General features: G+C 62.1%; 834 protein-coding genes, 9 tRNA genes, 3 rRNA genes, 1 other RNA gene, 3 pseudogenes and 5 riboswitches (2 of these 855 running past the window's edge). Of the genes and pseudogenes, 407 read left to right on the top strand and 443 right to left on the bottom strand.

Annotated elements, in window-relative coordinates; translation table 11 throughout:
- From ACNAOT_RS06560 to ACNAOT_RS06525, 8 genes are all read right to left on the bottom strand, one after another.
- Positions 1 to 190: the beginning of an ABC transporter permease gene (locus tag ACNAOT_RS06560; protein ID WP_420180477.1), read on the bottom strand. Its footprint begins 1157 nt before the window's first position; the window shows 190 of its 1347 coding nt (coding positions 1-190); the start codon lies at positions 188 to 190; its stop codon lies off the left edge, out of view.
- The gene (locus ACNAOT_RS06555; protein ID WP_420180476.1) at positions 180 to 1700 is read right to left on the bottom strand and encodes an ABC transporter ATP-binding protein; all 1521 of its coding nucleotides are present in this window, start codon (positions 1698 to 1700) and stop codon (positions 180 to 182) included. Before ACNAOT_RS06555 ends, ACNAOT_RS06560 begins: the two co-directional genes overlap by 11 nt.
- Positions 1701 to 1835: 135 nt before the next feature.
- The gene (locus ACNAOT_RS06550) at positions 1836 to 2942 is read right to left on the bottom strand and encodes a BMP family lipoprotein (RefSeq protein ID WP_414698783.1); all 1107 of its coding nucleotides are present in this window, start codon (positions 2940 to 2942) and stop codon (positions 1836 to 1838) included.
- Between the two features lie 245 nt (positions 2943 to 3187).
- A complete protein-coding gene (locus ACNAOT_RS06545) occupies positions 3188 to 4201 on the bottom strand; it encodes an NADP-dependent oxidoreductase (protein ID WP_420180474.1) in 1014 nt (337 codons plus the stop codon).
- Positions 4198 to 4629, bottom strand: coding sequence for an organic hydroperoxide resistance protein (locus tag ACNAOT_RS06540; protein WP_091466059.1), 432 nt, complete (start codon positions 4627 to 4629; stop codon positions 4198 to 4200). Before ACNAOT_RS06540 ends, ACNAOT_RS06545 begins: the two co-directional genes overlap by 4 nt.
- A 52-nt stretch (positions 4630 to 4681) precedes the next feature.
- Positions 4682 to 5116, bottom strand: a complete 435-nt coding sequence (locus ACNAOT_RS06535) for a MarR family winged helix-turn-helix transcriptional regulator (protein WP_420180473.1) — start codon at positions 5114 to 5116, stop codon at positions 4682 to 4684.
- A gap of 122 nt (positions 5117 to 5238) precedes the next feature.
- The gene (locus ACNAOT_RS06530) at positions 5239 to 6444 is read right to left on the bottom strand and encodes an amidohydrolase (protein WP_091466055.1); all 1206 of its coding nucleotides are present in this window, start codon (positions 6442 to 6444) and stop codon (positions 5239 to 5241) included.
- 110 nt (positions 6445 to 6554) lie between these two features.
- Complete coding sequence (locus ACNAOT_RS06525; protein ID WP_091466053.1) at positions 6555 to 7688, bottom strand: mannose-1-phosphate guanylyltransferase; 1134 nt, start codon at positions 7686 to 7688, stop codon at positions 6555 to 6557.
- A 300-nt stretch (positions 7689 to 7988) separates the two neighbouring features.
- On the opposite strand from ACNAOT_RS06525, the gene sdhC reads away from it, so the two are divergent.
- From sdhC to ACNAOT_RS06500, 5 genes are all read left to right on the top strand, one after another.
- The gene (gene sdhC, locus ACNAOT_RS06520) at positions 7989 to 8324 is read left to right on the top strand and encodes a succinate dehydrogenase, cytochrome b556 subunit (RefSeq protein ID WP_014921082.1); all 336 of its coding nucleotides are present in this window, start codon (positions 7989 to 7991) and stop codon (positions 8322 to 8324) included.
- A gap of 3 nt (positions 8325 to 8327) precedes the next feature.
- A complete protein-coding gene (locus tag ACNAOT_RS06515) occupies positions 8328 to 8804 on the top strand; it encodes a succinate dehydrogenase hydrophobic membrane anchor subunit (protein ID WP_420180472.1) in 477 nt (158 codons plus the stop codon).
- 99 nt (positions 8805 to 8903) lie between these two features.
- The gene (gene sdhA, locus ACNAOT_RS06510) at positions 8904 to 10703 is read left to right on the top strand and encodes a succinate dehydrogenase flavoprotein subunit (protein WP_089594136.1); all 1800 of its coding nucleotides are present in this window, start codon (positions 8904 to 8906) and stop codon (positions 10701 to 10703) included.
- The gene (locus ACNAOT_RS06505; protein WP_011773975.1) at positions 10703 to 11485 is read left to right on the top strand and encodes a succinate dehydrogenase iron-sulfur subunit; all 783 of its coding nucleotides are present in this window, start codon (positions 10703 to 10705) and stop codon (positions 11483 to 11485) included. Before sdhA ends, ACNAOT_RS06505 begins: the two co-directional genes overlap by 1 nt.
- Before the next feature lie 132 nt (positions 11486 to 11617).
- The gene (locus ACNAOT_RS06500) at positions 11618 to 12394 is read left to right on the top strand and encodes an alpha/beta hydrolase family protein (protein ID WP_420180470.1); all 777 of its coding nucleotides are present in this window, start codon (positions 11618 to 11620) and stop codon (positions 12392 to 12394) included.
- A gap of 81 nt (positions 12395 to 12475) precedes the next feature.
- On the opposite strand, the gene ACNAOT_RS06495 is transcribed toward ACNAOT_RS06500, so the two are convergent.
- Positions 12476 to 13777, bottom strand: a complete 1302-nt coding sequence (locus ACNAOT_RS06495) for an ABC transporter substrate-binding protein (protein ID WP_420180469.1) — start codon at positions 13775 to 13777, stop codon at positions 12476 to 12478.
- A gap of 112 nt (positions 13778 to 13889) precedes the next feature.
- Between ACNAOT_RS06495 and ACNAOT_RS06490 the strand changes: the two genes are divergently transcribed.
- Entirely contained in the window at positions 13890 to 16994 is a 3105-nt protein-coding gene (locus ACNAOT_RS06490; RefSeq protein WP_420180468.1) for a glycoside hydrolase family 43 protein, read from the top strand.
- A gap of 57 nt (positions 16995 to 17051) precedes the next feature.
- Here the strand turns inward: ACNAOT_RS06490 and ACNAOT_RS06485 are convergent, their stop codons facing one another.
- From ACNAOT_RS06485 to ACNAOT_RS06455, 7 genes are all read right to left on the bottom strand, one after another.
- A complete protein-coding gene (locus tag ACNAOT_RS06485) occupies positions 17052 to 17204 on the bottom strand; it encodes a hypothetical protein (protein ID WP_420180467.1) in 153 nt (50 codons plus the stop codon).
- Between the two features lie 21 nt (positions 17205 to 17225).
- Positions 17226 to 18311 carry a YihY/virulence factor BrkB family protein gene (locus ACNAOT_RS06480; RefSeq protein WP_420181132.1) on the bottom strand — a complete coding sequence of 362 codons (1086 nt, stop codon included), beginning with the start codon at positions 18309 to 18311 and terminating at the stop codon, positions 17226 to 17228.
- Positions 18238 to 18915 carry a 2'-5' RNA ligase family protein gene (locus tag ACNAOT_RS06475; protein WP_420180466.1) on the bottom strand — a complete coding sequence of 226 codons (678 nt, stop codon included), beginning with the start codon at positions 18913 to 18915 and terminating at the stop codon, positions 18238 to 18240. The genes ACNAOT_RS06480 and ACNAOT_RS06475 overlap by 74 nt, the downstream gene beginning before the upstream one ends.
- A 4-nt stretch (positions 18916 to 18919) precedes the next feature.
- A complete protein-coding gene (gene trpS / locus ACNAOT_RS06470; protein WP_420180464.1) occupies positions 18920 to 20044 on the bottom strand; it encodes a tryptophan--tRNA ligase in 1125 nt (374 codons plus the stop codon).
- Positions 20045 to 20064: 20 nt separating this feature from the next.
- Entirely contained in the window at positions 20065 to 20898 is an 834-nt protein-coding gene (locus tag ACNAOT_RS06465) for an exodeoxyribonuclease III (protein ID WP_178997816.1), read from the bottom strand.
- 10 nt (positions 20899 to 20908) lie between these two features.
- Entirely contained in the window at positions 20909 to 21475 is a 567-nt protein-coding gene (locus ACNAOT_RS06460) for a hypothetical protein (protein ID WP_091466044.1), read from the bottom strand.
- A 64-nt stretch (positions 21476 to 21539) separates the two neighbouring features.
- Complete coding sequence (locus tag ACNAOT_RS06455; RefSeq protein ID WP_420180463.1) at positions 21540 to 22592, bottom strand: LacI family DNA-binding transcriptional regulator; 1053 nt, start codon at positions 22590 to 22592, stop codon at positions 21540 to 21542.
- A 181-nt stretch (positions 22593 to 22773) separates the two neighbouring features.
- On the opposite strand from ACNAOT_RS06455, the gene ACNAOT_RS06450 reads away from it, so the two are divergent.
- Positions 22774 to 23865, top strand: coding sequence for a C45 family autoproteolytic acyltransferase/hydolase (locus ACNAOT_RS06450; protein ID WP_420180462.1), 1092 nt, complete (start codon positions 22774 to 22776; stop codon positions 23863 to 23865).
- 50 nt (positions 23866 to 23915) lie between these two features.
- A complete protein-coding gene (locus tag ACNAOT_RS06445; protein WP_420180461.1) occupies positions 23916 to 25241 on the top strand; it encodes an MFS transporter in 1326 nt (441 codons plus the stop codon).
- A 27-nt stretch (positions 25242 to 25268) separates the two neighbouring features.
- Here ACNAOT_RS06445 and ACNAOT_RS06440 read toward each other — a convergent pair whose 3' ends face one another.
- From ACNAOT_RS06440 to glyA, 5 genes and pseudogenes are all read right to left on the bottom strand, one after another.
- Positions 25269 to 26102, bottom strand: a complete 834-nt coding sequence (locus ACNAOT_RS06440) for an ABC transporter permease (RefSeq protein WP_420180460.1) — start codon at positions 26100 to 26102, stop codon at positions 25269 to 25271.
- Positions 26099 to 26995 carry an ABC transporter permease gene (locus tag ACNAOT_RS06435; RefSeq protein ID WP_420180459.1) on the bottom strand — a complete coding sequence of 299 codons (897 nt, stop codon included), beginning with the start codon at positions 26993 to 26995 and terminating at the stop codon, positions 26099 to 26101. The genes ACNAOT_RS06440 and ACNAOT_RS06435 overlap by 4 nt, the downstream gene beginning before the upstream one ends.
- Positions 26955 to 27885: pseudogene (locus ACNAOT_RS06430) on the bottom strand (ABC transporter ATP-binding protein). The gene ACNAOT_RS06435 and the pseudogene ACNAOT_RS06430 overlap by 41 nt, the downstream one beginning before the upstream one ends.
- Before the next feature lie 200 nt (positions 27886 to 28085).
- A complete protein-coding gene (locus tag ACNAOT_RS06425) occupies positions 28086 to 28979 on the bottom strand; it encodes a bifunctional methylenetetrahydrofolate dehydrogenase/methenyltetrahydrofolate cyclohydrolase (RefSeq protein WP_420180458.1) in 894 nt (297 codons plus the stop codon).
- A gap of 133 nt (positions 28980 to 29112) precedes the next feature.
- Positions 29113 to 30408: a serine hydroxymethyltransferase gene (gene glyA / locus ACNAOT_RS06420; protein WP_364308261.1), complete on the bottom strand. Its 1296-nt coding sequence runs from the start codon at positions 30406 to 30408 to the stop codon at positions 29113 to 29115.
- A gap of 236 nt (positions 30409 to 30644) precedes the next feature.
- On the opposite strand from glyA, the gene purU (ACNAOT_RS06415) reads away from it, so the two are divergent.
- The 3 genes from purU (ACNAOT_RS06415) (at position 30645) to ACNAOT_RS06405 (ending at position 32774) form a co-directional block, all read left to right on the top strand.
- Positions 30645 to 31496, top strand: a complete 852-nt coding sequence (gene purU / locus ACNAOT_RS06415; RefSeq protein WP_091466029.1) for a formyltetrahydrofolate deformylase — start codon at positions 30645 to 30647, stop codon at positions 31494 to 31496.
- 21 nt (positions 31497 to 31517) lie between these two features.
- A complete protein-coding gene (locus ACNAOT_RS06410; RefSeq protein ID WP_420180457.1) occupies positions 31518 to 32183 on the top strand; it encodes a class I SAM-dependent methyltransferase in 666 nt (221 codons plus the stop codon).
- Between the two features lie 72 nt (positions 32184 to 32255).
- On the top strand, positions 32256 to 32774 hold the full coding sequence (locus tag ACNAOT_RS06405) for a gamma carbonic anhydrase family protein (RefSeq protein ID WP_091466026.1): 519 nt from the start codon (positions 32256 to 32258) through the stop codon (positions 32772 to 32774).
- Between the two features lie 76 nt (positions 32775 to 32850).
- On the opposite strand, the gene ACNAOT_RS06400 is transcribed toward ACNAOT_RS06405, so the two are convergent.
- A complete protein-coding gene (locus ACNAOT_RS06400; RefSeq protein WP_208295752.1) occupies positions 32851 to 34557 on the bottom strand; it encodes a flavin monoamine oxidase family protein in 1707 nt (568 codons plus the stop codon).
- The gene (locus ACNAOT_RS06395) at positions 34554 to 35984 is read right to left on the bottom strand and encodes an amino acid permease (RefSeq protein WP_420181131.1); all 1431 of its coding nucleotides are present in this window, start codon (positions 35982 to 35984) and stop codon (positions 34554 to 34556) included. The genes ACNAOT_RS06400 and ACNAOT_RS06395 overlap by 4 nt, the downstream gene beginning before the upstream one ends.
- Positions 35985 to 36178: 194 nt before the next feature.
- Here ACNAOT_RS06395 and alr point away from each other — a divergent pair, with 194 nt between their 5' ends.
- On the top strand, positions 36179 to 37426 hold the full coding sequence (gene alr / locus ACNAOT_RS06390; RefSeq protein ID WP_420180456.1) for an alanine racemase: 1248 nt from the start codon (positions 36179 to 36181) through the stop codon (positions 37424 to 37426).
- Positions 37416 to 39029, top strand: coding sequence for a PucR family transcriptional regulator ligand-binding domain-containing protein (locus ACNAOT_RS06385; protein ID WP_420180455.1), 1614 nt, complete (start codon positions 37416 to 37418; stop codon positions 39027 to 39029). Before alr ends, ACNAOT_RS06385 begins: the two co-directional genes overlap by 11 nt.
- Here ACNAOT_RS06385 and ACNAOT_RS06380 read toward each other — a convergent pair.
- Entirely contained in the window at positions 39026 to 39829 is an 804-nt protein-coding gene (locus tag ACNAOT_RS06380) for a carbon-nitrogen hydrolase family protein (protein ID WP_420180454.1), read from the bottom strand. The two genes, ACNAOT_RS06385 and ACNAOT_RS06380, sit on opposite strands and share 4 nt — an antisense overlap.
- Before the next feature lie 310 nt (positions 39830 to 40139).
- Between ACNAOT_RS06380 and ACNAOT_RS06375 the strand changes: the two genes are divergently transcribed.
- The 6 genes from ACNAOT_RS06375 (at position 40140) to ACNAOT_RS06350 (ending at position 47872) form a co-directional block, all read left to right on the top strand.
- A complete protein-coding gene (locus ACNAOT_RS06375; protein ID WP_420180453.1) occupies positions 40140 to 41330 on the top strand; it encodes an ROK family transcriptional regulator in 1191 nt (396 codons plus the stop codon).
- A 129-nt stretch (positions 41331 to 41459) separates the two neighbouring features.
- Positions 41460 to 43016, top strand: coding sequence for a multiple monosaccharide ABC transporter ATP-binding protein (gene mmsA / locus ACNAOT_RS06370; RefSeq protein ID WP_091466016.1), 1557 nt, complete (start codon positions 41460 to 41462; stop codon positions 43014 to 43016).
- Positions 43017 to 43061: 45 nt separating this feature from the next.
- Entirely contained in the window at positions 43062 to 44330 is a 1269-nt protein-coding gene (gene mmsB / locus ACNAOT_RS06365) for a multiple monosaccharide ABC transporter permease (RefSeq protein ID WP_091466014.1), read from the top strand.
- 54 nt (positions 44331 to 44384) lie between these two features.
- Complete coding sequence (locus ACNAOT_RS06360) at positions 44385 to 45482, top strand: sugar-binding protein (RefSeq protein ID WP_091466013.1); 1098 nt, start codon at positions 44385 to 44387, stop codon at positions 45480 to 45482.
- A 225-nt stretch (positions 45483 to 45707) separates the two neighbouring features.
- Positions 45708 to 47177: an ABC transporter permease gene (locus ACNAOT_RS06355; protein WP_420180452.1), complete on the top strand. Its 1470-nt coding sequence runs from the start codon at positions 45708 to 45710 to the stop codon at positions 47175 to 47177.
- 2 nt (positions 47178 to 47179) lie between these two features.
- On the top strand, positions 47180 to 47872 hold the full coding sequence (locus ACNAOT_RS06350; RefSeq protein ID WP_179019288.1) for an ABC transporter ATP-binding protein: 693 nt from the start codon (positions 47180 to 47182) through the stop codon (positions 47870 to 47872).
- Here the strand turns inward: ACNAOT_RS06350 and ACNAOT_RS06345 are convergent.
- From ACNAOT_RS06345 to ACNAOT_RS06335, 3 genes are read right to left on the bottom strand one after another with little or no spacing between them, the layout of a single operon-like run.
- Complete coding sequence (locus ACNAOT_RS06345; protein WP_179019290.1) at positions 47850 to 49031, bottom strand: ABC transporter permease; 1182 nt, start codon at positions 49029 to 49031, stop codon at positions 47850 to 47852. The genes ACNAOT_RS06350 and ACNAOT_RS06345 overlap by 23 nt on opposite strands.
- Entirely contained in the window at positions 49028 to 49756 is a 729-nt protein-coding gene (locus tag ACNAOT_RS06340; RefSeq protein ID WP_420180451.1) for an ABC transporter ATP-binding protein, read from the bottom strand. The genes ACNAOT_RS06345 and ACNAOT_RS06340 overlap by 4 nt, the downstream gene beginning before the upstream one ends.
- A gap of 12 nt (positions 49757 to 49768) precedes the next feature.
- The gene (locus ACNAOT_RS06335) at positions 49769 to 50863 is read right to left on the bottom strand and encodes a biotin/lipoyl-binding protein (RefSeq protein WP_420180450.1); all 1095 of its coding nucleotides are present in this window, start codon (positions 50861 to 50863) and stop codon (positions 49769 to 49771) included.
- Positions 50864 to 51307: 444 nt separating this feature from the next.
- On the opposite strand from ACNAOT_RS06335, the gene ACNAOT_RS06330 reads away from it, so the two are divergent.
- Entirely contained in the window at positions 51308 to 52378 is a 1071-nt protein-coding gene (locus ACNAOT_RS06330; protein ID WP_420180449.1) for a Gfo/Idh/MocA family protein, read from the top strand.
- Between the two features lie 74 nt (positions 52379 to 52452).
- Here the strand turns inward: ACNAOT_RS06330 and ACNAOT_RS06325 are convergent, their stop codons facing one another.
- The 3 genes from ACNAOT_RS06325 to ACNAOT_RS06315 all read right to left on the bottom strand — a co-directional run bounded on the left by ACNAOT_RS06325 (position 52453) and on the right by ACNAOT_RS06315 (position 54408).
- A complete protein-coding gene (locus tag ACNAOT_RS06325; RefSeq protein ID WP_420180448.1) occupies positions 52453 to 52893 on the bottom strand; it encodes a DoxX family protein in 441 nt (146 codons plus the stop codon).
- 79 nt (positions 52894 to 52972) lie between these two features.
- Positions 52973 to 53644 (bottom strand): phosphonatase-like hydrolase, encoded by a 672-nt coding sequence (locus tag ACNAOT_RS06320; protein ID WP_420180447.1) that lies wholly within the window; start codon positions 53642 to 53644, stop codon positions 52973 to 52975.
- Positions 53641 to 54408, bottom strand: a complete 768-nt coding sequence (locus ACNAOT_RS06315; RefSeq protein WP_091466000.1) for a GntR family transcriptional regulator — start codon at positions 54406 to 54408, stop codon at positions 53641 to 53643. The genes ACNAOT_RS06320 and ACNAOT_RS06315 overlap by 4 nt, the downstream gene beginning before the upstream one ends.
- A gap of 163 nt (positions 54409 to 54571) precedes the next feature.
- On the opposite strand from ACNAOT_RS06315, the gene ACNAOT_RS06310 reads away from it, so the two are divergent.
- The 5 genes from ACNAOT_RS06310 (at position 54572) to ACNAOT_RS06290 (ending at position 59658) form a co-directional block, all read left to right on the top strand.
- A complete protein-coding gene (locus ACNAOT_RS06310) occupies positions 54572 to 55789 on the top strand; it encodes a TIGR03364 family FAD-dependent oxidoreductase (RefSeq protein ID WP_420180446.1) in 1218 nt (405 codons plus the stop codon).
- A gap of 53 nt (positions 55790 to 55842) precedes the next feature.
- Positions 55843 to 56757: a phosphate/phosphite/phosphonate ABC transporter substrate-binding protein gene (locus ACNAOT_RS06305; RefSeq protein ID WP_091465998.1), complete on the top strand. Its 915-nt coding sequence runs from the start codon at positions 55843 to 55845 to the stop codon at positions 56755 to 56757.
- On the top strand, positions 56757 to 57542 hold the full coding sequence (locus ACNAOT_RS06300; protein ID WP_091465997.1) for a phosphonate ABC transporter ATP-binding protein: 786 nt from the start codon (positions 56757 to 56759) through the stop codon (positions 57540 to 57542). The genes ACNAOT_RS06305 and ACNAOT_RS06300 overlap by 1 nt, the downstream gene beginning before the upstream one ends.
- Positions 57539 to 58393 (top strand): phosphonate ABC transporter, permease protein PhnE, encoded by an 855-nt coding sequence (gene phnE, locus ACNAOT_RS06295; protein ID WP_420180445.1) that lies wholly within the window; start codon positions 57539 to 57541, stop codon positions 58391 to 58393. Before ACNAOT_RS06300 ends, phnE begins: the two co-directional genes overlap by 4 nt.
- 155 nt (positions 58394 to 58548) lie before the next feature.
- The gene (locus ACNAOT_RS06290) at positions 58549 to 59658 is read left to right on the top strand and encodes an FAD-dependent oxidoreductase (protein WP_420180444.1); all 1110 of its coding nucleotides are present in this window, start codon (positions 58549 to 58551) and stop codon (positions 59656 to 59658) included.
- A gap of 63 nt (positions 59659 to 59721) precedes the next feature.
- Here the strand turns inward: ACNAOT_RS06290 and ACNAOT_RS06285 are convergent, their stop codons facing one another.
- Entirely contained in the window at positions 59722 to 61941 is a 2220-nt protein-coding gene (locus tag ACNAOT_RS06285; RefSeq protein WP_420180443.1) for an NADP-dependent isocitrate dehydrogenase, read from the bottom strand.
- Positions 61942 to 62190: 249 nt separating this feature from the next.
- Between ACNAOT_RS06285 and ACNAOT_RS06280 the strand changes: the two genes are divergently transcribed.
- Entirely contained in the window at positions 62191 to 63300 is a 1110-nt protein-coding gene (locus ACNAOT_RS06280; protein ID WP_420180442.1) for a trypsin-like serine peptidase, read from the top strand.
- 131 nt (positions 63301 to 63431) lie between these two features.
- Here ACNAOT_RS06280 and purH read toward each other — a convergent pair whose 3' ends face one another.
- Positions 63432 to 65102, bottom strand: a complete 1671-nt coding sequence (gene purH / locus ACNAOT_RS06275) for a bifunctional phosphoribosylaminoimidazolecarboxamide formyltransferase/IMP cyclohydrolase (RefSeq protein WP_420180441.1) — start codon at positions 65100 to 65102, stop codon at positions 63432 to 63434.
- A gap of 329 nt (positions 65103 to 65431) precedes the next feature.
- Positions 65432 to 66361 (bottom strand): endonuclease domain-containing protein, encoded by a 930-nt coding sequence (locus tag ACNAOT_RS06270; RefSeq protein ID WP_420180440.1) that lies wholly within the window; start codon positions 66359 to 66361, stop codon positions 65432 to 65434.
- A 236-nt stretch (positions 66362 to 66597) separates the two neighbouring features.
- Here ACNAOT_RS06270 and ACNAOT_RS06265 point away from each other — a divergent pair, with 236 nt between their 5' ends.
- The 3 genes from ACNAOT_RS06265 to ACNAOT_RS06255 are packed head-to-tail and all read left to right on the top strand — an operon-like array spanning position 66598 to position 69874.
- Positions 66598 to 67545, top strand: a complete 948-nt coding sequence (locus ACNAOT_RS06265) for an N-acetylglucosamine kinase (RefSeq protein ID WP_420180439.1) — start codon at positions 66598 to 66600, stop codon at positions 67543 to 67545.
- Entirely contained in the window at positions 67520 to 68470 is a 951-nt protein-coding gene (gene murQ / locus ACNAOT_RS06260) for an N-acetylmuramic acid 6-phosphate etherase (RefSeq protein ID WP_420180438.1), read from the top strand. Before ACNAOT_RS06265 ends, murQ begins: the two co-directional genes overlap by 26 nt.
- A gap of 51 nt (positions 68471 to 68521) precedes the next feature.
- The gene (locus tag ACNAOT_RS06255) at positions 68522 to 69874 is read left to right on the top strand and encodes an MFS transporter (RefSeq protein ID WP_364308242.1); all 1353 of its coding nucleotides are present in this window, start codon (positions 68522 to 68524) and stop codon (positions 69872 to 69874) included.
- A 74-nt stretch (positions 69875 to 69948) separates the two neighbouring features.
- On the opposite strand, the gene ACNAOT_RS06250 is transcribed toward ACNAOT_RS06255, so the two are convergent.
- Both ACNAOT_RS06250 and purN read right to left on the bottom strand, forming a co-directional pair.
- On the bottom strand, positions 69949 to 70584 hold the full coding sequence (locus ACNAOT_RS06250) for a hypothetical protein (RefSeq protein WP_420180437.1): 636 nt from the start codon (positions 70582 to 70584) through the stop codon (positions 69949 to 69951).
- Positions 70585 to 71013: 429 nt separating this feature from the next.
- A complete protein-coding gene (gene purN, locus ACNAOT_RS06245) occupies positions 71014 to 71586 on the bottom strand; it encodes a phosphoribosylglycinamide formyltransferase (RefSeq protein ID WP_017197778.1) in 573 nt (190 codons plus the stop codon).
- Positions 71587 to 71597: 11 nt separating this feature from the next.
- Between purN and ACNAOT_RS06240 the strand changes: the two genes are divergently transcribed.
- Positions 71598 to 72047, top strand: a complete 450-nt coding sequence (locus ACNAOT_RS06240; RefSeq protein WP_420180436.1) for a hypothetical protein — start codon at positions 71598 to 71600, stop codon at positions 72045 to 72047.
- A 25-nt stretch (positions 72048 to 72072) separates the two neighbouring features.
- On the opposite strand, the gene ACNAOT_RS06235 is transcribed toward ACNAOT_RS06240, so the two are convergent.
- From ACNAOT_RS06235 to ACNAOT_RS06220, 4 genes are all read right to left on the bottom strand, one after another.
- Positions 72073 to 73404 carry a DUF6350 family protein gene (locus ACNAOT_RS06235; protein ID WP_178997746.1) on the bottom strand — a complete coding sequence of 444 codons (1332 nt, stop codon included), beginning with the start codon at positions 73402 to 73404 and terminating at the stop codon, positions 72073 to 72075.
- Between the two features lie 462 nt (positions 73405 to 73866).
- Entirely contained in the window at positions 73867 to 74244 is a 378-nt protein-coding gene (locus tag ACNAOT_RS06230; protein WP_179019331.1) for a hypothetical protein, read from the bottom strand.
- Positions 74241 to 74657 carry a J domain-containing protein gene (locus tag ACNAOT_RS06225; protein ID WP_420180435.1) on the bottom strand — a complete coding sequence of 139 codons (417 nt, stop codon included), beginning with the start codon at positions 74655 to 74657 and terminating at the stop codon, positions 74241 to 74243. Before ACNAOT_RS06225 ends, ACNAOT_RS06230 begins: the two co-directional genes overlap by 4 nt.
- A gap of 225 nt (positions 74658 to 74882) precedes the next feature.
- On the bottom strand, positions 74883 to 75305 hold the full coding sequence (locus ACNAOT_RS06220) for an Hsp20/alpha crystallin family protein (protein ID WP_420180434.1): 423 nt from the start codon (positions 75303 to 75305) through the stop codon (positions 74883 to 74885).
- Between the two features lie 154 nt (positions 75306 to 75459).
- Here ACNAOT_RS06220 and ACNAOT_RS06215 point away from each other — a divergent pair, with 154 nt between their 5' ends.
- A complete protein-coding gene (locus tag ACNAOT_RS06215; protein WP_420180433.1) occupies positions 75460 to 75894 on the top strand; it encodes a MerR family transcriptional regulator in 435 nt (144 codons plus the stop codon).
- Between the two features lie 77 nt (positions 75895 to 75971).
- Here ACNAOT_RS06215 and ACNAOT_RS06210 read toward each other — a convergent pair whose 3' ends face one another.
- Positions 75972 to 77006 (bottom strand): Abi family protein, encoded by a 1035-nt coding sequence (locus tag ACNAOT_RS06210; RefSeq protein ID WP_420180432.1) that lies wholly within the window; start codon positions 77004 to 77006, stop codon positions 75972 to 75974.
- 220 nt (positions 77007 to 77226) lie between these two features.
- On the opposite strand from ACNAOT_RS06210, the gene ACNAOT_RS06205 reads away from it, so the two are divergent.
- From ACNAOT_RS06205 to ACNAOT_RS06190, 4 genes are all read left to right on the top strand, one after another.
- The gene (locus ACNAOT_RS06205) at positions 77227 to 78396 is read left to right on the top strand and encodes a glycosyltransferase family 4 protein (protein WP_420180431.1); all 1170 of its coding nucleotides are present in this window, start codon (positions 77227 to 77229) and stop codon (positions 78394 to 78396) included.
- Complete coding sequence (locus tag ACNAOT_RS06200; protein WP_420180430.1) at positions 78393 to 79778, top strand: UDP-glucose dehydrogenase family protein; 1386 nt, start codon at positions 78393 to 78395, stop codon at positions 79776 to 79778. The genes ACNAOT_RS06205 and ACNAOT_RS06200 overlap by 4 nt, the downstream gene beginning before the upstream one ends.
- A 391-nt stretch (positions 79779 to 80169) precedes the next feature.
- Positions 80170 to 80622, top strand: coding sequence for a hypothetical protein (locus ACNAOT_RS06195; RefSeq protein ID WP_420180429.1), 453 nt, complete (start codon positions 80170 to 80172; stop codon positions 80620 to 80622).
- A 202-nt stretch (positions 80623 to 80824) separates the two neighbouring features.
- Positions 80825 to 81361 carry an RBBP9/YdeN family alpha/beta hydrolase gene (locus tag ACNAOT_RS06190; protein WP_420180428.1) on the top strand — a complete coding sequence of 179 codons (537 nt, stop codon included), beginning with the start codon at positions 80825 to 80827 and terminating at the stop codon, positions 81359 to 81361.
- A gap of 10 nt (positions 81362 to 81371) precedes the next feature.
- Here the strand turns inward: ACNAOT_RS06190 and ACNAOT_RS06185 are convergent, their stop codons facing one another.
- On the bottom strand, positions 81372 to 82634 hold the full coding sequence (locus tag ACNAOT_RS06185) for a plasmid pRiA4b ORF-3 family protein (RefSeq protein WP_420180427.1): 1263 nt from the start codon (positions 82632 to 82634) through the stop codon (positions 81372 to 81374).
- Between the two features lie 106 nt (positions 82635 to 82740).
- Here ACNAOT_RS06185 and ACNAOT_RS06180 point away from each other — a divergent pair, with 106 nt between their 5' ends.
- Complete coding sequence (locus tag ACNAOT_RS06180; RefSeq protein ID WP_364308232.1) at positions 82741 to 83154, top strand: hypothetical protein; 414 nt, start codon at positions 82741 to 82743, stop codon at positions 83152 to 83154.
- 236 nt (positions 83155 to 83390) lie between these two features.
- On the opposite strand, the gene ACNAOT_RS06175 is transcribed toward ACNAOT_RS06180, so the two are convergent.
- The 3 genes from ACNAOT_RS06175 to cspE all read right to left on the bottom strand — a co-directional run bounded on the left by ACNAOT_RS06175 (position 83391) and on the right by cspE (position 87828).
- Positions 83391 to 84653: an APC family permease gene (locus tag ACNAOT_RS06175; RefSeq protein ID WP_420180426.1), complete on the bottom strand. Its 1263-nt coding sequence runs from the start codon at positions 84651 to 84653 to the stop codon at positions 83391 to 83393.
- Positions 84654 to 84674: 21 nt separating this feature from the next.
- On the bottom strand, positions 84675 to 87233 hold the full coding sequence (locus ACNAOT_RS06170; protein WP_420180425.1) for a LuxR C-terminal-related transcriptional regulator: 2559 nt from the start codon (positions 87231 to 87233) through the stop codon (positions 84675 to 84677).
- 391 nt (positions 87234 to 87624) lie between these two features.
- On the bottom strand, positions 87625 to 87828 hold the full coding sequence (gene cspE / locus ACNAOT_RS06165; protein WP_024819996.1) for a cold-shock protein: 204 nt from the start codon (positions 87826 to 87828) through the stop codon (positions 87625 to 87627).
- Between the two features lie 303 nt (positions 87829 to 88131).
- On the opposite strand from cspE, the gene ACNAOT_RS06160 reads away from it, so the two are divergent.
- The 6 genes from ACNAOT_RS06160 (at position 88132) to ACNAOT_RS06135 (ending at position 96486) form a co-directional block, all read left to right on the top strand.
- Positions 88132 to 89574: a DUF3375 domain-containing protein gene (locus tag ACNAOT_RS06160; protein ID WP_420180424.1), complete on the top strand. Its 1443-nt coding sequence runs from the start codon at positions 88132 to 88134 to the stop codon at positions 89572 to 89574.
- The gene (locus ACNAOT_RS06155) at positions 89571 to 90158 is read left to right on the top strand and encodes a DUF4194 domain-containing protein (protein ID WP_420180423.1); all 588 of its coding nucleotides are present in this window, start codon (positions 89571 to 89573) and stop codon (positions 90156 to 90158) included. Before ACNAOT_RS06160 ends, ACNAOT_RS06155 begins: the two co-directional genes overlap by 4 nt.
- A 2-nt stretch (positions 90159 to 90160) precedes the next feature.
- Positions 90161 to 93577, top strand: a complete 3417-nt coding sequence (locus ACNAOT_RS06150; protein WP_420180422.1) for an ATP-binding protein — start codon at positions 90161 to 90163, stop codon at positions 93575 to 93577.
- On the top strand, positions 93567 to 94847 hold the full coding sequence (locus tag ACNAOT_RS06145) for a Wadjet anti-phage system protein JetD domain-containing protein (RefSeq protein WP_420180421.1): 1281 nt from the start codon (positions 93567 to 93569) through the stop codon (positions 94845 to 94847). Before ACNAOT_RS06150 ends, ACNAOT_RS06145 begins: the two co-directional genes overlap by 11 nt.
- A gap of 333 nt (positions 94848 to 95180) precedes the next feature.
- Positions 95181 to 95546, top strand: coding sequence for a TfoX/Sxy family protein (locus ACNAOT_RS06140; protein ID WP_420180420.1), 366 nt, complete (start codon positions 95181 to 95183; stop codon positions 95544 to 95546).
- Between the two features lie 67 nt (positions 95547 to 95613).
- Positions 95614 to 96486: an SDR family NAD(P)-dependent oxidoreductase gene (locus tag ACNAOT_RS06135; protein ID WP_420180419.1), complete on the top strand. Its 873-nt coding sequence runs from the start codon at positions 95614 to 95616 to the stop codon at positions 96484 to 96486.
- Positions 96487 to 96531: 45 nt separating this feature from the next.
- Here the strand turns inward: ACNAOT_RS06135 and ACNAOT_RS06130 are convergent, their stop codons facing one another.
- Positions 96532 to 97923, bottom strand: a complete 1392-nt coding sequence (locus ACNAOT_RS06130; protein ID WP_420180418.1) for an APC family permease — start codon at positions 97921 to 97923, stop codon at positions 96532 to 96534.
- A 276-nt stretch (positions 97924 to 98199) separates the two neighbouring features.
- Positions 98200 to 98382 (bottom strand): hypothetical protein, encoded by a 183-nt coding sequence (locus tag ACNAOT_RS06125; RefSeq protein WP_420180417.1) that lies wholly within the window; start codon positions 98380 to 98382, stop codon positions 98200 to 98202.
- A gap of 1223 nt (positions 98383 to 99605) precedes the next feature.
- Between ACNAOT_RS06125 and dcm the strand changes: the two genes are divergently transcribed.
- The 9 genes and pseudogenes from dcm (at position 99606) to ACNAOT_RS06080 (ending at position 108365) form a co-directional block, all read left to right on the top strand.
- The gene (dcm, locus tag ACNAOT_RS06120) at positions 99606 to 100847 is read left to right on the top strand and encodes a DNA (cytosine-5-)-methyltransferase (RefSeq protein WP_420180416.1); all 1242 of its coding nucleotides are present in this window, start codon (positions 99606 to 99608) and stop codon (positions 100845 to 100847) included.
- Positions 100847 to 102730, top strand: a complete 1884-nt coding sequence (locus ACNAOT_RS06115; protein WP_420180415.1) for a DEAD/DEAH box helicase — start codon at positions 100847 to 100849, stop codon at positions 102728 to 102730. Before dcm ends, ACNAOT_RS06115 begins: the two co-directional genes overlap by 1 nt.
- Complete coding sequence (locus ACNAOT_RS06110; protein ID WP_420180414.1) at positions 102730 to 103227, top strand: EcoRII N-terminal effector-binding domain-containing protein; 498 nt, start codon at positions 102730 to 102732, stop codon at positions 103225 to 103227. The genes ACNAOT_RS06115 and ACNAOT_RS06110 overlap by 1 nt, the downstream gene beginning before the upstream one ends.
- A complete protein-coding gene (locus ACNAOT_RS06105) occupies positions 103217 to 104800 on the top strand; it encodes an ATP-binding protein (RefSeq protein WP_420180413.1) in 1584 nt (527 codons plus the stop codon). Before ACNAOT_RS06110 ends, ACNAOT_RS06105 begins: the two co-directional genes overlap by 11 nt.
- A 10-nt stretch (positions 104801 to 104810) precedes the next feature.
- Positions 104811 to 105641, top strand: a complete 831-nt coding sequence (locus tag ACNAOT_RS06100) for an HNH endonuclease (protein WP_420180412.1) — start codon at positions 104811 to 104813, stop codon at positions 105639 to 105641.
- Between the two features lie 81 nt (positions 105642 to 105722).
- Positions 105723 to 105998: pseudogene (locus ACNAOT_RS06095) on the top strand (hypothetical protein); the annotation flags it as partial.
- Between the two features lie 18 nt (positions 105999 to 106016).
- Positions 106017 to 106856 carry a sigma-70 family RNA polymerase sigma factor gene (locus ACNAOT_RS06090; protein WP_420181130.1) on the top strand — a complete coding sequence of 280 codons (840 nt, stop codon included), beginning with the start codon at positions 106017 to 106019 and terminating at the stop codon, positions 106854 to 106856.
- An 801-nt stretch (positions 106857 to 107657) separates the two neighbouring features.
- Entirely contained in the window at positions 107658 to 107906 is a 249-nt protein-coding gene (locus tag ACNAOT_RS06085; RefSeq protein ID WP_420180411.1) for a hypothetical protein, read from the top strand.
- 87 nt (positions 107907 to 107993) lie between these two features.
- Entirely contained in the window at positions 107994 to 108365 is a 372-nt protein-coding gene (locus ACNAOT_RS06080) for an ABC transporter permease (RefSeq protein ID WP_420180410.1), read from the top strand.
- Between the two features lie 107 nt (positions 108366 to 108472).
- Here ACNAOT_RS06080 and ACNAOT_RS06075 read toward each other — a convergent pair whose 3' ends face one another.
- Positions 108473 to 109372 (bottom strand): EamA family transporter, encoded by a 900-nt coding sequence (locus tag ACNAOT_RS06075; RefSeq protein ID WP_420180409.1) that lies wholly within the window; start codon positions 109370 to 109372, stop codon positions 108473 to 108475.
- Between the two features lie 84 nt (positions 109373 to 109456).
- Between ACNAOT_RS06075 and ACNAOT_RS06070 the strand changes: the two genes are divergently transcribed.
- The 5 genes from ACNAOT_RS06070 to ACNAOT_RS06050 all read left to right on the top strand — a co-directional run bounded on the left by ACNAOT_RS06070 (position 109457) and on the right by ACNAOT_RS06050 (position 115030).
- Complete coding sequence (locus tag ACNAOT_RS06070) at positions 109457 to 109963, top strand: MarR family winged helix-turn-helix transcriptional regulator (protein ID WP_420180408.1); 507 nt, start codon at positions 109457 to 109459, stop codon at positions 109961 to 109963.
- Between the two features lie 690 nt (positions 109964 to 110653).
- Entirely contained in the window at positions 110654 to 111049 is a 396-nt protein-coding gene (locus ACNAOT_RS06065; RefSeq protein ID WP_420180407.1) for a peptidase inhibitor family I36 protein, read from the top strand.
- 195 nt (positions 111050 to 111244) lie between these two features.
- Positions 111245 to 111916 carry a hypothetical protein gene (locus ACNAOT_RS06060; protein WP_420180406.1) on the top strand — a complete coding sequence of 224 codons (672 nt, stop codon included), beginning with the start codon at positions 111245 to 111247 and terminating at the stop codon, positions 111914 to 111916.
- Between the two features lie 10 nt (positions 111917 to 111926).
- Positions 111927 to 113069: a hypothetical protein gene (locus tag ACNAOT_RS06055; protein ID WP_420180405.1), complete on the top strand. Its 1143-nt coding sequence runs from the start codon at positions 111927 to 111929 to the stop codon at positions 113067 to 113069.
- 41 nt (positions 113070 to 113110) lie between these two features.
- Positions 113111 to 115030: an ATP-binding cassette domain-containing protein gene (locus ACNAOT_RS06050; RefSeq protein WP_420180404.1), complete on the top strand. Its 1920-nt coding sequence runs from the start codon at positions 113111 to 113113 to the stop codon at positions 115028 to 115030.
- 393 nt (positions 115031 to 115423) lie between these two features.
- On the opposite strand, the gene ACNAOT_RS06045 is transcribed toward ACNAOT_RS06050, so the two are convergent.
- Both ACNAOT_RS06045 and ACNAOT_RS06040 read right to left on the bottom strand, forming a co-directional pair.
- On the bottom strand, positions 115424 to 115729 hold the full coding sequence (locus tag ACNAOT_RS06045; protein ID WP_420180403.1) for a winged helix-turn-helix domain-containing protein: 306 nt from the start codon (positions 115727 to 115729) through the stop codon (positions 115424 to 115426).
- Positions 115726 to 116169 (bottom strand): hypothetical protein, encoded by a 444-nt coding sequence (locus ACNAOT_RS06040; RefSeq protein WP_364308181.1) that lies wholly within the window; start codon positions 116167 to 116169, stop codon positions 115726 to 115728. Before ACNAOT_RS06040 ends, ACNAOT_RS06045 begins: the two co-directional genes overlap by 4 nt.
- Positions 116170 to 116354: 185 nt before the next feature.
- On the opposite strand from ACNAOT_RS06040, the gene ACNAOT_RS06035 reads away from it, so the two are divergent.
- The gene (locus ACNAOT_RS06035) at positions 116355 to 117542 is read left to right on the top strand and encodes a TerC/Alx family metal homeostasis membrane protein (RefSeq protein ID WP_420180402.1); all 1188 of its coding nucleotides are present in this window, start codon (positions 116355 to 116357) and stop codon (positions 117540 to 117542) included.
- Positions 117543 to 117574: 32 nt separating this feature from the next.
- Here the strand turns inward: ACNAOT_RS06035 and ACNAOT_RS06030 are convergent, their stop codons facing one another.
- From ACNAOT_RS06030 to ACNAOT_RS06020, 3 genes are read right to left on the bottom strand one after another with little or no spacing between them, the layout of a single operon-like run.
- A complete protein-coding gene (locus ACNAOT_RS06030; protein ID WP_420180401.1) occupies positions 117575 to 118177 on the bottom strand; it encodes a TetR/AcrR family transcriptional regulator in 603 nt (200 codons plus the stop codon).
- 28 nt (positions 118178 to 118205) lie between these two features.
- Complete coding sequence (locus tag ACNAOT_RS06025; protein WP_420180400.1) at positions 118206 to 119060, bottom strand: alpha/beta fold hydrolase; 855 nt, start codon at positions 119058 to 119060, stop codon at positions 118206 to 118208.
- A gap of 32 nt (positions 119061 to 119092) precedes the next feature.
- Positions 119093 to 120088 carry an NADP-dependent oxidoreductase gene (locus ACNAOT_RS06020; RefSeq protein ID WP_420180399.1) on the bottom strand — a complete coding sequence of 332 codons (996 nt, stop codon included), beginning with the start codon at positions 120086 to 120088 and terminating at the stop codon, positions 119093 to 119095.
- Between the two features lie 180 nt (positions 120089 to 120268).
- Here ACNAOT_RS06020 and ACNAOT_RS06015 point away from each other — a divergent pair, with 180 nt between their 5' ends.
- Positions 120269 to 120481, top strand: a complete 213-nt coding sequence (locus tag ACNAOT_RS06015; RefSeq protein WP_309073779.1) for a hypothetical protein — start codon at positions 120269 to 120271, stop codon at positions 120479 to 120481.
- A gap of 79 nt (positions 120482 to 120560) precedes the next feature.
- Here ACNAOT_RS06015 and ACNAOT_RS06010 read toward each other — a convergent pair whose 3' ends face one another.
- On the bottom strand, positions 120561 to 121925 hold the full coding sequence (locus tag ACNAOT_RS06010) for an MFS transporter (protein ID WP_420180398.1): 1365 nt from the start codon (positions 121923 to 121925) through the stop codon (positions 120561 to 120563).
- A 57-nt stretch (positions 121926 to 121982) separates the two neighbouring features.
- Positions 121983 to 122720, bottom strand: coding sequence for a GAF and ANTAR domain-containing protein (locus ACNAOT_RS06005; protein ID WP_420180397.1), 738 nt, complete (start codon positions 122718 to 122720; stop codon positions 121983 to 121985).
- Between the two features lie 268 nt (positions 122721 to 122988).
- On the opposite strand from ACNAOT_RS06005, the gene ACNAOT_RS06000 reads away from it, so the two are divergent.
- Complete coding sequence (locus tag ACNAOT_RS06000) at positions 122989 to 123408, top strand: hypothetical protein (protein WP_420180396.1); 420 nt, start codon at positions 122989 to 122991, stop codon at positions 123406 to 123408.
- 149 nt (positions 123409 to 123557) lie between these two features.
- Complete coding sequence (locus tag ACNAOT_RS05995) at positions 123558 to 124058, top strand: GNAT family N-acetyltransferase (RefSeq protein ID WP_420180395.1); 501 nt, start codon at positions 123558 to 123560, stop codon at positions 124056 to 124058.
- Positions 124059 to 124173: 115 nt separating this feature from the next.
- Here the strand turns inward: ACNAOT_RS05995 and ACNAOT_RS05990 are convergent, their stop codons facing one another.
- Together ACNAOT_RS05990 and ACNAOT_RS05985 are read right to left on the bottom strand one after the other, a co-directional pair.
- Entirely contained in the window at positions 124174 to 124863 is a 690-nt protein-coding gene (locus ACNAOT_RS05990) for a hypothetical protein (RefSeq protein ID WP_091465892.1), read from the bottom strand.
- A gap of 55 nt (positions 124864 to 124918) precedes the next feature.
- Positions 124919 to 125410 (bottom strand): hypothetical protein, encoded by a 492-nt coding sequence (locus ACNAOT_RS05985; RefSeq protein ID WP_420180394.1) that lies wholly within the window; start codon positions 125408 to 125410, stop codon positions 124919 to 124921.
- A gap of 143 nt (positions 125411 to 125553) precedes the next feature.
- Here ACNAOT_RS05985 and ACNAOT_RS05980 point away from each other — a divergent pair, with 143 nt between their 5' ends.
- Genes ACNAOT_RS05980 through ACNAOT_RS05965 form a run of 4 tightly spaced genes read left to right on the top strand, consistent with a single transcriptional unit; the run spans position 125554 to position 129276 of the window.
- Positions 125554 to 125985, top strand: a complete 432-nt coding sequence (locus ACNAOT_RS05980; RefSeq protein ID WP_420180393.1) for a VOC family protein — start codon at positions 125554 to 125556, stop codon at positions 125983 to 125985.
- A complete protein-coding gene (locus ACNAOT_RS05975; protein WP_420180392.1) occupies positions 125982 to 126476 on the top strand; it encodes a DinB family protein in 495 nt (164 codons plus the stop codon). The genes ACNAOT_RS05980 and ACNAOT_RS05975 overlap by 4 nt, the downstream gene beginning before the upstream one ends.
- Before the next feature lie 44 nt (positions 126477 to 126520).
- On the top strand, positions 126521 to 128467 hold the full coding sequence (locus ACNAOT_RS05970; protein ID WP_420180391.1) for a DUF222 domain-containing protein: 1947 nt from the start codon (positions 126521 to 126523) through the stop codon (positions 128465 to 128467).
- A gap of 56 nt (positions 128468 to 128523) precedes the next feature.
- Positions 128524 to 129276 (top strand): ArsR/SmtB family transcription factor, encoded by a 753-nt coding sequence (locus tag ACNAOT_RS05965; RefSeq protein WP_420180390.1) that lies wholly within the window; start codon positions 128524 to 128526, stop codon positions 129274 to 129276.
- Between the two features lie 82 nt (positions 129277 to 129358).
- On the opposite strand, the gene ACNAOT_RS05960 is transcribed toward ACNAOT_RS05965, so the two are convergent.
- Positions 129359 to 130351 carry a nucleoside hydrolase gene (locus ACNAOT_RS05960; RefSeq protein ID WP_420180389.1) on the bottom strand — a complete coding sequence of 331 codons (993 nt, stop codon included), beginning with the start codon at positions 130349 to 130351 and terminating at the stop codon, positions 129359 to 129361.
- A gap of 97 nt (positions 130352 to 130448) precedes the next feature.
- Positions 130449 to 131921 (bottom strand): MFS transporter, encoded by a 1473-nt coding sequence (locus ACNAOT_RS05955; RefSeq protein ID WP_420180388.1) that lies wholly within the window; start codon positions 131919 to 131921, stop codon positions 130449 to 130451.
- 134 nt (positions 131922 to 132055) lie between these two features.
- On the opposite strand from ACNAOT_RS05955, the gene ACNAOT_RS05950 reads away from it, so the two are divergent.
- Genes ACNAOT_RS05950 through ACNAOT_RS05935 form a run of 4 tightly spaced genes read left to right on the top strand, consistent with a single transcriptional unit; the run spans position 132056 to position 134470 of the window.
- Positions 132056 to 132829 carry a GntR family transcriptional regulator gene (locus ACNAOT_RS05950; protein ID WP_420180387.1) on the top strand — a complete coding sequence of 258 codons (774 nt, stop codon included), beginning with the start codon at positions 132056 to 132058 and terminating at the stop codon, positions 132827 to 132829.
- Positions 132830 to 132866: 37 nt separating this feature from the next.
- Positions 132867 to 133760, top strand: a complete 894-nt coding sequence (locus tag ACNAOT_RS05945; protein WP_420180386.1) for a ribokinase — start codon at positions 132867 to 132869, stop codon at positions 133758 to 133760.
- A 54-nt stretch (positions 133761 to 133814) separates the two neighbouring features.
- Positions 133815 to 134081, top strand: coding sequence for a type II toxin-antitoxin system Phd/YefM family antitoxin (locus tag ACNAOT_RS05940; RefSeq protein WP_420180385.1), 267 nt, complete (start codon positions 133815 to 133817; stop codon positions 134079 to 134081).
- Positions 134082 to 134107: 26 nt separating this feature from the next.
- Positions 134108 to 134470, top strand: coding sequence for a type II toxin-antitoxin system VapC family toxin (locus ACNAOT_RS05935; protein WP_420180384.1), 363 nt, complete (start codon positions 134108 to 134110; stop codon positions 134468 to 134470).
- Positions 134471 to 134477: 7 nt separating this feature from the next.
- Here the strand turns inward: ACNAOT_RS05935 and ACNAOT_RS05930 are convergent, their stop codons facing one another.
- The 3 genes from ACNAOT_RS05930 to ACNAOT_RS05920 all read right to left on the bottom strand — a co-directional run bounded on the left by ACNAOT_RS05930 (position 134478) and on the right by ACNAOT_RS05920 (position 136960).
- Positions 134478 to 134762, bottom strand: a complete 285-nt coding sequence (locus tag ACNAOT_RS05930; protein ID WP_091465875.1) for an acylphosphatase — start codon at positions 134760 to 134762, stop codon at positions 134478 to 134480.
- A 94-nt stretch (positions 134763 to 134856) separates the two neighbouring features.
- Complete coding sequence (locus ACNAOT_RS05925) at positions 134857 to 135783, bottom strand: glycosidase (protein ID WP_420180383.1); 927 nt, start codon at positions 135781 to 135783, stop codon at positions 134857 to 134859.
- 145 nt (positions 135784 to 135928) lie between these two features.
- Positions 135929 to 136960 (bottom strand): adenosine deaminase, encoded by a 1032-nt coding sequence (locus ACNAOT_RS05920; RefSeq protein ID WP_091465871.1) that lies wholly within the window; start codon positions 136958 to 136960, stop codon positions 135929 to 135931.
- 83 nt (positions 136961 to 137043) lie between these two features.
- Between ACNAOT_RS05920 and ACNAOT_RS05915 the strand changes: the two genes are divergently transcribed.
- Together ACNAOT_RS05915 and ACNAOT_RS05910 are read left to right on the top strand one after the other, a co-directional pair.
- Entirely contained in the window at positions 137044 to 137958 is a 915-nt protein-coding gene (locus ACNAOT_RS05915; RefSeq protein WP_420180382.1) for an MSMEG_6728 family protein, read from the top strand.
- A gap of 351 nt (positions 137959 to 138309) precedes the next feature.
- Entirely contained in the window at positions 138310 to 139341 is a 1032-nt protein-coding gene (locus ACNAOT_RS05910) for an alpha/beta hydrolase (protein ID WP_420180381.1), read from the top strand.
- Positions 139342 to 139432: 91 nt separating this feature from the next.
- Here ACNAOT_RS05910 and ACNAOT_RS05905 read toward each other — a convergent pair whose 3' ends face one another.
- Positions 139433 to 141916, bottom strand: coding sequence for a Tex family protein (locus tag ACNAOT_RS05905; protein ID WP_420180380.1), 2484 nt, complete (start codon positions 141914 to 141916; stop codon positions 139433 to 139435).
- A gap of 88 nt (positions 141917 to 142004) precedes the next feature.
- On the opposite strand from ACNAOT_RS05905, the gene ACNAOT_RS05900 reads away from it, so the two are divergent.
- Positions 142005 to 142301 (top strand): hypothetical protein, encoded by a 297-nt coding sequence (locus ACNAOT_RS05900; protein WP_420180379.1) that lies wholly within the window; start codon positions 142005 to 142007, stop codon positions 142299 to 142301.
- Positions 142302 to 142348: 47 nt separating this feature from the next.
- On the opposite strand, the gene ACNAOT_RS05895 is transcribed toward ACNAOT_RS05900, so the two are convergent.
- Positions 142349 to 142783, bottom strand: coding sequence for a CBS domain-containing protein (locus tag ACNAOT_RS05895; protein ID WP_091465862.1), 435 nt, complete (start codon positions 142781 to 142783; stop codon positions 142349 to 142351).
- A 567-nt stretch (positions 142784 to 143350) separates the two neighbouring features.
- Here ACNAOT_RS05895 and ACNAOT_RS05890 point away from each other — a divergent pair.
- Positions 143351 to 145393: a hypothetical protein gene (locus tag ACNAOT_RS05890; protein ID WP_420180378.1), complete on the top strand. Its 2043-nt coding sequence runs from the start codon at positions 143351 to 143353 to the stop codon at positions 145391 to 145393.
- Between the two features lie 81 nt (positions 145394 to 145474).
- Here the strand turns inward: ACNAOT_RS05890 and ACNAOT_RS05885 are convergent, their stop codons facing one another.
- Positions 145475 to 145927 carry a nucleoside deaminase gene (locus tag ACNAOT_RS05885; protein WP_420180377.1) on the bottom strand — a complete coding sequence of 151 codons (453 nt, stop codon included), beginning with the start codon at positions 145925 to 145927 and terminating at the stop codon, positions 145475 to 145477.
- Positions 145928 to 146181: 254 nt separating this feature from the next.
- Here ACNAOT_RS05885 and ACNAOT_RS05880 point away from each other — a divergent pair, with 254 nt between their 5' ends.
- Complete coding sequence (locus tag ACNAOT_RS05880) at positions 146182 to 149610, top strand: TM0106 family RecB-like putative nuclease (RefSeq protein ID WP_420180376.1); 3429 nt, start codon at positions 146182 to 146184, stop codon at positions 149608 to 149610.
- 32 nt (positions 149611 to 149642) lie between these two features.
- Here ACNAOT_RS05880 and ACNAOT_RS05875 read toward each other — a convergent pair whose 3' ends face one another.
- The 13 genes from ACNAOT_RS05875 to ACNAOT_RS05815 form a co-directional block, all read right to left on the bottom strand.
- Positions 149643 to 150410: a triose-phosphate isomerase family protein gene (locus ACNAOT_RS05875; RefSeq protein ID WP_420180375.1), complete on the bottom strand. Its 768-nt coding sequence runs from the start codon at positions 150408 to 150410 to the stop codon at positions 149643 to 149645.
- Positions 150411 to 150416: 6 nt separating this feature from the next.
- Positions 150417 to 151766 (bottom strand): MFS transporter, encoded by a 1350-nt coding sequence (locus tag ACNAOT_RS05870; RefSeq protein WP_091465855.1) that lies wholly within the window; start codon positions 151764 to 151766, stop codon positions 150417 to 150419.
- A gap of 147 nt (positions 151767 to 151913) precedes the next feature.
- Entirely contained in the window at positions 151914 to 152678 is a 765-nt protein-coding gene (locus ACNAOT_RS05865) for an SDR family NAD(P)-dependent oxidoreductase (RefSeq protein ID WP_420180374.1), read from the bottom strand.
- A gap of 20 nt (positions 152679 to 152698) precedes the next feature.
- Positions 152699 to 153685, bottom strand: a complete 987-nt coding sequence (locus ACNAOT_RS05860; RefSeq protein WP_420180373.1) for a 3-hydroxyacyl-CoA dehydrogenase family protein — start codon at positions 153683 to 153685, stop codon at positions 152699 to 152701.
- 2 nt (positions 153686 to 153687) lie between these two features.
- Complete coding sequence (locus ACNAOT_RS05855; protein WP_420180372.1) at positions 153688 to 154170, bottom strand: ribose-5-phosphate isomerase; 483 nt, start codon at positions 154168 to 154170, stop codon at positions 153688 to 153690.
- Complete coding sequence (locus ACNAOT_RS05850; protein ID WP_420180371.1) at positions 154167 to 155915, bottom strand: dihydroxyacetone kinase family protein; 1749 nt, start codon at positions 155913 to 155915, stop codon at positions 154167 to 154169. The genes ACNAOT_RS05855 and ACNAOT_RS05850 overlap by 4 nt, the downstream gene beginning before the upstream one ends.
- 3 nt (positions 155916 to 155918) lie before the next feature.
- On the bottom strand, positions 155919 to 156920 hold the full coding sequence (locus ACNAOT_RS05845) for a sugar phosphate isomerase/epimerase family protein (RefSeq protein WP_420180370.1): 1002 nt from the start codon (positions 156918 to 156920) through the stop codon (positions 155919 to 155921).
- 276 nt (positions 156921 to 157196) lie between these two features.
- Positions 157197 to 157895, bottom strand: coding sequence for a GntR family transcriptional regulator (locus ACNAOT_RS05840; RefSeq protein ID WP_364308147.1), 699 nt, complete (start codon positions 157893 to 157895; stop codon positions 157197 to 157199).
- A gap of 69 nt (positions 157896 to 157964) precedes the next feature.
- The gene (locus tag ACNAOT_RS05835; protein WP_420180369.1) at positions 157965 to 159035 is read right to left on the bottom strand and encodes an alkene reductase; all 1071 of its coding nucleotides are present in this window, start codon (positions 159033 to 159035) and stop codon (positions 157965 to 157967) included.
- 121 nt (positions 159036 to 159156) lie between these two features.
- Positions 159157 to 159780 (bottom strand): SIS domain-containing protein, encoded by a 624-nt coding sequence (locus ACNAOT_RS05830; protein WP_420180368.1) that lies wholly within the window; start codon positions 159778 to 159780, stop codon positions 159157 to 159159.
- Positions 159781 to 159807: 27 nt separating this feature from the next.
- On the bottom strand, positions 159808 to 160338 hold the full coding sequence (locus ACNAOT_RS05825; RefSeq protein ID WP_420180367.1) for a hypothetical protein: 531 nt from the start codon (positions 160336 to 160338) through the stop codon (positions 159808 to 159810).
- Between the two features lie 110 nt (positions 160339 to 160448).
- Positions 160449 to 160871 (bottom strand): hypothetical protein, encoded by a 423-nt coding sequence (locus ACNAOT_RS05820; RefSeq protein ID WP_420181129.1) that lies wholly within the window; start codon positions 160869 to 160871, stop codon positions 160449 to 160451.
- A 91-nt stretch (positions 160872 to 160962) separates the two neighbouring features.
- The gene (locus ACNAOT_RS05815; protein ID WP_420180366.1) at positions 160963 to 161166 is read right to left on the bottom strand and encodes a hypothetical protein; all 204 of its coding nucleotides are present in this window, start codon (positions 161164 to 161166) and stop codon (positions 160963 to 160965) included.
- 127 nt (positions 161167 to 161293) lie between these two features.
- Between ACNAOT_RS05815 and ACNAOT_RS05810 the strand changes: the two genes are divergently transcribed.
- Positions 161294 to 162469, top strand: coding sequence for a zinc-dependent alcohol dehydrogenase (locus ACNAOT_RS05810; protein ID WP_420180365.1), 1176 nt, complete (start codon positions 161294 to 161296; stop codon positions 162467 to 162469).
- Between the two features lie 26 nt (positions 162470 to 162495).
- Here the strand turns inward: ACNAOT_RS05810 and ACNAOT_RS05805 are convergent, their stop codons facing one another.
- Positions 162496 to 163476 carry an SDR family oxidoreductase gene (locus ACNAOT_RS05805; RefSeq protein WP_420180364.1) on the bottom strand — a complete coding sequence of 327 codons (981 nt, stop codon included), beginning with the start codon at positions 163474 to 163476 and terminating at the stop codon, positions 162496 to 162498.
- A 110-nt stretch (positions 163477 to 163586) separates the two neighbouring features.
- Between ACNAOT_RS05805 and ACNAOT_RS05800 the strand changes: the two genes are divergently transcribed.
- Positions 163587 to 163772, top strand: a complete 186-nt coding sequence (locus ACNAOT_RS05800; RefSeq protein WP_026005342.1) for a CsbD family protein — start codon at positions 163587 to 163589, stop codon at positions 163770 to 163772.
- Positions 163773 to 163916: 144 nt separating this feature from the next.
- On the opposite strand, the gene ACNAOT_RS05795 is transcribed toward ACNAOT_RS05800, so the two are convergent.
- Positions 163917 to 165644: a purine-cytosine permease family protein gene (locus tag ACNAOT_RS05795; protein WP_420180363.1), complete on the bottom strand. Its 1728-nt coding sequence runs from the start codon at positions 165642 to 165644 to the stop codon at positions 163917 to 163919.
- Between the two features lie 193 nt (positions 165645 to 165837).
- Between ACNAOT_RS05795 and bioB the strand changes: the two genes are divergently transcribed.
- The 6 genes from bioB to ACNAOT_RS05765 all read left to right on the top strand — a co-directional run bounded on the left by bioB (position 165838) and on the right by ACNAOT_RS05765 (position 171886).
- Positions 165838 to 166872 (top strand): biotin synthase BioB, encoded by a 1035-nt coding sequence (gene bioB / locus ACNAOT_RS05790; protein ID WP_420180362.1) that lies wholly within the window; start codon positions 165838 to 165840, stop codon positions 166870 to 166872.
- A 217-nt stretch (positions 166873 to 167089) separates the two neighbouring features.
- Positions 167090 to 168415, top strand: a complete 1326-nt coding sequence (gene bioA, locus ACNAOT_RS05785) for an adenosylmethionine--8-amino-7-oxononanoate transaminase (RefSeq protein ID WP_420180361.1) — start codon at positions 167090 to 167092, stop codon at positions 168413 to 168415.
- An 8-nt stretch (positions 168416 to 168423) separates the two neighbouring features.
- Positions 168424 to 169581 carry an 8-amino-7-oxononanoate synthase gene (locus ACNAOT_RS05780; protein ID WP_420181128.1) on the top strand — a complete coding sequence of 386 codons (1158 nt, stop codon included), beginning with the start codon at positions 168424 to 168426 and terminating at the stop codon, positions 169579 to 169581.
- Positions 169578 to 170261, top strand: a complete 684-nt coding sequence (gene bioD, locus ACNAOT_RS05775) for a dethiobiotin synthase (RefSeq protein WP_420180360.1) — start codon at positions 169578 to 169580, stop codon at positions 170259 to 170261. The genes ACNAOT_RS05780 and bioD overlap by 4 nt, the downstream gene beginning before the upstream one ends.
- Positions 170258 to 171436: a cytochrome P450 gene (locus ACNAOT_RS05770; protein ID WP_420180359.1), complete on the top strand. Its 1179-nt coding sequence runs from the start codon at positions 170258 to 170260 to the stop codon at positions 171434 to 171436. The genes bioD and ACNAOT_RS05770 overlap by 4 nt, the downstream gene beginning before the upstream one ends.
- Positions 171437 to 171445: 9 nt before the next feature.
- Complete coding sequence (locus tag ACNAOT_RS05765; protein WP_091465831.1) at positions 171446 to 171886, top strand: very short patch repair endonuclease; 441 nt, start codon at positions 171446 to 171448, stop codon at positions 171884 to 171886.
- On the opposite strand, the gene ACNAOT_RS05760 is transcribed toward ACNAOT_RS05765, so the two are convergent.
- The gene (locus ACNAOT_RS05760) at positions 171883 to 172071 is read right to left on the bottom strand and encodes a hypothetical protein (protein WP_420180358.1); all 189 of its coding nucleotides are present in this window, start codon (positions 172069 to 172071) and stop codon (positions 171883 to 171885) included. The two genes, ACNAOT_RS05765 and ACNAOT_RS05760, sit on opposite strands and share 4 nt — an antisense overlap.
- A gap of 191 nt (positions 172072 to 172262) precedes the next feature.
- On the opposite strand from ACNAOT_RS05760, the gene ACNAOT_RS05755 reads away from it, so the two are divergent.
- The 10 genes from ACNAOT_RS05755 (at position 172263) to fdxA (ending at position 181871) form a co-directional block, all read left to right on the top strand.
- The gene (locus tag ACNAOT_RS05755) at positions 172263 to 172643 is read left to right on the top strand and encodes an Hpt domain-containing protein (protein ID WP_420180357.1); all 381 of its coding nucleotides are present in this window, start codon (positions 172263 to 172265) and stop codon (positions 172641 to 172643) included.
- A 90-nt stretch (positions 172644 to 172733) separates the two neighbouring features.
- Positions 172734 to 173333: a helix-turn-helix domain-containing protein gene (locus ACNAOT_RS05750; RefSeq protein ID WP_420180356.1), complete on the top strand. Its 600-nt coding sequence runs from the start codon at positions 172734 to 172736 to the stop codon at positions 173331 to 173333.
- 164 nt (positions 173334 to 173497) lie between these two features.
- Entirely contained in the window at positions 173498 to 174829 is a 1332-nt protein-coding gene (locus tag ACNAOT_RS05745) for an MFS transporter (protein WP_420180355.1), read from the top strand.
- Between the two features lie 9 nt (positions 174830 to 174838).
- The gene (locus ACNAOT_RS05740) at positions 174839 to 176203 is read left to right on the top strand and encodes an FAD-dependent oxidoreductase (RefSeq protein WP_420180354.1); all 1365 of its coding nucleotides are present in this window, start codon (positions 174839 to 174841) and stop codon (positions 176201 to 176203) included.
- Positions 176200 to 177450 (top strand): CaiB/BaiF CoA transferase family protein, encoded by a 1251-nt coding sequence (locus tag ACNAOT_RS05735; protein ID WP_420180353.1) that lies wholly within the window; start codon positions 176200 to 176202, stop codon positions 177448 to 177450. The genes ACNAOT_RS05740 and ACNAOT_RS05735 overlap by 4 nt, the downstream gene beginning before the upstream one ends.
- Entirely contained in the window at positions 177447 to 178253 is an 807-nt protein-coding gene (locus ACNAOT_RS05730; RefSeq protein WP_420180352.1) for an enoyl-CoA hydratase-related protein, read from the top strand. Before ACNAOT_RS05735 ends, ACNAOT_RS05730 begins: the two co-directional genes overlap by 4 nt.
- Positions 178254 to 178291: 38 nt before the next feature.
- Positions 178292 to 179227, top strand: a complete 936-nt coding sequence (locus tag ACNAOT_RS05725) for a dihydrodipicolinate synthase family protein (RefSeq protein ID WP_420180351.1) — start codon at positions 178292 to 178294, stop codon at positions 179225 to 179227.
- Positions 179227 to 180039 carry an SDR family oxidoreductase gene (locus ACNAOT_RS05720; protein WP_420180350.1) on the top strand — a complete coding sequence of 271 codons (813 nt, stop codon included), beginning with the start codon at positions 179227 to 179229 and terminating at the stop codon, positions 180037 to 180039. The genes ACNAOT_RS05725 and ACNAOT_RS05720 overlap by 1 nt, the downstream gene beginning before the upstream one ends.
- A 26-nt stretch (positions 180040 to 180065) precedes the next feature.
- Positions 180066 to 181544: an aldehyde dehydrogenase family protein gene (locus ACNAOT_RS05715; protein ID WP_420180349.1), complete on the top strand. Its 1479-nt coding sequence runs from the start codon at positions 180066 to 180068 to the stop codon at positions 181542 to 181544.
- Between the two features lie 6 nt (positions 181545 to 181550).
- Positions 181551 to 181871, top strand: a complete 321-nt coding sequence (gene fdxA / locus ACNAOT_RS05710) for a ferredoxin (protein WP_420180348.1) — start codon at positions 181551 to 181553, stop codon at positions 181869 to 181871.
- A 71-nt stretch (positions 181872 to 181942) separates the two neighbouring features.
- On the opposite strand, the gene ACNAOT_RS05705 is transcribed toward fdxA, so the two are convergent.
- Positions 181943 to 182683 (bottom strand): response regulator transcription factor, encoded by a 741-nt coding sequence (locus ACNAOT_RS05705; RefSeq protein ID WP_420180347.1) that lies wholly within the window; start codon positions 182681 to 182683, stop codon positions 181943 to 181945.
- Positions 182684 to 182782: 99 nt separating this feature from the next.
- Here ACNAOT_RS05705 and ACNAOT_RS05700 point away from each other — a divergent pair, with 99 nt between their 5' ends.
- Positions 182783 to 184453, top strand: a complete 1671-nt coding sequence (locus ACNAOT_RS05700) for a sensor histidine kinase (protein WP_420180346.1) — start codon at positions 182783 to 182785, stop codon at positions 184451 to 184453.
- A gap of 3 nt (positions 184454 to 184456) precedes the next feature.
- On the opposite strand, the gene ACNAOT_RS05695 is transcribed toward ACNAOT_RS05700, so the two are convergent.
- The 14 genes from ACNAOT_RS05695 to ACNAOT_RS05630 all read right to left on the bottom strand — a co-directional run bounded on the left by ACNAOT_RS05695 (position 184457) and on the right by ACNAOT_RS05630 (position 203160).
- On the bottom strand, positions 184457 to 184717 hold the full coding sequence (locus ACNAOT_RS05695) for a PLD nuclease N-terminal domain-containing protein (protein ID WP_420180345.1): 261 nt from the start codon (positions 184715 to 184717) through the stop codon (positions 184457 to 184459).
- A 33-nt stretch (positions 184718 to 184750) separates the two neighbouring features.
- Positions 184751 to 185959 carry a 5-methylcytosine restriction system specificity protein McrC gene (locus tag ACNAOT_RS05690; RefSeq protein WP_420181127.1) on the bottom strand — a complete coding sequence of 403 codons (1209 nt, stop codon included), beginning with the start codon at positions 185957 to 185959 and terminating at the stop codon, positions 184751 to 184753.
- A gap of 94 nt (positions 185960 to 186053) precedes the next feature.
- On the bottom strand, positions 186054 to 188288 hold the full coding sequence (locus ACNAOT_RS05685) for an McrB family protein (protein WP_420180344.1): 2235 nt from the start codon (positions 188286 to 188288) through the stop codon (positions 186054 to 186056).
- Between the two features lie 85 nt (positions 188289 to 188373).
- Entirely contained in the window at positions 188374 to 188976 is a 603-nt protein-coding gene (locus ACNAOT_RS05680; RefSeq protein ID WP_420180343.1) for a DUF1349 domain-containing protein, read from the bottom strand.
- Positions 188977 to 189078: 102 nt separating this feature from the next.
- Positions 189079 to 189999, bottom strand: coding sequence for a tetratricopeptide repeat protein (locus ACNAOT_RS05675; RefSeq protein ID WP_420180342.1), 921 nt, complete (start codon positions 189997 to 189999; stop codon positions 189079 to 189081).
- Positions 190000 to 190009: 10 nt separating this feature from the next.
- Positions 190010 to 191017 carry a DUF5107 domain-containing protein gene (locus tag ACNAOT_RS05670; RefSeq protein WP_420180341.1) on the bottom strand — a complete coding sequence of 336 codons (1008 nt, stop codon included), beginning with the start codon at positions 191015 to 191017 and terminating at the stop codon, positions 190010 to 190012.
- A 1-nt stretch (position 191018) separates the two neighbouring features.
- Entirely contained in the window at positions 191019 to 194090 is a 3072-nt protein-coding gene (locus ACNAOT_RS05665) for a glycoside hydrolase domain-containing protein (RefSeq protein WP_420180340.1), read from the bottom strand.
- Positions 194091 to 194233: 143 nt separating this feature from the next.
- The gene (locus tag ACNAOT_RS05660; RefSeq protein WP_420180339.1) at positions 194234 to 194998 is read right to left on the bottom strand and encodes a copper homeostasis protein CutC; all 765 of its coding nucleotides are present in this window, start codon (positions 194996 to 194998) and stop codon (positions 194234 to 194236) included.
- A gap of 25 nt (positions 194999 to 195023) precedes the next feature.
- Entirely contained in the window at positions 195024 to 195440 is a 417-nt protein-coding gene (locus ACNAOT_RS05655; RefSeq protein WP_178994430.1) for an acyl-CoA thioesterase, read from the bottom strand.
- Between the two features lie 56 nt (positions 195441 to 195496).
- Positions 195497 to 197575 carry an ABC transporter ATP-binding protein gene (locus ACNAOT_RS05650; RefSeq protein ID WP_420180338.1) on the bottom strand — a complete coding sequence of 693 codons (2079 nt, stop codon included), beginning with the start codon at positions 197573 to 197575 and terminating at the stop codon, positions 195497 to 195499.
- Entirely contained in the window at positions 197572 to 199305 is a 1734-nt protein-coding gene (locus ACNAOT_RS05645) for an ABC transporter ATP-binding protein (protein WP_091465775.1), read from the bottom strand. Before ACNAOT_RS05645 ends, ACNAOT_RS05650 begins: the two co-directional genes overlap by 4 nt.
- 308 nt (positions 199306 to 199613) lie before the next feature.
- Positions 199614 to 201683, bottom strand: a complete 2070-nt coding sequence (locus tag ACNAOT_RS05640; protein WP_420180337.1) for an MFS transporter — start codon at positions 201681 to 201683, stop codon at positions 199614 to 199616.
- 10 nt (positions 201684 to 201693) lie between these two features.
- Entirely contained in the window at positions 201694 to 202176 is a 483-nt protein-coding gene (locus ACNAOT_RS05635) for a MarR family winged helix-turn-helix transcriptional regulator (RefSeq protein WP_017197676.1), read from the bottom strand.
- 84 nt (positions 202177 to 202260) lie between these two features.
- Positions 202261 to 203160 (bottom strand): LysR family transcriptional regulator, encoded by a 900-nt coding sequence (locus tag ACNAOT_RS05630; RefSeq protein WP_420180336.1) that lies wholly within the window; start codon positions 203158 to 203160, stop codon positions 202261 to 202263.
- Positions 203161 to 203254: 94 nt separating this feature from the next.
- Between ACNAOT_RS05630 and ACNAOT_RS05625 the strand changes: the two genes are divergently transcribed.
- Together ACNAOT_RS05625 and ACNAOT_RS05620 are read left to right on the top strand one after the other, a co-directional pair.
- Positions 203255 to 204283, top strand: a complete 1029-nt coding sequence (locus tag ACNAOT_RS05625) for an MBL fold metallo-hydrolase (RefSeq protein ID WP_420180335.1) — start codon at positions 203255 to 203257, stop codon at positions 204281 to 204283.
- 34 nt (positions 204284 to 204317) lie between these two features.
- Positions 204318 to 205652 carry an MFS transporter gene (locus ACNAOT_RS05620; protein WP_420180334.1) on the top strand — a complete coding sequence of 445 codons (1335 nt, stop codon included), beginning with the start codon at positions 204318 to 204320 and terminating at the stop codon, positions 205650 to 205652.
- Positions 205653 to 205729: 77 nt separating this feature from the next.
- On the opposite strand, the gene ACNAOT_RS05615 is transcribed toward ACNAOT_RS05620, so the two are convergent.
- Positions 205730 to 207430: a thiamine pyrophosphate-binding protein gene (locus tag ACNAOT_RS05615; RefSeq protein WP_420180333.1), complete on the bottom strand. Its 1701-nt coding sequence runs from the start codon at positions 207428 to 207430 to the stop codon at positions 205730 to 205732.
- On the bottom strand, positions 207427 to 208497 hold the full coding sequence (gene speB / locus ACNAOT_RS05610) for an agmatinase (protein ID WP_091465770.1): 1071 nt from the start codon (positions 208495 to 208497) through the stop codon (positions 207427 to 207429). The genes ACNAOT_RS05615 and speB overlap by 4 nt, the downstream gene beginning before the upstream one ends.
- Positions 208498 to 208716: 219 nt before the next feature.
- On the opposite strand from speB, the gene ACNAOT_RS05605 reads away from it, so the two are divergent.
- Positions 208717 to 210690, top strand: a complete 1974-nt coding sequence (locus tag ACNAOT_RS05605; protein ID WP_420180332.1) for an APC family permease — start codon at positions 208717 to 208719, stop codon at positions 210688 to 210690.
- An 87-nt stretch (positions 210691 to 210777) separates the two neighbouring features.
- On the opposite strand, the gene ACNAOT_RS05600 is transcribed toward ACNAOT_RS05605, so the two are convergent.
- Positions 210778 to 211353 (bottom strand): helix-turn-helix domain-containing protein, encoded by a 576-nt coding sequence (locus tag ACNAOT_RS05600; RefSeq protein WP_024819844.1) that lies wholly within the window; start codon positions 211351 to 211353, stop codon positions 210778 to 210780.
- A 267-nt stretch (positions 211354 to 211620) separates the two neighbouring features.
- Here ACNAOT_RS05600 and ACNAOT_RS05595 point away from each other — a divergent pair, with 267 nt between their 5' ends.
- Entirely contained in the window at positions 211621 to 213138 is a 1518-nt protein-coding gene (locus ACNAOT_RS05595; protein ID WP_364308108.1) for a sodium:solute symporter, read from the top strand.
- A gap of 411 nt (positions 213139 to 213549) precedes the next feature.
- Positions 213550 to 213669: riboswitch (SAM riboswitch) on the top strand.
- Between the two features lie 16 nt (positions 213670 to 213685).
- A complete protein-coding gene (locus ACNAOT_RS05590; RefSeq protein ID WP_420180331.1) occupies positions 213686 to 213985 on the top strand; it encodes a hypothetical protein in 300 nt (99 codons plus the stop codon).
- Between the two features lie 24 nt (positions 213986 to 214009).
- Here the strand turns inward: ACNAOT_RS05590 and ACNAOT_RS05585 are convergent, their stop codons facing one another.
- The gene (locus ACNAOT_RS05585) at positions 214010 to 214201 is read right to left on the bottom strand and encodes a hypothetical protein (protein ID WP_420180330.1); all 192 of its coding nucleotides are present in this window, start codon (positions 214199 to 214201) and stop codon (positions 214010 to 214012) included.
- 255 nt (positions 214202 to 214456) lie between these two features.
- Between ACNAOT_RS05585 and ACNAOT_RS05580 the strand changes: the two genes are divergently transcribed.
- The 3 genes from ACNAOT_RS05580 to ACNAOT_RS05570 all read left to right on the top strand — a co-directional run bounded on the left by ACNAOT_RS05580 (position 214457) and on the right by ACNAOT_RS05570 (position 217656).
- Positions 214457 to 215623, top strand: coding sequence for a VIT1/CCC1 transporter family protein (locus tag ACNAOT_RS05580; protein ID WP_420181126.1), 1167 nt, complete (start codon positions 214457 to 214459; stop codon positions 215621 to 215623).
- A gap of 142 nt (positions 215624 to 215765) precedes the next feature.
- Positions 215766 to 216602, top strand: a complete 837-nt coding sequence (locus tag ACNAOT_RS05575) for a matrixin family metalloprotease (protein WP_091467561.1) — start codon at positions 215766 to 215768, stop codon at positions 216600 to 216602.
- A 52-nt stretch (positions 216603 to 216654) separates the two neighbouring features.
- On the top strand, positions 216655 to 217656 hold the full coding sequence (locus ACNAOT_RS05570) for a matrixin family metalloprotease (protein ID WP_420180329.1): 1002 nt from the start codon (positions 216655 to 216657) through the stop codon (positions 217654 to 217656).
- A gap of 4 nt (positions 217657 to 217660) precedes the next feature.
- Here the strand turns inward: ACNAOT_RS05570 and ACNAOT_RS05565 are convergent, their stop codons facing one another.
- Positions 217661 to 218794: an LOG family protein gene (locus tag ACNAOT_RS05565; protein ID WP_420180328.1), complete on the bottom strand. Its 1134-nt coding sequence runs from the start codon at positions 218792 to 218794 to the stop codon at positions 217661 to 217663.
- 77 nt (positions 218795 to 218871) lie between these two features.
- On the opposite strand from ACNAOT_RS05565, the gene ACNAOT_RS05560 reads away from it, so the two are divergent.
- Both ACNAOT_RS05560 and ACNAOT_RS05555 read left to right on the top strand, forming a co-directional pair.
- Positions 218872 to 219663, top strand: a complete 792-nt coding sequence (locus ACNAOT_RS05560; protein WP_420180327.1) for a gamma-glutamyl-gamma-aminobutyrate hydrolase family protein — start codon at positions 218872 to 218874, stop codon at positions 219661 to 219663.
- A 210-nt stretch (positions 219664 to 219873) separates the two neighbouring features.
- Positions 219874 to 222702 (top strand): chitobiase/beta-hexosaminidase C-terminal domain-containing protein, encoded by a 2829-nt coding sequence (locus ACNAOT_RS05555; RefSeq protein WP_420180326.1) that lies wholly within the window; start codon positions 219874 to 219876, stop codon positions 222700 to 222702.
- Positions 222703 to 222840: 138 nt separating this feature from the next.
- Here the strand turns inward: ACNAOT_RS05555 and sucD are convergent, their stop codons facing one another.
- The 5 genes from sucD to ACNAOT_RS05530 all read right to left on the bottom strand — a co-directional run bounded on the left by sucD (position 222841) and on the right by ACNAOT_RS05530 (position 229359).
- Entirely contained in the window at positions 222841 to 223743 is a 903-nt protein-coding gene (gene sucD, locus ACNAOT_RS05550; RefSeq protein ID WP_091465756.1) for a succinate--CoA ligase subunit alpha, read from the bottom strand.
- A gap of 12 nt (positions 223744 to 223755) precedes the next feature.
- Positions 223756 to 224925: an ADP-forming succinate--CoA ligase subunit beta gene (sucC, locus tag ACNAOT_RS05545; RefSeq protein ID WP_011773779.1), complete on the bottom strand. Its 1170-nt coding sequence runs from the start codon at positions 224923 to 224925 to the stop codon at positions 223756 to 223758.
- 264 nt (positions 224926 to 225189) lie between these two features.
- Positions 225190 to 225888, bottom strand: a complete 699-nt coding sequence (locus ACNAOT_RS05540; protein ID WP_420181125.1) for a hypothetical protein — start codon at positions 225886 to 225888, stop codon at positions 225190 to 225192.
- A 14-nt stretch (positions 225889 to 225902) separates the two neighbouring features.
- Positions 225903 to 228449, bottom strand: coding sequence for a DNA helicase PcrA (gene pcrA / locus ACNAOT_RS05535; protein ID WP_420180325.1), 2547 nt, complete (start codon positions 228447 to 228449; stop codon positions 225903 to 225905).
- 64 nt (positions 228450 to 228513) lie between these two features.
- Positions 228514 to 229359: an inositol monophosphatase family protein gene (locus ACNAOT_RS05530; protein ID WP_091465751.1), complete on the bottom strand. Its 846-nt coding sequence runs from the start codon at positions 229357 to 229359 to the stop codon at positions 228514 to 228516.
- A 33-nt stretch (positions 229360 to 229392) separates the two neighbouring features.
- Here ACNAOT_RS05530 and ACNAOT_RS05525 point away from each other — a divergent pair, with 33 nt between their 5' ends.
- Entirely contained in the window at positions 229393 to 230016 is a 624-nt protein-coding gene (locus ACNAOT_RS05525) for a hypothetical protein (RefSeq protein ID WP_420180324.1), read from the top strand.
- A 41-nt stretch (positions 230017 to 230057) separates the two neighbouring features.
- Positions 230058 to 230438 carry a hypothetical protein gene (locus tag ACNAOT_RS05520; protein ID WP_420180323.1) on the top strand — a complete coding sequence of 127 codons (381 nt, stop codon included), beginning with the start codon at positions 230058 to 230060 and terminating at the stop codon, positions 230436 to 230438.
- On the opposite strand, the gene ACNAOT_RS05515 is transcribed toward ACNAOT_RS05520, so the two are convergent.
- Entirely contained in the window at positions 230425 to 231210 is a 786-nt protein-coding gene (locus ACNAOT_RS05515) for a DUF998 domain-containing protein (protein WP_420180322.1), read from the bottom strand. The two genes, ACNAOT_RS05520 and ACNAOT_RS05515, sit on opposite strands and share 14 nt — an antisense overlap.
- 108 nt (positions 231211 to 231318) lie before the next feature.
- Here ACNAOT_RS05515 and ACNAOT_RS05510 point away from each other — a divergent pair.
- The 3 genes from ACNAOT_RS05510 to ACNAOT_RS05500 all read left to right on the top strand — a co-directional run bounded on the left by ACNAOT_RS05510 (position 231319) and on the right by ACNAOT_RS05500 (position 232261).
- Positions 231319 to 231391 (top strand) — tRNA-Arg (locus ACNAOT_RS05510).
- 1 nt (position 231392) lies between these two features.
- Entirely contained in the window at positions 231393 to 231851 is a 459-nt protein-coding gene (locus ACNAOT_RS05505; protein ID WP_420180321.1) for a DUF6314 family protein, read from the top strand.
- Positions 231848 to 232261 carry an NUDIX hydrolase gene (locus ACNAOT_RS05500; RefSeq protein ID WP_420180320.1) on the top strand — a complete coding sequence of 138 codons (414 nt, stop codon included), beginning with the start codon at positions 231848 to 231850 and terminating at the stop codon, positions 232259 to 232261. The genes ACNAOT_RS05505 and ACNAOT_RS05500 overlap by 4 nt, the downstream gene beginning before the upstream one ends.
- A gap of 57 nt (positions 232262 to 232318) precedes the next feature.
- Here ACNAOT_RS05500 and ACNAOT_RS05495 read toward each other — a convergent pair whose 3' ends face one another.
- Together ACNAOT_RS05495 and ACNAOT_RS05490 are read right to left on the bottom strand one after the other, a co-directional pair.
- Complete coding sequence (locus ACNAOT_RS05495) at positions 232319 to 234232, bottom strand: ABC transporter ATP-binding protein (RefSeq protein ID WP_178994290.1); 1914 nt, start codon at positions 234230 to 234232, stop codon at positions 232319 to 232321.
- A 3-nt stretch (positions 234233 to 234235) separates the two neighbouring features.
- On the bottom strand, positions 234236 to 235897 hold the full coding sequence (locus ACNAOT_RS05490; protein WP_420180319.1) for an ABC-F family ATP-binding cassette domain-containing protein: 1662 nt from the start codon (positions 235895 to 235897) through the stop codon (positions 234236 to 234238).
- Positions 235898 to 236105: 208 nt separating this feature from the next.
- Here ACNAOT_RS05490 and ACNAOT_RS05485 point away from each other — a divergent pair, with 208 nt between their 5' ends.
- The 7 genes from ACNAOT_RS05485 (at position 236106) to ACNAOT_RS05455 (ending at position 241967) form a co-directional block, all read left to right on the top strand.
- Entirely contained in the window at positions 236106 to 236828 is a 723-nt protein-coding gene (locus tag ACNAOT_RS05485) for a hypothetical protein (protein WP_091465742.1), read from the top strand.
- On the top strand, positions 236825 to 237532 hold the full coding sequence (locus ACNAOT_RS05480; protein ID WP_420180318.1) for a hypothetical protein: 708 nt from the start codon (positions 236825 to 236827) through the stop codon (positions 237530 to 237532). The genes ACNAOT_RS05485 and ACNAOT_RS05480 overlap by 4 nt, the downstream gene beginning before the upstream one ends.
- Before the next feature lie 230 nt (positions 237533 to 237762).
- Positions 237763 to 238578: an amino acid ABC transporter substrate-binding protein gene (locus ACNAOT_RS05475; protein ID WP_420180317.1), complete on the top strand. Its 816-nt coding sequence runs from the start codon at positions 237763 to 237765 to the stop codon at positions 238576 to 238578.
- Positions 238579 to 239238, top strand: a complete 660-nt coding sequence (locus tag ACNAOT_RS05470) for an amino acid ABC transporter permease (protein ID WP_011773765.1) — start codon at positions 238579 to 238581, stop codon at positions 239236 to 239238.
- Positions 239225 to 240031 (top strand): amino acid ABC transporter ATP-binding protein, encoded by an 807-nt coding sequence (locus ACNAOT_RS05465; RefSeq protein WP_420180316.1) that lies wholly within the window; start codon positions 239225 to 239227, stop codon positions 240029 to 240031. Before ACNAOT_RS05470 ends, ACNAOT_RS05465 begins: the two co-directional genes overlap by 14 nt.
- Positions 240032 to 240060: 29 nt before the next feature.
- Positions 240061 to 240957 carry a hypothetical protein gene (locus ACNAOT_RS05460; protein ID WP_420180315.1) on the top strand — a complete coding sequence of 299 codons (897 nt, stop codon included), beginning with the start codon at positions 240061 to 240063 and terminating at the stop codon, positions 240955 to 240957.
- A 2-nt stretch (positions 240958 to 240959) separates the two neighbouring features.
- Positions 240960 to 241967 (top strand): hypothetical protein, encoded by a 1008-nt coding sequence (locus ACNAOT_RS05455; RefSeq protein WP_420180314.1) that lies wholly within the window; start codon positions 240960 to 240962, stop codon positions 241965 to 241967.
- Positions 241968 to 242000: 33 nt separating this feature from the next.
- Here the strand turns inward: ACNAOT_RS05455 and ACNAOT_RS05450 are convergent, their stop codons facing one another.
- The 10 genes from ACNAOT_RS05450 to ACNAOT_RS05405 all read right to left on the bottom strand — a co-directional run bounded on the left by ACNAOT_RS05450 (position 242001) and on the right by ACNAOT_RS05405 (position 255535).
- Complete coding sequence (locus tag ACNAOT_RS05450) at positions 242001 to 245030, bottom strand: alpha-mannosidase (RefSeq protein WP_420180313.1); 3030 nt, start codon at positions 245028 to 245030, stop codon at positions 242001 to 242003.
- A gap of 127 nt (positions 245031 to 245157) precedes the next feature.
- Complete coding sequence (gene fdhD, locus ACNAOT_RS05445; RefSeq protein WP_420180312.1) at positions 245158 to 246069, bottom strand: formate dehydrogenase accessory sulfurtransferase FdhD; 912 nt, start codon at positions 246067 to 246069, stop codon at positions 245158 to 245160.
- Between the two features lies 1 nt (position 246070).
- The gene (locus tag ACNAOT_RS05440) at positions 246071 to 248377 is read right to left on the bottom strand and encodes an FdhF/YdeP family oxidoreductase (RefSeq protein ID WP_420180311.1); all 2307 of its coding nucleotides are present in this window, start codon (positions 248375 to 248377) and stop codon (positions 246071 to 246073) included.
- 51 nt (positions 248378 to 248428) lie between these two features.
- Positions 248429 to 249787 carry a molybdopterin molybdotransferase MoeA gene (locus tag ACNAOT_RS05435; protein ID WP_420180310.1) on the bottom strand — a complete coding sequence of 453 codons (1359 nt, stop codon included), beginning with the start codon at positions 249785 to 249787 and terminating at the stop codon, positions 248429 to 248431.
- Entirely contained in the window at positions 249784 to 250689 is a 906-nt protein-coding gene (locus ACNAOT_RS05430; protein ID WP_420180309.1) for an NTP transferase domain-containing protein, read from the bottom strand. Before ACNAOT_RS05430 ends, ACNAOT_RS05435 begins: the two co-directional genes overlap by 4 nt.
- 43 nt (positions 250690 to 250732) lie before the next feature.
- Positions 250733 to 251233 (bottom strand): HNH endonuclease, encoded by a 501-nt coding sequence (locus tag ACNAOT_RS05425; protein WP_091465723.1) that lies wholly within the window; start codon positions 251231 to 251233, stop codon positions 250733 to 250735.
- Positions 251234 to 251622: 389 nt separating this feature from the next.
- Positions 251623 to 252420, bottom strand: coding sequence for an NlpC/P60 family protein (locus ACNAOT_RS05420; RefSeq protein ID WP_420180308.1), 798 nt, complete (start codon positions 252418 to 252420; stop codon positions 251623 to 251625).
- Positions 252421 to 252517: 97 nt separating this feature from the next.
- A complete protein-coding gene (locus ACNAOT_RS05415) occupies positions 252518 to 253261 on the bottom strand; it encodes a C40 family peptidase (RefSeq protein WP_420180307.1) in 744 nt (247 codons plus the stop codon).
- A 4-nt stretch (positions 253262 to 253265) separates the two neighbouring features.
- Positions 253266 to 253435, bottom strand: a riboswitch (cyclic di-AMP (ydaO/yuaA leader).
- 138 nt (positions 253436 to 253573) lie between these two features.
- The gene (locus ACNAOT_RS05410) at positions 253574 to 254410 is read right to left on the bottom strand and encodes a M23 family metallopeptidase (RefSeq protein ID WP_091465718.1); all 837 of its coding nucleotides are present in this window, start codon (positions 254408 to 254410) and stop codon (positions 253574 to 253576) included.
- Between the two features lie 4 nt (positions 254411 to 254414).
- A riboswitch (cyclic di-AMP (ydaO/yuaA leader) is annotated at positions 254415 to 254656 on the bottom strand.
- A 183-nt stretch (positions 254657 to 254839) separates the two neighbouring features.
- Positions 254840 to 255535 carry a metal-dependent transcriptional regulator gene (locus tag ACNAOT_RS05405; protein WP_091465717.1) on the bottom strand — a complete coding sequence of 232 codons (696 nt, stop codon included), beginning with the start codon at positions 255533 to 255535 and terminating at the stop codon, positions 254840 to 254842.
- Positions 255536 to 255828: 293 nt separating this feature from the next.
- On the opposite strand from ACNAOT_RS05405, the gene serC reads away from it, so the two are divergent.
- Positions 255829 to 256959 (top strand): phosphoserine transaminase, encoded by a 1131-nt coding sequence (gene serC, locus ACNAOT_RS05400; RefSeq protein ID WP_091465715.1) that lies wholly within the window; start codon positions 255829 to 255831, stop codon positions 256957 to 256959.
- 66 nt (positions 256960 to 257025) lie between these two features.
- On the opposite strand, the gene ACNAOT_RS05395 is transcribed toward serC, so the two are convergent.
- The 3 genes from ACNAOT_RS05395 to ACNAOT_RS05385 are packed head-to-tail and all read right to left on the bottom strand — an operon-like array spanning position 257026 to position 259359.
- The gene (locus ACNAOT_RS05395; protein ID WP_420180306.1) at positions 257026 to 258333 is read right to left on the bottom strand and encodes an MFS transporter; all 1308 of its coding nucleotides are present in this window, start codon (positions 258331 to 258333) and stop codon (positions 257026 to 257028) included.
- Positions 258334 to 258376: 43 nt separating this feature from the next.
- Positions 258377 to 258967: a DUF3027 domain-containing protein gene (locus ACNAOT_RS05390; protein ID WP_420180305.1), complete on the bottom strand. Its 591-nt coding sequence runs from the start codon at positions 258965 to 258967 to the stop codon at positions 258377 to 258379.
- A gap of 8 nt (positions 258968 to 258975) precedes the next feature.
- A complete protein-coding gene (locus tag ACNAOT_RS05385) occupies positions 258976 to 259359 on the bottom strand; it encodes a cold-shock protein (protein WP_011773749.1) in 384 nt (127 codons plus the stop codon).
- A gap of 226 nt (positions 259360 to 259585) precedes the next feature.
- Between ACNAOT_RS05385 and ACNAOT_RS05380 the strand changes: the two genes are divergently transcribed.
- From ACNAOT_RS05380 to ACNAOT_RS05360, 5 genes are all read left to right on the top strand, one after another.
- Entirely contained in the window at positions 259586 to 259801 is a 216-nt protein-coding gene (locus tag ACNAOT_RS05380; RefSeq protein ID WP_091467555.1) for a hypothetical protein, read from the top strand.
- A gap of 53 nt (positions 259802 to 259854) precedes the next feature.
- Positions 259855 to 262320, top strand: a complete 2466-nt coding sequence (locus ACNAOT_RS05375) for a helicase-associated domain-containing protein (RefSeq protein ID WP_420180304.1) — start codon at positions 259855 to 259857, stop codon at positions 262318 to 262320.
- Positions 262321 to 262333: 13 nt separating this feature from the next.
- On the top strand, positions 262334 to 263992 hold the full coding sequence (locus tag ACNAOT_RS05370; protein WP_420180303.1) for a DNA repair helicase XPB: 1659 nt from the start codon (positions 262334 to 262336) through the stop codon (positions 263990 to 263992).
- Between the two features lie 209 nt (positions 263993 to 264201).
- On the top strand, positions 264202 to 264675 hold the full coding sequence (locus ACNAOT_RS05365) for a hypothetical protein (RefSeq protein ID WP_178994263.1): 474 nt from the start codon (positions 264202 to 264204) through the stop codon (positions 264673 to 264675).
- Positions 264676 to 264687: 12 nt separating this feature from the next.
- On the top strand, positions 264688 to 266811 hold the full coding sequence (locus ACNAOT_RS05360) for a multicopper oxidase family protein (RefSeq protein ID WP_420180302.1): 2124 nt from the start codon (positions 264688 to 264690) through the stop codon (positions 266809 to 266811).
- Between the two features lie 39 nt (positions 266812 to 266850).
- Here the strand turns inward: ACNAOT_RS05360 and ACNAOT_RS05355 are convergent, their stop codons facing one another.
- Together ACNAOT_RS05355 and ACNAOT_RS05350 are read right to left on the bottom strand one after the other, a co-directional pair.
- Entirely contained in the window at positions 266851 to 267072 is a 222-nt protein-coding gene (locus ACNAOT_RS05355) for a hypothetical protein (protein WP_091465705.1), read from the bottom strand.
- A gap of 101 nt (positions 267073 to 267173) precedes the next feature.
- A complete protein-coding gene (locus ACNAOT_RS05350; RefSeq protein WP_420180301.1) occupies positions 267174 to 268115 on the bottom strand; it encodes a LysR family transcriptional regulator ArgP in 942 nt (313 codons plus the stop codon).
- A 68-nt stretch (positions 268116 to 268183) separates the two neighbouring features.
- On the opposite strand from ACNAOT_RS05350, the gene ACNAOT_RS05345 reads away from it, so the two are divergent.
- The 4 genes from ACNAOT_RS05345 (at position 268184) to ACNAOT_RS05330 (ending at position 271544) form a co-directional block, all read left to right on the top strand.
- Positions 268184 to 268813, top strand: coding sequence for a LysE/ArgO family amino acid transporter (locus ACNAOT_RS05345; RefSeq protein WP_420180300.1), 630 nt, complete (start codon positions 268184 to 268186; stop codon positions 268811 to 268813).
- Between the two features lie 89 nt (positions 268814 to 268902).
- The gene (locus ACNAOT_RS05340) at positions 268903 to 269613 is read left to right on the top strand and encodes a response regulator transcription factor (RefSeq protein ID WP_024819794.1); all 711 of its coding nucleotides are present in this window, start codon (positions 268903 to 268905) and stop codon (positions 269611 to 269613) included.
- A 3-nt stretch (positions 269614 to 269616) separates the two neighbouring features.
- Complete coding sequence (locus ACNAOT_RS05335) at positions 269617 to 271113, top strand: sensor histidine kinase (RefSeq protein ID WP_420180299.1); 1497 nt, start codon at positions 269617 to 269619, stop codon at positions 271111 to 271113.
- A gap of 140 nt (positions 271114 to 271253) precedes the next feature.
- Entirely contained in the window at positions 271254 to 271544 is a 291-nt protein-coding gene (locus ACNAOT_RS05330; protein WP_091465698.1) for a WXG100 family type VII secretion target, read from the top strand.
- Positions 271545 to 271688: 144 nt separating this feature from the next.
- Here the strand turns inward: ACNAOT_RS05330 and ACNAOT_RS05325 are convergent, their stop codons facing one another.
- The 5 genes from ACNAOT_RS05325 to ACNAOT_RS05305 form a co-directional block, all read right to left on the bottom strand.
- Positions 271689 to 272735, bottom strand: a complete 1047-nt coding sequence (locus ACNAOT_RS05325) for a ribonuclease HI family protein (protein ID WP_091465697.1) — start codon at positions 272733 to 272735, stop codon at positions 271689 to 271691.
- Between the two features lie 237 nt (positions 272736 to 272972).
- Complete coding sequence (gene groL, locus ACNAOT_RS05320) at positions 272973 to 274598, bottom strand: chaperonin GroEL (RefSeq protein ID WP_089593895.1); 1626 nt, start codon at positions 274596 to 274598, stop codon at positions 272973 to 272975.
- A gap of 324 nt (positions 274599 to 274922) precedes the next feature.
- Complete coding sequence (locus ACNAOT_RS05315; protein ID WP_011773737.1) at positions 274923 to 275126, bottom strand: cold-shock protein; 204 nt, start codon at positions 275124 to 275126, stop codon at positions 274923 to 274925.
- A 172-nt stretch (positions 275127 to 275298) separates the two neighbouring features.
- Positions 275299 to 275919 carry a LytR C-terminal domain-containing protein gene (locus ACNAOT_RS05310; protein ID WP_420180298.1) on the bottom strand — a complete coding sequence of 207 codons (621 nt, stop codon included), beginning with the start codon at positions 275917 to 275919 and terminating at the stop codon, positions 275299 to 275301.
- A gap of 49 nt (positions 275920 to 275968) precedes the next feature.
- Positions 275969 to 276304, bottom strand: coding sequence for a DUF3263 domain-containing protein (locus ACNAOT_RS05305; RefSeq protein WP_420180297.1), 336 nt, complete (start codon positions 276302 to 276304; stop codon positions 275969 to 275971).
- A gap of 109 nt (positions 276305 to 276413) precedes the next feature.
- Between ACNAOT_RS05305 and ACNAOT_RS05300 the strand changes: the two genes are divergently transcribed.
- Together ACNAOT_RS05300 and ACNAOT_RS05295 are read left to right on the top strand one after the other, a co-directional pair.
- Positions 276414 to 277181, top strand: coding sequence for a uracil-DNA glycosylase (locus tag ACNAOT_RS05300; RefSeq protein ID WP_420180296.1), 768 nt, complete (start codon positions 276414 to 276416; stop codon positions 277179 to 277181).
- Positions 277182 to 277365: 184 nt separating this feature from the next.
- Entirely contained in the window at positions 277366 to 278205 is an 840-nt protein-coding gene (locus tag ACNAOT_RS05295) for a siderophore-interacting protein (protein ID WP_420180295.1), read from the top strand.
- A 58-nt stretch (positions 278206 to 278263) separates the two neighbouring features.
- Here the strand turns inward: ACNAOT_RS05295 and ACNAOT_RS05290 are convergent, their stop codons facing one another.
- The 10 genes from ACNAOT_RS05290 to ACNAOT_RS05245 all read right to left on the bottom strand — a co-directional run bounded on the left by ACNAOT_RS05290 (position 278264) and on the right by ACNAOT_RS05245 (position 290842).
- Complete coding sequence (locus ACNAOT_RS05290) at positions 278264 to 279751, bottom strand: threonine/serine ThrE exporter family protein (protein ID WP_091465688.1); 1488 nt, start codon at positions 279749 to 279751, stop codon at positions 278264 to 278266.
- 27 nt (positions 279752 to 279778) lie between these two features.
- Positions 279779 to 281095 (bottom strand): peptidoglycan bridge formation glycyltransferase FemA/FemB family protein, encoded by a 1317-nt coding sequence (locus ACNAOT_RS05285; protein WP_420180294.1) that lies wholly within the window; start codon positions 281093 to 281095, stop codon positions 279779 to 279781.
- Between the two features lie 111 nt (positions 281096 to 281206).
- A complete protein-coding gene (locus tag ACNAOT_RS05280) occupies positions 281207 to 282295 on the bottom strand; it encodes a lipid II:glycine glycyltransferase FemX (RefSeq protein ID WP_420180293.1) in 1089 nt (362 codons plus the stop codon).
- A gap of 109 nt (positions 282296 to 282404) precedes the next feature.
- Positions 282405 to 283226, bottom strand: a complete 822-nt coding sequence (locus ACNAOT_RS05275) for a DNA/RNA non-specific endonuclease (protein WP_420180292.1) — start codon at positions 283224 to 283226, stop codon at positions 282405 to 282407.
- 15 nt (positions 283227 to 283241) lie between these two features.
- Positions 283242 to 283493 (bottom strand): hypothetical protein, encoded by a 252-nt coding sequence (locus tag ACNAOT_RS05270; RefSeq protein ID WP_178994239.1) that lies wholly within the window; start codon positions 283491 to 283493, stop codon positions 283242 to 283244.
- Between the two features lie 41 nt (positions 283494 to 283534).
- A complete protein-coding gene (locus ACNAOT_RS05265; RefSeq protein ID WP_178996208.1) occupies positions 283535 to 284947 on the bottom strand; it encodes an L-serine ammonia-lyase in 1413 nt (470 codons plus the stop codon).
- Positions 284948 to 285262: 315 nt separating this feature from the next.
- A complete protein-coding gene (gene gcvH / locus ACNAOT_RS05260) occupies positions 285263 to 285649 on the bottom strand; it encodes a glycine cleavage system protein GcvH (protein ID WP_090820475.1) in 387 nt (128 codons plus the stop codon).
- A gap of 276 nt (positions 285650 to 285925) precedes the next feature.
- A complete protein-coding gene (gene gcvT / locus ACNAOT_RS05255) occupies positions 285926 to 287074 on the bottom strand; it encodes a glycine cleavage system aminomethyltransferase GcvT (RefSeq protein WP_420180291.1) in 1149 nt (382 codons plus the stop codon).
- Positions 287075 to 287083: 9 nt separating this feature from the next.
- The gene (gcvP, locus tag ACNAOT_RS05250) at positions 287084 to 289930 is read right to left on the bottom strand and encodes an aminomethyl-transferring glycine dehydrogenase (protein ID WP_420180290.1); all 2847 of its coding nucleotides are present in this window, start codon (positions 289928 to 289930) and stop codon (positions 287084 to 287086) included.
- A gap of 181 nt (positions 289931 to 290111) precedes the next feature.
- Positions 290112 to 290209: riboswitch (glycine riboswitch) on the bottom strand.
- Positions 290210 to 290302: 93 nt separating this feature from the next.
- A complete protein-coding gene (locus ACNAOT_RS05245; RefSeq protein ID WP_420180289.1) occupies positions 290303 to 290842 on the bottom strand; it encodes a TetR/AcrR family transcriptional regulator in 540 nt (179 codons plus the stop codon).
- A gap of 72 nt (positions 290843 to 290914) precedes the next feature.
- Between ACNAOT_RS05245 and ACNAOT_RS05240 the strand changes: the two genes are divergently transcribed.
- Positions 290915 to 292465: an MFS transporter gene (locus ACNAOT_RS05240; protein ID WP_420180288.1), complete on the top strand. Its 1551-nt coding sequence runs from the start codon at positions 290915 to 290917 to the stop codon at positions 292463 to 292465.
- Positions 292466 to 292539: 74 nt separating this feature from the next.
- On the opposite strand, the gene ACNAOT_RS05235 is transcribed toward ACNAOT_RS05240, so the two are convergent.
- The gene (locus tag ACNAOT_RS05235) at positions 292540 to 293199 is read right to left on the bottom strand and encodes a cyclodeaminase/cyclohydrolase family protein (protein ID WP_420180287.1); all 660 of its coding nucleotides are present in this window, start codon (positions 293197 to 293199) and stop codon (positions 292540 to 292542) included.
- A 90-nt stretch (positions 293200 to 293289) separates the two neighbouring features.
- Here ACNAOT_RS05235 and ACNAOT_RS05230 point away from each other — a divergent pair, with 90 nt between their 5' ends.
- Complete coding sequence (locus ACNAOT_RS05230) at positions 293290 to 294513, top strand: amidohydrolase (protein ID WP_420180286.1); 1224 nt, start codon at positions 293290 to 293292, stop codon at positions 294511 to 294513.
- A 110-nt stretch (positions 294514 to 294623) separates the two neighbouring features.
- On the opposite strand, the gene ACNAOT_RS05225 is transcribed toward ACNAOT_RS05230, so the two are convergent.
- Complete coding sequence (locus tag ACNAOT_RS05225; RefSeq protein ID WP_420180285.1) at positions 294624 to 294836, bottom strand: hypothetical protein; 213 nt, start codon at positions 294834 to 294836, stop codon at positions 294624 to 294626.
- A gap of 85 nt (positions 294837 to 294921) precedes the next feature.
- Positions 294922 to 295914 carry an NAD(P)/FAD-dependent oxidoreductase gene (locus ACNAOT_RS05220; protein WP_420180284.1) on the bottom strand — a complete coding sequence of 331 codons (993 nt, stop codon included), beginning with the start codon at positions 295912 to 295914 and terminating at the stop codon, positions 294922 to 294924.
- Positions 295915 to 296032: 118 nt separating this feature from the next.
- Here ACNAOT_RS05220 and ACNAOT_RS05215 point away from each other — a divergent pair, with 118 nt between their 5' ends.
- Entirely contained in the window at positions 296033 to 296614 is a 582-nt protein-coding gene (locus ACNAOT_RS05215; RefSeq protein WP_420180283.1) for a helix-turn-helix domain-containing protein, read from the top strand.
- A 2-nt stretch (positions 296615 to 296616) separates the two neighbouring features.
- On the opposite strand, the gene ACNAOT_RS05210 is transcribed toward ACNAOT_RS05215, so the two are convergent.
- On the bottom strand, positions 296617 to 296919 hold the full coding sequence (locus tag ACNAOT_RS05210) for a helix-turn-helix domain-containing protein (RefSeq protein WP_091465668.1): 303 nt from the start codon (positions 296917 to 296919) through the stop codon (positions 296617 to 296619).
- A gap of 67 nt (positions 296920 to 296986) precedes the next feature.
- Here ACNAOT_RS05210 and map point away from each other — a divergent pair, with 67 nt between their 5' ends.
- Positions 296987 to 297766, top strand: a complete 780-nt coding sequence (gene map, locus ACNAOT_RS05205; protein WP_420180282.1) for a type I methionyl aminopeptidase — start codon at positions 296987 to 296989, stop codon at positions 297764 to 297766.
- Here map and ACNAOT_RS05200 read toward each other — a convergent pair.
- The gene (locus ACNAOT_RS05200; protein ID WP_420180281.1) at positions 297759 to 299249 is read right to left on the bottom strand and encodes an HNH endonuclease; all 1491 of its coding nucleotides are present in this window, start codon (positions 299247 to 299249) and stop codon (positions 297759 to 297761) included. The two genes, map and ACNAOT_RS05200, sit on opposite strands and share 8 nt — an antisense overlap.
- 311 nt (positions 299250 to 299560) lie before the next feature.
- Here ACNAOT_RS05200 and ACNAOT_RS05195 point away from each other — a divergent pair, with 311 nt between their 5' ends.
- Genes ACNAOT_RS05195 through ACNAOT_RS05185 form a run of 3 tightly spaced genes read left to right on the top strand, consistent with a single transcriptional unit; the run spans position 299561 to position 302265 of the window.
- Positions 299561 to 299692, top strand: a complete 132-nt coding sequence (locus ACNAOT_RS05195) for a hypothetical protein (RefSeq protein WP_420180280.1) — start codon at positions 299561 to 299563, stop codon at positions 299690 to 299692.
- On the top strand, positions 299689 to 300714 hold the full coding sequence (locus ACNAOT_RS05190) for an agmatine deiminase family protein (RefSeq protein ID WP_420180279.1): 1026 nt from the start codon (positions 299689 to 299691) through the stop codon (positions 300712 to 300714). The genes ACNAOT_RS05195 and ACNAOT_RS05190 overlap by 4 nt, the downstream gene beginning before the upstream one ends.
- Positions 300715 to 300726: 12 nt before the next feature.
- A complete protein-coding gene (locus ACNAOT_RS05185) occupies positions 300727 to 302265 on the top strand; it encodes an APC family permease (RefSeq protein ID WP_178996186.1) in 1539 nt (512 codons plus the stop codon).
- A gap of 112 nt (positions 302266 to 302377) precedes the next feature.
- Here ACNAOT_RS05185 and ACNAOT_RS05180 read toward each other — a convergent pair whose 3' ends face one another.
- The 12 genes from ACNAOT_RS05180 to ACNAOT_RS05125 form a co-directional block, all read right to left on the bottom strand.
- On the bottom strand, positions 302378 to 302923 hold the full coding sequence (locus ACNAOT_RS05180) for an AMIN-like domain-containing (lipo)protein (RefSeq protein WP_091465661.1): 546 nt from the start codon (positions 302921 to 302923) through the stop codon (positions 302378 to 302380).
- 216 nt (positions 302924 to 303139) lie between these two features.
- Positions 303140 to 303442, bottom strand: a complete 303-nt coding sequence (locus ACNAOT_RS05175) for a DUF4193 domain-containing protein (RefSeq protein ID WP_420180278.1) — start codon at positions 303440 to 303442, stop codon at positions 303140 to 303142.
- 126 nt (positions 303443 to 303568) lie between these two features.
- Positions 303569 to 303784, bottom strand: coding sequence for a hypothetical protein (locus ACNAOT_RS05170; protein WP_420180277.1), 216 nt, complete (start codon positions 303782 to 303784; stop codon positions 303569 to 303571).
- A 77-nt stretch (positions 303785 to 303861) separates the two neighbouring features.
- Positions 303862 to 305082, bottom strand: a complete 1221-nt coding sequence (gene lhgO / locus ACNAOT_RS05165; protein ID WP_420180276.1) for an L-2-hydroxyglutarate oxidase — start codon at positions 305080 to 305082, stop codon at positions 303862 to 303864.
- A 128-nt stretch (positions 305083 to 305210) separates the two neighbouring features.
- A complete protein-coding gene (locus ACNAOT_RS05160) occupies positions 305211 to 305708 on the bottom strand; it encodes a DUF805 domain-containing protein (RefSeq protein ID WP_420180275.1) in 498 nt (165 codons plus the stop codon).
- Positions 305709 to 305877: 169 nt separating this feature from the next.
- Positions 305878 to 306348: a DUF3237 domain-containing protein gene (locus ACNAOT_RS05155; protein WP_420180274.1), complete on the bottom strand. Its 471-nt coding sequence runs from the start codon at positions 306346 to 306348 to the stop codon at positions 305878 to 305880.
- Positions 306345 to 307895, bottom strand: a complete 1551-nt coding sequence (gene menE / locus ACNAOT_RS05150) for an o-succinylbenzoate--CoA ligase (RefSeq protein ID WP_420180273.1) — start codon at positions 307893 to 307895, stop codon at positions 306345 to 306347. Before menE ends, ACNAOT_RS05155 begins: the two co-directional genes overlap by 4 nt.
- A 12-nt stretch (positions 307896 to 307907) precedes the next feature.
- Positions 307908 to 309233 (bottom strand): MFS transporter, encoded by a 1326-nt coding sequence (locus ACNAOT_RS05145; protein WP_420180272.1) that lies wholly within the window; start codon positions 309231 to 309233, stop codon positions 307908 to 307910.
- 55 nt (positions 309234 to 309288) lie between these two features.
- Positions 309289 to 309744, bottom strand: a complete 456-nt coding sequence (locus ACNAOT_RS05140; protein ID WP_420180271.1) for a MaoC family dehydratase — start codon at positions 309742 to 309744, stop codon at positions 309289 to 309291.
- A gap of 31 nt (positions 309745 to 309775) precedes the next feature.
- Complete coding sequence (locus ACNAOT_RS05135; protein ID WP_420181124.1) at positions 309776 to 310918, bottom strand: acyl-CoA dehydrogenase family protein; 1143 nt, start codon at positions 310916 to 310918, stop codon at positions 309776 to 309778.
- 82 nt (positions 310919 to 311000) lie between these two features.
- Entirely contained in the window at positions 311001 to 311891 is an 891-nt protein-coding gene (locus tag ACNAOT_RS05130; RefSeq protein WP_091465648.1) for an amidohydrolase family protein, read from the bottom strand.
- A 2-nt stretch (positions 311892 to 311893) separates the two neighbouring features.
- Positions 311894 to 312862 (bottom strand): SDR family NAD(P)-dependent oxidoreductase, encoded by a 969-nt coding sequence (locus ACNAOT_RS05125; RefSeq protein WP_420180270.1) that lies wholly within the window; start codon positions 312860 to 312862, stop codon positions 311894 to 311896.
- 139 nt (positions 312863 to 313001) lie between these two features.
- On the opposite strand from ACNAOT_RS05125, the gene ACNAOT_RS05120 reads away from it, so the two are divergent.
- The 3 genes from ACNAOT_RS05120 (at position 313002) to ACNAOT_RS05110 (ending at position 314588) form a co-directional block, all read left to right on the top strand.
- Entirely contained in the window at positions 313002 to 313460 is a 459-nt protein-coding gene (locus tag ACNAOT_RS05120; protein ID WP_178996166.1) for a MarR family winged helix-turn-helix transcriptional regulator, read from the top strand.
- Positions 313461 to 313577: 117 nt separating this feature from the next.
- Positions 313578 to 313796, top strand: a complete 219-nt coding sequence (locus ACNAOT_RS05115; RefSeq protein ID WP_420180269.1) for a hypothetical protein — start codon at positions 313578 to 313580, stop codon at positions 313794 to 313796.
- A gap of 60 nt (positions 313797 to 313856) precedes the next feature.
- Positions 313857 to 314588 (top strand): DUF72 domain-containing protein, encoded by a 732-nt coding sequence (locus ACNAOT_RS05110; protein WP_420180268.1) that lies wholly within the window; start codon positions 313857 to 313859, stop codon positions 314586 to 314588.
- Between the two features lie 5 nt (positions 314589 to 314593).
- On the opposite strand, the gene ACNAOT_RS05105 is transcribed toward ACNAOT_RS05110, so the two are convergent.
- On the bottom strand, positions 314594 to 315055 hold the full coding sequence (locus tag ACNAOT_RS05105) for a GatB/YqeY domain-containing protein (RefSeq protein ID WP_402941240.1): 462 nt from the start codon (positions 315053 to 315055) through the stop codon (positions 314594 to 314596).
- A 208-nt stretch (positions 315056 to 315263) separates the two neighbouring features.
- Between ACNAOT_RS05105 and ACNAOT_RS05100 the strand changes: the two genes are divergently transcribed.
- Entirely contained in the window at positions 315264 to 315548 is a 285-nt protein-coding gene (locus ACNAOT_RS05100) for a DUF3040 domain-containing protein (RefSeq protein WP_420180267.1), read from the top strand.
- Here ACNAOT_RS05100 and ACNAOT_RS05095 read toward each other — a convergent pair.
- Entirely contained in the window at positions 315534 to 316829 is a 1296-nt protein-coding gene (locus ACNAOT_RS05095) for an NAD(P)/FAD-dependent oxidoreductase (RefSeq protein WP_420180266.1), read from the bottom strand. The genes ACNAOT_RS05100 and ACNAOT_RS05095 overlap by 15 nt on opposite strands.
- A gap of 124 nt (positions 316830 to 316953) precedes the next feature.
- On the opposite strand from ACNAOT_RS05095, the gene ACNAOT_RS05090 reads away from it, so the two are divergent.
- The 3 genes from ACNAOT_RS05090 to ACNAOT_RS05080 are packed head-to-tail and all read left to right on the top strand — an operon-like array spanning position 316954 to position 319165.
- Complete coding sequence (locus ACNAOT_RS05090; protein ID WP_420180265.1) at positions 316954 to 317739, top strand: histidine phosphatase family protein; 786 nt, start codon at positions 316954 to 316956, stop codon at positions 317737 to 317739.
- Entirely contained in the window at positions 317717 to 318640 is a 924-nt protein-coding gene (locus ACNAOT_RS05085) for an NAD(P)H-hydrate dehydratase (protein WP_420180264.1), read from the top strand. The genes ACNAOT_RS05090 and ACNAOT_RS05085 overlap by 23 nt, the downstream gene beginning before the upstream one ends.
- An 18-nt stretch (positions 318641 to 318658) precedes the next feature.
- On the top strand, positions 318659 to 319165 hold the full coding sequence (locus ACNAOT_RS05080; RefSeq protein WP_420180263.1) for a hypothetical protein: 507 nt from the start codon (positions 318659 to 318661) through the stop codon (positions 319163 to 319165).
- On the opposite strand, the gene ACNAOT_RS05075 is transcribed toward ACNAOT_RS05080, so the two are convergent.
- Both ACNAOT_RS05075 and ACNAOT_RS05070 read right to left on the bottom strand, forming a co-directional pair.
- Complete coding sequence (locus ACNAOT_RS05075; RefSeq protein ID WP_420180262.1) at positions 319162 to 320826, bottom strand: RecQ family ATP-dependent DNA helicase; 1665 nt, start codon at positions 320824 to 320826, stop codon at positions 319162 to 319164. The genes ACNAOT_RS05080 and ACNAOT_RS05075 overlap by 4 nt on opposite strands.
- Positions 320827 to 320953: 127 nt before the next feature.
- A complete protein-coding gene (locus ACNAOT_RS05070; protein WP_420180261.1) occupies positions 320954 to 321574 on the bottom strand; it encodes a dihydrofolate reductase family protein in 621 nt (206 codons plus the stop codon).
- A 104-nt stretch (positions 321575 to 321678) separates the two neighbouring features.
- On the opposite strand from ACNAOT_RS05070, the gene ACNAOT_RS05065 reads away from it, so the two are divergent.
- Complete coding sequence (locus ACNAOT_RS05065; RefSeq protein WP_139025136.1) at positions 321679 to 321912, top strand: hypothetical protein; 234 nt, start codon at positions 321679 to 321681, stop codon at positions 321910 to 321912.
- Between the two features lie 26 nt (positions 321913 to 321938).
- Here ACNAOT_RS05065 and ACNAOT_RS05060 read toward each other — a convergent pair whose 3' ends face one another.
- Positions 321939 to 323498 (bottom strand): glycoside hydrolase family 32 protein, encoded by a 1560-nt coding sequence (locus ACNAOT_RS05060; protein ID WP_420180260.1) that lies wholly within the window; start codon positions 323496 to 323498, stop codon positions 321939 to 321941.
- A gap of 227 nt (positions 323499 to 323725) precedes the next feature.
- On the opposite strand from ACNAOT_RS05060, the gene ACNAOT_RS05055 reads away from it, so the two are divergent.
- From ACNAOT_RS05055 to ACNAOT_RS05010, 10 genes are all read left to right on the top strand, one after another.
- Positions 323726 to 325162, top strand: coding sequence for a family 43 glycosylhydrolase (locus ACNAOT_RS05055; protein WP_420180259.1), 1437 nt, complete (start codon positions 323726 to 323728; stop codon positions 325160 to 325162).
- A 47-nt stretch (positions 325163 to 325209) separates the two neighbouring features.
- A complete protein-coding gene (locus ACNAOT_RS05050) occupies positions 325210 to 326547 on the top strand; it encodes an ABC transporter substrate-binding protein (protein WP_420180258.1) in 1338 nt (445 codons plus the stop codon).
- Positions 326548 to 326593: 46 nt separating this feature from the next.
- Positions 326594 to 327472 carry a carbohydrate ABC transporter permease gene (locus ACNAOT_RS05045; RefSeq protein WP_091465608.1) on the top strand — a complete coding sequence of 293 codons (879 nt, stop codon included), beginning with the start codon at positions 326594 to 326596 and terminating at the stop codon, positions 327470 to 327472.
- Complete coding sequence (locus ACNAOT_RS05040) at positions 327472 to 328374, top strand: carbohydrate ABC transporter permease (RefSeq protein WP_179019932.1); 903 nt, start codon at positions 327472 to 327474, stop codon at positions 328372 to 328374. Before ACNAOT_RS05045 ends, ACNAOT_RS05040 begins: the two co-directional genes overlap by 1 nt.
- Positions 328375 to 328412: 38 nt before the next feature.
- Positions 328413 to 329492 carry a LacI family DNA-binding transcriptional regulator gene (locus tag ACNAOT_RS05035; RefSeq protein WP_420180257.1) on the top strand — a complete coding sequence of 360 codons (1080 nt, stop codon included), beginning with the start codon at positions 328413 to 328415 and terminating at the stop codon, positions 329490 to 329492.
- A gap of 53 nt (positions 329493 to 329545) precedes the next feature.
- Entirely contained in the window at positions 329546 to 330301 is a 756-nt protein-coding gene (locus ACNAOT_RS05030) for a DedA family protein (RefSeq protein ID WP_420180256.1), read from the top strand.
- A 53-nt stretch (positions 330302 to 330354) separates the two neighbouring features.
- The gene (locus tag ACNAOT_RS05025) at positions 330355 to 330849 is read left to right on the top strand and encodes a DUF2306 domain-containing protein (RefSeq protein ID WP_420180255.1); all 495 of its coding nucleotides are present in this window, start codon (positions 330355 to 330357) and stop codon (positions 330847 to 330849) included.
- Positions 330850 to 330989: 140 nt separating this feature from the next.
- Positions 330990 to 332036 carry a homoserine dehydrogenase gene (locus ACNAOT_RS05020; RefSeq protein ID WP_420180254.1) on the top strand — a complete coding sequence of 349 codons (1047 nt, stop codon included), beginning with the start codon at positions 330990 to 330992 and terminating at the stop codon, positions 332034 to 332036.
- A complete protein-coding gene (locus ACNAOT_RS05015; RefSeq protein WP_420180253.1) occupies positions 332029 to 333444 on the top strand; it encodes an aldehyde dehydrogenase family protein in 1416 nt (471 codons plus the stop codon). The genes ACNAOT_RS05020 and ACNAOT_RS05015 overlap by 8 nt, the downstream gene beginning before the upstream one ends.
- Before the next feature lie 8 nt (positions 333445 to 333452).
- Positions 333453 to 334817, top strand: coding sequence for an aspartate ammonia-lyase (locus ACNAOT_RS05010; RefSeq protein WP_420180252.1), 1365 nt, complete (start codon positions 333453 to 333455; stop codon positions 334815 to 334817).
- Positions 334818 to 334848: 31 nt separating this feature from the next.
- Here ACNAOT_RS05010 and ACNAOT_RS05005 read toward each other — a convergent pair whose 3' ends face one another.
- Entirely contained in the window at positions 334849 to 335304 is a 456-nt protein-coding gene (locus ACNAOT_RS05005) for an Lrp/AsnC family transcriptional regulator (RefSeq protein ID WP_091465588.1), read from the bottom strand.
- Entirely contained in the window at positions 335282 to 336229 is a 948-nt protein-coding gene (locus ACNAOT_RS05000; protein ID WP_420180251.1) for a LysR family transcriptional regulator, read from the bottom strand. The genes ACNAOT_RS05005 and ACNAOT_RS05000 overlap by 23 nt, the downstream gene beginning before the upstream one ends.
- Positions 336230 to 336380: 151 nt before the next feature.
- Here ACNAOT_RS05000 and ACNAOT_RS04995 point away from each other — a divergent pair, with 151 nt between their 5' ends.
- Genes ACNAOT_RS04995 through ACNAOT_RS04985 form a run of 3 tightly spaced genes read left to right on the top strand, consistent with a single transcriptional unit; the run spans position 336381 to position 338809 of the window.
- The gene (locus tag ACNAOT_RS04995; protein WP_091467530.1) at positions 336381 to 336983 is read left to right on the top strand and encodes a helix-turn-helix domain-containing protein; all 603 of its coding nucleotides are present in this window, start codon (positions 336381 to 336383) and stop codon (positions 336981 to 336983) included.
- Entirely contained in the window at positions 336976 to 337719 is a 744-nt protein-coding gene (locus ACNAOT_RS04990; protein WP_178996112.1) for a B3/4 domain-containing protein, read from the top strand. The genes ACNAOT_RS04995 and ACNAOT_RS04990 overlap by 8 nt, the downstream gene beginning before the upstream one ends.
- Positions 337703 to 338809 (top strand): trans-sulfuration enzyme family protein, encoded by a 1107-nt coding sequence (locus ACNAOT_RS04985; RefSeq protein ID WP_420181123.1) that lies wholly within the window; start codon positions 337703 to 337705, stop codon positions 338807 to 338809. Before ACNAOT_RS04990 ends, ACNAOT_RS04985 begins: the two co-directional genes overlap by 17 nt.
- A 107-nt stretch (positions 338810 to 338916) precedes the next feature.
- On the opposite strand, the gene ACNAOT_RS04980 is transcribed toward ACNAOT_RS04985, so the two are convergent.
- Entirely contained in the window at positions 338917 to 340140 is a 1224-nt protein-coding gene (locus ACNAOT_RS04980; RefSeq protein ID WP_420180250.1) for an MFS transporter, read from the bottom strand.
- Positions 340141 to 341028 (bottom strand): dihydrodipicolinate synthase family protein, encoded by an 888-nt coding sequence (locus ACNAOT_RS04975; protein ID WP_420180249.1) that lies wholly within the window; start codon positions 341026 to 341028, stop codon positions 340141 to 340143.
- A gap of 115 nt (positions 341029 to 341143) precedes the next feature.
- Here ACNAOT_RS04975 and ACNAOT_RS04970 point away from each other — a divergent pair, with 115 nt between their 5' ends.
- Positions 341144 to 342568 (top strand): PLP-dependent aminotransferase family protein, encoded by a 1425-nt coding sequence (locus ACNAOT_RS04970; RefSeq protein WP_420180248.1) that lies wholly within the window; start codon positions 341144 to 341146, stop codon positions 342566 to 342568.
- Positions 342569 to 343015: 447 nt separating this feature from the next.
- Here ACNAOT_RS04970 and ACNAOT_RS04965 read toward each other — a convergent pair whose 3' ends face one another.
- Positions 343016 to 343327 carry a pyrimidine/purine nucleoside phosphorylase gene (locus ACNAOT_RS04965; RefSeq protein WP_091465575.1) on the bottom strand — a complete coding sequence of 104 codons (312 nt, stop codon included), beginning with the start codon at positions 343325 to 343327 and terminating at the stop codon, positions 343016 to 343018.
- A gap of 168 nt (positions 343328 to 343495) precedes the next feature.
- Between ACNAOT_RS04965 and ACNAOT_RS04960 the strand changes: the two genes are divergently transcribed.
- The 11 genes from ACNAOT_RS04960 to ACNAOT_RS04910 all read left to right on the top strand — a co-directional run bounded on the left by ACNAOT_RS04960 (position 343496) and on the right by ACNAOT_RS04910 (position 357732).
- On the top strand, positions 343496 to 345058 hold the full coding sequence (locus ACNAOT_RS04960; RefSeq protein ID WP_420180247.1) for a helix-turn-helix domain-containing protein: 1563 nt from the start codon (positions 343496 to 343498) through the stop codon (positions 345056 to 345058).
- 117 nt (positions 345059 to 345175) lie between these two features.
- Entirely contained in the window at positions 345176 to 346543 is a 1368-nt protein-coding gene (locus tag ACNAOT_RS04955; protein WP_420180246.1) for an MFS transporter, read from the top strand.
- 1523 nt (positions 346544 to 348066) lie between these two features.
- Positions 348067 to 348906 (top strand): ATP-binding cassette domain-containing protein, encoded by an 840-nt coding sequence (locus ACNAOT_RS04950; protein ID WP_420180245.1) that lies wholly within the window; start codon positions 348067 to 348069, stop codon positions 348904 to 348906.
- Positions 348903 to 349781 carry an ABC transporter permease gene (locus ACNAOT_RS04945; RefSeq protein ID WP_178996093.1) on the top strand — a complete coding sequence of 293 codons (879 nt, stop codon included), beginning with the start codon at positions 348903 to 348905 and terminating at the stop codon, positions 349779 to 349781. The genes ACNAOT_RS04950 and ACNAOT_RS04945 overlap by 4 nt, the downstream gene beginning before the upstream one ends.
- On the top strand, positions 349778 to 350695 hold the full coding sequence (locus ACNAOT_RS04940; RefSeq protein WP_420180244.1) for an ACP S-malonyltransferase: 918 nt from the start codon (positions 349778 to 349780) through the stop codon (positions 350693 to 350695). Before ACNAOT_RS04945 ends, ACNAOT_RS04940 begins: the two co-directional genes overlap by 4 nt.
- Positions 350676 to 351422 (top strand): 3-oxoacyl-ACP reductase FabG, encoded by a 747-nt coding sequence (gene fabG / locus ACNAOT_RS04935; RefSeq protein WP_420180243.1) that lies wholly within the window; start codon positions 350676 to 350678, stop codon positions 351420 to 351422. Before ACNAOT_RS04940 ends, fabG begins: the two co-directional genes overlap by 20 nt.
- A gap of 13 nt (positions 351423 to 351435) precedes the next feature.
- Positions 351436 to 351729, top strand: a complete 294-nt coding sequence (locus ACNAOT_RS04930) for an acyl carrier protein (protein ID WP_420180242.1) — start codon at positions 351436 to 351438, stop codon at positions 351727 to 351729.
- Between the two features lie 11 nt (positions 351730 to 351740).
- A complete protein-coding gene (gene fabZ / locus ACNAOT_RS04925; RefSeq protein ID WP_420180241.1) occupies positions 351741 to 352193 on the top strand; it encodes a 3-hydroxyacyl-ACP dehydratase FabZ in 453 nt (150 codons plus the stop codon).
- Positions 352190 to 354349 (top strand): GNAT family N-acetyltransferase, encoded by a 2160-nt coding sequence (locus tag ACNAOT_RS04920; protein ID WP_420180240.1) that lies wholly within the window; start codon positions 352190 to 352192, stop codon positions 354347 to 354349. The genes fabZ and ACNAOT_RS04920 overlap by 4 nt, the downstream gene beginning before the upstream one ends.
- On the top strand, positions 354346 to 355341 hold the full coding sequence (locus tag ACNAOT_RS04915) for an aminomethyl transferase family protein (RefSeq protein ID WP_420180239.1): 996 nt from the start codon (positions 354346 to 354348) through the stop codon (positions 355339 to 355341). The genes ACNAOT_RS04920 and ACNAOT_RS04915 overlap by 4 nt, the downstream gene beginning before the upstream one ends.
- Positions 355342 to 355344: 3 nt before the next feature.
- A complete protein-coding gene (locus ACNAOT_RS04910) occupies positions 355345 to 357732 on the top strand; it encodes a beta-ketoacyl synthase N-terminal-like domain-containing protein (RefSeq protein ID WP_420180238.1) in 2388 nt (795 codons plus the stop codon).
- A gap of 544 nt (positions 357733 to 358276) precedes the next feature.
- Here the strand turns inward: ACNAOT_RS04910 and ACNAOT_RS04905 are convergent.
- A tRNA-OTHER gene (locus tag ACNAOT_RS04905) sits at positions 358277 to 358347 on the bottom strand.
- A 462-nt stretch (positions 358348 to 358809) separates the two neighbouring features.
- Entirely contained in the window at positions 358810 to 359247 is a 438-nt protein-coding gene (locus tag ACNAOT_RS04900) for a hypothetical protein (RefSeq protein WP_420180237.1), read from the bottom strand.
- A 504-nt stretch (positions 359248 to 359751) separates the two neighbouring features.
- Between ACNAOT_RS04900 and ACNAOT_RS04895 the strand changes: the two genes are divergently transcribed.
- Together ACNAOT_RS04895 and ACNAOT_RS04890 are read left to right on the top strand one after the other, a co-directional pair.
- Positions 359752 to 360384, top strand: a complete 633-nt coding sequence (locus ACNAOT_RS04895) for a hypothetical protein (RefSeq protein ID WP_420180236.1) — start codon at positions 359752 to 359754, stop codon at positions 360382 to 360384.
- Positions 360385 to 360975: 591 nt separating this feature from the next.
- Entirely contained in the window at positions 360976 to 361329 is a 354-nt protein-coding gene (locus ACNAOT_RS04890; RefSeq protein WP_420180235.1) for a hypothetical protein, read from the top strand.
- Positions 361330 to 361518: 189 nt separating this feature from the next.
- On the opposite strand, the gene ACNAOT_RS04885 is transcribed toward ACNAOT_RS04890, so the two are convergent.
- Together ACNAOT_RS04885 and ACNAOT_RS04880 are read right to left on the bottom strand one after the other, a co-directional pair.
- Positions 361519 to 361595: transfer RNA gene (locus ACNAOT_RS04885), tRNA-Thr, on the bottom strand.
- A 158-nt stretch (positions 361596 to 361753) separates the two neighbouring features.
- Positions 361754 to 362632: a DsbA family protein gene (locus tag ACNAOT_RS04880; RefSeq protein WP_091465549.1), complete on the bottom strand. Its 879-nt coding sequence runs from the start codon at positions 362630 to 362632 to the stop codon at positions 361754 to 361756.
- 174 nt (positions 362633 to 362806) lie between these two features.
- On the opposite strand from ACNAOT_RS04880, the gene ACNAOT_RS04875 reads away from it, so the two are divergent.
- The 5 genes from ACNAOT_RS04875 to ACNAOT_RS04855 all read left to right on the top strand — a co-directional run bounded on the left by ACNAOT_RS04875 (position 362807) and on the right by ACNAOT_RS04855 (position 369547).
- Positions 362807 to 364309, top strand: a complete 1503-nt coding sequence (locus tag ACNAOT_RS04875; RefSeq protein ID WP_091465547.1) for an alpha,alpha-trehalose-phosphate synthase (UDP-forming) — start codon at positions 362807 to 362809, stop codon at positions 364307 to 364309.
- Entirely contained in the window at positions 364299 to 365096 is a 798-nt protein-coding gene (gene otsB, locus ACNAOT_RS04870; RefSeq protein WP_420180234.1) for a trehalose-phosphatase, read from the top strand. The genes ACNAOT_RS04875 and otsB overlap by 11 nt, the downstream gene beginning before the upstream one ends.
- 206 nt (positions 365097 to 365302) lie before the next feature.
- Entirely contained in the window at positions 365303 to 366385 is a 1083-nt protein-coding gene (locus tag ACNAOT_RS04865; RefSeq protein WP_089593814.1) for an ABC transporter ATP-binding protein, read from the top strand.
- Positions 366386 to 366545: 160 nt separating this feature from the next.
- Positions 366546 to 368135, top strand: a complete 1590-nt coding sequence (locus ACNAOT_RS04860) for a beta-N-acetylhexosaminidase (protein ID WP_420180233.1) — start codon at positions 366546 to 366548, stop codon at positions 368133 to 368135.
- Entirely contained in the window at positions 368132 to 369547 is a 1416-nt protein-coding gene (locus ACNAOT_RS04855; protein ID WP_159708694.1) for a DUF4032 domain-containing protein, read from the top strand. The genes ACNAOT_RS04860 and ACNAOT_RS04855 overlap by 4 nt, the downstream gene beginning before the upstream one ends.
- Here the strand turns inward: ACNAOT_RS04855 and ACNAOT_RS04850 are convergent, their stop codons facing one another.
- Both ACNAOT_RS04850 and ACNAOT_RS04845 read right to left on the bottom strand, forming a co-directional pair.
- On the bottom strand, positions 369548 to 370249 hold the full coding sequence (locus ACNAOT_RS04850; RefSeq protein ID WP_243836685.1) for a GntR family transcriptional regulator: 702 nt from the start codon (positions 370247 to 370249) through the stop codon (positions 369548 to 369550).
- Between the two features lie 34 nt (positions 370250 to 370283).
- Positions 370284 to 371750 carry a chlorohydrolase family protein gene (locus tag ACNAOT_RS04845; RefSeq protein WP_420180232.1) on the bottom strand — a complete coding sequence of 489 codons (1467 nt, stop codon included), beginning with the start codon at positions 371748 to 371750 and terminating at the stop codon, positions 370284 to 370286.
- 160 nt (positions 371751 to 371910) lie between these two features.
- On the opposite strand from ACNAOT_RS04845, the gene ACNAOT_RS04840 reads away from it, so the two are divergent.
- The 6 genes from ACNAOT_RS04840 (at position 371911) to ACNAOT_RS04815 (ending at position 379146) form a co-directional block, all read left to right on the top strand.
- Positions 371911 to 372942: an ABC transporter permease gene (locus tag ACNAOT_RS04840; RefSeq protein ID WP_420180231.1), complete on the top strand. Its 1032-nt coding sequence runs from the start codon at positions 371911 to 371913 to the stop codon at positions 372940 to 372942.
- A gap of 44 nt (positions 372943 to 372986) precedes the next feature.
- Complete coding sequence (locus ACNAOT_RS04835; protein ID WP_178996081.1) at positions 372987 to 374711, top strand: ABC transporter substrate-binding protein; 1725 nt, start codon at positions 372987 to 372989, stop codon at positions 374709 to 374711.
- An 81-nt stretch (positions 374712 to 374792) separates the two neighbouring features.
- A complete protein-coding gene (locus ACNAOT_RS04830; protein ID WP_420180230.1) occupies positions 374793 to 375794 on the top strand; it encodes an ABC transporter permease in 1002 nt (333 codons plus the stop codon).
- Positions 375791 to 376849: an ABC transporter ATP-binding protein gene (locus ACNAOT_RS04825; protein ID WP_420180229.1), complete on the top strand. Its 1059-nt coding sequence runs from the start codon at positions 375791 to 375793 to the stop codon at positions 376847 to 376849. Before ACNAOT_RS04830 ends, ACNAOT_RS04825 begins: the two co-directional genes overlap by 4 nt.
- A gap of 8 nt (positions 376850 to 376857) precedes the next feature.
- Positions 376858 to 377880, top strand: a complete 1023-nt coding sequence (locus ACNAOT_RS04820; protein ID WP_420180228.1) for an ABC transporter ATP-binding protein — start codon at positions 376858 to 376860, stop codon at positions 377878 to 377880.
- A gap of 36 nt (positions 377881 to 377916) precedes the next feature.
- Positions 377917 to 379146 carry an amidohydrolase family protein gene (locus ACNAOT_RS04815; RefSeq protein WP_420180227.1) on the top strand — a complete coding sequence of 410 codons (1230 nt, stop codon included), beginning with the start codon at positions 377917 to 377919 and terminating at the stop codon, positions 379144 to 379146.
- Between the two features lie 83 nt (positions 379147 to 379229).
- Here ACNAOT_RS04815 and ACNAOT_RS04810 read toward each other — a convergent pair whose 3' ends face one another.
- The 7 genes from ACNAOT_RS04810 to ACNAOT_RS04780 form a co-directional block, all read right to left on the bottom strand.
- A complete protein-coding gene (locus ACNAOT_RS04810) occupies positions 379230 to 379718 on the bottom strand; it encodes a pyridoxamine 5'-phosphate oxidase family protein (protein WP_091465530.1) in 489 nt (162 codons plus the stop codon).
- 104 nt (positions 379719 to 379822) lie between these two features.
- Positions 379823 to 381040 (bottom strand): MFS transporter, encoded by a 1218-nt coding sequence (locus ACNAOT_RS04805; RefSeq protein ID WP_420180226.1) that lies wholly within the window; start codon positions 381038 to 381040, stop codon positions 379823 to 379825.
- Between the two features lie 481 nt (positions 381041 to 381521).
- On the bottom strand, positions 381522 to 382985 hold the full coding sequence (locus ACNAOT_RS04800; RefSeq protein ID WP_420180225.1) for an FAD-binding oxidoreductase: 1464 nt from the start codon (positions 382983 to 382985) through the stop codon (positions 381522 to 381524).
- A 101-nt stretch (positions 382986 to 383086) separates the two neighbouring features.
- A complete protein-coding gene (locus tag ACNAOT_RS04795) occupies positions 383087 to 385069 on the bottom strand; it encodes a glycoside hydrolase family 13 protein (RefSeq protein ID WP_420180224.1) in 1983 nt (660 codons plus the stop codon).
- Between the two features lie 2 nt (positions 385070 to 385071).
- Positions 385072 to 386007 carry a sugar ABC transporter permease gene (locus ACNAOT_RS04790; RefSeq protein WP_091465525.1) on the bottom strand — a complete coding sequence of 312 codons (936 nt, stop codon included), beginning with the start codon at positions 386005 to 386007 and terminating at the stop codon, positions 385072 to 385074.
- Positions 386007 to 387665, bottom strand: a complete 1659-nt coding sequence (locus tag ACNAOT_RS04785) for an ABC transporter permease subunit (protein WP_420180223.1) — start codon at positions 387663 to 387665, stop codon at positions 386007 to 386009. Before ACNAOT_RS04785 ends, ACNAOT_RS04790 begins: the two co-directional genes overlap by 1 nt.
- A gap of 96 nt (positions 387666 to 387761) precedes the next feature.
- Positions 387762 to 389060: a sugar ABC transporter substrate-binding protein gene (locus ACNAOT_RS04780; RefSeq protein WP_420180222.1), complete on the bottom strand. Its 1299-nt coding sequence runs from the start codon at positions 389058 to 389060 to the stop codon at positions 387762 to 387764.
- A 207-nt stretch (positions 389061 to 389267) separates the two neighbouring features.
- Here ACNAOT_RS04780 and ACNAOT_RS04775 point away from each other — a divergent pair, with 207 nt between their 5' ends.
- Together ACNAOT_RS04775 and ACNAOT_RS04770 are read left to right on the top strand one after the other, a co-directional pair.
- Complete coding sequence (locus ACNAOT_RS04775; RefSeq protein ID WP_420180221.1) at positions 389268 to 391046, top strand: glycoside hydrolase family 13 protein; 1779 nt, start codon at positions 389268 to 389270, stop codon at positions 391044 to 391046.
- A 20-nt stretch (positions 391047 to 391066) separates the two neighbouring features.
- Entirely contained in the window at positions 391067 to 392089 is a 1023-nt protein-coding gene (locus ACNAOT_RS04770; protein WP_091465519.1) for a LacI family DNA-binding transcriptional regulator, read from the top strand.
- A 7-nt stretch (positions 392090 to 392096) separates the two neighbouring features.
- Here ACNAOT_RS04770 and ACNAOT_RS04765 read toward each other — a convergent pair whose 3' ends face one another.
- The 8 genes from ACNAOT_RS04765 to ACNAOT_RS04730 all read right to left on the bottom strand — a co-directional run bounded on the left by ACNAOT_RS04765 (position 392097) and on the right by ACNAOT_RS04730 (position 406782).
- Positions 392097 to 392555 carry a GNAT family N-acetyltransferase gene (locus ACNAOT_RS04765; protein WP_420180220.1) on the bottom strand — a complete coding sequence of 153 codons (459 nt, stop codon included), beginning with the start codon at positions 392553 to 392555 and terminating at the stop codon, positions 392097 to 392099.
- 55 nt (positions 392556 to 392610) lie between these two features.
- Positions 392611 to 393105, bottom strand: a complete 495-nt coding sequence (locus ACNAOT_RS04760) for an SRPBCC domain-containing protein (RefSeq protein ID WP_420180219.1) — start codon at positions 393103 to 393105, stop codon at positions 392611 to 392613.
- Between the two features lie 121 nt (positions 393106 to 393226).
- Positions 393227 to 393343: ribosomal RNA gene (gene rrf, locus ACNAOT_RS04755) — 5S ribosomal RNA — on the bottom strand.
- 164 nt (positions 393344 to 393507) lie between these two features.
- A 23S ribosomal RNA gene (locus ACNAOT_RS04750) occupies positions 393508 to 396650 on the bottom strand.
- 549 nt (positions 396651 to 397199) lie between these two features.
- Positions 397200 to 398720, bottom strand: a 16S ribosomal RNA gene (locus tag ACNAOT_RS04745).
- The 16S, 23S and 5S rRNA genes sit together here, the layout of an rRNA operon.
- A 517-nt stretch (positions 398721 to 399237) precedes the next feature.
- Positions 399238 to 402900: a 1,4-alpha-glucan branching enzyme gene (locus tag ACNAOT_RS04740; protein WP_420180218.1), complete on the bottom strand. Its 3663-nt coding sequence runs from the start codon at positions 402898 to 402900 to the stop codon at positions 399238 to 399240.
- A gap of 1 nt (position 402901) precedes the next feature.
- The gene (gene treS / locus ACNAOT_RS04735) at positions 402902 to 404698 is read right to left on the bottom strand and encodes a maltose alpha-D-glucosyltransferase (RefSeq protein WP_420180217.1); all 1797 of its coding nucleotides are present in this window, start codon (positions 404696 to 404698) and stop codon (positions 402902 to 402904) included.
- Complete coding sequence (locus ACNAOT_RS04730) at positions 404698 to 406782, bottom strand: alpha-1,4-glucan--maltose-1-phosphate maltosyltransferase (RefSeq protein ID WP_420181122.1); 2085 nt, start codon at positions 406780 to 406782, stop codon at positions 404698 to 404700. The genes treS and ACNAOT_RS04730 overlap by 1 nt, the downstream gene beginning before the upstream one ends.
- 125 nt (positions 406783 to 406907) lie before the next feature.
- Between ACNAOT_RS04730 and glgP the strand changes: the two genes are divergently transcribed.
- The gene (gene glgP, locus ACNAOT_RS04725; protein WP_420180216.1) at positions 406908 to 409532 is read left to right on the top strand and encodes an alpha-glucan family phosphorylase; all 2625 of its coding nucleotides are present in this window, start codon (positions 406908 to 406910) and stop codon (positions 409530 to 409532) included.
- 119 nt (positions 409533 to 409651) lie between these two features.
- On the opposite strand, the gene ACNAOT_RS04720 is transcribed toward glgP, so the two are convergent.
- The 7 genes from ACNAOT_RS04720 to glgX all read right to left on the bottom strand — a co-directional run bounded on the left by ACNAOT_RS04720 (position 409652) and on the right by glgX (position 417574).
- Positions 409652 to 411607, bottom strand: a complete 1956-nt coding sequence (locus ACNAOT_RS04720; protein ID WP_420180215.1) for an ATP-binding cassette domain-containing protein — start codon at positions 411605 to 411607, stop codon at positions 409652 to 409654.
- Between the two features lie 59 nt (positions 411608 to 411666).
- Complete coding sequence (locus tag ACNAOT_RS04715) at positions 411667 to 412707, bottom strand: hypothetical protein (RefSeq protein ID WP_420180214.1); 1041 nt, start codon at positions 412705 to 412707, stop codon at positions 411667 to 411669.
- Between the two features lie 164 nt (positions 412708 to 412871).
- Complete coding sequence (locus ACNAOT_RS04710; protein ID WP_420180213.1) at positions 412872 to 413768, bottom strand: hypothetical protein; 897 nt, start codon at positions 413766 to 413768, stop codon at positions 412872 to 412874.
- Positions 413769 to 413905: 137 nt separating this feature from the next.
- Positions 413906 to 414088: a hypothetical protein gene (locus ACNAOT_RS04705; protein ID WP_420180212.1), complete on the bottom strand. Its 183-nt coding sequence runs from the start codon at positions 414086 to 414088 to the stop codon at positions 413906 to 413908.
- A gap of 494 nt (positions 414089 to 414582) precedes the next feature.
- Positions 414583 to 414942, bottom strand: coding sequence for a barstar family protein (locus ACNAOT_RS04700; protein ID WP_402936300.1), 360 nt, complete (start codon positions 414940 to 414942; stop codon positions 414583 to 414585).
- An 8-nt stretch (positions 414943 to 414950) separates the two neighbouring features.
- Positions 414951 to 415430: a ribonuclease domain-containing protein gene (locus ACNAOT_RS04695; protein WP_420180211.1), complete on the bottom strand. Its 480-nt coding sequence runs from the start codon at positions 415428 to 415430 to the stop codon at positions 414951 to 414953.
- Positions 415431 to 415459: 29 nt separating this feature from the next.
- Positions 415460 to 417574 carry a glycogen debranching protein GlgX gene (gene glgX / locus ACNAOT_RS04690; RefSeq protein ID WP_420180210.1) on the bottom strand — a complete coding sequence of 705 codons (2115 nt, stop codon included), beginning with the start codon at positions 417572 to 417574 and terminating at the stop codon, positions 415460 to 415462.
- A gap of 239 nt (positions 417575 to 417813) precedes the next feature.
- On the opposite strand from glgX, the gene ACNAOT_RS04685 reads away from it, so the two are divergent.
- Positions 417814 to 418623, top strand: coding sequence for a carbon-nitrogen hydrolase family protein (locus tag ACNAOT_RS04685; protein ID WP_420180209.1), 810 nt, complete (start codon positions 417814 to 417816; stop codon positions 418621 to 418623).
- Between the two features lie 223 nt (positions 418624 to 418846).
- On the opposite strand, the gene rlmB is transcribed toward ACNAOT_RS04685, so the two are convergent.
- From rlmB to ACNAOT_RS04655, 6 genes are all read right to left on the bottom strand, one after another.
- A complete protein-coding gene (rlmB, locus tag ACNAOT_RS04680) occupies positions 418847 to 419836 on the bottom strand; it encodes a 23S rRNA (guanosine(2251)-2'-O)-methyltransferase RlmB (protein WP_091465492.1) in 990 nt (329 codons plus the stop codon).
- A gap of 80 nt (positions 419837 to 419916) precedes the next feature.
- Positions 419917 to 421371 (bottom strand): cysteine--tRNA ligase, encoded by a 1455-nt coding sequence (gene cysS / locus ACNAOT_RS04675; protein WP_420180208.1) that lies wholly within the window; start codon positions 421369 to 421371, stop codon positions 419917 to 419919.
- A gap of 35 nt (positions 421372 to 421406) precedes the next feature.
- Positions 421407 to 421760, bottom strand: coding sequence for a hypothetical protein (locus ACNAOT_RS04670; protein WP_420180207.1), 354 nt, complete (start codon positions 421758 to 421760; stop codon positions 421407 to 421409).
- A complete protein-coding gene (ispF, locus tag ACNAOT_RS04665) occupies positions 421753 to 422310 on the bottom strand; it encodes a 2-C-methyl-D-erythritol 2,4-cyclodiphosphate synthase (protein ID WP_420180206.1) in 558 nt (185 codons plus the stop codon). Before ispF ends, ACNAOT_RS04670 begins: the two co-directional genes overlap by 8 nt.
- Positions 422310 to 423092: a 2-C-methyl-D-erythritol 4-phosphate cytidylyltransferase gene (ispD, locus tag ACNAOT_RS04660; protein ID WP_420180205.1), complete on the bottom strand. Its 783-nt coding sequence runs from the start codon at positions 423090 to 423092 to the stop codon at positions 422310 to 422312. The genes ispF and ispD overlap by 1 nt, the downstream gene beginning before the upstream one ends.
- Positions 423093 to 423157: 65 nt before the next feature.
- Positions 423158 to 423640 (bottom strand): CarD family transcriptional regulator, encoded by a 483-nt coding sequence (locus tag ACNAOT_RS04655; protein WP_011690592.1) that lies wholly within the window; start codon positions 423638 to 423640, stop codon positions 423158 to 423160.
- Positions 423641 to 423933: 293 nt separating this feature from the next.
- Between ACNAOT_RS04655 and ACNAOT_RS04650 the strand changes: the two genes are divergently transcribed.
- The gene (locus tag ACNAOT_RS04650) at positions 423934 to 424476 is read left to right on the top strand and encodes a hypothetical protein (RefSeq protein WP_178993436.1); all 543 of its coding nucleotides are present in this window, start codon (positions 423934 to 423936) and stop codon (positions 424474 to 424476) included.
- Between the two features lie 200 nt (positions 424477 to 424676).
- On the opposite strand, the gene ACNAOT_RS04645 is transcribed toward ACNAOT_RS04650, so the two are convergent.
- Both ACNAOT_RS04645 and ACNAOT_RS04640 read right to left on the bottom strand, forming a co-directional pair.
- Complete coding sequence (locus tag ACNAOT_RS04645) at positions 424677 to 425357, bottom strand: response regulator transcription factor (RefSeq protein ID WP_091465482.1); 681 nt, start codon at positions 425355 to 425357, stop codon at positions 424677 to 424679.
- Entirely contained in the window at positions 425354 to 426631 is a 1278-nt protein-coding gene (locus ACNAOT_RS04640) for a sensor histidine kinase (protein ID WP_218649592.1), read from the bottom strand. Before ACNAOT_RS04640 ends, ACNAOT_RS04645 begins: the two co-directional genes overlap by 4 nt.
- Positions 426632 to 426830: 199 nt before the next feature.
- Between ACNAOT_RS04640 and phoU the strand changes: the two genes are divergently transcribed.
- A complete protein-coding gene (phoU, locus tag ACNAOT_RS04635; RefSeq protein ID WP_017198057.1) occupies positions 426831 to 427484 on the top strand; it encodes a phosphate signaling complex protein PhoU in 654 nt (217 codons plus the stop codon).
- A gap of 136 nt (positions 427485 to 427620) precedes the next feature.
- Here the strand turns inward: phoU and ACNAOT_RS04630 are convergent, their stop codons facing one another.
- A complete protein-coding gene (locus tag ACNAOT_RS04630; RefSeq protein ID WP_420180204.1) occupies positions 427621 to 428367 on the bottom strand; it encodes a phosphoglyceromutase in 747 nt (248 codons plus the stop codon).
- A gap of 111 nt (positions 428368 to 428478) precedes the next feature.
- Between ACNAOT_RS04630 and ACNAOT_RS04625 the strand changes: the two genes are divergently transcribed.
- Positions 428479 to 429300, top strand: coding sequence for a class I SAM-dependent methyltransferase (locus ACNAOT_RS04625; protein WP_420180203.1), 822 nt, complete (start codon positions 428479 to 428481; stop codon positions 429298 to 429300).
- 21 nt (positions 429301 to 429321) lie between these two features.
- Here the strand turns inward: ACNAOT_RS04625 and ACNAOT_RS04620 are convergent, their stop codons facing one another.
- Together ACNAOT_RS04620 and ACNAOT_RS04615 are read right to left on the bottom strand one after the other, a co-directional pair.
- Positions 429322 to 429663, bottom strand: coding sequence for a DUF2516 family protein (locus ACNAOT_RS04620; protein ID WP_017198060.1), 342 nt, complete (start codon positions 429661 to 429663; stop codon positions 429322 to 429324).
- A gap of 10 nt (positions 429664 to 429673) precedes the next feature.
- Positions 429674 to 430858: a trans-sulfuration enzyme family protein gene (locus tag ACNAOT_RS04615; protein ID WP_420180202.1), complete on the bottom strand. Its 1185-nt coding sequence runs from the start codon at positions 430856 to 430858 to the stop codon at positions 429674 to 429676.
- A 73-nt stretch (positions 430859 to 430931) separates the two neighbouring features.
- On the opposite strand from ACNAOT_RS04615, the gene tmk reads away from it, so the two are divergent.
- Genes tmk through ACNAOT_RS04600 form a run of 3 tightly spaced genes read left to right on the top strand, consistent with a single transcriptional unit; the run spans position 430932 to position 434424 of the window.
- Entirely contained in the window at positions 430932 to 431630 is a 699-nt protein-coding gene (gene tmk / locus ACNAOT_RS04610; RefSeq protein ID WP_420180201.1) for a dTMP kinase, read from the top strand.
- A complete protein-coding gene (locus ACNAOT_RS04605; protein ID WP_420180200.1) occupies positions 431627 to 432778 on the top strand; it encodes a DNA polymerase III subunit delta' in 1152 nt (383 codons plus the stop codon). The genes tmk and ACNAOT_RS04605 overlap by 4 nt, the downstream gene beginning before the upstream one ends.
- An 8-nt stretch (positions 432779 to 432786) precedes the next feature.
- Positions 432787 to 434424 carry an alpha/beta hydrolase gene (locus ACNAOT_RS04600; RefSeq protein ID WP_420180199.1) on the top strand — a complete coding sequence of 546 codons (1638 nt, stop codon included), beginning with the start codon at positions 432787 to 432789 and terminating at the stop codon, positions 434422 to 434424.
- Here ACNAOT_RS04600 and ACNAOT_RS04595 read toward each other — a convergent pair.
- Positions 434421 to 435167: an HAD family hydrolase gene (locus ACNAOT_RS04595; protein ID WP_420180198.1), complete on the bottom strand. Its 747-nt coding sequence runs from the start codon at positions 435165 to 435167 to the stop codon at positions 434421 to 434423. The two genes, ACNAOT_RS04600 and ACNAOT_RS04595, sit on opposite strands and share 4 nt — an antisense overlap.
- Before the next feature lie 233 nt (positions 435168 to 435400).
- Here ACNAOT_RS04595 and ACNAOT_RS04590 point away from each other — a divergent pair.
- A tRNA-Thr gene (locus tag ACNAOT_RS04590) sits at positions 435401 to 435473 on the top strand.
- Between the two features lie 141 nt (positions 435474 to 435614).
- Positions 435615 to 435881 (top strand): helix-turn-helix transcriptional regulator, encoded by a 267-nt coding sequence (locus tag ACNAOT_RS04585; protein ID WP_420180197.1) that lies wholly within the window; start codon positions 435615 to 435617, stop codon positions 435879 to 435881.
- A gap of 301 nt (positions 435882 to 436182) precedes the next feature.
- Here the strand turns inward: ACNAOT_RS04585 and ACNAOT_RS04580 are convergent, their stop codons facing one another.
- The 5 genes from ACNAOT_RS04580 to ACNAOT_RS04560 form a co-directional block, all read right to left on the bottom strand.
- Positions 436183 to 437682, bottom strand: a complete 1500-nt coding sequence (locus ACNAOT_RS04580; protein ID WP_420180196.1) for a carboxyl transferase domain-containing protein — start codon at positions 437680 to 437682, stop codon at positions 436183 to 436185.
- Positions 437683 to 438900: a CaiB/BaiF CoA transferase family protein gene (locus ACNAOT_RS04575; protein WP_420180195.1), complete on the bottom strand. Its 1218-nt coding sequence runs from the start codon at positions 438898 to 438900 to the stop codon at positions 437683 to 437685.
- 20 nt (positions 438901 to 438920) lie between these two features.
- Complete coding sequence (locus ACNAOT_RS04570) at positions 438921 to 440150, bottom strand: amidohydrolase (RefSeq protein ID WP_420180194.1); 1230 nt, start codon at positions 440148 to 440150, stop codon at positions 438921 to 438923.
- 87 nt (positions 440151 to 440237) lie between these two features.
- The gene (locus tag ACNAOT_RS04565) at positions 440238 to 440969 is read right to left on the bottom strand and encodes a hypothetical protein (RefSeq protein WP_420180193.1); all 732 of its coding nucleotides are present in this window, start codon (positions 440967 to 440969) and stop codon (positions 440238 to 440240) included.
- Between the two features lie 50 nt (positions 440970 to 441019).
- Positions 441020 to 441766: a DUF5058 family protein gene (locus ACNAOT_RS04560; RefSeq protein ID WP_420180192.1), complete on the bottom strand. Its 747-nt coding sequence runs from the start codon at positions 441764 to 441766 to the stop codon at positions 441020 to 441022.
- A 274-nt stretch (positions 441767 to 442040) separates the two neighbouring features.
- Between ACNAOT_RS04560 and ACNAOT_RS04555 the strand changes: the two genes are divergently transcribed.
- Positions 442041 to 443489, top strand: a complete 1449-nt coding sequence (locus ACNAOT_RS04555; protein WP_420180191.1) for an amidase — start codon at positions 442041 to 442043, stop codon at positions 443487 to 443489.
- On the opposite strand, the gene ACNAOT_RS04550 is transcribed toward ACNAOT_RS04555, so the two are convergent.
- The 8 genes from ACNAOT_RS04550 to ACNAOT_RS04515 all read right to left on the bottom strand — a co-directional run bounded on the left by ACNAOT_RS04550 (position 443470) and on the right by ACNAOT_RS04515 (position 450942).
- A complete protein-coding gene (locus ACNAOT_RS04550; RefSeq protein ID WP_420180190.1) occupies positions 443470 to 444426 on the bottom strand; it encodes an Lrp/AsnC family transcriptional regulator in 957 nt (318 codons plus the stop codon). The genes ACNAOT_RS04555 and ACNAOT_RS04550 overlap by 20 nt on opposite strands.
- A 140-nt stretch (positions 444427 to 444566) precedes the next feature.
- Positions 444567 to 445406, bottom strand: a complete 840-nt coding sequence (locus ACNAOT_RS04545) for an aldo/keto reductase (protein WP_420180189.1) — start codon at positions 445404 to 445406, stop codon at positions 444567 to 444569.
- Between the two features lie 138 nt (positions 445407 to 445544).
- Positions 445545 to 445985, bottom strand: coding sequence for a hypothetical protein (locus ACNAOT_RS04540; RefSeq protein ID WP_420180188.1), 441 nt, complete (start codon positions 445983 to 445985; stop codon positions 445545 to 445547).
- Between the two features lie 8 nt (positions 445986 to 445993).
- Complete coding sequence (locus ACNAOT_RS04535; protein WP_364307956.1) at positions 445994 to 446647, bottom strand: bacterial proteasome activator family protein; 654 nt, start codon at positions 446645 to 446647, stop codon at positions 445994 to 445996.
- Between the two features lie 91 nt (positions 446648 to 446738).
- Positions 446739 to 446930 (bottom strand): YbdD/YjiX family protein, encoded by a 192-nt coding sequence (locus tag ACNAOT_RS04530; protein WP_091465449.1) that lies wholly within the window; start codon positions 446928 to 446930, stop codon positions 446739 to 446741.
- 15 nt (positions 446931 to 446945) lie between these two features.
- Complete coding sequence (locus tag ACNAOT_RS04525; RefSeq protein ID WP_420180187.1) at positions 446946 to 449216, bottom strand: carbon starvation CstA family protein; 2271 nt, start codon at positions 449214 to 449216, stop codon at positions 446946 to 446948.
- A gap of 145 nt (positions 449217 to 449361) precedes the next feature.
- Entirely contained in the window at positions 449362 to 449910 is a 549-nt protein-coding gene (locus ACNAOT_RS04520; protein ID WP_420180186.1) for a PadR family transcriptional regulator, read from the bottom strand.
- A gap of 48 nt (positions 449911 to 449958) precedes the next feature.
- Positions 449959 to 450942, bottom strand: coding sequence for an NAD(P)H-quinone oxidoreductase (locus ACNAOT_RS04515; RefSeq protein WP_420180185.1), 984 nt, complete (start codon positions 450940 to 450942; stop codon positions 449959 to 449961).
- Between the two features lie 101 nt (positions 450943 to 451043).
- Here ACNAOT_RS04515 and ACNAOT_RS04510 point away from each other — a divergent pair.
- From ACNAOT_RS04510 to ACNAOT_RS04500, 3 genes are all read left to right on the top strand, one after another.
- Positions 451044 to 451131: transfer RNA gene (locus ACNAOT_RS04510), tRNA-Ser, on the top strand.
- 215 nt (positions 451132 to 451346) lie between these two features.
- Positions 451347 to 452132: a VOC family protein gene (locus ACNAOT_RS04505; protein WP_420180184.1), complete on the top strand. Its 786-nt coding sequence runs from the start codon at positions 451347 to 451349 to the stop codon at positions 452130 to 452132.
- Between the two features lie 190 nt (positions 452133 to 452322).
- Complete coding sequence (locus tag ACNAOT_RS04500; protein WP_420180183.1) at positions 452323 to 456852, top strand: ExeM/NucH family extracellular endonuclease; 4530 nt, start codon at positions 452323 to 452325, stop codon at positions 456850 to 456852.
- Positions 456853 to 456965: 113 nt separating this feature from the next.
- Here the strand turns inward: ACNAOT_RS04500 and ACNAOT_RS04495 are convergent, their stop codons facing one another.
- Entirely contained in the window at positions 456966 to 458915 is a 1950-nt protein-coding gene (locus ACNAOT_RS04495; RefSeq protein ID WP_420180182.1) for an FAD/NAD(P)-binding protein, read from the bottom strand.
- A gap of 59 nt (positions 458916 to 458974) precedes the next feature.
- Here ACNAOT_RS04495 and ACNAOT_RS04490 point away from each other — a divergent pair, with 59 nt between their 5' ends.
- Together ACNAOT_RS04490 and ACNAOT_RS04485 are read left to right on the top strand one after the other, a co-directional pair.
- Complete coding sequence (locus tag ACNAOT_RS04490; protein ID WP_420180181.1) at positions 458975 to 461185, top strand: prolyl oligopeptidase family serine peptidase; 2211 nt, start codon at positions 458975 to 458977, stop codon at positions 461183 to 461185.
- 64 nt (positions 461186 to 461249) lie between these two features.
- Positions 461250 to 461337: transfer RNA gene (locus ACNAOT_RS04485), tRNA-Ser, on the top strand.
- Between the two features lie 37 nt (positions 461338 to 461374).
- On the opposite strand, the gene ACNAOT_RS04480 is transcribed toward ACNAOT_RS04485, so the two are convergent.
- Together ACNAOT_RS04480 and ACNAOT_RS04475 are read right to left on the bottom strand one after the other, a co-directional pair.
- Entirely contained in the window at positions 461375 to 462805 is a 1431-nt protein-coding gene (locus tag ACNAOT_RS04480; protein ID WP_420180180.1) for an MFS transporter, read from the bottom strand.
- Between the two features lie 143 nt (positions 462806 to 462948).
- Complete coding sequence (locus ACNAOT_RS04475; protein ID WP_420180179.1) at positions 462949 to 465114, bottom strand: RecQ family ATP-dependent DNA helicase; 2166 nt, start codon at positions 465112 to 465114, stop codon at positions 462949 to 462951.
- Between the two features lie 125 nt (positions 465115 to 465239).
- Between ACNAOT_RS04475 and ACNAOT_RS04470 the strand changes: the two genes are divergently transcribed.
- The 5 genes from ACNAOT_RS04470 to ACNAOT_RS04450 all read left to right on the top strand — a co-directional run bounded on the left by ACNAOT_RS04470 (position 465240) and on the right by ACNAOT_RS04450 (position 469840).
- On the top strand, positions 465240 to 466658 hold the full coding sequence (locus ACNAOT_RS04470; protein ID WP_420180178.1) for a phosphomannomutase/phosphoglucomutase: 1419 nt from the start codon (positions 465240 to 465242) through the stop codon (positions 466656 to 466658).
- Positions 466659 to 466670: 12 nt separating this feature from the next.
- Positions 466671 to 467588, top strand: coding sequence for a hypothetical protein (locus ACNAOT_RS04465; protein WP_420180177.1), 918 nt, complete (start codon positions 466671 to 466673; stop codon positions 467586 to 467588).
- Complete coding sequence (locus tag ACNAOT_RS04460; RefSeq protein ID WP_420180176.1) at positions 467585 to 468040, top strand: hypothetical protein; 456 nt, start codon at positions 467585 to 467587, stop codon at positions 468038 to 468040. The genes ACNAOT_RS04465 and ACNAOT_RS04460 overlap by 4 nt, the downstream gene beginning before the upstream one ends.
- 22 nt (positions 468041 to 468062) lie before the next feature.
- Positions 468063 to 468533: an RrF2 family transcriptional regulator gene (locus ACNAOT_RS04455; RefSeq protein WP_420180175.1), complete on the top strand. Its 471-nt coding sequence runs from the start codon at positions 468063 to 468065 to the stop codon at positions 468531 to 468533.
- Positions 468534 to 468682: 149 nt separating this feature from the next.
- Positions 468683 to 469840 (top strand): globin domain-containing protein, encoded by a 1158-nt coding sequence (locus ACNAOT_RS04450; protein ID WP_420180174.1) that lies wholly within the window; start codon positions 468683 to 468685, stop codon positions 469838 to 469840.
- Between the two features lie 115 nt (positions 469841 to 469955).
- Here ACNAOT_RS04450 and ACNAOT_RS04445 read toward each other — a convergent pair whose 3' ends face one another.
- The gene (locus ACNAOT_RS04445) at positions 469956 to 471782 is read right to left on the bottom strand and encodes a phosphoenolpyruvate carboxykinase (GTP) (protein ID WP_017198121.1); all 1827 of its coding nucleotides are present in this window, start codon (positions 471780 to 471782) and stop codon (positions 469956 to 469958) included.
- A 284-nt stretch (positions 471783 to 472066) separates the two neighbouring features.
- Between ACNAOT_RS04445 and ACNAOT_RS04440 the strand changes: the two genes are divergently transcribed.
- Positions 472067 to 472140 (top strand) — tRNA-Arg (locus ACNAOT_RS04440).
- 223 nt (positions 472141 to 472363) lie between these two features.
- On the opposite strand, the gene ACNAOT_RS04435 is transcribed toward ACNAOT_RS04440, so the two are convergent.
- Complete coding sequence (locus tag ACNAOT_RS04435) at positions 472364 to 473092, bottom strand: FadR/GntR family transcriptional regulator (RefSeq protein WP_091465427.1); 729 nt, start codon at positions 473090 to 473092, stop codon at positions 472364 to 472366.
- A gap of 325 nt (positions 473093 to 473417) precedes the next feature.
- On the opposite strand from ACNAOT_RS04435, the gene ACNAOT_RS04430 reads away from it, so the two are divergent.
- The 12 genes from ACNAOT_RS04430 to ACNAOT_RS04375 all read left to right on the top strand — a co-directional run bounded on the left by ACNAOT_RS04430 (position 473418) and on the right by ACNAOT_RS04375 (position 487601).
- Positions 473418 to 475055, top strand: a complete 1638-nt coding sequence (locus tag ACNAOT_RS04430) for an ABC transporter substrate-binding protein (RefSeq protein ID WP_420180173.1) — start codon at positions 473418 to 473420, stop codon at positions 475053 to 475055.
- 152 nt (positions 475056 to 475207) lie between these two features.
- Complete coding sequence (locus ACNAOT_RS04425; protein ID WP_091465424.1) at positions 475208 to 476113, top strand: ABC transporter permease; 906 nt, start codon at positions 475208 to 475210, stop codon at positions 476111 to 476113.
- Positions 476114 to 476116: 3 nt separating this feature from the next.
- Positions 476117 to 478237 carry a dipeptide/oligopeptide/nickel ABC transporter permease/ATP-binding protein gene (locus ACNAOT_RS04420; protein ID WP_420180172.1) on the top strand — a complete coding sequence of 707 codons (2121 nt, stop codon included), beginning with the start codon at positions 476117 to 476119 and terminating at the stop codon, positions 478235 to 478237.
- Positions 478234 to 479040: an ATP-binding cassette domain-containing protein gene (locus ACNAOT_RS04415; protein ID WP_142936606.1), complete on the top strand. Its 807-nt coding sequence runs from the start codon at positions 478234 to 478236 to the stop codon at positions 479038 to 479040. The genes ACNAOT_RS04420 and ACNAOT_RS04415 overlap by 4 nt, the downstream gene beginning before the upstream one ends.
- 37 nt (positions 479041 to 479077) lie before the next feature.
- Positions 479078 to 479995 (top strand): dihydrodipicolinate synthase family protein, encoded by a 918-nt coding sequence (locus ACNAOT_RS04410; protein ID WP_420180171.1) that lies wholly within the window; start codon positions 479078 to 479080, stop codon positions 479993 to 479995.
- Between the two features lie 30 nt (positions 479996 to 480025).
- Positions 480026 to 481015 (top strand): ROK family protein, encoded by a 990-nt coding sequence (locus ACNAOT_RS04405; RefSeq protein ID WP_420181121.1) that lies wholly within the window; start codon positions 480026 to 480028, stop codon positions 481013 to 481015.
- A gap of 21 nt (positions 481016 to 481036) precedes the next feature.
- Positions 481037 to 481723: an N-acetylmannosamine-6-phosphate 2-epimerase gene (locus tag ACNAOT_RS04400; RefSeq protein ID WP_420180170.1), complete on the top strand. Its 687-nt coding sequence runs from the start codon at positions 481037 to 481039 to the stop codon at positions 481721 to 481723.
- Between the two features lie 96 nt (positions 481724 to 481819).
- Complete coding sequence (locus ACNAOT_RS04395) at positions 481820 to 483277, top strand: dihydrolipoyl dehydrogenase family protein (RefSeq protein ID WP_420180169.1); 1458 nt, start codon at positions 481820 to 481822, stop codon at positions 483275 to 483277.
- Positions 483278 to 483349: 72 nt separating this feature from the next.
- Complete coding sequence (locus ACNAOT_RS04390; protein WP_420180168.1) at positions 483350 to 484156, top strand: ABC transporter ATP-binding protein; 807 nt, start codon at positions 483350 to 483352, stop codon at positions 484154 to 484156.
- Positions 484153 to 486189, top strand: a complete 2037-nt coding sequence (locus ACNAOT_RS04385) for a YhgE/Pip domain-containing protein (protein ID WP_364307913.1) — start codon at positions 484153 to 484155, stop codon at positions 486187 to 486189. The genes ACNAOT_RS04390 and ACNAOT_RS04385 overlap by 4 nt, the downstream gene beginning before the upstream one ends.
- Entirely contained in the window at positions 486186 to 486839 is a 654-nt protein-coding gene (locus ACNAOT_RS04380; RefSeq protein WP_420180167.1) for a TetR/AcrR family transcriptional regulator, read from the top strand. The genes ACNAOT_RS04385 and ACNAOT_RS04380 overlap by 4 nt, the downstream gene beginning before the upstream one ends.
- Before the next feature lie 135 nt (positions 486840 to 486974).
- The gene (locus tag ACNAOT_RS04375) at positions 486975 to 487601 is read left to right on the top strand and encodes a hypothetical protein (protein ID WP_420180166.1); all 627 of its coding nucleotides are present in this window, start codon (positions 486975 to 486977) and stop codon (positions 487599 to 487601) included.
- Between the two features lie 163 nt (positions 487602 to 487764).
- On the opposite strand, the gene ACNAOT_RS04370 is transcribed toward ACNAOT_RS04375, so the two are convergent.
- The 6 genes from ACNAOT_RS04370 to ACNAOT_RS04345 are packed head-to-tail and all read right to left on the bottom strand — an operon-like array spanning position 487765 to position 496098.
- Positions 487765 to 489183, bottom strand: coding sequence for an NAD(P)/FAD-dependent oxidoreductase (locus tag ACNAOT_RS04370; protein WP_420180165.1), 1419 nt, complete (start codon positions 489181 to 489183; stop codon positions 487765 to 487767).
- 38 nt (positions 489184 to 489221) lie between these two features.
- A complete protein-coding gene (locus ACNAOT_RS04365) occupies positions 489222 to 490826 on the bottom strand; it encodes a dipeptide ABC transporter ATP-binding protein (protein ID WP_420180164.1) in 1605 nt (534 codons plus the stop codon).
- Entirely contained in the window at positions 490823 to 491680 is an 858-nt protein-coding gene (locus ACNAOT_RS04360; RefSeq protein WP_420180163.1) for an ABC transporter permease, read from the bottom strand. The genes ACNAOT_RS04365 and ACNAOT_RS04360 overlap by 4 nt, the downstream gene beginning before the upstream one ends.
- Entirely contained in the window at positions 491677 to 492705 is a 1029-nt protein-coding gene (locus tag ACNAOT_RS04355; protein WP_420180162.1) for an ABC transporter permease, read from the bottom strand. Before ACNAOT_RS04355 ends, ACNAOT_RS04360 begins: the two co-directional genes overlap by 4 nt.
- 1 nt (position 492706) lies before the next feature.
- Positions 492707 to 494404: an ABC transporter substrate-binding protein gene (locus ACNAOT_RS04350; RefSeq protein WP_420180161.1), complete on the bottom strand. Its 1698-nt coding sequence runs from the start codon at positions 494402 to 494404 to the stop codon at positions 492707 to 492709.
- Positions 494401 to 496098, bottom strand: a complete 1698-nt coding sequence (locus ACNAOT_RS04345) for an amidohydrolase (RefSeq protein WP_420180160.1) — start codon at positions 496096 to 496098, stop codon at positions 494401 to 494403. The genes ACNAOT_RS04350 and ACNAOT_RS04345 overlap by 4 nt, the downstream gene beginning before the upstream one ends.
- Before the next feature lie 179 nt (positions 496099 to 496277).
- Here ACNAOT_RS04345 and ACNAOT_RS04340 point away from each other — a divergent pair, with 179 nt between their 5' ends.
- Together ACNAOT_RS04340 and ACNAOT_RS04335 are read left to right on the top strand one after the other, a co-directional pair.
- Positions 496278 to 496964 carry a TetR/AcrR family transcriptional regulator gene (locus tag ACNAOT_RS04340; RefSeq protein WP_243836675.1) on the top strand — a complete coding sequence of 229 codons (687 nt, stop codon included), beginning with the start codon at positions 496278 to 496280 and terminating at the stop codon, positions 496962 to 496964.
- 130 nt (positions 496965 to 497094) lie between these two features.
- Positions 497095 to 498573: a gamma-aminobutyraldehyde dehydrogenase gene (locus ACNAOT_RS04335; protein WP_420180159.1), complete on the top strand. Its 1479-nt coding sequence runs from the start codon at positions 497095 to 497097 to the stop codon at positions 498571 to 498573.
- Between the two features lie 60 nt (positions 498574 to 498633).
- On the opposite strand, the gene ACNAOT_RS04330 is transcribed toward ACNAOT_RS04335, so the two are convergent.
- Positions 498634 to 499548, bottom strand: a complete 915-nt coding sequence (locus tag ACNAOT_RS04330) for an EamA family transporter (RefSeq protein WP_420180158.1) — start codon at positions 499546 to 499548, stop codon at positions 498634 to 498636.
- A gap of 72 nt (positions 499549 to 499620) precedes the next feature.
- Here ACNAOT_RS04330 and ACNAOT_RS04325 point away from each other — a divergent pair, with 72 nt between their 5' ends.
- Together ACNAOT_RS04325 and ACNAOT_RS04320 are read left to right on the top strand one after the other, a co-directional pair.
- Positions 499621 to 500538 carry a LysR family transcriptional regulator gene (locus ACNAOT_RS04325; RefSeq protein ID WP_091465391.1) on the top strand — a complete coding sequence of 306 codons (918 nt, stop codon included), beginning with the start codon at positions 499621 to 499623 and terminating at the stop codon, positions 500536 to 500538.
- A 124-nt stretch (positions 500539 to 500662) separates the two neighbouring features.
- Positions 500663 to 500965 carry a hypothetical protein gene (locus ACNAOT_RS04320; protein ID WP_243836673.1) on the top strand — a complete coding sequence of 101 codons (303 nt, stop codon included), beginning with the start codon at positions 500663 to 500665 and terminating at the stop codon, positions 500963 to 500965.
- On the opposite strand, the gene ACNAOT_RS04315 is transcribed toward ACNAOT_RS04320, so the two are convergent.
- Positions 500962 to 501486: a SixA phosphatase family protein gene (locus tag ACNAOT_RS04315; protein ID WP_091465390.1), complete on the bottom strand. Its 525-nt coding sequence runs from the start codon at positions 501484 to 501486 to the stop codon at positions 500962 to 500964. The genes ACNAOT_RS04320 and ACNAOT_RS04315 overlap by 4 nt on opposite strands.
- Positions 501487 to 501805: 319 nt before the next feature.
- Positions 501806 to 502672, bottom strand: a complete 867-nt coding sequence (locus ACNAOT_RS04310) for a winged helix-turn-helix domain-containing protein (protein WP_017198144.1) — start codon at positions 502670 to 502672, stop codon at positions 501806 to 501808.
- Between the two features lie 675 nt (positions 502673 to 503347).
- On the opposite strand from ACNAOT_RS04310, the gene ACNAOT_RS04305 reads away from it, so the two are divergent.
- The 3 genes from ACNAOT_RS04305 (at position 503348) to ACNAOT_RS04295 (ending at position 506748) form a co-directional block, all read left to right on the top strand.
- The gene (locus ACNAOT_RS04305; protein WP_420180157.1) at positions 503348 to 504088 is read left to right on the top strand and encodes a response regulator transcription factor; all 741 of its coding nucleotides are present in this window, start codon (positions 503348 to 503350) and stop codon (positions 504086 to 504088) included.
- A 21-nt stretch (positions 504089 to 504109) separates the two neighbouring features.
- Positions 504110 to 505609 (top strand): HAMP domain-containing sensor histidine kinase, encoded by a 1500-nt coding sequence (locus tag ACNAOT_RS04300; protein ID WP_420180156.1) that lies wholly within the window; start codon positions 504110 to 504112, stop codon positions 505607 to 505609.
- Positions 505610 to 505719: 110 nt separating this feature from the next.
- A riboswitch (cyclic di-AMP (ydaO/yuaA leader) is annotated at positions 505720 to 505907 on the top strand.
- Between the two features lies 1 nt (position 505908).
- Entirely contained in the window at positions 505909 to 506748 is an 840-nt protein-coding gene (locus ACNAOT_RS04295) for a hypothetical protein (RefSeq protein WP_420180155.1), read from the top strand.
- 113 nt (positions 506749 to 506861) lie between these two features.
- Here the strand turns inward: ACNAOT_RS04295 and ACNAOT_RS04290 are convergent, their stop codons facing one another.
- From ACNAOT_RS04290 to upp, 4 genes are read right to left on the bottom strand one after another with little or no spacing between them, the layout of a single operon-like run.
- Positions 506862 to 508253, bottom strand: a complete 1392-nt coding sequence (locus ACNAOT_RS04290; RefSeq protein WP_364307887.1) for a pyridoxal phosphate-dependent decarboxylase family protein — start codon at positions 508251 to 508253, stop codon at positions 506862 to 506864.
- 51 nt (positions 508254 to 508304) lie between these two features.
- A complete protein-coding gene (locus ACNAOT_RS04285) occupies positions 508305 to 509003 on the bottom strand; it encodes an HAD-IA family hydrolase (RefSeq protein ID WP_420180154.1) in 699 nt (232 codons plus the stop codon).
- A gap of 45 nt (positions 509004 to 509048) precedes the next feature.
- Positions 509049 to 509426, bottom strand: coding sequence for a VOC family protein (locus ACNAOT_RS04280; RefSeq protein ID WP_026005392.1), 378 nt, complete (start codon positions 509424 to 509426; stop codon positions 509049 to 509051).
- 45 nt (positions 509427 to 509471) lie between these two features.
- Complete coding sequence (gene upp / locus ACNAOT_RS04275; RefSeq protein ID WP_091465380.1) at positions 509472 to 510107, bottom strand: uracil phosphoribosyltransferase; 636 nt, start codon at positions 510105 to 510107, stop codon at positions 509472 to 509474.
- A gap of 22 nt (positions 510108 to 510129) precedes the next feature.
- Between upp and ACNAOT_RS04270 the strand changes: the two genes are divergently transcribed.
- The gene (locus ACNAOT_RS04270) at positions 510130 to 510642 is read left to right on the top strand and encodes a nucleoside deaminase (protein ID WP_420180153.1); all 513 of its coding nucleotides are present in this window, start codon (positions 510130 to 510132) and stop codon (positions 510640 to 510642) included.
- A gap of 57 nt (positions 510643 to 510699) precedes the next feature.
- Here ACNAOT_RS04270 and ACNAOT_RS04265 read toward each other — a convergent pair whose 3' ends face one another.
- The 3 genes from ACNAOT_RS04265 to ACNAOT_RS04255 all read right to left on the bottom strand — a co-directional run bounded on the left by ACNAOT_RS04265 (position 510700) and on the right by ACNAOT_RS04255 (position 513105).
- Complete coding sequence (locus ACNAOT_RS04265; protein ID WP_420181120.1) at positions 510700 to 511530, bottom strand: glycosyltransferase family 4 protein; 831 nt, start codon at positions 511528 to 511530, stop codon at positions 510700 to 510702.
- A gap of 171 nt (positions 511531 to 511701) precedes the next feature.
- Positions 511702 to 512100 carry a 6-pyruvoyl trahydropterin synthase family protein gene (locus ACNAOT_RS04260; RefSeq protein ID WP_309075179.1) on the bottom strand — a complete coding sequence of 133 codons (399 nt, stop codon included), beginning with the start codon at positions 512098 to 512100 and terminating at the stop codon, positions 511702 to 511704.
- Positions 512101 to 512103: 3 nt separating this feature from the next.
- Positions 512104 to 513105: a zinc-dependent alcohol dehydrogenase gene (locus ACNAOT_RS04255; protein WP_420180152.1), complete on the bottom strand. Its 1002-nt coding sequence runs from the start codon at positions 513103 to 513105 to the stop codon at positions 512104 to 512106.
- Positions 513106 to 513231: 126 nt separating this feature from the next.
- Here ACNAOT_RS04255 and ACNAOT_RS04250 point away from each other — a divergent pair.
- From ACNAOT_RS04250 to ACNAOT_RS04210, 9 genes are all read left to right on the top strand, one after another.
- Positions 513232 to 513321: transfer RNA gene (locus tag ACNAOT_RS04250), tRNA-Ser, on the top strand.
- A 506-nt stretch (positions 513322 to 513827) separates the two neighbouring features.
- Positions 513828 to 515495, top strand: coding sequence for a 4-alpha-glucanotransferase (locus ACNAOT_RS04245; RefSeq protein ID WP_420180151.1), 1668 nt, complete (start codon positions 513828 to 513830; stop codon positions 515493 to 515495).
- Positions 515492 to 516748, top strand: a complete 1257-nt coding sequence (locus ACNAOT_RS04240) for a hypothetical protein (protein WP_420180150.1) — start codon at positions 515492 to 515494, stop codon at positions 516746 to 516748. The genes ACNAOT_RS04245 and ACNAOT_RS04240 overlap by 4 nt, the downstream gene beginning before the upstream one ends.
- Positions 516745 to 517275: a dCTP deaminase gene (locus ACNAOT_RS04235; protein WP_420180149.1), complete on the top strand. Its 531-nt coding sequence runs from the start codon at positions 516745 to 516747 to the stop codon at positions 517273 to 517275. Before ACNAOT_RS04240 ends, ACNAOT_RS04235 begins: the two co-directional genes overlap by 4 nt.
- The gene (locus ACNAOT_RS04230) at positions 517272 to 517835 is read left to right on the top strand and encodes a dCTP deaminase (RefSeq protein WP_309075174.1); all 564 of its coding nucleotides are present in this window, start codon (positions 517272 to 517274) and stop codon (positions 517833 to 517835) included. Before ACNAOT_RS04235 ends, ACNAOT_RS04230 begins: the two co-directional genes overlap by 4 nt.
- A complete protein-coding gene (locus ACNAOT_RS04225; protein WP_420180148.1) occupies positions 517816 to 518721 on the top strand; it encodes a class I SAM-dependent methyltransferase in 906 nt (301 codons plus the stop codon). The genes ACNAOT_RS04230 and ACNAOT_RS04225 overlap by 20 nt, the downstream gene beginning before the upstream one ends.
- Positions 518718 to 519704: a hypothetical protein gene (locus tag ACNAOT_RS04220; protein WP_420180147.1), complete on the top strand. Its 987-nt coding sequence runs from the start codon at positions 518718 to 518720 to the stop codon at positions 519702 to 519704. Before ACNAOT_RS04225 ends, ACNAOT_RS04220 begins: the two co-directional genes overlap by 4 nt.
- Positions 519697 to 520185, top strand: a complete 489-nt coding sequence (locus ACNAOT_RS04215; protein WP_309075171.1) for an NUDIX hydrolase — start codon at positions 519697 to 519699, stop codon at positions 520183 to 520185. Before ACNAOT_RS04220 ends, ACNAOT_RS04215 begins: the two co-directional genes overlap by 8 nt.
- Positions 520182 to 521684 (top strand): hypothetical protein, encoded by a 1503-nt coding sequence (locus ACNAOT_RS04210; protein ID WP_420180146.1) that lies wholly within the window; start codon positions 520182 to 520184, stop codon positions 521682 to 521684. Before ACNAOT_RS04215 ends, ACNAOT_RS04210 begins: the two co-directional genes overlap by 4 nt.
- A 190-nt stretch (positions 521685 to 521874) precedes the next feature.
- On the opposite strand, the gene ACNAOT_RS04205 is transcribed toward ACNAOT_RS04210, so the two are convergent.
- A complete protein-coding gene (locus tag ACNAOT_RS04205) occupies positions 521875 to 522891 on the bottom strand; it encodes an NINE protein (RefSeq protein ID WP_420180145.1) in 1017 nt (338 codons plus the stop codon).
- 242 nt (positions 522892 to 523133) lie between these two features.
- On the opposite strand from ACNAOT_RS04205, the gene ACNAOT_RS04200 reads away from it, so the two are divergent.
- From ACNAOT_RS04200 to ACNAOT_RS04170, 7 genes are all read left to right on the top strand, one after another.
- Positions 523134 to 523625, top strand: a complete 492-nt coding sequence (locus ACNAOT_RS04200) for a hypothetical protein (protein WP_420180144.1) — start codon at positions 523134 to 523136, stop codon at positions 523623 to 523625.
- 17 nt (positions 523626 to 523642) lie between these two features.
- The gene (locus ACNAOT_RS04195; protein ID WP_420180143.1) at positions 523643 to 524191 is read left to right on the top strand and encodes an SRPBCC family protein; all 549 of its coding nucleotides are present in this window, start codon (positions 523643 to 523645) and stop codon (positions 524189 to 524191) included.
- Positions 524192 to 524294: 103 nt separating this feature from the next.
- Positions 524295 to 524915 carry a hypothetical protein gene (locus ACNAOT_RS04190; RefSeq protein ID WP_420180142.1) on the top strand — a complete coding sequence of 207 codons (621 nt, stop codon included), beginning with the start codon at positions 524295 to 524297 and terminating at the stop codon, positions 524913 to 524915.
- A 121-nt stretch (positions 524916 to 525036) separates the two neighbouring features.
- Positions 525037 to 525771: a YcnI family protein gene (locus ACNAOT_RS04185; protein WP_420180141.1), complete on the top strand. Its 735-nt coding sequence runs from the start codon at positions 525037 to 525039 to the stop codon at positions 525769 to 525771.
- A 104-nt stretch (positions 525772 to 525875) separates the two neighbouring features.
- Positions 525876 to 526523: a DUF4232 domain-containing protein gene (locus tag ACNAOT_RS04180; RefSeq protein WP_420181119.1), complete on the top strand. Its 648-nt coding sequence runs from the start codon at positions 525876 to 525878 to the stop codon at positions 526521 to 526523.
- Between the two features lie 55 nt (positions 526524 to 526578).
- Positions 526579 to 531522, top strand: coding sequence for an ATP-dependent helicase (locus ACNAOT_RS04175; protein WP_420180140.1), 4944 nt, complete (start codon positions 526579 to 526581; stop codon positions 531520 to 531522).
- Positions 531515 to 532345, top strand: coding sequence for a DNA-formamidopyrimidine glycosylase family protein (locus ACNAOT_RS04170; RefSeq protein ID WP_420180139.1), 831 nt, complete (start codon positions 531515 to 531517; stop codon positions 532343 to 532345). The genes ACNAOT_RS04175 and ACNAOT_RS04170 overlap by 8 nt, the downstream gene beginning before the upstream one ends.
- Before the next feature lie 171 nt (positions 532346 to 532516).
- Here ACNAOT_RS04170 and ACNAOT_RS04165 read toward each other — a convergent pair whose 3' ends face one another.
- A complete protein-coding gene (locus ACNAOT_RS04165; RefSeq protein ID WP_420180138.1) occupies positions 532517 to 533779 on the bottom strand; it encodes a ricin-type beta-trefoil lectin domain protein in 1263 nt (420 codons plus the stop codon).
- 340 nt (positions 533780 to 534119) lie between these two features.
- Here ACNAOT_RS04165 and ACNAOT_RS04160 point away from each other — a divergent pair, with 340 nt between their 5' ends.
- From ACNAOT_RS04160 to ACNAOT_RS04150, 3 genes are read left to right on the top strand one after another with little or no spacing between them, the layout of a single operon-like run.
- Positions 534120 to 536003, top strand: a complete 1884-nt coding sequence (locus tag ACNAOT_RS04160; RefSeq protein WP_420180137.1) for a glycosyltransferase — start codon at positions 534120 to 534122, stop codon at positions 536001 to 536003.
- A gap of 50 nt (positions 536004 to 536053) precedes the next feature.
- Entirely contained in the window at positions 536054 to 536491 is a 438-nt protein-coding gene (locus ACNAOT_RS04155; RefSeq protein WP_420180136.1) for an STAS domain-containing protein, read from the top strand.
- Positions 536482 to 537714, top strand: coding sequence for a glycoside hydrolase family 26 protein (locus tag ACNAOT_RS04150; protein ID WP_420180135.1), 1233 nt, complete (start codon positions 536482 to 536484; stop codon positions 537712 to 537714). The genes ACNAOT_RS04155 and ACNAOT_RS04150 overlap by 10 nt, the downstream gene beginning before the upstream one ends.
- Before the next feature lie 21 nt (positions 537715 to 537735).
- Here ACNAOT_RS04150 and ACNAOT_RS04145 read toward each other — a convergent pair whose 3' ends face one another.
- A complete protein-coding gene (locus ACNAOT_RS04145) occupies positions 537736 to 538365 on the bottom strand; it encodes a YczE/YyaS/YitT family protein (RefSeq protein WP_420180134.1) in 630 nt (209 codons plus the stop codon).
- Between the two features lie 61 nt (positions 538366 to 538426).
- Here ACNAOT_RS04145 and ACNAOT_RS04140 point away from each other — a divergent pair, with 61 nt between their 5' ends.
- Entirely contained in the window at positions 538427 to 539881 is a 1455-nt protein-coding gene (locus ACNAOT_RS04140; protein ID WP_420180133.1) for a PLP-dependent aminotransferase family protein, read from the top strand.
- A gap of 163 nt (positions 539882 to 540044) precedes the next feature.
- On the opposite strand, the gene ACNAOT_RS04135 is transcribed toward ACNAOT_RS04140, so the two are convergent.
- Together ACNAOT_RS04135 and ACNAOT_RS04130 are read right to left on the bottom strand one after the other, a co-directional pair.
- A complete protein-coding gene (locus ACNAOT_RS04135) occupies positions 540045 to 540737 on the bottom strand; it encodes an SRPBCC family protein (RefSeq protein ID WP_420180132.1) in 693 nt (230 codons plus the stop codon).
- Positions 540730 to 541380, bottom strand: a complete 651-nt coding sequence (locus ACNAOT_RS04130; RefSeq protein ID WP_179018761.1) for an ArsR/SmtB family transcription factor — start codon at positions 541378 to 541380, stop codon at positions 540730 to 540732. The genes ACNAOT_RS04135 and ACNAOT_RS04130 overlap by 8 nt, the downstream gene beginning before the upstream one ends.
- Before the next feature lie 152 nt (positions 541381 to 541532).
- On the opposite strand from ACNAOT_RS04130, the gene ACNAOT_RS04125 reads away from it, so the two are divergent.
- Both ACNAOT_RS04125 and ACNAOT_RS04120 read left to right on the top strand, forming a co-directional pair.
- The gene (locus ACNAOT_RS04125) at positions 541533 to 542462 is read left to right on the top strand and encodes a pseudouridine synthase (protein WP_420181118.1); all 930 of its coding nucleotides are present in this window, start codon (positions 541533 to 541535) and stop codon (positions 542460 to 542462) included.
- Positions 542463 to 542541: 79 nt separating this feature from the next.
- Positions 542542 to 543219, top strand: coding sequence for a hypothetical protein (locus ACNAOT_RS04120; protein WP_420180131.1), 678 nt, complete (start codon positions 542542 to 542544; stop codon positions 543217 to 543219).
- A 35-nt stretch (positions 543220 to 543254) separates the two neighbouring features.
- Here ACNAOT_RS04120 and ACNAOT_RS04115 read toward each other — a convergent pair whose 3' ends face one another.
- A complete protein-coding gene (locus ACNAOT_RS04115) occupies positions 543255 to 543812 on the bottom strand; it encodes an O-acetyl-ADP-ribose deacetylase (protein WP_420180130.1) in 558 nt (185 codons plus the stop codon).
- Positions 543813 to 543866: 54 nt separating this feature from the next.
- On the opposite strand from ACNAOT_RS04115, the gene ACNAOT_RS04110 reads away from it, so the two are divergent.
- Positions 543867 to 544511, top strand: coding sequence for a DedA family protein (locus ACNAOT_RS04110; protein ID WP_091465318.1), 645 nt, complete (start codon positions 543867 to 543869; stop codon positions 544509 to 544511).
- A gap of 15 nt (positions 544512 to 544526) precedes the next feature.
- Here ACNAOT_RS04110 and ACNAOT_RS04105 read toward each other — a convergent pair whose 3' ends face one another.
- The 3 genes from ACNAOT_RS04105 to ACNAOT_RS04095 form a co-directional block, all read right to left on the bottom strand.
- Positions 544527 to 544832, bottom strand: coding sequence for a hypothetical protein (locus ACNAOT_RS04105; protein ID WP_420180129.1), 306 nt, complete (start codon positions 544830 to 544832; stop codon positions 544527 to 544529).
- A 106-nt stretch (positions 544833 to 544938) separates the two neighbouring features.
- On the bottom strand, positions 544939 to 547737 hold the full coding sequence (gene ppc / locus ACNAOT_RS04100; protein ID WP_420180128.1) for a phosphoenolpyruvate carboxylase: 2799 nt from the start codon (positions 547735 to 547737) through the stop codon (positions 544939 to 544941).
- A 156-nt stretch (positions 547738 to 547893) separates the two neighbouring features.
- Positions 547894 to 549519, bottom strand: a complete 1626-nt coding sequence (locus ACNAOT_RS04095; RefSeq protein WP_420180127.1) for a sigma-70 family RNA polymerase sigma factor — start codon at positions 549517 to 549519, stop codon at positions 547894 to 547896.
- Positions 549520 to 549785: 266 nt separating this feature from the next.
- Here ACNAOT_RS04095 and ACNAOT_RS04090 point away from each other — a divergent pair, with 266 nt between their 5' ends.
- The 3 genes from ACNAOT_RS04090 (at position 549786) to ACNAOT_RS04080 (ending at position 552848) form a co-directional block, all read left to right on the top strand.
- Positions 549786 to 550451, top strand: coding sequence for a hypothetical protein (locus ACNAOT_RS04090; RefSeq protein WP_420180126.1), 666 nt, complete (start codon positions 549786 to 549788; stop codon positions 550449 to 550451).
- Positions 550448 to 551788: an Ig-like domain-containing protein gene (locus ACNAOT_RS04085; protein ID WP_420180125.1), complete on the top strand. Its 1341-nt coding sequence runs from the start codon at positions 550448 to 550450 to the stop codon at positions 551786 to 551788. Before ACNAOT_RS04090 ends, ACNAOT_RS04085 begins: the two co-directional genes overlap by 4 nt.
- Positions 551789 to 552020: 232 nt before the next feature.
- On the top strand, positions 552021 to 552848 hold the full coding sequence (locus ACNAOT_RS04080) for a DUF1684 domain-containing protein (RefSeq protein WP_420180124.1): 828 nt from the start codon (positions 552021 to 552023) through the stop codon (positions 552846 to 552848).
- Positions 552849 to 552867: 19 nt separating this feature from the next.
- On the opposite strand, the gene ACNAOT_RS04075 is transcribed toward ACNAOT_RS04080, so the two are convergent.
- Together ACNAOT_RS04075 and ACNAOT_RS04070 are read right to left on the bottom strand one after the other, a co-directional pair.
- A complete protein-coding gene (locus ACNAOT_RS04075) occupies positions 552868 to 554157 on the bottom strand; it encodes an acyl-CoA dehydrogenase family protein (RefSeq protein WP_420180123.1) in 1290 nt (429 codons plus the stop codon).
- Positions 554157 to 554963 (bottom strand): SDR family NAD(P)-dependent oxidoreductase, encoded by an 807-nt coding sequence (locus ACNAOT_RS04070; RefSeq protein WP_091465307.1) that lies wholly within the window; start codon positions 554961 to 554963, stop codon positions 554157 to 554159. The genes ACNAOT_RS04075 and ACNAOT_RS04070 overlap by 1 nt, the downstream gene beginning before the upstream one ends.
- Before the next feature lie 113 nt (positions 554964 to 555076).
- Between ACNAOT_RS04070 and ACNAOT_RS04065 the strand changes: the two genes are divergently transcribed.
- The gene (locus ACNAOT_RS04065; protein ID WP_420180122.1) at positions 555077 to 556240 is read left to right on the top strand and encodes a glycoside hydrolase family 76 protein; all 1164 of its coding nucleotides are present in this window, start codon (positions 555077 to 555079) and stop codon (positions 556238 to 556240) included.
- Here ACNAOT_RS04065 and ACNAOT_RS04060 read toward each other — a convergent pair.
- Positions 556237 to 556842 carry a YdeI/OmpD-associated family protein gene (locus tag ACNAOT_RS04060; protein ID WP_420180121.1) on the bottom strand — a complete coding sequence of 202 codons (606 nt, stop codon included), beginning with the start codon at positions 556840 to 556842 and terminating at the stop codon, positions 556237 to 556239. The two genes, ACNAOT_RS04065 and ACNAOT_RS04060, sit on opposite strands and share 4 nt — an antisense overlap.
- A gap of 99 nt (positions 556843 to 556941) precedes the next feature.
- On the opposite strand from ACNAOT_RS04060, the gene ACNAOT_RS04055 reads away from it, so the two are divergent.
- The 5 genes from ACNAOT_RS04055 (at position 556942) to tgt (ending at position 561542) form a co-directional block, all read left to right on the top strand.
- Entirely contained in the window at positions 556942 to 557655 is a 714-nt protein-coding gene (locus ACNAOT_RS04055) for a hypothetical protein (protein WP_420180120.1), read from the top strand.
- 77 nt (positions 557656 to 557732) lie between these two features.
- Positions 557733 to 558272 (top strand): NUDIX hydrolase family protein, encoded by a 540-nt coding sequence (locus tag ACNAOT_RS04050; protein ID WP_017199858.1) that lies wholly within the window; start codon positions 557733 to 557735, stop codon positions 558270 to 558272.
- Between the two features lie 73 nt (positions 558273 to 558345).
- Entirely contained in the window at positions 558346 to 559359 is a 1014-nt protein-coding gene (locus ACNAOT_RS04045) for a DUF6707 family protein (RefSeq protein WP_420180119.1), read from the top strand.
- A 72-nt stretch (positions 559360 to 559431) separates the two neighbouring features.
- Entirely contained in the window at positions 559432 to 560142 is a 711-nt protein-coding gene (locus ACNAOT_RS04040; RefSeq protein ID WP_420180118.1) for an SRPBCC family protein, read from the top strand.
- Between the two features lie 128 nt (positions 560143 to 560270).
- Complete coding sequence (gene tgt / locus ACNAOT_RS04035) at positions 560271 to 561542, top strand: tRNA guanosine(34) transglycosylase Tgt (protein ID WP_420181117.1); 1272 nt, start codon at positions 560271 to 560273, stop codon at positions 561540 to 561542.
- 81 nt (positions 561543 to 561623) lie between these two features.
- Here the strand turns inward: tgt and ACNAOT_RS04030 are convergent, their stop codons facing one another.
- Positions 561624 to 562334, bottom strand: a complete 711-nt coding sequence (locus ACNAOT_RS04030; RefSeq protein ID WP_420180117.1) for a queuosine precursor transporter — start codon at positions 562332 to 562334, stop codon at positions 561624 to 561626.
- A 313-nt stretch (positions 562335 to 562647) separates the two neighbouring features.
- On the opposite strand from ACNAOT_RS04030, the gene ACNAOT_RS04025 reads away from it, so the two are divergent.
- The 3 genes from ACNAOT_RS04025 to ACNAOT_RS04015 all read left to right on the top strand — a co-directional run bounded on the left by ACNAOT_RS04025 (position 562648) and on the right by ACNAOT_RS04015 (position 564752).
- Positions 562648 to 563310 (top strand): TetR/AcrR family transcriptional regulator, encoded by a 663-nt coding sequence (locus tag ACNAOT_RS04025; RefSeq protein WP_420180116.1) that lies wholly within the window; start codon positions 562648 to 562650, stop codon positions 563308 to 563310.
- On the top strand, positions 563310 to 564221 hold the full coding sequence (locus tag ACNAOT_RS04020; RefSeq protein WP_420181116.1) for a TIGR01777 family oxidoreductase: 912 nt from the start codon (positions 563310 to 563312) through the stop codon (positions 564219 to 564221). The genes ACNAOT_RS04025 and ACNAOT_RS04020 overlap by 1 nt, the downstream gene beginning before the upstream one ends.
- 78 nt (positions 564222 to 564299) lie before the next feature.
- Positions 564300 to 564752: a hypothetical protein gene (locus ACNAOT_RS04015; RefSeq protein WP_420181224.1), complete on the top strand. Its 453-nt coding sequence runs from the start codon at positions 564300 to 564302 to the stop codon at positions 564750 to 564752.
- 92 nt (positions 564753 to 564844) lie between these two features.
- On the opposite strand, the pseudogene ACNAOT_RS04010 reads toward ACNAOT_RS04015, so the two are convergent.
- Positions 564845 to 565228, bottom strand: a pseudogene (locus tag ACNAOT_RS04010) (methyltransferase family protein); the annotation flags it as partial.
- A 311-nt stretch (positions 565229 to 565539) separates the two neighbouring features.
- Here ACNAOT_RS04010 and ACNAOT_RS04005 point away from each other — a divergent pair.
- The 5 genes from ACNAOT_RS04005 to ACNAOT_RS03985 all read left to right on the top strand — a co-directional run bounded on the left by ACNAOT_RS04005 (position 565540) and on the right by ACNAOT_RS03985 (position 571063).
- Positions 565540 to 566937: an MFS transporter gene (locus tag ACNAOT_RS04005; protein ID WP_179018778.1), complete on the top strand. Its 1398-nt coding sequence runs from the start codon at positions 565540 to 565542 to the stop codon at positions 566935 to 566937.
- A 172-nt stretch (positions 566938 to 567109) separates the two neighbouring features.
- Positions 567110 to 567772: a response regulator transcription factor gene (locus ACNAOT_RS04000; RefSeq protein WP_420181115.1), complete on the top strand. Its 663-nt coding sequence runs from the start codon at positions 567110 to 567112 to the stop codon at positions 567770 to 567772.
- Positions 567769 to 569181: a sensor histidine kinase gene (locus tag ACNAOT_RS03995; protein WP_420180115.1), complete on the top strand. Its 1413-nt coding sequence runs from the start codon at positions 567769 to 567771 to the stop codon at positions 569179 to 569181. The genes ACNAOT_RS04000 and ACNAOT_RS03995 overlap by 4 nt, the downstream gene beginning before the upstream one ends.
- Positions 569174 to 570163 (top strand): TAXI family TRAP transporter solute-binding subunit, encoded by a 990-nt coding sequence (locus ACNAOT_RS03990; protein WP_420180114.1) that lies wholly within the window; start codon positions 569174 to 569176, stop codon positions 570161 to 570163. Before ACNAOT_RS03995 ends, ACNAOT_RS03990 begins: the two co-directional genes overlap by 8 nt.
- 66 nt (positions 570164 to 570229) lie before the next feature.
- Positions 570230 to 571063 (top strand): hydroxymethylpyrimidine/phosphomethylpyrimidine kinase, encoded by an 834-nt coding sequence (locus ACNAOT_RS03985; protein WP_370628852.1) that lies wholly within the window; start codon positions 570230 to 570232, stop codon positions 571061 to 571063.
- Here ACNAOT_RS03985 and ACNAOT_RS03980 read toward each other — a convergent pair.
- A complete protein-coding gene (locus tag ACNAOT_RS03980; RefSeq protein WP_091465285.1) occupies positions 571060 to 571992 on the bottom strand; it encodes a cytochrome b/b6 domain-containing protein in 933 nt (310 codons plus the stop codon). The genes ACNAOT_RS03985 and ACNAOT_RS03980 overlap by 4 nt on opposite strands.
- 302 nt (positions 571993 to 572294) lie before the next feature.
- Here ACNAOT_RS03980 and ACNAOT_RS03975 point away from each other — a divergent pair, with 302 nt between their 5' ends.
- The gene (locus ACNAOT_RS03975) at positions 572295 to 572909 is read left to right on the top strand and encodes a TetR/AcrR family transcriptional regulator (RefSeq protein ID WP_179018786.1); all 615 of its coding nucleotides are present in this window, start codon (positions 572295 to 572297) and stop codon (positions 572907 to 572909) included.
- Here the strand turns inward: ACNAOT_RS03975 and ACNAOT_RS03970 are convergent.
- Complete coding sequence (locus tag ACNAOT_RS03970) at positions 572906 to 574228, bottom strand: serpin family protein (RefSeq protein ID WP_420180113.1); 1323 nt, start codon at positions 574226 to 574228, stop codon at positions 572906 to 572908. The genes ACNAOT_RS03975 and ACNAOT_RS03970 overlap by 4 nt on opposite strands.
- A gap of 268 nt (positions 574229 to 574496) precedes the next feature.
- On the bottom strand, positions 574497 to 576011 hold the full coding sequence (locus ACNAOT_RS03965) for a helix-turn-helix domain-containing protein (protein ID WP_420180112.1): 1515 nt from the start codon (positions 576009 to 576011) through the stop codon (positions 574497 to 574499).
- A 145-nt stretch (positions 576012 to 576156) separates the two neighbouring features.
- Between ACNAOT_RS03965 and aceA the strand changes: the two genes are divergently transcribed.
- Both aceA and aceB read left to right on the top strand, forming a co-directional pair.
- Positions 576157 to 577485 (top strand): isocitrate lyase, encoded by a 1329-nt coding sequence (gene aceA / locus ACNAOT_RS03960; RefSeq protein ID WP_091465279.1) that lies wholly within the window; start codon positions 576157 to 576159, stop codon positions 577483 to 577485.
- Positions 577486 to 577690: 205 nt separating this feature from the next.
- Positions 577691 to 579343 carry a malate synthase A gene (aceB, locus tag ACNAOT_RS03955; protein WP_420180111.1) on the top strand — a complete coding sequence of 551 codons (1653 nt, stop codon included), beginning with the start codon at positions 577691 to 577693 and terminating at the stop codon, positions 579341 to 579343.
- Between the two features lie 262 nt (positions 579344 to 579605).
- Here the strand turns inward: aceB and ACNAOT_RS03950 are convergent, their stop codons facing one another.
- Both ACNAOT_RS03950 and ACNAOT_RS03945 read right to left on the bottom strand, forming a co-directional pair.
- Positions 579606 to 580799, bottom strand: coding sequence for a CynX/NimT family MFS transporter (locus tag ACNAOT_RS03950; RefSeq protein ID WP_420180110.1), 1194 nt, complete (start codon positions 580797 to 580799; stop codon positions 579606 to 579608).
- Between the two features lie 82 nt (positions 580800 to 580881).
- Positions 580882 to 582099 carry an ROK family transcriptional regulator gene (locus ACNAOT_RS03945; RefSeq protein ID WP_420180109.1) on the bottom strand — a complete coding sequence of 406 codons (1218 nt, stop codon included), beginning with the start codon at positions 582097 to 582099 and terminating at the stop codon, positions 580882 to 580884.
- Positions 582100 to 582238: 139 nt separating this feature from the next.
- On the opposite strand from ACNAOT_RS03945, the gene ACNAOT_RS03940 reads away from it, so the two are divergent.
- The 9 genes from ACNAOT_RS03940 to ACNAOT_RS03900 all read left to right on the top strand — a co-directional run bounded on the left by ACNAOT_RS03940 (position 582239) and on the right by ACNAOT_RS03900 (position 590388).
- Positions 582239 to 583006 (top strand): sugar phosphate isomerase/epimerase family protein, encoded by a 768-nt coding sequence (locus tag ACNAOT_RS03940; protein WP_420180108.1) that lies wholly within the window; start codon positions 582239 to 582241, stop codon positions 583004 to 583006.
- Entirely contained in the window at positions 583003 to 584124 is a 1122-nt protein-coding gene (locus tag ACNAOT_RS03935; RefSeq protein ID WP_420180107.1) for a Gfo/Idh/MocA family protein, read from the top strand. The genes ACNAOT_RS03940 and ACNAOT_RS03935 overlap by 4 nt, the downstream gene beginning before the upstream one ends.
- Before the next feature lie 18 nt (positions 584125 to 584142).
- Positions 584143 to 585306: a Gfo/Idh/MocA family protein gene (locus ACNAOT_RS03930; protein ID WP_420180106.1), complete on the top strand. Its 1164-nt coding sequence runs from the start codon at positions 584143 to 584145 to the stop codon at positions 585304 to 585306.
- Position 585307: 1 nt separating this feature from the next.
- Complete coding sequence (locus ACNAOT_RS03925; RefSeq protein WP_420180105.1) at positions 585308 to 586309, top strand: sugar phosphate isomerase/epimerase family protein; 1002 nt, start codon at positions 585308 to 585310, stop codon at positions 586307 to 586309.
- 231 nt (positions 586310 to 586540) lie between these two features.
- Positions 586541 to 587569: a Gfo/Idh/MocA family protein gene (locus ACNAOT_RS03920; RefSeq protein ID WP_420180104.1), complete on the top strand. Its 1029-nt coding sequence runs from the start codon at positions 586541 to 586543 to the stop codon at positions 587567 to 587569.
- On the top strand, positions 587566 to 588036 hold the full coding sequence (locus ACNAOT_RS03915; RefSeq protein WP_420180103.1) for a heme-degrading domain-containing protein: 471 nt from the start codon (positions 587566 to 587568) through the stop codon (positions 588034 to 588036). The genes ACNAOT_RS03920 and ACNAOT_RS03915 overlap by 4 nt, the downstream gene beginning before the upstream one ends.
- 86 nt (positions 588037 to 588122) lie before the next feature.
- Entirely contained in the window at positions 588123 to 588515 is a 393-nt protein-coding gene (locus tag ACNAOT_RS03910; RefSeq protein ID WP_091465264.1) for a hypothetical protein, read from the top strand.
- Between the two features lie 3 nt (positions 588516 to 588518).
- Positions 588519 to 589223, top strand: a complete 705-nt coding sequence (locus ACNAOT_RS03905; RefSeq protein WP_420180102.1) for an RES domain-containing protein — start codon at positions 588519 to 588521, stop codon at positions 589221 to 589223.
- Between the two features lie 133 nt (positions 589224 to 589356).
- Entirely contained in the window at positions 589357 to 590388 is a 1032-nt protein-coding gene (locus tag ACNAOT_RS03900) for an LLM class flavin-dependent oxidoreductase (protein WP_420180101.1), read from the top strand.
- A gap of 10 nt (positions 590389 to 590398) precedes the next feature.
- Here ACNAOT_RS03900 and ACNAOT_RS03895 read toward each other — a convergent pair whose 3' ends face one another.
- The 4 genes from ACNAOT_RS03895 to ACNAOT_RS03880 all read right to left on the bottom strand — a co-directional run bounded on the left by ACNAOT_RS03895 (position 590399) and on the right by ACNAOT_RS03880 (position 594463).
- Positions 590399 to 591775: a type II toxin-antitoxin system HipA family toxin gene (locus ACNAOT_RS03895; RefSeq protein WP_420180100.1), complete on the bottom strand. Its 1377-nt coding sequence runs from the start codon at positions 591773 to 591775 to the stop codon at positions 590399 to 590401.
- Entirely contained in the window at positions 591775 to 592059 is a 285-nt protein-coding gene (locus tag ACNAOT_RS03890) for a helix-turn-helix transcriptional regulator (protein ID WP_166660214.1), read from the bottom strand. The genes ACNAOT_RS03895 and ACNAOT_RS03890 overlap by 1 nt, the downstream gene beginning before the upstream one ends.
- 104 nt (positions 592060 to 592163) lie before the next feature.
- Positions 592164 to 592832, bottom strand: coding sequence for a response regulator (locus tag ACNAOT_RS03885; RefSeq protein ID WP_091465257.1), 669 nt, complete (start codon positions 592830 to 592832; stop codon positions 592164 to 592166).
- Positions 592829 to 594463: an ATP-binding protein gene (locus ACNAOT_RS03880; protein ID WP_420181114.1), complete on the bottom strand. Its 1635-nt coding sequence runs from the start codon at positions 594461 to 594463 to the stop codon at positions 592829 to 592831. The genes ACNAOT_RS03885 and ACNAOT_RS03880 overlap by 4 nt, the downstream gene beginning before the upstream one ends.
- Positions 594464 to 594763: 300 nt before the next feature.
- Between ACNAOT_RS03880 and ACNAOT_RS03875 the strand changes: the two genes are divergently transcribed.
- The 4 genes from ACNAOT_RS03875 to ACNAOT_RS03860 are packed head-to-tail and all read left to right on the top strand — an operon-like array spanning position 594764 to position 598243.
- Positions 594764 to 595768, top strand: a complete 1005-nt coding sequence (locus tag ACNAOT_RS03875; RefSeq protein ID WP_420180099.1) for a Bug family tripartite tricarboxylate transporter substrate binding protein — start codon at positions 594764 to 594766, stop codon at positions 595766 to 595768.
- Positions 595765 to 596268 (top strand): tripartite tricarboxylate transporter TctB family protein, encoded by a 504-nt coding sequence (locus ACNAOT_RS03870; RefSeq protein ID WP_091465253.1) that lies wholly within the window; start codon positions 595765 to 595767, stop codon positions 596266 to 596268. The genes ACNAOT_RS03875 and ACNAOT_RS03870 overlap by 4 nt, the downstream gene beginning before the upstream one ends.
- A complete protein-coding gene (locus tag ACNAOT_RS03865) occupies positions 596268 to 597854 on the top strand; it encodes a tripartite tricarboxylate transporter permease (protein WP_420180098.1) in 1587 nt (528 codons plus the stop codon). The genes ACNAOT_RS03870 and ACNAOT_RS03865 overlap by 1 nt, the downstream gene beginning before the upstream one ends.
- Entirely contained in the window at positions 597851 to 598243 is a 393-nt protein-coding gene (locus ACNAOT_RS03860) for a universal stress protein (RefSeq protein ID WP_091465250.1), read from the top strand. Before ACNAOT_RS03865 ends, ACNAOT_RS03860 begins: the two co-directional genes overlap by 4 nt.
- A 64-nt stretch (positions 598244 to 598307) precedes the next feature.
- On the opposite strand, the gene ACNAOT_RS03855 is transcribed toward ACNAOT_RS03860, so the two are convergent.
- From ACNAOT_RS03855 to ACNAOT_RS03845, 3 genes are read right to left on the bottom strand one after another with little or no spacing between them, the layout of a single operon-like run.
- Positions 598308 to 600899 carry a GH32 C-terminal domain-containing protein gene (locus ACNAOT_RS03855; RefSeq protein ID WP_420180097.1) on the bottom strand — a complete coding sequence of 864 codons (2592 nt, stop codon included), beginning with the start codon at positions 600897 to 600899 and terminating at the stop codon, positions 598308 to 598310.
- Positions 600900 to 600937: 38 nt separating this feature from the next.
- Entirely contained in the window at positions 600938 to 602143 is a 1206-nt protein-coding gene (locus ACNAOT_RS03850; RefSeq protein WP_420180096.1) for a NosD domain-containing protein, read from the bottom strand.
- Positions 602144 to 602202: 59 nt separating this feature from the next.
- Positions 602203 to 602385 carry a hypothetical protein gene (locus tag ACNAOT_RS03845; protein ID WP_420180095.1) on the bottom strand — a complete coding sequence of 61 codons (183 nt, stop codon included), beginning with the start codon at positions 602383 to 602385 and terminating at the stop codon, positions 602203 to 602205.
- A gap of 407 nt (positions 602386 to 602792) precedes the next feature.
- Here ACNAOT_RS03845 and ACNAOT_RS03840 point away from each other — a divergent pair, with 407 nt between their 5' ends.
- From ACNAOT_RS03840 to ACNAOT_RS03805, 8 genes are all read left to right on the top strand, one after another.
- Positions 602793 to 604070, top strand: coding sequence for an ABC transporter substrate-binding protein (locus tag ACNAOT_RS03840; protein ID WP_420180094.1), 1278 nt, complete (start codon positions 602793 to 602795; stop codon positions 604068 to 604070).
- A 72-nt stretch (positions 604071 to 604142) separates the two neighbouring features.
- Positions 604143 to 605030, top strand: a complete 888-nt coding sequence (locus tag ACNAOT_RS03835; protein ID WP_091465247.1) for a carbohydrate ABC transporter permease — start codon at positions 604143 to 604145, stop codon at positions 605028 to 605030.
- Entirely contained in the window at positions 605030 to 605995 is a 966-nt protein-coding gene (locus ACNAOT_RS03830) for a carbohydrate ABC transporter permease (protein ID WP_420180093.1), read from the top strand. Before ACNAOT_RS03835 ends, ACNAOT_RS03830 begins: the two co-directional genes overlap by 1 nt.
- A gap of 28 nt (positions 605996 to 606023) precedes the next feature.
- On the top strand, positions 606024 to 607418 hold the full coding sequence (locus ACNAOT_RS03825; RefSeq protein WP_420180092.1) for a NosD domain-containing protein: 1395 nt from the start codon (positions 606024 to 606026) through the stop codon (positions 607416 to 607418).
- Positions 607419 to 607488: 70 nt separating this feature from the next.
- Complete coding sequence (locus ACNAOT_RS03820; protein ID WP_420180091.1) at positions 607489 to 608577, top strand: LacI family DNA-binding transcriptional regulator; 1089 nt, start codon at positions 607489 to 607491, stop codon at positions 608575 to 608577.
- A gap of 48 nt (positions 608578 to 608625) precedes the next feature.
- The gene (locus ACNAOT_RS03815) at positions 608626 to 609573 is read left to right on the top strand and encodes a carbohydrate kinase family protein (RefSeq protein WP_420180090.1); all 948 of its coding nucleotides are present in this window, start codon (positions 608626 to 608628) and stop codon (positions 609571 to 609573) included.
- On the top strand, positions 609566 to 611092 hold the full coding sequence (locus tag ACNAOT_RS03810; protein ID WP_420180089.1) for a glycoside hydrolase family 32 protein: 1527 nt from the start codon (positions 609566 to 609568) through the stop codon (positions 611090 to 611092). The genes ACNAOT_RS03815 and ACNAOT_RS03810 overlap by 8 nt, the downstream gene beginning before the upstream one ends.
- A gap of 5 nt (positions 611093 to 611097) precedes the next feature.
- The gene (locus tag ACNAOT_RS03805) at positions 611098 to 611628 is read left to right on the top strand and encodes a GNAT family N-acetyltransferase (RefSeq protein ID WP_420180088.1); all 531 of its coding nucleotides are present in this window, start codon (positions 611098 to 611100) and stop codon (positions 611626 to 611628) included.
- Between the two features lie 5 nt (positions 611629 to 611633).
- On the opposite strand, the gene ACNAOT_RS03800 is transcribed toward ACNAOT_RS03805, so the two are convergent.
- Positions 611634 to 613769 (bottom strand): glycogen debranching N-terminal domain-containing protein, encoded by a 2136-nt coding sequence (locus ACNAOT_RS03800; protein WP_420180087.1) that lies wholly within the window; start codon positions 613767 to 613769, stop codon positions 611634 to 611636.
- Entirely contained in the window at positions 613766 to 614818 is a 1053-nt protein-coding gene (locus tag ACNAOT_RS03795) for a glycosyltransferase family 4 protein (RefSeq protein ID WP_420180086.1), read from the bottom strand. The genes ACNAOT_RS03800 and ACNAOT_RS03795 overlap by 4 nt, the downstream gene beginning before the upstream one ends.
- Before the next feature lie 158 nt (positions 614819 to 614976).
- Between ACNAOT_RS03795 and ACNAOT_RS03790 the strand changes: the two genes are divergently transcribed.
- Entirely contained in the window at positions 614977 to 615675 is a 699-nt protein-coding gene (locus ACNAOT_RS03790; protein ID WP_420180085.1) for a DsbA family oxidoreductase, read from the top strand.
- Between the two features lie 97 nt (positions 615676 to 615772).
- Here ACNAOT_RS03790 and ACNAOT_RS03785 read toward each other — a convergent pair whose 3' ends face one another.
- The 7 genes from ACNAOT_RS03785 to ACNAOT_RS03755 all read right to left on the bottom strand — a co-directional run bounded on the left by ACNAOT_RS03785 (position 615773) and on the right by ACNAOT_RS03755 (position 623787).
- Positions 615773 to 617311 carry an alpha-N-arabinofuranosidase gene (locus ACNAOT_RS03785; RefSeq protein WP_420180084.1) on the bottom strand — a complete coding sequence of 513 codons (1539 nt, stop codon included), beginning with the start codon at positions 617309 to 617311 and terminating at the stop codon, positions 615773 to 615775.
- Positions 617312 to 617361: 50 nt separating this feature from the next.
- Positions 617362 to 618264: a carbohydrate ABC transporter permease gene (locus tag ACNAOT_RS03780; RefSeq protein ID WP_179018836.1), complete on the bottom strand. Its 903-nt coding sequence runs from the start codon at positions 618262 to 618264 to the stop codon at positions 617362 to 617364.
- Positions 618265 to 618266: 2 nt separating this feature from the next.
- Positions 618267 to 619187 (bottom strand): carbohydrate ABC transporter permease, encoded by a 921-nt coding sequence (locus ACNAOT_RS03775; protein WP_420180083.1) that lies wholly within the window; start codon positions 619185 to 619187, stop codon positions 618267 to 618269.
- 36 nt (positions 619188 to 619223) lie between these two features.
- Positions 619224 to 620558 (bottom strand): extracellular solute-binding protein, encoded by a 1335-nt coding sequence (locus ACNAOT_RS03770; protein WP_420180082.1) that lies wholly within the window; start codon positions 620556 to 620558, stop codon positions 619224 to 619226.
- Positions 620559 to 620754: 196 nt separating this feature from the next.
- Positions 620755 to 621756, bottom strand: a complete 1002-nt coding sequence (locus ACNAOT_RS03765; RefSeq protein ID WP_420180081.1) for a LacI family DNA-binding transcriptional regulator — start codon at positions 621754 to 621756, stop codon at positions 620755 to 620757.
- 121 nt (positions 621757 to 621877) lie between these two features.
- Positions 621878 to 622669 (bottom strand): TIM barrel protein, encoded by a 792-nt coding sequence (locus ACNAOT_RS03760; protein WP_420180080.1) that lies wholly within the window; start codon positions 622667 to 622669, stop codon positions 621878 to 621880.
- Positions 622666 to 623787, bottom strand: a complete 1122-nt coding sequence (locus tag ACNAOT_RS03755; protein ID WP_420180079.1) for a Gfo/Idh/MocA family oxidoreductase — start codon at positions 623785 to 623787, stop codon at positions 622666 to 622668. Before ACNAOT_RS03755 ends, ACNAOT_RS03760 begins: the two co-directional genes overlap by 4 nt.
- A gap of 107 nt (positions 623788 to 623894) precedes the next feature.
- On the opposite strand from ACNAOT_RS03755, the gene ACNAOT_RS03750 reads away from it, so the two are divergent.
- Both ACNAOT_RS03750 and ACNAOT_RS03745 read left to right on the top strand, forming a co-directional pair.
- Complete coding sequence (locus tag ACNAOT_RS03750; RefSeq protein WP_420180078.1) at positions 623895 to 624893, top strand: LacI family DNA-binding transcriptional regulator; 999 nt, start codon at positions 623895 to 623897, stop codon at positions 624891 to 624893.
- A 48-nt stretch (positions 624894 to 624941) separates the two neighbouring features.
- A complete protein-coding gene (locus tag ACNAOT_RS03745) occupies positions 624942 to 625628 on the top strand; it encodes a TetR/AcrR family transcriptional regulator (RefSeq protein WP_420180077.1) in 687 nt (228 codons plus the stop codon).
- Here the strand turns inward: ACNAOT_RS03745 and ACNAOT_RS03740 are convergent, their stop codons facing one another.
- A complete protein-coding gene (locus ACNAOT_RS03740) occupies positions 625629 to 626306 on the bottom strand; it encodes a LytR C-terminal domain-containing protein (protein WP_420180076.1) in 678 nt (225 codons plus the stop codon).
- Positions 626299 to 626598, bottom strand: a complete 300-nt coding sequence (locus ACNAOT_RS03735) for a type II toxin-antitoxin system VapB family antitoxin (RefSeq protein ID WP_011773432.1) — start codon at positions 626596 to 626598, stop codon at positions 626299 to 626301. The genes ACNAOT_RS03740 and ACNAOT_RS03735 overlap by 8 nt, the downstream gene beginning before the upstream one ends.
- 136 nt (positions 626599 to 626734) lie before the next feature.
- Here ACNAOT_RS03735 and ACNAOT_RS03730 point away from each other — a divergent pair, with 136 nt between their 5' ends.
- Both ACNAOT_RS03730 and ACNAOT_RS03725 read left to right on the top strand, forming a co-directional pair.
- The gene (locus ACNAOT_RS03730) at positions 626735 to 627655 is read left to right on the top strand and encodes a hypothetical protein (RefSeq protein ID WP_420180074.1); all 921 of its coding nucleotides are present in this window, start codon (positions 626735 to 626737) and stop codon (positions 627653 to 627655) included.
- Between the two features lie 67 nt (positions 627656 to 627722).
- On the top strand, positions 627723 to 629312 hold the full coding sequence (locus ACNAOT_RS03725; RefSeq protein WP_420181113.1) for a stealth family protein: 1590 nt from the start codon (positions 627723 to 627725) through the stop codon (positions 629310 to 629312).
- Here ACNAOT_RS03725 and ACNAOT_RS03720 read toward each other — a convergent pair.
- The 4 genes from ACNAOT_RS03720 to ACNAOT_RS03705 all read right to left on the bottom strand — a co-directional run bounded on the left by ACNAOT_RS03720 (position 629290) and on the right by ACNAOT_RS03705 (position 633196).
- Complete coding sequence (locus ACNAOT_RS03720; RefSeq protein WP_091465212.1) at positions 629290 to 630273, bottom strand: phosphodiesterase; 984 nt, start codon at positions 630271 to 630273, stop codon at positions 629290 to 629292. The genes ACNAOT_RS03725 and ACNAOT_RS03720 overlap by 23 nt on opposite strands.
- A 142-nt stretch (positions 630274 to 630415) precedes the next feature.
- A complete protein-coding gene (locus ACNAOT_RS03715; protein ID WP_091465210.1) occupies positions 630416 to 630898 on the bottom strand; it encodes a glutathione peroxidase in 483 nt (160 codons plus the stop codon).
- A gap of 122 nt (positions 630899 to 631020) precedes the next feature.
- Entirely contained in the window at positions 631021 to 632661 is a 1641-nt protein-coding gene (locus tag ACNAOT_RS03710; protein ID WP_420180073.1) for a M23 family metallopeptidase, read from the bottom strand.
- A 154-nt stretch (positions 632662 to 632815) separates the two neighbouring features.
- On the bottom strand, positions 632816 to 633196 hold the full coding sequence (locus tag ACNAOT_RS03705) for a MarR family winged helix-turn-helix transcriptional regulator (RefSeq protein WP_420180072.1): 381 nt from the start codon (positions 633194 to 633196) through the stop codon (positions 632816 to 632818).
- Positions 633197 to 633293: 97 nt separating this feature from the next.
- Here ACNAOT_RS03705 and ACNAOT_RS03700 point away from each other — a divergent pair, with 97 nt between their 5' ends.
- Positions 633294 to 634736, top strand: coding sequence for an MFS transporter (locus ACNAOT_RS03700; protein ID WP_091465205.1), 1443 nt, complete (start codon positions 633294 to 633296; stop codon positions 634734 to 634736).
- 44 nt (positions 634737 to 634780) lie between these two features.
- The gene (locus tag ACNAOT_RS03695; RefSeq protein WP_420180071.1) at positions 634781 to 635701 is read left to right on the top strand and encodes an oxygenase MpaB family protein; all 921 of its coding nucleotides are present in this window, start codon (positions 634781 to 634783) and stop codon (positions 635699 to 635701) included.
- Between the two features lie 79 nt (positions 635702 to 635780).
- Here the strand turns inward: ACNAOT_RS03695 and ACNAOT_RS03690 are convergent, their stop codons facing one another.
- Positions 635781 to 639242, bottom strand: coding sequence for a proline dehydrogenase family protein (locus tag ACNAOT_RS03690; RefSeq protein WP_420180069.1), 3462 nt, complete (start codon positions 639240 to 639242; stop codon positions 635781 to 635783).
- A 123-nt stretch (positions 639243 to 639365) separates the two neighbouring features.
- Here ACNAOT_RS03690 and ACNAOT_RS03685 point away from each other — a divergent pair, with 123 nt between their 5' ends.
- Complete coding sequence (locus ACNAOT_RS03685; protein WP_091467496.1) at positions 639366 to 640295, top strand: LysR family transcriptional regulator; 930 nt, start codon at positions 639366 to 639368, stop codon at positions 640293 to 640295.
- 46 nt (positions 640296 to 640341) lie between these two features.
- Here the strand turns inward: ACNAOT_RS03685 and ACNAOT_RS03680 are convergent.
- Positions 640342 to 640426: transfer RNA gene (locus ACNAOT_RS03680), tRNA-Ser, on the bottom strand.
- Positions 640427 to 640731: 305 nt separating this feature from the next.
- Here ACNAOT_RS03680 and ACNAOT_RS03675 point away from each other — a divergent pair.
- Positions 640732 to 641055: a hypothetical protein gene (locus ACNAOT_RS03675; protein ID WP_420180068.1), complete on the top strand. Its 324-nt coding sequence runs from the start codon at positions 640732 to 640734 to the stop codon at positions 641053 to 641055.
- An 11-nt stretch (positions 641056 to 641066) separates the two neighbouring features.
- On the opposite strand, the gene ACNAOT_RS03670 is transcribed toward ACNAOT_RS03675, so the two are convergent.
- Complete coding sequence (locus ACNAOT_RS03670; protein WP_420180067.1) at positions 641067 to 641555, bottom strand: hypothetical protein; 489 nt, start codon at positions 641553 to 641555, stop codon at positions 641067 to 641069.
- Positions 641556 to 642019: 464 nt separating this feature from the next.
- Between ACNAOT_RS03670 and ffs the strand changes: the two genes are divergently transcribed.
- The 4 genes from ffs to ACNAOT_RS03650 all read left to right on the top strand — a co-directional run bounded on the left by ffs (position 642020) and on the right by ACNAOT_RS03650 (position 646512).
- An RNA gene (ffs, locus tag ACNAOT_RS03665) (signal recognition particle sRNA small type) lies at positions 642020 to 642116 on the top strand.
- A 34-nt stretch (positions 642117 to 642150) separates the two neighbouring features.
- The gene (locus ACNAOT_RS03660; protein ID WP_420180066.1) at positions 642151 to 645237 is read left to right on the top strand and encodes a DNA polymerase III subunit gamma and tau; all 3087 of its coding nucleotides are present in this window, start codon (positions 642151 to 642153) and stop codon (positions 645235 to 645237) included.
- A gap of 33 nt (positions 645238 to 645270) precedes the next feature.
- The gene (recR, locus tag ACNAOT_RS03655; RefSeq protein WP_420180065.1) at positions 645271 to 645870 is read left to right on the top strand and encodes a recombination mediator RecR; all 600 of its coding nucleotides are present in this window, start codon (positions 645271 to 645273) and stop codon (positions 645868 to 645870) included.
- Positions 645871 to 645906: 36 nt separating this feature from the next.
- Entirely contained in the window at positions 645907 to 646512 is a 606-nt protein-coding gene (locus ACNAOT_RS03650; protein ID WP_420180064.1) for a dihydrofolate reductase family protein, read from the top strand.
- Here ACNAOT_RS03650 and ACNAOT_RS03645 read toward each other — a convergent pair.
- Positions 646493 to 647578 (bottom strand): hypothetical protein, encoded by a 1086-nt coding sequence (locus tag ACNAOT_RS03645; protein WP_420180063.1) that lies wholly within the window; start codon positions 647576 to 647578, stop codon positions 646493 to 646495. The two genes, ACNAOT_RS03650 and ACNAOT_RS03645, sit on opposite strands and share 20 nt — an antisense overlap.
- Before the next feature lie 67 nt (positions 647579 to 647645).
- Positions 647646 to 648152, bottom strand: a complete 507-nt coding sequence (locus ACNAOT_RS03640; RefSeq protein ID WP_420180062.1) for a hypothetical protein — start codon at positions 648150 to 648152, stop codon at positions 647646 to 647648.
- Between the two features lie 83 nt (positions 648153 to 648235).
- On the opposite strand from ACNAOT_RS03640, the gene ACNAOT_RS03635 reads away from it, so the two are divergent.
- Positions 648236 to 648754 carry a DUF427 domain-containing protein gene (locus ACNAOT_RS03635; protein ID WP_420180061.1) on the top strand — a complete coding sequence of 173 codons (519 nt, stop codon included), beginning with the start codon at positions 648236 to 648238 and terminating at the stop codon, positions 648752 to 648754.
- 145 nt (positions 648755 to 648899) lie between these two features.
- Positions 648900 to 650246, top strand: coding sequence for an aspartate kinase (locus tag ACNAOT_RS03630; protein WP_091465188.1), 1347 nt, complete (start codon positions 648900 to 648902; stop codon positions 650244 to 650246).
- Between the two features lie 95 nt (positions 650247 to 650341).
- On the opposite strand, the gene ACNAOT_RS03625 is transcribed toward ACNAOT_RS03630, so the two are convergent.
- Both ACNAOT_RS03625 and ACNAOT_RS03620 read right to left on the bottom strand, forming a co-directional pair.
- Positions 650342 to 651421, bottom strand: a complete 1080-nt coding sequence (locus tag ACNAOT_RS03625) for an IS110 family transposase (RefSeq protein ID WP_420179916.1) — start codon at positions 651419 to 651421, stop codon at positions 650342 to 650344.
- Positions 651422 to 651637: 216 nt separating this feature from the next.
- Entirely contained in the window at positions 651638 to 652309 is a 672-nt protein-coding gene (locus tag ACNAOT_RS03620; RefSeq protein ID WP_420180060.1) for a TetR/AcrR family transcriptional regulator, read from the bottom strand.
- A gap of 136 nt (positions 652310 to 652445) precedes the next feature.
- Between ACNAOT_RS03620 and ACNAOT_RS03615 the strand changes: the two genes are divergently transcribed.
- The 3 genes from ACNAOT_RS03615 to ACNAOT_RS03605 all read left to right on the top strand — a co-directional run bounded on the left by ACNAOT_RS03615 (position 652446) and on the right by ACNAOT_RS03605 (position 655577).
- On the top strand, positions 652446 to 652607 hold the full coding sequence (locus ACNAOT_RS03615; protein ID WP_420180059.1) for a hypothetical protein: 162 nt from the start codon (positions 652446 to 652448) through the stop codon (positions 652605 to 652607).
- The gene (locus tag ACNAOT_RS03610) at positions 652608 to 655103 is read left to right on the top strand and encodes a beta-glucosidase (RefSeq protein WP_420180058.1); all 2496 of its coding nucleotides are present in this window, start codon (positions 652608 to 652610) and stop codon (positions 655101 to 655103) included.
- A 174-nt stretch (positions 655104 to 655277) separates the two neighbouring features.
- Entirely contained in the window at positions 655278 to 655577 is a 300-nt protein-coding gene (locus ACNAOT_RS03605; RefSeq protein WP_011773410.1) for a DUF4193 domain-containing protein, read from the top strand.
- 109 nt (positions 655578 to 655686) lie between these two features.
- On the opposite strand, the gene ACNAOT_RS03600 is transcribed toward ACNAOT_RS03605, so the two are convergent.
- From ACNAOT_RS03600 to ACNAOT_RS03590, 3 genes are all read right to left on the bottom strand, one after another.
- Positions 655687 to 656082 (bottom strand): LapA family protein, encoded by a 396-nt coding sequence (locus ACNAOT_RS03600; RefSeq protein WP_420180057.1) that lies wholly within the window; start codon positions 656080 to 656082, stop codon positions 655687 to 655689.
- 187 nt (positions 656083 to 656269) lie between these two features.
- A complete protein-coding gene (locus tag ACNAOT_RS03595; protein ID WP_044568518.1) occupies positions 656270 to 656500 on the bottom strand; it encodes a hypothetical protein in 231 nt (76 codons plus the stop codon).
- 168 nt (positions 656501 to 656668) lie between these two features.
- Positions 656669 to 656893: a hypothetical protein gene (locus ACNAOT_RS03590; RefSeq protein WP_420181112.1), complete on the bottom strand. Its 225-nt coding sequence runs from the start codon at positions 656891 to 656893 to the stop codon at positions 656669 to 656671.
- Between the two features lie 116 nt (positions 656894 to 657009).
- Between ACNAOT_RS03590 and ACNAOT_RS03585 the strand changes: the two genes are divergently transcribed.
- From ACNAOT_RS03585 to ACNAOT_RS03570, 4 genes are all read left to right on the top strand, one after another.
- Positions 657010 to 657486: a MarR family winged helix-turn-helix transcriptional regulator gene (locus ACNAOT_RS03585; RefSeq protein ID WP_420180056.1), complete on the top strand. Its 477-nt coding sequence runs from the start codon at positions 657010 to 657012 to the stop codon at positions 657484 to 657486.
- A gap of 79 nt (positions 657487 to 657565) precedes the next feature.
- Positions 657566 to 658093: an SSI family serine proteinase inhibitor gene (locus tag ACNAOT_RS03580; protein ID WP_420180055.1), complete on the top strand. Its 528-nt coding sequence runs from the start codon at positions 657566 to 657568 to the stop codon at positions 658091 to 658093.
- The gene (locus ACNAOT_RS03575; protein ID WP_420180054.1) at positions 658080 to 659018 is read left to right on the top strand and encodes a 3-methyladenine DNA glycosylase; all 939 of its coding nucleotides are present in this window, start codon (positions 658080 to 658082) and stop codon (positions 659016 to 659018) included. Before ACNAOT_RS03580 ends, ACNAOT_RS03575 begins: the two co-directional genes overlap by 14 nt.
- A gap of 29 nt (positions 659019 to 659047) precedes the next feature.
- A complete protein-coding gene (locus ACNAOT_RS03570) occupies positions 659048 to 659482 on the top strand; it encodes a serine protease inhibitor (protein WP_243836666.1) in 435 nt (144 codons plus the stop codon).
- A gap of 132 nt (positions 659483 to 659614) precedes the next feature.
- On the opposite strand, the gene ACNAOT_RS03565 is transcribed toward ACNAOT_RS03570, so the two are convergent.
- The gene (locus ACNAOT_RS03565) at positions 659615 to 662791 is read right to left on the bottom strand and encodes a S8 family serine peptidase (protein WP_420180053.1); all 3177 of its coding nucleotides are present in this window, start codon (positions 662789 to 662791) and stop codon (positions 659615 to 659617) included.
- Between the two features lie 297 nt (positions 662792 to 663088).
- Positions 663089 to 666031 (bottom strand): exo-alpha-sialidase, encoded by a 2943-nt coding sequence (locus tag ACNAOT_RS03560; protein ID WP_420180052.1) that lies wholly within the window; start codon positions 666029 to 666031, stop codon positions 663089 to 663091.
- A 207-nt stretch (positions 666032 to 666238) separates the two neighbouring features.
- Between ACNAOT_RS03560 and ACNAOT_RS03555 the strand changes: the two genes are divergently transcribed.
- Positions 666239 to 667141: a phosphoglycerate dehydrogenase gene (locus tag ACNAOT_RS03555; RefSeq protein ID WP_420180051.1), complete on the top strand. Its 903-nt coding sequence runs from the start codon at positions 666239 to 666241 to the stop codon at positions 667139 to 667141.
- A 164-nt stretch (positions 667142 to 667305) separates the two neighbouring features.
- Positions 667306 to 668250 (top strand): manganese catalase family protein, encoded by a 945-nt coding sequence (locus tag ACNAOT_RS03550; protein ID WP_420180050.1) that lies wholly within the window; start codon positions 667306 to 667308, stop codon positions 668248 to 668250.
- A 69-nt stretch (positions 668251 to 668319) separates the two neighbouring features.
- Here the strand turns inward: ACNAOT_RS03550 and ACNAOT_RS03545 are convergent, their stop codons facing one another.
- Together ACNAOT_RS03545 and ACNAOT_RS03540 are read right to left on the bottom strand one after the other, a co-directional pair.
- A complete protein-coding gene (locus ACNAOT_RS03545; protein WP_017198375.1) occupies positions 668320 to 668610 on the bottom strand; it encodes a DUF1540 domain-containing protein in 291 nt (96 codons plus the stop codon).
- Between the two features lie 177 nt (positions 668611 to 668787).
- Complete coding sequence (locus tag ACNAOT_RS03540; protein ID WP_017198376.1) at positions 668788 to 668973, bottom strand: hypothetical protein; 186 nt, start codon at positions 668971 to 668973, stop codon at positions 668788 to 668790.
- 278 nt (positions 668974 to 669251) lie between these two features.
- Between ACNAOT_RS03540 and purS the strand changes: the two genes are divergently transcribed.
- Genes purS through purL form a run of 3 tightly spaced genes read left to right on the top strand, consistent with a single transcriptional unit; the run spans position 669252 to position 672581 of the window.
- Positions 669252 to 669503, top strand: coding sequence for a phosphoribosylformylglycinamidine synthase subunit PurS (gene purS / locus ACNAOT_RS03535; protein WP_011773385.1), 252 nt, complete (start codon positions 669252 to 669254; stop codon positions 669501 to 669503).
- A 1-nt stretch (position 669504) separates the two neighbouring features.
- Positions 669505 to 670275 (top strand): phosphoribosylformylglycinamidine synthase subunit PurQ, encoded by a 771-nt coding sequence (gene purQ, locus ACNAOT_RS03530; protein ID WP_178993260.1) that lies wholly within the window; start codon positions 669505 to 669507, stop codon positions 670273 to 670275.
- On the top strand, positions 670272 to 672581 hold the full coding sequence (purL, locus tag ACNAOT_RS03525; RefSeq protein WP_420180049.1) for a phosphoribosylformylglycinamidine synthase subunit PurL: 2310 nt from the start codon (positions 670272 to 670274) through the stop codon (positions 672579 to 672581). The genes purQ and purL overlap by 4 nt, the downstream gene beginning before the upstream one ends.
- Before the next feature lie 49 nt (positions 672582 to 672630).
- Here purL and ACNAOT_RS03520 read toward each other — a convergent pair whose 3' ends face one another.
- The 3 genes from ACNAOT_RS03520 to ACNAOT_RS03510 are packed head-to-tail and all read right to left on the bottom strand — an operon-like array spanning position 672631 to position 675721.
- Positions 672631 to 674049, bottom strand: coding sequence for a putative bifunctional diguanylate cyclase/phosphodiesterase (locus tag ACNAOT_RS03520; RefSeq protein ID WP_420180048.1), 1419 nt, complete (start codon positions 674047 to 674049; stop codon positions 672631 to 672633).
- Positions 674046 to 674549, bottom strand: a complete 504-nt coding sequence (locus ACNAOT_RS03515) for a hypothetical protein (RefSeq protein ID WP_178993257.1) — start codon at positions 674547 to 674549, stop codon at positions 674046 to 674048. The genes ACNAOT_RS03520 and ACNAOT_RS03515 overlap by 4 nt, the downstream gene beginning before the upstream one ends.
- Positions 674546 to 675721 (bottom strand): GGDEF domain-containing protein, encoded by a 1176-nt coding sequence (locus ACNAOT_RS03510; RefSeq protein WP_420180047.1) that lies wholly within the window; start codon positions 675719 to 675721, stop codon positions 674546 to 674548. Before ACNAOT_RS03510 ends, ACNAOT_RS03515 begins: the two co-directional genes overlap by 4 nt.
- A gap of 119 nt (positions 675722 to 675840) precedes the next feature.
- Between ACNAOT_RS03510 and ACNAOT_RS03505 the strand changes: the two genes are divergently transcribed.
- Positions 675841 to 676134, top strand: a complete 294-nt coding sequence (locus ACNAOT_RS03505) for a DUF503 domain-containing protein (RefSeq protein ID WP_420180046.1) — start codon at positions 675841 to 675843, stop codon at positions 676132 to 676134.
- Between the two features lie 6 nt (positions 676135 to 676140).
- On the opposite strand, the gene ACNAOT_RS03500 is transcribed toward ACNAOT_RS03505, so the two are convergent.
- Positions 676141 to 676782, bottom strand: a complete 642-nt coding sequence (locus tag ACNAOT_RS03500; RefSeq protein ID WP_420180045.1) for a GntR family transcriptional regulator — start codon at positions 676780 to 676782, stop codon at positions 676141 to 676143.
- Positions 676783 to 676946: 164 nt separating this feature from the next.
- Between ACNAOT_RS03500 and ACNAOT_RS03495 the strand changes: the two genes are divergently transcribed.
- Genes ACNAOT_RS03495 through ACNAOT_RS03470 form a run of 6 tightly spaced genes read left to right on the top strand, consistent with a single transcriptional unit; the run spans position 676947 to position 682180 of the window.
- Complete coding sequence (locus ACNAOT_RS03495) at positions 676947 to 678314, top strand: MFS transporter (RefSeq protein ID WP_420180044.1); 1368 nt, start codon at positions 676947 to 676949, stop codon at positions 678312 to 678314.
- On the top strand, positions 678311 to 679105 hold the full coding sequence (locus ACNAOT_RS03490) for a carbon-nitrogen family hydrolase (RefSeq protein WP_420180043.1): 795 nt from the start codon (positions 678311 to 678313) through the stop codon (positions 679103 to 679105). Before ACNAOT_RS03495 ends, ACNAOT_RS03490 begins: the two co-directional genes overlap by 4 nt.
- A 10-nt stretch (positions 679106 to 679115) precedes the next feature.
- Positions 679116 to 679811 (top strand): DUF2848 family protein, encoded by a 696-nt coding sequence (locus ACNAOT_RS03485; protein WP_420180042.1) that lies wholly within the window; start codon positions 679116 to 679118, stop codon positions 679809 to 679811.
- A complete protein-coding gene (locus ACNAOT_RS03480) occupies positions 679808 to 681295 on the top strand; it encodes a 4-hydroxyphenylacetate 3-hydroxylase family protein (RefSeq protein WP_420180041.1) in 1488 nt (495 codons plus the stop codon). Before ACNAOT_RS03485 ends, ACNAOT_RS03480 begins: the two co-directional genes overlap by 4 nt.
- Before the next feature lie 2 nt (positions 681296 to 681297).
- Positions 681298 to 681654, top strand: coding sequence for a cupin domain-containing protein (locus ACNAOT_RS03475; protein WP_091465153.1), 357 nt, complete (start codon positions 681298 to 681300; stop codon positions 681652 to 681654).
- 1 nt (position 681655) lies between these two features.
- Positions 681656 to 682180 carry a flavin reductase family protein gene (locus ACNAOT_RS03470; RefSeq protein ID WP_420180040.1) on the top strand — a complete coding sequence of 175 codons (525 nt, stop codon included), beginning with the start codon at positions 681656 to 681658 and terminating at the stop codon, positions 682178 to 682180.
- Positions 682181 to 682303: 123 nt separating this feature from the next.
- On the opposite strand, the gene ACNAOT_RS03465 is transcribed toward ACNAOT_RS03470, so the two are convergent.
- The 15 genes from ACNAOT_RS03465 to ACNAOT_RS03395 all read right to left on the bottom strand — a co-directional run bounded on the left by ACNAOT_RS03465 (position 682304) and on the right by ACNAOT_RS03395 (position 696091).
- Entirely contained in the window at positions 682304 to 682624 is a 321-nt protein-coding gene (locus ACNAOT_RS03465; protein WP_364307710.1) for a putative quinol monooxygenase, read from the bottom strand.
- Between the two features lie 117 nt (positions 682625 to 682741).
- Complete coding sequence (locus ACNAOT_RS03460) at positions 682742 to 683635, bottom strand: carbohydrate ABC transporter permease (protein ID WP_091465147.1); 894 nt, start codon at positions 683633 to 683635, stop codon at positions 682742 to 682744.
- Positions 683635 to 684651: a carbohydrate ABC transporter permease gene (locus ACNAOT_RS03455; protein WP_420180039.1), complete on the bottom strand. Its 1017-nt coding sequence runs from the start codon at positions 684649 to 684651 to the stop codon at positions 683635 to 683637. Before ACNAOT_RS03455 ends, ACNAOT_RS03460 begins: the two co-directional genes overlap by 1 nt.
- Before the next feature lie 5 nt (positions 684652 to 684656).
- On the bottom strand, positions 684657 to 686066 hold the full coding sequence (ngcE, locus tag ACNAOT_RS03450; RefSeq protein WP_091465145.1) for an N-acetylglucosamine/diacetylchitobiose ABC transporter substrate-binding protein: 1410 nt from the start codon (positions 686064 to 686066) through the stop codon (positions 684657 to 684659).
- Positions 686067 to 686242: 176 nt separating this feature from the next.
- Positions 686243 to 686869: a hypothetical protein gene (locus ACNAOT_RS03445; RefSeq protein ID WP_420180038.1), complete on the bottom strand. Its 627-nt coding sequence runs from the start codon at positions 686867 to 686869 to the stop codon at positions 686243 to 686245.
- 95 nt (positions 686870 to 686964) lie between these two features.
- Positions 686965 to 687375 carry an MmcQ/YjbR family DNA-binding protein gene (locus ACNAOT_RS03440; RefSeq protein WP_054808884.1) on the bottom strand — a complete coding sequence of 137 codons (411 nt, stop codon included), beginning with the start codon at positions 687373 to 687375 and terminating at the stop codon, positions 686965 to 686967.
- Between the two features lie 48 nt (positions 687376 to 687423).
- Positions 687424 to 688230 carry a polysaccharide deacetylase family protein gene (locus ACNAOT_RS03435; RefSeq protein ID WP_420180037.1) on the bottom strand — a complete coding sequence of 269 codons (807 nt, stop codon included), beginning with the start codon at positions 688228 to 688230 and terminating at the stop codon, positions 687424 to 687426.
- Between the two features lie 136 nt (positions 688231 to 688366).
- Positions 688367 to 688792 (bottom strand): CoA-binding protein, encoded by a 426-nt coding sequence (locus ACNAOT_RS03430; RefSeq protein WP_091465140.1) that lies wholly within the window; start codon positions 688790 to 688792, stop codon positions 688367 to 688369.
- Positions 688793 to 688880: 88 nt separating this feature from the next.
- Positions 688881 to 689855 carry a hypothetical protein gene (locus ACNAOT_RS03425; RefSeq protein WP_420180036.1) on the bottom strand — a complete coding sequence of 325 codons (975 nt, stop codon included), beginning with the start codon at positions 689853 to 689855 and terminating at the stop codon, positions 688881 to 688883.
- The gene (locus tag ACNAOT_RS03420; RefSeq protein WP_420180035.1) at positions 689852 to 690406 is read right to left on the bottom strand and encodes an RNA polymerase sigma factor; all 555 of its coding nucleotides are present in this window, start codon (positions 690404 to 690406) and stop codon (positions 689852 to 689854) included. The genes ACNAOT_RS03425 and ACNAOT_RS03420 overlap by 4 nt, the downstream gene beginning before the upstream one ends.
- 364 nt (positions 690407 to 690770) lie before the next feature.
- Positions 690771 to 692141: an HNH endonuclease gene (locus ACNAOT_RS03415; RefSeq protein ID WP_420180034.1), complete on the bottom strand. Its 1371-nt coding sequence runs from the start codon at positions 692139 to 692141 to the stop codon at positions 690771 to 690773.
- Positions 692142 to 692238: 97 nt separating this feature from the next.
- On the bottom strand, positions 692239 to 693495 hold the full coding sequence (locus tag ACNAOT_RS03410) for an alpha-L-fucosidase (RefSeq protein WP_420180033.1): 1257 nt from the start codon (positions 693493 to 693495) through the stop codon (positions 692239 to 692241).
- Positions 693492 to 694106, bottom strand: a complete 615-nt coding sequence (locus tag ACNAOT_RS03405) for a TetR/AcrR family transcriptional regulator (protein WP_091465132.1) — start codon at positions 694104 to 694106, stop codon at positions 693492 to 693494. Before ACNAOT_RS03405 ends, ACNAOT_RS03410 begins: the two co-directional genes overlap by 4 nt.
- Entirely contained in the window at positions 694103 to 695170 is a 1068-nt protein-coding gene (locus ACNAOT_RS03400; protein ID WP_420180032.1) for a saccharopine dehydrogenase, read from the bottom strand. Before ACNAOT_RS03400 ends, ACNAOT_RS03405 begins: the two co-directional genes overlap by 4 nt.
- 51 nt (positions 695171 to 695221) lie before the next feature.
- Positions 695222 to 696091, bottom strand: coding sequence for an NAD(P)H-binding protein (locus tag ACNAOT_RS03395; protein WP_420180031.1), 870 nt, complete (start codon positions 696089 to 696091; stop codon positions 695222 to 695224).
- Between the two features lie 443 nt (positions 696092 to 696534).
- Between ACNAOT_RS03395 and ACNAOT_RS03390 the strand changes: the two genes are divergently transcribed.
- Positions 696535 to 697671 carry an AI-2E family transporter gene (locus tag ACNAOT_RS03390; protein ID WP_420180030.1) on the top strand — a complete coding sequence of 379 codons (1137 nt, stop codon included), beginning with the start codon at positions 696535 to 696537 and terminating at the stop codon, positions 697669 to 697671.
- A 10-nt stretch (positions 697672 to 697681) separates the two neighbouring features.
- On the opposite strand, the gene ACNAOT_RS03385 is transcribed toward ACNAOT_RS03390, so the two are convergent.
- Entirely contained in the window at positions 697682 to 698137 is a 456-nt protein-coding gene (locus tag ACNAOT_RS03385) for an iron chaperone (protein WP_420180029.1), read from the bottom strand.
- A 247-nt stretch (positions 698138 to 698384) separates the two neighbouring features.
- On the opposite strand from ACNAOT_RS03385, the gene ACNAOT_RS03380 reads away from it, so the two are divergent.
- Positions 698385 to 698993, top strand: a complete 609-nt coding sequence (locus ACNAOT_RS03380; RefSeq protein ID WP_420179388.1) for a TasA family protein — start codon at positions 698385 to 698387, stop codon at positions 698991 to 698993.
- A gap of 111 nt (positions 698994 to 699104) precedes the next feature.
- Entirely contained in the window at positions 699105 to 699539 is a 435-nt protein-coding gene (locus ACNAOT_RS03375; protein ID WP_420180028.1) for a SipW-dependent-type signal peptide-containing protein, read from the top strand.
- 17 nt (positions 699540 to 699556) lie between these two features.
- On the opposite strand, the gene ACNAOT_RS03370 is transcribed toward ACNAOT_RS03375, so the two are convergent.
- From ACNAOT_RS03370 to ACNAOT_RS03350, 5 genes are read right to left on the bottom strand one after another with little or no spacing between them, the layout of a single operon-like run.
- Positions 699557 to 700669, bottom strand: coding sequence for an NAD(P)/FAD-dependent oxidoreductase (locus tag ACNAOT_RS03370; RefSeq protein ID WP_420180027.1), 1113 nt, complete (start codon positions 700667 to 700669; stop codon positions 699557 to 699559).
- Between the two features lie 39 nt (positions 700670 to 700708).
- Complete coding sequence (locus tag ACNAOT_RS03365; protein WP_420180026.1) at positions 700709 to 701770, bottom strand: Gfo/Idh/MocA family protein; 1062 nt, start codon at positions 701768 to 701770, stop codon at positions 700709 to 700711.
- The gene (locus ACNAOT_RS03360; protein WP_364307663.1) at positions 701770 to 702558 is read right to left on the bottom strand and encodes an amino acid ABC transporter ATP-binding protein; all 789 of its coding nucleotides are present in this window, start codon (positions 702556 to 702558) and stop codon (positions 701770 to 701772) included. Before ACNAOT_RS03360 ends, ACNAOT_RS03365 begins: the two co-directional genes overlap by 1 nt.
- The gene (locus ACNAOT_RS03355) at positions 702555 to 703343 is read right to left on the bottom strand and encodes an amino acid ABC transporter permease (protein ID WP_017198419.1); all 789 of its coding nucleotides are present in this window, start codon (positions 703341 to 703343) and stop codon (positions 702555 to 702557) included. The genes ACNAOT_RS03360 and ACNAOT_RS03355 overlap by 4 nt, the downstream gene beginning before the upstream one ends.
- A gap of 32 nt (positions 703344 to 703375) precedes the next feature.
- Positions 703376 to 704242 (bottom strand): ABC transporter substrate-binding protein, encoded by an 867-nt coding sequence (locus ACNAOT_RS03350; RefSeq protein WP_420180025.1) that lies wholly within the window; start codon positions 704240 to 704242, stop codon positions 703376 to 703378.
- A 179-nt stretch (positions 704243 to 704421) separates the two neighbouring features.
- Between ACNAOT_RS03350 and ACNAOT_RS03345 the strand changes: the two genes are divergently transcribed.
- The gene (locus ACNAOT_RS03345) at positions 704422 to 705516 is read left to right on the top strand and encodes a LacI family DNA-binding transcriptional regulator (RefSeq protein WP_420180024.1); all 1095 of its coding nucleotides are present in this window, start codon (positions 704422 to 704424) and stop codon (positions 705514 to 705516) included.
- A gap of 204 nt (positions 705517 to 705720) precedes the next feature.
- Positions 705721 to 707439 carry a PHP domain-containing protein gene (locus tag ACNAOT_RS03340; RefSeq protein WP_420180023.1) on the top strand — a complete coding sequence of 573 codons (1719 nt, stop codon included), beginning with the start codon at positions 705721 to 705723 and terminating at the stop codon, positions 707437 to 707439.
- Positions 707440 to 707442: 3 nt separating this feature from the next.
- Here ACNAOT_RS03340 and ACNAOT_RS03335 read toward each other — a convergent pair whose 3' ends face one another.
- Genes ACNAOT_RS03335 through ACNAOT_RS03325 form a run of 3 tightly spaced genes read right to left on the bottom strand, consistent with a single transcriptional unit; the run spans position 707443 to position 710536 of the window.
- Positions 707443 to 708585, bottom strand: coding sequence for an App1 family protein (locus ACNAOT_RS03335; protein ID WP_179017877.1), 1143 nt, complete (start codon positions 708583 to 708585; stop codon positions 707443 to 707445).
- A 44-nt stretch (positions 708586 to 708629) separates the two neighbouring features.
- Complete coding sequence (locus tag ACNAOT_RS03330; protein WP_420180022.1) at positions 708630 to 709931, bottom strand: cation:proton antiporter; 1302 nt, start codon at positions 709929 to 709931, stop codon at positions 708630 to 708632.
- Between the two features lie 41 nt (positions 709932 to 709972).
- A complete protein-coding gene (locus ACNAOT_RS03325; protein WP_420180021.1) occupies positions 709973 to 710536 on the bottom strand; it encodes a TetR/AcrR family transcriptional regulator in 564 nt (187 codons plus the stop codon).
- Between the two features lie 96 nt (positions 710537 to 710632).
- Between ACNAOT_RS03325 and ACNAOT_RS03320 the strand changes: the two genes are divergently transcribed.
- Together ACNAOT_RS03320 and ACNAOT_RS03315 are read left to right on the top strand one after the other, a co-directional pair.
- Positions 710633 to 711466, top strand: coding sequence for an alpha/beta fold hydrolase (locus ACNAOT_RS03320; RefSeq protein ID WP_420180020.1), 834 nt, complete (start codon positions 710633 to 710635; stop codon positions 711464 to 711466).
- Between the two features lie 208 nt (positions 711467 to 711674).
- The gene (locus ACNAOT_RS03315; protein ID WP_420180019.1) at positions 711675 to 713042 is read left to right on the top strand and encodes an MFS transporter; all 1368 of its coding nucleotides are present in this window, start codon (positions 711675 to 711677) and stop codon (positions 713040 to 713042) included.
- A 12-nt stretch (positions 713043 to 713054) separates the two neighbouring features.
- Here ACNAOT_RS03315 and ACNAOT_RS03310 read toward each other — a convergent pair whose 3' ends face one another.
- The 5 genes from ACNAOT_RS03310 to ACNAOT_RS03290 all read right to left on the bottom strand — a co-directional run bounded on the left by ACNAOT_RS03310 (position 713055) and on the right by ACNAOT_RS03290 (position 719869).
- The gene (locus tag ACNAOT_RS03310) at positions 713055 to 714563 is read right to left on the bottom strand and encodes an APC family permease (RefSeq protein ID WP_420180018.1); all 1509 of its coding nucleotides are present in this window, start codon (positions 714561 to 714563) and stop codon (positions 713055 to 713057) included.
- A 29-nt stretch (positions 714564 to 714592) separates the two neighbouring features.
- Complete coding sequence (locus ACNAOT_RS03305) at positions 714593 to 716266, bottom strand: amidohydrolase (protein ID WP_420180017.1); 1674 nt, start codon at positions 716264 to 716266, stop codon at positions 714593 to 714595.
- Between the two features lie 4 nt (positions 716267 to 716270).
- Positions 716271 to 717704 carry a purine-cytosine permease family protein gene (locus ACNAOT_RS03300; protein WP_420180016.1) on the bottom strand — a complete coding sequence of 478 codons (1434 nt, stop codon included), beginning with the start codon at positions 717702 to 717704 and terminating at the stop codon, positions 716271 to 716273.
- A gap of 172 nt (positions 717705 to 717876) precedes the next feature.
- Positions 717877 to 719373 carry an aldehyde dehydrogenase family protein gene (locus tag ACNAOT_RS03295; RefSeq protein WP_420180015.1) on the bottom strand — a complete coding sequence of 499 codons (1497 nt, stop codon included), beginning with the start codon at positions 719371 to 719373 and terminating at the stop codon, positions 717877 to 717879.
- A 22-nt stretch (positions 719374 to 719395) separates the two neighbouring features.
- Complete coding sequence (locus ACNAOT_RS03290; RefSeq protein ID WP_420180014.1) at positions 719396 to 719869, bottom strand: hypothetical protein; 474 nt, start codon at positions 719867 to 719869, stop codon at positions 719396 to 719398.
- A gap of 118 nt (positions 719870 to 719987) precedes the next feature.
- On the opposite strand from ACNAOT_RS03290, the gene ACNAOT_RS03285 reads away from it, so the two are divergent.
- Together ACNAOT_RS03285 and ACNAOT_RS03280 are read left to right on the top strand one after the other, a co-directional pair.
- Complete coding sequence (locus ACNAOT_RS03285) at positions 719988 to 721958, top strand: primary-amine oxidase (protein WP_420180013.1); 1971 nt, start codon at positions 719988 to 719990, stop codon at positions 721956 to 721958.
- Between the two features lie 105 nt (positions 721959 to 722063).
- A complete protein-coding gene (locus tag ACNAOT_RS03280; protein ID WP_364307640.1) occupies positions 722064 to 722672 on the top strand; it encodes a TetR/AcrR family transcriptional regulator in 609 nt (202 codons plus the stop codon).
- Here ACNAOT_RS03280 and ACNAOT_RS03275 read toward each other — a convergent pair.
- A complete protein-coding gene (locus ACNAOT_RS03275) occupies positions 722669 to 723583 on the bottom strand; it encodes a LysR substrate-binding domain-containing protein (protein WP_091465083.1) in 915 nt (304 codons plus the stop codon). The genes ACNAOT_RS03280 and ACNAOT_RS03275 overlap by 4 nt on opposite strands.
- 131 nt (positions 723584 to 723714) lie before the next feature.
- Between ACNAOT_RS03275 and ACNAOT_RS03270 the strand changes: the two genes are divergently transcribed.
- Genes ACNAOT_RS03270 through ACNAOT_RS03255 form a run of 4 tightly spaced genes read left to right on the top strand, consistent with a single transcriptional unit; the run spans position 723715 to position 727424 of the window.
- On the top strand, positions 723715 to 724146 hold the full coding sequence (locus tag ACNAOT_RS03270) for a RidA family protein (protein WP_420180012.1): 432 nt from the start codon (positions 723715 to 723717) through the stop codon (positions 724144 to 724146).
- Entirely contained in the window at positions 724143 to 724814 is a 672-nt protein-coding gene (locus tag ACNAOT_RS03265; protein ID WP_420180011.1) for a DUF1028 domain-containing protein, read from the top strand. The genes ACNAOT_RS03270 and ACNAOT_RS03265 overlap by 4 nt, the downstream gene beginning before the upstream one ends.
- Positions 724804 to 725961, top strand: a complete 1158-nt coding sequence (locus ACNAOT_RS03260) for a M20 family metallopeptidase (RefSeq protein WP_420180010.1) — start codon at positions 724804 to 724806, stop codon at positions 725959 to 725961. The genes ACNAOT_RS03265 and ACNAOT_RS03260 overlap by 11 nt, the downstream gene beginning before the upstream one ends.
- A gap of 41 nt (positions 725962 to 726002) precedes the next feature.
- On the top strand, positions 726003 to 727424 hold the full coding sequence (locus tag ACNAOT_RS03255) for an aspartate ammonia-lyase (protein WP_420180009.1): 1422 nt from the start codon (positions 726003 to 726005) through the stop codon (positions 727422 to 727424).
- A gap of 61 nt (positions 727425 to 727485) precedes the next feature.
- On the opposite strand, the gene ACNAOT_RS03250 is transcribed toward ACNAOT_RS03255, so the two are convergent.
- The 6 genes from ACNAOT_RS03250 to ACNAOT_RS03225 all read right to left on the bottom strand — a co-directional run bounded on the left by ACNAOT_RS03250 (position 727486) and on the right by ACNAOT_RS03225 (position 733150).
- Positions 727486 to 728763, bottom strand: a complete 1278-nt coding sequence (locus ACNAOT_RS03250) for a flavin-containing monooxygenase (protein WP_420180008.1) — start codon at positions 728761 to 728763, stop codon at positions 727486 to 727488.
- Positions 728764 to 728983: 220 nt separating this feature from the next.
- Positions 728984 to 729805 (bottom strand): NADP-dependent oxidoreductase, encoded by an 822-nt coding sequence (locus ACNAOT_RS03245; RefSeq protein WP_420180007.1) that lies wholly within the window; start codon positions 729803 to 729805, stop codon positions 728984 to 728986.
- Positions 729806 to 729816: 11 nt separating this feature from the next.
- Entirely contained in the window at positions 729817 to 730050 is a 234-nt protein-coding gene (locus ACNAOT_RS03240) for a DUF6480 family protein (RefSeq protein WP_091465072.1), read from the bottom strand.
- 34 nt (positions 730051 to 730084) lie between these two features.
- Entirely contained in the window at positions 730085 to 730960 is an 876-nt protein-coding gene (locus tag ACNAOT_RS03235) for an SMP-30/gluconolactonase/LRE family protein (protein ID WP_420180006.1), read from the bottom strand.
- A 10-nt stretch (positions 730961 to 730970) separates the two neighbouring features.
- Positions 730971 to 732431, bottom strand: a complete 1461-nt coding sequence (locus ACNAOT_RS03230; protein ID WP_420180005.1) for an MFS transporter — start codon at positions 732429 to 732431, stop codon at positions 730971 to 730973.
- Positions 732428 to 733150: a TetR/AcrR family transcriptional regulator C-terminal domain-containing protein gene (locus ACNAOT_RS03225; protein WP_420180004.1), complete on the bottom strand. Its 723-nt coding sequence runs from the start codon at positions 733148 to 733150 to the stop codon at positions 732428 to 732430. Before ACNAOT_RS03225 ends, ACNAOT_RS03230 begins: the two co-directional genes overlap by 4 nt.
- A gap of 150 nt (positions 733151 to 733300) precedes the next feature.
- On the opposite strand from ACNAOT_RS03225, the gene ACNAOT_RS03220 reads away from it, so the two are divergent.
- Positions 733301 to 734029, top strand: coding sequence for a DUF2306 domain-containing protein (locus tag ACNAOT_RS03220; RefSeq protein ID WP_420180003.1), 729 nt, complete (start codon positions 733301 to 733303; stop codon positions 734027 to 734029).
- On the opposite strand, the gene ACNAOT_RS03215 is transcribed toward ACNAOT_RS03220, so the two are convergent.
- Positions 734026 to 735315, bottom strand: coding sequence for an adenylosuccinate synthase (locus tag ACNAOT_RS03215; protein WP_091465064.1), 1290 nt, complete (start codon positions 735313 to 735315; stop codon positions 734026 to 734028). The genes ACNAOT_RS03220 and ACNAOT_RS03215 overlap by 4 nt on opposite strands.
- A 389-nt stretch (positions 735316 to 735704) precedes the next feature.
- On the opposite strand from ACNAOT_RS03215, the gene ACNAOT_RS03210 reads away from it, so the two are divergent.
- Positions 735705 to 736337, top strand: coding sequence for a uracil-DNA glycosylase (locus tag ACNAOT_RS03210; RefSeq protein WP_402936752.1), 633 nt, complete (start codon positions 735705 to 735707; stop codon positions 736335 to 736337).
- A 151-nt stretch (positions 736338 to 736488) separates the two neighbouring features.
- On the opposite strand, the gene ACNAOT_RS03205 is transcribed toward ACNAOT_RS03210, so the two are convergent.
- Positions 736489 to 737496 carry an ABC transporter substrate-binding protein gene (locus ACNAOT_RS03205; RefSeq protein WP_420180002.1) on the bottom strand — a complete coding sequence of 336 codons (1008 nt, stop codon included), beginning with the start codon at positions 737494 to 737496 and terminating at the stop codon, positions 736489 to 736491.
- 133 nt (positions 737497 to 737629) lie between these two features.
- Between ACNAOT_RS03205 and ACNAOT_RS03200 the strand changes: the two genes are divergently transcribed.
- The 3 genes from ACNAOT_RS03200 to ACNAOT_RS03190 are packed head-to-tail and all read left to right on the top strand — an operon-like array spanning position 737630 to position 740591.
- Positions 737630 to 738721 carry an iron chelate uptake ABC transporter family permease subunit gene (locus ACNAOT_RS03200; protein ID WP_420181111.1) on the top strand — a complete coding sequence of 364 codons (1092 nt, stop codon included), beginning with the start codon at positions 737630 to 737632 and terminating at the stop codon, positions 738719 to 738721.
- A complete protein-coding gene (gene fepG, locus ACNAOT_RS03195; protein ID WP_420180001.1) occupies positions 738718 to 739782 on the top strand; it encodes an iron-enterobactin ABC transporter permease in 1065 nt (354 codons plus the stop codon). The genes ACNAOT_RS03200 and fepG overlap by 4 nt, the downstream gene beginning before the upstream one ends.
- On the top strand, positions 739779 to 740591 hold the full coding sequence (locus ACNAOT_RS03190; protein ID WP_420180000.1) for an ABC transporter ATP-binding protein: 813 nt from the start codon (positions 739779 to 739781) through the stop codon (positions 740589 to 740591). The genes fepG and ACNAOT_RS03190 overlap by 4 nt, the downstream gene beginning before the upstream one ends.
- A 118-nt stretch (positions 740592 to 740709) precedes the next feature.
- On the opposite strand, the gene ACNAOT_RS03185 is transcribed toward ACNAOT_RS03190, so the two are convergent.
- The 9 genes from ACNAOT_RS03185 to ACNAOT_RS03145 form a co-directional block, all read right to left on the bottom strand.
- The gene (locus ACNAOT_RS03185; protein WP_420179999.1) at positions 740710 to 741132 is read right to left on the bottom strand and encodes a DUF3151 domain-containing protein; all 423 of its coding nucleotides are present in this window, start codon (positions 741130 to 741132) and stop codon (positions 740710 to 740712) included.
- Entirely contained in the window at positions 741132 to 742151 is a 1020-nt protein-coding gene (fbaA, locus tag ACNAOT_RS03180) for a class II fructose-bisphosphate aldolase (protein WP_420179998.1), read from the bottom strand. The genes ACNAOT_RS03185 and fbaA overlap by 1 nt, the downstream gene beginning before the upstream one ends.
- Before the next feature lie 190 nt (positions 742152 to 742341).
- Complete coding sequence (locus tag ACNAOT_RS03175; RefSeq protein ID WP_420179997.1) at positions 742342 to 743268, bottom strand: endonuclease domain-containing protein; 927 nt, start codon at positions 743266 to 743268, stop codon at positions 742342 to 742344.
- Between the two features lie 137 nt (positions 743269 to 743405).
- Positions 743406 to 744632: a lipase family protein gene (locus ACNAOT_RS03170; RefSeq protein WP_420179996.1), complete on the bottom strand. Its 1227-nt coding sequence runs from the start codon at positions 744630 to 744632 to the stop codon at positions 743406 to 743408.
- Positions 744633 to 744819: 187 nt separating this feature from the next.
- Positions 744820 to 745506, bottom strand: a complete 687-nt coding sequence (locus tag ACNAOT_RS03165) for a TrmH family RNA methyltransferase (RefSeq protein ID WP_420179995.1) — start codon at positions 745504 to 745506, stop codon at positions 744820 to 744822.
- A gap of 53 nt (positions 745507 to 745559) precedes the next feature.
- Entirely contained in the window at positions 745560 to 746705 is a 1146-nt protein-coding gene (locus ACNAOT_RS03160; protein ID WP_420179994.1) for a hypothetical protein, read from the bottom strand.
- Positions 746706 to 746939: 234 nt separating this feature from the next.
- Complete coding sequence (locus tag ACNAOT_RS03155) at positions 746940 to 749159, bottom strand: FtsX-like permease family protein (RefSeq protein ID WP_420179993.1); 2220 nt, start codon at positions 749157 to 749159, stop codon at positions 746940 to 746942.
- Positions 749156 to 749869: an ABC transporter ATP-binding protein gene (locus ACNAOT_RS03150; protein WP_179017902.1), complete on the bottom strand. Its 714-nt coding sequence runs from the start codon at positions 749867 to 749869 to the stop codon at positions 749156 to 749158. Before ACNAOT_RS03150 ends, ACNAOT_RS03155 begins: the two co-directional genes overlap by 4 nt.
- Positions 749866 to 750393: a PadR family transcriptional regulator gene (locus ACNAOT_RS03145; RefSeq protein ID WP_178996665.1), complete on the bottom strand. Its 528-nt coding sequence runs from the start codon at positions 750391 to 750393 to the stop codon at positions 749866 to 749868. Before ACNAOT_RS03145 ends, ACNAOT_RS03150 begins: the two co-directional genes overlap by 4 nt.
- 118 nt (positions 750394 to 750511) lie before the next feature.
- Between ACNAOT_RS03145 and ACNAOT_RS03140 the strand changes: the two genes are divergently transcribed.
- From ACNAOT_RS03140 to ACNAOT_RS03125, 4 genes are read left to right on the top strand one after another with little or no spacing between them, the layout of a single operon-like run.
- Positions 750512 to 751333, top strand: a complete 822-nt coding sequence (locus ACNAOT_RS03140) for an HAD-IIA family hydrolase (protein WP_035761154.1) — start codon at positions 750512 to 750514, stop codon at positions 751331 to 751333.
- 10 nt (positions 751334 to 751343) lie between these two features.
- A complete protein-coding gene (locus ACNAOT_RS03135) occupies positions 751344 to 752057 on the top strand; it encodes a tyrosine-protein phosphatase (RefSeq protein ID WP_420179992.1) in 714 nt (237 codons plus the stop codon).
- Between the two features lie 11 nt (positions 752058 to 752068).
- Positions 752069 to 753307, top strand: a complete 1239-nt coding sequence (locus ACNAOT_RS03130; protein ID WP_420179991.1) for a sensor histidine kinase — start codon at positions 752069 to 752071, stop codon at positions 753305 to 753307.
- A 48-nt stretch (positions 753308 to 753355) separates the two neighbouring features.
- Entirely contained in the window at positions 753356 to 754039 is a 684-nt protein-coding gene (locus ACNAOT_RS03125) for a response regulator (RefSeq protein WP_420179990.1), read from the top strand.
- A gap of 13 nt (positions 754040 to 754052) precedes the next feature.
- On the opposite strand, the gene ACNAOT_RS03120 is transcribed toward ACNAOT_RS03125, so the two are convergent.
- From ACNAOT_RS03120 to ACNAOT_RS02975, 30 genes are all read right to left on the bottom strand, one after another.
- Positions 754053 to 754964 (bottom strand): hypothetical protein, encoded by a 912-nt coding sequence (locus ACNAOT_RS03120; RefSeq protein WP_420179989.1) that lies wholly within the window; start codon positions 754962 to 754964, stop codon positions 754053 to 754055.
- Complete coding sequence (locus ACNAOT_RS03115) at positions 754961 to 756214, bottom strand: M16 family metallopeptidase (RefSeq protein WP_420179988.1); 1254 nt, start codon at positions 756212 to 756214, stop codon at positions 754961 to 754963. Before ACNAOT_RS03115 ends, ACNAOT_RS03120 begins: the two co-directional genes overlap by 4 nt.
- Entirely contained in the window at positions 756211 to 757077 is an 867-nt protein-coding gene (locus tag ACNAOT_RS03110; protein ID WP_420179987.1) for a hypothetical protein, read from the bottom strand. The genes ACNAOT_RS03115 and ACNAOT_RS03110 overlap by 4 nt, the downstream gene beginning before the upstream one ends.
- Positions 757074 to 757712, bottom strand: a complete 639-nt coding sequence (locus ACNAOT_RS03105) for a flavoprotein (protein ID WP_420179986.1) — start codon at positions 757710 to 757712, stop codon at positions 757074 to 757076. Before ACNAOT_RS03105 ends, ACNAOT_RS03110 begins: the two co-directional genes overlap by 4 nt.
- A gap of 109 nt (positions 757713 to 757821) precedes the next feature.
- Entirely contained in the window at positions 757822 to 757995 is a 174-nt protein-coding gene (locus ACNAOT_RS03100) for a hypothetical protein (protein ID WP_420179985.1), read from the bottom strand.
- A gap of 107 nt (positions 757996 to 758102) precedes the next feature.
- Positions 758103 to 758276 carry a hypothetical protein gene (locus ACNAOT_RS03095; protein ID WP_166660211.1) on the bottom strand — a complete coding sequence of 58 codons (174 nt, stop codon included), beginning with the start codon at positions 758274 to 758276 and terminating at the stop codon, positions 758103 to 758105.
- A 112-nt stretch (positions 758277 to 758388) separates the two neighbouring features.
- Positions 758389 to 759393 carry a T3SS effector HopA1 family protein gene (locus tag ACNAOT_RS03090; RefSeq protein ID WP_420179984.1) on the bottom strand — a complete coding sequence of 335 codons (1005 nt, stop codon included), beginning with the start codon at positions 759391 to 759393 and terminating at the stop codon, positions 758389 to 758391.
- Positions 759390 to 760499 carry a class V lanthionine synthetase subunit LxmK gene (gene lxmK / locus ACNAOT_RS03085; RefSeq protein ID WP_243836659.1) on the bottom strand — a complete coding sequence of 370 codons (1110 nt, stop codon included), beginning with the start codon at positions 760497 to 760499 and terminating at the stop codon, positions 759390 to 759392. Before lxmK ends, ACNAOT_RS03090 begins: the two co-directional genes overlap by 4 nt.
- 183 nt (positions 760500 to 760682) lie before the next feature.
- Positions 760683 to 761597 carry an ABC transporter permease gene (locus tag ACNAOT_RS03080; RefSeq protein ID WP_420179983.1) on the bottom strand — a complete coding sequence of 305 codons (915 nt, stop codon included), beginning with the start codon at positions 761595 to 761597 and terminating at the stop codon, positions 760683 to 760685.
- On the bottom strand, positions 761594 to 762568 hold the full coding sequence (locus ACNAOT_RS03075) for an ABC transporter ATP-binding protein (RefSeq protein ID WP_420179982.1): 975 nt from the start codon (positions 762566 to 762568) through the stop codon (positions 761594 to 761596). The genes ACNAOT_RS03080 and ACNAOT_RS03075 overlap by 4 nt, the downstream gene beginning before the upstream one ends.
- A 109-nt stretch (positions 762569 to 762677) precedes the next feature.
- A complete protein-coding gene (locus tag ACNAOT_RS03070; protein WP_364307582.1) occupies positions 762678 to 763802 on the bottom strand; it encodes an alpha/beta hydrolase in 1125 nt (374 codons plus the stop codon).
- Between the two features lie 47 nt (positions 763803 to 763849).
- A complete protein-coding gene (gene pyrE / locus ACNAOT_RS03065) occupies positions 763850 to 764422 on the bottom strand; it encodes an orotate phosphoribosyltransferase (RefSeq protein ID WP_091465032.1) in 573 nt (190 codons plus the stop codon).
- 5 nt (positions 764423 to 764427) lie between these two features.
- Positions 764428 to 765411 carry a LacI family DNA-binding transcriptional regulator gene (locus ACNAOT_RS03060; RefSeq protein ID WP_091465031.1) on the bottom strand — a complete coding sequence of 328 codons (984 nt, stop codon included), beginning with the start codon at positions 765409 to 765411 and terminating at the stop codon, positions 764428 to 764430.
- 117 nt (positions 765412 to 765528) lie between these two features.
- Positions 765529 to 766812: a multiple monosaccharide ABC transporter permease gene (gene mmsB, locus ACNAOT_RS03055; protein ID WP_420179981.1), complete on the bottom strand. Its 1284-nt coding sequence runs from the start codon at positions 766810 to 766812 to the stop codon at positions 765529 to 765531.
- 5 nt (positions 766813 to 766817) lie between these two features.
- Positions 766818 to 768347, bottom strand: a complete 1530-nt coding sequence (gene mmsA, locus ACNAOT_RS03050; protein WP_091465029.1) for a multiple monosaccharide ABC transporter ATP-binding protein — start codon at positions 768345 to 768347, stop codon at positions 766818 to 766820.
- Positions 768348 to 768473: 126 nt separating this feature from the next.
- On the bottom strand, positions 768474 to 769622 hold the full coding sequence (chvE, locus tag ACNAOT_RS03045; protein WP_091467480.1) for a multiple monosaccharide ABC transporter substrate-binding protein: 1149 nt from the start codon (positions 769620 to 769622) through the stop codon (positions 768474 to 768476).
- Positions 769623 to 769957: 335 nt separating this feature from the next.
- On the bottom strand, positions 769958 to 772219 hold the full coding sequence (locus ACNAOT_RS03040) for a gluconokinase, GntK/IdnK-type (protein WP_420179980.1): 2262 nt from the start codon (positions 772217 to 772219) through the stop codon (positions 769958 to 769960).
- A gap of 7 nt (positions 772220 to 772226) precedes the next feature.
- Complete coding sequence (gene manD / locus ACNAOT_RS03035; protein ID WP_011773285.1) at positions 772227 to 773456, bottom strand: D-mannonate dehydratase ManD; 1230 nt, start codon at positions 773454 to 773456, stop codon at positions 772227 to 772229.
- Positions 773457 to 773555: 99 nt separating this feature from the next.
- Positions 773556 to 774968, bottom strand: a complete 1413-nt coding sequence (gene uidB / locus ACNAOT_RS03030; RefSeq protein ID WP_420179979.1) for a glucuronide transporter — start codon at positions 774966 to 774968, stop codon at positions 773556 to 773558.
- 318 nt (positions 774969 to 775286) lie between these two features.
- Complete coding sequence (locus ACNAOT_RS03025; protein WP_420179978.1) at positions 775287 to 776663, bottom strand: mannitol dehydrogenase family protein; 1377 nt, start codon at positions 776661 to 776663, stop codon at positions 775287 to 775289.
- The gene (gene uxaC, locus ACNAOT_RS03020; protein WP_420179977.1) at positions 776660 to 778066 is read right to left on the bottom strand and encodes a glucuronate isomerase; all 1407 of its coding nucleotides are present in this window, start codon (positions 778064 to 778066) and stop codon (positions 776660 to 776662) included. Before uxaC ends, ACNAOT_RS03025 begins: the two co-directional genes overlap by 4 nt.
- Before the next feature lie 92 nt (positions 778067 to 778158).
- Positions 778159 to 779205 carry a LacI family DNA-binding transcriptional regulator gene (locus tag ACNAOT_RS03015; protein WP_420179976.1) on the bottom strand — a complete coding sequence of 349 codons (1047 nt, stop codon included), beginning with the start codon at positions 779203 to 779205 and terminating at the stop codon, positions 778159 to 778161.
- Between the two features lie 75 nt (positions 779206 to 779280).
- A complete protein-coding gene (locus ACNAOT_RS03010; RefSeq protein ID WP_420179975.1) occupies positions 779281 to 780447 on the bottom strand; it encodes a Gfo/Idh/MocA family protein in 1167 nt (388 codons plus the stop codon).
- 24 nt (positions 780448 to 780471) lie between these two features.
- Entirely contained in the window at positions 780472 to 781332 is an 861-nt protein-coding gene (locus ACNAOT_RS03005; RefSeq protein ID WP_420179974.1) for a sugar phosphate isomerase/epimerase family protein, read from the bottom strand.
- Positions 781333 to 781394: 62 nt separating this feature from the next.
- Positions 781395 to 782282: an ATP-binding cassette domain-containing protein gene (locus tag ACNAOT_RS03000; protein ID WP_178996697.1), complete on the bottom strand. Its 888-nt coding sequence runs from the start codon at positions 782280 to 782282 to the stop codon at positions 781395 to 781397.
- A complete protein-coding gene (locus ACNAOT_RS02995; protein WP_420179973.1) occupies positions 782279 to 784177 on the bottom strand; it encodes a dipeptide/oligopeptide/nickel ABC transporter permease/ATP-binding protein in 1899 nt (632 codons plus the stop codon). Before ACNAOT_RS02995 ends, ACNAOT_RS03000 begins: the two co-directional genes overlap by 4 nt.
- Complete coding sequence (locus ACNAOT_RS02990) at positions 784174 to 785115, bottom strand: ABC transporter permease (RefSeq protein WP_091465018.1); 942 nt, start codon at positions 785113 to 785115, stop codon at positions 784174 to 784176. Before ACNAOT_RS02990 ends, ACNAOT_RS02995 begins: the two co-directional genes overlap by 4 nt.
- A gap of 6 nt (positions 785116 to 785121) precedes the next feature.
- Positions 785122 to 786663: an ABC transporter substrate-binding protein gene (locus tag ACNAOT_RS02985; RefSeq protein WP_420179972.1), complete on the bottom strand. Its 1542-nt coding sequence runs from the start codon at positions 786661 to 786663 to the stop codon at positions 785122 to 785124.
- A 165-nt stretch (positions 786664 to 786828) separates the two neighbouring features.
- Positions 786829 to 787836, bottom strand: coding sequence for a Gfo/Idh/MocA family protein (locus ACNAOT_RS02980; protein ID WP_420179971.1), 1008 nt, complete (start codon positions 787834 to 787836; stop codon positions 786829 to 786831).
- A 46-nt stretch (positions 787837 to 787882) separates the two neighbouring features.
- Positions 787883 to 788728, bottom strand: a complete 846-nt coding sequence (locus ACNAOT_RS02975; protein WP_420179970.1) for a sugar phosphate isomerase/epimerase family protein — start codon at positions 788726 to 788728, stop codon at positions 787883 to 787885.
- 200 nt (positions 788729 to 788928) lie between these two features.
- Between ACNAOT_RS02975 and ACNAOT_RS02970 the strand changes: the two genes are divergently transcribed.
- The 5 genes from ACNAOT_RS02970 (at position 788929) to ACNAOT_RS02950 (ending at position 793228) form a co-directional block, all read left to right on the top strand.
- Positions 788929 to 789948, top strand: coding sequence for a LacI family DNA-binding transcriptional regulator (locus ACNAOT_RS02970; RefSeq protein ID WP_420179969.1), 1020 nt, complete (start codon positions 788929 to 788931; stop codon positions 789946 to 789948).
- A 65-nt stretch (positions 789949 to 790013) separates the two neighbouring features.
- Positions 790014 to 790835 (top strand): ammonia-dependent NAD(+) synthetase, encoded by an 822-nt coding sequence (gene nadE / locus ACNAOT_RS02965; protein WP_091465013.1) that lies wholly within the window; start codon positions 790014 to 790016, stop codon positions 790833 to 790835.
- 283 nt (positions 790836 to 791118) lie between these two features.
- A complete protein-coding gene (locus ACNAOT_RS02960) occupies positions 791119 to 791757 on the top strand; it encodes a PadR family transcriptional regulator (protein WP_420179968.1) in 639 nt (212 codons plus the stop codon).
- A gap of 77 nt (positions 791758 to 791834) precedes the next feature.
- Positions 791835 to 792593, top strand: a complete 759-nt coding sequence (locus ACNAOT_RS02955; protein WP_420179967.1) for a MerR family transcriptional regulator — start codon at positions 791835 to 791837, stop codon at positions 792591 to 792593.
- 44 nt (positions 792594 to 792637) lie between these two features.
- Positions 792638 to 793228, top strand: a complete 591-nt coding sequence (locus ACNAOT_RS02950; protein WP_420179966.1) for a TetR/AcrR family transcriptional regulator — start codon at positions 792638 to 792640, stop codon at positions 793226 to 793228.
- A 32-nt stretch (positions 793229 to 793260) separates the two neighbouring features.
- Here ACNAOT_RS02950 and ACNAOT_RS02945 read toward each other — a convergent pair whose 3' ends face one another.
- The 5 genes from ACNAOT_RS02945 to ACNAOT_RS02925 all read right to left on the bottom strand — a co-directional run bounded on the left by ACNAOT_RS02945 (position 793261) and on the right by ACNAOT_RS02925 (position 800671).
- On the bottom strand, positions 793261 to 795027 hold the full coding sequence (locus ACNAOT_RS02945; protein WP_420179965.1) for a sigma-70 family RNA polymerase sigma factor: 1767 nt from the start codon (positions 795025 to 795027) through the stop codon (positions 793261 to 793263).
- Positions 795028 to 795270: 243 nt separating this feature from the next.
- Entirely contained in the window at positions 795271 to 795489 is a 219-nt protein-coding gene (locus ACNAOT_RS02940) for a hypothetical protein (protein ID WP_420179964.1), read from the bottom strand.
- Positions 795486 to 796403, bottom strand: coding sequence for a class C sortase (locus tag ACNAOT_RS02935; protein ID WP_420179963.1), 918 nt, complete (start codon positions 796401 to 796403; stop codon positions 795486 to 795488). Before ACNAOT_RS02935 ends, ACNAOT_RS02940 begins: the two co-directional genes overlap by 4 nt.
- Positions 796404 to 796517: 114 nt before the next feature.
- Positions 796518 to 797999, bottom strand: a complete 1482-nt coding sequence (locus ACNAOT_RS02930; protein ID WP_420179962.1) for a SpaH/EbpB family LPXTG-anchored major pilin — start codon at positions 797997 to 797999, stop codon at positions 796518 to 796520.
- An 89-nt stretch (positions 798000 to 798088) separates the two neighbouring features.
- Entirely contained in the window at positions 798089 to 800671 is a 2583-nt protein-coding gene (locus ACNAOT_RS02925) for a DUF7507 domain-containing protein (protein WP_420179961.1), read from the bottom strand.
- A gap of 748 nt (positions 800672 to 801419) precedes the next feature.
- Between ACNAOT_RS02925 and ACNAOT_RS02920 the strand changes: the two genes are divergently transcribed.
- From ACNAOT_RS02920 to ACNAOT_RS02900, 5 genes are all read left to right on the top strand, one after another.
- Positions 801420 to 802178, top strand: a complete 759-nt coding sequence (locus ACNAOT_RS02920; protein ID WP_420179960.1) for a hypothetical protein — start codon at positions 801420 to 801422, stop codon at positions 802176 to 802178.
- Positions 802178 to 802609, top strand: a complete 432-nt coding sequence (locus ACNAOT_RS02915) for a hypothetical protein (protein WP_364307543.1) — start codon at positions 802178 to 802180, stop codon at positions 802607 to 802609. Before ACNAOT_RS02920 ends, ACNAOT_RS02915 begins: the two co-directional genes overlap by 1 nt.
- A 56-nt stretch (positions 802610 to 802665) precedes the next feature.
- A complete protein-coding gene (locus tag ACNAOT_RS02910) occupies positions 802666 to 804177 on the top strand; it encodes an aldehyde dehydrogenase family protein (RefSeq protein WP_420179959.1) in 1512 nt (503 codons plus the stop codon).
- Complete coding sequence (locus ACNAOT_RS02905; RefSeq protein WP_420179958.1) at positions 804178 to 805833, top strand: GMC family oxidoreductase; 1656 nt, start codon at positions 804178 to 804180, stop codon at positions 805831 to 805833.
- Positions 805834 to 805977: 144 nt separating this feature from the next.
- Positions 805978 to 807555 carry an APC family permease gene (locus ACNAOT_RS02900; RefSeq protein ID WP_420179957.1) on the top strand — a complete coding sequence of 526 codons (1578 nt, stop codon included), beginning with the start codon at positions 805978 to 805980 and terminating at the stop codon, positions 807553 to 807555.
- Positions 807556 to 807620: 65 nt separating this feature from the next.
- Here ACNAOT_RS02900 and ACNAOT_RS02895 read toward each other — a convergent pair whose 3' ends face one another.
- Positions 807621 to 808838 (bottom strand): acyl-CoA dehydrogenase family protein, encoded by a 1218-nt coding sequence (locus ACNAOT_RS02895; RefSeq protein WP_420179956.1) that lies wholly within the window; start codon positions 808836 to 808838, stop codon positions 807621 to 807623.
- A 131-nt stretch (positions 808839 to 808969) separates the two neighbouring features.
- On the opposite strand from ACNAOT_RS02895, the gene ACNAOT_RS02890 reads away from it, so the two are divergent.
- The gene (locus ACNAOT_RS02890; RefSeq protein ID WP_420179955.1) at positions 808970 to 810688 is read left to right on the top strand and encodes an AMP-binding protein; all 1719 of its coding nucleotides are present in this window, start codon (positions 808970 to 808972) and stop codon (positions 810686 to 810688) included.
- A gap of 42 nt (positions 810689 to 810730) precedes the next feature.
- Entirely contained in the window at positions 810731 to 811240 is a 510-nt protein-coding gene (locus ACNAOT_RS02885) for a MarR family winged helix-turn-helix transcriptional regulator (RefSeq protein ID WP_024819327.1), read from the top strand.
- Positions 811241 to 811257: 17 nt separating this feature from the next.
- Here ACNAOT_RS02885 and ACNAOT_RS02880 read toward each other — a convergent pair whose 3' ends face one another.
- A complete protein-coding gene (locus tag ACNAOT_RS02880) occupies positions 811258 to 812742 on the bottom strand; it encodes an HNH endonuclease (RefSeq protein ID WP_420179954.1) in 1485 nt (494 codons plus the stop codon).
- Positions 812743 to 812887: 145 nt separating this feature from the next.
- On the opposite strand from ACNAOT_RS02880, the gene ACNAOT_RS02875 reads away from it, so the two are divergent.
- Both ACNAOT_RS02875 and ACNAOT_RS02870 read left to right on the top strand, forming a co-directional pair.
- Positions 812888 to 814084: an MFS transporter gene (locus tag ACNAOT_RS02875; RefSeq protein WP_420179953.1), complete on the top strand. Its 1197-nt coding sequence runs from the start codon at positions 812888 to 812890 to the stop codon at positions 814082 to 814084.
- On the top strand, positions 814081 to 814569 hold the full coding sequence (locus ACNAOT_RS02870) for a cyclophilin-like fold protein (RefSeq protein WP_420179952.1): 489 nt from the start codon (positions 814081 to 814083) through the stop codon (positions 814567 to 814569). The genes ACNAOT_RS02875 and ACNAOT_RS02870 overlap by 4 nt, the downstream gene beginning before the upstream one ends.
- 58 nt (positions 814570 to 814627) lie before the next feature.
- Here the strand turns inward: ACNAOT_RS02870 and ACNAOT_RS02865 are convergent, their stop codons facing one another.
- Positions 814628 to 815524, bottom strand: a complete 897-nt coding sequence (locus tag ACNAOT_RS02865; RefSeq protein ID WP_420179951.1) for a helix-turn-helix transcriptional regulator — start codon at positions 815522 to 815524, stop codon at positions 814628 to 814630.
- Between the two features lie 65 nt (positions 815525 to 815589).
- Complete coding sequence (locus ACNAOT_RS02860) at positions 815590 to 816465, bottom strand: universal stress protein (protein WP_420179950.1); 876 nt, start codon at positions 816463 to 816465, stop codon at positions 815590 to 815592.
- Between the two features lie 106 nt (positions 816466 to 816571).
- Here ACNAOT_RS02860 and ACNAOT_RS02855 point away from each other — a divergent pair, with 106 nt between their 5' ends.
- Together ACNAOT_RS02855 and epsC are read left to right on the top strand one after the other, a co-directional pair.
- Complete coding sequence (locus tag ACNAOT_RS02855; protein ID WP_091464993.1) at positions 816572 to 817231, top strand: TenA family protein; 660 nt, start codon at positions 816572 to 816574, stop codon at positions 817229 to 817231.
- On the top strand, positions 817228 to 817806 hold the full coding sequence (epsC, locus tag ACNAOT_RS02850; protein ID WP_420179949.1) for a serine O-acetyltransferase EpsC: 579 nt from the start codon (positions 817228 to 817230) through the stop codon (positions 817804 to 817806). The genes ACNAOT_RS02855 and epsC overlap by 4 nt, the downstream gene beginning before the upstream one ends.
- Before the next feature lie 6 nt (positions 817807 to 817812).
- Here the strand turns inward: epsC and ACNAOT_RS02845 are convergent, their stop codons facing one another.
- Complete coding sequence (locus ACNAOT_RS02845; protein ID WP_420179948.1) at positions 817813 to 818388, bottom strand: dihydrofolate reductase family protein; 576 nt, start codon at positions 818386 to 818388, stop codon at positions 817813 to 817815.
- A 257-nt stretch (positions 818389 to 818645) separates the two neighbouring features.
- On the opposite strand from ACNAOT_RS02845, the gene ACNAOT_RS02840 reads away from it, so the two are divergent.
- Positions 818646 to 821273 (top strand): GH32 C-terminal domain-containing protein, encoded by a 2628-nt coding sequence (locus ACNAOT_RS02840; protein ID WP_420179947.1) that lies wholly within the window; start codon positions 818646 to 818648, stop codon positions 821271 to 821273.
- A 63-nt stretch (positions 821274 to 821336) separates the two neighbouring features.
- Here the strand turns inward: ACNAOT_RS02840 and ACNAOT_RS02835 are convergent, their stop codons facing one another.
- Positions 821337 to 821630: a putative quinol monooxygenase gene (locus ACNAOT_RS02835; RefSeq protein WP_420179946.1), complete on the bottom strand. Its 294-nt coding sequence runs from the start codon at positions 821628 to 821630 to the stop codon at positions 821337 to 821339.
- A 37-nt stretch (positions 821631 to 821667) separates the two neighbouring features.
- On the bottom strand, positions 821668 to 822678 hold the full coding sequence (locus ACNAOT_RS02830) for a LacI family DNA-binding transcriptional regulator (RefSeq protein WP_420179945.1): 1011 nt from the start codon (positions 822676 to 822678) through the stop codon (positions 821668 to 821670).
- Positions 822679 to 822854: 176 nt separating this feature from the next.
- On the opposite strand from ACNAOT_RS02830, the gene ACNAOT_RS02825 reads away from it, so the two are divergent.
- The 4 genes from ACNAOT_RS02825 (at position 822855) to ACNAOT_RS02810 (ending at position 826967) form a co-directional block, all read left to right on the top strand.
- Positions 822855 to 823967, top strand: a complete 1113-nt coding sequence (locus ACNAOT_RS02825) for a substrate-binding domain-containing protein (RefSeq protein ID WP_420179944.1) — start codon at positions 822855 to 822857, stop codon at positions 823965 to 823967.
- A gap of 85 nt (positions 823968 to 824052) precedes the next feature.
- A complete protein-coding gene (locus tag ACNAOT_RS02820) occupies positions 824053 to 825099 on the top strand; it encodes an ABC transporter permease (RefSeq protein ID WP_420179943.1) in 1047 nt (348 codons plus the stop codon).
- Complete coding sequence (locus tag ACNAOT_RS02815) at positions 825096 to 825890, top strand: ATP-binding cassette domain-containing protein (RefSeq protein WP_091464985.1); 795 nt, start codon at positions 825096 to 825098, stop codon at positions 825888 to 825890. Before ACNAOT_RS02820 ends, ACNAOT_RS02815 begins: the two co-directional genes overlap by 4 nt.
- A 120-nt stretch (positions 825891 to 826010) precedes the next feature.
- Positions 826011 to 826967 carry a carbohydrate kinase family protein gene (locus tag ACNAOT_RS02810; protein WP_091467475.1) on the top strand — a complete coding sequence of 319 codons (957 nt, stop codon included), beginning with the start codon at positions 826011 to 826013 and terminating at the stop codon, positions 826965 to 826967.
- A 12-nt stretch (positions 826968 to 826979) separates the two neighbouring features.
- On the opposite strand, the gene ACNAOT_RS02805 is transcribed toward ACNAOT_RS02810, so the two are convergent.
- From ACNAOT_RS02805 to ACNAOT_RS02775, 7 genes are all read right to left on the bottom strand, one after another.
- Positions 826980 to 827759, bottom strand: coding sequence for an enoyl-CoA hydratase (locus tag ACNAOT_RS02805; RefSeq protein WP_420179942.1), 780 nt, complete (start codon positions 827757 to 827759; stop codon positions 826980 to 826982).
- Between the two features lie 45 nt (positions 827760 to 827804).
- The gene (mmsB, locus tag ACNAOT_RS02800; protein WP_420179941.1) at positions 827805 to 828746 is read right to left on the bottom strand and encodes a 3-hydroxyisobutyrate dehydrogenase; all 942 of its coding nucleotides are present in this window, start codon (positions 828744 to 828746) and stop codon (positions 827805 to 827807) included.
- An 11-nt stretch (positions 828747 to 828757) separates the two neighbouring features.
- Complete coding sequence (locus tag ACNAOT_RS02795; protein ID WP_420179940.1) at positions 828758 to 829819, bottom strand: enoyl-CoA hydratase/isomerase family protein; 1062 nt, start codon at positions 829817 to 829819, stop codon at positions 828758 to 828760.
- Positions 829819 to 831318: a CoA-acylating methylmalonate-semialdehyde dehydrogenase gene (locus ACNAOT_RS02790; protein ID WP_420179939.1), complete on the bottom strand. Its 1500-nt coding sequence runs from the start codon at positions 831316 to 831318 to the stop codon at positions 829819 to 829821. Before ACNAOT_RS02790 ends, ACNAOT_RS02795 begins: the two co-directional genes overlap by 1 nt.
- 121 nt (positions 831319 to 831439) lie before the next feature.
- Positions 831440 to 832012 (bottom strand): hypothetical protein, encoded by a 573-nt coding sequence (locus ACNAOT_RS02785; RefSeq protein WP_420179938.1) that lies wholly within the window; start codon positions 832010 to 832012, stop codon positions 831440 to 831442.
- A gap of 43 nt (positions 832013 to 832055) precedes the next feature.
- Positions 832056 to 833459: a cryptochrome/photolyase family protein gene (locus ACNAOT_RS02780; protein ID WP_420179937.1), complete on the bottom strand. Its 1404-nt coding sequence runs from the start codon at positions 833457 to 833459 to the stop codon at positions 832056 to 832058.
- A 91-nt stretch (positions 833460 to 833550) separates the two neighbouring features.
- Entirely contained in the window at positions 833551 to 833886 is a 336-nt protein-coding gene (locus ACNAOT_RS02775; protein ID WP_420179936.1) for a hypothetical protein, read from the bottom strand.
- Positions 833887 to 834164: 278 nt separating this feature from the next.
- Here ACNAOT_RS02775 and ACNAOT_RS02770 point away from each other — a divergent pair, with 278 nt between their 5' ends.
- On the top strand, positions 834165 to 836318 hold the full coding sequence (locus ACNAOT_RS02770) for a glycogen debranching N-terminal domain-containing protein (protein ID WP_420179935.1): 2154 nt from the start codon (positions 834165 to 834167) through the stop codon (positions 836316 to 836318).
- A gap of 3 nt (positions 836319 to 836321) precedes the next feature.
- Here ACNAOT_RS02770 and hxlA read toward each other — a convergent pair whose 3' ends face one another.
- The gene (hxlA, locus tag ACNAOT_RS02765; RefSeq protein WP_017199258.1) at positions 836322 to 836945 is read right to left on the bottom strand and encodes a 3-hexulose-6-phosphate synthase; all 624 of its coding nucleotides are present in this window, start codon (positions 836943 to 836945) and stop codon (positions 836322 to 836324) included.
- 79 nt (positions 836946 to 837024) lie between these two features.
- Entirely contained in the window at positions 837025 to 837615 is a 591-nt protein-coding gene (gene hxlB, locus ACNAOT_RS02760; protein WP_420179934.1) for a 6-phospho-3-hexuloisomerase, read from the bottom strand.
- Positions 837616 to 837765: 150 nt separating this feature from the next.
- Here hxlB and ACNAOT_RS02755 point away from each other — a divergent pair, with 150 nt between their 5' ends.
- Entirely contained in the window at positions 837766 to 839040 is a 1275-nt protein-coding gene (locus ACNAOT_RS02755) for a LuxR C-terminal-related transcriptional regulator (RefSeq protein ID WP_420179933.1), read from the top strand.
- Positions 839041 to 839045: 5 nt separating this feature from the next.
- On the opposite strand, the gene ACNAOT_RS02750 is transcribed toward ACNAOT_RS02755, so the two are convergent.
- A complete protein-coding gene (locus ACNAOT_RS02750; RefSeq protein WP_420179932.1) occupies positions 839046 to 840455 on the bottom strand; it encodes a ferredoxin reductase in 1410 nt (469 codons plus the stop codon).
- Complete coding sequence (locus ACNAOT_RS02745) at positions 840452 to 841753, bottom strand: aromatic ring-hydroxylating oxygenase subunit alpha (RefSeq protein ID WP_091464975.1); 1302 nt, start codon at positions 841751 to 841753, stop codon at positions 840452 to 840454. Before ACNAOT_RS02745 ends, ACNAOT_RS02750 begins: the two co-directional genes overlap by 4 nt.
- Positions 841754 to 841914: 161 nt before the next feature.
- On the opposite strand from ACNAOT_RS02745, the gene ACNAOT_RS02740 reads away from it, so the two are divergent.
- A complete protein-coding gene (locus ACNAOT_RS02740) occupies positions 841915 to 842847 on the top strand; it encodes a LysR family transcriptional regulator (RefSeq protein WP_091464974.1) in 933 nt (310 codons plus the stop codon).
- Positions 842848 to 843092: 245 nt separating this feature from the next.
- On the opposite strand, the gene pdxS is transcribed toward ACNAOT_RS02740, so the two are convergent.
- Together pdxS and ACNAOT_RS02730 are read right to left on the bottom strand one after the other, a co-directional pair.
- Positions 843093 to 843941: a pyridoxal 5'-phosphate synthase lyase subunit PdxS gene (pdxS, locus tag ACNAOT_RS02735; protein WP_420181110.1), complete on the bottom strand. Its 849-nt coding sequence runs from the start codon at positions 843939 to 843941 to the stop codon at positions 843093 to 843095.
- A 219-nt stretch (positions 843942 to 844160) separates the two neighbouring features.
- Positions 844161 to 844841 carry a GntR family transcriptional regulator gene (locus ACNAOT_RS02730; RefSeq protein WP_420179931.1) on the bottom strand — a complete coding sequence of 227 codons (681 nt, stop codon included), beginning with the start codon at positions 844839 to 844841 and terminating at the stop codon, positions 844161 to 844163.
- A gap of 119 nt (positions 844842 to 844960) precedes the next feature.
- Between ACNAOT_RS02730 and purU (ACNAOT_RS02725) the strand changes: the two genes are divergently transcribed.
- The 11 genes from purU (ACNAOT_RS02725) (at position 844961) to ACNAOT_RS02675 (ending at position 859653) form a co-directional block, all read left to right on the top strand.
- The gene (gene purU, locus ACNAOT_RS02725; RefSeq protein ID WP_091464930.1) at positions 844961 to 845875 is read left to right on the top strand and encodes a formyltetrahydrofolate deformylase; all 915 of its coding nucleotides are present in this window, start codon (positions 844961 to 844963) and stop codon (positions 845873 to 845875) included.
- A 56-nt stretch (positions 845876 to 845931) separates the two neighbouring features.
- On the top strand, positions 845932 to 848424 hold the full coding sequence (locus ACNAOT_RS02720) for a GcvT family protein (RefSeq protein ID WP_420179930.1): 2493 nt from the start codon (positions 845932 to 845934) through the stop codon (positions 848422 to 848424).
- 95 nt (positions 848425 to 848519) lie between these two features.
- Positions 848520 to 849146 carry a cyclodeaminase/cyclohydrolase family protein gene (locus tag ACNAOT_RS02715; protein ID WP_420179929.1) on the top strand — a complete coding sequence of 209 codons (627 nt, stop codon included), beginning with the start codon at positions 848520 to 848522 and terminating at the stop codon, positions 849144 to 849146.
- On the top strand, positions 849143 to 850045 hold the full coding sequence (locus tag ACNAOT_RS02710; protein WP_420179928.1) for a bifunctional 5,10-methylenetetrahydrofolate dehydrogenase/5,10-methenyltetrahydrofolate cyclohydrolase: 903 nt from the start codon (positions 849143 to 849145) through the stop codon (positions 850043 to 850045). The genes ACNAOT_RS02715 and ACNAOT_RS02710 overlap by 4 nt, the downstream gene beginning before the upstream one ends.
- Positions 850046 to 850056: 11 nt before the next feature.
- Positions 850057 to 852375, top strand: a complete 2319-nt coding sequence (locus ACNAOT_RS02705; protein WP_420179927.1) for an FdhF/YdeP family oxidoreductase — start codon at positions 850057 to 850059, stop codon at positions 852373 to 852375.
- Positions 852376 to 852572: 197 nt separating this feature from the next.
- Positions 852573 to 853790, top strand: a complete 1218-nt coding sequence (gene fdhA / locus ACNAOT_RS02700) for a formaldehyde dehydrogenase, glutathione-independent (RefSeq protein ID WP_179016476.1) — start codon at positions 852573 to 852575, stop codon at positions 853788 to 853790.
- 123 nt (positions 853791 to 853913) lie between these two features.
- The gene (locus ACNAOT_RS02695) at positions 853914 to 855194 is read left to right on the top strand and encodes a molybdopterin molybdotransferase MoeA (protein WP_420179926.1); all 1281 of its coding nucleotides are present in this window, start codon (positions 853914 to 853916) and stop codon (positions 855192 to 855194) included.
- The gene (gene fdhD / locus ACNAOT_RS02690; RefSeq protein WP_420179925.1) at positions 855182 to 856060 is read left to right on the top strand and encodes a formate dehydrogenase accessory sulfurtransferase FdhD; all 879 of its coding nucleotides are present in this window, start codon (positions 855182 to 855184) and stop codon (positions 856058 to 856060) included. Before ACNAOT_RS02695 ends, fdhD (ACNAOT_RS02690) begins: the two co-directional genes overlap by 13 nt.
- A 119-nt stretch (positions 856061 to 856179) precedes the next feature.
- A complete protein-coding gene (locus tag ACNAOT_RS02685) occupies positions 856180 to 856986 on the top strand; it encodes an IclR family transcriptional regulator (protein WP_420179924.1) in 807 nt (268 codons plus the stop codon).
- Between the two features lie 386 nt (positions 856987 to 857372).
- Positions 857373 to 859412 (top strand): BCCT family transporter, encoded by a 2040-nt coding sequence (locus ACNAOT_RS02680; RefSeq protein WP_420179923.1) that lies wholly within the window; start codon positions 857373 to 857375, stop codon positions 859410 to 859412.
- 46 nt (positions 859413 to 859458) lie between these two features.
- Positions 859459 to 859653 carry a hypothetical protein gene (locus tag ACNAOT_RS02675; protein ID WP_420179922.1) on the top strand — a complete coding sequence of 65 codons (195 nt, stop codon included), beginning with the start codon at positions 859459 to 859461 and terminating at the stop codon, positions 859651 to 859653.
- Between the two features lie 84 nt (positions 859654 to 859737).
- On the opposite strand, the gene ACNAOT_RS02670 is transcribed toward ACNAOT_RS02675, so the two are convergent.
- Positions 859738 to 860418 carry a fasciclin domain-containing protein gene (locus ACNAOT_RS02670; RefSeq protein ID WP_091464912.1) on the bottom strand — a complete coding sequence of 227 codons (681 nt, stop codon included), beginning with the start codon at positions 860416 to 860418 and terminating at the stop codon, positions 859738 to 859740.
- 209 nt (positions 860419 to 860627) lie between these two features.
- On the opposite strand from ACNAOT_RS02670, the gene ACNAOT_RS02665 reads away from it, so the two are divergent.
- On the top strand, positions 860628 to 861209 hold the full coding sequence (locus tag ACNAOT_RS02665; protein WP_420179921.1) for a GNAT family N-acetyltransferase: 582 nt from the start codon (positions 860628 to 860630) through the stop codon (positions 861207 to 861209).
- A 48-nt stretch (positions 861210 to 861257) separates the two neighbouring features.
- On the opposite strand, the gene ACNAOT_RS02660 is transcribed toward ACNAOT_RS02665, so the two are convergent.
- Positions 861258 to 862043 (bottom strand): IclR family transcriptional regulator, encoded by a 786-nt coding sequence (locus ACNAOT_RS02660; protein ID WP_420179920.1) that lies wholly within the window; start codon positions 862041 to 862043, stop codon positions 861258 to 861260.
- 167 nt (positions 862044 to 862210) lie between these two features.
- Here ACNAOT_RS02660 and ACNAOT_RS02655 point away from each other — a divergent pair, with 167 nt between their 5' ends.
- Genes ACNAOT_RS02655 through ACNAOT_RS02645 form a run of 3 tightly spaced genes read left to right on the top strand, consistent with a single transcriptional unit; the run spans position 862211 to position 864877 of the window.
- Positions 862211 to 862942: a CoA transferase subunit A gene (locus ACNAOT_RS02655; RefSeq protein WP_420179919.1), complete on the top strand. Its 732-nt coding sequence runs from the start codon at positions 862211 to 862213 to the stop codon at positions 862940 to 862942.
- Positions 862943 to 862961: 19 nt separating this feature from the next.
- Positions 862962 to 863666, top strand: a complete 705-nt coding sequence (locus tag ACNAOT_RS02650; RefSeq protein WP_420179918.1) for a CoA transferase subunit B — start codon at positions 862962 to 862964, stop codon at positions 863664 to 863666.
- A complete protein-coding gene (locus tag ACNAOT_RS02645; RefSeq protein WP_420179917.1) occupies positions 863663 to 864877 on the top strand; it encodes an acetyl-CoA acetyltransferase in 1215 nt (404 codons plus the stop codon). The genes ACNAOT_RS02650 and ACNAOT_RS02645 overlap by 4 nt, the downstream gene beginning before the upstream one ends.
- Before the next feature lie 76 nt (positions 864878 to 864953).
- Here ACNAOT_RS02645 and ACNAOT_RS02640 read toward each other — a convergent pair whose 3' ends face one another.
- From ACNAOT_RS02640 to ACNAOT_RS02630, 3 genes are all read right to left on the bottom strand, one after another.
- On the bottom strand, positions 864954 to 866033 hold the full coding sequence (locus ACNAOT_RS02640; RefSeq protein WP_420179916.1) for an IS110 family transposase: 1080 nt from the start codon (positions 866031 to 866033) through the stop codon (positions 864954 to 864956).
- 304 nt (positions 866034 to 866337) lie between these two features.
- Positions 866338 to 867075 (bottom strand): ankyrin repeat domain-containing protein, encoded by a 738-nt coding sequence (locus tag ACNAOT_RS02635; protein WP_420179915.1) that lies wholly within the window; start codon positions 867073 to 867075, stop codon positions 866338 to 866340.
- Between the two features lie 10 nt (positions 867076 to 867085).
- Positions 867086 to 867661, bottom strand: a complete 576-nt coding sequence (locus ACNAOT_RS02630) for a GlcG/HbpS family heme-binding protein (RefSeq protein ID WP_420179914.1) — start codon at positions 867659 to 867661, stop codon at positions 867086 to 867088.
- Positions 867662 to 867857: 196 nt separating this feature from the next.
- Here ACNAOT_RS02630 and ACNAOT_RS02625 point away from each other — a divergent pair, with 196 nt between their 5' ends.
- The 5 genes from ACNAOT_RS02625 to ACNAOT_RS02605 all read left to right on the top strand — a co-directional run bounded on the left by ACNAOT_RS02625 (position 867858) and on the right by ACNAOT_RS02605 (position 872123).
- The gene (locus ACNAOT_RS02625) at positions 867858 to 869078 is read left to right on the top strand and encodes a sensor histidine kinase (RefSeq protein WP_420179913.1); all 1221 of its coding nucleotides are present in this window, start codon (positions 867858 to 867860) and stop codon (positions 869076 to 869078) included.
- Positions 869075 to 869701, top strand: a complete 627-nt coding sequence (locus tag ACNAOT_RS02620) for a response regulator (protein ID WP_420179912.1) — start codon at positions 869075 to 869077, stop codon at positions 869699 to 869701. The genes ACNAOT_RS02625 and ACNAOT_RS02620 overlap by 4 nt, the downstream gene beginning before the upstream one ends.
- Positions 869702 to 869728: 27 nt before the next feature.
- On the top strand, positions 869729 to 870295 hold the full coding sequence (locus ACNAOT_RS02615; protein WP_178993590.1) for an HdeD family acid-resistance protein: 567 nt from the start codon (positions 869729 to 869731) through the stop codon (positions 870293 to 870295).
- 85 nt (positions 870296 to 870380) lie between these two features.
- Positions 870381 to 871187, top strand: coding sequence for an exodeoxyribonuclease III (locus ACNAOT_RS02610; protein WP_178993588.1), 807 nt, complete (start codon positions 870381 to 870383; stop codon positions 871185 to 871187).
- 48 nt (positions 871188 to 871235) lie between these two features.
- Positions 871236 to 872123 carry a hypothetical protein gene (locus tag ACNAOT_RS02605; protein WP_091464893.1) on the top strand — a complete coding sequence of 296 codons (888 nt, stop codon included), beginning with the start codon at positions 871236 to 871238 and terminating at the stop codon, positions 872121 to 872123.
- Positions 872124 to 872170: 47 nt separating this feature from the next.
- Here the strand turns inward: ACNAOT_RS02605 and ACNAOT_RS02600 are convergent, their stop codons facing one another.
- The 4 genes from ACNAOT_RS02600 to ACNAOT_RS02585 form a co-directional block, all read right to left on the bottom strand.
- Positions 872171 to 873220: a LacI family DNA-binding transcriptional regulator gene (locus tag ACNAOT_RS02600; RefSeq protein ID WP_091464892.1), complete on the bottom strand. Its 1050-nt coding sequence runs from the start codon at positions 873218 to 873220 to the stop codon at positions 872171 to 872173.
- Positions 873221 to 873333: 113 nt separating this feature from the next.
- Complete coding sequence (locus tag ACNAOT_RS02595; RefSeq protein WP_091464890.1) at positions 873334 to 874299, bottom strand: carbohydrate ABC transporter permease; 966 nt, start codon at positions 874297 to 874299, stop codon at positions 873334 to 873336.
- Entirely contained in the window at positions 874296 to 875261 is a 966-nt protein-coding gene (locus ACNAOT_RS02590) for a carbohydrate ABC transporter permease (protein ID WP_091464888.1), read from the bottom strand. The genes ACNAOT_RS02595 and ACNAOT_RS02590 overlap by 4 nt, the downstream gene beginning before the upstream one ends.
- A 96-nt stretch (positions 875262 to 875357) precedes the next feature.
- Positions 875358 to 876704: an ABC transporter substrate-binding protein gene (locus tag ACNAOT_RS02585; protein ID WP_420179911.1), complete on the bottom strand. Its 1347-nt coding sequence runs from the start codon at positions 876702 to 876704 to the stop codon at positions 875358 to 875360.
- A 218-nt stretch (positions 876705 to 876922) separates the two neighbouring features.
- Here ACNAOT_RS02585 and ACNAOT_RS02580 point away from each other — a divergent pair, with 218 nt between their 5' ends.
- Positions 876923 to 877357, top strand: a complete 435-nt coding sequence (locus tag ACNAOT_RS02580; RefSeq protein WP_243836651.1) for a helix-turn-helix domain-containing protein — start codon at positions 876923 to 876925, stop codon at positions 877355 to 877357.
- Positions 877358 to 877370: 13 nt separating this feature from the next.
- Here ACNAOT_RS02580 and ACNAOT_RS02575 read toward each other — a convergent pair whose 3' ends face one another.
- From ACNAOT_RS02575 to ACNAOT_RS02525, 11 genes are all read right to left on the bottom strand, one after another.
- Positions 877371 to 878081 (bottom strand): DNA alkylation repair protein, encoded by a 711-nt coding sequence (locus tag ACNAOT_RS02575; protein WP_420179910.1) that lies wholly within the window; start codon positions 878079 to 878081, stop codon positions 877371 to 877373.
- Between the two features lie 96 nt (positions 878082 to 878177).
- Entirely contained in the window at positions 878178 to 878975 is a 798-nt protein-coding gene (locus ACNAOT_RS02570; protein WP_420179909.1) for an anti-sigma factor domain-containing protein, read from the bottom strand.
- Entirely contained in the window at positions 878962 to 879576 is a 615-nt protein-coding gene (locus tag ACNAOT_RS02565) for an RNA polymerase sigma factor (RefSeq protein WP_420181109.1), read from the bottom strand. The genes ACNAOT_RS02570 and ACNAOT_RS02565 overlap by 14 nt, the downstream gene beginning before the upstream one ends.
- A gap of 16 nt (positions 879577 to 879592) precedes the next feature.
- Positions 879593 to 880273, bottom strand: a complete 681-nt coding sequence (locus ACNAOT_RS02560; protein ID WP_420179908.1) for a class F sortase — start codon at positions 880271 to 880273, stop codon at positions 879593 to 879595.
- A gap of 124 nt (positions 880274 to 880397) precedes the next feature.
- Entirely contained in the window at positions 880398 to 881234 is an 837-nt protein-coding gene (locus ACNAOT_RS02555) for a DUF4397 domain-containing protein (RefSeq protein ID WP_420179907.1), read from the bottom strand.
- Between the two features lie 121 nt (positions 881235 to 881355).
- Entirely contained in the window at positions 881356 to 881967 is a 612-nt protein-coding gene (locus ACNAOT_RS02550) for a hypothetical protein (RefSeq protein WP_420179906.1), read from the bottom strand.
- Entirely contained in the window at positions 881964 to 882611 is a 648-nt protein-coding gene (locus tag ACNAOT_RS02545; RefSeq protein WP_091464873.1) for a DUF6286 domain-containing protein, read from the bottom strand. Before ACNAOT_RS02545 ends, ACNAOT_RS02550 begins: the two co-directional genes overlap by 4 nt.
- The gene (locus ACNAOT_RS02540) at positions 882608 to 882988 is read right to left on the bottom strand and encodes a hypothetical protein (RefSeq protein WP_054808722.1); all 381 of its coding nucleotides are present in this window, start codon (positions 882986 to 882988) and stop codon (positions 882608 to 882610) included. Before ACNAOT_RS02540 ends, ACNAOT_RS02545 begins: the two co-directional genes overlap by 4 nt.
- Positions 882985 to 883176, bottom strand: coding sequence for a DUF2273 domain-containing protein (locus ACNAOT_RS02535; protein ID WP_026542624.1), 192 nt, complete (start codon positions 883174 to 883176; stop codon positions 882985 to 882987). The genes ACNAOT_RS02540 and ACNAOT_RS02535 overlap by 4 nt, the downstream gene beginning before the upstream one ends.
- The gene (locus ACNAOT_RS02530; protein ID WP_420179905.1) at positions 883173 to 883619 is read right to left on the bottom strand and encodes an Asp23/Gls24 family envelope stress response protein; all 447 of its coding nucleotides are present in this window, start codon (positions 883617 to 883619) and stop codon (positions 883173 to 883175) included. The genes ACNAOT_RS02535 and ACNAOT_RS02530 overlap by 4 nt, the downstream gene beginning before the upstream one ends.
- Positions 883620 to 883711: 92 nt before the next feature.
- Positions 883712 to 884248: a hypothetical protein gene (locus tag ACNAOT_RS02525; RefSeq protein WP_420179904.1), complete on the bottom strand. Its 537-nt coding sequence runs from the start codon at positions 884246 to 884248 to the stop codon at positions 883712 to 883714.
- Between the two features lie 429 nt (positions 884249 to 884677).
- On the opposite strand from ACNAOT_RS02525, the gene ACNAOT_RS02520 reads away from it, so the two are divergent.
- Together ACNAOT_RS02520 and ACNAOT_RS02515 are read left to right on the top strand one after the other, a co-directional pair.
- Positions 884678 to 885097, top strand: a complete 420-nt coding sequence (locus tag ACNAOT_RS02520) for a DUF6318 family protein (RefSeq protein ID WP_420179903.1) — start codon at positions 884678 to 884680, stop codon at positions 885095 to 885097.
- A gap of 218 nt (positions 885098 to 885315) precedes the next feature.
- Positions 885316 to 886041 (top strand): PKD domain-containing protein, encoded by a 726-nt coding sequence (locus tag ACNAOT_RS02515; protein WP_420179902.1) that lies wholly within the window; start codon positions 885316 to 885318, stop codon positions 886039 to 886041.
- 26 nt (positions 886042 to 886067) lie between these two features.
- Here the strand turns inward: ACNAOT_RS02515 and ACNAOT_RS02510 are convergent, their stop codons facing one another.
- Together ACNAOT_RS02510 and ACNAOT_RS02505 are read right to left on the bottom strand one after the other, a co-directional pair.
- Positions 886068 to 886895, bottom strand: a complete 828-nt coding sequence (locus tag ACNAOT_RS02510; protein ID WP_420179901.1) for a glycerophosphodiester phosphodiesterase — start codon at positions 886893 to 886895, stop codon at positions 886068 to 886070.
- Between the two features lie 9 nt (positions 886896 to 886904).
- Positions 886905 to 887618 carry an MgtC/SapB family protein gene (locus tag ACNAOT_RS02505; protein WP_420181108.1) on the bottom strand — a complete coding sequence of 238 codons (714 nt, stop codon included), beginning with the start codon at positions 887616 to 887618 and terminating at the stop codon, positions 886905 to 886907.
- Between the two features lie 472 nt (positions 887619 to 888090).
- Between ACNAOT_RS02505 and ACNAOT_RS02500 the strand changes: the two genes are divergently transcribed.
- The 3 genes from ACNAOT_RS02500 to ACNAOT_RS02490 are packed head-to-tail and all read left to right on the top strand — an operon-like array spanning position 888091 to position 891424.
- Entirely contained in the window at positions 888091 to 889119 is a 1029-nt protein-coding gene (locus ACNAOT_RS02500; RefSeq protein WP_420179900.1) for a carbohydrate ABC transporter permease, read from the top strand.
- A complete protein-coding gene (locus ACNAOT_RS02495) occupies positions 889116 to 889997 on the top strand; it encodes a carbohydrate ABC transporter permease (protein WP_091464863.1) in 882 nt (293 codons plus the stop codon). Before ACNAOT_RS02500 ends, ACNAOT_RS02495 begins: the two co-directional genes overlap by 4 nt.
- A 59-nt stretch (positions 889998 to 890056) precedes the next feature.
- Positions 890057 to 891424, top strand: a complete 1368-nt coding sequence (locus tag ACNAOT_RS02490; RefSeq protein ID WP_420179899.1) for an ABC transporter substrate-binding protein — start codon at positions 890057 to 890059, stop codon at positions 891422 to 891424.
- Positions 891425 to 891524: 100 nt separating this feature from the next.
- On the opposite strand, the gene ACNAOT_RS02485 is transcribed toward ACNAOT_RS02490, so the two are convergent.
- The 9 genes from ACNAOT_RS02485 to ACNAOT_RS02445 form a co-directional block, all read right to left on the bottom strand.
- Positions 891525 to 892373 carry a sugar phosphate isomerase/epimerase family protein gene (locus ACNAOT_RS02485; RefSeq protein WP_420179898.1) on the bottom strand — a complete coding sequence of 283 codons (849 nt, stop codon included), beginning with the start codon at positions 892371 to 892373 and terminating at the stop codon, positions 891525 to 891527.
- 2 nt (positions 892374 to 892375) lie between these two features.
- On the bottom strand, positions 892376 to 893212 hold the full coding sequence (locus ACNAOT_RS02480; protein WP_017199573.1) for a carbohydrate ABC transporter permease: 837 nt from the start codon (positions 893210 to 893212) through the stop codon (positions 892376 to 892378).
- On the bottom strand, positions 893206 to 894177 hold the full coding sequence (locus ACNAOT_RS02475) for a carbohydrate ABC transporter permease (RefSeq protein ID WP_420179897.1): 972 nt from the start codon (positions 894175 to 894177) through the stop codon (positions 893206 to 893208). Before ACNAOT_RS02475 ends, ACNAOT_RS02480 begins: the two co-directional genes overlap by 7 nt.
- Positions 894178 to 894188: 11 nt before the next feature.
- Entirely contained in the window at positions 894189 to 895511 is a 1323-nt protein-coding gene (locus ACNAOT_RS02470; RefSeq protein WP_091467455.1) for an ABC transporter substrate-binding protein, read from the bottom strand.
- 213 nt (positions 895512 to 895724) lie between these two features.
- Complete coding sequence (locus tag ACNAOT_RS02465) at positions 895725 to 896831, bottom strand: LacI family DNA-binding transcriptional regulator (RefSeq protein WP_420179896.1); 1107 nt, start codon at positions 896829 to 896831, stop codon at positions 895725 to 895727.
- A gap of 75 nt (positions 896832 to 896906) precedes the next feature.
- A complete protein-coding gene (locus ACNAOT_RS02460; protein ID WP_420179895.1) occupies positions 896907 to 897791 on the bottom strand; it encodes a PfkB family carbohydrate kinase in 885 nt (294 codons plus the stop codon).
- Between the two features lie 81 nt (positions 897792 to 897872).
- The gene (locus tag ACNAOT_RS02455; RefSeq protein ID WP_420179894.1) at positions 897873 to 898874 is read right to left on the bottom strand and encodes an SIS domain-containing protein; all 1002 of its coding nucleotides are present in this window, start codon (positions 898872 to 898874) and stop codon (positions 897873 to 897875) included.
- A gap of 149 nt (positions 898875 to 899023) precedes the next feature.
- Positions 899024 to 899308, bottom strand: a complete 285-nt coding sequence (locus tag ACNAOT_RS02450) for an SOS response-associated peptidase family protein (RefSeq protein WP_420179893.1) — start codon at positions 899306 to 899308, stop codon at positions 899024 to 899026.
- A 78-nt stretch (positions 899309 to 899386) separates the two neighbouring features.
- Positions 899387 to 899797, bottom strand: coding sequence for a hypothetical protein (locus tag ACNAOT_RS02445; RefSeq protein WP_420179892.1), 411 nt, complete (start codon positions 899795 to 899797; stop codon positions 899387 to 899389).
- Positions 899798 to 900205: 408 nt separating this feature from the next.
- Here ACNAOT_RS02445 and ACNAOT_RS02440 point away from each other — a divergent pair, with 408 nt between their 5' ends.
- From ACNAOT_RS02440 to ACNAOT_RS02415, 6 genes are all read left to right on the top strand, one after another.
- Positions 900206 to 900328, top strand: coding sequence for a heavy-metal-associated domain-containing protein (locus ACNAOT_RS02440; protein ID WP_420179891.1), 123 nt, complete (start codon positions 900206 to 900208; stop codon positions 900326 to 900328).
- Between the two features lie 63 nt (positions 900329 to 900391).
- Positions 900392 to 902539 carry a copper-translocating P-type ATPase gene (locus tag ACNAOT_RS02435; protein ID WP_420179890.1) on the top strand — a complete coding sequence of 716 codons (2148 nt, stop codon included), beginning with the start codon at positions 900392 to 900394 and terminating at the stop codon, positions 902537 to 902539.
- A 100-nt stretch (positions 902540 to 902639) separates the two neighbouring features.
- Positions 902640 to 903128: a hypothetical protein gene (locus ACNAOT_RS02430; RefSeq protein WP_420179889.1), complete on the top strand. Its 489-nt coding sequence runs from the start codon at positions 902640 to 902642 to the stop codon at positions 903126 to 903128.
- A gap of 151 nt (positions 903129 to 903279) precedes the next feature.
- The gene (locus ACNAOT_RS02425; RefSeq protein WP_420179888.1) at positions 903280 to 903897 is read left to right on the top strand and encodes a DUF305 domain-containing protein; all 618 of its coding nucleotides are present in this window, start codon (positions 903280 to 903282) and stop codon (positions 903895 to 903897) included.
- 84 nt (positions 903898 to 903981) lie between these two features.
- Positions 903982 to 904860 carry a F510_1955 family glycosylhydrolase gene (locus tag ACNAOT_RS02420; protein WP_420179887.1) on the top strand — a complete coding sequence of 293 codons (879 nt, stop codon included), beginning with the start codon at positions 903982 to 903984 and terminating at the stop codon, positions 904858 to 904860.
- 125 nt (positions 904861 to 904985) lie between these two features.
- On the top strand, positions 904986 to 905396 hold the full coding sequence (locus ACNAOT_RS02415) for a four-helix bundle copper-binding protein (protein ID WP_420179886.1): 411 nt from the start codon (positions 904986 to 904988) through the stop codon (positions 905394 to 905396).
- Positions 905397 to 905399: 3 nt separating this feature from the next.
- On the opposite strand, the gene ACNAOT_RS02410 is transcribed toward ACNAOT_RS02415, so the two are convergent.
- Positions 905400 to 905984, bottom strand: coding sequence for a TetR/AcrR family transcriptional regulator (locus ACNAOT_RS02410; RefSeq protein ID WP_420179885.1), 585 nt, complete (start codon positions 905982 to 905984; stop codon positions 905400 to 905402).
- Positions 905985 to 906091: 107 nt separating this feature from the next.
- Here ACNAOT_RS02410 and ACNAOT_RS02405 point away from each other — a divergent pair, with 107 nt between their 5' ends.
- Complete coding sequence (locus tag ACNAOT_RS02405) at positions 906092 to 906349, top strand: hypothetical protein (protein ID WP_420179884.1); 258 nt, start codon at positions 906092 to 906094, stop codon at positions 906347 to 906349.
- A 22-nt stretch (positions 906350 to 906371) separates the two neighbouring features.
- Positions 906372 to 906863, top strand: a complete 492-nt coding sequence (locus ACNAOT_RS02400) for a DUF2269 domain-containing protein (RefSeq protein WP_420179883.1) — start codon at positions 906372 to 906374, stop codon at positions 906861 to 906863.
- A gap of 187 nt (positions 906864 to 907050) precedes the next feature.
- On the opposite strand, the gene ACNAOT_RS02395 is transcribed toward ACNAOT_RS02400, so the two are convergent.
- Positions 907051 to 907362, bottom strand: a complete 312-nt coding sequence (locus ACNAOT_RS02395) for a thioredoxin family protein (protein WP_420179882.1) — start codon at positions 907360 to 907362, stop codon at positions 907051 to 907053.
- 208 nt (positions 907363 to 907570) lie between these two features.
- Positions 907571 to 907903 carry a metal-sensitive transcriptional regulator gene (locus ACNAOT_RS02390; RefSeq protein WP_420179881.1) on the bottom strand — a complete coding sequence of 111 codons (333 nt, stop codon included), beginning with the start codon at positions 907901 to 907903 and terminating at the stop codon, positions 907571 to 907573.
- Positions 907904 to 908637: 734 nt separating this feature from the next.
- Between ACNAOT_RS02390 and ACNAOT_RS02385 the strand changes: the two genes are divergently transcribed.
- From ACNAOT_RS02385 to ACNAOT_RS02375, 3 genes are all read left to right on the top strand, one after another.
- Positions 908638 to 909480 carry a hypothetical protein gene (locus ACNAOT_RS02385; protein ID WP_420179880.1) on the top strand — a complete coding sequence of 281 codons (843 nt, stop codon included), beginning with the start codon at positions 908638 to 908640 and terminating at the stop codon, positions 909478 to 909480.
- A 78-nt stretch (positions 909481 to 909558) separates the two neighbouring features.
- Positions 909559 to 910089, top strand: coding sequence for a carboxymuconolactone decarboxylase family protein (locus ACNAOT_RS02380; RefSeq protein WP_420179879.1), 531 nt, complete (start codon positions 909559 to 909561; stop codon positions 910087 to 910089).
- 70 nt (positions 910090 to 910159) lie between these two features.
- Positions 910160 to 911485 (top strand): MFS transporter, encoded by a 1326-nt coding sequence (locus tag ACNAOT_RS02375; RefSeq protein WP_420179878.1) that lies wholly within the window; start codon positions 910160 to 910162, stop codon positions 911483 to 911485.
- Positions 911486 to 912089: 604 nt separating this feature from the next.
- Here ACNAOT_RS02375 and ACNAOT_RS02370 read toward each other — a convergent pair.
- From ACNAOT_RS02370 to ACNAOT_RS02350, 5 genes are all read right to left on the bottom strand, one after another.
- Positions 912090 to 912422, bottom strand: a complete 333-nt coding sequence (locus ACNAOT_RS02370) for a metal-sensitive transcriptional regulator (protein ID WP_420179877.1) — start codon at positions 912420 to 912422, stop codon at positions 912090 to 912092.
- Positions 912423 to 912506: 84 nt separating this feature from the next.
- Positions 912507 to 912755 (bottom strand): YHS domain-containing protein, encoded by a 249-nt coding sequence (locus ACNAOT_RS02365; protein ID WP_420179876.1) that lies wholly within the window; start codon positions 912753 to 912755, stop codon positions 912507 to 912509.
- 24 nt (positions 912756 to 912779) lie between these two features.
- Positions 912780 to 915095, bottom strand: a complete 2316-nt coding sequence (locus ACNAOT_RS02360; RefSeq protein WP_420179875.1) for a heavy metal translocating P-type ATPase — start codon at positions 915093 to 915095, stop codon at positions 912780 to 912782.
- A gap of 71 nt (positions 915096 to 915166) precedes the next feature.
- Positions 915167 to 916159 carry a heavy-metal-associated domain-containing protein gene (locus tag ACNAOT_RS02355; protein ID WP_420179874.1) on the bottom strand — a complete coding sequence of 331 codons (993 nt, stop codon included), beginning with the start codon at positions 916157 to 916159 and terminating at the stop codon, positions 915167 to 915169.
- A complete protein-coding gene (locus ACNAOT_RS02350) occupies positions 916156 to 916368 on the bottom strand; it encodes a heavy-metal-associated domain-containing protein (RefSeq protein WP_062073676.1) in 213 nt (70 codons plus the stop codon). The genes ACNAOT_RS02355 and ACNAOT_RS02350 overlap by 4 nt, the downstream gene beginning before the upstream one ends.
- Before the next feature lie 106 nt (positions 916369 to 916474).
- Between ACNAOT_RS02350 and ACNAOT_RS02345 the strand changes: the two genes are divergently transcribed.
- From ACNAOT_RS02345 to ACNAOT_RS02335, 3 genes are all read left to right on the top strand, one after another.
- Positions 916475 to 917641, top strand: a complete 1167-nt coding sequence (locus tag ACNAOT_RS02345) for an FAD-dependent oxidoreductase (protein ID WP_420179873.1) — start codon at positions 916475 to 916477, stop codon at positions 917639 to 917641.
- A 98-nt stretch (positions 917642 to 917739) separates the two neighbouring features.
- The gene (gene trxA, locus ACNAOT_RS02340) at positions 917740 to 918096 is read left to right on the top strand and encodes a thioredoxin (RefSeq protein ID WP_062073672.1); all 357 of its coding nucleotides are present in this window, start codon (positions 917740 to 917742) and stop codon (positions 918094 to 918096) included.
- 246 nt (positions 918097 to 918342) lie between these two features.
- Complete coding sequence (locus tag ACNAOT_RS02335; protein ID WP_420179872.1) at positions 918343 to 919545, top strand: MFS transporter; 1203 nt, start codon at positions 918343 to 918345, stop codon at positions 919543 to 919545.
- A gap of 43 nt (positions 919546 to 919588) precedes the next feature.
- Here ACNAOT_RS02335 and ACNAOT_RS02330 read toward each other — a convergent pair whose 3' ends face one another.
- The 4 genes from ACNAOT_RS02330 to ACNAOT_RS02315 all read right to left on the bottom strand — a co-directional run.
- A complete protein-coding gene (locus tag ACNAOT_RS02330; RefSeq protein WP_420179871.1) occupies positions 919589 to 920086 on the bottom strand; it encodes a universal stress protein in 498 nt (165 codons plus the stop codon).
- Positions 920087 to 920195: 109 nt separating this feature from the next.
- Complete coding sequence (locus ACNAOT_RS02325) at positions 920196 to 921626, bottom strand: MFS transporter (RefSeq protein ID WP_420179870.1); 1431 nt, start codon at positions 921624 to 921626, stop codon at positions 920196 to 920198.
- A gap of 182 nt (positions 921627 to 921808) precedes the next feature.
- Positions 921809 to 922249, bottom strand: coding sequence for a DUF6262 family protein (locus tag ACNAOT_RS02320; protein ID WP_420179869.1), 441 nt, complete (start codon positions 922247 to 922249; stop codon positions 921809 to 921811).
- Positions 922250 to 922746, bottom strand: the 3' portion of a protein-coding gene (locus ACNAOT_RS02315) for a tyrosine-type recombinase/integrase (RefSeq protein WP_420179868.1). Its footprint extends 1639 nt past the window's final position; only the last 497 of its 2136 coding nucleotides appear in the window; its start codon lies off the right edge, out of view; the stop codon is at positions 922250 to 922252.

Raw genomic sequence — 922746 nt, 5'->3', positions numbered from 1 at the left:
CGCTGCCCATCACGATCCGGCGCATGAGGCTGCCTTGCTGGTGTCCCGGGTCCCCACTTTGGGAGGAAACGGGCACTATGGAAGGTTCCAGCGTCCCTCCGGCGGTGTCCAGGGCGACGTCTGCCGCCCGCACTTCAGAAGTGAATTCCCCGGGTGTTTGGTCTTTGCCTGACTCGTCTTTAGTTGTCATCGGAGCCTCCTTCAGGGCCGACGCCGGCCATCATCAAGCCAAGGGTGTCGCGGGGTGTTCCAGCAGGGACAATGCCCACGAGCTTGCCTTTGTACAGCACGGCAATCCGGTCGGCGAGCTCAATGACCTCATCAAGCTCAGTGGAAACGATCATGACCGGCGTTCCGACGTCGCGCTCGGCAACGATGCGCTTGTGCAGGAACTCGATGGAACCAACATCCACACCGCGTGTGGGCTGGCTCGCGATAAACAACCGCAAGGGCCGGGACAGTTCCCTGGCCATGACAACTTTCTGCTGGTTGCCGCCGGACAAAGTTCCGGCAGCCGATGCCGCAGAAGGAGTCCGGATATCGAATTCCTCGATCTTGGCCTTCGCGTGCTCCGCAACCTTGGCAGGCTTCATGCTGATGCCACTGGCGAACGGTGCTTGGTCGTAAAGGTCCAGGACCAGGTTCTCTGCCACGGAGAACGGCCCAACCAGCCCGTCTACCGTCCGGTCCTCCGGAACAAACCCGACGCCGGAACGCAGCACGTCCTTGACGGGGAGGCCCAGCAGTTGCTTGCCATCAAGGGTCACGGAGCCGGTTACATGCTCCTGGATACCCAAGATGGCTTCGGTCAGTTCCGTTTGGCCATTGCCTTGGACACCGGCGACGGCGAGAATCTCACCTTGGGCGATGTCGAAGCTGATTCCGTCCACCACATTGGTGCCGTTCGCCGCGCGCACTGTCAGGTTTTCCACCACGAACGTGGTTTCCGTAGGCTGCGCGGGAGCTTTGTTCAAGCTCAGGCTCACCGGGCGCCCAACCATCATGGACGCCAGTTCCGTGGCTGACGCAGTGGGAGGCGCATCTCCCACCACCTTGCCGCGGCGGATGACGGTGATGACGTCCGAGACAGCCTTCACTTCGCGCAGCTTGTGCGAGATGAAGACGATGGACGTGCCGCCGGCTTTGAGTTGCCGCATGATGTCCAGGAGTTCATCGGTTTCCTGAGGCGTCAGAACCGCGGTGGGCTCGTCCAAAATGAGGACTTTCGCTTCACGCACCAGCGCCTTGATGATCTCGACGCGCTGTTGCACGCCCACGGGGAGGTCCTCCACCAAGGCGTCGGGATCGACGTCGAAGCCGTATTGATCGGAAATCTCCCGGATTTTCTTCCGGGTTTCGTCGATGCTGAGCACACCGCCGAACGTGGTCGGTTCCGCGCCGAGGGCAACGTTTTCCGCCACGGTAAAGACGGGGACCAGCATGAAGTGCTGGTGCACCATGCCGATGCCGGCCGCCATCGCGTCACCAGGTCCACGGAAATTGACCGGCTGGTCATTTACCAGGATCTGGCCGGCTGTTGGCTCATACAGCCCGTACAGCACGTTCATGAGGGTTGATTTGCCGGCACCATTTTCGCCGAGGAGGCAATGGATCTGGCCGGATTCGACCACGAGGTCGATGTCTTGGTTGGCGTAGAAGGTCCCGAAGGCTTTCGAGATCCCCTTCAATTCGAGTTTCACAACTCCCACCGTTCTGTGAGTCCGAGGGACGGCTGTACTGCTCCAAAGCCATTGGCTTTGAAGCCCAGCGTAGTCAGGGCAAAAACGCGCCGCCAGTACCGGGACTCGGTACTGGCGGCGCGTCCAGGAATTGATTTACTTCTTGGGGCTCGCTGCCGATTCGACAACCAGCTTGCCGGAGACGATGTCAGCCTTTAGGGCATCGAGCTCGGACTTGGTTTCAGCGGTGACAGCGGAGTCGAGATCGTGGAACGGAGCGAGGGCAACGCCATCGTTCTCCAACGTTCCGACGTAGGCTTCGTTGTTGAACTTGCCTTCCGTGTCGTCCTTCACCACGGCTTCAACAGCTTCGCCCATCTGCTTGACCACGGAGGTCAGCATCAGGTCCTTGTACTCGGGAGCGGTGAGGTAGCCATCGGAGTCAACCCAGATGAGCTTGACGTCCTTGCCGGCAGCCTTGGCTTCCTTCAAAGCAGCACCTGCACCCTTACCAACCGGTCCGGCTACGGGCATGATGATGTCCGCGCCCTGGTCCAGCAGGTTGATGGTGACCTGCTTGCCGGTGTCCTGCTTCTCAAAGTCGCCCGTGAACGAACCGTCCTGGGTGTTCTTGTCCCAGCCAACAACCTGTACTGACTTGCCTTTGGCCTTGTTGTAGGCCTGTACGCCGTCGTAGAAGCCGTCCATGAAGATGGTAACCGTGGGGATCTTGATGCCGCCGAAGGTACCCACCTTGTTGGTCTTGGTGGTAGCTGCAGCCGCGTAGCCTGCAAGGTATGCAGCCTGGGCCGTGTCATAGACGATCGGCTTGACGTTGGCGATCGGAGTTTCGTACGTGTAGTCGACGATCGCGAAGTGCTTGTCGGTGTTCTTCTCTGCGGCGGCCTTAGTGGCATCGCCCAAAAGGAAGCCAACCGTGACAGTGAGGTTACAGCCTGCGGAGATCATGCCGTTGAGGTTGGTTTCAAAGTCGCTGTTGGCTTTGGATTCGGCCGACTTTACCGTGATGCCCAAATCAGACTCTGCCTTCTTGAGTCCCTCGAACGAGGACTGGTTGAAGGACTGGTCGTCGAATCCGCCGGAGTCCGACACGATGCAGCCAGTAAAGTCACTCTTGGTCGCCCCGCCGGATCCGGCGTCGGGAGCCTGGCCGCAGCTGGTCAGCAGGAGCGCTGCTGCACCGAGGGTGGCAACACCGGCCATTGAACCGCGCTTCAGGGTGGCACGCAGTGGTTTCTTCAATTTTCCTCCAGGAAGAAAGTGATTGGCGCTACGACGGATGGTCAATGAGTGTCCGTTTCCTATACCTGAGGCAGAAATTCTGTTTTCACTGATGCTCGCAGCTGCGCCGAAGCGCATTGATGAAACCAACACTAGTGGCCTGCAACACACCCAGCTACCACAAATGATCACTCCAGGTCAGATTGTTGACCTTTTGTTACCAAGCAGTAGCCGGGTGCGCAAGTCACACGCGTTTCACGCGTGAACTAGAGGCGAACCAGCATCTTTCCGGTGTTCGCACCGTCCAACAGGTCCATGAATGCCTGCGGTGCATTCTCCAGTCCGTCCACGATTGTTTCGTCGTAGCTGACGGACCCATCGGCCAGCCAGCCGGCCATCTTCTGCGCGAACTCGGGGGCGTGCTGTCGCTGCCCGCCCACCAGGAATCCGCGCAGGGTGAGCTGCTTGCCGATGGCCACAGCCAGGTTCCGCGGCGCCACCGGGGGCTCCGTGGAGTTGTACTGGGCAATCGCACCGCACATTGCTACACGGCCGCCAACCGTGAGCGTGGCAAGTGCTGCTTCGAGGTGCTCGCCACCGACGTTATCGAAGTAGACGTCAATGCCGCGCTCCCCCGCTGCTTCCTTCAGTTGGTCCAGAACGGGAGCATCGTTGTAGTTGAACGCAGCATCGAAGCCGAGCTCCAGCAAGCGGGCAACCTTCTCCGGCGATCCGGCGCTGCCGATGACCCTGGAAGCACCCATGGCCTTGGCGATCTGGCCAACCATCGAGCCGACCGCACCTGCCGCCCCGGACACGAAGACCACGTCGCCCTCTTTGAACTCAGCGACCTTCAGCAACCCGGCATAGGCGGTCAGGCCTGTCATGCCAAGCGCGCCAAGGAACGCCGAAGTGGGGGCCAACCCCGACGGAACCGGCGTAGTCGCGGCGGCGTCCACCACCACGTGCTCGCGCCAGCCAAGTTGATGCACGACGACGTCACCCACCTTGTGCGCGTCCGAACGGGACGCGATGACCTCACCTACCGCGCCGCCGTCGAGCGCTGCATCCAGGCGGAACGGCGCCGAGTACGACTTGACGTCATTCATGCGGCCGCGCATGTAGGGATCCACGGACATGAACTGGTTCTTCACCAGGAGCTGGCCCTCCGCGAGCTCGGGTAGCGTCGCTGTTGCCAGCCGGAAGTTCTCCGGAGCAGGGCGGCCGACCGGGCGGGAGGCAAGCTGAATTTCGCGGGTTTCGGTTGCCAAGGCGCTCATGCTGCGAACTCCACGAGCTTGAGGTCTACGGCCATATTGCCGCGCGTTGCGTTGGAGTAGGGGCAGATCTGGTGCGCCTTGGCCATCAACTGCTCCGCAGTACCGCGGTCCAGGGCAGGCAGCGCGATTTCCAGTTCGGCGGCCAGTCCATATCCTTCGCTGTCCGTCAGCGCACCGAAGTGGACTTTGGCGGCAACGGCCGAGTCGCTGAGGTCAACGCGTTCCTTGCGACCCACGAGTCGCAAAGCCGAGTGGAAGCACGCGGCGTAGCCGGCTGCGAACAGCTGCTCAGGGTTGGTTCCTTCGCCGTTGCCCCCGAGTTCCACGGGGCTGGCGAGGGCGACGTCCAGCTTGCCGTCGTTGGTGCGGGCGTTGCCGTCGCGGCCTTCGCCGGATGCCAGTGCCTCGGCGGTGTAAAGAGTCTTCATGGTGTTTCCGTTCTCTTTGGGAATGGATGTCCCGGGATTTTCCGGAGGTTTGTCAGAGTGAGCTGTTCAGCGCTGCCGTGAGCTTGCCGAGCGTTGCGTGTAGCTGCTCGATTTCATCGGGCGATAGGCCGGCGGCGTCTGCGAGACGCTTGGGCACAGCCTGGGCCTGGGCACTTAAGGCGGTGCCTGCCTCGGTGAGGACCACGTCCACCCGGCGCTCATCTTCGGCCGAGCGGTGGCGTTCCACCAGCCCCATGGCCTCCAGCCGTTTGAGCAGGGGCGATAGGGTGCCGGAGTCGAGGCCCAGTTCAGCACCGAGTTCGCGGACGCTGCGCGGTTCCTGCTCCCAGAGGACCAGCATCACCAGGTACTGCGGGTAGGTCAGGCCAAGGTCCTCCAGCACAGGACGGTAGACCGCCGTCGCCGCTTTGGATGCCGAGTACAGCGCAAAGCAGACCTGGTGGCGGAGGCGGGGTGCATCACTCATGACTAAAACGATAGTGCACAATTCAATTGTGCACAACCTACCCCGGCCGCCCGCACCCGACTGAGTCGCATTTAAGCGCGTTCTGACAGCTCAAAACGCGCTTAAATGCGACTCAGTTGGGTTTACTGTTCGAGGTCGCGGATGGTGCGGAGGGCAGCGGCCGTCAGCACGCGGATGGCGTAGCCGAGTGCGCGCTCGTCAACGATGAAGTCGCCACGGTGGAGGTCGTACTCTTCGCCACCGGGGGTGTGCGTGCCCAGGCGCATCATGGCCCCTGGCAAGTCGGCCAGGAACCAGGCGAAGTCCTCGCCACCCATGGACTGCGGAGTGAGGACCACAGCGTTTTCGCCGAGTTCCGCGCGGGCAGAGGCTTCGATGAGGGCCGTTTCATGCTCGGAGTTCACCACGGGCGGCACGCCGCGGGTGTGTTCAAGATGGACGTCCACGCCGTAGGGCGCGGCGACCTGCCTGACGACGTCGTCCAACAACTCCCCCGCGCTATGCCAGGCATCGCGGTCCAGGCAACGCATGGTTCCGGCCATGTAGCCGGAGCCCGGGATGGCATTCGGTGCGGAGCCGGCCGAAATTTGCCCCCACACCACCGATACGCCACTGCGGACATCCACTCGACGAGAAAGGACAGCCGGGACGTTGACCGCTATTTGCGCCAACGCGAAGACGAGGTCCTCGGTGAGGTGCGGCCGCGACGTGTGTCCGCCGCGTCCGGAGAGCTCAATCTTGATGGTGTCCGAGGCGGAGGTAATGGCACCGATGCGGGTACCGATCTGGCCCACGTTGATCCGGGGATCGCAGTGCAGCGCCAGGATACGCGGCACGCCTTCAAGCACTCCCTGCTCAATGCAGGACAGTGCGCCGCCCGGCATGGTTTCCTCGGCAGGCTGGAAGATAATCCGGACCGTGCCCCCCAGCGGATTGTTCTTGTGCATCCGTTGCAGCGTGAGGGCGATGCCGAGCATGGCAGTGGTGTGGACGTCGTGGCCGCAAGCGTGGGTGACACCATGGTTCTTCGACGCGAACGGCAGGCCGGTTTCCTCAATGATCGGCAGTGCGTCGATATCCCCGCGAAGGGCCGTGGCAATGGGGCCCTCGCCCACGTCCACCGTCAGTCCGGTCTCCTCCAGGCGCCGCGGCTTCAGCCCGGCTGCTTCAAGGCGCTCCACCAGCTTGTCGGTGGTGCGGAACTCCTTGAAGGAAAGCTCGGGGTGCGCATGGAGGTCACGCCGGAAGTCGATGAGTCCGGGAAGCAGTTCATCAACCCAAGGACTCACAACGGGAGCGGGCTCGGTTTCAGTCGTGTAATTGCGCACGTCACAACTCTAGCCATGCGCGGCACCCGAAGAACGAAAGCCACCTCTTGGTTACGCTGCGTTCAGACGCAGGACAACCAAAGAGGTGGCTCACGGTATAAGCAATTGCTTTACAGCACGTCCGTGTCTCCACTGGCTTTAAGGGCGTCAACAGTGCCCTTGACCAGTTGGGCGTGTTCCTTGGTGGTGACCAGAAGTGCGTCCGGCGTGTCCACAATGACCACGTCCTTGATACCGATCAACGCGATGACGCGCTTGGTATCGGACACCACCACGCCGCTGGCGTTCTCCGCGAAGACGCGTGCGCCCTCGCCAAGCACCGTTACTTCGTCGACGTCGCCTGCGTTGTTGAGGCGCCCGATCGCGGCGAAGTCGCCGACGTCGTCCCAACGGAAAGTGCCAGGCACGACGGCGACGTCTCCAGCTTCCGCTGCGGGCTCAGCCACGGCGTAATCGATGGCGATTTTCGGCAACGTGGGCCACACGCGCGACGTCACTTCCGAGCGCTGCGGCGTGTCCCAAGCGTCGGCGATTTCCTGAAGGCCCTTGAACAGCTCCGGCTGGTTGGCCTCAAGGTGCTTGAGCATAAGAGCCACCGGAGCAACGAACATGCCGGCATTCCAGACGTAATCCCCGGCTTCGACGTACTTGTTGGCTACTTCCTGGCTGGGCTTCTCGACGAACTCCGCGACAGCAAGCGCATTCGGGGCGCCCTCAACATTCAGTGCCGCACCGGAGCGGATGTACCCGAATCCAGTGGAGGGATGGGTCGGCTTGATGCCGATGGTGACGATCTTGCCGGTGGCCGCAGTAAAGATCGCCTCGCGCACGGTCTCCTGGAAGAGATCGTCCGGGCTGATGACCTGGTCCGCGGCAAAGGACCCCATGATGGTGTCCGGATCGCGTCGGTAAAGGATGGCTGCGGCGAGCCCGATGGCGGCACCGGAGTCCTTGGGCTCACTTTCCAACACCAACTCGTCATCCCCAACTTCGGGGAGCTGGCGGCACACGGCGGCGCGGTGCGCTTCGCCGGTAACAACAAGGACCCGTTCACCAGCCAAAGGTTCCAGGCGGTCATAGGTAGCCCTCAACAACGTGCTGCCGGAACCGGTCAGGTCGTGGAGGAACTTGGGCGCAGCGGCACGCGAGAGTGGCCATAGCCGGGTCCCCACACCGCCCGCCGGAATAACCGCATGGAAGCGGTTCAATGGCGATTCCGGGTATTTCGCGTCTTCTGTACTCACCGCAACACTTTATCCTGTGCCGGGCGGCAAGCCCCCGCAGCAGGACACACGTGTGGCGTTCGTCTCAGGCAGTGCCGAAAATCGCCTGAATATCGGCAGGAAACATGGAATTAACAAGCAGAGAAGCCCGTCCTAAATTGAATATGCTGTTAGCGAAGCCTAGATTTAGGCGTGAGCTACGAGTGCTCTCGCAGCAGGCGTTCCCCCCGCGTGGATCCCATGCCAGCGCCGCTGTGTTGCAGGAAGGTTTAATCAGTGCCGACAAAACCAGCTGGCACCTTGTACCGCGGCCGTGAAGGCATGTGGTCCTGGGTTGGACACCGCATTACAGGTGTAGTGATCTTTTTCTTCTTGTTGGTCCATGTGCTGGACACCTCATTGGTGCGCGTGTCCCCTGAGGCCTACACCGCCGTCATTGGCGCATACAAGAACCCCCTCATGGCCCTGGGTGAAACGGGCCTGGTCGCCGCGATCATTTTCCACGCCTTCAACGGCCTGCGCGTGATCGCCATCGACTTCTGGAAGAAGGGCGCGAAGTACCAGCGCCAGTTGCTGTGGGTCGTGCTTGCGCTGTGGCTTGTCACGTTCGCAGGCTTCGCCATCCGCCACCTTTCCCTCGCGCTGGGAGGCCACTAAGCCATGACAACCATCGAATCCCCACGCAGCGGAAAAATCGGCTCCGGGAAGATCGCTCCGAAGTACAACCGCACCGGCTCCAGCCGTGGCAACTTCGAAATGATCGCCTGGCTCTTCATGCGTCTCTCCGGCATCGTCCTGGTGGTGCTGATCTTCGGCCACCTGTTCGTAAACCTGCTGGTGGGCGAGGGCATCCATGCAATCGACTTCGGCTTCGTTGCCGGCAAGTGGGCCGATCCCTTCTGGCACTTCTGGGACCTTGCCATGCTGTGGCTTGCCATGCTGCACGGCACCAACGGCGTCCGCACCATCATCAACGACTACGCCGAGAAGGATTCCACGCGCTTCTGGCTCAAGATGGTCCTCTACGCGGCCACCCTGGTCATCATCATCCTCGGCACGCTGGTGATCTTCACCTTCAACCCGTGCCCCGTCGTCGACGGCGTTCAGTTGCCTGGCGGTTTCTGCCCGGCCCCGTAGCGGCGCCTTCCGGCCGCTCCCTGGAGTAAGCCGGTTCGCCTGACGTAGCGGAGCAGCCTCCGCCGACCATCTGAATTTTTGAAAGAGAGAGCATCTGGTATGCAGGTCCATAAGTACGACGTCGTCATTGTCGGTGCAGGTGGCGCCGGCATGCGCGCCGCGATCGAATCCGGTCAGCGAGCACGCACCGCGGTACTGACCAAGCTCTACCCCACCCGCTCGCACACAGGTGCAGCCCAGGGTGGAATGTGCGCAGCACTGGCCAACGTCGAAGAAGACAACTGGGAATGGCACACCTTTGACACCATCAAGGGTGGCGACTACCTGGTTGACCAGGACGCAGCCGAGGTCATGGCGAAGGAAGCCATCGACGCCGTGCTGGACCTGGAAAAGATGGGTCTGCCGTTCAACCGCACGCCCGAGGGCCGGATTGACCAGCGCCGCTTCGGTGGCCACACCCGTGACCACGGCAAGGCACCCGTCCGCCGTGCTTGCTATGCAGCGGACCGTACGGGTCACATGATCCTGCAGACGCTGTACCAAAACTGCGTCAAGCACAACGTTGAGTTCTACAACGAGTACTACGTCCTTGACCTGCTGATCGTCGAAGAAGACGCAGTACGCGAAGACGGAACCCCGTACAAGCAGAAGCGTGTTGCCGGTGTGGTTTCCTACGACCTCGCCTCCGGTGAACTGCACGTCTTCCAGGCCAAGTCCGTGGTGTTCGCCTCCGGCGGCGCCGGCAAGGTCTTCAAGACCACGTCCAACGCACACACCCTCACCGGTGATGGCATGGGCATCGCGTTCCGCCGCGGCATCCCCCTGGAAGATATGGAGTTCTTCCAGTTCCACCCGACCGGCCTCGCCGGCCTGGGCATCCTCCTTACCGAGGGTGCGCGTGGTGAAGGTGCCATCCTGCGTAACTCGGAGGGTGAGCGCTTCATGGAGCGTTACGCCCCCACCATCAAGGACCTCGCACCCCGTGACATCGTGGCACGCGCAATGGCCAACGAAGTACGCGAAGGCCGTGGCTGTGGTCCGAACAAGGACTACGTCCTCCTGGACCTGACCCACCTTGAGCCTGCGCACATTGAGGCCAAGCTTCCGGACATCACCGAGTTCGCCCGCACCTACCTTGGTGTGGAACCGTTCACCGATCCCGTTCCCGTGTTCCCCACGGCGCACTACGCCATGGGCGGCATCCCCACCAACATCACCACCGAAGTGCTGCAGGACAACGACACAATCGTGCCGGGCCTCTACGCAGCCGGTGAGGTTGCCTGCGTCTCCGTCCACGGCTCCAACCGTCTTGGCACCAACTCGCTGCTGGACATCAACGTCTTCGGTAAGCGCGCGGGCATCGCAGCTGCGGAGTACTCCAAGACAGCTGACTACGTGGAGCTTCCCGAGGACCCCGAGGCAATGACCCGCGGCATCCTGGACGGCCTGCTCACCGGCAACGGCACCGAGCGTGTGGCACAGATCCGCAAGGAACTGCAGGACACCATGGACGCCAACATGCAGGTGTTCCGCACCAAGGAATCACTGGAGCAGGTCCTCCGCGACATCGCTTCCTTCGAAGAGCGGTACAAGCACGTTACCGTTCAGGACAAGGGCAAGCGCTTCAACCTGGATCTCCTCGAAGCAGTGGAACTGGGCTTCCTGCTGGACATGGCCAAGGTCATGACCGTCGGTGCACTGCACCGTGAAGAGTCGCGCGGTGGCCACTACCGCGAGGACTTCCCGGACCGCAATGACGAGAAGTTCATGAAGCACTCCATGGCTTACCTGGACACTTCCGTCACCGTCGACTCCTCGGCGGAATCTGTTGCGGGCATCCGTCTTGAGACGAAGCCCGTCATCTTCACCCGTTACGAGCCGATGGAGCGTAAGTACTAATGACGACCGAAATGGCAGAGCCCGCTTCCAAGATCGAGCTCCCGGCAAGCGTTGCAGGCGACGGTGAAATCCCCACCTTCCACATCACGCTGCGTGTCCGCCGCTACGATCCCGAAATCTCGGACGAAGCACGCTGGGATGACTACAAACTGACCATGTACGGCACGGACCGCGTGTTGGATGCCCTCCACAAGGTCAAGTGGGAGATTGACGGCAGCGTTTCCTTCCGCCGCTCCTGCGCCCACGGCGTGTGTGGTTCGGATGCCATGCGCATCAACGGCCGCAACCGCCTCGCCTGCAAGACGCTGCTGAAGGACCTGGACACCACCAAGCCCATCACCGTCGAGCCGATCAAGGGCCTCCCCGTGGAGAAGGACCTGATTGTGGACATGGAACCCTTCTTCCAGTCCTTCCGCGAAGTCATGCCGTTCCTGATCAACAAGGGCCACGAGCCCACCAAGGAACGCCTGCAGTCCGTCGAGGACCGTGAGCGCTTTGACGACACCACCAAGTGCATCCTGTGCGCCGCCTGCACCTCGTCCTGCCCGGTCTTCTGGACCGATGGCCAGTACTTCGGCCCGGCTGCGATCGTCAACGCCCACCGCTTCATCTTCGATTCCCGTGATGACGCCGGCGACATGCGCCTTGAGATCCTGAACGACAAAGAAGGCGTGTGGCGTTGCCGCACCACCTTCAACTGCTCGGAAGCATGCCCCCGTGGCATCCAGGTGACCCAGGCAATTGCCGAGGTCAAGCAGGCCATCCTGGCCCGCAAGATCTAGTTTCGCCGGTCCCCCAAGGAACCAAACGACGACGGCGCCGCTCACCACTGATGGTGGGTGGCGCCGTCGTCGTTAATCCGCATCCGTAACCGGGTTACACCGCAACCGTCACCGCAACGCAAGGAGATCAGCGTGTCACGCTCTGAGAAGATCAGCTTCACGGGAAGTACCGGCGACACCCTGGCCGGCGTCGTAGACGTGCCTGAGGGCCCCGTCCGGGGCTGGGGCATGTACTCGCACGGCCTGACTCTCGGCAAGGACAGCCCCGCCGCATCCCGGATCTGCAAAGGACTCGCGGAGCAAGGTGTGGGGATGCTGCGCTTCGACAACCTGGGCTTGGGCAGTTCCGCAGGTGAATGGTCTGCGGGGTCTTTCAGCGTCAAGGTAGCCGATACCATCCTGGCTGCGGACTTCATGCGGGAGCAAGGCCGGGGAATCTCGCTCTTGGTGGGCCACTCGTTTGGAGGTGCAGCGGTGCTGGCCGCAGCCCGCGACATTCCCGGCCTCAACGCCGTCGTGACGGTTGGCGCACCCTACGAGCCCAAACATGTTGAGCACATGTTCGACACCGAGATCGAGTCCATCCTCCGCGATGGCAGCGCGGTGGTGGACCTTGGCGGACGGCCCATGGAGGTTCGCCGCCACTTTGTGGAGGACGTGGAACGCGCCGATCTGCGCGACTGCATCCGCACCCTCCACAAGCCGCTCATGGTGATGCACTCCCCCACCGACAACACCGTGGGAATCGACAACGCCAGCGAGATCTTCCGGACTGCCCGACACCCCCGGAGTTTCATCTCCTTGGAGGGCAGCGAGCATCTCCTCACCGGGAAGGGCCAGGCGGCACGGGTTGCGCGGATCATCAGCGCCTGGGCGGACCCTTACCTTGAGGTCCGCGACGCTGGCTGATGACCCTGCCGGCCCAACTGGGTAGCAGATAATGCCGTTATGAGCTGTCATAACGGCATTATCTGCGACCTAGATGGGTACTTACTTGCCGATGGCCGCCTTGCTTTCGCTGAGCCACTGCTCGGCAGCTTTCTCCGGGGTCAGCCTCTTGAACAGGACCTCGGTGTTGATGCGGGCCGTGATCTCGGAGACGGCGGTTGAACCGGTGGGGCCGATGAACGTTGGGGCGAAGTCCATCTTGCCGATCTGGTCGATGTAAGCGGCTTCCACCTTTCCTTGGGGTGTCAGCAGGTCTTGGATGGCCGTGCGCATGCCGGAGTTGCTGGGCACGCCACGGTCACTCTGGATAATCTTTGCGGCGGCCTCATTGTTCACCAGGAAGCTGACCAACTTGGCGGCCGCATCCGTGTGCTTGCTGCGGGCGGAGATGGTGTAGAACTGCGAAGACTGGAGCCAGATGCCGGGCGTGGGAGTCTCACCGGGCAGCTTCAGCAGCTTCAATTCGGCCCCTGATGCTTTGCTGAGCGCGGTCAAGGAGTTGGTCCAGGTCAGCATCATGCCGGCCTGCCCCATACCCATGAGTGTCTGCTCGGTGCTGACGTTGAGCTTCTCTACGGTTTCGGAGGCGCTGGGTGCCGCACCTGACTCGCTGAGTTTGACGGAGAAATCGAAGTAGTCCTGTACGGTTTCCTTGCCAAGTCCCAACTGGCCATCCTGCGTGTACAGGGATTCTCCCCGTTGACGCGCAAAGGCATCCAATGAGTCATGCGTGAGGACAGTGGCTGTCCCGTAGGTTCCCTTGGGGCTCTTGGCAGTGATGTCCTCGGCTGTCTTGGCGAAGTCATCCCAGGACCACTTGCTGTCATCCGGAAGGGCTACCCCGGCAGCTTGGAAGACGGCGGGGTTCACTACGATGGCCAATGCGTTGGCACCCGTGGAGACACCGTACTGTTTGCTTTGCACCTGCCCGTTTTCCAAGGCCCCCTGGTCCATTTTGGAGAGGTCGAGGGATCCTTCAACTTTGGAGAGGTCCAGCAGTGCGCCACGGTTGGCGTACTCAGCCGGGTAGGCACCACCCATGGTGATGACATCAGGGGCGTCGTTTGCAGCGACTTGGGTAGCCAGCTTGTCGAAGTAGCCTCCGATGTCTCCGTACTCCGGCTTCACCTTGATGTTGGGGTTAGCGGCCTCGAACTCCTTGATGGCCTTGTTGGTCAATTCGGCACGGGTGGCATTGCCCCACCACGAAAACCGGATCTCTACAAGGCCGTCTTCGGCTTGGTTGGACATCGGGCTGGAACAGCCTGTGGTAAGCCCAAGCAGGCCTACTGCCGTGAAGAATGCTATGGATTTGCGGATACTTCGGAGAGATTTACGCGCCATTGGGTAAGCTTCTTTCAGACTCAAGAAAACGGTTCCTGAAACGTATCAAGACGCTGTATATTCGTCAATAGTTTTCACCATGAACTATTTAGGTCGCCCAAAGGAGCACGCTTTGACCCACCACTTGGACCATATCCAGATCCGGGACCCCTACGTGGTTACACTTCCGGAATCCGGGCAATACCTGCTCTTCGGAAGCACCGACAAGAACATCTGGTCGGGGCCTGCCACTGGATTCGACTGCTATCGGAGCAGTGACCTGTTGCTGTGGGAGGGCCCTATTGAGGCCTTTCGCCCACCGGACGGGTTCTGGAGCCAGGAACAGTATTGGGCGCCTGAGGTGCATGAGTATCAAGGTCGCTACTTCATGTTTGCGACGTTTACCGCTCCTGGACGCTCGCGGGGAACGCAGGTACTTTCTGCCGCCAAGCCGGAAGGTCCCTACGAACCGTGGAGCGATGGTCCCGTCACTCCACGTGATTGGGAGTGCCTGGACGGTACGCTTCACGTTGACCATGAAGGCGCACCATGGATGGTTTTCTGCCACGAGTGGAAACAGGTCCAGGACGGCACCATCATGGCCCAGCGCCTCAGCCCGGATTTGCGGCACGCCGTAGGCGAGCCAATCTTCCTGTTCAGCGCGTCCCAAGCACCGTGGACCCGCGCTCTGGATGTCCCGTCAGCCCGGGACAAGGAGTTCCCCGTGTATGTCACTGACGGGCCGTTCCTCTTCAGGCTTGGTAGCGGCAAGCTCATCATGCTGTGGTCCAGCTTTGGTGACCAGGGCTATTCCATGGGTATTGCCAGGAGCGAATCCGGCACAGTGCTGGGACCCTGGACCCAGGAAACTGAGCCACTGTGGGGCATCGATGGCGGGCATGGCATGATCGGCCGGGCCTTGGACGGCAGCCTGTTCCTCACCCTTCATCAGCCCAATAACAGCCCTCACGAACGGGCGGCCATTTTCCCGCTCCGTGAGCTCAAGGACACCGTGGCCCTGGCTTCAGCTCAGCCCGCGCTCGTTGGCCCCGCCATCGATCGCAAGGCTCTGGTCCAGCGACACAACGTGCGGCAGCAGAATTTGGACCCGCGAAGCCCGGTGTCGGTGGGTAACGGAGAATTCGCCTTCACCGTGGACCTCACCGGGCTTCAGTCGTTCCCCAACCACTACCCCGTGGGAGCACGTGATGACTTGCCCCCGGGAACGCTTCTAGGGACGCAGTCACAGTGGGGCTGGCACTCGATTCCCGCACCACAGCCCTACGACCTCGCCGGCTCAACCGTCCTCTACGATTCACCCCGTGGCCCGGTCCCCTACGTGGACATGGTGGGAGACATCGTGAACGACCGTGAAACGGACACCTCCCTGGCCGAAACGTGGCTCCGGGCGAACGTGCACCGGCTGGATTTGGGGAGTATCGGTTTCCGTTGGGTGGAAGACGGCGTGGAACGTCACCTCATGCCAGCGGACATCGCTGACGCTGAACAAACGCTCGACCTCTGGACCGGCGTAGTAACCAGCCGCTTCACGCTGGCGGGTCATCCCGTCACAGTGACGACGGCGTGCCACCCCGACCGGGATGAGCTCGGCATTCGCGTGGAGTCGCCAGCACTTGCTGCCGGCTTAGTTATAGGTGTCGACTTTCCCTACGGGTCCGAGGGATGGCATGACGCCGCGGACTGGAAGCACCCGGAGTCCCACACCACCTCCCTCGAAGGCCCGAAGCTCCCCACACACGGGCATGACGGTGCCGCAGCGTGGACAGCTCAACGCGAGCTGGACGATTCCCGCTACCAGGTGGTCATCACAGGTCGCGAGTTGACAGTAGAACAGGCCGCGCAGCACCGGCTCCGGGTTTCACCCGCCTCAGCCGTCACCACCATGGACGTCACAATTGCTTTCCTGTCCGTCGGGGACGGCGACTGCATCCCCCGAGGCAACAACAGGCTCGCCGGACCCACGCCGGGAGTAAGCATGGACGCCCAAGCCGGTTCCGGCGTCGGACGTTCTCCTGCGCTCGGTGTGGCGGAAGCGTCCGCAGCCTATTGGCCTGTTTTCTGGTCGTCAGGAGGGGCGATCGAGCTTAATGCCACGGATGATCCCAGGGCCAAGGAATTGGAACGGAGGATCGTGTTGTCGCAATACCTGACCGCGATCAATTGCTCGGGTTCGTTGCCACCGCAGGAGACCGGGCTGGTCTGCAATTCGTGGCGCGGCCGCTTCCACCTGGAGATGCACTGGTGGCATGCTGCGCACTTTGCGCAGTGGAATCGTGTAGAACTGCTCCTGCCGTCATTGCGGTGGTACTCCACAGTGCTGGAGACGTCGCGGCAGACGGCGAAAGCGCAAGGATTCGACGGCGTTCGCTGGCCGAAGCAGGTAGGACCGGATGGGCGGGAAAGCCCGAGCCCCATCGGAACCTTCCTGATCTGGCAGCAGCCCCACCCCATCCACCTGGCCGAACTGGTGTACCGCGCCAATCCGAGTCGGGAAGTGTTGGAGGAATTCGCGGAGATCGTCTTCGAATCGGCCGGGTTCATGGCCAGCTTCGCGCATCCCACGTCGCGGGGGTTTGAGCTGGGCCCTCCCCTGATTCCGGCGCAGGAGAGCTACGGCTCACTACGGGCCAAGGTCACTAATCCCACGTTCGAACTGGCGTACTGGCAGTGGGGCCTACGGACTGCTACTGCCTGGCGGGAACGGCTGGGTTTGGAACCAGTACAGGCATGGGGGGACGTGGCGGATGGCCTGGTGCAACCACATGTGGTTGATGGCGTATACGCGGCCATCGACGTCGAACCGTTCACCATACGCACGGACCATCCATCCATGCTGTGTGCCCTGGGAGTCCTCCCCCAGACTGATCTCATTGATCCGGCCATCATGAGAGCAACCCTTTCAGACGTCCTGGCAGACTGGGACTGGGGCAGCACCTGGGGTTGGGACTACCCCGTGATGGCCATGACGGCCGCACGACTCGAGGACCCGGAGGCCGCTGTCGATGCGCTCCTCCTGAGCGCGGGCAAAAATACCGTCCTCCCCAACGGGCACAACCGGCAGACGGACTCCCTCCCGCTGTACCTGCCAGGCAATGGTGGCCTTCTGGCCGCTGTCGCGCTGATGGCCGCAGGCTGGGACAACGGACCGGACCGGCACGCGCCCGGATTCCCGGCCGACTGGGCCGTTGCATGGGAGGGGCTGGTCAAGGCGCCTTAGCATCGCCGCAGCTGGATAGTGTCACTACGGGATATCACCGCAAAGGGACCTCGCCTGTTAACCGCGGCGGGGTCCCACCGCGGCTCCGACCAAGGCACCAAGGCCAACTCCAATGAGGATGCCCAGAAAGGGCGAATTGAAGACCAACTGACCAACCACAAGTCCCCCTGCAGCCCCGAGCAGACAGGCGATCCACAGTTGGTTGTTCACGGCGGCCTCCGGATAAAACTGTCAGGTGCGGGGCGCCACGCGACGCGAACCGAGGACTTTCTTACGGGGGGACTCCCCCGATGCCGTGTCAGCCTCGCGAATAGCAGACCACGACGCCGAGACGAGATACACCTGGCTCACCAGATTGAACCAGATCAGCAGCCCGATAATGATGGCAAACGATGCCAGGACCGGATTGTTGCCGGACCGGGCCAGAAGTTCGGTGCTGAAGAACTGCAGGATCGTGGTCCCTATGCCCGCCAGCACCACGCCTTCCAGGAATGCGCGGCGCCCCAGCTTCAGGCCACCCGCAATGCGGAACAGCACTGCCGCCGTCGCGCAGTTCAACAGAAGGGGGACCACGATCTTGACGGTCGCCGCTATGGGCTCGACAACGCCCTCATCAAGCTTGAGCAAAGCAATAAGCCAGTCCGCTGCGGTCCCAAAGACGAGCGAGACGCCTGCGCTGATCACAAGGATGACGCCGAGGAGCAGCAGGGTGCCGGCGTCGATGAGCTTTTGAAGGATCGGGTTGCGTACCAAGGGGTCAGCGTTCATCACCCCCCGGAGGCCTTCCCTGATGCTGGCGATCCAGCCCAGGGAAACAAACACCGTGACAATCGCTGCGATGAGGGCCGTCCACCCAAGTCCCGACGGGTTGAGCAGGGATTGTGGATCCACCAGCCCTTCGCCGCCATCCACTTGAAGGAGCCCGGGGGCAGCCGCGGCCACACTGTCGATCACGGCATCCTGCAGCGCGGGGTTACCGCCCAACACGATGCCTGCGATGGCGAAGCCGGTTGTGAGCAGACCCGTCACGGAGAAGAACATGTTGAAGCCGATACCGGCGCTCAGCAACGGCCCGTGCTGCCGGGTGTAGTGCTGGAAGGAACGCATGGCCCGGTTGGTATTCAGCCTGGCGAGGATGAGTGCAAAGAATGCACCAACCTTTTTCGGCAAGCCCTCGCCGGCGCGCTTCGCATGGCCCCAATCCTGCCGCTTGCGGAGAAGCTGGAGTTTGAGTTTCGCCAGCTCAGTTGGCAGCGGAGGAACGTCCGCCTCTGCGGCTTGCATCCGCTTGCTGTGCTTCGTCAGTATCGCCGCCAAAGTCGAGCTCTTCCCGTAGCTGCCAAATTCCATTGGTGTCGTGCTCGTAAAGTCCCATGCTAACCACAGGGAAGGTCGCCCGGTAATCCCTGAGAACCGTTTCGGCCTCATCGAGGTTTTCCTGGGCGACATCGTGCGCAACGGTGACGTGCGGGTGGTACGGGAACGGCAACATCCGTTCGAGTGGGCCGGTTTGAAGTTTCTCGTGCAGTTGCACGCACTCTTCAAAGCCTTCCTCCACATTGACGAACACAACCGGCGAGACGGGACGGAAAGAACCCGTGCCGGAAATGGTGATTTCGAAAGGTTCCTGGGTCCTTGCGACTTCCCTGACGTGCTCCCGGGTGGCGGCCCAGTCCTGGGTGGGTGTGGTGGTGATCAGGGTGATGTGGGCAGGGATGACCTCGGCCATCGGATCTCCGAAGGAGGCCCTCCATTCCTGGAGTTCTCGGGCGATCTCCGGCGGGAAACCGAGGATCACTCCGACGCACATGGTGTCTCCAGCGCCGCAATCGGTGCCGGAAACAGCGGGCTGGCGGGAGTCGTCCGGACCGGCACCCTGTCGGGTGCCGGTCTTGACGTTGAGCTGGCCAGCGGAGCACATGGACTTAGCGGACTCCCTGGTTTCCGTGGGAGGCATCGCCGCGGTAGGGCAGGAAACCAACCTTGGAGTAGACGTCCGCGAGGGTTGCGGCCGCAATTTCACGTGCCTTGTCCGCGCCGAGGGCCAGGAGCCGGTCGAGTTCTGCGGGGTCGGCCAGGAGTTCGTTGGCACGTTCCCGGATGGGTGCCAGGTGGCCGGACACGAGTTCGGCCAAGTCGACCTTCAAGTGGCCGTACATCTTCCCCTCATAGTCAGCCACGATCTTATCCACCGGCGTACCGCTGATGGCCGAGTAGATGGTCAGCAGGTTGGATACGCCCGGCTTGTTCTCGCGGTCGTAGCGGATCTCGGTTTCGGTGTCCGTAACCGCAGACTTAATCCGCTTGGCCACCGTCTTTGGGTCATCCAGCAGATTGATCAGTCCGGCCGGTGATTCCGCCGACTTGGACATCTTGGCGGTCGGGTTCTGGAGATCGTAGATCTTTGCCGATTCCTTCTGAATGAAGGCCTCAGGCACTTGGAACGTCTCGCCGAACCGGCTGTTAAAACGGTTGGCGAGGTCGCGGCTCAATTCCACGTGCTGGCGCTGGTCTTCACCCACCGGCACGCCGTGCGGCTGGTACAGCAGGATGTCAGCGGCCTGCAGGATGGGGTACGTGAACAGGCCAACGCTGGCGTGGTCCGAACCCTGCTTCTGTGCCTTGTCCTTGAACTGGGTCATGCGGGCGGCTTCGCCCATTCCCGTGATGCAGTTCAGGACCCATGCCAACTGGGCGTGCTCGGGAACCTGGGACTGGACGAAAAGCGTGCACTTGTTCACGTCCACGCCGCCGGCGATGTACTGGGCGGCCGTAACCCTGGTCCGCCGGGCCAGTTCCGCCGGATCCTGCGGCACGGTGATGGCGTGCAGGTCAGGAATGAAGTACACGGCGTCGTACTCGTCCTGCATCCGGACCCAGTTGACCAGGGCGCCGAGGTAGTTGCCAAGGTGCAGGGAATCGGCGGAGGGCTGCATGCCGGACAGGACCCGGTGCTTGGCGCCAACGGCAAGCTTGGTTGACGTTACGGGCTTCGGTGCGATCGCAGCATCAGCCGCTGCGCCGGTTTCAGTCGTGGTGGAACTAGTCATGGAGCAATACCTTAGGAAGCTTAGAGCCGGTAGTCGACTACCAGCGGTGCATGGTCAGAGAAGCGGGTGTCCCACGAAGGCGCCCGGTCCACCACAGCCGAGAAAGCGGCAGCTGCGAGGTCCGGGGTGGCCAGGTGGTAGTCGATGCGCCAGCCTGTGTCAGTGTCAAAGGCCTTACCGCGCTGGGACCACCAGGTGTAGGGGCCGGCGACATTACCTGCCAGGCCCCTGTGGACATCCCTCCATCCGATTTCTTCGCCGAGGAAGCGGTCAAAGTATGCTCGCTCCTCCGGGAGGAAGCCGGCACGCTTGACGTTGCCCTTCCAGTTCTTGATGTCGAGTTCAGTGTGTCCGACGTTGAGGTCGCCAACCACCAAAGCATGGTCGCTGTGTTTCGCGAGCTCAGGCAGGCGGACGGTCATGGCATCGAGGAAGCGGAACTTGTCGTCCTGCTTGGGGGTTCCGACCTCTCCGGAGTGCACGTAAGCACTGACAACGGTGAGGGTGGTAGGGTCACCGGCTGTGTTCCTGACGGTGTAGTCCGCTTCAACCCAGCGCCCGGACTTATCGAAGTAGTCGTCGCCAACGCCAACGCGAGTGGCCGTGGGCTCCTCGCGGGATGCAATGGCCACACCGGCGCGGCCCTTGGCCTCAGCCTCAGTGTGGAGGATGTGCCAGCCTTCGCCGATCAGCTTCCTGACGATGTCGTCAGGGGCGCGCACTTCCTGCAGGCAGAGAATGTCTACCTCGCGTGGCTCCAGCCATTCCGCCATGCCGTTCTTGTAGGCAGCCCGCAGGCCATTGACGTTAACTGATGCGATGCGAAGGAAGTCCTTCTTCAATGCCGTACTCACCCGGTCCACTCTAGTCGATGATGGTGCCGGCCACGGGCTCGTCCGAGCCACCTGAAGACTTGATCATGTCCCGCGCATTCGTGGCCGTAATGGCGATGGTTTCGAGCGCCCGGTTGATGGTGTCCTGGTTGGCCGTTGCGCCCTTGGCGCGTTCCTCGTCCACCACACGGACCTGCACCTGGACAATCTTGAAGGAGTGGTCCAGCTTAAGGTCGCGCACTTCATCGGCTTTGCTGCGCTCGGCAACTATGCGCGTGCCACCGCTGTCAGCAGCGGACGACGACGGCGCGCGGCCGGCTGCGGCGTTGAACGCATTTTGCGCTTCGCTCAGTTTGGCACCGGCCCGCTGCGCGGCCTTGCGGATGCTCAGCACCACGAACGTTGCAAGGGCAAGCCACCCGAAAGCGACCACGGCAACAACCCAGCCCACAACATCGTTCTGGTTGGCCGCAAAGATGACGGCTACCAGGAAAGCGATGATGACGACTGTCATCCCCAGGCCGCCGATGCGGAAGCCCTTGAACATGCCTTTACCGGCGGGGGACGTGGACGGGTGCGGGTCACCAAGAGATTGCATGAACCCATTCTCTCAAATGCGGAAAGGTGCCCCGTCCGCTTCCACGGACGGCGAACATGCCACGCTAGGATCCGCGCCTCTGCTGATTCCGGGTCTTGCCCGGCGACGTGGATTTGCGGTGCAGGAACCGCGCCGCCAGCAGAACCGGGTCCGACTCCGGCTTACCCTCCATGACTTCGCAGAGTCGCTCAACCAGCGCGGCGGCCGCGGCAGGAATATCCACGTCAAGGGCCGAAATCGGGGGCTTGTGCTGCCGCGAGTGTTCAGAGTCCGAGCCCGTGCACACCAGCAGGTCCCCCGGGATACGGACTCCACGTTCCTGCATGGCCTGGGCTGCCCCGCTGGCGTGCCTACCCGTTAAGCAAAAAACTGCGCCGGGCAGGCCGTCGCCCAAAATCCTGGCGCCCACTTGCCGACCACCCTCCACGCCGTCCCGTTCCGGTACGTGATAAATCCGGGGCTCCTTTCCGGTTTCCAGGCACCAGGCAACGTAGGCGGCCTCGCAATCGAAGTTCCAGGCGTTCCTGTCCGTCCCGCCCACGTAAGCGATGGATCCAGCGCCCGCGGCTGCCAGGTGGTCCAGGACGACTCGTGTGGACGCTGCGTCGTCGTGAGCGACCCAGTTCCGGAAGTCGGGGCGGCCCGGATCGCGATCCCAGGTCACATACGGAATTCCACGCTTCTCCAGCAAAGCCACCACTGGGTCATCCAAATGCGGGGCGAAAACTATGTAACCGTCCAGGGACATGGAAAACGGGGGAAGCGGTCCACGGCTCAAGTCGGGGACGAGCATCAGACCCAGATTCCGATTCAGCGTCTCGGCGGCGGCTGCTCCCGCGAGTTTCATGAAGACGTCCACGCCATTGGGACCATAGTTGCCCAAGCTGTCCAAGGAGCGGAATACCAGCCCGATCGCATTCATCTTGGAACTTCGAAGCCCCCGTGCCATGGCGTCTGCAACGTAACCCATCTCCGAGGCGACGGCGCGAACCCGTTCCCGGGTGGCCTCGCTGATGTTGCCCTTGCCATTGAGGGAGTGCGACACCGTGGTGATCGACACTCCGGCTTTCCGCGCTACGTCCCAGATCGTCGCGCCGTGTTGTTGTTCGCGGGCCATGGGCCTCCTGCATTCGCCTCCGAGGGATCTCATCAGACCCGGTTTCCGAAATTAACGATAAATCTCGCGGACCAGCTACACAAAAACGTTTTTCTTCCGTACTTTGAGCGTCACAAGTGATCCACCTCATCCAAGAGCCCACCCGCACTCAGACGGGGATGGCTCTCCCTCAAGGAGACCTATGCAGCTTCACCGCCACACATCCGCCGCGCCCGATCCCCGCGAGCGCGGCCTCGACATCGGCCGCACCTGGGAGGCTCAAACACGCAATACCGCCAAGCTCTACTTTGACTTCTTCGCCACGCTTGGCATCGCACCGCAGAAAGTCCGGGACATTGCGGAGCAGAGCCATGCAGCCCTCCACGCCTGGTGCCCGGCACTGGCAGAGGAAGCCGAGGGCTGGGCCAACGGCGCCGGACTCGAGACCTGGGAGCTGGGTGTGGTCAACGCACGCACTGAGATTCTTGCGGCCGCACCCCGGAAGGTCGCCTCCCATGAATGCTCGACGGCGGTCTACGCACCAGCCCGGGCTTCGGCGCCGGAAACCATTCAGACCTGGGACTGGCATGACCACCTCGCCCCCGACGGACTCTTGCTCGAGGTAACCCCGTCCTCCGGTCGGACCACCAAGACGTTCACGGAGTTCGGGACGCTGGGCAAGATCGGTGTCAACAGTGAGGGCCTCGGCCTGCATTTCAACATCCTTGCCCACTCCAGGGATGATGACTCCGCTGGAGTTCCGGTCCACGCAATCGCCCGCCGCATCCTCGATGAGGCCTCGACCATCGACCAAGCTATCGACATCGCGTCCTCAGCAAGAGTGAGCGCCTCTACCGTTTTCACTGTTTTCACAGCTACCGCTTCCGGCACCAGTACCCCGCGCCTGGCCGCCAGCATCGAGGTCTCTCCCGCCGGCACCGCCGTCGTGGATGCCGGCAGCGACGGCTGGCTGCTCCATACGAACCACTTCCTGGACCCCGTCCTCGCGGAAGAGGACACAATCGACGACGGCGCGTTGTCGCCCCAGCGCCTGGCCCACCTTGGGCGCGTGAGGACGGAGCTCGCAGGCCTGGGCATCGCGGACCGGGCCAAGCAGTTCTGCTCGTCAGAGGGAGCTTCATCCGTGGTCTGTTTCCATCCTGACGCCTCGGCGCCGCGACACGAGCAGTGGCAGACGCTGCTGACCATCAGCGTCGATGGCGGTGACTGCTCCCTCGCTTACGCAGCTGCCAACCCCGCCGACGCCGCACGCGATGGCTTCCTGATCTTCTAAGCCCGACCAGCCTCAAGGCCCCAACAAAACAACCAACGAAAGGCACTTCCTTGCCGCAATCCCTTCAGCCCAATGTTGCGCTGGAACCACAAGGTCCGTCGTCCAAGCGCCCCATCTCAGCTGCCCGTACTTTCTTCGTCTCCTGTTTTGGAACCGCACTGGAGTTTTATGACTTCACCATCTACGGATTGGCTGCAGCCTTGGTGTTTCCGCAGCTCTTCTTCCCCAACCTTGATCCTCTGACCGGAACATTGGTGGCGTTCGCTTCCTTCGGTGCCGGATTCCTGGCCCGGCCCTTGGGCGGTATCGTCCTGGGCCACTTCGGCGACCGTCTCGGCCGGCGCAGGATCCTGATCCTCACGCTCATCCTGATGGGTGGGAGCACCTTCCTGATCGGCTGCCTGCCTAGTGCGGATTCGATCGGCGCCACGGCCCCTATGCTGCTCATCGCATTGCGTCTGGTTCAAGGATTCTCTGCCGGCGGTGAATGGGGAGGCGCTGCCTTGTTGGGAATCGAGGCGGCACCGGCGGGTCGCCGAGGACTGTGGGGAAGCTTCACCAGCATGGGCATCGGGTTGGGCGTGCTGATGGGTTCCGGCGTTTTTACGCTCACTGACGCCGTCGCGGGCGGCGAAGTGGCCAGCTTCGCTTGGCGGGTACCCTTCTGGATCGGCGGCCTGCTGGTACTGGCTGGCCTTATTGCCCGGCTGACCCTCCCCCAGGACGAACGCCCTTCCGGCACCCGGGCACCCCGGATTCCACTGTTGGCAGTCCTCAAGTCGCATCCGCGGCAGATCCTGATGTCGATCGGCGTCAGCTACGGCTACAACACCTTCACCTACATCGCCACGGTGTTCCTCATGTCGTACGTGCTCCAGCGCGGCTATTCCGACAGTGAATCACTTCAGTTCCAGCTGTGGGGTGCCCTGGCCAGCGTCATCTCCGCACCTCTCGCGGCGATACTTTCCGACAGGATCGGCCGTAAGCCGGTGATGATTGGTGGTTCGGTGATGCTCATCATCTACTTCCTGGCGTTCTTCCCGGCCATCGAGACACACACCGGCTGGCTTGCCCTCCTCATGTTCACGCTCGGCGGCGCGCTGAACACTGTTCCGCAGGGCCCGTTGCCGGCATTCCTTGGCGAACAGTTCCCGGCAGCTTCCCGCTACTCGGCCATTTCGGCCAGCTATCAAATCGGCTCAGCCCTGGGAGGCGGCACGGCAGCCACTGTGGCCACGGCATTGCTGATCGCCACGCATGGCGACCCGATCGGCGTCGTGATTTACACAGTCTCCGCGCTGGCAGTCATGGGACTGTGCTCCTGGGGCCTGCGCGACAACGCAAAGCTGACCATGGCTGAGATCGAGACGGCCTAGGACCTGTGCGGGCTGCGCCGGCTGGTCCTACTTCAGGAACAGCTGGCGCAGCCTTGCGGTGGTCAGCATGATCCCGAGCGCGATCATCACAACGTAGTAACCCACGTGGATGGCAGTGGCCGGGCTGAACGAGCCCACGCTGATCTGGCGCAGGAGTTCCACCCCGTGCCACAGGGGCATGGCCTGGATGAACCACTGGATGACCTGCGGGTAGACGCTGAGCGGGTAGAACGTGGGGCTGAACAGGAACATGGGCAGCAGGAAGAAGTTGATCCAGTCCATCTGCTGGAAGGTCTTCATGAAGCTGGTGATGCCCATCCCAAAGCTCGCAAAACCGAACGCGATCAGCACCGAAGCAGGAATGACCAGGACGGCCCACCAACTGGTGAGCAGTCCCATTACCCCCATGACAGCGGTGAATCCCGTGGCGTACAGCAGGCCCCGAAGGAGTGCCAGGAAGATCTCTCCGATCGCCACGTCCAACGGCCCCAAGGATGTGTAGAGCATCCCTTGGTACAGCTTGGCGAAATTCATCTTGAAGAAGACGTTCCACGTGGAATCATAAATTGCTCCGTTCATGGCCGAGACCGCCAGGAGTGCCGGCGCAATGTACGCCGCATAGCTGATTTCCTCGCCGCCTGGACCCTGGACAGTGCCCACTATGGAGCCCATGCCCACGCCCATGGCCAGCAGGAACAGCACAGGCTCGAAGAACCCCGACACCATCACCAGCCACGTGCTGCTCCTGGCAGCCATCAGCCCACGGCCCACCACTGCCTTGGCGTTGCGGGAGTAGAGGGAACCGAACTTGCGCTCACGGGCAAGATCCGTGGCGCTGTGGCCACCTGTCAGGACACTCAAGAGCCCATCCTTTTCACGAACTGGCGGCGGACAAGTATCCAGCCAACAGTGGCGGTCGCCAGCAGGAACACCACGTGGGTGATGGTCAGCAACGGATTTTGGTCCATCCCGTAGGTGAAGACCCGACCCAACTCAGTTCCGTGCCACACCGGTGATATCCAACCGATCCAACGAACTGCGATCGGCAGCGAATCCAGCGGGAAGAACGTCCCGGAGAACAGGAAGAGCGGCATGACGATGAATCGCTGCACCAATGCGAACTGCCCCTTGTCCTGCTTGATGCTGGCGGCATAGGCCATCAGCGGCAAGCCGAAGGAGAGCGCCGCGACCGTGGCCACGATGGCCGAGACCCAGCCCCATGGACTCGGCGAAGCGCCAAACATGGCCACCACCACGAAATAGACCAACGACTGCAACAGGAAGCGCAGGGAACTGGCCATGACGTGGCCGCTGGCGATCTGCTGCGGTGTCAGCGGCGAGGCATGCGGACCATAAAACACGCGGCGCCATTTGAAGCCGTCCATAATGGGGTACGAGAACTCCCCCGACGCCGTCATCACCGCCGCGGAGACCAGCAGCGCCGGCGCCACGAACTCGAGGTAGCTGACACCGCCAAACTCTGCTGCGCTGTTGGCGTCCACCAGGCTGGCCAAGCCGACTCCCATGGCAAACAAGTACGCCACCGGCTGCCCCACGCTGTACAGGATCACGGACCAGCCGTAGTTCCGCATGACACGGAGCACCTGCTCAGCGTAGAAGAAGGAACCCCAGCGACGCGCCCTGGCGGCCGAAACCTCAGGCGAGTGGGCCCGCAACGGCTGCTCCGCCGTCGTGCGTGGTTTGTTCACCGACTCAGTCAACGAGGCTCCTGCCGGTAAGCCGCAGGAACACATCTTCCAGCGACGAGCGACGCACCAACGAGGTCATGGGGTGCAGCCCGCGGGCAGTGACCTGCTCCAGCGCGGCCTCACCGTCGTGCGCGTAGATGAGCACACGGTCCGGCAGTGTCTCCAGCCGCTCACCAATGCCTTGAAGCTCGACGCCGATGCTCGCGTTCCGCTCGGACCCGAACCTGAGCTCCAGTACTTCGCGCGACGAGTGTTCGCGAATCAGGGCCGCGGGCGATCCTTCGGCCATGATCTTGCCCTTGTCCACCACGATCAGGCGGTCGCAGAGTTGCTCAGCCTCGTCCATGTAGTGCGTAGTGAGGATGAGGGTTACGCCGCTTTCCTTAAGCCGGAACAGGCGGTCCCAGAGAATGTGGCGCGCCTGCGGATCCAGGCCGGTGGTGGGCTCGTCGAGGAGCAGGATCCGGGGGCTCATTGATGAGCGACCGGGCTATTGTGAGCCGTCGCTTCATGCCTCCGGAGAGCGCGTCCACCTTGGAATTGGCCTTGTCCGTTAGCTGAGCGAATTCCAGCAGCTCATCAGCCTTCGGCCGGAGGCTGCTCAGGGGCAGGCCAAAATAGCGCCCGTAGACGATCAGGTTCTCGCGAACCTTGAGCTCTTCATCCAGGTTGTCCTGTTGTGGGACCACACCCAGATGCGCTCTTACTTCGGGGCCGTGGGATTCCGGGTCCAAGCCCATGATGCTGAGCGTGCCCGAGGTGCGTTGGGATACGCCGCCGATCATTTTCATGGTGGTTGACTTGCCGGCACCGTTGGGGCCCAGCAGCCCGAAAGACTCCCCCGCCGGTACGTCGAAGGAGATGTTGTCCACGGCGGTGAGGTCACCATAGGCCTTGGTGAGGTTCCGCGCGCTGATGACGGATGGTCGGTTCATGTCGAAGCCGGATTGCGACGATTCTGACTGTGTTGGTGACGGTGTCGGAGAGCGGATTGCTTCATTGTGCACCCTCAGCACACTAGTAGCGCCCCCTGACTTATGCGAGGCCATCTCGGGGGTTCCCTGCGGAAGATGCCGTGCGCACGGCATCTTCGGCAGCTTAGCCCCGTAATGGGCCTTGCAATGGTCGGAGGAACTTAGGCGATGCCTGCCTGGCGCTCCGCACTCTCCACGACGTTCGCGAGCAGCATGGCACGGGTCATCGGCCCCACGCCGCCCGGGTTCGGGGACAGCCAAGCGGCGACGTCGGCAGCTGCCGGGTCAACATCTCCGGTAACAACAGCCTTACCGTTGCCGTCGTCCACACGGCTGACGCCGACGTCGAGCACTATTGCGCCCGGCTTGAGGTCTTCAGCCTTGATCATGTGCGGCACGCCGGCAGCTGCAATCACGACGTCGGCCTGCTTGAGTTCCGCGGGCAGGTCCACCGTTCCGGTGTGGGCCAGGATGACCGTGGCGTTAACTTCCTTGCGGGTCAACAGGAGGCCGATGGGGCGGCCGATGGTGACGCCGCGGCCCACCACCAGGACGCGCTTGCCCTTGAGTTCAATGTTGTGGCGGCGGAGCAGCTCCACGCAGCCCTTGGGCGTGCAGGGCAGCGGGGACTTCATCTCGCCGTTGACGTTGGCCACCAGGCGGCCAAGGTTCATGGGGTGCAGGCCGTCGGCGTCCTTGTCAGGGTCCATGGCTTCGAGGATGACGTCCTGGTCGATGTGCTTGGGGAGCGGCAGCTGGACGATGTAGCCGGTGCATTCCGGGTTGTCGTTGAGCTCCCGGACAACCTCCAGGAGGTCTTCCTGGCTGATGTCCTCGGGGAGGTCGCGGCGGATGGACTGGATGCCAACCTCGGCGCAGTCCTTGTGCTTGCCGCCGACGTACCAGGTGCTGCCGGGGTCGGAACCCACCAGAATGGTGCCCAGGCCGGGGACGATTCCCCTCGCGGCCAGGACGGAAACGCGAGTGGTCAGTTCTGCCTTGATGGCTGCGGCGGTGGCCTTGCCGTCAAGGATCTGTGCGGTGGACTGTGTCATTCCATCTGCTCTTTCTGGTGGGTGACCTAATGGCTCATGCCAACGGGACCCGCCGCCGTAGGTGTGGCGGCGGATCCCGTCAGCTCCGGTTCAGTGCCCGGGAAATGCGTTACTTAGCCGCGGAAACGCGGATTTACCACTGCTCGTGCTGCGGGTACAGCGGGAAGTCAGCGGCCAGTTTGTCGACGCGGGCCTGGAGGCTTTCGACGTCGGCCGAGGTACCGGCCTTGAGCGCGGCGGCGATGATCTCGGCGACCTCGGTGAACTCGGCAGCACCGAATCCGCGGGTGGCCAAGGCAGGGGTACCAATGCGGAGGCCGGAGGTGACCATCGGCGGGCGGGGGTCGAACGGAACAGAGTTGCGGTTCACGGTGATGCCCACGGAGTGCAGGAGGTCCTCGGCCTGCTGGCCATCCAGCTGCGAGTTGCGCAGGTCAACCAGGACCAAGTGAACGTCGGTGCCACCGGTGAGGACGGAGACGCCGGCTTCGGCAACATCGGCCTGGTTCAGGCGGTCAGCGATGATCTTGGCACCTTCGAGGACACGCTCCTGGCGCTCCTTGAACTCTTCGCCACCGGCGATCTTGAACGCAACAGCCTTGGCCGCGATCACGTGCATGAGCGGCCCGCCCTGCTGGCCCGGGAAGACGCTGGAGTTGAGCTTCTTGGCCCACTCCTGCTTGCCAAGGATCACACCGGAACGGGGGCCGGCCAGGGTCTTGTGGACCGTGGAGGTGACGACGTCGGAGTACGGCACCGGGCTCGGGTGCAGGCCCGCTGCAACCAGGCCGGCAAAGTGCGCCATGTCCGTCCACAGGAGTGCGCCGACTTCGTCGGCGATGGAGCGGAAGGCAGCGAAATCGAGGTGCCGCGGGTAGGCGGACCAGCCGGCGATGATGACCTGCGGCTTCTCGGCGATGGCCTGCTCGCGGAGCTTGTCCATGTCGATGCGGAAGTTGTCCTCTTCAACCTGGTAAGCAGCTACGTTGTAGAGCTTGCCGGAGAAGTTGAGCTTCATGCCGTGGGTCAGGTGGCCACCGTGTGCCAGCGAGAGGCCCAGGATCTTGTCGCCCGGGGTGATCATGGCGGAGAGCGCTGCAGCGTTTGCCTGGGCACCGGAGTGCGGCTGGACGTTGGCGTACTCGGCGCCGAAGAGTTCCTTGACGCGGTCGATCGCAAGCTGCTCGGCGACGTCGACGTATTCACAACCGCCGTAGTAGCGGCGGCCCGGGTAGCCCTCGGCATACTTGTTGGTCAGGACGGAGCCCTGAGCTTCCATGACGGCGCGGGGGGCGAAGTTTTCGGACGCAATCATTTCCAGGGTGCCGCGCTGGCGGCCGAGTTCCTGGTTGAGGACTGCTGCGATCTCGGGATCGAGATCGGCGAGCGACTGGTTGCTGACAGACGCGGAAGTGGTTGTGGTAGTCACGGAAATCTCCTGGCTAGGCAACGGGTGGTGCTACAGGTCAGGCTACCGGCAGCAGCATTCCCGCGTCCCCTTTTTGACGGAGGGATCGGTCACGTGCGTGCAGCGGTAAGACATGACCCTCGGCCCAGGCGTACGATCCGTGGTCTTCATGATTGCCGCTCCCTGGTGGTAGTCCACCCAACGCCAGTTGCGACCCGTTAACAGTACAACAAGGCAGCACAGGTAGGCTTGATCGTGTGACTGAATCCACCGCTTTCGTAGTAACACTTTCCTGCCCCGACCGCCCCGGCATCGTCCACGCGGTAGCCGGAGCCCTGCTTGATGCCGGCTGCAATATCGCCGATTCCCAGCAGTACGGAAGCCCCAGCACAGGCAACTTCTTCATGCGCGTGGAGGCATCGACGTCGTCCTCCCAGGCCGAACTGGCCACGGCCTTGCGGCCGGTAGCTGAATCGTTCGGCATGACCTGGCAAATCAACCCCGTGGGCGAAAAGGTCCGCACCATCATCCTGTGTTCCAAGGATGCGCACTGCCTCAACGACCTTTTGTTCCAGCAGCGCACGGGCACTTTGCCCATTGAGATTCCGGCGATTGTGTCCAACCACCGGGATCTTGAGTCGCTGGCGGAGTTCTACGGCATCCCGTTCCACCACATCCCGGTAACGCCGGAGACCAAGCCGCAGGCCGAGGCGCAACTGCTGAAGCTGATTGCCGAGCACGATGTCGAGCTGACTGTCCTGGCACGGTACATGCAGGTCCTGTCCAACGATTTGTGCACGGAGTTGAACGGCAAGGCCATCAACATCCACCACTCGTTCCTCCCCTCCTTCAAGGGCGCCAAGCCGTACCACCAGGCACACGCACGAGGTGTAAAGATCATCGGCGCCACGGCCCACTACGTGACGGCCGACCTCGATGAGGGTCCGATCATCGAGCAGGAAGTCATCCGCGTTGATCACGCGCGCACGGCTGCCCAGTTCGTCCAGATGGGCCGCGACGTCGAAGGCCGTACGCTGGCTCAGGCGGTCCAGTGGCACGCCGAACACCGTGTGCTCCTGGACGGTACCCGGACCGTGGTGTTCAACTAACGCCACTCCTATGCTGGGGGTATGCGGGGCATCCCTGACGCCGACCACGAGGCTGACCTGGCTGTCTTCTACGACCGCCAGGCACCGGTGCGGAACACCCGCGCGCTGACGCCGCACCGGGTTGAGAGCCGGGAGTGGTTCATCCGGCTGTTGAAGTCCGAGCGCCGTCATTCGTTGTTTGAGCTGGGTTGCGGCACTGGGGTTGAGGGCGTGGAGTTCGTCCGCGCCGGCTTGCACTACACCGGCGTGGACCTGTCCTCGGAGAGCGTTCACTTGGCGCGCTCGGCCGGGCTTGAGGCTTCTGTTGCCAGCGGCCGCAGCCTGCCGTTTCCGGATGCAGTCTTTTCAGCCGCCTGGACCATGAGCACTCTCCTGCACGTCCCCAACAGCAGAATTCACGACGTCGTCCGCGAACTTGTGCGGGTCACGGCACCTGGTGCGCCAATCGCCGTCGGACTCTGGTCAGGTGAGGATTGCGAAGTCTTGAACCCTGAAGACCTTGAGGAACCGCGGCGCTTCTTCAGCCGTCGCAGCGACGAAACCGTGCAGCGTATTTTTGGCGAGCACGGTTCGGTGGAGCACTTCCGGACGTGGCCGGAGGGCGTGGGAGTGGAATCCGGGCCGGGCGCAGGAAACTGGTCCCAGCACTATCAATTCCTGGTCCTCCGCACCCCTGCACCCAACTGAGTCGCAGCAGAGCGCGTTTTGAGCGCTCAAAACGCGCTCTGCTGCGACTCAGTTGGGAACTAAGCTGACTCCATGGCTCCCTCTTACACTTTCGCCGGGGATACCCCGGCCATCCATGAAACCGCCTTCGTGGCGCCCACGGCTTCCATTATTGGCAAGGCCACGTTGGCCGAGGACTCGAGCGCTTTCTACGGCGTCTCCGTCCGCGCCGATACAGCGGCCATCAGCGTCGGCGCAGGGTCCAACCTCCAGGACAACGTAGTCCTCCACGCCGACCCCGGCTTCCCCTGCACGGTAGGCGAACGCGTCTCCGTGGGGCACAGCGCTGTGGTCCATGGATGCACTGTGGAGGACGACTGCCTCATCGGCATGAGCGCCACCATCCTCAACGGCGCGGTGATTGGCACTGGCTCGCTCATCGCTGCCGGGGCCGTGGTGTTGGAAGGCACTGTCATTCCCCCGCGCTCACTGGTTGCGGGTGTACCTGCAAAGGTCCGCCGTGAACTCACCGACGAAGAGTTCGAGGGCGTCAAGCACAACGCCGCGCATTACAAGGAACTCGCTGCGGCGCACAGGGAGATGCACGCTTAAACGCCGAATACGAGGCCCGCTCTGTGCCCTAACCTGAGGGTTTAGGGCGCAGAGCGGGCCTCGTAACGTAAGGAGACTAGTCCAGGGAGATCGGGCCGAGCTCGTCCAGCAGGTCACCTGGCCCCGGGTTTCCGGCAGCGGACGAACCGCCCAGGTGATTCACCACTCCCCACACTGCATTCAGGCCCGTGGTCACGGCACCCTCGGCCCAGCCAGCGGTGAAGGACACGTCATCGCCCGCGAGGAAGATGCCGCGCTGGTGCTCCGGCAGCTGGTCCTGCTTGAAGTGCGTGAACAGGCGCTGCTGGTACCGGTAGTGGCCGGGCAGGTTGGCCTTGAACGCACCCATGAAGTTGGGATCCGCTTCCCAGGACACCGTGATCGGTTGCCCCACGATGTGGCTCGCAATGTCTACGCCCGGGTAGATCTGTTCCAAGGAGTGCAACATCAGCTTCACGCGCTCGTCCGCTGTCAGGGCCAGCCATTTCAGGGCGTCGTCGTTCCATGTGTAGGACAGGAGCATGACGGCGGGCTTGTCAGGACCGTCGTCGAGCAAGTATGTGGCCCGGTTGAGGCGGTCGGTGAGCGTCATGGACAGGACCTCGCGCCCGGTCTCGGGATCGATGTCCTTCCAGAACGGGCGGTCCACCATCACGAAGGTCTTTGAAGACTGCATGTAATGCGAGCGTTCGATCGCGGTCCACAGCCCGGCCGGGAACAGCGCTTCCTCGGTGTGGATGCGTGTGGACAGCAGCCAGGACTGGCAGGTGGTCACCACGGCCTGGTAGGTGGCTTCGCGTCCCCAGTTCTCGCGGACCAGGAGGTCACCGTTCTCTACCCGGCGGATGTTGTCCACGGCTCCGCGGGGCGAGCCGGAGTGCAGCGACGCCAGGGACGTGCCCTCGGGCCAGTACTTAAGGTCCGACGGCGCGTGGTTCCAGAGTGCCTCAGGGAGCCTTTGCGCTCCTCCGGCAATGGAGCGGTGCTGGTCGTCGGCATCTGTGTAGACCACGCGGAGGATTTCGAGGATGGAGTTGGGGAAATCGGTGTCCCAACCGCCGGTACCGAAGCCCACCTGGCCGAAGGCCTCGCGGTGAGCAAAACCGGCCTCTTTGAAGGATTTGCTGGCGGCGATGAAACCGTAGAAGGTCTGCTCGTCCAGCTCCGGCAAGAGCGCGTTCCAGAGTTCCTTGATCCGCTTGGTGTCGCGGGCCTTGATGGCTTCCTGCATCTCAGCGAAGGCGGCGCCATCGTTGACTGCTGCTTTCCAGGCGTCGGCTACTTCCAGGAAGAACTCCGGCAGCTCGTCAGCCGTGGTGGCGTAGTGCTTCTTGCCCGCGAGTTCGATCACTGTGGAGGAGGTTGCCGGCGCCATGGGGTTCGGGAAGTCCTGGGTGTCCAGGCCAAGCAGGTCCACGTAGTGGTAGAACGCCTTGCCGGAGACCGGGAAGCGCATGCCGCCAAGGTCCGCCACGACCCCGGGAGCTGATGGGAAACTCGCAGTGCGGAGGCGTCCACCAATCTGGTCGGCCTCGTAGATGACGGGCTTGAGGCCAAGTTTCATCAATTCATAGGCGGTCACCAGTCCGGACAGGCCTGCGCCGATGATGGCTACTTCCGTGCCGTAGAGCTCTTCCGGGATTGAGCCGAGCCCATCGGGGTGCGCCAGGTAGTGGTCGTAGCTGAACGGGAAGTCCGGGTTCAGCATGGTGATAGGTGCTCCAGCGGCCGCGTCAGGCGCGCCCGGCTCCTCGATGAGAGGGAGTTCTGTGGCGATGGTCATGAGTTTGCTGCTTTCACAGGTTCCGGGCTCACGGCCCTGGTGGTTAGTTCACGGTAGTCCTGCTCGCTGAGCGCGGCTACCTTTGAGTTCCGGCGTCCATAGCCGAAGTAAATGGCGACGCCCACCAGCATCCAGATACCGAAGGTGATCCAGGTATCGGCGCCCAGGTTGAGCATCAAATATGCGCACATCAGGGTGCCCAGGATTGGCGTGATCGGGTACAGCGGGACCCGGAAGCTGCGCTTCAGGTCGGGCCGGTTGCGTCGCAGGTAGATGACGGCCACGTTGACCAGCGCGAACGCGAAGAGCGTACCGATGCTTGTTGCGTCCGCCAAGGCTCCCAGCGGGACCAAGCCTGCGGTGAGGGCGACGGCGGTACCGATGATCAGCGTGCCGGCCACCGGAGTGCCGGTGCGGCGGGAAACGCGGCCGAAGATTTTGGGAACCATGCCGTCGCGGGACATGGAGAGCATGATGCGGGTTTGTCCGTAGAGCACGGTCAGCACGATGCTTGCGATGGCCAGTACAGCACCTACCGAGAAGACCAGGGCGATCCATGGCCGGCCGGTGATCTCGTGCAGGATCTGAACCAGTGCAGCTTCTGTGCCGTCGAACCAACCCCACGGGCGGGCGCCGATGGCTGCAACGGCAACCAGGACGTAGATGGTGGTCACGATGACCATGGAGAGCATGATGGCCCGGGGCAGGTCGCGCTTGGGGTTCCTGGCTTCCTCGCCGGCGGTGGAAGCGGCGTCGAAGCCGATGTAGGAGAAGAAAACGCTGGATGCGGCGGCGGAAACACCGGCGGCGCCCATGGGCAGCAGCGGCTCGAAGTTGCCGGCATTGAAAGCGGTGAAGGCTACTGCGCAGAAGAAGATCAGGATGCCCACCTTGATCACGACGATCGCTGTGTTGATCCACGCACTCTCACGGGCACCACGGACCAGCAGGAGCATAGCCAGGATCACGATCACCATGGCGGGCACGTTCACCAGCCCGCCGTCCCCTGGCGGCTGGCTCATCGCGTCCGGCAGGAACTGGCCAAACGCGGCGAGGGTCTCGTTGACATACTGGCCGGCGCCCACGGCAACGGCTGCCACGGAGACCGCGTACTCCAGCACCAGGCACCATCCACAAATCCAGGCCATGCCCTCGCCCATGGTGGCGTAAGAGTAGGAGTAGGACGAGCCTGCCACCGGAACGAGCCCAGCCATTTCGGCATAGGAAACAGCGGAAAGCAGCGCGGCGAGTCCGGCAATGACGAACGAGATCCAGATGGCCGGACCGGCCAGCGGCACTGATTCGCCGAGGATCACCAGGATGCCGGTGCCGAGCGTAGCTCCGACGCTGATCATGGTGAGTTGGAAGACGCCAAAGCTGCGGACCAGCGGCGTTCCGCCTTCGCCGCTACCGGCTTCGCTGACCATCTGGCCAATTGGCTTGCGGCGCAGGAGTTGCGCGCCGAGGCTCGGCCTGGCGGCGCTTGCCGCGGCCGGGTTTTTGGTGTTCACAGGCACAGTCACCCTTGACGTCCCTTCAAAGTAGTTTCGATTTCCCCTCCACAAGACTGGCATGTGAGCCACCTCTCACCGCGGTGCAAAATGACCTATAGTGTTCAACCATGAGACGTAATGCACACTATCAAGAGGCTGCCGCTGCAGCCCTTTCCGGGCAGGTCAACGTGGACCTGTCTGCCATTTCAGACAACGTCAAGGCCCTGAAAAATCGCACCGAGGCGCCGTACTTCATGGCCGTAGTCAAGGGCAACGCCTACGGCCACGGCCTGGTGGAAGTTGCTCGCACCGCCGTGGAAGCTGGTGCAGACTGGCTTGGCACAGCCCAGCTCAGTGAAGCAATCGCACTCCGCCAAGCGGGCATCACCGTTCCCATACTGTCGTGGCTGTATCTGGCATCCCAGACAAGCGCCACCATTCTTGAGGCACTGGAAAACGACGTTGATGTGTCCCTTGGAAGCGTCAGCCAACTGGAGGTGCTGGCAGGCATCGCGAAACGCCTTGGCCGTCCCGCCGTCGTGCATTTGGAACTGGACAGCGGCCTCAGCCGCGGCGGTGCACGAAAGGAAGACTGGGCTGAACTTGTGGCGCACGCACGGCAAGCTGAGCTGGACGGGACCCTCCGTGTTCGAGGCCTCTGGACCCACCTGGCCTGGGCCGATGTCCCCGCGCACCCCGGTAACGCCACCGCCGTCGCGGAGTTCGAGGACGCCGTTCACCAAGCGCGCGAGGCAGGACTGAGCCCCGACCTCAGGCATGTTTCCAGTTCTGCCAACATCCTGGACCGGCCGGAGTTCCACTTCGACATGGTCCGCGCGGGACTGGCCATTTACGGGCTTGCCCCGGCCGATCACCTGAACCCGGCTGACTTTGGCCTGCGCCCGGCGCTCAGCGTTACGGCGCCGCTGGTCATGGTCAAGAAGGTCCCGGCAGGCACAGGCGTCAGCTACGAACACCAGGCCATCACCTACGAACCGCGCTACCTCGGGCTCATCCCGCTCGGTTACGCGGACGGTATCCCCAAGGGCATCAGCGGCCGCTCCGTTGTGAACGTGGCCGGACGCGCGGTGCCGGTGATCGGCAAGGTCTGCATGGACCAGTTCATGGTGGACCTCGGACCGGACGCTTCGGGAATCGACGTCGGGGACACCGCAGTGTTGTTCGGTGACCCGGCATGCGGGGCGGCGAGCGCCGACGACTGGGGTGCCGCGATCGGAAGCCACGGCGACGAGATCATCAACAGGATTGCACCGCGCCTGCCGCGCGCCTATGCAAGCAGCGCCAACCAGGACTCCGCTTACGAGTGCCCCGACTACCAGGAGCCGGCCGCCGCCGGGCAGGGCAATGTCGCCTGAGCCCGCCACCGCCCGCCTGAGTTTTGTCACGCTCGAGCAGTTCCTGGAGCAGCTGCCGCCGGAGTTGAAAATGCTTCACGACGGCGGCAGCGGGACCTCGCTGCTGCGGTGGGTGGAACCCAGTGAGCTCGAAGACCCTACGCCGTACCTGCCGGAGGGCGAGTTCCTCCTCACCGCCGGGTTGCCCTTCCTTGGGAAGGGCGGCTCGGCGGCCAAGGTGGACGCCTACGTACGGCGGCTCGTGGGTGCCAAGGTTGCGGCCCTCGGCTTCGGTATCAGGCCCTATTTCGACGCCGTCCCGGACGTCCTGCTGGACGCTTGCCGCAAGCACAACCTCACGTTGTTCGAGGTACCGGAGTCTGTGCCTTTCGCGGCGATTGGCTTGGAGTTCTCCCAGCTTCTGGAAACTGACAACGCGCGGGTCTTCCGGCAACTGGCCGACACCAACCGCCAACTCATGCGGGCGGTACTCTCCCCCCGGCCCGAACATGAACTGTTGGCCGCCCTGGTGCAGAGGGTGCCCGTGTGGGCTGTTCTGGTGGGCGCTGACGGACGGGTCCGTGCCCGGGGGCACAACGCCGGCGGCAGCAGCGGCGTCGAGCATTCCTTGTTGACACCCCTCCTGGAGCGGTTGCTGTCCGGCAGCGGTCCACGGGTGGAGATGGACGGTTTCGAACAGCCGGGTTCGGAATTGGTGTTCGGACACCCATTGCGCAGCACTAAGGATGCCAACCTTGGCGCTTTGATCCTCGGTTCGGATGCACCGCTGACGCCTGCGCAAAACAATGTGGTGCAGTCAGCCGTGGGCTTGCTGGAGTTGTTGGTGAGGCAACGGACCAGTGGCTCGTTGGCACCTAGCCAGCTGGCTACGGCTGTTTTGCTGCACCCGGATTCGGTTGCGTTGGGTGGCACTAAACATGTCAACGGGCTCAAGGACCTGCTGGCGCAGAGCCTGTCTTCCACTCGTTCGGCGCAGATGCGGGTGGTGCAGGGCATCAGGGTGGACGGAGCGGCAGACGACGGACCGGTGAGGGAACTACTGCAGTGGCGGAGGCTGTTCGATACCAAACTGGTGGAAATTACCGAGTACGGTTTCGCGGCCATTACCCGCTTGAGGGTGGACGATTCCTTGCTGGCCGACGTGGAGAAGCTGGGCTGGCGGCTGGTCATCGGGGAACCAACCGAGCTCCTTGGACTCCAAGCGGCCTACCAACGTGCAAGCTCCCTGCGAAGCCGCGTTCTTTCCACGGGCAAGAGCGCCCGCGTTGATGAGGTCACGTGGTCTGTCTCAGGTCTGCTGGGCCGCGAAGCCGGGACCATGCTGGCCGAACGACTCCTTGCACCCGTGCTGGCGCTTGAACCGGACCGTCGGGATCCGCTTCTTGCTGTCTTGCGCGGTTGGCTTAGCGAGAACGGCAGTTGGGACGGCTCGGCCAAGCTGCTGGGGCTGCACCGCAACAGCGTGCGGCGGCAGATCGGCGTGCTCGGCGAGCTGCTTGACATGGACCTCAACCAAGCCCAAGTCCGGGCCGAGCTGTGGTTTGCGTTGCAGTACGTGGAGGAGCTGGTCGCTGGCCTTTCCGGTGATTCGACGGGCGACTAGTTGTCCCACTTCTCGTAGAGTTCCGGCCGGCGTTCGCGCAGGTACGGGACTTCTTCGCGTGCCGCTTTTACTGATTCCGTGCCGACCTCCGCGAACAACAGAGTGGCGGACTCCCCCGCAGCGGCAAGCAACGATCCGTCTGGTCCGGCAACAACGCTGCCGCCCAGGAAGTTGTAGATGTCCTCGTGTCCGCTGTGGTTGGCGTAGGCCACGTTGAGTTGGCTTTCCAACGCGCGGGCACGGATAAGGACCTGCGGCACGTTGTCGAACCCGGCGGAAAGGGCAGTCGGCACCAGCAGGAGTTCAGCACCTCGTGTGGCAGCGGCACGGACGGCTTCCGGGAACTCGACGTCGTAGCAAATCAGCATCGATGTGCGGATCCCGTTGAAATCCACGACGGCGGGAGGTTCTTGGGCGCCGACGAACGCCTTATGCTCCTCCGGACCGAAGAGGTGCACTTTGGCGTAGTTGAGGACCTCGTTGCCTGCCGAGTCGAGGAGGGTGGCGGTGATGTGCCAACTCCCTTCGCTTCCCGCTGCCGGTGCCGGAAGGCTATAAACCAAGCCAATGCCGTTGGTCCGGGCGATGCCGGCCAGCCGTTCACGGATGCCGGGGAGCGTAGATGGGTCCAGTTCGGCGTGGAGCCGCAAGGGTGCGTAGCCCACGGGGAACAGCTCCGGGGTGAGGAGCAGCCCGGACCCGGCTTGGGCGGCGCGCTGCGCGGCGTCGTCGATTGTGTGCAGGTTCGCCTCAACGTCCATCACGGAAGCGTTCGCCTGCAGGACTGAGAGCAGCATCATTACCACCTTGGTTTCGCCTGATCCCGATGCCTCATACACGTGCCCGGGACGTTTCTTGCTTCCAGCGTAGGCCCGGGACTTTCTCGGCGGGTGAGGCAATTGGACCCGGGGAACTCCGGATCGGGACGCAATGCACGCCGCTCCCCTGTTGCGAGGCCCGCTCTGCAGGCAAACATGGGTTCATAGTGCGCATAACGGGCCTCACAAGGGGTACATATTTCTCGATCTTGCGTTGGAGTATGTCGGGCAGGGTTGACTCGCTGTGTTCACTTCTTGACTACAAGGTTGCTTGTGGGGCAATCTTCTTGTCATGCCCGCTACGCAGCGCTCAACGAAGAGCCATCCAAGAAAACCCGGCTCGCAGTCCGCTCTGCGACACCTGAATCAGCAACGCATTATCGAGTGCTTGCTGAGCGGGCCGTCTACGCAGGCGGAGCTTTCCCGGCAGACCGGCCTTTCCACGGCCACCATCTCCAACATCGTGAAAATCATGCAGGACGCCGGACTGGTTTCCACCGAGCCGACCACAAGCTCGGGGCGCCGGGCAACCAACGTGAGACTCAACAGCAACGGTGCAGTCGCCGTCGGAATCGACTTCGGTCGCCGGCACCTAAGGGTGGTGTTGGCATCGCTGGGTTACCACGTAATTGCCGAGGATTACATGGAACTCCCGCTAGGCCACCAAGCGGAAGAGGGCATCGCGGCGGCAGTCCCACTCCTTGACAGGCTACTGCGTGAAAATAGCATAGACCGCACCGCAGTGGTGGGAGCAGGTGCCGGCATTCCGGGGCCCATAGACCGCCGCACAGGTACGGTTGCCCAGGGCGCCATCCTTCCCGAATGGGTGGGCATCGACATCCTTCATCGCTTGGAGGAAGCGCTCAACTGCCCTGTCTTTGTTGATAACGACGCCAACCTCGGTGCGTTGTCGGAAGTGACATGGGGCCCGCATAGCGGGGTCTCCAACCTCATGTTCCTCAAGATCGGCTCGGGCATCGGCGCCGGCCTGATCCTTAACGGACTGCCCTATTACGGGAACGTGGGCATCACCGGAGAAATCGGCCATGCCACCATCCATGAACACGGATTGGTGTGCCGCTGCGGCAACCGCGGATGCTTGGAAACCATTGCCTCAACCACCACCATGATCGAACTCTTGGGTCGGGGGCAGGAGAAGCTTCTGACCCCGCAGGACATCGTCCGCAATTGTTTGGCCGGGGACTCCGCCACCCAGCGTGTGGTGGACGATGCCGGACTGGCAGTGGGCCGCGCCTTGGGCAACGTTTCTAATCTGATCAACCCTGAAGTGATCGTCGTCGGTGGACCCTTGGCGGGCCTCGGCGACCTCCTTCTGGACCCCATCCGCCGCGGCCTTGTCCGGCATGCGGTACCCGTGGTGGGAGAAACAACCCACCTCGCGATGTCGTCCCTCGGAGCACGCGCAGAGGCCCTGGGAGCCGCCGCTTTGGTGTTCCAACACGCAGGGATTACCGGTAGGTAACGAAATCGTTAGCTGGATCATGCGTTCAAGTCTTGACGACAAGATGGGTGATCCAGTTTACTTTTTGATCAGACAGCCTCGCCATTGCGGGGCCGACAACGAAGTCATGCATTGGAGGCGTAAGGGCTGATGACATCCCTCGACACGCAAGGTGAACCCATCCTTTTGGAGATGCGTTCCATCACCAAGGAATTTCCCGGAGTGAAGGCCTTGTCGAATGTGAGCCTGCGCGTGATGGCCGGCGAAATCCACGCCATCTGTGGCGAAAACGGTGCCGGCAAATCCACGCTCATGAAAGTTCTGTCCGGCGTTTACGGGTACGGAAGCTACACGGGCGACATCGTGTACCAGGCGGAAACGCAGCAATTCAAGGACATCCGCGCAAGCGAAGCGGCCGGCATCGTGATCATCCACCAGGAACTGGCGCTGATCCCGGAGCTGTCCATCATGGAGAACATCTTCCTGGGCAACGAACCCACCAAGTGGGGAGTGATCGACTGGGCAGAAGCCCGGAAGCGTTCCCTCGAGCTGCTGGCCCGTGTCGGCCTCAGGGAAGATCCCGATACCCCCATCAAGGAAATCGGCGTTGGCAAGCAGCAGCTGGTGGAGATCGCCAAGGCCTTGAACAAGTCCGTGAAGCTCCTGATCCTGGACGAGCCCACCGCCGCGCTGAACGAGTCCGACTCCCAGCACTTGTTGGACCTGATCCTTGGCCTGAAGGGCAAGGGCATCACCTCGATCATCATTTCCCACAAGCTCAACGAGATCGAACAGATCGCGGACGAGATCACCATCATCCGTGACGGTAAGTCCATCGAAACCCTCAACGTCAAGCGTGACGGCGTGGATGAGGACCGCATCATCAAGGGCATGGTGGGCAGGACGCTCGAGTCCCGCTTCCCGGATCACGAACCCAAGATTGGCGAGGTCTTCTTCGAGGTCAAGGACTGGACCGTTGGGCACCCGCAGATCCAGGACCGCTTGATCTGCAAGGGTTCCAACTTCTTTGTGCGCCGCGGCGAAATCGTTGGCTTCGCAGGGCTCATGGGGGCAGGACGCACGGAACTGGCCCGCTCCCTGTTTGGGCATTCCTACGGCCGGTTCATCAAGGGCCAGGTCTACAAGGACGGCAAGCAGGTCAACCTTCGCACCGTTCGTCAAGCGATCGACGCCGGACTCGGCTACGTCACTGAGGACCGGAAGTCCCTGGGCTTGAACCTGCTGGATGACATCAAGACCACCACGGTTTCAGCGGCGCTGAACAAGATCAGCAACTACACGGTAGTGGACACCCGCAAGGAGTTCTCCGTTGCCGAGGAGTACCGGAAATCATTGCGGACCAAGACCCCGTCGGTTGAGGAAGGCGTTGCCAAGCTTTCCGGCGGCAACCAGCAGAAGGTGGTCCTGGCCAAATGGATGTTCACAGACCCGGATCTCCTGATCCTGGACGAACCCACCCGTGGCATTGACGTCGGCGCCAAGTACGAGATCTACGGCATCATCCAGAAGCTGGCGAACCAGGGCAAGGGAGTGATTGTCATTTCCTCGGAGCTTCCTGAGCTCCTGGGCCTGTCCGACCGGATCTACACCATCTTCGAAGGCGCCATCACAGGCGTCCTGGACAAAAACGAAGCAAGCCAGGAAAGCCTGATGAAGCTTATGACGTCCGCACGCAAAGCAGCCTGACCCTTTGGCCTCGCCCCGCCCCTTCCTGACACAAGGACCAAAACAATGAACGCGCTCAAGAAGCTATTTGGTGGCAATACCCGCCAGTTCGGCATGATCTTCGCCCTGGTGGCACTTATCGTCTTCTTCCAGATCTTCACGGACGGCCGTACCCTGACGCCCGGCAACGTGATCAACCTGTTCAACGGCAACTCCTACATCCTGATCCTTGCCATCGGCATGGTCCTGGTCATCATCGCCGGCCACATCGACCTTTCCGTGGGTTCCGTTGCCGCCTTCGTGGGCGTCTTCGTGGCCTTGGCAATGCGCGACTGGGGTCTGCCTTGGTGGGCAGGCGTGCTCTTCGGCCTGCTCCTGGGAGCAGTGATCGGAGCCTGGCAAGGATTCTGGGTGGCGTATGTGGGCATACCAGCCTTCATCGTGACCCTGGCCGGCATGCTGTTGTTCCGTGGCTTCAACCAGTTCGTGGGCAAGTCCAACACCATCCCCGTTCCCCAGGACTTCCAGTTCCTTGGTTCCGGCTACCTGCCCGAGATTGGCCCTAATACAGGCTTCAACAACCTCACCCTGCTGCTGGGCATCATTGCAGCTGCGTTCGTGGTGATCATGTCCCTGCGTGCCCGCGCCACCAGCAAGGCGCTGGGCGCCGAAGTTCCTGAACTTTGGGTCGAGGTCACCAAGCTGGTCCTGATCTGCGGCGCCATCCTCTACGCTACATACCTGTTCGCCACGGGTCGGCCCGGCACGTCCTTCCCGATCCCCGGCCTGATCCTGGCCGTCCTGGTTCTTATCTACGGTTTCATCGCTGACAAGACCGTCCTCGGCCGTCACGTCTACGCAGTGGGTGGCAACCGCCACGCAGCTGAGCTGTCCGGCGTGCAGTCCAAGAAGGTCAACTTCCTGGTCATGATGAACATGTCCGTCCTGGCTGGCCTGGCAGGCATGATCTTCGTTGGACGTTCCACCGCTTCCGGTCCGTTCGACGGCGTCGGTTGGGAACTGGACGCCATTGCGGCAGTCTTCATCGGTGGCGCAGCCGTCACCGGTGGTGTTGGCACCGTGATCGGCTCGATCGTTGGTGGCCTGGTCATGGCTGTCCTCAACAACGGCCTCCAGCTGCTGGGCGTCGGCGCCGACCTCACCCAGATCATCAAGGGCCTGGTGCTCCTTGCAGCAGTCGCCTTCGATGTTTACAACAAGTCGCAGGGCAAGCGGTCCATTACCGGGCTGCTCATGAAGAACTTCCAGCGCAACAACGAGATCAAGCCCGACGAAACCACCTCCACCAAAGAGGTCATCTCCAAGGAAGCGTAAACCGCTCCCTGAAAGACTCGCTCCACCCCACCCACACAGAAAGTGAACCAAGATATGCGAATGTTTGGTAAAGCAGGAAAGGCAGCAGCAGTCGCTGCCATCGCGGCACTGGCGCTGACAGCCTGCGGCCGCAGTGACAGCGGCTCAAGCAGCAGCACAGCAGGCGGGGAAGCGTTCCCCAAGGACTCAATGATCGGCGTCGCACTTCCGCAGAAGACCAGTGAAAACTGGGTCCTCGCGGAGAAGCTGTTCAACGATGGCCTCAGCAGCGCCGGGTTCAAGCCCGACGTCCAGTTCGCCAACGGCGGCGTGTCCGAGCAGCAGAACCAGATCAGCGCCATGGTCACCAAGGGTGCCAAGGTGATCATCGTGGGAGCCATCGACGGCGCCCAGCTGGGTACGCAGCTCAAGCAGGCCAAGGACTCCGGCGCCACAGTCATCGCCTACGACCGTCTGCTTCTCAACACCGAGAACGTGGATTACTACGTGGCGTACGACAACTTCAAGGTTGGTGAACTCCAGGGCCAGGCGCTGTTGGACGGTATGAAGGCCAAGAAGCCTTCCGGCCCGTACAACATCGAGCTCTTTGCCGGTTCCCCCGACGATGCCAACGCGAAGGTCTTCTTTGACGGCGCCATGAGCGTCCTGAAGCCGAAGATCGACGACGGAACCCTCAAGGTTGTCTCCGGCCAGACCTCGTTCGAGCAGGCTGTTACTCAGGGTTGGAAGGCAGAGAACGCCCAGCGTCGCGCTGACACGCTGCTCACCGGCAGCTACGGCACCGCTTCCCTGGACGGTGTCCTCTCCCCGAACGACACCTTGGCCCGCGCAGTCCTGACGTCCGTCAAGGCCGCCGGCAAGCCGCTGCCCGTCGTGACCGGCCAGGACTCCGAAGTTGAGTCCGTGAAGTCGATCATCGCAGGCGAACAGTACTCCACCATCAACAAGGACACCCGCAAACTCGTTGAGCACGCCATCACCATGGTGAAGGACCTCCAGGCCGGCAAGGAACTGGAAATCAACGACAAGGATTCCTACAAGAACGGCGTCAAGACCGTCCCGGCATTCCTCTTGCCTCCGCAGATCGTTACGGCAGAGAACGTCAAGACGGCTTACGTTGACGATCCGGTACTCGGCCCGATCACCAAGTAAGTGGTTACCAAGTAAGTGGTCACCAAGTAACACCGCTTAAGAGCAGCAAGCCCCGGCCCGCCAATTCGGCGGGTCGGGGCTTTCTCTTGCCTTCAACCGAGGCTCGAGTACTTTCACAGCCCACGCATAGCTTGGGCAGGCTTTCCGCACAGCAGCACTCACGAGTCTTGGATCTGCAGCCCACGTCCAGTGGGCCCCCCGAACTTGCAGGTCAAGAGGAGAAACGTGAGCGTCCTTGCCCGAAGCGTAGGCAATGCCTTCCGCAACAAAATCAGAACGACGGCGGTTGTCGCCGTGCTGGCCGTAGCCATCGGCCTGGCGTTGGCCATGCTCGTGGCCAACCAGGCAGTGGGCGCCAAGGTCCAGGAGCTCAACGCCTCCGTTGGCACAACCTTGACGGTTAATCCGGCGGGCGGCCAAGGCTTCGAAGGCGGCGGCGAACCGCTCACGACGGCGGAGGCTGAGACTGCGGCGTCGGTCGCCAACGTGGCGTCAGTAGTTGGCACCAAGGCACTGCGCCTCCAGACGACCACCACAACGGGGACCACCGACGCAGCCACGGGCACCACCCAGCAGGCGGGCCCGGGCGGGGGCTTTGGTCCCGGCGGGCAGCAGGCGACGGTCAGCACCAATCTGACGGCCGCCGTCGACGCCGGCACGCTGGGAAACCGCAACAACGCGAGCGGAACCACCGGCACAACTACCCAGCCCGCGCGCACCCTGCCGATCACCGCTACGGGCATCGGCGCCGAAGTGGACAGCACCGGCAAGGCCCTGGAGATCACCAGCGGCACAGGCCTAGGCGACTACGCGGCATCCGAGGCGAAGGCTCTGGTGGGCACGTCCTTGGCTGAGAAGAACGGCCTGACCGTAGGCTCCACGTTCACCATCCAGGACAAGACCTTCACCGTAACGGGAATCTTCGACGCCGGCACTACCTTCGGGAACAACGCCGTCTACGTCACGCTTCCTGAAGCGCAGACGTTGGCGGAGACCCCGGATGAGCTGTCCACCATGATCGTCACGGTCAACAGCATGGAGAACGTGGACAGCACTAAAACTGCCGTTCAGGACGCGCTCGGCACCGACAAGGCCGACGTCACCCAGGGCCAGCGCAACCTCGAAACGGCTGTCAGCTCACTGGACAGCGTCAAGAACATCTCGATGATCGCCTTCATTGCGGCCCTAGCCACCGCCGGAATCATCATCCTGCTCATCATGGTCATGCTGGTTCGCGAGCGCCGCCGCGAGATCGGCGTCCTGAAGGCCATCGGTGCCCGGAACCGTACTATCGGCCTGCAGTTCGTCCTCGAGTCGTTGGTCCTTGTTGCCTTGGGCAGTGTTGTGGGAGCCGTGATCGCTTCATTGGCCAGCGGCGGCATCGCGTCGGCACTCATTAGTTCAAACACCACCACGACGGCGGCCACCACCACCCAGCGCGGCGGCGGACTTGCAGGGGCCATGCCCAACGGCACAGTCCCGGGTGGCGGGATGCCCGGCGGTGGGATGGGCGGCGGCCAGGGCGGCCCCTTCGGTGGAGCGTCGCAGCTGCTCACCTCCGTCACTGCGAGCGTCTCCCCCGGCGTCCTCGCTGCAGGCATCGCCGCAGTCTTCGCGGTAGCCATCATCGGTGCCCTGGTACCGGCACTGCTGACCGCCCGTATCCGTCCCATCGAAGTACTCCGAGGAGAATAGCCGTGATCGTAGTCAAGGACCTGGTCCGTCAGTTCAAGTCCGGTGATCGGACCATCAAGCCAGTAAACGGGGTCAGCTTTGAGCTCGACAAGGGCTCGCTGGCGTCCATCGTCGGTAAGAGCGGCAGCGGCAAAAGCACGCTGTTGTCCCTCCTGGGTGCGCTGGACAAGCCCACCTCGGGAGACGTCGTCGTGGACGGCGTCAGCCTGGCCGGACTGCCGGACGGCAAGCTGACCGAGTACCGTCGCCGGGACATCGGCTTCGTGTTCCAGCAGTTCAACCTGATTCCCAACCTCAGTGCCGTGGACAACGTCATGCTGCCTATGGAGTTCGCGGGTGTCCGCAAAGCGGCCAGGCTGCAGCGGGCCAAAGAGCTATTGGAGCAGGTGCAGTTGGATCCAGAGAAGCACTCGCGCCGCACCAACCGACTGTCCGGCGGCGAGCAGCAGCGTGTGGCGATTGCCCGGGCGCTGGCCAACGAGCCCAAGCTGATCCTCGCCGATGAGCCCACCGGAAATCTGGATGAGCAAACCGGCGAGCACATCATCGAGCTGTTGAGTTCCCTGAGCCGCGATCACAACACCACCATCCTGGTGGTCACGCACGACCGCAGCCTGGCGCAGAAGACCGAGCGCTGCTTCCGTCTTCAGCAGGGCAGGCTCACCGAGGAGGTCAGAACCGGATCGCGTCGATGACCTTGACGCGCACCGCCACAAGCGCAGGGATGGCTCCGGCGAGTGCGCCCACAAGGACTGCTGCGCCGAATCCCATCAGCGCGGCCTCGATGGGGAAGGCCGGGTATTCGGTCAGACCTGGCGCCACCTTCGATTCAATCCACGGGTGCTTCACCACCGCGACTGCCAGCATGACTCCCGCCAAGCCGGCAACCGCGGTGGCCACCACGGATTCCATCATGACGCCCACAAAAATCCGTCCGGACGTTGCCCCGAAGCTGCGCCGGATGCCGATTTCACGGACCCTGTAGCGCACGGTCACCATGGAGATGTTGAGCATTCCCACGGCTCCGAGCAGGAGCACCAGACCGGCCACGCCGCCCACCACCATCTGGACGGGAGCCAAAGGATCTCCCCATGCGGCATAGTCCATACGGTTGGCGTGGGCATAGTAGCCGGGGAACTGGCCTTGGAGATCGGCCGTGATTGCTGCCGTGAGGGCTCCGGCCTGTGCCTCGCCAACCCAGATTTTGAACTCCGACATCTGCGGCTTGATCCCGGTCATGGCCGCGCCCTCGGCAAGGATGAACGCGGAAGGCGGCGAGTCCGGGTAGGAATCAGGCACAACGCCGATAATCACCGCCGTTGCCGGCTGATCTCCGGGGATGCTCACCGTGGGATGGGTGGTGAGGTTGGGCCTGCCCGCTTGGTTATAGAAGGATTCAGAGACGACGACGGCGGGTGCGAGCCTTTTGCCGTCGTCGGCAGCGAACCAGCTTCCTTGCTGAAGGGGGACCCGGTGGATGACGCCGTAGCCGACATCCACAATGGTCACGTTCACGGTTGTCACTCCACGGGGAAACTGAAAACCGGCCTGGGTCTGGCTGACGTGCGTGGAGGTCGTGATGCCGTAGCGCTGTTGAATACCTTGGTAGGCCTTCTCAAGTTTCACCGGGTCCGGCATGGTTGGCCCCTGGACGTTCAAGGACAGCGTGGCCACCCGCCCGCCGTTACGTTCGGACTGAACTTTCATGCCTTCCCGGGCCAGACTGCCCACGCCCACCACTGAGGTCAACGCCGCAACGGACAAGGCAACACCCAGCAGGGCCAGGAGAATGCGAACCTTGTTGATGCGGAGTTCCTGCCACGCTTCAACGAGCGTGGAAATGAAGCCGGTCATGCGCCGACTCCTGCGGGAGCGGGTGCCGGCAGCGGGCTGAGCACCCCGGAATCCAGACGGTAGCAGGCCCTGGCCAGGGCTGCGACGTTAGTGTCGTGCGTGATGGTCACCAACGCGGCTGCCGTTTCCGTGGCCACTGTATCCAGGAGGGCTATCACGGATTGCCCTGTTTCCACATCCAGCGCACCGGTTGGTTCATCGGCCAGGATGAGCCTCGGCCTGCGGACAAGGGCACGGGCAATGGCTACGCGCTGCTGCTCGCCACCGGAAAGCATGTTGGGCATGGTCTTGGCGCGGGAGGCGAGGCCAACCCTGTCCAGCATGTCCATGGCAATCTCGCGACGCCGCCAGAACTCCTTGCCTTTGGCGTAGAACAGCGGCGTAATGACGTTGTCCAGCGCGCTGCGTCCGGGCAACAGGTTGAACTGCTGGAACACGAAGCCCACGGTAGAGCCCCTCAACCGGGCACGGGCGTTGTTACCCAGCCGGTCTGCGGGCTGGCCAAGGAACTCCAGCTCCCCCGACGTCGGGATGTCCAGGAGGCCAAGCAGGTTGAGCAATGTTGATTTGCCGCAACCCGAACGGCCCACGATTGCAGTGTGGTCCCCGCTGCGGACCTCGAGGTCGATGCCCCGGAGAATATTCAGCTGCTGGTCGTCGGGCAGCCTGACGGATCGGGTGACTGAACGCAGACTGACGAGAGTTTCTTTTGGTGATTCGTCCATGCCGTTCGCTGCCTAGCCCATCGGGCCGTAGACGGCCTGGCCTGGACCCATCATGGGATCTTGAACGGCCGGCGCCCCGGGCACGAATTCCAGTACCTGTTCGCCTTCGGTCAGGCCGGAGGTCACTTCCACCACAGAGCCGTCGTTGAGCCCCAGCTGGACAGTGCGTTGTTCGGGAGCGGCACCTGTTCCTCCCGGGCCGGCGATCCATACGATCCCGTCCTTGACGCTGCCCTTCACGGATGTCAGCGGAACAGTTACTACGTCGGATGCAACACCGGCGCTGACCGTCATGGTGGCGCCAAGTCCCGCGAAGACCTGTTGGCCTGAAGGAACCGGACAGCTCAGCGTTCCTGTAGGAGTGCCGCCCTCTTCCGGTTGGTTGCCTCCGCCGGGGCCCGCAATCGCTGCGCCGACGCCCATTCCGGCACCTCCGCCTGTGGCGGCCAGTCCGCCCGAAGCCGCACCGCCGTCGTCGGATGTGTTGTTCTTGAGCATCACGTCGGCGCACTGGAACGGCGCCGGTCCACCCACCAAAGCGATTTCCGCAGGACCGGGTTTGCCCAGCAGGCGGTACTGCTGCGCGGCCGTGACTGACCCCGACACGGTGTAGGTTCCGGGATCGATCTTGCCCACGGACTCGCCCACGGTGACCTGCTGGTCAATGAGGGTTGTGAGCTGCTGCAGGGTTCCGGCGCTTGGAGCGAGGATGTCGAAGTAGTCGTACACGGGCTTGGGAGCTGTTTGCGGCCCCTCCTGTGTGGTCTGCGTGGGGGCGACCGCGCGCTCAGCCTTGACTTGGAAAAGGACCTCGCCCTTGGTGACGGTCGCACCTGGCTCAACGAACACCTGGACTACTTTTCCGGCTGAGGTGCTGCGGACAGTCTCGGCGGCGTCGCTCTGTACGGTGCCCTTGATTTCCACGGTGTTGGTGACAGTAGCCCGGGTGGCCGGGACTACCGGGATGTCCACTTGGGCCAAAGGCGCGGGCTCGGCAGCGGCCGATTCCAGGCCATCCACAAAAGCGATCTTAACCAGGGCCACCGCAATAATCGCGAAAACCAACAACCAGGCAACCGGCAAAATGACGCGCCGAAAAGTACCCATCCCTGCTCCATTTCGGTAACTCCCCACAGAACCTCTGCGAGGGATGATTGCCTAAGCCTAAGGGAGGAAATTCTGCGCGCCGGGCATTCCTATGACTTGACAGAATGCTTACCGTGTCGGGAGGCCTTGGCGAGCCGGGCGCACCCGTTCCCGCCGCACGCACCCCTGGTTCCTGTCGGGCGCACCCGTTCCCGCCGCGCGCACCAGAGGTTACGGTAGCGATCGGCGCGAAAGGGTGCGCACCACGTGCTTACCCAAACTCCCTCACTTGTCTGGACCGGCCCTGCCCTGTCCGTGAACGGCGCACCCGTTTTCGCCGCGCGCACCCTACGTTCCCTGCGGGCGCACCCGTTCCCGCCGCGCGCACCAGAGGTTACGGTAGCGATCGGCGCGAAAGGGTGCGCACGACGTCCTTGATAACTGCGGAATGAGAGGATGAACGGCATGACACTTCCTATCGCCGTGCCGTGGCTTTCCAACCAAACCAATCAGGATCCCCGCGCAGCAACCGGGCAGCCCTTGCGGTGGGGAGTAGTGTCTACAGGCAACATCGCCAACAGTGTTTCCCGGGACTTGGCAATGCTTGAGGATGCGGAGCTGTACGCAGTGAGCTCCCGCACCCAGGCTGCCGCGGATGCATTCGCCCATACTCTCGGCTTCGCCAAGGGCTACGGGGACGACGGCGACGTACCCGGCTACCAGCGCTTGTTCGACGATCCCGCCGTGGACGTGGTCTACGTTGCTACGCCGCATGCCCAGCACTTCCAGATTGCAGCCGCCGCTTTGCGGGCCGGTAAGCATGTCCTGTGCGAGAAAGCCCTCACCATTAACGCCCGAGAAGCCAGCGAGCTGGTGAAACTGGCCCGGGAGCAGAACGTGTTCTTCATGGAAGCCGTGTGGAGCCGCTTCCTGCCAAGCATGCAGCGGGCGTTCGAGATCGCGGCCTCCGGGGAGCTCGGACAGATCCAGTGGGTCAGCGCAGACCTCGGTTTCCCGGCACCCTACGATCCCGCTGCACGAATTTGGGCCCTCAATGACGGCGGCGGGGCGCTCCTGGACATCACTGTCTACCCACTGCTCTGGGCGCTGGGAACGCTGGGCTTCCCGCAGTCGGTCACCGCAATCGGCACGCTCAACGACGACGGCGTGGACAGCCAGAACGCCCTGACCCTGGGCTACGACACTGGTGCGCAGGCGCAGTTGACGTCGTCGTTGATGGCCCACGGCCCCCGAAGCGCAACGGCGGCCGGCGGGCTCGGGTTCCTGCAGACGGTGGGCTCCGTGAACAATCCCCGTGAGCTGATGATCCGGATCGGGTGGGACGAACCCCGCCGCGAGTACTTTGACGTTGTGGGCACCGGCTACACCTACGAACTCCGGGAAGTAACCCGCTGCATCCAGCAAGGCCTCACCGAGAGCCCGGTCATGCCGCTGGAAGACTCGATTAACGTTATGCGCCTCTTCGACGGGGTGCGGTCGCAGTTGGGGATCCGGTACCCCAACGACGCCCGGTGACTGCTAGCCCGGTGGCCCGGCCAGGTTGCCCGGCCCGGTGGCGCGTGCCGCCGTCGTGAGTTAACTCAGCTGTATTAACGCCCTTGGCGGGCCGGTTGCCTTGCCAGCTTGCGGTCCAGGGACAGAGCGCCGGGCCCCAGAAACACGAACGCGATGGAGATGGCGACGTAAATGATCAAGAGTTCGGCCGTGACACCGGACTTGTCAGTGAGCAGGGGTTTGCCCGCTTCGGTCACGAACCAGATCCCGGCGAACATGATCGCCGCCAGGAATCCGGCCACCCTGGTGAGGGCGCCGATGACCAGGAGCAGGCCGAGGCCCAGTTCGCCGGCGATCACAAGCCAGGCCACGATCTCCGGCTTCTGCACGCCCATGGCCGCCACCGACGCGGCGAACGCAGCATGCCCGGCCATGAACTTCTGGAAGCCGTGCACCATCAGGAGCGCACCGAACACCACTCGCAGGATGGTGACGCCGCGGGCAGAGGACGTGGGAGACGGGTGCAGGAATTTCACGGGTTCCAATCTTCCATGCCTGCGGGCCTGCCGCCAACCGGCCTGCTTCCAACCCGCCTGCTTCCAATCCGCGGTCGCGCTACGACAGCAGCGCCGGGATGTCCTTCACGCCGTCCAGGATGTGGTGGTGCGGGTGCGCGGCCAAGGCGTCGCGGTCCAGCTTGCCGGTCAGGACACCCACGGCGGTGACGCCGGCGTTGTTGGCAGCGGCGAGGTCGTTCACGGTATCGCCGACAGCGATCACGGCGCGGACATCCTGCACGCCGGTCAGCTCCATGGCCCGGTGAATCATGTGCGGTGCCGGACGGCCGGCGGCTACTTCGTCGGAGCATACGACGGCGTCCAACAGGTTATCGTCGTCGACGCTCCAACCCAGCCGCTCCAGGAGAGGCTCGGCCACGTCGCGCGAGAAGCCGGTTGTCAGGGCCACCTTGATGCCCTGGCGGCGGAGAGCGCGGAACGCGTCTTCCACGCCTTCGAGCGCAACCGGCGGGTTGGCGTCGTAGAACTCGACGAGCAATTCCTTGAAGCGCTTGAAAGCGGCAGCCACTACTTCCGGCGTGGCCACTCCTCCCCCGGCTTCAATCAGCGCCGTGATGGCCTCAACTTTGTCGGCGCCCATCCACTCCTGCACAGCTTCGGGCGTGGTGGTCACGCCGGTTTCTTCAACGCAGCGGGCCAGCGCTACGTAGACGTCGCCGTGTTCGTCGATGGTGGTTCCGGCCATATCGCAGGCGACTAGCTTGATCATGGGTTGGCTCCTTCGGTGTGGATGCGGACCAGGGCGGCCCGGCGTTCCACGGTGTTGTCGATGGTGAAGTTTGTGAGTGCCGGCAGGTAGCGGTCCTCGGAGTATTCGAGGGGCTGTCCGTCGGAGGAACGGGTGATGCGGCGTTCGCGCAGGAGCGGAATACCTTCGGGTTGCTCCAAAAGTTCGGCGTCCTCGTCACTGGCGGCGACGGCGTCGATGGTGTGGCGGGCACTGTGCAGGTCTACGCCTTGTTCCTTGAGGAACGCAAAAATGGATCCGGAATCGGTATCGAAGTCGAAAAGTTTCCGTCCCACATCCAGGATGAACGTGGTGCGCTCGATCATGGCCGGAGCGTCATCCAGGTAGCGGACGCGCAGGACCTCCACCACGGTGGTCCCGGGCATCAAACCAAGTGCCTCCGCCGCTTCCGGGCTGGCTTCGCGCCTGGCCACCTCAAGGGTTCGTTGGCCGGGCTTTTTGCCGATCCCGCTGGCCCATTCAGTGAACGAGTTGAACGTGGAAAAGGACTGCGACGGCACAGACGAACGAACCATGGGAGGCCGGCCTCGGCCGCCGGTCACAGCTCCTTCCGAACGAAGGAATGCGAGCGCTTGGCGGATGGGTCCACGCGACGTTCCGAACTCGCGGCACAGCTCCGCCTCGCTGGGTAGCTGGAAGCCCGGCGGCCAGTCGCCGTCAGTGATCCGGCGCATGAATTCCTCGCTGAGACGGACGTGGAGGGGTGCATTCTGCTGTGTGCTCACAAGTTGATAATACAAGTCCGGCGCAATGGAAACGCCGGTTTTGAGAGGCTTTAGATGAATTTGATGTGAACTCAAGTGAACAGAAGTTAAAATCAGGTTAACTTGTATATACAAGTGCCAATTTGGCTTGATTCCCCTTCAATCAGCCGCCAGTCTCAATGGTGTGAACAACCCAAGCACCTCCCCCGCACGTTTCAACAGCAGAGCGAGCCAGGCCACCGACGTCGTCATTGTCGGTGCTGGAATTGTGGGACTGGCCCACGCCGCTCACGCTGTCGCCAACGGCCTGACCGTCACTATCATCGAGCGCGACCATCATGCGGCCGGCGCTTCTGTACGCAACTTCGGCCACTGCTGCATCACGGCCCAATCCGGCGAACTGTATGAACTTGCGCAGACCTCGCGGAAGTACTGGCTCGAGTTTGCCGAGCGCGCCGGGTTCTGGGCGGCCGAGGCCGGCGCCATGGTTCTCGCCCGCACCGAAGCTGAGATGAACGTCCTCCGCGAACTCTCCGCCGTGCGCGAGCCGGGACAGGTAGAACTGCTCTCCCCTGCGGAGACGCGGGCACGCCTGGGCTCGTCAGCTTCCGTGGCTGAAGAACCGCACGACGACGGCGGTACTTCAGGCGGCGAATGGCCCGGCCTGGTGGGCGGTGCCTTCCTCCGGGACGACCTCCGGGTAGATCCCCGTACAACAGTCGCAAAGTTGGCCGAGTGGTTAAGCCAGCAACCCGGCGTCGAACTTCACTGGAACACGGCCGCGCTGGACTTCAACCAGAATCCCGAGGGCGTGACTGTCCAGACGTCGCGCGGCGAGCTCCGCGCGAGGCAGGTCTTTGTCTGTGTTGGCCACGACGTCGACTACCTCTTCCCGGACCTTGCCGAGGAGCACCACATCCAGCGGTGCTCCTTGCAGATGTCGCTGGCAGCCAAGCCATCCGGCGTCGAGTTCGCGCCAGCGGTTCTCACTGCGACATCGATGCTCCGGTACCCGGCTTTCACGGACATGCCCGCTGCTGCAGCCCTGCACTCCGAAGTACTGGAGAAGCAGCCGGAACTGCTGGAGATCGGCGCCAACGTCATGTTCGCCCAACGCCCAGACGGCACCATCATCCTGGGCGACTCACACCACTACCACCGCACGGCCGATCCGTTCCTGGACGAATCCGTGACCGACACACTCAACTCTGAAATCACCGGCCGGATCGGCAAACCGCTGGAGATCATCCAGCGCTGGCAGGGCATCTACGCGTCCTCCGATGTGGCGCCGGTCCTGGTCCGCGAGGTCCAGCCCGGCGTCACGGTGGTGTCTGTGACCTCCGGCGTCGGCATGACGCTGTCCTTCGGCCTGGCACACCGCAACGTTTCCCGCCTGTACTGATTCATCTTTGGTATCCGTTCTCCCCTCTCAATCCCCTTCGCATAAGGATCCCCATGAAAACCACGCTCCTCACCGGTTCCGCGCTTGCCCTCGCCACCGTTCTGGCGCTCACTGCCTGCGGCGGCTCGGCACAGTCCTCCCCCGAAGCTACCAAGGCCACCTGCCCCAACGGCGAGATCAAGTTCGGCATCGAACCCTACGAGGATCCCGCCAAGTTGAAGCCGGCCTACGATGTCCTGGCGGCCGCCCTGTCCAAGAAGCTTGAATGCCCGGTGAGCGTCCAGGTGGTTGAAGACTATGCGGCCGAGGTCCTGGCCATGCGCAACGGCAAGCTGGACCTGGGCCAGTTCGGTCCCCTGGGCTACGTGTTCGCGGACGCCAAGGCCGGCGCCGAGCCGCTGGTCTCCTTCGGCACTGCCGAGAAGGAACTCAGCACCTACACCGCGGGGATCTGGGTTCCCAAGGACAGCCCCATCCAGGCCATTGGAGACCTGAAGGGCAAGTCCCTCGCCCTGGGCAGTGTCGGCTCAACCTCGGGCGACGTACTGCCCCGTTTCGGCCTCCGTGAAGCCGGAATCGCCGATGCCGACATCAAGATGGACTACACCGGCGGTCATCCTGAAGCACTGCTGGCGCTCACCAACGGCAAAGTGGACGCAGCCCAGATCAACTCCCAGACGCTGGCCACAGCCATCGCCGCAGGCACGTTCACTGCGGACAACTTCCGCCAGGTGTGGACGTCGAACCCCATCCCCAATGACCCCATCACCGTTCGCGGCGACGCCGATCCCGCGTTCAAGGCCGCCGTGAAGGACGCGTTCCTGAGCCTTGATCCCGCCGATGTAGCCAAAGTGGGCGAGTTCCTGGACGTCACCCCTCCGGGCCCCTTGCTTGAGGTCACCAAAGATAACTACACGCCATTGTTTGAGCTCGCCGAGACCATGGGCCTGACCGAGAAGGATCTGTAATGCTCCTTTCTGTCCAGGGTTTGCGTAAGTCCTTCAACGGGCGGACCGTCCTGGAGGGTGTCGACTTCTCAGTTGCAGCCGGTGAGCTGGTGGCCTTCCTGGGCGCCAACGGCTCCGGCAAGTCCACCACGCTGCGCTGCGTCATGGGCATCACTTCCCCGGATTCCGGCAGCATCAGCATTTCCGGGAATGCGCTGGATTCCCTGCAGGGCCGTGAGTTGCAGCAGGCGCGCCAGCGGATGGCCATGATTTTCCAGAAGATCCACTTGGTCCCCCGCCGTACCGCCTTGGATAACGTCTGCGCCGGCGCCCTGTCGCGGATCCCCACTGTCCGGTCACTCAGTCCGTTGCTGTTCCCGGCCGACGTTCAGCAGGAAGCCCTCGACTGCCTGGACCGGGTCGGCCTGGCCGACCGTGCTTTCGACCGTGTGGGCCGTTTGTCCGGCGGACAGCAGCAGCGCGTCGCCGTCGCCCGGGCACTTTGCCAGCGGGCCGACGTCGTACTCGCCGATGAGCCCGTGTCCGCCCTGGATCCGCACGCCGCCGAGCAGGTCATGGCGCTGCTGCGTGAACTCGCGCATTCCGAAGGGCTGGCCGTGGCCGCCGTGCTGCACCAACCCGACCTCGCACTGCGGTACGCGGACAGGTCCATCGGCCTGCTCCGGGGCTCCATGACCTTCGACCTCCCCTCCACGGAGATCACGGCGGAGCACCTCGACACCTTGTACGCCCCGGACAGGATCGTTCCAGACACGATCGTTTCAGACAGGACCCAGGCAGCATGACACCCCACACCTTGACCCCGGCAGGGGCGCGCCGGGACTCCCCAAGCAAAACCCGAGTGGCACTGGTCCGCCCGAAGAAGCCGCTGCGGTGGATCACGACGGCGGCAGTGGCGACCGCCGTCGTCGGACTTCACGCCGTGGCCATCGAGGGGACGGACTTCAAACCCGAGCTGTTGGTGGATGGCTGGAAGGGCATGGCTGCGTTCATCGGCGACGCCTTCCCGCCGGACCTCAGCTGGGAGAAGACGCTCAAGCCCGGCCTCGAAGCCACGCTGGTGACCCTGTGGATCGGGCTTTTGGGGACCACGTTGTCCGTGCCGTTCGCCCTGCTGCTTGCGGCGCTGGCCGCCGAGAACACCAGCCCGCACCGGCTTGTGTACCAGGCTGCGCGCGCCATCCTGTCCTTCTTCCGCGCCGTGCCGGACATCGTGTTCGCGCTGATCTTCGTCACCGCCGTCGGACTTGGTCCGTTCGCGGGTGTGCTCGCGCTGATCTGCCACAACACGGGTGTCATGGGGAAGCTGTGGGCGGAGTCAATGGAGGAAATCGACGCCGGCCCCCAGGAAGCGCTCCGGACCGCAGGAGCAAACCGGATCCAGCAGGTGGCCAACGCAACGCTGCCCATGGTGGTCCCGCAGTTCGTGGGCCTGCTGCTCTACCGCTTCGACGTCAACGTACGGTCCTCGCTGGTCCTTGGCCTGGTGGGCGCCGGAGGCATCGGGCTGCTGATCAACCAGTCCATCAAGTCGTTCCAGTTCGACTCCATGCTCACGCACATCCTGATTGTGCTGGCGCTGATCATCGTCGTGGACCAGTTCTCCGCGTGGATCCGCAGGCGCCTGGCCGCCTAACCCACCCGCCTGGCCCAACTGAGTCGCAGTTGAGCGCGTTTTGGCCCCTCAAAACGCGCAGTGCTGCGACTTAGTTGGGTGAGTGAGGGCAGAATGGGAGGTGGCCCTCTTTGGGGGTCGCGTTTTCAAGAGGGCCGACGGTGGATGGAGCAGGCATGCAGGTTGACGTTGTAGTCGTTGGCGGAGGAGCCATGGGATCGGCTGCCGCGTGGCAACTCGCCCGGGCGGGTCGCTCGGTGGTTCTGTTGGAGCAGTTCGAGGCCGGACACCACATCGGCGCATCCCACGGCGCCACCCGCAACTTCAACACCGCCTACGCAGAGGCCGACTACCTGGACCTCCTCGCCGAATCGAAAATCCTCTGGGACGAGCTCGCGGCAGAGCATGGCGCACCACTCCTGGACATGGTGGGGCTTGTGAACCACGGAAATGTCCCCCTACTGCAACAGGTCCGGGAGGCACACGAGGCCAGGGGCATCGAAAGCTACTTCATCTCCCCCGACGAAGCCGCTAACCGATGGCTCGGGATGAACTTCGCCACCGATGTCCTCTTCGTGCCGGGCTCGGGCCGGATCCGTGCGGCTGACGCCCTGACGGCACTACGGAAATCAGCTGAAGCCCACGGTGCCGTTTTCAAATACTCGACGCCGGTCAAGGACATCCGTGTCACGGGCGGCGAATCAGCGGTGGTGGTAACGGAGGAAACGGAGTACACGGCCAGGCGCGTGGTGGTCACCGCCGGTGCTTGGACTCCGAAACTCATCGGCAAGCTCACGGATCTTCCGCCCTTGGTGGTAACCCAGGAGCAGCCGGCCCACTTCACGCCCAGGGATAACACGCTGGTGTGGCCGAGCTTCAACCACAGCCCGGACCCCGATCCCAACAACGAAGCCTACGAGTACTGGTACAGCCCCGTCTACGGGATGCTCACCCCCGGCGAAGGCGTCAAGGCGGGCTGGCACGGAGTCGGCCCGGTCATGGATCCGGACGAGCGCACGTTCGAGCCCATCCCCCACCAGATGGAAGCTTTGGTGCGGTACGCAGAAGAGTGGCTTCCCGGCGTCGACCCTTCCACCGCGGTTCCCATCAGCTGCACCTACACCACCACGCCCAACGAGGACTTCGTGCTGGACCACTTCGGTCCGCTGGTGGTGGGCGCTGGTTTCTCGGGTCACGGTTTCAAGTTCACGCCCGCCATTGGCCGGGTGCTGAAGGACATCGTCGACGGCGGTGTGGCACCTGAGCGGTTCCACGCGGAACGCTGAATCCTCGTTTAAAAGCAACCGGCCCGCAGGCAATGCCTGCGGGCCGGTTGCGTTATGCCAGGACTACTTCAGGGTCGCGAGGACCTTGTTGAACGTAGCCGACGGGCGCATGATCTCAGCGGCCTTGGCAGCGTCCGGACGGTAGTAACCGCCAAGGTCGACGCCGGGACCCTGGACTGCGGCAAGCTCGCCGACGATTGCCTCTTCGTTGGAGGTCAGGGCTTCGGCGATTGCCGCGAAGTCCTTGGCCAACTCGGCATCCTCGGTCTGCTTGGCCAGTTCCTGGGCCCAGTACGTGGCCAGGTAGAAGTGGCTTCCGCGGTTGTCCAGCTCGCCGACGCTGCGGCGCGGGGACTTGTTCTCCAGCAGGAACGTACCTGTGGCGCGGTCCAGCGTGTCAGCCAGGACCTGTGCGCGGGCGTTACCCGTGGTGGTGGCAAGGTGCTCGAAGCTCACAGCCAGGGCGAGGAACTCGCCGAGGCTGTCCCAGCGGAGGTGGTTTTCCTTGACCAGCTGCTGGACGTGCTTGGGAGCGGAGCCACCGGCACCGGTCTCGAACAGGCCGCCACCGTTGATCAGCGGAACGATGGAGAGCATCTTGGCGCTGGTGCCGAGCTCGAGGATCGGGAACAGGTCCGTGAGGTAATCGCGGAGGACGTTACCCGTGACGGAGATGGTGTCCTCGCCCTTTCGGATGCGCTCCAGGGTGAAGGCCGTGGCCTCAACCGGGGAAAGGATCTTGATTTCCAGGCCCTCGGTGTCGTGTTCCTTGAGGTACTCGTTGACCTTGGCGATGAGGTTGGCGTCGTGTGCGCGGGTCTCGTCCAGCCAGAACACAGCCGGGGTCTGGGAAGCGCGGGCACGGGTGACGGCCAGCTTGACCCAGTCGCGGACCGGGACGTCCTTGGTCTGGCATGCGCGCCAGATGTCACCGGGGAAGACCTGGTGCTCGGTGAGGACGTTGCCCTTGCTGTCCACGAGCTGCACGGTGCCGGCTGCCTGGATCTCGAAGGTCTTGTCGTGGCTGCCGTATTCTTCGGCCGCCTGTGCCATGAGGCCCACGTTGGGAACAGTGCCCATGGTGGTGGGATCGAAAGCACCGTTCGCGCGGCAGTCGTCCAGCACAACCTGGTAGATCCCGGCGTAGGAGCTGTCCGGGATAACAGCCAGGGTGTCGGCTTCCTTGCCGTCCGGGCCCCACATGTGGCCGGAGGAACGGATCATGGCAGGCATGGATGCGTCAACGATGATGTCCGACGGGACGTGCAGGCTGGTGATGCCCTTGTCGGAATCGACCATGGCCAGCGCCGGGCCGTCTTCGAGGCCCTTGGTGATGGCTGCCTTGACGCCTTCACGGACGTCCTCGGGCAGGTCTTCCAAGCCGCTGAGGATGGCTGCGAGGCCGTTGTTGGGGCTGATGCCTGCGGCTGCGAGCTGCTTGCCATAGGTGTCGAACAGCTCGGAGAAGTAAGCCTTGACCACGTGGCCGAAGATGATGGGGTCCGAGACCTTCATCATGGTGGCCTTCAGGTGTGCGGAGAAGAGGATGCCCTCTTCCTTGGCGCGGACAACCTGTGCCTTGAGGAACTCGTCCAGGGCGTCGGCGCGGAGGACGGTAGCGTCCACAACTTCGCCGGCCAGGACAGGGAAGTCCTTCTTCAGGACCTTGGTGGTGCCGTCTTCGCGCACCAGCTGGATGGTCAGGGAATCGTCAGCCTTCAGGACAACGGACTTCTCGTTGGAGCGGAAGTCGTTCTCGCCCATGGTGGCAACGTTGGTCTTGGACTCAGCAGTCCAGGCACCCATGGAGTGCGGGTTCTGGCGGGCGTAGTTCTTCACCGACAGGGGTGCGCGGCGATCCGAGTTGCCCTCACGCAGCACCGGGTTCACAGCGGAGCCCTTGATCTTGTCGTAGCGCGAGCGGATGTCCGTCTCGGTGTCCGATGAGGGGTTGTCCGGGTAGTCCGGGAGGGCGTAGCCCTGGGCCTGGAGCTCGGCGATGGCAGCCTTGAGCTGCGGCACGGAGGCGCTGATGTTGGGCAGCTTGATGATGTTGGCTTCCGGCTGCTTTGCCAGTTCACCAAGCTCAGCAAGTGCGTTGCCCGTGCGCTGTTCTTCTGTCAGGAAATCACCGAAGACGGCGATGATGCGGCCGGCGAGCGAAATATCGCGGGTCTCCACCTCTACTCCTGCGGTCGAGGCATACGCTTCAACGATCGGCAGGAATGAGTAAGTTGCCAGCATCGGCGCTTCGTCTGTGTGGGTATAGATAATCTTGGCCATTGGCGGGGTTCTCCCTGAAAGTCTGCAGATTTCAACATCTCTAACTTACCCGAGTAGACCGTTTTGACGGCCCTTCGTGTCCGGGATCACTCTCTGCGTTACCGCTCACAACAAGGACCAACACCCGACGGCGACCCGGCCGCCGCTGCTGCCCGCCGTCGTCGAACGCTGCTTCTGCCTTCGGAATCCGGGCGCGCAAGCATGGCCCACCTAGCCTCAACTGGAAGTGACAGCAAATTATCACAAACTATGAAACATCTCTTTACAAACTTGTCATACGTTCGATACCTTCAATTCCGTCAGTCGGCGGTCGCCATCACTGACCGCCTCACTCCCTCGATAGGTAGGAACAACGTGACAAAAACCAAGACCCTGGCCACAAGCCTGCTGAGTCTGTCCGCTGCCGCAATCCTGGCGCTGGTTGGAACCACCAGCGCAAATGCGGCTCCGGTAAACACCACAGACTCCAGCGGCGCTGCGGTCAGCAGCCATGTAGTGTCGGACGCCGGCGCTGCAGACTACTGGACGCCGGAACGCATGAAGAATGCCAAGTCCGGCGAAATCCTTGCCGCCAAAGCACTGGAACGCGGCAAGCTCCTCAACCTCGGCAAAGCCCCGGTCACTGAAGCCCCGGGCGCCCCCAGCAGTATCGCAGGCCAGCAGGCAGCACCCGATTCCAAGACCATCGACCGCAAAGTGAACCAGAGCGAGACGCCGGTCAAGCACATCGGCAAGATCTTCTTCACCCTTGGCGGCTCCAACTACGTCTGCTCAGGCAACTCCGTCACCGCAACCAACAAGAGCACCGTGTCCACCGCCGGACACTGCCTCAACGAAGGCCCGGGCGCCTACGCCACCAACTTCGTCTTCGTTCCCGCCTACCTCAACGGTGCTGCACCCTACGGGAAGTGGACGGCAAAGGCGCTGTACGCCCCCACGCAGTGGGCTTCCAACGGCAACATGCAGTACGACACCGCGTTCGCCGTCATGAACACCCTCAACGGCCAGCGCCTCGCCGACGTCGTAGGTTCCTCCGGCGTCCAGTTCAACGCAGCCCGCGGCCTGAGCTACAAGGCCTTCGGCTATCCGGCAGGCTCGCCCTTCAACGGTGAATCGCTCAAGAGCTGCTCCGGCAAGGCCACCAACGATCCCTACAACCCGCAGTTCAACAGCCAGGGAATCCCCTGCAACATGACCGGTGGATCCTCGGGCGGCCCGTGGTTCATCGGCACCAGCTCCACCGGCTACCAGAACTCCGTGAACAGCTACGGATACGGCAGCAACTCCACCACCATGTACGGCCCGTACTGGGGCACCGTCATCCAGTCCACGTACAACACTGCTGCGGCGGCTTCGTAGCGCTTCTGATGTATCTGGCACGTCCCTGTTAAGTACGTGTTAAGCATGACGGCGGCCGTCCCCTTCCGGGGGCGGCCGCCGTTGCGTTGTGTTGCTTTTTTCCGTGCTGCTGGGCCTGCGGCCCAGTGCTTCTAGTGGAAGAAGTGGCGTGCGCCCGTGAAGTACATCGTGATGCCGGCAGCATTGGCTGCGGCAATGACTTCCTCGTCGCGGACGGATCCGCCCGGCTGGACGACGGCGCGGACACCGGCGTCGATCAGGATCTGCAGCCCATCAGCGAACGGGAAGAACGCGTCCGAGGATGCAACGGCCCCGCGAGCGCGCTCAGGTGCGTCGCCACCGCTGGTGTTGGACGCACCGCCGGCACCTTCGACGTCGGACTCCACCGTCACGCCCAGCGTGTTGGCTCGCTCGACGGCCAGGCGGCAGGAGTCCAGGCGGTTGACCTGGCCCATGCCGATGCCCACGGCTGCACCGTGGTTGGCGATGAGGATGGCGTTGGACTTGGCAGCGCGGCAGGCAGTCCAGGCGAAGGCGAGGTCCGCGAGCGTTGCTTCGTCGGCGGCTTCGCCGGCAGCGAGGGTCCAGTTGGCGGGGTTGTCGCCGTCGGCGTCTACCTTGTCGCTCATCTGGACCAGGACGCCACCGGAAACCTGGCGCATCTCGGAGGGGTAGCGGCCGTAGCCCTCGGGAAGGGCGAGGAGGCGGATGTTCTTCTTCTTGGAGAGGATCTCCACGGCTTCGGGCTCGAAGTCCGGGGCGATGACAACCTCGGTGAAGATGTCGGCAACCGTGCGGGCCATGCTGGCCGTGACCGTGCGGTTCGCAGCGATAACGCCACCGAAAGCGGAGACGGGATCGCAGGCGTGGGCCTTGGCGTGGGCGTCGGCGATCGGGTCCGCAGCATCGGCGGAACCAACAGCGACACCACACGGGTTGGCGTGCTTGATGATCGCCACAGCGGGCTCAGCGAAGTCGAAGGCAGCGCGGAGGGCAGCATCGGCGTCGACGAAGTTGTTGTAGCTCATGGCCTTGCCGTGCAACTGGTCAGCCTGGGCGATGCCGGCCGGAGCAGCCTTGTCCACGTAGAGCGCGGCCTGCTGGTGCGGGTTTTCGCCGTAGCGGAGGACCTCGGAGCGTTCCAAGGACAGGCCTGCGTAGGCGGGCCAGTCGATGATGCCGTCGCCGTCTTCGTCCAGGAACTGGCTGGCAGTCCACGTCGCAACAGCGGTGTCGTAGCTGGCCGTGTGCGCGAAGGCCTTGGCAGCCAGGCGGCGACGGGTGTTCAGGTCGAACCCGCCGTGTGCTGCGGCGTCGACTACTGCGCCGTAGAAGTTCGGGTCCGTGACAATGGCGACGGCGGCGTGGTTCTTCGCGGCCGAACGCACCATCGCGGGGCCTCCGATGTCGATCTGCTCCACGACATCATCCTGCGCTGCGCCGGACTTCACGGTCTCGACGAACGGGTAAAGGTTCACCACAACGAGGTCGAAGGTCTCGATCTCCATGCCCGCGAGGGTGTCCATGTGTGCCGGGACGCGACGGTCGGCCAGGATGCCGCCGTGCACGCGCGGGTGCAGGGTCTTGACGCGGCCGTCCAGCATTTCCGGGGAGCCGGTGACTTCTTCGACTTCCTTGACCGGGATGCCTGCGGCGGCGATCTTCTTGGCGGTGGAGCCGGTGGAAACAATGGCGACGCCCGCTGCATGCAGGCCCTTCGCGAGCTCCTCCAGTCCCGTCTTGTCGTAAACCGAGATCAGTGCACGGCGGATGGGAACACGGTCAAGCTGCGTCAAGCTCACAAAAGTCTCCGTCTTAGTTCGCGTAGATGTCGCGGGTGGTTTAGCGGGTGGTGGGGATACGGAGAGTTTATCGTGTTTCGTGGTTGGTCCCGTTTTGCGTCTTGGCACCCCCTGCGTTGCGAGGCCCGCTCTACACCCATAGCGAGCCCCACACCCTGCACACCAGGCCCCACAAACCCACCCCGCCCGTTGCGAGGCCCACTCTGCACCCATAGCGAGCCCCACACCCTGCACACCAGGCCCCACATACCCACCCCTGCGTTGCGAGGCCCACTCAGCACCCAAAACCAGCCCCATACCCTGCACACCAGGCCCCACAAACCCACCTCTTACGACGCCGGCCCTCGCCACCCGCGCGACACCAACGCATCGCGCACCTTACGTTCGGCGTTGGCCCATCCACCTTTCATCTGAACATCCGAGAACTTCAGCACGATCCACCCCATGGCTCGAAGCCGATCGTCGCGTTCGATGTCCTTACCCCACTGCACCGGGTCGGATCGATGATGATCCCCCTCATACTCCATGGCAATTTTGTACTCCTTGTATTGGAGGTCCGGCGTGGATACGTACCTGCCTTGTTCATCGAAGACGGGGTGCGTGACCGCTGGCTCCGGCAGCCCGGCGTCGACGATTTTCAACCGCAGCCGGGATTCCTGAGGAGAGTCCACTCCCACGCGCAGCAACGGCAGTATCTCCCGGGCCATCCTGATTCCTTTGACCTTCGGGCGCCGGTCAATGACTTCCTGGATTGCCTCGATCGAAGACAGCGGATTCTCCCGAGCCAACAGAAAGTCGCCGGCCGCCACGAGCGAAGACCGCCCCATGTGCCGGGCCAAATCCATCCAGGTCCACTCGGGCGACGTCAGTTGCACCCCGTTCACTGCACGAACGTCTCGGGCCAGCAACGGTGCTCGATGCCCGACCACGCCGCGACGTTTGACCCGCCCGATCTCGTGTCGTCGCGTCACGTGAATAACGCCGTTGTTGCCCTCCTCCTCGAGATATATCGGAAGGGGGATCGACCAGAGGAGCGCAGCGGTCACATGGCTGACCGCACAACGGGGAGTGACGGCCGTGTGCAGCCGTGCAAGTAGCGCCACGTTGGGGCTATCGCTCCGGTCAAGCCGGATTCCCCGGCTGGGTGTGATGAGGCCTGCCGCTTGCAGCCTCCCGCGTGGCACGCCGGCCGCGTAGGCGTCGCTGACAAGGAAGCCTTCCGGGTTGATCTCCGACGGCAAAGGCATAGGTTTCCGCATTGGACCATGCTCGCCGGAAACGGCCAGCAGCGTTGCGTTATCCACAGATTTGGCCCCTGAAGGACGCTGCGACTATTCCTCCACAGAACTTGCGAGGCCCGCTCTGCACGCAAAGCACACCCAATACCCTGCAGAACTGGCCTCACAACGCAGGGTCCAGGCGTTGCGAGGCCCGCTCTGCACCCCATTTCCCGGGTTTACCGCGCAGAGCAGGCCCCGCAACATAGGGTTGAGCCATGGAAGCCACCGAGGTTGTTCTCGTTGCCGATGTTGGGAAGAGCCGCTGCCGCGTGGAGTTGCGCAGCGGTAATGATCTGCTGGGCGCCGCCGACCAGCACGGCTTCCCCGGAGTACACGTGGACAACGGACCCACCCTCGCGTTCGAACTCCTGCTCGAAACGGTCAGCCAGTTGCCGCCCGGTCTCCCCGTCAGCACGTTGACGGGTATCGGCGCCGCGGTTGCCGGTGTTGAAGCCTCCGCCGAGAAATCGCAGGAGCTCGCCACCATGTTGTCCCAACGGTTCAGTGTCCCCGCAGCCGTCCTCTCCGACGCCACCGCCGCCCAGCTTGGGGCACTTCAAGGCGCCCCCGGCACCACGCTCATCGTGGGCACGGGTGCCGTGGCCTTCCGCTTCGACGAAACCGGCGTCCTGCACCGGGCCGACGGCTGGGGGCCCTATCTGGGTGATCGTGGCAGCGGAAGATGGATTGGCCAGCAGGGTCTTCAGGCAGTTCTTGAAGCGCACGACGGCGGCCCGGCTACGTCGTTGTCAGCTGCGGCCGGCGCTCTGGTGGAGTCACCGGACATGCTCCCGGGGTGGCTCGCCGCCAACGAGAACCCCTACCGGGCGATGGCCCGTTTCGCGCCGCTGGTTCTGCACGCAGCGGAGGCGGGTGACGCCGTCGCACATGGCATTATCGGTGAGGCCTGCCGCATCCTGACCCGTACCGTGGGGCTCGCATCCAGCGGCGACAACGGCAGCACAACCCGTGTGGCGTTGCTGGGCGGAGTGGTGGGTTCGGACTTCTTCGCGGCGCTCTTGCGGAAGTCCCTTGCTTCGGCTGGGATTGAGGTGGTTGCACCGCTGGGCGATGGTTTGGACGGTGCTGCCCTCGCTGCGACACGCCGCGGGCTCATCCAGGAAAGGTACATCCACCGTGACGGAACAAACTGGCCCGACTAACGCCGACAAACTAGAGGGCCTGCGCACGGAGCTGGCCGGATTGCAGACCGAGGCCACGGCAGAGGGTTTGGAGAACCTGGACATCCTGGGCACCGAAGAACTGGTTGCGGCGATGCTTGCGCACAGTGCAGGAGTACACGCTGCTGTTGAGGCTGCGAGCCCCGCCATTGTTCAAACCGTCGACGCCGTTGCGGAGCGGCTTCAGCGCGGTGGCCGTCTTTTGTATGTGGGAGCCGGAACGGCCGGACGACTGGGTGTGCTCGACGCGAGCGAATGTCCGCCGACGTTCGGCACTCCGCCGGGACTCGTCGTCGGACTTATTGCGGGCGGAGTGCAGGCGATCCAGAAACCGGTTGAGTATGCCGAGGACAACGCGACTGCCGGTGCGCGCGACTTGCACGACATCAACGTGACTGAAGCCGACGCCGTCGTGGGTATTACGGCCTCGGGCCGGACGCCCTACGTGATCGGCGCGCTGGAAGAAGCGCGGAAGCGGGGCGCGTTTACGGCGTCGCTGGCGTGCAACAAGGGCTCGGCCGTTAGCCACCTGGCGGATGCCGCGATCGAGGTTGTTGTGGGTCCGGAGTTCATCGCGGGCTCCACCAGGCTGAACTCGGGCACGGCGCAGAAACTCGTCCTCAACATGATCAGCACGTTGGTGATGGTGAAACTGGGCAAGACCTACGGGAACCTCATGGTGGATCTGCGGGCCACGAACGAGAAGCTGCTGGCCCGCTCGCAAAGGACGGTCCAGCACGCCACCGGCGTGTCCGCCCAGGAAGCCGCCGCAGCTCTGGACTCCGTTGGCGGTTCCGTGAAGGCAGCCATTTTGGTCCTCCTGACAGGCATCGAGGCTGGTCAGGCCAAGGGTGCTTTGGAAGAAGCCGGCGGTTTCCTGCGGAGGGCCATAGAGAACCAGAAGTAACGCGGTCGGCGGGGTTAGCCCAAGCGCATAAAGTTGCATGCAGGAGGGCAAATGAATACATACACAGCCGTGCCCAGCGGCGAACAAGTTGTGCAGGAACTGCCATGGCGGTGGAAGGTCCAAGGACGGATTTTCCTGATCGGCGGGCTCGGGTTCATGTTCGACGCCTGGGATGTCACGCTCAACGGCATCCTGATTCCGCTGCTGTCCAAGCACTGGTCGCTGCAACCGGCTGACGCCGCGTGGATCGGCACTGCCAACTTGATCGGCATGGCTGTGGGTGCGTTCGCGTGGGGCACCATCGCGGACACCATCGGCCGTAAAAAGGCGTTCACTGCCACCCTCCTCATTTTCAGCATCTTCACAGTTCTGGGTGCGTTCTCCCCTGACATCGTGTGGTTCTGCATCTTCCGCTTTATGGCCGGCTTCGGCTTGGGTGGTTGCATCCCTGTGGACTATGCCCTGGTGGGTGAGTTCACGCCCCGGAAGCAAAGGGGCAAGGTGCTCACGGCCATGGATGGTTGGTGGCCGATCGGCGCTGCGCTCTGCGGTTTCGTCTCGGCGGGGCTGGTTGCGGCCTTTGGCGACTGGCGGCTCACCATGCTGATCATGGTGCTGCCGGCGCTGCTCGTTTTCTGGGTTCGGCGTTCGGTTCCCGAGTCGCCGTTGTTCCTGATTCGGGCGGGCCGACGTGCTGAGGCGGCTGCGGTGATTGATGGTCTGGTCGAAGCAACCGGTGCAGAGCCGCGCGCCTACAGCCTGCCCGAACCACAGGCCGCGCCACGCCTCTCCCCCGGCAGCGCGTGGACGCAGCTCCGGCGGATTTGGCAGTTCAACTGGAAAATCACGACGGCGGCCTGGGCCCTGTTCTTTAGCGTTCTGTTGGTTTATTACTTGTCGCTGACGTGGATGCCCCGGATTCTCATCGGCGCCGGATTCGAGGAGTACAAGGCGTTCGTCACCACGGCGAGCATGGCCGCCGTCGGACTTTTGGGCGTCATTGTTGCAGCGCTGCTGGTGGAGCGCGTGGGCCGCAAGTGGATCCTCGCCATCACTGGTCCGTTGTCCGCGCTGACGCTGGTGATCGTCGCGATCGTGGTGGATGTGCCGTCGGCCGCTGTGTTCTGGCTGCTGGTGTTCGGCTTCGTGGTGCAGGTGGCCATTCCTGTGCTCTACGCGTATGTATCCGAGTTGTACCCCACCGAGCTTCGTGGCTCGGGTTTCGGCTGGGCTTCGACGTTCTCGCGCATCGGCGCAGGCTTCGGCCCCTTGGTGTTTGCCTCGTTCTTCTGGCCGGAGTTCGGCTTGGCGCAGTCGTTCGCAATGGCTGGTGGCCTGGTGCTGCTGTCCGTGCTGTGGATGGCGTTCTTCGCTCCGGAGACAAAGCAGCGAGTCCTCGAGTAACCGCCCCGCTTCCCGTACCCAACTGAGTCGCATTAGTGCGCGTTTTGGACGCTCAAAACGCGCACTAATGCGACCTACTTGGGTGCCCAACCGTGTTGTTCGAGCGCCCGCCTCACCTTGGCCACTGCGGTCGTCGCGCCGGTGGACATGTGTCGCTTGGAGATCCTCACAAGGATCCATCCTGCACGGCTGAAGTCTTCTTCGCGGGCAATGTCCCGCACGATCTGTTCCGGATCCGAATGCCCTTCACCTTCGTATTCAACGCCAACGCGCTGCTCGCGATACGTGAGATCCGGTTGACGTACGACGCCGGGACTTAGCTCCGTGCGTACGTTCACTTCCGCTGTGGGCAGGCCAGCCCACTTGAGCGCCAGCCTCAGCCTCGTTTCGGGGGCAGAGTCGGCCCCCACGCAGGCTTGCTCCAAAGCGAGGCGGGCCTTCCGAATACCCGGTGTCCCCCAGTGCCGGTCCAGCATTTCTTCGAGCTCATCCATGGTGCAGTGTGGCTCACTGCGACCCTCGAATTCCGGCCTGGGAATGCGGAGCAAGTGATCGGCCACAACCGTGATCTCGTCAATATCCATCTTCCGCGCGCAATCCAGCCACGTCCGGGCCCGGCTGGTGATAAGCAGACCATTAGACGTGGTGATTTCATCCTCGAAGAACTGTCCCCGATGCCCCACAACCCCACGCCGGCGAGGGATGGCCATGGCGTATGGCCGCGATATATGGATGTCGGGTCTATCGCTGCCAGGTAGAAACCCTGGGAACTCCCACAGCAGAAAAGCAGTGGCATGCGAGGCAGCCGAAAATGGCGTGACCAGTGTGACCGGACGAACCATGTCCGCGAACGCATGTTCTGTTTTCAGACGAGGGACTCGAATCGCCCGGCTCGGCGAGTCCAGACCGTGGTGACTCAAGCGCCGTCGAGATATCCCGGCGACAACAGCTTCCTGCCAGGTGAATGGTAGCGACGAGAGTGGTTCAGGCATCGGCCGAGGAGTCTTCATGCCCCATGCTGACAAACATCGCCATACCCGTGCGCCGTTATCCACAGGCGGAAGATGCTCTACGGAAACTAAGTAGCAGCACAGCGCGTTTTGAGGGGTCTAAACGCGCTTAAATGCGACCTACTTGGGTCAGGGGGTGGGGGCGGCGGCGAGGTCCGCCAGGGTCTGGACCAGCAGGCGGCGCTCCACTACCTTGATGCGCTCGTGCAGGGATTCTTCGGAGTCCTCGGGCAGGATGGCAACGGCTTCCTGCGCGATGATGGGGCCGGTGTCCACGCCGGCGTCGGCCCAATGGACTGTGCAGCCCGTGACTTTGACGCCGTATGCGATGGCGTCGCGCACTCCGTGGGCGCCCGGGAACGATGGCAGCAGCGCGGGGTGGGTGTTGACGTACTTGCCGCCGAAAGCGTCGATGAAGTCGGCGCTCACGATCCGCATGAAACCGGACGAAACCACCACATCCGGCTTGTAGGACAGGACTTTGTCGCGCAAGGCGGAATCCCATTCGGCGCGGGTTTCAAACGAGTTGAAGTTGACCACGAACGTCTCAATACCAGCCTCGTCGGAGCGCTCTACGCCGTACGTATCGGGCCGGTCGGCGCCCACAGCCGCGATCTCGACGTCCAGTTCACCCGACTTCACGGCGTCAATGACAGCCTGGAGATTTGAACCGGTACCGGAGACGAGGACAACAATGCGCATTGCACTAGCTTATGGGCGGCTCGCGTAGGCTGGAAAACATGAATCCCGACGTCGGTTCCAAGCCGAGCCAACAACCCCGCTCCGAGGCCGAAAAGTCCGCCCTCGGCGTGAGCCAGAACCTCTTCCGTGCTTTCCTTTTGGCGGCTTTGGGCGCGTTCTTCGTGTTCTCACTGAACGTGAACTACGTGTGGTTGAGCGCCATCCTCACGCTCGCAGCTTTGGTGTTGGGCATCGTCGTCCTGGTGCGGACGTTGAAGCACAAGCACCCAAAACTGATGCTGTTCGGAACGATTTCGGGCCTGGTTGTCACGGCCGTCATGTGCCTGCTGATCCTGACATCCGTGCTCTTCTTCAATCAGGTCAGCTCGTACCAGGACTGCTCACGCACGGCGCTGACGGAATCCGCCAAGACACAGTGCCTGACGCAGCTCGAGGACTCGATGCCGGGGCCGCTGCGCTAGCCCAGGGTTATCTGAGCGAGCCCGCTCAGGCGTGTTCGTCGTCGTACGCTACTTCGTCGAGGTTGGCCTCGCGCAGCTTCTGGCGGCGTTCCAGCCACGGCCCCACGGCATAGCCAATCACGACGCCGATGCCCACTTCGGCGGCCAGCCAGACTGCCGTCCACATCGGGTGGGGTCCGATTTCCGTGAGCCGTCCAATTCCTGCTGAACCTCGTGCGATCCATGCCAAGGCCCCGCCGAGAAGCCCTGCAACGATGCCTATGAACGCGCCCAGGAACAGGGTGGAGGCGGTAGCCGTGAACCAGCGGGCTTTGATCTTGATGGAAAGCCACTCGTCGAAATGGTTCTCGCCTTCACGCAGGAACCACCAACCCGCCAGGATGCCGGCGACGACGGGAAGCGCCAGGGCCATGGCACCGGCGTCGAGCTGTCCCGCGGGAAGTGCCCCAAGAACCGGAACCGCCGGAAGCGGTCCGACGGCGGTACCCAGCGGACCCGCTGTTGAACCGACGCCGAGTGAGAACCCGGCGCCGGTGGACCAGGACAGGGCGAAAATTACGAGGTTTGGCAGGAAGCCGAGCTGCGCGATGGTGAGCACGGCACCACCCATGGCGCCCGCCTGCAGACCTTCGTAGACGGCAATGATGTCCGTCCAATGCCACACGATGGTCACAGCCAGCAACAGCGCGGCCAAACAAACGGAGGCCATCGCCGCTACGAAGCCTGCCTTCAACGCCGAGCCCACATATGAGCCGGCCCAGCGGGAATGCTGACTGGTCTTTGCGAGCCATGCGACGGCGTCGACGCCGATCAGTCGGCTCCACGAGCCCGCTTCGCGTCGGGCGCCCACGATCATGCCCAGGCCGAAGGAGATCAGCGGTATGGTCATGGCGAACCACAGGTTAATGACGACTTCGGGGGTGCGGCACACGAATCCCGTGGCCGTCCCGAATGCTGCGTACACCACGAACGCGCCAAGGAACGCCTGCCACAGTTGGTCGGTGTACGACGCCCGGGCGAGTCGACGGCCGGCACGCCAAGCGAGCAGGAACGGAATGAGTGTCAGGCCAAGCGGGATGAGGGACAGTAGACCCGAACCGGGTTGGGCAGCAGTGCCGAGGTTGACGTGCGCCAACTCCAGCGGGACACCGTGGATCAGCAGCCATGCTTGGCCGGCCAGGCGCGCCAAGGCGTCCACGTTCCGGTTCTGGAATCCGTCGGTAGCCCACACTCCCACCAGCGGAAGAATGACAACAATGGCTGAAATGAACGCTGCCTGAGCCGCTTCCAAACCACCCTGTAGCCAAAGGGGCATCGGGAGGCCACGGTTTCCGGTCTGATCAGCGCGCAGTTTCATCGTGATCTATCGTGCCACGGTAGGCAGCACTCCCCCGGCAGGCACCCCTGAAATACAGGGAATTCCAGCGCTTTTTCCCATAGGCCGCCGTAAAATGGGAGGTGTTCTCCCGGGGACGGAGCCCTCAACGACCACCTCAGCTTCGCCCCGCCCTGCACAGGATTTGAAAGGCCCGGAAACAATCGAAGCCGGGAACTAGGAGCGGCCAATGAATAGGTGTCACAACTCATAACAGAAAGTCGTACTAGCAGCTGGTGCAGCCGCCTTGGGATTCTTTCCAGAGGCTGCACCAGCCTTCTTTTTGGGGTCCTCACCGCGCTGCCCAATCCGACCTGCGCCACGCATATCCGCTGCCGCTGCTCACATCCAGGTGGCGCGGATGGACATCGACGGCCCTCAGGAATTTGGGTGTCAGGAATGGTCGACGGCGGGGCGCCTAGTACGCGCCAACCCCGCCGCCCATCAGAGCTGGGGCCCGTAGATGAACTCCTTGGCATGGTTGACGGCCTTCTTGAAGGCGTCATTGCGGAGAGTCACCTGCTCCCCACTAGCTCCCCCGCTCGGTTCCATGAACGTCGTTGGCCCTGGGCGGAGCATCCAAATATCCCCGGCCGGCGGCAGGTAGAAGACGCCGAAGGAGCGGTGCTCGGGGTCGTCGGTCCAGATGGGGACCACGGCGACGGCAGCCCCGGTGTCCGGATTGATCCATTGAGCACGTGGCATGGGTTGTTCGTGGACTTCGGGGTCCAGGAACGGGGCCGTCCCTCTCCCCCAGCGTTTCTCGAACCGCTCGTAGAACGCTGGAATGATGTGACCGTCGTACGGACGCCAAGCACTCATGGATTACTCCTCGGTGATCTCATATTGCGGGGTGAAGGTTCCCAGCGGGGTGGCCCAAACGCGAGCGGCGACTGGTCCCTTTCGCGGCCGGCAGACTCTCGTCCCGGGGTAGGTTCGCGCCGATGGAACCGGACCTTCACAGGCGTTCCGCCCGATCCGCCCTTACCGTCAGGACTCAGCCGCGCACGATCGTATGCCACCCGCTTCCCTGGGTCCGACAAAACGACGTACGCCTGCATGATGGCGTGCAGTTCCTGGAGGTCGGCCGCGGAGGTGGTGTCGCCGCCGTCGACCCTTTGGCGTGTGTCCGGGTGGTGGGTCCGAAGCAGCGTGCGGTAGGCGCGGCTGATCTCGCGGGCGGTCGCGTCCGGCGAAACGTGAAGAGTGGCGTAGTGGTCAGGTTGGGTGCTCACTGCTGGTTCCGGTTCCTGCTGCGGATTTGGAGATGGCCCCCGGCTGAACCGGGGGCCATCAATCGGGAGACGACGGGCGGGGGCCGCTTTCATGTGCGCTAAAAAACGCTGTGACGTGGCGCGAAGCCTGCGCCCAACTATTCCGATGCGGCCGCCTCCGTTGTTCCCGGCTGGCGCCCTGCCGGTTGGCCACCCCCAGTGAGCCTTCCGGCAGGGCGGACGGGACTAGGCGTTGATTTCCTGCCTCTGCCCACTGGATTGGATCTCGATGCGGCGCGGCTTGGCCTTCTCGGCGACGGGGATGCGGAGTGTGAGCACCCCGGCGTCGTAGCTGGCCTGGACGCCGTCGGTATCCAACGTGTCACCGAGGATGAGCTGCCGGCTGAAGACGCCCTGTGGGCGCTCGGCGGCGATCATCTCGGTGTTCTCGCCCGCGGGCGACTTGCGTTCTGCCTTTACCGTAAGGACGTTCCGTTCGACGTCCAGCTCAACTGAATCAGGGCTTACACCAGGCAGATCGAAGGCAACAACAAATTGTCCGTCCTCCTGCCATGCATCCATCGGCATTCCGGCCGGGCGTGCTGTTGTGCCAAAAACCTGTTGGGCGAGCCTGTCGAATTCGCGGAACGGGTCAGTGCGCATCAGCATGTGGTTCTCACTCCTTTGGATCTTGATGCTGATTCTGTTGTAGGTACCAGCCTGCTCAGTCCTGCTCAATCTGTGTTGACTGGTATAGATTTTTTATAGCACCGGTGGGAGAGTTGATGCAAGTAATTTTCCGGAAGATTTTTGGAGGTCTTTGATGGCAGCTTCGGATGTTGAGACTGCCGCTGAAGAGTACGACGGCGGAGGGTCGGCTTCTGGCGCGGACGGCGGCTCAGGTGTGGACTCAGACTCCCGCGGGGTCTACGCGATCTCGGTGGCAGCTGAGCTCGTCGGCACAGGGCAGCAGAACATCAGGCAGTACGAGCGCAAAGGCCTGCTCACCCCGGAAAGGACCGACGGCGGCACTCGCCGATACAGCGAAAGCGACCTTGCGACGCTGCGCAGGATCGGGGTGTTGTTGGACGAGGGGCTGAACCTGGCCGGGGTGAAGCTGGTGCTCGAGTTGGAAGCGGAGAACCGGGGGCTGACGGAGGACAACCGGGGGCTGGCTGACGATAACCGGGAGCTGCGGGCGGATAACCGTGGGTTGCGGAAGGATCTGAAAAGGGCGCGGGGTGAAGGGCAAACCTAAGCTGGTCCGGACTTTGTGTAGTTCGACTGTCATCGGCAGGACTGAAGAAAAATGCCCATATTAGTTCACCATGACGATCAGACGCTGGAGCCGGTTCCTTTGTCCCACAGGGCCAACGTTTGCCAGTCGACAGGGAAGCCCATGTTTGCTTCCGGTGAGATGAGCCTGGATCCATCGGGCGCCATCAACTCGACATTGAATTTTCGTATCTGCGTCCGAAACGTCAGAGGCCAATTTGACCCGCCCACGTGGGACCGGAGCATGAAGGCCAATGTTGCCGCGTAGATATACAACCTCTGATGGGGCTTAGGGGCTTGGGTGAAGTCCGGAGCCGCGAGATGCGCCAACAAGTCACCTTCAGTTTCGTGCACTCTGAGAACCAGCGCCCGTTTGAATGCCCGATTGAATAAACGAGAGCCGTGCGCGCAGGTGTTCCGGAAGTCAACCATCATACGAAGAACGGAAGCGAACGGCCGGGGATGGACAAAGCCGAACATGCGGGCAACGTGCCGAGCATCGGCAGGTTCCATAAGGTCAAAAAGGTATGGGAGTTTTCCAAAACTCAAGACTTCGATAAGTGCCCAAATGGGCACAGGATCCTGTGGGTACTTCAAGACGTGGTGGGTAATGAAATCCTCGTCCCCTGCGGCTAAACGCACCGCTTCCTCGCAGGTGTTTAGCCACGCGTCAAACTTGGTCTTGTCTCCGATCGATTGCCTGCAGATCTGCTTGTCCAGGTGGTCCTCGGACAGGTGCGCGGCAACATTCTTTTCAGCCAAGGTGTGTGCGATTGCGGCGCGTACCCGGACTTCGAAGTCCAGCAGCCCTTCGAGGCAAACTCGCGAGAGCCTGAAGTCGAACGCCTCGAGCTTCACTACATGTTCAAAGTCGGCGCCCGGAACATACCTGTCCCGGCGATACTGTCGTAGCCGTTCGTTCACCTCGCTTGGCGGAAGCAACTCACGAAAAACGTAACGGTAGGCCCCGGATCGGAAGTAGCCTACGCGGGTCAGGAACTTCAGCGCAGCGTCGCGATCCTGAATGGAAAGACCTCGCGCCTCCAGCTGCGCGATTAGCTCACCGCGCTCCCTAAAATCCTTCGTATATTCCACGCATCACCATTTGTCCCCCAAATGAAAATCGCCCCCTTGAGCCGAGGCTCAGAGGGGGGCGATGTCTGATGCTTAGAATGTACCACAGGGCAACAAGTCGCCGGGTCAACCGGCAAATGTTGAGGTGATTCCTCACTCAACCCACCTGTTAACCAACTCTTCCTCCACAGGCCACCCGTTCGAACCCGCCAAGCCAACCGTCGCGACCACCGTTGTAGGCGTGAGGATCGCAATCGTCGCCGAATCATTCCTGCCACTGATGAATGGGGTAACCCATTCGATACTGCGGGTGCTGGAGCATCTGCAGGAGCGCGGGGATGAGGTGATGGTGATCGCGCCATCGACGTCGGACACTGATGTTTCGAGCGTCGAGAAGGGTGCGTATGTGCACCGGCTTCCTTCGGTGCCGCTGGCCGGCTACACGAATGTGCGGGTTGCGTTGGGTGGTGTGAATCGGGTCAAGCGAATCCTTGCCGATTTCTCCCCCGACGTCGTGCACCTCGCTTCGCCGTTCGTCCTCGGCTGGCGCGCCGTGCAGGCCGCCCATCAGCTCGGCAACCCGACTGTCGCGATCTACCAAACCGAGGTTCCCAGCTACGCGGCCCGCTACGGTGTGCCGTTCCTGGAGAACTGGGCCTGGAACCGCGTGGACAACATCCACCTCCTGGCCACCCGTACCCTGGTGCCGTCAACGTTCGCGCTGAACCAGTTGCGCGGACGCGGCATTCTGCGCGTGGACATGTGGCGCCGCGGCGTGGATACCGTGCGCTTCAATCCCGCTAAGCGTTCGACGGCGTGGCGCAGCTCAGTGGCGCCCGACGGTCACCGCATCATCGGCTACGTTGGCCGGCTCGCCGTCGAGAAACAGGTTGAGGATCTGGCTGTACTGGCTGATTTGCCGAACACGAAACTGGTCATCGTTGGTGACGGCCCGCAACGTGAAGCGCTCCAAGCGGCCCTGCCGAACGCCCACTTCGCCGGCTTCCTCGGTGGGGATGCGCTGGCTCAAGCTGTCGCGGGGTTCGACCTCTTCGTCCATCCCGGCGAGTTCGAGACCTTCTGCCAAACCATCCAGGAAGCCATGGCATCCGGTGTTCCTGTGGTCGCGACCGGCCGCGGCGGCCCCTTGGACCTCGTGGAGAACTCACGCACGGGCTGGCTGTATGAGCCCGGCAACCTCGCCCAGCTGCGCGGCTATGTGCAGGATCTGATCGGCGACGACGCCAAGCGCCGGGCGTTCGCAACGGCAGCTACCGCTTCAGTCCAAGGGCGGACGTGGCCTGTCCTCAGTGCAGACCTGGTGCGCCATTACAACGAAGTCATCTCCGGCGTGCCCAGCGGAACTACCGGGCCCAGCGAATTCACCTCAAGCAAAGGACCCTCCTCATGAAAATCTCCGTGATCGGCTGCGGCTACCTAGGCGCAGTCCATGCAGCAACGCTCGCTTCGATGGGCCACACCGTGGTGGGTATCGACGTCGACTCCTCCAAGGTTGAGCAGCTCAACAAGGCGATGGCGCCCTTCCACGAGCCCGGGTTGGATGAGCTCCTCAAGGACGGTCGCACCACCGGTCGGCTCGTGTTCACCACGGACTTCGCGGCTGCCGCAGATGCCCATGTCCACTTCCTCTGCGTGGGTACGCCGCAGTCCAAGACCTCAGACACCGCCGACCTCTCGTACCTGATGGGCGCTACGAAGAGCCTCCTGCCGCACCTGGCCAAGGGCGCCGCCGTCGTCGGAAAATCAACAGTGCCGGTAGGCACGGTGGAGACGCTCCGCGCAATCCTGGCTCGTCGCTCGGACGTGTTGCTCGGCTGGAATCCCGAGTTCCTGCGTCAGGGCACGGCCGTCAAGGATTCGCTGGTGCCTGACCGCCTGGTTTACGGCGTTCCTGGCGGCAAGGGCGCCGCAGCGGGTACGCCGATTACTGCAGTGCTGGATGCGGTGTACGAGCCGCTGATCAGCGCCGGTATCCCGCGGCTGGTCTGCAACTTCGCGACGGCGGAGCTCATCAAGTCGGCCTCGAATGCGTTTCTGGCCACGAAGGTCAGCTTCATCAACGCGATGGCTGAGCTGTGCGACGCATCGGGCGCCGACGTAAGCGAGCTCAGCGAAGCAATGGGCCTGGATCCGCGCATCGGCAACCGATACCTGCACGCCGGGCTCGGCTTTGGCGGCGGCTGCCTGCCCAAGGACATCAGGTCATTCCGTGCCCAGGCGCGCGAACTTTCGGTACCGTCGGTGGATGAGTGGATGGCCCTGGTTGATTCGGTGAACCTGGACCAGCGTTCCCGCGCTGTGGAGGTCGCCCGTGAGATGTGCCGCGGCTTCCTGTCCGGCCGCACGGTGACAATCCTTGGTGCCGCGTTCAAGCCCGACACCGACGATATCCGCGACTCCCCCGCCCTGGACGTCGCCCAACAGCTGGCGGCCGCTGGCGCACATGTGACCGTCACGGACCCCAAAGCCATCAACAATGCCTGGATCCGATACCCGCAAATCCGCTTCGAAGCCTCCACCAAACGCGCCCTCGAAGGCGCCGAACTGGTGCTGCTGCTCACCGAATGGAACGAATACGTGTCGCTCTCGCCCGTTGTTGCGGGAGCACTCGTACGACGCCGGATGGTGCTGGACGCTCGCAACGTCCTGGACGCTGAGGCTTGGTGGAGCGCAGGGTGGACGGTCCGCGGGTTGGGGACGGGCGCTTCGGTTGTTGGCGCTGATGGAGGCCAGGCCAAGCCCGCCGACAGGAAAAAGCACGCAGCGCGCTAAGTCATAGACAACTCCGCCTCCCTTTGCTGTTCGGCACGGTGTTATGGTCACTGCACGCGCCATCGCATCGGCGCATCTACAAGGGGGCAATTCATTGAAAAAGCGTTCTATTCGCATGACCAAAAACTGGCATTTGCTAAGCAACTCTTCGTGGTCGCAAGGGCGAAAAGCACTGGGGCTGGTGGCCATGACGTCGCTGCTGGTTGCGGCCACAGCGTGCGCTCCGGGAGCGCCTTCAAGCGCCAGCTCTGTATACAGTACAAAGGCAACTCCTTCCGCAACTCCTTCTCCGACACCCAGCAAGGTCGCTGGCACGGTCTGCACAACTGAGAAGGCGACTCAGACTTCCGCGGGTGAGACGTTTGTTTGCGCCGTCGACCAAGCTGGCAAATTGACGTGGCTGGACTCTGCGAGCGCCAAGAAGTTGTCCGATCAGCGAACAGCGGAAGCGGCGGCAAAGGCAGCTGCTGAGAAGGCTGCGGCCGACAAGGTGGCTGCAGATCAAGCCTCGGCGGACAAAGCCGCTGCAGATAAAGCGGCGGCCGACAAGGCTGCCGCCGACGCGGCAGCAGCCATTCAAGCCGCGTCTGATAAGGCGGCCGCCGACAAGGCAGCAGCAGACGCTGCAGCAGCGCAAATTCAGCCGAAAGTAATTCCGGCTGCCCCTCCTGCCCAAAGCAGCTGCGACCCCAACTACTCCGGATGCGTACCTATTGCCTCCGATGTGGACTGTGCCGGTGGCAGCGGCAACGGTCCGGCTTACGTGAGAGGGCCAGTGACAGTCACAGGGTCCGACATTTACGGACTCGATAACGACAAGGATGGGATCGGCTGCGAGAAGTAACGCGGCAGGGCGACCGAAGCCTTAGGTGCTAATGGTCGCCCACCAGCGGTCGACGCCGCTAAGCAACTATAAATGGCCAGCGCAAGAATGAGGGTCCCCAGGAACAAGCACGCACGAGCGTAGGCGATTCGACCGTCGCAGGGTCTGGCGTGGTCGCTCTCACGGGAGGACGATATTGCCGACGGCTAGTACGGAGGCTCCAATGCGCGTGGTGATAGTTCCAGGTATAAATGGCTCGGATGCTGACCATTGGCAGTCGCACTGGGAGCGATCAAGCAGCGGTTGGAAACGTATTGCTCCAGCTTCCTGGGATGAGCCCGAAGTCGACGACTGGATTGCAGCGCTGGACGCGGCGGTGGGAGATAGCAAACCCGTCTTGGTAACGCATAGCCTCGGCTGCCTAGTGGCCGCGCAATGGAGCTTTGCAAACGCGGGCCGCGTGGCAGGGATGTTTCTCGTTGCAGTCCCAGATCCGTTTGGCCCCAATTACCCTGAGGGCGGTCCCCGTTTCGGCGACGACTTGTACGGCCGGATTCCCATGCCAGTCGTCCTGCTCACCAGCAGCAATGACCCCTATTGCACCCCCGAGCGTTCACTGCAGTTTGCAGACACATGGGGCGCTGCCCGGATCGATATCGGCCCCCGTGGTCATATCAATTCTGCGAGCGGACTGGGTGAATGGCAGGAAGGTCGTAACCTGCTGACGGCGTTTGCGGCAGGTCTCTCAGCCCAGATTTAGTGCGGCCGTGTCAGGGAGAACCGTCCCAGCGGCTCTGGACGTCGAGCAAGAACTTGATGCCGGCGTCGGATAACTTCTGGTCAGACCGCCCCCAGCTGATGCCTTCCCAAAGCTCCAACCTGTGCAGGCTTCGGTTGATGTCGTAGTACAGGTCGGTAGCCCAGGACAGCGGTATTTCACCGTGGCCCGATCTGGTCCGCAACCCAGCTTGATGAAGCGCTGCCTGAAGCACCTGATCCCTCAACCCGTAGGGCGGCTCGTCTCCGGTCAGCTCCCAGTGCACCAGCAAGGGCGTTGCGATCTTCTCTGCATCGGTGTCCGGATTCGCCAACTGGTCGGCGAGGAAATCCCATAGGGCTGTGGGATCCCCCACTAGTTTCCGTCCTTTGGGTGTCAGGAGCAGTTTGTCCTTTAGTTTTCGGAGAAGCTTCCACTCCTGCAGATGCTCCCGGAGGTTCCGGATGGGCGGCGTGCTTACTTCGACCCGCCCTGCGGAGATCCACTCGTCATCCCAGCCGAGTTCAGTCATCGCCCGCTTCACAAACGCCGGCTTGAGATAGCCGGCCGACGTCAACGGCAACCCGTCAGAACGTGCCTCGTTGAGGAACCAAAGAATCGGACCAAGAACCGCTTGTTGGTCGGCGGTCGTCACTTCGCCTGGCCAGAACCTTTGCGCCAAACTGCGGAGCTGCCCGTTGATTGCCTCTAGATTGAAAGCAGCCGGATCGAAATTGGACACACGTTCCTGCGTCACGAACTCGAGCCATTCCACGGCTTCCCTGTGCTCGGGATGCTTGGGGTTGGACACAACGGCAACCATGTTGGCATACCCACCAACTCCCCCTGAATCCTCTATGGGCCCCCGCATCGCTCCGTCAAGGCAGGTGATGGTGTCCTCGTGGAGCACGGCAGGTCCAACAACTTCAATCTTGTGCGTCCAGTTGTCCCCGAAATCGTAGTCGTACTCAAGGTCCGACAACCCAGGCGAGTGCGGGTCAAAAAGCTCAGCTAGCCGGACGTCAGCCGCTAGCTCAGTACCAGCCGGACCGTCGCCGTCGTCGACTCCCATAATGATGCGTTTCTTGCCCGCGCGGTCATGGCCGGTGACGGCGTAGAGGTGAGCGTCCTTCCACCCGAATACGGTCTGGATGGCACCGTGCAGCTCAGCCACTGTGGCGGTTTCGGGGAGGACGAGTTGCCGCCAGATGAGCGGCTCGGTCTCACTGATTGCAATGCGCAACTCAACGGCCGGAACGGTGGTGGGTGACTCCATATCCGTCATTCTCTCAGCGCGAGGAGAGGTTTCGCGTCACATGTCCTTGGTTCGGACTACTACCACTACGGACGGGGGTTGAACCTACAACGACAAGGACTTACCAGTGATCACGCACTTCTACCCAGCAGCGCTTCGCATCATCACCTGCGTCATAGCTGTTTGCTCGGCGGTGTCAGCCACCTTGCTCGGAACTGCGCCCCCTCCAGAAGGCCTCGAAATCCTTGATCCTTCAGATTTGCGGACCACAGCTGTCGTTCTCACCATGGCGCTGGGTGTTGTGGCGCCAGTAGCGATGTTGATTGCCGAACCGCTCACCTGTCTGCTCCTCAAAGCAGGACTCTTCGCTGCATCCGGCTTTGGCAATGCCATGATGCTCAGCCCTCTGGTGGTGGTTCCCTTCCAGGAGGCGTCCACTGCGCTGGCTGTTGTCTGCTCGGTAGCCCTGACCATTGCGAGCATCGTTACCTACATGGAGTCCGTGGAACGCAGGAACGCTCGACGCCGGGCCAACACCTAGACGCTGCCGCTCAGCACCTATTTTTGATGAATTTGCCCCCAATTATGCGTCTCGCGACCACCTAGTTTGAGGATTTGAACACCTAGAGGCCGATTGCCGGTCATAGTCTCTTTTTGTGCCTCTCGGGGCGGGATTCCCGGTGTCCGGCGGGTTACCCCACTCGCTCCACGCGTAGGAGGCACTGCGGCACGGCTCCATCCGACTACCCCCAGGTGGGGCCGTGCCCAGCCGGAACATCAGCTGGCAGGACGACTAATCCGCAGACGCACCAGACGGTACACGATGCCCACCGCGAACATCAGCACACCCAACCCGGCTGATACAGGCGGAAGGGTGGCCACAAGGGCCACGCATGCAACAGCACCTGCCACCTGCAGGAACTTAGGGTAGCGGCGGTCTTCCGACGGCTGAGTGTAGGCGGCGATGTTGGCAACCAAGTAGTAAAGCAGCACGCCGAATGATGAGAAGCCGATAGCCCCACGAAGATCAGCAACTGCGATAATCAGGCAGATCACTACAGCTATCGTGACTTCAGCACGGTGCGGGACCTTATAGCGCGGATGCACAGCGGAGAGCCAGCGCGGAAGATCGCGTTCGCGGGCCATGGCCAGGCTCGTCCGGCCAAGCCCTGCGACAAGTGCCAACAACGCACCCAGAGACGCAACGGCTGCACCGACGCGAACCACGGGCGAAGCCCAAGCCAAAGTGCCCGCACCTACCGCATCGGCCAAGGGTGTTGGCGTGGCGGCCACTCCTTCGGGGCCCAGCGCCGCCAGCAGAGTTACCGCTATGACGGCGTAGATGACGATGGTGATCCCCAGTGCAATGCTGATGGCCCGGGGTATGGTGCGCTTGGGCTCACGCACTTCCTCACCCATCGTCGCGATCCTCGCATACCCGGCAAACGCGAAGAACAGCAGCCCCGCTGATTGCAGGATGCCGTACCAGCCCTGGGCCAGCAGCCCCTCGCCCATAAAGCTGTCAAAGTCAGGACCAGAGCCACCCCAGACCGCCGCGACAGCAATCGCCAGGGCAGCAAGTACAGCGACCACCAGCACGCGCGTCAGCCCGGCGGTGCGGGTCACTCCGTGATAATTCACAGCGGTCAAAATCACGACGGCGGCAATCGCCACCGGGCGCTCCCAACCTTGCGGTGCGGCATAGGCCCCAAAGGTCATCGCCATGGCAGCGGCACTCGCTGTTTTGCCGATGACGAATCCCCATCCTGCCAGGAAGCCGGACCAGGGGCCGAGCCGTTCCCGACCGTAGATGTAGGTACCGCCGGAAGTTGGATAGGCCGCAGCCAGTTGGGCCGACGAGGTCGCGTTGCAGAAGGCGACGAAGGCAGCCACTACCAACCCGATCAGCAGCCCTGATCCCGCGGCAGCAGCGGCTGGGGTGAACGCCGCGAACACACCGGCGCCGATCATTGATCCCAAACCGATCAGCGATGCGTCGAACGTGCCTAGTCGGCGGGCCAAAGCCGGAGAGTTGCTCACGGATATCTAGCCTATCCCGGGTCAGCGCGGCGGAAGTGAATTCCCCACCAGCATGAAAAGACTATTGCGGGATGTTGCACCAGTCTTCCGCAGCGCGTTGGAGATGTGGTTTTCGACTGTCCTCGCGCTGATGCCGAGATGTTCCGCGATTTCCACGTTGGTGCGGTGCCCGGCTAGCACGGCGACCTCGATCTCCCTTTCGGTCAACGGTGTGGTCCTGAAGGAATTAAAGGAGAGCTGCTCGTTGGCCGATGGGAAGCGGACAGCGAAGATGGACGAAGCCTGCGCCAATGCGTCAGCTGCTGCAGCATCACCGTCTATCACGTGGCGCTTGAGGGCTCCTCGGAGCAGCATTCCCACCTGGTACGTGTCGACATCAGGTTCGTAGTGCTTGAGGAGCAGCCCCAGCAGCTTATGGTCACCTTCAACCACCGCGGTAGCGATGGCAATGAGCTGGTCATGGACCGTGATGCCGCTCTCCCGCAGGATCTTCTGCAGTAGATCCAAAACTGGCCGGCCCGGGCAAAGGCACGTACAAAGCAGCGCAGTCATCATGGCTTCAAGGACGTAGCCGCTCTTCAACTGCCTCCTAATGAGTTTGGCGGCTTTTCGGTCAAACACTGAAGGTTGGGCGTTGTGGTGAGCGATGAGCTCGTAAGCACCCTTGCCGATGCCGGGTATCGGACCAACGTCCGGCACCTCCGCCCGCGCCTGTGCAGCTATGGAAAGCGTCGGCACTATGGCAGTCGTCGCGTGCCTGAGCCCAGCCAACCTGAGCATGGCGTCGTAGAGCGAGTCGACGACGAAGCCCGGCCGGCCCATCGCAAAGACACTGCTCATGAGGTACTCGGCCTCTTCAAAGTGTCCTCTGTAGAGCAGGCCGTGCGCGGCCACGTAGCTGCTGGTGACCGCGCCGAACTGGTCCAGATTCCTGAGGGCTTCTGCCCGCCAGTCCAAGGCGAAGACCAACGACTCTTCTACGCGCCCGGCGGCGAAGAGCGCGAATCCGTGTATGAACGGCCGAAGATGAGAAAAGGCATCATCGTCGCCTGCACCGTCAACGGCTTCCAACGCTGCAGCTGGCTTGAAGCGGTACAACTCAAGCAAACCATGGACCAACACCCCCATTCCCGATCCTTGGCCGCCAGAAACGCCTGGCTCGTCAGCGGGATCAGCTGGAACCCTGCCGTGGGAAGCGCTGATGAACAGAATGGCATTTTCGACTTCAGCTACCAGCTGCGGATTGTCCCCGGCGAACTTTTGGAGGATGTCGACGGCGGCACCTGGCCCGCGGCCCGTGTGGATCGCAAGCATGGCCTCAGTGATGGAGACAAACAGGCGGTCTCTGGGATCGGCGTCGAAGTCTGTTGTTTCGGCGCAGACGAGACAGGCACGCTCCACATCCACGGGGGCACCCCAGTAGATACGGAGGAGGGCTGCGGCATTGGCGGCTGACTTGTTGGCTTGCCAGCGTTCGAAGCGGATGCGTTCCCGGTCCGCGTTGTGGTCGTGGAAGTGCCTGGAAGTTATGGCGTCGTCGTCGCCCTTCTCCAGACGGAGCGATGAAAGCACACGGGAGAGGCAGTCTGCCGTGGTGTGCTTCTCCCGAGCCACCTGAGGGGCAGCTTCAAGGACGCCAGCGATCTTGCTGCGCAGCAGTTTGCGGTCCCGGAGCTTCTTGTTCCCTCGAAAGTAGTCAGCGATGACGGGCGGACTGATGGCCGCTATTGAGCCATTGTGGTGGTCCGCCAGGACGGACAGGAATCCCCTGCGCTCCAAGCCTTCCAAGGCATCCGGCTGAATGACTTTGTGGAGAACATCAACCCGTGCGGTGCCGAGAATCGCCATGATGTGCAGCGCCGTGAACTCCTCAGCACTCAGTTCAGCCAGGAGGGCCTCCAGCGTGCCGCGAAGGTGTTCGTTCCATAGGGTGTCGGCAGTCATGCACCATTGCTTGTTCTTCATGACCAAGAGGTTGCTCAGCGAGGCGGTCTCTGCGATCCGCACGATGAGCCGCGGGTTTCCGGCCGACTTGGTGAGGATGCGCGCTGTTGTGTCTGCGTCTGCGGGTGCACCAAGAACCTGCGCGATCAGTAGGTGGACCTGCTCATAGTGGAGTGGATCCAACTGCAGGTGCGCCTCCCTACCGTTGTTGAGCACGGCCAACTGACCCCTGGAGAAAGCCCATGTTTCCGGGGCCGTGGCCACCATAGGACAATCGGATCTCCGCCTCACAGCCTCCAGGACCGCCAAGGATTCGCTATCCACCAGGTGGAGATCGTCAACAACCAGCAGGTGTTTGCCGGCCTTGGCCAGTTGGCTGGAGAACACATCAGCGATATCGAAGACACCGCTGCGGCCAGGCCTCATTTCCAGTCCGAGCCCCTTGATGGCCGAGTACGGGATGGTGCGGTGTGTACGGAGTCCACTGATGAAGTGCACGGAAACGCCAGTCTTCTCCAGATTGCTCATGACGCTGCGTACTACCGATGTCTTACCGCTACCCGGTGCGCCAACAACCCTGACACCAATGCCGCGGGCAACAAAGTCGAGGATTCGCTGAACCTCTGAATCGAACACGCGACCTAGCCTTCTGTTTTTGTGGATGCCCGACATGAGGCTCACTTCGCAGGCTAGATCTTGAAAACGGGACTAGGTGGCAAAACGGCCTTGCACAGACCGATTTGGGGCCGTCTAGGTGGTGATTTGGACGAAACTAGGTGCTGGCACGATCCGTCTAGGTGGTGGGGCTGTTCGAATATTGGGCGATCCATGAGGATGCTCCTTCAGCTCTGCGGGTGGACTACGTACCACGTTACGGAGAGCCGGAAGTGAATTACATGGGTGGAATTCACTATGTGGATATATGTTCTATGACCAAAAGAAGCACTAGAAGACATCTTCTTGCTGAGGGCAGACAAAAAAGCAGGGCCGGTCAGTGACCGGCCCTGCTTTTTGAGTTATCCGAAGACTAGACAGCCTGGATGTTTACTGCCTGGGGACCCTTGGGGCCCTGCTCGACGTCGAAGGAAACCTTCTGGTTCTCTTCGAGGGAGCGGTAGCCCGAGGAGTTGATCGCAGAGTAGTGAGCGAAAACGTCCTGGCTGCCATCTTCAGGAGAGATGAAGCCGAAGCCCTTTTCGGAGTTGAACCATTTTACGGTACCTGTAGCCATTTTTTCAGTCCTTACTGAAGGTGGAGATTGTCCCGACTTTCGGGTCTCCGGGTGTGGGGTGTTCTCCACAGTTACTTCAGAAAGTCACGATCCGGAAGGATCGTGGGGACTGCCTGAACTACCAAATGCCAAACACAACAACACCAACTAGTCTACAGAGATTTGAGCAGATGGCTAGTGCTGGGAAATATTTATCCATCCGATGTTGATCAGAAGACTCAAAAAGTGTCGGTGGTCTGGCTTAGCCTGTGAATGAGGAGACCGGCACCGAGCCGGTACAGACCCGGACCGTCGAGAGATCACATGGACTTCTACGCCATAAATTCCCTGCGTGAGAACCACGCGGGGTGGTCCCTCCTTCGCGCCCAGAACGCCCCGCTGGCACTGCACTTCTTCATGGCCGCTTTCACAGACCCCAACCAACGCAACGTCGGCCGCCAGCAACTGATTGATACTTTGGACGACACCTTGTTCGGCGTCCGGGAATCCTTTGGAGAGGACAAGTTCCCCCGCAGCGCATCAGAGTATCTTGACGACTGGGCAGCACCGGAGCGTGCCTGGCTGCGCAAGTACTACGTTCCCGGTGAGGACGAGCCCCACTACGATCTCACAGCCGCGGCAGAGGACGTAGTCAGGTGGGTGGAGAGCCTTAGGGGCCGTGAGTTCGTGGCCACGCAATCCAGGCTCACCAGCATCTTCGCGGTCCTGAAAACCCTAGTGCAGCAATCGGAGACCGACCCAGAGGTACGGCTTGCCGAACTGCAGCAGCAAAGGGACCAGATAGACAAGGAGATGCAGCGGATCCGTGCCGGCGACGTCAAGGTCATGAGCGGCCCTGAGGCTCTGGATCATTTCCAGCAGCTCACGGCGCTGGCCAAGGACTTGCTCTCCGATTTCCGGGAGGTCGAACAGAACTTTCGGAAATTGGACCGCCAAGTCCGCGAGCAGATCGCCACGTGGGACGGCAGCCAGGGCGAACTGCTGGACACGATCTTCGCAAATCAGCAGGACATCGGCAGCTCCCTCCAAGGCCGCACGTTCCAGGGCTTCTGGGATTACCTCATGTCGCCCCAGCTGCGGAACGAGCTGAACGACCTTCTCCAGCGAGCCACACAGATCGAGGCGTTGTCGCAAGCGGACAACCTCCACACCATCACCAACCTCCACCAGGACTGGTTGCCGGCGGTTGAGCAGACACAGAGCACAGTGCGGCAACTCTCCCAGCAGATGCGCAGGCTTTTGGATGACAAGGTCTTCCTTGAGAACAAACGCATCATGCAACTGATCCGAAGCGTTGAGGCGAGCGCATTGGACACACGGGACAACCCGCCGTCGAATGTTTTTATGGAGATCGACGCGCCGTCTGTGGACGTAGCGCTGCCGTTCGAGCGGCCGCTTTACGAGCCCGGCAGCCGTGTGATGGTGATGGACGACGTAATCACCGCGGACGACCAGGATTTGGATGCAAGCGCGCTGTTCAGCCAATTCCATGTGGACAGGGAGCGTCTGAAGTCGAACATCGATGACGTCCTTGAACGCACGGACCAGGCAACGCTCGCAGACATCACCGCGGCACACCCTTTGACGCAGGGACTCGCGGAGCTGGTGCAGTATTACCAGCTGGCGGTCGAGTCGGACTGGGCCACTGTCAATGCGGAAACAACCCAGAACCTCCAGTGGCAACTCCCGGATGGCACGCTAAAAGAGGCAACCATTGACCAGATCATCTTCGTGAGGCCGGTATGACAACCGAAACAGCAAGCACCCCCGAGGAACTGCCCGCTGTCGTGACCAGGCTCTTCAAGGGCGTGGTGTACGCGGAGACCGATCAAAAGATCTGGCAGTCGCTGATCACGCTCACGTCCCAGGTCAGGGATTACGTGGCGGTGCTTGGGCTCAGCCTGATCATTGATGAGTCGGAGGGCTACGCCTTTCTGAAGTCGCGCGAGGATCCTGAGGGCACGCTCCCCCGGCTCATCCCCCGAAGGCAACTCACCTTCGATGTCAGCCTGCTGCTCGCCCTCCTCCGGAAGCGGATGCTGGAGTTCGATACCAATAGCAGCGAGCTCCGGCTGATCATGTCCGAGGCCGAAATCAAGGATATGGTGTCAGTTTTCCTGCCCGAGTCCAGCAATGAGGCTCGGATTCTGGACCGGCTGGGGACCAACGTCAAGAAGGTCGTGGAACTCGGGTTCCTGCGGAGGCTGAAGGGCGAAACGGAAGCGTACGAAGTGATGCGCATCTTGAAGGCTTACGTCGACGCGCAGTGGCTGGAAGAGTTCGACGCGCGGTTGGCTGACTATCGTGACTCTCTCACCGGAAGCAAGTGACCATGACCACTGACGCTCAGGACACGCTGTTCAGCATCGATGAAACAGCGGAAAAGGCGCACGACGGCGGCCTGCCGCCCGGGTTCAGACTGCAGCGTTTGGAATTGCTGAACTGGGGCACGTTCCACGGCGGGGTGCGGACCTTCCGTTTGGATGGCGCCAACAGCCTGCTGACCGGCGATATCGGTTCAGGGAAGTCAACTGTGGTGGACGCAATCACGACGCTCCTTCTGCCGGCTAACCGCATCGAGTACAACAAGGCCGCCGGCGCGCAAAAGCGGGAACGCACGCTGATGTCCTATGTAAGGGGCTTCCATAAAAGCACCAGGAGCACCGGCGGCGAGTACTCCAAGCCCGTAGCGCTGCGGGCACCGGGCACGTTGTCAGTGGTCCTCGGCGTTTTTCACAACGCGGTGCTCAACAAGACGGTCACACTGGCCATCACCTTGTGGACTATGCAAGAAGCGGGACAGCCGACACGGTTCTACTCTTTGGCTGAGAAGGAGCAGTCGATCGCTCACGACTTCTCCAACTTCGGCCAGGATCCCGCCAAGCTGAAGAAGAAGCTCCGCGCTGAAGGCGTCAGTGTTCACGACACCTTCGATCCATATGCGGCCGCCTTCAAGCGACACTTTGGCATCAGCGGCAATCAGGCCATGGAACTGTTTCACCGCACGGTCTCCATGAAGCAAGTGGAGAACATCACCCACTTCGTCCGGACCAACATGCTGGAAGATGATGACGTCGGAGCAAGGATCAGCAAGCTGATCGGCCACTTTGACGATCTCAAGAAGGCACACGAAGCCGTGGTCCGGGCAAAGGACCAAATCGAGCTGCTGAAACCAATCCGTGAAGGCGCTGGCACGCACCAGAAGTTCAGCGCAGACGAAAACCAGGCACGCAAGCAACGGGATCAGCTGCATCCGTGGTTCACCGATCAGCAGTTGACACTGAGTTTGGAACATCAGGCTGAGCTGGAGCGGACGGGACAGAAGCTCCGCGAAGACAGCACCCAGCTGACCTCGGACATTGCCCGGCTACGGCACGAACTTGCGATCGTGCAAGAGGACATTCGGACCAGCGGTGGCGGCAGGCTTGCTGCCATCGACGCTGAAGTGGCGCAGCTTGAAACGGCGTCCCAAGCGCAGCGCAATCGCTTCGAGCAATACACAAGTGCCGCCGTCGAACTTGGATTGGACACTCCCGAAGACCGGGTGCTGTTCGATGCTAACCGGCAACGTTTGAGCCAGGTTGAGCAGGACCTCGCCGCCCAGGGTGAGGAGTTGCAGGACAGGCGAACGGCTTTGCATTCCGAGCTCAGGGAGCTGGCCGCGCGCAGGGAGGACCTCGACGCCGAACTGGCCAGCCTCGGCTCCCGGCAGACTCTGTTGGCTCGTCCGCAGCTTGAGCTCCGGCGTCGTATTTGTGTGGGCACTGGCATTGCGGAGTCCGCGCTCCCCTACGCAGCCGAACTGTTGCGCGTCCGCGACGGCGAGGCCGAGTGGGAAGGCGCGGCGGAACGTACGCTGAGGAGCTTTGCACTTCAGCTGCTGGTATCCGCTGAGCACTACGCGGTGGTGAGCTCATGGGTGGACGCGAATGATCTCAAGGGCAAGCTGGTGTACCGGCGGATCGGTGACTCGTACCCGCAACGGCCTCCCGCACCCGGGACGCTCGGCGCAAAGATTGCAATCAAGCAGGGCACGCCGTTCCGCGACTTTCTGCTGGATGAACTCAGCACCAGGTTCGATTACGTCTGCTGCGACACTATGGAGGACTTCCGCAGGCATCCCAAGGCTCTGACAGTCAATGGTCAGTTGAAAGGCTCGCGGGGAAGGCATGAGAAGGACGACCGCACTGGCCTGACGGACCGGCGGACGTTTGTCCTGGGCTGGGACAATCACGAAAAGATCGTGCGGATTCGGGCTGAGCGGGACGATGTTGACGGCAAACATCGCAGTATCGGGGCGCAGCTGGCGAAGGTGGACACGTCCTTGGGTGACGCCGCCCGGCTGAACCGCTTGCTGGGCAACGTTGGGTCCGTAACCGAGTTTTCGGAGATCAGCTGGCAAGTGACCGCTCGCCGGGTCCAGGAGCTCAAGGATGAGAAACTGCAGCTCCAGCAGGCGAGCAGCGTACTGCAGCAGCTGACGATCAAGGAGTCTGAGGTCTCTGCCAGGATCGAGAAGCTTCAGGAACGCTCTGACAAGGTCCAGCAGAGGCTCGGGGCTAACGAGAAGGACTCCCGGGACATCGCAGCGGTGATCGAGGAATGTCGCCTGACCTTGCAGGAACAACCGCTAACAGACGACGGCGACGTAATGGCTGCCGTAGCACGGCTCACCGCCAACGCGCTCGGTGAAAAGTCGCTCACCTACAGGAATACCGTTTCCACGGAGAGTTCTGTCCGTTCCGGGCTGACCGGAACGATTGATGCGCTGACCAAAAAGATCGCGACGGCTGCAGCTTCCACGGTGCGGCTCATGGCGGACTTCCGCAACAAGTACCCGAACGAGACCACGGACATCGACGCGACGCTGGAGGCTGCAGAAGAGTTCAACCGGTTCCTCGAACAGCTGGAGCGCGATGACCTGCCCAGGTTCGAGGCGCGTTTCAAGGACTCACTGACGCAGAACACCATCCATGAAGTGGTGGCATTCAACGCGTTCCTGGACAGCCGCCGACAGGACATCGTGAACCGGATCAGCGAGATCAACCTGTCCCTGGCGGAGATCGAGTACAACCCGGGCAGGCACATCCAACTGGAGCATCAGAACTCGACGGACTTGGATGTGCGGCAGTTTGGGATCGACCTCAGGGCCTGCTCCGAGGGGACCATTGGTGATGATGATCAGTATTCGGAGCAGAAGTACCTGCAGGTGGAGCGGCTGATTGAGCGTTTCCGTGGCCGTGAGGGGTTTACCACCTTGGACGAGCGCTGGACGTCAAAGGTGACGGACGTGCGGAACTGGTTTACGTTCTCGGCATCGGAGAAGTGGACAGAGACCGACGAGGAGTTTGAGCACTTCACGGATTCCGGCGGCAAGTCCGGCGGACAGAAAGAGAAGCTCGCTTACACGATCCTTGCCGCTGCCTTGGCGTTCCAGTTTGGATTGGCTTCGGTTAGAGGCGCCTCACGCTCCAGCGCAGTCGGTCCTGCCAAGGGGAGGAGCTTCCGGTTTGTGGTGATCGACGAAGCGTTTGGTCGTGGCTCGGACGAGTCCGCCCGCTACGGGATGGAGCTCTTCCAGCGGATGAAACTGCAGCTGCTGATCGTCACACCACTTCAGAAGATCAACGTCATCGAGCCCTTTGTGGCACACGTGGGCTTCGTCGCCAACACCAACGGCAACGACTCCCAGCTGCGCAACATGACCATCACCGAGTATCGCGAGGAACGGGAGAAACGTGCCGGCTAAGTCTGCGCCGTCCCGTCGTTGGACGACGTTGGCAGGGCTGCGATCGTTGTCTGCAACCGCCTGGGACCGTGGACAATTGCTGCGCGAGGCTCTGGAACCGACTGACTTGTATCCGCGGCGTCGGGTGTTGAAGCGACCATCCGCCACGGAACTGCGGGACCACTACGCTGCCGCCCGCGAATGGGCTGCCGAGCTGTTCGCCGCGGCTGGGCGGTACAGCCTGGAAACGGTCGACGTCGGCCGCACCACTATCGGATCCAACCAGCTTCCCGCTGTGGCCATGTTTGCTTCGGTGGAGGACGAGGTTGCGTTTGTTGGTAAGTCGCGAGAGTTGGAGCGTTTCCGTTCTCTTGCTTCTTCGCTTGTAGCACTTGACCCCGCTCTTACGGGGTGGGCTTTGAAGCGACCACTTGCGCTGTTGGCGCTGGGCGACGCAGCATTGACTGCTGCACGAGTGGCGCTGTGGCTACGCGATCATCACTCCCCTACTATCTATGTGCGACAGTTGAGCCTGCCTGGGGTTCACACCAAGTTCATCGAGACGCACCGCCGGACAATTGATGAGATGGTGGCGGTGTTGGAGCCATCGGAAGGTTCTGATCAATTCCCTGGCGGGGCGCCTGACGACGAGCTGCTCACGATGGCCGATTCTTCCAGTGTCGATGATTCCCTGCTGGCACGACCGATTGCCCGAACAGCCGCCGCACGGTTCGCTGAGCGCCACGGCTTCCTTCACCAGCCGGAGCAGGTCCGCTTCCGTGTGTTGGACCCGGCGATCTCCGTGCTGGGCGACGCCCGCGACATCACGGTGACTGCTTCCGCGTTTGAGTCCCTCAGACTTCCGGTGAGCACAGTGATCATCACCGAGAACCTCGTGAACTTCCTGGCCCTCCCTGATCGGCCGGACACGCTGGCAATCTTTGGGGCCGGCTACGGCTTCTCATCTCTCCGGGATGCGGCGTGGCTGCAGGACTGTGAGGTGCTCTATTGGGGCGATCTGGATACCCACGGCTTCCGAATCCTGGATCAACTGCGCTCAGTCCATCCGCACGTGTCGAGCGTCCTGATGGACGAGGCAACCCTGCTTGCCCATCGAGATGCCTGGGGCGTGGAAGCCCCCACTTCAAAGGCTGTGTTGGGACGACTCACCTCTGAGGAGGCTCGCGTCTACGAGGGATTGCAGGCAGGCAGCTATGGTGAAAATGTTCGGCTGGAGCAGGAATTGATTGGCTGGGAATGGGCGCTCGATCGGCTCAGCCGCGGACGCTGAGGTCCCGTGTAGCGTTGCGGCGGAGGTGGACTCATGGCAGACCCTGAAACCAGCTGGGACGCGGCCAGTAATGACGTCACCGTTATGGCGCCCGCCGTCTTCGACGCCCTGCAAGCTTCTATCGACGTGCCTGATGCTTGTTACGAACTAGAGGTTCTCTCCGGGGTCCCTCGCCTTATAGATCATCGGCGCACGCCAGAGTAAAGTTCACCCATGGCAGCTATCCGGGGCTTCCTTCCTGCCAGCGCTCTTTCCCCGGAGCCTGCATAGGGCGCGCTGACCGGAGCCTTGGGTCCGGACATGAAGGCCGTGACAAAGGTAGGAGGACATCAAATGCAGATGCCCAAGCCCTCTGACGCCGATAAGGAACGCTTCCGTTCGGTGCTGCCCGATCATCCGGATGTCATCGTCAAGCCGATGTTCGGCAATCTGGGCGCATTCGTAAATGGCAACATGTTCGCAGGACTCTTCGGCCCCACCATCGGCGTCCGCCTTTCCGAGGGTGACAAAGCTGAGCTCGAGGCTAACCACCAAACTCAACCGTTCGGCCCTGAAGAACGTCCCATGGGCGGATACACAGGTCTTCCAGCAGCTTGGAACGATGACGCTGAGAAGGCCGAGCCCTGGGTGGCCAAAGCCTTTGACCATGTGGCCTCGTTCCCGCCGAAAGCGCCAAAGTCGCGTCCGCCCAAGAAGTAACCACTGTCCGCTCAGCAAGGATCGCAGGACCCTCGCAAAACCCGCCCTTTCGTGCTGAGATCAAGCCATGGCCTCGATGAAAGGACGAACAGCGCTCGTAACCGGCGCTACGGGTGGTCTGGCCAAGGCCATCGCCACTGCACTGGCCCGCGAAGGTGCCACCGTCGTCGTGGTTGGACGGTCTGAAGGTCGGGCAGAAGAGGCTATGAGCGACATTCGGGCCGCAGTCCCGGACGCAATCCTCGAGCCGCTTACCTGCGATCTCTCAAGCCAGGCGTCAATCCGTTTGGCGGCTGAAGAGTTCCTTTCCCTTCACGATGAAGTTCACGTACTCGTTAACGCGGCCGGCGTGTTCCGCAAGGAACGCCACATGACCGCAGATGGCCTCGAGCTCACGTTCGCTACCAACGTGATGGGCTACTTCCTTCTCACGAATCTTCTCCTGGATGCACTCAAACGCGGCGCGAGCAGGGATCAGGGGCAGCCATCGCGGGTCGTAAACATCGCCTCCAAGTATTCGGGCGGCCCGTCGGTCACCCAGATGGATTTCGAAGACCTGCAAACTGCGAAAGGCAACTACAGCTACCTGCGCTCAACGCCGCCAACAATGCTGGGCCGGGTTCTGTTGACGCAGGAGTTCGCGGAGCGCCTTCGCGGATCAGACGTGGTGGTCAACGCAGTGCACCCGGGCCTCGTCAAGAACACCGGTCTCCTGCAAGATGTTGGCGGACCGTTCCGTTGGATGACCAACACCTTTGGCAAGACCGCCGAGAAGGCAGCGGATACGGCCGTTTGGTTGGCCACCTCGCCAGAGGCTGCAGCGGTCACCGGCAAGCTCTGGGCCAAACGCAAGGAACTGTCGACGCCAGGCATGGGCTCCGATCCAGCGGCGCGGAAGCGGCTGTGGGAAGAGTGCACGCGGCTGTCGAAAATCCAGTGACTTGGGCGGTGTCCTCGTAGAGGATGTCTTCCGAAATATCGGCCTCTAAACTTGCTCAAGCTCCAACTGCGGCGCAGGCTTGCGGAATCCGCGAGTCAGGAAGGCCAGATAGACCACACCCACGCCTGCCCATGCGAGCCCGAACGTGAACGACAACCCACTCAGGCTCGTCCAGAGCCAGGCCGTCAAGGCAAAACCTATGCCTGGCAGCACAAGGTTATGAACCACGCCCCGGGCTCCGCGTGCCTTCTCGTCAACGAAGTAGTGCTTGATGACGGCCAGGTTTACCACGGAGAAAGCGACCAGCGCACCGAAGCTGATCAGCGATGAGATTGTCAGGAGATCAAGTACAAAGGCCAGCAGCGAAACGGCTGATGTCAGGAGAATTGGAAGCAAGGGTGTGCGGAATCGAGCGTGGAGCCGACCCAGTGCAGCAGGGAAGACACCACTACGAGCCATCGAGTGAATGATTCGCGAAACGGACGCCTGAGACGTCAGCGCCGATCCGAGACTTCCTGCCATGTATGCGGCGGTGAAGAAGGCAACGAGAAGGTTTCCGCCCGCCGCGCCAATGACTTCGATGGCCGCCGCGTCCACATCCTTGAATGTGCTGACCGGGAGTACAAGGTGGCTGATATACGCGAGTCCAAGGAAGATCACACCGGCCAGCACGGTGGTTAGCATGATGGCCTTGGGCAGATTGCGCTTCGGGTCCTTTGTCTCCTCAGCGAAAGTGGAAACGGCGTCGAATCCTAGGTACGACAGGCACAGAAGCGCGGAGCCAGCCAATATCGGGGAGACCCCCTCAGCTCCGTCGACGCCGGTGAACGGAGCCATCAAGTCAAGATTGCCGGTGCCGGTAATTGATGACAGTCCCAGGGCAACGAACAGCACGATGAAGAGCGCCTGGAGCCCCACCACCACGAAGTTAGCCTTGGCGATCGCCGTGATCCCCAGGATGTTCAGCACGGTCACGGCTAGGATCGAGACCACCATGAACACCCAGGCGGGGACCGCTGGGAATGCCGCTTCCATGTATATACCGATAAGCAGGTAGTTGATCATCGGTAGCAGCAGATAGTCCAGCAGCAGGGACCACCCCGCCATAAAGCCAAGCCCGGCTCCAAACGATCGCGTCGCGTAGGTGTAGGCCGATCCCCCGAACGGGAACGCCTGGGCCATCCGGCCATACGAGCGCGCAGTGAATAGCATGACCACCAACGTCACTGCGTAGGCGGCAGAAAGACGTCCGCCCGTCAACTCCACAACGATGCCGTAGGTGCTGAAGATCGTCAGCGGCACCATGTAGATCAAACCCAGCAACACCAGCGAGGGAACGCCGAGGACTCGGCGCCAACCCTGGTTGGCGGTCTGGGCGGACATTGGCCCCAGAGGCTTCTCGCCTGCCGGTGTTTCAGTATCGAACGTGGGGGTCATTGGGGATCCTAAATCTGATGCCGGGATGTCGGGAACTGCGGCAGAGCTGGGATTGCCAGCCCTTTGCGAACCGGGGAGGAGAACCCGGTATAAGTCATAAATGAATGCCGTTCGTTTATTAAAGCGGTGAGCCGGATCACAGTCAATATGTGACGGTCGGCACCGCACTTGGCCAACGGCGCCGACACATCTCGCGTTCCAGACCACCGAACATGGGCGGTGCGCAGGCTACGCTAGAGCAAAATCATCCGCGGAGATGGCGCCCAACGACCCCGTCTACTGGCCGCTGGCTGCTGGCTGCTGGAAGTCATCAAACACGGGCTGGACTACGGCAATAACGCCCTCACCCGTGAAGGACTCCCATCTGCTGCAGCCCGTTTCGCCTGCAACCCACTGCTCTCCGGCATAGACGGCGGCCACAACATCCACCTCCGCGAGCTCGGTCGCCGCGGCATGCACCTGCCCGGCCAGCTGGAAAACATCGACAACGGGGGGCTAAGCAACCCGGAACAGTACGGGGATATCTCAGATCGACTGTCCAAGGTCTTTCGGGATTATGGCGTGGAAGTGTTTGAGGATCGTCACCACTTCGATCCCCCGCACCGGATCGAACCCGTACGGCTTGCTAGTGTTCTGAAGGGAGACTGGAACCGCGGCGGAGGAGACCAACCCCACCGGAAAAATCGACTAAGGAAGGCTATGACGTAGTCATGTGCCCCACCCCCGGCGTCCCCTCACCCAAAACGTAACGCTGCATCAGAGCGCCCTTCATGACGAGGCGACCACCGGCTCGATGAGTTGTAGGTTCGTCGGAACCACGCCATAGACGAAGACCTTCTCCCCACAACCGAGGAGGATTGGATACACCCAGAGCGTGAGCCGATCGAAGAGCCGCTCGGCGAACGGGGTCCTAGACGAAGCCGCCACATCATGACCGAGCTGTGGATCCGGCCCATTCGAGGGTTCGTGTCTCGCGCGAGGCCACGTATTTCGGGATGCGGTTGAACAGCTGCGCCATACCGCCCTCTGGTGGCGGCCAGTACCCGGCAAAGGTGGCGTAGGTCCGGCGCCCAAGAAGCAGTGCGTCCGTCCCCACCATCCCGGATTCGGCCTGTTCGCCCCACCATGTCGTCGAAAAGAGGCGCCTGCCAGACGTAAAAAGCAAAAATCATGGCAGGGTCCTCTTCAGGTCCGCCCGGCGCTTGGGCGACGCCATCAAGCGTGGTGAACAGGTTGATATGGAGAGTCCCATGCCGGGCTCTTTCTCGTCTGCCCGTCGTCACCCCGCCGACCGGATCACTCCGAGGCGTCCACAGGACGCGTTGCAAAGCAACGCCCAACGGAGAACATCGACGCCGGCGCACCCCACCTGCCGCTGTGACCTCACAAACGTCCGGCGAGAGCAGCGGTCTCTGGACTTCCTCCAGGTCCAGTTGCGGCTCCTTCATTGACCCTTAACAACGGGCCGCATGAATGTGCTTCTTCCATCGGAGTTCTTAGTTTGAGAGCCTCAGTCAGTGCTGATGCACCTTGCGCCGCGGATAGTGCTTCTTGGCACATCAACGCGGCCCCAGCAAGAAGGGGTCCAGAGCCTCCCCCTTCCGGAATATGCAGCCAGCCATCGCCTCCGCCGGGACAGTCTTGCGACATAATGTCGCCGCCATGGCCCAGAATGGATAACTATGAAGAGCCACACGCCTGCCACCACACATAAGAGACTCGTCACCCTGGTCAATCTGCACGGGACGAGGGAAGTCGCCCGAGTACTTGGACAGTCTTCAAGGACCGTTGAGCGGTGGATCTCCGAGGCAACCCCCACTCCGGCACTTTTGAATCCAGCGCTCGACAGCATCTATGGCGCTTGGCCAACCGACATTGCAACGCCGACAGACAGCTATACTTTCGCAGACCTCTTCGCCGGGATCGGGGGGATTAGGCTCGGGCTGGAGCGAGCAGGCGCAGAGTGTGTTTTCACAAGCGAATGGGATAAATTTGCGGTCAAAACCTACATGGCAAATCACGAATCCCGCCATCAAGTTCTTGGCGATATAAATTCGATAGATGCCTCTAGTATTCCTGATCACGACATTTTGGCTGCCGGATTCCCATGTCAGCCTTTTTCTTTAGCCGGTGTATCAAAAAAGAATTCTTTGGGGCGCGATCACGGGTTCCTTGACAAGACCCAAGGAACCCTATTCTTTAATGTTGCGGATCTGATTGAAAAGAAGCGCCCGAAGGCATTTTTGCTGGAGAACGTAAAAAACCTTCTCAGTCACGATGGTGGACGAACCTTTCGAGTTATCAAAGAAGTGCTTGAAGAAGATCTCGGTTACTCGATTTATCACAAGGTTGTGGATGCCAAGGGCTTTGTACCCCAGCACCGCGAAAGAATCTATATCGTCGGTTTCCAACAGCCGGTCCAATGGGACTGGTCACAAATAACACCGTCAAAACCGGTAACGCACATAGGCCAGGTTCTCCATGATCGCAGAACCATTTCGGAGGCCGAACTTCCCTATTTGGACGAGTCGACAGGAGAAGTGTCAGCCCGCTACATCCTGAGTGATAAGTTGTGGTCATACCTTAAGGCGTATGCCGCGAAACATAGACTGGCAGGGAATGGTTTTGGGTATGGCTTGGTTGAGCACGAACATACGACGCGCACTCTATCTGCGCGCTACCACAAAGACGGCTCTGAAATCCTGATATCCCGCGGCGGATTGAATCCCCGCCGACTTACACCACGAGAATGCGCCCGCCTAATGGGATTCCCAGACTCCTTTAAGATTCCCGTCAGTGATACACAGGCTTATCGCCAGTTTGGTAATTCTGTCGTCGTCCCAGTCGTACATGCCATAGCAACTCAAATCGTGAATCATCTGGAGAAGAATCAAGCCAGAGACGCTTGGGCGGAGGCCTCGTAGTGCAAAGCGTTGGGGGAAAGTGGTTCATTGATGAAGAGTTCAAGTTGAGGTTTGCAAAAGGTAATGGAGCAATAGTTGAGGTTGCAGCCCTCGACATTTGGTCGATCGAGTATGAGGGTTTGCAAATCGCTAATGAAAAACAATGGAATAGACCCTCGATAGATCTACCAGAATTGGATATATCTGCAGATCTTTTGCAGTTGGAGCTGGCACTGCTCCCCGGCAGAAACGGCGGAAGGTACGTCACGCTGCGAGCTGTCAATGCCCTAAATCGGCCATTCGTTGATGAATGGCCCACGGCCGATCAAGTGATACTTGGCCATCAGTGGTTCCCAGTGGATCTCACGCGTGTTAGGACACTGGCGGATGAACTTAGAGATCACGATATAAGTCTGCTAGAAGAACTCACGGAGGAAATGGAGCTGTGGCTCCTGTGGCGTAGCGGCCATGAAGTAGCCCAATTGAACAACCATCGCGAAGTTCGAATAAAGGCTAGACGTGACTTTGCACCCCTCTTTCAGCATCCGCTCAAGGCAGCGCTGTATCCCTATCAGACAGCCGGCCTCACGAAAATGATTTCCATGGCCGAGCAAGGCTTGGGATGCCTTTTAGCTGATGAAATGGGGTTGGGCAAAACACTCCAAGCCATTGGCGTAATAGCGTGGACAGTCGGGCGGATGGAGGCTCCGTGCCTAGTCGTTACGCCCTCGTCGACCACGGCCAACTGGAAACGGGAGTTCGACCGTTTTGCCCCTTCGCTGAAGGTGCATGAACATGCCGGAACAGTACGCACAGGGGACCCCTCCGTGTTAGCGGGATACAACGTCGTCATCACTTCGTACGATCTGATGTTGCGCGATGAATATCTGCTCCGCTCAATCCCCTGGGCGTCAGTTGTGATCGATGAAGCCCAAAACATCAAGAATCCCCGAACTCAACGGTCACAGGTGATACGCCTACTCAGCACCGGCCCTATCATCACCATCACTGGCACACCAATCGAGAATTCGTTAACAGATCTTTGGTCCATAATGTCGGTCGTCGCCCCAGACTACCTTTCATCTTTGGACGAATTCTGCTCCAGATATCCAGACGAAGTTGAGGCAGCGACCGAGCTGGGAAGGCGGGTGGCCCCTCTCGTTATTCGACGAAGGGTCGCGGAGGTAGCCAATGATCTACCTTCCAGAACGGACGCGACAGTGCCTATTCACCCAAGCGATATAATTTCGCGTGAATACGAGAAAATCCGCTTGGATGACAGCATGTCTCCGCTTGCAAAATTTGGCTATCTGCGACAGGTTTGCTCAAGTCTCCGTTCCATTGATCCTAACTTGCCTCCGATTTTCACCAGTAACCCAAAATATGAGCATGCACTTCAGATTATTATTGATGCGTTCAGTGTTGAATGCAAGGTGCTTTTTTTTGCTTCATTTCGTTCTACATTGGATGAAGTAGAAGCTGACCTCAAGGAACGATTCCCTTTCGCATATGTCGCACGCCTAGATGGAACCGTAGCAATAGCTGAACGGCAACGAATCATCGATGAATTTTCTAGTTTCTCTGGTCCAGCCATTCTGGTCATGAATCCTAAGGCCGCTGGAGTTGGCCTGAATATACAGGCTGCAAACTATGTGATCCATTTTACGCCTGAATGGAATCCAGCGACGATTGACCAAGCCTCCGCTCGATCTCACCGCCGCGGGCAAGGGAAACCTGTTTTTGTATATTCGCTGTTTTACACAAACTCCATTGAAGAGTTAATGTTAGAACGTGTTGCGATGAAGCGTGAGCTATCCAAGAGTGGAATGCGGGGAGCGGAAGAGCTGCCAAGTGGTAGCGAGCTACAAAAAATGCTAGTTAGTAGTATCAATGGGGGCACTTAATGGGTGAAACATTTACTAGGTCCGTAAGTAAGATTCTATCAGCAAATGACGTTGGGCACACCGGTTCTCATCAAGCAGGTATTGCTGTCCCGAGACAACCATGCATGCTTGATTTCTTTCCGACCCTCAAGATCGAAACATTCAACCCTCGTTGCACAATCCTTTTCAGAGAACTTGAGGACAATGATGAGTGGCCGTTGAATTTCATATATTACAACGGGAAGTTGCATGGGCGATCCACTCGAAATGAATATCGGCTTACCGGACTTACACCATACTTCCGAAAGCACGAAGCTTCTAGTGGTGATATTCTTCAGCTGAATAGAAGCTCAACGGGAAGGTTCTCTATCTCCTTGCTTGGCTCTGGCCAAGCCAAGGTAGAGGTCTCGCCTCTTGGACAGTTACCACCCCTCGGCACAGCTCCCGAGGTATATGAAACAATCAAGCTTTCCGGTGCGTGGAGCGCCTTATCAAGGAGGAGAACTAGTGTCCGCTGAGCTCTTTGAAGTTACGCCAGACCCTGAACGCATCACAGAATCCCTTAGGGACACGGGATACGTTCTGAATACTGCCGTGGCCGACATCGTCGATAACTCTATTGCAGCGGGCGCCAACACAGTGTCTGTTGAGCTCAAGCTCGACCCTAGGGGCAATGTTCGGTTCAGCGTGACCGATAATGGCATTGGAATGGACAAGGCTGGACTTGTCAACGCTCTAAAGTATGGTTCGGCCCGTCGTCCAGATCCGTCCAGTTTAGGGAAATTTGGGTTGGGTCTGAAGACCGCTTCGACGTCATTTGCGCGACGGCTGAAACTAACGTCAAGGTCCGCAGTTGATGCCCCTGCCGCCACAGCCATATGGGACCTAGACCTGGTTCCTAGCCAAGGATGGCAAGTGTCGGTAGACCCTAACGCCGATCCGATCGACGTTACTCTCTTGGACAAGCACACCCAAGGCGGAACAGGAACGGTTGTGCGGTGGGAGAACGTGGATCGATTAATCCGCGATTACAAGAACCCCGTCGGGGACCGCGCTCAGTCCGCCATCCGCCGTCACGTGTCGGCCCTACGAGAGCACTTGGCTATGGTGTTCCAACGTTTTCTTGACATTAGCGACTCCCGCGCGTCCAGCGTCAGCATCTTATTGAATGGAGAAAATGTAGAAGCATGGAACCCGTTCGGCTTCGGCGCCGATAAGCTGCTGGATGTAGCCATTCCTGTGGATTTGGGTCACACGACTACCACCATGCACCTTAGAGCCCATGTCCTGCCCCGGAAGACTGAGCTGCAGGCTATGTTAGGAGATTCAGCCCCGACACAAGCACGCTTGGGTAACAAGACGCAGGGCATCTATGTCTATAGGGAAAATCGACTAATCCACGGACCAGACTGGCTGAATATGTGGGCTCAAGAGCCCCACTTTACTTTGTGCCGAGCTGAACTGTCATTCGACCACGAACTGGATTTGGCGTTTCAAGTGGACATTAAGAAGTCCACGATTATCCTCGATAACGCTCTTGCAGACGTCGTGTTCAAGGCGCTCACACCACCGCGGAGGGAGGCCGAGGCCCGCTACCGCGAAGGTCAACGATCACGTGCCACCGAAGTCATAGATCCCGAACTGCATGCACCATCAAATGCAGCCATTCAGGACAAGTCCAAGTCGATTCCGAAGGCAACCCTCCAGTCAAAGGATGAAGGTTCGGGGACGGCTGAAATCCGGAACGAACATGGCACCGTGACCGTCGATTTCGTACAATCCAGCACCGGGGTGTTTGTAGAAGCAGTTGATGAGCTTCGTGACGGCATCCTCTACCAACCCGCCTATATTGGCGACAACCCAGGCGTTCGAATCAGCAAATCGCATCCGTACTATGAGAAAGTTTACCTGCCCAATCAGACATCAGGAACTACTATCCAAGCGCTAGATTCACTTCTCTGGGCACTTGCTTCTGCGGAATTCCGTTCCGCCCAGGATTCGACGAAGGAAATCTTCGAGGACATCCGTTATGACGTTTCTAGGGCACTAAAGAAGTTGGTTGAGGACTTGCCATCCCCTGAAGAAGATTAAGTCATCAATCATGAATCTATCCTCCTTAGCCTCGGATCTTAGCGCCTCTCTAAACTTGCCAATTTCGGCAACATCTGAATTGCGAACTGCTGCCACAGAATTCCGCTTGAATGGCTTGGCGCGCCCGCATGGATTTAGTGTCGTCGTAACGACTCTTCTGAGCAAAGTCAAAGCCGAGTTCGTCTTGGACCGCTTAGCTGCAGACCTGTTGCGAGTGGTGGGTGAAGCTACACCGGAGGAATGGGGACAGACAAGTAGCATCCTCCAAGCATACACGACTCTTGGTGGGGATTTTAAATTCCGCGTAAATGGCCGAACACTCGACGACGTGCTCGATTCAGGAATAGTTCCGAAGATTGAAAACATTACTTGTACTGCGGTTATGAACCGGACCTCGCACGACGACCCTAGCTCTGACGTCATAACGGTAGCGGAAGGCATCCTCAGCGCAATCGTCTGTTTGCTTCCGTTGGATGACGATCAACTTGCTGGACAACAACTGGGGCCAGTGGACTTTTATCCGGAAGCCGAAGGGCTGCAGTATGAGGTTTTGACGACCCGATATGAACGCAGCAGGTCAAATAGAGCCGCAGCAATTGCTGTGCATGGGCGGACCTGCGCCGTCTGTGAATTTAATTTCGACTCCTCGTACGGCGCGCTTGCGGAGGGCTACGTCGAGATTCACCACCTTGTGCCTGTGAGCCGGATGGGCGAGTCTCGCACAGTAGATCCTGTCTCAGAACTGATTCCACTCTGTTCAAATTGCCACCGTATGGCTCACAGACGGTGGCCCCCATACACTCCTGATGAGCTAGTGGCAGCACGAAATGCCGCTTCATAGGCAATCCAGTGCACGCCTTCGGGCAGCAGGTATCGCTCTGTTGTCAGTACCTACTATCGACCCACACGAAGTGCAGGTGAAATGACCGGTCCGTCTTCTCCAAAAGGAACTAGTGCCGTCGGCGAAGAAGACGGCTGGCTAGGCCAGGTTGTGACGCTCAGTGGAACGCTCTCGTCAGGGAAGTCGACGGAAAGAAGGCTCTTAGCATCTCGAGTTGAGCCCGAGCACAGACAAGTTGCCGCAGCTCCGGAGAGGAGCAGCCGACCGCGCCAACTGGGCCCGGTTGCCCTCCAAGCGGCCAGTACGGATTCCCTAGCCAGCTACAGCAGCAAAATTCAGAAGACTCACCTGCTGACGGCGGAGCAGGAAGTTGAGTTGGCTTCCCTGATCGAAGTAGGCCTGATGGCCGCGTCTAAACTAACTGACCCCAGCCCTCCTATCGGCCGGAGTCTCCGACGCGAACTTGAAGGTCTCGCTAAGGAAGGTGCCCTAGCCAAGACGAAATTCATCGAGGCGAACCTAGGGCTTGTCGTATCGTTAGCTAAGCGTTACCAAGGATCCGGATTAGCCCTGATGGATCTCATTCAAGAAGGCAATATCGGGCTAATCCGCGCAGTGGAGAAATTTGACTACACTAAGGGATTCAAGTTCTCAACTTATGCCACTTGGTGGATACGGCAGGCCATCGGGCGAGCTTTGGCGGATCAAAGCAGAACGATACGAGTTCCTGTTCATGTTGTCGAAGTGATGAACAATTTATCCAATGCGCGTCGAGAGCTATCGGTTAGGCTCAACCGCGACCCCTCTATGGAAGAACTTTCCCATGAGGTCGGCCTTCCACCTGGTCGTATTCAAGAGCTCCAAAGCTACGATCGTGAGCCCGCGTCCTTGGACAGTCTTCTTCCTGGTTCAGGAGCAGAACAGGAACCCCTCGGTTGGCTCTTGGTGGATGCTGGTGAAATTAGCCCCTTCGACCGGGCGGCATACACACTCCTAAGGACTCACCTACATACTGTTCTTGATCTGCTGTCACAACGAGAAGCCGGTGTCCTCGCCATGCGCTTCGGGTTGAGTGATGGTGATTGTAAGACACTGGACGAAATTGGTCAGACATATGGTGTTACACGAGAGAGAATTCGCCAGATTGAGAAACAGACGCTAGAGAAGTTGCGTCATTTTGGCCACGCCGCTTGCCTGCGAGACTATCTGGAGTAGAGCACGTGAACGCGTTTCCTCAAGCAGCAGAGATTACCGTCCGAATTAACTCTCCATGCACATTGGGATGACGACTACTATTATCACACCACACGTCTTAGTCACGATGGCCGATATCGTGAATCTTCGCTGTGATGCATGGTTGCTCCCCACGGATTCAATGTGAGTATCCGCCAGCATGGGCTGGATCAGGACAAGGCACATAGACCTCCAGCGGCTTGCCGAGGCGTCTTGTGATTCCCATTTTCCCAGCGGTCTCCATCCTGCAAGGCCCATCATTGGTTGGGATCAGGCCTTGCCGCTCCCAGCACTGACAGCTGTCTCTAACGACAAACGCCCGGGGACCTCACATCGTTGGAGGGAGTCCGGAGGCCTTTGTTGTCGCAGCTAAAGGCGCAATCTCGAGAAAGCAGGACAGTCGGTCCCTATCCCCTGCTGGCTGAGCGCTCCCTTGATTCGAAGGTAGGGAGGAGTCGGGCAGCACCTCGGTGCAGCGCTGCGAGACATTCTGGCTTCTGCTTCGTACCTCAGCGCACGTCATCCAGTCGACATCGTCCTAGTTCTTCGCGACAGGGCAGCCTTTTCATTGGCCCAAAAGCTGAGACGGAAGCCCAGCACCAAGCGACGCTTGGACTTACCTGGGCGCCGTGCTTCAGAACAAGGCAAAATCTGTAGCCAACAAAGGGGACTGCCCCCTGATTTCGTTGACTCGGGGTCTTAGGCCGCTGTGAGGATAGCCAACTGATCCCGCAGACTGCGGAGAGCAATCTGGCAGCTTACCCGGACCTTCCCGCCGCCGTTGTGGGGAGTAAGGCGGCCGTTAAGATCGGCATCGAGAGAGCTGCGACAGGTGTTGTCATCTGGGTCGGGGGAAAGCCTGCTCCCGTCATCGCCCTCATTCAAAGCAGCACGCGGGACGCATCGGCCGAGGACAAAGTCTTCCTTAATCCGGCCGCCGCCTCCAATATCAAGAACCTGCAGCCCTCCTACATCGCAGGGACCAAGCCCGGCTTCCCAGCACCGCTAAGCGACGCAATTCCACTGGCTTAGAGTCCTAATAACCCCGGGGCCATCAACGTCCAGACGGTAGCTGATCTGCGGAACCTGAAAACAGGGGTCAGCGACCAACTTGGTCTTATGGTCGGCCTCGTTTCAATCGTTCTGTTGGTGTTGGCCTCGCTAACGGCCGCAACTGCCATGTACTTGTCAGTACAGGCGAGAGCCGGAGAAGTGGCGCTACGACGTGCATTGGGCGCAAGCAAATGGTCTATTGCACGCATGTTTCTTTTGGAGGGCATATTCGTTGGCGTTGCGGGAGGCGTCGCCGGCAGCGTCCTCGGCACCACTGCGGTCATAGCCATTTCAGCCGCCAACGTGTGGAAACCCGTGATTACGCCCAACATGCCTCTGATCGGGATCGCAATCGGAGGGCTGACAGGAGCGATCTCGGCCGCATACCCAGCAATTGTCGCAGCGCGTGCCGACCCAGCGATGATACTCAGAAGCTAGAAGCCTGAACACGAGGCCAGTGCGCAACCATTCAAATTGTGAGTGCTGCCGGGAATCGCGGAAAGATGTGCATCGGAGAAGTAACCAGCATGATGCCGTTGCACCAATCATCGAACCGATATCGCCTTGCGCCGCGCCTGCCGATCAACGACAGCCACCGGCCGCTGCACCAAAAACACAGCCGCCAGAACTAACAGGGCCCCCACAATCTGCCAGCCCGACAACGCCTCCCCCAGGAAGGCAAACCCCAGCACCGTAGCTACCAAGGGGCTCAGGAATCCCAGGAACGAGACCACCATCGTGGGCAATCGTTGAATCCCCCGGAACCAGACCGCGTAGGCAGCCAGCGCACCGATCACGCTGAGGTACGCAAACCCTGCCAGGTTGGGCAGCGAAACGGACCCCGGCAGCCCTTCAACCACCAGCGTCACCGGCAGGAGCATGACCCCGCCCATCGCCAACTGCAGGCCGGTGAACCCAAGCAGCCCCACGCCGTCGGGCCTTCCCCAGCGTTTGGTGAGCACAATCCCCGCCGCCATGCTCAGCGCGCCGGCCATCCCGGCAATCACACCGATAACCGTCAGCGTCGCGGTGGACCGCAGGACAAGCAAGCCGACTCCCGCCGCTCCCACAGCGCACGCGACGATGTGCGTCATGCGGATCCGCTCCCCCAGCAGCGGCACTCCAAGAAGCAACACGAACAGCGGCTGAATCGACCCGACCAGCGCCGCCACCCCGCCGGGCAGTTGGTAGGCGGTGAAAAACAGGAGGAAGAAGAACAGCCCGATGTTGAGTGCGCCCAGGGCGGCCGCCTTGAACCACCAGCTCCCCCGCGGCCATGTGCGGGTGACGAGCATCAGCACGATGCCAGCCGGAAGGGCGCGGACGGTTGCGGCCAGGAGCGGCCGGTCGGCGGGCAGAAACTCGGTGGTCACCAAGTAAGTCGATCCCCAGACCATGGGCGCCAGTGCAGTGATGAATAGATCCCGAGGAGACGCCTTAGCCATTGTCCACTTCCATATATTTTGATGTCGAACTATTTGATGTAAGACAATCTAGGTGGTGTACTGTTTGAGGTCAAGCTTGGAGGGATGATGGACCGCGACGCAGTAGACACGATTCTTGAGCAATGGAACAAGGAGCGCCCCGACCTGGACGTCAGTTCGATGGGCGTTCTGGGCCGGCTGAACAGGGCCAGCCGCCTGGCATCACTGGACGTGCAGAAGTTCATGAGCCAGTTCGGCCTGGAGCCGTGGGAGTTCGACGTGCTGGCAACGCTCCGGCGCTCGGCAGCAGAAGCGCCGCTGACTCCCGGACGATTGGCCAGCCTGACCATGATCGGTTCCGCAGCCATGACCAACCGCGTGGACCGACTCGTAAACCGGGGGCTGGTTCATCGTGAGACCAACCCGGACAACCGCCGGCAACTGCTAATCAGCCTCACCCCTGAGGGACTCGCCTTGGTGGATGAAGTGGTAGACCACCACGTGGAGAACCAGCACAAGATGCTCGAAGGACTGTCCAAAACCGAGCGAGTGCAACTCGCTAACCTCTTGCGCAAGTTCCTACTAACAAACAACGACGGCGAACCCTCCTAAGCGCACCCATGTAATTAGGCGTGGACACTTCCTCTGAGCAGCTGGCGATCGCAATCGGAAGGGCCTACGCAGTTATCTGCTCCTACAAGATGAGCTGCCTCATGAAAGGCTTTTAGCATGACTCAGCCATCCAAGCTCCTGGCATCGTTGTTAGCCGGTGCGAAGTCTCCCAACGATCAACCAGAGAATCGCACGTGGGGAGAACCGGCACCTCTCGAAGAGGCTTGGTCATCAACCCACAAAGTAAAATAGCCAGTGCGTACAGGTTGTTTCTCGCCGGGCCGTTGCCGACCTCTTGTAGGGAAGCTGCGTCTAAACAGGCTTCGTTATAGGCTTCTTTTCTGACATGGAGCACCGCCCCGAAACGGACTGCCCCTAGCACTCGCCGTCCCCACGTCAGGAGCGCGACACCATGATAACTTGGCGATCATAGGGCCCAACTGGTCCGATCGAACCTGCCGCAGAGACTCCCCCACAGATATAGTGTCTGACTCTCCGGGATCATGACGACGAATTCTCAAATTCTTTCTTTATGACGAGCAATTTGCCGTGATCAATCCATATCTTCCGCAAATGTTGCATCTCGATCTCTACTGAGTACGCTCCTGTTTTGGGAGACAGCATCGGCTTGATCAACCTTTACTCTTTCCCGCAATTTAGTAACCGGAATTGTTACAGAATTGGGGAATCATGCAAATAATAGGAGTAATTCGAACAACTGCAGCTGCAGCAACTGTCATTGCGGGCATAGCAGGCATAACCCTCGGCGCGGCACCGGCGATGGCAGCCTCGTGCTCCAGTTACAACGCTTGCCTTTGGCGTGAAGAGGGGTTTGGGGGTGACGTTTACGCGGATCCGGATGGAACCAGTAGTTACGTCGGTTCTTGGGTATCCAACGCCTCATCGTCCCTGGCCGTGGGCTATGGCGACTACATCACGTTTCACGCAGACGCCAACTACGGCGGCGATGCGGTGTACTGGGCCTCAGGTCAGCAGGAACCGTGGCTTTCGGACGTGTATGCCGGCAGGGCCCCCGGATGGTCATGGAATGACGAAATCGAGAGTCACCAACGCGGCATCCACTAAGTAAGCCGTTTGCCCTGTCGATATATCCGTTGGAGAACAGTGATGAAGAAGCCGATCCAAGTTTGTCTCGCAGTATCCATAGTTTTCGCGTTTACTGCCTGCTCACCCGCCGATTCCAAAGTGCCCGACGGGACCAGCACCGCCAAACTTGATCCGTCCATTGGGAGTATTTCGCTGCCTCTTGACGATTACTCAGTGACGAAAGAGCAATTCTTGCTGATCGACAGGGCAAACAACTTGCTGCTGGAAGACTGTGTGACGGCCGCCGGCCAGCCAATGGTGCCAGCCGAGACCACGGCTGCCATCGGTGACGACCGACGCTTCGGAATTTGGGTTCCGGAATTCGCAGAGAAGTATGGTTACGACCCTGTCCCCGAACTGACCAAGATCGGCTACGCCTCCGGCGTTCAGGACACGACCAAGGAATCCATCGAAACCTTCGAAGGTTGCAAGGAAAAGATGTCGCAGGAGCTGCTCCCTGTATTGCTGCCGAACCTAGCGGGAACAAGCAGCCCTGTTCAAAAGGGACTCGATGAATCCAAGTCGCAAGCCGCGGCCTCAAGCGACTGGAAGCAAGCCCGTGAAGACTGGTTCGAATGCCAGGAGGCGAACGGTCTGAAACCGAGACGGGCTGACAATCAATGGGGTCCCGAACTGCCCGACGACAGGGAAGGCCAGATTAGGATCGCTTCCCAGGACGTCGCGTGCAAGACGGAAGTACGACTTGTCCAAAGACTTGGTGATGTTCTAGCTAGGTTCCAGTCAGAATACATCGGCAAGAATCACGCTGCGCTCATCGCCGAACAGAAGAAGAGAGACGAAGTTCTGGCCAAGGCTGACCAAGTAGTCTCGTCGTACGGCTCCTAAGGCCACGAAAATGTTGTCAGAACAGACAAGAAGAGTACGAATACCGTTCTTCTCGCATCCTCTGAGGCTTTGGATATTCGTTACAGCCCTTATCGTCTCCATCCTCATTGGCTTTTTCCTGGGAACAACAATAGAGTCACCCGGGTCCAAAGCAATCGATGCTTCAAGTTTTCAGATCCCCGCGGCCGTTCCTATCGAAGACCGTGTGGTAACAGATCGGCTCACCCTCCAAGGAGCAGTCGTCCCTGGATCAAAGTTTGACGTGAAGGCAGCGGCGCCCCAGGGAACTGACCGCGCGGTCGTATCAGAACTGTTCGTGAATCCAGGCGACAACGTCACGAGCGGGCAACTCCTGGCCATGATTTCGGGTCGCCCACTCATTACCTTGCAGTCATCGGTGCCGTTGTACCGCAACATGCGTGAAAATGACCAAGGTGAAGACGTCAGGACGTTCCAGTTAGCCCTCACGGATCTCGGGTTCCCGACCACGTCGACGGGAAAAGTAGACAGACAAACCCTTGCTTCAGTTCGAGGACTATACGAGAGATTTGAAGTCATCCCTCCCGGCGGGACTGGCAAGGACGCCTACATAGATTGGCGTGAGTTCACCCAGATACCTGGGGACAGCGGGGTGTTTCTCTCAACTTCCGCTGTCGGAACCGTCTTGCTTGATCAACCCTTTGCAGTAATTCAAACCGCACCGGATGTTGTCTTAGCCCGCATCACCGTCCTGCAGTCAGACAAGTTGAAGACGGGTGAGACCGTCCGGATACAGACTGGTGACGGAACGCCGAGAACCGGGCGGATTCTATCGACCAGCGCATTCAGCCCCGGGGACGAGAAGCAGAACAAGCCGGCCGGAATGGATATAGCTATCTCCGTTCCGGATGAGGCTAGAAACGACTTCCGACCCAACGATCCGGTTCTTGTGACCTATGGAACTGATTCCCCGAGCTCCCCTGCCATACCAGTTATTGCGATTCGACAAGATGCAGAAGGTGTCTACGTCCTTCGCTACACTCCTAAAACCGTGGGAGAAACCACTCCCCAACCTGAGCACAGGGTCTACGTCAAGATACTGCGGGAAGCCGATGGATGGGCCGCTATCGAAACCAACGCTGAACTGCCCGTAGGAGCAAAGGTCCTGATTTGAGGGTGGCTTCCAATCTCAAGAAGAGTAGTAGAGGCTGAAAAATGAATGACCCTATTCTCCAACTTGTTGGTGTAGCGAGAGCCTATGGGAAAGCCAATTCCGCCAGCGTGGCCCTCTGTCGAGCTGACCTTGAAATTTCGAGGGGCGAGTTCGTCGCCATAGTGGGTCCGTCCGGCTCAGGGAAGTCGACTCTACTGAACATCATTGGGCTCCTGGATAGACCTGACGCCGGCACCTACAACGTTGATGGGGTGGCAACCCACAGACTCAAAGAAGCCGAGAGAGACCGGCTGAGGGCGGAGACGTTTGGCTTTGTGTTCCAATCTTCAAACGTCATTCTTGAAGAATCAGCAGCACGAAACGCTGCTTTTGGTATCAGAGTCCAAGGGCTCCGGCGCTCTCGTAGAGAAGTCATCGTGGCCGCCGTTCTCAACCAGTTTGGTTTGACACACACTGCGGAAAGAACAGCCAAGAATCTCTCCGGCGGTGAACGACAAAGGCTCGCACTTGCTCGCGCCGTTGCAACCTCCCCTAAAGTCCTGCTGGCCGACGAACCAACAGGAAACCTCGACTCTGCCAACAGTTCCCTCGTTATCGAGTATTTGCAGAAGCTCAACCAACGGGGGACAACCATCGTCGTGATCACTCATGACCCGGACGTTGCCGCGGCGGCGAACCGGCAGATTCTAATCACTGATGGTGAACTGACAGGTTCGACTACTGAATTTGAATCGCCTCGACCTCAGAAACCAGAACAAAGCAGTAAACCTGCAGGCAGGCCAAAGCAAGCCCTTTTGGCTTGGCGTGGATTACTTGATGACATTTCCGATGCGCTGTCTTCTCTTTCCTCGAAACCCCTGCGCTCACTGATGTTGATCATGGCCTTTGTGCTCGGCACCGGAGGGTTGGTCACGGCGGTCGGAATCAGCCAGAGTGCAGCCGTTCAGGTTTCCGACCGCCTTACCCAGGCCGCGTTGGACGAGGTCATTGTGACCACAACCCCGTCCATGGATGCTGACGCGGCAAAATCAGCAATTCTGTCGCTCGACGGAGTGCGAGGCGTCGGGTACCGCCAAAGCCTTCCGGCAGCCGAAGCACCGGTCAGCCTGTTGCCTCCATCTAGTTTCCAGAGTCAATCGGGTTTCGAAGGAACTGTCGTAGTTGCAGACGAAGCGCTCCTGAGCCTTTCCGAAGCCAAACTCGCGCCTGCACACATGAGTTATGCCCTTGACGCATCTGATGGAAGAGCCAACGCTATTGTCGGCGAGAAAGCAGGCCAAGCGCTGGGTATCTCAGTGCCTGGACCCGGTAAACGGGTCTGGGTCAACGGAACGCCGTTGAATGTCATCGCAATCTTGACTGAAGCAAACCGCGACAGCGCTTTAGTCAACAGCGTCATCATTTCAAGGCACTCAGAGTTGTCCGACGGCACTGGATCGCTCGTTGTTCGCACACAGCCTGGATATCCTGCACCCCTCTCTGAATCCATACCGAAAATACTTGCGCCTGGAAATCCCGCCAGCATCAAAGTCAACACTGTTGCGGACCTACGAGCACTGCGTTTTGGGGTAGCAAACGATTTGGGCACCTTCATTGGAATTATCTCTTGGGTCCTACTCGCGTTGGCCAGCCTATCTGCGGCCACATCCATGTACCTCTCCGTACAAGCGCGCTCGGCAGAGATTGCCCTCCGTCGCGCGCTCGGAAGCAGCCGCCACAGTATCAGGCAACTTTTCACAATCGAAGGGACACTTGTGGGGTTGGCCGGCGGTGTAACTGGTTCGGCCATTGGCATCTTCGCTGTCCTGATTATCTGTTCGATTCAGGGCTGGTCACCCGTGCTGGCCCTGAATTCTGTAGGAGTAGGCATATCCGCTGGCGGCATCACAGGGATTGTCTCGTCCATATATCCTGCGTTCGCGGCCGCGAGAGCAGATCCTGCTCAGGCAATACGAGGTTGAGCGCCCAAGGTCGATGCTGCCCAGAACCCGGCCCTGTGCCCGCCTAAAATAGAACGGTGATAGTGGCTATTGGAAGGTAGCATTCGAGAAAGTCCTCAGGGCGATCAACTGCCAGGAGCATCCATCTCATCCAGACGTCGTTGACGATGCGGTCCCCTTCAAATAGGCCCCTGTCACTTGACGGTCAGGTCACACGGCACCGCAGTCCTCATCCATCCTGACTAGGTGCAGCACCGGCTCTACCTGACGCTGGCCCGCTCTCGGACCAGAAAGATTCTGAGAAAATCTGGGTCAGTTCAGGGTCCGAAACATTGAGTAACCACCAATCGGTACCGGCATTTTTCGCAACAGCCTGCCCCGACTGCCGTGATTGGCCATCACCACCACAACGCGTCAGCCGCCAGCAATCTCCCGCAGCGTCTGCAAGTGCACCGCCCATACGTCCCGGCCGGCAGCCGTCAGGCTAGCCGACGTTCGGGGCATCTTGCCGGCGAAGCTCTTTTTGATCTTCACGAACTCGGCCTTCTCCAAAATTGAGAGCTGCTTGCTCAACACCGAGTCGCTCACCTGTATGGCGTCTCGCAGGTCCTTGAAGTCCAACGACTCAGCCCTGGAGAGGGCCGCCATGATGGAGAAACGGACTGGCGAGTGGACGAGCTCGTTGAGCTTGTGCCGCGGGTGTTCTGGGGGCGTGCTCACGCGCGCAGCTCACGGAAGGCGGCGGCAAGGCCGATGGCAGCCAGGGCGATAGCGGCCGGGATGTAGAACCAGAGGTTACCGTTCGGGAAGAAGTACGCACCGCCAACAAGCGCCACAACGTACAGAGCGAAGTAGGCGATGAGGGATGTGAGGAAGCGTTTGGTGAAGCCAGCTTTCGTTGACCTTTGGAACATGGGCCAGATGCACGCAGTGATCGCACCCCAGGCGCCCACTGAACAGGCCAGAAGGGCCGCGCCGTATCCGGTGTGGGCAACGATGTGCATACCTATCATCAGCAGAGAACCCATGATAGCGAGGCTCGTGAAAGTGACGGCGACCGGCCAAGCTGCAGCGTTGATTGATGTTGCGCCCAGCGAATCCGCCTTAGCCAGGAGTTCGCGCGCTTCAGCTGCTGACACGCTGCCTGTGTTCTCGTTCATGATTCCCCCAACTTGTCGCTTCCAATGACCTGACTTTAGGAAAGTACTTTCCAAATTGTCAAGTACTTTCCTGACCAGCGCAGTGTCATCCAGTTATCACCTGCCGCAACGAAGCCGGTAAATTTGAGCCCAGAAGTTCTGACCCTCGGTGAGTACCACGCCGCACCTCACGAAAGCAGGATCACATGACTGTCTCTCCCCTCATTTGGGGCATCACCATCGTCGTTATTTTGGCGCTGCTCGCCTTCGACTACTTCTTCCACATCCGGAAGGCCCACGTCCCCACCTTGAAGGAAGCGGCCGTGTGGTCCGGCATCTACGTGGGCTTGGCAGTGGCCTTCGGCATCCTGGTGCTGATCTTCGGCGGCGGCCAAATGGGGTCCGAGTACTTCGCCGGCTACATCACGGAGAAGGCCCTCTCGGTAGACAACCTCTTCGTGTTCCTGATCATCATGGCGAGCTTCCGGGTTCCCCGCGAGGATCAGCAGAAGGTCTTGCTCTTCGGCATCGTCTTCTCGCTGATCGCCCGGACAGGCTTTATCTTCCTGGGTGCCGCGCTGATCAACTCGTTCGCCTGGGTGTTCTACATCTTCGGCTTGATTCTGCTCCTGACGGCCGGCAACCTCCTCAAACCCGGCGACCACGGCGACAACCAGGCCAACAACTTCATCATCCGGCTCGCCAAGAAGTTCTTCCACACCACGGACAAGTACGACGGCGACAAGCTCTTCACCATGGTCAACGGTAAGAGGGCCCTGACTCCCATGCTGCTGGTAATGGTAGCCATCGGCGGAACGGACATCCTCTTTGCCCTGGACTCCATCCCGGCAATCTTCGGCCTCACACAAAACGTCTTCATCGTCTTCACGGCTACCGCGTTCTCGCTGATGGGCCTGCGCCAGCTGTACTTCCTCATCGACGGACTGCTGGACCGCCTCATCTACCTCTCCTACGGCCTGGCGGCCATCCTCGCGTTCATCGGCGTTAAGCTGATCCTGCACGCCCTGCACGAGAACAACCTGCCGTTTATCAACGACGGCGAGCACGTCAACGTCATCGAAATCACCACCGGCCTCTCCCTGAGTGTCATCGTCGGTACGCTGATCATCACCGTGGTGCTCTCGCTTCTCAGCCCTGCCGGCAAGGCCCAGACAGCTATCAACAACGCCCGCCGGCATGCCGTCAATTACCTCGACCTCGACTACACGGCCGACGCGAACGAGCGCGAGCGTATCTATCGTGCGTTGACCGCTGAGGAAGCGCAGATCGTTCAGATGCCCCTGAAGTACAGGAACAAGGCCAAGGACGTGGTAACGATCCGCGAGCAGGTGGCCGAAGCGCACCGCCAGCACGAGGCGTTCCTCAACCGCTAGGCCAACTCGGCAAGCGGCCAGCCCACTCAAAGTCAGGCGCCCAGGAGCACGCTGATCTGAACCCGGATCTCGTCGCCAACCTGGGCGTCCGTGTGTCCGATGTTGGCTGATGACGTCATGCTGATGAACATGATCGACGTGACGATCCTCGCCAGCTTCTCCGGATCACGGGCAAGCAGCCGCTCATCCCGGGAAAAAATCCCGGCAATGGCAGCTTCAGTACGGATGGTGAGAGACAACGCCTCTGCATGGTGCGGTTCGGAAGGATCGCCGAAGACGATTTCCCGCAAGTAAGTGCGGCCGTTTTCGATCTGAACGCGGTTGCACTCGATGATGGGGCGAATGATGGCCATCACGGCGTCGAGTAGCGCGACTTCGGTAGAGGCGGCTTCGATTCCCGTGTCGAGGGCCTGGGCGTACTTCACGTTGTGCACCAGGAGAAGTAGCTCCGCCTTGGTCCTGGCATACAAGAACAAGGTTCCCGCTCCGACGTCGGCCTTTTCAGCCACCTGCTGGGTGGTGACCTCGTCTACTCCGAATTGGGTGAAGAGTTCTCGTGCGGCCGCGGTGATGCGGTCAAGCTTTTCCTGCTTATTCCGCTCACGTCGGCCAAGTGTCTGGGGCGCAGGCTGCATTCAGCTACCGTATCAGCGGCCCGACAAATCAGCGGCCCAGGAATTCGATGGCTACAGGGACAAACCTGTCATGGAACTGGAAGATGCCACCGTGCCCGGAGTCAGGGTAGATGACCAGCTCGCTGCCGGGAATCCTCCGGTGCATGTCGCTCGACAGAACCGAAGGCACCATGCGGTCGTTGTCACCGTTGGCGATCAGCGTCGGCTGGGTGATGACGCCCAGATCGGCCGACGGCGACAGTCCCCACTTTCGGATGGCCTTCAGTTGCGTCTGGAACGCCTGGAGCTTGACGGGTGCCTCGCGATTGGTGGTGCGCTCTTTCAGTCGCTCGATGAAAGCCCGCGCAGCAAGTTTGCCTGCAGAGTTGCGGTTGAAGAACAGGAACTCCTTAGGATCCTGCCGGGTCAAAGTACCCCGGAGTATGTCGTAGTACGTGGTTCCGATGATCTTCTGGATTCCTTCTCCACCGGCAGGACCCGTGCCGGCGAGCACAAGTTTGCGGACCAGCCCGGGATGCTTGACCACCAGCGACTGGGCGACCATGCCACCAAGCGAGAAGCCGAAGAGATCCACTTTCGGATAACCAAGGGCTTTGATAAAGGTGGCAGCGTCGTCCGCCATGCCTTCGATGCTGCCCGGAACACTTCCCGTGGACGCCCCCACACCGCGGTTACTGAAGGTAATCACGTGATGTTTTTCGGCGATGGGATCGATGATGCGCGGGTCCCAATTGTCCATGTTCCCGGCAAGGTGAATGAGGAAAACCACCGGGACACCGCCCTTGGGCCCCAGTTCGCGGTACGCGTAGCTAACACCGTTGGCCGTCACTGTTTTCGCGGGCACCTGGAAGTAACTGCTCTGGTTTTGCTGTTCACTGCTCATGGTTTTGGTCCTGACGTTTCGGATGGTTGTGGCTAGATACGGCTGACGACGGTCTTGCCACGGACGCCGCCCTTTTCAAGTGCTGCCAGGACATCGGAGGTCTGATCGAACGGAACCACTCGTCCCACTACCGGCTTGATGTCTCCGGCATCGATGAGTGCCGCAATTTCCCTCAACTGCTTGCCGTTGGCCTGCATGAAGAGGAACTCGTAGGTGACGCCGAGGCGCTTGGCTTTGCGTCGCACACCCGAACTGAGCAGGGTCATGACACCACGCAATAGTGCGTTCGCACCCAACTGGCGAGCGAAGCCGGCGTCCGGAGGCCCGGCAATTCCGATGACTTTCCCTCCAGGCTTCAGGACTGTCAGCGAGCGCTCCTGGTTCTCGCCACCGAGGCTGTCCAGGACAAGGTCGTAGTCGTGAAGGATCTCCGCGAAGTCCTCGGTCCTGTAGTCGATCACCACATCCGCGCCGAGGTCCCGAACAAAGTCCTTGTTCCCGGCACTGACCGTAGTAGCCACCGTGGCCCCGAGGTATTTGGCTAGCTGGATAGCGATGGAACCTACTCCCCCGGCACCCGCATGGACGAGCACCTTCTGGCCGGGGCGCACCGATCCCCGCTCTACCAGCGCCTGCCAGGCGGTCAAGGCCACCAGCGGAAGCGACCCGGCCTCTTCCATGCTGATGGTTGCCGGTTTGATAGCCAGGTCTTCCTCGGCTACGGCGATGCGCTCCGCGAACGTGCCGATGCTGTCATTTCCGGGGCGGGCGAATACCTCGTCGCCGGGCTTGAAGGACCGAACCTTTGCCCCGACCCGCAGAACCACGCCTGCGACATCGTGGCCAAGAACCTGCGGCAATTTGTAAGGGAGGATCTGCTTGAACTCCCCGAGTCTGATCTTCTCGTCGAGCTGGTTCAGGCCGGCAGCTTTCACTTCGACCAACACGTCATGGTCACCGAGCACGGGCTCAGGTACGTCGATCTGCTGCAACGGCTGCTTGTACTGCGTGAGGACGAAGGCTTTCACTGAAGCTCTCCCTTGGATAATTACTGACTTAACTCAATTATGAGCAGACTCAGTTATTTCGTCAAGAGATCATTTTCGACAGCATCTTGATGAGGAATAGTAAGCATGCTTATGTTAAGAACATCCCGGCTCCCACCTCCAGCGGGAGCCGGGTCCGCCTCTTCGAAATGGAGCTCCACCATGGCAACGTGCGATACATGTGGCAACGATTACGACAAGACCTTCACCATCACCCAAGGCGAGCGAACCGGCACCTACGACAGCTTCGAATGCGCCATCCACGCCATGGCCCCCAACTGCGGACACTGCGGCTGTCGCATTCTGGGTCACGGTGTGGAAAACGAACGCGGCATGTTCTGCTGCGAGCACTGCGCGCAGCACACCGGCGCATAGGCCACACCGGAGCGTAAAGCTACACGTGCGAGTAAGGTACACGGACGGGTTTGGTACACGGGCGGGCGAGCTCGGGGCGTTATAACGCTGGCTTACGCCACATCACAGCCAGCAACAACACCACAGCACTGAGGCCAAGCATCACCAGCACCATGATCCCCCAGTTCGCCTGGTTCACGCCCGGGCCATAGAGCACGCCGATCAGTACAGTGGCGGTGATGGCCCCGAGGTAACGGCAGGTCTGGAAGATCCCGGAGGCCACTCCCCTCTCTCCGGGGCGGGCGGAAACGTAAAGGCCCTGGTTCGACGCCGTGCTGACCACCCCATACGGGACACCCATCAAGGCAGTCAGGACGAAGACCAGCGGCGCCCACAGGGTCATTGTCAGGAACCCGAGTGCGCCGGTCGCGATCGTCAGGATCAACACCCCGGTGATCAGTACGGAACGCACGCCGAAGCGCTCAATGAACCGCACGGTCAGTGGCGTCACCACAACCGACAACGCCGCAAGTGGCAGCATCAGCAGGCCCACCACGCCGGCGTCGTAATTTCCTCCCTCCTGCAGCAACTGCGGAAGTCCGAAAAACGCAAAGTAGTAGACGCCGCTGAACACCACAAACAGTAAGTAGACCAGCAGCAACGGCCGGTTCCGGCCCAGCAAACGGAGGTCCAGGAACGGCGGCTGGAAACGCAGCTCGCGCCAGGCGAACAGCACGCCGATCACCGTAGCGGCGCCCAGCAGGTACCAGCGGTAGCCGGGCATCACGTTGAGCAGCGCCATCATGGCCAGCATCAGCGAGGTGACGAACGCGAGGATGCCGGGGATATCGGAATCGCGGATCAGTTGCCCGAGCTTGCCGGTCTCGCGCCCGGAATCCACGGGTGCCACCTTGTACACCACGATCATCGCCAACAAAGCGATGGGCACGTTGATCGCGAACAGCGCCTGCCACCCCACCAAACTCACCAGCAGGCCGCCGACCACCGGGCCCACAGCCGCGGCCGACGTGTTCGCCATCTGGATCCGGCCCAATGGCCGCGTGGATGGGAGGTTCATTAGCCGGCTCAACTCGGTAACCATCACGACGGCGGACGGGTACGCCGTCGCGGTCCCTACAGCCATCAGCGCGCGGGCCACGCAGACCAGCGCGAAGTTAGGCAGGAACGGTGCGATTGCGCACGTGACCGCCACCAATGCCATGCCGAACATGAACAGGCGGCGCGGACCGAAGCGGTCGGCGAGCCGGCCCATGAGCGGCTGGCCCGCGGCCGACGCGAGATAGAACGATGTGATCACCCAAGTGACGGTGGCAACGTCGAGCTCGAAATGCTCCCGCAAGACCACCAGCGCCACAGCGATCATGGACGAGTTCAACGGATTCAGCGCCGTCCCGAGGCTCAGCGCAGCAATTGCAAGGCCGGGGCGGGGCTTATTGGCGGTCACCCGTCTAAGTCTGCTCCATGGTTGCCTCGGGTCACGAAACAGGTTCGGTAGGCGGACCTACTCCTCGAAATGCGTGGTGATCTTCCCCGACGAAACGGCCGAGATGATGGACTTCGCCAAGTGCCGCAGCTTGATGTTGCGGTTGCTGGATGCGGTGCGGAGGATGGTGAAGGCCTCGTCCTGACTGCAGTGGTTCTGCGCCATGATGGCCCCGACCGCCAGATCGATCACGGTGCGGGACTGCATGGCTGCTGCGAGATCGTTCCGGGCATCGCTGAGCTGCGCAATCTTCAGGGCGAGCCGCAACGACTTTGAGGCGTGGGACGCGAAAACTTCAGCCCGCTCAATGTCGTCATCGCTGAAGGCATCCGGCTGCTCCGAGTAAAGGTTCAACGCAGCACGTGTATCGCCTTCCACCAGGAGGGGGACACTCAGAATGGATCGCAAGCCCTGGTGCGACGCGGCCTTCACATACCCTGGCCACCGGTGTTCCCGAAGAAGGTCCGGCACCATCACCGGCGTCAGCTTATCCATGGCCGTGAGACAAGGGCCATCAAAGTCGTTCTGAAGCTCATCCATTGCTCTGGCGCGATCATCGCTGCTGGCCGCGGTGGCCGACTTCTTACGACGCAATACGGTGATGCCACAGAAGACGGGCGCTTCCGGGTGCGAGAGGCTTTCGGCGGAGAAAGCCGCGAGCTCGCCGAGAAAAGCTTCGACGTCTTCGCTGCCCAGGACTAGATCCAAAAAGTATCCATTCTGGAGAGCTTCCTGCTCAGGGCGGGGGTTGACCATGCACGTTCCTACTGACTGAAATGCGTCCCCAGCAGACAGCAAAGGAGCGATAAGGGCCGCCCTCTGCAAAACGGTCTGGCAATACCTTATCGTCCAACGATCACCGGTACAAAGTGCAGCCCCAACCGGCCTTGACCTGCGGATACATGAGTAACAGAGAGGCGTTTGTCAACCTAGGGAAGGGTTTCGTATGCTCGCGAAAGTAAGTAAGCTTACTAATGCAAACCGAGATCCGTAATACGGACTATTCGTGCAAAGGAGTCATCTCATGGGCGTTGAAGACAGCATCCGCAAGGCCACCGAAAACGCGATGGAAGACCTGGCCGGCACCTCCGATCCCGTCAACGACGGGCGCGTCCCCGAACCCGGCGAAAAAGACGACGACGTCCAGGTTCACTCCTCCATCAGCGAAGGCTCCAACGCCATGGATGAGGACCTCTCTCCGAATGACACCCAGCGGAGCCGCACCGGGACAGGTGATGCGCCAAGGCACCGCGACGCCGGCGCGCATGACGGCGGAACGCACGACGGCGGAACTCACCAGGACGCCGAAACTGACGCTGACGCTTCTGCCGGTTCAGGCGACGTGTCAGGCCCGGCCGGTCTGCCGAGCGGTGACCCTGATGACCTACGCGCCGACCCCTCAGAAGGTGGCGGCGACCCCTCGACCAGCATGGGCCGGGGCTAAGCGGAGGCTCGGGCTGAGAGACGGCGTGCCGTCACCACCCACTTTGGATTGTCAGGGACTCTAATTCAGCCGATTATGGTTGTTTTAGGGCCCTGCCGAGTTCAAAGAAGGTGGTGAAGGTACAGCCCTGCTGCAGCTAGGCTTCGAGGATGCTCCCCCACCCGACAGCCCGCCTCCGCTTTCGCGAGATGACGCTCGCCGATCTCGAGGTAATGAGCTCGATGCTCGGCGATCCCGCAGTAATGAGGTACTACCCAGCGCCCAAAACGCGGAGCGAAGCACTGGCTTGGATCGAGTGGAACCAGACGAATTACGCTCGCGACGGTTTTGGGTTGTGGATCGTCGAAACGCACGACGGCGGGTTCGTCGGCGACTGCGGGCTGACGCGGCAACAAGTCAACGGACGGTCCGAGCTCGAAGTCGGTTACCACGTTCGCCGGGACCTTCAGGGGCACGGTTACGGCACGGAGGCGGCTTTGGCCTGCCTGGAACTTGCTCGGGATGTTCTTAGGGTTGGGCGCCTGGTGGCGATTATCCACCCGGACAACGTAGCCTCGCGTCGGGTGGCCGAGCGGCTGGGAATGCAGCAGCTCGAGGACGACCTGGGCGGGGCGTTGGTGCGGACGGTGATGGGTGTCGAGTTTGGTTAGCTGCTGTGCCGTCCCGATCCACTTTGGATCCCGAGGTATTAGAAAGCACCCTATTTCGGTTGAATGGCTCCCGTTGCGGGTTCAAAGAGGGTCAGGAAGCCACACCACCGGAGCCTCAAGCGAACCGGACGTCCGTGTCGGGGTCCTTGCGGGTGTCCAACATGCTGATGATCTTGCTTTCAAGTGCGGCGACCGTTGCCTCAGGCAGGACGATCAGGCCATCGAGTTCTTTGCGGGCACGTTTGTACGCCGTTTGACGTTCGGCTGGGGTGGCTGCGGTGTCTTCAGCAATTCGGAGCAACTTCCTTGCCGTAGCCAATCGCTGCCGTTCCGGGCCGCTGAAGTTGCCGTCCTTGATGCGCCGGGCTTCCCGTTCGGCAACGTCGAAAGCGAGTTCGAAACTGTGGACAGCTGTGCGGTACTCAGCCAACCGGGCCGGCGTCGAAATGTCCTCGGGTGCAGCGGGGCGTAAGCCGTCGGCTTCCTTTTTGGCTCGTAGGAACGCGACCGTAAGGGGTTCGCGGACGTCCGTCATAAGCGGGAAATCAATAAGGTTGCCTACGTCGAGCTCGTACTCCAGCCACCGGTGGTTCACTGAATCATGTGCGGCAATCAGCGAAACAACCTCGGCTTGATTGGCTTCCTCGTGGACCGCCAGTTGGTTCCGTAACTTCAGCAACTCAACCTTGCGCCGGTGGCGCTCCTCGCTGGCCTTCGACCACGACCTTGCCCAGCCACCAGCCATCCCGCCGATAGGAAAAATGAGCCACCAGTAACTGCCAAGGAAGTCGAAGAGGGGTTCCACTGCTCCATCCTCCCACCAGCTTTGACCGGGCCTCAACAAGACCCGGCAAGTCGGCCTAATTGGTGATGTTGAGTGGCTTCGTGGGGAGGACGCAGGATGCCCTCTCGAGTGGAAGCTCGCCCTGGCTTACCCGGTTGTTCTTGCCGGTGTCGTCACACCAATCGACGCCATGGGGCATGGCATTCACAGCCATGACGCCTGGGGCGGAGTTCAAAGGGACTTCCGCGGTGAAGTTGAACCCGCCGGCGTCGGCCATGGGTGCTGTCGTGTTGAGCACCTCAACCCCAGCCGCATCAATGAAGACGATACTGATGACGGCGTCTTCGCCATATCGGGGATCGCACTTGGCATCCGGTGCAGAAACAGTGACTGAATCACCCGGCTTCGCCGAGGAAGGGCTGACGGTATGTTCCGGCGGCAAGCAAGGCGGCGCCCCGCCTACCGAGGCACCGCAACCTGCAGAAGCCAAGCTCACCAACATCGCCACTGATATCGGCAGGGCCGCGCGTTGAAGCCGAGGCCGGGCCAGGCGTGCAGAAGAACTCATGTCCTCATTGTTGCCGCGGTGAACGGCCGGGGGTTCCTGATTCCCACGAATGACCACCGGATCGTTGCAGAAGCACCTAGGCGGGTCTGCCGCCACCACGATAGTCGGCTACCGCCGTCGTACCTTCCCGCTACGATTCCCGTATGGACCAGCGACTGCATTTCCTCACGTTCGCCACAAAGGACCTCGACGCCGCCCGCGCCTTCTACAAGGACGGGCTCGGCTGGGATCCGGCTATGGATGTTCCCGGCGAGATCCTTTTCTTCCAGGTTGCGCCGGGACTGATGCTCGGCCTGTTTGACGCCGAAAAGTTCGATCAGGACCTCGGCACCACTACTCCTACTTCAGGAGTCAGTGGCGTGACGCTCTCACACAACGTCGGCAGCCCGGCTGAGGTGTCCAGCACCATCGACTCCCTCGCGTCGGCCGGGGCAACTGTGGTGAAACCCGCCCAGTCCGGTGCGTTTGGCGGCATCTTCCACGGTCACGTCAAGGACCCGAATGGGATTGTTTGGGAAATCGCGCACAACCCCGGCTGGAGCATTGACGACGACGGCACGGTGGTTTTCGGATGAGTGCCACACCGCAGACCTTGGCTGATGATGTCATCAAATCCGATGCCCGGACGCAGTTCGACGCCTTCCTCGACGAGCACCGTCGAACCCTCAACGAGTGCTTGGATGGACTCACGGAGGAGCAGGCACGCCGATCCTTGGTGTCTTCCCGAACAACACTTCTGGGCTTGGTTAAGCACGTGACGTTCGTGGAGAAAGTGTGGTTCGACGAAGCCATCACCTCTCGGCCGCGGAGCGAGATTGGCATCCCGGCCACAACTGACGAGTCGTTCATCCTGGACGACGAAGACACCATTGCCAGTATTCAGGCAGCGCATCGAGAGGCGTGCGAAGCCTCCAGACGGGCGGCCACTCCCCTTGGACTCGATGATCTGGTGCTGGGTAACCGACGCGGTCCGCTGCCACTCAGATGGGTTTACCTGCACATGCTCCGCGAGCTCGCACAGCACTGTGGTCACGCCGATATCCTGCGCGAACAGATCACCCGGTAACTGCTCGCGCTAATAATGTCAGAGCCCCATGACAGGGTTGGTTTATGGGAGCAATCGGGCAGATATTGGCACGGCGGGCGGGTTCGCCACGCGCGGATGCCCTGCTGCGTCAGCGATCCCTGGGCGTCCCTGTCCGGACGGCCACATTGAGGGGTTCGACGGCGGCCGACACTTTCGCGGGTAGCCCTCGAGGCGCTGGGCTGCTTCCCGGATTGGAGTCTTTGAGCGGCTTACCGGATTTCAGCACCGGTGACGGCGTGAACTCCTTGGACGCTGCGCCTGGTTTGCCAGTAGTCTTGGCGGCCGACATCAAGCGCAGAGCAAGTCTGATCGAAGCCAGCCGGCCTTCACCCAGTGCTGTGGGCCAGCCGCTTGAGCAGGCGAGCGAAGCCCTGGGGTTGCTTCGTGAATCCGTAGTCGATGAGGCGAGGTTGTTTGGTTTTGTTGAGGCTGCCGATTTCGCGGGCAGGGTCGAGGAGATCTCCCGGTCGTTGGAGTACTTGCAGGTCGTCGCGGCGCAGGCGGTGGAACGGACCCGGAAAGAAGCACAGCAAGCGTCGCCGGGGGCGTCCGAGTTCGGGGCCGGGCCGGGATGGCGGACGGGGTGGACTGAACCAGAGCCAGGACCCGGCCCGGCATCAGCTGCCGCTGGAGCACGCTCCATAAGCGCAGGAGCTTCCGTGGGCGGGGCAGGTTCCGTGACCGGTATGGAGTCAGCAACTCTGGCCGGTTCCGTCGTCGGCGCGGGTTCCGGCGGACGGGCCGCCGATTCAGTGAGCCCTTTGGATGACGGATACCGGACTGCGGCCGAGTTCCTTCGGGCCCGGCTGCGGATCAGCATCGGTGAAGCCCGGCGCAGGCTCGCCCTCGCGGCCGATGTCCTGCCTCAGACGGGAATGGCCGGGCAACAGATCCCGGCCCGGCGCGAAGTCCTGGCCGACGCCCTCATCTCAGCCCTGGTACCGTCCCGGTCCGCGACGATCATCAGCACCGCCCTGGACACAGTCCGGCAACTCACCGATGAGGACACCATCACCCGGATGGAACACGCCCTCACCACCACCGCGATGGAATCCGACCCGGACTTCGTCACCAAAATGACCAAACGCTGGACCGACAGGATCGACCAGGACGGTACCGAACCATCCGAAGAAGTCCTCCGCCAACTCCAAGGCGCGTTCCTCCGCCGCCGACGCCGCCACGGACTCCACCACCTCGAAATCTTCGCCACCGCCGAACAATACGAAACCCTCACCACCGCCATGAACACCGCCACCAACCCACGACTCACCACCGGCAACAATCCCATCGGCACCAATCCCACCGGACCAGAACACAGACCAGGCAAACCAGACCTGGACCGCCGCAGCCGGGCCCAGAAACTCCTCAACGGCCTCGTCGGAGCCTGCGCCCTCGCCATGACCACCGGGAAACTGCCCTCCAACGGCGGACTCCGACCCCAACTCACCGTCACCATCGACCACCGCGACCTCTTCGAACAACTCACCCACAACTCACGACCTAGCGACCACGGCAACACCGGAGCGGCCCTGAATCCGCTCAGCACCGGCACAGCGACCTTCACCGGCCCCATTCACCCGAACACCATCCGCAAAATCGCCTGCGACGCCGACATCATCCCCGTCCTGCTCGGCAGCGACTCCCGCGTCCTGGACATCGGCCGCGCCACCCGGATCTTCCCACCCCACATCCGCAAAGCCATCACCGCCCGCGACGGCGGCTGCGCCTTCCCCGACTGCACCATCCCAGCACCCTGGTGCGAAGCCCACCACACCACCTACTGGTCCCACGGCGGCACCACTTCAACCAACAACGGCACCCTGCTCTGCAGCCACCACCACCACCTCATCCACAAAGAACAATGGCGCATCGACATCACCACCGGAGTCCCCTGGTTCATCCCCCCACCCCACCTCGACCCCCAACAAACACCACGACGCAACCACCACCACACACCCCAGAGAACATAGAGGCCCAATAAGAAAATCCATTGACATGTGACCAATTGGTCACCTATTCTGAGCCCATGGACGTAGTGTTCAAGGCTTTGGCAGACTCGACCCGCAGGGAATTGCTGGATGAGCTGTTCCGCGAGGACGGTCAGTCTGCCTCCGCCTTGGGTGCCCGGTTCGAGATGACCCGCTTCGGTATCGCCAAGCACCTCAAGTTGTTGGAGGATGCGGGCTTGGTGGTCACCCGCCGTAGGGGGCGCGAAAAGCTGCACTTCCTGAATCCGGTTCCCATCCGACTCATCCACGATCGATGGGTGAGCAAATACGCAGAACCATGGGCCGCTGCCCTCAGCGACCTCAAATCCAGATTGGAAAGTCCCATGGAAAAGATCTTCGAAATTTACATCAAGACCACCCCGGAGCGGCTCTGGGAAGCCATAACCAACAGCGAGATCCGCAGCAAATACCAGTTCGGAAACACCTTCACCTCGGACTGGACTCCGGGCAGCCGCTTCGAGATGCACAACGTCAAGGCGGACGCGCCACTCGGCGAGGGCGAAAACATCGAAGTGGATCCCCCACGTCGGCTCGTCCAAACCATGCGTGCGCTCTGGGGCGAGGATGTGAAGGCCGAGGGAACGTCGCGGATCACCTGGGAAATTGAGCCCGTCGGCGACTCATGCCACCTCACTGTGACGCACAATCAGCTCCGCGAAGGCGCAAACGACCAACTGTACGGCGGCTGGCCCATGATCCTCTCGGGCCTCAAAACCTGGCTGGAAACCGGCGAAACCCTCACGACGCCCGGCTCGCTCATGTACGCGTAGTCACTAAAGGACTACAGCTTAAAGAGGGCGACGACGGCGGGCCGCTGCCGCCGTCGTCGCCGATACCTCAGTCTTCCGCCAGTCAGGCGACCGGTGCCACCGCTTGTGCCTCAGTAAGCCAGGCCGCCTGCATGGTACCCAGCAGGTGTGGCGCGAAGTCCTCGCCGATTTCCAGCACCACTCGGCAACGTGCGCCGCGCTGCGCCGGGAATCCCGCGTACTGGCCACGGAGATCGCAGACCGTCTGGCCGCGGCCGGGTCCGTCGGTGGTATCTACCTGGACCCGGACGGTCGGTGCCAGTGCGAGTTCCACACCCCTGACAGCGATGGCCGCAGCAAGGGGATCGTGCATCGCCGAGCAAGCCCGGCCGAAGATGTCGACGTAGAAGCCGAAGTAGTAACCAAGCATTTCGCCCAGTGCCTGCGAGACCGGGTGCTTGGTGGCGAGCAGTTCCTGGCGGTGGTTTTCCTCCAGGACGTTAGTCATGGTGACATCCAACGGCACCAGCGTCACGTTCCAGTCGGCGGCCAGGACTTCGGCGGCAGCCTCAGGATCGTTGGCGATGTTGGCCTCGGCAACAGGCGTGATGTTTCCCGGGGCCAACGCTGCGCCGCCCATGATGGTGACCTCGGCGATCAGCTCGGGCAGTTTCGGTTCCAGGCGCAGGGCTTCGGCGATGTTGGTCAACGGGCCAATGGCCACAAGGCGAAGCTCCCCCGCATATTTGTGCGCCAATTGAACCAGCAGCTCCGCGGCCGTGGCCTTGACGGGCTCACGGTCCGACGGGACCAGATCTACCCCGCCGATGCCGTTATCACCGTGGACGTGCGGAGCGCCGCCGTGAAAAGTGCCAACCTGCGGATCGTGGGCGCCGATAGCCACGGGAATGTCCGGGTGGCCGGCCAAGTTCAGCAGGTCCAGCGTATTCCGTGCCCCGCCTGCCGCACTGACGTTGCCGCTCACGGTGCCAATGCCCACGAGGTCCGCCCGGGGGGAGGCGAGGAGGTAGGCCAAGGCGAGGGCGTCGTCGATGCCGGTATCGCAGTCAAGGAAGAAGGGGGCGGGCTGGGTCATTTTGGTCTCTCGTTTCAGGTGAAGCGGACTGCTTGTTGTGCGGAGTGGGCTGAAGCTGCGGTGAGTTGCACGCACAGCCGCGTGCCGGCGTCGTGCGTTAGATCTTTTCGCCCTTGGGGGCCGCGATAAACAGGCTGACGATGAAGGCAAGCGCGGTGATGGACACCGAAATCCAGAGGGCCGCAGAGTATCCGGCCGCGGTGCCCTGGCCTGCGAACGGTGCAACGACTACAACGCCAAGGCTCGCCCCGATGCCGAAGGAAGCACCGTTGATGCCCGGCAGCGCGGCCGGCGCTTCCTTGGGCGAGAGCAGCACGGACAGGCCGTTGATGGCGGTGAGGAAGAAGCCGTTGTAGAAGATGCCCAGAGCGGCGATGGCGATGAGCACTGCTATCTGGTTGTGGGCGAATAGCGCCGCGACGATTGCGCAGGCCAGGCTGGTTGCCGTGCCGACGCGGACGGTCTTGATCCAGCCGCGGCGGTCGGCGATCCACCCGGCGAGCGGAGCCGCGAACACTCCAATGAGTGCTGCGGGTGTGAGGAACAGCAAGGCAGCGACCGAAGCCGACAATCCGAAGCCGTTTTCCTTGTCCTGGCTCAGCAACACCACAGTGAAGTTGATGATGGCGAAGATGCCCGCGAGCGTCAGTACGGTGGTGGCGATGACGGGCCACACCTGACGTGAACGGAGGTGGTGAACGGCCACAAGAGGGGTTTCGCGCTTCTTCTCGATGAGCCAGAAGGCCGTGAAGGACGCGATGCTGCCGGCAAGCAGGGCAAGGGCTGCCGGTGAGGTCCAACCCGCCGAAGAGCCCGTGGACACGAAATAGGTGATGAACACCAGGAACACGGACAGCGAACCTGCGCCCCACCAGTCCATCCGGCCGGGAGCAACGGCGGACCTGCCACTCGGGACCACTTTAATGACACACACGACGGCGATCGCGGCCAGTACTAGGACTGCGACGAAGATCGACTGGAAGCCAAGGGTCTCAGCCACGAGCCCTCCGAAGTAGCCATCCACGCCGCCAACCCCACCGTTGATGGCAGCGATGATGCCGATGGATGTTCCGAAGAGTCGGGCAGGCAGGTACTCGTTCAGGACGATGTAGGAGAGCGCAAAGATGGCACTGGAAACACCCTGCATGAAGCGGCCAGTGACCAGCAACGGCAGGGTGGGTGCGAAGATACACAGCACGGTTCCCGCGCCCATGATGGCCAGCACCAGGAGGAGTGCGTTACGGCGTCCGATGAAATCGCTCCAGCGGCCGATCACGGGTCCAGCGATGGCGCCGGCGAGGAAGAACATCGACTGCACTTGGGCCACGGCTTCGGGCGTTTCGCCGAAGAAGGAGCCGATGTGTGGCAGTGCCGGAGTGATCATACTGGCGTTGAGCTGGAATGCCAGCACCGCCAGGACCAGCGTAGTGATGAGCAGCGCGGCTGCCTTGCCGTGAAAGCGGCCTTCGTCTGCGGCTGCTTCAGTTGATGTCACCTGTGATGGAGACTGCCGGTCAACAGGCTGGGGATCTACAGACTGCGGGTCAACCGCGGTATTGGGGATGTTCACATCAAACTCCTTTGTCCGAGGGCGCGGGCGGCGCCACGAGATGTGAGTTGTTATACAAGCATGTATTACGAGCTTGTGCAACCTATCACAGCCATCCGGTACAGTATCCGTAACCCATCTCAAGTGAGGCACCCTTGACCGACAACGCCGTCCAGTTCCTGTCGCGACCCATCGCCGCCCAACCCGGGCAACCTTTGCGCGTCGCGGCCTACTCGCGCATCGCCGAAGCGATCCGGACCAAAATCCTGCCGCCGGGTTCCCTGCTCCCCACGGAGACGGAGCTGGGCAGCATGATGGACGTCAGCCGTACCGTGATCCGGGAAGCGCTGATGTTGCTCGAAGAAGATGGCCTTACCCGGGCACGACGCGGAGTTGGCCGGTTTGTTGCCGATTCGCTCCCCCGCATCGGCATTGAACACATTCGACCGTTCGATCAGCTTCTTGGCGGGCCGGACCAGGACATCCAGGTCAAACGGGTAGCCGCAATCAAGCAACCGGCGTCGGAATTCGTGGCGCCAGGCATTGGTGTCCAGCCTGACGAGGACGTGTGGTTCTGGGAAAGTGTGCTCATCCGGAACGGTGAGCCCCTGGCCCATCTCCAGGAGAACGTCGCCCAGGGAATCCCCGAAGCCGAGGCCCTGGCTGAAGCTGCAGAAGCTCCCACGCTTTCCGCGTCAACGCTCTTGGAAGTCCTCAGCGGGCTGCCCGGCGCGACCCTTGGCCCCGGCGAATGCCAGATCAGCCTGAGCACCGCCGGCCCTAGCCGCGCGAAGTTGCTGGGCCTCCGCCCCTCCGATCCCGTGCTGGTCCTCACCCAATACGTCCGCCGGAATGGTTCTCCGTTCTATCTCGCCAAATGCCTGGTGGCCGCCAAGGCCGGCCACCTGTCCGTCATCCAGTCCTCCTGAAATCTCCCCTCCGCTAATATCCCGAAAGGGTTCTCCCATGAGCACGTCCCTGCAGTTCCCTGCGCCCAAATTGGCCCCCACGCTCACGGTGGTGGGCAGCATTAACCTCGACATCACGGCGACAGCCAACCGTCTCCCCTCGCCCGGTGAAACCGTTGGCGGAGGCGTTCTCCGCCAACAACCCGGCGGGAAGGGCGCCAACCAGGCTGTTGCTGCGGCCCGGCTCACCGGACACTCCCGCATGGTGGGGGCCGTGGGCCAGGACGACGCCGGCGCCAGCCTTCTCAGCGCGATGGCGGCCGCCGGCGTCGACGTTCAGGACGTTTCCCGGGCGGATGCTGCCACTGGAACTGCCCTGGTGCTGGTAGACGGTGGGGGCGAGAACCAGATAGTGGTGTGCCCCGGCGCCAACGCTTCGGTGAGCCTGGAGGGTGTTGCGTTCGCTGACGACGAGGCCGTCCTCTGCCAACTCGAAGTGGACCAGGAGGTTGTGCTGGAAGCCGCACGCCAAGCCAAGGGGTTCTTTGTCTTGAACGCTGCCCCTGCTGCACCGATCATTCCCGAGCTCTTGGAACGTTGCGACCTGGTGATCGTGAACGAGACAGAGTACCAACTGATCCCGGCCCTCCGCGACGCTCCGCTGGTTGCAGTGACCTACGGGGGCGAAGGTTCGGCGATCTTCGTCGACGGCGAACGGGTGGCCGGCGCTCCGGCGGTGCGAGTCACCGACATTGCCAACACCATCGGTGCCGGGGACGCCTTCTGCGCCGCGCTGGTCCTGGCGCTCCAGTCCGGACTTGAGTACGCGCACGCCTTGTCAGTAGCCAACGCCGTTGGTGCCGACGCTGTCAGGGACAGCTCCTCGCAGCCTGCGCTGCAGCCGCTGGAGCACTACGTCGAGGCGACGCGGACTGCAGCTCAGCCTGCCTGACCAGCGGAAACGCTGTCGGCGCACAGGATGCTACGATTGCTACGGAGGCCGATCATGACAACTATTCCGCACCGGGAACTGCGTAACCAGAGCAGTAAGATTCTGGAACGCGTGAAGAATGGGGAAGTCATCGAAGTCACCAACAACGGCGAGGTGGCGGCAACCCTCATTCCTCCATCGGCTTCGCCTTTTGAGCGTCTACTCCAAGCAGGTAGCGTCCGGCCGGCAAGCGCGACACCTGTGGACTTCACCATCCTGCCTCGCATCAGCATCGACATGACTACAGCCGACATCCTGGCCGATCTGCGCGGCGACAGGTGATCGTTTACGTTGACACTTCTGCGGTCATGAAGTTGGTGGTTGACGAACAGGAATCAGCCGCCGCTGCTGCCTACTTGGTGGAGATGGCAGCCTCAGGAGCGCATCTCGTGGCTTCCATGCTCCTCTACACGGAACTGCACTGCGCAGCTCGTCGGAGGAATTTGCCGTTCGACGTCGTCAACGCCGTTTTGGCCGGAATCAACTTGGTAGACGTGGCCCGCTCAGACCTCATGTACGCAGCGGCACTCCCGAGACAGTTGCGGAGTGCGGACGCTATTCACTTGGCAGCAGCCATTCGACTGCAGACCGACAGCCTGGTCGCTTACGACCACGGGCTGCTCCTCGCCGCTACCGAATCAGGGCTCACCACGGCATCGCCCGGGGCCTAGCAACAGCTCAGCCCACAATGCGGAAGTCGTCGAACTCCCCGGTTGCTTCGGAGACCTCAAAGTCAACGTTGTCCACGCGCCCAGGTGCCCGGGTGGAGTGGAGCCATGAGGTGAGCTGACTGACCTCGGATGGTTCCCCCTCAGCGACCAACAGCACCGAGCCGTCGTGGTCGTTGCGGACTGTTCCCTTCAACATGAGCTCGTCAGCTTTACGGGCCGTCCAGTAACGGAACCCGACCCCTTGGACCACTCCGGTGATGCGGGCTGTTAGGCGAAGGGTTTCGTCAGTCATGGAACCACCTTAACGAGACCTGCCCTCATTCGTCCCACTCACCGTACAACGGGACGTGGGACAAACAAGGGCAGGTTTAGAGCCGGAAATAGACCTAGCCGACCACAATGTCCCGCGTCGCGTGGCTGTACGTGATGGTGACCGGACCGCCGTCGTGGTTCAACTCGTGGTTCGCACCATCACGGGCGCCGAACGCACCGTAGTTCTCGTCCCATGAACGGTTCAGCGCGATCTTGTAGGTGTAAAAGCCGGCGGGCAGCTCAGCCGTCAGCGTCCACACTTGGACCAGCGGGTTGAAATCCATCTGGGCTTCGTCGTACTGCGGCGCCCAATCCTCGGGTGCTCCCAGGATTTTATTGAAGTCCCCGGCGATCGCCACGGCGTCAGGCTGTGGCAGGGTCTCGACGGCGGAGGCGGCTGCTGCTTTCGCCGGCGCCTTGCGCGTGGCCTTCTTCGCGGTGGACTTCGTAGCGGTGGGGGCAGCCACGGCGGAGGAAGCCTTGGCTGTTGCAGCTTTGGCCTTCGGCGCGGAGACCTTGGCGGCAGCAACCTTCGGCTCAGCTACATCAGCGGCCGCGACTTTTGGCGCGGTGGCCTTCTTCGCAGCAGCCCGCTTGGTTGCAGCTGTCTTCTTGGCTTGCGGCTTCACAGGCGGGGCCGTCGGAACGGCGACGTCGGCCGGTACCGGAGTGCCGGCGTCGAGCGCTGCTCCAAATGCCTGCGCGTCCGGGAAGGCCACAGTCGCACGCAGTCCGTCCTCCGGAATGGTCCAACCCGAGCGGCCCTTGACCAGCCAGCCAGCCTTGACCAGCTTCGCCGAGGCAGACGTCAAGGTCTTGTGGCCGCGAGGGATGCCGCCACTGAGAAGTTCAGCCTCGTGGTCATTGAAAGGTACTCGAACGATCGCTTCGGCCAGCACCTCGCCGGCGTTCAACGTGGCCCCGGACCATACGCTCTCAGCGAGGATGTCCAGTACGGCCTTCAGACGAAGGTTGGTGTTCTCGGCGGTATTCGCGCCCATGCTTCTCCTTCAACGGTGGATACTCCCTAGAAGTTTGCCAATGAATTGTTAATTCCCGCGACTGCGGAAGGTAAACACCGTGTGTCGTGACTGAGTGTGACATCACAGACGCCGCAAGTGATCCACGGGTCTCGGCTGCCGTGCCTTAAGCGGGTGTCACGGATGCCTTGACCCACTCCGTGACCTCGTCCAACAGCACCGCTTTGCGGGCGTCACTGGCAAAGGAGGACCGGATGGAGTTGGCAGCCAAGGTGGCCTGCTCCGGAACCGAGAACTCCAGGACCTTGACCAGTTGCTCGAAGTTGTCGTCCACGTAACCGCCAAAGTAAGCGGGGTCGTCCGAATTCACGCAAACGTTCAGCCCGATCGCCAACATCTCCGGCAAAGGGTGGTCAGCCAGCTTATCCACCGCGCGGAGCCGGACATTGGAGAGCGGACAGACGGTCAAGGGAACCTGCTCAGCGACGAGTCGTTGCACTACATCCGTGTCTTCCATGCAGCGGATGCCGTGATCGATCCGTTCGACGTGAAGTACGTCCAAGGCCTCGGTGATGTAGGAGGCAGGTCCTTCCTCGCCCGCATGCGCGATCCTCCGCAAACCGGCCTCGCTGGCGCGCTGGTACAGGCGCTCGAATTTCGACGGCGGATTGCCCACCTCCGCGGAGTCCAAACCGATTCCGGCGATCGGAGCGTGCATTGCCAGGAGCTGGTCCAGCACCTCAAGAGCCGAGTCCTCCGACATGTCACGCAGGAACGCAGCGATGAGGAGGGTGGAGACACCAAAATCTTCCTCGGAGGTGGCCAGTGCGTTGGCCACACCATTGACGCAGGTTTCCAGGGCCACGCCCCGGGAGGTGTGGGCCTGGGGGTCCATCATGATTTCCGCGTGGCGCACTCCCCCGGCAGCAGCCCGCTTCAGGTAGGCGCGCGTCATGTCAGTGAAGTCCTGCTCGGTCTGCAGGACGGCCATGTTGGCGTAGTAGAGGTCCAGGAAAGACTGCAGGTCAGTGAACTCGTACTTTTCCCGGAGTTCCTCAATGTCTTCGTATGGCAGTTCGATGCCGTTTCGTTCGGCCAGGGCAAAGATCAGCTCTGGCTGGAGAGTCCCTTCGATGTGCAGGTGCAGTTCGGCAACCGGAGGCGCCGTGGTCGTAGTTTTCTCGCCAAAAGTTTCCACCCGACAACTCTAGGCCCCAACACCGGCACGTGTCCCGGAGCACTCAACTTGGTTCTTACGCCCGGCACCCTCAAACTGAAAGGATGCAGACTTTCCTCCCCTTCGCCGATTTCCGTGAGAGTGCCGCGGCGCTCGACACTTCAAGGCTCGGCAAACAGCGCGTCGAAGCCCTCCAGGTTCTCCGCGCGTTGGTGATCCCGGAGTACGGTTGGCAGTCCCACCCCGCCGTGCGCATGTGGATGGGCCACGTCCCCGCGCTCACCATGTACGGCCTGGCCATGGCCGACGAGTGGATTGCTCGCGGCCACCCGGACAACACGCGCACCAACATCACGGAGTTCGCCCCGCAGGCGGCCCACCCTGACTACGCCTCCAGGATCGTCATGCCGCCGTGGCTCGGACACGAGGACCTGCACCTCAGCCACCGCTCCAAGCTGATTTCCAAGGATCCCAAGCACTACTCCCAGGTCTTCCCCGGCACCGAGGAAAAGCTCGAGTACGTGTGGCCAGAACCCAAGCACGAGTTCCACCCGGAGGACCCGGAAGAGGACCGCCTGCTGATCCTGCGCGCCAACGTGGAGGACCTCCGTCCGGAGCAGCTCACCACCGTCGCCATGCCGCCGCACGGCAAGGCCCGTGCCGCTGCCCCGGCAGACCCCGACGAGTACCAGTTCGTGTACGCGGAGGAAAAGTCCCGCCGTCAGGTTAAGGGCCCGAAGAAGCGGCCCGTCAAGCAGCAAGAGAAGAAGCCCACGCGCAAGCGTCAGGCCCAGGAGCAGGCATTCAACACCCTGCCTGGCAAGACCGAACTTGCGGTTCCCTTCGACGGTGGCCAAACCTTCGCTGTTGGCCTGATCCAGGGCCGACCCATTACCGTTGACGGCCGGTTCGCGCGCAACTTCGAGGTCACCAAGGTGATCAAGCGCACCGACTTCGACTACCCCGCACTGCTTCAGGATCCACGGGTCTTCTTCCCGGTCCCGGCGCCGGCGCTGTAGCGGCCGGCGCTGTAGCGGCACCTTTCACCAACGCCCGACGGCGGCAGCCAGGTTCTCTTCAAGGGAACCGGGCTGCCGCCGTCGTTGTTTGCTGCGAGCACCCCCTGACACAGCCAAGTGACACCCCGCCCTCGCCCGCCCGGCGCACCCTTTCCCGCGCCGCGCACCACACGATCACCGGCACCGCACCCCATCGCGCCATTCGCACCAACGGTTACAGGGGCAATCGGCGGCAACAGGTGCGTGCTGGCGATTGCTCTGTGAGACGGTGGAGGCACGCACCTAGGCAGAGAGGGCCATGCTCGAGCTCGAAATAACGGGCCGCTGGCCGTGGCAGAAGGAAAAAAACTCATGACGCAGCCGTGGACCCCGGACATTCTTGGCGAGGGATTTGAGCAACAAACGCTAAAGCTCGACGGCGGCGCCACCGCCACCTTGGTGCGGTACCTCGGGGTCGCCCCGGAGTGGCTCGCGGTCCCCGGCGAAATTCCCGACGACGCTGGAATGGACGCCGACGTCCTGTACGTCCACGGCTGGTCCGACTACTTCTTTCAAAAGCATGTGGCCGAGTTCTGGCATCGGACAGGCGCTCGCTTCTACGCCCTGGACCTGCATAATTATGGTCGCAGCCTAAGCCCTGGAATGGTGCCGGGCTTCGTCACCAACCTCGCGGACTACGACGCCGACATCCAAGCAGCGCTTTCAGCCATGGGCCGCTCTGGTGTTTCGGGCGTGGACCGGCCGCTCATCCTGTTGGGACACTCCACCGGTGGGCTCACCCTCAGCCTGTGGGCCGCCCGCCATCCCGGCATCGCATCGGCTGTGATCCTCAACAGCCCTTGGCTGGAATTCCAGGCGACCGAACTCGGCAGGCGGGCGATCGCACCCCTCGTGGGACTCCACGCCCGTCTTCATCCCTTGACGCCGCTGCCGCCAGTGGATCCGGGCATCTACACCCGGGCCGTATCAGCCACTCTTGACGGCGAATGGGACTACAACCTCGAGTGGCGGCCTGACCGCGGATTCCCTATCACTCCGGCCTTCCTCGACGCCGTGTTTCGTGGCCAGGCAACCGTCGCAGCAGGTTTGGGCATCGAAGTTCCGGTACTCGTGTTGCTCTCGGATAAGAGCTATCTCCAACCAAAGTGGTCGGCCGACGCGCTCACCGCTGACGTGGCACTCAACGTCGACGCCGTGGCCCACCGCGCGTTGTCCCTGGCGGACACCGTCACGGTGAGCCGGCTGCCGAACGCGTTCCACGACATTTTCCTGTCGCCGGAACCGGTCAGGCGCCAGGCGTTCGAACGTATCGGGCGCTGGCTACCGATGGCTCTGCAGGCTTCGAACGCAGAGGCGTGGGAGGCCCGGACCGCGGGTTTGTAGGCATCCGCTCACGAATCCGTCCCGTGTTCGTCCGACTCACCGTAGAACGGGACGGCACACGAACAAGGGCGGGACTCGTTGGCAGCGGGGCTTACTTACCCAGTCCGGCCCTTCGCAATGCTTCAGCCATTGCTGTGTTGGCAGGAGCGGCCGGAGCCTGCTGGGGTTTGCCTTGGCGAGCGCCGCCCTGACGCCGATCACCCTGGCCCTGCCGTTGTGAACCCTGGCCAGGTTGGCCCGAACGCTGCCCGGCTTGGCCGCCGCGCTGGGCATCTTGGCTGCCGCCGCGCTGGGCAGCACCCTGACCGCCGCCGCGCTGACCACCAGCACGTTCGCCGCCTGAGGCACGTCCACTCGAGGTGCGCCCACCAGCAGTGCCGGGTTCGTCGAGCCTCAGGGTGAGGGAGATCCGCTTGCGCTCGGGATCGGCCTCCAACACCTTGACCCGTACCACTTGGCCGGACTTCACGATCTCCCGTGGATCCGAGACGAACTTGTTGGACAGTGCCGAGACGTGGACCAGCCCGTCCTGATGCACTCCGACGTCCACGAAGGCGCCGAACGCAGCCACGTTGGTGACAGTGCCCTCCAGGATCATTCCGGGCTTGAGGTCGGAGATCTTCTCGATGCCTTCAGAGAAGGAGGCCGCCTTGAACGCGGGACGGGGGTCGCGGCCGGGCTTTTCCAGCTCGGACATGATGTCCTTGACGGTCGGTAGGCCGAACGTGCCATCGACGAATGCCTGCGGATCCAACGCCGTGGCGGGACCGCCACCGGCAGCTACGAGGATCTTCCGAGCCACGGAGTACGCTTCCGGGTGCACGCTGGAGGCATCCAATGGCTCCGCTCCCCCGGTGATCCGGAGGAAGCCCGCGCATTGCTCGAACGCCTTGGCACCCAGCCGGGGCACCTTCTTGAGGTCGCTGCGCTTGGCGAACGGCCCATTCTCGTTCCGATAGGCCACGATGTTCTCGCTCAGCAGCGGCCCGACGCCGGCCACGCGGCTAAGCAGCGCGGGCGATGCTGTGTTCACGTCCACGCCCACGGCGTTCACGCAGTCTTCCACCACGGCATCCAGCGAGCGGTCGAGCTTGGCGGCGGTGACATCGTGCTGGTACTGCCCCACGCCGATGGACTTGGGTTCGATCTTGACCAACTCGGCCAAGGGGTCCTGAAGCCGGCGGGCGATGGAAACAGCACCTCGAAGCGAGACGTCCATGCCAGGGAGTTCGGAAGCCGCGAGGGCCGAGGCTGAGTACACCGAAGCCCCGGCCTCTGACACCACCAGCTTCTGGATCCCCTTGGAGCCTGAAGCTTCGAGTGACTTGATGAGTTCCGTCGCCAATTTGTCCGTTTCGCGGGAAGCCGTTCCGTTGCCGATCGCCACCAACTCCACGTTGTACTGCTTCGCGAGCCGTCCGAGCGTGGCCAACGCCTCGTCCCACTTTTTCGCCGGTGCGTGCGGGTAGATGGTGTCCGTGGTGACAACTTTGCCGGTGCCGTCCACGACAGCCACTTTCACGCCGGTCCGGAGTCCGGGGTCGAGGCCAAGCGTTGCCCGGTTGCCGGCAGGTGCGGCAAGCAGGACATCGCGCAGGTTGGCGGCGAACACGCGAACAGCTTCATCTTCCGCGTCGGCGAACATGCGTCCGCGAAGGTCCGTGGTCAGCCGGTCCAGGATGCGACCCCGCCAAGCCAGCTGCGCGGTTTGCGTCAACCAGGCATCCGCGGGCCGCCCGTTATTGGCGACCCCAAGGCACTTGGCCACAGCGTTTTCATAGCGGCCGCGGGCGGCGGCCAGGGCGTCGTCGTCGGCTGGGTCTGCTTCGGCGAGATCCAACTCAAGGACGCCGTCCTTCTCACCGCGCAACAGGGCAAGAACACGGTGCGACGGCATGCCGGAAGGCACCTGCGTGAATTCGAAGTAGTCCTTGAATTTCTGGCCTTCAGCCTCCATGCCTTTCTTGACGCGCGACACCATGCGTCCCTGCTTCCAGAGGCGTTCACGGAGGTCCTCCGCGAGGTCTGCGTCCTGCCCTACGCGCTCCACCAGGATTGCGCGGGCTCCCGCGAGCGCTGTGGCGGCGTCGTCGATGGAGTGCTCGGCGTTCAAGTACTTTGCGGCTTCGGTGGCGGGGTCCAGTTGCGGGTTGGCCAGCAGGACATCGGCCAGCGGCTCCAGCCCGGCTTCGCGCGCGATCTGGGCCTTGGTGCGGCGCTTGGATTTGAACGGGAGGTAAATGTCCTCGAGGCGCGCCTTGGTATCGGCCCCGACGACGGCGGCTTCCAGTTCCGGGGTCAGCTTGCCTTGGGCGGCGATCGCTTCCAAGACGGACTTGCGTCGTTCTTCCAGCTCACGCAGATATCTGAGGCGTTCCTCGAGGTCGCGGAGCTGGGTGTCATCGAGCGTCCCGGTGACTTCCTTACGGTAGCGGGCGATGAAAGGGACGGTGGATCCGGCGTCGAGCAGTTCCACCGCGGCTTTGACTTGCCAGGTCTTGACGCCGAGTTCTTCGGCAATCATGGCGTGGATGGCGGAGTCAGCTGACTGGTGTTGGAGATTTGAAGTCACCATGACAGTTTGCCTCACCTGGCCGACAGTTTCCGAAGGCGGGTACTAGGAAGGCCTATCCCGTGGGGGCAGTTAGTGCTGTAGTTGGACCATGCAGGAACTGCTCATCATCCTTCAGGACGGGTTTGTTTCCGATGACGTGACCGTTACCGTCAACGGCAAGGAGGCCGTGTCCGAGCGGGATGTATCCACCAAGATGCTGTTGGGGATGGCCGATGAACTAACAGTGGAGCTGCCCGCGAAGGGTGCCACCGTGGGCGTTGAGGTCAGCAGCCGAAGGCTTAGCGCCACGAAGAAGCTCGCGGGGAAACCCAAGAGCCTGCTCGTCTCGATTGAAGACGGCGAACTCGTGTTGCGTGAGGGAACGGGCCGCGAGGCGTTCCTGTAAAGGGATGCCTCGCGGCGGCTGGGTTGGGTTATCAGTTGGCTTTGGTATCAGTGCGACATGCGCTCCTTGGCTGAAATGTGCTCCACCATCTCGCCGAGGCGCTGTTCTGCATAGTGGTTGCGCGCGATATCGCCCTGGCTGATGATGCCTACCAACTTGTGGTCGCTGATGACGGGCAGGCGGCGCACCTGGTGTTCTTCCATCATGGTGACGGCCTCGTCAACGTTGGCATCGGCGTCCACCCAGAAGGGCTTGCCGGTGGCGAGTTCGCTGGCGCGTACTTCCCGGGCGTCCTTACCTTCTGCCAAACACTTGACCACGATGTCGCGGTCGGTGATGAAGCCAGTGAGTTTGCCGTCGTGGCCGCAGATGGGAAGTGAACCGCAGTCCATGTCCCGCATCAGCCTGGCGGCTTCCTGAAGAGTTTTGTCCTCTTCGATGCACTGAGCGTTGGTTGTCATGAATTCACGTACGACACTCATGGATCCTCCTTCATCGATTGGGGTTATCGACGCGGGGCCTCTCGGCACCGACGCCGATGATGCCAGCCTACGCTCGGCGTCTATTCCTGACCAGATGATTCGGGCGGCAGTGAGGAGGAAAATCACGTTCACCCCCTAGATATAATCCATTCGCTGGAGTATCCTCAGGATGGGTTTATACACGGCTTCTGGGCATTGGCCACTTTGGCTCTTTCTGAGCTTTCCCACGCGCACCCCCTCCGCCCTGAACCGTCATGTCGCACATCCGCAGCAGCGCCTGTGCGGACGCATATTGGCTGCTTGCAGAGCGAGAAAGATCCCCCCATGGACTCCCCCAACGTCCCCGGTTCCCAGTACACCCCTGTCCCTGACGGCCCTACCCCTACCCCGGTCCCGCCGTTTCCTCCGGACCCTTCGCCGTTTCCGGAACCGCCCTTCCCACAACCATTTCCCATCCCCCGGCCACCGGACGATTGGTGGAGGTGTTGGCGTTCCTCACCCATCAGTGGTCGCTATGAAGGAACCCAGGCCGGGCCAGCCCTGATTGGGAGTTCGCTGGACCTCCGTTTGGATATCGATCCCCGCCGCAGCGTGGAATCTCCAGTGCTAAACAAGGTCAGTGGTGACTTCTACAGCACGCGATTCGTGCGAATCGCCGGCCGCTTCCAACTGGTGAAAACGTATGTCGAGTCGTGGGTCGTGGATAACCCCACCGTGTCCATCACCCGCTGCAACGCCCGAATTTCCGGAACCGTCCGGTACTGGAAAGGTACCCACCCGGCCACCGCAGTGGACATCCTGGTCTCCTGGTTCCAAGGGGCTATCACCGGTGCTGTAGCTTCCTTCACTGCCGGCGGTGTTGCCGGCAGGCCATACTCCTGTGCTTATCGCTCGGATTCCTTCCGCGATATGAACCTGGAGTTGGACTACTGCTCCTCTGTGGACGTTGAACCGAAGATTCCGGCCTACAACAGCCACGCGCACAACAACCGTCCGGCCGATCTTTCCAACAGGAACATCACCATCGAGTCCTCGTATCGGGACGCCGGGATCGCCGTCACGGTTGATCCGGTGCATACTGTCATCGACGACAGTGCTCCCGGTTTCGCTTCCTGGAGTGTCGGCGAACTCCATGACGCCATGGAAACCTCGTTCGGCAAGTTCAACTCAGGCTGGCCTGCTTGGAATATGTGGGGCATCCAGGCCGGCATTTTCGACAGCGCCGGGGTAGGTGGCATCATGTTCGACGCCGCAGCAGGCTTCGGTGGCGCGGGTCGCGGACCCGATCGCCAGGGTTTTGCGGTATTCCGGAACCACTCCTGGTTCACCGACCTTGTCGCCAACCCGACCACCCAAGACGAGGCCTGGGCCATGCGCCATTTCCTCTACACCTGGGTCCACGAGGCCGGGCATGCTTTCAATTTCCTGCATGCGTGGGACAAGGCCAGACCGGACTCGTTGTCCTGGATGAACTACGACTGGAAATACGATCAGCGCAACGGCACAGACACTTTTTGGGGTAACTTCCGCTTCCGGTTCGACGACGACGAGCTGCTCCACATGCGTCACGGTGATCGTGCAGCCGTGATCATGGGCGGCGATCCGTGGGCGTCCGGCGGCCACTTGGAATCCCCTGCGGGCGCCATGACGGTGAGCGGCCCAGGCAGTGATATCGAACTGACGCTATCGGCCAAGACACATTTTGACTACATGGAGCCGGTCTTCGTGGAGTTCCGGCTGCGCAACACCAGCGATGCACCGGTGCTGGTGGATGGCAGGTTGGATCCTCGCTACGGCAACACCACGGTTTACGTCCAAAAGCCGAACGGGAGCATCGTGCTGCATGAATCGGTGGTGTGCTTTTACGGCCTCCCCGAGATGATAGAACTTGGCCCCGCACCGGGTGGCGAAAGCGATGGCGGTGACCGCTACAGCCAACTGGTCCAGCTCGCCTTTGGCGTGGAGGGCTTCGCTTTCGACGAGCCCGGGCAGTACTTGATCCGCGCTGTCTACTCCACGGACGGCATCATCCAAGCGTCCAATACGCTGCCCCTTCGCGTCGGTTTTCCTGTTACACGCGAAGAGGATCGTTTTGCGCCGGAATTTTTCACCCGCGAAGTCGGATTGACGCTGGCGTTTGAAGGTTCCATGTCACCCTATTTGGCTAAGGGACTGGATGCTCTAACCGAGGCGGCCGAGCGGTTCGGAGGCGAGCCTTTGGGCGTCAAGGCGGCAACCGCCGTCGCGCAGTCCGTGGGAGATGACTTCTACCGGCGCAGGGACGAAAAAATGGTCAAGCACCATAGCGCAGATCCGCAGCGCGCCCTCGATCTGACAGATGCAGGTCTCGCCAGTTACCAGCAGACAGGGGGCGCGGCAAGCAACCTTGCCTACCGAGGCCTGGTGGAATTGCGGACGGAGTTGCATGCCAAAGCGGACGATTCTGCGGCTGCAAAAACTGAGGTGGAGACCCTGGTCAAGGATCTGGGCACCCGCGGGGCCAACGCTGCTGTGGTAGCACAGGTCAAGGAAATGATCCCATCAACTCCGGCGGCCCGTTCCCGCCGGTCGTCTCCGGGGAAGCCCTCCAAAAGGCCGTCGGATGGCTAGGTGGTAACTGGCTCCCCAGCAGCCGGCGACGGCGGCATCCCGCCCTTGGTGCCGCCGTCGTTCCCTCTTCTGCTGCGGTGGCTATTCCGCGATGTCCTCTGCCCAGAGTTCCGGGTGATCCTCCTGGAAAGTGCGCATCATGTCCACGCACCGTGGATCATCCAGCACCACGACCTCCACGCCTCGTGAACGCAGGAGGTCGAATTCACCGGGGAAGGTTTCGGCCTCACCTACCACCACTCGGGGGATTTTGAACTGGATGATGGTTCCCGTGCACATCGCGCATGGTGCCAAGGTGGTGTAGAGGGTGGTGTCGCGGTAGCTCTTCTGACGCCCGGCCGCCCTCAGCGCGGCCATCTCTCCGTGCGCGATCGGGTCGCCGTGCTGGACGCGTTCGTTGTGGCCGCTGGCAATGACTTCCCCACCACGGGCCAACGCGGCTCCGATGGGGATGCCGCCCTCGCTGAGGCTCTTTTGTGCGGCTTGGTAGGCGGCTTCGAACGCGGGGTCCGGGGTCGGGGCTGTTTCAGTCATGCGTGCAGTCTAAAGTGGCTGCGCTCTATATTGTCAGGGCCCGCTGATAGCTTGGCTGCAAGGGTTTAATCACGGCATCGAAAGGCAGGTGGGTCGCTTTGTTCTTTCTCGATCCTCAGATCGCGGGCGCCCCGCAGGACTTGGTGTTCTCGGCCAGCGACCTCGTTATCGCCGCCACCTGCGAGTACCAGTTACTCCGGAAACTCGACGAAAAACTGGGCCGCACGCCTAAGCCGGACTTCGCAACTGACGCCATGTTGGAGCGCACAGCCAAGCTGGGCGACGTCCACGAGCACCGGGTCCTGGATGATTTCGTTGCTGAGTTCGGGCCATGGGATGCGGCCGCAGGAAAAGGCGTTTACGACGTCGTCCCCGCCACAGCGATGGACCGCGCCACCCTTTCGGCCAAGCATGCGGAATCCATCGACGCCCTGGGCTCCGGAGCGGACGTCGTCTTCCAAGCCGCCTTCTTCGATGGCCAATTCCATGGCCGCTCCGACTTCCTGGTGAGGCGCCCCGGCGGGCAGTATGCCGTCTTCGACACCAAGCTCGCACGGCACGCCAAGGTCACAGCCCTCCTGCAGCTGGCAGCCTATGGAGATCAACTCATCCAGGCTGGGATCACACCGCATCCCACTGTCACCCTGGTGCTGGGCAACCGCGTCCACAGCGACCACCCCCTTGCCCAGGTCCTTCCCGTCTTCCGGGAACGGCGGCAACGCTTCCTTGGCATGACCCAGGCGCACGTTTCGGAAAACGGGCCTGTGGAATGGGGTGACGACCGCTATTCCGCCTGTGGCCGGTGTGATTACTGCGCTGAGCAAGTACAACTTCATCGGGATCTCCTCATGGTGGCCGGCATGAGGATCAGTCGGCGCAAGAAGCTGATCGAGGCCGGCGTTACCACCATTGACGGACTGGCAGCCATGCCCGAGGCCGGCGACCCCACGTTGCTGCGGCTCCGTGAGCAGGCGCGGCTGCAGACCGGAACAGGTACGCCTGATGGCACAGTCAAGTACACGGCCAAGTCCGGTGAAGCCAAAGCCATCAGTTACAACGTCCTGCCGGACCACACATTGGGCAGGCTACCCGCGCCGGATCCGGGCGACATCTTCTTCGACTTCGAAGGCGATCCCCTGTGGCAGGACCCCGTCACCGAAAAGTGGGGATTGGAGTACCTGTTCGGGGTCATTGAGAACCCTGTAGAACCTGGTACCGAGCCGGTGTTCAGGCCCTTCTGGGCGCACTCACGGGCTGAAGAAGGCAAGGCCTTTGTGGACTTCCTTGAGTACGTGGCCAAGCGGCGGGCACAATATCCGGGCATGCACATCTACCACTACGCTGCCTACGAAAAGACGGCCCTGCGCAACCTGTCTTTGACGCACGTGGTGGGCGAATCCGCCGTCGACGACCTCCTGCGCCAAGGCGTTCTGGTGGACCTCTACGACACCGTCCGGCACAGCATCCGGATCTCAGAGAACTCTTACAGCATCAAAAAGCTCGAGCCTCTCTACATGGGCCAACACCTGCGCTCGGGTGACGTGACCGACGCCGGCGCCTCAGTTGTTGCCTACGCGGACTACTGCATGGCCAGAGATACCGGAAACCCTGAAGAAGCAGCAGTGATCCTCGAAGGCATCCGGGACTACAACGAATACGACTGCCTTTCGACTCTGGAACTGCGGAACTGGTTGCTTGCCCGTGCTGCGGAGCGTTCCATCGTGCCAGGGGGTGCGCACGAAGCGCCCCCCGAAGATACCGAACCGGATAAGACCGAACCGGATCAGTATGAGGCGGCTCCGGAAGAGAAAGCACTCTTCGACTACCTCGCCGCGTTGCCCGAGGACCTGAGAGCCACTCCCGATTCCCGAGCTATCGGCATCGTCGCCGCAGGCGTCGGGTATCACCGTCGCGAGGATAAGCAGCACTGGTGGGGACACTTCGACCGTTTGGAAAAACCAACCTCCCAGTGGCCTGACGAGCGCGACCTCTTCGTTGTCGACCACGCCGAACTGCTGCAGGACTGGGCAAAACCGACACCTCGGAGCAACCCTGCGCGGCTCGTGAAACTCTATGGCCGGTCCGGTGACGGCGCCGGGCTGGAACCCGGTAAGAAATACTTCCGCATGTACGGCTCTCCTCTGCCGGACTCGCTCCAGGCGAAGGAATCCGCCGCGCTTGGCCGTGCAGGCTGGAACGGAACTTTGGTCACAGAGGTGGGAGACGACGAGGACTTCGAAACAGTCACCATCGCCGAAGGCCTTCGCAAGGACTCCACGGAGTTCAGCCAACTGCCCATGGCGCTGACCCCCGATCCGCCCATTGCCACCAACGGGCAGCGGGCAGCACTCGCGGCTTTAGCCACAAAACTCAGTGCTGCCCTTCCGCAGTGGCCGCGCGACTGTTCCTTGGATCTTGTGCGGAGGCAGCCTCCGAAGCTTCGTACACTGCCAGCTCTGCCAGCCGTCGCGGCCGGAGCCGACGGCTACGTTGACGCGATCACAACTGCGGTCGAGGACCTGGACAATTCCTACCTGGCCGTCCAGGGACCTCCGGGCAGCGGCAAAACGTACGTCGGATCGCACGTCATCGCCCGACTCGTCGCCGCTGGCTGGAAAGTGGGCGTCGTGGCCCAGTCGCATGCCGTCGTGGAGAACATGCTCTGCGCTGCCGTGGAGAAGGCCGGTTTGGATCCCCAGCGGGTGGCGAAGGAAGTCAGACACGACGACCCCGTGCCGTGGACACAGTGCGCCAAAGGCGACGTGGAAGAACTGTTGTCCAAGCCGGGCGGGGCCTTGATTGGCGGAACAGCCTGGACCATGGTGGGCAGTTCGGTTCCGTCGGGCTCGCTGGATCTCCTGGTCATCGACGAAGCTGGACAGTTCTCCTTGGCAAACACCATGGCCGTTAGCCGGGCTGCAAAACGGCTTCTGCTTTTAGGCGACCCTCAGCAGCTTCCGCAGGTCACCCAAGGGAAGCATCCGGAACCTGTTGATGAATCAGCACTCGGCTGGCTGTCAGACGGGTACAACACGTTGCCGCCTGAACTCGGCTACTTTTTGGCGCTGTCATGGCGCATGCATCCAGAGCTTTGCGGCGCAGTATCCGAGCTTTCCTACGACAACCGACTTGAGGCAGCACCCGCGGCCAAGGAACGGCACTTGGACGGTGTTGCTCCGGTCATTTCCTGCGTCTACGTCCCGCATACCGGTAACTCAACGTCCTCACCCGAGGAAGCAGCGGAGGTGGTCCGGCAGGTCCAGGCCCACCTCGGCCTGACTTGGCTCGACCCTTCGGAATCGCCGGCGCCCCGTCCCCTCGAAGAGACCGACGTCCTGGTGGTCGCCGCGTACAACGCCCAGGTCCAGCTAATCAAACACCATCTCCGGGTCGCCGGACTAGGCAAGGTGCGGGTGGGTACCGTTGACAAGTTCCAAGGTCAGCAAGCTCCGGTAGTGATCGTTTCCATGGCCGCGTCAGCTGCCGGAGAAGTCCCGCGGGGCATGGAGTTCCTGCTGTCCCGGAACCGGATCAACGTGGCGGTGTCGCGCGGTCAGTGGCGTGCCGTCGTCGTGCGTTCACCCGAACTGACCAACTACCTGCCGACGCATCCCGAGGGTCTTGAGAATCTTGGTGGCTTCGTGGCCCTCTGCCAGCGGGCAATCGCCCCGGCGCGTCCCTGACCACCCGTCTCCCCCACCCAACTGGGTAGCACTTAGTTTGGGACGGCAAGGGCTTCGTCCAGCACCCTGCCGAAGTTGGTGGCGTCGTGGGCAAAACGGCCGAGGAAGAGCCCGGTCACCCCGATCAGCTGCGGAAAGAGACCTGGTTTAGCCGAACCCCCGTAGATGATGGGCAATCGGGCCAGGCCATGCTGGGCCAGTGAATCCCGCAGTGCGTTCACCACTTGGGAAACGTACCCTGCCGAAGCCGGCTCGGCAGCACCGATCGCCCATACAGGCTCGTAGGCAATGACCAGCCCGGAAGCAACGGACCAGTCGCCGGACACAGCTGCCTTGATCTGCCGGTAAACCGTGTCAGCTGCTGCCGCCGGGGCCAGGGTTTCCGGCTCCCCCACGCACAGCAGTGGCGTCAGTCCGGCGTCGACGGCGGCACTCACCTTAAGCGCAATCACCGACTCATCCTCAGCGAAGTACCGGCGACGCTCTGCATGGCCGATCTCTACGAGACCGACACCGAGTTCCCCCAGCATCGACGGCGAAACCTCGCCCGTCCAAGGACCATCGGACCAGCCACAGTTTTGGGCGCCCAGGACCAATGGCGTGCCTTCAAGCAACCGCGCCGCCTCGGGCAGCACCGGAAACGACGGGATCACAAACGGGACCACCCGCCCGGCCACGAGGGCCGGACGGGCGTCCACTTCAGCTACCAGCTGTTCCAGCCATTCCAGGCTCTGCGCGTAGCCCATGTACATCTTGGTGCTCACACCGATGAACAGTGCGTCAGTAACAGGCAGCTTCACGGACGACTACTTCCCCAGCAGTTCGTCGGCTTTGTTGCTGAAGCGCTTGGTGCCGAACATCAGGACAGCCGCCACGAAGGGCAGCACACCCAGCGCGTAGACACCCATGGTGCCGGTGTCCGAGGCGGTGACCTGGTTGACGGTGGTGCGCAGGATCGGGGCAACGAACCCACCCAGGTTTCCAAGGGAGTTGATCAGCCCGATACCCGCAGCCGCAGCAGTTCCGGTGAGGAACGCCGTCGGGTAGGACCAGCAGATGGGGCCCGTCGACAGGAAGCTGCACACCGCGAGGGTGATGAAGATGATGCCGACGGCCGGCATCTGGTTCGCACCCGCCCATGCGGAGCCGAAGATGCAGAGGCCTGTGGAGATGAACAATGCGGTGCCCCAACGGCGGCGGCGTTCCACAGTGTTGGCAGCTTTGCCGATGAAGTAGCAAGCGAAGATGCCGAAGAACCACGGGATCGCGGCCAGGAGTCCGACGGCGATACCCACCTTCTGACCGGTCAACTGCGCCACCTGCTGTGGCAGGTAGAACGTCACGCCGTAGACCGCAACCTGCAGGCAGAAGTAGATGACGGTGAAGTACCAGACCCGGCCGTTGCGCATGGATGCCAGAACGCCGCGTGGACCCGTTTCTTCCTTCACGGTGTCCTCCAATGCCATGACATCGGACAGTGCCCGTTTCTCTTCCTTGGTAAGGAACTTGGCGTCCTGGGGGCTGTTGATGAGGAAGAAGTAGGCGGCGATACCGGCCACGACGGCGAGCATGCCTTCTACGAAGAACATGACCTGCCAACCAGCTACCCCCGGGACCTGGTCGCCGATGTTGATGAGCCACCCCGACAGCGGTGCGCCCATCATCTGGGAGAACGGCTGGGCCAGGTAGAAGATGGCGAACATCTTCACGCGGACCTTGTTGGGGAACCATGCGGCCAGGAACATGATGACGCCCGGGAAGAGGCCGGCCTCGGTGACGCCCAACAGGAACCGAAGAATGATGAAGGACGTCTCACCCTGGACGAAAGCGAAGCACGCCGAAACGATGCCCCAGGTAATGGCGATGCGGGCGAGCCACACCTTCGCTCCGAACTTGGTGAGCAGCAGGTTGCTGGGGATCTCGAACAGTGCATAGCCGATGAAGAAGATACCGGCGCCCAGCGCGTAAGCGCCTGCGGTAATACCCTTATCCACTTCCAGCGCGGCTTCGGCGAAGCCAACGTTGGTGCGGTCCAGGAAGGCCACCACGTACAGGATGACGAGCATCGGCATGAGCCGCCGCGAGGCTTTGGAAATCGCCGACTTCAAGACCGGCGTATCCAGCAACTCCTTAGTGGAATTGGTGGCAACAGACATTGAAACTCCTCTTTGAGTGACAGGAAATGACTAGAGCAGCGCGATCAGCGCGGGAAGAAAATGAGCACCATGCCCACTGCGCAGGCGAGGACGCCCACGGCAAGGTAGATCTTGCGTTCTCGTGTCCAGGTCTTCACGGCACGGGCCCTAGTGCATGTACAGTCCGCCATCCACATTCAGCGTCTGGCCGGAGATGTATCCGGAGTCCTCGCTGATGAGGAAGGCGATGGCGGCGGCGATGTCCCGGGTGGAGCCCACACGGTTCACTACCAGGTCCTTGGTGAGCTCATCCTTGCGTTCCTGGCTCAGGGTTCCGCCCATGATGTCGGTGTCGATGGGGCCGGGAGAAATGGCGTTGACGGTGATGTCGTACTCGCCAAGTTCACGGGCCGTGGCACGCGTCAGACCAATGACGCCGGCTTTGGCCACAGAGTAAGGGGTCTTGGAGAACGTGCCGCCGCCGCGCTGGGCGGAGACCGATGAGATGTTCACGATGCGACCGATCCGGTTCTTGACCATCGACTCGGCCACGCGGCGGGTGGCGTAGTGGACGCCGTTGAGGTTGATGTTCAGGACGCGGTCCCACTCAGCGGCTTCGAGCTCAAGGTAGCCAACCGGCGAGCTGACACCGGCAACGTTGGCCAGTGCGACGATCTGCGGCAGTTCGGCCTCAAGTTCGTCAATGGCCGTACGGACCTCGGCTTCACTTGCCACATTTGCGCCAACGCCGTGTGCCCGCACACCATACTCAGCGGCGATTTCCTTGGCTGCGATCTTGCAGGCGGCGTCATCAAGATCGATGATGCCGATGTTCCAGCCTTGGGCGGCCAGATAGTTGACGGTAGCGCGGCCAATACCGCGTTCAGAGACGGCGCCGGTGACGATTGCGGTGCGTTCAGCGGGGAAAGTCATGTGTTTTCTCCTAGGAAGAGTTAGTTGATGGGGGCCGGGCCGAGCTCTTCAATGAGCTTCTGCATGGCGACGTAGGCCTTGTTGCGGTAGGCGATGAGTTCCGGAGTGCGCTCGGCGGGCACGTTGAGGAAGCCTGCGCCGGTCTTGGTGCCGAGCTTGCCCGCTTCCACAAGGTCGGAGAGGATCTTCGGCGTCGCGAAGCGTTCCGGGAAACCGGTCTGCAGCGACTTGTAGCAGAAGTTGTAGACATCCAAGCCGGCCATGTCCGCGATGGCGAACGGACCAAAGAAGGGCAAGCGGAAGCCGAACGTCGTACGCACCAGGGTGTCGACGTCGTCCGCCGTTGCGATTCCCTGCTCCACCAGCTGGGCTGCCTCGTGGAACAGCGCGTACTGCAGGCGGTTCAGCACGAAGCCCGTGACGTCCTTGACGACGGCGGTCTGCTTACCGGCCGCATGGACCAGCTCGCGCGATGCGGCCACCGTTGCGGCAGAGGTCTCAGCGTGGGGGATGATCTCGACACCGGGAATGAACGGCGACGGGTTGGAGAAGTGCACACCCAGGAAGCGCTCGGGATGGGTCACGGCTTCAGCGAGGGCAGCGATGGAAATCGTGGACGTGTTGGAACCGATCACGGCATCGGGGCGGGCTGCGGCGCTGATCCGGGCCAAGGACTGGTGCTTGATCTCCAGTACCTCGGGAACGCACTCCTCGATGAAGTCAGCGTCGGCTACAGCTTCCTCAATGTCCTTGGCTGCCCACAGGTTCTGCTTGAGGATCTCTGTGGATCCCGCCGGGAAGAGTCCGTCGACGATGAACTGGTCCGACTCCACCAGCAGGCGGTCGTAATTCTTCTGCGCGATCTCGGCAGACACATCGGCAAGGGCAACGCGCGCGCCACCGAGCGCCAGCACTTGGGCGATGCCGCCGCCCATGTAGCCGGAGCCGACGACGGCGATCTTCCGGGCGGCGTTGTTTGCGGTGGGTTCTTCTTCAGGAGTGGTCATGTTCAGACTGCCTTCGTGTAATCGGGCTCGTACGAGCAGATGGCGTCCACCTTGGCGGCGGAGGATGAGGTTCGGTCGAAGCGGTGGTCGAGCCACTCCCCTACGAGCTTTTTGGCCAGCTCCAAGCCAATCACCCGCTGTCCGAGCGTCAGGACCTGGGCGTTGTTGCTCAGCACTGACCGTTCAACGGAGTAGCTGTCGTGGGCTGTGACGGCGCGGATTCCCGGGACCTTGTTCGCCGCAATGGCCACTCCAAGTCCGGTGCCGCAGATCAAGAGTGCGCGGTCAGCTTCCCCGTCGGCCACCTTGCGGGCGGCATCGACGGCGACGTGCGGGTAGGCGGTGGAGTCATTGAATCCGACGCCGACATCCGTCACCGAGGCCACGCGCGGGTCTGCTTCCAGCAAGGCAACGAGTGCCTGCTTGTACTCGACACCGGCCTCATCGTTGCCGACGATGATGCGCCAGCCTTGGGTGTTACTCATGCTTGGGCTCCGTTTCCTGCTGCTGCCGCTGAAGAAGCGGTGGCCAGTTGTGAATCGATGAAGTGGGAAATTCTGGCGGCGATCAAGCCAAAGGACACTGCGCCTGGATCAGGGTGGCCGATGCTCTTTTCCGCGAGGGGACGCGCCCGGCCCTTGAGCGGCCGGAGTTCAGCTGTCTTCGCGGCAGCGGACTCAGCTGCCGCAGCGGCAACTGCCAAGGCCCGGTCAACCGGAGTCCCGCCGTCGAGCTCCGTGAGGAAGGTGTCCCGGAAGGGCAGGAGCGCGTCCACCATGGTTTTGTCCCCGGGATCGGCTTTGCCGAGTTCGGTAATGGCGCGGACGAAGTCCCTCACGGCGGCCGCCGCGTCCTCCGAGGTATACGTTTCACGGTTGCCCAGCGACAGCCCGGCAGCGATCACTGCGGAACCCCAGAGCGCCCCGGACGTCCCGCCGGCCCGTTCGCTCCAGGCTTCCCCGGCTGCTGTCAGAACGCGCGCAACCGAAGCACCTCCGGCGCCTTTGCTTGCGGCGGCTGCAGCATCGACGCCGCGCCGCATGCCTATACCGTGGTCACCGTCGCCGGCGATCGCGTCCAGCTTCCCGAGGTCCTCTTCATGCTCGACGACGACGTCACGCACCTGGGCGAGGATGGCCACTGCCTGCCGCCCGAGTTCAGCGGCTGCCGTGGTGGGCTGCTCGACGTCGGCGGTTTCGGCGTCGTCGACTGCTGCCTCAGCGCGAGGGGCGCGAGGCGACATGCTGCCCTTGCGGAACGCCGGAGTGTCAGCGGGTGCAGCCCAGTACTGCTCAAGTTCCAACCACAGCAACGTCAGGGAGAGTCCGGACATATCCAGGCTGGTCACCAGCTCACCGCATTCGGGCTCCACCACGGTGAGGCCCGCAGCGCTGAGAAGCTTCTCGATCTTGCCGAACAGGAGGAAGAGTTCGTCATACTTCACCGTGCCAAGGCCGTTGACGATAGCCACAACCCGGTCCCCGGCGTCCTCAGGTTTGTCCGCGAGCAGCTTGGTCACCAGCAGCTCCGCCAGCTCGGAGGCAGTGGGCATCGGGTGTTCCGAGATTCCGGGCTCGCCATGAATTCCGAGGCCCAGCGACATCTGCCCGGCAGGAACGTGGAACAGCGGATCCTTGGCGCCGGGGAGCGTGCAACCGTCAAAAGCCACGCCCAGCGACCGCGTCCGGTAGTTGGTCTTGATGGCCAACCGCTCGACGTCGTCAAGGTTCAGTCCCGCTTCTGCGGCGGCGCCGGCAATCTTGAAAACTGTCAGGTCGCCGGCGATTCCGCGGCGCTTCTCCAGTTGTTCGATTGGCGCGCTGGCAATGTCATCGGTAACGGTGACGGTGCGGGTTTCGATGCCCTCGGCGTTGAGCCGGAGCTGTGCCTGGCCGAAATGCAGGACGTCGCCGGCGTAGTTGCCGTAGCTGAGCAGGACGCCGCCACCGGCGTTGGCCGCCTTGGCTACCCGGTACACCTGACCGGCTGCCGGTGAGGCGAACATGTTGCCGCAGGCTGATCCCGTCGCCAGTCCGGGGCCTACCAGTCCAGCGAAAGCCGGGTAGTGTCCCGAACCGCCGCCGACTACCAGGGCCACCCGGCCGGAGGGAACCTCCGTGGAGCGGACTACACCGCCGTCCACTCGGGCAACATAGCCGCGGTTGGCGGCTACAAAGCCGTCCAGCGCTTCATCGGCAAAGTCTGCCGGGTTGTCGAAAATCTGTGTCATTTCCTAAACTCCTGCGAGCTGGGTTGCCGGTACCTGACGTCCCTGGGCTACCTGGCTGTTGCCGAGTTCGTAGCCTTCGGACTTCGGCAGGACATGGCGGCGGAGGTAGTCTTGGTTGCTGGCCGTGACGCTCAAGCCATCGCCGCCGTAGTGCTCTGTGCAGAGGATGCCCTGGAAGCCGACGGACAGCGCCACCTTGAATGCCTCGCGGTAGTTGATGAGCCCGCTTTCCATGGGGGCCGGCATGGTGATGTAGCTGTCGCGGGCCACATCTTCGTCGCGGATGTAGTTCTTCATGTGCCAGTAGTTGGAGTACGGCAGGGTCTTCGCCACCATCTCCCGCCAGTCCTCGATAGGACGGTGCAGGCGGATCAGGTTGCCGAGGTCCGGGTTCAGGCCAACGTTGTCCAAGCCAATGTCCTGGACCAGTTGCACGGAGGAATCAGCGGTGCCGAGGTAGGTGTCCTCGTACATTTCCAGGGAGATGAGGATCCCGGCTTCTGCTGCGTGCTTTCCGAGCTCACGGATCCGGGAAACTGCGTTGCCCCACGCTTCCTTGTCGCCCACGGGATCCTTGTAACCCTCGACGGTCCAGAACCACAGCTGCTTCTGCTGTTCGGGGGTGATGGCCTGGTGGAGTCCGAAGGAGACTACTTCGCAGCCAAGCTCTGCAGCGGCGTCGATGGTGCGGTGGCTGTAGGCGAGGTTGTCGGACCACTCCGTGGCGTGGATGACGCTGCGGCGAATGGCGGAGATGACGGGGACGCCGATTCCCACTTCGTCGGCCGTCTGTTTGAACTCGACGAGGCGTTCCTTGCTGAGGTCGCCCGGGCGGACCCAGCTGTCTGTGAGGTCTGCGTTTGCGAACCCAGCCTCTTTCACTTCGTGGAGGACGGACGCCCAGACCGAAGCGTCGGCGTCGTTGACGTGCTGTCCTGCGGCATCGGTGCCGGGGAACTGCAGGAGGGCCGCGGTGATGGGCCAATTCTCGGCGGTGTACGCCATGATGATCACTCCTTCGTGGAATCCTGTTTCCTATAGGATTTACGAACCGAGTGAAGCTGTCAACCCTTTTGCGAAACTTCCTAGATCCTATATGTCATACATATGGGTGTGAAGAGGGTCACGGAAGGGCTCACGGGGAGTGCTTCGGGGGGGCACCCCTACCCGCCTATCGCACCCGTAACCACTGGTGCACTCGGCGCGAAAGGGTGCAATACCCACGCCAAACGGGTGCGCCGGGCGGAAATGGGCGCGTAGGACGAGTAGAGCACCGCGGAATTAGTCCTCCGGAGCGTCCGCCATCGCCCGGCCGCGTACTTTCTCGACGTGATCCACCATCATGGCCGCGGCCTTCTCCGGGTCGCCGCTGGTCATGGCATCGAGCACTGCCTGGTGCTCGGCAATTGCTTGTTCGGCGTCAGTGATACCCACTCCCCCAAACAATCGGAAGCGCTGAATCTGGCCGCCCAAGGTGTTGTAGGCCGCGAGCAGGAATTGATTGTTGGCCTGCGCGGCGATGAGCTGATGGAAGCGTTCATCTGCTTCGAGATAACTGCGATACTCAGCGAAGGTCCCGCCCCGCGGAGCAGTCTTCAGGTCCTCCACGGCTTGCTTCAATGCGTCCAGGCCGTCGGGCGTCATACGCGAACAGGCCAACCGCGCGTTCACCGGCTCAATGGACAAACGCGCTTCCATGAGTTCAGCGAAGTCCTCTCGCGTGAAGACCGGAGCCACCCGATAGCCCTTCAGGGCAACACGCCGCACCATGCCTGTGTGCTCCAAACGGGCCAACGCCTCCCGTACAGGAGTCGGCGAAACGTCGAGTTCCCTCGCCATTCCGTCAATGCTGACTGCTGCTCCTGGCTCCAGCCGACCATCCATGAGCCACTCCAGGAGGGCCTCGTAAACATGGTCGGCCAGCACTTGCCGGCTGACAGGAAAGCCGGCGCGGGCAACGGTCGAGGAAGGATCAGCCATGCACAAATCCTATAGGAACGCACGACGTCGGCACTCAGGCGAGTGCCGACGTCGGAGTTTTGTAAAGCTTTAGTTCGCGTAGAACGGGTAGCCAGTGTAACCCTCGGCGCCGTCGGCGTAGAAGGTGGAAGCATCCGGCTCGTTGAGCGGCAGGCTTTCACGCCAGCGGCGGGCGAGGTCCGGGTTGGCGATGGCAGGGCGACCAACCACCACGGCGTCGGCGAGGCCGTCTTCGATGATCGCGAATGCTTCATCGCGGGTAGTGATTTCGCTGAAGCCGGTGTTCACCAGGAATGTGCCGTTGAAACGCTCGCGGAGGTCCTGCACCAAGTCACTCTTGGGATCGTGGTGAAGGATGCTCAGGTAGGCCAGGTTCAGCGGAGCGATGGTTTCCACCAACACCTCGTAGGTCGCGCGGACGTCGGCGGGATCAATTTCGGCAATGCCTTGGACGTTGTGCTCCGGGGAGATGCGGATTCCTACGCGGTTGGCGCCGAGGGCCTCGACTACTGCGTTGACGGTCTCGATGACGAAGCGGGCACGGTTTTCCGGCGAGCCGCCGTAGCTGTCGGTACGGACGTTGGAATTCGGGGCCAGGAATTCGTGAAGGAGGTAACCGTTGGCGGAGTGGAGCTCTACGCCGTCGAAACCTGCCTCAATCGCGTTCTTGGAGGCGGTGACGATCTCCTGGATGACTCCCGGGAGTTCGTCGGTGCGGAGTTCACGCGGTACCGGGTAAGGCTGCTTGCCGTTGGGGGTGCGGACCTCGCCATCAATCGCGACAGCGCTGGGGCCAACGATCTCGTGTCCCCCTGTGATGTCTGCGTGTGAAACCCGCCCACCGTGCATGATTTGCGCGAAGATGCGGCCGCCCTCAGCGTGAACAGCGTCGGTGGCCTTCTTCCAGCCAGCGATTTGCTCTTCTGTTACAAGTCCCGGCTGTCCCGGGTACGACTGGCCTGCAGGCGTCGGGTACGTTCCTTCGCTGACGATCAGGCCGAGGGAGGCCCGCTGGCGGTAATGTTCGGCGATCAATGAACCTGGCACGCCGTTCTGTCCCGCGCGGAGCCGGGTCAAAGGGGCCATCACCAGTCGGTTGGAAAGTTCAAGTTCGCCGAGGGCCAGTGGGGAAAACAGCATGCGCGGTTCCTTTCAGAATGAAACAGGTTCATCCTGCCCAACTGCACGGCGTCTGCAACTATTCCTGATGAGCCGGACATCACACTGGATGCTACTCGCGGGCCTCCTCCAGCGTCCCGTATCACTCCGGCTTGATGTGCTTGAGGGCGTCCTCGAAGCACTCGCAAAGCGCCAGCACCGCCACGAGATGTGCTTCCTCGGCATGTGGCGGATCGGTGTTGATGCAAATGGCTTCATTCACCGACTGGGCCAAGTCCTTGGACTCCTTGCCAGTCAGCGCCCACACACGCGCACCCAACGACTTAGCGGCGGCGGCAGCTTCCCGGAGTTCCTCGGTAATGCCCTTCGCGGCGAGCAGGACCACGATGTCACCCTGGCGAACCTGTTTGGATACCTGGTCGCCCATGCTTCCGGAAGAGCCGTTGGAACCGGCCGCGCCCTTGGTGATGGAGATGGCTTTGAACCCAGACCCGCTCACAGGATCGTGGGCGTTCAATTCTGAAGTGAACCTCTGCGCTTCGTGCGAGGATCCGTCGCTTCCTGCGGCGAAAACACTCCCACCGCGCAACCTGACACGGGCCAGTTCTTCGCCCCACTCTGCAAGCCTCGAAGATTCGCGGCGCAGGGCTGCGACAGCCGGCCCGATTTCACCCAAGTGCCCCAATACCACGTCAACTGCATGCCTGTGGGCATTCGTCTCAGTGGCCCGCATCGCCTGACCTGTTCGCCTCACCACGATACTCACTTCCCTGCCTCCGCTTCTCCGTTGAAACTATAGGTTCCTGTCACCATCGCGTGTTGAGCCCTCGCGCCCGCTGCGGTCCCGGGTGAGACGCTCCCCTTCGGCCACATGGGAGCGATCGCGGTCCGCGTCCTGCGAGCGGTCTACTTCGCGTGAGCGATCTGCGTCCACCGGACGATCGCGGTCCATGTCCCCACCCCTGCTCCTGTCGGCAGCATTTGACCGGTCCGGATTCGCATTCGGGTCAAGTTTGTCGGCATGGCGAAGGTGTTCCTCGACGCGCCCGTGGGCTTCGTTGGCTTTCTCGGCGTGGCGTTCCGCGTCCTTACGGAGTCGATTCGCCTCCACTTCGGCCTGCAGCGCGGCGGCCTCGGCCTGTGCTGACTCGGCTTTCGCCTGGTGTGCACCGATGGCTTCTTCAGCCGCCTTCTCACGCAGCTCCTCGGCACGGTGGCGGTTGACCTCGGCCTTTTTGCGGCGCCCAACAACAACAGCCACAATCACAGCGGCTATGACGATGACGGCCAGCACGATAATAAGTACCAGTTGTCCTGTATCCATGTGGATTACCTCCCTGGTGAGCGGCTTCTGTGGGCGCCGCTCGTGGCCCACGCTGTGGTTGGTACCTCAGGTGTACCCCAATAGGGCCACCTCGAAACGATTCCGGACTCTCAGGCGGGCAGCTCCATCCTGAAGCCGCACCGGCATTGAATAACGCGGGTCTTCAGGTAGACATCCAGCAGGCCATCATCCACATCCTCGGTTGTCATGGGGGCGTATACGCTCCGCGCCGACGATTGGGCGAAGGCCATGGGCTCGCCGCAGTGAAAGTACATCCCGCCGAATCGGAGCAAGCCTGACACGGCACCGTTCCGGTTAAGGACGGCGGCGACGTCCCGGAAGGCCGCGTTGTGAGCATAGGATGCCTCGCAGCCCAAGCAGGTGTAGGAAACCCAGACCATCAATTCGCCTGCATGCGGTTCGATGGATTCGATAGTCTCCAAGCTCAGGCGATCACTCGTCCGGCACTTGGTGCAGCTAAGCGCTTTCGCAGGCAGGTGCGATACGCCCCCGGTAACCAGCGGGTTCTTCATAGTGGACAATGCGATCACTCCTCGGTCAGCTCTGCCCGAAAACTCTCTCCCTCCACCATATTAACACTAATAATCAGGATGCTTACTAGTTTCAGCTTCCGGTGGCTTCCGGGTGCTCCCTGGCGCGCTTCTCTTCCGGCGTCTCAGCGCTTTCGTCCGGGATGAAGGTTGGGTCCAGCCCGGTGGTGAAGTCACCCGTGCCCGCAGCATCGTTGTCATTCTCGACGGCGGCAGGCACCTCGGGTTCCGAGGCTCTGGAGGGCGTCTGTTCAGATTCGCTCGGTTCTTCGCTCATAGCCTCAATCTAAGCCTGCCCCTTGGCGGTGTCGAGGCTGGCAGCCTTGTGCACCTCTACCATCTCTGCTTCGCTGGGAGGGTCTCCAGCAGCGAGGGACCCAGCCGAAACGCAGGGAGAATCAATCGTGAAAGCAGTGACATGGCAAGGCCGGCGCTCCGTCAGCGTCGAAGACGTACCCGATCCCTCCATCCAGGAACCCACAGACGCGATCGTCCGGATCACGTCCACGGCCATTTGCGGCTCAGACCTTCACCTTTACGAGGTGCTGGGCCCGTACATGCACAGGGGCGATGTGATCGGGCACGAGCCCATGGGAATCGTGGAAGAAGTAGGCTCCGAAGTCCACAGGCTCAAAAAGGGCGACCGCGTGGTGGTACCGTTCAACATCTCGTGTGGTCATTGCTACATGTGCAACCAAGGCCTTCAATCGCAGTGCGAAACCACCCAAGTGACAGCAAAAGGATCAGGGGCGGCACTTTTCGGTTATTCGGAACTGTATGGCTCCGTTCCAGGCGGACAGGCGCAATACCTGCGCGTCCCCTTCGCGGATTACGGACCCGTCAAAATCGACTCGGACGCACCGGACGAGCGCTACTTGTTTCTCTCAGACATCCTGCCCACAGCGTGGCAGGCAGTGGAGTATGCGAATGTGCCGGCCGGTGGCACGCTTGCCGTGCTCGGGCTGGGCCCGGTGGGCCAGTTCGCTGCAAGGATCGGCATCCACAAGGGCTTCCGGGTGATCGGTGTGGATCCAGTCCCCGAACGCCGCGCGATGGCGGAGACACACGGCGTAGAAACCATGGACTACAGTTCAGACGTCGCCTCCCATATCCGTGAGCAGACACTCGGCCGCGGCCCCGACTCCGTGGTGGACGCTGTCGGCATGGAAGCTCACGGATCCCCCGTGGCGTCATTCCTTCACCGGGCCGTCTCTCTGTTGCCGGACAAACCTGCACAGGTGGCCATGGAAACCATGAGCGTTGACCGGCTTGCGGCGCTCCACACAGCCGTGGACCTGGTCCGACGCGGCGGGACGGTCTCCCTTAGCGGTGTCTACGGCGGCCAAGCCGATCCCATGCCGCTCATGACCATGTTCGACAAGCAGATCCAGCTCCGCATGGGCCAGTGCAATGTGCGCAGCTGGACCGACGATCTGCTCCCCTTGGTGGAGGACGAGGCCGATCCGCTGGGGGTCATGCATCTGGTCACCCACACGGGAGGGCTGGAAGACGCCCCCGCGCTCTACGAGAAGTTCCAGAAGAAGCAGGACGGCTGCATCAAAGTAGTGCTCAAGCCCTGATCATGACCTGCCTCTCAACCCGCAGCCTAGGCCAGGTGCTTTCCGCCGGTCACACCGATGACTGATCCGGAAATGTAGCTGGATTCTTCCGTTGCCAAAAGAACGTAGGTGGCGGCCAGTTCGGCAGGCTGTCCCGCCCTACCCAGCGGGGTGTCCTGGCCGAACCTTTGGATCGTTTCCGCCGGCTGGCTGGGAGGTTGCAAGGGTGTCCACACGGGACCCGGAGCCACAGCGTTGACCCGGATCCCCTTGGGTCCGAGCGACTCTGCCAGAGAGAAGGTCATGCTGGTGATCGCTGCCTTGGTGGCTGCGTAGTCAATCAGCGACGGACTTGGGTGGTAGCCCTGAATCGAAGAAGTGTTGATGATTGCTGCGCCAGGCTTCATGTGCGGCAAGGCGGCTTTGGTGAGCCAAAATAGTGCATAGACGTTGGTCTTGAAGGTCCGATCAAACTGTTCGCTATTGAGGTCCTCGATGCCCTCACTCGTGGTCATCTGGAAGCCAGCGTTGTTCACCAGGACGTTGAGCCCATCGAATTCAGCCACGGTCTGGGCAATGACTTCCTGGCAAAATTCTTCGTCTTGCAGGTCGCCGGGCAAGGCCAAGGCCCTGCCGCCCGCATCCTCTATGAGCTGGACGGTTTGCTCGGCGTCCTGTTCTTCTTCAGGCAGGTAGGTGAAGGCGACATCCGCGCCTTCGCGGGCGTAGGCAATGGCCACCGCCCTGCCGATTCCGCTGTCACCACCGGTGATCAGCGTCCGCATGCCCATCATGCGGTGATGCCCTACGTAGCTTTGCTCGCCGTGATCCGGCCGCGGGTCCATGGCTTCGGTCCACCCCGGATAGTCCTGGGTCTGCGGCTCGAATTCTTCCCACGGATACTTCGTCCTTGGATCCGTTTCCCGGGAGTCGTCCGGGGTGCTGATGACGTGGTTCACCAATGCCATGGCGATGTCCTCGTCAAGGTCGGTCTGCTCCGTGTTTTCGTCGCGGGTCTCCTCAGCCATGCTCCCAGTGTAAGCATCCTTATGATCCTTGAGACGCGCGTTCAGGAAGTACCCAGAATCGCTCGTTAGCGTAGCAATCGTCAGTGTTGGATTACATCGAAGGAGGGCCCATGGGACTCGGAGACAAGATCAGCAACAAGGCACAGGAAGTCACCGGCAAGGCGAAGGAAGCTTTGGGTGACGCCACCAATAACGAGAAACTGCAGGCCGAAGGTGTCGCTGACCAGGCGGCTGCCAAGACCAAGCAGGCGGGCGAGAACGTGAAGGACACCGCGAAGGACGCCTTCGACAAGTAAGCCCGCAGCAAGAAACACGCAGCAGAACGCCCCGGCCACCCAAAGGAAGCCGGGGCGTTCTGCGTGCACCCAGCTAGGTCGCAGTTAATGCCGTTCTCAGCTCTCATGACGGCATTAACTGCGACCTAGTTGGGTCACGCGGGGCTACTTTTGCGCCGGCAGCACCAGCTCGCCCGACTTATCCGTGGACAAGGCGAGGGACGAGATGAACTGGGGTTCGCCGTCGGGCCCGTCCTGGGCTGAGCGGAGCATGTCCGGACGTTCGAACTCAAGCCCGGTGACATGGCAGAGCAGCTTGGCGTCGCTGGGGTTTCCGTCGGCATCGAACATCGGGAGGTCGATTCCGTCGTCGGTCCTGCGAAGGTAGTAACGGCCCTTGGTCAGCAAAGCTAGCACCGGCGGCAGCACCAAGGCCAGGCCAACCGCGAAGATGGGCGAGAACGGCTGGACAGCTGCGCCGAACGCCCCAAAGAACACTGCAATGGACACCGCCGCGGAGACAAGCATGGACACGAAACCCACGGGATTCACTGCGTAGAGCATCCCGCGGCGGAACTCCGGAACCTTGGGCGAGATCTTCAGCAGGTACTTGTTGATGGCGATATCGGAGGCCACCGTGACAACCCATGCCATGGCGCAGTTGGCGTAAAAGCCCAGGATCGTGTTGAGGAACTCGAACATATTCGACTCCATCAGGATCAGCGCGATGACCAGGTTGACCACTACGAACACCATGCGGCCCGGGTAGGTCTTGGTGATGCGCGTGAAGGAGTTGGTCCACGCCAACGAGCCGGAGTAGGCGTTGGTGACGTTGATCTTGATCTGCGAAATGACCACCAGCACCACGGCCAGGGTCATGGCGAGCCACGCCGGCATCATTTCTTCGTAGACACCAAGGAACTGGTGGACAGGCTCATTCGCGGAAGCGGCTGCCGCGGGGTCAAGCTTGGCGATGAGGTAGATCGCGATGAACAATCCAATGATCTGCTTGATGGCGCCGAAGATGACCCAACCTGGTCCGGCAAGGATCACCGCGCGCCACCAGGCGCCCCTGTTTTCGGCCGTCTTGGGCGGCATGAAGCGAAGGTAGTCGATTTGCTCAGCGATTTGCGCCATCAGGGATAGGCAGACACCAGCGGCCAGCATCACCGAAGCCAGGTTGGGGCCGCCCTCCCCGGAAGCGCCGGTGAACGCGAAGAAGGCATCAATGCTTTCGGGGTGGGACAGGAGCAGGTAGCCCACCGGAACCACCATGAGCAGCAGCCACAGGGGCGTAGTCCACACCTGCAAGGTAGCCAAGGTCTTCATACCGTAAATCACGAGCGGAATGATGATGATGGTGGACACCGCGTAGCCGATCCACTGCGGGATGCCCAGACCCAGCTGCAGGCCTTGGGCCATGATGGAGCCTTCGAGGGCGAAGAAGATGAATGTGAAGGTGGCGAAGATGATGTTGGTGACCACCGAGCCGTAATAGCCAAAGCCTGAGCCGCGGGTGATCAGGTCCAGATCGATGTTGTACCGTGCGGCATAGTAGGCCAGCGGGAATCCCGTAGCGAAGATGATGACCGCGGCCACGATGATGCCGAAGATCGCGTTCACGGTTCCGTAGGCAATGCCGATATTCGCGCCGATCGAGAAGTCGGCCAAGTACGCAATGCCACCCAGCGCACTCGTTGCCACAACCCCGGCACTCCACTTCCGGTAGGAACGCGGGGCGAACCGGAGCGTGTAGTCCTCCAGGCTCTCCTTCGCGGCACTCATCGCGTCGGCGTTGACTGCCGTCGGGACACCTGAAGTACCGGTTCCGACGGCGGTTCCGGCCGCCGTCGTCGGCTCCAGTGTTGCGGTACTCGTCTTATCGTCGCTCATGCGTGGTCGCTTTCGTCGGGGACTTTGCCTCGCCCCCGACGCTAGTCACGCAGCGCGTCAATTCAGTCACGTCCATGTTTCACAGCTGTAACTTCTGCATCAGCCGCCCCGCGCACCACCACCAAAATCAAGCACCAGGGTTTGTACGCACTCCACAAAATCGCCATCAACCAGCGCGGATACCGTCAAGGACATGACCACCCAAGCAACAGAAGAAGCCCATGAAGCCGGCACCTACGCCATCCTGGATACCGCCCGCAAGCAGGTCCTCGAACGCGGCGAAGGCCTGAACGAGTCTCAACTCAAAGAAATCCTCGAGCTGCCGGACGAGGCTATCCCCGCGGCCCTGCAACTCGCCCATGAGGTTCGCCTCAAGCACTGCGGCGAGGACGTGGAAGTGGAAGGGATCATCTCCATCAAAACCGGCGGCTGCCCCGAGGACTGCCATTTCTGCAGCCAATCCGGCTTGTTCGACTCCCCCGTCCGCGGTGTGTGGCTGGATATCCCGGAGTTGGTCAAGGCCGCGAAGGAAACCGCGGCAACGGGTGCCACCGAGTTCTGCATCGTCGCCGCAGTCCGTGGCCCCGACATCAAGCTCATGAACCAGATCAAGTTCGCGATCGACCGCATCAGGGAGGAAGTGGACATCAACATCGCTTGCTCCCTGGGCATGCTGACGCAACGACAAGTGGACCAGTTGGCCGAGTGGGGTGTCCACCGCTACAACCACAACCTTGAAACGGCCCGCAGCTTCTTCCCTGAAGTCGTGACCACTCACAGCTACGAGGAACGCCTGGAAACCTGCGCCATGGTGAAGGCTGCCGGGATGGAACTGTGCTGCGGTGCGCTGATCGGCATGGGCGAATCAGTGGCGCAGCGGGCTGAACTCGCAGCCCAACTCGCTGCCCTCGAACCCCACGAAGTCCCCCTCAATTTCCTCAACCCGCGCCCCGGCACACCGCTGGAGAACCAAGGCATCATGGACGGCAAAGACGCCCTCCGTGCCATCGCCGCATTCCGGCTCGCCATGCCGCGCACGGTACTGCGTTATGCCGGCGGGCGTGAACTGACCCTCGGCGACCTCGGCACCCGCGAGGGCCTGCTCGGTGGCATCAACGCCGTCATAGTGGGCAACTACCTCACTACTCTGGGCCGGCCGGCAAACGCCGACCTCAACCTCCTGGTGGAGCTCAACATGCCCATCAAGGAATTCCAGAAGTCGCTGTGACCACCGCAGTCTCCCAGCAGTTTTGCGGGCACTGCGGCGGTGGCGGTGACGGCAACGGCGGCGGTGACTGCCCGACGTCGGACGCCCACCGCAGCTGCCGGGAGCGCCTGGCGATGGAGCCGCCGCGCTTTTGCCCGCAGTGCCGCCGCCGCATGAAAGTGCAGGTCACGCCTTTGGGGTGGACCGCTGACTGTTCCCGGCACGGAAGGTTGGCGTCATGAGCTCGCTGATCGGGCGGGACCGGGCTACGTTGTGGCACCCGTACGCGCCGGCCTCGGCCACGTTGCCGCTGTGGGAAGTGGAAGCAGCCGACGGCGTGGCGCTGCGGCTGCGCGACGAGCAGGGGCGGACGCATGAGGTGCTGGATGCGATGTCGTCGTGGTGGTCGGTGATCCACGGCTACCGGAACCCGGTCATGGACGCCGCCATCCGACGCCAACTCAGCAGCTTCAGCCACGTGATGTTCGGCGGGCTGACGCATCAACCTGCTGTTGAGCTCGCGGAAAGCCTCCTGGCCATGGCACCGGCTGAACCGGGCCGCCGTTTGGAGCGCGTGTTCCTGGCAGATTCCGGTTCCATCTCCGTGGAGGTCGCCCTCAAGATGGCTGTGCAATTCCAAACGGCGGGCGGCCGGCCCAAACGGCAGCGATTCCTGACCATCCGGGGCGGTTACCACGGGGACACGTTCGCGGCCATGGGCGTCTGCGATCCTGTGGACGGCATGCATTCGTCCTTCCCCGGGCTGCTGGCGCGCAACGTGTTTGCACCGCGCCCGCCTGCCGCTGCAACAGCCACCACAGCAGGCATCGCAGAATGGCGGGCAGAAGTGGAAGAGCTGGCCAGGCAGCATTCCAACGAGCTCGCGGCGATCATCGTGGAGCCGATGCTGCAAGGCGCCGGCGGCATGTTCATGTACCCGGCCGAGTGCGTGCGGATCCTCCGCGATATTGCGGACCACCACGGATTGTTGCTGATCCTGGACGAGATCGCCACGGGCTTCGGGCGAACCGGTGAACTCTTCGCCGCGCAGCACTCCGGCGTTGTCCCCGACATTCTGTGTGTTGGTAAGGCGCTCACCGGCGGCTACCTCACCCTCGCTGCGACGCTATGTACGGGCGAGGTCGCCCGCACGGTTTCCTCCGGCGAGGCCGGGGCACTCCTGCACGGGCCCACCTTCATGGCCAACCCGTTGGCGTGTGCCGCGGCCAACGCAAGCCTCGGCATCCTTGCAACGGGGACGTGGCGTGCCGACGTAGCACGCGTTGGTGCCGGTCTCACAACGGGGCTGGCTCCTGCGTTGAAGCTCGACGCCATTGCTGACGTCCGCACCTTCGGTGCCGTGGGAGTCATTGAGTTAACGGACGCCGTGGACGTCGCCGCAGTGACACGTGCCGCCGTCGAACACGGCGTGTGGGTCCGCCCTTTCAGAAACCTCGTCTACGCAATGCCGCCGTACATCAGTTCCGACACCGACGTGGGCGTGATGGCCTCTGCGATGGTGGCTGCAGTGGAAGGGACCTCCAAACAAAGGGTGGCTGCGTGAGTATCGCCATGACCCAGTGGCTGGAGGAGCAGGCCCGGGTCCGCGAGCGCCGGGGCCTGGTGAGGAGTCCGTTAGTGCGCGTGGCGAACGACCGGATGATTGATCTTGCCAGCAACGACTATCTCGGCTTGGCCACGGATGCCAGGCTCGCCGAAGCTGCACGGGAAGCCATCGCGAAGTGGGGCACGGGCGCCACATCATCCCGGTTGGTGGCGGGTACAACCGAGCTGCACGTGGAGTTGGAGCACGAACTCGCACAACTGACGGGAATGGACGCAGCGCTGGTCTTTTCCTCCGGCTACCTGGCGAACCTTGGAGTCACCACGGCCCTCGGCGGTCCGGGAACGTTGATCGTGGCCGACGAACAATGCCACGCCTCGCTGATCGACGGCTTCAGGTTGAGCCGCTCCGAGGTGCGGAATTTCAGGCACAACAGTGTGCAGGATGCGGCGGACAAGCTGGCCAACCGCACGCAGCCACGGGCGCTCATCTCCGTGGAGTCCATCTATAGCGTGGGCGGAGATGCGGCACCGTTATCGGAACTCCTGGCGTTGGCGGAAGGACATGACGCCATGCTGCTGGTTGACGAAGCCCATAGCCTGGGTGTCTCGGGCTCGGGATCCAACACAGGGTGGGGGGCCATCGCAGGAACCAGGTTGGCCGGCCATCCCAGCGTCATCGTCACCGCCACTCTTTCCAAGGCACTCGGCAGCCAAGGCGGGGCTGTCCTTGGCTCACTGTTGCTCAGGGAGCACCTGGTCAACCGGGCCAGGAGCTTCGTCTTCGACACCGCGTTGGCTCCCCCTGCGGCAGCTGCCGCGCTCGCGGCCATTGGCGTCATCAAGGCCGAGCCGTGGCGTGCCGCGGCTGTCCATCACAATGCAGCCGCACTGGCTACCGGACTGCAAGCTGCGCAGGGAAGGCCCGGTACCGCCGTCGAACATTCCCTCGGAGCAGTCCAGTCCATTCCCATGGCATCCGCCGAGGCTGCCCTTGCAGCAGCCCGAGCCGCACATGAGGCGGGTGTCCGTGTGGGTTGCTTCCGTCCACCGTCCGTCCCGGATGGGGTGTCGCGCCTTCGTCTCACGGCGCGCGCCACCCTCACATCGGCGGACATCGAGCAAGCCTGCGCAACGTTGCGCAGCATCCTGGAGAGAACATCATGAAACTGCCTCCTGTCATTCTGGTCACCGGTACCGATACCGGCGTCGGCAAGACCATCACGTCGGCTGCCATCACCGCCGCACTTCATGCACGCGGCCGGACGGTTGCCGTTTACAAGCCGTGCCAGAGCGGAAATGCGCTGGGTGATTCAGACTGTGCCGAGGTAGCACGGTTGGCTGATCCTGTGACGTCGGAAGCCGGTGTGGTTCTCGAAGAACCTATGGCACCCGTCCCTGCCGCGGCACTGGACGAGGTCACTTTGCCGTCGCTCGCCGCCCATGCCAATCGGATTCGTGAGCTGACCGCCCGCCACGACCACGTGCTGGTGGAAGGCGCCGGCGGGTTGCTGGTGGAGTTGGACCACGACGGCGGCACGCTGGCTGATCTCGGCACGCACCTTGGAGGCATGGCTGGATTTGCCGTGGTGGTCAGGCCGGCGTTGGGCACGTTGAACCATACGGCGCTGACCCTGGAGGCGTTGGATTCCCGGACCCTGTCGGTGGTGGGGGTGGTCCTCGGGAGCTGGCCGGCAAGGCCAGGTGCGGTGGAGCTCAGCAACCGGGCGACTCTGCGGAGTTGGCCCGTTCCGTTCCTGGGTGCGGTTCCTGACGGTGCCTCCGGACTTGATCCGACCGTTTTCCGCTCTCATGCAGGCGAATGGCTTGAAGGGTTGCCGGTATGAGCGCGGCGATGTCTGCGGAAGCGGGACTTCCCGGAACCGGCCGCTGTCCTTACCGGGTATTGCGGAACCCCGACACTGTGAGGGAAGTGCTGCATAGACCCCAGGACTTCAGTCCGGCAAATGCCCTGCTGGCGGTAACTCCCTTGAGCGGACAGGCGCTACGCATATTGCAGAAGGCCCGGTTTGCGCTGCCGCCGATCCTTGCGAGCAACGATACCGAGACCCATGCCGGGATTCGAAAAGTGGTGGCGGGATTCTTCACCCCGGCAAGAGTGGCGGCCATGGAGCCACGTATTCGGGGCTTGGCCCGGGAATCGGCAGCCCGGGCCGCGAAGCGTCTGGCCTCTGGGGGAAGCGTGGACCTGGTGCAGGCCGTCGCCGCAAATCCCCCGGCTGTCATCATGCTGGAGATGTTGGGGCTGCCCGTGCGTGACCTCCCCGCGTTGAAGACCTGGAGCCTGGACTCCCTGGAACTGTTCTGGGGTTGGCCGGATGCTGACCGGCAACTCGAATTGGCACACAGCGCCGCGGATTTCTACCGCTGGTTGAGGGAAGTGGTTGTGGAGTTCGTGGCGTCGGCGGAACCCAACCTCTTCAACGCGCTGGCCCGCCACGGTCTGAGCACACCGGAAATCTGCTCCCTGGGCTACTTCCTCCTGATCGCGGGGCAAGAGACCACTACCCAACTCATCAGCACCACGCTGTTCCGGCTGGCCGAGGGATCCCGGGGCATCTCGTGGAGTGAGGCAGCAACGGCCCTGAAGGCACGCGACCTGGTCCGGCACGTCCTCGCAACCGAGTCATCGGTTCCCACATGGCGGCGTGTGGCAAACCAGGACACCTTCTTGGACGGACGAGCCGTCGCGGCCGGTGAAGAGATCCTGCTGGAATTGACGGGCAACCACGGATTTCCCTGGGCCGAAAATGCAGACACCGAGGCGGCAGACGCTGACCATTCCAGGACCGACCGCCCGGGACCGACACCCTACGGCTTGGCGTTCGGCTCCGGGATCCACCGCTGCCTCGGCGCCAAACTCGCAGAGCTGGAGGCCGCCGTCGTCGTTCATGAAACAGCAGCGGCCATCAAGGGGGTCCGGCTGCAGAATTCAAGCCCGGACTGGATACGGTTGCTGTCCTTCCAAGCCCCCCGAACAGTGGTGGTAGAGCCTGGGTAGGCTTGATGCATGGGCGAGAGCCGGGACCTTTTAACGCGGGAGCAGCGCAGCCGCAACATGTCCAAAATCCGTGGGAAGAACACGAAACCGGAGTTGCTGGTCCGGCGGCTCCTGCACGCGAAAGGCTACCGGTACCGCCTCCACGGAAAGGCCGGAACGGCGCAACTACCGGGCCGCCCCGACCTTGTGTTCGCGGGCCGGCGCAAGGTCATTTTCGTCAATGGCTGTTTCTGGCATGTCCATGAGTGCAAGGCAGGGCAGCACGCCCCGGCAGCGAACGCGGAATTCTGGGAAGCCAAGAGAACACGAACCCGCGCAAGGGACGCGCTGCAGCGGGAACAGCTGAAAGCTGCCGGCTGGGAGGTGCTCACGGTCTGGGAGTGTCAGCTGAGGGACAGATCCATGCTCGAGGAGCGGCTCACGGAATTTCTGGAATCAGCGGTGGACTAACGCGCAGTTGTGGTGGGCGCGGTGGTAGTGGTCGGTGCGGACTCCGCGGATCGATCTGTGACAGCCGTTTGGGAGCTCTGCTGCCACAGTGCGAAGGCGGCGGACCCCCCAATGCCCAGCAGGACAGTCATGCAGACCACGATGATGAGCAGGAGGCCCGGTGACGTGCGAGCACCACTTTCCATGTTGTTTCCCGTTCCCCTGATTCAGTCTGGAAACGCCCAGATCTGCTTTTCACTACTTTGTGGGGCGGGGATCAAGAGTGGCTCTGAGTCCGCTCAAGATTGGATCAATCTTTGGCTATATGGCGCTGCGGAAGTTCCACGCGCCCTACTGTTGAATTGTGAATCTACTGTTTGGAGGCGGGAGGGATTTGGTGTCTGAGTATGACGAGTGCACCGACGCCCTGGTGGATCCCACCGTCCTCACCGAACTCCGAGCCGAGCTTGGCGGCGACCAAGCCATCATCAGCGCCTTCGTCCGCAACTACGTGGACCTTCTTCCTTGGCGTGTGGACCGGCTTCATCACGCCGTGGAAAAGCTCGACATCGAAGACGCCATGGATGCGGTCCTTAGCCTGAAGACCTCCAGCCACATGGTGGGTGCCATTTGCATGAGTCGATTGGCCACGGAGCTGGAAATCAGCATCAGGCTCCTACCCAACGCAGCCCACTTGGACGAGCTCCGCCCGCTGATCAACGAAATCGAGCACTTCGTCCCGGCGACGATTCGGGAACTAGAAACCCCACTTCTGTAAAAATCTTCACGTTATTGAAGAAGAACCATTGACTCCGTAAAGATCTTCACTATAGTTGTGTGAGTTAGCTCACCAACGAAGGATGCGGCAATGACAACCGAGACTCCTGCTCCGCCAGCCACCAGCGAACTGCTGGCAACTGTGGGAAACAAGGTGCGCACCATGCGCAAGGCAAAGGGCATGACCCTCGCCCAACTCTCGGACATCACCGGCCTCAGCCAAGCGATCGTCAGCCAAATCGAACGCGGAATGGCCAACCCTTCCTTCACCACGTTGGCCCAGCTGGCCCACGGCCTGGACATCCCCGTAGGGAGATTCTTCATCGGCCAGGACGAATCAAAGTCCCCCGTGGTCCGCAGATCCGATCGACGCAACCTCAAGAACGTCACCCGCGAGTCCGTGGGTGAAGCAGTGCATGAGCTGCTCACCCCGAACCGCGATGGAAGCATCGAAGCCCAGTGGATCAGCACGCCCCCAGGGCATGACACAAGCGACACCCCCTTTACCCACAGCGGTGAAGAGTTCTGCTACATCATCTCCGGCCGTAAGGACGTCTACCTCGACGGCGTCTGCTACAGCCTTGAAGAGGGCGACTCCATCACCTACTCCTCAGAGATCCCGCACTGGTACAAGAACAGCTACGAAGAGGTATGCGTAGCCATCTGGGTCAACGCACCACACGCGTGGTAACCCTGCCGCCCTCATACGGCGCCAGCGTTTTCCCTTAACTGTCCGGACACGAAACCGTGGCCGCTGACAATCCTTGCCACTTTCGCATCAAACGCCTCCTTCAACAGGCGTTCCTGCGTCATACCCTCCCACGCCCTCCGGGGCGTCAGCGTAAGGACATTTCCATGCTCCACACCACCACGACGGACAACGTAGTCCCGTCACCAAACACCAGTCACCCATCCCCCCAAAAGAACACCAAATTCACCCCCGAAGTCCGTAAGGGCTTGCTCGGACTTGGCTTGGGCAACGCCTTGGAATGGTACGACTGGATGGTCTTCGGCCTCCTGTCCGCCTTCATCGGCCCCAATTTCTTCCCCAACACCGATCCGCTCTCGGCGACGCTGAACGCCTTGGCAGTGTTCGCCGTCGGATTCGCGTTCCGCCCCTTGGGTGGCATCCTTCTCGGAACCCTGGCGGACCGCATCGGCCGACGCCGCGTGATGCTGCTGTCCATCATGCTGATGGCCGGCACCACCTTGGTCATCGCCGTCACGCCTAGCTATGAAACGATCGGTCCCGCAGCGGGCATCATCCTGGTGGTATGCCGCATCCTGCAAGGTATCTCCACCGGCATCGAAGCGCCGCTGTCCACCTCGCACGCGGTGGAACTGGCACCTGTTGGCCGCGAGGGCTACGTGGCGGGCATCATGTCGTTCTACGTCAACATCGGGATCCTGCTCGCCTCGCTCATCAGCTTCCTGTGCAGCCTGGTCCTTGGCGGCGCAGCAATGGCCGAATGGGGCTGGCGCGTACCCTTCATCATCGGCGCACTGTTCGGCTTCGTGGTGCTCTACCTCCGCCGCTCACTGCCCGAAACCCTCAAGGCCGAGGAAATGGCCACCAACACTCCCCGGGCTGTGTGGTCCGGAGTACGCAAGCATTGGCTGTCCGTCCTTGCCATCATCTTCGTGGTGGGCGCGGCACAAGCCTACAACTACGCCTGGAACGTGGGACTCCCCAGCGCAGCACGCAGCGGCTTCAAGGAAGACCCCACCGCCGTCTTCGCCCTGACAACCATCCTTGGCGTCATCCTGGTGGTGGGCAGCTGGATCATCGGCAAGCTGGCGGACGGCAAGGCGATGTCCAAGTGGTTCCTGGTCACCCGTATTCTGGCCATCCCGTCAGTGTTCCTCATGCTGTTGTACGTCCAGCCGGGCATTGGCGGCTTCGCAGCCGTCCTCCTGGGCGGCTCGATCGTCCTGGTACTGAACATGACCCTCTACAACGTGGTCAGCTCGTCCCTGATGCCCAAGAACATCCGAGGCACAGGTGTGGCCCTGGGTTACGGCGTCGGTGTGGCGCTCTTCGGCGGTACAGCCTCCTACCTCCTGGTCTGGCTCCAATCGCTGAACCTCACCTGGGTTTTCCCGGTCTACGTAGCCATCCTCTCCATCCTCAGCATCGTTTTCTATCTCGCGGCCCGCCGTTCCAACGGCATCTTCGTCGGAAAGTAAGGACTCACCATGAACTCGCTTGAACTCAGCACTACGACGGCGGACCTCACCGCCCCGGTCATCTCACGTTCCGACGTCCTGGTAGTTGGCGGTGGTCCCGCAGGCGTGGCCGCCGCAGTTACCGCCGCCCGCTCCGGGGCCAAGGTCACGCTGCTGGAACGCTACTCGTCCCTGGGTGGCCTGGCCTCCGGCGGCATGGTCCTGGTGCTGGACGACATGATCAACGGCCAGGAAATCACCGTCACCGGCATCGTCTCCGAGTACGTGGAACGGCTGCAGAAGCTGGGCCTGGCCATCGTTCCGCCAGCCGATGACCGCAAGACCTCCGAGGAACTCTGGAACAAGTGGGGCCGCTACGGCACCTTCGACTTCCATTCCCACACCAACCCCAAGCCCATCTGCTACGCAGCGGCCTTCGACCCCGATGGCTGGAAGCGCGTCTCCAACGACCTCGTCCGCGAGGCCGGCGTGGACCTTCGCCTGCACTCCTGGTTCTCCCGTCCCATCGTGGACAACGGCGTGATCAAGGGTGTCATCTGCGAAACCAAGCTTGGCCCGCAAGCCTTCATGGCCGACGTCGTGATTGACACAACCGGCGACATCGACGTCGCTTCCCGTGCCGGCGCCAGCTACGCCAAGGACAACTACCTCACCACCTTGGTCTTCCGCCTCGGCAACGTGGACACCAATGCCGCAGAAGCTTTTGAACAGGCCAACCCGAAGGAAGCCCGCGCCATCAACCGCAAGATCAAGCGCCTCCTCGGCGGCGCGTGGGAACTGTGGTGGCTCAAGACTCCCATTGATGGCGTGGTCTGGTGCAACGCCCCGCACATGTCAGGCTTCGACGGCGTGGACCCTGCAGACATGACCGCGGCCGAGTTTGCAGCCCGGGACCGTATCTCCGAGGCCGTGGACTACGTCCGGGCTCACCTCCCCGGTTTTCAAAACTGCTACATGCTGGACGTCGCCTCCCAGATGGGTGTCCGCCAGACCCGGCTCCTGCAAGGCGAGTACGTCATGACCAAGGACGACGTCACGCAACGCCGCCACTTCGCTGACACCGTGGCCCGCGGCCGCGACTACTATTACCCGTACCGCTCGCTGCTGCCCAAGGAAGTGGACCAGCTCCTGGTGGCCGGCCGGCACTACTCCGCCACACCGGAAGCCCAGAAGATGTCCCGCGAGATCCCGCCCTGCATGGCCATGGGCCAGGCCGTCGGCGTCGCCGCAGCCCTCGCCGTGGAGAACAACCTCCTGGTCCGCGACGTCTCCGCGCTGGACATCCAGCAGGGCATGCGCCGCCACGGTGCAGACCCGGGCGACGTCCCGTCGTCGAACGCCACTGTAGACGCAACCACAGCGGTGCCGGCATGAGCACTGTGACTTTGGAACAGGCAGAAGGCACGACGGCGGCACTCACCGCAGCTGCCCCGGCCACTACCCCGCTCCCGCTGGACGGCATCAAGATCGTGGACTTCACCCAGGTGTTCATGGGCCCGTCCTGCACGCAACTGCTGGGCGATTACGGCGCGGACATCATCAAGGTTGAACGCCCCGGCGCCGGTGACATCTCGCGCAACTCCTTCCCGGACCAGGATGGCCAGGACAACCCGATCTTCCTGTCCATCAACCGGAACAAGCGCAGCGTCTCCGTCGACACCCGCACCGAAGAAGGCCGCGAGGTGCTGCACCGGCTGTTGGCCGATGCAGACGTCGTGGTCAGTAACTTCCGCTCCGGTGTCATGGAGCGCATGGGCTTCGGGTACGAAGAGCTCAAGGCCACGAACCCGGGGATCATCTGGGCATCGGGCACCGGCTTCGGCCCGGACGGTCCCTACTCCCATAAGGGTGGCCAGGACGCGATCGCCCAGGCGTACTCGGGTGTGATGTGGCGGCGGGAGTCCGAGGACACCAAGCCCTCCATCTACCCCACCACCCTGTGCGACTACATCACGGGCATGCACCTCATGCAGGGCATCCTGCTGGCGTTGCGCACCCGGGAAACCTCCGGCTCGGGCCAAAAAGTGGAGGTGACCATGTACGACTCCATGCTGCACCTGCAGATGCAAGAGGCGTGCATGCAGCTCAACCGCGGTTACGAGGTCAACTGGGGTGCCATGCCACTGAGCGGTGTGTTCGAAACCACGGACGGTGCCGTGTGCATGGTGGGCGGCTTCACCCCGGACCCGTTGGCCCGCATTTCGGATGCCCTGGGACTGGACGAGGACCTGACGCAGCGACCGGAGTTTTCCAGCTTGGAACAGCAATTCAAGAACAAGCCGGCGTTGCAGGCAATCTTCCGGGAGCACATCGCAACCAATTCCACCGAGTACTGGACCCACCGGCTTGAGGAGCAGGGACTACTCAACGCACCTGTTCACACGCTGGAGCAGGCGCTGGCGGACGCGCAGACGGAGGCCAACGGAATGATCGTGGAGGCGGAACACTCCGCGGTGGGCACGGTGCGTATGTTGAACGCGCCCATCCGGCTTTCTGCAACACCTCCCACCATCCGTCGTGCTGCGCCGCGCCTCGGCGAGCACAACGTGGAGGTGCTGCTGGAAAACGGCTTCGATGAGGAAACCATCGAGCGCCTGCAGCAGTTGGGGGTCCTGCGATGACGGCTTCCGTACAAGAGCGCGTTGACACCGTCACCCTCAGCATCGAGAGTCACGTGGCCACGGTAGTCATAGATCGCCAGCACGTGCTCAACGCCGTGGACGCCACCGCCCAGGCCCGGCTCAACGAGATCTGGACCCAGCTGGAGAACGATCCCACAGTACGCGTCGTGGTGATTACAGGTGCCGGTTCACGGGCGTTCTCCGTTGGCGCAGACATGTCCGCCTCAGCCGTGGATAAGACCGGACTGGAGTACTGGGCCGGTTTGGATCCCAACGGATTCGGTGGCCTAAGCCTACGCACCACCCTCGACATCCCAGTGATAGCCCGCGTCAACGGCTACGCCCTGGGCGGCGGGATGGAGATGGTGCTCGGCGCAGACATCGTGGTGGCGGCCGATACCGCGAAGTTCGGCTTGACCGAACCCCGTGTTGGGCGGTTGGCGCTCGACGGCGGCATCCATCAGCTGGTGCGGCGGATCCCCCACACGCAGGCCATGGGCATGCTGTTGACCGGCCGTAAAGCGGACGCCGCGGAAATGCAGTCCATGGGACTCGTCAACGAGGTAGTTCCCGCCGAAGGGCTCGACGCCGCCGTGCAGCGATGGGTGGACCAGATCCTTGCCTGCGCACCCACCTCGGTCCGTGCCGTCAAGCAAATGGTCACGCAGACGACCCACCTCACTGCCAAGGAAGCGCGAGGGCTTCGTCTGCCGGCCCTCATGGCGGCGTTGGACAGCGACGACTCTACTGAAGGCGTCCGGGCCTTCCAGGAGAAGCGCCCGCCGGTCTGGCCTGGCCGCTGATGCAGGACACCAACTCAAACGAACAGAAGGAGATACCGATGCAGCCAACAGTTGCGCGTGAATCCTTGCCAGCAGGTGTGTGGGGCGTTGTTGCCACACCGTTCCAGGGCAGCACGCTGGACGTGGACACGGATAGCTTGGCCGAGCTTGTGGAGCACTACGAGTCCATTGGTGCTACCGGGCTCACCGTCCTTGGCGTCTTTGGGGAAGCCGCAGCACTGACCGTCGAGGAACGCAGTCAGGTACTGGAAACCGTGGTGGAATGCACGTCGCTTCCGCTCGTTGTGGGAGTGACCGCCTTGGCCACCCGCCCCGCTATTCAGGAAGTGCTCGCTGCCCAGGACGTGGCCGGACCCCGGCTTGCGGCCGTAATGGTGCAGGCCAACTCCGCCACGCCCCAAACTGTGATCGCCCACTTGGACGCCATCCACCGCGCTACGGGAGCAAAAGTAGTCCTGCAGGACTATCCTCTGGCCAGCGGCGTCAGCATCCCCACCAAGGCACTGGTCTCCGTGGTCTCGGCTTGCGACTACGTCATTGCCGTCAAGGCCGAAGCGCCGCCCACTAGCGTGGCGATCGCGGAGCTGAGTCCCGCCGTCGACGTTTCTGTTTTTGGCGGTCTGGGCGGGCAGGGACTGCTGGACGAACTCATGGCCGGCGCGGCGGGTGCCATGACCGGTTTCTCGTACCCCGAAGCCCTCATTGCCTGTGTCCGGGCATGGCACCAGGACGGTTACGAGGCTGCCCATCGCGAGCTGCTGCCATACCTGCCGCTCATCAATTTCGAACAGCAGGCCAAGGTGGCGTTAGCCATCCGCAAGGAGTGCCTGCGAGAGCGCGGCCTCATCAAGGCTTCCGGGGTCCGTTCGCCGGCCGCGGCGTTCCCCGAAAGCCTGCGGACCGGCATGGCAACACACCTTCGCGAAGCTGCTGCGGCGCTGGAAGCCGCGAAAACAACTGTAGGGAGCTTCTAATGGACCTCGGAATCGCCGGCAAGACCGCCTTGATTGCTGCATCCACCGGTGGGCTGGGCTTGGCCGTTGCCCGGGCTCTGGCCGCAGAGGGTGTACGGGTGGCGATCATTGGCCGCCGCAGGGACCGGGCCAAGGAGATCGTCGAAGAACTGCACGCTGCGTACGGAATAGGCTCACTGGGCTCTACAGGTTTTGACGCGTTGGCCATAGAGGCCGACCTCACCACCCCGGAGGGCATCGAATCCGCCGTCCAACAAACCGTCGCCGACCTCGGACCAATCGACATTCTGGTACTCAACGGGCCGGGTCCCAAGCCGGGGGCCGCTGCGACGCTAAGTACCGACGATATCGCTGCGGCGTTCGATCTGCTGGTCAAGCCGCACCACGCCCTGGTCAAGCACATCCTTCCCGGCATGCGGGAACGGCGTTGGGGCCGCATCCTGGCCATCGGGTCCAGCGGAGTGTCGGCACCCTTACCCAATCTCGCAGTATCCAACACCGGACGCGCCGCACTTGCCGGGTACCTCAAGACACTCGCAGCTGAAGTCGCCCTGGACGAGGTGACCGTGAACTTGCTGCTGCCCGGCAGGATCGCCACGGACCGCGTGACGCAGCTTGACCAAGCCGCCGCCAAACGACGCGGCACCACGCTGGAAGACATTCAGCTCGAGTCGCGCAAGACCATCCCCGCCCGCCGCTATGGGGAACCCGCCGAGTTCGGTGCGGCTGCCGCCTTCCTGTGCAGCGCGCCGGCGTCGTACATCACCGGAGTCGCGCTCAGGTGCGACGGCGGCCTGATCCGCAGCCTCTAAACGCCACTACTTTCAAAGGAAACGCCATGACGTCCACAGCCCTGGAAACCACCATCACCAACGACGCCGAAACAAGCACCGCACAACACCTCATTAACGGCCAGTGGCTGGGCGAAGCCGACACCCAGCGGATGAACCCGGCCAGGCCGGGGGAACTCGCAGCCCTCTCCCCCAGCGGCACAGCCGAGGACGTTGATACGGCCATCACAGCAGCCGCAGCAGCCCAGTCTTCATGGGCCGGAATGCCCGCACCGTCGCGGGGCGCCATTCTCATCGCTGCCGGGAACCTGCTGATCGAGCGGCAGGCCGCCATCGCCGAGGACTTGGTCCGCGAAGAAGGCAAGACACTCGCCGAAGCCAAGGGCGAAGTGAAACGTGCCTCGGACGTCCTTCGTTTCTTCGGCTCTCTCGGTTGGGCAGCCACCGGTGAGGTACTGCCCAGCGGCCTGCCGGACACCACCATCACCACCCGCCGCGAACCGCTGGGCGTCATTGGGCTCATCACTCCGTGGAACTTCCCCATCGCCATCCCGGCATGGAAGACCGCCCCGGCGCTGATTAGCGGCAACACCGTTGTCATCAAGCCCGCTGAACTCACACCATTGTCCGCAAACCACCTGGCCCGTGCCCTGCAGGACGCGGGACTGCCCGCAGGCGTATTCAACGTGGTGCATGGCAAAGGCCGTGTAGTAGGAGATGCGCTGGCCAGGGATCCGCGCATCGCTGGCATGTCGTTCACAGGCTCCACCAATGTGGGCCTCGGGCTGCAGGAGATCCTGAACGCCCGCCGAGCCCGGGTCCAGCTGGAAATGGGCGGCAAAAACGGCGTCCTGGTGCTGGACGACGCAGATGCCCGCAAAGCCGCTCAGGTAGTAGCTGCTGGTGCGTTTGGCCTGACCGGACAGGCCTGCACCGCAACCTCACGCGTTTACGTGACACCGGGGATCCGCGCTGCGTTCACAGAGGCCTTGATCGAGGAGGCCGCTGCGTACACCACTGGTGATGGCTTGGGAAGCGGCACGCGAATGGGCGCTGTGGTGAGCAGGCAACAATTCGGGCAGGACCAAGCCGCGGTGCGCTCCGCCGTCGAACGCGGTGCCACCCTCCTTCACGGCAGCTACGACGGCGACCCGAACGGTCCACTATTCTTCCCTGCCGCGATCCTCACGGACCTACCAATGGACGACGCAGCGGTAACAGAGGAGATCTTTGGGCCGGTGGTCACGGTTCTTGAAGTGGCCGATTACGAAGCCGGATTGAATGCCATCAACGACTCCCGCTACGGCCTGACCGCCGGCATCTGCACGGACTCGTTGGCCCTCGCTACGGACTTCGCTGCCCGGGCGCAGGCGGGCGTGATCAAGGTAAACCGCCCCACCGCAGGCTTGGACCTCAACGTTCCCTTCGGTGGCGTGAAGGATTCATCCACCAACACCTTCCGCGAGCAAGGCAGGTCCGCCCTGGACTTCTACACGTGGGGCAAAACCGTTTACACGGGCGTGTAGCGGGCCATGAGCTACGTGATCGCCCAGCCTTGCGTGGATGTGAAAGACAAGGCCTGCATTGACGAGTGCCCGGTGGATTGTATCTACGAGGGCGATCGCTCGCTCTATATCCACCCGTCCGAATGTGTGGACTGCGGCGCGTGCGATCCCGTGTGTCCCGTTGAAGCTATCTACTTCGCGGACGATGTCCCGGACGAATGGGCCGATTACGTCAGGGCCAACGTTGAGTTTTTCGAGGAACTGGGCTCGCCGCAAGGTGCGGGCGGGTTGGGCAATCAGGGCCGCGATCACCCAGTGATCGCGGCCCAGCCTCTGCGCGTCGGCTAACCCAAGTAGGTCGCAGTAGTGCGCGTTATGAGGGCTCATAACGCGCTTAACTGCGACCCAGTTGGGCTTGTTTAGTTGTTGCTTGAGGGAGCCAGCCGGTAACCAACCCCGCGCACCGTCTCAAGCCAGCGTGGTGCCTGGATGCTATCGCCGAGCTTCTTGCGCAGATTTCCCATATGTACCTCAACGGCACGCTCATCTGCGTCGCTGACGTAACTGCCGACGTCGTATGGTTCGTTGCGTAGGCGACGCGCGAGGTCTGCCTTGGTCCGCACTATCCGTCCGGTCTCCAGCAATGCAAGCAGGAGGTCGAACTCCGTGCGGGTCAGCTTGAGCTCTTTGCCGTTCAGGACCGCGGTGCGGGAACCGGCAGAAACTGCCAGCCCGTTGTGGCTCACTTCGGGATCCGTTTCTTCCGGCACGCTCTTGGATTCCGACGACGCGCGGGGGCGTCGCATCATCGCTTCAACACGGGCGCGCAGTTCCCGGGGACGGAAAGGCTTGGTGAGGTAGTCGTCGCCGCCGGCTTCCAAACCCATGAGGGTGTCCAGTTCTTCGGCGCGTGCCGTCAACATAATGATGTAGGCGTCCGAGGATTTCCGGATCTGGCGAGCTACTTCAAAACCATCAATATCGGGGAGGCCGAGATCCAACGTAATAACGTCCGGATTCAGCTCGCGGGCCGATGTCACACCTGCGGATCCCGTGGACGCGACATGTACATCAAATCCCGCCTGGGATAGAACTACGCGTACCAATTCGCGGATATCCTGGTCATCTTCAATGACCAGCCCCACACGTGCTTCACTCATCGCTGCCCCTCAGCCCCTTCGATAACCTCAGAAGTATATCCATTATGGTTAGGCTGATCTCATGAACCGACTTTCTTCCGCATCTCTGGTGGATATGCCATGACCCACCCTTCAACTTGGGATATTGGTGACAAGAAGAAATTGTTGGTTTTCAGGCGCTCTTTCCATGAACATACCCTGCGTATGCGCGTTGTCCTTAGCCAACTGCCGTTGTCTGTGTGTGTCTGTATTTCAGCCATACTGGTTTGGCTGTATTTCCCCGCCACACTTGAGAATCCGCTGTTCCTCATTTTCCTGCTGAGCCAAGCACTCCTGCTGGCGCTGTGCATGATTGTGCCGTGGCACCGGCTCCCTTTCGCCAGCTTCCTCACCATCCCCATCCTGGACATGGTCTCCATCGGCTTCGCCAGGGAAGGCGCGATGGAATCCATCACCGGCCTCAGTGTCCTGGTGGTACTCCCGGTCATCTGGCTGTGCGCTTCAGGGTTGTACCCGAAGCTCGCCATTGTCATGTCCTTCCTGGGACCGTTGGGGATTGTCTGGGTGCCCCTGTTCGTGCGCGGAACCTTCAGTGAACAGGACTTCACCAAGCCGCTCCTGTTCCCTATCCTCATGCTGGGCATCGGAGTTTCCGTCAGTGTCCTGACGCTGAGCATGGTGCGCCAGCAGCGCGCCCTGGAAGAGAAGGACGAGGCACTCAAGGAAGCACTGAGCGTCAGTACCAAACAGGAACGGCTCCTCAACACCGTCATGGAAGCGCTGCCTCTTGGCGTGGTAGCTGTGGATGGCGATGGGCACGACATCCTCATGAACCGCCGCCAACGCCAAACTCATGCCCTGGCAACTCCCCCGGACAACGACGACCCCAACGAATCCCAGTTGCTGATCTTCGACACGGACAGGACAACGCCGCTGGCTGCGGACCGGCGACCGGTGCGTCGTGCTGTCTTGGGTGAAAGGTTCACGGACCAGTTGGTGTGGTTGGGCTCCGGAAAGGAACAACGAGCCTTCACCGCGAGTGCACGCCCCATGGTGGACGACGCAGGGAAATTCGCCGGTTCCGTGGTGGTGTTCAGCGACGTCACGGACCTGGTGAACGCGCTGGCCGCCAAGGACGACTTCGTTGCTAATGTCTCCCACGAATTCCGTACCCCGTTGACGTCCATCCTTGGTTACGTCGAGCTCATCCTGGATGAGCCGGACACCCTCGATGCCCGAGCCCGCAAACAACTCGACATTGTCAGGCGCAATGCAGAGCGGCTATTGACGCTCGTCTCGGACCTGCTGGCCGTGCGCTCAGGCCAGATCGTCATACAGCCGCACTCAGTGGACGTGGTGGAGTTGGTGCGTGGCAGCGTCACCTCAGCAGAACCACGCGCGGCCAAGGCCGGAATCCGACTGTCGATGGACCTCCCGGATGCGCTGGAAGCCCATGTTGACTCATCACGGATTGCGCAGGTGCTGGACAATCTGGTGTCCAACGCAATCAAGTACTCCCCCGACGGCGGGGATGTGGAAGTAGCTGCCTGGGAGGAGCAGGACTTTGTTTTCTGCCGGGTCACTGACACCGGGATGGGTATGAACGAACAGGAGCAGGCCGAGGCTTTCACCAAATTCTTCCGCGCCGGCAGGGTACGCAAGAGTGCCATCCCCGGTGTCGGACTGGGGTTGCCCATCAGCAAAGCCATTGTTGAAGCCCACGGCGGGACCATCACACTGGAGAGTGTCCCCGGCCAGGGCACCACTTTTACGGTGAAGATGCCGTCCTGACCGTCAGTGTTTTACTGCCGCTACGCCCTTCCCTGCATGCTCTGCATCCCGACGGCGGCCGAAGAGGAAGTAGCTGACGGGCCCAAAGAAGTTGATGAAGGAGACCGCCCGCCAGATGGCCTTCTTGCCGCGGATCTGATCGTCCGGGGTCTTGCCGATGCTTCGCTGCGCAGCACCTAGCAGGGCCAGATTCAGCGCTCCACTGACCAACAGCATGATCCGTTGGCCTTTGGTCATATCGCGCCACGATTTCTTGCGGGCCATGATGCCTCCATCCGTGAAGATTTACTTATCAGGCTAGTCCGACGCCGACCGGCCCGCCACAGCTTGGCGTACTACTTCGCCCCACGATTGCTCGGCCAGGTCAGCTACGGCGGCCAGGATTTCCGACGGCGGCAGGGACAGGTCCAGTGGGTACTCCACGATGTCGATGTCCGTGTTGAGAATGCGGCGGAGCTTCATTTCCCCCGCCCCCGCGTAGACGAGCCAAGCGGTGGGGACCCTGAGGGCAGTGCAGTACGCCAGCAACTGGTAGTGGTCTGCGCTCAGGGAGGCACCGGCGTCGGAGGCTGCTTGGTATTTGGAGTCGTAGACCACCACAGGGCGGCCGCCCAGGAAGTGGACGGCGTCGGGACGTACCGTCAGGCGATCGGTGTCCCTGACGGCTTCATTGAGCAAGGCACCGTACTGGAGGCGCATCTCCCCCGGGTGCGCGCTCATGGCGGACCTCAGGGCAGTACCCACGAATTCTTCAAACACCTGGCCCATGTCCACCACGAATGACGCGGTTTGCTGCTTGCCCTCGCCCGCCTCGGCGGAAGCGTTCCGAAGAATTACCTCGGACAGACGCAGCACGGCGTGATACCTGAGGTTCATCCTGCTGGCGCGCCACGGCGGCAGCGGCGCTCCGGACTGAAGCCGGGTAACGGCGTCGAGCTTTCCCTTAAGTTGCCGCAAGCGGCTCAAGACATCCGGCCGCACCCCGGGAACCTTTCCCATGCGCTCCAAGGCCGCACGGAGGATGCGGTTCTCCGCGATGTCCTCCGTGAATTCGTCGTAGGAGACCTCCAGCGGCACCATCATTCCAGGGCGTCGGGAAATCTGGTCTGAGATACGGATGCGGCCCTTGACGGTGCGCAGGGATTCTTCCACGGTCAGATAGCCCTGCAGTACGCCACGGCTCAGGGCTTTATCTGCCAGCTGAGCGAGCGATTCGGCCAGCGCGCTCCACAAATCCGGGTGCTCCACGGCCTCCACGGAATGGTCGCGGAAGCCTTGGTCCCCGGCGTAACTGAGCAGGAAAAGAAGCCGGCTGAGGCCAAGCCGATCCTTGGGACGGACTTCCAGCTGCACTGAGGCGGTCCGGACTGAACCCACCTTGCCAACGGGCTCAATCCTGTAAAGGCCCATGCCCATGGGCGACGCCTTGGCCAGGCCGCTGGTGTTGATGAACGCAGCCGAACTGGGATCGAGTTTGTCCACCACACCACGGGAGAGCTCGTCCATGACGATATGCCGCGGCCCGGAAATGACCCGCCCGGCAGAGGCAGGCGCCCTGCCGGCAGAAGCAGGCACCCGGCCCGGCCTGGGCGGGATGGCTTTAGCGGGCTGCAAGACGTCCCAGCAACTGGTCCAGGCCGAAGCGTTCCTCCAGCTGCGCCCGGTTCAGCTGCCCGTGGTAGTGCTCCTCCAGCAACGGCATGAGCTCGTACTTCCAGATACGACGGAGTCCCGTGGGGTTCTGCGCGGCATTCTTCATGAAGTATGACGGCCCGATCATCAGGTCCCGGTCCCAATCGTCGATCGCGTCATTGAGCGCGTCCAGCAGGTCCGCGTTGAGGGTCTCCAGCCCGCGGGCTTCGAGGAAGCGACGCAGGGTGCCGCGAATCGGCTCCTCCTTGGGGTGCAGCTCGATAAACGCGAAACGACGGCGGATGGCGGCATCCATCATGGCAATGGAGCGGTCCGCAGTGTTCATGGTGCCGATGATGTAGAGGTTGTCCGGCAGGCTGAAGGGCTCGTTGGGGCTGTACTGCAGGTAAATGCGATCGTCCCGGTACTCCAGGAGGAAGTAGAGCTCACCGAAGACTTTGGCCAGGTTGGCGCGGTTCATTTCATCGATGATCAGGAAGTACGGTTTGTGCGCATTCTCAGCCTTGGCAGCTTCCTCCGCCAGTCGCCTCAACGGCCCGGCGACCAGTTTGAAGGACACCTGGCCATCGTCGGTTTTGTCCGGCCGGTAGCCCTCGAAGAAGTCCTCGTAGGCATACGAGGGGTGGAACTGCACCAGCTTCACGCGTTCGTCGGTGTGGTCACCGGCCAGCTCGGCGGCGAGGTGCTTGGCCAGGTAGGTCTTACCGGTTCCCGGAGGACCGTAAAGGACCAGTTGGCGGTTCTCTTCAAGCAGTTCCGCGATCTCCTTGAGCGGTTCGAGGTCCATGTGCAGGGACGCCGCGAACTCTTCTGTCAGGGGCCGGAAACCTTGCTGGACAACCTCGACGACGGTGGTGGGCGGAGCTTCGTCCTCACCATCGGTTTCGGCCTCCACAGGGAGTAGTTCCTGCAGGGCTTGGATCACCCTGGTGACGTCCACGATGATGCCCGGCGTGGACAGCTGCCGCTGGGCATGACGTGGAAGCTCGGGGATGGCGTAGCTGTCCTCGAACCAGCGGACCTTGCGGCGGATACGGCGGTTGTCCTCGTGGTGTTCAGGTTCACCAAGAACCACACCAACGCGCACTCGGCCGGCATGCTGGTACAGCGTGAGGTCGCCCGGCTTCATGACTGTCAGGAAGGCGAAAACAGCCGTCTTGGTGTCTTCTCGTTCCACGTAGCCCAAGTGCTTGTAGTCCTCGTCCACGGCATGCTGGACCACGCCAGCCGTCACGCCCGCCGTGAGGGTACGCAGGTGCTCCACGTCCAGAGTGGCCTTTTCCTCGGCAACCCAGCTGGCCAAGAGGTCACCGTTGTCATGATGGGTGCGCAGGAGCCAGGACCGACGGCCCGGATCTCCCACCTTGCGCCACTGACTCACCAGTTGGCGGGAATACCAGTCGATGCGCTGCCCGGCCTGCTCGTCCAAGTGGAGGCGAATGCGGTGAATGTCCGCAGTGATGTCCTCGTCCGTGTCACCTTTGGCACCGCCGACGAGTGAAGCGAAGGCGTCCCGGATCTCCTGGCGTTCAACATCGGCCACCACGGGCTCAAAGTAGCTCGGCCACACCAGGTACTCGATGCTGCGGCGAAGGGCGGGCTGATCCTCGGGCGTCGCTGCGGCTAGTTCGTGGAACTTCAATGGGTCAGCAAGGGCTTGGTTGATGGTGGCCGTACTTTGGCTGTCCACGTGGGCCACGAAACGGCACAGCCACTTCAAGTGATCCCAAATGGTCCAGTTGAACTCGGCAGTACGGTCGCGGATAACACCGTGGTCCGTCATCCCCTCGTAAAGTTCTTCCGGCAGCTCGATGGGCGGCTCAACCCATGACGCCGCTTCGGCGACGCGTGCCCTCTTCACCCTGAGGGACTTGACCTCGTGCGCGAGCGGCAGGGATTGCAGGAACAGCAGTTCCACGGCCAGCAGTTTGGCCTCCCGGGACGCACCTTCCAGGTTCTGCCGCAGGTTGGTCATCATGGGGGCTTTTGAGTCCTCAACCCCGCGTTCGAGCCTTTCGAGAAGCTCGCCCGCAGCATCCGCGGTCCACGTCAACGTCCGGCCGTCCAGCGCGGAAGGTCTCCCGTGAAGCGCCGGACCGAGCACATACCAGGCTGCGTCCTCGATCTCCTTGGAGACTCCGGGGGCACGGTCAATGGCAGTTTTTACGGAGGGAATCACCATGCCAACTTACCTTGTTTGGCTTATCCAAGCATCTGGATATCCACAGGCTTACCGTTCCACCCGCGTGGCCTGCGTCGGCGCGCCGCTAGCTTCCGTCGCGGAGGTCCGCCGGAGGTTCTTCCGTCAATTCGATGGTGTCAAAACGCGCCTCGCAGCTCTCCCCCAGTGGGGCTTGCGACATGAACCCGACGTGCACAGGTTTCTCCGTATCCAACCTGAACAGCCGGACAAAGGACCACTCCCGGCCATCCGGTGACGAGTGGAAAGCCCACGCTGGACCTACTCTGCTGACGCGCAAGTAAACCCACGGAGCGGTCACCACAGGCCCGTTGGAATCGTCGGAATAGCTGTTGGTCACCACGCTGACCACCATGGCTTCCCCTTGCGGAGAATACTCGAAGCAGAGCTTGGCCCAGTGCTCACTGTCCGCCCACAGGGTCAGCACACCGGCGTCGAAGGTTGTCCGTGGTGAGGCCACCATAACCCTGGCCGACAACGAGAACGCCGCCGGAGCCCTGAACCCCAGCGCTGTGGCGCCGTGCTGCGGTTCTCCCCCGAGGGAGTCGTTGGTCCAGTCAACCCCGGGCGCGGCTGTGAGCGTCAGCGTCCCCTCGGTCTCGTCATAGCTGGCGTGACCAGCGGACGACGTCCACTCCAAGGGCGGGAGTCCAGCTATTTCGGGGATCAATTCGGTGCTCCTCTGTGTCCTGAAAAAATGGTCAAGAACACGCTTTCAGAGATTGCCGGAGATGTGCGGGAGGCCACACCCGGGCGCCACCAGAAAAGTTCTTTAGTGCATCCCGAACTGATAGCTGAACGGAACAGGCTCGCCCGGACAAACCTCTTCCCACAGTGCGGCGATGGCGTCCTCCCCCTCGCGGAGGTCCGGAATCTCAACGCCCGCGCGAAGGATGGCGGCCGCCTCTCCGGGGTTTCCCGTCCGCGCAAGCGCAAGCGCCCTCAGGAATCTCAAACGTCCGACGGCGGCGGCCTCCTTGGGTGCCGTTTCCGCAAGTTCCAGCGCCATGGCCGGGTCACCGTGGCGGTTGCTGAGCGTTACGGCTTCGGTGAGCAAAGCTAGGTTTGAAGGGTCAAGCTTTACGCCGTTCCGAAGCTCAGCCAGACCCTGCATTTCCTGTCCCTCTGCAAGCAGTGCCAAGCCCAAACCACGGTGCGCGAGCGCCTTGGTACCGAGCGTCACATCGCGGGCCGCCAGTACCTTGCGATACAGCGCCTTCGCCCCACCCAGGTCCTGTCGTGCATGCTTCATGGTGGCCAAATGAAGCTGTGCCTCCGGACTGTCCTGCCCTGCCAGCAAGTCTTCCCAATCCGCCCCCGCAACGAAACTGGGGGCGCCGTCGAACGCTTTTCCATGCAGCAGCCCAAACCACGGTTCCTGCTCGGCCGTGACGCTCTCCTCCCCGAAAGGTGTCCCGCTTTCATCAATCCAGGCCATGCCTGCCCTGTCGCGCCGGGCACGCTCCACAACGCCCCAACCGCTTCCGTGCAGCAGCATTTTCGACGGCGGGATGTCGGCATTGCTGATGGCCGCGGGAAGCATTGCCTCAAGTTCCTCATGGGGCAGGAGTTGTTCCAACCGTTCGCTGGCGTGGGCCACAGCAGCATCCCAATCGGCACCGTGCGAGGTCTGCGGCTCAAGGTGCCCGTTCCCGTACGCTTCAACCCATGCCCACTCGGCGCCGGCCGGCATCACCAGGTGCTCAAACTGCGTCTGCGCCAGACCCGCCTGGATCTCGGCGTACGGTCCTGCCCCCCGGGCTCAACCATTCCTGCCAGCGTTTGCCGCCTTGTCCTTGGCCCCACACGAAGAGCTTCTTTCCCCTCAGGAGGCCGGTGGACAGCATCGCCAGCCCGTCGCCGTCGTCGTCCGCTGCCACAACCCAGCGCCGCTCGGAAGGATCGATGTCGAAGAAAAAGTCCGCCGCGTGCGGGCTGTTGACCAGCCATGTGCCGTCATACCCTTCGTGGTCAGTGGGCCGGACCCGGGTGATGTCGGTGGCGTAGTCACTGCCGAAAGCCTCGTCCGCCGGAGCGATGACCCGAGTGCCATCCGTTTCCGGGATGGCTGCGTTGCTCCACCAATACATGGGGACATCGTGATCGTTCGGGTTCCGCAGCCTGACGGCGGCGAAGAGGACGTCCGAGTCCGCAGGCAACCAGATGTCCACCTGGAACACCACTTCCCGCAGCCGCTCGTACTCCCACAGGCGCAGGATGTGTTTGCCGTCCGGAGTGTGGACAATCGCGGTGTGCAGCGGATCGCAACTGGTGGGCGAATGACCGCGGGTACCGATATTCCATTCCAGCCCACCCGCAAACCACGCCTTGCGCAGCGCAATGTTGGCCAGTTGCGGGGCATCGTGGGTGTGCAGGAGCTGCTTGCCTGTGGCTTTGTCGAACAACTCCCAGATGCGGCCACCCAATGAAGGGACGACGGTCACCTTGAGTTTGCTGTTTTCAAGCACGACGGCGGGCAGTTCCTTGGGTGCCGCGTCGCGGCTGTAGCCGTCCTGCATGAGGTACGGGTAAACGTTGGGCACCACTCCGTAGCGGGCCGAGGTTTGGAGTTCCTCCGGCACGCCCTCGCCCACGGTGTAGGGCTGGTCCAGTTCGGCTGCCACCACCGGCAGGGGGTTCAATGGGCCGAGCTCAGCCATTGTCAGGGAAATAGTGGTGACGGTGAGGTTGGAGCTTGCGGTGATGGCCACGTCAGTATCCGATCGTGAGAAGGAGGCCGCGCTGCGGCTCAAGGGTGATGGCTTGGCCGGGCGCGTAGCTTGCGGCGGATTGGAACCCGGGGATGCCCGGGGCTACGACCTCCTGGGCGGCAGCGTCGTCGTCGAAAATCAACGTCACATCCTCAGTTTCACCGACCCATGACGCCAGCGCTACAACCATTCCGTGCTCTGTCACCCACGTGGTGGCCAGCACGTCCGGGTGGCTGGTCCGTACAGGTGCCTGAGGGTCCCAGAAGCCCTGCATCTGCCCGCTTTCCAGCCCGCTTGCGGCCCAGAACTCCCAGAGCGGGCGGTTGTCGACGGCGGGTGCCCGGCCTGTCATGCCGAACACCATGCCACGCCACGGGTTGCCACCGCCTTCCAGCATCTCGCCCATGAGTCCGAAGGGAATCCCGGACAGCTCCACCAGCCAATAGTCGGGGTCAGTGGTGTGGTAGTCGAAGTACTCCCCCAGCCAGAGCCGGTCCACATAGGGCAGGTGCTCCATGTACAGATTGGCTGAGGACGCGTATCCGTCATGGGCTGTGAACTGGTTGGCAGAATGAAGGTCAATTTCCGGCCCGTCCACACCTCTGGATTGGCAGGCCCTCTCAAGGACCTTGCGGACCCGCAGCATGGCATGCCGGTCGTAAGCAATGTCATCAAGGTAAATGCCGTCGATCCCGTCCTCGCCCTTGGCCAGTTCATGGAGGCTGCGAACGTAGAAGTTCTCCCACCGCGACTCACCCGTGGTCACCACGGCAATGTCGTCCACGTTGGGCGCGAACCACGCTGAGACGTAGCCGCTTCCCGCATGTTCCTGCAGCCAGATATGTCCCTCGCCCGGTCCATCACTGAAGATCTCCTGGTCCAGGTGCAGCAACGGCAACAACTCCGGACTGCGGAATGTGAGCTCGCGGACCGTATTGTACACCTTGGCCTTCAGACCCTGCCCATGACACTCGGCAACGTAGTTCCGAAGCGAGTCCCGGGTCAGCAGGGGATCATTGATGAACGGAGCCGGTGCCGTTGCGTGGTGGACGTTGACCACGGTGGCTCCCGCGGCCTTGATGTCGGCCGGATTTTCAGGAGCGTGAAAGTAGCGTTTCCCCAGGTGCTCAGTTGGTTCGATCGGCTTGAACGGTGTCAGCAACAGGCGGAAATCGAAGTCCACGGGTTCGCCGGCAATCAGTGTCCGCGCGCCACTGAAGGCGTTCAGCGTGACCATGCCGCCTGCCGTGTGCAGCTTAACCCCGCCTCGGACTATGGCGTCCCCGCTGCTTTGCTGTCGATTGGCCCACGACGTCGGCTCCACCAACGGCTTCTCCCGGTAGAAGTTGGTGTTGAGCGGCCGTTCATAGCTGCCATCGCGAAGGGCAAGCTGGATTCCGGCGTTCACACTTCCCAGCCACAGCGCGTCCTGGTTCTTCGCCGATACGTCCCACGCCCAGTCAAGAGATTCCGGTCGCCGCCCACCCGGGACACCCAAACCCATGGCCAGCGGAACCGCCGGCTCCCAAAACTCAAGCTGCAGCCCGACGTCGTTCACGTCCACAGTTCCCTCGGAACTGAGGTGCAACGAGTACGAAACGGCACCATCGGCGTCGAGAACGCCGTTCAGCTCCAGCGTCAGCGCTGACTTGCCCTCTTTTCGGCCCGTCCAGCTGCACCGCCACGACGTCCGCCCCGGGCCCTCCTCAGTGAAGATGAGCTGCCCATGCGTCCAATCGATTCCCTCGACGTCCAGCCGCATCGGGGCACTAAATAGCTCGACGGCGGGACCATCAGTTGCGGTGACGGCGGTGGTGAAGGTGGACGTCACCTGCGCCGGCAGTCCCGACTCCGCCAACCGCAGGGACCTGCCCAGAATCCCCAACGTCCTGCTCGATTCGTCCAACGTGATGGGCGTGAAGGGCCTAACGAGCTCAGCGTCCTGGGCCACCCGCGAATCCAGCCAAGCCAGGCGCCCCAGCAACCGCGGATCTCCGAAGCCGCCGTCGGGTTCTGTGTCCGCGTCTGCAGCCACATCAAGCGTGACCTCGACGTACTGCGCCACTTTGCCAGTGGCGCTTATACCGGTGGCGGTAATCCTCACCAACGCCTCCACGGTGGTTCCGGCAGCATTGCGCGGGACTGGCAGGATCACGTACAGCGCCTGCACCTGCCCGGCTCTCAAGGCAAGCGTCCTCTGCCATGGCCTGCCCAGACGGTCCACGCCATCAGTGTTGATGCAGTGTCCCCCGGACGGCGCTGTGACTTCGACCGTCACGGCTGCGAGGTCCTGCTGAGCGTACAACCCAAGCTGGACCACGTAGTCCTCCCCGGGCCGGGCATTGGCTGTGAATGTCGTCCCCGGCCCGTTGATCACCCAGTGTGCTGGAAGGTCGCCCTGCATGGAGATGGGGTGCAGGCGGTCCTCGGGAAACACCAGGAAGGCCTGGCCCCCGTAAGCCCGGTGGAACTTCTCCAGTTCGTCCATGCGGGCAGTGAAGTTCATCGGCGCGAAGGTGTCCCGCTCGCTGGCCGCCTCGTATCGCAGGACTGTGGCCTTTGGCAGCTCACGCTTCGCCGGAACCCACGCTGAACGCCCGACGGCGGCAGCCCAGGCGGGCTCTGCGGCCGGACGATGCGGGAGGTACTGCGCCTGGGGATAGTGGGGTTTGCCCAGCATGGCGTAGGGCAGGTAATAGACGAAATACATCCCCAAGCCATCGACCGCCTCGAAAATGATGCTTCCGGACTCCCGGCTGGCCTCTTCCACGAGCACGTTCCGGACCCTGGTGCCACTCTTTTCCGAGACGATGATGACGTCAACCGACGCCGGGTGGTGGTCCTGCCGTCGCCAAGGGATGACCACCCTGTGAGCACTGGCTGGTAAGTGGGTCTCTTGGGCCTCTTCCCCTACATGGACCACTTCCACCACGAACCGGTGGTTTCCGTAGAGCAATTTGTCCCACGCCCCAATGCCACATTCCAGCTCCGGGTGGGCTTCGGTCAGCGCACTGTTTCTGCTTGTTCTGGGAGGGGAAACGGGGGCCGGTGAAACCGGCACGGGCAGCGGCATCGCTGGGACTCCTGAAGGTAGCTTCCGGGGCTTTTCACTGAGTTGGTGAATCCTTACATCATCCCGATGTTCCACGGCGGCGTAAAGAGTCATTACGATGCGCGATCACTGCAATACTCCCGTCCGTAGCTGGACAGCAGGGGCTACTTGGGCATGGCAAGGTTCAGCGCGTTGACTTTCGCCCTGGCTGCCCTGACAACCTCGCGATCGGTGACGGTGTAGGCAGTGGGATCGCTGCCGTCCTGGCCGCCCAGGGAGATGGCACCTTCCCCAAGGGTGGAGACGGTCTTCTTCGCGGACAGGTGAACGGCGGACAGGCCCGCCGCGTGCATTGCCGGGATATCCTCCAGCGAAAGGCCGCCGCCGGCCATGACTTCCAGTGCGCTCCCCGCCCGCTCCACCATGGAGGTCAAGGTTTGCAGGCCTGCTCCGGCGGTAGCTTCATGCCCTGACGTCAGGACCCGGGTGAAGCCCAGTTCCATGAGTTGCTCAAGGGCGGCCAAAGGGTCTTTTGAATGGTCGATGGCCCGGTGGAAGGTCAGTTGCGCTTCAGGATTGGCATCCCTGGCCGAGCCCATCAGACGCTGTACTGCTTGCACGTCCACTTCGCCTGAGGGAGTGAGCGCCCCCATCACCACCCCGTGGGCACCCTGGGCGAGCAGGTGGCGGATCTCGTGGACCATGGTGTCCAGGTCGGACGCCGAGTACCGGAAATCGCCGGGCCTGGAGCGAATCAGCGGATGAATTTCCAGACGGCCATCGACGTGTTCCATGCTCGATTCCATGAGTCCTTGGCTTGGAGTGATTCCGCCAAGTTCCAGGCCGCTGCACAGCTCGACGCGGTTGGCTCCTTCGGCGGCGGCCGTACCTGCACCCGCCGCGCTCACCACTGCAATTTCAAGTTTCATGCTGAAACTCTACGGGCAGCAGGGCCTACGCGCGGTAGCGTTCGAGCTTTTCCTTTTGCTCCGGAGTGAGCCTGAGGACCCGTCCGGTGGCCTCCGCCACGAAAGCCAGGTGAGTGGTGGCTTTGACGCAGTCTTCCCGCGTGACGGGGTCCTTAATGACGTAGTGGAGATCGAAGCTCGCGCCCTTGACCGCACCGACCCAGATCTCAACGACAGCCGGGATGTTGCGGTAGTCCAACGTCCGGACGTAGCGGACCTTGTGCTCCACCACCAGGGTCATGATGCCCTCCTCAACATCGTTGAAGAGGGCAGCGGGAGGTTCGACGCCGGGGAGGCCAGCGCCGCGGGGCGGCCCGAAGGCTGCGATGCGGGCTTCCTCGAGCATGCGCACAATCTGGACGTTGTTGATATGTCCGTAGGCGTCCATGTCACCCCAGCGCATGGGTACAAGGACCTCAATGCGCCGGGGTGCCATGGGCTCCTTCACTGTTTCCGTGCTCAGCTGTGCACCGCCGTCGCGTCGTCTACGGCAGTCTCTTCCTCACCCGCGAACTGGGACATGTACAAGCGGTAGTACGCGCCTTGGAGAGCGAGCAGTTGGGTGTGGTTTCCCTGCTCCACGATCTTGCCGTTTTCCATCACCAGGATGGTGTCGGCGTCCCGAATCGTGGAGAGTCGGTGGGCGATCACGAAACTCGTACGGTCCGTTCGGAGCGCTGCCATGGCCTTCTGCAGCAGCAGCTCGGTACGGGTGTCCACGGAGCTCGTGGCTTCATCCAGGATCAACAACGAAGGATCGGAGACGAAGGCACGGGCGATGGTGATGAGCTGCTTTTCACCTGCGCTGACGTTGTTGCCTTCTTCGTCGATGATCGTCTGGTAACCGTCAGGGAGGGCCCGCACGAAGCGGTCCACGTAGGTGGCCTTCGCCGCCTCCATGATCTGCTCTTCGGTGGCGTCCAGGTTTCCGTACTTGATGTTGTCGTAGATGGTCCCGCCAAAGAGCCAGGCATCCTGCAACACCATGCCAACCTTGGACCGCAGCTCAGCACGGCTGAGGTCCTTGATGTCAACGCCGTCAAGGGTGATCCGGCCGGCATTGAGCTCGTAGAAACGCATCACGAGGTTCACCAGCGTGGTCTTGCCTGCACCGGTAGGCCCCACAATGGCCACCGTGTGACCAGGTTCCGCAGCGAAGGACAGGTCCTCGATCAGCGGCTTGTCCTCCACATAGCTGAAGGAGACGTGCTCGAATTCCACGTGGCCGTCGGTCTTGGAGGGCAGGTGGCGAGTGGCGTTCTCTTCAACTTCTTCATCGGCGTCCAGGAACTCGAAAACGCGCTCTGCGGAGGCAACGCCGGACTGCAGCATGTTGGCCATGCCGGCAATCTGGCCCAGCGGCTGGGTGAATTCACGGGAGTACTGGATGAACGCCGTGGCGTCGCCGAGGCTCATGGAGCCCGAGGCAACGCGGAGGCCGCCCACCACGGCGATGCCGACGTAGGACAGGTAGGACACGAAGTTCATGGCCGGGAAGATCACGCCGGACACGAACTGCGCACCGAAGGATGCTTTGTAGAGTTCCTCGTTCTTCTCGTCGAAACGCTCCAGCATGTCGGCATCTCGGCCGAACACTTTCACGAGGTCGTGGCCGGAGAACGATTCCTCGATCTGGCCATTGAGTGCGCCGGTGTTCTTCCACTGCGCAGCAAAGAGCTTCTGGCTGCGGGCACCAATGACGCCGGCAACAATGCCGGACAACGGCAGTGCGATCAAGGCAATCAGCGCCAGCTCCCAGGACACGATGAACATCATGACCGTGATACCCAGGACCGTGAGGACGGAGCTGACCAGTTGGGAGAACGCCTGCTGAAGACCCTGCTGGACGTTGTCGACGTCGTTGGTTACGCGGGACAGGATGTCGCCACGCTGGCGGGTGTCGAAGTAGTTCAACGGGAGCCGGTTGAGCTTGGCCTGGACGTCGTTGCGTAGCTTCTTGATGACCCGCATGACGATCCTGTTGAGCAACCAACCTTGGGCCCACAGGAAGATGTTGGCCACAAAGTACATGAGCAGCACGATCGAAATCAGGAACGTCAGCTTGGGGAAGTCAATCCCGTTGGTGAGTTCCATTTTGGATACCATGTCCGCAAAGTTGCCTTGCCCCTGCTGACGCATGAGCTCCACGAACTGCTCTTGGGAGACTCCCTCGGGGACCTGCCTGCCAATGACGCCGCCGAAAATGACGTCCATGGCAGTACCCAGGACCTTGGGCGCGATCACGTTGAGCACCACCGAGACGATGACAAGGCCGATCACGATGTACACGCCAACGCTCTCGGGCTTCAGCAGGCCCATGAGCCGCTTGGCGGACGGCCAGAACTCCTTGGCCTTCTTTGCCGGAACGTCGCCGAACATGCCGCCGTCGGCTTCGGAAGGGACGTACTCCTCTTCGACGAAGTCCTCGTCATCAAGCAGCTCGGTTGCTACCTCAGCCTCGGCCGTCGCCTTGGCATCTTTGGCGGCCTCTGCCTTGGCAGCCCAGCCACGCTTCTTCTGCTGGTTCTGCTCGCTCATGCCACTTCCTCCACGCTCAGCTGGGATTCAACGATTTCCTGGTACGTGGGTGACGTCTCCAGCAGTTCGTCGTGCGTTCCACGGTCGACGATCCGGCCGTTATCCAGCACCAGGATCTCGTCCGCGTCCGCAATGGTTGACACACGCTGGGCCACGATGATGACCGTGGAGTCCCTGGTCTTGGCTTTCAAGGCCTTCCGCAGCCTGGCATCGGTAGCGACGTCCAAAGCGGAGAACGAATCATCAAACAGGTACACATTCGGTTTGGTAACCAACGCCCTGGCAATGGACAGCCTCTGGCGCTGGCCACCGGAAACGTTGGTACCACCTTGGGCAATGCGCCTGTTCAAACCGGATGACTTTTCCTCGACGAAGCCCTTGGCCTGCGCAGTCTCCAACGCCTCCCACAGTTCTTCGTCGGTGGCATCGGGCTTGCCGAAGCGCAGGTTGTGCTCGATAGTCCCGGAGAACAGGTATGGCTTCTGCGGAACCGCGGAGACCCGGCTGGTGATTTCAGATGCGTCCATCTTGGTGACGGGCACGCCGTCGAGCAGTACGTCGCCCGAGGCGACATCGTAAAGCCGCGGCAGGAGCGAAACCAGGGTGGTCTTGCCTGCGCCCGTTGACCCGATGATGGCCAGGGTCTTACCCGGCTCGGCGGTGAAGGAGATGTTGCTCAGCACCGGCGCCTCCGCACCCGGGTACTTGAACGTGACGTCGCGGAATTCCACGCGACCCTTCTTCTCAGCCGGCACCACCGGTGAGGTGGGGTTGTGAATGGAAGGTTCGACGTCGAGCACCTCGCCGATGCGATCTGCACAGACGGACGCGCGGGGAATCATCATGGCCATGAACGTGCCCATCATGACGGCCATCAGGATCTGCAACAGGTACTGGAGGAAGGCCGTGAGCGCACCCACCTGCATGTCACCAGAGTCCACGCGCTGGCCACCGAACCACAGCACGGCAGCCGTAGACAGGTGCAGGATCATGCCGATGGCCGGGAACATGAGGACAAACAGGTTGCCGATCTTCACGGACACTGCGGTGAGGTCATCATTGGCATCGCCGAAGCGCTTTGCCTCGTGGGGTTCACGCACAAAGGCACGGACCACGCGGATGCCGATGATTTGCTCGCGCAGCACACCGTTGATCGCGTCGATCTTGGTCTGCATGGAACGGAACAGCGGCATCAACCGGACTACGAGGTAGCCCACTACGGCCACCAGGACCGGAACGGAAACCCATACGAGCCACGAGAGGTTGAGGTCCTCACGGAGGGCCATGATGATGCCGCCAACACACATGATGGGCGTGGAAACCATGAAGTTCAGGCCCATGAGCACCAGCATCTGTACCTGCTGGACATCGTTGGTGCCGCGGGTGATCAGCGTGGGAGCACCGAATCGGTTAACGTCCTGGGCGGAGAAGCTGCTGACCTGCCGGTAGACGCTTCGGCGCAGGTCGCGGCCGATTGCCATGGCAACGCGGGCGCCGAAGTAAACGGCGATGATAGCGGTAAGCACCTGTCCAAGGGCGACACCGAGCATGAGCACACCGGTTTGCCAGATGAAGTCGGTGTCTCCGCGGGAAACTCCCTCATCAATGATTTTGGCGTTGAGGCTGGGGAGGTAGAGCGTGGCGATGGTGGACGCCAACTGAAAAATCAGCACAGCCACAATCTGCGGCAAATACGGCTTGGAGTAGCGCCGTATAAGGGTGACAAGCATGCCCACGGGTCCTTAGAAAGAGTGCGTGAATGAGGTAAGAGAAGTTTGGCAGCAGGGGCTGACAGTATTAGCCTCCCCACTCTACGAAATCCGTTGCCCGGGCGAAACAACTTACGGAAAAGATCATCCCAGCGGAGTATTTCCCGTGTCGGTCGTGCCCGCTCTGGGGTATCCCCCTTGGGTAGACACCCTGCCGGCAACAAAAACGCCGGCTGGTTTCCCAGCCGGCGTTTTCAGTCCCGCCCTCGTTGGTCAAGCTCCACGTAGTACGCGAGGAGTGTCAAACAAGGGCGGGATCCGTGGAGGAGTCAGCCCGCGTGCTTGCCGTGGTCCGCGCGGGCTTCGACGCCTTGGAGGAGCAACAACGCCATCCGTTCCTGCTGCCTGCGTTCGCGTTTGAGCTCCTTACGGATCGCGGCGAGCTCCTCCGCGGTATGGGCCTGCTGCTCCGCGATGGTTTGCTGCTCCCGCAACCGGGCCTGGAGTTCCACGTTGGCTCGACTGAGCTGCAGCTGCTGTTCGGCCAGGACGTACTGGGTACGGGACAGTTGTTCCTGAACTTCCTTCACATCAGCCGTGCCCTGGGGTCGTTCCTGCGTGAGGATCCGGGCGAACTCCAGGTCAAGGTCGGACCCGGACTCCGCGTTCGAAGCCGGTCGCTCCATCACGGGAACATGACGGGGACCCCCTGAAACCGCAGGGTCGGCACCCAAGCGGCGCGCGCCGTCGTCGGACGCTTTCACCGCGTCCATGGACGCGGTGTCCAGCGACATACCAGCGTCTCCTGAAGCCGTGGCAATGAGTTCCTTTTCCGGAGCAGCATCAACGGTGCGGCGCAGTGGGCGTTCCTTGATGAACAGCACAGCCAGGAGGGCCACAACGCTGATGATCGCCGAGATCAGGAAGATCTGCGCGGTCGCGTCACCGTAGGCTGCCCGCATGATCTCGGCGATGGGAGCGGGCATATCGGCCAGATCCATGCTGGCTCCGGAGGCACCACCCTGGGCCGGAATGCCCGCGGCAGTCATGCCTTCAACGGCAAGTTCCTTCACATGGTTGGACATGATGGCGCCCAGGACGGATACGCCGATCGCACCACCCACTGAGCGGAAGAACGCCACCGAAGCACTGGCGGTTCCAATGTCCTTGGCCTGGACCGTGTTCTGAACAGCAAGCACCAGGTTTTGCATCAGCATGCCAAGGCCTAGGCCGAACACGCCGGTATAGATCGCCACAATCCACAGTTCAGTGGTGTGGTCCATGGTTCCGGCGAATGCGAGGCCGCCGATGAGGAGGACGGACCCTGCAACCAGGAACCTCTTCCACTTGCCGAAGCGGCTGATCAGAATGCCGGATGCGACGGAACCGATCAGGTTGCCGGCGATCATCGGTAGCGTCAGCAGGCCGGCCTCGGTGGGTGTGGCGCCGCGGGCAACCTGGAAGTACTGGCCCAGGAAGGTGGACGAACCGAACATGGCGATACCAACGGCAACGGAGGCAACGATAGCCAAGGCGGTGGTGCGCTCGGAGATGATCTTGAGCGGAATGATGGGCTCGGGAACCTTGGTTTCCACCAGCACCAGAAGTGCCAGCAGGGCTACGCCGCCGCCCACCATGAGCGCGGACTGCCAGGAGAACCAGTCGTAGTAGTCAGGGTTGCCGGCGAAGGAAACCCAGATGAGTAGCAGGCTCACGCCGGACGTCAGCAGGATGGAACCCAGCCAGTCGATCTTCGCCGGACGCTTGATGTGCTGGATCTTCAGCGTCACCTGGAGCAGGATGAGCGCGACGACGGCCAGCGGCACACAGACGAAGAACGTCCAGCGCCAGCCCAGCGGGCTGTCAACGATGAAGCCGCCCAGCAGCGGGCCGCCAGCGGTTCCTACGGCCATGACAGCACCCATGTAACCGGAATACTTGCCGCGGTCGCGCGGCGGAATCATGGAGCCGATGATCGCCTGAGCCAAGGCGGTGAGGCCACCCATCGCCACACCCTGGATGACACGGGCGGTCAGCAGCAGCGGAATGGTTTCAGAAAGGCCTGCCATGACCGAGCCGGCGACGAAGATGATGATGCTCAGCTGGACCAGGAGCTTCTTGTCGAAGAGGTCCGCGAGCTTGCCCCAGATGGGCGTGGTGGCAGCGTTCGCCAACAGCGCGGCCGTGATGACCCAGGCGAAGTCGGTTTGCGTGCCCTTAAGCTCTGACATGATGGTGGGCAGCGCGTTGGCGACGATCGTGCTGCTGAGGATCGCTGTAAAGAAGGCAGCGAGGAGCCCGGTCAGGGCTTCCATGATCTGCCGATGGGTCATGGGCGCGGACGCCCCTTTAACTGAGGCGTCCACCGCCTGGGAGTCGTGTACTGCTGGTGTAGCCATGCGTGGGCTCCTAAGCTGTCTGGTTTGTTGTTATGGAGCCGGCCGCCGTTGCCCGGATTGAGTCCTTGAGGGACACAGTGAGTTTGTTGATGACCTGGGAGGCCTCGAGGGCGTCCGCCTCGCTCCAATCCGCCAGGTAATCGCGCAGTCTCACGCTGCGTTGTTCTTCGAATTCGCGCAGTTTCGCCGCGCCGCTTTCCGTCAGGGCGAGAAGCTGCGCCCTGCCGTCAGCTGGATCAGGCCGCCTGACAACAAAGCCAAGCTCCTCGAGTTCGGTGATGTGCCGGCTGAGGACCGGGGCGCTGACGCCGAGTCGAGTGGCCAGTTGGGTTGCGCGGGTCTCCCCCTCGCCGATGAAGCGCATCACCCCCTGCACAGCCATTCCGACGTCGGGCACGCGGGCCATGTGGGCAGTCACCACACAGCGCAGCGTGCGCTGGAGATCGAAAATCTGATGCACAAGATCGGTTGCTGTGGCAGAACCGACGGACATGCGAAACACCCCTCTTTTTGTTTGCCTAAAGCAACTATAACGCAGATTGATTGCTTTGGGAAACTAAAGATGGGGAGAAGGGCGTTACCGGGCCAGTCGGGTCGCCGCCTCGATGACCTCATCCACCCTGCGGGGCCGCTTGATCCCCGGGGGTACAGCAGCCACGAGCCAACTCTCCGGGAGATCGTCCTCAATGGGCACCAAGGCAACTTTGGAGTCCGCGTAAACAGAAGCAACCCCCGGCCACGCGTGAGTCACGGAGATGGCCCTTCCGCTGGCCACCACGCCGCGGATGGTCTGCGCCACCACACTCTTCCAGCGAACCCTCGGCTCAATGCCTGCCGAGAGGAACATAGACGTGACGCGCTCAGCACTGGGCGGAACGTTGAAGAGGATGACATCCTCGCCGGCAAGGTCGGCGAAGCTTAGCGATGCCCTTCCTGCCAACGGGTGGCTTGCAGCCAGCATGAACTGCGGACGGGATTCCACCACCTTGACCACATCGACGCCCGGCACCACCTGAAGGGAGTAAACAAACGCGAGGTCCAACGCGCCCTCCCCCACCGCCTTCTGCAGGTCTTCGGCAGCGCCTTCCACGAAGTCGAGCTCCACCTCGGGCCAGTTCTCGGCGAAATAGCCGATGAGTTCCGGGATCACCCGGGGCGAGATGGCCACCATGCAGCCAATGGACACCCGTCCGCGCATCTCTTCGTGGGACCCCATCAGTGCCCCGGCCTGCAAATCCGCCGCTTCCCCAAGGATTCGCCGGGCACGGACGCCCAGTTCCAGCCCCGCCGGCGTGGGTTCCACTCTCTTCGCCCGGGTCCGAATGAGCAGGTCGAGGCCGAGGCTCTTTTCCAACTGGGCAATCGCCATTGAAGCGGCGGCCTGGGAGATATTGCTCTCGTTCGCAGCCTTGGTGAGGGAGCCGTGATCGAGCACCGCCACAAAATACTCAAGCTGGCGAAGGGTGAACTCGGCCATCAGCTCTCCTTATGAACTTCTTTGAATTGATTGATTATACAAGATCAGTGAGTCGGGCCACACTGGAGAAAAGCCAAAGTCGAAGGAGACACCCGTGACACTGACGTCATCCCTGAAACCGCATATCGTCACCCTGGGGACCGCTGGCGGGCCCAGATGGTGGGCGGCAGCGGATTCCGGCGAGCGCACCGGAATAGCCACCGCAGTGGTGGTCGGAGAGGCTTTCTACTTAGTGGATTTCGGCCAAGGCGCCGGACGCAGGCTCAGCCAGTCAGCCTTGGAACTCAAGGATTTGAGGGCGCTCTTCATTACCCACCTCCACTCGGATCACGTCTATGATCTCGCCGGTCTCGGCATTTTTGGCCTGTACGCCCTCGCAGACCGCGCCGACAATCCAGTGAGAATCATTGGACCCGGCAATCGTGGGGAGCTGCCCCCGGTGTCGCCACGCGCCGTCGTCGATCCTCTTCCCTTGGCACCGGAGAACCCGACGCCGGGCACCCGCCAGATGTTTGAGCAATTGATGGCCGCTCACGCCACGGATCTCAACGACCGCATTCTGGACAGCCTGCGACCCAGCCCCTTGGATATCTTCAAAGCCGAAGACATCCAGATCCCTGCACGAGCCGGCTACCACCCCAACAACAACCCGACGCCGGACATGGAACCGTTCGAGATCTACCGCGACGAGCTGGTGACAGTGACCGCCATCCTGGTGGAACATCCTCCAGTGGCGCCGGCCTTCGCCTTCCGCTTCGATACCGCAGAAGGTTCCGTGACCATCTCCGGCGACACTGCTTACACGGAAAACATGATCACCCTGGCTCAAGGCACGGACCTGTTGCTGCACGAGGCCATCGACTTCGACTGGGTGGAATCGCTCTACGCCGATAAGACCGACGACGGCAGCCGCGCCGCCCGCGACCACCACTACAAGTCCCATACCAGTGTCCGCGAGGCAGCGAAGCTGGCCGATGCCGCTGGTGCCAGGCACCTTGCCCTGCATCATCTTGTGCCCGGGCACGCATCCACATCCGTGTGGCTCGAAGCAGAAGAGCACTTCAACGGAAAGTTCACCGTCCCCAACGATCTCGACGTCATTCCGTTCGCGCGCCAGCGCTGATGCGCGAACCCCATCCCCGGAACTGAGGAACCACATGAGCTCAGCACCATCCCAGGACACCCTCCCTGAAGCACCCGGCAGCGTGCCTGAAAACTCCATGAAGTCCAAGGACATGCGCCGCATCCTGGCGTCCAGCTTCATCGGCAGTGCAATCGAGTACTACGACTTCATGCTCTACGCCACTGCCGCCAGCCTCGTATTCAACAAGGTCTTCTTTGCAAATCTTGGCCCCGGCTTTGCCCTCTTCGCATCCTTCGTAACACTCGCCGTCGGCTACGTTGCGCGCCCCCTCGGTGGTCTGATCTTCGGACACTTCGGGGACAGGCTGGGCCGCAAGAAGATGCTGGTTCTCTCCATGCTCATCATGGGCTTCGGCACCACGATGATCGGATTGCTGCCCACCACATCCCAGATTGGGATTGCCGCACCCATTGCGTTGGTGGTCCTCCGACTGGTCCAAGGCGTGGCGGTGGGCGGTGAATGGGGTGGCGCTGCCCTAATGGCCATCGAGCACGCGCCCAAGAAACACCGCGGCTTCGCGGCAGCTTTCGCCAACGCCGGCGGACCGGCCGGAGCCATCCTGGGCACCCTCGCGCTGTCCCTGTTCGCAGCACTGTCCGGCGACGACTTCCTGGCTTGGGGTTGGCGCGTACCATTCCTGCTCAGCGCCGCGCTGATCGCGGTGGGAATGGTCATCCGCCTAAAAGTGTCCGAAACACCGGCTTTCCAGAAACTTGAAGCAGAAGGAGCCAAGCGCCGGGTGCCCCTACTGGATGTCCTCAAAAACAACCGTCGCGCCGTGGTGCTCGGTTTGCTCGCCACCACGGCCTTTTACGTGTGCCAATCCATGACCACGGTGTGGGGCGTATCGGTTGCCGTGGAGAACGGCGCCGACAAGAACGGCGTGCTGAACATCAAAGCGTTCGCAGCGCTGCTGACGTTGATTATCTGCTTCTACTCGGCGCGACTCAGCGACAGGATCGGACGGCGTCGGGTCCTCGTCGGCGCATCCCTCTTGGGCGCCGTCCTTGCTTACCCCATCCTGCTGCTCATCGACAACGGTGAACTGTGGGCGTTTGCCCTGGCGATCGTGCTGGGCAACGGCTTGGTGCAAGGCTTCCTCTACGGCCCTATCGCCGCCTACGTGGCCGAACAATTTCCCACCCGTAACCGCTACACAGGCGCTTCGCTGGCGTATCAAGGTGCCTCGATGGTCGGTGCGGGCTTCACACCCATGATCGTCGCTGGCCTGAGCCTCGCAGCCGGCGGTGGGTTGTGGCTGATAGCGGCGTTCTGGATCGCCGCGATGCTTGCGGCAGTGGTTGCCGTGAGGCTAACTCCCGAGGGCACCCAACGCGAACTCGACTAGTGCCACGAAACGCAGTCAGCCCCCTCACGGTGTTCCGTGCGGGGGCTGGCTGTTTTGGTGGGGTTAGTCGCGTCTGTTTAATCCAGATGCGTGGGGCCGAACATCTTCAGCAGTGTTTCAACCACGACGACGTTGGGTCCGTCCGCTGCGAAGGACGCCTTGAGCGCGTCCCCCACTTCCTCCGGGGCAACCCTGCGGGCCGGGACGCCGAAAGACTCAGCAAGCTTCACGAAGTCCGGGCGGGCGAGTTCGGTGGCGGTGGCTTGGCCGAAGGCGCCCACCATGTATTCGCGCAGGATGCCGTAGCCGCCGTCGTCCACGATCAGCCAGGTGACCGGGACATTGTGCTGCTTGGCGGTGGCGAGCTCGGAGATGGAGTACATGGAAGATCCGTCACCGGATACGGCCAGCACACGACTCGGCTTGCCCGTGGTTTCAAGACCCACGGCACCGCCGATTGCCGCCGGGAAGCCGTAGCCGAGGCCGCCGGCCCCTTGGGCGGAGTGGAACTGACCCTGCCGGGCGTCCCAGCAGCTCCAGCCCCAGTACGCGGAGATGGTCATGTCCCAGAACGTCTGCATGTCAGCCGGGACGGCCTCGCGGATGTCGGCCATGAACTTCAGTTCCTTGGCCAGATCCTGTGATTCCAGGCGCGCTTTGACCTTGGCCAGAGAGTCCTTGACGACGTCTTCGGGGCTGGTGCCGTGCCAATCACGCTTGGTTGCGTCCGAAGCCCCTGCCGTTGTGAGGGCTTCGTCCAGCGCGGCGAGCGCTTGGCCGGCATCGGCACGGATGCCCAGGCCGGGCCGGTTGGATTCGAGGACCCGGGGTTCGGCGTCGATCTGGATGATGCGGCCGCGGGGCTCGAATGTGAAGTAATTGGAAGTCACTTCACCCAGCGAGGAACCGATGACGATCAACACGTCGGCGTCTTCCAGGACATCGGTCATGTACCGGTCCTCGATCCACGACTGCAACGACAACTCGTGGGTCCACGGGAACGCACCATTGCCGCCGGGAGTACAGATCACCGGCGCGCGCAGCTGCTCGGCAATCGAGAGCAGCGACTTCTCGGCCCGGCCACGACGCGTACCGCCGCCTGCGATGATCGCCGGACGTTCCGCCGTCGAAAGCCATTTCACGGCTTCGCGGATCAGCTCGACGCGCGGCGGGTTATCGAATGCCTCGGCCAGCGCATCCTCCACCGGCGGCACCATGATGGGATCCAGGAGGACGTTCTGCGGGATTTCGATCCAGACCGGGCCCTGTGGCGAGGAAATCGCCTCGGTCCAGGCGTCCTGGATGGCCGACGGGATACCCGAGGCGTGCTGGATCAGGCGCTGGCTCTTGGTGACGTTCGCGGCCGAGGCCTTCTGGTCATCGAGCTGGTGCAGCATGCCTTTGCGGCGTGCACCCAGGCCGTCGAGCGGGATCTGGCTGGCGACAACCACCATGGGAACACCCGTGGCGTAGGCCTCCTGAAGGCCAGCCAGGGAGGTGAGCGCGCCAGGACCGGTGGACAGGAACAGCACACCTACCTCGCCCGTGGCGCGGGAGTAACCGTCGGCCGCGAACGCGGAGTTATTCTCCACACGGGAGGAGACGAAGTGCAGGTTGCCGCGGCCCATGGCGTCAAAGAGACCCAACGCGTGCTGGCCGGGGATACCGAAGACGGTCTTAGCGCCCAGCGCTTCAAGGGTCTCGACGACGAGGTCCCCGCCGTTGCGCTGGTTGGTGCCCTTGGTGGGGGCCGCTGTGCCGGGATCGAAATCAATCATCGCTGGTCCCCGGCAGTTGCGGTTGCCTGTGCGAGTTCGGCCATGCGAGCGCCGAGCGCCTGCTGCGCGTAACCGTTCGGGGCACCTTGGCGGTCGCCTTCCACGGCGTTGTCCGCCATGAGGGTCACGAGCTCGTACGCTACGTGGCTGCCTGCAACACCGGTGATCTCGGCGTGGTCGTAGGCAGGAGCAACTTCAACGATGTCCGCTCCCACGAGGTTCATGCCACGGAAGCCACGGATGATTTCGAGGAGTTCGCGGCTGGTGATGCCGCCGGCTTCGGGGGTGCCGGTACCGGGTGCGTGTGCTGGGTCCAAAACGTCGATGTCCACGGAGATGTACAGCGGGCGGTTGCCGATGCGGTCACGGATCTTGGCTACGGTTTCCAGGACGCCTTGGTAGTAGACGTCAGCTGAAGTGACGATTCCGAAGCCGAAGCGGTGGTCGTCGTCGAGGTCCTTCTTGCCATACAGGGGGCCGCGGGTACCCACGTGGCTGATGGCTTCGGTGTCCAGGATGCCCTCTTCCACCGCGCGGCGGAACGGGGTGCCGTGAGTGTACTCGGCACCGAAGTACGTGTCCCAGGTGTCCAGGTGGGCGTCGAAGTGGAGCATCGCAATGGGCTCTCCTGCCCGCTCCGCCGCTGCCCTCAAGAGCGGGAGTGCAATGGTGTGGTCGCCACCGAGGGTTACCAGCTTGCTGCCGTTGGCCGTGAGGTCCAGGGCGTTCTGTTGGACAGTCTCGATTGCCTCGTTGATGTTGAACGGGTTTACGGCCATGTCGCCGGCATCGGCAACCTGGATGTTCTCGAAGGGGCTGACGTCCCAGGCAGGGTTGTACGGGCGCAGCAGTCGGCTGGCTTCGCGTACATGGTTGGCACCGAAGCGCGCCCCGGGGCGGTAGGAGACACCGGAGTCGAAGGGAACGCCCACTACTGTGACGTCAGCCTTGGAGACCTGGTCCAGTCGGGGCAGGCGGGCATAGGTGGCGGCACCGGCGTAACGCGGAATGCGGGATGAATCGATGGGTCCGAGGTTCCCGTTGGCCGTAATGCGAAGCTCTTCCAAAATATGCCTCTCCTTCGAGTTGGATCAGTTGCTGTGACTCCCATCATACACTCAAAGTTGCCTTATATGCATCACCTGTTTACAAAATTGATTCGGCTGCGTTCAGCATGAGATGCCGGTCACAGCGGGCGTTAAGATTCCATAAAAACCCGGGTCCCGGCGTCGAATACGGTCATACGCTCCTAGCGGACGCAGCATCCGGCTGCACGAAAGGACACCGTGACCACCCTGACGAGGCCTCCGGCCGACCCGGCCGATCAGCCCAACAATTCCTTCAAGCTCAAATCCTGGCTGCTGGAAGGAATGCCGGACACCTCAGGGAAACGGCAGGGACCTCACGGCCGGCCTGCGGACTCGCATAAGCCGCAAGCCTGGTGGAAGGTCATGTGCCTCACCGGACTCGACTACTTCTCCACGCTCGGCTACCAGCCGGCCATCGCCGCCCTTGCCGCCGGATTGCTCTCCCCGCTGGCCACGCTACTTCTGGTCCTGGCAACCCTGGCCGGCGCGCTCCCCGTCTACCGGCGCGTGGCCAAGGAAAGCCCGCGCGGCGAAGGGTCCATCGCCATGCTTGAACGCCTGCTTCCACGATGGGGAGGCAAGCTCTTCGTCCTTGCCCTCCTTGGCTTCGCCGCAACCGACTTCATGATCACCATCACGCTCTCCGCCGCCGACGCCACAGCCCACCTCATCGAGAACCCCTTCGCGCCGCACTTCCTCGAAGGCCAACAAGTGGTCATCACGCTGGCTTTGATCGCCGGCCTGGGTGTCGTCTTCCTGCGCGGATTCAAGGAAGCCATCAACGTGGCAGTAGTGCTGGTGGCGGCGTTCCTTGCACTCAACCTCGTGGTGATTGCCGTCTCCATGACCCACCTCTTCACGGAATCACGCGTCATAACCGACTGGTGGACCGCACTCACCACCTCCCACGGCGACCCCATCATGATGATCGCCCTGGCACTGCTGGTGTTCCCGCGCCTGGCACTGGGACTCTCCGGATTCGAAACCGGTGTTGCCGTCATGCCCCAGATCAAGGGCCACGCCACAGACACCGAAGCCAACCCGGCAGGCCGGATCAAGGGCGCCCACAAGCTCCTCACCACCGCCGCCATCATCATGAGCTCGTTCCTCATCACCTCCAGCTTCACCACCGTCATGCTGATCCCCGCCGCAGAATTCCAGGACGGTGGCAAGGCCGAGGGCCGCGCGCTGGCCTACCTCGCTCACAAGTTCCTTGGGGACGGCTTCGGAACTGTCTATGACGTCAGCACCATTGCCATCCTGTGGTTCGCCGGCGCGTCAGCCATGGCCGGGCTCTTGAACCTTGTCCCCCGCTACCTGCCCCGCTACGGCATGGCACCTGCGTGGGCACGGGCTCTCCGTCCACTGGTTCTGGTGTTCACGGTCATCGCCTTCATCGTCACCATCATTTTCCAGGCGGACGTCAACGCCCAGGGTGGCGCGTACGCCACGGGCGTGCTGGTCCTGATTACCTCGGCTTCAATAGCCGTGACCCTGTCCGCGCGGCGAAAGAAGCAGCGGGCGCAGGTCATTGGATTTGGACTGATCTCGCTCGTTTTCGTCTACACCACCGTGGTCAACTCGATCGAGCGCCCCGACGGCCTGAAGATTGCCGCCCTCTTCATCCTGGGCATCATGGTTGTCAGTTTTACCTCCCGCATGCGGCGCGCCTTCGAACTCCGGGCCACGCACATCAAGATGGACGAGAAAGCCCTCGAATTCACGGCCAACGCTTCCGAAGGCCCTGTCCGCATCATTGCCCACGAGCCCAAGCACCTCAGTGCAAGCCGTTATAGGGAGAAGCTTCAGCACGCCCAGCAGGCAAGCCACCTGCCCGTTGACTGCGACGCCGTCTTCATCGAGGTCATTGTGGACGACAGCTCGGACTTCGAGCAGGAACTCCAAGTTGTGGGCAAGCTCCGGCACGGGTTCAAAATCCTGGAAGTGCACAGCAACAACGTGCCCAACACAGTGGCCGCAGTACTCCTCCACATCCGGGACGTCACCGGATTCATGCCGCACATCTACTTCCGCTGGACCGAGGGCAACCCGATTTCCAACCTCAGCAAGTTCCTCTTCTTTGGCGAAGGAGAGATTGCGCCGGTAACCCGCGAAGTGCTGAGGGAAGCCGAGCCGGACATCACCCGCCGGCCGTGGGTGCACGTGGGCTAACCGCCCGGATCCGCGCGCCGATACTACAGATAATGCCCATGTTTGCTGCAAACATGGGCATTATCTGTCACCTCGCGAGGGGTGGGCCTAGCGGCTCGCTGCCGGCACCAGCACCCACAACACCTCCACGGTCTCGTCCGTGGGGTTAATCCAGGTGTGGGGTTCGCGGCCCGGGAAGGAGAGCGTGTCCCCCTCTTCGAGGTCGTACTCCTCATTGGTCAGGATGAGCTTGATCCGGCCCTTGACCACATGCAGGACGTCCACGTCGCAGTCCACGGCATAGAGCTCGTTTTCACCGCGGCCACGAGGCTCGATGGTTGCCTGCAGGATCTGGAGCCGCCGCTCGGAGCGGGCGGTCAACAAACGCTCCACGATGCCCTGGCCACCCAGGGAGATGCGGGGGCCGTCGTCGCGCTTGGTCAGGTGTGTCTCCGGAGCTGCGAACAGGTCCCCCACGGATACGGACAGCACTTGGCAAAGAGTGACCAGCGAGGCGACCGACGGCGATGTCAGGTCCCGCTCCACACGGCTGAGGAAGCCTTTGGTCAGGCCGGTAGCATCCGCCACTTGCTCGATGGTGAGCCGCTGCGCTTGCCGGGCTGCGCGGATTCTGGAACCGATGGCAACGGGAACATTGCTCGGTTCAACGGGTAGAGCCTTCATTCACGAACCTTTCAGGCCTGTCATGTGGCCCTGTCATTGGAGCAATAGTAGCCGGGAGACAGGACAAGAGCGCCAGAATACGCGAAAGCATGACCAAAGGATCTTGACTGTTACTCCCATCACAACATATCCTCATAGGCAACAAGTGTTGTCTGTGAGGCACACAACACATCCCCCAATCTCCAATCGTCAGCACAGAGACTTCGACGCTTCGCAGGAGTATCGTCGAAAACCCCAACCTCCGTGCATCAGCTCCAAGGACCGTTCATGGAATCTTCGGCTATAAACATCGCAATCGTGGTGGTGTACCTGCTCGCCATGCTGGCATTCGGCTGGTGGGGCAAGTCCCGCACCAAGAACAACAGCGACTTCCTGGTGGCCGGCCGCCGCCTGGGACCCTTCCTTTACACCGGCACCATGGCCGCAGTGGTCCTCGGTGGCGCATCCACCGTGGGCGGCGTCGGCCTCGGTTACAAGTTCGGTATCTCCGGCATGTGGCTGGTTGTGGCCATCGGTTCAGGCGTGCTACTGCTCAGCCTGCTCTTCGCCGGAACCATCCAAAAGCTCAAGATCTACACGGTCTCGCAGATGCTGACCCTCCGCTATGGCAGCACGGCAACCCAGACCTCGGGCATCGTCATGTTGGCCTACACGCTGATGCTGTGTGCCACGTCCACCGGTGCCTACGCCACCATCTTCGTGGTCCTCTTCGGCTGGGAGCGTTGGCTCGCGATCGCCATCGGCGGCGCGATCGTGCTGGTCTACTCCACCATTGGCGGCATGTGGTCCATCACCTTGGCCGACCAGGTCCAGTTCGTCATCAAGACCGTGGGAATCTTCTTCCTCATGCTCCCCTTCGCCCTGAACGCCGCGGGTGGCCTCGACGGCATCCGAGCCCGCGTCGATGAGAGCTTCTTCGACATCGGCGGCATCGGCCTCCAGACGATCATCACCTATTTCGTCGTGTACACCCTTGGCCTCCTCATCGGTCAGGACATCTGGCAGCGCGTGTTCACCGCCAAGAACCCCACAGTTGCCCGCTGGGGCGGCGCTACCGCCGGCGTCTACTGCATCCTTTACGGCTTCGCAGGTGCCCTGATCGGCATGGCTGCCAGCGTCGCCCTCTCCGGCATCGAAATCGCCGCCAAGGACGACGTCTACGCAGAGGTCGCTACCCGACTCCTGCCCATTGGCATCGGCGGCTTGGTTCTTGCTGCAGCTGTGGCCGCAATGATGTCCACGGCGTCAGGCGCACTGATTGCTGCTGCAACCGTTGCCCGCGCAGACGTAATGCCTTTCGTTGCCAGCTGGTTTGGCAAGAAGGTGGACACCTCCGACTCCGATAACCCTGAGCACGACGTCAAGGCCAACCGTTACTGGGTACTCGGCCTGGGGATCGTTGCAATCATCATCGCCATCTCCACCAAGGATGTGGTGGCCGCACTGACCATTGCCTACGACATCCTGGTTGGCGGCCTCCTCGTGGCCATCATTGGCGGCTTGGTGTGGAAGCGTGGAACGGGCATCGCCGCAGCATGGTCCATGGCGGCCGGTTCAGTGGTAACCCTCGGAACCATGATCATCCTTGAGATCAACGCCGAAGTTCCCCTCGATGGCATCTACGCCAACGAGCCCATCTACTTCGGTTTGATCGCCTCGGCTTTGGTGTACATAGTGGTCTCACTTGCCAGCAAGCCCACGGATCCGGCAGTCATGAAGGCCTGGACGGATCGCGTTGCCGGTACCCGCGTGGCCGAGGAAGAGCTCACCACCCCCGCTTCCTAGGCGGGCACAAAGAACTAAGCAACGTTCAGGTAACAAGTAAAGTTCGACGGCGGCGCCTCCCCTTTTCGGGGCGGCGCCGCCGTTGCGCTATGCCCGGGAAGCATGCGTTGGAAGGCCCGCTCTACACGCCAAAACCACCCCAAAGAGCGCAAAGCAGGCCCCACAACACACCAGGCCCCACAACACACCCCCACCCGTTGGAAGGCCCGCTCTACACGCCAAAACCACCCCAAAGAGCGCAAAGCAGGCCCCACAACACACCCGGCCACAACACACGCCCACCCGTTGGAAGGCCCGCTCTACACGCCAAAACCACCCCAAAGAGCGCAAACCAGGCCCCACAACACAAGCAGGCCCCACAACACACCCCCCAACGGGTGGCCGAACACCAATGCGGTAGGGTGGTCCCAGCTTCAAGAGATGTGGTGCCAAGCTCCGACTGGCCACACACCAACCCCATGTTCACGGGTGGTTCGGATGAGGAAGCGGCCCGTCCCGGACCAGAGACAACCGAGCGGGCAAGAGCACTCCCCCAAGGAGCAGTCCCTTGCCGTACCAAGGCGATACCACCCCGGTAAACACAACAGCACCCAGTACCCCGGCCGGAACGGCCACCCCCACGGTCGCGGTGATCCCCGCCGTCGACCTCTTCCTGGGCACGGTGACCATCACTGCCAAGGCTGGAACCGAGCAGTTCAGACATGCCCAACCGCAGCTCATCGCGCAGGCGTTGGCCCAGGCCGTCCGGCCGACGCACTGGTGTGAGTCGTCCACGACACTAACGGTGACTGTTGCGGCCGTCGGAAAACGGGCGGGCGTCCAACGTCACTTCACACTAGGGCACTAGGGCTCTAGGGCACAGGGACCAGGCCTAAGCTTCCTCGTCTTCCTCGCGGAACTCTTCGGTTTCATCTATGGGGACAACGCGTTCGTCGTCCTCGGGGGCGTCCACTTCCTCTACCCAGGGTTCGTCCACTTCCTGGTCTTCGGCGTAGTCGTAGGCCGGGTCGGACTCAATGGTTGTCCGTTCCGGGTAGTTGGCGTGTGATTCGGTGGTGTTCATGGTGCAACCTCCGTCTCGTGGGCCTGTTCTGGTGGGCGGTTCAGCCCGTTGACCCGAATGCAGGAATCCAGTGGCGGAAGGGCCCCGCCTCTGTCCTTCCATCTGAGCACCGGCACCGTCGAGGGTCAAGGAAATTACGGTGCACCGAACATTCCAGTTAAGGAATACCAGCCAAAAATCCGCGCGGATAAGCGGTAGTGTGGGGCGTGCAATGGGGCCGCAACTACCCCACCAAGCACAGGAGACAAAGTGCAGATGCACCAGGAATCCCACAGTTCGTCGAGCTCCGCTCCGGACCCCACCCCCGAACCAGCAACCGCCGAAAACTCCGGCACGCAACCCGCGCCGCCCTCGCACGCGGACATTCGCCGGTGGCGGCAGTACCTGGCCGATGAGCGTGCCGAGGCCGCCGTCTACCGCGAACTGGCCCAGCGACGTGACGGCGAAGAACGCCAAATCCTGCTCGCCCTGGCCGAAGCCGAAGGCAGGCACGAAGCCCACTGGCTCAAGCTCCTTGGCGAGCATGCCGGTATGCCCAAGGGAGCTTCCACCCGCAGCCAGTTCCTGGGCTTCCTGGCCCGCAACTTCGGTTCAGTGTTCGTCCTCGCTCTGGCACAGCGCGCCGAAGGCCGTTCCCCGTACGGCACCGAACCTGCCGCGACGCCTGCCATGGTGGCCGATGAACAAATACACGAAGAAGTAGTCCGGGGCTTGGCCACACGCGGACGCAACCGGCTCTCCGGAACCTTCCGCGCGGCCGTTTTCGGCGCCAACGACGGTTTGGTCAGCAACCTTTCCCTGGTCATGGGCATGGCCGCAACCGGCGTGCCCAGCCCCGTGGTGCTCATGAGTGGCGTCGCGGGTCTCCTTGCCGGGGCCCTCTCCATGGGTGCTGGCGAGTACGTTTCGGTTCGTTCCCAGCGGGAACTCCTTAACGCCACGTTGCCCACGCAGGCCACTCTGACCGCGGCACCGTCATTGGACATCGAGCACAACGAGTTGGTCCTGGTGTACTTGGCCCGTGGCATGACGCGTGAAGCGGCGGAGCACCGCGCTGCCGAGCGCATGGGCTTGTTCAGCTGCGACTGCGATCCCAGCCTTTCCTTGCAGCCGGAGAAGCCACCCACTGACGATCATGAATCCGTCGGTTCGGCGTGGGGTGCAGCGATGTCCAGCTTCTGCTTCTTCGCTTCGGGCGCCATTGTGCCCATCCTGCCGTTCATCTTCGGCATGACGGGCATCGCCGCCTTGCTGGTGGCCGGCGTTCTGGTGGGCATCGCGCTTCTGGCTACCGGCGCCGTCGTCGGCTTGTTGTCCGGAACCTCGCCGCTGAGCCGCGGGCTCCGGCAGCTTGCCATCGGCCTGGGAGCGGCGGCGGCCACGTACGGGCTGGGCCTGGCGTTCGGAGCAGCGATCGTCTAAGTTTGGACGGCTCGGTCCGGAGACCGTAATGTTGGTTCGTCCTCCGCGCTGCCCCGCGTGACCAGGGCATCAGGAATGGAGAACCGTGGACCCGGAGCGGGAAGCAACGCGCGTGCCGAAGCACCGACGCACTGGAACAGCCTTGCGTGTTCTCCGCGGCGTCCTCATGGCCGTCATTGCCGCCGTCGTCGCCGTTCTGGTCAGTGGATTCCTGCAGGGCGACCCTCGCATCACCGCGCTGTTCCCGGGCGTGAGCGTGCCGGGAACCACAGAGGACCAGCCGGGTGGAGCCGAACCGGCGCGCCCCCTCGACGCGCCGCCGCCCGGACTTGAGGAGGCGGACGCCCCACTGGCCTCGCCTTCAGCGCCCGGCACCACCAACGATTCGTACAAGTTCCTGGCCACGAACGACGACGGCACTCCGGTAGGTTACTCGCCTTGCCGTCCGCTCCATTACGTTGTCAACGATGCGTCCGCACCCATTGGCTCAGACGCCCTCCTGACCGCCGCCTTGGCAAATATTTCTGCGGCGTCCGGCATCCAGTTCATCGACGACGGCACCACTGACGAGTTGCCGGTGGACCGACGCGAGCCCTACCAGCCGTCCAAATACGGCGACCGGTGGGCTCCCCTGCTGATTTCCTGGACCACACCGGTGGAAGCCCCTGCGCTGGCAGACAACGTCATCGGCACGGGAGGCAGCACCATGTACTCCCTCAACAAGGGACCCAAAAGCTACATCACCGGGAGCCTGGAGCTGGACACCCCACAGGTAACGGAACTACTCGCGAGTCCCGGCGGGGCCGACTACGTCCTGGCAGTCATGCAACACGAACTGGGCCATGTCATGGGCCTTGACCACGTGGATGACCCGATCCAACTCATGTACCCGGAAATCGGCGCCCCCGACGGCCTCGCGGCGGGCGACCTGAATGGCCTTCATCTTCTCGCCTCGGCACCCTGCCGCAAGGACATCTGACTCTTTCACGCTTCAAGCATTCCCGGCATGGACTCCCGGTGGAGTGGGACTTATGCTGACGAATACGGCCGACGGCGGCGCCCCACTTCCCGTCGCAGCCGCCACGTCAGGGGGTTCCATGGAACCTTATGGGTCGCCCAAGTGGCCGGACCCCGATCCCCCTCGTCCGAATTACCTTCCGCGTGCCCCACGCTCACCGGAGCCTCCACCGGTCAGGCCGCCGATCAAGCACAGCAGCATCGCGGCCATCCTGTTCCTCTTCAGCGTGCTCGGCTTGGTGTGCGCGGGAGCCTACTTCAGCGGCGAACTCCAGCAGATCCTTTACGGATCGTCCGCCACGCAGAGCCAGGCGCCCCGCCCCGGGCTGGCACCTTTCGGCCAGCGCCAGGAGCCGGTTCCGGGACTTGAGGAAGCCGACGCACCGCTTGGAACGCCGGCACCTCTGAACCGCCCCAGTTCCTCGTACAAGTTCCTGGCCGTCAAGGAAGACGGAACTCCGCTGGCGTACTCGCCGTGCCGGCCCATCCACTATGTGATCAACTCGGACCTCGCACCGCCCTCCTGGCAGCCGCTGGTGGAAGAAGCCGTGCGACAGGCCGGCGAAGCCACAGGATTGAAGTTCATCTACGACGGCCCCAGTTCCGAGGTTCCTTCCCCCAACAGGTCCGGGTACCAGCCCGAAAGGTACGGCGACCGCTGGGCTCCCGTCCTCATTGCGTGGAGCACGCCGGAGCAGGTGCCACGCCTGAGCGGGCAGACCGTGGGCCTTGGCGGAAGCTCCTCCATTGGCCTCAGCAACGGCTATAAGGCCTACGTCACGGGCACGGTGTCCTTGGATGCCCCACAATTCGCGGACATTGTGGACGCTCCCAGCGGAGAAGAGATCGGCGTAGCAGTCATCATGCATGAGCTGGGACACCTCCTCGGCTTGGATCACGTGGATGATCCCCGGCAGCTCATGTTCGACCAAGCCTCCTGGGTACGCGGGTACGCTGCGGGCGACCGGACTGGTTTGGCCCAGCTGGGCACGGGCCCCTGCAGCAAAGACTTCTGAGGCCCTACCCGGCAACCACTGCGAGCGCGTCCTCCACCGTGTCCACCAGGAAGATCCTGTCCTCCATGGGCTTTCCGTCCGCGAGGCTGCGCAGCATGGGCCAGGCAGGAAAGGTCTGTTCCCAGTGTTCGGGGCCCACCAGCACCATGGGCGTGATGGTCTCGGGGGCTCCGTAGTAGTTCTCGCACGCGTCCTGGAAGATCTCCTGCACCGTCCCTGCCGCGCCCGGGAGGAACACGATCCCTCCATTGCAGAGCTCCAGCAAGATCGCTTCCCGGACGGCGTTGGCGAAGTATTTGGCGATGTGGGTGGCGAACAAATTCGGCGGCTCATGACCGTAGAACCATGTTGGGATACCGAGCGTCGGGGTGCCGCCGGGATAACGTTCGACGACGGCGGCTGCTTGCCGCGCCCAAGCCGTCACGGAGGGCCGGAACCCCGGCACAGCGGCGAGCGACTCAATCGCAGCCGTGGAGTCGGCGTCGGGCAGTCGGCTCAAGTAGGCGCCAAGGTTGGCTGCTTCCATGGCGCCGGGGCCTCCGCCCGTGGCTACCGTAAAGCCCGCTTGGGCCAGTAGCCGTCCCAGCCGCGCGGCGTCGGCGAATGCATTGGTGCCCCGTTGCGCGGCGTGTCCGCCCATGACGCCAACCATCTTTCTCCCGGAGAGCGCGCCATGGTCCAGCAGCTCGTCCAAGGCATCGCCGATTGCGTGATCGTGCAGGGCTGCGGCGAGGGTGGCGTCCAGGCTGCCCCGCTGCCCGGGCAGGATGCTCCACTGGTAGACGCGGGCATCGAGGGTGGATTCGTACTCCGTGGAGGCGATGTCCTCGTACAGTTCACTAGCCGTGTAAACGCTGCTTCGGTACGGGTTGAAGGGCACGTTGTGAAGCTGGGGGAAGATGAGGGCTCCCCGCCGGCGGAGGCTTTCTTCCACACCGTCGTCGAAAGTGCATCCCAGGAAGATCGCACCTTGGGGGTCCAGAGCCCTGAGGTCCTGCGAACGGCCCCGAAGGTCCAGAGACTGTGCGTGCCATCCGTTCATGGACCTGGCCCCTGCGCTTACCAGCTGGTGGAAGTGGACCACGCTTTCGACGTCGAGCGTTCGCGGACTCGGGTTCAAGGCTCCGGAGCGATTCATGGTTTCAGCGTAGTGGTCCGCCGGGCCCCGCGGCCGGGTGTTTGGGTGTGCGGCAGCAGTCCGGTGCATCATGAAGCATGAAGAGTTCAAGAGTTGCGCGTCCGCGCATCGGCGTTCCGGTCCGTCTCAGTAGTTCGGACACCCCCGACGCCCGCGTGGGTGAAGCGAACCAGCTCTTTACGTACATCGTGGACCTGCTGCGCGAGGCAGGCGCAGTTCCGGTGCTGTTGACCCCTGTTTCCGCTGACAGCGCCGGGCGGCTGGCCACCGAGATGCAAACGCTCGACGGCGTGTTGCTGCCGGGAGGCGGCGACATCAGCCCACGCCTCTATGGGCAGGATCCTGACGAGTCGCTGTACGACGTGAACCCTGAGCAGGACCACCTGGACATGGATGTTGCCCGGGCAACAATTGACGCAGGGCTGCCACTGTTAGGCGTCTGCCGTGGACACCAACTGTTGAACGTCCTCTACGGCGGAACCTTGATCCAGGACATGGCGCCGTCGGCGGTCAACCACAACGGCCTGGATCCGCATGATCCCGAGGCCAGCGAATGGGCCTGGCACGACGTGCTCCTGACAGCCGGTTCCAAGACTGCGGGCCTGTATGGATCTCCTGATGGAAGTACCATCAAGATCGCCTCCGGGCACCATCAGGCAGTGTCCCGGGTAGGCGAAGGCCTGCAGGTCACTGCCGTGGCGGACGATGGAACCGTGGAAGCTTTGGAAGACCCTTCGCGATGGGTTGTTTCGGTCCAATGGCATCCGGAGGCCTCCCAGCTGCCCGACGCTGAGCGGTTGTTGCCCTTCAGGAATTTTGTGGATGTTTGCCGGAACCCTACCCATGGCCCATCTGCCGGAGTACAGTAACGCTCACTGCATCGCTTTCGCACCAGTGATCATCGGGGCAGTGAATAACTCCATTCGAAATGACGTCCTGGGGGCGTCGTAAGTTTGCCGGCTGGGGGGCCCAACATCTGCTCAAGGAGCATGGTTGTGGACCGTCCAAAATACGCTCGTCGTCATACCCGCTTATCATTCATCAGCACACGTTCCTTCGTCCGGCGAATCCTTGGATTTGTGCTGGGCCTTTCTGTTGCCCTTTCTTCAATTGTCTTCGGCTTTGCCAAGCCCGCCGCGGCAGCCGTACCCCCTTGTCCCGGTACCGGCGGCTCCCAGATGATCGTCGCTCATACAGACGACGATCTGATCTTTGTCAGCCCGGACTTCATGCGCGATGTCCATGCCAAGCGTTGCGTCCAGACAATCTACATCACCGCCGGCGAAGCCGGAGAAGGACAGGCCTACTGGAGCAGCCTTGAGAATGGTATCCGTGCTACCTACGCCTCAATGGCCGGGGTTGCCAACGCATGGACAGCCTCCGACGCCGCCATTTCACAGCGTCCCATCACGGTGCACACCCTCAACGCCGCTCCCAACATCTCGGTGATCTTCCTGAGACTCCCGGATGGTTACCCAAACGGCGGGGGCACCTCCCGCTACAACGGTCAGAGCATCCTCAAACTGTGGGATGGCCGGATCTCCAGCATTCGCCCCGTAGACGGCTCTGCAACATATACCAAAGCCCAACTCCAAACTGTGCTGAACCAGTTGGTGTCCGCATACAAGCCCACCACTTTCCGGACCCAGGACTGGACAGGCAACTTCACAACGCCCTATGACCACAGTGATCACTGGGCTGCTGCGAAGTTCGGGCAACTGGCTACACGGGCCTACACCGGCCCACATACCTCGTCGGCCTACGATGCCTACGTTATTGATGAGTACGCCCAGAACGTGACCGGTGCTGATCTGACAAATAAGGTAAACGCCTTCACTCGCTTCGCCGACTTCGATAAATACCTGTGTGGCTCCCCTTGCCCTGCCCCGCCCTACAGCGATTGGCTCAAACGGCAGTACATTACAGCCATCGAGTGGACCGGCAACGCGGCGAAATCGGCGGGAACCACCGTCTCTGCGTCCTCTCAGAGAGCCTCGGGACAAAGTCCGGAGAAAGCCCGTGACGGCTACGCCTGGGGTACGCCCATGGACGCCAACCGCGAGTGGGTCACCAATGGCGGCCGTGCAGGCAGTTGGATCCAGTACAACTTCTCGCCCGCCAAGACCATCAATGCTGTGACACTTTTTGATCGACCGGTCACCAGCGATCATGTCACGGGTGGCAATCTCATCTTCTCGGATGGCAGCACCGTCCCGGTTTCCGTCCTCCCGAATAACGGGTCAGGACTGACAGTGAATTTTCCTGCCAGGACCGTCAGTTCAGTGCGCTTCAACATCAGCTCCGTCAGCGGTTCCACCACCAGTGTGGGCTTGGCCGAATTCGAAGCACATATCACCGCTGACGTGGTTGCCCCCGTGGTGACAGCCACCCCCGCGGGCGGCACCTACGACATCGGGCAAAAAGTCACACTGGCCGTGAATGAGCCTGCCACGATCTACTACACAGTGGACGGGTCTACGCCCACAGTGGCCAGCAGCAAATACGCCACCCCTATCACTGTGAACGGCCCGCTGACCCTGAAGTACTTCGCGGTGGACTCTGCGAACAATCCCTCCGCCGTGGTCACCCAGACATACTCCACCGGCCCGGATGTGACGAAACCGGTGGTAACAGCCAGCCCTGTGGGCGGCGCCTACGCTCCGGGCACCGCCATCACCCTCACGGTCAATGAAGCGAATTCGGTGATCAAATACACCACCGATGGTAGCGACCCGTTGACAGCCGGACAGGTGTACTCCACACCGATAGTGTTCCCCGGCACGGCTCCCATGACGCTGAAATACTCTGCCACGGATCCTGCCGGAAACGTCTCCGACGTCGTCACCCAGACGTACACGGTTCCGCCGGACACCACAGCCCCTGTGGTCACTGCCAACCCCACCGGCCGCGCCTTGGCCAATGGGGCCACCATCACCCTCTCGGCGAATGAACCCGGAGCGGCCATCTACTACACCACCGATGGCAGCACGCCCACGGCAACGGAATCAGGCACGAATATCAAGTACGCGGCTCCGATTGTCATGGGGAGTTCCAACCTCGTCCTCAAGTACATCGGGGTGGACACGGCCGGCAACACCTCGCCAGTGGGCACCCAGACGTACACCGTGCCCGCAGCCGGACCGCCGTCGGCCCATGACTACAACGGTGACGGTAAAGCCGATGTCCTGGCCTCCGACACCGCCGGCAATTTGTATCTTTACCCTGGGGACGGCGCGGGCGGCCTTTTGCCCCGGCAAGTAGCCCTACCGGCACCCGCCTGGTCCACCGTGACTGACACCATCACCCCCGGTGACTTCAACAAGGATGGCAAACCTGACTTGCTTGCCCGTGCCGGTGACGTCCTGTGGTTCTACCCCGGTAACGGTGCAGGCAGTTTCGGGGCCCGGGTACAGGTCAGTACCGGCTGGAGCACCATGAGCCAACTGTTCTCCCCTGGAGACTTCAGCGGCGACGGCATTCCGGACTTCATTGGCCGGCTCAGCTCAGGGGAGTTGCGGCTCTACGAAGGCAACGGCACCGGTGGCCAGCGGACACCCACCACCATTGGATCCGGCTGGAATGTGATGAATGCAATCTTCAGCACAGGGGACTTTAATGGAGATGGGAAGGGAGACGTGCTGGCGCGGCGCTCGGACACTGGCGCCCTCTGGCTGTATCCCGGAAACGGAACCCGCGGATGGCTCCAGTGGAAGCAAATCTCCACGGGTTGGGACAACCGAACAGCGATAGCCGGGCCCCGGGACCTGGACGGCGATGGCAGCAACGACGTCATAGGCCGCATCGGAGACACCCTGTGGCTGTATCCGGGCACGGGCAGCGGAGCGATCAGCACCGTGCCGCCCATCAGCCTCGGCACCGGCTGGCAGGCCATGAAGATCATCGCCTAGCCAGCCCCTAGGACCTGGCGCGGGTCGGAGTTTTCCCCCAGACTCTTCGGCCCGCGTCAGCTGACTTAAAGAACGACGACGGCCCGTCACCTTCCGTGCGGAAGGCGGCGGGCCGTCGTCGTGAGCTAGCTGTAAAGGCTAGAGCGTTGCGTAAACTTCGCGCAGCAGCTTGGCGGTCTCGGACGGCGTCTTGCCGACCTTTACACCAGCGGCTTCGAGAGCTTCCTTCTTGGCCTGGGCCGTACCGGCGGAACCGGACACGATGGCGCCAGCGTGACCCATGGTCTTACCCTCGGGAGCGGTGAAGCCGGCAACGTAGCCAACAACCGGCTTGGTGACGTTGGCCTTGATGAAGTCGGCTGCGCGCTCTTCGGCGTCGCCACCGATCTCACCGATCATGACGATTGCCTTGGTTTCCGGGTCAGCTTCGAAAGCTGCCAGGGCGTCGATGTGCGTGGTGCCGATGACGGGGTCGCCACCGATACCGATCGCGGTGGAGAAGCCGAGGTCGCGGAGTTCGTACATCATCTGGTAGGTCAAGGTACCGGACTTGGACACGAGGCCGATGGGGCCCTTGCCCGTGATGTTCGCCGGGGTGATGCCGACCAGGGCCTCGCCGGGGGTGATGATGCCGGGGCAGTTCGGTCCGATGATGCGGGTGATCTGCTTGCCGTCAGCGTCCACCTTGGACTGGGCGAGTGCCCAGAATTCGGCGGAGTCCTGAACCGGCACACCTTCGGTGATGACAACGACGAGGCCGATGCCGGCTTCGATGGCTTCAACCACGGCGTCCTTGGTGAATGCCGGGGGAACGAAGACGATGGAGACGTCAGCGCCGGTTTCAGCGATGGCTTCCTTGACGGTGCCGAAGACGTTGATTTCCTTGTCGCCGTGCAGGACCGTGGTGCCGGCCTTGCGGGCGTTGACGCCACCAACAATGTTGGTGCCGGCCTTGAGCATCAGGGCGGTGTGCTTGGTGCCCTCGCCGCCGGTGATGCCCTGAACGATGACCTTGGAGTCCTTGTTGAGGTAGATAGACATTGTCGCGTCCCTTTACTTAGCTGCGTTGGCGAGCTCGGCGGCCTTGTCGGCGCCCTCGTCCATGGTGGCGGCCAGGGTAACCAGCGGGTGGTTGGCCTCGGTCAGGATGCGGCGGCCTTCCTCAACGTTGTTGCCGTCGAGGCGAACGACCAGCGGCTTGTTCGCGGAGGAACCGAGCTCAGCCAGTGCACCGACGATGCCCTTGGCAACGGCGTCACAAGCAGTGATGCCACCGAAGACGTTCACGAACACGCTCTTGACCTGGGAGTCGCCAAGGATAACGTCCAGACCGTTGGCCATGACCTCGGCGGATGCTCCACCGCCGATGTCCAGGAAGTTGGCGGGCTTGACGTTGCCGTGGTTCTCGCCGGCGTAAGCAACGACGTCGAGGGTGGACATCACAAGACCGGCGCCGTTGCCGATGATGCCTACTTCGCCGTCCAGTTTGACGTAGTTGAGGTCCTGCGCCTTGGCCTTGGCTTCGAGCGGGTCAGCCGCGTCCTTGTCTTCCAGGTGTGCGTGGTGCACGTGGCGGAAGTCAGCGTTCTCGTCCAAGGAGACCTTGCCATCGAGGGCAACGATTTCGCCTGCGCCGGTACGGACCAGCGGGTTGACCTCAACCAGGGTTGCGTCTTCCTTCTTGAAAACGTCCCAGAGCTTCAGAATGACGTCGGCTACCTTGCCGCGCAGTTCCTCCGCGAAACCTGCAGCTGCGACGATCTCGTCAGCCTTGGCCTGGTCGATGCCCACAGCGGGGTCGATGGCGATCTTGGCCAGGGCCTCGGGACGCTCGACTGCAAGCTGCTCGATTTCCATGCCGCCTTCTACCGAGCACATGGCCAGGTAGTTGCGGTTGGCGCGGTCCAGGAGGACCGAGAAGTAGAATTCCTCGGCGATGTCAGCACCCTGGGCAATCATCACCTTGTTGACGGTGTGGCCCTTGATGTCCATGCCCAGGATGTTGGTGGAGTGCTCAAGCGCCTCTTCGGCGGTCTTGGCAACCTTGACGCCGCCAGCCTTGCCGCGGCCACCAACCTTAACCTGTGCCTTTACGACAGTTACGCCGCCGATCTTCTCGGCAGCTGCCTTCGCTTCTTCAGGAGTGTGCGCCACGATGCCGGCGAGCACGGGTACACCGTGCGCCTCGAACATATCGCGCGCCTGATATTCAAACAGGTCCACGGTTTAGTGTCCTTCTACGTCGAAGTAGTTTTCTGTTCAGCCGGGAACCGCGATGACCGCGATAGCCAGCTGCGGAAAGTACGCGGTAACAACCGGGATTGAAGCCGGTCACATTGCGTAAGGTCCTCTCGGAACTTTAGCCCTTTGAGGAGTCCCGCCAGCTACACACTACCTGTTAAGTGATTAACCTTACACTTCTATCGGATGTAGAAAAACCGCATAATGACGCGGTTTTTGGGCCGTCGGAGGGCGTTCGGCGACGGTTCAGGACGCTTCTTTCAGGTTCCCGCGGACCGTTTTGCCGCCGTCGGAAATCAACTGGTATCCCTCGCGGTTCACGAAGAATGCCACGCCACCTGAGACGTTTCCGCAGGCAACGCCGCCGTTATAGGCCGAACACCGGAGTCCGTTGCGCTCGATGTTCTGCCCGTCCGGAAGCTCCCGGAGTTTGGAAATGGGACCCCCGCCACTGCCCTTTGGCCCGAACTCAGACTCCATTTGTGTTACGCCGGAACGACATGAGCCGTAGACGGCCTTCTCCGGAGTCAACAGCGCCGTCCCTCCGAGGTAGCCAAGGCCTGTTCCCGCGCAGTCCTCCACGATGTCATCCAGGTCCGGTTTGGCATATTTGGCCAGCTCGCAATGCGCCACAGGAACAACTGCGAACTTGTTGTTGGCCGCGTCAGAGTAGGAGTTGGCCTCATAGGGAAGGTTGAGGTGTCCGCCCCGGGAAGATGTCAGGGCGCACACAATGTTCTTGTCAGCAGTGATGAACGCTGTGACATCCTCGCCCGCGGACAGGGTGGTCTGCTCAGTGACAGGAACCTGCTGGAGCTGTTCCAGCGGCGGCAACGGAGCCGGCGGCACATAGTTGGGATCTTCGGTGGCGAAAGAGCACCCGGTGGCCAGCACCATGATCAAGGCGGCCAGGATCCCCCAAACAGTCCGTCGCATGCCCCTCATTATGCCGTGCCGTGTCATGCATCGAGTTTGGTCAGGGGTGCATACCGCAATAGCAGCCGCTTCTCGCCGACGTCGAACTTCACCTTCGCAACCGTTTTGTCCCCCGCGCCTTCGATGCCCAGCACCACGCCGTTGCCGAAGCTCGTGTGGTTGACTTTGTCTCCCACCACAACCGAAATGACTTCCTTTTGCGGCTGGACCCTGTTGCGTACGACGGCGGCAGGGACGTCGGCGTCGAACCCAGCGGTTGGGCTTGCGGCAGCACCGCGGGACGTGCCCGCACCCCAGAATGAACCACCGTACCGGTTGGACCCGATGGGGGCGCTGCCCCAGCCGCCTGCGGCCTGGCGGCTCATTCCCTCGCGCTTCCACTCCACCAGCTCGGAAGGGATCTCTTCCAGGAACTGGCTGGCGGGGTTGTACTGGCTCTGGCCCCACATGCTGCGGACCTCCGAGCGAGTGACGTAGAGACGCTTGCGCGCCCTGGTGAGGCCCACATAGGCCAGGCGCCGTTCCTCCGCGAGTTCCTTAGGATCCGTGGCGGAGCGCTGGTGCGGGAAGATGCCGTGCTCCATACCGGTGAGGAACACCACCGGGAACTCCAGGCCCTTGGCGGTGTGCAGCGTCATGAGCGTGACAACGCCCATTCGCTTGGCCTCCGCGACGGCGGCATCGATGTCCGCCCCCGGCGCATCCGGGATCTGGTCGGCATCGGCCACCAGTGAGACCTGCTCCAGGAATTCGCCGAGCGAACCATCCGGGTTGTCGCGCTCGTATTCCCGGACCACAGCCACCAGTTCGGCGAGGTTCTCCACGCGGGATTCATCTTGGGGATCGTTGCTGGCGCGCAGCCCCGCCAAGTAGCCGGTCTGTTCGAGTACGGCTTCCAAGGCAGCGGCAGCACCAGAGCCGGAGGCTACCTCGGCAAGGTCATCGAGCAGCTTCACGAAGCCCAGGACGGCATTAACGGAGCGGGTGGCCATGCCTGGCGCTTGGTCAGCACGGCGCGCAGCGGCCATGAACGAGGTGCGTTCACGTTCGGCCAAGGCAGCCACGGCTCCCTCAGCACGATCACCGATCCCGCGTTTGGGTTCGTTCAGTACCCGGCGAAGGTTGACGTCGTCGTCCGGGTTCACCAGGACGCGAAGGTACGCCAGGGCATCCTTGATCTCCTTGCGCTCGTAGAAGCGCGTTCCACCAACAACCTTGTACGGAAGTCCCACCCGAACCAGGACGTCTTCAATGGAGCGGGACTGTGCATTGGTGCGGTAGAAAATAGCGACGTCACCAGGACGCAAGCCGTCCTCATCCTGCAGCCGGTCAATTTCCTTGGCGATGAACTGGGCTTCGTCGTGTTCGTTCTCACCCACGTAGCCAATGATTTTCTCGCCGTCACCTTCCGCGGTCCACAAACGCTTTTCCTGGCGGTTGGGATTACGGGAGATGACCGAATTGGCGGCGCTGAGGATGTTCTGCGTGGAGCGGTAATTTTGCTCCAGTTTGATGGTGCGGGCGTTGGGGTAGTCGTGTTCAAACTCCACAATGTTGCGGATGTCCGCGCCACGGAAAGCATAAATGGACTGATCGGAATCGCCCACCACAGTAAGTTCGCTCGGTGCCACGTCCGTGTCTGTTCCCAAGCCGACGATTTCCCTGACCAGCGCGTACTGCGCGTGGTTGGTGTCCTGGTACTCGTCCACCAACACGTGCCGGAAGCGGCGCCGGTAGGATTCCGCGAGCGCAGGGAAGGCCCGGAACATGTACACGGTTTCGGCGATGAGGTCATCGAAGTCCATCGCGTTGGCTTGCCGGAGACGCTGCGTGTAGCCCTTGAAAACCTCGGCTACAGCCTGTTCGAAGGGGTCGTTGTGGTTTGCCGAAGAGACGTAGGAGTCGGCATCAATGAGCTCGTTCTTGAGCGCCGAAATCTTGTGCTGGATGGCCTTCGGCGCGAACTTCTTCGGATCCAGGTCCAGGTTCTTTGCCACGAGTGTGATCAGACGCAGGGAATCAGCGGAGTCGTAGATGGAGAAGTTCGAATTCAGCCCGACGTTCGCAGCTTCCCGGCGCAGGATTCGCACGCAGGACGAGTGGAACGTGGAAATCCACATGCCCTTTGCCCGGGCGCCGACCAGGGCTTCGATGCGTTCCCGCATTTCGGCTGCTGCCTTGTTGGTGAAGGTGATGGCCAGGATTTCGCCGTGATGCGCCCGCTTAGTGGCTATGAGGTAGGCGATCCGGTTACTCAGGACGCGCGTCTTCCCCGAGCCTGCACCCGCGACGATCAGCAAGGGGCTTCCGGCGTGCTTCACGGCCTCTTCCTGCTGCGGATTCAGTCCTTGGAGGAGCGCCTCAGCGGTCGGCAACCCGTGGGCGCCCTGGTTGCCCCATCCCCCTTGGGCAGGTGCTTGGGGAGCGTTCCCTGACCCGCCCGTTCCTTCCTGGAGGCGCGGCCCGGAGGCGCCACCGCCGGAATGGGAAAGTTCCGGGGCAGCCTTGACTGCGGCTTTGGTGCCAGCTTTGAAGGGTCCGTCTGCGTAGGGGTCAAACAACATATCCATGGTGCCTACCAGTCTAGGCGGTGCCCCTGACACTATAAGGCGACGCGGTCAGCAGCGGCTGATGCTAGGCAAATTGGGGAACAGAGGTGAGGGCGGCGCTCAACTCGCGCACCGCCGTCGGGCCTCCCGCCACGAACCAATTCAATCCGTTGACCTGCACGACGGCGGTGTCCCCGCCGGCAGCGCGGACGATCGCCTTGCCGGGGAGCCAGTCCCATTCGGGGCAGCTGTGTTGGAACCAGCAGCCGAGCTCCCCGTCAGCCACCCGGCCGAGGTCGCAGGAGCCGGAACCGAACATGCGCAGCGACGCCGCGGAGACCGCGGCTGCGTGCCATGGCATGGCCGCGCGGGGGTCTGCGAGCCAAGTGGGGTGAATGTACGTGGCTGCGGAGATTTGGCCAACGGGGAGGTCGCCCGAACCGGTGATCGCCTCGCCGTTCAGGGTGGCCGGACGTTCCGCCCCTCCCAGCCAGAGCTTATCCAGTTCGGGTTGGTAGATGGCCCCCAGCAACACCTCGGGATCGGCAACCGGGTTGCCGCCATGGTCCGAATCGTCACGCTTGAGGGCGATGGCCGAGCACCAGTATGTGGACCCGTGGAGGAAGTTGTAGGTGCCGTCAACGGGGTCGATCACCCAGGTCCGGCCGCTCGTCCCCGCCACCGAGGCACCCTCCTCGCCGAGGATGCCGTCTTCCGGACGGCAGCGCCGCAACTGTTCAAGAACATAAGCCTCGGCTGCGTGATCGGCTGCAGTGACGACGTCGGATACTGACGTCTTGCGTTCGCCCTGCAGTCCCCCCATCCGCATGAGCAGCGCCAGCTGGCCCGCCTCGCGGACCAGTGCGCTGGCCAGTTGGTAGTCATCCAGTGAAGGATCGAGTTCAGTTGCTGTGTGCCTGCCGGTGGTCATGGATCCAGCTTATGTGGCGGAATAATGGATGACATGGCCAAGACACCAGCCCAGCGCGTCAAGAAGCACGGAGCAAAGGCAGTGGTTCCCGATCACTCGCTACCGCCTGTGATCAACACCACCACGCAGCGCACCCCACAAAAGGCGCAGAGCAACTCCAAACTCATTGTGATCGCGGGTGTCGTGGCCAGCCTGTTCCTGTTCTGGTACCTGCACTTGCTCACCCTGAACCAGATGACGCAGCTCTCGGGTGGCCTGGCGATGCCGGATTCCCTGACTGGCGGCTTCTCACAGGATTACATCGTTCAACTTAGAGAGGCCATGGATGACTCGGCGCGCGGCCAGCTCAACTACGTCCACAAGACTGCCGGCACCCTGTTTCCGCTGATCTTCGGCTTCAGTTGGCTCCTGCTGATCGGCACCAATGTGGCGCGAAAGTCGTGGCGTTGGGCAATGTGGGCCGCTCCCCTGCTGTTCGCCGTGGCCCACCTGTGGTCCAACGTCGCCATCGATTCCGTGCTGGCCATGGAAACGCCCGACGCCGGTTCGGTGGCGTTGGCCTCAGCTGTCACCGTCGCGTCGTGGGTGCTGTTCCTGATCAGTCTCCTGTGCGGCGTGCTGGCAGTGTTCCTGGGCAGGAAGAGCCCCAAGCAGTGAGCTTCCGAAGGTTTTTCAAACCCGCCGTTTCAGCTTTAACCATGGGCCTGCTCATCTTGGGCGCCTCCGCCTGCGGGCTCGGGGGCCCGTCCAAAGCTGAGCGCCTGGGCAAGGACCTGGAGGCAGCCGCGTTGTCGGTACCCGGGGTTGAATCCGCCAAGCTCAACGTCAACATGAACACGTCCGGAAATTTCATCACCGTCAAGTTGGTCGGAAGCAGCCACGACGCGGACGTCCTCGCTGACGTGCTCGGGAACGCGCTTCCGCCCATGCTCGAAGAAACTGAAGAGCTACAGTCAGGTACGTTCGGGATCAGTATCTTCTCACCGGACGATGCCGTGTCCGCCAGCGCGCGGGATCTGGGCTACCCGGGCGGTTCCTCCCTCAACAGCTTCCGCGAATACTTCCTCAGCGTGCCCTGAGTACTTTCCGTTCCGTGTGGACACGCTGGGCAATCACCAAACCGGCCGCTGCCAGGCCGATGGTCACCGGGTAGCCCATGAACCGCTCCAGCAAACCCGGCTGGGGCACCTCCATCCCGGTGATGGCGCCGATGACCAAGGCACCAATACAGACGAGCCCGCAGGCAGCGAGGAACCAACTGATCGGGGTTTGACGGAACCACAGGACGCCCAACAGGAGCAGTGCAAAACCTCCCCCAATGAAGAACATCAGTGCGCCCGCAAAGTGCCAGGGCGATCCGAGGTCTTCGGGAACCAGTCCCACCAGGACCGTTCCCACTCCGGCGACACCGGTGAGGATCCGGATGGCGACAGCCAGGATCCAGGGCACGGTCAGGACCCGCGTTTGGGGAGAATCGTCCGCAACAGCTCGAAATCGTCGTGCCGTTACTCCGGGCCGCGCGGCCACACACAGCAACCCTGCCGTCAGAAACAACGCACCGAGGACCAGCGCCAGGCCTTGAACCACGAACGAGGCATTCATCAGCCAGTGCAGAGGCGAGCAGACGGCTCTGTCCTCGTAGATCCCGCAGGAAATTGCTCCGAGGTCACTAATGAATCCGGTGGCCCTGCTGTAGGGCTCGGGCCCTGCCCAGGCCTCGATCACGGCGGCCTCGGCCACGAAGTATTGGACCACGCTCAGCTGCGCCCACCCTCCGATGTTCGCCCTGATGCCACGGGTATCCGGAAGGAACGATACAGCTGGCGCCGGTGCAGTCGCGTGCCCTTTCATGAACGCCAGCCTAACGGTGTTCGGGCAGCGTCCCCGCAGCTTGTATGCTTGTAGTCGTGTCCGGGCCCTCGAGCTCCAGCAGTGGGATTAAGAGCCATGGACACACAGGCCCTCGTAGCTCAGTGGATAGAGCACGGCTCTCCTAAAGCCGGTGTCGTTGGTTCGATTCCAATCGAGGGCACTTGAACCACCAGCAGCCCACCCAGGACCTGCAGGCCTACTTGGCCGGCAGCTGGGTTGTGGAGCGCACCCTCCTGGACCGGACGTCCGGCACCAACGGAACCTTTACCGGCGTCGTGCGCTATACCCGGAACCCCGACGGCGGCCTGGACTACCGCGAAGACGGAACCATGCACTGGCCTAACCATTCGGGTCCGGCATTCCGCGAGTACCTCCTGAAACCGGGTTCCGGGCCGGAGTCGATGGACGTGTTTTTCCCCGACGGCAGGCCCTTCCATGTGATGAGTTTCTCCGAACAGGGCAACCAGGATAAGCACTGGTGCGACCCCGACGACTACCGGGTCAGCTACCTCTGGGAGGGTCCTGACTCGTTCAGCTTCACGTGGGATGTCCAAGGGCCCGCCAAGAACCTGCTGCTTGAATCGCACTTGGTCCGGATCGACGCCGGGAGGCAATCATGAGTACATCCGGCACGGACCTGATCGTCGTAAGCGCCGTCTGCGTCTACAACAACGAAGGCCAGCTCCTGACCGTCCGCAAGCGTGGCACTGAGAAGTTCATGCACCCCGGTGGCAAACCAGAGTCCGGTGAAACCGCCGCGGAGGCCGCTTCCCGTGAACTCCTGGAAGAAGTCGGCATCGACGTGGCACCGAACCGCCTCGAGCCGCTCGGCGTGTGGCTGGCTGTGGCGGCCAACGAGGCAGCAACGAACATCGAAGCCACCGTTTTTACTGCGCCCGGAACGTGGGAGGCGCACCCCTCGGCGGAGATCGCCGAGATCCGCTGGCTGGACCTCGACGCGCCTCTTCCCACGGATTTGGCCCCGCTGCTCACCGACCACGTACTTCCAGCGCTCACCCCGCCCAAGTAGGTCGCAGTTAAGGCCGTTTTGACAGCTCAGAACGGCTTCAACTGCGACCTACATGGGTTACAGCTCCGGGACCGCTTCCTGGGCCACCGCCGTGGCTTCGGCGAACTGGGTTTGATACAGCTCGGCGTATCGTCCATCTGCCGCCAGCAGCTCGGTATGTGTGCCACGCTCCACGATCCTGCCGTCCTCAACCACCAGAATGGCGTCAGCAGCACGGATGGTGGACAGCCGGTGGGCAATCACGACGGCGGTGCGCCCCTCGAGTGCCTCGCCCAAGGCCGCCTGGACGGCGGCTTCGTTGGTGGAGTCCAAGGCAGCGGTTGCTTCGTCGAGGATCACAACACGAGGTTGCTTGATCAGCAAGCGGGCGATGGTGAGCCGTTGGCGTTCACCACCGGAGAGCCGGTAGCCGCGCTCCCCCACCACGGTTTCCAGGCCATCAGGCAAGGACCGGATCATCGGCTCCAAACGTGCGCGCCGGAGCACATCCCACATGTCGGCTTCCGTAGCGTCCGGCCGGGCGAGGCGCAGGTTGGACGCGATGGTTTCGTGGAAGAGATGACCGTCCTGGGTCACCATGCCCATGGTGTCCCGCAAGGAATCGAAACTGAGATCGCGGACGTCCACGCCTGTTCCGGGCTTTTGGCCGCCAAGGCGCACTGTGCCGGAGTCGACGTCGTACAAGCGCGAGAGCAGCTGGGCCACCGTGGACTTTCCGGCACCGGAGGAACCCACCAGGGCAACGGTCTGCCCCGGTTCCACCCGGAAGCTGACTCCGTGCAGAACTTCCTCGCCTCCACGGGTATCCAGGGTGGCGACGTCCTCAAGGGAAGCCAGTGACACCTTCTCGGCGGAAGGGTAGGAGAAGCGTACGTCGTCGAATTCCACAGCCACAGGTCCCGCCGGAACAGTGACGGCGTCCGGCTTCTCGGTGATCAGCGGCTTAAGGTCCAGAATTTCGAAGACCCGCTCAAAGCTGACCAAAGCACTCATGATTTCCACGCGGGCATTGGACAGCGCCGTCAGCGGAGCGTAGAGCCGGGTGAGGAGGAGAGCGAGAACCACCACGTCACCGGGTGCCAGCTGCCCGCCAATTGCCAGCCAACCGCCCAGGCCATAAACCAAGGCCAAAGCCAGTGCCGACACCAAGGTCAAGGCCGTGACAAACGTGAACTGCAGCATGGCAGTCCGGATCCCAATGTCCCGGACCCGGCCGGCCCGCTCAGCGAACTCACGGGATTCCTCGTCCGGGCGGCCGAACAACTTCACCAGCGTGGCGCCCGGCGCGGAGAACCTCTCCGTCATCTGCGTGCCCATGGCAGCGTTATGAGCGGCAGCTTCGCGGCGGAGGTCCGCCAGTTTGGAGCCCATCCGCCGCGCCGGAATCAGGAAGATCGGCAGCAACACCATGGCAAGCACGGTCACCAGCCAAGAAGTATTGAGCATGACCACAAGTGTCAGGACCAGAGCCACCACATTGCTGACCACGCCGGACAGCGTGCCGGCGAAGGCGGACTGAGCTCCGATGACGTCGTTATTCAGTCGGCTGACAAGGGCACCGGTTCGGGTTCGGGTGAAGAACGCAATGGGCATGCGCTGCACATGATCGAACACGCGCGTGCGGAGGTCCACAATGACACCCTCGCCAATGATGGAAGACAGCCAGCGGGTCACCAAGCCCACGCCCGCCTCGCCAACAGCGACTATGGCGATCAGGACAGCCAACCAGATCACCGTACCCACACCGGCGTTGGCGATGATGGCATCGACCACCTGACCGGCCAACACCGGAGTAGCGACCGCCAGGAAAGCACCCGCGATGGAGGCGATCACAAAGGCAACCAGCTTGCCCTTATGCGGCGCGGCAAAAGCCATGACCCGCTTCAGGGTTTCCTTGGAGAACGGCTTCGAGCCGCTCTTGGCGGTAGTGATGTTGTACAGCGAGCTCCAGGCCACGCGGTCCATGCTCATGGGTTACTTCTCCTGGCTTGGGGTGTGGTGGAGTTCTTGCACTTGTCCATTTTCCAGATGCCAGCGCGAATCGAGCCTGACGTTCTCCAGCAGCCGGCGATCGTGCGTGACCAGCAGGAGCGCGCCTTCATAACTTTCCAGCGCCTCCTCCAGCTGCTCGATGGCTGGAAGATCCAAATGGTTGGTGGGCTCGTCCAGCACCAGCAGGTTCACGCCACGGGCCTGCAGCAACGCAAGCGCAGCACGGGTCCGCTCCCCCGGAGACAACGAATCCACTGTGCGGGAGGTGTGATCCGCCCTGAGCCCGAACTTTGCCAAGAGAGTACGCACATCCGCGCTGTTCCAGTCCACCAGCACAGCTTCAACAGCGTCGCCAAGCTGCCGCCCGCCGTCGAGCAGTCCGCGCGCCTGGTCAATTTCGCCAATGGCCACGGACGCGCCCATGGAGGCGTCGCCGTCGTCCGGCTCCTGCGTCCCCAACAACAGGCGCAAAAGCGTTGACTTCCCGGCCCCGTTCGGTCCGGTGATGCCTATGCGCTCGCCGCCGTTGAGCTGGAGGTTCACTGGACCCAGCGTGAAGTCACCTTGGCGGGCGACGACGTTGCGCAAGGTGGCGACGACGGCACTTGAGCGGGGCGCCTGGCCGATGCTGAACTGCAGTTGCCATTCCTTGCGCGGTTCCTCCACCTCGGTGAGCCTCGCGATACGGGACTCCATTTGGCGGACTTTCTGGGCCTGTTTCTCCGACGATTCGCTGCTCGCGGCGCGACGGATCTTGTCATTATCCGGGTTTTTCTTCATGGCGTTCCGGACGCCTTGGGAGCTCCACTCACGCTGGGTGCGTGCACGGGAGACGAGGTCGGCCTTGGTGTTCGCAAACTCTTCGTAACGTTCCCGGGCATGGCGTTTGGCCACGGCGCGCTCTTCGAGGAACGCTTCGTAGCCACCGTCGTATACAGCCACGGAGTTCTGGGCGAGGTCCAGTTCCACCACGGTAGTGACGCAGCGGGCCAGGAATTCGCGGTCGTGCGACACCAGGACCACGCCACCCCGGAGGCCTTGGACGAAGGCCTCAAGCCGGGCGAGTCCGTCAAGGTCGAGGTCGTTGGTGGGTTCGTCCAGGAGGACCACGTCAAAGCGGCTGAGCAGCAAGGCTGCCAAAGCCACGCGCGCAGCCTGACCACCGGAAAGGCCCGTCATGAGGGCGTCGGCGCCAAGCTCCAAGCCGAGGTCGGCGAGGACAGCGGGAACCCGGTCCTCCAGGTCCGCGGCGCCGGAGGCCATCCACCGGTCAAAAGCCAAAGAGTAGGCGTCATCTGCGCCGGGAGCCCCCGAGCCGAGAGCTTCGGCGGTGGATTCCATGTCGCTTGTTGCCTGGGCACAGCCAGTACGTCGCGCAATATATGCCGCGATCGTTTCGTCAGCGGTACGCTCGTGTTCCTGCGGCAACCAGCCTACGAAAGCGTCCGAAGGCGCCAGGTTGACGCTCCCTGCCTGGGGCTGGTCAACGCCGGCGAGAATGCGCAGCAGCGTGGACTTACCGGCACCGTTCGCGCCCACCACACCCACTACATCGCCTGGCGCGACGGTTAGGGACAGGTCCGAAAAAAGTGTGCGATGGCCATGACCACCGGCAAGATCCTTGGCCACCAAAGTTGCAGTCATTGTCTATCCTCCAGCAAGGGAACGCAGAAATTCAGGCCGCGATTCCCGCGGGCATGGAAAAACCCGCTGGTCCGGACTTGGGGGGTGTACGGACCAGCGGGTTCAATCATCAAGCATAATTCAATGTGGCTTCGGCGTAAAATCGTTTCGTACTCCCACTTACGGCTTACGCAGCCTTGCCCTCGCGGCCCGTCCAGGAAAGTCCCACATGCCCTTACCGTCCAAGGCGTTCCAGCGCTGGCTTCATGGCATTGCGCCCGATGCCAGCACTGCTGACGTCTGCAGGATCGCCGGCATCAAGCGAACAACACTGGCCCAGCAGCTGGTACGCGGCAAGGTTGCCGAGTCCACTTTGGTGAGCATCAGCCGCGGCTTCCACATCAATCCCGTGCAAGCCCTGTCCACTTTCGATCTATACGCCGAGCTTCGAGGCGACCCCGTCCCGCCCACGCCCTGCGAACTGGTCAGCCAAGTCGCCACCATCGATCTGCTGCGTGCAGTGGTGGACCGGAATGAGCCCGGTACAGCCCCCGCTCCGCGTCTTTCTGAACCACCGCACCCCACCTCAGTGCGTAACTGGGTGGACGCGATCGACGACGGCGAGTTGCGGCACCGGGTCAGCGACGCCACCGGGATTGCGCCACAGAACTTCTCCGCCCATCTGACCGCAAACAGGCTTCCGCCGGAGTTGGCCATCGCAACATCGCGCGCGGCCGGGGTTGGGCCTGCGGGAGGTTTGGTGGCCGGCGGGCTGATCACTGAGGCTGAAGCAGGGTGGCCGGCCAATGCCCGCCAGGAAGCGCTGGACAAGTTGTCGCAGGGACGATTGGTGACGTTGGCCGGAGAACGGCTTTTGGCGCTCGGTAAGACACTGCGCCGGCAGGAACAAGACCACGAACGAACTGAACGAATTTGGGAGAACCTCGGATGACGGCTGTCCTACCTTGGGTCACGCTGGCAGTGTGCCTGGCGATTACCCTCGCCCGGGTTCCGAGCGCCTTGCGCGGGGAGAACCGTGAGGTTTTCTATATTTTCTCGCTGATCTCGTTGAGTATCCTCATCAGCATCGAGGCACCCTATTTGGTCATTGACGGCTGGCTCGGCGGGATGAATATCGGCAACCTGATCCTGCGGTTCCTGCTGTACGGCACGTTCTTCTTCATGGGCATCAAGATCGCCACCGCTTTCGGCTCAGCCTCAGCCGTGCGCGCCATCCGTGGACCCGTCGGGATCACCGCCGCGGCAATCGTTGGTGCACTGACTATCTACTTCTTCGTCATCACGGACACGCAAGGATCCTCGGCGGGGATGAGCGGACTGAAATGGGGGCCCTCCCTGGATGGATACGCGGCGATGGGCCGCTTGTATCCGGGGTTCGTGGCGGCCTGCCTGGTACCTGCCATCTGGCGCACCGTAGCGAGCACCGCCCCCATACTGTTGCGGGTGGCCTCGGGGTTCCTGCTGTTGGGACTTTCTTTACTCCTGTCGTCCCAACTCTTTCCCCTCATTCCATTTTCGGAGGCCTGGTTGCGGGTACTCATCAACTATTCGGCCGCCCTGTTCACATGCCTCGGACTCGCTGGAATTTGGTTCTCCAAGTCATTTGCGCGGCGAAAGCAACGTCTCTCGGCGTAAGACTTTCACAAAACCATTAGATCGTGGCACAATCATGAATGTGTGAACGCGGCTTGCAGCCTGACACCGGAATCAGAGAACGGGTTTCCGGTGGATGTGGCGCCCACGTGATCACAATTGGGGGGATGAGTGGTGGCGGGCTGTTGGGGACCGCCCCCACTCAGCCTTTTTAACGGCCCTTTCGCAAGCCGCCCGCCAAGCCTTGCCCAAGCGGTGACTAAGATGGCTCCATGAACAGCCTTCGCTCCCGCCGCTCTGTCCTCGCAGCCGCACTGGCCTCGGCCGCCCTTGCACTTTCTGCATGCGGTGGAGGATCGGCACCCGCCCAATCCGGTGGGGACACATCACTTTCAGACGTGAAATCCAAGGGCGAGCTCGTCATCGCCACCGAAGGTACCTACCGTCCCTTCAGCTTCCATGCTGACGGAGCCGGGGAGCTCACTGGGTTCGACGTCGAAATCGCCCAGGCCGTGGCAGGGAAACTTGGCGTGAAGGCTACCTTCCAGGAAACGCAGTTCGACGGCATCTTTGCCGGGCTCGAATCCAAGCGGTTCGACACCATCGCCAACCAGATCTCCATCAATGATGAGCGCAAGGCCAAATACGAGTTCTCCACGCCGTACACCATCTCCACCGGCGTAGTGGTCACCAAAGCGGACAACAGCAGCATCAACAGCTTCGCAGACCTCAAGGGCAAAACCACCGCCCAGTCACTGACCAGCAACTTCTACAAGATGGCAGTTGAAGCCGGCGCCAACGTCCAGGCAGTAGAAGGCTGGGCGCAGTCCGCCACCCTGGTGCAACAAGGACGCGTGGATGCCACGGTTAACGACAAACTCACGTACTTGGACTACGCCAAGAACACCCCCGACTCCGGTCTGAAGGTCGCCGCCGAAGCACCGGAGAAGACCGAGAGCGCCATGGTCTTCCGCAAAGGGTCTACGGAACTCACGGCCGCAGTGGACAAGGCTCTCGCTGATCTCCAAGCCGATGGCACCTTGGCCAAGATTTCGGAAAAGTACTTCGGCGCGGACGTCACCAAATAGATGAACTGGGACCTCATCTGGAGTTCCTTCGGTCCACTCATCACCGGCGCCGTCACGGGGACCATTCCGCTGACCCTCGCATCCTTCGCCTTCGGCTTGGTGCTCGCGCTGGTGGTTGCCCTGATGCGCCTGAGCCCAAACTGGCTGCTCTCGGGCATCGGCCGCTTCTACGTCTCGGTGATCCGCGGTACTCCGCTGCTGGTGCAGCTCTTTGTCATCTTCTTCGGCTTGCCCAGCATCGGCATCCGGCTTGATCCCTGGCCAAGCGCCATCATTGCCTTCTCCCTGAACGTGGGCGGGTACGCAGCCGAGATCATCCGTGCTGCAATCCTCTCCGTGCCGAAGGGCCAATGGGAAGCCGGCCACACTATCGGAATGTCCCGTCCGCAGGCCCTGGTGCGCATCATCCTGCCGCAGGCAGCACGGGTGTCCGTTCCTCCCTTGTCCAACACCTTCATTTCCCTGGTGAAAGACACGTCCCTCGCCTCGCTCATCCTGGTTACTGAACTGTTCCGCAACGCACAGCAGATCGCCGCATTCAGCCAGGAGTTCATGGCCCTTTACCTGCAGGCAGCCCTGGTTTATTGGGTCATTTGCCTGGTTCTTTCCACTGCGCAATCCGCCGTGGAAAAGAGATTGGACCGCTATGTCGCTCACTAACGAACCCGCCCGGCAGCCGCGCGTCACGTCGGTCCTGAAGGCACGGAGCCTTGCCAAAGCCTTCGGAAGCAACGTGGTCCTGCGCGATATCGACATCGATATCCAGCGCGGCCAGGTGGTGGCCCTGATCGGGCCTTCGGGCTCCGGCAAGACCACGGTCCTGCGTTCGCTCAACGGGCTGGAAATTCCCGACGCCGGCACGGTCACCTTTGGAAGCGGCGACTCCTCAGCTGAGCTCGCCATCGACTTCGGCGCCAAAGTGGGGAAGAAGGAAGTGGCTGCGCTCCGCGACCGGAGCGCAATGGTCTTCCAGCACTACAACCTTTTCCCCCACATGACCGTGCTGAAGAACATCATCGAAGGCCCCGTCCAGGTCCAAAAACGGCCCCGCGCCGAGGCAATTGCCGAGGCCGAACGCCTGCTGGAACGAGTTGGTCTTGCCGACAAGCGGGACGCCTACCCTTTTGAGCTCTCAGGCGGCCAGCAGCAGCGCGTGGGAATCGTCCGGGCGTTGGCACTCAAGCCTCAACTGCTCCTGTTTGACGAGCCCACGTCCGCACTGGACCCCGAACTTGTGGGGGACGTCCTGGGTGTCATCAAAGAACTCGCCGAAGAGGGCTGGACCATGGTGATCGTGACCCATGAGCTCGCCTTTGCCCAGCATGTGGCGGACGAGGTAATTTTCATGGACGGCGGCGTCGTAGTGGAACGGGGGCCGGCAGCCGAGGTATTGCGGGCACCGCGCCAAGAACGGACCAAGCTCTTCGTCAAGCGGCTGCAGCACGACGTCTAAAGCGGTTTACAGATATGGGGGATAAGAATTTGGAAGAGACAATCAGCGAGCCCGGCCGGGGTGGCTCCAAGCGTACGGCAATCATTGTGGTTGCCATAGTGATCGCCTTGGTAGCCGCAGGGCTTGGCACTTGGTTCGCCCTCTCCCGCTCGGCAGGACCAGGCCGTGCCGATGTTTTCCGCCTGGACAAGCAACGCGTCATCGTGGACAACTCGATGAACCTCTATGACCCCTTGGTCCAACAGTTTTCGGGCCGGTACTCGAACGCCATTTCCGAAAGAGCGGGACAGGCGGAAGAGGACAAAGTCCTCAGCCAGGACCGTGAACGGATCGTGCGTGAGTCACAAGCAAATCGTGACCGCTTGGAACACATGGCGGTATCGCCGGCCATGCAGGATCAGGAAGTCGCCGAATCCTTCAACCGCTTCAAGGACCAGTACGGTGCGGTGATCGCCTATAACGATCAACTGGTGGTCAACACTTCCAACATCTACCGCTCTGTGGGCGGGCCGTGCGCGGCCCTGCATTCATCGCTGAACGTTGCGAGCGAATCCTACGCACAGGACTACGTCAAGAGTGCTGATGAGTGCCTGGCAGCGCTGAACACGGCCAAGGAAGGTGCCGACGCCGAGACCACCACCTTGCTCACGGACGTTGAGGCCGTCATCAGAGGCCAGCGGGACAAGCAACAGGAAGTGCTCAATAGCAAGGACACCTTTGAGCGCCTCAGCAAGAGCACCCTTGCGGGCATTGCACTGTTGGATATCAATGATGCGTTCGCCAAGGCCCAAACAACATATGAAACTGCCACCAAGGACAAATACTCAAAGATCATCGAAAGCGCCAACAGCTCAAACTCCGAATTCGAAGGCGTACTCAAGAAGAGCTTGGAACAGTTTGATGCAGCATCCGGTGAGGGGAAATAGTGATGACCATTGAACCCGTTCGCAGTAAGCGCCGTCCGGTCCTTATCGCTCTTGCCATTGCCGTTGTGCTGGCGGTCGTTGCCTCAGTAGTGGTGATCGCCTTGACCAACTTCGCTGGTCAGCAGCGCAGGGAAAGCCTGGCCCTCGTGAAAGATGAGCGCCTAACGGCACTCGTTGAGGCTAGGGACAAGATCCAGCCCGCGGTCAACGCCTACCTGGCCGCCTACAAGAAGGCGCGCAACGCCCCCGCTTCACGTGAGGACGCTGAGAAGAACTCCGCCAAAGAGCGGGACGAGTTCCAACAGGCCGTCAATTCCGCACGGACTGCCATGAGCGATGTGCAGAATGGGTATGGCGCAGGTGAAGAAACGGATGGGATCGGTATGGCTGTAGCCCAGCTGGGCGATTCCTACCAGACCTACCTCGACTCCATGGAGGGCCTGGTGGAGTCATACCCCCGGTTCGAAGGCCTGTTCAGGGAAGATGCCGGGTGCAGCGGACTCTTTGTGGGCTCCAAAGCTGCCAACCTCCGGGAACGCCAAACGCTCTTGGCCCAAGCAGCTGTTCCTTGCCGGGAAGCCGTCAATCAACTCAAGCAGTCCAAGAACGTCTCCTACGTTGAGTTTGCCCGCACCTTGGACAACGAGATTGCACAGCTGGAATCGCACGCAGAAACGACCGCGAAGTCCGAGGAGAACTACAACGAATTCGTTCGGCTCAAGGATGAGTACGTCAAGAAGATCGATGACGCCACCGCCCGGAATGCCCCGGAAGCGGAATACCTCAAGTTTGCCGACGAACTCAAGGCTCTCAACACCCGGATAAAGAACAACAGGTCAGAGTTCGACTTCGCCGCAAAACGCTACGTTAGCGGAGTAAAGGACATGCCCACCTTGGTTGAGGATGTCTTCTCGAAGGACGTCGCAGCCCAAATCAAACACCATGACACTGTGATTCCCCTTCGGGTTCAAGTGCTGAAAGATGCTATCGACGCAGAACTGGCAGAGTGACCCCAACGGGCAGAGCCACTCCGCGGGCAAACCTCAGCGAACAAACCGCAGCGTTACCAGCTGGAAAGGCCGGAGCACCAGCTTGACCACGGGCCCCTCCTCCACAGCCACTCCGGGGGCTTCCGAGGGGCGCTCCAGCAAGTCCGTGGCAGATGCATCAGAGCACTCAAAGTTGGCCGTTAGGAGGCCCGTTGAGCGCTCCCCCAACGACTCGTAAAGCCGGACAATAACATCGCTCGAACCGTCTTCGGCCAGCTTGACAGCCTCCACCACGATTGCCGGATTGGACACGGAAAGCAGCGGTTCCACGGGCCTTTCGCCAGAGATGAACCTCGGCTTCAGGTTGGTGCGGTAGCCCTCTTCCACGGCATCGGCGATCGCAGCGCCCGGCCTGATGGATACCTCAAGTGTGTGACTTCCGCGGTCTGCTTCCGGGTCCGGGAACCGGGCGGAGCGAAGCAGCGAGGTGCGGACCGTCGTCGTGGTTCCGCCATCGGCACGGACGGCCCTGGTGACGTCGTGCCCGTAGCTTGAGGAGTTGCTTACTGCAACGCCGTAGCCGGGCTCGGCGACGTGGATCCAGCGGTGGGCGCAGATCTCAAACTTGGCCGCTTCCCAGGATGTGTTGGTATGCGTCGGCCGGAAAACGTGACCGAACTGGGTTTCCGACGCTGAACGATCCGCCCTGACATCCAGCGGGAAAGCGATCTTGAGCATCTTTTCGCGTTCCTGCCAGTCCACCGTGGTGGCGATCCCCAACGACGCCGCACCGGCGTCGAGAGTCAGGCGTTGGGTGATGGTCGAGGCACCCACCTTGCGTTTGACCACGACGACGACGCCGGCCGGCGAACGCTCAACATCGACGCCATCCGCTTGGGTCAGTGGTGTGACGTTTCGGCGATAGAATTCTTCGATGTCCCAGGCGTCCCACTCGTTTGGAGTGTCCCTGAAAAGCTCGAGCAGGTTCCCGGCCTGTCCTGGAGCGATGGCGTCGCGGCCGCTGGCGTGGTCAATCAGGGAGGTCAGCAGGCCGTCCTGGTTCAGGACCGCGCGGATGATGCCGTTGTCCAAGACGTAGCCGTCCTCCAGCTCGTCAAGCTGAACCCTGGAATCCGGCGTCGTTGCCTGGGCCGCACCCAATGCAGGCACGCCGTTGCGCTGATGCGGCGCGGCGTTCAAGAGGAACTGCTGATCCCCCTCACCTACCAAGGCCTGAGCGGCCTGGTTGATGATGTCCTCGAGATTCCTGGCTATGGCCTCGTAGTTGCGCTCCGCATCCTCGTGGACCCAGGCGATGGAGCTGCCCGGAAGGATGTCGTGGAACTGCTGGAGCAGGACCAGCCGCCAGAGACGTTTGAGTTCGTCCGCGGGATAGGAATATGCCGCACCGAGCCGGACAGCGGCAGTGGCACACCACAGCTCGGCCTCACGCAGGAGGTGTTCGCTCCGACGGTTGCCACGCTTGGTCTTGGCCTGGCTCGTGTACGTTCCACGGTGCATTTCCAGGTACATCTCACCCACCCAGACCGGGAGATTGCTGTACTCGGCCTCGGCTTTCGTGAAGAAGTCCTTGGCAGTGCCCATGCGGACCTTCGGGGAGCCTTCCAAATCCGCCGTACGATGCGCAGCGGCAACCATTTCGCGCGTCGGTCCGCCACCGCCGTCGCCGTAGCCGAACGGCACCAAGGACATGGTCCCGCGGCCGTGCTCGCGGTAATTACGCTGTGCATGCGCCAATTCACGTCCGTGCAGTTCAGCGTTGTAAGTGTCCACGGGCGGGAAGTGCGTAAACAGCCGCGTGCCGTCGATGCCCTCCCACGCAAAGGTATGGTGAGGCATCCGGTTGACCTTGTTCCAGGAGATTTTCTGCGTGAGGAACCAGCGCGAACCGGCTTCCTTGACGATCTGAGGAATGGCACCGGAATAGCCAAATGAATCGGGAAGCCAGGCTTCCTGGCACTCGATATCGAACTCGTTCAGGAAGAAACTCTTGCCTTCCACGAACTGGCGGGCCATGGCCTCGCCGCCTGGCATATTGGTGTCTGATTCCACCCACATGCCGCCCACCGGAACGAACTGGCCAGCCTTCACTTTTTCCCTGATGCGCACAAAGAGCTCAGGGAAGAACTCTTTCATCCATGCCATTTGCTGGGCCGAAGAGCAGGAGAAGACGAAGTCCGGGTCTTCATCCATCAAGGCCACCACGTTGGAGAAAGTACGGGCACATTTGCGGATGGTTTCGCGGACGGGCCACAGCCAGGCGGAGTCGATGTGTGCGTGGCCGGTAGCCAGGAGCTCATGGGCGGACGCGTAGGCGGGACGGCTGAGGACCTGCGTCAGCTCTGCACGGCCTGCGGCAGCGGTTCCGGCAATGTCGTCCGGATCCATAATGTCCAGCATGCGTTCAAGCGCGCGCAGGATCTCATGGCGCCGGGGCATGTCCATGGGAAGTTCGTGCATCAAGCCGCTGAGGGTCCAGATGTCCTGGTTGAGTTCCCACACGGTTTCGTTCAGTTCAGCGATTGCTATGCGGCCCAGGCGGTACCGGGGCTCCTCGCCGGAGGTGGCCTTATCCCCCAACGATGTGGGGGCGAAGGACCATCCCTGCGCTACATCCGGGTTGGCGGCAGCCTCCACATAGAAGTCAACGGAGTGCCCTCCGCCCAGAAGCTTGAGCGGAACGTGGAAGTTCCTGGGCGAGATCGCCTTGATGATGCTTCCATCGGAGCGCCATGCGGTGCCTTCACACTGAAACCCCGGGACATCGCTGTTGAAGCCAAGATCGACGATGATCTCCACAGTGGTGGAATCCGTCATTCCCCAGTCCTGCGGCACCTCTCCCTGGAGGCGCAGCCACTTGGTGCTCCAGGCCTTGCCCCACGCGGCACCGGGCTCCTGCGGAGTGAAAACCTGGCGCAGCGCTTCCGCGGCGGGCACGGGTTCGCCCGGCGCGTCCCAGCTGCTGAGCTGAAGCGGAATCGCCCTGCCGTAAATGGCCGGAAGAATGCGTTCCCGAACAAATCGGTCTAGACGCTGTTCAGTGATCCGGCGGTCGTCGTGCAATTAATTCCCCTTTGGGCGTTCGCTGGGTGACAGGGCTTGTTACCGCGCCCCGAGAATGCTGGGCACGGGCGGCGAATCTTGGGTCGCCGTGCTTCCAATCGATGGATAAAATCTACGTTGTTCCAGCTCAATAGCCAAGTGATTGCCGGCTATCCCCCACGGCTTGCGGGTCCGTTTGAGCATCTTCTGCGACGATTCTGTCCCGCCCGGCATACACATTGAGGCTGAGCCCGCGGCTGAAACCGGCCAAGGTAATCCCCGTTTCCTCCGCCAGTTCCGCCGCAAGGCTGGAGGGTGCGCTCACAGCCGCCAATACGGGTATTCCTGCCATGGCAGCCTTCTGGACGAGCTCAAACGAAGCCCGGCCCGAAACCTGAAGGACAGTCCCCTTGAGGGGCAACATACCCGCCCGCAAGGCCCAGCCCACCACTTTATCCACGGCGTTGTGCCTGCCCACGTCCTCCCGGAGGCAGAGCAGCTCCGTGGTGCCGTCATCGTGGATCCTGAAAAGGCCGGCAGCGTGCACGCCACCGGTCTTGTCAAAGACCGCCTGCGCCTCACGGAGGCGGTCCGGCAAGGCGGCGAGCGCCCGTACCGGAACAGTGATGCGGTCTTCCTTGGGGCTGTGGTGCGAGGACTTGCGAACGGCATCAATGGAGTCCGTGCCGCAGATTCCGCACGAGCTGGAGGTGTAGACGTTGCGGCCGGTGTCGGGTCGTTCAACGTCAGGCCGAAGCTGTGCATCCACCACGTTAAAGGTCTGCACCCCGTTCTCGTCCTCACCAGCGCAGAAACGCTCCGAGACCAGCTGACCCGGCTCCCACACGATCCCTTCCGAGACCAGGAATCCCGCAACGAGGTCGAAGTCGTCTCCGGGGGTCCGCATGGTCACGGAGAAAGACATGTCACCCAAGCGGATCTCCAGCGGTTCCTCCACGGCCAGGACGTCTTCCTTGAAGCGGATGGGATGCTCCAAAGCCTGCGGTGAGCCATCCAGGACAAACTTGTGAACCTTGCGGCGCTGGGTTACTCGTCCCATATCAGGATCCGTTCTCCTCATGCTTCACGAAGCGCACGGTCATTGCTTTGTAGCCGGGGGTGTTGGATTCCCGGGCAACCAGTTCCCGGTGCACCAGGGCGTTGGCCTCCGGGAAGTACGCTGCGGCGCATCCTTTGGCTGTGGGGTACCCGATGAGGCGGAACTTGTTGGCACGGCGCTCCGTCCCCGCGAAAGTAGAGATGACATCCACCAGGTCGCGGTCCTCGAAGCCCAGTTCCTGCAGGTCACCAGGATGGACAAGGATCACCCGGCGGCCGTCTGAGACACCGCGGTACCGGTCATCCAGGCCGTAGAACGTGGTGTTGTATTGGTCGTGGCTGCGGACAGTCTGGAGGATCAGATGGCCTGCCGGTGCCTCAAGGTACTCAAGCGGCCGAACGGAGAAACGCCCCTTACCGATGTCCGTGGCAAAGGTACGGGTATCCCTGGGAGGGTTGGGGAGGACGAAGCCGTTCTTGGTGCGGACCCGGGCGTTGAAATCCTCAAAGCCCGGAATGACGCGGGAGATATGGTCGCGTATCACGTCGTAGTCCTCGGCCATGGCACGCCAGTCCACACTGTGGCTGTCCCCCAGCGTCGCTTGGGCCATTCGTGCCACAATCACCGGTTCGCTCAGGAGGTGTTCTGAAACAGGCTCCAGCCGTCCCTGCGTTTTGTGGATGACGGACATGGAGTCCTCCACCGAGAGGAATTGCTTGCCTTTGGGGTGCTTGTCATCAGTGTCCGTCCGGCCAAGCGTGGGCAGGATCAGGGACGTCTTGCCGTGGACGATATGTGCCCGGTTGGGCTTGGTGGAGATGTGGACGGTGAGTCCCGCCTTCTTCAGGCCATCTTCCAAGGCTGCGGTGTCAGATCCAGCCGCCGCGAAGTTTCCACCCATCGAGACGAAAACATCCACTTCACCCTTTTCCAAGGCGTGCTGGGTTTCCACTGAGTCGTAGCCGTGATCCCGCGGCATGTGGAAGCCGAACTCCTTGTCCAGCGCGGCCAGGAAGGATTCCTTGGGTTTCTCCCAGATGCCCATGGTCCGGTCGCCCTGCACGTTCGAGTGGCCCCGGACGGGACAGGCGCCGGCTCCCCGCTTGCCGAAGTTGCCCTGCAGCAAAAGCAGGTTGATGATCTCGCGGAGCGTATCCACAGAGTGCGGTTGCTGGGTCAATCCGAGCGCCCAGCAGATGATGGTTCCCTTCGACTCCGCCATCATCCCGGCTGCGTTGGTGATCTCTTCCCGGCTCAGCCCTGTTGCGCGTTCCGTCTCAGCCCAGTCCAGCACCGAACGGGCTTCCTTATAGGCTTCGAAGCCTTCGGTCTGCTTCCCGATGAAGGAATGGTCGACGACGGTCCCTGGTTTGCGTTTCTCTTCCTCCAGGAGCAGGTGGCCCAGCGCCTGGAACAACGCGAGATCGCCGCCCACTTTGATCTGCAGGAACTCATCTGCGATGGTGGTGCCGCCGCCGATAACACCGTTGAGGGACTGGGGGTCCTTGAAGTTCAGGAGGCCGGCTTCGGGAAGCGGGTTGACGGCGATGATTTTTCCGCCGTTGTTCTTGCAGTCACGGAGGGCGGACAGCATGCGCGGGTGATTGGTTCCCGGGTTTTGGCCCACAACCAGAACCAGCTCCGCATGGTGGATGTCCTCCAGGGAAACAGTGCCTTTGCCGATTCCGATGGTCGGGTTGAGGGCGCTGCCGGAGGACTCGTGGCACATGTTGGAGCAATCTGGAAGGTTGTTGGTGCCGAGGCTCCGCGCGAACAACTGGTACATGAAGGCCGTCTCGTTGGCCGTCCGGCCGGAGGTGTAGAACACACACTTGTCAGGTGTGGTGGCGTTGATGTGTTCGCCGATCAAAGCGAAGGCGTCAGTCCAACTGATCGGAGAATAGTGGGTGTCGCCTGGTTTGATGACAACCGGCTCGGAAAGTCTTCCTTGGCTTCCCAGCCAGTACTCCGTCTTGTCCTCGAGGTCCGCAAGGGAATGCTTCGCCCAGAATTCGGCACCTACTGTCCGGGTGGTGCTCTCCTCGGCGATGGCCTTGGCGCCGTTCTCGCAAAACTCTGCGGGGCTGCGCCTGCCGGTGATCGATTCCGGCCATGCACACCCAGGGCAGTCAAAACCATCATGCTGGTTGACCCTGAGCATGGAACGGACCGTGCGGGTCACTCCGGCTTGGGCGTAACCTCGTTCAAGGGCAACCGTGACAGCTTTAAGGCCTGCCGCGGCTTGTTTGGGCGGGTGGATTTGCAGGTCATCTTCGTTGATGTCCTGTTCTGGAGCATGCCTGTTCATGAGTCCATCATTGCACTTTGTCCTCAGTCCAGAATCCGCTCAAGGCGTCCCTCAAGCGTCCAACGCGCTCCAGTCAACCGGTCCGGAAGGAGCCTTCCTCTGTTGCCGGGGCGCGGCTTTTCGGGCCTTGTCCTCCGGCGCCTTCGGCACGGGCAGCGGTTTCCCCCAAGGCAATGCGAACGCTGGCACCATCTCGCCCAACTGGACACCGTGGGGCGGCACCACCATTACACCGTGTGCGCCCGCCAAGCCACGCATCATTCCGGGACCTGCATGCTGCGCCGGCGACGCCAGCCCGTACACGAGCTTGAACGGCATCAAGCGGGTCCGTCCGGGGTCGGCGTCGATAGTGGTGCCACAGGGAACCTCACCCACTTCTTCCAAGCGACCGTGGCCCAAAGCAGCCAGTAGCGGGCCCCCGACGGTAAACAAGGCCATCATCGCGGCGAGCGGATTCCCCGGCAGCCCCAACACAAACCGGCCATCAGGCAGCTCCGCCAACACGGCAGGATGGCCCGGCCGCATCGCGATGCCATCGATCAGCAAACTGCCTCCCAGCTCAGCCACGGCTTTGCGGAGGTGGTCCGTTCCCGAGCGTCCCGTTCCGCCCGTAGTAACAACGACGTCGGCAGGGGCCTCCGCTTCGATGTACGGTTCGTCCGGTGTCAGTTCATCTGCTGAGGGCTCTGTGTCCCGAAGTGCGGCAATCCACTCCTCGTAGCTGTCGCCCACCTTGAGCTGCTCCCCTGCTATACCGCCCAAGAGCCCGACGACGGCACCCAGCTGCGGGCCGAAGGTGTCCCTGACCTGCCCGGGCATGGGAACACCCCGTGCCACGACTTCCGAACCCGTCAGGAGGAACCGGACCAACGGTTTTCCGAGGACTTCCAAGTGGTCCAAACCCGCCAGCGCTGCCAAGGCAATATGCGCCGGATTCAATACTGTGCCGGCTTTCAACAGGACGTCACCCTCAGCGGCCTCTTCTGCAGCTTTACGAATGTGTTGCCCGTTGCGGGGCTCGCCTGGTTTGGCGGTGCCGCCCAGCGCAAGAACCGGCAGGCCGTCGTCGTCCGTGGTAATAACGCCGCTCTCGCTGCGCAGAACAGCCTTGGCACCGGGCGGTATCAGACCGCCGGTGACAATGGGACTCGCTTGGTGCGGTGCGAGCCGCTGCCCGGGCTCGGTCAGGATCCATGGACCGCTGCCGTTGACGGCCCACCCGTCCATGGCCGACGAAGCATAGTGGGGCATGTCCTGCAGGGCCAGGGCATCGGACGCCAGGGTGCGGCCGAGTGCGGAGCTGAGCGGCACGGGCCCCGGCGGAATGGGAGCAGCAACATCGAACGCGCGCTGCCGGGCCTCCTGCCAGGTGTGTGCCGCGTGATGGCCCTCGTTGGGGGCCGTCGTCATTCCGGGTCAGTCCCGGACTCCGAGTACTCCTTGGCTACTTTGCGGGCCAGTTCCAAGGCAGCGTTCATGGACGCATCATCGCTGGCCTGACCGATCCCCCGGGCCATGCCTGCCGCGTATCCGGCAATGAACGTAGTAAGGGGCGCGGCGGGGCGCACCACTGAATGTGCTGCCACCCCAGCAACCGCGAGTACCTCGTTAACGTCCACTTCCACGCCCTCAAGCTCGAAAGCCTGCAGCAGTGTGCGGCACCATTCCTCGAGCGTCTCTTCCTGGCTCTTCACGTCCGCCTCCAACTCGTAGTTAATGCCCAAAGCCGCGGCGTCCTCCCACGTATCCACGTCATCCGTGGACCCCGCGGGGACGTCAACGTCCAGCACGTTCAGCCTAGCAAGCAGGCGGAACACTGAAGAGTTCGTTAACCCCGAGCCTCCGGAAGCTACGGCCACTTCCCTTTCCAACGCAGCTGTACTGTAGGCGCCCAGGAGTGGCTGCTTCCGTCCGTCAGGAGAGACAGCCATGGCTCCTTCCACGTTTGGACTGGATGCGAGGGCAGCCCAAAGAAGGTCTACGCCGCGGGAAGCGTGCGGCATATCGCATGCCAGCACCAGGGTCCACGGGGTGCTCGGACTATTCTTCAACGCAGCCAGGCCGGCCGCGATTGCCGCAGCGGGACCGGCGAAGACCGGTTCTTCCCGTGCCCGCAGAACGCCGACCGGTAGTTGCGTGCTTTCCGACCCGACCGGAACGTCCGGTCCCACCACCACCACAGCCGAAGCACCCCGGGCCGCCTGCAGGGCATGGGAAAGGAGGGTGCCGCCGTCGTACTTCAACGATGGCTTGGGCACGCCCCCGAGACGGGTGGCCCGGCCACCCGCCAAAATCACGGCATTGAACTCCATCCGCCCAGATTACCCGGGACGGCTGGAGACCAGCAGAAATCGATCAGGCAGCGGATTCCGGCAACAGGAACGGGTCCCAGTCCGGCGCAGGTTTCTCGAGTTCTTTGATCTGCCACATGGTTCCCTGGGGCACGCCGGGCTTGAAACGGAGATTCCAACCCATCTCTGCCAGCGTGTGGTCGCTCTTGGCGTTGTTGCATTTCAAGCACGCCGCAACCAGGTTTTCCCAGGAATCCGCGCCGCCCCTGGATTTGGGGTGGACGTGGTCTATGGTGTGGGCTGTTTTCCCGCAGTAGGCGCAGCGATGGCCGTCGCGGCGAAGTACCCCGCGGCGACTCACGGCGGTAATCCTGTTGTACCGGGGACGGATGTAGCGGTTGAGGAGGATCACGGAAGGTCTTCCGAGTATCTCCTGTGGCCCGACGACAGGCTCGTCGCCTTCGGCCACCACGCTAGCTTTCCCAGTGAGCACAAGGACCAGCGCCCGGCGGAATGTTATTACCGCCAGCGGTTCATATCCAGCATTCAGAACGAGTGTGCGCATGCACGTACCTCTTCACGGCCGCACCCGTCAGGGGCACGAGGGCCGGCTGCCCTCTGCATGTACGGGCTGTGGATCGACAACATAAGGGTAAGCACTTATATGCCGTATCAACGAATTTTTCCGTCGTTTCGCGTGCAGTGTCGGCAAAAGTTCATGCGCGGTTAAAGGATGTGGCGGAAAATCAAAGGGCCACTTGGTGTGCCGCCACCACCTACTTTGAGGGGCATAACCGCCCCGACACACGTGATTTGCGGCGAGTCGGGCGGCTTTCAGAACCAAAGTGGGTGGTGGCCGCACGCCCACTACTACTGGCATCCCACGAGCCGGCAAGGGTTAAAGCAGAACACCCCGCCGGCCAAAGCCAGCGGGGTGCTCTTACGCGATGTGGATCAGCCGTTGACGCGGATGAAGACCGGGCCGGAGCCCACGTTGGCGCTGAACAGTGCCGTGGTGGATCCGTTCCATCCACCGTGAACTGCTTGGCCGTTGCCGACGTATACAGCGATGTGGGCCTGTCCGGCCAAACCGCCGTTGGCGTAGTAGGCGAGGTCGCCGGGCTGGGCTTCAGCTGCACTCACGGTGCGGCCAAGGGAGAGGTAGCCAGCGGGCCAGTCGTGGAAGTTGATACCCACGGCGGCCAGGGAGTTGGTCACAAGCATGGTGCAGTCCTGGGTGACGCCGAGCTGGGCGTAAGCTGCAGCAGCGATAGCGGCACCGAGGCCGCTGGATGCGGCGGGAGCTGCCGGAGCGGGGGTCGCGTTGCTGACGGCAACGGTTGCGTTGGCTGCCGGAGCTGCGTTGGCGGTAACCGCGGTTGCCTCGTTGCTCTCGACCTTGGCTTCAACCTTGGCCGGAGCTTCCTCGACTACCACGGGAGCCGGGGCTTCCACCGTTGTGACCACGGGGCGCTCGTAGGAGATGGCCACAGTGGAGTCCGCGGCGATGGTGGCCTGGACTACCGACTGCACGTCAAGAGTGGACGTGGACGTCGATTCGCGATCCACGTTGGTATCGGCAGCGTTGGCTGCGATGCCACTGGTCAGGACCAGGCCTGAAGCTGCGGCAATAACTGCCGCCTGGCGGCCAACGCCACCGGCGTTGTTGCTGACGGCCTTGGCGATGACGGCAAGCGAGCTGGTCTTGGGGGCCTCAGCGCGGTGCCGTGCAACCTTGTTTGCACTGGTCATGATTTTCTCTTTTCGTATCCGCATGCAGTTGGGGTGCACGCGGGTAGTGGGTTGGCCAGCATGTGGGGAATGCCGGCCGACCCCGAACCGGATTTTTCTAGCGGAGGGTGTAGAACGAGGAGGTGCCGGTGGACGCTACGGAGTGCAGCAGCGTTCCCTGGCCGGGGTTCAAAGCGCTGATCATCATGCCGTTGCCGACGTAGATGCCTACGTGGGCTCCGCCGTTCTGCATGACGAGGTCGCCGGGAGCAGGAGTGCTGGTGGGCGTCATGGCCGTCCAGGCGTTGACGCGGGGGATGCTGATTCCGGCCTGTGCGTAGACCCACTGGGTGAAGCCGGAGCAATCCCAACCGTTGGGTGTGGTTCCGCCCCAAACGTAGGGAGAGCCGATGCCGGTGTAGGCAATGGCGGCGAGACCGGAGGCAGCTGCACTGGAGGCCGAATCCTTGGCCTCGGAAGACTTCGCTGTAACTGCTTCCGCTGTTTCTTCGCTGGTGGCCGCCGCGCGCTCGGTAACCTGCGCTGCGCGCTGTACTACCTTGGGGGCTTCCAGGGTGACCACGGTGGGGCTCTCGAAGGAGACAGTGGCTGTCGGTTCTGCGGTAATCACCGCGGTAGCAACCAGCTGTTGGGTGCTGGAGGCCTCCGACTTGGAAACGTCGGTGTCTGTTGCTTGTGCCGGCAAGCCGACGGTGAGGACGAGGCCTGAGGCTGCTGCAAGGACGGCGGCCTGGCGGCCCACGGTACCTGCGTTGGAGGAAACAGCCTTGGAAAGAGTGTTCAACGGGTTCGTGCGAACCGTTTGGGCGCGATGGCGCGCAGGGGTAGTGCGTGATGACACGTAGGTAGCCTCTCCCAATGCCTGCGAGGTGAGCTGTCGGATTCGGATGGGAGTCATCCGGCCGCGCTGCTTCCAAGGAAGCTTTTGCGACTTAACCCCAAGGCCTTCTTTCGAAGGCCAGAAGTGGTTCCCCCGCCCCTGCCAGACGATTTATGCGAACGGACCTTGAGCGGTGGCAGAGCTAGGCAATCCACTCAAGTGCACCGGCCCCCTAAAAAGCCGATGCGCTCTGTACGCTACAACACTTGAAAGCGAATGTCACATTCAGGTCACGGGGCGTCCCGCTAATGCGAGAGGCAACCATCAAATGGCTTAGAGCCAACCCATGGGGTCTACAACTTCACCGTTGACCTGGACCTCGAAGTGGAGGTGGCAGCCGGTGGAAGCGCCCGTGGTGCCGCTCAGGGCGACGGTGTCGCCGCGGTTTACGGTCTGGCCTACCTGGACGGTGAAGGACGACAGGTGGTTGTACGTGGTCTCGAGGCCATTGCCGTGGTCAACGACAACGCGGTTGCCTCCGCCGTACTCGTGCCATCCGGCGAACGTAACCTTGCCGGTGGCCGCTGCATGCACAGCCGTGCCGCACTGGGCAACGAAGTCCTGGCCACGGTGGAAGTCACCTGCGCCACCCGTGAGGGGGCTGATGCGGTAACCAAAAGGGGATGCCGTAGTGAGCGTGTCCAGGGGGCTGGCCATGCTGCCAACGGACGAGGCCCGCTGGATGCTCTCAGTCGACTGCGCGCTGAGCAGCTGCTTCAGCTTCCCATCGGGGTCGGCAGAAGTGGCGACGGCGGCGCGGCTGAAGTCGATCTTGGCTGACGCGGCGGCGGAAACCTCGGGCTGGCTGCCAGCGGGGGCGGCGACGGCGAGGGCAGACTCAGTCTGGCCTGATTCCGAAGTGGCCATGACGGGACTCGTGGCCGGCAGACCGACAGTCAGGGCAAGTCCGGTGGCGGCAAGCGCAACACCGGCCTTCTGCCCGACGCCGCTGGCAGCGGCGAAGTCGGCAACCTGGCGCAGCGGGCTCTTACGGCGGCGCACCTGACGCTCGGTGTCGCGAGGCCGGATCTCCGTTACGACGGTGGCTGGCCGCAGCTCAGCAGCGGGGCCGGACGCGCGGCGGCGACCCCTGACGTTCTGCGATGTCAAACTCTGTTCCTCTCTCAAAAGCCTGCGAAGTTAGCTGTCGGATTCGGGTCAGAGAGTACAAAGACCCGGTCCGCACGAGGCGCTCACGGCACACAGGTATCCCAAGAGGGACTTGCATACGTGGGCACTTCTGCTGCGGACTTCACCCCAAGGCTGCTTCTTTAGACAGCCGCTTGTGGTTCCCCCGCCTCTGCCAGTGGTGGGTGGCACACCTGATCCGCTGGCAGAGCTCGGCTCCGGATCAGGTAACGCTTTGGTATCAGCGCTAGTAGATAACTATAGGGGATTAAGGCTCTTGGTAATAAATTCGTTATCAACAGGAGCGGGGCAAGCGAAGGAGGCCCTTATCATCAATTTTGAAAAACCGCAGGTCACACGCGCGCCGAAGGCGCAAAAGTGAGGTTTGACACTGTGCTGGCCCGGTGCCGGTCAGCTGAGGGAGACGAAGACGTGCGCAGCAACTTCAGGAGGTAGCTCCAAGGCGCCCTCGATACCCGGGACGCGGACCGAGATGTACTCACCGACGCGCTCCAGCGACACTGTTGCGCCTGGACGGATTCCGCCCTCATCCAACTGGGTGAGAAGTTCCGGCTCGACTTGGATGGGCTCCGCAAGGCGGCTGACCACAACGCGGGAATCAGTGGCGTAGCCGTCCATGGCCTGCAGCAGATTGACATCCAGCCGGGGGAAGGGCTGGCTGGCGAGGCCACCAAGCGCCTCAAGCCCCGGGATGGGGTTGCCATAGGGAGACTCTGTGGGATGCTCCAGGAGCTCGTAAAGCCGGCGCTCCACGCGCTCACTCATGACATGCTCCCAGCGACACGCTTCATCGTGTACGTAGGCCCAGTCCAAGCCAATAACGTCGGCCAACAGGCGCTCCGCAAGGCGGTGCTTGCGCATGACCTCTGTGGCGCGTTTCCGGCCCACTTCAGTGAGCTCCAGGTGGCGGTCGTTGGACACAATCACCAGGCCGTCGCGCTCCATGCGTCCGATGGTCTGGGAAACCGTGGGTCCGGAGTGGCGCAATCGCTCGGCAATGCGGGCCCGGAGAGCCACTATGTTCTCTTCTTCAAGCTCCAAAATGGTCCGAAGATACATCTCAGTGGTATCGATCAGATCCGTCATCCAGCTCAGCTCTCCTCGAACGCAGTTCCTTGCGTAATCTCCACCGTACCGCGTCCCCAGCAAGGGCGGACGGTGTGCACCGCCGCCCCATGAACGCCAACCACCAGCCTAGCTTATTTGGAATTACTCTGGATAATTCCGGTCGCATCCGGTTCATTTGCATTCCACGTGGCGGACTATGACGGCTGCAGGTTCCTGCGCCCGGGCCGTGTCAGGCAGAATTAGGGTGTCGAAGGGGCAGTTGATGCCCCATGCCACCTCCCATCTCTAGCCGACACCCATTGGAGCCCTACGTGAGCGACAACAGCATCACCATTCCCGCCGATCTGCTGCCCAAGGATGGACGCTTCGGCGCTGGACCGTCCAAGGTTCGCCCGGAACAGATCGAAGCGTTGTCTGCCGCATCGACCACCATCCTCGGCACCTCCCACCGCCAGGCTCCGGTCAAGAACCTTGTGGGTTCGGTCCGCGAAGGACTCAGCCAGTTCTTCCGCGCACCTGAAGGCTACGAGGTTGTCCTCGGCGTTGGCGGCTCCACGGCGTTCTGGGACGTGGCTGCATTTGGCCTGGTCGAGAAGAAGGCCCAGCACCTCTCATTCGGCGAGTTCGGCTCAAAGTTCGCTGCTGCTACCAACAAGGCACCGTTCCTTGATGCTTCGTCCATCATCAAGGCTGAACCCGGCACCCGCCCCGTGGCCGCGGCCGAAGCCGGCGTGGACGTCTACGCTTGGCCCCAGAATGAAACGTCAACCGGCGTGGCCGCTCCCGTAAAGCGCGTGCAGGGTGCCGACGACGGCTCGCTGGTCCTCGTGGACGCCACCTCAGCGGCCGGCGGACTGGACGTTGACGTCGCCGAGTCGGACGTCTACTACTTCGCCCCCCAAAAGAACTTCGCCTCCGACGGTGGCCTCTGGCTGGGCCTGTTCTCCCCCGCCGCCCTGGAGCGTGCGGCACGGGTCAAGGCCAGCGGCCGCTGGATCCCGGACTTCCTGGACCTGCAGACCGCCATTGACAACTCCAAGCTGAACCAGACCTACAACACGCCTTCGCTCTCCACCTTGGTGACCTTGGACGCGCAGGTGCAGTGGCTCAACAGCAACGGTGGCTTGGACTTTGCCAGCAAGCGCACGGCAGACTCCGCCAACCGTATCTATTCCTGGGCGGAGGCCTCGGAGTACGCAACGCCCTTCGTCACCAACGCCGAAGACCGCTCCAATGTCATCGCCACCATTGACTTCGATGACTCCATTGACGCCGCAGCCATTGCCAAGGTCCTGCGCGCAAACGGCGTCGTGGACACCGAGCCGTACCGTAAGCTCGGCCGCAACCAGCTGCGCATTGCCACGTTTGTGGCCATTGAGCCGGACGACATTTCCGCGCTGCTCGCGAGCATCGATTACGTCGTGGGCGAGCTGAAGAAGTAGCACCACGGGCCTTGGTCGGCGTCGTGCGGGTAGCTCCCGGACGGCGCCGCCGCCGTTTAAGGCGCGTTATGCGCCCTGCCGGCCTGCGCCGTCGTCGTCCGCCTCCGGACGGGAAAGCAGCGACTCCACCCGAAAGTACTTCAGTCCGCGGGCCCGGCGGTCGAAGCGGAGCCGCAGCTGTTTCGCGCGGATAATCCACAGCAAACCCACGACGGCGGTGCTGACGCCGGCAACCGCTGCAACGCCGACCGCCCATCGAGGGCCACCGACGTTGGCCACCAAGCCCACCAACGGTGCACCGATGGGAGTGCCGCCCATGAAAATGGCCATATAGAGGGACATGACCCGCCCTCGCATGACAGCCTCGGTGGTGGATTGCACGTAGCCGTTGGCGCTGGTGATCAAGGTCAGGGCGAACAGGCCACAGGGAACCAAAGCGAGCCCGAAGAGCACAGCGTTGGGTGCCAGGGCGGCCAGGGCGCTGGCCACGCCGAAGCCGCCGGCCGCCCCGAAGATCAACCTGAGACGCGGCCTTCCGCGTCGGGCAGCCAACAGTGCACCGGTCACCGACCCGATGGCCATGACCGAGTTCAACGCTCCGAACGCGCCGGCGTCCATGCCGAACTGGGTCCCCACCATCGCGGCGATGAACAGGGGGAAGTTGAGTCCGAAAGTGCCCACAATAAAGATCGCCACCAGGACCACCTGAATATCCGGCCTGTTCCTGACGTAGCGCAACCCCTCCCGGATGCGCCCTTTACCCGCCGCCGCCCTGGGCTGGATGCGGAGCGACGATGCGGGAATGAGTTTGAGCGCCCAGAGCATGGCCACGAAGGACACGGTATTGATGAGGAACACCCAGCCGGGGCCCACCACCACCGTCAGCACACCGGAGACCGCGGGCCCGATCATCCGGGCCACATTGAAGGAGGCACTGTTGAGGGCCACCGCGTTGGGAAGGTAATCGTCGGTGACGAGCTCAGAGACGAAAGTTTGTCGGACCGGAGCGTCCAGGGCGGTCACGATTCCCAGGAGCAATGCAAAGAGGTAGACATGCCAAAGTTCGGCGATGCCCAGCAGTACCAGCACGCCCAACCCCGTGCTGAGGAGGGCCATGGCCACCAGGGTGAGGAGAAGCAGCTTCCGTCGGCTATATCGGTCGGCCAGTAACCCCGCCCACGGAGCAAGGAAAAGCTGGGGCCCGAGTTGGAGGGCCAAAGTAATGCCCATGGCACCGGCATCATGCGCTGTCAGGTGGTCAAAGACCAACCAGTCCTGCGCCGTGCGCTGCATCCACGTGCCGATGTTGGAGATAAGCGCACCGAAGAACCAGATGCGGTAGTTGAGGATTCCGAGTGACCTAAAGGTGGACATCAGCGTCCGCCTTCACTGTGGTCACCCCGGGTTTCCGCAACGCCTATTCAGCCCCGGCTTCGTCGTCGTCATCCTCATCCGAGTCATCGTCCTCGGCGTCAGCGTCCTCCGAGTCAGCGTCAGCCGGTTCGGTGGCTTCGTCTTCGGCCGCCTGCACGGACTCTTCCGAAACTTCCTCAACTGTCTCTTCGACCAGCGGCGTCTCATCCTCGGGGCGGACGCGCTTGGCCCACGGCACCCATTCGGGAGCCAGGATCGAGTCCTCGGAGGGCAGCAAACCGAGCTCGCTCACGGTCACGATCTTGGAGCGCGAGTTACGGGTCACCACGGCATACCACTGCCAGCCGCCGTACCCGGCGAGCCGGGATTCGAACAGGTGGGTCACCACGCGGTCGCCCTCCGACTTCGCCCCAAGGTGCGCCCCGACTTCGCCCGGGTTGGCTATGCCTTCAACTGCCTCACGTGCAGTATCGACGGCGGCAGCCAGGAACGCGTCCGGCTTACCGGTGCGCCACACGGGCAAACCGGCGCGGGACTTGGCCGCGACGGGCTTCCGCGCGGGGGCGTCCCCGTTTCCAGGAGCCTGGGCAGCGCCGGGGCCTACCTTGGTGTCCTGTGCGGATTCCGATGTCATGGCCGGTCCTAGGCTTCCAGCTCGTCGGCAACCTTGCGCAGCGCCATGCTGATTGCCTTGGCCTTGTTGCCGTCGGGGTACTTGCCTGAAGACAAGGAGCCGGAGAGGTTGTCCAGAACGGTGACCAGGTCCTGCACCATAGGTGCAAGGTCCCTGGCGTTCATGCGCTTGGCCTTGGCAATGGACGGTGTCTTCTCCAGGACACGGAGTCCCAGTGCTTGTGCTCCGCGGCGGCCGTCAGCCACACCGAACTCCACGCGGGTTCCGGCTTTGAGCTCCGTTACGCCCGCGGGCAGGGACGTCTTGGGCAGGAATACTTCCTGGCCGTCTTCAGCCGCGAGGAATCCGAACCCTTTTTCCTTGTCATACCACTTGACCTTGCCGGTAGGCACGTAATCAACCTTCTTCGTTCTTGCTTTTGGGAGACACGTCGGGCACTCACCGCATCCACAGGGATCTGCGGGATCGAGGGTGACAGCCCGGTCCGTGTTGGTCTGTTCCTTCAAGGTTATCCTGCCTGACCCCCTATTCCCGCTTTGCCGCGACCACGCAGTACGCGAACAGGACAAGAGCCGCAGCAATGAACCGCCTTCGCGTGCTGCTGCTAGCGTTGTGGGCATGACTTCCCCGGGTTACCGCCGCCCCATCATGATCATCGCTGCCGTCATTGCCGTCATCTCTTTGGCTGCCGTCGGCACGGTCATGGCTGTGGCGTTCAACGGTGGCGTGCCGCCGGTATGGGTAACGTGGACGGCCCTTTACGGACTCCCCGTGGCCTTCATGCTCGCGGTAGTCCTGGTTGTTGACTCCGTACGCCAACGCCGCCGACAGTAACCTCCTGACCCGGTGACGGGCACGAGCGGCCCGGGGGCGGTAACGTTGGATTGATGTCCCTTATACGCGCGCTCAGCAAGGAACTCGAAGCGCGCAGCGACAATTCGCTGCGGGCCTTGTTTGCCGCGCGACCGGACCTGATCTCCCCCATGGCTCCCGACTTCCCGGCTTTGGCTGCCAGGGCTAGCGCCCGAGTCAGTGTCCAGAGGGCTTTGGAGCGGTTGAACAAGCCTGAAATGCAGGTCCTGGAAACACTTCACCTGTGCACCAATGCCGATACCGGCCACAGTATTTCCGCGGCCGGGTTGAAAAAGGTCATTGCCGGTTCCACCCTTTCGGCGCTGGACCCCATCCTCGCCAAATTGCAGGAATTGGCGCTGGTACACAGGGCAGACCCACCCGCTGGCTCGCCGGCAACGTCGTCCCGTCAGCGCTTCTACCTTCCCGTGGGCAGCCTCAAGGACGTCATCGGCATCTACCCGGCAGGGCTCGGACGCAGCTACACCGAACTTGTACGGCTCCAACCGGCCTTTGCCCAGCGGGTAGTGCAGTTGGTGGCCGAGCTACATCAAAGCGGCGCGGGCATCCACCCCGCCAGCACTCCGATGGACGCAGCCTTGGCATTGCAGCGTTGGACTTCCTCTCCTGAGAACCTTCGTGCCATCCTCGCCACGGCGCCGGAGCGGACGGTGGGCTTGTTGGACAAGTTCGGCAGTTGGGCCATGGGCGCGGTACCCCAGGCACAGCGCCGGGCGTCGGTCACCCACGAAAGCCACGACGTCGGGCCTATCGATTGGCTGTTGGCGCGCGGCTTGTTGGTCCCTCTGGACGCCGGCCACGTGGAGCTGCCCCACAGTGTGGGTCTTGCCTTGCGCGGAGGCGCGATCGTGGATGATTTCACGCTGGCGCCACCTGTTCCGGAGCTCGGCCATACGAGTGCCGCCCTGAGACGCAACGCGGCCATGGGGGCCATTGCCGAAATTCTGCGACTGACTGCCGAGCTGTTGTTCGCCGTCCGGGAGCAACCCTTGGCTACCCTCCGTAGCGGCGGTGTTGGTGTGCGTGAGCTGCGGCGTTTGGCGGAGTCGATCCGGTTGGGCGTCCATGAGACGGCCGTCCTCTTGGAATTGTGCGCCATGGCCGGGCTGCTCCGCTTGGAGGTGGACAGCTCCACGTGGATTCAGCCGCCGACGCTTGAATGGCTTAATCTGCCGAGGCAAGAACAGTGGCTGTGGCTGGTCAACGCCTGGCTGGCGAGTGAGCGAGCACCCTCCCTGGTGGGACAGCCGCTCACTGGTCCGTCCGCCTCGGCCGCCCACCAAGGCGCAGCCGGTACCACCATCAACGCCTTGTCCGCGGAAGCGCAGCGGCCCGACGCCCCGGTGGTACGCCGCCGGGTCCTGGAAATCCTCAACGAGCTCACCGTGGAGGCCGCAGCACCGGATGGAAAGGCACCCGTTTTGGATGCCCGAGCCGTCCTGCAGCGTGCAGAATGGGCGCAGCCGCGGATGTCCCGACGGTTCAGTTCCCTGGTCCGCGGCATCCTGGAGGAAGCCACGCTCCTGGGGCTGATGGGATCGGGTGCGTTGACCCAGCTGGGTTCGGCCATCGCTGACGGCCAACCGGACAAGGCCATGACCATCCTCGGCGAGCATTTGCCCGCCGCCGTGAACCACATCCTCCTCCAGGCCGATCTCACGGCTGTGGCGCCCGGCTACCTCGCGCCGGAACTCAGTGAAACCCTCCTGTTGATGGCCGATGCAGAAGGTCAGGGCCCAGCATCGATCTACCGGTTCTCTGCCAGCACCATTCGCAGGGCGCTCGACGCCGGACAGGATGCGGAATCGCTGCTGGCGTTTCTCCGTGAGCATTCCGCCACGGACGTACCCCAACCATTGGAGTACCTTGTCCAGGACACGGCCTCCCGGCATGGCCGCCTTCGTGTCGGCACGAGTGCCAGCTTTATTCAGAGCGACGACGAAACAGCCATCACCGATCTCCTCCGCGAGGCCCGGACGTCAGCCTTGAGCCTGGTGCGCATCGCCCCCACTGTCCTCACTTCCTCTGCCAGCCCGCGCGAAACGGCGCGTGTCCTGCGCGAGCTGGGCCTCTCGCCTGCCGTGCAGGAGGCTGAACCCGCCGTCGTGCGCTTCAAACGGACCACGGCAGTGCCAGGCAGCGCCCGCCCGGTTTATACGGCGCCCAGAACAGCACCGCCGGACGACGACGTCGAGGCACAGCTTTCGGTCCTGCGGCAACACCGCGCGGTCCCGGCCGAAGCGACGGGCGAGGCGTCTACCCAACTCGGCTTGGAGACCCTCCAAACCGCCATTCGGCTAAAACAGGCTGTCACCATGAACGTGGTGGACAGTTTGGGGAATGCCAACACCGAAACCGTTGTTCCTGTATCCGTCTCCGGCGGGCGTGTCAGGGTTTTCGATCCCGCCAAGGACACCGAACGGGTGTTGTCCATCCACCGGATCATCGATGTGGAACCCGCAGGAGAACTGCGTTCATGAAGAGGATTAAACAGTGACCGACGGTCCGCTGATCGTACAAAGTGACAAGACCATCCTGCTGGAGGTCGACCATGAGCTGGCTACGGAGGCCCGGCACGCAATCGCCGCCTTCGCCGAGTTGGAGCGCGCTCCGGAACATATGCACAGCTACAGGCTGACGCCGCTGGGCCTCTGGAACGCCCGGGCGGCAGGGCTGGATGCGGAGCAGGTGCTGGATACGCTGCTGAAGTATTCCCGTTTTCCCGTGCCGCATGCGCTGCTGATCGACATCGAAGAGACCATGTCCCGCTACGGCCGGCTCCGGCTTGAAAAGGATGCACAGCACGGACTGGTGATGCGGACGGACGACTACCCCGTCTTGGAGGAAGTCATCCGTGCCAAGAAAATCGCTCCCCTGCTGGGGCCTCGGATCGACGGCGAAACCGTGGTGGTGCATTCGTCCCAGCGTGGACAGTTGAAGCAGCTGCTCCTCAAGTTGGGCTGGCCCGCAGAGGATCTTGCCGGCTACGTTGACGGTCAACCGCACCTCATCATGCTGGACGAAAGCGACTGGCAACTGCGCCCGTACCAAAAGCTGGCCACGGAAAACTTCTGGGCCGGCGGCAGCGGCGTCGTCGTGCTTCCCTGCGGTGCGGGAAAAACACTGGTGGGTGCGGCAGCGATGGCCACGTCCTCCACCACCACGCTGATCCTGGTCACCAACACCGTCTCTGCCCGGCAGTGGAAGGATGAACTGCTCAAGCGGACGTCCTTGACCGAAGACGAGATCGGCGAATACTCCGGCGCGGTCAAGGAAGTCCGGCCGGTCACCATCGCCACCTATCAAGTCCTCACCACAAAGCGCGGTGGCCTGTACCCGCACCTGGAACTCGTTGATGGGCACGACTGGGGCCTCATCATCTATGACGAGGTGCACCTGCTCCCTGCCCCGATCTTCCGGATGACCGCGGACCTCCAAGCCCGCCGTCGGCTCGGCCTCACGGCAACGTTGGTCCGGGAGGACGGCCGGGAAGGTGAGGTGTTCAGCCTCATCGGGCCCAAGCGCTACGACGCACCGTGGAAGGACATCGAGGCGCAGGGTTACATCGCGCCCGCTGACTGTGTTGAAGTCCGCGTGGACCTACCCCGCGACGAACGGGTGGCCTACGCCATGGCAGATGACACCGATAAATACCGGCTCTGCGCTACTTCGGAGACCAAGACAAAACTGGTTGAAGAACTTGTGGCAGTCCATAAGGGCGAGCAGTTGCTGGTGATAGGCCAGTACATCGACCAACTCGATGAGATCGCCGAACGGCTTGACGCTCCCCTGATCAAGGGCGAAACCAGCGTCAAGGCACGGCAGAAGCTCTTCGACGCGTTCCGCAAGGGCGGGATCCACACGTTGGTGGTGTCCAAGGTGGCCAACTTCTCCATCGACCTCCCCGAAGCGTCGGTCGCCATCCAGGTCTCAGGTTCCTTCGGCTCGCGGCAGGAAGAGGCCCAGCGGTTGGGACGCCTCCTTCGTCCCAAGCAGGACGGCCGGGCGGCCAGGTTCTACTCCTTGGTAGCGCGGGACACGCTGGACCAGGATTTCGCCGCGAAACGCCAAAGGTTCCTGGCCGAGCAGGGCTACGCGTACAGGATCATGGACGCCAAGGACGTTGGCAAGGACGTTGGACAGGAACAGTAGGCAGCCCCCGCCGGAACAATAATCCGCAGGCTCTTGCTATTCATCTCCAGCAACTTTACGATTCCAAGTGAAGCTCTCCGCCCTTTATGGTTGCCCCTGGTCCAGGCAACCCGGCGGCCAGCCGTCGGCAGTGGGGGAAGCCCGCAGCCAGGGAGCCGACGGTTTGAAGGCCTAGAAGAATCTGTGAATTGATTACCAGAGGATTCCCCATGCGCAAAGCCCTCCTGGTCCTCTCCGCGATCGTCCTGCTGTCAGCACTCGCACAGCTGTTCTTCGCCGGATACTTCCACTTCCAAAACACCATCGAAGCCCAGCGTGAAGCTGGCGTCTACCATGCCGTCAATGGCCAATATGTGCTGCGGTACTCAGCATTGCTGGCAGCGATCGTAGCAGCGATCGCCAAGGTGGGGTCCCGCACCATCTGGTTGGCCGCGGGCATCTTCCTGCTGACCTGGCTTCAACTTTTCATCTTCATCATCGGCGGCATGCTGACCGGTTCCTCACCGGAATTCATCACTCCGGCAGGCTCGTGGGTAGTCTCCATCCACCCGATAGTTGGCGTGTTGATGATCTTCATGTCCTATTGGTTGTTCAAGCGTGCCCGCGCGGCAGCCCTCAACCCTCAACCGCTGCCTCCCAAGGCTGCCTCCTCGGATGCTTCCACATCCTCCAGCACAGCGTGAGCACTTGCAGCTGTGAACACCTCGCAGCTGCTGGCGGTGGACCTGCTACTGTCCGTGCTTGCGGCCAGCGCGTGGATTGCCGCTGCTTGGATGACCGCGTCGTTGAGCGACAAGCCGCGCCGGAGTGACCTTGGGCTGTTGTTAGTGGGTATAGCCGTCGCAGTGACAGTGGGACGGTACGCATTGCTTCCCGCTTTGGTGGCGGGCAGTTGGTGGTTTGCCAGCGAACGCATAACCATCAATGTGCCTCTGACCGCCATCCCCGCGGCTTGGGCCGCGGCGGCCGGTGTTCCGTTCTTGCTGAGGAGGCGGAACACCGGCCCCAAACCTGCTTCACAAGATCCGCGACGATCCCGCGAGTGGGCGGTGCTGGCAATCATCGCAGCTGCCGTGTCAGCTGTGGCATCACTCGCCCTGACATTGCTCCTGGGGCCATTCCCGGCTCCTTGGAGCCTTGTGGTGCTGCTGTTCATGGTGACAGCGTCCGTGCTGATCGCCAAGCTCGCACTGTTTTCGCCACGACCTTCGTCGAGAGGCGGTACGCAGTTAAACACGGCCGTTCGGACAGGACGTCGAGGCGGCGCTTCTCCCGCCGGCATGCGTCCGACGGCGGCTACCGCGGTTGCAGGACTCATGATCTGTACGGCTTTGGGCTCCGGAGTCTTTGCCTGGCTTGGGAGCCGGTCCGCCGACGGCGCAACGATCGCTGCCGCCGTCGCGCATCACGGCGGTGCCGACGTCGTGGTGACGGATCCGACGTCGGTCACCAGCCTGGTCGGCGAAACTTCCGCCAACGCTGTGGTCCGGCGATACGAACTGACTGCCCGTGTGGAACAAGTAGTGCTGCCATCCGGGCACACCACGGAGGCGTGGACTTACGGCAGCCTTCCGGGTCCAGCCCTGGAGGCCCAACTCGGCGAAGTGATGGAGGTGCTGCTGACCAACCGTGATGTGACTGCCGGCGTGACCCTTCATTGGCACGGTTACGACGTTCCCAACGCCATGGATGGGGTGGCCGGGGCGACACAGGACGCCGTCATGCCCGGGGAATCCATGACCTATCGCTTCCTTGCCGCCCAGGCAGGCACCTACTGGTACCACACGCATCAAGATTCAGCCGAGGGGGTCCGCAAGGGCCTCTACGGCACGTTCGTTGTGCACCACCCTACTTCGCCCCGTGCCGACACGGACGTTGTGGTGGCCGGGCACGACCTCAGCGGTCTGGGGTTGCTGGGCTCCTCAGACCGTGCCACCGTGCATACTGCTACCCCTGACTCAAGCGTGCGGGTCCGGCTCATCAACACCGATTCCGTGCAGCAGCGATACCTCATCCAGGGCACGGCCTTCAAAGCCGTTGCGGTTGATGGAAGCGAGGTGAACGAGCCGCAGGAAGTGACCCACAAACTGGTGCGGCTTGGCGCCGGCGGCCGAGTGGACATCGCCTTCACCATGCCTGACTCCACCGTCACCGTTCGTTCGGACGCTGCGGCCAATGCCGTAGTCGTCATCGCCCCGTCTGGCTCCGCCGTCGCGGATCAAGCAGCCAAACCCGAGGAGATGGTTGCGGAAAAGGCACCAGCAGGCGTTTTCGTCACCATGCCCGTGCTGGACCTTTTGGAGTATGGCAAGCCCGTGGGCGGGGAACTGGATGGTGCTGGGGAACTGGATGGTGCTGGGAAGGCGGCAGAGCTCGTCCGGCCGATCACACGCGAAGAAGTGATGGTGCTTGACCGGCAGTTCCGATTTGTTGACGGGATTCCCCGGTACGCGTTCACCGTGAACGGGGCAGCATATCCGCTGGTTCCGTCCATCGAGGTTGCCGAGGGCGACACCGTAAAGGTGACGGTAGTGAACCGCACCTCCGAGCCGCATCCCATGCATCCCCACGGACATCACGTGCAAGTACTAAGCAGGAATGGCATAGCTCCAAGTGGATCACCGCTCATCCTGGACACCGTGGATGTGTTGCCGGGCGAAGTGTGGGAGTTGCTGCTTCACGCCGATAACCCAGGCATCTGGATGGACCACTGCCACAACTTGGACCACGCCGCCGAGGGGATGATGATGCTGCTGAAGTACCGCGGTGTGTCATCGCCGTTCGTGCACGGCGGACACTCCAACAACCGGCCGGAGTGAGCTGGTCGGGCCGAGTGAGCTGGATGGGAGGCTTGTGCCTCAGGCGACCATCCGGCTGGTGACCTCAATTTTGACGTGGTCCACCACGGCCCAGCCGTCCTGATCGCGGAGTTGGGCACTGGCGAACCGCTCGGCTGCGGCCAGATCCTCAAAATCCTCTCGCCGGATGCGGCCGGAATCGGTGTCCAGGTACGTCACGTGGAACTCGACGTCACTGTCACGGTGCTGGTGGATGCTTGCGGGAGCTGCTGTGTTTGCCATGTTTAAAGTGTGGAGCGGGGCACTGACATTTTTAGAAGCATCCGTGGGCGTGTTCGGATTCCGATCACCCAAGACTTCCACCACCCAAGACTCCCACCGCTTCAGGGTTTCCGTAGATACAGCGCTGAAACGTCACGGACGGTTTCGCTGAGCACATCAAGCACACGGGACGCCGTTCGCCAGCGTTGCCAGTAGAGCGGCACATCGATGGGATGATCGGGGGCGAGCTCGATCAGCCTGCCGTCGGCGATTTCCGGTCCGCATTGAACTTCCGGGATTAGCCCCCAACCGAGTCCCAAACGGATCGCGTCGCCGAAGTCCTGGGAAGCCGGGACGTAATGACGAGGTCCTTTCCGTTCCGGAAGCGGCTCCCCCTCAGCCTTGAATGCCGACTGCACAAAGGCCCACTGGTACGTGTCCTTGCGGTCGAAGTCCACGGTGGTGGCGGCGTTGAGCGCGGCCCCGGTCAAGCCGCTTCCCGAGTCCAGTCCCTCCCACAATTCCGGGAACCAACGGTCCACAAAATGCGGTGCCGCAACCGCGCGGTACCGCATCACCCCGAGGCTCTCCACCCGGCACCCTTGCACAGGCTCTGGCGTGGCGGTGACGGCAGCCATGACCGTTCCTGAGCGCAGCAACGAAGTGGAGTGTTGTTCGTCGTCCCGGTGAAGGTCGAAGGTGACATTGAGGTCTGCGGGAACCTTGGCCAACGCTTGGAGGAACCACACCGCCAGCGAATCCGCGTTGACCACGATCGGCACAGCCAACTGCGCCCCGTCGGCGCCCAAGCCCATTTCCCGCCCGGCGTCAGCTTCCAGTTGTGCCACCTGCCGCGCAAGTCGCAGCACAACCTCGCCTGCTTCAGTAGCTTTGGCAGGGTTGCTGCGTTGCAACAGCACGCTGCCAGTCGACTGCTCGAGCGCCTTCAACCGTTGGGAGACGGCCGAAGGCGTGATGTGAAGCAAGCGCGCAGCAGCGTCCAGCGTGCCCTCGGAGAGGACGGTAGCAAAGGTCAGCAGCTGCTCGGAGGGAAAGTGGGGCATAAGAGCATCTTATGTTGCGTGAGAATCTTTAGCTGGTCTAAAGATGAGGATGAACGTAATTTTCAAGGGTGAACCTTACTGACTTCTTCCACTCCGCAGGCCTGGGCATGGCCACCGGGCTCGCCCTCATCGTCGCCATCGGAGCCCAGAACGCTTTCGTACTCCGGCAGGGAATCCGCGGCGAGCACATCGTCCCTGTCGTGGCGGTATGCGCGTTAAGCGACGCCGTCCTTATCGCTGCCGGCGTCCTTGGCACCGGCGCCCTTATTACGGCAGCTCCGGACGCCGTCGTCGTTCTTCGCTACGTGGGGGCAGCCTTCCTGGTGACGTACGGCGTCATGGCCGCCCGCCGGGCGTTGCGCCCGCAATCACTGAAAAGTGAAGGGCCGGTCCACGATGGCGCAAAGCGCAGTCTCACTGCCGCCGTCACCACCGTGCTGGCACTGACATGGCTCAACCCGCACGTCTACCTGGACATAGCCCTCCTCGGCTCGATAGCCAGCGCTCAAGGAGCGCAACTGCAATGGTGGTTCGGTGCCGGGGCCATGCTGGGCAGCATCGTATGGTTCGCCTCCCTTGGATTCGGGGCACGCTACCTCCGCGGTTTCTTCGCCCGGCCACTGTCTTGGCGATTCCTGGATGGCGGCATCGCAGTGACCATGGTGGCGCTGGGAACCGGGCTAGCGTTGGGGGCCTGAGCCCGGACAAATTAACTGGACGCAGCCACGCAGTCCGCTCACATGCAGCATCCAGTGAACTCCCAGATTCTGGGAGCATCATGGATGTCATGAAAAAGAACGGTCCCGAAGCCAAGCTTCTCGTTGTCGACGACGAGCCCAACATCCGCGAGCTGCTGTCCACGTCGCTGCGTTTTGCAGGCTTCGAGGTCGTCGCGGCCGCCAATGGTCGCGAAGCCCTCGCCGCGGCCGATCTCCACTCTCCGGATCTGGCAGTCCTGGACGTCATGTTGCCGGACATGGATGGCTTCACGGTGACCCGGCGCCTCCGCGCTGCCGGGAAGCACTTCCCCGTCCTGTTCCTCACAGCGAAGGACGACACCGAAGATAAAGTCACGGGCCTTACTGTGGGCGGCGACGACTACGTCACCAAGCCCTTCAGCCTGGACGAAGTGGTGGCCCGCATTCGCGCAGTCCTCCGCCGCACGCAGCCGTTGGAGGACGACGACGCCGTTATCCGGGTTGACGATCTTGAACTCGACGACGACGCCCATGAGGTCCGCCGGGGTGGCACCGTGATCGAGCTGTCCCCCACCGAGTTCAAGCTCCTGCGCTACCTCATGCTGAACCCCAACCGTGTACTCTCCAAGGCCCAGATACTGGACCACGTCTGGGAGTACGACTTCAACGGCGACGCCTCGATCGTGGAGTCCTACATCTCCTACCTCCGACGCAAAGTGGACATCGATCCGGATGCCGCGGCCCTCATTCAGACCAAGCGCGGCGTAGGCTACGTGCTGCGAACGGCAGAGAAGCGCTGACCCTTGCTGCTTCGCTGGAAATCGGCGTCCCTGAGGTCGCAGCTCGTCGCCATCATCATGGGCCTGCTCCTGCTTGCCCTGGCGGCCACGGGCGCGGGAACGCTGACGCTCGTCAAGAGTTACCTGCAGGGCCAGGTGGACGACAAACTCAAGGCCGCCGTTGCTTTGGCCCTGGACCAGCAGTCCTTCGACAAGCTGGCCCCACCCAACCCGGCGACTGACGAGCCAGCCCAGCCGAACCCGGAGGCTCCCACCGAATCCGCCGTGCCCACAGACTACTCGCTGACGTTGTACGTGCCAGGCTTCGCACCTTATCCCTACGCGGGCAGCCAAAGTGATCGTCCCGCAATCGCCAACATCACCCCCGCTGAAGCGAAGCTCCGCGGCAACTCCCCCTTCCAGGTCAAGGGCACGGCCGGTACAAACTGGCGGGTGGTGGCCATTGGCGTCAGATCCGATGGTGGCCAGAACGGCGTCATGATCATCGGGCTGCCGCTCACTCCCGTGGACAAAGTTATGGAGCACGCTGTCCTGGTAGTTGTAGGCGTCGGCCTCTTGACGCTCGTGTTGGCGTTCTTCATCGCCACGTGGACTGTTGCCCGCTCCTTCCGTCCCCTCGCCAAGGTGGAAAAGACAGCTGCGGCCATCGCGGCCGGTGACCTGTCCCGCCGCGTGGAAGTGGACAATCCCCACACCGAGGTTGGCCGCCTGGGCGGTTCCCTTAATGCCATGCTTGCCCACATCGAGGCTTCCTTTGCTGCCCGCGCCGCTTCCGAAGGGCGCATGCGCCGCTTCGCAGCGGACGCCTCCCACGAGTTGCGAACGCCCTTGGTGACCATCCGGGGCTTCTCTGAGCTATACCGTCACGGGGCCTTGGCAACCAAAGAGGATGTGGCGATGGCGATGGGCCGGATCGAAAGCGAAGCCAAGCGCATGGGCTCCATGGTGGAAGACCTGTTGATGCTGGCCCGCCTTGATGAACAGCGTCCGCTTCAGCTCAAGCCTGTGGACCTGCAGCTCCTTGCACACGATGCCGTGGTTGACACCAAGGCCTCATCCGGAGACCGGAGTATCACGCTCACAGGGCTCGACGGCGCCGCCCCCACTGCCGCGCCGGTCCAAGGTGACGAAGCCAAACTTCGGCAAGTCATCGGGAACCTCGTGGGAAATGCGCTGCGGTACACGCCAGAGGGAAGCCCCATAGAACTGGCCGTCGGTGTTCGAACCACCCCCAGCGGTTCAGTTTCCGTCATCGAAATCCGCGATCACGGGCCAGGCATTCCGGAGTCTGAAACCAACAAGATCTTCGAACGCTTCTACCGTGCGGACACCTCGCGGACCCGCGAGACGGGCGGCAGCGGCCTCGGTCTGGCGATTGTTGCCGCGATCGTCGGTTCCCATGGCGGTACGGTCCAAGTGGCGGACACCGACGGCGGCGGTGCCACGTTGGTGGTCAGCCTTCCGTTCCACGAGGAATCGTCCGAGCTCCTGTCCACCTAACGCGCCTTATCCAACTAACGCCTTTATCCACATAGCGACGAACACCCATTTTGCGGCTGCGGGAGGCTGCCTAGGCTCGATGTTGTAGCCACGCATCCCCGCCGCAAACCGCGGAACCTCTTCGTCGAAAGGCACCACCCATGAGCGTCATCTCCGTCGATACCGAATTGCTCCAGCTCAAATCAGCCAACGTCAAAGGAACTGTTGATCGCATCAGCTCCGATGTGCAGACCATGCGGCGTGGCCTGGAGGAACTTGAGGCGACCTGGCGGGGAACAGCTGCCACGAATTTCCAGGCGCTTGTCCTGGAGTGGTCGCTGACGCAAAGCAAGGTCGAGGCTTCCTTGGCTTCCATCAACATTGCCTTGTCCTCAGCTGCCACGAGCTATCTGGAAGTGGAACAAGGAAACACCCAGCGCTTCACGTACTAGCTGCCCCGCCCCGGTCCTCCCTCACCCATGAACTCCTGCGGGGCTGGCTGACTTCCCCCCTGTGCAGCCGCCTCGCAGGTCATGAGGGATTTATCTCCGGGCTTAGGTTCCCGGGCTTAGGTTTCCGGGGTTAGTTCTCGGGGCCTATTTCTCGACAGTCCCTTGGTGGAACCGCAGCCGCCATTGACCGCGGTCGAGCATCCAGACGGAACTGCGGAGCGCCGAGCCCGTGTGCGCGAAACTACGGTAGTTCAGCAGGATGGTGTTGTCGCTGAGCCTGTCTGCGCTGAGCAATTCGAGTTCCGTCGGTTCACCGGGGTCCTCTTCCAGCGCCATCATCATGGCGTCCCGTGTCCAAAACCTGCCCGAGCTACCGATCTCCGCGAAGTCAGGGTGGAGCAGAACACCGATCCTGCCGATGTCCGCCCTCACGTCCGGCCTCAGCAGTTCCCGTTCCAACGCCAGAACTGTGTCCTCAGCTGACAGTTGCTGCGCCGACGCGTCATCTTCCAATTCGCTGAAGAGATCGGCTTGGCCAAAGATGCCGGACTCACCAAAGAGCGTGGGCTCAAAGTGCGGACGGGAGCTGCGGTCAACCTTGGCGGGTGCGGAACCAGCGCTTGCCGACGAGACGCCGGCGGCAGCGCTTGCAGGGACCGGCTCGGAGGAACGGGTTTGTGCTGCGCGGGCTTCCGTTTGCGGCTGAGATCCAAGCTGTTCCTGCGCACCCGGGAACCCGGGGCCAGCACGGTGCGCTACACCCTGCTGGTAGGCCGTCGCAACAGCGCGTGCGCGCTCATCGGCGGCTTCGTTGAGGTCGTGACCAGCGTGGCCCTTTACCCATTCGAAGGTGTATTTTCGGCCGACGATCGCTTGGTCGATGTCCTTGAGAAGGTCCACGTTCAGCACGGGCTTGCCGTCGGCCTTCCGCCAGCCCTTCCGCTTCCAGCCCGGCATCCACTTGGTGATGCAGTTGATGACGTACTGACTGTCGCAAAGGATCAGCAATTCTTCTTGTGGCACGTGGGCCGTCGACCGAAACAAGTCAAGGACGGCCATCAATTCGCCCTGGTTGTTGGTACCGTGCGGCCAACCTCCTGCTCGCCAACAGGAGTCGTCAACATACCAGGCCCAACCGGCCGGCCCAGGATTACCGAGGGCGGACCCATCGGCGGCAGCAATAATCGTCATGGGGTTAATCCTGCCAGACCCCACCGACACTAAAACCGTGATAGCACCCAACTGAGTCGCAGTACAGGGCGTTATGAGGGCTCAAAAGGGCATCATCTGCTACCTACTTGGGTCTGCAGCCCTGACGTACAGCTTTGACGAGGGAACAAAACGGCGGCCCCCACCAAAATGGTGAGGGCCGCCGTCGTGATGCTGTTCAGCGTGATGCCGGGCGCTGTATTGCTACAGCCGGGTGGCTTAGAAGCCGCCCATGCCGCCCATGTCGTCGCCACCAGCAGCCGGAGCGTTCTTCTCGGGCTTGTCGGCAACTACGGCCTCGGTGGTCAGGAACAGACCAGCGATGGAAGCAGCGTTCTGGAGAGCCGAGCGGGTGACCTTTACGGGGTCGTTGACGCCGGCCGCCAGAAGGTCTTCGTAGACACCCGTGGCAGCGTTCAGGCCGTGGCCCGAAGGCAGGCCGCGAACCTTGTCCACCACGACGCCCGGCTCGAGGCCAGCGTTGAAAGCGATCTGCTTCAGCGGTGCGTCAATGGCAACCTTGACGATGTTGGCACCGGTTGCCTCGTCACCCTGCAGGGTGAGGTTAGCGAATGCCTTGGCGCCTGCCTGGATGAGGGCAACGCCACCACCGGCAACGATGCCTTCTTCAACGGCAGCCTTTGCGTTGCGGACTGCGTCCTCAATGCGGTGCTTGCGTTCCTTGAGCTCAACTTCGGTTGCGGCACCGGCCTTGATGACTGCAACGCCGCCGGCCAGCTTGGCCAGGCGTTCCTGCAGCTTCTCACGGTCGTAGTCCGAGTCGGAGTTCTCGATCTCGGCGCGGATCTGGGCCACGCGGCCTGCGATCTGCTCGGCGTCGCCGGCACCTTCAACGATGGTGGTCTCGTCCTTGGTGACAACAACCTTGCGGGCGGTGCCGAGGAGTTCCAGGCCAGCGTTTTCGAGCTTGAGGCCAACTTCTTCGGAGATGACCTGGCCACCGGTGAGGATGGCGATGTCGGCCAGCTGGGCCTTGCGACGGTCACCGAAGCCCGGAGCCTTGACGGCAACGGACTTGAAGGTGCCACGGATCTTGTTGACGATCAGGGTGGCCAGGGCCTCGCCCTCGATGTCTTCGGCGATGATCAGCAGCGGCTTGTTGGACTGCATGACCTTCTCCAGAACCGTGACGAGTTCCTTCACGTTGGAGATCTTGGAGTTGACGATCAGGATATACGGGTCTTCGAGGACCGTTTCCTGGCGCTCTGCGTCAGTGACGAAGTAAGCGGAGATGTAACCCTTGTCGAAGCGCATGCCTTCGGTGAGTTCGAGCTCCAGGCCGAAGGTGTTGGATTCCTCGACCGTGATGACGCCTTCCTTGCCCACCTTGTCCAGGGCTTCGGCGATGAGGCTGCCGATTTCCGGGTCGCCGGCGGAGATGGAAGCCGTAGCTGCGATCTCTTCCTTGGTTTCGATTTCCTTGGCGGAGGCCAGCAGTTCGCTGATGACTGCCTCAACGGCCTTCTCGATACCGCGCTTGAGGGACAGCGGGTCGGCGCCGGCGGCAACGTTGCGCAGGCCTTCCTTCACCAGTGCCTGGGCGAGAACGGTTGCAGTGGTGGTACCGTCGCCAGCGACGTCATCCGTCTTCTTGGCAACTTCCTTGACCAGTTCTGCACCGATCTTCTCGTAAGGATCGTCCAGCTCGATCTCCTTGGCGATGGAAACACCATCGTTGGTGATCGTCGGGGCGCCCCACTTCTTTTCGAGGACGACGTTGCGTCCACGCGGGCCGAGGGTGACCTTGACGGCGTCTGCGAGGATGTTCAGGCCCCGCTCGAGGCCGCGGCGTGCCTCTTCATCAAATGCAATGATCTTGGCCATAACGGCGGTAGTCCTTTCGGGACAGTCGTTAAGAAGGTACCTATCAGATGGGGTGCCCGCGACGGACGGTCTTTCGCTTGGGGCCTCTGTATGCCCCGCGCTCCGGACCTCACCCCACCAAGGTGTTTCTTGATCCTCCGCCGGCCCGATGCCTGTCCGCCGCCGGGGTCAACCGGGCCGGACTTAGCAGTCGAACCATAGGAGTGCTAAATCAATAATTAGCACTCGACCGGGGAGAGTGCAAGCAGAGATGCCACTTTGCTCTATAAACAAAGGGCTTTCAGCCATGGGCTGACAGGAATGGGCGTAGACGCCGCCATCGAACTACGCGACGCGGACGCCTTCGGCTTGCGGACCCTTCTGGCCCTCCCCCAGTTCGAACTCAACCCGCTGGCCTTCTTCGAGGGCGCGGAAGCCATCCATCTGGATGGCGGACCAGTGCACAAAGACGTCGTCGCCGGATTCATCCACAGTGATGAATCCGTAGCCTTTTTCGGCGTTGAACCATTTGACGGTTCCCAAAGCCATGATGCCCACACTTTCGCAGTAGCCAAGACCGGTAGCCGGGATCTCCGTACCGGAATTAGTCCACTGTAACCACTGTCACTAGCGCCGCGCTGCCGTGGAGGGGCAGGGCACCACTTTTGTTATTGAGGCTTAACCGAGTTGGAGCATTTTAGCTCAGGAACGGGCTCAATGCCTACTGGTAGCCGGGCCCGGCCACAACCACCAGCGGCTGTTGAACCTCGGGCGTTTCCACGATCGTCTGGATGCCCAGCAAGGTGCCCAGCGCTTCCGCGTTGGCCTTCTGCTCCGGAGCGTTGTAGAAGATCACGGACGTCTGCTGTGGCAGTCCGCCCCAGTTTCCTACAGTGCTCAGCGCCCAACCGTCGCCCTGGACGAGGCCTGCCACCCGTCCGGCCAACCCTGCCGTCCCGGCGCCGTTGTAGACGGCCACAGGAGTGGCCTTGTCCACCGGAGGCGACGACGGAGTAGCGGAAGGAGATTCCGAGGGCGTCGGTTCGCTGCTGGGTTCGCTGGAAGCGGGCGGCGCACTGCTGGATTCGGTGGGCGCAGCGGACGGTGCCGCAGACGTCTGCAGCGGCGCCGGCGTCGTGGTGTTGGACGAAGCGCTGGGTGCTACCAGCCCAAGGTTGGGGAGGATGAGGAATGCCACGAGCCCGAGCACCAGGGCCACCGCCCCAACGGTCAGGACCGGCCACAGGGTGGGGCGTGCAGTCTCTTGGGCGTCGCGGTGAACGCCTTGGCGGGACGTGTTCTGCGGAACCTGGTCGAATTCGTCCTTGGCATATTTGGTCATGGTGAAGCGGTGTCCTTGCTGGTTGCTGCTGACAGATCAGCCTGGCGATTTACGCGTCGGACCCCAAGCGACGTGCAGTCCTCGCACGCTGGCGGGACGTACGTAGTCTACGCAGTCTCTTGACGAGCATGGGATCGTGGGCCAACGCATCCTCGGTGTCTATGAGCGCGTTCAGGATCTGGTAGTAGTGTGTGGCAGAGAGATCGAACAGCTCGCGGATAGCCTGTTCCTTGGCTCCGGCGTACTTCCACCATTGCCGCTCCAGCGCCAGCATCTGCTGGTCACGCTCACTCAGCGGCGAGTCACTGCGGGTCTCGGCCGCGAGGTCCTCAAGGGCAAAGCCTGTTGCCTCGGACGCCATCGGTTCCGGTGCGGGTTCTGCCACGGCACACTCCTTCGACGCTCGTTGGGGGAAAATGTCCTACCCCCATGTTACGGGCGAATAACAACGGTGTCATTCGCAAGTCGTACGGCGCGCGGGAGACAATGGCCCGGTGACTGGCGAGGATGCACTCTTTGATCTTGAACCTGCTGATACTACTGACCCGGGTTTCGCCGCCCTGCTCAAACAGCCGCTGGATGAGCTGGTGGCTCCCGATTGGGCCGATGCATTGCGCCCGGTTGAAGGCCAGCTCCGTGAAGCCTTGGACTACGTAGCGGCCCAATCGGCCAACGGCGCCCAAGTTCTGCCGTCTGCAAAGAACCTGTTGCGCGCCTTCAAACAGCCGCTGGCCGACGTCAAAGTGTTGATACTCGGCCAGGACCCCTACCCAACCCCGGGCCACGCCATCGGGTTGTCGTTCGCCGTTTCCCGCCCTACCCGACCCATTCCCCGGAGCCTCGCCAACATCTACCGCGAACTCCACGACGACCTCGGACTCCCGCCCCGCGTCCACGGCGACCTCAGCGCTTGGGCGGAGCAGGGCGTCCTGCTCCTGAACCGCGTCCTCAGCGTCGAAGCGGGAAACGCCGGCTCCCACCGCGGCAAAGGTTGGGAAGCAGTCACGACGGCGGCGGTCACCGCCGTCGCCAACCGCACTGACGGCGCCGGGCGGCAGAGTCCGCTGGTGGCGATCCTGTGGGGCAAAGATGCCCAGGGCGTGGTGCCCCTGCTGGGAGGGGCACCGTCCATTGTCTCGGTCCACCCAAGTCCACTCTCTGCATCCCGAGGATTCTTCGGCTCCAAGCCCTTCAGCCGGGCCAATGAGCTGCTCATTGACTTGGGGACTGAGCCCATCAATTGGGAATTACCCGTTCTGTAACTTTTTCAAGCCCAACGCTCTCTCACATCCCACCCCCTTCAAGCCCAACGCTCGTTCACATCCCACCCCAAACACGCGGGATGTGAACGAGCGTCCGGCCCGAACACGCGGGATGTGAGCGAGGGTCTGTAACCTTCGACTCATACCCAGCCGACGCGCAGGAAATTAGCTTAGGCTTACCTTCATGACTGCTCTCCCCGTCACTTCGTCCGCCTCACGCAAAACCCGTCCGCAGGTGAACCTGACCGTCCTGCGAAATGAACGCCTGTCACCGCACATGGTGCGGATTGTGGCGGGCGGACCTGGTTTCAGCGACTACGCGAACAACGAATATGTGGACCGCTATATCAAAATCGTGTTTCCGCAGCCGGGCGTCGAGTACGAACTCCCGCTGGACTTGTGGGCCATCCGCGAGACCATGCCCCGTGAGCAGTGGCCGCACACTCGCACGTACACCATCCGCTGGGTAGACCTGGAAGCACAGGAACTGGCCATCGACTTTGTGGTGCACGGTGACGAAGGACTGGCCGGTCCTTGGGCCGCCGCCGCCAAGCCCGGCGATTCGCTGATCTTCACAGGTCCAGGCGGTGGGTACAACCCCGCCCCCGGGGCCGATTGGTACTTGTTCGCCGGCGACGACGCCGCGATACCGGCCATCGCAGCCTGCGTCGAGGCACTTGCTCCTGAAGCCCGCGGAACGGTGTTCCTTGAGGTGGATAGCGAGGCCGACATTCTTCCGATTTCCGCCCCTGCCGGAGTGGAGTTGCACTGGCTCCTCCGCAAGGGCGTTCAAGCGGGTTCCAGCGAGCTGCTTCTTGACGCCCTTCGCACCACCGAATGGTTGCCCGGACGCGTGGACGTCTTCGCCCACGGCGAGCGGGGCTATATGAAAGGACTCCGCGAGATCTTCTTCGTGCAGCGCGGCTTGGAGCGTTCGCAGGTCTCACTGTCCGGCTATTGGGCGCAGGGTCGCGTAGAGGAAGTTTTCCAAGCAGAGAAGAAGCTCCCAGTGGGACAGATCTAGCCTCAGTCCTTAAAGCCGAACGGCGCCGCCTCCTGGCGGCGCCGTTCGTTTTTTGACGTTAGCGCCTGCGTACCCTGCGCCGCTCGTTGCTGGACAGACCCTTCGTCAGGGGCCTGGCCAGGTTGTCACCGAGCACGATGCCGGCCGCAACGCCCAGCACAATAGCGCCGGCGTTGAGCATGCCACCCGCACCCAGCAGTATGTTGCCGCCTTCAACGGTCAGGGCGTACATGGAACGGAAGATCGTCAGACCGGGAAGCAGGATCAGCGCGGCCGGGACGGCCACTACAAGTTGCGGAGCACCCAGCTTGAGCGCCACGACGCGGCCCAGCAAGCCGATAACCACCGCAGCGACGGCTGGCGACAAACGGTCGCCGAGGCCGGCTTCGCCAACACCCCACAAGACGAAGAAGCCCACTATGCCCACTGCCGCCGTCGGGAGTAACAGCCGCATTTGCGTCTGCTCGGTGACTCCGATGGCGACCACCGCTATAGCAATAAGGACTGCTTGAATCCACAAGGGATACGCGTCGGGGAATGTCTGGGTGACGTCCAGGACTGCGCTGCCCATCAGCGTTCCAACCACTACTGCGACGCCAATCCCCGCAACGATTGCGCCGAAAGTGAGCAACGTCGAGAGGAAACGACCCGCGGCCGTTACCGGGAAGCCGTTGATGGCGTCTTGTACCGATGAAACAAGACGGCCCGTGGGGAGAAGCAGCAGGATTCCACCCGCCACCACAATGGATGGCGCAATTTCCACACCTGCCCAACGCAGCATCAGCGCGATGAAGGTGACCAGGAACGCGCACGCCATGGTGTTGAAGAAGTCAGCCGTCCGCCATCTGGCAAGTTGCCGGGAGAGCAGGCTGATCAGGATGTTGGAACCAAAAGCCACCGCGGACGCACCGATGCCACCACCCAGGACACCCACGAAGACGGCGGCGAAGATGCCGAAGGCCATGGTGACCATCCACCGTGGGAAGGGTTTGGCACTGCGGATGATTTCATTCAACCTGCGCACGGCTTCGTCACGGCCCACTCCCCCGGCCACGATGTCCGTGACCAACTGGTGAACTTGGGCAAGGCCAGCGTAATTGTTGGTCCACGAGCGCACCACACGGAGTAGCGTGATGGGCGTCTGGTCTTTAGGCGCGTAGTTGATGGCCACCGACTGGTTGGTGATGTCCACTTCCACGTTCTTCAAGCCAAGGGCAGCCGTGACCGCAATCATGCTGGTCTCCACCTCAAGGGCGCCCGCACCGTAACGGAACATCACTTCGGCCAGATGAAGGGCGAAGTCGATGGTCTTGCGGGCCGAAGCGTCCACACCCACCACCTGGATGGTGGGGTTGGCGTAAGGACTTCCGGCCAACCGGTCCACGATGTTCATGGGCGCCGTCGGCGGGCTGTCACCTTGAACCAAGCGCATCAGCATGCGTTTGGCGTTGACGTTCTGCCGGACCTGGGACGGCCGCAACGGCTGGGTCTTGGGCAACCCGTCGGTATGGGGCCTGTTGGCGGACCCGTCGGGGCGTTCAGTCACGCGGTGATCCTCCCTTGGCTTGTGTGATTAGCGGTTCCTCCGAAATTTTCCTACTACCGGCAATTTCTCAAGTGGCAATCGTCCCAGTACTGTCTGGGCAACCCCTGCAAACTTCCTGACCGCACGGTAGCCGTGGAAGACGAGCGGGTTCACCGGCGCGACGAAATCACCCACCAACTGGACCACCTCGCCACCGAAGCCCTTCTTGAATTCGTACCCGCCGTGCCCGGTCTCATCCTGGCCCTGGATGCCGAACGTCCCGTAGAAGTTGTAGCGCGAATAACCATTGTTCAGGGCGTGCAACATCATGCCCCAGTACAAGGACGTGGCGCCGTTGAAATAGATGTAGTCCTGAACCGTGCCACCAATGACGCACACCAGCTCGTCACCGGAGCACGCAAAATGGATGGCAGCCACCGTAGCGACACCGACGGAATCGGGGAAACGTTCAATGTCCTTGAGGCTGCGCTCGTAGCTGTCCACGAGGTCCTGGACAACTTTGATGCGGTTGGCTTTCTTCTTGCTGCCGGTCTCCTCGACCTCACGCTTAAGGTCTGCCAAGGTCTTGGATTCGGCATCCAGACGCTCCGTGATGGAGGCCCGATATTCGGGAATGTTGATCTTGGCCATCATGAGCTTGGTGAACTCGTCCGAAGTATTCCGGAGGAGTTGCTCGTAGTACTCGCGTTCGCGGTACGTGAAGCCCTTCTCGTCGCCGGCTGTGCTCAGTGCGTTGTAGAACTCATCCAGCGTTTCCAGCGTGGCCTGTTCCAGGTAGACGCCGTTCTTCTCGGCTTTACGGATGGCCTTGCGGGTGCGGTAGTTCATGCCCATGATGAGCTCTTCGGAATCAGCGATTCCGTCGAGTTGCTTGATGAACATCCAGTTGATGTTGGCGAAGTTCATGTCGAAGCCTTGATGCTTGAAGCCCAGGCCTTCGAACTCCTTCAGTAGTGGACGGTTGTCCTCAACTTCAGGGTGTTCGGCGCCCTCTTCATCACGCGCAATGTACCGGATGTTGGGAGAGATACGCAGCTCTGCAGCTTTCTTCGAGGCCGCATGCTTTTTCAACTGCTCGACGACGAAGCGCACCACGGCGGGGTCGCTGTAGTCCATCAGGGGCCCCTTGGCGCAATCTGCGGTTTTGTAGCCCAGGCGGTTGGACGAGTAGACAAGTTTCCCCGCAGCAATGAGGCTGTCGCCGCGCGTCACGCCAAAAAGCTCCACTTCCTGGCCACGGGCACGCTGGAAGCGCGTGAGGTCCATGGACTGGATGAAGCTGCCCTGGGGATGTCCCTTGGCGAATGTCTCGAAATCAGCATCACTGAGAATCACGAATTCCATGTCGGTTCCAGCCTCGATCGGAGTCAAAGAAATTACCTCACCTATAAAGTAGATTGCACCCGTTGGTGGCCGGGGCGGGCCTGAAGTTGGTTTGCTGGCTGCGGGTGGCCGTCAGTAGAACTGGCCACCGGTACGCATGGTTTCGAGTCGACGGAAGATGCGTTCCGCACCCTTGAGCCACAGCTTGTGGCGGACAGGTCCCAGGACAAGGTCATAGCAACCCACAAAGTCCGTTACGGTCTTGGTGAAGCTCGTCTTGAACAATCCCATGCCGTACAGGGGGTGGGTCTTGTCCTTGATCCTTGCTGCGGGGGGCGTGCCACAGAAGTCGTACTCCACGCATCCGAGTTCCTGCATGCGCTGGATCGCCGCCCACTGGGCCAGATGGGAATCACCGTACTGTTTGCGGTTCTGGGTGGAGCCGCCGTCCTTGTACGTAGCTTTGGATCCGTAGTTGATGACGAAAGCACCGACACTTGGTGCACCGTCTTCGTGGATGAAGAAGAAGTGTCCCTGGCCGCGGCTGCAGAACTCTTCCCAGAACTTGGAATAGTACTCGTAACTCCGCAGCGGCATGGCACCCTTGGCGTTCACGGTGTTCTGCATGAGGGCGTAGAGCTTGCGGTAGCTGTCTTCGCCCGGCTCAGCCTGAACCACCTCGCAACCCTCACGTTCAGCCCTGCGAACTGCGTTGCGGGCACGTGAAGAAATGCTGCGCAAGACTTCATTAGCGGGCGCTGCAATGTTCAGCAACGCCGTGGAGTCATTGGACTGGATGTTGGGAGCTTTCACCAAACCAGCAGCTTGAAGTTCTGCCACGGCCTCAGCCGAGTCAACAATGTCAGGCTCGATCTTGATGGTGAAGACGTTCATCTTCTTCTCACGGGCCAGGGCGGCTACTGCTCTCAGGGCGGGCTGGATGTCGCTGACATCCAGGACGTCCGGTCCCTTGATGAGGTACCAAAGCCGACCCATCACAGGGAACTTCTTCTCCAGGAGCAGGTTGTAGCTGCTGTAGTCCTGGGTCTCGATGACGAGCCGGCGGACCAACCAGCCGTTACCGTCCTTGACTGCCGCATAGGCGTCCGACTGCAGCATGTTGCCGCCGTTCGGATTCGCCGTGACGTGCTTGTCCCAGTTATCGATTTCCTCGGCGGTGGCAAAGCGGGCGGTAAATTCTCGCAAGGTGGCCGTGTCCAATCTCAGGGTTTTGGTGCAGTGTTCAAAAGCGTAGTGCGCATGCGGACATGCAGCCCCAAGTCTATCGGGGTATGTGGATATCCCCCGATTCTGCTGGTTTACTAGGGGCTTAGAGCCTAATCTGCTCCGCCGTTTCCAGCTTGATGGCCCGAGGTTCCATGCCGGATTCCCGCTGCCCACTGACAAGTCGGTCTGCGCCGATGAGTCTGCTGAGGCTGAGCCCGGTAAGGTCCGCGATCTGCCCAATAGGTACTTGGAACGTCCTGAACGGTCCAAGCGGCGGTGGTTCACCTTCAAGGAGCCGTTGGCTGATGGCCTTCTTTAGCTCCACTTTGCCCAGCATCGGCGATTGGTCCAGGACAAAGCCGACGGCGGCCAGCTTGGCATCGTTGGTCCATGCCGCGATCTTCCAGAACTTTCGAGGGATCTGAACTCCCCTGTATACGGGATCGTCATCGAGGAACACCGGCCCCGTGAACACGCTCAGCTTTGCTTCATACGCATCGGCGTGGCCCAAAACGTGGTCTTCGAGCCCTACCCAGAGCTCTTTGCCTTGGTTGAAGTCATCAATCTGTGGTGCCGCGTTGGTGTAGCTAAAGGTGTCCTGGTTGGCTTTTTTGGCTGTTGCGGCGTCGCCCCACACCGGATCCAAGCGCCGGACCAAGTGCCCGCGATCAAAGGCGTTGTTCTTGTACAGATCCGGGCCAGCCTGCTGCTCCCGTGGGATCCTGTCATCCAAATGCCATGAACCCTCGCGGGCCAGGGGTATCAGTTCCTTGCCGTTGATGTTCACACCCACAATCGCTGCGAGCTTCCGGGAAGCCCGGAAGCGTACAGAAAAGTGGGTGTAGTCCAAAAGTGTCGTAGTAGCCGACGGACTGGGCAGTTCAAGCCGTGTCCGCAAAAAGTCCCTGCTGTATCCCCCGCTCATGGATACATGATGGCATCAGGGACTGACAGAATTAGGGCGTCGGGCCTTTCGCCGCTCAAGGAGTGCCAACACAATGCCCACCAGCGGCCCAGCGACGGGGGCTGCGAACGCCAGCACCACCAACGCAATCCGAACTCCGGGTGAGAAGGATTTCGTGCTGAGTACCAGAACCAGGGCAGCCATGACCAAGAGAACTGCCACTGCTCCGACTCCCAATACTGCGGCCTCCCACACCGTTGGAATTAGGGGATTTACTTCATCATTCATGCGTTCCCCCAAGACATGTTCTGAAATCTCAGCCTACAGACTCAGCATTCGACGACGTTGACGGCGAGGCCGCCCATCGCGGTTTCCTTGTACTTGGAGGACATGTCCTTGCCCGTCTCACGCATGGTCACGATCACCTCATCCAACGACACCCGGTGCGTCCCATCACCCCACAACGCCATCTTCGCCGCGTTGATCGCCTTCGCCGCCGCAATCGCGTTCCGCTCAATACACGGAATCTGCACCAACCCCCCGATCGGATCACACGTCAACCCCAGATTGTGCTCCATCGCGATCTCCGCAGCGTTCTCCACCTGACCCGGCGTACCACCCATCACCTCAGCCAACCCAGCAGCAGCCATCGACGACGCCGAACCCACCTCACCCTGACAACCAACCTCAGCCCCCGAAATGGACGCCTGCTCCTTATACAACACACCCACCGCACCCGCAGTGAGCAGGAACTTCACCACCACATCGTCCTTATCGGCCTGCGTAGCCTTGTCCATCCCCGGCGCATAATTCAACGCGTAATACAGCACCGCCGGAATGATCCCCGCAGCACCATTGGTCGGCGCCGTCACCACCCGACCACCAGAAGCGTTCTCCTCATTGACCGCCAACGCGATCAGGTTCACCCACTCCTGCCAATACTTCGGATCGTTCCGGTCCTTGTCCTCCTTCAGCAACCGCTCCAACCAATCAGGAGAACGACGACGAACCTTCAAACCACCGGGCAACACACCCTCACGCTTCAAACTCGTTTCAACACAGGCCTCCATCACGGACCAAATATGCAGCAAACCCTCCCGGATCTCCTCCTCGGACCGGGACGCACGCTCATTAATGAACATAATGTCGCTGATCCCCAACCCCTTCGAGGAGCACCGACCCAGCAACTCCGCCGCCGTCCTGAACGGCAACGGCAACTCCTTCTTCGACTCCTCGAGTTCCTCCCGGGCCGCATCTTCCTCACCCTCCCGGACAATGAACCCACCACCGACCGAAAAGAACGTCGCCTCCCGCAGCACATTCCCACCAGCATCAGAGACAGCAAACTTCATCCCATTCGTATGCCGCGGCAACACCGTCAACGGATGCAAGATCATGTCCTCAACCGCATACGGCAGCTCCACGCCTTCGCCGGAGGCGCCGGCCAGGTTCAGGACACCTGTCTCAGCGATCGTCGCGAGCCGCTCCTCCACCTCTTCGGGCAGGATCAGCTCAGGGTGATACCCCTCCAAACCCAGCAGCGTGGCCGTCATGGTGCCATGCCCACGACCGGTGGCAGCCAATGAGCCATAGAGGTCAACCCGCAGCGACGCCACCGAGCCCAGAACGCCGGCGTCCTTGAGCTCACCAGCGAACACTGCAGCAGCCCGCATGGGCCCCACAGTATGAGAACTCGACGGGCCAATACCCACAGAAAACAGATCGAAAACGCCAACAGCCATGGTCGGGATTCCTTAACAAAGCTTGAAAACGGTCCGGCAGATGGTCCTGCCGGAGGGCCGCCCCTGCTTATGGCGGAGGTCGACCGAAGCACGACGCCGGATGGCCCCCAAAGGCGGCAACCCGGCGTCGCAATTTTATTCAGTTCTACAATCCCACGCTACGCCGATGGGCTCCATTTCGGGGTTTAGCTGCCGAACATGCCGTGCGCACGGCACATTCCGCAGCTAACCCACGAAACGGACTGGCAATACTTCACGGGCGTCTTTGCGACCGAGGTCGCAGAGGATGTCGACCCAACGGGCCACCTCAGAAACCTAGGAGAGGTCTCCGCCATTCTTGGAGGCGTACTCCTCGGCCGAGAGCAGCGGGCCCTCGGACTCAGCAGCAACCTTGAACAACCAACCGGCGCCGTAGGGGTCGTTGTTGATCAGGGCGGGGTCGGAAACAACGGCGTCGTTGATCTCCGTGACCTCACCGGTAACGGGTGAGTACAGGTCCGAAACCGACTTGGTGGACTCAACCTCACCGCAGGTCTCGCCTGCAGTAACTGTCGAACCGACCTCGGGAAGGTCCACGTACACGATGTCACCCAGTGCGTCAGTGGCAACCTCGGAGATACCAACGGACACCGAGTTCCCGTCTCCGCGGGAAACCCACTCGTGTTCGTCGGAGTACTGAAGTTCGGGCGCTACTTTGGGCATTCTGTTTCCTTACTGTGGTTGATCAAAAACTGTGGCTGGTGGGCTGCGCGGACAGGCACTCATGCGGCAGGTTGCCACTCCCCCAGCACCTTAGCGGTTCGAGGGGCGCCAGAGCGGCCGCGCGTCCTGGTGAGGTGCGCAGCCCCATCGGGTCCGGTGACCGGCAGCATGCGTCTAAGGGAGCGTCGCGTCCGCCCAGCGGGCGCTTTCGCGACCGAGCATGCAGAGGTTACCGGACCCGACGGGCCAAAGGCGACCCGACGGGACAACTACCGCTTACTTTTGGCGCTTGTAGAACGGCAGTGCGACGACTTCAAAGGGCTCACTCTTACCCCGAAGGTCGATGTCCAGGGCGGTGCCCGGCTCAGCAAAAGCGACGTCGACATACGCCAACGCTACCGGGTAGCCAAGCGTCGGGCTGGGCTGGCCGGAGGTGACTTCACCGACCGCTGCGCCGTCCTTGAGGACCGGGTAGTGGCCGCGCCCGGCCCTGCGGCCCAAGCCCTTGAGGCCCACGAGCTTGCGTCCGCTGGTGGAACCGGCACCGTCTGCTTTGAGGGCGGCGAGTGCGTCTTTGCCGACGAAGTCGCCTTCCTTAGACAAGGCCACCACGGGACCGAGTCCTGCTGCGAAGGGGTTGCCTTCGCGGGAGAGCTCGTTGCCGTAGAGGGGCATGCCTGCTTCGAGGCGGAGTGAGTCGCGGGAAGCCAGCCCGGCCGGGGTGAGTTCGCCTTCTTCTGCTGCGTCGGCGATTGCCTGCCAGAGAGCTGCTGCGGACTCGTTGGCTACAAAGATTTCGAAGCCATCTTCACCGGTGTAACCGGTGCGGGCCAGCAGCAGGTCCTGCGTGCCGCCGTCGAACGTGAACGGAACTTCAACCGCCGCGTAGTACTTAAGCTCAGTGACCTGGGCGTGCTGTTTGGCCGGTACCAGGCGGAGGAGGATCGCTTCAGCAAGCGGGCCTTGGACAGCGATCAGCGAGGTCTCATCGGAAGCGTCCTCAACAACAACGTCGAAACCGGCTGCGCGCTCCAGCAGCGCAGCGGCAACAACCTTGGCGTTGCCGGCGTTCGGAACCACAAGGAATTTGTCGGTGCCTTCTTGGGTAGAGGGCCGACGGTAGGTGATGAGGTCGTCGATGATGCCGCCGTCTTCCTGGCAGATCAGCGAGTACTTGGCCTTGCCGACGGCCATAGCGGAGATCTTGCCCACCAGTGCGTAGTCCAGGAAGGCAGCTGCCTCGGGACCGGTGACCCAGACTTCGCCCATGTGGGAGAGGTCGAACAGTCCGGCGGATTTGCGGACGGCGTGGTGCTCGGCCAACTCGGACGAGTACTTGAGCGGCATTTGCCAGCCACCGAAGTCGGTGAAGGACGCGCCGAGCTTCTTGTGCTCTTCGTAAAGGGCTGTGTAGTTCTCAGTCATGACCAGTCCTTAGTTTTCGAAGTCTTCGATCGGCGGGCAGGAGCACACCAGGTTACGGTCTCCGGCCGCGCCATCAATGCGGCCCACGGGCGGGAAGTACTTGTCCTGCTTGAGGTGGTGGACCGGGAAGGCGGCCTGCTCGCGCGGGTACGCACGGTCCCAGTCAGAACTTACGACGGCGGCAGCCGTGTGGGGTGCCTTGCGCAGCGGCGAGTTCTCCACGGCGAAGTCGCCGTTGGCTACCTGGTCGATTTCCTTGCGAATGGTGATCATGGCTTCGATGAAGCGGTCGATCTCCACAAGGTCTTCGGACTCAGTGGGCTCTACCATCAGAGTTCCGGCAACCGGGAACGCGAGGGTGGGGGCGTGGAAGCCGAAGTCGATCAGGCGCTTGGCAACGTCCTCAGCCGTGACGCCGGTCTTAGCCGTCAGTTCGCGGAGGTCCAGGATGCACTCGTGAGCCACGAGTCCGCCCTCGCCGGTGTAGAGGACCGGGAAGTGCTCGTTGAGGCGGGATGCGATGTAGTTCGCGGCCAGCAGAGCAGACTTGGTTGCTTCGGTGAGACCCTGGCCACCCATGAGCTTCACGTAGGCCCAGGAGATCGGGAGGACACCGGCGGAACCGAAGCGGGACGCCGAGATCGGGACGTCGTTGCCTTCGGTCCATGATGCAGCGTCGCCTGGCATGAACGGTGCGAGGTGCGCCTTTGCAGCAACCGGACCAACGCCGGGTCCACCGCCACCGTGGGGGATGCAGAAGGTCTTGTGCAGGTTCAGGTGGGAGACGTCGCCGCCGAACTTACCCGGCTGCGCGAGACCAACGAGGGCGTTGAGGTTGGCGCCGTCGATGTAAACCTGGCCGCCGGCCTCGTGGATGGCGTCGCATACTTCGCGGACGTCGGCGTCGTACACACCATGAGTGGACGGGTAGGTGATCATGATGGCCGAGAGCGCGTCGCGGTGGGCCTCGATCTTGTTTTTGAGGTCTACGTGGTCGATGGTGCCATCGGGAGCAGTGGCCACCACAACAACCTTCATGCCCGCCAGCACTGCCGAGGCTGCGTTGGTGCCATGGGCAGAAGCGGGGATCAGGCAGACGTTGCGCTGCGCGTCGCCGCGGGACAGGTGGTAGCCGCGGATGGCAAGCAGACCGGCGAGCTCGCCCTGGGAACCGGCATTCGGCTGGATGGAGACTTGGTCGTAGCCGGTGATCTCGGTCAGCTGGGATTCGAGGTCGGTGATGAGTTCGCGCCAGCCCTCAGTCTGGGAATCCGGAGCGAACGGGTGGATCGAGGCGAACTCCGGCCAGGAAATTGCCTCCATCTCGGCCGTAGCGTTCAGCTTCATGGTGCAGGAACCCAATGGGATCATGGTGCGGTCCAGCGCGAGGTCGCGGTCCGAGAGCTTACGGATGTAGCGGAGGAGCTGGGTTTCTGAGCGGTGGGTGTTGAACACCGGGTGCTGCATAAAGTCGCTCGTACGTTCAACAGAGCCGTCGAGCGCGAAGCCCTCAGTGGTTTCGGTGACCGAAGCGCCAAAGACCGAAGCGACGTCGGCGACGACCGCCGTCGTCGTGGTTTCATCAACGCTGACGCCAACCGTGTCAGCGTCGATGCCACGGAGGTTGATGCCCCTGGCCTCGGCAGCGGCGACGATTTCAGCAGCCTTGCCGGGAACGCGGACGGTGATGGTGTCGAAGAAGGAACCGTGGAGGACCTCGACGCCGGCAGCCTTCAGGGACGCTGCAAGCGTGCGGGCGTGGCCATGGGCGGTTTCGGCGATCGCCTTGAGGCCCTCAGGGCCGTGGTAAACGGCGTACATCGAGGCCACGATGGCCAGCAGTGCTTGCGCTGTACAGATGTTGGACGTGGCCTTCTCGCGGCGAATGTGCTGCTCGCGGGTCTGCAGCGCCAAGCGGTAGGCGGGGACACCGGCGTCGTCCTTTGAAACGCCCACCAAACGGCCGGGCATGGAACGCTCCAGTCCCTTTTGGACGGCCATGTAGGCGGCGTGCGGGCCACCGAAGAAGAGCGGAACGCCCAAGCGCTGTGCCGAACCGACGGCGATGTCGGCGCCCTGCTCGCCTGGAGGGGTGATGAGGGTCAGGGACAGGAGGTCGGCAGCAACGGTAACCAGCGCACCGCGCTCCTTGGCGTCCGCAATCACGGCAGAGTGATCGAACACGCGGCCGGAAACGCCGGGCTGCTGGAGGACGACACCGTTGATGGCACCTTCCGGGAGACCCAAGGAAAGGTCAGCGACCTCAACTTTGAAGCCGAGCGCCTCGGCACGGCCCTTGACGATGGCAATGGTCTGCGGGAGGCAGTCTGCGTCGAGGACGGTCTTGCCATCCTGGACAGCCTTGTTCTTGTTGGCTCGGCGCATCATGAGGACGGCTTCGGCCACTGCGGTTGCTTCATCCAGTAGGGACGCGTTGGCGATCGGCAGCCCAACCAGGTCCTGGACCATGGTCTGGAAGTTCAGGAGCGCCTTGAGTCGGCCCTGCGAGATTTCCGGCTGGTAAGGGGTGTAAGCCGTGTACCAAGCCGGGGATTCGAGGATATTCCGACGGATCACGGGCGGCGTCACGGTGTCGTAGTAGCCCTGGCCGATCATCTGAACGGCCGTCTTGTTCTTGGACGCGAGCTTGCGCAGCTCGGCCAGGACTTCAACTTCACTCAGCGCGTTCTGCAGGGTGAGGGCAACTTCCTGGCGGATGTCGTTCGGGACGGCGGTGTCGACCAGCGAATCAACAGTGTCGTAGCCGACGGACTTGAGCATGGTCTCAATGTCGGCCTGGCGGCGGGCGCCGATATGCCGATCGACGAAGGTGGTGGAGGCAGAACTAACCGTCACGAAGGAACTCCATTACTTGGGCAGCGTTTGGGTACGCCACAGCGGCTGGGTTCCTCCCCGCTCTGTATTGGACCTGAGAGTTTCCGCGCGTTGCCTGAGCAACCATCGCTTGCACCGTCGGTGAGCACAACACTCCCTTCACCCGAAGGTGGGTTGAGTACCTGCTGCTTTCCAGAGTCGCCTAGCCGCGGCGGTGCGTGGGCCTGAGAGATTCCTGGGGAGGGTTTGCTCCTACGGCGCCTGCATCACTTGCTTGCAGGACTCTCCCGCCGCAGATCAAAGGCATGTTCAGTTGTGTGTGGTCACCGCGTACGGCACGCCACGAGGGTTAATTGTCCTACGTCCCGCGCCCCGCAGCAAATGGAAGACCCGCTACTTCCGCAACCGTTCAAGGACTCCCAACAGAATTTCGACGTCGGCCTCCCGCCCGGCGTTGCCGCCCTCCTGCCCGCCTTCAAAAATCGCGTTGAAATAGAGGCCGTCGCCCATGTAGCTGACGGCCTTGGCAACCTCCGGCCCGACGTCATCAGCCAGCACGTCCAGCCACCGTTGCTGGATCGCGGCAAATCTGCGGCGGGTTTCCTCGTGGGCAACTTCGGCCAATCTGGTGGCAGCGACGAATGCCCGGTCCATGGGCGTATCCGCCCAGAGCGAGGAGCGGATGAAGTAGGCGGCCGAACCATCGGGGGCAGCCTTCATCAGCTCGGTATCTTCATTGGCGAGCAGGTCCAGGCGCTCCAAAAGGGCCGTGATCAGCGCTTCCTTATTGGGGAAGTGGTAGAGCAGACCGCCCTTGGACACGCCTGCCCGCTTGGCAACGGCGTCGAGCGTGGCGGCACGCTCCCCTACCTCGATAAGGAGGGCTTCGAAGGCATCCAGGACGGCGTCCCGGGCAACTGGTTTTCGTGGCATGTGTCCATCATTCCCTAAAGGCTTACAGGCTTCTATTTGAAACTATACCGTCTGGACGGTACAGTGAGTTACATGTTCTCGCCGTCATCAACCCAAGCACCCCGTTCCGCTCAGCCCGTCAAGGGTCAGGCAGCACCGTGGCGCGACTGGACGGCTCTGGCACTCCTGATGTTTCCGGTGCTGCTGGTGGCCGTCGACAACACCGCGCTCACCTTTGCACTGCCCGAGATCGCCCGTTCGTTGGACGTGGGCGGCGTCCAATTGCTGTGGATTGTTGACGCCTACCCGTTGGTCCTCGCCGCCTTGCTGGTGTCCATGGGTAACTTGGGCGACAGGATCGGACGACGGCGGCTGCTCCTGCTCGGCAGCACGGGCTTCGCAGCGGTTTCGGCTGCTACAGCTTTCGCGCCTTCCGCTGAATGGCTGATCGCCGGCCGGGCCGGCCTTGGCGTCTTCGGAGCCATGCTGATGCCCTCAACCCTGTCCCTGATCCGGAACATCTTCACTGATCCCAACCGGCGTCGGCTCGCGATCGCCGTCTGGGCTGCCGGGTTCTCCGGTGGCGCCGCCCTTGGCCCAATCTTCGGTGGCTGGCTGGTGGAGCATTTCTGGTGGGGTGCCGTGTTCCTGGTGGCAGCTTTCCTGCTCCTGCCGCTACTTGCTTTCGGCAGGGTCTTGATTCCTGAATCGAAGGACGCCAATCCCGGCCGGGTGGACGTGCCCAGCATTCTCCTGTCCGTGGTCACCATGGCGCCGTTCGTTTACGGCATCAAGGAATTCGCGGTTCACGGCTTCGGGGCGTCCGCGGCTGCCTTCATGGGGTTCGGCGTGGTGATGGGCGTTATCTTCGTCCGCCGCCAGCAGCGGATCGAGAGCCCCATGCTGGACGTCTCATTGTTCAAGAACAAGGTGTTCAGTACCGCAATCGTGGCGAACGTCCTGTCCCTCTTCTCCATGACGGGCTTCATCTACTTCTTCGCCCAGCACCTGCAACTTGTTGAGGGCCAGTCCCCTATGGAGGCCGGCATCGCAATGATTCCTGCGCTCCTGGCTACGGTCATCGCCGGCCTGCTGGTAGTGCCGCTGGTCAAGCGCGTACAGCCTGGGTTCGTTGTGGCTGCGGGACTAACTCTCAGCGGAGTGGGATACCTGATTGTGGTGGTGGGTGACCACGGCAGCGGACCCGTGTTCCTGTTGTCGGCCCTGACCGTACTCGCAATAGGTGTTGGTGCTGCGGAGACCATCTCCAACGACCTCATCCTGGCCTCCGTTCCGGCCGACAAATCCGGCGCCGCCTCGGCCATATCCGAGACCGGCTATGAGTTGGGGTCGCTCTTGGGAACGGCAGTGCTGGGCTCTATCCTCACTGCTTCCTACCAGCACAACCTCGTCATTCCGGAGGGTGTATCCACGCAAGCGGCCGGTAAGTCCACTGAAACGCTTGCTGGTGCGGTTGATGCGGCGGCTGCCCTTCCGGCCCCATTGTCGGAGGCGCTGACGGTCGCCGCCCGGACAGCTTTCGAGTCCGGCGTCCACATCACTGCGGCGATTGGGCTGGTACTGATGGCTGGTGCGGCAGTGCTCGCCGCCGTCGTACTCCGGCGTGTGCCGAAGGCGCAGTAGTAGGCACAGCGCCGAAGGCGCAGTAGTAGGCACAGCGCCGAAGGCGCAGTAGTTGGGCACGGCGCCGGCTGAAGCTACATGGCTTCGGTCGGCGCCGCTTTTTTGTCGACGCCGGCAGTCAGTTCGTCGATCCTGTCGAGGGCGGCACTGAGCCGGCTGACCGTGTTCCATAGGTCCGGGTGCTGTTCCCGGACTTCCTCGAGTTTGGCGCCTGCGGAGGTCAAAGATGCGAGGTCGAAACTCACGTTGGTTCGGGCTCCGGCTATGGCTGCGCGGAGGGCTCCGAAGCCCACCACGACGTCAGCGATAAGCGCTGAATTGCCGTTTGAAGCGAGCCAGCCGAGGTCTTCAACTGCGTTAATGGCCCGCTCCCCCAGAACTGCTGATGCCTTGGCAGCATCGACGGATGCTTGATGTATTGCGTCGTCGCGCTCCGGACCGGGGTCGAGGCGGAAGGCGGCTCCGAAGGCGTTCGAGGCGGACGCGTCGTCGTCGGCCAACTGAAGGGCAGTTCGTCGGAGTTCGTGCGCCCGGGAGTGGATGCCGGCCAGCTGTTCGCGCTGGGCCTCCTCCGCCTCGGTATATCCGGCCACCATGGACGTCAACGAGGCCGCGATGGAGAGCATGACCCCGGTTCCGGCACCCCCGCCTGGCGAGCCGGTGGATTCCGCCAAGGCTTTGGTCCATTCCTCAACCGTGGATTGCTGCGTGGTGACTGATTCAGAATCGTTCATGCCATCCAGTGTGCCGGGGCTTCCCGGTCTTTGCAGATTCAGGCTGGATACACTGGCCAGACATAGGCGTCGAATAAAAAGGGCAGACTCATGACCATTGACCTCGAAGAGCTTTATAAGGACCTGCACGCCCATCCGGAGTTGTCGTTCCAGGAGACCCGAACAGCCGGAATCGCCGCGGGCTATCTCGAAGATCTTGGCTTTACCGTTCATCGCAACATCGGAAAGACCGGGGTTGTGGGCGTTCTGGACAACGGACCCGGACCGGTAGTGATGCTCAGGGCCGACATGGATGCCTTGCCGGTCAAGGAAGCAACGGGTTTGGATTATGCAAGCACCGCTATGGGTGTTGATCATGAGGGCAAGGACATGCCCGTTATGCATGCTTGCGGCCACGATGTGCACGTGAGCTGCCTCGTCGGCGCTGTGGATGTCCTGGCGGCGCAGCGTCATGAGTGGCAGGGCACCCTGATCGCGCTCTTCCAGCCGGCTGAAGAATGGGGCGGCGGGGCCGAAACCATGGTCGCCGATGGGCTGTACGACGCAGTGCCCAAACCGGACGTCGTCCTGGGCCAGCATGTGGCACCTTTTCCCGCCGGGTGGTTCGGTATCCGTCCCGGCGTCACCATGGCATCCGCAGACTCCCTCAACATCACCATGCATGGGCAGGGAGGCCACGGATCACGTCCGGAGACCACCGTTGACCCTGTGCTGATGGCTGCTGCAACCACTGTCCGGTTGCAGGGCATTGTGTCGCGTGAGCTCGCCGCCAGTGACTCCGCGGTGGTGACTGTCGGGCAGATTCACTCAGGGACCAAGAACAACATCATTCCCGAGACGGCAACCTTGGGCCTCAGTGTCCGTACATTCAGTGATGCCATCAGGGACAAAATCCTCGCCTCAATTGAGCGTATAGCCAAGGGTGAATCCACAGCTTCAGGTGCACCCAAGGACCCTGAGATTCATTTCGAAGAGCATTTCCCGCTGACCGTCAACGACCCAGCTGCGACCGAGAGGGTATCTGCAGCTTTCAGGGCAAAGTTTGGCGAAACACAGATCATCGACCCCGGCCCTGTGTCAGGAAGCGAAGACGTTGGAGCCTTGGCAAAAGCTGCCGGAGCTCCCCTGGTCTTCTGGTTCCTGGGTGGTGCCGAGCCTTCCTTGTTCAAAGAGTGGGCAACCACGGGACGCCTTCCCGAGGACATACCGTCGAATCACTCGCCGTACTTTGCGCCCGTCATCCAGCCGACGCTGGCGCGCGGAACCGAAGCGCTAGTGACGGCTGCCAGGGAATACTTGGTCACCAAGTCCTAGGCTGGTTCTCCTACAGATAGCCACAAAGGAAAGGCGCTGCGAGTGCAGCGCCTTTCCTTTGCTTACTTCTGCGAGCGTGTCCAGCTTCCAGGATCGGATCCGGGGGATGCCTAGACTTTCTCGCGGATGCGGTCGATCCTCGGTTCGGGAACCTCAGCTTCCCCGCGACGGCGGGCCAGGAAAGTCCACAGCGTTCCTTCCGTCCGCGGACGGTTCTGTGCGGGTTCCTGGTCCTTGGGTGCCTCAGTCGTGTGCGCTTCAGGCTTGCGCGCGGAGTCCTTCTTCGTGCGCCGCTCAAAGTCGTCATAGTACGCGTAGCACATTGTCCAACCTCCTCAGTGGCTGTCCCTTAATCGTCCTCGGACTGGGCCCTCACGTCGATGGTTTTGTGCGTTCTGTTCAGCTGGGTTAATGGGCCAGAGCTGCTTGGCGAGCTTCCTCCACAGCCACCCTGGTCTCTTCCATCATGAGATCGGCATTGATTGCAGCGCCTGCCATGACACCTGCGGCGGCCGAGGCCATCACCTGACCCGTCAGATCAGTGACGTTCCCGGCGGCCCATACTCCGGGCACCGAGGTTGCCCCGCCCGCGGGATTCACTTCGACATGGGTCCCGACGCCCATCGGGTGCTCTACGGTGGGGACGCCGAGGGATTCCAGCACGTCCGATCTCGCCTCCAATCGTGGGCCGGTAACCACAGCGTCCACAGGAATCACAGTTCCCGCTGCCAGGACAACACCGGTCAGTGCGTCGTCAGTTACTTCCAGCGCCTGGACTTTGCCGTCCACCACCGTGATGGAGCGGGCAGCCAATTGCTCCCACTGTTCTTCCGTCGGCTCCACAACGTCATTGAGGAACAAGGTGATGTTGGGGCTCCATTGACGGAACAGTAACGCCTGGTGCAACGCCATCGGCACTGAACCCAGGATTCCGATCGCTTTGTTCCGAACCTCCCAGCCGTGGCAATACGGGCAGTGCAGGACGTCACGGCCCCAGCGTTCGCGGATGCCCTCAACGTCGGGCAGGACGTCGATCAGGCCTGTGGTGACAAGCAGACGCCGGGCCCGCACGGTTTGGCCATCTGCCAGGTCCACCTCGAAGGCGAGCCCGGAACCGTTCGTTGGGTCAGCCGTCGAACGTGCCCCAACAGCGGCGCCGGCCATGATATTCGCCCCGTACTGGAGCGCCTCGGCTCGTCCCAGTTCCAGCAGTTCTCTGGGATTGATCCCGTCGCGGGACAGGAATCCGTGCACCCCGGCTGCGGGCGCATTCCGGGGCTCTCCGGCGTCGATAACCAGGACGGACCGCAAGGCCCTGCCCAAGGTAACAGCAGCACTTAACCCAGCTGCGCCACCTCCCACCACCACGACGTCGTACTCCTCCGTCACTCGGTTGTTCATTTTTTCCACAATCACGATGCCTCCACACGTATCCAACGGCCCCATGCCGCTCTTTCCATGGTTGGTCAGCACCCACAGAATCAGCAAGGAAGTTTGCCAATATGGCAAAATGAAAGGCATGACTACCGATTTCAGCACAATGCTCGACGCCGTCGGCCCCCGGCTGCGTGCCATGCGGACCCAACGCAACGTGACCCTCGCGGAAGCCTCGGAAGGGACGGGCATATCTGTCAGTACGCTCTCAAGGCTTGAATCAGGCCAACGCAAGCCAACACTGGAACTCCTCCTTCCCATTGCCAGGTTGCATCAGGTGCCGCTGGAAGAATTGATTGACGCACCGGAAACGGGCGATCCCCGCATTCACCTCAAACCGCACGTTCACGAGTGGGGAACCGCACTTCCCCTGACCCGCCGCCCCGGCGGCATCCAGGCCTTCAAAATGGTGCTGAAGAGCGGAACCGGAAAAGAGGTTCCACAGCCCCAATCCCATGAGGGGTACGACTGGATGTACATCCTCAACGGCAACCTGCGGTTGGTGCTGGGCGAGAATGACTTTGTCCTGAAACCCGGTGAGGTTGCGGAATTTGATACGCGCACACCGCACTGGTTTGCCAGCGCCACCGCAGAACCAGTGGAGTTGCTAACCCTCTTCGGGCAGCAGGGTGAACGCCTTCATGTGCGGGCACGGCCCAAGCGCTGAGGCTACGAAGCCAACCATTCGCGGGCACTCCGACGCGAGCTGCCTGACTCAACACCGTGCTCGGGCAAGTTAATTTCTGCCCACACCTCATCGAGGGAGAGTCCGAGGACATCGGCAATGGCAGCAACGGTAGGGAAAGCCGGCGTCGCAACCCGGCCCGACTCTATCTTTCGGAGCGTCTCGGGCGAGACGCGGGCGTCGAGTGCCGTCTCCAGCATGGAGCGCTCACCCCGGGCGCGACGCAGAAGAGCACCGAGGCGCTGTCCACGCTCGGCCTCTGCGGGTGTAAGCGGCAACCTGACCATGGCTCCAATTGTAATACCGGGATAATATGGCCGGGATAGTTATTGGTTTTCACACGAGAGGCCCCGCATGATTGAGATCCTTAGCCGCACAGAGCTAGGCCGCGCGAAGGAGGCCGGCGCCCTGGTCGCCAACATTTTGCACACGCTAAAGGGCCGCACAACTGTAGGCACAAACCTCCTGGACATAGACCGGTGGGCAAAGAGCATGATCCTGGAAGCCGGGGCCGTCTCCTGCTACGTCGATTACGCTCCTTCCTTTGGACGCGGGCCATTCGGCCACTACATCTGCACGGGCGTCAACGACGCCGTCCTCCACGGATTGCCCACGGATTACAAACTGGCCGACGGCGACCTCCTGACCCTCGACCTGGCCGTTCTCAAGGACGGAATCGCAGCAGACTCGGCCATCAGCTTCATCGTGGGCGAGTCGAAGCCGGCGGAAAGTGTCGCGATGATCGAAGCAACCGAACGGGCATTGCGCGCGGGCATAGAGGCAGCCCGGCCCGGCGCCCGCATTGGGGACCTGTCCTACGCCATCGGCTCGGTCCTCAGCGAGGCTGGCTACCCTGTCAATACCGAGTTTGGAGGCCACGGCATTGGCTCCACCATGCACCAGGAGCCTCATGTGCCGAACATGGGACGCCCCGGCCGCGGTTACAAGCTGCGCCCCGGCTTGCTGCTCGCCCTGGAACCATGGGTCATGGCCGACACCGCCCAGCTCGTCACGGACGCCGACGGATGGACGCTCCGCAGCGCGACAGGATGCCGGACCGCTCACAGTGAGCACACCATCGCCATCACCAACGACGGAGCAGAGATCCTCACTCTGCCGACGCTCGTCAGTTAATTACCGACGGGCTTGAGCGTGCAGCTGGCGACGGGCTTGAGCGTGCAGCTGGCGACGGGCTTGGTCGTGCAGCAGGTTCGGGCAGCTCCGACGACGGCGCTGAGCCACGGAAGTAGCCTGGCAGGCTCGGCGCCTTGGAGCGATAGGTGTGCCCTGTGGGCGTGCGGAGTTCCAGAGTGTGCACATCTTCGGCAAGCGGCCTACTCTTCCAGCCGGGGTTTTCCTTGGTATGGTTGCACGCTTCGCAGAGCCCGGCGCCGTTCTCCATGGTGGTGGTTCCACCTGAACGCCAGGAGACGATGTGATCGATGTGGCGGATGGGCGCGTCGCAGTAAGGGGTTCGGCAGGTGTTGTCGCGGGTTTCGATGAAGCGCCGCATCCGACCAGGGAAGAGCCTTGCCTTGGAGTCCATGGTCAGGAGTTCTCCCGTGGCCGGCGCTGTGTAGAGCCGGCGAAGCCAGACCTGAAACTCCTCGGACTCGGTGGACTGCTCTTCACCAACCAAAGTTCTTGCCCATTCTCCGGGGACGATTCCGTAGCCCTTGAGCCGGGCCGGTTCGCTGTCGCCTTGGAACAGGGTGCGGTCAGTTATGACAAGGTCCAGGTTGATTCCTGAAATCCCGCCAGGTGTGCCCGTGACGCGTTCGACCAAGGTGTCGGCCATGACCTGATTACGGGTCCTGACAACCCCGCCAGACCCGGCAACCCCGCTAGACCCCGCGCCACCACCGGATCCGGCATCACCGCCGAAACGGCCCGAATCAGCAGCCCGGCAGAGAGCCGCGTAGACAGCCACGCCTTGGGCCACGGGCAGCAGGGCGGTCAGGTAGGTCATCGCGTCCTCCGCCGGGCGCAGGCTCACAGTACGCTCGGCTGCGGCACGGCTGGCACGCCCAGCCACCGACCGGGGATCCCGCCGATACGCCGCAGCTTTCGCCGCCGCAACGATCACATTATCCCCGGCACCATCGAAGATCCCGGTATCAGGGGCGAGCTCTTCATCCACCGCGCACCGGTCCTCAGCAGAGAGGCACGCGGTCTCCTTCACCAGCAGCGTGGCCCGCCACTCATTCAACTGGCCCGACTCCAACGCAGCCAAAGTCCGCGGCATCTCCATCACGAGGGCTTTAGCCAAACCCAGCAGCCGGGACCCGCGGTTCGGTGACTCCCTCCGGGCCAACGCGACCTGGGCACCCGACGCGTTGCCACGCTCGGACGCAGGGGCACCGGCCTCGGCTTGCTCGGCGCGCTGGGCGAGATCAAAAGCCACAGCCGCCCGGGCCTGCACGGCCACAATTGCCGATTTCAGGTTTTCCAGCCCGCGGATTTGGTCGATCAGCCCGGCGCTATCCGCCCCCAAGCGGACCGTGCTCAGGAGCGAGAGGAGATCGGAAACGCGGGGCCCATCCGGAGAGCCTCCAACGTCCGGAGCGCGACGAAGCGCGACTGCATCAATCGCTTCGCCCTCCCGCATTTGCTCCATACGCCCACTCTTCCAGCGAGCAAGAAGCACCATAAGGCGGCAATACTCCTATGTGGAAAACCAACCAGCCCTGAATTCAGCACATCAGAATCCAGCACCCCCCGAACCTCACCCTTATCCGTGTGACTCACCGCTGTGCGCGTCGTGCAGCGAACGAACGCGGGACCAGCCAGCCCACCCCCGTGCCGGGGAACGCACGCCGGTCACAAAAGAGCGGCCGCCACTCGCGTCTTGCGCTGAAGGGTGACTCCCGTCATACTAAATGAACGCTATTCATTTAGTGACAGTCGTCTCACGGAGTAAAGCCCCCCATGATTGAAATCAGACACCTGGAAGCCCCAACTTCCATCGCTACCCACCCAGCAACGCACGTCCGCCCGGTCGGGCTGGTCCATCCCAACGTCAATCCCGCCGCAGAACCAACCCAGGCAGCTACCGCGTGAGCGCCTGGCGCATGCCGTCGGAAACGGCTCCGCAGGACCGCGTCTGGATGGCCTTCCCCACGGGCGGATACACCCTGGGTGATACCGAAGAAGAGGCCCATGCAGCACGTTCTACTTGGGCAGCCGTGGCTAACGCCGTCATTGAATTCGAGCCCGTAACCATGGTGGTATCGCCTGACGACGTCGACACGGCTGCGCGCTATCTGGACCCTCGCGTCGAGGTAATAACCGCAGACCTCAACGATGCTTGGATGCGGGACATCGGACCGTCGTTCGTACTGGATTCCAACAAGCAACTGGGCGCGGTGGACTGGATCTTCAACGGCTGGGGCGCTCAGGACTGGGCGGAGTGGGACAAGGACTCGCTCATTGCCGAGGACATCAGCGGCCGCGCCTACGCCCGGCACCTCCCGTCGGGGATTGTCAACGAGGGCGGTGGCATTCAAGTTGACGGCGAAGGCACCGTCCTGGTCACTGAGACTGTGCAGCTCGATCAGGGTCGAAATCCCGGCCTGACCAAGGCAGACATCGAGCAGGAACTTGCCCGCACCATCGGCGCCACCCACGTGGTGTGGCTTCCTCGCGGCCTCACCCGTGACTCCGAAAAGTTCGGCACCCGCGGCCATGTGGACATCGTGGCCGCGATTCCGGCCCCGGGCACCCTTCTGGTCCATTCCCAGCAGAACCCCGAGCACCCCGATTACAAGGTCTCCCGCGAGATCATCGACTTCCTGCGCACCACCCATGACGCAGCCGGCCGGGACTGGAACATCATTGAAGTTCCCGCCCCGGAAACCCTTCGCGACGATGAGGGGTTTGTGGACTACAGCTACATCAACCACCTCGTGGTCAACGGCGGTGTTATCGCCTGCACTTTCAACGACCCAATGGACGAGAAAGCACTCCGCATTCTCGCCGACGCCTACCCCGGACGCCGCGTGGTCGGTGTCGACGCGCGCGAACTCTTCGCACGGGGCGGCGGTATCCACTGCATTACCCAGCAGCAGCCTTCGGCCATCTAGAAAGGGCCTCACATGAGCCAGACAATCCGCCGCAGCGGCAATGAAGCTGCAGAGTCGCACGACATTAGCGGCAAGGGACTGAAGACGGGGCAGTTGGGGCTCCTCGCCGTCGTCGTTCTTGGCATTTCAACCATCGCCCCGGCGTACACGCTGACCGGCGCCCTGGGTCCAACCGTCAATGAAGTCGGGCTCCAGTTGCCCGTCATTTTCCTGATCGGGTTCATCCCGATGATCCTCGTGTCGCTGGCTTACCGGGAGCTCAACGCAGACTCCCCGGACAGCGGTACCACCTTCACGTGGGTCACCAAGGCCTTTGGTCCGTGGGTGGGCTGGATGGGTGGTTGGGGTTTGCTCGCAGCCAACATCATTGTCCTGTCCAACCTGGCCGGCGTCGCCGTGGACTTCTTCTACCTGTTCCTGGCACAGGCCACGGGCTCACCCGAGCTCGCCGACCTGGCCTCAAACAAGTTGCTCAACGTTGCCACATGCTTCGTTTTCGTGGCGCTTGCCGTCTGGGTGAGCTACCGCGGACTGCACACCACCAAGATCGTCCAGTACGGCCTGGTGGGATTCCAGTTGCTGGTACTCGGAATGTTCGTCGCCATGGCGTTCGCCAACTGGTCCACGTCCGAAACCGCTGTTCCGTTCAGCTGGGACTGGTTCGACGTCACCAAGATCGAAACCTTCGGCCAGATCGCGGCCGGCATCTCGTTGTCGATCTTTGTCTATTGGGGCTGGGACGTCTGCCTCACGGTCAACGAGGAAACCGCCAACGGCAAGAAAACCGCCGGTCTCGCCGGAACCCTGACGGCCGTGATCGTCCTGGGCATCTACCTCCTGGTCACTATCGCGACGTTGATGTTCGCAGGAGTCGGAGACACCGGAATCGGCCTGAACAACGAGGAAAACCACGCCAACGTCTTCACTGCACTCGCGTCACCGGTCATGGGTCCGTTCGCGATCCTCATGTCCCTCGCAGTACTCTCCAGCTCTGCGGCATCCCTGCAGTCCACGTTCACCTCGCCTTCGCGCAGCCTTTTGGCGATGGCGCACTACGGCGCCCTGCCGGAGCGCTTCAGCCACATGAGCAAGAAGTTCTCGACGCCGGGCTTCGCCACCATTGCGGCCGGCGTCCTGTCCGCGGGCTTCTACGCGGTGATGCACGTGATCAGCGAGAACGTCCTGAACGACACCATCCTGGCCTTGGGCCTGATGATCTGCTTCTACTACGGACTCACGGCCATCGCCTGCGTCTGGTACTTCCGAAACAGCGTGTTCTCCAGCGCCAGGAACTTCTTCCTGCGGCTTGTATGCCCGCTGATCGGTGGCGTAGGCCTGTTCGTGGTGTTCCTGCAGACCGCCGTGGACAGCTGGGCTCCTGAGTTTGGCAGTGGTTCGGAGGTCTTCGGAGTGGGGCTCGTCTTTGTCCTGGGCATCGGGATCCTGGCCTTGGGTGCCGTGGTCATGCTGATCATGTCCCGCGTTCGGCCCGGATTCTTCCGCGGCGAGACCATCCGGAAGGATACGCCGGCCCTGGTAGTTCCGGAATAACCGCGGCCCGAGTTCGCCTTCCACCGAGTTCGCAGGAAGGCGGCGAGTTCGCAGGGAAGTTTCCCGCGAACTCGCCGCTTTCCCGTGTGTTGGGGAGTAGCCGCAGCGCTTCCTACCAGCGGTGGGCGACGTCCACTACCAGGCGAGACCCGCCGTCGGGTCCGTCCAAGGTGAACACCCGGAACGGAAGCCGGGCCCGGACGCCCAGTCCGATGCTCGTGGTGCCCTCAAAACTGCCCGCAAAAACCACCTGCCGGAACGTCTGGTACCCGGAAACGTTGGACAGTTCGGCCTTGGCTGCCGGTTCGTAGGTCGGCTGGCTGTACTGGTTGTATGACGGCGCCGTCACCATCACTTGAAGATCAGCATCCCCCAGCACCGGGATGGGGTAGCCAGTGGCATCCTGGGTCACCACCGGGACGTACTGAACCACGAAACCGGCCACCTTGCCGGTCATATCAATCACCAGACGGTCGTAGCAGGGCTGCTGACCAGTGCGAACGCCAGTGACATGGGCGGAGCTCCAGTCGAGATCGGCCTTGGCCATGGAACCCCACGAGATACCGCAGTATGTTGCTGCCGAGGCTGGCCCCGGCGCCACCAGACCGAGCCCTGCAGCTGCCAGGACCGCTGCCAGACCCGCTCCAAATTTCCTCATTTTTTGTGCCCCCTTCAGGCGAAGTTGATACTTCAACAGTAGGAGTGCGCAGGGGGCTTTGGATGGGTTGTGGCCGCTTCGGCGCGCAACCGTTAAACGGGGGCCAGTGTGATCACAAGAGGGTCATTGACAGGCAGTTTTGTGGGTGTTTAGTGGGCGCTCGGGGGCTCTTCGGGCACGTGTTCGTAACCCAAGATAACGAGACCCGGGCGTTACTTAGCCTTCACAGTCCTGGCAGTACTTGAGACCGTTCTTTTCCAGCGCAATCTGGGACCTGTGGCGGACCAGGAAGCAGGAACCACACGTGAATTCGTCAGACTGCTCCGGGACCACAATGACGGTCAGCTCTTCACCGGAAAGATCGGCGCCGGGAAGGTCGATTCCTTCAGCGGTATCGTTTTCCTCGACGTCGATGACCGCAGTCTGTGCAGTGTTCCCACGTGATGCCTGAAGGGCCTCAAGGGATTCAGCGGGAGACTCTTCTTCTGTCTTGCGCGGGGCATCGTAATCAGTAGCCATTGAGGGTTCGCTTTCGTTGCTGCATAGTGCCTATCTCGGCACCTCAGTGAAGCAGTTTAGGGCATGTTACACGCGATAAACGAATGGTGTGCCCAACGCGACATTTTGCAGCTTTCCGTGCAGCTTCTAGGACCCTGTGCCCACCCTCGCGGCGTTCGCTTGGATGGCCTGCGCACTCGCCACTGTGACACCGCTGAGGGCCGGGAGCCACACCAAATTACTCATGTACTCAGGCCCCTCAGCGTCCTCCTCGACCCTGCAATCCAGGACGTAGGCTGCCTCGATCCAGGCCGCGATGGTGGTACCGACTGTGGAGGCAAACGAGGCCAGTGATCCGATCATGCGCCAACGGTAGCCACCCCGGGTTTGGGGGCAGTTTCCAGTTGGTCACGAGCTTGTTAACTGTCCGGCAGCACGGTTTATCGGTCCTGCAAAGCCTGTTCCACGATGTACTCCGCTATGGCCATGGACGAAGTAGCCCCCGGGGACGGTGCGTTGCGTACCAAAACTGTGTCCCGTCGTCGTGTAATCACAAAGTCGTCCAGCAACGAACCGTCTTCGTTCATGGCCTGCGCGCGGACGCCGCGGGTGCCGGGAAGAATGGTGGCACCCTCGAGTGAGGGTACAAAGCGCATGGCCTCCCGGATGAACTTTTTCTTGCTCACTACGGTCTGGAATTCACGAACAGCTGAGGGCACATTTTGCCGGGCAAAGTTCCAGAATCCCGGAAAGAGAGTGTAATTCAGGACGTCGCGGACATTAATTTCGCTCCACGTATAGGACTCTCGGCCAAAGGAGATAAACGCATTGGGGCCCAGCATCATTTCACCGTCGATGCGTTTTGTGAGGTGCACTCCCAGGAACGGATGCTTGGGATCGGGTACCGGGTAAATAAGGCCGCGCACTTGATCCCGCGCTTCCTTGCCCAAGAGGAAATACTGCCCGAAGAACGGTACGATCCGTGGCGTTGCCGCCTCGCCGGCCGCCTCGGCCAAGCGGTCCGACTGGAGACCTGCGCAGGCCACGACGAGGTCATAATGTTCGCCGCCGTCCTTGGTGGTGACCACCACGCCGCTGCCCTGTTGCTCGAGCGCTATCACTTCCTGCCCCAGGCGGATGGTCCCGCCCGAGCTGCGGACGTCCTCGGCGAGCGCGTTGGTGATGGCCGTGTAGTCAACGATCGCCGTTTCCGGCGAGTGCAAAGCGGAAAGCCCGACGGCGTTCGGCTCCACCTCGCGTATCTGCTCGCCATGCAGCATCCGTGCGCCGGGAACGCCGTTGGCTGTGGCGCGGGCGAAGATGTTGCCCAAGCGATCCGATTCCCCGGGTGTTTGGGCGATGACCAGCTTCCCGCATGCTTCGTAGGGCAGGTTCTTCATGGCGCAGAATTCCTGCAGCAGCTCCACTCCCCTGCGGCACAGCTTTGCTTTCAGCCCGCCGGGTTCGTAATAGAGGCCTGCGTGGACCACGCCCGAGTTGTGCCCGGTTTGGTGTGCGGCGAGCCGGTCTTCCTTTTCGTAGACGGTGACCTGGGCGTCGTCTAGTTTGTTGGCAAGTTCCCTCGCCACCGCAACACCGATGATGCCGCCACCCACCACGGCGCAACGCTTGATGGTCCTCATCTGTGGAGGGTTGGACATGGCACTCCTCGTCTTTGGGGTCGGTCCGTGTCACTCACAGCATTTCACAGCGCGTGGCGCGGGCCCGGAGATGGCACGCAAAAGGGGCGGCACTGGAAGTGCCACCCCTTTTTTTGATGCGTGAAGGACTAGGCAGCCGCGGGCTTGTCGAAACGCTGACCGGCCGGGTTGGACGGCAGGAGCGAGAGGACGAATACTGCGAGGACGCCAAGGAACGGCACCAGGACAAGCAGGGCAAGCCAGCCAGTGAAGTTGCCATCATGCAGGCGGCGAACCAGCAGCGCGAGGGAAGGGACGAGTGTTGCCAGGCCCCAGATGCCGAGGATGACGTAGAACGCAATGGCTCCGCCGCCGAGAGTGACAACGCCGGAATCGCTGACGGTTGCTCCTGCTGAGCCGACGACTGTTGCGAGGGTGTTGAGGATGGTGGTTACGATGGCGGAAACCAAGGTCCACCACCAGTATTCGCTGCGGCTCGCACGGCCGGAGAAGTCGGCGTACTTCTTGAAGAAACGCTTTACAGCGGCGCCAATCGGGGCACCGTAGTAAGGGGCCCACAGCGGCGGCTCGCCGGTCTGTGCGCCGTACTGTTGGGTCTGTTGCGGTTGTTGCGGGTAAGTGCTCATTTTTATATCCCCCGGGTTAGGTGTGAGTTGTGACGAAGCGTCTTACTCAGAGTGAGTCGTGCTTATCGTAATGCCCCAACAGCGAATTAGGCAGTTCGATGGAGGAAATTAACCCGGATTTAGCTTGGTAACGGAATATTTCGTTGGCTGAACAGTATCTTCCATTGCTCTAGCCGACTGCGAAGACGTCGATTTCCACTGCGTCCGGGCGGCGGCGCCCCGTTCCCACCGCGATCGTGTGATTCAGCCAGGCCCACTCCGGCGCGGCAGTGGAAAACCGCGGGGTGCACCGGAAGTAGATCAGTCCAGGGTCCACATCTTCTCCCCTATTAAGCCGGGCAATGTCCTCCGCGGCCCCGTGGCGGAGAGCCAGGTTGTGCACGTAAACCACGGCTCCACCATCGAGCTCCAGGGCGTACCTGGCATCCAGCTCCGTCAGTTCAGAACTTCGGAGAATTTGGTAGTCAGCGCCCGCCGGCATTACACGCCCTTGTAACTGTGGCCCGGTTACTGTGCCCCCAATAATGGGCACGATCCGCCGGTGTCCTTCCGGAGTAATACCGGCATCAATGGGTTCGCCTACGTCGACTCTCAAGGTGGTAAGGAACGTCAAGGCGGGCGGCTGCGGAATGGTCCTCACCGGGCGTATTGCTGTCGAAGGTCCGTCTTCCGGATTTTCCCGCTGGCGGTTCGCGGCATTTCCTCGACGAACACCACCGACTTGGGAATCTTGTACCGCGCCAGCCGGCCCTCAAGATGCGAGCGCAGTTGCTCCTCGGTCAGGGATTCGCCGTCCCGCAAAGTGACGATCGCCCGGGGCACTTCTCCCCATTTCTCGTCATCAACTCCGATCACGGCTACGCTCCCCACAGCGGGCAGCTCCGCAATGGCAGCCTCCACCTCGGCCGGGTAAATGTTCTCGCCACCGGAAATGATCATGTCTTTCATGCGGTCCGAGACGAACAGGAAACCTTCGTCATCCTGGTAGCCCATGTCGCCGGAGCGGAACCACGATGAACCGGAATAGCTTTCACCCGTGGCTTCTGGCCGGTTCCAGTACTCCTTGATCACGTTGGGTCCGGAGATTTGGATCTCGCCCACCTCACCGAGGCCGGCAACGCCGCCCAGTGGATCGGCTATCCGCACGTCCGTAAAGAAGTGTGGAAGCCCGGCAGACCCAGCCTTCTCCTTGGATGCGGAGACCGGCAACATGGTGGCCCCGGGTGCGGTTTCAGTCATGCCGTAGCAGCTGGTGAATCCGATGCCGCGCTGCTCGTACGCGTCCAGCACTCTCTGCGGAACCGCGGAGCCGCCGCAGGTGAGCTTGTCCAGTGATGTAAGGTCCGCCGTCGACCACCAGGGATGGTCACAGAGCATCTGGAACGTGGTTGGGACGCCGTTGAGCGTGGTGACCTTGTGCTGCCCCACCAGTTCCAGTACGCGGCCGGCGTCGAACTTGGATTCAAGCACCACCGTTGCGCCCTTGAGCAGCATCGGAAGCAGGCCCATGTCCAGGGACGCCACGTGGAACAGCGGCGAAATCATGAGCGCCACATCGTTACGGTTCAGGTCCATGTCCACCACCGTGTTGATGCAGTTCCAGGTGATGTTGCCGTGCGTAAGGAGCGCCCCCTTGGGCTTGCCGGTGGTGCCTGAGGTGTAGAGAATCATGGCGGCGTCGTCCAGCGTTACGGCTTCATCCAGCGGCGCCGCAGATGCGGCGTCAAGCACCTCGCCATAGTGCTCGACGCCGGATGGCAGCTTGAGAGCGGACGCCTCAGTAACGTCGTCGGACGCGACCACAAGACGGTGGGTTATCTCTGTGTCGAGGGAGGATGCGGCGGCGGCAACCTCCAAAGATGCTGAACTGACCATGAGCCGCGCGCCTGAGTCCTGCAGTTGAAACTGCAGCTCAGGGGCCGCCAACCGGGTGTTGAGCGGGACGAAGATGGCGCCCAGCAGTCCGCAGGCGAAGAACGTCTCCACAAAAGATGGGTGATTCTCGCCGAGGTAAGCCACTCTGTCCCCCTTGGCCACTCCCCTGTCCTTGAGGGCGTGGGCCAAACGGTCGGTCCTGTCTGCGAGGTCCGCGTAGCTCAAAGTCTTCCCACCGGAAATGACAGCCGTTTTGGTCCCGGACTTGATCCGGCGCCGGTGCAGCCAGGATCCAACTCCGTTGTTGTCCATGGTGCCGTACTCCTAACTGACCGTAGAGAGGTCGTTGTTCTTAGACTCCCGCGTCAGCAGGATGAAGACAATCGATACCAGCGACATGACGGACAGGAACACCACCACCGGGACGATGCTCTGGCCGGCGTCCTTGTAGAGTCCGGCAACGATTCCCGGGGTGAAACCAGCACCGATCAGCGTCGCCAACTGGTAACCGACGGCAGCACCGGTATAGCGGTTAGTGGTGCCGAATTGCTCGGAAACGAACGCTGCCAGCGGTCCGTAGAGGGAAGAATGCAGGATCAGCGCCACCGTGAAGGCCAGGAAGACCAAGGCGATGCTGCCGGAGCTGAGCATCCCGAACATCGGGAACAGGTAAAGGATGAACAATGCCAGGCCGGTGACCATGACGGGACGGCGTCCGAAGCGATCAGAGAGCCTGCCACCCAGCAGGACGAACAGGATGGAGATGGCCGAGGCGCCTGCAAAGGCATAGAGCACGCCTTGCTGGGGTGCGCCCTTTGATACTGCATAGGTCACTGAGAACGTGGGCAGCACTACCTGCAGGCCGAATCCGGCGGCACCGGCAAACATGATCATGATGAGCGCCTTGGGACGCTTCAGCACTTCCAGCAGCGGGATCTTGCGTTTGATACCTTGTGCGCTTTCCTTGGCGACGGCTTCGGCGAAGATGGGGCTCTCGGAAACCCGCAGCCTCACGAACATGCCCACGATCAAGAGCACGAAGGACAACAGGAACGGCACTCGCCAACCCCAGGCAAGGAACGCGTCCTGGGGAAGGGCCGAGAAGATGCCCATGACCAGGGTGCCGAGAACTGCGCCTGTCGGGGCACCGGCGTTCACGAACGACGCCGCGAAACCGCGCCGCTTGGGATCCGAATGCTCCAAAGCCATGAGTGCGGCCCCACCCCATTCACCGCCGACGGCGATTCCCTGGCAGACGCGCAGGACCACCAGAATCACGGCACCCCAAGGACCGATGACGCTGGCTCCAGGAATCAGGCCAATCAACGTGGAGGCAATACCCATCATCGCCATGGAGATGATGAGCATGCCCTTGCGGCCGATTCTGTCGCCGAAGTGCCCGAAGATGATGCCACCCAAAGGGCGGGCAACATAGCCGGCAGCGAACGTGGCATATGCGGCCACTACGCCCACCCACTCATCAGTACCGGCGAAAAACACCTTGGGGAAGGCAACCGCTGCAGCCGTTGCGTACAGCAGGAAGTCGTAGAACTCTATGGTGCTGCCCAGATAGCTGGACATGATGACCGTGCGCGCCTCTTTGCGCTTTGCGGCTGTGCTCGTCGGTGCGAGCGCAGTGTGTCCTGACATGGCTGTTCCTTGGGAGAGGAGGGAAGGAAATGATTCTTACTTGTAGAAACGGTTCCTACTTGTAGAAACGGGCGAGGAATTCGGCGACGACAGCGGGCCGCTCCTGGCCTTCGATTTCGATGGTGGCGTTGACCTTGATCTGGGCGCCGCCTTTGACTTCAGTGACTTCGGCGATGGAGCCCTGCATACGGACTTTGGAGCCGACTTTCACCGGGGAGGTGAAGCGGACTTTGTCCAGGCCGTAGTTGACCTTGGTGGTCACGCCTTCGACGTCGAACAGCTCGCCCCAGAACGGGATGATGAGGGACAGGGTGAGGAAGCCATGTGCGATAGGGGCTCCAAAGGGGCCGTCCTTGGCGCGTTCAGGATCGGTGTGGATCCACTGCTGGTCATCCGTGGCATCGGCGAACAGGTTGATCTGCTGCTGGGTGATCTCACGGTAATCGGTGGCGCCAAGGTCCTTGCCGGACATGGTGAGCAGGGTGTCGAAATCGACGACGAGATTGGGCATCTTTGCCTCCTGTGTTGTTATTTGAAGAGATTTAGCTTGTAAAAGCACTGGCCCCGGTGAGGGCGCGGCCGATGATGAGGGCGTTGATCTCGTGGGTGCCCTCGTAGGAATAGACGGCTTCCGCATCGGCATGGAAACGCGCGACGTCGGCGGCCAGGGTGATGCCGTTGCCGCCGACGACTTCGCGGGCAAGGGCGACGGTTTCGCGCATCAGCAGGGACGTCTGCATTTTGGCCAGGGCCGAGTCCTGGTCCCTGTAGATGCCCCAGCCCTGCTGCTCGGTGAGCCTAACCACCAGCGAGAGTGACGCAGTGACGTTTCCAAGCATCCGTGCCAGCTTTTCCTGCACCAGTTGGAAGGAACCCAGGGAGCGGCCGAACTGCTGGCGTTCTTTGACGTACGCCAAAGCAGACTCGAACGCGCCTGCTTGGATACCGGTGGCGATCCACGCAACGTCGGAGCGCATCGCCCGCAGCATCGCGGCGACGTCCTTGAACGAATTCACGTTCTGCAAGCGCATGGCCTCGGGAACCCGCACTGTCGTGAGGGTGATGTGGGCATTCTGCATCATTCGCAGCGAGGTCTTCCCTTGGATTTTTTCCAGAGAGACGCCCGCAGCAGTTCGGTCCACGAGGAACGCCTTCACCTGTCCGTCGGCAACGTCGCGGGCGAACACGCACAAGACGTCCGCGGAGGAAGCACCTCCGATCCACCGCTTCGCACCGTGTAGAACCCAGCTACCGCCGTCGGAATCTTTCTCAAAGCAAGCGGTGGTAGATAGTCCGCCGGCGATGTCCGAACCATGCTCCGGTTCGGTGAGGGAGAAGACGCCCTTGAGCGAGAAGTCGATGACCTGGGGCATCCACTCCTTTTGCTGTGCCTCGGAGGCGCCCACCCGGATCGCAGTCCGGAACAGGCCCGCCTGGGCGGTGTACCACGTGGCCAAGGACGCGTCCGTACGGGCCAGTTCGAAGATCCGGAAGCCGTGGTAAATCCCCCTTGCGGGTGCCTCGACGGTAAGGTCGGCCGGTTCCATCAAGTCAAGGTCGATCAAAGGTTGCGCAAGTTGTTCCGGGAACTCGCCACGCTCCCAGTACTCGGCCAGCAAAGGTTTCGCCTGGGTGTCAAGGAAGTTCCGGAGCCGGCCAAGAACTTGGCGTTCCCCGGTGGTCATCAGCGCTTCGGCGTCGTACCAGTCCGCTACGGAGTACAGTCGCTGATCCACGCTGGCCACCGCGCTCGCCGTGGTGGTCACTTCAACCACCCAGCCCGAGTAGCCGGACGGCGTTGTCCTTGAGGATCTTGGGCCGCACTTCGTCCTTCAGTGGCAGGTCAGCGAACGCACCCAGCCACTTCTGCGGCGTGATCAGCGGGAAGTCCGTTCCGAACAGCACTTTGTCCTGCAGCACCGAATTGGATAGACGAACCAGCGACTCCGGGAAGTACTTGGGCGACCATCCGGACAGGTCAATGAAGACGTTGGATTTGTGCGTCGCGATGGAGTTCGCTTCGTCCTGCCACGGTACAGAAGGGTGGGCCATGATGATCTGCAGCCCAGGGAAGTCAGCGGCCACGGCGTCCAGTAACAACGGGTTTGAGTAAGCCAGCTTGATCCCATATCCGCCCGGAAGACCGGCGCCCATACCGTTCTGGCCTGTGTGGAAGATACACGGAAGTCCCAGTTCCTGGAGGGTTTCCCACAGTGGATAGAACGTCTCGTTGGAGGGGTCGAAACCCTGCAGCGACGGGTGGAACTTGAACCCACGGGCACCGAGCTCCACGGCCTGGTGCTTCGCCCCGGCGATCGCTTCCTCGCCCGTGCGGGGATCCACACTGCCGAACGGGATCAGCACATCGTTGTTCCGGGCAGCCCCGGCAATCAGTTCCGGAATGCTGTTCGGTTCGTGCTTGAGCTGGGTCCGGGCGTCAACAGTGAAGACGACGGCGGCCATGTTCAGCTCGCGGTACACCTCGGCGATCCGGTCCAGCGACGGCGTTCGATCTTCGGCTTTGAAATACTTTGCCGAAGCCTCGGTCAGGGCCTCAGGGAGTGAGCCATGACCACAGCTGTCCACTTCGAGGTGGACGTGCATGTCGATCGCATCGAGCGCGGAAGCATCGATGCCCAGTTCGTAGCGGTCGGCCATGATCAGCGTGCCTGGGCTGCTTCCGGCTTAGCCGCTTCAGGCCTAGCCGGTTCGGGCTGCAGGTCCTCGGGAAGCGGCAGGAAGTCCTCACCGAAGCTTTGCAAAGCACTCGCACCGAACAGTGATCCGGCGCTTTCCTTCAGTGCCTCGTAGCTCCAGCCGCCCTCACGGTATTCGGTGCTCGCCGCCGTCGGGTGCGTCCAAACCTGCAGCCGGTCACCGCCGGTACCGATCGCCTGGCCGGTGATCCCGCCAGCTGCATCTGAGGCAAGGAACGCGATCAGCCCGGCGACGTCGTCGGCCGTTCCAAAACCGAGGTCGTGACGGAAGAAGGACGGCATCGCCTCACCTCGTTCCTCCGCCTCAACAGCCTTCTGGAAGTACGGAACAGTCTTGGTCATGGCCGTAGCGGCCACCGGGATCACGGAGTTGACGGTCACGCCAGCCTTTTTCATCTCCAGCGCCCATGTCCGAACCATGCCCACAATCCCGGCCTTTGCTGCAGCGTAGTTTGTCTGCCCGAAGTTGCCGCGCTGGCCGGTCGGCGAACCGATGGTGATGATCCGGCCGGCGATGTTGTTTTCCTTGAAGTACGCGAAGGCCTCACGGACGCACGTGAACGTGCCCTTCAAGTGCACGTTGATGACCAGGTCAAAGTCCTCATCGGTCATCTTCAGCAGGCTCTTGTCCCGCAGGATCCCGGCGTTCGTTACCAGAATGTCCAAGCGGCCAAACGCTGCAACAGCGCCGGCCACCAAAGCCTTCGCAGCATCCGTGCTCCCCACCGGAACCACCACGGCGGTGGCCCGGCCGCCGTCGGCCTCAATCAGTGCAACAGCCTGTGCGGCGGTCTCAGCGTTCACGTCGTTGATCACGACGGCGGCACCCTGGCGGGCGAGCTCCCTCGCGTAAGCGAGTCCAAGACCCTGTCCACTTCCAGTGACGATTGCAACCTTGCCGTTCAAGCTCATGGCGTGCTCCTTCGCATGCAGTAACCGGCTGGAGCCGGTGAGGCCGATCCCACTGCGTCGTGAGATCCTTGTCATGATCAATGAGAATACGGATCATTGAAAAAGTCAACGATTGTTTTTCATTACTATTGGAGTTGTCATGGGCCCGCAAAGCACCGAAGTGGAAACCCCGCGCCTGGCCGGAGCAAAAATCGGCAGCGATGTGGGTCTGTTGCTGGCCAAACTGCATGCCACAGGCTCACTCCTGAACAACAAGGCCCTGGCTGATTACGGCCTCCGGGAGCGGTCTTTCTCCGTGCTGACACTCGCGTGCAGCGGGTTGGAACCTACCCAACGTGAGCTCGCTGATTTCCTCAGCCTAGATCCCAGCCAAGTGGTCAGCCTTGTCGACGACCTCGAACACCGCGGACTGGTGAAGCGAGCCCAAGGCAAGCAGGACCGCCGAGCCAAGATCATCGTCTCCACAACCGAGGGCCGACGGATCCACAACAAGGCGCGGGCAGCGCTGGAAGTGTGCGAGCAAACCCAACTCGCGGCGCTTAGCGAGGATGAGAACGCGCAGCTAAGGGCGCTGCTGAAGAAAGCGCTGTGGGGCTAGGCTCGGCGCCGCCGGCCCGAACTTGGGGCGATCGATGGACATCTGCACAGGAGCCCCCGGCTACCGTATGCACCTGTCCATATCGGCATCCTGGCTCTTCTGTCAGGATCGGAGACTATGAACTTCCCTCTCTTCCACGATCCCCTGCAGGGCACCGTCACCGTTGACGCACCTGTTCGTGATCCTCAAATCCACCGCCAGACCCGTGCCACCAACCGGCCGGCCCGGCAGGCAACACATGGCTCCAAGCCTGTGCGAAGCTCACGGCAGCGTGAGGTAGCCAAAGTCGCCGAAGACCTCCAGGCCTTGATGGCGAGGACCACTGGGCGGCACTAGTCTTGTGAGCCTCCCAAGCCAGCCACCCTTTCCTGTGAATAACCCGCTACCATCCACTTCATGGGCATCCACATCGGCACCTCGGGCTGGAGCTACGACCATTGGGAGAACGTGCTGTATCCCGCGGGCCTCCCTGTTGCCAAGCGCCTGGCCCACTACACAGCCCGGTTCAACACGGTGGAACTGAATGCCAGTTTCTACCGATGGCCTCGCGACACGTCCTTCGCGAGTTGGAGGGAGCGGCTCCCGCCCGGCTTTGCCATGTCGGTGAAAGCGCCGCGGGGCCTCACGCACGGCAAAAAACTATATAGTCCAGAAGTTTGGGTGGAACGGATCGTCCGCTGCTGGCACGAACTCGGCGACAAAAGGGCTGTGCTGCTGGCGCAGCTCCCGCCAGGTTTTGAACGCGACGAAGCCCGCCTCGACTACTTCCTGGCTACCCTCCCGCAGTGGATTCGCGTCGCCGTCGAGTTTCGCCATGACAGCTGGGACCACCCGGACGTCTACGCCCTGCTGGAACGCCGAGGTGCTGCCTACTGCATCATGAGTGGCGCCCATCTGCCGTGCATCCTCCGGGCCACCGCACCGTTCGTGTACGTTCGACTGCACGGCCCGGACCATGAGCACCTCTACGGCGGCTCATACTCCCATGACGATCTCCAATGGTGGGCGGACCGGATTCGCGAGTGGGACGGCGCCGGCAAGGATGTCTACGTCTACTTCAACAACGACGGCGGTGGTAACGCCGTGCGGAATGCTGACACTTTGCGGTGGCTGCTTGGGGTCGGCTGACCTCACTACGCCAAGCGTCCGCGCACGATCTCGCTTACAGTCTTGCCGTCAAAACGTCCTGCAACCTTGGCGGTGACGGGCTTCATCACGGCTCCGATGGAACGCATGGAAAGCTCTTGACCGTCAGCCTTCAGTGCCTGGATGGCGTCGTCGACGATCGCCTCTACTTCTTCCCTGGTGAGGGCCTTCGGCAGGTAAGCCTCGATGATTTCAGCCTCAGCAACTTCGGCGGCTGCACGGTCGGTTTCGCCGGCCTCCGTGTAGATGCGGGCCGTGTCCCGGCGCTTGGCGGCTTCCTTTTGAAGCAGTGATGTGACCTGCGCGTCGTCCAGCTCCACCGGAGTCTTCCCGGACTTCTCGCGGGTAGTAATCTCGCCCAGCACGTTGCGGACAGTAGTAAGGGCGGTCTTGTTGCCAGCCTTCATGTGGTCGACGACGTCGGCTTTCAAGCGCTCTTTGAGTGTCATGATGTTGCTCCTTGTTCGGGGTTCCTCCTGCTATCTTTCCAGCTTGGGTGCTCAAGCGGGTCTCCCTCCGCACGAACACAGAATTCATGCTTGAAATCTGAATAGTAAGCATGCTTAGCTTATCGAGTCACTGGAAATCAGGTTTACCCGCGAAACCAGCTGATATGCCAACCGCACAAAGGAGCCGTAGCGCTTAGGAGGAACTCCCATGCCACTTTCAGAAAGGGAGCGCAAAGTACTGCAGCAGCTTGAGCGCGAGCTCTTCATCCAAGACCCGGATTTGGCCCGGCAATTGGAATCCGGGGTTCCCGTAGGCGGTCCTGTTCAACCCCGCATCCGCGACGTCATGGCCGCCGCCGTCGGAGTGCTGTTGATCCTGCTGTCCATCCCCCTGCACGTATTTCCGCTTGCCATGGCCGGCATACTCCTTGTTGCCCACGCACTTTTGGCTCACAGGACTTACAAAAACGGGTCCTCGTCAAGACTCCTTTGAAGGCAATGCACCCGGCGGATCCTGTTCCGTTGGTTCCTTCTCAATCGGTCCGCTGACCACTACCTGCGCAGGGCTGTGGAGGAGGTAGCCGTTGAGCCAGGAGAACAAGGCCCGGATCTTTTGTTGGACCCCGGACAACAGTGCGAGGTGCACCAAAAGCCAGGACAAGAAGGCAAGGATGCCTTGCAACTGGAGGCGCTTGCGGCCCAGCTCTGCCACTGCGGCGCCACGCCCCACCATCGCCATATAGCCTTTGTCCACATAGCGGAAGGGCGTCCGACTGCCACCACTGAGCTCCGCGAGGATGTTCTTAGCGGCCCATTTTCCGGCCTGTTGAGCGACCGAACCCAGTTGCGGCAATTTTGCACCCGTTGAATCCGTGATGTTGGCTGCATCTCCAATGACGTAGACGCCTTCCGCATCCGGGGCAGTCAAGTCGGTACGGACATCGATACGCCCGCCTCTCCCCTGAGCAAGACCCGAGCCGGCAATGAGGTCGCCCGCTTTCAGGCCCCCGGCCCACACCACGATTTGTCCGGGTACAGAACTCCCGTCCGCCAAGGTCACCCCGTCCTGCCGGACTTCAGTCACGCCCACACCCATGTGCAGTTGGACTCCCACCTTCTTCAAGTGGTCCGTGGCATAGCTCTGGGACTTCTTGGAGAACATGTTCAGGACACTGGGAACCATATCCACCAGATGCACCCGACAACGCGCTGCCAGCTCCGGCGAGAAGTACTTGCTCACAACGTATTTGACGTTTTCGGCCATTGCTCCAGCCGTTTCAACACCAGTGGGCCCGCCTCCCACCACAACGACATCCACCGACCCGTCGGAGTTTCTGTCAGCCTGGTCCAACAACCGGGTGAGGCCCGTCCCAAGCCTCGTGGCATCGGTGACCGAATACAGCGGAAAGGCATGCTCTTCCGCGCCGGGGGTATTGAAGAAGTTCGGGACCGCCCCGACCGCGATGACCAGGATATCGGCACGCATGACGCGACCATCAGACGTCCGGACCACTCGATCAGCGGCGCTAACGGATTCCACCTTCGACGTCAGAACCTTGACTGTTTTGTAGCGGCGGAAAACCGAACGAAGCGGCCGGGCGATGGCCGACACTCCGATTTGCGAGGTTGCCACTTGATAAAGAAGCGGCTGGAACTGGTGGTAGTTGTTCGAGTCGATCAGCAAGACGCGAACACCCTTGCGCCCGAGCTCCTTGGCTGCTGCTACGCCCGCGAATCCGGCACCGACAATGATGACTGGGTATGAGTCCTCCATGCGAGCAACTTACTTCACTCCACCTCCGGACAACAGGGGTTCGCGATCGCCGCCGAGCGTTTATCTTCTGGCCCTGTGGGTACGCAGTGGGTAGTGTTCTGCATTCGGCGACGCACGCGAAAGGGTGATCTTTGTGAATGAGGACGGGCTGACGAACGCAGTGCAGGAGGCCGGCGCTGTGGAGTTGCTCCTGATCCGGCATGGCGAGAGCGAAGGCAACGTGGCCGCAACCGAGGCTCGTTTGGCCGGAGCCGAAGTGATTGATGTTCCAGCCAGGGACGCTGATGTGAACCTGTCGGGTACCGGAAGGGATCAGGCCAAAGCACTGGGAACGGCACTGGCCCGGATCGCCGATGAGCTCCGTCCGGATGCAGTTGTCTCCTCCCCCTATGCACGGGCCAGGCAGACCGCGGAAATCGCTGTTGAGACTGCCGGCTGGCCCGTGAAGGTGCTCACCGATGAACGCCTCCGCGACCGGGAACTGGGCATCTTGGACCGGCTTACACGTTTGGGCGTGGAGACCCGATATCCGGACGAAGCCGAGCGGCGGCTGTGGCTGGGCAAGCTCTACTACAGGCCGCCGGGCGGGGAATCGTGGGCTGACGTCGCGCTCCGCCTTCGTTCAATCCTGGATGAGCTCAATACCCTGGGAACAGGGCACCGGGTGATGCTGGTCTGCCACGACGCCGTCATCCTGCTGGTCCGTTATGTCCTGGAGGGCATGTCCGAGCAAGAAATTCTTGACCTTGCAGCGACCACGTCAGTGCTGAATGCATCCATCACCCGGTACGTGCGGCCTTCGGGCGCGGGGCCCTGGAAGCTGGAGAGCTTCAATGTAGCCGACCACCTCACGGAACAGGGTGTCACCGTCACAGAGCACGCCGGAGATGCCAGTGTCCACCCACAGTGATTCCAGCGCCCCCACACTGGTGACACCATCGCTTCTGCGTGACTGGCCCCTGCCGGCCCCCGGAGAAGACAAATACTCACGCGGTGCAGTGTTGGTCATTGGTGGCGCCCGGGCGACCCCCGGCGCGGCTTTGCTCTCCGGGACCGCAGCCCTTCGTGCGGGTGCGGGAAAAATTACCTTGGCCGTGGCCGAATCCGTAGCGGTGCACGTGGGAGTTGCACTGCCGGAGTGCGGCTCAATCGCCCTGCCCGAGAACGCCGAGGGGTCCGTGACAGGTGAAGGAATGGAGAGGATCTCGTCGTACTTGGAACGGGCCGACGCCGTGCTGATCGGCCCGGGTTTGGACGATCCCGAACTCGCCGAATCGCTGCTGCGAGCGCTGCTTGAGCGGGAGGAACCCCGCGGAGCCACGGACGACGGCGGAGCTCCCGCCATCGTTCTCGATGCCTATGCCTTGGGCGGGTTGGTGAGGATCGAGGACGAGTTGGGACCGTGGCGTGGCCGGCTGATCCTGACTCCGAACCCCACGGAAACCGGAATTCTTCTGGGCAGGGACGTGGAGGATCTTGGGGCTGATGTTGCTGAGGTCGCCCGGCGGTTTGATGCGGTGGTGAGTTGCCAGGGATACATCGCCGCTCCGGAGCCCACGGAGGACTCGATGCTGTGGAAAATCACCACCGGCTACGGCGGCCTGGGGACGTCAGGCAGCGGCGATGTGTTGGCAGGGGCCATCGCCGGACTCCGTGCACGCGGTACCAGCGATGCCCAAGCCGCGTGCTGGGGCACCCATCTTCACGCGGCCGCCGCCGACCGTCTGGCCAGCAAGCTCGGGCCCTTGGGGTTCCTTGCCCGGGAACTCGCGGACGAACTGCCAGCCCTCATGCTGGAGCTCAATACCTGATTCCCCTAGTCTGCCTGCATGGGGATCATGGGAAGCAGCACTAAATCATCGCGGGTGATAGTCAGCATTGTTGGGCTGCTTGGGATAACGGCGTACGCTCTTTTCGCGGCGTTGCAGATCCTCGTGTGGAATCCTCTCGCCGCTGTTCCGGGTGCCACCCTGGACGAGATACATGAGGGCCTGGCCCGGCACAACGAATCAATTTCGTTGGCCGCGGTGTTGACGTGGTCAAGCATTGGAACGGTTCTTGGTGCCGTTGTGGTTCTGCTGACTGCGAGACGCGTTATTTCACGGATGAGAACCGTTGTGATTCTCCAGCTCTTGATCTTGGTGCTTGGCGCTCCTATGTATTTCTTCGCATCCTTCTCCGCAGGCATGGCCCTGGCAGACGCCTTCTTCATATCCGGCGGCGACTACTCTCCTTGGGGCAAGCTGCTGTATCTCGTGAGCGGGACGGCATTGACCGGCATGCTGATGGTGATGATCTTTCGTGGCAAGTCCGGAGTGCATCCGGCCCGCACCTAGGCAGGCTTCAGCAATTCATGCTCCACGACGGCGGTGCGCGACAGGGTTTTGTAGCCCTCCTGTTCGAACAGAACAGTCATGACATCGTCCTCGTGCCGCATCACCAGGCCCGGACCCCATTCTTTGTGGATCACAGTGGACTGCAACGGAAACAGGTTCTCTGCGTCTGAGGTGGGGTGCCCGGCGGAACCCGGCCCGGCGTCGTCGTGAATTTCAGCGCAGGCATCGCAGTTGCCGCAGGGCTCCGGCAGGTTCTCCCCAAAGTAGCCCAGCAGGAACTGACGACGGCAGGCATCCGTCTCCGCAAAGCCTCGCATCATGGTGAGCCGCGACTGGTCCACGCGTTGCCGCGCCTCAGCCAGTTCGACGGCTCGGTCCACTAATGTGCTCAGCTTGGCTTTGGAGCTGAGGCGGGTGCCGCGCTTACCGGTCCTCACGGCGCCGGCTTCCTTCAACTGGTTCACCAGTGCCGTGACACGGCGGGCAGGGAAACCGGTGAGCTCCACCAAGGCGGTCTTCGGAGCAGGCGCACCGGCATTCTTGATGACTTTCAGCACGGTCATGAGCGCCTCCGCGTCCGGGGAGTGGGTGGCGAAGAACTTGCGCAGCCCGAGGTCCTCGGCACGGTAGTGCAGTATCGCGGAAGCCTGTTCACCATCGCGGCCCGCGCGGCCGATTTCCTGGTAGTAAGAGTCCAGGGACTCCGGAATGTCGGCGTGCACCACGAACCGGACATTGGGTTTGTCGATTCCCATGCCAAAGGCAGTGGTAGCCACTACGACGTCCAGTTCATCATCCAGGAATTGCTCATGGATACTTTCCCGGTCGGAGTCCGTGCGGCCTGCGTGATACGCCTCCGCACGGAGACCGTGCTCTACCAGCTTGGCCGCGTATTTCCCCGTGTCCTTGCGGGTGGCGGCATACAACAGCCCCAGGCCCCCCGCCTTGGCAAGCGCTACGACTTGTTCCACTACGGCTTGTCGCTTGCCCTTGTCCTCCTGGTGCCGGACAACGTCGAGGCTGATGTTGGGGCGGTCGAACCCTCGAACCAGGACCAGCGGCTCTGTCATGCCGAGTCGCTTCACGATTTCGTCACGCACTGGTGGGGACGCCGTTGCGGTGAGGGCTATGACCGGCGGCTTGCCCAAGCGTTCGCGGACATTGCCCAGTTCGAGGTAGTCCGGCCGGAAGTCGTGGCCCCAGGAGGAGACGCAATGTGCCTCGTCCACCACAAACATGGTGATGTCCAGCTTAGCGATCCGCTCCACGGTCTCCTGCTTGGCCAATTGCTCGGGGGCAAGGAACAGAAAGGTTGCTTTACCGGCCTCGGCTGCCTGCCAGGCTTCCTCCACCTCTGAATCGCTTCGGGATGAATTGATGGCGACGGCGGCGCCCTCGCCCAAGTTATCCGTCAACCCGTCCAGCTGGTCTTCCTGTAGGGCAATGAGGGGAGAAACGACGACGGCGGGCCGGCCCGTTTGGTTGTAAAGGTGCAGCGCTGCGACTTGATAGGTAGCAGACTTTCCATAGCCGGTGGGCATGACAGCCAGGACATCACGCCCCTCTACCAGGGCGGTCATGCCGGCGAGTTGGCCGTCGCGCAGCTCGGGCAAAGAAAAGGAAGAGGCCGCCAGAGCGGTCAAGGCAAGGTCATCGGACATTAAGGTGTGGCTCCGCGTTGTGGTTCCTGCGGCCACTTGCATCAGCCGAGGTGACCAGCCTAGCGCGGGCGGGCACCCGCCGTCGTACGCTGTTTCTCCGGTTGTGGATAACCTCGCATTCGTGACGTCAGCGCGAGGCCGCGGAGCCTACCTGATAGACAAGATGGATGACGCGGGTCCCGGAAACGATCACGGGATCGTCGAGCATGACGTCCGTTGCCAAATCTCCGAACCAACGGATTCCGCTTCCCAGCAGTACCGGCACCAAGTCAACACGGAGTTCGTCCATGACACCACGGCGCAAGCACTGCTGCACCACGTCCGCGCCGGCAACGCCAATCTCCTTACCAGCCGCCAGGTGGGCGGCACGCTCCAGGGCCGTGTCCAGGTCCCCTACGAATTCAAACGGCACGGGCTTGCCATCCCGCCGGACAGGTGGCCAGCCCGCCGGGGGTTCGCGGTGCGTCAGGACAACGGTTGGTGACTCATTGGGCGGGTGACCGCCCCACCCCTTTGCCACGTCGAAGATCCGCCTGCCGGAGATGAACGCTCCCTCCCGCGGAAGTGACTTCCAGTAGTCGGCGTCGGCTTCACTGAGATGAAACGGCACAGGGTGGCCTGGCATCCAGGTTTCCACGGATCCGGCCTCGTACCAGTCGAATAAGGGGCCGACGCCGTCATCCTCACGGGCGATGAATCCATCAAGGGACATGGAAAACTGGGCTGATACGCGGCTGTTCCTGTACATGGAATCAGTGTCGTGGCACCGCTGGAGTTGTCAAGGACGCTGCCCGGCCGCAAGGGTCGTCAGGGTACTTATAAACGGTGGCAGTTGTGCCTATGCTTAGTCCCATGGAGCCCACTTCAGCCATCCTTCTAGTGCTTATCGGCGTGGTTGTCTGGCTCGGAGCCACCATCCTCCCCTTGGCCCTGCTTCCCTCGTCGCGCGCCGAGGAGGAGCACAAGCCCAGAGCACGCCACCCCCGCCAGCCTCGACGTGAGCCGCGCGCCGTCCACCGCTTTCGACCTTCCTCACTGAAGGTCCGCTCGGGTCACCATGCCCATGCGCGGCCCCACGGCGCTTAGCCCCGGGGCCGCACACTACAGCCTGGCTACAGCGGATTGCCAAACTCCCGGATGGTGATTCCGGTGAAGTCCGCCGGGCCACCGTCCGCATACAGTGAAAGCCCTGTGTCGCCGTCTGCGAAGTGAACCTGCTGTGAAATCACGGTGTGTCCCGAGTTCACAAATACCTCAACGCTCTGCGTGTCCACGAAGATGCGCAGATGGACTGACCGCGCATTGGCATCGATGGGCGCTGCGGCCCGAACGTAGGGCATCAGTGTGTACCCACTTTGGTCTGAAGGCGCACGGTCGACGTATAACTCGTCGCCGTACTTGCCGATATTGGTATGACGGGAACCGTCCGGGGAACGGCCAACAGATACGCCAACGTTCGTTGCCAGATTCCAGGAAACGTGGAGCTCAAGCTCATAAGCACGCCCGCTCCATGGCAGTACCACGCTGCCGTCAACCGTACGGTCGGGCAGGGCCGTGGTGGCAGTGACGTAGCCTTGCAGCGCGCCAACCGGAGCGCTGAGCAAGCTGTACCAGCCTCCCGATTGGCGTTCCAGGCGCAGTTCCCGCGTGATTGAGTTCTGCCCGTTGTAGCCGTCGGAGGCATCTGTGGGTACGTCACGGGCGGCGTACTTCCAGTTGTTCATCCAAGCGATTGCCAGGCGCTTCTTTTCGGGATCCTCGACGGAGGGCCACGTGACGGCGGCGTACCAATCCCATCCCCAATCGAGCCACTGCGGCGTGAGGTCATCAGCAACGAACGTCGTGCCGTTCCAGGCACCCGTCCAATAGGCAAAGGTCATCGGCAGATCGACGCTGTAGGCATCCATGCTCGCGCCGAACACCCAATGCCGGGTGCCGTCGTCGGCGGTCATCTCAAACAGATCCGGACATTCAATACCTCCCAGGGCGTGGTTCGGGTAGTCGAAGTTGGATTTCCAGTTCCAGTCCCGCAGGTTTGCTGAGGTGTAGAACGCTGCGTACCGCGCCCGTCCGATCACGCACACCCACTCATTGCGCACTCCGTCCCAGTGGATCTTCGGATCACGGAACCACTCTGCGTTCTCAATCTCAGCTTGGGTGGTGGCGGTTCGTCCGTCAGTGTTCACGATTACCGGGTCCGGGAGGGCGGAGAACGTGTAGCCGCCGTCGGTTGACCAGTAGAGGTATTGCTCCTGGAACTTTCGAATGCCGCCAGTCGGCTGAGTGGCCAGTGCGACTACCGCCCCGGCACCGAAACCAGCGGTGTTCGCGGTGTCCACCACCGCCGATCCCGACCACACCGGGAAATCGGGCTGCAAGGGCATCACCACACCGTGGTGTGTGAAGGCGACGCCGTCGCCCGTAGTTGCGTGGTCCCATCCGCCCGGGCCGTTGTTCTGGCCGGAGTGGAGATAGTAGAGCTGGTAGGCGCCATTGGTGTGGACGGGACGTTGCGGGTCACACAGCCAGCCCGAAGGTGGAGTCATGTGGTAGACGGCCCGAAGTGACGCCGGGGCGTCTGCGGCTGCGGGGGCGGCGTTGCTCAAGAACAAGGCTAAGGCGCCAGCGCCTGCGCCCTGCAGTGCAGTGCGACGAGAGATTTCGTACGTCATTGATTCGTTCCTCTCAAGGTTCGGCGCAACAGCGCGCCGAAGGGCCATTCATGCGGTGGGGGAAGCCGAAGCTATGCAGGACCCTAGCTGCACCGCCTGACGAAGGTCAAGCGTTTTAGCAAGAGCAAAAATATTAGGAATGAATTTTGCTAAAACGCTTGAACAGTCTGAAATTACACGCTAGCTTTCAGTGATCAAACGCTTTAGCAGAATGGACATCAGCGCAGATGAAACGCTCAGTCTTTTTCCAGCCCTCCGACGGATGGGTTGGGGACCTCATCCCCTTCGAGAAGGACGGGGAGTTCCGGCTCTTCTACCTTCACGAAGACCGCTCAGACCCGAAACCCGGCACCTCATGGAATCTGGTCACCACAAAAGACCTCACCCAGTTTGAGGACCATGGCGTTTCGTTGCACCACGGCAGCGAAACCGACCTGGACTTCAACGCCTACACGGGCAGCATCATCACGGACGGGTCCGGCGTCCACCACCTGTTCTACACCGGCCAGAACCCCCGCAATCTCGGCCCGGACGGCGTGCCCCTTCAATTGGTCATGCACGCCACGAGCTCTGACGGTATGGAAACCTGGCAAAAGCACCCCGAGCTCACCTTCGGCGCTCCGGACGGCTACGAGTCCGGTGATTGGCGTGATCCCTTTGTGTTTTGGGATGACAGCAAGAACCAGTGGCGGATGCTTCTCGCGGCAAGGCACTCAACAGGGCCGGAACGGCGCCGCGGCGTCATCGCGCAGTGTGTGTCCACGGACCTGATGACCTGGCAGCACACTGAACCGTTCTGGGATCCGCGCCGGTACATCACGCACGAATGCCCGGACGTCTTCTCTTGGGGAGACTGGTGGTACATGGTGTACTCCGAGTTCTCGGAATCGTTCACCACCCGGTACCGCATGTCCAAAAGCCCCGACGGGCCGTGGACCGTGCCCACGCTGGACAGCATCGACGGCCGCGCCTTCTATGCGTCAAAAACCGCAGAGCGGGACGGACGGCGCTTTTTCTTCGGATGGATTGCCAGTAAGGAAGGCAACGCAGATCAGGGTCCATGGCAGTGGGCCGGAACAATGTCCGTGCTGGAAGCCCTCCAAAACCCCGACGGGACACTCGGCTTTTCGTTCGCAGATGAACTCGTGGAGAGCTTCTGGGACGACGTCCCCGTGTCCCTTGCGGGTTCCTTGCCGGCTTTGCTCCACGTGCCGGACGGTTACACCGCTATGGTCTCCGACGAGGAAATGCCCCAACAGTTTTACGCCAAAGCTGTCATTGACATCGCCGCCAACACCACCGAGTGCGGGCTGCTGCTGCGATCAAGCGACGACGGTGACCGGTCCTACGTTTTGCGATTGGAACCCAAACGCGGGCGACTTGTCTTCGACCGCTGGCCGCGCACCATCACCGGGGACGCACAGTGGCATGTCTCGGGCGACGTCCCCTTCGACATCGAACTCGAGCGGCCCTGCGACCTCACCCCTGGCGAGCACACCCTTGAGGTCATCGTCGACGGCGACATTTGCGTCGCCGTCGTCGACCGTCAGGTTGCGCTCAGCACCAGGATTTACGACCTGACGGCAGGGAGAATCGGCGTCTTCGCCGGCGAAGGAACCGCCACCGTCACCGAACTTGAGATACGTCAGCGCACCGACAACTGAATACCGCCCCATCCCCAACCTCTGTTCAATCAAGGGAGATTGCCGCCATGAAGAAACTATTCCGTGCCGCTGCCGTCGCAGCCGCCGCTGCCCTGGCTTTGACCGCCTGCGGCGGCGGAGGAGCCGCCAGTGACCCCTCCAACGTCAGCCCTACCGGCGAGATCAAGCCCCGCGAAATATCCTGGCTGCTCTCCAGGCCCGCGGACGGAGCTGTCATCAACATCATGAAGAAACTCGCGGACGACTACGCCAAGGAACACCCAGGCTTCGCACTGAACCTCATCACCACCCCGGACCGGCCCTCGTACATTCAAAAGCTTGAAACCCTGGCCGCAGCCAACAAGCTACCGGAATTGTTCGATACCGATGCCACCCCCTTCGCCCAGGAACTGGCCAAGCAAGGCAAAATGGTGGACGCCGATAAGCTCCTGAAGTCACTGGACATTTACGACGATTACCGGCCCGGCGCACTGGACTACCAGCGCTTCGACGACGGCTCCCTGTACATGATTCCGTTCCAGTTCGAACTCGAATTCATCTGGTACAACAAGGCCCTGATGCAGAAGGCCGGCGTTTCCGTGCCGAAGTCCCTCGACGACATTCCCGCCATGTGCACTGCCCTGCGGAATGCCGGGATCACCCCGATCGCCATCGACGGACAGGACCAGTGGCCGCTGGAACGCTACGTCGCGTACCAGCCGTTCCGTGAAGCGGGACCCGATTTCGTCCAGAAGCTAAAGAAGGGCGAGGCGTCCTTCTCGGATGCCGCCGGCCAGAAGACCGTGAAGTGGATGGCTGACCTTGGCAAGGCCAAGTGCTTCCAGGAGGGCTTCTCCGCCCAAGGATATTCGGACGCGCAGAACCAGTTCACCTCGGGACAGGCCGCCATGTACAACATCGGCACCTGGGAACTTCCCAGCCTCGCCACGGACAAGCTCAACCCTGATGTGCGGGACGACATCGATTTCTTCACCTTGCCCACCACTGGAAGTTCGGTGACTGCTGCAAACGAGTTCGTATCACCCTCCGGTATTGGCATGGCAGTGAACTCGAAGACCTACGACCCGCTGGTGAGCGACTTCCTGAAGTTCGCCTTGGAGAAGTACCCGGCTGAATACGCTGCCACCGGGGCCCTCTCCCCCACCACCAACGTACAAACGACCATCCCGGCGAACGCGACTCCGTTGTACAAGAAGGCGCTCGAAACGGCCAACACCCTTGGGGACAAGCAAGCAATGCCGTGGGACACCCAGCTGGACCCCACCACCAACGGCCGGCTGCAACAGGAACTCGTCCTCCTGGTCCAGGGCAACATCACGCCCGAACAGTTCACCAAGACCATGGACGACGCCATCAAGCAGAACGCCCCCAAGTTCTTCAAGTAAACCCAAGCGGCGGGGGCTCCCAAGGCCCCCGCCCGAAAGGCCCACCATGCTACCCAACAGGTCAAGGACCTCGGTCCTGGTCTTCCTGCTTCCACCGCTGCTGCTCTACTGCGCAGCCGTACTCTTCCCGATTCTTCAGTCGCTGTTCCTCAGCTTCTTCTCGTGGAACGGCATCAGCGAGATGGAGTTCGTAGGCCTCGCCAACTACGTCCGGATGCTCACCGCAGACGACATTTTCTGGAGGTCCTTCTTCAACGCACTCCTGTACCTGGCCATCTGCCTGGTGCTGCAGCTCGGCGGAGCACTGGTCGTAGCCAGCCTGCTCACATCACTTCGCCGGGGCCGGGAACTCATCAAAACCCTCTACTTGCTGCCAGCTGTGATCTCCACCGTAGCGATCGCATTCCTCTTCATCCGCATCTACTCCATTGACCCCGTTGGCCTGTTGAACCAACTGCTGCATTGGCTAGGTTTGGGTTCCTTTGAGCGGGCTTGGCTCTCCGATGTAAACACCGTCCTGGCAGCCGTATCCGCCCCCGAGGGCTGGCGGTTCACCGGACTTTACATGCTCATCATTTACGCTGCCCTGATCGCCGTGCCCAAGGAACTGGAAGAAGCAGCGGTCCTGGATGGTGCCTCGAAATGGACACTCTTCACCAAGATCCGGTTTCCCTACATACGTCCCGTGTGGATTACCACCACCATCATGGCCACCACCTACGGCCTGCGCGGTTTCGATATCCCGTACCTCATGACCAACGGTGGCCCCGGGCAGTCCTCCGAGCTGCTCACCACCTATATGTACAAGACGGCCTTCACCAGCACGGACTTCGGCTACGCAAGCACAATCTCCGTCTTCATCGTGATCGAGTGCCTCGTCGCCGTCGGCCTCATCTTGTTCATGCTTAAGCGGAAGGCAGACTAATGATCACCCAAACAGCCCCTTCTACCCCGCGCGCGACAGTTCCGCCGTCGCCGGTTATTAAGCGACGGCGGCGTAAGCCGAGCCTGTACCGGACACTCTCGCGGGTCCTGATGATGCTCATCGTGATAGTTCAGGTCTACCCGCTCGCCTGGCTGTTCGTTACCAGCCTGAGGACGGAACACGACTTCGCAACCGGCGATCCCTTCGCTCTTCCCAGCTCGTTGACGTGGGAAAACTATGCGAGGGCCTTCGAAACCGGCGACCTGGGCCGAAACATCCTGAACAGTTTCATTGTCACCATGGGCGCCAACATCCTCATTGTGTTGTTCGGCATGATGGCTGCCTACGCCATCCAAGTTCTCGGCTTCCGCCTGAGCCGGTTCGTCCGCGGTTTGTTCCTGGTGGGGATCATTGTTCCCGTTCAAATCGCTTTGGTCCCACTGTTCATCGATTACTCCGCAGTGAACCTGTTGGACACCTACCAGTCGATGATCATCCCCCTGGCTGGCTTTGCCTTGCCCATGTCCATTTACCTGTTCTCATCCTTCTTCGAGTACATCCCGCGGGAAACCTACGAGGCCGCGTCCCTGGATGGTGCCGGCCCGTACAGGATTTTCGGTTTGATCACCCTGCCTCTTTCACTGAACACCGTGGTCACTGTTGTCTTGGTGAACAGCATCTTCATTTGGAATGACTTCATCTTCGCCAACACTTTTGTTCTTTCCGAGGACTTGAAGACGATTCCGCTGGGCCTGCAGAACTACATCGGGGCCATGGGCAAAGTGGATTGGACGGCTACCTTTGCGGCGGTCTGCGTGACCATCACTCCCCTGCTCTTGGTCTTCCTGGTCCTCAACAAGGCCATGATTCAAGGCTTGGAAAGCGGGGCGAATAAGGGATGAGCGCCACGGCAGACGGATATACTCCAGTCGGAGGACAGATGATTTCGCAGGAGAAAAATTCAGGCATCGCGGCCGCCCCCATCGATCATGCCAGAGCGGGCCGCGCCCATCCGGTGACCCTCCGCGAAGTCGCTGAACTAGCGGGCGTGTCCACTGCCACTGTTTCCCTGGTCATCAACAAAAAGAAGAACGCGCGCATTGCGGATGAGACGCGTCAACGGGTCACTGAGGCGATCGCCCAATTGGGCTACCGTCCGAATGCCATGGCCCAAACACTGGTCAGTGGAACCTCGAAGTTCATCGGGTTGGTGGCCGACGGCGTAGCCACTACGCCCTTCGCGGGCCAGATCATCCATGGTGCCCAGGATGAAGCCTGGAAACATGGTTACGCACTGCTGATCGCCAACACCGAAGGCAACCAGGACCTCGAAAGAGATGCCATTGCCATGATGCTGGAATACAAAGTCCGCGGCATCCTCTACTCAACGTGGTTCCACCGCCCCACCGATATCCCGGCAACCCTTCGCGAGGCGGATTTCGTCCTGGTCAACTGTTTTTCCCCCGACGCCGGGACCGCGCGGGCCGTAGTACCGGATGAGGCGCAAGGTGGACAGTCGGCCACTGAGATCCTGCTCCGCGGCGGCCACCGGCGAATCGCGTTTATCAATACCACCACCCCTGCACCCGCCAAAGATGGCCGACTCCAGGGCTACAAGGACGCACTTGAAGCCTCCGGAATTTCTTTTGATCCCGATCTGGTGCTCGAAGCGTACCCGGATCAGGAAGGCGGCTACGGTGCCACTGAGGATTTGCTCAAGCTTGGAGTCAGTGCGGTGTACTGCTACAACGACCGGATGGCCATGGGACTTTACGATGGCCTGCGGGAAAACGGCCTCTCCATCCCGGAGGACATTGCCGTGGTGGGTTTCGACAACCAGGAAGTCATCGCCGCCCACCTCCGGCCGCCACTGTCGACGGTGTCACTGCCCCACTATGAACTAGGCGCTGCGGGCGTTCGGATGCTGTTGGGCATTGATGCCGCGCCTCTCGAGTCCGCTGTGAAGATCGCTTGTCCGGCAGTTGAGCGCGACTCGGTTGCCGCTCACTCACCTGCCTGAAAACCTCTTGACATTGCGTGTTGCCCGAGGCCGTAGATAGGAATAGCGTTGAGGTGGAAGCCCAGTGGTCCCCCATCACTGGGCTTCTCTTTGGAACCGGCAGGATGCGCCGCAGGCCTCCTATAGGAGAGAGTCGCTTAAGAGAGGAGATCGACCTGATCAGTTTTCTTAAGGCGACTGCTGCAGCCGATGAACTGGGCGGGATTGTCGGTATAGCCGCGCAGGTAATCGAAGCCCTCGGTGAATGGGGCGTGGGCTTGCTGACGCTCCTGGAGACTGTCTTCCCGCCCATACCCAGCGAGGTGATCCTCCCACTGGCTGGATTCCTTACCCAACAGGGAAGCATGAACCTGATCCTGGTGTTCGTCACCAGCACCCTCGGGGCATATGCCGGCGCACTGCTCCTTTATTGGCTGGGGTACAAGGTGGGGTTGGAACGGTCCATCAAGCTACTTTCGAAACTGCCTTTGGTTGATCGGGAAGACTTCGAGAAGGCCGCTGATTGGTTCGAACGCCACGGTAAATCAGCAATATTCTTTGGCAGGTTGCTCCCCGGTGTGCGCAGCCTTATCTCCCTCCCGGCTGGTGCCGAACGCATGAACCTGATGACTTTCAGCCTCTTTACCGTGGCCGGGACCGGCCTATGGAACGCCCTGCTCATTGGGGCGGGATCACTGCTCGGCAAGCAATATCACCTTGTGGACCAGTACTCACTGTTCCTCAATTACGCCGTGTACGCAGGACTTGCCGCCTTCATAGTGTGGCTCATCATCCGAAGGGTCAAAAAGCGCAAGGAAAGCACTAAGTAGCTGAAGAAAGTATCAGTTACGGAGCCACAGTTGACGGCCACTAGGCTGGCCCTATGCCCTCGCCGTGGACCTTCCTCATCTCCCTGCACGCCATCGCAGCCGGCTACGCCTTAATCTTCGGCGCCGTGAACCTGCTCCGCCGCAACAAAGGCAGCGCAGCGCACAAGATCCTGGGCCGCATCTGGGCAGTGGCCATGTACGTCGTAGTCCTCACCTCCTTCGGGATCAGAACCATCGACGGCGGCTTCAACTGGCTCCACGCCCTCTCTGTGCTGACGTTCTGTACGCTGACCATGGGCCTATGGTCCGTCCACCGCGGCAATATCCGTGCACACCAGCGGTTTATGACAGGCAGCTACTTCGGACTCATCGGTGCGTTCATCGGCGTCGTAGCCGTACCGGACAGAAGGCTCCCACAGATGGCCATCCATGACCTCGCCGGCCTCACCCTATGGGTGGCGGCCCTCGCACTTACCGCCGGGCTGACCGTCGCGGGGCTGATGCAACTGCGCCGGAAACCCGTACTAAGCCCCGGCACCCGAAAGTAAGGGACACACCGCCGATGCGGACAAACCGCCCGCATTTTTGGGCGTTTCGGCATCCCGGACAGGCGATTCGTACATAGGTAACTGACACACCCGGGAACGAGGCTTGAAGGACAGCATCACCGCCCTACCAAGGAGATCCCGTGACTACTTACAACTTGGCCCTGATTGGTTTCGGAGGCGTTAACCGCGCCCTGGCCGAACTGATCCGCGACGAACCACAGCGCTTCGCTTCCCTCGGATTCGAGCTCCGCGTCGTAGCCATCACCGACCTGGCCTTCGGATCACTCGTCCAGGGCGACGGCATCGACCTTGCAGCCGTCCTGGCCATGCCCCGCGGGGCCTCCTTCGACGGCCTCCCCGGCGGCAGCTCCGACCCCCGAAATGAAGACGTTATCAAGAACAGCCCCGCCGATATCGTCGTCGAAGCAACCTTCACCAGCCCAATCGACGGCGAACCGGCCGTCTCGCACGTAAGGTGGGCCATCGAGTCGGGCAAGCACGTGGTGACTACCAACAAGGGTCCCGTCGCTCTCCGAGGCCCTGAACTGAGCAAACTCGCCGCAAGCAACGGCGTCCGCTTCGAATACGAAGGCGCCGTCATGAGCGGTACGCCAGTCATCCGCCTGGCACACAAGATGCTCGGAGGTCTCGAGCTGACGGCAGTCCAAGGCATCCTGAATGGAACCAGCAATCATGTGCTGGGCCGCATGGAAGCCGGTTTGCGCTTGGACGAGGCTATCGCCGAAGCCCAGGATCTCGGCTACGCGGAGGCTGACCCGACCGCGGACATCGGCGGCTCCGACGTCCGGCTCAAGGTCGCCATTCTGGCCAACGAACTGCTCGGGGCCAGCATGAAGCCCAGCGATGTAGAAACCACTGGCATTCAGGACATCAAGAGTGATGACGTGGCCAAGGCGTTGGCAAGCGGACATCGCTGGAAGCTGATCGGCGAAGCCCGCCGTGAAGCAGACGGCCGGGTCGTTGCCACCGTCAAGCCGATCGCCCTGCAGGCCGATCACCCGCTCGCCGGCATTTCCGGTGCCACCAACGCCGTGTCTTTCACCACCGATCTGCTCGGGGCAGTCACCGTATCCGGCCCGGGCGCTGGCCGTGTGGAGACCGCCTACGCCCTCGTCTCGGACATCATGGCCGTCAACGAATTCGTCAAAGGAGCCGTCCGTGCCTGAAACAGCGATTGCCGAAGCCAACTCCCCAGTGGCTACTCACGATCTGGTGGTGCACAACAAGTTTGACGGTTCCGTATTGGCAACCTTGCCCCAGTGCAGCGAGGCAGATGTACAGGTGGAGTTGATCCGTGCCGCTTCCGCCACTCCCGCAGCGGCCGCCATGCCCCGCCACGAGCGCGGCCGGATCCTGGACACCGCCGCGGACCTTCTTCAGGAGCGGTCTCAAAAGGTCGCGGAACTGATCGTTGCCGAAGCCGGCAAAACCATCAAACAGGCACGCAAGGAAGTCGCGCGGGCCGTCAACACCCTCAAGCTCTCGGCAGCGGAGACGCGCCGAAACGTCGGCGAAGTAGTCCCGTTCGACTCCTTCGCAGGCTCCGAGAACCGGCAGGGTTGGTTCACCCGTGAACCGCTGGGACTCATTGCGGCCATTACCCCTTACAACGACGCTTTGAACTTGGTGGCCCACAAGCTCGGCCCCGCGATTGCCGGCGGCAATACCGTGATCCTGAAGCCGTCGCAGCTGACTCCGTTGACAGCCATCCTCCTGGTGGACCTGCTGCGTGAGGCCGGGCTGCCGGCGGAGTTCGTTACCGTGGTCCTGGGTGATCGCACGATCGCGCAGACCATCATCTCCTCCAAGCTGGTCCGCATGGTTTCCTTCACAGGAGGTTTTGCCACCGGGCGTGCAATCGCGGCGAACGCCGGTATTAAGCGCTTGTCCATGGAACTCGGCGGCAACGCGCCTGTCATCGTGTTCGACGACGCCGACCTTGCCACCGCCGTCGAAGCCTGTGTCTCCGGCTCCTTCTGGGCTGCCGGACAGAACTGCATCGGCGCCCAGCGAATCCTTGTCCAAAGGACTGTCTTCGCTGCCTTCCTTAAGGACTTCGTCGCCCAAACGGCGGCTTTGAAAACCGGCGACCCGCGCAACGAACAAACCGACGTCGGACCCATGATCAGCAACGGCTCCGCTGTCGAAGCGAAGCGGAAGATCGATGACGCCGTCGTAGCCGGGGCACAGCTACTCACTGGCGGAACCCTGGACGGGCCGGTCCTGACGCCCGCTGTGCTCACGGGCGTCCCCCGCAACTGTGAGGCATGGAGCGAGGAACTGTTTGCCCCCGTAGTCCTGGTGGAGCCGTTCGACTCCCTTGAGGAAGCCATCGAGCTGGCCAACGACAGCGAATACGCCCTGCAGGCCGGGGTATTCACTAAGGACCTGGGCCGAGCCCTGGCAACCGCCAAGGCAATCGACGCAGGCGGCGTCATGATCAACGACTCCTCGGACTACCGGCACGACGCAATGCCGTTCGGCGGTTCAAATTACGGCAGCATGGGCCGCGAAGGTGTCCACTTCGCCTACGAGGAAATGACCCAGCCCAAAGTCATCGCGATCGCCTCATGACCGCAGGCGTGAGAATTGAACAGGACAGCCTGGGGACCTTGGCGGTCCCCAGGTCCGCCTTGTGGGGAATCCATACTGAACGGGCCATCCTCAACTTCCCCATCAGCGGCATCCAACTGGGAACCCACCGGCACCTGGTCCGGGCACTGGCGTATGTCAAAAAGGCTGCGGCGCTGACCAACACCGAGTTGTGCCTGATCCCGGCAGACATTGGCCACGCCATCGTTGCAGCCTGTGACACTGTGGCCTCAGGCGACGTCGACCACGCTTTTCCGGTGGACGTCATCCAAGGCGGCGCCGGGACTTCCACCAATATGAACGCCAACGAGGTCATCGCCAACCTCGCCCTGGAAGCATTAGGCCATCCCCGAGGCTTCTACGATGCGGTCGACCCCATCGGGCACGTCAACAAATGCCAGTCCACCAACGACGTCTACCCGACGGCAGTGCGCCTTGCCCTCGTGTTCGCCTTGGAAGATCTACTGGAGCGTCTGGCCCTGCTTTCGGCTGCGTTCGCCGAACGGGGGCGGGCGTTCTCATCCATCCCGAAGGTTGGCCGCACGCAGTTGCAGGATGCGGTGCCCATGACCCTTGGTCAGGAGTTCGCCGCGTTCTCCGTGACGTTAGAGGAAGACCGGCGCCGGCTGCGCGAGGCAGCTGCGCTGTTGCTTGAGTGCAGTCTGGGTGCCACCGCCATCGGCACCGGCATCACCGCCGATCCACTGTATGTTGAGCGTGTTATCGACAAGCTTTCAGCCGTGAGCGGCGTGACGCTGGTCCGTGCCCACGACTTCGTCGAAGCAACGTGGGACACCGGCGCCTTCATGACGTTCTCCGGAGCGCTCAAACGCACCGCCATCAAGCTCTCCAAGATCTGCAGTGACTTGCGGCTGCTCTCCAGTGGCCCGCAAACAGGACTGGCCGAGATTCGATTGCCTCCGCGCCAAGCGGGCTCCTCGATCATGCCCGGCAAGGTCAACCCCGTGGTTCCCGAAGTCGTCAACCAGATCGCCTTCTTCGTCGCCGGAGCTGACGTAACTGTAACCATGGCAGCAGAAAACGGACAGCTTCAGCTGAACGCGTTCGAACCAGCCATAGCTCACGCCCTGCTCCAATCAGTGAGCTGGCTGACCAACGGTGCCGACGTTCTGCGGGACCTTTGCGTGGAAGGCATTGAAGCGAACGAGGCTTTGCTGCGCTCCCGAGCGAGGGCGTCCACAGCGCAGGCCACTGCGCTGCTCCCGTTGCTGGGCTATGCAGTGGCGGCAGACCTCGCACACCGCGCCCTTGCTTCAGGGCACAGTGTCATGGACCTCGCCGTCACCGAAGGACAGCTCCCGCCCGAGCAGGCTGAGGCCTTAATGGGCGTCTGATTCGGGCCACAAGCTCGGTATCAGCGCCCCCTCAGCGTGGAGTCTGCCTGTCTATCACAGTCGAGAGGGACAAGGCCGTGGTTGTGTCGCGGACTCCGGGAAACTCTGAAACCTGCCGCCAGATTTCCTGGATCCTGGCTGCATCAGGTGCCTCCACCCTGGCGATCAGATCAAGCTCCCCGCTCACGACGTCGCAGGTGGTAATTTCCGGAATCGCCCGCAACCCGGCGATGACGTCACCACCCCTCATCCTGTCCTGTCGCTGAATCAGGAGCACGGCGTTGACTGTGGGCGCCCCGTTCCCAGCGGATTCCTTGATGGTGTAACCGTTGATGAAGCCGTCCCGTTCAAGCCGTTCGATTCGCTGCCGCACAGCGTTACGGGAAAGCAGCACCTTCCCGCCAAGTTGCGCCAAGCTGATGCGGGCGTTTCGACGAAGCTCGGCAAGAATCTGCGCGTCTATCTCATCGCGTGGATTCTTGGGCATGGGCGCTCCTGACTGAGGGGGTTTGAACATGTGATTGGGCGATCCCGCGCAAAGCATCGATAACGACAGCCACTGCCCGGTGAACTACCCGTTCGGGGCGGACCAGCATGTCCACGTGGCGAACTGTTTGCACGCCTTCGAGCGGACGCAGGACGACGTCCTGGGATGCAGGAATCCGAACGGTATGCCGGGGCAGCAATGCAAGGTGTCCACTTTCGGACACCATGGCCGCGGCAGTGCTGAAGTCATTGATCCTGTGCACAACGCGCATCGGATACCCGGCCGCAGCGGCTACTGCGTCGAGCATGTCGGCCGGTGAGAAACCAGCATGGGTGGAAATCCACGTCGTTCCCACCAAGTCAGAAGGTTTCAGCGTCCTCTTCATCGCCAGATCATGGGACGAGTGCATTGCCACGTCCATAGGTTCCCGCAACAACGACAACACGGCAAGCCTGTCCCTGGGCCAGAGGGGTGTGTGACTCATTCTGTGGCCGATCACAATGTCGTAGCTGGCCGTCAGAGCGGGGAACGAAACACGGTCGACGTCTTCATCGACGCATTCAACCACTGGGAATCCTTCCGTGTGTTCCAAGGCGGCCAACTCGGGGAAGAACGTCATCGCTGCGCTGTGGAAAGCACTGACGCGCACGGTCCGATCGATGCCTCCGACAAACTCATCCACCGTTGCTTCAGCGCGGGTGATCGCCTCGGAAACAGCGATTGCAGCTACCGCCAGCGCCTGACCGGCATCAGTGAGTTCAACGGATCGCCCCCGTTTCTGAGTGAGGGGTGCCTTGAACTTACGTTGAAGCGCAGCGAGTGACTGGGAGACCGCCGAGGGGCTCACGCCAAGAGCGCGTGCCGTAGCGGCCACACTGCCGTGATCGCCGAGCTCGCGCAAGACGCTGAGTTGATAGGGATCCATTAGCCTTACCTTAATTGTTGAGAACAACATATCTCATGGGCGCTATCTTTTTCCCACTCCCGGCTATGCCAGGAACAGGCAAAGGAATCTGTCAACGCTTCCGGGATCGACACCCATTGAAAGTGCACTCTAAGTGCAGTATGCTGCATTCATGGATGAAAACATCGCAACTTTGGCTTCGGCCATCGGCACGCGGGTGAAGCAGGAGCGCCTGGCCCGCCGTATGACACTGGATCAACTGGCCGAAGCGGCGGGCGTTAGCCGCCGCATGCTGGTCAACGTTGAGCAAGCAACCATGAATCCAAGCGTCGGCACTCTGCTAAGGATCAGCGATGCCTTGGGCGTCGGGCTGCCGGACCTGGTCCAGTCGCCCGAGCCCAAGGCCGTCACAGTGACCCGCAAGGGTGAAGGTGCCGTGCTGTGGAGCAGCGACTCGGGCGGACGCGGCGTGCTGGTCGGCGGAACAGCTCCACCGGAAGTAGTGGAGTTGTGGGACTGGATCCTCGGACCAGGCGACCAGCACTCAAGCGAAGCACATACTCCCGGCACCAAGGAACTCCTGCAGGTTCAACAAGGCACCGTCATGGTGGGCATTGCGGACCAAACGATCATCCTCGAAGTCGGGGACTCGGTCACTTTCCCCGGGGACGTAGCCCACTCTTACAGCAACAGCACCTCCGAACCGGCACGGTTCTCCCTCGCCGTCTTTGAACGCGGTGTCGGTTCAGGCCATCGGGAGGCAGGCAATGCCTAGTACCCAAGCCCTTCAGGAAACCCTGGACGCCGCCCAGGTTGAACCCGCTGTTTTCGAACTTCGACCCGACTACCGGGCCCTGCTGATTGCGGTCGATGGCCTCGTCCCCGGGGCCAGCGATGAAGCAAGCAACGCCTTGCTGGAGCAGGCTGAGGAAGGTGCCCGGACAGCCCTGAGCGAGCAGAAGGCCGAACACCTTCCGCACATTGCCGCATGGCGGGAGGCGTACCAAGCCTTCGGCGCCAAGCCCAACCGCACACGTAACAGCCTTGAAGCATTGGTTCGGCGGGCGGATGCGGGCCTCCCGAGGGTCAACAGGCTCACGGACCTTTACAACGCAATCTCGGTCATGCACCAGATCCCGCTCGGCGGCGAAGACCTCGCCCGATACAGCGGGGCACCACGACTGGTTCGTGCGACGGGCCAGGAACCTTTCGACACCATAGCCAGCGGAGAACCGGTCGTCGAATACCCCGACGCCGGTGAAGTTCTCTGGTGCGACGACGACGGCGTCACCTGCCGTCGATGGAATTGGCGTCAAGGCCGCCGCACGCAATTGCGTGACGAGACCACCTCAGCTTTGTTCATTTTGGACGCACTTGCACCGATGAGCACCGAATCGTTGCTTGCTGCAGGAGCTGACCTTACCAAGCACCTGTCCACGCTGGGTTCAGAGGTCGTCAGCGTCCAGCGCCTGATCAGCCACCGCCCAGCGCCGCATTCCACTGCCCGCTGATGAGGGCGTACCCTTCGAAAGGAAACCTGATTGGTCGAGCGTTGACGACGGACTGGTCTACACCCGAAATGCCGGAGCCAACCAGGTCGCCCTGGAAACAAAGCTTGCCGCTATGGAAGGCGCCGACGCGGCAGCCGCTTTCGCCACGGGCGTGGCCGCCTTGCATGGAGTGTTCTTCGCCCTCCTGAAGTCCGGCGATCACGTGGTGGTTTCCAACGTCACCTACGAAGCGGTCTACCGTCTCTTCGGGGAACTTCTTCCGGAAAAGTACGGCATTGAGGCCACCTTCGTTGATGCGGACGACCTGGAAGCAGTCCGGGCAGCCGTTCGTCCGAACACGAAGCTGATTCACGCTGAAACCATCGCCAATCCCACTACCAAGGTGGCCAACGTCGCCGCCCTGGCCAGTATCGCCAAGGACGCCGGCATCCTGCTGACCATAGATGCCACGTTCACTCCGGCACCTTTCTACCGAGCCCTCGACGACGGCGCAGACTTGGTCATCCACTCGCTGACCAAGTACATCAACGGTCACGGCGACGCAATGGGCGGTGTGGCCATTGGACGACGCGAACTCGTCCAGCACATCCGGCACGATGCCATCGTTGATGCCGGCGGAGTGATTTCGCCTTTCAACGCCTGGATGATCATGCGCGGTTCCGTGACCCTGCCGCTGCGCCTCAAGCAGCAATTCTCCAGCGCGGAGAAGGTAGCGGCAGTCCTCGAATCCGACCCGCGGATCGCCTACGTCCTCTACCCTGGCCTGGTCTCCCACCCGCAGCACGAACTGGCCGGCAAACAATTCGGAGGCCGCGGCTTCGGAGGCGTTCTCGCATTCGCTGTGGAAGGTGACTCAAATACCCAGAACACCTTCGTGAAAAACCTGCAGGTCATCACGTCGACGGTCTCGCTCGGCCACGATGAAACGCTGATCGTCCACGTCGGCCCGGATGCCCGCGGCGGATCGGAAAACTACCCGGCATCATTCCATAAGTACGGCCACTTGCGCCTGTCCATCGGGCTTGAAGACCCCGAGGACATTATTGATGACATCCTCAGCGCCCTGGACAAGACCTTCGGGGACAAGTAGACACCATAGGACAAAGCCTGGGACGGACGCTGGAGCAGCGCCCGTCCCAGGCTTTGCCTTCTTTCCAATCTGTCCGGTCCGGCACACGAACTCGTCGCCAGGAGGAATCAGCTTCGGGACCGATCGAGATGGCGGTCAACCAAGGAGACCACCACCGCCGAGACGACGAGCCCGGCTGCCAGGTATAAGGGAAGCCGGGTTGCAGGCGCGACGAGTGCCCCCGCAAGCGCTGTCCCGGCCGAACCGGCAGTGATTTTCAGGGCGCCGATCCAGACGAATACCTGACCTCGCGCCGCTGCCGGCGCGTATTCGCTACGGGCCGCCAAGGTGGAGGCGAAGAAGTAGGAGTTCAGCACGCCGGCGCAAGCAAAGGCTCCAACCGCCGTCGGGAATATCCCCGCTATGGCCGCACCGCCCAAGGCAATCCCTACCGCAGCGGCCAGCCAGGTCATTAATGGGTCTGCGTCTGTTTGCAGGGGCCGGATCATGACGCCCGCTGATCCCAGGAGTCCGCCCAGTCCATAGGCTGCTGTCAATATGCCGGCTACTGCCGGCGCTACCCCCAGTTCGCCCGTGGATGCCACAGCGGTGATCGGTAGTGCGGCCACTGACAGGGCCACGACAACGGTCATGTAGAGGGTTCGTCGCAGCGGGCCGTTGGAGATCATCATCAGCAGTGTCCGGCCAGGCCGGGGAACTTCGGCGGCAACCGAAGCCGGAGGCGTGTAGGGCAATAGCCTGATGACAGCAGCGGCCACAAACGTTGATCCTGCAAGGATCAGTGCGGCAGTGGCGGGGTTGGCCCAAGCCGAGACGGCCGCCACCAAGGACGGTCCGATCGTCCCGCTGATGCCGTACGTGGCCACGTCCCAGCCCTGAGCGCGCCTTTGGCTGGTGCGCTCAGGGCCGGCGATTGCTGCCAATCTGCTGCTGATGCCGCCCGTGAGCAGAGGACCGACCAGGCCGGAGGCGATGAGCAGGAGACCGGGAACAATGGGCGGGCTTACGGGGAAAAGAAGAACCGCAGCCGCGAGGGTTGCGCCATGGACAACACATGCCCACGCAATTACTGTCCTGCCATCCTTGGCGGTATCCAGGCTGCGCGCTATGAGGGGCCCGAAGAGATGCGGCGCCGTGATGCAAGCACCCAAAATTCCAGCCAACCAGCCGGGCGCTCCGCTCGTGGTTGCCAGCAGAACTATCGCGACAACTGCTCCGCCATCGGCACTACGCGCCAGGGTGGCAGCGAGGACATAGCGTGCAAGGCCACCCGGAGAGCCCGGCTGGTTCGTCCGACGGTGCTGGTTCTTTCTTGCCAGGCTAACTGACACCTAAGCCTCCAAACCACATTGCCGAATGGCCTCGGCCACTCTTTCCCGCCCCTCGGAGTCCAAGCCGTGGAGGGGCAGCGGCAAAGCCGAGGACGGCACGACGCCTAGGTCCTCAGCCAGGGCTGCGGTGACGCGAAGGCTTCCATAGGTACGGAACAGGGACCAGATCGGTTCCAGATCCGAGGAGGCGGCCGATGCCAGATCGTTTCGACCCGCGACAGCATGATCAACAAGGGTCCTTGCCTGTTGAGGCAACACCCCGGCAATCACCGAGTACCAGACGTTGCATCCAGCCAGCAGTGCCTCGGCGGCCGCCCAGTCTCCACTGATGCCCAGTGACGTCTCCTCCGGCAAACCGGCCTTGAGCTTGGCAACCCTGGCGGCTACTTCACCGGAGGCGGGCGGCGGAATCTTTATGGAAGCAATTCCCGGAATCCTGGCAATCCTGGCGTGCAGGTCATCGCTGAAGGTGAAGCCGGTGGTGCCTGGGTTGTCATAGACAACAATTGGAAGATCGGACTCTCCCGCGACGGTATCGAAGAGCCCGAAAACCTCGGCCTCCGATAGCTTTTGGTAGGACACCGGTGCCAGCAGCAGAGCTGAAGCACCGGCGTTTTGGGCATCAGCGGCAAATACCAGGACGTCCCGCGTGCGAACAGCTCCTATTCCGGCGAGAACAGGCACCCCGCTTGCTGCTTCCACAGCAATTTCGAGGACTGCCCTGCGTTCCTCGCGTGAGAGATAGGCGTAGTTTCCGGTCGAACCGAGAACACCCAGCGAATCTGCTCCGGCCTTCGCAACGCGGTTCACCACCCGGCCAAGTGCCTTCAGGTCGACACTTTCACCGGCCATGGGGGTGAGGGGGAATGCACTGAGGCCGTTGAACACTGGTTCCTACTTTCGTCATGCTGCAGAATCGCAGCGCTTCGTAGTGACGTGGTCCATGCTTCCAAAGGCCTTGGTCCTACACTAGGTCCAAGAACGTATAAGCCTGGAGGTCCAAGTGAGTGAAGCGGAAATACCGATTGAACTGGACAGGAACAGCCCCATGTCGCTCGCGGCACAAGTGGCCAGCAAGCTGCGCACCGCAATCCTCAATGGCATTCTCCAGCCAGAGCACACGCTGCCTGCGACCCGAAGACTCGCAACAGAACTGGGCATTTCACGGGGTGTGGTGGTGCGCGCATTCGAACAACTGGCAGGCGAAGGGTTCCTCGAGAGCAACGGCTCGGGCGGGACCAAGGTGGCCGTTCGTCCCGATATGCAACCCCGCCTCTCCAACGGGAAACAACCCAGCAGGCCCCCTCTCCCGGCTGACGTGATAGACCTGACGCCTGGCCGCCCATCCGGATCACCGTTTCAGGACAGGCAATGGCGTAGCGCCTGGAAGTCGGCCATAGGGGAACAGGGGAACATCCAACTCCCACCAGCCTTGGGGACCATGGCACTCCGGGAAGCAGTGGCTGATCACCTTGCCGTATCACGAGGGCTCGCCGTCGATGCAGAAGACGTCATCATCACCGGTGGCACCAGTGACGCGCTGCATCTCGTCGTCGCCATGCTCCGCAACCGCTCGCCACAGCCGCGCGTCCTGGTAGAGGACCCTGGCTACCCCACAGCACGCCGGGTCATGACGGCGGCCGGCGCACAGCTGGCGACAGTGCCGGTGGATCAAAACGGCCTGGACAGCTCACAGCTGGCCTTGCTGGAGGAAATACCGGATGCAGTCCTGGTGACCCCGAGCCACCAATACCCCTTGGGCGGCAGGATGGCCGTCCAGGAAAGACTGGGGCTGCTTAAATGGGCAGACCAACATGGTGTTCTTGTGCTGGAGGATGACTATGACAGCGAATTCCGCCACAGCAGAATGCCCCTTCCGGCCATGGCATCCCTCCCAAGCGCGGCCGACGTCGTCCTGCTGGGTACGTTCTCCAAGAACCTCAGCCCGTGGCTGCGATGCGGATACTTAGTGGTTCGGGGCAATGCCGGCGAAATGCTGAAAGCCACGAGGGAAGCCTTGGACACGCCCGTGGCCGGGGTGCTGCAATCAGCTATCGCACACTACATTAAAGGCGGCGGGCTTTCCCGGCATATCACGCGTGCCAGGCGCGAATACGCGCATCGACGATCCCTCCTCATCGACCGCCTGAACCCGCGGGATGACTTGGAACTCACCGCACTCGACGGCGGGCTGCATGCGGTCATTCGCTTCAAAAGCCCCGACGCGACAAGCGTGGCCACAAAGGCCTTGGAGTTAGGAGTGCGGGTGGTCCCCTTGGCTGGATACTACGCCGATCGCCCAGCCGAAAACGGTCTGGTCGTTGGCTATGGGGCCGTCTCCGACCTGCAACTTGCCAAGGCCCTGGCTGTTCTCTCGGGCCTGATAGGAGACGGCGCCCAGGGCTTGAGGTCAGACCCCTCCGACTAGCAACTAGAAGCGCATTCCAGTGGGTGGGCATCGGCGCTGTACTCACCGCGGTGCTTGCCGTCCTACGCGAGCAGGAGAAACTCTCCCTTTCGCGCGCCGCACTGCTCCGGCTTGGGATTTGCAGCCAAACGGATTCCAATCGCCTGTGTCATCGGTCTGAAACTCATAAACGCAAAACCAACAGTCCCCCGACACATCCATTCCGTGACGATCAGAAACGCCCAACCCGTGGCACACGCCCCCGACGCGGGCCTTCTATTTCAAGAATCACGACGGCGATCCCGCCTCAGCGCCGCGCTTCTGGACGCTTGAAAAGCATCCCGTACATGGCGCTGCTGAGCCTGGGCCTGATCCGCGTCTCACCCGAATCAGGCCCAGTTACTCACGGCCCCTTCGGCCGGTCCACTTCTGAAACCTCACAACGAGTGGTGTCTCATTCTTTGAGGACTACATGTCCAGGTGGCCGAGGAACTCTCCGGTATATGGGCAAAGGTAGGCGACGGTGTCATTCACACGGACCGTGAAGTCGGTACCCCCAGGGACCTCGAATCGTTCGCCTTCCTTGTAGGTGGTCCACTCCCCCTGACCGGCAGGCTGCTGGACATCCCAGGTACCGCGCACGAGATGCATCCACTCCTTGACGGGGGCTTCGAACTTCCACTCGCCAGGCTCCATCACCCCGACGGTGAAGTTGCCCTGCTCGTTCTTGAATTCGAGGCTGCGTACCTGTCCCTCGAAGTATTCGTTCTGGCCGATCATGACATGCTCCCATTCGCAGTTGTGTTCTTCGGCTCGCTGATTGCGGCCTGCTGAGAATCACACTATTGAAGCCATGCTTCCCATACCATCGCCGGAGCGTACTCTTTGCTGGGTACGTAGTGGCCGCAGTGTACAGAAATGCGACCCGATCGTTGTTAACATAGGGCCATGGCACTTGAATCAAAGTCGTTCACGGTGGCCAGGCTTGCCTCCATTCCAAACATCGGACTGACCATGGCGCACGGAGGCAGCGGAGTTGAACGAGCAGCCGGTATCCCGATCTCCGTCGAGCGGAAGGGGCGATTCCCTGAGCTCCACGGCGGTGAGATAGTGCTTACCAGCGGGCTGCACATCGGTGAGGATTGGACAGCCTGGAAGAATTTCCTGCTGGCAGCGACGGGCGCCGGCGCCTCCGGGCTCATCATTGGCCTCGGCACAGAGGCAGCCTTCGAAAGCCTCCCGGAACAGGTGCAGACCCTGGCAAGCGAACATGACCTGCCACTGCTGACCGGCGACATTGCCGACTTCGGGCGGATTGCGCACACTATCGCCGTTCTCCACTCGGAGGGTCAACGGGAATCGTTCAGGCGACCGCTCGACCTTCAGATGGAGATCACCGCGATCGTGGCCCGCGGCGGTTCGTTCGGAGACCTGCTCGCTGGCTGGCAGCAACGGACCGAGGAGCCGGTAGCCGCGTATGATCGCCTCGGGCAGGTCATGGCCAGAAGCTCGTCCTTCCCAGCGAACCTGCTCGCTCCGCTGGGCAAACGCCTCGCCGGTCAAGAAGCTCCACGACTCGGAGAACAACTTCGCCTGAACGCAACCGAGCTGGCTGCCGATCCCGATGGCACGTCTGCAAGCCCCGAAGGAACGGTCGAAATCTCCCCCTTCGCGGGCAACGACACCGTACGCGGGTTCTGTGTCCGCATTACTACAGGCCATGAGACGGCCGAACTCGCTGCACCGGCGCTGCGTTCCCTCCTTGCCCTCGAATTTGAACGTGTGTGGTTCCTTGACGAGTCAGCGCGCCGCAAACGCGCTGAACGGTTTGCCCGTCTCCTGACGCTTACGGAGCCGGGCAGTGCTCGGACATTCCTCCGCAGTATCGGCATTGATTCGGGTCCGCTGTGGGGCGTAAGCATCGAAGCGCGCAATGAGACACATGCTGAAGTTCTCGTCGACGACCTCGCCGTGGTGCTCGCCGCCCCCTTCGTCCGGCATCGCCACCGGATCGTGGAGTGCCTGGCTACTGTCGATCCCCGGCAGGCATTGGCTGACTACGGCCTTCGCGTCCCCACGGGCATCGGCACGCGGGGGGCTCCTGAGCACTCAGCCCGCAGCATCAGGCAGGCTACCCTGGCGTTGGAGACCAGCCGTCGGGCCGGCACTCCCATCGAATACGTCGACGGGGCCTCGCACGAGTTCCTGATCAACGCCGCCCCATCGGACTACCTGGAATCTTTCTCCAGCGCCGTCCTTGCCCCCATCGAGAAGTCGCGAGGAGGCGAAGCCCTCCTGAACACACTGCATACGTGGCTTCTTGAGCGCCGATCCGTCGAGCCGACGGCGGAACGGATGGGAGTCCACCGACACACTGTGCGGAACCGGATGCAGCGGATCGTCCAGATCACCGGTCACGATCTTGACGGCATCGATGCTCAAACCGAACTGTGGCTCGCCCTGAAAGTCCGAGGCTTCCGCGACACTAGAGACTCACCCATGGGGCCATAACCAACCGGCGAGATTCTCCGTCACGGCCATATTCCGTCGTGACCTTCGGTGCCATGATGGTCGTCACATCCTGCGGACCCACCGCGAAGATCCGGTACTCAAATGAGGAACGACATCATGCCCACCACCGTAGCCACCACAGATTCAGTCCCCCGATCCATACTCCGCCGAGTCGTGATTGCCAGCGGGCTTGGCACCCTGCTGGAGTACTTCGACTACGCCAGCTACAGCTACCTCGCGACCACCATCGCCGTGGTCTTCTTTCCCCCGGAGGACCGGGCAGTTGCGCTCATGAGCACCTTTGCGGTGTTTGCACTTTCGTTCCTTGTTCGCCCACTCGGGGCCTTCGTTTGGGGCAGCCTTGGCGACAAAATCGGACGCAAGAGCATCCTCGCTACGACGATCATCCTCATGTCCGGGGCAACGTTCCTCATTGGCTTCATTCCAAGCTATGCCACCATCGGCGTCGCCGCACCAATCCTTCTTCTCCTGCTTCGAGTGACGCAGAGCTTCTCCGCCTCAGGCGAATACGCCGGCGCTGGCACTTTTGTTGCCGAGTATGCTCCTGTAGCCAAACGGGGCCTGCTCACCAGCGTGGTACCCATAGCCGCTGCCTCAGGGTTCCTGGTAGCTTCCCTCATGGCCACGGTCCTCTACGCCAGCACCTCACCGGAATTCATGCAGGAGTGGGGCTGGAGGATCCCGTTCCTGATCGCCGGCCCTCTCGGTATCGTTGGCCTCTGGCTGCGCATGCGACTGGAAGACACCCCGCAATTCCGCAGGGCGCTGGAACTCGAGAAGAAGCAGCTCAAGACAGCGGCCGACCAACTTCCGGCCACAAACCGCTGGTCAGAAACCCGCAAGAGCCTTCCGTCGATGTTCAAAGCACTGCTCGTTATGTCACTCAATGCCGGCGCCTACTACCTGCTGCTCAGTTACACGCCATCATTCCTGATAGAAGAAGCCGGGATGAGCGAAGCCACAGCGACGCTGGTGGTCACGATCGGACTCGTCGCGCACATCATTTTCATCCCCCTGGCGGCCCGCCTCTCCGACCGGATCGGCCGCAAACGGACCTTGATGATCTCGAGCATCGCCTTCATCGTGTTGAGCTACCCGATCATGACGCTGCTCTCCTTCGGAGGAGTGGTCCTCGCCTCCGCGGTCCTCATCGTGTCACTGATGTTCTTCGCCATGAACGATGCCGTCTTCCCTTCCTTCTTCACCGAGCTGTTCGGCACCCGCTCCCGCTACCTCGGGTTCGCACTGCCCTTCAACGTCGGAGCCATGCTCTTCGGCGGCGTCGCACCACTCATCGGCACCTGGCTGATCGCCACCACCGGCAACCCCAGCTCACCGGCATTCTTCCTGATGGGTATCGGAGTCCTCTCACTGGTTGGACTCCTCATGAGCGCAGAAACCGCAGGCAAACCACTCGCCGACGAGCAAGCTGAAGTAAGCAAGGCGCCGGTCGCCACGGTGTAGCGCCCCAACACCAAACGACTCGACTTCAGAACCAAGCTCAGGGTCGGACAGCATTTCCGGTAATTGCTGTCCGGCCCTCAGTGCAGATGCGAGCAGTAGTTACTCGCCAGGCGAGCCTCCGCATCTAACGAGGCACGACTTCCCGGGTACAGCGGAATCGCTGGTCGTCTGCATAGCATGGGGCTCAACGACTATTGGGGGTAGCAGTGAATTTAAGTCCGGCTTTCGGAATCATCGGGATCCTATACGCGGTCTTCGTTATCGCGGTGGCCGTCTTGGCCGTGTATGCGTTGGTCTTGTCCATCATTTTCTTGCGGCTGAGGATCGCAGAGTTGAAGAGGGCTGCAGGGACCGAGGACAGCTGACTCCCCTGCGAAACGGCAAGAACGCAGCGGCGCCTGGTTAGGACCTGGTAGCGGTCGACCAAGTCGCACAGCACGGCAGAGGTTAGGGAACGGGATGCGCTGGCCTCACCGAAACTGCTCACGCTTCCGAATTCGGGGCCTTGGTCTTCCGGGGTTGGAGTCCAGAGCCTATGAACTGACCCAGACCGATTTCAACCATCGACGTAAGGCGCACGCAATGCACCCGCTGTTCATTTAGCGGTCACTTTCAAGTAGCCCATAAGTACCTAGTTGTAATGATCGGTGACGAAAACCTGGGATTGGAGTTCGTGTGATGGTGATTCCGGCCCGAAGCAATGCGGATCTGCAGCAGTACTCTGCCTTATCGGCCTGCCGCTCGGGTCGAGCGAACCGTTTATGACGTCTCACTGAACCCGATTTTGCCCTTCGACACATTCGGGCATCACACCCAGCCGTCGTTGATCCGCGAGTGTCCGGTTCAGCTAATTTCTCCGTTGACAAGAAAAGAAGATTCCGAAATATTCAGGACAAGGGAAAGTCAGCAGTGGATTTGAATTACTTGTCATGAGATTGACAGAAACGTCTTTGCGACGCCGGAAAAGCAAACTCTCAATGACAACCCGATTGCCGGAAATTATGAAATTTCGTCCACCGTCTCGTTGACCTAAGTCCCTTCGCCGTAAGTTCAGGAGGCGTATCAGCCAATCCAAGGACTAGAGGCACCGTGGATGCCGATGCCCTACGCTGCACCGGCCGCCGCAGCCAAAGAACTGCACAAACGTGTTGAGAACTTGAGAATTTATGTGACTGAAATGAGTACCACGCAGCATTTCACCACGACTGACACAGGGCCGATTGTGCATCTAATACCTCGAAGCAATTGAAGTCTCGACCAATACATCATTCCGGTCCCACGGCATACTTGCATCGACAGCAGTGAGGATCGTGGCACACTTTCCACCGGGAGCCGGTTTTGCGGCACTCATATCCATCGGGTACGTTGTGGTTACTTTGTCGAATGGGGGCGACATTTGTTGCCCCACAGAACTGTTTCAAGGCACACAGTGGGGGCTATGCGTGACCAGTAACGTCATTAAAATCAGTAACCTAAGCAAGAGATACGGCACTTTGCAGGCCGTTCAGGATTTGTCCCTGCAAGTGGAGCGCGCATCCATCTTTGCCTTTCTGGGAACCAACGGTGCCGGCAAGTCCACCACCATCGGCTGCATCACCACCACTCTCGGATTCGACAGCGGAACCATTCAAGTCGCCGGCCATATCGTGGGCAAGGAAGACGATGAGATTCGACGCAAGATTGGCGTCGTTTTCCAACAGTCGCTGCTGGACCCGACACTGTCGGTCAGGCAAAACCTCGACATACGAGCAGGTTTTTATGGGCTCACGAGGTCCGAGCGGACCCAGCGCATCAGTGAACTCGCCCAGCTCATAGGTCTCGAATCTTTCCTCGAGAAGCCCTTCTACGGGCGGCTCTCCGGTGGCCAGAAGCGCCGGGCGGACATCGCGCGGGCTCTTATCCATCGACCCGAGATTCTTTTCCTTGATGAGCCGACCGCCGGCTTGGACCCGCAGAGCCGGGAACAAGTCTGGCAAACCATTCACAAACTTCGCGACGACGACGGCCTGACCGTTTTCCTCACGACCCACTACATGGAAGAGACCGAGGTGGCTGACCAGGTCTCCATCATCGACTCCGGAAAATTGGTCGCCCAGGGAACGCCTGCGCAATTGCGTGAACAGCACAGCAACAGCATCCTCACCGTCACCACAGACGATCATGAATTCCTCGCGGAGTACTGCAGGACCGCCGACCTGAGCTGGACACTCGACAATGACGTTTATCGCGTTGAGGTAGATGACTCGAAGCAGGCCCGGCACCTGCTCATTGTGGGCGCAGAACGCGTCCACGACTTCGAGTTCCGGCACGGACGCATGGACGACGTCTTCCTTGCACTGACATCCAAGAGGAGCGAACCGTGAACAGCATCATGATTCTCAGCGGCCGTAACCTGATGATCTTCTTCCGCGACAGGGCCGGGGTATTTTTCTCCCTGCTCTCGGCGCTGATTCTCATCGCCCTTTACGCCCTGTTCCTCGGCAACCTGCAAGTGGATAACCTGCAGACAAGATTCCCTGACGCAAGCAGCTCGGAAATCAGCGCTTTCGTCAACGCCTGGGTTTTTGCTGGCATTACGATGATCACCACCCTGACCACCGGACTTGCCGCCCTCAACGTATTTGTTGACGATGCGTCGACCGGGCGTTTCCGTGACTTCCTCGTCTCCCCTATCAGGCGGACGAACATGATTCTCGGATACTTGATCGCGAGCTTCGTCATCTCCGTCATCATGACAGCGGTGGTTATCCTGGTAGGCCAGCTCTACATCCTCTTCCGCGGGGAACCCTTGATGACCTGGGCCCAGCTTGGACAATGCGCCGCCGTCGTCCTGGTTTCATCTGCGGCGTTTGCCGCGCTGTCCAGCTTCGTGGTCACTTTCATCAAGTCCAGCACCGCCTTCTCAGCTCTGAGCACCATCGTTGGAACCATCATCGGCTTCCTTGCCGGCGCTTACATCCCGGCCGGCACCCTGCCCTCCGGTGTGGTCAATGTCCTGAACGCACTTCCTTTCGCGCAATCAGCCATGTTGATCCGCCAGCCTTACACGTCACAGGCACTTGAAGCGCTGACAAATAACCAAGACCAGGCCGTCGACGCAGTGCAGACGTTCTACGGCATCACAGCATCAGTCGGCGATCTCGCGGTGACGAACACACTGGCGATCTCCGTGCTCCTTGGAATGGTTGTCGTCTTCATCGCACTGGGCTCCTGGCGAATCGGTCGGCGCATACGATGACCGGCAACGAGGACCTGTGGGGAGGCCTCGAGTCCACCGTCGCTATGTTCCCGGGCCAAGGCAGCCAGCGTCCGGGAATGGGCAAGGCCCTGACAAAGAATTTCCAGGTGGCCGACGACGTCTTTGATGAATGTTCCGATGCGCTCGGCATTGATGTCCGTGAACTTACCTGGGATTCAGCCCCGGAGCAACTGGGGAAAACCGAAAACACGCAAGTGGCGCTCGTCGCGGCCAGCATCGCTGCGTGGAGGGTGTGGACCCAGGTGGGCGGCAACCTGGCCCACGCAGTAGCCGGACACAGCATCGGGGCGCTGTCAGCGGCCATTGCAGGCGGATACATACCGTTGGCAGATGGCATCAAACTTGCCAGGCGCCGAGGTCATTTGATGGCCTCGGCCCCTGGACGAGGGTCGATGTTGGCCGTGGCTGTCCGGGGAGAGGAACAACGAGATGGACTCATCGCCTCGGCAGCAACGTTCGGTCTCGACGTAGCCGCAGTCAACGGCGAACGCCAGATCGTTCTCTCCGGGCCCATCAACGACATTGAGGACGCGCGGAAACACTTCGGCGCTAAATCAACCCAGCTCAACGTCAGCCACGGATTCCATTCCCGGCTGATGGACCCTGTGATGGGCGAATGGCAGGAGTTGCTGCTCCACGCGCCGTTCCGCGACGGGGACGTACCACTGCTGGGCTGCACCTCACCCCGGCGCCTGGAAACCGCGATGGAGGTCTCCAACGAGCTCTATTTCGGCATCCGACAACCGGTGCGATGGGACCAGGTCCTTCAAAGCGCGGACAGTTTCGGGACCTGGGTCTACTTGGGAACAGCAAAATCACTTTCCCGTCTCAGACGGAATCAAACTCAAACAGTTCAGATCGTGGAGGACACGTATGTTGGACGTCGAACCTAGCCCTATCACCTTGGTTGTGGGCGCATCCCGGGGCATCGGCAAAGCCTGCGCACTGGAACTTGCCAGGAACGGTCATGACATTGTGATCTTCTACCGGCAGGACGACGAGGGCGCTGCTGGAACAGTTGAAGCGATACGGGAACTGGGACGCAGGGCCTTGGCGGTCCGCGTCGACGTTTCCGTTGAAGCCGACGTCCGCGCAGCCTTCCGTACGGTTCTCAAAGACTTCGGACGAATCGGCTCCGTTGTTTACAGTTCCGGAATCACCGCTGACGGGCTCCTGGCAACAATGTCCCTGAACAACTGGGAGCGCGTCATCAGCACCAACCTGACCGGCGCGTTCCTGGTCTGTCGCGAAAGTGTCAAGGCGTTACGTAAAACAGGCGGCTCGATCGTGCTCATCAGCTCCACCTCGGGTATCAGCGGCCAGCCCGGCCAAGCGAACTACAGCGCGACCAAGGGCGGAATCAACGCCCTGACCCAATCCATGGCCAAGGAAATGGCGTCCTTCGGCATCAGGGTAAACGCTGTGGCACCCGGTTTTACGAACACCGACATGCTCAAACAGATGGATGCCAGAGCACGTCGCGAATATACCCAGCACATCCCGCTGCAACGAATCGGTGAACCCCACGAGATAGCTGCAGCTGTGGCATTCCTCGTAGGACACCAAAGCTCATACATCACCGGTCATGTCCTCGCCGTCGACGGCGGCCTGACTTCCTGAAGGAGAACTCCCAATGAACGACTTTTATGAAGCCTCCCTGTCCGCCGGGCGGAAGAGGACCGAACTCAACGCCCGCCTGAAAAACCTGCTGTCCGAAGGATTGGAGTTGCCCATCACCGGTGACCAGATCGAGGACGACCAGCCTCTCTTTGGGCGCGGACTCGAACTCGACAGCCTCGACACCCTTGAAATCGTGAGCTTGGTTGAAGAGGAGTTCGGCGTCTACATTACCGACGAGGACCGGACAGTTTTCGGGTCAATCAACAAGATTGCCGATTTCATCGCTGCCAACAGCGACGACGATTAGGGGCCGGCGCAATGTCCATCGCCCTCAAGGCCAGCGACATCCTGGCCCGGCTCCCACACCGTCACCCCATGGTCCTCCTGGACAGGGTTGAAGACCTCAACTACGGCAAATCCGCGACCGGAATCAAGAACATCACGATCTCGGACCCCGTCTTCCAAGGCCACTTCCCCAACAACCCCGTGTACCCTGGCGTCTACATGATTGAAGCCTCGGCACAGCTGTGCGGGCTCCTGTTGGGCTCCCCTACAGGTGAAGACGGCCCCGTCCTTGGGTACCTGGCGTCAGTGCGCAAATTCAAGTTCATCACCCCGGTCTACCCTGGCGATGTGCTGAGCATCCAAGCACGCGCGGGCGTAAGCCACGCCAATCTTGCGGACTTCAGCGTCGACATCAAAGTCAGCGGCAAGATCGTGGCCTCCGGGTCCGTGGCGCTTGCACGCATAGACCCGGACCCATCAACATGAAACCGGCAGTAAGGCTCTACGACCCGGAACTGGACGCGGCACGTGTCGCGGAGCTCTACAACCGAAACAACTACGGCACGATCCAGAGCGGCTCACCTCTTACTGGCAACGACGTTAACGCAGTGTTGAAAGAACGCGGCGCAGTACTGTTCATGGTGGGGGAAGACCGCGGGAACATTGTTGGCACCATAGGCTACCTGAAGGTCTCGGGCCGACGGGTCGCCGGCGACGGAGAACTCTTTTCCGGCATGTTCCTCATCGAGCCGGGCTACCGGATGGGCTTCCTGGCCGGTGACCTGTTCATGCAGTCCTTCATCAAGCTGGTCGAACAGGGTGTCCGGGCTCTGCGCCTTGAAGTTGATCCAGCCAACCAAAAGGCTTTCCCGCTCTACGGACGGGTTGGCTTCAGGACGGCAGGCATCATCAGGCCTGATGAGGACGGCTACATCGAACTCATCAGCTTCCTCCCCGGCGTCGTATCGGATCTGCTTCAAACGCCCTTTGCCGGCGCCTCCCCAGAGGACATGTTTTCGAAGTACTCCTGGCGAAGCATGGGCTCAGCCCGCGGCAAAGACCTCATGGACGGCGTCTCCGTCCAGGACGGCACCCCGCTGCTGACCTACACCTTCCCCGTGAAGAATGACGTCGTTGAAGTCCAGGTCAACATGTCAACAGGTGCAGTCATCCAGGCCCGCCACAACGGCCAACTCTTCGACTGGCCGGAATCCCCTCAACGTGCTGCTCCGAACGGCAACCACGGGCCTTCAATCGGCTCCCGCCGGCTTGGCGCTTTCACTATCTCCCTGGACGCGGCAGGGACGTTGACGATTGAGCATCCTCGGCACCCGGGTCCGGTATTGACCGATCATTTCCCCGTAGGAGCCGACGGTGCACCTTTCTGGCGCCGTCCCGCCGCGCTGAACGTCACGTGCCAGGATCTTCCCGACGGATGGACGACCCGGCGGGGACCGATTACCCGCGAAATCCGTGTTCATAGCAGCAAAGTCAGCATCGCAGTGAGCCACCAAAGAAATCAAAAGGTGACGGCGTTCCCCTGGGTGAATCTACGTTCAGGGGAATTCCACCTCAACACGAAAAACCGCCAGCGCCCCTTAGGCGGTCCAATCGTCCGCGGTATCTGGCCGCCGGACAGGACCGACTTTGAAGCCGCCGAAAGTGCCTTCGATGATCAAAGCAACGGCGCTTCCGCCCTTTGGACCGATACTGCGCTGGGGCTCGCATTGGCTGCTACCTGGAACTCGGATGGGAAGCTCCGGGTCGAAGGCTCCCATCTTCCGGCGGCGTCCTCCGAGAACGGCTCCATCCTGTATGACGTGGGCCTCTTCGACGGCGCAGATGCTTTGCCCGTTCCCGAAAACCCGGAAATCCTTCCTTCATTAACACCGGTGTTTCACCCCTTATCCTCCGGAACCCAGGGGGATTGGAAGCCCATCCAGTGGGTGGCGGCGGAAAGGTCGCGTGTCGATGTGCTTGAGGCCGTAGGGAGCAACGGGTTTTTGCTCGTCGCTCCCGACCGGGGCATCGTTTCGTGGAAGTCAGGCCAAACTCAGGTCCTCGCGTCGCCGTTCCCGAAAACACGGACACTTGGGCCCCTGACGGCATGGCAATCCGGTCTTTGGGTCTCGGACCAGGGAGGGCGAGAAGACCCGGAGCAAGGCATCGAGTGGGGCAGCGATGGTTGCACATCCCACCTCGCTGACAGCCCATCAGATCGACCCCGCTGGGAAATCCAGCAGCGCGACAGCGATCTGACAGCGCTCCGCATCGTCGTTGACGGCGCCAACGGGTCTGAACAGGTCACGCACCTCACGCCGAACGCCCAAATGCAGGCCCGAAACCGGGCGCCGATCCTTTTTCAGACGGATACCAATACCGACCTGTGGTGGGCAGCAGCCCGGGACCGGACTCCGTGGCGGGCCTCAGTGCGGAGAGCGGCCATAGGTCTGGGCGGGACCACCTGGTTGGTCATCGAAAACGACGAAGGCAGCCATCCCGAAATTTTGATCAGGTCCTCCGGTGAGTACCTCCTGCTGTCCCTCCTCGCCAGAGCCGGGGACACCAACACGACATCATGGCTCCTTTCCGCTCAGGAACTAGGGAGCCCCAGCACAACCATCAAGGAGAATCCGTCATGACAGCTACGACTGACTACGAGGCAATTCGTTCCACCGCCGCCGTTTACCCCACCGGTGAACTGGTTCTCGAAATCGCCGGCGAGCAGCGGGAGGAACTCGTTTCCTTCCTGCTAGCCAAACGCACCGAATTCGCCCAACCCGGAAGCGTCGTTGAATCACTGGTGCTCAGGGAAGATGCTTCCGTTGCAGGCCACGTCGCGGCCTATATCGAAGAGGAACGCGTCCTTCTGATTGCAGAACAGCCCATCGACGTCGACATCACCACCATCGCGAAGCAACGCGGCCTGGAGTCCGTCCGCGTCACCGACCTGTCCGCGTCCACAGCCGTCGTAGCTGTGGAAGGACCCGTGGCCTGGAAAGTTGTCCAAGACTTCGCCGACGAAGAAATCGCAGGCGTCCTCTTGGGCGAAAGCTGCACTGCGACGTTGCCGGTATCAGAGCAGCCGGCGACCATTATCCGTACCGGCACCACCGCCGAGTACGGCTACCTGATTCTCGCTCCGGACACCGACCGTGACGCGCTGCTGAAGTTCATTTCAACGATCGCCACGGAATTAGGCGGCCAACGAGTCGGCCCCGAGGCACTACAGCGCGCTCAGGCCGAAGTCAGCCACCCCCTCTACCCTGAACAATTCAGTGGCCTGACCGTCCGGGAAGCTGCTGCCCTCTGGATGCTCTCAGCGGACCGTGATGACGACTTCCTCGGCAGCGACCAGCTTGAGAAGGAAAAAGCCGCGCGTTCACTAGTCGCCGTCACTGCCACCACGTCATCGATCCCGGCGGCAGGAACCAGCATTACCGCAGGGGAAACCGAAATCGGCCGGATCCACCATACGCTTCCCTCCGCTGGGCAGCCACAAGGGTTCGCCCTGGCCCTCTTGGATGCCCCCTTCAACGTGCCGGGTCTGGAACTGCAAGCAGGCGGCGTGACCTTGACGACGATTTCGCGCCCCTCAGTTGATCCGGTCTCCTGGACCGAACCGATCGGTTAAGCCATGAAAATAGTTGTCACCGGTTTCGGCCTCAGAGCAGCAGTGGGCCCGGACGCAGAACAAAGCTGGGAATCCATATCCAACGGAAAATCGGGGATCGTTCGAACGACCGTAGTTCCTACCGACGGTCTGGTTAGTTCAATGGGTGGCCAAGTCGAGTCGGAAGTGGAAACGGGGCCCCCGTCGTCCCGGACCACTTACGTTGATCGCTGCCACAGGCTGGCTTCAGCCGCCGCGACCGAAGCTTTGACCCATGCCCGGGTCGACCAGGCCCCCGTTGACCGGACCAGAATCGCGTTGTCATTGGGAACATCGTTGGGTGGGGCCCGCAGTGGAGAAGAATTCCATCGCCAGTGGATACAGGACGGATTGCGTAAAGCCAACACCGGTCTGCTGCGGCAATACCCACTCCATAGCGTCGCGGACTACCTTGCCTCTGAGTTCCAGCTGTTCGGACCCCGGAGTGTCCAATCCAACGCCTGCGCGGCCGGCGCTGTCGCCATCGCCTACGGGATCGAACTCCTCGAATCCGACGCCGCTGACATGGTCCTTGCCGGCGGCGTTGACCCGCTCGCGCTGTTGTCCTTCGGTGGTTTCTCCAGCCTGAAGGCACTGGATCCCCTGCATTGCGCACCGTACACTCGGAGTTCGGGACTCAACCTGGGTGAAGGAGCTGGTTTCCTTGTTCTGGAAAGTGAAGCTTCGGCTGTCGGCCGGGGAGCTGCGATCTACGCTGAAATCGCAGGGTACGGGCTCAGCGCCGACGCTTACCACGCTACAGCGCCGGACCCCATGGGCCGAGGAGCGTTACGGGCCATGCACGCGGCACTGCGGATGTCCGGGAACACTGTCGACGACGTCGACTACGTTAACGGCCACGGAACCGGAACGGCCGCTAATGACAGCGTCGAAGCCAAAGCCATAGACAACCTGCGAGAGGGCGCCGCTCCCCCGGCAAGTTCAACGAAGTCCATGATCGGACACACCCTTGGTGCCGCCGGAGCCATCGAAGCGGTGACATCAGTGCTTGCCATCCAAAACCAGGAGATGCCTCCAACGGTCACACCCGACGGCCTGCGCTCACCCACAGGCCTGGACATCGTTGCAGAAACAGCCAAGAAGGCGCGGCTGAAAACCGTGCTTTCAAACTCGTTTGCCTTCGGCGGCAACAACGCTTCGCTGGCCATCAGGGAATACAGCGCTGACCCTTTAGCCCAAGCACCAAAGAGCGTACGACCGGTGGTCATCACCGGCATCGGCGCACTTGCCGGTGATGCCGTCACCACTGAGGACGTAAAGGCCGCCCTTTTCGAGGGCCGGCCCGTCTACGGTGACGGGACTGTCGAGGTCGAGGGATTCGGATCCTTCCCCTTTGGCGACATTCCGGTCGACAAGCTCAAAAAAGGGATCGACCCAAAGTACCTGCGTCACATGGACACCTTGGGACGCAGGTCGGCGCTGGCTGTCAGCCAACTCCTGAAACAACGGGGCCTCTCACGAACGGAGGCAACCAGCACCGGGCTGTTGTTCGCCACCGGCACCGGACCGATCTCCACCGTTGAGGCGTTCGAACGTGAGCTCCTGACTACGGGCAGCGGCAACGCCCTGCTGTTCCCGAACACGGTCATGAACGCCGCGCCCGGGCACGTCGCGTTATTGAACAAGCTGCAAGGACCCACCGCGACCATATGTGCCGGCAACACGGGGGCCATCACTGCGCTCCATTTCGCCCAGAACCTCATCTCGAACGGGGTCGTGGACCGGATGATCGTCTTGGCGGCGGACGAAGCACCGCACGCGATGCTCGCCGCCTACGCGCCGATTCCGGGCTACTTGGCACGTTCGGTCTGCCTCCCCTACACGAACTCGGGCCGGGTCATCTCGGGTGCCGCCGTGGCCATCCTGTTGGAAAGCGAAGACAGCGTCGATCCCGGGAGGGTTCTTGGCCGCATCGAGAACTTTGGCATGACCGGTGACGGCAGTGGCCCCAGCCGTCTGCGCCAAGGGTCAGGGGCTTGGGCGCGGTCCTTCCGGCTGGCCCTCGACGGCCATTCACCGGAAACCGTTGATGCTGTCGTTGCTGCCGCTTGCGGGCGGGAAGCCGTGGATACCTTGGAGATCGAGGCATTGGCGGCAACTGGCCTGAGCGGGCGACCTATTTCGACGCCCAAGGCAATCTTCGGTGATGCGGGCGCCTCAGGTGGTCTGTTGGGTGTCGCACAAGCAGTGTGGATGAGCCAGGAAAAGTTCATCCCAGGCAACGCCGGAGTCGTCGCGTCCGGCCCTGCAGGACTCGTACCAGGCAGCGGCAAGGCCGGAGAGGTCTACCGGACCCTGGTATCCACGTGTGAGGCCGGAGGCAGTTTCCAGTCCGTCACCATCGCGACGTAACAGGATGGTGGATGTATGGATTCATTCGACAGGCCCAGCACCTACTGACGACTTTGGGCGGTATAGGTCCCGGTCCGGTGCCCGCTTTCTCGCGGAAGCGGCGAAGTCGACCCGATGCCCGGATGACCTGTCCCGACCCTGCCACGTCATCCGGGCAGAGGACGGCAGGTGGTTTTGCGGAAGCTGTTTGTCAGGCTGGTCGGTTTCACACACGCAGAATATTCTTGTCGCAGCACGGGCAAGAAGTTGGGTCGGTGTGGACATTGAGACACCAAAGAGACGGGACGCCGCCTTCAGATGGCTGGGGCGCGTCACGGGTGTGCCCAGTGTTGGCATCGAGCAATGGACCCAAGGTGAAGCCTTATGGAAAGCGATGGGCAACGCGGCACGGCGCCCAAAAACGGGTGAACTCCGACTCAGCCCACAGTGGCACTACGGCTGGCAGAGCTCTGCGGACGGGGATTGGTACGTCCACACAGCCGCCAGCCGGGATGCCGTCTGGAGCCTGGCGTCACAGAACATCGAACCACTGACACTGCACTCGTGGAGCCCCTGTCGGATTTGAACCGACGACCCCCGCTTTACACAACGGGGTATCCCGGACGTACCCGGGGCCCTGAAGTGGGTCCTGACCAGCGATATTGCAGCTTCGGAGGCTTGGGCGGCCTTCACGGAGGACTGCGAGAAGGGCTACCAAGGAAACTTCTGCAGTTGCCGTCTTCGCGGATGCTGTCGCTGAAATCGATGCCCGTTTCGCCGCCGTTCTGAACTCCGGCCCAGCAATACGAGACGAAACCGTCCCCTGGTGGCGCCGACGGCTGCCCGTCAGCGGGGGCACGAGTTTGCCGCAGATGCCCGGCGGCACTTCTCCGTGACGCTTTCTCCCGTCGAAGCCTAGAAGCGGGAGCTGTCCCGAGCACGGCAGGATTGCTCCGTGATGACCCAGACGATCGAGGCGATGCGACCCCTCCGGGCCTTGGCGGAGCCTTTCGTTGTATCTGGCCGCCTGGATCCCCAACTGCAGGCCCAACTCGATGAGGGTCTGACCTGTCGGGACGGGTGCCTGCTCTTGGTCTCTCAACTACACAACATCCGGCGCCAAAACGCGGACGCCTTCGGCGGCTGGTCGGGCGGTCTTGGTTCATGTGACCGCTGAAAACACCCTTGAAGTAGGCTCCGGCGGTCGGAAAAACTCCCTATGGTCGAAACGTCGTAGTCCTCGGCGAAGAACTTCACAAACGCCTGGTCGCCGTCACGGGCAAGGTTTCCTTGGAGTGGCTCGTAACTGCCGAACCGCTTCGGCAGCGCCTCCGGCAAGTACTGCCGGGCGAGGTCCAGATAGCGCTGCGGGAAGTCGTCCCGGACTTCGTCCATGAGGTGATACCACCGGGCTGCTCCGTTGCCGCCCTTGGCGAGGCGTCTGGCGAACCGGACAGCGTGCGGGATAGACACCGGATCGGTGCCTTCAACCAAGACCCTGTACATGACGCCGGCACCGAGGACGGCGGCGGTCACCTCATGCGGAACATCTTCCGGCTCGACCAGGTACGGGCCTTCCAGAGTGAAGCAATATGTGGCTTTCTTACCGCGGAGGATGTGCCAGTTCTGCGGGCCATCACCGCTTTCGCCGGTGCTTTCCTACGACCGCAACCCCGAAGCATCCATGAGGGCAGCCAAGGCTTCGGCGTCGAAGGCTTCGGGCAGGTACACGGCAAGGTCATACGACATGATCCACAGGCTAGAGGCCGTCACTCCCCCTGCAAGACGCCTTGAGGTGACCCCCTAGTAGTTGCTTCGTCAATCCGGTCCTGCGAGCCCAGCGATTAGTCACTTGACTTGACGAACCTGCGACCCATTGTTTGACTGCGTTCTGGGGGAACGGTTAGGCCATATCCCCCGTGCAAGTCATTCAATTCCGGGGGAAATTTGAAAAAGCTCAAACTGGTGTTTGCCACAGCGGCAGCAGCAGCGCTGTGTTTCACATCTGTACCGGTGGCCTCGGCAGCCGAATCAACGATCGTGTCTCGCGAATCTCAGGCAGATGCGACACTCAGCAACTACTGGAGCAGTACGTCGCCCGCCACAGCAGAACAAGCAGCCAACCGCAAGGCTTTGCCGCTGGATGTAAAGGAAGCACTGGCAGCCGTCGCTCGAGACGTGCCTCTGACCGCAGAGCAGTCGACTACGCTCGCGGGCGCCGGATTGGCCGAACTGGATCCTAAGAACACAACCTGGAAGTTCTCCGAAGCCAAAACAGTGCCGGTACCGGTAAGCAAGTCATCGGTAGCTGAACCTAACGCGCTCAACTTAGCGGCCGCCCAGTGCTGGATCACCACGGCAGAGGTTCAGAAGTGGAGCTTTGCCACCCAATCCTTTGGCTGGAAGCGACAGGTCGACTGGTGCGCAGATGGTTCGCGCGTAACGAGCCGCCACAGGGACTTTCCTTCCGTCGGATACACGGACTTTACGTTTCACTACCGAGGAGCGGACGACATTCAGGCCAACGACGTGGGAGGCTGGCAAGTAGCGTCATACCAGGCAGCGACTTTCGAACAGTGCCCGACACATCTTGGCTGCGTCAGCACATACAGGCCGTGGATCGAGTTCCAGCTATACGGAAACAACACAGCGACGCATACTAAAGGCGTCTGATACTGCCACTGCGCAGGACTAAGGAGAGAAAAAGATGAGCAAACGAGCGCTAGTCATAGCCTTTGCAGGCACAGCTTTTCTTGTATTCGCACCGCCCTACATTCTCGGAGCATTCGGGTCAGTTCCAAACGGCACCGAAACGCTTATATTGGTCGCCTTGCTTTGGGCAACCACGGTAGCCGTTTCCCGCGTACGTTCGGTGCGTTCCAAACAACATCCGACAGCGGGCTGACAGCTAGCCCTACTAGCGACTTTCAGGGCCGAGTACCGTCCGGCCACGTACAGACATGTCCTCCAGTGCCTAGCTTGTCGACGAAGTCTTTGCGCCATTACAGCGTGAACCACGCGTCAGCTACTCAGGGCACCAGGTTCCTCCGCCGCATTCGCGGCGGCAACAATTGAACATCAGCGGCTCATCCGTGCTTGCCAAAGGGCGACAGCAGTTCCGCATCTCGTTTGAACGGTTATAACCTAAGTTAGGTTTTTCCGGCTTTGGTTATTTGACAACGCAACCTAGGTTATGGATGAACGAAATGGAACCGGACCTGATTCGCTCTGGGCGCCTACCGCGAAGGGGACATCCAGCCGATCGTGGAGCGCTTTGCGGAATCCGCTGTCCGCGCCGTCGACAACGGCCGGCAACTGGCGGCAGACATCAAGACGGTAGAAGCAAGCTACCGCGAACGCCTGGCCAGCGGCCCCTCGTCCGTCCGCAAAGTCCTGGACCTGATACCACGGGAGCCGGCACTGACCGCTGACATGGTCGCAGAACACACCGGGGCATCCCTGGCCACCGCATACCGCGCCGTGGAACGGCTGGAGGAAGCACGCGTCCTGGCATCCGCCGGCAAAATCCGCGGCACCCGGGTGTGGGTGGCTCCAGACATCATCGCAGCCCTGGATGCCTTCGCCGACCGGGCAGGACGCCGGAACAGGCACCGCTGAGGCCGGAAACGCTCGATATTTTCAGGCTGCCCGTGGCCTTCACAGCATGCCGAAGCAAGTGTGTCCGTCCTGCCTGGCCGACGAACCGAACACTTAGGCGTCGGGCTTCTGGTTCGCCGTTACCTTGGCATGGAGCTGCAGGCACGAAAAACCCCTCCACCCCGGAAAAATCCAGGATGGAGGGGTTCGTGGAGCCCCCTGTCGGATTCGAACCGACGACCCCCGCTTTACAAGAGCGGTGCTCTGGCCAACTGAGCTAAGGAGGCGCGCTCCGGTTACCCGAAGCAAAGCGCAAAAGAGCGCTAGATAAGGTTAGCCCAGACCATCCCCGTCAACGAAATTCACCGCTCAACACCGCTACAAAGCAACAGCGGCCGGCCTCCCGCAAGGGTGACCAGCCGCCGTCGTGATTTTTCAAAAGGGGTTAGCCCTTGGCGCCAATTGCTGTCTGGATCTCGGCGTTGAGGTCGGACCTGCCGTCCCACTGCTTGCCATCGATGAACACGGTGGGCGTACCGGTGACGCCGATTGCTGCAGCTTCCTGCGTGGCAACCTTCACCCACGGACGGAACTGCTTGCTGTCGATGCAGGAGTCGATGTTTGCCGCACCAATTTCGGTGGCCATTTTTTTGAGGTCGTTGTCGGAGATGCCTGCTCCGCCTTCAGCCGGCTGGCGTTCGAAGAGCAGGTTGAAAAATTCCGCGTACTTCTCCGGGGAAGAGTTGACTACGCAGGCAGCAGCGTTGGCTGCGCGTGACGAGTAGTTGGTGGTGGACTGGCGGTCCAGGAAGCCGAGGGCGCGGTACTCGACGGAAATCTTGCCTTCGTTGCGAAGGTTCGTGAGTGACTCGCCGTAAGCGGTCTCGAACTGCTTGCAGACCGGGCAGATGAAGTCGATGTAGGCAACAACCTTGACGGGCTTGCCGGCCTCGGCCTCGCCACCCGGTACGGTCACCGTAGCCGGCTTGGTAGCAAGAGGAGCCGGCACATCTGCCACGTTGACGGACGCGGGTTCGGACTTCACAACTTCCGTGTTGGCAAGCAGCGTGATTCCGCCATGAACGTTGCCGTTGGCCGGTGTTGGCCCCTGGTCAGCCACGGGTGCGTTGTTCTGAGCGTTACCGATAACAACAAAAGCAACCAAAGCGATGATGACCACCACGGCCACCACGATGCCCCAGCCGACAAGGAGCTTGTTGCGCTTCTCCTTCTTCAGCTGTTCTTCGCGGATTGCACGCGCTTTCTCCCGCGCCTGGGCGGTCTTTTCGGCCTTGGACAGGCGTGGTTCGTTTGCGGGGCTCATCAGTTCCTCGGGGTATTCGACGTCAAGTGCATAGCTAGGGCAACGGGGTCAGTTTACGGGAGCAAACTTGAGCTTTGCCCCACACCTCGCGGCCCGGTAGTTGAACGATCAACTGCCGTGGAAGATTCCGCTAGTAGGCTGGGAGTTGAGTCACAGCAACCCCAGGGAGCGTTAATGCAGGATTTGGCAAGCGAAAAACTCGCTAACGAACAAAGCGCCAAGGCTTCTCCAACCAAGAAGCCCACGGCGAGCACGTTCGATTTCATGGTGGTTTCCAACCGGCTGCCCGTGGACCGGTGCAGCAGCGACGGTAACGACGACGGCGGAGATGGCTGGCGTCGTTCGCCCGGCGGCCTGGTCACAGCTCTCGCCCCGATGATGACAAAGTCCGACGGCGCGTGGGTGGGTTGGCATGGCGCCCCGGATGAGACTGTGCGTCCGTTCAGCCACGAAGGCATGGACCTGGTTCCGGTTCAGCTCAGCAGCCACGAAGTGGAGCTGTACTACGAAGGTTTCTCCAACGCGACCATTTGGCCGCTTTACCACGATGTCATCGCACCGCCCGAGTTCCACCGTACGTGGTGGGATTCCTACCGCCAGGTCAACAAGAAATTCGCCGACGCCATCATTCGCCACGCGGCCGATCGCGCCACCGTGTGGGTCCAGGACTACCAGCTCCAACTGGTTCCGCGAATGCTTCGCGAGGCCCGGCCGGACCTGAAGATCGGCTTCTTCAACCACATCCCCTTCCCTCCCCCGGAGATTTTCGCTCAGCTCCCGTGGCGCCGGGAAATCATCGACGGATTGCTGGGCGCTGACCTTCTGGGCTTCCAGCGCCCCAGCGACGCAGGCAATTTCATGCGCTCTGCACGCCGGTTCCTGGGTGCCAGCGTCAAGCAGCAGCAGGTTCATGTGAAGGGCCCGGATGGCGAAGTCACCCACATTGCCCGTGCGCAGGCCTTCCCCATCTCCATCGACGTTGACCAGATCCGCGAGCTCGCGGCCAGACCGGACATCATCGAGCGGGCGAAGCAGATCCGTAAGGACCTGGGCGATCCCAAGACCATTCTGTTGGGTGTTGACCGACTGGATTACACCAAGGGAATCGGCCACCGTCTGAAGGCTTTCGAGGAACTCCTCCGCGAAGGCAGCATCAAGGTGGAAGATGCAACCCTCATCCAGGTGGCGAGCCCCAGCCGTGAACGCGTGGAGCAGTACAGGCTGCTGCGCGAGGAGATCGAAGGCACGGTTGGCCACATCAACGGCACCTACGACACCATCCAGAACACGGCAGTCCGCTACCTGCACCACAGCTATCCGGTGGAGGAAATGGTGGCGCTGTACCTCGCGGCGGATGTCATGCTCGTAACCGCCCTGCGCGATGGCATGAACCTGGTGGCAAAGGAGTATGTCACCGCCCGCTCGGAAGACGACGGCGCCTTGGTACTCAGCGAGTTCGCCGGTGCCGCCGACCAACTCAAGCAAGCACTCCTGATCAACCCGCACGACATTGACGGACTCAAGTCGGCCATCCTGCGTGCCGTGAACCTCCCGCCCAAGGAGGCCCGCCGCCGCATGAAGCTGATGCGCAAGCAGATCCTGGACCACGATGTGGATCATTGGTCAGCCGAGTTCCTGGCTGCGTTGGAGGAAAAGGTGGTGCGTGATGACAGCTGAAAACCTCACCCTGTCACCGGAACTGTTGGACGCCGTCCGACGTATTTCCGGCACGGAGCACCTCCTGGTTGCCCTCGACTTCGACGGTACGTTGTCCCCTCTCGTCGACCACGCGGAGGACGCACGTCCCCTGCCCCGGTCCGCCGCTGCGCTGGAGGCCCTGGCGAAACTGCCACGCACGACGACGGCACTCATCTCGGGCCGCGCACTGGACAGTTTGCGGCTGGTCGCCTCGCCTCCGGCGGATACGCTGCTGATCGGCAGCCATGGCGCCGAGGTCTGGCTGGGTGAGGGTTCTTTGGGCCTGGAACTGGACGAAGATCAGCGGCTGAAGCTTGCCGCGGTCCGTGAGGTTCTTGCGGAAATCGTGAACATCGCTCCGGGGACGTTGCTCGAGGACAAGCCTGCCGGCGTCGTCCTCCACACGAGGATGGCCGACGACGACGTTGCCGAAGACGCCGTCGAAGCCGCCATGCGGGTACTCCGCGAGCATCCGGGGGTCTACCTGAAGACCGGCAAGCGTGTGCTGGAGACCTCGGTAGTCCACGCATCCAAGGGTGAGGCCGTGGAGTTTCTCCGTCAGGCGACGGGTGCTACAGCCATCCTGTTCGCGGGTGACGACGTCACGGATGAGGATGCTTTGGGCCGACTGATGGGTGACGACGTCGGCATCAAAGTGGGCCTGGACTTCACCCAGGCGCAGTACCGGGTGGAAGCGCCGGTGCACGTGGCAGAGTTACTGGAAGCCTTGCTGCGGGAACGCCGGCGGGTGACCGCGGAGGCTTAGCGAGTGACCAGCGCAACATGTGACGTTTGTAACATTTAGGTAGTTCGTCCAAAAGTCTGACATACTCTTGGATGTGATGTGACGCACAGTACCGTGCGACGTCACACGATCCTCCCCGGCCATCGGCCGGGGAGTTCAACTGAAGAAAATGAACCATTCACAACGGATCGTCCGGCACGTACCTGCCGGTGAAGGGATTGATAACTGTGGCTACAGTTACTTTTGATAACGCTACGCGTCTGTACCCGGGCACAGATAAGCCCGCCGTCGATAAGCTCAACATCGACATCGCCGATGGCGAATTCCTGGTCCTCGTTGGACCCTCCGGTTGCGGTAAGTCCACCTCGCTGCGCATGCTCGCAGGCCTTGAGGACGTCAACGCCGGCCGCATTCTGATCGGCGATCGCGACGTCACCGACGTACCGCCGAAGGACCGCGACATCGCAATGGTCTTCCAGAACTACGCCCTGTACCCGCACATGACCGTTGCGGACAACATGGGCTTCGCACTGAAGATTGCCGGCGTCTCCAAGGAAGAGCGCGCCGAGCGTGTCCGCGAAGCCGCCAAGCTTCTTGACCTTGAGGCTTACCTGGACCGCAAGCCGAAGGCACTCTCCGGTGGTCAGCGCCAGCGTGTTGCCATGGGCCGTGCAATTGTCCGTAACCCGCAGGTCTTCCTCATGGATGAGCCGCTTTCCAACCTTGACGCCAAGCTCCGCGTCCAGACCCGTACGCAGATCGCATCCCTGACCCGCCGCCTCGGTGTCACCACCGTTTACGTGACGCACGACCAGGTCGAAGCAATGACCATGGGTGACCGCGTTGCAGTCCTCAAGGATGGTCTTCTGCAGCAGGTTGACACCCCGCGCAACCTTTACGACCGCCCGCAGAACGTCTTCGTTGCAGGCTTCATCGGCTCCCCGGCCATGAACCTGCTTGAACTGCCTGTAGTGGACGGCGGCGTCCAGTTCGGTGGAACGGTTTACCCCGTGCCGCGCAACATCCTCGAAGAAGCTCACGGCCAGACCGTCACGGTGGGTTCCCGTCCGGAAGACCTTGAGACCGTCGGCAACGGCGAAGGCCTCCAGGTTGAGGTTGACGTCGTCGAAGAACTCGGCGCTGACGCTTACGTCTACGGCCACACCATCCTGGATGGCAAGAGCCACGACATCGTTGCCCGCGTCGACGGTCGTCGCCCCCCGATGAAGGGCGAGTCCATCTTCGTTCGTCCGCAGTCCGGCCACGTGCACCTGTTCGACACCAAGACCGGCCTCCGCCTGGGCGACTAGTCCCCACCGGCACCCTAGCCTCGCTTCGCTCGGCCAGGGAACCCTGCCGGCGTGGGCCCATCGCGGCGCTGACGCGTCTGTACGTTCCGCATTTAGATAGCGGCCCGACCCCTCCCGGTCGGGCCGCTCTCGCGTTAACCTTTCTCGTGGAAAGAACGGCATGAACACCACAGATAACCTGATCCCCCGTCCTTCGCACGTCGCTCTTGTGGACGGGTCGGCCTTCACGCTTGCCCCTGCCGCCCGGATCGCCGCTCCCCACCAAGCGGTGCCGGTCGCCGAGCAGTTGGCCTCGCTGCTGCGCGGCGCCACGGGTTTCGAATTGCCCATCGTTGAGGACACCCGCCCCGGCGACATCTCCCTCGAGTTGACGGACACGTTCGACGGCGGCCCGGAAGCTTATGCGCTAAGCGTCACCGTAGGTGGGGCCGGGCTCACGGCCTCTACTGCCGCTGGACTCTTCAACGGAGTGCAGACGCTCCGTCAGTTGTTCCCAGCCGCCATTGAGGGTTCCAACCCGCGTGTTGGCACCTGGGTGATTCCCGCCGTCGAGATTGCGGACGCCCCGCGATTCGCGTACCGCGGGCTAATGCTTGACGTCGCCCGCAGCTTCTTCACTGTGGAGGAGGTGAAAGAGCAGATCGACGTCATGACGCAGTTCAAGCTGAACGCCCTTCATTTGCACCTCACGGACGACCAAGCCTGGCGCATCGAAATTCACGATCCCGGGTCCGCGGGCAACCCGTCCGGGTTGCCTTACGCCAACCTGACCGCTATCGGCGGCCAAGGCGCTGTAGAGGTGCCCACGGCGATGCCGGCGAGGGGGCGCGAAGGGTTTTACACGCAGCAGGACTTCAAGGACATCCAGGCCTATGCCGCGAGCAAGAACGTCCTCGTGGTACCCGAGATCGACCTCCCGGGACACGTCAATGCTGCCCTCGCCGCCATTCCGCAGCTCAACCCTGACGGCCAAGCCAAGCCCATGAGCACTACGGCGGAGGTGGGCTGGTCGACTCTCAGCTCGGACTTGCCGGCAACGTATGAGTTCGTCCGGGAAGTCCTCGGCCAGCTCGCTGCCATCACGGTCGGCCCGTACCTCCACATTGGTGGCGATGAAGCCTTGGTGACCGGTCATGAGAACTACGTGACCATGGTTCAGGAGTTTGCCAGGATTGCCGCCGGGACCGGCAAAACGGTGGTCGGCTGGAACGAGTACGCCGCGGGCGCCCTTCCCCAAGGCGCTGTGATCCAGTACTGGCACGGCGACCTCGCTCCGGTTGTCCAACAGGCGGAGTCCGGCGGTTCACCCGTGATCATGTCGCCGGCCGCCAATACGTACCTGGACCAAAAGTACGCGCCGGACTCGCCAGTTGGACTCGAGTGGGTGGAAGGCGGACCGTTCACCTGGGCGGAGTACTACAACTGGGATCCTGCCCAAGGCGGGCTGAAAGATCACCGGATCCTTGGCGTCGAAGGTCCCCTGTGGACTGAAACAGTCCGTGACAACCAGCAAGCCCAGTGGCTCCTTTACCCGAGGGCGATTTCCCTGGCCGAGGTTGCCTGGTCCGGTCAGGAAGTCCGCAACGCGGGTGACTTCCGACGCCGCTTGGGCGCCTTGGGCGAGCGGCTCGCCAGCCAGGGAGTCGCCTTCCAGGAGGCGCCCGACGTCGAATGGTCCGCGACGTCGAACTGGCCGTTTCCGGACGCGACGCCGTCCTTCCCTTCCAAGTACGGAACAATTGAGGCATGAGCGAGCAAAACGAAGCCCAGTGGCACGACGAACCGACCGACTACGGGCAGATCGGCAAGCTCCCCAGGACCGAGGCCGCCAGTGCGCAGGACACCGCGCCGCCCGCGAGTGTCATCGGTTCCCTTAACATCACTGCAGCTGCTGCGGATCCGGAATTGCTGGACCTCCCGTGGCATATTGCTTTGGAAGACTGGCCCGCCGAAAACCTGGCCGCGCTCCCCCGCGGCATCTCCCGGCACATCGTCCGCTTCGCGCACTTGGGTGGCTCGGTGATCGCCATCAAGGAAACGTCGGAGCACGTTGCCCGCCACGAGTACCACATGCTGCGGAAGCTGGCCCGGCTGGACGTTCCCTGTGTTGAGCCCGTGGCCGTCATTACGGGCAGGACCACCGCGGACGGCAGGCCGCTGAACCCCGTACTGGTCACACGGCACCTGAAGTTCTCCATGCCGTACCGCGCACTGTTCTCACAGATGCTCCGCAAAGACACCTTGACTCGCCTGATTGACGCCCAGGCACTGTTGCTGGTGCGCTTGCACCTTGTGGGCTTCTACTGGGGCGACGTTTCGCTCTCCAACACATTGTTCCGCCGTGATGCCGGCGCCTTCGCCGCGTATTTGGTGGATGCCGAGACGGGCGAGCTCTACCCGGACCTCTCCATGGGCCAACGCGAATACGACCTCGAAATCGCCCGCGTGAACATCGCCGGCGAACTGATGGACCTGCTGGACGGCGGCCTCATCGAGGAAAAAGTGGATCCCGTAGCCACCAGTGAGCTGATCATGGACAGCTACCGCCGGCTCTGGACTGAGTTGACGGAGAAAGAGTCCTTCGAGCTTGGTGAACGGTGGCGCGTGGCCGCCCGCATCAGGCGTCTCAACGAGCTCGGCTTCGACGTGGAGGAGTACGCCATCAAGACCACGGCGGACGGCTCCACCATCCAGCTCCAGCCGAAAGTTGTCGACGCCGGCCACCACCAGCGGCGGCTGCTTCGCCTTACCGGACTGGACGCCCAGGAGAACCAGGCCCGCCGGCTCCTCAACGACATGGACCAGTTCCGGGCGGACAACAACCCGGACCTGGACGAGGAAATCAGCGCCCATATCTGGGTCAGCCAGATCTTCGAGCCCATTGTGCGTTCCATTCCCCGGCACTTGGCCGGGAAACTGGAGCCCGCGGAAGTGGTGCACGAGGTCCTGGAGCACCGCTGGTACATGAGCCAGAAGCAGGACAGGTACGTCCCGTTGGCTGAGACCGTCCAGTCCTACTTGGACACGGTGCTGCAACACCGCCGTGACGAAGCTGCCATCATGCTGAACCCGGACACGGAACTGCTCAAGATCCTTGAGGTAGAGGTGGAGGAATCCGGCCGGTACGACGACGAGGAAGAGTACCCGGACGCAGACGACTAGCTACGGCTCCAGCGTCTCGGCGAGGCCGGCCAGGACTGGTTCGCGGCCCAGCTCAATGTGCGAGTACGCCAGCGAGTAGGCCAGATCCGGCTTACCCTTCAGGATCGCGTTGCAAAGTTCCGTGTGCTCATCGCGTTGGAGTTCGTTGCTGCGGTTGTGGGCCAGCCCGAAGATCCAGCGCATCCTTCCGAACAGCGGCTTCACGGACTCAATCAGCAGCCTGTTCCCGGATAGGCGAACGATTTCGGCGTGGAGCTCGGCGCTGATCAGGGCGACGTCGTCGGTGCGTTCGTCGTCGATCGCTGCCTTGGAGGCCTCCATAAGTTCTTCCAACCGCCCGCCGTCGCGTCCTTCGGCTACACGCGTGGCGGCCATCCGCGCGGCGAATGTCTCCAGGCAGAGACGGACGTCGAAGAGTTCGTTGACATCGGTCAGGGTCAGTTGGCGCACCACGGCACCGCGGCGCGGGAAGGTTGCAACGAAGCCGTCCTGCTCCAGGCGTTGAATGGCTTCGCGCACGGGAATACGGGAGACGTTGTAAAGCTCCGAAAGTTCGCGTTCCCGCAACCGCATACCTTGCGCGTACGTGCCCGTGACGATGCCCTCCAACACCAGTTGGTAGACGTTCTCCGCGCGGGCCTCTTCGTCGCGGCCATTTCCGGTTTCCGGCATCGCCTCAGCCACTGTCGAACTTCCCTTCATGCCAGTGTCCGCTCCATGTGCCGGACGGCGCCGGTCAGCGTTCCAACCGAGCATACACGGGAGGAAACAGCTCATCCGCCGCACGGTTCCGGGCGTCCCTGACGGTGTAGGCGTTGCGCATCTTATCGAAGAGCTCCTGCCCTTTTGCGCGCCAGTAGTCCAGGTCCACTCCCTCGATCACACCGTTGGTCATAATGGTCCTGCCTGCCACCACTGAGAGCACGGCCTGGCGGGCAGTGCCGTTCAGGATCAGGGTCCGGAGCGGGTCGTCGTGGACGCCGTCCCGGATGTCTCCCAGTGAGAAGGCCACGAGATCTGCTTGGGCACCGGGTTCGAGGCGCCCAAGGTCAGGACGCCGCAATGCGTGCGCTCCTCCCAAGGTGGCGGCGTCGAAATATCCGGCGACGTCGCCGGCGTCGTTGGTCCCGGCCATGATCTTGGCGAGCTGGACGCCGGCATCAATGCCGCGGATCAGGTCCGGCGGGAACGAGTCCGTACCCAAGGAGATGTTGATGCCTGCCGCCTTGTAGGCGTCGAAGGAATCCAGCGTGCTGCCATAACGCATGGAAGTCAAAGGGCAGTGAATGATGCTGGCACCGCTGGCCGCCAGTCGGGTGAGGTCGCCGCGGTCCTCGCCGTGGACCGCAGGATTTCGGTCCGTGTAGGTGGCGTGCGGGATCAGCAGGCGTTCGTTGAGCATCCCTACTTGTTCCAAAAGCTCCAAGGGTGTCACTCCGTGCCAGTCAAGGATGAGCTCGCGCTCCACGAGGCCCTGGAGTGAGTGCAGACGCACCAGGATGTCCCGCTCGCTGGACGCTGCTGCGGTGGCCTTAAGCAGCTCGATGTCCAGCGTCTCGATCCTGCACGGTAGCAGGACTCCGTTGACCAACGGGTCATCGAGTTCCGTTACGTGGTCAATGAAGCGCAAGGCATCGGCCAGCCCCTCCCGCCCGCGGTCGTCGTCGAACATCACTGAACGTTCGCCGTTCTCCAACACGACGTTGACTCCCGAGCGGTACGCCGGGCCCAGGTAGCCGCGCAGGCCCAGGCGTCGGCTGGACTCAGCCATGCCCACGAGTTCTTCGAAAGGTTCAGCCCACTCGGAGTGAACTTCCGATGCGATGGGCATGTACGTGGTGATGCCGTGCAGAATCAGCTGGATCAGGGCGTACTCGCGGACCTCCTGGCGTTCTTCGGCGGTGAAGACGTCAGCGCGGCGGTAACGGAAATAGTCCTCGGACCACTGGTGACCCTTGGCCTGCTCCGGACCTGCCCAACTGTCCAGGATGAGGTGGTCAATGTCCGTGAGGGCGTCGAGGTCGATCAATCCGGGCATGAGCAAGGCTTCGCCTACGTGGACTTCTTCGTCCACCGGGCCCGTGTAGTCATTCCCCACATAGTCAATGGTGTGGCCGCTGTAGACCACGCACGCGTTTTCCAGCAGCACGTGGTGTCCGTTGTGATGGCCCAGCACGTAGCGGGCGGTGACCTTGGTAGGCACGGCGACTCCTGTTTCCTGTCCGCCAAGGACAGCTCGTATTACTCTCTGGTATTCCAAACTGTACATTATTTGTGATTTACATCGCATCAATCGTGCTCTAGTCTGTTTTGGTATACAAGAACTCCGGAGCCAGCTCCTGATCACGAAACGAGCAGAACCGTTGACCCAGATACAGTCCGTCGAACCAAGCATCGGCAGCCCGCCGCTCCCTCCTGCAACGTCGCCGGAGGCCAAGGCACCTGCCGAAGCGCGTTCCCTCCTCGCCACTGCCTGGATGAGGATCCGGCGCAGCAAGATCGCCCTCCTCAGCCTGTGCGTGGTGGTCGCCATCCTGCTGTTCGCCATCCTGGCTCCCGTCCTGAGTGCCATGTCCGGCAACGACCCCTACACGTCCAATACCAGCCCCGAAGTTCTGGACGACTTTCAAACGCCCGGCCTGCCGCTCCCCGGCTACATGTACCCGTCCGCCCAGCACTGGTTGGGTGTGGAGCCCGGGCTGGGACGCGACCTCTTCGCGAGACTCGCGTACGGCGGACAGGTCTCCCTCACCATCGCCCTACTCTCAACCGTTGTTTCGGTGGTCCTCGGAACTGTCCTGGGCGCGGCCGCCGGCTACTTCGGTGGCAAGACCGACGCCATCATCAGCCGCATCATGGACTTGTTCCTGGCCTTCCCGCACCTACTCCTGGTGCTCTCCCTGACGCCCATCCTGCAGTCACGGCTCAGGGATACGCCGCTGGGTGAAGGAAGCTTCCTGCCCATGGCCTCATTGGTCATCATCCTGGGCTTCTTCGGCTGGGCGTACCTCGCAAGAATCGTCCGCGGACAGGTGTTGAGCCTCCGCGAGCGCGAGTTCGTGGAAGCCGCCCGATCCTTTGGCGCCTCACACCTCAGCATTCTCTTCCAACAGATCATCCCCAACGTCATGGGAGTCGTCCTGGTGTACGCCACCATGCTGATCCCCACCAACATCTCAGCGGAGGCGGCACTATCCTTCCTGGGCGTCGGTGTCAAGGACCCCACACCGTCGTGGGGCCAGATGCTCAACGCCGCCCAATCCGGCAACTGGTACCTCAGTGATCCGTGGTTCCTCGCTGTTCCCGGCATCATGCTCATCGTCACCGTCCTGGCTTTCAACCTCCTGGGCGACGCCGTCCGGGACGCCCTTGACCCTAAAGCTTCGCGCCACTAACACTCATCCCCCGCATCGCCTTTCACCCCCTCACAAGGAGCATCATGAAAACCCCTGCAAGAGCTCTGGCACTTTCGGTGTTGATCGCCATGGCCGCTACCGGCTGTGGAGCCGGCCAAAGCCAGCCAAGCAGTTCCAAGCCCGCCGGGTCGGTCACGGAACTGGCGCCCAACGTGGTCAAGTCCGGCTTCACTGCCAAGGGCGGCAACATCAACGTCCTGATGTCTTCCGATTTCCAGACTCTGGACCCCGGGAACAGCAACTACGTTCAGACGGCAAATGTTGGCCAGCTGTACTACCGCACCCTGACCATGGCCAAGGAAACAGCGGGCCAGCCGCCAACAGTGGTCCCGGACCTCGCAACGGACACCGGCAAGGTCTCCGACGACGGCCTCAGCTGGACCTTCACCCTCAAGGAAGGCGTTAAGTTCGAGGACGGAACACCCATCACCTCAGCGGACATCAAGTACGGCGTGGAGCGCACCTTCGCGCAGGATGTCTTCACCCAGGCGCCGCAAGAGTTGAACGCAGCGCTCGACGCCGGCGGGTACAAGGGGCCGTACAAGGATCCTTCCGCTGTGCTCAAGGCCGTTGAAACGCCTGATGAGCGCACCGTGGTCTTCCATCTGAAGAAACCGTTCGCCGAGTTCCCGGCGTTGGCGTCCCGGTCCAATACCGCTCCTGTCCCGAAGGCCAAGGACACCAAGCTGGACTACACCAACCACCCGGTGTCCTCGGGACCGTACATGGTGGAGTCCTACAACCGTGGCAAGTCCCTGAAACTGGTTCGCAACCCGCATTGGGATCCCGCGACGGACCCCAACCGCTCAGCACTCCCGGACACGTTCAGTTTCTCGCTTTCCACCTCGCAGGCCACCATTAGCCAGCAGCTTCTGGCGGACTCTGATCCGAATGCCATCACCCTTGACTCCAATGGCGCGCTCCAAACCTCGGACTCCGCCAAGCTGGCTGATGCCCAGGTCAAAGACCGGGTGGCTTCAGGCCTGCTGGGCTGCAACGACGTCCTGAGCTTGAACACGGAGAAAATCAAGGACCCGGATGTCCGCAAGGCGATCGCTTTGGCTCTGGACCGCCAGTCCATCCTGGTTCAGTACGGTGGACGACGCTTCGGTGAAATCACCCAGAGCCCGCTGAATGCCAAGATGCGCGGCTACGTGGAGACCGAACTGGAACTGGACCCCACGGGTAAGCCCAAGCTGGAGGAAGCCAAGAAGCTCCTGGAAGGCAAGGACTTCCCCAAGACCCTGACGTACGGCTACGCCAACAATCGGGACGCCTTCAAGAACACCGGCACGGTTGTCCAGCAGAACCTCAAGGCCCTGGGCATCGAGGTTGAGCTGGTACCGATCCCGGCACCCAACTACTACTCCGTCCTGGCCAGCGAGCAACTGCCGGACATGGGCCGTTCCGGCTGGTGCGGTGGTGCCGACCCGGCGTCAGTCCGCACCTCCGCGGATCCCCTGCTGGGACCAAACAATGAAGGCACCAGCTACGGCTTCTCCAACACGTCCCGATACTTCGATCCCGTAGTTTCCAAGGCCATGTTCGATCTCCGCAATACGGACGGCACCTCCGAGGAACTGGGCAAGAAATGGTCCGAGGCGTTCGGCTCAGCTTTGAAGACCTACCCGATCGTCCCGCTCATCCGCAGCCACACCAACAGTGTGGTGGGCTCCAACGTCCGCAACGCCCAGGTGGGCTATTTCTTCGGCGGCATCGATCTATCGATCGTCGGCGTCGAGCAATAACCGGGCTTCGAAAACTATTCGGGCATAGTCCAGAAGGAGAAGCGGGCCGCCTGCCTCAGCGGGCGGCCCGCAACCACCACCATGATGACTTTCATTCTTCGCCGGACCGGTTCGTTGGTCCTGCTTCTCGCCGCGGTCAGCTTTATTACCTTCACGCTTTTCCAGCTCGGCCCCTCTGATCCCGCAGCCGCTGCGTGCGGTCAGGAGTGCACACCCGAGCGCGTGGCCGAGGCCCGTGTTGCTTTGGGCATGGACCAACCTTTCTTCGTCCAGTACGCCGATTACATCCGCGGGCTCTTTTCTTCGCGAATGATCGGCGCCCCGGGCGCGCAGACTCTTTGCGAATGGCCGTGCCTCGGAAAGTCCTTCCAAACCAATGAGAACGTAGCCGACATCATCGGCCGTTCACTCCCCTACACCTTCTCCATGGCCATCGGCGCGCTGGTGCTGTGGACCATTACCGGCGTCGGGCTTGGCCTTCTGGCCGCCCTCCGCAAGGGCTCTCCCGTGGATAAGTTCATTGTGGGCGCCGCCTCCGTGGGCGTTTCACTGCCGATCCCCGTCACGGGCCTGTTCCTGCTGCTCCTGTTCGTCAACCAACTACACCTGTTGCCCTTCACCACCAACGAGATCAACAGCCCGTTCGGCCCGCAAGGTCCGGCAGCCTGGGTTGCCAACTACCTGCTGCCCTGGATTGCGTTGGCCGTGCTTTTCAGTGCCTCCTACATCCGTGTCACCCGGACCAACATGATCGAGACGTTCGGCGAGGACTTCATCCGGACGGCCCGCGCCAAGGGCCTGGCACCACGGATGGTCACGTTCAAGCACGGTGTACGGGCCGGGATCACACCGGTTGTGACCATGCTCGGCATGGACATCGGCTTGTTGCTAGGCGGCGCGGTCCTCACCGAACAGATCTTCTCCGTCCCCGGACTGGGCTTCACGGCCGTGCATGCCGCCATTTCCGGCGACCTTCCCGTCACCATGGCCATCACCATGCTGGCCGCGTTCTTCGTCATCGTGGCCAACGTCGTGGTGGACCTCGCCTACGCCGCCATCGATCCCCGAGTGAGGCTCCAATGACCCATGTGAACACCACCACTCAACAGGCGGGCGCCCCAGCGGGCGGCCTCGCCACCGCCCCCTTCCTGGAGGTCCGTGACCTTAGCGTGAAGTTCCCTACGGACGACGGTGTTGTCTCCGCAGTGAACGGGATGGACTTCTCCCTTGAGCGCGGTCAGACCCTTGGCATTGTGGGCGAGTCCGGTTCCGGAAAATCCGTCACCAGCCAAGCGCTGATGGGCCTGCTCAAGGGCACCTCGGCGCAGGTGAGTGGCCAGGCGATGTTCCAAGGCAAAGACCTTGTCACCCTGCCCGAGTCCGCGATGCGCCCGCTCCGCGGCCGCAACATCGGCATGATCTTCCAGGATCCGCTCTCGGCGCTGCACCCCTTCTACACTGTGGGTCACCAGATCGCCGAGGCGTACCTGGTCCACAACAAGGCGAGCAAGAAGCAGGCCCGGGCGGCCGCCGTCGACATGCTGGGGAGGGTGGGTATCCCGGGCCCTGAGCAGCGCTACGACGAGTACCCCCACCATTTCTCCGGTGGCATGCGCCAGCGTGCCATGATCGCGATGGCGCTGATCTGCGAACCTGAACTCTTGATCGCGGACGAACCAACCACGGCGCTGGACGTCACAGTTCAGGCGCAGATCCTGGACCTCATGTCCGAGCTCCAAGAGGAAACAAACTCGGCGTTGATCCTCATCACGCACGACCTCGGTGTGGTTGCCGAGGTCTGCGACAACGTGTTGGTCATGTACGGCGGGCAGTGCGTCGAGTCCGGGCCGGTGGACGGGATCTTCTACGACACCCAGCACCCCTACACACTGGGCCTGCTCAACTCGATGCCCACGCTCAACAGCGCATCGAGCCAGCTGAACCCCATACCCGGCCAGCCGCCGTCGCTCCTTGACCTCCCCAAGGGCTGCATCTTCAGCGCAAGATGCCAGTACACAGAACTCGCCGGCGACGGCATCTGCGCCAACCAGCGGCCTGAACTGCTGGTGGAGGACGGGCACGGCAAACGCTGCCATCTGAGCGGCCCGCAGATCATCACCATTCGGAATTCGCGTTAGGACCGGCCATGGAACATCAGCCAATTCTTCAGGTGGAGAACCTGCAAAAGCACTTCCCGCTGAAGGGCGGCCTGCTTCCGGGCGCCGCCAAACGCTCTGTCAAAGCGGTCGACGGCGTTTCGTTCAGTCTCGCCCGAGGCCAGACTTTGGGACTCGTAGGTGAGTCCGGATGCGGCAAATCGACCACTGGCCGTATGGTGGCGCGCCTCATGGACCCGACGGGCGGCCGGATTCTGGTGGACGGCGAGGACATCAGCCAACTTCGCGGCAAGGATCTGTACAACTTCCGGCGCAAGGTCCAGATGATCTTCCAAGACCCCTTCGCGTCCCTGAATCCGCGGCAAACAGTGGGTACAGCTATCGCCGCTCCCATGGTGGCGCAGAGGATCAATCCGCCAGGTGGCCTCAAGAATCGGGTGAAGGAACTCCTGGACCAAGTGGGGCTCAAGCCGGAGCACTACAACCGTTTCCCGCATGAGTTCTCCGGGGGCCAGCGTCAGCGCGTGGGTATCGCCCGGGCGATTTCCCTGAGTCCGTCAGTGATTGTGTGCGACGAACCAGTGTCCGCTTTGGACGTCTCAGTGCAGGCACAGGTGGTGAACCTGCTGCAGCAGATCCAGCGCGACACCGGCGTTTCCTACATCTTCATCGCGCACGATCTCTCTGTGGTCCGGCACATCTCCCACGAAGTCGCTGTAATGTACCTGGGCAAGGTCGTCGAGCAGGGGCCTCGGGACGCTTTGTTCAGCGATCCCTTGCATCCGTACACCAAGGCATTGCTCTCCGCAGTACCCCTTCCGGATCCCCGGGCAGCCCGTGAACAGGTGAAGATCCGGCTTCGTGGCGACCTCCCCTCGCCGGCCAACCCACCCAGCGGCTGCGTCTTCCGGACACGGTGCCCGTTGATCGGCACGCTTCCCGAGGAGCAACGCCAGCGGTGCATTGACCAGATTCCCACACCAGCCAGCCTCGCGGCTCCGGCCTGCCACCATACCGGGGTGGCCTCGGCGGTCCTGGCAGGCGTGAAATAGACGCAGGCAAGAGATTCACTACCAAAGGAGCAACCATTGAATACCCTGATCCGCGCCGTCCGCCCCTGGGGGCAAGCGCTCAGCGACGTCACCCTTGTCGCGGGCGAAGCAGGCTGCAAGATCACCGCCGTCGAACCGCATGATCCAGCCCGCGTGGTTCCGGGTGGCGTTACGGTAGTGGAAGGCCGCGGACGTTTGCTGCTCCCGTCATTCTCGGACGTCCACGTTCACCTTGATTCCACCCGGATCGGCCTTCCGTTCCGTGAGCACACCGGAGGTCCGGGTGTGTGGACCATGATGATGAACGACCGTCAAAACTGGCGCAACGCTGAGGTCCCGTTGCAGGAACGCGTGAACGACACCCTGGGCCGGATGATCGCCCGTGGTACTACCCGGGTCCGCTCCTACGCGCAGGTTGACGTGGACTGCAGGCTGGAGCGTTTCGACGCCGTTGCTGCCGCCAAGGAAAAATTCGCCGGCCAGGCCTCCGTGGACATCATCGCTTTCCCCCAGGCCGGGTTGTTGCTGGAGGAAGGGACGGTGGAGCTCATGGAGGAGGCGCTGAAAGCCGGCGCCAACGTTATGGGTGGCATCGATCCCTGCACGCTGGACCGCGATCCAGCGAAGCACCTGGACATCGTGTTTGGGCTGGCAGAGAAGTATCAGGTTCCCATCGACATCCACCTCCACGAGCCCGGCGAATTGGGAGTCTTCAGCACGGATCTGGTCCTCGAGCGCACCCGGGCCTTAGGCATGCAGGGGAAGGTGACCATGTCCCACGCGTACCAATTGGGCAGCGTCAACGAGGCCACTACGCGTAGGCTCATTGATGCCTTCGCGGAACTGGACGTGTCCTTGGCCTCGGTTGCTCCGTCTGCTGCAGGCCAACTGCCCATTCCCTTGCTCACCGAAGCCGGCGTTCGTTTGGGGTTGGGCGAGGATGGCCAACGTGACTACTGGTCCCCTTACGGCAACACGGACATGCTGGACCGCACCTGGCAGCTCGCCTTCACGCACGGTTTCCGCAAGGACGAGCTGATCGAGCACTGCCTGGCCATCGCCACCATCGGTGGTGCGAGCATCCTTGACCCCCGCGCAACCAGGCTAAAGGACACGGCCCATCGTCCCGGCGTCGAGGTTGGCGATCCCGCGGAACTGTTGCTGGTGGACGGCGAAACGGTGGCTTCCACGGTGATGGACCGAGGAAGGGACCGCACCGTGATCCACGCCGGAAGGGTTGTGGCGGACCAGCTGGAACTGGTCTAGCTCCCTCGGAACCCGCTCTTGTCCGGGCTCCTCACCGTTGAACGGTGAGGAGCCCGGACGAGGACGGGTTTCTGCGTGCCGGGCTACTCGCCTCTGGCCGTGGGCGCTTCATCCAGCGGCGTCCACCACGTCACAGCGGGAGTCACTGTGAATCGCCGACCCGTCACCTTGCTGGGAGTGATGCGGATGAACTGGTCCTTTTGGCCTGCTTCCCATGGGAAAAGGAGGAGCCCGACGGTATCCAGCACGTCCTGCGTGAGTTTCACGGCAGATGCTTGGCCCTTGACCACAACGCTCCATGCCACCCCTGTTTCGGCATTAACGCCGTCGGCTTCGATGGCCACGGGCGCGTCACCCAGGGCTGCATGAAGTTTGGTGCCTTCGCCAGTCCGGAACACCATGGTCCCGTGATCAACCTTGTAATTCACGGGGAAGATGTCCGGGTGGTCGTCCACCACAACGGCAAGCCTGCCCACTGAGACGCCACGGAGGAGCTCCCAGCATTCGTTGGTTTCCAGGATTTCCGTGGCAGGTGTTTCCGGCTGTTGCGTCCCTGATGGTGAGTTAGTCATATCGCCGAGGATACGCCGCGGAGTTGCTGCCCGACAGGCCGTGCTTCGGGTTCCGGGCGGCCAGTCCCGGTCTTGTTCGCTGCGCCCGCCCTCGTACGGCCGGATTATCGAACAAGGCTGGCTTTCGAGACATTCTCGGCCTGTTGGCTTCCCTGATCAACAGTCACCAGTGGTCCCCGGATTGCCAGGAACCCGGCACCGGCCAGCACTACGGCTTCGGCGGCAAGCGCCCAGAACGTCAGCTCCCAGCCACCGGTCATGGTGTGCAGCAATCCGGCGCCCAGCGGACCGAGGGACGCCAACGCAAAGCCAAATCCCTGGCTCATTGCCGAAAGCTTTCCCGCAGATTGTGGTCCGTCAGATCGGATCACCACCAACGCCATGGCGAGCCCGAATCCCGCACTCTGCACAACCCCCAGAATCCCGACCATGAGGAACTGCAGCTCAACCGGCGTTGTCAGGACTCCCAACAGCGCAAACGCGACAGACACACCTAGCCCCGGCGCCATGATCCGCAGGATGGCAGGACGACCGGCCAGCACGGGTGCCAACAAACTTGCCGGTAACCCGGCCAGGCTGAACCAGGCGAGCAGGGCAGCGGCATCGGCTGCTGCAAGCCCACGGGATACCAAATACACCGCCAGCCAGGATGTGATCGCGAAGTAGAGCATGGCCTGGAGGCCGAAGAACGCTGTCACGGCCCACGCGGTGCGCTGCTTCCGGAGCGGGACGGCCCGCTTTCTCGTGACAATCGTCGACGGCGCGTCCCCGGCCAGCGACCTAGCGGCGCCATCCCCGGCGGGGCCTCCGGCACGGTGGATCAGGAAGGCTCCCAACAGCGCTGGGACAGCCCACACAGCCAGTGCTGATGGCAGGTTGCCGCTGAAGGCGTGCTCCAGTGGCTGGACCAGTCCGGCCCCAAGCGCCGCTCCGAGCCCGAACCCCATGGTGCACAGTCCCGTCCACCAGCCGGTGCCGCGGTTTGCTTTGACGATCTGGGGCACCAGGACACTCGCGGTCATGATCGCCATGCCGGCCAGGAATGTGCCCGGCAGCAGGAGTGCCGGCACGGTCGCCCGAACCACCAGCGCTACAGCGAGAACCAGCAAGGCGAGAGCCACAGCCCGCCCGGTGCCGAATCGTCTAGCCAGCCAAGGCCCGATGGGACCGGAAATACCAAACGCCAGCACGGGCAGAGTCCCCAACAAGGGCAGCAGCGCGGGGTCCAGGTTGAAAACTCCCGGGACCTGGTTCATGACCCCCGCGACGGTCGTGATGGCCGGTCGAAGGTTAACTGACACCACAACAAGTGCGAGCAGCATCAGGCCAGTCATCAACCTCGGATTCAATCCCGCCCCAGCCAACCGCTTCACACGCACGTCATTCCCCTCATAGCGACTTTGGTATACCAAATAAGACTAAGAGGTGATGTCCAGAAAGTAAATGCCGTAAACCATGGTGGCTAAGACGACTCCAAGTGCGATGCTGTCAATTTTGGAATACCAAGGAAACGCAATGTCGATCCGTGGACGGTCTTGAACGTGATAGAGCGTCACAACCAAACACGAGCGACGTGATAGAGCGTCACAACCAAACACGAGCGACGTGATAGAGCGTCACCCTCAAGCACGAGGGACGTGATAGAGCGTCAGCGAGTCGTCCCCGGATGGCCCGCAGGGCCTGAACGCGGCAGCGCGCGTCTAAGGGAGGCACGACCGAGCGCGCCGAGCGTTCCGGCCCTGCGGGCACCAGACGACCGAGCGCGCCGAGCGTTCCGGCCCTGCGTGACGCCTCAAGGCCTGATCAGATGGCCTTCCCCGGGTTCAGAATCCCCTGGGGATCGAACAGTTCTTTGATGCGCCGCTGCAGCTCCCTCACGGGCTCGGGCTGCTCCAGGCCGAGCCATCGCAGCTTGTATTGGCCAACTCCGTGCTCACCTGTGATGGTGCCGCCCATATCGAGGCCGACTCGAATCGATTCGTCCAAGGCAGCATTCAGCCTCTTCAGGGCCTCCGCGTCTGTGGCCGGGTCAACCCTGTCCATCCAGAAGGTGGGGTGCAGGTTGCCGTCGCCGGCGTGGGCCACTACTTTGAGTCGGACGTGGAATCGGGTGGCCATCGCTTCGAGTTCGGCTACGAAATCGACCAGCCGGGAGCGCGGGACGGCGATGTCTTCCCCCACCCTGAATTCGTCATCCACTTCGACGCCGCGGCTGTTGCGGCGCATTTCCACCAGCATTTCGGCTTCCGCACTGGCTTCCATGGTCACTGTTGCGCCGCTTTCAGCGAGGACCTGCCGAACGACGTCGGCTTCTGCAGCCGCACCGAAGCCATCGGTCTGGATCAGAAGTAATGACTTGCCGCGTTTTTGGAGGTCACCGCCATGGAGTTCGTCGAGCTGCACCAAGGTGCCGTTGTCCAGGAGCTCCATGATGGCGGGCTGTACCCTGGCCTTGCCCACAGCGAGGACTCCGGCGGCGGCGCTGCGGAAGTCCTGGTAGAAGGCGGCGATGGTGTGGACCTCGCGAGGCAGGTACTTCAAGCGGACGGTCACGCCCACCACGATTCCCAGCGTTCCTTCAGACCCGACAAGGAGCGCGGTCAGGTCATAACCTGCGACGCCCTTAAAGGTCTGGTGGCCGGTATGCATCAGCGAACCATCCGCCATGACGACGTCCAGGGCCAGCACGGAATCGCGCGTTACACCGTATTTGGCGCAGCGCAGTCCTCCGGCGTTGGTGGCAACGTTGCCGCCGATGGTGGATATCTTGTAGCTCGCCGGGTCGGGCGCGTACATCAGGCCGTGTTTGGCCGCGGCAGCGTTCAGTTCGGCGTTGATAACGCCGGGTTCGACGACGGCGGTCTCGTCGTCGGGGTTGAGGTCCAGGATCCGGTTCATCCGTTCAAGGCTCAGGACGATGCAGCCCTGGGTGGCATGCGCTCCCCCGGAGACACCGGTTCCAGCACCCCGGGCGACGATAGGCACCTGATGCGCCGCGCAACTGCGAACAATATGTTGCACGTCCTCCACGGACTCGGCCCACACCACAGCCAGGGGCAGATGCCTCTCCAGCATTGGACCCTGATCCGCCGAGTACACGGTGAGGGTTTCTTCGTCGTCCGCCATCTGCCCGGCCCCAAGTCCAGCGGCAAGCTCCTCCACGAAAGTCCCCTGGATGACAGGTGGCTTGGCGGCTTCCCCTCGGCCCACCGTGCGTTCCTTGATGCTTTCCGCTGATGTTCCGGCGATGGCTGTTTCGTCCGACAAGGCTTTCCCTCCACATGAGCACCGCGGACACGCCAAACCGGCAGTCTTCGCAGTCTTTTCCTTGCCAGTCTAGCCAGCACCGGCGGGGCATCGGGCAACCTTTAGTCCAAGGGAAGCGGGGTTCCGGGGATCGCCCAGATTCCTGCGGAGATACCTTCCGAGCGTAGACAAACACCTTCGACGCCGGATGGACCGGCAGTTGCCGATGCCACCGTGCCGGAGTGGTGCAGGGGCGGCAGTAGCAACGCCCTAAGCTGCGCGTCGCTGAGAACCGAATCGTCGAGGACCACTTGGGCAGCATCCCTCGAGACGAAGACCAGCACTGAAGACTCCATGGTTTCCCGGACAAAGACCATGGCGTCGCCCTCTGCGTGCAGCCATCGCACACCACCCTCAGTCAGCGCGGGCATTTCCCTGCGGAGCCGCCCGAGGCTTGCGTAGACGGATCGCAAGTCCTTAACCACGCGATGCTCGACCACAGGGGCCGGCTCCCCTTCCGATCCCGACTCAGCCCACGGCATGGGAGTCCTGGAGTCCTCGCCGTTGAACCCTTCGAATCCATATTCATCGCCGGCAAACAACACCGGAACTCCCGGCAGGCAGAAGGTGAGCACCGCGCCCACTGCCGGGCCGCCGTCGACCATTACCGTTGCTGCCCGCGCTGTGTCGTGCGTATTGAGCGCGTTCATGTTGTTTTGTCGCACAGCCCAGCTAAATCCCGCTGCGAGGTCTTGGTGCGTCACAAGGAAATCTTCAGCGGAGATCCTGTTGGGCCCCGACTGGGGTGAGCCGAAGAAGTTTACGTTCGGCGCGTCTTTCGCGAGCCAGGACCATAGCGGCCGGGTGAGGTTGGAGTACGTCATGGCACCCTGCCAGTGCTCACCAGTAACGTCGGGGGCGGCATCGGATGTGGACTCAGCGAGCAGGGCCGCGTTCGGGTTGATTTCACGCACACGGTCAGCGATGAGCCGGGCAACTTCATGGTTGAGATCCACAGATCCAAGGCGTCCCGTCATGTTGCCGACGTCGATCCTCCATCCATCCAGGTTGAACGGCGGCTTAAGCCAACGGGACACCACGGAATCATGGTCCGTCACGAAACGCCGGCGGAGGGCTTCCGAGGACCAGTTGAATTTGGGTAGCGACGGCACTCCCCACCACGACTCATAGCTGGAATGGTCCGGGCTGAAGTAGTAGTAGCCGGCTTCCTCTGATCCAGGATCGGCGAGCGCTTTGACGAACCATTCGTGGGCAGCGCCGGAGTGGTTCGCGGTGAGGTCCCCCATGACGCGGATGCCCCGCGCGTGTGCGGCTTCAACCAAATCCACCAGGGCCTGGTCACCACCCAGGAGCGGATCCACGGAATCGAAGGTGGAAGCGTCGTAGCGGTGGTTGGAACGTGCAGGGAAGAAGGGCGTCAGATAGAGGATGTCCACGCCCAGTTCCTTCAGGTGGTCCAGGTTGCCCGTGATCCCGGGGAGGTCTCCCCCGTAGAACTGTGTGGAGGCTTCCTCGCCCGTTCCCACCACCAGGGCATCCCAGGAGCAAGCGATGGCCCACTCTGGCGTGGGGTGTCCGTCCGCTTGGGTGGATCGGGCGAACCGGTCCGGGAATACCTGATACATGGTGCCCTTGCCCAGCCACTCCGGCGCCGGGGCGAACGCCGTCAGCCTAAAGTCTGCTGAATCCGAAACGTCCCGGGCGAACAGGCCTTGGGCGTTGAGGTTCCAGTAGCGCCGCCCGACGGTAGTGCCAACCAGTGCGCCACCAGTCGGCGTGCCGGCGGCAGCACCGTCGTCGTGCGTGTCAGTGACTTCCAGCAGGAAGCGGTACTTGGCCACCGGGTTCGCCACCAGCATCGCCGCTTCCCACCAGTCCCAGCCATCGGCGGAGCCGAGCCGGAATGCGGCATCGTAGCGGGGCTCACCGTCCTGGACAGAACGGACCCAGACTTTCGACGCCGGTCCCCAGCCCTGCGGTACGCGGACCCGGAGGCGAACGGTGTCGCCGAGGGACACAGGCCCGGGTGCGGTGTTGGATACGAAGAGGCTCGAGCCGTCGTGGTGCGGAAGGGCGATTGGCATGGTCAGCCTTTCACTGATCCGGCGGTAAGTCCGCTGACGATGTATTTCTGCAGGAAGAGGAACAGTGCCATGACCGGGATCGCTGCGATCACAGCCCCGGCCGCGAATACGCCCCAGTTCTCGGAGCGCTGCTGGGCCACGTAGGAGTAAAGCCCGACGGCGAGCGTCTGGCTGTCCGGATCGGTCAGCACCACGCTGGCGATGACGAACTCGCTGGAAATGCCGATGAAGGCCAAGAGACCCACAACCGCCAGAATGGGCGTGACCAGTCGCAGGATGATTCCGAAGAAGATCTGCACGTGGCTGGCGCCGTCGATCTTGGCGGCCTCATCCAGTGACTGCGGGACTGTGTTGAAGAACCCGTACATAAGGTAGGTGTTCACACCCAGCGCTCCGCCCAGGTACACCATGATGAGGCCCAGTTGGCTGCCCAGCCCCAAGGCCGGAATTACCTGCGAGATCCCGCTGAGGAGCAGGAAGATCGCGACGACGGCCAACAGTTGCGGGAACATCTGCAGCAGGAGGAGGGTCAGGAGTCCCATCCGGCGGCCCTTGAAGCGCATGCGGGAGAAAGCGTACGCGGCCATGGCACCGAGGAAAACGGTAGCGGCGGACGTTACCGTACCTACCACCAACGTGTTCACGAACCAGCGGCCGAAGGGGCGGGTGGGGTCGCTGAAGAGTGCCACGAAGTTACCGGTGTCGAACCTGGAGAACAGCCCGTTGGAACCCACAAGGGTGCCGTTGGAATCCAGGGCAGCGGAGAGCACGTAGAGCAGCGGGAACACGGCGAAGATGGTGGTGACGATGCCCACCACATGCCGCCAGCCTTTGTCTTTGAACCAGACCCCAAAGGGACGGCGCTTTTGCGTCAGCGGCGACGGGCCGCCGTCGACCGTTGTTGTTTCCTTGCTGGAGGCCAGGGTGCGTACGCTCATCAGTTCACGTCCTCGAGTGCTTTGGTCTGCTTGAAACTGATGGCCGAAATGGTGGCCACGATGATGAAAATGATGATCGCGAGCGCGCTGGCCAGGCCGTAGTCGCGGCCCGTGCCTTGGCCGAACGCGACTTTGTACACCAGCGTGATGAGGATGTCGGTGGAACCGATATCGCGATCAGTGTCCGCGAAGCGCGGCCCACCGCCGGTGAGCATGTAGATGACGTTGAAGTTGTTGAAGTTGAAGGCGAAGGAAGAGATCAACAGCGGCGCCACGGACACGAGCAGCAGCGGTAGCTTGATGGAACGGAACACCCGCCAAGCGGAGGCTCCATCCATGCGGGCTGCCTCGTCGATTTCGGACGGCAGCGACTGCAGGGCGCCGGTGCAGACCAGGAACATGTAAGGGAAACCAAGCCACACGTTGACCACCAGCACGCTGATCTTGGCCAGGACGGGGTCCGTCAGCCAGCCAATGTTCGCGCCGCCGAGCAAGGTTTGGTTCAGCCAGCCGAACTCGGGGTTGAGGATGCCGGACCATACCAGGCCGGACAGGAAGGCAGGAAAAGCGTAGGGAAGGATCATCAGGATCCGGTACACCTTCTTTCCCCTGAGGTCCTCGCGGTTGAAGGTCATTGCCAGGAAGAGGCCCATCACAAAGGTGAGCGCGACGGACGCGATGGAGAAGGTGAACGTCCAGAGGATCACGCCCACCAGCGGACCGCGAAGGCTGGGATCCGTGAAGGCCCGGACGAAGTTGTCCATACCGACATCGATCTTCCAGCCGGTGGCCAATGTTTCTCCGTTGGCATTGGCGAAGGCGCCCTTGCCGTTGTCGCGGTATTCCGCGCCGGTTTCGGTGTCCACGAAGGTGTCCGTAGCGGCGTCGTAGTTGAGCGCCGGCTTGAACTGGTACGCCGTGCTGCCGTCTGCTGTGCGCAACGTTCCATCGGCGGGGTCGTCCGAAACCGGGACCGTGATCTTCAGGATCTCCTGCTGGTTGGCCACGATCTCCTGGAACTTCATCGCCTGGTAGCCCGGCAAGGAGTTGGCCTTGCCCGTTGAGTCTTTGCCGGCGTCCGGGGCTTCGGCGAGCGGATCTTCGCTACTACCGAGTTGCGCCTTCCCTGCCGGATCGGTGAACAGCAGATAGAACTCGTTGTCCTTGGTCAGCACGGAAGCCTTGTAAGCAGGCGAATCCGGGACGCGTTTCTGCGCTGTCAGCTGGATGGCCGAAATGGCATCGTCCTTAGTGCTGTTGTGCCCATCGCCGTAGTTGGTGAAGGCGATGTAACCGCTGAATACCACCACCAGGACCTGGAACACCAGCAGGAACAGGACCCCGGGGGCCAGGTATTTGGCCGGCAGCCCGCCTTTCCGCAGGTAGATCCAGTTAATAGCCAGGACCACCAACGACGACACTGCCAGCGCAGCCCACGACTGGCTGAGGAAAAGCATCATCAGGACATACACCGCGAAGGCGTCCACAAGTCCCAGCAGGACAACTTTGAGGATGGTGCCCTTGAGGGAATCCGGATGGCGTGTGGGCTTGGCTGGACGTGCGGGCTTCGCTGGACGGCCGGTCCTGCTGCTGGAATGCTCGGCCGGGGCCGCATGGCCTTGGCTGGAGGGCAGTTCGCGGAGATCTGGTTTTGGCATTGTGGATCCTTGGGTGAAGCGGTTGGCGGCAGGCAGGGCCGGGCGGTGGAGTGCCGCCCGGCCCGGGCAGACCGGTGGAGTTATCCGGTTGCGGTGCTAGCCGCCGATCTTGGACTTGATGCTGTCGGCCATCTTGGTCCAGGCCTCAGCCGGATCGCCTTGGCCCTTGATGATGGCCAGTTCGGTAGCACCCCAGTCAGCCCACACCGCGCTCATTTCCGGGATGGCCGGCATGGGAACGCCGGTGGCACCGATCTTGCCGAATGCCTCCACCACGGGATCGCTGGCGGCCTTGTCGAATGACGCCTTGAGGGCCGGAGGCCGTCCTCCTGCTGCATACATGGAGTCCTGAGCCGACTCGGAGGTGAGGTAGTTGGTGACGAACTCGTTGGTGGCCAAGGCGTTGGCGCTCTTGGCGCTGATGAAGAAGCCGTTGACGCCGATGAACGGCTGGGCAGGCTCGTTGCCGGCGGTGGGCAGCTCGTCTACGGAGAACTTGATGCCCTTCTTCTGGACATCCGGAACGTTCCACGGGCCCGTCACGAAGTACGGGGATTCGCCGGCCAGGAACTTCTCCTTGGCAATGTCACCCGTGATGTTGGAGTTGATGATCTTCTCGCCGGCATCGCCCCAGGCGGCCAGCTTCTTGGCGAATTCGACGCCGGCAGCGTCACCGATGAGGAGCTGCTTGGCGTCATATTCGCCGTCGGCGTTCTTACCGAAGACCTGTGAGCCCATGGAGGACTGCAGCGGGTACAGGTGGTACGGATCGCCCTGCTTCGGGTCCATGCCCACCAGGAAGGGGAAAGTGGCTTTGCCATCTGCCACGGCCTTCTTGCCGTTCGCCACTACTTCGTCCAAGGTGGCAGCCTTGCTGTCCACGATGCTGGTGTTGCGTAGGAGGGCAATGTTTTCGATGGCGTAAGGGACGCCATAGACAGCGCCGTTGTAGGTCATGGCCTTGATGGAGGAATCCTGGAACTGTCCGGCTTTGTCACCCAGCTCGACGGGTGCGATCACACCGTTCTGGACGAACTTTCCAATCCAGTCGTGGGGTCCGACGATCAAGTCAGGCCCCTGCCCGGTGGGCACCTGGGTGATGAAGTCGTCGCGCACGGCGGCGAAGTCCTTGACCACGAGCTTCACCTCGATGCCGGTATCGGACTTGAACTTCTCCGTGATGTCCTTCAATGCCGGGGAACGCTCGGCGTCCACCCACATGGTGATGACACCGGCTCCTGCCGCCTTGAGATCCGGTTTTGCGGCTTCCGAGCTCGGTGCGGTGGAGGCGCTTCCACCGCACGCGCTCAGTGCCAGGGCTGCGGCCACGGAGAGCGCCCCGGTGGCGAAAACGCGCCGGGTGGTGTGAGTCGCGAGGGTATTGTGCACCTTCATTGGTGTCCCTTTCGTTCTTTTGCTTCGACGGCAAGGGCTTGAGGCCCGCCTCTTCGCCGGTGACATGGCTCACAACTGCAAGCGCTTCCACACACTACAGGGCCCGCAGCATATTTGAAAAGCCCACCCCTCCCGAGTAGCGCAAAGACAGCATCCTTGGGACTGGAAACGTTTACAACTTTTAGATTTGTCTTCTACGATGTGTTCATGTCCGTTGATTCCTTGCTCTCGGTCGCGAGCCCCGAGCCCACCACTGTTTTCACGCATGTGACCCCGGTCCACGACGCCTCAATGGCGCACGGATGGTGGCGTTCCGCCGTGATCTACCAGATCTATCCGCGGTCCTTCCGGGACCTCAACGGTGACGGCGTAGGCGACTTGGCTGGCATCACTGCCGAACTGCCGCAGTTGGCGGCATTGGGGGTCGACGCCGTGTGGCTATCCCCCTTCTATCGCTCACCCCAGCGCGATGCAGGATACGACGTCAGCGACTACTGCGACGTCGACCCCCTCTTCGGCACCCTGCACCACTTCGACGCCCTCATCGCAGAGGCCAACAGGCTCAACCTGCGCGTCATCGCGGACCTCGTCCCCAACCACTGTTCTGACCAGCACGTCGCTTTCCAAGCAGCACTTGCTGCCGGCGCCAACAGCGCGGAGCGGGACATGTTCATCTTCCGTGATGGTCAAGGGCCCGACGGCAACGAGCCACCCAACAACTGGCAATCGCACTTCGGCGGCCCGGCGTGGACACGCATCATCGAAGCTGACGGTCAGCCCGGCCAGTGGTTCCTGCATCTCTTCGACTCCTCACAGCCGGACTTCAACTGGGACAACCCTGCCGTCCATGCTGAGTTTGAACGCGTTCTCCGCTTCTGGCTGGACCGCGGCATCTCCGGCTTCCGGGTGGACGTTGCCCACGCGCTGGTCAAGGCCGCTGGCCTCCCCAACTGGGGTGGGCGTGCAGACGGCAACAGCTCCGACGGCTTCCCGGGCCAGGATGCGCCGATGTTCGGCCAACCCGCCCTGCACGATATCTATCGCCGCTGGCGCTCCATCCTGGAAGAGTACGGACCGGACCGCATCCTGTGCGCCGAAGCCAACGTCGACCCGCTCCCCCGGCTGGCACAGTGGGTCCGTCCCGACGAAATGCACCAGGCCTTCAACTTCCCCTACCTGCACGCAGGATTGGATGTGAACCGCCTCCGCCACATCATCACCGACTCGCTGGTCTCGCTGGACGCCGTGGGTGCCCCGAGCACTTGGGTGTTGTCCAACCACGATGTCGTAAGGCACGTGTCCCGTTTCGGTTACGACGGACCAGGGCCCCGCGACGGTGACGGCATTGGGCCTGATGACATGCAGCCCAACGAAGAACTCGGACGACGACGCGCTGCCGCAGCCACCATGTTCATGCTCGGACTTCCCGGCGGCGCGTACCTCTACCAAGGCGAAGAGCTGGGCCTACCCGACTCCTCCAGCATTCCCGGCAGCATGCGCCAGGACCCCACGTTCGCCCGCACCGGCGGAGCCCGCATCGGCCGCGACGGCTGCCGTGTGCCGCTCCCCTGGCGTTCGACCGAACCTCACACCGGGTTCGGCAGCGGCATGGACCCCTGGCTGCCCCAGCCCGAGTCCTGGCCCGCGCTGGCGAGGGACAAGCAAGAGTCTGATCCGGCGTCGCACCTTAACCTGTACCGCCGGATGCTCGCCCTCCGGGCCACGCACCGTCTGGGCGAGGGCTCCCTCGCCTGGGTGGAGGACTACTGCAGTGAGACCTCGCTCGCCTACCTCAACGGCAACACCCTGGTGATCATGAACGTCGGCGCTGAGGCCATGCCACTTCCGGCCGGCGAAACGATCCTGCGGAGCTCCGTTGGAGAAGGCAGCGCCGCTGATCTACCAGGCACCGTCATACCAAGCGCTGATCTACCAGGCGTTGATCTACTAGGCTCGGGGGAGACAATCTGGCTCACGGCCAGCTAACTTTTCCACCAAGGAGCAGCATGACCGGCATCAAGGACGTAGCCGAGCGAGCAGGGCTGTCCGTTGCCACGGTCTCACGGGCGCTGAGCGGGAAGGGCAATGTCTCCCCCACAAGCCGCGAACGTGCCCGTGCCGCAGCTGCCGAGTTGGGATTCGTGCTTTCCTACCATGCGTCGAGCCTGGCCTCCGGGCGCACCCACAATGTCGGCTTGGTGGTGCCCTCGGTCCACCGCTGGTTCTTCTCAGCGGTGATCGAGGGCGCCTCAGCGGCATTGCTTGAGGCCGGCTACGACCTCACCCTGTACAACATTGGTGAAAACCCCGCACACCGGCAGAGCGTCTTCAGCGACTTTCTGCTCCGCAAGCGGGTGGATGCGGTCATCGCAGTATCCCTGGAGCTTAGCGAAGACGAAATCGAGCAGCTTCACGCGGTGCACCGCCCCATAGTGGGTATCGGCGGGCCCTTACCGGGAGCATCCACCATTAGGATCGACGACTCCGGGATCGCGCTGAAAGCCACTAACCACTTGCTGGGTCTGGGGCACACCAAGATAGCGCACATCACCGGCAATGAAGCCTACGACCAAGACTTCCATCTGCCGGGAACCCGCCGCAGCGGTTTTGAAAAGGCAATGAACGACGCCGGCTGCCCGGTCCGGCCCGAATGGATCGTTTCCGCGGACTTCACCATAGAAGGCGCCTACGCGGCTGCGAGGCAACTGCTGGCCAGCGCACCGGAACGCCCCACGGCCGTTTTCGCAGCGTCAGACGAAATGGCCATTGGCACCATCCTTGCCGCCCGGGACTTCGGCCTGCGCATCCCGGACGATCTCTCCGTCATGGGCATCGACGGGCATGACCTGGGCAATGTCCTTGGCTTGACCACCATCGACCAGGATGCCAAAGGGCAGGGGGCATTGGCTGTCCGGACCCTGTTGGGTGCCATCAACAACGGGCTGGTTCTGGAACCCGCAGACACGGAGCACCCCACCAGGCTGGTGGTGCGGACAAGTACCGCTGTGCCTAGGCCCGGTACATCCTAGGACGTTCCTAGGGCAGCGGCCGTTCCATCACGAGCTCCAGCTTTGACGTATCCTGCGGATAAGGCCGGCTGGCACCCGTTGTCTCGAATCCGTGACGCCTGTAGAACGCCAGTGCCCTTGAGTTGTCCTCATGCACCCCAAGCTCAATGCTTTCCGCTGCCAGGTCTTCCACTGCGGCCTTGCACGCCTCATTGAGGAGTTCGTCGGCCAGTCCCAGCCCGCGATGCTCGGGTGCGACATACACGCTGATCAGCATAGCCTGCAGCGGTTTCTCCGGGCTCTGGGGGTGTTTGACCACCACGCGCATCAGGCCACAGAATCTGCTGCCGTCTTCGCCGCCATCGGCAATCAGGGTGACGCTGGCGTCCCCGGACATCGCGGCAGCACGCTCCTGCCACTGGGTGTCCGTTTGCCGGCGCGCAGCATCCAGGCTTTCCACGTAGGCCATGGGCGTATCTCTGAGCATCTCCAGGCGGACGGCCCTTAACAGGGCCCAATCTTTCGCGTGGAGCCTGCGGATCCTAGGCAACTGCTCCGCCCATGAATCTCACGTAGCGCTCCAGGACACGGGGCCAACCCTCGGCGTAGGACGCGCGCGAGGCCGCGGGGTCTTCGGCGCCCTCCCACCCGTCGTGGACCAAGCGAACCTCAGTGCCCTCTTCCACGGCCCTGAACGATACACGGATCTCGGTGGACCAAAGGGGTGTGCTCGCGGGATACCAGCTGGCGTGGAAAGACAATGGCGGCTGCCAATCGTCAATGGTTCCCCACACGGAGGTACGTCCGTCCTCGGCCGTCTCGAGGATCAGGTTCTCTTCGAACTCAACATGTGACCCCTCGCCGAACACGCTCTCTTGGTCCAGCGGCCACCAGAGGTGTGGGTGATCCGTGAATCCCTGGAAGGCATGTGAGACGTTGGTGGGGACCACGACGGTGATGATGAAGGGCTCCAAAGCATCGTTGTCCTGCTGGGACGACTCGGGCTCCGACTCGGGGTGGCTGAAGAGGTTTTCCATGACCACCAACTCTACCGGGGCAGAAGGCACTCACTTGGGTTAAACAGGACGGCTTCGCTCAAGCGGGACGGTTAAATGCAAAGAGCCCCGACCTTCGTGGTCGGGGCTCTTCTCAAATTATGTCCGGCGGTGTCCTACTCTCCCACACCCTCCCGGGTGCAGTACCATCGGCGCTGTGGGTCTTAGCTTCCGGGTTCGGAATGGGACCGGGCGTTTCCCCCACGCTATGACCGCCGTAACCTTGTTACCCGTCCCCGTGGTTTGCCTGGTGTGGGCGTTTTTTCGGGGTGGGAAATCTGTGGTGGTTACAACTGTGGTGTTGTTATTTAGTTGTGTTTTGTTCCTGGAACAAGCGGGTTGTTGTTCGGGAACCACATAGTGGACGCGTGCAGTGTGTTGTGTGTGGTGTAAGTTGTTGGCCTATTAGTACCGGTCAGCTTCACGAGTCTTTAGTCCTCGCTTCCACATCCGGCCTATCAACCCAGTGGTCTGGCTGGGGGCCTCTCACACATAATGTGTATGGAAATCTCATCTTGAAGCGAGCTTCCCGCTTAGATGCTTTCAGCGGTTATCCCATCCGAACGTAGCTAATCAGCGATGCACTTGGCAGTACAACTGACACACCAGAGGTTCGTCCGTCCCGGTCCTCTCGTACTAAGGACAGCCCTTCTCAAATTTCCTGCGCGCGCAGCGGATAGGGACCGAACTGTCTCACGACGTTCTAAACCCAGCTCGCGTACCGCTTTAATGGGCGAACAGCCCAACCCTTGGGACCTACTCCAGCCCCAGGATGCGACGAGCCGACATCGAGGTGCCAAACCATGCCGTCGATATGGACTCTTGGGCAAGATCAGCCTGTTATCCCCGAGGTACCTTTTATCCGTTGAGCGACGGCCATTCCACAATGTACCGCCGGATCACTAGTCCCGACTTTCGTCCCTGCTTGAGATGTCTCTCTCACAGTCAAGCTCCCTTGTGCACTTACACTCGACACCTGATTGCCAACCAGGCTGAGGGAACCTTTGGGCGCCTCCGTTACTTTTTAGGAGGCAACCGCCCCAGTTAAACTACCCATCAGGCACTGTCCCTGACCCGGATCACGGGCCGAAGTTAGATGTCCAAAGTGACCAGAGTGGTATTTCAACGATGACTCCACCCGAACTGGCGTCCGGGTTTCAACGTCTCCCACCTATCCTACACAAGCCACTCCGAACACCAATACCAAACTATAGTAAAGGTCTCGGGGTCTTTCCGTCCTGCTGCGCGTAACGAGCATCTTTACTCGTACTGCAATTTCGCCGAGTTTATGGTTGAGACAGCGGGGAAGTCGTTACTCCATTCGTGCAGGTCGGAACTTACCCGACAAGGAATTTCGCTACCTTAGGATGGTTATAGTTACCACCGCCGTTTACTGGGGCTTAAATTCTCAGCTTCGCCACAAGTGGCTAACCGGTCCTCTTAACCTTCCAGCACCGGGCAGGAGTCAGTCCGTATACATCGTCTTGCGACTTCGCACGGACCTGTGTTTTTAGTAAACAGTCGCTTCCCCCTGGTCTCTGCGGCCCACACCCGCTCACGGAGAGCAAGTCTCCATCACGGGGCAGGCCCCCCTTCTCCCGAAGTTACGGGGGCATTTTGCCGAGTTCCTTAACCATAATTCTCTCGATCGCCTTGGTATTCTCTACCTGATCACCTGTGTCGGTTTGGGGTACGGGCGGCTAAAACCTCGCGTCGATGCTTTTCTTGGCAGCATAGGATCACCGGATCCCCCCATACGGGGGTCCCATCAGATCTCAGGATCGTGCTCGAAACACACAGGAACGGATTTGCCTATCCCTGACCCTACATCCTTAGACCGGGGCAACCATCGCCCGGCCCGGCTACCTTCCTGCGTCACACCTGTTAATACGCTTACCTCCCGGGATCAGGTCCCGCGCTCGGCCAAAACCCACAACACCACAAGGGTGAGCGGGCAGGCTCCGGGCGGTTAGTATCCCCCGCTTGGCATGGGCGGTTTTTCGCCGGTACGGGAATATCAACCCGTTGTCCATCGACTACGCCTGTCGGCCTCGCCTTAGGTCCCGACTTACCCAGGGCAGATTAGCTTGACCCTGGAACCCTTGATCATTCGGCGGACGGGTTTCTCACCCGTCTTTCGCTACTCATGCCTGCATTCTCACTCGTGTAGGCTCCACCGCTGGTTTCCACCGCGACTTCACTGCCCACACGACGCTCCCCTACCACTCCACACCCCTGAACCACGAAGGCTAGGGCATTATGTGAAATCCACAACTTCGGCGGTGTACTTGAGCCCCGCTACATTGTCGGCGCGGAATCACTTGACCAGTGAGCTATTACGCACTCTTTCAAGGATGGCTGCTTCTAAGCCAACCTCCTGGTTGTCTTCGCAACTCCACATCCTTTCCCACTTAGCACACGCTTAGGGGCCTTAGTTGGTGGTCTGGGCTGTTTCCCTCTCGACTATGAAGCTTATCCCCCACAGTCTCACTGCTGCGCTCTGACTTACCGGCATTCGGAGTTTGGCTGACGTCAGTAACCTTGTAGGGCCCATCGGCCATCCAGTAGCTCTACCTCCGGCAAGAAACACGCAACGCTGCACCTAAATGCATTTCGGGGAGAACCAGCTATCACGGAGTTTGATTGGCCTTTCACCCCTACCCACAGCTCATCCCCTCCATTTTCAACTGAAGTGGGTTCGGTCCTCCACGACGTCTTACCGTCGCTTCAACCTGGCCATGGGTAGATCACTCCGCTTCGGGTCTAGATCACGCCACTACACTCGCCCTATTCAGACTCGCTTTCGCTACGGCTACCCCACACGGGTTAACCTCGCGACGTAACACTAACTCGCAGGCTCATTCTTCAAAAGGCACGCCGTCACCAGAATCAGACTGGCTCCGACGGATTGTAAGCACACGGTTTCAGGTACTGTTTCACTCCCCTCCCGGGGTACTTTTCACCTTTCCCTCACGGTACTGGTCCGCTATCGGTCATTAGGAAGTATTTAGGCTTATCAGGTGGTCCTGACAGATTCGCACGGGATTTCTCGGGCCCCGTGCTACTTGGGATACTCCCCAGGCCGTGCACAACATTACGGTTACGGGGCTCACACCCTCTCTGGCCGGCCTTTCAAGACCGTTCACCTATGCCTGCACCTCACCTCACTGGTCCGGCAGAACCAGAACGGAAAGTCCCACAACCCCGCCCATGCAACGCCCGCCGGCTATCACACATGGAAACGGTTTAGCCTGATCCGCGTTCGCTCGCCACTACTAACGGAATCACTATTGTTTTCTCTTCCTGCGGGTACTGAGATGTTTCACTTCCCCGCGTTCCCCCCACGCACCCTATGTGTTCAGATGCGGGTCACACAATCACCTCACAGCGTTGTGCGGGGTTTCCCCATTCGGACATCCTGGGATCAACGCTCGGTTATCAACTCCCCCAGGCTTATCGCAGATTCCTACGTCCTTCTTCGGCTCCTAATGCCAAGGCATCCACCGTGTGCCCTTAAAAACTTGACCACACACAAACCAACAACCCCAAAGGGCCGCCGGTCTACGATGCATCATCTATTCGAGAGAACCATGACCACAAGGGCCAGGTTCATTCATAAGAAATTGCTGTAAGAACACACACACGTGTGTGTTCTAGATGCTCGCGTCCACTATGTAGTTCTCAAACAACAACCCCGTCAACCAGACCACCACCACCCCACGAACGGGGACACGATGGTAAGTACCGGAAGCAGGAACAAAAGAAACACCAGAAGATGCTCTCCGCATTGCTGCAAAAAGGTCCTGTTGCCTCAGGACCCAACAGTGCGCCAAACACAACCCCACACACACCACGCCCCGACGCGTTCCACACAACACCACACCCCCCAAAAGGGGACACGGGTTGCCGTACTGGCACCAGGACACAACCGGTGAAGGCCATGCCAAACAAGTTTGATTCGTTGATATTCCACCCATGAGCACCCACCGCAGAACAGACGCCTGCGCAATGGGCAACACTGACAACCACCACCACACCCATGCAGGCACAGCAACCAGTTGTTAGCAGCTCCTTAGAAAGGAGGTGATCCAGCCGCACCTTCCGGTACGGCTACCTTGTTACGACTTAGTCCCAATCGCCGGTCCCACCTTCGACGGCTCCCCCCACAAGGGTTAGGCCACCGGCTTCGGGTGTTACCAACTTTCGTGACTTGACGGGCGGTGTGTACAAGGCCCGGGAACGTATTCACCGCAGCGTTGCTGATCTGCGATTACTAGCGACTCCGACTTCATGGGGTCGAGTTGCAGACCCCAATCCGAACTGAGACCGGCTTTTTGGGATTAGCTCCACCTCACAGTATCGCAACCCTTTGTACCGGCCATTGTAGCATGCGTGAAGCCCAAGACATAAGGGGCATGATGATTTGACGTCGTCCCCACCTTCCTCCGAGTTGACCCCGGCAGTCTCCTATGAGTCCCCGCCATAACGCGCTGGCAACATAGAACGAGGGTTGCGCTCGTTGCGGGACTTAACCCAACATCTCACGACACGAGCTGACGACAACCATGCACCACCTGTAAACCGACCGCAAGCGGGGCACCTGTTTCCAGGTCTTTCCGGTTCATGTCAAGCCTTGGTAAGGTTCTTCGCGTTGCATCGAATTAATCCGCATGCTCCGCCGCTTGTGCGGGCCCCCGTCAATTCCTTTGAGTTTTAGCCTTGCGGCCGTACTCCCCAGGCGGGGCACTTAATGCGTTAGCTACGGCGCGGAAAACGTGGAATGTCCCCCACACCTAGTGCCCAACGTTTACGGCATGGACTACCAGGGTATCTAATCCTGTTCGCTCCCCATGCTTTCGCTCCTCAGCGTCAGTTACAGCCCAGAGACCTGCCTTCGCCATCGGTGTTCCTCCTGATATCTGCGCATTTCACCGCTACACCAGGAATTCCAGTCTCCCCTACTGCACTCTAGTCTGCCCGTACCCACTGCAGAACCGGAGTTGAGCCCCGGTCTTTCACAGCAGACGCGACAAACCGCCTACGAGCTCTTTACGCCCAATAATTCCGGATAACGCTTGCGCCCTACGTATTACCGCGGCTGCTGGCACGTAGTTAGCCGGCGCTTCTTCTGCAGGTACCGTCACTTACGCTTCTTCCCTACTGAAAGAGGTTTACAACCCGAAGGCCGTCATCCCTCACGCGGCGTCGCTGCATCAGGCTTGCGCCCATTGTGCAATATTCCCCACTGCTGCCTCCCGTAGGAGTCTGGGCCGTGTCTCAGTCCCAGTGTGGCCGGTCACCCTCTCAGGCCGGCTACCCGTCGTCGCCTTGGTAGGCCATTACCCCACCAACAAGCTGATAGGCCGCGAGTCCATCCAAAACCACAAAAGCTTTCCACCACCATGACATGCGCCAGATGGTCGTATCCGGTATTAGACCCAGTTTCCCAGGCTTATCCCAGAGTCAAGGGCAGGTTACTCACGTGTTACTCACCCGTTCGCCACTAATCCCCCAGCAAGCTGGGATCATCGTTCGACTTGCATGTGTTAAGCACGCCGCCAGCGTTCATCCTGAGCCAGGATCAAACTCTCCGTTGAAGTAAAACAAAACCAAACAGACACAACCACACCCACCGGAAATAACGGCGAACACGGCTGCACAAAATTCGAAACCAGCTGAAAACCAGACCACCACACACGGGGGTGCGCAATGATCCAGCCATAATTTCAACCAATTGATAAAACAATCGGTATCAACAAACTTGGCACACTATTGAGTTCTCAAACAACAGACACACCCGGCACCACCAAACCCCCCACAAGGGGCCAGGATCGCTCCGGAGCAACTTTTCAAACTTACCGGCTGGATCTCTCGGAGTCAAATCGGCCAGCATGACTTGATTTTTCCTTGCGGTATCTTGTCTGCGTGGCGATCTCCACTCGGGGACCAGCGCGGGTACTAACTATACCCCTACTTCCCCGAGATGGCAAAACCCGGCAGCGACACGCTCCCTCCGTCAAGCAAAATCCCCGGAAACACGGGCGGAACGCCCCAAAAAACACAGGAAAGAGGGCCCGGAAGCCAAAGCCTCGGGCCCTCCCCAGTCCTCAGGAACTACTCAGCCGGTGTGAACCAGGAAGCCCCAAGAGGGGGAAGCGTGACGGTCAAAGCTGCCGGCTGGCCATCAGTTCCGGGCGTTGAAGCCTTCAAGGCTCCTGCGTTGACAACTCCCGAGCCGCCGTACGTTTCAGAATCCGTGTTCAGGACTTCTGTCCACTCCCCTGCTGCCGGCACTCCGAGGATGTAGTCCTTGTGAGGACCGCCCGAGAAGTTCACTGCGCAAACCAGCGGTTTGCCATCCTGATCCCAGCGGATGAAAGTCAGCACGTTGTGATCGGCATCTGCGCCATTGATCCACTGGAACCCGCCGGCTTCGTTGTCCCGCTGATAAAGCGCCGGCGTGGACGTGTAGAGCTCGTTGAGGTCCTTGACCAGAAGCTGCAGTCCACGGTGCGCAGGGATATCGGCAAGGAACCAATCCAATCCGTATTGTTCGGACCACTCGGCTTCCTGGCCGAACTCCGTCCCCATGAAGATCAGTTGCTTGCCCGGGTGCGCCCACTGGTAGGCAAAAAACGCACGCAGGTTTGCCAGCTGCTGCCAGCGGTCACCTGGCATCTTGCGAAGCATGGAGCCCTTACCGTGAACTACTTCGTCGTGGCTGATGGGCAGCAGGAAGTTCTCGGTGAAGGCGTAGACCATGGAGAACGTGATGGTGCCGTGGTGCCACTTGCGATTGATGGGGTCTTCGGAGATGTACTTGAGCGAATCATGCATCCAGCCCATGTTCCATTTGAGGCCGAAGCCCAGCCCGCCGTGGTTGGTGGGCGCCGTGACACCAGGGAAGGCCGTGGATTCCTCGGCGATGATGATGGCGCCGGGGTGGGACTTGTAGACGGTGGCGTTGACTTCCTGCATGAAGGAAATGGCTTCGAGGTTCTCGCGGCCGCCGAACTTGTTGGGCCTCCACTGCCCTTCTTCACGGGAGTAGTCCAAGTAGATCATCGAGGCAACGGCATCCACGCGCAGGCCGTCGATGTGGAATTCCTCCAGCCAATACAGGGCGTTGGCCACCAGGAAGTTGCGGACCTCGCTGCGTCCGAAGTCGAAGATCAAGGTTCCCCAGTCGGGGTGTTCGCCCAGGGCGGGGTCTGAGTGCTCGTACAGCGGCTGGCCGTCGAACTGAGCCAGCGCCCAGGAGTCCTTGGGGAAGTGTGCGGGCACCCAGTCGAGGAGGACGCCGATGCCGGCCTGGTGGAGTGAATCCACCAGGAACCGGAACTCGTCCGGGTGCCCGAATCGTGAGGTCGGCGCGAAGTAGGACGTCACCTGGTAGCCCCACGAACCACCGAAGGGGTGCTCCGCGACGGGCATGAACTCAACGTGGGAGAACCCAAGCCACTTCACGTACTCAACGAGTTCCTTGGCGAGTTCCTTGTAGCCAAGGCCAAGCCGCCAGGAGCCCAGGTGAACTTCGTAAACGCTCATGGGCGAGTTGTGCGGGTCCTTCTGGGCACGGGCACTCATCCATTCCGCATCCTTGAACCGGTAGCTGGCGTCTACCACGCGCGAAGCAGTCAGCGGCGGGACCTCGGTGCCGAAAGCCAACGGGTCTGCTTTCTCCACCCAGTGACCGGCCTTGGTGAGGATCTCGTATTTGTAGCACGCCCCTGCTACAACGCCCGGGATGAAGAGTTCCCACACACCGGAGGAACCCAGGGAGCGCATCCCGTGGGAGCGGCCATCCCACCCGTTGAAGTCGCCCTTCACCCGGACGGCTTGGGCGTTCGGAGCCCAGACAGCGAACGAGACTCCGTCCACCTCGCTCAACGCAGAGCGGTAGTGCTGGACGTGCGCGCCAAGGACATCCCATAGGCGCTCGTGGCGACCTTCGCCGATCAGGTGCAGGTCCACCTCACCTACGGTAGGCAAGTAGTGGTACGGGTCATCGATGGTGACGGGTTCGACGTCGTACACCACTTCCAAACGGTAGTCCGGCACGTGGCCGGCCTGCAGCGGTTCCAAGACTGCAGTCCAGACGCCGTGGGCCTCATGGGTCATTTCCGTGCGGCCGGCTTCAGTCACTGCAACCACGGACTTTGCCAGGTGTTTCACCGTACGGATAGTGACGTGGCCATGATCGTCCAAATGCGCGCCAAGTACAGAATGCGGCGCGTGGTAAGCGCCGGCGGCCACGCGTTCCAAGGTCTCGGAGTCCACGTGCAGGGGAACTCGGGGCCGTTCGGTGCGTGCAGAGCCAGTCATGTCATTACCTTCCGCTGTAGCTGCCGCATGCTTGCCGCGGCTTGTGTTGTCGAGGATTCGTCGCGATGCGTTCACCGGGATCGACAGCCAGTCGGGCCGGTTCCGCAACTCGTAAACAACCTCGTATAAGGCCTTGTCCAGCCACAATGCCACAAAGAGCGGCGAGCGGCGGTCTATGGTTCCGGGGGTGACTTCGCTGTAACCCTCAAGGAACGCGGCAGCGCAGTCATCCACCCAGGTTTCAGGCACTTTGACGGCCGCTTTTTCGTTTTCGCGCGTGGCGGCACCGGCTGCGTAATCGAATGAACGCAGCATGCCCGTGACGTCCCGCAGCGGCAAATCGGGAGTATTGCGTTCATCGATGGTCCGGAGCGGCTCGCCTTCGAAGTCGAGGATGGCCCATCGTCCCGGCTGCCCCTCAGCGCCGGGAACCAAGAGGATCTGTCCCAGATGGAGGTCGCCGTGGACGCGTTGCAACTGGCCGACGTCCCGTGGATCCAGGGCCGCCAGCAGTTCATCGAGGTTCTCGTCATAAGGCCCGACGGCGGACGAGGCTTCCGCCCAGGAGCCGCGGACACGCCTCGCTACAGTCGCGATGATGTCCGGCCCCTGTTCCTGTCCGTCCTGGGTGCCGAAGGTTTCTGCGAGCCTGGCGTGAACCGTGGCAGTAGCAGCGCCGAGACCGCGGGCTTCTGCCGTGAAATCCTTGCCGGCTGCGGCTGCCTCTACGGCCAGGCGCCAAGCATCCATCCCGCCGGCAAGGAATTCGTGGGCGACAGTCAGCTCGCCCGTGGCCGCCATGGACCCGCTCGACGCCGGCCCCTCCCACGAGCCGCTAATCCAGCCCAGCGTCGCGGGAACCTCACTGGTTCCCGCTGCTGTCAGGGCCGCCCCAAGTTCCACTTCGGGATTCTTGCCGGCAGCGAGCACCCGGAAGATTTTGACGATCGCCGCGGAGTCGCCGTCGTCAATAATGACGGATGTGTTGGACTGCTCGCCGGACAGGACCTTGACGGAGAGGGGTGTTTTCGGAAGGGCCACACGGCTACGCGAGAGGTGCCCCTGGGCACCACCCACCTTCCCTTCAGTTCGCATGAGTTCCAGCCAGGCAGTAACAAAGTCCGCATCGTAGACGGCGTCGTACACGAGCTGTAGCCCTAGGTCAGGATCGGTAAATTCGCCCAACAAAGCGGCGGGGGCATCCGCCAGGGGCTTGCTTCGGTAACTCAACGGAACCTGGACGACGTCGGTCCGGGAACCGCCGTCGGCTGTCCTGTGGGTCACCGCCAGCAGCACAACTTCCAGCCCGGTATCTCTGCCGGTAGCCGGCAGCCTGAAAGCGCCCACCTGCTCCAGCGCAAAGTCGGGGCTCTTGACCGGGAACCAGCGCTTGCCTGGCAGCCAGCTCCGGAGAAGTCCTTCAATGGAGGGGTTCAAGTTTTCCTTGCTCATCTCATCCTTTGGAGGTCACCACGGGAATCGCCTGGGTAAAAGGCGACGAGGGATTCGAAAATGCCGAGCGGACCCGCAGCCAATAGAAGCTGTGGCTCCCCAGCATCACGGTCAAGTGACCATTGTCGCCGACGGCCGGGAAAGGCTGGCCGCCGAAAATATCGCGCAGGCCGCGGCCAGCAAACTCAGGCACGTCCAAGGTTGCCGCGACGGGGTGCTGGGAGAGGTTGAAAACGCACAGAATGGTCTCCGCGTCCTCTCCTTCAGCGTTCCCGGCCGGCAATTCCCTGACGTAGGCCAACACCACCTCATGGTCTGCCTCAATATGCCGGAAGCCGCCCAAGCCAAACACAGGGTGGTTCTTCCGGACACTGAGGATCTGGCGGGTCCAGCGCAGCAGCGAACCGGAGTGCGCGGCCTGGGCCTCGACGTTGGCCATGCTGTAGTTGTAAACCAGCGACTGTATGACAGGCAGGTAAAGCTTGCCCGGATCGGCCCCTGAGAAGCCGGCATTGCGGTCGGGGTTCCACTGCATCGGGGTGCGGACGGCATCGCGGTCATCGAGCCAGATATTGTCGCCCATGCCGATCTCGTCCCCGTAGTACAGGAATGGGCTTCCCGGCAGGGAAAGCAGCAACGCGTTGATGAGCTCGATCTCGGAGCGGGAGTTATCCAGCAGCGGCGCCAAACGCCGTCGGATGCCTATGTTGGCCCGCATCCGGGGATCCGGGGCGTACCAACCGAGCATGGCGGCGCGCTCTTCAGCGGGCACCATCTCCAACGTCAGTTCGTCATGGTTCCTCAGGAAGGTTCCCCATTGCGCACCCTTCGGAATCTCCGGGGTGTTCCGCAGGGTCTCAATAATGGGAGCTGCCTTCTGGTCCCGCAGGGCGTAGTACAGCCGCGGCATGATGGGGAAATGGAAGGCCATATGGCATTCCGGGGCTTCCTCGGTGCCGAAGTACTCCACCACTTCATGCGGAGGTTGGTTTGCCTCAGCAATGATCACTCTGCCGGGGTAGTTCGAGTCCACCATCCGGCGGAGGTCCTGCAGGAAGGTGTGCGTGGCAGGCAGGTTCTCGCAGTTGGTGCCATCTTCTTCGAACAGGTAGGGAATGGCGTCCGCGCGGAAGCCATCGATGCCCTGGTCCAGCCAGAAGCGGACCACGTCATAGAGGGCCTCAATCACCTTGGGGTTCTCGAAATTCAAGTCTGGCTGGTGGCTGAAAAAGCGGTGCCAGAAGAACTGCCGGCGGATGGGATCGAACGTCCAGTTGGACTCTTCGGTGTCAACGAAGATGATGCGTGCGTCCTGGTACTTCTCGTCCGTATCGCTCCACACATAGAAATCACCGTAGGGACCAGTTGGATCTTTGCGCGACTCCTGGAACCAGGGGTGCTGGTCCGAGGTGTGGTTCAACGGCAGGTCGATGATCACCCGGACGCCACGGGCGTGGGCCTCGGCAACCAAGCGCTTGAAGTCGCTGATGGTGCCGAACTCGTCCAGCACGGACGTATAGTCGGCGATGTCATAACCGCCATCGCGCAACGGGGAATGGAAGAACGGCGGCAACCACAGGCAGTCAACGCCCAGCCACTGGAGGTAATCCAGTTTCTCGATCAGGCCGTGGAAGTCACCGGAACCATCCCCGTTGGCATCCGCAAAGGCCCGCACCAGTACCTCATAGAAGACTGCCTTGCGGTACCAGTGCGGATCGTGCTGGAGACCTGGGGCGTTCAACTCGAAGGTGTTCTTCGGAGTGAAGTACTGGCTGGGGTTCTGCGGAGAAAAACTCACTAAGGCTGCCTCCGGATGCTAAGTACGTGTGCCGGCTCAACGTGGGCATCCAGGCGGACGTAGTTGTGCTCGCCCCATTCCCAGCTCTCGCCGCTGATCAAGTCGTCCACCCGGAACCGGCCATCCTCGTTAAAGTCCGAGGGGGCCAGTTGCAGGGCTTCCAAGTTCAGGGACACCGTGCTTTCACGGGTGCTGTGAGGATCCACGTTGACCACAATGATCAAAGTGTCCTTGGTGCCGTCCGGGAGCGTTTTGTGCTTGGAGTACACGATCGTGGCGTCATCGGTGCTGCTGTGCAGCGTCAGGTTCTGCAGATCGCCCAAGGCCAGGTGGTTCTTGCGAATGGTGTTAAGCCTGGTGATGTAGGGCGCCAAGGTACGCCCTGACTCAGCCGCACCCTCCCAGTCCCTCGCCTTGTACTCGTACTTCTCGTTGTCGATGTACTCCTCGGCGCCCGGACGGGCCACGTGCTCGTACAACTCATAACCGGCGTAGACGCCCCACAACGGGCTTGCCGTAGCAGCCAATACGGCCCGGATGCGGAACGCGGCCGGACCACCGTACTGCAGGTACTCGGTGAGGATGTCCGGGGTGTTCACGAAGAAGTTCGGCCGGAAGAACGCCGCTGTTTCGTGGCTGACCTCGTGGAAGTACTCCTCCAGCTCGGTCTTGGTGTTCCGCCACGTGAAGTAGGTGTAGGACTGCTGGAATCCTGCGCGGCCCAAAGCATGCATCATCGGCGGGCGTGTGAAGGCCTCCGCCAGGAAGACAACCTCGGGATTCTTCTTGTTGATCTTGCCGATCAGCCATTCCCAGAACCACACAGGCTTGGTGTGGGGATTGTCCACGCGGAATACCTTGACGCCGTGGCTGATCCACAGTTGGACAATCCGCAGGATTTCCTTGGAAAGGCCGGCCGGGTCATTGTCGAAGTTCAGGGGATAAATGTCCTGGTACTTCTTCGGCGGGTTCTCTGCGTAGGCGATGGAACCGTCAACGCGCGTGGTGAACCATTCAGGGTTGGACGTCACCCAAGGGTGGTCCGGGGCTGCCTGCAGCGCCAGGTCCAGGGCAACTTCGAGTCCCAGCTCGTTGGCGCGCGCCACGAACGCATCAAAGTCCTCAAACGTACCCAGTTCCGGATGGATGGCGTCATGTCCGCCGTCCTTGGAACCGATAGCCCACGGCGAACCCGGATCCTGCGGCCCTGGCGTCAGCGTGTTGTTGCGCCCCTTGCGGTGCTGGTAACCGATCGGGTGGATGGGCGGCAGGTAGATGATGTCGAAGCCCATCTCCGCGACGGCGTCGAGCCTGTTGGCTGCCGTGCGGAAGTTGCCGGAGGTCCACACGCCAGTGGAGTGGTCCAGGACGGCGCCCTCTGAGCGGGGGAAGAACTCGTACCAGGAACCGCGGCCCGCGAGGTCGCGTTCCACTTGCAGCGGGAAGCGTTCGGAAACGGTCACCAGTTCGCGGATCGGAACGCGTCCGACGGCGGCCAGCACCTCGGGGCTGAAACCGGCGCCAAGGCGCTCCTCGGCAGTCTTGGTGGTGTCGGCCAGCACGACGGAAGCGGCACGCAAGGTGCGCTTCTCCACGGCGCTGCGCCCGGCGTCGTCGGCGGCTTCCGCGAGGAGGGCAGCGCCTTCGGCGAGCATCAACTCGACGTCAATGCCGGCCCCTACCTTGACCTCGGCGTTGTGATGCCAAGTGCCGTACCGGTCATGCCAGGCCTCAATGACGAAGGACCAGGCGCCGGTACCGGTGGGGGTGATCAGGCCTTCCCATCGGTCCAGGCCCTTCCATTGCTCGCCTTGGGCCGGGGTCAGGCGGACTCGCTGACGCTCCTTGCCCTTGGGATCGAGCAGCACAGCGGAGACGCCGAGCTGGTCATGGCCTTCACGGAAGACCGTGGCGCCGACAACCAGGTCCTCGCCTGGCAAGGCCTTCGCCGGGAAACGGCCACCCTCAACCACCGGCTGCACGGCAGTGATGGGGAACCGGCCGAAGCGAAGTCCCTCGGTGATGTCCGTAGTCGTCTTGGATTTCAGAGCGGTGATGGTTCGCGCGGTTTTCGTCACAACCACGACGTTAGCGACAAAAATCACAGAATGCTAAGCACACGACCTATCTCCTCGACGCAAGATGACTTTTACCTAAAAGAAACCCAATCCAGTTCCGGCTGCCATGTGAGTCCGTTAGTGTGGCGCTCGTGAAGGCTATTCGAAGGTTTACAGTCCGTACCGTCCTCCCCGAGCCCATCAGGCCCCTGGCCCGTCTGGCAACCAACTTGCGCTGGTCCTGGCACCGGCCCACACGGGAACTTTTTGCGAGCCTTAACCCGGCTCTCTGGGAGGCATCGCAGCACGACCCCATAGCCCTGCTGGGGTCGATCAGCCGCGAGCAGTTACAGGACCTGGCGAATGACGGCGAGGTTGTGGAGCGCGTGCAGCACGCCGCAGCAGATCTGGACCGATACCTCAGCGAACCGCGCTGGTACCAAGGCCTCGGCGAAGACGCTCCGGCCTGCATCGCGTACTTCTCCCCCGAGTTCGGCATCACCGAAGTACTCCCGCAATACTCCGGGGGCCTGGGCATTCTCGCCGGCGATCACCTCAAGGCCGCCTCCGACCTCGGTGTGCCGCTGATCGGCGTCGGGCTTCTGTACCAGGCCGGATACTTCAAGCAGTCGCTCTCCCGCGACGCCTGGCAGCAGGAAACCTACCCTGTACTGGACCCTGACGGCCTGCCGCTGACGCTGCTGCGCCACCCGGCCAAGGACGGCGCCCAAGGCAAGCCAGTCCACATTTCCCTCCCGCTGCCCAACGGCCGCGAGCTCCACGCGCACGTGTGGCGTGCCGACGTCGGACGCGTTCCGCTGCTGCTGCTGGACTCCAACGTCCCCTCCAACGACGAAGCCGCCCGCGGCATCACCGACCGCCTGTACGGCGGCGGCGGCGACCACCGTCTCCAGCAGGAACTCCTCCTGGGCATGGGCGGCGTCAAGGCCCTGCGCGTGTACCAGGAGCTCACCGGCACGCCCGCTCCGGAAGTGTTCCACACCAACGAAGGCCACGCAGGGTTCCTGGGGATCGAACGCATCCAGGAAGCCATGTCCGACGCCAACTCGCCCCTCAGCTGGGACGAGGCCCTCGCCGCCGGCCGCGCGTCCACCGTCTTCACGACGCACACGCCAGTACCCGCCGGCATCGACCGCTTCGAGACCGTGCAGATCAAGCACTTCTTCGAAGCCGGCCTCGCGCCCGCTGTGCCCACGGACCGCATCCTGGACCTCGGCCGCGAAAACTTCGACGGCGGCAACCCGTCCGTGTTCAACATGGCAGTCATGGGCCTGCGCCTGGCGCAGCGTGCCAACGGTGTGGCCAAGCTGCACGGTGTGGTCTCCCGCGAAATGTTCGCCGGTCTCTGGCCGGGATTCGACCACTCCGAAATCCCCATCACCTCCGTCACCAACGGCGTCCACGTGCCCACGTGGGTGGACCCCCGCATTTCCTCCCTGGCACGAAACCAGTTCGGCGCGGAAGCCGAAGCCCTGGGACGCTGGGACCTCGCGTACAACGTCAGCGACGAAGACGTCTGGGCCCTCCGCCGGCAGCTCCGCGCACAACTCATAGAAGACGTTCGACGCCGGCTCCGGGCCTCATGGAAGAAGCGCGGCGCTGCCGATGCCGAACTCGGCTGGACCGACTCCGTGCTTGACCCGGACGTCCTCACCATCGGATTCGCACGCCGTGTGCCCACCTACAAGCGGCTCACGCTCATGCTGCGCGACCCTGCACGTTTGAAGGCCCTGCTGTTGGACCCCAAACACCCCATCCAGCTGGTCATCGCGGGCAAGTCCCACCCCGCAGACGACGCCGGCAAGAAAATGATCCAGGACCTGGTCAAGTTCACGGACGACCCTCAGGTCCGGCACAGGATCGTGTTCCTGCCCAACTACGACATCGCCATGGCGAGGACACTATTCCCCGGTTGTGACGTCTGGCTCAACAACCCCCTCCGGCCGCTGGAAGCCTGCGGCACCTCCGGCATGAAGGCCGCCATCAACGGTTCACTCAACCTCTCCGTCCTGGACGGCTGGTGGGACGAAATGTACGACGGCGAGAACGGCTGGGCAATCCCCACAGCCAACAACAACGCGTCCTCCGAGGAGCGCGACGACATCGAGGCCTCCGCACTTTACGAGCTGCTGGAAACCCAGGTGGCACCGCGCTTCTATGGCACCACCGTTGCCCAAGGCGCCGGAGCAGCAGGACCCTCCGAATCCAGCCGTGAAACCGTGCCTACCCACTGGGTGTCCATGATCAAGCACACCCTGGCTAACCTGGGCCCCGCAGTCTCGGCGGAACGTATGCTCCACGACTACGTCAACAACCTCTACTGCCCGGCCGCTGTGTCCGGGCGGCGCGCTGTTGCCGAGTCCTTCAAGGAAGCCAAGGAACTCGCGGCGTGGACCACCAAGGTCCGTAACGCGTGGCCCGAGGTAGTGGTGGAGCACGTTGACTCCGTAGGCGTCTCTGAGGAACCCCAGGTGGGCGACTCGCTCCAAGTCAACGCCTACGTGGCCCTCAACAACCTCACCCCGGACGACGTCTCCGTGGAAGTGGCTTTCGGCCGCGCGGAAGACACCGACGAGCTCGAGGACATCGTGGTGGCCGAACTGGACTCCCTGGAAGACCTCGGCGGCGGACGCCACCTGTTCAGCGGCTCCCTGGTGATCAACCGCTCAGGGTCCTTCGGCTACACCGTCCGCGTGTTCCCGAAGCACTCTGCGCTGGCTTCCAAGGCTGAACTGGGGTTGATCGCGAACGCCTAGCCCGTTGTCCGCCCGGACGTTCCTGGCCCGCTTATCCGTTGTTGCCCAACAACGGATAAGCGGGCCAGCGACGTCGGAGCCTGGCTCAGGGCAGCATGACTCCTTTTCACCCTCATTCTCTAGCCGCGAATGGCAATAGCGGGATCTTTACGACTGGCGACCCACGCAGGGTATATGGCGCTTAGAATGCCGGTGGTCACCCCGAGGGAGAGTCCTACCAGCCAAAGCTCTGGGGGCAGCACGGGCGGCCAAGCCTGGATCCAAGAGACATAAAGCGTGGTCAAGTTTCCGATGATGCCGCCAAGTGAGCCTGCTGTAATTCCCACGATTAAGCCCTCCAAGATAAAGGAGCGGCAAATTAGCCATCGACTTGAACCGATCGCTCGTCGCAGCGCTATCTCCTCCGATCGGTTCTGAACGGTCAGGTACATCGCGGACGCCGCAGTGATGACAGCCAGGAGCATCAGGACAAGGGACAGCAATGCGATGAGTGACCCTAGATCATTTGAGACACCCTGCCTGATTGACTGAATATCGGCCGTGACGTCTACCCTTGCCTGCCCTGGGTCGCTCGGCGAGTATGCCAGCGGAGCTACTCGCGCGATCGCAGCGGAGAAGCCCTTTTCGGTTCGAACTTGAATTTTTAGTTCTGCTCTGGAGACAGCACTCATGACACTGGCATCCACGAATACGGAGTTAGTGTACTCAGGAAAATTTGAGCCGGGCTCGAATACGCCAACAACCGGCACAAGTCGGTCATCGATCCAAATGCTCGCCCCTGCCGACGGTCCGGTTTGCTTGCTGTACGCGACGTCTAGCGCAATTGCTGCCTTGGTCGAGACTACTGCGAGCGGACCCGCTCGTGGGTCGTCGAGGGCACTTCGGCTGTTGTGGGGAATTAGCTGCATTTCGAAGTCATCGAAGTAGGTCTTCGAGGAGGAATGAAGTGACAAAGGTGTTTCGGGTTCCAGGTCGGTGGGTCCAACTCGCGTAATACGGACGTCTGCCGGTACAGCTGAGTACACATAGGATGCGCCAACTACATGAGGAAGGCTGGCGATTCGATCTACCCCGGAACGAAGTCCATCGAAATCGTCTCGAAGCACAGCAGGTCCGCCTCCGACGGAGATGGACAGCCGATCCTGTGACGCGATTGCCAGCCGATTATTTATGGCATTCGAAGTCGTCGAACTGATGCCAAGGGCACCCGTCATCCCGCCAATAGCAATCGCGAACGCGGTGATAAGAAGCATTGTTCGGAGAGCACGAGCGGAGAGGGCGGTAACTGCATCGCCCCAATCATCCAGTAGGGAGCGCGCGACGCGGGATAACCAAGTCTGCTGTCTTGATGCATCGAAGGCCTCTGGGGCGGACGGGACCATAAGATTCCGTCTTATGTGAGAATCGTTTTGGACATCACGGCTGATTTGACCGTCCCGGATTTCAATCTGGCGATCTGTTTGGTTCGCCACATCCAAATCGTGGGTGATGATGATCACTGTGACGCCTCCGGAGTTGAGCTTCCGAAGGTATTCGATGACCCGACTGCTGTTGTTGGAATCAAGATTGCCTGTCGGTTCGTCGGCAAGGATGATCTGCGGGTGCGTCGCAATCGCTCGTGCAATGGCAAGTCGTTGTCGCTCACCGCCTGAGAGAAGCTTCGCTTGGACCTTGCGCTTATGCACCAGCCCAACGAACTCCAGCGCGTCCAAGGCAGCCACGGCCCGTTCATCCATCGGCACACCTTGGACACGCAATCCGATTGCTGCGTTACTGATCACACTGTCGTCACCGATGACGTTCGAGGACTGGAAAACGAACCCAATCCGATGCAGCCGCACCGTGTCAAGGCTTCGTTCCGATGCGGTCTCGACGGCTTGCCCACGAATAGCGAGACTCCCCGAGCTTGCTCTATCCAACAAGCCCATGATGTTCAAAAGTGTCGATTTCCCAGAGCCTGAAGGGCCCACAATGGAAACGAACTCACCGCACTCAATAGCCAGTGAGACGTCCAATAGAGCCGGAGCCTCGGCGCCGGGAAAGGTGCGGGAAACTCCCTGCAGGCTGATGGCCAATGCGTCATCCGAGTCCGTAGATTCCGCAGTACCAGCTAGTCGCTTCGATCGTAAAACCGTCACGATATTTGGACCTCGTCTCCTTGGGCGAGGTCGCCAGAGACTGCGGCGAAACCTCCCCCTGACCGAAGAACCGTTACAGGGACACGCGTTGCAGACACCTTCGAAGCTCTATCGTCCGGCGAGCTTCTCAGAACGTAGGTCCCTTCGGCATCCTGTCGAATGCCAGATAACGGTACAGCGAGGGCCTGCTCCGCAGTACCCTGACCAGCCACAGTGACGCTTAGGTTGGGAGTCAATAGGGCAAGATCTGCCTTGTTCGTAGGCTCCACCATCACGGCATGTCCCGCACGCTGGCCATTCCCCACATCCGTGAATGGACCTACTGAAGTTATCCGTCCCGTCACTAGCTTCTCAACGACCCTGACAGAGACTTCCTGCCCAGTCTTGAGGAATCCAGCCTGCTGGACCTCAGCGATGAACTCGACGAAGTTGTCTTCGGCCTGGAACCTGGCGAGAGGGCTTTCGGCCGTAACCTTCTGCCCTACCTCCAGAGAGGAGACGACGGTCGTACTGGCAACGGGGAGGACTATCAGTTGCCTGAACGGGATCGTCACCTCAGGGGTTTTCGAGTCGTCTAGTGCAGGGGATTCGGGTGTCGCACTAGGTTCGACCTGATGATTTTTCACGGCAGTTTTTCTTCCGCTGCTCAAGGTGAATCCCTCGCTAGCAAAGAACGAGGATGCAGCTTCCATGGTTGCGCTGTCCATGCGACCAGTTTCGTAAGAGAGATACCCCACCTGCATCAGCGCCCGTTGCAAAGCCGAGACGTCATCTCCCTCATCGCCTAGTGAGAGATCACGATACAACGGGAGCGGACCTGGCAGCACGAAATAGGGCTTGCCAGAGACTACACCAGCCAGGTCGCCCCACTTTAGGGCCTCCCCAGCCTGAAGTGTCTGGCGCACGACAATCGGTTCTTGTCCCTCCAGATCGATCTGGATTGGCATTGCCGGGCCGGATTTTATAACTCCGGAGAATGCAAGACGGTCATCGACGATGCGGTTCTCAACCTTTGCATAGACCGGGACGTCAGCCATCGAGTCCTCTGGCCGAATGATCTCTGAACGACCAAAGATTCCTCCAGCCAGCAAGCCCACTCCGGCGGACATGGCTGCGGTGACTGCCAACAGGACGACAAGCCACCGTCGCGAGATTCGAGATAAGCCGACGGTTACCGCCCCCTGCCGAGGTTGTTTATGGATCACTGCGTCTCTTTCAAGAACTTCTGAGCGACGTCCACGTACTTCTGGCTCTTCTTCTTGAGTTCAGTAAGAACTGCCTCGTTCTGTCTGATGAGGGGCAGCTGGTAGCTTGCCTGAATATCACCAAGCGTTTGGGTTAGCCGGACTTTTTGATTGCATTCGGCCTCAACCGTAGCGATTCGGATGCCCTCGGCGGCATCCGATGTCGACGGGTTTTGCTGATCTGCCCTCATCTGCAGGTCAAAGGACTGCTGGCTCGACCACTTGGCTTTATCGGCGTCCCGCCCCGGCGTCAGGCCTGCCGCTGAGATGCACTTGTCCCAGTTGTCCTTGGCATCCTTCCAAGCATCAGTTTCTGATGCCATGCTGAGGCTTTTCAACGCGATCTCAGCCGCTGCCCCGCCATTCATCAGATCGTCGGGGGGAGTGATTTCTTCGATCCTGCTCTTTTCGCTGGCGAGACACTCATATCGGGCGTCCCCCCACTCGCCTGCCTCATCATGCTTCTGGTTCGATGGACCGTCTTCTCCAATAAGCCGGAAGCCGTACTGCCTCACACGGTCAACGTTCCACACCCCGAAGTTCCGATTTTCCGCCTTTGGATAAGCTGCATTCGGATCATCTATGAAGCCAAATTTCTTCATGCATGTAGTCATGATGACTTCTCGCGCAAGGAGAATTTGCGAGCGATCACTGGCCGAAATTCTATATACATCAACTGGGAAAATTATCAGGGAGTTCTCATAATCCAGCTTCACTTTCCCAGATGGATCCGGCGTGATTGATGCATCTGGAGTTCCGGAACAAGATGAGATAGCCAGGGCTACGCCTATGGCAAGAGCGGGAGCGATGCAGCTAATCCAGCGTGCCCGTCGTTCAGGAATTCTTATCGACACTTTCGCGTCCAATCTTTTTTGTGCCTCGATTGGGTACCCGGGCCTGTCCCGGAAAGCAACTTTGACCTGCCGAACTTTAGTCGGCAGGTCAAAGCACAACCGCGCTCAGTTAGTGTTAATCGAAGCGCATGCTATGTTTAGCCACGGTGAAAACTGCTGATGTTGTCATTCCACGTTCCCAGGAAGGGCACGTACCAACCCATGGCGGTGTAATCGTTAGCGCTTCCGAATCCAGCACCGCCGTAATTGATGTTTTCCCACCAAGTTACGTAGTAGCCGAAGTTCTTTACCGAACTTGCCTTGTTGTCAAACGATCCCACCCAAGTCGAATTGTCTGCTCCGTACGTAGCACCGCTGTAGTTATTGTTGTCATAGACAATACTGGCATTCGCAGATTGACTCGCAGCAAAAAGTGCAGCAGTGGACTATGCAACGACAGCAGCGGCCCGTGTGAGTTTTTTCATATCTTGGTCCTCATTTTGGCTGGTGCGACTTGAGGCAAGCAATTAACTCCGCGTGTTCCCCAATACGCAAGTGGCGAGGCAGATAATGTGCCTCGCCAAGAACGTATCGCTCGATTCATTTAATTTCAAGTTTTTGAAATAATCCGAGAGGATATAGAAATATTCAATGTTTCGCGTCACGAATGAGTTGCATGCACCACTTAAGTGAATTTCGGTGGTAGTCATAGCTCACGTGGGAAACTAACGCTGATTACATCTCAGCTGCCCGTAAGACCAGCCAATGAAGTTGCCTCTTCGGGCGCGTGCCCACACGGGTAGAACGCCGGTGCAGTTAGGGCCCGCTGGCCCGACTAATTCTCGAAGACCGCGATGACTGCCAGGTCCCGGCCGGCGTAGCGCTCTGCGTCTTGGAGGATTTCGCAGACGACGCCGAAGGACCGGTCCGTACGGTAGGCCGCGGGGACCTGCCAAATCATCGTGACGGGGCTGCCATCATCCTCCGAGAGGGCATCAGCGTAGTCGTGCAGGGAATCGTTCAGGGCGTCGAGGTTCACGCCGTAGTACTCAGGGAAATCGAGGACCTGGCCGAAGACCTCGAGGACTGCCTGCTTTGTGCTTGCCGGTGGGACCAGGAGGGTCCGTCGGCCGGCGTCGGAGATCTGCTCTTGCAGTTCTTCGAGCGTCCAGGTGTCCGCTGAGTAGATTTTCATGGGCTCCTCTATTTGCCTTCGACGATAAACATGAACGACTCGTAATGGTCAGGGGTGTAGTACTTGGCGGAGTCCTTGCCCACAATGATCCGGCGGGCACCCCGGTCAGACTCTCCCGGCGTGGGCACGGTGTATTCCTTGTAGAAACCGCCGGACTTCTTGGGCAGCAAACCCTCGAAGTTGCCGAAGTTCACGCCGTCGCGGTCGTAAGGGTACGGGCCGCCCTTCGCAATCAGGGCAAGGGTTTGGCGCGCTTCCTTGGGCAACTGCGAAGCATTGATGGTGGGCAGCGTGGAAGCGTTGGCGACAGCTGGGCCAGTAGCTGCCGGATTGGTAACGGCAACAGCTGGTGACGCTGGCGTAGAGCCAGGTGTCGGCGTCGTGCTTTGTGTCGTCAGTGAGCCGCCGCCGACCATGGCGACCACCAGCACGACGACGGCGATCACCAGTCCCGCGAAGGCCACCAGTTTGTTGCGGTTGCGGTTCATCCGGTGGGCTCCCCTCGATGCTCGGCTGGCTACGTGCGGTAGATGTTGATGGTGTTGGCTTGCAGGATATCCCGCTCGCCCGAGGCCACCAAAGCGCCTTTTCGACGGTCGTGCAACACCGAAGTGGTGAAGCGAAGTTCAAACATTCGCTTTCCGATGCCCGACTCGCTCAGGATCTCCGGCAAGACCATTTTGACGTCCTGGTTGCTGCCGTTCACCGAGATCAAGCCACGGATCTCACTATCCTCGTGACCCATGAGCAGCTGGACCGAGCGGACGTTGGGATCATTCCAGCGCGCCGGAGTCATCTTCTTACCCTTATCGTCAAACCACTGAAGGCTCGAGTCGTTGGCCTGGCCCGGGAAGCTTTCAGGTTGGTGACGCAGGAACCAGCGTCGGAGCCGGACCAGTTCACGGGTAGTCCTAAACATGGCATTGGCTTCCTGGGTCCGGCTCCAATCCAGCCATGCCGTGGGGTTGTCCTGGCAGTAGGCGTTGTTGTTGCCCTGCTGTGTACGGCCGATCTCGTCACCGGCTGTGATCATCGGAACGCCAAAGGACAGCAGCAGCGTCGCCATAAGGTTGCGGATGGACAGTGACCGGGCAGCCACGATGGCCTCGTTCTCGCTGCGGCCCTCGAAACCATGGTTGTAGCTTCGGTTGTCGCCGTGTCCGTCGCGGTTCTGCTCGCCGTTGGCCTCGTTGTGCTTGCGGTCGTAGCTGACCAGGTCCTTCAGCGTGAAGCCGTCATGGGCGGTGATGAAGTTGACGCTGGCAAGGCGGGTGCGGCCGGATGATGCGAAGAGATTGGCAGAACCCGCCATGAGCTCAGCCAAAGACGCCACCGAGCCACCATGTCCACCGGCCTCCATAGCGGCCCGGTCGGACAGCCAGAAGCTTCGGACTCCGTCGCGGAAGTGGTCATTCCAGTCAGACCATCCCTGCGGGAAACGGCCGGTCTGCCAGCCGCCGTAGCCAACATCCCAAGGCTCGGCGATCAGCTTGACCTCAGAGAGCACCGGGTCCTCGGCAATTGCTTGCAAGAACGGGTGCTGGGGATCGAAAGTGTTGCTGGCATCCCGGCACAGTGTCACTGCGAGGTCGAAACGGAAACCGTCCACATGGAAGTCATTTACCCAGTACCGCAAGGAATCCAGTGCGAGATCCACCACCACGGGATCACTGAAATCCAGGGTGTTGCCGCATCCGGTGGTGTCCAGGTAGCGTCCATGGGCATCGTGCCGGTAATAACGTTTCTCCGCCAGTCCGCGGAAACTCAGCGGCGGTCCGTCAGGCCCGGCCTCGGCGGTGTGGTTGTACACCACGTCCAGGATGACCTCGATCCCCGCCGCATGGAGCAGTTTGATCATGCCCTTGAGCTCATCCTGCACCGCGTGGGGGCCCGCAGTCCGCGCCGCTTCCGTTGCGTAGTCCGAGTGCGGAGCGAAGAAGGCTGCGGTGTTGTAGCCCCAGTAATTGGTCATGCCCAAGTCCTGGAGGTGCGACTCATCCAAGTGGAAATGAATGGGAAGCAGCTGGACAGCAGTGATGCCGAGTTCAGTCAGGTGCTGGATCATCACCGGGTGCGCCATGCCAGCGTACGTTCCGCGAAGATGCTCCGGGATGTCGGGGTGGAGCATCGTTTGGCCACGGACGTGTGCCTCATAAATCACCGAAGTGCGCATAGGCGTTCGCGGCGCCTGGTCATCGCCCCAGTCAAAGCCTGTCTCCACGTGGACGCTTGTGAGGAACTCGCCCCGCTGGTCCACGGCGCGGCCGTAGGGATCGAGCAGTAGCGGCTGGTCGCCGTCGTCGTCCAGGTCCAAAGCCGGGATGGACAGAGGGAGGCCGCCCTCGCTGGGGGCAGCGCGGAAGCCGTAGCGGGTGCCCGGCGGCATGCCGTCCACAAGGCCGAAGTGCACGCCGTCCTGCACATTGGACAGAATATGCGCGCGCCAAGGTTCGCCTGGTGCTTGGAACACCACTTCCACCCGTTCCAGGTCGGGAGCGAAAACGGCCACGTTCACCGAATGGTTCTGCGTGGTTTCGGCGTCGAAAACCCCGGGCTGGGGCGTGCTCAGTCCGAGGGGCCTGGGCTGCGACGCGTCCAGGGCAGCTTCTGTGTCAAAAATAGGCATAACCATTGCTTGCAAGTTTAGTTCCACGCCAAGTATGTACCGCGCGGACCTGCCATGTGACGACGTTCGGCGTCGTGATTTCATTACTTGCCCGAAACTGGCGGGATTTCATCCGCCGCTCACGTGCTGGAATGCTGCCTTCGTACTCTCCGCGATTGAGTTGGTTCGCATCGATTGTGTCGCGTTCTACTGCCCCGGATCAGTCCGCTTGGCATACTGGGACGGAAACAACTGGAGGTTTTATCGTGCGCGTGGCACTCGCCCAAGTCATCACCGGCCGGGATCTGGCCGAGAACCTGCGGCTCCTTGAGGAGTACGCCCGCCGGGCCAAGGACGGCGGTGCCGAGCTGGTGGTCTTCCCGGAAGCAATGATGCGCGCGTTCGGAAACTCGCTGCTGGACATTGCCGAACCATTGGCTGGGCCGTGGGCGAGCCGGGTGCGGTCCCTCGCTGACGAACTTCAGTTGGTGATCGTGGCTGGCATGTTCACGCCGGGCACTCCCTCCGATTCGGGATCCCCGCGCGTGCGGAACACGCTCCTCGCCACCGGACCCGGCGTGGAAACGAGCTACGACAAAATACATCTTTTCGATGCGTTCGGCTTCGCGGAATCGGACACCGTTGAGGCCGGTACGGATCCGGTAACGTTCGACGCCGGTGGCCTCACCTTTGGGTTGGCCACCTGTTACGACATCCGTTTCCCTGCCTTGTTTACGGCTAACGCGCAGCGCGGAGCCATTGTGAATATCGTTTCCGCCTCGTGGGGATCCGGGCCGGGTAAGGCCGAGCAGTGGCAACTTCTGGCCCGCGCCCGCGCAGTGGACACCACCACGTTCGTGCTCGCCTGCGGCCAGGGCGATCCCGCCACTCAGGGCGTTGAGGTCAAAGGCACCGCGCCCACCGGAGTGGGGTACTCCGCCGTCGTGTCCCCGTTCGGCCAGGTACTGGAAGCCCTGGAGGGGGAACCGGGCGTCATTTTCTACGATCTCGACCCCGCAGTCGTGGAAGAAGCCCGTACCAAACTCCCAGTGCTGGCCAACCGCCGCGACTTCTAACGGACGCCACTCAAATTCGCCGGCGTCACCCAGACCGATGGGCGCTACCCGGATATAGGTGGCGTCACCCGGTATACGTAACCCAAAAGAAAAATGGCACGCGAAAGGCGCCGCGAGGGCCATCCGGAAGCGTGCGTCAAAGCGACGAAGGAGCAGCACGCGGAGGATGGCGCTCGCGGCGCCTTAGCGAGGAGGATGGCGCTTGCGGCGCCTTTGCTGAGAACTAGCTAGCGCGCTGCCTCGACACTTCGTACAGCGAGATTCCAACGGCCATGGATGCGTTGAGGGACTCCATGGCGGAGTCGATCGGAATCGAGACGATCTGGTCGCAGTTCTCGCGGACCAGCCTGCTGAGGCCCTTGCCTTCGGAACCGACCACAATGCAGACGGGTTCGGTGGCAACGGTAAGGTCGGGCAGCGAGACGTCGCCGTCGCCGTCCAAGCCAAGGACGTAGATGCCCATGTTCTTGAACTGCTTGAGCGCGTTGTTGAGGTTCGCAGCACGGGCAACGGGGACACGGACAGCGGCGCCGGCACTGGTCTTCCACGCGGAGGCTGTGACGCCGACGGAACGACGCTCGGGCACGATGACGCCGTGGCCGCTGAAGGCCGAAACGGAGCGGATGATCGCGCCAAGGTTGCGGGGGTCGGTGATGCCGTCCAGGGCAACGAAGATGGGGGCGTTGGAGATGTGCCCCTTCTTCCACTTGGCGAGGGTTTGCTCGGCGAGGTCGTAAGCGTCCTCGTATTCGTACGGCGGAATCTGCAGAACGAGGCCCTGGTGGACGGCGTCCTCTGTCATGCGGTCCAGCTCAGCCTTGCCGGTTTCGAGAAGCGGGATGCCACGCTCAGCCGCGAGTTTGAGGGATTCCTTGACGCGGTCGTCCATCTCAATGCGGATGGCGACGTGCAGGGCCTTGGCTGGGATGCCGGCGCGGAGCGCTTCGACAACCGAGTTACGGCCCGTCACCAGTTCTTCAGTGGCACGGCCCTTGGGGCCCGAGCGGGCGCCGGCGCCACCGGGACGGGTGCCCGTTCCGCGCTTGGCAGCCGAGCGCTCAGCCAGCTGCTTGTTCTTGTATGCCTTGTGGTAGGTGCGTTCCTCCGCCTTGGGCGTGGGACCCTTGCCCTCCAGGGCCTTGCGGCCGTGGCCACCAGTTCCGGTGGTGGGGCCCTTCTTCTGCTTGACCGACCGGCGACCATTGTTGGCCATGAGATTCCATCCTTGATTTTGTGAGTAAGTCTGGAATCAAGTCTACTGACCCGATGCAATTCGGCCGCCGCGCCGGTTCGTCAGTCGCGTTTGAGGCTCCAGCTGGCGCCATCCGCACCATCCTCGACGACGACGCCGGCCGCGGCGAGTGTGTCGCGGATAGCATCGGATGCTGCCCAGTCCTTGTTGGCCCTGGCAGCGGCACGGGCTTCGAGTTGGGCTTCGATCAGCACTTCCAGAGCGGCGTGCTCGCGCCCTTGTACAGCCTCCGGGCGTTTCACCGAATCCAGGCCTAGAACTTCGGTCATTGACAGCACGCTGTAGAGAGCAGACTTCGCACTCTCCAGGTCGCCGCCAGCCAACGCCGTGTTTCCTGCCCGCACGGTTTCGTGCAGCACGCCGAGGGCCTGGGGCACGTTGAGGTCGTCATCCATGGCCGCGATGAAAGCAGCGGGCATGTTGGCCTGTGGGGAAACGTCCGAGGCGTCCGTACCCACCTTGGCGGATGCCTTGTGAATGAAACCGTCAATGCGCTCGACGGCGGCTGCAGCTTCCTGCAGCGAGGTAGGCCGGTAATCCAGGATGGAGCGGTAGTGTGCCTGACCGAGGTAGTACCTAACCACTCGCGGTGAGGCGAGCTCCAGCATCTCCGCCGGGCTCACGGTGTTGCCAATGGACTTGGACATCTTTTCGCCCTGGTACGTGACCATGCCGTTGTGCATCCAGAAGTTGGCAAACTCGTCACCGGCAGCCTGGGACTGGGCCATCTCGTTCTCGTGGTGCGGGAAGCGAAGATCCAGTCCTCCACCGTGGATATCAAACCGCGGACCCAAATACTTGGTGACCATGGCTGAGCACTCAAGGTGCCATCCGGGACGGCCAGCGCCCCACGGGGACTCCCACTTTGCGGTGACGGGTTCGCCGTCTTTGAAGCCCTTCCACAGCGCGAAGTCGCGAGGGTCACGCTTGCCGCGGGGGTCGGCGTCGGGCGCTCCCTGCATGTCATCGATATTCTGCCGCGTCAGCGAGCCGTACTTGCTCCAGGAACGGACGTCGAAGTAGACGTCGCCGGAATCGTCCAGTGCGGGATAGGCATGGCCGCGATCGATGAGGCGCTGGATGAGTGCGTGCATTTCCGGGATGTGGCCGGTGGCGCGGGGTTCATAAGTGGGCCGTTGGACGCCTAGGGATTCGTAGGCGTTCTCGAACTCCTGCTCGTAGCGGTACGCCAGGGCCCACCACTCTTCGGCTTGGCGCGCCGACGGTTCAGCGTCCCAGTCCGGACCGAACGACTGAGCGGATTTGGCCAGGATCTTGTCGTCGATGTCCGTGACGTTGCGCACCACTGTAACCCGGAGGCCACGGAATTCGAGCCAGCGGGTCAGTTGGTCGAAGGCGATGGCCGACCTGACGTGGCCCACGTGCGGCATTCCTTGGACGGTGGCCCCGCAGTAGTACACGCTGGCCTTGCCGTCTTCGAGGGGAACGAAGTCGCGGACTTCGGCGGAGGCGGTGTCATAGAAGCGCAGGGTCACCGCTCCAGATTAGCCGATGACGCGGCGTGACCTGCCTACTTGCAGTATTCGCCGATCTTGTTGAACTGCACCTTGAGCTTCTCCTGCTGGTCCTGGGTGGCCGCGCCGAGGGACGACGACGCCGCTTCGTCCATGATCGCAGCCATCTCTTTGATGGGGTTGCCGATCTCCGGAGCGAGTTTGCCCGCTATCTCGTGGTAGTGCTCGGCGATCTGTTTGGACTGCTGCTGCTGATTGCCGTCGGGCTTGAACGTGTCGTTGTTCAGGAACTCGCAGCTGGCTGTCACGTCCATCGTTTGGGTCCCGCTGCAGCCGGTCAGCAGGAGCGATGCAGCCAAGCCTGCGGACACCATGGCGGAACGCACGACGCCGGCACGTGGCTTAACCATGTGGCGCACCTTTTGCAGGACCGGGCTCGGTTGCCGTCGTCTCATGTCCGGAGACCGGGTACACCAGGGCCGTGGCAACAGCGGAGATACCTTCGCCGCGACCGGTGAAGCCGAGTCCGTCGCTGGTGGTTGCCGTGACACTGATCGGCGCGCCGGCAGCTTCGCTCAGGACCCTCTGGGATTCTTCCCGGCGCGGACCGAACTTGGGACGGTTGGCCACGAACTGCACTGCCACGTTGCCGATCTCGAATCCGGCCGCGCGCACAATGCGTGCCGCTTCGCCAAGGAGCTTAACCCCTGAGGCACCTGCGAACTCGGGGCGGTCAGTGCCGAAGTGGGTGCCCAGGTCACCAATGCCGCACGCGGAAAAGAGTGCGTCGGCAGCGGCGTGAGCAACGCAATCGCCGTCGGAATGCCCTGAAAGCCCCTGTTCGCCTTCCCAGAAAAGCCCGCCCAACCACAGCGGTTGCGGGTCATCTTCTGCCGCAAATGCGTGGACATCGATACCAACGCCCGTGCGGGGAAGCACCATGTTCGGGTTAGGAGTCATCAGCCTTCCACCCAACGAATTCCCAGCGGCCCTTCCAACAGTCCCTCGGCAATGATGAGATCCAAGGGCGTGGTGATCTTCAGCGACTGGCTGGCCCCGCGGACAGCATGGACCGGAACGCCGAGGAGCTCCACCAGCATGGCGTCGTCGGTGACAGCTGCGGATTGCTTGTCGTCGAAGAGACCGGCAGCTTCGTGAGCCCTCCGCAGGACCGCCAATTCGAAACCCTGCGGGGTCTGAACGGCGCGGAGATGCTCCCGGGGAGCTGTTCCCGTGACAATTTCCGGAGCGATGGAGGAGTCTGAGCCGTTCGTCTCGGCAACAGTTTTGATGGTGTCCACCACAGGCATGGTGGGAATGACGGCCTTGGCGCCCGAGGCCAGGGCATCGGCGACGCGCTGGAAAACCCGCTCGGGGGTAAGGGCACGTGCGGCGTCGTGGACCAGGACCAGTTCGGTTCCGTCCTCCAAAGCAGCCATGGCAGCCCGGACGGAATCCGCGCGGGAGGAACCGCCGTCGACCACCGAAATTTCGGGGCCGCCGTCCACCAGGTCAATGGTGAACTCGGAGATTGATTCGCGCAGCGCCGTGTCCCCCTTGGGCACGGCGACGCAGATCTGGCGCGCGACATCAGATGCAACCACCCCACGGAGGGCATGCATCAGGATGGTTTCACCACCCAGCGGAACCTGGGCTTTGGGCATGCCGTAACCGAGGCGTTCACCGGAGCCGGCAGCAACCACGATCACGGCCGTGACGGCGCGCTTGGAAGGAATACTCATGGACACCAGAGTACTTCGTGACAAAAAGAAACCCGGCGGCGCTTTCGCACCACCGGGCTCAATTCTTAGGAAGCCAAGACCTCGTCGAGAACGCTTGCGGCCTTCTCTTCGTCTGTCTTCTCAGCCAGGGCCAGTTCTGAAATCAGAATCTGCCGCGCCTTGGCCAGCATCCGCTTCTCACCTGCGGAAAGGCCGCGATCGTGATCACGACGCCAAAGATCGCGAACGACCTCTGCCACCTTGATGACATCGCCTGAAGCAAGCTTCTCCAGGTTCGCCTTGTAACGACGTGACCAGTTGGTAGGCTCTTCAGTGAACTCGGCGCGGAGAACGTCAAATACGTGCTCCAAGCCTTCTTTGCCCACTACGTCCCGGACCCCAACAAGGTCAACATTCTCTGCTGGAACTTCAATGGTCAGATCACCCTGAGCCACCTTGAGCTTGAGATACATCTTCTCTTCGCCCTTGATGGTGCGCATCTTGATTTCCTCAATTTTTGCTGCACCGTGGTGAGGGTAAACTACTGTCTCGCCGACCTCAAAAACCATGTGGACTTTCCCCTTTCCCGCAGATTAGTCTATCACGATTAAGGCATACGACTGGCATCGGACAGGGCCTTCTCCCGCGCCAATAAAGGGAATAAGGCCTTAAACGACTTCCTCCAAGGTCTTGACGTATTCGGGGAAAGATGCTTGGAGCAAGCAATGTGCGAGCAAGATCTCCTTCGTTGGTGGCGCCACATAGCCTTCCCGAATCCATATTTCCGGGGGTTTGCCGATAGGCTATGGCTGAAAAGTGTTCCAATGACTCTTGAGGAGTAGGTGTCGTGCGCAATACTGCGATGAACCCTGTCCAGCGCGGCAAGCTGGCAATTGCGGCGGCTGCAATCGGCGTCGGTCTTCTGTCCGTCACCGGCTGTGGATTCGTCAACGCCCAGCAGACTACCCACCAGTACTCGGCATCGGACGGGATCAAAGCTGATCTCGGTCCCCTGCAGTTGCGCAACATCCTGATTGTTGCCTCGGGCGAGAACGAGCCCGGCCGCGTTATCGGCGCCGTATTCAACACCTCCGCCACCGACGCGACCCTCACCATGAGTGGTGCCAACGGTGCACAGACTGAAATCCCGGTCAAGGCCAATGGGGAGACATTCCTGAACGACACAGCGGATGCAGCGATCCTCAGCACCGCCGGTGTCATCCCCGGTGGCCTGGTCCCGATCACCGTCCGCAGCGGTTCCGACTCAGCTACCGTCAACGTTCCGGTGCTTGACGGCACGCTGCCCGAGTACGCCAAGTACCTGCCCACCACGCCGACCCCGACGGCAACGCCGACGTCGACTTCCACGGCTACGTCCTCGGAGGCTCCGGCCGCCGGCCACTAGCAGGCAGCAAGCCACAAGCGATACACATAAGGAAGGGTCCCGCCGCGGCGGGACCCTTCCTTATGTGTGTGTAGCTGCCGACCCCGACGACACCCAAATTTGCCCGGGCCACCCGGCCGGGCGGACGACACCCAAATCCGGGCATCGTCAACCGCTTTCCGTGGCGCCAACGAATATGCGCGTCGCCGGTAAGGAAAGCTCTACGGCTCGAACTTGTAACCCAAGCCGCGCACTGTGACCAAGTATCGCGGCACTGAAGGGTCCGGCTCAATCTTGCTGCGAAGCCGCTTCACGTGGACATCGAGCGTCTTGGTGTCCCCCACATAGTCCGAACCCCAGACACGGTCGATCAATTGTCCGCGTGTCAGTACCCTGCCTGAGTTGCGGAGCAGCATCTCCAGCAGTTCGAACTCCTTGAGCGGAAGCGAAACCTGCTCACCGTTGACGCTCACCACGTGGCGTTCGATGTCCATGCGGACCGGTCCTGCCTGCACGGTGGACGTAATAAGTTCCTCCGGCTCACCCTGCCGGCGCAGCACCGCCCGGACGCGGGCCACGAGCTCCCGGGAGGAATAGGGCTTGGTGACATAGTCATCCGCGCCAAGCTCCAAGCCAACAACCTTGTCGATTTCCGAGTCCTTGGCCGTCAGCATAATGACGGGGACACTGGAACGCTGGCGAAGTTGTCGGCACACTTCGGTGCCCGGCGTTCCCGGCAACTGCAGGTCCAGGAGGACAAGGTCGGCACCGTTCCGGTCGAATTCCACCAAGGCGTCGCTGCCGTTGTCCACTACCTCGACGTCAAAACCCTCTTTGCCCAGGAGATAGGACAGGGGGTCGCTGAAGGACTCTTCGTCCTCCACTATCAAAATCCGGCTCAAGCGCTGGCTCCTTGCTCTTGGGCGCCGCTGGCGCCCCCTTGATGATTCACGTGATGGGGTTGTTGAATCGCGTGATGAGGCTCGACGGCGGCAGCAGCCGCCGGAAGTTCGGAAGAGGCGGCCGCAGCGGAAGCCGGAAGGCCGGCGTCGTCGTCCTGTCCTTCCATCTCGGGCAAGCGGATGGTGAAGGTGGATCCTTGGCCGGGCTGGGACCACACGGTTACCTCGCCGCCATGGTTGGACACCACGTGCTTGACGATGCTGAGCCCTAGGCCCGTGCCACCGGTATGCCGGGACCGTGCCGCGTCGACGCGGTAGAAGCGCTCGAACACGCGCTCTTGGTCCTCGGGGGTCAGTCCCTCACCTTGGTCCGTGACGGAGATGGCGACGACGCCCTCCCGGGTTCGGATGCCGACACCTACACGCGTGTTTTCCGGTGAATAGCGAATGGCGTTGTCGATCAGGTTGCGGAGGGCCGTCACCAGGAGGTCGCGGTCGCCGAAAACCAGCGACTCAGAGTGCCCGCCCACCACGATCTGGATATTCTTGCTCTCAGCCGGCAGCTGCGAGCGGTCCACGGCCTCGGTGATCACCGTATTGATATCCACCGCGTGACCTTGCTGGGCAACGTTGGCGCCCTGCAAGCGGGAAAGTTCGATGATGTCCTGGACCAAGGCCGCCAGCCGGCCGGACTCCTTGTGCATGCGCTTGGCGAACCTGCGCACGGCTTCCTCGTCATCAGGCGACGCTTCCAAGGCCTCGGCCAGGAGCGAGATGGCGCCGACGGGTGTCTTGAGTTCGTGGGACACGTTGGCCACGAAGTCGTTGCGGATCTCCTCGGTACGGGTGATCTCAGTGCGGTCGTCGGCCAGAAGCACGATGTATTCCCAACCGAGCATGGCTGCCCGGACCTGGACCACAATAGTGCCCTTGCCCAGCGGGCCACGCGGGAGTTCGTACTGTTCCTCCAGGATCACGCCGTCCCGGCGGACCTTCGCGGTCATGTCCAGGAGTTGCTTATGCACCACTGTGTGGCCACGCACCAGGCCATACGCATACGCTGCCGGACTCGCACGGACAACGCCGTCGATGGCGTCCACCACGACAAAGGCGCGCCCGACGACGGCAAGTACTTCCGCCGCGCCCTCAGGAAGCAGGGGCTCAGTAACGTCCAGGTCCACGATGCTGCGTTGCCGCTCGCTGATCCTGAATGCGAGCATGCCAAAGACGCCCAACGACAGGCCTACGAGACCTGCGACGACACCTATGAGCAATGGATCCACGTGTCCAGCTTATGCTGTGGAAACACGGGCAAGCAGTGATCCGGCGCCAAACGCCGACGGTTCAACTAACGTTCATCTAAAGGAGCCGAACAGTTCACTGGCCCCTGACACAGTTACTGGTTGGACTGTCAATGGTTTTGAGATCCGACCCCCATCATGGGAACAGGATTTCCAAGGAAAGGACGCCTTAGTGCGCAAGGTTTTTCAGGAGGAGCTCACCCAGGTAGGTGACGACCTCATCGAGATCTCCAAGCTGGTTCACGAAGCAATCACGAAGGCTACTACGTCTTTCGAAGGTGCCGACGTGGATCTTGCCCAGGACGTCATCGCGGCAGATGCCCGGATCGACTTCCTGCAGAACAGCCTCGACGAGCGCGCCATCGACATCCTTGCCCTGCAGGGTCCTGTCGCCAGCGACCTCCGTATGATTGTGGGTTCGCTGCGTATGAGCGCGTCTCTGGAACGCATGGGTGACCTTGCCCGCCACGTTGCCCAGTTGGCGCGCCTGCGCTACCCGGCCACCGTGATCCCCGCTTCGCTGACCCAGACCTTCAAGGCCATGGCCCAGCACGACATCGAGATCACCGCCAAGGTGATTGAACTTCTGGAGACCCGCGATCTTGAGGTTGCCCGCGACATCCTCAAGATCAACATCGCAGTGGACGACCTCCACCTCAGCGTCTTCAAGGCCATCGCCTCCCCCGAGTGGAATGAGAGCCCCTCCACCACCGTGGACGTTGCCCTTGCAAGCCGCTACTTCGAGCGCTTCGCCGACCACGGCGTCTCGGTCGCCCGCAAGGTCACCTACCTGGTGACGGGCGAATGGCAGCCTGAAGGCTTCTAGCCCTGAATTAATTACGACGGCGGCCGGTCACCATTGGTGACCGGCCGCCTGCCTTTAACTGCGGCGCAGCGCGTTCTTCGGCCGGAATGCGTCTAAGGGAGGAACGACCGAGCATCCGGCGAAGAACCGCGAAGCCTTATTTTTTGCCTTGGTTGGCCACTGCGAGGATGGCCTGTGCCGCTGCGTCGGGGTCCAGGTAGGTTCCGCCCGGGTTGATGGGCTGGAAGTCCTCATCCAGTTCATAGACCAGCGGGATGCCCGTGGGGATGTTCAGCCCGGCGATGGCGTCGTCGCTGATGCCGTCCAGGTGCTTCACGAGGGCACGCAGGGAGTTGCCGTGGGCGGTGACCAGGACGGTCTTGCCGGCCTTGAGGTCTTCCTTGATGTCCGATTCCCAGTAAGGGAGCAGGCGTACCAGGACGTCCTTGAGGCACTCGGTGCGCGGCAGGGCGTCGCCAAGATCCTTGTAGCGGACGTCGTGTGCCTGGGAGAATTCGCTGTCGTCGGACAGGGGCGGCGGCGGGGTGTCGTAGCTGCGGCGCCATTCCATGAACTGCTCTTCGCCGTATTCGGCCAGGGTCTGGGCCTTGTCCTTGCCCTGCAGGGCGCCGTAGTGGCGCTCGTTCAGGCGCCAGTCGCGCTTGACGGGGATCCAACCGCGGTCGGCCTTGTCCAAGGCCATGTTGGCAGTGTTGATGGCACGCTTCAGGAGCGAGGTGTAGAGGACGTCCGGGAGGATCGCATTCTCAACCAGGAGCTCTCCACCGCGCACTGCTTCTTCGCGGCCTTGATCGTTCAGGTCAACGTCCACCCAACCGGTGAACAGGTTCTTGGCGTTCCATTCGCTGTGGCCATGGCGCAGCAGAATCAGCTTGTAAGTCATGGTTTTCATCCTAGCCGAGCAGTTACATGCCCTGCCCGGCGTTACGTCCGGCAACGAACGCCGCGGACTGAAGCAGGCAGGGATAAAGCAGGCAGGGATAAGGTGGGGGCCGTGGTGCAAAAAGCGGAACGGGTGGGCTCTCCCCGCAGTCGGGGCGGAAAGCCGGTTGGCAACATCACGCGGGGCACCACGAATCCCAACCGCATGCGCCGCTTGGACCGCTGGTTGGCGGGACCCCAGGCATGGCGGCTGCGCGCCGCCGTCGACCCCCTTGTTGTGGACCTTGGCTATGGTGCCTCGCCGACCACCGCCGTCGAGCTTTTCGAACGGCTGCAAGCCGTGCGGCCGGATGTCCGGGTCTGCGGAATCGAGATTGAACCGGAGCGCGTACGAACTGCCAAGTCACTGGAGCGGCCCGGGCTGAGCTTCCATATAGGCGGCTTCGAAGTCCCTGTACCCGGTGACCCGGTGTTGGTGCGGGCATTCAACGTGCTGCGGCAGTATGAGGAAGCGGACGTCTCCGGGATTTGGCGATTGGTGCAGTCGCGCCTGGCACCCGGCGGTCTGTTCATTGACGGCACCTGCGACGAAATCGGCCGGCGCGTCACGTGGGTCGCCTTGGATGCGGAGCGCCCGTTGAGCCTCAGTTTTTCCGTGCGGTTCGGCAGTTTTGAGCTGCCGTCGGAAGTGGCAGAGCGACTACCCAAGGCCCTGATCCACAGGAATGCGCCGGGCGAACCGATCCACGCGTTCCTGCAGGCCATGGATAAGGCGTGGCTGGAAGCGGCACCCTTGGCGTCGTTCGGAAACCGGCAGCGCTGGACGGGCATGTGCCGTTCACTGCGCGACGCCGGATGGCCGCTCCAGGATGGTCCGGCAAGGTGGCGTCTAGGCGAAGTTACCGTGGCATGGGACGCCGTAGCGCCCCGCTAAGGCCGATTTACAGTAACGCCTTTACCAGGGGCCGTACGGGCCGACATTTCGGTTGCCGCCACTGCCGGCCTCACGCACGGCGGGACGGACATCGGCAAGGTAGACGCAAGCTGCGGTGACGGCCGCGATGCCGAACAACCCCAGGCCGCTGCCGCCGGTGAGGACGGTCAGTGCGCCGATCGCAAGCGCCACTCCGGTGAGGGCAAGCCAGAAGGTCTTGGTGCGCTTGGAAGCCGCCACGAAGAGCGTCGGCTTATGGCGCAGGCAGTCCGCGAAGGCCCAAAGTTCCAAGGCAAGGGCAACCAAGCCAAGGATGAAGTACACCGCGTTGGTGACAATCGCGATCAAGAATTTTCCGTCCACGCTCTCCAGCCTAACCGTCCAGCGACTTCAGCGCTTGCTCAAGGTCGGACCAGAGGTCTTCCACGTTCTCGATCCCTACACTCAACCGGACCAGATTCTCCGGAACGCTGAGCGGCTCGGCCGTGTGCCGGCGTCGGCGTTCAATCAGCGACTCGACCCCACCCAGGGACGTCGCCGGAAGCCAGAGCTGCAATTCTCGAACCAATTCGTCAGCGGCTTCGGCACCGCTGCGTTGTTCGTCGCCGGCGATTTGGATACAGAGAATGGAACCAAAACCCTTCATCTGCTCTTTGGCGCGCTCGTGTCCCGGATCCGTGGGGAGGCCGGGGAATCGGATGGCTTCCACGCGGGGGTGGCTGCTGAGGCGTTCAGCGAGGGTCGCCGCCGAGGCTTGGGAACGCTCGATCCGCAGCGCCAAAGTACGGAGGCCGCGCAATGCCAGCCAGGCCTCAAAGGGTCCGGCGATACCCCCGTGGATGATCCGGTGATGGAGCAGGGTTGCGCGTACTTCCGGATTGGACGTCACTAACGCGCCAAGGACAACGTCCGAATGCCCGGCCAGGTACTTGGTCACTGAGTGAAGCACGACGTCGGAACCCAGGCTGAGGGGCTGCTGCACCAAGGGCGTGGAGAAGGTGTTGTCCGTGACCACGATCGCGCCAACTGCGTGTGCGGCCTCAGTGAGCGCGCGGACGTCGGCGATGCCGAGCATCGGGTTGGTGGGGCTTTCCAGCCAGAGCAGGTCCGCGTTCTTGCCACTTTCAGGGCTGATGAGCGCCTTCACTGCGTCCGTATCCGTGATGTCCACGGTGCGAAGTTCAAGGAAACCCTTCTCGGCCAATTCAGTGGCCATGACCAGGGAACCTGCGTAACTGTGCGAGGGCATTACCACCACACCGCCGGCAGGAACAAGCGACAACGCTGAGCTGACCGCTGCCAGGCCGGACGCATAGAGCAGGCCCGGTAGGGTGGCGCCTTCCAGTTTGGCCAGCGCGTCCTCGAAGGGATCCCAGGTGGGGTTCGCGTAGCGCCCGTAACCGCGGTCTCCTTCGCCTAACGAGCCTGTTCCGAAGTATGTGGAGGACAGGACGATGGGAGGATTCACCGGCTCGTCATGGGCGCGGTCAGGGCGGCCGGCTGCAACTACGACGGTTTCCGGAGACAAATCGGCGGCGTGCTGATCGGAAAGGCTCATGGTTTCAGCGTAGTCGTGGGCAATGCTGTGGATAAAAGGCGTCTCGTATGCCGGTGATCGGTAGGCTAGTCGAGTGAGTATTAAGAGCCCAGGCCTTTTCATTGCCTTCGAAGGCGGAGACGGAGCGGGCAAGTCCACGCAGGCAGCCCGGCTCTCGGACGCCCTCGAGTCACGGGGGCTTTCCGTGCTGCGCACCCGCGAGCCAGGCGGCACCCCCATCGGAGAGAAACTGCGTTCGCTTGTCCTGGACCACGGGCACGGCACCATCGATCCCCGCACCGAAGCCCTCATGTTCGCGGCCGCTCGCGCAGCCCATGCCAGCCAGGTGATTCGTCCCGCCCTGGCCGACGGAACCGTTGTCATTACGGACCGCTACATTGATTCGTCCGTTGCCTATCAGGGTGCCGGCCGCGGCCTCGGCGCCGAGGGCATTTTGTCACTCAACGAATGGGCCACCGAAGGCCTGCATCCGGACCTGACGGTACTGCTCGACGTCGACCCCTCCGATGGTCGCCAACGCCGCACCGCAGGGGACGCCACCGAGGACAGGCTGGAGTCTGAGCCTGACGAGTTCCATTCCGCCATTCGGCACGCTTTCCTGGACCTTGCAGCAGCTTCACCGACCAGCTATCTGGTGCTGCCCGCCAAGGCCGACATTGAAACGTTGGCCGCCCGGATCCTGGAGCGGGTGGAGTCGCTGCTCGTTGACAACGGCGTGCCTGCCAATTCCGCGTCGTTGGAAAGCGAAACCGTTTCTGGCGACCGCCCGTGAGCGTCTGGGACGATCTCCAAGGGCAAGCACCCGTCGTTGCCCAACTCAAGCAGGCTGCGCAAGGTGAGACCGGACTTACCCATGCATGGCTGTTCACCGGCCCGCCGGGATCCGGCCGTTCGAACGCTGCCAAGGCCTTCGCCGCCGCGTTGAACTGCGAGCAGGACGACGTCACCATGCGTGGCTGCGGCGACTGCGCGGCATGCCACACGATCCTCGGTGAGACGCACTCGGATGTGACGTTCGTGCGCACCGAAAAGGTCACCATCACCATCGACGAAGCCCGCGAACTCGTGTCCAAAGCAGGCGACCGGCCAGCCACTGGTCGGTGGCGGATCATCGTGGTGGAGGACGCTGACCGCATGGCCGAGCGCACCACCAACGTTCTGCTGAAAGCCATCGAGGAACCCACTCCCAGGACTATCTGGATGCTCTGTGCGCCCTCCCCCGCCGACGTCCTGGTCACCATCCGTTCGCGATGCCGTCCCGTGAGCCTGCGACTGCCGCCAGCTTCCGACGTCGCTGACCTTTTGGTGAGGCGCGACGGCGTCGAACGCCAACTCGCGGACCGTGCGGCGCGGGCCGCGCAAAGCCATATAGGGATTGCCAGGCGCTTGGCCCGCGACGCCGATGCGCGGCAACGTCGGATGGATACCGTTCGTATCCCGCTTGGCCTGCGAGGCGTCACCGCTGCCGTGATGATGGCCGAAAAGTTGGTCAAGATCGCCACCGAAGAAGCCAACAGCTCCAACGACGAACGCGACGCCGCAGAGAAGATCGCGCTCCTGGCGAGCCTGGGTGCTCCCGAATCCGGCACCCTCCCACCGTCCATGCGTAGCCAGGTCAAGCAACTTGAGGAGGACCAGAAACGGCGCGCCAAGCGCTCCATCACTGACTCGTTGGACCGCACGCTGACGGATCTGCTGTCCTTTTACCGGGACGTCCTGATCATCCAATTGGGGAACGCAGTGGAACTGGTCAACGTTGAACTCAAGAGCGAACTGGAAGAATTCGCGGGCCATTCAACGCCGGAAACCACCCTGGCCCGGATGGACGCCATCAACAAGGCCCGTGTCCGAATCACCACCACCAACGTGGCGCCGCTATTGGCGGTCGAGTCCATGGCCACGAGCCTCATCCAGCAATAGGAGAATGCATGAAGTCCGCACCCCGCCGGTCCGCCGGTACCCCTTCAAGGGACCGGTCTGCCCAGCTTGATGCTGGTGGTGGTTCGGCAAGCCGGGGTGTTGCGGGGCGTGGGCCCCGCCGCGGGTTTGCGGCGCTATGCGTTGCCCTTGCTTCCATGCTGGTACTCAGCGCCTGCACCCTTCCGTTCCTGCCAACCCCAACGGCCAAGCCCTCCACCAGCACGGTTGATCCGTCCATCGCTGCCTCAGCTCCTGAAGGCTTGGAAAAGTTCTACTCGCAATCCGTGGAGTGGAACTCGTGCGAGGATGGCTACCACTGCGGCAAGGTCCAGGTGCCTAAGGACTACGCTAATCCGGCGTCCGGGGACATCACGCTTTCCGTCATCAAGTTGCCCAGCACCGGGAACAAGCAAGGGTCCATCCTGGTCAACCCCGGCGGACCTGGTGGTTCCGGCGTCGATTTCATCAAGGATGCCGGCAACACCCACTTCACCGAGAAGCTGCGGGCAAACTACGATGTGGTCGGTTTTGATCCCCGGGGCGTGGGCCGCTCCGCTCCTGTGACCTGCATGACCGACGCCGAACGTGACGCCGCGCGCGAAAAAGTGTTCCGCAAGAACACCGACGAAGGACTGGCTGCCGCACTTGCCTTTAACAAAGCCTTCGCTGAGCAGTGCGCCCAGCAGACCGGTGATGTCTTGGGCCATATCGATACCGTGAGCGCCGCCAAGGACCTGGACATCCTGCGCGCCGTAGCGAACGATGCCAAACTCAACTACTTGGGCTTCTCCTACGGCACGTTCCTCGGATCCACCTACGCTTCGCTCTTCCCGGACAACGTGGGCCGCGTGGTCCTTGACGGCGCCGTGGATCCAGCCAACAGCAACGAGGAACTGACAGCCGGCCAGGCACGCGCCTTCGAAAGGGCCCTCCGCACTTATGTGGCCAGCTGCCAGGGACAACAACAGTGTCCTTTGAGCGGATCCGTGGACAACGGTGTGCAGGAAATCCGTGATCTCATCAACGCCGTTGACCAGAATCCCCAAACCGCCAAGGACGGGCGTTTGGTAACGGCCAACGACTTCGTCAACGGCCTCATTCTGCCCCTCTACAACGATCAAAGCTGGCCGGCCCTGACCCAGGCCCTGGAGAGCGCCTTCTCCGGTGACGTCTCCCAGATGATGCGGCTTGCGGACTTGGGTGCAGACCGCGACCCCAACGGCACATACAGCTCCAATTCCGCTTTCGCGTTCCAGGCCATCAACTGCCTGGACTATCCGATGGTTACGGACACTGCCGGCATGCGGGCGGAGGAAGTCCGTCTTTTGCAGGACTCCCCCACATTCGGTGCGTTCTTCGCCTACGGCGGTGTCACCTGCAAGGACTGGCCCTACCCCAGCACCCGCACCCCGGCCCCGGTGGAATACAACGGATCTGCGCCCATTGTGGTGGTGGGAACCACTGGTGATCCTGCCACCCCGCTCGAGTGGTCCCAGTCGCTGCGCAAGCAGCTTGAGAATGCTTCCCTCGTCACGTGGGAAGGTGAGGGGCACACAGCCTACGGCCGCGCGAACTCGTGCGTCAGCACCGCCGTCGACGACTACTTCGTAGACGGAAAGCTGCCGCAGGACGGCCTCACATGTTAGAGGATCCTAGCTTCCCGCTTCTCCACCAGGAGCGGGAGCTGCTTGATGGAATCCACGACGACGGTGGCTCCGGCCGCGCGTAGCGTCGCCTCCGAGTGCGAGCCGGTCAGGACGCCCGCCACGAGAGACGCTCCGGAACGAACGCCCGAAAGCATGTCCGAGCTGGTATCGCCCACCACTGCCACCTCCCGCACATCATCGAGGTCCAGTGCCAGCACGGCTGTCAGGATCATGTCCGGGTACGGACGCCCACGCCCGGCATCGGCAGGGCAGAGGCTAAGGTCCGCCAGGCCCATCCACCCGAGCGATTCAAGCACCATGTTTTGTGTGTGGCGGCCGAATCCCGTAGCCAGGCAAACCTGCATGCCGGACTCACGCATCCACAGAATGGCGTCTTCCGCCCCGGCAATGGCGCGCACACCGCCGTCCTCAATGAGCTCGTCATAGGTTTTTTCGAAGATTTTGTTTGCGCTTTCGGCCACCGCGGGATCCTCGAAGAGGTGGCTGAAGACAGTCAATTTCGAGAAGCCCATGGTGTCCCGGGCATAGCCGAGCATGCTCTCGAACCGGGTGCTACCCGGTTCGATGCCGTGCTCCACAAGTGCCTTGGACATGGCCCGCTCTGTGCGGCCATCATCGGTGATGGTGGTTCCCACCATGTCCACGACGGCTAGCCTCAGTCGGTTCGGTGCATGGCTGTCGTCCCTGCTAATTTCGTCCCCGTTCAATGCGTCCCCGGTCATGGAGCGGCTCCTTCAGCTTGTTACGCGACTTCGCTTGTATGCATGGCGGATGGATCTCACCACAGTTGATTCCCCAGCTTCCGGCTGTCGGGAAACCACTGCCTGAACCCGGTCCGACGCGCGGGTGAACATCCCCGCAACGGCCGCCACTGCCCTCGTTTTGACCCGGGCGCGGTGCCTCTATTACAGTTATGTCTTGCGTGATCGCCCGGGAAACCGGTGATGAACGCGGTGCTTCCTTAGCTCAGTCGGTAGAGCGTTTCACTCGTAATGAAAAGGTCATCAGTTCGATTCTGATAGGAAGCTCGGTAGAGAACCCCTGGAAATCAAGGATTTCCGGGGGTTCTTCTTTTCTGCGCTCATACGCCGGCTGTGGTCGAAATAGCGAACATTGACGGAATTTCGCGATATGTGCGAAATATTGAACAACTGGGAATTCCGCGATATGTGCGAAATATTGAACACGCTGAGGCGACCCCCTTCTACCGCGCTGTCGACGGGCCTTCCCTGGGGCGCGCGATCAGCGAGACACGCAAAGAAGTCGGACTGACCCAGCAGGAGCTTGCCGGGCGGCTAAAGGTCACTAGGGGAACGATCGTCCGGCTGGAGCGAGGAGAAGCCGTATCCCTCGTGGTCGCCATGAACGCCATCAGGACTCTCGGCCGGGACGTGGCACTGGTACCCCGGTTCTCGAAGCTTCAGATCCGCCCATGAATCCAAGGAAAAAACTCAACGTCGCCGGAGGGACAGGTACGCTCGCACCTACTATTCCCTCACGCTCCTCGACGGCGGTGAAGTGCGCCTTGCCCCGCTATACGATGTGGCTCCCACCTTGCTGCTCTATGCACCAAGCAACAACGCGGGCCACACCGTTGGCGGGCAGATCCGGCTGGGCTATATAACTCTGGAACACTTGATTCGTGAGGGTGTGGCTTGGGGCATGCACGATGAGGACTCGCGACAAACAGCAGTCTATTGAGCGGCGGCCCGGCAAGGCGGCAATGACCCCAGCAGCCTAGCCAACCAGGGCCCGGTACCGGGAGCGGCGCCCTTGGCCATCCGTCCTGCCCCGGTTGGCCAGGACGTGAAGTTCGACGGCTATCACGTCACCCAGGCGGCGGCAGAACTCAACCGGTTCGGCCGCAGCATCAGGGCCCTCCTCCATCACCATGTCCACCACGCCAATGGCCGCGAGCGCAGCTGCGGTAATGCCCTGACGCTCTGCGAGCGCTGCGGCGTGCACAGTAGTCCGGTGCACTATTGCGCTGGCGCCTTCGGGTGGGAGCGGGGCGAGCCAGGCGTTCCGTGCGGCGATGGTCCGGTCGGCGGGCAGGAGGGCGAGTGCCCCTCCCCCGGTCCCTTGCCCCAGCAGGACTGACAGCGTAGGGGTTGCCAAGCCGAGGAGGTCGTATAGGGACCGGGCGATCTCGGCGGCGAGCCCACCTTCTTCGGCGTCCTTGGACAACGCCGCTCCAGGCGTGTCGATGATCGTAACAAGTGGAATGCGGAGTTCCTTGGCCAAACGCATCCCGCGTCGGGCATCGCGCAATGACGCCGGCCCCATCACATTGTTCCGTTGATGGCCCACCACCACACAGGATGTGGTCCCGAATCGGGCAAGAGCTACCAGCATTCCGTCGTCCTTGGTGCCATCCCCCGCACCGCGCAGCAACACCACGCTGCGAGCGGAGTGTTGAAGGAGTTCGCTTGTGGATGGCCTCTGAGTGTCCCGCGAGCGGACTACGGAGTCCCAGGCAGTTCCCTCGACGGGTTCGGAGAGTTCGCCGAGGCTGGTTGCCTGCGCACCAACGAAGTCCTCAGTCGGCCGCAAAAGGTCCAGCACCCGTCCGAAGTAGTCCCGGACCCCTTCGGGCGGAACCACGGCATCAACCAGCCCATGATCGAACAGGTTCTCCGCGATCTGGACCCCGGAGGGGAAGGCTTCACCGTGCAGGGCCTCATAGACACGCGGTCCAAGGAACCCCAACAGTGCCCCCGGCTCCGCAGCGGTGACGTGCCCCAGTGATCCCCACGACGCCATGACCCCGCCGGTGGTCGGATGCCGCAGGTACACCAGGTACGGCAGTCCTGCAGTGCGATGCGCCTGCACTGCGGCCACGATTTCCACCATGGCCAGGAACGCATTGGTTCCCTCCTGCATGCGGGTCCCTCCGGATGCTGGCATTGCCACCAACGGCAGCCCAAGGTCCGTGGCGCGTTCGACGGCGGCTACCAGCCTTTGCGCTGCATCCCGCCCGATTGACCCGGCAAGGAAAGCAAAGTCGGACACCACGACGGCGATGCGATGGTTCCGTATGCGTCCTTCGCCTGTGAGGACAGATTCGTCACTGCCGGATTTCTCCCGGGCCGTGGTCAGGTCGGCAGCGTACCCGGCGTTGGCAGAGCCAGCCACCCCCCGAACCGGACCATCCCAGGAAACGTATGTCCCGGCGTCGAGGACGTGATCCAGCAGTTCGTGGGCACCGAGCCGCCGGTGCGTGGCAGTGGCCGCCATTCAGCCCACCTCCGTTGAGGCCAGCCACTCCCGGACACCGTCGCCGTGCTGGTTCAGTAGCGGCGGGGCGGTGTGGGAGCGGCGGGTGGATTCGGCACCGGCGGCATTGTCGAAGAAGCGAAGCGGTGGCCCCGGCAAAGTCACAGATCCCAGGCGTGGATGCTCGACGTCTACCAACAACCCTTGGGATACCAGTTGCGGCCATTCATAGACTTCCTTGAGGGTGCGCACTTTACCGGCAGGAACTCCGGCGGCTTCAAGCTTGGCGAGCAGCGGCTCTGCGTCGTAGTCTGCGAACGCGGTCTCCACCACTTCAATGATGCGGGTCCGGTTACGGACCCGGTCGGCGTTGGTGTTGAGGCCGTTGGTGTCGATGCCGAAAGCGGAGGTAAAAGCAGCCCATAGCTTTTCGCTGCCGACACTGATCTGGACACTCCCATCCCGGCATCGGAACAGGCCGTAGGGTGCGATGGATGGGTGATGGTTGCCCTGAGCCTCAGGTTCCTCCCCTGCGACTGTGACCTTGGTGCCTTGGAACGCGTGAACCCCAACGAGCGATGCCAGCAGCGAGGTTCGAACCACTTGCCCCCGGCCGGTGTGTTCACGCTCCAACAGGGCGGCCACCACCCCGTACGCCCCATACATGCCGGAGAGCAGATCTGCGATGGGCACCCCAACGCGCTGTGGATCGTCAGGACCGGATCCCGTCAGCGACATCAGCCCGGCCTCGCCTTGAAGAATCTGATCGTAGCCGCTGCGGTGCGACTCCGGGCCGTCGTGGCCGAAGCCCGTGATGGACAAGATGACCAGGCGCGGGTTGATGCTGTGCATGGCATCAGTGCTGAAGCCGAGCCGTTCCAGGACACCGGGCCGGAAGTTCTCCACCACAACGTCGGCCCGCTCCAGGAGCTGGCGGAGGACGGTTTGGCCGTCCTCGCTCTTGAGGTCCAGTGCCAGGGATTCCTTGTTGCGGTTGCAGGACATGAAGTACGTCGCCTGCGGCTCGTCCTCGGGTCCCACAAAGGGCGGTCCCCAGCCCCTTGTGTCATCGCCGGAGCCTGGGTTTTCTATCTTGATGACCCTCGCTCCGAGGTCTCCCATCATCATGGCAGCGTGCGGGCCTGCGAGCGCCCGGCTGAGGTCCACCACCAACCTCCCTGCGAGGGGACCGTCGGCTGCCTGGAGAACAGGGGCTGTTTCTGTCAGTGCTGAAGTCATGGAGTTCCTTGATATGTAGTTCAGTTGCCCAGCCGGGACAGAAGGACGGCGACGGCGGCAGAGACTCCTCCTGCCAGCGACCCTTCCAGCTCGGGAGCGAAGAACGGTGAGTGGTTGACGGGGACGGGGCCTGGCCCTTCGTGGCCGGCTGTGGGGGTGCCGCCGAACATCCAGAACACGGAAGGCACTCCAATGGCGGTGCCCAAGTGCCCAAAGTCCTCGCTGCCCATCATCGGTGGGGTGATTTCGACAGCTTCGGTCCCCAGTGCAAGTCGCAGGGCCTCCACAACGGAAGGAACGGCGTCGGGATCGTTAAAGCACTGCGGGAAGCGGTACATTTCCTCGATGTCCGGTTGCGGCGCTCCGGAGGCGGCGGCTTCTGCCACAATGATGCGGCGGACTGCGGCGAGAACCTGGCTGCGGACGTCCTCGTCGAAGGTACGGATGTTGAGGGTGAACTCGGCCGACGCCGGGATGATGTTCTCCTTAAGACCAGCGTGGAAAGTCCCTACGGTCACGACGGCGGACTTCCGCGGGTCCAGCTCACGGGACACGATGCCCTGCAACCGGGTGACCATATGCGCGGCCATGACGATGGGATCGATGGAATCCTGCGGCTGCGAGCCGTGCGACTGCTGGCCGTGGACGGTGACCCTCAGCGAATCCGCCATCGCGGCCACCGGTCCGCTGGAAATGTCGACCGTACCCACAGGCCGGGGCATAACGTGCTGGCCGAAGACCACTTCCGGCCGCGGGGCCTTGTCCCACAGCCCGTCGTCGAGCATCGCAAGTGCACCGGCGGCAGTCTCTTCACCGGGCTGGAAGATCAACACCAGAGTCCCCGACCATGCGTTCAGGTTGCCGGCAAGCACTTCGGCGGCACCCAGCAGGCTGGCCACATGGGTGTCATGGCCGCAGCCATGCATCACGGGGACCGTAGTGCCGTCCGGCAGGGTGCCTGTGTCGGTGCTGGCATATTCCAAGCCGGTGGCTTCTTCAATGGGCAGGCCATCCGAGTCGGCCCGGAAGGCCACCACGGGACCAGCGCCGTTGCGCAGGATCCCCACAACGCCGGTGCCCCCGCAACGGAAATGCTCAATGCCAAGGCCGTCCAGTTGTTCCTCGATCAGCTTGGCGGTGGCAAACTCCTGCATGGACAGTTCCGGATGTGCGTGGAGGTGCCGGTAGAGGGCATGGAGCTTGGTGGTCTGGTCTGAGTCGAGTCGGAGGGCGGTCACTGTTGAAGTCATGGGTCTTGTCTTCCTCTTGGATGCTGTATTTGAAGTCATGGGTCTTGTCTTCCTCTTGGATGCTGTATTCAGGCTGGCGTGGCTTGGCTACTCTTCACGGATTGCAGGTGCCGCAGGGGATTGAGCCCCACGGAAGAACCACGCCAGCAGGATGGTGCCGAGGACAGCGATGGCGGTGGATACCATGGCGAGCGACGGCACCAGCGGCAGCACTACGAAGACGACGACTGCCGAAACCACCAGGGCGAACACAGTGGTGCGGGGCTGCTTCATGGAAACGATGGCCTGCACCAGGACAGCGCCCAGCACGGCGGGCAGTACGTAAAGACGCGTGACGAGCAGTACCGATGGCGGGATGACGCTGATCAGCCAGGTGCCTAACAATCCCACGAAGAGTGCCAGTGAAAACAGGTGCACCACTGCTGCTCCGCAGATGGCAACGACGGCGGCAAGTTCGGCTCGTTTGCTGCCTGCCTTTGCACCGATATTGGTTTGTGCAATCAGTGCCGCGGGGAGCAATTTGCTGGAAATGTTGCCGATCATGAACGCTTGGTACATACCGGCGGGTCCCAAAATCGGGTAGTACGTGAGGGGTTCCACGATCCAAATAATGCCGAAAGTGGCGGCCACGGCGGCGAAAGCGATCCACAATTGGGCAGCACCTATGTCCAGGCCGCCGAAGAACACCAAGTACAACGGACCTGCAAGGGAGATCAAGAGACCGGCGATCATGGTGATCTGGCCCCAGCGGGAGGTTGTGCGGTTGAAGTCCGCCATGCCAGTGCTGCTGGAGGTGGGAGCGGAAGTGATGGAAGACATTGGGGATGTTCCTTTCGTGCTCAGGGAAATGACGGCGGCAGTCGTTTGCCTCAGGCGCCGACAGCGAAGTAGGCGGCGACCAGTCCGAAGACGATCGAAAAACCGAGCCCCCACTCCCGGAGCCAGCTCCTGCCGAGTCTCTTGGCCAGCAGAAGGCACACCCCCATGACGGCCGCGGAGACAACGAAGGAAAGGACGTGTGTCCCGGACTTGGGCAGTTCAGTGAGCCCGAGGCAGGAGAACGCTCCAATCAGTGCCGCCGCTGGAACAATCGCCATGGCGGCCGGATTCACGGAGCGGATCTTGGCGTCGCCCTTGCGGAGCAGCGGCGTCAGGATCAAGGTAGCGAGCATCCACATGGCGCCACCAATGCTCATGACGAAGAACGCCACGGCAAAAACGCTCTGGGTGTAGCTGGCATCTCCCAGCTTGGCCCCCATCGTGCCCGCGGAAATGCTTGCCGCTGACACCTCGTAGGCCGCTGACCCCATGAGGCCGATCCGCACAAGAACTGCCGGCGCCCCAAAGAGGCCCAATAAAGCGATGGCAACGAGGCACACCGCCAGGGAGGGCCCGATGGCCGATACAGCGCCGGAGCGGAAGGACGTCTTGATGTCCTGCGTGCTCATGTCCACGGAGGGGGCAGCCCGTCTGGCGGCTTTCATGAAGATAACGGACTGAATGATGATCACGCCGAAGACGCCTGCCACGCAGATCCACAGGACGGGGTTGTTGGCGATGGCCATGATGTTGGTGGCGTCGTTGGCGAGCGGTTGAAGAGCCAGGGGTTGGTGCAAGGGAACCTCCCAGGTGTTGGCCCCTCGACAGGTCCTTAACCGGACTACTCTGTGCGGCTTGGGTATGCTTGGGGGCTAATCCTTACCATCGACCAGATCGGCCAATGGGTTACCAACACCCTCCTTTATGAGCCGCATCACAAGCAATAGCTGACGGAATCAGCCGCAAGTTTGGCCGAATCAGTCAAAGCTTGCCTTTGGTTGCTTCGAGGCTTCCGTCGCTTTCTGTGACCGGGCACACTTTCAGGCAGTAGCAATCCAGCAAAGGAGCACCATGCCTGACACCCTTGGCGAGCTGTCCGCCGTCGAACTCTCCGCAGCCATCCGAGACAAAAAGGTTTCGGCGCGCGAAGCCCTGGCCGATCACCTGGAGCGCATTTCCGAGGTCAATCCCGCAATCAACGCCGTGGTAACCCTCGACCCGGAGGGTGCCCAGGCCCTGGCGCTTCGCGCCGACCAACTCACGGCTTCCGGGGCCGCGTTGCCACCCCTCCACGGCCTGCCCATGACACACAAGGACACCAATAACACCGCCGGGATGCGTACCACCCAGGGCTCACTCGCCCTGCGTGACTTTGTTCCCGCCGCCGACGACCTCATCATTGCGCGCTTGAAGGCTGCCGGTGTGGTGAGCACCGGAAAGTCGAACGTTCCCGAGTTTGGTGCGGGCTCCCACACTTTCAACGATCTCTTCGGAACCACTACCAACCCTTACGCTCCCACCCTGAGTGCCGGCGGCAGCAGCGGCGGAGTGGCCGCCGTCGTCGCCGCCCGGGTCCAGAGCATCGGCGACGGCAGCGACATGGGCGGATCGCTCCGTATCCCGGCGTCTTTCTGCAATGTGGTGGGCTTCAGGCCGTCGACGGCGGTGATCCCCATGCCGTCCGACGCCAACGCCTATGCGTGGCTGGGGAGGACTGGACCAATGGCCCGAAGCGTGGAGGACATTGCGTTGTTCATGTCAGTTACGGCAGGCAAGGATCCGCGCGTGCCGCATCCGACAGGGCTGGATCCCGAAGTTTTCCGTGCCAGCCTGGAAACAGACATGCGGGGAGTCCGGATCGGCTGGTCCCGCGACTTTGGCATCGGCGTGCCCGTGGAAGCCGAAATCCTGGAGTATTTGGAACGTCAACTGGCGGTCTACGAGGGCCTTGGAGCAGTCGTGGAAGAAGCCACCCCGGACTTCAGCGAAGCGGACCTGGTGTTCGGCAACACCCGTGCCTTGGACTTCGCCGCGGGCCTTGGGCCGATTCTGGAGCGAGCCGGCGATGTCATCAAGCCTGAGGTGCACTGGAACGTGGAGAAGGGATTCGCCCTCACGGCGCGGGATTTGATTGAAACCGCAGCCGCCCGCAGCCGGTTGGAATTGAGCGTCCAGGATTTCTTTGGCCGGTACGATCTCTTCGCCAGCCCCTGCGCCCAGGTACTCCCCTTCGACGCAACGCTGAGGTACCCCTCTGACATTGCAGGGGTACCTTCGGAGACATACCTGGACTGGATGCGATCGGCTTGCCTCCTGTCCGCGACGGGACTTCCCGTACTCAGCGTTCCGGCCGGGTTCAGCTCCACAGGCCTGCCCATCGGCCTCCAGCTCGCCACCAACCACTATGCGGATATGCAGTTGCTCCGTTATGGCCGTGCCTTCGAGCAGCAGACCGGCTACGCGGCCGTTGCCCCCGTGATGACGGCTGAAGCGGCGCCGCTTACGACGGCGAGCGCATAACCCGTCCCCCGCGTTTGCGGGCGTCGAGAAGGATGGAAACGTCTACGCCGGCTGCGCCCTGAGCCCACTCCGAGTCGGTGATGAAACGGTAGAGGGACGTCATATCCTCCACGGTCACATCCGCCATGATCTGATAGTCACCGGCGATTGCCACGGCGTAACGGACAGTGTGAAGCTCGGCAAGACTTTGCCCAACGTGCTCAACATGCTGCGGCGAAGCCCGGATCCAAAGGAGTGCTTCGACACCCAGGCCGAAAGATGACGGTTCAACGATCGCCGTCAAATGAACTTGGTTATTGGCCAACAACCATTCACTGCGTCGGCGGGCAGTGGCTTCCGAGACTCCGACTCTGCGTCCCAGCGCTTCGAAGCTCATCCGGCCATCAGCACAAAGTGCATCAACGAGCTCGTTGTCCTGCCGGTTCAGGTCTTGCCGCGGGACCAGGACGCCGGAGTCTTGCGTGAGACCCGAGCGGAGGGCCTCCGCCTTGTCTGCGGGCAGAATCTCCGGCCGCCACCCCCTGATGGTCCGGAAATAGCGGAGCACAGGGTAGCTGGTGGAATCCCGCAAGCCGAGGGTAGATGGCAGCTCATCGGACAAGACGTCACCCATGCGTGCCGGCTCAGTGAGGATTTCTGCCACGCAATCGCCGGTTCCGGTGGTGGTGTAGACAAACGTCGTGTCTGCCCGTTGCGACAGAGCGTGGGCGGCTGCCCGCACCGTTCCCGGCATGCACCGCATCTCCACCAGCACCACCGCTTGCTTTGGCCTGATTCCCACCACTGCTACCGCTCCGGACTCCAGGAGCTGGGATCCCCGGCGCGCAACAGTGCGCTCCGCTTCCCCTAAAACGGCAGCGATTTTCCGCCAAGGGCATCGCGGATCCAGTTGCAGCGCCGCAACGATCTGCCGCTCCAATGCGTCAAAAGCCACCATGCCAACTCCGTCCGTCCGCGTCGATCAATTTCAACACAGACTTCGGCGCACTTCGTCACTGTGGTGAGTATCGTCGTCGAGCGTTAACGGCAGGTGCCCCGCCCCCAAGGGGGACGGGGCACCGCGGTAAAACTCGAGGGTTATGCGAAGTCGGAGACTGCCGGGTCCGGACCGATGCGGCCTTCAGCGCCGCGGTCCAAGCCGTTGATGGCCTCGACGTCGGTGGCGTCCAGTGCCACGTTGAGCGCTGCGAAGTTCTCCTGGATGCGGGACTCCGTGACGGACTTGGGGATTACGACGTTGCCGATAGCCAGGTGCCAGGCGATGATGACCTGCGCCGGAGTGGCATCATGCTTGGCGGCGATCTCAGCCACGGTAGCGCTTTCGAGCAGCTCGCCACCCTGGCCCAGCGGGGACCATGCCTGAGTCAGGATGCCCTTGGAAGCGTTGAATTCGCGGAGGTCGGCCTGATTGAAGAACGGGTGCAGCTCAACCTGGTTGATGGCCGGTACAACACCGGTCTCATCGATGATGTGCTGCAGGCCTTCTTTGGTGAAGTTGGAGACGCCGATGGACTTGACCCGGCCGCGCTTCTTGAGCTCGATGAGGGCTTTCCAAGTGTCCACGTACTTTTCCTGCTTGGGCTGCTGCCAGTGGATCAAGTACAGGTCCAGTGTCTCGAGGCCGAGACGATCCATGGACTCCTCGAAGGCAGCGAGGGTGGATTCGTAGCCCTGGTCGGCGTTCCAGAGTTTGGTGGTGATGAAGATTTCCTCGGCGGAGAGACCAGAGGAAGCAATGGCACGGCCGACGCCTGCCTCGTTGCCGTAGATCTTGGCGGTATCGATGTGGCGGAACCCGGCTTCGAAAGCCTGGCGCACCACCTTTTCGGCTACATCGTCTTCAACTTGCCACACCCCGTAGCCGAGCTGGGGGATGGTGTTGCCGTCGTTGAAAGTAAGTGTTGGTGACGAAGTCATGTTTGCCATCCTGCCAGCAAGCGGTCGCCAAAAGCGCCGAATGTTACGCAGATCAGCTATACGCTTAACTTCTTGCATGCAGGGAATAAAGGCGTGCGCTGGTAGTTGCTAACGCGCTGCATTCAGCGCAGTTGCGCTTCAGGCTCCCAGTTGACGCTCCGCATCCGCAACCTGCTCGAAAACTGATTCCGCCCGGCGTCGAACGGACAACGCGCCCACTGGCACGGGTCCCACGGCCAACCTCAACATAGCTGCGGCCTCAGCCGTAGTGGCCAGGGAATTTCCTGCTTTGGATAGGGCCCGGTGAACGCCGGAAAGTCCTCCCGGGACGTCCAAGCCGTCGCTGGGAGACCTTTTCTGGGCTTCGACGCAGATGGTCCTGACCCGAGGCGACAACTCGGCGAGTTCGTTGGCTATTTGCACGAGCTCGTTGTAGAGCTGCTCATCATCCACGCCCTCAAGGACTTGGTGGTACCGATCCAATCCCCGATGAAAACGGTCATGGGCACGGCGCCACAGCCCCTTGCCAAGCTCCAGATCGTCTTTCCGCCCTTGCCGGACGGCCCCAAAGAAACCCACCTGCGAACTCAGAGGTACTGACCCGGACCGTGGTCGGGGTCTTCCCTGCGGCCCTGGGTGGCAGCGCCGGGTGCACCGGGTGCAGCCGCCCGCTGCGGTTGGCCGTTTTCGCCGATGACGATGCCCGGCGCAATCACAGTTCCGGGCGGGAGCTGACGGAGTTGCATCTGAGCGGCAGCGTGCTCTTTGGCAGCTTGCTGTGCGGCGATCGCCGCCTGGATGCCATGGAACAAGCCCTCAAGCCAACCAACGAGTTGTGCCTGCGCAATGCGAAGCTCCGCATCAGAAGGGGCTTTTTCGTCCGGGAGGGGCAGACTGATCCGTTCCAACTCCTCGATGAGTTCAGGAGCCAGCCCATCTTCAAGTTCCTTGATGGACCGCTCATGAATCTCAGCAAGGCGACCGCGAGCAGCGTCGTCCAACGGCGCTGCCTTAACTTCTTCCAGGAGCTGGCGGATCATGGTGCCGATCCGCATCACCTTGGCCGGCTCATCAACGAGTTCGTGAAGGTTACCTCCCTTGGGTTTGGCGCCCTTCGCCACCTCTTCCGGCTGGGGTTGCTGTCCGTTGGGCGCCTCGAGGCCCTCTTCCAGCGTTGTTCCCTCCACGGGGGTGTCGTCCGAAGCCTCATCCGTGGGCTGAATGTTGTTCAGATCGCTCATTCGTTCATACTCTCACGTGCTCCACGCGAACCCCCGTCCAGGCCCTGGTTTTGGACTTCGTTCGTAGCGAAACTTCGTCGCGCATGCCGCCTCAGCAGCACCTTCCTTGGGGATTGCTGTCCTGGCGGTCCATCCGGTCCCGCCAGAACTCGCGTTCGGTCATGGCGGGACCGGAATGGCCGGTAGCTTCAAAATGCTCCAGGTACTTCCGGTACGCGTCCGCACCCATGAGCGAGCCCATGTAGGTGGCGAAGCCCCGAAGGCCCTTAACGACGGTATTCATCAGTGCCGGCCTTCATTAGCGGTGGCCGGCCTTCTGTGTTCGTTTCTCCGCAGGCAGGGCGTTCCATTCTGCGAGCAACGTCTTCTCGGCAGCCGTCGGGAAGAGCCCCGCCGGTGCGTACACCTTGGAAGGTACAGGCGGGTCTTCGTGGTCCTGACCGCCGCCGACGCGGATTGCCTTGATGGTTGCCAGTAGGGCGGCGACGATCACGATGATGCTCAAGGTCACGAAGATCACCGAAAGCACGCCCTGGATCATGGTGTTGCGGACCACGGCTTCCATGGCTGCAACGGTCTTGGCCGTGCCGAACTCCGTCTTGCCGTCAGCCAGTGCCTTGGAGAACGCCTGATTGTTGGCGAAGTATCCCACAGCCGGGACCGGCGAGAAGATCTTGTGGAAACTGGCCGTGATGGTCACAACCGCCGCGAAAGTCAGCGGAACTGCCACGATCCACAGCCATTTGAACACTCCCCGTTTAGCCGTGATGGCAAGGCAAACAGCCAGTGCAATGGCTGCCAGCAACTGGTTGGCAATGCCGAACAGCGGGAAGAGCGTGTTGATTCCACCCAGCGGATCGGTGACACCCATCAGCAGCACAGCACCCCAGGCACCCACCATAATTGCCGTGCACAGCCAGGCTCCGGGCCGCCATGAGGCTTCCTTGAACTTGGGGACAAAATTGCCGATGGAGTCCTGCAGCATGAAGCGGGCAACACGCGTTCCTGCGTCCACTGCGGTAAGGATGAAGAGGGCCTCGAACATGATGGCGAAGTGGTACCAGAAAGCCATCATTCCCGGGCCGCCGATGAACTGCTGCATGATGTGGGCCAAACCGACTGCCAGCGTGGGAGCGCCACCTGAACGGGAGATAATGCTTTCCTCGCCGACGTCCTTCGCTGTTTGAGCCAGCACGTCCGGGGTGATGTTGACATTGGCCAGGCCAAGGCTGTTCACCCACTGGGCTGCAGATTCCACGGTCCCACCGGTGAGGGCCAGGGGCGCATTCATGGCGAAGTAGATACCACGGTCGATGGAGATCGCAGCCACCAAGGCCATGATGGCCACGAAGGATTCCATCAGCATTCCGCCGTAACCGATGAAACGGGTCTGCCGTTCCTTCTCAATCAGCTTGGGGGTGGTTCCCGACGAGATGAGTGCGTGGAACCCGGACAGGGCGCCACAAGCGATCGTGACGAACAGGAACGGGAAGAGGGCACCGGAGAACACCGGGCCGTTCTCCCGGCTGGCGAACTCACTGAACGCCGGGACGGTGATTTCCGGACGCACCACGATGATGGCCAGCGCGAGCATCACGATCACGCCGATCTTCATGAAGGTGGAGAGGTAGTCACGCGGAGCCAGCAGCAGCCAGACCGGCAGGATTGCGGCGATGAACCCGTAAACGATGATGCCCCAGGCAATGGTGACCTTGTCCAGGTGGAAGAAGGCCGCGCCCCACTCGGTACCGGCGACGGCGCCGCCTCCAATGATGGCCGCCATCAGGAGCACAAAGCCGATGATGGACACCTCCATCACCTTGCCCGGCCGGATGAAGCGCAGGTAGACACCCATGAACAACGCGATGGGGATGGTCATACCCACCGAGAACACGCCCCACGGGCTCTCACCGAGGGCGTTGACCACCACCAGGGCAAGGATGGCCACGATGATGATCATGATGAGCAGCGTGGCCACGAGGGCTGCCGTACCACCGATAACGCCAAGTTCCTCGCGCGCCATCTGGCCGAGTGAACGGCCACCGCGGCGCATGGAGAAGAACATGACCAGGTAGTCCTGTACGGCGCCTGCAAGAACGACGCCGATGATGATCCAGATAGTGCCGGGAAGGTAGCCCATCTGGGCCGCGATGACGGGTCCCACCAACGGTCCGGCACCGGCAATGGCGGCGAAGTGGTGGCCGAACAACACGTTCCTGTCAGTACGGACGTAGTCCTTGCCATCGGCTTTGTACTCGGCAGGGGTAGCGCGGCGATCGTCCGGTTTGAGCAGGTAACGCTCAATGACTTTGGAGTAGAAGCGGTAGCCGATCAGGTACGTACAGACAGCGGCGAAAACGAACCAGATGGCGTTGACGGTTTCACCGCGCACCAGGGCGAGCATGAACCACGCCACTGCTCCCAGCAAGGAGATAGCAACCCAAAGACCGATCTTGGCGGGGGTCCACCTGCGTTCTTCCGCTTCGCGCACCGAGTCGTCAACAGCCGGTGCAGGCAGCGTAGGATCCAGTCCTTCCACGAGTCCGGCCTGGTCAGGAATCTTGCCCATATCTCCTCCTTGAGAACTGCTGCGCTGCCGTGGCACGAACGCGCGTCACGGGCAAGCTAGCAAAGAGGTTCCCTGGTGCGTGGCGAAACTCACCGCAGCATGGATTGGCTGCGGTGAACGGTAGCTATCGTGCGACCAGCGGTGTCTAACCGACGCCGCGCCCGTCGTTCCCGCGCCCTTGCACCATGCGGGCCTCGCAGAGATCCAACCAGCGAACTTCCGCCTCTGCCTGGAAAATCAAAGAATCGAGCACCAGTAGCCAAGCAGTATCCGACGATCTTTGGTTGGCGGAGACGGCCTTTCTCGCCTGCGTATGCTCTTGCAGAGCCTTGACCGAGACCTCGCGTTGGGACTGGATCACCGCAGAAGTATCCACGTCAGGAAGCGTCACTGCGAGCGCCAGCTTGATGGCAATTTCGTTCCTTGGAGGATTGCCCCGGTCCACTGCACCAGCGAACCAGGCCTCAACTTCCTCAGCCCCCGCGTCAGTGATGCTGTAGACGACGTGCCCGCCGCCGTCGTCGCCGTCCTTGCTGACTAAACCGTCGCGCTCAAGCCTGTCCAGGGTTGTATAAACCTGGCCGATGTTCAACGGCCAGGCGGCACCGGTACGGTCCTCGAACTCGACTCGCAGCTCATAGCCGTACCGCGGCTGGTCCTGGAGCAGGGCCAGCAGGCTGTGCCGGATGGACATATGGCTCCTCGCTGCAGTTGGGCGGATAAATACAGTTGAACCGGCGGATCAGAGGAGCAGGAGGACCTTGCCCACATGCTCCCCGGAGTCGAAGTACTCGTGCGCTTCCCGAACATTCTCCAAGGGGAAGGACTTGGCAACGAGGGGCCTGATCCTGCCGTCGGTGAGCATGGGCCACACGAACTCGCGCACGGCGGACATGATGATTCCCTTCTCGGCGACCGGTCGCGGCCGGAGGGCTGTTCCGATAACGGCTGCCCTCTTGCTGAGGAGCAGACCCAAGTTGAGCTCCGCTTTTGTTCCGCCTTGCAGGCCGATGACGATGAGTCGTCCGTACTCGGCGAGCGCCTCGACGTTCTGTTGCAGATATTTGGCACCGACGACGTCGAGGATCACGTCGGCGCCTTTGCCTCCGTTGTGCGCCTTGAGGCTTTCAGCGAAGTCTTCTTCGGTGTAGTTGATGGCGATATCGGCACCGAGGAAGGCCTTGGCGGTGCCGACCTTCTCATCAGTGCCGGCCGTGGTGGCCACCTTCGCGCCATAGGCTTTGGCCAGTTGAATAGCCATGGTGCCGATGCCACCGGTGGCGCCATGGATGAGTACAGTCTCGCCGGGTTGCAGCTGTGCGGTCATGATCAGGTTCGAGTACACGGTGGCGGCAACTTCGGGCAGGGCAGCGGCTGTAACCAAGTCCACGCCTTCAGGAATACGGAGTACCTGCTCCGCCGGAACGGCGACCTGCTGGGCGTAGCCACCGCCGGACAACAGTGCCACGACTTTGTCGCCGACGGAGAACGCTTTGGTTACGCCGGGGCCGAAAGCCGAAATGCGGCCGGAGACTTCCAGTCCGGGAACTTCCGATGCTCCCGGGGGCGGCGGGTAGAAGCCGCGCCGCTGCTGGACGTCGGCGCGGTTCAAACCCGCAGCCACCACGTCAATCAGGACCTCGCCCTCGCCCGGCACTGGTGACGGGACCTCACGGACTTCGAGGACTTCGGGTCCGCCTGGCTCTGAGATGTAGACGGCTTTCATGAAGAACTCCCGGTTTCTTGCGTGTTTTCCAGACCCGGGGCAGGGGCTGGAATACGTGATGTTTTGGAACAGCCAACTCCCTATGAAACACTACTAGGCGAGGAAGGTTGTCCGAGCGGCCTAAGGAGCTGGTCTTGAAAACCAGTGTGCGGTAACCCCGTACCAAGGGTTCAAATCCCTTACCTTCCGCGAATGAAATGCCCCGGGTTCCAGGACCCGGGGCATTTTTGTCTCTTGGAGCCAGCCCCGCGGACGCGTGTCTGCGGCGAAGTCGCCCGGAACTGAGAACTGACACCCGGAAGATCATTGAAAGTGTCAGAGGCCCCGCATAGTGTTCTGACTGTCGCCACCCCGCTGACATCGGCCGCAGCTTTGGCTGCGGAATAACAACAGGAGCCTCACCTATGCCCAAGCCTGATATCACTCCCGGTTCCCCCTGCTGGATTGACCTCATGACGTCCGATACGGAGAAGGCCAAGGCCTTTTACACGGCTCTTTTCGGCTGGACCTATGAAACCGGAGACCAGGAGAAGTACGGCGGCTACATCACGGCTTCCAAGGACGGCCGGATGGTCGCGGGCATCATGGAGAAGCAGGCGGACATGGGAGCCATGCCGGACGTTTGGTCCACTTACCTCCGCACGGATGACATCAAGGCGACCACTGAGGCCGCTGCCGCCAATGGCGGCCAGGTGTTCCTGGAACCCATGGAGGTCCCTGAGCAAGGCAGCATGGCCATGTACGGGGATGCCTCAGGCGCCGCTATAGGCGCCTGGCAGTTCGGTGAAATGAAGGGCTACGAGATCGCGGCGGAGGCAGGAGCTCCCGCTTGGCATGAACTACTGGCCAAGGATTACGATTCCGCAGTCACGTTCTACCAGCGTGTCTTCGGCTGGGACACGGAGGTCATGAGCGATACTCCCGAGTTCCGTTATACGACCCTCGGCGCCGGCGACGACGCCAAGGCAGGCATCATGGACGCTTCCGGATTCCTGCCCGAACAGGTCCCCTCCATGTGGAGCGTTTACTTCGCGGTGGAGGATACGGATGCCGCCGTGGAGCAGGCCTCGGCCCTCGGTGCCACGGTCATGCAGCCCGCCGAGGACACACCGTTCGGGCGTTTGGCCACGTTGTCCGACCCCACGGGAGCTGTTTTCAAGGTCATTCAGGACTCGGGGCAGACCGCCTAATCGGCCGCTTTCCGGGTCCTTGTCCGGACCCTCATTGTTGACCCAGGGTCAACCCTCTATTCATCCGTTCGTGTTCAGCTAGGCCCGAGGCAGCTTTACCCGGGAGTAACTTCCGGTACCCGCCCACTTCATAAGACAGTGGGCGCCATTCACGGAGCCCCACAGGGCTCACTGATGAAAGTTCGAGCGGATGAAACTTATGCATTGGAAATCCTTGGCGGGCACTGTCCTGTCGGCTGGGTTAATCACCGCCCCGTTGACGGCCGCGCCGGCCTTTGCAGCTGATGAGCTCGCCGTCGGCCCTTCCCCGGTGGTGATCAACGAGGCCTATCTCAGCGGTGGTAGCAGCGGTGCCGCCTTCAAGAACAAGTTCGTTGAACTTTACAATTCCTCGGACGCACCGGTCAGCTTGGCGGGCTGGTCGCTGCAATACCGGGCAGCCACGGCCACAGCAGCACCCACAGGAATCACTCCCCTGACGGGAAGCATTCCCGCGAAGGGGTATTTCCTGGTCCAGGGTGCCACCAACAGCGGGACTTCCACGGCACCGGCGCTTCCCGCGGCCGATGTGCAGGCCACAGGAACGCTGAATCCCAGCGGAACCACTGGAACACTCGTCCTGGCCAAGCAGGCCACTGCTGTCTCTCCGCTTCCGGCGGGGTCGGTGACGGGCAACGCCGCCATCGCTGACCTCTTGGGCTATGGCAGCTCCAACACCTTTGAGACTGCCGCTGCCACCGCACCTACCAGCAACGCGGACGTCGAAAGCTTGAACCGCGCCAATGGTGTGGACACCGACTCCAACGCCGCTGACTTCAGCCTCAGCGCAACCATCACCCCCACTGCCTCCAACGGTGGCGGAACCCCGCCGGTTGACCCCCAGCCGGAGCCCGGCGTCAAGACCATTGCCGAGATCCAGGGCACCGGTACGGCCAGTCCGTTTGTTGGCAGCACCGTGACCACCAACGGCAAGGTCACCGCTGTCTACGCAACCGGCGGCTTCAACGGCTACTACGTGCAGACCGCAGGAAGCGGCGGTGAAAGCGCGGGGGCGGCGAGGACGGCGTCGGACGCTTTGTTCGTCTATTCACCGTCAACGACGTCGGCGGTCCAGCCCGGCGACTACGTGCAACTCACCGGTGTCGTCAGCGAGTTCGCCAGCCAAACCCAGCTCACCGTTGAGGCGGCAGGGTTGCAGAAGCTTACCGAAGCGGCGCCGGAGGTGAAGTCCACACCGTTCGCGCTGCCCGCAAATGAGGCCGCACGGGAAAGCCTGGAGGGCATGCTCCTGGCTCCCCAAGGTGACTTTACGGTCACGGACAACTACTCCCTGAACCAGTACGGCGAGATCGGCCTCGCGGCCGGCAAGTCACCGTTGGTGCAGCCGACGGCGGTAGCCAGCTACGGTTCGGCGGAGTACGCCGCTGTGGTGGCGGATAACGCTCTGCGCGGCATCAAGCTCGACGACGGCGCGTCCACCAACTTCCTCAAGGACGCCACCACCAAAGCCCAGCAGTTGCCGTACCTGACCACGTCGGATCCTGTACGCGTTGGCTCCCCGGCGCAGTTCCGGACCGACGTCATCCTGGGCTACGGCAACAACTCCTGGAAGTTCCAGCCACTTACCGCCCTGACCGCGGCCAATGCTGAGTCAGTTCAGCCTGCCAGCTTCACCGCGACCAGGCCTGAAGGTCCTGCGGATGTAGGGGGCAACCTCAAGCTGGCATCCTTCAACGTACTGAACTACTTCCCCACCACAGGCGACCAGCTCGCCGGCTGCGTCTTTTACACCGACCGAGACGGCAACCCCATCACGGTCAAGGAAGGCTGCAATGCCCGCGGTGCTGCCAACGCCGAGAATTTCGAGCGCCAGCAAAGCAAGATCGTCGCTGCCATCACCAAGTCCGGCGCCGACGTCGTATCCCTTGAAGAGATCGAAAACTCCGCGCAGTTCGGCAAGAACCGCGACGACGCCCTCTCCAAGCTGGTGGATGCCCTCAACGTCAAGACCCCCGGAGTCTGGGACTATGTGCGCACACCTGCCAACGCTCCCCCGCTCAGCGACGAGGACATGATTCGCACTGCATTCATCTACAAGAAGGCAGTGGCCGAGCCCGTGGGTGAGTCCATCATCCACAACGACACCGTGGCCTTTGCCAGTGCGCGCAAGCCCCTCGCACAGCTCTTCAAGCCGGTTGGCGGAGACGATGACAAGAAGTTCATCGCGATCGTGAACCATTTCAAGTCCAAGGGCTCCGCCGCCACCCCGGATGACACGGACAAGGGCCAGGGCGCCTCGAACATTGCCCGCACCAAGCAGGCTGAATCACTCCTCGCGTTCTCCAAGGACCTCCAGGCCTCCAAGGGCACGGACAAGGTCTTCCTGATCGGCGACTTCAACGCCTACGCCAAGGAAGACCCCATCAACGTCCTCACCACAGCCGGATACACCGACCTCGAGGCGGGTACAGGCAAGCACTCCTACCTCTTCGGCGGCATGGTGGGCTCCCTGGACCACATCCTGGCTTCCCCGGCCGCACACAAAGTGGTCACCGGAACCGACATCTGGAACATCAACTCCGTGGAGTCCGTCGCGCTGGAGTACAGCAGGTATAACAACAATGTGACCAACTACTATGCCGGGGACGAGTTCCGGGCCAGCGACCACGATCCTGTGGTGGTGGGCCTGAACCTTACTGCTGACCAGCCGGCGACAGTTGACTTGCAGTTCCTGGGTATCAACGACTTCCACGGCCGGATCGACTCCAACACAGTCCTCTTCGCCGGAACGGTTGAGAAGCTCCGCGCTGCAGCTGCCCCCGGCGCTACCGCTTTCATTTCCGCCGGTGACAACATCGGCGCTTCCCTCTTCGCTTCTTCGGTAGCCAAGGACCAGCCAACCATCGACGTCCTGAACGCGCTCGAGCTGCAGGCTTCGGCAGTGGGCAACCACGAGTTCGACGGCGGCTGGGCGGACCTGCGCGACCGCGTCGCAGCCGGAGGTGCCAACGCGAAGTTCGCCTATCTGGGTGCGAATGTCTACCAGAAGGGCACCACAACGCCGGTCCTGCCGGAGTACAAGGTCCTGGACATGAACGGCATGCGGGTGGCAGTGATCGGTACTGTCACGCAGGAAGTTCCCTCCCTGGTGACGCCGGCCGGCATTACCGACCTTGAGTTCGGCGACCCTGTGAAAGCCATCAACCGGGTGGCCGCGAAGATCAAAGCCGAAAACCTGGCCGACCTCATCATCGTGGAAAACCACGACGGAGCTGCTTCAGGAACGCCTGAGGGCGCCACGTTGGAGCAGGAAGTTGCAGCCGGCGGACCCTTCGCGAAGCTGGTCAACGAAACCACTCCTGACGTCGCCGCGATCTTCACGGGTCACACGCACAAGGAGTACGCCTGGGACGCCCCGGTACTGGACGCCAACGGCCAGCCGACCGGCAAGACCCGACCCATCGTACAGACCGGCAACTACGGCGAGAACGTGGGCAGCGTGACCCTCACCGTGGATACCGCAAGCAAATCAGTCACTGCTTACAAGGCCGCCATCGTGGACCGGACAACAGAAACCGCTGAAAGCCTCGTCGCTGCCTACCCACGGGTGGCTACTGTGAAGACCATCGTGGACAAGGCACTCGCCGAGGCTGCCGTCATCGGCAATCAGCCGGTGGGCGCAGTGACCGCTGATATCACCACAGCCTTCACCCCGGATCCTGCCGGCGGTGCCCCCAAACGGGACGATCGCGCGAACGAATCCACGCTTGGCAACCTGGTGGCGGACTCCCTGGTGGATACGCTCAAGGCGCCCGAACTGGGTTCCGCGGAGATCGGCGTCGTGAACCCCGGCGGGCTGCGTAACGAGCTGTACTACGCGCCGGACGGCACCATCACTTACGCCGAGGCCAACGCGGTCCTGCCTTTCGTGAACAACCTCTGGACCACCTCCCTCACAGGTGCGCAGTTCAAGACACTCCTGGAACAGCAGTGGCAGACAAATGCTGACGGGACCATCCCCAGCCGCCCGTACCAGCAGCTTGGAGTGTCCAAGAACGTCAACTACACCCATGACGCCGCCCGCCCGGCTGGTGACCGCATCACCGGTATTTGGGTCAACGGCGCTGTGATCGACCCTGCCAAGCAGTACAGGATCGGGACGTTCAGCTTCCTGGCTACCGGCGGTGGCAATTTCCGGATCTTCAAGGAGGGCACGGACACAAAGGACACAGGCCTGGTGGACCGCGATGCGTGGATCAAGTACCTGCGCGAACACAATCCTGTTTCACCGGACTTCGCACGCCGTTCCGTTGCCGTGGCCAACACCACAGCGGCTGAGGTCAAAGCCGGCGACTCCATTACCCTGGCCGTCACCAAACTGAACCTCACCTCCATCGGCAGCCCCGCCAACGCAACGCTGAACGCCGTCTTCGTGGACGCTAAGGGCGCCGCCGTGGCGCTCGGCTCCGTCCCCGTGACCTCAGGGGCCGCCACAGTGGACCTTAAGGTTCCCGCCGCGGCGGCTGCAGGCACCGGCACAGTGGTGCTCACCGCCGTCGAAAGTGGAACCGTGGTGAAGGCCTTGGTGACAGTGGCTGAGAGCGGTCCGAACCCGCCGCAGTGCACCGCGCCTACCAAGCCGTCCAAGTGGTACGACATCGCAGGATGGCTCCGATACGCCTCTGCGTGGGTGGAGTATCAGAGGTGCCTGAGGGGCTAACCCCCTGAGCCATCCGGCCTGCCGGAAGCAACAGCGGGGCCCCTCACGATCTTCTTCGTGAGGGGCCCTGCGTTTTCTGACTTGCTGGCGGTTTCCGGCCAAGCTGGTGTGCGTCACCGGCCAAGAATGCTGCGCGCTATCTCATCGGCATCGCGGAGCGTTCTCTGGCCGCTCGCGTAGGCAGGTCCGGTGCGCGGACGGGCCTCAGCGGCAATGGCTGTCCCCCACTGCGACGCAGACAGTTGGAGGCCCAGGACATACAAGTTCCTGGTGATGGAACCATTCGCCGCCAGAGGCCTGTAAGGATGCGGTTTAACGTCAAGGCCGGTGGTCTGCATGGGCGTGCCTTCAACACTCATCATGATCTTGGTGCGCACCAGCCCATCGGCCATGAGCTGTTCCAGAAGGGGTGACAGGTTGATGCCCACCCTGTTGGCTGGCGACATCGCCTCCACAAGAGTCCTTGCTTCAACCGGAGCGTCGTGGACCCACGGCGAAACCGCCCGGAACACCCTGGCTCCACGGTCCACGCTGAACTTCGGGTCCGGTCCCACGAAACTCACGACGCCGGCACGCGCCAAAGCGGCCAACTGCTCCGATCTCAGTGCAGGCGCACCGCTTGCCAGGCCTTCAACAAAAGACTCGAACCAGCCGCGCAAACCACCCAGCCACGATTCATCGGTGATTCCCCCGTCCGCCACTACGGATTTGAGGATCGCCCGCCCGGTGTGGAGGGCACCGATCGCCATCTTGACAGGGTCCGCCTCGCCCAGCGCTGATCGTCGGGCATCATCATCAAGGTAAGCCGTGATGGCGGCGTCGAGCTCGCGCCGGGAAGCAAAGGTTCGCCCAGCGAGCGGCGCCGCGAGCCCCCTCAGGTTCAGCCGGCGGGAGGTGACGACGTGTTTTTCCACGACGTTTCCCACTTCGACTTCCCAGTTCGCGGTGGTGTGCGCATGCGGTTGGAGCGCATCCTCAAGGTCGGCGAGGAACTGTGCGGGGTCCTTGATCGCGGCGGGCTGGGACCGCGCAAGTGTTGAGTAATAGGCCCAAAGTGCATCCCGGTGAAGCAACGGCCAGAGGTCATGATCGAACCCCGGCTGGATACCGGCCGCACGGAAGCGGTCCACGGCGTCTTCTGTCAGGTAGCGCATGGTGATGCTGCTGGGGTAATAACCCGCCAACCCAGCCTTCGCGCGGTAAGGGGTGCCCCTGCGGGACGCTGCAATGATCCTGGGCTCCCGGCCCGAAGCCCGGTACTCGAGGATACCCGTGCCGGGCGTACCAGCCTCGACGAACTTACCGCCGCGCCCCTCCGTCAACTGGCCCATGACATCGAAGAAGTTCAGACCCATGCCTCGGACCAGCACGGGTTCGTTGTCAGGCACGGCCTGCCAATCAACATCGGCAGGCGGTGCGGGCGGGAAGTACCTCAGGCCCTGCTCCTCCGCGGCGCTCTTGAAGGACCGCTGCTCCGGGTTCAACCTGGACTCAATGTGGCCCAGAGCGAGGACCACGGAACCGACGGTGAGCGTCTCGCCGTTGTCGAGTTCGACGTCGAACCCCTCATCCTTTTCGCCCTTCACAGGCTGCGCGGCGACGGCGAGCGCCTCATGAAAGGTGACCTCGACGCCGTCGGGAAGCCTTTCGAGCAGCCCTGCCAAAGTTTGGCGCAGGTACCGCCCGTACAGCGCGCGGCTGGGGAAGTCGTGCGATTCCAGGGTGGCCAGTTCCGCTTTCTCGGCATCGTTCAGTCCCATGCCGTCACGACGCCGGGCCTCGCGCCACTGATCGAACGAACCACCCGCGAGCGGTGGGGCGAGTTGAGGATCCTCAGGAATGAGGGTGGGATAGAACGATTGGGTGTTCATCAAGTAGAGGCGTGACTGCTCCGGCTGCCACACATGACCGGACCCGGCCGGATAAGGGTCCACAACATCGATGAGAAGGGTGGTTCCTGGCGGCCTGTCCGCAGACCAGTTCGCGAGCAACCGCTCAAGGACACTGGTGCCCCGAGGGCCGGCCCCGATCAGGGCAACACGGTTGGTTTGCGATTTAGCCACGCTCAAGCCTAACTTCCTGTGACTTGCTTACTGTTGAAGAGTGTTGCTTGGATGGGGCGATGACCACCACAGAAGCTGATCAGTCGCCACTTCCCGAGAATGAGACCGCGCCGGCCCCCGGCCCGCGGCATGCAGCGGACGTCGCGCCTGAGCCGACGGATGAAAACGTTTGGCTTGAAAACATCCACGGCGAAGAGCAGCTGGCGTGGGTCCGCGAGCAGAATGCCCGCACCGAGGAGTTACTGGAGGACGCCGAGTACGCGGCCGTTGAGGCTGGCATCCTGGAGGTCCTCGACTCCAACGATCGCATCGCTATGGTCTCCAAACGCGGCGATTTCTACTACAACTTCTGGAAAGACCAGGAACATCCCAAGGGCCTGTGGCGTCGGACTACGTGGGAAAGCTACCTCACTGAGGAGCCGGAGTGGGACGTCCTGCTGGATATCGACGCCCTTGCCGCTGCCGAAGGCGTTGAGTGGGTCTTCCATGGTGTCGGCTTCCTCCGTCCTGCCGACGGCTCCGAGTACCGCCTGGCCATGGTTTCGCTCTCCCCCGATGGCGGCGACGCTGACCGCCACCGCGAGTTCGACGTCGAGTCCCGCACCTTCGTGGAGGGTGGCTTTGACGTGCCGACAGCCAAAGGCAACGTCAGCTGGCTGGATGCCGACACTTTGCTTGTGTCCAGCACGGCGGATGGGCTCCCAGCAACTACGTCCTCCTATGCCCGCACCGGGGTGAAGCTGCGCCGCGGCCAATCGCTGGCCCAGGCAGAGCGCCTCTTCGAAATCCCCGAGGACCACATGTTGGCCATGGTGGCCCACGATTCCACCCCGGGCTATGAGCGGACCTTCGCCGTGGACTACATCGACTTCTATAACCGGAGTACGTCGCTGCTGCGTGACGACTCCTGGGTGGTCATCGATGTCCCCACGGATGTGAACATCAGCGCCCACCGGGATTGGCTGCTGTTCCGTCCGCAGAAGGACTGGGATGTTGCCGGTGTTCTCTACCCTGCCGGGTCCTTGCTGGCCGCGGACTTCGAGTCTTACCTGGCGGGTTCCCGGTCATTGTTGGTCCTGTTCACGCCGGATGCCCACACGTCGCTGCAGTCGTGGAGCTGGACCAAGGACTACCTCCTGCTGAACCTCCTGCGCGATGTGTCTTCCGAAATCCGAGTGTTGGACCCGGCCCGTCCCGATTCTGAAGGCGGCTGGGCCTCCACCGTCCTGGACGCCTGCCCTCCACTGCATGACGTCAATGCCTATGCCGTGGATGACGAAGACCCTGGCGCTGAAGGCAACGACTTCTGGCTGGTGGCCACCGGCTTCACCACGCCCACCACCCTGACCAGGGGGACACTTGTTGCCGGGGCGGCGAGCCGGCACGCCGAGGTGAAGCGGTCGCCGTCGTTCTTCAACGAGGCCGACTACGAAGTCCAGCAGCACTTCGCTGTTTCTGACGATGGGACCAAGGTTCCCTACTTCCAGGTTGCGTCCAAGGACTTGGTCTTGGACGGCCAAAACCCCACCCAGCTTTCCGGCTATGGCGGGTTCGAAGTTTCCAGGACACCGGCCTACAGCGGAACAATCGGGCGGGCCTGGCTGGAACGCCGCACCCTGGGCGTATCCTCCGACGACGGAGCTGCCGCACACTCACGCGGTGGTGTTTTCGTTGTTGCCAACATCCGCGGCGGTGGCGAATACGGTCCGTCCTGGCACCGTGCAGCACTTCAGGAGAACCGGCACCGTGCATACGAGGACTTCGCCGCCGTGGCGAAGGACCTCATCTCGCGAGGCGTCACCAGCCGCCGTCGACTCGGCTGCGTAGGCGGTTCCAACGGCGGCCTCCTGGTGGGCAACATGCTGACCCAGTACCCGGAACTGTTCGGGGCTGTTTCCTGCGGGGTGCCCCTCCTGGACATGCGCCGCTACACCAAGCTCTCCGCCGGATACTCTTGGATCGCCGAATACGGTGACCCTGATGTTCCGGTCCAGTGGGAGTTCATCCGCACTTTCTCGCCGTACCACTTGCTACACGACGGTGTGGAATACCCTGAGACTTTCATTTGGACAGCCACCTCCGATGACCGTGTGGGACCTGTCCAAGCCCGCAAAATGGCGGCGCGCATGCAGGCCATGGGCATCCCGAACGTCTGGTTCCATGAAGCTCTTGAAGGCGGTCACGCGGGCGCCTCCGACAACAGGCAGGCGGCAGCGCTCCAGGCCCGGAGCAACCACTTCCTGTGGCGTTCCTTGGCCGGAAGCAACTGACATGAAGCTGTTTTGCGCTAGACGGCACCTTCTGCGTATCCTTGGTGGGCTAGCAATAGCAAAGGGAGACGTGCCAGAGCGGCCGAATGGGCTTCACTGCTAATGAAGTGTGGGGCACAACTCCACCGGGGGTTCAAATCCCCCCGTCTCCGCGAATAGGTCCCGGTTTTCGAACCGGGACCTTTTGCGTTAAGCCCGCTTCACTCCGCCGCTGACCTCCGCCCCGGCATGACGATGGAGGGCAAGGCTATCCCCCGTGCTGATCAGCATCAGGAGGGCCATGGCAATGAACGCGCCCTTGTAGGCCGCCACTTGGTCTGCCCCGAACACCTGGGTGGTTTCGAACAGGCGCAGGAACAGGGCACCCACGGCGATGCCTGCCGCCGCCGCCAACTGAACGAGCGTCGCAGAAATAGCGTTGGCTGAGGGCAGCTGTCCCGGGACGATGTCCGCGTACTGCACCGAGGCATACGCGGAGAAACCGATGGAGCGGAACGCACCACTGAACAGCAACAATGCGAATATCAGTGGCTCGGGTGTTCGGGCGTCCAGGAAGGCGCACAACGCGAATGTGACGGCTGAGGCAAACGATGCAAAGACGAGCACCGGTTTGAACCCAAAGCGCCTTATGAGCGGCGTGGTGGCCGGCTTGATTCCGATGTTGCCCACGAACACTGCGGCGACCATGACTCCGGCTTTGAGGGGATCCCAACCAAAGCCGTCCTGGAACATCAAAGGCAGCAGGAAAGGGACCGAGCTGATGGTCAGCCGGTAAATGAAACCACCGGTGGAAGTCGCCCTGAAAGTCCTCGTCCCAAAGACGCTGAGATTGAACAGGGGAACCCCGGCTTTCCGCATCCACCACACGGCACCGGCCAGGGACAGTAACCCGGCAGCAACCACCGCCACGGCAAACACATTGGACGCGTGGCCTCCCAAGGTCTCCAGCCCAACTACCAGGGCGCCCACGCCCAGTGTGGTGAGCAGCAGCCCGAACCAGTCCAGTCGACGCCGGGCATCAAACTGTGTTCGCGGTACCAGCCTGAGTGCAGCAATGAAAGCGGCCAGACCGAGAGGGACGTTGATGATGAAGATCCAGTGCCATGACAGGAAGGTGGTGAGAGCACCACCCACCATCGGGGCCAAGACCGGGGCCAACAAGCCAGGCCACACAAGATACGCGGTGGCGCGGAGAAGCTCCGACTTGGGGGTGCCCCTCAACACCACCAGCGTGCCAACCGGAACCATCATGGCTCCGCCCATGCCTTGGGCCACGCGGCTCAGCGTCAGCATGGTCAGGTCCGTGCTGACGGCGCAAAGCAGGGAGGCGATGGTGAACACCGATATCGCCAGGCAGAAGATCCGCCTGGCACCGAAGCGCTCGGCAAGCCAACTGCTCAAAGGAATCCCCATCGCCACCGTCACCAAATAGGCGGTCATGGTGATGTTGATGTCTGCTGGCGCTACCCGGAAATCGGAGGCGATGCTGGGAATGGCAGTGGTGAGGATGGTCCCGTCGAGGAACTCCATGAAAAACGTTGCCGCCACCAACAGGGCCAGGCGGGGCCGCCAACTGGTTTCGCCGGCAGCTTCGACGTCGGCGGTGGGTTTTGTGCTCATGGCTCCGGTCCAAGTTCTGGCTGGTGGCCCGCGACAGGCAAGCAGGCGTGTTTGCTTGATCCTATAGACGCAGGGTGGGAGCGATCACAACATGACGTAGTTCTACCGCCCCTTAGCTGCTTGCGCTGGCCTGCGGGACGGCCCTATCCAGCTTGGGCCAGCGCCAGCGGCAGAACCGCGCCCACGCCGGCTTGGCGCAAGGCACGTGCAGATACGGTCATGGTCCAGCGGCTGTCTATGAGGTCGTCCACCAGCAACACAGGCTGCCCTCCCGTGCCCGCCAAGGCCTGGGCAAGTTCTGGACCAACAACAAGCCTGTCCCAGACACCGGCCAGCCTGTAAGCACTGTTGCCTCCGCGTGCCCCCGTCGGCCCTCCGTGCTGTGGCTGCAGCTGGCCGAGATACGGCATCCGTCCTATTCCGGCAATTCCCTGTGCCAAGGACTCGACCAGCTGCGGCTTGCTCCGGGACGGGATACTGATGACCGCCGCGGGTCGTCCGACGCCGCTCCACGGAGTTCCGCCCTCGGCTCCGGACCATTCGCGGAGTACCTGGACGCATGCCTGCAGCATGGCAGGATCCACGTCGCGATCCGGTGCCCCGGACGCGAACAGCTCCCGTAAAGCACCGCCCCAGCCCAAGTCGGTAAGCCTTGCCAGGATCCGCCCTTCGGAAACGCTCTCGTCGGGCTTGATCTTTCCCTTGACGGACACACCGAGTCGATCCATGCCACTGGGCCACTGAAGGCGCGGCTCCACGGCTATGCCCGCACGCCGGAGAGTTTGGCCTGCGGCGTCGGCCGCCGACGCTGCCACGTCCACCGGGAACCAGCGGCCGGCGCAGTTGTCGCAGCGTCCACAAGCTGCTGCCGTTTCGTCGTCCAAAACCGAGGTGATGTATTCCATGCGGCAGCCGGCCGTGTCCTGGTAGATCACCATGGAATCCTGCTCATCCACACGGGCCTCGGCGATGCGGGCATAGCGCTCGGCGTCATAGTTCCACGGCTTCCCGGTGGATCGCCAACCGCCTCCAACGCGCTCTACGGCCCCATCAACTGCCAGGACTTTGAGGAGGAGTTCCAATGGCGTGCGCCGAAGGTCCACTCTGGCTTCCAGCGCGACGGTGGACAGGGCTGAGCCTGCTTCCCCAAGCACCCTCAGCACAGACTCGGCCTTCTCGGCCGACGGCATGGATGCTGTGGCGAAGTACTGCCAAATTTCGCGGTCTTCGGAGCCCGGCAGCAGCAAAACGTCTGCGTTGGCTGCACCACGGCCTGCGCGGCCAACCTGTTGGTAGTAGGCAACCGGTGACGATGGAGCACCAAGGTGGATGACGAAGCCCAGGTCCGGCTTATCAAACCCCATACCCAGGGCGGACGTGGCCACGAGGGCCTTCACTTGGTTGTCCTTCAACAGTTGTTCAGCACGTTCCCGGTCCGCAGGGTCCGTCCTCCCCGTGTAGGACAGGACGTTGTGCCCGGCCTCCGCAAGAAGCCGTGCAGTGTCTTCGGCCGCCGAGACGGTCAGGGTGTAGATGATGCCACTGCCGGGCATGTCGGTGAGGTGTGTCAGCAGCCAGCCCAGCCGATCCCTGGAATCGGGCAGGGTAAGGACACCTAGCCGCAGCGATTCGCGCCCGAGTGCGCCACGTATGGTCAAGACTCCGGCACCAAGTTGTTCCTCAATGTCATGGACCACCCTGGAATTGGCCGTGGCTGTGGTGGCCAAAACGGGAACTGACTTTGGCAACTGTGCAATGAGGTCCGCGATGCGGCGGTAATCGGGGCGGAAATCGTGTCCCCAGTCCGAGATACAGTGTGCCTCGTCAATCACCAGGAGCCCGGTGCGACGAATGAGCTCCGGAAGCTGGTTCTCCCTGAAGGAGGGGTTGGTGAGCCGCTCCGGGGAAACCAGAAGGACATCAACCTCATCCGCGGCGAGCTGGGCCACGACCGTGTCCCATTCCAGGGCATTGGCGGAGTTTATGGCGACAGCCCGCACCCCTGCACGGGCAGCTGCGGCCACTTGGTCACGCATGAGCGCAAGCAACGGCGACACAATCAGCGTTGGACCGGCGCCGCGGCGGCGCAACAGCAATGAAGCCACGAAGTAAACCGCAGACTTCCCCCAACCTGTGCGCTGGACTACCAGCGCCCGGCGGCCCGCATCCACCAACGCCTCAATGGCTTCATACTGTCCGTCGTGGAACCGCGCTTCCGGGTGGCCCACCAACTCACGAAGGCACGCCAGCGCCTGCTGATGGGTAGGTGATTGCACGGTAACGGCAGCGTTTGGGGAGTTGTTGGCCATCAACCCAGTATTCCAGCCGACCCTGACAGCCAGAACCTGGGTGTCCCGCTATGTGGATAACGGCTATCCACAGGTCATCTATTCAAGTTCAACCCCAACTGCCTTGCCACAGTAGGATTGAGCCCGTGACTAGCGAGCAGAACAAGACATTCGACCTCTCGGCTTCCTTCAAGGCGTACGACGTCCGGGGCATCGTGGGTGAAACCATCACGGCTGAAATCGTCGAGGCCGTTGGCGCTGCCTTCATCGACGTCCTGGGCTTGGAGGGTGAAACGGTACTGGTTGGCGGCGACATGCGTCCCTCCTCTCCGGAGTTCAGCCAAGCCTTTGCCAACGGGGCAGCCACGCGTGGCGCGAATGTCCAGTTGCTGGACCTCATCTCAACCGACGAGCTCTACTATGCATGCGGGGCCCTGAACGCTGCCGGCGCAACGTTTACCGCAAGTCACAACCCGGCTGCTTATAACGGGATCAAGATGGCCAAGGCCGGCGCCCAGCCCATCTCTTCGGAGAGCGGGCTCAAGGAAATCCAGGCCCTCGCTGAGCAGTACCTGAACACCGGCATTATCCCGGCGGCAGCCACCAGAGGCGAGATCGGCGTCCATGACGTTCTGAAGGACTACTCCGAGTACCTGCGGAAGCTCGTGGACCTTTCCGGCTCCCGTCCACTGAAGATCGTGGTCGATGCTGGCAACGGCATGGCTGGTTTGACCACCCCGGCCGTACTCGGCGACAAACTCCTCCCGGCCCTGCCTTTCGAAATCGTTCCCCTGTATTTCGAACTCGACGGCTCGTTCCCCAACCACCCGGCCAACCCCTTGGAGCCGGAAAACCTGCGTGATCTCCAGGCCGCCGTCGTCAAGCACGGCGCCGACATCGGCCTCGCTTTCGACGGCGACGCGGACCGCTGCTTCGTCATTGATGAAAAGGGCGAGCCCGTTTCCCCGTCCGCTATCACCGGCATGGTGGCCCGTCGGGAGATCGCCCGAGCCCAGGCCGCGGGTGAAGAGACCCCGGTGATCATCCACAACCTCCTCACCTCCAAGGCCGTGCCCGAGCTCGTAGCCAAGGATGGCGGCCGGGCTGTGCGGACCCGGGTGGGGCACTCCTTCATCAAGGCCGTCATGGCCGAGGAAGGTGCCGTGTTCGGCGGTGAGCACTCCGCACACTTCTACTTCCGGGATTTCTGGAACGCTGACACCGGCATGCTTGCCGCCATGCACGTCCTCGCTGCCTTGGGTGAGCAAGACGGCCCCCTCTCCGAACTCGGACGCCAATACGAACCTTACGTTTCCTCTGGCGAGATCAACTCCGAGATCGAAGACAAGGCCGGTGCAGTGGAGCGGGTTCGAATCGATTTCGAAACCGAGGACATCGACATCGACCACATGGACGGCAGCACGTTCAATGCCAAGGACGGCAGCTGGTGGTTCAACCTTCGCCCGTCCAACACTGAGCCCTTCCTCCGCCTGAACGCCGAAGCCAAGGACCAGGCAACCATGGAGAAGATCCGTGACCGCGTCCTTGCGCTGGTTCGGGCCTAGGAACGGGCCGGCATGACGCAGATTCCGTCCGAGGCTCGCACCTCGCCCGAATCCGAATTGGCTGCAGTCGTGGCCGAGGCTCTTAAGCTGGCCGACGCCCAGTTGGTAATCAACAAGAGCTTTGCTCCGTTCGTCTTCATGCTCGACACTGACGGCTCCATCCACCGCGGCGAAGTCCCCAAGGAAATTCAGGGGACCATGCCCCCGGACCCGTTGCTGTCAGTGAAGCTGACCATTGATCTCTTCTCGGGCCATGCCGAAAACCTCCTCGCGATGGTTGCTGTACTGGATCCGCAGGCGGGTAAGACCGAAGACACGCTCCACTTGTGGGCTGAACACCGCAGTGGCATCAGCCAAATCATCCGTGTTGACTTCACCCGCAAGAAGTTCATGAAGCACCCCACCATGAGTGACCCCCGGGTGGAAGCCCAGGAGCCCTACGTATGGGCCGGCGGAGCCGCTCCTGCGGAGGAATGGTGGCATGAGGGACTCTCCGAGCAGGCCATCCAGGATGTTTTCGATCTTGTTGGAGCGGCCGTACCCTTCGGCCAGGATCAGTTGGGGAAGAACGGCTCGTTGGCGCCGTATGGTGTCACTACCGATCTCACGGGTGAGATCGCGCACCACATGTCATACCAAGAGCCCACCGAGGACGACGAGGTTGATTCGGAAGAGTCCCTCCAGTTATTGACAGACGGTTTCCGCCAAGGGATTCAGTCATTGCGGGGTACGTGCGTCATCAGCGATGTCCGCCTCACCCCCAGTAACGGCGAAGGCGTTGCCCTTGACGCTCTCAGGCTCCACATCGAACACACTGAAGGTCTTTCGATGCTCCTTCTCAAGCCTTACGAAGTCGACGAACAGTCCCGGACTGTCGCGTTCGGCGAGACAGCAGTGCTGCCAACTCCTGCACGGGTGTGGTCCGCATGAGCGAACTGCCCACCAGCGCGCCGGGTGAAGGCGAATCAGTCCAGGGCCGCGAACTCCGCGAGACGCTGGGCACAGCGCTTGGGACCGCCCAGAAGCACATCCAGCAGAATGGCGGATTCTTCCCGTTTGGCATCACGCTCTCGAACGATGGTGAACTGCGGATAGTGATGATTGCCCCCGGCGAGCCGGACGAGAATGGCGACGTGGATGCGGGGCAGATGCTGACCGACATCCATGATTTGCTGCGTCAAGGCCGTGATGATTTCAGAGCCGTGGCTGTTGTGAGCGACGTCAGCTTGCCGGACCATGGTACTGACGGCATCCATGGTGCAGCCGAGCACAGGGATGGCGAAGTCCTTGCAGCAATCATTCCCTACACTCCTGCAGTGGACGGTTTCGCGTTCAGTGCCATGGAGCCCGATACCCACGAACCATCCATCTGGGTGGACTAGACCTTATCCGTGAGCTGAGCCCATGAAAATCAACGCCTTCGCAGATGTCAGCCTCCGCGCAATCATGGTGTTGGCCGCGGCTCCAGAGGGCATGCTGCTGACTACCCAAGCGGTGGCGGATGCCGTGGGAACCCCATACAACCATGTCAGCAAGGCGATGGTGCGCCTGCGTGCACTTGGATACATCGATGTTGAGCGGGGACGGTTGGGCGGTTCCCGGCTCAATGAAACCGGTCGGAGGGCGACTGTTGGCGAAGTCCTCAGGCATCTGGACAGTCGGCAGGATCCGGCTGAGTGCCAATCCCCCACCAAGAACTGCCCTCTCATCAATGAGTGCGGGCTGCGCCACGCAATGAACCGGGCCAGGGAAGCGTTCTACACAGAGCTCGATGCCGTGGTTATCGCATCCCTCCCCCATGCCCGGCAAATGAACCCCGTGTTCCAATCCATCGGGCTCCGGCCGCAGTTCAGGGCCCCGGCCACTCAGTCTTAGTCGTAACAGGCACAACAGCACCTCCAACAGCCGGTTCTGTCCGGCTTGCAGAACTCTTCTACGCAGTGTAGAAATTGGGATATAGATATAAGCATTCTAAATGCCTATATATTTGGTCGATTAAACCGACGCCTACAGCCAGGAGAACCATGCTCTCGGAAAAGTCCCGCCCCATCATTGAAGCCACGCTGCCGCTGGTTGGTTCACGGATCGGCACGATCACCGTCGACTTCTACAATCGACTCTTCGCCGCGCACCCCGAGTTGCTCGATGGACTCTTCAGCCGCTCCAACCAGCGTTCCGGAGATCAGCAGCGGGCGCTTGCGGGGAGTATCGCCACCTTCGCGACCCACCTGATCAACAATCCGGGCACCCTCCCCGAAAAAGTACTTTCCCGCATTGCGCACAAGCACGCTTCCCTCGGAATCACCGAGGACCAGTACGGAGTGGTCTACGAACACCTCTTTGCAGCCATCGCCGCCGACTTGGCCGACGTCATCACTCCGGAGATCGCTGATGCATGGACAGAGGTGTACTGGCTCATGGCAGACGCACTGATCAAACTGGAAAAGGACCTCTACGCATCCCAGGCGAACCACAAAATGTGGATGCCGTGGCGTGTGACCGGCAAGGAACCCGCAGGCACTGATGCGGTGACGTTCACCCTTGAACCGGCAGACGACACCCCGGTTACGCGGGCAGAACCCGGTCAGTACGTCAGCGTCAAGGTCCAACTTCCCGATGGCCTGCGCCAGGTGCGCCAGTATTCGCTGTCCGGTGACACGGGCACGAGCCGGACCTTTACTACCAAGCTGAACGACGGGGGTGAGGTGTCCACCGCCCTGCACGCCGGCGTCGAACCCGGTGACATCCTCGAAATTTCAAACCCGTACGGGGAGATAACCCTCAGAAACGGTGACGGCCCCGTCATCCTGGCCTCTGCGGGTATTGGCTGCACCCCCACCGCTTCCATTCTGCGGTCGCTCGCTGAGACGGGCACGGATCGGCAGGTCCTGGTCCTTCACGCCGACAAGAGCATCGAGAACTGGGCGCTCAGCGGCCAGATGACCGCGGACGCAGCGCGGATCGACGCGGACCTGCAGCTTTGGCTTGAGTCTCCCTACCCCGGAACCAACCACGGCTTCATGTCGCTGCGTGAACTGGACATGCCCGCAGACGCTTCGCTTTACCTTTGCGGCCCCCTCCCCTTCATGAAGAAGATCCGCGATGAAGCCATTGATGCCGGAATTCCAGCTACCCGGATCCACTACGAAGTATTCGGCCCGGACGTGTGGCTCGCCAACTAGGGCACGCACTCCAACGGGGACAATAGCCCCAAGCACGACGGCGGCCCGCCACCTTTCATTCGAAAGGTGACGGGCCGTCGTCGTTCACTTAAGAACGCCGTTGTTCCTAAGAGGTCTAGCCCAGACGGGTCTTGAGACCATCCAGTTCGGACTGAAGCGCCGCCGGGAGCGACTCGCCGAAGTTGGCGAACCATTCCTCGATGGACGCCAGCTCGGTTGCCCATTCCTCGGGGTCGACACGAACAGCCGACTCAACCTCGGCCGGGGTCATGTCCAGGCCCTCGAGATCGATGGATTCACCGGTCGGCACGAAACCGATCGGGGTTTCCACGGCGTCAGCCTTGCCCTCGAGGCGCTCGATGGCCCACTTGAGCACACGGGCGTTGTCTCCGAAACCAGGCCAGGCGAAGCCGCCTTCAGCCGTGCGACGGAACCAGTTCACCAGGAAGATCTTGGGCAGACGCTCCGGGTTGGCCTTGGCGGACAGGTTTACCCAGTGGTTCAGGTAGTCACCTGCGTCGTAGCCGATGAACGGCAGCATGGCCATCGGGTCGCGGCGGACCACGCCAACAGCACCGGCGGCCGCAGCCGTGGTTTCGGAGGACAGCGTGGAACCCATGAAGATGCCGTTTGACCAGTCGCGGGCCTCGGTGACCAGCGGGATGGTGGTCTTGCGGCGGCCACCGAACAGAATCGCGGACAGCTCAACGCCTTCCGGGCTGAAGTACTCTTCGGCCAACATGTCGATCTGGTCGATCGGCGTGCAGAAACGCGAGTTCGGGTGCGCAGCAGGAGCGTCCGAGTCCGGAGTCCAGGACTCGCCGCGCCAGTCAGTCAGGTGTGCCGGGGTTTCCTCCGTCATGCCTTCCCACCAAACGCCACCGTCGTCGGTCAGTGCAACGTTGGTGAAGATGCTGTTGCCCTTGGCGATGGCGCGCATGGCGTTGGGGTTGGTGCCCCAGCCGGTACCCGGAGCAACACCGAACAAGCCGGCTTCGGGGTTGACGGCGCGGAGCTCGCCTTCCTTGCCGAAACGCATCCAGGTGATGTCATCGCCAAGCGTCTCAACCTTCCAGCCCTTGATGGTGGGGTCGAGCAACGCGAGGTTGGTCTTGCCGCAGGCGGACGGGAAAGCGGCGGAGACGTAGTAGGTCTTCTGCTCGGGGGAGGTCAGCTTGAGGATGAGCATGTGCTCAGCCAGCCAGCCTTCGTCGCGGGCCATCACCGAAGCGATGCGCAGCGCGTAGCACTTCTTGCCCAGAAGGGCGTTGCCGCCGTAGCCCGAACCGAAGGACCAAATGGAACGCTCTTCGGGGAAGTGCACAATCCACTTGTCGGTGTTGCAAGGCCACGCGACGTCGGCCTGCCCGGCTTCCAGTGGTGCGCCCAGCGAGTGGAGGGCGGGAACAAAGAAAGCGTCGGTCTGCGTGATGCGGTCCAGGACGTCCGTACCGATGCGGGCCATGATGCGCATTGAGGCAACAACGTAGGCGGAGTCGGTGATCTCGACGCCAAACTTCGGGTCCTCGGCATCCAAGTGGCCCATAACGAACGGAATCACGTACATGGTGCGGCCGCGCATGGAGCCGGCGAAGAGTCCGCGCAACTTCTGCTTCATCTCGGCCGGGGCCATCCAGTTGTTGGTGAAGCCTGCGTCGCGCTCGTTCTCGGAGCAAATGAACGTCTGCTCTTCTACACGGGCAACGTCGGCGGGGTCAGAGAACGCCGCGAAGGAATTCGGGAACGTTTCCGGGTTCAGCCGCTTCAGCGTGCCGGCCTCGACGAGTTCGTCGGTGAGCTTCTTGTTTTCTGCTTCGCTGCCATCGACCCAGTGGATGCGGTCCGGCTGAGTCAGCTCGGCAACTTCCTCAACCCAGGCCAGCAGGCGTGCATGCGTAGTAGGTGCCTTCTCAAGCAGCGGCAGTCGCGCCAGATCGCCCATTGCGGTTCCCTTCCTCGGGTTCAGTGGTGTGTCCTAAACGATAGGGGCCGCGGACCAGACCAATCCGCTGTCAGACATCGGACATCCGGAGGCGGTGGAAGCGAAAACCGCTAGAAATCAAGGATTGACAAGCGGAAAGGCTGAATTAAAGTGACGAAGGTCACGTAGACCGGTCTAGTTGCGTAGATTACAGCTTTTCGATTTGGAACTTCACATGAACTTCTGTAAAGTTTATTGAGGTTCGAGGGGGTCAGAGAAACAGACCGCCGAGAATCACACGAAATGCGCCCATAGCTCAGCTGGATAGAGCGTCTGTCTACGGAACAGAAGGTCAGGGGTTCGAATCCCTTTGGGCGCACAGATGAAGACCCGCACCGGTTCGCCGGTGCGGGTCTTTTGTTTTGCCCTGACGTACCCAAGTAAGTCGCAGCACCGCGCGTTTTGAGGGCTGAAAACGCGCTTAACTGCGACCTACTTGGGCAAGCGCAGCGGAAGGTGACCCGCACGCAGAAACGCAAGGACCGCCGTCGTACTTTTCACAGAAGTACGACGGCGGTCCCTTACGTTAAAGTGCGGAGCGTTTACTCCCCCACGGCCTCGCTGATGCGGCGACGGATGCCGTCGAAGTGCCGGTTGAGCAGCTCAGAAGCCGAAACCTTGTCGCCGGCAGCAACTGCCGCATAAATTCCGCGGTGCATCGCAGCGGTTTTTGCCAGGTCCTCGTTGCCCGGGCCGATCTCCACGTGGATCTTCCGGTAGACCTTCCAGAAGACCCCCATGAGATTGATCAGGAGTTCATTGTTGAGAGGTTCGAAAAGGCGGCGGTGGAACTCGGCATCGGCGGCGACGAAGTTCTCGCCAGCGGCAGCCAGATCTTCCATCTGCTTCACGGCCTCCTCGATGGAGGCAAGCTGTTCCTTGGTCATGACATCCATGGAAGAGCCAATCAGCCCGGATTCGAGAGCCTGGCGTACATCTACCAGCTGGAGGGCTTCAAGTCCCTGATGGCGAAGCGAAAGCCTCCCCCGGAACGTGAGCCCATCAGCCAATGCATCAAAGTTGCTCGGCGCCACAAACATGCCGAAGCCGTGGCGGATCTCAATCACGCCAAGGGCCTGGAGCACTTTGAGGGATTCGCGGAGAGTGTTTCGACCTACGCCCAGGGCGACAGAGAGCTCACTCTCCGTGGGCAATGGATCGCCAGCCTCGAGCTCACGCTCAAGGATCAATTCCATAATGTCCGACTGCAAGGCACGCAGCCGGGCCTGTGCACTGAACCGCGCCTGCGGGACCACACCGGAAGTTGTCATGGCTTTCTCCTTGCCGATGCACCTGCCCCGTACTCCGGCGAAGGCCAGGTTGGGGAGCATGTGCGGTGTTAATATTGAGGCGAGCGTAGTGCCCACCAAGGAACGGGTAACTCGCAGCATACAATATCGGATGTCCCACCTCCGTCATAGCTACGAGCCGGGAATTCCCAGAGGTTTCCCGTACGGACCGGCCGTAGCCGTCAATACTCCCCGCGCACAGGCGGAACCCGCATCGCCTTCTCATACTTGACGTTCCGTTGTGACCGCCCTTACAGTTTCACTACGAGCATCGGACGTCCTACATCCGATAACCCACGAAATGCGAATGGTGAGGCACCTTATGAGCAAGACGATCCAAAGCCTGCCGCTGGTCAACGACGCCAGCCGCCGGAACTTCCTGAAGCTAAGCGGCGCAGTTGGTGCAGCAGCCGCCTTCACGGCAACCCTCTCCGCGTGCGGCGGCGCTGCCAGCACCACCACAGGGTCAACCGCCAACACTGCGGCCATCAACAAGGACCTCATCATTGAGGCAGGCATTTCCTACGCGCTGTCCACCGGCTTCGATCCCCTGAGCTCGTCCGGAGCAACACCGATGGCAGCGAACCTGCACATCTTCGAGGGCCTTATTGAACTCCACCCGGCCACGCGTCAGCCCTACAACGCCCTGGCCGCTACGGATCCCAAGAAGGTCAACGACACCACCTACCAGGTGACCATCCGCGACGGCGCCAAGTTCCACGACGGCTCCCCCGTCACCACCGAAGACGTCGCTTTCGCCTTTACCCGCGTGATGGATCCGGCGAACAAGTCCTTGTTCTCCCAGTTCATCCCCTTCATCCAGGACGTCAAGCCGCTGGATGCGAAGACGGTCGAGTTCACCCTTAAGTACGCGTTCCCGGGCTTCGGTCCCCGTATCTCGGTGGTCAAGATCGTCCCCAAGGCACTCGCCACCGATCTGAAGGCGTTCGACGCCGCACCTGTCGGCTCCGGCCCCTACAAGCTGGTCTCCGCCGTCAAGGACGACAAGATCGTCTTCGAAGCATATGCCGACTACAACGGCCCCAAACCCGCACTGGCCAAGGGCATGACCTGGCTGCTGCTCTCCGACGCCGCAGCCCGCGTTACCGCAGTCCAGTCCGGCCGTGTCCAAGCCATCGAGGACGTTCCTTACCTGGACGTTGACGGCCTGAAGTCCAAGGTCAAGGTTGAATCCGTCCAGTCCTTCGGCCTGCTGTTCCTCATGTTCAACTGCGCCAAGGCGCCGTTCGACAACAAGCTTGTCCGCCAGGCCTTGCACTTCGGCATGGACAAAGAATCCATCATCAAAAAGGCCCTGTTCGGCAACGCCAAGGCCGCGACTTCCTACTTCCAGGAAGGCCACCCGGACTACGTCAAGGCCAAGAACGTCTACGGCTTCGATACTTCCAAAGCTGAGGAACTGCTGAAGCAGGCGGGGGTCACCAGCCTCGAGTTCGAGCTCCTCACCACGGACACCGCCTGGGTCAAGGACGTTGCCCCGTTGATCCTCGAATCCTGGAACAAGATCCCGGGCGTCAAGGTCACCGTCAAGAGCCTTCAGTCCGGCGCCCTGTACAGCGACCGCGTTGGCAAGGGCGACTTCTCCGTGGTGGCAGCCCCCGGCGATCCCTCGGTGTTCGGCAACGATGCAGACCTTCTTTTGAGCTGGTTCTACTCAGGCGCAACGTGGATGGACAAGCGCGCGTTCTGGACCACCCCTGAGCGCACCAAGCTGCAGGAACTCATGAACAAGGGCTCGCAGGCTTCCGGTGACGAGGCAAAGAAGATCGTCGGCGAAATTGTGGATATGGTCTCGGACGAAGTTCCGCTGTATCCAGTGTTCCACCGCCAGCTACCCAGCGCGTGGGACGAGAAGAAACTCAACGGCTTCCAGCCTCTGCCCACCACCGGCCTGTCGTTCATCGACGTCGGACGAACCGCCTAAGCACCCTTCGAGTTGTGAGGCCTGCTCTGCGGCCTAAATCCCCCGAATAACGCGCAGAGCAGGCCCCACAACCAGCAGCACCCAACCAACCGGAGAACAAATTGGTCACGATATTGCGTCTGCTTGGCCGCAGACTTGCAGCATTGCCATTGATGATCCTGGGCATCACGTTGCTCGTCTTCCTCGTCCTGCAGGCCGCTCCCGGCGACCAGGCCAGCTCGGCCCTCGGTGACGGCGCCAGTGAAGAAGCGAAGCAGCAGTACCGCCAGGAAAATGGCCTCAACGATTCCCTGGTCCTGCAGTACTTCCGATTCCTCGGCAAGCTCCTGCAGTTCGACCTCGGTGTCACTACCCCGCCGGCCAAGTCGGTGGCTTCCATGATCGGCTCGGCGTTCCCCCTGACGTTGCAGCTCACCTTCCTGGGTGTCCTCATTGCGATCGTGCTTTCCCTGGCGTTCGGCATTCTGGGAGCCCTGTACCGCGACAAGTGGCAGGACCAGTTGGTCCGCGTCTTCTCCATCGCGGCGATCGCTACGCCGTCGTTCTGGCTCGGCATCCTCCTCATCCAGTGGTTCGCGCTCGGTGCCAACCCGATGTTTCCCTCAGGCGGAATTGCGACGCCGGAATCCGGCTTCGGCGGTTGGCTCAACTCCATGGTGCTCCCGGCGTTGGCGCTCGGCATCCCCGTGTCAGCCTCGCTGATCCGCGTGGTCCGTACCTCCATGGTGGAAGAACTGGACCGCGATTATGTCCGCACCGCTATCGGCAACGGAGTCCCGTACCGCGAGGTTGTCTCCAAGAACGTCCTCCGCAACGCGCTCGTCACCCCGGTGACCGTGCTGGGACTTCGCGTGGGCTACTTGCTGGGTGGCGCCGTCGTGATTGAAATGATTTTCGCCCTGCCCGGCATGGGCCAGCTGATCCTCAACGGCATCACCAACCTGGACGTCAACCTGGTCCAGGGCGTGGTGCTCACCATCTCCGTCACCTTCGTTCTGGTGAACATCGTGGTGGACCTTCTTTACCTGCTCATCAACCCCCGAATCAGGACGGTATAGCTCATGCGCAGCAAGCTCGCAGAACGGCTAAGTGCCCCGGGCATTCGTTTCAAGGCCCTGCCCTGGGGCTCCCGTATCGCCCTGCTCTTCCTCATCATGATTGTCCTGGCGGCTATCTTCGCGCCGGTGATCGCACCCCACGATCCTCTGGAGACCTTCATTCCGGCCACCCCGCCGGGCGCCGAGCACTTCTTCGGCACCGATCGTCTGGGCCGCGACATCTTCTCGCGTCTCCTCTTCGGCGCACAGTCATCGCTCCTGATCGGTCTCGGTGCAGTTGCGCTGGCCATCCTTGCCGGCGCGCTCCTCGGCTCCTTCGCCGCGACGTCCAGCAAGTCCGTCAACGAGATCATCATGCGGCTCATGGACATCCTCATGGCTTTCCCCGGCATCGCGCTGGCTGCTGTGTTGCTGGCCGCCTTCGGCAACTCGGTCCCGACAATCATCATCGCGATCGCCATCATCTACACTCCCCAACTGGCACGTGTGGTCCGCGCCAACGTGCTGGCCCAGTACGGCGAAGACTACGTCCGTGCCGAACGCGTGATCGGTGCCGGCCGGTTCTACATCCTGGTCAAGCACATTGTCCGCAACACCGCAGCTCCCGTACTGGTGTTCGCCACGGTCATGGTTGCCGACGCCATCATCCTTGAAGCCTCACTTTCCTTCCTGGGCGCCGGTGTGCAGGACCCCGCTCCCTCGTGGGGCAACGTCATTTCCTACGGCCGCAACCTTGTCCTGTCGGGCGGTTGGTGGGCGACCACCTTTGCCGGCGTGACCATCCTGCTCACCGTACTGTCCCTGAACATCCTGGCCGAGGGCCTCACCGACGCCATGGTGAACCCGAAGCTGCGCCGCGCGCCGGTAGTGAAGGACGACGACGGTACTTCAGCCGCCGTTGCTGTCGACGCTGAGGTCGCAACGTCCGTGGCCCAGCCCTCCGTGGTTGAGCAACACGAGCTCGACGGCGTCCGCGCAGCTTCCGGCGACACCGTCACCTCTGATGTCGGCACTTCAGCCGTCCTCACCGATGTGAAGCTGGCCGCCGCCAACCCGCATCTGCTGTTGGACCGCGAGCTGGAACTGCTGGCAGCCATCGAAGCGAAGCGCACCGACCGCCTCCCGCAGGTCTCTCCCGGTGCCCGCAACGTCCTGGAAGTGAAGAACCTGTCCATCCGCTTCCCGGGCCGCTTCGGCGACATCGCGATCGTGGACAACGTCTCCTTCACCGTCCGTGAAGGCGAAACCATGGGTTTGGTGGGCGAATCCGGTTGTGGCAAGTCGATCACCTCCCTCGCAGTCATGGGCTTGCTGCCCAAAACGGCGCAGGTCACCGGGTCCATCATGTTCGACGGCAAAGAACTGCTGGACGCCAAGACCCAACACAGCAACCCCAAAGCCTACGAAGGCCTGCGCGGCGAGCAGATCGCCATGGTCTACCAGGACGCCCTGAGCTCCCTGAATCCGTCCATGAAAATCAAGGACCAGATGGAACAGCTCACCAAGCGTGGCGGCCGCAAGACTCCCGCCGAGCTGCTGGAAATGGTCAAGCTGGATCCCGTCCGAACGCTCGCCAGCTACCCTCACGAACTCTCCGGCGGCCAGCGCCAACGCGTGCTGATCGCGATGGCGTTGTCCCGTTCGCCAAAGATCGTTGTCGCCGACGAGCCCACCACCGCCCTAGACGTGACAGTCCAAAAGCAGGTTGTGGATCTGCTCAACGAGCTCCGCGAACAACTCGGCTTCGCGATGGTTTTCGTCAGCCACGACCTCGCCTTGGTGGCCTCGCTGGCCCACCGCATCACGGTGATGTACGCCGGCCAAGTGGTGGAATCCGCACAGGCTTCCGAGCTTCTGCAGAACCCCAAGCACGAGTACACCCGCGGGTTGCTGGGTGCTGTCCTCTCCATCGAGGCTGACGCTGTCCGGCTGCATCAGATCCCCGGCACGGTCCCGTCCCCCAGGGACTTCGCCACGGGAGATCGCTTCGCCCCACGCTCGCAGCGTGCCGACGCCGACCCACGTCAGAAGCTGGTCCTCACCACGGTTTCTTCGGTTGACTCCGCCAACGGCGGCGATGCCGACCACTACTGGGCGAGCCATTTGAAGGAGGACGCGAAATGAGCGAATCAACCGGAAAGCCGGTCATCGAGCTCAAGGACGTCAAGGTCTACCACCACGCACGAACCGGCGGCCTCTTCCGGCCCAACATCGTCAAAGCGGTGGACGGCGTGGACTTCACCATCAGCCGCGGCGAGACCGTGGGCATCGTTGGTGAGTCCGGCTGCGGCAAGTCCACACTCGCGTCAGTGCTTGTGGGGCTTCAGCCGCCGACGTCGGGCAAGGTCCTGTTCCACGGAAAGCCCGCCATCAAGCGGAACGCCGCCATGCGCAAGCAGTTTGGCCGGTCCGTCTCCGTTGTCTTCCAGGACCCGGCGACGGCGCTGAATCCACGCATGACCATCCAGGACATCCTCACGGATCCGCTGCAGATCCACGGCATCGGCAACGCTGCATCCCGCGCTGCCAAGGTCAAGGAACTGTTGGCGCTGGTGGGCTTGCCGCAATCGGCAGCCGAGGTGACGCCGTCGCAGGTTTCCGGTGGTCAGCGCCAGCGTGTGGCTATCGCCCGCGCCCTGGCGTTGGACCCGGACATCATCGTGGCTGACGAGCCGACGTCGGCCCTGGACGTTTCCGTCCGCGCTCAGGTCCTGAACCTGCTGTCCGACTTGAAGACCCAACTGAACCTCGGCATGGTGTTCATCTCGCACGACATCCAGACCGTCCGCTACGTCTCTGATCGCATCTGCGTCATGTACTTCGGCAAGATCGTCGAGCAAGGGTCGGCAGCCCAGGTCTTCGATAACCCCAGCAACGACTACACCAAGAAGCTGCTGGGCGCCGCGCCAAGCCTGCTCCACATCTAGTTTTTCCCTTCACAAGCTACAAACAACGGAGAATTCTGTGTCCACTCAGTTCCAGGGCGTCATCCCCCCGGTCATCACCCCCCGCCACGCAGACGGCAGCATCGACACCGCGTCGTTGAAGAACGTCACCAAACACCTGATCGACGGCGGTGTGTCCGGACTTTTCGTCCTCGGCTCCTCCGGCGAAGTCCCCTACCTGACCAACGACGAGCGTGAGCTGGTGGTCTCCACCATCGCCGACGCCAACGCCGGTGCGGTTCCGCTGATCGTGGGCGCCAACGAGCAGACCACCAACCGCGTGATCGAGGAAGCCCGCAAGGTGGTGGATCTCGGCGCCGACGCGATCGTTGTCACCTCCATGTACTACGCCATTGGCAACGCCGCGGAGACCGAAACGCACTTCCGCAGCATCCACGCCGCAATCGGGAAGCCGATCTTCGCCTACGACGTTCCGGTCCGTACGCACTTCAAACTGCCTACGGATCTCTTGGTCCGCCTCGGCCGCGACGGCGTCATTGCCGGCGTCAAGGACTCTTCGGGAGACGACGTTTCCTTCCGCCAGTTGCTCCTCGCAGCCAAGGACATTCCCAACTTTGATATCTTCACCGGTCACGAAGTTGTGGTGGACGGCGCCCTCCTGGGTGGTGCGCAGGGTGTTGTCCCGGGCCTTGGCAATGTTGATCCGGCCGGTTACCGCCGCTTGTTCGACGCGGCTCAAGCCGGCGACTGGGCTCTCGCGGCAAGGGAGCAGGACCGCCTGGCCGACGTTTTCGAGATCGTCTACGCCCCCAACGGCCGCGTTTCCGGTGGCGCCGCTGGCCTGGGTGCCTTCAAGACCGCGCTGCAGGTTATGGGCGTCATCGAGTCCAACACCATGAGCTCGCCGATGCTGTCTTTGAACGACTCCGAGACTGCCGCGATTCGCGAAATTCTGGAGCGGAACGGGCTGGTCTAGGCTTCCATGACCGCTTCCATGACCGCTTCGATGACCCACGTGATCGGCGTTGACCTCGGCGGCACCAAAACCGCCGCCGGGGTTGTTGCCCCTTCCGGCGAAGTGCTGATGTCGGAGACCATCCCGACGTTGAAGCGGGCCGGTGGCGAAGCCATCCTCGACGCCACCGCAGCGCTGATCTCGGGCTTGGTGGCGCGCGCTGCCGACGCCGGAATTTCAGTTTCCGGCGTCGGCATTGGCTCAGCGGGGGTGATTGATGCTGTTGCCGGGTCGGTGGTGTCCGCGACGGATGCGATACATGGTTGGGCTGGCACTGCACTTGTTGCCGGGCTTTCGGCCCGCCTTTCACTTCCTGCTTCGGCCGTGCGCGCCGTCAACGACGTCCACGCACATGCCCTGGGTGAAGCCTGGCTGGGTGCGGCCGCCGGCTCCTCGAGTTCGCTCATGGTGGCGTTTGGAACGGGAGTTGGCGGAAGTTTTGTGCTGAACGGCGCTCCGGTTTTGGGTCACCGTTTTGTGGGCGGGCATGTAGGGCACTTCGCTTCACCTTTTGCCTACTCTGACGGTGTTCCGCTGCCGTGCGTGTGCGGTGGATCTGGACACGTGGAGGCTATCGCATCGGGGCCCGCGGTTTATGAGTCGTACCTGCGGTTTGGCGGTTCTGCCTTAGAGGCATTGGACACGCGGGGCGTGTTTGCGCTGGTTGATCCTGAAGCTCACGACGGGCTCGACGGCGAAGCTGACGCCCGCTTTGGTGGTAGCCGCGCCGCCGCTTTGCGTGCCATCGAAGTTGGCGCAGCAGCAGCGGGCCAGGCCGTGGGCGGACTCATCAACATCCTCGACCCCGAAACCGTGGTGATCTCCGGTGGCTTGGCCGACGCCGGCGAACTCTGGTGGAAGCCCATGGAGTTTGCCTTGCGACAGGAACTGCTGGCTCCCTTGGTTTCCGTGCCCGTTGTTCGGGCATACCTCGGCAACACCGCTGCCATTGTTGGCGCCGCGAAACTCGTCCTTAAGTAGTCCGCACGTCAGGAAGAAATCATGATTCTCACCCCCGATGGCCTCGAAGCACTCCGCTCCCAGTTGATCGTCTCTTGCCAGGCCTATCCGGGAGAGCCCATGCGCGATCCCCGGACCACAGCGCAGGTGGCCGCGTCAGCGGTCATCGGTGGGGCTGCGGCCATCCGCGTCCAAGGGTTAGCCGACGTGCAGTTCACGCGAACCGCCGTCGAGGTCCCGGTCATTGGCCTCTGGAAAGACGGGCACGATGGCGTCTTCATCACACCAACCCTTCGCCATGCCCTGGCCGTTGCGAATGCCGGAGCGCATGTTGTGGCGATTGATGGAACCCGGCGGGAGCGGCCGGACGGCCTGTCGCTGTCTGAAACTGTGGCCGGTATTCACGCCGAATCACACGCTTTGGTCATGGCAGATTGTGGCTCGTTCGACGACGCGGTTGCCGCCGTCGAGGCTGGGGCAGACCTGATAGGCACCACTTTGTCCGGCTACACCGGCGAGCGCCCGAAGACGGAGGGACCGGACCTGGCGCTGCTTTCACTCCTCGCGTCGGCGGACCTTGGCAAGCCACTCATCGCCGAGGGCCGGATCCACACCCCGGCCCAGGCACGGCAGGCCCTCGACGCCGGGGCGTTCGCCGTCGTTGTTGGCACCGCGATCACGCACCCGGCGAGCATCACGGGCTGGTTCAAGGGCGCGATGCAGGCGTAGTTCCTGCGTTGCGAGGCCCACTCTGCACCCCAAAACCCACCCAAAGCGCGCAAAGCGGGCCTCACAACGCATACCAACCCGGCGTAGGCTTTCCCCATGACTGCCGAGAGCTCCCGGGAATTCGACGTAATTGTTATCGGCGCGGGCGCCGTAGGGGAAAACGTGGCGGACCGGGTGGTTCGCGGCGGCCTGACGGCGGTGATCATCGAAAGCGAATTGGTGGGCGGTGAGTGCTCATACTGGGCATGCATCCCGTCCAAGGCGCTCCTCCGTCCGGGGAGTGTGCTCCACGCCGCCCAAGTGGTGCCGGGCGCAAAGGAGGCAATCACTGGAACCATTGATGCCGAGGCCGCGCTGAAGCATCGGGATTGGTTCACCGATAACTGGCAGGACGGCAGCCAGGTCGAATGGCTGGACAGCGCCGGCATTGAGTTAATTCGTGGACGCGGCCGTATCACAGGCCCGCGCGAGGTCCAGGTGGATGGGCTCGATGGCAACAGCTACGCGCTGAAGGCCCACCATGCTGTGGTGATCGCGACGGGTTCAATCCCTACCGTCCCGGACATTGACGGCTTGAAAGACATAACGTTCTGGACAACCCGCGGCGCCACGGCAGCCAAGGAAGTTCCCAAGCGTTTTGTGGTGCTCGGCGGCGGCGTTGCAGGCGTGGAAATGGCGCAGGCATTCGCCCGGCTCGGTTCGAACGTCACGCTGATCGCCCGCGGCCGCTTGCTGAGCAGCTACCCGGAGGAAGCCGCGAACCTGGTCCTGGCAGGGCTTCGCGCCGACGGCGTCGCTGTTCACCTGCACACCGATGTGGAGAAAACGGTGAAGAACGACGACGGCTCGGTGACAGTCACGTTCGACGGCAAAACCACGACCGCCGACCAACTACTGGTCGCCTCCGGACGGCACCCCGCTTTGGCCAATCTGGGCCTGGAAAATGTGGGCGTTGAAGCACAGGACGGTAAGCCCCTGCGACTCACAACCGAAGCCAGCGGTTTGGTGGAAGGCCCCGCAAGTGATGGCACCAGCGGACTATGGCTCTACGCTGCCGGCGACGCGGCCGGCAAGGTCCTCCTGACGCACCAGGGTAAATACGAGGCCCGTGCCACCGGTGACGCGATCGTCGCCCGGGCCAACGGCAAGCTCAAAGGAACGCCGCAGCCTTGGAGCCCTTGGGCCCAAACCGCCAATCAGCATGCAGTCCCCAGTGTCGTCTTCACCGATCCTGAGGTTGCCTCCGTGGGCCCGAGCTTGGAGCAGGCATTGTTGCAGGGCAAGAACGTCACCGGTGTGGAACTGCCCATAGATGTGTCCGGCTCCCAGTTGCACTCCCCCGACTACAAAGGCTGGGCGCAAATAGTGGTGGATGAGGACCGGAAGGTGATCCTCGGCGCTACCTTTGTGGGCCCGGGCGTCGCCGAGCTCCTCCACTCTGCAACCGTTGCGATCGTGGGCGAAGTCCCGCTGGACCGTCTCTGGCATGCAGTTCCGTCGTACCCCACCATCAGCGAAGTCTGGCTAAGGCTTCTGGAAAAGTACAGCCTCTAAAACCCTTATTTGAACTGACTGGTCAGTTTAGTTAGACTTTCAGCAGACACCATTTCTGCGAAAGGCTTCATTGTGCTGTCCGTACAGCAACTCCAGATCAACGGCCGCCGGGACGATCTCCTCCCGGCAACGTCACTGCAAGTCCGCCGCAGTGAACTCCTGCTCGTGGCCGGAGAGGGCCAGGACCAGCGGACCGCTTTGGCGTTGGCTCTGAGCGGCCGAATGAAGCCAAGCGACGGCATCCTGAGCTGGGACAACACCACCAAGACCAAGAAAATCCGCCTCGCCAGCGCCTTGGTGGACTCCCCCGGAGTCAACGAACCCGAGCAGCACCTGAGTGTCCGCGATCTGGTCACCGAAGACCTCTCCCTCATCCCCCGCCGTTACCGTGGCGCCCTACTGAGCAAGCCCTGGCTAAAGGTCAACAGCTTCGAGGACATCGCCGGACTCTGGATAGAACAAATTCCGGCCACCCGCCGACTTGAACTCCTCACCGCGCTTGCCTTGGCAGATCCGGCCACCGACCTCCTTGTTGTCGACTCCCCGGATCGCCACAGTGCTGATTCCGCGTCGTGGTTACCGCGACTTCAGGCATTGGCGTCCGACGCCGGACGGCCACTTGCCGTCGTCGCCGTCGTGGGTTCCCTCCCGGACAACTGGACCGGCCCCGCGGCAGTGATTGGAAACTCCGTCACGCATCCCCCTGAACCGGAAGCGAAAACCGCCCCGGCCAAAGAAAAGACAACCCAAACCGGGCCCGCCCAGCCCAAGCCAGCAGCCGCCGTCGAGCCCAAAGCCAAGCACGCGGCCGAACCGGCATCTGAAACATCCGCAGCTGCCCAACCTGAATCCGTAAACCTTCAAAGGACTGCAAAGTGACTGTTCTGCGGCTCGCCCGCTCCGAACTCAAGCGCATGACCGGCGGGCTCCTGCCCAAGCTGACCATCCTCGCCCTGACCATGGTCCCGTTGCTCTACGGCGCCGTGTACCTTTACGCGAACTGGGATCCGTACGGCAACCTGAACCAGATCGACGCCGCCTTGGTGGTGGAGGACACGGGAGCAACGTCGTCGGACGGTTCCGAACTGCAGGCGGGCAAGAAGGTGGCAGACAGCCTGGTTGAGGGCCACGTCTTCAACTGGAAGCAGGTGTCCAGCGCCGAGGACGCCGATGCCGGTGTTCGTACGGGTGAGTATGCCTTCGCGCTGCGCATCCCCAAGGATTTCTCCGCCAACCTGGTCTCCCCGGGCAGTTTCGACGCCGCCAACCAGGCCATGCTGCACGTCACCACCAACGACGCCAACAACTACCTCCTGAGCACCATCGTGGACAAGCTCACAACAGCCGTCCACTCCACAGTGGCCAAGGAAGTGGGCGAGGAAACCGCCAACCAGCTCCTCACCGGCTTCGGCACCATCCATGCGTCCATCGTGAAGGCTGCTGATGGCGCCTCGGAGTTGGCCACGGGCGTTGGCAAACTCAGTGACGGTGCCGCAACCCTGCACGACGGCACCACTCAGTTAGTGACCGGCGCCGACCAACTCGTGGCCGGCCAGACCCAATTGCGGGATGGCGCGGTACAACTGAACACCGGTGCCGGCCAGCTGAGTTCGGGACTGACCGAGCTCAAGGATAAGACCGCTACCCTTCCTGGTGATTCGCAGAAACTCGCCGACGGCGCAGCGCAAGTAGCCGCCGGAAACGCCGAGCTGAACGCAAAAGTCCAGGACGTCGTCGGACAGCTCGAAGCGGCAGACAAGGGCCTCCGCAACCGCGTGGTGGAATCCAACGCACGACTGGTGACTGCAGGTGTCCTGACACAGGAGCAGGCCGAGAAGGTCCTGGCGGACTTTGACGCCGCCGCAGCATCGAGCCCGGTGACGGACGCGAAGACCAAGATCACTGGTGATGCGGCCAAGATCCAGCAGCTATCGGACGGTTCAGCTGCCGTGAGCGCCGGGGCATCCAAGCTCGCCGCCGCGACACCAGCCCTGACCGACGCGATCTCGAAGGCTGCCGATGGCGCCGGGCAACTGAGCACGGGCGCCTCAACGTTGGCCGCGGGGCAGCAAACCGCCCTGGAAGGGGCCGGCAAGCTCGACGACGGCGCCCGCCAACTGGACAACGGCGCCAGCCAGCTGGCCAGCGGCGGAGTCACAGCCTCCGACGGCGCCCACACCCTGGCCACCGAGCTCGCCAAGGGTGCGGGAGACATCCCCAACCCGAACGATGAACAGAAGAGCAGCGTGTCCAAGGTGATCGCGGATCCCGTGGCCGTGGACAACGTCTCCCAGGCCAAGGCGGGCTCTTACGGCGCCGGCCTGGCACCCTTCTTCCTTACCCTCGCACTGTGGATCGGCGTCTTCATGCTGGTCCAGGCCATGCGACCCATCACCCAACGGGCCCTCGCCTCGAACGCCCCCGCCTGGAAAATCGCCGTCGGAGGCTGGCTGCCGTTCTTCGTGGTATCCGTGCTGCAGGCCACCATCCTCACCCTGGTGGTAAATCTCGGCCTGGGCCTGAACCCCGCGCACCCGATCGGGATGTGGCTGTTCATGTTGGCCGCGGTAATGGCGTTCAGCGCGATCATCCAAGGCATCGTGGCGCTCATGGGCACGCCCGGCAAGTTTGTGGTGTTGATCCTGTTGGTCCTGCAGCTCGTTTCGTCGGGCGGCACGTTCCCGTGGCAGACCACGCCCATGCCGCTCCATGTTGTTCACGAGGTCCTGCCTATGGGATACGTGGTCACAGGCATGAGGCACCTGATCTACGGCGGCGAACTCAGCATGATCTGGCCCACCGTACTGGGTCTGCTTGGATACACTTTGCTGGGAGCGGCACTGTCAACGCTCGCTGTCCGCAAGCACAAGATGTGGACCCTCAAGACGCTGAAGCCGGAGATCGCAGTATGAGCACCACCGAGCCGGTTCCTTCCGAGGCAGATTCGCGGGAAACCGGTCCAGCGGGGAAGAAACTCCGCCCGGGCCGCACCAACGCCACCAAGCAGCGGCTGTTCGAGGCCTCCATGGAGCTGATCGGCGAGCGCGGCGCTGCGGGGGTAACCGTGGATGAAATCGCGGCCGCCGCCGGGGTGTCCAAGGGAACTGTCTATTACAACTTCGGCAGCAAGTCCGACCTCATTGCGCAGCTCTTGCGGCACGGTGTGGACATCATGCTGGTCCGGCTCCAGGACGTCCGCGGACAGGCCAACGACCCCCTGGAATCCATGACCAACATGGTGGGCCAAGCCATGGAATTCATGGACGACTACCCCTCCTTCGCCCGCCTGTGGGTCAGCGAAAACTGGCGCACTCCCGGTGAATGGAGTGCCGTGTTTGCCGAGCTTCGCGCTGAACTTCTGGCCGTGATCGGATCCGCGGTGGAGAGCGTGGCGTCCGGCTACAAGGTTGATGAAAGCATTGCCCGGGGATCCTTGGAGGCGGCAATTTTTGGTGCCATCTTCGTGGTTGGCCTCGACCGGCAGACGTACAACCCTGAGCGCACCCGCGAGCAGAGCGTCGCTGCCGTCATGACCATCATGCACGGGTACGTCATCAAGTAGGTTTGGGCAACCCGTTGTGGGGCCCGCTCTGCGCATTCTCACGGGCTCATACGGCGCAGAGCGGGCCTCGCAACGGTATCTAACTGCAATGTACGACGGCGTGGCGTGGCCACTTGGTCGGAGATGATTAACCTCATGCGTCACATGGGGAACAGCGGGAAGCTTGCGGTGGTGTCCGCGTTCGTCTCGCTCGGGCTGTTGGTGCTGGCCGCCGTGGTGCTTGAGGAACTGGTGCTGTACCTGTTCCTCGGTTCCGTGCTGATCTGCTACTTGGCGTCCATCGTGCAGGTCTTCAACCGGCGACGCTACTTTGTGGTCCTCCTTGGGGCAGCGGGGACCAGCCTTTTCATCGGTTGCAGCATCGCCTTCCTGCGCATGTGGGGAATCGCGTTCAACCAGGACGCCAATGCTCTGGGCAGTGCCGTGAGCACCCAGGATTCAGACATCTACTTTTACTTGGCAGCAGTGGCAGGTTTTGGGACCCTGGGCGTGCTTTTCCTGGGAGCGGTGGTGCCGTCGTTTGGTTCGCGGGCCGGAACTCCAGTTCGACGGCCCTCGGCTGTAAAGCGCACTCCCGCACCCCGCAAACCGGCTCCGCGTGCGGGGACCCCCACCAAGCGCCCTGCCGCTACAATCCCGCGGTCATCCGGCGGTGCGAAGGCTACTCCCGTGAAGCGTCCCGCTCCCCGTACGCCAACGACGCCGGCCAAGCGTCCGGCGTCGAGCGCTTCCACTCAACGAAAGCCGGCCGCCAAACGCTAGCTCACGTATTCACCCCTGCGTTGCGAGGCCCGCTCTACACGCTAACGCGGGATCTTAACGTGCAAAGCAGGCCCCACAACGAACCCGCCGTGCGTTGCGAGGCCCGCTCTACACGCTAACGCGGGATCTAAACGTGCAAAACGGGCCCCGCAACGAAAGGGTGTCAGGAGTCGAATCCCAACCCGACGGCGTCGAGCGCTTTGAGGATCAGGTTCCGTTTTCCCTGATTGTGATCGGCGCGGTCCATGGACCAGCGTGTCAGGTTGATGCCCAGGGAAGCGAGCGGCTCAGGAGGGAAGGGCAGGGGCCGTTTCCGGACCATTTCCACCCGGGTGCGTTCGGTATCCAGGCCGGCCAGGAGATCCAGGAGGACGTCGGCTGCAAATGCCGTGGCCCCTACGCCGAGTCCGGTGAATCCTGCCGCATACGCCACCCGTCCCTTCCGCGCCGTGCCGAAGAACGCACAGAACTGGGTGCTCGAATCGATGGGTCCGGCCCACTTGTGGGTGAACTTCAGGCTCTCGAGCTGCGGGAACGTCGTGAAGAAGTGCGAGGCGATCTTCTCCCACGTCGCTGGCTGGTGCTCGTGCCGCTGGTCCACGCGCCGGCCCCAGAAGTAGAGGGCGTCATAGCCACCGAACAGGATTCTGTGGTCCTTGGTAATGCGGTAGTAGTGGAATTGGTTGGCAACATCCCCTATCCCTTGCCGCTGGGACCATCCGATGGACTCCAACTGCTCCGCGCTCAGGGGCTCGGTCATCAGCGCGTAGTCATAGACGGGCACCGTCATCAGCTGGTTCCGTTTGAGCAGTGACGGAAACACGTTGGTACCGAGGACCACGTTGTCCGCTTCCACGTTGCCTCGCTCCGTAACAACGGTGACGCCCTGTTCGTGGTCCTTCAACTCGCGCACGCGGGTGTCCTCGTAGATCACCACGCCCAGCTCCGTTGCCACCCGAGCCAACTCAAGTCCCAGCTTGTATGGGTGGACCATCGCCACGGAGTCTTTATGCCAGCGACCGGCCAGGTAGGTGGGAGAGTTGAGCTCTGCCCTCACTGCTTCCTGGTCCAGAAAGACGCTGCCAGGGCTTTCGTCCTCCTTGAGCCAAGCCACCTGGTGCGGTTCCACTGCAACGTTCAGTTCACCGGTGCGCTCCCACTCGCAATCCATGCCGTACTTCTCCACGGCTTCCTGCATGCGGTCCAGGTTCTCCATGCCCAGCCGGTCGAGGGTCTCCAGCTCATCAGGCCAGCGGTTCTTGCCATTCTCATGGCCGTGGGTGAGGCTCGCCTCGCAGAAGCCGCCGTTGCGGCCCGAAGCTGCCCATGCCACCCGCTCCCCTTCCAGCAGGATCACCGTCCGGCCGGGATCGCGTTCCTTGGCACGCAGCGCAGTCCACAATCCGGTATAACCGCCACCGACGATCACGAGGTCCGCGGCAGCGTCGCCGTCGAGTTGCGGGTAGCGTGTGGCTGAATCCTTGAGGTGGTCGATCCAGAACGGCCGGTGGGCCGCGCCTTCCAAGGCACGGGATACGACGGCGGCCTGCGGGACATTCCGTTCGAAAACGGTGGTATTCACGGGAAATTCTCCTATTTCAATGGTCAATCTCTCACCGGTCAGGCAGTGACCGGCTCGGCGTCCCACAATGGCCGGGGACGGGAGGCGATGAGGTTCCGCGTGTAGTCGTCCCCAGGGTCCTCAAGGATTCGAGCCGTCGGCCCCTGCTCAACGATCCGGCCCTGATGCATCACCAGGAGCTCGGAACAAATCCGTGAGACCACAGCCAGATCGTGGGTGACGAACAAGATGGTCAGTCCGAGTTGGTCCCGCAATTCCTCCACGAGCTCCAGAACCTGGGCTTGGACAGAGACGTCCAAGGCGCTGGTGGCCTCGTCCAGCACCAGGAGACGGGGGCGGGCAGCGAGCGCTTTGGCCAACGCGACCCGTTGCCTCTGCCCACCCGAGAGGGCACGAGGCCGTGCGTCGAAACGTTCCGGTCCGATGCCCACCCGCCCCAACAGGACCCGGGCGCTGTCTTTGGCTTCCTTGCGTCCTTGCTTCTGATGCAGGCGGAAGACATCTGCCACAGCGCTTCCTACAGGGATGCGCGGGTCCAAAGAGAGGTAGGGGTCCTGGAACACGATCTGGACATCCTTGGCCAGGACTTTCCGTTCAGAGGCCTTGAGGGCCCGGCGCGGCCGGGGGACGTCCCGCAACGTGAGGTCACCCGATGTGGCGGTTTCCAGCGCCACCACGAGTCGGGCCAAGGTGGACTTTCCGGACCCGGATTCACCCACGATCCCCAACGACCCACCCTCAGGGAGGCTGAAACCGGCGTCGTCCAAGGCGGTGATGATTTCGCCGCGGGGCAGTTGGTACGTTTTTGATAGCCCCGAAACCTTCAGCAGCGGGGACCCCACGACCACAGGCGCAGCCAAGCCGCCCGCTTCAATCACAGGGGTAGCCTCAACCAGCTGCCGGGTGTAGTCCTGCTCCGGCGTCAGAAAGACAGTCCGGGTTGGCCCGTGCTCCACCACTTCTCCCCGGCGAAGCACGTAGACGCGTTCACACAAGCTGGCCGCAAGATTGAGGTCGTGCGTAATGAAGAGCATGCCCATTCCCCGTGACTGTTGCTCTTCGCGGAGGAGCCTCACGATCCCCGCCTGGGTAGTGACGTCCAAGGCCGTGGTGGGCTCGTCGCACAGCAACAGATCCGGTGAGTTCAGGAGTGCAGCTGCGATCATGACACGTTGGAGCATGCCGCCCGAGAGCTGATGCGGGTGCTGGTCCATGAGCTCCTTGGCACGTCGCAGGCCCACTTGTTCCAGTTGCGTCACGGCCCGTTCCGTGGCCTCGGCCCGGGACAAACCATCCAGTCTCACCAAGGTTTCAGTGAGGAAATCCCCCACGGTCCGAACGGGATTGATGCCCGCCCGAGGATCCTGGAAGATCATGGAAGCGTGTCTCCGTCGTAGCTCCATGAGGCGTTGTTCGCTCGCTGTGAGAGTGTCGAGGCCCTGAACCGACACGATGCCGGTGGACTGCGAGCCACCTGGAAACAAACCCAGGGCGGCACGGGTAGTCAGCGATTTGCCTGAGCCGGACTCCCCCACCAAGGCGACCGCTTCGCCGTCGTTCACGTGCAGGGAGACGCTGTCCAGCAGGGGCGGCCTGCCCGGAAAACCGAGCGTAAAGTTTTCGATTTGCAAGAGCTGGCTCATGAAAGTTTTCCTCCGATGCGGTCTGAGAGTTCCTCGCCGATGACGTTGACGGCCACTACCACCAGGACCACTACCAACGCGGGCCAGAAGGCCGGCAGGATGTAGCCGCCCAGTAGCGCGCCGCGGGATTCCTCGATCATGGCGCCCCAGTCGCTGGTGGGCGGCTGGACCCCGAGTCCGATGAAGGAGAGCGCTGCGAGGTCGGCCAACACATAACCAAAGTTCAGTGTTGACTGGGCGCCCACAGTGGGAATCAGGTTAGGAAGAACCCGTCCCAGCACCACCCAGGGCGTCCGGAATCCGAGCACGCGGTAGGCCTGGACATAGGGTCGGCTGCGCTCAGCCACCACCAGCGACTGCGCGAGCCTGGCAACGTACGGTACGTAGGCGATGGTCATGGCCAGGATGGGAGCAAAAAGCCCCTTGCCGAACAAGGCAATGGCGAGCATGGCCATGAGCAGTGCAGGGAAAGCAAAGAGGAGATCGAAAAGGCGGCCCAGAACCTTGCCCAGCCAGCCCTCGGACCAGCCGGCCACCAGGCCCAGCAGCAGGCCGAGCACGGTGGATCCGATCACCACGATGGTGGGCCCTAGCAGCGAGGTCCGCCCGCCGTGCATGAGCCGGCTGAGGAGATCACGACCCAGCGCGTCGGTCCCCAGCAGGTGCTGTCCGCTTGGACCGGCCAGGACGTTGTTGAGGTCCACATAGTCGGGGTCGTACGGCGCCAGAACCGGGGCGAATAGTGAGAGAAGTACGACGGCGGCGGCAACGGCGAGCGCGCCCCACGCCATGGGTGACAGGAGGCTGCCGTAACGGCGAAGGCCCGCCTGCGGCAGTTGGATGGTAAACGTCATCGGGACTCCGTTCCGGCCGCGATACGCGGATCAATGAGGGGCTGGACGAGGTCCACCACGGTGTTGACCAGGACGAAAGCTGCCACCACCACCATGACGATTGCTTGGACGACGCCGAAGTCGAGCCTGTCGATGGACTGCACCAGGAGCTGCCCGATGCCGGACAGGCCGAACGTCCGCTCGATGATGGCGCTGGAGACCAGGAGGCCGGCCACCAGCACGCCGCTCACGGTGAGGATGGGCCCAAGTGCATTGCGCAGCACGTGGCGTGCCACCACCGATCCGCGGGTAAGGCCGCGACTGGTTGCCACCTCAACGTGTTCGCGGCGCAATTGCTCGTTCATGGAGGAACGGGTCACCCTTGCCACCATGGCGATGTAGGTGATGCCCAAGGCGAGCGCCGGTAGGGTGAGATGCCAGATCCGGTCCCAACCGCCGTCGCCGCTTCCAAAGGAGGGAAACCAACCGAGGCCCACGGAGAAGAGCGCTACTAGAGCGATTGCTGCCACGAACGGCGGCACTGCCCCCGCAGCGGTGAGGGTGATGAGGATGAAGCGGTCACCGAAGCCCTTGTTGAGGCTGGCCACAATGCCGGCGAACAATCCCAGGACAGTGATGAACACTGCTGCGAGCGCCACAAGTTGCAAGGTGGTGGGCAACCGTCCCAGTAAGACGTCGGAGACGTCCTGGCGGTAAGTCAGCGAGCGGCCCCAGTCCCCTTGGAGAATTCCACCTAACCAATTCAGGTATTGTTCCCAGGCCGGTTTATCCAGGCCGAACTGCCGGGTGATCTCTTCGAGTGCCTCAGGCTTGGGGCTACGTCCTCTGAGCAGGAAGCGTGCCGGATCGCCGGGAACCAGGAAGCGTGAGAAGAACACGGCCAGTGAGGCAACAAACAACGTCAGCACCAGGGCCAGCAGTTTCTTCACGATGTACACCGCCGGTCGGACTGCGCTGCGTTTATCCCGCTGGCGGGTGGGAGCGCCCGGCGCGGTGGTTGCTTGGACTTGATCTGTAGCGGTCATGTCAGCGACCTCCTATCTGGGCTGCCCACGGGAAGTACATGTAGTTGATGGAAGGGTCCGCCCCGGTGATGCGTTTGCCCAGCCACATGGACGTGACGGTCTCATAGAGCGGCCCCCACACCACTTCGTCGCTGGCCAGCTTGGCCGCCTGGCCCGTCAGTTTGCCCCGGGCGTCGGGGTCCTGCACGCCGTAGGCGGAGTTCACCAGGTCATCGAATTCCGGGTTGCTCCAGCCGCCGTAGTTGCTGAAATCGCCGGTTCGCAGCACGCTGTACATTTCCAAGGGCTCGGTGCTGGAGAGATACCAAGACGTCACCAGGAGGTCCACATTCTTGCGTGACTCGGGGTCTGAGAACAGCGTGGTGTATTTGTCGTTGGACATGGTCTGGATTTCCGGGTCCAGGCCGATCTCCTTGGCTGCCGACGCGATGGCCCGTGCCGTGATGTCGAAGGCTGCGTTCAGTGACGCGGTGGCGAAGACGAACTTACTACCCTCGGCACCTGCTTCCTTGACAAGTTTCTTGGCTTCTTCCAGGTCATAGGGCGTGGACAGCAGACCGTCAAAAGCCTCGTCCGTAGTTTGCGATGCAACGTCCTTCCACACACTCTTGGTGGTCAATGCGTCCGTCTTCTTCGCGTACCCCTGTTCGGCCGCCTTGATCAAGGCTTCCCGGTTGATGGCCATCATCAGCGCCTTACGGACCCGTACGTCATGGAAGGTGCCGCCGAGGTTGGTGAACACCAGGCTTTGCACCGATGTGTCCTCGCCGAAGTACAGCGAGCCGGCATCTTTGTTGGCTTTCAGGATGTCCATGGCATTGGAAGGGATCGCGAAGCCGCCATCAATTTCGCCGGTCTGGAACGCATTGATGCGTGATGTGGCATCGGGCAGCATTTTGAAGGTGACCTGTTGGGACTTGGCTTTGAGTTCCGGGTCCCAGTAGTCATTGAAGCGTTTGAGGGTGATGCTTTCACCGGCTTCCCATTGCTCGAATTGGAAGGGGCCGGTGCAGTTCACGCCGGTGCTTGAGTTGCCATAGTCCTTGCCGGCAGCTTCCAGCGTCTCGGCGGACTCAACCACACCTGTTGCTCCCACCAAGGAGCTGTTGAACACGTAGTCCGGCCGGGTGGTGGTCACCGTGACCTCGAAGTCGCCGGTCTTCTCGATGGACTCCACGTTTTGGTAGGCGGAGGCCCAGAAAGATCCCACTTCGGGGTCCACGTGGCGGCTCAAGGAGGCTACGACATCGTCCGCTGTCATCTCGGTCCCGTCGTGGAACTTTACGCCCTGCCGGATGGTGTAAATCCAGGTCAGCGGATCAGGGTTTTCAACTCCCGTGGCCAGGCCCGGCGCCGTGGACAGGTCAGCGTTCCAGCGGAACAGCGACTCGCACACGTTGGACAGGACAGTGTTGTCCGGGTAGTCGAAGGCGTACGCATAGTCCAGGGAGAACGGCTCCGCGTACATGGCCCAGTTGAAGTTTTCGATCTCCTTGGTGGGGGCCGGCGTGGAGTCGGACATGGTGAATTTGGCTCCGTCCGCGGCGTCAGTCACGCTGGCGGGCCGAACACCGCAGCCGCCCAGGACCAGCCCGGCCACGACTGCGGCGACCCCAACCGCGGTGATGCGCGACGGCGTCGTCCGCTGTTTCAAACGCACGGCACCTTGCGCGGGCTGCGGCGCTGGCTGCGGCCTCATGGCATTACCGAGGCGGGTTGAGCTTGACTGTTTCGGGTGAGCGCGCGGTCATAGACGCATTCGCCCCCAATCCACGTCTGCGTCACCACCGACCGGTGCAGCTCCTGCGCAGGGAGGTCGAAGACGTTGAGGTCCAGTACGGCAAGGTCGGCGAGTTTTCCTGGTTCCAGCGTTCCCGTTTCCGTGTCCAAGTGGTTGATCCACGCTGAGCCCTGCGTGTAGGCATCCAGGATCTGTTTGAGGCTGAGCTTTTGCGATTCCGGGCCGAGTGGGGGCAGGTCCTCCCCCGGCGCTATGCGGTTTACTGCGACGTGGATGGCCGCAATCGGGTCCGCGGTGGAGACAGGCCAGTCGCTTCCGGCCACCAATCGGGCTCCTGCCGAAGCAAGCTCACCAAAGGGGTAATGCCTGTCCTCGGCGCCGGGCTCCAGGAACGGGAGGGTGAGGGTGTCCATCTGTTCTTCATGGCAGGCCCAGAGGGCCTGGACGTTGGCCGCCGCATTCAGCCCGGCAAACCGTGGAACATCCTCGCTGCGGACCACCTGAAGGTGCGCCAGGTGGTGCCGGTTGTCGTTCGTCCCGTTGCTGTGCCGCGCTGCCTCCAGCGCGTCCAAAGCATCCGTCACGGCGCGATCGCCGAGAGCATGGAAGTGAACCTGCATGCCGGAAGCATCTATCGCGGTGACGAATTCCTTCAGCTCCTCGGGCTCGAAGAATTCGATGCCACGGTTGTCCGTGTGGTGGCCGTGGTGATCGAGGTAGACGTGATGCATTGCGGCTGTGTAATTCTCTGCCACTCCGTCCACCATCACCTTCACGGTGTTGGCATTGAGCTGATGGTGGTCGAAGGAATCGGCCACCCTGTCCCGGCGTTGCGTGATTGCTTCCAGCTGGGCCATTCCGGCTGTCCTGTCCCACCATTGGCATGCGGTGACCCGGACTTTCAAGTCTCCCGCCTTCGCCGCGTCCGTGTAGACGTCCAGATGATCGGCATGTTCGCCCTCGGGAATGGGAACCCAGGCGTCCTGCCAGGCCGTGATGCCCTGCGATAGCAGCAGTTGCTGGGAGGCGAGCAGGCCTTGGTACGCCAACGCATACGGCACGGCTGGCTTGACCGCATTGAACAGGTCCATGGCCCCCTCATGAACTGTGCCTGCGGGCGTCCCGTCTTCTTCGCGTTCCAGCCGGCCGCCCTCAGGATCAGGTGTTTCCGCGCCGATTCCTGCCGCCTCAAACGCTGCAGTGTTGGCCCACGCGCCGTGGTGGTCCCTGTTGACGAGGTAGACGGGCCGCTCCGGCACCACGGCGTCCAGAAGTTCCCGTGTTGGAGTGCCGCCCGGGAAGAAATCCATGGACCATCCAGCGCCCAAAATCCAGGGTTCATCCGGGTTGTCGGCTGCGTAACGGGCCACCCTCGCCACGGCCTCCTCTGCGCCGGTGGCCTCCGTCAGGTCGCACTGAAGCAATTCGATCCCGGCGAAGATGGGGTGGATGTGGGCATCCTGGAAGCCCGGCACCACCAGTTGCCCTTGCAGGTCCACCTTGCGGGTTTCCGGCGTGACCGAACCGTGAAGCTCGTCGGGTGTTCCGACGGCGATGATGCGGCCTTCGGCTATGGCAAGGTTTGCGCGCAGGGGGCCGGCGTCATTGCCGGTGTACACCCATCCGTTCTCAAACAAAATCTCGGCGTGCATGGTCGAGTCCTTTCGTGGGGAAATTCAACTCTGCGAGACACACTATGAGCCGGATCACACTTAAGTCAACAGTGTTGACATCAATGCTGACAAAGACTTTGACTGGTCCTTGAAAGGAGGACGCCATGAATCATGTAGGTTGATAATCAACCCGGGAACGCATGGAAGGCGGACAACTGATGGTGCAGCCAGCACAGTCGACGGACCGCCGAACGCGCCTGGACCCGGCCACCATCATTGACGCCGTCCTGCGGATTTCCAGCCAGGAGCTCGGGGAACGGCTGACCGTGCGACGACTGGGACAGGAACTCGAGGTGGACGCCACGGCCGTCTACCGGCATTTCCGGAACAGGGACGCAATCGTCAGGGCAGCACTGGACCAGTTGTTCCTGATGTCCGTTGAGCGCACGTTGGCCACAGCACGCGACCAGGACTGGCGTGCCCGGCTGGAGGCCTACCTTGACGAACTCCTCAAAGCCTTCATGCAGCATCCCTCTTTGGGCAGCGAGTCATTCGCTACGGACACCTATGGCCCCGGCGAGCTAAAGGCAATCGAGTTCGTCCTTCAATGCCTCACCGATGCCGGGCTGGCAGAGGACCGCGTGGTGCACTACTACGCGGCCCTGGAAAGCTACACCCTTGCGCTCGGCGCCGGCATTGCGGTTGAAATCCAGCGGCTCCCGGACTCCGAGGGCCACGATCCTTGGCTCAACCCACGGGTTTTCACACGTATCACCGGTCGCCCGCTCCTTGAAAAACACCACGCTGCACTGCAAAACCTCGACTCCCTCAAGGCGTTCCAGGCCGGTCTCTCGGCCATCCTGGACAGCGCCGAACGCGAGAGCAAGCAGCCACCTCAGGCCTGACGGGGTGCTGGCGCGACCGGGCGCCTGACCAACAACGCAACCCACCTTCCCCGCACGACGCCACCATCCGGCGTCGTCCATTCAGCACTGCCCGGACAGCGACGCCCGGCAGGGAAAGCACGGCACCCTCATGCATCAGTTCATCAACGGAAAACTGCTCCCCGGAACCTCTGGCAGCAGCCTCGATGTCATCAATCCGGCCACCTCGGAGGTAGTGGAAACGGTGGGACTCGCTTCACTTGCGGATCTGGAGTCGGCAGTGGCGGCGGCCCGCAGCGCCTTCCCGTCATGGTCCCGCACCGCGCCGGGTGAACGCGCCGGGATCCTGCAGAAATTCGCCCGCATCATCGAAGATCGTGCGGAGGAATTCGCCCGGGTTGAGAGTTCCCAGACGGGCAAACCGCTGCGGCTGACCCGGGAGTTCGACGTCCCCGGCACCATCGACAACATCGATTTCTTCGCAGGTGCCGCACGGTACCTCGAGGGCAAGGCCGCCGCCGAGTATTCGCCCCAACACACTTCCTCCATACGCCGGGAATCCATCGGTGTGGTGGGATCCATCGCGCCCTGGAACTACCCCCTGCAAATGGCCGCATGGAAGATCCTTCCCGCCATTGCCGCAGGCAACACAATCGTTCTCAAGCCTGCCGAGATCACTCCGTTGACGTCGCTGATGTTCGCACAAGCGCTCAGTGACGCCGGACTGCCCGACGGCGTGGTGAACGTGGTGGTGGGCGACGGCGCCACGGTTGGGGCTGCGCTCATGCGGCACCCCGACGTGGACATGGTCTCTTTCACGGGGTCCACCGCGGTTGGCCGCACAGTTTTGGAGGCCGCGGCCGTCAACTCGAAGCGCGTGCACCTCGAATTGGGCGGCAAGGCACCCTTCGTGGTGTTCGACGACGCCAATCTGGACGCCGCCGTTCATGGGGCCGTGGCCGGTTCAATGATCAACACCGGCCAGGATTGCACCGCTGCCACACGGGCAATCGTGCACCGCAGCGTGTATGCGGATTTCGCAGCGAAGGTGGCCGCCCGCTTTGATGGGCTCGTCCTGGGCATCCCCGGGGATACCAACGCCGATCTCGGCCCCCTCGTATCCTTCAAGCAGCGCGACCACGTAGCCGGGATGGTGGACCGCGCCCGCACTTACAGCAAGGTGATGGCAGGCGGATACGCCCCTACGGACGAGGGCCTGGAAAATGGCGCCTTCTACCGACCCACGCTGGTTGTTGACGCGGCACCGGACTCTGAAATTGTGAAGGACGAGGTGTTCGGCCCGGTCCTGGTGGTCCTCCCGTTCGAAACGGACGACGAAGCTATCCATTTGGCCAACGACACCGTCTACGGACTGGCCGCCTCGGCCTGGACGAACAACCTCCAGCGGGCCTTGCGGGCAACCCGCGAGATCAAGGCCGGCTGCGTGTGGGTCAACGACCATGTTCCGATCGTCTCCGAGATGCCCCACGGCGGCTTCAAGCAGTCCGGGTTCGGCAAGGACATGTCCGCCTACTCCTTTGAGGAGTACACCCAGGTGAAGCACGTGATGTTCGAGTTGGAAGGCGTCACCCGGAAAGACTGGCACCGGACCATCTTCAAACTGCGCTGACTTCCTTGAGCCGTTGGGGCCCCTGCGTTGTGGGGCCTGCTTTGCGCGCTTCCGCCCGATCTAGGGCAGCAGAGCGGGCCTCACAACGGGCGTTTCGGGACGGATCTTGCCTCCGGCGCCGAGCACTGCGGTGGCAACTCCGAGGAGCAGGATCAATCCGCCCACGATTTCGGTCAGGGTAGGAATCTCGTTCAGGACAAGCCACGCGGCCGTCATCCCCACCACGGGAACCAAAAGCGTGAAGGGCACGACGTCGGAACTCGGGTACAGCGATAACAAGCGGTTCCAAATGCCGTATCCAATCAGGGACGCAAACACGGCCGTGTAGATCGCACTCAGGATGGTGGCCGGCTGCAGGTCCGTGAGCGTTGCCAACACGGTGCCAGGCCCATCCACTACCAGCGATAAGCCAGCCAACGGAAGCGGCACCACGGCACCGGACCACACCACCAACCCCAAGCCGGAAGCGGCCTTCGTGTGCCGGGCCACCACATTCCCGATCGCCCACGATAACGCCGCGGCAAGAACGATCATGAGCGGCAGAACCGGAGCCACGGCACTTCGCCCCAAGGCCACCACTGCCAAGCCAGCAATGCCCAGCGCCACACCCGCCAATTGGCGCCTACTCGGCCTCTCGCCCAGGAATCTCGCCGCAAGCAAGATGGTGAACAGCACTTGTGCCTGCAGCACCAGCGATGCCAGGCCTGCCGGCATGCCAAGCGCCATGCCCAGATACAGGAGGCCAAATTGACCGGCACTCATGAAGAGCCCGACGCCGACAATCGCCTTCCAGCCCACGTCTGGTTTGCGGATGAACAGGATGAAGGGAAACACCACCAACAAGAAGCGCATGGCGACGAAGAGTAGGGGCGGGACTTCCCTGCCGTTCGTGTGGAGACCGAGATCGATGGCGACGAAGTTAATGCCCCAAAGAACAGCGACCATGAGGGCAAGGGCAGAGTGGCGAAGGTTCACAAGTACACTCTGGCCCGTTTTTGGTTGAAGCACCAGCGTTGAATTCGACGTGGAACAGCGTAGATTTGCTTCATGATCGACATCTCAGCGCTTAGGGCCTTGGTCGCAGTGGAGCAGCACGGCTCAGTGGTGGCGGCATCGGACGTTATGGGCTTCAGCCCTTCGGCAATTTCGCAGCAAATCAAGAAACTTGAGAAGCAGACCGGCGTCACTGTGCTGGAACGCAGCGGCCGTGGTGTGCTCCTTACAGAGCGTGGCTTGGCTCTTGCAGGTTATGGCCGGCGGATCATGGGTGAGCTCGAGGAACTGCAAGCCACCCTGCTCGCCGATCCTGCAAAGCCTTCCGGACTCCTGAGGCTCGTCGCGTTTTCCACGGCTTGCAGGGGCCTGGTGGGGCCCATGCTCGGGCGCATCGCTGCTGCCCACCCGACTCTGGGCATCACCGTACTGGCTGAGGATCCGCGGGAGGCGGTGCAAAGAGTCGCCTCTGGCGAGGCCGAACTCGCGGTGGTACATAACTGGAATTCGGTACCTTTGGTGATCCCGGAGAACCTGGTGCATGAGGACCTCTGCATCGACCAAGCCGACGTCCTCGTCAACAGCACCCACGCGCTGGCGGCGAGCACCGCCGTCGAGCCTGAAGACCTTCTGGACGAAACGTGGATCAGCACCCCGGCGGGAGCCATCTGCAACGAAGCGCTCCTGCAGATCTTCGCTGGACTGGGCAAGGTCCCCAACATCCGTATTTACGACCCCGACTTCTCCACCCACATCGCCATGGTGGAACAAGGTGTGGCCGTGGCACTCGTACCGAGGCTCGGAAGACCTCCCCTTCCTGACGGAGTCGTGGCCATCCCGGTGATCCGTCCGGTCCAACAACGGTCCGTTGGTGTTGTCTACCGCAAAACGATGACAGCCAGTCCCAACATTCGACTTGCCGTGAACCTGCTGCGCGATATAGCGGCCGAGCTACCGCTGCCGCGAAGCTGACCAGGAGCGATCAACGTCACACAGGGGAACATTCGACGCCAGGAAGAGTGTTAGCTTAGGCTAACCTTACCTACCAGCGCCGCCCGGAGCGCGCGACCGTCGAAACTCTTGAAGGGGCCCACCTGTGGAAGCAATCCTCTTTCCCACGGACATGAACCACCACCACACATATGGCTTGGTCAGTTACATCATGATCGACGACGGCCTTTATCCGAGCGCGCACAACCGCCGGGATCCGTACGCGCTTCCTGCGTTCGACGTCCGCGGTCAATGGGTCTACCCCAGCCGCTACAACGAATACCTGGCTCCGCAGTTGCCGGTGTACATGTTCGACGGCGAATTCCTCATCGCAACCGGGCATGGCGAAGAAGCGGCGGGCCTGCCGGTGTTCGAGATCCGCTGCATGTGCATGCCGCAGCTGGCCTAGGGGCGCGGCACCTTGAAGTGCGTCAGCCTGGCGTCCTGGCCGTCGAGCTCAGCCCACGACTTTTCTGTTTCCATTACCGTCAACGCACTCGTTGGGTAACGGTTAGCAGCATCCATGTAAGCATCGTGGTCCGAATCGCGGGAAGCCAGGTGCATGGCAAGATCCTGAACGCCGGGCATATGCGAGATGACCATCAACGTGGTCACGGTATCGGGTACGTGGTTGATCACCGTCAACATACGGTTGGCTGAGGCGGAGTACAAGCCATCCTCCAGTTTGGGAGTCGGCGCCTTGTCCCCCAACTCATCGCACACCCAAGTGCAGGTCTGACGAGTCCTCAACGCTGACGAACAAAGGATGAAGTCGGGCACCACACCATGCTTGAGCAACCACTTCCCCGCCAACGGGGCCTCCCGATGCCCACGCTCCTCCAAGGGGCGCTCATGATCAGGCACTCCCATGGGCCAATCAGCCTTGGCATGCCGCATAATCACCAGGCGTTTGATGTGATGGTCACTCATAACCCAACCCTATCTGCCGCAGAGCACAGCGACTTCCTGCGGGCCGCCGTCACCAACTTTGAATTCGCGGCACCCTGGACACGCCGTGCGGGGGGCGTGTCCAGGGTATTTGGCGGCCATTGTGGGTGGTGGCGGCACACGGTTTCCTCGAAACTAAACGCCGAAAGGCGGCATATCCCGATAGCGCAGTTGTCGCGCGGAGAATGAGCGCAGGCGCAAAGGGATCGTCCCGCTAAAGCGGAAGCGTCCGCCGCTGGATCACCCCGCGAACACGAAAGCGCCCGCCCTTACAGGACGAGCGCTTTCGGCGTAGTGCTACTTAGATCGAGTATTCAGGTGCTGCCCAAACGATAACTTCGGGGTGCTCGTAGAAACGGTAGCCCTGGCCGCGGACCGTGCGGACCGTGTTCGCGAGGCGGCCAAGCTTGGAACGGAGGCGGCGGATGTGCACGTCGATGGTGCGCTCGTTGGGAACCTCTTCGGCGTTGCGCCACAGGCCCTCAAGGAGTTCGTCGCGGCCCACGGTGCGGGTGCCGTTCTCGACCAGGTAGTTGAGGAGCTCGAATTCCTTGAACGTCAGGTTCAGCGATTCGCCATCGAGGTGCACTTCGCGGCGGGCGAGGTCGATCAGGACGCCGGACGGACGGGCTTCCTGCTGGGGCGCCGGGCGGGCGGCTTCGGTGCGCTGGCGGGCGGCGACCGTGGGGTCGCCGAAGGTGGAACGCACGACGTCGAGCGCGGACCCGGGTGCCCCGGCGGGGGCAACTGCGACGGCGGCATAGCTCTCGGCGCCGGTCACGAGGGACTGAGCGTAAGCCCGGATTTCCTGGGCAAGCTTGGCAATGGAGGTACCGGCGGCCGCTGCGGTTTCTTCGTCAATGCCCATGTAGAGAACGAATCCGCGGGCCACATTGTCGTTGGCAACGGGGCGGAGCTTGTCCGACTGCGCAATCACCGGGGTGGGCGCGGTCATCGGCGCCGGCTCTGCTGTGGGGACAGCGCGCAGCTGGCCGTAAGAGTTGGGGTTGTAGCCCTGCGGCACGTATCCGGGAGCCTGCTGCCCTGCCCCTTGCGGAGCGGGAGAGTAGCCGGGGCGGTTGCCGAAGCCGGGGCGAAGCCCTGCGTTTGACGCGGCCTTGTTGGCGTTACGGACGGAGATGTGGACGTATCCAGATGCAACTGACATGGAGTGCTTACCTCAAAAGTGAATAGCCGTCATCGCGGCTTCGAATGCTGGTTGTCCCCGCAATGAGTTTGGGGATGGGCGCCCAACGCTGGGCTAGGGGGCGAATGCCTGAAACTTTTTTGGGGTGGAAAGTTAGGCTTGCATTCGACAACAGCGGTCATCATGGCCAGCGGGTGCGCTGGGCCAGGTTGCTGCGGCTGCAGGTGCTGTTGAGTTCTTGTTCACATTGGAAGTGTGCAACGTAACAAAGGCAACACGCAAGTAACAAAGCGCCGAACCGTCCACATTTTGAGACACGGAGGTCTATTGTGTCGCAAATCACAATTCAGTAGGGCCGGTAAATGAACGCCATTTCATTCGGTGTGGTCGGGAAATATCCGCCATCTACTGAATATTCTTCGGCATATCGGGGATGATGTGCATGTCCGTTTCCACTAACCCTCTCTCGACGGAATCTCACGATCTGAAACACTTGTTGTCCAATCGGAGCTGATCGTCACAAGCAATTCTCAGGACAAAATCTGCTACAAGCCGTAGAACGCGGCTGAACCCGGGCCGCCGGAAACCTTGGGCGCGGAAGCGTGTCCGCCAGCCCCCTCCTCGCTAGTCTGATCTCACAGCGTCTTCACAGGATGGGCAAAGCGTTGGCAAACAAGCAGAACGGAGAGTTATCCCATGGCCTCCTCGCACTCCACGACCAACAACCTTCCCGAGCTGTCCCATCCGGACGGCTCCCCCATCCGTGCCCTGGTGGTGGATGACGAACCCAGCCTCGCTGAGCTGATGAGCATGGGCCTGCGTATGGCAGGCTGGTCTGTTGCGGTCGCCGGCGATGGTCCGGAAGCAGTAAAGCTAGCCAAGGACTTCCGCCCTGACGTGCTGGTCCTGGATGTCATGCTTCCCGGATTCGACGGCGTCGAGGTCCTCAACCGCATCCGCACCTTCGCCCCGGAGGTTCCCGCCCTGTTCCTCACCGCCAAGGACGCCGTGCAGGACCGCATTGTCGGACTCGCAGCAGGCGGGGACGACTACGTCACTAAACCCTTCAGTATGGAAGAAGTCCTCCTGCGCCTCCACCGCCTGGTCCAGCGCTCGGGCGTAGCTGCCATGGACACCGCCGAGCTGGTGGTCGGCGACCTCACGCTCAACGTAGATACCCGGGAAGTAACCCGCGGTGGCCAGGATATTCCGCTCACCGCCACCCAGTTCGAGCTACTGCGGTACCTCATGGAGAACCCCAAACGAGTTGTCAGCAAAGCCCAGATCCTGGACCGTGTGTGGGATTACGACTTCGGCGGCCAGGCCAACATCGTGGAGCTCTACATCTCTTATCTGCGCAAGAAGATCGAAGCCGGCCATCCCCCGATGATCCATACCATCCGGGGTGCCGGCTACGTCATCAAGCCTGCGGACTAGCCCTTGGGCACCCTCTCGCGAATGGCCAGGAAGTCCGGAGTGTCGGCCGGACAGACTCAGCTCAGCTGGCTCAATCCCTCCACCTGGCACCTGCGTACACGCTTGGTCCTGGTGGCCATGGCACTGTTGATCGCCATTTGCGCTGCTGTGGGGGTGGTCAGCTACGCGTCCATGGACATGGTCTTCAACAGGCAGCTCGACAGGCAGTTGGAGCAGGCGTCCAGCCGCGCGAATGACTTCGGCAGGCCGCCGTCGAACTTTCCGTCATCCCCCGGCAGGCCTGATCCTTTGGAGGCGCGCGGGCAGGCGGCTGGCACGCTCAACGCGAGGATCGACGGCTCCACCGTGCGAAGCTCGGGTTTGATCGACGCCCAAGGTCACCGCGTCTCGCTCTCAGCAGACGACGAGCAGGTCCTGGTGTCGCTCCCCACGGACAACCAACCCGTGGACCGATCGCTGTCCAACGGCGATTACCGGCTAGTGGCAGTCGAAACCACTTATGGCGACGTGATTGTGACGGGCCTGCCTCTGGAGGACAAGCAGAGCGCCGAAGCCTCGCTGGTGTGGACCATGGTGCTGGTCTCGCTGGCTGGGCTGGTGGTGATCGGGCTCGTGGGAACGGTCATCATCCGCCGGACCATGCGTCCGCTTGAGCAGCTCTCCGAGGTGGCCACGAAGGTTTCGCGCCTGCCTCTCGACGCCGGTGAGGTGGCACTTGCGGTGCGCGTACCGCCGTCGGCATCCCACCCTGGAACGGAAGTGGGCAGCGTCGGCTATGCCTTGAACCAGATGCTGAACAACGTTTCGAGCGCGCTGGAAGCTCGGCAGGAAAGCGAAACCAAGGTTCGCCAGTTCGTGGCCGATGCCTCGCACGAACTGCGGACTCCCCTGACCGCCATCCGGGGCTACACCGAGCTACTAAGGATGACGGAGCACTTCACCGAGGATGGTCGGAAGTCGCTGGCACGTGTCCAAAGCCAGTCCGAACGCATGACCACACTGGTGGAGGACCTTCTCCTGCTCGCTCGGCTGGATGAGGGCCAGCCCGTGAAATTTGAGGACGTGGACCTGACACAGCTCGTGATCGAAACGGTTAGTGACGAGAAAGTCATGGCACCGGACCACATCTGGCAGCTCCAGCTCCCCGATGAGCCCATCACTGTGCGCGGCGATGCCACCCAACTTCACCAGGTGCTGGCCAATTTGTTGTCCAATGCCCGCAAACACACGGATCCCGGCACCACTGTGGTCACAGGCGTCATGCTCTCCGCCGACGGCAGTGCCGTGGTGACAGTGACGGATAACGGTCCCGGAATTCCAGAAGACTTCCAAGGCCGGATCTTCTCCCGGTTTGCCCGCGCTGATGCCGCAAGATCGGGCTCTGAGGGCACCTCCGGACTCGGCTTGTCCATTGTGGAAGCCATCGTTTCAGCGCATGGCGGTAGCGTGGAAGTGACCTCGCAGCCGGGTCGCACGGAATTCACCCTCCGAATCCCTGCCGTGAGCATCGAAGACCTATAACGAATCGGGCAAGGCGACTCACCGGGCGTCGTGATCTCTGTTACCTAAATGTGACTTCTGTGGAATCCTCCTGTACCGTCGAAAGGGTGGGTCGTCCCTAGCAGGCCCACATCCGGGATGCGCCGAGCTCTGCCACTTCCCGGAGTCCGTTCTTTCTCCGAGGCAGAGACGGGGGACCCAGAGTCTCCGGGCCCAGGCCTTTTTGGCCGGCCCTTGGGGTGAAGCCGCAGCATGATGCGCGGCCGGATGACCTCATCCGAACCCGACAGCTAACTCCGCAGGCGCTGAGAGGTAATCACATGTCTGAATTTAACGATCAGACGCGCCCTTCCGCGCGTCACCGCGACGAACACAACGCACCGCTCACCAAGTCGCAGTCCGTCCTCAAGAACGCAGCCCGCCAGGGTAAGTCCGGCCACCGCATGTCCGTCGTAGCCGGTGTCGTGGCAGCTGCACTGGGCGTTGCATCGCTCGGAACCGCCGCCAACGCCGCACTGACCCTCCCCGAGGCCAGCCGCGTAGCCGGAACCCAATCCAGTGCGCAGGTCAACACCAACAAGTCGGCCGAGATCTCCGCTTCCCTGGATGCTGCCGCCGAAAAGGGTGCAGCCGACAGGGCCGCCGCGGATAAGGCAGCTGCTGACAAGGCTGCCGCCGAGAAGGCTGCCGCTGACCAGGCCGCCGCCGAAAAGGCTGCCGCAGACCAGGCTGCCGCCCAGGCCGCAGCTGAGAAGGCTGCTGCTGACGCTGCTGCCAAGCAAGCCGCCGACGCCGCTGCTGCCGCCGCCGCCGCGGAAGCCGCAGCTGCTGCTGCCGCCCCCAAGGCCGTGGACGACCCCGCTGCTGCCAAGGCGTACGCACTGAGCATCCTTGGCAACTACGGCTGGGGCCCGGGCGAAATGACTGCCCTGAACACGCTGTGGGAGAAGGAATCGAACTGGAAGACCACGGCGATGAACGCTTCCAGCGGCGCCTACGGCATCGTCCAGTCCCTGCCTGCTTCCAAGATGGCTACCGTTGGTCCTGACTGGGAAACCAACTACCAGACCCAGATCAAGTGGGGCCTGAACTACATCAAGGAGCGCTACGGATCCCCGTCCGCCGCTCTGGGCTTCCACTTGGCCAACAACTGGTACTAAGCCAGACTGCTTGATTGCCGCGCCCGTTGCTGCCGTTCGCACCAGTACCCACTGGAGCGGATGGCGGGAACGGGCGCGGCTTTTTCCGTTTCACAGGTGCGTACCGAAAAACGCTATGCCTCCGGTTCGGCCTCCACCGCACCCCGCACGGCTGCGATGGACGCGGCGACATCCCCGGCGTCCGTAGTCCAATTGCTCACCGAAATCCGTAAGATCTCGCGGCCACGCCACGACGAACCGGACATCCAGACCGCGCCCTCTGCCATGAGCCGCTGGGTGATCCGGTGCGTACGGTCATCGCTTCCGAAACTCACCGAGACCTGCGTGAACACGACGTCGTTGAGCACCTCCACGCCAGGGATCGAGGACAGTCCGTCAGCCAAAGCACGGGCATTTGCTGCCAGGCGCTCAACCATGGAAATCACGCCATCCCGGCCGAGCTGCCTGAGTGCGGCCCAGACCGGAATGCCCCGGGCGCGGCGGGACATCTCCGGAACTTTCTCGAAAGGATCCCCAGGCCCGGCATCAGTGGCAATGAGGTAACTCGTGTGAACGCTGAAGGCACGCCTCAGGGCTTCCGGGCGTGCCACTATTGCCAGGCCACAGTCGTAAGGGACATTCAGGGTCTTGTGGGCATCCGTTGCCCACGAATCTGCGTCTTCCACACCCGCCAGCCGGCCTCGCAGCTTCGGGCTCACAGCGGCCCACAAACCAAAGGCACCATCAACGTGCACCCACGCGCCGCGATCGTGTGCCACAGCTATGGCTTCCTCCATGGGATCAAATGCCCCGGAGTGGAGGTTGCCGGCTTGCAGGCAGACCAACGATGGCCCCGGTTGCTGATCCATTGCATCAGCAAGGGCGTCGGGGAAGATCCGGCCCTCGTCGTCGGCGTCTACCGGAACACAGGCGCCCAAACCGAGGTATCGCAACGCCAGATCCACTGCGGCATGCCGTTCCCGGCCGGCAAAGGTTGTGATGCGCGGTGCGCCGCTGAGGCCGAGCGCTTCGAGGTCCCATCCGGCCTCGTCCATCAGGTATTGGCGGCCCGCTGCCAACCCCACGAAGTTAGCGGTTGTGGCACCCGTGGTGAATCCGACGTCGGCAGTCGCGGGCAGGTGCAGGAGGTCCAAAAGCCAGGCGGCGGCCGATTCCTCGATGGCAGCGGCGGCGGGAGTGGCGAATCGGAGCCCGGTGTTTTGGTCCCAGGCAGAGACGAGCCAATCGGCAGCCATGGCGGCAGGCAAAGTTCCGCCCATGACCCACCCGAAAAACCGTCCGGACTGGATTGCCATCAAGCCGGGCTCAGCCAGCGCGGCGAGCTCGTCCACTACCTCCGCGGCATCGGTTGCTCCGTCGGGGAGACGCGGCAGGATGCTCTTGGCCACCTGGTCGGCGTCGGATGAAGGGCGGACAGAACGGGTGGGAACCGACGCAAGCCACTCACCGGCGTGGACCATGGCCCGCTCCAATGCAGCACCGTACGCCTCCGGCATCGCAGACATGGGCACAGCCTACGCCCGGTTCACCGCTTGGAACAGACCGCGCAGAAAGGGCTAAAGGGTCAGCGTCAGGAGGTGACCGCCGTCGTCGTCCTTCACTGCGGTGACGGTGACCGCCGAGTAGTCCGGGATCCGCCACATGCCCGGCTCCAGCTCCGCATTGTGCCTGGCAGCGGCCTTGCCCACCACAACGGTCCGCATCCCCGCCGCACGCGCGGCGGCGATACCGGCAGGGGCGTCTTCGAAAACCACGACGTCGGCCGGGTCGGCTCCCAGGAGCGCCGCCGCCTTCAGGTACCCCTCAGGGTGCGGCTTACCGCGGGTGACGGACTCAGCAGTGACCGTGGTGGACGGCATGGCGAGCCCGGCCGCCTGCATGCGGATATCGGCAAGGATCCGGTCTGCGGAGGTGACCAACGCGATGGCGTCATCGGGCAGCCGCGCCAGCAGGGCTTCTGCTCCGGGAAGCGCAATGACGCCATCGGTCCGGGAGCGTTCCATCTCGCCGAGCTCGGCCGTCAGTGCCTCGAAATCAGCGCCAGCGGGAGCATACCGGCGAACAGTATCGCCGGCCTGGACGCCGTGGGAAGTGCGCAGGATCTCGTTGAAATCCAAGCCGTAGCGCTCGGCGAACTCGAGCCAGACTTGCTCAACGATCGCCGTTGAATCCACCAGTGTGCCGTCCATGTCGAAGAGGACGGCGCGGACGTTCAGCACTGATGGTTGGGAGGCGGGTTCGGCAGGATGGCTCATGGTTCCATCCTGCCGCACACTCATGCGGTGGTGCTGAAGTGTGACTTAGCCGTTCGGCCGCTGCGGAAGGTACTGCACCGCCCACTTGTTGCCGTCGGGGTCTGCGAAGTAAACGAAGTGGCCCCAATCCTGAACGTCAATATCGCTGACGTCCACGCCGTTGGCCTTGAGCTGCTCATGCGCCTTGTTGATGTCCGCCACCACCACTTGGAGGCTTGGCGCTGTCCCGGGAGGGGCATCGCTGAGGCCCTCCCCGATGGCGATGGAACACGCCGAACCCGGCGGTGTCAGCTGCACGAAACGGATGCCGTCCATGGGACGCTCATCGAAATCGGCGTTGAAACCAACCTTGTTGACGTAGAAATCCTTCGCGCGGTCGACGTCGGACACCGGGACAAACACCAGTTCAAGTTTCCAGTCCATGCGCCACAGGCTAACGGGGCGCGTGGGAAACCGGTAGGGGGCTCCCTAAACTGCGACGCCGTAGAGGCGGTCGCCGGCGTCGCCCAGGCCTGGCACGATGTAGGACTTTTCGTTGAGCTTTTCGTCAATCGAGGCCAGGACGATTTTCACGTTGGCGTCAGAGAGCTCTTCTTCCAGCTTGGACAGCCCCTCCGGAGCAGCAAGCAGGCAGATGCAGGTAACGTCCGAGGCGCCGCGCTTGAAGAGGAACTTGATGGCCTCGCGCAGGGTGCCGCCGGTGGCGAGCATGGGGTCCAGGACGAAGATCTGCCGGCCGGTGAGGTCCTCAGGGAGCCGCTCGGCGTAGGTGATGATGTCCAGGGTTTCTTCATCACGGGCCATGCCCAGGAAGCCCACCTCGGCGGTAGGGACCAGCTTGGTCATGCCCTCCAGCATGCCGAGGCCGGCGCGCAGAATCGGGACTACCAGCGGAGTGGGCTTGGTGAAAGCCGTGCCCACGGTTTTTGTCACGGGGGTCTCGATCTCGACTGGCTGCGTCTTGACCTCGCGGGTGGCTTCGTAGGCCAGGAGGGTGACGAGTTCTTCAGTGAGCTGCCGGAAGACCGGTGAAGGGGTGTTCTTATCCCGCAGAACGGTGAGCTTGTGAGCGACCAGCGGGTGGTCCACGACGAGTGTGCGCATCCCCCAAAACTATCATTGAGACATGAGCGCCACCGAGCCGTATCACGCAGAACACATGGCCTGGATGGGCCTTGCCCTGGACGAGGCCCGGTTGGCGCTGAAAACTGACGACGTACCGATCGGTGCCGTGGTGTTGGGGCCCGACGGCGGGGTGCTGGGTTCCGGACGCAACGAACGGGAAGCGCTGGGAGACCCGACGGCCCACGCGGAGGTGGTGGCTATTCGTCAGGCTGCTGCTTCGCTGCGTCAGCGCGCTCACGATGCGGGCACCGACGGTGACGGCTGGCGGCTCGAGGACTGCACTTTGGTGGTCACCCTTGAACCCTGCGCCATGTGTGCCGGGGCCATCGTCCTGGCTCGTATTCCCCGCGTCGTGTTTGGCGCGTGGGACGAGAAGGCCGGAGCGGTGGGTTCTGTGTTCGATATCCTCCGCGAGCGCAGGCTCAACCATTGGGTGGAGGTCTACGCCGGAATCCGCGAGGAGGAATGTGCGGCGCTGCTGAGGGGCTTCTTCGCAACGCACCGCGTGCCCTGACTCCCCCGCGAGTTGGCACTTAATGCCGATCCGGGTGCCCGGGATGGGCTTTTACTGTCATGTCGGTGGGCTTTGGAGGGCTTCCAGAACGGCGACGGCAGTGGTGTCCCAGCCTTGGAGATGCTCCCGGGCCGTGAGGGCTCTGCTGCGCCATCGTTCTTGGAGTGCGTGATCGGAGAGCCAGGTCCGTAGGGTGCTGGCGAGGGTGCCAGGCTCACTGAGATCCAGGGCCGCGCCCGCCCCTGCGCCACCCAGTGCTTCCACTGCGCCGGTCCCCTGCCGCACAAGCACGGGGATGCCATGAGCCAACGATTCCGTGACGGACATCCCGAAGCTTTCGGAGCGTGAAATCAGAACACTCAGGTCTGCCCTGTGCCATTGCTCTTCGAGGGCATCGCCGGTCAGCTCGCCAGTGATGCTGATTCGGTTTTCGAGACCGTAACGCTCGACGGCGGCCCTCACCTCGGCCGCATAGCTCGGATCAGCGTCGTGGGAGCCTATGAGAGCTGCGGTCCAAGCGAGATCCTGTAACCGGCTGAGCGCCTCTACCAGGAGTGTTTGGCACTTGTTGGGCAGCAACGCGGCAACCGCCACGATGTGCTGTGGTTCGGATCCTTCTGCGGGGTTTGCCCGCTCAGCACCGGGCGTAGCGACGACGATGTACGGCGTCCCATGCCTGGCTCGCAGTTCCCCGGCGGCGTGGGCGCTCGGACAAATGATCCCGGTTGCTGCAGCCAGCGCCTTCGCCTCAAGGTCATGGTGGTCCGCCAACGCCATGTGCGACAGAATCCAGACCTTCGTCCCGACATTGGCCGCGGCGGCGATCTCGTCCGGCGCCCCACTCGCTACCAAGCCGTCGGCAATCACTGTTGTGCCGCCGTCGAGCATGTCAGCGAACCGCTGCCGGTCCGCCGGGCTCCCAACGGGCCAGTCGCCGTCGACCGTCACTGTCTCAACGTTCACGCCGAGGGCACTCAAATGCTCCGCGAGCTTGGCGTTGTACTTGTTGCCGCCGGAACCGTGCCGGACGTTCCCAGGGACCAGGAAGCGGATGTGCACTTACTTGACCGGAAGCTCCAGCGAGTAACCCGCCCAGGCGTCAGGGTTCTCGCGGAGGACGACGTCAATGCCAGTGAGGGCCGGACCGTCCGCCGTGTCCTGGATTTGGGCGGCCATGGCATCGGCGATGTGCTTCGCGAGAGCCTCCGTGGTGGAGAGCTTGCCCTTGAAAGCGGGGTGTTCGTCGAGGTTCTTGTAGTTCAGGTCGGCGAGCACTTCCTCAAGGATGCCGCCAGCGGCACCTATGTCCAGGACGATTGCGTCGTCGTTGAGGTTGGGCCGCCGGAAGGTGACTTCAGCAACGAACGTGGCACCGTGGAGGCCCTGGGCTGGCCCAAACGCTTCGCGGGGAAGGCTGTGGGCGACCATGAAGTGGCGTCGGACGGTCAGGCTGAACATGAATTAATCCTCCGGGTTGGGGTACGCGACCACATGGCAGAAACCGCCGGGCCGTTCGAACAATTTTGTGAGTGTGGTGGGCAGGTTCCTGAACAGGCATTCGCTGGTCAGGAACGTGTCGAACAGCGGATCCCTTAATTCGAGTGCCGCCCGTTCCAAGCGCTGGGCGTTGGTTCGCCGGTGCCGTCTGGGCAGGGCGACAGCACCCACTTGGCTGGAACGGATGTTCAGCCTGCGGGCATGGAAGTCCTCGCCGAGTGGCAGGGTGACTTCTTTGTCGGCAAACCAGGAAAGTTCAATGACATCGGAGTCGTCGCCGGCCAGCTGGAGGCTCAACTTGAGGCCCTCATTGGAGGCGGAGCAGTGGAAGACGATGTCATTGTCGTCCTTCGCTTCCTCGGGCTCGGCGAATTCGATGCTGAGCTTTTCGGCGAGGTTTCGCTTCTCCGGATCCGCGTCAACCAGTTGCAGTCGACCGAGCGGATAGTTCCGCAGGAGCGTCGCCAGAACACCACCCACCAAACCGCCACCGACGACGGCGACGCGGTCGCCCAGCCTTGGTCCGGCTTCCCAAAGGGCATTGATGGCCACCTCAACGATGCCGGTGAGCACAGCCCGACGTGCTGGTACGTCCTCCGGGATTGCGGTGAGTTGGCTGGTGGAGATCACATAGTAGTCCTGGTGCGGGTGCAGGCTGAAGACCGTTTTTCCCCGCCATTCGTCCGGGCCTTCTTCAACAATGCCGACGTTCAGGTAGCCGTATTTGACGGGTCCCGGGAAGTCGCCTTCCTGGTGCGGGGCCTGCATCAGGTCAGCCACTCGCTCCGGAACGCGGCCCTCGTGGACAACACGCTCAGTGCCGCGACTGACACCCGAATACAGGGTCCTGACCAGGGCTTCTCCTTCTTGCCTTGCCGGCAGGGCCTCTGGGCGCAGCTCGCCATCGCCCGTCTCTGTGACCCAATAGGCCTGGGCTTCGTGTTCTTGTTCATGCGAGATAGTCATGGTGCTTACGAATCTATCGGTGGGGGGCTGCTGACGGAAGTTGGCTGTGTTTTGCTTGTTCCTCGCGCGGCTCCACACGCCCTCGTTTTGGGGAACGGGGCTCAACTCCGGTACCCTATTTCAGTTGGTGACGTGTCCGAGCGGCCGAAGGTGCAACACTCGAAATGTTGTTTGGTGTAAAAGCCAACGTGGGTTCAAATCCCACCGTCACCGCCAATGAGAAAGGCCCTGCTTCCCTTTGTTTTATGAGGGAAGCAGGGCCTTTTGCTTTGCCGTAATCAGGTCCAGCAGCCAGTCGGCAAACGCCACTCCTAATGCCGGGCGTGAGTAGCGCATTGACTGCGAGCGACACGACCAGAGACGCGCTCTCCGCACCCCAGCCTTGATTTCCTCGTCACGGTTTACCGCTCTGTCCCGCCACTCGCAACGGGGATCAGGGAGCCGAAGTGTACATGCTTTTTTGGATATGAGAGTGTCATATCAAAAGTTAGTCAATTCCATTGACTAACCCAGTAAAGCTCTCCTAGCCTTCCTCAGAAGGGTTTCATGGCTTTCGTCAACGGGTAGGAGCGACATGATAGGCGTGAGGGACCACACCGGCTTAAAGCGAGAGCTGGTGCAACGGCAGTTCTTCCCGTCTATGTGGATTCGCACACCGCCCCTTACTGTTCGTCACGCCGTCGGCATCATGCCTGGCCCGCGAAGTGGACGGAGACTCACTGGTGATTCCTGAATCCGCGGTACAGAGGGAATATGAGAACCGCTACGGTGATCAAGTCGAGGTACCCGTTGCGGTGCAGCACACCGTAAGCCAATTGCTCAATGATGCCTGTAGTGACATCACGCCCTTTGACTTGGGGCCCAAAGCTGACGACCCGCCATTGGCACGACGTCGACGATGGGGTGTGCACCTGCAGTTGGCTCCCCTCGTTGACGATTCCACGTGGGGAATCGGCGACTACGGATCTCTCGTTCGTCTGGGACAGGAGGTGGTCACGCATGGCGCCGACTTCGTGGCCATCGGCCCTACCAACTGGGAGTCGATACTTCCTGATGGTGGACTTGATCCTTCTCCCTACTCACCGGTGAGTCGCCTGCTGTATAGCCTGCTGCATGTTGAGGTGACGACCGTGGCCGGATGGTCCTCAATCCCGCCAGCTGACCGCAAGGAGCTATGCCGCCGCGGTGCTCAACTAAATGCAGGCTCCGCGGCAAGTCGCGATGACTTGGATGTATTGAAACTCAAGGCCGAGGCATTGCGACTCATCTTTGCGCATTACGAGCCCCCGGTATCCGGGATTGATCCACACTCATCGGATGGCATGCTGGCCTTCGCACTCGTGCAGTACCTACAAGAAAGAGGTGTCGCTGAACACTACTTCGGCACGCTTGACGAAAAGCAACACGTCGAATTCCTGGTTTGGTTACAGCACGTTGTCCTGGGTCAACTCACTGCTGCTCACGAGGAGCTCCGCGCGGCCGGCATGGATATCGGAATTATTGCAGATCTTCAGGTTGGTGCCTCTCAAGACGGGATCGACCACGAAGTTTTCCCTGGGTGCTATTCCCGCACATTGAGCATCGGTACCCCACCGGACGACTACGTTCCAGATGGACAGAATTGGCGACTCGCCTTTCCCGTGCCGCATGGTGATCAACACCGTCCCTGCGCTCAGACGTTGGCTTTAGCCACCGCCGTGGTACCGGTCGGGGGCGTCCGCATAGACCACGTGTTGGGAATACAACGACTATGGGCACGCCTCCCGGACGGGGCCGGGACCTACGTCCACTTCGATGTTGGGGCCCAAATGGAATCTATCCGCGAGCTCGTTGACCGGGGAAAGTTGGTGGTCGGGGAGGATCTCGGCAATGTTCCAGACGGTTTGCGCGAAGTGCTTGCTGAGAGTGGCGTGTACGGCACCGATGTAGTTTGGTGGACCCGCGGCAGCGACGGATCGCTACGGACAGGTCTCACCACCGAAGGCCGTGAGCAATCGATGTTGCTGATTGCCTTCCACGACACGAGTTCCACGGCCTGTTTCATCACCGGCGAGGATTTACGCCTACTGGACAGCATTGGTCGGTTGGGAAGGGACCTCACGCAGGCGGAGAAGCAGCGATTCAGCGACCTCGCCGAGTTTGGGGTTGGACCAAACAGTGATGTCGAGGACGCGCTGCTCTCGATCTATACTTTTGCGTTCTCCTCACGACCAGAGCTCGTCAGCATCTACTACCCAGACCTTCTTGGTCTTGATTGCACTGAGAACGTACCTGGTACCGGTCCCGAGGACCATCCAAACTGGGTGCTTACCTACGGCGATCCAGATCTGAGCATTGAAGAGCAACTAGGCGGAAAGTTGGCCCGTCAGCTGCTCGCCCTCAAACGATGAAGATTCGCGACCGCGGCTTTGTGCCCTTGGTGATCACGCAGGCTGCGTCGAACGTCTGCACCAGCACGAACACGTTTATTGTCATCTGGCTCTTGAGCACGCCCTCGCTACCCACTCTCCTCCTCGGAGTGAATCAAGGCGTATTCCTGGCCACACTCATGCTCGGCACCCGTCTCAATCCGTTGGTCGTCAACTGGCTCGGACTGCGGCGCAGCACTCTCTTGTTGCTCCTGGTCGAGGGGATCGGATTGGCAGGCCTTGGAGTTTGGATCGCCGGGCAGGCAACGCCCGAACCCAGCTTTCAGGATGGTGTCGGCATTGTGGTGCTCGCCGGTATCACCACTTTTGCGGGCGGCCTGAACGGGCCATCTTGGGTCACAATTGTGGCCCGGTGGGGAGGCGACCCGGCAGGACGATCACGGCGTCTGATGGCCGACAGCGCGGCGTTCCAGTTCGCGGCGGCTGTCGGGCCCCTGGTCGGCTCAATCTTCGTCAGCAGCGCTTCACTCCTCTGGTTGCTGCCATGCCTAAACATGGCAACGAATGCGGCGGCGGCCGCCGTCGTCGGGTGGGGTACACGACGGTACCCCCTTACCGCGGCCAAGTTGCCGGAGGAATCACACTGCGCCGAGGCCAGCCCCGCGCGAGCCAACGCAGACGACTCTTGGAAACCGAACCAAGGAGGTTTGCTGATAAGTGTTCGGTCGCTGCCGCTGATCACTTTGCTCGTACTTGCCGCATTTGCCGATCCATTACGAACCGTCTTACCTCTAATTGTGCGGGAGGCGGGGGGCGCGGCGGGGACCCTCGCTTCTACGTCGGCTGCGCTGGCGGTGGCCGCCGCTCTGGCAACGGCGCTTGCCTCTGATAGCGCCTGGGCGATCCGGATAAGCGATTGGATGCGGGCTGGCGGAACCTTCTTAGTACTCAGTCTCGGTGCGTTGGCATGGCTGCTCGGGGGCAGCATCGTCGATTTCGTCGCGGGAGCACTTCTGCTCGGGCTAGGGTCTGCCACGCTCTACGGTCAGCTTATGGCCGCCGCTTCCGAGGCCGACCAAGCCGAGGGCCGGGAGACGCGCTATGTTGCCGACGCCATCTTGCTCCGAGCTCTGGTCTCATCTCTCTTCGCATTCATACTTACCAGCGGTTGGGGGGACACGGCACGCGTGGCCGTCATCGTCGGAGCCTCAGCGCTGTCTGTGGTGGGCGTCTACGCCGTTGGTCGGAGCATTCAACGGAGGCTCACCTCATGATTCTCACCGCTAAAGAGATCCGCACCCAAGTAGAGGGAGGCAATATCACTATCTCCCCCTTCGAATCTGCGATGCTCAACCCGAACAGCTACAACTACCACCTAGGCCCTACATTGCGCGTCTACCCGCCGGGTGTTCACGACTCCCTGCGTCCGCCGTCGCCCGAGGAAGTCGTCATTCCTGCAGAAGGTCTGGTTCTACAGCCGCGGCAGCTCTACATTGGCAACACCGTAGAACGCATCGGGAGTTCTTGTTACGTCCCTTCACTGATCGGTCGATCCAGCCTTGGCCGACTTGGGATGTATCTGCAACTCTCTGCAGACCTGGGCAACCTAGGCGCGTCACACCAGTGGACTCTCGAGATCACCGTCGTTCAACCTCTGCGTGTGTATCCAGGGATGGCGTGTGGGCAGGTCTCGTTCTGGGTTCCACTCGGAGAAGTGTCCCTGTACGAGGGACTTCTAGGGACGTTGTCCCCGCCCACTGTGCCCTCGGCCACCACGATGAGGAAGGCGTTCGACCGATGATTCTCACAGGACCTGCGATCGAGCAGGAAGTACGCGACGGGACGATTCGAATTGCGCCCTTTGCGGCGAACCAAGTCAATCCCAACAGCTACGACTTGCGATTGGCACCTCAGCTCCTCGTGTATCGCGACCGACTGCTCGATGTTGCGCAGGATAACCCGGTGGACAAGATCACAATCGGCCCTGATGGCGTGGTCCTGCAGCCGGACCGCATCTACCTGGGTGGCAGCATCGAGCACGTCGGCAGCGACCATTACGTGCCGATAGTACGAGCAAAATCAAGCATCGCTCGCCTTGGCCTGTTCGTCCACGTGACAGCTGATCTGATCGACCTGGGATCGCACGGTCCTACCACCTTTCAACTGCACTCGGTTCTGCCGCTGCGCGTGTACCCCCACATGCGGATTGCACAAGTCACCTATTGGGTCCCGAGAGGAAGGATCGAACTTTACGACGGCAAATACAGCCTTGCCAAAGCGCCGATGGCCTCACAGGCCTACCGCGATTTCACCACAACAGGAACCGAGGAGAACACCGTTGATGACAAATCAAACCGTTGACAATGAGGAACGTGCCCGTTACTGGATGTCTGTGCTGGGAGATGACTACCTCCGCAGCCATTTCAGCACCGATCAACCACTGGCGATCCAGCAGTTGACGCATAATCGCTACCGAACCAACCCCCGTACCCTTGTGGACCATACCTTGGCCTGTCTTGATCTCGACGGTACTGAGGCGGTCCTCGACGTCGGGTGCGGCAACGGATTTGTCTTGCGGGATGTCGCGTCGCGAATGCGCTATCCCGGGAGTATCACAGCTATAGACCAGTCGGCGGAGATCCTCAACGTCGCGAAGGAGAATGTGAACTTCACTTGGGTTCCGGTGGATTACATCAATGGCGACGCCCGGCAATTGGATACCCTGATCGAGACGCAGTTCGACTGCGTCATGGCCAATTTCCTCTTTCACTACATTGATAACCCGGCTCAGATGGTGAGCCAGTTGCGAAGGGCCACCGCCGAGGACGGGCTGACCGTAGTGACTGTTGAGGGTCTGGACTCGATGCCCGAAATGTACCAGCTGCATGAAGAGGCGATGCAGGCGGTGGGCATTCCCGCAGACGTTATCGAGCGTGCGCCGAAAGGCCGACGCGGCACCCTGTCACCGCATAACGGCAGGGCCATACTGGAGCAGGAGTTTCCCCACGTGGCTGAGCACCCCTATGAGGACTGGTTACGCTTCGACGAAGCACGGCCCTTCATGGAGTTCTATGCCTCGGGTCACCGGTACGCAGGTTTGGAGAAGGTCGCCGGGGATAGCGTCAGCGAGGAGCAGTTCACAGCACTGTTCCTCGACGTGCAACGGCGGGTCGAGGAGATTATCGACCAGCAGGGGTTCTTTCGGTTGTCCAAGGTGAACGTCGTATTCGTGGCCCGGGCCTCATGACCGCAAGAGTTGCTCTGGTAGGGCGGCCGGGAGCGGGAAAAACCTCTTTGGCCGCCGCTTTGAAGGCAACGGATGGTCACTGGTTGCAGCTCAGTATGGCGAGACCGCTCTATGCCGCACAGGCTGCGCTTTTCGATCGGATGGGTGTTCCTCATCACGAGCTCGGACAGGACGGTGAGCTGCTGTCCTTCCTGGGCGGGCACATCCGTCAGCGCGATCCACAGGCACTAACGCGGCGGGTGATTGAACGAGCGGACTGGTTACAGGCACTCTCGAGCGAACGATCGGTTGTCATAAGCGATGCCCGACCTGTGGACTTGGATGAGTTGCGCGACGCCGGCTTCACCGTAGTGCTGGTGCGGGCACCAGAAGAACTTAGGCTTGCCCGCTTGCAGGCCCGTGATGATCTAACGGAGAATCCGGACTCGGCGGGCGTGGAGCTCAAAGCTCAGGAAACTATCGTCGACCTCTATGTGGACACTGCTGGATCGCTCGCAGATCTCGAGGCCAGCGCCGAGACTCTGCTGAGAGACTTGCCCGCTGCTCCGTATCCGGCTCAGGCCGGGGCGGTAGCGCTGAAAGAGCTCGGACGAACTCTCTACAGAGAGGCGAGCGCGGCAATCACGGGTGTTTACCGGCCATCGCGGCATCAACTCGGATGCGCGATGCTCGGCGATGACGGGGAGTTGGCCACCGGCGTTCACGTAGAGGCTGAGGTGGGTCGTGCATCGACTTGTGCCGAGAATGGTGCACTGGCACAAACCATTGCCCGTGGGGCCAAACCCGTCGCCATGATGACGGTGCGTCATCCTCGTCCGGAGGAGACCCGCGATGTGGAGATCATGCCGCCCTGCGGCCTCTGTCGCGAGCTGCTTTGTGGTTATGGGCCTGACGCCATGGTCTGGTTGCCCTCTGGACAGGTCCGTCTGAGAGATCTACTTCTGCACAGGTACATCGGAACGAAATGGAGAAATCATGGTTGAGCAGCTAGTACTCACCAACGTCTATGCGCTGGTTCGCGACCGCCACAACCCAAGTCGCATCCTGCTGCAGCAACGGTGGAAGCCCGAATCAGATCCGGTAAACAGCGGACGTTGGGAGTTGCCGGGCGGTAAATGGCGCGCCTTCGAGCCTTTGGCCGCATGCGCCGAGCGTGAGGTGGAGGAAGAAACCGGCCTCAGCGAGGTGGAGGTGCAGGTCAGCCAGACCGACCACGAGCTGCTGGGGGACAGAGTACAGGTCAGCGAAGCGATTCAGCTGGTACAGATGCTCCAGGGGCCGTATCCCTCACTCCTGGCGATTGTGGACGTCCTGGCCTCCGGGTTGCCCCACTCGACTGGCGACGGATCTCGTGAAGTGCAATGGATCGATCAGGAAGCGCTGATAGAGATGATGCAGAATGAGCCTCACACGTTTACAGCGCTCAGCTTCGCAGCCCTTCAGCACCGGCTCTTGGCGCAATGACGGTTGGCTCTGCCTGGCTGGGGCGTGTTTCGGCGGCGGACGTAGCCGACTTGGCGTACGTGCAGGCTTGGTCACCCAAGCAGCGCGGTGTCACCGCAGAGATTGCCGGGGAGCTTGCGTTCTTCGGTCGACAGGCTCCTCAGCGTCGTAGTGTTTTGGGGTGGACCAGCGCACGGGACACTGCCCTGGTTGAAATCAACGATTCGACCTGGATTGCTCCCCAGGTCCGTCTGCGACAACAACTGCTTTCGGCTGCCGCCGGAGGCGATCTCCTGGAGGAAGGTGGTGTACCAACAAGCAACGTTCCCAATATTGCTGCCGTCACAGCATCGCTGGTCGCCCAGCGCCGCTGGGCGCTTGTACCATCGGGGCGCCATGATTTTCGGAGTCCGGACAGGCGGGATCCGGAGGTCTCCTGCGCGGTGCCTGTCAGTAGTCGGCTGGGGCGGATTTCGGAGTTCGGGGCCAGCTACGGCCTGTGCTTCAACAGCGGCTACTACATCTGGCTGGAGGAAGAGTTCGCCGACGGATTTGCCAGTAGCGGCGACCCGATCGGACTGGAGGTGGTTGACGGCGTGATTACGTCGCCGCCCACGGCCTCACGCTCGGCGCTGCTGAGGGTGCTGGATGCCTCCGGCAGGGACAAAATGATCATAAGTCAGGTGGACGTGTGTGACCTCACCATCACCCTCCCCGGGGGACTTGTCATCCACGGCGAAAGGGCTGCCTGCCGGTGTGTTCGTTCAGTTGACTGCCTCGCCGCCGCTGCAGGCGAGGTTCACATCCTTACACGGGCACGGGGTGCTGACGCCGCCGTCCCAGTGCCCCCGGGTTTCGTCGGGCTGACACTGTACGGGCGCCAAGTGGTCCAGATTAGTCGCCAGAGCTCACCCTGCCCCGCCAATGGGCTCGTCCTTCTCGTTCCAGTTCCATCTGCCAAGCGTTTGTTTGAGGAGGTTGGAGACAGTGCTTGGGTAATTTATGACCTCGAACTGGCTGGTTCCCGCGTCTTATCAGGTACTCAAGTGGGGCCCACCGTGCTTCGCGGCTCTGAACCCATCGACGTCGCCCGTGAGGTTGCCGACGGGCACGAGGTGTACCGCCCGACAGAGGAGTTCGGCCACGAGGCTGTACCGCCAGTGGCTCTGACAGTTGAGAAGATTGTGGACGAGCCGCGTGGCAGGGCCGCCGTCGGACTTACTCCTGCGGGAGACGTGTGCGTGCTCGTTGCCGAGGGCTGTGAGCCTCGCTCCATCGAGCCTGGTTTTGACATCTTGGGCGCAACCTCAGCGGATATGACTACGGCACTCCTCGAAGCGGGGTGTTGCGACGCCGTTTTGCTCGACAGCGGCGGAGCGGCAAACATCTCACAATTTGGACGCCTTGCCCTACCGCCTGCTGACCGTAACGATGTGGTCGGAGTGGCCTTCGAGCGCTACGTCCCCGGGGCATGGCGCCTTGCGACGTCGGCCGAATCCGGCATGTCGCGAGCTTGGTAGTTAACTGCCGTTGGACGCTGGGATGTAGCGCCATCTGGCGTGTACCGTGTGGTCCGCTGATGGCTGCATATCAGAGCGAGATTGATCTGATACGCAGCCATCAGCGGACCTGTTCCGGTGGATCTCTTGCAATGACGGAGTGATTCCGCCAAGTGCTAAGAGCTGAGATCCTGGCCCTCAGCGCACGAGATTAGAACTTGTACTCAAAGCCACCCTTGAGGCCGGACTCGAAAACCAGAAGCCCGGTGGCCGCTGGCACGTCCAGCACAACTTTTCCGGTGACTTTCTCGCCGGGTCCCATGCCAGCGCTGGGGAACTGCTCTGCGTCAGGAATGCACGAATACGTCGCGATACTGGCAAGGGAGCCATTGAAGGTGGCGCCGTTGGCTGCAATGTACTTGAAGTCGAAACCGCTCAAGGTGAACTTCGGGTAGGCAGACTGAGCCAGCTCAGGCGTGGTCTCAACCGTGATATCAACCGCCACCACGTTGCCGTTCTCGGAGGGACGAGCATACGGTTCGGTGCAAGTGACCGGCGTGATGCTGTTGACGGTGAACTTGGTGTGGACGTCGCCGCTCTTGCCGTCACTGATGGTACCGATATCGCCAAAGGCCATCACGAGGTTTCCACGGCTGTTGGTTTCCACATCGTCCGCAGGTGCGGGCGTCGGGGTTGACTTGGTGACAGGTTCAACAGACGGAGCAGTTACCGGGGCAGTGAGGGCTGCGGTTGTTGCGATGCCCTGGCTTACGTTGAACGCGATGCTGGCAAGGATCACTACAGCGGAAACGATGAGGGCGACCAGCTTGTGCCGGTCGTAGCCCTCCAGCGGGCGACGATACTTATCAGTCTGCTTGTTGGCCAGAACCAGGATGAGGTCCACCAATGCCCAAATTCCGAGGCCACCAAAGGTAAGAAGCTTGGCAATACCGGTGCCGATCTTGCCAAGGTAGAAGCGGTCAACGCCGAGGACGCCCACCAGCAATGCCAGGAGCCACGTCACAAGGAAGGACTTGGGCGGCGTGGTAGGCGCCTGGAATTGCTGCGGGTATCCCTGAGGCGGCTGGAAAGGCTGGCCGTACGGCTGCTGGAAACCCTCCTGCGGCTGCTGACCGAACGCCGGCGGCGCCTGGTACCCCTGGGGTGCAGGCGGCTGGTAGCCCTGGGGCACGGGTGGTGGCGTGTAGCCAGGCTGATCTTGACTCATGAGGGTCCTTTCAAACGCCGCGCTTTTAGGCGCGGCTAAACACAAGTGGGTTTGATGCGAGTGGATTGCCTTTGTGCTCTGGCAATGAGTGCGAGCTAAAACTGCGACGCTAGCCTGTCTAACGCCCCCAAAGTTGCTCCCCAAAGCACCGGCATATGCACGGTAATTCGGATTTTACAGGGTGGGAGAAGATTAGATTGAACACGACCGGGCTAATGAAACCCGCCTGCCAAGGGGGAATTATGCGTTGCCGCATCACAATGATTGCTATCGCTGCCGTCTCAGTTGGACTGACTGTGGGCTGCTCCGCCGCCAAGCCGCTTGAAGTGGACCCGGCGAGAACGTCAGTCGAATACACGTTTCGAGACAGTTCCGTCCCGCCCGAATACCATCGCAGCTACGTGATCAAGGCCTCCAGCACGCAGGCCACCATCACTGTGGATTCTTACGGCGACGTCCTTCGTCAGGAGAGTTCTGCAGTGTCGGCTGAGACGTGGACCAATGTAACGGATCTGGTTCGCAGCCTGCCGGAACGGACGAAAGACATCAAAACGCAGAAATCTGGCTGTGCAGGTGGTACTGCCTCGAAAATCGTGGTGCGGGAAGGCGATGAGGAGCGCTACTCCCGGCACATCGAAGACTGCGGTGGAGGCCCTGTTGCGCCCTTAACGGATACAACCGCCCCGCTGGAAGCACTCTTCGACATGACAGACCTCCTGAAAACCAGTGGCTGAAGCTTTGAGGGGCATCAATGACCAAGCGCACACAGAAAAGCACCGACTACGCGTTCGTCACGGTGTGGCGGGTGGCGGGCACACGCGAGGAAGTAGTGGACGTCCTGGGCGACGCCGCGGCTCTCAAACAGTGGTGGCCCTCCGTCTACCTCACGGTCACGCCCGTAGCCCAAGGCGGACCGGATGGAGTTGGTGCATGCTTTGACCTTCATACCAAGGGCTGGCTCCCATACACCTTGCGTTGGCGACTCACCACTACCGAACCCGTGACCCTCGACGGATTTGCGCTCGCAGCCGAAGGTGACCTCAACGGCACGGGCCGCTGGACATTCGAGACTGACGGTCCGGAGGTCGTCATCACCTACGACTGGCGGGTCAGTGCCACCAAGCCCTTGCTTCGCCGTTTGAGTTGGCTCTTCAAACCGGCCTTCTCTGCCAATCATCACTGGGCCATGGCTCGCGGTGAGGAAAGCCTGAAACTTGAGCTCCGCCGTCGACGTTCCGGGTCCGCAGCGAATGTGCCCGAGCCACCGAAGCCAACTTTTGTTCGCTCCTCGAGGCGTTAAGCGGAACTATCCACATAGGCACCCATCCGGGTCCTGCCCGGCACCGAACTCCCGATAGAATCAAGACGCCGATAATCAAGCAGCAACAGATGAGGGAGGGCCCGTGCGCACATCGCAGTCCCGGGTGCCCTTTCATGCGTTGCGGTCGGGCGCCATCTCGATTGTGGTGGTTCTCCTCGCTGCAGTGGCCCACCTCGTGGGTGGCGGAGAACTTCCCAGCGCACCGGTCCTGCTGGCGCTCGTTGCGCTGACAACCTTGGCTGCCACGCTCGCTACCCGCTTCAAGTTGAACTTTTTCACCATGGCGGGACTCTTGGGCGCCGGACAGTTGGCACTCCACGAAGCCTTCACCGCCTTGAGCCCGATAGCTGTCAGCCAGCAGGAAACAAACCACCACCTCGGTGGCGAAGCCTTCAGCACCGGGCTGGACATTTCGGCGACACACACCCATGAGCTCGGCACAGCCTTTGGCACCATGATGTTTGTGGGCCACGTCCTGGCCACCATTGTGTCTGCCGTCATCCTGGCAAAGGGCGAAGATGCCTTGTGGCAGCTCGCCGCCTGGCTGCGTCCGCTGCTCGCCCTGCCCACGTTGGTGTTCAGGCCCGACGCCGGCGCCTGGCCTGCCGCAGTAGGCGCACCCGACGTCTTCATCCCCCGCCCTTGGCGGAACCTCAGGCAAGACAGCCGCCGCGGCCCGCCCGCCGTCGTCGTACTTACCTAGTTCCGCCCGGCACCTGCGCGCGACAAATTGCGCGCCGCAACAGCAAGCCTTTTGCATGGTGACGGGCTCCATACCCGTACCCCGCGCCGAATATAGCCGGCGCCCCCGAAAGGCAATTCCCATGAAAACCTCGACTCGCCGCACCCTTTCCGCAACCGCCGTCGCCGGTGGAACCGCTGTCCTGATGATGGCCGGCTTGGCCGGAGCATCCGCGCACGTTTCGGCCGATCCGAACAAGACCGCGGCCAATTCGTACGCGCTGGTGACCTTCGGAATCCCTCACGGTTGCGACACCTTCGGCACCACCAAAGTTGCCATTTCACTCCCCGAGGAACTGAACGACGCCCAGCCCACGGTCAACCCCAACTGGACCGTGGAGAAGGTCACGGAGACCCTCGCGGAGCCCAAGAAGCTGGATGACGGCACCTCCATCACCAAGCGCACAAGCCAGATCGTGTACACGGCCAAAACACCGTTGGATCCGCACTTGCGCGACGCGCTGGTCTTGTCAGTGAAGTTGCCGGACGCAGCAGGCAAGACGATCTACTTCCCCACGCTGCAGACCTGCGAACAGGGCCAGACCGATTGGTCTGAAGTCGCCAAGGAAGGACAGGACCCGCACGATCTGAAGGCTCCTGCACCGTCGGTCACCATCACTCCGGCCGATGCTGCAGGCGACCAACACGCTGCAACGACGGAATCCACCGAGCCGGCCTCCGCCGTAACGGACGACGGCTCGCAGGCGCGCAGCTGGGCCGGCCTGATCGCCGGCATTGCGGGCTTGGGCTTGGGCGGCGCTGCGTTCTTCCGCAGCCGCTCGGCCAAGCCGGCAGTGGCCAAAGCCGACACGAAGTAGTTGACGTCGGATTGGTGCCCGGAAGATCACAATCCGGGCGCCAATCCGCGCTTCAAGCCGTGGCTGAATTGACTCGCATCATGGCCGGAACAAAGCTGGTGCCCATGTGGACTCAGCGCATCAAAACCGGTCTTGTGACGACGACAGCAGCCGCTGCGCTGTTGCTTCTTGCTGCTTGTGGGCCAAGCCCCAGCCCGTCCGGGACCAGCAGCGCCCCGCCAACCTCTTCGACGCCGTCGGCCTCGGTCCCGGCGACGTCAAGCTCTCCTTCTGCAACAGCCACGACGACGCCCTCACCCTCAGCGTCAGCAACATCCGCAGCACCCGCAGCACCCGCGCTGTGCAAGGCTGCGTCCCTCAGTGCCACAACCGACGCGACCGGCGGCGGTGCGGCCGGCAGCATCTACGAGAAGTTGATACTGACAAACTCCGGCACAGCCCCCTGTATCTTGGAGGGCTTCGCCGGCGTCTCCCTGACTGCCGACGCCAATGGTGAGCCAATCGGCGAACCTGCAACCCGCGAAACCACAACTCCGGTGACCAAGATTGAACTGGCTCCGGGAAAGTCGGCGTGGGCCGAAATCCGTTACACCCAAGCCGGCAACTACGGCGACTGCACCAAGGTGCCCGCCGCCGGTTTCCGGATCTACCCGCCGAACGACACAGCGTCGCTGTTCATCCCGGAGCCCCACGATGCGTGCAGCAACGCGGGTATTAAGCTCCTGACCATCACGGCGTTCCAGGCAGTCTGACCGTCTTCCCACGGCTCCGGCTTATTCTGTCGGAGTCGTGGGGCATGATGGAGGAATGCAGGAGCCGCAGGCGTCGGATGGCGCCATCAGCCGATTCAGCCAGGCAACCAGGGTATGGTTCCTAGGCGCTTTTTCCGAGCCGACACCCGCCCAGGATGGGGCGTGGAACGCGATCTCCTCGGGCTCTCATGCCTTGGTCGTCGCTCCTACTGGCTCCGGCAAGACACTCGCTGCATTTCTCTGGGCCCTCGATCGCCTGCATTCCAAGCCCAGTGACACATTGCCGGGACTGGAGACCGTCCCGGCCAACGGCAAGGGCCGGGCAAAGCGGCCCAAGACCAAGACGCGCGTCCTCTACATCTCGCCGCTGAAGGCACTGGGTGTGGATGTGGAGCGAAACCTGCGCGCACCCCTGATTGGAATAACGCAAACCGCCAAGCGTTTAGGACTTCCGGCACCGCTGGTAACAGTCGGTGTGCGTTCAGGAGATACGACGGCGGCCGATCGCCGCACGCTGTTGACCAACCCGCCGGATATCCTCATCACCACCCCGGAATCATTGTTCCTCATGCTGACGTCCCGTGCCCGGGAGACGCTCAGCGAAGTGGACACCATCATCATCGATGAAGTGCATGCCGTAGCAGGCACCAAGCGCGGCGCGCACTTGGCCGTTTCCTTGGAGCGCCTCGACGCCCTGCTTCCGAAGCCTGCCCAGCGCATCGGGCTTTCCGCCACAGTCCAGCCCCGAGAGTTGGTGGCCCAGTTCCTGGCAGGGCAAGCTCCGGTGGAAATTGTCGCTCCGCCATCCAAGAAGAACTGGAACCTCACGGTCACAGTCCCCGTGGAGGACATGTCGGATCTTCAGGGCGCTGCGGGAGCATTCGACTCCGGGCCGGCATCGGGCCTGCAACCCCAGGCTTCCATCTGGCCGCATGTGGAGGAGCAGATCGTGGATCTGGTCCTGTCCAAGCAGTCCACCATTGTCTTTGCCAATTCCCGTCGCCTGGCGGAACGTCTCACAGCCCGACTCAACGAGATCTACGCTGAACGCCAGTTGATGGCGGTGGGCGGTAGCGAGTGGGCGGCTCCCGGAGCGACCGAAACCAGCCCCGGAATCCCGGCCTCCACGGCCACTCCTGCGCACATGATGGCGCAGGCTGGAAGCACTACCGGCGCCGATCCTGTGCTGGCCCGCGCGCACCATGGTTCGGTTTCCAAGGACCAGCGGGCCATGATCGAGGACGATCTCAAGTCCGGGAGGCTCCGCTGCGTTGTGGCAACCTCGTCGCTGGAGCTCGGCATCGATATGGGTGCCGTGGACCTGGTGGTCCAAGTGGAGTCACCCCCGTCGGTGGCCAGTGGGTTGCAGCGCGTCGGGCGTGCCGGACACCAGGTCGGCGAGATCTCCGAAGGCGTGCTCTTTCCCAAACACCGCGCGGATCTCCTGCACACCAGCGTCACCGTTGAACGCATGCTCAGTGGGCAGATTGAACGCCTGAGTATTCCCGCCAACCCGCTCGATATCCTGGCCCAGCAAACAGTGGCGGCTACCGCCTTGGGCAGCATCGACGTTGAGGACTGGTTCAGCACCGTCCGTCGCTCAGCGCCGTTCGCGAGCCTGCCACGCTCGGCTTTCGAAGCCACCCTGGACCTCCTGGCCGGAAGGTATCCTTCAGACGAATTTGCAGAACTACGGCCCCGCATCGTCTGGGACCGGCACGCCGGGACCATTGAGGGCAGGCCCGGTGCCCAGCGCCTTGCTGTCACGTCAGGCGGCACCATTCCGGACCGCGGACTATTCGGTGTTTACATCATCGGTACGGAAGTAGAGGGCTCAGCTTCCCCCAGCAGCGGGGACGGGAGTGAACCGACCGCCTCGGCCCGTGCTGCCAAGGGAGGACGCCGCGTTGGTGAGCTCGACGAAGAAATGGTCTACGAATCCCGGGTGGGAGACGTCTTCGCACTCGGAGCCACCAGTTGGAAGATCGAGGACATCACCCACGATCGCGTGCTGGTCTCCCCTGCCTTTGGGCAACCCGGCAAGCTTCCCTTTTGGAAGGGCGACTCCCTCGGCAGGCCCGTAGATCTGGGCCGCGCGCTGGGTGCCTTCATCCGGGAACTCTCGGCAGCAGACGAAGCCCCGGCTATGGAACGTTGCCAGGCCAGCGGATTGGATGCCTTCGCCGCAAACAACCTGATCCAGTACCTGAGGGAGCAAAAGGAAGCCACAGAGATTGTCCCAAGCGACCGAACTCTGGTGGTTGAACGCTTCCACGACGAACTCGGCGATTGGCGGGTAGTCCTCCACAGCCCGTTCGGCATGCCCGTTCACGCCCCATGGGCACTTGCAGTGGGCCAACGCCTGCAGCAGCGCTATGGCTTGGACGGATCCGCCATGGCAGCCGATGACGGCATCGTGCTGCGCGTGCCCATGATGGAAGACGAGCCACCCGGCGCTGAACTCTTCCTCTTCGACCCGGAGGAACTCGAACAAATCGTCACCACGGAAGTAGGCGGCAGCGCCCTGTTCGCATCCCGGTTCCGCGAATGTGCAGCCCGCGCCCTGCTCCTCCCCCGGCAGAATCCGGCCAAGCGCCAGCCGCTGTGGCAGCAACGCCAGCGCTCAGCCCAGTTGCTGGACGTCGCCCGGAAGTACCCGTCGTTCCCCATCGTGCTCGAAACAGTCCGGGAGTGCTTGCAGGATGTTTACGATCTACCCGCACTGAAAGACATCGCAGCGTCCGTGGAGCGCAGGGAACTGAGGATCGTGGAGACCACCACGCAGCAGCCCTCCCCTTTCGCGAAGTCCTTGCTGTTCGGTTACGTTGCCCAGTTCCTCTACGAGGGCGACTCCCCCTTGGCGGAGCGTCGGGCTGCGGCCCTCGCCCTCGACTCCACGCTCCTCAACGAACTCCTCGGCCGGGTGGAACTGCGCGAACTCCTGGACGCCGCCGTCATCGATTCAACAGAGTTGGAACTGCAGCGCCTTGCCCCGGACCGACGGGTTCGTGGCATGGAAGGCGTCGCGGATCTGCTGAGGCTGCTCGGTCCGCTCAGCGTTGAAGAAGTAGCTGAGCGTCTCCAAGGGCTGGAGCAAACTGGGCTCGGGGACGTAGACGAACTCGAAGAAACCCAAGCGGCAGCGCCACATGGCAGCGTCGTGGACGCCGGCTCCCACCTCGCGGCATTGCAGAAAGCCAACCGCGCGCTCAAGGTAACCATTGGCGGCGTCGAACGTTTTGCGGCAATTGAGGATGCGGCACGGCTTCGTGACGCCATCGGTGTTCCGCTGCCTATGGGCGTGCCGCTAGCGTTCATCGAGCCGGTCAGCGATCCCCTGGGGGACCTCGTTTCGCGCTACGCCCGCACCCACGGACCGTTCACGGCGGCGGAGGCTGCAGCAAGGCTGGGACTGGGCGTAGCGGTGGTCAATACTGCCCTTAAGCGCCTAGCTGGTGACGGCCGGGTGGTGGAAGGCGAATTCCGCCCACACGCCGTCGCGGAGCAGCCCTCCGAGGCAGCCGACTCAGAGCTCATGAGCGTGGACGCCCCGCCGTCCAGCGAATGGTGCGATGCCGAGGTCCTGCGGAAACTGAGGCGTCGCTCGCTCGCTGCACTGCGGGCCGAAGTAGAGCCCGTGGACACAGCCGCCTACGGCCGGTTCCTGCCGGCATGGCAGAACGTGACCTCGCCGGGTAAGTCCCGAAGCCAGGCGCTTAGGGGGTTGGACGGGATCATCACGGCCGTGGACCAACTGTCCGGAGTGCCCATCCCGGCATCCGCATGGGAACCCTTGGTACTCGCGAGCAGGGTGGCGGACTACAAACCGGCAATGCTGGACGAACTCATGGCCGCCGGCGAACTCCTTTGGTCCGGCGCAGGCTCCCTGCCCGGAAACGACGGCTGGATCAGCCTCCATGTAGCCGACTCCGCTGAGCTGACGCTCAACCCGGACCCCGAATTCGAACCCGGTGATGCCCAGCAGCGGCTCTTGGAACATTTCAGCGCAGGCGGCGGCTACTTCTTCCGGCAACTGACGGATGTGGCCGGTGGCATGGACGCGGTATTGAGCGACGACGCCGTGGTGTCTGCCCTCTGGGACCTCGTCTGGGCCGGCCGTGTAACAGGCGATACTTTCGCTCCCGTGAGGGCCATGATCGCCGGCGGGAAAACCGCCCACCGGCAAGTAGCCAAAGCGCCGAGGGCCCGGGCCCCGCGCATGAGCAGGCTCGGCCGTTCCCATGGGACGGGCCTCTTGGGCTCACCCGGGCTAACGGGGGGTCGCTACGGCTCGGTAACAGGTGGCATTGCGCCCGCCCCGCCGTCGGCAGTGGGCCGCTGGTCAGCGCTTCCCGCACCGGAACTGGACCCCACTATCCACGCCCGCGGCACGGCTGAGCTTTTGCTGGACCGCTACGGAGTGGTGACGCGTGGTTCGGTCATGGCGGAGAACATCATTGGTGGCTTCGGGCTCATGTATAAAGTGCTGGCCCGGTTGGAGGAAGCCGGCCGTTGCCGCCGCGGCTACTTCATCGAGCATTTGGGGGCCGCCCAGTTCGCCGTCCCTGCCACGGTTGACCGGTTAAGGTCGTTCACGGAGGACGCCCGCATCTCCAAAGCCGACCCCTCCGCGCTCGCACTTGCCGCGACCGACCCCGCCAACCCCTACGGCGCTGCCCTTCCTTGGCCTGCGCTCTCTGTCGACGCCGGCTCCGGGCACCGGCCGGGACGCAAGGCCGGAGCGCTGGTGGTGATGGTCGACGGCGCGTTGGTCCTTTACGTGGAACGTGGCGGCAAGACGCTGCTCACCTTCAGCCAGGACGACGCCGTGCTGACAGTTGCGGCCCAGGCGCTGGTGGATGTGGTGCGCCGTGGGGCCGTGGACAAACTCTTCATGGAGAAAGTCAATGGCCACGATCTCCTGGAAACCCCGATCGCCGTCGCCCTCGCGGCCGCCGGCGCATACTCCACTCCGAAAGGACTCCGTATCCGTGCCTGAAGGTGATTCCATTTGGCGGGCCGCGTCACGGCTACACGAGGCATTGGCCGGGAAGACCATCAAGGCCTCCGACTTCCGCGTGCCACGATTTGCCACCCTGAACCTGGCGGGCTGGACCATGGCCGAGGTTGTTCCCAGGGGAAAGCACCTGCTCATGCGCCTGACGGGCCCTGCTGACGAGGAACCCGGCGCCAGCAGGAAACCCCGTGCCCTCACCATCCATTCCCATCTCAAAATGGAAGGGAACTGGATGACCTACCCACCGGGTGGTCGCTGGACCAAACCCGGCCACACTGCCCGGTGCGTGCTCCGCACGGACTCCGTGGACGCCGTCGGGTTCTCGTTGGGCATCCTGGAAGTGGTGCCCACAGCTGAGGAAAACAAGATCGTCGGACACCTCGGGCCGGACCTGCTCGGCCCCGACTGGGACGAGGAAGAAGCGCTGCGCAGGCTTCGCGCAGAACCGGACGTCACCGTGGGATTCGCGTTGCTGGACCAGCGGAAGCTTGCGGGCATTGGCAATATCTACAGATGCGAGGCATGCTTCCTGTCCGGCATTCACCCTGCCCTGCCCATAGGAGACGTCCCTGACCTTGCCAAGACAGTTAACGACGCCAAACGGCTCCTCGGCGAAAACCTGGGTCCCGGGCGGCGGACCACCCTGGGGCCGCGCGCCATGCGTCCCGGGTACTGGGTATACGGCCGGGAGCGCCAACCCTGCCGGCGCTGCGGCACTGCTGTACGCCGCGGCCTCCTTGCCGGACCGGACGGCACGGAAGAACGGGACATCTACTTCTGTCCGCGCTGCCAGCCGGCTCCATAGAGGCTCAACAAGGGGCCGGACCTGGCCACATAAAGCCTGCCAGGTCCGGCCAACAACCGCCGCGACGGCTGCGCGCAACTGCCAGCCCGGCCCGCTACTCCAGGAAGCTCCCCAGCCGCCCCAGCAATAGCCGCCGGACACCGCAAGCTGCGCGCCGCCGTCGGACGTTTTCTACGCCATCCGCCACCACTTTTGGTTGGTGGAACCGGCGCAATCCCACAGCTGCAACCTCGAACCGTTGGATGAATTCCAGTCAGTCACGTCCACGCATTTGTCCGCCTGCGGGTTCACCAGATCCCCGGCATTGTTCAGGACGAATTGCTGCGCCGGACTGCCGTTGCAACTGGTGAGTTGGACTCGTGCACCGTTCGCGGTTGATCCCCACGCCACGTCCATGCACTTTCCCAGTGACCGAATGGTGCCGTTGTCAGCAAACGTCCACTGCTCCGACGCTGCCGTATCGCAGTCCCATAATTGCAAGGTGACCCCGTCAGTTGCCTGCCGACCGGCCACATCAATGCACTTGCCGGCATAGCCCTGGATGCGCGTGCCGGCCGCAGAGGAAGGCGCCGCCGGAACGGAAGCAAGCTCGTACACGCGGACGTAATCAATCAGCAGCGACTGCGGAAACACCGTGTCCGAAGCTGGCGCTCCGGGCCAGTAACCGCCCACGGCGAGGTTCAGGAGCAGGAAGAAGTCGTGGTCGAAAACCCACGGGCCGGCAGTTGCTGCCTTGGTCTTTCGTGAGAAGGCCGTTCCGTCGATGTACCAGGTGATGGACTCAGGCCCCCAGTCCACCGTGAACGTGTGGAAAGCATCGCCCAGGGATTTACCGTCGGGCAGTGTGTAGCTGGCGTTGGAGGCGTTAGCCCCGGAGTAGCCGGGGCCGTGGATGCTTCCCCAGACCGTTCCGGGTTCCTTGCCAACGTTTTCCATGATGTCGAGCTCGCCACTGGTGGGCCAACCGTCGGTGAAAACGTTGTCGCCGAGCATCCAGAAGGCGGGCCACATGCCTTGCCCCTTGGGCAGTTTGAGTCGGGCTTCGAACCGACCTTGTGTTCGGCTGAACTTGCCGGCGGTCAGGAGGCGCGCGGACGTGTACTGGCACGTGCCGTAGTGGCACTCATAGCCCGCAGGATTCTCCCTCCGGGCGGTGATGGCCATGTTTCCCTGCCCATCGGCTGCAGCATTATTTGTGCTGTTGGTGTAGTACTGCAGTTCGCCGTTGCCCCAGCCGGATCCTCCGGTGTCGTGAGTCCATTTTCCGGGGTCCGGTGCCGTGCCGGCGGGGCCGTTGAATTCGTCGCTCCACACCAGCTCTCCAGGTGCGGGCATACCAGCGGCAGCCAGCGCGGGCGGTTCCGGGGCTATGAGGGTAGCTGCGATGGTCAGGCCGGCGACGAGCATCGTCAGGGGCACGAGTCTTCGCTTCATGGTGCCACTCTGAAGGCGTCTGCCCGTGGCACGCAAGCTTTTTCGAGGCGACACGCAAAACGTCACAGCAAGGAAATAATCAACGCAGGTTTACTTTTCAATGCCGTAACGAGGATGAAATATCGGCGGGAGAAAGTGGAAGCAGGAACCAACTGGTTTGCAGATTTCCTTCAAATCCGTTGGGAAAAGGACATTCTGTTCGCAGCCGAATTCCTTCCCTTGAGCATCGAAGATGCAGCTCCAGGCGCGTCAGCCGTGTCCTCCCGAACTTCGCTCTGAGGAGCGTTTGGACATACTGGCGCGCCTTGGCCTTTTCCCCAGCAGTTACCGGAGGCTAAAGATGGGCATTTGCAGACAAATACTGGTAAGGATCCTTGCAGTTCTTGTAGTTTCCTTTGGATTGATTTATATCAGCTGGCGCTGGTCGAGCACTGTCGCGTGGGATGCCTGGTGGATCTCGCTGCCCCTCGTGGCCGCGGAGACTTACAGCCTTGGCGAATCGGCGCTTTACGCCGTCACCATGTGGAACGCACGACGACGTCCACCTCCCCCACCAGCCCTGCCGGGCAGATCGGTGGACGTTTTCATCGCCACCTACAACGAGCCGCTGGACTTGGTGCTCAAAACGGCCATCGCGGCCAGAGACATGGAGTACCCGCACGAAACCTGGATCCTTGACGACGGCGACCGGGCCGAATTTGCCACCGCAGCCCGGCGGATCGGCGTCGGGTATATCACCCGCGGTCCTGAGTGGGATGGCCGGCAGCGCTTCGCGAAGGCAGGGAACGTCAACAACGCCCTGTCCATGACAACGGGCGAGTTCGTGGCCATCTTTGACGCAGACCAAGTCCCTGAACCGCGTTTCCTGGACCGCGTGCTGGGCTATTTCGATGCCGAGGAAGTGGCTTTCGTCCAGACCCCGCAGCACTTTTGGAATGTTCCGGAACGGGACCCGCTGGGAAGCCAGGCGGAACTCTTCTACGGCCCCATCCAACAGGGCAAGGACGGCTGGGACGCAGCGTTCTTCTGCGGTTCCAATGCTGTCCTACGCCGTGAAGCCCTCATGGCCCTGGGCTTGACCCGCTACACGCGGACAGCCACTGAGCAGACCTGGCGCGCTTTGCGTCGGGGCCGATCGCGTTTGCAGGACCTTCACGGCGAACTCGGCAGGCGTCATCCCGCGGCCATGATCGTTGCAGAACAGGCCTTGGAGGCAGTGGCACGCGCGGAGCATCAGGTGCGCAGAGGCGATGTCCTCGCCGAGATCACTTTCGAACTCCGCATCGCCTTCCATACAGCCGCTCTGGCAGTTCCCGATGCATTGGACGACGTGGTGCCGGAACTTGACGCTGTCTTGGAATCGGTGGATGTGGCCCACACGGACCAAGCACTGGCCATCCACCCCATGGACACCACCACCATCACCGAGGACATGGCAACGGCCATGCACCTTCACGCGATGGGGTGGGGCAGCGTCTACCACCACGAGGTGCTGGTCCATGGGTTGGCCCCTGAGGACGTGTCCACCATGCTCTCGCAGCGGCATCGATGGGCGGCCGGCACCATGCAGGTGTTCTTCAGTGACAATCCGTTGTTTCTTCGGGGCCTCACCGTGGCTCAGCGCCTAATGTATCTGGGCACTATGACGAGTTATCTGAATGGCTTCGCGGCCCTGAGCTACATCGCGGCGCCTGTGGTGTTCCTGGTGGCCGGTACCTACCCGCTGACCGCCAGCCCCGTGGTGTTCTTCTGCCTCTTCCTGCCCTTCTTCATTTCGTGTCAGCTGCTCTTCCAAGTAGCGGGCAACGGGTCGAAGGGATTGTGGCGCGGCCAGCAGTGGTCCTTTGCCCTGTTTCCCACCTGGATCGCAGCCACGTGTTCAGGTGCGGCAGCGGTTTTCCTTGGCAAGCACCTCGCGTTCTCGGTGACAGCCAAGAGCAAGCAGGCCACGGGCCGCGGATTCCAGCATGTCAGGCTACAAGTAGTTGCCATGGCGTTGCTCGTTGTGTCCTCGTTGATCGGCATTGCCCGAGTGTCATCCGGGGAAGCGCCGCTCTATCCCACCCTCATCACGTTGGCCTGGGTTGTCTTGGACCTGGCGCTTTTGAGCGTGGTGATCGGTGCCGCGAGGTACCGGGGGCGCGGCGACCACCTCGTTGAACCGATGCCCACTCCCAAGGAGCTCACCAGCGTCCTTGGTGCCACAACCAAACCCACACCCTGACCGCAACCATCAATTAACGCCGTTCCAACCCCCAGCAAGGAGCGACCCCCATGTCCATGCTCTCCCATGCCCCTAACACCACCTCCACCGCCTTGAAATCGGTGGATCTGACCATCACCGGCGCCTTGGACGCCGCTACTGTTCCCGCTATTCGCCAAGCATCCGCCAAGGCCGCCGCGGACGGCCCCGTCCTGGTCCTGCTGGATGTCGCAGCAGTGACTTCGGTGGGAGCATCAGGCGTAGTAGGGGTGCTTGAGGTGCTGCACCTGCTCCGATCGCGCGGCGGCGATCTCCGCATTTTCGGCGATTCCAGCGAGCTCCAGGAAACCCACCTCCAAGCCCATCTGGGTCACGTCGCGCGTATCTACGCAACTCGCCAAGATGCCGTCGACGGCGGTGCGGCACTCGTGCGGCCACGCGGGCTTGCACCTCGCTTCAGTTGGCGGTCTCTCTTCAGGCGTCGTCATCGCTCCATCGGATGGGGCTGACCGTGGCGCAGATTCCTCCCACTTTCACGGGACACCCGAACAGAAAACGCCGGCGGGCCAGCCTGCTCATCCCCTTGGTGGTGACGACCCTCGCTGCCACGGGCCTGGGTTTTGCTTCCAAGGAGGTGGTGCCGGTAGTCCAGGCCCTGTCCCTCTGCCGGGCCGGGGATGCTTCCACCATGATCCCCAAGGACGGTGTGCTTCTGGGCGTGAACCTCGATTGGGACTCGGAGACATTGTCCGAGCACCGGGAAAACCTCGGCCATGATCCGGCGGTGGTAGTGCAATTTTCGGATATCCCCTACGACGACGAAACGTGGGCTCACACCACCAACGCCGTCACCCAGGTCCGCCCAACAGGGGGCGTGTTGCTCCTGACCCTGGAACCGCACGGCGGCCTCGGGACCATGAGCGACGAAGTGATCGCCAAACTGGCCACCGACTTACGGGCCGTCAACGATCAGGGGACGCCCGTCGTCGTACGTTTTGCGCATGAAATGAACGGGTCCTGGTATTCCTGGGGCCAGCAACCGCTGCGTTATGTGGAGGTATTCCGCAAAGTGGCCGCTGCAATTCATGCCGGGGCGCCGGGCTCGTCCATGATGTGGGCCCCGAACTATGGTGGCGGCTACCCGTTTACAGGGGGCCAATTCGCGGCCCGTCCGGGAACTGCCGATTTCGCCGCGCTCGACACGGACCGTGACGGTGCGCTGACCATGGCTGACGACACCTATGCGCCCTACTACCCCGGGGACGACGCCGTGGATTGGGTGGGAGTTTCGCTGTATCACTGGGGCAATCAGCGGCCTTGGGGGAACAACGATATCTCGGAGTCCGGCAAGTTCCTGGCCATGCTGACCGGCACTTATAGCGGCACAGCCGGTGACGACAGTTCCGTCCCGGATTTCTATCAGGTGTACGGTGTGGACCACAACAAGCCGGTGGCCATCCCGGAGACGGCAGCCATCTTCACCCCGGCCCGCGGCGGGGCGTCCGAGCTGGACGTCAAGCAGGCATGGTGGCGTCAGGTCTTCTCCGTTGAAACCCACCAGAAGTACCCGCAGTTGAAGATGATCAACTGGTTTGAGTGGAAGAAGTACGAGATCGAGATTAACGACGACGTCGACTGGCGGAGCGCTGGAACCCCCGCCATCCGAGACGCCTTCAGTGAGGACCTACCGGACTGGTTGCAGTACGGCGAGGAGCTGGAGGCCTGCCGCTAAGCGGCGCCTAAGTGGCGGCCGTCAGGCAGCCGGCGCGGCCTCCACGATTTCCGTGGGGGCCGTCGCTTTTGGACGTTCCGGCACCATGAACTTCGGCAGCAACACCTGCACGATCGGGCCGATCGCCAGAGCATAGACCACCGTACCAACACCAACGGAACCGCCCAGCAGGAAGCCGACAGCCAGGACAACCACCTCGATTCCGGTGCGGACCAGGCGCACGGACCAACCAGTTCGGCGGACAAGCCCAGTCATCAGGCCATCACGGGCACCGGGTCCAAGGCGGGCACCGATGTAGCAAGCGGACGCGATGCCGTTGAGGATCACGGCACCGGCGAGCATGGCGATCTGTCCGCCCAGGTGCGAGAACTCCGGGATGAGCCACAGTCCCAGATCGGCGAAGAGACCCACAAGAATTGCGTTGGCGATGGTTCCGATCCCTGGCATCTGCCGGAGCGGGATCCACAGGAGGAGAACCAGAAAGCTGACCGCGATCACCACAACACCCATGCTGAAGCCCGTCTTTTCGGATACGCCTTGGTGAAACACATCCCAAGGGTCCAAGCCCAGGCCGGCGCGGATAAAGATGGCCAAGGAGATGCCGTACATCGCGAGGCCAATGAGGAGTTGAGTGATTCTTCGGGTCATCATGAAGTACATCATCCAAGAGAACTGGCCTTGTATTCCATAGCCAGTTTGGAATACTGGTCTTATGTCCGGCTCTCTGAACCCCACCGCACTTGTTCGCCTTCTCGGCTCTTGGAACTCCGGCGCCCTGCCCGCCTACCGTGAGCTGGCCGACGTCGTGCGTTTGCTGGTGATGGACGGACGCATCCCCTTGGACGTCGCGTTGCCAAGCGAGCGAGCACTCGCCCAGACACTCGGACTCAGCCGGACCACGGTCACTGCCGCGTATGCGAGCCTGCGCGAACAGGGATTCCTCACGGCAGGTCAGGGCAGCCGCGGACGGACATGCATTCCCCACCGCACCGAACCAGCAAGCGCGCCTGGGTTCGCGGTTCCCGAGGGGCTCCTGGACCTGGCGTATGCGTCATTGCCGGCCGCCGGCGAAGTAGTGCATCGCGCCTTCGCTGACGCCCTGACCGAGTTGCCGGCCCTCTTGCCCGGGTTCGGATACGACGCGCTGGGGGTGCCCGCCCTCCGCGAAGCCATCGCAGAGAAGTACACAGCGGAAGGCGTGCCAACGACGCCGGGCCAGATCCTTGTCACCTCCGGTGCACAGCATGCCCTCAACATTGTGCTGCGCGCCCTGGCCGGAAAGCAGGACCGGGTTCTAGTGGAACACCCCACGTACCCCAACGCCCTGGACGCCATCCGCGCCGCCGGCTGCAAGCCCCTGCCGGTGGCGCTGCCCTCGGGCACCTCGCCAGCCTGGGACATCGATGCGATGGTGGCCATCATGAATCAGCAGCGCCCGGCCATGGCCTACTTGGTGCCGGACTTCCACAATCCGACCGGGCGCATCATGTCCGACCTGCAACGCCGACGCCTTACGCGGGCGGCCGCTGCTTCCGGAACCGTGCTGGTGGTGGACGAAACGCTGCGTGGGTTGAATCTCGACGGCGTCCGCACCGCGCCGATGTCGTCGTTCAGTCCTGCGGTGGTTTCCATCGGGTCGCTGAGCAAATCGCATTGGGCGGGACTCCGGACCGGGTGGATCCGGGCAGACGAGTCCCTGATTGCCCGCCTTATCGCCGCGAGGACAGTCATGGATCTGGGCGGGCCAGTGGTTGAACAACTGGCGGCGGCGCGCCTGGTGCGGTCCTTCGCCGAACCGCTTGATGCCCGGCTTGAGGAGCTCCGGCACAACCGGGAATCATTGCTGGGGTTGCTCGCGGAGCATCTGCCCTCGTGGGAGGTGGAGCGACCGCGGGGTGGACTGACAGCATGGTGCCGCCTTCCCACGCCATGCAGCACTGCACTGACTGTTCTTGCACCCGACTTCGGCGTGCGCTTGGCAGCTGGACCCCGCTTCGGGGTGGGTGGCGCGTTCGAGCACTACCTGCGCGTTCCCTACACCTTGCCCGCCGGACAGTTGGAGTTCGCCGTCGGTGCGCTCCGCGCCGCCCAAGACAAGCTCGACGCCTCACCCCACCTTCGCCGGACGCTCAAGACGGAGCGGCCAGCCGCCGTCGCGGTCGCCTAGGCCGGTGCCCGCCTGGTCCCGCCCATCCGACCCAACTAATACGAAAGTAGGGCTCGTCAGCCTGGAACTTGCGCAGATGAATGATCCCGCCACCGATTGGGCCACGATCTACGAGGCCGCCCTGGAATCCGTGGCCCGGGCCTGGGCGGCCTAACCGGAACTGCTATGCGTAAACCTTCTCCAGGAACGCACCCCAGGCCTTGGCCGTAAGTTCTGCATCACCGGAACCGCTGAACTCATGCACCGTCATCCCGACCGGAGCGCCGAATGCGTTCCGACCGAAGAAGCGGTACATCGTATCCGCGGACCGGAGGCCCAGGAAGTTCTCGTTGGAGAAGTCCACTACCCCGGCCAGCCGCCCCACGCCGTCGACGTCAACATCCACTGCGGTACCGGCGGCTACACCGTCCACACTCAAGGCCTTTTTCAGCTGAACGAATCCATCCACCGTCTGCGAAGAAGCAGGCGCCTGAATGTCCGTGAAAACCACGGGCTTGCCGTCGAAGTACTGCAGGTACTGACCCAACGTGTGCAGGTAGAACTCCGTGTGCTTGCTGGCGCCGTCGTATTGCTCATCCCAGTTCTCGGCAAAGATCCCGCTGTGAACGTAGTGGAGCTTGGCACGGCCACCCTCCAGCGGCTCAAGGATGTGCTCCAACTGGTTGAACCATCCATCCGGGCCGTCCATGCGGGACACAAGGTGACTGGGGTATTCCTCGGTGGTCTTCACGTCCGGCCACTGATCCGTGGGGAACATCCAGGCGGGGGTGTCCTTGGTGACAGCCTGCCATACTCGTTCAGGGGTGCCGGGCAGTTCGACGTCCGTCTCAATTTCGAATTTCCGGTTATCAGTCATTGCTTTGGTCCTTTTCTGCTGAGTGCTGGGTTGAGGGTGCTTTCAGTGCCCCGGTTTTGAGTGCGGGGTGAAGTACGACGACGAGGCGGTGCTTGCGCCCGCCGCCCGCCACGGCGGCAGCACCGCCGTCGTGGTACTTGTCCACGAGTTGGGTCACCGCCACACCGAGCTCCTCCGCGAATGCTGCGCGTTCGGCAGCGGAGCGGAAGGTGATCTCGCCGTCGATCGCGAAACTGGCCAGTTTCTTCTTTGCAACGGCAGCGCCGGCGATGAGCTTGCCCATTTCCTGCACGGTTCGGGAAGCCAGTGAAAGCAACCAGAACGCGGAGAACCGGTCAGAGAAGCGCCGCGGATCGGGTGCCACAGACGCCAAGGCGACAGGCGAGATCAGGTACGACGCCGCGGTCGAGCGCAGTACGCGCTCGGTGACGTTGCCCTTGCGTCGTTCCTCCACCAGCTCCACCAAACCGTGCCGTTCGAGGGCTTTGAGGTGGTAGTTCACCTTTTGCCTGGGCAACCCGACCTTCGCGGCCAGCTGCGTGGCGGACGCAGGTTCGACGAGCTCCTGAAGGATTCGGGTGCGGATCGGATCCAGCGACGCTTCCGCCGCGGCCGGGTCCTCGATCACTTCGATGTCCAACATGCTTCAAGTATGCTTACCGACAACTTTTATTGTCAAGAACTTTTTTATCGTCGGACTATCTCTCCCGTTGTGAGGCCCGTTTTGCGCCTTTCGGAGCCGCCCAAGGGTGCAGAGCGGGCCTCCCAACGCAACGCCGGTAGAATTGACCAGTGATGCAATCCCCCCTCCCCGTGCGCGACGGCGTGAACGCGACCCGTCTTCGCCTGCCGGACGAGGGACCGTGGACCACCGCAATGGACTACATGATGCATCGTTGGGGCCATATCGATCCTCAGGGCATCGAGGACCGCTTTGACGCCGGAGAGATCGTGGGCGAAGGCGGCGTACCGCTGAACCGCAGCACCAAGCTGGAGGACCACACCTTCATCTGGTACTACCGCACACTCCCGCCCGAGACCCGCCTGCCCGTGGAAATCAACATCCTCCACCAAGACGAACACATCCTGGTGGTGGACAAACCGCACTTCCTCCCCACAACGCCGGGCGGCACCTACATCCAGGAATCCGCGCTGGTCCGGCTCCGGAACCTGCTCAACCTCCCGGACCTCATCCCCATGCACCGCCTGGACCGAATGACGGCCGGCCTGCTGCTGCTCTCCACCAACCCGGAGACACGCGGCAAATATCAGGTTCTCTTCGAGAGGCGCCAGGTCCAGAAGGAATACGAGTGCGTGTCCGCCGCGACGCCGGCCGCAGGCTATCCCGCCGTCGAATTCCCGGTGATTGTCCGCAACCGCATGACCAAGTCCCGCAGTTACCTGCTCGCGGAAGTCATCGACGGAGAACCGAACGCGGAAACCCGCATTGAACAGACAAAAACGTTCGACGCCGGAACTCACCAGCGCGCGTTGTACCGGTTGGAACCGCACACCGGAAAGACTCACCAACTCCGCGTGCACATGGCCTCGCTTGGGTTGGGAATCGTCAACGACGCCTTCTACCCGGACCTGCTGGACAAAGCCCCGGACGACTACTCCAAACCCCTTCAGTTACTGGCCCGCGGCATCACATTTGTGGATCCCATCAGCAAGCAACGCGTGGAATATCGCAGCAAATTGGAGCTCAGCGAAGCCCGCGGCTAAGGGCCTCCCACACCCATTCCACGTGACTCTGAGCAGGACTACCATGAGGATTCCGGGGTAGTTTGGCAGGGGGCGGGAGATGGACAATTCAGTTGAGCTTCCAGGCGACTCAGTTGAGCTTCCAGGCGACAGGGCCGCATCAGCTTTCGCCTTCTCTGCTGCTGCGGCGGGTGCCCTCGGTATCGCCACCCTCGCAGCAATGTACGCCGTGGAAGTGCCCAAGGGTGGCCCGTTTGTTTTCGGTGCCATCAACGATGCCACGGGAGCCGTGTTCAACGTTCTCGCTATACCGGTAATCCTCCAAGTTCACCAGCGTCTCCCGAAGGCACCGTGGACCGGGCCATTGAAGTGGGTCACCGTAACAGCCTGCGCAGCCGGGGCCACGAGTTCGGCGTTGCTGGTATTCAAGGTCCTGGACTTTGGGCCGTCAACAGCAATTTCCGTTGCGGCCATTGTCGTCCAAGGAGCTTGGTTCTTTGTGGCGAACAACAGACTTCTCCACGTTGAGGAGTACCCGCAGGGGCTCGCGAAGCTCGGCCGGTTCATCGGCGGAGCCCTTCTGATCGGCCTTCCCGTGGCTGGCCTGGGCTTCCTCCTTCCCGGGCCCGAGTGGCTCCGTTACGGGATCATGGGAGCGGGCTTCATCGCGGGGGCATCGTCCTGGGCCGCCTGGCCCTACTGGTACTTCAAGGCCGGCAGGTTCCTCGGCCACAAACACGCGGCGGGCGTGCCCGGTGGAGCGCCCTCAGCGGCATGAGGTCAGTCGCCCGGGGGTGAGTCGCTAAACCGCGGCTAGGGGTCGCCCCTTGGCGAGGAGTTAAACACAGCCCGGAAGACCGCCGTCGTCTCCTCCGAAAACAGTACGAACTCCACCAGCTCAAGCGGGCTGTCCTCAGCGCCGGAAGCTGAAGCTGACGACGAAAACGACCTCACGGCGTCGAACGCTACCTCCGCGACCTGACCGGCGTCCCAGCCGTAAATTCCTGCGCTGATCGCAGGAAAGGCGACGGACCGGGCACCAAGCCCCGCCGCCACCTTCAGGCTCTGACGGAAGCACGACGCGAGCAGCGCCGGATCGGTTTGACCCGCGTGCCGGTTGGGTCCCACTGTATGGATCACCCAGCGTGCGGGGAGCCGGAAGGCGGGCGTAGCCGCGGCGTCACCTACCGGAAGTCCGTCCTGCAGTTGCGTCCGGCGCAGCTCGCGGCAGGCCTCAAGAAGTTCCGTGCCCGCGGCCCTATGGATGGCGCCGTCCACTCCCCCTCCACCGAGCAGTGACGAATTGGCGGCGTTGACGATCACGTCAACCCGGCGGGTGGTGATGTCACCGCGCAGAATCTCGATTCGCATGGCGCCAGTCTCACCCCCGAGCGGGGGACGCGGCAAGTGCGGTACCTTTTGCCCATGGACATCATCGCTCCAGAGACATGGGGATCCGCAATTTACCTGTGGATTGTCCCCATTGTGTTGGGCGATGCCATCTTCCCGCCCATCCCCTCCGAGATGGTGGTGATCACCGGCGGGGCGCTCGCAGCCGACGGCCACGCCAACTTCTGGCTCATCCTGTTCCTTGCTGCGTTCGCTTCCTGGCTGGGCGACATGGCAGTGTTCCTGCTGTTTAAACGGCGCATCAGCCACGTTCTGGACCGGTGGTCGTGGGGCCGCCGGGTCCACCGCGGAATCCACGAGGCCATTGCCAAAGCCGGCCGTTCGTCAACCTACGGCGCCATCATCGGCGCTCGGTTTATCCCCGGCGGCAGGCTCGCCACCTCATCCGCGGCGGGCATCGCCAACGTTTCAGTCCGCGGTTTCAGCCTGTGCGCCGGCCTGGGAGCAGTGCTTTGGGCAGTGTGGCAGGTCGGCTTGGGCTACTTCACGGGCTCCACCACCAAGCTTCCCTTTTGGGCCAGCTCACTCATTGGGGTGGGACTGGGCCTGGTCATCGGCGTGGTAGTCGGATTGATCGTTACCCGGCGCCGCGGCAGCCGATCCCCCGTGGACGAACCCTTCGACGCCGACAAGCCCGGCGACGTTCCGCAGCCCGAGTAGGGCTGACTAACTGGTCTAAACCGGCGACCAACGGCCGCGGCTCCGACGCAACACGAAAAGGCTTCCAGTGACAGCTACGCGTTCGACGGCGTCACGCATCATGGCTGCCGACGTCCGGGCTTCGTCGTTCTCGCCCGAGTAATCCCGGTCGCCCACTGTGAAGCGCAGGCTGATCTGGGGTACGCCTCCCACGATGTCGAGCTGGTTCGATTCGACATGGTGGCGGGTTTCCAGTGCTTCCACCGCTGCGGCCATCACCGACTCGGGTGCGTTGCCCGGCTTAAGGCCAGTGATCTTCAACTTGGTCTGGAACGACGGCATCCCACTACCCTAACGCTCTCGCACATCCCACGCCCTTGGACGGATGCCTCTCTCACCGGGTGAGAGAGGCATCCGGGGAATCCCGAGGGATGTGAGAGAAGGTTTGCTAGCCGGTGTTGCGCAGGCCTGCAGCTACACCGTTGACGGTGATGAGCATGGCCCTTTGGAGCCGCTCGTCGATCTCGCCCCCGGACAACTGCTCCTCGCGCACACGGCGGAGCAGCTCTACTTGCAGGTAGCTGATCGGGTCCAGGTACTGATCGCGGATTTCGAGTGAACGCTTCAGCGTCGGCTGGGCATCCAACAACTCAATCTCACCCGTAAGCCGTTCGATTTCGGCCACAGTGAGCTCGTACTCGTCGCGGATCATGTGGAACAACCTGTGCAGTTCCTCCGGGACCAGCGACGAAACGTAATGACCGGCAATTTCCATATCCGTCTTGGCCAAGGTCATTTCCACGTTGGAGATCACAGAGCGGAAGAAGTGCCAGCGGTCCATCATCTCCAGCAGCTGATCGGTGTCGCCGGCTTCGCGGGCGGCTTTCAAGCCGGAGCCCACGCCGAACCAGCCGGGTACGATCTGGCGTGACTGGGTCCAACCGAAAACCCACGGAATTGCCCGCAGGCCACCGAGTCCGGCACCTGAATCCGGACGCTTGGAGGGGCGCGAGCCGATGTTCAATGAACCCAGCTGCTCCACCGGCGTAGAAGCGAGGAAGTAGGCCGGAAGTTGGGGATCGTCAATCAATGTGCGGTAGCGGGCGAACGCTGCATCCGAAATGGTTTCCATGACATTGGCGTACCGCTCACGCTCGTCATCCGAGGTGCGCGGAGTACGGTGCAGGGCCGACCCCTGCATCACTGCAGCCAGGGAAAGTTCCAGGTTTTCGCGGGCGAGCTCTGGCAGGGAGTACTTATCCGAAATGACCTCCCCCTGCTCGGTGAACTTGATCTCGCCTTCAAGTACGCCGTTCGGCTGGGCCATGATGGCGTCATAGGTGGGTCCGCCACCGCGGCCCACAGATCCTCCGCGGCCGTGGAACAGGCGCACGCGGACGCCATGCTTGGCAGCTATGTCACGCAGCTTGCGCTGGGTCTTGTGGATCTCCCACTGGCTGGTCATGACGCCGGATTCCTTATTGGAATCGGAGTAACCCAGCATGATCTCCTGAATGTCTCCGCGGAGACGGACAAGTTCCCTGTAGGACGGGTCGGACAGCAACTGATCCACGATCTCGGCCGAAGCCCGGAGTTCCTCCACCGTTTCCAAAAGCGGAGCGAACCCGATCTTGGCATGGGGCTTGCCGCTGAAGAGATCGATCAGGCCAGCTTCACGCGCAAGAACTGCTGCAGCCAGGACGTCATCGGCACCACGGGTCATGGAGATGATATAGGTCTCCACGACGTCCGGACCGTAGGTGTGCAGGGCCTGGCGGATGCTCCGGAAGACGTCGTACGTGCCGTCCGCAGTGCCTTCAAGCTTGATCGGGTGGCCGGACAGCGGCCGGCGGGAAGCCAACTCGGCCCCAAGGAACATGAAGCGTTCCTCACGCGTCAATTCGCCGTAAGGCTTTTCCGTGCCGAGCCGGTCCACCAACTGCCCCACGGCATCATGGTGGTAATCGGCGTGTTCGCGGATATCCAGTGTTGCCAGGTGCAAGCCAAAGGCAGCGATTGCCCTGCGGACGCGGGCCAGGGCCCCGTCTGCCACCAATGCGGCGGAATGGTTCCGCAGCGAGGCCTCAAGCAGCCCAAACTCCGCAAGCAACTCAGGAGTGGTGGCGTAGTCACGGCCCGGCTCGTGATAGGTGGAAGCTGAAATACGGCGACCGGTGTTGATGAGCTTGGCCTTGATGCAGGTCAGCTTGAGCCTGTAGGGCTCCTGCGCGTTCAGCTCAAGGATGCGCTTGTCCAGTCCGGGGAGGTTCTTGAGATCCTCAGCGATCGAATCCAACAGCTCTTGGTCGGCCCCAAACAGTGCCGTCGAGTTGGAGAGCACTGAGATGAGTTCGTCGATGAGGGCAATGCTGATCCGGACAGCATTTTGGTTCTGCAACTGCAGGATTTCCCTGGTGACAGCAGCAGTGACGTTCGGGTTGCCGTCACGGTCGCCACCAATCCACGAACCAAACTTCAAGGGTGCAGCGGCGGCCGGGAGCGTGACGCCATGCTCAGCAAGGAGTTCTGAAAGGTCGGTCAGCATTTCCGGCATTGCATCGGTCAAGATGCTGTTCAAGTAGTAGATGGCGTTCCGAGCCTCATCTACAGGAGTGGGGCGGACCTGGCGGAGCTCGTCGGTCTGCCACATTTGGTCGATGATCTCGGCGAGTTGCCGGTCCTGGCGGCGCCGCGCGGAAGTCCCCTCCGTGGTTGGCTCAGCAAGGACGTCCGATAGTTTGCGGACCTTATCCAACACTGAGCGACGTGATGCCTCGGTAGGGTGCGCCGTGAAAATGGGCCGGACGTCGAGCTCGTTGATCACATCCTGCAGGACCTGCGGGCCCGCTTGGCCGGCTATCTCAGAGACTGCTTTTGCCAGCCAGCCGTCCTTTTCCTGCCGGGTACGCAGTCCACGAACGCGATGAACCTGCTCGGCCGCGTTGCTGAGGTGGAAGTAGAACGCAAAGGCACGGACCAAGTCGGTCGCTTGGTCCAGCGGCAGGGAGGCGAGCAACTCGCGGACCTGAGCAACGACGTCGTGCGCGCTCCAAGGGCCGGTGGCATCTGCGCCGCCCCGTGCGGCTTCCTTGGACTCCTTGGTCAGCAAGCGGACCTGCTCCACAAGTTGGAGCAGTTCCGGACCGTGTTGTCGGACCAGAGACTCGCCGAGAAGCGTGGATACGCGTCGCACGTCGGCACGCAGTTCGGCTGCGAGATCGGTGTCTTGATGGGCAGTGTGAACCATTGATACTTACCTTCGGGATCTGGTTTGGCCCGTACACTGCGCTGGATACTGTGAGCCGGATTACTAATGTTTCCTACGGGATCTTACCCGCACGGAACTCAACAAAAGAATGTGTCTCAGATTTTGGCGTCGCCTTCCCCAGCCAGAGTCCCGACGTCAGTAGTTGTAGGAGAACTTGTTAGGAGCCAACCCCGGGCCACTCAAGGTGTAGCTCAGTTCGCGGTTTTTCTTATTGCCCTTGGAGTCGGTCAGTACACGGAATTGAAGATCACCCCGTTGCACAGAGCTGCTGGCACAGATAGCAACGCGCCGGCTCTCCAGCGCGCAGGTCCATCCAACCGGCGCTTGAAGGGAACCTTCCACTATCCATGCATCCGCGGCCACCGAAAATACCGCTTTGCCGCTACCCAAGGGGTTTGCACCTGAGACTTGGAAGTCGATTTCCATGGTGATGTTCGCGGCATCCCGGCCTGAGTATTGCCGCACAGAGCCCTGGACATCCGCCGGAGCGGCGGTCCTCGGGCCTGCAGCGAGTGCGGGAGCCGGTGTGGGGGCTGGTGTGGGGGCTGGTGGTGCAACCGGGGAAGGTGTGGCGGAGGGCTCTGCGGGTTTATTCTGTGCGGGCGCCTCCTGTGCGGGCAGCGTGGGTGCTTGCGTCCCTGAAGGTACCTCCACCGTGGTTGGTAGCAATTCCTCCGGGACCGGAGGCAACTCTGCCGGAGCGGAAGATGCAGGGCCTGGTGTGCTGCTTGGCGTCGATGTAGCGGTGGGCGTCGCCGGTTCACTTTCCCATGGTGGACTGCCAGTCTGCAGAGCGCGCTGCTGCGAATACGTCTCCGGAGTCAGGTGATCAACTATTCCTATGGACCCCAACACAAGCCCCACCCCGGCTGCCGCGACGACGGCCAGGACTATCGGTTGAGCGAGCGCTGGTGCGATCAGTGCAGCTTTAGCGGGAAAAACCGCGCCGAAAACGCCCAGCCCCGCGCTTTTTCCCGCCCAGATCGTGATGGGAACACCCGTAACCATGGGAAGGAGCACGGCTCGCATGCTCCCTTGAACGTCCTTCAGTTCCGCGAGGGCGGCCGTACATGTAGAGCAGCCATTCAGGTGATCCCTAACCTTGCGCTCGGTGGCTGCTGATAGTCCACCGCGGATGAAGTTGCCGAGTTTCGAAGCGAACTCGGAACACCTGCCATCGGCCTGCTCGGCGATATGGCACTGCAGGTATTGCCTCCTGAGGCCTTCGCGCGCACGGAGGGCGAGCGCTGAAACAGCATTGGGAGAAAGCCCCAGAATGGGTGCAACGGCTGCAGGTTTCATGCGTTCCACGTCCAAGTACCACAGCACCGCCTGCCACCGTTCCGGCAAGGTGCGGAAGGCTTTGGCCACCGTGCGCGACTCGAAAGCATTGATGGCGGCGTCTGAATCGGCCAAGGCGTGATCCAGAACAGAATCATCACCGCTGGGCAGGACCTTGCCGGCTTTTCGGTTCCGTTGATGGGACAACCTGGTAACTGTGGATAACAGGTAGGCCCGAAAGAATGTATCGGGCCCTCTCCCAGCCACGAGGCCTTGCAGCACAGCTTGAAAGGCCTCGGCCACTACATCCTCGGCATCGCTTGGATTGTCCACGTTGCGTCGGGCAACGGTGGATGCAATGGACACGTGTCGCTCATAGAGACCATCGAACGCGGACATATCTCCGCCCCGGACCAACTCAATAAGACGCCCATCGTCGTCGATTTTTAATTTGCTGCCTGCGTGTGAACTCTGTGCCATCTATGGCATCCCCAAACCGTAAAGAACCCTGCCCATGTATATGGAGTGGGGGGTAGAGGCAAGTCGTGACGCGTTTTTCTACATAGTCTTTATCAAAGCTTGGGGAAAGCACTTCGTCACGAACCGTCTGTTCAGCGCACTATTCGGATATGACCTTGTTCCGGACCAAATCATTCGCCGAATGTGCGTTTTCACGGTATCTATTGCAGCGAAGATGGCAAACGGCCAGTTACAAGATGGGGTGGCGCTTCGGGGCGGATTGGTTCGTGCCTGAGGTCCGGACAATCGTAACGTCGCTCGACACCGGCACAGCGATACCGGCCGGCAGGGCCAAATTACTCGGAGCGGCCCGCGCCACGAATGGCGTGGGCATCAATGAGACCATGAGCGATTTCCGTGCGTTGTTTCTGGCTGCGGAACAGCCCGTCGACATCGACGCCCTTCAATCACTGGCGGAAGGCTGGGCGGAGGTCGCCGAAACAGCCGCCCCCCTCTCATGCACCGATGTCTACACAGGCTTGGTCACCCACGTGCACTTTCAGCGACGGATCCACGAGGTATCCACGTTAGGGCCGGAGTCCACGGGTTCGCATGCCCTGGCGATCATCCGGCTGCCCGGCCCCCGCCATAAGCGCGGACACTGCTGGACACTCCTTGCCCGGCTCGGGGAAGCCGTCAAAGGACAGTTGCACGGAACCGGATCCATGGCCATGTACCAAAATTCTGCTGTCCATATCCTTTTCCCCCTTGGAGAACGCAGCCTGTCCCGGCTACTGGGATGCAAGGCCGTGCTGGAGGCTTTGGGGGACGGGACGCTGAGCCCTGCGCGCATGGTGCTTTACCCGCTGCAACGTCACGAACCTTCCGCTGCCAACACTCACCCTGTGACGGAACACAACACCCAAGGATTCGAAGGACCATCCAGAAAATGAACAATCAGATCCATCTAAAAACCGTGTCGCTGGTGACTGCGCTGCTGGCCGCTGTCATGGCTGTCTTGGGCTTGGGGCTGACCGCCCTTCCGGCCACTGCGGCAAATATTCCGGAAGCGGAGATCACCATCAGCACGGAATCAGTAGTTACCAAGCAATGGGACCAAGTGGATGTGAAATGTGAATGGTCCGTCCCCGACAAATCGCAACCCGGGGACACCTTCAGTCTGCGACTCCCCGCTGAACTGCGCTGGTTTGGCGACACTACCTTTGACCTGAAGAACCCGGCTGGCCGCACAGTTGCCACCGCAGCCGCGAATAGCGCCGGGCTGGTGGTCTTCACCCTGACCGATTTCGTCTCTTCGCATCCCCTGAACGTTGGCGGAAAGTGTTCCTTCACTACCCAGTACGCGCTTGAGCTCACAGGCGGAGGAACAGAGGAGCTGAACTTCGTTGTTGGTGACAGCGTGGTTCGGGTTCCCGTGACCACTGAACCCTGCACAGAGAATTGCACCCCGGGCGTGCCAACGTCTGCCGGAAAGTCGATGTGGTGGGCTGACCCCGCCCAGACGAAACTGGAGTCGATCTTCTACATGCCGCCCATGGCCTTCGAATCCAACGATGTTGTGGTGACGGACATCCCTGCGGCCGGCATGGAAATCGATTGCAGCCAAGTTACACCCCGCGTGGGCAAGATAGTGAGCGCCGCCGGCAACATTGTTGAGCCATTCGATGATGAGCAATATCCGGCAACCATCGAGTGCACCCCGCAGTCGCTGACAGTAAGTTGGCAAGGGCTTCCGGAAGGCGAGCACGTGGAGCTCTTCGTGGTTACAACGGTGACCGACTCTTCCTTGGATGTCTACGAGAACAACGGAACAGTGAACGTCTCGGGCGAACAGCACCCCGTTGGCGCCGAGACGCGTCGAAGCGTCGCGAGCGGAACGGGCGACGGAACGGTCGATACGACCCCAACACCGAGCCCGAGCCCGAGCACACCTTCGGCAACTCCGGAACCGAGCCCGAGCACCAGCACACCTTCGGCAACTCCGGAACCGAGCGCGAGCACAGCACCCGCGACGCCCACTCCGAGCCCGAGCACAACTCCGAGCATCAGCACACCCCCCGCAACTCCGGAGCCGAGCCCGAGCATCACCCATCCCATTGTCGTGATTCCCGAGGAACCTGCGGAACCCACCGAGGCGGATAGCCCTGAGCAGCTGGCCAACACCGGCGCCCAGGGGCAGTGGTTCATCTTCATTGCTGCGGCGCTTCTGGCCGCGGGATCCCTGTTTGCCTTTGCAGGTGCCCGGAAGTACGGACAGCGGTCGCACTAAGAATCCGACCGCAATAGCCAACACGGCGACGATGGGTTGGGCACGTCGTGAGCTGCCCATCGTTTCCGTCCATCAATCCCGGCTCGCGCTGGCATGAATCAGGGCCAGCGCGAGCCGATCCAAGGTAATAGCTTCGGTTCAGGTCTTATGGATTCGGGGAATGCCCCAGCCCGGCGCATAGTTGAGGCAAGTGCAACCGCCACGAACTGACGCAAACCCGCCGAGGAGAACCATGAGCTCGCCCACCACCGCAACCGACGCCCAACTCGCCCGTTGGGAGCGGTTCCGTGCAGGTCGAAATGCAGCTCTTGCCACCGAACACGGCTGGCTGACGCTCACATCTTTCCAATGGCTTGAGGCCGAACCTTCCGAGGTCGAACTCGTCCATGGCCTGTGGTCCACCGACGGCACCACAGCTTTCCTGACGGCGAGCGCTGCGGATGGGCTCACGCTCGTGGAGACGGGACAGAGCGTCGACGGGACCATCTCGGCCACACTTCAGGACGAAGAGTCGCTCATGTGGGTGCAGTTTGGAGGCAAGGACGGCAAGCAAGTAGTTGTGGAACTCGCCATGCGCGCCGACAAGTACGCTGTTCGCACCCGCGACAACAACTCCCCCGTATTGACTGGGTTCAAAGGTGTCCCCACCTACGAATACAACCCAGCATGGGTTATCGAGGGCCGGTTTGAATCCTACGATGAGCCAAAGGACGTGCCCATCGGCACGGCGAACCCCTTGGTGGACGGTGTCCACCGGTCAGTGGGCGAAGTGGCGTTCCGGGTACCGGGTGTTCCCCACGAAATCCGGTTGCACGCTGAGGAGGAGAAGCTGGGCGCGCTCAACGTAACCTTCCACGATGAAACCAACGGAGAGACCACGGACGAATGGCGCAAGGTGTTCATCCCCCGGCCCCGGCCCGACGGGTCCGTGGTGATCGACTTCAACCGCGCCATCAACTACCCGAGTGCATTCACTCCGTACGGCACCTGCCCAATGCCTGTCCGGGGCAATTCAATCGATGTTCGGGTGGAAGCCGGAGAGAAGCTTCCGCAGGACTAGCTCCCGGACAGCCGGTGGTCTAGGCGATGGCGGAAACCCCTGTGACTGCACGGCCAACGATCAGCGAGTTGATTTCGTAGGAGCCCTCGTACGTGTAGATGGCTTCGGCGTCGGCGAAGATCTTCGCGATGCGGTAATCGGTAACGATTCCGTTCCCGCCCAGGATTGACCTGCCCAACGCCACGGTTTCCCGCATCCTTGCGCTGCAGTAGGCCTTGGCAAGCGCCACCTGCGCCATCTCTGCGCCTCCGTGCCGCACTCCTTGCGCATCGGTGAAGATGTCCTCCTGCAGTTGCGCTATTCGGACCATCATCCCCATACTGGCCACCGCGTTTCCCAGCATGTCCACAAGGTGTTGCTGAATGAGCTGGAATTTGGCCAGCGGCTTACCGAACTGCATGCGTTCGACGGCGTACTGCCGGGCGACGTCGAAGGCTGCCAGTTGCTGGCCAACGGCCTGCCAGGCCACCATGATGCGGGAGCCACGGAGCAGGTGGTTGGTGTCCACGAAGCTGCTGATGCCGGCGAAGCGATCTGCCTCAGCTACCTCCACGTCCACAAACACGATGTCGGCGTTCTGCACGGTCCGCAGGGCAATCTTGTTCTCGATGCGGCTCCGCGTGATGCCCGGCAAGGATGCGTCAACGATGAAGGCACGCACGGCGCCGTCTGTTTCGTCCTTGGCCCACACCAACATGTAGTCGCAGAACGTCCCGTTCCCAATCCAGCGTTTGGCGCCGTTAATCATCCAGTAATCGCCGCCGTCGGAATCTGCCCGCTCAACACGGCGGGCAGTGGTCTCCATGCCGCCGGCGACGTCGGAGCCGTGATCCGGTTCGGTAAGCGCGAAGGCGCCGGTAGTGCGGAGGTTGGAGGCGTCGTCGAGGTAGCGGTCCTGCTGGACGTCGCTGCCAAAGTCGTACAGCGACTCCACGAAGAGGTCGTGATGAACCATGAAGAACGTCGCGATCGAGGTGTCGACGCGTGTCATCTCGGCTATGACCAGGCCGGCGAAAAGGTGGGTATATCCGCGCTGGGCGGGCGCGCTGAGCCGGAGGGCCGCGAGCTTAGGGAGGATGTGTTCGGGGAACTCTGCTTTCTCCCACCACTGCCCGGCGTATGGTGCGATCTCGGAGGCAAGGAAAGCCCGGAGTTCGTTGAGTTTCCGTTGCTCCTGGACGCTGAGCAGGGATTCGAAGTCGAAGAAGTCAGCCGTGGGAAGGTCCGCTACGGACGACGGGCCTGGCCCGCCCGAACCGGGCACAACCGTTCCAGGTAAGGACCCCGGAATGCCGTTGTAATCGCCCATTATTTGAGTCCCATACGGATGGCGCCATCGAGTCGGATGGTCTCCCCGTTGAGCATGGCGTTTTCCACGATGTGGGCCGCCAGGTTTGCGTACTCCGAGGCACGGCCCAGGCGTGCGGGATGCGGGACCTGCTGTCCAAGTGAGTCCTGGGCCGCTTGGGGAAGTCCGGCCATCATGGGCGTTTCAAAGATGCCAGGGGCGATGGTTGCTACGCGAATCAGTGAACGCGCGAACTCCCGCGCCAAGGGGAGCGTCATGGCTGCTACAGCACCTTTGGATGCGGCGTAGGCTGGCTGGCCGATCTGGCCTTCAAAGGCGGCCACGGAGGCAGTGTTGATGATGACGCCCCGTTCGGGCCCACCCAGTTCCGTGGAGACGGGTTCGGTTTCCACCATGGCAGCAGCGGCCAAGCGGGTCACGTTGAAGGTGCCCACAAGGTTGATCTGAATGACCTTGTTGAAGTTCTCCAGGGGCAGTACGCCTTCGCGGCCAAGGACTTTCCCTGGCGTTGCGATGCCTGCGCAATTGACGACGATCCGGAGCGGTCCCAAAGCTACGGCGGCATCGACGGCGGCCTGGACTTGGGATTCGTTGGTGACGTCTGCGGGAGCAAAGACAGCATGTGGACCCGGCTCCCCCTCACCCGAACGTGTCGCATTAAGCTCGGCCGCATATGCGTCACCAGCCGATTGCGGCAGATCCACCAGGACCACCGAGGCTCCAGCGTCGAACAAGCGCTTCGCGGTAGCGGCCCCCAGCCCTGATGCCCCGCCGGTTACCAGCGCGACCGTGCCCTTGATGTCCATTCATCCTCCTTGATGCAGACCCAAATCCGTTAATGCATGTTAACTGGAATTGTGGGGAAGCGCACACTGCCCTCCTTGAAAGGCGAATTCCCCGGCCCGGCTAGGCTAATTGCATGTCCAGTCAGATCGATCCAGCCGGGAAGCCTGCCCCCTCCACAGACGCCACCGAGTGGTCGGCGCGTGCCAACCAGGCTGCCCGATCAGTGACCCGAAGCTTCGGCAGGCGGCTACTGTTCCTTCCAGGTACGCACATAGGGGCAGTGAGCCTGCCCAGCCGCACCATCAACAGTCTCTCCGGCCCTTGGCACTACTGGTGGCAGGCGCATTACGTCGACTGCCTGGTGGACGCCGGCCGCCGTGAACTCGCGAGCAAAACAAAGTTCGACGGCGACTCCCGCCCGAGCGCGGGTCGGCTCGCTTCGCGGCTGGTCACCACAATCCGGTTGCGGAATCTGCTGCGCTTCGTCAACGACTACTACGACGACATGGCGTGGCTGGCACTCGCCACGCTGCGTCTGGAGAAGCTGGCGGAGGAGACCAGGAAACCTGGTCGGCGGCGCAACGCGTATGTCCGCAAGAGCCTGACGTTCCAGTTCGATTCGGCGTCAACAGACGATTTTGGTGGCGGCACCTTCTGGAGTACCAAACGGGACTTCAAGAACACGCCTGCCACCGCCCCGGTGGCCCTGTACTACGCCCGGACCGACCACGCAGAGCGCGCACAGAAGTTGGTGGACTGGCTCAACAGCAAGCTCCTCCACCCGGACCGTGGCGTGTATCGGGACGGGCTTCGGATGAGTCAGGGCAAGGTGGTGGTGGATGAGGCCATTTACACCTACAACCAGGGCCCGGTCCTGGGTGCCTTGCTGGAACTGGGCGGTGATGACAACCTGCGCAGGGCCGCCCTGCTTGTGGACGCCGTGAAACGCGAGCTGACACTGCCCGGCACGCAGGTCATCCGCGGTGACGGGACGGGCGATGGTGGCCTTTTCACCGGCATCCTGCTGCGCTATATGGCTTTGGCAGCCCGGGATGCCAGGCTCCCGGCCACAACCAGGGAAACGGCCAGGTCCTTGGTTCGCAGCACAGCCGAAGCGTTCTGGGCCGGGCGCCGCGAGGACCCGAACCAGGCCAAGGGCCGCAGGGGAACTCCAGCCATCGTGTTCTCTTTCGACCCCCAGCGACCGGCGAGCGAAACATATCCGGTGGGGGCCGCCGTCGAGCTTTCCACTCAGCTTCAAGCTTGGATGGCGTTGGAAGCTGCCGCCACGCTCTAGCTGTCGCTGGAAAGGGGACGCTTCCTTTGCGGGTATGGGGCCTCATGGCGGGCAAGCATCTCCACGAAACCGGCGATCTTGCGAGCGCGGGTGTCTGCCCGTTTAACCCCGTTGGTGCGGTGAATGAGGGCGAAGCGGTTCTGCGAGGTCAGGCAATCGAACATCGCCTGGGCCTCCGGGACTGCGGCGATGGCTGCCGCGAGGTCATCCGGAACCACGGAATCGGCTGGCCCGGCGTAGGCGGCTTCCCAGCGTCCGTCAGCTTTTGCGGCCTCGACGGCAGCTCGTCCGGCATCGGTCATTTTGCCCTCGGATTCCAGTCGCGCAATGTGCCCCACATTCCGCGCTGACCAGATGCTCCTGCGGCCGCGGGGCGTCATTCGCTGGAAGTAGCTTTCGGCGTCGCGGCTCTTCGCTTGGCCGTCAATCCAGCCGAAGCACAGGGCCTCGTCCAGGGCGGCGTCGTAGTCCAACTCAGTGATGCTGCCGCCCTTCTTGTGCAGGATCAGCCACACGCCGGGACTCTCAGCGGCATGCTCCGAAAGCCAGGAGCGCCAGGCGGCGCCGTCTGCGACAAGAAGTTCCTCAAGTTCAATGGGCATGGGTTCATTCTCCTGTGAAACGCACCGTGCCCGGCAGGGCCACGCGGCATAGGCTGGGAGCGGACGCCCGAACCGCGAGGACCCAGCCCAGGAGGACCAATGTTGCGAGCCCGCCCCATCCACTACACATCGCACTTTGAGCAGTGGGCCACGCTGCTGCAGGCACTGGGTTTGGTGAAGACGGTGGACGACGGCGACTGGCAGGAGTTCGACGCCGGTTCGGGTCGCGTCGCGTTGGGTCGCCTGGAACACGGCCACCCCCTTGATGCCTACACCATCTTCAGCGTGGAGGTGGGAAACCTGGAGGAATTCGCACGCCGCACCGAGGAAGACGGCACCCAGGCAGAACTCCACGAAGCCTCCTACGGGCCCACGGCGCGTATCTCGGCCGACGACGGTTTCGAGTTTTTTGCTTTCCCCGCGTCACGGGCAGCGGATGGCAGCTGGGCCACGTCAAGCGATGCAGACCCAGCACTCACGGTGGTAGCAACGTGGGTCAGCCCCTTGGTGGCATTCTCCGCAAATGTTCTCCGCAACATCGGCGCCCGGCAGCGCACAGAAGACGACGAATCGGCCACGTTCACCACCAAGAACGGCGGAATCCTCCAGATTATTCACGGCGCGGACGCCACCAACGGGGACCTCGCGTTTGAGTACGACGGCGAGTTGGAACCACTGCTTGAGCGCCTCAAGGCTGCGGACATCGAGGCCAGGATCACCGAAGACGTCCTGTACGTCGCCAACCCGGATGCTGTGAGCGGCGCGGCACCGGCGTCGATTGTGGTGGAGAAGTCACCAGTCACGGCCGCGTAATACAGCCGAGAGCGTAACGCCGCAGCCACGGCGCCGCTGCCAAGGAAGTTCGGCTGGGGATGCGGTAGAACTTAACCATGAGCGTACGTACACCCGACCCGTATCCAGGCTGGCTTTCAGATGAAGACCTCTTCGAAGCCCGCGGCCGCCTCCCCATGGTCTACGTGGAGGCCGTTCCGGTCAGGTTGGATCCGCTCGGTTATGTGAACGAAGTGGGCACCCTCCTTCAGGGCGACGCCGACGGAAATATGGTCCGCTACCTCGTCTCCGGCCGCGTTCTCTACCGCGAAACCATCCGTGCAGCGCTCCTGCGGCACATGGAAAAGGACCTCGGCCCTTTGGCTTTCCCGCAGTTGCCCATCAGCCCTGTTCCCTTCACGGTGGCCGAATATTTCCCGGCTCCGTCGCAGACAGGCTTCACGGATGACCGCCAGCACGCCGTTTCGCTGGCTTACATCATTCCTGTGACCGGCGAATGTGAACCCCGCCAGGACGCTTTGGAGCTCACGTGGATGACGCCGCAAGAGGTGCTCAGCGACAACGTCCAGCAGGAATTCGACGGCGGCCGCGGGAACCTCGTCCGGCAGGCCCTGGCTTTCTCGGGCATCGTTCTCTAGCGGGTCCCGGCCCCTTCACCAGCTGGTCTTTGTAGACTGGACGGCGGACCCCACGAGAACCAAAGGACTTCCGATGACTCACAGCCCAGCCACACAGCAATACAAGGAAAAGCAGGCTGGGGACCTGCGGCCCGGCGATTTTGTGTTCCCGCCCGGTGACGGGCCGGCCGAGGAAATTGCCACTGTTGAGGTGGAAAACGACGATTACGGCGTGGCCGCGTTGCTGCTGGTGACAATGGTCGACGGCGGCACGTTACGGATCGCTGTAGGGTCCAGTGTTCCTGTGGGTGACGGAGTTCCGGTTGACTCCGACGGCTCGGTCTCCAGCGCCGTGGACGAAAGCACCCCTGACTCCAGCACCTCGGACTCGAGCACCCCGGCAGGAGGCGACGCCGATGCTCCCGCGGGACCCGCCGTCGTCGTTCCTCCGCGCCCGGAAACGCCGCCGACGTACACTGGCCCCAGCGCCGAGGAGCTGGCACTCATCCCTGAACCGGACGGCACACCCGAAGCCGTGGTCCGCGCCGCCGCCGCCAACCATAAGGGCAAGAACGGTGTGCAGGTCCTGGCGGATCGGCTCGCGAAAGGCATTAATACCAAGTCGGGAAGTTGCCTACGGGACCTCAGCAATCTCGCCTTCGATCTCTGCATTGTGCTGCGCGATCCGGACCACGCTTTGGCAGTCGCCGACCTGCTGAATGTGCTGCCCTTTGACGGCAACCTGGACCGCTGGGCATCGATCGAACGTGCCCTGGCGCTATCCAGTTTCATTTGCCGCGAGGCCGGACAAACCGAACGTGCCGCGGTTTACGAGAAACTGCTGCGCGCGCCCGAGTCCCAGGAAGAAGATCCCTTCAAGGCCCGGATCAATGCCCGCGTCCGGCAGCGCTCGCTGAATGAACCCAATCTGTACGACAAGGAAATCTTCCGTGCAATCGACAACGGGAACCACGAAGCCGAGCGTGAATGGCGGTTCCTCCGGCTCGAGGCGCTGATGTTCCTGCGCGCCCACGGTGGATCGAAGACCATCGACGAGGACGAGCTGGCCCGGCGTATCGGCAATGAACTTGAGTCGGTGCGCGCCTAGCATTCCCTGTACCGCTTATTAGGGAGTATCAAGACCTGTTATGTGGGCGCCAACGGCGGTAGATTCGGGGCCATGACGAACAATCTGAGCGTTGTGATTAATGCCGACGCGCAGCAGGTTTGGACAATGCTGCGTGAACCGTCGTTGGTGGCTCAATGGCACGGCTGGGAAGCCGACGATCTTGCCGACGAAATCAAACAGATCTACTTCAACACCGATGTTGTGGAGGGGCCCGATCACACGAGCCTGACCGTCAACGGCGGTGATGTCTTTGAACTCCACCCCGTCTCCGGTGGTACGGAAGTGCGGGTCACCAGGGCCGCCCTCGATCACAACTCGGAATGGGCCGAGTGGGATGAGGACATCACTCAGGGTTGGCTCACGTTCCTGCATCAGCTGCGGTTCGCGCTGGAACGGCACCCCCACGGACACCGGCGGACCCATTTCATCTCCCTGCCGGGTAAAGGCGGGCCGGCGATTGAGAAGCTGGGGCTCGGGGATTTGCCGCCTGTTGGGGAGGAATACTCGCTCATGCTTGCCACGGGTGAGAAGATCTCCGGCAAGGTCTGGTTCAAGAGCCGGCACCAGGTGGGCCTCACCGTCCACAGCTACGCCGAGCACGGGGACGGGCTGCTGATCGTCGCTGAGCAACTGCCGATTCCGGAGAAAAGGCCCGACGGCGGTTCCATGGTGATTGCCTCCACCTACGATTTGGGGGCCCACACCTTGGCGGACATCCGGTCCTCGTGGGACAAGTGGAAGGCTGAGAGCTACGGTTCGTAGGGGTTTTTCGGCAGGTTACCCGCGGTAAAGCTGGCACACTTGGTAGCGTGCCAGCTTCCCTTCCTGCTTCTGCGTCTTTGTCCGATCCTTCTGCTGTTCCGGCTTCCACTCCGCCTGCGCTCCCCGGGTTGCCAGGGCTGACTGCCCGGCAATCCGAGTTCTCCTTCTCGGTGGGTAAGCGCCTCACGGAAACGTGCCCGCCGTCGGACGCTCAGGTAGACGCCAACGGCGGCGCTTTCCTAGGCCGAACCGGAACCATCACCACACCGCACGGGACCATCCAGACGCCCGCGTTCATCGCCGTCGGGACCAAGGCAACCGTGAAGGCGGTGCTGCCGGAGTCCATCGCCGAGCTCGGTGCGCAGGCTGTGCTTGCCAACGCCTACCATCTGTACCTACAGCCGGGGCCGGAGATTCTCGACGCCGCTGGCGGGCTTGGCGCGTTCATGAACTGGGCGGGGCCGACGTTCACCGACTCCGGCGGGTTCCAGGTGATGAGCCTGGGCTCGGGGTTCAAGAAGGTCATCGATATGAAGAATGTGGACAGCTCCGGTCCGGATGACGCAGTAGCGCCCGGCAAGGAGCGGCTGGCGCACATTGACGACGACGGTGTCTGGTTCAAATCGCACCTGAACGGAGACCGGCACCGCTTCTCCCCCGAGATCTCCATGCAGGTCCAGCACCAGATCGGCGCAGACATCATGTTCGCCTTCGACGAACTCACAACGCTGCAGAACTCGCGTGCGTACCAGGAGGAATCGCTGGAACGGACGCGGCTCTGGGCTTTGCGCTGCCTGGAAGAACATGCTGCGTTGACGTCTTCCCGTGCTGATAAGCCCTACCAAGCGCTTTTTGGCGTAATCCAGGGCGCCCAATACGAGGACCTCCGACGCAAGGCATGCCAGGATTTGGGTGCCATGCCCTTTGACGGGTACGGGATCGGCGGTGCTCTGGAGAAGGAAAACCTGGGCACGATTGTGCGCTGGTGCAACGAGGAACTGCCCGAAAACAAGCCGCGGCACCTGTTGGGCATCTCCGAACCGGACGACATCTTTACGGCCATCGAGAACGGCGCCGACACGTTCGACTGTGTCTCCCCCACACGTGTTGCCCGAAACTCGGCGTTCTACACCCCGTACGGCCGGTTCAACCTGTCCGGGGCCAAGTACAAAACCGATTTCGGGCCACTGCAGGACGGCTGCGACTGCTACACCTGCGTGAACTATTCACGGGCCTACATCCACCACCTGTTCAAGGCCAAGGAAATGCTCTCGGCAACCCTGATCTCCATCCATAACGAGCGCTTCGTGGTGAAAATGGTGGACGACGCGCGCCTGGCTATCGAATCCGGGGACTTCTTCGAGTTCAAGGCGGAGACCCTGGGTCGGTACTACTCGTAGGCGTCGAGATCGCCGGAAGCATGCGTGAGCGTGCGGAAACTTCCGGCGAACTCACACGTTTCCGGCGATCTCGGCCCGAGACTAGGCTGCGGCTACCCCGTAGCTGGGCTCGCGCTTCTTGATCCAACCAACCACCAGCACGGTGACGGGGACGAACAAGAACTCCACGGCCGTCTTGTAGACGAAGCCAACCAGGACGTAGTTCAGGAACGAGCCGAAGTCCGTGATGCCGATGACCGACGCCGCGATGCTGCAGAAGATCAGGGTGTCCACGAATTCGCCCACCACGGACGAGCCCATCAGGCGCGCCCACAGGGACTTCTCGCCCGTGCGCGCCTTCATCTTCACCAGGATCCACGAGTTGATGGTCTGCCCGGCCAGGAAAGCGAGCAGTGAACCGAGGACGATCAGCGGAACCGGGCCCAGAGCACCTTCGATGGCTGCTTGCTTTGCGGTGCCGTACTCGTCGCTGAAGCCGGGAAGCACGATGATGATCCAGTAGCAGAGCGATGCGAACACCGAGAGCGCGAACGAAGTGATGATGGCTTTGCGCGCCACCTTGAAACCGTAGACCTCGCTCATCACGTCGCCCAGGATGTAGGCGATCGGGAAGAGGAAGAACCCGCCGTCAGTGATAATCGGCCCGATCACCACGCCCTTGGAAGCGCCGATGTTGGACAGGATCAGCACCACAGCCATGATGGCCAGCATGATGCCGAAATACGGGGAACCGATGGAAGCGAAGCGCGGAGCGGGCTTGCTCAAAGTACTGGAGCCTGAGGGCGAGGGCATGGGTCATCCATTTCGTAGTGGTTCGCGCAGGCTCCCTGGTGAGGGAACCCCGCTGTATTAGCACTGTGGGTTGGTGGGGCATCCGGCCCGGCACCGATTCCATTCTCCCACTCCTTCATCCCCAACGCTCGCTCACCTCCCACGTGCTTGAATCAAACGCTCGCTCACCTCCCACGTGCTTGACCCCAACGCTCGCTCACCTCCCATGTGCTTGAATCAAACGCTCGCTCACAGACCCACTTTTGAACACGTTCAGAAACCATGGCATACTCATTCTTGAACACGTTCAAAAATGAGCTTGAGGAGCGGCACCATGGCAGCAAAGAGTGAGCAGACCCGCCAGCTGGTGGCCGACGTCGCGCTAAAGATGTTCCGTGAAATCGGCTTCGAAAAGACCACCATGCGCGCCATCGCCCAGGAGGCCGGAGTCTCGGTCGGCAACGCCTACTACTACTTCGCCTCAAAGGACGAACTCGTCCAGGAGCTCTACATCCAAGTGCAGGACGAACACGCCGTGGCGGCAGCGCAGGCACTCGAAGGCATCCAGGATCTCGCCGGGCGCCTCAAAGCAGTTCTGCACACAGGAGTGGACGTCATGTCTCCGTACCACCAGTTCGGTTCCGACTTCATTGCGACCGCGATCCGGCCGTCGTCGCCCGTCAACCCGTTCGGCGAGGCGTCCACCGCCGCCCGCGAGGCTTCCCTCGCGATCTTTCGGTCCGCCGTCGAAGGTTCCTCCCCCGCCGTCGCGAAAAAGTTGCGCGGCGATCTGCCCGAACTGCTGTGGCTGGCGTACATGGGCGTCGCGCTGTTCTGGGTTTACGACCGGTCCGAGGGCCAACGCCGCACGCGGAAATTAATCGACGGCGCAGCCCCGCTGGTGGCCCGAGGCTTGTCACTCGCGAAAATTCCCGGTGTCAGCAAGGTCTTCGACGACGTCCTGGGGCTCGTGCGAAGCGTCAAGGAAGACTCGTGATGCGGAGGACGGTGGCGATTGCCGGCGCCAGCGGCTTCATTGGAAGCTACTTCCGGCGTCGGTTTGTTGCTGAAGGATGGGTGGTGCGGACGGTCGGGCGGGACACTTCGGCTGACGCTCAATGGCACGACGACGGCGCCATCACCAAAGCGCTTGACGGCGCCGAATTGCTGGTGAACCTCGCCGGACGCTCCGTGAATTGCCGATACGACGAGCGGCACCGCCGCGAGATTCTGGACTCCCGGGTGTTGACGACACGGGCGTTGGGCTGTGCGGTTGCCGCTTGCGCCGAACGGCCGAGAACTTGGATCAACTCGAGCACCGGCACCATTTACCGACACGCGGATGACGAACCCCAGTCTGAGGCGTCTGGCGAGCTGGGCAGCGGATTCTCCGTGGACGTTGCCCGCGCCTGGGAGGACGAGTTGGCGGCAGCTTCAGTTCCGGACACACGAAAAGTGCCGCTGCGGATTGCAATTGTCCTGGGTGCGGGTGGTGTCATGAGCCCGCTCCGGAACCTTGCTCGGCTGGGACTGGGCGGGTACATGGGCCATGGCACGCAAAAGTTCAGTTGGATCCATGTGGAGGACTTGTTTAGGACAGTGTTGTTCGTGCACGAGCACACTGAGCTGACCGGACCGGTGAACGCGGCAACACCCTATCCTGTGGACAACCGCGAGCTGATGTCACTTGTCCGGCAAAGCATGGGTGTCCCGTTCGGCATCCCAACACCCGCGTGGCTGCTCGAAGCCGGCGCCATCCTGATCCGTACTCAAACAGAGCTTGTGCTGAAGAGCCGATGGGTGGAGCCCCGGAAACTGCTCGACGCCGGGTTCGCGTTTGAGCACCCAACCCTGGCCGGTGCCCTCAACGCGATCACCGCCGGTCAAACCGAACGCTCGCTCACATAAACCACCCCTTCAGCCGAACGCTCGCTCACATGATCACCCCTTCAGCCGAACGCTCGCTCACATCACTCGGAGGTAGTCATGAGCCAGAACCCTTGGTCAATCGATGAAGAGTACGCGCCGGCAACAAGGAGCCCATCCACCGGATGGCGCTACGGACCGAAGGATCGGGTGGTGCTGGGAGGCAAGGGACTGACTCTGGGCATCGCCGTGGCGCACCTGACGTTCTGTGTGTTGCTGTCCAGCCAGAGTCCCGAGTGGGCCGTTGTCTTTTTCATCTACAGCCTGCTCCCCGTCTGGGCAGTTGGTGCCGCGGTAGGTTCCATCCTCGGACTCGCCCTGCGACGCGTTCGGAATCAGTGGCTTCACGTGGCCGCATTCTTCGCTGCGGGATTGCTCATGTGTGTGCCTTTCGGCGCATTTTCGTCCACGGCTTCACTTCTGTTTTCGTCGTCGATTGCCGTCGCAGCGGGAGTTGGCCGCCTTGCCATCTGGAAACTGGTGCGCATCAACCGTGCCGGTGAACCTATATAGCGCGGAACATCCCGCTCATAGTCGGCGTATGCCTCGCCAAATCGCTGTCGGAGCACGGATTCTTCCCACAACGCGCCCAGATGTTCCACCAGCATTCCAGCAGGCATAGTCACCACGGGCCAGGCAGAACCCCTGGAGACCGCCACCCCTGCGTGAATCATCCACCACCCGAGATACATCGGATGGCGGCTCGCAGCATAGGGGCCGGTGGTCACTAAGCCCTCGGGATGGCCCAGCTGAAAGCTTCCCGCCGTTTCACGCCGGCGCTCCCAAACCGCCCAACCGGTGATTCCTGCGCCGGCCAGCACCAACACAGCGCCGGCCGCTTTTTGTCCGACGCTGCGCTCAGGGACGGAAACGGGATGCAAGCGGTTGAGGACTGCATCCAGCACCAGACCCGCAACTTGTCCCGGCGGCAGCGGAACATTGGCTGCCTCCTGTTTCACTGCGCGCGCCACACGCAGAAATGCGCCCATGCCAAGAAGATAACCCCGGCGCTTCAGGAAAGCCACAGCGGAAGCTGCGGCCGGGAATCCAAGGCAAGCGACCGCCGTCGGACCTCAACACGGGCCAGCCGAAACCTAAGGAAGTGTTAGGAAATCCCCCGCGAGCTAGGGCTGTGCCGTGCATCACCCATAGTTTGGAACATGTCCTCTTCACCTTGGAGGGCCTTTCTTAGTCGACGAAGAGCCATGCGCAAGGACGCCATGAGCACCAGCTTCATGGACAGAACGAACTCATGCAAGACACGGCTGCCGTATCAGGCGCCGTCCAGGAAGGTTCATTGATGAGCACCCAACAAGCTGAAACTCTGAGCGAAGCCGCCCAGACACGCAAGGCCGTGAGCAACATCCTCAAGGGCTCCGCGGGCAACCTCGTGGAGTGGTTCGACCTCTACGTCTACACGGTTTTCGCGGCGTATTTCCAGTCGCACTTTTTCAACTCCTCGGACGACCTGCAGGCAGGGCTTGAGGCGATGGCCGTCTTCTCGACGTCGTTCCTCATGCGCCCGATCGGCAGCTGGTTCTTCGGCCGCTACGCCGACCGCAAGGGCCGCAAGGCTGCGCTGACACTCAGCGTGACCATGATGTCTGCCGGGTCCTTCGCCATCGCCATTTTGCCGACGCAGGATGTCATCGGCCTCTGGGCCCTGATTCTGCTGGTGTTCATCCGCATGGTCCAGGGTTTCTCAGTGGGCGGCGAGTACGGTACCAGCGCCACCTACATGTCCGAGGCTGCAACGGCCAAGCGCCGCGGCTTCTTCTCCAGTTTCCAATACGTCACACTGATCGGCGGCCAGATGCTGGCCCTCCTGGTGCTGGTGATCCTGCAGAACACCATGAGCAAGGAGGACCTGACGGAGTGGGGATGGCGCATTCCGTTCGCCATCGGAGGCGTGGCTGCGCTGGTCGTTCTCTGGCTCCGCCGTTCCATGGAAGAAACCCTCTCTTCCGATCAGCTCCGCGCCGCGCACGTCAAGGTTGCGGGCGAAGCACAGCCCGGCACCATGAAGCTGCTGTTCACCAAGCACTGGAAGCCACTTCTCATCTGCATCGGCATCACCCTCGGCGGCACCGTGGCGTTCTACACGTACACCAACTTCATCCTGAAGTTCATGAACGATACGTCCGGCATCGCCAAGACCGATACCTCCGTGATCAACTTCTGGGCGCTGTTCATCTTCATGTTGCTGCAGCCCGTGTACGGCATGCTCTCGGACAAGATCGGCCGCAAGCCGTTGTTGATCTGGTTCGGCGTCACTGGCGTACTGTTCACGTGGCCGCTGCTCTCCACATTGGCTGGAACCAAGGATCCGTTCGTGGCGTTCCTCCTGATGTTCGGTGGCCTGCTGATGGTGGGCGGCTACACGTCCATCAACGCGCTGGTGAAGGCTGAACTGTTCCCGGCATCCATCCGCGCGCTCGGCGTTGGACTCGGTTATGCGATTGCCAACTCGCTGTTCGGCGGGACGGTTCCGCTGATCGGTGCGGCCCTGCAGAAGTCGGGCCAGGTGGACATGTTCTTCACCTATGTCACGGCTGCGATCTTCATCTCCCTGCTGGTGTACATCTTCGCGCTAAAGAACAAGAAGCCGACGCACTTGGACGCGGAGCAGGGCAACGCCTTCGCGGCAAAGGGCACTGCGAAGGACGACGACGACAAGAAGGACCTCGTCAACGCCTGACCTGGCTGCCTTGTGAGGCCCGCTTTGCGCCCTTTGGATACTCCGAAGAGCGCAGAGCGGGCCTCACAACGTTAAGCTCTAGTAGCGAACCAAAACCCGCGAACCAAAACCCGCGAACAAGCCCATGAACCAAACCCGCGAACCCAGCCCAGCAAGCCAAAGGACCCTGACCGTGCACGTGCTCATCGTCGAGGATGACGACGCCATGGCGTCGGCCTTGAGTGCAGCCGTCGCCTCCGCCGGCCATAAGCACACCCGGGTATCCCGCGGCGAGGACGCACTCCTGGCCCACCGGCAACACGAAGTGATCCTACTGGACCTCGGCCTCCCGGACCTGGATGGCTTGGACGTCCTGCGCAAACTGCGCCAAGTCACACAGATCCCCATCTTGATCCTGACCGCACGCGACGACGAACGGAGTGTGGTGCTGGGCCTCCGATCCGGAGCCGATGACTACCTGGTCAAGCCCGTGAAGCTCGTGGAATTGCTCGCCAGAATCGAAGCTGTCACCCGGCGCACCAGCCGTTCCGGCCAGGAAACTCCGCATGCCATCGTCCTCGGGGATTTGGAAGTAGACCTCGATCGCCGGGTGGCCTCGGTGGGCACAAGACAACTCGCCCTAACCGCAACCGAATTCGACCTCCTCAGCCTGCTGGTCAGGAACGCAGGGTCGGTGGTGACCCGGGAGCAGATCCTGGACGCACTCTGGGGCGATGCATTCCTGGCACACTCCCGGTCCTTGGACGTGCACCTCACAGGCCTCAGGTCCAAGCTCCAACTTCCCGGGTTCATCATCAACGTCCGAGGCGTCGGCTACCGCGTAGAGCAACCGTGAAAGTCCGCGTCCTCGGCATCCTCAGCCTGCTGGTTGTTGTCATTGTAGTGACGGTATCCAGCGTGATCCTGACATCGGCCAGCAGGGAGCTCACCCAGGAGCTGCAGATCAACCGCGTCGCAGCCCTCAACCGCTTTGCGCAACTGGCCAGCGACGCCGCTGAGGACAACAACACAACCCAACTGCAGCGCGAGATAGACCGCTATTCGGAGCTTTATGGTGAAGGAATCCTGATCCGGCTCCAACAGAAGACCCTTCGCTCCGGGGGCCTCAGCGAGGACCAACCAGAGGTCAGCGAAGCGCTGAACCGGGCGAGCCTCAATCTCAGCGACACTACGCTGAACCCCATCCGGGCGTTCGGCACAGGCAACGACTTCATCTCCAGGTCCTTCGGCACGGCCAGCCAGGTACTCGGCGAAGTGGTTGTTGAAGTCAACCTGGACGCAGCCCGGCAGAAGCTACGGGAGCGGTGGCTCGTCGTCGGGCTTGCCGCGGTGGCGCTGGGCATGCTGCTGCTCGTGGCGGCGTCGCGGATCACGGCCTGGGTTTTGCGCCCGGTCCACCGGCTGAGCAAGGCAGTCCACGAGCTCGCGGCCACGGGCAAAACCAGCCAACTTCCCGAAGCCGGTCCGCCTGAGTTGCGTGAGTTGAGCCGCTCCTTCACGGCCATGGCCGACACCGTGACCCGCAGCATGGAGTCGCAGCGCCGGCTCATCGCCGATACTTCGCATCAACTCCGGAACCCTGTTGGGGCGCTGCGGCTTCGGATCGATCTGCTGCAGCTCGCCTTGAACTCGGAGCCTGAGAAGGACGCGGCCGCCGGCGTTGTGGCCGAACTTGAGCGGGTGGAAGAAATGCTCGACGGCGTGCTGAAGCTGGCAACCGCTGAACACCGCGCCTCTGAAGGCTCTGCCCGAGTGGAGCCTTCAGAGCACAAGCGCCTGGCCGTCATCGACCCCTTCCCCGTCCTGCAAGGTGAAGTGGAGAGGGCGACGCCGGCCGCTCGCCTTGCCGCGTCGGAGCTGACGTTAGAGGGCCCAGCGTCGGAAAACCAGATCGTTTGTGACCCGGATGAACTCGCGCACATGGTGGGTGAACTCCTCGCCAATGCCCTCAAATACGCTCCGGGGGCACGCATCACGGTGGCGAGCCGGCAGACGCAGGGAGGCACCGCCGTCGAGGTTTCCGACGACGGTCCCGGCCTCCCGGCCGATCAACTCGCCGCGTCCACCACCAGATTCTGGCGGGCACCACAGCACAGCAGGATCCCCGGCAATGGGCTGGGTATGACCATTGTGGAACGGCTCGCTGAAGCGAACGGCGCGAAGCTGGTCCTGGAAGCGAATGAGCCACACGGGCTGACTGCCCGGCTGGAATTTGCGCGGCCGAGGTACGGTTCGCATGCCTGAGTTACCTACGATCTCCCGGCGAAGCGCCCTATTAGCAGTTGCCGTGCTCGGCTTGGGCGGCGGCCTGCTCGCATCAACTGCGGCCTGCACACCGGAGGAACGGCCACCGGAACTGACCGTTGCCGGCGGCGAATCCGGCGGCTTCTACTTAGAGTTTGCCGCCCTCCTCGCGGACCTGCTGCAGCGGGAAAGGGTGACTGAAAAGGCAATCGCGCTGACCACCGGCGGAAGTCTGGAGAACATCCAGCGGGTCTTATCCGGCGAGGCCACGCTCGCCGTCGCACTGGCCGACGCCGCCGCGCAGGCCACAGCCCTTGGCAAGGACGACGGGCAGTTGGTAGCGCTGGGAAAGGTGTACCAAAACTACGTCCACTGCATTGTGCGCGAGGACAGCGGCATCCGAACCTTCGCCGACCTCGCCGGGAAGACCGCAGGCGTGGGCGAAGTGGGCTCGGGCACTACCCTGACGGCCGGCCGAATCATTGCTGCCGCAGGACTCTCGGGCGCGACGGCAGGGCCGGGCAGGGCCGTGAGCCAGGTCAACCTTGGGTTGAACCAAGCGCTGGCGTCACTGCGAGACGGTTCGATTGACGTGATGATCCAGTCCGGAGGTGTCCCTACTGCGCCCATCGCTGCCGCGGCACAGTCCCTTGGCGTGCGGCTCCTCGACCTCTCCGAGCTCGTGCCGGCAACACGGGCTCAGTCGGAATTCTTCTACGACCGCGTCCTCATTCCCGCAAACAGCTACGGAAACGCGCCTGCCGTGTGGACCGTGGGAGTGGCCAACCTGCTTCTGTGCCGCAGGGATCTGGCGGATCATGTTGTTCGGCAGATCGTGGAGTTGCTGGTGGGGCAGGCTCAGGATCTGGTGCCGAAGTCCAGCACTGGCGTTCAATTCCTCAGCCCGGAAACTCTGATCAACACAGCTGGCCTGCCCCTGCATCCGGCTGCAGAGGCGACTTACCGGGCGCTGCACGGTTAAGCCTGCGCGGTTAGCCGGGCGGCGCGAAAATCGGCGTGTGACGGAGCGAATGGCAAAATGGAACACATGACTTCAGCCGTTGCCCCTGCCATTGCCCTGACCATTGCCGGCTCCGAAGCGACCGGTGGCGCCGGCGCGCAGGCCGACCTCAAGACCTTCCAGGAACTCGGAGTGTTCGGCATCGCGAACCTCACGTGCATCGTTTCCTTCAACCCGCAGGACAACTGGAACCACCGCTTTGTGCCCGTGGACCAGCAAGTCATTGCAGACCAGTTGGAAGCCACGACGGCGGCATATGGTGCCGCTTCCGGCGCACCTTCCGTGCTGGATACCGTGAAGATCGGCATGCTCGGAAGCCCGGCGACCATCAGCACCGTGGAAAACGCACTGACCGACGGCTCCTTCAGGCACGTAGTGCTGGACCCGGTGCTGATCTGCAAGGGACAGGAACCTGGCCACGCCCTGGACACCGACCAGGCCTTGAAGGCGCAGATCCTGCCGTTGGCTACGTTCGTCACTCCCAACCACTTCGAGGCCGAGTCGTTGTCCGGACTCACCATCACCGATGAAGAGTCGCTCAAGGCCGCCGCCATTCGCATCCATGAGATCAGCGGCGCAGCAGTCCTTGCCAAGGGTGGGGTTCGGCTGGAAGGCCCGGACGCCGTCGACGTTTACTACGACGGCGAGACGCTGGAGGTCCTGCGCGCGCCCAAAGTTGGCGAAGTAGCTGTATCCGGTGCCGGCTGCTCGCTTGCTGCCGCAGTGACTGCCGAGCTGGCCAAGGGTGCGGCGCCGCTGGAAGCTGCCCGAACGGCGAAGGCTTTCGTGACCGCCGGCATCAAGAACCGAGTGTCCTCGGGTGCTCCGTTTGACGCCCTGTGGCAGGGCGGGGCCAGTTAGCGCGAGACCTTGCCCATGAGCGAGGCGATCGGGCGCAGGAACAGGGGCCGGGCCAGGAACCAAGCGGCCGCCGTGAAGACAATGGATGCTGCGAAGATCCCGAAGCCCCACCAGCTGCTGTTGTCGTCGTTGGAGGCGTACATGTGGTTGAGGTTCCGCAGGGCACCGGTTGCCAACACCAGGGTCACGTGGACGATCACGAAGGCCACGAAGTAGATCATCACCGGGAAGTGGATCTTACGGGCCAGCTCGATCGGGTAGAACTTGTTGATTGCAGCCTTCTTGGGCCACGCCCCGGACATCCGGATGCCCGTGATGATGGCCAGCGGCGCGGCAATGAAGACCGTGATGAAGTAGGTGAGGAGCTGGAGGCTGTTGTAGTTGTTCCAGCCGTTTTCAACGGGCCAGTTCAGTGATGCGTACTGCAGCCCGGCCGAGATGGCATTCGGGAAGACGTCCCAGCTGGTGGGAACGATCCTCAGCCACTGACCGGTAGCGAAAAGCAGCACGATGAAAATGATGCCGTTCAGGACCCAGAGCGCATCCAGAGTCAGGTGGAACCATAGGTCCAGGCTGATCTTGGTGGGGGGATTCTTGGTCTTGATGAAACCCTTGTTGTTCCGGGTCCAGTTGGCAGCCGGGCGGGTGGTGGTGCGCACCTGCCAGCCCGACCGGATGATCAGGACAATAAAGAACATATTGAGGAAGTGCTGCCAGCCAAGCCAGGCCGGGAACCCTGTGGGGGCGCCTTCAGGAATGGCCGAGTGCCCCGGGTAGTCGGTGAGGAACTGCTGCACGGGCTGGAGGGTCCGGAGCCATTGCGCAACGAGCACCAGAATCAGTGCCACCACCAAAGCTCCTGCGGTGACGACGACGGGTTTGAACCACCTGTTCGACGTGATCCCGGACGACTTGCTTGAAACGGACATCAGGCCGCGTTCCTCTCTGGCTTGTTTGGCTGCGACCAGTTGGCGCTATATAGCGATTCAACCAGTTGCAGCCCGACGGTGAAAACGGCACCCGGGTTTCGGGGCGTTCGACGTCAAAAATCGCAGCATTCGGATACACGCCGCAACATGCATTTCTAGAACAGACTTCCAGAATTATTTCCTGTTCCCTGTGGGCCAGTCAAGGCTTGGTGTTGGCTATGTGGATTCTCTCCAGAGTAAGATTCCAAAAAATGGCCGGGCAACACTCCGGTCTTTCTTCTGCCTGCGAGAGGAGCGCGAGCGTGGTTCGCAAAACATCCGATGCAGCCACCACTGCCGGTTCCTGGCAGTGGACCCGCACTGCGGCAACACAGCGCAATCTCCTGGACGCGGCTGCCAGCGTTTTCGTGGAGCACGGCTTTACCGACGCGAGCATCTCGGACATCGTGGCGCGGGCAGGATCCAGCGTGGGCAGCCTCTATCACCACTTTGGCGGGAAAACTGAGCTCTTCCTCGCCCTATGGGACGACTACCAAAACGAACACGAGCGCTTGGTCGCCGCGTCCGTGGCGAAGGCGCGCAAGGCTGGTGAGAACGATCCCCTTGCGCTGTTCAACGTGGGCAGCCGCAGCTACTTCGACTACACCTGGAAGCACCGGCACTTGGAGCGGGTGTTCATTGAGGGCGACACTCCCCCGGGTTTCGAGGTACTCCGGCGGGAACGTGGGCGCGAATGGGTGCGGCAAAATTCCGTGCTCTTGGGCGCCAGCGACGACACCCTTGGCAGGCTCACCGTTGCCGTGATCACGGACATCATCACCGTCGCCGGGCAGGAAGTGGCCTTCAGTCACACTAAGCGCGAGGCCGACGAGGTTGTCGAAGCCGCCGCAGTGCTGGTGGGCCGCTTGATCCGCTAGCTTCGCGGGTCCGCCACCCATCCCATGAACAGGGGCATTCCGGTCTCGAAGTGAACGATCTGGTAGTGGAAGGGGTGGTCGAGGACGATCTCCCGCTCCGGAACCACGGCACTGGAGGCCTCCGCATTCATCTGGGTCACCGCGGAGGCAATGGTCCCCTTTTCGGCAACGGTGATGTTGGCTGCCTGAGCCGCCTGCGTCAGTTTCATGCCCTGCTGGATCGCGTCGAAATCTTTGTCCGTGGCCAGCATCTGGTTGAGTCCGAGCGCTTTGAAGACTTTCCTCAGCTCAAACGTGGTTTTATGGTCCCACTTGGGAAGGCTGATCTGGACCATGTCCTGTTGGGCGGCGCCCAATCCTTTAGCCACGTCGGTCAGCACTGCCGCAGAAGCGGCGGCCTGACCCGCCGCACCTGACGCAGCAGCGGAACCCGGCGCATCGCCGTCGTGCAGTACCAGCCGCATGACAAAACCCTCGGCGTAAGGCAGATCCACGGCCTGCCACGCGGGCCCTTCGGCGTACGCCATGGTGAGCGAAGAGTGCATCATTGGCACGTTGATGATTTCCCCGCTGCCCTTGGTGAAGGGGCCGTCCGACGTGTCGTCCGCGTCGAAGGGCGTTTGCCAGGCGGCGGCGAAGTAAAGGGCATTGAGCAGGCTGAAGGTGTTGTCAGGATCGTATTGTGCGGGTGCTTCCTTGATCCGGCCGCCGGTGTTCCTGCTGACCCACTGGTCGATTGCTGGTTTGGTCACGGCCTCGTCCCGAAAGTTCACCGGGTAGACGCCTGTGCCGAAATGTTTGGCGAGTGTGGTGAGAAAGGCCTCGCCGGTGGGCACACCTTTGTCAACGAACAGCCCGTTGGCGGCGTGCATGACCGGCTTACGCGGCGGGTTCTCTTCATCCACTGAGCCGGGGTCGCCGTCGAACTTTTCAAGGGAGGCGAGCAGTGCGTTCATCGTTTCGTCGCGCCCCTCTCCGGGGAAACCCAGAACTGAGTCCATCTCCGCAGCAGTGGCCCCGGATGCCCCGGCCCGAAGCATGCTCAACGCAATCAGCAAGCTGGCGGGCGACGACACGACGTTGCCGTTATCCGAGTCGCCGCCATCGGCGAGTAGCGTGGCGCCGAGCTTGCGCGCCGACGCATTGAACGCGGCAAGCTGCGCCGAGTAGTCCGTCGTCTGGACTGAAACGCGAGTCACGCCGTCGGCGGTTTGGAGCCCGACGTCGGTTGGTTGCGGCGCGCAGGCACTGATAGTCGCGGAACCGCTCACCAGCGCTGCTGCCGCGAGCAGCGCTGTGACTCTGCCGGTTCGTTTCATGGCGCATCCCCCTGTTTGGCGTTGTTCTCACATGGTGCTCCGATTGAAGATGGAATTCACCCGAAGTGAGAGAGGGATCGCCAAATGTTGCCGGAACGTGAGCGAGCGTCACGCTCAAGCCCGAGGAACGTGAGCGAGCGTCACGCTCAAGCCCGAGGAACGTGAGCGAGCGTCACGCTCAAGCCCGAGGAACGTGAGCGAGCGTCAGGCTCAAGCCCGAGGAACGTGAGCGAGCGTCAGGCTCAAGCCCGAGGGAAGTGATAGAGCGTCAGCGTTCGGAGTGCGCCGCCAGGAACGAGTACACCTCGGTCTCGTCCACGCCGGGGAAGGCGCCGGGAGGCATGGCGGCGAGCAGGTGCGAATGCGCCCGGGCGGACGGCCAGGCGTTGCCGGCCCACTCGTTCGCCAATGACGCCGGCGGACGCTTGCAGCAGGTGGGATCCGGGCAGTTGGACGTGGCACGCGCCGTGGTCTCCCGGCCGCGGAACCACTTCACGTGTTGGTACGGCACTCCGATACTCAAAGAGAACTCACCGGCAGCTGACCGCTCAGTGCGGGCCGTGCACCAGTAAGTGCCTGAGGGCGTGTCCGTGTATTGGCTGTAAGCGCTGAACTTGTCCGGCACGTCAAACACCGCACGCGACGTCCACGCTTTGCACGACGGCTGCCCTTCAATCGCTCCGGTGTGATCTTGCGGGAAGGTCACACCGTCGTTCTCGTATGCCTTGTAGATGATGCCGGACTGATGTGTCTTCTGGAAGTGCGTGGTGATACCCAGGTGCTTGGTGGCCAGGTTGGTGAAGCGGTGTGCGGCAGTTTCGTAGGATACCGCGAAGGCATCCCGGATGTCTTCCACGGCAATTTCCTTGGCGGCCTTAGCTTTTTGTAGGAACTCCACCGTTGCCTGCTCCGGAAGCAGCAAAGCGGCCGCGAAGTAGTTGGTGGCCACTCGCTGCGCCAGGAAATCCCCATAATTCCGGGGAGTTTCATGCCCAAGGACATAGTGTCCAAGCGCCTGCAGGAGCACTGAACGAGGGTCATGATCCTGGCGTTGGTTCTGCGTCAGATAAATTCTGCGGTTCTTCAAATCGGTCACGGACCGCGTGGAATGGGGAAGATCACCCACGTGGTGCAGGGTGAAACCGAGGTTCTCGGCGATGTCCGCGATGACGTGCTGACTCAGCGGACCGGTGGTGTAACCCACCCCCTTGAGGACCTTTTGCGCCTCGGCCTCGTACTCGGGGAAATAGTTGCCGCGCTCGCGCATCATGGCACGCAACTCGCCGTTCGCGCGGCGGGCTTCTTCCGGCGTCGCCACTTGCTCGTTAAGTTTGCGTTCGAGCTCCTGAAGCAGCCCCACCTGCGACTCCAGTACATCCAGCGGAAGCCGCGAGCTGATGCGGATTTTGGGCAGGTTGAGGGACTCATACAGGGGTCCCCGCTGGTACCGTTCGAGCTCAATTTCCAAGGCCGCACGGCGGCTCGGCGGCTCGGCTCCGAGCAGCTGATCGATGGTCACGTTAAGTGAGGCAGCGAGCTGCTGAAGGAGCCCCAACTTGGGTTCGCGTTTGCCGTTTTCTATAAGGCTCAGCTGGCTCGGTGCGGTCCCGACGGCGGCACTCAAGTCGTCAAGGGTCAGCCCGGCCTGCTTGCGCAGATGGCGCACGCGGCGGCCAAGGCTGATGACGTCCAGTTCAGGGGACGCAGCGGACAACGACGGCGATGCGACTTCGCGATTCCAGCTCACAGGCGACATTTCTTGAGAATACGCGAAGAAGTGCATTTCTTTCCATAGTTTTCCTCTAGTAACCCTCTTGGAAGTGCAGAAAAGTAGGTCTTACGAAAAAGAAATACAGACCCCGGGCAAGCCGGCCGATGCAGCAAAGGCGCAGCGGAGGCCGGCCCCGGCACCACATAGGAGATCAAAGATGACCGCTTCATTTGAACCAGCAGAGTCGTCCGCTCAGGACACAGCAGGCGAGCAGGCCGCAGCGCTGGAACTTGAATGGTCCGCCAACCCGCGTTGGGAAGGCGTCACCCGCGATTACTCGGCTACTGATGTCGTCCGCCTCCGCGGTCGCGTCTCCGAAGAGCACACCCTGGCCCGCCGCGGCTCGGAGAAGCTGTGGAAGCAGCTCACCGAGGAAGCTCCCACGGGCGGTTACACCAACGCCCTCGGTGCCCTGACCGGCAACCAGGCCGTGCAGCAGGTCAAGGCAGGCCTCCGCGCAATCTACCTCTCCGGCTGGCAGGTAGCCGCAGACGCCAACCTTTCCGGCCAGACCTACCCGGACCAGTCCCTGTACCCGGCCAACTCGGTCCCCCAGGTTGTCCGCCGCATCAACAACGCCCTGCTCCGCGCTGACCAGATCGAATATGCCGAGGGAGTCAAGACTGTTGAGGACTGGTTGGTTCCGATCGTCGCTGACGCCGAGGCCGGCTTCGGTGGCCCGCTCAACGCCTACGAACTCATGAAGTCCATGATCACCGCAGGCGCGTCGGGCGTTCACTGGGAAGACCAGCTCGCTTCCGAAAAGAAGTGCGGACACCTCGGCGGCAAGGTCCTGATTCCCACCCAGCAACACATCCGGACCTTGAACGCAGCCCGCCTGGCAGCCGACGTCGCCGGCACCCCCACCGTGGTCATCGCCCGCACCGACGCCGAAGCCGCAACGCTGATCACCTCCGATGTTGACGAGCGCGACCAGGAATTCATCACTGGCGAGCGCACTGCGGAGGGCTTCTACAAGGTCCGCAACGGGATCGAACCCTGCATCGCCCGCGCCAAGGCCTACGCGCCGTACTCCGACCTCATCTGGATGGAGACCGGCACCCCGGACCTGGAACTGGCCCGCAAGTTCGCCGAATCGGTCAAGGCCGAGTTCCCGGACCAGATGCTCTCCTACAACTGCTCCCCGTCCTTCAACTGGCGCAAGCACCTGGACGACACCACCATCGCCAAGTTCCAGCGCGAACTTGGTGCCATGGGCTTCACGTTCCAGTTCATCACCCTGGCCGGCTTCCACGCCCTGAACTACTCGATGTTCGACCTCGCCCACGGCTACGCCCGTGAAGGCATGAGTGCCTACGTCGAGCTTCAGGAAAAGGAATTCGCCTCCGAGTCCCGCGGCTACACCGCCACCAAGCACCAGCGCGAAGTCGGCACCGGCTACTTCGACGACATCGCAACCGCGCTCAACCCGAACGCATCCACCCTCGCACTGGTCGGATCGACCGAAGAGGGCCAGTTCCACTAACCACTTCCGACGGCGGGACTCACCTCCGGCCTGCGGACCGGCACCGCTCTGCCTGCTATTCCCCGCGTCCCGGTTTCGACCTCGCTGAGCGAGGACGGACCGGGACGCAGGGCCCCTTTTACGCAGGCTCCCGCGGCGCCGGCTCCTTGACCTTGCGCGCCCCTCAGGCGAGTGCCGCCGTCGAACCTTTCTTAGGAGTATTAGAATGAACAGCTTCACTGACAACTTCACTATTAATGGCATCACCATCACCGCACAGCCCATCTGCCGGCAGAACGAGGTTTTGACTCCGGACGCCTTGGAGTTCATCGGCAAGTTGCACAAGGCTACTGCTGATCGTCGTCAGGAGCTGATGCAGGCACGGCACGCCCGCCGTGGGCAGATCGCCGCCGGCCAGGACCCGCGGTTCCGCCCGGAAACTGAGGGCATCCGCAATGATCCGACGTGGCGAGTGGCTCCCCCGGCACCTGGTTTGGAGGATCGCCGCGTGGAGATCACGGGCCCGGTGGATAAGAAGATGACCATCAACGCCCTGAACTCGGGTGCGAAGGTCTGGCTCGCTGACATGGAGGACTCCTCCACGCCGACGTGGCGCAACGTCATCCAAGGCCAGCTGAACCTGACCGATGCTTTGGAGCGCCGGATCGATTTCACCTCCCCCGAGGGCAAGGAATACAAGCTCAAAGCTGCCGAGGACCTGCCCACCATCGTGGTCCGTCCCCGTGGCTGGCACCTGCCGGAGAAGCACATGCTGATCGACGGCAAGCCGATCGCCGGCGGCATCGTGGACTTTGGTTTGTTCTTCTTCCACAACGCCCGCCGCCTGCTCGCCCAGGGCAAGGGACCATACTTCTACCTGCCGAAGATCGAGAACCACCTCGAAGCCCGCCTGTGGAACGACATCTTCGTCCTGGCCCAGGATCTGCTCGGCATCCCGCAGGGCACCATCCGCGCCACGGTGCTGATTGAAACCATCACGGCCGCGTTCGAGATGGAGGAGATCCTGTACGAACTGCGCGACCACGCCTCGGGTTTGAACGCCGGGCGTTGGGACTACATCTTCTCGCTGATCAAGAACTTCCGTACCCGCGGACCGCGTTTCGTGCTCCCGGACCGCGGCCAGGTGACCATGACCCAGCCGTTCATGCGTGCTTACACGGAGCAGTTGGTCCGGGCTTGCCACCGTCGCGGTGCCATGGCGATCGGTGGCATGGCTGCCGCTGTTCCCAACCGCAAGGACGAAGCAGCAAACCAGGCTTCGTTCGAGAAGGTCCGGGCGGACAAGACCCGTGAAGCCAACGATGGTTTCGACGGCTCCTGGGTGGCCCACCCAGACCTGGTGCCTGTTTGCCGGGAAGTCTTTGACTCAGTTCTCGGCGACCGCCCCAACCAGGTGGACCGCTCCCGCGAGGACGTAACCCCCGATGACCGGGCACTGATCGACATCGCCAGCACCGAGGGCACCATTACCGAGGGCGGCGTTCGCCTGAACATCGAGGTGGGCATCCGCTACATCGAGTCCTGGCTGCGCGGCAACGGAGCTGTGGCCATCCACAACCTCATGGAAGACGCCGCCACTGCCGAGATCTCCCGGTCCCAGCTCTGGCAGTGGATCCACTCCCACGCCATCACCGACAACGGCGACATCATCACCCGCGAATGGGTGGAAGATATGCTGGACGAGGAATACGCCCGCCTGGAACGCTTCGATGGAGACCGCTTCGCTGACGCCCGCGCCATTTTCGAAGAAGTCACCCTGGCCGAGGAATTCCCCACCTTCCTGACCATCCCTGCGTACGCCCGTTTCCTCACCGAGGCCCGTGAAGAGGCTACGGAAGAGGAACTCGTCGCCGCCTAGATCTACTGGGTAGCGACACCATCAAGCCCCGACGCTGGGCTGCCTGCACTTTTCGCAACAAGTGACCCCGACCGTCGGGGAGGCAGCCCAGCAACGGGGCTTACCTGTGCGCGTCACTCCGCTTCGCTGCCTTGCTGCGCAGCATGCCGTGCGCACGGCACGTTCAGCAGGGAACCCCCGAAACGGGCAGGGCCGGATCGGGGCCAGTGCTGGATCGCGGGCAGGGTTGACCACGGGCAGGGCCGGGCCGGCTCAAGCCCAGCTAGCGCTGCCGGGCCACCCAGCGCACGGACAACGTGGTGCACACGCAGAACGCGAGCACCGAGCCAAGGATCACAAACAGCGGCACCGTCCACCCCCCGGTAACACTGTGCACGAACCCGATGGCAGTGGGAGCCAACGCAGCGAAGCAGTAGCCAACGCCTTGCACCACGGCGGACATCTTTCCGGCGGCGGCCTGCGATTGTGCGAACTTGATGATGGCAATGAAGATCACTGTGATGCCTCCACCCTGTGCAACACCGCCCAGCGAGGACCACATCCACCACCACGAAGGCGCCAGCAGCAGACCCACGGGAACGGTAAGCCACAGCGCGCTCAAGGTGACCGCGACCGCCGTCGTACTGGCGAAACGGGCCAGAAGCGGTACGCCCAGGCCGCCCACAATGGCGAAGATCTGGAAGAGCGATGAGCCTGCACCGGCGTCGGCGGTGCCCATGGCGAGTTCATCGGACAGGAAGCTCGGCAGCCAGGCGGTAACTCCGTAGTACGAGAACGCCTGGCCGGCGAAGCCAAGTGTGAGACCGACCGTCAGCCACCGAACACCCGCAACACGACCGGACAAGGAAGCAGGAGGAGCAGGAACCGCCGTCGGAACAAAGGCCTTTCGAGCACCAACAGTGGGCACCCAGAACAGGATGGCCGCCAAGGCCAACAACGCACTCGCAGCCAAGGCAAGCCGCCACCCCACCAGCTCTGCAAGGGGCGCCGTAGCCACGGAAGTGAGGAACGAGCCGACGTTCAGCGCAGCGGTGTAGACGCCCATGGCCGTTGCCTGGCGCCGGGGCGCGAAGTCGCGCCGGATGATGAGCGGCACTGCGATGTTGCCGATAGTGATGGCCACACCAATGATGACGGTGCCCACCATCACCGAAACGCCACCGCCGCTGGAACGGACCACTACGCCGGCCAGCACACCAAGAAGCGTGAGCATCACGGCGACTTCTGCCCCAAGACGGCGGCCCGCCAATGAGGCCAGGGGCGAAGCCAGGGAGAAACAGAGCACGGGGATGCCGGTCAGCAGTCCAAGCTCAACCGGTGAAAAACCGAGGTCCTGCTGAAGGGAATCCACCACGGGCGCCACGGCCACGAAAGGGCCCCGCATGTTGAGGGCGATCAGCCCGATGCAGGCAAGGATCAGCCAGCCACGGGGAACTTTGGCGAGGAATTGGCTCATTGGACGCACGAAGAAGCAAGGAAATTAGACATCAGTTTCATTGCTATCACGGCGCTACCCGGCAACCGGCATCCGGAAACGCTCATCCCGCAGCTTGGAGCGTGGCCTCAATCACTGATGGAGACAGGACGTGCTGGGTGACCATGTGGCTGGCGCCCAGGATCGCGGCGCGCTGCCCGGCCATGGAAATGCCGATGCGCAGGTGCGTGGTGGCCAGGGGCAGGGAGCGCCGGTAGACCACTTCGCGGATTCCGGCCACCAGATGCTCGCCGGCCTCCCCTACGCTGCCGCCGATGATAATGATGGACGGGTTGAGCAGGTTGACCACGGTGGCCAGCACATCGCCGACGTCACGCCCGGCCTGCCGAAGTGCCTGAATTGCCTGCAGGTTGCCCTCACCAACAAGCCGCAGGACGTCCGCGCCGTTGGTAGCTTCCAGCCCCTGTGACTGTAGCTGGCGCGCGACGGCGGGACCTGAAGCAAGCGCCTCGAGGCACCCGTGATTGCCGCAACGGCAGAGGACGTCGTCGCCGCGCGGGACACGGACGTGGCCGAGATCGCCGGCGGTGCCATTGGCGCCGCGCTGCAATTGGCCGCTGCTGATGATGCCGGCGCCGATGCCAGTGGCTACTTTGACGAACAGGAAGTTCTCGTGGTCCGGCCAATACGCCGTGCGTTCGCCGAGGGCCATGATGTTGACGTCGTTATCAACCAGAACGGGAACCGGCAGGGAGCGCTGAACGTACGTGACGACGTCGAATCCGTCCCAGCCAGGCATGATGGGCGGCTTCACCGGGCGACCCGAATCGTGTTCAACGGGGCCGGGTAGCCCGATACCCATGCCGGCCAGGTCGCCAAGTCCGCGGCCCGCCTCGGCCAGGAGTTCACGGCCCGCAGTTACTACGCGGCCCAGGACGACGTCCGGACCATCGGCGACTTCCTGCCGCAATCGTCGCTCCGCCAAGACGTTGCCGCCGAGGTCGGTGACGGCAACAATCACGTGGGTAGCTCCGACGTCGACGGCAAGGACCACCCGCGCTGCCGGATTGAAAGCAAAGCGCGACGGCGGCCTGCCGCCGGTGGAGGTCGCTTCACCGGCGGGCCCGACGAGCCCCGAGTTGATGAGCGCGTCAATGCGTGAGGCCACCGTTGACCGGGCCAACCCGGTGGTTTCGGCGAGCTCAGCACGGGTGCGGGCCTTTCCGTCGCGGAGAAGTTGGAAGAGGTTCCCGGCGCGTGAAAGATTGCCGACCTCTGGCGCGGAGGTGTATCCGGCGTCAGTTCCGGCAGCTGTTGTCATCCATTTAGTGAAGCATGATTGCTTATGCATGTCATCCAGCGGAAGTTAATCTGAAAAATCCCGACTTTTGCTAGACGCTCGGCAAAAGTCCCTCTAGGCTGAAATGAGTCCAGAAGCCCCTCCCCAGAAAAGGAATCCAATGTCTTATTCGATCCAGCTGTATACCTTGCGGGACGCTCTTCAGGAGGACCTGCCGGGCACCATAAGGAAGGTTGCAGAGATCGGCTTTACGCAGGTGGAGCCGTACAACTTCGTGGCCACGGCCAAGGAACTGGGTGCGGCGTTGAAGGAGAACGGCCTGACCGCTCCGTCCGGGCATGCCCCGTTGTTGTCCCAGGACCAGGACGAGATCTTCGCCGCGGCCAAGGAACTGGGCATCACCACGGTGATCGATCCCTTCCTTCCCGCGGAGCACTGGCAGACCGCCGAGGACATCCAGGCCACGGCCGCCAAGCTCAACGCAGCCGCGAAGAAGGGCGCCGAATACGGCATCCGTGTGGGGTACCACAACCATGCCTGGGAGCTGGAGTCCACCATCGAAGGCAAGACCGCACTGGAATACCTCGAGGGTTTGCTGGACCCGGAACTGGTCTTGGAAGTAGACACCTATTGGGTTGCCGCCGGCGGCCAGGACCCCGTGGAACTTCTGGCCCGCCTCGGTGACCGTGTGAAACTCATCCACATCAAGGACGGACCAGGCAACACTGACACCAAAGCACAACAGCCCGCCGGCCAAGGCACCATCCCGGTCCTGGACGTCATCGCCGCAGCCAAGTCCTTGGAAGTTGGCGTGGTTGAATTCGACGACTACTCCGGTGACATCTTCGAAGGCATCACCCAGAGCCTGGCTTACCTGACCGCCGCGGCCAGCGCCAACGCAGCAAGCGCAGAAGGAGTGCAGGCATGAGCTTCACCCCATCCACCCGCAAAGGCCCCGTGGGCGTCGCCGTCATCGGTGCCGGCAACATCAGCAAGCAATACCTGGACAACCTCACGGTCTTTCCCGACCTGAAGGTCCTGGTCGTCGCGGACCTCTTCGTTGAAACCGCGGAAGCTCGGGCCAAGGAATACGGGATCCCGGAGTTCGGTGCCCCGGAGCTGGCACTGAACCATCCCGACGTCGAACTCATCATCAACCTCACCATCCCGGCAGCGCACGTCGAAGTCGCCACCGCGGCAGTCAACGCCGGGAAGCACGTCTGGACCGAGAAGCCTTTCTCCCTGGACCGCGAATCCGGGCTCGGCCTGCTCAAGGCAGCCGACGCCGCGGGTATCCGCCTTGGCACGGCCCCGGACACTTTCCTCGGAGCGGGCCTGCAGACCGCCCGCCGGATCATCGAACGCGGCGACATCGGCACCCCACTGACCGGCATGACCACCTTCCAAACCCCCGGCCCCGAATCCTGGCACCCCAACCCGGCGTTCCTGTTCCAGCACGGAGCCGGTCCGCTGTTCGACATGGGCCCCTACTACCTCACCGCTTTGATCCAGACTTTCGGCTCGGTCCGTAAGGTGGCCGCCGTCGGCTCCTCCGCGAAGGCCACCCGCATCATCGGTTCCGGACCCAAGGCCGGTGAGGAATTCGCCGTCGAGGTCCCCACCCACGTCTCCGCGATGGCACAGTTCGAAGGCGGCCAGTCCTCCCACAGCGTCTTCAGCTTCGAATCCCCGCGCCAGCGCATGGGATTCGTGGAGATCACCGGGTCCGAAGCCACCCTGTCCCTCCCGGACCCGAACTACTTCGACGGCGACCTGAAGCTGTGGCGGCCCGGTGCCGACGAACCCGAAATCATCTCCGCCACCGGACCCGCGAACGGCCGCGCCATGGGAGCCTTGGACATGGCCCGCGCCATCCGAACCGGCGCCCCGCACCGAGCCACCGGTGAACTCGCCTACCACGTCCTGGACACCATGGTCTCCATCACCGAATCCGTCGAGTCCGGCACCTTCGTGGACGTCACCAGCAACGCCCCCGTCTCCGCTGCCCTCCCCGAAGACTGGGCACCCGAAACAGCAACCCTTTAAGAACGGGCGACGAACATCATGACTATCCCTACCCCCTCCCCGCTGGGCGTTGCGGTCATCGGCTACGCCTTCATGGGCAAGGCACACTCAAACGCGTGGCGGAACGTAGCCAGCTTCTTCGACGTTCCGGCCTTCGAGCAGAAAGTGCTCGTCGGCCGGGACGCCACCCAGGTGGCCGAAGCTGCTGCCAAGTACGGCTGGGCCGAGTCCGCCACGGACTGGCGTTCCGTCATCGAACGGGACGACATTCACATCGTGGACATCTGCGCACCTGGCTGGATGCACGCCGAAATCGCGACTGCCGCCCTGGAAGCGGGCAAGCACGTCCTGGTGGAGAAGCCGCTCGCCAACACTCTCGGCGAGGCTGAGTCCATGGTCGCCGCTGCCGCTTCAGCCCGGAGCCGCGGCGTGCAGTCGATGATCGGCTTCAACTACCGCCGGGTCCCCGCATTGGCACTGGCACGTGAACTCATCGCTGAAGGCCGCCTCGGCACCGTACGGCACATCCGCGCTGCGTACTTGCAGGACTGGTTGACCGACGCCGAATCCCCCATGACCTGGCGCCTCCGTAAGGAGACGGCCGGCTCCGGCGCACTGGGCGACATCGCTTCGCACGCCATCGACCAGATCCTGTACCTCCTGAACGATTCCGTTACCGAGGTTTCCGGCCGTCTTCAGACCTTTGTTGACCAGCGCCCCGGCGCTGAAGGACTGGAAGATGTCACGGTCGACGACGCCGCTTGGGTTAACCTCACGCTCGCCTCCGGAGCCATCGCCTCGGTGGAAGCCTCCCGCGTGGCTACGGGCCAGAAGAACTCCCTCAGGCTCGAGATCTACGGTTCGCTCGGTTCGCTGACGTTCGACCTGGAGAACCTCAACGAACTCAATTTCATGGACAATACAGTGCCAGTTCGTGAACAGGGATTCCGGAGGATCCTGGTCAACGAACCCGAGCACCCGTACCTCGGAGCGTGGTGGCCGCAGGGTCACATCATTGGCTGGGAGCACACTTTCACCCACCAGATCCGGGACTTCCTGACCGCAATCGCGGCCGGTGAGGCGCCGTCGCCGTCGTTCGAAGAGGGCCTGAACGTCCAGCACATCCTGGCGGCCGTGGAAGAATCCGCGGCAGCCAAGGGTTCACTCATCCAGCTCAACGCATCCGTTACTGAAGGAGCCTGACATGCCCCGCCCGTACACCCTGTTCACCGGCCAGTGGGCCGACCTCCCCTTTGAGGAAGTCGCGCGCCTCGCCTCCGGTTGGGGCTATGACGGCCTGGAAATCGCCGTGTCCGGGGACCACCTGGACGCCTGGCGCTGGGACGAGCCCGGCTACGTCGAATCCAAACTCGCCATCCTGGAGAAGTACAACCTGAAGGTCTGGGCCATCTCCAACCACCTCAAGGGCCAGGCCGTGTGCGATGACCCCATCGACTTCCGCCACGAAGCCATCGTCGGCTCCCGGGTTTGGGGCGATGGGGAACCAGAAGGCGTCCGCCAGCGCGCAGCCGAGGAAATGAAGCACACCGCCCGCCTCGCCCGCGCCCTGGGCGTGGATACCGTCGTCGGGTTCACCGGCTCCTCCATCTGGCAGTACGTCGCCATGTTCCCGCCCGTCCCGGAAAAGGTCATCGACGCCGGCTACCAGGACTTCGCTGACCGCTGGAACCCCATCCTGGACGTCTTCGACGAACAAGGCGTCCGTTTCGCCCACGAAGTCCACCCCTCCGAAATCGCCTACGACTACTGGACCACCGTCCGGACCCTCGAAGCGATCGGTCACCGGGAAGCGTTCGGCTTGAACTGGGACCCCTCCCACTTCATGTGGCAGGGCATCGACCCCGTGTCCTTCATCTGGGACTTCAAGGACCGGATCTATCACGTGGACTGCAAGGACACCAAGCTGCGCCCCACCGGCCGGAACACGGTCATGGGCTCCCACCTGCCCTGGGGCGACCCGCGCCGCGGCTGGGACTTCGTCTCCGCCGGACGCGGCGACGTGCCCTGGGAATCGTCCTTCCGCGCCCTCACCGCCATCGGCTACAACGGACCCATCAGCGTCGAGTGGGAAGACGCCGGCATGGACCGCCTCCACGGCGCCCCCGAAGCCCTCGCCGCGCTGAAGAAATTCGACTTCCCCGCGTCGCAAACCTCCTTCGACGCCGCCTTCAGCAGCAAGGACTAGGAAAGGGCCGGCGTGATCCGCCCGACCTGAACAATGACCATAGCGTCCGACGGCGGCGCTGCCGCACGCGTGTTTCGACCGAGGACTGGACCACTCCCCTGCATGCATGGCCACTTTTCGGCGGCCAAGGTACCCTCAACGTCAACAGCTGGTCGCCGGACTCCGGGCTCTTGGCGTTTGTGGCGTACCCGCGCGGTGACTGGTTTCAAGATCCAACAAAGGACTAAGCACGTGACGCTAAGCAATGGCACCTCCGACGGAACGATCCGCTGGGGAATCCTCGGCACAGGATTTATCGCCGGGCTCCAAACGCAGGACCTAAAGGAGAACGGCTTCGCAGTGCAGGCCGTCGGCTCGCGCTCCTTGGAATCGAGCAAGGCGTTCGCAGAACAGTACGGCGTTGCCACGGCGCATGGCAGCTATGAGGATTTGGTGGCCGACCCTTTGGTTGACGTGGTCTACATCGCCACGCCCCACCCCTTCCATCACGCCAACGCGCTGCTGGCGTTGAACGCGGGCAAGCACGTGCTGGTGGAGAAAGCGTTCACCATGAACGCCCGCGAGGCACAGGACATCGTTGACCTGGCAGAGTCCAAGGGGCTTGTGGCCTTGGAGGCCATGTGGACGCGGTTCCTGCCGCACATGATCCGTCTCCGGGACGTTATTGCCGCCGGCGCTATTGGCGATGTCCGGAAGGTGGTGGCCACACATAACCAGAGCCTTCCCAAGGATCCTGCCCACCGGCTCAACGATCCCGCACTCGGTGGCGGAGCGCTGCTCGACTTGGGCATTTACCCTATCTCCTTTGCTTTCGACATTTTAGGCACGCCTGCGTCGATCAAGGCCAGCGCCTCCATGTCGGCTACCGGCGTGGACCGCCAAACGGCGGCAATCTTCGAATACGCCAGCGGTGCCCAAGCAATTGTGGATTGCGAGCTCGACGCCGCCAGCGCCAACCGTGCCATGGTCATCGGGACCGACGGGTGGATCGACATCGATCACACCTGGTACAACCCGGTTCCGTTCACGGTTCACGCCGTGGATGGCACTGTTGTGGAGCGCTACGACCAGCCCGTGAACAGCCGGGGCATGCAGTACCAGGCAGCAGAACTCGAACGCCTGATCCGCGCCGGCGAAACTGCGGGGATCATCCTGCCGCCGGCCGAGACCGTGGCCATCATGGCGGCTATGGATGAGATTCGGAAGCAAATCGGCCTTCGCTACGAATCTGACGCTGTCCTGGAAGGAACCCAAGAATGAGTGATTCACCGCGCCTTGCCGAACTCCGTCAGCAGGAAGAAGAACTGGTCTTCGCAAGCTTCGACAACCACGATGCCTGGCGGCTCGGCTCGCTGATCGCCAACCACGCCATTGCATCGGAGTTCGGCGTGGCTATAGATATCCGGCGGCACAACGTTGTCCTCTTCCGCTGCGTCCTGCCCGGTTCCACCGCCGACCAGGAAGAGTGGATCCGCCGCAAGTCGGCAGCCGTGCTGCGGTTCGAGCACAGCACGGCGCTGTTGGGTGAGCAGTTTGCCGAACGTAACCCCCTTGGCGGCGGGTGGCTGGCCCCGGAGGACTACACGCTCGACGGCGGTTCGTTCCCCATCCGGGTCCGCGGCGCCGGCGTGATCGGCGCGATCACGGTGTCCGGCTTGTCGTCTGACGAGGACCACCAGATGGTGGTGGGCGGAATCCGCAACTATCTGAAGACGGTGGGGGTTTAGGGCGCTACGCACCTTGATATTTAGGGTGTGATCAAGATTGTGTTTCAACCGTTGAAACGACGTGTCAGTCGTGTCAGTATGGGGTAATGACAGCAGTTGCAGGGGCCCGCGGAGGGCTCAAGGCCCACCAGGATTCCATCAGGTTGCCCGAGGCTGAGCTGGTCCGTGACCTCAGGGACATTCTGGGCGCAAAGCTTGTCGCCTACATCGGCTCGGTGAAGGAAACCCGCGCGGTACGACAATGGGCCGACGGCGAGCGAAAACCCTCTGCGGAGGTCATGACCCGTCTCCGGCACGCCTACCACGTCGCCGCCCTGTTAGCCGAGCGCGACTCCAGGGCTGTAGTCCAGGCCTGGTTTCAGGGTATGAACCCGCAATTGGACGACGTCCCACCAGCCAGGCTGCTGCGCGAAGGGCATGTTGATGAGGCAGCACAATCGGTCCTTGCCGCTGCCCGGGCCTTCGCGGCCGTCAGCTAACGGATGGCGGAGAACGAACCGGCCATCATCCCAGCGTCTGAAACGGTGTGGCGCATCGGATTCCTCCCCGAACCCTGGGCATGGAGCGGATGGGAATGGGCCGCCGATGGGCGCTTCCCCGGCCGCTGGGATGATGTACACGGCAACTTCCGTACCGTCTATGCAGGGTCAAGCCTAAAGGCGTGCCTTCTAGAGGTCCTCGCCGGTTTCCGGCCCGACCCTCGGCTCGCTTCGGAACTGGACGCGATTGTAGAAGACGACGAGGACCAAGTGCTGTATCCGAGCGTTCCTCCAGGGGAAGTCCCCCGGGAATGGCTGGAGGCTCGCGCCGCGACCCGTGCCGAGCTCTCCGGGCACTACTGCGCCGTCACCGCATCCCAAACCGTGGCAGCCCTGTACCCGCAATTTATCGCCGTGGCCTTGAGCCTCGGACTGGCTGACTTTGATGCCGCAGCGTTGAAGGATGCCAAGCCCCGGAAACTGACTCAGGCCATCGCGGCCTGGCTCTACGAGCGAACAACAGTCGACGGGGTCACGTTTGCCTCCAGGCATGGCGACGACCTTCGCTTGTGGGCGGTGTTTGAGCGGCCGGAAGACCCCGCGGTCAGCCCGAAACTTGGTCAAACGCAGATGGTTGATCTCGACCATGATGCTGAGGCCATTAAGGAAGCATTCGTAACCCTCAAGCTCACGTGGCGCTATGAATAGTGCATTTCTCGGCATCTTCAGCCCCACCTTGGCACGCAGCCGCGCCCATCACAAAAGGTAACCTCCCGCCGTCGTCGTCCGTACCGGCACTTAGTCTGGGCAGTAGCCGCCCCGCCAAACGCGAAGGAATGCCATGCCCAGCCCTGAAAGTCCCCTCCGCAAGCTCGGATTCCTGACCATCGGGCTGTTCGACCCCGCTGATCCAGCTGCCGGCCACCGGTCGACGTTGGAGATCATCGAGCTCGGCGAGCACTTGGGATTCGACAGTGCCTGGTTACGCCACCGTCACCTGCAGTTCGGCGTCTCCTCCCCTGTCGCGGTGATGGCCGCCGCCAGCCAGCGCACGTCCAGGATTGAGCTCGGCACCGCAGTGACCCCGCTGGGCTGGGAGAATCCCTTACGGCTGGCGGAGGACCTGGCCACGGTGGATCTGCTCGCCGGGGGACGGATTAATCCGGGCCTGAGCGTGGGTGAACCGATGCACTACGACACCGTGAAGCACCATCTATACGCCGACTCTTGGGATGTCGAAGACTTCAGCTATGACCGCGTAGAGCGGTTTGCCCGTCTGGTCGCCGGCGAAAAAGTGAGGGACTTCTCCGGCAAGCAGGGCGTTGTGGAGGAATTCTCCAACCGGGTGGAGCCGCACTCTCCCGGACTACGCAGCCGTCTTTGGTACGGGGCGGGAAGCATGAAGTCCGCCGTGTGGGCGGGGGCAAACGGCTTCAACTTGCTCTCCAGCAGCGTGATTTTCCCCGACAAGGATCAGGAACCGGACTTCGCCAAGGTACAGCAAGCGCAGATTCGGGCCTACCGCGAGGCCGCCCTCGCGTCCGGAAATACTGCCAGGGCGTCGCAGGGCTTAGTGGTGATCCCTACCGATTCCGCCTCGAATGCGCAGCGGGAGAAGTACCAGCGGTACGTCGACGAACGCACCCCGCGCACGAGTTCTCCGCAGGGGCCCAAGGGCATGCTGTTCGCCCGGGATCTGATCGGCACCAGCGACGAAATCGCCGAGCAACTGTACGCCAATGCGGGTTTCCAGGAAGTTGACGAGGTGGCTTTCGCGCTACCCTTCAGCTTCGACCACGATGACTACGTGCAGATCCTCACCGACATCGCGGCAAAACTGGGCCCGGCTTTGGGGTGGAAACCGACTGCATGAGATGAGTCGCTCAGTTCCTTCGGCGAAAGTGCCCCCGAACAAGTTTCCCCGCACGCATATGCTCGGGCACCCATACATCACCGTGCGATTTCGGGGGTACCGGCGTAGACGGTCGGCCCATGTCTATCACAGCAGGGGCGGGAGCCAGGGATGCCATTCGCTTGGCATTCTCACCTTCGAAAGCCTTGGTCATGTAGTCAAGAGAGTCAGGTTCAGCTCCGAGGTTGAGGGCCTCCTCCCTCCAGTGGGATACCGCGTTGGCGACCTGCTGCAGCCGTCCAATGGCTGCGTTCCTTGTCAGTCGAAAAGCATCCGCGTACTCCAGCAGGTCCCGAACGTCCCTGTCGAAGAGTCCGCCATTTGGGGTGAGCGGCGTTTCTGATGTACCTGTCGGCACCGGGTTCACGTCGAACGACGGTGACAGGCGCCAGCCTTTATTGGTTCGCAGAAGCCCGTGGTTTCTCATGTGGTCATCGGTGTTGTTGACCATGGCAATGAAAGCGGCGCGGCTGAACATCTCATTGGCATCCTGAGCGGGTTCCGCTGAGATATGTGCAACTTCGGAAGCGATTTTCACATAATCAGGGTGCGAGTACGTGTCCAGCTGGAGGGCCGTGCGCACACTCATGTACGGGATACGCCGCTCACCGTCGCGGTCAAACCGCCGGGTGAGGAAGATGTGGGAGAACTCCGAAAGCTGCATGAGCCGCGACTCTGCGACCCTTATGCCTGCCCGCTGCTGGAGTCGGATGGCAACCATTTCCCATAGTTGCACGTTACCGACGTCCGATGTCTTCGGGAACTTTGCCAACAGCATGGATTCGTCGTCGTCCCGTACCCATGCTTTGGGCTGAGCGCCGCCAGGAGAAGAACCGGCGCCTATGAGTAAGGAGTTCTCCGCCTTGACCTCTCCCGTTTCAGCGAAGAGCCTGGCTTCTTGCGCGAGGACCCTGAGGTCGCGAATTCCTGCACCCCGGCCCCATGAAGACAGGAACTGGCCTTTCTCCCTGAAGCGAAGTGCGCCCTGCCTGGTCGCATCATTGACCAACAGCAGGTAGCCGGCTTCCCCTGTAGGCGGAATGCGGCCGGTCCCCTTGGCGATAGCCTGTTGGCGCAGTTCCTCGAACAAAAGCTTCTTGCCCCAGTCATCCGGGGAGGCATCCTGGAACGCCCCGAATAGCTCGCGGCCCTGTGTTGGGCTCTGGGGGCCGCGTCGCAAGGGTAGCTCCGGGGAGACTTCGAATGCTTCTGCAGAGGACATCCAGCTGTCAGCGTAGGTGAAGGAGAGGTGCTCCCGAGAGGAAAGCCCATCCGTTTCAATGTCCATCACGCCGGCCAGGGTCTCGTTAACGAGCACCTCCACGCGCCTGATCGTTCGGGCAGCCACTATTTCCTCCTAGGGGCGCGCTGCCTGCCGAGCAGGTGTGCCCGCGCCCTGCCAAGATCAGTATTCAGGGGATCGACAGCACTAATGAGGTCTTCAGCAATGCCCAACACAGAGGCAATCTTCATCAGGTGCTCGATCTTTCCCCCCTCACCTGTTTCCAGGCGCATGAGCGTAGGACGCGATACATCAGCACGTTCAGCGACAAGCTCCTGAGACAAGCCCAGAATGATGCGCCGACTCCGCAGGTTCTCACCCAGACGGCGCATTCCCTCACTACTGTTCATGTAGCTATCTTGTGACATTATTTGAGTTAATGCAACAAAATAGCTACCTTAGGTAGTCCCTCTGGACGGCCGTGAGGCAGCGCCTGCATGCAGCGCCCAGCGGATCACCGCCCCTTCAGCACGTATCGCCTTTCAGGGCGTCCGACGCCGTATTTGAGTCTGACCTCCAGCGCCCCCTCGTCGTGGAGGTACTCAAGGTAACGCCTGGCGCTCACGCGGGAGGTACCCAACTGCTCGGCGAGCTCGGCGGCAGAGAGGTCACCCGGCGCTGTTTTCAGTGCTGATTCAACAAGTTCGAGCGTCTCCACGCTGCAGCCTTTAGGCAGGGTCCGCTCGGAAACGCCCAAGCCGAAGACGCGGTTCACGTCGGACTGCTCGGCCTCCACCTTGGAGGCGTCCAAGCCTTGGTAAGCACTGAGGTAATGCTCCAGCCTCTCCTGCAGATCGGCCTGGGAGAAGGGTTTGATGAGGTAGTGGACGATCCCGCCGCGCAAGGCCTTTCGGACGGTTTCCACCTCGCGGGCAGCGCTGATCACCAGTACATCAAGGTCCGGTGCAACATCGCGCAGCTGGTGCATGAGTTCCAACCCGTTGATGTCCGGGAGATGGATGTCCAGCAACACGAGGTCGGGCTGGAGCCTTTGCGTTTCCACCAGGGCCTGAGCACCCGTATGTGCTACGCCCACCACCCCGAAGCCCGGCGTCCGTTGGATGAACCCGGCGTGGACCTTGGCCACCATGAAGTCGTCGTCGACGATCAGTACCTTGATCACGGCTGCATTGTCCCCTTCGTGGAGTCTAGTTTGTTGGAGTCGGAGCCGGGTTGGTCCGAGTTAGAGGTCTTTTTGTTGAAGCGTGCAGTGAACACTGCCCCGTCATCATTGGACACCGTCAGGTCACCTCCGGAGCGCCGGCAGATGACCCGTGACAACGCCAACCCAAAGCCCCGCGCATCGCCCGGTCCAGGCTCTTTCGTGGAGAAGCCTTGTCGGAAAATATCCTCTGCGGAGCCGGAAGGAACGCCGGGGCCGTTGTCCCTGACGGTGACCGTGGCGGCGTCACCCGAGTTAACCACCAGCACTTGGACCGAGGCCCCGGGAAGTCCAGTAACGGCGTCGAACGCGTTATCCACCAGGTTTCCCACCACGGTGGTGAGGTCGCGCGACAGTTCCTCATTGACGCGCGGCAGGGCGGACTTCGGATCCAGCTTCAGCTCCACTCCGCGCTCCGTTGCCAGGCTGGCCTTGGCAATCAGCAGGGCTGCGAGCGCAGGGTCCTCGATGCGGCTGGTGACGTCGTCGTTGAGCCGCGTCCGGTCCACGGTGACTCCGTTGACGAACTGCACCACGGAATCGTATTCGCCTATCTGGATCAGACCGGAGATGACGTGGAGTTGATTGGCGAACTCGTGGGCTTGGGCCCGCAAAGTGTCGGTCACGGTCTTGGTAGCGCCGAGTTCACTCTCCAGGGAGGACAGCTCCGTCCGGTCCCTCAACGTGGTGACGGAACCGATGTCGCGTCCGTGGGAACGCAGGGCAACGCGGTTCATGACCACCAGCCTCTCCCCCACGAGGACCAATTGATCCGCGTCTGACTGTTCGCGGGTGAGGACTATTTTCAGCGCAGGGTCTACGTGGAGGGATCGCAACTTCTTACCCACACAGTCCGGCGGCAGGCCAAGGAGCTGCCTGGCGCTTTCGTTGGCCACCGTGATGCGCTCGTGGGGATCCAGAGCGACCACGCCTTCCTTCAGGCCCTGCAGCATCGCTTCACGGTTCTCCACGAGACCGGTGATTTCCCGAGGTTCCATACCGAGGGTTTGCCGTTTGACGCGGCGGGACAACAGGAGGGATCCGGCGACGCCCAGGACGCTGGCGACACCGAGATAGGTGAGCAAGTTGGGAACGGCGTCGCCTAGTCGCTCAATGGTGGATGGGTAATTCCTGCTGATGGACGCAACGCCTATGACGTTTCCGGAATCGTCCAGGACGGGGACGTGGGCGGACAGCACTGCTCCGCTGCTGCCTGGCAGGACACCTGTCCAGGCGCGCCCTTCCATCACTTGGCTCTCACCTAACGGCAGGGGTTGTCCCAACAGGCTGGGATCCGATGATGCCACCACGGTGCCGTCAAGTTTGGCGAGTGCCACATGTGATGATCCCGAAACGGTTCGCACGGATTCGGCCACGGCCGGGAGGGCTGAGCCCACGCGCGGTTCGGCCTCCGGCAGCAGCGCGCGGACAGTGGGGTTGCTGCCCAAGGCTTCAGCAGCCAGCAGTGCACGACGCCCTTCATTCCGCTCGAAGGTGGCGGCGGATTGGGCCAGTGAAATGGCAACAACGGCAACCAGAACTGCCAGGACGATCAGCAACTGCAGCACAAGGTACTGCCCTGCCAGGGACATGCCTCTTCTTCGAGACAATCGAGTGAGTCGAGTCACTGCCGGGTTCCTTCGGTGGCGCCTGGGAGGGGAGGGGCTGACAACAGCTTCCCCGTGGCGTATCGGAACTATACCCCAGCAGCACACAAGACCCCAGCGGCACGTAAGACCAGTTCAGATGGCAGAAACACGTGAACGCAATGAACTTAAAGATCACTGCGAACACAAGAGTGATCCCTGTCACTTACGCGCCTAGCATCAAATCAACGGGGCACAACGCTGTTCGCCCTACACCGAATTTTCGATGATGAGAAGAGGAACACCATGCGCCAGATCCGCGCATTGCGAGTCGCCGCCGTCGCCGCCGGCATCGCCCTGATAGCCACCGGCTGCGGTGCCACAGGTAAGTCCACCGGTTCTGACAGCACCGGCGCAGCAGGACCCATCACCGGACTCCAGATCATGGTTCCAAACACTCCCGGAGGTGGCTACGACACCACCGCACGGGCAGCAGCCAAGGTACTGGACGACGAGAAGATCTCCACCAACACCGAGGTGTTCAACCTTGCCGGCGCCGGCGGAACGGTTGGTCTTGCCCGCATCGTCAACGAAAAGGGCAACGGCGACCTCACCATGCTCATGGGCCTGGGCGTTGTTGGAGCAAGCTACACCAACAAGTCCGAGTCGAAGCTGACTGAGACCACCCCGCTGGCAAAACTCATCGAGGAACCCGGCGCCATCATGGTCAGCAAGGACTCCCCGTACAAGACCATCGATGACCTGGTGACGGCGTGGAAGGCCAACCCCGCTTCCATCGCAGTTGGTGGCGGCTCTTCGCCCGGCGGCCCGGACCACCTCCTGCCCATGCAGTTGGCCGGCGCGGTGGGCATCGACGCCACCAAGGTCAACTTCGTCTCTTACGACGGCGGTGGCGACCTTTTGCCCGCCATCCTCGGTAACAAGCTGGGCTTCGCCGCTTCCGGCGCCGGCGAGTACCTGCAGCAGATCAAGTCCGGTGAAGTCCGCGTCCTGGCCACCAGTGGTGAGAACCGGCTGGAAGGCGTTGACGCTCCGACGCTGAAGGAATCCAACATCGACCTCGTCTTCACCAACTGGCGTGGCATCGTAGCCCCTCCGGGCATCAGCGAGGACGACAAGAAGTCCCTGATCGCCGCCCTTGAGAAGATGCACGCCTCCGCCGGCTGGAAGGAAGCACTCAAAACCCACAGCTGGACCGACGCTTTCGTTACCGGCGATGAATTCCAGACGTTCCTGACAGACCAGGACAAGCGGGTGGCGGACGTCCTGACCAAGCTCGGGTTGGCGTGAGCTCCTTAGCCACAGGCCTGAAAGGCCGCGCCGAGCTGGGGGTAGCCCTCCTGCTCGGCGTGGTCGGCGTCCTGGTCTTCCTGGACGCGAACGGCCTGGTCACCCCTTACTCGCAGTCGGACCCGGTGGGTCCGAAGACCGTCCCGTTCATTGTTTCCGGTCTACTGATCATCTGTGCCGTTCTGCTTGCCATCAATGTCCTCCGCGGCGGCAAAGGTGAAGCCGAGGGCGGCGAAGACGTTGACCTGGCACACCCCGCCGACTGGAAGACTGTCCTTCCGCTGGCCGGAGCGTTCATCCTGAATATCCTGCTCATCGACTGGGCAGGCTGGGTCATTTCGGGAACGGTCCTCTTCTGGGGCAGCGTGCTGGCACTCGGCAGCCGACGCTACATCCGTGACGGCCTTATTTCCGTTGCTTTATCCTTGCTCACCTTCTACGGCTTCTACCTCGGCCTGGGCATCGCGTTGCCGGCCGGGCTCCTGGAAGGAATCCTCTAATGGACGTCTGGTCCTCCCTGATGGACGGTTTCGCGACCGCCCTGACCCCCATGAACCTCTTGTTCGCCGTGATCGGCGTACTCTTGGGCACCGCCGTCGGCGTCCTTCCCGGGCTGGGCCCGGCCATGACTGTGGCGTTGCTGCTTCCGGTCACCGCCGCCCTGGAGCCCACCAGCGCCTTCATCATGTTCGCCGGCATTTACTACGGCGGCATGTTCGGCGGTTCCACCACTTCCATCCTCCTCAATACACCTGGTGAATCGTCGTCGGTGGTGACGGCCATCGAAGGCAACAAGATGGCCAAAGCCGGCAGGGCCGCACAGGCGCTTGCCACGGCGGCCATCGGCTCGTTCATCGCCGGAACCATTGGCACCGCGCTACTGGCGGTCTTCGCACCCATCGTGGTGCAGTTCGCCGTCAGCCTGGGTGCTCCCAGCTACTTTGCCATCATGGTCCTCGCACTGCTGGCGGTGACCGCCGTCCTTGGCTCGTCCAGGCTCCGCGGCTTTGCGTCACTGGCCCTTGGTTTGGCCATCGGACTGGTGGGCATCGACTCCGTGACCGGCCAACGCCGCCTGACCTTTGGTCAGCCGCTATTGGTGGATGGTTTGGACATTGTGGTGGTCGCCGTCGCGATCTTCGCCGTGGGTGAAGCCCTCTGGGTTGCGGCCCACCTGCGTCGCACGCCGCTTCATGTCATCCCCGTGGGTCGTCCCTGGATGGGCAAGAAGGACTGGGGACGTTCCTGGAAGCCCTGGCTTCGCGGCACCGCTTTTGGCTTCCCGTTCGGTGCCCTGCCCGCTGGTGGCGCCGAGATCCCCACGTTCCTCTCCTATGTCACTGAGAAACGGCTCACCAAGCACCCGGAAGAATTCGGCAAGGGCGCTATTGAAGGCGTCGCCGGACCAGAGGCTGCCAACAACGCTGCCGCTGCCGGTACCCTGACTCCGATGCTCGCCCTCGGCCTGCCCACCAACGCAACAGCCGCCGTCATGCTCGCAGCCTTCACCTCCTACGGCATTCAACCCGGCCCGCAGTTGTTTTCCAGCCAGGGCCCGCTGGTCTGGGCGCTCATTGCGAGCCTCTTCATCGGCAACTTCCTGCTCCTGCTCATCAACCTGCCCCTGGCGCCTGTATGGGCCAAGCTGCTGCAACTCCCCCGCCCGTACCTTTACGCGGGCATCCTGTTCTTCGCGACGCTGGGTGCGTACTCGGTCAACCTGCAGGCTTTCGATCTTGTGCTCCTGCTGGTGCTCGGTGCCCTCGGATTCATGATGCGGCGCTTCGGGCTTCCGGTCCTGCCGCTGATCCTCGGCGTCATCCTGGGCCCGCGCATTGAGGGCCAGCTCCGCAAGACACTACAGCTGAGCGCCGGCGATCCCGCAGGCTTGTTCAGCGAGCCAATCGCGATCGTCGTTTACATCATCGTGGCGCTCATCCTGGCCTGGCCGCTGATCTTCAAGCTCGTCCGCCGCAACCGTCCCGTTGCGGCGCTTTCCGGACCCTCCGCTCCTGGCGGTAGCGAAGAGTCCGATTCAGCCCATCATGAGCCCACCCCCACCAAGCACACACAGGAGAAACCATGACCATCGTGGTGGGATACGTCCCCACACCGGAAGGCGAAGCTGCGTTGACGCAGGCCATCGCCGAGGCCAAGAAGAGCAATGCCACCCTGCTGGTCATCAACTCCTCCAAGGGCGACGCCCTGGTGGACAACCGTTACGCACAGGAGCCGGACATCCAGAGCATCGAGGACCGGCTCGCTGATCAGGGCATCCAGCACATCATCAAGCAACCGGTTCGCGGCCACGACGCTGCTGCCGAAGTCCTGGACGCAGCCGACGAGAATGATGCCGATCTGATTGTCATCGGCCTTCGCCGCCGCAGCCCGGTAGGCAAGCTCATCATGGGCAGCGTCTCCCAGCGGATCCTGCTGGAGGCAGACTGCCCGGTCCTGGCGGTCAAAGCGGACTAACTTCAGAAATCACGACGGCGGCTGGTCACCCAGGTGACCAGCCGCCGTCGTTCGTTGGGTCGGGCTAGCCGCCCCACATCGCTGGGTTGAGCGGCGTCACGGTCATGCTTTCAAGACGTGCAGTGCCGCCCTCGGAAAAAACCGAGATGGCGTTGGCGCCGGCGGTTGGAAAGACCTGGTCCGTAATGGTTGTCAGACCGTCCTGTGCGAAGAGCTCCACGGACGCCCGGTCCACATAAATACGCAACCGCAGCCGCCCATTGATCAAATCCACCTTCGCGTCCTCTGCCGAGCTGAAAGCGGGGTGGAAGCTCTCGTTGCCGGAGTTGGTCCTGTCGACGGAAAGCCGCTGAGTGGCCACTGCGTAACCAATCATTGTTGATTCGTTGGCGTTTCCGAGCACTTTCAGGCCGAACGCGGAAGCGCTTCCCGGGGAGAACTCAGCATCAATCTGCACCACGTCGCCTGTGATTGGAAGCGTGGTGGTTCCCGGTTGGAGGTCCTGCGCGGGCGCCGTGTAGGACGCGGCCGTGTTCTTCAACGCGTCCGCCTGTGACACCACCTGCTGCCGCAGCCTCGGACCGGCGGGCGTCTGAGTCAAGACCACCTCGCGCGGCAGGGCCATGCTTCCGCGCCAAGTTGAGGTGGGCGTGTTTTGGCCGTAATCCCAGTTGTTCATCCAGCCAAGCATGATGCGCTTACCACCGGGGGCGTTATTGAAGGAAACCGCGGCATAGTAATCCCGGCCCCAGTCCAGCCAATCGTGTTGCGCCAAATGGGACGCGTCCGAGGAAACGAATTCGTCCGCAAGGATATGCCCCCATCCGCCTCGGTTGTTGTCCACGATCCTGATGGTGGCCTGGCTGCCCTTATAGGCGCTGACGTCCCAAGCGTTCCATTTCAAGTGCTCGGAGTCGGCGCCGGTCGCGGTCCGGACCGTCTGACCGTTGACCACCAGGTTCACTGTTGTTTCGCTGCTGCGGACCTTGGCTGGCTCGGAGCCAAGGACCATGTTGTCCAGCGTCAGATGACCCCAAGGGCCCGTTGCGCTGTCCACGATTCTGACGCGGGCGATCTGGCCGTGCCAGGGGGAAACATCCCAGTTTTGCCAATTCAGGTCCCCAGAGTTGGCGCCGGTCGCAGTGCGGACTGGCACCCCACCCACCAGCAGCTCCACCTGCAGTTGTCCGTCGGTGCGGCTGCCGCCGCCGAGGAGGAAAGCGATATTGGTGTTGGTCAGGTAGAACTCAGGGGACGTGATGGTGCCGACGTTGTTGTCTTGGTAAGGCCCGCCTTCGAAGGTATTGATCCGTTTCCCGATAGCGAATTCGCCGCCCGACGTCGACGGGTTCAGTGCCGCTTGGAAGTCGCCGGCTTGTTGCCAGCCGGCTTGAGTCAGCGTTCCGGAGTAGTCGAAACCGTCAAACAGCAGGTATCCCGGAGGGGCTTGGTTTCCCGATTGCTTCCCGTATTCCTGAGGATGGTTTCCACCACCGACCAGGAAGTTGAGGTAGTCCTTGTCCAGCGTGAAGGGTGCGGATTCCATGGTGCCAACGGGGCTGTCTCCGCCGTTAAAGCTGTTCACCAATCCGGTGCCAATGTGTCCGGTGACTTGCTGTTGGCCCGGAAGGGCCCCTGAGGCTGGTGCACTTGCCCAGGGACCGGAACTGTTGGATGGATCGTTCTGGATGTTCCAGCCGGTGAAGTTGCCGCCGTTGAAACCGGCCAGGACGTCGCCGGGTGGAAGCTGGCCGGCAGGGTCGATGTTGTCGGCGGTGAAAGTTGTCCCGTTGAAGTCCCCAACGAAGTATTGTCCGCCGCTGCCGCCGCCGACCGCACCGGGGTTGATGTTTACGGCCAGCACCCACTTGATGTTGTTGGGGTTGCCATCAATGGGTAGGGGGAACAGGTCAGGACACTCCCACTGCCCACCAACGGCATTTGCCGGGCCGAAATCCGACAGGTAGTTCCAGTCCTTCAGGTTGGTGCTCTTATACAAAAGGACCCGGCGCTCATCGGCTTCCACCGCCGCCATCACCCAATAGTCTGCTCCGGCCGGGTTGTCGTACCAGAAAACCTTGGGGTCCCGGAAGCTGGAGGTATTCCGGTTGAGGACGGGATTGCTGCCGTATTTGGTCCAGCTGTGCCCGTCGTCGAGGCTATAGGCCAGTGATTGGGCCTGTTTGCCGGCCAGACTCGGATGGGCCCCCGTGTAGTTGCTCGTGTACACAGCCACTAAAGGCGGGTTTTGCAAGGTCCCAAACCCGCTGCTGTTCTGGGTGTCTACCACCACTGATCCGGAGAAGATCTCCTCGATGACGTTATTGTTTCCGTCGCGGCCGCGCGGGATGGCGAGCGGCTGTTCCTCCCAGTGGATCAGGTCTGTTGAGGAGGCATGACCCCAGCTCATGTTCCCCCATCCCGTTCCTTCAGGGTTGTACTGGTAGTACATGTGGTACTTGCCGTTGTGGTAGACGAGCCCGTTGGGATCGTTCATCCAGTTGGCCTCGGGTGTGTAGTGCAGATAGGGCCGATACTGCTGCGTGGACGGATCCGGATCGGTGGCCTGTGCAGCATTCGTGGCGATGGTGAACGAAGCGGCGGTGAGGGCCACCACCGTCCCGAGTGACAGCAAAGCTTTGGTGCGTCTGGTCATCTTTGACAGACCTTTCAAGAGTGCTTGCCTGGGGGTGGTTATGGAGTCGCCCTGAAGGAGTGGCTGCTCTGGAATGGTTGGAACTGAGCTTGGGTTCCGCTGTCCAGGACTTTGGTTCCTGTAGTGGACGAGTCGAGAGTGACCGTGTGCACCGCGATTGCTGACACCGTGTTGTTGGTGGCGATGAAGTTATTGTTCCCCGATGCCACCAGGATGATGGTGGGCGTCTGCCCCAATGGTTTTACGGACCCGGACGGGACGTCGAAGCTGAAATGGTTTCCCGTCACGGTGTTGTTGCTGCCGGCAATGTGCACCAGGCCGAAGAGGTCATCCAGTCCGTTGTTGTACGGTTTGAGCGGGTCGAATGGTTCCATCTGACGGAGAAAATGGTTTGCCCCCACAAGGTTCTCCGTACAACTCCCCTCAAAATTCACCATCCCGGGGTAAAAAGCATGGAATCGGTTGGACGTAATGGAAGATCGGGCGCAGTCCTTGAAGTGCACGCTGCTCTTCCCTCGTGGGAACACGTTGTTACCTGTCACCAAGAGGCCCCAGTGCCCCTCCGCGAAGATGGAGAACCCCACGAAGCCCGCGCCGATGAGGTTGTCCGTGACTTTCGAAGCCTGGCCTGAGCCCGTAAGTTCAATGCAAGAGCCACATTCAGCGAGGAAATTGCCGCTGACGCTGAGGGCATCCGTGTCCCGCACCACCAGGCCGTGCTCCAGGTACACCATGCCCATCCCTTCAACCCTGCAGGAATCGTTGGCAGAATCGAAGCGGATACCTGTCTTGCCATTGGTGTAATCGTTCTCGTTGGCTCCGAAAGAGACTCCGTCCAGGCAGAAGTTCTGGAACACCACGGAACTAAGCCGTGGATCGCCCGTCCGGAATACGCGGAAGGCGTCGCTGTTGCCATCAGTGTTTTCCACCCGGACTCGGCTGCCACCAGGATTAATTTCATGCCAAGCTGAGGTGTTGCCAGCGTTGTAGCGGATGCTCAGCGAGGTGAAACCGTGCCCGGAACCGCGGATAGTCAGGTAACTCACGTCCACGTTCACGCGGGTTTTAAGCGAGTAGTCTCCCGGCGGAATGTAGATCACGGCACCAGGCTTGGATGCTTGGTTGGTCTGCTGGCTCTTGATGTCAGCGATGATGCTGTTCATGATGAGCCCGATGTCGTTATACGGGGTTGCGCTTGGGTTCCCTGGAACGCTCCAGGTGGTGACGTCGTAGACAGTGGTCAAAGCTGCTTCTCCTCATCGTTGGGGTACTGCTTGAACGGTGTGCTGCACTGCTGATCGGCTTAGAGGACTCCAATAATTGCCCTGTGGCCGGACGTGACTGGCACCGGAGCAGGGGTCTGCTGCGGAGCGCGCGCCTGCGCCACCTCGGGCTTGGAAGAGAGTGCGACGGCGGCCGCGACTGCCGCCACCGGGAAGATCCTGAGGATGCTCCGTCGGCTGAGGGTGGTGGTTGGTGGTTTCACAGTTCTCCTTTGAAGCGTTTCCTTGGTGGCCAACTGGCCCGGCAAGCCTGAAGAGGCGCTACCCTTCCCGCCGAATGCGCCCGCGAGTGGAAGGGAGCGCACCCTTTGCCGCCAAATGCACCCACGAGGACTGGAGCGTGTAGCGGGAACGGGTGCGAGTTCCAAGTCTGGAAATTGCCAAAATTGCCAAAACGATTTATCGCGGGACTGGGAAAACAGTAAACGGCCTTGATGAAGAGTGTCAACGACAAAATCCTGGCGGCTTTTTTGGCAACAGCGCCCGGGCAAAGTGACGCTTGACACTCTTCAAGAAACAGCCCTACAGTGTTGCCAAGTCGTTTTGGCAAAACGATTCTTCACCCCAAACAGTCTTGCCATCCCGTTCGAGAGAAAGTGAGTCGACAGCGATGTCCACTCGAAACACCATCTCCAGGCTCGTCACCCTTGGCGGCGTCTGCACCGCCGTCGCACTCGCGGCTACCGGATGCGGCGCAGGGGGCCCGGCACCAACGTCGGGTAGCGCCGCAAGCACCGTCAACGTCTTGGTGGAAGCTGGCGGTCACGCCGAACTCACCGGCGTTGCCGAACAGTGCAAGAAGGACACCGGAATCGACGTCAACTTTGTGGAACTGCCTTACGACGGCATGTTCAACCGGCTCTCCAGTGAATTCTCTTCCGGCAACGTTTCCTTCGACGTCGCCGCGCTCGACTCCGTGTGGCTTCCGAGCTTCAAAGACGCCGTCCAGCCCATCGACGAAATCTTCACCGATGAGGCCAAGAAGGACATCTTCCCCGCGCTGGTCAAAGAAGCGAACGTGGACGGCCACTTCATCGGTCTGCCGGCGTGGACCAATGCCGAGATCATCCTCTACCGCCAAGACCTCTTTGAAGACGCCAAAAACAAGGCCGACTTCCAGGCAAAGTACGGCTACGAACTCGCCGCACCCACCACGTGGAAGCAGTACCAGGACATCTCGGAGTTCTTCACCAAGGACGGCATGTACGGCACGGATGTGAAGGGCGCCGTGGAAACTGAATGGCTTGCCCACGTCCTGCAGGCCGGCTCCCCCATGGTGCTCGACGGCGACAACGTAGTAATCGATAACGCAGCCCATAAAGAAGCACTCGACTTCTACGTAAGTCTGACAAAGTCGGCGCCTCCGGGCGCTGCACAGGTTGACTGGGCCGCAGCGCAGAACTTGTTCAACCAGGGCAAAACCGCCATGACCCGCTTCTGGGCGCACGCTTACCGTCAGATCCCCAAGGATTCACCGGTGGCAGGCAAAGTGGGAGCCGCAGCAATGATTGGCGGCAGCGCCGGCGTCGCAGGTGTTCCGGGACCGTGGTACCTGTCCGTCCCGAAGGCCACCAAGAACGCAGACTCCGCAAAGAAGTTCATCAAGTGCGCCTACGACCATAACGGCCTGGGCATTGAATCCAGCCTTGGCCTGGCCTCCCGCATCTCCGCGTTCGAGAAGTACCAGGACCAGCCCGGATACGAGAGCTTCAAGCCACTGATCGAAACCCTCAACGGCAAAGCTACAGCTACTCGCCCGGCAACGGCCAAGTGGCAGCAGATCGTTGACACCGTGCTGGTCCCGCTCCTGCAGAAGGCAGTGGCCGGCGGCGACTCCGCAACCCTCCTGGCCGAAGCCAAGAAGCAGATCCAGGACCTCCTCAAGTAAAGACTCCGCGGCCGGCACCCGGAACCATAAACCCCGTGTCGGCCGCGGCCCCAACCAGCAGAAGAGAAAATCGTGCGCATCTCCGATCGCCGCTTCGCCCTATACCTGATGACCCCGGCGGCGTTGTTCCTGGCCGTCTTCGTGGCCTACCCGCTGTTCCGCCTCATTGCAGACAGCTTCTTCAAGATCTCGCCCATCGCCGGCGGCCCGCGTGACTTCGTGGGATTCCAGAACTACGTCACCGCATTCGCCTCCGAAGCCTTCATGGGGGCAGGGTGGCGAACACTGGCCTACACCTTGGTGGTAGTCACCCTCGAGTTCGCCCTCGGCCTGGGAATGGCGCTCCTGTTCACCACGCTCGGGCGCAGCTCGCAGGTTTGGCGGACCGTCTTCCTGTATCCGCTGATGATCGCCCCGATCGTTGCCGGCTTGCTGTGGAAGTTCCTGATGATCGACAACTTCGGCCTCATCGGAACCCTCCTGCACCAGGCGGGTATCCTCTCCAACCCCAACCAGATCGGGTGGTTGTCAGATCCGAACATTGTGCTGTTCTCGGTGGCTATCCCGGACATCTGGCTCACCACCTCCTTCATGTGCCTCGTGCTGTTCGCCGGCCTCCAGAACATCCCCGGTGACCTCATTGAAGCTGCGCGCCTGGATGGCGCCAGGGCACCTGCGCTCCTGTTCCAGATCATCCTCCCGCTCCTCCGCCCGGTGATCGCAGTGGCGCTGGTTGTCCGGGGAATCGACGCCGCCCGCGCCTTCGACACCATCCTGATTCAAACCAACGGCGGCCCCCAGTCCGCCTCCGAAACCATGAGCCTGCTGATCTACCGCACCATGATCCGCTTCGGCGACCCCGGCCTGGCCAGCGCCATGGGCACTATCTACCTGCTGGCAATGCTCGCCGTCGCATTCTTCGCGGTGGCCACCATCTGGCGGCCAGGAAAGGACAACTGATGAGCTCCCGGACCGCGATTTCACGGAACCGAGCCGCAACTGAGGGCGACGTGACCAGCCAAGCCGCACAGCCGACGTCGAACGTCACCGCATCACAAGGCCCGCGCAAGCGCCGCGGCGTCAACCGCGAAGGGCTGGAAGCCGGACGCCGCAGCACCCGGACCATCCTGTGGATCCTGTTGGCAGTGGCCATGGTGCTGTATGGCTTCCCGTTCCTGTACCTGCTGTTTACCTCGTTCAAGACGCCGATCGACACCATCGCCGTTCCGCCCACTATTCTCCCCAGGGAATGGACGCTGGAGAATTACGCCAACGCGCTGGGGCGGAGTGGAGTACTGGCCTCGTTCATCAACAGCGTGCAGACAGCCATCATCAGCACCCTGTTGTCACTTGTCCTGGCTATCCCGGCCGCCTACGGCATCACGCGCTACAAGACGCCCAGCGGCCGTGTGTTCATCATGGCTGCACTGGTGACGCGTATGGTCCCGCCGGTGGCCATCGGCATCCCGCTGGCATCAATGATGTCCTCCGCAGGGCTCGCGGACACGCCCATCGCTTTGTCCATCGCCCACACCACCATCTCGTTGCCACTGTCCATCTGGCTCATGTCCAGCTTCTTCGAGGCCGTACCCCGGGACTTGGAGGAAGCGGCAACGGTTGATGGCTGCAGCAGGCTCGGAGCGCTCTGGCGGGTAGTCATCCCTGTGGTCTCCGGAGGCATCGCAGTCACCGCGATCTTCGCCTTCCTGGCCTCGTGGAACGAATTCCTGTTCGCCCTCCTCATGACCGCCATCCGCTCACAAACAACCCCTGTGGTTATCGCGAACTTCCAGACCCAGTTCGGACTGGACTGGGGATCCATGACCGCACTCGCAGCGGTCTACTCGATTCCCGTCATCCTCCTGACCCTCCTCCTGCAGCGCAAAATCGTTGCAGGCATGACGCTCGGTGCGGTTAAGGGCTAAGGAAATCTTCAAGCTAAGAGAGGACCCCATGTCCAACAGCAACCACTACGACGTCACCACGTGGCCAATAGGTAACGCATCCGAGGACGTTGGTGAAGTCATCAACAGCATCATCGCGGACATCAAGGCCCGCCAGACGGTCACGGATGAGAACGACGGCGGCAAGCCGGGAGCGGTGATTTACCTTCCGCCCGGGGACTATCACCTCCGCACGCAGGTGGTCATCGATGTCAGCTTCCTCAAGATCCAGGGCTCGGGGCACGGCTTTACGTCCTCGAGCATCCGGTTCAACGTTCCCGAGGAAGAATGGCCGGACCTCCATGAGTTGTGGCCAGGCGGAAGCCGCGTCATCGTCGACATTCCGCTCAGTGGCGACTTGCCCGGCAAGGACGAATCCAAGGGCGCCGCCTTCTACATTGAGCGGAGCGGGAGCCCTCGAATCAGCTCAGTTGAATTCTCCAACTTCTGCATCGATGGGTTGCACTTCACCCCGGATGGCTCAGGGCTGCCCGCAGAGAACAGCTACGTGAACGGCAAGACCGGCATCTATGTGGCAAGTGCCAATGACTCCTTCCGGGTAAACGCGATGGGATTCGTCTACCTCGAGAATGCGCTCACCATCTATAAGGCGGACGCCCTTTCCCTTCACGACAACTTCATTGCCGAGTGCGGAAGCTGCATCGAACTCCGTGGCTGGGGCCAGGCGTCCAAGATCACCGACAATCTAATGGGGGCCGGATTCAAGGGTCACTCGATCTATGCCCAGAACCATGGCGGGCTCCTGATCACTGCGAACAACATCTTCCCCCGCGGTGCCAGCAGCATCCATTTCGACGGCGTCACCCGTTCAAGTGTGTCCAACAACCGCCTGCACTCGTTCTATCCGGGGATGGTGGTTCTCGCAGGGAACAGCTCCGAGAACCTCGTGGCCACCAACCACTTCCTTAGGGACCACGAACCCTGGACTCCCTTCCTGGGCGTCGATAATGGGCGAGATGACCTCTACGGGTTGCTGAGCATCAGTGGCAACAACAACTCGGTGATCGGCAACCACTTCTCCGAAATAGTGGACGCAGAGGGCATTCGACCATCGGGGGCCACACCCGTGATCATCCATCTGGCAGAGGGCGCAGGCAACTTCGTCTCCAACAATCACGTGGTTGCCATGGACGTTCGCGCCGCGTCCAGTGACTCTTGCTTCTCGGCCCAAGTGGACGCGCTGTTGACCACCGGGGCTTCGGAGGGCCTTGCAGTGACGGCGGTCCTGGTTGATGCAGCCTCGGCTCGGAATACCATCCTTGATTCCGGAAATGACGCCCAGGTGATCGCAGACAGGAGCGTCAACGCTGTGAGGGCCACGCCGACCATTGGTTTCGCGGCAGAGACCGCCCAAACGAGCCAGGCAGCGGGTATTCATCGATAGCCTACTGGGACGAGTAAGCCGAACGTAGGATCAGCAACAAGCATCAACACCATGAGGACGTGGGAAAGCTATGACCAAAAGATCTGTAGGTATCAAAGACGTGGCCGCCGCGGCCGGTGTCTCTGTCACCACCGTCTCCCATGTCCTCAACGACGTTGCTTACGCCCGCGTAGGTACCGAAACCAGGGAACGGGTCCACGAAGCGGCCCAGCGTCTGGGTTACGGACCCAATCGGTTGGCCCAGGCCCTTCGCACCCAACGTTCGGGCATGATCGGTTTCATCAGCGAAGAGATTGCCACCACTCCGCACGCAGGCAGGATCATCCTCGGGGCCGAGGAAACGGCGCGGGCCCGTGGGTACAACATCATGATCATCAACTCCACCAGCACCGGTTCCCAGGACTCGCGTGAAAGCGACGTCGCTGACCTGCTGGATCGGCAGGTGGATGGCATCCTGTATGCCACCATGTACCACCGAAAGCTGTCCGTTCCCAAGAATCTGGCGGGGGTTCCGGCGGTCCTGGTGGACTCCGAGGACATCAACCACTCTGTTTCCTCAGTCATCCCCGATGAAGCAGGCGGCGCACGACTCGCGGTGCAAACCTTAATCGACGCCGGACACACGCGGATCGGCATGATCAACAACACCGACGACGTCCCGGCAACGCACTCCCGGCTGAAGGCTTTCAAGGACACGTTGGCCGATGCCGGACTGACGTTTCATGACGAGTTGGTCCACTCGGAACTTTCCGAGGTGCCGGGCGGCTACCAAGCGGCACTGCGTCTCCTGGAATCTCCCAACCGGCCCACGGCCATCTTCTGTTACAACGACCGCATGGCCATGGGTGCCTATAGGGCGGCCGCGAAACTTGGGCTGCGGATACCCGAGGACCTTTCAATCGTGGGATTCGATAACCAGCAGCTCATTGCCGAAAATCTCTACCCCTCGCTGACCACGGTCGCCCTTCCGCACTATGAAATGGGCGCGTGGGCAACAAAAAACCTGATCGACGCCATCGAGGGAAAAAAAGACCTGCAGCTGTTGACCGCCCACCCCACCGTTCTTCCCTGCCCTTTGGTCCTGCGTCATTCCGTGGCCTCCCCACCGACCGGTGCGGGCGGCAGTAATGCAGAAGTGACCGCACGCACCAACACCTGACTCCATCTGCGTCCAGTCCCGGACGCCCTTGACCACAAAGGACCACCAATGCACAGCCACCCTGTCCCCTCCTGCCCTGAAACGGATGTCCTGGTAGTCGGTGAGGCCCTCATCGACATCATTGACACCGCAGCGGGAGCCGTCGAGTTCCCCGGTGGTTCGGGGCTAAATGTTGCGTTCGGGCTCGGCAGGTTGGGTATCAGCACCTCATTTCTCACCGCACTGGGCAAAGACCAGCGCGGCGCGCGAATCCAAGAGCATCTGGCGAGCGCCGGAGTGTCCATGCTGCCGGGGGCCGAGCATCTCCCGAGGACTTCCACCGCCACGGCACTCTTGGACAGCAGCGGCTCGGCGGAATATGACTTCGACATCCATTGGGAGCTCCCGCCTCTGAGTCTCCCGATCCGCCCAAAGGTGCTGCATACGGGCTCGCTGGCTACCTTTTTGGAGCCGGGAGCAACGCAGGTCCGTGCCTTGTTGGAGTCGTTCTCCGGCATGATCACGTACGACCCCAACATTCGTCCGACGCTCCTCCCCGACCACGGTGCGGCTCTCCGAACGTTCGAAGAATCAACAGCCTTGTCCACCGTGGTGAAACTCAGTTCAGAAGACGCGCAGTGGCTTTACCCCCGGTGGTCCCCCACCGCCGTCGGGCACCACCTTCTTGGCCTTGGGCCGGAAGCGGCGATCATCACTGATGGCGGTTCCGGCTCCTACTTGTGGTCCAAGACCGCCAACGTCCACGTGCAGGCGCGCGCTGTGATGGTCAAAGATACCGTGGGGGCCGGCGATTCCTACATGTCCGCCCTGATCGCAGGACTGGTGGAGGACCCCCAAGGAGATTTCGACGCCGCCAAGCTCACCCGCTTGGGCACGGCCGCCTCCCTCGCTGCGGCCATCACTGTAGGACGGCACGGAGCCAACCCTCCAACACGAGCCGAACTGGCCGAATCGCTGGAACTGGCGCACACTTCCCGAAAGAACTCCAATGACTGATACAACGACTCACGCTGCCGCTCCCGCAGAACACTCGGATTTCATGAGCCGGCCGGTACTTCACTACACGGCCAACAGCACTTGGCTCAACGATCCCAATGGACTCGTGCTTTACCAAGGCGTTTACCACCTCTTCTACCAGAACAACCCCTTCGACAACGTCTGGGGCAACATGTCCTGGGGCCATGCAACCTCGGAGGACCTGCTCCACTGGAACGAGCATCCCGTAGCCATCGCCTGTGATGATCGGGAGGACGTGTTTTCCGGAAGCATCGTGGTGGATGAGGGCAATACGACCGGCTTTGGCACCCCGGAAAACCCGGCCTTGGTTGCCATCTACACCAGTGCTTTCAAGGAAGGTTCGGGACTCGAAGGGACTCAGGCCCAATCTCTCGCCTTCTCCACGGACGCGGGAATGACGTGGCAGAAGTACGCGGGGAACCCGGTCCTCAATCGGGGCTCGGCACATTTCCGCGACCCCAAGGTGTTCCGGTACGAGGATGCGTCGGCTTCATTCTGGTTGATGGTGGCGGTGGAGGCACAGCACCAGCAAGTTGTCCTGTACCGCTCGGCCGACCTCAAGGAATGGGAGTACCTGAGCACGTTCGGGCCAGCCAATGCCACGGGCGGCGAGTGGGAATGTCCTGATCTCTTCCCCCTTCCCGTCGACGGAAGCCCGGACCACGTCAAGTGGGTCCTGGTAGTTAACATCAACCCCGGTGCCGTGGCAGGAGGATCGGGCGGACAGTACTTCGTGGGACATTTCGACGGGGTTCAGTTCACCGCAGACAGCGATTCATTAGTTGAGGACGGAAATACCAACCTGAGGCAGTGCCTATGGCTCGATTGGGGGCGCGACTACTACGCAGCAGTCTCCTTCAGCAATGTTCCAGGCAACCGCCGCATCATGATTGGCTGGATGAATAACTGGGACTACGCCAATTCCCTGCCCACGTCCCCGTGGCGATCCAGCATGTCGCTGGCCCGCGAGGTTGAGCTGGCTACCATCGACGGCCGGCCCCGCTTGGTCCAGCGCCCCGTGCTGCCGGCCGAGCTCGGGCCAAGCATCTACACCATGGAGGACCAGGAGATTCACGATTCCACGGTGGCATTGCCGCACACAGATCCTGCTTCAGTCCAGGTGATTGACGCCGAGATCCTGCCCGGATCTGCCGGAACAACCACCCTGAGTCTTTTCGGCGCGTTGGGCGGGGATGCCGCCACGCTTCTTATTTTCGAGGCCGCCACAAGCCAACTCATCCTGGATCGCCGCAACTCCGGCAACACCGCCTTCCACGAAAAGTTCGCATCGGCAGAGTCTGCCCCCGTGACCCTTGAGGATGGCGTGCTCAGGCTCCGTGTGATCGTCGATCACGGCTCCGTGGAGGTCTTCGCACAAGGTGGCAAGGTTGTCTTGACCGATCTGGTGTTCCCCGCATCCGGGAATCTGCGCACCCAACTCAGCGTGGAGGGTGGCACGGCTATAGTACGTAAACTCACGGTCTCGGCCGTATCCTGACTCACGTGACTGAAACCATCCGCACCGCAACAACGCACGACGCCGGGAAGCTGGCTGAGCTTGCCGCCGTCACCTTCCCGCTGGCATGCCCGCCCGGCTCCTCGCCGGCGGACATCCAGGCACACCTTGAGAAAACGTTGAGTGAGGCCAACTTCGAGGATTACCTCGCCGACGCCAACATCACAGTTCTGGTGCTCGACGACGACGGACAGCTCAACGGGTACACGATGCTGATTGCCAAGCCGGCCAGCGACCCGGACGTCGCCGCGGTGCTCTCAGCGCTCCCGTCCACGGAACTGAGCAAGTGCTACGTCCACCCCGACCACCACGGCAAGGGCGCCGCATCCCGGCTTATCCAGGCATCGTTGGCCGATGCAGCGGACAAGGGCGCAGCGGGGGTGTGGCTCGGCGTCAACAGCGAGAACGCGAAGGCCATCCGCTTTTATGAGAAAAGCGGCTTCCAGCGGGTGGGCACCAAGACGTTCAAGCTGGGCGACACGGTGGAGCACGACTTCGTCATGGAGCACGATCTGTAAGAGAGCTAGCCGAATAAATCCCCCGCCAGCGGCGGCCGGGGATCCGAACGCAGTTCCAGCCCAGCGGGCAGCCCGGTCACCGTCCCGGACGAACCAGAGGCCTCGATGGTGATCCGCGAACGCCCCAGCAGCACGTTGTCGGCTTTGAAGGTGCCCAAGGAGTCGGGCAGGATGGGCGCCAGGTGCAGCACGTTCCGGGTGAAATCGGGATCGAACCGCAGCAGGATCCGGGCGAGTTGGACGGGTGCCGCAGCCGCCCACGCTTGCGGGGAACACGCCGTCGGATAGGGAACCGGCTCGGCAAAATCTCCGCGATCGAAGCCGCAAAAAAGTTCCGGAAGCTGACCGCCAAAGTGTTCGGCGGCGTCGAACAGTCCGCTCGCAACCCGGCTCGCCTCCTTCACAAAGCCGTACCGCATGAGTCCTGTGGCGGCGAGTGCGGTGTCGTGGGGCCACACCGAGCCGTTGTGATAGCTGACAGGGTTGTAGGCGCCCATGTCGGATCCCAAAGTCCGGAGGCCCCACCCGGTGAACATCTCCGGCGACATCAGCCGCTCCGCCACAAGTGGCGCTTTGTCCTCGTCCACAATCCCCATACACAGGCAGTGCCCCATATTGGACGTGCACGAATCCACGGGTTTCTTGTCCTTATCCAGTGCCAGCGCAAAATAGCCCTGGTCCGGGAGCCAGAAGGCGTCGTTGAAAGCAGCTTTCAGCGCTGCGGCGCGATCCGCGCAACGGCGCTCGACGGCGGTATCGCCCGCCGCCCGGGCCAGCAGCGACCGTCCCACATAAGCGGAGTAAGCATAGGCCTGCACCTCGCACAGGGCTATGGGCGTTTCCGCCATCCGGCCGTCGGCGAAGTTGATGCCGTCCCAGGAGTCTTTCCAGCCCTGGTTCACAAGTCCATGCTCGTTAGGCCTTTGGTACTCGATGAAGCCGTCTCCATCGCGGTCCCCGTACTGTTCCAGCCATTCGATGGCCCGGTCAGCGTGCGGGAGCAGGGACTCGATGATGTCCGAACCCAGACCCCATCGACTGAGCTCGCCAAGTGTCGAGACGAACAAGGGTGTCGCGTCGGCTGTTCCGTAGTAGGCGGTCCCGCCCAGCGAGAGTCCGGCGGTGACGCCGAGCCTGACCTCGTGAGGGATGCGCCCGGGTTCTTCCTCGGAATCCACGTCCACTTTGCTGCCTTGGAGCGCGGCCAGGGTCTGCAGGGTTCCGGCGGCCAGCCGAGGGTCCACCATGAGGGACATATAGGAGGCGAGGAGGGAGTCGCGTCCGAACAGTGCCATGAACCAGGGTGCTCCGGCCGCCACCGCCACGCGGTCCGGATGCTCGGGGTCAAAAATGCGCAGGGAGCCCAAGTCGCGTTGGCTCCGCTCCAGGACCTTCTCCACCTTGTGGTCCGTCACGGCGATCCGGGGAACGTGCTCTTCCCAGGCAACGTGGCGGCGAACGCCCGGGGTGTGGTGCAGCGGTGTGGTTTCGGTGAAGGGATCGTTGGGCCCTTTTCCGTTGACCAACGGGAGGGCAATGATGCTGGTGGACCACTGGCTGCGTGCCGGGATATTGATGTGGAACCGTAAGCCGTCGTCGGACACCTTGGCCCCGGAGGCCCGGAAAGACACGCCCCGGCGTTGACCGCTGGAGTGGAGGGAGTCGATGTGCAGTTCTTTCTTATGTGCTTTCCTCGTGGGTGCTCCGGCTTTGTTGGTCCGGCCGCCCTTGACGTCGAAGAGGTCCGCCAGGTCGGCGTCGATCAGCAGTTCAATCTCGCAGGGCGCGTCCTGCCCGGAGTAGTTCCTGATGGTGATGTCGTCCCGGAGCCCAGCACCGACGTGGCGTTGATGCTGAACTACCAGGGGGCTGTCGAACCTCCCGTCCGCTGAGCATGCCCTGCCCACATACTCGGCCTGGAAAGCAGTGGGGTTCCGTGCCACCAGTGGTTCCCGGAGTGCGCCGTTGATCCTCAGGATCCATCGCGACACGATCCGCGTGTCCTGATAGTAGGTACCTTGGGAGCCGCCGCCGTGGATGTCGCCGGAGTGCGAGGAAATGCAAAAGGATGAACCTTCGACGACGGTCACGGCACCCAGTTCGGACGCCCCCGCTTCCGTGTCTTCGTTCCAAGCGGTCATGGCCGGAAGGCCTCCTCGGGAAGAGGTCTTGCTTGGAATCGTTCGATCACTTTGGCATAGAGGTCCAGGTGATCGGCTGCCATCCGTTGCGCGCTGAACGACTCCTCTACTGAGCGTCTGCACACCTCGCGGCTCAGGTCCGGGATGCGGGCAACGGAGTCGGCCAACTCCTTTGCAGCTCCTACAAAACCGGTGACGCCATGCCTGACGATTTCCGGGGCCGCACCTTTGGGCGTCGCCAGCACAGGGGTTCCCGTGGCAAGGGCTTCGATCATCACCAGCCCAAACGGTTCGTGCCATTGAATCGGGTTGAGCAGCGCCATCGCATTGCCCATCAACGCGTACTTCTCTGGATCGGACAGTTCGCCCACAAACTCTTCGTTGGATCCCAAAGAGGGCTGCACCACATCGTGGAAGTAGCCCTGCTCATCCGGAGCGTGCATCTTTGCGGCGATCCGCAGGGGCACTCCTGCTTCCCGGGCGATGGCCACCGCCTCCATCAGCCCCTTGTCCGGGCACATACGGCCCACAAAACAGGCGTATCCCCCGGCACCGTGGCCGACGCTCACTGCCGAGAGGTCGATCCCGTGATGGATGACTGCGGAGATCTCAAGGTCCTCCACCCGGCTGCATTGATCATGGGAGATGGCGATGATGGCGGTGTCCTGTGCCATGTCGCGGTACAGCGGCGCGTAACTGGGCGACAAAGGTCCGTGAATGGTGGTGACTACCGGGATGCCCGGTGGTCTGTGCGCATATAGCGGGCCGGCCAGGGTGTGGTCATGGATGATGTCCACGGCCCGCAACTCCGCGTAGGCCTTGATGACGTGCCCCAACTCGCTGAAGCTCAGCCCCAGGTCCTCCGGAACGGATGGACCAAAGCCCGGGATTTGGGGCACAGGGCAAGAACTGTCCGCTGCCGTTGCCAGCAGGACTTCGTGGCCGGCGTCGGACAAGGCCCGCGCCAACGCATCCACTACACGCTCTGTTCCGCCGTACTTTTCGGGCGGTACGGTAAACCAAGGTCCAACTATGAGTCCGATGCGCACGAGATCTTCTCTGTGTAGACCCCCAACCCATAGGCTGTCTGCATAACCTGCTTCCAACATATTCTTGAGCGGCCGCCCCGGCAACACCCTTTGGGCAGGTGAGGAAACTAACAGCAGGCTCCCGGAATGTCGGGCCACGTCAGGGCGTTGCAGCCAACATGAAGATTGAGATCTGGTCAGACGTCGCGTGTCCGTGGTGCTACATCGGCAAGCGCCGTTTTGAGAGCGCCCTGGCACAGTTCCCGCACCGCGATTCGGTGGACATCGAGTGGAAGAGCTACCAGCTTGACCCCTCCATCCCGGAGCACTACGACGGCACGGAGCTGGATTACCTGAGCAAGCGCAAAGGTATGGCTCCGGAGCAGGTCAAGCAAATGTTCGCGCACGTCACCGAGACCGCCAAGGGCGAAGGACTGGATTACCACTTCGACAAAGTTGTTGTGGCCAACAGCTTCACCGCCCACCGCCTCATCCATTTGGCCGCCGCCCACGGACGCCAGGACGCCGCCAAGGAACGCCTCCTCAGCGATCACTTCGAGCACGGCAAGGACATCGGCAACCATGACTACCTCACGGAACTCGGCGCAGCACTTGAGTTGCCCGCCGGCGAGGTTGCCGAGCTCTTCACCTCCGACAAGTACGCGGACGAGGTCACGCAGGACATCAACGAGGCCCGCGCCATCGGCGTCACCGGGGTCCCGTTCTTCGTCATCGACCGCAAGTACGGCATCTCCGGTGCCCAGCCGGTTGATCTCTTCAGCGAAGCACTGAACCAGGCATGGCAGGAAGCCAACCCGCTGATCCCCATGGGCGCCTCCGACGCCGAGGCCTGCGGCCCGGACGGCTGCGCAGTCTAAGTAGCCCCCGCCGTCGTGCGTTTGCCCATGTAAGTCGCAGCAGAGCGCGTTATGGACGTCCATAACGCGCTCTGCTGCGACTCAGTTGGGTGCGTATCTAGGCTTTCACCACATCAAGCTCGACGACGGCCCACGACAGGGCGGGCAGCGTCAGGCGGAGTTCGGAACCGGTCGCCTTCACACCTTCCAGCGCCGTCAGGCCAACACGGCCCGGCTGGTCCTGGGAATTGATGGTGAAGCGGTCGCCGTCCTCGGGGATTTCAAGGACTTCGGCGCGGAGCACCTGGCGGGCGTCGAAACCGCGCAGGGCAACCTCGACGTCGGCAGCTTCTTCCAGTCCGCGGTTCGCGAAGAAGAGTGCGACCCGTCCCGTTTCCTCGTTCCACGTAGCGCTGACGTCCACCAGGTCCGTGTCTCCGAAGCGGTTGTTCGAGTACATGTCCGAATCCACCGAGAGCCGCAGGATCTGGCCCTTGGCGAGCTCGGCCATCCGCGCGAACGGGTGGAAGATGGTCTGCTTCCAGGCCGGTCCGTTCTCTTCCGAGAGGATCGGCGCGATCACGTTGACCAACTGGGCCTGGTTGGCGATCTTCACGCGGTCACCGTGGCGGAGCAGGGAGTTGAGCAGCGTCCCCACCACCACGGCATCGGTGACGTTGTACTTGTCTTCAATGACGCGCGGGTGCTCGCGCCATCCGGCCTTAATCACGTTGTGTGGCTGGTCCTCGGTGTCCAGGCCGCGCTGGTACCAGACGTTCCACTCATCGAAGGACAGGTTGATGTGCTTCTTGTGCTTTCCCTTAGCACGCACAGCGTCCGCCGTGGCGATCACTGATTCGATGAAATAGTCGGTATCGACGGCGGAGGCCAGGAAGCTGCCCACGTCGCCTTCGTGCTCGTAGTAGTAGGCGTGGAGCGACACGTAGTCCACTTCGTCGTAAGTGTGCGTGAGGACTGTCTGCTCCCAGGCACCGAACGTCGGCATTCCGGAGTTGGAGCTGCCGCAAGCCACCAATTCAAGCGAGGGGTCCACGAATCGCATGGCCTTGGCTGCTTCCTTCGCCAGGCGTCCGTACTCGTCGGCGGTCTTGTGGCCGATCTGCCAGGGCCCGTCCATCTCGTTGCCCAAGCACCAGAGCTTGATGTTGAACGGGTCCTTGTGGCCGTTCTTGGCGCGGAGATCGGACAGGTAGGTTCCTCCGGGGTGGTTGGCGTACTCCACGATCTCGCGTGCAGCGTCCACTCCCCTGGTGCCCAGGTTGATGGCTTCCATGATTTCCGTGCCGGCCTGCTTGGACCAGTCCACAAACTCGTGCAGGCCAAAGGCGTTGGTCTCCACGGTGTGCCAGGCTCCGTCCAGCCGACGTGGCCTGTTTTCGCGCGGGCCGATTCCGTCTTCCCAGTTGTATCCGGAAACGAAGTTGCCGCCGGGGTATCGGATGACGGTGGCGCCGAGTTCTTTGACGAGCTTGAGGACATCCTGGCGGAAGCCGTTCTCGTCAGCCTCGGCGTGCCCGGGCTCATAGATGCCGGTGTAGACACAACGGCCCATGTGCTCCACGAAGGAGCCGAAGAGTCGTCGGGGTACCTCGCCAATGGTGAAGTCGCGGTCGAGGGTGATGCGTGCGCGGGACATGTATCTCCTTGGTTGTGTTCAAAATCTGGTGGTTAGTGAGAGGCTGCCGGTCAGGTTCCGGCGAGTCCCGTCGTCGCAACGCCCTTGATAATTTGGCGCTGGAAGAAGAGGAAGACGACAATCAGCGGCAGCGCGGCGAGCAATGCGGACGCCATGTTCTGCGCGTATTGAATGCCGTAGGCGCTCTTGATGGTCTGCAGGCCGACCGGGAGGGTGAGCAGGTTGCCGTCATTGGTGGCGATGAACGGCCACAGGAAGTTGTTCCACGCGCCGATGAACACGAAGATCGCAACCGCGGCCAGGATGGGTCGGGACAACGGCAGGATGATTTGGGTGAAGATCCGCAAGCGGCTGGCGCCGTCCATCACGGCCGCTTCCTCGAGTTCACGCGGGATCTGGTCAAAAAACTTCTTCAGCACGAACACCATGGCGGGGTGGATGACCTGCGGCAGGATGATGGCCCACGAGGTATCGATGAGGTTCAGCGCCAGCATTTGGTAGAAGAGTGGGATGATCAACACCGGCGGCGGGATGATGATGGAGGCGATGATCACCGTCATCAGCACCTTCTTGCCCTTGAAATCGATCCTCGAAAGCGCATAGGCGACCAACGCCGAGATCACCAGGGTGATGGCCGTGATGGCCGCCGAGGTGTAGAGCGAGTTCCAGGTCCACAGCGGGATGTTGCCGTCCTGGAAGACCTTGACGAACGCTTCGGGAGTGAAGCCCGACGGCGGCAGCCATGTCACGTCCGGAGCTGCGGCATCCGTCTCGGTCTTGAAAGCGGTGGCCGTGGCCCACGCGAACGGGATCAGCCACAGCACCGCGATGAAGGCAGCGACGACGATGGCCGCGATCCTGCCAACGGTCAGCTTCTTGCGGGGCTGGCGAAGTTTGAGGCTATTGCCGGTGGTGGTACTGGGTGCGGGACGGGTCAGGGTAGGGGTTGCCATAGTTATGCACTCCTGCGGCGGGCGATGACGAACTGCATGGTCGAGATGACCACGATCAGTCCGAAGAAGATGTAGGAGATGGCTGCCGAGTAACCCAGCCGGTATCCGGTGAAACCGGTTTCGAAGATGTACTGCACCACGGGCCGGGTGGATCCTCCGGGTCCGCCGGCGGTCATCTGGTACACCTGATCGAAGATCTTCAGCGATGCCAGGATCTGGAGCAGCACGATCATCACAGTGGTGGGTGTCAGCTGCGGAAGCGTGATGGAGAAGAACTGGCGCCACGCCCCCGCACCGTCCAGCGAAGCTGCCTCATAATGCTGCGCGGGGATGTTCTGCATCGCGGCCAGATAGAGCAGGAAGTTGAAGCCCACGGTCCACCAGAGAGTGGCGATGACAATGGCCCACATGGCCACGTTGGGGTCATTAAGCCAGGCAACGCGTGGGAGGCCGATGCCTGTCAGGAACTCGTTGATTAGGCCAAGCTGCGGGTTGTACATCCAGGTGAAGAACAGCGAAACCACTGTGGAGGCCAGCAGGTAGGGCGCAAAGTAGGAGAGCCGCCACAGCCACTGGGCTGGAAGCCCGATGTTGAGCAGGGCGGCCATGACCAAGGCAACGAGGACCAACGGGACGGTGCTGATCACCGTGAAGTAGAGGGTGTTGCCCAAGGATCGCCACATATCGGCGTCGGCCAAGGCTTCGGCATAGTTCGCGAAGCCAATCAGATCGTCATTGGCGCCGGTAAGGGACTTGCCCGTAAGGCTCATGTAGAAGCCGTAGAGAATGGGCCAGACGAGGAAAACGAGGAAGAAGACAAGGAACGGGGTGGCAAATCCCCAGCCGCTCAGGTTGCTTCGGGTGCGGCTCCCGGGTTTGCGCAGACTCTCCGGCCTCGGCCGGGACAGCGTAGAGGTACTCATTCAAGAACTCCTTTGGTCGCTCGGTGGGTGGGCCGGTTAGACGGGGTTGGGACGGGAGAGGAGAGTGTTGGTGCGTTGCTCGAAGGCAGCCCATCCCGCGGATGCCTTGTCCCTTCCCAAAAGGACGTTCTGCACGGTCTCCGCGAAGTAGGTCTGCCAGTCCGAGCCGGAACCGCTGAACCAGGACTCGGGATCGTAGGCAATGATGTCCGCCGCGTTGGCGTAGTGAATCTGGGGCGTGAGTTCGCGGTAGGCCTGTGATTGGACCACGGGCTGGAAGCCAGGAATATGTCCGGCTTCTGCCCAGGACAGGGATCCCTTGAGGACATCGGTGACGAACTTGTAGACGTCCCGGCGCTTGTCCTCATTCAACTTCAGTTGCCGTGGGAGGACGAACGAGTGCGAGTCTGCGTAAGAGGCTGGTGTTCCGTACAGCGTAGGAATAGTGGCCGCATCTACGGGTATTCCGGCCTTCTTCATGGTGGGCAGTTCCCACACGCCGCTGAACAGCATCCCTGAGCCCCCGCGGGCAAACTCCGCGATGCCCGTGCTGATGTCTCCGGCTTGGGCTGCAATGGTGTCGTCAAAGAGGGATGCCATGAACTCCAGCGATTCGATGGCCGCGTCCCGGTCCACCTTCATGGGCTGCCCTGGTGTCAGTTCCATGTCCGCGCCGTGTTGCTTGTAGAGGGTGTAGAACAGGCGCCACATTTGCGAACCACTGCCGAGATAGCCGAAGGACAGGCCGTGGGCCTTGGTGACCTTCTGCATTTCCAGGGCCATCGCCTTGAATTCCTGGGGCGAGGTCACTTCCTGTAGCTGGCCGTTGCTGCCCAGCACTCCGGCCTTGCCTGCGATATCCGTGTTGTAAAACATGACGAACGGGTGCGAATCCAGGGCGATGGAGAAAACCTTGCCGTTGTGTTGGCTTTTCTCCCAGATCCTGGGGGCGAAATCGGAGGCGCTGACACCGTTCTCCGCAAGCAGGTCCAGATCCCACGGCTCAATGAGTCCGCCCGGTGCATATCCGGGAACCCGGCTGGCATGCATGATGGCCACCTCGGGAGGGCGGCCTCCGGCCGAGGCCATGGCCAGTTTGGTGTAATACGGCGGACCCCAGGCAAGCACTGTGGGGTGCACCTTGAAACCGGCATTGGCTTGGTTGGCGCTATTGATCATGGCCTGCATCTTGATGCCATCACCGCCGGAAAGCAGGTGCCAGAACCCGATGTCCTGGACTGCAGCGGCCTGGGCCGCACCTCCGCAGCCCGTGAGGCCGGTGGCCAGGAGGCCTCCGCCAAGAAGGGCCGATCCTGTCAATAACTGTCTCCGGGACAACTGTTTCCCGGTCAAAGATTCAAACTGCTTCACCCGTCACTCCTTTGGATGGGTCCGCTGAAAGGTCACTGCTTCACTGCGTTGCTGCTGCGCAAAATCCGGCTCCGGCGCGTCCCCACACTCGGGTAAAGGTTGGCCCGGGGGTGACGCAGGTCTCACATTACATCGATGTAAAGTGCAGGGCAAGAGAAAATTGTTAGCGCGCACAATTTAGTGGCAGGCTCTCGTTTCAGCCTCTGCTGCTGTCCCGCTCCACGATGGCGTAGTCGATTTCAACCAAGCGTTGCCCGTGGGACCTGTCGGACATACGTTCGGTCAACAGGCGCAAGGCCTCCGTGGCGATTGCCCGTTTGTCGAAGGACACGGTAGTCAGGGAAGGTACCGCAAATCGTCCGTCGATCACGTCGTCGAAACCGGCTACCGCGATGTCATCCGGAACGTGTAACCCCCTCTTCCACAAGGTATTCAGGGCACCGATTGCCATGGAGTCCGTAAAACAGAACAGCGCCTCGGGCAAGGGATTTGCGTCCAGATACCTAGCCAGCGCCTCAGCCGCTGAAGCAGGCGTCCAGCTGTCGCAGGAAATCAGCAACGACTCATCCTTGGCAATTCCCAGCATCTGGAGTGCAGCCTCATAGCCGCCCGCCCGCTGGATCGCCGTAGCGGATTGCCTTCCGCGATTCACACCCAGAACTGCGATGCGCCGGCGTCCGGGCCTGGCCAAAGCGAGGGTCATGTCCCGCGCCGCAGCGAAGCTGTCCACAAAGACGCGGTCGGCCAGCTGCTGTGTCACTTCGCCCAGGAGAACAACCGGTGGCAGTGCGACGCCTACCTGCACGGCACTCTCCTTGAGCACCACGGGGTTGAGAATCAGTCCGTCGATGAGGTTTGCCCGCGCCCGTGTCATCAACTCATGCTCACGGTGCGGGTCGGAGCCGGTTTCCTCGATCTGCACGCTGAAACCTTGCTCGTGGGCAACTTCTACAATGCTTTGGGCAATCTCCGCAGAAAAGGGAGTCGCCAGATCCGGCAGCGCCAGTCCAATAACACCCGAACGGCCATTGCGCAGTCCGCGCGCCGAGAGATTGGGGACATAATCCAGTTCCGCCATCGCCTGCTCAACCCTGAGCCGCGTGGGGCCGCTTACGGGCACGATCCCGTTCATCACGTTCGAGACCGTTTTAGGCGAGACCCCTGCACGGCGCGCTACGTCTTTGACCGTTGCGCGCAAGACGCCCCCTAGCTGCTGTTGGCCGGCGCTGCTGTTGACCGGTTTTCCTTGATGCTACGCGAGATTTTGCCCTTTGACGCAGTGCACTATCGCCCATGGCAAGCGCGCCGACCGCTCTTGGCTAGCTTTCAAAGGCCGCACGGAAAGCCGCCAGTGCGGTGTCTCCTGCTTCCAGGCCGGTTCCTCCGGCGGCCTGCGCTTCGAGACCGACAACCCCGTCGTATCCGGCCGTTCCAAGAGCACTGGCGATGACGTGATAGTTGATTTCCCCCGTGCCGGGTTCGCACCGGCCGGGGACGTCGGCCACCTGTATTTCTCCTATCCAGGGCAACGCGGCACGGATGAGTTCGATCAGGTTGCCCTCACCAATTTGGGCGTGATAGAGGTCCAGCATCATCCTGACGTTGGGGTGGTTAACCGCCGAGACCAGCGCCAGCGTGTCTTTTGCGCGTGCCAAGGGGATGCCGGGGTGGTCCAGCACAGTGTTCAAGTTCTCCAACGCGAAGACCACTCCGTGCTTCTCGCCCAATGCCGCCAGGCGTTCGAGCGTGCGCGCACCGGTCAGCCACATCTCGCCGGTAGATCGGTGAACGGGGCGGACGGCCCGGCCGCCTTCCCCGAGCTCTGCAGGGTGGACCACCATACGCTCGATACCAAGTTCAAGCGCGACAGGAATCAGTTTCTCCGCCGATGCCAGCACCTCGTTGGCGCTGGCGGGATCAGTGAGGCTACCGCCAAAATAGCCGCTCATAGACGAGAACCGGGCACCAGTTGCTGCCAGGGCCGCGATGTCCCGGCCCCGGGTGTCCCACAACTCCACCTCAAAGCCTTGCTCATGAATCCTCTTTACGCGCTCCGTCAAAGGCAATTCGCCGTAGAGCATTTCAGCGCAGGCAGCCAAGCGGAAGCTCATGCTTCATCACCTACGGTGTGCAGTGCGGGTTCCGCTGGACGCAATTCGGCAATTGTTGCCACGTCAACCGGCAGCCCGGTTTGGGCTGAACGGGAGGCGGCCAAGGCCACGGCCAAGGCGTTCCGTGCGTCGGTTCCACCGGCAGCTTGGGCGGCGGGAGCTTGGACACCGTCACGGTCAGCTTTCACGGAGTCCACAAAGTGGACGAGTTCAGCCGTATACGCATCGTGAAAGAGGTCCACGTTCAGGCGGACGGTGGACGCATTGATGCCGGCAGCGGTGTAACTCATGGCCGTGCTGGCCTGCGGGCCTCCCGCTGTCACCATCCCGGCAGAGCCAAAAACTTCTCCCCGCACGTCATAGCCGTAGAGTGCATTGAAGTTGGCCTCAGCTACAGCAATGGCTCCGTTGCTGTAGGTCACAGTGACTACAGCGGTATCCAACAGGCCACCCTCTTTTGCTTCAGGCGCTACCAGCGCGTCAGCCACGGCATGAACGCGAACAGGGACAGCCCCCGGGTTCAGCCAGTTCAAGGTGTCGAAGTCGTGAATGAGGGTCTCCAGGAAGATGGTGCCCGGCGGAATCCGCTCCGGGTTGGCAATCCCGTCCGGGTTGCCGGGATCGCGGGTCAAGGACCGCAGCAACTGCGGGGTTCCTATGGCACCGTCATCAATGAGCCTGCGGGCGGCGGCGAAGTCACTTGAGTAGCGGCGGTTGAAACCGAACTGGACCATCACACCCGCAGCCTCTGCTGCGTCCAGTGCGTCATCGAGTTCTTCCACGGTACGGCCGCCCGGCTTTTCGCAGAATGCGTGCTTACCCGCCCGCGCAGCCGCGGCGATCAACCCGGCATGAAAGCGCGCCGGCGCAGCGATAAGAACAGCGTCCACATCAGGATCGTTCAGCACATCTGCCGGGTCACTACTGATCTTGGCAACGCCCAGGCGGCCGGCGAGTTCCTCGACGGCCGGAAGGGCAGGATCCGCGATTGCTTCAAGCCGGGCATTGGGGATGCGGTGCGCAACGGACTCAGCGTGGAAGGTTCCGATCCATCCCGCTCCGATCAGTCCGATACGAACGGGCCGGTCCTCGGTGACCGGATGCTGAAGGTAACCCATGGTAGCTCCTGAAATAGTCTTCTAGATCGTTCTAGTCGCACCATCCTGACATGTCATTCGCCCGACGTCTAGATCGTTCTATAGACTGTTTGCACCCAGGAGGAAATATGTCGGAATTGCAGCGCCGCCCTACTTTGATGGACGTAGCCGAGGCTGCCGGCGTCTCCCGTGCCTTGGTTTCCATCGTGATGCGGGGTGCACCAGGCGCGGCGGAATCGACGCGGCAAAGAGTATTGGAGGCGGCCCGCCAACTCGGATATCGGGCAGACTCCCGGGCGAGGCTGCTGCGGAGCAGCAGGACCAAGCTCCTGGGCCTCATCTTTTCCAGCTCACAGGCCTTTCACGCGGAAATTGTGGATGCCGCCTACGCTGAAGCCTCCGCCAGGGGCTATGAAATAGCCCTGAGCGCGGTGGCCAGCGGCAGGCCCGAGGCGCGCGCCATTGAAACCTTGCTGGATGTCGGCGCCGAGGCATTGATCATCATCGCGCCCACCCTCAACGTGGAGGACCTCGCACTACACGCCCGCCAAGTGCCGGTGGTGAGCCTCCTTCGCGACAACGTGGGCGACCTCGTGGATTCGGTCAGCAGTGACGATTACGCAGGCATCGCGATAGCCGTTGACCATCTGGTTGGTCTCGGCCATAGCCGGATCGTCCACGTCGACGGCGGCGCTGCCGTCTCTTCGGACAGACGCCGGGAGACGTACCGCACGGAAATGATCCGGCGCGGGCTCCGACCCGTGGTTGTCCCTGGTGGTCCTGGAGAAGAGGATGGCATGGGAGCCGGGCAGATCCTGCAGGCTCATCTGCCCACGGCTGTCATCGCCTTCAACGACAGGTCGGCCCTCGGCATCATGGAGAGCTTCAGGGCCGCCGGAATCAGCATTCCCGCAGATGTATCGGTACTCGGCTATGACGACAGCCATTTCGCCAAGCTCAGTTACGTCCAGTTATCTTCCATCAGCCAGGACGCTCCGCTCCTTGCCGCCGCCGCCGTTGGCCGCGCCGTGGACCGGATCGAGGGGGCAAAGTCACCGGGCAGCGTGGTCCGAACGCCGCACCTGGTCCTCCGCAAAACCACCGCCCGGGCACCAGCAGCAAGCTGATGCTGAGGCCTCACAGCTCTTAGTGACAGATCGCTGTAAAGTGTCTATATGCCAAGGATCACGGCCGCCACGAATGCTGCCCAACGCGCCGAGACCCAACGTCGGATTCTGACCGCTTTTGGAGAGCTCCTCTTCACCCACGGCCTCCCGGGACTCACCATGACGGATGTCGCCCGGCACGCCGGCGTGGGACGCACCGCGGTCTACAACTATTACGCGGATATGGAGCAACTGCTCATTGCGTACGCCTTGGACGAGACCGAGCGTTTCATCGTGGACCTCCGCGATTCACTGGCTGCGCTGGAGAACCCCGTTGACAGGCTCGCCCTCTATGTCCGGGCTCAGGTGGAGGATCTCAGCCGCCGCCACTTGCCGCCAGGACCCGCCATGGCCGCCGTCCTCTCCCCCGGTTCCTTCGCGAAGCTCGCAGACCATGTGGGCGACCTGAACGTCCTGCTTCAGGACATCCTCCAGGACGGCGTGGAGCAGGGCTACCTTCCGGACACCGACGTCGCCCAGTTGGCGCGGCTCATTCATGGAACGCTTTCCGCCAGCGCCGCACGACGCAACCGAACGCCCGACGGCGGGACTCCCCCGCCGCCGCCAGCCTCCGGCGTCGAGCTTCACACGGCACAAACAGTGCGGTTCATCCAGTTGGGCGCGGGAGCCCGCTTCGACGAGGCCGGCAAGCCAGTGCGCTTGGAATCGCCGGCCCACGACGCCCTCGCCAGCTAGCTACTGATCCGCGGGTAGCGTGGGAATGATGGGCCACTTGGAGTTGTCCGCAATGCGCAGGTCCTCACGCGGGCACTGCAGCATGCCGGGAGTCTGGTCCACCAATTGGGGCTCCACCAAGCCTTCGAAACCAGGCGTCAGGATGACATCCACGGACTCGTCCTCACGGTTGTCTTCGAAGTAGTCCGTTCCGGCAAGATTCCGCTGGACGTTGAACGCCGCTGCCTGGCCCTTGACCCCGGAGACCACCACTCCAACGCCTGAGTAAGCGGTATCGCTGTTGTCGACGGAGGCCACCTTGTAGCCACGCGCCGTGAACTGGTCAGCAACTGTGCTGGCCAGCCCGGCGCGGGACGTGGCATTGAAAACGTTGAGGGCCACGGTCTCGTTGGGGACGTAGTCAAACGTGGTGGTGGGACAGAGGCTGGTGGGCGCTTTGCTGGCGATTGAGCTGGGAACCTTGACCACGCCGTTCATGATCGCCCACGCACCAACGGCTCCGGCCGCTATGACGCCAACCAGCAGCACCAGGACGATTCCATGGAACAGCCGCCGCCGGAAGCGGCCTTTGTGCGCCTGGGCGTCCTCGACAAAGGTTGCCCGAAGCTCCGGGCCCGTCACTACATGGTGGCCGTGGAGCTGCGTCACATCTTTGGGACGCCGGCGCTTGCTAGCCATCGATCACCAATACGCGTGCGTGAATGGCCGTCCGCTGATGGAGCGCCGTACGGACCGCCCTGTGAAGCCCGTCCTCGAGGTACATAACGCCTTGATACTGGACGACGTGCGGGAACAAATCACCGAAGAAGGTTGAGTCCTCAGCCAACAGTGCCTCCAAGTCCAGGGTCCGTTTGGTAGTAACGAGTTCATCGAGGCGGATAGGACGCGGGGGCAGGGCAGCCCAGTCCCGCGGCGCAGAGTATCCATGGTCAGGGTACGGGCGTCCCTCGCCCACAGCTTTGAAGATCACTCTGCAAGCCTATGGAAGAAGCCGCGCTAACGGAACTTGTGACCCGCAGCACAGGCACCTTGTGGCCAAAAGGTGACTATCCGACGTCGCGCGTCATAGCTGTGATGGGAACCGCCGGGACTGACAGAATGGGGTCATGACTCAACCGCTGCAAGGTACTGACCGGACCGCTGCCCGCGCCACGCCCGCTTTGGCGCTGCTGCTGGATGTCGACGGCCCTATCGCCAGTCCTGTAACGCGGGACGTCAAGCATGACATCATCGCGGACATGGTGGCCCTGGCTTCGGCCGGGATTCCCGTCATCTTCAACACGGGCCGCTCTGACGCGTTCATCAGCGAGCAAGTCATGGAACCCATGATTGCCGCAGGCATGCCGGCGGACACTGTCATTCACGCTATTTGCGAGAAGGGCGCCGTGTGGTTCAGCTACACAGCCGAAGGCCCCGGCCCCATCCATGTGGACCGCGAACTCGCAGTTCCCAAGGCCTACGGCGACGATATCCGCAGGCTCGTTGCTGAAGACTATTCAGCACACATGTTCTTCGACGAGACCAAGCGCGCCATGGTTTCGGTGGAGCAGCACCTGGACGTGGCCAGCGCTGACTACCTGGCCGAGCAGAAACTCTTCGACGCCGATGCCCTGGACATCATGGGACGCCACGGCCTCAACGCGGCCATCCTGGACCACCACGCACCTGAGTCCGATGACGCCGCGGACTACCGTTTGGACCCCACCATCATCTCCACGGACATCGAATCGGTCCGACTGGGCAAGGACCTCGGAGCCAGCCGCGCGGTTGAACTCCTGGCAGCCCAGGGCATTACTCCGCTCTCCTGGCGCACGGTAGGTGATTCCCGCACGGACTACGCCATGGCAGACTGGCTTCACCACAACGATCACGATGTGAAGCACGTGGACGTCCGGCCCGCAGACGGCGTACCGGTGAAGCCCTACACCATATTGACGGCAGCCGACCTTGAACTGGCGGATGACGTGATCCACGACGACGCCGGCGGCGCTTTCCTCCGCAGCTGGCGCGAAGCCCTTTCGATCTAAGTTCCAGCGCACCATAGTTTTAACGTCTTAGAGCAACCTGCACCGCAACGATCCCGGAGATACAGCCATCACACAAGCACAGGTCGATCCGATTTACCACGGCAGCCCGTCCATCGAAGAGGACACGATTGCTGAGGCGATCTCGCCTGCCGTCGTCGCGCATCTTAGGCACAGGTCCGACGTCGTCCGTCACCGTGGGCGGTACGCCCTGGTCAACGGCGACCTGACTCCGCAACAGGCCATGGTGTCCGATCTTCTGGCGGTCAGGGCCGCCTTGGACGCTGCCGGTATCGATTTCATCCTGGTGCGCGGAAATGATGAGCGGCCCGTTATCGCCGTTGACTGGGAGTCACGCAAGGACGTTCGGGAGGCGCTGGTCACGGCGTTCCGGAATGAGCCCTTCTATTCCATGACCGTGGACGCCAAAAAGAAGACCTCCATGTTGGTGGCGGACGGCGATCTCTCGGCTAACCGAAAAGCCCGCATCTTCCGCTTGTACCGGCCGCGCGTCGAGATCGGCGGCGGGCTCTGGTACGGCCCGGCCTTGGGCGTGCAACTTGAGCTGTGGCGGTTTGAGGGCGATCACTTGGAACTCCCCGTGGAGAATTCCCTCACCCGCCGCACCATGCTTCGCCAGGACGCGGTGCGCGGCACAGTACAACGGCACGGCCTGTCCTGGCCCACCATCGAGAACATGTTCGCTGACCATGCCAGCGACATCGACTTCGATATCGACATCGTCTTCTCGTGGGTGGATGGCAGCGACCCGGAATACATCGCCAGGAGGCGTGCCCAGCAGTCCGAGGCTGTCCTCGGCGAGGGCGACGATCATGAGGCACGCTTCCGGCAGATCAACGAGCTGAAGTACGCACTGCGCTCCGTGCACATGTTCGCGCCCTGGATCCGGCGGATCTTCATCGCCACCGACTCCCCCGCACCGGAATGGCTGGCCGACCACCCGTCGGTGACCATTGTGCGCAGCGAGGAGTTCTTCGCAGACCCCTCCGTGCTGCCCACCCACAATTCGCAGGCCGTGGAGTGCCAGCTGCACCACATCAAGGGCCTCTCAGAGCACTTCCTGTACTCCAATGACGACATGTTCTTTGGCCGCCCCGTGGGCCCGGACATGTTCTTCACGCCCGGTGGCATCACCAAGTTCATCGAAGCTGACACCCGCATTGGGCTGGGCGAGAATGACGCCGAACGCAGCGGCTTTGAGAACGCAGCCCGCGTGAACCGCAAGCTGCTGTGGGAGCGCTTCGGCCGGATCACCACCCGGCACCTTGAGCACACGGCCGCGCCGCTACGCCGCAGCGTGGTGGCCCAAATGGAGAAGGAATTCCCGGCCGAGTTCGCAAAGACCGCCGGAAGTCGGTTCCGTGCCGCGGACAACATCTCGGTGACCAACTCGTTCTACCACTACTACGCCCTGCTTACCGGTCGCGCGGTCACGCAGACCAGTGCCAAAGTCAGGTATGTGGACTCCACCATGTGGGCCGGACTGCACTACCTGCCGAAGCTCCTGGCCAAGCGCCACATGGACTTCTTCTGCCTGAACGACGGCAGCTTCCCCGAAGTCGAGGCAAATGAACGAGCCGACCTGGTGACCGACTTCCTGGAGAAGTACTTCCCCGTCAAGGCGCCTTGGGAGAAGTAAAGCCACCGGGAGAAACAAGCGGGAGCGACGAGGTGTGCGTGCCCGGCGAAGTGTGGGCTCCCACCCGGGACTCGTGCGGAATCCGAATGCCGGCCGCCGCCAGGCGCCGCTGAACCTCGGCTGCATCCAAGGGCTCGCCAACGGTGACGCCACCGGACATCGGAACCACGGAGTGCACGATCGTGTGCTCGTAGACGTGGATCATGTTGTAGGACTGCGCCCCGTCACGTCCGCGCTGTCCGCCGGCGCGAACCGCCAGGTCCTGCGTGTAACAGGTAGCTGAGGCGACCGATACCGGGATGCCTGCGAAGCTCGCCGTCGTGGAGTAGTGCAGGTGGCCGCCCAGGATGGTGCGGACATCTGTGTTACGGACGACGGCGGCCAGTGCGGCTTGGCCGCGCAGCTCCACCATCACTGCGAGGTCCTGCACGCATGGGACGGGCGGGTGATGCAGGGCAAGGATGGTGCCGTCCGGGGCTGGCGTGGCCAGCTCCGAGGCCAGCCACTCCAGCTGGGATTCTGACAGTTCGCCGTAGTGGTGGCCGGGAACCGTGGTGTCCAGGGTGATGATGCGGAGTCCGTTGACAAAGTAGCTGCGGTCCACGGGATCCTGCGGCTTGCTGGCCGCAGAGGCATCGGCGAACGCGGAACGGAAGTTTGCCCGGTTGTCATGGTTGCCCATGGCCCAGATGGCTTTGGCTCCCAGTGACGCGCACAGAGGTTCAATCATCTCGCGGAGTTGCTTGTAGGCTTCCAGCTCACCTTTGTCGGCGAGGTCTCCAGTGAAAATGATGGCCTCGGGCCTGATCCTGGAGGCGATTATTTGCTCGCAGATCTCCTGGAGCCTGGCTGCGCTGTCCACCGAGCCGTGGAGCGTGCCCGGACCCCCCACCAGGTGAAGATCGCTCAGGTGCAAAAGCACATGACCTGGTTTGGGGTATTCGGCCTCGATGAGCTCCATAGCTTCGCCTTAGCGTTTGGTGGGAGACGGCTTCTCCCGTATCAATCCAGTAGGGCCAATCCAACCAGACAACAAGCCAACAACTGGCTAATTTCCGGCGGAATGTTGGAAAATTACTTTCCTCCTTTCAGGACTGGTGGCACTACGCCAGCGCTTCTTCCACTGCTTTCACAAGGTCTTCGGAGTCAGGCTCCACTGCGGATGGGAACCTTGCCACGAGTTCGCCACCGCGGTTTATGACGAACTTCTCGAAGTTCCATTTCACCTTGGCCGGCTGCCCGTCCTCGTCCCGGGCCAGCTCCGCGAACAGGGGATGCTGCTGCTTGCCAAGGACGTTGGCTTTGCTGGTCAGCGGGAAGGACACTCCGAAGTTGCGCTCGCAGAATTCTGCGATTTCGTGGTCTGCGCCAGGCTCCTGCCCGCCGAACTGGTTGCAGGGCACTCCGAGGATCTCCAGGCCCTGGCTCCGGTACTTGCCGTACAGCTCTTCCAGGCCCGCGTACTGGCGTGTGTAGCCACACTCAGAAGCGACGTTCACCACCACCACCGCTTTGCCCTCGAACCGGCCGAAGTCCGCTTCGGTGCCATCGTTGAAGGTGAGGGGAATGCTGTAAAGGCTGGACATGGGATTCGCTTCCTGACGACGTCGTCTGGCGGGTTTGCCGCCATCGAGCTTACGGGAGCTGGCTTGGGGCCGCGAAATGCAGGGTTATCCGGCGTTTCACGGGCCTTTAGCGTATGTCCGGCTTAAGGTGCCGGGAGGATCAGCGTGGACAACGGCACGATCACACCATCCGGCCGCTGGACCAGGTCCGGTGCTATCAGGATGTATCCGGGCGGAAGCACCACCATTGGGAGCGCCGTTGGAAGGACAGCGACGGGCACAGGTGCGGGCGCCACCGGAGGTGCAGGAGCCGGTGGAACGGCCTGGGTAACTACTGGCGCTGGTTCCACAATTACGGGTGCTGGCGCCACGACAACGGGCGCTGGTTCCACCATCACGGGCGCTGGAGCCGGCACAACCGGAGCCGGTTCAACCACGGCCGGTGCCGGAGCGGGAGCTACCGGAGCTGGCTCCACAACCGCGGGCGCGAGCGGAGCCGGTTCAACAACTGCCGGCGGCGGGGCGATGGCCGATTGAAGGGTCGGTGCCACCGGGGACGTCGTCAGCGTCGGCGGGACGATGCTGGTTTCCGGGGCACTGGTCGACGGCGATGGCGTGGAGGTGCCAGTCGGAGTCGGCGTTGCAGTGGTCGTCGGAGTCGGCGTAACTGTCGGCGTCGGCGTAGCAGTGATCGTCGGAGTCGGCGTAACTGTCGGCGTCGGCGTAGCAGTGCTTGTCGGGGTTGGCGTCGGTGTGGCCGTCACGGAAGGTGAGGGCGTCGGCGTCGTGGTTTGAGTTCCGCCGGGGTTGCCCGGCGTCGAAGTGGCCGGCGGAGTAGTGCCGGACGGGGCCGGCGGTGGAACAGGAAGCGGTTCGTCGTGTTCGTGCTCTCCACCGATGACGGCCCGGTTGGTTCCGTCCGAAACAGGAACGGCCCACTGCGGGGTTCCGGAAGCGCCATTACCCACACCCGGCTGGTAGTTCACCATGGCGATGGTCTGCAGCGGATCAGTCTGCCGGATGGACAGCAGTGTCCAGTTCGCGGGGTCAGTATGGAGACCGTTGACGATCGTCTCGAAGTGAAGGTGGCATCCTGTGGACCAGCCCGTGGTCCCAACCTCTGCGATAACCTCGCCCACCCGCACCGATTGGCCTTGCGTGACGCCGATTGCCTGGAGGTGGTTGTACGTGGTGACCAAGCCGTTGCCATGCTCGATTTCAACCCGGTTGCCACCGCCCCACACATGCCATCCGACAGCCCGCACTACGCCGGCGTCTGCGGCGTAGACCCGTGTACCGCAGGCGGCTGCGTAATCCTGGCCCCAGTGGAATTCTCCGGCCAGGCCAGTCAAGGGACTGTAGCGGTAGCCGTAAGACGAGCTCTTGTTGAGGACCTCAAGCGGTGAGTAGAGGCTCCCTGCAGGTGGTCGCGAAAGACCTGCGGAGGCAACGGTCAGTCCTGTGGAACCGTCCTTGCTGACGGTTCTTACCAGAGCGCGGTCGAAGTAGACCATGGGCGTGGCGGGTATTTGCTCGGGCGGCTCCGGCATGGAGTCGATCACCAAGGTCTCGGCTTCCGGCGGCACCAGGGTGCCTAGAGCCGTTGGTTCCACCACCCCCTGCGCCAGTGCTCCGCCAACAGAGCTGCTGGAGACGGAATTCAAGGGTTGGAAGCCAAACGCAAAGAAAGCCAGGACGGCGAGGCATCCCGCGATGAGAACGCGATGGAAGCCTACGGCGCGGATCAAATCCACTGCCCGGTCTGATTCATGATGGTTGCCCACAATACACTCCCCAAAGCCAGCGGCACCAAACCCCAGCCTGGCGTGCAAGCACCATTGTTGCGGGAATCAGGGGAGAAAGAAAGGCTTCCAGGGTGCCGCCTACCGAAAGGTTGGCTCAGTTTTGGCTCAAGAATCTTGAGCTTTGTTTTCGGGGCTAAGAGCCCAGGTTTTGCTTCAGCAGGGCACGGTGTTCGACGGCGGCATTGGCATGCAGTGCACGGCCCGCCTCAGTTAGTTCCAGGAAGAGGGAACGGCGATCATCTGCGCAGGTTTCGCGGGACACCAGGCCGGCTTTTTCCAGTCGGTCCACCACCTTTGAGACAGCACTCTGGGTCATGGGGGTCCGCTCCCCCAAGGCCTTCATCCGGCACGCAGACTCTTCACTTTCGGCAACGAGGTCCAGGATTTCAAACTCGTTGAGGCCAATGTCGAACTTCGCTTCGAGGGCGCGGTCAATCGCTCCTGCGGTGCGGAAGTAGGAGTTTTGGATGCTGCGCCACTGCTCAACCAGTTGACGGTCACGCGTCGTTGCCATGCCCTGATTCTAGTTCATTTCGACGTTAGAATCCACGTCATAATATTCCACATCATATTCCTTGTCATTGAATGACGCGTCATGTAGATTCGAGTCCATGACATCACCCACCACCCTCAAAACCTCAACTGAGCCGCCTTTGGTTTCAGCCGTTCACTGGACGCGTGCCCAGTGGCTGCTGCTCATGGTTGTGTGCACCGTCCTGGCTTTGGACGGGCTGGACGTCTCCATGGTCGGCGTTGCCTTGCCCTCCATCGGACAGGAACTCAACCTGGGTACCGACTCCCTGCAGTGGATTGTTTCCGCCTACGTCCTGGGCTACGGAAGCCTCCTGCTCCTCGGTGGCCGTCTCGCCGATCTGTTGGGCCGGCGTCGAATCTTCCTCATTGCGCTGACCGTATTCGCCGCAGCGTCGCTCCTTGGCGGGCTGGTGGACGATCCCGCCATCCTGATCGCCACCCGGTTCATTAAGGGACTTGCCGCTGCCTTCACCGCACCCACCGGGTTCTCCATCATCACCACCAATTTCGCGGAAGGCCGCGAGCGCAACAAGGCGCTGTCCATCTTCACCACGTTCGGCGCCAGTGGCTTCTCGCTCGGCCTGGTGGTGGGCGGCCTGATGACCAGCCTCAGCTGGCGTTGGACGTTCCTGGTCTCGGTACCCATCGCCGTCGTCGTGGTCTTCCTGGGCATGAAGTTCATCCCGAAGGACAAGCCGTCGGCGGAGAACAGCGGGCACGATATTTGGGGCGCCGTAACTCTCGCGCTGGGGATGCTCGGACTCGTGTACACCTTGGTTTCGGCACCTGAGCAGGGCTGGGGATCTGTGGCAACAATCGCCGGATTCGCAGTGTCCATCGCCGTGCTGGCGGCCTTCGCGGTGATAGAGAACAGGGTCAAGCATCCGCTGATCCGCTTCAGCATCCTCAAGGAGGGCTGGGTAGCCCGAGCCAATCTCAGCGCCGTTGGACTGTTCGGCTCCTACCTCAGCTTCCAGTTCATTGTCACCATGTACCTGCAGTCCGTGCTGGGCTGGACGCCGCTGGGAATGGCGCTGGCCCTGCTGCCGGCAGGTCTGTTGGTGGCTACGAGCGCGCCGTTCGCGGACCGTCTCATTGAGAAGTTTGGGGCCACTCAACTGATTCTGACCGGGCTAACGGCCCTTGGCCTGGGCTATGTCCTGTTCCTCCGGGTGGGCACCACGCCGAACTACGTGCTGGATATCCTGCCGTCCGTGGTCCTGCTGGGCATCGGCTTCGCGCTGGCTTTCCCGTCCATCAACGTCCAAGCGACGGCCGGGATCAAGGATTCAGAGCAAGGGCTGGCTGCGGGTTTGATCCAGACGAGCACCCAGGTTGGGGCGGCCCTGGTTTTGGCGGTCACCACGGCATTGGTCAGCGGTCACGGCCAGGCCGCCGGAACTGTCAGCGCCCAAGCCATGCTGGAACAGTACCGTCCGGGCCTCATCCTGAGTGCCGCCGTCGCCATCGCCGCCCTGCTGGTTGCGGCAGCACCGTCTCGGCGGCGCGTCCGCTCCTAAGCTCCGCGTTTTTCCCCTGTACATGGGCGCAATTGCGAGGTCTCATGGGACCTATGAGGAACTACCTCACGGAATACAGGCACGAACTGCAGCGCACCTTCACAGGAACGGCGGGCACGCCTCCAGAGTGGGTGCCGCGCCTCGCGGAAGGGAACGACGCCGGATATCACCTGCCGGGATCGGCTGTCTGGGCTGTCCACGGCCATGTGGCCACCATCGTGGCCGGGATCAGGGTACTACTGATGCAGGCCCTGCATCCCGGCGCGCTGGCCGGAGTTTACGAGCACTCAGGCTTCCAAAAAGACCCTCTGGGACGGTTGGCTAACACGGTCCGATGGATTTTCACGGTGACCTACGGTTCCACGGAGGCCGCCGAAGCAGCGACAGCACGCGTGCGCAAGATCCACGAGCGCGTCCGGGGAACGTATGTGGACGGCAACGGAGTCTTACGTGAGTACGCCGCCAACGACCCCGAACTCCTCCGCTGGGTACACGTCACCTACGCTGACTCCTTCATCACCGCCAACCGCATCTGGGGCCGGCCCATCCCAGGCGGGCCCGACGCCTACGTTCGCGAATGGGCAGCTGCCGGGCGGCTTATGGGAGTGGAGGACCCTCCTCTGACCGAGGCCCAGGTCCGTGACGAGCTTGAGCAGTGGTGCGCCTCCGGGATACTCCGGGCTGATGAGCGCTTGGCCGAGACGGTGTCGTTCATCCGCTACCCGCCCCTGAGCCCGCTTCTCAAGCCCGGCTACACCATCCTGTTTTCCGCCGCGGTGGCAAGTCTTGAGCCCAAGTACCGGGAGATGCTCGGTATTCGCCGTGCCGGGATTGGTCCGATTCCCTTGCCCGTCATCACCGCTGCCCGGGCCGTGCTGGGCATGGTCCGGTTTGCCTTGGGCTCCCATGGACCCAGCGAGCAGGCTGCCCGGCGAAGGTTGCAGAGGCTGGGGTACGCCGCCTGATGGGCTTGGTGGGCCGATAACAACGAAGGCCGGGCAGGTCGGAGCGAATCCGTCCTGCCCGGCCTTCCGTAGCCAACGGCTAGATCAGGTGATCCGACAGGTGGTTCGGGGTGCCGAAGCGGTGCGCCGTGATGGACACAGCCTGCTCGCGGAGGAACGGCAGCATCTCGATCCGGCCCGCCTGGGTCACAGCACCGTGGTAGACCGCGACGTCCGGGCGACCACCCATGGCTGCGCTCAGCGCGGCGAAGTCGCCACCGATCAGGCGGATCCGGCCGGCGTCGAACTTTGCTGCACGGGCCAGCCACGCGGCGTCGTCCTCGATCCGGACGCTGACGCCCAGGTTCGCAAACACAGTCACCACGGCGTCGGGAAGCACGACGGCGGAGCTCACCTTGAGCGCCGAACCAGCCACTGCGCCGGCTGCCACCACGCGGAGCAGCTCAGCGAGCCGCTCGCCTTCGGAGAGGCGGATGGTGACAGGGAGGGAGCGGTAGCGGAAGACGTTGCGCTCTGCGGACAGGGCTGAGACGTCCTTGCGGGTGCCGAACTCGGCTTCCCAGGCCGCTGCGTCGCTGAAGAGTGACTGCTGCAGGGTTTGGAGTTCCTCGGCGGTCACGTCAGCAGACTTGGCCGCAGCTAGGATCTGTGCGGCAGCGCCCTGAAGCATCGTGCCGCGCTTGGCCTTGGCCTCGGCGGGGAGCCAGGAGCCGAGCCCGATCAGGTAGTTCGGTCCACCGGCCTTGGTTCCGGCGCCGACTGCCGACTTCTTCCATCCACCGAACGGCTGGCGCTGGACGATCGCACCGGTGATGCCGCGGTTGACGTACAGGTTTCCGGCCTGGATGGTGTCCAGCCAGACGCCCATTTCAGCGGAGTCCAGGGAGTGGAGGCCGGCGGTGAGGCCGTACTCGATCTCGTTCTGGATGGCGATGGCTTCCTCGAGGGTCTCTGCGGTCATAACACCCAGGACCGGGCCGAAGAACTCGGTGAGGTGGAAGTAGGAGCCACGCTTGACGCCCGAACGGATGCCCGGGGACCACAAACGTCCTGTTTCGTCGAGGCGCTCGGGCTTGATGGCCCACGTCTCGCCGTCGCCCAAGGTGGTGAGGGCGTTCAGGAGCTTGCCGTTGGCCGGCTCGATGATCGGCCCCATCTGGGTGGTGGCATCCTCCGGGTAACCGACGGTCAACGAGCGTGCGGCGTCGATCAGCTGGTTGTGGAAGCGGGCGCTCTTGGCCACCGAGCCCACCAGGATCACCAGCGAGGCAGCCGAGCACTTCTGGCCTGCGTGGCCGAATGCCGAGTACACAACGTCCTTGGCAGCCAGGTCCAGGTCAGCGCTCGGGGTGACGATGATGGCGTTCTTTCCGGACGTCTCCGCGAGCAGCGGCAGGTCCTGGCGGAAGGAACGGAAGAGTTCAGCGGTTTCGTAGCCACCGGTGAGGATGACCCGGTCAACGCTCGGGTGCGAGACCAGCTGGGTGCCGAGTTCGCGCTCTTCGAGCTGCACGAGGGCCAGGACTTCACGCGGCACGCCGGCTTCCCAGAGTGCATCCACCATGACGGAACCGGAGCGGCGGGCCTGCTTTGCCGGCTTGATCACGACGGCGGAACCTGAGGCAAGCGCTGCGAGCGTCGAGCCTGCGGGGATCGCCACCGGGAAGTTCCACGGCGGGGTCACCACGGTGAGGTTCGCTGGGACGAACGTGGCGCCGTCGACCGTTTCCAAGTCCTTGGCGCGCTCGGCGTAGTAGTGCGCGAAGTCGATTGCTTCGCTGACCTCGGGGTCGCCTTGGTCGATGGTCTTGCCGGTTTCGGAAGCCATAACCTCAAGAAGCTCCGCACGGCGCGCCTCAAGGATGTCGCCGGCGCGGTGCAGGATGGCTGCGCGCTCGGCTGCCGGGCGGGCACCCCAGGCCTTGCCGTGGTCCACGGCCGTGGCGATGACGCGGTCCAGTTCGGCGGCGTCCGAGACCTTTGTGGACTCCACGATCTTATTGCCGGCGGTGGAACCCGGGATGCGCTTGAGGATGTCGCGGCCCCAGGCGCGGTTGGCCGGGAGTGCCGGGTCCGTGTCCGGGGTGTTGCTGAAGCCCTCCAGCGGTGCGGGCTCTGCGGGGAGGCGCCGGTCCTGCTGGCGGTTGGGGCCGGGAACCTCGTCCGTCATTCCGGCGAGAGAATCAAGGAATCGCTGCTGTTCGCGCTTGAAGAGGACTTCATTTTCGCTCAGTTCGAAGACTGCGGACATGAAGTTTTCCTGGCTGGCACCTTCTTCGAGGCGGCGGATCAGGTAGGCGATGGCGACGTCGAACTCGCCTGGGTGGACTACCGGTGTGTAGAGCAGGAGGCTGCCGACATCCTTGCGGACTGCCGTGGCCTGGCCGGTTGCCATGCCCAGGAGCATCTCGAACTCAATGCCCTTCGTGACGCCACGCTGCTTGGCGAGCAACCACGCAAAGGCGACGTCGAACAGGTTGTGGCCAGCGACGCCGATGCGGACGGCGTCAACGTGCTCCGGAGTCAGGGCGTAGTTGATGACGTTCTTGTAGCTGGTGTCGGAGTCCTGCTTGGTGCCCCAGGTCGCCAGCGGCCAGTCGTGCAGGGATGCTTCAACCTGCTCCATGGGGAGGTTGGCTCCCTTGACCACGCGGACCTTGATGGGAGCGCCACCCTGGGCGCGGCGGGCGGTGGCCCACTCCTGGAGTTCCTGCATGGCACCAAGGGCGTCCGGGAGATAGGCCTGGAGGACGATGCCGGCCTCGAGGTTCTTGAACTCGGGCATGTCCAGGATGCGCTTGAATACCGCGATGGTCATGCTGAGGTCCTTGTATTCCTCCATGTCCAGGTTGATGAACTTGGGCTTGGGGAAGGACGCTGCGAGGCGGTACAGCGGGGTGAGCTTCTCCACCACGTGATCGACGGCTTCGTCGAAGGCCCATGGGGAATGCGGTGCCACGGTGGAGGATTCCTTGATGGAAACGTAGTCCACGTCATCGCGGGCAAGGAGCTTCAGCGTTCCATCCAGGCGGCGCTGCGCTTCGTGTTCGCCCAGGACTGCTTCGCCGAGCAGGTTCACGTTCAGGTGAACGCCGTCCTGGCGGATCTTGGCGATGGCCGGGCCGAGCTTGGCGTCGGTGGCGTCCACGATCAGGTGGCCCACCATTTCGCGGAGCACGCGGCGGGCGATCGGGATGACTACCTGGGGGACGATCGGAGCCATGACGCCACCTACGCGTACAGCGCTGCGCATGTACCACGGGAGGAACTTGGGCACCTTGGGAGCGAGCTCTGCGAGCTTGCGGCCGGCGACCGACAGGTCCTCGGGGCGGATGACGCCGTCGACGAATCCGACAGTGAAGTCAAGGCCGTTCGGGTCCTTCAGGACACCGGCGAGACGCTGCGCGGACACATCCACGGGGATCTTGCTGGCTTCGGTAAGCCAGTGGCGGACCAAGGCGATGGCTTCCTGAGCCAAAGCATCGAACTGTCCGGAATCCTGGGTGCGCGGGGCGGTGGCATCCGGGAGGGTGCTGGTCATGGGGGCTCCTTCTGAAACGGAGAAGTTTGTTTGTTTCCATCAGTATGGATCTACAATCACGTTAGGAAAAGCGATCTTTTCTGACGAATATTCATTACCCATCCCGAACCTTTGGAGGCCGCCTTGCTGGACGTCCGCAGGCTGCGTTTGCTGCACGAATTGAAGATCCGCGGAACCTTGGCCGAAGTCGCCGACGCAATGCAGTACAGCCCTTCATCGGTGTCCCAGCAGCTGACGTTGCTGGAGAAGGAAGCGGGCGTGGAACTGCTGCGCAAAGCCGGGCGGCGAGTGCAGCTGACTCCGCAAGCGGAGATCCTCGTAGCCCACACGGCCGCTCTCTTGGAGACCTTGGAGCGCGCGGAGACCGAACTCGCGGCCTCGCTATCCATGGTCACAGGCACTGTCCGGCTCGCCGTCTTCCAGTCCGCCGCGTTGGCGTTGCTGCCCGATTTCCTCAGCATCATGCGCCAGGAGTATCCAGAGGTCCGCGTGGAGATGACGCAGCGCGAGCCCGAGACTGCACTCTACGAAACCTGGGCGCGCGACTTCGATCTCGTGGTGGCAGAGCAATACCCAGGCCACGCCGCCCCGCATCACAGCGGCCTGGACCGTGTGATCCTCACCAGCGACGCCATCCGCCTGGCCACTCCCCCGGTGGGATTGGGCGGCGAAACTGTTTCTTCGCTTGCGGACACCGCCTCAATGCCGTGGGTCATGGAGCCCCGGGGGGCCGCCTCAAGGCACTGGGCTGAGCAGGCGTGCCGTTCGGCGGGGTTCGAGCCCGACGTACGTTACGAAACGGCCGACCTCCAAGCACAGATCCGGCTCATTGAATCCGGAAACGCCGTGGCGCTCATGCCGGACCTGGTGTGGACGGGGAGAACCCGCACCGTCCAACTCCTGGACCTCCCGGGCCTTCCGAAGCGAACTGTTTTCACGTCCACCAGGACCGCAGGCCGCATCCACCCTGCAACCGCAGCCTGCCGCGAAGTGCTGGAGAGGGTCGCGGCAACACAGCAGCAGGATGCCGAGCAGCAGGCTGACGCCGACTAGCTTCCGGGAACGCAAAAGGCCCCAGTCCGGGGACTGGGGCCAAACGCGGAGAATGGGGGATTTGAACCCCCGAGGGCGTTAACCCAACACGCGTTCCAGGCGTGCGCCATAGGCCGCTAGGCGAATTCTCCTTGCTTCCGATTCGAAAGCAGATACTACTGTACCTGAGAATTTCGGCATCGTGTAATCGGGCCGAATCACCGCCTATAGAAGGGTTCGAAGATAAGCCCGTTAACGGAAAAATGGACGCCCCCAACGCGCCCATTCTTGCGGTATCACCGTTGAGCTGCCGGGTCCGGCCCCTCGCTCCCAGGCCCCGCAGCTCACAACCTTGAGATTGCCCCAATCGGTGTACATACCCATGGTCCGCTGCGGTCCCTCGTTTTGCAATGGTTGAGACCTGTTTGTAGCCGAAGTTTGTTGACAGGATGTGCTTATGGATCAGCTCCACGCCTTGGTTGCCTACGTTCCTGAGACGCATATCGAGGAGGTTCTCCTGGCCATAGGCGACGCAGGCGCCGGGCGAATCGGCGATTACTCCCACTGCGCCTTTACTTCACCAGGCACTGGCCGCTTCACGCCGCTGCCTGGGGCGCGCCCCTTCGTGGGCGAGGTGGGAATCGGGGAACAGGTGCCCGAAACTCGGATTGAGTGCGTTGTGGAGGAAGACATGCTCGACGGCGTCGTACGGGCTCTGCGGGCGGCACACCCTTACGAGGAGCCGGCTTTCATGACGTGGCCGGTGAATGGCTGGCGGTGATGGGTGCCAGGTCAGGCGAAGATGGGCATTCGCCCGGCTGCCAATTCTCCATTGATCATTGCGATCTCGTCGGCGGACAACAGCCTAACGTCCTCGCTGACGGCATGGCTCGAGACTGTTGCCCAGATGACGACGTCCGACCAGCACCAAAGCGATACTCCCGCCTGAATGGCCGGACGAGGGAATGGAAAGGCCGCTTGCCGCTGGCCAGCAACCCAGTGAGCCACGGCCTGTCGCGTCGTTCCCAGTCGCTCGGCAATCTCACCCCTCGTGACATAGTCGAAATCAACGGCTTGAACCTCTCCACCGAGATGACGAACCTGGTCAACCACCCGATGGGCGGCCTCCGTGCCGCTTGCGGCATCCTGCAGGACAGTCACATAGGGCACTTCAGCGAAGCGAGACACGATCGCATCAAGCTGTTCCACGAGTAGGTCTTCAACCGGCTCGGGAAGTTCCCCCAAACGGAGACGTACTTCGAAGGGCCGCTCGGTATTCATAGTCTTAGAATATTCCAAAGTGTTGACAAGTGACAACAGCTACCTCCGCCCTCTGAGCAATTCATGCTGACCCGGGCACCGACGTGCGTCGCGTAGAAGGATCTTGGCTCGCTGGGTCGAATTCCTGGGAGTGCCGTCAACTCTCAACTGCGCTCCGTTAGATCCACAGGGCAGTACATATAGAACTTGTGCCCCTGCCGCCTCAGCCTCCATCCGGAGACCGCCAGGACACGAACCACAGCGAGCACGTCCTTGTGAATCTCGCCGGACACATCTTTGGGGTCCACCCACTCCCCACTACCCATCCCGCACCATAGCCACACCCTTTCCGACGAACCCCTCCTGCAGTACGAGGTTTACCAGCCAGCCCCGACAAAATGAGAAGGCCAGCCACCCGCCGTCGAGCCTTATCCACAGTCCTTCGAGTCGATTCGAACCCCAACCCAAGTTCGGGTAAGCTTGTCGACGGCCCCTCATGTGGCGTCATCCTGTTGAACTCCCCCAGGACCGGAAGGTAGCAAGGGTAGATGGGCTCTGGCGGGTGCATGAGGGGTCACTTACTTTAACTGTCAGTCCCTATAGGTAGGTTTCACTTGTGACTGTTACAACTGCCCTGTATCGAAGGTATCGCCCGGACTCTTTCGCGGACGTTATCGGGCAGGAACACGTCACGGAGCCGCTGATGACGGCGCTCCGCAAGAACCGCGTGAACCACGCCTACCTCTTCTCCGGCCCCCGCGGTTGCGGCAAGACCACGTCCGCGCGCATCCTTGCACGCTGCCTCAATTGCGCCGAAGGCCCCACTGATACTCCCTGCGGCAAATGCCCCAGCTGCGTCGAACTCGCACGCGGCGGCTCCGGCTCGCTGGATGTCATCGAGATCGACGCCGCCAGCCACGGTGGCGTGGACGACGCCCGCGATCTCCGCGAGCGCGCAACCTTCGCCCCGGTCCGCGACCGCTACAAGATCTTCATCATTGACGAGGCCCACATGGTCACGTCCGCCGGCTTCAACGCGCTCCTCAAGATCGTTGAAGAGCCGCCGGAACACATCAAGTTCATCTTCGCTACAACCGAACCGGACAAGGTCATCGGAACCATCCGCTCCCGTACGCACCACTACCCTTTCCGGCTGGTGCCGCCCGAGCCGCTCATGCAGTACCTCGAGCTCCTTTGCCAGCAGGAGAACGTTCCTGTGGCTCCCGGTGTGCTCTCGCTCGTCATCCGCGCCGGTGGAGGTTCCGTTCGCGACACCCTTTCCGTCCTGGACCAGCTCATGGCTGGCGCCGGTCCCAATGGCCTGGATTACGAGCTCGCTGTCGCGCTGCTCGGCTACACGCATGCTTCCTTGCTGGATGACATCATCGATGCCGTGGCTGCGGCCGATGCCGCCACTGTGTTCCGTGCCGTGGACCGCGTCATCCAGACCGGTCACGATCCCCGGCGTTTCGTCGAAGACCTCTTGGAACGATTCCGCGACCTCATCATCGTCCAGGCGATGCCCGAGAGCGCACAGGCCATTCTTCGCGGCATGCCGGCAGACCAGATCGCCCGGATGCGCAATCAGGCAACCAACCTGGGCGCGGCCGAGCTGTCCCGGGCGGCGGACGTCACCAACACCGCGCTCACTGAGATGACCGGTGCTACGTCGCCGCGCCTTCACCTTGAGCTGCTGTGCGCGCGCATCCTCTTGCCCAGCGCCGAGCAGACCGAGCGTGGCATCGCTGCCCGCATCGACCGCGTGGAACGTCGCCTGAATTACACCGGCGACGACGGCGCCCCGGCTGTGGCTGCTGCCCCACCGGCTCCTACGGCTACTACGCCGATCGCACCTACAGCGCCGGCACAGGCGGAAACTCCGGCTGTCCCGGCGACACCCGCCGTTTCCCGGCAAGCCCCTGCTGCAGCATCTGCCGCGCCCGAGCAGTCCGCGTCCACTCCGGAGCCGTCCCCTGCACATCAGTCCACAGACGCTGGTTCGCGGGATGCCATCACAGCACCTCGAGTGTCCACCAACGATTGGCCCGTCGAAGACCGTCCGGCTGCCGGCCGCTCGCAGCAAGCTGCCCCATCCCAAGCAGCCCTGTCTCAGCCACAGCCAACGCCCGCACCGCAACAGGCACCTGCCGCAGCTCCGCAGCCGGCTGCTGCTCCGGTTCCCGCTACCGGAGGCAGCGGCGATGTGGAAGCATTGCGCCGCGCCTGGCCGGACGTCCTGCAGACGCTGACCAAGATCAAGCGCAGCACCTGGGCACTGGTTGAACCGAATGCCCAAGTGGCACAGTTTGATGGCCAGGTATTGACGCTTGCCTTCACAACCGGTGGCCTCGCGGGTGCGTTCGGACGTGCCGATCACTCCGAGAACCTTCGGCAGGCGATCCACAAGACCATCGGCATCGACTGCCAGATCGTCGCAGTGGCTGGCGGCAACAGTTCAGCGAGCTCTGAGCCAAACCCAAAAGCACCTACTAGCCGGGAAACTCCGGCAACTGCATCATCCGTGGGCGCCCCGGCGTCGTCTGGGAGTGGATCCCCCAAAGGCACAGCCACAGGTGTCACGTCGGCGCCTGCGGAAACAGCTTCGGCGCCGGCACCAGTGTCAGCTGTCGACTCCGCTTGGGGTCTTGCGCCCGCTTCCGCGCCAGTAGCTTCCCCCGCTCCTGCACCCGCCGCATCCGCGCCAGCAGAAGCACCCGAGCCTTCGGTGTCCACCCCCGCGCGAGCAGAGCCCACCGCTACCGCAACTGCCCCCGCCCCAGTTGCGCCGGTACCAGCACCAGCCGCCTCAACTCCCGCCGCTCCCCCCGCGGCCGAGCCTTCCGGTGACTACTCGTACCCCGACGACGATTGGGGTCCGCCGCTCGACGAGGACGCCCCGCCGCTGGATGAAGAGCCTCCGGCAGACTGGGAACCACCCGCGGGCTACAGCCGCACGAACTCCCAACCGGCGGCCTCAGCGCCGGCAAGCCCAATGGCGTCGGCAGCAGCAACACCGGCCAAGACCTCCACAACCGCACCCCCGGCCGCAGCCACAACGTCACCCGCTTTGAGCACCACTGCGTCCGACGATCCGTGGTCGCGCGCAGTCGAGCAGGCGCCGGGAACCTGGGTTGTAGGCACGGAGTCCAACGTGGGCAAGCAACCCGCGCAGGACATCGCAGAAAGCGCGCCCGCAACAAACACCCCGGACTATGAACCGGCCGCGGCGCAAGCACCGGCTCCGGCAACGGCGTCCGGAACCTACGGTCACCCCACCAACGCCGAGGAGAACCCGAGCTCCAGCTGGGACGTCGCACCGGCGTCGAGCTGGCCCGCAGCGCAATCCATGCCCGCCCCGGCAACCAGCAACGCCCCGGCGGCCTGGCCGTCGTTGGCGACTCAACCCGAGGAAGCGCACGGCTCCGTTGCGACGCTCGAGGAGGCTGCGCCGTCGGGCAGTCCAACTGGCCGGCAAAGCCTGTATCAGCGCTTAACGAACAGCCCCGAAGCCCAAGCGGGCCGTGTCCAGGCGCCGGTGAGGACCCAGGCGAAGCCGGAGTCAGTGGCGGAGGACATTCCCAGCCCGGAAGACGAAACCATCGAGGAGTCCCGGGTATTTGGGCGCGCCGCGGTGGAGCGTATTCTGGGCGGGAAGCTGATTGAAGAGCGCGCCTTGGACGGTTCTCCCCTACAACCCCGCTGACTCCAGCATTGATTTCAACCGAACGAGGACATTGTGTACGAAGGTGCAGTTCAAGAGCTGATTGATGAGCTCGGCCGGCTTCCCGGTGTTGGCCCCAAATCAGCGCAGCGCCTGGCGTTCCACATCCTTGAGGCGGATCCCGAGGACATGAAGCGGCTGGTCACGGCCATCACCACGGTCAAGGAACGCGTGAAGTTCTGCAGCGTCTGCTTCAACGTGACCGAGCAGGAGACGTGCAACATTTGCCGCGACCAGCGCCGCGATCCGTCGGTCATCTGTGTCGTTGAGGAGTCCAAGGACGTCCTGGCCGTCGAGCGTACGCGGTCCTTCCGCGGCCGCTATCACGTGCTGGGCGGGGCCATTAATCCCATCGCGGGTATAGGTCCGGAGCAGTTGCGCATCCGTGAGCTCCTCACACGCCTCAACGACGGCGCCATCCAGGAAATCATCATCGCCACGGACCCCAACCTCGAGGGTGAGGCTACGGCCACTTACCTTGCCCGCATGCTCAAGTCGATCGGAATCACCGTAACGCGACTGGCGTCGGGCCTGCCCGTGGGTGGAGACCTAGAATACGCCGATGAGGTCACGTTGGGCCGGGCGTTCGAGGGCAGGCGCAACGCCTTGATGTAATCTCGCAATCACAACATCAGCCGCGATGGGGGTCCCGTGCGAGAACTTGTCTACTACGTTGCCGTAAGCCTGGATGGTTACATTGCAGGCCCCGGAGGCGAGTTCGATGCCTTCCCAATGGAGGGCGACCACATGGCCGCACAGAATCAACGCTTCCCTGACGCCATTCCTACCGTGATCGCGGACGCCATGGGCATCCAACGGAACGGGACAATGTTTGACACGGTGGTGATGGGTTGGAATACCTACGCCATGGGCCTTCCGGCGGGCATGACCAGCCCGTATCAGCACCTCGAACAAATAGTGTTTAGCCGGACGCGCACCGAGGCGGACATTCCGGGCGAGCACCCGAATTTGACGCTTACCGACGAAGACCCCGTAGACGTTGTGCGCCGGTTGAAGTCACAGCCCGGGAAGGCGATTTGGCTTTGTGGCGGCGGGCAACTCGCAACGCAGCTCGCCGGTGAAATTGACCGGCTTGTGCTCAAACGCAGCCCGCTGCTCTTTGGTGACGGGATCCCGCTCTTCGCGCCCGGGGCCTACCAGCCCAGCGCCTTCAGCGAGGTGTCGACGACGGCCTTCGGATCAGGCGTCGTAATTTCCGAGTATGTGCGTCAGCCGGTTACCCGGGCCCCGATCTAGCCGCCGCCCGCCGGGTGGCCTGCCAGCGTCCCGCAACAAGCACGAGCGCAGCCAGCAGCCCCTGCAGTGCCAAGCCGGTCAGGGCGACGGGGATCGAAGGCGCAAGGCCAGCACTTGATTCCCCGCCGAGGCACGGGACTTCGCGTGAGGGACCGTCGGCAGCCCATTGCAGTCCGGATAACATCCACCCAACCGGGTTGTCCGTAGCTGCCAGTTCACCGCCCACGCTTCCCAGGAGCAGGACAGGGTTGGACGTGGCCAGCCAGGCAATCCGATCCGTGTGCGTCACCTCAACTGGACGAAGACTGCCTACGCATTCGTACGCGATCACTCTTCCGGAGTCGTCGCGCTCGACGTTGACGGGCACCGAAACCTGGACTGTTCCCGCGGTCGCGGGAATCAGCAGGAGCGTGACCACCACATTGCCAATGCACAGGAAAGCCACCAGCACCGCAGCCAAAGCCGCACCGGGAGCTGCCTTGGCGAAGCATCTCCGCGAACCGGCACCGATCAGCCCGAACAGCGCTACTTCAAGAACTATGACGACGACGGCGGCACCGGCCAGCGCCATTGGTCCGCCGAAGCTGAGGCCCACCAGGAGCAACGCACCGCATCCCGTCGCAGCCAACGCCACACCCCTCATGGCTCCTGACAGGAGCAGAACAGGGATGCTTCCCTTCGTATGCCGGAAGCCCCAAGCAGCACCCAGCATGGCAGCCGCCAGTGCCAGGAATGCCGCCATCAGCAAATACACGGCGCCGGCAACCTCGGTCTCGAACCAGCCGTTGGCCTCTCCCATAACAATGAGTGCGGCGGCCATCCCCCACGCGAGCGCAATCCCCAGTGCGCAAGCCAACCAGAACCACCACGATGTGAAGGATTTCCGGGTGTTCCTCCATGCCTCGCCCGCAGTCATCTTAAAGGTTCCGGATGCGCGCGGCCGCCCCGAATCCGCCTTCCGGGCAGGCCTGGAAGGATGATCGTCGATGACGCCGCCGATCACTTCGTATTCGGGTTCAACCCGGCCCGGATCCGAGCCGCCCTCTTGGTCACGAACGCCGGACATCGCCGCTCACAAACCTCATGAATTGGATGGTACGCCGGGCGAACGTGCGGCCTCTAGATCGATTGGGCTAGTTCCCTGCGGTATTGTCCGCTATTTGCCGGAGTTTCACGGAATCCGGGAAGTACTCCAGGGTCATGTGGATGTAAGGCGATGGGTGGGCCAAGAACCATTCGTAGGCCTGGTCATCGGACGCTTTCCACCAAGGCTTCGGAAGGCCCTTGAGTTTTCGCGCCTTCCTCCCCAGCCATTCTTCCTTGACGTTGAAATAGCACTGGAGGAGGGCGAAGCCAAAGATGAGCCCGAAAAATGCCATAATCAGGGCCGTGATCTGCAGGTTGATCAAGAGGACAAATGCAAGAACCAGGCAGCCCAGCGCAACTGGCGCCATCAGAATCGTTAGTGCCAGACTGAAATAGAAGGAGCGGATCAGGTTGTAGTCGCCGCCGCCGGAACTCGCACCGATGCCCCATTCTTCCTTCGTGTACGCAAAGATGGTTTTACCTCTCATGGCGTACCCGTAGTAGTACGGACGGTTCAGCAACCGGTTGAGGTGTTCCTTCTCCTTCGCATCCATGGGCAATAATCCTAGCGTCCGGAGTATGCCCCTAATTTCACGAATTCAAGGCGAGATCCCAGCCGAGCATGCCACCATGGCTCATGGTTTCCAGCAACGGCGTCTTTCGGCGCCCCCGTCCCATCAAACCGGGCCCCGGTCAGGAATCGGTGTGGGACTACCCGCGTCCGCCGAGAATCGAAGCACGTTCGGAACGGATTGTGGTGCGGCTCGGCGGTCAGGTGATCGTTGACACCGCCAACGCTGTGCGGGTCCTGGAGACCAGCCATCCGCCTGTCTACTACGTGCCGTTGGATGCCTTCCCTTCCGGCGTGCTGGTCCCTGTTGGGGGCACCACTTTCTGCGAGTTCAAGGGAGAAGCAAGCTATTTCGACGTCGTTGCCGGCGGTGTCGCCGTATCCCGTGGCGGGTGGACCTACACCAAACCGGCCCGCGGTTTCGAGGCCCTCAGCAGCCGGGTGGCCCTCTACCCGGTGCATATGGATTCCTGCGAAATCAACGGCGAACAGGTGACATTCCAGGAAGGCGACTTCTACGGCGGCTGGATCACACGGCAGATCGTCGGCCCGTTCAAGGGTGGCCCGGGCACTGCCGGGTGGTAGGGAGAGCACGTGGCCGCTATGTGGTCACAATTCCTACCAGCCCTGCACGCGGCGATAAACTGGGCAAATAAGCTACGCAGGCGTGCTCCAATTTGGAATTCAGCATGCCGCGTTCGAACCCTATTGATGCAGTGAGGGTGCGCGCATGACTATGCCCACTACCGAAGTGAAGATCGAAGAGCTCTCCAACGAGGCTGCCATTACCAAGCAGCTGATCGTTCAAAAGTTCGGCGGTTCCTCGGTTGCCGATGCTGATGGCATCAAGCGGGTCGCACAGCGCGTCGTGGATGCGCAGAAGGCCGGCAACGAGGTTGTGGTTGTTGTCTCCGCAATGGGTGACACCACAGACGAACTCCTGGATCTCGCAAGCCAGGTCACGGACTCGGCTCCCGCCCGCGAAATGGACATGTTGTTGTCCGCAGGCGAGCGAATTTCCATGGCCCTGCTCGCCATGGCCATCAACAAATTCGGCGCTTCCGCACAGTCCTTCACTGGATCCCAGGCCGGCATGATTACCGACGGCATCCACGGCAAGGCCCGGATTATCGACGTCGACCCCCACCGCATCCGCACCGCGCTGGACAAGGGACACATCGCAATCGTGGCCGGTTTCCAGGGCATGAGCCGCAGCACCAACGAGATCACCACGCTTGGTCGCGGCGGCTCGGACACTACCGCTGTTGCTTTGGCTGCCGCACTTGAGGCTGATGTCTGCGAAATTTACACAGACGTGGACGGCATCTACACGGCCGATCCCCGAGTTGTGAGCTCCGCCCAGAAGATCGACCGTATCTCCAGCGAAGAAATGCTTGAGTTGGCCGCTTCCGGTGCCAAGATCCTGCACCTGCGGTGCGTGGAGTACGCCCGCCGTTTCGGTGTGCCCCTGCACGTCCGTTCCTCATTCAGCCAGCACGAAGGCACGTGGGTCATCCCGGGTGCCGACGAAAAGTTCAACATTCAAGAGGGAGTTGCCTTGGAGCAGCCAATCATCTCCGGCGTTGCACACGACCGGTCCGAAGCCAAGGTCACTGTAGTAGGCGTCCCGGATATCCCCGGCAAGGCTGCTGCGATTTTCCAGGTGATCGCTGATGCGCACTCGAACATCGACATGATTGTCCAGAACGTCTCTACCCACGGCACCGGCCGCACGGACATCTCGTTCACGCTGCCCATCGTTGAAGGCGCCGACGCCCTGGCCGCCCTGCGTGCAGCTGAAGGCCAGATCGGCTTCGAGAGCATTGAATACAACGAGCACGTCGGCAAGCTCTCCCTGATCGGCGCTGGCATGCGTTCGCACCCCGGCGTTTCGGCCACGTTCTTCAAGGCCCTCTCCGACGCCGGCATCAACATCGACATGATCTCCACCTCAGAAATCCGCATCTCCGTAGTCACCAGCGCCGATGCCCTGGACGACGCCGTGCGCGCCATCCACAATGCGTTCGAGCTCGACGGCGACGCTGAGGCCACCGTCTACGGCGGCACCGGCCGCTAGGGTCACCCCGGGCAACGCCCCCAAGTAAGTAGCAGATAAGGCCGTTCTGAGCTGTCAGAACGGCCTTAACTGCTACTTAGACTCTTCTATGTCTGTCAAGCCGCGGTTGTCAGTTCGGGTGAGGCACTAAGCGTCCGGTAGATGCGGCGGGCCATGTAGCGTTTGATGCAGCGGCGGATTTCTTTGTCTGTACGTCCCTCGGCCCGTCGTTTCTCCACGTATTGGCGTGTTTCTGAATCATGGGTCATCCGGGTTACTGCGGCCATGTGCAGTGCGCTGTTCAGGGATCTGTCTCCGCCCCGGTTCAGTCGGTGCCTGACGGTGTTTCCGGAGGACGCAGGGATGGGGTTTACCCCGGCGAGTGAGGCGAATGCCGCCTCGTTCCGGACTCTTCCTTCGTGCGACCACGCGGTGAGGCATTTCGCGGCGCTGATCGCTGCGAACCCTGTCTCCTCCAGCAAGGGTGCGGCCTCGCTGGCCTTGACCAGCTCATCGAGTTGGTTCTCGTTTACGGTGAGCTGCTCATCGAGCGCCAGGACGTGTTTTGCCAGCCGCACGGCCTCGGCGCGGGCGATGGACAGCGAGAGTTCTTCCTCGCGGGACCGCCACTTTGAGACCTCGGTGATCTGGGCGCCGGTGAGCTTCTTGCGGGCGTCGATGCCCAGGTCGTTGCTCCGCACCAGGGCGTTGAGTGCATTGATCGACCGGGTGCGGTCCTTGCTCATGGATCCCCGCGCTGTCACCAGGATCCTCACGCCTTGGCGGACCCCGTCATGCAGGCGGGGGCGGCGAAGCTTGTCTACCGGCAGTGGCAGGGTGGAAGCGGCGATCTGGTGGGCGTCCAGGGCGTCGGTCTTGCCCACCCCACGGCGCTTCCTGGCATCCATGCGGGGTGCTTCGGCTACAGGGAAGCCATGGGTGGCCACGGTGCCGGCAAGGATCGCCCCGTAGGACGCGGCACCTTCGATCACCCAGAGAGTATCGGCACTACCACCGGTGCGGCGGGCGACCCAGTCGATCGCCCGGTTGATCCCGGCCCCGGTAGCGGGGAAATCCCGGGATTCGAGCAAGGCGCCGGTATTTGCGGCGAGGATCGCGTAGACGTGGTTACGGGCGTGCGTGTCGACACCGACGACAAATGGATGGGTATGCGCGACGATAGACATGGCGGTCATTGGTACCTTTCCTCTTCACGGACGTGGTCATGGCCGTCGCCGGCCGGTACCAGTCCGGGTAGAGGTCACCAAGGAACAGCACTGTGACGGGTCACGCCCCCGAAAGGGGGTGGACAATCTTCTGATCAAGCTACCGAGGTGGGCCGGACAGGTGCCGGCCGGACCACCCCCATGGACTGACAGGTCTAAGTAAAGACACCATGCGGGTCACTTGGGTCACGAGTCACATCCACGGGGGCGGAACGGCCTGCACCCATCCTGCCAGCCAGTCCCAGACCAGCCACTGTCAAGACTCACAGTTGGGTGAGTCGGCGCCAGCAGGACTTCCACCAGTTGAGTCAGTCCCTCCGCCATATCCACGGATTTGTCGTAGAGCCACTGCAACTGCAAACCATCGAAAGCGGCCACCACCAGCCTCGCGAGCGCTTCAGCCCCGACGTCGGTCCGTACCTCGCCTGCCTTCTGTCGCCGCTCAATGTCCACGGCGACGTCCCGCACTACTGTTTCGTAGCGCTCTTTGAAGTACATGTGGGAGGCATGCCCGGGATCGTTGGCCGTGGCGGAGGCCACCGCGTAAAGCGTGGTCAGGCCGGGCTCGTTGCGGTTCCGCTCAGCGATGCCGGGCATGATGCTCAAACCCACCTCGGATTCGCCACCAACTGCGAGTGACCGTCGATCCCGCTCGGCCAGGACTGCGGTCAGTAGTTCCTGCTTGCCTTTGAAGTAGTGGAACAGAGTGGCTTCCTTGACGCCCACCCGTTCGGCGACGCGCTTGAGGGCAGTGCCTTCAAAGCCCTCCGTGGCAAAGACATCTGTAGCTGTCTGGATGATTTGTTCGCGGCGTTCGGCGCCCTTGGCGTACTGGCCGCGGGCCCTGGGTGTTGACATCCGTTCAGTCTATTTGAAGGTTCAAAAATCGAGTATCACTCGATTTTTTCTCTGAAAATCTAGTCACACTAGACTTTTGTCGCTAGAGTCTTCCTTCAAGACCCAACGGTGGGTCACCTGTTCATCAGGAGGCAATGTGGCCCTCAATCTCAACCAGCAGGTGGCAGGCGCGGAAACCGCCCGCCCGGAACGTGGAAGCACAAAAGCCGCTTCCCGCGCCTACGTCATCGGCATGCCCATCGCGAGCGCCGGCCTCTGGATGGCCCTCCTCGTCACCCGTATCAAAGGAGTCAAGTAAATGAATCCCTCACTCTCCCCGGCAGTCACCTCGCCACAAGCAGGAGCTAACGATGCGGAAGCCAGGATCCGCGAACTGGCCCGGAGCCTGACGCTTGAGCAGCAGGTCCAACTGTTGACAGGTGCGGACGTTTGGTCCACGCACGCCATCCCGGAGATCGGCCTCTCCCGCGTGGTCATGTCCGACGGCCCGGCAGGGGTCCGCGGCGAAGACTTCGATGAGCGCCACGACTCGGTCTCCTTGCCGTCGTCGTCTGCTTTGTCCGCGACGTGGAGCGTCGAGACGGCGCACCGGTACGGGCAGGTCCTGGGCCAGGAGGCCCGCCGTAAGGGCGTCCACGCCGTCCTGGGCCCCACCATCAACCTGCACCGCTCCCCGCTGGGCGGCCGCCACTTCGAGTGCATGAGCGAAGACCCGCGGCTCACCGCAACCATGGCGGCCGGGTACGTTGCAGGTGTCCAGTCCATGGGTGTTGGCGCCACGCCAAAGCACTACCTGGCCAACGAAGCCGAAACCGAGCGTTTCACCGCGGACTCCGTAGTGGACGAACGCCCCCTGCGTGAGCTCTACCTCGCAGCCTTCGAGGACGCCATCACGGAGGCCCGAGCATGGCTGGTGATGAGCTCGTACAACTCCATCAACGGCACCACCGCCAGCGAGAACAAGCTCCTGGAGACTCCGCTGTCCACCGAATGGGGCTTCGACGGCGTCGTAGTGTCCGATTGGACGGGTGTCCGCTCAGTAGAGGCTGCCAACGCCCACCAGGACCTGGAAATGCCCGGCCCGGTAGGCCACTGGGGACCCAAGCTCCTTGCCGCCGTCAACGATGGCCGGGTCAGCCGCGAGGCGATCCTGGAAAAGGTCACCCGCATCCTCCGCCTCGCGGCCCGTGTCGGCTCCCTCGAAGGCATCCAGCCCGCAGTGACCGAGCTCCCGACGCAACTGGACGGGGCCGCCGTCGCACGTGAAGTCGCCGTCCGCGGCGCCGTGCTGGTCCGCAACAACGGCACCCTGCCGCTGGACGCCAAGGCGCTCAGCCGCGTGGCGGTCATCGGCCACAATGCCGACGAAGCCCGCACCCAGGGCGGCGGCAGCGCCACCGTGATGCCCAAATACACCGTCTCACCGCTGGACGGCCTGCGGAAGGCACTGCCCGACGACGTCACCGTCACCTACGCGCGTGGCGCCAAGGTAGCCGAGGGCATCCAGCCGTTCCCCCGCGCATCCCTCCACAACCCGGTCTCCGACGTCCCCGGAATCCGCGTGACCTTCCTTGCCGAAGACGGTACAGAGATCTCCGGCGAAGATCGCCTGGCCTCGCACCTGATCTGGTTCGGTATTGGAATTCCCGACGGCGCGGCCTCCATTCGCATGGAAACAGTCTGGACAGCCGAGACAGCAGGCGTCCATCACCTCGGAGTCGGCACCGTAGGCCGCATCCGCTTTGTCCTGGACGGAACGGAAGTCTTCAACGACGACGTCAAGGACGAGACCGAAGTTCTGGGCGCCGCCCTTTTCGATCCGCCCAAGACCGTCCACGCCGTGGAAACCACCGCGGACCAGACCGTCCGGATCGAGGCCGAGTACCAACTGCCCAAGGAACAGGTCATCCCGTTCACGGCCATCCTGCTGGGCGAGGAGACAGTGGTTGCGGACCCGCAAGCCGAGATTGACGCGGCAGTGGACGCTGCCCGGAACTCCGATGTTGCAGTGGTGGTTGTGGGGACCAACGCCGCCATCGAATGCGAGGGCTTTGACCGCAAGGACCTGGACCTGCCCGGCTACCAAAACCAGCTCGTGGAAGCAGTAGCCGGGGCCAACCCGCGCACAGTGGTTGTGGTGAACTCCGGCTCGCCTGTCCTCATGCCATGGCTCGACAAGGTGGACGCGGTCCTGCTGGGCTGGTTTGGCGGCCAGGAGTTCGGCAGCGCCATCGCCGACATCCTGCTGGGTGCCGAGGAACCCGGCGGACGCCTCCCCACCACGTGGCCCGCCGCACTGGAAGACGTTCCCGTCCTGAACACCACCCCCGTGGACGGCAAGGTGATCTACTCCGAGGGAATCCACATCGGCTACCGCGCGTGGCACAAGCAGCAAGGCGAAGGCGGCGCAGCTCCCGCCCTCCCCTTCGGTTATGGCCTTGGGTACACAACCTTTGAACTGGGCAAGGCCCACGCGCCGCAGGTAGTCGCCGCCGGGAATGATGTTGTGGTGCACGTACCTGTCCGGAACACGGGCACACGCACCGGGCGGGAGGTCGTCCAGGTTTACTTGGACCGCGCCGATTCCGCCGTGGAGCGGCCCGTTCGCTGGCTAGCTGGCTACGCCGGGACACATCTCGCTCCAGCCGGCACGGAGAGCGTGGAAATACGCATCCCTGCCAAGGCGTTTGCATATTACGACGGCGGCTGGCAGTTTGAGCAGGGCACGTTCCGCCTGCTGGTTGGTCGCCACGCGTCCGACGACTTCCAAGCCCTCGACATCGAGCTTCGGTAATTACATGGAACTTCGGTAATACAGAGGCGAAAGTACGCTGGGTGGCGGGTTTTTTTGCCCGTCGCCCACGTGGTTTTCGCCACAAGCTGCAGAACTGGGGTATGGTATGGAATTTTCGTGGCATGCTGTACGTTGCATACCCGGTAACCCCCTAACACGAAGAGGCATTAAAAAGTGGCAGCCGATTACGACGAACTCCGTACCGATGTAAAAGAGAACCAGGAGCAGTCCCTCCAGGCTCTCCAGTCCGCCAGCGCTCCCACGGCCAAGAGTGTCGTGCTTGAACTGGACGAAACCGATGGCCTCGATGCCAACGGCCCCGGCGGCGAAATCGTCGCTGAAGAACTGGTCATCCAGGTCATTCCGCAGGCAAACGACGAGTTCACTTGTCACTCCTGCTTCCTGGTTCGCCACCGCTCGCAGATCGCACGCGAAAAAGATGGCGTCGCCTACTGCACTGACTGCGAAGGCTAAAACCGCCCACCACCCCGGCGGACTTAACATCGTCAGGGAGTGCCGCCGTCGGGATTAAATTGCGGAAGGACCGGAGCAAACGCTCCGGTCCTTCCGCAGTTAACTGCGTTTAGGGTGCCACTCCCGGGCCACCTGCTGCCTTCTTCCGGCGGTGGTTGTTCATCCTGAGCTGAAGGATGCGCGCCCCGCCCGCAAGGGCCACCAGGACCCCGCCGCCCACAGCCGCTATGAACAGTGTGGTGCCGAGGGCGAGTGTCCCCTCCAGCCCGAAGAACCGGACGGTGATCATGTCCTGGTTCTGGACGAAGAAGACGATCAGCATCACCAGAACCGCCAAGCCCACAGCCACCGCCACCCACAAAGCGGCCGTGCGGGTTGGCCTGTCGTGCCCCGAAGCAGGCGGGACCGCTCGATCCCGCTGCTCCGAACTACCTCGATCCGGGCTACCCCGGTCCGGGCGCGCGGAACCACCCGGAATCCTTGCTGCATCGTCTTGGAAACTCATTGACGGCCCCCTCTGTAGACCAGCATTTACCGTACTACTCACATAATAAGCATCCTGATTAGTTGCTCAACAGTGGCACGGAAAAGGAATCAGGGTCAAGGTGGCTGGCCAGTCAGCGCGTTAGGCCGGTCAACGCATAAGGAAGGGCCGGAGTTCGCGGTCCGGCCCTTCGGCATCTCACGCCTCATTAAAGGCTGTAGTCGGTGCTGGTTGGGCCCGGATCATTGTTCCGGACTGCGTAGTGATGACCCTCAGAGTCGGTTTCGACGTCGAAATTCTTCAGATCCGCTTCGGAAGCGGTCTCGAAGTCATCGTGCTTGTGCACCACGGGGCTGTCCGTGTCGCCGTGGGTTGCGGGTCCAAAAACGGACTGCAGCCGCTCGGTCACATGGACGAAGCCTTCCATTCTGCGTCCCATGTTTTCCACCTCCTTCCTTACCGGAGAGAGAAAAGCGGCATGGCTGGTGCGTGCCGTTCAGTGAGGCCAATTTTACGCCCGAAATCCCCCGCCGAGATGGCATTTAACGCCAATGTTTCCCAAAAACATGGGCATTAAGTGCCACCTCGGCGGGAGGGAGAGGTGCGCTTACCGCAGCGATTTGTCCTCCGGGTTGCGGGGCACTACGTAGGTGCTGCCGTCGGGTCGGCGGAGTGTTTCCCACTGTTGGGTCTCAGCCTGGCGTTGCGCGAGCAACTTCCGGTTGGCCTCGGTCATCTCATGGTCGAGGGAGCTGCTGTGAGCGGGCCCGAAAATCACACGAAACTTCCCTGTCGCGCGCATGAATTTCCGTGTGTAGGATTCCTTGACCACGCGGATCGACTCCTCTTTTAGGCGGTTCAGTAAGTCCATAGTACGCTAATCATTAGTGCACTAACTAATCGCCAAGTGTGCGCTAATAGATCAGGCAGCAAGCACAGGAGGCAGCCATGACAGCCCTTGACGAGTCCACCCGGGAGACCGACGACCTCCTTCTGGAGCGCCAGCTGTGCTTCGCCCTGACAGTGGCCTCGCGAAGTGTTGTGGGCGTCTACAAGCCAGTGCTGGAGCGGCTCGGGCTCACCCATCCCCAGTACCTGGTGATGCTTGCCCTCTGGGAACGAAGCCCCCGGACGCTGAAGGACATCAGCGACAGCCTCCTCCATGAACCCGCCACCCTCTCCCCGCTACTCAGGCGCCTGGAGGAAGCCGAGTTGATTACCCGCGAGCGCGTGCCCGGGAATGAACGGTCACTGGCGGTCAAGCTGACAGACAAAGGTGCCGCCCTTCGCGAGCAGGCCACCGCCGTTCCGGGCCAGATCCGCGAGCGCCTGCAACTCACCCGCGAAGAAGTTGCTGAACTCCACCAGGCCATGACCGGACTGATCGCCGCCACCCAGCAGAAACCCGTCAGCGCAACTCCCTAGCCAAGCCCACAGCCTCGGTGGTGTCCTTGAAGCGAGCACCAAAAGTGCCACGTAAAATGGATGCAACCTAGGAGACTCCATGCGCATGCGATTTGTTCGGCCCTTACTGGCAGTATTGGCCGTCGCCGGCCTCGCCGCGTGCTCAAGCAACCCCACCCCGGGTTCAACCAACAGCCCAACTGAAGCGCCGTCGTCGTCGGCCACTTCAAGCAGCAGCCCAAACAGCACCCCAAGCGGGAAACCCAGCGTGTCAGCAGCCCCCGGCGCGGGAAATGCCGAACTCTCCATCACGCTCGTTGAAACTCCCGATTCCGCCCCTCAGGCGTTCACGCTCGTCTGCACAAATGGCGTGCCCGCCGCCGAAAGCAGCCACCCGTCGGCAGCCGAGGCCTGCACGTCACTCAAGAACGGCCCCTCCCTCCTGAGCCCCGCCCCGATGCGAACGGACCAGGCCTGCACCATGCAGTACGGCGGCCCGGCAACGGCCAAGGTGACCGGTTCAGTGGACGGCAAGGAAGTCAGCGCTTCCTTCAACCGGACGGATGGCTGCCAGATCGCCCTATGGGACGCCGCGAAGAGCGTCCTCGGATCAGATGGCGGCCTTTAGGCTTCGGCACCTCCCCCAGGAGCAATGGCTCGGGCTGGAGGCAGCCCACCATGCACGCGTCGCGCGTTACGCCGATCCCTATCTGGCGCGTCGTTCAGCGGGTAGGAAACACCCCGTGGAGGACTTCCTCTTCACCTACTACACGCAGAAGCCGGGCCAGTTGCAACGTTGGCATCCCGGCGACGGCGTGGTCCTCAGCGGCCAGCGCGCCTTGGAGCGCGTCACCTGGAAGTTCTACAGAGCGCTCGACGACGCCGAACTCGCCTGTGTGGGGCTGGCTCCAGGCACGCCTGCGGTCACCTTTGAGCGGGCCGGCTTCCTTGCCGACCGCGCCGAGGCTGTCCGCTTCGCGGGAATCATCCTCGCGGGTACGGCCAAGCGACCGGCACAGTTTGGATGCTTTGGCCTGCACGAATGGGCCATGGTGTACCGGCAGGAAAAGTTTGAGCTGCGGCATGAATACCTAAAACTGAGGCTTGGCGGCGAGGGCACGGATGCTGTTGTTGAAGAGAACCGCATCCGCTGCTCACACTTTGACGCCTTCCGCTTCTACACACCTGATGCCACCTCGCTGAATGAACTCACGCCCACCCGTGAGAACCAGCGCACCATGGAGCAGCCGGGTTGCCTGCACGCCAACATGGACCTCTACAAGTGGGCTTACAAGCTAACGCCTGCCCTGCCGAGCGAGCTGGTGATGGACTGCTTCGAGTTGTCATGGCGGATCCGCGCGATGGACATGCAAGCGTCCCCCTACGATCTTCAAGAATGGGGCTACCCGCCCATCAGGATTGAGACACCGCAGGGCAAGGCCGAGTACGTTGAATACCAGCGGGCTTTCGCGGCCGAATCCCAGGAGTTGCGGGCCCGCGTGCTCCAGGCAGTAGGACCGCTCTTGGATGAGCTGAGCGGTTTGGCTGCCTGAGCACCCGCCGCCATCAGCGAAAGGTAACCATGGTTTCCGCAGATAACAGCCACGCAGACAAGTCAGGCACTAACAACAGCGGTGCAGATAAGAGCGAGTACGACGTCGACTTGACGGTCACGCTGACGGAGGCACCTGGCGCTGAAAGCCGGGTCTTCCACCTTCGGTCCGCGGCAGGCATCCTGTCGCCTGACCCTGACTCGCTGGACTCGAACTTGCCTGATGCAACTGCGGCGCTGGCCGCCGTCGAGCAGTTCGGTGAGGAAGTCTTCTTTCCCGAGCCTCGGCCGGACCGGATCTGCACGCAGCAGTACGGCGGCCCACAGGTAGCCGTGGTCAAGGGGTGGTTCCGGGGACGCGAAGTCCATAGCCAGTTCAGTAGGACGGATGGCTGTGAGATCGCACGGTGGAAGGCGTTGGCTTCGCTGCTGGGCAACACCGGGGGCTCAACCGGCGCCGTGTAGGTCCGGCCCGTGACACCCAAACCGGCTCACGACACGCAAACGGACTGAGGACACCTGGGTTCAGGTGTCCTCAGTCCGTTTCTGTGGCACGCACGAATTTGCGCGTCGCCGGGTTACTGCATCAAGCGAGCACTAGCCGGCGTTGTTGCCCTGTGTCGGCTCATCAGCGCGGATCTTGCCACCGTGCTTCTTGTCTTTCTTGTCCTTCTTCGGGTCTTCCTCGTCCGGAACCACTACGGTTCCGCCCGGGTTGACCAGGACCGTGACGAAGCTAGGCTCACTGGTTCCTGCAAAGGTCAGGCGACCAATGTAGGAGCCAGGCTCCAGGTTCTTCCAGTTCAGCGAGATCTGACCGGTCTTGCCGTTGGCAAGACGGATCGGGTTCGGCGTCACGGTGGCGTTACCTTGGTTGGCACCCAGCACGGCGGCGTCAACGGTGGCCTTGGTGGCCTGGTTGTTGGGGCTCGCGTACAGGTTGGCGTAGACGTAGTAGTCGCCGGGCGCCGGGTTGGGGACGGACAGGGTTTCGCTGGCCGACGCTGTTGCGGCAGGCAGCTGCTGCCCGGACGGGGTGACCACCAGCATGTCGAAGTCCGCGGCCTCGTTGGAAGAGATCACCGAGAACTTGGCGAGCGCACTGTTCTCGCCAACGGTCACCTTTTTCACGTAGTTGGACGCATTGGTTTCGCCCGCGAACGGGCCGGGGACCAGTTCGACTGCCGAGGAGTCTGCCTTGGAAAGGCCATCAACGGTGACGCCTACCGGCAGGTTGGTGCCCGAGGTGATGTTGATGGTTCCGGAGCCATTGGGGCCCGTTCCCGTGAATGTCAGGGCCTTGTCCGCGATGACGGACTGCGGCCGGACGGCGATCGGGGAGGTGACAGTCTTGTTGGCACCCTGCCAGTTCAAAGAACCCATGGCGAACTTGCCCAGTTCACCATTTTTGTTTTCGAACTGCACCTTGAACGTCTTTTTCTCACCGGGAGCGCCAAAGGTCAGCACGGACGGTGTGACCTTGACGTTGACGCCCGGAACGTTGGCCGATGCACGGTACGTTCCCGGAGTCAGGGCAGTGAGGGTACGGGTAACCTCCACTTTGCCTGCGAGGTTGCCCAGCGCAAAGGAGGGAACGTTCATGTCCCGCGCCTGCGTGGTGCCCAGCCCTTCCATGCCCAGATCCATGCCTGTGCCCTGGATGAACTTCAGGTAGTCCTCGGTGGTGGCGTCGTACACCAGGCCCGGCGAGAGGACCTTGGCCGGATCCACCTGTCCGGCGCCTGTGGCGAAGACATCCTTGTTGATGGCGCCGTTGGCCAGTTTGACCGGACCAGCGGTGGTCATCATGGCTGATTTCACGGTGGCCGGGGACCACTGCGGGTTCTTGGCGAGGATCAGGGCGCCGAAACCGGCAACGTGCGGGGAAGCCATGGACGTTCCCGAGAGGAAGCCGAAGTTATCTCCACCGGTTCCGATGGGCGAAACGCCAGCGAGGATAGCGACGCCGGGAGCGGACACGTCAGGCTTCAACAAGTCCGAGTCGGTAGCAAGCAGCGGACCACGCGAGGAGAATCCTGCGATCTGCGGCTGTGCCTCAGCGGGCAGGCCCGTGGTGTCGCGGTTCAGCAAGGAGACGGTGATGGCCGGGTTGGCCGTGACCTTGTCCTTGATGGTCTGAGTGGCGGGCGGGTTCACGTGAACGGTGGGAATGACGTGCTTGTCGGTGTCCAGGGAGGAATCGGTCAGGTTCACCAGGATCATGCCCGCGCCACCACCGCGAAGGACCTCAGCGCTCTTGGCGGTACGGTCAACAACACCACGGTCACAAACAACAACCTTGCCGGCTACCTTGGCCGGGTCCAGCGAGCCCGGAGCACAGAGCGCCGCGTTGCCTTCACCGCTTGCAGCGTTGGTGGAAAGCACGACGCCGGCCCCGCTCACCTCGCGGTTCATGATGCTCGCTCCGCGGAACTTGCTGCCATCGGAGAACTCAACAGTGCCCTGGAGCTCCTGCGAGAAGGACGTCGCGGCAACCGTGGTCAGCCATGGTGCTCCGTGGTTTACGGTGCTGGCGGTCGGTCCGGAGTTGCCCGCCGAGGTTGCCACAAAAATGCCTGCGGAAGCTGCCGACAGGAAGGCCAACGAGACGGGATCGGTGGTGGAGGTGGTTGAACCCGAGATGGAGTAGTTCAATACATCCACACCGTCCAGGATGGCCTGCTCGATCGCATCCACAGATGCGGAGCCGTAGCAGCCCCCCGTGGCCGGATCCGTATCTTCCCAGCAGACTTTGTAGACGGCGAGCTTGGCGGCGGGTGCGATGCCGCTGGTGGTTCCGAAGCTGCGGCCATCCACTACGGCGTCAACGTTGGCATTGCCCGCTGCCGTACTGGCTGTATGGGTACCGTGGCTGTCCACGTCGACGGGAGAGATTACTTCTTCAGGGGCACGGTTTTCCGGGGGAACGGTTTCCAGGAAGGCGTCAGCGAAGTAGTGGGTGCTAAGAACCTTGGAGTTGCAGGCGCTGCCATCGTAGTCAGCACCCGTGTCGGTACCGGGCTGGCATTCGCCGACGAAAGTACCGCCGTCGGCCTTCAGCATGGCGATCTTGCCGTCAGCGGTGCGGTACGGAACGCCCACCTGGGCATTGCCCACCAGCGGGCCAACAGGCTCACCGGCGAAGAAGGGGTTGGACGGGGTGTAACCGGTGTCGATCACGCCAACAACGGTGCCCTTGCCGGCGTTGTCCTGTCCGCCGTACTGGGTAGCCCAGGTTCCGTTGGGGCCGCTGAGCTTGAGGAAGTCGGTAGTGGAGTAGTCCGGAGCATACTGCGTGTCCGGTGCCACCATGAGGACCTTGGGGTCCTTGGCAAGGTTGATCGCCTGGTCTGCCGTCAGGTTGGCACTGAAGCCATTGACAGCGGTGGTGAAGTCGCGCTCGATGGTGACGTTTTCCTGCTGTGCAACTTCCTGTTGCTTCTGCTGCAGGTGCTGCTGATATTCCTTCACCTCAGCGCTGTCGGCGTCGATCTTCTTGCCTTCTTCGGGCTTGGTGGGCGCAAGCCCGGCCGTGCCGCCGTCGTAGGTAGCTGCAGGCTTTTCGGCCAGGACCACCATGTATCGGCCGTCCTTGTAGGCGCTGGGGTCAAGGTTCTTCTTGGCCACGCCTGCAACATTCCCGGGCGTCTCCGGGGCGGGAGCGGCCTGGGCGGGCATCGCCATCGACGAGAGCAGCAACGGCAGGCCAACGGCAAGCGCCGCAGCCTTTCGAAGTCCCCCGCTTCTGACGAAGCTCTTTCCTTGTGATTTCACGAGTGGTTGCACCTTTCACTGAGGGAGGACCGGGCTCCATCGCCCAGGCCTGTCAACTTTTAGTTGGTTGAACCTTTGACAGTTCCTGTCAAAGCCGCGCAACCAGCCGAGTCACAGAGTACCTAGTGAGAGCCAAATATGACATACAGCACATTTCAAGTTTTTTGTCTTGTCATAGGAGTCCGGCCGCTTACCACGACACCCATACTCATCTGCGCCACACAACAGCGTCGGCGACACCCATATTTGGGTGTCGCCGAGCCGTCTCCGTGGCCTCAATGAATCTGCGAGTCGCCCCTACCCCCGAGGCGTCACCTGGAGCCGGTCGAAGGAAACCTGGACGCCGTCCTTGTCCAGCACCACCACGTCATCACGGCCGTTCTTCACGTCCGGGGGAAGGATGAACTCCACGGTGTTCTCCGTGGTGGGGAAGATCCAGCCAAGGCGGTAGCCCTTTTTGTTGAGGTACACGTAGTACCACTGCCCGTAGTCGAGCCCCTTCAGCACAACCTTCTGGCCAGTGCGGTACTTATCCGCTGTCCCCAGGTCAAAGGGCGGCGTGCCCAGATCCTGGCTGGCCACGGCAGGTTCAGTGCCCGGCTGTGCTGGCTGGACAGTCAGCTCAAGGGGATCACCCGATGCCGATGCGGCCGCTTCCTGGGAACCGTTCCTGGCCGTCACGTCAAAGCTGACAGCGCCCAGCTTGCCGGCTGCCACCTCTGATTCCGTCAGCAGGTGTGTACGGGTTGCGCTGACTGTGGCACCCGCCGCGAGCGTGGCTTCCGAAATGCCGGCACTGGGTGCTTCAAGCCCGGTCACCGCTACGTTGCCGGCGTTGCCCACAATGTAGGTGTACGTCACGGGATCGCCGACGCTGGCGAACCGGTCTCCGTCAGCGTCGCTCCATTCCGCGGAGACTGTCGCCTCCAGCATGACGTCACGGACCTTCAGGTCCACTTCGCCGCCATTCACCGGGTAGGTCTTGGTGGTTTGGCCCGCAGAGCTGACCTCCCAGGCGGTCTGGGGGACAAAGAAGCCCTGATCGGCTTCCTCGGCGGTCACCGTGTGGCGTGGGGTGGTGCACTGATAGCTCTGCCCCGAGGGGAGCACCCCGTAGCGGCAGTTGCCCGGTCCTTCCGGGAGGAACGGGCTGAAGTTGCCGGCGGTCGGAACCACTTTCTCCACCAGCGGGCTCGTGTTCTTCACCGTGAAGGTATACGGGACCAGATCGCCGGCCGCGTACGGCTGGGTTGCAAGATCACGCCCGACGTCGGCACGCGCCCCGCTGATGTCGGCCGTCAGCAGGCCGTCCCGCAAAGCGACTGCAGCGCCAGTGAACGGCACCGTTGTGGTGAGCGACGGCGTCGTACTGGCTGTGATGCTGAAGCTCGCCTCCGGCACGAAGTAGCCGCGTTGGACGTCGGCAGCCGTGATCACGTGTTTGGCGGTGGTGCAGTTGTAGCTGGCACCTGCGGCCAGGTTGTTGAACCGGCAGTTGGGGGCCGACGGCGGCAGGAAACCGGAGTCGAACGCCCCGGAAACCGGTACCGCGTTGGCCGTGACGTTGGAGGTGCTCTTGACGTTGAGGGAGTAGCTGAGGGTTTCGCCCACCTGGTACGGGTTGGCCACCACATCGCGGGACGGAGCTGAGCCAGTGATGGTGAGCCCCACCTGCGGGGCTACCGGCACAGTCGCCGTGAAGGTGAACTGCGAAACCCGGCCATTCGCCGTCGTGAAGGCTGCGTTAAGGTTCCGCGGGCCGCTGGCATTCGCCGGCGCGGTGAGCGCCACGTTAACGGTCACCGAGGAACCTGGGGCTACATCCGGAACCGGCACCGTGGTAGCTGACCAGCCACTGGGGGTGTAAATGGTGGCGTTGGCACCGGAAAGCGTGGTGGCTTCCTGGTTGGTGACGGTCACTGGCACCTGCTGGGTGGCCCCCGGCGCGGTGGTGACAGCAGGGACAGACAGCGGAGCGCAGGCATAGTTCAACCACGCGTCGTCGAACTTAGCGAACGGCATGTTGTCCGTGTAGTTGCCCTCATAGAGCACGCCGAATTTGCCTGCTTCCAACCGGGTCACCGTGGAGTAGGCGGAGAAACCTGCCCGAATGGTACGGACGCCCGGCCACGTCGCGCCGTCGTCACAAGAGACGCGCGCCGAGACGTTTTCCCGTCCGGTCTTGGAGTTGGCGTTGGTGAAGATCAGCTTCCTGGCGTCGGCCGAACCCTGAGCGGCATCCGGGAACATGCGCGCGATGGCGCCGTTGTTGGCCGGGTCCGGCAGTTCGGTGTCCTGGGTGACGGGACCATACGTGGCACCGCCGTCCGTGGAAATGGCCACCTTGCGATAGCCCTGGTTGGCGTTGTCACGCGAATTCAGGAGCACGCGGCCATCAGAGAGCTCAACGGTCTTGTTCTCATCCATCCTGTCGCCCACATTGGCGCCCTTATGCCAGGTTGCACCATGGTCATCGGAGTAGACGCTGTAGGCCTGGATCTTGTTGGTTCCATCAGCCTGGCGGATATCACCGGCGTACTGCTGGATGAGGCGTCCCTTGTACTGGCCGTACTTGAGCTGGATTCCCTCACCCGAGGAAGCGAAGTTGGAGCGGATATCACCGGCCACAGGGCTGGTCTTGCTGGTTCCGGGCTTGGTGACATTCGTAATGAGCCGCGGCTGGCTCCAAGTAACGCCACCGTCCGAGGACTCGATGACCGCCGAGGAAATCACTGACCGGTCCGAATCGTTGTTGCCGAACTGGCTCCCACCGAACCCCTGGTCCTTGGAGTACACAAAGAAGTTGAAGACTTTGCCGGCCTCGGCGTCGTAGATGTAGGAGGGGTCGCTGTAGCCGTATCTGGGACCGCTGGCGTCGCCCACATGTCCGGCGGCAATAACGGTGACAGGTCCCCACGTCTGGCCACCGTCTGTACTGCGGCGCTGGACGATCGAGTTGGGGTTCGGAGCATCCGCGGCAGAGCCCGGACGGCCGTCCCATGATGCGAGAACCACGTTGTTGCCCAGATACGTCAGGGCGGGGATCCGGTAGAAGAAATTGGCGGCGGTGCGGTCGGCGCCGATATTGGCCTCAGTAAAAGTGCCTGGCGCAGCCGCAGGGTTGCTGGGCGGGATGGGGGCGGCGGACGCCGGAAGACCGAGGCCGGCCAGGAGGCCCAGGCTCAGTGCGCCGGCAACGGCGAGTCGGGCGAGCGATGGTGCAGGGGGTGTGGACTTCAAATTCAGTGTCCTTTCGAATCGGCTCCGAGGTGTCACATCACACAGTTCGTGTTACGTGCTACGTCGAACGTCCTACAACCCTATGGTGTGTGGCGTCACATTGCTAGAGATGAACCTGCTTGCCTTTCAACGAGCTGCAAAGCGGTAGCCTCGAAGTGCCACCCGCCGAGCCACTTTTGAGCAGGCCACTTTAGCAACGGAGCCGCTGTGAAAATCCTTGTCCCCGACACCATCAAACTGGACCTTCCTACGCCGGACGACGAGGTGGTTGTGTATGAGGTGGACAAGCCCATCCCCGGCGAGCACCGCGACGCGGAGGTGCTGGTGGTATGGCGGAACACCGCGGACAACCTGGCCGATGCAGCCAGGGAAATGCGCCAACTCAGGCTGGTCCAGACGCTCGCAGCAGGCCCGGATTCAGTGCTGGCAGCAGGCTTCGGGGACAACGTGGCCATCACGTCCGGCCGCTCCCTTCACGATGGCCCCGTGGCCGAACACGCCCTGACCCTGATTTTGGCGGCGGTACGCCGCATGGACCAGTTGATGGATTCCCAGAAGGGCTACACCTGGAACCAGCCGTACAACGCGGCCCAGTCCGCGCCTGACACGGAGCAGCTCTACACGCTCGACGGCGCCAACGTCACCATTTGGGGCTTCGGCTCCATCGCCGGACGACTGGCTCCCCTGCTGGCCGCTTTGGGAGCGAACGTCACCGGCGTCGCCAGCTCCAAGGGTGAGCGTTACGGCTTCCCCGTAGTGGCTGACGACGACTTCCCCGAAGTCCTGCGCACCACCGACGTCCTGGTCTCCATCCTGCCGGCGACCCCGGAAACCGCGGACGCCCTGAACGAAGACATCCTGCGTGCCCTCCCGAACACCGCCATCTTTGTGAACGTCGGCCGCGGCGCCACGGTGGACGAAGACGCCCTGCTTGCAGTGTTGCTCGAAGGCAGGCTGCGCGTAGCCGCCGTCGACGTCACCAAGGACGAACCGCTTCCCGCCGACTCCAAACTGTGGAGTGCACCGAACCTGATCATCACGCCCCACGTGGCCGGCAACCGCCCCAAGGGCGCCGCCAAGCTCGTGCTGGCCAACATCGAGGCACTCTAGGAAGGCAACGCATTGACCAACCAAGTTGCCGGCTAACGCCTGGGAATCAAATCGATATTTTCATTGCCTCCAAATAGTAAGCATGCTTATGGTGGGTGCGTCCGGGGTGGCCAGCAGAGGGTTTCCATCCCAAACACGCAGCATGAACAACGTGAGGAATCGCAATGTACCTGCACACCCAACTTCTCATCAACGAAATCGCCGCAGACGAGCCCGACCCCGCCGCAGCAAACGCCCTCCAGGAAGGTCTCGGCGGACAATTCGGTGAGATGCGCACCATGATGCAGTACCTCTTCCAAAGCATGAACTTCCGGGGCGACGCCGCCTCGAAACCCTATAAAGATCTTCTTCAAGGCATCGGCACTGAAGAGATCAGCCACGTGGAACTCATCGGAACCACCATTTCCCAGCTCCTGGACGGCTCGCCGCGATATCAAGGCAAGAAGACCGACCCTGTGGATGAGCCGGGAGCCAAGGGCGCCACACCATTGAACATCGCACTGGACCACAGCAACATCCACCACTATCTGGTGGGCGCACAGGGCGCATTGCCCGTGGATGCCGCCGGCAACCCGTGGAGCGGTTCGTACGTCTACAACAGCGGCAACCTGGTCCTGGACCTGCTGTACAACCTGATGCTGGAATCCACCGGCAGGCTACAGAAGTGCCGCATTTACGAAATGACGGAGAACAAGACAGCCCGCTCCACCATCGCGTACCTGATCGTGCGAGACCAGGCCCACGAGAATGCTTACGCCAAGGCACTGGAAAGCCTGGGCGTGAACTGGGGCAAGGTACTTCCCATCCCGAAGACCAACGCTGAGCAGTTCCCGGAAGTCAAGAAGCTTTTGGACAAGGGCCTGCAGAGCATCCAGTACACCTTCAGCGCGGACAACCTCAGCGAAGCCGGCAAGCTTTTCCGTGGAGCTTCCCCGTCCAACGATGGCACCGAGCTAACCACCGATGTCATGCCCGACGGCTTCCCGATGACCATGTCGCCGGAGCGCAAGGAAGAGTTTGCGCCAGGGCTGGACCCCGAACTCCTGGCACTGATCCAGGCCGTGGCAGAGCAGGAATTGCAGGACGCGAACAACCCCAAGGGCGGCTAGCCCAACGGTAAGCGCATGGAAAAGCGGGCCTGACCTCCATGGAGGTCAGGCCCGCTTTTGCGAGAACTATCAGGCGTGCTCGTACGTCAGGCAGTCGGCGGCTTCGCGGCCGGGCCCGACCTTGACGTCGTGTGCCTCGCACATGAGGTTGTTGTTGTGGACGCACTCGGAGCGCTGGCAGGCACCTACGTGGGCGAGGACCTTTGGAAGGCCGCCCATGGCATTGGTGTCAATGAACGTTGCGCAGGAAGCGTGGTCCTGGCTGCCACCGATGGTGATTCCGAAAGCGGTGCAACCGTTGTGGTTGAATCCGCACGTGCCAACGCTACAGGCGGATACTTCGGCAATGTGTTCGGTCATTGTTCCTCCTGGTTTGGATCCTGAAAGGTACTGGCCTTGAAAGGTACTGGGGGCTGAACCCCTGGTGTCCTTCCAAACTACGCCGGAATCACACCATTTAACCGCTTTGAATAGCGCATTTGTATGTGCCCTAATCCGCGCCATTCCGCCGAAAATCGGCCCTCCGGAGGTTAGGGCCTACTTACTTGGAGTGCGCAGGGCGTCGCTGATCCTGGCCCGCGTTTCCTTGTCCAAAGGCGCGGTAACGCGATGCTCCCGGGCGGCTCTGTCCGCCATGATTTTCTGGATGACCATTCGGCCCAGACCTGCAAAAACGGCTGCGGCCACTACGCCCAGCACCATCGATTTCGGTTTCTCAGCCATGCCGCAATCTTAGTGACGGCGGACAACCGCGGCCAGCGATTTCTGCCATCACGGCGGGGTGCCCTCGCGCAATCCGGCTGAATAGGGTATGTGCCTTGATCCCGGTAGAATAGGTGTGCAAGCTCGCGGAGCGCCCCCCATGCCGTTCAAACATTGCAGTTCACAACGTGTTTAGCCCTGTGCTAAAACGCTGTTTGGATGCGGCTGAACGGCGTGAGACGGCACCTCCGCGGCAGCCTTATTTAAGGTTCACCCAACTCACGCACAGGAGTTACCGGATGCCCCGGATCGTCGTTGACGTCATGCCCAAGCCCGAGATTCTGGACCCCCAGGGGAAGGCCATCGTGGGTGCTCTGCCCCGCCTCGGCTTCAACAGCTTCAGCGCAGTCCGCCAGGGCAAGCGCTTCGAACTGACCGTCGACGGCGAGGTGACCGACGCTATCCTGGCCCAGGCCCGCGAAGCTGCCGAGACTCTTCTGTCCAACCCGGTGATCGAGGATGTTGTCAACGTCGAGGTCGTCGAGGCCTGATATGACGTCGATTCCCCTGATTGGCGAGGCAGTGGCCGTCGCCGCAGAGCCCCGCTTGGCCGGCGCCAAGATCGGCGTCGTGACCTTCCCCGGCACCCTTGACGACCGCGACGCCGCCCGTGCGGTGCGGCTTGCAGGTGGCACAGCGGTTTCCCTGTGGCATGCAGATACCGAACTAGGCGACGTTGACGCTGTCATCATCCCCGGCGGTTTCTCCTACGGTGACTACCTCCGCGCCGGTGCCATTTCGCGTTTCGCGCCGCTGATGTCCAAGATCATCGATGCTGCCAACTCTGAGGCCAAGCTCCCGGTTTTGGGTATTTGCAACGGCTTCCAGATCCTGACCGAGTCGCACTTGCTGCCCGGTTCCATGATCAAGAACGACCACCTGAAGTTCATCTGCCGCGACCAGACACTTCGCGTGGAGAACGCCAACACTGCCTGGACCGTGGACTACGCGGACGGCCAGGAAATCATTGTGCCGTTGAAGAACCAGGACGGCCAGTACATCGCTGACGAGAAGACCCTGGATGCCCTTGAGGCTGAGGGCCGCGTGGTGTTCCGCTACGTGGGCTTCAACCCGAACGGCTCCCGTCGTGACATCGCGGGTATCTCCAACGCAGCCGGCAACGTGGTGGGCCTCATGCCGCACCCCGAGCACGCTGTGGAGACCGGCTTCGGCCCGGAATCGCTTGACGGTGCACCCCGCGACACCGACGGCCTCGGTTTCTTCACCTCCGTTTTGACCAAGATTGTGGGAGGCGACAAGTGACCACGGAAACCACCAAGAAGTTCAACATCGACACCGTTGAGCACGCTGCCAAGACCCCGGACACGGAACTCCCGTGGGCTGAGCTGGGCTTGAAGCAGAACGAATTCGACGAGATCGTCAAGGTCCTGGGCCGCCGCCCCACCGGCGCCGAGCTGGCCATGTACTCCGTCATGTGGAGCGAGCACTGCTCCTACAAGTCCTCCAAGAACCACCTTCGCCAGTTCGGCGAGAAGGTCACCGAGGAAATGAAGAAGGACATGCTGGTTGGCATCGGCGAAAACGCCGGCGTCACCAACCTCGGCGACGGCTGGGCCGTGACGTTCAAGATCGAGTCCCACAACTCGCCGTCGTTCGTTGAGCCTTACCAGGGTGCCGCTACCGGCATCGGCGGCATCGTCCGCGACATCATTTCCATGGGCGCCCGCCCGGTTGCCGTGATGGACCCGTTGCGTTTCGGCGCGATCGACCACCCGGATACCGCCCGCGTCATGCACGGTGCCGTTGCCGGCATCGGCGGCTACGGCAACTGCCTTGGCCTGCCGAACATCGGCGGCGAAATGGTCTTCGACTCCGTCTACCAGGGCAACCCGCTGGTGAACGCACTGGCCGTGGGCGTCATGCGCCACGAGGACATCCGACTGGCCAACGCCTCCGGCAAGGGCAACAAGGTTGTCCTGTTCGGTGCGCGCACCGGTGGCGACGGCATCGGCGGCGCTTCGGTGCTGGCCTCGGAGTCCTTCGATGACACCAAGCCGTCCAAGCGTCCGGCCGTCCAGGTGGGTGACCCCTTCGCTGAGAAGGTCCTCATCGAATGCTGCCTGGAGCTCTTCAAGGGCTCCCTGGTTGAAGGCATCCAGGACCTCGGCGCTGCCGGCATCTCCTGCGCCACGTCCGAGCTCGCCTCCAACGGCGACGGCGGCATGGAGGTGGAATTGACCTCGGTCCTGCTCCGCGACCCCACGCTGACCCCGGGCGAGATCCTCATGTCCGAGTCCCAGGAACGCATGATGGCCGTTGTTACCCCGGAGAACATCGCAGCCTTCGAAGCTGTCATGGACAAGTGGGCCGTGGAGTACTCCTGGTTGGGTGAGGTCACCGATACAGGTCGCCTCATCATCACCTGGGAAGGCGAAGTAATCGTCGACGTCGATCCCCGCACCGTTGCGCACGACGGCCCGGTCTACGACCGTCCGTTCGCCCGCCCGGAGTGGCAGGACTCGGTCCAGGCCAACTCCTTCACCGGATCTGTTGAGGATGCCGGCCGTCCGTCCGCTCCCTCGGAGCTGGCTGGGGCCGTCACCGAGCTCGTGGCTTCACCGAACATGTGCAGCAAGGACTGGATCACCAAGCAGTACGACCGCTACGTTGGCGGCAACACTGCCATGGCGTACCCGGACGATGCCGGCGTGGTCCGTGTTGACGAAGAAACCGGCCTGGGCGTCGCCCTGGCAACCGACGCCAACGGCCGCTACACCTACCTGGAGCCCTACCAGGGTGCACAGCTCGCGTTGGCTGAGGCCTACCGCAACGTTGCCACCTCGGGCGCTGTTCCGATGGCCGTCAGCGACTGCCTGAACTTCGGTTCCCCTGAGGACCCGGATGTCATGTGGCAGCTCGCCGAAGCCATCCGTGGTTTGTCCGACGCCTGCATGGAACTCGGCATCCCGGTCACCGGCGGCAACGTCTCGCTCTACAACCAGACCGGCACCACGCCGATCCACCCCTCCCCCGTGGTGGCAGTTCTGGGCAAGCTCGACGACGTCGCCCGCCGTACGCCGTCGGGCTGGCGCGAGGACGGCCAGGCCATCTACCTGCTGGGCACCACCGCAGCAGAGCTGGACGGTTCGGAATGGTCCAACCTCCGCGGACACCTTGGTGGCCTGCCTCCGAAGGTTGACCTCGCAGCTGAGCGCGGCTTGGGCGAGATCCTGATCAACGCTTCACGTGACGGCATGGTTGACGCAGCACACGACCTCTCCGAAGGTGGCCTGGCGGCCGCCCTGGTTGAGTCCTCGCTGCGCTACGGTGTCGGTGCCCGCATCGCCCTTGAAGAACTCATGGAACGCGACGGCGTGGACCTGTTCACCGCCCTCTTCTCCGAGTCGCAGGCCCGGGCCATCGTGTCCGTCCCGCGATCCGAAGAAGTCCGCTTCAAGGACATGTGCACCGCCCGCGGCTTCGCCCACCTCCGGATCGGCGTTGTTGACGCTGCCGGCGGAAAGCTGGAGATCAACGGTGTGGACGAGCTCTCCCTGGACGCTCTCCGTGAAGCACACGAAGCCACCCTGCCGAAGTACTTCGGCTAAGAGCAGGCAAAAACAACGCGGGGCCACCTATGTGGCCCCGCGTTCCTGTTTAAGCCGGCCACACCACTTGCCGGGCCAACTGCTCAGTGAACTCCATCTCCGGCAAGGGCCGCCCGAAGTAATACCCTTGCCCGCTCGCGCAGCCGATACTCCGGAGCGCCTCCGCCTGTTCGGCGGTCTCGATCCCCTCCCAAACACCTTCCAGGCCACAGGAGCGGATGACTTCCTGGATGGCGGCCACGAAGCCGAGCTGCGAAGGGTCCTTGCCCAGGTCCTTTACGAACTGACGGTCCACTTTTACCCGGTCCACAGGAAGTTTCCGCAGGTAGCCCATGGAGGAGTACCCGGCGCCGAAGTCATCGATCTCGAGCCCGACTCCCAGCCTGTGCAGGCTTGCCAAGGTGTAGCGGTCCAGCTCGTTGTTGTGAATGATGGCGCTCTCGGTGAGCTCCAGCACCAGTGATTCCGGGGCCAGGCTCTCCTCCGCCAGGGCTTCACCGACGTCGTCCACGAACTCGAGGCTTTGAAGGTCGGCGGCAGAAACATTGATGCGCATGGAGAAGTCGTGCTGTTTGGTGGCCGGATTATCCCGCCACCGTCGCAACTGGCCGACGGCCGTCCGCAGGACCCACCTGCCCAATTCCGCGATCAGGCCAGTGGCCTCCGCAACGGGAATGAACTGGTCCGGCATGATCAGCCCATGAACGGGGTGGTTCCAGCGAACCAAAGCCTCGCAGCCTTCGATCCTGCCAGTGGAAAGCTCCACGATCGGCTGGTAGAAGAGGACCAACTGATCAGAACGGATGGCTTCGCGGAGCTCTCCCACTATTTGCCGCTGGAGTTGCCGCGCGTGAAGGGTGGAAGGATCGAAGACTTTGAGCTTGTTCCTGCCCTCGTTTTTGGATTCTTCCATGGCCAGATCGGCCTCTTGCAGAAGGTCCTCGATGCTGTGATGTGGTTCAGCGGTGCGCAGCCCAAGGCTTGCGCCGCAGCGGATGCTGTTGTTGCCCAGGTCGATGTTCGGTTCCAGCGCGGCCAGGACGCGGTTCCCGACGGCGGTGGCCCGGCTTTGCGGGGTAGCGGGCAACAGCACCGCGAATTCGTCGCCCCCAAGGCGGGTGACGACGTCGTTCTCCCGAACGGCCGAGCGGATGCGCATGGCAACGGTGACCAGAATCTGGTCCGCTGCGGCATGGCCTGCGGAGTTTTTCAGTGCCTTGAACCCATCCAGGTTCAGGAGGAGAAGTGCCGGCGGGACGGCGCCATTGGCCGTGGCTGCTTGGGCTTCGATGAAGGAATTCACCAGTGCTTGGCGGTTGCCGAGCCCGGTAAGGGCGTCCGTAAGGGCCTCGCGGCGTTGTTCATAGCGTGCTCTGTGGAGCTCCTCCATCAGCGCCTGTACGTGCCGCTCCAATTTTTCGATCCGTGAATCAACGGGGATCAACCTGTGGTGCTTGGAGCCTCTCACGACTCTTCCAAGCGTCGCAGGCTGGAGTCGGCGACAGCCTGCGGTTTGGCCACTGGGTTACGGCGTTCGTCCAGGAACAGCCGGTATGACGCAATGTCCAGCCTGCCGTCCGGTTCCACCTTGTTTCCGGCGCGGTACACGTGGGTGATCCACGCCCCGCCAAGGATCGCCTCAATCCAAGCGTCGCATTCTGCGAGCGGGAGGTGCACGCGGGTACCGGTGTTCCTGCGGTGACCGGCAATGGACACTGTGATGCAGCTGCCCAGGAGGCCCTTGTCCGCCGTGAACCAGGCGAGGCCTTCGACGTCGGCCACGATGGTGAGGTTCGCGTTGCTGTCCTCCACCGATTGAACGGGACTCATCCTTACCGAACGCCGGTCCGCGTTCAGCATTGTGGGTGTTCCAGCTTTGTAAGGAGGGCTTGTGATGCCTTGCCGGAACGCGGATAGTTCCTGGGTGTGCTGGATCTGGATCCGGGTGGTGAGTTCGTTGAAGGTCATGATCTTGCCTCATCCGCGATAGTGGCCGCCTCGGGGCGGGCTCCTACAATCCTGTTTCTTCCTTGCGCTTTCGCGCTGTAAAGGGCTGCGTCCGCTACCTCGATCATGAAATTTAGGTCGGCTGCAGCGGGAATGCTTGATGTGACTCCGTAGCTGATGGTGGGGAAGACAACGCCCTCTGGAGTCGGCAAGGCTGCCATCCGGCGGCTGATTTCCGTAGCGATGTTCTCGGCCCGGTCCTGCGTAGCTCCCGGCAGGAAGAGGACGAACTCTTCGCCTCCATAGCGTCCGATGAGATCTGTGGACCTGACCGAGGCTGTGCAAACATCAGCGAATGCCTGCAAGGCCACATCCCCTGCCCCGTGACCGTGTTCGTCGTTGACGGCTTTGAAGTGGTCCAGGTCGGCCAGGACTACGGCGGCGCCAGACCCTGTGGAGTGAAGGCGCTCAAGTTCCGTGGTGGCGAGGTCCAGGAATGCTCCGCGGTTGAGGAGTCCTGTGAGATGGTCGCGGGTGGCACGCTCCCGGAGGCCTTTGATGAGTTGGTCGCTGGTCAGGGCCGTCATGCTGAAGGACACCGTGACCAGGAGAACCATCGATATCAGCGCTGACGGTCCGGGCCCAAAATACGTGCGGAACGTGTAACTGCCCGGCCCTTCGAGGGCATAAACCATCCAGCGGCCCAGATAATAGGCTGCCAGCAGGCCTGCGGCGATGGACAGGGCTTTGTGGACTTGCGAATGCGAAGACTTGATGAACCAGAGATCGTACGCGGCCAACGCTATGCCCAACGTCATCATGGCCAGATAAACGAGGCCGCCGGACCAAACGTTACTCCCGGGGCTTTCCAGAAAGGATGCGATAGCCGTGACGGCCGGACCAAAAGCCAACTGCCAGGACGCGGCTTTTCGGTCCCGGAGGGTCTTCGCTCCGGCCCACACGCTGAAAGCGCCTGCCACCACCAGGACGTTGCCCAAGGGGTTGGCCCATTGTTGGTGGGGGGTTCCGTTGAGGAGGAAGGCGGCATTCCCCGCCATGAACTCGAGCAAGGCCAGGCTCCACCAGCCTGCATACGGCGAGCGCGTGCGGTGGAATGAAGTACAGAACAGCACCAGGAGGGTCACCGTAACCACGCCCAGCGCGACCCTCACCGAGAATGCATCGAGCTCCATGTCCAACCCCCTCAGCTGGTCACCCTCCGGCCTTTGAGTTCAGTGTCCCGGGGCTTACTCAACCTGGATGCGAATTTTGCTCAAGATTGGCTCAAGATGCAGGCAAGTAATAATGAACCATGTGGATCGGTTGGATTGAGTTCGACTTCCTCTTGGGCGATGTCCATAGCCTCAAGGAGAAGCGGTCGCTGGTACGGCCCCTCGTGGCTGAGCTCAAGCGGCGTTTCGAGGTTTCTGCCGCTGAAACGGGCATGCAGGACCAACATAGGCGAGCGCTGGTGGGTGCAGCTGTGGTGGCCGCCGACCACGCGCACCTTCAGCAAGTGCTCGACGCCGTTGAACGGTTCGTGGCTGCCCGGCCTGAGTTTGAGCTGCTGAGCGCACGGCAGCGGGAGCTGCACAGCGAGGACTAGCAGGGCTCAGTAGCCGATGACCGCCAAGCGGGTGGAGTCCAGATGGGCATCAATGGCCTGATGCGCGGCGTCGAGGCTTCGACTGCGGAGGGCGTCAACAATCAACTGGTGTTCACGGAGGACATCCCCGGCGCGATCGGCGCCTTGGCTGACTGCCTTGACGCCGATCCTGAGCTGCTTTTGCCGGAGGGAAGCATAGAAATCGGCAAGCACAGGGTTGCCCCCTGCCCGGACCATCAGGGTGTGGAATTCGGTATCCAGCTCAATGAACCTGGCTGGGTCTTCCCGCGCTTCCTGCTGCTGGTCAATGATGCGCTGGAAGGCGTCGATCTGGGCGTCAGGCATGGTCTCCACGGCTGAGACCGCCCACTTTTCCACTACCGCCCTGGCCTGCAGGATGGCGCGGACATCGGGGTCTGAGATCGGCGGGACGTAGGCGCCTTTATGCGGGACGCGCTTGACGAATCCCTCGGCTTCGAGGCGCAGCAAGGCTTCACGCACAGGTGTCCGTGATGTGCCAGTGGTCTTTGCCAGGACCCCTTCATTGAGGAAGGTTTCCTCCTCGCGAGGGAGCGCTGCGATGTAACTTTTCATCCACTGGTAGGCCACTTCTGGCTGCGACTGCGCAGTGGGGGTCATCTGGATCATGCAGAGCCTTTCTCGCTAGCCCAGTATACGAGTTGCATTCAGAACGGAGCGGAGTGCTGAAAAAACTTCTGGTTCAAATATAGACAGGTTGTATACAACTCGTCTACAGTCTTCTTAGTGACACCGCTCACGCATCGGAATCTCCCCGCAAAAGGACCCCCACAATGACCGAATTGAAGAAAGCAGAACTGAGGCGACAGAAGCACTCCAGCCTGCCCGTCGTTGCTGCTTCGAGCCTCGCCGGCACCGCCGTCGAATGGTATGACTTCTTTCTCTACGGCACCGCGGCCGCGCTGGTATTCAACAAGCTCTATTTCCCCACCGACGATCCCATGGTTGGCACCATGCTTGCCTTGGGAACGTTCGCAGCCGGTTTCCTTGCCCGTCCCATCGGCGCAATAGTCCTGGGACACCTCGGCGACAAGCATGGTCGTCGAGCCACCTTGGTTGCCAGCCTGATGCTCATGGGCGTGGCTACAACCCTGATCGCCTTCATCCCCTCCTACGCTGCTATTGGTCTGGCAGCACCTCTGCTCCTCCTGCTGCTCCGCCTGATCCAAGGCTTTGCCCTCGGCGGTGAGTGGGGCGGTGCCGTCCTGCTGGTTTCCGAACACAGCAATGAGAGCACCCGGCGCGCTTTCTGGTCCTCCTGGCCAAACATGGGTCCGCCCCTGGGCAACCTGATGGCCGCCGGCGTCCTGGCCATCCTGGCCGCCACCATGCCGGAGAGCGAATTCCTGGCATGGGGCTGGCGCATTGCGTTCGGATTGTCCGCACTGCTGGTTGTCATTGGCCTCATCCTGAGGCTCTACGTGCAGGAAACCCCGCTGTTCAAGGAAGCACAGCGGAAGCGCGAAGCCGAAGGCAACAAGGAACGGAAGCTGCCACTGACCATCCTGTTCCGCCGCAACTGGCGTGAAATCCTCATCGCCACCGGCAGCCGGATGGGCGAAAACGCAGGCTTCTACATCTACTCGCTGTTCATCATCACTTACGTCACCCAGATCATGGGGCTGCAAAGGCAGACAGGCCTTACCGCCGTCATGATCGGCCAAGGCGTCGCCGTCGTCGCCATTCCCATCCTCGCCGTCTACGCAGACAAGGTGGGCCGCAAGCCAATCCTGATTGGTGCCTCGATCGCCACCATGGTGTGGGCCTTCGCGTTCTTCTTCCTGCTGAACACCGGCCAGGTGTGGGGCATCATTGCCGCCGCCGTGGGAGGGCTCCTGATCTTCGCGGCGTACAGCTCAGTGATCGGCGCGTTCTTCTCCGAGCTCTTCCCCACGGACGTCCGGTACAGCGGAACCTCAGTGTCCTACAACTTGGCATCACTGATCGCAGGTTCGTTGTCCCCGATCATCGCCCTGGCGCTCTACAGCGCTTTCGGCACCGGCTACGCGATCGGCATCTACCTCGCCGCCATGGGCCTGATCTCCATGGTCTCGGTGATGTTCGCCAAGGAAACCAAGGGCCTGAAGCTCAGCGATCTGGACAAAGACTTGACCCCAAGCCTGGAGAAGGGAAAAGCATGAAAATCGCACTCGTCCAGGTGTCCAGCCCTGACTCCGAAACCCGTGAGGAACGGATTGATCGCGTCGAGGCGATCCTTCGGGGCATCAACGGCGCAGAACTGATCGTGCTTCCTGAACTCTGGAGCGCCGGCTACTTTCACTTCGATGACTATGAGGCCCTCGCGGAAACATTGGACGGACCAACAGTCTCCATGTGCTCGCGGGTAGCGGCGGAGCTGGGTGTCTACCTTCACCTCGGCAGCGTCATCGAGGCCGGTGAGGACGGCCAGCTCAGCAACACCTCCATCCTGCTGGGGCCGGACGGCAAAGTGATCCACACGTACCGGAAGATCCACGTCTTCGGCTACAAGTCCAAGGAGGCCAGCCTGCTCACTGCCGGCTCCTCACTTCCCGTAGTCCCGCTGCCGTTCGGCGCCGTTGCCGGCATCACCTGTTACGACCTCCGCTTCCCCGGGTTGTGGATGGAGTTGAGCACCCGCGGCGCGGACATCGTGATCGTACCCGCGGCCTGGCCCGCTGCCAGGCGGGAACACTGGCGGTTGCTCACCACAGCCAGGGCACTGGAACACCAGATCTTCGTGATCGCCTGCAACGCTGCCGGTAACCAGGAAGGTGTGGACCTTGGTGGGCACAGCCGGGTGGTGGACCCGGGCGGCAATGTCATCGCCGAGGCAGGCTCAGACGAAACGGTGCTGATGGTGGACATCGATCCCCGTCAGGTCCAGTTAGTCCGCGAAGAGTTTCCCGTCATTGGCGATCGCCTACCCGCTTACAACACGTTGACTGTTTAGAGGAAACCCAATGCAAACACAGCAAACCACAAGGCAAGTCCCGCTCACCTTCAGGGTGGTGGGCACCGACCAGACAATCGTCATCACCGACTTCCATGCAGTAGTGGCCGGCTACACGGGCCGCGATCCTAAGGCAGTCCAGCATCACATCGATGAGCTCGCCGCAATCGGCGTGGCTCCCCCACCGGAGGTTCCCATGTTTTACCGGATGGACTCGGACCTGTTCGAGACCTCGGGTGAACATGACACCACCGAGAACCTGACGTCCGGCGAGATCGAGCCCCTCTACATCCGCCACGACGGAAAGTACTACCTCGGTATCGGCTCCGACCACACAGACCGGGACATCGAAGCCCGCGACATCGGCGACTCCAAGCGGGCATGCCCCAAGCCCGTCTCAAACGAGGTGATTGCCGTCGAATCACTGGAAGACCTGGATCTCGACGAATGCACCGCCCGTTCATGGGTTGATGGGGCCCTGTACCAGGAAGGTTCGCTGAGCGGCCTCCTCAAGCCGGCCGACGTCGTCGGGCGTCTTCTCGCACGAACCGACATCGGCGACGCTGATTTCATGTGCTTGGGAGGCACGCTTCCGCTGCTGAACGGGAAGTTCGTCGACGGAACTTCCTGGAAGTTGGAGCTCTCCTTCCCGAATGGGACCACCATTGAACATAACTACAAAATCAAGAAAGGCTCACTCCGATGAGAACCGGAAAGCAGTATTTGAAGTCCCTGAACGACGGCCGGACAGTGATCCTCGACGGCGAGGTAGTCGGCAACGTCCTGGAGCACCCGGCCTTCGCGAACGTTGCCCGGACCATGGCCGAGCTGTTCGATATCGCAGCCGATCCCGCCAACGGCATGCAGTTCCACTCGGATGAGATCAACGGTCCGGCCAACCGCACCTTCGCCGCCCCCCGCACGCAGGAAGAGCTGGTCCTTCGCCGCCAGGCAATCGAAAAGTGGGCCAAACACACCCATGGCTGGGTGGGCCGCAGCCCCGACCACGTCGGAACGTTCTTCGCCGCGTTCGGTTCCCATCCGGACGTCTTCAAGAACGACGAACGTGACTTTGCCGGCAACGTGGAGCGGTACTACAAGAAGATCCTCTCCGAGAACCTGTACCTCTCCTATGCGATCATTCCCCCGCAGGTTTCCCGCGCAACCACGGCGTCCGGTTGGGAAGGCGAATACCTGCAGGTCGGCGTCGTGCGTGAAACCGAGGAGGGCATCATTGTCCGAGGTTCGCAGATGCTCGCCACAGGCGCCGCCATTGCCGACGAAGTCTTTGTCACCTGCATCAAGCCCCTGGGCCCGGACGATGTTGACTTCGCGGTCAGCTTCGCCATCCCGGTGGCAACCGACGGACTGAAGCTGTACTGCCGCCGTCCGTTCGCGCCGGCTGCCACCAGCGAGTTCGACTACCCGCTGACCAGCCACTACGACGAGCCTGACGCCTTGGTTGTTTTCGACGACGTGCTCATTCCGTGGGACCGGGTGTTCATCAACCGGAACATCGAAACCCTGCGCCGCCAGTTCTTCGACACCGGCGCCCATGCCCTGGGCAACTGGCAAGCCCAGATCCGCTTCTCCACCAAGCTGAAGTTCATCGCCTCCGTTGCCCGCAAGGTCACGCAGGTCAACGGCACGGACAAGATCCCCGGCGTGCAGGAGAAGCTCGGCGAGCTCGCCGCCATTGTGCAGTCCGTTGAGTCAGCCGTCCTCGCCGCCGAATACACAGCAACCACGGACGACGCCGGCATGAGGGTTCCGGGCAAGAGCGCACTTTACGGGGCCATGGGCTTGCAGTCAGAGACCTACCCCCGCGTGATTTCCATCCTCCGCGACCTGGTAGGCGGCGGCGTCCTGCAGCTGCCGTCCAGCATCGCCGACATGACCAGCAGCGTGACCCGGCCGGACATGGAGCGCTACGTCCAGTCCCCGGGCGTCGTCAGCGAAGAACGCGTCAAGTTGTTCAAGCTTGCCTGGGACATCATCGGTTCCGAGTTCGCCGGCCGCCACCAGCAGTACGAAATGTTCTATGCCGGCGCTCCGTTCGTGGTCCGCGGTGCTTACACCTACAGGAACTACGGCTATGACGCTCTGGTTGCGGAGCTGGACACCTTCCTGGGTTCGTACAGCATCGAAAGCACAGTCAATGGGGCCGGCGACGGCATGGAAGGAGCCTAGCCATGGCAAAGCCTGAAGTGGAGTTCACACCTGTATCCTCGGTGGACTTCGCACCCTGCAACCCACACATTGAGGGCCTCTCCGAGGCCATTCTCGCCCGCGACTCGGACAACGATAGCGTCACGCGCATCCTGAAGTTCGAGCCCGGAACGGACACTTCCCCCAACGGAGTTCTGACTCACGATTTCTGGGAAGAGGTCTTCATTTTCGAAGGCTCGTTCGTTGACCAGCGCCTCGGCAAGACCTTCAAGGCCGGCGACTGGGCAACGCGGCCGCCCGGAATGGAGCACGGACCATGGGTTTCCGAAAACGGCGCCAAGATGTTCGAGGTCCGGTACTACGCGGAGCGGAGCAACTGACATGAGCCTGGCACCAGCCTTCACCATCCCCGACGCCATGGGGATGCGCCGCGCCATGGGCCGATTCCTCACCGGCGTCGCCGTGGTCACCACCCAGCACGAGGACGAGCAATACGGGATGACCATCAGCTCGCTGACCTCCATCAGCCTGGAACCGCCCATTCTGATGATCTCCCTGAACTTCGGTACCCGGACGGGCGAGGCCCTGATGGAGAGCGGTAAGTTCGCGGTATCCATCCTGGGCGCCAAGCAGGAGTCGGTGGCCCGGCGGTTCGCTGTCCGTGGCGGGGACCGCTTCGCTGAAGGAGACTTCGACGTCACAGACAGCGGGCTTCCGGTCATCAAGGGCGCCCTCGCCCAGGCCGATTGCACCGTGGTGCAGCAGTACGACGTCGGAGATCACCAGGTCTTCTTCGGCCAGGTCACCACGTGCCGGGACCGGGACGGCGAGGTGCTGGCGTTCAAAGCCGGCCGTTTCGGCTCGTTCAGCGACTTCGGCCATGCCGAGATTCCCTGGATGTTCTGAGTAGTAAGGGCGAGGGCCTGTGCCGCCACGACCTTCTTTGAATCACAACCGCCCCCGACACGCCTCTTTAAAGGTGTGTCGGGGGCGGTTTTGGTTCCAAAGTGGGTGGATGCGGTACAGCCGCTAGTCGATAGTCAGCTCGCCCATGCGGTCCCAGCCGCTGCCCTCGAACTGGCGGCTGATGATGTGGGGAGTCTCCACCAAGGCCTGCGGCATGTCCGCCATGGCCTTCTTGAAGTGCTCGCTGTTGACGTGGGCCTCAGCGGCATCATCCTGGAAGGCTTCCACCAGGACGAACTCGTTCGGGTTGTCCACACTGCGGGACCAGTCGAACCACAAGTTGCCGGGCTCTTCGCGGGTCGCCTTGGTGAAGTCGGCCACCAAGTCCAGCCAGCGCTCAGACCAATCGGGCTTGACGTTGAACTTGACCACAATAAAGATCACGGGCTGCTGCCTTTCGTTGCACTACAGAATCGTTCCATCTTTTCAGAGTCAACGCCCGACGGCGGCCCGCACCTTAAGGTGAGGACCGCCGTCGAAGGCTGTTTTAGCTTGCTTGTGTTACTTGGACGTGCCCTGCGAAACGGAACCCTGCAGCTGGCGCTGGAAGATCACGTAGACGATGAGCACCGGAATGACGGTGACACTGACGGCCGCGAACAGCGCGCCGTAGTCCACGGCGTAGCCCATCTGGCCGGCGAAGGCCGCGAGTTCCTGGGAGAGGACGCGGGGACCGGCTGCGTTGATGGACACCGGAATGAGGAACTGGTTCCAGAGGCCCAGGAAGTTGAAGATGGCAACCGAGGCGAGGCCCGGCTTGGCCATCGGCAGCATGACCTGGAAGAACGTCCGCCACTCCCCTGCTCCATCGAGGGCCGCTGCTTCAGTGATTTCGTGCGGCAGCGACTTGAAGAAGGAGAACAGGAAGAAAACGGTGAACGGAAGTGCGAAACCCACGTACACAAGGATCAGTCCCGGCAGGGTGTTCAGGAGGCCCATGTTCCTCAGGACGAAGAACAACGGCACCATGGCGAGGAAGATCGGGAAGGTCAGGCCCGCGAGCATCAGGTAGTAAATGGCCCGGCTGCCCCGGAAGGTGTAGCGCGCCAGAACGTAGGCGCACATGGCCCCGAGGACCATGACGATCACCAGTGCCACGGCCACCACCAGCACCGAGTTGAGGAAGGCAGATCCGATGCCTGCCTCGCTCCAGGCCTTGACGTAGTTATCCAGCTTCCATTCGCCCGGCAAGGCGAACGGCGAGGCGAAGATCTCGCTGGACGTCTTGAAGGAGGACATGAACGTCCACAGCAAAGGAAGAATGACGATGAGGGTCCAGATGGTCAGCGCTGTGTGCGAGACCGCTCCCACCACTTTGTCGCCCGTAGTGGTTGCCGGTGTCCGCGGCTGGAAGTGCAGTGACTTCATTTCCGGAGTTGAGACTTTGGTACTCATTACAGGCTCACATCCTTATCGCCGCCGGTGAGCCGGTTGACCAGGAAGACCAATCCGGAGAAGATCAGCGTGGCAACGGCCAGCACAACGCCCATGGCGCTGGCGAGGCCGAACTGTCCCTTGCTGAATGCGGTAAAGAACAGCTGCTGCGCCATGACCAGCGTGGAGTTGTCCGGCCCGCCGCCCGAGTTCAGTGCCGCCATGTAAACGAACGCGTCCAGAGCCAGGATGCCCATGTAAATGTAGGCCGTCTGGATGTTGTCGCGAATCAGAGGAATGGTGATGGACACTGCGGTGCGGAAGCGACCGGCACCATCGATCCTGGCGGCCTCGAAAAGCTCGGCAGGAATGCCCTTGATGCCAGCCACGAACAGGACCATGTAGAAGCCAACAAAGCCCCAGACAATCACGAACATGGTGGCGATCATTGCGGTGTTCTTGTCACCCAGCCAGGCAAAGTCCTTGAACTGGTCCATGCCCAGCCCTGTGAGGATGCCGTTAAGCAGGCCACCCGAGGGATCGTAGATCTGTCCCCACATGATGCCGATCGCGATCGCCGGAATCGTGTACGGGAAGAACGACACAACCCGGTAGAAGCTGGAGTTCCGCAGGCCCTTGATCTGGCCTTTGCTGCTGCCGCCAACCGTCACCAAAGATGCGAGCACCAGGCTCAGGATGATGGTGATGATGGGGAGGAAGATGACCAGGAGGATGTTGTTTCCCATGGCCTTCATGAAGATGTCGTCCGTGAAGATCTTGGTGTAGTTCTCCAGGCCGATGAAGTTCTGGTTGGGAGAGAAACCGGACCAGTCCGTCAACGAATAACCGAAGGCTTGCACGAAGGGCCAAATCACGAACAACAGGTAGATCGCCAGCGGCAGTCCGAGGAAGACCGCGAAGAAGCTGACCTTGTCCCATGTCAACGGTTTCCGCCGCCGCTTGACCAGTTGCTGCGGAGCCGGCGCCGAAACGACGGCGGCCAGGCCGTCGTCGCTCCGGCTCTGCTGAGTTTTCACTGAAGTCACTTCACTTCGATCTTCTTGACCGAGCTGTCGTTACGGACCTTGTCGGAGATGTTCTGCAGTGCGGAAGTGAGGGTTGCGACGTCCGACTTGCCGTCAAGGAAGCTGTTCCAGACCACCAGTTGGTCCTTGTTGGTTCCGTAGAGGTCAATGAAGTTCCAGGTGAAGATGTCCTCGCCGGCGTCAGCGAGCAACTTGGTCTGCGAGACCAGTGCCGTGGAACCGAAGCCGTCGGCCGGGACCGTGTCCTTGACGATGGTGGGGGCCAGTTTGGTCTTGGCGAAGTTGGTTGCAGCCTCCTTGGACAGCATGATGCGGAGCAATTCCTTGCCACCGGCAGCGTTCTTGCCCTGCGAGGGAACAATGAACGGCTCGCCCGCAGCGCTGTGGAGGGACGTGTAAGGCAGCTTGGAGCCTGTAGTAACCGTGGGCACGGGCGCGCCCATCATGTTGAAGCCGGCCTTGGTCTGGTCCTTCATTTCGTTTTCAATCCAGGAACCTGACGGGTAGAACACGGCCTCCTGGGCGTTGGTCCACTGAGCCTGAGCTGCCGTGAACTGGGTGCCGGAGCCACCGGGCTTGAAGAAGCCGGCCTTCACGATCTTGTCCAGCGCAGTGAAAACGGACTGGATAGCCGGGTGGGACCACGAGTCAGCAGTGAGGTTCTCCAAGCCGATGCGGACTTCGTCGCCGCCTTCCTTGACGGCGGACGCGATCGCCATTTCCTGGTAGTACGTGGCAGCTTCCTTGCCCCATACGAACAGGTACTTGCCCTTGGCCTTGGCCTGCTCGCCCAGGGTGTACATCTCATCCCAGGTCTTTGGCAGGGTCCAGCCGTTTTCCTTGAGGAGGGAATCCGAGTACCACATGGCGAACACGGTGAGCACATAGTTCAGGGCAGCAAGCTTGCCATCGAAAGTACCTGGAGCCAGTACGCCGGTGTACAGGGTGTCCTTGATGACCTTGCCTTCGAGGTTCTTTGCCTCCACAAGGGGGGTAAGGTCTTCGAGCTGGGCCAGGATGGTGCTGAAGCCGATGGCTTTTGCACCGGAGTTGTCGATCAGGTCCGGCGGGTTGCCACCGACGAACCGCGGCTGGAGCTCCTGGGCGATATCGGTGGACGGGGCGATCTTGGCGGTGGAGCCCTCGTGCGTCTTTTCGAAGATCTTGCCGGCGAACTCGACATAGTCGATACCGTAGCCGCCTTTGAAGATCACGGCGTCGAGGGTTGCCTTCTCCGCCATGCCAAACGGGTTGGTGTCCGAAACAGTGCCGGTGGGGCCGGTGGTAGTGCCGCCGCCACCTGCGGCACAGGAAGCAATGGTTCCACCCATGGGCACGAGCACGGCTGCTGCGAGTGCTCCGCGCAGGAATCCACGGCGTCCGACGGACTGGTGCTGAACGTTCATTTCTAAACCCTCCAGTGACTCGTAGTGTCGACTGTTGCGGCGGGAAAGCCGTTCAGTCAGACAGTCTGGGTAGGCGCTCTGGCAGCACCAACCTTCTGTGACATAATTCACCACGAATGATCGAAAATCAATCTTTCTTGGCAGTTTCGATCAACATTTGTCAAAGCGTGATCTTTCTATGGGCCTTCCGCGAGGGCTTTTCCGCACTCCGCGATTGCCTGCCGTGCCATGGCCCTCTGCCGCTCAGTTCCCAGTCGTTCCGCCCTTTGTTCGGCCAATTGGAACTCCACCAGGGCTTCGGTGAGCCGGTTTTTACCCTGCAGAAACGCACCAAGGCTTGCGTGCAAAGCAATCATCCAATGCTTGGTTCGCTCATCATGGGCTGTGGACGCATATTCAAGGGCGCTACGCATCCACACTTCGGCGTTGGCAGCATCTGCGATGGAGAGCATGTGCAGGGCATCGACAGCCAGGAATTCCTCACCAAGATGGTCCGCCAACTCCGCCGCCTGCTCCAAGAGAGGCACAGCCATGGCGGCCCGCCCGTCGGAGTTAAGAGCCCGACCGCGCTCAAGGAGGATCCGCACACCAACAGTTGGCTCGTCGTCGTCAATTTCGTCCAGGAGGGCATCGGCCTCTTCAAACCGGCCCTGCAAACCAATGGCCCGCCCAAGCTGGGTTGCCAACTCAGCGCGCTCGTCGGCGTCGTACATTTCCTCGACCATCGCGGCGCGGAACGCTGCCTCGGAAGATGCAGGATCGCGAAAGTTCCATAGGTGGTCCAGTGTCTTCTGATCCAGCATCAAACCGCTCCTGACCAGCCAGTGACTGAGGTCTTTAGGTATGCAGTATCAATCTAGTCCCATGTCAGCGCCGTGGGGAGGGGTTTGCGGGCGTGTCAGTTGCCCTGTGGTTTTGCGAGCCTGGCCCAGCCAAGTTGTTCCTGTTGCTTGCGGCTCAGCGTCGCCACCACCAGGTCATACGAGTCCTCCACCATGTCCCGGATCATGTCATCCGGCAGGGCGCCGTCCAGGCGGACACCGTTCCAGTGCGTCTTGTTCATATGCCAGGCACCGGTGATTTCAGGGTTTGCTGCCCGGAGTTGTTCAGCCAACGCTGGCTCGCATTTAAGGCTCACGGACCAGTTGTCCGGATCCATGGTGGACAACGCGAACATTTTGGCCTCCTGACGCGAACCACCCGCGACGGCGGAACGCACCTTGAACACGGAGGTCTCGGGACCGAACGGGAAGTCTTCGAACGCGCCGGGAAAGCCAAGGCAAATCGAGCGGAGGGTGGAAACATCCATGGGGAGAGCCTACTGGCGCTCCGGGCGGCGGCCTATGTTGATGCCCGCCTACGCCACGCCCAGGAAGTCCTCCAGCAGCACCACTTCAAGTCCCGCCGCCAACTGGGCAGCGCGGAAAGCAGCGAGGTCAGCTGCGAACTCAGCCCGGAAATGCATGAGCACAATGTCACCGGGACGCAGCGAGTTGCCCACCTGGTAGTCCATCTTTCCGGCGTTCGCCTTCGCCTCCCACGTAACGATTGCCTTCATTCCTGCATCAGCAACGGCCTGTCGCATCACGTTGGAGTAGGCGCCTCCCGGGGGCCGAAAAAGCGTAGGACGGCGGCCGTAGTGCTGGAGCGCGTACTCCTGCATTCCCACCATGTCGTTCAATTGCTGCTGATAGCCCCACTGCCTCACCATGTTGATGTTGTGAGTGACCGTGTGGTTCTCGATCAGGCTGCCCTGGGCTTTGAACGCGTTAAAGAAAGCCGGGTGGTCCGCGATGGTGTCCTTGGTGAGGAACAGCGACGACGGATAGTCGTACTCCGCCAGGAGCTTGATCGACTCCGGCGTTTTGATGTTGCCGTCATCAATGGTCAGGAAGACCACCGGATGCTTGGTCTCGATTTTGGTGATCACCGGAGCCAGCCCACCAACGATCGGCGGCAGCTGGCAATCCGGGATAAACGTGCGGCGGATGCGTTTGGTGGCCGTCGGCGTGGGAGTTGGAGAAGCGGACGACGTCGGAACCTCGCCTCCGACTGCCAGCGCACCGTTCGCCCCCGGCACCTCGGGCGATACAGCAGCGCCACTGGGCGTCAGCGCCGGCGTCGAACTTTCAGCGGCAGTGCACGCCGTCAATCCGGCCACCACGGAAGCGCCTAAAACACTGAAGACGGCCCGTCTGCTGGGCGTGGAAACAGGCACCGCAGAATGGCCACCGAACATGGTTGTCCCCCAAGACTCAAGAAATGATTCAGCTGCAATCTAGCAGAGGAATGTGTCCGAATCACAGGCCGTAATGCCAGCCTTCACGTGCCGGGCAGGAGTTGACCACCACGTCGAGTCCGGCCTCACGTGCACGCTGCACGGCGTCGTCGTCAAAGACGCCGAGCTGGAGCCAAACAGCCTTTGCGCCGATCGCAATCGCCTGGTCAATCACTGCGCCCACGCGTTGGGAGTTCACGAAGCAGTCAACAACATCGATGGGGTGCCTGGCCTCGGGGATGTCCGCGAGGGTTTCATACCCTTTTTCGCCGTGCACGTCCTCGCCCTTGAGGTTGATGGGGATGATCTCCATCCCCATGGTGTCCCGGACGTACAGCGAGACGTCATGCGCGGAGCGCCACGGGTTGGTGCTGAGGCCAACGATGGCCCAAGTGCCTTTTGTTCGCATCAACCGCTCGACGACGGCCGGATCGTTGACATGCATCATGACCCAAGCCTACTCCCGGCCTTCTACGAGCAGCTTTGCCGAATATCCTGCACGTTAGGCATGGTTTCCTTAGTCGGCCGGTCCCTTCCTAGCGTCGGTCGCCGTGCTTAAGCCACTGCTTCCACTTGTCCGCAGCTGTCTTTAACTGTTTGTCGGTCAGTTGCTTGCCCGTCAGTTGCTTGCCCAGACCGGGAGGCACGTGTCCGGGCTTGATGGCGTCCGAACCCGGCAAAGCAGGCGTCGGCTTCCCGGCACCTTGCAGTGAAGCATCAGGCTTAGCGGATTGCTGCTTCTCCGCCTTGATCGGGGCGGGCTTTGTCTGCAGGTTCGGCGCGGCACTGCCCGGCGCGGAGCCACCCGGCGCGGAGCCACCCGGCGCAGAGTTGCCCGGCGCAGAGTTGCCCGGAGTGGAGCCGCTCTGCGTGGCACTGCCCGGCGTGGAGCCGCTCTGTGCGGGGCCGGCCGCTTCGGGTGCTTTGGGGGCAGCGGCGGGAGCGGGGACGGGAAGCACATCCTGTGCCTGTGCCTGTGCCTGTGCCTGTGCGGGAGTTTGGGTAGGTTCAACGCGGCTTGGCACGGGTATGGATGAAGCGGTTGGGATCGGTGGAACAGCTGCAGGATCCACGACAGGAGCGGGTTCCGTGCTAACGCGCGGGGCGTCGGGAATCGGAAATACCGGTGCGGCGGCCACTGGCTGAGGCCGGACGTTGCCCAGAAGTTCATCAACGAAGGAAGGGTTCCGGGTGAAGCCGGAACTGGCAGCGGCAACACCGCTGACGCCTAGGCCCATCGCTGCCACCACGGCTACGCTCACTACCGCCGTGCGGTGTTTGTGCCTCCAGCGACGTTTGGAGACTTCATCGTGCGGACCAGCCAGCATGGCGGAAAGCTCCGCACTCGGAGTTGGGGCTGCAAGGTTGGCGAAGGAACTCAATGAGAGGAGCGCCTGCCGGACGCCGGACGTGGCATCAGCATCAGCATCAGCATCAGTGGCAATGACAGCATCGGCGTCGAGTAGCAGCTCGTCCACGATTGCTTCGCGTTCACTATCCCTGTATGTCATGGCGACACGTATTCCTTTACTGCCGAGTGCTCACGGAGCGTAATAAGTGCCCGCCGCTGCAGTTGTTTTACTGCCCCGGCGGATTTCCCCATGATGTCGGCAACCTGTTCAACGGTCAGGCCTGCCACGATTCGAAGCGTCAAGACCTCCCGCTGGTCGTCACCAAGGTAGTCCAGAAGCCTCATGACCTCTTTGGGCGCCAAAAGACCCATGGCTTCCGCCTCCGCGGAACTCACTTCCCGAGTATCCCGTTCCGGCTCAAACTCGTGGTGTTCCGGTGCCCGGCTTTGCTTCCGATGCTCATCCACCATGCGGGCATGAGCCACCGAGAAGATGAAGGTCCGGAGGCCGTGAATCCCGCCGCTGATGTCATCCAGTCGGGGCAGAACTGCCAAGAACACGTCCTGGGTGATTGCTTCCGGGTCTTGCACACCTTTGGCCGTCAGATAGCCGAGAACCTGGCCGGCATAAGTCTGGTAGACGGCGCCGAACAGTTCCGCGTTATTGTCCTTGAGTGCATGTAGCGCTTCATCGGTCAATGCGTCGGTCACAGAATGAGGCTTTCGATCGGCGGCAGGTCCGTTACTTGGGCCTGGACATCCGCCTTGTCACCAACGGACGACCCCACCAAGGGTAACTGCTCTCCGCGCCTTTCCGTGGAAGGACCCGCTATCCCGACCAACTCCCCGGCCAACTCGCCGGAGGCCAAACTTTCCTAGACCTCCCCGGAGATCAAACTCTCCCGAAACAAGGAAGAACCGAGCTGGAACATGATGGGGGACAAATTCCAGCTCGGCCCTTTCAATGACGTAATCGTCGCGGCACCCCAAAGGGTTACGCGGGCTACGAACTTTTTTCAGAAGTTTATTGCAGGCGCATTGAGGTGGGCAGCACTAGGACATCTGCGGCGGATGTCTATGTTCTGGAGGGGCGGTGTCCGGGTAAGGGTGGGGCTTTCGATTGATAGCTGTGTCCGGTGGGGGTGCTGATTTCCAGGGTGTGCGTACCCCCGTGCACGCCGGCATGGACGGTTTTGCTGGTCCAGCCGGGGTTTTCCTTGGTGTGGTTGCACGCCTCGCATAGACCTGCACCGTTGGCGAGGTTCGTTTTCCCTCCGGAACGCCAAGGAACCACATGGTCGATATGCCGGATGGGCGCATCGCAGTACGGCATCCGGCAGGTATCGTCGCGGGTTTCAATGAAGCGCCGAAGCGTCGTCGGGAAGAGCCGGGCTTTGGAGTCCATGCTCAGGAGCTCACCCGTGGCTGGTGCGGTGTAGAGCCGGCGAAGCCAGACAGTGAGCTCTGTATCCGTCGTTGTCGCGTGGACCTGGCCGGCTTGCCCCGAACCGACTATTTCCCTTCCCCATTCGGCGGGGACGATTCCGTAGCCCTTGAGCCGGGCTGGTTCGCTGTCGCCCTGGAACAGGGTGCGGTCGGTCATGACGAGGTCCAGGTTGATCCCTGAAATCCCGCCAGGTGTACCGGTGACGCGCTCGACCAAGGTATCGGCCATGACCTGACCACGGGTCGGGACAACACCAGAGCCCGCATCCCCGCTGGAACGGGCCGAATCAGCAGCCTGGCAAAGAGCCGCGTAAACCGCCACCCCCTGCGCCACAGGAAGCAGGGCGGTCAGGTACGTCATGGTGTCCGGCGCCGGGCGCAGGCTCACCATCCGCTCGGCTGCGGCACGGCTGGCACGCCCGACCACCGACCGCGGATCCCGCCCATACGCAGCAGCCTTCGCCGCCGCAACAATCGCCTTATCGCCCTTCCCCTCAAAAGTCCCGGTATCGGCAGCGAGTTCCTCATCCACCGCGCACCGGTCCTCAACAGACAAACACGCGGTCTCTTTCACCAGCAGCGTGGCCCGCCACTCATTCAACTGCCCCGACTTCAAAGCCGCCAACGTCCGCGGCATCTCCAGCACAAGGGCCTTCGCCAAACCCAGCAACCGGGACCCACGATTCGGCGACTCCCGCCGGGCCAACGCCACCTGAGCACCCACCCCACTGCCACGCTCCGAAACAGGAACACCCGCCTCGGCCTGCTCTGCACGCTGGGCAAGATCAAAAGCCACAGCAACCCGCGCCTGCAAAGCCGTGATAGCCGACTTCATCTCCTCCAAAACCCGCAACTGCTCAATCAAGTCCCCACTCACAGAGCCGGACTGAACCGCGCCAGTGCTGACTGGAACCGCGCCGCGCTGAACAGCATCCGCAACCACGGGAGCGCGCCCAAGCGCCACTATCGCGCCCGCCTGCCTATCCCCAATCCGCTCCATGCCCTAACTCTGGCAGCAGCCACCGACATTATTAGCTCCCGGCAACCGGTCACAGCAATTCGGGGGTACAGGTCGGCGTACAGAAGGGAACGGAGAACTATTCCGGCGCGTCCGTTGGGGCTTCGTAGCCTTCGGGGATGGCTGGGACTCCAGCCTCCAAAGCGCCTCCATAAACCCGTGCGGAGACCAGGCGTCCGCCGTTACCCGATACCTTCACATGCAACTCCGATGCAGTAATAGCCGGCAGCTGATGGATCCGCCGGTTCCCCACAGTCATCGCGTCCAGAAGGTCGGCTCCATCATTGGACACCATATGACGGGTAATTCGCTGTCCGGAATGTAAGTCCTCCACCAGCTCCAGATGGTTGAACGTGACGGGAGCCGGAAACCTCAGGGTCGCTCCGCCGTCGTGATTTTCAACCGACGCTTCCACAGCACCGGAGAGACGACGATCCCGTTCAGCCTTCCACTCCTTGAGCCTCGCGGAATCCTCGTCCGGAATGAGTCCACGGGTATCGGGAGGCAGGTTCAGGAGGAGGTTCGCACCCATTCCCACCGATTGGTAATAGATGGCGAGCAGGTGCTCCACGGATTTCGGTTCGTCGTCCGGATGCCAGAACCAGCCCCGACGGATGGAGACATCGCATTCCGGCGGCAAGTAGTGTCCGGCATGCAGCCCGGAGCTGGAGTCCGTGTACTGGGTGTCGGATGTGCGGTCCACGACGTAGTCCACGGGATCAGACGCCAGTCCGTTCTCGTTACCTACCCAGCGAATGGTGGGCTGGCCCATGTTGAAGATCATGGCGTGGGGCTGGTGTTCCTTAACTACAGCGATGATCCGGGCCCAGTCATACTCACGACCCACCGAGCCTGCGCCGTCGAACCACAACTCCATGAGCGGACCGTAGCCCGTGCAGAGTTCCGTGAGTTGCTGGACGTAGAAATCGTCGTAGGCGGCGGGGTCGCCATAACAATCAGCGTTCCGGTCCCATGGGGACAGGTAGAGACCCAGACCGATCCCCTGCTCCGCACAGGCGTCCGCCACTTCGCGGACGACGTCCCCTTCCCCGGCGCGCCACGGCGAGGACGTAACTGAATAGTCAGTGGTTGCCGTCGGCCAAAGACAGAATCCGTCGTGGTGCTTGGCGGTCAGGATCAGGTACCTCGCACCTGCCTCTTTCGCCGTGCGAACCCAGGTGCCGGCGTCGAGTTCCGTCGGGTTAAAATCCGACGCCGGAACGGTGCCGTCGCTCCACTCCTTGCCGGCAAAGGTGTTGATGCCAAAGTGGATGAAGACGCCGAACTCCAGCTGCTGCCAGCGGAGTTGGGCCGGAGTGGGCACAAGATGAGTCACTGGGCGGGTTCCTGTCCGTGGATCAACCATTGTGCCGTGCGGATGATGGCTTCGTCACCGGGCTCAGTTCGTAAGCCCGCGATGTCCGAGCGTGTCACAGCCGCCCCCTCGAAGAGGCTCACGATCGCGGAAGCGACACCGTGAAGTTCCGGCTCCGGTAAGTCCGGCCTCCCCCGCCGCACAACGCCGCCCACATGAGCCGCATACTGCGCATAGAAACTCCTCAACGCATTCGCCGCCTGCTGATCCGCGGAGGCCAAGGCCCAGATCTCCAGGTGCATCTTCACGTCCTCAAGGGCGGAGTGTTCGTGCAGCAGTGCCGTCAGAAGCCGACGCGAATCATCCCGGGTCAGGCCTTCCACCGAGCTTGCACCAAGGTCGAGCCCGGCCTCCTCCGCGAGCCGCTGCAATGAGTTCTCCAGGCTTCGCTCAAGGACCGCCCGGATCAGGTCTGCCCGCGTAGGGAAGTAATGCTGCAAGTGCCCGATCCGTACCCCGGCAGCTGTGGCGAAGTCCCGCATTGCCGCGTTGGCATTGCCCTTGGTGACCAGAACTTCTTCCGCAGCGTCAAGGAGCGCCGCCTTTCGCAGGGCGCCCTTGCTTTCGGTCATGACCTCAATATTGTCACACCGTGTGATTCAAGTTCCGCGAGCCGGGACACAGGATCCGGTGCGGATTCGGGGAACGAAACGCCGGCCCTCGCGCCCTTTGCAAGCACTGTGTGCAGACCCAGCAACCCACCCAGCGCGGTCAAATGCGCCTGGCCTTGCGGATCGGAAATAACCGCAGTTCGTGTTCCGGCCGGACCTTTCACATCTATGCGTATATGTGCCGTTCCGCCTGAGCCGGGCGAATACAGCAACGAGCGACGCAGCGGCGCCCACCGTTCCCCGCTACCCCAGCGGAACAGTCCCACCGCACGCGCGGCGAGCAACGCCGTCGTGGATGTATTGGAACTGAACCCAATCCGGGTTGCCACCGATCCCGCACCGATAGTCAGTGGCAACGTGAACTGTTCAGGTGTGTCGAGCCGCGCCACCTTGGTTCGGTGCCCGGCAATGTCCACCCAGCGCGCGTCAGTCAGGGGGCGTACGACGGCGGCCTGACCGCCTTTGCGTACTTCATAGTCCAGTCCCAGCCGGTCCATGAAGTCCACCGAATCGGCTCCTGCCTGATCGTTGATGTCGTAACGGATTGCGACGTCGATCTGGTCCCCGCCGCCTGCATCCTGGGCCAAGGCTGCTGCGACGATGTTGGTGACCCCGCCCATCCAACCCGAACTCAGCAGTACAGGAGCGGTTGGCCGCAGGAGGGTGGCCTGGGTGAGTGCCCGGGTAACGCGGCTGGTCCAACGGGTGACGTCAACATACGGAATCCCGGCGCCGACGGCAGCGCGGAGCACCCTGTCATCGGGGTCATTGACGGTGCTGATGACTGCCCGGACCTTGGCGGCAAACGGCTCCGCCTGTTTGAGGTCCCACTTCTGCACTGTCACTTTTTGTTGCTCACCGGGAACGTTGCTGCTGATCAAATGGCTGCCGCGATCAGGGTTCCTCCCCGTCAGCAGCAGGGGCCATTCGGCTGCTGCGAGTCGGGTTAGCGCTGTTCCGACGGTGCCGTAGCCGCCGGCGATCAGCACGGGGCCAGTTGTATCGAGTTCGAGGAAGTCGTTCATGAAATCATTCTAGGTCATTTGACCTAAAATGATTTCACGCTGGTCGGCTCGTCAAACCCGTGGCTTCAGCTCGGCATAGGCCCATTCGGCCAAAGTGGTGGGCGTTGTGCTGTGGACGGACCTCGGCTGTTCAGGCGTGAAATCGCCAAGGAAACCTGTTGACATGCCTACCAGGGAATCAATCTGCGCTGCACTCATCCCGAAGCTCTCCAAGGTGCCTCGCATTGCTTCCTCGGGAATCCGTTGCACATCGAGGGGCGTCCCCAAAGCCTGGGCAACAATTCGGGCAACTTGCTGCCATGAAAGATCAGCCGGTCCGTGAACGGCCTGGACCCCCTGCCCTCGCCACTCCCCTGACAACAAGCGCCCGGCTGCCACCCCGGCGATATCCCGGGGCGACACCCAGGCCATGGGTTGGGTGACAGGAAGGAGGACCTGGAGCATCCCTGCTCGAATCTCGTCCAGCTGATACTCAAGATTGGTGAAGAAGTAGCCACAGCGCAGATGGAGGACGTCGGCGCCCGTCGCGTTCAACGCGACTTCCGTGGCGGCGAGTCCGTCGATTTCGCCCACACCGTGCCGCTTCTCGGCTCCAACGCTGCTCTGAAAAACCACTCTGTCCACGCCACCCTCGGTGACCGCTCGCGCCGCACTGGCGGCAGCCAGGTTGTACTCGGCCAGAGGAGTATCGCCCGCCGGAGGCGGGTCCACCCAGTAAAGGGAGTCGACGCCGGATACAGCCCGGGCCACGGCGTCGCCGTCGAGCAAGTCAACTCTTGCCACATCAACTTCGGATCGAATATCCGGAGCCAGTCCGTCCGGATTCCGGAGTAGCACCAGCGGCCTCACTCCAGCCCGGATCAACATTGGCACAAGATGACGGCCAACATGGCCGGTTGGTACTGCCACTGCAATTCGCATGTCCACGCCTCCAGGTAGTCTCCCCGTTCCTCACGGTAGCCAGTATTGCGGTCCGTTTTTGTCCGCAGGTGAGGAAGCATGCCCTGTGACTGACAGGAAACCGGGAGTAGGCTTCTGGTATCTGCCGGAGCAATACCCTGAGTACGCAAAGGAGAGATCATGACACTGCCTCCAACTCACGAGCCCGAGCCATTTCCCCCGGATCCCGGACCCGTCCCGCCACCGCCGGATCCCACTACGCCGTTCCCGCCGAGCCCTATTCCGGACCCGAATCCCACACCGGGCCCGTCTCCGGTTCCTGATCCCGGCCCCGTTCCGCCGCATCCGGATCCAACTCACTAGCCGTGCCGTTTCAACGCGGAGCGTTCCCACGCCAAGGAAATAATCAGTAGGCTTATGTTTGATCTCGTCGGTTTGACCGATGCGAACGAACAGGAGCCATCATGACGTCGTCCAAACAAACAGCACCCGTATCCGTGCGCAGGCAATACAAACCTGATCTCTGGAAAGACTCATTGGGCCGGACGGCCATCCGGGCAAGCCAGATACTGCTCGTTCTTACCCTGACAGTGGTGGCAATCTTCGGGCTGCTGCAAATTCGACTGCTGGTCATCCCGGTTCTCATCGCGCTGATCCTGGCCGCCGCCATCGGCCCCTTCGTGAATATGCTGCGACGTCGCGGTTGGCGCGGCGGCTTGGCCACCGGCGTCGCATTCCTGGGCCTGTTGATAGTGCTCGGCGGAGTTATCACTGTCATCGTGCTGTCAGTGCGCAGCCAATGGAACGAGCTGATCAGTCAGGCAGCGCGAGGGCTGGACGAACTCGAGAACTTCCTGCTGACCGGCCCCTTCCCCATAGACCGGGAGCAGATGAACCAGGCCCGCGAAGCGGTGGTGGAGTTTGCGCAGAGCAGCCAGGTACGGTCCGGCGCAGTCACAGGGCTGTCGGTGGTCACCGAGTTCCTGGCAGGCGCCAGCCTTGTGGTTGTCATCCTGTTCTTCTTCCTCAAGGACGGCGCCAAAATCTGGGAATTCTTCCTGCGGCCTTTCAAAGGAATGCGCGAAGCCAAGCTTCGCCGTGTCGGCAAGCGCACCATGGAGGTCCTGGGTGGCTACGTCCGGGGTACGGCGATCGTGGCGTTGGTGGACACGGTGGCCATCGGCGCTGCACTGCTCATCCTGCAGGTTCCGCTTGCCATCCCCCTGGCCATCATCGTGTTCATCGGCGCGTTCATCCCCTTGGTCGGGGCCACAGTGGCCGGAATTTTGGCGGCCTTGGTGGCACTCGTGGCCAACGGCCCCATAGTGGCACTGATCGTGATCATCGTAGTGATCGCCGTCAACCAGCTCGAAGGTGACCTCCTTCAACCGGTCGTTATGGGCAAGTCCCTGGAACTGCACGCACTGGTCATCCTGATGGCCTTGACGGCAGGCACCATCCTCGCCGGAATCATCGGTGCCGTTCTGGCGGTACCCATTGCGGCCGTCACGTGGGCCATCATTCAAGTCTGGACGGCGGAAGACCCGGACCTCGAACCCATGAATCCGGATCTCCCGCCCGCCAACAGCCAGCCGACGTAAGAGCGCTGCCCTAACCCAGCGCCCTCTTGATGAGTTCCACGATCCTGGCCTCCACCTCAGGCGTGATTTCCGTGAGGGCGAAGGACGTGGGCCACATGGCTCCGTCGTCCAGCTTCGCGTTCTCTTCAAAGCCCAGCGTGGCGTACCGTGCCTTGAACTTATGTGAGCTCTGGAAGAAGACAATGTTCTTCCCCTCCCTGGCATAGGCCGGCATGCCGTACCAGGTCTTAGGCGTGAGCTCCGGGGCGTGCTCCTTGACGATTGCGTGGAGGCGCTCGGCCATGAGCTTGTCCGGCTCGGGCATCTCAGCGATCTTGGCCATAACGTCAGCCTCGCCGTCGGCTTTGGATGCTTTCTTGCGTGGTGCCTTCTTGAGTTCCTGTGCGCGCTCCTTCATCGCGGCGCGCTCTTCTTCCGTGAAGCCGTCGTAGGACTTGGTCTTGTCAGTGGTTCCAGTCTCAGCCATGGCAGGCCCCTCTTCTCTGCTGGATTTCTTGCGGATAACCCAACGATAGGTCTCGGCGGCCAGGGCAGCTTCTCCGAAACTGCTCGATCTGCGGCGAAAAAGTCTTGAGGTTTTCTTGAGGAATTGTTGACTGAACACAGGATTTGTTCTTGATCCGGGCCCTGCACAGTAGTTCTTGTCAGCCAGAGAGGCTGGAAAACGAACGGCCGGCCGGACTACGGTGGCCTCCCGAAAGGACCATACTCAGATGGCCATCAGCCTCAAGACCACCTCCGGTAAGATCCTCGCGTCCGTCGCACTGGTCGGCACCGCAGCCGCAGTGGCAGGCATGGGCACCTACGGCGCCTTCACCTCCTCCACCTCCGCCTCCCAGGCAGTCGCCGCCGGAACGGTGACCATCGCCCTCGGAACACCCGGCCCGGCCAACACCCTCAACGTCCCCGTCGCAGGCCTGCTGCCCGGCGACAAGGTCGAAAAGCTCGTCACCCTGGCCAACACCGGCAACTCGGACCTGAACAACGTCACCCTCACCACCTCCGCCGGGACCACCGCGTCCCTGCTCACCACCGATGTCACCAACGGCCTGCAGCTCACCATCGAAAACTGCTCCGTAGCCTGGACCGGCGCCGCAGCCCCCTACAACTGCACCGGCACCAAAACCACCGTGGTGGCCCCTTCACCGGTGATAGCAGCGAACAAGGTCCTGAACAACCTCACCTCCCTGACCTCGGCCAAAACCGACAACCTCAAAGTCACCACCGCGTTCCCCACCACCGCGAACAACGACTTCCAAGGCGCCACCTCCACCATCGCCTTCGCCTTCACCGGCACCCAACGCACCGAAACCACCAAATAAACACAGCAACACAACAGCCCCGCCGGGTCTGATCGGTTTCCTTTCCCCCAGCCCGATCAGGCCCGGCGAGTATTCCGTTGAGCGCACCACAGTAGAAAGAGAACGATCACCATGACACCGCGGAACAGTTTCCTGCGCGCCTTGGTGATTGTCGCCGTCGTCGTTCTTGGCCTGGTAGCCGGACCAACGGCCGCGGTGGCCGCCTTCACGGACAGTGAACGCGCTACCCCGCAGTTCTCGGCAGCAACCATCCTTGCCCCGGCCAGCGCCAGCGTGACGATGCGATGCACCTTGGGACTCCACACCACGGTCACTGTAAATTCCTACGGAACGGTGGCGAACGCCAACTACCACGAGGTGAGGGTCTACGACCGCTCCGGCAACCTCGAGTTCACCGGTGACCTCAGCCAAGCCGCGGGAAGATCGTACAGTTCCGGCATCGAGCTCATCGGCACCTGGAGCTACGAAATCCGCGGCTACTACAAAGTTCCAGGCTCCAACAATTTCTGGACGGGTAAGCCACTCAAGGGCACCATGACCTGCTGACTTCCGGCAAGCCCGGTCTAGGAGAAACGCCCCGGACGGAACGTGGCCAGCATCGGGTGCTTTTCACCGCTCAGGATTTCGCCTGACAGCAGCTCACCCGCGATGAGGCCCAGCGTGGCACCGGAGTGCGTGAAGGCTACGAAGCAGCCAGGCACTTGGCCGAGTTCACCGAAGACCGGTTCGCCGTCGCCTGGGATGGGCTTGTAGCCGATCTTCCAGGATGCCGGTTTGAGTTCGGGATTGCCCTCGATGAGCTTGGAGGATTCGTCGGCCAGCTGCTGGACAACATCATCCGGGATGGTGAAGGAACCGTCGGCATGCTCGGTGATGTGCTCCTCGTACCAGTCGTGATCCAGGGCGAAAGTGTTGCCGGGGTTGGGACGAACAGCAGCCCGGGGCGTATTCATCACTGCGGTGACCTGGTGCTCCACCGGCTTGGTGACCACCAGCATGGAAACCGGCGAACCGTTGGGAATTTCCACGCCCAAAGGCTTTACGACGGCGGGCGTCGCGGCACCGCAGGCAACCAGCACGGCGTCAGCGGGGTACGTTTCACCGCCGGTAGTTTCGACGCCGGTGGCGCGGCCGCCGTCGACCATTACCGAGGCCTTGCCGGCGTTGAGGATCAGCTGGCCGCCCAAAGCGTGGAATTCCTCCATGAGGAAGTTCACCAGGTCCGGCAGGCTCACCCAGCCTTCTCCGGGGTTGAAGATGGCATTCCCGGGGACGGCTGTGGCATCGATGCCGGGCGTCACCGAGGCGATCTCTTCAGGCGCCAACAGCTTGGAGTCGTAGCCAATGGACTTCTCGTAAGCGTGGCGGGCTTCGGTGACCTCGCCCTGTCCGGCCGCATTCCACATGAGGCCGCCCCCGAACTGCAGCCACTCACGGCTGGGGTCCGCGGCGAAGAGTGTGCGGTACCGGTCAACGCCGGCAACGCGCAGCAGGTGGTACGGCGTGGAGCGTTCGCCCGCCGAGTTGAGCCAGGACAACGAACGGCCGGTGGCTTCACTTGCCAGGCCCTGCTCGGTCAGCAAAGTGACGGAAGCGCCTTGGCGGAGCAGGTGGACGGCGGTGGAGACGCCCAGGATGCCGCCTCCGATGACGGCGACGTGCTTGGTGGAGGACATGGTTCTCCCTTTCTTTGAGGTAAGTGCTGCTCAACGCGCCTATGCGAACGCGTGGATGTTTTCGATGATCCTGAGGGTTTCCAACGCCTCCGCCGGCTGCACGGGAAGAGGCCCGTGACCACGGAGAGAGGCTGCGAGTTCCCTGTAAAACTGTGGATAGTCGCCCTTTTCCGCCGGGACTGGCGTGGTTGCTCCGTCCACTCCCAGAAGCCCCCAAGACTCCTGGGGTTCTGTGCCGTACGTGGCGTCCGACGGCGTGAGGCCGGCTGCGAGGGCAGGTTCCTGGCTGTCGAGTCCCCACTTGGTGTAGCCGGCTTTGGAGCCGAGGACGTGGAAGCGCGGGCCCACTTGGGCGGCCATTCCGTTCATCCACAGCCGTGTCCGGACGCCCGATTCGTGGCGCAGCGACACGAAGGCCTCGGTGTCGGCGGCATCCGCGTGGGGGCCATGGTTGGCGGTCTCGCCGTAGGTCTCCTCCACAGGGCCGAACAGCTGGACGGCTTGGTCGATCAGGTGGGCGCCGAGGTCATGGAGGATCCCTCCGCCCTCGGCCAGCGTGGCCGAATCGCGCCAGTTCCCGAAGCCTTCCGGACGCCACCATTCAAAGCGCGACTCGAACGTTCGCACTTCGCCCAGGGCGCCGGCCCGCAGCAGTTTCCGCAGTGTCAGGAAGTCGGCGTCCCACCGGCGGTTCTGGAAGACCGTCAGCTGCACACCGGCGTCGGACGCCCGCCCAACCAGTTCCTCACCGTGGGACACGGTGGTGACGAACGGCTTATCCACCACAACGTTCAGTCCATGGGCGATGGCTGTGGCACCGAGTTCAAGGTGCGTAAGCGGCGGCGTTCCAAGGACCACCAGATCCAGGTCCCCGGCGAGGGCGAACATGTCCTCGGGGGTGCTTACGATCCTTGCCTGCGGGTAGAGCCGCCGGGCTTCGGACTTGCGTTGCGGATCTGCTGTGACAATGACGTCAAGGGAGTAGTCCGCGTCCGCTTCGATCAGCGGTGCGTGGAACACCTTGCCCGAGACGCCAAATCCGACGACGGCGGTTCGGATGGGTGCCGCTGCTGGCTGGCGCATCACAGGAGTCCCGCCCATTACAGCACTTCCGAGAGGAAGCGCTGAAGGCGTTCGCTGCGCGGGTTGTCGAAGAGCTCGGTGGGGGTTCCGATTTCCACTACTTCGCCTTCATCCATGAACACCACTTGGTCGGCCACTTTGCGGGCGAAGCCCATCTCGTGGGTGACAACCAGCATGGTCATGCCGCGGCGGCCCAGACCTGCCATGAGGTTGAGGACGCCCTTGACCAGCTCGGGGTCCAAGGCGCTGGTTGCTTCGTCGAAGAGCATGACCTCGGGCTCCATGGCCAGAGCCCGGGCAATAGCGACGCGTTGCTGCTGCCCTCCGGAGAGGTCGCGTGGCCGGTGATCAGCGCGTTCTGCGAGGCCTACTTCGGCCAGGCGGCGCCGGGCGCGTTCCCGGGCCTCCGACTTGGACATTCCCTTGACGCTCCACAGGGCCAATGCCACATTTTCCAGTGCAGTGTGGTCCGGGAAGAGGTTGAAGTGCTGGAACACCATACCGATACGTGCCCGGAGGATGTCCGGCTTGACCTTGAGTGCGCTTTCGCCGGCCAGCAGCACATCGCCGCTCTTGGGTTCATGCAGGCGGTTTACGCCCCGCAGGAGCGTGGACTTTCCTGAACCGGAGGGGCCAATGATGCAGGTGGTGGTTCCCGGCGCCACGTTGAGGCTGACATTGCGGAGAACCTCAACGTCCCCGTAGGCCATGGTCAGGTTTTGCAGTTCCAGGCTGGAGCCGTGGAACTTCTCAATGTCGCTGGTCGGCTGGTTGGTGCTGGTGGCGCTGCTGCTTGTGAGGTTCACGTGTTGCTCCCGGTGATGAGCGGCGAGGCCGCATCGAGTTCCTTGACTTCCTTCAGCCCACTGGTGGGTGCCGTGGGACGACGCCGGCCGGTGCGGAACTTGTTGTCGAAGTAGTTGACCAGGTGGGTCAGGGGCACCGTGATGATCAGGTAGAAGATGCCTGCCATGACCAGCGGTGAAAGGTTGCCGGACAGTACTGCTGCGTCCTGGCCCACCCGGAACAGTTCACGCTCACTGACCAAGAGTCCAAGGAAGTAGACCAGCGATGAGTCTTTGACGATTGCGATGAACTGGTTCACCAAGGCGGGCAGGACCCTGCGAATGCCTTGCGGCACCACCACGAGGGCCATGGACTTGGAGTAGCTCATTCCCAAAGCCCGGCAGGCCTCCCCCTGGCCCTTATCAACGCTCTGGATGCCGGCCCGGAAGATCTCACCTATATAGGCACTGGCGATGAGGCTCAGGGCGATAATTCCCAGCGGGTAAGGCGAGGGTCCGAAGACCGACTGGCTCAACCGCGCAAATCCCTGGCCGATCAGCAGGATGGTGAGGATAGCGGGCAGGCCCCGGAAAAGGTCTGTGTAGATCCTCGCCGGGATTCGCAGCCACTTGGAGCGCGAGATGCCCATGACCGCCACCACCATGCCCATCACTACGCCGAGGATGGTTGCTGCGATGGAGATGATCAGGGTGTTGAGAAGGCCAACTCCGAGGAGCTGGGGCAGTACTTCGACCATGGCATCAAGGTCGAAGAACGTGCGGCTGATGGTATTGAGCCAATCCATTGAGTGCTCTCAGACGTTAGGTGTTTTGGGGCTTACTTGCTGGCTGTCGGAGCCGGGCTTGAGGTCTGCTCGGCCTTCGGAAGGTACTGCTCCGGCATCGGCGAACCCGGGAACCACTTCTCGTAGAGTTTCTTCCAGGTGCCGTCTTCCATTGCTTCGGCGAGGCCCTTGTTCAAGGCTTCCTTGAAGGCGGGCTTGTCCTTGGCGATAGCGAAGCCCGCCGGCGCGTCGAAGGAGGGGATGTCCGCGGCACTCACTAGTCCGAACTGCTCCTGGTATTCCTTGGCTGCCTCGTAGTCCAGGAAGTGGGCGTCCACGGTACCGCTGTTGACTGCGGAGATGGCGGTGTTGTTGTCCGGGAAGCGGACCAGCTGCGCCGAGGTGAAGTTCTTGACTGCGTAGGCTTCCTGCAGGGTGCCTTGGACCACGCCCAGGCGCTTGCCGTTGAGGCCATCGGCGTCGTTGATGCCTGAAGTCTTGGTGGTGATGACGGTCAGGTATCCGGCGAGGTAGCCGTCGGAGAAGTCCACGGTTTCCTTGCGCTTGTCCGTGATGCCGATAGCTGCAACGCCGACGTCGAACTGGCCGTTGGCCACGGCTGCCAGGAGTCCGGAGAAGTCCTGTCCGGTGAAGACAACTTTGTCTACGCCGGCGCGGTGGGCCACGTCCTTGAACAGTTCCACGTCGAAGCCGGTGAAGTTACCGGAGCTGTCCGTGAAGGTGTAGGGCTTGGAGTCTCCGAGGCTGGCTACACGGATGGTGCCGGGCTCGATCAGCCCGTAGGGGTTGTCCGCGGAAGGTGAGGAGCTGGCGGTGGATCCGCCGCAACCGGAGAGGGCGAGGATGGCCGCCAAGGCTGCTGCTGCGAGCGCTGCCGGGCGGAAATTCAGTTTGATCACAGCGTTGTCCAATCGTGGGAGGGAAAGCGGTGCTGTCAGGAGCCGCTGAAGTTATTGCTCGATGCGGGGTCTTGTTGAGTCCGGTCTCAGCCCCTAGGATTGAGACCGGACTCACATCGATTGATAGAAATGTAGCGGAACTCACAAAGCCGCGTCAACACCCCTCCTGAAAGGTGAACATGAGCACTGACGGATCCCGACGGCGGGACGTGACGGTTGCCGACGTCGCCAAAGCCGCGAAAGTGTCCAAGGCACAAGCCGCCCGCGCATTGGGCAATTACGGCGCCGTGAGCGATGAGGTTCGCGAGCGCGTTCTCGCCGCGGCCGAGGAGCTCGAGTACCGGCCCAACGAACTCGCGCGCAGCATGAACACCGGCAAGTCGAACACCATTGGCGTGGTGGTGGGCGACATCGAAAACCCCCACTTCGGACTCGCCATGAGGGGCATCACGGACACCGCCAAGAAGAGCGGCTACAACGTCATCCTCATCAACACGGACGAGGAACGGGCTGCCGAAGTGGACGCCGTTCGGGTGCTCCTGGACAAGCGGGTAGACGGACTTATCGTTGCTCCCGCATCCTCACTGGAAACCTCGCACCTGCAGCAGGTCCGCGAGTCCGGACGCCCCCTGGTCCTACTGGACCGCGCCGCCGCAGGGGTTGACGTTGAGACCTTTGCCGTGGACATGGGAAGCATTTCCTACGAGTCCACCAAACATTTGATCGAGGCCGGGCACCGGCGAATCGCCTTCGTCTCCACCGTCCGCACCGAAGCCCCCTATGTTGCAGGGATGGAGTTGGACTCTTCGCAGATATCAGACCGCCTGGACGGAATCCACCGTGCGTTCGATGAAGCAGGCCTCCCCCATCCCACTGACCTCGTCCGGCTTAATGCAGGGGACGCCGACTCCATCATGCGGATCACGCAGGACCTGCTGAGCGGACCGGACGCCGCCACGGCCATCATTGCCTCCGACGGCCTGATCGCCCTGAGCGTGGTGGAAGCCATCCAGCAATCAGGGCGTTCCGTCCCGCAAGACGTCTCGCTCCTCATGTACGACGATTTCGCTTGGACCCGCCTCACCACTCCCCCGCTCACCGTCATCTCACAGCCCGTCTACGACATGGGAATTGCCGCAGCCTCAGCGCTGATCAGGCAGATTGAGGGCAGGAAAGCTGCCGGGCCCGGCCCGGATCTGGTGGCAACTTTGATAAAGCGGGGATCCGTCGGGGCGCCCAAGGACGCTGAGGTGCTCAGCCAGGCGAGCGGCTAAGGGGTACCGGCCCCGAGACCGCCGGAATGCTGCCGGATCGCTGGTAGCTTCCGGGTGGTTTCGACGTTCTCCCGCGAACTCGCTAGGGGGGCACACCCTCTGGGCGCTCCCCCAAACCGTTCCCGCCCGGTTAACCTCCACGCCATCCCGCTTCCCTACTGTGATCCCGCTGGGGGATCACAAAAAACTACAGAGGGAAGCGCTATGTGCACCGCAGACGAAAACACGACTACCCACAGCCAACGAGTGGAGCTTGCCGACGCTGAGCTGAGAACCATGGGACTGAGCCGCCGGCGCATCCTGCAGTCGGCAGGCATCCTGGCCGCGGGCAGCGCAGCAACGGCCGCCATGGCACGGCCGGCGACGGCGAACCCGGGCAGCAACGACCCCCAGCTGAAGTGGCTTGTCGGAGACCACCATGTCCACACCCAGTACAGCCACGACGCGAAGTACATGATCAAGCAGCAGCTCGATACCGCACAGTCCTACGGCGTGGACTGGCTGGCACTGACTGAGCACAGCAACTTTGGCCACGCCAACAACGGCGGAGCAGTCAACGCCAACAAGGAAATCCAGGCGCAGCGTGCAGCGAGGCCCGACCTACTGATCTTCCAGGGACTCGAATGGTACATCCCGGGAGCTGAGCACGCGTCAGTGCTCGTCGCGCCCGGTCCCAATGAAGTGAACCTCCTGCGGACCTTCGAACTGGTGTGGGACGGAAAGCTGAACCAATGGGAGAAGCCAACCCCTGGAACGGCCCAAGTGGAGACGTTCGAGCGAAAAGCAGTTGAAGCCATTGCTTGGTTGGCCAACCAACGGCGCTCCGGCTACATCGACGACGTCGTAGCGCTGGCCAACCATCCCATGCGGCTGGGCATCGATTCCCCGCACGAACTCCGGGCTTGGCGCGATGCAGCCCGCGAAGTGATGATCGGCATGGAAGGTGCCCCGGGTGCGCAAGGCTCCGGCGTCAGCCAGTTCTCCAGGGCCGGCGACCAGCGCGGCGAATACACCAACAACCCCACCCAGTACAGTTTTCCCGGCTACCCGGCCGACGCTTTCCGGCCCTACGGCGGCTTCGACTGGGCAACCGCAACGGTGGGTGGCGTCTGGGACTCGATGCTCGCTGAAGGCTTGCCCTTCTGGATCACGTCCAACTCCGACAACCACCTCACAGTGAAGGACACCTGGAAAACCGGACCGTACCCGGCAGAGGAGCCCTACCTCAGCCTGCCCAGCGAATTCGATCGCTGGTCCGTCACGGGCAAGCGTGCCGATCCCTTTGATACCGGCGAAAAGCAGGGTGGCAGCGACTACTGGCCGGGACAGTTCAGCCGCCTTCACACCGGTGTCACCAAACGCTCCTACACCGGCGTCCTGGAAGCAATGCGCAACGGCCGCATGTGGGTGGACCACGGACACCTCCTCCAGGGACTCGACGTGCGGGTCCGCGAGGTGCGCGGCGCAGGCAACAGTAACGGGCGCAACGGCGTCACCCTCGGTTCCCGCCTCCAGGTAAGGCGAGGTGCCGACGTCGAAATTTCCATCACCATGACGACGACGGACTACCGCAACTTTGCGGGGATCCTCCCGGAGCTCGCCCACGTTGACGTCATCGGTGGCGCTGTGACCGGTGCCGCGGCAGATCGCGACACTCTGAGGGCCCCTGGCACAGCGGTATGGAAGCAGATCGATGTTTCCGGGCGTACCGGAACGTTCACCGTCAAGCACGTCATCAAGGACGTGCAGAAATCCTGCTACTTCCGCCTCCGCGGCAGCGACGGAAACCGCCAAGGCGCCGGCTACTACGGCGCTGCCGTGGACCCCGCCGGGCCCATCCGCCACGGGGACAACCTCGGGGACGCTGACCCGTGGGCGGATACCTGGTTCTACGCCAACCCGGTGTTCATCGACGTCGCGTAGTCATCACTCCGATGCCGTGTGCACTTCGCCTTCTTCGGGGTCGTCGGCGGACCGAACCTCATTCCGGATGACGCCCAGTTCTTCAAGCTGGGCCGACATTCCCGCTCCATCCGGGGCATAGATCCACGGGATTCCAGGAGTGGGCTGACCTCCGGACTTTGACCGTCCACCGGCAAGCACCGCCTCACCCGCGGAAAGTTGACGGATCGCGATGGCCCTGACGTTCGCGGGATGACGTTGGGCGAACTCGGAGTAAATGGACTCATCATGTTGTCCGTCGTCGCCCACCAGCAGCCACTTGATGTTGGGGAACTCCTCCGCGAGGCGTTCCAATGAGGTCTTCTTGTGCTCCTGGCCGCTGCGGAACCAGCGGTCAGGAGTCGGGCCCCAGTCCGTGAGGAGCTTGGGACCGGCGGGGTACAAGTTGCGGGACAGGAACCGGGACAGGGTTGGGGCAACGTTCCATGCTCCGGTGGACAGATACAGCACAGGTGCGGAAGGTGCCGTCCTGGCGATCCGTTCATACAGCACAGCCATGCCCGGCGTGGGAGTCCTCGCGTGCTCGTTGAGGACGAAGGTGTTCCAAGCTGCCAGGAACGGACGCGGCAGCGCAGTGACCATTACGGTGTCGTCAATGTCAGACACGACGCCGAAATCGGCATCGTCCGCGACGATCTCCACGGGAGCCTCCACGATTTCTGACTCCCCGGATTGCAGCGTAATGGTGTGCCAACCGGCGTCGAGGGCTACGGGAATACGAGCATCCACAACACCGCCGCGGTCAGCCCTCACGTCAAAAACGGTGCCGGCGATGGTCACGTTCACTTGGGCGTGGGCCACGGGGGCGCTGGTGAAATTGCGCCAGCCGCGCATGCTTTCCTGCAATGGATTTGTGTGACCCGCGGCGTCCCGGGGGTCACTTCGGACGATCCGTGCGAGGACCCGAACCCAGGAAGTACTGCCGTACCCGGTGTAAGGGATGACTGTCTCCACCCGGCCCCGCCGGATCGCGAGACGCGTCTGAAAACCAAGCCACGCGTCGTCGAGCCTCATAGCGAGGTGACGGCGTCCTTTACTCAGCGGCGTGGGGCCTTCATTGTCGACGGCGTCGGACTGGGGGCGCGGTTTCATGGGACGGGGAGACATGCGTCCAGTCTTCCATGGCCGCACTCGGTGGACGAGTTTCATTTCTAGACAGCGGTGGTGGGCGCCCTGCCTTCGTCGCCATGTTGCTTGCGGGCTTCAGCGGCCCGGAGCCGATCCAGCCGGTTCATAAGGGGTGCAGTGGTGGCACCATGCACCACGATGGATAGCGCAACCACCAAGCCGATCAGGGCCCAAAGCTCGTGCGCCTCGGCGTCGAAGTTGCCATGGCTCAGCGCGTATGCCACGTAATAAAGGGACCCGATCCCGCGGATGCCGAAGTAGGAAATGGCCAGGCGTTCGCGCGGGCCGGTCTTGCCACCCATCAGCCCGAGCCATCCAGCCAGAGGGCGGACCAGCAAGAGGAACGTGAAGGCTACCAACAGCTCCAGCCAACCGATTCCTTCCAGAAGTCCGCGAGCTATGGCGCCGCCAAGGAGCACCAGGATCACCACCGTCATGAGGCGCTCGAGCTGCTCTACATAGCTGTGCAGCACCTGGTGGTAGGAGTGGTTGTGCTCAGCGGATCGAATTGTCAGGGCGCAGATGAAAACTGCGATGAACCCGTAGCCCTCCACCATCTCTGCAACGCCGTAGGCCAGGAAAGTAGCTGCGAGCGCCACGAAGCCCTCAGAGTGTTCTGACAGGCGGAAGCTCTTACCCTTGGCGGCGAAGAAGATCAGGCTCAGAAGCTTGCCGGTTCCGAAACCGAGCAGCACCCCCACACCAATGCGCCAGAGAACATCCAACGCAAGCCACTCCCCCAGCCAGGCCTCCGGGGACGCCCCCACCAAGCTGATGAGGATGGCCAAATACACAAAGGGGAAGGCGAGTCCGTCGTTCAAACCCGCCTCGGAGGTCAAAGCGAAGCGGACCTCGTCTTCGTCCGGGTCATCTTCAGTGTCTGCAGGTTTTCCCACCTGAACCTCTGAGGCCAGCACAGGGTCAGTGGGGGCGATCGCTGCAGCTACGAGGATGGCGGCAGCCAGACCCAAGCCCAACACCCACAGGCCAAGGAGCGTCATCACCAGGATGCACAAGGGCATGACGATCCCGAGGAGCCGCCAGGTGGTAGTCCATCCGCGCCAACGGAACGGTCTGTCCAAAGCCAGTCCGGCACCCATGAGGGAGATGATGACGCACACTTCGGTCAGGTGCGTCGTGAAATCCCCATACTGGACAGGGTCCGGGTCCGGTAAGTCAGGAAGCAGAGTGAACGCCAGAATTCCGCTGCCCAGAAAGACCATTGGCATGGAGAGCGGCATGTGGCGCAACAATTTCGGCAGAACTGCCGCGGCCAACACCGCGAAGCCTGCCGAAAGGAACAAGATGCTGGGGACTTCAAACACGAATAGTCTTCTTCCTGCCGCGCTGGACGCGTGTCAGAAGCCTAGTCGGCTGTGAGGGCTGCGTCGATCAGCACTGCCGCTGCTTGACGCGCCTGCCCGGCGGCATCGGATGTTCCTGCGATGGCCGCAGTGGTCTGGGCACCTTCGGCAAGGATGGCGAGTTGCGGCGCCAGGTAGCTTGGGGCGCCGGCCTCGCCGGCCAAACGGGCAACGTATTCCTGGAACGATTCCTTATGCTTCCGCGCATAATCGGCGACGTCCGGGCTGATGGCTCCGAGCTCGGCGAAGCTGTTGATGAAACCGCATCCGCGAAACGAATCCTGACAAAACCATCCGGCGAGGTAGTCGAAGATGGCGAGGAGGCGTTCCCGGGGCACCCCGGCCTGCTGCACCGTGGCGTCGAGCCCTTCGGTCCAGGACTTATGCCTGTGCTCAAGCACGGCCATGACGATGCTGCTCTTTGAGGGGAATTCCGCATAAAGCTTCTTTAGCGAAACTCCTGCCGCCGTCCTAAGTTCGTCCATGCCAACGGCTTGGATTCCCTTCGCGTTATAGAGCTCGTCGGCAGTGGCAACGATGCGTTCGCGAACTTCGGAAATATCCATGCACCCATTGTACTTGCATTGAGAACGAACGTTCTCTACGATGGAGAACACAGGAAGAGAACGCACGTTCTCCACTCGCAGAAAAGGGACAACATCATGGGTTTCATCAAGGTCGGCACCGAAAACACCACGGACATTGAGCTCTACTACGAAGACCACGGGGCAGGTCAGCCCGTAGTCCTGATCCACGGCTACCCACTGGACGGCGGCTCATGGGAAAAGCAGACGGCCGCCCTCCTCAACGCCGGATTCAGAGTCATCACCTACGATCGCCGCGGCTTCGGCAAGTCCAGCAAGCCGACCACCGGATACGACTACGACACCTTTGCAGCAGACCTGAACACCGTGCTAGAAACCCTGGACCTGCAAGACGTCGTGCTGGTCGGCTTCTCGATGGGCACCGGCGAAGTTGGACGATACATCGGCACCTACGGAGAAGCCCGTATCGCCAAGGCCGCGTTCCTGGCATCCCTCGAACCCTTCCTCCTCCAGACGGACGACAACCCAACAGGCGTTCCCTCGTCAGTCTTCGACGGCATCCGCAACGCCGCTATCGAAGACCGTTACGCCTGGTTCACCAACTTCTACAATGACTTCTTCAACACCGATAACTTCCTGGGCAACCGCCTCAGCGAAGAAGCGCTGCGGAATTCGTGGAACGTCGCAGCAGGCTCGTCCTGGTACGCATCGTTCGCAGTTGTGGATTCATGGCTCACGGACTTCCGCTCCGACATCGAGAAGGTCACCGTCCCGTCACTGATCGTCCACGGCACCGACGACCGCATCCTTCCCATCGACTCCACGGGCCGCGAGTTCACCAAGCGCCTGCCGTCCGCCGAATACGTCGAGATCGAAGACGCACCGCACGGCATGCTCTGGACGCACGGCGCCGAAATCAATGAGGTCCTGCTGCGCTTCCTCGCTAAGTAGTAAATAGACGACGGCGGCAGGTCGCCTTGGTTCCACTGGAACCAAAGGTGGCCTGCCGCCGTCGTGCGTTGACGTAGCGCACGTCACGTCTTATGATTTATGAATCGATTCAAGATGTAACCTTCCTCACGCTGAATGACCACTTTGTTCAGTCCTGGATGGGAAGAGTTCTTGTTCCTTGCCAACGACGCCAGAGGAGTACAGCGACGTGACCGTCACGCACCGGAGGGATCTCAGCACCTCCCCCGAACACGCCACCGGCCCCGAACCAACCACCGGCCAGAAGGATCCGAAGAAGGCCGCGATGAGCGGCTGGATCGGAAGCGCCCTGGAGTACTACGACTTCGCTCTGTACTCATTGGCGGCGACGCTTCTGTTTCCCACGATCTTCTTCCCCACCGAAAATGCCACCGTGGGCATCATCGCCTCGCTGGCCACCTACGCCGTGGGCTACGTTTCCCGCCCGCTCGGCGCCGTGATCCTGGGAGCCTACGGTGACCGGCACGGGCGCAAGAAGGTGCTGGTTTTCGCAATGCTGCTCATGGGCTTCGCTACCTTTGCCGTCGGTCTCCTGCCCACGTATGGTCAGGTGGGTCTTCTGGCTCCCGTCCTCCTGGTGATTCTGAGGCTGATCCAGGGATTCGCCGTCGCAGGTGAACTCGGTGGCGCCAGTGCCATGATCGTCGAGCACTCCCCCGACGCGAAGCGCGGATTCTTCGCGAGCTTCAGCCTGCAGGGCACGCAGGTGGGTTCCATCCTTGCTACCGCGGTACTGATTCCCCTCGCCGCACTCCTCCCTGAAGAGCAGTTCCACTCATGGGGCTGGCGCTTGCCGTTCCTGCTCAGCGCCGTGGTGATCGTGGCCGGGTACGTTATCCGTCGCCGCGTGGAGGAGCCCCCCGCCTACCTGGCCCAGTCCGAGGACGCCAGCGCTAAACGCCGCTTCCCGCTGGTGGACCTCCTGCGCACCCACCCCTGGGTTTTGCTGCGGTGCATCATCATGACGTTCACCAACGTCATCGGCATGGCCACCCTCATCTTCGGCGTCTCCTTCGCCACCCAAAAGGGCTATGGCATCGGCTTCTCCAGCAGCGAGTTCCTCTGGGTGACCCTGGCAGCCAATGTGGCCGCGGTGCTGACCATCCCACTGTTTGGCGCACTGTCCGACAAGATTGGCCGCCGAACACTGATGGTGGCCGGCGGCATTGCCGGCGGACTGCTGACCGTGGGTTACCTGTGGGCGATCGAACAGCGCAGCCTTCCCCTGGTCTTCGTCTGCGTCGTGATCGTCCAAGGCATCCTCTTCCAGATGTGGAACGCCACCTTTGCCACCTTCTTCCAGGAGCAGTTCCCCATGCGGATGAGGGTGACCGGCTTCGCTGTCTCGCAGAACATCGGACTCATGATCGCTTCCTTCTTCCCGAGCCTGTTCACGGCGATCGCTCCCCCGGGATCAGCGAACATCCCCATGGTCATCGGCCTGACCACGCTCGGCATCTGCCTGGTTTCAGCTGTAGCAACCCTTTTGTCCTCGGATACCAAGGGCAAAACGCTCGAGGACCTCGAAACGCGCTGACGAACGCTGTAGCTAGTCGTTGACCAGCTCTACGGTCTCGCTCACTGGCGCTACCGCGTCACGCACCTTCTTCCCACGGGCATAGCCCACGAGTCCCAGCGCCAGGATGCACCCAAGCGTGCCGAGGGCGAAGGCTTCGAAGGTGAACTGCGGGACGCCCCACGTGGCCTCAAAGTCGTACGGCAGTCCGAAGAGCACATCCAGCGTTCCCGGAAAGATTGCAACCCAGGACCCGATCAGGATCCATGCGAAGCAGATGTAGCCGAGGATGCGGAAACCTGTATCGGAGACCGGCACCTTGAAAGGACGGTCAACCTGGGGATACTTGCTCCGGAGCTTCACAGCCGCGGGGATGGCAAACAGGTAGCTCAGCAGGAACGTCGAGATCGCGATGGACAGGACCACTCCAAACAGTGCGCTACTGGTGCCGCTGAGCTGCATGGCTGCGAGCATGAACAGCGTCGCCACCACACCTGAAAGCGTATTAACGCGGATGGGCGTGCCCAACTTGGGGTGGAAGCGTCCAAAAAAGCCTCCGAAGAAGGAGCCGTCTGCCGCGGCCATGGCCTGCATGCGGTCGCTGATGATCATCCAAGCGGCACCCTGGGAGACCAGGATGAAGCAGAAAACTACGGCCGAAATAGACAGCATGATCTCAGCGGCAGGACCAAAGACGGCGTAAACGGTGGCTATTGCTCCGAACAGCCCGCCAATGCCGGTGATCTGGTCCAGCGGTACCACCAGCAGGATGGCAAGGATCGGGAGCAGGTAGCTTGCGGCGGCAATCATGGAGGACCGGGCAACCGAGATGGGAACATCCTTGGCCGGGTTCTTCATTTCCCCGGCGGCACTGTTTCCGGACTCGAATCCAAGGAATGAGAACAGCAGAAGTGGAGTGACGCCCAGGAAGCCGGCAAGTGTTGGCGAGAAGAAGCCCAGGTCCAAACCGTTGAAGCCGTGCTGCAGCCCGTAAACCATGGTGACAATAATGAAAAAGGTCAGGAACGCGACCTTGAGGATGGCGCCCAGTGAGGGCAACCATTTGCCGTGCTTCAAGCTGATAATCGCTGAGGTCACCGTGATCCAGATGAAGAGCAGCTTGAAGATGTAATCGGCCGGGCTACCGGCGTCCACGTGACCCACGTACTCGGACCAGGTTTCCACTGCGACGAATGCCATGGCGCCACCCACCCAGACGGGCTGCGTCACCCAGGTGAAAAGGGACGTGATGGCTGCAACCACGCGCCCAAACGCCATCTTCGTCCACACGTAGACGCCACCCTCTTCGGTGAAGGCCCCGCCCGTCTCGGCGAAGATCAGTCCATAGGGGACCATGAACGTCACGGCCAGGATGAGTGTCCAAGTGAAGGTTTCCCCACCGAAGCCGGAGACCTGGCCCAGGACCTCCACTGAGATGACCGCGGCGACCACCAACAACAGGATGTCGAAGCGGCCCAGGGATTTTTGTAGATGCTTGCTTTGCTCTTGCGCGAGCCGCGTTGAGGCTACTGGCTGATCCATGATCGATCCTTTGCTACTGCTTAAGTTTGCTACTGAGCAAGAAGAGTGGGAAGCGCCCCGTTGTGGGCGCGGCTGTAAACGGGCTGGCCTTCAGCGAAAGTGAAGTCGACGCCGATCGCCCCCAGCTCGCGGGCTTCGACGGCGAGGGGATCGGCGTCGAGAACAACCAAGTCGGCGGCCATGCCCAGGCGGATGGCACCACGCTCGGCGTCAAGCCGATTGGCGCGCGCAGCTCCCGTGGTGTAGGCGGCGAGCGCCGCGCCGAGGGTAATAGCTTCGGTGGGTAACAGCGGATCCGTTTGCGAGCGGGTGTCACGGGCATGCGGGTCAGCCGACGGCGCCGTGCGGTTCACAGCTGTATGAATGCCCCACAGGGGATCGGGGCTGGAGACCGGCCAGTCGCTGCCGATGGCGAGTTCGACGCCGGCGCGGCGCAAGGTCTCGAAGGCAAAGTGCACCTGTTGGTGGGCTTCGTCGAGATAGGGCAACTTGGTTTCAACCAGGACCGGATCTTGTCTGGCCCACAGCGGTTGTATGTTGGCGATTGCCCCTGTGGCGGCGAAGCGGGCGACGTCGGCCGGATCAACCAAGTCCAAGTGTGCGATCTGGTGGCGCGGGTCCCAGCCTTCGCGGCGCGGCAAGTCCAGAGCGTTGACGCAGTCCCGCACGGCCCGGTCACCAACAGCATGCAGGTGCAGGTCGAAGCCCTCGGAATCCACAGCCCGCGTGATTCGCGCAAGCTCGTCCGGTTGGATGAGGCTCATGCCCGTTTCATGGGGATGGCCATTGTATGACCGGGTCAAGGCAGCGGTGAGGTTTTCGCAGACGCCGTCCACCATGATCTTTACGGCTGTAGCCCGGAAGCGACCCGGCGATGTGGCACGGCGTTCCTTGAAGAGTTCAATCTGTTCGAGACCGCAATCCCGCTTCCACCAGAGCGCCCCGGTCACCGTCGCGGTCAAGCGCCCTTCCGACTCCAAGGCCAGGTAGTGATCGAAGGAGTCGGGCATCCCCAGGGCTTGTCCGACGGCGGCATCTTGCCACGCGGTCACACCCAACGAGTGCAGATAGGCCTGGGCCGTGAGAAGCGCACGACGGATATGCTTTTGGTCCGGATCCGGAATCAGTGCCGAGACGAGGTCTGCCGCGTGTTCAATGAGCATGCCGGTGGCGGCTCCCGCTCCATCCCGGGCAATGACTCCTCCGTCCGGATCAGGAGTCGTGTCAGTGATGCCGGCACGTTCAAGTGCACGCGAGTTTACCCAGGCACCGTGGCCGTCATGGCTGATCAGGAACACAGGCCGGTCCGGAACGAGCTCGTCCAGCAGCGCACGATGCGGGAAGCCGCCGTCGAAAACGTCGCCATACCAGCCCGCACCCTGGATCCATTCCGCAGCGGGGTTTGCCCGGGCATGATCCGCAATCAGCGCGCGATACTCCGCCAGGGAATGGACTCCGGAAAGATCACAGCCGAGCATTTGCAGCCCGCCAGCGAGCGGGTGGACGTGTGCATCCTGAAAGCCGGGAAGGAGCGCCTTTCCGGTAAGGTCAACCAGCTCAGTTGCTGGACCACGCCAGCCTGCGGCATCGGTACCGAGAGCCACGATTCTCCCGTTGGCAACCGCAACTGCCTCTGTGTGGGGTTGGAGGGGATCCATAGTATGTACGGGGCCGCCGCTGAAAATCCAGTCTGCGTGGGTCATGTCATTACTTTCCATGGATTTGGGGTTCGATGGAGCTGAATTGGGCTTCTGAATCGAGGCGTATCAGCCCCGGGGCGGTGCGGGCGATCACGATGTAGACCATCGAACTGACTCCGAGGCCCACGAGCCAGGCGATATCAATTCCGCCCATAGCCTCGGCCACCACACCTGTATAGAAGGAAGTGGCCATGAAGGGGACCTGGGCAAGAACGCCGATGGCGAAAACCGCCAGCGCGCCGGCATTCCAGCGGCCGTAGCGGCCACCGTCGGCAGCGTAGAACTCATCTACTGCATAGGAGCCGTGTCGGATGACGTAGTAGTCCACCAAATTGACGGCAGACCACGGGATAAGCACGTACAGGAGCACGCTGAGGAAGCTGAAGTAGGAGGACGCGAAACTGGTTGCGGCGGTTAAGGCCAAAGCGACACCGAGCACGTGCAGCACCAGGGACGTCACCAGGCGGGCTTTGATTCCAGGGCGCCATCCGCTGATGAAGGTCTCCACCAGCGTCAGGGCACATAGTGCACTGCAGTAGGCGTTCACCGAGTTTCCCGCGGCGGCCACCAAAGCAAATCCCACCAAGACCGCGGCACCGAGTACCGGCCCGAGCAAGCCATGAAGCCCTGTCATCGAATCCACGCCCGTTACGGCGATCCCAACCCCGGCACCGAGGACCATCAACACTGCGCTCGACGTGACGCAGCCCAAGTAGGTTCCCCAAAAGGCTCCCTTGGTGCCTGACTTGGCAGGCATGTACCGGGAGTAGTCCGACACGTAGGGAGCGTATGTCAGCTGCCACACGATTCCGATTGCCAGCATGGCGAAGAAACCCGTCCACGTGAATTCACCGTGGTTCATTTGAGCCCAAAAGTCGCCACTGGCAAGGAGGCCCGCGAAGGACACCAGCACCAGTGCGCCAACCACGTAAGCGCCCAAGGCTGTCACCTTCCGGACCAGGTTGTACCCGAACGCAGCGATGATGAAACTGAGGACAGCGCAGCCGATGACCATGGCAGTTCCATTGGCCTCCGGCAGAAGCGCTGCGATTGAGTCCGAGGAAACGATCAGGTTCGACGAGAAGTACCCCACGAACATCAGGATCGCCACCGCCACGATCAGACTCGCCCCGCGCGATCCGAATTGGCCACGGGCTTGCAGCATCTGAGGGACGCCCAGCTGCGGTCCCTGCGCCGCGTGTAGAGCCATGGCGATTCCGCCGATTGCGTGGCCGAGAAAGATCGCGATGATGGAGGCGACCATGGGAAGCCCCAGCAGTGTGGTGGCCGTGGCGCCGGTGACCACCGTTAGGGGCGTCATGTTCATCCCGAACCAGATGGTGAAGAGTTCCCGGGACCTACCGTGCCGCGCTTCGGCCGGTATGGGGGCGATGGACTCTTGTTCGATTTCGAAAAGACGGGAGCGGAGCATCGATTTCATTTGAGGGTGTCCTTAACACAGTGGAAGGATGCTGGCAGATTCTGGCAGGCCTTCCCCAAAAGCCCTTCGGCGCCTAACCTGGTCTGCTGTCTGGCCCAGCGTAAGCTTGTGAACTGCATCACGTAAACCATTGAATGGTGATGCATATCAGCGGTTTTTCAGATGAGGTGGCTCAGCCGAACTGGATCCACGTGGTCTTTGTCGCGGTGTAGTTGTCGAAGGCGTGCAGGGAGAGGTCCCGCCCGAACCCGGACTGCTTGAAGCCGCCAAAGGGTGTGGTGTTTCCCAGCGCGTCCACGGTGTTGACGGAGACTGTTCCAGCAAGGAGCTCCCCTGCCACGCGATGTCCGCGGGACAAGTTCGACGTCCACACAGAGGCAGCCAATCCGTAGTCTGTGGCATTGGCCAAACGCACCGCTTCCTCCTCCGAATCGAAGGCGTGCAGCACAGCCACGGGCCCAAAGATCTCCTCGCGGTGGACGTCGTGATCCGCACCCAGACCGCCCAACAAAGTGGGTTCCAGGTAGGCATCCGAGCCCCGGATTTCGCGCCGCTCACCGCCGAAAAGCACCTCACCTTCGGCGCGGCCGCGCCGAATCCAGCCCTCGACGTCGTTCGCGTGGGCGCTGCTGATAAGGGCACCGTTGCCTTCCAAACCAGCCAACGGGTCTGCGGGCCGGTAGCCGGCCGCCGCCTCTGCAAGGAGGGCTGCGAACTCGTCATGGATATCCCGTTGCACCAGGATCCGTGAATTCGCAGAACAGACCTGCCCTTGGTTGTAGAAGGCCCCGAAGGCGGCCTTGGCTGCTGCTTCGGGCAGGTCCGCCGTATCGGCAAAGACAATGTTGGAGCTCTTGCCGCCTGCCTCGAGGCTAAGCCGCTTGAGGTTGCTGCGACCCGAGGCTTCCAACAGGGTGCGGGAGACGGCGGTGGACCCCGTGAAGGCCAGCGCATCAACGTCCATGTGATGCGCCAACGCCGCGCCTACTTCCCGCCCTGCGCCTGTAACGATGTTCAGCACGCCATCCGGAAGGCCCGCTTCCGTGGCCAATTCGGCGAGGCGCAGGACACTCAACGAGGTCTGCTCGGCCGGCTTGAGCACCACAGTGTTTCCGGAAGCCAGCGCCGGAGCCAGTTTCCATATCGCGATTTCCAGCGGGAAGTTCCACGGCACGATTGCTGCCACCACACCCAGGGGCTCGCGGGTCACCAGGGCGGTTGCCCCGGGCGGAACTGCCGGTAGTTCACCGTTCTGCTTATCCGCAGCCTCCGCATACCAGCGCAACGTCGAGATAGCGCCGGGCACGTCAACAGTACTGGTCTGCAGGATTGGCTTTCCACTATCCAGGGTCTCCAAGAGCGCCAATTCATCAGAATGTTGCTCCATCAAGGCAGCCAACGCCAGCAACAGCCCTTTTCGCTTCTCAGCCCCGGATCGGGCCCACGCGGGAAAAGCGCGCCTGGCGGCTGCTACCGCGCGATCAACGTCATTGGCTCCGCATGAAACCAGCTCAGCAAGGACACGGCCATCAATCGGGCTGATCGTGGGGCGGGTGGATTCCGTGCTTGACGCTGTTCGGCGACCATCGACGAAAGCCCTTCCATCGATCGCGAGGGCGTCGGCACGGCCGTGCCAGTCCAAGGAGAGTGTGGTTGAGGTGGTGTTCATGGTGGCTCCTGGTGTGGGGGTTTTAGTGGTGGGGATTGAGCTGTGGGGTTGAGGTACGGGCGACGCGCAGGGCCGCGGAAGCAGCCATGAGGCAGAGAAGTTCAACGCCAATGAGGTCGAGCATGGCTGTTTGGTGACCAGCTACGGAGGCGCCCCGGTTGTCACGGTGGTGCCCGTTGCCAGGCCCCAACAGCAGGACCAGGTGGATGAGGATCATGACCGCGCTCATCGCCAAGAGGTGGCCGGCGGCACGTGGCGCAGCCTGCTGGACGCAGTGCCGCGCCCTCCTTCGAATGAGGGAACAAGCCATGGGAGCGACGCAGGTCAAGCACGCAGCACCCATCGCCGCCATCCACCAGGCCATGACGCCTGCCGGGCCGCTTGCCGCCGCCGCCACGTGGGCTAGGGCGCTGCCCGCAGCTGCAACGCCCACAAGGCCGGCGGGAAGGGGCACGGTCGTGCCGCGCCGCCAAGGTAGGCGGTATTGCTGGTTCATGGTTCTCCTGGCCGCCGGCGACGTTTGGGTCAAGGACTTTACGCCGGCCTGTGAGGTGGGTAACATCAAAGCGTTGGTTGAACAGTTGTACCATCAAAAATCGACTTCAGGAAGTGCCATGACCCTTCAGACCACCCCTTTGGCCGCAACGACGCAGGCTCCGCTGGGGCAGCATCCGCTTGAGCAGCTCTCGGCACAGGAGATCCACCAGGCCCGCCGGATCCTGGCAGAGGCCGGCCTCGTCGCAGAGACCACCCGCTTCGCCTACCTCGGCCTGATCGAACCGCCCAAGACCGCCTTTCAGGGAGATGCCGCAGATGCCCCTCGCCTGGTCCGGACCATGCTTTGGGACGCGGCAGAGTCGCGCTCCCTCGATGTCAGGCTGTCCCTGACCACAGGACTCGTCCTTGATACGCGGGAACTCAACCCCGCAATCGATGGCCAGTTGCCCGTTCTGCTTGAGGAATTCGGGATCATCGAGGACATCCTGGCTGTAGATCCACAGTGGAACGCAGCACTGGCCAGCCGTGGCCTGACCCCGGCGCAGGTCCGTGTCGCTCCCCTATCCGCCGGCGTCTTCGAGTACGGGAACGAGGAAGGCAAACGGCTTCTTCGCGGCCTCGGATTCCGCCAGGACCACGCCGCGGACCACCCTTGGGCCCACCCGATTGACGGGTTGGTGGCCTTCGTGGATGTGGAAAACCGCCGAGTGAACCACTTGATCGACGACGGCCCCGTGCCGGTACCGGAAGTCAACGGGAACTACATCGACCCCACAATTCACGGCGAGCTCCGCACGGACTTGAAGCCGATAGAAATCACCCAGCCCGACGGTCCCAGCTTCTCGTTGGAAGGCAATCACCTTTCCTGGGCCGGCTGGGACCTGCGCGTGGGATTCGATGCCCGCGAAGGATTGGTCCTCCACCAACTTCACCACTCGCACCAGGGCCGGCGTCGGCCGGTGGTTCACCGCGCCTCCATCTCCGAAATGGTGGTCCCCTACGGCGATCCGTCCCCTTATCGGAGCTGGCAGAACTACTTCGATTCCGGCGAGTACCTGGTGGGCCGGGACGCCAACTCGCTCAAGCTGGGTTGCGACTGCCTGGGTGACATTACGTACATGTCCCCTGTGGTGGCTGATGATTTCGGCAATCCGCGGGTGATCGAGAACGGCATCTGCATCCACGAGGAAGACGCGGGAATCCTGTGGAAGCACACGGACGAGTGGGCCGGCTCCAACGAGGTTCGGCGCAACCGCAGGTTGGTTGTCTCCTTCTTCACCACCGTGGGCAACTACGATTACGGCTTCTACTGGTACCTCTACCTGGACGGCACCATCGAGTTCGAGGCCAAGGCCACGGGCATCGTGTTCACGGCAGCGCTCCCGGACAAGGACTATGCCTACGCCTCGGAGATCGCCCCGGGCCTCGGTGCCCCTTACCACCAGCACCTCTTCAGCGCCCGGCTGGACATGATGATCGACGGCGACACGAACCGGGTTGAGGAACTGGACCTGGTGCGCCTTCCCAAGGGACCGGGAAACCCGCACGGCAACGCCTTCACCCAGAAGCGCACAGTGTTGGCCCGTGAATCGGAGTCAGTCCGCGACGCCGATGGCACCAAGGGGAGGGTGTGGCACATCAGCAACCCGGACTCCTTGAACCACCTTGGCCACCCCGTGGGCTACACCCTCTATCCGGAGGGCAATCCCACGTTGGCCATGGCCGATGATTCCTCCATCGCTTCGCGGGCCGCTTTCGCCAAACACCACCTGTGGGTCACGCAGCACGCCGAGGACGAGCTCTACGCGGCAGGCGACTTCGTCAACCAGCACCCCGGAGGTGCCGGGCTTCCCAGCTACGTGGCCCAGGACCGGGACATTGATGGCCAGGACCTCGTGGTGTGGCACTCATTCGGCCTGACCCACTTCCCCCGCCCCGAGGACTGGCCCATCATGCCCGTTGACACCACCGGTTTCACGCTGAAGCCACACGGTTTCTTCGATCAGAACCCCACGCTCAACGTACCTTCCTCTGCCACCGGACACTGCGCTCCTGCCGAGCAAAGCGGCGGCTCCTGCGGACACTGACGGTTTCACCCGTGCCCACCATTGCGGGAGCGCGCCCCGGCGTTCCCGCAATGGTAGGGTGCTCACGGTCCCGCCATGGCCACCCACCCGAATTGAAGGAGCAGCATGCCCCGCTTGGTTGATCACGATGAACGCCGGCGTTCCATCATCGAGACCACGTGGCGGCTGATTGCTGAGCAGGGCATCGAGAACGCCAGCATGCGGGACATCGCCCGGGAGTGCGGCTACGCGGCACCGGGCGTGCTGGCCCATTATTTTCCCAACAAGGACGCACTGCTGCTGGCCTCCTACGAGTTGATCTGCGAACGCACCAACGAACGCATCGCCGCAGGCACGGCCGGCCGTCGCGGCCTTTCAGCCCTTCGAAGTTTGTGCCTGGAAATCATCCCGGCCGATCCCCTCACCGTGGTGGAAGCCCGCGTTGCGGTTTCGTTCTGGCAACGGGCGCAGACTGAAAACGCGCTGCGCGCCGTCGGCAGGGAGGCCCTGTTGCATTGGCGCGGGCTGGTGATGGGTTTCCTTGCCCAAGCAGAGCACGACGGCGAATGCGAACCATTGGCGGACCCGGATGCGGTTGCCGATGAACTGCTGAACGTCATGATGGGTCTGCACGTCACCTCCATGCTTGATCCGGATGCGGTCACTGGTTCCCGTCAGCGCCATCTGGTGGAGCGTGCACTTGCTCGGTTGGCTGTCCGGAAACAGCCGGCCTAGCTTCGGGCCGAGCGGGCGGCAACGATTTGGTGCCGCACCGCCTGCGCTACCGCCCGCACCCTCGCCGTGGGGCGATGGGACTTCAGGTGGGCCAGAACTGTCTTCAATTCCGGCACATCATCACGGATTTCGACGGCGGCCAGCTGGCCGCCGTCGTACGTCAACTGATGCTGTGGCCGCTGGTGAAGGATGGAGTAGCCGAGGCCACGGGCCACGAAAGTACGCACCGTTTCATAGCTGGCCGAACGGAACCTGACGTCGGGCTCCCGGCCACCGAGCCTGGCGATGGAGAGCATGAGATCGCGGGTGTGCGGCAGGTCCAGCAGCACGAAGGGTTCGCCGCTCAATGCGGACAGCTGAACAGTCTTTGATCCCGCCAGCTTGTGATCTGGCGGAAGTGCCACGTAGGGCCTCACGGTATCCACCACTGAACTGGCTATCGCTTCGGGCAGGTCGAGGTCGTAGCACAGCGCCAAATCCGCCTGTCCACTGAGCAATGCTGCGATGCAGCCCGAAGTATCGGTTTCGATGACTTCCGCTTCGAGGGCCGGGTGGTCTTCCCGCAATTTCGTCAGGACACCGGGCAGCAGGAAAGGTGCCAGCGTGCTGAAGCAGGCAACACGGATCCGCCCGGAGACGCTTTGGTGCTCTCCACGCGCGTGGTCAATGCTCTCTTCAACCTGGGCAAGGATGGCTTGGGCGTCCCTGACGAACAGCTCGCCGGCTGGTGTGAGCACCAGGCCTTTTGAGCGCTGCCTAATGAAGAACTGCGTCCCAACGTGCCGCTCCAGCTGAGCGATGGCCGCTGAGACAGCTGATTGGGCCACGTTGAGGCGAACGGCTGCGCCTGTCATGGACAGCTGGGCTGCCGCTTCCACGAAGTAGCGCAACTGCGTGAGTGTCACATCCATAAGAAGAGGCTACGTCATTCATCGGAAAAGTCGATGCAATCGTTCTAAAAGAACTGTTGGACAGATTTAGAGCACCACAGGAAGCTGAAGAAGACGAGCACACGTCCAAGAACTGAAAGGCAAGCCGCGACATGAAGCACCAGCGTATCCGTACGTTCAACACGAAAGAGACCTATCCGGAGCAGAACCTGGACAACGATCTGTGCCAGGCCGTGGTGGCCAACGGCGTGGTTTACCTCCGGGGCCAGATCGGACAAGACCTTGAGACCCGCGAGTCCGTGGGCATTGGCGACGTCGAAGCCCAAACGGAGAAGGCCATGGCCAACATCGATATGTTGCTCAAGGAGGCGGGCAGCAGCCTTGAAGACATCGTCAAAGTCACCGTCTACCTCATCGACCCCCGTTACCGCGAAACCGTCTACCGGACCATGGGCCGCTGGCTCAAAGGCGTTTTCCCTGTCTCTACGGGCATCGTGGTCCAGGCCTTGGCCCGTCCGGAATGGCTTGTGGAAATTGACGCCACCGCCGTGCTCTCCACGGGTACCTCGGAGGGGCAGTCATGACATTCAGCATCGCGGCCACAGACGGCAGCGGCAGGTTCGGCATAGCGGTCTCTTCCTCATCTCCCGCTGTTGCTGCCCGCTGCGCGCACTTGCGCGACGGGGTCGGCGCTGTCAGCTCCCAGAACATCACCGATCCTCGTCTGGGAACAGCATTACTCGACCGCCTGCAGGCGGGCTATTCCGCGCAGGAGGCGATTGACGCCGTCGTGCAGGAATCACCTGCAGTGGATTACCGGCAACTGGTGGTGCTCGACGCAAACGGCGGATCCGCTGTATTCAGCGGCGCGCATACCCTTGGCGTGTTTGGCGAAGGCAGGGGCCCCAACAGTGTGGCGGCGGGCAACATGCTCGCCGCTCCGGGGATTGCCCAAGTCCTCTGCGACGTCTTTGAAACCACCGCCGGAGAGCTGGAAGTGCGCCTTATGGCTGCCCTTCGAGCCGCTGTTGCGGCCGGCGGCGAAGCCGGACCCGTGCGATCGGCCGGACTTTCGGTGGTATCCGGACACGGCTGGAGGGACACGGACCTGCGCGTGGACTGGCACGACCACCCGATCGAGCAACTGGACGAGCTCCTGGAAGTTTGGCTTCCGCAGCGGGAGGACTACGTAGTCCGCGGCTTGGATCCCGCAGCTTCCGTGAGTTATGGAGTTGCCGGCGATGAGCGCTGAACCGGCAACCACCACCACTCCAGCGGTTCAGCGCCAACGGGTGCTGTATTCCGTCAGCGAGCAGCAGCCGCAGCTGATCCATCTCTCCGAAACCTTGCACGCCAATCCTGAACTCGGCTGGCAGGAACATCGTGCCGCCGGCTGGACCGCGGAGTACCTGTCCGCGCACGGCTTCGAGGTGGAAAGGGAGTACCTGGGCTTCCCCACTGCGATCCGTGCTGTTTTCGGAACGGGCTCCCGCCGCGTTGGACTCATGGCTGAGTACGATGCCCTTCCAGGCCTGGGCCACGCGTGCGGCCACAACATCATCACGGCTATCTCATGTGGTGCCGCCGCGGCCTTGGCGCAGTTCGCAGCCGAACATGACCTGACCGTGGAACTTTATGGAACCCCTGCCGAAGAAGGCGGCGGTGGAAAGATCGAGCTACTCAAAAAGGGCGCTTTCCAGGGCTTGGACCTGGCCATGATGGCCCATCCCAGCCCCGTCGATTCCGCCGAAGCCCGCCCCTACGCAGTGGCCCACAACCACGTGGAATACCGGGGCAAATCAGCCCACGCCGCTGCGTATCCGGATCAGGGTGTCAACGCCAACGACGCCTTTATTGTTGCCCAGGTAGCGTTGGGCCTTCTTCGCCAACAACTGCCTTCCGGTACCCGGGTCCACGGAATCCAGACGCGCGGGGGCGAAGCGCCCAACGCCATTCCGGAAAAGACCGAGGGCCGTTGGTACGTCCGTGCAGAATCACTTGCACTGTTGGGCGAGCTGGAAGAGCGTGTTCAACGGTGCTTCGAAGCGGGGGCTTTGGCGTCCGGCTGCGAGTTGTCCGTGACCCCGGAATCGGAGCCCTACTCGGAGTTCCGCACGGACCTGCGGGCACTTGAACTGTACATGCACCATGCGGAGGCTCTCGGCCGGGACTTCAACGCCCCACCAGAGCAAGCCACCATGAACCGGGCGTCAACAGACATGGGCAATGTTTCCCAAGTTGTTCCGGCCATCCACCCCTACATAGGACTCGGCTGCTTCCCGGCAGCCAACCACCAACCCGAGTTCGCCGCGCACTGCGTCGGCGATGCCGCCAACCTTGCCATTCACGACGGCGCAGCCGCCTTGGCACTCACGGCACTGGACTACCTGGCACCGTAGCCAGGGAGTCCGGTGTCGTCAGCATTTCCAGGAACAGGACCATGACAGAACAAGTAGTACCTTCTCCCTGCACGGGAGTACGACGAGAGCACGACAGCCTCGGGGACGCGGACGTTCCCGAGGCTTCCTACTGGGGCATCAGCACGCTCCGGGCCGTGGACAACTTCCCCGTCAGCGGACGAACCATCGGCACCCTGCGTTCCCTCATCTGGAGCCTGGGTGCCGTGAAATACTCAGCAGCAAGGGCAAACGAAAGCCTGGGCCTCCTTCATCCGGACAAATCCGCAGCCATCCAAAAGGCTTCCTTGGAAGTCATGGATGGCCTGCTGGATGACCAGTTTGTGGTGGACACGATCCAGGGCGGCGCGGGAACCAGCACCAACATGAACGCCAACGAGGTCATTGCCAACCGCGCACTGGAACTGATGGGTCACCGCAAGGGCGACTACGCGGCGTTGCATCCCATTGATGACGTGAACCGCAGCCAGTCCACCAATGACGTCTACCCAACCGCCATCAAGATCGCCCTGCAGCGGGAAATATCGGGGTTCTGCGACGAGCACGCCCGGCTCATCCAAGCATTTGACGCGAAGGCCACGGCGTTCGCCGGAATCATCAAAGTGGGCCGCACCCAACTGCAGGACGCTGTGCCTATGTCCATGGGACAAGAGTTTGGTGCCTTCGCCGACACCCTCCGTGAGGACGGCCAACGGCTCCTTGAACTCCTTCCCCACCTGCGTGAATCCAACCTTGGAGCCACTGCAATCGGCACCGGCATCACCGCTTCCCCCGGCTACCGGGAAGCTGTGATCAATGAGCTCAGTTCCATCACCGGACTGCAGCTCACCTCCGCGACCAACCTTGTGGAGGCCACCAGCGACACGGGCGTGTTCATGCTCGTATCGGGCGTCTTGAAGAGGGCTGCTGTGAAGCTGTCCAAGATCTGCAATGACCTCCGCCTGCTGTCCTCCGGCCCGCAGACGGGGTTTGGCGAGATCCTCCTGCCCGCAGTGCAGGCCGGGTCCTCCATCATGCCCGGGAAGGTCAACCCGGTCATCCCGGAAATGGTCAACCAGGTTGCCTTCCGGGTGATCGGCGCGGATGCCACCGTAACCATGGCCGTGGAGGCAGGGCAGCTCCAGCTCAATGCCTTCGAGCCTGTCATTGCTGACGCTTTGCTTGAGTCGATCGCCTGGCTCACTGTGGCCTGCCGCCAACTCCGGACACACTGCGTGGACGGCATCACCGCCAACACGCAGATGCTGCAGCAACGGATGCTCGAATCCATCAGCGTGGTCACCGGATTGGCACCCTTGATCGGATACGCCGCCGCTGCAGAACTGGCCAAGGAGGCCCTCGCAACCCAACGAGGCATTGCCGAATTGGTGATTGAGCGCGGACTGCTTGACCCGCAGAAAATGGAGGCGGCTCTTTCGGCCAGGTCGCTGGCCGGCCTCGCCTGAATCCAACCACCAAAAAGGGGACCACGCCTGCTCGGCATGGTCCCCTTTTGCGGCTCTGGCATCAGACGGCTCCGCTCGCCACCAGGGCATCCTGCTCGTTGTGGATCAAGTAACTCCGCTGGATGGTGATCTGGTCGGCCACGTACTTGGCGTCATGCCAGACGCCCCAGATGAAGCTGGATCCGCGGCGTGACTGCCAGGGCAGGCCCAGGAAGTACACGCCAGGCTCGGTGGAGACACCGCGTTGCTGCAGCGGCTTTCCCTTGTCATCGAAAGCGTCCACTTGAAGCCAGCTGTAGTCCACCGCGAAGCCTGTTGCCCACACGATGGAGGTGATTCCGGCCGCGACGAGGTCCAGCTCATGGATGGGGTTGGTGAGGCTCTCCGGGTCCGGCCTGATGAAACGCGCTTCAGGTTCCTCCGGCAGGTCCAAACCATTGCGTTCCACGTAGGCGTCAGCTTCGTCGAGCAAATCCAAGTAGTGGGCATCGCCGTTCGCGATGTTGGTACGGAGATCGTCCGCGAAGCGCATGGTGCCGTCCTGAAGCTCCATGGTCCGTCCCACGAGCTTGATTCCGTTCTCGGCGAGCGCCCGGAAATCAACGGTGTGGCCGCCGTCTGCCCCGCTGACCGCGATGGTCACGTGTTCGGCCCCAAGTGCCGGAGTGGAGGCGTCCCACTTGCCGAGCACACCGAGCCACCAACAGAAGTCCCGGCCACGGTAGTTCCGCGGGGGCCGGTCGTGAGGGCCAACGGAAAGGTACACCTGCCGGCCTGAACGCTGGATTTCCGCGGCGATCTGGACGCCGGAGGAACCGGCACCCACCACCAGGACGGCACCTTGGGGCAGTTGGCCGGGGTTACGGTACGAGCTTGAGTGCATCTGCCTGAGTCCGGCGGTTTCGGGAACGACGGCGGGGATCACCGGCCGCTGAAACGGCCCTGTGGCGGCTACGACGTAGCGTGCGTTGTACTCCCCATCGGATGTTTGTACGTGGAAGCCCGGTGCTCCGACGTTCCTGCGCACTGACTTGACCTCCACGCCACAGCGGATGGGCGCGCCGATCTTCTGGGCGTAGGCCACGAAGTAGTCGGCTACCTGCTCCTTGGAGGGGAAGGAGCCGGCCTCGATGTCGGTGAATTCCAGGCCCGGGAAACGATCGTGCCAGGCGGGCCCGTTGGCAACCAGGGAATCCCACCTCATGGAACGCCACCGTTCGGCAATGCGGTGGCGTTCCAGGAGGACGTGGGGAATTCCCCGCTCGCTTAGGTGCTCGCTCATCGCTACCCCGGCCTGGCCTGCCCCTACGACCAGGACCTCAACCTCTTGGCTTGACATGTGTTCTCCTATGTGGCGAAAGGTCGGCAACTCACTGGCTGCTGCGGCCCTTTTCTGTGACGGTTAATTCATTCTCACGTGCACAAAGTGCATCTGCATAGCGAATAAAACCGTACAACCGCATCGGAAATTATGATGATTCACGCGCGCGACACGCCTAGCTCCTAGGTTCGGTTGCCAGTACGGGAGTGGATTGCAATACGTGAGCAGCTCAGCTGGCCTACGGGACGGTGACCACAATCTTCCCGCGGGTGTGCCCTTCCATGTTGAGCCGGAAGGCATCAGCGGCCTCGGCCAAAGGCAATGCGGTATCCACTTCCACCCGGATTTTGTGCTCGTCAACCAGATCGGCGAGCTGCTGCAGTTCGGCCCCCACCGGGTTGACCCACATCCAGGTTCCGCCGTGGGCTTCCACCTCGCTGTCGGCGATAGAGGCATGCCGTCCGTTTCCGGCCAGCACCTCCAGCGTTGCTTCAAGATTGCCGCCCGCGAAGTCGGCTACGACGTCCACTCCATCCCGATGCAGCGCCTTCACCCGCTCAGCGAGCCCCTCGCCATAAGCTACGGGTTCGGCACCCAAGGACCGCAGGAAGTCGTGGTTCTTCTCCGACGCCGTGGCGATGACCTTCGCGCCACGCGCCGCGGCGATTTGAATACCAAGGGACCCGACTCCGCCGGATCCCCCGTGGATCAGCACCGTCTCGCCGGACGTGAGACCCAAGCGGTTGAGGACCTGGAAAGCGGTGAGTCCGGCCAAGGGAAGTCCCGCCGACTCGTTCCATCCCAATGACTCAGGCTTGCGGGCGAGCAACCGCTCCGGCAGGGCGATGTACTCGGCAAAACTGCCGCTGTGGACGTAGTCCTTGCGGCCATAGGAGATGACTTCGTCCCCGGGCTTGAAGTGCGGAGCGTCAATACCGACAGCTTCAACCACGCCCGCCACATCCCAGCCAGGGATCGCCGGAAATTGGAGGTCCATGAATGAGTCGAGGTAGCCGGCCATGATCTTCCAGTCCACCGGGTTTACCGAGGCCGCCTTCATATGAGCGCCAACTAGTCGAAGAAGCCCACGATGTAGCCGATGAAGAAGAGCAGCGTGAGCAGGACGCCGGCACCGATGGCTGCAAGCCACAGGAACTGCGTGCCCTTCCTGGGACCGCCTTCGTCATGGCCCTGGGGTCCGGCGGTGGAGGCTTCGCCGGGAGGAGTTTCTCCAGGGGGCACTCCCCCGCCTGGCTCCAAGCCGGTGATCTTGTCCTCATACGGGTCGGGGTTGCTTCCGGACACATTCACTCCCTCGATCGCAGTGCTGGTGCTGTGTTCAGATTACTCTCATGGTGGTGTTCCGCGTCGAGGTCCGCAGCCGGTACAAGGACGTAGTGGCTGTGATGTAGAGATCCTGACCGTCGGCCCCTCCAAAGCAGAGATTGGAGACCTTTTCAGGAACCTCGACGGCGGTCAGCAGCGCCCCGCTGGGGGCATAGACACGAACTGACGAGCCTGCCGAGGTCCACACACGGCCCTCGACGTCAACGCGGAAGCCGTCCGAGGCCGCGTCATCTTCGAGCCCAACGAACGTGCTGCCTTCACCGCACGAGCCGCCCTTCACAGGGTAGGCAGCGATCCGGAACGGTACTTCATGCGCAGGGCCCGCCGTGTCCGCAACGTAGAGAAGCGATTCATCCGGGGAGAACGCCAGGCCGTTAGGGTGCACCAGATCCGTGACCACCGGAGTCAGTTCTGCTGTGGCCGGGTCGAATCGGAACACGTAGCAACCGCCGTATTCCTGCTCGCCCTCATGCCCTTCCACCGTCCCGGGCAGGATCCCGTAAGGAGGATCGGTGAACCACACGGTGCCATCCCCGGCCACCACAACATCGTTGGGCGAGTTGAGCCGATGCTCACCGAACGCTTCAACGATCGGCGTGACCACGCCGTCGTGGTCCCGCTCAACACGCCTGCGGCCGTGGCTACACTGCACCACGCTGCCGTCGAGGTGGAGCGTCCGGCCGTTGGTGTACTCGACGCCGGTGGCGTATTCGCGCGTCGCGCCGGTGCTCGGAGAGAACTCAAGGATCCTGTTGTTGGGGATATCGCTCCAGCGAACGGTCTGCGACTGCGGAATCCAGAGAGGACCCTCGGCCCAGACGGTTCCCTCAAACAGCTTTTCCAGGGTGCCGGTGATCAGTTCTTCCATAGGTTCGAGACTAGTCGTTGGCAGGTTCCGAGCTGGGCTTCTGAGCCCGTTCTTTGTTCCTGTGCGTTCCGTCGTCGGCGGGCATCACCAGGACCGCCACAACAGTAAGTACTGCGCTGACGAGCACAGCCAGGAAGACGGCAGTGGACGCGTGCACGGTAGTTTGCGGATCGGGACCGCCGCCGGGACCGCCGGCGTAGATAGCGTTGGCAATGGCACCGAAAACGGCCACGCCGATGGAGCTGCCGATTGAACGCGCAAAGAGGTTGGTGCCCGTGACTACGCCGCGTTCATTCCATTCGACGCTGGTTTGCGCGGCAATAAGGCTAGGCGTCGCGACCAGCCCCAGTCCGAGCCCGACGACGAAGCAAGCCATTGCCACCAGCAGAATGTTGGGCGTCGAGGCAGTAAGGGCAAGGATGGCCGCGCCGATCACCGTAATCACGATGCCGATAATGGCCGTGTTTTTGAAGCCGATTCGGAGGTACAACCGGCCGGCTTGCGACGCGCTGATGGGCCAGCCAATGGTCAACGCCGCCAAGGCGAGCCCGGCCAGAAGGGGCGAGGTTTTAAGGGACCCTTCCAGGAACGTCGGGACGTAGGTTGTGATGCCAAGCATGACCGCGCCTACACCGAAAGCGACCATCGCCGTCGTCGCCAGGAGCCGGCGGGAGACAACCCAGGGTGGCAGAACAGGCTCCGCCGCCCTCCTTTCCACCAAAAGAAACACAACGAACAGCAATGCCCCTCCGCCAAACACGGCGAAGCTGATCGGGGAATCCCAGGGCCAGGCTTGACCGCCCTGGAGGGCCCCGAGGATGAGCAGGCTCAAAGAAATCGTCAGCAGTCCGGCTCCCGCGTAATCGATGCGGTGTTTGGTTCTCTCGACGTTCTCGTGGAAAGTTCGGAGGAGCATCCAGGCTGCGATCAGGCACAGCGGGATGTTGATGAGGAAGATCCACCGCCAGATTCCCAATGACGCGAAGACGCCTCCCAGTGTTGGTCCCACTACGGAAGAAACGGCCCACACGCTGGCCAGATATCCCTGGACTTTTGCCCGCTCTGCAAGGGTGTAAATGTCACCCGCAATCGTGATTGCAACAGGCTGGACTGCGCCCGCCCCGAGCCCCTGGAGCACTCGGAAGGCAATGAGCGCAGGCATGCTCCAAGCCAGCCCGCAGAGAATCGAGCCAAGCAGGAAAAGGCCAATGCCACCTAGGATGATTGGCTTGCGGCCCACGACGTCTGAGAGCTTGGCGTAAACAGGGACGGAGACGGCCTGTGCCAGCAGGTAGGCGGAAAAGAGCCAAGGGAACGAGGCGAAGCCGCCTATGTCCTCCACGATGGACGGCACTGCCGTGGCAACAATGGTGGCATCTATCGCCACCAAGCCCGTTGCGAGCATCAGCGCTATCAGTATGGGCCCTCGCCGGGAACGGAACCCGACTCCTTCGTCAGTCGCTGTGCTCATTTGCCCTTGCCCCCGCCGGATGTCCAGTTCTGCTGATGGAGTCGTTCGAAGCCGTCCAGGAGGAGGTCCAGGGCGAACTCGAACTCGAATTGGTCGTCGCAGCCGTTCCCTACCACGGAACCGTCGTCATGCGCTGCCGCGGCAGCAATCTTGAAGAGATGGGGAAAGTTCTCGGCCATCTGCTGGGCCATGGCGGCCCGGGCTTCCGCCGGCACCTGTGCATGCTGGTTCCTAGCCCCCGCAGAGTCATCGAAGACCTCCTGGGTAAAACCCCACATTCGGCTTCCCATGGCATGCATGACATGGTGCGTGAGATCCACCGAAAATCCGCCCGCCAAGAACATCCCAGCGAAGCCGTCCATATACCCCAGGACTGCGGGGGTTACGTTCGTGCGGGTCTCGATCACAGGGCGGGCCCAGGGATGCCGCAGAAGCACCTGTCTGGCCGAGAGGACCCGGAACCGGACAGCGGACTTCCACGGAGCGTCCGGGACAGGCGGGCCGATCTCGCCAACAATGGTGTCCACCATGCCGCCGAGGAGTTCTTCTTTGTTGGCAACGTGCTTGTACAGCGCCATCGGAACAACGCCTAGTTCCTGTGCGAGGCGACGCATGCTGAGCGACTCGATACCCACCTCGTCCGCGAGAACGACTGCGGCGCTTAGGACGCGGTCACGGTTCAGCGGTATGCGCCGGGCTGCCTCGGCTAGCAGGGTCATATGACTTCCTTCCGAACTAAGCCAAGGACGGGTACAGCCTTGACAGGTATACAGCGTACACCTAGTGTTTGGATGGTAAAGGTGTACACCGTACACCTAGCGGTCTCCACCCATCACCTTCCGTTATCCATCCAGAACGCAGGCAGAGTCATGACATCCAAAAACACCCCGCAGATCCGGAACCGCCGCACACAATGGGCCGTGCCAGTGGCCCTGATCGTCCTCAGCCTCATCCCGGTGATTGCCGGCGCTGCGCGACTCACCGAACTGACGGGCGGCGCAAACGTCACTCCGCAGAACGCCCGGTTCTTCGCTTCACCCATCCCGGTGATAACGCACATCGTCACAGTCACGGTGTACAGCCTTCTGGGAGCCTTTCAGTTCGCACCCACGCTTCGACGTGTTTCCCCACCTCGACGCGGCAGGCAATCGTGGCACCAAATGTCCGGACGCATCCTGGTGCCGGCGGGCCTGCTCGCTGGCTTGTCCGGCCTATGGATGTCGATGTTCTACGCCCTACCGGAAGGTGATGGCGAAGCCCTTCTGGTTCTTCGGCTGATCTTTGGTTCCGCCATGGTTGCGAGCATCATCATGGGGCTGTTCGCCATCCGACGGCGCGACTACGCCACCCACGGCGCGTGGATGACGCGTGCATACGCCATCGCACTGGGCGCGGGAACGCAGGCCTTCGTGTTCCTGTCCTGGATGCTGGTTGCAGGTCCCACCGACGAGGCAACAAGGGCAGTGCTCATGGGAGCATCCTGGGTCATCAATCTGGCGGTGGCCGAGTACTTCATCCAACGACGACGGCGGTCCACCGGTCGGTTCCATGAGGAACCTCGGGTGACCCGCCGTCGTCGTGAATTTAGTAGTACTTAGTCGTTGATCAGGTCGTGAACAACAATGGTCTGGTCGCGGTCCGGGCCGACGCCGATGGCCGAGAAGCGTGTGCCGGAGAGCTTTTCGAGGGCCAGCACGTAGTTGCGCGCGTTCTGCGGGAGGTCTTCCAGGGTGCGGGCCCCAGTGATGTCCTCGGTCCAGCCGTCGAAGTACTCGAAGATGGGCACCGCGTGGTGGAACTCGGTCTGCGTCATGGGCATTTCATCGTGGCGCACGCCGTCAACGTCGTAGGCAACGCAGACGGGGATCTGCTCGATGCCCGTGAGGACGTCCAGCTTGGTGACGAAGTAGTCCGTGAAGCCGTTGACCCGGGAAGCATGGCGGGCCAGGACGGCGTCGTACCAACCACAGCGGCGGGGGCGGCCGGTGTTCACACCGAACTCGCCGCCGGTTTTCTGCAGGTAAACGCCCATCTCGTCGAACAGTTCCGTGGGGAACGGGCCTGCGCCAACACGCGTGGTGTAGGCCTTGATGATGCCAATGGACCGCGAAATGCGGGTGGGGCCAATGCCGGAGCCAACAGACGCGCCGCCGGCTGTGGGGTTGGACGAGGTGACGAACGGGTAGGTGCCGTGGTCGACGTCCAGGAACGTTGCCTGGCCGCCTTCCATGAGCACAACCTTGCCCTCGTCCAAGGCGTTGTTGAGGACCAGTGTGCTGTCGATGACCAGCGGGCGCAGGCGCTCGGCGAAGGACAGGAAGTATTCCACGATCTCGTCCACCACGATGTCGCGGCGGTTGTAGACCTTTACCAGCAGTTCATTCTTCTGGCGCAGCGACCCTTCCACCTTCTGGCGGAGGATGGATTCGTCGAAGACATCCTGGACGCGGATGCCCAAGCGGGCCACCTTGTCCATGTACGCGGGTCCAATGCCGCGGCCCGTGGTTCCGATGGCCCGGCTGCCAAGGAAGCGCTCGGTCACCTTGTCCAGGACCTGATGGTACGGAGCAACGAGGTGGGCGTTGGCCGAGACCCGCAGGCGGGACGTGTCCGCACCTCGGGCTTCAAGGCCTTCGATTTCCTGGAAGAGGGCCTCCAGGTTCACCACGCAGCCGTTGCCGATAATAGGTATTGCGTTGGGGCTCAGGATGCCCGCGGGAAGGAGCTTCAGCTCATACTTCTCACCGCCAACAACCACGGTGTGCCCGGCGTTGTTACCGCCGTTGGGCTTAACCACGTAGTCAACGCGGCCACCGAGCAGATCGGTTGCTTTGCCTTTGCCTTCGTCGCCCCACTGGGCTCCGACGATCACGATAGCGGGCATGGGATCCTCCCCCATTCTTTCGGGCCCGGACCCAGCCGGATGACCAGGACGAGACGCCGTACATGAGAATGCCCCGACGTAGCTGGTGCAGCCTGCCACAAGGCACGGCATACGCAAGAGTTTCGGGGCTCTTACCAGCCAAGTTTAGCCGATGACAACGGTTTGTCTGGTGTTTGGCCGCTGTAAGCCGCTTGCCGCCGTCGAGACTCCCGCCACGTTCCGGGGCAACACGCCGTGTCGCATTCGGGGGCGCGCCGAAGCGGCACCCGTTCACCCCCATAGTCCGGTAAGGTTAGTTAGCCCCCAACAGCACCCTTTGAGGTTTGGCTGCGGCATGCCCGCGGCACCTTGGAACGGTGCGCTGTAACACCTAGGAGACCTAACCCCTGATGCAAGAACTGGCGACTGAATCACCTGAAGAAATCCTCTGGAACCGCCGCTACGAACCGCACATCGCCGAGGTCAACGAGCTGTGCGACTCCATCAAGGAGCAGAAGCCGGGCAGCGAGGTCCTTTACATCGACCCCGCCCACAGCATGGATGACTGCCGCATCGTCAGCCTTTTCTCCAATCAGCGCACCAACACCGGCGAAGGTTTCATCACCCCGGGTGACGAGGAAGCCAACACCCGCATGCTCGGCATGCAGTGGCAGCTGGGCCTGCGTCCGGAGCTCATGATGCCGTGGAACGCGTACCCGTGGATCGAGCCCAGCGAGGAACCGGGCAAGCTCACGCCGGCCAACATCACTGAGGGCCTCAAGCCGCTCCTGCGTCTCCTGCAGCTCCTGCCGCGTACGTCCGCCCTGGTGGCACACGGCAACGAGGCACACCGCCTGGCCGATCAGCTCATGAAGGCTGCACCGGCCAGCATCGCCCGCCGCGGCTTTAAGACCTTCAAGGTCCGTTCACTGGGTGGCCGTTCCTTCGCCGGTACCCCGGCCCGCCAGCAGGAATACCTGGATGCCATCCACGGCGCCTACGCCGAGGCAATGGCTCGCACGGGCATTCCGCGCAAGGCCTAGCCGTACCCAACTGAGTCGCATTTGTGCGCGTTTTGAGCGCTCAAAACGCGCACAAATGCGACCTACTTGGGCGAATTAACAACGACGGCGGCCCCCACCTTTTGGTGAGGGCCGCCGTCGTCGTTGGGGTGCTTGTGTTGATCTGGAGGCCTTAGCCGACCAGCATGCTGCGGAGATCCTTCAGGATCAGCTGGGCGCCCGTGGGGCCGAGGCCGAGGAACCAGACGTCGTCGCTGACTGACTTTGCCTGGCCGGCTTTGACTGCGCCAAGCTTGGGCCAGACTGCGCCTTCAACCACGGAGGTTTCACCTGTTGCTGCGGGATCGCCGTAGCTGCTGTAGAAGATCCAGTCCGCGTCGCCTTGTTCGATGTTCTCGGCCGAAATCTCGGCAGCGAGTTCATCAATGTTCTGGTTCTCGGGACGGGCAAGGCCCGCGTCCTTCAGGATGACGCCGATCAACGACTTGTTCGCATACAGGCGGATCTTGCCCGGCAGGAAGCGGACCAGGGAAATCTTGGGATCGCCCTTCACGTCTGCCTTGAGGGCATCCGCTTCGGCCTGGTAATCGTTGAGCGCCTTGACGGCCTTGTCCTCTTCGCCCAGGGATTTGCCCACCAGGAGGAAGTTTTCTTTCCACGGGAAGCCGGGGCGGATGCTGAAGACCGTGGGAGCGATGGCGGACAGCTGCTTGTACAGCTTGTCGGCGCGGAGCTGGCTGCCCAGGATGAGGTCCGGCTTGAGAGCTGCGATTGCTTCAAGGTTGAGGTCCTGGATGGTCCCTACGGAAGCCACATCCTTGACCTTGTCAGCCAGGTAAGTGGGGACAGGGTTGGCGCCTTCAGTGGTGGCCATGCCCACCGGCGTGATGCCGAGGGTCACGACGTCGTCCAACTCGCCGGTGTCGAGGACCACAACGCGGGTGGGCTTCTTCTCCAGGGTGGTCTCGCCATTGGCGTGCTTCAGGGTCCGCGGGAAAACGCCGGGGGCAGCGTCCGTGCCCAGCTTGGCCGTTTCCTGGTCCGCGGTGGTGAACTTGGAACCGCCCGTGGCAACATCGGCGTTGCCGGCAGCCGAACCTGACCCGCCACTGGCGCCGCAGCCCGCAATGAGGCCGGCCACCAAGGCGACTCCTGCCACCTTCATAGCGAGCTTACGCATGCGGGACGCCTTACGCGGCTGCACTTCAAAATCGTCATTTTTCACTGGGTAAGGCTAACCTAATTAAGACACACATTCGTGACGTTGTGACGACAGTCACGGAATGGCCGTCATATTGCTGCCCCTCTTCGAAATGGTCCCCTGCTGTGTCCCCATCGACGGCGTTATGTCCCAAGTAGCCGCTCCCGCCCGTCCGGCTGCAACCGCAGTTGCCAGTTCCGGCGTCGTCAATAAATCACGCTGGCGGATCCTCTTTCTCGCCTTCGCGGCAGCAGTTCTTCTGGGCGCGGCGATCCTCAGTCTCGGTGTGGGAGCAAAATTCATTCCTGCGACAACGGTCCTTGAAGCGTTCATCAATCCCCAGGACACGGCGGATCATGCGATCATCCTTCAGAATCGGCTGCCGCGTACATTGATGGGCATCGCCGTCGGCATTTCCCTTGGCGTGGCCGGCGCGCTCATTCAGGCGATCACACGGAATCCATTGGCTGATCCGGGCATCCTGGGCGTCAATGCCGGAGCTTCGTTTGCCATTGTGATTGCCATCGGCGTCTTCGGGATCGGATCCCTCAGCGGCTACATTTGGTTCGCGTTTGCCGGGGCAATCCTGACCACCGCAGCGGTCTACCTGATCGGCACCTCCGGCAGGAACGTGGTGAATCCCGTCAGGCTGACCCTCGCCGGTGTTGCCCTGGGCGCGGTCCTCACGGGTATCGGCTCGGGACTCACCCTCCTGAACCCCAAGGCTTTCGACCACTTGCGCTCGTGGAGCATCGGCTCCCTGGACACCCGGAGCATGGAGTCGGTCATGACCGTGGCGCCGTTCATGGTGGTGGGATTGATCATCGCCCTGTTCTGCGTTGGCGGTCTCAACGCCGTGGCACTGGGCGACGACCTCGCCACCTCCCTCGGCGCCAACGTCAACCGCACCCGGATCCTGGGCGTCGTGGCCATCACCCTCCTCAGCGGAGCAGCGACCGCCGGAGCAGGTGCGATCGGCTTTGTGGGGCTCATGATTCCGCACGTAGCCCGGTGGATCGTTGGCCCGGACCAGCGCTGGATCCTGGCCACCACCGTGGTGCTCTCCCCCATCCTGCTCCTGGTGTCGGACGTGGTGGGCAGGGTCGCCGCGCCCGGCGAGCTTCAGGTGGGTGTTGTAACGGCTTTCATCGGTGCGCCGGTCCTTATCGCGTTGGCTCGCCGCCGGAAAGTGAGTGGGCTATGACGCGATTGGACCCAAGAAGCCGCCTGGATTTTGGCCGGCCCACAGCCCTGGTCCGTAACCGTTCGCTGAGCCTCCGGTTCGATGTCCGCAGCATCCTTGTCTGCATCCCTTTGATCCTCGCGGCCCTTACGGTAGCGATCGTGAGCCTGGCAACCGGCGACTATGACGTAACCGTGCAGCAAGTCCTGCAAGCCTTCACGGGCGACGCCCCTGGGCTGGCCCAAACCATCGTCATGGAATGGCGGCTCCCCCGCGTTCTTTCGGCACTTGTGTTCGGCGCGGCCTTGGGAATGAGCGGCGGGATCTTCCAATCCATGACCCGAAACCCACTGGGCAGCCCGGACATTATCGGATTCAATACCGGCGCCTACACTGGTGCGCTTATTGTGATGCTGACTGTTGGAGGCGGTTACCTTGGCATTGCAGCGGGTGCCCTCGTCGGCGGTATCCTCACTGCCCTGGCCGTCTATTTGCTGGCTTACCGGCGCGGCTCCCAGGGCTTCCGACTTATCATCGTGGGCATCGGCATCAGCGCCATGCTCGCCGCGTTCAACCACTGGCTGATCCTGCAGGCCGAGCTTGAGGCCGCCCTGGCTGCAGCTGTCTGGGGTGCCGGGTCCCTCAACGGCATTACGTGGGAGCAAGCGGCGCCTGCCGCCGTCGTGGTTGTTGTGGTTGGCTTGGCCACGCTGGCAGCGGCGCGCCGGATGCAACTCCTGGAAATGGGCGACGACGCCGCCCGCGCCTTGGGCGTCCGGGCGGAACCCACCCGTTTGCTGCTACTGATCCTGGGCGTGGCGTTGACTGCAGCCGTCACCGCGGTTGCAGGTCCCATCGCGTTCGTGGCCCTGGCCGCGCCCCAACTTGCCCGTCGTCTTACCCGAAGTGCCGGTATCACTCTGGTGCCATCCGCCGTGATGGGCGCCTTCCTCTTGGTGGCCAGCGACCTCGCAGCCCAGCGCTTGTTCACCCCGATCCAGCTGCCCGTGGGCGTTGTGACGGTGTGTATCGGCGGCATCTACCTCGTCTGGCTGCTGGCCAGGGAAGCAAGGAAATCATGAGCCTCACCTCTGTTGCGCCGCAGCTCCACGCCGAAGCACTGACCATCGGCTATGAGCAGCGCATCATTTCCGAAAACCTCAATGTGTGCATCCCCGAGGGGCAGTTCACCGTAATCGTCGGGCCCAACGCCTGCGGCAAATCCACGCTGCTGCGCGCCCTCGCCCGGCTGATCAAACCCCGCAGCGGACAGGTCCTGCTCGACGGGAAATCCGTGACCTCACTGCCCGCGAAGGAACTTGCCCGCCGTCTCGGGCTCCTGCCGCAATCCTCCATCGCGCCCGACGGCATCACCGTTGCCGACCTCGTAGCCCGCGGCCGCTACCCCCACCAGAAGCTGCTGCGGCAGTGGTCTGTCTCCGATGAGATTGCGGTCGTCGAAGCGATGGAGGCCACCGGTGTCGCGTCCTTGTCCGGCCGATTGGTGGATGAACTGTCCGGCGGCCAGCGGCAGCGTGTGTGGGTTGCAATGGTCCTCGCCCAGCAGACGCCGCTTATGCTCCTGGACGAACCCACCACGTTCCTTGACATCGCCCACCAGATCGAGCTGCTGGAACTCTTCCGCGAGCTGAACCTGGACAAGGGCCACACCTTGGTTGCCGTGCTGCACGACCTCAACCACGCCAGCCGCTACGCTGACCACATCATCGCCATGAAGGACGGCGTGGTGGTGGCCGAAGGCGCTCCCGCGGACGTAATCACTGAATCCTTGGTGGAAGAAGTGTTCGGCATGGCCTGCCGGATCATCGACGACCCCGTGACCCACACACCACTGGTGGTTCCGTTGGGGCGCCCGCGGCTACCCAACTAGGTCGCAGCAGAGCGCGTTTTGAGCGGTCAAAACGCGCTCTGCTGCTACTTACTTGGGTTAACGACGACGGCGACCCTCGCCTTTCGGTGAGGGTCGCCGTCGTCGTTTGCTTGAGTACCTAACGGGTTTCGAGCGCTGCCTTGGCCTTGGGGTCCGAGTCGTTCAGGAACTTCTCGATCCGCTCCGGCTCTTCAGCCTCGCCGATTGCAGAAGCGGCGCGACCCAAAGCGTAGAGCGCCCGAAGGAAGCCCTGGTTGGGCTCGTGCTCCCACGGGATGGGTCCGACGCCGCGCCAACCGTTGCGGCGCAGGGAATCCAGGCCTCGGTGGTAGCCGACACGGGCGTAGGCGTAGGACTCAATGGTCCGGCCCTCCGCCCAGGCTTCCTCCGCGAGGATGGCCCACAGAAGAGACGACGTGGGGTTCTTCGCCACCAGGTCCAGCGCTTCGTTGCCGAGTGCCAGGTGCTGGTAGATCTCGGTTTCGGCGGGCAGGAGCGTGGGCTCCGGCCCCATCAGGTTCTTCCGGAATTCGTCGGACATTAGAAGGTCTTGCCAACCGATCCGAGCTGCTGGGCGGCTTCGACGATGCGCGCGGCCATGCCGGCTTCGGCGGCAGCGCCCCAGACGCGGGGGTCGTAGGTCTTCTTGTTGCCCATTTCGCCGTCGATCTTCAGGACGCCGTCGTAGTTGGCAAGCATGTGGCCGGCTACCGGGCGAGTGAAGGCGTACTGGGTGTCGGTGTCGATGTTCATCTTGATGACGCCGTAGGAAACGGCGTCAGCGATTTCCTGCTCCGTGGAGCCCGAACCGCCGTGGAACACCAGGTCAAACGGGTTTTCCTTGCCGATCTTGGCGCCAACCTCGGACTGGATCTGCTTGAGCAGTTCCGGGCGGAGCTTCACGTTGCCCGGCTTGTACACGCCGTGCACGTTGCCGAAGGTCAGCGCGGTGAGGTAGCGGCCGTTTTCGCCGGCTCCGAGCGCCTCGATGGTGGCGAGGGCGTCTTCGGTGGTGGTGTAGAGCTTCTCGTTGATTTCGTTCTCAACGCCGTCTTCTTCGCCACCGACAGTGCCGATTTCAACTTCGAGGATGATCTTGGCAGCTGCGGCGCGTTCCAGCAGCTCGCGGCCGATGCGCAGGTTCTCGGAGAGGGCTTCGTGCGAGCCGTCCCACATGTGCGAGTTGAAGATCGGGTCATTGCCGGCCTTCACGGCTTCCTCGGAAGCGGCCAGCAGCGGGAGGACGAAGTCCGCCAGCTTGTCCTGCGGGCAGTGGTCCGTGTGGAGGGCGATGTTGACGTTGTAGTTCTTGGCTACTTCGCGGGCGAACGCGGCGAAGCCGAGGGAACCGGCAACCATGTCCTTAACCGACGCGCCGGACCAGTAGGCTGCGCCACCGGTGGAAACCTGGATGATGCCGTCGGATTCGGCCTCGGCGAAACCGCGGATCGCAGCGTTCAGAGTCTGCGACGACGTCACGTTGACCGCGGGGAAAGCGAATCCGCCAGCCTTTGCGCGGTCGATCATCTCGGAGTAAATCTCTGGGGTTGCAATGGGCATGGTGACTCCTATGCTGAATTCGTCTGTGGGTTGGTAACCCTGGAGTAGACCGCTTACGGCTTGCACCCATCCTAGCGATATCCGCCGGGAGGCCGTGTTTCGGGTCACTGGTGGTTCTTAACACTTCCGCCGAGTTGGCATTTAACCCCCATGTTGCGGCCGAGCATTGGGTTTAAGTGCCACCTCGGCGCTACTTCCATCCGCGGCTTTGGAGCGCCCGGCGGACTTTATGAACGACGGCGGGTCTCTCACCTTCGAGGTCGTGCTTGGAGATCCGGACTTCAAGCCAGCCATAGGCCAGGGAGCGTTCCTGGCGTTCGATGTCCCTGAGGTGTTGTTCGGCGCCGCCATGGTGTTGGCCGTCGTACTGAAGCGAGACTTTCCACTCGAGGTACGCGGCGTCCGGCCACAGGACTGGCAGGCCGAGGTGATTGCGGACCACGTGGTTCAGTTCAGGTTCCGGCAGGTTCGCGTCGATCAAAGCCAACCGCATGTGAGTTTCCGGAGCCGAGTCGGCGCCGACCCGGATAAGTTCCAATGCTGCCCGTGCCGTGCGCACTCCGCGCATCCCAGGGTGGCGCCTCACGATCTCCCGTAACTCCTCGATGCTGCACAGCGCGTCCTTGGGCACAGGGAACTCGGCCCCGTGCGAGCACACCAGGGAATCACCGCCCGCGACCAGGTCCTCCAGCTTCAGCACGGAAGCCAAGTCCAGCCACGTCCGCGCGGGCGAGGTGAGCTTGACGCCGTCGTGCTCAGCGGTCTCCTCCGGCAGGAAGGTTAGGAGGTGTCCGGCCACGTTGACCCGCCGGGGAAAACTGAATCCCCGCCGCCGGGCCAGGTGAATCCGCCAATCGCCACTGACATAGCCGGGCAGCGGGACATTCCACAGCCGGGCAGCACTGAGCATGACAAGCACGGACGCATCATCCAGATCCGTGTAGGCGCGAAGGGCTGCCGCCCCCATGGCACCGGACAGGACCGGCACCCTCACACCGCGGGAAACTGTCACCAAATCCCTGGCAGCAGTGCGCTTGCGGGTCACACCGGCCTTATCCGATGCGCGCAAGGAAAACGAGCCCGTGGTCAGATGGTCCGGAAGGTTTGTCCTGCGCATTCCTCATTCTGGCTTGCCCACCAGACTCCACGCGGGGTTATCCACAGGTGCTACCGCCGCCCGCCCCGCGAGTTGGCAGATAACCCCCATGTTGGGCCCGGACATGGGGGTTATCTGCCAGTTCGGCGGGAGGTGAGTTACCCGTACAGCCAGCAGTTGCTCGCCGGGCTCCTGTCCGCAAAGCGACGCTCCAGGAACACGAAGGCCTGCGGGATCGCCGCCGCATACCCTCCAACGTGGGTAGCCCCGGCAGTGGTATCGAAGTACACAGACGAACCCGCCGCGCACCATCGCTTGGCCAACTGGCGGCCCTGATCGTAAGGAATGACATCGTCCAGGACGCTGTGGGAGAGCAGCACCGGAACCACGGGGGCACGCCCGTTGCCGATTTTCTGTTCCGCGATCACCGGCTTGACCTGCGGCAGGTCCAACAGTGAACTCAGCTTCTCCCCAGACACCGTGAGCTTAGTAGTGTCCAGAAAGCCGGTGGAGGCAATGGACTGCACAGTGCATTCCTCGTCCGTCGCGGCGATTTTCGCTTGGCCGGCAACACTAAGATATGGGCCAAGGTCCAGCCTCCCGGCAGCGCTCATGCCGGTCACCGCATAGAGAAGAAAGCCGGTGTACAGCCCGCCGTCGAGGTTGCGTCCCACTGAGGGAAGATCCGCGGGGACCGCACCGGCATAGGCGCCCTTGAGGTTCAGCTCCGGCGCGTACTGCGCCGCAAGTTCGACGGCAGCTGCCGACGCGCCACCGCCCTGGGAGTATCCAGCAAGGGCCACTGGTCCGCCGGCCACAAGCTGAGGGTTACCTAGTCGCTGGGCCGCACGGACGACGTCGAGCACTGCGTGTGCCTGCGATGCGCGAGCCATATATGTGTGGCTGCCCGCCGTGCCCAGCCCTTCATAATCCGTCACCGCAACGGAGTATCCCCGCGCCAGCAAACCGGCGATGAAGACGCCCTCGTACTCCTCGCCCGCAGCCATGGCCCGGGAGGGCGCGCACTGATCGCCCTGCCCTTGGGTTCCCACGGCATACCCCACCAGCGGACGAGCGCCCGCTCCTATCCAGGGCGTGGACGGAACCAGGACGGTGCCGGTCACTGCGACGGGAACACCGGCACTGTTCACGGATCGGTACATGACCCGCTGCACCGCGGCCTGCGCCCTGATGGTCTTAAGGGGATCGACGTAGAAGACCGACGGCTCAGTCCGGATCACGTCGCCGTTGGCGGGCGGAAGCGCGGTCGGGGCGGCGTAAAAGTCGGCGGGCTCCGGGGCCGCAGTGGCAGCCCCACCGCTGCCCGCCGCGAGCAGGAAAGCAAGGATGAAAGCGGAAGACAGTCGTAGAGAAGGATGCTTCATTGAACCTCCAGTAGTAGCCGTGCTCATCGTTGAGCACGGTTCACGCCAGATGTTACTTATGAGTAACATCCGGGCCTAGGGATTCAGCGAATATTTCTTGCCGCGAGATGGCACTTAACCCCCATGTTTTCCGAAAACATGGGGGTTAAGTGCCAACTCGGCGGGGCGGGGCCAACTCGGCGGGGGGCTAAGAGACGGGCTGCTGGAACACGTGCCGGCGGACCCAGGCGTGCATGGCGATGGCCGCCGCGGAGGCTGCATTCATGGACCGGGTGGAGCCGAACTGCTCAATGGAAAGCGTTGCGACGGCGGCATCGTGCACCTCCGGCGTCAGGCCGGGGCCCTCCTGGCCGAACACCAGCACGCAATTCTTGGGGAGGTCGTAGGTCTCCAGCGGCACGGAGTCCGGGAAGATATCGATGCCGATCACTGCCAGCCCCTCCTTCTCAGCCCACTGGACGAAGTCCTCAACGGTGGGGTGGTGGCGGACATGCTGGTAGCGGTCGGTGACCATGGCCCCGCGACGATTCCACCGCCGTCGACCAATGATGTGTACCTCTTTGGCGAGAAAGGCGTTGGCCGTCCGCACTACGGTCCCAATGTTGAGGTCGTGCTGCCAGTTCTCAATCGCGATGTGGAAGTCGTGCCGCTTGGAATCAAGGTCGGCCACGATCGCCTCGTGCTTCCAATAGCGATACTGGTCCACCACATTGCGGCGGTCACCATCCCTCAACAGGTCCGGGTCCCAGTGCTCGCCCACCGGCCACTCGCCCTCCCAAGGTCCGACGCCGACCTCAGGTTTCGCTTCCGCCTCACCTTCCGGTGTGGTTTCGGCAGGCGCGGGCAGGGCGTTATTGGGGGGAAGGTCAGTCACCCCTCAACTTTAGCCCTGCCCCGTTGCCTGCCTGAGCGCTGAGCTGAGCGCCGTCAGCCCATCTTCCACTTGTTGATGCGGTATGAGTTACCCAATTGCTCGAAGAGCCCGGGATTCGCATCCCAGTACGTTTTGTGGCCACTGACGCCGAGCATCTGCGGGGTTCCCCACGGCGTCACGGAGAACAGGTTCACGGCCTGAATCTCTTCGCCGCGGGCGTTGGTGCACGTGAATCCGATGACCACAGCCGCACCTCTGCGGAACTCACGGATTTCCGGCATGGTGGTCTTGAAGTCGGCTGTGCACTTGTGGCCCACCAGGTTCTGGGGCAGTTCGGTAGCGGTCATCCCCTTGTAGCGGGTTTCGATGTCCTTGATGGCCTTCTTGATCTCTGCCGGATCCTTGCCGAACTTGCCTTCCTCAGACTCTGCGAAGAAAGCGTAGGCGAGCGCAATTCCGTCACCGTCCGCCTCCAGAGTTCCCTGGGCCTTCTTCTGGATCTCTACACCGGTGGTGGGGTCCTTGGTGATGCCAAACGACTCGTCGTGGGTCCACTCGGCCAGGTATTGGAAGGAAGATTCACCCGTGACCCACTTGCTGAACAGCGGATCGCCATCAGCCGGTACATTGCTGGGTCCGGCCAACTCGTCCCACCCGGCGGGCAGGGGGATGGCGTCAGCGGGGATCTCAGAGGAAGCCGACGCCTCGCCGGAAGGTTCAGCAGACGGCTCGGCTGCGGCCTCTGACGCTTCTTCGGAGGACGTCACCGATGGCAGCGGAGTATCAACGGCTGTCGGCTTGGTCATCGATGGAATCAGCCATGTGAAGGTCACCACCAGCGCAATAATCACGACGACGGCCACACCACCCAGGATGAGGAACAGGGACTTCTTGTTGTGGTCGCCCGGGTTCTGGCCGGGGCCTCCGGGTCCGCCCGGCTGTCCCGGGTAGCCCGGCTGTCCCGGGTATCCCGGTTGACCGGGCTGCGCCTGGGGGTGGCGGTGGACGGTTTCGGCGTACTCGCCATCGGGATGCACCGGCTGGTTCGGGAAAGCCTGAGTCTGGGCCTCCGGCTGATAAATCGGCTGAGTCTGCCCCGGCTGGTACTGGCTGTACTGGTCCTTGCCAGTGTCGTATCGCGGCTGCGGAACACCGTCCGGGTTGTAGGGAGGCTGCGGCACTCCGTTGTTGTTGCTCATGACAGGCCCTTTCACATGCGGTGGACACCGGGATGTCTCTGGGGACACCTGGTGGACGATCCGGAACGAGGGGACCTGCTAACAATGCGGCGGCACATAAAAATTCACCATGTCGATCCCCCGACCCACGGTGGTGGCACGCCAGCGCCAACAAGCCCAGCGCCGCAACAAGCGTAATCGAGCAAGACGTGCGCAACGCAAGTCACGTCGTCGAACAGGTGGGGTTTTGCTGCCTTATTCAAACCGCGTGACGGTCATGGCCGTACTTCCCCGGACAAGGCCGAAGGTTGCCGCTACGGCACAGCAGGCCAGTACGAGGCTCAAGCCCAGGGCAGTAAAGTATCCGGGTTCCGGCCAGTCCACCTGATAGCTGTCGTCGATTGCGGTAACCATGAGCCAGGCCGTGAGGAATCCCAACCCTATGGAGAGCACCAGCACGCTGAGGAGCGGGACGGCTGCTTCCCGGGTGATGATCCGGCGCAGGACGAAGGGGGGCATGCCCATGAGCCGCATTAAGCCCAGGACTCTTTGCCGGTCCAGGATGGCCGAAGCCGTCCCGACCGCGAGTGAAAGCCCGGCAATGGCGACAGCCACGAACATGCCGAGATATGCCAGCACTGACAATCCGTGGATGAGGCGGCGGGATGATTGGAGCTGGAAATCCGAAGTGGAGGCGGCTGGGGTGGCAGTGATGCCCGAGCTGTCCAAGGCGGTCCGGGCGCGATCCATGGCTTCGGGCGTACCGTCGGTGCCGAGCACCATGACTACCGGCACCAGCCCCTCCATGGTTCCACTCGGCACCGGCGTCAGTTCCAGTGGCTGCGCTGTCCAGAAGTACAAAAACTCTCCATCCACGGCAACAGTCTCTGATGCGGGAATGTCCGTAAATCCCAAGCCCGGGGCATCCGCGGCACTGAAGAACAGCTCGGAACCGGAACCCCTTTCGGACAGCGCAGCGGGGCCATAGCCAACGATGGCACTCCGAATGCCCGCCAGTTCTTTGGCAGCCGTGGCGGCTCCGAGAACGGCCGCCGGGCTCTGTCCCGGACCAATTGCAGCGTGCAGGCTGGTGGGCTGAAGAAGTCCGGGCCGGGCCGCCGGCGCATCGGTGGACTGGATGACGCTTGATGCTCCAGCGAAGACGGAGACCACGAACACCGCGATGACCAATCCCGAGACGGAGCGGAAGGTCGCAACCGGGGTCCTTTGGATGCGGCTGGCGGCAATGACCGTCGCGGCGCTCCTGGCGTGACGGGCTCCAGCGCGGCTCACCATCCGGGTCAGCCAAGGGCCGATCGCCACGATGCCTGCGAGAACCATCAGGAAGCCACCCACCAGCAAGGGAGACTCAAGCCATGGCAGCCGAAATTCCAGGATGCGAATGAGGACCACTGCCGCAGCCATGCAGGCGAGCCCTAACAACAACGGCGCGGTGCGCCATGCTGTTGGTCTCTTCTCGTGGACCACCCTGCTCACGCCCAGTGGCCCGACGTCGGCCCGGGCTGTCCGGACTGCGGCCACCAGCGCGGAGGCTGCCACCACTACGGCCACCACCGTGACTGCCCCGAACCATCCGGTCCGAAGGTCCTCGACGAACATTCGCGTCCCGTTGACCGGTATCTGCGCGGTAGCGGGGCTCAGCAACGCTGCTGCCAGCACGCCTGCCATGGCGCCGATCAGGCTGGGGATGGCAATTTCGACGGCGGCAATGTGCGAGACCGTGCGTGGAGACGCACCAATGAGCCGCAAGGTAGCAAATCGTTCCCGTCGCTGCGCAGCACCCAATCCCGTGACAATGCTGATCAACAGCAGAACCGGGAAGAACACCGCAATAGCGCCGATGATCAGCACCGTGGTGTAGCCGGCCGCGCTGCCTCCATAGGGGTTGCTGGTGAAATTCGAGACGAGGGAAGCGGTTCCGCTGCCGCGGAGTTCGGCTTCCTTTGCGCCGGTGATGACCACCAACGAGTCCGGACCCGGCAGGGCAGAGTCACTAATCGTGCCGGCAAACTCGCCGAAACGATTCCCCAGTTGATCTCCGGGAGTTGACTCGATCAAGCGCTGTAGCTCCGGCGAAGCGAAGTAGCTACCAGGCTCCGGAGGGGTGCCAACTCCGGGAATTTTCACGGTGGCCGAGGGTAGGGCGGCAAAGTCACGGCGTTCAATGAGCTGGTCGCGGAAGATTTCCGTGCCTCGTGTTTTCATGAGCGCTGTTTCCGGCGTCAACGGAATGGGTTTGGCGAGCCCTGAGCCATCAGGCGCGTCCGAAAAAGCGGGCATCCCCTGTTCCCGTAGCCAGGCGCCACGGTCGTCGCGCCCTTGCAGCCCGTTGGCACCACCCCACAGCAACAGCAACAGACAAACCCCGACGGCGACACCTCCAGCAATTCCGGCAAGCCGGCCATAGGCGGAGCGACTGCCGATTACTGCGAGGCGAAACAGTCCCGCATTCACGCGGATACCCGGTATCCGGCACCCATGGCGCCATCCCGGACGATGACTTCCCGATCGGCATACGCGGCGGTTCGGGCATCATGGGTGATCATCACCACCGTTGTCCCGGAGTCACGGACGAGATCGAGCATCAGTGTCAGGACGTTCTCCGATGCGAGGGAATCGAGCGCACCCGTGGGCTCATCTGCGAACAACACGGCAGGCGAGGTAACCAATGCCCGGGCGACCGCGACGCGTTGGGCCTGGCCGCCTGAGAGCTCCCCGGGCAACTTGGAACCGAGACCGTCCAAGCCCAGCCGTTCCAGGAGATCCGCAGATTTGCGGAGTGCCTCGGGACGCCTGGCCCCGTGCAACAGGAGCGGAATGCTCACGTTGTCCACTGCTGAGAGCTCCGGTAGCAGCTGGCCGAACTGAAAAACGAACCCGAAATCAGTCAGCCGCAGCCGCGCCCTTTTCGGTTCCGGCAGGGCACTGATTGCCACAGGAGTTCGTCCGCCCGGGTGGTAGGTTACCGAACCGCCGTCGGGCTTAATGACTCCGGCCAGGCAGTGCAACAGAGTGGATTTTCCTGAGCCTGATGGCCCCATGACGGCGAGCACCTCGCCTGCCAGGACATCGAGATCGACACCCCTCAGTGCCTCAGTCCGGCCGAAGGAGTGGTGCAGGCCGCGGGCGCTGATGATGGGTGTTGCAGCGTGGTTGGTGATCATGCGCTCTGCAGCTCCTTCTTGAGTTGGGTGAGGCGTGCGCTGGTGAGGTCGATCCAGCGGAGGTCAGCTTCGATGTGGAACAGCCCGTGATCGCACATGAGGACGTGCAGCAGCCCGGCGTCTCTCTTCATCCGGGTCAGTTCACGCATGCGGGCCATGTGTTCGCTGCGCTGTACATCGAGAAGACGCTCAGCGTCGTCGTCGAGGAGCAAAGCGATGACTGTCTTGGCGAAGAGGTTGCTTTGCAGGGACTCTGAGGGAACGTCGGGGGTGAACAGCCACTCGCGAACCTTGGCCTTACCGGCAACAGTGATCTCGTATTTCTTGCGGTCCGGGCCACCGCCGGTTTCCTCCCCCAAGGCGCGGATCAATTCGTCGCGGACCATTCGGGCCAGCGTCGAGTACACCTGCCCGAACGCCAACGCCTTGCCGGCGCCGAAGTAGCGGTCATACGAGTGCTTGAGGTCGTAGCCATAGCTGGCCTCAAGATTCAGGAGACCCAGAAGGGTGAGTGAGTTGTTCACTCGTCCATCTATACACTGAGTTTATAGTGCTACGCCAGTAGGCGAAACAGGATGTCCCCCCGCCCGAATAATGAAAGACTGGGTGGCAGTGCATGAACAATCCCAGCCGGAGGCAAATATGGCAGAAGAAACCACATCCACATCGGTTTACCGGAACGGCCACGAAATCGAATGCTGGCTCACGGACATGGACGGCGTACTGGTTCACGAAAACCAGGCGATCCCCGGTGCGGCTGAGCTGATCCAGCGCTGGGTGGACACGTCCAAGCGCTTCCTGGTCCTGACAAATAACTCCATCTTCACTCCCCGCGACCTCGCTGCCCGCCTGCGCGCGTCCGGCCTGGAAGTCCCCGAAGAGAACATCTGGACGTCCGCGCTGGCCACCGCCCAGTTCCTCAAGGACCAGGTCCAGTCCTCTGATTCGGGCAACCGCGCCTACACCATCGGCGAAGCCGGACTCACAACGGCGCTGCACGAGGCCGGGTTCATCCTCACGGACACCGACCCCGACTTCGTGGTGCTCGGCGAGACGCGTACTTATTCTTTCGAAGCAATCACCATGGCCGTACGCCACATCCTGGCGGGCGCCCGCTTCATCGCCACCAACCCGGACGCCACCGGTCCCTCCAAGGACGGCCCCATGCCCGCGACCGGTGCCATCGCGGCCATGATCACCAAAGCCACGGGCCGCGAGCCGTACATTGTGGGCAAGCCAAACCCCATGATGTTCCGCTCCGCCATGAACCAGATCGACGCCCATTCCGAGACCACGGCAATGATCGGCGACCGCATGGACACGGACATCGTGGCCGGCATGGAAGCGGGCCTGCACACGGTCCTGGTACTTAGCGGCATCACGCAGCGCGAAGAAATCGTGTCATTCCCGTTCCGGCCCAACCAGATCCTGAATTCGGTGGCCGACCTCAAGAGCCAGATCTAAGGGAAAAACCATGGCTGTGCTCAATCTGCGTCCTTTGGCCGGCGGCCGGATACTCAGAGGAAGCCAGCCGTTCGGTTTGGATGCCGCTGCAACGTCGGGTTTCCTGGCGGAGCACGGCATCCAGGCAATTGTGGACCTGCGGAGCGAGCTTGAGCGTTCGTTGGTTCCGTGGCTGGTTCAGGACGACAACGACGGCGGTGGCGGGCCTGCCGCCGTCGTCCCGCCCGCCGTCGAACTCATCCATAACCCGTTGGACCCGAACGCCATCGCAGGGTCGCTCCAGGCCGTGGAAACGGCCGAAGACCTCGGGGATCTGTATCTGGGCTGGATCCGGCTGCGGCCCGAATGGGTGGGTGACGCCCTGCGACCGGTCGCCCGCGGCAAGCGCACGCTTGTTCACTGTTCGCTGGGCAAGGACCGAACAGGTGTGGTGTCGGCAGTCGGACTCCTGGCAGCAGGAGGGACCGAGGACCAGGTGGTGGCGGATTATGCGGCCACCACAGCCAACCTGCCGGACGTACTGGAAGTCATGGCAGAAACCTGGCGCCTGAGCGTTCCCTCAACACCGGCGGAGTATTTCAGCCCCGACCTCATGATCCTGCAGAGCCCCGAAGCTGCGATGCGGCATTTCCTGGCCGGGTTCGCGCAGGAGTTCGGGGACGTGCGGAGCTTTCTGCGCGAGGCGGGCCTCACCGCCGTCGAGGTTGAATCGCTGGCTCTGTAATACTTGGGTGAATGAGTAGGACGAACTGGCTCGCGGACGTCAAACCCCTGCCCGGAGGGTGGGCTCTTCGCTCGGCCATCGTTCTGGCAACCTTGCTTTTTTTGGCGTTGGGGATTCGCTGGCAACAACACGATCTTTCGTCGTTTCAGGGATGGCTGGAGCTGGTAGTCCCGTACCTGCCGCTTCTCGCGCTCCTGCTCGGTGCCATGCAAGCGGCTGTTGCCTGGTGCCTCTCCCTGGCGGTCATCACGATCCTGGGCGGAGACGCTTCCCTCCTGGTGGCGATGATCTTCCCCACCATGGTGGTGGTGGCTTTCTGTTCCTTCCTTCTTCCGTGGAAGCTGGCCATCAATTTTTCGTTGTTCGTGCCCAGCGTCTTGCTGGGACTGTACATATCAACGCCTGAGATGGCCGACCAACCGGCAGTGCTGCTGGCCCTGGTGGTCTTCCTTGCGGCCGCAGCATGGCGCAGCGTCAACGTCTACCGGCATCGCTACGAACAAAGCACACACCACATCCGTGATTTGCAGGAGCAACAGGCGCAAGTCCGCAGTGAGGAAAGGACCCGTCTGGCCCATGAGCTTCACGACATCGTGGCCCACGACGTGACCATCATTGCCATGCAAGCGCGACGCGCTGAGTTCGTGAACGACCAGGCAAAGACATCCCAAATCCTGGAGGGCATTGGAAACGCAGCGCAGCAGACCCTGCAGGATCTGCGCAGCCTTGTGACCCTCCTCAAGGAAGAAGAAAGGGACGAGCCGGGAAGCGGTTCGCAGATACCGGAACGCGAAGGGCAGGACACTGATTTCCTGGATGCTCCAGCGATGTCCGGTGAAACCACCACCGCCGTGGGCTTGGTCCATGACCTCGACGGAGTGGTCGAAGCATTGGATCGGGCAGGCTTCCAGGTGAGCCTCGTCGTCGAGGGCGAAGTAGCCCGGATTCCGGCCAGCCTGCGCCAGGCGCTTCGCCGGACGGTACGGGAAATGGGGACGAACGTGCTCAAACACGCCGACCCGTCCGGGATAGTGGATCTGCGCTTGTCTGTAGGGGCCGATCGCGTGCAACTGGCATCAGAGAACACGGTCTCCACCGCGGAGCCGATCATGTCTTCCCGGACCGGGCTTGAGGCTATGAGTGCCCGCTGTGAAGTGTTCGGAGGATTCATGGACGTCGGCCTCAGGGACGGGCGCTGGACCACCGCGGTGTCCATCCCGCTGGAAGGCTTGGCGTCCGCCAATTCGTGATCGCATTTATGGGAGGATTGGCTCCGTGACTGACATTGGGGGATCAGTATGACGCGAGTGTTGTTGGTGGATGATGAGCTGTTGGCGCGGGAGATCCTGCGTGATTACCTCTCGTCGGACCCGTCCATCGAGGTCGTAGGTGAGGCGTCGGATGGGCGCGTGGCGGTGGTCCAGGCAGCTTCGCTTCGCCCGGATGTGATCCTGATGGATATGCAGATGCCGGTGATGGACGGTGTGGCTGCAACGGCCCAAATCCATGCAGACTTCCCGGAAATCGCCATCCTGGGGTTGAGCACCTTCTCGACGGATCGCTACGTGGTAGACCTATTGCGTGCTGGAGCGTCAGGTTACCTGGTCAAGGACACGCTGCCCAAGGAGATCACTGCCGCCATCCACACTGTGATGGCCGGTGAGTCCGTACTATCCTCCAAAGTGACACGGCATGTTGTGACAGGGCTGGCGGAGTCCGTCCCGGCCGAAGTCGTTCCGGACCCGAAGCTCGTGGACGCATTGACCAAGAAGGAGCTGGAGGTGATCCAGTTGCTGGGACGTGGAATGAGCAACCGGGAGATGGCTGCAGAGCTCTTCGTGACAGAGTCCACCATCAAGGCGCGGTTCGTGAACGTGATGGAGAAACTCGGAGTGAGGGATCGGGTGCAGATCCTTGTAGCCGCCGTCGAAGGAGGGCTCGTGGACCTTAGCCCCGGTTCGCGGACAGGGCTGGACTCCTAAGGGTCTGGACGCCCTAGCTGCGTCCCAAAATCTCCTTGATGGGCCGAACCAAGCCTTCGACGGCCTGCTCAATGGCAGCTGGGGCCACATGGTCGACGGCGGCATCCGGACTGCGGACGAGCTCGCCACCCCATCCCATCACCTCGTAATGGGCAAGGGAACGGGCCAATTCAAGCGGGGACTGCCACGCGCGATTTAGATTTGTGCGGGCAAATTCCTTGGCCCGCTCCACAGCTTCCAAGTGCTCCGCAACACTGAATCCAGCCACTGTTGATAGCGCCGTTTCCAGAACAGCCGAACCGTTGGGCCGGGACGCTATGACTTGCCACGTCACCGTCGGTATGGAGTCCTGCAGCCCGCGGCTGGCTTGAAGGATTGCTTGGTACCCGGACTTTTGAATGGCGTCGGGCAGCAGGGTTCCCGGTCCTCCGGCGATCAGGCAAATGGCCAGGAAAGTTGCGGCGAACCCGACGTTCGCGGCCGGGTCCTGACCGATGATGAATGTCTGCTCGAATCCCTGTGCCGTGGTCTGCTTCATGGTGCTCCGGAACGCTTGCTGGGGAGAGGGAGACACTGCTCCCTTGCGTTCCCACAGGCGGCCTTCAAGATCTTCCAGGACGCTGGCAGTACCCACAACAGCGAGCACGGGGTCACCAAATATTCCCAACTGCTCGGTGTTCACGACATCTTCAATCCAGCTCCGTGCAGCACCCTCCGGCAGTGTCGCCGTCATGACCATGGCGCCGTCACCGGGCGTCCACGTCACGGCAACCGGCTGCTTGGCTGGCCCGCCCTGTTCCCCGGCCCGGGTAACGGCATCACGCAGGCGCGGGACGCCGTCGGAAGCAGTCCGCCAGCCCATCGACACGGTGGTGAAGCGGGAACGCCGGTCAACCTGGCCAAAGTATCGGCGAGTGGTGATCATTGGAGAATCTCCTCGGAGGGCTGGACGGTCAATGTCACGGAGTCCTGATCGGCGAGACGCCGTGCCGCGGCGGTGACTATGGGCCTTAGCCGCGCGGCGTCGTCGGATATTTCCGCGATGGACTCCGCCAGTTCAGCGGCGAACGTCGGGGTCCCCCTCAGGAGCACGTCACGTGTGACGGTCCGCGCGAGCCGTTGGTCATCGTGGGTGAACCTTTCGATCCGGAGTACTGTGCGGCGGGCCGCAAGCATGATGGCTGCATCATCCGCAATAGCCAACGCCCGGAATCTCTCGGGAGGATCAATGGCCTGTCCGGTGTCATCGACCAAGACAAACAGGTCGTCCCGGGTCAGGTCCCCTGGCCCGAACAAGCCAACGCTGGCGTCAAGACCATCCTGCTGGGAGAGCAGCTCAGCTGCCACAAGGTCGCCGAGGAGGTCCGGGCCTGCCGAATCCCCAATCGCTGCCGCTGTAGCGGAGAGTACGCGTGTGGATTCGACCTCGCTGGAGTAGATCGTGGACGTCGACCCACCCCTGCGGACGGAGTTTTGGAGCACGGGAACCAAGGGCGCCTCGTCTGAAATTCCCGAGAACGGCGCGGCCAGCAACCGGAGCGCTTCCAAGGGATCCTCCGATGTCACCGCCGTCAAAACCGCTTCCGAGGGACGGTACAGGCGGCGATGAAGAGCTCGTAGCTTTTCACGGGTAACCCGGGCTGCGAGGTCACTATCGCCAGTGCCGTCGTGACCGTTGGGGTGGTCCGCCCAATAGCGTGCAGTCAGGTGCGGCCAAGGCAGGACTCTCCCCGGAGCTTGAGCCAGACGTTGAGCCCGTTCTGTCGCAACGGCACCTATTTGTTCAGTTATCTGGTGTTGAGTCAGCGCGGGACGGAACACCTGCTCAACCAGGCGATGGGAGATCTGTTCGAGGTGTCCACTGGGACCGGTTTCGTAGAACTCGGAATAGTCCATATGCGTGTTACCGCCGAGGACTCCCCCGGCCTTGTGAACGGAAACCTGCCGTTCGGATGCCGTGACGTTTTCGCTGTCCTGGTAGACCATGTGTTCGAGGAGGTGCAGCATGCCTTCCTCTCCCGGCATTTCATGGCGCATTCCCGCCGGCACCCCGAGGCTCATGGAAATGATGCGGGCGGATGGATCGTGGATGGCGATCAGCCTTGTCCCGGTGTCCGATCGCATGCCGTACACAGCCCGGCCGTCCAGTGTGCCGAGAACGGAAGGGGTAGTCATCGCACCTCCATGGTGGTGTCCAAGTACGAGCCGGCGAGGCGCAGCAGTGCCTTCGCCTGAGCTTCGCCTGCGCCGGCGTAGTGGTGCCAGTCGTAGGCATGCTGGGCGATCCTGAAGGCCAGTGCCGGGCCAATCCCGGACGGTCCGGGAGCTGCCCCGCATGTTTCCAGGAAACCGTTGCGCATTTCGTCGAGGGCCGGCCGGAGAGCAGGGTGGAAGGCATGCAGTTCCGCCATCTCTCCGAGCACCCAGGCGATGTCATAGCCGGGGTGGGCAAGCCCGAGGTCCTCACCGGTGAGAAGCGAGCCGGCGGCGCCATCCGGGGTCACCACCCAGTGGGCCATCCCGGGATATCCGTGAACCACCACTTGGTCAGGGCTGGAAAGCATGGACTTGATCCAACAACGGATCTCCAACAGGCCGATTTCGCCCAGGACTTCGCGCGCCGGCGCCCATGTCCCTCCCAGCCAGGGCTCCGCGCGTTGGACGGTTCGTGGCGTGCTTTCAGGAAAGTCGCCGATGAGGGACGCATTTTCATGGAGACAGCTCAAAGCAGTTCCCCATAGCCGCCCTGCTGCCTTGAGGTTTGCGGGCTCTCCTGCCGTGATGAGGTCGAAGACCGTGGACCCGGCCGGTGTCGAGTAAGAACGGTGGCGATCACCCCCGACACCTACTACCAGGAGGTCAGTACCGGGGACAGAATCGATGCTGACCGGCAGGGAAGAGAAGGGAATCGGCGCTCCGACTCCGAGGCTATGCACCCATTCATAGGCCCCTCCGACCTCGTAGACACCCGTGGACAGCAGGTCCGTCCGGGTCGAGCGGATGACGGCCTTCTGCCGGGAATCCACCGCGGCGCTCATACCGTAGCCGCGTCTTTGGTCATCCCCGCACGCAGGAGCCGTTCTTCTTCCAGCCGGCGCATCACGGCAGGGAACGACGGCGGCACCCAGGCCATGGCGACGTCGCTGGACTCGCTGGGGCCAGGGACGGGGTCAATGACCAGGAAATTCTCCGGCTTACGCAGTTTCCTGAGGGTCTCGGCGACAATCGGGTTCGCCAAGGCTCGCGGCGGCAAGGCCGGAGCGATGCAGACCTGGGCCTCCGTAGTCATTGCTGCCAGCAACGACGGCGAATCAGCGATGCCATGAGCCAAGCGGGATGAATAGTCCAGGGTTGCCGGATAGACCAGGATGAGGTCTGCCCACTCTGCCAGATCGATGTGCGCAGCAATGAGCTCTTCGCCCCAGCTATCGGCCTGTACACGGGACTTCAGCCGGGACTCAATGCTGTGACGGGTAATAAATCGCTGCGCGGAGTCCCGCATGATCACCTTGAACTCTGTTTCCGGTGCTGCGGAAACAGCCCATTCAATCCAGAAGGGCATTACTTGGGTGACTGCCGAGCCTGTGAGAATCAGGGCAACCTTGGAGTATCCGAAGGCTTCGAGGGTGAGGTCCGCCCATATCGGACGGGGACTGCTGTCAGTGGTGGTCATGGCAGGTCTCAGCATTCAGGAGGGTGGGTCGGACAGAAAAGGGTCAGGAGGCGCCAGCGTGATGATGTTTCCACCACCTCGCTGGCGCCTTCCCCGTGTTCAGGCCTGCCTAGCAGCCCATGGTCAGGGTTGCGCCGATGATCACCCCTGCACAGAACGGCGAGGTGGCCGGCGCGTCGGTGGCTGCGTCGCCGCCGAGCTCGTCAGCAGCCGTAAAGGTGCTGTGCGCCCGGGCCAAGTCGGTGAGGTCGGCCTGCGAGATGTCAGTGATGGTGTTCGTCATGATGGTGTCTCCTTTTGATGGCACCACGTGGTGGGTGCGTCCGGGGTGCTAATGAATGTTGCTTGTGGTTGTAATGCCGTTTGGTTGGGATGCCGCCCTTGGGAGGGTTAGCAGCCGGCACCGAGTGTGGCGCCAACGATGATGCCGATGCACAGCGGCGAGGTTGCGGGAGCTTCGGTGGCAGCGTCGCCGCCGAGCTCGTCAGCAGCCGCGAAGGTGCTGTGGGCGCGTGCAAGATCGGTCAGGTCGGCCTGGTGGAAGTTAACGATTGCGTTGGACATGGTGTCTCCTGTTTGGTTTGCTTCCCATCTGAGTGGGAAGGGTTTTCTTTTCTGGGTTCCTCATGGGAGGTCTTTGGGTGCCCGGGCGGCGGTAGTCCACTGCCCGGAGTCGTCACTGGCCCGTGTTGTATCCAGGCTGGTGAGGGTTGATGCAGGCCGTTTGCGCTTCTTCAAACCAAGCGGGTTCGAGGTCGGTTTTTTCCACGGATGCACGGAGAAGTGCGTCCGCCAGTACCCTTGAGCGGTGCTGACCGAAGCTGAGGCCCCGGTACGCCGGACGAGGATCCCTTGGTTCCATGGCAAGTGCCAGGCGGTCTCCCACGTGATGGGTAAAAACCGAGACAGGCGTGTCGTGCGCGGACAAGGATGTAAGGGCAGTGCGAACAAGGGAAGTCGCGGCGTCTGAATCGATGGCTGACACGTAAATGACCATCGCGTCACTGCGTGGGAAGGCGAGGGATGACGAGAGGGTCTTTACCTGGTGGCTAAGGCCGCTGGCGGCAAGGGCTCCAAGAACTTTCGGCCACACTTCAAGCGCCTCAGATGCCGTCACGCAGGATATGTACAGCCTTGAAGCGTCCGCATGGTTCACCGAACCGTGGGCCCCGAGCGCAAGAAGGAATCCGGGGGTGGCGCGGCTTCGCCAACTGGGAACACGTACCCCGACGATTTCGTCCAGAGGGTTGCGTACCAGGGCCTCTTCGGGGAAGAGGACCTTCACTCCGGAGAGCTCCACCACCTGGTGCGGAACGCCTTGGACGGACGTCCCTGCCTGCGTCCTCGCCGACGCCGACTGGACCGGCGCTGTCCTCGCCGACGCTGCCAGCGCCGACGCCGACTGGATAACGGTGCGGTGCGGAATGGCATCAATAAGTGCCGCAGCAAGGTTCTGGTGGCCGGTTCCTGGCACGGTCTCGATGCCCGGGTGCCCGACATGGAGGTGTGTGTAGATCGCCCCGGCCACCTGCGACCGCAACTCGGTGAGGCTGGTGGCACGAAGTGTGGTGGAGCCTATTCCGGCGGTGAGCCGATGGGCGTCAACGGAAACCCTGTCTTCCAGGGACGCCAACACCTGTCCGAATGAAGTCGGTGTTGGAGCGTTGAGTGTGACGGTCATCGAGGTGTCCTTTCGAAACCGAGGGCGCTGACGTAGTGGCCGGGCGAAAGCAGTGCCTCCCGCCCAACGCCCGCGGCTGCCCGTTCGATGCCGGGGAGCCGGGACACCATGGGAGCCCTGGTGATGGTTCTGTCCACGAGATGCCATCCCAAGTGGGCAGTAGCGCGAACCGGCAGATCCGGATCTTCGTAATTGGCATGATCGGCATAGGAGGTCCACATCCGGCGGATTGACGGAACAATGGCAGCCATCCGTTCGGCGATGCGTGCCGACGCGCTTTCGTCGTCGAACCTGGCTGGGGGTGCGGAGGCCCCTCCGCGGGTAGTCACAGTGTCCAGGACCGCCCTGTAGATCCACTCACCTGCAAGCATTCCAAGGTCCCGGGCAGGATCGCCGAGGCCAAACTCCTCCCAGTCAAGGACACACAGGCTCCCGTTGTGGAGATGGAACTGATCAAGGCGCAAGTCGCCGTGGATGGGGCGTTCTTGGTGCTTCCGTTCCGATGCCCTCAGCCGGTCCGCAGCGGCAACCAGCTCCGGGTCATTCTGCAGTTCTGCCCAGAGGGCCATCTCCGCCACTGTGAACTCCAGGTAGCGAGTGTGCGGAACGCCAACCGCGAGCATTTCCACGGGTGGGCTTGGAGGTGCCGAGCGCTCCAACCCAAAGGTAGGGCCAGCGTGGAGCCGGGCGAGCAATGCGCCCGCTTCCTCCGGAAAGGTGTCCGGCATGGACTCCTCCACCAGCAACTGCGCCAGGCTGGTTCCGGGGCAGTGTTCAAAAACCAGGAGGCCATTCTTAGCGTCGCTGCCGATGAGCTGAGGCGTTGCCGGCGCACATTCCGGGGACTGCTCGGCAAATGCGGCGAAGGCAACCGACCGGCCGAAAGACATCGGGCCGGAAGCCTGCGCTGAGATGTGCTTGACGAAGACCTTTTCCCCGCTCCGCAGCCTCATGTTCCACGTGCCGTTGCGGCCTGCGAAAGCGGCCGGGGCGATGTCTGCCACTGCTTCTCGGCCGTGGCCTGCAAGGACAGTGGTCGCCAGGCCGGCTGCGTGGCGTGCGGCCGGAGTGGTGGACTGCGGGTGCGGAGCTGTGGCGGTCATCATGAGGGTCTCCATCAGAGCAGCAGGGTGGTTACCGCATAGGCGGCCAGGATGCCGACCAGCAGAAGGGCGATGTTGCGGATGAGCTTCTTGGTGGCCAGTGACTGGTTTCGCTTGGTGTCAGACATGGTTCTTCCTATCTGGAGCCCGATGAGCCGGGCCCGTGGAGTAAGTGTCGAGTTGGGGTTAGGCCATCTCGTCGGAGGTGAGGGACTGTTGCAGGGAAACCCGTGAGCCGGTGCGCAGTGCGTTGTTCCGGTAAATTACGGTGGCCAACCAGAACAGCGCGGGAATCGCTGCCACCGATATGCCGGCGGCCAGCACCATCTCCCACGTGGATACGTCTTCCAGTGCGAAGCGCATCGGCATGAGGTAGGAGGAGAACAGCGGCACGAAGGACAGTCCTTCCAGCCACGGGTTCCCCATGTTCATGGGCAGGACGTAGAGGGAGACCACCAAAAGCACCATTTGCAGGACGGACAGCGGCATGACCGCTGTGCCCAGGTCCTCTTGCCGGGAAACCGTCGAAGCGAGAGTTGTGTTCAAAGCTGCGAATATCACGTAGCCCAAGAGGAACCAGAGGATGAACCACAGCAGGCTGGGTCCCACGGCGACGTTGATGAGGGACCAGCCCCCCACAACGCTGAACCCCACCACGGCGGCGCCACCGATCGCCAGCAGTTGGACCAGGGTGACCAGCCCAATGCCGATCATCTTTCCAGCCAGTAGCGGGACGATGCCGATCTTGGTCAGCAGGATCTCCACGATCCTTGACGACTTCTCCTCAACCACCCCGGAGGTCAGGCTCGATGCCGAGTAGACCAGGGATGCCAGCAATGCGCTGATCATGGCGGTGGCGAAGATGGCGCGGGGGTCAAAGCTCATTGCCCCGGCCCCGCCAAATGAGTTCACAAGGAACCATCCGCCGATCCCGGCAACAGCGCCGGCGAAAAGGGCCAGAAGCCCTGTGGCAGTGAGTATGGTCCGGTTCCCCAGCCGGGTAAGGATCTCGCGCCGTATGATCAGGCGCGTCTCACGTAGTCCACTCCCGGAAGAAGGAGCGGCGCTTCGGGTTGTGCGATCAAATGTTGTTGCGCTCATAGCGATACTCCAACTTTGTCGAGGGAGCGCTCCGCCCCCGGGGTGATACCTGGACCGGACGAAATGTACTTGCCGGCAAGCAGGTCAGCCAATGACCTCTGTGCGGACACAATGCTCTTCAGCCCGCCGTGCCGTTGCGCTGCTGCAAGGATTTCGCCGGGCACGTCCCGTCCTGAGCCGTCCACCGAGACGAGGACCGTGGTGCGGTCGGCGGCGGAAAACTCCACGTTGACGCCCCGGGCCATCGAGACTTCAGCGGCGAACGAATCTGCCGTGCGGGAGAAGGCGAGCCGCCAGCGGCTTTTACCGTCGTCCTGCAGCTCCACGACACTGCCGCTCGCCGTCACACGACCGCGATCGAGAATGCAGACCTTGTCGCACAGGCGCTCTACGAGCTCAAGTTGGTGTGAGGAAAAGAGAACCCCGACGCCCCGGTCCGCCTGCTCCCGGATGAGTCGGGACATGGTTTCGACGGCGATGGGATCCAACCCCGAGAATGGCTCGTCCAGCACCAGGAGTGCCGGGTCCCCCACTAAGGCGACGGCCAGCTGGACGCGCTGCTGGTTTCCCAAGGAGAGGTCCTGGACCAAAGCCTGCTCACGGCCTTGCAGGCCGAGGGAGGCGATGAGTTCGTCTGCAACCTCACGTGCGGCGCCGGCTTGGTGCCCTTCCAGCAGGGCGAAGTGAATGATCTGGTCCCTCACCGGCATCTGGGGGTAGAGGCCTCGTTCCTCGGGCATGTACCCGATGCGCCTCCGGTCCTTGGCTGTGATGGGCAAGGCTTCCCAGGTGACTTCGCCGTGGTCCGGGGTCAGCAGACCAAGGATCACGCGCATGGTGGTGGTCTTACCTGCACCGTTGCCGCCGATGAATCCCACGATCTCCCCGCGATGGACCGTGAGGTCCACATCGTGGAGGACCCTGCGGTCACCGAAGCTGCGGCTGATGCCCGTGAGCTGTAGGCCGTTCATACTTCGCTCCTCGAAATTCGTTCTTGTTTCCTGTCAAGAACGACGCTACGGAGGATCGGGGATATCCACCCTGTACTCGAGTACAGAGCTCACTTGTACAAAAGTTCACCTAGGCCGGGCGGATGACCTTACCGTTGGGCTCTTGGTATGACGGCTCCTGGGGCTCGGGTGGGAGCGGCTGGAGCTCATCCTGGACGCGTTCCAGCAGCGGCCGGTAGATGCTGCCGTTCCACTGCGGGCTGGCATGGGCGGGCCGGGCGCCTTCCGTGCTGAGCGTGGGCATCGCCATGTTGGCTCCGAAGACTTTGCTCCACCCCGCACGCGCAGACTCATAATCCACGGTGGCGTCCTTGGCGTTGCCTATGAAAGCCATCTTGGAGCCCCCGATTTTTCCCGCCAGCCGGAGGCCGTCAAAGTGGTAGATGTACGCCGACTCCGTCTGTATCAGGACGCTGGACGGGGCGATCGGCGATAGTTGCTCCAGGCTTTGGTCCAGAATCTGGCGCCAGGTGCGCTCATCCTTATGCGCCACCCGCTCCCCCAGCTCGTAGCCGCCGCGCAGGACCGAAGGGATTCGGAAGCCATTCTCGTAAAGGAACACCACGCCGTCGAACCAGCTTTGGTCCAGGACGTCGGCGCGGCTGAACGGACTCGAATCCAAGACGATCAATTGCGTCTCGACGCCGTGCAGCTCCAGCAGGCGGGCGGCGACCTGGGTGGCGAGCATTCCGCCGAAGCTGTGGCCGTAAAAGTAAAGCTTCTCCAGTTCCAGTTCACGGACGTGCAGGATGATTTCGCGGACTATTTCGTCCACGTCCAGGCCCAGGTTTGAATATCCGACGGCGGCAAGGCGGCCCCGCTGGTGAAGGGCAGGACGCAGTGAGTTGAGTATCCACTGGGCCTCTTCCCAACTGGTTTTATAGCCCGGAAAGAGGATCCAGCTGGCCTTGGGGAAGTACAGGTCCGAGTACGGATCCGGAACGCGGAGGATCTTGGTGGCCCGCCGCTCGGCCTGTACGCGCCGGGTGAAAAGCATGTCCGCGGCGAGCGCTCCCGAGGCTCCGGCGGTGATGAGGAAATTGCGGCGGGACGTTTTCTTCAGGCGGGCAGCGTAGGGCAGGATCCGGGCCCATGAGCCCGGATCCTCGGCCTGTTCCGGTTCCGGAGTCGCCGGCGTGGGGAGGTTTTCGTTCACCTCCGGCGGCGCCGTGAGCTTCCCTACTTGAACGTCCACGCAGCAAGCATAGGCTTCGTGGGCACTGCCTTACAGCCCCGTAGTTCCTAGTTGAGGCCCAGTTCATCCTTGCCGAAGGCGAAGAGGTACGGCACGCCGGTTTCGGCTTCGATCTTCTCTTTGGCGCCGGTGTTGCGGTCCACGATCACGGCCACTGCCACAACGTTGCCGCCCGCTTTACGGACACCTTCGACGGCGGTCAGTGCGGACCCGCCGGTGGTGGACGTATCCTCGAGCACCACTACGTTGCGGCCTTCAACCGAGGGGCCTTCCACCTGGCGGCCCATGCCGTAGGACTTCTGGGCCTTGCGGACAACGAAGGCGTCCACGGCACGGCCAGCGTCGGCAGCGGCGTGCATCACAGCGGTACCTACAGGGTCGGCACCCATGGTGAGCCCGCCGGCGCACTCAACTGACACGCCGGCGTCGTCGATCATTGCCAACATGACCTGACCCACCAGCTTGGAGGCCTCATGGTGCAAGGTGATGCGGCGGAGGTCGATGTAGTAGTCCGCTTCCTTACCGCTGGAGAGGATTACCTTGCCGCGGACCACCGCGAGTTCTTTGATGAGTTCAAGGAGGCGGGCGCGGGCAGCAGCAGTATCAGGCGTGGAAGTCATGGCTCCTAGTTTAGTGGGGCCGCCGTGGTGGCGCGGATCACCAGGCGGGGATTGACGATCTGATCGCCGATTCCGCCGTCGCCATCCAGTTGCTGCAGCACCGCTTCCATGCAACGGCGGCCGAGTTCCTCGAAGTCCTGCTTGATGGTGGTCAGGGGTGGCATGAAGAATTCGGCTTCGGGTTGGTCGTCATAGCCCACCACGCTGATGTCGCCCGGCACGTGCAGGCCGGCTTCCTGGACGGCCCGGAGTACGCCCACTGCCATTTGGTCGTTCGCGACGAACACGGCCGTAACGGTGTGTTGTTTGATGAGGTCCAGCCCTGCGCGGTATCCCGATGCCGCGTCCCAGCCGCCTTGGAGCAGGATGTCCGCGCCCAAACCAGCATGTGCCAGCGATTCCTGCCATCCCTTGATGCGCTCGGCGGCGTCGATCCAGTGCGGCGGGCCGGAGATGTGGGCGATACGCCGATGCCCCAAACCGATCAGGTGGTCAACAGCGAGGCGCGCTCCGAGCCGCTGGTTCAGTGATGCGCCCGTCAGCTGGTTGCCCGTGCCCGCCCCGACAGCCACGATCGGCACGGGAAAGGAAACATCGCGCAGGACCGCGAGGACATCGGGGTGCGGAACCAGGATGACGATCCCGTCCACGGACTGGTTCCGGAAGTGCGCGATCGCATCGTTGACGCTGTCGTCGGTCACTTCCCGGAGGTTCGCGATGCTAACGAAGTAGCCTGCTTCACGCCCCGCTTGTTCGACTCCCAGGAGGGTGTTCGCGGGTCCGAACTGACCTGTCTCGCAGGCAAGCACGCCGATGGTCCGGGACCGCCGGGTGACCAGGCTGCGGGCGGCGGTGTTGCGGCGGTACCCAAGCTGCGCAATGGCTGATTCCACGCGTTCCTTGGTCTGGCCGCTGACGTTCGGATGGTTGTTCAGTACGCGGGAAACGGTTTGGTGCGAGACTCCTGCCATTTTTGCCACGTCACCCATGACGGGAGGCCTCGCCTTTTCGTCAGGCCTGGCCTTTTCGTCAGGCCTCGCAGCTGTGCCTGTCCCGGCCCCGGGCGTTGCCCGGGGCCGGGACACTCCCCCTCTGGACATCAGCGACTATTTCGCGTCGACGACGACGGGCTCAGACTTGGCGGGGCTGGTCGTTTCGGTTGCCGGAGGAGTGGTCTTCCACTTGAAGCGACGGCCCATGGAGGAGCCTCCGCCCGAACCGGTGCGGTTCTTGTTGAAGATGTCGAAGCCGACGGCGAGCAGCAGCACCAGGCCCTTGATGAGCTGCTGGTAATCCGTTCCCAGGCCAAGGATGGACATGCCGTTGTTGAGGACGCCCATGATCAGGCCGCCGATCATGGCGCCTGCTACTGTTCCGATGCCGCCTTGGACTGCAGCGCCACCGATGAAGGCAGCAGCGATGGAATCGAGTTCGAAGCCGGTGCCGCCTGCGGGTTGTGCCGAGTTCAGGCGGGCCGTGAAGACCAGGCCGGCCAAGGCAGCGAGGACACCCATGTTGACGAAGAGACGGAAGGTGACCTTTTTGGTCTTGATGCCCGAGAGCTCGGCTGCGTGGAGGTTGCCGCCGATCGCGTATGTGTGCCGGCCGAAGATGCTGTTGTTCATCAGTGCCGAATACACGATCACCAGGACAGCCAGGACGATCAGGACAATCGGGGTGCCACGGTAGCTGGCCAGCAGGAAGGTGATGATGAGCATCAGCACTGCGATGAACCCGTTCTTGACGGCAAACCATGCCATCGGTTCATTCTCCAGATTGAACTTGCGGCGAACCCGGCGTTCCTTGATGGCCTGGAACAAAATGGCAGCTGTACCGCCGACACCGAGGATGACCGTCAACCACTCCAGGACGGATGTGCCGCCGGAAATGTCCGGCAGGAAGCCGCCACCGAGGGCCCGCAATTCGTTCGGGAACGGGGTGATCTGCTGGTTCTTGAGGGTAATGAGCGTCAGGCCACGGAAGATCAGCATTCCCGCGAGGGTGACGATAAATGCGGGGATGCCCACATAGGCAATCCAGTAACCTTGCCACGCACCAACCAGCGCACCCACGAGGAGGCAGGCGGGGATGGCGAGCCACCATGCCCAGCCCCAATGGACGATCATCACGCCTGCCACAGCGCCGATGAAGCCTGCAATGGAGCCAACGGAGAGGTCGATGTGTCCGGCGATGATGACCATCACCATGCCGATGGCGAGGATCAGGATGTAGCTGTTCTGGACCACCAGGTTGGTGACGTTCTGCGGCTGGAGCAGGATGCCGTCGGTCAGTACCTGGAAAAGGATGACGATCAGGATCAGGGCGACGAAGATGCCAACCTGGCGAAGGCGGCTTGTGAGGAAGCCAAGGGATTCTCGTAGGGCGGACATGTTCGCTATTCCTTCTCTTGAGTCATGAAGTGCATGAGGGTTTCCTGGGTGGCTTCGGCGATGGGGACTTCGCCGGTGATGTGGCCCGCGGACAGCGTGTAGATCCTGTCGCAGATGCCCAGGAGCTCCGGAAGCTCAGAGGAGATCACAATGACGGCTTTCCCCGCCGCTGCGAGCTCCGCAATGATTGTGTAAATCTCAAACTTGGCGCCGACGTCGATGCCGCGGGTTGGTTCGTCCAGGATCAGGACGTCAGGGTCCGAAAACATCCATTTGCTCAGCACCACCTTTTGCTGGTTTCCACCCGAGAGCTTGCCGGTGATGGCAGCAACGGAAGGAGCTTTGATGTTCATGCTCTTCCGGTAGTGGTTGGCAACGGTGGTCTCCTTGTTGCCGTCCACCCAGCCTCGTTTGGCCAGCTTGTTCAGTGCTGCCATGGAGATGTTCCGCTTGATGTCTTCAATAAGGTTCAGGCCGTAGTGCTTGCGGTCTTCGGTGGCGTACGCAATCCCGTGGTCGATTGCGTCGGAGACCGTGGACGTGTCGATTTCCTGGCCATACTTGTAGACCTTGCCCGATACCGCCCGCCCGTAAGTCCGGCCGAATACGCTCATGGCCAGCTCGGTCCTGCCGGCACCCATGAGCCCTGCAAGGCCTACTACTTCGCCCTTGCGGACATTGAGGCTGGCGTTGTTCACCACCATGCGGGAATGGTCCTGCGGGTGCTGGACGGTCCAGTCTTCGATGCGGAGGACTTCCTCGCCGATGTTGGGGGTCCGGTCCGGATAGAGGCTTTCGAGGTCGCGTCCAACCATGCCCCGGATGATGCGTTCCTGGGTGATCTGGCCTTGGTCCAGGCGCAGGGTCTCAATGGATTTCCCATCACGGATGATGGTGACGGCGTCGGCCACTTTGCGGATCTCGTTGAGTTTGTGGCTAATGATGATGCTGGTCACGCCCTGGCCCTTGAGGTGCAGGATGAGGTCCAGCAAGTGGTCCGAGTCTTCATCGTTCAGCGCCGCCGTGGGCTCATCCAGGATGAGGAGCTTCACCTCTTTGGACAGCGCCTTGGCGATCTCCACCAGCTGCTGCTTGCCAACACTGATGTGTTGGATGGGGGTGATCGGGTTTTCGCTGAGGCCTACGCGTGCCAGCAGCTTGGCGGCTTCCAGGTTGGTCTTCCGCCAGTCCACCCAGCCCTTATTGGCAAGCTCGTTGCCGAGGTAGATGTTCTCGGCGATGGACAGGTACGGGCTGAGGGCCAGTTCCTGGTGGATGATCACGATGCCGCGCTTCTCGCTGTCCGTGATGCTCGAAAACTCACAGGGCTCATTTTCGAAGAGGATGTCGCCGTCGAAAGTGTTGTGCGCGTAGACGCCGGACAACACCTTCATGAGGGTGGACTTCCCTGCTCCGTTCTCGCCACAGATGGCGTGAACCTCACCCCGGTTAACGTCCAGGGTGACGTCCTGAAGGGCTTTTACCCCGGGGAAGGTCTTGGTGATTCCTCGCATTTGAAGAATGGGTACGTTCATCGTCAATTCCCGCTGACTGGTTGAAACTGGGCCAGGCCGAGGACTCGGAGGCTCTGGAGGAGGCTGTGGCCCCGTCGCACTGCGCACTGCAACACAGCGGTTCGGGGCCACAGACCGGGGACGTGATTACTTGACGTCGGCTTCCGTGTAGTAGCCGGAGTCGATCAGTTCCTTCTTGTAGTTGTCCTTGGTGATGATGACGGACTTCAGGAGGAAGGCCGGAACAACCTTGACCTTGTTGTTGTAGGTCTTGGTGTCGTTGGTTTCCGGTTCGGTTCCCTTGAGGACAGCGTCAACCATCTTCACGGCCTGCGAGCCGAGCTGGCGGGTGTCCTTGAAGATCGTGGAGTACTGCTCGCCGGCGACGATGGACTTCACTGAGCCCTTCTCTGCATCCTGGCCGGTGACAACGGGCAGGTTGCCGGTGGAGTAACCGCCGGTGCTGCTCAGTGCCGAGATGATGCCGATGGACAGGCCGTCGTACGGGGAAAGCACGCCATCCAGCTTGGTTCCGGAACTGTAGGCCGAGGTAAGGATGTCTTCCATGCGCTTCTGGGCTACGGGTGCCTGCCAGCGCAGGATGGCTGCCTGCTCGAACTTGGTCTGGCCGCTGGGAACCTTCAGGGTGCCTGCATCCAGGTACGGCTTGAGGGTGTCCATGGCGCCGGTCCAGAAGAAGTTGGCGTTGTTGTCGTCCGGGCTGCCCGCGAACAGTTCGACGTTGAACGGGCCCTTGCCCTCAACCTTGTTGCCGCTCGCGTCCACCAGGCCCAGGCCGGTCAGCAAGGAAGTGGCCTGCTGGACACCCACCGTGTAGTTGTCGAACGTGGTGTAGTAGTCGACGTTCGGCGTGCCGTTGATGAGGCGGTCGTAGGCGATAACCTTGACGTTCTGTTCCTTGGCCTTGGCCAGGACGTCCGTCAGGGTGGTGCCATCGATGGCTGCGATGATGAGCGCCTTGGCACCCTTCGTCAGCATGTTCTCAATCTGGGAAACCTGCGTGGGAATGTCATCGTTGGCGAACTGGAGGTCCGTCTTGTAGCCAAGGTCCTTCAGGGACTTCTCAACGTTGGCGCCATCTGCGATCCAACGCTCGGACGTCTGGGTCGGCATTGAAATGCCTACCAGTGAATCGCTGGGATTTGCACTGCTGGTGGACTCGGCAGTGCCTCCGCGACTACCGCAGCCTGTGGCTCCGACAGTCAAGGTTAGGACAACCGCTACGGCGCCCAGGAGTTTCTTCAATCTCACGATGCTCTCCTTCCGCGGCAGCATTGCCGCGAACTCTGATGCGGCCGGAGCATCTGCGCGTCCGGCGGTGAAGCGATTTGTGATCTGCGGTCAGCTGGGTGCCACATGTCACGAAAGGTGGTGCGAATGCCATTGTGAACGCTAACAATACCGTCGGTCAAGTGCCGTGGATCACGAAATGATTGCAGCCTCGGACCGCCCGCAAAACTCTTGACTTGAAACGTTGTGAGCGTTCACAATTGGCGGGCTCATCCGCGGTGGACAGAAGGAAAGCCCGGCACTGCTTTGTGGGCAGTACCGGGCTTCGCATGCTCCTCCATGATGGCGGGGAGGAGCTCTTCCCTGCTGGGAACAGGGAATCAGAGACGGGTGTCGAACGAATCGCAGAAGACGTTCTGGTTGAACGTCCCTTGGAATTCGGACTTGCCCTGGATCTTCTCGATGGTTGCGCGGATGGCCTCGCGCGTTGCTGCATGTGCGTGGATGGCGGTCTTGACCATCGGCACATCAATCAAGTGGTTCGGCTGGTTGAGCGAGACAAAAATCGTGGGAACCTCCGTGGCGTACCAGGGAATCTCGGCTGCCATCGGTGAGGACCACTTAATGCGAATGGCAGCCTCCTGTGCGAAGCCCTTGACGTTGGCGAAGACGAGCGCGGCATCGTACCGTTCCGAGTAGTCCCCGGTAGCTTCTTCCGACAGGACCCGCATGAAGTTCATGCCTGACTCCCCTGCTGCTTCGCGTTGCTCAGCCGTCCTGAACACACTGACGTCGAACCCCGCAGCTTCCAGTTCTTCCCGGACTGTGTCCAGATATGCCAAGGGATCGGCTCGGGTGAAGTCGGCGCCACCCGAGATGCCGTAGAGGCGGATCCGCGGATGCGTCCGAGGGGTGATCGGCAGGTTGTGCGCCGTGTCCTTTACCAAAGTGACGGTTTTTTCAGCCACCTCGGCGGCGATAGCACGGTGAGCTTCACTGCCGATCACCGCGAGTGCCTCAACCGGGGGCACCAATTCCTGGCGCACATGCAGTCCAAGGCTCGCCTTCAGGCCAAGGATCCGCCGCAGCGCATCCTGCAAACGCCCCTCGGTGATCACGCCGGACTTGTAGCCATCCAGCATGTACCCAAAGTCCTCCGATGGGTTCCGGAAAAACAGGAACATGTCGCAACCGGCCGCGATGGTGGCAGGCACAAGGTCCTTGCGCTTCATCGCCTGGGTCAGGCCAACCATCAGGGACGCGTCCGTCAGGACCAGCCCGTTGAAGCGGAGTTCGCCGCGCAACAGATCCTGCAACAGTTCCGGAGCAAGGGTCGCCGGCAGGATTTCAGCATCCGACAAGCCGGGACGAAAATGCCGGGACACCTCTGGAGCGCCAATATGGCCCACCATGATGGACTGTACGCCATGACCAATCATCTCGCGGTACACGTGCCCGTAGGTGCGGTTCCACTCCTCATAGCCAAGGGTGTTGTAGGAGGTGACCACGTGCTGGTCGCGCTCATCAATACCGTCACCGGGGAAGTGCTTCATGGCGCATGCTGTGGGTGATTCGCTGATGCCGTCGAAGTACTCCTTGGCCCGTTCCACCACAATGTCCGGGGTGTTTCCGAAGGCCCGGGTGGAGATGACCGTGTTCCGCCAGTTGTAGTGGATGTCCACGATCGGAGCGAAGGCCCAGTTGCAGCCCAGCGCAGCAGTTTCGATGCCGGCAACCTGACCCATCTGCCGGGCGATGTACTTGTCAGGGTGGGAGCCTGCCTGCAGGTGCGTGGAAACGAACGTGCCGTCATCGCAACTGCCCGCACCGCCCATCTCAGGGTTGGACGCAATCAGCAGCGGAATCCGGGTCTTGGACTGCGCATAGCGGATGTGTTCCTGCACGGCAGAAGAGGGACCCGGCCGGTAGCGCATGCCGCCCACGTGGAAGTTCTCCAGCACTCCATCCAGGTACTCCGGGGAGTAGTCGTTGTTGTGGTTGATGAACAGCTGGCCGATCTTCTCTTCCAGCGTCATGGACCCGATGGTGCTCTCCACCCATTCCACAGCTGCGTCATCCAGATTGAAGGGCGCTGCTTTAAGGTCCACCACGAACGGCCCAGTCGGCACGGCCAGCCCGTTGAGGGCTGAATTTACGTCATCCACAATGTCCTCCACTGATGTGGCGATGTCCACCACGATGCCGGCTTCGTCGTCCTGCAACGGCTCCAGCGTGGTCAGCTGCGACTCCAGCAGCGAGGGGGGCATGAAGTGTCCGGGCCGGGCAGTCATTCGCGCGTTCAACAGCTCGCGGGTGCCGTGCAGGTGCACGAACACCACGGACGGATCGGCGCTCCGGATGATGTCCCGGTACGAGCGCTTCAGCGCGCTGCACGCGATGACAAGAGCAGAGTTCGACGCCGCGAATCGCTTGCCGATTTCGGCCAACCACGGTGCGCGGTCGTCGTCGTTCAGCGGAGTACCCGAGGCCATCTTGTCGATGTTCGCCTGGGGGTGCAGCGAATCGCCGTCGAGAAATTCAGCGCCGAGACGCTCGGCGAGGGCGGCACCAATGGTACTTTTGCCGCAGCCGGCCGCGCCCATGACCACGATGTGATGCTGCCGTTGCGATTTACCAGTCATGGCCGATTTACCAATCATGAACAGTGCCGTCCACGAGGCGGTTGTACGGCAGGTAAGCCTGCTGGTACGGGAACGCGGCGGCGGCTTCTTCGTTGAATTCGACGCCGATACCGGGGTTGTCGCCGGGGTGCAGGTAGCCGTCCTTGAAGGTCATGGACTGCTGGAAGACCTCGTTGGTCTTGTCCGAGTGCTGCATGTATTCCTGGATGCCGTAATTGTGGATAGCCAGGCCTACGTGGAGCTGGGCGGCGAAGCCCACCGGGGAGATGTCCGTGGGGCCGTGGAAGCCGGACTTAATCTGGTACTGGGCTGCGAAGTCCATGACCTTCTTCAGCGGTGAGATGCCGCCGAAGTGGGTGGAGGCTGCACGGACGTAGTCGATCAGCTGTTCCTTGATGAGTGTCTGGTAGTCCCACACCGTATTGAAGATTTCGCCGATGGCCAGCGGGGTGGTGGTGTGCTGGCGGACCAAACGCAGCCCTTCCTGGTTCTCGGCTGGAGTGCAGTCTTCCAGCCAGAAGAGGTCGTAAGGTTCCAGGGCCTTGCCGAGCTTGGCGGCCTGAATAGGCGTCATGCGGTGGTGGCCGTCATGCAGCAGCGGGATCTCCGGGCCGAACTCGTTGCGCACGGCCTCGAAAACGGTGGGCAGGTGGCGCAGGTAGGCTCGGGTGTCCCAGTCTTCTTCCAACGGGAAGTTGCCGCGGCCGGCAGGCTCGTAGTCATACCGTTCACCCGAGGCCTGGGCCTGCGCGGCGACACCATAGACGGCCTTGATACCGGGGACGGCGGTCTGGATGCGGATGGACTTGTAGCCCAGTTCCAGGTGCTCGCGCACGGAGTCGAACAGCGACGGAATGTCAGCACCGGACGCGTGCCCGTAAGCCCGCAGCCCGTTACGGGAAGCCCCGCCCAGCAGCTGGTACACCGGCATCCCGGCAACCTTGCCCTTGATGTCCCACAACGCCATATCGACGGCGGCAATGGCCGCCATGGTGACGGGACCGCGCCGCCAGTAGGAGCTGCGGTAAAGGAACTGCCACGTGTCCTCAATCCGGTGCGGATCCTTGCCGATCAGCAACTGCGCCACGTGCTCCTTGAGGTACGCGGCGACGGCAAGTTCACGGCCGTTGAGGGTTGCGTCACCGATGCCCGTCACACCATCCTCCGTGGTGATGCGCAAGGTGACGAAGTTGCGGGACGGGCTGGTCACAAAGACTTCAGCGGCAATGATTTTCACAGCTTTTCCTTTCGGGATGTGGCTGGGCGGGTTTAAGTACGATTTTAGGTTGGATTGCATCAACTGGCAACCGGTTGCCGAGTTCATTCTTGAATATTTCTACATGCCCGGCGCCTTGCCGTTTGCTGCATGGCTGGCAGCAGCTTCTTCCTGAGCTTTCCCGGCGTCGCCCTGCACGACGCCCGCAGAACGGCGTGCGCGGATCTCCCCAACAATTTGTGCGTGAAGTGCGTCTGTGAGTTTGTATTTGCTCATCACCACGATCGCCAGGATGGTCATGATGGCCGGCAGTGCCCCGGCGGCGAACTGAATTCCCTGCAGCGCTTCGGCGCTCTGCGCAACCCCCGACTTGTATCCCCCGGCCGCGAGGCAATAGGCAGCGAGGGCGCCGCCTACAGCCTGGCCGGTCTTACGCGTGAAGGAGAAGAGTGCGTAGGTGATTCCCTCGGTCCGGACGCCGGTCTTCCACTCGCCATATTCCACGGTGTCTGCCTCCAAGGCCCACACCACGATATTCACGGCCATGACACCCATCAGACTGACTACCAGCCCGGAGAACCCCACCCAGACCATGGATGACGGTGATAGGAAAACAATGATCCCGCCCACCATAGAGAGCGCCCCGGCGGCAATGTACACGTTCTTTTTGCCCAGCTTACGAACCAGCCGCGGCATCAAAGGTGCCAGGGCCAGGGTCATCACCAGCTGGACTATGGCCAGGACCGGGTAGAGATCCAAGCGGCCCAGGACGTCGCGCAAGTAGTAGAGCTGAACGGAGGACAAGGCCATATAGCCGGTCAGAAAGAGGAAGGAACTCAGGCAAAGCATGAGCAGCGGCCGGTTGGTCTTCAGAGTGTCCATGCTCTGCTTGAAGGAAACACTGGGGACCGTGCGGTGAACGCGTTCCTTGGCGCTGAGGACAGTGAAGAAGTAGAGCGCCGCTCCGATCACCACAAAGACGAGCGTGATAGTGGTGAATGTGGACTGGAGGTCAGCACCCGGCTTGATCAGTGGAGCAACGAAGATGCCCAGGGCGGAACCCACCAACAGTGCACCCACCGTGCGGGCAGAGCCCAGCTTGGCACGGTCACCGGGGTCCTGCGTCATGGCCCCGGCCAGTGAACCGTAAGGGATGTTGACCAGGGAATACGCCAACCCCAGGGCGGCGTAACTCACGTAGGCGTAGAGCAAGGTGCCCGTCTCGCCCAGTTGCGGCACGGAGAACGTGGCCACACTGAGGAGTAGCAGCGGAATGGACCCGAACATGATGAACGGACGGAACTTCCCAAAGCGCTTGCTGTAGGAGCGGTCAACCATGCGTCCAGCGAAGACATCCGCGAAGGCGTCGAAGATCCTCACCACCAGGAGCAAGGTGCCTGCGGCGGCCGCTGAGATTCCCGCGACGTCCGTGTAATAGACCAGGAGGAACATGGTGGCGGTGGTGAAGGCCAGGTTATTGGCCGCGTCGCCCGCACCGTAACCGGCGATGCTGAGTTTGCTGAGCTTTTTCAATGCGGGCTCCTTTACCCTTCGCGTCATTGCGGTCCGACTCGACTCGACCGTGGCTGGGAACTCACGGAATCGGGAATCGGTTGTGCAGCTGTTGTAATTCTAGTCACTTTGGCAAACGTTTGGCAATCGGTTGCCGAACATTTCCTTGAAAGTTCCACCAACCGTTGGGCGTTGTGTGGCCCGCTCTGCGCCCTAAGATCACGCCAATGCGCGCAGAGCGGGCCTCACAACGTGAACGAGGGGGGCGTTAACGCAAAACGGCCCAGAATATCGAGGAGGATCGACAGCCTGGGCCGTTCAAGAATTCGTACAAAGTTCCTAGGCAGCAGTACCCGACGCCGTCGCGCGAGCAGGCACCTCTGCGCGTTCAAAGTCCGCGCTGAGGTCTTCGACGAGTTTCACGATGGTGGGGTCCAGTGCGAGTTCAGCATCCAGCAACGCCAAGAGAGAAGCTATGCGCTCACCACCGGCCAGGTTGTTGGCTTCCGCTACGGCATCCGACTGCGGATCTTGCAGCCCCGGATTCGCCCCCACGAAAGAGGCCCACACAGCAATCATCCGAGCAGCGGCCTCACCACTCCGGCCCGCCTCACGCTCAGCCCGGAGCACGGGGATTGCCCGCATCCGTAGCTTGGTGCTGGCATCCATGGCGATTTGGGCGAGGTGGTGGGCGATCCGCGAATTGCCAAAGCGATCCAACAACGCCGCCCTGTACTCGGGAATGCCCAACCCGTCGCCGTCAAGGTGGCGGGATGCTTCATCCCAGAACTCCTCCACAGCTTGCAAGCACACAGGATCGGCCAGGGCTTCGGCAACAGTTGTGTGCCCGCGCAGCTGGCCGGCGTAGGCCAGGATGGAGTGCGCGCCGTTGAGGAGCCACAGTTTGCGGTTTTCGTACGGCTCAATGTGGTCCACGAAAACCGCACCGGCGTCCTCCCAGCGGGGGCGCCCGGCAGGAAAGTCACCACTGAGAACCCAGTTACGGAATGGCTCGGCGACGACGGGTGCTTCATCCCGGTAGCGGCACCGTTCACTGACCAAGGCAACGTCTTCAGGGGTGGTGCGCGGTGTGATCCTGTCCACTGATGTGCTGACGAAGCTGACGCTGGTGTCAATCCAGTCCGCCAGCCCGGCGTCGACTCCCCGGGCGAGGTCTACCACGGCCCTGCGCGCCACATTGCCGTTATCCGAGAGGTTGTCGCAGGAAACAACGGCGAGGGATCCGGCGTCGGCGTCCCTGCGCGCGGCGAGGCCAAGGACCAATCGGCCCAACGGCGTCGCCGGCTTTTCGCCGGCACGCAGCAGCGTCACATCGTCCGCGGCAAACCCGTACGCGGCTTCGGTGATAGTTAGCGTGACCACAGCGGTTTGGGAGGCCGCCACCAGCTCCACTAAGCGGTCCACGTTGGCGCCATCCACGGCTTCAACAATGCTGCCTACAACCTCGAACGTATCGCCGGAATCCGAGCGTTCCACTACTGTGAACAGTCCGTCTTGGGCGGCCAGGACCTCGGCGGCGTCCGGGCGACGACCGGTGAACGAAGCGATGCCCCACTCGCCCGCGTCACCGGCGTGCTGCGTGAACCAGGCCTGATGTGAGCGGTGGAAAGCTCCCAGGCCCAGGTGCACGATGCGCACTGGAGCCTTGCGGTCCGGCGCGACGCCGCGGTTTAGCCGCGGCAGTTTGGCGGTCATAGCTTGAACACCCTGCGCGGCGAGGAGTCGACGACGTCGAGAATCAGCTCATGCGCGCGGTCTTCAGTGACGCGGTGCTCGGCTACAAGGCGCGCGAGGAAGGATGCTTCGATCCTGCGGGAGGCGTCGTGCCGGGCGGGAATGGAGCAGAACGCGCGGGTGTCATCGATGAAGCCGGAGGACCGCGAGAAGCCGGCGGTTTCGGTAACTGCCGAGCGGAAGCGCAACATGGCATCCGGGGCATCGAGGAACCACCAAGGCGCGCCGATGTAGACGGACGGGTAGAAACCGGCCAACGGCGCTAGTTCACGGGAGAAAACCGTCTCATCAAGCGTGAAGAGCACCAGGTGGAAATCCTTGGCCGTGCCGAAGTCTTGCAGCAACGGACGGATGGCCTCGGTGTAGTTCACGGCGAACGGAATGTCGTGACCGGTGTCGGCGCCAAACTCAGTGAACGTAGGCTCGTGGTGGTTCCGGTAGGAGCCCGGGTGGATGGTCATGACCAGTCCATCGGCCACGGACATGCGGGCCATCTGGTACATCATGTGGGCCTCGAAGGCATCACGGTCAGCAGCCGTTGCCTTGCCGACGCGCGCTCTTTCAAAGAGTGCTTCGGCTTCCCCGGTTTCCAGCTTGAGCGTGGCAGGCGTGCGGACGCCATGGTCCGCGGATACCGCGCCATGCTCCACAAAATAGCGACGGCGGCTTTCCAGGGCCGCGATGTAGCCGGCGTAGCCGGTTGCGCCGTCGCCCGCGGTCGCGATCAGCCTGTCCACGTTGGCGCTCCAGTTGGGATGCGCCACATTCAGGTAAGCATCCGGGCGGAAGGTGGGGAGCACGCGGCCGTTGAAGCTGGGGTCATCGGTGAGGGCCTTGTGGCTGGCAAGGCTGTCCAGGGGATCATCCGTGGTGGCCAGGACCTCGATGTTGAAGTCCTTGAAAAGCTGCCGGGGGCGGAAGTCCGGCTCTACCAGCTTCGCGGCGATCGCGTCATAGCTGGCATCGGACGGCATCTCACCGAGATCTGCGCCGAGGTTGAACACATCGTTGAACTGGGTGCGCAGCCAGTACCCGGAGGCTGTACCTTCAAACAGCGGCCAGGCTTCGACGAACTGTCGCCAGATCTCCCGGGACTCCGGCGCGGACGCCGCGCCTGTCAGCAACTGATCCATCGGAACGCCATTGGCGTGAATCAGGCGGGTGACGTAGTGGTCCGGACTGACCAGGAGTGCCGCGGGGTCGGGGAACGGCGTGTTCTGTTCGATGACAGCGGCGTCAACGTGGCCGTGGGGAGAAATGATGGGCAGGTCCTGGACGCGCTCCAGCAAGGACCGCGCGATGCTGCGCGTGCCGGGATCTGCGGGCAGGAGCCTGTCTGGGTGTGCGGCAATGGACTGTGACATAGCTCAATCTTGCGTTCCGGTTCCGCATTTTGTCAACCGGTTGCCAAATATTGCCACCCTGTTGCATCTCGCGATGCGGCGGGATGCTGAGGTCAGGCCAGGAGTCGTCCGCTGGACCCTCGCACCACGAGTTCCGTTTCCACCCGGACGGCTTGGCTTGGGGCCTCATGACCCTGCAACATATCCAGGAGGATGGTCACGGCCCGGGTGCCGCACTCCCCCAACGGTGAGCGCACCGTGGTCAGCGCGGGAGTGGTGAAATCGGCGCCGAAAATGTCGTCAAAGCCCACGATGCTGATCTGGTCCGGGACACGCATTCCCCCGGCCTGCAGCTCCTGCATCAAGCCGATGGCCAGGAGGTCGTTGTAGGTGATCACCGCCGTCGCCCCGCTTTCCAACACGTCGCGGGCAACCTGCCGGCCGCCGTCGACAGTTGGTTTGGACGACTCAAGGCGCACCGCGCTGAGCTTGGACCACTCAGCGGCGGCTTTGACGCCCTCCCAGCGGCGGGCCGTCATCCAGGACTGCGCCGGTCCCGCAACATACGCGAGTTTTTGGTGGCCATTGGCGGCCAGGCTGCGCACGGCTTCGCTGATGCCCTTATTGACGTCCGGGACAACGCACGGAACGCCGGTGATTTCACGGTTGATGACGGCCACGGGCTTGTCCGAAGCCAAGGCACGGATCTGGTCATCGTCCATCCGGGGGCTGGCCAGGATGAGGCCATCCACGGTGCTCAGCAGGCGTCGGGCGGCGGTTACTTCGGTTTCCGGCGACTCCGCGGACTCGGCCAGAACCAGCGTGTAGTCGCGGGCGGATCCGGTGGTTTCCGCGCCGCGGATGATGTCAAAGAACGTGGGGTTGGTGATGTCCGCGACGATCAACCCGATGGTCTGGGTGCGGCCGGTGGGGAGGGCACGGGCGAACGGGTTCACTTGATAGTTCAGCTCTGCCGCGGCGTCCTCGATGATCTTCTGCGTCTTGGCGCTCACGCGGCCCGGCTTGCTCAGGGCACGGGACACGGTGGAGGGATTCACGCCCGCCAGCTTGGCGATGTCGTAAATCGTGGCAGAGGACTTCTCCCCCCGTCCACGTTTGGTGGGGGCGGTTGCTGCTCCGGTGCTCGTCAGGTCAGTCACCGCTCCATCGTAGACCTCATGGCAACAAAAAAGGCCGGTTGCCATCCATTGATCATGGCAACCGGCCCGTCCTGATTAGGAACGCTCGGGGAACCTACCCTCTTCAGCAATGCGCTTGTTGAGCTCCTGCAGGAATTCATCCTCGTCAAAGTCCAAGGAAACTTCCTTGCCGGTCCAGCTGGAGAGGTGGATGGCGTTGGCCAGGCGGACGCCATTAATACCGTCCGAGCCCGGGGCCAGAAGAGGCGTACCGTCCAGGATGTTGGCTGCAAAATTCTCCAGGACGCCCGCGTGCTGGCCGCCCCACGCAGACTCGAATTCGATGACCTCGCTGCTGTACAACTCCTCGCGGTTCAGCTGTCCCATGAAGAGCTTGCGGACGCCGTCCATGTCCATCGAGTCACTGATTTCACGCTCCGGCTTGACCAGCCGGGTGACAGTGGCCACCTTGCTGTCCTCCACCACGATCTTGCCCTGGTCGCCCAGTATTTCGAACCTGTCGGTTCCAACGATGTCGTGGGTGGCCGTCACAAAGACGCCCGTGGCGCCGTCGCCGTAGTCCACCACAGCCGTAACTTCATCCTCGACGGCGATGTCGCGGCGGAAGCCGTACGCCACCTTGGAGTACACGGACTGGGGGACGCCGCAGATCCACTGCCACAGGTCCAGCTGGTGCGGCGCCTGGTTGACCAGGACGCCACCGCCCTCGCCGCCCCAGGTAGCGCGCCACTCGCTTGAGTTGTAGTAACCCTGCGGACGCCACCAGTTGGTGATGATCCAGTTGGAGCGTCGAATCTTGCCGATCTCGCCGTTATCGACGATTTCCTTGAGCTTCTTGTACAGCGGGTTGTTGCGCTGGTTGAACATGATGCCGAAGGAAAGTTCCGGCTTGGAGGCAGCGAACTCGTTCAATTCCTTGACCTGCTTGGTGTAGACGCCGGCAGGCTTCTCCACGAGCGCGTGGATGTTGCGCTTGAGTGTTTGGATGCCCATCTCCGGGTGCAGGAAGTGCGGCACGCAGGTGACAATCGCGTCTACGGATCCGCTCTCCAGAAGGGTGATGTAGTCGTCGTAGAACGGGACATCCGGATACTGCGAGGCTGCGAGTTCCTTCTTGGCAGGATCAACATCGCAGATAGCGCCGATCTCCATGTTGGGAACCAGGCCGTCGGTAATGAACTTGGCGTAGGCGCCGCCTTGCTGGCCCAGGCCTATGATGCCGAGGCGTACTTTCTTGCTCATGAATGCAGTCTCCTGTGTAGAAATCTAGAAAAGGTCGGCGTGGCCCATGGCCACCAGGTTGTCGTATGAGGTCTGGAGTGCATCCCAGACGGTCCGTCCATACAGTTCGTCCTGCTCCACCAGGAGGTACCGGGCACCAGCAGCCAGGGCGGCAGGAATGATGGACGGGAAGTCCAGGTTGCCCTCGCCCACTTCGGCGAACTGGACCACGTTGCGGAACTCAGCCATGAATCCGGGGAAGTCGCCCTTCTCCAGGAGCCCGAATGACGACTCCGGCATCTGACCGATCCTGTAGTCCTTGAGGTGCACCATGGCGGTATTGCCGGCGTACTTTTCGAGGGTCCGTACGGGATCGAGGCCGCCGCGCTGCACCCAGTGGACGTCAATCTCCATGCCCATGGCCGGCGAGTTTTCAGCAATGATGTCCAGCATGTATTTGCCATCGAACTTTGCAAACTCAATGTGGTGGTTGTGGTAGTAAAGGCTGATGCCGTGTTCCTGCAGACGCTCCGCATAACCGTTGGCTTGTTTGGCGAATTCAACCACCGAATCCAGCGACTTCATCGCCCCGAACGGGAGCATGCCGATGCGCAGCAACGAGGTATCCAGCCGCTTGGCGTCGTCCACGATCTTGTCGAAGTTGTCCGCCAGTGATTCCACGGGCATGCCTTTGCGGCCTTCAATATTGACGGAAAGCGCAGCGATGTCCATGCCCAATTCCGTTCGGGAGCGGTCCAGTTCGCCCACGTTCTCCGGGGTCATGGGGATTTGGGAAATTTCGACGGCGTTGTAGCCGATCGCACTGACCTTGCGGAGCGTTTCGAACGCTCCCACATCAGCAAAACTGTCCTTCAGCATCATGGCTTGGACGCCTATTGTGGCCACTTTTTCCTCCGGGGTTTCCGGGCCCTTCCGGACCCTGGATGTGTGATGGGGTGCCGCGCTGTTCAGGCCACGGCACCTTGCTGTTCTATTTGGCTGTGTTGATTAGCGAGCAAGCGGTGGCGGTCTGCCCGGCGTTGTTCCTGCCGGTCAGGATCAGGCACTGGCGAGGCAAGCAGCAGCCGCTGGGTGTAGGGGTGTTCGGGATCGCGGGTGACCACCTCGGCGGGGCCTTGTTCCACAATTTCTCCGTGGTACATGACTGCGACGCGGTGGCTGATGTGCCGCACGACGTCGAGGTCGTGGGACACGAACAGGTAGGAGACGCCGGTGTCCTTCTGGATCTGCAGGAAGAGGTCCAGCACGCGGGCCTGGGTGGAGAGGTCAAGTGCGCTGACGGGCTCGTCGCAGACGATCAGCTTCGGAGACAGAGCAAGTGCCCGGGCGATCGCGACTCGCTGGCGCTGGCCGCCACTGAACTCGCGCGGCAGCCGGTGAATTGCGTCGGTTGGCAGGCCCACTTGGTCCAGCAGTTCCTTGACGCGCTTCTTGGCGGCAGCGGGCTCCATGCCCTGCACACCCAATGGTTCAGCGAGGATGTCGCCGATTTCCAACGCCGGGTTCAGCGAGGTGTACGGGTCCTGGAACACCACTTGGAGGTCACGGCTCAGCGTCCGGCGTTCCTTGCGCGAAGCGTTGCTGATGTCATTACCTTCAAAGATCACCTTGCCGGCGGTGACAGGTGCGAGGCCCAGGACGGCACGGCCAAGGGTGGTCTTGCCCGAGCCGGACTCCCCCACCAGACCAAGGGTTTCGCCTTGGCCGATGGTGATGTTGATGTCCGTCAGCGCCCGGAAAGGCTTGGCCCGGAACCTCTTGCTGGGATACTCCACCACCAGGTTCTCCACCGACAACAGCGGCGCTCCCTGCGATGAATCAAAAGGGATACTCATGCCACCGGCTCCTTCTGTGCGGCTGATCCGGACTGTGCGGCTGATCCAGGCTTGGACACAAGCATGGTCATGGGGGTCTTTCCTTCGAGCATGGACCCCAGCAGGGTCTGCGTGTAAGGCTCTTTCGGGTTGCGGAGAATCTCGCGGACGGTGCCTTCTTCCACAAGCCGCCCGTTCTGCATCACAGCGACGCGGTCGCACAGATCGGCGACAACGCCGAAGTTGTGGGTCACCAGGATCACGCCGATGTTCAGCCGTTGCTGCAGCTCGCGCAGCAGGTCCAGGACGTCGGCCTGCACAGTGACGTCCAGGGCGGTGGTGGGTTCGTCAGCGATCACCAGATCCGGTTCGCAACTGATGGCACCGGCGATGAGCACACGCTGGGCCATGCCGCCGGATACCTCGTGCGGGTAGGCCTCGAAGGTCCGTTCCGGGTTGGCAATGCCGACGTCGGTGAGCAGCTTGAGCGCACGCTGGCGGGCTTCTGCTTTGGTGATTCCCAGGACACGGACCATGGGCGTGACCAACTGGTACCCGATGGTGAAGGCCGGGTCCAGGTTGCTCATGGGTTCCTGCGGAATGTAGGAGATCCGCTTGCCACGCAGCTTGGACAACCGTTCCTGGCTGACGCGGTCCTCGCCCGGGGCAACGGTGTAGTTGCCGTCGAACTGGATGGAACCGCCCACAATCCGTGCGTTGTCCGGCAGCAGGCCCAGGATGGAGAACGCAGTCTGGGACTTGCCCGAACCCGATTCGCCAACGATTCCCAGGATTTCGCCACGGTCCACGTGGAAGGAGACATCGTCCACGACCTTTTTGATGGAACCGTCCGCCTGCGGATAGCCGACGCCGAGGTTGGTCACCTTGACCAGGTGGTGTTCGGTTCCGGCGTCGACGGCGACCACTGACTTCCGTGACTGGCGCGCCTTGGCGGGGTCCGGCGTCGTGCTTTCAACAACAGCGGCTTTCTTGCGGTGCTTGATCTTCTCGCCGTCTTCCAAGGCGTCGCGGATGGCGTTGCCCAGGAGAACCAGTCCGCCGATGGTGAGAGCCATGGCCAGTGCGGGCCACAGAAGCAGAGTCGGGGTGAGGTAGACGTTCTTGAAGCCCTCCGAGAGCATGACGCCCCAGGTTGCCTTGGTGGGATCGCCCAGGCCCAGGAACTCAAGCCCGGACTGGATTGCGATGGCAACACCGGCGATTGCGGCGGTTTGGATGATGATGGGTGCGCGGACCACGGAGAAGATGTGGCGGGCGATGATGCTGAGGTCGGACAGGCCGGAGACACGTGCGGCATCGACGTAGAGCTCGTTCCGGACCGACTGCACTGCGGTGCGGGTGAGCCGGAAGTAGGAAGGGCTGATCAGGATGCCGAAGGCGATCATGGAGATCCATACCGACGGGCCGAAAGCCGCGCGGATGGTGAGCAGGACGATCAGGCCGGGCAGGCTCATGAGGATGCTGACTACCCAGTTGGAGACGGCCTCGAATTTACCCGCGTAGTACCCGGCGATCAGGCCGGCCGGGAGTCCTATGGCAATCGCTACACCGGCACACAGCAGCGCGGACAACAGGGTCAGCTGAGCGCCGAAGAGCAGGCGACTCCAGGTATCGCGCCCTGCACTGTCCGTGCCCATGATATTCACTGAATCCGGGGCCGCCAGGGTTTTGGAGATGTTGGCGAAGTTCTCTTCGAAGGGCGCGATCACCGGCGCCAGGATGGCCAGCGCCGCGATGGTCAGCAGGATCACAAGCGAGGCGATGCCCATGGGGTTCTTCAGGAGGCGGCGCAGGACGGTGGACCGGACCACCGTGCCGCTCTGGCCGGCCTCGGGCTTCGCTGCGAGGCCCATGGAGTCTGCTGATACTGCTGTTGAATCTACGGAATCGCTCATGACACACGTACTTTCGGGTTGAGCCAGCCATTGAGGATGTCCACCAGGAGGTTCACGACGATGACAACCACCACGGTGTACATCACCACTCCCATGACGACGGGAAGATCGGTTTGGGTAGTAGCAGCGACGGCCAGCGGACCCATTCCCGGGAGGGCGAAGATCTGCTCAATAATGACCACGCCGCCCAGCATGCCGATCAGTTGCAGGCTCAAAACGGTCAAGCCTGCCGGTGCAGCGCTGCGGAGAACGTGCTTGAAGAGAATTTCACGCTCCCCGATGCCGCGGCTGCGCAACGTCCTGACGTAGTCACGCTCAAGTTGCTTGATCACGGCGGAGCGAATCTGTTGGGCACCACCGGTGACACCGTTGATCAGCAAAGCGATCACCGGAAGCGTCATGGAATAGACCCAGGCCTCCGGCCCTACCTCCGGGGAGATGGTGCTGGTGGCAGGGAAGAAACCCAGCTGGATGGCCAGGATGGTCACCAGGAACACGCCGATCACATATCCGGGGATGGAGTCCCCGACGATCGCGCCAATCTGGACCACCCTGTCCACCCAGCCGCGCTTCACGGCTGCTGCAACGCCGATCAGTGCTGCGCAGATGGCGATCAAGATCATTGCGGTGAAAACCATGGTCATGGTCACCGGGATGCGGGTGGCCAGGGAGCTGGCCACCGGCTCCGAGGTGAACCAGGAAGCCCCAAGGTTGCCGGTCAGGGCATCGCCCAACCAAGCGAAGTAGCGGACAAAGAGTGGTTGGTCGAGTCCCAGTTCCTGTTCCTTCAAGGCAACCTGTTCAGGTGTCGCCTGGTCGCCCAGGATGTTCTGGGCGATACTTCCGCTGGAGGTGTACAGCAGGGTGAAGGTGAGGACCGAGACGACGAACAACACCACCACACCACTGCCCAGTCTTTTCGCAATGAACTTGATCATGGGGTCCTACTTGGCGGGCGAGTAGTTGTAGATGGACGGAACGGCCTGCTGGACCTGCGGCGTGACGTTCACTTTGTCGTTGTGGTAGTACATCTGGTTCACGCGGAACAGCGGGGCGAACCAGGCTTGTTCCACCACGTATTTGTTGACTTCCTGGGCCAGCTTGCCGGCATCTGCACCACCGGTGCGCACGGCCGCGATCTTGGCCTCGAGCTCGGGAGTGGTGGTCTTGAACGGGTTGTAGAGGGCCTTGGTGGAGACGATCTGGTCGATCGCCACCGTGGGCTCCCCCTGGAAGAGGTTGAAGAAGAGCGCGGGATACTTTTGGGCGGCAACGTCCGAGGTGAAGGTGTTGGTGATGGCTGCACCCGGGTTCAGGGTGATGCCCACATCAGCGAGCTGCTGCTTGAGCACGGAGATCAGGGTTTCCGCGCCGGGAAGGGTGGGAACGTCGATGCTGACCTTGCCCTCGAAGCCGGACTCCTTCAGAAGCTGCTTGGCTTTCCCTGGATCGTAGCTGTAGTAGTTCTCCAGCTCCTCGGTCCAAGCCCCACTGTCCTTGCCGAACGGCTGCGTGGTGGGAGTGCCTTGGCCCAGCATTACCTGGTCAAGGATGGTCTTGCGATCAAAAGCATGGTTGATGGCCTGGCGGACCTTGACGTTGGCCAGAGCCGGGTTCTTGGTGCCATCGCGGTCAAGAAGCAGCAATCCGGACCAGTCCACTTGGTTGGTTTCGAGCTTCATCTTGGCGCCCTCGGCCTGCTTGCCATTCTTGGGATCCAGCAGCGTGGCATCGATCTGGCCGGACACCAACGCGTTGGTGCGGGCAGTCGGATCGGTGAGGATCTTTAGCGTCAACTTCTTGAACTTCTGGAGGTCCTTGTTCCAGTAGTCTTCCCGGGCGGTGAAGACAGTCTGCGAATCCTTCACGGAGGCTGCCTTGTCCATGACGTAGGCGCCCGACCCCACGGGAACGGTCTTGATGGCATCGGTGCCCAGTGCTGCAGGGCTTCCCATGAGGCCGGCAGCCTGGCTCAGGAAGTATTCCAGCGCCGGCTCTGCCGCGCTGAGGTTGATGTCGATGGTGTCCTGGTCCACAACGGCGATGTCCGATACTGAACCGAGCTGGGCCATCTGGGGTCCGTTGGCCTTCTTGAAGTGGTCCAGGTTGGCCTTGGCAGCCGTGGCGTCGAACTTGGCACCGTCGCTGAAGGTGACGTCCGTGCGGAGGTCCACAGTGAGCTTGGTGTTGGTGTCGTTGTACTTCCATGCCGTGGCGAGCATCGGGCTGAGTTTGCCGTCCGGTTCGCGGAGGATCAGGGAGTCGTAGGCTGCCTGATATGGCTGAAGAGCGTGACCGACGTGCGCCTGTGCCGGATCCCAGGAAGTGATGTCCCGGAGGGTACCGAGCGTCAGTGCGGTGACAGTGGTTCCGCCACCGGCAGTCGAACCGGTTCCGGCTCCGCCGCCCCCGCCGCCACATGCGGTGAGCGCCAGGGAGGCGCTAAGTACGATGGCGGCTGCTGCCGCCTTGGGACCTAACTTCATTGTCGGCTCCTACTGAGTCTTTGCCTGATGCGAGTCAGAGCTTGGTGTGTGGCCTGCGCCACATTTTGTGGTTATGAGATTTACAGTACGGACTTTGCGGGGTCTTGGCAACCGATTGTCAAAAGTTTCTTAAATTGTTGCCAAGGGGCTGTTCGGCCGATGAGCTCAGCCCACTTGGCCAGCAATCTCCGGGTAACTTTGCGCGTAAATATCCTTGATGATGCCCAGGGATTTGCCGGCCTCAGCCGGGCTGATCCAGAACGGTCCGGCGTCGTGCAGCTTGTTGTAGAAATCTGCAATCAGCAGCTCGTGGGAAACCCCCCAATAGGATCTCCCCCCGGTCTCCGCCACCCTCTCGGGGACGACGTCCACCGTGCCGTCGGCATAAGTCACCGTGAGATCACCGCGCAAGCTGAGTGTTGCCTTCTCTGTCACAATGTCCAGGGTGACCGGCGCATTCACCGCGTTGGCAAGTGTTGCGTAAAAGACACTCCGCGCTCCGTTCACGTGCTCGGCAACGAACTCCGCGGTGTCTTCCACCTCGATCACGCCGCCCAGTGAGCGGGTGGACGCGTGGCCCTCCACCTTGGCAACATCACCCACCAACCACTGCAGCAGGTCTACCGTGTGGATGGCCTGGTTCATCATGAGGCCGCCGCCGCCCTCCGCCCACGTGCCACGCCATGGGCGGCTGCGGTAGTAGCTGCCGTCGCGGTGCCACATGACGGTTGCCGAAGCGCCGATCACCTGACCCAGCGTGCCGCCGTCGAGCAGTTCATGCATGGCTTGCGACGTTGCGTTGTACCGGTTCTGGAAGCAGACGGCGATTTTCGCCGTGCTCCGCTCCGCAACCTCGATCAGCCGCCGCCCTTCGGCCAGCGTATGGGCCAGTGGCTTCTCCACAATGACGTTCACACCACGCTCAAGGCAGTCAGCGGCAACTGAAGCATGAAGATGGTGGGGCGTACAGATATGTACGACGTCGGGGCGAACCTTTTGGAGCATGTCCAGGTAATCCGCGTACCCCGGTACGCCATGCGCAGCCGCCGTCGCTTCCAACCTCTCAGGATCGGTATCGCAGACCGCCACCAATTCGGCATTGTCCATGGTGGCCAGGGCCGAAAAGTGAATAGTCGAGATGTCGCCGCAACCAATAACTGCTGCTGTAGGCATACCTGCTCCTTTGAAGGTTAATGCTGGGGTTGTTGAACGCCGGCTGTCAGGCCAGCGTGACGCCATTCTTGGCAGCGAGGACCGCAAAGGCGCGGGCCGCGACACCGAAAGCAACCGGGCCCGAATACCCTCCGAGCTCGTGGGCGCTGGCCAGGTGCGGCTCAAGCGAGGCGAAGCCGGTGTAGCCATCAGCAGCAAGGGCGCTAATGGTTGCGTCCAATTCGCCGTCGCCCTCGCCGGAGGGAACCACTTCACCCGTGGTGGCGATTGCATCCTTGATCTGCAAGTACTCAAGGTAGGGACGCAGGATGGCATATCCCTCCGTGTAAGGCTTGACGCCTACCTGGACGAAGTTGGCGTTGTCCCAGGCGACCCGAAGCGCAGGTGAGTCGACCGTCTGCATGATGTCCAGGACGCGATCGGGAGTATCGCCATAGATGCCTTTCTCGTTTTCGTGGAGCAGGATGATACCTTGCCCTGCAGCTTCTGCCGCCAGTGCTGACATGCGCTCCATGACGGCGTCACGGATGCCCCCCTGGCTCTGGCCTTCTCCTCGATAGAAGGAGAAGATGCGGACGTATTTAGTCTCCAAGGTCTTGGCAACCGAAATAATCCGGCGAAGCCGGGTCACCTCATGCTCGACCGGAAGGCTGACGTCCACCTTGCCAATGGGGCTGGCAACAGCCGAAACCTTGAGGCCCTTCTCGTCCAAAATATCCTTGAGCCGCAGAGCAGCCTCAGGCTCAAGCTCTGAAACGTTGATCCCCCAGGCGCTGCGGACTTCGATGTGGCTCGCGCCGAGGGCCAACAGCACGGCGGCCTGGATGGCGGGATCGGGGTCTACTTCGTCGCCGAAACCGGACAGGCTCCACACGGCACTGGGTTGAGTCACGAAAGTCTCCTAGGTAGTCCTGCAGCGACACACAGTGGCGCGGTGACGCAGTTCACAGGCGGGTCTTATCCCCTCGAGTTTAGCCATCTTGGCACGCTCTTGACAACCGATTGCCATTTCCTGCCATGCTGTGGCATTCTGGTTCAACGGTGTGGCAGTAGTCACAGCCGGATGATTTTGTCGTTCAGAGAGGAACGCCCATGGCGACGCAACCCATGGCAACAGGCCGGCCTGCCACCATCCATGACATCGCGGCGCTGTGTGGCGTGGCAGCATCCACCGTTTCGAGGGCCCTTGCCAATCCGGAGCGCGTCAATATCCACACCCGCGAGCGCATCCAAGCGGCCGCCGTCGAGCTGAACTACACTCCGAACTCGCAAGCGAAAGCGCTGAGCTCCGGCCGGACAGGTGCCGTGGGCGTTCTGGTTCCGGACATCACCAACCCGTTCTACTTCGACCTCATCCGCGGCACGCAGCTGCAGCTCAAGGCCGCCGGTTACACACAGCTGCTCGTGGACACCGAGGAATCCGACGAAGTGGAGGCCAGCACGCTGGAGCAACTCCGAAAGAGTGCCGACGGCGTGATTGTGGCCGCATCCCGTCTCAACGACGAAGCACTTGCTGCTGCCGCTGCCCGGATGCCGATGGTCACCGTTAACCGCGACGTCGACGGCGTCCCGGCAGTCATCATCGACACCCCCTCAGCCATGCCCCAGGCATTGGACCACCTGATTTCACTGGGCCACACGTCTGTTGCCTACGTTTCCGGCCCTGCCGTTTCGCAGTCCAGCGCCCGGCGCTGGACCTCACTGTCAGAAGCCGCCGAGGAACGCGGAGTCGAGGTCCGCAGCATCGGACCCTTCGCCCCCAAGACTCAGTCCGGCGCAGCTGCTGCGGACGCCGCCGTTCACAGCGGGGTCACTGCGTGCATCGTCTTCAATGACCTCATCGCCATCGGCATGCTGCAGCGACTTCGCGAACGTGGTCTCCGGGTGCCGGAGGACATGAGCATCGTGGGCTGCGACGACATCTTTGGGGCAGACTTCTGCAATCCGCCCCTGACCACCATGAGCTCGCCCATTGAGCAGGCAGGACGCGTGGCAGTGTCCATGTTGCTCGCCCAACTGAATCCACTCGCTGGCGGCGGAAACCGCAGCCGATCCGTCATGCCCACGCACCTCACGGTCCGCGGCTCCACGGGACCGGCCCGCTCAAACTAGCCGTTCCCCGGAATCACGGCGCAATATGGTTGAGCGTCCATAACCATGCTGACTAGTGTTGGACCATGCGCGAACTCCAGGCCAAGATCATTGAAGAAATGGGCGTCCAGCCCCGGATCGATCCTGCGGAGGAGATCCGCAAGCGGGTCGCCTTCCTGAAGGACTACGTCAAGGCGACGGGGACTAAAGGCTTCGTCCTGGGCATCTCCGGCGGGCTCGATTCCACCCTGGCGGGGCGACTGGCCCAGCTGGCGGTTGAGGAGCTCGAAGCGGACGGCGTGGAGGCGAACTTCGTGGCCGTCCGACTCCCCTACGGCATCCAGCACGACGAAGACGACGCCCAGGCCGCCTTGGACTTCATCAAAGCCAAAACCGAGTGGACCTTCAACATCTCCCGGGCCGTCGACGGTTTCGAGGAAGAGTTCGAGAAGACCACCGGCGCGGAAATTTCCGACTTCCACAAGGGCAACACCAAGGCCCGCGCACGCATGATCGCGCAGTACGCCCTGGCAGGCGAACACAATTATCTGGTGGTCGGCACCGATCATGGCGCCGAGTCCGTCACCGGCTTCTTCACGAAGTTCGGCGACGGCGGCGCGGACATCCTTCCGCTGTTCGGCCTCAACAAGCGCCAGAACCGCGCAATCCTGGCGGAACTTGGAGCCCCCGCCCGCCTCTGGCAGAAGGTGCCCACGGCCGATCTCCTGGACGACAAGCCGGGCCGCACCGATGAAGACGAGCTGGGCATCACCTACGACCAGATCGACGACTACCTCGAAGGCCGCGACGTTGCCGAAGGCGCCGCGGAGCTCATCGAGCAGAAGTACCTCCGCACACGCCACAAGCGCACCGTCCCGGTCACCATCTTCGACACCTGGTGGAAATAGTTACGTCCCTTTAGACCAACCACGCCGACCAACCACGACTGACCAACAACGACGGCGGGTGCCGGCTTCCCATGGAAGTCCGCACCCGCCGTCGTGCTTTAACCGGCCCTCTCTCACATCCCGCGGGCTTCCCGCCGTCGCCCTCTCACATCCCGCGGCCTTCCCGCCGCCGCTCTCTCACATCCCGATTCCAAGGTCTTGACGATGCGATACTTACCGATATATCGTTAAGTATCGCCGATACTTCTTCGGTGAACCACATAATCGAAAGGACGATGCTGCTATGAAAGGCACCAACGAACACGACAACACTTTCCCCGAGCACGGCCACGGACACCCCGAACACGGACACGGCCGAGGCCGGTTCAACCGAGGCAAGGGCCGGCGCGGCCCGGGCGGACACGGCGGAGGCGGATTTGGCCCGGGCTTCGGTCCTGGCGGCTTTGGCCCGGGTTTCGGGCCGAGGGGCTTCGGTCCCGGCGGATCACGCCGAGCCAATCGCGGCGACGTCCGCGCAGCGATTCTCTCGCTTTTGGCTGAGGCTCCGTCCAACGGTTACGGCCTGATCAAAACGATCGCGGAGAAGACGTCGGGGGCATGGCGTCCCAGCCCCGGCTCCGTCTACCCGACGCTGCAGCAACTGGTAGACGAAGAACTGATCGTCGCCGTCGGCGAGGGTCGGCGTACCGAGTTCACGCTCACTGACGACGGCAAGGCCTACGTCGCCCAGCATGAAGAAGAACTCGCCAATGCCTGGAACACCGAGGCCGATGGAACTGGCGCAGCATTCCACCAAAGCGTCGGCAAGCTCATGGGCGTCATCCACCAATTCCGCGGAGCCGCTACAGACGAACAGCGTCAAGCGGCAATCGAAAAGCTGGACGAAACCCGCCGGGCTCTCTACCTGATCCTGGCTGACTAAGTGCTGGCCAGCATCCCCTTGACCTTGACGTAACGTCAACCTCTACCGTCGAAGGACAAGCACAGGACGGAGGACGTATGGACTGGTCAATTCAGGAAATTGCCAAGATTGCAGGGACCACCAGCCGCACGCTGCGTCACTACGACGACATTGGGCTGCTCAAACCAAGCCGGACCGGCCATAACGGCTATCGCTACTATGACGGTCCGGCCCTGGTTCAGCTCCAGCGAATCATCCTGCTCCGGGAACTCGGACTTGGACTACCGGCCATTGCCGAGGTTCTTGACCGCGAGACGGATACCGTCAAAGCGCTGACAAGCCATCTGGAATGGCTTGCCCGGGAGCAGGACAGGCTGACCCGGCAAATCGCCTCTGTTCGGCAGACCATTGACACGATGAAAGGGGATGGAAAGTACATGGCACAGAACATGTTTGATGGCTTCGACCACACTCAGTACAAGGATGAGGTGGAGGAACGCTGGGGCAAAGACGCTTACGCTGCCAGTGATTCCTGGTGGCGCGGAATGAGCGCCGAGGAAAAGCAGCAATGGAAAAACCACGTGCAAAAGCTGGGCGCAGACTGGATCTCTGCCGCAGAATCCGGGGTTTCACCGGACAGCGACATGGCGCAAGACCTGGCGCGGCGCCACGTCGAGTGGCTTCGCGGCATCCCGGGAACTCCCTCCGCCGCTCCCGGCGGAGACGTCAAGGGCTACGTCACGGGCCTCGGGGAAATGTACGTAGCTGACCCTCGATTTGCCGCCAACTATGGCGGAGAAAGAGGCGCTACGTTCGTCAGGGATGCCCTTAGGGTTTACGCGGAAAAGAACCTGTAGACAGTCAGGATGCGCTGATCCGGGTTAGGCAATAGTCTGGCCGAATGGGTACAAGCACCGTAAAGTCCGGCGAACAGGTTGATAGACAGAAACGCATTCTCGACGCAGCCCTGGAACTGCTGTCCCGCCACGGCATTTCGGGTATCAACATGCGCGCCGTGTCGCGTGAAGCCGGCGTCGCCCTTGGGCTTGTGAACTACTACTACGAAGACAAGTCGAGTCTGATCCGCGCAGTTCTTCACCAGATTGAAGCGCACGACCTCCTGCTGGTGGAGCCCAAAGCTACGTCAACCCCTGACGAGCAACTCCGGGAGTCGCTTCGGCGCGTTGCGGACCCCGGGCTTCTGACCACCCCGTACCTGTCCCTCCGCCTCCACTTGTGGGCCCTCGCCCAGGCGGATGAGGAATTTGCACGAATCAATGCCGCGGCCTTTGAGAGATACCTCCAAGGGCTCGCGGCCTTGATCGGCAATGCAATTCCGGGCCTCTCCCCGGATGAATGCAGGGAACGGGCGGCCGACATCGTAGTCGTGCAGAACGGCATGTGGCTCACCACGCTATTGGGCATCGACAAGGCGGCCATCGAGCGCGGCATTGCCCGCACGGAGCAGATCGCCTTCGCCTCTTCGGCGTAGCTACCGGGTCCAGCGAGACCTTTGCTATGTGCTCAGAAGGTGTTGGAGAAGGTGGTTGTGGGCAATCCCGTTCCCATGAATTGGTAGTCGAGGGTGGTCTGGGAGGCCGGGTCTTTTCGGGAGATGCCTTGCGTGAATTGCAGGTTTCCGGGGTCCACGGCTGTGCTCGTGCAGCGGACTTCTTTTGTGGCGTCGTTATGTGCTGTGCAGGACCATCCCGCAGGTTGGATGAGTGTTCCCGGGATCAGGCTTGCCCCGTCGGAAACGGAAAAGATCACTTCAGCGGCTTCGGTGGCAGTTTGACCGGCAATGGTGAAGGTGATTGTCGCCTGGACATCGGCCGCGCCTGAGCCCGCCCCCGTGGTGACGGTGGCCGTGACCTCTGGTGCTATGGGCCTGGTCGGGCTCGGTGTCGGGGTCGGGGCGGGGGTTGGGCTCTGAGTCGGGGCTGGTGTCGGTGTGGGGGCTGGCGTCGGGGTGGTGCTCGGCGTCAGGGGTGTTGGGTCCTTCGTGGTGCCCGCCCCGGGTAGAGACGGCAGGACTTCGAAGGGCTTGGGCACTTCGAAGGGCTTGGGCGGAGCGGCCGTGGGCGGGGCAGGCCAAGCAACCGGACGGCGCGGCGGCGCGGGGAAGCCGGAGGGGCTGCGCTGGACGCCGTTCAGGGCGGGCAGTTCTTCAGGATTTTCGGGAGGGGTTTCCGGCCCGTTGCCCGAAATACTCGAGGGTTGATTCGTCGGTGCGGCCGGGGCCGGATAGGTGCCGGTGAGGGGGGATTTTGTGTTCTGGTTCTCCTGGCTGGAAGTGGATGCCGGCACCTCTCCAGCCTGCGGTGTGCCGGGGTTGTTGGTTCCGGTTCCTGCCAAAGCTATGGTGGCGCCCACAATAATGACCGCCCCGGTCAACCCCGCTGCCCCAACTTTCATCATGGCAGCGATGGACTTCGGAGCAGCCTCGCCGCCGGCACCGGCCACCACCCCGGCACCCGCGGTCCCGGCAGTACCCGTGAGTCCAGCGGCACCCGTGATCCCGGGGGCGGCCGAGGTCAGGGCCACTCCCGCAATCAAGGGGAAGATGATGGCCCTCATGGCGGACTGCACGTCATTGAGATCCAGGAGCAGGGCAGTGCATCTCGAACAGGATTCCAGATGGCTCTGGACTTTCTGGTGCGCCCGCCGACTCAGACCGTTCCGCGAGTAGGCCCCCAACTGGTCCGGATACCCTTCACATTCCTTGGAGGTTGAGTCTTTGATGTGGCCCTGCAAATAGGCTTGCCGCAGGCCTTCACGGGCCCGGATGGCCAGCGACGAGACCCCGTTCGGGGTGATCCCTAATACTTCCGATGCCGCGGCGGGTTTCATTCCCTCTATATCCACGTACCACAGGACTTCCTGCCAGCGCTCGGGCAGGGATTTGAACGCGGCCGCCACCGTGCTGGACTCAAACCCGACCACGGCCGGGTCCTCAGGATCCTCAACCCGGTCCAGCACAAAACTGTCCGAAACCGGCAGGCTACGGGCCGCCATCCGGTTCTGGGCCTGCGCGATCCGCCGCACCGCTGTCAGCAAATACGCCCTAAAGAAAGTGTCAGGACCCTTGCCACGCATCAGGGCCTGATGAATCGAAACAAACGCCTCCGAAACAATGTCCTCAATATCGGCCCTGTTATCCACCTGCCCCGCCGCGACATACCGCGCCATATCCCGATGGCGGTCAAAAAGACTCGCGAAAGCCCCCTGATCCCCCGACCGAACCCTCAGGACAAGATCAGCATCACTCAGAGTCTCCATCGCCGTTGCCACAGACGTTCCTATCTTCGGGTTACAAGTCGTTCGGCCCACAGCAGCTGTGGTGGACGGTGTTCAAAAACGCATCTTCCGCCAGGTGCTCGAACCAAAGGCCGTCGCAGCGGCAGCAACCTGTTCACGCGACAAATCGATGCAATGCTGCACTTCTTAAGTGTGGCCAGGGGGCAGTTCGTGTCGCGGAAACGGAAAAAATCTTCGGGAAGGCCGGTTCACCTTCCCGGCAACGCCCGCAAACACCTAGGGGTCGTTGGGGAAGAGCAGGATTTCCAGCTCGTGCATGTCCACGAGCCGACGCTCATTTAGTTGGTCTTCGCGGATCCAGAACAGTCCCGCCTTCGGCATGGTCTGCGTGACGGTACCGCGATGTACAAGGACTCCCTGCGACCAAGCTTCAATGGTGTCCCCTTGCGCCAAATCCACGCATCGGACGATGAGAATCTGTTGGTTGGCCGTCACGGTGTGGTCCTTTCCCGGCGTTGGACCTGAGCTGAATCGCGAGGGCGGGTGACCAGGATGGCAGCCGTTGCCGCACCGATGAGGCCAAGAACCCACCAGGGGAAACCTGGGTCTGAAGCTTGACTAGGCATTGTTTGCGGGCTCTCGGCACTGGGGGCTTCTGTGCGTTCGCCGCGGACGAGCAAGCGATGACTGTTAACGCCGGTGGGTGTACAGGTGATGAGAGTTACATAGTCCTTGCCGGGCACCTTTCGGAGTGCGTCCGTTTGATCCGGCAAGACCGTTTGGATGGAGTCCACTTTGTAGTAGATGGTCTGATCCAGGACGCTGATGCTGAAGGTTTCTCCTTTAGCGACTTTGTGGAGGTTCTCAAAAAGGGTTGCACTGACGAAGCCGGAGTGCGCGCTAAGGACACTATGCGTCCCGTCTCCCCCAACTGGCAGAGCCGAACCGAACAGGTGACCGGCGCCCTTGGACAGCGAGTCTTCGTCGGTGCCATGAAAGATCGGCAGGTCGGAATGGATGGAGGGGATGCTGATGCGGCCCATCATTCCACCGGGCCCCACATCCAGCAGATTCTGGTACGCGTCTGATCCTGCCCCAATGGTGGTCTGTTTGCCCTCGTCATTGAGGGAGTAGGGGTCTCTGAGGGGTCCGGACGGAAGGTCTTGGTTGAACTTCTTTGCCGCGTCAAGGATGGACTTTTTGGCAGAAGGGTTCAAGTTCCCCACAGTGTCAACATAGCCACTGATTTCGGTGGCGTGGACCCGGTCGGAAAACCAGGCAGCCGCTGTTGGGTAGAGCAAAATTCCCACACCCAAGATGGCGATCAGCACTATGAGGATGCGTTGTTTGCTCCACGATCCGATGACTCGGCCGAGGTCGGGTCGGGAGGGGGCTTGGATATGAGTCATCAGGGTCCTGTGGCGGATAGGTGTGTAGTGCTGAAACTTCAAAGTGGGGAAGATCGCCGAAACGATCTTCCCCACTTTGGCTAGATGGGAGTCACTGTTGCGGCTCCCGAGGTGTTAGCTGTTGGTGGTCTTGCGATTCCGTACGAACAGCAGGCCTGCACCGACGACCAGGAGCGCTCCGGCTGCGTAGAGCAGACCGGTTCCGACGCCACCGGTGAGGGGCAGTTCGAAGCCGCCGTTGGACGGGATGTTCTTGACGCTCAGGTCAATGCCAACCGTGGTGGATGCTGAGTTGATCAGGAAGGAGATCGGCTCGGCGAGCAGTTCGTATCCGGCCGGGGCGGTGGTCTCCACCAGGTAGTAGGTGCGGTAGTCAGCCGAGCCCGGTGCAACAGCTGCGCCATCTGCCCAGTCCGAGTAACGCAGACCGGAGATGGTCAGGGTGCCATCGGCTGCGACGGCGAAGACGCTTTGACCGTTCAGGACGATCGGGTTGGTGCCGGCCAGGGCGTCAGCTTCGTTGGCGTAGACGGAGAAGGCAGCGCCGGCAAGGGCTGTGCCGTTCTCGTTGACCTTCTGCAGGGTCATTTCGCCCCACTTGGTCACGACCGGAGGCGTCACGATCGGTCCTCCGGGCTGGCCCGGGGTTACGTCGAAGCTGGGCAGGTTCGGGTAAACCAGGGCTTCGTTTTCGATTTCACCGATGGTGTTGACCGTGGTGTTCACCACGACCTGAACGCTGGTGTCCACGTGTGCGGCCAGTACTGCCAGGCCTGCGGGGGTGAAGACTATGGAGACCGTGTTGGTTGCGGCGTCGAAGACGACGTTGTAGTCGGTACCTTCGGTGATGACGGTGCCATCGACCAGGGTGGCGGTGGCGCCGACGTAGCTCAGCTTGGGATCGAGGACGTCCACGATCTTGTAACCATCGATGACGGCTTCGTTGGGGATGTCACCGGTGATGGTGAAGTCGATCTGGTCGCCCAGCTTCACGTCGGGGGCATCCGTGACGGTCTTTTCTGCACCGGCAATGGAGTTCTTCGGGTAGACGTGAACATCGTAGATCCAGTTGTCCTGGTTATCCGGGTCGGTCAAGGGAACCGAGACCAGGAACGGAGCTGCAGGAGTCACACCGGCGGGGTAGTTGGTCTCGGTGACCAAGTACAGGCCGACAGGGAGGTTGGCGAACGCTGCGGTGCCGTCAGCAGCGGTGGTCTGGGCCTGCCCTGCACCCAGGGTGTATCCGGCGCCGGTAATGGAGCCTTCAGGATCGGCGGGGGCGAAGACGCTGCTCAGGTTATGGGCCGCGTCCCAACCGGCGTTGGTCGACAGGTCAATGGTGTTGACCTGCTGAATCGTGAACTCAATGCCACCCAACGGCGTCAACCCGGAGGTGTCTACCGCAGTGCCGTTGTTGGGAAGGCCTGTGGGAGTGGTAGGGCGTTCGAACTTGTGGACTGTGATGGAACCGGTCTGGTCGCCGTCAACCAAGGGCGCCGCCGAGGCCGGTGCGACGGAGAACGACATGGCCAGCACCGCCCCGGCTATAGTTGCGGCGGCGGTTTTCCACAGCCGCAAGGAGCTTGGATTACTCACTTTGTATCTTCTTTCTATTGATGGTTCGGATGCTCGGAGTGAACATTCTGGGTTCCGGGCTTGCGGCGGTGGCGGCAAGCCCGGAAGGTCTAGGTACTGGTGATGTTTCGGCGGCGGACATTGACGAGTCCCAGGCCGAGGGCTGTCAGGACGAGAATCGATCCGGCTGCGGTGAAAGGCCACCAGCCGATGCCGCCGGACTCTGGCATTTCCAGTGCGGGCACATCGCGCACCGTGATGAGGAAGATCCCATCACCGTCGCTGTCGCTGCTGGTCACAACGCCCGTACCGCTGCCCTGTCCAACTGTCACGGCGCCGCTAGCTGCAACGGTGAATTGCACAGGCTCGGCCAACAGGTTGAAACCCTCGGGTGCGGTGGTCTCTTCGAGCCAGTAGATACCCGGTTTGATTCCCTCAAGTTGGAACAAACCTGTTTCGCCTGCCACCGCAACCGCGGTTGGGCTTATCAGGGCAGCTCCGGGGACGCCGTTGTTGTTGGTGTAGATCGTCCAGGAAGAGCCGGCCATTCTGACCCATTCCTCGTTGGAAGATTCGCCGACCTTTTCGATGAGTACTTTGGCGGGTGTCTGATGTGTGGTGGTGCAGTCAGGGCCGGGACCGGAGGAACCGGATTCGGCGCAGGTTTGGGGAGGTGTGCTGCCGCTGCCGGTCACCGTGTTGATCAATGTGGCGTTCCAGGCGCTGGTTTTGACCGTGACGCTGTAGCGCAGTGTCGCTATTTGACCGGCGGGAAGAGTGAAAGCGGCCGTAGTGAGTGTTGTTGAAGGGGCCACCGGGTTTGCCACGGGAATGGGAGTGCCCGTCCCAATGGTGAGGGTTGCTGAGCCCGGGACGAACGTCGCGTTGTCCAGGACATCGGCAAGGTTGTCTTTCAGGATCACCCCTGTGATGATGCCGCTGAGGCTGGTCGCGGTCACTGCGTAGTTGATGGTCTGGCCAGGCATGACTGATCCGTTCGCCGGAACAGTACCGTTGACCGTCGCCGTCTTCTTGATCTTCCATGCCGGGGGTGCCTTAATTTCTGCATCGTCAGTTGCTGTGACCGGCGGCCCTATGGCCGGATTGCCGGTGACCTTGGCGGTGTTTGTCAGCACGCCGGTGATCACGTCGTTCTGGGTAACAACGTAGGTGGCTGTAGCAGTCACCGTTTGCCCGGCCAGCAACACACCAGGCAGCCCCGGCCAGGTGTAAGTCAGGGCTGACATGGCGCCTGTGCCGGAGAACTGTGTTTCGCTGATCACGACGCCCGTCAGGGTGACGTTGCCGGTGTTCTGGGCGACGAAGGTGTAGGTGGCGGTTTGGCCGGCCACGAGTGTGGTCCTGTCCACAGTCTTGACCAACGTGATGGCCGGAACACCTGCAGGGGCGATGGTGACGATGTAGTCCTCCACCTCGCCTGAATTCGAAGGTCCAACGGGCAACTGGACCTGGGCGGTGTTGTAACCGATCCGGAAGCGCGCATAGGTGGTCCCGGCAGTCATACCGGCAGGGATAGCAGTCCAGTTGAGCGTGGCCGATGTGGTTCCGGCCGCAAAGCTGGCACACGCCCGCTCCGCCGTGTTGTTAAAGAGCCCGTCCTTGTTGACGTCGATCCACCCGCACGTCATTCCGGCTTTGCTGGCACCACTGATGGCGACGGTTCTGGAGTAGCTGGTCACCCCCGCCGTCATAGGCGTCATAACGACACCATCGTCCATCTGGTCCAGCGCTGCAGTAACGCTGGCATTGGGCGACACCGTGCCGTTGGCAACGTTGGCGTTATCCTCGGTGAGGTTGGCACCCAGCGTAACGTCGGATGTCACAGCCCTGGCGGCGCTGCCTTGATCGTAGGACGACGGGGCATCCCCGAAGTCCTGGGGAACCGTGGCCGCCATGAGGAAGTTGTCCTGGTTGTGCTTATTAGCATTCGTGACGACGTTATTCGTGTAGCCGGGTATCGAGCTGTTGGTTGGAACGTGAACGCTGCTGATATCGAAGGTCAGGGTGGTAACGACGCCGTTTACTCTCACTGAACCACACGCAGCTGTTGCCTGGGCATTGAGCGGAGTGGGATCGCCGCTTTGAGCTGTGGTGCTGCATGAATAACCGGTATTGTGATTCACTGCCGTGATGGAGTTACCGCTGACGGCGAGATTGCCTCCGGAGAGCTTGCTCATGGTCAACCCCGTGGTGGCGAGGTTTAAGACGACGTGGTATTGCGACTGCTGATCTGCATCGCCGTCGTTGTCGCTGTCAAAAACCACGTACCCGCCCATACCTGCCAGATTCAGCACCGGGTTTCTGACAGGTTGGCTAAAGGCAACTGTGATAGTTCCCAGGCCCGAACACGACCCACTGGCCGGGCAGTTATTCACGGCGTCCGTCCAGAACTCGACGGCGGGAGAGGCAGCGGGGACGCCCTGCGAATAGTCAGAGGCAACGTACCCACGGCTATCCAGCGTCGTCCTGCCCGCCAGGTAGGTCAGACCGGACTGGTCATAGGTGGTGGTCAGGCCGGATCCCGGCATCGTCAGCACGGCGGCTCCGCCGGTAACGTTCGCCGGGGCTGTGGCCACTTCGTAGGCCTGCGCCGGTGCGCCTGACGACAGCCCGCCAAGGACCACCATCAACGCGGCAGCAATGGCCGTCGCTCTCCCACGGGGAAACTTCAATGGAGGTCCTTCCAAGAACTCTTACTCAACCGCTCCGCTGGGGAGCCGAACATTTACAGGGCATAGCCACACCCTCAGCAGGGCGAAGCTTCACTAAGGGAGTAGCGGCAGGGAACTGAATGTGTTGCAAGTTCCAGGAAGTTTTTTGATAGACACCTATCAGCCGCGAACTGTAATGAGGGCATCTTGCTGGTCGTGGAACTCCCGAAAGGCCGAACGTCCGGTCACCCGCATGCTGCTCAGGAGTTCGCATCCGTGCAATTGATCCCGCGTCGTCACCGAATAGGAGAAGCTTCGATATGCGGTCTCGAACCTTCCGAGATGGCCGATTGGCTGGACGTCCCTCCGGGATAACGGCTGGAAATGAAGTACTTCCAAAGCCTCATTGGTCAGCGATCCGGGGACTAGGTGGACGTCATTGAGGCGCCGACCCGTTTCGTTGACGATCCAGGCTGTGAAAACTACCGTCTCCCCCGTCCTGACCAACCGTCTGTCTGCTGCATACATCAGCACCAAGCCCGACCCATGAGGCCGCCGTTTGAGATGGCCCCATGTGGATTTGAGCTGCCGAATACCCTCTACTACCCATTCACTTCGCACACCCGTTAAGTGCTGCACGGGCGCCGATCGTGTCGCCACTTGGTCCTTAACGGATCCAAGAAAATACTCCGCCATTCCGCCTACCACCACTGGCGGCCAATTCGTCAATGTCGCGACACAAATCCAGTACCCGCGGTACTTACTTGACATGAACGACCAAACAGAGATTCGTAGCGGCGACCTCGTTATTACATCCTGTGGACTCCAACTTCGTTGGCAGCAAAGCAGCCTTCAGGCGGGATGGAAGCTTCCCGGTGATTGGCTGGTACCTGAGGTCGCGGAGACCACCAGGGCGAGAGTCCGGGGGGACGAACTTCAGAACGTGGCGAGACGGCTGGGCGCCTCCCGCGCCTACCACGGGGTGGGCGTCCGCGAGACCATGATGGACCTTCGCGCCTTTTACACCGTTGCCGATTTGTCCCCGGATGACTCTTCCATGCTTGCCTTAGTAGAGGGATGGACCGCGGAGATAGAGCGGCTGGAACCTCTCTCCTGCACTGATGTCCGCACAGGGCTGGCTACGTTCGCGCACTTTGAACGACTCATCTACGACGTGGCGGTCAGCGGATCCCGGGCACAACAAGCCCAGACCATTGCGTCCCTCCATCTCGACTGGTCCGATCAAGGCCATCGTCTTGGCTGGGATCTGCTTGCGGACGTAGGGAACATCTGCAGCGAGGAACTTGCCACGATCAACGTCTCGGCTGCCTACCACCGCGGGAGTATCCACGCCATCATGGAGCGCACCACTCAAAGTTACGAAGCCCTTTTCCGCTGCCGCGAACGCCTCGATGCACTCACCAGGTGGCCTTCTCCAGCTACGACAGTCGACTTCGAACCCGTCCCGACCACCCGGGCTGATTTCACGAAAACAACAGCTGCGCTCCGAACCCGACGAGCTGCCTAATGTCCGTAGCTGACCTGGCCTTCTTCAGAAGCGTCGTCACGGCTGACCCCGAACGCATGCTGGAAAGACACTTCACTACATGGTGCGCGCGGTTCAAAATAGCGCTTGGCGACTCGGGATTCACCACCGAAACAGGCCGCGTCGTCTACCCCGCTCATGGAGTAACCGAGGCCGATGGAACCGTGTGGCTGTCTACCCTGGCATCCTTTGACAGATCCGGGATCCGCGGGCAAGTAGAACATAATCCGCATTTCCGGCGCATGCTCCTCGATGTAGCCAAATCGCCCGACAGGGCCCCCGACGGGATAGCGCTGCTGATCGGCAGGACGCCGTATCAGGTGATTTTCCAGAACACAAAGGAAGCCGGCGGCGACCACATCGTCAATGTCGCTTTCATCAATCGGGCACCGCTTAATATCAACCCTCTTTGAACATCTGTTCATAATTTTCCTTGAACAGATGTTCAAGATGCACTAGCCTGCTTCGTATGACCCAAGCCACATTTTCCGATTCCGCCTCCACACTTTTCATCAACGGTGCGTGGGAGCCGGCTGCTTCCGGCGCGGTGCGCGAAATCCGTAACCCTGCCGACGGCGAGCTGGTCGCCACGGTGTCCGAAGCCGGCCGCGAAGACGCCGAGCGCGCCATTTCCGCAGCTCGCGCCGCCTTCGACTCCGGCGTCTGGTCTTCAGTCCCGGCCCCCGAGCGCGGCGCGTTCCTGCTCAAAGTCGCAGCGGAACTGCGCGAACGCCGGGAGAAGTTCGCCCGCGCCGAATCCTTGGACACCGGCAAGCGCATCATTGAAAGCCGCATCGACATCGACGACATCGCCGCCTGCTTCGAATACTTCGGGCGTCTCGCCGGGCAGTCTGCCGGCCGGGTGGTCGACGCCGGGGACCCCGCCGTCGTGAGCAAAATAGTCTACGAGCCGGTAGGCGTCTGCGGCTTGATCACGCCATGGAACTACCCGCTGCTGCAGGCGGCGTGGAAGATCGCGCCCGCCCTGGCCGCTGGCTGCACCTTCGTCCTCAAGCCCGCCGAGCTGACCCCGTCCACGGCGATCCTTGCCATGCAGTTGCTGAAGGACCTTGGCCTGCCGGACGGCGTCGCCAACCTCGTGACGGGCCCGGGAGCCCAGGCTGGCGCACCCCTTTCGGAGCACCCGGACATTGATCTGGTCTCCTTCACCGGCGGATTGGAAACCGGCAAGCGCATTGCCGCAGCCGCAGCCGGCACCGTGAAAAAGGTGGCGTTGGAGCTTGGCGGCAAGAACCCCAACGTCGTGTTCGCTGACGCTGACTTCGACGCCGCCGTCGACAATGCGCTGAACGGTGCCTTTGTGCATTCAGGACAGGTCTGCTCCGCCGGGGCGCGGCTGGTGGTGGAGGAATCCATCGCCGAACGCTTCGTTGACGAACTGGTCCGTAAGGCACAGGACATTCGCCTCGGAGGCCCCTTCGATGAGTCTGCCGAAACCGGACCACTGATCTCCGCGGCCCACCGGGAGAAGGTGGACGCCTACGTCCAGCGTGGCGTGGCCGAAGGCGCACGGCTGCGGTGCGGCGGCGCGGCACCTGAAGGCGAGAAGTTCGACGCCGGCTTCTACTACCAGCCGACCCTCCTGGACCGCGTCCAAAGGGGAATGTCGGTAGTCATCGACGAAGCCTTTGGCCCGGTAGTAACAGTGGAAACCTTCCGCACTGAGGACGAAGCCGTAGCCACCGCCAACGACACCATCTACGGACTGGCCGGTGCCGTCTGGACCCAGGATGCCGGCAAGGCCCAGCGGGTAGCGGGCCGTTTGCGGCACGGCACGGTCTGGATCAACGACTACCACCCCTACCTTCCCCAGGCCGAGTGGGGCGGCTTCGGCCAGTCCGGCGTCGGCCGCGAGCTCGGGCCCACCGGACTGGGTGAATACCAGGAAGCCAAGCACATCTACCAAAACACCAGCCCCCAGGTGACCGGCTGGTTCGCAGACCACGGCAAGGAGAAATAGATGCACGTTGACAACATTGAGGACCTCAGCGAGCGCGGGTTCGATTACGTCATCATCGGCGGAGGATCTGCAGGAGCCGCCGTCGCCGCCCGGCTGAGCGAGGACCCTGCCGTCACCGTTGCCTTGGTGGAAGCCGGACCTGATGACCGGAACCTGCCGGAGATCCTGCAGCTGGACCGCTGGATGGAGCTGCTGGAATCCGGCTACGACTGGGACTACCCGGTGGAACCGCAGGAAAACGGCAACTCCTTCATGCGTCACGCCCGCGCCAAGGTGATGGGTGGCTGCTCCAGCCACAACTCCTGCATCGCCTTTTGGGCTCCCCGCGAGGACCTGGATGAGTGGGAGTCAAAGTACGGCGCCACCGGCTGGAACGCTGCTGCCGCATGGCCTTTATACAAGCGTCTGGAAACCAATGAGGACGCCGGCCCGGATGCTCCCCATCATGGCGATTCCGGTCCTGTGCACTTGATGAACGTTCCCCCGAACGATCCCGCCGGAGTCGCGCTCCTTGATGCCTGCGAGCAGACCGGCATCCCAAAGGCAAAGTTCAATGACGGCACCACCGTGATCAACGGCGCTAATTTCTTCCAAATCAACCGCCGCTCGGACGGCACGCGTTCCTCTAGTTCTGTCTCCTATATCCACCCCATCGTCGATCGCGAAAACTTCACGCTGCTGACCGGCCTGCGGGCACGCCAACTGGTGTTCGACGCTGACAAGCGCTGCACCGGCGTCGACGTTGTGGACTCGGCCTTCGGCCGGACGCACAGGCTCGCGGCGCGTCGCGAGGTCATCCTGTCTACTGGCGCCATCGACTCCCCCAAGCTCCTCATGCTTTCCGGCATAGGCCCGGCTGCGCATCTGGCGGCGCATGGCATCGAGGTACTGGTGGATTCCCCCGGCGTCGGCGAACACCTCCAGGACCACCCGGAAGGCGTGGTGCAGTTCGAGGCCAAGCAGCCCATGGTGCAGACCTCCACCCAGTGGTGGGAGATCGGCATCTTCACCCCCACCGAGCCGGGCCTCGACCGCCCGGACCTGATGATGCACTATGGCTCCGTGCCCTTCGACATGAACACCCTGCGGTACGGCTACCCCACTACGGAGAACGGCTTCAGCCTCACCCCGAACGTCACGCATGCCCGTTCCCGCGGGACGGTCCGGCTGCGTAGCCGGGACTTCCGCGACAAGCCCATGGTGGACCCCCGGTACTTCACCGATCCTGAAGGGCACGATATGCGCGTCATGGTGGCCGGCATCCGGAAAGCCCGGGAAATCGCCGCGCAGCCAGCCATGGCTGAATGGACCGGCCGGGAACTCTCTCCTGGAATTGAGGCACAGAGCGACGAGGAACTGCAGGATTACATCCGCAAAACGCACAACACCGTCTACCACCCGGTCGGCACAGTCCGTATGGGACCAGTGGATGACGACATGTCACCCCTGGATCCCGAGCTGCGGGTCAAGGGCGTCACCGGGCTGCGCGTGGCCGATGCCTCCGTCATGCCGGAACACGTCACCGTGAACCCCAACATCACAGTGATGATGATTGGCGAACGTTGCGCCGACCTCATTAAGTCTGACCTCGTCCGAGCCAACCGGACGGAGGAAACCACGACGGCGGAAGCCGACTTCAGCTTGTCCCTCGCCTGAACAGGCACCCTGCTTTTAGACCCACGCAACAAACAATGGGGGAACAGCCCGAGGCACATCGTGGTGCCCGGCCTTTGATTTCGACTGCGTCCAACGGCGGCCGCAGGTAATCACCATTCGTGCATGTCTGAATTAGGAGTTCGAATGTTAGAACCCAGCAAAATAGGACCCTGCAAGAGCGATGCAAGCGGCATGGACGAGTTTGGCTATGCCCAAACCCTTGATCGCAGCATCGGTAAGTTTGCCAGCTTCGCGGCCGGCGTCAGTTACATCTCCATTCTCACCGGCGTTTTTCAATTGTTTTACTTTGGATTTTCGACGGCGGGACCCGCCTACGCCTGGTCGTGGCCCATCGTCTTCGTCGGCCAGCTCATGGTCGCCCTATGCTTTGCGGAACTGGCCGGACGCTACCCCGTGGCCGGATCGGTGTACAACTGGGCAAAAAGGCTCTCGACAGGAACATGGGCCTGGTTGGCGGGCTGGTTGCTGCTGCTGTCCTCGATCATGGCCCTGGGGTCTGTGGCCTTGGCCCTCCAAATCACCTTGCCGCAGATCTGGAGCGGTTTCCAACTGGTAGGCGACGGAACAGGTCCTTACGACTTCGCCGTCAACGGGGTCATCCTGGCCAGTATCATGATCGGCATTTCCACGCTCATCAACGCGTTCGGCGTGAAACTCATGACCATGATCAACAGCGTGGGCGTGTTCGTGGAACTCGTTGCGGCCGTCCTGCTCATTGCCGCACTCATCTGGCATTCCGTCCGCGGACCGGAAGTCCTCCTGGACACGGCTGGATTCGGTGAAGAGCATCCCCTGGGCTTCTTCGGAGTGTTCCTCATCGCCGCTATGGCTTCCGGCTACGTCATGTACGGATTCGACACCGCAAGTTCCTTGGGCGAAGAGACCAAGGACCCCAAGCGCACGGCTCCCAGGGCGATCCTGCGCGCCGTCACGGCATCCTTCCTCCTGGGTGGTTTGCTCCTTCTGGGCGGAATCCTGGCCGCCCCCGATCTTTCCGACCCCAAGCTCGGGGCCGCCGATGGCGGGCTGCAGTACATTGTGTTGTCGGTGCTGGGTGGCCCGTTCGGCAAGGCGTTCCTGGCGTGCATCGTCGTAGCTGTAGTGGTTTGTACTCTGGCCGTCCATGCAGCGGCTATCCGGATGATGTTTGCCATGGCCAGGGACAACAACCTTCCCTTCAGCCGTCAGCTCAGCAAAGTGCACCCCACCCGTAAAACCCCCACAGTGGCTGCCATCGTTATTGGCGTGGTGGCAGTGATTCCGCTGATCGTCAACATCTCGCAGCCAGCCATCTTCACCATTCTGTCCAGCATCAGCATCGTCCTGATCTACTTGTCCTACCTGCTGGTGACAGTGCCCTTGCTGCGGCGCCGGTTCTTGAAGAAGTGGCCCTTGCAGGACGACGGATCAGAACCGGGATTCAGCCTCGGCAAATGGGGGCTCCCGGTGAACATCCTGGCCGTGCTGTGGGGCGGCGCGATGACGTTGAACCTCGTGTGGCCGCGGCCGGAGATCTACAACTCAGTACCGCCCTTCGAGTGGTACCTGCAATGGGGTGGCGTCATCTTTGTCGCAGCGGTCATCATCGGCGGAACGCTCCTCTACCGCCTCCGTATCAGGCATCGGACAGGAGTCCTGGCCGAGCACGCAGCCCTGGTCACGCCTGAGGAGTCCCCCCAAGTGGTAGCTCAAAGCTCCTAGCCACGGGGCTATCTCTCACTTCCAACGAGCATCCCTTCGCCTACGTTCAACCGGCGAAGGGATGCTCAGACGAACGCCGACTTCCCCGTCACCGCGCGGGCCACGATCATGGAGTTGATCTCGTAGCTGCCTTCGTACGTGTACAGAATCTCTGCGTCGCCGAAGAGCTTGGCCATCTCGTAATCAGTGGTGATCCCGTTCCCGCCCAACAAAGAACGGCCCATGGCAACGGACGAACGGGCGAGCCGGGTAGTGGTGGCTTTGCACATGGCGGCCTGCACCATCTCGAGCTTCCCTGCCTGCTGGATCCGGGCGAGTTCAACCATCATGGACAGTGAAGCGTTGGCATTGCCCAGAATGTCGGCGAGCTGCTGCTGCACCAGCTGGAAGCGGGCCAGCTCTTTGCCGAACTGCCGGCGCTCCAAAGCGTATGACCGGGCGATATCAAAGGCGGCCAATTGGATTCCCGCAGCTTGCCAGCCCACCCATGCCCGGGAATCACGCAAGAGGTCATTAGCGCGGGAAAACTCCGTGGCACCCGGCAGGAGGTTTTCCAAAGGAATGCGCACCTCGTCCAACACGATGTCCGCATTCTGCATGATGCGCAGGCCGATCTTGTTGGAAATCTTGGTGGCTGAGTAGCCGGGGCGGTCCGTCTCGACGATGAAGCCCTTGATGTGTCCGTCAGCCTCGTCGCGAGCCCAAACGAGGGCAAAGTCGGCAATCGTGCCGGCCCCTATCCATCGCTTGGCACCGTTGATGACCCAATCGCCGCCGTCGCGTCGCGCCGTCGTCGAGAGTCCTCCGGCGATGTCCGATCCGTGATCCGGTTCTGTCAGCGCGAAGGCACCCAGTTGGCTGAAAGCCTCCAGACCAGGCAGCCATTTGCGTTTCTGTTCAGGGGAACCGAGCTCGTCAATCATGCCGACAATGAGCTCATTGTGGATGCCTACCAGCGCTGAAAGGGACACATCCGCCCGCGCGACCTCGGTGTACATGAGGCCCTTGAAGAGCTTTGAGGAGCCGTCCGTCTGCAGCCCACCCAGCCCGAACTTGGCCATGTCAGCCAGCAGCCCGAACGGAAATTCTTCCCGGTTCCAGTAGTCGATGCTCGCAGCCCGGATCCGTGTTTGCAGGAACTCCCTGATCTCGAGATACCGTGCACGCTCCCCGGCTGGAAGCAGGTCAATGACGTGCATCAAGTCCGCCTCCTGATAAGGAGGCAGGACGCGTTCTGGTGCCGCGCCGCTGGTAACGGTGCCGGCAGCTTTTTCGTCGAGCATTAGACCCCTTCGTCATGTCCCGCATGGGCTCTTCCAAACCCTTGGATGTCCTAGTATATTGCAAGGTGATGTGGATCACTAGGCGGGAAGGCCGGCGATGGCGCCGGGAACCCGAAGGCGAAAGGCGGACTATGACAGTCACAGAAGACTTCCGTGCGGCCCGCGATCGGCTCCTGGAGCTGCGCGAGGACTACAAGCAGGCACACGCAGAATTCCAATGGCCGCGCTTTGAGGAGTTCAACTTCGCACTCGACTGGTTCGACCAGATCGCCGCCGACGAAACCAGGGGCCGCCAGCCCGCGCTGGTCATCGTGGAACAGGACGGCAGTTCAACCCGGCGCACCTTCAAGGACCTCTCCCGGAGGTCCTCCCAACTCGCCAACTGGCTGCGGGACCAAGGCGTCAAGCGCGGCGAGCACATGATCATCATGCTCGGCAACCAGGTTGAGCTGTGGGAACTCATGCTGGCAGGCATCAAGCTGGGCATCGTCATGATCCCCACCACCACCCTCATGGGCGCCCGCGATCTCCAGGACCGGGTGGAGCGCGGCGGGGCCACTTGGGTGGCTGCAGGAAGCGCCAACATCGGCAAGTTCTCCGACGTCGAGGGTGATTACACACTGATTGAGGTCGGCTCAGGGAGCACCAACGCGAACGCTAAGCAGTACTCGGATTCGCACGCCGCCGGTACGGACTTCACGCCCGATGCGCCCACTCGCGCCGACGAGACACTGCTGCTTTACTTCACGTCCGGCACCACCTCACGGGCGAAACTCGTGGAGCACACGCACACGTCCTATCCTGTGGGCCACTTGTCCACCATGTACTGGATCGGCCTGGAACCGGGGGACGTCCACCTGAATGTCGCCTCCCCCGGCTGGGCAAAGCACGCTTGGTCCAACGTCTTCACGCCGTGGATCGCCGAGGCTACCGTCTTCATTTACAACTACCAACGCTTCGACGCTGCGGCTCTCATGGAACAGATGGGCCGCGAAGGCGTCACGAGTTTCTGTGCCCCGCCCACTGTGTGGCGCATGCTCATCCAGGCCGACCTCACCCAACTCACCACCCCGCCACTTAAGGTGGTCTCTGCCGGCGAACCACTCAACGCCGAAGTCATCGGCCAGGTGGAGGAAGCCTGGGGAGTCACCATCCGTGACGGCTTCGGCCAAACCGAATCCACGGTCCAGATCGCCAACACGCCCGCGCAGCCGGTGAAAATCGGCTCCATGGGACGGCCACTGCCGGGATACGACGTGGTCCTGGTGGACCCGCTCACCGGGCAGGAATCCGACGACGGCGAACTCTGCTTGCGCTTGGACCCCCGTCCCGTGGGACTCATGAAGAGCTACTTCGGCGACGAAGCCAAGACGGCCGAAGCCTTCCGCGATGGCTACTATCACACGGGCGACATGGCGAGCCGGGATTCCGACGGCGTCATCACTTACGTCGGCCGGGATGACGACGTCTTCAAGTCCTCCGACTATCGATTGTCGCCTTTCGAACTCGAAAGCGTCCTGATCGAACACCCGGCAGTAGCGGAGGCCGCCGTCGTACCTTCGCCTGACGCTGTAAAGCTGTCGGTGCCCAAGGCGTTTGTGGTGTTGGCTGCCGGCTATGAAGCCGGCCCGGCGGTCGCAGAGGACATTCTCAGGTACTGCCGTGAGCATTTGGCGCCGTTCAAGCGCATCCGCCGGCTCGAATTTGGGGAGCTGCCCAAGACGATTTCCGGCAAGATCAGGCGGGTGGAGCTGCGCGGGACGGAAGTAGCCAGGCACGGCGACGGCCCGCTGCCCGCAGGTTTGGGCGTCGAATACACCGAGGAAGAGTTCCCGAATCTGAAAGACTAGCTACCCAATACACCAAGCTATTCCGGCAACCAAAGGAGGCCCATGGGCACGCCACTCCCCCGCGACCCCATTGCCGATGCCCAACGAAACTGGGAACGGCATGGTTGGGGCGATGTCGCCGCGCCCATGGCTGCCATCACAGCGATCATGCGCACACAACAGATCCTCCTGGCGCGCATCGAAACGGTGCTCAAGCCGTTCGGGCTGACGTTCGCGCGCTACGAACTGTTGGCGTTGCTGAGCTTCGCCCGCAGCGGTGCGCTGCCCATGAACAAAGCCAGCGCGCTCTTGCAGGTTCACCCGACGTCGGTGACCAACGCCGTCGACCGCTTGGAGAAAGCCGCCCTGGTGGCCCGTTCCCCGCACCCAACGGACGGACGCACCACCCTGATCGAACTCACCGCAGAGGGACGCACCCTCGCCAAAAAAGCGACGGCGGCCCTCAACGCCGAGGTTTTTGGCAAGTCAGGCTTCGGGCCCGACGACGTCGATCATCTAATCCGTGTACTGGGCACTTTCCGCAGGGATGCCGGAGATTTCACGGAGGAATAAGACGTCAAACGAGCTTTCTATGTTCTGGAGGGGCGGTGTCCGGGTAGGGGTGGGGCTTTCGATTGATAGCTGTGTCCGGTGGGGGTGCTGATTTCCTGGGTGTGCGTACCCCCGTGCACGCCGGCATGCACGGTTTTGGTGGTCCAGCCGGGGTTTTCCTTGGTGTGGTTGCACGCCTCGCATAGACCTGCACCGTTGGCGAGGTTCGTTTTCCCTCCGGAACGCCAAGGAACCACATGGTCGATATGCCGGATCGGCGCATCGCAGTACGGCATCCGGCAGGTATCGTCACGGGTTTCAATGAAACGCCGAAGCCTCGTCGGGAAGAGCCGGGCTTTGGAGTCCATGCTCAACAGCTCACCACTGGCCGGCGCGGTGTAAAGCCGCCGAAGCCAGACACTGAGCTCTGCATCCGGCGTTCCCGCGTGATCATTGCCGGTTCGCCCCCGGCCGGAGGCGGGGTTCGCCGCTGCCTGCCCCAAGGTTGCGGTCTGTTCCAGGGTTGCGGCCTGCCCCTGGGTTGCGGTTTGTCCCGAACCGACTATTTCCCTCCCCCATTCGGCGGGGACTATTCCGTAGCCCTTGAGCCGGGCCGGTTCACTGTCGCCCTGGAACAGGGTGCGGTCGGTCATGACGAGGTCCAGGTTGATCCCTGAAATCCCGCCAGGTGTGCCGGTGACGCGCTCGACCAAGGTGTCGGCCATGACCTGACCGCGGGTCGGGACAACACCAGAGCCCGCATCCCCGCTGGAACGGGCCGAATCAGCAGCCTGGCAAAGAGCAGCGTAGACCGCCACCCCTTGCGCGACCGGAAGCAGCGCCGTCAGGTACGTCATGGTGTCCGGGGCCGGGCGCAGGCTCACCATCCGTTCAGCGGCGGCACGGCTGGCACGCCCGACCACCGACCGCGGATCCCGCCGATACGCAGCAGCCTTCGCCGCCGCAACAATCGCCTTATCGCCCTTCCCCTCAAAAGTCCCGGTATCGGCAGCGAGTTCCTCATCCACCGCGCACCGGTCCTCAACAGACAAACACGCGGTCTCTTTCACCAGCAGCGTGGCCCGCCACTCATTCAACTGCCCCGACTTCAAAGCCGCCAACGTCCGCGGCATCTCCAGCACAAGGGCCTTCGCCAAACCCAGCAACCGGGACCCACGATTCGGCGACTCCCGCCGGGCCAACGCCACCTGAGCACCCACCCCACTGCCACGCTCCGAAACAGGAACACCCGCCTCGGCCTGCTCTGCACGCTGGGCAAGATCAAAAGCCACAGCAACCCGCGCCTGCAAAGCCGTGATGGCCGACTTCATCTCCTCCAAAACCCGCAACTGCTCGATCAGGTCCCCACTCACGGAGCCGGCCGGAACCGCGCCAGTGCTGACTGGAACCGCGCCGCGCTGAACAGCATCCGCCGGGACCCGAGACGTCCGGCCGGGAGACGAGGCAGCAACAGGGGCATGCGCCACCACCGCGCCCGCCTGCTTCTCCCCAATCCGCTCCATGCCCTAACTCTGGCAGCAGCCACCGACAATATAACGCCGGTGATCCAATGGGGCCCGATGAGCTTTTGCCAAGTGAAGGAGTCCCTCGGAGGACCTCCCTCAAGCGGGTCTCCCTAACACTCTCTAAACCTGATGTTCTGAAGTCATGACCACAACCATTTCCTCCACCAAGACCCGTCGTTTGCCACTGGTGACCTACGTTCTGGCGGCCGGAGTGTTCCTCATGGGGACCACCGAGTTCATCGTTGCGGGCATACTGCCTGAGATTGCGGGCGATCTTGGGGTGTCCGTGGCAAGTGCCGGCCTCATGATCACGGTCTTTGCGGTGGGCATGATCGTCGGCACCGCCACAATGTCCATCCTGACCCTGAAGCTGCCCCGGCGTCTGACGCTGAGCCTCGCGCTGGTTGTCTTCGCTGTGGGCCACGTTGTTGTTGCACTTACTTCCGACTTCACGCTGATCCTGGTGGCTCGTTTCGTCACGGCACTGGCGACTGGCGCTTTCTGGGCGGTAGCCGCCGTCGTGGGTGCTAAAGCTGCAGGTGCGGCTTCGGCGTCCCGGGCGCTGGGCGTTGTCCTGGGGGGTGGCATGCTCGCCAACGTGGTCGGTGTGCCGCTGGGGGCCTTCGCAGGGCAGGTGATTGGCTGGCGTGGCCCTTTCTGGGCTTTGGCTATTCTTGCTCTGGCGGCGGCCGTTGTGGTGTACCGGCTGGTCCCGGCAAGCCCCGAAACCGGGCCCACTCCCTCCGTGCGGGCAGAGCTTGCCAGCATGCGTGACGCCAGGGTCTGGCTTGTCCTGGCGGGCTGCGCGATCGTGTGCGGATCATCCTTGGCTGCCTACAGCTTCATCTCTCCGCTGCTTACTGAGAACACGGGTCTGGCCGCTTCCGTGGTTCCGTTGGTTTTGGTGGCCTACGGTGTGGGGGCGTTCATCGGCTCCAATCTTGGAGGTCACTTCGGCGCACACCACCCCTATCCGGCACTGTTCATCTCTGCGGGTATGACGTTGCTGGTGCTGGGTGCCCTTTCCCTGTTCTCCCACTACGCCGTGATGACAGTGGTCCTGATCTTCTTGCTAGGGCTCTTCGGGATGGCCACCAACCCGATTCTGATCGGCAAAGCCGTTGGTTATGCCGGCCACGCGCCCACCCTTGCGTCGGCGCTCAGCACCTCAGCGTTCAACCTCGGTACGGCCGTGGGATCGTGGGTCGCCGGTTACGCCTTGGAGTCCGCGCTTGGAGCCACGGGACCTGTGCTGGTGGGAACAGGCATTGCCGCGCTCTACTTCGCGCCGCTCACAATGTTGATGCTCAAGGATCGTAAGGAAGGTGCCCGGCCATGAAGCGCCGCACTGCCGGAGTACTGTTGCTGGCGTTGGCGGTCGTCAGTTGCGGCCCGTCTCCCACCGGCGAAGCTACCCCGAGTTCGGCCAGTGCGACATCCAGCCCTGCTGCCGGCAGCGTCGTAGGTACCGTAATCCGCTTCAGCACCGGCTCGGTATCTCTGGACGTGACCATCGGTGAAGACAACCCCGCTGCCCGGGACTTTCTGAGCATGCTGCCGCTCACCCTCACCATGGAAGAGTTTGCCGGCCGGGAGAAGATCGCGGACCTGCCCAGGCCCCTCCACTATGAAGGGTCGCCCGGGTCTGACCCTGAGGACGGCGACCTGATCTACTTCGTCCCCTGGGGAAACCTCGGTCTCTACTACAACACTTCGGGGATCGGTTTCTCGGACCAGACCATCCACTTGGGCCGCTACAACGCGACGCCGGACGAGCTTGCGCGCTTCGAGGACCAGGAGGTTCGTGTGGAAGTCAGCCCATGACCGACCGGCATCGACGATAAAGCGTGCGGCAGCACCGCCGTCGTCAGCTGTCCTGCAGTCAGCTGTCCGTCCGTGTCTTCTCGGACGCAGGCTGGACGCCCTGTCCGTATTCGCTGGCCGCCCAGGAGGACAGCAACTGAAGGCGCTCGGCCGACGGCGACCCGGGTTCCGCCGCGTAGATGGTCAGGGTCAGCCCGGGTTCGGCGGCCATTTCCAAGCCCTCGTACGCGAGTGTCATCTCGCCCACGATCGGATGATTGAACGTCTTGAAACCCGTTCCGTGATGCCGGACGTTGTGCGCGCCCCAGCGTGTGCGGAACTCATCGCTGCGGGTGCTCAGTTCACCAATAAGATCGTGCAGTTCCTTGTTGTGCGGGTCGCGTCCGGCCTCGGTGCGAAGGATTGAAACCGTCACCTCCGCAAAGGCGTCCCAATCCGGGTAGAACTCATGCGCGCGATCATCCAGAAACGTGAATCTGGCGATGTTGGGCGCCTGCCCCGGCATGTCGTAGCAGTCCATATAAAACGCCCGGGCCAAGGGGTTCACGGCCAACAGGTCCATGCGACCATTCCGGACAAAAGCGGGTCCGGCCGTGACAGCATCCAGCGCCCACTGCAGGCTCTCATGGGGAACGTACGATTTCGCATTCCGGCGCCGCGGGGGTCTGGCAACAGGACTGGCCGCGTGGGCGAGATCGAACAGATGTGCCCGCTCAGCGTCATCCAGGTTCAGCGCCCTGGCGATGCTCTCCAGTACTTGTGGTGAAGCGCCGCTGATGGCACCCCGCTCCAAGCGGGTGTAATACTCCACGCTCAACCCGGCAAGGGTAGCCACTTCGCTGCGGCGCAGCCCCTTGACCCGCCGGTTGGATCCCGTGGGCAACCCAACCTGCTCCGGGGCCACGTGGGCCCGCCGGGAAATCAGAAATTCGCGTACTTCCGCCCGATTGTCCATGGACTCCACCATAGATCCGGTCCATCGCCGGAGGGAGTCCCTGCGAGGACCTCCAAAAATGGCGCCTACGTGGCCTCGGACGTGGCCTTGCGACGTGAAACCAACACGGGACTGTGGGCATGGTGAAGCACGGCATGCGCCGTGGAGCCTATGGTGCCTTTGATCAGGCCATGGCCCTTGGTCCCCACCACCGTGAGGCGTGCCCCTTGAGAAGCCTTGACCACGGCCCGGGAGAATGAAGCATCAACCAGCAACTCGCCGGCCACGGTGACTCCGGGCGCTTTGTGGCGTGCCCGGCTCAGCACAGCGTCAAGCATCGCTTCAGCGTCCGGGTAAGCTTCCACAGGCTCGCGCAACCGTCGGTACCCCTCCGGTTCGTGCAGTACGTGGACGATCATGAGGTCGGCACCCGTTGCTGCCGCGAAAAGACAAGCGTCGTCGAGGGCTGCCGGGGATCCGGAGTCATCAACTGCAAGCAGCACCGGACCCTCCGGGTGGTCATCTGCGCGGATCACTGCCACCGGGCACTCTGCGGTTGCTGCCATCTCCAAACTCACGGAGCCCACCAGCAAGCCCATGAACCCGCCAAGTCCCCGGCTTCCGAGTACCAACATCTCTGCACCCACCGAGACGTGGGCCAGATGATCGCGTGGCATCCCATGAAGCAAAGTGCTGTGGACTTCCAGTTCGGGGACGGTCTCTTTGGCGAGAGCCATCCCCTCTTCGAGGACTTTTTGGGCGGCCCGTTCCAGTCCGCTATCGGCAACACCAGGAACAGGACCCCTGTTGTGGGACAGCAGGACCCACAAGGAACAGTGGACAACGTGGAGGGAACAGTCCCGCAGGATCGCGTGCTTGGCGGCCCATTGGACGGCGCGGTGTGATTCTTCGGATCCGTCATAGCCAACCACGATCGTCTTCGATGCGCGCTCGTTCGTCATGGCCCGAGCCTACGCTGGCACAGGGACCGGCACCATAGCGTAACGCCGGCCTCCACGGAGCGGTACGCTGCTAGGCTCCGATGCTGACACCTCAGGAGGAAAAACCGTGGGCTTTGCCAATGAACTCAAGAACCAGACTGCCGGGGACTGGGACGCCGCCGTCAACCATCCATTCGTGGACCAGCTGCTCGACGGGTCTCTTTCGGACGAGAACCTGCGCCGCTACCTCGTCCAGGATTACCAGTTCTGCGATGCCTTCACCGCCCTCCTGGGCCAAGCTGTCGCATCGGCACCTTCGCTGCCTTCGCGGCTGGTGTTTGCGCGGGTTCTCGGAGCTTTCGCTTCGGACGAGAACACGTACTTCCAGGATTGCTTCAATGAACTCGACGTCCCCGAGGCGGATCGAACCGCACCCGCGCTGGGATCTGCCACCCGGGATTTCGACAACCTGATGCGCAGCGCCCTCGCTACCCGCTCCTACCCGGAAGTCCTGGCAGTGCTGTTGGTTGCCGAGTGGCTCTACGGAGACTGGGCTGCCCGCGCCGGGGACACCAAAGAATGGCCCGCCCACGCAAAGCATGCCGAGTGGATCCGCCTCCACAACAACCCGGAGTACAACGCATGGGTGACCTGGCTACGCGACGAGTTCGACGCCGTCGAACCTGCCGACGCCGCTGCACGCGAGCGCGTAGCCGCCACCTTCGCTGAAGCGGTGCGGCTGGAGCGCGCGTTCTTCGACGCTGCGCTGGCTGTACACGTTTCATGAATATTTTTGAGCTCCTGAAAGAAGATCTCCACGCCGCCAAGAACCAGGACCCGGCGGCGACAAGCCTCTTCGAGGTGGCGCTTGTCTACTCAGGGGTTCACGCACTTTGGAGCCATCGACTGGCCCACGCGATGTGGCAGAAACCGCACCTGCGCGGTCCGGCTCGATTGATTTCCCAAGCAACGAAAGCACTGACCGGAGTTTCAATTCACCCCGGGGCCACGATTGGTCGGCGGCTTTTTATCGACCATGGAACGGGAATTGTCGTAGGGGAAACGGCCGAAGTCGGGGACGACGTCCTCATGTATCAAGGCGTCACATTGGGCGGTCGGGCACTCAGTAAGACTAAACGGCATCCCACCATCGGCAACCACGTCATGCTCGGCTCCGGGGCTAAAGTTCTGGGTCCCGTCATCGTGGGTGAGCACTCTGCAATCGGTGCTAACGCGGTGGTCGTTCGAGACGTTCCGCCTCGTTCTGTCGCCGTGGGCCTCCCTGCAATTTCACGCTCAAAAGATCCCGGCGCCACCGTGGACCCGCGCGAGGATTTCATCGATCCGGCGCTGCTTACTTAGGACACATCACCGTTGCCGCACCGAGTAGCTGAGCTCCACCAGGCCTTGGTCATAGCTGTTCACGTCCACGAGCTTCAACAGGGCAGGGTCATGTCCGGCCGGGAACACCCCCCTGCCTGAGCCCTGACCCAGCGGCATCACCACAAGCCGGACTGCGTCCACTTCTCCGGCGGCGAAGAACGTCTGGCCGAGCGACAGGCTTCCCCAGAGAACGATGTCCTTTGCGGACTCGCGTTTGATGCGACGAATGTCCTCGATCGCGTCGCCGGATTCAACGGTCGACGGCGGGAAGTCGCCCCAAGGGGCCTCCTTCAGGTGGCGTGAAAACACGTGGCGTCGCAGGCCATTGAGGGCTGGAGCGATGATCTCGCCCTCGGAGGCGTCGGTAGGCCAGTATTCAGCAAAGTACCTGTACGTATTGGCGCCCAAAACCATTGCCTCCACACTGCCGAGCCATTCGAGCTGGGCACGGTCAAACTCGGCCGTTCCACCTTCCAGCAGTTCGTAGGCTTTGAACTCGTTGTTGGTGTCGGCGGCGTATCCGTCGGCGGTAACGAAATCCTGGACGATCAGCTGTCCCATGAGCGACTCCTCGATCCGATGATGGCCCGCAGGAGCCTACGCCGCGAAGCACAAGCCGACAACCCCTGGCGGTTCCCTTATCGGTGACCAAACTGTATCTGACAACGGTGTCTGAATAGTTGGGCCTTTAGATAGACCTGAACATAGCTCTAAAAAACCGTTGACTTGTCCGCTGGACTTATCGTAGCTTTTCCCTCATTGACAACGTTGTCTAGATGGGGATGGGCACGCGCGATGAAGGGCGAACGAGGAGAACAATGACTAAATCCACTATGAGCAGGATGCGAACAGCGACGTCTGCGTTGACGCTGGCGGGCCTGACACTTTCGGGCATCATGGCCGGCATGGCACCAGCGTCTGCGGCACCGGAAGTGGGAAGCGAGGACTTTCGACCTGCTTACCACTACACGCCAGCGAAGAACTGGATGAACGACCCCAACGGAATGGTTTTCCATAAAGGCGTCTATCACCTGTTCTATCAACACAATCCCTCCGGCAACACGTGGGGGAACATGTCATGGGGACACGCGACGTCGAAGGACTTGGTGCACTGGCAGGAGCAGCCCTTGGCCCTGTCCACCGACGCGCAGGAAGATGTCTTCTCCGGCAGCATCGTGGTTGATAAGGACAACACCACGGGCTTCGGGACGAAGGAAAACCCCGCGCTGGTGGCCATCTACACCAGCGCATATAAGGAGCCCTCCCCGCACCGGGGCCTGCAGGCCCAGTCCCTGGCCTACAGCCTGGATGATGGCCAGACTTGGACGAAGTACTCAGGAAATCCTGTGCTGAACCGCAATTCAGCCAATTTCCGGGACCCAAAGGTCTTCTGGTACGACAACCCGTCCGGCGGTGGCTACTGGGTCATGACCGCAGTCGAATCACAGGATCACAAGGTTCTCCTCTACAAGTCCGACAATCTCAAGGACTGGACTTCCCTGAGCGAATTCGGGCCCGCCAACGCGACCGGCGGCCAGTGGGAATGCCCTGATTTGTTCCCGCTCGCCGTGGATGGGGATCAGAACAATATCAAGTGGGTCATGGTGGTCAATATCAATCCCGGCGGAGTCGCGGGAGGCTCGGCTGGACAGTACTTCGTGGGCAACTTCGACGGCACCACCTTCACCTCCGAGACCACCGAACCAGTGGCCGAGGCACCTGCCGGCACTGTCCTGGCAGGCTTCAACGACGGAACCTACAACGGGTGGACCACAAACAACGAACCAGGCAACTGGAAGAACGGTCCTTTCGGTGACGCTCCCGCCTCAGGTTCCCTTCCCGGCCAGAGTCCGGTGACTGGCTTCGGCGGAACAGGACTGATCAACTCATTCAACGACGGCGACTGGCCGATGGGTTCCATGCAGTCACCCACCTTTACCGTGACCGATGATTACCTGAACTTCCTGATCGGCGGCGGCAAGCACCCCCACGTCTCCGACAAACTGGACAACAACCCGCCCCCGGGAGAACTGAAGTTTGATGGTTTCGAGCTTCCCGAAGGCACAACGCTGGCCACTGCCGGCTGGACCGGGACAGGCGACCTCACTCCCAATTTCCAGCCGGCCACCAGTGGCGGGGACTACTACATTGGCGCTAAGCGAATCAACACATTCGAAACCGGCACCGTGCCCGGAGATGACCGCCAAGGCACCCTGACCTCCCCCGAATTCCCCATCACAAAGGACTTCATGTCCATGCTGGTTGGAGGCGGCTACCGTACGGCGGACTCCGGCCAGACCCTGGCGGTCCAGCTACTCGTCAACGGCCACGTGGTCCGCTCCCTGGCAGGCGATAACGCGGGGCTGCTGAACTGGAAGGGCTGGGACGTTTCGGAGTTCGCGGGGCAGAACGCACAGCTGCGGATCGTTGACGAAGCAACCGGCGGATGGGGCCACTTGACCCTTGACCACGTCATGCTCACTGACAGTGCCGCTGTTCCCAGGTCCGATGAAGAAACGGTGAACCTGGTCGTCAACGGACAAGTGGTCCGTACCGCCACCGGCAACGACAGTGAAACCTTGGATTGGGCTTCATGGGATGTCAAGGAATTCGTTGGTCAGCAGGCGCAGATCAAGGTTGTGGATAACAACCGATTCGGCTGGGGTCACATCCTCGCGGATGAGTTCACAGCCAGCTCCACCGCTGCGAAGTCCCGGCTCGAGTCGTATGACTGGCTGGACTACGGACGTGACTACTACGCAGCCGTTTCCTTCTCGAACATGCCTGATAACAAGCGGGTCATGCTCGGCTGGATGAACAACTGGGACTACGCCAACAACATCCCCACCAACCCTTGGCGCAGCGCCATGGCACTGCCCCGAGAGGTGCAGTTGACGCAAACACCCGACGGTCCACGCCTTGCCCAAAATGTGGTCAAGCAGGTGGACAAGCTTGCGACAAAGCCCAGCTACGCGGATAAGAAGGGCGGCGCCATCATGGCCGGAACAACCCCGCTGCCCGCGGCTGCTTCAGGCCAGGTCCAGCGCGTGGACATCACATTCGCACCAGGCACAGCGAAAAAGTCAGGAATCACCGTACTGGGTGACGGAGCCTCCTCCACCGTGATCGGCTACGACTCCACCACCGGGAAGGTGTTCGTTGATCGCACAAACTCGGGAAACACCACTTTCCACCCGACCTTCGCCTCCATTGAGGACGCCCCTGTCACCCTGGACAAAAAGGGCAATGTCACCCTGCGGGTTTATGTAGACCGCTCTTCGGTGGAAGTATTCTCCGGCGACGGTCTCCGGACCATTACGGATCAAGTATTTCCCAACGCCGGAGCGGACAAGATGGCGCTCTTCGCGGAAGGTGGGACAGCGCAGCTGAAGTCCCTCACTGTGACCCCCATGGAAGGATCAATGTTCCTTCCCGGAAAGAACTAACACACCGCCCGTAGCAGGAACGGCGGCCGGCTTTCGCCGGCCGCCGTTCCTTTGCCTTGACAGCTACATCAGTGGTTGCAGCCAGGTCAGGACTGATCCTTCACCTTCGATGTGTTCGGTAAGTTCCGCGTTGAAATCCCGGCCGTAGTCGGCGCCGATGTGCTCCTGGAAGGCTTGCTCGTCCCGGTACACCTCGAAGACGAAGTACTCCCGCGGGTTGGTTTCACGCGTGTAGGGCAAGAACATCACGTTCCCCGGTTCGTTACGGACGTGTCCCGCAAGGGTTGCCATCATTTCCGCAACGCGGGCTTCACTGCCTTCCTTAACGGTGAACTCTGCATACAGTGTTTTGGTCATGGACTGTCCTTTGCTCGGTTGATTTCGGAGTGTTCTGCTATTTGCCCGAGTCAGCTTGGGGTCGAATTTCACCGGAACCCCGCTGTATCAGTTCCGTTGGGATGACATATGTTCGGGCGGGGCTCTCGTCGCCGTCGATCCTCGCGAGGATCCGTTCAGCCGCAAGCTTGCCGATGCGTTCAGGATGCTGGGCGATCACAGTGATCCCGGGGTCCATCATGTCGGCCAGGGTGAAATCATCAAATCCGATGAGAGCAACCTCGTGGTGCAGCCCAAGGGCTTTCAGCGCCCGCATGGCGCCAAACGTCACCAAGTTTTGACTGGAGAAAATCGCCGTCGGCGGGTTCTCTGAGGTGAGCAGTTCGTGAGCCGCCCGAAATGCGGTTTCTTCATCATGCAGATTCTCACGAACGGCGACGCCGGAGGTGGAAATGCCTGCTCGTCCGACGGCGTCCAGGAATCCTGTCCGACGCCTCCCCGCGGTTTGAATATCCGTTCGGTCGCCAAGGTAAGCCAGCCGGGTATGTCCATGCTGGATGAGATGGGCCGCCGCCTTTGCCGCGCCAAGTTCATTGTCAGTGACTACCGCGTCAGCCTCGATGCCCGCGGGCTCACGGTCAATGAATACCAGCGGCAGATCGCGGGAGTGCTCCGGGATCATGTACGCCTGGCTCTTGGCGATGGTAGTCAGCACAAGCCCGTCGACCCGGCGTCCCAGGAAAGCTGAAATGAGCTTCTTCTCCCGGTCAGGATCGTCATCCAGGCTGGCAGCGAAGACGGCAATTCCGCGCACGGCCAAAGCGTCTTCCATGGCCCTGTGGATCTCGCCACTGAACGGGTTGGACACGCTCGGGAGCAGCAGGCCGATGGACTGGGTCTTGCGTCCGGAACGCTTCAGGCTGCCCGCTGTGATGTCCAGCTGGTACTGGAGCTGTTCGGTGGCCCGCATGACGCGCTGGCGGGTGGCCTCGGAGACTCCCGGCTCGTCGTTCACTACCCGGGAGACCGTTTTGATTCCAACCCCGGCGAGATCCGCCACGTTCTTCATCGTCGGACGCTTGCGTCCGGAGTCGGATTGGTAACGATTAGACACCGTTGTCAATTAACTGCTCCTCCACTTGATTTAACACTTGACTCTATCGTGTGAGCTTGCTTACATGTTACCTGACAACGTTGTCAGCCGCAGAAGATGCGCCGCCAACAGCCACAAAAACAGGAGTTTCAATGTTGAGTTCCAAAGTAACCCGGTCCGCCCGGACCCGTTTTCTTGCCGCAGGCGCAGTCCTGACGCTCGGCGCGCTTAGCCTGACCGCCTGCGGCGGCAGCTCCTCCCCTTCCTCCAGCGGGGGCTCCGATGAGAAGATCGGCGTCTCGCTGATCGTCAAGACCACTTCCAACCCGTTCTTCGTTTCCATGCAGGACGGCGCGAAGAAGGCCGCAGAGGCCGACGGCGTCGATCTCAAGCTTGCTGCCGGCAAGGCCGACGGCGACGAGGACACCCAGATCCAGGCCATTGAGAATGCGATCTCCAAGGGTGACAAGGGAATTCTCATCACCCCCAATGGCCCGTCCGTCGTAGATGCCCTGAAGAAGGCCAAGGACGCCGGCCTGTTCGTCATCGCCCTCGACACTCCCCCGGACCCGGCCGACGCCGCAGACATCACCTTCGCCACGGACAACTTCAATGCCGGCGAGCTCATCGGCAAGTGGACCGCCCAGCAACTGGCGGGCAAGAAGGCCGTCATTGCCCTGATTGACCTCTTTGACGACAAGGTGGTCTCGGTGGACTACAACCGCGACCAGGGCTTCCTGACCGGCCTCGGAATCGACACCGCGGATAAGAAGAAGAACGGCGACGAAGCCAAGACAGGAACGTACACCGGAGGCAAGGGCGGCGAGTACGAAATCGTCGGTAGCCAGGCATCCCAGGGCGCCGAAGACGGTGGACGTACCGCGATGGAAACCCTGCTGGCTAAGAACCCCAATGTCAACGTTGTCTACACGATCAACGAGCCGGCTGCAGCAGGTGCCTTCGAGGCCCTGAAGTCCGCGGGCAAGGAAAAGGATGTCTTGATCGTTTCCGTTGACGGCGGCTGCACCGGTGTGAACAACGTCAAGTCCGGTGTGATCGGCGCAACCGCACAGCAGTACCCGGTCAAGATGGCCGAGATGGGCGTGAAGGCCATCGTTGAGCTGGCAAAGACCGGTAAGAAGCCGGCCAACTCCGAGGGCCTGGACTTCTTCAACACCGGCGTTGAACTCGTCACTGACAAGCCGGCCGACGGCGTCAAGAGCATCACCACCACCGAGGCATCCCAGGTCTGCTGGGGCAAATAACCTCTCCAGACGCGGGGAGATGCACCAAGCAGCATCTCCCCGCGTACCAGCAGTTACAGAACATGGAAGTTCAGGAGCAATCTAAGTGACCCAGCAACAGACCGCCGGCCCCCCGAGCGCGGGGCATGCTGATTTGGCCGAGGAATTCCTCGACCGACAGACCCCCCTCAGCAGAATCCGCAACATTCTCCACCGTTACCCAGCCCTCAGCCCGGCCATTGTTCTGCTGATCGCCGTGGTGGTCTTTGGGCTCCTCAATGACCGGTTCCTCCGCGTTGAGAACCTGTCCCTGATCACTCAGCAGGTGGCCGTGGTCGGCACCCTGGCGATCGCCCAGACCTTGATCATCCTGACCGCCGGTATTGACCTCTCCGTGGGTGCAGTCATGATCCTGTCCTCAATGGTGATCGCACAGCTCGCGGTCAGCAACGGCATTCCAGGGCCAATTGCGCTGATTGCCGGCCTCGCCGTCGGGCTGGGATCCGGTGCTCTCAACGGCTTCCTGGTCACAAGGTTCCGCCTCCCACCGTTCATCGTCACGCTGGGTACTTTGAACATCTTCATCGCTTTGACGCTGCTCTACTCCGGTGGAAGCACCGTGCGTGGCTCGGCCATGCCGGACATGCTCACCTGGCTCGGCAGCACCTTCCCGATTGGGCCCGTCCGGATCTCCACTGGCGTGGTCATGATGCTTCTCCTCTACGTGGCCATGGCATTCATCCTGGGCAAGACCGCCTGGGGACGGCACGTCTACGCTGTGGGCGATGACAAGGAAGCCGCCCGACTGGCCGGTATTCCCGTCAACCGCGTCCTGATGAGCGTCTACCTTGCCGCCGGCGCAGTCCTGGCCGTCGGCGCATGGATCCAGATCGGCCGTACCAATGCCGCCAGCCCGAACGCTGGCGTCGATCTGAACCTGGACTCCATCACCGCCGTCGTGATTGGCGGCACCAGCCTCTTCGGCGGCCGCGGCTCGATCTGGGGTTCGCTGCTCGGAGCGCTGATCGTTGGTGTCTTCCGCAACGGCCTCTCCCTCGCCGGCTTGGACGTCCTCTATCAGACCCTCGCTGTAGGCATCCTGATCATCATTGCCGTATCCGTCGATCAGTGGATCCGAAAGGTCAAGTCATGACCACCACAGAATTTGAAGCTTCCCGCGCCGAAACCCGCGAGCCCATCCTCAAGGCCAGGAACCTCGTCAAGACGTTCGGCCGCGTGGTCGGTCTGGACGGCGTCAGCCTGGACCTCTACCCCGGCGAAGTACTGGCCGTCATCGGCGACAACGGTGCCGGTAAGTCCACCCTCATCAAATGCCTCACCGGCGCCGAAATTCCCGATACCGGCGAACTCTTCGTCTCCGGACAGCAAGTGCACTTCAAACGGCCGCAGGACGCCCGCGTCCACGGCATCGAAACCGTCTACCAGAACCTGGCTGTTTCCCCGGCCTTGGATGTTGCCTCGAACCTGTTCCTCGGCCGGGAAGAGCGCCTCCCCGGCCCCTTGGGAAGCCTGTTCCGGATGCTCGACACCAAGGGCATGCGCAGGAAAGCCAAGGAAGAACTGACCCGATTGGGAATCTCCACCCTGCAGGATGTGACCGTACCGGTGGAGAACCTTTCCGGTGGCCAGCGTCAGGCCGTAGCCGTGGCCCGCGCAGCGGCCTTCGGGTCCAAGGTGGTGGTTCTTGACGAGCCGACAGCCGCGTTGGGTGTACGCGAATCCAACCAGGTGCTCCAGCTCGTCCGCGACCTCCGCGACCGAGGCCTGCCGGTGATCCTGATCAGTCACAACATGCCTCACGTGTTTGACGTTGCAGACCGCATCCACATCCAGCGCCTGGGCAAATGCGCAGCGACCATCACCCCGCAATCCCATTCTATGACTGACGCAGTCGCCATCATGACAGGTGCGGCCAAGGCCTAACGGCACGCCGCACGTTCCATCCAATCGGAACCCATGTCTCCGTCCGCGGACCTGCAAACAGGTCCGCGGACGGACCCATACCTCCGCCGTCCCACCAATGATCCGAGCGAAAGAACCGAAATGCACAACACCTACCCGGGCGGCTCCGTCCAAAACCCACTGGACGTTCTCGTCATTGGCGAAGCCTTGGTGGACATTGTGAACACCCGGGAAGGAAGCATCAGCTACCCTGGCGGTTCTCCCGCAAATGTCGCCTACGGCCTGGGTCGGCTCGGGGTAACCACTGGGCTGCTCACGGCAATCGGCGACGACCACTACGGCACTGCCATCACCACCCACCTTCACAGCGCAGGTGTCCAGTTACTCCCCGGATCGAAGTCCCTTCAGCGCACCGCCACCGCCACCGCAACACTCGCAGCGGACGGCTCGGCCAGCTACGAGTTCGACATCCTGTGGGAGCTTCCCCCCGTAGCACCGGCCATGATCCCGAAAGTCCTCCATACCGGATCCATCGCCACTTTCCTGGCGCCGGGAGCCACCACTGTTCGGTCCCTCCTCGAACAAAGCCACGACTCCTGCCTGGTCACTTACGACCCCAACATCCGCCCGGCCCTCCTTGGCAGCCACTCCGAAGCGAAGCAGATCTTCGAGGACCTGATCCCCCTCACGGACGTGGTCAAACTCAGCGACGAAGATGCCCATTGGCTGTATCCCTCATCCTCGCTGGACGAAGTAGCGTCCCGAGTACTCAAACTGGGGGCTCGGCTTGCCGTTATCACCCGAGGCGCTGAAGGCGCGCTACTTGCCACATCCGGGACACGCCTGAACATCCCATCAGTGAAGACCGCCGTTGCAGACACCATCGGCGCCGGCGACTCCTACATGACAGCGCTCATCTCTGAACTGTTGACCAGGGGCGAAAAGGCGTTCGCACCAGCAGTCCTCGAGATCATCGGACAGACCGCAGCCGCGGCCGCAGCCATCACCGTTAGTCGGCCCGGCGCCAACCCTCCGACCTCCGAGGAACTCCAAATGCGGCTGGACGGACTCAAGCAGCAGCCACTCGCTGCCGTATAGCCCGTTCCCGCCTTACCTGTGCTTGAACTCCGGTTGGCGCTTCTCGCTGAACGCGGCCATGCCTTCCTTCTGGTCCTCGGTGGCGAAGAGTGAGTGGAACACGCGGCGCTCAAACAGAACACCCTGCGCCAGGCCCATCTCGAAGGCTGCGTTCACGGCTTCCTTGGCCACCATCGCTGCGGGCTTGGACTTGGACGCGATGACTTCGGCAGCCTTGAGTGCTTCGTCGATCACCTCGGCTGCAGGGACCACCCGCGAGACCAGACCGGAGCGTTCGGCTTCGTCGGCGTCCATGAACCGGCCAGTCAGAACCATGTCCATGGCTTTGGCTTTGCCCACGGCCCGGGTCAACCGCTGCGAGCCACCCATTCCCGGGATAACGCCGAGGTTGATCTCAGGCTGGCCGAACTTGGCGTTGTCCCCCGCGATGATGAAGTCGGCCATCATGGCCAGTTCGCAGCCACCACCCAAGGCAAAACCGGACACGGCAGCAACAACAGGGATACGCAGCCGGGTGAGATCCTCCCAACGCCGGAACCAGTCCGCCGCATACATTTCCATATAGCTGTTGGAGGACATTTCCTTGATGTCGGCGCCGGCAGCAAAGGCCTTGGCGGATCCCGTGATCACCACGGCGCCAACGTCGGGATCAGTGTCCATGGCCGTCACTGCCTCCACGAGTTCGTTCATGAGGGCGGTATTCAACGCATTCAACGCCTCCGGCCGGTTCAGCGTCACCAAGCCAACCCGTCCCCGACGTTCAACCACAATGTTCTGGTACTGCTCAGTCATGCTCTCCCTCTCCGCCAAGCTCGTCATAAGTTCAGTTCCAACCTCTCACACGGACTTGTCGCGGATTTCCGTGATGATGCCCGAGAAATCCCTTCCAGCGCCTTCACCCGCGGCAAAGGCGTCGTAGATACGTGAGGCCAAAGGACCCATTTCCGCTGCAACGCCCGTGCTTTCCAACGCATTCACAGCCAGGCGCAGGTCCTTGGCCATCAACGCGCCGGCAAAGCCAGGCTGATAGTCGCGGTTAGCGGGGCTTGTGGGAACCGGCCCGGGAACGGGACAGTTGGTGGTTAGTGCCCAGCACTGGCCGGACGCGTTGGAGGCGACGTCGAATAATGCCTGGTGCGTGAGCCCGAGCTTCTCGCCGAGCACGAATGCTTCGGCAACGGCGATCATGGACACGCCCAGGATCATGTTGTTGCAGACCTTGGCAGCTTGCCCTGCACCGTGATCTCCGCAGTGGACGATCCTCTTACCCATGAGCTCCAAAATGGGCTTCACGGTCTCAAAGTCCTCCGGCAAAGCGCCCACCATGAAGGTCAAGGTGCCGGCTTCGGCCCCCACCACGCCACCTGAAACGGGGGCGTCCACTGAACGGTGACCGGCTTCCAACGCGATCACAGCGGCCTCACGGGCTTCATCAACGTTGATGGTGGAACAGTCCAGGAACAGTGTGTTCGGCTTCGCGATGGACAGCAGGCCGGGCCCGTCCACCCCGCGATAGGCATCCAGGACGTGCTTGCCGCTGGGCAACATGGTCAACACCACGGCCGCCTCCGCAGCAGCTTCATGCGCCGTGGCGGCCATGGGGATCCCGTGAGCCAAAGCTGCCTCGACGGCCGCCGGAACGGGGTCGTAGCCAATCACATCGTGCCCGGCTTTGATCAGGTTGGCCGCCATGGGACCACCCATATGACCCAGGCCCAGGAAAGCGATGAGTCCCGTTGCCGGGGCTTGGATATCTGACATAGCTGCGTTCTCTGTCATGATGGTCTCCTTCAATTCGACTGGACTCGACTGGCTGAAAGCCCCAGTTCCCGTTCGCCGAGCGGCGCAAAGTAGCCCTCGACGTCGGACTCCCGGACTTCGGCGAGAGTCGGCGGCTTCCACTGCGGGTTGCGGTCCTTGTCCATCACCTGCGCGCGGATGCCCTCCCGGAAATCGGGGCCGGCCAGGCACCGCAGGCCTACGCGGTATTCCTGATCAAGTGCTTCCTCCAAAGTGAGCCCACGGACGCGTCGCAGCGACTCAAGCGCCACCTTCACCGACGTCGGCGATTTGGCCTCGATCGTGTCTGCTGCAGCTACGGCCTCGTCGCCCAAAGCACGCAAGCTCCGGACGATCTCTTCCGCATCCTCGTGGGCGTAAGCGGCATCGATCCACTCCCGCTGCGCCGCCAAAGCTGACTCCGGCGAGGCTTGGGCAAAACGCTCGACGGCGGCCTCCGCCGTCGAGCTTTCCAACGCTTCCGCCAGCGCGGGCAGCTCGGACGACAGCACGAAGTGATCCGCGAGACCCAGGAACAGTGCGTCCGCGCCGGACAAGTGCGCCCCGGTCAAAGCGGCGTGCGTTCCTGCCTCCCCCGGCGAACGTGAAAGCAGAAGGGTCCCGCCGACGTCGGGCACGAATCCAATGGTGGTTTCGGGCATGCCGGTGCGCGTCCGCTCGGTGACCACGCGAACCGAGCCGTGCGCAGAGATGCCCACGCCGCCACCCAGGACGAGCCCGTCCATGAATGCGACGTACGGTTTGGGATAGTGAGCGATAAGCGCGTTGAGCCGGTATTCGTCAGCCCAGAAGTCGGCTGTCGCGATGCCACCGTGCAACATGTCCTTGTAGATGGCCACGATGTCGCCGCCGGCGCACAGCCCGCGGTCGCCCGCCCCGCGCACCAGGACAGTGGCAACGGCGTCATCGTCAGCCCATGCGGTCAGCTGCCGGAGCATGGCTTTCACCATTCCATCGTTCAGCGCATTGACTGCCTTCGGGCGGTTGAGGGTCACGATGCCGAGGTGGCCGCGACGCTCAAAGAGAACGTCTTCTGTTTCCAAGGCCCCCATCAGCTGCCTGCCGGCATGATGAAGCTGGCGCCTTGGCGAATGCCGGAAGGCCACCGCGACGTCACGGTTTTGGTCTTGGTGTAGAAGCGGAATGCGTCGGCGCCATGCTGGTTGAGATCGCCGAAACCGGACGCCTTCCAGCCGCCGAACGTGTAGTACGCGATCGGCACTGGGATGGGCACGTTGATGCCCACCATGCCTACCTCTACCCGGCTGGCAAAGTCGCGGGCAGAGTCGCCGTCGCGCGTGAAAATGGCGACGCCGTTGCCGAACTCGTGCTCGCTGCAGAGCCTGAGCGCTTCGTCGTAATCAGCCGCGCGCAGCACGCTGAGGACGGGACCGAAGATCTCTTCCTTGTAGATCTTCATGTCCTTGGTGACGTTATCGAAAAGCGTTGGGCCCACCCAGAAGCCGCCGTCGTAGCCGTCCACGGTGAGGCCTCGACCATCGGTGACCAGTGTTGCTCCTTCGTCCACGCCGGATTGGATGTAGCCTTCGATCCTTTCCTTGGCAGAAGCAGCCACCACGGGACCGAAGTCCGAATCCGTGTCCAGGCTGTGGCCTACCTTCAGGTCCTTCACACGCTCGGTCAGCTTGGCCACCAATGCGTCTGCGGTTTCCTGGCCAACAGGCACGGCAACGGAGATCGCCATGCATCGTTCGCCTGCGGATCCGTACCCGGCACCAATCAGGGCGTCGGCAGCCATGTCCAGATCGGCGTCGGGCATGATCACCATGTGGTTCTTCGCACCGCCGAAGCATTGGGCGCGCTTGCCGTGCGCAGCTGCTGTGGCGTAGATGTATTGGGCAATGGGGGTGGATCCCACAAAGCCGATGGCCTTCACCCGAGGATCTTCGAGCAGCGCGTCCACGGCTTCCTTGTCGCCGTTGATCACGTTGAAGACGCCGTTCGGCACGCCGGCTTCGCTGTACAGCTCGGCGAGGCGCAGCGGCACGGAAGGGTCCCGCTCGGACGGTTTAAGGATGAAGGCGTTGCCGGCTGCGAGCGCCGGGCCGGACTTCCACAGCGGGATCATGGCCGGGAAGTTGAAGGGCGTAATGCCCGCGACGACGCCGAGTGGCTGGCGGAGCGAATGGACGTCGATCCCCTGGCCGGCGTTGTCCGAGAATTCGCCCTTCAGCAGATGCGGTGCCCCGGCGGAGAACTCAACGACCTCGATGCCGCGCTGGATGTCGCCCTTGGCGTCGGCGAAGGTCTTGCCGTGTTCGGAGGACAGTAGCTTTGCGAGTTCGTCCATGTTCTGGTTGACCAGGTCCACGAACTTGAGCAGGATGCGTCCCCGGCGTTGCGGGTTCATTGCCGCCCATTCGAGCTGACCCTTTTCGGCATTTGCGACGGCGTTGCGAACCTCGTCCGCGCTGGCCAGCGGAAGCCGCGCCTGGACTTCGCCCGTGCAGGGATCGTAGACATCACTGAACCGACCGGACGTGCCTTCGATCCTCTGGCCGTCTACGTAGTGGGAAAGCTCGCGCACCATGGTGGAATGCTCCTTTGCATCGTGAATGACTGCCGTGCCGCCGGGTGCTGGGACCGTTGCGGAACACGTGACCAACTGTGATCCAGGTCATCTCTGAATCCGAATATACTCGGACTTCCTACTAATTTCCAGAGGGGTATTTTTCTGCCCCGGGGCTCCCACCCACCACGTCCGTGCGGGCAGGCCAGCGGCCAGTCACCTTGTGGAAATCGATCGCCGTCATGAGGGGTGTCACGTCGAAGGTGCGGATATTCAGGCTGAGCTTCGCTCCATTAACCGACTTGACCGTCAGGATCGGCTGCCCTTTCATCACTTGGACCCGGTAGTGCGCAATGTCGCTGTAGGGAACTACATGTTCCTTGCCGAGCACGGTACGGAAGGCAACCTCATGGGCCCGCGGAGCCACGTACCAGTTGCGGTACATCAGCACGAAAGCCAGGCCGCCCAGGAGGATGGCAACCGCAGTGATGCGGGCACCCAAGGGAGAAGGAGCATAGGCGAACGAGACCAAGCTCATGAGGAGGCCGAAAACAAAGAACAGCCAGCCGATGAAGGGCACCACTTTGGGCAGGCGCACCTGTTCCGGATACTCCTTGGACCTGTTGGGGTGCTTCCGGGCCCACCAGGCACCCACAGCAAGGAGCACTGCAACGAGTGCCCCGATGACGAGCTTAAGGATGAGTTCGGCTGACATGCCCCCCAGCCTATAGTCGGCCCTGCAGCAACCTCCGGAGCCCTTAGTGGACTTCCCTCATTTCCTTGTACGCTTCCAGCGCTTCCGCACGGGTGGTCTTGAGGTCCACGATTCCCTCCGGGTAGTCCGGTGTTCCGAACTCGGGAATCCAGTGGGCGATGTACTTCCCCTGGGGATCGAACTTCACGCGCTGGGCCTCCGGATTGAAGATCCTGAAGAACGGCGAAGCATCCGCCCCGGAGCCGGCTACCCATTGCCAGTTGGCCGGATTCGACGCCGGATCGGCGTCCACCAGGGTGTCCCAAAACCATTGCTCCCCCAGCTGCCAATGAATGCCCAGGTTCTTCACCAGGAAACTCGCGGCAACCATACGGACGCGGTTGTGCATCCAGCCCGTTTGCCAAAGCTGCCGTTGCCCCGCGTCCACCATGGGGAAACCGGTGCGGCCCTGCTGCCAGGCCCGGAATTCCTCCGGCGCTGAGTCGTGGCCGGGATGCTTGCCGTTGTTACTGCTGCCGTTATGGTTGGTGCCCGGCCACGCCCAGGGAAAGCGGTCAAACTCCGGGCGAAGGTTGGCCGTTGCGAGGCTTGGATTGTGGAAGTACTGGTGCCAGCAGAACTCGCGCCAGCCCAACTCGGAAGCATAGATAGAGGCGCTTTCGGACCGCTTGGAGCCCAGAGCATGCCACACCTCAAACGGGCTCAACTCACCCCAACGCAGATAGGGAGACAGGCAACTGCTGCCATCTGTATCCGGACGGTTGCGGCCCTCGCTGTAGTTGGAGAGGCCGCCCGCCACGAACGTGGCGAGCCGCTTGTGCCCGGCGGCAGCGCCCGGCGTCCACATTTCGGCCAATCCGCCGGACCAGTCAGGTGTGGTGGGAAGCAGTTGCCACGATTCCAGGTGGTCATGGGCTGGCAGTTTTCCGGAGAATCCGTGCCCCGCTTCCGGAACGGCCAGCGGCTCGCGGAAGTCCTGCGCAGAAACAGTCCGCCAGAAAGGGGTGAAGACCTTGTATTGCCCACCCGTTTTAGTGGTCACTTCCCACGGCTCGTGGAGAAGGGAAGCCTGAAAACTCGAGATATGCAGTCCCGCGTCGCCCGCCCAAGCCTTGATGCCGGCGTCGACCGTTCGCTCAGCGGAACCGTACCGCCGGTTCCAGTACAGCCCTCCGGCACCAATCGCCGTCGTGGTTTCCCGAACCACGTCGGCTGCAGGTCCGCGGCGGAGCAGCAGCGGAACACCAAGCTTGTCCAGGTCTTCGCGGAGGGCGGTCAGCGAGTGGTGGAGCCACCAGCGCGCGGCGCCTCCGTGGGGGCGGATACCCGGCGATTCTTCATCAAGGACGTAGAGGGCAACGGCCGCGCCGTCGTCGACGGCGGCACGCAAGGCCGGGTTATCGGCGACCCTCAGATCGTCGCGAAACCAAACGATGGACGGTTTCATTAGAGCCTTTCAGCGAGACCTCCGGAAACAGGAACAGCCCATGCCCCCTAAGAATCCTAGGGGCATGGGCTGAACGCTTGCTGGAATGGGATCAGGCGATGGATGCCACTGCTTGGCGAATTTCGGAAACCGGGATGTCGGTGGCGGTTTCGCTCCACATGGGAACACTGTTGACCACGTAGTCCCGCGCGGCTGCACCTACCATGCTCATGCCGGGATAAATTCTCTGGCCACTGACCTTGATGGGCTTGAGTCCCTGGAGTTCAAGGGCTGTCTTGAAAGCGGAATCGGGGATGGGGATTTTGCGTCCGAGAACGCACCAGCTGATGTACAGGCCGTAGAAAGTGTCAAAGTCCAAGCCGTTCTCAGTGTCGTCCTCAAACACCACACAGTCGCGAATAAAGCTGCCAATTTGGGTGTCGGTCATTACGGGGCCTCCGGCGTCGGAAGAAATGCGGGCCGCCGGGCTGCATCAGCGAATGTCCTATCCCTCACTATAGACCCGTTCGGGTTGCCCGGACGAGGAAAAGAGATTAACTCTGGGTTGCCGGGCGGGATTGTCCTCCGCAGATGCGCGGGGCATGGCAGGGCTCTGGTGCCCGCACCCACTCCGGCGTACCGTCATTTACATCCATGCAGAAGGCCGTCCATCGGGCGGCCGCTGGAGCTCAAGCTATCCGCAAGCTCACTGAAAAGGAGCATCAAGTGGCTGGATGGAATGCTGACACGGCAGCGGGGCCGCTGGGCTCCGGAACGGTCACCCTGGTGGAAGGCTCATCCTTCTGCATTTCCTCTGCCAACGGGGACATCAACCCCGAACTTCCCCACGGCGTCTTCCATCTGGACACCCGGATACTCTCCCGATGGGAGCTGACCATCAACGGCCAAACGATCGAACCCTTGGCAGCTGAAACCCGGGAACCTTACCGCGCCTTGTTCGCAGGCCGGGTACCTCGTTCGGACGGGTACGCGGACAGCCCGTTGCTGGTGGAACGCTTACGGGAAGTCGGGGCAGGAATGCTGGAAGAGATCACCGTCCGGAATTACTCCAAGCGGCCTGCAGAGTGCCGGATCCTGCTGACTGCCGAATCGGATTTCGCGGACCTCTTTGAAGTGAAGGAAGCCCGAATAACCCGGGAGTGGACGGAAACCCGCGTCCCGGGAGGCGATTCCTTGGAGATCCGCGGGAAGTGGGAGGGTATCCGGAAGAGCGTCGTGATCCGGGCCGAGGGCGCCGGCGCAGGAGCCAGGGCGTTGGGCTTCACGGCCAAGATTCCAGCTTTCGGCAGCTGGAGCACCCGCGTGAGCGTCGTCCCCACCCTCGACGGCGCAGGGACGCCGTTCGCCCATCCGGCCCGCGGGGAGTTGTCTCCCAGCGATCGTCGCCGGGAGGAATGGGTGGCCAAGATCCCCCGCCTGCAGGTGGCCAATCGTTCCATCGAACGCACCCTGAGGCGCAGCTACGAAGACCTGGGCGCGTTGCGGATCCAGGACCCGGACCACCCGAACAGGGTGGTTGTTGCGGCCGGGGCACCATGGTTCATGACGTTGTTTGGCCGCGACTCCTTGTGGGCGTCAGAGATGGCACTGCCCGTTGACCCGTCACTGGCATTGGGAACCCTCCGCACGCTGGCTGATCGTCAGGGAACGGTAGTGGACACCAACAGCGAGGAAGAACCGGGCAAGATCCTGCATGAAGTTCGGCTGGACGTCTCCAGCGGCTTGGCCCTGGGCGGCAAGTCCGCGTACTTCGGCAGCGTGGACGCCACTCCCCTGTTCGTCATCGTCCTGGGTTCCGTCAGCCGGTGGGGCTTCGCCAAGGATGTGATTGCGGAGCTCCTCCCCAATGCGGATCGCGCGCTCGAGTGGATCAGGGACTACGGCGACCGGGACGGCGACGGCTTTGTGGAGTATGGGCGTCCCAACGAGCACGGCCTCATCAACCAGGGCTGGAAGGACTCCTGGGACGGCATCAACTTTGCCGACGGCACCATTGCCGAGCCGCCATTGGCGCTGTGCGAAGTCCAGGCATACGTGCATGGTGCCTATATGGCGCGCGCTTGGATGGCTTACGACGACGGCGACCTCACCTTGGCAGCCGAGCTTCGGGAACGCGCGGATCGCCTCAAAAAGAAGTTCAACGAGGAGTTTTGGCTCCCGGACAAGGGCTACTACGCGGTGGCCCTGGACAAGGACAAGCGACCCGTCGATGCGTGTGCTTCAAACATGGGGCACTGCTTGTGGTTTGGGCTGGTGGATGAAGACAAGGCACCCCTCGTGGCGGAGCGGCTCATGTCCCCGGAAATGTTCAGCGGCTGGGGCGTCCGTACACTGGCCAGCGACATGGGCGCCTACAACCCTGCCAGCTACCACAATGGGTCGGTCTGGCCACATGACAACGCCCTGATAGCGGCGGGGCTGCTCCGCTACGGCTACGTGGAGGAAGCGCAGCGCATTGCCACGGCCCTCCTTGAGGCTGCCGAGTTTTCGGGCGGCAGGCTCCCCGAACTGTTCTGCGGTTTTGACCGCGGACAGTTCAGGGAGCCCGTGCCGTATCCGACTGCCTGCTCCCCGCAGGCATGGGCTGCCACCACTCCCATCCAGCTGATCACCGGACTCATGCGTTACGACGCCCACATTTCCCTGGGCGGCGTCTGGCTGGATCCGGTATTGCCGGAATCTTACGGTGACCTGCACATCAGCAATGCCCCCATGGGGAGCGGGCGCATCACCATTGATGTCACCGGCTCTACGTCCCAGGTTCAGGGACTTCCGGAGGGCCTGACACTCCACCGTGCGCAACGGCCCTGGATCACCGAGCTTGTGGAAAAGGCCGAGCTGCGGCGGACAGAACCCTAGGGACTACTGAATTGCTGCCTTGAGTTCCTTTGCAGCCAGTTCCGGATCAGCTGCGCTGTAGATTGCGCTGCCAGCGACCGCTACGTCGGCACCGGCCAACTGCACAGCTCCGATGGTTGATGCGTTCACTCCACCGGCCACAGAGAACGGTACGCGGGCCTCTTCGCCGGCGTTCAGCAGCCCACGAAGGTCGTAACCCGGCTGGGCTTGCTCATCAAGTCCAGCGTGGAACTCGATGAACTTTGCACCCAAGGCGCGGGCTTCCTTGGCGCGGGAAACCTTGTCGGCCACACCAATCAGGTCCACCACAATGCCCTTGTTGTGGGACTGTGCCGCCTTGACTGCACCGGCAATGGTGGAGTCGTCCGCCGTTCCGAGGACGGACACCAAATCGGCGCCTGCCTTGAAGGCGATGTCGGCTTCAAGCTCGCCGGCATCCATGGTCTTCATGTCCGCGAACACGATCTTGGTGGGGTGGGCTTCCTTGATTGCCGTGACGGCGGAGAGACCCTCGGCCTTGATCAGCGGGGTGCCCAGCTCGATGATGTCCACGTGCTCGGCTACTTTGCCGGCGAGTTCCAGGGCGTCTTCGATGGTGAGGAGGTCGAGTGCAACTTGCAGTTTCATGGTGTTGTTTCCTTCTTTGGAATGGTTGGTGAATCGGGTGGGTATGGGGTGTTGCGCGGTCTCAGGGTGTTGACCGGGTCTACTCCAGGTTGGCGTGTCGCAACCAGAGCTGCTCAGCGGGCTCGTCAGTGGCTCCCCAGAGAGAATGGAAAACCGCCTCGGTTACCAGGAAGAGCGACTGTTCGAAGAGGCTGCCGGAGTACTGCTGCGAAACATCTGAGCCATGGTCCGTCTTCTGGGCGGCGGGGATAACCACCACCGTTTGGGCAAGGCCAGCCAAGGGGGACGATGAGTTGGTGGTGATTGCCGCAACCTGGGCTCCTGCCGAGAGCGCTGTTTGAGCCGCTTTGACTACCCCGGATGTAGTACCCGAACCGGAAGCGACAATCAGCAGATCCCCTGCATTGATGGCAGGGGTTGTGGTGTCACCCGCAACATGGACGGTTTTTCCGAGGTGCATGAGGCGCATGGCTGCCATCCGTAAGACCAAGCCGCTCCGACCGGCTCCGGCGAGGAAGACGCGTTCAGCCCCACTGATCTCGTCTGCCAGGCGGGACACCTGTGCGTAATCAATGCGGGAGGCCGTGTGTCCCATCTCGCCCAGGATCAGGGACACGTTACTGGCTACGTCGTCACTGGTGGTTGTTGCTGTTTCTGCGGTGACGTTCACTTTCACTCCTTTTGCAGGTGGGTGCCTATTCCCTCAAGGGGCCTACAACGATTGTTCCGGTTACTTCAGGTAGGGGTAACGCCAAAAATGAACAGTAATAACCACCCGTTTGGGTAGGCCGCTGGCTGGAACTCCTTTAGGCTTGGTGGCATGCCCCAGCCCAACGACTTCCACTGGCCCCTTCTCGATGCGGTTGCGTCCATTGCAAAAGCCCCGTTAATGGGCATTGCCGAAGAGCTTCGCGCGGCCACCCAGCCGTTCCTGACATCGAGTGCCTTGGTCATCTTCACTGAGGACTGCACGGGTCGCCCACAGAAGAAGGCCGGCGCCGAGGACATCGTCAGCAGGGTCTCCATCCCGGAATTGGAACGCTTGCGTGCCTTAGTGGACGGGGAAGGACCGTGGCGGGGGGCCGCCATGATCGGTGGTCAGCAGCGGGACGTCCTCGCATTCCGCTATCCACCAAGCAACGCCCTGTTGGTTCTCACCGATCCGGTCCTAACTGCCGCAGATAAAGACAGCGGACCCCTACGGATGGTGACCTACCTTTGGGAGCTTGCAGCGGGGCGCATCCAAGAGAAGGTGAGCGACGCTCCGCCGTCGTATCTTCTGGAGTCCCGGGCCGCATCCGCGGAGCGTGTCCGAGTCACCGGTGAGCTGGTGGACCAGCACTCAACAACCCTGGAAACTGTGCTCGCGGCGTTACGTTCAAACTCCTTGGACGATCGTGCGGCCCGTACGTTCGTGACCGATCTAACCGCCAAAGCCCTTGTTGGCCTCCGGACCCTCAGTGACCGCACCAGCAACCTTGTGGAAGAGCCCGTCGCCAAGGCGTTCGAGAGGCTCCGGGAAGACCTCAGGCCACTCATGCACTTCAGCAACATCGACATCCAGTTCATCGAACCGCCTGCAAACGGAAGGGCACTGCCCGGCGAGGTGGCCCACGCCGCCAGGGCTGTGGTTCGGGGATTGGTCCTGGCTATCGCCGAACAGTCTGATGTTCATCGGGTCCGGACGCAATGGGATTGTGATGGAGAGAACCTGCTGATCAATGTCAGGGACGACGGCGGCGGGGAGCTTTCCCCTGAAGGTCCCACGCTTGAACGGTTGCTTCAACGTGTGCAGGCCGTGGACGGGACCATGAACGTGGACGTCATGCAGGGATGGGGCGCCGATATCTCCGTGGTCCTGCCGTTGGATCCGCCGTCGACTCCCGCGGGGGACGTAGCAGAATGGGGGCTGGCCGGCAGGGAACTTGAGGTCCTTCAGTTGCTGGCTGCCGGCCAGCGTAATCGCTCGATTGCCGCTGACCTTGGCATCAGCGAAAATACTGTGAAGTTTCACCTCCGGAACCTCTTCCGGAAGCTTGACGTCCGGTCCCGCACTGAGGCCATTGCGTTGGCCCACAGTGCGGGACTCAGGTAGACGTCCTAGGCGTCGATCACCATATCGGTCTGTGCGGTGGAGCAGCAGGGCAGGAACTTGCCCGCATCGATTTCACGGGCGCGGATGCCACCTTGATGGTTCATTTCCACTTCCCCCGAAAGCTTGACCACCTTGCAGGAGCCGCACATGCCCTCTTTGCAGTTCGCGCCGATCCTGACCCCGGCACGCTGGGCCGGACCAAGGATGTGCTCGGTGGGGTCGATGCGCACATTGATGCCCGTGCGCATGAAGGACAAGGTGAGGCTTCCCGTTCCCACTGTTTCAAAGCTCGATGCATCAGGCGCATCGGCCTTCGCTCCCGCATCCGAACCTTCGTCGGACGCTTCGGGCGCGTCCGGGTCGACAGTTTCCAGCGGCAACCCTGAAGCCTTCAGCGGCCCCTCCGCGTCGTAGCCGGGCTCGTAGAGCCCGAACGCCGTGGGCTGGCTTTCGTAGTAGTCCTCAGCGGAATCGGCGATTTCCTCGGCAATTTCCTCGGCAATGTCCACTGCGAGCGCGAGCTCTGCCTGGTACTCAAGGATCGTCTGCCGATCTCCCGTGAAGAATTCCATGTGGATGGAAGTATCGTCCACGCCCACGTTGCCCAGGAGCTCGGTTGCGGTGTTCAGGTAGCCCTCGGGTCCACAGGCATATACCTGCCGGCCGTTGGCGTCGGGGGCAACCTCCTCCAGCATTGCCGCCGTCAGCCTTCCACTAAGGCCTTCCCAGCCCTCGGGCTTGCTGCGGTCACCCAGGGAGTAGAAGACCTTGATGCGCGAGTCAACGGACGCGATGTAGGCCAGCTCCTTGTTGAAGGCAAAGCCTCCGGCCTCTGCCCCGTGGTAGAGCACCACCACATCGGCTTGTCCGGGCAGGGAGTGAATGGTCCGCACCATGGACATGATGGGAGTGATGCCTGCACCGGCGGCCAGCAGGAGATACCTGGCCCGGCGGTCGGCGTCGGGCAGGTGGAATGCCCCCACCGGTCCGAGCATGTCCAGGACGGTGCCGGGTTTGATGTTCTCGTGTACCCACGGTGAAACCAGGCCCGTGGCATCGCGTTTGACTGTGATGTCGAAGGTCCACGGCTTGGTGGGAGCGCTGGACAGCGAGTAGCTGCGATCCACAGGATCTTCGTCCTCGCCGTTCACCGGGAAGGCAACATTAACGTACTGGCCTGCACGGAACGCCAAGGGTGCGCCATCGGTGCGACGGAACACGAAGGTCATCATGCCGCCCACTTCGGGAACAATCTCGACGCATTCGGCCATGAACTCCTGCGGATGCCAAGGACCCAACGCACGTGCTGCACTGGCGGGTCCCTCGGTGCTGCCCATGACCCTGTTCCACGGCATTTCAAGACCGCGAATACGATGTGGCTCCTGGACTAACGTCTCAGTGAGGAGTTCCGTCATGCCAAGTGCTCCTGGACGCGCTGTACGTACCAGTTGATGAATGCCTCCACCTGGTATTCGCTCTTCATGTAGGGGCCGGGCTCGTAGGCGGGGCTGCCGGCACCCGTCTGGCACAGCTCCACAAAGGCCTTATCCTGCAGGTTGGTCTGCTTCCAGGTGTAGGTGAGCTTCTCCAGGTCGTAGTCGACGCCTTCCACGGCGTCGTCGGCTACCAGCCACGTGGTGCGAACCAGGGACTGGTGTTCGTTGATGGGGAAGACCCCGAACGTGATGACGTGGTCGCTCTGGAAGTGGAACCAGCTGTTGGGCTGGAGGTGCATCGAGCAGCGGCCAAGACGGAAGTCACGCAAGTCACCGAGCAGCTTCTTGGAGAGCCTGCGGCCATCGGGCGAGAACGATTCGCCGTCGCCATCCAGCGATTCCCGTGAGATGCGAATTCCAGCAATGCGGGTGTCGAGCTCTTCCACCACCTCGTAGGGAAGGCCGTAGCGGCGGCAACGCTCCTCGAGCGATGCCTGTGCTTCCTTGTTGCGGTCCCACACCTCTTCAAGGTGGGCCGGGATCAGGCCCTCCGTCAGGCCCCAGGTGGGGAAGAGGGAACAAGCGAGCTCCGGGTGGCCGTCGCAGTGGTAGCACTCACGGTTGTTCTCCATGACGAGCTTCCAGTTGCCCTCTTCAACGATGTTCTGCTGGTAGGCGATTTTCGTCTTGGAGAGATCGTGGGGCGCGAGGTACGGCTCGAAGATCTTGGAGGTCTCGTCAAAGTCGGTGGGCGGTTCGTCCGCAATGCAGACAAAGATCAGTCCGGCAACCACGCGGCTGTGGGCGCGCTTGAGGCCGAAGCAGCCCTTGTCGAACTTCGTCTCCCCCGGCGCGGAGGCGTGAATCAGGTTGCCCTCCGGGGAGTAGGTCCAGGAGTGGTAGCCGCAGACCAGGTTGCCTGTTGACCCGGCGGGCTCGGTCAGGACACGGGCGCCGCGGTGGCGGCAGACGTTGTGCAGGACGTTAACGCCGCCGTCGTCATTGCGCAGCACGATCAGGGAGTAGGGACCATAGTCGACGGTGACGTAGTCGCCCGGCTCCGGCAGTTCGGCGATGCTGGCTGCAAAGATCCAGTGCTGGCCAAAAATGGCTTCCATGTCGATCTTGAAGATCGTGGCATCGGTGTAGAAAGGCGCATCGAGGGAATATCCCTTGCGCCGGAACTCGAACAGTTCGCTGATCTCCGCCAGCTGCTCTGCAGGCAAAGATGAAGCGAGTTTTCCGCGTGAGTTGAGGGGCAAGACTGGAGCAGACATGTATTTCCTCCCGGGAGGCGTGGGGTAAATGTGTGTTTCGTGGGACCACGGCTGCGTGGGGTGCGAGCGGCGTTGTCGAAATCCTTATAGTCATGAGATTAGGGATCATTGATCCGCAACAAAAGCGCAAGATTCAGAAGATAACCGTGCACAATAGGTGCATGATTGATGCGAGACTCATCACACTTCGAGTTTTTGCCCGTTGCGGCACCATCGGTGCCACTGCGGAGCTCACCGGCTACTCACCCTCCGCCGTCTCCGCGCAGCTGCGCGAGCTCCAGCGGATGCTCGGAATGCAGCTGCTGACCAAGGATGGCCGGGGTGTCCGGCTGACCGCCACGGGCCGCTTTCTGGTGGCTGGTTCGGACACGCTTATCGCCGAATGGGAGCGCCTGCGCGCAGCAGCCATGGAGGCCGGCGACCAGGTGCAGTCCCGTTTCGGCCTCGGCGGATTTTCGACGGCGGCGGCCCAGTTGCTAGCTCCGCTAGCCGCTACTTTGCGCACAACACGCCCCCTGCTGGAGGTACAGGTACTCGAGGCGAATCCGGCCCGCTGCTTCGACTTGTTGGTCGCCGAGCGAATCGACCTTGCCGTCATAGTTGCCATGCAGTCCGACACGTATGTTGAGGACGATCCGCGCTTCGAACAGACGGTGCTGCTCGATGACCCCCTGGACGTGATCATTCCGGCTGACCATCCGTTGGCGTCACGGGAAACGGTCACACTGGAAGAACTCGCGTCCGAACCGTGGATCACCGAATCAGCCGGGTCCACCTATCACGCCCTCTTCACAGCGGCGTTCACGGCCGTCGGAGTAACACCGCGCATTGCCCATGAAGCCGTGGAATGGGAAACCCAAATCGCTTTCGTCGGCGCTGGACTGGGCGTGGGCCTCCTGCCGCGACTGGCGCCGCTGCATAATGCCGAGAACGTGGTCCGACTCCGCATTACCGGCAAAGGAAAGCCTGCGCGACGCATCGTGGCAGCGGTGCGCAGGGGCAGCATCGGATCACCCCTGATCCAGGAGTCGCTCGGCATCCTTCAGGAGAGCGCCCACCGGATCCTCACGGCCCGCCCCGAAGACGACCGCTGACACTCCAATCGGTGACGGCCACACTTTTTCAATCACGACACCCGCATCCGGGCATCGACGGTCCGCATGCGTGGCCCGTACGAATATCCGCGTCGTAGGCGGGTCACCGGATCCGACGGCTCTGTCGCGGGCGCTGGTCCGGCAGTGTGCGTAAAAGGGGCCCCGCCCCAGCCACCGCCCAAGTGGCGGCAGCGGGAGCGGGGAATAGCACACAGAGGATGAGCGCCCACCGGGCGCAATGGAACTTACCAGCCGCGTTCTGCGAGGCGGTGGGGCTGCGGGATGTCGTCCACGTTGATGCCGACCATGGCTTCACCGAGCCCACGGGAGACCTTGGCGATCACGTCAGGATCGTCATAGTAAGCGGTTGCGTTCACGACGGCGGCGGCGCGCTCAGCCGGGTTGCCGGACTTGAAGATCCCCGAACCAACGAACACGCCGTCGGCGCCGAGCTGCATCATCATCGCAGCGTCAGCCGGGGTGGCAATGCCACCGGCGGTGAACAGCACCACGGGGAGCTTGCCGGTGGCGGCAACTTCCTTGACCAGCTCGTACGGGGCCTGCAGTTCCTTGGCCGCAACGTAGAGCTCGTCCTCGGGCAGGGCGGCAAGCTTGGCGATCTCCGAACGGATCTGGCGCATGTGCCCGGTCGCATTGGAAACATCGCCCGTGCCAGCCTCGCCCTTGGAACGGATCATCGCCGCGCCCTCGTTAATGCGGCGCAAAGCCTCACCAAGGTTGGTGGCACCGCAAACGAAGGGGACGGTGAAGTTCCACTTGTCGATGTGGTTGATGTAGTCAGCCGGGGTCAGGACCTCAGACTCGTCGATGTAGTCAACACCGAGGGACTGCAGGACCTGGGCTTCGACGAAGTGGCCGATGCGGGCCTTGGCCATGACCGGGATGGACACGGCGGCGATGATCGCGTCGATCATGTCCGGGTCGGACATGCGGGACACGCCGCCCTGGGCGCGGATATCGGCCGGGACACGCTCGAGCGCCATGACAGCGACGGCACCGGCGTCCTCGGCGATGCGGGCCTGATCGACGTTAACGACGTCCATGATGACGCCGCCCTTGAGCATCTCCGCCATGCCCCGCTTGACGCGGCTGCCGCCAGTCAAGGGGATGTGTTCAAAAAGGTGGGGTCTTGTCGTCACGTGATACTCCAAAGGCTGAAGGCTGTGATTGCATCACAAGCGCCCGGATTCAGCGCAGAGTAAGAGAACGCGTGATATCCGGGTGATATATTAGTTGGAGTCTTCAGTATGCAAGGACCAAAGCCCGGAGTCAACAGTGGGATCGGCGCTAACCTAGGCTGCGAAAAGTGCCTGCCGCACAGCGTGTTCGAAGCCACTGACATGGACTCGGGCCAACTCGGCAGCCTGATCCTCATCACCATCAATGACGGCCCTCAGTAGGTCGAGGTGCTCGCGCACATGGTGCTCCAGATCAGGCAACCGGTCCAAGACCATGCACCAGATGCGGGTAGCCAGATTGTCATACCGGATCAGAATGTCTTCAAGGTGCGGGTTCGCGGCCGCCGCATAGATGCCCTGGTGAACACTGGCGTCCAGTCGCAGGGTTTCAACCACGGATGCCGCACTGACGTCAAAGTCCTCCACTGCGCGCATAACTTCGCGGAGGTGTTCTTTGGTGGCTGCCGAAGCAACGCGTGCAGCCCTTGCAGCAGCCAGGGGTTCCAGCTGCGCCCGGATCTCCGATATAAAGGCCAGGTCAGTTACTTCCACGCGGGTGGCAAAGGTCCCCCGCCTCGGATACGTAATGACAAGCCGATCCAACTCCAGGCGCTTCAATGCTTCACGCACCGGCGTCCGGCCAATCTCCAGGTCCCTTGCGAGTTGGTCATCATTGAGGAGGTCGCCAGGTTTGATGTCCAGCATCAACAAGCGATCCCGGAGGCGTTCGTACGCGATGTCAGCCAAGGATTTCTTCGTGGCCTCGCCGGTGACTGCCAGGGTTCCAAAAGCCACTGCGCCATCCCTTCCTTCACAACCAAAAAATCTATTGACCTGCCCTGAACACCAGTATACGCTGAATCCAATCCTAATATATCAGTACAGGACCTAGGAATATATCTTAAGGAGGAGACATGACCCTCGTGGCGACAGACTCACCGGTAAGCACCCTACCGAAGCCCGAAATGCTCAAAGAAGAGCAAGCACAGAAGTTCGTACTCACATTGTCGTGCGTCGAACGCGCCGGAATTGTCCAGGCAGTCACAACCTTCCTTTTCGAGCGCGGTTTCAACATCGAAGAGCACCAGCAGTTCGACGACGGACTCCGCCAGACACTGCACCTGCGGACCGCTTTCTCCGGCCCGCTGTCCTACTCCCCGGAGCGGCTCGAAGAGGAATTCAGAGCGATTGCTGACCGCTTCGAGATGAAGTTCAGCTTCCACGACCAAACCAAGAAGCGGGTCCTGGTAATGGTGTCCAAGTTCGGGCACTGCCTCAATGACCTCATCTTCCGCTGGCGGGGCGGCAGCCTCGGCGGTGACATCGTTGTGGTTGCCTCCAACCATGAAACCCACCGCGCCATGGCTGAAGCCGCTGGCCTGCCCTTTGTCTACATTCCTGTCACCCCGGATACCAAGGCGGACGCTGAGCAGCGGCTCCTGGACCTGGTGGAAGAGTACAACGTAGACCTCGTAGTGCTGGCGCGGTACATGCAAGTACTTTCGGACGACCTGTGCCGTGCCCTCGAAGGACGCGCCATCAACATCCACCACTCCTTCCTGCCGGGATTCAAGGGGGCCCGCCCCTACCACCAGGCCTATGACCGCGGCGTGAAGCTGGTGGGTGCCACTGCCCACTACGTCACCGCTGACTTGGACGAGGGGCCGATCATCGAGCAGGAAGTCATCCGCGTCGATCACAGCTACGGTCCCACCACACTCTCAACCGTGGGCCAGGACGCCGAAGCCTTGGCATTGTCCCGCGCTGTCAGGTGGCACTGCGAACACCGCGTGCTGCTGGACCAGACCAGCACCGTGGTTTTCCGCTAACCAAGCACCAGAACACCAGCAGACTCACCCCTATTAACTTCAGCAGGAGAACCCCCATGGCATCCACGCCTCGCATTGTCATCATCGGAGCTGGGATTGTTGGCACCAACCTCGCCGACGAACTGGTCACCCGCGGTTGGAACAACATCACCGTCCTGGACCAAGGACCCCTGAACATGCCCGGTGGCTCAACGTCCCACGCACCGGGCCTGGTTTTCCAGACCAACCCCTCAAAGTCCATGGCACTCTTCGCCAAGTACACAGTGGAGAAGCTGCTGTCCCTCACGGAGGACGGCCAAAGCTGCTTCAACCAGGTGGGCGGCCTTGAAGTTGCCACTACCGAGACCCGTCTGGCCGACCTGAAGCGCAAGCTCGGCTACGCACAGTCATGGGGCATCGACGGCAAGATCCTCTCCCGCGAGGAATGCAAGGAGCTCTACCCCCTGATCAATGAGGAAGACATTCTGGGCGGCCTCCACGTCCCCACGGATGGCCTGGCTCTTGCTGCCCGCGCCGTGCAGTTGCTCATCAAACGCACTGAAGCCGCCGGCGTGAAGTACATCGGCAACACCGAAGTAACCGGCATCGAGCAGTCAAACAGCCGCGTGACCGGCGTCGAGACCCCCGACGGCGTGATCCCGGCGGACATCGTGGTTTCCTGTGCCGGCTTCTGGGGCGCCAAGGTGGGCGAGTTGATCGGGATGTCCGTTCCGCTCCTCCCGCTGGCCCACCAGTACGTAAAAACGACGCCGGTTCCCGCCCAGAAGGGCAAGAACGAACTTCCCAACGGTGCCCAGCTGCCGATCCTGCGCCACCAGGACCAGGATCTGTACTACCGCGAGCACGGTGACCGTTACGGCATTGGCTCCTACGCCCACCGCCCCATGCCCGTGGATCTCGATGAACTCGGAAGCTACGAGCCCAGCAGCATCACCGAACACAACATGCCCTCGCGCCTGGACTTCACGCTGGAAGACTTCCTTCCCGCGTGGGAAGCAACCAAGCAGATCCTGCCGGCACTGCGTGAAAGCGAAATCGAGGATGGCTTCAACGGCATCTTCTCCTTCACCCCGGATGGTGGCTCCCTGGTGGGCGAGTCCAAGGAAGTTGACGGCTTCTTCGTTGCCGAGGCCGTGTGGGTCACTCACTCCGCCGGCATCGCCCGTGCCGTGGCTGAGCTCCTGATCGAAGGAAAGTCGCAGATTGACCTCGGTGACTGCGACATCCACCGCTTCGAAGAGGTCCAGCTGACCCCCGAATACGTCAGCGAAACCTCCCAGCAGAACTTCGTGGAGATCTACGATGTGATGCACCCGCTCCAGCCAAAGCTTTCTCCCCGCAACCTCCGTGTCAGCCCCTTCCACGCCCGCCACAAGCAGTTGGGCGGCTACTTCCTGGAAGGTGCCGGATGGGAGCGCCCTTACTGGTTCGAAGCCAACGCCGAGCTCCTCAAGGAAATGCCGGACGACTGGCAGCCGCCGGCCCGCGACGCCTGGTCCGGTATGTTCAGCTCCCCCATCGCCGCGGCTGAGGCTTGGAAGACCCGCACAGCAGTTGCCATGTACGACATGACGCCGCTGAAGCGCCTCGAAGTGTCCGGCCCTGGAGCCTTGAAGTTGCTGCAGGAACTGACCACCGGCGACCTTGCCAAGAAGCCCGGCGCCGTGACCTACACGCTGCTTCTGGATGAAGCCGGTGGCGTACGAAGCGACATCACTGTGGCCCGCCTGAGTGAAGACACTTTTCAGCTTGGCGCCAACGGCAACATGGACACCGCCTACTTTGAGCGCGCGGCCCGGCACCAGACCGAAAATGGAGGCGCCGGAGACTGGGTCCAGGTCCGCGATACCACTGGTGGCACCTGCTGCATCGGCTTGTGGGGTCCCCTCGCCCGTGACCTCATCAGCACGGTGAGCAGCGACGACTTCACAAACGACGGCCTGAAGTACTTCCGTGCCAAGAAGGTCACCATCGGAGGAGTCACTGTCACCGCGATGCGGCTCTCCTACGTGGGCGAACTGGGCTGGGAGCTCTACACCAGCGCCGACAACGGGCAGCGCCTCTGGGACGCCTTGTGGAAGGCCGGCCAGCCGTTCGGCGTCATCGCCGCGGGCCGTGCCGCGTTCAGCTCGCTGCGACTCGAAAAGGGCTACCGTTCCTGGGGCTCGGACATGACCACTGAGCACGACCCCTATGAGGCCGGCCTTGGCTTCGCCGTGAAGATGACCAAGGAGAACTTCGTCGGCAAAGCCGCCTTGGAAGGGCGCAGTGAGGAAAGCTCGGCCCGCCGCCTGCGCTGCTTGACCGTCGACGACGGCAGGAGCCTGGTGCTGGGCAAGGAACCGGTGTTCTACAAGGACCAGGCGGTGGGTTACGTCACCAGCGCAGCCTACGGTTACTCCGTCCGCAAGCCGATTGCCTACGCCTACTTGCCCTCTGCAGTGTCCCTCGGAGACTCCGTGGAAATTGAGTACTTCGGACGCCGCATCCAAGCCACTGTGACCGAAGATCCGCTGTACGACCCCACCATGAGCCGGCTCCGGGGCTAACAGCCCACGCAGCCACCAACGCATGCGGCCCGGACCCTTCCCCTCGCACCGACCGGGTCCGGGCCGCTGCTTTCCCCCTTCAGCCAGGAAGACCCATGATCAGTTCAGAAACCATCCATGATTACCTCTCCAGGCTCGCTTCACGTCAGCCCACTCCCGGTGGAGGCGCAGCCGCTGCCTTGCATGCCGCCCAAGGTGCTGCCTTGGTAGCCATGGTGGCCAGGTACACCACCGGTGCCAAGTATGAGGAGCACGCCGCACTGGTAACCCGGATCACCAGCGCCGCCGACCACCTGATCGTCGAGGCCCTGCGTCTCGCGGACGCCGACGAGCATGCCTTCCAGTCAGTCATCGACTCCTACAAGCTCCCCTCGGAATCCGACGAACTCAAGGCAATCAAGACCGCCGCCATCCAGGAGGCCCTGGTTCAGGCCGCCCATACCCCCGCGCAGCTCATCAAAGTTGCCGGCGAAGTGGTGGATCTTGCCACGGAACTCGTTGACGTGGCGAATCCCAACGTCATCAGCGACATCGCCGCTGCTGCCGATGCAGCCCGAGCAGCTGCCACCACGGCCCGGGTCAACATCGACATCAATGTAGTCGCCATCAAGCACGGCGAAGCCCGTTCCCGCCTGGCGGAACAGACGAACGGTATTGAGGACAAAGTGGTTCTCGCCGCCGATGCCCTGGTGCAGCGCGTACGCGAAAGGATCCTCTCATGACCACCAAACTGCGCGGGAACACCAAACTGCTTTCCGGCAAGCCGCTCGCTGCCCTTATCCAGCAGCGCGCCCATGAGGAGACCGCCCTCCTGGATGACGAGGGCATTCGCCCGGTCCTGGCTGTTGTTGTTGCAACGGACGACGAAGCGACGCACTGGTACGTCCGCTCCATCGAGCGTGCAGCCGGACGTGCCGGTATTGGTTGCAGGATCGTCGATCTTGGTCACGATGCCACCGAACAAGTGCTGGCCAGCGTCCTGGCCGACCTCAGCGCCGAGCCATCCGTCCACGGCATCATCCTCCAGACTCCCCTGCCTGCGGCTGTCCGCGCTGACCGGCTGGTGGGCCTCATCGTTCCGGAAAAGGATATCGACGGCGCCAATCCGCTCAGCCTCGGCCGCTTGGCCGTGGGGCAGCCCGCCTTCGCACCCGCTACTGCCCAGGCCGTGGTGGAGTTGCTGGACCACTTCCAGATTCCGGTTGCCGGGCGTAACGTGGCCGTCGTCGGGCGTTCCGCCGTGGTGGGCAAGCCGCTGTCCCTGCTCCTCCTCGAAAGGGACGCAACCGTCACCATCTGCCATTCCAAATCAGGGCCGCTGGAACGCTATACCCAGCCGGCCGACGTCGTGGTTGTTGCCGCCGGGCGGACCGGGCTGCTGAAGGGCAGCCACCTTTCCCCGGAGACTGTGGTGATCGACGTCGGCACGAACGTCCTGCCCGATGGTTCCCTGGTGGGTGATGTCGACGAAGCCAGCGTCACCGGCGTCGCGGCGGGCCTGAGTCCGGTTCCGGGCGGCGTCGGGTCAGTGACCACCGCGCTTTTGCTGCTGCACACGGTTGAAGCCGCCCGGCAACAGTCCCGCACCACGCTGCTCACTGCTTCCACTTCCCGGATCTGAAGGGTTCCCCCATGCATTCCAAAGCCCCCCGCGAGAACATCGACGAGTCAAAGCTGACCGTCACCAAACCCAAGACCAAGGCCGTGGGCATCCCCGCTGTTGCCAACGCCTTGAAGATTTCGCTGGAACAGATGGGACCACTGCGCAGCGTTCAGACCCTGCTGGCAGTGAACCAGCTGGATGGCTTCGACTGCATGGGGTGCGCCTGGCCCGAGCACGAAAAGCGCAACGCGGCAGAGTTCTGCGAGAACGGTGCCAAAGCAGTGGCCGAGGAAGCCACCCGGCGCCGTGTCACGCCGGAGTTTTTCGCTCAGCATTCCATCGCCGACCTCAAGACGCGCGACGACTTCTGGCTGGGCCAGCAAGGCCGGCTCACCCACCCGATGTTCCTGGACGAAGGCGCTACCCACTACAGGGCCATCGACTGGGAGGAAGCCTATGACCTCATGGCTGAGGAGCTGCGGAGCCTGGAACACCCCGACGAAGCCGTCTTCTACACCTCCGGCCGGACCTCCAATGAAGCAGCATTCGTTTACCAGCTCCTGGTTCGCGGCCTGGGCACCAACAACCTCCCGGACTGCTCCAACATGTGCCACGAGTCCTCCGGTTCCGCACTGGTGGAAACCATCGGCATCGGCAAGGGTTCCGTCAGCCTGATGGACCTGGAGACGGCGTCGCTGATCTTCGTGGCCGGGCAGAATCCCGGTACCAACCACCCGCGCATGCTCAGCGCGCTGGAAAAGGCGAAGAAGAACGGCGCAGTCATCGTGTCTGTCAACCCCCTTCCCGAAGCAGGCCTCCTGCACTTCGAGAACCCGCAGCACGTGGCCGGCATGATTCAAGGGACCCAACTGACGGACGACTTCCTGCAGATCCGTGCCGGCGGCGACCAGGCCCTCTTCCAAGGCCTGGGCAAATACCTGCTTGAAGCCGAAGCTGCCGGACGGAACACCCCGGGCCTGCAAACCGTCCTGGACCATGACTTCATCAACAATCACACCGTGGGCATCGACGACTACCTGCGCTATCTGGAAAAGGTGGAGTGGGAAGACATTGTGGAGGCAACCGGCCTCACCCTTGAGCAGATCCATTCCACAGGTGAACGAATGCTCGCCTCCAGCGCCACCATCGTGTGCTGGGCCATGGGCCTGACCCAGCACAAACACTCCGTACCCACCCTCCGCGATGTAGTCAACGTTCTCCTGCTTCAAGGCAACATCGGCAAGCCCGGGGCCGGCGTTTGTCCTGTGCGCGGCCACTCGAACGTCCAGGGTGACCGGACCATGGGCATCTTCGAGAAGATGCCGGAGACGTTCCACGACCGGCTGGACCAGGAATTCGAGTTCCGGTCTCCGCGCGAGCACGGCTTTGACACCGTGGCAGCCATCCGCGCCATGCGGGACGGCAAAGTCCGTTTCTTCATGGGCATGGGCGGCAACTTCGTCCGGGCTGCCCCCGATTCCGAAGTCACCGAGGAAGCCCTGGCCAACACCCGGCTGACCGTTCAGATCTCCACGAAATTGAACCACTCGCACTTGTCCACGGGTCGCCGGGCCCTGATCCTGCCTACCCTGGGACGCACCGAGAAGGATACCCAGCGGACCGGAGACCAGCGGGTCACCGTGGAAGACTCCATGAGCGCCGTCCACGCATCACGGGGACGCCTCAAGCCTGCAAGTGAGCACCTCCACTCCGAAGTAGCAATTGTGTGCAACCTTGCAGACAGGCTGTTCAGAGACGGCCACCAGCGCCTGCCCAACACCCCGCAGGCTTCCTGGCTGGCCATGAGGGATGACTACTCGCTGATCCGCAAACATATTGAAGCGGTATTTGACGGCTTTGAAGACTTCGAAGCACGGATTCAGCACCCGGGCGGTTTTGTCCTGCCACACCCGCCGCGCGATGCCAGGAAGTTCGACACCGCATCAGGAAAAGCACACTTCACCGGCAATGAGCTGGAGTTCATCAAGATCCCGCCTGGCCGCTTGGTCCTGCAAACCCTGCGTTCACATGACCAGTACAACACCACCATCTACGGCAAGGACGATCGCTATCGTGGCATCCATGGTGGGCGTCGCGTGGTGCTCATCAACGCTGACGACATCACCGAGCTAGGCTTTGCCGACGGCGATATGGTGCACCTGATCTCCGAATTCCAAGGAACGGACCGGCGTGCCGAGAACTTCCGCATCGTGTCTTACTCAACGCCGAAAGGCTGTGCCGCCGCGTACTACCCGGAGACCAATGTCCTGGTCCCCTTGGACTCCGTGGCGGACACCAGCGGAACACCCACCTCCAAGTCCGTGATCATCCGGTTGGAGAGGGCGTAAGACCCGCTGTACACCATGAGCTGCGTCACATAGTATGACTGATATATCTATCACGTACTGATGGAAATATCAGCTGTTCGATTGTCCGTGAATGGTGCTTCGATGGCCTGAAACCTGGGGAGGTATTTCCTCATCGAAGCACCGCTTTCGGACCATTGGGCAGCAGTTCAGCAATAGCCAAAGAAGAGGGAGTGACCATGTCAGGAAACAGAGCAGTCGCCTACAAGGAACCTGGTGTCGTCGAGATCATCGACACCGACTACCCAACGTTTGAGCTTAAGGACGGACCGGGCGTCAACCCGGCCAACGTCGGCCGGAAAGTGCCTCATGGCGCGATCCTCCGCACTGTAACCACCAACATCTGCGGTTCGGACCAGCACATGGTTCGTGGGCGCACCACTGCTCCGCAGGACCTGGTCCTCGGCCACGAAATCACGGGCGAAGTGGTGGAGGTGGGACCCGACGTCGAGTTCATCAAGGTAGGCGACATCGTCTCGGTGCCGTTCAACATTTCCTGTGGCCGTTGCCGGAACTGCAAGGAGCAGAAGACCGGCATCTGCCTCAACGTCAACCCCGACCGCCCCGGCAGCGCCTACGGCTACGTGGACATGGGAGGCTGGGTGGGCGGACAAGCAGAGTTCGTGTTGGTCCCCTACGCCGACTGGAACCTGCTGCGCTTCCCGGACCGCGATCAGGCCCTGGAAAAAATCATGGACCTGACCATGCTCTCGGACATCTTCCCCACTGGCTTCCATGGTGCCGTCACTGCCGGCGTCGGCGTGGGGTCAACAGTTTACGTCGCAGGTGCCGGGCCCGTGGGCCTTGCTGCTGCCGTGGGCGCGCAGCTGCTTGGCGCCGCCGTCGTGATTGTGGGCGATATGAACGAGGACCGCCTGGCGCAGGCGCGTTCTTTCGGCTGTGAAACAGTCAACGTGTCCAACGGCGATCCGAAGGAGCAGATCGCACAGATCCTCGGCGTTCCGGAAGTGGATTGCGGTGTGGACGCGGTGGGCTTTGAAGCCCGCGGCCACGGCAAGGATGCCTCACACGAGGCTCCTGCCACTGTGTTGAACTCCCTCATGGATATCACTGCCGCCGGTGGATCCCTGGGCATTCCGGGGCTCTACGTCACCGGCGACCCGGGCGGAATCGACGATGCCGCCAAGCACGGCTCACTCTCGCTGTCCCTTGGTACCGGCTGGGCCAAATCCCTGTCCTTCACCACCGGCCAATGCCCGGTCATGAAATACAACCGGCAGCTGATGATGGCGATCCTCCATGACAAGGTCCAGATCGCCAAGGCAGTCAACGCCCAAGCCATCCCGCTCGAGGACGCTCCGCGCGGCTACGCCGAATTCGACGCCGGAGCGGCAACAAAGTTCGTGCTGAATCCGAACGGTTATGTGAAGTCCTAATACACGTCTGAACAGCACGCACCACACGGATACCGGGGACTGCACGGCAAGAATTACGGGAAGGCCGGGCAGTCCCCGGTATCTGCGTTTCACAGGAAGCACCACCCCAGGAAGCGGGCATCCATGCTTGCACAAGCAACCTTCACCGACTCTCACGAAGGGTTCGTGGTGAGCGGCGAACCGCGGCACGCACCCTCGTGGGCCGAAGCACGTGAACTGGCCTACCAGTGTGCCGGTCCACTCCCGTCGTCGAAAGTCACCCTCGGCGAGGCGATCGGGCGCACCCTGACCAGCCCCGTCACCGCTCAACGGAACCTGCCCCATTACGCGTCGTCAGCCATGGACGGCTGGGCCATCAACGGCAGCGGCCCTTGGATACTAACGACGGCGGGGCTGCCGCTGTCGCCGGGCGAAGCCAGCGTCATCGCCACCGGCGGGCTCGTTCCAACGGGCGCCTCGGCAGTCCTGCGCAAGGAAAGCGGCCACGCATCCACGGATGGGCACCTCTCTATCAGACACGACGCCAAGCCGGGTGAAACACTCCCAGGCCGGCACATTCGGCCCGCCGGAGAAGAAGCCGCAGCCGGAGAGGTCCTCATACCCGCCGGCACGCTCCTCAATCCGGCTCATATTGCCCTGGCCGCAGTGGCAGGCCACGATCACGTTCAGGTGCAGCGCAAGCCGAGGGTCGCCGTCGTACTTACCGGTTCTGAAGTGGTCACCTCAGGCGAGCCGGCGCCCGGACAGGTCCGCGACGCGTTCGGTCCGCAGCTGGATGCCGTGATATCGCAATTGTGCGGGGAGCCGGGTGGCCAGCGCAGGATAGGCGACTCATACGAAGAGTGGATGGCGGCGCTTGGCCGCGTTCCTGATGGTTTGCCGCCCGACGTGACGATCACCACCGGAGGGACGGGAAAATCCGGGACAGACCACTTCCGCAATGCCGTTGCGGCACTCGGGGGTCGGCTCCTCCTGGACGAAATCGCCATGCGGCCGGGACATCCGGCGGTGTTGGCGGAACTTCCTGATGGTCGTTTCGTCATCGGCCTTCCGGGCAATCCGCTGGCCGCGATGATGGCGCTGATGACCCTTGGGGAACCCTTGCTGGCCGCTATGGGAAGCAGGCCCCTCCGGAGAGCCGTGCTAATGACCTCCGGGGCCGACATCGACCCGGACCCAAGGCGGACACGTCTCATGCCCTGCACCCTTATCCACGATCTGGCGCTCCCTGCCTCCCGCACGGGTCCGGGGATGATGCGCGGGCTTGCCTGGGCAGACGGATATATGGCCGTTCCCCCTGAAGGCATCGCAGCCGGTGCGCCCGTACCTGTCCTGCCGCTGCCCTGGACAGCGCCCATCAATTTCCCGGACCAATCAGGAGGGTACGCCGGATGGCCCGCATGACCCAGCGCAGGAAAATCCATCGTTTCCGCTTGGACGCGGCGGACACCGAAAATTCCGTGCGGTTCAAGGAGGATGTTCTGGCCGCCGAAGAACCCCTGGAAATCAGGATCGGAGGCAGCTCTTTTGCCGTGACCATGAGGACGCCGGGCGACGACTTTGATCTGGTGGCTGGATTTTTGGTGTCCGAGGGCATCATCCGCAGCCCTTCCGAGCTGATCTCCCTCCGGTTCTGTGCGGGCGAGAAGGACGGGGTGCAGACCTTTAACGTGGTGGAAGCCCAGCTACGGCCGGACGTTCCCCTGCCGGACACCATGCGCCACGTATATACGTCGAGTTCGTGTGGCATCTGCGGCACGGACTCCATTGAAGCCGTACGCAAGACCATCCATTTCGATCCGTCCTTGGACCGTCTACAGGTTCCCGTGGATGTCCTCGCCGAGCTCCCGGACCGGCTCCGCGAAGCGCAGGCCGTCTTCGACAGAACCGGAGGGGTCCACGCAGCTGGACTGTTCAAAGTGGATGGCGCCAGCCCGGAGCTGTTGTGTCTGCGGGAAGACGTCGGCCGGCACAATGCGGTGGACAAAGTGGTGGGCTGGGCCCTTCGGCAGGACCTGCTGCCCTTGACCGGCCTGGTCCTGCAGGTCTCGGGCAGGGCATCGTTCGAACTCGTCCAGAAGGCAGCTTTGGCCGGCATCCCGGTTCTCGCGGCCGTCAGCGCCCCCTCCAGCCTCGCCGTCGATCTTGCCACCGAGACCGGGGTGACCCTGGTTGGCTTCAGCCGGGGACATAGCCTCAACTTCTATGCCGGAAGGGAGCGCCTGAGCAACCCACGAAAGGCTGTCCAGGAGGCTGCCATGAGCGGGTGAATCATCCATGATGTGAAAAGGTCCGCGCAAAACTCCGTCTAGGATGAGGAAAGACGAGGGTGCAGGCCACACGGGGTACCAGCTCAGGGTGGCCTGCCTGGACAACGACACGAGGCACCATGGCCGCACGCAGCAACCCGGACTTCGACAAGGACGTAGACGCCCAGGGCGGAGGCGTCCAGTCAGTAGACCGCGCACTCCAAATCCTGGAAATCCTGGCCCGGGAAGGCGATGCCGGCGTGAGCGACATCGCTGAGGAGATGGGCGTCCACAAGTCCACCGTGTCCCGGCTGGTTGGCTCCTTGGTCAACCGCGAACTGGTCCGGCAGAACAGTGAACGCGGCAAGTACCAGTTGGGCTTTGGAATCCTCCGCCTGGCTTCTTCCATCCCCGGCAGACTGAGCGTGGTTCATGAGGCGCGCCAAGTCCTGGAGGCCTTGGCGGCCGAATACAAGGAAACCGTCAATCTGGCTGTGCTGCGGTCCAACTATGCCGTCAACGTGGACCAGGCGATGGGGCCCTCAACACTTGCCACCTACGACTGGGTGGGCAGCCTGACGCCGCTGCATGCCACATCCAGCGGCAAGGTCCTTCTGGCCGCGTTGACCGCCGATGAAAGAACCCAGGTCCTCAAGGCAGTGGGCTTGCCCGCTCGAACGCCACGTACGGTGACCAACCGCGGAGAGCTGGAAAAGCAGCTGCTGGACGTAGCCCGCAACGGCTACGCCACAGTTCACGAAGAGTTTGAAATCGGCCTCACCGCTATTGCCGTGCCCATCTTCAACCACTCGGGAACCGTCATCGCTGCGGTAAGTATCTCCGGCCCGGCGTTCCGCTTTTCACCCGAGGACCAGCCGGGGCTTATCGACGGCCTTCGCGAGGCCGGGCTGACCATCAGCGCCCGGATGGGTTACAGGCACCGCTGAGCCCTGCCCCGCGCGGGTCTACGATGCTCTAGGCGCAACACGGGCCATCATACGCAACGAACGCTTCCCCTCCCATTCGTTGCGTCAAACTGTCGGCAAGCTAGGAAAAGTCCTTGACTTTGAGTGTGACGGGGCGCACTCTGTTGCTTAGCGCGAATGTTGTTGATTCATGCGGAACGCCCTTTAGGGCTCCATGAGCCCAGCGTTCAACCAACCCGTCCGACCAAAGAGGTGCCCCATGAAACTGCCCATCTACGCTCCTGAAGTGCAGATCCGGGACAGCAAATCATGGTCAGCGGGGAAGCCCCCCAGCCTTCCCTTCGGCCTCATCCTCCAGGGCCATGTATAAACGCAAACCCATGACTCGCCGAGCAAAGGACCCGCTCATGGCTATAAACAGCGACACAAAATCCTTAACACCAGAGGAGTTACCTGCCGACGATCAATTGGCGGGTGCTTCAGCAGCAGCCAGTTCCACCACATCAACCAGCCCTGCCCACCCGGAGAACCCTGAGGAAATCATCAGGATCTCCACCGACGACACCAACTTGGCAGCCCTCGACGCTGAGGACGGAGGCGCTGAAACCCTTCCCGATTCTGAAGAATACGAACAGATCATGGAAGAGCTGCGCCACGCCAAGACCGAGCAGGCCGTTTCGGCCCGCCGGAACCGCAAACTTACCCTCGACAAAGTCACCTTCGGGATCACGGGCGCCATCGCCGTCGCCTTCGTGGTCTGGGGATTTGTCGGGCGCGACAGCCTCTCAGATACCTCCAAAGGCGCCCTGAACTGGGTTATGGAGTACACCGGCTGGCTCTTCATGGTCCTCGCCTCATTGTTCGTCGTCTTCGTCCTCTGGCTTGCCCTCGGCAAGTTTGGCAACATCCCGCTGGGCAAGGACGGCGAAAAGCCCGAGTTCCGGACCATTTCCTGGGTGGCCATGATGTTCGCCGCGGGCATGGGCATCGGGCTCATGTTCTACGGTGTGGCCGAACCCCTCTACCACTACATCTCGCCGCCGCCGGGAACAGTGGACGGCCGCACTCCGGCAGCCATCCAGACCGCCATGGCCACATCGATCTTCCACTGGACCCTGCACCCGTGGGCCATGTACGCAGTGGTCGGTATCGCCATGGCATACGGCACCTACCGCCTGGGCCGCAAGCAACTGGTTTCGGCAGCCTTCACCTCGCTTTTCGGCATCCGCATGGTGGAAGGGCCGCTCGGGAAGTTCATCAACATCCTGGCCATCTTCGCCACACTCTTCGGAACTGCCGCTTCGCTGGGCCTCGGCGCCCTCCAGATCGGCAGCGGCATGACGTCGAATGGCTGGCTGGGTGAGATCGGCACTCCGGTGCTCGTGGTTATTGTGGCCATACTGACCTTCTGCTTCGTGGCATCCGCTGTGTCAGGCATCAGCCGAGGCATCCAGTGGCTCTCCAACATCAATATGGTCCTGGCTGTTATTCTCGCCCTGATTGTGTTTGTAGCCGGACCCACCCTGTTCATCCTTAACCTGATCCCTTCCGCCGTAGGCGACTACGCCAGGGACCTCGCCGAAATGTCATCACGGACCGAAGCTGTGGGAGACGAGTCCCTGCGTAGCTGGATGACCAGCTGGACCATCTTCTACTGGGCCTGGTGGATCTCCTGGACGCCCTTCGTCGGGATGTTCATCGCCCGCATCAGCCGCGGACGCACCATCCGCCAGTTCGTCACCGGCGTCCTGCTGGTGCCCAGCGTTGTCAGCGTCATCTGGTTCGGCATCTTCGGAGGCGCCGCTTTCCACGTCCAGCAAGAGGCAGACAAGGCCGGCACGCCCGGGCTTGTGACCATGGTGGACGGCGCACCCTCCATCAACTTCGATGGCGCCCTCTTCGACCTCGTGAAGAACCTGGGCATGCCCGGCTGGCTGACAGCAGCGGTCATCGTCCTGGCCATGGTCCTGGTGGCGATCTTCTTCGTTACCGGCGCCGATGCAGCCTCCATCGTGATGGGATCCCTCAGCTCCAATGGTGCCGAGCACCCGCGTCGAGGAGTGGTGATCTTCTGGGGAAGCCTCACGGGCGCAGTGGCAGCGGTCATGCTGCTTGCCGGCGGCGATAAACCATCGGAAGCCTTGTCGGGCCTGCAAAGAGTCACCATCGTGGCAGCCCTGCCTTTCGTGATCGTCATGCTGTTGCTCTGCTTCGCACTGGTCAAGGACCTTCGCCGGGACCCGCTCCAGTTGCACAAGCGATTGGCCACTTCGGTGGTGGAACGAGCCATCCGAACGGGCGTTGAGCAACATGGCGGCGTTCAGTTCGACCTCGTCACCAAACACGACTGCGCCGAAAAGTGCACGGACACCGATTGCGCCGGGGGAACGCCCACGGGAACCATTCCCCTGGTCGGCAAGCCCCAACAGGATTCCGACCACAAATAACCCAGCTTTTTGGCTGACCCCCATTCACACGTCAGTAAGGTCCACCATGTCCAACACTTCTGCCAACGGAACTCTCCGTCTCAACACCCAGGCCAGCCCCAGCAACCAGGCCAGTGAGGATGTGACCCTCACCCTGGACGCTTCCAAACCGGTGACAGTCCGGATCGAGGTTGACCGCTGCCCCTGCGGATCGGAACACAACAGGGCCGGTTCCTACATCGACACTGACTTCAGCCGCTAGCAACAGCACGCTGATTCCAACACAACAAAGCAGGCGCCGGGATTCCGGCGCCTGCTTTTTGTTAGTACTGGTGGAAGCTAAAGCCTATTTGGGCATCAGCACCGAGTCGATCAGGTAGACCGTGGCGTTGGCGGTCTGGACGCCACCGCAGATTACATTGGAAGCTCCGTCAACCGTGAGGGCATCCTTGGTGCCGGCAACCGTCACTTCGCCACCCTGGACAGTCTTGTGGGTGCCGACGATCTGGTCCGGGGTCAGCTGACCGGGGACTACGTGGTAGGTGAGAATCTTGCTCAGCAGGGCATCGTCCGTCTTGAGCGTCTCGATTGTTGCGGGGTCGATCTTGGCGAAGGCATCGTCAACCGGTGCGAACACCGTGAATTCGCTGCCGTTCAGGGTGGAAACCAGGTCCACCTTGGGGTTGAGCTTGCCCGAAACAGCGGCGGTCAGGGTCTTGAGCAGCGGGTTGTTCGATGCTGCTACGGCTACCGGGTCCTGGGCCATGCCCATGACCGATCCGGCACCGTCCGGAACCTGTGCGGCGTAACCGGCGCAGCCGGGGCCCACCAGGTTAGCGGCCGGATCCATGGCGGCGCTGCTCATGGCGGAGGCCGACGGCGACGGTGCCGCCATAGAGGTTTCCGGGGCGGCAGATGAAGCAGCCGGTGTGCTGGAGGTGCTGGAACCACCACAGGCAGTGAGACCGAGAAGGGCGGCTGCAGTGAGGCCAACGAAGGCGAGGGCGGGGCGCTTTGTGGACAACATGTCATTCTCCTTGTTTTTGGAACCAGGGCGTTGGGTCCAGTGGGTGGTGGGACACGGGCTGCGGGTGTTGCTTTTGCTTCACCAGCGGTTTGTGTCTCACCAGCTATTCGGAGGTCGGGACAGGGTGGATGGGTGCGGATTGAAAAAGTTTTTTTAGCCAGTCTCCGCAGGCCTAGTGGAGGGGTTCATCCCGGTGACAGGATGGGCGAATGGCTATCGAGGTTCGCCCAGCGACGGTGTTCGACGACGTGAAGACCATGGTGGGGCCCAAGAGCCCCGATGCCAACGTGTGCTGGTGCCTCAGCTACAGGATTCCGTCGAAACTGAACCAGGAGCTGCAAAAACTGGAGCGCGGAAAGTTCGTGAAGAAGCTGGTGGCCGAGGACCCGCCTCCCGGCGTTCTGGCTTACGACGGCGACGAAGTAGTTGGGTGGGCAGCGGTCCACCCTCGCGAGGACACTACTTTTGCGAAAAACCGCAAGATTCCCCACGTGGATGAGATCAAGGTGTGGTCGGTGTGGTGCATCCGGGTTAGGCCCGGGCATCGCGGCAAGGGAATTTCCCACGAGCTGCTCCGCGGCGCGATTGACTTCGCAAAGAGCCACGGCGCGCCCGCGATTGAGGGTTATCCCGTGGACAACAAAGGCGGCAAGGTGGACCTGACCATGGCCTACGTTGGCACCCGGAGGCTTTTCGAGAAGGCCGGTTTCAAAAAGGTGGCCGAGACGACGTCGGTCCTGAACGGTTTCCCGAGAGTGCTGATGCGGCTGGACCTCAACTCCCCCAACTAGGTCGCATTTGTGCGCGTTTTGAGCCGTCTAAACGCGCACTAATGCGACCTAGTTGGGTTGGGACCCCTGCAGGCGCGCCGTCATCCTGTGTGCTTCCTCGAGCAGCAGTTTCCCGAGGAACTCCTGGCGGTCCGCACGGAATCGAGGCTCAATTCCCGTCAAGGAAAGAGCCCACGCTGGCCGTCCCTGCTGATCAAACACAGCCGCTCCCATGCCCCAGCTACCTTCCAGGATCAACCCGGGATTAACGGAGTAGCCAGCCAGCCGCGTCCGTTCCAGATTGCCCCACACCACGTCTGCAGGGTGGCCCGCCGCAAAGTCGCCGGCATGCGTAGCCCAGTCGCCCAGCAACGCTTCCTGTTCGTCTGGAGGCAGGAAAGCCATGATGGCAGTGCCGGCCGAAGCGACTCCCAAGGGAAAGCGCACCCCTTCGTGCAGCACGAAGGACCGCACCGGAAAGGAGCCTTCTTCCCGCAGCACGCACACTGTTTCGTTGCCACGACGAATGGAGAAGAAGGCGCTCTCCCCGGTCTCTGCAGCCAACCTGCGCAGCGAGGGCCGCGCAATGTCCTCCATAGGGAAACGTGCAGCGGCCACTGATCCCAGCAAGAAGATCTCCGGACCCAACACCCACTTCCCGGAGGTGGAATCGTGTTCCAGCAAGCCCTCCGCGGCCAGTGACGTCAGTAGCCGGTGGACGGTTGGCCGGGTCAGCCCGGACTCGCGCACCAAGCCCGCCAAGGAGGTGCCCTCGGGCCTGCGTCCCACCAGCCTAAGCAACAGGGCCACCCGGCCCACCACTTGCGCTCCTTGTACCACCACAGCACCCTCCATCAGATTTCATCCATAATATGGACACCCTCCAGTGTAGTGTCCATACCCTGAGTATCTGGAAGGTACGCGCATTGACCGCCCAACAAAGGCAACCTAGGCTCCTTCTCAAGAGTGAGAGCAGTCCACAAAGTGGATGCACCGGCAATGAACTCAAAGAGGAGTCGAGCATGACCAAGATCCAAGCGAGCGCAGCCCAAGCGTTACATGACCTGATGACAGACGGTCTGACCATCGCCGTCGGAGGTTTTGGACTCAGCGGCATTCCCGCCGACCTCATCGACGCCGTCCGTGAGTCCGGCGCCAAGGATCTCACGATCGTGTCCAACAACATGGGCGTGGACGGCAAGGGGCTAGGCGTCCTCATCGAGGCGGGCCAGGTCCGGAAGGTCATCGCATCTTATGTCGGTGAGAACAGACTGTTCGCCGAGCAGTACCTGGCCGGCCACCTGGAGGTCGAGTTCACGCCGCAGGGCACACTCGCCGAGCGTCTCCGCGCTGGCGGCGCCGGCATTCCGGCGTTCTACACGCGAACCGGAGTGGGGACCCTGGTTGCCGAAGGCAAGCCGCTGGAAGAGTTCGACGGCGTGACGTACGTCCGCGAGCGCGCCATCACCGCCGACGTCGCCCTGGTCCACGCCCACACTGCAGACACGGACGGGAACCTGATTTATCGCTACACGGCCCGCAACTTCAACCCGGTGGTTGCCACAGCGGGTGCGGTGACCATCGCCGAGGCTGAGGTCATCGTTCAACCCGGCCAGCTGGACCCGAATCACATTGTCACCCCGGGCGTTTACGTCCAGCGGTTGGTCCAAGCCACTGATCGGGTCAAGGACATTGAACAGCGCACGGTCCGGCAGCGACTCGAGGCACGGCACGCCGCATCAGTAACGGCCTAAGAACAAGGAGCACATCACCATGGCATGGACACGAGACCAAATGGCCGCCATCGCGGCCGAAGAACTGAACGACGGCGATTACGTCAACCTCGGCATCGGCATTCCCACGTTGGTGGCCAACAACCTGCCCGACGGCGTGCGGGTGGTCCTCCAGAGCGAGAACGGCCTGCTCGGCATGGGCCCTTTCCCGTATGAGGGCGAGGAAGACGCCGACCTTATTAACGCAGGCAAGCAGACCGTCACCATCACCCCCGGTGGCAGCATCTTCGACTCCGCCACGTCGTTCGGCATGATCCGCGGCGGCCACGTGAAGGTGGCCATCCTGGGCGCCATGCAGGTGTCCGGCTCGGGCGACCTGGCCAACTGGACCATCCCCGGCAAGATGGTCAAAGGCATGGGCGGAGCCATGGACCTGGTGGCGGGGACACCGAGGGTGGTGGTCCTCACTGAGCACAACGCCAAGGACGGTTCGGCCAAGATCGTCGCCGAATGCACGCTCCCGCTCACAGGACTCAAGTGCGTTGACCGGATCATCACGGACCTCGCCGTTTTCGACATCGAGGAAACACCGTCCACAGCGGAAACACCCGACGGCGGCACGCAGCTGCTGCTGACCCGCCTCTCCCCTGGCGTCACGGTGGAAGAGATCCGCAGCAAGACCGAGGCAGAGTTCACGGTGGCGCTCGCCTCTGAGGAACACGCACTTGAAGGAGTAAACGCATGAGCCTGAAGGACCAATTCGGCAAGGACATCCTGCTCACAGGGTGGGGGCACAGCAAGTTCGGCAAACTGACTGATGACACCTTGGAGTCGCTCATTGTCCAGGTTGCCGGCGAAGCGATTAAGAACTCTGGGCTCGGTCCCAAGGACATCGACGAAATTTACCTCGGGCAGTTCAACTCCGGAATGCAGCCTCTGGGATTCACGTCGTCGCTGGCACTTCAGTTGTCCGCAGATCTGGCTAACGTTCCCGCGACGCGCACCGAGAATGCTTGCGCTTCCGGTTCGGCGGCTTTCCAGCAGGGCGTCAAAGCCGTCCTGGCCGGGACTGCCCGCAACGTCCTGGTGATCGGGGCTGAGAAGATGACCGACGCCGGCGCCGACGTTGTGGGGGCGGCATTGCTCGGTGCTTCGTACGAGATGGCAGGAAAAGCCTCTTCTACGGGATTTACAGGCTTGTTCGCTGAGGTCGCCAAGCACTATGGGAAGCGCTACGGGGCCGGCATCACCGGCCCGGGATTCGAAGGCGGCCTCGGTGATGTCCTAGGTTCCATCGCTGCCAAGAACCACCACAACGGCATGGACAACCCCTACGCCCAAATGCACCGCGACTTCGGCGAGGAGTTCTGCCGGACCATCTCAGAGAAGAACCCCATGGTGGCCGAACCCTTGCGCCGCACGGACTGTTCGCCGGTCTCGGACGGTGCCGCCGCCGTCGTGCTTTCCACGTCGGCAACCGGAGGCGCAACCGCGCCGGTGCGCCTGGCTGGTTTCGGCCACGCCAACGACTTGTTCCCGGCGGAGAAGCGCGATCCCACCGAGTTTGCTGCCACCAGGGCTTCGTGGGAGCGTGCGCTGGGCATGGCGGGAGTTGGGCTCCAGGACCTGGACTTCGCGGAGGTGCATGACTGCTTCACCATCGCCGAACTCATCATGTACGAAGCCATGGGCCTCACTCCCCGCGGTGAGGGCGCGCGAGCCGTCCAGGAAGGCTGGGTTTATAAGGAGGGCAAGCTGCCCGTCAACGTCTCCGGCGGGCTCAAGGCGAAGGGCCACCCGGTGGGTGCCACTGGTGTGTCGCAGCACGTCATCGCCGCGATGCAGCTCAGCGGCACCGCGGGCGATATGCAGTTGTCCAATGCCCGCCGGGGAGCTGTGCAGAACATGGGCGGCGTGGGCATCGCCAACTACGTGAGCGTGCTGGAAGCCCTCTAACCCAAGTAAGTAGCAGCACAGCGCGTTTTGAGGGCTGAAAACGCGCACAAATGCGACTCAGACTCTTCTATGTCTGTCAAGCCGCGGTTGTCAGTTCGGGTGAGGCACTAAGCGTCCGGTAGATGCGGCGGGCCATGTAGCGTTTGATGCAGCGGCGGATTTCTTTGTCTGTACGTCCCTCGGCCCGTCGTTTCTCCACGTATTGGCGTGTTTCTGAATCATGGGTCATCCGGGTTACTGCGGCCATGTGCAGTGCGCTGTTCAGGGATCTGTCTCCGCCCCGGTTCAGTCGGTGCCTGACGGTGTTTCCGGAGGACGCAGGGATGGGGTTTACCCCGGCGAGTGAGGCGAATGCCGCCTCGTTCCGGACTCTTCCTTCGTGCGACCACGCGGTGAGGCATTTCGCGGCGCTGATCGCTGCGAACCCTGTCTCCTCCAGCAAGGGTGCGGCCTCGCTGGCCTTGACCAGCTCATCGAGTTGGTTCTCGTTTACGGTGAGCTGCTCATCGAGCGCCAGGACGTGTTTTGCCAGCCGCACGGCCTCGGCGCGGGCGATGGACAGCGAGAGTTCTTCCTCGCGGGACCGCCACTTTGAGACCTCGGTGATCTGGGCGCCGGTGAGCTTCTTGCGGGCGTCGATGCCCAGGTCGTTGCTCCGCACCAGGGCGTTGAGTGCATTGATCGACCGGGTGCGGTCCTTGCTCATGGATCCCCGCGCTGTCACCAGGATCCTCACGCCTTGGCGGACCCCGTCATGCAGGCGGGGGCGGCGAAGCTTGTCTACCGGCAGTGGCAGGGTGGAAGCGGCGATCTGGTGGGCGTCCAGGGCGTCGGTCTTGCCCACCCCACGGCGCTTCCTGGCATCCATGCGGGGTGCTTCGGCTACAGGGAAGCCATGGGTGGCCACGGTGCCGGCAAGGATCGCCCCGTAGGACGCGGCACCTTCGATCACCCAGAGAGTATCGGCACTACCACCGGTGCGGCGGGCGACCCAGTCGATCGCCCGGTTGATCCCGGCCCCGGTAGCGGGGAAATCCCGGGATTCGAGCAAGGCGCCGGTATTTGCGGCGAGGATCGCGTAGACGTGGTTACGGGCGTGCGTGTCGACACCGACGACAAATGGATGGGTATGCGCGACGATAGACATGGCGGTCATTGGTACCTTTCCTCTTCACGGACGTGGTCATGGCCGTCGCCGGCCGGTACCAGTCCGGGTAGAGGTCACCAAGGAACAGCACTGTGACGGGTCACGCCCCCGAAAGGGGGTGGACAATCTTCTGATCAAGCTACCGAGGTGGGCCGGACAGGTGCCGGCCGGACCACCCCCATGGACTGACAGGTCTAAGTAAAGACACCATGCGGGTCACTTGGGTCACGAGTCACATCCACGGGGGCGGAACGGCCTGCACCCATCCTGCCAGCCAGTCCCAGACCAGCCACTGTCAAGACTCACAGTTGGGTCAGCGGTTCCGGATCAGCGCCGCGATCTCGGCAAACCCGAGCCGCTCTGCATTTTGCAGGGCGGTTCGGCCTTGGGGGTCGCGGATGTCCGGGTTGGCTCCGGCAGCCAGGAGTTGCCGGACCACGTCCTGCTGATTGGGCCCGCCGTTGTTGAGCAGGATGGCTTCCTGCATGGCGGTCCAGCCCAGGTTATTGACGTGGTCCACGGGCACACCCGCTGCGATCAGAATCCTGACCGTTTCCGTATGTCCATGTTCGCTCGCAGGGATCAGCGCGGTGCCGCCGTACCGATTGGTGCTGCGAACATCCGCTCCAGCATTCAACGTCAGCTGCAGGACCTCGTTGAAGCCTTCAGCGCCGGCGTAGAGGAACGCGGAGTCCTGGATGTCGTCCTTCGCGTTGACGTTCCCACCCGCCGCGATCAGTTCACCAACACGGGCAACATCGTTGGCCTTCGCGGCGAGAATCAGGAGTCGGTCGGTTTCGATTTGGGCCTCCGGTAACAGTTTGGGTGGCACAGCAGCCGACGACGTCGGGCCGGGACTTGCGCTCGACGTCGCGGTCGGGCTGGGGGCTACGGGAGCCGGCGCCGGGCTGGAAGGCGGGGCGGCCGCCGTCGTGCCTGTCCCTGCCGGCAGAGGCGACGACGGAGCACAGCCGGCCACGAGCCCGGCGATCAGCAAACCAGCACCGATCATCGAACCAGCGGCCAGGCCCCGCCCCTTCAGGGAATCCATACTGTCGAGGCTACTTCGCGGCCGCAGCCAACGCATCGGCGCCTGCTGTGGCGCAGGCTTCGTCGAGGGCGCCGTCGGGGGCGCCGCCAACTCCGATGCCGGCCACTGAAACGCCGTTGACCTTCAGCGGAACGCCGCCGGGCAGGAACAAGGTGCCGGGAAGGTCGGCGATGGACGGGCCGTTACCGTTGATGCGTTTGGCGAGTTCACTGGTGGGAGCACCGAAAGCTGCTGCCGTGTAGGCCTTCTGCTTGGCGGCTTCGATGGTGTGCTCGGCGGCGTTGTCACCACGGAGGAGGGCCTGGACGGTGCCGAAGCGGTCAACCAGTGCCACGGTCACGAACGGCAGCTTGTCGGCCTGGCACTTTGCGAGGGCGGCGTTGACGGCCTTGCTGGACGCACCCACGGAGATGCGGTTCTGGGCTACGACGTTCTCCGGGGCAGGCAGAACGTCTGCGGCAACCTTCACCGGCGCGGCAGCAGGCGCGGCTGCGGGTGACATTGCGTTGGCAACGGCAGTGACACCGCCGGTGAGCAACAATGCTCCGGCAGCAGCGGCGGCAATCATCTTGTTGGACTTCTTCACGGGGTCTCCTCGTTGTGAGCATCGGGTACACCTCCATGCTTCCGCGGACGGCGCGCAGCCACATCGGCCGGGCGCCCCTCCCGCCCTCAGCCTTTCCGCCACCGGTATCAGCCAAAAGGTGGAGAGACCAATGACAGCGCCGGGATCTAGCATGGAAAGAACGCCTTCCACCGAAAACCGGGAACGGGAACCACCCATGCCAACTGCACGTCCACGGCCAGAGCCGGGCAACAGGATCGATGGCCGCATTGATGTAGTTGTGCACTTGGGCTTTGCCGTCCTGATGGTGGCCTCTGCGGTCAGGTACGTCATGCGCCACTCCCCCGCGGACAACTTGTGGACCGTTGCCCTGGCCGTTGCGGTGTGTGCCCTGTACGCGGTAACCGCCGTGTTGGTCCACCGTCAGCACCCGGACCATCGCAAGCAACAGCTGTGGATTCCGTGGATGGTGGCGTTGATTGCAGCCCGGGCCGCGTTGGTGGTGATCGCCCCGAGCTTCGCGTGGTGTTCCTTCGCCATCTTCTTCCTCACGCGGACGGCATTCCGAGGCTGGGCCGGCTACGTGGCGGGAGGCGCGACGGCGGCCGCTACCGCCGTCGGGCTCTTCCGGATGAGCGACTGGACGGACATCGCCATGCTGCTCGGCCCGCTCGCAGCGGGCGCCCTGCTCACCCTGATCTACGACAAGATCGAGCGTGACGCGGCCCTGCAACGCAGGCTTTTCGACGACGTCACCCAGGCCCAGGAGCAGCTGGCCACCAAGCAACGTGAAGCCGGAGTCGCTTCTGAGCGCGAGCGTGTTTCCCGCGAGATCCACGACACCGTCACTCAAGGCTTGGCCAGCAGCCTGCTCCTCCTCGAGGCCGCCCAGCGCGCGTGGCCCGCTGAAACCGCCCACCAAGACGTTCGCAAGGCAACAGATTTGCTCCGGCGCAACCTCGCCGATACCCGTAGCCTGGTGCACGAACTTTCCGCCCCGGGCCTTGAGACGGGCCCGCTCCCGGAGGCCTTGGAACACGCCGCCCGGCAGTACGTTGAGACCGTCAACATTCAGGTCACGGGTGAAGCCCGGCCCCTTCCTTCCGAGGTGCGGCATGCTTTGCTCCGCGTCACCCAAAGCGCCGTTGCCAACATCAAACTCCATGCACACGCGGAGCACGCCAGTGTGACCTTGGGGTATCTTCCGGATGCGGTCACCTTGGACGTGTTCGACGACGGCCGCGGCTTCGATCCTGCAGCGGTACCTCCGCCTTCTGCTAACGGAGGATACGGCCTGCGGGCCATGCGACAGCGTGTGGAACAGTTGGGCGGAGAATTGTCTGTGGAGAGCTCGCCCGGCGAAGGAACCATCATTGCGGCACAGTTCCCGCTGACCCGGCTTGCTGATCCGGCAGATGCCCTGAAGGAGGCCCTGTGAACACCATCTCCGTGCTCCTCGTGGACGACCACACCGTAGTCCGGAGCGGGCTCAAGGCGCTGTTGGGCACCCAAGGTGATATCGCCGTCGTCGGGGAAGCAGCCTCAGGCGAGGAAGCACTGGAAGCTGCGCACGAACATACTCCCGCGGTAATCCTCATGGACCTCGCGATGGGCGCCGGAATGGATGGCATCGAAGCCATCAAACTACTCCGCCAGTGGAACCCGAAGCAGGCCGTCATCGTGTTCACCACCTACGATTCCGACGCCGACATCGTCCGCGCAGTGGATGCCGGAGCAATGGGCTATTTGCTCAAGGACGCCGCACCGGAGGAGATCTTCGCTGCCGTGCGAGGCGCTGTGCAGGGGAAGAGCGTGATGAGTGCACCGGTGGCCTCACGCCTGTTCCAGCAATTGCGGAATCCTGACGAGATCCTCACTCCCCGCGAAGCAGAGTTACTCAGCCTCCTCACCCAGGGCCTCAGCAACCGCGATCTTGGGAAACGCCTGTTCATTTCCGAGGCAACAGTCAAAACCCACCTCGCCCACATCTACGCCAAACTGGGTGTGGAGACGCGGGCCGCAGCAATTGCCACAGCTATCCGGCGCGAGGGGATGCGGTGAAGGCACGCCGTTGGTTACGCTGACCGTATGTCGGACGTAGCGGATCGCAAAATGTTCAAAAACCCGGGAACTGCTTTGCTGGTCCGGGGAGTCCTTTCCATAGTTTTTGGTCTATTGATCACTGTTTTACCGAGCGCTACTGCCTTGGTGGTAGTTGTCATGTTCGGCATTTTCGCAATCATTGACGGCATTACCAGCGTGGCGCATTATTTCTACGATCCCGCGGGCCGTTCCCGCTGGACTGTAGTGGGTGGCCTTATCTCCATCGCAGCCGGCATCGTGGCAATTGCGTTGCCGGGAATAACGGCAGCAGCAATTGGCGTCCTCATCGGATTGTGGGCCCTGGTCCTGGGTCTCTCGCAAATCATCCTGGCGCTGGCTGCCAGGAGCTTCATCCGGAGCTGGGGCCTCTGGTTCCTGACGGGACTCGTCACCACTGTGTTTGGGATCGTTGTCCTTTTCAACCCGGGGCTGGGCTTCCTGAGCCTGGTGTGGATGCTGGCCGGGTTCGCGATCCTGACAGGGTTGCTCCTCATCGCCTCGGGCATCGGGCTCCGCAAGCTGGCCAGTTCACCGCCGCTGTTCGCGCGCTAGTTGCACGCTGGTTCTGCGCCGGTTGTGAACGGCAAAAAGGGCAGCAGGGGATGCGCTGAGCGCCAAGTTCGGTAAGTTAGTGGCTGTGAAGATAGCAACCTGGAATGTGAACTCCCTCCGCGCCCGTGCCGACCGCGTAGAAGCCTGGCTTGAGCGCAGCGACTGTGATGTCCTGGCCATCCAGGAGACCAAGTGCAAGGACGAGAACTTCCCGTGGGAGCTCTTCGAGCGCATGGGTTACGAGGTTGCGCACTTTGGCGTCAACCAGTGGAACGGTGTTGCCATCGCTTCCCGGGTGGGCCTGGAGGACGTGCAGCGAACCTTCCTGGACCAGCCTGCGTTCGGCAAGGCAGGTAAGGATCCCGCGCAGGAAGCCCGCGCCATCGCAGCCACCTGCGGCGGCATCCGCATCTGGAGCCTCTACGTTCCCAACGGCCGCTCGCTGGACGACGAACACATGCCGTACAAGATCAAGTGGCTTGACGTTCTGCAGGGCCACGCGGCCGAATGGGTGAAGTCCGATCCCACCGCGCAGATCGCGCTCATGGGTGACTGGAACATCGCCCCGTTCGACGACGACGTGTGGGACATCGAGCTCTTCCGCAACAACAATTACACCCACGTCAGCGAACCCGAGCGCGCCGCCTTCCACGCCTTCGAAACCGCAGGGTTCACCGACGTCGTCCGTCCGTACACTCCGGGCCCCGGCGTGTACACCTACTGGGACTACACGCAACTGCGCTTCCCCAAGAAGGAAGGCATGCGCATCGACTTCTGCCTGGCCTCCCCGGCGTTGGCGTCACGCGTCACCGGAGCCTCCATCGACCGCGAAGAGCGCAAGGGCAAGGGTGCATCGGACCACGCTCCCGTCATCGTGGAAATCGCAGACTAAGTACCTCGCAGACCAAGTACAAGGTCACTAACGAAAGGGGCGGCTGACATGACTGGAAACCTGTATCGGGGCCAGGCAGGTCTGCCGTTCTCTTCGTCGCTGCGCATTTACGAGCCCCTGGACGCGTTCCCGCCTGAACAGCAGCGCCAACTCGTTGCGGAGGGCAGCAAGAACGGATCCCGGGCCGCCGTCGAAAATGCGGAACTCCAGGCCTCGCTGGGACGCATCACGCGCTCCGGCGGCGATCCTTTCCCCACGGGCCGCACGGACCTGGTCCGGATGACGCGCGTGCCCAGCGGGCGTCACGCCGCGGTGTCCGGGAAAGAAGATAACGACGCCGGGCGGCTGCTTTACTGCCCCAGCCAGCTGGTGATTAGGGCTGGCTTAGCGGCCAACGCGCTCATGGACGGCGTGCACAGTCCCCTGGCCGACCTCCTCATTCCGGTCTCGCAGCGCGACAAGCACCAGGCAAGGATCGATCGCATCAACGCCGGGGAGGCCGCCAAACGCGTGCATACCCGTGCCTCAACATGGGGAATCCCATTCAGTTGGTTCTCGCTTTTCAACGAGTCCGACCGCAAGGACGTAGTGGAATCCGAAGGGCGCATCCTGACCGTCCGGGTATGGACACCCCTGACTGAGGCCCTGGACCGGGCACGGTTCGCCGTTGCCCACCTGGCGTTGGCAGCACCGGATTTGGACATGCTGGATGACCTGACACAGCTCACGGAATGGCTGGAACTTTTCCACGTCCAGTCCATGGTGGAGCTCGATTACGGTGCCGTAGCTGACAAGGTGTATCCGGACGAGTCCCCCATGGATGTTCGGTTGGGGATCGAGTGCCTGGCTGAAGGCGACATGACAGGTGCGGCCGCCGCCTACCGTCGGCTCGCCTCGCGGTGGATTCCCATCCGGCAGTTGGCGCGCGCTTCCTAGCTTGGCTCTGACGCTAGCTTGGCTTCGGCGCTAGCTTGGCTCTGGCGCTAGCTTGGCGGGGCCGTTGTCTCGCGCACGATCAGTTTGTGGGGGGCCACCTCTGAATGCACTGCTCCCGGGTTGCCGTCCAGTTCATCCAGCAGCATCTTGGTGGCGAGCTCGGCCTGGTTGTCTGGACGCTGCCCGACGGTGGTGAGCCCGATGGACGACGAGAAGTCGTGGTCGTCGATCCCGATGACCGAGAGGTCCTCCGGTACCCGGACACCGTGGCGGGCTGCTTCGAAAATGACACCCATCGCCATCTCGTCCGAGGAACAGAAAATGGCCGTTGGCTTGCGGCCGGGCTGACTCCAGAGACGATTGAAAGCCTGCTGCCCGCTGGCTACCGTGAAATCCCCCCACTGGTCCCACTCCGGGCGGACTTCCAGGCCGGCGTCGGTCATAACTTCCTGGAAGGCGCGGATACGCACGCGGGGAACGTCGAAGTTCAGGTCCGTTTCGTCGTCGCCATGGAGCAGGGCGATGTCTTTGTGGCCCAGGTCCAGCAGATGCCGCACGGCGGTGGACGCGGCGTCGTAATCATTGATGCCGATGTATGCGCAATCCTCCACGTGGCCACCCACCACAACCAGCGGGATATCGATCTTGTGGAGGTGTTCCAGCTCTTCCTCGGTCAAAGACATGCACAACACCAGCAGGGCGTCGATCTGCTTGTAGACCATGGTGGAACTGAAGAGCCGCTCACGGTTGCTGCCGTGGCCGCCCAGGTTGAACAGGGAAAGGTTGTACTTGCGTGAATGCAGTTCCCGATCCGCGCCTTCAATGGCCTTGGAGAAGAACCAGCGGCTGACGAAAGGTGCCAGCACGCCGATGGTGCGCGTACGGCCCGTCGCCAGGCCCGACGCCGACGACGACGCCACATAACCCAAAGAACTGGCGACTTCGAGGATCTTTTCCCGGGTCGCGGGCGATACCCGGGGCAGTCCCCGGACCGCCCTGGAAACTGTCGCCGTGGAAACTCCGGCAGCTGCGGCGACGTCCTCAATACTGACGCCGGTATGGCCGCCGCGTTGGGACCTACCCGTTGTTTTTGACACAGGCTCCCCTCTCCGGCCGCCGTTGCTCCGCCTTCACCTTAAATGTGGACTTGTGCTTTGCCGCCCTCGGTTACGCAGCGATGTAATGCGCTGCGTAACCGAGGGCGCAGTTCCTAGCCCTTGAGGCCGCCGGACAGCAGGCCGCGCACGAAGTAGCGCTGCAATCCGAAGAACACCAGGAGCGGGATGATGATGGAGACGAAGGCTGCTGCCGGGTTCAGGTAGTCCCTGGCACCACGGGTACCTGAGAGCTCCGCCAAACGCTGCGTAATCGGAGCCACGTCCGCCGTTCCGCCGGAGAACACCAAGGCCACCAGCAGGTCGTTCCAGACCCAGAGGAACTGGAAGATAGCCAGTGATGCCAATGCCGGGACGGAGAGCGGCAGGATAATCCGCCAGAAGATGGTGCTGTGTCCGGCACCGTCCACCCTTGCTGCTTCGATGACTTCACCGGGAATTTCCGAGATGAAGTTGTGGAGCAGGAAGATGCCCAGCGGAAGGCCGAACATGGTGTGGGCGATCCACAACTGCGCGTACGAACCCGCGGGGAGCTGCAAAGTCTGCGTAAAGAACTGCAGAAGCGGAATCAGCGCCATCTGCAGGGGGATGATCTGCAGTGCGAAGACGAAGATGAAGAGTGCGTCGCGCCCCTTGAACTTCCCCCATGCGAAGACGTATGCGGCCATGGACGCCAGCACCAGCACGAAGATGGTGACCGGGATGACGATCGCTATGGAGTTGACGAAGTACTGGGAAAGGTTGGCAGATTGCGACCCCGCCGGGACCAGGACGTCCGTATAGTTCTTGAACGTGAACTGCCAGTCAGTGAACGCATTCCACCAACCGTCGGAGCGGGGGCCAACCTGCTTGGCGGCGGGACGGAAAGAGGTAACAAAGAGACCGAACGTCGGCACAGACCATACGACGGCGATAATGATCGCTGCCGCTGTTGCCCACTTGGACGTGAGCTTGGTCTTCACCCGCCGCATCATCGGCTGGGCGTCCTCGGTGGGATCGGATCCAGGACGCTGCCGGGTGGCGCCCTTCGAGGCCTCTTTCGGGGCTGGCGTGGCTGTCAATGGATCTCCCTTTGCTTACGAAGGACTCGTGCGTTGTACACAACGATGGGCAGCACCATCAGGAACAGGATCAAGGCCAAAGCCGCACCGCGTCCCGGCTCGCCGGCCCGGAAGGCCTGAGTGTACATTTCGTTGGCAACTACCGAGGTGTCGTAGTTTCCGGCGGTCATGGTTCTCACAATGTCGAAGACCTTGAGCGTGGCAATCGTAATGGTGGTCAGGACAACCACCAGAGCTCCACGGATACCCGGGATCGTGACGTTACGGAACTGCTGCCAGGCGTTGGCACCATCCAGGCGGGCTGCCTCGGTGAGTTCCACCGGCACTCCCTTGATGGCTGCCGACAGGATCACCATTGCGAAGCCGGTCTGAATCCAGACCATCACAATGATGAGGAACATGGTGTTTCCCGGTGCATCAAGGAGGAACTGTTTGGGTTCCATCCCCAAGGCGACGAGGAAGAAGTTAATCACACCGGTTTGTTCGATGTTCGGACCGCGGTAGTCGTAGACGAGCTTCCAGATGATGCCGGCTCCCACAAAGGAGATAGCCATTGGCATAAAGACGAGCGACTTGAGTACTTTTTCGCCGCGGGCCTTGTCAATAAATACGGCGTAGGCGAGTCCGAAGCCCGTAGACAGCAGGGGAACCAGGACGGTCCAAATCACGGTGTTCCGCAGCGTGGTCAGAGCCTCGGGCTGCGTGAACATCCATACAAAGTTGTCAAGACCATTGCCATTGCCACTGGCATCCGTGAAGGCCAACATTGACGTGCGGATGGCCGGATAAACCAGGCCCACCAGCATCAGGATGGCCGCGGGGGCAAGGAAGCCCGCAACGGTTACTTTGTCCTTGACCGATTTGGGTGCCCTGTCCACCAGCAGCATGATGAGGCCGATGACTGCGGCGAATATCGCCAGGGCTATCACTACTTGTAGGAGTTTTTCTCCAATAAATTCCATACCCAACCTCCGGGGCGTGAGTGAATCACTAAGTTCCGGGAAAAGCACTGCCTCCCCGGCTGGGAGTTCCAGTCAGGGGAGGCAGCACTTTGGGAGTTAGCTCTTAGGCCAGCTGGATTCGATGCTGTTGGCAACATCCTGCGAGGACGTGCCGTTGATCCACTGCACGATTCCCTTCCAGAAGGAGTTGGAACCAACTGCACTCGGCATAAGGTCCGAACCATCGAAACGGAAGACGGTGTCAGGGTCCTGGAGGATCTGAACGGTCAGCTTGTCCAGGTTCGACTGTGCGTTGTTGGGGTCCAAGCCCTTGTTTGCACTGACTACGCCGCCAAGCTTGACGCGGTTGTTGGCGAAGTCGGCGCTGGCCAGGTAAGCCAGGAACGACTGAACCTCAGCGGTGTCCTTGTAGGCGCCTACCATCTCGCCGCCACCAGTGACCGCCTTGCCCTTGCTTTCGTCAATCGGCGGGGTCATGAAGGCCCATACGTCGCCATCTTCAGCAACGTTGGTTCCTGCAGGCCAGTTGGCTGCCTGGAAGTTGGCTTGGTGGTGCATGGCGCAAGTGCCATCCAGAACGGGCTGGCCAGCCTGTGCGAAACCGGTGCTCAGGATAGTGCGAACGTCACCGAAGCCACCGTTCACCATGTCCGGGTTGAGCAGGATGTCGCCGGCCTTGTTGAAGGAGTCAACAATCTTGGGGTCGTTGAACGGGATCTGGTGAGCTACCCACTGGTCGTAGACCTCGGGTCCGTGGGCGCGCAGGACCACGTCTTCGATCCAGTCCGTGCCGGGCCAGCCGGTTGCCTCACCGGATTCGAAGCCGGCGCACCAAGGCTTCATGTTCGGGTCATCCGCGGCGATCTTCTTGGACAGTTCGATCATTTCGTCCCACGTCTTGGGAACTTCCCAGCCCTTGTCCTTGAAGGTCTTGGGCGCGTACCAAACAAAGCCCTTGACGTTCGCAAGCATCGGAGCGGCGTAGTACGTACCGTCCACGGTGCCGTACTTCTTCCAGTCCGGGGACCAGTTCTTATCCACAAGATCAGAGACGGTCTTCGGAGCGGGCTTCAAGTAGCCTGCCCGTGCCTGGGTGGCAAGAAGGCCGGGCTGCGGGAAGATCGCCACATCAGGGGCGGTGCCGGACTGGGCACGCACGCCAATCTGAGTTTCGAATTCCTTGCTGCCCTCGTACTTGATGGTGATCCCTGTGCAGTCTTCGAACTGCTTCCAGGATTCTTCGAGGTTGGTGGCTTCGATATCGACGATCGTCGAGTAGACGGAGACGGTCTTGCCGTCATGCTTGCCATAGCTTTCGTAGGCGGAGCAATCATCCGATCCGGCGGTGGATCCTCCACCGCCACCATCTCCGCTACAGGCGGAAAGGGTAAGTGCCAGAACACCGGCGGCTGCGACCGGTAGCAGGTACTTGGTTTTCTTCATGCTAAAGACTCCTCGCTGAGTACAAAGATTCGGCGGCGCAATTGATGTGGTGACGCTCACACTAGCCATGATCCGCAACGCAATGCAAGCGCTTACACATAAAGTAACCGCATTGATACCAAGTAGCCTTCGCTTATCTGCGCAGAGGCGCCCCTCGGGTGCTCGAACAGGCAGTGGCGGAAGGGCTCCCTGCCCCACCATTCCGCACCCTGATTTGATTGCCTACTATTGCCTATGGAAAACTGGGAATCGTGGATGAACTTGAAGCGCTGCAGACTATCGGCCGCCTGATCAAAGAAGAACGACTGGCCCAAGGCCTGAGCCAGGTTCAGCTGGCCAAGCAGGCTGGTACTGCCATCAAGACAGTCCGAACACTGGAATCCGGGACCCGCCGGACGCAGGAGATCAACCAACGCAAGCTTGAGCACGCCTTGGGCTGGAGGGCAGGATCCGTATCGGAGGTCCTGAAAGGTAAGTCGAACTTCGCACCGGACATGATCACCCCTGATGACATGCGCTCAGGTGAGGAATCACGCCCCGGACCTCCCCGCGTTTCCGTTCCGAGCGCTCCCGTAGCCCGGGCCTCGCACCTCTCCGACGAAGAGCTCCTTGCGGAGCTCACCTACCGGATGATGCACCGGAACAGGGGCTAAGCCTCGCGGATGGTCAGCCTTTGCGCCGCACCATCTCATTGATCCAGGCCGGCGCGAACGGCGAGGTGCAATTAGGGGGCGTTGGATAGTCCTTCAGCACCTCCAAGCGCTCCCCGATGTCCAAGGCCCTGGCCCGGTGCTCCGGGAACTCAATCCCGATCTGGGCCAGACAATGGTTCATGGCCCATTGGAGGCGGTCGGGAGCGCCCTTCATGTCTGCCTCGATAACATCGAGCAGTTGCACGAGGTTCAGGCCTTCGGGCCTCTTAACAACTCGTTCGGAGGTCAGCGCCCAGCCGGCACTTGCCACCACGGGATCGGGGTCGGAGAACCATGCCACCCGCAAATCTTCAGAGTGCGGGCTTTTCTTGACGACGTAGTTCACCAGCCAGTCCTGCACTTTGGGAGTCCGAGCTTCGCGCAGCATGCTGTCCAATTCGGCCCGCTCAAAAGCCTTAGGTCGGCAGATCAGGAGTGCCAGCAACCTGGCGGCGGTGTCACCCGTGTCCCAGAGCTCCCGCGAGAGATCCTGCTGGGTCTTCAGCCGCTTCGCGACGGCCCGCAGTTTGCTGAGGTTTACCCCATGGTCATCACCATGCTTCTCATTCACCTCGCGGGCGCGGGGTTCTTCCAGTGCCGCCAGTTCCGCCATAAGCCCGGCCACGGTGGTCTCGAGCAGAGAATTGTCAGGCGCAGATGTTGAAGCCACTGTTGTTCCAGCCACTGGGGCCTCCTGTCCTTCGGTATGGGATTCAGGCTACCCGCAACTGAGAGCGCCAGGGCAGCCCACGCCAATGCGATTCACACCAGTGAAGGGCCCTCAGGAAGTGAGCGAGCCCCTGACGATGCTGACGCTGGAGTGGCCGGGATTTCCGTCCAGTGGTTCATCCGAAACGTCGACGATGGGGAAATCGGCCAGATTCAGGTCCGCCGGAAGCGGGAAGGTACCTGAGTCCGACTTCATGATTCCCAGACTGATCAGCCGTGTGAGGTCCGTGCCAATAAGCCAGACCTCCTGGTAGCCCTGTGCTTCTTCTTTGCTCAGTTTCACTTCCAGGGTTCGCGTTCCATCAGGGGACTCGAGGACTGTCGCCGATCCTGTTGCAGTGTGCTGGGCAAGTGGCGACAACTCTGCTCGTGCCAACGGCGTTGCCGCCTGGTTGATGTTCCATAGGGTTGCACCGGCGATGACCAAGGCACCTGCTGCGGCGACCGCCAGCCAGGTCCCGCGGCGTTGCCAGCCTTGGGGACGTTTCTTGACGGAACGTATGTCCGCGGGTGGTGCTGCTGGTTGCTCTGGTTCGGGTTCGGTTGGACCGCTAAGGCCGGGCTTGCTGGTTTCAGTTCCTGTTGCAGGACCCGCTGCGGAGCCCAAGGGGTCTTCCCGGATTGCGTCCGACAAACCCAGTTCCCGATGAATACCACTCCACACGCTGGCCCCGGGCACCTCAAGGGTGCTGCTGTCCGGCGTGGTTTTCATGGCGTCAACGGCGCGGCGCAATGCGGCGTACTCCGCCGAGCAGGCATCGCAGCCGCTAAGGTGCTGCCGGCCCTCCTCATCGAGCCAGTCACCGTATAGCGCCAGGAGGCTCAACTCTTCCGGATCAAGGTGCGGCATGGTCAACCTCCAGTCTGCTTCTTAGGTGGATCAAGCTGCGCCGAATGTGGCTCTTGACGGTACCAAGCGGTAGTTCAAGCCTGCGGGAAATCTGCTCATGCGTCAGGTCTTCGTAGAATGCCAATTTCATGATGGCACCCTGCGGTTCACCAAGCCGGTCGAGTTCGCCGTCCAGGAGCAACCTGTCGGCCAGCACCTCGACAGTTCCCTCCGTAGGGCCTCCGTCGCCGGTGTCTTGGACCTGGGCGACGGCAAGGACTCTACGAACTTCCCGGTTCGACGCTGAGTGGGCGTCCGCAATGACGTGGCGTGCAATGCCCACTATCCATGCCGGCAGGCGCGCGACCTCGGGGTTGAAGGTGTCCCGTGAACGCCACACCCGGATAAACACCTCTTGGGTGACGTCGTCGGCCGCGGCACGGTCCCTCAAGGACCTCAAAGCGAGCGTGTGAACCAGCGGGGCAAACTGCCTGTAAGCAGCCACAAGTGCCGATTCATCCCCCGCCATGAACGAGGCGGTCAACGTATCGTCCCACTCGGAAGAAACCTCGTTTGGGGATACCAAAGGAGACTCCTTCCCGGCGTCAGCGACGAGGACCACGGCCGGGTTGGGGTGCTTATTCAAGGACCGCGGTGACAATCACATTGTCGCTGTAGTCCATTCGTTCGTCCAGCCATCTGCCGCCGCAGGTGACCACCTTGAGTTCGTGCGGTCCGGTCCGGCGGAACAGCGAGTCGCCGTCAAAGGCGTCCTTGGCCATCAGCGTGACGGAGACAACCCGATAGTTGAGTGCGGGAGCACCCTCCCGCCCTACGGTTATCAAGGTTCCGGCCGGCAAGGATTTCAGCTGGGAAAACGGCGCTTGGTCAGAGGTGGTGTCGATGTGTCCGGCCAGGACAGCTGTGCCTTCCGCGGCTCCAGGGGCGGATCCGAATCGGTACCATCCGGCCTGGTAGAAGGTCTCCGGTATCTCCATAGCCCCACCGCGCGCGACCCCCACGGGGATAACGGCCATGTCAATTGACGTTCCGGCCACCTTGAGCGACACAGGAGGGGGAGCCGCTGCGGGCTGCATGGGAGTTGTGCCCTTCTGCGAGACTTCGGCAGGTGGTCGGGAAGGCTCGGCAGGGGGCAGCGACGGTTGTGTCTGCTGCTCACTGGGGTTCGGGCCGCTTGCCTCACTGGAAGAACTACCGGCCCTCGACGGTGTCGCGGTTCCGCATGCCGTCAGAACGAGCACTGCCATCCCGGCGAGCGCCGCCATCTGGCGGCTTCGGCTTGGCTTACTTGGTGTCATAACGGTTGTTTCCTGGCGGTCTACGGCAGGATGTTCCGGCTGCCGTGATTGATGCGGGGTCCTGGCCGTCGTTATCGGACGACCAGGATCTGTTCCGCTCTTATGTCATGCTGTTGCCTTGGCCTTAGGACTTCCTTGCGGCGGACGTGCGAACCTTTCCAAGCCCCACGACGATCAGCAGCAACGTTGCCGCCGCGAGTCCGCCGCCCAGAACCATCTGTTCTGTCGGGACACTGCCCGATGAGCCGTCCAGGGCGCCTGGTACCGATCCGGGAGCCGAATGCAGCCCGTCAATGGTCTGCACCGCTAGCTGAAGGTTCTTGTCAGTCAGGTTTCCCCACGCATAGACGATGGTGTGCGTGCCTTCGGCCACCGTCACATCGGCCGGGCCAATGACAGGTGCTGTCGTACCCGCCGCGGCCACTGCGGCCGAAATCGTACCCGGGTCAAGGGTGAGCGTTTGCTCATTGGGGTTGGCCAGGTTGGTCACCACGGCTGTGCCGCCGGCAAGCACATCCACAGCTGGCGCCGCGGCCGTGTGCCGGACCGTCAGCTTGCCCTTGCCGGCATCGATGCGCGAGACGTCGTTCGTGAAGAAGTTCGCGGTTGGCTTCCCGGCCGCATCAAGGTTGGCGACGGCGGTGTAGTTGCCGTTCGCTGCCAAGGTCACCGTCACTGGCCCGATAACAGGGGCAGAGGCATCCGCGGCGTCCGAGGCGGTAATGGCCAGATCGTAGGCACCGGGCGGAAGTGCCAACGGCCCGGCCAGAGTGCCGGGAGCGAAGTCGTCCAGGGTTCGTGCTCCGTTGACCCAGACGTCAACGGTTAACCCAGGCACTCCGTGCAGTACGGACAGGTGCGCGTCACCCTCCGCCGCCTGTGCGGGGACAGCCAAGACGATTGCTGCTGCCAGTGCTGCGACGCTGGCTCCTGCTCCTGCCGTAAGTATTCTGCTGCGCATATCCTTCTCCTCAATCGGCCCGACGTGCGGGGATTTTGCTGATACCCCTACTACCGACACAAGGCAGGCTATGGATGCGGATGCGCTGTATTTTTGTGGATGTTTCTCTGTGTGGGCCTTGTCAGCGGACCCTTTCGGCTTTGGTAAACCTGGATCGGGCACCGGAAACCATGTGGACAAGCACCGGGGTCTTCTGTCCGATCACGAGGTCCAGCGCTTCAACGAGCTGAGACACTTCAGCCGCGAGGATATGAGGCGCTACTCCTTGCCTCGGTTGGATACGAATACGTAGGCCCGGTTTGCCCTTTACCTCCAGGGTCGCCACCGATGCACCAGCCAAGTCCGTCCGTTCAGATAAGGCGGCCCGTAGCACCTGTTCGGCGACGCCCCCGCCGATCCGGACTTCACCGTCCACGTCGCTGTCGTCGTCGCTGGCCACCAGAAGGTTGGCCCTGCCCTTGCCTTGCTGCGACAACCAAGCGATCATCGCGATGATGATGGCCACCAGGATGAGGCCTGCCACGATCCACAGCCAGCTCTCTTCACGTCCTGGGAGGTGCGTTTGCCTGAAGGCATTTTCGGCGCCCGCCCAAACAGAAGCCGACCAACCATGCCACCACGTGGCCACTGCCGGGACGGTGGCCAACAGCAGGAGAAGCAGGCCGACGGCCAGCAGTTTCACACCGATAATGAAGAGCAGTACACGGTTGAGCGCCCGCGGTGTTCCGTTCACGCCCCGATCACCCCCGACGACGCCAGGTTCACCTTGACAACAGGCATGGGCACCGGCGACATTTCTTCAAGTTCAGCCTGCACAGCAGTAAGCACGGCTTCTTCGCTGACCCGGCTGCCCGAGGTTGGCCGCACGTTCACCACAACCATCTGTCGCGAGACAACCACCATGACTTGTTCCTGGGTGACGTTCGCGGCAGTTCGTGCACGACGCGCCAACGCAGAGGCCAGGACTTCGTCATCAACCACGACGGCGGTACGCGGGTCCCGGAGCAAGTGGCGGGCGCGCCGGCCCGGCAGAACAGCATGGAGGAGGAAGAAGAGCCCAACCATGGCGATGACGGCACCACTCGCACCGAGCAGCAGGGGTGAGATGCCTTCCGGGAGTGCGATGATGCGCTCCGCGGCAGTGGTGGGATCGATCAGCCAAGGTGGCTGCCCGATGGCGCGGACACCTGCTTCGAGCAGTGCGTAGACACACAGAACAATGACCAGGACGGCCGCAATAACAGACGCTCCAGCGCGGGACGAATGCGTCTCACGGCGCAGGATACGGCTCATCCCGGGGTCTTCCCCGGCAACCGGGCTGGCTCCCGCGTTCGGGTCCATTGACTTCAATTGTTGTGTTTCCTGATCCTGGGTCACTGGACGCGGCCTCCCTCAGTGACGTGCGCTCCACTGATCCTGATATCCACCCTGCTGAGTTGGGAGCCGCTAAGCCGCGTCACCGTTTCAAGAACAAAAGCCTTGGCCGCCACGGCACGATCCCAGATGGACCCTCCAAATCCTTGGACACGCTGCGGATCACGCAACACCTCGGTCAAAGCCGGGACGCTGATAGGTGCCACGATGGACAAAGCCAACAGTCCGTCGTCGTCCGCCCAATCAGCTCGGATGTCGTGGGCCTCAACGCCGAGCGCCTCCGCTGCAGCGGCCCGAGCCAACGATGTCAATGCCTGGGTACTGATCCGGTTATGGCCGGCCAGGCTGGTGGTGTAGTCCACAGCCTCAGCCACGCTCATGACGAAGAGCGCCGGCCCGTAATGGCGTCCAGCACACTGCGGAGATCCAGCTTGCCGTCAGCCGCGCGGCCAAGCAGCGCGCCGATGCCCATGAACAGCAGGGAGATCAGGAAGCCCCATAGTCCGAACGAGAAGGACATGAAAGCCACGAAAGCGCCGATAGCGATTCCCACCACGGTCATGCTCATTGGAGAACCTCCCTTTCCACTACCACTGTCTTGCTACCCGAGGGTTTGGCCGGCGGCGCAATGAAGACATCAGTGATCTCGATGTTGACCTCAATCACCTGAAGGCCAACCAGTTCCTCCACAGCCCGGTAGACCGCAGCCCGGACCTGGTTGGCGATGCCGTGCAAAGGGTGACCGTAGAGTGCAACCAACGTGATGTCCACGGCCACTTGGGTCTCCCCCACCTCGGCGCGGACGCCTGCTGCGTGGTCCGAGCTGCCGACGGCGTCGCGAATGGCACCCAGTGCGCGGGACGGAGCCGAGCCCAAGGAGTAGACGCCGGGCACTGTGCGGGCAGCGATACCCGCTACTTTGGCGACGGCCGCCTCGGAAATGATGGTGCGTCCGGTACCAAGGATTTCGCCCCCAGGCACGGGATCAAGCTGCACGTTCTGGTCTTCCACGGAGCACTCCCCTTCTCTTGAGTACCACCCTAGCGTCTAGCTCCGACGCTTTGGGAGAAGCGTCGGAGAGAAGGGAGCGTGCCCGGTGGCGGCTACTTACAGTTCTTCTCGGTCCAGTCCTGGATGGGCTTCATCAGTTCTTCAAACTGCCCGTCGCCGTATTTGCTGAAGTCCGAGCCCGCAGCCTCCGTGAAGGCCCGAAGTTTCTCGAAGGCCGGCTTCAGTTCTTCCGGCACTTTGCCCTCCATTTGGGACAACTCCTGTTTGGCCTTCTCGATGTCCTCGGGCGTGCCTCCAGCCATTGCCGCAAGCGGAAGGATGGTGACGCTCAGCATGGTGGCGCTTACCGAAAGACAGGCCTCAGACATAGAACCGAACTCGCCGTAGACACCACCGGTTCCCGTGGGCGCATCGGGGCTCGTGCTTGCATTGGGGCTCGCGGTTGCGTCAGGATTCGCGCTTGCGCCCATATCCGCGGCAGGCGCTTCCGACGACGACGCCGCACTGGGCGTGGACTGCGCAACAGGCGTCGGGAAAGAGCAGGCGCTGAGCGTCAGCATGACAATCAACAGGGCAGCCGATAGCAGGCGCCCGGACGTGGACAGGTGTGGGCGTTCGATCGTGACCATGGTTCCCCCAATAAGATGCATGCGATGACAAGCCGGCGAGGCAAGAATACGCCCGGGAACATTCGGAGACCATAGGCGGGTTATCCACAACCCCGAATTCCTGACTGGGACGCGGTTGTTCGACCCACCTAGACTGGCCGACACACCACCAAAACAGCTGCTGGGGAGCCTGTCATGCCACGCCACTCGTTCATGTCTTCATCTTTTGTTCGCGCCCGTCCAGCGGTTTTGGCTCTCGCTCTTGCGATGCTCTTGAGCGGCTGCCAGGGCGGCGCCACACCCAGCAGCTCACCTACGGAAACAAGCACGACGACGGCGCCGCCAGCCTCGAGCGCTTCAGTTCCCGAGGCTTCGGCTACTCCGCCAACGCCCGCCGTTTACAGGCCAGCTGATGCACAAGGGAAAGCACAGAACGTGCCCGTGCCTGTCATGCCCGAACTGGCAAAGGAGAACTCAAAGGCGGGGCTGGAGGCGTTTATCGGGTACTGGTACGCCACATACTCTTACGCGATTGAAACCGGCGATCTTGCTGCATGGGAGAAAATTACCGATACAACGATTCCAGTAGCGGTCGCCCACGAAAAGTCCGTGAATCTCAATCACATCGACGGCAGATGGATGGCTGGCGGCAGGCTGACAACCCCAGTAATTGAGGTCGCCTGGGATGATTCGGAGAGTACGACCTATTCAGCCAGGGTGCAGGTGATCCAGGAAGCAATCCAGTACTTCGATGCTGGTGGCGCCAAAGGCCAGGAGGACTCCGCCGCCACCAATACGGCCGACGCCGTCTTCGCTAAATATCTAGGTAACGCTTGGAAGGTCACCGACTATGGAACGATCGTGGGCTAGCCGTGCGGCATCTTATTCCTCGTTTTGGCATCCTGCTTCTCGCTTTGTTGCCCATCGCATTCGCACCGGCCGCCGCGAAAGCCGACGACACTCGCGTCAGCGCTGATCGGCATGGACGACAGATAGAGGTTGGAGCTACTTTCGTATTCAATCCAGAGACAGGTAAATCTGAACCGAAATCCGGCACCTCACCCGAGTCCGAGGATCCAAATCAGTACTTGGCTGATACCCACTGCCGTGCCGACGGACCCGACACCAAGGACCCGGGCTGCGACGCTCTAAACTGCCCGGCCACCACGCCCGCAGGTGAAGAAGGCACCCCAGTCATTTGGAAGGAGGCACCAAAGGCGATCACCAACCCCGGTTGGACAGACTGGATCCCGGTCAGCGGGCCCACATGCCTCTATGACGCCGAGCCCGAGAACGTCCTGGCCAACATCGCCGCGAGGATCCTCACCGACTTCCGACAACTTCCCGTCAACCCGGGAAACCTCGAAGCCCAGCCCTTCCCCCACACCCTCAAAGGCGGACCCACCAACTTCTACGCCACCACCGGCGAACAGGGCTTCGACGTCACCATCCTCGGCCAAACAGTCCACCTGACCGCCACACCCGCCAACTACACCTACACCTTCGGCGACGGCACCGTCCTCGGACCAACACCCGCCGCCGGATACTCCATCCCCGAAGCCGAATGGCTCAACAACGAGACACGCACCAGCCACACCTACACAGACACCGGCAACTACCAAGCCACCCTCACCACCAGCTTCACCGGCACCTACTCCGTCAACAACGGACCACCACTACCCATCAACGGAACCCTGGACATCACCACACCCGCCAAAACCATCCAAGTCTGGAAATCAGAAAAAGCACTCGTCGCCGACACCTGCCAGGAAAACCCCAACTCCTGGGGCTGCCCCGGCACAGGAATACAGTGACATTGAGCCCAGCGGTTCCTTCCCGCTCAAGCGGAGGTAGCGGGGTGCAGAAGAGGCAGCGATATCGGGCGGGCTGGTGGAAGCGGTTTGCCCAGCTCAGTCAAAGCTCGCCGGGCCATGGCGACGTCATTCACACATATTCCATCCACGCCAAGAGCGGCTGCTGCGCTAATCTCTTCGCCTGTCTCCAATGTCCACGGAAACACCTTCAGTCCGGCGGCATGCGCTATGGCGACCAAACCGGCGTCGAGCATTCCAACGGCTGGCGCAACGGCGGACGCTCCGGTGGCCAAGGCCGCGTCCACCAGGTCTTGAGCAGTCGACGGGTAGAGTCCGGGAGACCGGGACGGGGTTGCCCTGCTGAGCGCGACCAAAGGGACTCCCGGCAAGACGCCGGACATAGCCTTGATGATTTGGGGATCAAAGCTCCTGACCCGCAAAGCTTGTTCATCTTGATGAGCCGCCAAGACCTTGGACAGCGCCGTCACAATCCCAAGACCGTACTCGTCCCAAGCTGCCCCCTCAGTTTTGACCTCAATATCCAAAATGACGCCACTGGCATTGGCAAAACGCAGAAGAGCCAAGGTTTCAGAAAGTGATGGCACACGGGTTTCGATATCGACGTCGGTTGTCGTCGCGAGGTGCTTCTCTACTTTGGCTTCACGAAGCTTCTCAAGCCTGATGTCCCTATCATCGATAACCGCATCGTGGCGCAGCGCAAGCTGGCCATCAGAAGTGAGCCAGACGTCCACTTCAATGGCGTCGACGCCAAGGCGGAGCGCCTCGACGAAGCTCGCCAGGGTGTTGCCATGACGATCGGCCAATACGCCCCGATGTCCTTGAATCTCAATCACTTGTGCTCCCTACTCGGCTTCGTCAACGACGGAAACTTCAGTAACAGTGGAGAGCTGGGAGAGCCTGGCAACGATGTCCGATGCAGCCATGGTTCCTTCAATTTCCAGCTCAATTTCAACGAGATCAGCCACAGCGGTTTCCGAGCCTTGCATCAATCGGTCCATCACGCCCTTGGATTCTCCCGAACCCCGCATGGTGGCAAAGCCCTGAACGCGAAATCCTTGCTCGGTACATGTATGGAGAACATCCCTCAGGGCGCCGACCCCATCCACGTAGCTAACTCTGAGCAGCCACTGGCTCGGAAAGCCGAAGCGAAGTTTCCCGGTCACCACAGGGTAGACGTAGACGATGACAAAATGGGCTGCAGTAACGAACACTGCGGGCAACACCAAGCCAGCTCCCGCGGCAGTTCCGACAGCTGCAGTCACCCAAACGGAGGCGGCCGTGGTGAGGCCCCGCACCTGATTTCGCCTCACGAATACAAGCCCAGCCCCGATGAAACCTATGCCGGACACTACCTGTGCGGCCAGGCGGGAGGGATCCAGCCTCACCAAATCCACCGCCAGCACATCACTGAACCCGTATTTGCTGACCACCATGAACAGCGCCGCACCCAAACCCACCATGGCGTGTGTTCGCATACCCGCCGACTTGTTTTTGCTTTGACGTTCAAATCCGATGGCTGTCGACAATACAAGCGCCACGGCCAAAGCCAAGCACATATGCCACCACTGCGTATCAGCGCTGAAGATCACTTGATGCTCCTGTTCCTGTTACTCGGTAAGACCCCCTTCTTCTGTAGTCCAAGTGGAAGACCCAGTCCGATAGCGGATGTTCCAGGCAGAAGCTGTTCGAAAAGTAAACGCGGCGTGAGCCGGTCTGGCTGCAATGCTTCCAATGTGTGGACGTTCCAGTCAATGGATCTGCACGTTTGTGCAGATCTTCACCAAAGCTTTGTCAGAATGTAGCTACATGCTATTTTCAGCGCTCCCACGAGGGCAAAAACCCCACGCTGGCAACGGAAAAGGCGATATCCACAATTCCGAAAATGAGTCTTGTGATAGCTCTCGGAAGTGTGTAGGTTGAGAAATGACTTGAGGTTAGGTTGTCAGGTCAAATGTGAAACAAACGCTTTTCAGCAAGTGCTAAATCGCCCGGACAGCGATGACGAGGGGGTCAACGTGAGGGTTCTCTATGGGCAGATCAAACACACATGGCGCACCGGCCGCCGCCTCTACGGCGCCGGGTGGAATGCATGAACGGGTTCACCCGGAAAGCCACGGTGCTGAATCAAGCCGGGGGTCGGTCACCAGACCGCCAATAGCCGGCATCAAGAGGCGACGCTGGAATCGAAGAACGCAAAGGGACGCCTGGGTATTTGCTGCATTTGCGGCACCCAATGTCCTGCTCATCCTTCTATTCACTTACCGTCCGCTCATCACGAACATCTACTACTCCACTCTGGACTGGACCCTAGGGTCCGCCAGTGCCACTGCGGTGGGTTTAGGCAACTACGTGGAGTTCTTCACGTCTCCGGATGCTTCAAGCGTCTTGGGCGTCACCGCCGTATTTACCATCACGACTGTTGGTGGCGCCATGATTCTGGGTCTTCTGGTGGCGCTTGCGCTGAATCAGAGACTCAAGGGCAGGACCTTTGCAAGGGCTGTGGTCTTCGCCCCCTACGTCCTTTCAGGTGTGGGCGTCGGCTTGGTATGGCTGTTCATCTTCGATCCGACGTACGGCGTCCTTTCCTGGATCCTTCGCGGTGTGGGGCAGGCAAGTCCGCAATGGGTAAATGATCCGAAGCTTGCTCTTGTCATGGTCACCATCGTCTATGTCTGGAAAAACCTCGGCTACTGCGCTGTGGTCTATCTGGCCGGCCTGCAGTCCATTCCCCCGCAGCTCATGGAAGCAGCGGCCTTGGACGGTGCCAGCAATGTCCGGCGCTTCGTGTCGATTGTGGTTCCCCTGCTGTCCCCCACCACGTTCTTCCTCCTGATCACCTCATTACTAAGCTCCCTGCAGGCGTTCGACATCATTCGGATCATGACTCCGTCAGGCAACGGAACCAGCACTTTGATCTTCGATTCCTACCTTCAAGCGTTCGGTTCCTACAACCGGGCGGGATACTCGGCGGCTATCTCCGTTGTTTTGTTCGTGGGCCTGCTCATCATGACAGCCGTGCAGTTGCGGTTTGTGGAGCGAAAGGTTCACTACTCATGAGCACCGATACCACTGAAGCTCCTCCCACCCGCGACCGTCCGCTCTCCTGGCAAAACTTGGGCAGGACCATCGCGGGAGGTTACGTTCCGCTCATTCTGGCAACGCTCGTCGTTTTCGTTCCTCTCCTGTGGATGATGCTGTCGTCATTGAAGGCACCAGGGGAAATTGTCACAACAAACCTGACCCTGCTCCCAAAAGACCCGAACTTGCAGAATTATGCGGACGCAGCGTCCACCGTGCCGTTCGCCCGGTTCTTCCTCAACAGCGTCATCGTTACCGTTGTTGGGTCCACGATCAAATGCATCCTGGCCGTATTTACGGCCTATGCCCTGGTCTTTGTCCGATTCCCGTTCAAGAGGGTCATTTTCCTGCTGATCCTGGTGGCGCTGATGGTCCCACCGCAGGTTTCGGTTCTTCCCAACTATGTGTTGATAGCTGGAATGGGAGGCCTGAATACCTATTGGGGGATCATCCTTCCCGGCCTGGGAACCGCCTTCGGCACCTTCCTCCTGCGGCAGCACTTCCTTACCCTGCCGCAGGCAATCATGGAGTCAGCGGAAATCGACGGCGCGGGACACTGGCGAAAGCTCTGGAAGATTGTTGTGCCCGTGTCGGTGCCAAGCATCGCGACCGTTGCTTTGGTAACAATCGTTTCCGAGTGGAACGAGTACATCTGGCCGCTCATCGTCACGGACCATCCGGACATGATGACCCTTCCCGTCGGGCTGACGCAGCTGGTCAATAGTGATGGCAGCACGCAGAACTGGGGCATGCTCATGGCCGGCGCCGTGATCGTTCTCCTGCCGATTCTGGTCATCTTTGCTGCATTGCAGCGTTACATCGTCTCCGGCCTCACTCAAGGCTCAGTCACAGGCTGAAGCCCACCACTTCGAAGTTCTGCTCAATGCACTTCGACCACTAGAAAGGCAGCTTTTCCATGTCGATATCACTTACCCGAAAGCACTTCCTCGGTTTGGCCGGAGCCACTATCGGCGCCGCCGCTATGGCAGCGTGCGCAGGCCCCTCCACCGACGGTGCCGGCACGGCGCTCAAGACTCTCGCCCCGGACGAATGGTCCAAGATCAAGCCGGCCTCAAGTATTAGCTTTATGTCCAGCCACCCAGGGAAATCCCGGGACACGGAAATGAAGCTGATTGAAGCCTTCCAGTCAGCAAACCCGGGTATCACCGTCAACCTCATCACGGGCGGCTCAAACTACGAGGAAGTGGCACAAAAGTTCCAAACCGCCCAGGCAGGCAGTGAAGTACCGGACGTCGTTGTCGCTTCTGACGTGTGGTGGTTCCGGTACGCCGTCTCGGGGGCCATCCTGCCAATTGACGATCTCCTGAAAGCCGTCGGTGTGAGCACTTCCGACTACAACCCCGGCCTGATCGGCGATTACAAACACGCTAACCAGCAATGGGCCGTCCCGTATGCCCGCTCCACGCCGTTGTTCTACTTCAACAAGGACCACTTCAAGGCTGCCGGCGTTCCTGAACGCGCACCGGCAACCTGGGAGGAGTTCGCAGAGTGGGCGCCCAGGATAAAGGAGGCAAATTCGGCGGGTTCCGGATACCAGAATGCCTATCAATACCCGGCGATCGCGGGTTATGCCGGGTGGACCCTGCAGAACGTTCTCTGGGGACAAGGCGGCAGTTGGTCAAAGGAATGGGACATTACGGCTGATTCTGGGGCTTCCACCGCTGCAATGCAGTGGGTGCAGGATTCCATTGTGAAACATGGCTGGGCGGGAGTCTCGTCCAAGAACGCCATCACGGATCTGCAGGCAGGGGCGGTAAGTGCCACCATCAGCTCGTCCGCAGACCTGGCTGCCACCTTAAAGGCGGCGAAGGAAGCAAACATGAGGATCGGCGTCGGATTCTTGCCGGGAGGCTCCGCCGCGAGTACGCAAGTTTGCCCAACCGGCGGCTCAGGCTTGGTGGTGGCCAGCAAGACTTCTCCGGAACGTCAGCTGGCAGCCGCCAAATTTGTGACCTTTGTGACCAACGCGCACAGCACAACGGCTTTGTCTGCAGCTACCGGATACCTTCCGGTGGCTGCAGCAGCAGATATTTCGGCGATTGTTGCTCAGACACCGGAGTTCCAAACCGTGGTGGACCAGCTCAAGGTAACCAGGACCCAGGACTTCGCGCGAACGTTCCTCCCCGGCGGAGACCAGGAGTTGGCCAAGGCTGCTACCAAAATCATGAACGAAAAAGCGGATGTGAAATCGACTCTCACTGAGCTCAGAGGAACGTTGGAAGGTATCTACAACAAGGATGTGAAGCCCAAACTAAAGGCTTAGCATCGCGTGATGTACCGCGCGAGCGTCGCCGCCCCTAGGGTGTGCGACGCTCGCTTGGCGGAAGGAGAACCCCAATCCCTTGCCCCGGCACTCTAGCCGGTTAAGCCGCCATCTGCGCCAAGCAAACCTCAACAGCGTCGAGGCATTGCGTTACAGCAGCGCGGGGATTCAAGGCGTAGGAGCCGTCGCCAAAGAGTTCAAACGTTAGGGCTCCGCTGTAGTCCAGCTGGCTGAGTTCGCGCAGAATCTCATCCAGATCCAGAAAACCGTCGCCCCAAGCCAGGTGTCCAGTGGGAGCGCCGTCAACCAGGTGAACGTGTCGGATGCCCTCGCCGAAAGCCTTTGAATAGTCGCTGATGCTTTCTCCCGCTGCTGCCAGGGCAACAGTGTCAATCACCACCCCCAAAGTTGAGGATCCGACGTCGTCGAGCATTGAACGAAGCGAGCCGACGTCAGTGACGAGGTTCGACTCGACACGTTGAAGAGGCTCAAGGACGCAAGCTACACCAAGTTCGGCAGCCCGCCGAGTGATGGTTTGGAGGCCTTCCACGGAACGCACCCAAGCGCCCTCAACTGGTTCGTCCTCGTAGCCTCGTCCCGCAGTCAGGAACAAAAGCGGAGACTCCAGCTCGCTGCATACCTCCGCCGCACGTAAGAAGAATTGCAGGCTTTGATCTCGAAGCCATTCTTCCCCCGAAGCAATATTGACGGGATAAGCAACCTGCTCCGGGGTAAGGCAGGACACCGCCAGCCCCCGCTCCAGCAATTGCCCTTTCACCTCGCGCAGATGTGCTGAGTCAGCTTGGGGAATGTGAAGGTGCGGGGCGATACCCCACAGCTCCACCTTTGTCCTTCCCAGTTCTGCCATGTCATCGAGGCAGCGCTCAAGCGTGTGGTGCTGGTAGGCAAAGTTTGAGCCGCTGACCTGATCCAAGCCCAGTTTGCTCATGGCTACTTACCAACTCCATCGGCAAGTCCACGGATAAAGTACCGCTGCCCGGCGAAGAAGAGCACAATCACTGGGATTGCGGCGATGGCCATGCCCGCGAACACCACGGGGTAGTCCGTGCCGTGCTTGGACATAAGATTCGTCAGCCCAACCGGCAGGGTTTGCAACGCTCCCCCGCTGGTGAAGACCATGGCAAACAGGTACTCGTTCCACGTAAACAGGATGTTGAGGAGGACAGTCGAAACCAGGATCGGCTTGCACATGGGCAAGATGACCTGCCAGAACGCCCGGGCTTTGGAAGCGCCGTCCACTGATGCTGCCTCATCCACCTCTGCGGGCAGGTCCATCATGTAAGCCCGGATAAGGAACGTTGTGAACGGAACACGGAACGCCGTGTACAGAATCAGCAATGCCCAGAGATTGTTGTAGAGACCCAAGCTTTGGAACATCTTGACCAGCGGGATCAGGGCAACCGTGGGAGCAAGCATGAGGCCGCCAAGGATGAGGACGAGCACCACCCTGTTAAAGGGGATGTTCACCCTGGTCAGTCCATAGGCTGCCCAAGCACTGATGAATACAGTCGCAACGGTGGAAGCAACCGTGACCAAAACGCTGGTAGTCAGGTAGTCACCCACTCCCCGATTCCATGCAGTGACGTAGTTATCCCATTTCCAGGCAATGGGCAGGGCGAAGGGATTGGAGAACAGCTCGGAGTTGGACTTGACGCCGTTCAGCATCATCCAGACCAACGGATAAATAACGACGACGGCGAGGGCAACCAGGAACGCTTTGATCAGGACCCGTCCGAGTACCAGCAGTACAGCTGAGCGCGTCACCATTGGACCCTCCTTTTCTTGGAGATACGAAGCTGAATGACGGCCAGGACCAGCGTGATGATGAAGACAGCAGTGGCGACGGCGGCCGCGTAGCCAAAGTCGTTGCGAACGAATCCGCTTCTGTAGAGCCAGGTGCCGAGGACCTGGCTGGAATTGTTCGGTCCTCCGCTGGTCATCACCATGACCTCGTTGAACACTTGGAAGGCTCCGGACACCGTGACAATCATCATGAGGCCGGTCATTTCCCTGACGAGCGGCAAAGAAATCGAAAAGAATCGCTGGAAGGGACCAACGCCGTCGATGGACGCTGCTTCATACAGTTCGGAGGGGATCCGCTGGAGTGCCACCGAGAAGAGAAGCGTGCAGTACCCGAAGCCTTGCCACTGGCTCATGGCGATGATGGCAAAGATCGCCGTGTTTTCCTGGCCCAGCCATGCCTGAGTGAAGTTTTCGAGGCCCAGGAAGTCCAAGGACGCGTTCAGAATGCCCATCTCGGGTTCGTAGATGAAGTAGAACAAGAGACCAGCAACTGTCAGAGAGATCGCGGAGGGTACAAAGTAGACGGCTCGAAGGATTCCCCTCCAGCGTTGGCTTCGTAGTCCCTCGATCATCGCAGCGAGGATCATCGCCCCGAATACCTGGAATGCGATGGAGATGATCGCGTAGAGCGTGTTGTTAAGGAGTGACTTCCAGAAGATGGGGTCGTTGAACATGCGGACGTAATTGTCCGCTCCCACAAAGGTTTGGCGGCCACTGTAGATATCCCACTTGAGGAAACTGAAGCCAAGGTTCTGCACCAAGGGCAGGTAGGCGAACACACCCAGCAGCAGGACAGCCGGCAGCACCCACACAACGTTGCGCCAGCGACGTGTTCGGGCAGACTTGGCAGCCCGGTCTTTCGGGGACTTAGTGGAAACGGGCGCCGGTGGCGGGGCCGCCGGCTTCCAGGCAGTATCGGAAACGGTCATGGCTTCGCCTGCTACTTTGCTGCACTGGAAGCTGCTCGGACGGAGGCAAGAACCTGATCGGGGGTCTGAGTTCCGGCCACCAAGGCCTCCCCGCCGGCGAGCCAGGCATCAGCCACCGCGGGAACAGTTACGGAGTCCAGCCAGGTTATCGCCGCGGACGCTTCATTGACTTGCTTGATGCCCTCGATGACAGGTCCGGAAGAATTTTCAGTGGAAACTGCGCCCTTGACTGCGCTGGGCTGCCCATACGGCGGAGCGGAGAGTTTCGCAGCATTCTGGCTGTTGGTGGCAAACTTCATGAAATCTGCTGCCAGTGCGGCGTTCTTGGAACGCGCATTGATGATGTAGCCCTCGGGGGAACCTTCAATTGCTTTCGGATCGCCCTTGGCGTCTGTTGCCGCCGGAAGCTTGAAGATACCCAATCCATCCTGCTTGAGCTTTGACTCGGCAGATGCGGTGGAGTCGAACTCCAGGATCTCCTGGTAGTACATACCTGACTTCCCCTCAGCCAATGCCTGCTGCGCCGTGGTGTAGAGAACACCGTTGGAATCCTTGCCGCTGCCGGTGCACTCATTGACCAGGGTGGTGAACTGGTCCATGGCCTTGAGATAACCCTTGTCCTCAAGCTTGGCCGTTTCCGGGCTGAAGTCTGCTTGCAGCGTCTCGGCCGGCACCTCGTAGGCGAAGAGTTGCTGCAAGTAGTGCAGCCCCGGCCAGCCGTCCTTGTTACCGAACGAGATCGGCTCGTAGCCGGCTCCCTTGAGCACGGAGCACGACGAGATGAGTTCATCGAAGGTGGTTGGCGGTGTCAGGCCGAGTTCTTTGAAGATCCGCTGGTTGTAACCCATGAACTTGCCGTTGTTGTAGAGCGGGACCGCGAAGTACTTGCCGTCTTTGGCAAATGCTTTCAGAGCGGATTCGCCGAAGTTGTTCCCCCACTCTGTGCCGGGGGCAATGACCGGGGTCAGATCTGCCGCGAGTCCTCCATCGATGAAGTTGTTGGCCCAGCTGCCAGCCCAGGTGAAGTAGATGTCAGGCATGGCCTGGGACGCAGTCAGCGTCTTGGTCTTGTCCTTGATGCTCTGGTCCGTTTCCTGGATGAGATCGAAGGACACTTCCGGGTGCTGCTTCTTGTACTCCGCAGCCAAGTCCTCAAAGTACGGCTCCAGCGGGTCTCCGCCAAACTTCGTGAGGATGCTGAGGGTTCCTGTGTACTGTGGCTCAGCGTTGGGGTCCAGGACAGCAGCCGGTTGGCTACCGCCGTCGGAACAGCCGGTAAGCGCCAAAGCGGCGCCGGCCATCAATGCCATCAGTGATTGGGTGCTTTTACGCATCATGTCTTCTTTCGGTCGAAGGGCCGATCAGCCGGGGGCCACCCTATGGGAGTGGGAAGTCATGCCCGCCGTTGGGATGTGCTTCACGGAGACGGGCTGAAGGGGTAACTTCTGGGATGGGATTTGGGATGGAATTTGTGATACCGGTACCACAGTGAATCATGATTTGCGGCAGCGGGGAAGAGAGCTAGAGAAATTTACAGGGAGGAATTTCTAGTCGCTGCGGGCAGCCCGCACAGGGCCGTCCGAGGAGCGGGCGACGAGCAGGGAAGGCAGGACGTGTTTCTTCGGGGCAGACGTATCGCCGTCGATCCTGGCAATGAGCTGCTGGGAAGCAACGGCCCCCATCTGGCGCATGGGTTGCTGGATCATGGTCAGCGGCGGATCCATGACGGCCGCCCAAGGGCTGTCGTCGAACCCGATCAGGGAGACGTCCTTTGGCAGGCGCAGGTTTTTGGCGCGGAGCGAATACAATGCCCCAACCGTCGCCTCAGTCTCGGTAGTGAAAATGGCAGTTGGCGGGTCCGCCAAAGCCAGCATTCCACTGACAGCCCGCGTCGCCTGGCCCTCGTTCTTGAGGACGTGAGTGATGAGTGCAGTGTCAAAAGGGATACCGGCCTCTTCGAGCGCGTCGAGGTAACCCCTCAACCGTTCGCCATCACTCCAGAGGGCCTCATCCAGGATGCTGTGCATTTGTTTCAAGTCCGTCGCCGGGCTCAGGGTCACCGGCCCCCACGCGAACGCAATGCGCCGATGCCCGTTGTGAATGAGCGAGGCTACGGCCGATCGCGCAGCTTCCCGGTTGTCGATGACCACCGAATCCGTCTCCAGCTTGTCCACCAAACGGTCGATAAGCACTACAGGAGTTCCGCGGTCAATGGCATTGGACAGATGCGAGACGTCGTCGCTCCGGCCTGCCGCGGAGGCCACAACGAGGCCATCCACTTGCTTTGCCAGCAAGACAGCGATGGCATCGCGCTCCAGCTCAAGCTTCTCGTCAGTGCTCAGAATGATGGCGTCATAGCCGGCCGTTTTCGCCGTTTCCGAGATGCCTTTGAGCACGCCTGAGAAGAACGGGTTGGCCACGTCCGCCAGCACAATTCCAAGGGTTTTGGTGACCCCTGTGGTCATGCTTCGAGCCAGCGTGTTCGGTTGGTAGCCCAATTTCTCGGCGGCCCGCATCACCTTGGCACGCGTGGCTTCACTGACCGAACCATAGTTCCCAAGGGTTCGGGCAACCGTGGCCCTCCCCACTCCCGCAGCTGCTGCTACTTCGGTAATGGTGGGGGCAGCCGGGTGGTTCTGATGATCCGTCGCCATCCGGCCCCCTTCAGTTGTGGAATCCGCGTTTGCGGTTTCCGTCCGTTGATTTGTCTCTGCATCAGATCCTAGTAGCTACCGCGACTGCCCGGCCGCTACCTCGACTGCCCTGCCGTATCCAAAGGCGCCCTCCACATAACACTGAGCCGCGGCCGACTCCGCCCCACGAGCCAGGGCTTTCTGCAAAGCGTCGGCCGGCGGCCGGTACGCCCGGCTCCAGCCGTAGCCAAGCAGGCTGACCACGACTCCCGCCAGGAAGGCATCGCCGCAACCCATGGTGTCCGCGAACCGAAGCGGGTCGGTAGGCGCCGCTGCCTGCGTGAGGAAGCGTTCGCCGTCGTACATCATTGCGCCTGACTGACCGCGCGTCCCCACCACAAGCGAAACGCCCGCCGCATGTACTCGCTTGAGGTCATTTTCGACGGCGGCAATGGTCATGTTTCCGCACGACAAAAGCGCCAGGTCCACGTAGGGCGCCGTCTGCATCAAATAGGAGTCTGTTCGACGCTCCGGCTCCGACGAGTAATCAAAACTAACCAGCGTCCCTGTGCTTCGAACGGCAGGCAGCTGAGGCTCGGACGCAGAATAGACGCTCGAATGCACCAGATCGGCTGAAGCCAGGTACTTCAGGTGATCATCCTCCAGCGCGAAGGGATCACTAGTGGTGACGCCGCCTTCGTTCCAGCCCAGGAAGATCCGGTCGCCGTCCACCACTTTGATTTCAGTGACCCCGTTGAGACCATCGCGGATGATGCACTGACTGGTATCAACACCCTCCGCATCAATGGCATCGCGGACAAAAGCGCCCAGCGGATCCGAGCCAAAGACGCCGAGGTAGGCAGACTCAACGCCCAGCCGGCGGGCAAAGACCGCGACATTGACGCAGTTTCCCCCCGGGTACATCACTTTGCGGTCGAGAAAACGGTCCACGATGTTGTCCCCGAACCCGATTACTTTCATGCTCTTCCTGTCTCGAAGCTGCGGGCCCGGGCAGAACCGGACCCGCAGCGCGGCCTTATGCCTTTGCGGGCGTGGTGTTGGTCAGTATTCGACCACCCGGTAGTAGCGGCGCAGGTCCAGGGAGTGGTTGCGGACGCGTTCGAGGTGCTTGCTGAAACGGTCAAGAACCGTGTCCAGAATCAGCGGGGCAACAAGGGCACGGAATCGTGGGCTAACCCCCGGGAGTTCGTAGTCCTTGCTGTCCAGCAAAGTGGTGTTCTTGTTGTAGTTTTCGGCGAACTTGGCCACACGGTCCATCAGCGGGCGGGTCTCATCCTCGCCCAGGAGCAGCATGAGGCTGGTGTCTTCTTCGATGAGTTCCAGGGAGCCGTGGAAGAACTCTGCACCGTGCACGCGGGTTGTGCGAAGCCACTGCATCTCTTCGAGGATGCACATGGAATAGAGGTAGGTGAGGCCCCAGAGGTTTCCGGTGCCGACAAGGAAATGGTAGTCAGCGTCCTTGTTCTTCTCGGCAAAAGCTTCCGCCACGGACTCTGCTTGACGGGCGACGCCGACCAAACTCTCGGGAACGGTCTTTAGTTCCGCCGCCAGTTCTTCGTACCCTTCAAATTCGCCCCGAGCCGCGAGAAGACGGGCGCTCAAGAGGATCATGGGGATATCGAACGGCCAGGTTTTGGGTTCGGTCACCAGGGCGACATCGAGGGCTTTGGCGAACGGGCTATCTCCGAATCCTGTGAACCCTACGGTGTAGGCGCCCTTGGCCTTGGCAAACTCGATGGCCTCGATAACGTCTTCCGTAGTGCCCGAAACGGAGGCAAAGACAGCCACGGAACCGGGGCCGAACGTGGGGTCATCCGTGAGCATGAGCTCTTTGCCGATGGAGGCGCGGACAGGCAGGGTGGAGCGGGACCGGATGAAGTGCTCGTAGGGCAGCATCGCGGCGTAGGTTCCGCCGGCGCCAATAAGGAACAGGTTGGTCAGCTCCCGCTCCTGGATGGAGTCAACAACCGATTCAATCTGCCCCTGCAACGCCAGTGCGCTGCGGGTCTGCGTGAGGAATTCCTCTTCTTTGAAGCCAAGCACGGATGGTCCTTTCGATATGACGCCTGAGAGAGTTGAAACATGTTGATACCGGTATCAAGATGTGGTCATCATGGTGTCATGGGGAGTCGGGGGCGTCAATAGGTGGGGCCGGGGTGGTTTTTCTGGGAGTAGGAAAGTTGCTCTATAGTTCAGGTCCGGGTCGAGCCAGTCCACGGAGGGGTGTTTCGGGATGATGACCGGGGCCGGTCATGGACGTGCCCCAGAGCGTCCTGGGTCGTTGTGGTCAGGACTGTGCAGGTCAGCAGCCACCGTTCAGGATCGTCCTCGGGCAGCTCGGGATCGGGCCAGAACTCGTACAGGCCGGCGAAGCCCAGCAACGGTTCTTTCTCGGAGAACAGATAGTTCGGGATCTTGTTGCCGTCCTCGGTCTTCTGCCATTCGTAGTAGCCCTCGGCCGGCTTATCCGGTATCAATGGTGCCTCAGCTGGCTTTTTTGCAGCTCAGAACTGTTGAAGACGCGTCTTTGAAGAAGCCATCGCCCTGCTGGGGCGTTAGTGGCTTCCATGCTGGGCGCCGTGGCCATGGTCCTCACTTCCCTGGACTCCAGCAGTTGAGGCTAGGTAGCTCCAGCCGGCGTCGCTGAGTGCGTGGTAGGCGATGTGGAGTTCTTTCGCCGGTTCCACAACACCCCCGGTGTCGCGCTCTTCCAAGGCGGGTATCAGCTGCCCGGCTGCCGCGGTAAACCGGTCCGAAGCGGCCTGGAGCTCATCAGGCCAGGTCGTCACGGCTACTGCGATGCGGGCGTTGTGGATCAGGGCCGCCCAGTTGCGGTCGATTCTGGGTTCTGACCCCGTGAGGGCGGTGGCGATGCCATGGAAGCCCACCGTGTCGATGTGGGTCAGGGCTGCGAGTAGTCCTGTTGGGGTTACTGCCGGTTCTGCGTCGGTCTGGATGTGTCCCATCGCGGTCTCCTTGGGTCAGGTTCTTCAAGAATGGCCTCCCCTGCCGGATGTCTCAAGGCTTGCCACCGGTGCCCTTGCTATCCCAACCCCTTGCGCCAATATACCCCTGGGGGGTATATTGGCGGTGTTGTCAGTGACTGGTTTGTCGCGGAGGCCCTTGGGTTCCTCTTTACAACCGTTCAACCACAGCACTCATCGCATTTCTGCAAATAAGGGAACTGACATGCAAGCACCATCACGTACCGAACTGCCCCTGACTTCCGCCTCCTCCTCGGGTTGCGGCTGCTGCTCCGCCGATGCGAGCCAGACCCCGCAGGAAAGCTCTCCCGGTGTCGAATACTCGGTGGAAGGCCTGACCTGCGGCGGCTGCAAAGCCAGCGTTGAAAAGCAGTCAACGCGGTGGAAGGCGTGGACGCCACGACTGTTGAACTCGTTCCCGGCGGGATTTCCCGTCTGGTCGTTTCCGGAAAAGCCACACCTGCCGCCATCCGGGACGCCGTCACGTCGGCTGGATACAGCCTGACCAGCTAGTTCGAACCCACATGGCCTGCGCCGCCCCGTGCGATGCCGCGGCCGTAACTGGAGGAGCTCATCATGGCAGAGCACGATCATCACCACCACCCTTCACCGGACAGCGAAACTGAACGGGGAGCAACTATCCCGCAGCAATCAGGTGGGGCAACAATGACCGCGCATGGGCACCACGCCCACCCCGGCGGACACGACACCCGGGACGATCACGCGGTGCACAGCCACGGCCAGCATGCCGGGCACAGCACGGCCATGTTCAAGGACAGGTTCTGGCTGACGCTGGCACTGTCGGTCCCGGTCGTGTATTTCAGTCCGATGTTCGGGCATCTCCTGGGGTACATGCCACCGGTGTTCCCGGGGTCGGCCTGGATCCCGCCCGTTCTGGGTACCGTGATCTTCCTTTATGGGGGCATGCCGTTCCTTAAAGGTGGCCTGAACGAGCTGAAGTCCCGGCAGCCGGGCATGATGCTGCTGATCAGTATGGCCATCACCGTCGCGTTCGCCGCGTCCTGGGCCACCAGCCTTCGGATCGGGAACTTCGATCTGGACTTCTGGTGGGAACTGGCCCTGCTGGTAGCCATCATGTTGCTCGGGCACTGGATCGAAATGCGTGCGCTCGGCTCGGCACAAGGCGCCCTCGACGCCTTGGCCGCTCTGTTGCCCGATGAAGCCGAACGCATCACCGCTACCGGCGTCGAAACCGTTCCGGTGTCCGAGCTGAAGACCGGGGACGTTGTTCTGGTCCGTTCCGGGGCCCGGATGCCCGCCGACGGCACCATTGCCGACGGGCGGGCGGAGTTTGACGAATCCATGATCACCGGTGAATCCAAAACGGTGCTCCGCGCCGTGGGTGATCCGGTGGTGGCCGGGACCGTGGCCACCGACAACACCGTCCGGGTTACCGTGACGGCGGTCGGGGACGACACGGCCTTGGCCGGCATCCAGCGGCTGGTCGCCGAAGCACAGGCCTCGTCTTCGAAAGCCCAGGCCCTCGCGGACCGGGCCGCGGCGTTCCTGTTCTACTTCGCGACCATTGCCGGTGTCATCACTTTCATCGCATGGATTCTCTTGGGCAGCCTGCCCGAAGCAGTCACACGGACCGTCACGGTCCTGGTGATCGCCTGCCCCCACGCCCTGGGCCTGGCCATTCCGCTGGTGATCGCCATCTCCACCGAACAGGCCGCCCGGGCAGGGGTGCTGATCAAGAACCGGATCGCCCTGGAACGGATGCGGACCATCGACGTCGTCCTGTTCGACAAGACCGGAACCCTGACCAAGGGCGAACCCGAGGTCAGGAACACCGCCACCACTGACGGCGGGGCCTCTGACGAGCTGCTGGCACTGGCAGCAACCGTAGAATCCGACAGCGAACACCCCGTAGCCCGGGCCATCGTCCGGGCAGCGAAGGAGAAGGGCCTCAAGCTCCCGCAGGCGACAGGTTTCACGTCCATGACGGGCCGGGGCGTGCGCGCGATGGTCGACGGCCGGACTATCCAGGTCGGCGGGCCGGCGCTGCTGCGCGAGCTGGGGCTCACGGAACCCGAGGCCTTGGCCGGTTTGACCCGGGAATGGATGGGCCGCGGCGCAGCTGTTCTGCACGTCGTTGATGGGGACCGGATCCTGGGGGCGGTCAGCCTGGAAGATGCCATCCGGCCCGAGTCCCGGCAAGCCGTGACCGCATTACAAAGCAGGGGCATCAAGGTTGCCATGATCACCGGCGACGCCACCCAGGTGGCGAAGGCCGTGGGTGAGGAACTGAACATCGATGAGGTCTTCGCCGAAGTGCTGCCCGCGGACAAGGATAAGAAGGTCGCTGAGCTGCAGGGCCGCGGCCTGAAGGTGGCGATGGTCGGGGACGGTGTCAACGACTCCCCCGCGCTGGCCCGGTCCGAGGTCGGCATCGCCATTGGCGCCGGCACCGATGTGGCGATGGAATCGGCCGGGGTGATCCTGGCCGGCAACGACACGCGGGCGGTGCTGTCCATGGTGGACCTGTCCAGGGCGAGCTACACCAAGATGTGGCAAAACCTCGTGTGGGCCACCGGATACAACGTCCTCGCGGTGCCCTTGGCAGCGGGCGTGCTGGCATTCGCCGGGATCGTCCTGTCCCCGGCAGCTGGAGCGGTCCTGATGTCGGTGTCCACGATTGTTGTCGCCCTCAACGCCCAGCTGCTCCGCCGGGTGAAACTGAACCCCTCGCAGGTTCGTTGAACCAACAGTGAACCGTCACCGGCACCCGCTATCCCCACCCGGGGTAGGGCGCCGGTGCCGGTAGCCTAGAAACAGCAAGCACGCAGGGAGGAGGATCAGCATGGCCGCGCAACGCACCATGGCCGGTTCCGCCCTGCTCACGGCCTCACTTCTGGCCGCCGTCCTCGCCATCATCGCCGGAATCCTGGGCATGCACGTCATGACCGGCACCCACTCGGCACACTCAAGCGGAATGGTTTCCGGTGGTATGCCGGATACGACCGGGCACGCTCCGTCCGGAAGCGAAGCATCCGGCCACGCCGGCCATCTGGTCTCATCGCCTGAGCCTGCCGCGTTGCAGGAGCTGTCCACGTCGAACGGTGCAACGTCCCCTGCGCAGTGCTCCTGCTCCGGGAACTGCTCAAGCCAGCACTCCATGAGTGCCTCCTGCATCCCCACGGTCGCGACCGGCGGTCTGGCGGCGCCCGTGCCGGATGACTCGGTCTCCATCACGGCCCAGTCCGCAGCCTCCACCATCACAGCTCGTGTCCCCTGGTCCTACCGTCCCGGCAGTCCTTCACCGGGCGACTTGTCGATCAGTAGAACGTAGGGCGTTCCGCCTGCCCGGGCCCGAGCCCCAGGCCGTTTCTTTTCTTGCGCGCCCGGCCCTGTAGCGGCGGACCGGCGCAGCTGATGCACCCAACCCCTTTTTGTGCGGGCGCCTTTGCGCCCCCTGAACTCTTATAAAGGACCTGATTTTGATGACCACGAAGAAATTCTTAACTGTTGCCGCAACGGCCATCGCCGCCGCCATCGCACTGGCCGGCTGCGGCACTTCCGGTGGTTCCGGTTCCTCCGGAACGTCCATGCCGGGCATGGACCATGGCAGCAGCTCCCCCAGCGCATCAAGCCCTGCCGCGGCAACGGACCATAACGCCGCCGACGTGATGTTCGCCCAGATGATGATCCCGCACCACGCCCAGGCTGTGGAGATGAGCGACATGATCCTCAAAAAGCAGGACATTCCCGCCGAAGTCACGGCCCTGGCCACCCGGATCAAGGACGCACAGGGACCGGAGATCGAAAAGATGACCGGCTGGTTGAAAGGCTGGGGCGAACCCACCCAGATGCCCACCGGGCACAGCATGGACGGCATGATGGGCACCGAAGACATGACCAAACTCGAAGCCGCCCAAGGTGTTGAGGCCGCGAAGCTGTTCCTGACCCAAATGATCGCCCACCACCAAGGTGCCGTGACCATGGCCAAGACAGAAACCACGGACGGCAAGGATCCCGCAGCTGTCCAGCTCAGCAAGGACATCGTGAGCGCTCAGGAAACCGAGATCAAGGAAATGCAGACGCTGCTGGCCAACCTCTAGCCAGCCACAGCGGCGCCGGTCCTCCTCCAAAAGGGAGGCCGGCGCCCTCCGCATACCCGTTTCCCCCCCAACCTGGAGCTTCCCATGCAATCCTTCACCACCGCGGTAAAGCGGACCGGAGCCATCGCTGCCGGTGCCGCGATCGTGCTCGCCTTGGCCGCCTGCGCCCCGGCCGGCCCGCAGGCTTCCACAACACCATCCATCGAGCTGACGGATAAGCCCCTGCCCAGCAGTCACGTTCACGGCCTGACCGTCAACGGTGACACCAGCCAGGTGCTGCTGGCCACCCACGACGGGCTGTTCGACGTCACCAAACAGCCAGCCAGCAAGATCGGCGGCACGAACGACCTGATGGGTTTCACCGCCGGCAAAGACGGCGTCTTCTATGCCTCCGGGCACCCCGGCCAGGGCTCCGCTATGCCCAACCCCCTCGGACTGATCAAGTCCACCGACGGAGGACAAACCTGGGAGAAACTCTCACGGCAAGGCGAATCCGATTTCCACGCCCTGACCACCACCAGATCCGGGATTGTCGCCTTCGACGGGCAACTGCGCAGCAGCCCCGACGGGAAAACCTGGAACACCGTGGCGGCCATGTTCGCCCCGGCGGTCTTGGCCGGGCACCCCGACAGCGACACCGTGCTGGGCACCACCACTGAGGGAATCCAGCGTTCCACCGACGGCGGGGCAACCTGGGCATTGGACAAGACCGGCCCGGTGGTTCAGTTCGCCGCCTTCGCCAGCCCGGACGAAGCGGCAGGCGTGGCTCCCGACGGGACCACCTACTACTCGGCCGACGCCGGCAAGTCGTGGACCAAGAAAGGACGGATCGACAGTGAAGTTCTGGCCATAGCGGCCCTCAAGGGCGCCGACGGGAACCCTTGGATCTGGGCTGCCACACCCGAAGGGATCGTCGTCTCCACCGACGGCGGCACGAGCTACCGCCCCGCTGACGCCGCCTGAGACCTTCAGTTCTGCCAACGCAAACGACGCCGGCAGGCCTCTGGCGTGCCCCGGATGCCCGGTCTAGGGTGGGCGTGATGGCCGGGTCGGCCGGTCCTCACGCCCATCGATGACAGGAGCAGGCCATGACCCACCACATCAGCGCGATGATCGAGTCCCACCCAAGAGCAACGGGCTTGGTAGATAATGAGGGGCTGGCCGAATGCATCGCTGCCTGCTTGGAATGCGCCCAGGCGTGCAGCGCCTGCGCCGACGCGTGCCTGGGCGAGGACATGGTCGCCGACCTCACTGCCTGCATCCGCACAGACCTCGATTGCGCCGATATCTGCCATACCACCGGCACCATCCTCAGCCGCCAAACCGATACCAACACCGAGATTGTCCGGGCACTCCTCGAAGCCTGCCGGACCGCCTGCGGCGTTTGCGCCGAAGACTGCGAACATCATGCCGGCATGCACGAACACTGCCGGATCTGTGCAGAGGCCTGCCGACGCTGCGAAAGTGCCTGCACCGCGCTGCTGGCCGCCCTCACCTGAAAATCAGGGAGCCGAGACCTGCGCTTCCGGTCGTAACCCGGCCATGGTGATCCCGACGAGCTGCAGCCCGCCAGCAGGGGCCATCCCGGCAGCTGCACCCAAAGCGTGCAGACAATAGCCTGCCAGGACGTCAGGGGCTATATCACTGCGGATTACACCTTCCGCTGCACCGTGGGCCAATAGTTCAGTGAGGAAGACGTTGAGCTGCCGTTCGGCATGCCCGACGTGGGGACGGGCATGGAGCCGTACCGCTTGTTCGCTCCCGTGGCCGGAGTGCGCGATCAGCGCGTAGGCCCGCAAAACCCCTTCCAGCTTCCGCCACGGACCTCCGTAGGTGCTGTCCTTGATCCGGGCGAGCTCCTGCAAGTGGGAACTGATGTGGCGTTCATGCCAGGCATCCAGGACCGCCTCCACATCGGGAAAATACTTGTACAGCGTCGCCCGCCCAATCCCGGCATCTTGGGCGATCTGCGACATCGTGACCGACGAAACCCCCTGCTCGGCAACCAAAGCCGCAACAGCCTCCAGAATGGCGCCTCTTACGGCGCCGCGATGCTCCTCGATGGTCTCGTTCCACAGCTTTGGCATGCCAAGATCATACGCCTCGTCACCACTTAGACAGACCGACGCATTCGAGACATACTGTCTCGTAAAGAGATTTCATCGAATGGCAATTAGACGCTGACAGGAGCGCCATGAGTGAACAACAAGGACTCCCCGGGGACAACACGCAAAAAGACCGGGACACCTTCACCGGCCCGCCCCGCTGGGTCAAAGTTTCTGCCATCGTCGCAGGGGTCCTGCTGCTGGTGGTCGTTGCCGTCATGCTCCTCAGCGGTGGAGAACACGGACCGGGGCGGCATGGCATCGGTATCGGCAGCCCGGAGAGCTCCACAAGCGCGCCGGCGGCCACCGGCACCGGGCACGCTCCCACCTTGACCGCTCAGCTGTGATCCGCTGATGGTCCTCAGCGCCATGGCGAGGAAGTTTCTGCTGACCTTGCACATCATTTGTTCCCTGGGGTGGGCCGGTGCCGTTGCCGTGTTCGTCGTCCTCGACCTCGCAGCCCTCACCGGAGAGCAGATAGAGCTGAGCCGCCTGCTGTGGCTGGGCTTTCAAGCGACGGTCTGGTCGCTCCTGATCCCCTTGGCGCTGGGTTCACTGCTGACCGGAGTGGTGTTGGCCCTCGGGACCAAATGGGGGCTCATCCGCCATTACTGGGTTCTCTTGAAACTGGTCCTGACTTTGTTCGCCACGGTCATCCTTGTCCTGTACACCCACACCATCGATCCCTTGGCGGAGATCGCCGCGGACCCCGTCATGTCCGGAGTGCAGATGCCCTCCGCGCTGTTGCACACCGGCGGGGCCCTCGTCGTGTTGGCGCTGGCCACCATCCTCGCTGTGTACAAGCCCCGCGGGATGACCCGCTACGGGCAGAAAAAGCTTTCCCGCACGTCAGTTCGCTAAAAGACGCGTCCTTGACGGTATTTCCGATGCTTAGGAATGCCGATGAACTGGTGGGGCTCAGCCTGCCGGGCGGCGAAATGCGACCCACAGCGCACATCTGCGGCAGATGTAGGCGGGTTCTGCGCCTAGGGCGTGGAGCTTTTCCCGTTTCATGGTTCGCCCGCAACAGGAACATCGGAGTTCTTGTTCAGAGGCCATGGCGTCTCAAAGCCTCGATCACTTGGTCGATGTCGGGAGTTCCTGAGAACCCTTCCGACCTGTGGTAGATCCTGCACGCGAGATCGCGTGTAGGGGTGCCGTCGGGGAAGATGTCCGTTCCGTCTGCTGCGATCGTCGGGGACCCGGAAAAACAGGTTCCAAGCGTGTCAGCGGGCGTCTCTATTCGTCGCAGTTGGACGGGAATGTCTTCGCGGCCGAGCGCGGCTAGGGCAGCCTCCACGTGGTTGACTGCTGTCACCGTGTTGGGGCAATTATCGATGTGGAACACTTCAATTTCCATGGAAATCATCCTGCATTGCGTGGTTCGAACATGTTGACGGCGACCCAGGCAGGCATATGATCGAACCAGCGATCTCCCTTCGGTCGGGACGGAAACCGTAGAAGGTCATTCCCCAAGCAACGGATCCCACTCCCAGGTGTAAAAGCCACGATCTGCACCCTGCCGAGGTGGCAGGTACCGGAGAGCCGCTACCTAGCCCTTCGTACAGTTACCGGACGAAGCGGGCGATGGCATCGGAGGCCTCTTGTAGCTTGGCCTCGGCTGCGTCTCCGCCGAGCTGGGCGGCATCGAGGACGCAGTGCTTCATGTGGTCATCGAGCAAACCTAGGGCCACGCCGCGCAGGGCCGAGGTCAGCGCTGAAACTTGGGTGAGGATATCAATGCAGTATTGTTCCTCGTCAACCATCCGCGCGATCCCCCGCGCCTGACCCTCTATTCGCTTGAGGCGCGCCAAGTACCGCTCTTTGTCGGTGATATAGCCGTGGTTTGTGTGGCTCTCGGCCCCTGCTTCAGGGCTTGGAGGCAGCTGTTTGGTGGTCATTCTATTCCTTTGGGGTAGCCGTAGATGGTAGTGGGTGCGAGGATCCCGTGCCGTCGCGGGATGATCTGTTTTCCAGGGATTTCACTGTCAGATCGACCACGCACCGGAATAAACAGGCCGACGCCCAGCGAATCACCTTACTCATGGTACTTGCGAGGCTCTCGCTTCCGGGCTCCTGCAGAGTGCCGGAGCAAGGGGTGGACGATTCAGCTGCCCCGCCTTTAAGCGGCGTGAATACGGAGATCATGCCGCACCAGAGCCGGCACTTGGGATTGGCCAGCGCGGCGACCATCGCGCAGGGCTTGGCCCTGGAGAGTCCAAGATGACGCTTACAGTCACGCTGTTGGGCCAGTTCATTCGCTTTCCCTCTTAGCTACAGGTACCCCCTAAGGGTATAACTCCGCGCGGGGAAACTCAAGATCACCCCCCTTCGAGAGCCACTGGTTGCTCGACGCCACGTATTCCAGCCTTGTCAATTATACCCCTATGGGGTATGGTGACTCAACGTGGTACCCCCGGGGGGTATTCGGTCTGAGCGACAGATCAGCAGTACGAGGGCACGGACGAATGGCAGTGGGATTTGCGTCGCGAATGTTGTGGCCAAGTTCCCGGCAGATGGGACGAGCATCCGCGTCCTGTGCTGGACGGTTCGAAGTACCGTTGCCAGCCCCTCGTGAATGACGTCCAGAACCACATTCCCTAGCAAGCGTCCGATACAGAACAGAGGAGACGATATGACTGACATCAGCAGCCACAGCAGCCACGGCGTTGAAGGATCCGGCGGCCTGATGCTCACGGAGCATGGATACACACTGGATTTCGATTTCCAACCACTCGGCAGCGGAACGCAGACGATAACGTTCCGGATTGTCGGCCCGGACGGACAGCCGGTTAACGAGTTCACACCCACGCATGAGAAAGAACTGCACCTGATCGCCATCCGCCGTGACATGACTGGCTTCCAGCATGTCCACCCGATCATGGACCAGTCGGGGACGTGGACCATCGATCTGGAACTTACCTCTGGACCCTGGCGGATTTTCACGGACTTCCACCCGACCGGACACGACGGGCCCATGACTTTGAGTATCGAAGCCTCCGTCTCCGGCGAGTACATCCCCCAACCGCTTCCCGGTATTGGACAGAGCGTGGAAGTCGGCGACTACACCGTCACGCTTGAGGGCAGGCTCCTTCCCGGAGAGGCGAGCGAACTTACCTTCAGTGTCGCCAGGAACGGACAGCCGGTGACGGATCTGCAGCCATATCTTGGCGCTTTTGGGCATTTGGTGGCACTTCGCGTCGAAGACCTTGCCTACCTTCATGTCCATCCCGAGGGAGAACCTGGTGACGGAACAACCCAGCCGGGCCCGGAAGTCTCATTCATGGCCATCGCACCTTCAGCTGGTTTGTACCGTCTGCATCTGGATTTCCAGCACGAGGGCGCCATTATCACCGCGCAGTTCACGGCCCGGGCCACAGGTACCGTCGCCGAGGGTTTGGCCGCAGAGGCCGGAACACGACCGGGCAAACCCGGCGAGGAATCCCATGGCAACCACGGGTCGCATCACCACGCCTGACCTCCACCGGTGGCGTGGTGAAGCCAACCATCGAAGTCATTAACAATCCAATCGCCGCACACCTCCTGAAGGATTCTCATGTCTCGACTTACCCAACTAACCCCCGCTACGGCGGTGGGCACGTCCCGCGATCTACTCTCGGACCTGGTCTCCCGCCATGGCCGAGTTGGTGACATGGTCTCTACGATGGCGCATTCACCAGCTGTTTTGGGCGGTTATCTTCAGCTCAGCCGGTCGATGAAACGCGCAAAACTGAACCGCAAGATCAGTGAGCGTATTTCCATTGCTGTCCAGGTCCAGCAAGGCTGCGGCCTTTGCCTCGACTCACATGTCGACGCAGCCCGCGCCGCTGGAATCGAGGAGGACGAAATTGGCCTTGCCCGCGCGGGCACTTCGGCCGACCCGGCGATTGCGGCGATCATCGCTCTGGGTCTCCGTATCTACCGCGACCCGCAGGGAATCACCGATGAGCAGATCCTCGGGTTGCGCGAGCACGGTTACAGCGACCGGGAAATCGTCGATGTCGTCGGCATCGTGGCTCTGAACATCCTCACCGGCGCCTTCAACTTGGTCGCCGGTTTGAGACCCGAACCCAATCCAGCCTCGTAGGAGTCTGAAGCCTCATTTTCGCGGGCGGCCTCGTGAGGGTCTGTCCCGCTGCATGGATGAAAGGAAAACCATGCGTTTGTTCGCAATCCGCGACTACCGCCATCTTTTCAGCGCCCAAGTCATCGCGCTGTTCGGCACCGGACTGGCGACGGTCGCCCTTGGCCTGCTCGCTTACGAGTTCGCTGGCCCGCGCGCGGGCGAGGTTCTCGGAACCGCACTGACAATCAAGATGGTCCTGTACGTGATCATCGCACCGCTGGCTGCTGCATATGTTGACCGGTTGCCCCGCCGGGCGTTCCTCATCACTCTCGATGTGGTTCGAGCTGCAGTGGTCCTTGCGCTGCCCTTTGTCACCGAGGTTTGGCATATTTACCTCCTGGTCGGCCTCCTGCAGTCAGCGTCAGCGGCGTTTACGCCGACGTTCCAAGCGGTGATTCCCGATATCGTGACCGACAAAGCCGCCTACACGCGTGCCCTGTCCGCTTCCCAGGTCGCCTACACCATGGAGAGCCTGCTCAGTCCCGTGCTGGCCGCAGTCGCGCTGAGCTTCATGAGCTTCAATTGGCTTTTCCTGGGCACCTCGGTTGGATTCGTCGTCTCCGCGTTTCTCGTGATGTCCACACGCATCCCCAACGCTCAGCCAAGCGCCCACACCAAGGCCTGGGACAGGGCTGCGGCAGGAATCAGAACGTTCGTCAGGAGACCGCGGTTGCGGGGCATCATGGCGCTTAACCTTGTTGTCGCAGCGGCCGGATCGATCGTGATCGTCAACACCGTCAACTACGTCCGCGATGAACTGGGCGGCTCCCAGTCCGACGTGGCCTGGATGATGGCGGCCTCTGGTGGTGGAACTCTGATGGCCGCGCTGGCACTCCCCCGTGTGCTGGACCGGGTCACGGAGCGCACTGTCATGCTGAGCGGCGCCGCCGTTCTCGTGGCCGGTGCCGCAGGGGCGCTCACATTCAGTGCGGTAGGGGTACCTACCTGGGCTGGCACAGCGATCATCTGGGTGGTCATCGGAGCCGGAATGGCGATGATCATCACCCCGACGGGAAGAGTTCTCCGTGCTGCGGGTGAACCGAACCGGATACCGGAGGTCTTCGCAGCCCAATTTTCGCTCTCTCACCTTGCCTGGCTGATTACCTATCCCATTGCCGGCTGGCTCGGAACAAACGCCGGGTTGACCCTCACGTGGTCTGCGCTGGCAGTCCTCACCGTCATAGGAGCGGCAGCTGCCCTCTACCTGTGGCCGCGCCATGATGGACACCACGACGCCGTGATTCTGGCCCCGGCCCACCCACAGGCTGCGGCAAGTCACGTAAAGACGGTCTCAGATACCGGGGTGGCAGAGGGCACGCTGGCCGCGGGACAGTGCTCTTGTGTACGTATTTCCTGAACGAGAAAACGTCGGTTTCCGACGTACCTGGAGCCGGGTGCCGGGACCCTTTGCGGGGTTCCGGTGCCCGGCTTCCGCACAATGACGGTTCCTGTCGAAGGTGCTGAGGGTTCTGTACCAACGTCGACAGCGCGTTCAGGCCATTGCTGACGGCATGGCATTCGTTGCCGGTCGGCCACCTTGGCGGCAGTACTGTTCTGCTGCAGCGCGCAGAAGGGGTACCGGGCATGGGGCGCGTGGCTCCAATGGGGTTCAGGAAGTTTGTGGTCCCGGAGATGGGGCTTCCTGCCATGAGACGCCTGGCCACTGCCTGGACCTGAAGTGCGGTTCCCGTTTCTGGCCTGCGGTTGGAGGGTCCGCCGTCCTGCATCCACTGCTGAGATTCTCAACGGTTTAGCTACCAGTGCCGGAGCCGCTTCGGGGCGGCAGATGAGTTCCCCGCTGAGGAGGCGGGACCGGGTTGGCCGCAAGGGACCTTCTGCCGGTGCGGGTTCGTTCTGTTGTGCGAGATCGAACTGGTTTTGGGGCGCGGACTGGTGTTCGTGTCCTCCCCGATTCGGGGATACGTGGGGCGCTGGAGGGCGAAGATTCGCCTTCGTCCGGTCTAGCCGCGGCGTAAGCGGGCAATGGCTTCGGACACTTCGAGAAGGAGGGTCTCGGCAGCCCGGGGGTCATGGCGCACAGCATCCAGGACGCAATATTTCATGTGGTCATCGACCAGTCCGAGTCCGAGACTGCGCAGTGCTGCGCTCAGGGCGGAGACCTGGGTAAGGATGTCGAGGCAATACTGCTCTCTTTCGAACATCCGGGCGACTCCTTGAGCCTGGCCTTCCATTCGTCTGAGGCGGGCAACGTAGCGGGCCTTGTTGCCGGTGTACTGCAGGCTGCCGCCGCACAGGTGGCCCGCCGGCCTGCCCGTGGATGCGTTCGGGTACATAGCTGTCTCCTGATGCCCGGTGGTAGGCCCTGGGCGCGGTGACTCAAGGTCACCGCGCCCAGAATGCGTTTCGCGCCGAGAGTGTCAGCCGGCGTGGGCGTATTTGGCCGGGTCGGCGTCGAAGGCCGGTCCGCAGCCTGCGCAGCAGAACCAGTAGCGCGTTCCTTCGAAGTCACGGTAGAGGCCGCTGGCCTCGGCTGCAGCCTTGACTACGGGCGTGCCGGCCATGACCGGGCAGTGGGCAATTGCGTCATTGTCTTGCGGGGGACGTTGGGTGAGAGTCAGGTCCTCTGTCGAAGTGTCCTTGGCGGAGGTGCTGCAGCAGCTTCCCATGGTGGGTTTCCTTTCGGGGTGGGGTTAGGCGTCGACCGGCTGCAGCGCGCGGGAGCGGGCTGCGGTCGGCGACTGGTTTACCGCGTGGCTTTTGAAGGAGCGCAAGCGGAGGCTGTTGGTGACCACGAAGATGCTGCTGAATGCCATGGCGGCTCCGGCCAGCATGGGGTTGAGCAGCCCGAGGGCGGCCAGCGGTATCGCGGCCACGTTGTAGGCAAAGGCCCAGAACAGGTTGGTTTTAATCGTGCCCAGGGTTTTACGGGCAAGCCGGATCGCGTCGGCGGCGGCACGTAGATCTCCTCGGACCAAGGTGAGGTCCGCCGCTTCGATGGCCACGTCCGTCCCGGTTCCCATGGCCAGGCCCAGATCCGCTTGGGCAAGTGCCGCGGCGTCGTTGACGCCGTCGCCGACCATGGCCACGACTTTGCCCTGCTTCTGCAGGTCCGTGACAACACGGACTTTGTCTTGGGGCAGGACTTCTGCGATGACCTGTTCGATCCCCACTTGGGCGGCGACCTGTTCGGCGACGACACGATTGTCGCCTGTGAGCAGCACCGGCGTCAGACCAAGGGCGCGGAATTGTGAGATGGCTTCGGCGCTGGTGTCTTTGATTGCGTCGGCAACGGTGATGACACCGCGGACCTGCCCGTCCCAGGCTACGACTACTGCCGTCTCGCGGGCTGCTTCGGCCTCAGCCTTGGCCCTGGCAAGATCGGCCGGCATTGTCAGTGACCAGTCGGCGAGCATGGATTCGCGTCCGACGATTACCAGGTGCCCTTCGACCACGCCTTGAACGCCGCGTCCTTCGACGTTCGCGAAGTTTTCCGGGGTTGGCAGGTCCCCGACGCGTTCGGTGGCACCGCGTGCTATCGCTTGGGCGATGGGATGTTCCGAGGAATCCTCCAAGGCTCCGGCGATGCGGAGTAGTTCGTCGGGGTTGGTGCCGGGCGCGGTGTGCACGTCCCGCAAGGTCATCTTGCCGGTGGTGACTGTACCGGTCTTATCGAGCAGGATGGTGTCGACCTTGCGGGTTGATTCGAGCACTTCGGGGCCTTTGATCAGGATGCCCAGTTGGGCTCCCCGGCCGGTGCCGACCAACAGTGCCGTTGGCGTGGCCAATCCCAAGGCGCATGGGCAGGCGATGATGAGAACGGCCACGGCTGCGGTGAATGCCGCCGTTACCGGGAATCCTGCGCCGAGCCAGGCGGCCAGTGTGCCAACAGCGACTGCGATCACGATGGGTACGAACACACCAGAGATCCGGTCAGCCAGACGCTGGACCTCGGCTTTGCCGGACTGGGCGTTCTCCACCAGTTGTGCCATTTGAGCCAGCTGGGTGTCCGAACCTACGCGTGTGGCGCGGATGACCAGCCGGCCACCGGAATTGACGGTGGCGCCGGTCACCGTGTCCCCGGCGCCGACTTCCACAGGCACCGATTCGCCGGTGAGCATCGACTCATCGACCGCGCTGCGGCCGCTGACGACCACGCCGTCCGTCGCGATCTTCTCGCCCGGACGGACGATGAACTCATCGCCGACGGACAGCTGATCGGTGGGGATGCGAATCTCGTCACCGTCGCGCAGCACGGCCACGTCCTTGGCGCCCAACTCCAGTAGGGCGCGCAGCGCTGCCCCGGCCTGGCGCTTGGAACGCTTCTCGAAGTAGCGGCCTGCCAGGATGAACAGGATCACCCCGGCGCCGACTTCCAGGTAGATGTTGCCCGCACCATCAGTGGGAGCTACGGTCAGTTCGAAGGGATGCGTCATCCCCGGCGTCCCGGCGGTGCCGAAGAACAGTGCATAAAGGGACCACAGGAACGCAGCAGTGGTGCCCATGGAGATCAGGGTGTCCATGGTCGCGGCACCGTGGCGCAGGTTGGTGTACGCGGTTTTGTGGAAGGGCCAGCCCGCCCAGAGGATCACCGGGGCGGCCATCGCCAAGGAAAGCCATTGCCAGTAATTGAACTGCAGGGCAGGGATCATCGCCATGGCGATGACGGGGATCGCCAGCACGGCACTGCCGATAAGCCGGTGTTTCAGCGACCGCAGTTCAGCGTCGGGACGGTTGTCGTCTTCCTCGTTTTGCTGTTCCCGCCGGGCGCTGGGCAGGGCCGCGGAGTATCCGGTCTTTTCGACCTCGGCGACCAAGGCCTGAGGATCGTATCCGGCAGGAGCGGTGATACGGGCTTTTTCGGTGGCGTAGTTGACGGAAGCGATGACGCCATCGAGCTTGTTGAGTTTGCGTTCGATCCGGTTGGCGCACGAGGCGCAGGTCATCCCGCCGATCTCGAGCTCAATGTCGAGTTCCGGCGCAGGTTGCCTGGCTGCTGATGCAGACATGGGGTACTACTTTCTCCCGGTACGGAGCCCGACCTGTCAGGGTCGCGCTCCTTGGGGGCTAGTGAGATGGGTCAGTGCCCGCCGTGTCCGTCGTCGGCTGTGCCGGCGTCGGTGGGTGCCTGATCGGGGGTAGGTGCGGTCGCAGCTCGGGGCGATCCCGTGGTGTCGACGGTGAACTGGGCGGTGTGCACCTTTCCGTCCACCTGAAAATCGAAGTAGAGGTAATAGCGGCCCGGCGTCGGGGGCGTGGTCGCAAATTTCACCTCGGGCCCGGAGACCCCGCCCTGACCCGGCTCGGCACCTTCAGGGTGTGTATGCAAGTAGGCCATGTCGCCTGCCCGCAGAGCCACCAGGTGCCCATAAGCCCCCAAGTAAGGCTGCAGGTTTGTTACCGGCTGACCGCTGCGGTTAACGCTGACCGTCAGATCCGACGGTGATCCTGCCTGCAGGTCGCCCTGAAGAGAGACCTGGAACCCTTGGACCTCATCGGTGGCGGAGACCTCCGGTGCCGCCGGCTCGAGTGAACCGGCTACATCCACAGTCCGGGTCAGCGTCACATTCGCGTCCGAGCCGGTCGGGACAACGTCGGCGTAAATCCGATACGTACCAGCCGCCTCCCACCGCCACGGCAAGGACCAACGCCCGGCTTCGTCCATGACAGGGTGCACGTGACGGTACTGCGTCCCGTCCGAACGCACCACGATCAGGTGAGCCCGCTTTTCATGCGAAGCCTCGAACCCGGTGACCGGGGAGGCGTCCTTGCCGGTAATGGTAAACGCCAGTTCCCCGTCTGCGCCCACGGCTGCGGGTGCGGTAATGTCCCCCAGCAGGTAACCGCCTCGTTCCGAAGTTACGCCCTGAACCGGAGAGCCGGCTGCGGTGGAAGCATCAGGCATAGGTTGTTCTGCGTGCGCCGCCCCGGCGTGCCCGTCCATGGAACCTTCCGAGTGCGTCCAGGCCGCTACGGCTTGTTCCGGCACAAGGGCCGCCGCGCCCGCGAAGGCACCGGTGAAAATCACCGCAAGCCCCGCCACGTAAGCACCCAGTCGTCCGGCTGCGTTCACGCCGACCGCACCCCCTGGTAGCCGGCAGTCTGCACGGCGGCCAGGACAGCCGCGTCCTCGACCGGCCCGGTACCGGTGACCACGAGCCTGCCGCTCTGATGGCTGACGTCCACGGACTCGACGCCAGGCACTTCCAGGACCTCTTCGCGGATGGACATTTCGCAGTGCCCGCAGGTCATTCCGGTGACTTGGAACTCAGTGGTGTTCATGATCTGCCTTACCCTTTCATCGTACCCCTAGGGGGTATGTGTATAGTTGCTAAGGTACCCACGGGGGGTATCAATGTCAAACGGGCTAAACGGGCAGGAGACCGGAATGGATCGGCAGCAGGAAATCGTCATTGTTGGTGCGGGGGCTGCGGGTTTGAGCGCAGCAGCTACGGTGCGGGCCGAGGGCTTCGAAGGGCCGCTGACTCTGATTAATGGGGAGCCCCATCAGCCGTACAACCGGACACTGGTCAACAAAGGAGTCCTGCCAGGTCTGCTCACTGCAGAGCAGATTACCCAGCCGGGAGTCCGCGCACTTGAGGGCGATCTCCTCCAGGCCCGCGCTGCCGCTGTGGACACGGAGCGCTCAGTCCTCACCTTGGCGGACGGCCGCACTGTGCCATACGCCGCGCTGATCGCCGCCACCGGGAGCTCCCCACGTCCTGCCGACCGCATGACAGGCGCCCCAGACCGGGTTTTCCACCTCCACACGGCAGATGATGCCGTACGGCTGCGCGCCCGTCTGGGGCAGAACGCGACAAGCAAGACTGTCGCGGTTCTGGGTGCGGGGTTCATCGGCGCTGAAACCGCCAGTTTCCTCGCCGATGCCGGTGCCCGGGTTCACCTCATCTCCCGATCTGCCACACCACTGGCCTCTGCGTTGGGCAGTCGAATCGCGGAGCACATCGCCGAACTTCACCGACACAACGTCCACGCCTACTTCGGCCAAGACGTCACCACTCTCACTACCGGACCCGCCTCTGTGACCATCACGTTGAGCGATGGTCAGATCCTGGAGTCAGATCTTGTGGTCATAGCCCACGGCACCATGCCAAGCTCTGCCTGGCTCACCGATGCCGATCAGGGCGTCGCCGTCGATACCCGTCTGAGGGCCCGGGATTATCGGGCTGTCTATGCAGCGGGCAGCCTTGCACTTCACCCGGCCAGGGACGGGCGGCTTTACCGCATCGACCATTGGGATGCCGCCGTTGCCCAAGGCGCCCACGCGGCCCGTGCCGCTCTGCATGATCTGACCGGGGCACCCGATCCGGGCCCGTACACCGCGGACACCGGATTCACTCTTACCGTCTACCGGCACTCCGCGGCCGCGTACGGCGCAGCGGTACCCGGCAGCCACCAACGTCCTCTGGGAACGGACGATCCCAAAGCAATACTGACCAGCTTCCACCATCCCGAGGGCGGCATCACTGCGGTGGCGGGGCTGAATGCCTTCACCGAATTGCTCGCTGCACGCAGCAAAATCACCGCCCCTTAGGCCTGCGAAACGTCCGACACAACAAACCCGATGTCGTCGATTTCCAACCCGGCAGGGCAGAAGATTCCCGCCATTAAACCACCAAGAAGGAGAACTCCATGTCCACCGTCAACCTCACAGAACAAGATTTCAGCCGCACCATCGAGGACAACAACATCGTCTTCGTTGACTTCTGGGCCAGCTGGTGCGGGCCCTGCCGAATGTTCGCCCCTACTTACGAAGCAGCCTCCGCAAGGCACGCCGATATCGTCTTCGCCAAGGTCGACACTGAGGCCGAACAAGCACTGGCCATGTCGGCTAAGATCACGTCCATCCCCACACTTATGGCCTTCCGGGAAGGGGTTGTGGTTTTCTCCCAGCCTGGAGCCCTGCCCGCCGGGGACTTGGAAAAAGTCGTCGCGGGCGTCAGGAATCTCGACATGTCGAAGGTACATGCAGATCAGGGTGGCCACTAAACACCCTCCCGATCGGGCCGGCCGCGTAGGAGCCGGCCCGAGTCAGTCCTACTATCCACTCGATTCGCGGGCGACCAAAGGATGGCCAGTGCCAGGGGATCAGCCAGAAAGGTCATGTAATGACACAAGCCCGTCTCAAGACAATGATGATGGTAGTCAAAGACTTACCCGTCACCTTTCACGCGAACCCCACCCGAAGGTGACCATGTCCGCCGACACTTTTCCCGAGACCAATCGCTCCGCACCGTGCAGCGAAAAGTTGTCCGCGTGCTGGCATTGGCCCAGATCCTGGGAGGAATCGGCACCGGTGCCACCATGAGCCTCGGGGCGATGTTAGTCACTGACGTATCCGGCTCCGCAGCTTGGTCAGGGATGGCCATGACGATGGGGGCTCTGGGCGCTGCGTTGCTGGCAATGCCCCTCGCCCACCTGGCGCAGGCCAAGGGCCGGCGGATTTCGCTCAGTACAGGAGCCTGGATCGCTGTGCTCGGCGGCGTGGTCGTGATCATCGCGGCGGGCGTGAGAAGTTTGCCGCTGCTTTTGGTGGGCATGGTCCTCATGGGCTCGGGTTCCGCTCTGAACCTGCAGGCCCGCTTCGCAGCCACTGACCTCGCGAGCGAGGCAACCCGGGGTCGGGATTTATCTCACGTTGTATGGTCGACAACCATCGGGGCCGTCGTCGGGCCGAATCTCTTTGGGCCCGGAGAAAGCCTGGGCGAGAGCATGGGGATGCCACCGTTCACCGGAGGGTTCATTATTGGCGGCATCGCGCAGTTGCTCGGAGCCGCCGTTTATCTCGGTGGCCTTCGGCCGGATCCGCTGCTCTTTGCAGCTAAGGGCCAACGTACCGCGGGAGGCATCCAGCCCCAGACCGACGGAACTTCAGTTGGCGGTTTCCGCTTGCTGCGCTCTTCACCGGGCGCGAAACGTGCGGTGCTCACCCTGGCTTCAAGCCACGCCGTCATGGTGGCACTTATGGCCATGACCCCCGTGCATTTGACCGGACATGGCGCCTCGCTCACCATGGTTGGGCTGACGATCAGCCTGCATGTGGTTGGCATGTTCGCATTCTCCCCGGCCCTTGGTTACCTTACGGACCGCTTTGGCGCACGGATAGTTGTACTGGCGGGGCAGGCCATACTCCTTGGTGCCCTGGTGTTGGCCATACTGGGATCCCACAATGATGTCCTGGTCACCGTGAGTTTGGGCTTGCTGGGCTTGGGCTGGTCGGCCTCCACTCTGGCCGGCTCCGCTATGGTCAGCCAAGCGGTTGAGTCCGTTCATCGACCACGGCTGCAGGGTGTTTCTGATTCACTCATGAATTTGGCAGGAGCGGCAGGCGGCGCAGCCGCGGGACCCGTCCTGGCCAACATCGGATTCAGCGGGCTAAGTGCTGTCCTTATCACTCTGGTGGCTGTCACGGTGATAGCCCAGATCGGGCGCAAATGAAGTGGCCGCCCTGCAGGTGCAGGGCGGCCACTTCAGGTTCGGCCTAGTTCGTGCCCGCCATCGTTCGGCTGCTCCGGCGAGCCGATGCCACCGCTTCGGAGGGGATCACCAGTGTTGGCCGGGTGGCGTGGTGAAGGACGTTGGCCGAGGTGCTTCCCAGCAAAGTTGCCTTGAAGCCACGCAACCCCCGGGACCCAAGAACGATCAGATCAACATCGAGCTCCTCGGCGGTGTCCACGATGGTTTCGGACGCCGTGGCCATCGTGGATGCGATCAACGGTTCGGCGATCAAGCCGAGGCTGCGGGCCAATTCTGCACCTTCAGCGGCAATTCGTTCTGAAACATCGAGCGCTGCGGCATCGAGCTCCTGTAGTTCCTCCAGAGCCGGATGGCCTTCCAGATGCGCTGCGAAGCCTTCCAGCGGTTGGCGGGCATAGAGCAGTACCGCTGTAGCGCCTGGAAAAAGGTTTGCGACGGTCTGCATTGCGCTCTGCGCGTTAGGAGACCCGTCGTAGGCGATGAGCAGTTTTGGAGTAAGCATTTGCGTTTCCTCTCTAGTCATTGATGGCTGAGCCCAAGTGCGCTCAGACACCTCTGTTGGAGCCGTGCCTGCAGCGGGTAGAGCGCAGGGTCCTGAACATTCCTGCCTATTACACCGAGACCGATTCGTCAGCTGCCGGCGTGGATGACCTGGACTTCTTCATTGCAAAGCCTGTGATCACGGCTCCGGCCAAGGCGAGGATTCCAGCGCCGATGAAGGCTGCGGAATACCCCTGGGTCAGCTCTACCCGAGAGGGGTCGGTACCGGAGATGCCGTAAACGATTGCCGTGAGAACTGCTAGTCCAAGCGCGGACCCGATCTGGTAACTGGTGCTCACCAGCCCCGAAGCAACTCCGGTTTCAGCGGGCGGAGCCGCGTTAATGGCAGTGCCCAGGGAGGGGACGAACGCCAGTGACATTCCGAGGGCAGCCAGGAGCGATGCGGGAAGAACGTCGACAGCGTAGTTACCGTCCGGGCGGACGAAGGAAAGCCACACGAGCCCTGCAGCCAACAAGAGCAGGCCGCTAACAATCAGCGATTTCGCACCGAACCTGCCCTGGAGCCGCGGAGCCCACGCGATCATGACGAGAACCACAAGCCCGGTCATCGGCAGGAGCGCGGCGCCGGCCGCGAAGGCAGTCGCGCCCAGAACCTGCTGCAGGTACAGGTTCAGGAAGAACCACATGGACACCCACGCAGCACCCAGCAGCAACTGCGCACCGTTGGCAGCGCCAAGCAGGGGTGCACGGAGCAAGCCCAGACGCATCAAGGGATTACGGCTTCGTGCCTGGATGATGAAGAAGATCACCAGCAGGACGAGACCGCCAGCCAGGATGCTGAGCGTGGGGACAGTGAGCCAACCAACTTCAGGTGCCTTAACAACGGCGTACACAACCGCGGCCAGCCCGCCCGTAACGGTGAGCGCCCCGGCGACGTCGATGGATCCGGACGCCTTTTTCACGGTCCGGGGAAGCGATGTTGCCGTGAATGCGAGAACGAAGACCGCGATCGGGATGGTTACGTAAAACACCCAAGGCCAGCTGGCATACTCCGTCAGCACTCCACCGAGGAAGACCCCCGCAGTGCCTCCGATGGGCGCCGCTGCGCCGTAGACAGCGAATGCTTTCGGAAGGTCGGACGTACCGCCGAACAGCATCATCAGCAAAGTAAGAGCCGCCGGCGCAATCAACGCAGACCCGGCTCCCTGGATAGCACGGCCAGCGATCTCCAAGCCGACACTGTTGGCCGCCCCGGCCAGCAACGAGCCCGCGATGAGAATGATCCATCCCAACGCAAAGATCTTCCGGGCGCCGAAGACATCCGAGAGACGACCTCCCAACAAGAGCAGGCCTCCGAAGGCCACTACGTAGGCGTTGAAGACCCATGACAGCGATTCCGGCGTGAACCCGAGGTCCTTTTGAATATCGGGCAGAGCGACACCAATGATCGAGGTGTCCATAATGACGACGAACTGCGCCGTAGCGATCAGCACCAGGCCTAGCCAGCGCTTCGCCGGCGATAGGGGTGGATGGGTAGACATATTTCTTCCTCCTGAGAACTGCCGGAGATACCGACTAGATGCAGGGTATACCCATAGGGGGTATGGGTGTCAACAATCCATCGACTCGTGTGCTGATACCCCGGGTAGGTATCAGAGAGTGCGGAGGTTGCTGATGTAAGCAACCTCCCCTCGGGTGTTCCGCCTGCGAGGATCCGCGCGTCCTACTGCCCGGTTAGCCCGGTGCCCGTGGACTGGCCCGGATTCTGACGCCGCAACTGGAGGATTTGGCCGTGAGCTGCTGCGAGGGCCGCTTCGAGTTCAGCGATCTTTGTCCGGTTGATTGATCGCTCATGGGCGAGTTTTGCCGTGAGCGTCCTGACGATACTGCTGGTGTCAGGTAGTCGCGGCTCGGTCAGCGCAGCGGCCCGCGTTGGTTCGGCGGCCGGCGTGGTTTTAGAGCGGAGGTCCATGATGCGTTCGCGCAAGTCGACGCTGCGGTAGAGGAAGTCTTTGGAGACTCCCGCTTCTGCTGCCACGGTCTGGAATGTGATGGGGCGGCCGGCTTTGAGGAGCCTCCGTAGTCCTTTCTCGGCGCGGGCGATGGCGGCTTCCCGTTTTGTCTGGGCCGCCCGCTGGAGGTTTCCGGTGTTGCCCCTGACCATCTAGCCGGAGACCTGACGGGGCGCAAGGGATAGGTCGGCGTTTGTCCGTGCTGTAGTGCCAGCTCCAGCGACAGGGGCCGCACCGCGTGCGGGGTCTTTGATGGCATCGACGATATTTTCCAAGGCCCGTTGTTCTCTGCGCCGCAGGGTCAGCCACACGTGGTTTTCGCTCATCAGCTCCCCCGTTCGGACCTGGTGCGCCTCCTGGCGCTTCTCAACCAGGGTGTCCAGGGCAACGAGCTCGCCTTCATGGACGCCGAGGAAGCGTTCGTCGGTGACGAACAGGTCGCAGGTCAAGCACGCGTTACCCTTGCCGCAGGTCTGGGCGGGCGGAAGTGTGCACCACCCGTTGGGCAGGACACGATCGGTGCGGGCGTCAAGAGCCATGAGGTCGTAGAGGTCTGCCGAGGCCATAGCCGGCTGGCTACCCGCCGCTGTGAGCTTCCGGTACTTGATGAATTCTGCTTTGGCGGTCGCGTCCAGAGTCTGGGCATAGT

The sequence above is a fragment of the Paenarthrobacter sp. TA1.8 genome (assembly GCF_048595705.1).
In the GTDB taxonomy this organism is placed as follows: domain Bacteria; phylum Actinomycetota; class Actinomycetes; order Actinomycetales; family Micrococcaceae; genus Arthrobacter; species Arthrobacter nitroguajacolicus.
Note: the sequence above shows the minus strand (reverse complement) of the source record. Positions and strands in the feature narration are given on the sequence as shown.

Coding starts and splice junctions, on each gene's coding strand:
- ACNAOT_RS04400 (WP_420180170.1), top strand. CDS start 481,037: ATGATTCTCACCCCCGATGGCCTCGAAGCACTCCGCTCCCAGTTGATC.
- purU (WP_091464930.1), top strand. CDS start 844,961: ATGACCCTCGTGGCGACAGACTCACCGGTAAGCACCCTACCGAAGCCC.
- ACNAOT_RS03935 (WP_420180107.1), top strand. CDS start 583,003: ATGAGCTTCACCCCATCCACCCGCAAAGGCCCCGTGGGCGTCGCCGTC.
- ACNAOT_RS06160 (WP_420180424.1), top strand. CDS start 88,132: ATGGACTTCTACGCCATAAATTCCCTGCGTGAGAACCACGCGGGGTGG.
- ACNAOT_RS03370 (WP_420180027.1), bottom strand. CDS start 700,669: ATGTCCTCCACCAAGCACGTCGCCGTCATCGGAGGCGGCATCCTGGGC.
- ACNAOT_RS04135 (WP_420180132.1), bottom strand. CDS start 540,737: ATGACTGATAACCGGAAATTCGAAATTGAGACGGACGTCGAACTGCCC.
- ACNAOT_RS04270 (WP_420180153.1), top strand. CDS start 510,130: ATGAGCGCCACCGAGCCGTATCACGCAGAACACATGGCCTGGATGGGC.
- otsB (WP_420180234.1), top strand. CDS start 364,299: ATGACAGCTGAAAACCTCACCCTGTCACCGGAACTGTTGGACGCCGTC.
- ACNAOT_RS06050 (WP_420180404.1), top strand. CDS start 113,111: ATGAATGACCCTATTCTCCAACTTGTTGGTGTAGCGAGAGCCTATGGG.
- rlmB (WP_091465492.1), bottom strand. CDS start 419,836: ATGGCCAACAATGGTCGCCGGTCGGTCAAGCAGAAGAAGGGCCCCACC.
- ACNAOT_RS02740 (WP_091464974.1), top strand. CDS start 841,915: ATGATTGATGCGAGACTCATCACACTTCGAGTTTTTGCCCGTTGCGGC.
- ACNAOT_RS02705 (WP_420179927.1), top strand. CDS start 850,057: ATGCATTCCAAAGCCCCCCGCGAGAACATCGACGAGTCAAAGCTGACC.
- ACNAOT_RS05475 (WP_420180317.1), top strand. CDS start 237,763: ATGAACAGCCTTCGCTCCCGCCGCTCTGTCCTCGCAGCCGCACTGGCC.
- ACNAOT_RS02995 (WP_420179973.1), bottom strand. CDS start 784,177: ATGAGCGATTCCGTAGATTCAACAGCAGTATCAGCAGACTCCATGGGC.
- ACNAOT_RS06100 (WP_420180412.1), top strand. CDS start 104,811: ATGAATCTATCCTCCTTAGCCTCGGATCTTAGCGCCTCTCTAAACTTG.
- ACNAOT_RS05055 (WP_420180259.1), top strand. CDS start 323,726: ATGAAACGCTCAGTCTTTTTCCAGCCCTCCGACGGATGGGTTGGGGAC.
- purN (WP_017197778.1), bottom strand. CDS start 71,586: ATGCGCATTGTTGTCCTCGTCTCCGGTACCGGTTCAAATCTCCAGGCT.
- uxaC (WP_420179977.1), bottom strand. CDS start 778,066: ATGTCACAGTCCATTGCCGCACACCCAGACAGGCTCCTGCCCGCAGAT.
- ACNAOT_RS03880 (WP_420181114.1), bottom strand. CDS start 594,463: ATGTCCCTGGCAGGGCAGTACCTTGTGCTGCAGTTGCTGATCGTCCTG.
- ACNAOT_RS06300 (WP_091465997.1), top strand. CDS start 56,757: ATGCTCCTTTCTGTCCAGGGTTTGCGTAAGTCCTTCAACGGGCGGACC.
- ACNAOT_RS02810 (WP_091467475.1), top strand. CDS start 826,011: ATGCACAACACCTACCCGGGCGGCTCCGTCCAAAACCCACTGGACGTT.
- ACNAOT_RS03580 (WP_420180055.1), top strand. CDS start 657,566: ATGCGCATGCGATTTGTTCGGCCCTTACTGGCAGTATTGGCCGTCGCC.
- ACNAOT_RS02840 (WP_420179947.1), top strand. CDS start 818,646: ATGACTAAATCCACTATGAGCAGGATGCGAACAGCGACGTCTGCGTTG.
- ACNAOT_RS03120 (WP_420179989.1), bottom strand. CDS start 754,964: ATGATCACCACTCGCCGATACTTTGGCCAGGTTGACCGGCGTTCCCGC.
- ACNAOT_RS03635 (WP_420180061.1), top strand. CDS start 648,236: ATGGTTTCCAGCAACGGCGTCTTTCGGCGCCCCCGTCCCATCAAACCG.
- ACNAOT_RS05540 (WP_420181125.1), bottom strand. CDS start 225,888: ATGAGGGGCATGCGACGGACTGTTTGGGGGATCCTGGCCGCCTTGATC.
- ACNAOT_RS03310 (WP_420180018.1), bottom strand. CDS start 714,563: ATGGATCAGCCAGTAGCCTCAACGCGGCTCGCGCAAGAGCAAAGCAAG.
- ACNAOT_RS04300 (WP_420180156.1), top strand. CDS start 504,110: ATGGCCAGGAAGTCCGGAGTGTCGGCCGGACAGACTCAGCTCAGCTGG.
- ACNAOT_RS06475 (WP_420180466.1), bottom strand. CDS start 18,915: ATGTGCTCCGCTGGCCAGCTCAACGTCAAGACCGGCACCCGACAGGGT.
- ACNAOT_RS03550 (WP_420180050.1), top strand. CDS start 667,306: ATGTACCTGCACACCCAACTTCTCATCAACGAAATCGCCGCAGACGAG.
- ACNAOT_RS02835 (WP_420179946.1), bottom strand. CDS start 821,630: ATGACCAAAACACTGTATGCAGAGTTCACCGTTAAGGAAGGCAGTGAA.
- ACNAOT_RS06110 (WP_420180414.1), top strand. CDS start 102,730: ATGGGTGAAACATTTACTAGGTCCGTAAGTAAGATTCTATCAGCAAAT.
- ACNAOT_RS05405 (WP_091465717.1), bottom strand. CDS start 255,535: ATGACGGATCTGATCGATACCACTGAGATGTATCTTCGGACCATTTTG.
- ACNAOT_RS03130 (WP_420179991.1), top strand. CDS start 752,069: ATGAGTAGGACGAACTGGCTCGCGGACGTCAAACCCCTGCCCGGAGGG.
- ACNAOT_RS03325 (WP_420180021.1), bottom strand. CDS start 710,536: ATGGATATTTCCGAAGTTCGCGAACGCATCGTTGCCACTGCCGACGAG.
- ACNAOT_RS05520 (WP_420180323.1), top strand. CDS start 230,058: ATGGGCCTGCTCATCTTGGGCGCCTCCGCCTGCGGGCTCGGGGGCCCG.
- ACNAOT_RS05340 (WP_024819794.1), top strand. CDS start 268,903: ATGAAAAAGAACGGTCCCGAAGCCAAGCTTCTCGTTGTCGACGACGAG.
- ACNAOT_RS04355 (WP_420180162.1), bottom strand. CDS start 492,705: ATGACCGCTACAGATCAAGTCCAAGCAACCACCGCGCCGGGCGCTCCC.
- ACNAOT_RS04940 (WP_420180244.1), top strand. CDS start 349,778: ATGACCGGCAACGAGGACCTGTGGGGAGGCCTCGAGTCCACCGTCGCT.
- ispD (WP_420180205.1), bottom strand. CDS start 423,092: ATGAGTATTCCTTCCAAGCGCGCCGTCACGGCCGTGATCGTGGTTGCT.
- ACNAOT_RS03405 (WP_091465132.1), bottom strand. CDS start 694,106: ATGACCGAAAGCAAGGGCGCCCTGCGAAAGGCGGCGCTCCTTGACGCT.
- ACNAOT_RS05275 (WP_420180292.1), bottom strand. CDS start 283,226: ATGAGCGGGGGATACAGCAGGGACTTTTTGCGGACACGGCTTGAACTG.
- mmsB (WP_091466014.1), top strand. CDS start 43,062: ATGAACGCGCTCAAGAAGCTATTTGGTGGCAATACCCGCCAGTTCGGC.
- ACNAOT_RS04120 (WP_420180131.1), top strand. CDS start 542,542: ATGGACAATTCAGTTGAGCTTCCAGGCGACTCAGTTGAGCTTCCAGGC.
- ACNAOT_RS02910 (WP_420179959.1), top strand. CDS start 802,666: ATGACCCAAGCCACATTTTCCGATTCCGCCTCCACACTTTTCATCAAC.
- ACNAOT_RS03490 (WP_420180043.1), top strand. CDS start 678,311: ATGAAAATCGCACTCGTCCAGGTGTCCAGCCCTGACTCCGAAACCCGT.
- phnE (WP_420180445.1), top strand. CDS start 57,539: ATGACACCCCACACCTTGACCCCGGCAGGGGCGCGCCGGGACTCCCCA.
- ACNAOT_RS04260 (WP_309075179.1), bottom strand. CDS start 512,100: ATGTTCAGCCTGACCGTCCGACGCCACTTCATGGTCGCCCACAGCCTT.
- ACNAOT_RS05820 (WP_420181129.1), bottom strand. CDS start 160,871: ATGAAGAACCCGCTGGTTACCGGGGGCGTATCGCACCTGCCTGCGAAA.
- ACNAOT_RS04550 (WP_420180190.1), bottom strand. CDS start 444,426: ATGGTGGCTTTTGACGCATTGGAGCGGCAGATCGTTGCGGCGCTGCAA.
- ACNAOT_RS05100 (WP_420180267.1), top strand. CDS start 315,264: ATGCCACTTTCAGAAAGGGAGCGCAAAGTACTGCAGCAGCTTGAGCGC.
- ACNAOT_RS02790 (WP_420179939.1), bottom strand. CDS start 831,318: ATGGTGCGCGAGCTTTCCCACTACGTAGACGGCCAGAGGATCGAAGGC.
- ACNAOT_RS04380 (WP_420180167.1), top strand. CDS start 486,186: ATGAGCACCACCGAGCCGGTTCCTTCCGAGGCAGATTCGCGGGAAACC.
- ACNAOT_RS02495 (WP_091464863.1), top strand. CDS start 889,116: ATGAGCACCGATACCACTGAAGCTCCTCCCACCCGCGACCGTCCGCTC.
- ACNAOT_RS02370 (WP_420179877.1), bottom strand. CDS start 912,422: ATGTACCCGAACGCATCCACGGGCAGGCCGGCGGGCCACCTGTGCGGC.
- ACNAOT_RS03675 (WP_420180068.1), top strand. CDS start 640,732: ATGGATCAGCTCCACGCCTTGGTTGCCTACGTTCCTGAGACGCATATC.
- ACNAOT_RS05650 (WP_420180338.1), bottom strand. CDS start 197,575: ATGAGCGAGCAGAACCAGCAGAAGAAGCGTGGCTGGGCTGCCAAGGCA.
- ACNAOT_RS02430 (WP_420179889.1), top strand. CDS start 902,640: ATGGCCGCGCAACGCACCATGGCCGGTTCCGCCCTGCTCACGGCCTCA.
- ACNAOT_RS04915 (WP_420180239.1), top strand. CDS start 354,346: ATGACAGCTACGACTGACTACGAGGCAATTCGTTCCACCGCCGCCGTT.
- ACNAOT_RS03300 (WP_420180016.1), bottom strand. CDS start 717,704: ATGAAATCGATGCTCCGCTCCCGTCTTTTCGAAATCGAACAAGAGTCC.
- ACNAOT_RS05180 (WP_091465661.1), bottom strand. CDS start 302,923: ATGAGGAAATTTGGAGCGGGTCTGGCAGCGGTCCTGGCAGCTGCAGGG.
- ACNAOT_RS02655 (WP_420179919.1), top strand. CDS start 862,211: ATGACCAAGATCCAAGCGAGCGCAGCCCAAGCGTTACATGACCTGATG.
- ACNAOT_RS04175 (WP_420180140.1), top strand. CDS start 526,579: ATGCAGGAGCCGCAGGCGTCGGATGGCGCCATCAGCCGATTCAGCCAG.
- ACNAOT_RS03695 (WP_420180071.1), top strand. CDS start 634,781: ATGGGACCTATGAGGAACTACCTCACGGAATACAGGCACGAACTGCAG.
- ACNAOT_RS02485 (WP_420179898.1), bottom strand. CDS start 892,373: ATGAGCAAACTGGGCTTGGATCAGGTCAGCGGCTCAAACTTTGCCTAC.
- ACNAOT_RS05240 (WP_420180288.1), top strand. CDS start 290,915: ATGTTCTCGCCGTCATCAACCCAAGCACCCCGTTCCGCTCAGCCCGTC.
- ACNAOT_RS03875 (WP_420180099.1), top strand. CDS start 594,764: ATGCGCCAGATCCGCGCATTGCGAGTCGCCGCCGTCGCCGCCGGCATC.
- ACNAOT_RS04375 (WP_420180166.1), top strand. CDS start 486,975: ATGCGTCACATGGGGAACAGCGGGAAGCTTGCGGTGGTGTCCGCGTTC.
- ACNAOT_RS05040 (WP_179019932.1), top strand. CDS start 327,472: ATGATCACCCAAACAGCCCCTTCTACCCCGCGCGCGACAGTTCCGCCG.
- ACNAOT_RS02470 (WP_091467455.1), bottom strand. CDS start 895,511: ATGCGTAAAAGCACCCAATCACTGATGGCATTGATGGCCGGCGCCGCT.
- ACNAOT_RS06335 (WP_420180450.1), bottom strand. CDS start 50,863: ATGGGTACTTTTCGGCGCGTCATTTTGCCGGTTGCCTGGTTGTTGGTT.
- ACNAOT_RS03670 (WP_420180067.1), bottom strand. CDS start 641,555: ATGAATACCGAGCGGCCCTTCGAAGTACGTCTCCGTTTGGGGGAACTT.
- ACNAOT_RS02320 (WP_420179869.1), bottom strand. CDS start 922,249: ATGGTCAGGGGCAACACCGGAAACCTCCAGCGGGCGGCCCAGACAAAA.
- ACNAOT_RS04230 (WP_309075174.1), top strand. CDS start 517,272: ATGATTCTCACAGGACCTGCGATCGAGCAGGAAGTACGCGACGGGACG.
- ACNAOT_RS04150 (WP_420180135.1), top strand. CDS start 536,482: ATGGGGCTGACCGTGGCGCAGATTCCTCCCACTTTCACGGGACACCCG.
- ACNAOT_RS05025 (WP_420180255.1), top strand. CDS start 330,355: ATGCCCTCGCCGTGGACCTTCCTCATCTCCCTGCACGCCATCGCAGCC.
- ACNAOT_RS06005 (WP_420180397.1), bottom strand. CDS start 122,720: ATGGTCAACCCCCGCCCTGAGCAGGAAGCTCTCCAGAATGGATACTTT.
- ACNAOT_RS05235 (WP_420180287.1), bottom strand. CDS start 293,199: ATGAACGATTCTGAATCAGTCACCACGCAGCAATCCACGGTTGAGGAA.
- ACNAOT_RS03095 (WP_166660211.1), bottom strand. CDS start 758,276: ATGTCCAACGCAATCGTTAACTTCCACCAGGCCGACCTGACCGATCTT.
- ACNAOT_RS03740 (WP_420180076.1), bottom strand. CDS start 626,306: ATGGCTAGCAAGCGCCGGCGTCCCAAAGATGTGACGCAGCTCCACGGC.
- ACNAOT_RS06435 (WP_420180459.1), bottom strand. CDS start 26,995: ATGTGTTCCTGCGGCTTACCGGCAGGAGCCTCGTTGACTGAGTCGGTG.
- ACNAOT_RS04960 (WP_420180247.1), top strand. CDS start 343,496: ATGGCACTTGAATCAAAGTCGTTCACGGTGGCCAGGCTTGCCTCCATT.
- ACNAOT_RS06200 (WP_420180430.1), top strand. CDS start 78,393: ATGAAAATCTCCGTGATCGGCTGCGGCTACCTAGGCGCAGTCCATGCA.
- ACNAOT_RS03945 (WP_420180109.1), bottom strand. CDS start 582,099: ATGACAACAGCTGCCGGAACTGACGCCGGATACACCTCCGCGCCAGAG.
- bioD (WP_420180360.1), top strand. CDS start 169,578: ATGAAACTGCCTCCTGTCATTCTGGTCACCGGTACCGATACCGGCGTC.
- ACNAOT_RS03860 (WP_091465250.1), top strand. CDS start 597,851: ATGACCATCGTGGTGGGATACGTCCCCACACCGGAAGGCGAAGCTGCG.
- pyrE (WP_091465032.1), bottom strand. CDS start 764,422: ATGACTTCCACGCCTGATACTGCTGCTGCCCGCGCCCGCCTCCTTGAA.
- mmsB (WP_420179941.1), bottom strand. CDS start 828,746: ATGACAGAGAACGCAGCTATGTCAGATATCCAAGCCCCGGCAACGGGA.
- ACNAOT_RS06345 (WP_179019290.1), bottom strand. CDS start 49,031: ATGACCGGCTTCATTTCCACGCTCGTTGAAGCGTGGCAGGAACTCCGC.
- ACNAOT_RS05930 (WP_091465875.1), bottom strand. CDS start 134,762: ATGACTGACGAAACCCTTCGCCTAACAGCCCGCATCACCGGAGTGGTC.
- ACNAOT_RS04850 (WP_243836685.1), bottom strand. CDS start 370,249: ATGAAGGGAAGTTCGACAGTGGCTGAGGCGATGCCGGAAACCGGAAAT.
- ACNAOT_RS03355 (WP_017198419.1), bottom strand. CDS start 703,343: ATGGATTGGCTCAATACCATCAGCCGCACGTTCTTCGACCTTGATGCC.
- ACNAOT_RS03890 (WP_166660214.1), bottom strand. CDS start 592,059: ATGAACAGTAGTGAGGGAATGCGCCGTCTGGGTGAGAACCTGCGGAGT.
- ACNAOT_RS04195 (WP_420180143.1), top strand. CDS start 523,643: ATGACCAAGCGCACACAGAAAAGCACCGACTACGCGTTCGTCACGGTG.
- ACNAOT_RS03690 (WP_420180069.1), bottom strand. CDS start 639,242: ATGACCAGCACCCTCCCGGATGCCACCGCCCCGCGCACCCAGGATTCC.
- ACNAOT_RS02555 (WP_420179907.1), bottom strand. CDS start 881,234: ATGCGCAGCAGAATACTTACGGCAGGAGCAGGAGCCAGCGTCGCAGCA.
- ACNAOT_RS06515 (WP_420180472.1), top strand. CDS start 8,328: ATGACAACCATCGAATCCCCACGCAGCGGAAAAATCGGCTCCGGGAAG.
- ACNAOT_RS06140 (WP_420180420.1), top strand. CDS start 95,181: ATGCAGATGCCCAAGCCCTCTGACGCCGATAAGGAACGCTTCCGTTCG.
- ACNAOT_RS05880 (WP_420180376.1), top strand. CDS start 146,182: ATGTTGGAGCGCACAGCCAAGCTGGGCGACGTCCACGAGCACCGGGTC.
- ACNAOT_RS04125 (WP_420181118.1), top strand. CDS start 541,533: ATGCAATCCCCCCTCCCCGTGCGCGACGGCGTGAACGCGACCCGTCTT.
- ACNAOT_RS03160 (WP_420179994.1), bottom strand. CDS start 746,705: ATGAGCAACAACAACGGAGTGCCGCAGCCTCCCTACAACCCGGACGGT.
- ACNAOT_RS05740 (WP_420180354.1), top strand. CDS start 174,839: ATGAACTCGCTTGAACTCAGCACTACGACGGCGGACCTCACCGCCCCG.
- ACNAOT_RS05970 (WP_420180391.1), top strand. CDS start 126,521: ATGGGAGCAATCGGGCAGATATTGGCACGGCGGGCGGGTTCGCCACGC.
- ACNAOT_RS03285 (WP_420180013.1), top strand. CDS start 719,988: ATGACCCTTCAGACCACCCCTTTGGCCGCAACGACGCAGGCTCCGCTG.
- ACNAOT_RS03100 (WP_420179985.1), bottom strand. CDS start 757,995: ATGACGAACACCATCACTGACATCTCGCAGGCCGACCTCACCGACTTG.
- ACNAOT_RS04145 (WP_420180134.1), bottom strand. CDS start 538,365: ATGATGACCCGAAGAATCACTCAACTCCTCATTGGCCTCGCGATGTAC.
- ACNAOT_RS04930 (WP_420180242.1), top strand. CDS start 351,436: ATGAACGACTTTTATGAAGCCTCCCTGTCCGCCGGGCGGAAGAGGACC.
- ACNAOT_RS05435 (WP_420180310.1), bottom strand. CDS start 249,787: ATGACGACGGCCCCCAACGAGGGCCATCACGCGGCACACACCTGGCAG.
- ACNAOT_RS02865 (WP_420179951.1), bottom strand. CDS start 815,524: ATGGACAATCGGGCGGAAGTACGCGAATTTCTGATTTCCCGGCGGGCC.
- ACNAOT_RS05925 (WP_420180383.1), bottom strand. CDS start 135,783: ATGGGCGCGAATACCGCCGAGAACACCAACCTTCGTCTGAAGGCCGTA.
- ACNAOT_RS03625 (WP_420179916.1), bottom strand. CDS start 651,421: ATGACCGCCATGTCTATCGTCGCGCATACCCATCCATTTGTCGTCGGT.
- ACNAOT_RS03210 (WP_402936752.1), top strand. CDS start 735,705: ATGCAAGAACTGGCGACTGAATCACCTGAAGAAATCCTCTGGAACCGC.
- ACNAOT_RS04360 (WP_420180163.1), bottom strand. CDS start 491,680: ATGACGTTTACCATCCAACTGCCGCAGGCGGGCCTTCGCCGTTACGGC.
- ACNAOT_RS05285 (WP_420180294.1), bottom strand. CDS start 281,095: ATGGAATTCGTGATTCTCAGTGATGCTGATTTCGAGACATTCGCCAAG.
- trxA (WP_062073672.1), top strand. CDS start 917,740: ATGTCCACCGTCAACCTCACAGAACAAGATTTCAGCCGCACCATCGAG.
- ACNAOT_RS06460 (WP_091466044.1), bottom strand. CDS start 21,475: ATGCAATCTCTTGGTGACCCGCACCCGTCCACGTCCCCCGCCGGTAAA.
- ACNAOT_RS02480 (WP_017199573.1), bottom strand. CDS start 893,212: ATGGTGACGCGCTCAGCTGTACTGCTGGTACTCGGACGGGTCCTGATC.
- ACNAOT_RS03775 (WP_420180083.1), bottom strand. CDS start 619,187: ATGAGTACCTCTACGCTGTCCCGGCCGAGGCCGGAGAGTCTGCGCAAA.
- ACNAOT_RS06410 (WP_420180457.1), top strand. CDS start 31,518: ATGCGGGGCATCCCTGACGCCGACCACGAGGCTGACCTGGCTGTCTTC.
- ACNAOT_RS04405 (WP_420181121.1), top strand. CDS start 480,026: ATGACCCACGTGATCGGCGTTGACCTCGGCGGCACCAAAACCGCCGCC.
- lxmK (WP_243836659.1), bottom strand. CDS start 760,499: ATGATGACCGCCACAGCTCCGCACCCGCAGTCCACCACTCCGGCCGCA.
- ACNAOT_RS04810 (WP_091465530.1), bottom strand. CDS start 379,718: ATGACTAACTCACCATCAGGGACGCAACAGCCGGAAACACCTGCCACG.
- ACNAOT_RS05905 (WP_420180380.1), bottom strand. CDS start 141,916: ATGGTGACTTCAAATCTCCAACACCAGTCAGCTGACTCCGCCATCCAC.
- ACNAOT_RS05660 (WP_420180339.1), bottom strand. CDS start 194,998: ATGAAACTTGAAATTGCAGTGGTGAGCGCGGCGGGTGCAGGTACGGCC.
- ACNAOT_RS04615 (WP_420180202.1), bottom strand. CDS start 430,858: ATGAGCCTTTCCGATCAGCACGCCGCCGATTTGTCTCCGGAAACCGTC.
- menE (WP_420180273.1), bottom strand. CDS start 307,895: ATGGACAACAACGGAGTTGGATCCTGGCTGCACCGGCGCCGGATCAAG.
- ACNAOT_RS05580 (WP_420181126.1), top strand. CDS start 214,457: ATGCACCAGGAATCCCACAGTTCGTCGAGCTCCGCTCCGGACCCCACC.
- ACNAOT_RS06255 (WP_364308242.1), top strand. CDS start 68,522: ATGAATACATACACAGCCGTGCCCAGCGGCGAACAAGTTGTGCAGGAA.
- ACNAOT_RS04080 (WP_420180124.1), top strand. CDS start 552,021: ATGAGCTCGCCCACCACCGCAACCGACGCCCAACTCGCCCGTTGGGAG.
- ACNAOT_RS05725 (WP_420180351.1), top strand. CDS start 178,292: ATGCAGCCAACAGTTGCGCGTGAATCCTTGCCAGCAGGTGTGTGGGGC.
- ACNAOT_RS04065 (WP_420180122.1), top strand. CDS start 555,077: ATGTCCAGTCAGATCGATCCAGCCGGGAAGCCTGCCCCCTCCACAGAC.
- ACNAOT_RS04475 (WP_420180179.1), bottom strand. CDS start 465,114: ATGGCCAACAACTCCCCAAACGCTGCCGTTACCGTGCAATCACCTACC.
- ACNAOT_RS05115 (WP_420180269.1), top strand. CDS start 313,578: ATGAACTTCCCTCTCTTCCACGATCCCCTGCAGGGCACCGTCACCGTT.
- ACNAOT_RS03755 (WP_420180079.1), bottom strand. CDS start 623,787: ATGGGTTACCTTCAGCATCCGGTCACCGAGGACCGGCCCGTTCGTATC.
- ACNAOT_RS04085 (WP_420180125.1), top strand. CDS start 550,448: ATGAACAATCAGATCCATCTAAAAACCGTGTCGCTGGTGACTGCGCTG.
- ACNAOT_RS06250 (WP_420180437.1), bottom strand. CDS start 70,584: ATGGCCATCCCTCGCCGGCGTGGGGTTGTGGGGCATCGGGGACAGTTC.
- ACNAOT_RS05315 (WP_011773737.1), bottom strand. CDS start 275,126: ATGGCTTTGGGAACCGTCAAATGGTTCAACGCCGAAAAAGGCTACGGA.
- ACNAOT_RS04880 (WP_091465549.1), bottom strand. CDS start 362,632: ATGAGCCCCGCAAACGAACCACGCCTGTCCAAGGCCGAAAAGACCGCC.
- ACNAOT_RS04140 (WP_420180133.1), top strand. CDS start 538,427: ATGTCCGGCTCTCTGAACCCCACCGCACTTGTTCGCCTTCTCGGCTCT.
- bioA (WP_420180361.1), top strand. CDS start 167,090: ATGAGCTCGCTGATCGGGCGGGACCGGGCTACGTTGTGGCACCCGTAC.
- ACNAOT_RS04050 (WP_017199858.1), top strand. CDS start 557,733: ATGAGCGTACGTACACCCGACCCGTATCCAGGCTGGCTTTCAGATGAA.
- ACNAOT_RS05985 (WP_420180394.1), bottom strand. CDS start 125,410: ATGAGTTCTTCTGCACGCCTGGCCCGGCCTCGGCTTCAACGCGCGGCC.
- ACNAOT_RS02895 (WP_420179956.1), bottom strand. CDS start 808,838: ATGCTCGACGAAAAAGCTGCCGGCACCGTTACCAGCGGCGCGGCACCA.
- ACNAOT_RS02410 (WP_420179885.1), bottom strand. CDS start 905,984: ATGCCAAAGCTGTGGAACGAGACCATCGAGGAGCATCGCGGCGCCGTA.
- mmsA (WP_091465029.1), bottom strand. CDS start 768,347: ATGAACGTACCCATTCTTCAAATGCGAGGAATCACCAAGACCTTCCCC.
- ACNAOT_RS04365 (WP_420180164.1), bottom strand. CDS start 490,826: ATGAGCCAGCTCTTGCAAATCGAAAACTTTACGCTCGGTTTTCCGGGC.
- ACNAOT_RS06055 (WP_420180405.1), top strand. CDS start 111,927: ATGTTGTCAGAACAGACAAGAAGAGTACGAATACCGTTCTTCTCGCAT.
- ACNAOT_RS02520 (WP_420179903.1), top strand. CDS start 884,678: ATGCCCGAACTGGCAAAGGAGAACTCAAAGGCGGGGCTGGAGGCGTTT.
- ACNAOT_RS02985 (WP_420179972.1), bottom strand. CDS start 786,663: ATGAAGTTAGGTCCCAAGGCGGCAGCAGCCGCCATCGTACTTAGCGCC.
- gcvT (WP_420180291.1), bottom strand. CDS start 287,074: ATGACTGAGAACTACACAGCCCTTTACGAAGAGCACAAGAAGCTCGGC.
- fabZ (WP_420180241.1), top strand. CDS start 351,741: ATGTCCATCGCCCTCAAGGCCAGCGACATCCTGGCCCGGCTCCCACAC.
- ACNAOT_RS02775 (WP_420179936.1), bottom strand. CDS start 833,886: ATGACCGACACCCAAATTGGCAGCTTTATTCGCGACTGTGTGGTGTTT.
- ACNAOT_RS03505 (WP_420180046.1), top strand. CDS start 675,841: ATGTGGATCGGTTGGATTGAGTTCGACTTCCTCTTGGGCGATGTCCAT.
- ACNAOT_RS05265 (WP_178996208.1), bottom strand. CDS start 284,947: ATGGCTGTTGGCGTTTTCGATCTGTTTTCTGTGGGTATTGGCCCGTCG.
- fabG (WP_420180243.1), top strand. CDS start 350,676: ATGTTGGACGTCGAACCTAGCCCTATCACCTTGGTTGTGGGCGCATCC.
- ACNAOT_RS05565 (WP_420180328.1), bottom strand. CDS start 218,794: ATGAATCGCTCCGGAGCCTTGAACCCGAGTCCGCGAACGCTCGACGTC.
- aceB (WP_420180111.1), top strand. CDS start 577,691: ATGAACAGCTTCACTGACAACTTCACTATTAATGGCATCACCATCACC.
- ACNAOT_RS03640 (WP_420180062.1), bottom strand. CDS start 648,152: ATGGATGCGAAGGAGAAGGAACACCTCAACCGGTTGCTGAACCGTCCG.
- ACNAOT_RS06340 (WP_420180451.1), bottom strand. CDS start 49,756: ATGGACGAATCACCAAAAGAAACTCTCGTCAGTCTGCGTTCAGTCACC.
- ACNAOT_RS06080 (WP_420180410.1), top strand. CDS start 107,994: ATGGTCGGCCTCGTTTCAATCGTTCTGTTGGTGTTGGCCTCGCTAACG.
- ACNAOT_RS03495 (WP_420180044.1), top strand. CDS start 676,947: ATGACCGAATTGAAGAAAGCAGAACTGAGGCGACAGAAGCACTCCAGC.
- ACNAOT_RS04345 (WP_420180160.1), bottom strand. CDS start 496,098: ATGCACGCCGAGATTTTGTTTGAGAACGGATGGGTGTACACCGGCAAT.
- ACNAOT_RS03910 (WP_091465264.1), top strand. CDS start 588,123: ATGACAGCAGTTGCAGGGGCCCGCGGAGGGCTCAAGGCCCACCAGGAT.
- ACNAOT_RS05045 (WP_091465608.1), top strand. CDS start 326,594: ATGCTACCCAACAGGTCAAGGACCTCGGTCCTGGTCTTCCTGCTTCCA.
- ACNAOT_RS05780 (WP_420181128.1), top strand. CDS start 168,424: ATGACCCAGTGGCTGGAGGAGCAGGCCCGGGTCCGCGAGCGCCGGGGC.
- ACNAOT_RS03445 (WP_420180038.1), bottom strand. CDS start 686,869: ATGCTGGATCAGAAGACACTGGACCACCTATGGAACTTTCGCGATCCT.
- ACNAOT_RS02870 (WP_420179952.1), top strand. CDS start 814,081: ATGAAGCGCCGCACTGCCGGAGTACTGTTGCTGGCGTTGGCGGTCGTC.
- ACNAOT_RS02950 (WP_420179966.1), top strand. CDS start 792,638: ATGGGTACAAGCACCGTAAAGTCCGGCGAACAGGTTGATAGACAGAAA.
- ACNAOT_RS04060 (WP_420180121.1), bottom strand. CDS start 556,842: ATGCCCATTGAACTTGAGGAACTTCTTGTCGCAGACGGCGCCGCCTGG.
- ACNAOT_RS03290 (WP_420180014.1), bottom strand. CDS start 719,869: ATGAACCAGCAATACCGCCTACCTTGGCGGCGCGGCACGACCGTGCCC.
- groL (WP_089593895.1), bottom strand. CDS start 274,598: ATGGCCAAGATCATTGCATTTGATGAAGAGGCACGCCGCGGCCTCGAG.
- ACNAOT_RS05595 (WP_364308108.1), top strand. CDS start 211,621: ATGGAATCTTCGGCTATAAACATCGCAATCGTGGTGGTGTACCTGCTC.
- ACNAOT_RS06425 (WP_420180458.1), bottom strand. CDS start 28,979: ATGACACAGTCCACCGCACAGATCCTTGACGGCAAGGCCACCGCCGCA.
- ACNAOT_RS04075 (WP_420180123.1), bottom strand. CDS start 554,157: ATGGGCGATTACAACGGCATTCCGGGGTCCTTACCTGGAACGGTTGTG.
- ACNAOT_RS05380 (WP_091467555.1), top strand. CDS start 259,586: ATGACTTCCCCGGGTTACCGCCGCCCCATCATGATCATCGCTGCCGTC.
- ACNAOT_RS04220 (WP_420180147.1), top strand. CDS start 518,718: ATGACCGCAAGAGTTGCTCTGGTAGGGCGGCCGGGAGCGGGAAAAACC.
- ACNAOT_RS05125 (WP_420180270.1), bottom strand. CDS start 312,862: ATGAGCTTGAACGGCAAGGTTGCAATCGTCACTGGAAGTGGACAGGGT.
- ACNAOT_RS03190 (WP_420180000.1), top strand. CDS start 739,779: ATGAGCCTCACCTCTGTTGCGCCGCAGCTCCACGCCGAAGCACTGACC.
- ACNAOT_RS06290 (WP_420180444.1), top strand. CDS start 58,549: ATGCAGGTTGACGTTGTAGTCGTTGGCGGAGGAGCCATGGGATCGGCT.
- ACNAOT_RS04955 (WP_420180246.1), top strand. CDS start 345,176: ATGCCCACCACCGTAGCCACCACAGATTCAGTCCCCCGATCCATACTC.
- ACNAOT_RS06070 (WP_420180408.1), top strand. CDS start 109,457: ATGATGGACCGCGACGCAGTAGACACGATTCTTGAGCAATGGAACAAG.
- ACNAOT_RS03060 (WP_091465031.1), bottom strand. CDS start 765,411: ATGGGTGACGTGGCAAAAATGGCAGGAGTCTCGCACCAAACCGTTTCC.
- hxlA (WP_017199258.1), bottom strand. CDS start 836,945: ATGAAACTGCAAGTTGCACTCGACCTCCTCACCATCGAAGACGCCCTG.
- ACNAOT_RS06455 (WP_420180463.1), bottom strand. CDS start 22,592: ATGGCCCGCGAACAACAACACGGCGCGACGATCTGGGACGTAGCGCGG.
- ACNAOT_RS03090 (WP_420179984.1), bottom strand. CDS start 759,393: ATGACCGTCACACTCAACGCTCCAACACCGACTTCATTCGGACAGGTG.
- ACNAOT_RS05900 (WP_420180379.1), top strand. CDS start 142,005: ATGCAGGAACTGCTCATCATCCTTCAGGACGGGTTTGTTTCCGATGAC.
- ACNAOT_RS04595 (WP_420180198.1), bottom strand. CDS start 435,167: ATGACCGGGGACGCATTGAACGGGGACGAAATTAGCAGGGACGACAGC.
- ACNAOT_RS05935 (WP_420180384.1), top strand. CDS start 134,108: ATGAAGTTGGTGGTTGACGAACAGGAATCAGCCGCCGCTGCTGCCTAC.
- ngcE (WP_091465145.1), bottom strand. CDS start 686,066: ATGAACGTTCAGCACCAGTCCGTCGGACGCCGTGGATTCCTGCGCGGA.
- lhgO (WP_420180276.1), bottom strand. CDS start 305,082: ATGTCCAACCCTCCACAGATGAGGACCATCAAGCGTTGCGCCGTGGTG.
- fdhA (WP_179016476.1), top strand. CDS start 852,573: ATGTCAGGAAACAGAGCAGTCGCCTACAAGGAACCTGGTGTCGTCGAG.
- ACNAOT_RS03270 (WP_420180012.1), top strand. CDS start 723,715: ATGAAGCACCAGCGTATCCGTACGTTCAACACGAAAGAGACCTATCCG.
- ACNAOT_RS05835 (WP_420180369.1), bottom strand. CDS start 159,035: ATGCTGTTTTCCCCACTGGCCCTCGGCGAACTTGAACTTTCCAACCGA.
- ACNAOT_RS05525 (WP_420180324.1), top strand. CDS start 229,393: ATGGCCAAGACACCAGCCCAGCGCGTCAAGAAGCACGGAGCAAAGGCA.
- ACNAOT_RS03985 (WP_370628852.1), top strand. CDS start 570,230: ATGACTTCAGCCGTTGCCCCTGCCATTGCCCTGACCATTGCCGGCTCC.
- ACNAOT_RS03320 (WP_420180020.1), top strand. CDS start 710,633: ATGGGTTTCATCAAGGTCGGCACCGAAAACACCACGGACATTGAGCTC.
- ACNAOT_RS02330 (WP_420179871.1), bottom strand. CDS start 920,086: ATGCTTACTCCAAAACTGCTCATCGCCTACGACGGGTCTCCTAACGCG.
- ACNAOT_RS03205 (WP_420180002.1), bottom strand. CDS start 737,496: ATGCGTAAGCTCGCTATGAAGGTGGCAGGAGTCGCCTTGGTGGCCGGC.
- ACNAOT_RS03745 (WP_420180077.1), top strand. CDS start 624,942: ATGCCAAGGATCACGGCCGCCACGAATGCTGCCCAACGCGCCGAGACC.
- ACNAOT_RS05600 (WP_024819844.1), bottom strand. CDS start 211,353: ATGAAGGCTCTACCCGTTGAACCGAGCAATGTTCCCGTTGCCATCGGT.
- ACNAOT_RS03175 (WP_420179997.1), bottom strand. CDS start 743,268: ATGCGCAGGACAAACCTTCCGGACCATCTGACCACGGGCTCGTTTTCC.
- ACNAOT_RS04290 (WP_364307887.1), bottom strand. CDS start 508,253: ATGTCTGCGATGCCGGAGGCGTACGGTGCTGCATTGGAGCGGGCCATG.
- ACNAOT_RS05490 (WP_420180319.1), bottom strand. CDS start 235,897: ATGACTGCAACTTTGGTGGCCAAGGATCTTGCCGGTGGTCATGGCCAT.
- ACNAOT_RS04465 (WP_420180177.1), top strand. CDS start 466,671: ATGACGCAGATTCCGTCCGAGGCTCGCACCTCGCCCGAATCCGAATTG.
- mmsB (WP_420179981.1), bottom strand. CDS start 766,812: ATGTCCGCCCTACGAGAATCCCTTGGCTTCCTCACAAGCCGCCTTCGC.
- ACNAOT_RS03730 (WP_420180074.1), top strand. CDS start 626,735: ATGACTCAACCGCTGCAAGGTACTGACCGGACCGCTGCCCGCGCCACG.
- ACNAOT_RS06400 (WP_208295752.1), bottom strand. CDS start 34,557: ATGACCATCGCCACAGAACTCCCTCTCATCGAGGAGCCGGGCGCGCCT.
- ACNAOT_RS04715 (WP_420180214.1), bottom strand. CDS start 412,707: ATGGCTGACGTCCCGGTCTATGCAAAGGTTGAGAACCGCATCGTCGAT.
- ACNAOT_RS05310 (WP_420180298.1), bottom strand. CDS start 275,919: ATGACCAAATATGCCAAGGACGAATTCGACCAGGTTCCGCAGAACACG.
- ACNAOT_RS04835 (WP_178996081.1), top strand. CDS start 372,987: ATGAAAACCCCTGCAAGAGCTCTGGCACTTTCGGTGTTGATCGCCATG.
- ACNAOT_RS06330 (WP_420180449.1), top strand. CDS start 51,308: ATGACACTTCCTATCGCCGTGCCGTGGCTTTCCAACCAAACCAATCAG.
- ACNAOT_RS05825 (WP_420180367.1), bottom strand. CDS start 160,338: ATGGATACAGGACAACTGGTACTTATTATCGTGCTGGCCGTCATCGTC.
- ACNAOT_RS04045 (WP_420180119.1), top strand. CDS start 558,346: ATGACTCACAGCCCAGCCACACAGCAATACAAGGAAAAGCAGGCTGGG.
- ACNAOT_RS04185 (WP_420180141.1), top strand. CDS start 525,037: ATGAAAACCTCGACTCGCCGCACCCTTTCCGCAACCGCCGTCGCCGGT.
- ACNAOT_RS04515 (WP_420180185.1), bottom strand. CDS start 450,942: ATGAAAGCCGTCTACATCTCAGAGCCAGGCGGACCCGAAGTCCTCGAA.
- ACNAOT_RS04255 (WP_420180152.1), bottom strand. CDS start 513,105: ATGACTATCTCGCATGAACAAGAACACGAAGCCCAGGCCTATTGGGTC.
- ACNAOT_RS05330 (WP_091465698.1), top strand. CDS start 271,254: ATGAGCGTCATCTCCGTCGATACCGAATTGCTCCAGCTCAAATCAGCC.
- ACNAOT_RS05035 (WP_420180257.1), top strand. CDS start 328,413: ATGATTTCGCAGGAGAAAAATTCAGGCATCGCGGCCGCCCCCATCGAT.
- ACNAOT_RS02785 (WP_420179938.1), bottom strand. CDS start 832,012: ATGTCAGCCGAACTCATCCTTAAGCTCGTCATCGGGGCACTCGTTGCA.
- ACNAOT_RS05425 (WP_091465723.1), bottom strand. CDS start 251,233: ATGCGCACACTCGTTCTGAATGCTGGATATGAACCGCTGGCGGTAATA.
- ACNAOT_RS02685 (WP_420179924.1), top strand. CDS start 856,180: ATGGCCGCACGCAGCAACCCGGACTTCGACAAGGACGTAGACGCCCAG.
- ACNAOT_RS06000 (WP_420180396.1), top strand. CDS start 122,989: ATGGGCGTTGAAGACAGCATCCGCAAGGCCACCGAAAACGCGATGGAA.
- ACNAOT_RS05745 (WP_420180355.1), top strand. CDS start 173,498: ATGCTCCACACCACCACGACGGACAACGTAGTCCCGTCACCAAACACC.
- ACNAOT_RS04600 (WP_420180199.1), top strand. CDS start 432,787: ATGAAGTCCGCACCCCGCCGGTCCGCCGGTACCCCTTCAAGGGACCGG.
- ACNAOT_RS04990 (WP_178996112.1), top strand. CDS start 336,976: ATGCCTAGTACCCAAGCCCTTCAGGAAACCCTGGACGCCGCCCAGGTT.
- ACNAOT_RS03010 (WP_420179975.1), bottom strand. CDS start 780,447: ATGAGCAAGAAAGTACGCCTCGGCATCATAGGCCTGGGCCAGCAAGGC.
- ACNAOT_RS02680 (WP_420179923.1), top strand. CDS start 857,373: ATGGCTATAAACAGCGACACAAAATCCTTAACACCAGAGGAGTTACCT.
- ACNAOT_RS03780 (WP_179018836.1), bottom strand. CDS start 618,264: ATGGCAACCCCTACCCTGACCCGTCCCGCACCCAGTACCACCACCGGC.
- ACNAOT_RS02460 (WP_420179895.1), bottom strand. CDS start 897,791: ATGAAAGTAATCGGGTTCGGGGACAACATCGTGGACCGTTTTCTCGAC.
- ACNAOT_RS02660 (WP_420179920.1), bottom strand. CDS start 862,043: ATGGAGGGTGCTGTGGTGGTACAAGGAGCGCAAGTGGTGGGCCGGGTG.
- ACNAOT_RS06380 (WP_420180454.1), bottom strand. CDS start 39,829: ATGATGCTGCTCTCAGTCCTGCAGGCGAACGCTTCCGTGATGGACGTT.
- ACNAOT_RS02490 (WP_420179899.1), top strand. CDS start 890,057: ATGTCGATATCACTTACCCGAAAGCACTTCCTCGGTTTGGCCGGAGCC.
- alr (WP_420180456.1), top strand. CDS start 36,179: ATGAGACGTAATGCACACTATCAAGAGGCTGCCGCTGCAGCCCTTTCC.
- ACNAOT_RS03700 (WP_091465205.1), top strand. CDS start 633,294: ATGACATCACCCACCACCCTCAAAACCTCAACTGAGCCGCCTTTGGTT.
- pdxS (WP_420181110.1), bottom strand. CDS start 843,941: ATGGCGGAGATGCTCAAGGGCGGCGTCATCATGGACGTCGTTAACGTC.
- purS (WP_011773385.1), top strand. CDS start 669,252: ATGCCCCGGATCGTCGTTGACGTCATGCCCAAGCCCGAGATTCTGGAC.
- ACNAOT_RS05945 (WP_420180386.1), top strand. CDS start 132,867: ATGAGCACGTCCCTGCAGTTCCCTGCGCCCAAATTGGCCCCCACGCTC.
- ACNAOT_RS03950 (WP_420180110.1), bottom strand. CDS start 580,799: ATGAGCCAATTCCTCGCCAAAGTTCCCCGTGGCTGGCTGATCCTTGCC.
- ACNAOT_RS03930 (WP_420180106.1), top strand. CDS start 584,143: ATGACTATCCCTACCCCCTCCCCGCTGGGCGTTGCGGTCATCGGCTAC.
- ACNAOT_RS03480 (WP_420180041.1), top strand. CDS start 679,808: ATGAGAACCGGAAAGCAGTATTTGAAGTCCCTGAACGACGGCCGGACA.
- ACNAOT_RS05960 (WP_420180389.1), bottom strand. CDS start 130,351: ATGACCCAGCCCGCCCCCTTCTTCCTTGACTGCGATACCGGCATCGAC.
- ACNAOT_RS03915 (WP_420180103.1), top strand. CDS start 587,566: ATGAGTGATTCACCGCGCCTTGCCGAACTCCGTCAGCAGGAAGAAGAA.
- ACNAOT_RS03820 (WP_420180091.1), top strand. CDS start 607,489: ATGACCAAAAGATCTGTAGGTATCAAAGACGTGGCCGCCGCGGCCGGT.
- mmsA (WP_091466016.1), top strand. CDS start 41,460: ATGACATCCCTCGACACGCAAGGTGAACCCATCCTTTTGGAGATGCGT.
- ACNAOT_RS05750 (WP_420180356.1), top strand. CDS start 172,734: ATGACAACCGAGACTCCTGCTCCGCCAGCCACCAGCGAACTGCTGGCA.
- ACNAOT_RS05170 (WP_420180277.1), bottom strand. CDS start 303,784: ATGATCGGATCACTGGCCTCGTTTGCCTCCACAGTCGGTACCACCATC.
- ACNAOT_RS03810 (WP_420180089.1), top strand. CDS start 609,566: ATGACTGATACAACGACTCACGCTGCCGCTCCCGCAGAACACTCGGAT.
- ACNAOT_RS05870 (WP_091465855.1), bottom strand. CDS start 151,766: ATGTCTGTTGCCACCAATTCCACTAAGGAGTTGCTGGATACGCCGGTC.
- ACNAOT_RS03830 (WP_420180093.1), top strand. CDS start 605,030: ATGAGCTCCCGGACCGCGATTTCACGGAACCGAGCCGCAACTGAGGGC.
- ACNAOT_RS05395 (WP_420180306.1), bottom strand. CDS start 258,333: ATGTCCACCTTTAGGTCACTCGGAATCCTCAACTACCGCATCTGGTTC.
- ACNAOT_RS04295 (WP_420180155.1), top strand. CDS start 505,909: ATGTCTGAATTTAACGATCAGACGCGCCCTTCCGCGCGTCACCGCGAC.
- ACNAOT_RS02805 (WP_420179942.1), bottom strand. CDS start 827,759: ATGACTGAGCAGTACCAGAACATTGTGGTTGAACGTCGGGGACGGGTT.
- ACNAOT_RS02525 (WP_420179904.1), bottom strand. CDS start 884,248: ATGGTCACGATCGAACGCCCACACCTGTCCACGTCCGGGCGCCTGCTA.
- ACNAOT_RS02425 (WP_420179888.1), top strand. CDS start 903,280: ATGACCACGAAGAAATTCTTAACTGTTGCCGCAACGGCCATCGCCGCC.
- ACNAOT_RS03540 (WP_017198376.1), bottom strand. CDS start 668,973: ATGGCTGAGAAACCGAAATCGATGGTGCTGGGCGTAGTGGCCGCAGCC.
- ACNAOT_RS05770 (WP_420180359.1), top strand. CDS start 170,258: ATGAGCGCGGCGATGTCTGCGGAAGCGGGACTTCCCGGAACCGGCCGC.
- ACNAOT_RS03485 (WP_420180042.1), top strand. CDS start 679,116: ATGCAAACACAGCAAACCACAAGGCAAGTCCCGCTCACCTTCAGGGTG.
- ACNAOT_RS02875 (WP_420179953.1), top strand. CDS start 812,888: ATGACCACAACCATTTCCTCCACCAAGACCCGTCGTTTGCCACTGGTG.
- fdxA (WP_420180348.1), top strand. CDS start 181,551: ATGAGCTACGTGATCGCCCAGCCTTGCGTGGATGTGAAAGACAAGGCC.
- ACNAOT_RS02970 (WP_420179969.1), top strand. CDS start 788,929: ATGGCGACGCAACCCATGGCAACAGGCCGGCCTGCCACCATCCATGAC.
- ACNAOT_RS04325 (WP_091465391.1), top strand. CDS start 499,621: ATGATCGACATCTCAGCGCTTAGGGCCTTGGTCGCAGTGGAGCAGCAC.
- ACNAOT_RS03225 (WP_420180004.1), bottom strand. CDS start 733,150: ATGACCCTGCTAGCCGAGGCAGCCCGGCGCATACCGCTGAACCGTGAC.
- epsC (WP_420179949.1), top strand. CDS start 817,228: ATGAATATTTTTGAGCTCCTGAAAGAAGATCTCCACGCCGCCAAGAAC.
- ACNAOT_RS04395 (WP_420180169.1), top strand. CDS start 481,820: ATGACTGCCGAGAGCTCCCGGGAATTCGACGTAATTGTTATCGGCGCG.
- ACNAOT_RS05685 (WP_420180344.1), bottom strand. CDS start 188,288: ATGGTGATTCCCTCCGTAAAAACTGCCATTGACCGTGCCCCCGGAGTC.
- ACNAOT_RS05065 (WP_139025136.1), top strand. CDS start 321,679: ATGGAGCCCACTTCAGCCATCCTTCTAGTGCTTATCGGCGTGGTTGTC.
- ACNAOT_RS05735 (WP_420180353.1), top strand. CDS start 176,200: ATGAGCACTGTGACTTTGGAACAGGCAGAAGGCACGACGGCGGCACTC.
- ACNAOT_RS04160 (WP_420180137.1), top strand. CDS start 534,120: ATGGGCATTTGCAGACAAATACTGGTAAGGATCCTTGCAGTTCTTGTA.
- ACNAOT_RS02755 (WP_420179933.1), top strand. CDS start 837,766: ATGCCCCAGCCCAACGACTTCCACTGGCCCCTTCTCGATGCGGTTGCG.
- ACNAOT_RS04670 (WP_420180207.1), bottom strand. CDS start 421,760: ATGGTTAAGCCACGTGCCGGCGTCGTGCGTTCCGCCATGGTGTCCGCA.
- ACNAOT_RS05840 (WP_364308147.1), bottom strand. CDS start 157,895: ATGGCTGATCCTTCCTCGACCGTTGCCCGCGCCGGCTTTCCTGTCAGC.
- ACNAOT_RS05995 (WP_420180395.1), top strand. CDS start 123,558: ATGCTCCCCCACCCGACAGCCCGCCTCCGCTTTCGCGAGATGACGCTC.
- ACNAOT_RS03990 (WP_420180114.1), top strand. CDS start 569,174: ATGCCTGAGTTACCTACGATCTCCCGGCGAAGCGCCCTATTAGCAGTT.
- ACNAOT_RS03395 (WP_420180031.1), bottom strand. CDS start 696,091: ATGCGAATTGCAGTGGCAGTACCAACCGGCCATGTTGGCCGTCATCTT.
- ACNAOT_RS03800 (WP_420180087.1), bottom strand. CDS start 613,769: ATGACCGCTTGGAACGAAGACACGGAAGCGGGGGCGTCCGAACTGGGT.
- ACNAOT_RS05855 (WP_420180372.1), bottom strand. CDS start 154,170: ATGAGTAACACCCAAGGCTGGCGCATCATCGTCGGCAACGATGAGGCC.
- ACNAOT_RS04580 (WP_420180196.1), bottom strand. CDS start 437,682: ATGGCGGCCACTGCCACGCACCGGCGGCTCGGTGCCCACGAACTGCTG.
- ACNAOT_RS02980 (WP_420179971.1), bottom strand. CDS start 787,836: ATGCCTACAGCAGCAGTTATTGGTTGCGGCGACATCTCGACTATTCAC.
- ACNAOT_RS02560 (WP_420179908.1), bottom strand. CDS start 880,273: ATGACACCAAGTAAGCCAAGCCGAAGCCGCCAGATGGCGGCGCTCGCC.
- ACNAOT_RS05350 (WP_420180301.1), bottom strand. CDS start 268,115: ATGCCCCACTTTCCCTCCGAGCAGCTGCTGACCTTTGCTACCGTCCTC.
- ACNAOT_RS05850 (WP_420180371.1), bottom strand. CDS start 155,915: ATGACACAGATTTTCGACAACCCGGCAGACTTTGCCGATGAAGCGCTG.
- ACNAOT_RS06065 (WP_420180407.1), top strand. CDS start 110,654: ATGCAAATAATAGGAGTAATTCGAACAACTGCAGCTGCAGCAACTGTC.
- ACNAOT_RS02435 (WP_420179890.1), top strand. CDS start 900,392: ATGGCAGAGCACGATCATCACCACCACCCTTCACCGGACAGCGAAACT.
- ACNAOT_RS05195 (WP_420180280.1), top strand. CDS start 299,561: ATGATTGAAATCAGACACCTGGAAGCCCCAACTTCCATCGCTACCCAC.
- ACNAOT_RS05815 (WP_420180366.1), bottom strand. CDS start 161,166: ATGAGCGAAGAACCGAGCGAATCTGAACAGACGCCCTCCAGAGCCTCG.
- ACNAOT_RS06030 (WP_420180401.1), bottom strand. CDS start 118,177: ATGCAGCCTGCGCCCCAGACACTTGGCCGACGTGAGCGGAATAAGCAG.
- ACNAOT_RS05720 (WP_420180350.1), top strand. CDS start 179,227: ATGGACCTCGGAATCGCCGGCAAGACCGCCTTGATTGCTGCATCCACC.
- ACNAOT_RS02405 (WP_420179884.1), top strand. CDS start 906,092: ATGAGTGAACAACAAGGACTCCCCGGGGACAACACGCAAAAAGACCGG.
- ACNAOT_RS04450 (WP_420180174.1), top strand. CDS start 468,683: ATGCTCTCGGAAAAGTCCCGCCCCATCATTGAAGCCACGCTGCCGCTG.
- ACNAOT_RS05700 (WP_420180346.1), top strand. CDS start 182,783: ATGACCCACCCTTCAACTTGGGATATTGGTGACAAGAAGAAATTGTTG.
- ACNAOT_RS05485 (WP_091465742.1), top strand. CDS start 236,106: ATGCCCTTACCGTCCAAGGCGTTCCAGCGCTGGCTTCATGGCATTGCG.
- ACNAOT_RS05080 (WP_420180263.1), top strand. CDS start 318,659: ATGGGGATCATGGGAAGCAGCACTAAATCATCGCGGGTGATAGTCAGC.
- ACNAOT_RS05325 (WP_091465697.1), bottom strand. CDS start 272,735: ATGACGATTATTGCTGCCGCCGATGGGTCCGCCCTCGGTAATCCTGGG.
- ACNAOT_RS04505 (WP_420180184.1), top strand. CDS start 451,347: ATGCCCAAGCCTGATATCACTCCCGGTTCCCCCTGCTGGATTGACCTC.
- ACNAOT_RS04910 (WP_420180238.1), top strand. CDS start 355,345: ATGAAAATAGTTGTCACCGGTTTCGGCCTCAGAGCAGCAGTGGGCCCG.
- ACNAOT_RS02830 (WP_420179945.1), bottom strand. CDS start 822,678: ATGAAGAACGTGGCGGATCTCGCCGGGGTTGGAATCAAAACGGTCTCC.
- ispF (WP_420180206.1), bottom strand. CDS start 422,310: ATGACTCCTAACCCGAACATGGTGCTTCCCCGCACGGGCGTTGGTATC.
- ACNAOT_RS03275 (WP_091465083.1), bottom strand. CDS start 723,583: ATGGATGTGACACTCACGCAGTTGCGCTACTTCGTGGAAGCGGCAGCC.
- ACNAOT_RS05690 (WP_420181127.1), bottom strand. CDS start 185,959: ATGGACGAGCTCTCCCGTGGTGTGGTGGACAAACTCGATCCCAGTTCG.
- ACNAOT_RS04165 (WP_420180138.1), bottom strand. CDS start 533,779: ATGAAGCGAAGACTCGTGCCCCTGACGATGCTCGTCGCCGGCCTGACC.
- ACNAOT_RS04040 (WP_420180118.1), top strand. CDS start 559,432: ATGACGAACAATCTGAGCGTTGTGATTAATGCCGACGCGCAGCAGGTT.
- ACNAOT_RS05915 (WP_420180382.1), top strand. CDS start 137,044: ATGCAGACTTTCCTCCCCTTCGCCGATTTCCGTGAGAGTGCCGCGGCG.
- ACNAOT_RS03515 (WP_178993257.1), bottom strand. CDS start 674,549: ATGACCTTCAACGAACTCACCACCCGGATCCAGATCCAGCACACCCAG.
- ACNAOT_RS03585 (WP_420180056.1), top strand. CDS start 657,010: ATGACAGCCCTTGACGAGTCCACCCGGGAGACCGACGACCTCCTTCTG.
- ACNAOT_RS03000 (WP_178996697.1), bottom strand. CDS start 782,282: ATGAGTATCCCTTTTGATTCATCGCAGGGAGCGCCGCTGTTGTCGGTG.
- ACNAOT_RS04305 (WP_420180157.1), top strand. CDS start 503,348: ATGGCCTCCTCGCACTCCACGACCAACAACCTTCCCGAGCTGTCCCAT.
- ACNAOT_RS05050 (WP_420180258.1), top strand. CDS start 325,210: ATGAAGAAACTATTCCGTGCCGCTGCCGTCGCAGCCGCCGCTGCCCTG.
- ACNAOT_RS02640 (WP_420179916.1), bottom strand. CDS start 866,033: ATGACCGCCATGTCTATCGTCGCGCATACCCATCCATTTGTCGTCGGT.
- ACNAOT_RS02780 (WP_420179937.1), bottom strand. CDS start 833,459: ATGAAACCGTCCATCGTTTGGTTTCGCGACGATCTGAGGGTCGCCGAT.
- ACNAOT_RS02635 (WP_420179915.1), bottom strand. CDS start 867,075: ATGGATTCCCTGAAGGGGCGGGGCCTGGCCGCTGGTTCGATGATCGGT.
- ACNAOT_RS03215 (WP_091465064.1), bottom strand. CDS start 735,315: ATGCCCGCTATCGTGATCGTCGGAGCCCAGTGGGGCGACGAAGGCAAA.
- ACNAOT_RS05440 (WP_420180311.1), bottom strand. CDS start 248,377: ATGAACAGGCATGCTCCAGAACAGGACATCAACGAAGATGACCTGCAA.
- ACNAOT_RS03150 (WP_179017902.1), bottom strand. CDS start 749,869: ATGATCACCAACCACGCTGCAACACCCATCATCAGCGCCCGCGGCCTG.
- ACNAOT_RS04055 (WP_420180120.1), top strand. CDS start 556,942: ATGTTGCGAGCCCGCCCCATCCACTACACATCGCACTTTGAGCAGTGG.
- ACNAOT_RS05975 (WP_420180392.1), top strand. CDS start 125,982: ATGAGTGCCACACCGCAGACCTTGGCTGATGATGTCATCAAATCCGAT.
- ACNAOT_RS03855 (WP_420180097.1), bottom strand. CDS start 600,899: ATGACCAGACGCACCAAAGCTTTGCTGTCACTCGGGACGGTGGTGGCC.
- ACNAOT_RS04965 (WP_091465575.1), bottom strand. CDS start 343,327: ATGATCGGCCAGAACGAATACTTCGAGGGACAGGTACGCAGCCTCGAA.
- ACNAOT_RS02915 (WP_364307543.1), top strand. CDS start 802,178: ATGTCCGTAGCTGACCTGGCCTTCTTCAGAAGCGTCGTCACGGCTGAC.
- ACNAOT_RS05675 (WP_420180342.1), bottom strand. CDS start 189,999: ATGCCGGCCGGCGCCGAGTGGGCATGGGTTGAAGCGTACGGGAACGGG.
- ACNAOT_RS04200 (WP_420180144.1), top strand. CDS start 523,134: ATGCGTTGCCGCATCACAATGATTGCTATCGCTGCCGTCTCAGTTGGA.
- ACNAOT_RS02505 (WP_420181108.1), bottom strand. CDS start 887,618: ATGTGCTTGGCTTTGGCCGTGGCGCTTGTATTGTCGACAGCCATCGGA.
- ACNAOT_RS04020 (WP_420181116.1), top strand. CDS start 563,310: ATGCGGAGGACGGTGGCGATTGCCGGCGCCAGCGGCTTCATTGGAAGC.
- ACNAOT_RS02380 (WP_420179879.1), top strand. CDS start 909,559: ATGTCTCGACTTACCCAACTAACCCCCGCTACGGCGGTGGGCACGTCC.
- ACNAOT_RS04030 (WP_420180117.1), bottom strand. CDS start 562,334: ATGCCCTCGCCCTCAGGCTCCAGTACTTTGAGCAAGCCCGCTCCGCGC.
- ACNAOT_RS03345 (WP_420180024.1), top strand. CDS start 704,422: ATGAGCACTGACGGATCCCGACGGCGGGACGTGACGGTTGCCGACGTC.
- ACNAOT_RS04310 (WP_017198144.1), bottom strand. CDS start 502,672: ATGTCAGTTGCATCTGGATACGTCCACATCTCCGTCCGTAACGCCAAC.
- ACNAOT_RS04825 (WP_420180229.1), top strand. CDS start 375,791: ATGACCCATGTGAACACCACCACTCAACAGGCGGGCGCCCCAGCGGGC.
- ACNAOT_RS05560 (WP_420180327.1), top strand. CDS start 218,872: ATGAAGAGTTCAAGAGTTGCGCGTCCGCGCATCGGCGTTCCGGTCCGT.
- ACNAOT_RS02500 (WP_420179900.1), top strand. CDS start 888,091: ATGGGCAGATCAAACACACATGGCGCACCGGCCGCCGCCTCTACGGCG.
- ACNAOT_RS03760 (WP_420180080.1), bottom strand. CDS start 622,669: ATGAGCTTCCGCTTGGCTGCCTGCGCTGAAATGCTCTACGGCGAATTG.
- ACNAOT_RS05500 (WP_420180320.1), top strand. CDS start 231,848: ATGAGTACATCCGGCACGGACCTGATCGTCGTAAGCGCCGTCTGCGTC.
- ACNAOT_RS03110 (WP_420179987.1), bottom strand. CDS start 757,077: ATGAGCGCCGCGGTGGATTCCCGGCAGAAGGCCGTCATCCGCTCGACC.
- ppc (WP_420180128.1), bottom strand. CDS start 547,737: ATGGTTCACACTGCCCATCAAGACACCGATCTCGCAGCCGAACTGCGT.
- ACNAOT_RS04425 (WP_091465424.1), top strand. CDS start 475,208: ATGATCCTGGGCATCACGTTGCTCGTCTTCCTCGTCCTGCAGGCCGCT.
- ACNAOT_RS03230 (WP_420180005.1), bottom strand. CDS start 732,431: ATGAGCACAGCGACTGACGAAGGAGTCGGGTTCCGTTCCCGGCGAGGG.
- ACNAOT_RS04005 (WP_179018778.1), top strand. CDS start 565,540: ATGAGCACCCAACAAGCTGAAACTCTGAGCGAAGCCGCCCAGACACGC.
- ACNAOT_RS04655 (WP_011690592.1), bottom strand. CDS start 423,640: ATGGTTTTTGAGGTCGGCGAGACAGTAGTTTACCCTCACCACGGTGCA.
- ACNAOT_RS04545 (WP_420180189.1), bottom strand. CDS start 445,406: ATGACTTCGTCACCAACACTTACTTTCAACGACGGCAACACCATCCCC.
- ACNAOT_RS06375 (WP_420180453.1), top strand. CDS start 40,140: ATGCCCGCTACGCAGCGCTCAACGAAGAGCCATCCAAGAAAACCCGGC.
- ACNAOT_RS05655 (WP_178994430.1), bottom strand. CDS start 195,440: ATGCGCTGGGGTGACATGGACGCCTACGGACATATCAACAACGTCCAG.
- ACNAOT_RS04455 (WP_420180175.1), top strand. CDS start 468,063: ATGAAAATCAACGCCTTCGCAGATGTCAGCCTCCGCGCAATCATGGTG.
- ACNAOT_RS05430 (WP_420180309.1), bottom strand. CDS start 250,689: ATGGAGTTCAATGCCGTGATTTTGGCGGGTGGCCGGGCCACCCGTCTC.
- ACNAOT_RS03135 (WP_420179992.1), top strand. CDS start 751,344: ATGGCTGTGCTCAATCTGCGTCCTTTGGCCGGCGGCCGGATACTCAGA.
- ACNAOT_RS06150 (WP_420180422.1), top strand. CDS start 90,161: ATGACCACTGACGCTCAGGACACGCTGTTCAGCATCGATGAAACAGCG.
- ACNAOT_RS02720 (WP_420179930.1), top strand. CDS start 845,932: ATGGCATCCACGCCTCGCATTGTCATCATCGGAGCTGGGATTGTTGGC.
- ACNAOT_RS04210 (WP_420180146.1), top strand. CDS start 520,182: ATGACGGTTGGCTCTGCCTGGCTGGGGCGTGTTTCGGCGGCGGACGTA.
- ACNAOT_RS04115 (WP_420180130.1), bottom strand. CDS start 543,812: ATGCGAATCGAGATTCTGCGCGGTGACATCACCACCCGCCGGGTTGAC.
- ACNAOT_RS05715 (WP_420180349.1), top strand. CDS start 180,066: ATGACGTCCACAGCCCTGGAAACCACCATCACCAACGACGCCGAAACA.
- ACNAOT_RS06130 (WP_420180418.1), bottom strand. CDS start 97,923: ATGACCCCCACGTTCGATACTGAAACACCGGCAGGCGAGAAGCCTCTG.
- ACNAOT_RS03905 (WP_420180102.1), top strand. CDS start 588,519: ATGGCGGAGAACGAACCGGCCATCATCCCAGCGTCTGAAACGGTGTGG.
- ACNAOT_RS02920 (WP_420179960.1), top strand. CDS start 801,420: ATGAACGACCAAACAGAGATTCGTAGCGGCGACCTCGTTATTACATCC.
- ACNAOT_RS03600 (WP_420180057.1), bottom strand. CDS start 656,082: ATGAGTTTCCAAGACGATGCAGCAAGGATTCCGGGTGGTTCCGCGCGC.
- ACNAOT_RS06385 (WP_420180455.1), top strand. CDS start 37,416: ATGTCGCCTGAGCCCGCCACCGCCCGCCTGAGTTTTGTCACGCTCGAG.
- ACNAOT_RS02715 (WP_420179929.1), top strand. CDS start 848,520: ATGATCAGTTCAGAAACCATCCATGATTACCTCTCCAGGCTCGCTTCA.
- dcm (WP_420180416.1), top strand. CDS start 99,606: ATGAAGAGCCACACGCCTGCCACCACACATAAGAGACTCGTCACCCTG.
- ACNAOT_RS04875 (WP_091465547.1), top strand. CDS start 362,807: ATGCAGGATTTGGCAAGCGAAAAACTCGCTAACGAACAAAGCGCCAAG.
- ACNAOT_RS04335 (WP_420180159.1), top strand. CDS start 497,095: ATGCATCAGTTCATCAACGGAAAACTGCTCCCCGGAACCTCTGGCAGC.
- ACNAOT_RS03305 (WP_420180017.1), bottom strand. CDS start 716,266: ATGACCCACGCAGACTGGATTTTCAGCGGCGGCCCCGTACATACTATG.
- ACNAOT_RS06040 (WP_364308181.1), bottom strand. CDS start 116,169: ATGAACGAGAACACAGGCAGCGTGTCAGCAGCTGAAGCGCGCGAACTC.
- ACNAOT_RS04765 (WP_420180220.1), bottom strand. CDS start 392,555: ATGCTCAGAGATACGCCCATGGCCTACGTGGAAAGCCTGGATGCTGCG.
- ACNAOT_RS03390 (WP_420180030.1), top strand. CDS start 696,535: ATGACGTCGTCCAAACAAACAGCACCCGTATCCGTGCGCAGGCAATAC.
- ACNAOT_RS05665 (WP_420180340.1), bottom strand. CDS start 194,090: ATGCCGCTGCCCGTGCCGGTTTCACCGGCCCCCGTTTCCCCTCCCAGA.
- ACNAOT_RS04205 (WP_420180145.1), bottom strand. CDS start 522,891: ATGAGTCAAGATCAGCCTGGCTACACGCCACCACCCGTGCCCCAGGGC.
- ACNAOT_RS06190 (WP_420180428.1), top strand. CDS start 80,825: ATGCGCGTGGTGATAGTTCCAGGTATAAATGGCTCGGATGCTGACCAT.
- ACNAOT_RS05355 (WP_091465705.1), bottom strand. CDS start 267,072: ATGGCAAACACAGCAGCTCCCGCAAGCATCCACCAGCACCGTGACAGT.
- ACNAOT_RS05375 (WP_420180304.1), top strand. CDS start 259,855: ATGTCCCTTATACGCGCGCTCAGCAAGGAACTCGAAGCGCGCAGCGAC.
- ACNAOT_RS04855 (WP_159708694.1), top strand. CDS start 368,132: ATGAGCGAGCAAAACGAAGCCCAGTGGCACGACGAACCGACCGACTAC.
- ACNAOT_RS05730 (WP_420180352.1), top strand. CDS start 177,447: ATGACGGCTTCCGTACAAGAGCGCGTTGACACCGTCACCCTCAGCATC.
- ACNAOT_RS05220 (WP_420180284.1), bottom strand. CDS start 295,914: ATGAACAACCGAGTGACGGAGGAGTACGACGTCGTGGTGGTGGGAGGT.
- ACNAOT_RS05085 (WP_420180264.1), top strand. CDS start 317,717: ATGCCAGTGTCCACCCACAGTGATTCCAGCGCCCCCACACTGGTGACA.
- ACNAOT_RS04105 (WP_420180129.1), bottom strand. CDS start 544,832: ATGCCGTCGTTCCAGACCAAGTTGAAGATCACTGGCCTTAAGCCGGGC.
- ACNAOT_RS06540 (WP_091466059.1), bottom strand. CDS start 4,629: ATGAAGACTCTTTACACCGCCGAGGCACTGGCATCCGGCGAAGGCCGC.
- ACNAOT_RS06075 (WP_420180409.1), bottom strand. CDS start 109,372: ATGGCTAAGGCGTCTCCTCGGGATCTATTCATCACTGCACTGGCGCCC.
- gcvH (WP_090820475.1), bottom strand. CDS start 285,649: ATGCCCAAAGTAGCGCCCGAACTTCAGTACTCCGACGAACACGAGTGG.
- ACNAOT_RS05185 (WP_178996186.1), top strand. CDS start 300,727: ATGAGCCAGACAATCCGCCGCAGCGGCAATGAAGCTGCAGAGTCGCAC.
- ACNAOT_RS02615 (WP_178993590.1), top strand. CDS start 869,729: ATGTCGGACGTAGCGGATCGCAAAATGTTCAAAAACCCGGGAACTGCT.
- ACNAOT_RS03255 (WP_420180009.1), top strand. CDS start 726,003: ATGACAGAACAAGTAGTACCTTCTCCCTGCACGGGAGTACGACGAGAG.
- ACNAOT_RS05635 (WP_017197676.1), bottom strand. CDS start 202,176: ATGTCCGTCGGTTCTGCCACAGCAACCGATCTTGTGCATCAGATTTTC.
- ACNAOT_RS05620 (WP_420180334.1), top strand. CDS start 204,318: ATGAGCTCAGCACCATCCCAGGACACCCTCCCTGAAGCACCCGGCAGC.
- ACNAOT_RS05470 (WP_011773765.1), top strand. CDS start 238,579: ATGAACTGGGACCTCATCTGGAGTTCCTTCGGTCCACTCATCACCGGC.
- ACNAOT_RS06230 (WP_179019331.1), bottom strand. CDS start 74,244: ATGAGTGCTTGGCGTCCGTACGACGGTCACATCATTCCAGCGTTCTAC.
- ACNAOT_RS05215 (WP_420180283.1), top strand. CDS start 296,033: ATGACTACCGATTTCAGCACAATGCTCGACGCCGTCGGCCCCCGGCTG.
- ACNAOT_RS02880 (WP_420179954.1), bottom strand. CDS start 812,742: ATGGAGCGGATTGGGGAGAAGCAGGCGGGCGCGGTGGTGGCGCATGCC.
- ACNAOT_RS02815 (WP_091464985.1), top strand. CDS start 825,096: ATGACCACCACAGAATTTGAAGCTTCCCGCGCCGAAACCCGCGAGCCC.
- ACNAOT_RS04240 (WP_420180150.1), top strand. CDS start 515,492: ATGAAGATTCGCGACCGCGGCTTTGTGCCCTTGGTGATCACGCAGGCT.
- ACNAOT_RS03235 (WP_420180006.1), bottom strand. CDS start 730,960: ATGGAAGAACTGATCACCGGCACCCTGGAAAAGCTGTTTGAGGGAACC.
- ACNAOT_RS02890 (WP_420179955.1), top strand. CDS start 808,970: ATGACAGTCACAGAAGACTTCCGTGCGGCCCGCGATCGGCTCCTGGAG.
- ACNAOT_RS03630 (WP_091465188.1), top strand. CDS start 648,900: ATGACTATGCCCACTACCGAAGTGAAGATCGAAGAGCTCTCCAACGAG.
- ACNAOT_RS06220 (WP_420180434.1), bottom strand. CDS start 75,305: ATGCTGATGCGCACTGACCCGTTCCGCGAATTCGACAGGCTCGCCCAA.
- ACNAOT_RS05175 (WP_420180278.1), bottom strand. CDS start 303,442: ATGGCTACTGATTACGATGCCCCGCGCAAGACAGAAGAAGAGTCTCCC.
- ACNAOT_RS04805 (WP_420180226.1), bottom strand. CDS start 381,040: ATGCTGCTCGCACTTGTTGTGGTGTCAGTTAACCTTCGACCGGCCATC.
- ACNAOT_RS05420 (WP_420180308.1), bottom strand. CDS start 252,420: ATGACCAGTGCAAACAAGGTTGCACGGCACCGCGCTGAGGCCCCCAAG.
- ACNAOT_RS06270 (WP_420180440.1), bottom strand. CDS start 66,361: ATGCGGAAACCTATGCCTTTGCCGTCGGAGATCAACCCGGAAGGCTTC.
- map (WP_420180282.1), top strand. CDS start 296,987: ATGATTGAGATCCTTAGCCGCACAGAGCTAGGCCGCGCGAAGGAGGCC.
- ACNAOT_RS02625 (WP_420179913.1), top strand. CDS start 867,858: ATGCCAACTGCACGTCCACGGCCAGAGCCGGGCAACAGGATCGATGGC.
- ACNAOT_RS06235 (WP_178997746.1), bottom strand. CDS start 73,404: ATGAAACTGCGCGCTGATCAGACCGGAAACCGTGGCCTCCCGATGCCC.
- ACNAOT_RS02955 (WP_420179967.1), top strand. CDS start 791,835: ATGGACTGGTCAATTCAGGAAATTGCCAAGATTGCAGGGACCACCAGC.
- ACNAOT_RS05075 (WP_420180262.1), bottom strand. CDS start 320,826: ATGTCCGATGACCTTGCCTTGACCGCTCTGGCGGCCTCTTCCTTTTCT.
- ACNAOT_RS06505 (WP_011773975.1), top strand. CDS start 10,703: ATGACGACCGAAATGGCAGAGCCCGCTTCCAAGATCGAGCTCCCGGCA.
- ACNAOT_RS03375 (WP_420180028.1), top strand. CDS start 699,105: ATGACACCGCGGAACAGTTTCCTGCGCGCCTTGGTGATTGTCGCCGTC.
- chvE (WP_091467480.1), bottom strand. CDS start 769,622: ATGCTGCCGCGGAAGGAGAGCATCGTGAGATTGAAGAAACTCCTGGGC.
- aceA (WP_091465279.1), top strand. CDS start 576,157: ATGACCGCTTCATTTGAACCAGCAGAGTCGTCCGCTCAGGACACAGCA.
- ACNAOT_RS04575 (WP_420180195.1), bottom strand. CDS start 438,900: ATGACTTCAGCACTGACAGAAACAGCCCCTGTTCTCCAGGCAGCCGAC.
- ACNAOT_RS02645 (WP_420179917.1), top strand. CDS start 863,663: ATGAGCCTGAAGGACCAATTCGGCAAGGACATCCTGCTCACAGGGTGG.
- ACNAOT_RS05480 (WP_420180318.1), top strand. CDS start 236,825: ATGACGGCTGTCCTACCTTGGGTCACGCTGGCAGTGTGCCTGGCGATT.
- ACNAOT_RS02390 (WP_420179881.1), bottom strand. CDS start 907,903: ATGACCACCAAACAGCTGCCTCCAAGCCCTGAAGCAGGGGCCGAGAGC.
- ACNAOT_RS03980 (WP_091465285.1), bottom strand. CDS start 571,992: ATGTCCGTTTCAAGCAAGTCGTCCGGGATCACGTCGAACAGGTGGTTC.
- ACNAOT_RS05200 (WP_420180281.1), bottom strand. CDS start 299,249: ATGGAGCAAATGCGGGAGGGCGAAGCGATTGATGCAGTCGCGCTTCGT.
- ACNAOT_RS04480 (WP_420180180.1), bottom strand. CDS start 462,805: ATGAGCACAAAACCCACCGCCGACGTCGAAGCTGCCGGCGAAACCAGT.
- ACNAOT_RS03125 (WP_420179990.1), top strand. CDS start 753,356: ATGACGCGAGTGTTGTTGGTGGATGATGAGCTGTTGGCGCGGGAGATC.
- ACNAOT_RS06025 (WP_420180400.1), bottom strand. CDS start 119,060: ATGAGCAGTGAACAGCAAAACCAGAGCAGTTACTTCCAGGTGCCCGCG.
- ACNAOT_RS03340 (WP_420180023.1), top strand. CDS start 705,721: ATGTGCACCGCAGACGAAAACACGACTACCCACAGCCAACGAGTGGAG.
- ACNAOT_RS05845 (WP_420180370.1), bottom strand. CDS start 156,920: ATGGCGTACACCGCCGAGAATTGGCCCATCACCGCGGCCCTCCTGCAG.
- ACNAOT_RS03645 (WP_420180063.1), bottom strand. CDS start 647,578: ATGTCCGGCGTTCGTGACCAAGAGGGCGGCTCGGATCCGGGCCGGGTT.
- ACNAOT_RS03865 (WP_420180098.1), top strand. CDS start 596,268: ATGGACGTCTGGTCCTCCCTGATGGACGGTTTCGCGACCGCCCTGACC.
- ACNAOT_RS04315 (WP_091465390.1), bottom strand. CDS start 501,486: ATGAGTGACCATCACATCAAACGCCTGGTGATTATGCGGCATGCCAAG.
- sdhC (WP_014921082.1), top strand. CDS start 7,989: ATGTGGTCCTGGGTTGGACACCGCATTACAGGTGTAGTGATCTTTTTC.
- ACNAOT_RS03545 (WP_017198375.1), bottom strand. CDS start 668,610: ATGACCGAACACATTGCCGAAGTATCCGCCTGTAGCGTTGGCACGTGC.
- ACNAOT_RS02750 (WP_420179932.1), bottom strand. CDS start 840,455: ATGACGGAACTCCTCACTGAGACGTTAGTCCAGGAGCCACATCGTATT.
- ACNAOT_RS02540 (WP_054808722.1), bottom strand. CDS start 882,988: ATGAGCGTGGCTGAGGCTGTGGACTACACCACCAGCCTGGCCGGCCAT.
- ACNAOT_RS05865 (WP_420180374.1), bottom strand. CDS start 152,678: ATGACTTTCCCCGCTGAACGCACCGCAATCGTCACCGGCGCCGTCTCT.
- ACNAOT_RS02845 (WP_420179948.1), bottom strand. CDS start 818,388: ATGGGACAGCTGATCGTCCAGGATTTCGTTACCGCCGACGGATACGCC.
- ACNAOT_RS05465 (WP_420180316.1), top strand. CDS start 239,225: ATGTCGCTCACTAACGAACCCGCCCGGCAGCCGCGCGTCACGTCGGTC.
- ACNAOT_RS02935 (WP_420179963.1), bottom strand. CDS start 796,403: ATGACTCATATCCAAGCCCCCTCCCGACCCGACCTCGGCCGAGTCATC.
- ACNAOT_RS04630 (WP_420180204.1), bottom strand. CDS start 428,367: ATGACTTACAAGCTGATTCTGCTGCGCCATGGCCACAGCGAATGGAAC.
- ACNAOT_RS02710 (WP_420179928.1), top strand. CDS start 849,143: ATGACCACCAAACTGCGCGGGAACACCAAACTGCTTTCCGGCAAGCCG.
- ACNAOT_RS03970 (WP_420180113.1), bottom strand. CDS start 574,228: ATGAAACGAACCGGCAGAGTCACAGCGCTGCTCGCGGCAGCAGCGCTG.
- ACNAOT_RS02675 (WP_420179922.1), top strand. CDS start 859,459: ATGTCCAACACTTCTGCCAACGGAACTCTCCGTCTCAACACCCAGGCC.
- ACNAOT_RS02365 (WP_420179876.1), bottom strand. CDS start 912,755: ATGGGAAGCTGCTGCAGCACCTCCGCCAAGGACACTTCGACAGAGGAC.
- ACNAOT_RS05225 (WP_420180285.1), bottom strand. CDS start 294,836: ATGTGCTACGCGTACTATGACGACTTTGAGCGGCGCACGAAGAAGGAC.
- ACNAOT_RS03475 (WP_091465153.1), top strand. CDS start 681,298: ATGGCAAAGCCTGAAGTGGAGTTCACACCTGTATCCTCGGTGGACTTC.
- nadE (WP_091465013.1), top strand. CDS start 790,014: ATGCGCGAACTCCAGGCCAAGATCATTGAAGAAATGGGCGTCCAGCCC.
- ACNAOT_RS03510 (WP_420180047.1), bottom strand. CDS start 675,721: ATGGAGCTCGATGCATTCTCGGTGAGGGTCGCGCTGGGCGTGGTTACG.
- ACNAOT_RS04110 (WP_091465318.1), top strand. CDS start 543,867: ATGGACATCATCGCTCCAGAGACATGGGGATCCGCAATTTACCTGTGG.
- fepG (WP_420180001.1), top strand. CDS start 738,718: ATGACGCGATTGGACCCAAGAAGCCGCCTGGATTTTGGCCGGCCCACA.
- ACNAOT_RS03715 (WP_091465210.1), bottom strand. CDS start 630,898: ATGTCCAGCCTTTACAGCATTCCCCTCACCTTCAACGATGGCACCGAA.
- ACNAOT_RS04445 (WP_017198121.1), bottom strand. CDS start 471,782: ATGGGCGATCTGGCGCGACTGCCGCTGCTTGAGAAGGCACCTACTACG.
- ACNAOT_RS05630 (WP_420180336.1), bottom strand. CDS start 203,160: ATGGCCGAGTTCACCCTTCGCCAGCTTGAGTATTTTGTGGCGGTGCTC.
- ACNAOT_RS03750 (WP_420180078.1), top strand. CDS start 623,895: ATGTCGGAATTGCAGCGCCGCCCTACTTTGATGGACGTAGCCGAGGCT.
- ACNAOT_RS05140 (WP_420180271.1), bottom strand. CDS start 309,744: ATGCCCAATCTCGTCGTCGATTTCGACACCCTGCTCACCATGTCCGGC.
- ACNAOT_RS06405 (WP_091466026.1), top strand. CDS start 32,256: ATGGCTCCCTCTTACACTTTCGCCGGGGATACCCCGGCCATCCATGAA.
- ACNAOT_RS03040 (WP_420179980.1), bottom strand. CDS start 772,219: ATGACTGGTAAATCGCAACGGCAGCATCACATCGTGGTCATGGGCGCG.
- ACNAOT_RS03620 (WP_420180060.1), bottom strand. CDS start 652,309: ATGTCAACACCCAGGGCCCGCGGCCAGTACGCCAAGGGCGCCGAACGC.
- pcrA (WP_420180325.1), bottom strand. CDS start 228,449: ATGGATATGTTGTTTGACCCCTACGCAGACGGACCCTTCAAAGCTGGC.
- ACNAOT_RS02990 (WP_091465018.1), bottom strand. CDS start 785,115: ATGATCAAGTTCATTGCGAAAAGACTGGGCAGTGGTGTGGTGGTGTTG.
- ACNAOT_RS04350 (WP_420180161.1), bottom strand. CDS start 494,404: ATGAGGCCGCAGCCAGCGCCGCAGCCCGCGCAAGGTGCCGTGCGTTTG.
- ACNAOT_RS05570 (WP_420180329.1), top strand. CDS start 216,655: ATGCTGACGAATACGGCCGACGGCGGCGCCCCACTTCCCGTCGCAGCC.
- ACNAOT_RS04740 (WP_420180218.1), bottom strand. CDS start 402,900: ATGAGCAAGGAAAACTTGAACCCCTCCATTGAAGGACTTCTCCGGAGC.
- purQ (WP_178993260.1), top strand. CDS start 669,505: ATGACGTCGATTCCCCTGATTGGCGAGGCAGTGGCCGTCGCCGCAGAG.
- ACNAOT_RS06280 (WP_420180442.1), top strand. CDS start 62,191: ATGAAACATCTCTTTACAAACTTGTCATACGTTCGATACCTTCAATTC.
- ACNAOT_RS03140 (WP_035761154.1), top strand. CDS start 750,512: ATGGCAGAAGAAACCACATCCACATCGGTTTACCGGAACGGCCACGAA.
- ACNAOT_RS02650 (WP_420179918.1), top strand. CDS start 862,962: ATGGCATGGACACGAGACCAAATGGCCGCCATCGCGGCCGAAGAACTG.
- ACNAOT_RS04570 (WP_420180194.1), bottom strand. CDS start 440,150: ATGACTTCAACAGTGACCGCCCTCCGACTCGACTCAGACCAGACCACC.
- ACNAOT_RS02605 (WP_091464893.1), top strand. CDS start 871,236: ATGACTGGAAACCTGTATCGGGGCCAGGCAGGTCTGCCGTTCTCTTCG.
- ACNAOT_RS03570 (WP_243836666.1), top strand. CDS start 659,048: ATGGTTTCCGCAGATAACAGCCACGCAGACAAGTCAGGCACTAACAAC.
- ACNAOT_RS04775 (WP_420180221.1), top strand. CDS start 389,268: ATGTCCGTTGATTCCTTGCTCTCGGTCGCGAGCCCCGAGCCCACCACT.
- ACNAOT_RS02360 (WP_420179875.1), bottom strand. CDS start 915,095: ATGTCTGCATCAGCAGCCAGGCAACCTGCGCCGGAACTCGACATTGAG.
- ACNAOT_RS03500 (WP_420180045.1), bottom strand. CDS start 676,782: ATGATCCAGATGACCCCCACTGCGCAGTCGCAGCCAGAAGTGGCCTAC.
- ACNAOT_RS04155 (WP_420180136.1), top strand. CDS start 536,054: ATGTCCATGCTCTCCCATGCCCCTAACACCACCTCCACCGCCTTGAAA.
- ACNAOT_RS05585 (WP_420180330.1), bottom strand. CDS start 214,201: ATGAACACCACCGAATCACACGCCAACTACCCGGAACGGACAACCATT.
- ACNAOT_RS03705 (WP_420180072.1), bottom strand. CDS start 633,196: ATGGCAACGACGCGTGACCGTCAACTGGTTGAGCAGTGGCGCAGCATC.
- ACNAOT_RS05795 (WP_420180363.1), bottom strand. CDS start 165,644: ATGAGCGACGATAAGACGAGTACCGCAACACTGGAGCCGACGACGGCG.
- fdhD (WP_420180312.1), bottom strand. CDS start 246,069: ATGGGACGAGTAACCCAGCGCCGCAAGGTTCACAAGTTTGTCCTGGAT.
- ACNAOT_RS06135 (WP_420180419.1), top strand. CDS start 95,614: ATGGCCTCGATGAAAGGACGAACAGCGCTCGTAACCGGCGCTACGGGT.
- ACNAOT_RS04525 (WP_420180187.1), bottom strand. CDS start 449,216: ATGGGCAAGATTCCTGACCAGGCCGGACTCGTGGAAGGACTGGATCCT.
- ACNAOT_RS04235 (WP_420180149.1), top strand. CDS start 516,745: ATGATTCTCACCGCTAAAGAGATCCGCACCCAAGTAGAGGGAGGCAAT.
- ACNAOT_RS03200 (WP_420181111.1), top strand. CDS start 737,630: ATGGTCCCCTGCTGTGTCCCCATCGACGGCGTTATGTCCCAAGTAGCC.
- ACNAOT_RS06215 (WP_420180433.1), top strand. CDS start 75,460: ATGGCAGCTTCGGATGTTGAGACTGCCGCTGAAGAGTACGACGGCGGA.
- ACNAOT_RS04460 (WP_420180176.1), top strand. CDS start 467,585: ATGAGCGAACTGCCCACCAGCGCGCCGGGTGAAGGCGAATCAGTCCAG.
- ACNAOT_RS06360 (WP_091466013.1), top strand. CDS start 44,385: ATGCGAATGTTTGGTAAAGCAGGAAAGGCAGCAGCAGTCGCTGCCATC.
- ACNAOT_RS03280 (WP_364307640.1), top strand. CDS start 722,064: ATGCCCCGCTTGGTTGATCACGATGAACGCCGGCGTTCCATCATCGAG.
- ACNAOT_RS03105 (WP_420179986.1), bottom strand. CDS start 757,712: ATGACCACCACTGACAGCAGTCCCCGTCCGATATGGGCGGACCTCACC.
- ACNAOT_RS04995 (WP_091467530.1), top strand. CDS start 336,381: ATGGATGAAAACATCGCAACTTTGGCTTCGGCCATCGGCACGCGGGTG.
- ACNAOT_RS02570 (WP_420179909.1), bottom strand. CDS start 878,975: ATGCCGCACCTTGATCCGGAAGAGTTGAGCCTCCTGGCGCTATACGGT.
- ACNAOT_RS02695 (WP_420179926.1), top strand. CDS start 853,914: ATGCTTGCACAAGCAACCTTCACCGACTCTCACGAAGGGTTCGTGGTG.
- ACNAOT_RS04285 (WP_420180154.1), bottom strand. CDS start 509,003: ATGAGCCATCCTGCCGAACCCGCCTCCCAACCATCAGTGCTGAACGTC.
- ACNAOT_RS02395 (WP_420179882.1), bottom strand. CDS start 907,362: ATGGAAATTGAAGTGTTCCACATCGATAATTGCCCCAACACGGTGACA.
- ACNAOT_RS02420 (WP_420179887.1), top strand. CDS start 903,982: ATGCAATCCTTCACCACCGCGGTAAAGCGGACCGGAGCCATCGCTGCC.
- ACNAOT_RS02905 (WP_420179958.1), top strand. CDS start 804,178: ATGCACGTTGACAACATTGAGGACCTCAGCGAGCGCGGGTTCGATTAC.
- ACNAOT_RS05230 (WP_420180286.1), top strand. CDS start 293,290: ATGACCATTGACCTCGAAGAGCTTTATAAGGACCTGCACGCCCATCCG.
- ACNAOT_RS04530 (WP_091465449.1), bottom strand. CDS start 446,930: ATGAATACCGTCGTTAAGGGCCTTCGGGGCTTCGCCACCTACATGGGC.
- ACNAOT_RS02325 (WP_420179870.1), bottom strand. CDS start 921,626: ATGTCTACCCATCCACCCCTATCGCCGGCGAAGCGCTGGCTAGGCCTG.
- ACNAOT_RS03250 (WP_420180008.1), bottom strand. CDS start 728,763: ATGTCAAGCCAAGAGGTTGAGGTCCTGGTCGTAGGGGCAGGCCAGGCC.
- ACNAOT_RS06535 (WP_420180473.1), bottom strand. CDS start 5,116: ATGAGTGATGCACCCCGCCTCCGCCACCAGGTCTGCTTTGCGCTGTAC.
- ACNAOT_RS04555 (WP_420180191.1), top strand. CDS start 442,041: ATGCCTGACACCCTTGGCGAGCTGTCCGCCGTCGAACTCTCCGCAGCC.
- ACNAOT_RS04650 (WP_178993436.1), top strand. CDS start 423,934: ATGAACCCTGTCCAGCGCGGCAAGCTGGCAATTGCGGCGGCTGCAATC.
- ACNAOT_RS03380 (WP_420179388.1), top strand. CDS start 698,385: ATGGCCATCAGCCTCAAGACCACCTCCGGTAAGATCCTCGCGTCCGTC.
- ACNAOT_RS03115 (WP_420179988.1), bottom strand. CDS start 756,214: ATGACTACCCCTTCCGTTCTCGGCACACTGGACGGCCGGGCTGTGTAC.
- ACNAOT_RS05070 (WP_420180261.1), bottom strand. CDS start 321,574: ATGTACAGGAACAGCCGCGTATCAGCCCAGTTTTCCATGTCCCTTGAT.
- ACNAOT_RS04795 (WP_420180224.1), bottom strand. CDS start 385,069: ATGCCAATCGCCCTTCCGCACCACGACGGCTCGAGCCTCTTCGTATCC.
- ACNAOT_RS02585 (WP_420179911.1), bottom strand. CDS start 876,704: ATGAAGAAAACCAAGTACCTGCTACCGGTCGCAGCCGCCGGTGTTCTG.
- ACNAOT_RS05965 (WP_420180390.1), top strand. CDS start 128,524: ATGGACGTAGTGTTCAAGGCTTTGGCAGACTCGACCCGCAGGGAATTG.
- ACNAOT_RS06285 (WP_420180443.1), bottom strand. CDS start 61,941: ATGGCCAAGATTATCTATACCCACACAGACGAAGCGCCGATGCTGGCA.
- ACNAOT_RS03965 (WP_420180112.1), bottom strand. CDS start 576,011: ATGCACTTCTTCGCGTATTCTCAAGAAATGTCGCCTGTGAGCTGGAAT.
- ACNAOT_RS03440 (WP_054808884.1), bottom strand. CDS start 687,375: ATGGATGTTTCCACCCTCCGCTCGATTTGCCTTGGCTTTCCCGGCGCG.
- ACNAOT_RS03170 (WP_420179996.1), bottom strand. CDS start 744,632: ATGAAGCATCCTTCTCTACGACTGTCTTCCGCTTTCATCCTTGCTTTC.
- ACNAOT_RS04700 (WP_402936300.1), bottom strand. CDS start 414,942: ATGAAAATCTACTCAGCGGACACCTGGACGCTCGAAGAACTGCAAGAG.
- ACNAOT_RS06035 (WP_420180402.1), top strand. CDS start 116,355: ATGACTGTCTCTCCCCTCATTTGGGGCATCACCATCGTCGTTATTTTG.
- ACNAOT_RS05120 (WP_178996166.1), top strand. CDS start 313,002: ATGGGCCCGCAAAGCACCGAAGTGGAAACCCCGCGCCTGGCCGGAGCA.
- ACNAOT_RS05705 (WP_420180347.1), bottom strand. CDS start 182,683: ATGAGTGAAGCACGTGTGGGGCTGGTCATTGAAGATGACCAGGATATC.
- ACNAOT_RS03025 (WP_420179978.1), bottom strand. CDS start 776,663: ATGACCGCCAAACTGCCGCGGCTAAACCGCGGCGTCGCGCCGGACCGC.
- ACNAOT_RS05145 (WP_420180272.1), bottom strand. CDS start 309,233: ATGTCAGGACACACTGCGCTCGCACCGACGAGCACAGCCGCAAAGCGC.
- ACNAOT_RS03080 (WP_420179983.1), bottom strand. CDS start 761,597: ATGAGCGCAACAACATTTGATCGCACAACCCGAAGCGCCGCTCCTTCT.
- ACNAOT_RS05515 (WP_420180322.1), bottom strand. CDS start 231,210: ATGAAAGGGCACGCGACTGCACCGGCGCCAGCTGTATCGTTCCTTCCG.
- ACNAOT_RS02345 (WP_420179873.1), top strand. CDS start 916,475: ATGGATCGGCAGCAGGAAATCGTCATTGTTGGTGCGGGGGCTGCGGGT.
- ACNAOT_RS03425 (WP_420180036.1), bottom strand. CDS start 689,855: ATGACATACAGGGATAGTGAACGCGAAGCAATCGTGGACGAGCTGCTA.
- ACNAOT_RS04265 (WP_420181120.1), bottom strand. CDS start 511,530: ATGCTCGACGGCGGCACAACAGTGATTGCCGACGGCTTGGTAGCGAGT.
- ACNAOT_RS04415 (WP_142936606.1), top strand. CDS start 478,234: ATGAGCGAATCAACCGGAAAGCCGGTCATCGAGCTCAAGGACGTCAAG.
- ACNAOT_RS03400 (WP_420180032.1), bottom strand. CDS start 695,170: ATGAACGACTTCCTCGAACTCGATACAACTGGCCCCGTGCTGATCGCC.
- ACNAOT_RS05980 (WP_420180393.1), top strand. CDS start 125,554: ATGGACCAGCGACTGCATTTCCTCACGTTCGCCACAAAGGACCTCGAC.
- ACNAOT_RS03595 (WP_044568518.1), bottom strand. CDS start 656,500: ATGGGACGCAGAATGGAAGGCTTCGTCCATGTGACCGAGCGGCTGCAG.
- ACNAOT_RS02475 (WP_420179897.1), bottom strand. CDS start 894,177: ATGACCGTTTCCGATACTGCCTGGAAGCCGGCGGCCCCGCCACCGGCG.
- ACNAOT_RS05365 (WP_178994263.1), top strand. CDS start 264,202: ATGCGCAAAGCCCTCCTGGTCCTCTCCGCGATCGTCCTGCTGTCAGCA.
- ACNAOT_RS05245 (WP_420180289.1), bottom strand. CDS start 290,842: ATGCCACGAAAACCAGTTGCCCGGGACGCCGTCCTGGATGCCTTCGAA.
- ACNAOT_RS05095 (WP_420180266.1), bottom strand. CDS start 316,829: ATGGAGGACTCATACCCAGTCATCATTGTCGGTGCCGGATTCGCGGGC.
- fbaA (WP_420179998.1), bottom strand. CDS start 742,151: ATGCCCATTGCAACCCCAGAGATTTACTCCGAGATGATCGACCGCGCA.
- bioB (WP_420180362.1), top strand. CDS start 165,838: ATGACCACCCAAGCAACAGAAGAAGCCCATGAAGCCGGCACCTACGCC.
- ACNAOT_RS06495 (WP_420180469.1), bottom strand. CDS start 13,777: ATGGCGCGTAAATCTCTCCGAAGTATCCGCAAATCCATAGCATTCTTC.
- ACNAOT_RS05885 (WP_420180377.1), bottom strand. CDS start 145,927: ATGACTGAAACAGCCCCGACCCCGGACCCCGCGTTCGAAGCCGCCTAC.
- ACNAOT_RS03940 (WP_420180108.1), top strand. CDS start 582,239: ATGTCTTATTCGATCCAGCTGTATACCTTGCGGGACGCTCTTCAGGAG.
- ACNAOT_RS02665 (WP_420179921.1), top strand. CDS start 860,628: ATGGCTATCGAGGTTCGCCCAGCGACGGTGTTCGACGACGTGAAGACC.
- ACNAOT_RS04830 (WP_420180230.1), top strand. CDS start 374,793: ATGATGACTTTCATTCTTCGCCGGACCGGTTCGTTGGTCCTGCTTCTC.
- ACNAOT_RS03900 (WP_420180101.1), top strand. CDS start 589,357: ATGCCCAGCCCTGAAAGTCCCCTCCGCAAGCTCGGATTCCTGACCATC.
- ACNAOT_RS06395 (WP_420181131.1), bottom strand. CDS start 35,984: ATGGTCAGCGAAGCCGGTAGCGGCGAAGGCGGAACGCCGCTGGTCCGC.
- ACNAOT_RS05105 (WP_402941240.1), bottom strand. CDS start 315,055: ATGACACTCAAAGAGCGCTTGAAAGCCGACGTCGTCGACCACATGAAG.
- ACNAOT_RS05645 (WP_091465775.1), bottom strand. CDS start 199,305: ATGCTTGTCACCCTTATACGGCGCTACTCCAAGCCGTATTTGCCGCAG.
- ACNAOT_RS05695 (WP_420180345.1), bottom strand. CDS start 184,717: ATGGCCCGCAAGAAATCGTGGCGCGATATGACCAAAGGCCAACGGATC.
- ACNAOT_RS05455 (WP_420180314.1), top strand. CDS start 240,960: ATGACCATTGAACCCGTTCGCAGTAAGCGCCGTCCGGTCCTTATCGCT.
- ACNAOT_RS02465 (WP_420179896.1), bottom strand. CDS start 896,831: ATGGCGACGGATCATCAGAACCACCCGGCTGCCCCCACCATTACCGAA.
- ACNAOT_RS02860 (WP_420179950.1), bottom strand. CDS start 816,465: ATGACGAACGAGCGCGCATCGAAGACGATCGTGGTTGGCTATGACGGA.
- ACNAOT_RS02375 (WP_420179878.1), top strand. CDS start 910,160: ATGCGTTTGTTCGCAATCCGCGACTACCGCCATCTTTTCAGCGCCCAA.
- ACNAOT_RS04130 (WP_179018761.1), bottom strand. CDS start 541,380: ATGTTGGACATCGAAGTGATCGAGGACCCGGCCGCGGCGGAAGCGTCG.
- ACNAOT_RS05110 (WP_420180268.1), top strand. CDS start 313,857: ATGGGCATCCACATCGGCACCTCGGGCTGGAGCTACGACCATTGGGAG.
- ACNAOT_RS06240 (WP_420180436.1), top strand. CDS start 71,598: ATGGGCGGCTCGCGTAGGCTGGAAAACATGAATCCCGACGTCGGTTCC.
- ACNAOT_RS04860 (WP_420180233.1), top strand. CDS start 366,546: ATGAACACCACAGATAACCTGATCCCCCGTCCTTCGCACGTCGCTCTT.
- ACNAOT_RS02535 (WP_026542624.1), bottom strand. CDS start 883,176: ATGAGCATGACCGTGGTGGGAATCGCTATCGGCGCTTTCGTGGCTTTC.
- ACNAOT_RS05210 (WP_091465668.1), bottom strand. CDS start 296,919: ATGGTCAGGTTGCCGCTTACACCCGCAGAGGCCGAGCGTGGACAGCGC.
- ACNAOT_RS04695 (WP_420180211.1), bottom strand. CDS start 415,430: ATGAACCGCAACCGCAACAAACTGGTGGCCTTCGCGGGACTGGTGATC.
- ACNAOT_RS04225 (WP_420180148.1), top strand. CDS start 517,816: ATGACAAATCAAACCGTTGACAATGAGGAACGTGCCCGTTACTGGATG.
- ACNAOT_RS06450 (WP_420180462.1), top strand. CDS start 22,774: ATGCAGCTTCACCGCCACACATCCGCCGCGCCCGATCCCCGCGAGCGC.
- ACNAOT_RS03260 (WP_420180010.1), top strand. CDS start 724,804: ATGAGCGCTGAACCGGCAACCACCACCACTCCAGCGGTTCAGCGCCAA.
- ACNAOT_RS04785 (WP_420180223.1), bottom strand. CDS start 387,665: ATGCCAAAACCAGATCTCCGCGAACTGCCCTCCAGCCAAGGCCATGCG.
- ACNAOT_RS05910 (WP_420180381.1), top strand. CDS start 138,310: ATGACGCAGCCGTGGACCCCGGACATTCTTGGCGAGGGATTTGAGCAA.
- ACNAOT_RS03575 (WP_420180054.1), top strand. CDS start 658,080: ATGGCGGCCTTTAGGCTTCGGCACCTCCCCCAGGAGCAATGGCTCGGG.
- ACNAOT_RS05390 (WP_420180305.1), bottom strand. CDS start 258,967: ATGACATCGGAATCCGCACAGGACACCAAGGTAGGCCCCGGCGCTGCC.
- ACNAOT_RS04340 (WP_243836675.1), top strand. CDS start 496,278: ATGGTGCAGCCAGCACAGTCGACGGACCGCCGAACGCGCCTGGACCCG.
- ACNAOT_RS04280 (WP_026005392.1), bottom strand. CDS start 509,426: ATGGACTGGAAACTTGAACTGGTGTTTGTCCCGGTGTCCGACGTCGAC.
- ACNAOT_RS02670 (WP_091464912.1), bottom strand. CDS start 860,418: ATGTTGTCCACAAAGCGCCCCGCCCTCGCCTTCGTTGGCCTCACTGCA.
- ACNAOT_RS05135 (WP_420181124.1), bottom strand. CDS start 310,918: ATGACCACCGGGGAACGCCAAGTTCTTGGCCGGCTCCGGAACTTCCTT.
- ACNAOT_RS03720 (WP_091465212.1), bottom strand. CDS start 630,273: ATGGAGCTCATCGAGGCCGAATACCCCAAACCAGGTCATGTGCTTTTG.
- ACNAOT_RS04760 (WP_420180219.1), bottom strand. CDS start 393,105: ATGGAAAACCTCTTCAGCCACCCCGAGTCGGAGCCCGAGTCGTCCCAG.
- ACNAOT_RS05060 (WP_420180260.1), bottom strand. CDS start 323,498: ATGACGTACGAAATCTCTCGTCGCACTGCACTGCAGGGCGCAGGCGCT.
- sucD (WP_091465756.1), bottom strand. CDS start 223,743: ATGTCTATCTACCTCAACAAGGACTCCAAGGTCATCGTTCAGGGCATC.
- ACNAOT_RS02590 (WP_091464888.1), bottom strand. CDS start 875,261: ATGGAATTTATTGGAGAAAAACTCCTACAAGTAGTGATAGCCCTGGCG.
- ACNAOT_RS05530 (WP_091465751.1), bottom strand. CDS start 229,359: ATGACCACCGGCAGGCACACAGCAACTGAACTCGATCCTTCACTGGAT.
- ACNAOT_RS06185 (WP_420180427.1), bottom strand. CDS start 82,634: ATGGAGTCACCCACCACCGTTCCGGCCGTTGAGTTGCGCATTGCAATC.
- ACNAOT_RS04520 (WP_420180186.1), bottom strand. CDS start 449,910: ATGTCCATCCGGCACAGCCTGCTGGCCCTGCTCCAGGACCAGCCGCGG.
- ACNAOT_RS05615 (WP_420180333.1), bottom strand. CDS start 207,430: ATGATTGATTTCGATCCCGGCACAGCGGCCCCCACCAAGGGCACCAAC.
- ACNAOT_RS05860 (WP_420180373.1), bottom strand. CDS start 153,685: ATGACCACTCCTGAAGAAGAACCCACCGCAAACAACGCCGCCCGGAAG.
- ACNAOT_RS05800 (WP_026005342.1), top strand. CDS start 163,587: ATGGGACTCGGAGACAAGATCAGCAACAAGGCACAGGAAGTCACCGGC.
- ACNAOT_RS04535 (WP_364307956.1), bottom strand. CDS start 446,647: ATGAGCGATCTGAACAACATTCAGCCCACGGATGAGGCTTCGGACGAC.
- ACNAOT_RS03415 (WP_420180034.1), bottom strand. CDS start 692,141: ATGGAGCGGATTGGGGATAGGCAGGCGGGCGCGATAGTGGCGCTTGGG.
- ACNAOT_RS03470 (WP_420180040.1), top strand. CDS start 681,656: ATGAGCCTGGCACCAGCCTTCACCATCCCCGACGCCATGGGGATGCGC.
- ACNAOT_RS03385 (WP_420180029.1), bottom strand. CDS start 698,137: ATGGCTGAGACTGGAACCACTGACAAGACCAAGTCCTACGACGGCTTC.
- ACNAOT_RS03075 (WP_420179982.1), bottom strand. CDS start 762,568: ATGAACGGCCTACAGCTCACGGGCATCAGCCGCAGCTTCGGTGACCGC.
- ACNAOT_RS04780 (WP_420180222.1), bottom strand. CDS start 389,060: ATGAAGGTGCACAATACCCTCGCGACTCACACCACCCGGCGCGTTTTC.
- ACNAOT_RS05895 (WP_091465862.1), bottom strand. CDS start 142,783: ATGAGTGTCGTACGTGAATTCATGACAACCAACGCTCAGTGCATCGAA.
- trpS (WP_420180464.1), bottom strand. CDS start 20,044: ATGACTAGTTCCACCACGACTGAAACCGGCGCAGCGGCTGATGCTGCG.
- ACNAOT_RS05495 (WP_178994290.1), bottom strand. CDS start 234,232: ATGAGCATGGACCGCGTGGCCTGGAGCTCGCTGTACAACATCACTACC.
- ACNAOT_RS03265 (WP_420180011.1), top strand. CDS start 724,143: ATGACATTCAGCATCGCGGCCACAGACGGCAGCGGCAGGTTCGGCATA.
- ACNAOT_RS05760 (WP_420180358.1), bottom strand. CDS start 172,071: ATGGAAAGTGGTGCTCGCACGTCACCGGGCCTCCTGCTCATCATCGTG.
- ACNAOT_RS05130 (WP_091465648.1), bottom strand. CDS start 311,891: ATGGCCGACCGCTACGAACTGGGCATCGATGCTTCCGCGCTCGATGCG.
- ACNAOT_RS04565 (WP_420180193.1), bottom strand. CDS start 440,969: ATGTCTTCCATCACTTCCGCTCCCACCTCCAGCAGCACTGGCATGGCG.
- ACNAOT_RS03815 (WP_420180090.1), top strand. CDS start 608,626: ATGCACAGCCACCCTGTCCCCTCCTGCCCTGAAACGGATGTCCTGGTA.
- ACNAOT_RS04025 (WP_420180116.1), top strand. CDS start 562,648: ATGGCAGCAAAGAGTGAGCAGACCCGCCAGCTGGTGGCCGACGTCGCG.
- ACNAOT_RS02960 (WP_420179968.1), top strand. CDS start 791,119: ATGAAAGGCACCAACGAACACGACAACACTTTCCCCGAGCACGGCCAC.
- ACNAOT_RS05295 (WP_420180295.1), top strand. CDS start 277,366: ATGACTGCTCTCCCCGTCACTTCGTCCGCCTCACGCAAAACCCGTCCG.
- ACNAOT_RS03460 (WP_091465147.1), bottom strand. CDS start 683,635: ATGAGTACCAAAGTCTCAACTCCGGAAATGAAGTCACTGCACTTCCAG.
- ACNAOT_RS05940 (WP_420180385.1), top strand. CDS start 133,815: ATGACAACTATTCCGCACCGGGAACTGCGTAACCAGAGCAGTAAGATT.
- ACNAOT_RS02350 (WP_062073676.1), bottom strand. CDS start 916,368: ATGAACACCACTGAGTTCCAAGTCACCGGAATGACCTGCGGGCACTGC.
- ACNAOT_RS03295 (WP_420180015.1), bottom strand. CDS start 719,373: ATGAACACCACCTCAACCACACTCTCCTTGGACTGGCACGGCCGTGCC.
- ACNAOT_RS05805 (WP_420180364.1), bottom strand. CDS start 163,476: ATGGCTGAGGAGACCCGCGACGAAAACACGGAGCAGACCGACCTTGAC.
- ACNAOT_RS06015 (WP_309073779.1), top strand. CDS start 120,269: ATGGCAACGTGCGATACATGTGGCAACGATTACGACAAGACCTTCACC.
- ACNAOT_RS05000 (WP_420180251.1), bottom strand. CDS start 336,229: ATGGATCCCTATCAACTCAGCGTCTTGCGCGAGCTCGGCGATCACGGC.
- ACNAOT_RS04015 (WP_420181224.1), top strand. CDS start 564,300: ATGAGCCAGAACCCTTGGTCAATCGATGAAGAGTACGCGCCGGCAACA.
- ACNAOT_RS04490 (WP_420180181.1), top strand. CDS start 458,975: ATGACCACCACAGAAGCTGATCAGTCGCCACTTCCCGAGAATGAGACC.
- ACNAOT_RS02885 (WP_024819327.1), top strand. CDS start 810,731: ATGGGCACGCCACTCCCCCGCGACCCCATTGCCGATGCCCAACGAAAC.
- ACNAOT_RS05640 (WP_420180337.1), bottom strand. CDS start 201,683: ATGGCTACACCAGCAGTACACGACTCCCAGGCGGTGGACGCCTCAGTT.
- ACNAOT_RS04770 (WP_091465519.1), top strand. CDS start 391,067: ATGACCGGCATCAAGGACGTAGCCGAGCGAGCAGGGCTGTCCGTTGCC.
- ACNAOT_RS02795 (WP_420179940.1), bottom strand. CDS start 829,819: ATGGGGGCCTTGGAAACAGAAGACGTTCTCTTTGAGCGTCGCGGCCAC.
- ACNAOT_RS02745 (WP_091464975.1), bottom strand. CDS start 841,753: ATGTCTGCTCCAGTCTTGCCCCTCAACTCACGCGGAAAACTCGCTTCA.
- ACNAOT_RS04920 (WP_420180240.1), top strand. CDS start 352,190: ATGAAACCGGCAGTAAGGCTCTACGACCCGGAACTGGACGCGGCACGT.
- ACNAOT_RS05270 (WP_178994239.1), bottom strand. CDS start 283,493: ATGAATGATGAAGTAAATCCCCTAATTCCAACGGTGTGGGAGGCCGCA.
- ACNAOT_RS04215 (WP_309075171.1), top strand. CDS start 519,697: ATGGTTGAGCAGCTAGTACTCACCAACGTCTATGCGCTGGTTCGCGAC.
- ACNAOT_RS05765 (WP_091465831.1), top strand. CDS start 171,446: ATGGGCGAGAGCCGGGACCTTTTAACGCGGGAGCAGCGCAGCCGCAAC.
- cspE (WP_024819996.1), bottom strand. CDS start 87,828: ATGGCTACAGGTACCGTAAAATGGTTCAACTCCGAAAAGGGCTTCGGC.
- ACNAOT_RS02825 (WP_420179944.1), top strand. CDS start 822,855: ATGTTGAGTTCCAAAGTAACCCGGTCCGCCCGGACCCGTTTTCTTGCC.
- ACNAOT_RS04500 (WP_420180183.1), top strand. CDS start 452,323: ATGAAACTTATGCATTGGAAATCCTTGGCGGGCACTGTCCTGTCGGCT.
- ACNAOT_RS04420 (WP_420180172.1), top strand. CDS start 476,117: ATGCGCAGCAAGCTCGCAGAACGGCTAAGTGCCCCGGGCATTCGTTTC.
- ACNAOT_RS06265 (WP_420180439.1), top strand. CDS start 66,598: ATGGAAGCCACCGAGGTTGTTCTCGTTGCCGATGTTGGGAAGAGCCGC.
- upp (WP_091465380.1), bottom strand. CDS start 510,107: ATGCGCACACTCGTCGTGGACCACCCGCTGGTCGCTCACAAGCTCACC.
- ACNAOT_RS03840 (WP_420180094.1), top strand. CDS start 602,793: ATGTCCACTCGAAACACCATCTCCAGGCTCGTCACCCTTGGCGGCGTC.
- ACNAOT_RS03365 (WP_420180026.1), bottom strand. CDS start 701,770: ATGGGCGGGACTCCTGTGATGCGCCAGCCAGCAGCGGCACCCATCCGA.
- sdhA (WP_089594136.1), top strand. CDS start 8,904: ATGCAGGTCCATAAGTACGACGTCGTCATTGTCGGTGCAGGTGGCGCC.
- ACNAOT_RS04095 (WP_420180127.1), bottom strand. CDS start 549,519: ATGGCACAGAGTTCACACGCAGGCAGCAAATTAAAAATCGACGACGAT.
- ACNAOT_RS06155 (WP_420180423.1), top strand. CDS start 89,571: ATGACAACCGAAACAGCAAGCACCCCCGAGGAACTGCCCGCTGTCGTG.
- ACNAOT_RS04435 (WP_091465427.1), bottom strand. CDS start 473,092: ATGACAACTTCCGGTGTGGTCCCGCAGGCGCGGTTCAGTGCACAGGCC.
- ACNAOT_RS03430 (WP_091465140.1), bottom strand. CDS start 688,792: ATGATGCATGTCAACGATCCGGCCGTCGTCGAGCGGTTGATGCGAACA.
- ACNAOT_RS05005 (WP_091465588.1), bottom strand. CDS start 335,304: ATGCCCAAGAATCCACGCGATGAGATAGACGCGCAGATTCTTGCCGAG.
- ACNAOT_RS02385 (WP_420179880.1), top strand. CDS start 908,638: ATGACTGACATCAGCAGCCACAGCAGCCACGGCGTTGAAGGATCCGGC.
- ACNAOT_RS04820 (WP_420180228.1), top strand. CDS start 376,858: ATGGAACATCAGCCAATTCTTCAGGTGGAGAACCTGCAAAAGCACTTC.
- ACNAOT_RS05160 (WP_420180275.1), bottom strand. CDS start 305,708: ATGAGCACTTACCCGCAACAACCGCAACAGACCCAACAGTACGGCGCA.
- ACNAOT_RS06320 (WP_420180447.1), bottom strand. CDS start 53,644: ATGATCAAGCTAGTCGCCTGCGATATGGCCGGAACCACCATCGACGAA.
- ACNAOT_RS02415 (WP_420179886.1), top strand. CDS start 904,986: ATGACCCACCACATCAGCGCGATGATCGAGTCCCACCCAAGAGCAACG.
- ACNAOT_RS04430 (WP_420180173.1), top strand. CDS start 473,418: ATGGTGAGGCACCTTATGAGCAAGACGATCCAAAGCCTGCCGCTGGTC.
- ACNAOT_RS03185 (WP_420179999.1), bottom strand. CDS start 741,132: ATGTCCGACGAATTCCGGAAGAACCTGATGGGGCCGGAGCCCACGCTC.
- ACNAOT_RS04790 (WP_091465525.1), bottom strand. CDS start 386,007: ATGAGCGTACGCACCCTGGCCTCCAGCAAGGAAACAACAACGGTCGAC.
- fdhD (WP_420179925.1), top strand. CDS start 855,182: ATGGCCCGCATGACCCAGCGCAGGAAAATCCATCGTTTCCGCTTGGAC.
- ACNAOT_RS06305 (WP_091465998.1), top strand. CDS start 55,843: ATGAAAACCACGCTCCTCACCGGTTCCGCGCTTGCCCTCGCCACCGTT.
- ACNAOT_RS03335 (WP_179017877.1), bottom strand. CDS start 708,585: ATGTCTCCCCGTCCCATGAAACCGCGCCCCCAGTCCGACGCCGTCGAC.
- ACNAOT_RS03825 (WP_420180092.1), top strand. CDS start 606,024: ATGTCCAACAGCAACCACTACGACGTCACCACGTGGCCAATAGGTAAC.
- ACNAOT_RS02400 (WP_420179883.1), top strand. CDS start 906,372: ATGGCGAGGAAGTTTCTGCTGACCTTGCACATCATTTGTTCCCTGGGG.
- ACNAOT_RS03245 (WP_420180007.1), bottom strand. CDS start 729,805: ATGAAGGCGGCCTCGGTAAACCCGGTGGACTGGAAGATCATGGCCGGC.
- ACNAOT_RS03790 (WP_420180085.1), top strand. CDS start 614,977: ATGAAGATTGAGATCTGGTCAGACGTCGCGTGTCCGTGGTGCTACATC.
- ACNAOT_RS03610 (WP_420180058.1), top strand. CDS start 652,608: ATGAATCCCTCACTCTCCCCGGCAGTCACCTCGCCACAAGCAGGAGCT.
- ACNAOT_RS03925 (WP_420180105.1), top strand. CDS start 585,308: ATGCCCCGCCCGTACACCCTGTTCACCGGCCAGTGGGCCGACCTCCCC.
- ACNAOT_RS02900 (WP_420179957.1), top strand. CDS start 805,978: ATGTTAGAACCCAGCAAAATAGGACCCTGCAAGAGCGATGCAAGCGGC.
- ACNAOT_RS04180 (WP_420181119.1), top strand. CDS start 525,876: ATGTGGACTCAGCGCATCAAAACCGGTCTTGTGACGACGACAGCAGCC.
- ACNAOT_RS04070 (WP_091465307.1), bottom strand. CDS start 554,963: ATGGACATCAAGGGCACGGTCGCGCTGGTAACCGGCGGGGCATCAGGG.
- ACNAOT_RS02445 (WP_420179892.1), bottom strand. CDS start 899,797: ATGGGACACATCCAGACCGACGCAGAACCGGCAGTAACCCCAACAGGA.
- glgX (WP_420180210.1), bottom strand. CDS start 417,574: ATGGTTATGCCTATTTTTGACACAGAAGCTGCCCTGGACGCGTCGCAG.
- ACNAOT_RS03785 (WP_420180084.1), bottom strand. CDS start 617,311: ATGTCCCGCGCACGCATCACCCTCGACCGCGACTTCACCATTGGCGAG.
- ACNAOT_RS03220 (WP_420180003.1), top strand. CDS start 733,301: ATGACATCCAAAAACACCCCGCAGATCCGGAACCGCCGCACACAATGG.
- ACNAOT_RS06545 (WP_420180474.1), bottom strand. CDS start 4,201: ATGAGCGCCTTGGCAACCGAAACCCGCGAAATTCAGCTTGCCTCCCGC.